General features: G+C 56.5%; 692 protein-coding genes, 25 tRNA genes, 15 rRNA genes, 6 pseudogenes and 3 riboswitches. Of the genes and pseudogenes, 391 read left to right on the top strand and 347 right to left on the bottom strand.

Annotation, left to right across the window (positions count from 1 at the left end; all coding sequences use genetic code 11):
• Window positions 1–521: 521 nt before the first annotated feature.
• The 10 genes from rpmH to AC3EMD_RS27395 all read left to right on the top strand — a co-directional run bounded on the left by rpmH (window position 522) and on the right by AC3EMD_RS27395 (window position 8,627).
• The gene (gene rpmH / locus AC3EMD_RS27440; RefSeq protein WP_000831330.1) at window positions 522–662 is read left to right on the top strand and encodes a 50S ribosomal protein L34; all 141 of its coding nucleotides are present in this window, start codon (window positions 522–524) and stop codon (window positions 660–662) included.
• A 15-nt stretch (window positions 663–677) separates the two neighbouring features.
• Window positions 678–1,037: a ribonuclease P protein component gene (rnpA, locus tag AC3EMD_RS27435; RefSeq protein WP_004151535.1), complete on the top strand. Its 360-nt coding sequence runs from the start codon at window positions 678–680 to the stop codon at window positions 1,035–1,037.
• Entirely contained in the window at window positions 1,001–1,258 is a 258-nt protein-coding gene (yidD, locus tag AC3EMD_RS27430; RefSeq protein WP_004151536.1) for a membrane protein insertion efficiency factor YidD, read from the top strand. The genes rnpA and yidD overlap by 37 nt, the downstream gene beginning before the upstream one ends.
• Window positions 1,259–1,260: 2 nt before the next feature.
• Window positions 1,261–2,907: a membrane protein insertase YidC gene (yidC, locus tag AC3EMD_RS27425; protein ID WP_012967005.1), complete on the top strand. Its 1,647-nt coding sequence runs from the start codon at window positions 1,261–1,263 to the stop codon at window positions 2,905–2,907.
• A gap of 122 nt (window positions 2,908–3,029) precedes the next feature.
• Window positions 3,030–4,394 carry a tRNA uridine-5-carboxymethylaminomethyl(34) synthesis GTPase MnmE gene (mnmE, locus tag AC3EMD_RS27420; RefSeq protein WP_008806740.1) on the top strand — a complete coding sequence of 455 codons (1,365 nt, stop codon included), beginning with the start codon at window positions 3,030–3,032 and terminating at the stop codon, window positions 4,392–4,394.
• Window positions 4,395–4,513: 119 nt separating this feature from the next.
• Window positions 4,514–4,933 (top strand): GNAT family N-acetyltransferase, encoded by a 420-nt coding sequence (locus tag AC3EMD_RS27415; protein ID WP_012969248.1) that lies wholly within the window; start codon window positions 4,514–4,516, stop codon window positions 4,931–4,933.
• A gap of 99 nt (window positions 4,934–5,032) precedes the next feature.
• Window positions 5,033–6,211 (top strand): MFS transporter, encoded by a 1,179-nt coding sequence (locus AC3EMD_RS27410; RefSeq protein WP_016162022.1) that lies wholly within the window; start codon window positions 5,033–5,035, stop codon window positions 6,209–6,211.
• Entirely contained in the window at window positions 6,186–7,145 is a 960-nt protein-coding gene (gene yidZ, locus AC3EMD_RS27405) for an HTH-type transcriptional regulator YidZ (RefSeq protein WP_004151541.1), read from the top strand. Before AC3EMD_RS27410 ends, yidZ begins: the two co-directional genes overlap by 26 nt.
• 309 nt (window positions 7,146–7,454) lie before the next feature.
• Window positions 7,455–8,024 carry a 4'-phosphopantetheinyl transferase family protein gene (locus tag AC3EMD_RS27400; RefSeq protein ID WP_162493349.1) on the top strand — a complete coding sequence of 190 codons (570 nt, stop codon included), beginning with the start codon at window positions 7,455–7,457 and terminating at the stop codon, window positions 8,022–8,024.
• A gap of 36 nt (window positions 8,025–8,060) precedes the next feature.
• On the top strand, window positions 8,061–8,627 hold the full coding sequence (locus tag AC3EMD_RS27395) for an NADPH-dependent FMN reductase (protein ID WP_302073868.1): 567 nt from the start codon (window positions 8,061–8,063) through the stop codon (window positions 8,625–8,627).
• Window positions 8,628–8,672: 45 nt separating this feature from the next.
• On the opposite strand, the gene AC3EMD_RS27390 is transcribed toward AC3EMD_RS27395, so the two are convergent.
• A complete protein-coding gene (locus AC3EMD_RS27390; RefSeq protein ID WP_008806735.1) occupies window positions 8,673–10,010 on the bottom strand; it encodes an NCS2 family permease in 1,338 nt (445 codons plus the stop codon).
• Window positions 10,011–10,180: 170 nt separating this feature from the next.
• On the opposite strand from AC3EMD_RS27390, the gene yieH reads away from it, so the two are divergent.
• Window positions 10,181–10,846 carry a 6-phosphogluconate phosphatase gene (gene yieH / locus AC3EMD_RS27385; RefSeq protein ID WP_012543308.1) on the top strand — a complete coding sequence of 222 codons (666 nt, stop codon included), beginning with the start codon at window positions 10,181–10,183 and terminating at the stop codon, window positions 10,844–10,846.
• Window positions 10,847–10,925: 79 nt separating this feature from the next.
• Here yieH and AC3EMD_RS27380 read toward each other — a convergent pair whose 3' ends face one another.
• From AC3EMD_RS27380 to asnC, 23 genes are all read right to left on the bottom strand, one after another.
• Window positions 10,926–11,645, bottom strand: a complete 720-nt coding sequence (locus tag AC3EMD_RS27380) for a glucosamine-6-phosphate deaminase (RefSeq protein ID WP_008806733.1) — start codon at window positions 11,643–11,645, stop codon at window positions 10,926–10,928.
• Between the two features lie 49 nt (window positions 11,646–11,694).
• Window positions 11,695–12,861, bottom strand: a complete 1,167-nt coding sequence (locus AC3EMD_RS27375; protein WP_012969244.1) for an alpha/beta hydrolase-fold protein — start codon at window positions 12,859–12,861, stop codon at window positions 11,695–11,697.
• Between the two features lie 38 nt (window positions 12,862–12,899).
• Window positions 12,900–14,534, bottom strand: coding sequence for a carbohydrate porin (locus tag AC3EMD_RS27370; protein ID WP_008806731.1), 1,635 nt, complete (start codon window positions 14,532–14,534; stop codon window positions 12,900–12,902).
• Window positions 14,535–15,015: 481 nt separating this feature from the next.
• Window positions 15,016–15,741 (bottom strand): phosphate signaling complex protein PhoU, encoded by a 726-nt coding sequence (phoU, locus tag AC3EMD_RS27365; protein ID WP_004145007.1) that lies wholly within the window; start codon window positions 15,739–15,741, stop codon window positions 15,016–15,018.
• A 50-nt stretch (window positions 15,742–15,791) separates the two neighbouring features.
• Window positions 15,792–16,565 carry a phosphate ABC transporter ATP-binding protein PstB gene (pstB, locus tag AC3EMD_RS27360; protein ID WP_004145006.1) on the bottom strand — a complete coding sequence of 258 codons (774 nt, stop codon included), beginning with the start codon at window positions 16,563–16,565 and terminating at the stop codon, window positions 15,792–15,794.
• Window positions 16,566–16,612: 47 nt separating this feature from the next.
• Window positions 16,613–17,503, bottom strand: a complete 891-nt coding sequence (pstA, locus tag AC3EMD_RS27355) for a phosphate ABC transporter permease PstA (protein ID WP_008806730.1) — start codon at window positions 17,501–17,503, stop codon at window positions 16,613–16,615.
• Window positions 17,503–18,462 carry a phosphate ABC transporter permease PstC gene (gene pstC, locus AC3EMD_RS27350; RefSeq protein WP_004145004.1) on the bottom strand — a complete coding sequence of 320 codons (960 nt, stop codon included), beginning with the start codon at window positions 18,460–18,462 and terminating at the stop codon, window positions 17,503–17,505. Before pstC ends, pstA begins: the two co-directional genes overlap by 1 nt.
• A gap of 128 nt (window positions 18,463–18,590) precedes the next feature.
• The gene (pstS, locus tag AC3EMD_RS27345; protein WP_012543307.1) at window positions 18,591–19,631 is read right to left on the bottom strand and encodes a phosphate ABC transporter substrate-binding protein PstS; all 1,041 of its coding nucleotides are present in this window, start codon (window positions 19,629–19,631) and stop codon (window positions 18,591–18,593) included.
• A gap of 337 nt (window positions 19,632–19,968) precedes the next feature.
• Complete coding sequence (gene glmS / locus AC3EMD_RS27340; protein WP_008806727.1) at window positions 19,969–21,798, bottom strand: glutamine--fructose-6-phosphate transaminase (isomerizing); 1,830 nt, start codon at window positions 21,796–21,798, stop codon at window positions 19,969–19,971.
• Between the two features lie 183 nt (window positions 21,799–21,981).
• Complete coding sequence (gene glmU, locus AC3EMD_RS27335; RefSeq protein ID WP_008806726.1) at window positions 21,982–23,352, bottom strand: bifunctional UDP-N-acetylglucosamine diphosphorylase/glucosamine-1-phosphate N-acetyltransferase GlmU; 1,371 nt, start codon at window positions 23,350–23,352, stop codon at window positions 21,982–21,984.
• A 693-nt stretch (window positions 23,353–24,045) separates the two neighbouring features.
• The gene (locus AC3EMD_RS27330; RefSeq protein WP_008806724.1) at window positions 24,046–24,465 is read right to left on the bottom strand and encodes a F0F1 ATP synthase subunit epsilon; all 420 of its coding nucleotides are present in this window, start codon (window positions 24,463–24,465) and stop codon (window positions 24,046–24,048) included.
• A gap of 20 nt (window positions 24,466–24,485) precedes the next feature.
• Window positions 24,486–25,868 carry a F0F1 ATP synthase subunit beta gene (gene atpD / locus AC3EMD_RS27325; protein WP_008806723.1) on the bottom strand — a complete coding sequence of 461 codons (1,383 nt, stop codon included), beginning with the start codon at window positions 25,866–25,868 and terminating at the stop codon, window positions 24,486–24,488.
• Between the two features lie 26 nt (window positions 25,869–25,894).
• Window positions 25,895–26,758 (bottom strand): F0F1 ATP synthase subunit gamma, encoded by an 864-nt coding sequence (atpG, locus tag AC3EMD_RS27320; RefSeq protein ID WP_008806722.1) that lies wholly within the window; start codon window positions 26,756–26,758, stop codon window positions 25,895–25,897.
• A 50-nt stretch (window positions 26,759–26,808) separates the two neighbouring features.
• The gene (gene atpA / locus AC3EMD_RS27315; RefSeq protein WP_012543303.1) at window positions 26,809–28,350 is read right to left on the bottom strand and encodes a F0F1 ATP synthase subunit alpha; all 1,542 of its coding nucleotides are present in this window, start codon (window positions 28,348–28,350) and stop codon (window positions 26,809–26,811) included.
• A gap of 12 nt (window positions 28,351–28,362) precedes the next feature.
• Complete coding sequence (atpH, locus tag AC3EMD_RS27310; RefSeq protein WP_004202307.1) at window positions 28,363–28,896, bottom strand: F0F1 ATP synthase subunit delta; 534 nt, start codon at window positions 28,894–28,896, stop codon at window positions 28,363–28,365.
• A 14-nt stretch (window positions 28,897–28,910) separates the two neighbouring features.
• Window positions 28,911–29,381, bottom strand: coding sequence for a F0F1 ATP synthase subunit B (gene atpF / locus AC3EMD_RS27305; RefSeq protein WP_004107293.1), 471 nt, complete (start codon window positions 29,379–29,381; stop codon window positions 28,911–28,913).
• Window positions 29,382–29,431: 50 nt separating this feature from the next.
• Window positions 29,432–29,671, bottom strand: a complete 240-nt coding sequence (gene atpE / locus AC3EMD_RS27300; RefSeq protein WP_000429386.1) for a F0F1 ATP synthase subunit C — start codon at window positions 29,669–29,671, stop codon at window positions 29,432–29,434.
• A 48-nt stretch (window positions 29,672–29,719) separates the two neighbouring features.
• Window positions 29,720–30,535: a F0F1 ATP synthase subunit A gene (gene atpB, locus AC3EMD_RS27295; RefSeq protein WP_012969241.1), complete on the bottom strand. Its 816-nt coding sequence runs from the start codon at window positions 30,533–30,535 to the stop codon at window positions 29,720–29,722.
• Window positions 30,536–30,543: 8 nt separating this feature from the next.
• Window positions 30,544–30,924 carry a F0F1 ATP synthase subunit I gene (atpI, locus tag AC3EMD_RS27290; RefSeq protein WP_061156289.1) on the bottom strand — a complete coding sequence of 127 codons (381 nt, stop codon included), beginning with the start codon at window positions 30,922–30,924 and terminating at the stop codon, window positions 30,544–30,546.
• A gap of 616 nt (window positions 30,925–31,540) precedes the next feature.
• Entirely contained in the window at window positions 31,541–32,164 is a 624-nt protein-coding gene (rsmG, locus tag AC3EMD_RS27285) for a 16S rRNA (guanine(527)-N(7))-methyltransferase RsmG (RefSeq protein ID WP_016162027.1), read from the bottom strand.
• A 116-nt stretch (window positions 32,165–32,280) separates the two neighbouring features.
• A complete protein-coding gene (gene mnmG, locus AC3EMD_RS27280; protein ID WP_012543302.1) occupies window positions 32,281–34,170 on the bottom strand; it encodes a tRNA uridine-5-carboxymethylaminomethyl(34) synthesis enzyme MnmG in 1,890 nt (629 codons plus the stop codon).
• Window positions 34,171–34,551: 381 nt separating this feature from the next.
• The gene (gene mioC, locus AC3EMD_RS27275) at window positions 34,552–34,992 is read right to left on the bottom strand and encodes an FMN-binding protein MioC (RefSeq protein ID WP_008806716.1); all 441 of its coding nucleotides are present in this window, start codon (window positions 34,990–34,992) and stop codon (window positions 34,552–34,554) included.
• Between the two features lie 98 nt (window positions 34,993–35,090).
• Complete coding sequence (gene asnC, locus AC3EMD_RS27270) at window positions 35,091–35,549, bottom strand: transcriptional regulator AsnC (RefSeq protein ID WP_002882510.1); 459 nt, start codon at window positions 35,547–35,549, stop codon at window positions 35,091–35,093.
• Between the two features lie 151 nt (window positions 35,550–35,700).
• On the opposite strand from asnC, the gene asnA reads away from it, so the two are divergent.
• Complete coding sequence (gene asnA, locus AC3EMD_RS27265; RefSeq protein WP_008806715.1) at window positions 35,701–36,693, top strand: aspartate--ammonia ligase; 993 nt, start codon at window positions 35,701–35,703, stop codon at window positions 36,691–36,693.
• Window positions 36,694–36,697: 4 nt separating this feature from the next.
• On the opposite strand, the gene viaA is transcribed toward asnA, so the two are convergent.
• Window positions 36,698–38,146 (bottom strand): ATPase RavA stimulator ViaA, encoded by a 1,449-nt coding sequence (viaA, locus tag AC3EMD_RS27260; RefSeq protein ID WP_008806714.1) that lies wholly within the window; start codon window positions 38,144–38,146, stop codon window positions 36,698–36,700.
• On the bottom strand, window positions 38,143–39,642 hold the full coding sequence (ravA, locus tag AC3EMD_RS27255) for an ATPase RavA (RefSeq protein WP_302073867.1): 1,500 nt from the start codon (window positions 39,640–39,642) through the stop codon (window positions 38,143–38,145). Before ravA ends, viaA begins: the two co-directional genes overlap by 4 nt.
• A 217-nt stretch (window positions 39,643–39,859) precedes the next feature.
• Between ravA and kup the strand changes: the two genes are divergently transcribed.
• The 7 genes from kup (at window position 39,860) to rbsR (ending at window position 47,766) form a co-directional block, all read left to right on the top strand.
• Window positions 39,860–41,728, top strand: coding sequence for a low affinity potassium transporter Kup (gene kup, locus AC3EMD_RS27250; RefSeq protein ID WP_008806712.1), 1,869 nt, complete (start codon window positions 39,860–39,862; stop codon window positions 41,726–41,728).
• 184 nt (window positions 41,729–41,912) lie between these two features.
• Window positions 41,913–42,332: a D-ribose pyranase gene (gene rbsD / locus AC3EMD_RS27245; RefSeq protein ID WP_002882527.1), complete on the top strand. Its 420-nt coding sequence runs from the start codon at window positions 41,913–41,915 to the stop codon at window positions 42,330–42,332.
• Window positions 42,333–42,342: 10 nt separating this feature from the next.
• A complete protein-coding gene (gene rbsA / locus AC3EMD_RS27240) occupies window positions 42,343–43,848 on the top strand; it encodes a ribose ABC transporter ATP-binding protein RbsA (protein ID WP_012543297.1) in 1,506 nt (501 codons plus the stop codon).
• Window positions 43,849–43,853: 5 nt separating this feature from the next.
• The gene (rbsC, locus tag AC3EMD_RS27235; RefSeq protein WP_008806709.1) at window positions 43,854–44,819 is read left to right on the top strand and encodes a ribose ABC transporter permease; all 966 of its coding nucleotides are present in this window, start codon (window positions 43,854–43,856) and stop codon (window positions 44,817–44,819) included.
• A 27-nt stretch (window positions 44,820–44,846) separates the two neighbouring features.
• On the top strand, window positions 44,847–45,737 hold the full coding sequence (gene rbsB, locus AC3EMD_RS27230) for a ribose ABC transporter substrate-binding protein RbsB (RefSeq protein ID WP_012969238.1): 891 nt from the start codon (window positions 44,847–44,849) through the stop codon (window positions 45,735–45,737).
• A 100-nt stretch (window positions 45,738–45,837) separates the two neighbouring features.
• Complete coding sequence (gene rbsK, locus AC3EMD_RS27225) at window positions 45,838–46,770, top strand: ribokinase (RefSeq protein WP_008806707.1); 933 nt, start codon at window positions 45,838–45,840, stop codon at window positions 46,768–46,770.
• Window positions 46,771–46,773: 3 nt separating this feature from the next.
• Complete coding sequence (gene rbsR, locus AC3EMD_RS27220; protein WP_012543295.1) at window positions 46,774–47,766, top strand: ribose operon transcriptional repressor RbsR; 993 nt, start codon at window positions 46,774–46,776, stop codon at window positions 47,764–47,766.
• On the opposite strand, the gene mdtD is transcribed toward rbsR, so the two are convergent.
• A complete protein-coding gene (gene mdtD / locus AC3EMD_RS27215; RefSeq protein ID WP_023298394.1) occupies window positions 47,763–49,160 on the bottom strand; it encodes a multidrug transporter subunit MdtD in 1,398 nt (465 codons plus the stop codon). The two genes, rbsR and mdtD, sit on opposite strands and share 4 nt — an antisense overlap.
• Before the next feature lie 12 nt (window positions 49,161–49,172).
• Window positions 49,173–49,874, bottom strand: coding sequence for a FadR/GntR family transcriptional regulator (locus tag AC3EMD_RS27210; RefSeq protein ID WP_008806704.1), 702 nt, complete (start codon window positions 49,872–49,874; stop codon window positions 49,173–49,175).
• Window positions 49,875–50,351: 477 nt separating this feature from the next.
• Here AC3EMD_RS27210 and AC3EMD_RS27205 point away from each other — a divergent pair.
• The 4 genes from AC3EMD_RS27205 (at window position 50,352) to rrf (AC3EMD_RS27190) (ending at window position 55,346) form a co-directional block, all read left to right on the top strand.
• Window positions 50,352–51,891 (top strand): 16S ribosomal RNA (locus tag AC3EMD_RS27205).
• A gap of 85 nt (window positions 51,892–51,976) precedes the next feature.
• A tRNA-Glu gene (locus AC3EMD_RS27200) sits at window positions 51,977–52,052 on the top strand.
• 178 nt (window positions 52,053–52,230) lie between these two features.
• Window positions 52,231–55,134, top strand: a 23S ribosomal RNA gene (locus tag AC3EMD_RS27195).
• 96 nt (window positions 55,135–55,230) lie between these two features.
• Window positions 55,231–55,346, top strand: a 5S ribosomal RNA gene (gene rrf, locus AC3EMD_RS27190).
• The 16S, 23S and 5S rRNA genes sit together here with 1 tRNA gene alongside, the layout of an rRNA operon.
• 234 nt (window positions 55,347–55,580) lie before the next feature.
• Here rrf (AC3EMD_RS27190) and mobB read toward each other — a convergent pair.
• Both mobB and mobA read right to left on the bottom strand, forming a co-directional pair.
• Window positions 55,581–56,087: a molybdopterin-guanine dinucleotide biosynthesis protein MobB gene (gene mobB, locus AC3EMD_RS27185; protein WP_032731533.1), complete on the bottom strand. Its 507-nt coding sequence runs from the start codon at window positions 56,085–56,087 to the stop codon at window positions 55,581–55,583.
• On the bottom strand, window positions 56,084–56,665 hold the full coding sequence (gene mobA / locus AC3EMD_RS27180) for a molybdenum cofactor guanylyltransferase MobA (protein ID WP_008807920.1): 582 nt from the start codon (window positions 56,663–56,665) through the stop codon (window positions 56,084–56,086). Before mobA ends, mobB begins: the two co-directional genes overlap by 4 nt.
• 71 nt (window positions 56,666–56,736) lie before the next feature.
• On the opposite strand from mobA, the gene AC3EMD_RS27175 reads away from it, so the two are divergent.
• The 3 genes from AC3EMD_RS27175 to dsbA all read left to right on the top strand — a co-directional run bounded on the left by AC3EMD_RS27175 (window position 56,737) and on the right by dsbA (window position 58,719).
• Window positions 56,737–57,006 carry a YihD family protein gene (locus tag AC3EMD_RS27175; RefSeq protein ID WP_012543292.1) on the top strand — a complete coding sequence of 90 codons (270 nt, stop codon included), beginning with the start codon at window positions 56,737–56,739 and terminating at the stop codon, window positions 57,004–57,006.
• Between the two features lie 75 nt (window positions 57,007–57,081).
• On the top strand, window positions 57,082–58,068 hold the full coding sequence (locus AC3EMD_RS27170; RefSeq protein WP_008807918.1) for a serine/threonine protein kinase: 987 nt from the start codon (window positions 57,082–57,084) through the stop codon (window positions 58,066–58,068).
• Window positions 58,069–58,095: 27 nt separating this feature from the next.
• Window positions 58,096–58,719: a thiol:disulfide interchange protein DsbA gene (gene dsbA, locus AC3EMD_RS27165; protein WP_008807917.1), complete on the top strand. Its 624-nt coding sequence runs from the start codon at window positions 58,096–58,098 to the stop codon at window positions 58,717–58,719.
• Between the two features lie 49 nt (window positions 58,720–58,768).
• Here dsbA and yihG read toward each other — a convergent pair whose 3' ends face one another.
• The gene (yihG, locus tag AC3EMD_RS27160; protein ID WP_008807916.1) at window positions 58,769–59,668 is read right to left on the bottom strand and encodes a 1-acylglycerol-3-phosphate O-acyltransferase, YihG family; all 900 of its coding nucleotides are present in this window, start codon (window positions 59,666–59,668) and stop codon (window positions 58,769–58,771) included.
• Window positions 59,669–60,064: 396 nt separating this feature from the next.
• On the opposite strand from yihG, the gene polA reads away from it, so the two are divergent.
• Both polA and spfP read left to right on the top strand, forming a co-directional pair.
• Window positions 60,065–62,857, top strand: coding sequence for a DNA polymerase I (polA, locus tag AC3EMD_RS27155; protein WP_012543290.1), 2,793 nt, complete (start codon window positions 60,065–60,067; stop codon window positions 62,855–62,857).
• 165 nt (window positions 62,858–63,022) lie between these two features.
• On the top strand, window positions 63,023–63,070 hold the full coding sequence (gene spfP, locus AC3EMD_RS27150) for a small protein SpfP (protein ID WP_071892919.1): 48 nt from the start codon (window positions 63,023–63,025) through the stop codon (window positions 63,068–63,070).
• Between the two features lie 134 nt (window positions 63,071–63,204).
• Here spfP and yihA read toward each other — a convergent pair whose 3' ends face one another.
• Entirely contained in the window at window positions 63,205–63,837 is a 633-nt protein-coding gene (gene yihA, locus AC3EMD_RS27145) for a ribosome biogenesis GTP-binding protein YihA/YsxC (RefSeq protein WP_008807914.1), read from the bottom strand.
• Between the two features lie 584 nt (window positions 63,838–64,421).
• Between yihA and yihI the strand changes: the two genes are divergently transcribed.
• Both yihI and hemN read left to right on the top strand, forming a co-directional pair.
• Window positions 64,422–64,928, top strand: a complete 507-nt coding sequence (yihI, locus tag AC3EMD_RS27140) for a Der GTPase-activating protein YihI (RefSeq protein ID WP_008807913.1) — start codon at window positions 64,422–64,424, stop codon at window positions 64,926–64,928.
• A gap of 188 nt (window positions 64,929–65,116) precedes the next feature.
• Window positions 65,117–66,490 carry an oxygen-independent coproporphyrinogen III oxidase gene (gene hemN / locus AC3EMD_RS27135; RefSeq protein WP_022064970.1) on the top strand — a complete coding sequence of 458 codons (1,374 nt, stop codon included), beginning with the start codon at window positions 65,117–65,119 and terminating at the stop codon, window positions 66,488–66,490.
• 39 nt (window positions 66,491–66,529) lie between these two features.
• Here hemN and AC3EMD_RS27130 read toward each other — a convergent pair whose 3' ends face one another.
• The 4 genes from AC3EMD_RS27130 to glnA form a co-directional block, all read right to left on the bottom strand.
• Window positions 66,530–66,640, bottom strand: coding sequence for a YshB family small membrane protein (locus AC3EMD_RS27130; protein WP_004152951.1), 111 nt, complete (start codon window positions 66,638–66,640; stop codon window positions 66,530–66,532).
• Between the two features lie 110 nt (window positions 66,641–66,750).
• Entirely contained in the window at window positions 66,751–68,160 is a 1,410-nt protein-coding gene (glnG, locus tag AC3EMD_RS27125) for a nitrogen regulation protein NR(I) (protein WP_008807911.1), read from the bottom strand.
• 8 nt (window positions 68,161–68,168) lie between these two features.
• Window positions 68,169–69,218 carry a nitrogen regulation protein NR(II) gene (gene glnL / locus AC3EMD_RS27120; protein WP_008807910.1) on the bottom strand — a complete coding sequence of 350 codons (1,050 nt, stop codon included), beginning with the start codon at window positions 69,216–69,218 and terminating at the stop codon, window positions 68,169–68,171.
• 188 nt (window positions 69,219–69,406) lie between these two features.
• Window positions 69,407–70,816, bottom strand: coding sequence for a glutamate--ammonia ligase (gene glnA / locus AC3EMD_RS27115; RefSeq protein WP_004203622.1), 1,410 nt, complete (start codon window positions 70,814–70,816; stop codon window positions 69,407–69,409).
• 378 nt (window positions 70,817–71,194) lie between these two features.
• On the opposite strand from glnA, the gene typA reads away from it, so the two are divergent.
• From typA to fabY, 5 genes are all read left to right on the top strand, one after another.
• Window positions 71,195–73,018: a ribosome-dependent GTPase TypA gene (gene typA, locus AC3EMD_RS27110; protein WP_008807909.1), complete on the top strand. Its 1,824-nt coding sequence runs from the start codon at window positions 71,195–71,197 to the stop codon at window positions 73,016–73,018.
• Between the two features lie 134 nt (window positions 73,019–73,152).
• A complete protein-coding gene (gene yihX / locus AC3EMD_RS27105) occupies window positions 73,153–73,752 on the top strand; it encodes a glucose-1-phosphatase (protein WP_008807908.1) in 600 nt (199 codons plus the stop codon).
• Window positions 73,746–74,606 (top strand): virulence factor BrkB family protein, encoded by an 861-nt coding sequence (locus AC3EMD_RS27100; protein WP_008807907.1) that lies wholly within the window; start codon window positions 73,746–73,748, stop codon window positions 74,604–74,606. The genes yihX and AC3EMD_RS27100 overlap by 7 nt, the downstream gene beginning before the upstream one ends.
• Window positions 74,603–75,040, top strand: coding sequence for a D-aminoacyl-tRNA deacylase (dtd, locus tag AC3EMD_RS27095; protein WP_008807906.1), 438 nt, complete (start codon window positions 74,603–74,605; stop codon window positions 75,038–75,040). The genes AC3EMD_RS27100 and dtd overlap by 4 nt, the downstream gene beginning before the upstream one ends.
• A gap of 44 nt (window positions 75,041–75,084) precedes the next feature.
• Window positions 75,085–76,026: a fatty acid biosynthesis protein FabY gene (gene fabY / locus AC3EMD_RS27090; protein WP_012543287.1), complete on the top strand. Its 942-nt coding sequence runs from the start codon at window positions 75,085–75,087 to the stop codon at window positions 76,024–76,026.
• A 14-nt stretch (window positions 76,027–76,040) separates the two neighbouring features.
• On the opposite strand, the gene AC3EMD_RS27085 is transcribed toward fabY, so the two are convergent.
• Window positions 76,041–76,958 carry an alpha/beta hydrolase gene (locus tag AC3EMD_RS27085; protein WP_302073866.1) on the bottom strand — a complete coding sequence of 306 codons (918 nt, stop codon included), beginning with the start codon at window positions 76,956–76,958 and terminating at the stop codon, window positions 76,041–76,043.
• Window positions 76,959–77,162: 204 nt separating this feature from the next.
• On the opposite strand from AC3EMD_RS27085, the gene AC3EMD_RS27080 reads away from it, so the two are divergent.
• Both AC3EMD_RS27080 and AC3EMD_RS27075 read left to right on the top strand, forming a co-directional pair.
• The gene (locus AC3EMD_RS27080) at window positions 77,163–77,405 is read left to right on the top strand and encodes a ribbon-helix-helix domain-containing protein (protein ID WP_004150355.1); all 243 of its coding nucleotides are present in this window, start codon (window positions 77,163–77,165) and stop codon (window positions 77,403–77,405) included.
• The gene (locus AC3EMD_RS27075; protein WP_008807903.1) at window positions 77,405–77,788 is read left to right on the top strand and encodes a type II toxin-antitoxin system VapC family toxin; all 384 of its coding nucleotides are present in this window, start codon (window positions 77,405–77,407) and stop codon (window positions 77,786–77,788) included. Before AC3EMD_RS27080 ends, AC3EMD_RS27075 begins: the two co-directional genes overlap by 1 nt.
• A gap of 173 nt (window positions 77,789–77,961) precedes the next feature.
• Here the strand turns inward: AC3EMD_RS27075 and fdhE are convergent, their stop codons facing one another.
• The 4 genes from fdhE to fdnG are packed head-to-tail and all read right to left on the bottom strand — an operon-like array spanning window position 77,962 to window position 83,485.
• A complete protein-coding gene (gene fdhE / locus AC3EMD_RS27070; RefSeq protein ID WP_004150358.1) occupies window positions 77,962–78,891 on the bottom strand; it encodes a formate dehydrogenase accessory protein FdhE in 930 nt (309 codons plus the stop codon).
• Entirely contained in the window at window positions 78,888–79,523 is a 636-nt protein-coding gene (gene fdoI / locus AC3EMD_RS27065) for a formate dehydrogenase cytochrome b556 subunit (protein WP_008807902.1), read from the bottom strand. Before fdoI ends, fdhE begins: the two co-directional genes overlap by 4 nt.
• Window positions 79,520–80,422 (bottom strand): formate dehydrogenase subunit beta, encoded by a 903-nt coding sequence (gene fdxH, locus AC3EMD_RS27060; RefSeq protein ID WP_002882822.1) that lies wholly within the window; start codon window positions 80,420–80,422, stop codon window positions 79,520–79,522. Before fdxH ends, fdoI begins: the two co-directional genes overlap by 4 nt.
• A gap of 12 nt (window positions 80,423–80,434) precedes the next feature.
• The gene (gene fdnG, locus AC3EMD_RS27055) at window positions 80,435–83,485 is read right to left on the bottom strand and encodes a formate dehydrogenase-N subunit alpha (protein ID WP_302073865.1); all 3,051 of its coding nucleotides are present in this window, start codon (window positions 83,483–83,485) and stop codon (window positions 80,435–80,437) included.
• 156 nt (window positions 83,486–83,641) lie between these two features.
• Between fdnG and fdhD the strand changes: the two genes are divergently transcribed.
• The 9 genes from fdhD (at window position 83,642) to AC3EMD_RS27010 (ending at window position 90,073) form a co-directional block, all read left to right on the top strand.
• Window positions 83,642–84,478: a formate dehydrogenase accessory sulfurtransferase FdhD gene (gene fdhD / locus AC3EMD_RS27050; protein WP_012969233.1), complete on the top strand. Its 837-nt coding sequence runs from the start codon at window positions 83,642–83,644 to the stop codon at window positions 84,476–84,478.
• A gap of 128 nt (window positions 84,479–84,606) precedes the next feature.
• A complete protein-coding gene (locus AC3EMD_RS27045; protein ID WP_004127125.1) occupies window positions 84,607–84,819 on the top strand; it encodes a YdgH/BhsA/McbA-like domain containing protein in 213 nt (70 codons plus the stop codon).
• 393 nt (window positions 84,820–85,212) lie between these two features.
• A complete protein-coding gene (locus AC3EMD_RS27040; RefSeq protein WP_032731538.1) occupies window positions 85,213–86,193 on the top strand; it encodes a 6-phosphofructokinase in 981 nt (326 codons plus the stop codon).
• A gap of 11 nt (window positions 86,194–86,204) precedes the next feature.
• On the top strand, window positions 86,205–86,519 hold the full coding sequence (locus AC3EMD_RS27035) for a PTS sugar transporter subunit IIB (protein WP_004151864.1): 315 nt from the start codon (window positions 86,205–86,207) through the stop codon (window positions 86,517–86,519).
• Window positions 86,512–87,879 carry a PTS sugar transporter subunit IIC gene (locus tag AC3EMD_RS27030; RefSeq protein WP_049156676.1) on the top strand — a complete coding sequence of 456 codons (1,368 nt, stop codon included), beginning with the start codon at window positions 86,512–86,514 and terminating at the stop codon, window positions 87,877–87,879. The genes AC3EMD_RS27035 and AC3EMD_RS27030 overlap by 8 nt, the downstream gene beginning before the upstream one ends.
• Window positions 87,866–88,708, top strand: a complete 843-nt coding sequence (locus tag AC3EMD_RS27025; RefSeq protein WP_302073864.1) for a class II fructose-bisphosphate aldolase — start codon at window positions 87,866–87,868, stop codon at window positions 88,706–88,708. Before AC3EMD_RS27030 ends, AC3EMD_RS27025 begins: the two co-directional genes overlap by 14 nt.
• 58 nt (window positions 88,709–88,766) lie before the next feature.
• Window positions 88,767–89,036 carry a hypothetical protein gene (locus tag AC3EMD_RS27020; protein ID WP_002882858.1) on the top strand — a complete coding sequence of 90 codons (270 nt, stop codon included), beginning with the start codon at window positions 88,767–88,769 and terminating at the stop codon, window positions 89,034–89,036.
• Window positions 89,037–89,045: 9 nt separating this feature from the next.
• Window positions 89,046–89,483: a PTS sugar transporter subunit IIA gene (locus AC3EMD_RS27015; RefSeq protein WP_008807895.1), complete on the top strand. Its 438-nt coding sequence runs from the start codon at window positions 89,046–89,048 to the stop codon at window positions 89,481–89,483.
• A complete protein-coding gene (locus AC3EMD_RS27010; protein ID WP_008807894.1) occupies window positions 89,480–90,073 on the top strand; it encodes a P-loop nucleotide/nucleoside kinase family protein in 594 nt (197 codons plus the stop codon). Before AC3EMD_RS27015 ends, AC3EMD_RS27010 begins: the two co-directional genes overlap by 4 nt.
• Here the strand turns inward: AC3EMD_RS27010 and AC3EMD_RS27005 are convergent.
• Complete coding sequence (locus AC3EMD_RS27005) at window positions 90,070–90,393, bottom strand: AzlD domain-containing protein (protein ID WP_008807893.1); 324 nt, start codon at window positions 90,391–90,393, stop codon at window positions 90,070–90,072. The genes AC3EMD_RS27010 and AC3EMD_RS27005 overlap by 4 nt on opposite strands.
• Window positions 90,393–91,052 carry an AzlC family ABC transporter permease gene (locus AC3EMD_RS27000; protein ID WP_008807892.1) on the bottom strand — a complete coding sequence of 220 codons (660 nt, stop codon included), beginning with the start codon at window positions 91,050–91,052 and terminating at the stop codon, window positions 90,393–90,395. Before AC3EMD_RS27000 ends, AC3EMD_RS27005 begins: the two co-directional genes overlap by 1 nt.
• A 100-nt stretch (window positions 91,053–91,152) precedes the next feature.
• On the opposite strand from AC3EMD_RS27000, the gene AC3EMD_RS26995 reads away from it, so the two are divergent.
• The 4 genes from AC3EMD_RS26995 to AC3EMD_RS26980 all read left to right on the top strand — a co-directional run bounded on the left by AC3EMD_RS26995 (window position 91,153) and on the right by AC3EMD_RS26980 (window position 96,330).
• Window positions 91,153–91,701 carry a helix-turn-helix domain-containing protein gene (locus tag AC3EMD_RS26995; RefSeq protein ID WP_002882865.1) on the top strand — a complete coding sequence of 183 codons (549 nt, stop codon included), beginning with the start codon at window positions 91,153–91,155 and terminating at the stop codon, window positions 91,699–91,701.
• Between the two features lie 87 nt (window positions 91,702–91,788).
• Complete coding sequence (locus AC3EMD_RS26990) at window positions 91,789–92,784, top strand: substrate-binding domain-containing protein (RefSeq protein WP_038421943.1); 996 nt, start codon at window positions 91,789–91,791, stop codon at window positions 92,782–92,784.
• A 115-nt stretch (window positions 92,785–92,899) separates the two neighbouring features.
• Window positions 92,900–95,023 (top strand): alpha-galactosidase, encoded by a 2,124-nt coding sequence (locus tag AC3EMD_RS26985; protein ID WP_064170663.1) that lies wholly within the window; start codon window positions 92,900–92,902, stop codon window positions 95,021–95,023.
• Between the two features lie 41 nt (window positions 95,024–95,064).
• Window positions 95,065–96,330, top strand: a complete 1,266-nt coding sequence (locus AC3EMD_RS26980; RefSeq protein ID WP_023323425.1) for an MFS transporter — start codon at window positions 95,065–95,067, stop codon at window positions 96,328–96,330.
• A 37-nt stretch (window positions 96,331–96,367) separates the two neighbouring features.
• Here AC3EMD_RS26980 and rhaM read toward each other — a convergent pair whose 3' ends face one another.
• From rhaM to rhaB, 9 genes are all read right to left on the bottom strand, one after another.
• Window positions 96,368–96,682 (bottom strand): L-rhamnose mutarotase, encoded by a 315-nt coding sequence (gene rhaM / locus AC3EMD_RS26975; protein WP_004181618.1) that lies wholly within the window; start codon window positions 96,680–96,682, stop codon window positions 96,368–96,370.
• A complete protein-coding gene (gene fucO / locus AC3EMD_RS26970; protein ID WP_302073863.1) occupies window positions 96,679–97,827 on the bottom strand; it encodes a lactaldehyde reductase in 1,149 nt (382 codons plus the stop codon). Before fucO ends, rhaM begins: the two co-directional genes overlap by 4 nt.
• A gap of 157 nt (window positions 97,828–97,984) precedes the next feature.
• On the bottom strand, window positions 97,985–98,989 hold the full coding sequence (locus tag AC3EMD_RS26965) for an ABC transporter permease (RefSeq protein WP_012969223.1): 1,005 nt from the start codon (window positions 98,987–98,989) through the stop codon (window positions 97,985–97,987).
• Window positions 98,986–99,993: an ABC transporter permease gene (locus AC3EMD_RS26960; protein ID WP_008807886.1), complete on the bottom strand. Its 1,008-nt coding sequence runs from the start codon at window positions 99,991–99,993 to the stop codon at window positions 98,986–98,988. The genes AC3EMD_RS26965 and AC3EMD_RS26960 overlap by 4 nt, the downstream gene beginning before the upstream one ends.
• Window positions 99,990–101,501 (bottom strand): sugar ABC transporter ATP-binding protein, encoded by a 1,512-nt coding sequence (locus AC3EMD_RS26955; protein WP_016162048.1) that lies wholly within the window; start codon window positions 101,499–101,501, stop codon window positions 99,990–99,992. The genes AC3EMD_RS26960 and AC3EMD_RS26955 overlap by 4 nt, the downstream gene beginning before the upstream one ends.
• A 146-nt stretch (window positions 101,502–101,647) precedes the next feature.
• Entirely contained in the window at window positions 101,648–102,634 is a 987-nt protein-coding gene (gene rhaS, locus AC3EMD_RS26950) for a rhamnose ABC transporter substrate-binding protein (protein ID WP_008807884.1), read from the bottom strand.
• A gap of 81 nt (window positions 102,635–102,715) precedes the next feature.
• Complete coding sequence (gene rhaD / locus AC3EMD_RS26945) at window positions 102,716–103,546, bottom strand: rhamnulose-1-phosphate aldolase (protein WP_008807883.1); 831 nt, start codon at window positions 103,544–103,546, stop codon at window positions 102,716–102,718.
• Window positions 103,547–103,722: 176 nt separating this feature from the next.
• On the bottom strand, window positions 103,723–104,982 hold the full coding sequence (gene rhaA / locus AC3EMD_RS26940) for an L-rhamnose isomerase (RefSeq protein ID WP_012543272.1): 1,260 nt from the start codon (window positions 104,980–104,982) through the stop codon (window positions 103,723–103,725).
• Window positions 104,979–106,445 carry a rhamnulokinase gene (rhaB, locus tag AC3EMD_RS26935; RefSeq protein WP_302073862.1) on the bottom strand — a complete coding sequence of 489 codons (1,467 nt, stop codon included), beginning with the start codon at window positions 106,443–106,445 and terminating at the stop codon, window positions 104,979–104,981. The genes rhaA and rhaB overlap by 4 nt, the downstream gene beginning before the upstream one ends.
• Window positions 106,446–106,755: 310 nt before the next feature.
• On the opposite strand from rhaB, the gene rhaS (AC3EMD_RS26930) reads away from it, so the two are divergent.
• Both rhaS (AC3EMD_RS26930) and rhaR read left to right on the top strand, forming a co-directional pair.
• Window positions 106,756–107,592: an HTH-type transcriptional activator RhaS gene (gene rhaS / locus AC3EMD_RS26930; protein ID WP_302073861.1), complete on the top strand. Its 837-nt coding sequence runs from the start codon at window positions 106,756–106,758 to the stop codon at window positions 107,590–107,592.
• A 73-nt stretch (window positions 107,593–107,665) separates the two neighbouring features.
• Complete coding sequence (rhaR, locus tag AC3EMD_RS26925; protein WP_008807878.1) at window positions 107,666–108,511, top strand: HTH-type transcriptional activator RhaR; 846 nt, start codon at window positions 107,666–107,668, stop codon at window positions 108,509–108,511.
• A gap of 32 nt (window positions 108,512–108,543) precedes the next feature.
• Here rhaR and rhaT read toward each other — a convergent pair whose 3' ends face one another.
• Window positions 108,544–109,578, bottom strand: a complete 1,035-nt coding sequence (gene rhaT / locus AC3EMD_RS26920; RefSeq protein ID WP_172871719.1) for an L-rhamnose/proton symporter RhaT — start codon at window positions 109,576–109,578, stop codon at window positions 108,544–108,546.
• Between the two features lie 289 nt (window positions 109,579–109,867).
• On the opposite strand from rhaT, the gene sodA reads away from it, so the two are divergent.
• Together sodA and yiiM are read left to right on the top strand one after the other, a co-directional pair.
• A complete protein-coding gene (sodA, locus tag AC3EMD_RS26915) occupies window positions 109,868–110,488 on the top strand; it encodes a superoxide dismutase [Mn] (protein ID WP_004203668.1) in 621 nt (206 codons plus the stop codon).
• 72 nt (window positions 110,489–110,560) lie between these two features.
• Window positions 110,561–111,235 carry a 6-hydroxyaminopurine reductase gene (gene yiiM / locus AC3EMD_RS26910; protein ID WP_023296856.1) on the top strand — a complete coding sequence of 225 codons (675 nt, stop codon included), beginning with the start codon at window positions 110,561–110,563 and terminating at the stop codon, window positions 111,233–111,235.
• 63 nt (window positions 111,236–111,298) lie between these two features.
• Here the strand turns inward: yiiM and cpxA are convergent, their stop codons facing one another.
• Both cpxA and cpxR read right to left on the bottom strand, forming a co-directional pair.
• Window positions 111,299–112,672: an envelope stress sensor histidine kinase CpxA gene (gene cpxA / locus AC3EMD_RS26905; RefSeq protein WP_008807874.1), complete on the bottom strand. Its 1,374-nt coding sequence runs from the start codon at window positions 112,670–112,672 to the stop codon at window positions 111,299–111,301.
• Window positions 112,669–113,367 (bottom strand): envelope stress response regulator transcription factor CpxR, encoded by a 699-nt coding sequence (gene cpxR / locus AC3EMD_RS26900; protein WP_002882901.1) that lies wholly within the window; start codon window positions 113,365–113,367, stop codon window positions 112,669–112,671. The genes cpxA and cpxR overlap by 4 nt, the downstream gene beginning before the upstream one ends.
• A 149-nt stretch (window positions 113,368–113,516) precedes the next feature.
• Here cpxR and cpxP point away from each other — a divergent pair, with 149 nt between their 5' ends.
• The 3 genes from cpxP to pfkA all read left to right on the top strand — a co-directional run bounded on the left by cpxP (window position 113,517) and on the right by pfkA (window position 116,240).
• Window positions 113,517–114,020 (top strand): cell-envelope stress modulator CpxP, encoded by a 504-nt coding sequence (gene cpxP / locus AC3EMD_RS26895; RefSeq protein WP_004178004.1) that lies wholly within the window; start codon window positions 113,517–113,519, stop codon window positions 114,018–114,020.
• 158 nt (window positions 114,021–114,178) lie between these two features.
• On the top strand, window positions 114,179–115,081 hold the full coding sequence (fieF, locus tag AC3EMD_RS26890; RefSeq protein ID WP_008807873.1) for a CDF family cation-efflux transporter FieF: 903 nt from the start codon (window positions 114,179–114,181) through the stop codon (window positions 115,079–115,081).
• Between the two features lie 196 nt (window positions 115,082–115,277).
• Window positions 115,278–116,240 carry a 6-phosphofructokinase gene (gene pfkA / locus AC3EMD_RS26885; RefSeq protein WP_002882911.1) on the top strand — a complete coding sequence of 321 codons (963 nt, stop codon included), beginning with the start codon at window positions 115,278–115,280 and terminating at the stop codon, window positions 116,238–116,240.
• A gap of 61 nt (window positions 116,241–116,301) precedes the next feature.
• On the opposite strand, the gene rraA is transcribed toward pfkA, so the two are convergent.
• The 7 genes from rraA to priA form a co-directional block, all read right to left on the bottom strand.
• Window positions 116,302–116,787, bottom strand: coding sequence for a ribonuclease E activity regulator RraA (gene rraA / locus AC3EMD_RS26880; RefSeq protein ID WP_002882913.1), 486 nt, complete (start codon window positions 116,785–116,787; stop codon window positions 116,302–116,304).
• A gap of 92 nt (window positions 116,788–116,879) precedes the next feature.
• Window positions 116,880–117,800, bottom strand: a complete 921-nt coding sequence (gene menA, locus AC3EMD_RS26875) for a 1,4-dihydroxy-2-naphthoate polyprenyltransferase (RefSeq protein WP_064324134.1) — start codon at window positions 117,798–117,800, stop codon at window positions 116,880–116,882.
• A 69-nt stretch (window positions 117,801–117,869) separates the two neighbouring features.
• Window positions 117,870–119,204: an ATP-dependent protease ATPase subunit HslU gene (hslU, locus tag AC3EMD_RS26870; RefSeq protein WP_008807871.1), complete on the bottom strand. Its 1,335-nt coding sequence runs from the start codon at window positions 119,202–119,204 to the stop codon at window positions 117,870–117,872.
• Window positions 119,205–119,213: 9 nt separating this feature from the next.
• Window positions 119,214–119,744 (bottom strand): ATP-dependent protease subunit HslV, encoded by a 531-nt coding sequence (gene hslV / locus AC3EMD_RS26865; RefSeq protein ID WP_002882918.1) that lies wholly within the window; start codon window positions 119,742–119,744, stop codon window positions 119,214–119,216.
• 91 nt (window positions 119,745–119,835) lie between these two features.
• Window positions 119,836–120,798: a cell division protein FtsN gene (gene ftsN, locus AC3EMD_RS26860; protein ID WP_071599441.1), complete on the bottom strand. Its 963-nt coding sequence runs from the start codon at window positions 120,796–120,798 to the stop codon at window positions 119,836–119,838.
• 93 nt (window positions 120,799–120,891) lie between these two features.
• A complete protein-coding gene (cytR, locus tag AC3EMD_RS26855; RefSeq protein WP_004203676.1) occupies window positions 120,892–121,920 on the bottom strand; it encodes a DNA-binding transcriptional regulator CytR in 1,029 nt (342 codons plus the stop codon).
• 150 nt (window positions 121,921–122,070) lie between these two features.
• Window positions 122,071–124,266: a primosomal protein N' gene (gene priA / locus AC3EMD_RS26850; protein WP_302073860.1), complete on the bottom strand. Its 2,196-nt coding sequence runs from the start codon at window positions 124,264–124,266 to the stop codon at window positions 122,071–122,073.
• A gap of 252 nt (window positions 124,267–124,518) precedes the next feature.
• Between priA and rpmE the strand changes: the two genes are divergently transcribed.
• Window positions 124,519–124,731: a 50S ribosomal protein L31 gene (gene rpmE / locus AC3EMD_RS26845; RefSeq protein WP_008807868.1), complete on the top strand. Its 213-nt coding sequence runs from the start codon at window positions 124,519–124,521 to the stop codon at window positions 124,729–124,731.
• A gap of 102 nt (window positions 124,732–124,833) precedes the next feature.
• Here the strand turns inward: rpmE and metJ are convergent, their stop codons facing one another.
• On the bottom strand, window positions 124,834–125,151 hold the full coding sequence (gene metJ / locus AC3EMD_RS26840; protein WP_004107547.1) for a met regulon transcriptional regulator MetJ: 318 nt from the start codon (window positions 125,149–125,151) through the stop codon (window positions 124,834–124,836).
• Between the two features lie 267 nt (window positions 125,152–125,418).
• Between metJ and metB the strand changes: the two genes are divergently transcribed.
• On the top strand, window positions 125,419–126,579 hold the full coding sequence (metB, locus tag AC3EMD_RS26835) for a cystathionine gamma-synthase (RefSeq protein WP_049165344.1): 1,161 nt from the start codon (window positions 125,419–125,421) through the stop codon (window positions 126,577–126,579).
• 2 nt (window positions 126,580–126,581) lie between these two features.
• Window positions 126,582–129,014: a bifunctional aspartate kinase/homoserine dehydrogenase II gene (locus AC3EMD_RS26830; protein WP_008807866.1), complete on the top strand. Its 2,433-nt coding sequence runs from the start codon at window positions 126,582–126,584 to the stop codon at window positions 129,012–129,014.
• A 38-nt stretch (window positions 129,015–129,052) separates the two neighbouring features.
• Here AC3EMD_RS26830 and AC3EMD_RS26825 read toward each other — a convergent pair whose 3' ends face one another.
• Window positions 129,053–129,424: a carboxymuconolactone decarboxylase family protein gene (locus AC3EMD_RS26825; RefSeq protein ID WP_008807865.1), complete on the bottom strand. Its 372-nt coding sequence runs from the start codon at window positions 129,422–129,424 to the stop codon at window positions 129,053–129,055.
• A gap of 91 nt (window positions 129,425–129,515) precedes the next feature.
• Here AC3EMD_RS26825 and AC3EMD_RS26820 point away from each other — a divergent pair, with 91 nt between their 5' ends.
• Window positions 129,516–130,424, top strand: a complete 909-nt coding sequence (locus tag AC3EMD_RS26820; RefSeq protein ID WP_117120732.1) for a LysR family transcriptional regulator — start codon at window positions 129,516–129,518, stop codon at window positions 130,422–130,424.
• A 227-nt stretch (window positions 130,425–130,651) separates the two neighbouring features.
• Complete coding sequence (gene metF / locus AC3EMD_RS26815; protein ID WP_002882952.1) at window positions 130,652–131,539, top strand: methylenetetrahydrofolate reductase; 888 nt, start codon at window positions 130,652–130,654, stop codon at window positions 131,537–131,539.
• Between the two features lie 90 nt (window positions 131,540–131,629).
• On the opposite strand, the gene gldA is transcribed toward metF, so the two are convergent.
• The 3 genes from gldA to AC3EMD_RS26800 form a co-directional block, all read right to left on the bottom strand.
• Window positions 131,630–132,733: a bifunctional L-1,2-propanediol dehydrogenase/glycerol dehydrogenase gene (gene gldA, locus AC3EMD_RS26810; RefSeq protein ID WP_012969213.1), complete on the bottom strand. Its 1,104-nt coding sequence runs from the start codon at window positions 132,731–132,733 to the stop codon at window positions 131,630–131,632.
• 54 nt (window positions 132,734–132,787) lie between these two features.
• On the bottom strand, window positions 132,788–133,450 hold the full coding sequence (gene fsa, locus AC3EMD_RS26805) for a fructose-6-phosphate aldolase (RefSeq protein WP_023340878.1): 663 nt from the start codon (window positions 133,448–133,450) through the stop codon (window positions 132,788–132,790).
• A gap of 205 nt (window positions 133,451–133,655) precedes the next feature.
• Entirely contained in the window at window positions 133,656–134,642 is a 987-nt protein-coding gene (locus AC3EMD_RS26800; RefSeq protein ID WP_162535968.1) for an AraC family transcriptional regulator, read from the bottom strand.
• Between the two features lie 24 nt (window positions 134,643–134,666).
• Between AC3EMD_RS26800 and zinT the strand changes: the two genes are divergently transcribed.
• Window positions 134,667–135,317, top strand: a complete 651-nt coding sequence (gene zinT, locus AC3EMD_RS26795) for a metal-binding protein ZinT (RefSeq protein WP_032736929.1) — start codon at window positions 134,667–134,669, stop codon at window positions 135,315–135,317.
• 48 nt (window positions 135,318–135,365) lie between these two features.
• On the opposite strand, the gene ppc is transcribed toward zinT, so the two are convergent.
• Window positions 135,366–138,017 (bottom strand): phosphoenolpyruvate carboxylase, encoded by a 2,652-nt coding sequence (ppc, locus tag AC3EMD_RS26790; protein WP_008807858.1) that lies wholly within the window; start codon window positions 138,015–138,017, stop codon window positions 135,366–135,368.
• A gap of 258 nt (window positions 138,018–138,275) precedes the next feature.
• Window positions 138,276–139,427, bottom strand: coding sequence for an acetylornithine deacetylase (argE, locus tag AC3EMD_RS26785; protein ID WP_012969211.1), 1,152 nt, complete (start codon window positions 139,425–139,427; stop codon window positions 138,276–138,278).
• A gap of 113 nt (window positions 139,428–139,540) precedes the next feature.
• Here argE and argC point away from each other — a divergent pair, with 113 nt between their 5' ends.
• From argC to oxyR, 4 genes are all read left to right on the top strand, one after another.
• Complete coding sequence (gene argC, locus AC3EMD_RS26780; protein WP_022064625.1) at window positions 139,541–140,545, top strand: N-acetyl-gamma-glutamyl-phosphate reductase; 1,005 nt, start codon at window positions 139,541–139,543, stop codon at window positions 140,543–140,545.
• A gap of 6 nt (window positions 140,546–140,551) precedes the next feature.
• Window positions 140,552–141,328, top strand: a complete 777-nt coding sequence (gene argB / locus AC3EMD_RS26775) for an acetylglutamate kinase (protein ID WP_086070891.1) — start codon at window positions 140,552–140,554, stop codon at window positions 141,326–141,328.
• A gap of 98 nt (window positions 141,329–141,426) precedes the next feature.
• Window positions 141,427–142,800 carry an argininosuccinate lyase gene (gene argH / locus AC3EMD_RS26770; protein WP_012543258.1) on the top strand — a complete coding sequence of 458 codons (1,374 nt, stop codon included), beginning with the start codon at window positions 141,427–141,429 and terminating at the stop codon, window positions 142,798–142,800.
• Between the two features lie 259 nt (window positions 142,801–143,059).
• Complete coding sequence (gene oxyR, locus AC3EMD_RS26765; RefSeq protein WP_008807853.1) at window positions 143,060–143,977, top strand: DNA-binding transcriptional regulator OxyR; 918 nt, start codon at window positions 143,060–143,062, stop codon at window positions 143,975–143,977.
• Here the strand turns inward: oxyR and sthA are convergent.
• On the bottom strand, window positions 143,960–145,360 hold the full coding sequence (gene sthA, locus AC3EMD_RS26760; protein WP_008807852.1) for a Si-specific NAD(P)(+) transhydrogenase: 1,401 nt from the start codon (window positions 145,358–145,360) through the stop codon (window positions 143,960–143,962). The two genes, oxyR and sthA, sit on opposite strands and share 18 nt — an antisense overlap.
• A gap of 196 nt (window positions 145,361–145,556) precedes the next feature.
• Here sthA and fabR point away from each other — a divergent pair, with 196 nt between their 5' ends.
• Together fabR and AC3EMD_RS26750 are read left to right on the top strand one after the other, a co-directional pair.
• Window positions 145,557–146,192, top strand: coding sequence for an HTH-type transcriptional repressor FabR (fabR, locus tag AC3EMD_RS26755; RefSeq protein ID WP_004151856.1), 636 nt, complete (start codon window positions 145,557–145,559; stop codon window positions 146,190–146,192).
• Window positions 146,193–146,207: 15 nt separating this feature from the next.
• Window positions 146,208–146,567 (top strand): YijD family membrane protein, encoded by a 360-nt coding sequence (locus tag AC3EMD_RS26750; protein ID WP_004203691.1) that lies wholly within the window; start codon window positions 146,208–146,210, stop codon window positions 146,565–146,567.
• Window positions 146,568–146,620: 53 nt separating this feature from the next.
• Here AC3EMD_RS26750 and trmA read toward each other — a convergent pair whose 3' ends face one another.
• Window positions 146,621–147,721 (bottom strand): tRNA (uridine(54)-C5)-methyltransferase TrmA, encoded by a 1,101-nt coding sequence (gene trmA, locus AC3EMD_RS26745; RefSeq protein ID WP_302073859.1) that lies wholly within the window; start codon window positions 147,719–147,721, stop codon window positions 146,621–146,623.
• A 114-nt stretch (window positions 147,722–147,835) separates the two neighbouring features.
• A riboswitch (cobalamin riboswitch) is annotated at window positions 147,836–148,022 on the top strand.
• A gap of 65 nt (window positions 148,023–148,087) precedes the next feature.
• On the opposite strand from trmA, the gene btuB reads away from it, so the two are divergent.
• The 9 genes from btuB to AC3EMD_RS26700 all read left to right on the top strand — a co-directional run bounded on the left by btuB (window position 148,088) and on the right by AC3EMD_RS26700 (window position 156,458).
• Window positions 148,088–149,926: a TonB-dependent vitamin B12 receptor BtuB gene (gene btuB, locus AC3EMD_RS26740; RefSeq protein ID WP_012969208.1), complete on the top strand. Its 1,839-nt coding sequence runs from the start codon at window positions 148,088–148,090 to the stop codon at window positions 149,924–149,926.
• Window positions 149,871–150,722 carry a glutamate racemase gene (murI, locus tag AC3EMD_RS26735; RefSeq protein ID WP_008807849.1) on the top strand — a complete coding sequence of 284 codons (852 nt, stop codon included), beginning with the start codon at window positions 149,871–149,873 and terminating at the stop codon, window positions 150,720–150,722. Before btuB ends, murI begins: the two co-directional genes overlap by 56 nt.
• Before the next feature lie 396 nt (window positions 150,723–151,118).
• Window positions 151,119–152,658 (top strand): 16S ribosomal RNA (locus tag AC3EMD_RS26730).
• Window positions 152,659–152,727: 69 nt separating this feature from the next.
• Window positions 152,728–152,804, top strand: a tRNA-Ile gene (locus AC3EMD_RS26725).
• Between the two features lie 36 nt (window positions 152,805–152,840).
• Window positions 152,841–152,916: transfer RNA gene (locus AC3EMD_RS26720), tRNA-Ala, on the top strand.
• Between the two features lie 165 nt (window positions 152,917–153,081).
• A 23S ribosomal RNA gene (locus tag AC3EMD_RS26715) occupies window positions 153,082–155,985 on the top strand.
• A 95-nt stretch (window positions 155,986–156,080) separates the two neighbouring features.
• A 5S ribosomal RNA gene (gene rrf / locus AC3EMD_RS26710) occupies window positions 156,081–156,196 on the top strand.
• A 57-nt stretch (window positions 156,197–156,253) separates the two neighbouring features.
• Window positions 156,254–156,330: transfer RNA gene (locus AC3EMD_RS26705), tRNA-Asp, on the top strand.
• A 52-nt stretch (window positions 156,331–156,382) separates the two neighbouring features.
• Window positions 156,383–156,458, top strand: a tRNA-Trp gene (locus tag AC3EMD_RS26700).
• A gap of 102 nt (window positions 156,459–156,560) precedes the next feature.
• Here AC3EMD_RS26700 and hdfR read toward each other — a convergent pair.
• Window positions 156,561–157,382: an HTH-type transcriptional regulator HdfR gene (gene hdfR / locus AC3EMD_RS26695; RefSeq protein ID WP_064180844.1), complete on the bottom strand. Its 822-nt coding sequence runs from the start codon at window positions 157,380–157,382 to the stop codon at window positions 156,561–156,563.
• A gap of 118 nt (window positions 157,383–157,500) precedes the next feature.
• Between hdfR and AC3EMD_RS26690 the strand changes: the two genes are divergently transcribed.
• Window positions 157,501–157,839, top strand: a complete 339-nt coding sequence (locus AC3EMD_RS26690; protein WP_004886877.1) for a MaoP family protein — start codon at window positions 157,501–157,503, stop codon at window positions 157,837–157,839.
• Window positions 157,840–157,863: 24 nt separating this feature from the next.
• On the opposite strand, the gene AC3EMD_RS26685 is transcribed toward AC3EMD_RS26690, so the two are convergent.
• Entirely contained in the window at window positions 157,864–159,384 is a 1,521-nt protein-coding gene (locus AC3EMD_RS26685; RefSeq protein ID WP_012969207.1) for a YifB family Mg chelatase-like AAA ATPase, read from the bottom strand.
• Window positions 159,385–159,738: 354 nt separating this feature from the next.
• On the opposite strand from AC3EMD_RS26685, the gene ilvL reads away from it, so the two are divergent.
• From ilvL to ilvA, 7 genes are all read left to right on the top strand, one after another.
• Window positions 159,739–159,837: an ilv operon leader peptide gene (gene ilvL / locus AC3EMD_RS26680; protein ID WP_001311244.1), complete on the top strand. Its 99-nt coding sequence runs from the start codon at window positions 159,739–159,741 to the stop codon at window positions 159,835–159,837.
• Window positions 159,838–159,921: 84 nt separating this feature from the next.
• Window positions 159,922–159,975 (top strand): peptide IlvX, encoded by a 54-nt coding sequence (ilvX, locus tag AC3EMD_RS26675; RefSeq protein WP_201281575.1) that lies wholly within the window; start codon window positions 159,922–159,924, stop codon window positions 159,973–159,975.
• A 2-nt stretch (window positions 159,976–159,977) separates the two neighbouring features.
• Entirely contained in the window at window positions 159,978–161,624 is a 1,647-nt protein-coding gene (gene ilvG, locus AC3EMD_RS26670; protein ID WP_302073858.1) for an acetolactate synthase 2 catalytic subunit, read from the top strand.
• The gene (ilvM, locus tag AC3EMD_RS26665) at window positions 161,621–161,878 is read left to right on the top strand and encodes an acetolactate synthase 2 small subunit (RefSeq protein ID WP_008807981.1); all 258 of its coding nucleotides are present in this window, start codon (window positions 161,621–161,623) and stop codon (window positions 161,876–161,878) included. The genes ilvG and ilvM overlap by 4 nt, the downstream gene beginning before the upstream one ends.
• Before the next feature lie 19 nt (window positions 161,879–161,897).
• Complete coding sequence (locus tag AC3EMD_RS26660; protein WP_008807980.1) at window positions 161,898–162,827, top strand: branched-chain amino acid transaminase; 930 nt, start codon at window positions 161,898–161,900, stop codon at window positions 162,825–162,827.
• Between the two features lie 60 nt (window positions 162,828–162,887).
• Complete coding sequence (gene ilvD / locus AC3EMD_RS26655) at window positions 162,888–164,738, top strand: dihydroxy-acid dehydratase (protein ID WP_008807979.1); 1,851 nt, start codon at window positions 162,888–162,890, stop codon at window positions 164,736–164,738.
• 2 nt (window positions 164,739–164,740) lie between these two features.
• Window positions 164,741–166,285 (top strand): threonine ammonia-lyase, biosynthetic, encoded by a 1,545-nt coding sequence (gene ilvA, locus AC3EMD_RS26650; protein WP_008807978.1) that lies wholly within the window; start codon window positions 164,741–164,743, stop codon window positions 166,283–166,285.
• Here the strand turns inward: ilvA and ilvY are convergent.
• Complete coding sequence (gene ilvY / locus AC3EMD_RS26645) at window positions 166,282–167,172, bottom strand: HTH-type transcriptional activator IlvY (RefSeq protein WP_012543253.1); 891 nt, start codon at window positions 167,170–167,172, stop codon at window positions 166,282–166,284. The two genes, ilvA and ilvY, sit on opposite strands and share 4 nt — an antisense overlap.
• 154 nt (window positions 167,173–167,326) lie before the next feature.
• Between ilvY and ilvC the strand changes: the two genes are divergently transcribed.
• The gene (gene ilvC, locus AC3EMD_RS26640) at window positions 167,327–168,802 is read left to right on the top strand and encodes a ketol-acid reductoisomerase (protein ID WP_008807976.1); all 1,476 of its coding nucleotides are present in this window, start codon (window positions 167,327–167,329) and stop codon (window positions 168,800–168,802) included.
• A gap of 202 nt (window positions 168,803–169,004) precedes the next feature.
• Here the strand turns inward: ilvC and ppiC (AC3EMD_RS26635) are convergent, their stop codons facing one another.
• The gene (ppiC, locus tag AC3EMD_RS26635) at window positions 169,005–169,286 is read right to left on the bottom strand and encodes a peptidylprolyl isomerase PpiC (protein WP_008807975.1); all 282 of its coding nucleotides are present in this window, start codon (window positions 169,284–169,286) and stop codon (window positions 169,005–169,007) included.
• Window positions 169,287–169,337: 51 nt separating this feature from the next.
• The gene (gene ppiC / locus AC3EMD_RS26630; protein ID WP_008807974.1) at window positions 169,338–169,619 is read right to left on the bottom strand and encodes a peptidylprolyl isomerase PpiC; all 282 of its coding nucleotides are present in this window, start codon (window positions 169,617–169,619) and stop codon (window positions 169,338–169,340) included.
• Window positions 169,620–169,731: 112 nt separating this feature from the next.
• Between ppiC (AC3EMD_RS26630) and rep the strand changes: the two genes are divergently transcribed.
• Complete coding sequence (gene rep / locus AC3EMD_RS26625) at window positions 169,732–171,753, top strand: DNA helicase Rep (RefSeq protein ID WP_012543251.1); 2,022 nt, start codon at window positions 169,732–169,734, stop codon at window positions 171,751–171,753.
• 5 nt (window positions 171,754–171,758) lie between these two features.
• Here rep and AC3EMD_RS26620 read toward each other — a convergent pair whose 3' ends face one another.
• The 5 genes from AC3EMD_RS26620 to rhlB all read right to left on the bottom strand — a co-directional run bounded on the left by AC3EMD_RS26620 (window position 171,759) and on the right by rhlB (window position 177,511).
• Window positions 171,759–172,481, bottom strand: coding sequence for a DUF554 domain-containing protein (locus AC3EMD_RS26620; protein WP_016160064.1), 723 nt, complete (start codon window positions 172,479–172,481; stop codon window positions 171,759–171,761).
• A 62-nt stretch (window positions 172,482–172,543) separates the two neighbouring features.
• Complete coding sequence (locus AC3EMD_RS26615; protein ID WP_008807971.1) at window positions 172,544–173,542, bottom strand: amidohydrolase family protein; 999 nt, start codon at window positions 173,540–173,542, stop codon at window positions 172,544–172,546.
• A 130-nt stretch (window positions 173,543–173,672) separates the two neighbouring features.
• Window positions 173,673–174,599 (bottom strand): LysR family transcriptional regulator, encoded by a 927-nt coding sequence (locus tag AC3EMD_RS26610; protein ID WP_302073857.1) that lies wholly within the window; start codon window positions 174,597–174,599, stop codon window positions 173,673–173,675.
• A gap of 19 nt (window positions 174,600–174,618) precedes the next feature.
• Window positions 174,619–176,127 (bottom strand): guanosine-5'-triphosphate,3'-diphosphate diphosphatase, encoded by a 1,509-nt coding sequence (gppA, locus tag AC3EMD_RS26605; protein WP_012969202.1) that lies wholly within the window; start codon window positions 176,125–176,127, stop codon window positions 174,619–174,621.
• Between the two features lie 118 nt (window positions 176,128–176,245).
• Window positions 176,246–177,511 carry an ATP-dependent RNA helicase RhlB gene (gene rhlB, locus AC3EMD_RS26600; protein WP_008807968.1) on the bottom strand — a complete coding sequence of 422 codons (1,266 nt, stop codon included), beginning with the start codon at window positions 177,509–177,511 and terminating at the stop codon, window positions 176,246–176,248.
• 341 nt (window positions 177,512–177,852) lie between these two features.
• Between rhlB and trxA the strand changes: the two genes are divergently transcribed.
• The 20 genes from trxA to AC3EMD_RS26500 all read left to right on the top strand — a co-directional run bounded on the left by trxA (window position 177,853) and on the right by AC3EMD_RS26500 (window position 194,925).
• A complete protein-coding gene (gene trxA / locus AC3EMD_RS26595; RefSeq protein ID WP_002883224.1) occupies window positions 177,853–178,182 on the top strand; it encodes a thioredoxin TrxA in 330 nt (109 codons plus the stop codon).
• 144 nt (window positions 178,183–178,326) lie between these two features.
• Window positions 178,327–178,428, top strand: a complete 102-nt coding sequence (locus AC3EMD_RS26590; protein ID WP_049245627.1) for a rho operon leader peptide — start codon at window positions 178,327–178,329, stop codon at window positions 178,426–178,428.
• Between the two features lie 86 nt (window positions 178,429–178,514).
• On the top strand, window positions 178,515–179,774 hold the full coding sequence (rho, locus tag AC3EMD_RS26585; RefSeq protein WP_002883293.1) for a transcription termination factor Rho: 1,260 nt from the start codon (window positions 178,515–178,517) through the stop codon (window positions 179,772–179,774).
• Window positions 179,775–180,014: 240 nt separating this feature from the next.
• Window positions 180,015–181,118: a UDP-N-acetylglucosamine--undecaprenyl-phosphate N-acetylglucosaminephosphotransferase gene (wecA, locus tag AC3EMD_RS26580; protein WP_004886849.1), complete on the top strand. Its 1,104-nt coding sequence runs from the start codon at window positions 180,015–180,017 to the stop codon at window positions 181,116–181,118.
• 13 nt (window positions 181,119–181,131) lie between these two features.
• Entirely contained in the window at window positions 181,132–182,178 is a 1,047-nt protein-coding gene (gene wzzE, locus AC3EMD_RS26575; RefSeq protein ID WP_002883296.1) for an ECA polysaccharide chain length modulation protein, read from the top strand.
• Window positions 182,179–182,234: 56 nt separating this feature from the next.
• Window positions 182,235–183,365 carry a non-hydrolyzing UDP-N-acetylglucosamine 2-epimerase gene (gene wecB / locus AC3EMD_RS26570; protein WP_008807966.1) on the top strand — a complete coding sequence of 377 codons (1,131 nt, stop codon included), beginning with the start codon at window positions 182,235–182,237 and terminating at the stop codon, window positions 183,363–183,365.
• A complete protein-coding gene (wecC, locus tag AC3EMD_RS26565) occupies window positions 183,362–184,624 on the top strand; it encodes a UDP-N-acetyl-D-mannosamine dehydrogenase (protein ID WP_302073856.1) in 1,263 nt (420 codons plus the stop codon). Before wecB ends, wecC begins: the two co-directional genes overlap by 4 nt.
• The gene (gene rffG / locus AC3EMD_RS26560; protein WP_012969200.1) at window positions 184,621–185,688 is read left to right on the top strand and encodes a dTDP-glucose 4,6-dehydratase; all 1,068 of its coding nucleotides are present in this window, start codon (window positions 184,621–184,623) and stop codon (window positions 185,686–185,688) included. Before wecC ends, rffG begins: the two co-directional genes overlap by 4 nt.
• Window positions 185,689–185,706: 18 nt before the next feature.
• Window positions 185,707–186,588, top strand: coding sequence for a glucose-1-phosphate thymidylyltransferase RfbA (rfbA, locus tag AC3EMD_RS26555; RefSeq protein ID WP_002883307.1), 882 nt, complete (start codon window positions 185,707–185,709; stop codon window positions 186,586–186,588).
• Entirely contained in the window at window positions 186,566–187,240 is a 675-nt protein-coding gene (gene rffC / locus AC3EMD_RS26550; RefSeq protein ID WP_302073855.1) for a dTDP-4-amino-4,6-dideoxy-D-galactose acyltransferase, read from the top strand. Before rfbA ends, rffC begins: the two co-directional genes overlap by 23 nt.
• A gap of 4 nt (window positions 187,241–187,244) precedes the next feature.
• Window positions 187,245–188,375: a dTDP-4-amino-4,6-dideoxygalactose transaminase gene (rffA, locus tag AC3EMD_RS26545; RefSeq protein ID WP_022065886.1), complete on the top strand. Its 1,131-nt coding sequence runs from the start codon at window positions 187,245–187,247 to the stop codon at window positions 188,373–188,375.
• A gap of 1 nt (window position 188,376) precedes the next feature.
• A complete protein-coding gene (wzxE, locus tag AC3EMD_RS26540) occupies window positions 188,377–189,627 on the top strand; it encodes a lipid III flippase WzxE (protein ID WP_008807961.1) in 1,251 nt (416 codons plus the stop codon).
• Window positions 189,624–190,700, top strand: a complete 1,077-nt coding sequence (locus AC3EMD_RS26535) for a TDP-N-acetylfucosamine:lipid II N-acetylfucosaminyltransferase (RefSeq protein WP_032734012.1) — start codon at window positions 189,624–189,626, stop codon at window positions 190,698–190,700. Before wzxE ends, AC3EMD_RS26535 begins: the two co-directional genes overlap by 4 nt.
• Window positions 190,697–192,043: an ECA oligosaccharide polymerase gene (gene wzyE / locus AC3EMD_RS26530; protein WP_004886822.1), complete on the top strand. Its 1,347-nt coding sequence runs from the start codon at window positions 190,697–190,699 to the stop codon at window positions 192,041–192,043. Before AC3EMD_RS26535 ends, wzyE begins: the two co-directional genes overlap by 4 nt.
• Window positions 192,044–192,054: 11 nt before the next feature.
• A complete protein-coding gene (gene wecG / locus AC3EMD_RS26525) occupies window positions 192,055–192,795 on the top strand; it encodes a lipopolysaccharide N-acetylmannosaminouronosyltransferase (protein WP_012969197.1) in 741 nt (246 codons plus the stop codon).
• Window positions 192,796–193,000: 205 nt separating this feature from the next.
• Complete coding sequence (gene thrP / locus AC3EMD_RS26520; RefSeq protein WP_012969196.1) at window positions 193,001–194,386, top strand: bifunctional threonine/serine APC transporter ThrP; 1,386 nt, start codon at window positions 193,001–193,003, stop codon at window positions 194,384–194,386.
• Between the two features lie 102 nt (window positions 194,387–194,488).
• A tRNA-Arg gene (locus tag AC3EMD_RS26515) sits at window positions 194,489–194,565 on the top strand.
• A gap of 55 nt (window positions 194,566–194,620) precedes the next feature.
• A tRNA-His gene (locus tag AC3EMD_RS26510) sits at window positions 194,621–194,696 on the top strand.
• Window positions 194,697–194,719: 23 nt separating this feature from the next.
• A tRNA-Leu gene (locus tag AC3EMD_RS26505) sits at window positions 194,720–194,806 on the top strand.
• Window positions 194,807–194,848: 42 nt separating this feature from the next.
• Window positions 194,849–194,925 (top strand) — tRNA-Pro (locus tag AC3EMD_RS26500).
• A gap of 461 nt (window positions 194,926–195,386) precedes the next feature.
• Here the strand turns inward: AC3EMD_RS26500 and hemY are convergent.
• The 4 genes from hemY to hemC are packed head-to-tail and all read right to left on the bottom strand — an operon-like array spanning window position 195,387 to window position 199,468.
• A complete protein-coding gene (hemY, locus tag AC3EMD_RS26495) occupies window positions 195,387–196,583 on the bottom strand; it encodes a protoheme IX biogenesis protein HemY (RefSeq protein ID WP_302073854.1) in 1,197 nt (398 codons plus the stop codon).
• Window positions 196,584–196,586: 3 nt separating this feature from the next.
• A complete protein-coding gene (gene hemX, locus AC3EMD_RS26490) occupies window positions 196,587–197,768 on the bottom strand; it encodes a uroporphyrinogen-III C-methyltransferase (RefSeq protein WP_022065883.1) in 1,182 nt (393 codons plus the stop codon).
• Window positions 197,769–197,789: 21 nt separating this feature from the next.
• On the bottom strand, window positions 197,790–198,530 hold the full coding sequence (hemD, locus tag AC3EMD_RS26485; protein WP_110204320.1) for a uroporphyrinogen-III synthase: 741 nt from the start codon (window positions 198,528–198,530) through the stop codon (window positions 197,790–197,792).
• Complete coding sequence (gene hemC, locus AC3EMD_RS26480) at window positions 198,527–199,468, bottom strand: hydroxymethylbilane synthase (protein WP_032734013.1); 942 nt, start codon at window positions 199,466–199,468, stop codon at window positions 198,527–198,529. The genes hemD and hemC overlap by 4 nt, the downstream gene beginning before the upstream one ends.
• 357 nt (window positions 199,469–199,825) lie before the next feature.
• Here hemC and cyaA point away from each other — a divergent pair, with 357 nt between their 5' ends.
• Entirely contained in the window at window positions 199,826–202,378 is a 2,553-nt protein-coding gene (cyaA, locus tag AC3EMD_RS26475) for a class I adenylate cyclase (protein ID WP_002883383.1), read from the top strand.
• 133 nt (window positions 202,379–202,511) lie between these two features.
• On the opposite strand, the gene cyaY is transcribed toward cyaA, so the two are convergent.
• Window positions 202,512–202,832: an iron donor protein CyaY gene (cyaY, locus tag AC3EMD_RS26470; RefSeq protein WP_012543238.1), complete on the bottom strand. Its 321-nt coding sequence runs from the start codon at window positions 202,830–202,832 to the stop codon at window positions 202,512–202,514.
• Window positions 202,833–202,970: 138 nt separating this feature from the next.
• Between cyaY and lptM the strand changes: the two genes are divergently transcribed.
• From lptM to corA, 8 genes are all read left to right on the top strand, one after another.
• Entirely contained in the window at window positions 202,971–203,174 is a 204-nt protein-coding gene (lptM, locus tag AC3EMD_RS26465; RefSeq protein WP_004886794.1) for an LPS translocon maturation chaperone LptM, read from the top strand.
• Window positions 203,175–203,209: 35 nt separating this feature from the next.
• Window positions 203,210–204,034: a diaminopimelate epimerase gene (gene dapF, locus AC3EMD_RS26460; protein ID WP_002883394.1), complete on the top strand. Its 825-nt coding sequence runs from the start codon at window positions 203,210–203,212 to the stop codon at window positions 204,032–204,034.
• The gene (locus AC3EMD_RS26455) at window positions 204,031–204,738 is read left to right on the top strand and encodes a DUF484 domain-containing protein (protein ID WP_008807952.1); all 708 of its coding nucleotides are present in this window, start codon (window positions 204,031–204,033) and stop codon (window positions 204,736–204,738) included. The genes dapF and AC3EMD_RS26455 overlap by 4 nt, the downstream gene beginning before the upstream one ends.
• Window positions 204,735–205,637 (top strand): tyrosine recombinase XerC, encoded by a 903-nt coding sequence (gene xerC / locus AC3EMD_RS26450; protein ID WP_302073853.1) that lies wholly within the window; start codon window positions 204,735–204,737, stop codon window positions 205,635–205,637. The genes AC3EMD_RS26455 and xerC overlap by 4 nt, the downstream gene beginning before the upstream one ends.
• Entirely contained in the window at window positions 205,637–206,353 is a 717-nt protein-coding gene (yigB, locus tag AC3EMD_RS26445; RefSeq protein WP_012969191.1) for a 5-amino-6-(5-phospho-D-ribitylamino)uracil phosphatase YigB, read from the top strand. The genes xerC and yigB overlap by 1 nt, the downstream gene beginning before the upstream one ends.
• 63 nt (window positions 206,354–206,416) lie before the next feature.
• A complete protein-coding gene (uvrD, locus tag AC3EMD_RS26440) occupies window positions 206,417–208,579 on the top strand; it encodes a DNA helicase II (protein WP_012543235.1) in 2,163 nt (720 codons plus the stop codon).
• Window positions 208,580–208,727: 148 nt separating this feature from the next.
• A complete protein-coding gene (gene ysgD, locus AC3EMD_RS26435; protein WP_349815745.1) occupies window positions 208,728–208,784 on the top strand; it encodes a YsgD/CorL family protein in 57 nt (18 codons plus the stop codon).
• A 150-nt stretch (window positions 208,785–208,934) separates the two neighbouring features.
• Window positions 208,935–209,885, top strand: coding sequence for a magnesium/cobalt transporter CorA (corA, locus tag AC3EMD_RS26430; protein WP_012543234.1), 951 nt, complete (start codon window positions 208,935–208,937; stop codon window positions 209,883–209,885).
• Window positions 209,886–209,928: 43 nt separating this feature from the next.
• Here the strand turns inward: corA and rarD are convergent, their stop codons facing one another.
• Both rarD and yigI read right to left on the bottom strand, forming a co-directional pair.
• A complete protein-coding gene (rarD, locus tag AC3EMD_RS26425) occupies window positions 209,929–210,822 on the bottom strand; it encodes an EamA family transporter RarD (protein ID WP_002883402.1) in 894 nt (297 codons plus the stop codon).
• A 48-nt stretch (window positions 210,823–210,870) separates the two neighbouring features.
• Window positions 210,871–211,335, bottom strand: coding sequence for an acyl-CoA thioesterase YigI (gene yigI, locus AC3EMD_RS26420; protein WP_008807947.1), 465 nt, complete (start codon window positions 211,333–211,335; stop codon window positions 210,871–210,873).
• A gap of 152 nt (window positions 211,336–211,487) precedes the next feature.
• Here yigI and pldA point away from each other — a divergent pair, with 152 nt between their 5' ends.
• From pldA to rhtC, 3 genes are all read left to right on the top strand, one after another.
• Entirely contained in the window at window positions 211,488–212,348 is an 861-nt protein-coding gene (gene pldA / locus AC3EMD_RS26415) for a phospholipase A (protein ID WP_002883408.1), read from the top strand.
• 67 nt (window positions 212,349–212,415) lie between these two features.
• Window positions 212,416–214,242, top strand: a complete 1,827-nt coding sequence (recQ, locus tag AC3EMD_RS26410) for an ATP-dependent DNA helicase RecQ (protein ID WP_032701195.1) — start codon at window positions 212,416–212,418, stop codon at window positions 214,240–214,242.
• 61 nt (window positions 214,243–214,303) lie between these two features.
• Entirely contained in the window at window positions 214,304–214,924 is a 621-nt protein-coding gene (gene rhtC, locus AC3EMD_RS26405; protein ID WP_008807945.1) for a threonine export protein RhtC, read from the top strand.
• A gap of 45 nt (window positions 214,925–214,969) precedes the next feature.
• Here rhtC and AC3EMD_RS26400 read toward each other — a convergent pair whose 3' ends face one another.
• Entirely contained in the window at window positions 214,970–215,890 is a 921-nt protein-coding gene (locus AC3EMD_RS26400; RefSeq protein WP_046622473.1) for an Rpn family recombination-promoting nuclease/putative transposase, read from the bottom strand.
• Window positions 215,891–216,052: 162 nt separating this feature from the next.
• Window positions 216,053–216,673: a homoserine/homoserine lactone efflux protein gene (gene rhtB / locus AC3EMD_RS26395; RefSeq protein ID WP_008807943.1), complete on the bottom strand. Its 621-nt coding sequence runs from the start codon at window positions 216,671–216,673 to the stop codon at window positions 216,053–216,055.
• Between the two features lie 109 nt (window positions 216,674–216,782).
• Between rhtB and pldB the strand changes: the two genes are divergently transcribed.
• The 3 genes from pldB to AC3EMD_RS26380 all read left to right on the top strand — a co-directional run bounded on the left by pldB (window position 216,783) and on the right by AC3EMD_RS26380 (window position 219,608).
• Window positions 216,783–217,775: a lysophospholipase L2 gene (gene pldB, locus AC3EMD_RS26390; protein WP_008807942.1), complete on the top strand. Its 993-nt coding sequence runs from the start codon at window positions 216,783–216,785 to the stop codon at window positions 217,773–217,775.
• A 44-nt stretch (window positions 217,776–217,819) separates the two neighbouring features.
• On the top strand, window positions 217,820–218,620 hold the full coding sequence (yigL, locus tag AC3EMD_RS26385; RefSeq protein WP_008807941.1) for a sugar/pyridoxal phosphate phosphatase YigL: 801 nt from the start codon (window positions 217,820–217,822) through the stop codon (window positions 218,618–218,620).
• Window positions 218,621–218,708: 88 nt separating this feature from the next.
• Window positions 218,709–219,608, top strand: coding sequence for a carboxylate/amino acid/amine transporter (locus tag AC3EMD_RS26380; RefSeq protein ID WP_008807940.1), 900 nt, complete (start codon window positions 218,709–218,711; stop codon window positions 219,606–219,608).
• Here AC3EMD_RS26380 and metR read toward each other — a convergent pair.
• Window positions 219,496–220,449, bottom strand: coding sequence for an HTH-type transcriptional regulator MetR (gene metR / locus AC3EMD_RS26375; RefSeq protein WP_023296876.1), 954 nt, complete (start codon window positions 220,447–220,449; stop codon window positions 219,496–219,498). The two genes, AC3EMD_RS26380 and metR, sit on opposite strands and share 113 nt — an antisense overlap.
• Before the next feature lie 231 nt (window positions 220,450–220,680).
• On the opposite strand from metR, the gene metE reads away from it, so the two are divergent.
• Entirely contained in the window at window positions 220,681–222,945 is a 2,265-nt protein-coding gene (metE, locus tag AC3EMD_RS26370) for a 5-methyltetrahydropteroyltriglutamate--homocysteine S-methyltransferase (protein WP_302073852.1), read from the top strand.
• Between the two features lie 59 nt (window positions 222,946–223,004).
• Here the strand turns inward: metE and AC3EMD_RS26365 are convergent, their stop codons facing one another.
• Complete coding sequence (locus AC3EMD_RS26365) at window positions 223,005–223,817, bottom strand: dienelactone hydrolase family protein (RefSeq protein WP_008807937.1); 813 nt, start codon at window positions 223,815–223,817, stop codon at window positions 223,005–223,007.
• A gap of 272 nt (window positions 223,818–224,089) precedes the next feature.
• Here AC3EMD_RS26365 and udp point away from each other — a divergent pair, with 272 nt between their 5' ends.
• The 9 genes from udp to tatD all read left to right on the top strand — a co-directional run bounded on the left by udp (window position 224,090) and on the right by tatD (window position 232,056).
• Complete coding sequence (gene udp, locus AC3EMD_RS26360) at window positions 224,090–224,851, top strand: uridine phosphorylase (protein WP_002883419.1); 762 nt, start codon at window positions 224,090–224,092, stop codon at window positions 224,849–224,851.
• A 135-nt stretch (window positions 224,852–224,986) separates the two neighbouring features.
• Window positions 224,987–226,435: a DNA recombination protein RmuC gene (gene rmuC / locus AC3EMD_RS26355; RefSeq protein ID WP_302073851.1), complete on the top strand. Its 1,449-nt coding sequence runs from the start codon at window positions 224,987–224,989 to the stop codon at window positions 226,433–226,435.
• 70 nt (window positions 226,436–226,505) lie between these two features.
• Window positions 226,506–227,261 (top strand): bifunctional demethylmenaquinone methyltransferase/2-methoxy-6-polyprenyl-1,4-benzoquinol methylase UbiE, encoded by a 756-nt coding sequence (gene ubiE / locus AC3EMD_RS26350; RefSeq protein ID WP_008807935.1) that lies wholly within the window; start codon window positions 226,506–226,508, stop codon window positions 227,259–227,261.
• A gap of 13 nt (window positions 227,262–227,274) precedes the next feature.
• On the top strand, window positions 227,275–227,880 hold the full coding sequence (ubiJ, locus tag AC3EMD_RS26345; protein ID WP_008807934.1) for a ubiquinone biosynthesis protein UbiJ: 606 nt from the start codon (window positions 227,275–227,277) through the stop codon (window positions 227,878–227,880).
• The gene (ubiB, locus tag AC3EMD_RS26340; protein WP_008807933.1) at window positions 227,877–229,517 is read left to right on the top strand and encodes a ubiquinone biosynthesis regulatory protein kinase UbiB; all 1,641 of its coding nucleotides are present in this window, start codon (window positions 227,877–227,879) and stop codon (window positions 229,515–229,517) included. Before ubiJ ends, ubiB begins: the two co-directional genes overlap by 4 nt.
• A 129-nt stretch (window positions 229,518–229,646) precedes the next feature.
• A complete protein-coding gene (gene tatA, locus AC3EMD_RS26335; RefSeq protein WP_302073850.1) occupies window positions 229,647–229,898 on the top strand; it encodes a Sec-independent protein translocase subunit TatA in 252 nt (83 codons plus the stop codon).
• A gap of 3 nt (window positions 229,899–229,901) precedes the next feature.
• Window positions 229,902–230,438, top strand: coding sequence for a Sec-independent protein translocase protein TatB (gene tatB, locus AC3EMD_RS26330; protein ID WP_008807932.1), 537 nt, complete (start codon window positions 229,902–229,904; stop codon window positions 230,436–230,438).
• Between the two features lie 2 nt (window positions 230,439–230,440).
• Window positions 230,441–231,220 (top strand): Sec-independent protein translocase subunit TatC, encoded by a 780-nt coding sequence (tatC, locus tag AC3EMD_RS26325; RefSeq protein ID WP_004886745.1) that lies wholly within the window; start codon window positions 230,441–230,443, stop codon window positions 231,218–231,220.
• Between the two features lie 32 nt (window positions 231,221–231,252).
• A complete protein-coding gene (gene tatD, locus AC3EMD_RS26320) occupies window positions 231,253–232,056 on the top strand; it encodes a 3'-5' ssDNA/RNA exonuclease TatD (protein ID WP_181401567.1) in 804 nt (267 codons plus the stop codon).
• Here tatD and rfaH read toward each other — a convergent pair.
• On the bottom strand, window positions 232,053–232,541 hold the full coding sequence (gene rfaH / locus AC3EMD_RS26315; RefSeq protein WP_008807930.1) for a transcription/translation regulatory transformer protein RfaH: 489 nt from the start codon (window positions 232,539–232,541) through the stop codon (window positions 232,053–232,055). The two genes, tatD and rfaH, sit on opposite strands and share 4 nt — an antisense overlap.
• A gap of 178 nt (window positions 232,542–232,719) precedes the next feature.
• Between rfaH and ubiD the strand changes: the two genes are divergently transcribed.
• Both ubiD and fre read left to right on the top strand, forming a co-directional pair.
• On the top strand, window positions 232,720–234,189 hold the full coding sequence (gene ubiD / locus AC3EMD_RS26310) for a 4-hydroxy-3-polyprenylbenzoate decarboxylase (protein WP_110200339.1): 1,470 nt from the start codon (window positions 232,720–232,722) through the stop codon (window positions 234,187–234,189).
• A 55-nt stretch (window positions 234,190–234,244) separates the two neighbouring features.
• The gene (gene fre / locus AC3EMD_RS26305; RefSeq protein ID WP_008807928.1) at window positions 234,245–234,946 is read left to right on the top strand and encodes an NAD(P)H-flavin reductase; all 702 of its coding nucleotides are present in this window, start codon (window positions 234,245–234,247) and stop codon (window positions 234,944–234,946) included.
• A gap of 106 nt (window positions 234,947–235,052) precedes the next feature.
• Here the strand turns inward: fre and fadA are convergent, their stop codons facing one another.
• Entirely contained in the window at window positions 235,053–236,216 is a 1,164-nt protein-coding gene (fadA, locus tag AC3EMD_RS26300; protein WP_008807927.1) for an acetyl-CoA C-acyltransferase FadA, read from the bottom strand.
• Window positions 236,217–236,225: 9 nt separating this feature from the next.
• Window positions 236,226–238,415, bottom strand: coding sequence for a fatty acid oxidation complex subunit alpha FadB (gene fadB / locus AC3EMD_RS26295; RefSeq protein WP_044614361.1), 2,190 nt, complete (start codon window positions 238,413–238,415; stop codon window positions 236,226–236,228).
• Between the two features lie 191 nt (window positions 238,416–238,606).
• Between fadB and pepQ the strand changes: the two genes are divergently transcribed.
• The 11 genes from pepQ to birA all read left to right on the top strand — a co-directional run bounded on the left by pepQ (window position 238,607) and on the right by birA (window position 250,336).
• A complete protein-coding gene (gene pepQ / locus AC3EMD_RS26290) occupies window positions 238,607–239,938 on the top strand; it encodes a Xaa-Pro dipeptidase (protein ID WP_012969182.1) in 1,332 nt (443 codons plus the stop codon).
• Window positions 239,938–240,552, top strand: coding sequence for an IMPACT family protein (locus AC3EMD_RS26285; RefSeq protein WP_008807924.1), 615 nt, complete (start codon window positions 239,938–239,940; stop codon window positions 240,550–240,552). The genes pepQ and AC3EMD_RS26285 overlap by 1 nt, the downstream gene beginning before the upstream one ends.
• Before the next feature lie 39 nt (window positions 240,553–240,591).
• Window positions 240,592–242,043 carry a Trk system potassium transporter TrkH gene (gene trkH / locus AC3EMD_RS26280; RefSeq protein ID WP_008807923.1) on the top strand — a complete coding sequence of 484 codons (1,452 nt, stop codon included), beginning with the start codon at window positions 240,592–240,594 and terminating at the stop codon, window positions 242,041–242,043.
• A gap of 11 nt (window positions 242,044–242,054) precedes the next feature.
• Window positions 242,055–242,588, top strand: coding sequence for a menaquinone-dependent protoporphyrinogen IX dehydrogenase (gene hemG / locus AC3EMD_RS26275; protein WP_302073849.1), 534 nt, complete (start codon window positions 242,055–242,057; stop codon window positions 242,586–242,588).
• A gap of 388 nt (window positions 242,589–242,976) precedes the next feature.
• Window positions 242,977–244,516: ribosomal RNA gene (locus AC3EMD_RS26270) — 16S ribosomal RNA — on the top strand.
• A gap of 69 nt (window positions 244,517–244,585) precedes the next feature.
• Window positions 244,586–244,662, top strand: a tRNA-Ile gene (locus AC3EMD_RS26265).
• A 36-nt stretch (window positions 244,663–244,698) separates the two neighbouring features.
• Window positions 244,699–244,774: transfer RNA gene (locus AC3EMD_RS26260), tRNA-Ala, on the top strand.
• A gap of 165 nt (window positions 244,775–244,939) precedes the next feature.
• Window positions 244,940–247,843 (top strand): 23S ribosomal RNA (locus tag AC3EMD_RS26255).
• A gap of 99 nt (window positions 247,844–247,942) precedes the next feature.
• Window positions 247,943–248,058, top strand: a 5S ribosomal RNA gene (rrf, locus tag AC3EMD_RS26250).
• A gap of 290 nt (window positions 248,059–248,348) precedes the next feature.
• The gene (gene murB, locus AC3EMD_RS26245; protein WP_012969181.1) at window positions 248,349–249,377 is read left to right on the top strand and encodes a UDP-N-acetylmuramate dehydrogenase; all 1,029 of its coding nucleotides are present in this window, start codon (window positions 248,349–248,351) and stop codon (window positions 249,375–249,377) included.
• Window positions 249,374–250,336: a bifunctional biotin--[acetyl-CoA-carboxylase] ligase/biotin operon repressor BirA gene (birA, locus tag AC3EMD_RS26240; protein WP_008808010.1), complete on the top strand. Its 963-nt coding sequence runs from the start codon at window positions 249,374–249,376 to the stop codon at window positions 250,334–250,336. The genes murB and birA overlap by 4 nt, the downstream gene beginning before the upstream one ends.
• A gap of 26 nt (window positions 250,337–250,362) precedes the next feature.
• Here birA and coaA read toward each other — a convergent pair whose 3' ends face one another.
• The gene (coaA, locus tag AC3EMD_RS26235) at window positions 250,363–251,313 is read right to left on the bottom strand and encodes a type I pantothenate kinase (protein ID WP_012543215.1); all 951 of its coding nucleotides are present in this window, start codon (window positions 251,311–251,313) and stop codon (window positions 250,363–250,365) included.
• A gap of 418 nt (window positions 251,314–251,731) precedes the next feature.
• Between coaA and AC3EMD_RS26230 the strand changes: the two genes are divergently transcribed.
• The 14 genes from AC3EMD_RS26230 to dcuB all read left to right on the top strand — a co-directional run bounded on the left by AC3EMD_RS26230 (window position 251,732) and on the right by dcuB (window position 267,772).
• Window positions 251,732–251,807 (top strand) — tRNA-Thr (locus tag AC3EMD_RS26230).
• A gap of 10 nt (window positions 251,808–251,817) precedes the next feature.
• Window positions 251,818–251,902: transfer RNA gene (locus AC3EMD_RS26225), tRNA-Tyr, on the top strand.
• A gap of 115 nt (window positions 251,903–252,017) precedes the next feature.
• Window positions 252,018–252,092 (top strand) — tRNA-Gly (locus tag AC3EMD_RS26220).
• 5 nt (window positions 252,093–252,097) lie between these two features.
• Window positions 252,098–252,173, top strand: a tRNA-Thr gene (locus AC3EMD_RS26215).
• A gap of 115 nt (window positions 252,174–252,288) precedes the next feature.
• The gene (tuf, locus tag AC3EMD_RS26210) at window positions 252,289–253,473 is read left to right on the top strand and encodes an elongation factor Tu (RefSeq protein WP_012543214.1); all 1,185 of its coding nucleotides are present in this window, start codon (window positions 252,289–252,291) and stop codon (window positions 253,471–253,473) included.
• Between the two features lie 338 nt (window positions 253,474–253,811).
• On the top strand, window positions 253,812–254,195 hold the full coding sequence (gene secE, locus AC3EMD_RS26205) for a preprotein translocase subunit SecE (RefSeq protein ID WP_002883772.1): 384 nt from the start codon (window positions 253,812–253,814) through the stop codon (window positions 254,193–254,195).
• A gap of 1 nt (window position 254,196) precedes the next feature.
• The gene (nusG, locus tag AC3EMD_RS26200) at window positions 254,197–254,742 is read left to right on the top strand and encodes a transcription termination/antitermination protein NusG (RefSeq protein ID WP_007665882.1); all 546 of its coding nucleotides are present in this window, start codon (window positions 254,197–254,199) and stop codon (window positions 254,740–254,742) included.
• 156 nt (window positions 254,743–254,898) lie between these two features.
• Window positions 254,899–255,327, top strand: coding sequence for a 50S ribosomal protein L11 (gene rplK / locus AC3EMD_RS26195; RefSeq protein WP_008808007.1), 429 nt, complete (start codon window positions 254,899–254,901; stop codon window positions 255,325–255,327).
• 3 nt (window positions 255,328–255,330) lie between these two features.
• Window positions 255,331–256,035: a 50S ribosomal protein L1 gene (gene rplA / locus AC3EMD_RS26190; protein ID WP_008808006.1), complete on the top strand. Its 705-nt coding sequence runs from the start codon at window positions 255,331–255,333 to the stop codon at window positions 256,033–256,035.
• 413 nt (window positions 256,036–256,448) lie between these two features.
• Window positions 256,449–256,946 carry a 50S ribosomal protein L10 gene (rplJ, locus tag AC3EMD_RS26185; protein WP_001207203.1) on the top strand — a complete coding sequence of 166 codons (498 nt, stop codon included), beginning with the start codon at window positions 256,449–256,451 and terminating at the stop codon, window positions 256,944–256,946.
• A gap of 66 nt (window positions 256,947–257,012) precedes the next feature.
• Complete coding sequence (gene rplL, locus AC3EMD_RS26180) at window positions 257,013–257,378, top strand: 50S ribosomal protein L7/L12 (RefSeq protein WP_002884142.1); 366 nt, start codon at window positions 257,013–257,015, stop codon at window positions 257,376–257,378.
• A 324-nt stretch (window positions 257,379–257,702) separates the two neighbouring features.
• Complete coding sequence (rpoB, locus tag AC3EMD_RS26175; protein WP_008808005.1) at window positions 257,703–261,731, top strand: DNA-directed RNA polymerase subunit beta; 4,029 nt, start codon at window positions 257,703–257,705, stop codon at window positions 261,729–261,731.
• A 76-nt stretch (window positions 261,732–261,807) separates the two neighbouring features.
• Complete coding sequence (gene rpoC / locus AC3EMD_RS26170; protein ID WP_008808004.1) at window positions 261,808–266,031, top strand: DNA-directed RNA polymerase subunit beta'; 4,224 nt, start codon at window positions 261,808–261,810, stop codon at window positions 266,029–266,031.
• 400 nt (window positions 266,032–266,431) lie between these two features.
• Window positions 266,432–267,772 carry an anaerobic C4-dicarboxylate transporter DcuB gene (gene dcuB, locus AC3EMD_RS26165; RefSeq protein ID WP_008808003.1) on the top strand — a complete coding sequence of 447 codons (1,341 nt, stop codon included), beginning with the start codon at window positions 266,432–266,434 and terminating at the stop codon, window positions 267,770–267,772.
• A 43-nt stretch (window positions 267,773–267,815) separates the two neighbouring features.
• Here dcuB and AC3EMD_RS26160 read toward each other — a convergent pair whose 3' ends face one another.
• The 10 genes from AC3EMD_RS26160 to AC3EMD_RS26115 form a co-directional block, all read right to left on the bottom strand.
• Entirely contained in the window at window positions 267,816–268,133 is a 318-nt protein-coding gene (locus AC3EMD_RS26160; RefSeq protein ID WP_008808002.1) for a PTS lactose/cellobiose transporter subunit IIA, read from the bottom strand.
• Window positions 268,134–268,136: 3 nt separating this feature from the next.
• Window positions 268,137–268,442: a PTS sugar transporter subunit IIB gene (locus AC3EMD_RS26155; protein ID WP_002884150.1), complete on the bottom strand. Its 306-nt coding sequence runs from the start codon at window positions 268,440–268,442 to the stop codon at window positions 268,137–268,139.
• Between the two features lie 171 nt (window positions 268,443–268,613).
• Complete coding sequence (locus AC3EMD_RS26150) at window positions 268,614–270,146, bottom strand: sensor domain-containing diguanylate cyclase (protein ID WP_064143096.1); 1,533 nt, start codon at window positions 270,144–270,146, stop codon at window positions 268,614–268,616.
• 315 nt (window positions 270,147–270,461) lie between these two features.
• Entirely contained in the window at window positions 270,462–271,595 is a 1,134-nt protein-coding gene (thiH, locus tag AC3EMD_RS26145; protein ID WP_012543211.1) for a 2-iminoacetate synthase ThiH, read from the bottom strand.
• Window positions 271,592–272,362, bottom strand: a complete 771-nt coding sequence (gene thiG, locus AC3EMD_RS26140) for a thiazole synthase (RefSeq protein WP_016160090.1) — start codon at window positions 272,360–272,362, stop codon at window positions 271,592–271,594. The genes thiH and thiG overlap by 4 nt, the downstream gene beginning before the upstream one ends.
• Window position 272,363: 1 nt before the next feature.
• On the bottom strand, window positions 272,364–272,564 hold the full coding sequence (gene thiS / locus AC3EMD_RS26135) for a sulfur carrier protein ThiS (protein WP_143832363.1): 201 nt from the start codon (window positions 272,562–272,564) through the stop codon (window positions 272,364–272,366).
• Window positions 272,548–273,303, bottom strand: a complete 756-nt coding sequence (thiF, locus tag AC3EMD_RS26130) for a thiazole biosynthesis adenylyltransferase ThiF (protein WP_008807997.1) — start codon at window positions 273,301–273,303, stop codon at window positions 272,548–272,550. The genes thiS and thiF overlap by 17 nt, the downstream gene beginning before the upstream one ends.
• Window positions 273,296–273,931, bottom strand: a complete 636-nt coding sequence (thiE, locus tag AC3EMD_RS26125) for a thiamine phosphate synthase (protein ID WP_302073848.1) — start codon at window positions 273,929–273,931, stop codon at window positions 273,296–273,298. Before thiE ends, thiF begins: the two co-directional genes overlap by 8 nt.
• Complete coding sequence (gene thiC / locus AC3EMD_RS26120) at window positions 273,931–275,826, bottom strand: phosphomethylpyrimidine synthase ThiC (RefSeq protein WP_016160091.1); 1,896 nt, start codon at window positions 275,824–275,826, stop codon at window positions 273,931–273,933. The genes thiE and thiC overlap by 1 nt, the downstream gene beginning before the upstream one ends.
• Before the next feature lie 86 nt (window positions 275,827–275,912).
• A riboswitch (TPP riboswitch) is annotated at window positions 275,913–276,037 on the bottom strand.
• Between the two features lie 53 nt (window positions 276,038–276,090).
• Window positions 276,091–276,588, bottom strand: coding sequence for an Rsd/AlgQ family anti-sigma factor (locus tag AC3EMD_RS26115; protein WP_002884324.1), 498 nt, complete (start codon window positions 276,586–276,588; stop codon window positions 276,091–276,093).
• 93 nt (window positions 276,589–276,681) lie between these two features.
• Here AC3EMD_RS26115 and nudC point away from each other — a divergent pair, with 93 nt between their 5' ends.
• The 6 genes from nudC (at window position 276,682) to AC3EMD_RS26085 (ending at window position 281,044) form a co-directional block, all read left to right on the top strand.
• A complete protein-coding gene (gene nudC, locus AC3EMD_RS26110; protein WP_008807994.1) occupies window positions 276,682–277,455 on the top strand; it encodes an NAD(+) diphosphatase in 774 nt (257 codons plus the stop codon).
• Window positions 277,456–277,495: 40 nt separating this feature from the next.
• A complete protein-coding gene (gene hemE, locus AC3EMD_RS26105) occupies window positions 277,496–278,560 on the top strand; it encodes a uroporphyrinogen decarboxylase (RefSeq protein ID WP_008807993.1) in 1,065 nt (354 codons plus the stop codon).
• A 12-nt stretch (window positions 278,561–278,572) separates the two neighbouring features.
• Window positions 278,573–279,244 (top strand): deoxyribonuclease V, encoded by a 672-nt coding sequence (gene nfi, locus AC3EMD_RS26100; RefSeq protein ID WP_008807992.1) that lies wholly within the window; start codon window positions 278,573–278,575, stop codon window positions 279,242–279,244.
• Window positions 279,245–279,286: 42 nt separating this feature from the next.
• The gene (locus AC3EMD_RS26095) at window positions 279,287–279,877 is read left to right on the top strand and encodes a YjaG family protein (protein WP_012543208.1); all 591 of its coding nucleotides are present in this window, start codon (window positions 279,287–279,289) and stop codon (window positions 279,875–279,877) included.
• 186 nt (window positions 279,878–280,063) lie between these two features.
• Complete coding sequence (hupA, locus tag AC3EMD_RS26090) at window positions 280,064–280,336, top strand: nucleoid-associated protein HU-alpha (RefSeq protein ID WP_002884342.1); 273 nt, start codon at window positions 280,064–280,066, stop codon at window positions 280,334–280,336.
• 12 nt (window positions 280,337–280,348) lie between these two features.
• Complete coding sequence (locus tag AC3EMD_RS26085; RefSeq protein WP_055323285.1) at window positions 280,349–281,044, top strand: DUF1481 domain-containing protein; 696 nt, start codon at window positions 280,349–280,351, stop codon at window positions 281,042–281,044.
• A 3-nt stretch (window positions 281,045–281,047) separates the two neighbouring features.
• On the opposite strand, the gene zraP is transcribed toward AC3EMD_RS26085, so the two are convergent.
• A complete protein-coding gene (gene zraP, locus AC3EMD_RS26080; RefSeq protein WP_302073847.1) occupies window positions 281,048–281,485 on the bottom strand; it encodes a zinc resistance sensor/chaperone ZraP in 438 nt (145 codons plus the stop codon).
• A gap of 259 nt (window positions 281,486–281,744) precedes the next feature.
• Here zraP and zraS point away from each other — a divergent pair, with 259 nt between their 5' ends.
• Entirely contained in the window at window positions 281,745–283,139 is a 1,395-nt protein-coding gene (zraS, locus tag AC3EMD_RS26075; protein WP_302073846.1) for a two-component system sensor histidine kinase ZraS, read from the top strand.
• Window positions 283,126–284,457, top strand: a complete 1,332-nt coding sequence (zraR, locus tag AC3EMD_RS26070) for a sigma-54-dependent response regulator transcription factor ZraR (RefSeq protein ID WP_302073845.1) — start codon at window positions 283,126–283,128, stop codon at window positions 284,455–284,457. The genes zraS and zraR overlap by 14 nt, the downstream gene beginning before the upstream one ends.
• On the opposite strand, the gene purD is transcribed toward zraR, so the two are convergent.
• Both purD and purH read right to left on the bottom strand, forming a co-directional pair.
• Entirely contained in the window at window positions 284,447–285,742 is a 1,296-nt protein-coding gene (gene purD / locus AC3EMD_RS26065; RefSeq protein WP_177334882.1) for a phosphoribosylamine--glycine ligase, read from the bottom strand. The two genes, zraR and purD, sit on opposite strands and share 11 nt — an antisense overlap.
• Window positions 285,743–285,757: 15 nt before the next feature.
• Window positions 285,758–287,347 carry a bifunctional phosphoribosylaminoimidazolecarboxamide formyltransferase/IMP cyclohydrolase gene (gene purH, locus AC3EMD_RS26060; protein ID WP_016160095.1) on the bottom strand — a complete coding sequence of 530 codons (1,590 nt, stop codon included), beginning with the start codon at window positions 287,345–287,347 and terminating at the stop codon, window positions 285,758–285,760.
• Between the two features lie 627 nt (window positions 287,348–287,974).
• Between purH and AC3EMD_RS26055 the strand changes: the two genes are divergently transcribed.
• The 4 genes from AC3EMD_RS26055 (at window position 287,975) to rrf (AC3EMD_RS26040) (ending at window position 292,980) form a co-directional block, all read left to right on the top strand.
• A 16S ribosomal RNA gene (locus AC3EMD_RS26055) occupies window positions 287,975–289,514 on the top strand.
• 85 nt (window positions 289,515–289,599) lie between these two features.
• A tRNA-Glu gene (locus tag AC3EMD_RS26050) sits at window positions 289,600–289,675 on the top strand.
• 190 nt (window positions 289,676–289,865) lie between these two features.
• Window positions 289,866–292,769 (top strand): 23S ribosomal RNA (locus AC3EMD_RS26045).
• A gap of 95 nt (window positions 292,770–292,864) precedes the next feature.
• Window positions 292,865–292,980 (top strand): 5S ribosomal RNA (gene rrf, locus AC3EMD_RS26040).
• A 239-nt stretch (window positions 292,981–293,219) separates the two neighbouring features.
• Here the strand turns inward: rrf (AC3EMD_RS26040) and AC3EMD_RS26035 are convergent.
• Window positions 293,220–293,675, bottom strand: coding sequence for an acetyltransferase (locus tag AC3EMD_RS26035; protein ID WP_008807332.1), 456 nt, complete (start codon window positions 293,673–293,675; stop codon window positions 293,220–293,222).
• A 156-nt stretch (window positions 293,676–293,831) separates the two neighbouring features.
• On the opposite strand from AC3EMD_RS26035, the gene metA reads away from it, so the two are divergent.
• From metA to aceK, 4 genes are all read left to right on the top strand, one after another.
• Window positions 293,832–294,761 (top strand): homoserine O-acetyltransferase MetA, encoded by a 930-nt coding sequence (gene metA / locus AC3EMD_RS26030; RefSeq protein ID WP_008807331.1) that lies wholly within the window; start codon window positions 293,832–293,834, stop codon window positions 294,759–294,761.
• 260 nt (window positions 294,762–295,021) lie between these two features.
• Complete coding sequence (gene aceB, locus AC3EMD_RS26025) at window positions 295,022–296,623, top strand: malate synthase A (RefSeq protein WP_008807330.1); 1,602 nt, start codon at window positions 295,022–295,024, stop codon at window positions 296,621–296,623.
• Window positions 296,624–296,702: 79 nt separating this feature from the next.
• Window positions 296,703–298,007 (top strand): isocitrate lyase, encoded by a 1,305-nt coding sequence (gene aceA / locus AC3EMD_RS26020; protein ID WP_032701149.1) that lies wholly within the window; start codon window positions 296,703–296,705, stop codon window positions 298,005–298,007.
• A gap of 102 nt (window positions 298,008–298,109) precedes the next feature.
• Window positions 298,110–299,894 carry a bifunctional isocitrate dehydrogenase kinase/phosphatase gene (gene aceK / locus AC3EMD_RS26015; RefSeq protein WP_039102714.1) on the top strand — a complete coding sequence of 595 codons (1,785 nt, stop codon included), beginning with the start codon at window positions 298,110–298,112 and terminating at the stop codon, window positions 299,892–299,894.
• Window positions 299,895–299,944: 50 nt separating this feature from the next.
• On the opposite strand, the gene iclR is transcribed toward aceK, so the two are convergent.
• Window positions 299,945–300,775 (bottom strand): glyoxylate bypass operon transcriptional repressor IclR, encoded by an 831-nt coding sequence (gene iclR / locus AC3EMD_RS26010; RefSeq protein WP_004206826.1) that lies wholly within the window; start codon window positions 300,773–300,775, stop codon window positions 299,945–299,947.
• A 194-nt stretch (window positions 300,776–300,969) separates the two neighbouring features.
• On the opposite strand from iclR, the gene metH reads away from it, so the two are divergent.
• Together metH and AC3EMD_RS26000 are read left to right on the top strand one after the other, a co-directional pair.
• Window positions 300,970–304,653 carry a methionine synthase gene (gene metH / locus AC3EMD_RS26005; RefSeq protein ID WP_063105938.1) on the top strand — a complete coding sequence of 1,228 codons (3,684 nt, stop codon included), beginning with the start codon at window positions 300,970–300,972 and terminating at the stop codon, window positions 304,651–304,653.
• Between the two features lie 130 nt (window positions 304,654–304,783).
• Window positions 304,784–306,415, top strand: a complete 1,632-nt coding sequence (locus tag AC3EMD_RS26000) for a Na/Pi cotransporter family protein (RefSeq protein WP_008807325.1) — start codon at window positions 304,784–304,786, stop codon at window positions 306,413–306,415.
• 87 nt (window positions 306,416–306,502) lie between these two features.
• On the opposite strand, the gene AC3EMD_RS25995 is transcribed toward AC3EMD_RS26000, so the two are convergent.
• The 8 genes from AC3EMD_RS25995 to AC3EMD_RS25960 form a co-directional block, all read right to left on the bottom strand.
• The gene (locus tag AC3EMD_RS25995) at window positions 306,503–307,312 is read right to left on the bottom strand and encodes a shikimate 5-dehydrogenase (RefSeq protein ID WP_022065226.1); all 810 of its coding nucleotides are present in this window, start codon (window positions 307,310–307,312) and stop codon (window positions 306,503–306,505) included.
• Window positions 307,305–308,537 (bottom strand): L-sorbose 1-phosphate reductase, encoded by a 1,233-nt coding sequence (gene sorE, locus AC3EMD_RS25990; RefSeq protein WP_008807323.1) that lies wholly within the window; start codon window positions 308,535–308,537, stop codon window positions 307,305–307,307. Before sorE ends, AC3EMD_RS25995 begins: the two co-directional genes overlap by 8 nt.
• 72 nt (window positions 308,538–308,609) lie before the next feature.
• Window positions 308,610–309,434 (bottom strand): PTS system mannose/fructose/sorbose family transporter subunit IID, encoded by an 825-nt coding sequence (locus tag AC3EMD_RS25985; RefSeq protein WP_002884590.1) that lies wholly within the window; start codon window positions 309,432–309,434, stop codon window positions 308,610–308,612.
• Between the two features lie 11 nt (window positions 309,435–309,445).
• Window positions 309,446–310,246, bottom strand: coding sequence for a PTS mannose/fructose/sorbose transporter subunit IIC (locus tag AC3EMD_RS25980; protein WP_002884608.1), 801 nt, complete (start codon window positions 310,244–310,246; stop codon window positions 309,446–309,448).
• A gap of 65 nt (window positions 310,247–310,311) precedes the next feature.
• Window positions 310,312–310,806 carry a PTS sugar transporter subunit IIB gene (locus AC3EMD_RS25975; RefSeq protein ID WP_004151751.1) on the bottom strand — a complete coding sequence of 165 codons (495 nt, stop codon included), beginning with the start codon at window positions 310,804–310,806 and terminating at the stop codon, window positions 310,312–310,314.
• Window positions 310,806–311,213, bottom strand: coding sequence for a PTS sugar transporter subunit IIA (locus AC3EMD_RS25970; protein WP_002884611.1), 408 nt, complete (start codon window positions 311,211–311,213; stop codon window positions 310,806–310,808). The genes AC3EMD_RS25975 and AC3EMD_RS25970 overlap by 1 nt, the downstream gene beginning before the upstream one ends.
• Before the next feature lie 9 nt (window positions 311,214–311,222).
• Window positions 311,223–312,026, bottom strand: coding sequence for an SDR family oxidoreductase (locus tag AC3EMD_RS25965; RefSeq protein WP_002884614.1), 804 nt, complete (start codon window positions 312,024–312,026; stop codon window positions 311,223–311,225).
• Between the two features lie 70 nt (window positions 312,027–312,096).
• The gene (locus AC3EMD_RS25960; protein WP_002884616.1) at window positions 312,097–313,044 is read right to left on the bottom strand and encodes a sugar-binding transcriptional regulator; all 948 of its coding nucleotides are present in this window, start codon (window positions 313,042–313,044) and stop codon (window positions 312,097–312,099) included.
• A gap of 349 nt (window positions 313,045–313,393) precedes the next feature.
• Here AC3EMD_RS25960 and rluF point away from each other — a divergent pair, with 349 nt between their 5' ends.
• Window positions 313,394–314,269, top strand: coding sequence for a 23S rRNA pseudouridine(2604) synthase RluF (gene rluF / locus AC3EMD_RS25955; RefSeq protein WP_302073844.1), 876 nt, complete (start codon window positions 313,394–313,396; stop codon window positions 314,267–314,269).
• Here the strand turns inward: rluF and AC3EMD_RS25950 are convergent.
• The gene (locus tag AC3EMD_RS25950; protein WP_012969166.1) at window positions 314,266–314,538 is read right to left on the bottom strand and encodes a YjbD family protein; all 273 of its coding nucleotides are present in this window, start codon (window positions 314,536–314,538) and stop codon (window positions 314,266–314,268) included. The two genes, rluF and AC3EMD_RS25950, sit on opposite strands and share 4 nt — an antisense overlap.
• A 199-nt stretch (window positions 314,539–314,737) precedes the next feature.
• Here AC3EMD_RS25950 and AC3EMD_RS25945 point away from each other — a divergent pair, with 199 nt between their 5' ends.
• The gene (locus AC3EMD_RS25945; RefSeq protein ID WP_302073843.1) at window positions 314,738–315,127 is read left to right on the top strand and encodes a type II toxin-antitoxin system RelE/ParE family toxin; all 390 of its coding nucleotides are present in this window, start codon (window positions 314,738–314,740) and stop codon (window positions 315,125–315,127) included.
• Window positions 315,091–315,429: a helix-turn-helix domain-containing protein gene (locus AC3EMD_RS25940; protein WP_302073842.1), complete on the top strand. Its 339-nt coding sequence runs from the start codon at window positions 315,091–315,093 to the stop codon at window positions 315,427–315,429. The genes AC3EMD_RS25945 and AC3EMD_RS25940 overlap by 37 nt, the downstream gene beginning before the upstream one ends.
• A 36-nt stretch (window positions 315,430–315,465) precedes the next feature.
• Here the strand turns inward: AC3EMD_RS25940 and panS are convergent, their stop codons facing one another.
• Both panS and lysC read right to left on the bottom strand, forming a co-directional pair.
• Window positions 315,466–316,395: a ketopantoate/pantoate/pantothenate transporter PanS gene (gene panS / locus AC3EMD_RS25935; protein WP_002884627.1), complete on the bottom strand. Its 930-nt coding sequence runs from the start codon at window positions 316,393–316,395 to the stop codon at window positions 315,466–315,468.
• Window positions 316,396–316,534: 139 nt separating this feature from the next.
• Window positions 316,535–317,884, bottom strand: coding sequence for a lysine-sensitive aspartokinase 3 (lysC, locus tag AC3EMD_RS25930; RefSeq protein ID WP_008807318.1), 1,350 nt, complete (start codon window positions 317,882–317,884; stop codon window positions 316,535–316,537).
• 179 nt (window positions 317,885–318,063) lie between these two features.
• A riboswitch (Lysine riboswitch) is annotated at window positions 318,064–318,299 on the bottom strand.
• A 349-nt stretch (window positions 318,300–318,648) separates the two neighbouring features.
• On the opposite strand from lysC, the gene pgi reads away from it, so the two are divergent.
• Complete coding sequence (gene pgi, locus AC3EMD_RS25925) at window positions 318,649–320,298, top strand: glucose-6-phosphate isomerase (RefSeq protein ID WP_008807317.1); 1,650 nt, start codon at window positions 318,649–318,651, stop codon at window positions 320,296–320,298.
• A gap of 47 nt (window positions 320,299–320,345) precedes the next feature.
• Here pgi and AC3EMD_RS25920 read toward each other — a convergent pair whose 3' ends face one another.
• Both AC3EMD_RS25920 and AC3EMD_RS25915 read right to left on the bottom strand, forming a co-directional pair.
• Complete coding sequence (locus AC3EMD_RS25920; RefSeq protein ID WP_012543195.1) at window positions 320,346–320,801, bottom strand: acyltransferase; 456 nt, start codon at window positions 320,799–320,801, stop codon at window positions 320,346–320,348.
• Between the two features lie 8 nt (window positions 320,802–320,809).
• Window positions 320,810–321,319 carry a GNAT family N-acetyltransferase gene (locus tag AC3EMD_RS25915; RefSeq protein WP_135714556.1) on the bottom strand — a complete coding sequence of 170 codons (510 nt, stop codon included), beginning with the start codon at window positions 321,317–321,319 and terminating at the stop codon, window positions 320,810–320,812.
• A gap of 144 nt (window positions 321,320–321,463) precedes the next feature.
• Between AC3EMD_RS25915 and psiE the strand changes: the two genes are divergently transcribed.
• Window positions 321,464–321,874, top strand: a complete 411-nt coding sequence (gene psiE / locus AC3EMD_RS25910; RefSeq protein WP_004206282.1) for a phosphate-starvation-inducible protein PsiE — start codon at window positions 321,464–321,466, stop codon at window positions 321,872–321,874.
• 193 nt (window positions 321,875–322,067) lie between these two features.
• Here psiE and malG read toward each other — a convergent pair whose 3' ends face one another.
• The 3 genes from malG to malE all read right to left on the bottom strand — a co-directional run bounded on the left by malG (window position 322,068) and on the right by malE (window position 325,967).
• Entirely contained in the window at window positions 322,068–322,958 is an 891-nt protein-coding gene (malG, locus tag AC3EMD_RS25905; RefSeq protein WP_002884725.1) for a maltose ABC transporter permease MalG, read from the bottom strand.
• A 156-nt stretch (window positions 322,959–323,114) separates the two neighbouring features.
• Window positions 323,115–324,659 (bottom strand): maltose ABC transporter permease MalF, encoded by a 1,545-nt coding sequence (gene malF / locus AC3EMD_RS25900; RefSeq protein WP_008807314.1) that lies wholly within the window; start codon window positions 324,657–324,659, stop codon window positions 323,115–323,117.
• 117 nt (window positions 324,660–324,776) lie between these two features.
• Window positions 324,777–325,967: a maltose/maltodextrin ABC transporter substrate-binding protein MalE gene (malE, locus tag AC3EMD_RS25895; RefSeq protein WP_008807313.1), complete on the bottom strand. Its 1,191-nt coding sequence runs from the start codon at window positions 325,965–325,967 to the stop codon at window positions 324,777–324,779.
• A gap of 370 nt (window positions 325,968–326,337) precedes the next feature.
• Here malE and malK point away from each other — a divergent pair, with 370 nt between their 5' ends.
• From malK to ubiA, 5 genes are all read left to right on the top strand, one after another.
• Window positions 326,338–327,447 (top strand): maltose/maltodextrin ABC transporter ATP-binding protein MalK, encoded by a 1,110-nt coding sequence (malK, locus tag AC3EMD_RS25890; protein ID WP_008807312.1) that lies wholly within the window; start codon window positions 326,338–326,340, stop codon window positions 327,445–327,447.
• Window positions 327,448–327,532: 85 nt separating this feature from the next.
• Entirely contained in the window at window positions 327,533–328,822 is a 1,290-nt protein-coding gene (locus tag AC3EMD_RS25885) for a maltoporin (RefSeq protein ID WP_008807311.1), read from the top strand.
• A gap of 114 nt (window positions 328,823–328,936) precedes the next feature.
• Entirely contained in the window at window positions 328,937–329,869 is a 933-nt protein-coding gene (gene malM, locus AC3EMD_RS25880) for a maltose operon protein MalM (protein ID WP_110202579.1), read from the top strand.
• Between the two features lie 187 nt (window positions 329,870–330,056).
• Window positions 330,057–330,554, top strand: coding sequence for a chorismate lyase (ubiC, locus tag AC3EMD_RS25875; protein WP_008807309.1), 498 nt, complete (start codon window positions 330,057–330,059; stop codon window positions 330,552–330,554).
• A gap of 12 nt (window positions 330,555–330,566) precedes the next feature.
• Entirely contained in the window at window positions 330,567–331,433 is an 867-nt protein-coding gene (gene ubiA / locus AC3EMD_RS25870) for a 4-hydroxybenzoate octaprenyltransferase (protein WP_008807308.1), read from the top strand.
• Window positions 331,434–331,490: 57 nt separating this feature from the next.
• Here the strand turns inward: ubiA and plsB are convergent, their stop codons facing one another.
• On the bottom strand, window positions 331,491–333,914 hold the full coding sequence (gene plsB, locus AC3EMD_RS25865) for a glycerol-3-phosphate 1-O-acyltransferase PlsB (RefSeq protein ID WP_008807307.1): 2,424 nt from the start codon (window positions 333,912–333,914) through the stop codon (window positions 331,491–331,493).
• A 128-nt stretch (window positions 333,915–334,042) separates the two neighbouring features.
• Between plsB and AC3EMD_RS25860 the strand changes: the two genes are divergently transcribed.
• From AC3EMD_RS25860 to AC3EMD_RS25845, 4 genes are all read left to right on the top strand, one after another.
• Window positions 334,043–334,411: a diacylglycerol kinase gene (locus AC3EMD_RS25860; protein ID WP_008807306.1), complete on the top strand. Its 369-nt coding sequence runs from the start codon at window positions 334,043–334,045 to the stop codon at window positions 334,409–334,411.
• 122 nt (window positions 334,412–334,533) lie between these two features.
• The gene (lexA, locus tag AC3EMD_RS25855; RefSeq protein ID WP_302073841.1) at window positions 334,534–335,142 is read left to right on the top strand and encodes a transcriptional repressor LexA; all 609 of its coding nucleotides are present in this window, start codon (window positions 334,534–334,536) and stop codon (window positions 335,140–335,142) included.
• Window positions 335,143–335,211: 69 nt separating this feature from the next.
• Window positions 335,212–336,528 (top strand): MATE family efflux transporter DinF, encoded by a 1,317-nt coding sequence (dinF, locus tag AC3EMD_RS25850; protein WP_110191638.1) that lies wholly within the window; start codon window positions 335,212–335,214, stop codon window positions 336,526–336,528.
• A gap of 235 nt (window positions 336,529–336,763) precedes the next feature.
• Window positions 336,764–336,973 (top strand): CsbD family protein, encoded by a 210-nt coding sequence (locus AC3EMD_RS25845; protein ID WP_004206293.1) that lies wholly within the window; start codon window positions 336,764–336,766, stop codon window positions 336,971–336,973.
• A gap of 95 nt (window positions 336,974–337,068) precedes the next feature.
• On the opposite strand, the gene zur is transcribed toward AC3EMD_RS25845, so the two are convergent.
• Window positions 337,069–337,584 (bottom strand): zinc uptake transcriptional repressor Zur, encoded by a 516-nt coding sequence (gene zur, locus AC3EMD_RS25840; protein ID WP_012543190.1) that lies wholly within the window; start codon window positions 337,582–337,584, stop codon window positions 337,069–337,071.
• A 249-nt stretch (window positions 337,585–337,833) separates the two neighbouring features.
• Between zur and AC3EMD_RS25835 the strand changes: the two genes are divergently transcribed.
• From AC3EMD_RS25835 to pspG, 3 genes are all read left to right on the top strand, one after another.
• The gene (locus AC3EMD_RS25835; RefSeq protein WP_002884935.1) at window positions 337,834–338,322 is read left to right on the top strand and encodes a cupin domain-containing protein; all 489 of its coding nucleotides are present in this window, start codon (window positions 337,834–337,836) and stop codon (window positions 338,320–338,322) included.
• Between the two features lie 100 nt (window positions 338,323–338,422).
• Window positions 338,423–339,421: a tRNA dihydrouridine(20/20a) synthase DusA gene (gene dusA, locus AC3EMD_RS25830; protein ID WP_012543189.1), complete on the top strand. Its 999-nt coding sequence runs from the start codon at window positions 338,423–338,425 to the stop codon at window positions 339,419–339,421.
• A 139-nt stretch (window positions 339,422–339,560) separates the two neighbouring features.
• Window positions 339,561–339,803, top strand: a complete 243-nt coding sequence (pspG, locus tag AC3EMD_RS25825) for an envelope stress response protein PspG (RefSeq protein ID WP_012543188.1) — start codon at window positions 339,561–339,563, stop codon at window positions 339,801–339,803.
• Window positions 339,804–339,984: 181 nt separating this feature from the next.
• Here the strand turns inward: pspG and AC3EMD_RS25820 are convergent, their stop codons facing one another.
• Window positions 339,985–340,968, bottom strand: coding sequence for a quinone oxidoreductase (locus AC3EMD_RS25820; RefSeq protein WP_008807300.1), 984 nt, complete (start codon window positions 340,966–340,968; stop codon window positions 339,985–339,987).
• A gap of 169 nt (window positions 340,969–341,137) precedes the next feature.
• On the opposite strand from AC3EMD_RS25820, the gene dnaB reads away from it, so the two are divergent.
• From dnaB to AC3EMD_RS25790, 6 genes are all read left to right on the top strand, one after another.
• A complete protein-coding gene (gene dnaB / locus AC3EMD_RS25815; RefSeq protein WP_008807299.1) occupies window positions 341,138–342,553 on the top strand; it encodes a replicative DNA helicase in 1,416 nt (471 codons plus the stop codon).
• A gap of 31 nt (window positions 342,554–342,584) precedes the next feature.
• Entirely contained in the window at window positions 342,585–343,664 is a 1,080-nt protein-coding gene (gene alr, locus AC3EMD_RS25810) for an alanine racemase (RefSeq protein ID WP_008807298.1), read from the top strand.
• 176 nt (window positions 343,665–343,840) lie between these two features.
• Complete coding sequence (gene tyrB / locus AC3EMD_RS25805; protein ID WP_008807297.1) at window positions 343,841–345,034, top strand: aromatic amino acid transaminase; 1,194 nt, start codon at window positions 343,841–343,843, stop codon at window positions 345,032–345,034.
• Window positions 345,035–345,227: 193 nt separating this feature from the next.
• Window positions 345,228–345,941, top strand: a complete 714-nt coding sequence (gene aphA, locus AC3EMD_RS25800; protein WP_302073840.1) for an acid phosphatase AphA — start codon at window positions 345,228–345,230, stop codon at window positions 345,939–345,941.
• A 130-nt stretch (window positions 345,942–346,071) separates the two neighbouring features.
• Entirely contained in the window at window positions 346,072–346,488 is a 417-nt protein-coding gene (locus AC3EMD_RS25795) for a secondary thiamine-phosphate synthase enzyme YjbQ (protein ID WP_008807295.1), read from the top strand.
• Window positions 346,489–346,491: 3 nt separating this feature from the next.
• Window positions 346,492–346,848 carry an MmcQ/YjbR family DNA-binding protein gene (locus AC3EMD_RS25790; RefSeq protein WP_008807294.1) on the top strand — a complete coding sequence of 119 codons (357 nt, stop codon included), beginning with the start codon at window positions 346,492–346,494 and terminating at the stop codon, window positions 346,846–346,848.
• Here the strand turns inward: AC3EMD_RS25790 and uvrA are convergent, their stop codons facing one another.
• A complete protein-coding gene (gene uvrA, locus AC3EMD_RS25785) occupies window positions 346,849–349,674 on the bottom strand; it encodes an excinuclease ABC subunit UvrA (RefSeq protein WP_008807293.1) in 2,826 nt (941 codons plus the stop codon). It abuts the gene before it with no gap.
• A 251-nt stretch (window positions 349,675–349,925) separates the two neighbouring features.
• On the opposite strand from uvrA, the gene ssb1 reads away from it, so the two are divergent.
• Window positions 349,926–350,453: a single-stranded DNA-binding protein SSB1 gene (ssb1, locus tag AC3EMD_RS25780; protein WP_008807292.1), complete on the top strand. Its 528-nt coding sequence runs from the start codon at window positions 349,926–349,928 to the stop codon at window positions 350,451–350,453.
• A gap of 150 nt (window positions 350,454–350,603) precedes the next feature.
• On the opposite strand, the gene AC3EMD_RS25775 is transcribed toward ssb1, so the two are convergent.
• On the bottom strand, window positions 350,604–352,184 hold the full coding sequence (locus tag AC3EMD_RS25775) for an MltF family protein (RefSeq protein WP_302073839.1): 1,581 nt from the start codon (window positions 352,182–352,184) through the stop codon (window positions 350,604–350,606).
• Window positions 352,185–352,772: 588 nt separating this feature from the next.
• On the opposite strand from AC3EMD_RS25775, the gene AC3EMD_RS25770 reads away from it, so the two are divergent.
• Entirely contained in the window at window positions 352,773–355,031 is a 2,259-nt protein-coding gene (locus tag AC3EMD_RS25770; RefSeq protein ID WP_012543184.1) for a TonB-dependent siderophore receptor, read from the top strand.
• Window positions 355,032–355,294: 263 nt separating this feature from the next.
• On the opposite strand, the gene AC3EMD_RS25765 is transcribed toward AC3EMD_RS25770, so the two are convergent.
• Entirely contained in the window at window positions 355,295–355,663 is a 369-nt protein-coding gene (locus tag AC3EMD_RS25765) for a helix-turn-helix transcriptional regulator (RefSeq protein WP_023339415.1), read from the bottom strand.
• 33 nt (window positions 355,664–355,696) lie between these two features.
• Window positions 355,697–357,457: a tannase/feruloyl esterase family alpha/beta hydrolase gene (locus AC3EMD_RS25760; RefSeq protein ID WP_022065216.1), complete on the bottom strand. Its 1,761-nt coding sequence runs from the start codon at window positions 357,455–357,457 to the stop codon at window positions 355,697–355,699.
• A gap of 625 nt (window positions 357,458–358,082) precedes the next feature.
• Here AC3EMD_RS25760 and bamA point away from each other — a divergent pair.
• A complete protein-coding gene (bamA, locus tag AC3EMD_RS25755) occupies window positions 358,083–360,506 on the top strand; it encodes an outer membrane protein assembly factor BamA (RefSeq protein WP_032731696.1) in 2,424 nt (807 codons plus the stop codon).
• Between the two features lie 39 nt (window positions 360,507–360,545).
• Here bamA and AC3EMD_RS25750 read toward each other — a convergent pair whose 3' ends face one another.
• On the bottom strand, window positions 360,546–361,712 hold the full coding sequence (locus tag AC3EMD_RS25750; protein WP_040971095.1) for an L-dopachrome tautomerase-related protein: 1,167 nt from the start codon (window positions 361,710–361,712) through the stop codon (window positions 360,546–360,548).
• Between the two features lie 129 nt (window positions 361,713–361,841).
• Between AC3EMD_RS25750 and AC3EMD_RS25745 the strand changes: the two genes are divergently transcribed.
• Window positions 361,842–362,789: a LysR family transcriptional regulator gene (locus AC3EMD_RS25745; protein WP_008807284.1), complete on the top strand. Its 948-nt coding sequence runs from the start codon at window positions 361,842–361,844 to the stop codon at window positions 362,787–362,789.
• Between the two features lie 270 nt (window positions 362,790–363,059).
• A complete protein-coding gene (locus AC3EMD_RS25740) occupies window positions 363,060–363,413 on the top strand; it encodes an anti-adapter protein IraM (RefSeq protein ID WP_008807283.1) in 354 nt (117 codons plus the stop codon).
• Window positions 363,414–363,451: 38 nt separating this feature from the next.
• Here AC3EMD_RS25740 and AC3EMD_RS25735 read toward each other — a convergent pair whose 3' ends face one another.
• Genes AC3EMD_RS25735 through AC3EMD_RS25725 form a run of 3 tightly spaced genes read right to left on the bottom strand, consistent with a single transcriptional unit; the run spans window position 363,452 to window position 366,004 of the window.
• The gene (locus AC3EMD_RS25735) at window positions 363,452–364,213 is read right to left on the bottom strand and encodes an inositol monophosphatase family protein (protein WP_012969157.1); all 762 of its coding nucleotides are present in this window, start codon (window positions 364,211–364,213) and stop codon (window positions 363,452–363,454) included.
• A 10-nt stretch (window positions 364,214–364,223) separates the two neighbouring features.
• Window positions 364,224–365,237, bottom strand: coding sequence for a LacI family DNA-binding transcriptional regulator (locus AC3EMD_RS25730; RefSeq protein ID WP_008807281.1), 1,014 nt, complete (start codon window positions 365,235–365,237; stop codon window positions 364,224–364,226).
• A complete protein-coding gene (locus AC3EMD_RS25725) occupies window positions 365,234–366,004 on the bottom strand; it encodes an MBL fold metallo-hydrolase (protein ID WP_367187614.1) in 771 nt (256 codons plus the stop codon). Before AC3EMD_RS25725 ends, AC3EMD_RS25730 begins: the two co-directional genes overlap by 4 nt.
• Before the next feature lie 162 nt (window positions 366,005–366,166).
• On the opposite strand from AC3EMD_RS25725, the gene AC3EMD_RS25720 reads away from it, so the two are divergent.
• Genes AC3EMD_RS25720 through AC3EMD_RS25705 form a run of 4 tightly spaced genes read left to right on the top strand, consistent with a single transcriptional unit; the run spans window position 366,167 to window position 370,115 of the window.
• Window positions 366,167–367,198, top strand: coding sequence for an ABC transporter ATP-binding protein (locus AC3EMD_RS25720; RefSeq protein WP_012543175.1), 1,032 nt, complete (start codon window positions 366,167–366,169; stop codon window positions 367,196–367,198).
• Between the two features lie 29 nt (window positions 367,199–367,227).
• Window positions 367,228–368,367, top strand: a complete 1,140-nt coding sequence (locus tag AC3EMD_RS25715) for an ABC transporter substrate-binding protein (protein ID WP_008807278.1) — start codon at window positions 367,228–367,230, stop codon at window positions 368,365–368,367.
• Between the two features lie 60 nt (window positions 368,368–368,427).
• Window positions 368,428–369,261: an ABC transporter permease gene (locus AC3EMD_RS25710; protein ID WP_008807277.1), complete on the top strand. Its 834-nt coding sequence runs from the start codon at window positions 368,428–368,430 to the stop codon at window positions 369,259–369,261.
• The gene (locus AC3EMD_RS25705; protein ID WP_008807276.1) at window positions 369,258–370,115 is read left to right on the top strand and encodes an ABC transporter permease; all 858 of its coding nucleotides are present in this window, start codon (window positions 369,258–369,260) and stop codon (window positions 370,113–370,115) included. Before AC3EMD_RS25710 ends, AC3EMD_RS25705 begins: the two co-directional genes overlap by 4 nt.
• Before the next feature lie 46 nt (window positions 370,116–370,161).
• On the opposite strand, the gene AC3EMD_RS25700 is transcribed toward AC3EMD_RS25705, so the two are convergent.
• Window positions 370,162–370,443: a YjcB family protein gene (locus AC3EMD_RS25700; protein WP_008807275.1), complete on the bottom strand. Its 282-nt coding sequence runs from the start codon at window positions 370,441–370,443 to the stop codon at window positions 370,162–370,164.
• Window positions 370,444–370,951: 508 nt separating this feature from the next.
• Here AC3EMD_RS25700 and AC3EMD_RS25695 point away from each other — a divergent pair.
• The gene (locus tag AC3EMD_RS25695) at window positions 370,952–372,556 is read left to right on the top strand and encodes an EAL domain-containing protein (RefSeq protein WP_008807274.1); all 1,605 of its coding nucleotides are present in this window, start codon (window positions 370,952–370,954) and stop codon (window positions 372,554–372,556) included.
• On the opposite strand, the gene soxS is transcribed toward AC3EMD_RS25695, so the two are convergent.
• On the bottom strand, window positions 372,541–372,870 hold the full coding sequence (soxS, locus tag AC3EMD_RS25690; protein ID WP_004151738.1) for a superoxide response transcriptional regulator SoxS: 330 nt from the start codon (window positions 372,868–372,870) through the stop codon (window positions 372,541–372,543). The genes AC3EMD_RS25695 and soxS overlap by 16 nt on opposite strands.
• Window positions 372,871–372,954: 84 nt before the next feature.
• On the opposite strand from soxS, the gene soxR reads away from it, so the two are divergent.
• The 4 genes from soxR to AC3EMD_RS25670 all read left to right on the top strand — a co-directional run bounded on the left by soxR (window position 372,955) and on the right by AC3EMD_RS25670 (window position 377,875).
• On the top strand, window positions 372,955–373,413 hold the full coding sequence (gene soxR, locus AC3EMD_RS25685) for a redox-sensitive transcriptional activator SoxR (RefSeq protein WP_004206331.1): 459 nt from the start codon (window positions 372,955–372,957) through the stop codon (window positions 373,411–373,413).
• Window positions 373,414–373,672: 259 nt separating this feature from the next.
• Complete coding sequence (locus tag AC3EMD_RS25680) at window positions 373,673–374,341, top strand: glutathione S-transferase family protein (RefSeq protein WP_012543173.1); 669 nt, start codon at window positions 373,673–373,675, stop codon at window positions 374,339–374,341.
• Between the two features lie 390 nt (window positions 374,342–374,731).
• Window positions 374,732–376,081, top strand: a complete 1,350-nt coding sequence (locus AC3EMD_RS25675) for an NCS2 family permease (RefSeq protein WP_008807272.1) — start codon at window positions 374,732–374,734, stop codon at window positions 376,079–376,081.
• 147 nt (window positions 376,082–376,228) lie between these two features.
• Window positions 376,229–377,875 (top strand): Na+/H+ antiporter, encoded by a 1,647-nt coding sequence (locus tag AC3EMD_RS25670; RefSeq protein WP_012543172.1) that lies wholly within the window; start codon window positions 376,229–376,231, stop codon window positions 377,873–377,875.
• 162 nt (window positions 377,876–378,037) lie between these two features.
• On the opposite strand, the gene AC3EMD_RS25665 is transcribed toward AC3EMD_RS25670, so the two are convergent.
• The gene (locus tag AC3EMD_RS25665; RefSeq protein ID WP_008807271.1) at window positions 378,038–378,919 is read right to left on the bottom strand and encodes a LysR family transcriptional regulator; all 882 of its coding nucleotides are present in this window, start codon (window positions 378,917–378,919) and stop codon (window positions 378,038–378,040) included.
• A 105-nt stretch (window positions 378,920–379,024) separates the two neighbouring features.
• Here AC3EMD_RS25665 and AC3EMD_RS25660 point away from each other — a divergent pair, with 105 nt between their 5' ends.
• The 7 genes from AC3EMD_RS25660 to AC3EMD_RS25630 all read left to right on the top strand — a co-directional run bounded on the left by AC3EMD_RS25660 (window position 379,025) and on the right by AC3EMD_RS25630 (window position 386,173).
• Window positions 379,025–379,435 carry a CidA/LrgA family protein gene (locus AC3EMD_RS25660; RefSeq protein ID WP_224230294.1) on the top strand — a complete coding sequence of 137 codons (411 nt, stop codon included), beginning with the start codon at window positions 379,025–379,027 and terminating at the stop codon, window positions 379,433–379,435.
• Window positions 379,428–380,117 carry an LrgB family protein gene (locus AC3EMD_RS25655; protein ID WP_008807269.1) on the top strand — a complete coding sequence of 230 codons (690 nt, stop codon included), beginning with the start codon at window positions 379,428–379,430 and terminating at the stop codon, window positions 380,115–380,117. Before AC3EMD_RS25660 ends, AC3EMD_RS25655 begins: the two co-directional genes overlap by 8 nt.
• Window positions 380,118–380,627: 510 nt before the next feature.
• Window positions 380,628–381,185 (top strand): fimbrial protein, encoded by a 558-nt coding sequence (locus AC3EMD_RS25650; RefSeq protein ID WP_074442684.1) that lies wholly within the window; start codon window positions 380,628–380,630, stop codon window positions 381,183–381,185.
• A 60-nt stretch (window positions 381,186–381,245) separates the two neighbouring features.
• Window positions 381,246–381,935 (top strand): fimbrial assembly chaperone, encoded by a 690-nt coding sequence (locus tag AC3EMD_RS25645; protein ID WP_032691118.1) that lies wholly within the window; start codon window positions 381,246–381,248, stop codon window positions 381,933–381,935.
• The gene (locus AC3EMD_RS25640) at window positions 381,889–384,468 is read left to right on the top strand and encodes a fimbria/pilus outer membrane usher protein (RefSeq protein WP_302073838.1); all 2,580 of its coding nucleotides are present in this window, start codon (window positions 381,889–381,891) and stop codon (window positions 384,466–384,468) included. The genes AC3EMD_RS25645 and AC3EMD_RS25640 overlap by 47 nt, the downstream gene beginning before the upstream one ends.
• A gap of 36 nt (window positions 384,469–384,504) precedes the next feature.
• Entirely contained in the window at window positions 384,505–385,056 is a 552-nt protein-coding gene (locus tag AC3EMD_RS25635; protein ID WP_044613841.1) for a fimbrial protein, read from the top strand.
• 19 nt (window positions 385,057–385,075) lie between these two features.
• Window positions 385,076–386,173 (top strand): type 1 fimbrial protein, encoded by a 1,098-nt coding sequence (locus tag AC3EMD_RS25630; RefSeq protein ID WP_023296901.1) that lies wholly within the window; start codon window positions 385,076–385,078, stop codon window positions 386,171–386,173.
• Window positions 386,174–386,227: 54 nt separating this feature from the next.
• Here AC3EMD_RS25630 and actP read toward each other — a convergent pair whose 3' ends face one another.
• The 3 genes from actP to acs all read right to left on the bottom strand — a co-directional run bounded on the left by actP (window position 386,228) and on the right by acs (window position 390,333).
• Complete coding sequence (gene actP, locus AC3EMD_RS25625; RefSeq protein WP_024623073.1) at window positions 386,228–387,880, bottom strand: cation/acetate symporter ActP; 1,653 nt, start codon at window positions 387,878–387,880, stop codon at window positions 386,228–386,230.
• Complete coding sequence (locus tag AC3EMD_RS25620) at window positions 387,880–388,191, bottom strand: DUF485 domain-containing protein (RefSeq protein ID WP_004177812.1); 312 nt, start codon at window positions 388,189–388,191, stop codon at window positions 387,880–387,882. Before AC3EMD_RS25620 ends, actP begins: the two co-directional genes overlap by 1 nt.
• 183 nt (window positions 388,192–388,374) lie before the next feature.
• Window positions 388,375–390,333: an acetate--CoA ligase gene (gene acs / locus AC3EMD_RS25615; RefSeq protein WP_012543163.1), complete on the bottom strand. Its 1,959-nt coding sequence runs from the start codon at window positions 390,331–390,333 to the stop codon at window positions 388,375–388,377.
• A gap of 100 nt (window positions 390,334–390,433) precedes the next feature.
• On the opposite strand from acs, the pseudogene AC3EMD_RS25610 reads away from it, so the two are divergent.
• Both AC3EMD_RS25610 and gltP read left to right on the top strand, forming a co-directional pair.
• Window positions 390,434–390,634, top strand: a pseudogene (locus AC3EMD_RS25610) (hypothetical protein).
• 111 nt (window positions 390,635–390,745) lie between these two features.
• Window positions 390,746–392,059, top strand: coding sequence for a glutamate/aspartate:proton symporter GltP (gltP, locus tag AC3EMD_RS25605; RefSeq protein ID WP_012543161.1), 1,314 nt, complete (start codon window positions 390,746–390,748; stop codon window positions 392,057–392,059).
• Window positions 392,060–392,093: 34 nt separating this feature from the next.
• On the opposite strand, the gene AC3EMD_RS25600 is transcribed toward gltP, so the two are convergent.
• Both AC3EMD_RS25600 and fdhF read right to left on the bottom strand, forming a co-directional pair.
• The gene (locus tag AC3EMD_RS25600) at window positions 392,094–392,780 is read right to left on the bottom strand and encodes a tetratricopeptide repeat protein (RefSeq protein ID WP_117116688.1); all 687 of its coding nucleotides are present in this window, start codon (window positions 392,778–392,780) and stop codon (window positions 392,094–392,096) included.
• Window positions 392,781–393,133: 353 nt separating this feature from the next.
• Window positions 393,134–395,281 carry a formate dehydrogenase subunit alpha gene (fdhF, locus tag AC3EMD_RS25595; protein WP_077598936.1) on the bottom strand — a complete coding sequence of 716 codons (2,148 nt, stop codon included), beginning with the start codon at window positions 395,279–395,281 and terminating at the stop codon, window positions 393,134–393,136.
• A gap of 272 nt (window positions 395,282–395,553) precedes the next feature.
• On the opposite strand from fdhF, the gene AC3EMD_RS25590 reads away from it, so the two are divergent.
• The 3 genes from AC3EMD_RS25590 (at window position 395,554) to AC3EMD_RS25580 (ending at window position 398,048) form a co-directional block, all read left to right on the top strand.
• On the top strand, window positions 395,554–396,282 hold the full coding sequence (locus tag AC3EMD_RS25590; protein WP_008807258.1) for a response regulator transcription factor: 729 nt from the start codon (window positions 395,554–395,556) through the stop codon (window positions 396,280–396,282).
• A gap of 84 nt (window positions 396,283–396,366) precedes the next feature.
• Window positions 396,367–397,125: a type IV toxin-antitoxin system AbiEi family antitoxin gene (locus AC3EMD_RS25585; protein WP_008807257.1), complete on the top strand. Its 759-nt coding sequence runs from the start codon at window positions 396,367–396,369 to the stop codon at window positions 397,123–397,125.
• Window positions 397,126–397,130: 5 nt separating this feature from the next.
• Complete coding sequence (locus AC3EMD_RS25580; RefSeq protein ID WP_022065798.1) at window positions 397,131–398,048, top strand: nucleotidyl transferase AbiEii/AbiGii toxin family protein; 918 nt, start codon at window positions 397,131–397,133, stop codon at window positions 398,046–398,048.
• Between the two features lie 124 nt (window positions 398,049–398,172).
• On the opposite strand, the gene AC3EMD_RS25575 is transcribed toward AC3EMD_RS25580, so the two are convergent.
• From AC3EMD_RS25575 to AC3EMD_RS25560, 4 genes are all read right to left on the bottom strand, one after another.
• Window positions 398,173–399,180 carry a carbohydrate kinase family protein gene (locus AC3EMD_RS25575; protein WP_012969142.1) on the bottom strand — a complete coding sequence of 336 codons (1,008 nt, stop codon included), beginning with the start codon at window positions 399,178–399,180 and terminating at the stop codon, window positions 398,173–398,175.
• A 74-nt stretch (window positions 399,181–399,254) separates the two neighbouring features.
• Window positions 399,255–400,196 (bottom strand): ABC transporter substrate-binding protein, encoded by a 942-nt coding sequence (locus AC3EMD_RS25570; protein ID WP_012543155.1) that lies wholly within the window; start codon window positions 400,194–400,196, stop codon window positions 399,255–399,257.
• A 30-nt stretch (window positions 400,197–400,226) separates the two neighbouring features.
• A complete protein-coding gene (locus AC3EMD_RS25565) occupies window positions 400,227–401,225 on the bottom strand; it encodes an ABC transporter permease subunit (RefSeq protein ID WP_004206363.1) in 999 nt (332 codons plus the stop codon).
• Window positions 401,222–402,742, bottom strand: coding sequence for a sugar ABC transporter ATP-binding protein (locus tag AC3EMD_RS25560; protein WP_008807253.1), 1,521 nt, complete (start codon window positions 402,740–402,742; stop codon window positions 401,222–401,224). Before AC3EMD_RS25560 ends, AC3EMD_RS25565 begins: the two co-directional genes overlap by 4 nt.
• 179 nt (window positions 402,743–402,921) lie before the next feature.
• Between AC3EMD_RS25560 and AC3EMD_RS25555 the strand changes: the two genes are divergently transcribed.
• Window positions 402,922–405,207 (top strand): ATP-binding protein, encoded by a 2,286-nt coding sequence (locus tag AC3EMD_RS25555; protein ID WP_302073837.1) that lies wholly within the window; start codon window positions 402,922–402,924, stop codon window positions 405,205–405,207.
• A gap of 70 nt (window positions 405,208–405,277) precedes the next feature.
• A complete protein-coding gene (gene yjdP, locus AC3EMD_RS25550; protein WP_012543151.1) occupies window positions 405,278–405,631 on the top strand; it encodes a DDRRRQL repeat protein YjdP in 354 nt (117 codons plus the stop codon).
• Window positions 405,632–405,653: 22 nt separating this feature from the next.
• On the opposite strand, the gene phnP is transcribed toward yjdP, so the two are convergent.
• The 12 genes from phnP to AC3EMD_RS25490 all read right to left on the bottom strand — a co-directional run bounded on the left by phnP (window position 405,654) and on the right by AC3EMD_RS25490 (window position 414,486).
• Complete coding sequence (gene phnP, locus AC3EMD_RS25545; protein WP_116696574.1) at window positions 405,654–406,412, bottom strand: phosphonate metabolism protein PhnP; 759 nt, start codon at window positions 406,410–406,412, stop codon at window positions 405,654–405,656.
• A 15-nt stretch (window positions 406,413–406,427) separates the two neighbouring features.
• Entirely contained in the window at window positions 406,428–406,991 is a 564-nt protein-coding gene (phnN, locus tag AC3EMD_RS25540; RefSeq protein ID WP_012543150.1) for a ribose 1,5-bisphosphokinase, read from the bottom strand.
• The gene (gene phnM, locus AC3EMD_RS25535; RefSeq protein WP_012543149.1) at window positions 406,991–408,127 is read right to left on the bottom strand and encodes an alpha-D-ribose 1-methylphosphonate 5-triphosphate diphosphatase; all 1,137 of its coding nucleotides are present in this window, start codon (window positions 408,125–408,127) and stop codon (window positions 406,991–406,993) included. The genes phnN and phnM overlap by 1 nt, the downstream gene beginning before the upstream one ends.
• Window positions 408,124–408,804, bottom strand: a complete 681-nt coding sequence (phnL, locus tag AC3EMD_RS25530) for a phosphonate C-P lyase system protein PhnL (protein WP_008807247.1) — start codon at window positions 408,802–408,804, stop codon at window positions 408,124–408,126. The genes phnM and phnL overlap by 4 nt, the downstream gene beginning before the upstream one ends.
• 107 nt (window positions 408,805–408,911) lie before the next feature.
• Complete coding sequence (gene phnK / locus AC3EMD_RS25525; RefSeq protein WP_012543148.1) at window positions 408,912–409,670, bottom strand: phosphonate C-P lyase system protein PhnK; 759 nt, start codon at window positions 409,668–409,670, stop codon at window positions 408,912–408,914.
• Window positions 409,667–410,515 (bottom strand): alpha-D-ribose 1-methylphosphonate 5-phosphate C-P-lyase PhnJ, encoded by an 849-nt coding sequence (locus tag AC3EMD_RS25520; protein WP_002885202.1) that lies wholly within the window; start codon window positions 410,513–410,515, stop codon window positions 409,667–409,669. Before AC3EMD_RS25520 ends, phnK begins: the two co-directional genes overlap by 4 nt.
• Complete coding sequence (locus tag AC3EMD_RS25515; RefSeq protein ID WP_008807245.1) at window positions 410,508–411,572, bottom strand: carbon-phosphorus lyase complex subunit; 1,065 nt, start codon at window positions 411,570–411,572, stop codon at window positions 410,508–410,510. The genes AC3EMD_RS25520 and AC3EMD_RS25515 overlap by 8 nt, the downstream gene beginning before the upstream one ends.
• Window positions 411,573–412,157, bottom strand: coding sequence for a phosphonate C-P lyase system protein PhnH (phnH, locus tag AC3EMD_RS25510; protein WP_008807244.1), 585 nt, complete (start codon window positions 412,155–412,157; stop codon window positions 411,573–411,575). It lies immediately after the preceding gene.
• Window positions 412,154–412,606, bottom strand: a complete 453-nt coding sequence (phnG, locus tag AC3EMD_RS25505) for a phosphonate C-P lyase system protein PhnG (protein ID WP_064180247.1) — start codon at window positions 412,604–412,606, stop codon at window positions 412,154–412,156. Before phnG ends, phnH begins: the two co-directional genes overlap by 4 nt.
• Entirely contained in the window at window positions 412,607–413,332 is a 726-nt protein-coding gene (gene phnF, locus AC3EMD_RS25500; protein ID WP_012543146.1) for a phosphonate metabolism transcriptional regulator PhnF, read from the bottom strand. It abuts the gene before it with no gap.
• 155 nt (window positions 413,333–413,487) lie between these two features.
• A complete protein-coding gene (gene yjdN, locus AC3EMD_RS25495) occupies window positions 413,488–413,922 on the bottom strand; it encodes a VOC family metalloprotein YjdN (RefSeq protein WP_002885221.1) in 435 nt (144 codons plus the stop codon).
• 228 nt (window positions 413,923–414,150) lie between these two features.
• Complete coding sequence (locus AC3EMD_RS25490) at window positions 414,151–414,486, bottom strand: zinc ribbon domain-containing protein YjdM (RefSeq protein WP_008807241.1); 336 nt, start codon at window positions 414,484–414,486, stop codon at window positions 414,151–414,153.
• A 544-nt stretch (window positions 414,487–415,030) separates the two neighbouring features.
• Here AC3EMD_RS25490 and proP point away from each other — a divergent pair.
• Window positions 415,031–416,533 (top strand): glycine betaine/L-proline transporter ProP, encoded by a 1,503-nt coding sequence (gene proP / locus AC3EMD_RS25485; RefSeq protein WP_008807240.1) that lies wholly within the window; start codon window positions 415,031–415,033, stop codon window positions 416,531–416,533.
• A 49-nt stretch (window positions 416,534–416,582) separates the two neighbouring features.
• Here the strand turns inward: proP and melR are convergent, their stop codons facing one another.
• On the bottom strand, window positions 416,583–417,521 hold the full coding sequence (melR, locus tag AC3EMD_RS25480; protein ID WP_008807239.1) for a transcriptional regulator MelR: 939 nt from the start codon (window positions 417,519–417,521) through the stop codon (window positions 416,583–416,585).
• Window positions 417,522–417,760: 239 nt separating this feature from the next.
• On the opposite strand from melR, the gene melA reads away from it, so the two are divergent.
• The 5 genes and pseudogenes from melA (at window position 417,761) to AC3EMD_RS25455 (ending at window position 422,235) form a co-directional block, all read left to right on the top strand.
• Window positions 417,761–419,113, top strand: coding sequence for an alpha-glucosidase/alpha-galactosidase (gene melA, locus AC3EMD_RS25475; protein WP_038422008.1), 1,353 nt, complete (start codon window positions 417,761–417,763; stop codon window positions 419,111–419,113).
• Between the two features lie 93 nt (window positions 419,114–419,206).
• Window positions 419,207–420,622, top strand: coding sequence for a melibiose:sodium transporter MelB (melB, locus tag AC3EMD_RS25470; protein WP_302073836.1), 1,416 nt, complete (start codon window positions 419,207–419,209; stop codon window positions 420,620–420,622).
• Between the two features lie 5 nt (window positions 420,623–420,627).
• Window positions 420,628–420,759: pseudogene (locus AC3EMD_RS25465) on the top strand (hypothetical protein).
• A gap of 138 nt (window positions 420,760–420,897) precedes the next feature.
• Complete coding sequence (parM, locus tag AC3EMD_RS25460) at window positions 420,898–421,854, top strand: plasmid segregation protein ParM domain-containing protein (RefSeq protein ID WP_004146678.1); 957 nt, start codon at window positions 420,898–420,900, stop codon at window positions 421,852–421,854.
• Window positions 421,855–421,863: 9 nt separating this feature from the next.
• Window positions 421,864–422,235 carry a plasmid partitioning/stability family protein gene (locus tag AC3EMD_RS25455; RefSeq protein ID WP_064171531.1) on the top strand — a complete coding sequence of 124 codons (372 nt, stop codon included), beginning with the start codon at window positions 421,864–421,866 and terminating at the stop codon, window positions 422,233–422,235.
• Between the two features lie 465 nt (window positions 422,236–422,700).
• On the opposite strand, the gene cbpM is transcribed toward AC3EMD_RS25455, so the two are convergent.
• Both cbpM and cbpA read right to left on the bottom strand, forming a co-directional pair.
• Entirely contained in the window at window positions 422,701–423,006 is a 306-nt protein-coding gene (cbpM, locus tag AC3EMD_RS25450) for a chaperone modulator CbpM (protein WP_012543142.1), read from the bottom strand.
• Window positions 423,006–423,923, bottom strand: coding sequence for a curved DNA-binding protein (gene cbpA / locus AC3EMD_RS25445; RefSeq protein ID WP_022064628.1), 918 nt, complete (start codon window positions 423,921–423,923; stop codon window positions 423,006–423,008). Before cbpA ends, cbpM begins: the two co-directional genes overlap by 1 nt.
• A gap of 75 nt (window positions 423,924–423,998) precedes the next feature.
• Between cbpA and AC3EMD_RS25440 the strand changes: the two are divergent.
• Window positions 423,999–424,106, top strand: a pseudogene (locus AC3EMD_RS25440) (hypothetical protein); the annotation flags it as partial.
• Here AC3EMD_RS25440 and AC3EMD_RS25435 read toward each other — a convergent pair.
• Complete coding sequence (locus AC3EMD_RS25435) at window positions 424,069–424,752, bottom strand: TerC family protein (protein ID WP_008807233.1); 684 nt, start codon at window positions 424,750–424,752, stop codon at window positions 424,069–424,071. The pseudogene AC3EMD_RS25440 and the gene AC3EMD_RS25435 overlap by 38 nt on opposite strands.
• Window positions 424,753–424,976: 224 nt before the next feature.
• Here AC3EMD_RS25435 and AC3EMD_RS25430 point away from each other — a divergent pair, with 224 nt between their 5' ends.
• A complete protein-coding gene (locus AC3EMD_RS25430) occupies window positions 424,977–425,762 on the top strand; it encodes a DsbA family protein (protein WP_008807232.1) in 786 nt (261 codons plus the stop codon).
• A 46-nt stretch (window positions 425,763–425,808) separates the two neighbouring features.
• Here the strand turns inward: AC3EMD_RS25430 and pgaD are convergent, their stop codons facing one another.
• The 4 genes from pgaD to pgaA are packed head-to-tail and all read right to left on the bottom strand — an operon-like array spanning window position 425,809 to window position 432,050.
• A complete protein-coding gene (gene pgaD / locus AC3EMD_RS25425; RefSeq protein WP_012543140.1) occupies window positions 425,809–426,258 on the bottom strand; it encodes a poly-beta-1,6-N-acetyl-D-glucosamine biosynthesis protein PgaD in 450 nt (149 codons plus the stop codon).
• Complete coding sequence (pgaC, locus tag AC3EMD_RS25420) at window positions 426,258–427,586, bottom strand: poly-beta-1,6-N-acetyl-D-glucosamine synthase (RefSeq protein WP_008807230.1); 1,329 nt, start codon at window positions 427,584–427,586, stop codon at window positions 426,258–426,260. The genes pgaD and pgaC overlap by 1 nt, the downstream gene beginning before the upstream one ends.
• Complete coding sequence (gene pgaB, locus AC3EMD_RS25415; protein WP_302073835.1) at window positions 427,579–429,594, bottom strand: poly-beta-1,6-N-acetyl-D-glucosamine N-deacetylase PgaB; 2,016 nt, start codon at window positions 429,592–429,594, stop codon at window positions 427,579–427,581. The genes pgaC and pgaB overlap by 8 nt, the downstream gene beginning before the upstream one ends.
• 8 nt (window positions 429,595–429,602) lie before the next feature.
• Window positions 429,603–432,050, bottom strand: a complete 2,448-nt coding sequence (pgaA, locus tag AC3EMD_RS25410) for a poly-beta-1,6 N-acetyl-D-glucosamine export porin PgaA (RefSeq protein ID WP_302073834.1) — start codon at window positions 432,048–432,050, stop codon at window positions 429,603–429,605.
• Between the two features lie 632 nt (window positions 432,051–432,682).
• Between pgaA and AC3EMD_RS25405 the strand changes: the two genes are divergently transcribed.
• Entirely contained in the window at window positions 432,683–433,249 is a 567-nt protein-coding gene (locus tag AC3EMD_RS25405) for a helix-turn-helix transcriptional regulator (RefSeq protein WP_012969132.1), read from the top strand.
• Here the strand turns inward: AC3EMD_RS25405 and AC3EMD_RS25400 are convergent.
• A pseudogene (locus AC3EMD_RS25400) lies at window positions 433,247–433,354 on the bottom strand (hypothetical protein); the annotation flags it as partial. The gene AC3EMD_RS25405 and the pseudogene AC3EMD_RS25400 overlap by 3 nt on opposite strands.
• Window positions 433,355–433,494: 140 nt before the next feature.
• Here AC3EMD_RS25400 and AC3EMD_RS25395 point away from each other — a divergent pair.
• Window positions 433,495–433,851 (top strand): PerC family transcriptional regulator, encoded by a 357-nt coding sequence (locus AC3EMD_RS25395; protein WP_306047856.1) that lies wholly within the window; start codon window positions 433,495–433,497, stop codon window positions 433,849–433,851.
• Between the two features lie 757 nt (window positions 433,852–434,608).
• Here AC3EMD_RS25395 and AC3EMD_RS25390 read toward each other — a convergent pair.
• The 7 genes from AC3EMD_RS25390 to aspA all read right to left on the bottom strand — a co-directional run bounded on the left by AC3EMD_RS25390 (window position 434,609) and on the right by aspA (window position 442,640).
• Window positions 434,609–434,684, bottom strand: a tRNA-Phe gene (locus tag AC3EMD_RS25390).
• A gap of 115 nt (window positions 434,685–434,799) precedes the next feature.
• Window positions 434,800–436,887 (bottom strand): DUF1176 domain-containing protein, encoded by a 2,088-nt coding sequence (locus AC3EMD_RS25385; protein WP_080929044.1) that lies wholly within the window; start codon window positions 436,885–436,887, stop codon window positions 434,800–434,802.
• A gap of 67 nt (window positions 436,888–436,954) precedes the next feature.
• Entirely contained in the window at window positions 436,955–437,530 is a 576-nt protein-coding gene (locus AC3EMD_RS25380; protein WP_032691323.1) for a transcriptional regulator, read from the bottom strand.
• A gap of 35 nt (window positions 437,531–437,565) precedes the next feature.
• Window positions 437,566–439,362, bottom strand: coding sequence for a protein-disulfide reductase DsbD (locus tag AC3EMD_RS25375; protein WP_008807223.1), 1,797 nt, complete (start codon window positions 439,360–439,362; stop codon window positions 437,566–437,568).
• Window positions 439,338–439,661 (bottom strand): divalent cation tolerance protein CutA, encoded by a 324-nt coding sequence (gene cutA / locus AC3EMD_RS25370; protein ID WP_008807222.1) that lies wholly within the window; start codon window positions 439,659–439,661, stop codon window positions 439,338–439,340. The genes AC3EMD_RS25375 and cutA overlap by 25 nt, the downstream gene beginning before the upstream one ends.
• A gap of 125 nt (window positions 439,662–439,786) precedes the next feature.
• Complete coding sequence (locus AC3EMD_RS25365; protein ID WP_008807221.1) at window positions 439,787–441,088, bottom strand: anaerobic C4-dicarboxylate transporter; 1,302 nt, start codon at window positions 441,086–441,088, stop codon at window positions 439,787–439,789.
• Between the two features lie 115 nt (window positions 441,089–441,203).
• Window positions 441,204–442,640 carry an aspartate ammonia-lyase gene (gene aspA / locus AC3EMD_RS25360; RefSeq protein WP_002885424.1) on the bottom strand — a complete coding sequence of 479 codons (1,437 nt, stop codon included), beginning with the start codon at window positions 442,638–442,640 and terminating at the stop codon, window positions 441,204–441,206.
• Window positions 442,641–442,978: 338 nt separating this feature from the next.
• Between aspA and AC3EMD_RS25355 the strand changes: the two genes are divergently transcribed.
• Window positions 442,979–443,455, top strand: coding sequence for an FxsA family protein (locus tag AC3EMD_RS25355; protein WP_302073833.1), 477 nt, complete (start codon window positions 442,979–442,981; stop codon window positions 443,453–443,455).
• A 51-nt stretch (window positions 443,456–443,506) separates the two neighbouring features.
• On the opposite strand, the gene yjeH is transcribed toward AC3EMD_RS25355, so the two are convergent.
• The gene (yjeH, locus tag AC3EMD_RS25350) at window positions 443,507–444,757 is read right to left on the bottom strand and encodes an L-methionine/branched-chain amino acid transporter (protein ID WP_012543132.1); all 1,251 of its coding nucleotides are present in this window, start codon (window positions 444,755–444,757) and stop codon (window positions 443,507–443,509) included.
• 232 nt (window positions 444,758–444,989) lie between these two features.
• On the opposite strand from yjeH, the gene AC3EMD_RS25345 reads away from it, so the two are divergent.
• The 3 genes from AC3EMD_RS25345 (at window position 444,990) to AC3EMD_RS25335 (ending at window position 447,581) form a co-directional block, all read left to right on the top strand.
• Window positions 444,990–445,283: a co-chaperone GroES gene (locus AC3EMD_RS25345; protein WP_003855929.1), complete on the top strand. Its 294-nt coding sequence runs from the start codon at window positions 444,990–444,992 to the stop codon at window positions 445,281–445,283.
• Between the two features lie 37 nt (window positions 445,284–445,320).
• Window positions 445,321–446,967 carry a chaperonin GroEL gene (gene groL, locus AC3EMD_RS25340; protein WP_008807218.1) on the top strand — a complete coding sequence of 549 codons (1,647 nt, stop codon included), beginning with the start codon at window positions 445,321–445,323 and terminating at the stop codon, window positions 446,965–446,967.
• 260 nt (window positions 446,968–447,227) lie between these two features.
• The gene (locus tag AC3EMD_RS25335) at window positions 447,228–447,581 is read left to right on the top strand and encodes a DUF4156 domain-containing protein (protein ID WP_004152419.1); all 354 of its coding nucleotides are present in this window, start codon (window positions 447,228–447,230) and stop codon (window positions 447,579–447,581) included.
• Window positions 447,582–447,635: 54 nt separating this feature from the next.
• On the opposite strand, the gene yjeJ is transcribed toward AC3EMD_RS25335, so the two are convergent.
• From yjeJ to AC3EMD_RS25295, 8 genes are all read right to left on the bottom strand, one after another.
• Window positions 447,636–448,499 carry a YjeJ family protein gene (gene yjeJ / locus AC3EMD_RS25330; RefSeq protein WP_302073832.1) on the bottom strand — a complete coding sequence of 288 codons (864 nt, stop codon included), beginning with the start codon at window positions 448,497–448,499 and terminating at the stop codon, window positions 447,636–447,638.
• Window positions 448,500–448,512: 13 nt separating this feature from the next.
• Window positions 448,513–450,636 (bottom strand): peptidase domain-containing ABC transporter, encoded by a 2,124-nt coding sequence (locus AC3EMD_RS25325; RefSeq protein WP_302073831.1) that lies wholly within the window; start codon window positions 450,634–450,636, stop codon window positions 448,513–448,515.
• Entirely contained in the window at window positions 450,629–451,915 is a 1,287-nt protein-coding gene (locus tag AC3EMD_RS25320) for an HlyD family secretion protein (RefSeq protein WP_032426190.1), read from the bottom strand. The genes AC3EMD_RS25325 and AC3EMD_RS25320 overlap by 8 nt, the downstream gene beginning before the upstream one ends.
• A gap of 68 nt (window positions 451,916–451,983) precedes the next feature.
• Window positions 451,984–452,343: a hypothetical protein gene (locus AC3EMD_RS25315; protein WP_004206414.1), complete on the bottom strand. Its 360-nt coding sequence runs from the start codon at window positions 452,341–452,343 to the stop codon at window positions 451,984–451,986.
• A gap of 381 nt (window positions 452,344–452,724) precedes the next feature.
• Window positions 452,725–453,756 carry a fimbrial protein gene (locus AC3EMD_RS25310; protein WP_004206415.1) on the bottom strand — a complete coding sequence of 344 codons (1,032 nt, stop codon included), beginning with the start codon at window positions 453,754–453,756 and terminating at the stop codon, window positions 452,725–452,727.
• A 22-nt stretch (window positions 453,757–453,778) separates the two neighbouring features.
• A complete protein-coding gene (locus tag AC3EMD_RS25305; protein ID WP_259890339.1) occupies window positions 453,779–456,322 on the bottom strand; it encodes a fimbria/pilus outer membrane usher protein in 2,544 nt (847 codons plus the stop codon).
• Window positions 456,323–456,356: 34 nt separating this feature from the next.
• A complete protein-coding gene (locus AC3EMD_RS25300) occupies window positions 456,357–457,043 on the bottom strand; it encodes a fimbrial biogenesis chaperone (RefSeq protein ID WP_055323249.1) in 687 nt (228 codons plus the stop codon).
• 58 nt (window positions 457,044–457,101) lie between these two features.
• Window positions 457,102–457,665 carry a fimbrial protein gene (locus tag AC3EMD_RS25295; RefSeq protein WP_012543123.1) on the bottom strand — a complete coding sequence of 188 codons (564 nt, stop codon included), beginning with the start codon at window positions 457,663–457,665 and terminating at the stop codon, window positions 457,102–457,104.
• A gap of 478 nt (window positions 457,666–458,143) precedes the next feature.
• Here AC3EMD_RS25295 and AC3EMD_RS25290 point away from each other — a divergent pair, with 478 nt between their 5' ends.
• On the top strand, window positions 458,144–458,788 hold the full coding sequence (locus AC3EMD_RS25290) for a winged helix-turn-helix domain-containing protein (protein ID WP_012969123.1): 645 nt from the start codon (window positions 458,144–458,146) through the stop codon (window positions 458,786–458,788).
• Window positions 458,789–458,941: 153 nt separating this feature from the next.
• On the opposite strand, the gene epmB is transcribed toward AC3EMD_RS25290, so the two are convergent.
• Window positions 458,942–459,970 (bottom strand): EF-P beta-lysylation protein EpmB, encoded by a 1,029-nt coding sequence (epmB, locus tag AC3EMD_RS25285; protein ID WP_008807210.1) that lies wholly within the window; start codon window positions 459,968–459,970, stop codon window positions 458,942–458,944.
• A 41-nt stretch (window positions 459,971–460,011) separates the two neighbouring features.
• Here epmB and efp point away from each other — a divergent pair, with 41 nt between their 5' ends.
• The 4 genes from efp to sugE all read left to right on the top strand — a co-directional run bounded on the left by efp (window position 460,012) and on the right by sugE (window position 461,549).
• A complete protein-coding gene (gene efp / locus AC3EMD_RS25280; RefSeq protein ID WP_002885506.1) occupies window positions 460,012–460,578 on the top strand; it encodes an elongation factor P in 567 nt (188 codons plus the stop codon).
• A 73-nt stretch (window positions 460,579–460,651) separates the two neighbouring features.
• A complete protein-coding gene (locus tag AC3EMD_RS25275) occupies window positions 460,652–460,783 on the top strand; it encodes an entericidin A/B family lipoprotein (protein WP_002885511.1) in 132 nt (43 codons plus the stop codon).
• Window positions 460,784–460,941: 158 nt separating this feature from the next.
• Complete coding sequence (ecnB, locus tag AC3EMD_RS25270) at window positions 460,942–461,088, top strand: lipoprotein toxin entericidin B (RefSeq protein ID WP_004206423.1); 147 nt, start codon at window positions 460,942–460,944, stop codon at window positions 461,086–461,088.
• Window positions 461,089–461,231: 143 nt separating this feature from the next.
• On the top strand, window positions 461,232–461,549 hold the full coding sequence (sugE, locus tag AC3EMD_RS25265) for a quaternary ammonium compound efflux SMR transporter SugE (RefSeq protein WP_008807209.1): 318 nt from the start codon (window positions 461,232–461,234) through the stop codon (window positions 461,547–461,549).
• Here the strand turns inward: sugE and AC3EMD_RS25260 are convergent.
• From AC3EMD_RS25260 to frdA, 5 genes are all read right to left on the bottom strand, one after another.
• The gene (locus AC3EMD_RS25260) at window positions 461,546–462,079 is read right to left on the bottom strand and encodes a lipocalin family protein (RefSeq protein WP_008807208.1); all 534 of its coding nucleotides are present in this window, start codon (window positions 462,077–462,079) and stop codon (window positions 461,546–461,548) included. The genes sugE and AC3EMD_RS25260 overlap by 4 nt on opposite strands.
• A gap of 113 nt (window positions 462,080–462,192) precedes the next feature.
• A complete protein-coding gene (gene frdD, locus AC3EMD_RS25255) occupies window positions 462,193–462,552 on the bottom strand; it encodes a fumarate reductase subunit FrdD (RefSeq protein WP_002885526.1) in 360 nt (119 codons plus the stop codon).
• Between the two features lie 10 nt (window positions 462,553–462,562).
• Window positions 462,563–462,958, bottom strand: a complete 396-nt coding sequence (gene frdC, locus AC3EMD_RS25250) for a fumarate reductase subunit FrdC (RefSeq protein WP_002885530.1) — start codon at window positions 462,956–462,958, stop codon at window positions 462,563–462,565.
• Between the two features lie 10 nt (window positions 462,959–462,968).
• Window positions 462,969–463,703 (bottom strand): fumarate reductase iron-sulfur protein, encoded by a 735-nt coding sequence (gene frdB / locus AC3EMD_RS25245; RefSeq protein WP_004177729.1) that lies wholly within the window; start codon window positions 463,701–463,703, stop codon window positions 462,969–462,971.
• Window positions 463,696–465,486, bottom strand: a complete 1,791-nt coding sequence (frdA, locus tag AC3EMD_RS25240) for a fumarate reductase (quinol) flavoprotein subunit (protein ID WP_302073830.1) — start codon at window positions 465,484–465,486, stop codon at window positions 463,696–463,698. The genes frdB and frdA overlap by 8 nt, the downstream gene beginning before the upstream one ends.
• A 275-nt stretch (window positions 465,487–465,761) precedes the next feature.
• On the opposite strand from frdA, the gene epmA reads away from it, so the two are divergent.
• Both epmA and yjeM read left to right on the top strand, forming a co-directional pair.
• Window positions 465,762–466,739, top strand: coding sequence for an elongation factor P--(R)-beta-lysine ligase (gene epmA, locus AC3EMD_RS25235; RefSeq protein WP_008807206.1), 978 nt, complete (start codon window positions 465,762–465,764; stop codon window positions 466,737–466,739).
• Window positions 466,740–466,927: 188 nt separating this feature from the next.
• Window positions 466,928–468,430: a glutamate/gamma-aminobutyrate family transporter YjeM gene (gene yjeM, locus AC3EMD_RS25230; RefSeq protein ID WP_016160143.1), complete on the top strand. Its 1,503-nt coding sequence runs from the start codon at window positions 466,928–466,930 to the stop codon at window positions 468,428–468,430.
• Between the two features lie 37 nt (window positions 468,431–468,467).
• On the opposite strand, the gene mscM is transcribed toward yjeM, so the two are convergent.
• From mscM to rsgA, 3 genes are all read right to left on the bottom strand, one after another.
• The gene (gene mscM / locus AC3EMD_RS25225) at window positions 468,468–471,797 is read right to left on the bottom strand and encodes a miniconductance mechanosensitive channel MscM (RefSeq protein ID WP_022064597.1); all 3,330 of its coding nucleotides are present in this window, start codon (window positions 471,795–471,797) and stop codon (window positions 468,468–468,470) included.
• A 24-nt stretch (window positions 471,798–471,821) separates the two neighbouring features.
• Complete coding sequence (gene asd / locus AC3EMD_RS25220; RefSeq protein WP_224224558.1) at window positions 471,822–472,784, bottom strand: archaetidylserine decarboxylase; 963 nt, start codon at window positions 472,782–472,784, stop codon at window positions 471,822–471,824.
• Window positions 472,785–472,944: 160 nt separating this feature from the next.
• The gene (rsgA, locus tag AC3EMD_RS25215) at window positions 472,945–474,006 is read right to left on the bottom strand and encodes a small ribosomal subunit biogenesis GTPase RsgA (RefSeq protein WP_008807202.1); all 1,062 of its coding nucleotides are present in this window, start codon (window positions 474,004–474,006) and stop codon (window positions 472,945–472,947) included.
• 94 nt (window positions 474,007–474,100) lie between these two features.
• Between rsgA and orn the strand changes: the two genes are divergently transcribed.
• A complete protein-coding gene (gene orn / locus AC3EMD_RS25210) occupies window positions 474,101–474,646 on the top strand; it encodes an oligoribonuclease (protein ID WP_004206435.1) in 546 nt (181 codons plus the stop codon).
• 40 nt (window positions 474,647–474,686) lie between these two features.
• Here the strand turns inward: orn and AC3EMD_RS25205 are convergent, their stop codons facing one another.
• Complete coding sequence (locus AC3EMD_RS25205) at window positions 474,687–475,418, bottom strand: transporter substrate-binding domain-containing protein (RefSeq protein WP_016160145.1); 732 nt, start codon at window positions 475,416–475,418, stop codon at window positions 474,687–474,689.
• A gap of 295 nt (window positions 475,419–475,713) precedes the next feature.
• On the opposite strand from AC3EMD_RS25205, the gene AC3EMD_RS25200 reads away from it, so the two are divergent.
• The 3 genes from AC3EMD_RS25200 to AC3EMD_RS25190 all read left to right on the top strand — a co-directional run bounded on the left by AC3EMD_RS25200 (window position 475,714) and on the right by AC3EMD_RS25190 (window position 476,081).
• Window positions 475,714–475,789, top strand: a tRNA-Gly gene (locus tag AC3EMD_RS25200).
• Between the two features lie 68 nt (window positions 475,790–475,857).
• Window positions 475,858–475,933 (top strand) — tRNA-Gly (locus tag AC3EMD_RS25195).
• A gap of 72 nt (window positions 475,934–476,005) precedes the next feature.
• Window positions 476,006–476,081: transfer RNA gene (locus AC3EMD_RS25190), tRNA-Gly, on the top strand.
• Window positions 476,082–476,352: 271 nt separating this feature from the next.
• On the opposite strand, the gene queG is transcribed toward AC3EMD_RS25190, so the two are convergent.
• The gene (gene queG, locus AC3EMD_RS25185) at window positions 476,353–477,492 is read right to left on the bottom strand and encodes a tRNA epoxyqueuosine(34) reductase QueG (RefSeq protein ID WP_008807198.1); all 1,140 of its coding nucleotides are present in this window, start codon (window positions 477,490–477,492) and stop codon (window positions 476,353–476,355) included.
• Window positions 477,493–477,505: 13 nt separating this feature from the next.
• Between queG and nnr the strand changes: the two genes are divergently transcribed.
• The 9 genes from nnr to hflC all read left to right on the top strand — a co-directional run bounded on the left by nnr (window position 477,506) and on the right by hflC (window position 487,748).
• Window positions 477,506–479,017, top strand: a complete 1,512-nt coding sequence (nnr, locus tag AC3EMD_RS25180; protein ID WP_164728984.1) for a bifunctional ADP-dependent NAD(P)H-hydrate dehydratase/NAD(P)H-hydrate epimerase — start codon at window positions 477,506–477,508, stop codon at window positions 479,015–479,017.
• On the top strand, window positions 479,010–479,471 hold the full coding sequence (gene tsaE, locus AC3EMD_RS25175; RefSeq protein ID WP_012543113.1) for a tRNA (adenosine(37)-N6)-threonylcarbamoyltransferase complex ATPase subunit type 1 TsaE: 462 nt from the start codon (window positions 479,010–479,012) through the stop codon (window positions 479,469–479,471). Before nnr ends, tsaE begins: the two co-directional genes overlap by 8 nt.
• A gap of 16 nt (window positions 479,472–479,487) precedes the next feature.
• A complete protein-coding gene (amiB, locus tag AC3EMD_RS25170) occupies window positions 479,488–480,843 on the top strand; it encodes an N-acetylmuramoyl-L-alanine amidase AmiB (RefSeq protein ID WP_008807196.1) in 1,356 nt (451 codons plus the stop codon).
• A 10-nt stretch (window positions 480,844–480,853) separates the two neighbouring features.
• Complete coding sequence (gene mutL / locus AC3EMD_RS25165; protein ID WP_008807195.1) at window positions 480,854–482,713, top strand: DNA mismatch repair endonuclease MutL; 1,860 nt, start codon at window positions 480,854–480,856, stop codon at window positions 482,711–482,713.
• On the top strand, window positions 482,706–483,656 hold the full coding sequence (gene miaA / locus AC3EMD_RS25160; protein WP_002885652.1) for a tRNA (adenosine(37)-N6)-dimethylallyltransferase MiaA: 951 nt from the start codon (window positions 482,706–482,708) through the stop codon (window positions 483,654–483,656). The genes mutL and miaA overlap by 8 nt, the downstream gene beginning before the upstream one ends.
• A gap of 92 nt (window positions 483,657–483,748) precedes the next feature.
• Window positions 483,749–484,057 (top strand): RNA chaperone Hfq, encoded by a 309-nt coding sequence (hfq, locus tag AC3EMD_RS25155; RefSeq protein WP_002885659.1) that lies wholly within the window; start codon window positions 483,749–483,751, stop codon window positions 484,055–484,057.
• Window positions 484,058–484,132: 75 nt separating this feature from the next.
• Complete coding sequence (hflX, locus tag AC3EMD_RS25150; RefSeq protein WP_008807194.1) at window positions 484,133–485,413, top strand: ribosome rescue GTPase HflX; 1,281 nt, start codon at window positions 484,133–484,135, stop codon at window positions 485,411–485,413.
• Window positions 485,414–485,478: 65 nt separating this feature from the next.
• Window positions 485,479–486,741: an FtsH protease activity modulator HflK gene (hflK, locus tag AC3EMD_RS25145; RefSeq protein WP_012543112.1), complete on the top strand. Its 1,263-nt coding sequence runs from the start codon at window positions 485,479–485,481 to the stop codon at window positions 486,739–486,741.
• A 2-nt stretch (window positions 486,742–486,743) separates the two neighbouring features.
• A complete protein-coding gene (gene hflC, locus AC3EMD_RS25140; protein WP_002885662.1) occupies window positions 486,744–487,748 on the top strand; it encodes a protease modulator HflC in 1,005 nt (334 codons plus the stop codon).
• Between the two features lie 82 nt (window positions 487,749–487,830).
• On the opposite strand, the gene AC3EMD_RS25135 is transcribed toward hflC, so the two are convergent.
• Window positions 487,831–488,121 carry a hypothetical protein gene (locus AC3EMD_RS25135; RefSeq protein ID WP_008807192.1) on the bottom strand — a complete coding sequence of 97 codons (291 nt, stop codon included), beginning with the start codon at window positions 488,119–488,121 and terminating at the stop codon, window positions 487,831–487,833.
• Window positions 488,122–488,344: 223 nt separating this feature from the next.
• Between AC3EMD_RS25135 and AC3EMD_RS25130 the strand changes: the two genes are divergently transcribed.
• The 6 genes from AC3EMD_RS25130 (at window position 488,345) to AC3EMD_RS25105 (ending at window position 495,571) form a co-directional block, all read left to right on the top strand.
• Window positions 488,345–488,542: a DUF2065 domain-containing protein gene (locus tag AC3EMD_RS25130; protein WP_002885664.1), complete on the top strand. Its 198-nt coding sequence runs from the start codon at window positions 488,345–488,347 to the stop codon at window positions 488,540–488,542.
• 102 nt (window positions 488,543–488,644) lie between these two features.
• Window positions 488,645–489,943 (top strand): adenylosuccinate synthase, encoded by a 1,299-nt coding sequence (locus AC3EMD_RS25125; protein WP_023339448.1) that lies wholly within the window; start codon window positions 488,645–488,647, stop codon window positions 489,941–489,943.
• Between the two features lie 150 nt (window positions 489,944–490,093).
• The gene (gene nsrR, locus AC3EMD_RS25120; RefSeq protein WP_002885667.1) at window positions 490,094–490,519 is read left to right on the top strand and encodes a nitric oxide-sensing transcriptional repressor NsrR; all 426 of its coding nucleotides are present in this window, start codon (window positions 490,094–490,096) and stop codon (window positions 490,517–490,519) included.
• A gap of 36 nt (window positions 490,520–490,555) precedes the next feature.
• The gene (gene rnr, locus AC3EMD_RS25115) at window positions 490,556–492,994 is read left to right on the top strand and encodes a ribonuclease R (RefSeq protein WP_008807189.1); all 2,439 of its coding nucleotides are present in this window, start codon (window positions 490,556–490,558) and stop codon (window positions 492,992–492,994) included.
• An 82-nt stretch (window positions 492,995–493,076) separates the two neighbouring features.
• Window positions 493,077–493,808, top strand: coding sequence for a 23S rRNA (guanosine(2251)-2'-O)-methyltransferase RlmB (gene rlmB / locus AC3EMD_RS25110; protein WP_008807188.1), 732 nt, complete (start codon window positions 493,077–493,079; stop codon window positions 493,806–493,808).
• A gap of 125 nt (window positions 493,809–493,933) precedes the next feature.
• On the top strand, window positions 493,934–495,571 hold the full coding sequence (locus AC3EMD_RS25105) for an isovaleryl-CoA dehydrogenase (protein WP_302073829.1): 1,638 nt from the start codon (window positions 493,934–493,936) through the stop codon (window positions 495,569–495,571).
• Here the strand turns inward: AC3EMD_RS25105 and yjfN are convergent.
• A complete protein-coding gene (gene yjfN / locus AC3EMD_RS25100; RefSeq protein WP_008807186.1) occupies window positions 495,562–495,837 on the bottom strand; it encodes a DUF1471 family protease activator YjfN in 276 nt (91 codons plus the stop codon). The two genes, AC3EMD_RS25105 and yjfN, sit on opposite strands and share 10 nt — an antisense overlap.
• Window positions 495,838–495,974: 137 nt before the next feature.
• Window positions 495,975–496,283 (bottom strand): biofilm peroxide resistance protein BsmA, encoded by a 309-nt coding sequence (gene bsmA / locus AC3EMD_RS25095; RefSeq protein ID WP_008807185.1) that lies wholly within the window; start codon window positions 496,281–496,283, stop codon window positions 495,975–495,977.
• Window positions 496,284–496,492: 209 nt separating this feature from the next.
• Between bsmA and yjfP the strand changes: the two genes are divergently transcribed.
• Window positions 496,493–497,209 (top strand): esterase, encoded by a 717-nt coding sequence (yjfP, locus tag AC3EMD_RS25090; RefSeq protein ID WP_023296924.1) that lies wholly within the window; start codon window positions 496,493–496,495, stop codon window positions 497,207–497,209.
• Here the strand turns inward: yjfP and ulaR are convergent.
• Together ulaR and ulaG are read right to left on the bottom strand one after the other, a co-directional pair.
• Window positions 497,206–497,961, bottom strand: coding sequence for an HTH-type transcriptional regulator UlaR (ulaR, locus tag AC3EMD_RS25085; protein WP_008807183.1), 756 nt, complete (start codon window positions 497,959–497,961; stop codon window positions 497,206–497,208). The two genes, yjfP and ulaR, sit on opposite strands and share 4 nt — an antisense overlap.
• Window positions 497,962–498,068: 107 nt before the next feature.
• Window positions 498,069–499,133 (bottom strand): L-ascorbate 6-phosphate lactonase, encoded by a 1,065-nt coding sequence (ulaG, locus tag AC3EMD_RS25080; RefSeq protein ID WP_302073828.1) that lies wholly within the window; start codon window positions 499,131–499,133, stop codon window positions 498,069–498,071.
• 366 nt (window positions 499,134–499,499) lie between these two features.
• On the opposite strand from ulaG, the gene ulaA reads away from it, so the two are divergent.
• From ulaA to AC3EMD_RS25050, 6 genes are read left to right on the top strand one after another with little or no spacing between them, the layout of a single operon-like run.
• Window positions 499,500–500,900: a PTS ascorbate transporter subunit IIC gene (ulaA, locus tag AC3EMD_RS25075; RefSeq protein ID WP_012543107.1), complete on the top strand. Its 1,401-nt coding sequence runs from the start codon at window positions 499,500–499,502 to the stop codon at window positions 500,898–500,900.
• Between the two features lie 12 nt (window positions 500,901–500,912).
• A complete protein-coding gene (ulaB, locus tag AC3EMD_RS25070) occupies window positions 500,913–501,218 on the top strand; it encodes a PTS ascorbate transporter subunit IIB (protein WP_002885682.1) in 306 nt (101 codons plus the stop codon).
• A 9-nt stretch (window positions 501,219–501,227) separates the two neighbouring features.
• A complete protein-coding gene (gene ulaC / locus AC3EMD_RS25065; RefSeq protein WP_063105916.1) occupies window positions 501,228–501,695 on the top strand; it encodes a PTS ascorbate transporter subunit IIA in 468 nt (155 codons plus the stop codon).
• A gap of 13 nt (window positions 501,696–501,708) precedes the next feature.
• Window positions 501,709–502,359 (top strand): 3-keto-L-gulonate-6-phosphate decarboxylase UlaD, encoded by a 651-nt coding sequence (gene ulaD / locus AC3EMD_RS25060; protein ID WP_008807179.1) that lies wholly within the window; start codon window positions 501,709–501,711, stop codon window positions 502,357–502,359.
• Between the two features lie 9 nt (window positions 502,360–502,368).
• Window positions 502,369–503,223 carry an L-ribulose-5-phosphate 3-epimerase gene (locus tag AC3EMD_RS25055; RefSeq protein ID WP_008807178.1) on the top strand — a complete coding sequence of 285 codons (855 nt, stop codon included), beginning with the start codon at window positions 502,369–502,371 and terminating at the stop codon, window positions 503,221–503,223.
• Window positions 503,223–503,909 carry an L-ribulose-5-phosphate 4-epimerase gene (locus AC3EMD_RS25050; RefSeq protein ID WP_012969108.1) on the top strand — a complete coding sequence of 229 codons (687 nt, stop codon included), beginning with the start codon at window positions 503,223–503,225 and terminating at the stop codon, window positions 503,907–503,909. Before AC3EMD_RS25055 ends, AC3EMD_RS25050 begins: the two co-directional genes overlap by 1 nt.
• A 65-nt stretch (window positions 503,910–503,974) precedes the next feature.
• Here the strand turns inward: AC3EMD_RS25050 and AC3EMD_RS25045 are convergent, their stop codons facing one another.
• Window positions 503,975–505,168 (bottom strand): MFS transporter, encoded by a 1,194-nt coding sequence (locus AC3EMD_RS25045; protein ID WP_008807176.1) that lies wholly within the window; start codon window positions 505,166–505,168, stop codon window positions 503,975–503,977.
• Window positions 505,169–505,317: 149 nt separating this feature from the next.
• Entirely contained in the window at window positions 505,318–505,593 is a 276-nt protein-coding gene (locus AC3EMD_RS25040; RefSeq protein WP_002885689.1) for a YdgH/BhsA/McbA family protein, read from the bottom strand.
• 341 nt (window positions 505,594–505,934) lie between these two features.
• Here AC3EMD_RS25040 and rpsF point away from each other — a divergent pair, with 341 nt between their 5' ends.
• From rpsF to rplI, 4 genes are read left to right on the top strand one after another with little or no spacing between them, the layout of a single operon-like run.
• A complete protein-coding gene (rpsF, locus tag AC3EMD_RS25035; protein ID WP_008807174.1) occupies window positions 505,935–506,330 on the top strand; it encodes a 30S ribosomal protein S6 in 396 nt (131 codons plus the stop codon).
• A gap of 5 nt (window positions 506,331–506,335) precedes the next feature.
• Window positions 506,336–506,650: a primosomal replication protein N gene (gene priB / locus AC3EMD_RS25030; RefSeq protein WP_002885722.1), complete on the top strand. Its 315-nt coding sequence runs from the start codon at window positions 506,336–506,338 to the stop codon at window positions 506,648–506,650.
• A gap of 4 nt (window positions 506,651–506,654) precedes the next feature.
• On the top strand, window positions 506,655–506,882 hold the full coding sequence (gene rpsR, locus AC3EMD_RS25025) for a 30S ribosomal protein S18 (protein ID WP_000135199.1): 228 nt from the start codon (window positions 506,655–506,657) through the stop codon (window positions 506,880–506,882).
• A gap of 41 nt (window positions 506,883–506,923) precedes the next feature.
• Window positions 506,924–507,373: a 50S ribosomal protein L9 gene (rplI, locus tag AC3EMD_RS25020; protein ID WP_008807173.1), complete on the top strand. Its 450-nt coding sequence runs from the start codon at window positions 506,924–506,926 to the stop codon at window positions 507,371–507,373.
• A gap of 108 nt (window positions 507,374–507,481) precedes the next feature.
• On the opposite strand, the gene AC3EMD_RS25015 is transcribed toward rplI, so the two are convergent.
• Complete coding sequence (locus AC3EMD_RS25015; protein ID WP_022064856.1) at window positions 507,482–508,153, bottom strand: LysM-like peptidoglycan-binding domain-containing protein; 672 nt, start codon at window positions 508,151–508,153, stop codon at window positions 507,482–507,484.
• 218 nt (window positions 508,154–508,371) lie between these two features.
• On the opposite strand from AC3EMD_RS25015, the gene bamJ reads away from it, so the two are divergent.
• Together bamJ and cycA are read left to right on the top strand one after the other, a co-directional pair.
• Entirely contained in the window at window positions 508,372–508,992 is a 621-nt protein-coding gene (gene bamJ, locus AC3EMD_RS25010) for a BamJ family beta-barrel-assembly machinery protein (RefSeq protein WP_302073827.1), read from the top strand.
• Between the two features lie 305 nt (window positions 508,993–509,297).
• Window positions 509,298–510,701 carry a D-serine/D-alanine/glycine transporter gene (cycA, locus tag AC3EMD_RS25005; RefSeq protein ID WP_008807170.1) on the top strand — a complete coding sequence of 468 codons (1,404 nt, stop codon included), beginning with the start codon at window positions 509,298–509,300 and terminating at the stop codon, window positions 510,699–510,701.
• A 63-nt stretch (window positions 510,702–510,764) separates the two neighbouring features.
• On the opposite strand, the gene ytfE is transcribed toward cycA, so the two are convergent.
• The 4 genes from ytfE to AC3EMD_RS24985 all read right to left on the bottom strand — a co-directional run bounded on the left by ytfE (window position 510,765) and on the right by AC3EMD_RS24985 (window position 514,307).
• Window positions 510,765–511,427 (bottom strand): iron-sulfur cluster repair protein YtfE, encoded by a 663-nt coding sequence (ytfE, locus tag AC3EMD_RS25000; protein WP_012543104.1) that lies wholly within the window; start codon window positions 511,425–511,427, stop codon window positions 510,765–510,767.
• 82 nt (window positions 511,428–511,509) lie between these two features.
• A complete protein-coding gene (locus tag AC3EMD_RS24995; protein WP_023323512.1) occupies window positions 511,510–512,481 on the bottom strand; it encodes a DMT family transporter in 972 nt (323 codons plus the stop codon).
• Window positions 512,482–512,556: 75 nt separating this feature from the next.
• The gene (locus AC3EMD_RS24990) at window positions 512,557–513,381 is read right to left on the bottom strand and encodes an AraC family transcriptional regulator (RefSeq protein ID WP_012543102.1); all 825 of its coding nucleotides are present in this window, start codon (window positions 513,379–513,381) and stop codon (window positions 512,557–512,559) included.
• Window positions 513,382–513,458: 77 nt separating this feature from the next.
• Entirely contained in the window at window positions 513,459–514,307 is an 849-nt protein-coding gene (locus tag AC3EMD_RS24985) for an SDR family oxidoreductase (RefSeq protein ID WP_008807166.1), read from the bottom strand.
• 90 nt (window positions 514,308–514,397) lie between these two features.
• Here AC3EMD_RS24985 and AC3EMD_RS24980 point away from each other — a divergent pair, with 90 nt between their 5' ends.
• Complete coding sequence (locus tag AC3EMD_RS24980) at window positions 514,398–514,769, top strand: winged helix-turn-helix transcriptional regulator (RefSeq protein ID WP_012543100.1); 372 nt, start codon at window positions 514,398–514,400, stop codon at window positions 514,767–514,769.
• 300 nt (window positions 514,770–515,069) lie between these two features.
• On the opposite strand, the gene cpdB is transcribed toward AC3EMD_RS24980, so the two are convergent.
• The gene (cpdB, locus tag AC3EMD_RS24975) at window positions 515,070–517,013 is read right to left on the bottom strand and encodes a 2',3'-cyclic-nucleotide 2'-phosphodiesterase (RefSeq protein ID WP_023323514.1); all 1,944 of its coding nucleotides are present in this window, start codon (window positions 517,011–517,013) and stop codon (window positions 515,070–515,072) included.
• Between the two features lie 192 nt (window positions 517,014–517,205).
• On the opposite strand from cpdB, the gene cysQ reads away from it, so the two are divergent.
• Window positions 517,206–517,949 carry a 3'(2'),5'-bisphosphate nucleotidase CysQ gene (gene cysQ, locus AC3EMD_RS24970; RefSeq protein WP_008807163.1) on the top strand — a complete coding sequence of 248 codons (744 nt, stop codon included), beginning with the start codon at window positions 517,206–517,208 and terminating at the stop codon, window positions 517,947–517,949.
• On the opposite strand, the gene AC3EMD_RS24965 is transcribed toward cysQ, so the two are convergent.
• Window positions 517,939–518,496, bottom strand: a complete 558-nt coding sequence (locus tag AC3EMD_RS24965) for a YtfJ family protein (protein WP_008807162.1) — start codon at window positions 518,494–518,496, stop codon at window positions 517,939–517,941. The two genes, cysQ and AC3EMD_RS24965, sit on opposite strands and share 11 nt — an antisense overlap.
• Window positions 518,497–518,819: 323 nt before the next feature.
• Here AC3EMD_RS24965 and AC3EMD_RS24960 point away from each other — a divergent pair, with 323 nt between their 5' ends.
• Window positions 518,820–519,026 (top strand): DUF1107 domain-containing protein, encoded by a 207-nt coding sequence (locus AC3EMD_RS24960; protein WP_002886707.1) that lies wholly within the window; start codon window positions 518,820–518,822, stop codon window positions 519,024–519,026.
• Between the two features lie 61 nt (window positions 519,027–519,087).
• Here AC3EMD_RS24960 and araC read toward each other — a convergent pair whose 3' ends face one another.
• The 4 genes from araC to paeA form a co-directional block, all read right to left on the bottom strand.
• On the bottom strand, window positions 519,088–519,960 hold the full coding sequence (araC, locus tag AC3EMD_RS24955) for an arabinose operon transcriptional regulator AraC (protein WP_012969101.1): 873 nt from the start codon (window positions 519,958–519,960) through the stop codon (window positions 519,088–519,090).
• 30 nt (window positions 519,961–519,990) lie between these two features.
• A complete protein-coding gene (locus AC3EMD_RS24950) occupies window positions 519,991–522,000 on the bottom strand; it encodes a beta-galactosidase (protein WP_236946823.1) in 2,010 nt (669 codons plus the stop codon).
• 18 nt (window positions 522,001–522,018) lie between these two features.
• A complete protein-coding gene (locus AC3EMD_RS24945; RefSeq protein ID WP_008807159.1) occupies window positions 522,019–523,251 on the bottom strand; it encodes an oligosaccharide MFS transporter in 1,233 nt (410 codons plus the stop codon).
• Window positions 523,252–523,451: 200 nt separating this feature from the next.
• Window positions 523,452–524,789, bottom strand: a complete 1,338-nt coding sequence (gene paeA, locus AC3EMD_RS24940; RefSeq protein WP_008807158.1) for a polyamine export protein PaeA — start codon at window positions 524,787–524,789, stop codon at window positions 523,452–523,454.
• 522 nt (window positions 524,790–525,311) lie between these two features.
• Here paeA and AC3EMD_RS24935 point away from each other — a divergent pair.
• On the top strand, window positions 525,312–526,064 hold the full coding sequence (locus tag AC3EMD_RS24935) for an oligogalacturonate-specific porin KdgM family protein (protein WP_008807157.1): 753 nt from the start codon (window positions 525,312–525,314) through the stop codon (window positions 526,062–526,064).
• A gap of 104 nt (window positions 526,065–526,168) precedes the next feature.
• Here AC3EMD_RS24935 and AC3EMD_RS24930 read toward each other — a convergent pair whose 3' ends face one another.
• On the bottom strand, window positions 526,169–527,191 hold the full coding sequence (locus AC3EMD_RS24930; RefSeq protein WP_022065389.1) for a LacI family DNA-binding transcriptional regulator: 1,023 nt from the start codon (window positions 527,189–527,191) through the stop codon (window positions 526,169–526,171).
• 291 nt (window positions 527,192–527,482) lie between these two features.
• On the opposite strand from AC3EMD_RS24930, the gene AC3EMD_RS24925 reads away from it, so the two are divergent.
• The 3 genes from AC3EMD_RS24925 (at window position 527,483) to AC3EMD_RS24915 (ending at window position 530,605) form a co-directional block, all read left to right on the top strand.
• On the top strand, window positions 527,483–528,415 hold the full coding sequence (locus AC3EMD_RS24925; RefSeq protein WP_022065390.1) for a dihydrodipicolinate synthase family protein: 933 nt from the start codon (window positions 527,483–527,485) through the stop codon (window positions 528,413–528,415).
• A gap of 129 nt (window positions 528,416–528,544) precedes the next feature.
• Window positions 528,545–529,834 carry an Nramp family divalent metal transporter gene (locus AC3EMD_RS24920; RefSeq protein ID WP_012969097.1) on the top strand — a complete coding sequence of 430 codons (1,290 nt, stop codon included), beginning with the start codon at window positions 528,545–528,547 and terminating at the stop codon, window positions 529,832–529,834.
• Window positions 529,835–529,933: 99 nt separating this feature from the next.
• A complete protein-coding gene (locus tag AC3EMD_RS24915) occupies window positions 529,934–530,605 on the top strand; it encodes a hypothetical protein (protein WP_008807153.1) in 672 nt (223 codons plus the stop codon).
• A gap of 30 nt (window positions 530,606–530,635) precedes the next feature.
• Here the strand turns inward: AC3EMD_RS24915 and msrA are convergent, their stop codons facing one another.
• Window positions 530,636–531,271 (bottom strand): peptide-methionine (S)-S-oxide reductase MsrA, encoded by a 636-nt coding sequence (msrA, locus tag AC3EMD_RS24910; RefSeq protein ID WP_008807152.1) that lies wholly within the window; start codon window positions 531,269–531,271, stop codon window positions 530,636–530,638.
• 208 nt (window positions 531,272–531,479) lie between these two features.
• Between msrA and tamA the strand changes: the two genes are divergently transcribed.
• From tamA to AC3EMD_RS24895, 3 genes are read left to right on the top strand one after another with little or no spacing between them, the layout of a single operon-like run.
• Window positions 531,480–533,213 (top strand): autotransporter assembly complex protein TamA, encoded by a 1,734-nt coding sequence (tamA, locus tag AC3EMD_RS24905; RefSeq protein ID WP_008807151.1) that lies wholly within the window; start codon window positions 531,480–531,482, stop codon window positions 533,211–533,213.
• Window positions 533,210–536,986, top strand: a complete 3,777-nt coding sequence (tamB, locus tag AC3EMD_RS24900) for an autotransporter assembly complex protein TamB (protein ID WP_302073826.1) — start codon at window positions 533,210–533,212, stop codon at window positions 536,984–536,986. The genes tamA and tamB overlap by 4 nt, the downstream gene beginning before the upstream one ends.
• A 2-nt stretch (window positions 536,987–536,988) precedes the next feature.
• Window positions 536,989–537,333, top strand: coding sequence for a gamma-glutamylcyclotransferase family protein (locus AC3EMD_RS24895; RefSeq protein ID WP_008807149.1), 345 nt, complete (start codon window positions 536,989–536,991; stop codon window positions 537,331–537,333).
• A 143-nt stretch (window positions 537,334–537,476) separates the two neighbouring features.
• Here AC3EMD_RS24895 and AC3EMD_RS24890 read toward each other — a convergent pair whose 3' ends face one another.
• Both AC3EMD_RS24890 and ppa read right to left on the bottom strand, forming a co-directional pair.
• Entirely contained in the window at window positions 537,477–538,664 is a 1,188-nt protein-coding gene (locus AC3EMD_RS24890; RefSeq protein WP_302073825.1) for a hypothetical protein, read from the bottom strand.
• A gap of 74 nt (window positions 538,665–538,738) precedes the next feature.
• A complete protein-coding gene (gene ppa / locus AC3EMD_RS24885) occupies window positions 538,739–539,269 on the bottom strand; it encodes an inorganic diphosphatase (protein WP_002886766.1) in 531 nt (176 codons plus the stop codon).
• Between the two features lie 403 nt (window positions 539,270–539,672).
• Here ppa and ytfQ point away from each other — a divergent pair, with 403 nt between their 5' ends.
• The 4 genes from ytfQ to yjfF all read left to right on the top strand — a co-directional run bounded on the left by ytfQ (window position 539,673) and on the right by yjfF (window position 544,276).
• A complete protein-coding gene (gene ytfQ / locus AC3EMD_RS24880; protein ID WP_008807147.1) occupies window positions 539,673–540,629 on the top strand; it encodes a galactofuranose ABC transporter, galactofuranose-binding protein YtfQ in 957 nt (318 codons plus the stop codon).
• 123 nt (window positions 540,630–540,752) lie between these two features.
• A complete protein-coding gene (gene ytfR / locus AC3EMD_RS24875) occupies window positions 540,753–542,255 on the top strand; it encodes a galactofuranose ABC transporter, ATP-binding protein YtfR (protein WP_044613396.1) in 1,503 nt (500 codons plus the stop codon).
• A 10-nt stretch (window positions 542,256–542,265) separates the two neighbouring features.
• Entirely contained in the window at window positions 542,266–543,291 is a 1,026-nt protein-coding gene (gene ytfT, locus AC3EMD_RS24870; RefSeq protein ID WP_302073824.1) for a galactofuranose ABC transporter, ATP-binding protein YtfT, read from the top strand.
• Complete coding sequence (yjfF, locus tag AC3EMD_RS24865) at window positions 543,278–544,276, top strand: galactofuranose ABC transporter, permease protein YjfF (protein WP_094645168.1); 999 nt, start codon at window positions 543,278–543,280, stop codon at window positions 544,274–544,276. The genes ytfT and yjfF overlap by 14 nt, the downstream gene beginning before the upstream one ends.
• Before the next feature lie 42 nt (window positions 544,277–544,318).
• Here yjfF and fbp read toward each other — a convergent pair whose 3' ends face one another.
• The gene (gene fbp, locus AC3EMD_RS24860; protein WP_008807144.1) at window positions 544,319–545,317 is read right to left on the bottom strand and encodes a class 1 fructose-bisphosphatase; all 999 of its coding nucleotides are present in this window, start codon (window positions 545,315–545,317) and stop codon (window positions 544,319–544,321) included.
• A 175-nt stretch (window positions 545,318–545,492) separates the two neighbouring features.
• Between fbp and mpl the strand changes: the two genes are divergently transcribed.
• Together mpl and AC3EMD_RS24850 are read left to right on the top strand one after the other, a co-directional pair.
• Entirely contained in the window at window positions 545,493–546,866 is a 1,374-nt protein-coding gene (gene mpl / locus AC3EMD_RS24855; protein ID WP_023296931.1) for a UDP-N-acetylmuramate:L-alanyl-gamma-D-glutamyl-meso-diaminopimelate ligase, read from the top strand.
• Window positions 546,867–546,934: 68 nt separating this feature from the next.
• The gene (locus AC3EMD_RS24850) at window positions 546,935–547,462 is read left to right on the top strand and encodes a GNAT family N-acetyltransferase (RefSeq protein ID WP_008807143.1); all 528 of its coding nucleotides are present in this window, start codon (window positions 546,935–546,937) and stop codon (window positions 547,460–547,462) included.
• 47 nt (window positions 547,463–547,509) lie between these two features.
• On the opposite strand, the gene AC3EMD_RS24845 is transcribed toward AC3EMD_RS24850, so the two are convergent.
• Window positions 547,510–548,718: an aldose 1-epimerase family protein gene (locus tag AC3EMD_RS24845; protein WP_023323523.1), complete on the bottom strand. Its 1,209-nt coding sequence runs from the start codon at window positions 548,716–548,718 to the stop codon at window positions 547,510–547,512.
• A 184-nt stretch (window positions 548,719–548,902) separates the two neighbouring features.
• Here AC3EMD_RS24845 and AC3EMD_RS24840 point away from each other — a divergent pair.
• Window positions 548,903–549,018 (top strand): annotated as a pseudogene (locus AC3EMD_RS24840) (hypothetical protein).
• A 333-nt stretch (window positions 549,019–549,351) separates the two neighbouring features.
• Here AC3EMD_RS24840 and yjgA read toward each other — a convergent pair.
• Window positions 549,352–549,903 (bottom strand): ribosome biogenesis factor YjgA, encoded by a 552-nt coding sequence (yjgA, locus tag AC3EMD_RS24835; protein ID WP_004177664.1) that lies wholly within the window; start codon window positions 549,901–549,903, stop codon window positions 549,352–549,354.
• Window positions 549,904–549,998: 95 nt separating this feature from the next.
• Between yjgA and pmbA the strand changes: the two genes are divergently transcribed.
• Window positions 549,999–551,351 carry a metalloprotease PmbA gene (gene pmbA, locus AC3EMD_RS24830; RefSeq protein ID WP_008807141.1) on the top strand — a complete coding sequence of 451 codons (1,353 nt, stop codon included), beginning with the start codon at window positions 549,999–550,001 and terminating at the stop codon, window positions 551,349–551,351.
• A 36-nt stretch (window positions 551,352–551,387) separates the two neighbouring features.
• The gene (cybC, locus tag AC3EMD_RS24825; protein WP_002886893.1) at window positions 551,388–551,774 is read left to right on the top strand and encodes a cytochrome b562; all 387 of its coding nucleotides are present in this window, start codon (window positions 551,388–551,390) and stop codon (window positions 551,772–551,774) included.
• A gap of 54 nt (window positions 551,775–551,828) precedes the next feature.
• On the opposite strand, the gene AC3EMD_RS24820 is transcribed toward cybC, so the two are convergent.
• Window positions 551,829–551,960, bottom strand: a complete 132-nt coding sequence (locus AC3EMD_RS24820; RefSeq protein ID WP_014908079.1) for a hypothetical protein — start codon at window positions 551,958–551,960, stop codon at window positions 551,829–551,831.
• Between the two features lie 103 nt (window positions 551,961–552,063).
• Here AC3EMD_RS24820 and AC3EMD_RS24815 point away from each other — a divergent pair, with 103 nt between their 5' ends.
• From AC3EMD_RS24815 to AC3EMD_RS24770, 10 genes are all read left to right on the top strand, one after another.
• Entirely contained in the window at window positions 552,064–552,402 is a 339-nt protein-coding gene (locus AC3EMD_RS24815) for a PRD domain-containing protein (protein WP_008807140.1), read from the top strand.
• A 10-nt stretch (window positions 552,403–552,412) separates the two neighbouring features.
• The gene (locus tag AC3EMD_RS24810) at window positions 552,413–552,775 is read left to right on the top strand and encodes an SFCGS family glycine-rich protein (protein WP_004206501.1); all 363 of its coding nucleotides are present in this window, start codon (window positions 552,413–552,415) and stop codon (window positions 552,773–552,775) included.
• 2 nt (window positions 552,776–552,777) lie between these two features.
• The gene (locus tag AC3EMD_RS24805; protein WP_004206503.1) at window positions 552,778–553,077 is read left to right on the top strand and encodes a DUF4312 family protein; all 300 of its coding nucleotides are present in this window, start codon (window positions 552,778–552,780) and stop codon (window positions 553,075–553,077) included.
• Between the two features lie 21 nt (window positions 553,078–553,098).
• The gene (locus AC3EMD_RS24800; protein WP_002886897.1) at window positions 553,099–553,875 is read left to right on the top strand and encodes a DUF4311 domain-containing protein; all 777 of its coding nucleotides are present in this window, start codon (window positions 553,099–553,101) and stop codon (window positions 553,873–553,875) included.
• A gap of 13 nt (window positions 553,876–553,888) precedes the next feature.
• Window positions 553,889–554,533, top strand: coding sequence for a DUF4310 family protein (locus AC3EMD_RS24795; RefSeq protein ID WP_004152267.1), 645 nt, complete (start codon window positions 553,889–553,891; stop codon window positions 554,531–554,533).
• A 113-nt stretch (window positions 554,534–554,646) separates the two neighbouring features.
• Window positions 554,647–555,780 (top strand): amidohydrolase/deacetylase family metallohydrolase, encoded by a 1,134-nt coding sequence (locus tag AC3EMD_RS24790; protein ID WP_302073823.1) that lies wholly within the window; start codon window positions 554,647–554,649, stop codon window positions 555,778–555,780.
• Complete coding sequence (locus AC3EMD_RS24785; RefSeq protein WP_012969088.1) at window positions 555,764–556,882, top strand: DgaE family pyridoxal phosphate-dependent ammonia lyase; 1,119 nt, start codon at window positions 555,764–555,766, stop codon at window positions 556,880–556,882. Before AC3EMD_RS24790 ends, AC3EMD_RS24785 begins: the two co-directional genes overlap by 17 nt.
• Entirely contained in the window at window positions 556,879–557,619 is a 741-nt protein-coding gene (dagF, locus tag AC3EMD_RS24780; protein WP_008807137.1) for a 2-dehydro-3-deoxy-phosphogluconate aldolase, read from the top strand. Before AC3EMD_RS24785 ends, dagF begins: the two co-directional genes overlap by 4 nt.
• A 125-nt stretch (window positions 557,620–557,744) precedes the next feature.
• Window positions 557,745–558,899: a lactonase family protein gene (locus tag AC3EMD_RS24775; protein WP_117116556.1), complete on the top strand. Its 1,155-nt coding sequence runs from the start codon at window positions 557,745–557,747 to the stop codon at window positions 558,897–558,899.
• A gap of 22 nt (window positions 558,900–558,921) precedes the next feature.
• Window positions 558,922–560,832 carry a BglG family transcription antiterminator gene (locus tag AC3EMD_RS24770; RefSeq protein WP_032731805.1) on the top strand — a complete coding sequence of 637 codons (1,911 nt, stop codon included), beginning with the start codon at window positions 558,922–558,924 and terminating at the stop codon, window positions 560,830–560,832.
• Between the two features lie 17 nt (window positions 560,833–560,849).
• Here AC3EMD_RS24770 and nrdG read toward each other — a convergent pair whose 3' ends face one another.
• From nrdG to treR, 5 genes are all read right to left on the bottom strand, one after another.
• A complete protein-coding gene (gene nrdG, locus AC3EMD_RS24765; protein ID WP_008807134.1) occupies window positions 560,850–561,314 on the bottom strand; it encodes an anaerobic ribonucleoside-triphosphate reductase-activating protein in 465 nt (154 codons plus the stop codon).
• A 249-nt stretch (window positions 561,315–561,563) separates the two neighbouring features.
• Entirely contained in the window at window positions 561,564–563,702 is a 2,139-nt protein-coding gene (gene nrdD / locus AC3EMD_RS24760) for an anaerobic ribonucleoside-triphosphate reductase (RefSeq protein ID WP_302073822.1), read from the bottom strand.
• Window positions 563,703–564,087: 385 nt separating this feature from the next.
• Complete coding sequence (treC, locus tag AC3EMD_RS24755; protein ID WP_046881705.1) at window positions 564,088–565,743, bottom strand: alpha,alpha-phosphotrehalase; 1,656 nt, start codon at window positions 565,741–565,743, stop codon at window positions 564,088–564,090.
• A gap of 51 nt (window positions 565,744–565,794) precedes the next feature.
• The gene (treB, locus tag AC3EMD_RS24750) at window positions 565,795–567,213 is read right to left on the bottom strand and encodes a PTS trehalose transporter subunit IIBC (RefSeq protein ID WP_008807131.1); all 1,419 of its coding nucleotides are present in this window, start codon (window positions 567,211–567,213) and stop codon (window positions 565,795–565,797) included.
• Window positions 567,214–567,343: 130 nt separating this feature from the next.
• The gene (gene treR / locus AC3EMD_RS24745) at window positions 567,344–568,291 is read right to left on the bottom strand and encodes a trehalose operon repressor TreR (RefSeq protein WP_008807130.1); all 948 of its coding nucleotides are present in this window, start codon (window positions 568,289–568,291) and stop codon (window positions 567,344–567,346) included.
• Between the two features lie 113 nt (window positions 568,292–568,404).
• Between treR and mgtL the strand changes: the two genes are divergently transcribed.
• Together mgtL and mgtA are read left to right on the top strand one after the other, a co-directional pair.
• On the top strand, window positions 568,405–568,524 hold the full coding sequence (mgtL, locus tag AC3EMD_RS24740) for a mgtA regulatory leader peptide MgtL (RefSeq protein ID WP_353074613.1): 120 nt from the start codon (window positions 568,405–568,407) through the stop codon (window positions 568,522–568,524).
• 145 nt (window positions 568,525–568,669) lie between these two features.
• Entirely contained in the window at window positions 568,670–571,378 is a 2,709-nt protein-coding gene (gene mgtA, locus AC3EMD_RS24735; RefSeq protein ID WP_080783190.1) for a magnesium-translocating P-type ATPase, read from the top strand.
• Between the two features lie 72 nt (window positions 571,379–571,450).
• On the opposite strand, the gene ridA is transcribed toward mgtA, so the two are convergent.
• From ridA to AC3EMD_RS24710, 5 genes are all read right to left on the bottom strand, one after another.
• Entirely contained in the window at window positions 571,451–571,837 is a 387-nt protein-coding gene (ridA, locus tag AC3EMD_RS24730) for a 2-iminobutanoate/2-iminopropanoate deaminase (protein ID WP_002886926.1), read from the bottom strand.
• A 152-nt stretch (window positions 571,838–571,989) separates the two neighbouring features.
• Window positions 571,990–572,451: an aspartate carbamoyltransferase regulatory subunit gene (gene pyrI / locus AC3EMD_RS24725; RefSeq protein WP_002886927.1), complete on the bottom strand. Its 462-nt coding sequence runs from the start codon at window positions 572,449–572,451 to the stop codon at window positions 571,990–571,992.
• A 13-nt stretch (window positions 572,452–572,464) separates the two neighbouring features.
• Window positions 572,465–573,400 (bottom strand): aspartate carbamoyltransferase, encoded by a 936-nt coding sequence (pyrB, locus tag AC3EMD_RS24720; protein ID WP_004206522.1) that lies wholly within the window; start codon window positions 573,398–573,400, stop codon window positions 572,465–572,467.
• 2 nt (window positions 573,401–573,402) lie between these two features.
• On the bottom strand, window positions 573,403–573,462 hold the full coding sequence (locus AC3EMD_RS24715) for a pyrBI operon leader peptide (protein WP_227650304.1): 60 nt from the start codon (window positions 573,460–573,462) through the stop codon (window positions 573,403–573,405).
• Window positions 573,437–573,541, bottom strand: a complete 105-nt coding sequence (locus AC3EMD_RS24710; RefSeq protein WP_012969080.1) for a pyrBI operon leader peptide — start codon at window positions 573,539–573,541, stop codon at window positions 573,437–573,439. The genes AC3EMD_RS24715 and AC3EMD_RS24710 overlap by 26 nt, the downstream gene beginning before the upstream one ends.
• A gap of 194 nt (window positions 573,542–573,735) precedes the next feature.
• Here AC3EMD_RS24710 and AC3EMD_RS24705 point away from each other — a divergent pair, with 194 nt between their 5' ends.
• Window positions 573,736–574,188 (top strand): YhcH/YjgK/YiaL family protein, encoded by a 453-nt coding sequence (locus tag AC3EMD_RS24705; RefSeq protein WP_008807128.1) that lies wholly within the window; start codon window positions 573,736–573,738, stop codon window positions 574,186–574,188.
• A gap of 61 nt (window positions 574,189–574,249) precedes the next feature.
• Here the strand turns inward: AC3EMD_RS24705 and argF are convergent, their stop codons facing one another.
• Window positions 574,250–575,254, bottom strand: a complete 1,005-nt coding sequence (gene argF, locus AC3EMD_RS24700; RefSeq protein ID WP_012543079.1) for an ornithine carbamoyltransferase — start codon at window positions 575,252–575,254, stop codon at window positions 574,250–574,252.
• Window positions 575,224–575,319, bottom strand: a complete 96-nt coding sequence (gene argL, locus AC3EMD_RS24695; protein WP_370736902.1) for a putative translational regulatory protein ArgL — start codon at window positions 575,317–575,319, stop codon at window positions 575,224–575,226. Before argL ends, argF begins: the two co-directional genes overlap by 31 nt.
• 98 nt (window positions 575,320–575,417) lie before the next feature.
• Here argL and rraB point away from each other — a divergent pair, with 98 nt between their 5' ends.
• On the top strand, window positions 575,418–575,840 hold the full coding sequence (rraB, locus tag AC3EMD_RS24690; RefSeq protein ID WP_008807126.1) for a ribonuclease E inhibitor RraB: 423 nt from the start codon (window positions 575,418–575,420) through the stop codon (window positions 575,838–575,840).
• Window positions 575,841–575,889: 49 nt separating this feature from the next.
• Window positions 575,890–576,654 (top strand): tRNA isopentenyl-2-thiomethyl-A-37 hydroxylase MiaE, encoded by a 765-nt coding sequence (gene miaE, locus AC3EMD_RS24685; RefSeq protein WP_008807125.1) that lies wholly within the window; start codon window positions 575,890–575,892, stop codon window positions 576,652–576,654.
• 283 nt (window positions 576,655–576,937) lie between these two features.
• Here the strand turns inward: miaE and AC3EMD_RS24680 are convergent, their stop codons facing one another.
• The 4 genes from AC3EMD_RS24680 to pepA form a co-directional block, all read right to left on the bottom strand.
• Window positions 576,938–577,441, bottom strand: a complete 504-nt coding sequence (locus tag AC3EMD_RS24680) for a GNAT family N-acetyltransferase (protein WP_008807124.1) — start codon at window positions 577,439–577,441, stop codon at window positions 576,938–576,940.
• 121 nt (window positions 577,442–577,562) lie between these two features.
• Window positions 577,563–580,418 (bottom strand): valine--tRNA ligase, encoded by a 2,856-nt coding sequence (locus tag AC3EMD_RS24675; RefSeq protein ID WP_049139586.1) that lies wholly within the window; start codon window positions 580,416–580,418, stop codon window positions 577,563–577,565.
• Window positions 580,418–580,861 (bottom strand): DNA polymerase III subunit chi, encoded by a 444-nt coding sequence (gene holC / locus AC3EMD_RS24670; RefSeq protein WP_008807122.1) that lies wholly within the window; start codon window positions 580,859–580,861, stop codon window positions 580,418–580,420. Before holC ends, AC3EMD_RS24675 begins: the two co-directional genes overlap by 1 nt.
• 121 nt (window positions 580,862–580,982) lie before the next feature.
• The gene (pepA, locus tag AC3EMD_RS24665) at window positions 580,983–582,494 is read right to left on the bottom strand and encodes a leucyl aminopeptidase (RefSeq protein WP_008807121.1); all 1,512 of its coding nucleotides are present in this window, start codon (window positions 582,492–582,494) and stop codon (window positions 580,983–580,985) included.
• A gap of 389 nt (window positions 582,495–582,883) precedes the next feature.
• On the opposite strand from pepA, the gene lptF reads away from it, so the two are divergent.
• Complete coding sequence (gene lptF, locus AC3EMD_RS24660; protein WP_012969078.1) at window positions 582,884–583,981, top strand: LPS export ABC transporter permease LptF; 1,098 nt, start codon at window positions 582,884–582,886, stop codon at window positions 583,979–583,981.
• A complete protein-coding gene (lptG, locus tag AC3EMD_RS24655) occupies window positions 583,981–585,063 on the top strand; it encodes an LPS export ABC transporter permease LptG (RefSeq protein ID WP_008807120.1) in 1,083 nt (360 codons plus the stop codon). Before lptF ends, lptG begins: the two co-directional genes overlap by 1 nt.
• Before the next feature lie 48 nt (window positions 585,064–585,111).
• Here the strand turns inward: lptG and AC3EMD_RS24650 are convergent, their stop codons facing one another.
• Together AC3EMD_RS24650 and AC3EMD_RS24645 are read right to left on the bottom strand one after the other, a co-directional pair.
• On the bottom strand, window positions 585,112–586,614 hold the full coding sequence (locus tag AC3EMD_RS24650; RefSeq protein ID WP_008807119.1) for a helicase HerA-like C-terminal domain-containing protein: 1,503 nt from the start codon (window positions 586,612–586,614) through the stop codon (window positions 585,112–585,114).
• 98 nt (window positions 586,615–586,712) lie between these two features.
• Complete coding sequence (locus tag AC3EMD_RS24645) at window positions 586,713–587,534, bottom strand: TIM barrel protein (RefSeq protein WP_302073821.1); 822 nt, start codon at window positions 587,532–587,534, stop codon at window positions 586,713–586,715.
• A gap of 353 nt (window positions 587,535–587,887) precedes the next feature.
• Here AC3EMD_RS24645 and AC3EMD_RS24640 point away from each other — a divergent pair, with 353 nt between their 5' ends.
• Together AC3EMD_RS24640 and iolB are read left to right on the top strand one after the other, a co-directional pair.
• Window positions 587,888–589,393 (top strand): CoA-acylating methylmalonate-semialdehyde dehydrogenase, encoded by a 1,506-nt coding sequence (locus tag AC3EMD_RS24640; protein ID WP_004146794.1) that lies wholly within the window; start codon window positions 587,888–587,890, stop codon window positions 589,391–589,393.
• Between the two features lie 18 nt (window positions 589,394–589,411).
• Window positions 589,412–590,221 carry a 5-deoxy-glucuronate isomerase gene (iolB, locus tag AC3EMD_RS24635; RefSeq protein WP_022065407.1) on the top strand — a complete coding sequence of 270 codons (810 nt, stop codon included), beginning with the start codon at window positions 589,412–589,414 and terminating at the stop codon, window positions 590,219–590,221.
• 1,356 nt (window positions 590,222–591,577) lie between these two features.
• On the opposite strand, the gene AC3EMD_RS24630 is transcribed toward iolB, so the two are convergent.
• Both AC3EMD_RS24630 and AC3EMD_RS24625 read right to left on the bottom strand, forming a co-directional pair.
• The gene (locus AC3EMD_RS24630; RefSeq protein WP_004152190.1) at window positions 591,578–592,435 is read right to left on the bottom strand and encodes a MurR/RpiR family transcriptional regulator; all 858 of its coding nucleotides are present in this window, start codon (window positions 592,433–592,435) and stop codon (window positions 591,578–591,580) included.
• 151 nt (window positions 592,436–592,586) lie between these two features.
• On the bottom strand, window positions 592,587–594,500 hold the full coding sequence (locus AC3EMD_RS24625; protein WP_082228281.1) for a bifunctional 5-dehydro-2-deoxygluconokinase/5-dehydro-2-deoxyphosphogluconate aldolase: 1,914 nt from the start codon (window positions 594,498–594,500) through the stop codon (window positions 592,587–592,589).
• A gap of 505 nt (window positions 594,501–595,005) precedes the next feature.
• Here AC3EMD_RS24625 and iolD point away from each other — a divergent pair.
• The 4 genes from iolD to iolE are packed head-to-tail and all read left to right on the top strand — an operon-like array spanning window position 595,006 to window position 599,855.
• Window positions 595,006–596,946 carry a 3D-(3,5/4)-trihydroxycyclohexane-1,2-dione acylhydrolase (decyclizing) gene (gene iolD / locus AC3EMD_RS24620; protein WP_064176320.1) on the top strand — a complete coding sequence of 647 codons (1,941 nt, stop codon included), beginning with the start codon at window positions 595,006–595,008 and terminating at the stop codon, window positions 596,944–596,946.
• A 46-nt stretch (window positions 596,947–596,992) separates the two neighbouring features.
• Complete coding sequence (iolG, locus tag AC3EMD_RS24615) at window positions 596,993–598,006, top strand: bifunctional inositol 2-dehydrogenase/D-chiro-inositol 1-dehydrogenase (RefSeq protein WP_004152192.1); 1,014 nt, start codon at window positions 596,993–596,995, stop codon at window positions 598,004–598,006.
• Window positions 598,007–598,047: 41 nt separating this feature from the next.
• Window positions 598,048–598,932 carry a sugar phosphate isomerase/epimerase family protein gene (locus AC3EMD_RS24610; protein ID WP_004152193.1) on the top strand — a complete coding sequence of 295 codons (885 nt, stop codon included), beginning with the start codon at window positions 598,048–598,050 and terminating at the stop codon, window positions 598,930–598,932.
• Window positions 598,933–598,955: 23 nt separating this feature from the next.
• Complete coding sequence (iolE, locus tag AC3EMD_RS24605; protein WP_002886970.1) at window positions 598,956–599,855, top strand: myo-inosose-2 dehydratase; 900 nt, start codon at window positions 598,956–598,958, stop codon at window positions 599,853–599,855.
• 197 nt (window positions 599,856–600,052) lie between these two features.
• Here iolE and AC3EMD_RS24600 read toward each other — a convergent pair whose 3' ends face one another.
• From AC3EMD_RS24600 to AC3EMD_RS24565, 8 genes are all read right to left on the bottom strand, one after another.
• Entirely contained in the window at window positions 600,053–601,363 is a 1,311-nt protein-coding gene (locus AC3EMD_RS24600; RefSeq protein WP_023323534.1) for an ABC transporter substrate-binding protein, read from the bottom strand.
• On the bottom strand, window positions 601,356–602,429 hold the full coding sequence (locus AC3EMD_RS24595) for an ABC transporter ATP-binding protein (protein ID WP_302073820.1): 1,074 nt from the start codon (window positions 602,427–602,429) through the stop codon (window positions 601,356–601,358). The genes AC3EMD_RS24600 and AC3EMD_RS24595 overlap by 8 nt, the downstream gene beginning before the upstream one ends.
• A 5-nt stretch (window positions 602,430–602,434) precedes the next feature.
• A complete protein-coding gene (locus AC3EMD_RS24590; protein WP_110218744.1) occupies window positions 602,435–603,259 on the bottom strand; it encodes a phosphodiesterase in 825 nt (274 codons plus the stop codon).
• Between the two features lie 10 nt (window positions 603,260–603,269).
• A complete protein-coding gene (locus AC3EMD_RS24585; RefSeq protein ID WP_100751487.1) occupies window positions 603,270–604,157 on the bottom strand; it encodes a carbohydrate ABC transporter permease in 888 nt (295 codons plus the stop codon).
• Window positions 604,147–605,031: a carbohydrate ABC transporter permease gene (locus tag AC3EMD_RS24580; protein ID WP_004146807.1), complete on the bottom strand. Its 885-nt coding sequence runs from the start codon at window positions 605,029–605,031 to the stop codon at window positions 604,147–604,149. The genes AC3EMD_RS24585 and AC3EMD_RS24580 overlap by 11 nt, the downstream gene beginning before the upstream one ends.
• Before the next feature lie 130 nt (window positions 605,032–605,161).
• A complete protein-coding gene (gene ahr / locus AC3EMD_RS24575) occupies window positions 605,162–606,181 on the bottom strand; it encodes an NADPH-dependent aldehyde reductase Ahr (protein ID WP_021314291.1) in 1,020 nt (339 codons plus the stop codon).
• A gap of 111 nt (window positions 606,182–606,292) precedes the next feature.
• Window positions 606,293–607,762: a SulP family inorganic anion transporter gene (locus AC3EMD_RS24570; protein WP_049011034.1), complete on the bottom strand. Its 1,470-nt coding sequence runs from the start codon at window positions 607,760–607,762 to the stop codon at window positions 606,293–606,295.
• Window positions 607,759–608,433 (bottom strand): carbonic anhydrase, encoded by a 675-nt coding sequence (locus AC3EMD_RS24565; RefSeq protein WP_094916980.1) that lies wholly within the window; start codon window positions 608,431–608,433, stop codon window positions 607,759–607,761. Before AC3EMD_RS24565 ends, AC3EMD_RS24570 begins: the two co-directional genes overlap by 4 nt.
• Window positions 608,434–609,023: 590 nt before the next feature.
• Between AC3EMD_RS24565 and AC3EMD_RS24560 the strand changes: the two genes are divergently transcribed.
• The 6 genes from AC3EMD_RS24560 to AC3EMD_RS24535 all read left to right on the top strand — a co-directional run bounded on the left by AC3EMD_RS24560 (window position 609,024) and on the right by AC3EMD_RS24535 (window position 616,017).
• Window positions 609,024–609,108 (top strand) — tRNA-Leu (locus AC3EMD_RS24560).
• A 331-nt stretch (window positions 609,109–609,439) separates the two neighbouring features.
• Window positions 609,440–610,525: a DNA sulfur modification protein DndB gene (dndB, locus tag AC3EMD_RS24555; protein WP_064146465.1), complete on the top strand. Its 1,086-nt coding sequence runs from the start codon at window positions 609,440–609,442 to the stop codon at window positions 610,523–610,525.
• Entirely contained in the window at window positions 610,522–612,144 is a 1,623-nt protein-coding gene (gene dndC / locus AC3EMD_RS24550; protein ID WP_115188841.1) for a DNA phosphorothioation system sulfurtransferase DndC, read from the top strand. Before dndB ends, dndC begins: the two co-directional genes overlap by 4 nt.
• 1 nt (window position 612,145) lies before the next feature.
• The gene (gene dndD, locus AC3EMD_RS24545; protein WP_115188840.1) at window positions 612,146–614,146 is read left to right on the top strand and encodes a DNA sulfur modification protein DndD; all 2,001 of its coding nucleotides are present in this window, start codon (window positions 612,146–612,148) and stop codon (window positions 614,144–614,146) included.
• Complete coding sequence (gene dndE / locus AC3EMD_RS24540) at window positions 614,146–614,499, top strand: DNA sulfur modification protein DndE (RefSeq protein ID WP_043955292.1); 354 nt, start codon at window positions 614,146–614,148, stop codon at window positions 614,497–614,499. Before dndD ends, dndE begins: the two co-directional genes overlap by 1 nt.
• A gap of 60 nt (window positions 614,500–614,559) precedes the next feature.
• Entirely contained in the window at window positions 614,560–616,017 is a 1,458-nt protein-coding gene (locus tag AC3EMD_RS24535; protein WP_115188839.1) for a restriction endonuclease, read from the top strand.
• Between the two features lie 79 nt (window positions 616,018–616,096).
• Here the strand turns inward: AC3EMD_RS24535 and AC3EMD_RS24530 are convergent, their stop codons facing one another.
• Genes AC3EMD_RS24530 through dptF form a run of 5 tightly spaced genes read right to left on the bottom strand, consistent with a single transcriptional unit; the run spans window position 616,097 to window position 626,221 of the window.
• The gene (locus AC3EMD_RS24530) at window positions 616,097–617,053 is read right to left on the bottom strand and encodes a hypothetical protein (RefSeq protein WP_115188838.1); all 957 of its coding nucleotides are present in this window, start codon (window positions 617,051–617,053) and stop codon (window positions 616,097–616,099) included.
• The gene (locus AC3EMD_RS24525) at window positions 617,046–618,149 is read right to left on the bottom strand and encodes a hypothetical protein (protein ID WP_043955288.1); all 1,104 of its coding nucleotides are present in this window, start codon (window positions 618,147–618,149) and stop codon (window positions 617,046–617,048) included. The genes AC3EMD_RS24530 and AC3EMD_RS24525 overlap by 8 nt, the downstream gene beginning before the upstream one ends.
• A gap of 9 nt (window positions 618,150–618,158) precedes the next feature.
• The gene (dptH, locus tag AC3EMD_RS24520; protein ID WP_302073819.1) at window positions 618,159–623,261 is read right to left on the bottom strand and encodes a DNA phosphorothioation-dependent restriction protein DptH; all 5,103 of its coding nucleotides are present in this window, start codon (window positions 623,259–623,261) and stop codon (window positions 618,159–618,161) included.
• On the bottom strand, window positions 623,242–624,567 hold the full coding sequence (gene dptG / locus AC3EMD_RS24515; RefSeq protein WP_115188836.1) for a DNA phosphorothioation-dependent restriction protein DptG: 1,326 nt from the start codon (window positions 624,565–624,567) through the stop codon (window positions 623,242–623,244). Before dptG ends, dptH begins: the two co-directional genes overlap by 20 nt.
• A gap of 4 nt (window positions 624,568–624,571) precedes the next feature.
• Window positions 624,572–626,221, bottom strand: coding sequence for a DNA phosphorothioation-dependent restriction protein DptF (gene dptF / locus AC3EMD_RS24510; RefSeq protein ID WP_115188835.1), 1,650 nt, complete (start codon window positions 626,219–626,221; stop codon window positions 624,572–624,574).
• A gap of 990 nt (window positions 626,222–627,211) precedes the next feature.
• Here dptF and AC3EMD_RS24505 point away from each other — a divergent pair.
• The 4 genes from AC3EMD_RS24505 (at window position 627,212) to AC3EMD_RS24490 (ending at window position 630,518) form a co-directional block, all read left to right on the top strand.
• Window positions 627,212–627,874, top strand: coding sequence for a hypothetical protein (locus AC3EMD_RS24505; RefSeq protein ID WP_058330584.1), 663 nt, complete (start codon window positions 627,212–627,214; stop codon window positions 627,872–627,874).
• Between the two features lie 1,142 nt (window positions 627,875–629,016).
• Window positions 629,017–629,532, top strand: coding sequence for a DUF2778 domain-containing protein (locus AC3EMD_RS24500; RefSeq protein WP_070612607.1), 516 nt, complete (start codon window positions 629,017–629,019; stop codon window positions 629,530–629,532).
• Window positions 629,513–630,031, top strand: coding sequence for a hypothetical protein (locus AC3EMD_RS24495; RefSeq protein ID WP_070612609.1), 519 nt, complete (start codon window positions 629,513–629,515; stop codon window positions 630,029–630,031). Before AC3EMD_RS24500 ends, AC3EMD_RS24495 begins: the two co-directional genes overlap by 20 nt.
• A gap of 1 nt (window position 630,032) precedes the next feature.
• Entirely contained in the window at window positions 630,033–630,518 is a 486-nt protein-coding gene (locus AC3EMD_RS24490) for an Hcp family type VI secretion system effector (RefSeq protein ID WP_302073817.1), read from the top strand.
• A gap of 133 nt (window positions 630,519–630,651) precedes the next feature.
• Here the strand turns inward: AC3EMD_RS24490 and AC3EMD_RS24485 are convergent, their stop codons facing one another.
• Window positions 630,652–632,331, bottom strand: a complete 1,680-nt coding sequence (locus AC3EMD_RS24485; RefSeq protein ID WP_004186817.1) for a glycoside hydrolase family 43 protein — start codon at window positions 632,329–632,331, stop codon at window positions 630,652–630,654.
• Between the two features lie 58 nt (window positions 632,332–632,389).
• Window positions 632,390–633,829, bottom strand: coding sequence for an MFS transporter (locus AC3EMD_RS24480; protein WP_074193553.1), 1,440 nt, complete (start codon window positions 633,827–633,829; stop codon window positions 632,390–632,392).
• A 426-nt stretch (window positions 633,830–634,255) separates the two neighbouring features.
• Between AC3EMD_RS24480 and xylA the strand changes: the two genes are divergently transcribed.
• Together xylA and AC3EMD_RS24470 are read left to right on the top strand one after the other, a co-directional pair.
• Window positions 634,256–635,575: a xylose isomerase gene (gene xylA / locus AC3EMD_RS24475; RefSeq protein WP_049163680.1), complete on the top strand. Its 1,320-nt coding sequence runs from the start codon at window positions 634,256–634,258 to the stop codon at window positions 635,573–635,575.
• Window positions 635,576–635,844: 269 nt separating this feature from the next.
• Window positions 635,845–637,227: a carbohydrate porin gene (locus AC3EMD_RS24470; protein ID WP_047667341.1), complete on the top strand. Its 1,383-nt coding sequence runs from the start codon at window positions 635,845–635,847 to the stop codon at window positions 637,225–637,227.
• Between the two features lie 131 nt (window positions 637,228–637,358).
• Here AC3EMD_RS24470 and AC3EMD_RS24465 read toward each other — a convergent pair whose 3' ends face one another.
• From AC3EMD_RS24465 to AC3EMD_RS24420, 10 genes are all read right to left on the bottom strand, one after another.
• The gene (locus AC3EMD_RS24465; protein ID WP_188200631.1) at window positions 637,359–638,318 is read right to left on the bottom strand and encodes a YbgA family protein; all 960 of its coding nucleotides are present in this window, start codon (window positions 638,316–638,318) and stop codon (window positions 637,359–637,361) included.
• Window positions 638,315–638,866, bottom strand: coding sequence for a DUF3833 domain-containing protein (locus AC3EMD_RS24460; protein WP_114500835.1), 552 nt, complete (start codon window positions 638,864–638,866; stop codon window positions 638,315–638,317). Before AC3EMD_RS24460 ends, AC3EMD_RS24465 begins: the two co-directional genes overlap by 4 nt.
• Window positions 638,863–639,387 (bottom strand): hypothetical protein, encoded by a 525-nt coding sequence (locus AC3EMD_RS24455; protein ID WP_114500836.1) that lies wholly within the window; start codon window positions 639,385–639,387, stop codon window positions 638,863–638,865. Before AC3EMD_RS24455 ends, AC3EMD_RS24460 begins: the two co-directional genes overlap by 4 nt.
• On the bottom strand, window positions 639,384–639,869 hold the full coding sequence (locus tag AC3EMD_RS24450; RefSeq protein WP_110234420.1) for a DUF2878 domain-containing protein: 486 nt from the start codon (window positions 639,867–639,869) through the stop codon (window positions 639,384–639,386). Before AC3EMD_RS24450 ends, AC3EMD_RS24455 begins: the two co-directional genes overlap by 4 nt.
• Window positions 639,866–641,086, bottom strand: a complete 1,221-nt coding sequence (locus AC3EMD_RS24445; protein ID WP_004192234.1) for an SAM-dependent methyltransferase — start codon at window positions 641,084–641,086, stop codon at window positions 639,866–639,868. Before AC3EMD_RS24445 ends, AC3EMD_RS24450 begins: the two co-directional genes overlap by 4 nt.
• Entirely contained in the window at window positions 641,083–641,805 is a 723-nt protein-coding gene (locus AC3EMD_RS24440) for a DUF1365 domain-containing protein (protein WP_117119650.1), read from the bottom strand. Before AC3EMD_RS24440 ends, AC3EMD_RS24445 begins: the two co-directional genes overlap by 4 nt.
• 1 nt (window position 641,806) lies before the next feature.
• On the bottom strand, window positions 641,807–643,066 hold the full coding sequence (locus AC3EMD_RS24435; RefSeq protein WP_012969050.1) for an NAD(P)/FAD-dependent oxidoreductase: 1,260 nt from the start codon (window positions 643,064–643,066) through the stop codon (window positions 641,807–641,809).
• Window positions 643,063–643,782 (bottom strand): SDR family NAD(P)-dependent oxidoreductase, encoded by a 720-nt coding sequence (locus AC3EMD_RS24430; RefSeq protein ID WP_023323564.1) that lies wholly within the window; start codon window positions 643,780–643,782, stop codon window positions 643,063–643,065. Before AC3EMD_RS24430 ends, AC3EMD_RS24435 begins: the two co-directional genes overlap by 4 nt.
• On the bottom strand, window positions 643,779–644,213 hold the full coding sequence (locus tag AC3EMD_RS24425; RefSeq protein ID WP_021462626.1) for a nuclear transport factor 2 family protein: 435 nt from the start codon (window positions 644,211–644,213) through the stop codon (window positions 643,779–643,781). Before AC3EMD_RS24425 ends, AC3EMD_RS24430 begins: the two co-directional genes overlap by 4 nt.
• Before the next feature lie 231 nt (window positions 644,214–644,444).
• Window positions 644,445–645,173: a MerR family transcriptional regulator gene (locus AC3EMD_RS24420; protein ID WP_008807075.1), complete on the bottom strand. Its 729-nt coding sequence runs from the start codon at window positions 645,171–645,173 to the stop codon at window positions 644,445–644,447.
• A gap of 116 nt (window positions 645,174–645,289) precedes the next feature.
• Here AC3EMD_RS24420 and AC3EMD_RS24415 point away from each other — a divergent pair, with 116 nt between their 5' ends.
• Complete coding sequence (locus tag AC3EMD_RS24415) at window positions 645,290–645,823, top strand: lipocalin family protein (protein WP_009309842.1); 534 nt, start codon at window positions 645,290–645,292, stop codon at window positions 645,821–645,823.
• A 9-nt stretch (window positions 645,824–645,832) separates the two neighbouring features.
• Here the strand turns inward: AC3EMD_RS24415 and AC3EMD_RS24410 are convergent, their stop codons facing one another.
• The 5 genes from AC3EMD_RS24410 to AC3EMD_RS24390 all read right to left on the bottom strand — a co-directional run bounded on the left by AC3EMD_RS24410 (window position 645,833) and on the right by AC3EMD_RS24390 (window position 652,468).
• Window positions 645,833–646,180, bottom strand: a complete 348-nt coding sequence (locus tag AC3EMD_RS24410; protein ID WP_008807073.1) for a DUF1294 domain-containing protein — start codon at window positions 646,178–646,180, stop codon at window positions 645,833–645,835.
• A 72-nt stretch (window positions 646,181–646,252) separates the two neighbouring features.
• Window positions 646,253–649,402 (bottom strand): CusA/CzcA family heavy metal efflux RND transporter, encoded by a 3,150-nt coding sequence (locus AC3EMD_RS24405; protein WP_302073816.1) that lies wholly within the window; start codon window positions 649,400–649,402, stop codon window positions 646,253–646,255.
• A gap of 11 nt (window positions 649,403–649,413) precedes the next feature.
• On the bottom strand, window positions 649,414–650,676 hold the full coding sequence (locus AC3EMD_RS24400) for an efflux RND transporter periplasmic adaptor subunit (RefSeq protein WP_302073815.1): 1,263 nt from the start codon (window positions 650,674–650,676) through the stop codon (window positions 649,414–649,416).
• 44 nt (window positions 650,677–650,720) lie between these two features.
• The gene (gene cusF, locus AC3EMD_RS24395; RefSeq protein WP_032731860.1) at window positions 650,721–651,065 is read right to left on the bottom strand and encodes a cation efflux system protein CusF; all 345 of its coding nucleotides are present in this window, start codon (window positions 651,063–651,065) and stop codon (window positions 650,721–650,723) included.
• A gap of 17 nt (window positions 651,066–651,082) precedes the next feature.
• Entirely contained in the window at window positions 651,083–652,468 is a 1,386-nt protein-coding gene (locus AC3EMD_RS24390; RefSeq protein WP_032739045.1) for an efflux transporter outer membrane subunit, read from the bottom strand.
• Between the two features lie 172 nt (window positions 652,469–652,640).
• On the opposite strand from AC3EMD_RS24390, the gene cusR reads away from it, so the two are divergent.
• Together cusR and AC3EMD_RS24380 are read left to right on the top strand one after the other, a co-directional pair.
• Window positions 652,641–653,324: a copper response regulator transcription factor CusR gene (gene cusR, locus AC3EMD_RS24385; protein WP_008807068.1), complete on the top strand. Its 684-nt coding sequence runs from the start codon at window positions 652,641–652,643 to the stop codon at window positions 653,322–653,324.
• Window positions 653,314–654,747 carry a Cu(+)/Ag(+) sensor histidine kinase gene (locus AC3EMD_RS24380; protein WP_302073814.1) on the top strand — a complete coding sequence of 478 codons (1,434 nt, stop codon included), beginning with the start codon at window positions 653,314–653,316 and terminating at the stop codon, window positions 654,745–654,747. Before cusR ends, AC3EMD_RS24380 begins: the two co-directional genes overlap by 11 nt.
• A 63-nt stretch (window positions 654,748–654,810) precedes the next feature.
• Here AC3EMD_RS24380 and AC3EMD_RS24375 read toward each other — a convergent pair whose 3' ends face one another.
• Complete coding sequence (locus AC3EMD_RS24375) at window positions 654,811–655,932, bottom strand: ribosomal protein uL16 3-hydroxylase (RefSeq protein WP_044650383.1); 1,122 nt, start codon at window positions 655,930–655,932, stop codon at window positions 654,811–654,813.
• Between the two features lie 592 nt (window positions 655,933–656,524).
• On the opposite strand from AC3EMD_RS24375, the gene AC3EMD_RS24370 reads away from it, so the two are divergent.
• From AC3EMD_RS24370 to AC3EMD_RS24345, 6 genes are all read left to right on the top strand, one after another.
• Window positions 656,525–658,064, top strand: a 16S ribosomal RNA gene (locus tag AC3EMD_RS24370).
• Between the two features lie 85 nt (window positions 658,065–658,149).
• Window positions 658,150–658,225, top strand: a tRNA-Glu gene (locus tag AC3EMD_RS24365).
• A gap of 190 nt (window positions 658,226–658,415) precedes the next feature.
• A 23S ribosomal RNA gene (locus tag AC3EMD_RS24360) occupies window positions 658,416–661,319 on the top strand.
• A gap of 95 nt (window positions 661,320–661,414) precedes the next feature.
• Window positions 661,415–661,530: ribosomal RNA gene (gene rrf, locus AC3EMD_RS24355) — 5S ribosomal RNA — on the top strand.
• Between the two features lie 530 nt (window positions 661,531–662,060).
• The gene (locus tag AC3EMD_RS24350) at window positions 662,061–662,336 is read left to right on the top strand and encodes a DUF2574 family protein (protein ID WP_012542998.1); all 276 of its coding nucleotides are present in this window, start codon (window positions 662,061–662,063) and stop codon (window positions 662,334–662,336) included.
• Between the two features lie 323 nt (window positions 662,337–662,659).
• Window positions 662,660–662,977 (top strand): hypothetical protein, encoded by a 318-nt coding sequence (locus tag AC3EMD_RS24345; protein WP_012969041.1) that lies wholly within the window; start codon window positions 662,660–662,662, stop codon window positions 662,975–662,977.
• A gap of 40 nt (window positions 662,978–663,017) precedes the next feature.
• Here the strand turns inward: AC3EMD_RS24345 and AC3EMD_RS24340 are convergent, their stop codons facing one another.
• From AC3EMD_RS24340 to AC3EMD_RS24330, 3 genes are read right to left on the bottom strand one after another with little or no spacing between them, the layout of a single operon-like run.
• Window positions 663,018–664,142 (bottom strand): ABC transporter permease, encoded by a 1,125-nt coding sequence (locus AC3EMD_RS24340; RefSeq protein ID WP_012542996.1) that lies wholly within the window; start codon window positions 664,140–664,142, stop codon window positions 663,018–663,020.
• Complete coding sequence (rbbA, locus tag AC3EMD_RS24335; protein ID WP_302073813.1) at window positions 664,142–666,901, bottom strand: ribosome-associated ATPase/putative transporter RbbA; 2,760 nt, start codon at window positions 666,899–666,901, stop codon at window positions 664,142–664,144. Before rbbA ends, AC3EMD_RS24340 begins: the two co-directional genes overlap by 1 nt.
• On the bottom strand, window positions 666,898–667,965 hold the full coding sequence (locus AC3EMD_RS24330) for an HlyD family secretion protein (RefSeq protein ID WP_016160214.1): 1,068 nt from the start codon (window positions 667,963–667,965) through the stop codon (window positions 666,898–666,900). The genes rbbA and AC3EMD_RS24330 overlap by 4 nt, the downstream gene beginning before the upstream one ends.
• Before the next feature lie 403 nt (window positions 667,966–668,368).
• Here AC3EMD_RS24330 and AC3EMD_RS24325 point away from each other — a divergent pair, with 403 nt between their 5' ends.
• Complete coding sequence (locus AC3EMD_RS24325) at window positions 668,369–669,763, top strand: diguanylate cyclase (protein WP_012542993.1); 1,395 nt, start codon at window positions 668,369–668,371, stop codon at window positions 669,761–669,763.
• A 48-nt stretch (window positions 669,764–669,811) separates the two neighbouring features.
• Here the strand turns inward: AC3EMD_RS24325 and trpS are convergent, their stop codons facing one another.
• The 18 genes from trpS to AC3EMD_RS24235 form a co-directional block, all read right to left on the bottom strand.
• The gene (gene trpS / locus AC3EMD_RS24320) at window positions 669,812–670,819 is read right to left on the bottom strand and encodes a tryptophan--tRNA ligase (RefSeq protein WP_016160216.1); all 1,008 of its coding nucleotides are present in this window, start codon (window positions 670,817–670,819) and stop codon (window positions 669,812–669,814) included.
• 200 nt (window positions 670,820–671,019) lie between these two features.
• Window positions 671,020–671,349, bottom strand: coding sequence for a DMT family transporter (locus tag AC3EMD_RS24315; RefSeq protein WP_004204123.1), 330 nt, complete (start codon window positions 671,347–671,349; stop codon window positions 671,020–671,022).
• Window positions 671,350–671,366: 17 nt separating this feature from the next.
• Window positions 671,367–671,780: a DMT family transporter gene (locus AC3EMD_RS24310; RefSeq protein WP_023296995.1), complete on the bottom strand. Its 414-nt coding sequence runs from the start codon at window positions 671,778–671,780 to the stop codon at window positions 671,367–671,369.
• A gap of 31 nt (window positions 671,781–671,811) precedes the next feature.
• Window positions 671,812–672,477 carry a hypothetical protein gene (locus tag AC3EMD_RS24305; RefSeq protein ID WP_302073812.1) on the bottom strand — a complete coding sequence of 222 codons (666 nt, stop codon included), beginning with the start codon at window positions 672,475–672,477 and terminating at the stop codon, window positions 671,812–671,814.
• A 12-nt stretch (window positions 672,478–672,489) separates the two neighbouring features.
• Window positions 672,490–673,110 (bottom strand): phosphate propanoyltransferase, encoded by a 621-nt coding sequence (locus AC3EMD_RS24300; protein ID WP_012542989.1) that lies wholly within the window; start codon window positions 673,108–673,110, stop codon window positions 672,490–672,492.
• Window positions 673,107–673,505 (bottom strand): BMC domain-containing protein, encoded by a 399-nt coding sequence (locus tag AC3EMD_RS24295; protein WP_012542988.1) that lies wholly within the window; start codon window positions 673,503–673,505, stop codon window positions 673,107–673,109. Before AC3EMD_RS24295 ends, AC3EMD_RS24300 begins: the two co-directional genes overlap by 4 nt.
• Window positions 673,506–673,517: 12 nt before the next feature.
• Complete coding sequence (cutD, locus tag AC3EMD_RS24290) at window positions 673,518–674,465, bottom strand: choline TMA-lyase-activating enzyme (RefSeq protein ID WP_032731573.1); 948 nt, start codon at window positions 674,463–674,465, stop codon at window positions 673,518–673,520.
• Between the two features lie 85 nt (window positions 674,466–674,550).
• Window positions 674,551–677,937 carry a choline trimethylamine-lyase gene (gene cutC, locus AC3EMD_RS24285; RefSeq protein WP_302073811.1) on the bottom strand — a complete coding sequence of 1,129 codons (3,387 nt, stop codon included), beginning with the start codon at window positions 677,935–677,937 and terminating at the stop codon, window positions 674,551–674,553.
• 131 nt (window positions 677,938–678,068) lie between these two features.
• Window positions 678,069–679,250 (bottom strand): 1-propanol dehydrogenase PduQ, encoded by a 1,182-nt coding sequence (locus AC3EMD_RS24280; protein ID WP_234002155.1) that lies wholly within the window; start codon window positions 679,248–679,250, stop codon window positions 678,069–678,071.
• Window positions 679,251–679,267: 17 nt separating this feature from the next.
• Complete coding sequence (locus AC3EMD_RS24275; RefSeq protein WP_040972713.1) at window positions 679,268–679,525, bottom strand: EutN/CcmL family microcompartment protein; 258 nt, start codon at window positions 679,523–679,525, stop codon at window positions 679,268–679,270.
• A gap of 24 nt (window positions 679,526–679,549) precedes the next feature.
• Window positions 679,550–681,151: an acetaldehyde dehydrogenase (acetylating) gene (locus AC3EMD_RS24270; protein ID WP_234002154.1), complete on the bottom strand. Its 1,602-nt coding sequence runs from the start codon at window positions 681,149–681,151 to the stop codon at window positions 679,550–679,552.
• A gap of 53 nt (window positions 681,152–681,204) precedes the next feature.
• On the bottom strand, window positions 681,205–681,483 hold the full coding sequence (locus AC3EMD_RS24265) for a BMC domain-containing protein (protein WP_004146125.1): 279 nt from the start codon (window positions 681,481–681,483) through the stop codon (window positions 681,205–681,207).
• 12 nt (window positions 681,484–681,495) lie between these two features.
• The gene (locus AC3EMD_RS24260; protein WP_002442227.1) at window positions 681,496–681,780 is read right to left on the bottom strand and encodes a BMC domain-containing protein; all 285 of its coding nucleotides are present in this window, start codon (window positions 681,778–681,780) and stop codon (window positions 681,496–681,498) included.
• Between the two features lie 17 nt (window positions 681,781–681,797).
• The gene (locus AC3EMD_RS24255; RefSeq protein WP_012542984.1) at window positions 681,798–682,076 is read right to left on the bottom strand and encodes a BMC domain-containing protein; all 279 of its coding nucleotides are present in this window, start codon (window positions 682,074–682,076) and stop codon (window positions 681,798–681,800) included.
• A 446-nt stretch (window positions 682,077–682,522) separates the two neighbouring features.
• The gene (locus AC3EMD_RS24250) at window positions 682,523–683,041 is read right to left on the bottom strand and encodes a FidL-like protein (RefSeq protein ID WP_302073810.1); all 519 of its coding nucleotides are present in this window, start codon (window positions 683,039–683,041) and stop codon (window positions 682,523–682,525) included.
• Window positions 683,038–683,841, bottom strand: coding sequence for a winged helix-turn-helix domain-containing protein (locus AC3EMD_RS24245; protein ID WP_023322004.1), 804 nt, complete (start codon window positions 683,839–683,841; stop codon window positions 683,038–683,040). The genes AC3EMD_RS24250 and AC3EMD_RS24245 overlap by 4 nt, the downstream gene beginning before the upstream one ends.
• Window positions 683,842–683,862: 21 nt before the next feature.
• Complete coding sequence (locus AC3EMD_RS24240; protein WP_023322005.1) at window positions 683,863–684,447, bottom strand: TetR/AcrR family transcriptional regulator; 585 nt, start codon at window positions 684,445–684,447, stop codon at window positions 683,863–683,865.
• A 141-nt stretch (window positions 684,448–684,588) separates the two neighbouring features.
• A complete protein-coding gene (locus tag AC3EMD_RS24235; RefSeq protein WP_302073809.1) occupies window positions 684,589–685,371 on the bottom strand; it encodes an NAD(P)H-dependent oxidoreductase in 783 nt (260 codons plus the stop codon).
• An 86-nt stretch (window positions 685,372–685,457) separates the two neighbouring features.
• Between AC3EMD_RS24235 and AC3EMD_RS24230 the strand changes: the two genes are divergently transcribed.
• Both AC3EMD_RS24230 and fosA read left to right on the top strand, forming a co-directional pair.
• Window positions 685,458–686,366, top strand: coding sequence for a LysR family transcriptional regulator (locus tag AC3EMD_RS24230; protein WP_023322007.1), 909 nt, complete (start codon window positions 685,458–685,460; stop codon window positions 686,364–686,366).
• Complete coding sequence (gene fosA, locus AC3EMD_RS24225) at window positions 686,360–686,779, top strand: FosA5 family fosfomycin resistance glutathione transferase (RefSeq protein WP_023322008.1); 420 nt, start codon at window positions 686,360–686,362, stop codon at window positions 686,777–686,779. Before AC3EMD_RS24230 ends, fosA begins: the two co-directional genes overlap by 7 nt.
• 64 nt (window positions 686,780–686,843) lie before the next feature.
• Here fosA and symE read toward each other — a convergent pair whose 3' ends face one another.
• The 4 genes from symE to hsdR form a co-directional block, all read right to left on the bottom strand.
• Window positions 686,844–687,179, bottom strand: a complete 336-nt coding sequence (symE, locus tag AC3EMD_RS24220; protein WP_023322009.1) for an endoribonuclease SymE — start codon at window positions 687,177–687,179, stop codon at window positions 686,844–686,846.
• Window positions 687,180–687,394: 215 nt separating this feature from the next.
• Entirely contained in the window at window positions 687,395–689,080 is a 1,686-nt protein-coding gene (locus tag AC3EMD_RS24215; RefSeq protein ID WP_023322010.1) for a restriction endonuclease subunit S, read from the bottom strand.
• On the bottom strand, window positions 689,080–690,549 hold the full coding sequence (locus AC3EMD_RS24210) for an N-6 DNA methylase (protein ID WP_023322011.1): 1,470 nt from the start codon (window positions 690,547–690,549) through the stop codon (window positions 689,080–689,082). The genes AC3EMD_RS24215 and AC3EMD_RS24210 overlap by 1 nt, the downstream gene beginning before the upstream one ends.
• A gap of 69 nt (window positions 690,550–690,618) precedes the next feature.
• Window positions 690,619–693,048 (bottom strand): EcoAI/FtnUII family type I restriction enzme subunit R, encoded by a 2,430-nt coding sequence (gene hsdR, locus AC3EMD_RS24205; protein ID WP_023322012.1) that lies wholly within the window; start codon window positions 693,046–693,048, stop codon window positions 690,619–690,621.
• A 223-nt stretch (window positions 693,049–693,271) separates the two neighbouring features.
• On the opposite strand from hsdR, the gene AC3EMD_RS24200 reads away from it, so the two are divergent.
• Window positions 693,272–694,201, top strand: coding sequence for a 5'-nucleotidase (locus tag AC3EMD_RS24200; protein WP_023322013.1), 930 nt, complete (start codon window positions 693,272–693,274; stop codon window positions 694,199–694,201).
• A gap of 76 nt (window positions 694,202–694,277) precedes the next feature.
• Here the strand turns inward: AC3EMD_RS24200 and AC3EMD_RS24195 are convergent, their stop codons facing one another.
• Window positions 694,278–695,690: an aminotransferase-like domain-containing protein gene (locus AC3EMD_RS24195; protein WP_012969021.1), complete on the bottom strand. Its 1,413-nt coding sequence runs from the start codon at window positions 695,688–695,690 to the stop codon at window positions 694,278–694,280.
• 177 nt (window positions 695,691–695,867) lie between these two features.
• Between AC3EMD_RS24195 and AC3EMD_RS24190 the strand changes: the two genes are divergently transcribed.
• From AC3EMD_RS24190 to AC3EMD_RS24175, 4 genes are all read left to right on the top strand, one after another.
• Entirely contained in the window at window positions 695,868–696,032 is a 165-nt protein-coding gene (locus tag AC3EMD_RS24190; RefSeq protein ID WP_008807599.1) for a DUF1127 domain-containing protein, read from the top strand.
• Between the two features lie 165 nt (window positions 696,033–696,197).
• The gene (locus AC3EMD_RS24185) at window positions 696,198–696,662 is read left to right on the top strand and encodes a MarR family winged helix-turn-helix transcriptional regulator (RefSeq protein WP_012969020.1); all 465 of its coding nucleotides are present in this window, start codon (window positions 696,198–696,200) and stop codon (window positions 696,660–696,662) included.
• A 6-nt stretch (window positions 696,663–696,668) separates the two neighbouring features.
• Window positions 696,669–697,736 (top strand): HlyD family secretion protein, encoded by a 1,068-nt coding sequence (locus AC3EMD_RS24180; protein ID WP_039102796.1) that lies wholly within the window; start codon window positions 696,669–696,671, stop codon window positions 697,734–697,736.
• Window positions 697,726–698,790, top strand: coding sequence for a DUF2955 domain-containing protein (locus AC3EMD_RS24175; RefSeq protein WP_008807596.1), 1,065 nt, complete (start codon window positions 697,726–697,728; stop codon window positions 698,788–698,790). The genes AC3EMD_RS24180 and AC3EMD_RS24175 overlap by 11 nt, the downstream gene beginning before the upstream one ends.
• Before the next feature lie 2 nt (window positions 698,791–698,792).
• Here the strand turns inward: AC3EMD_RS24175 and AC3EMD_RS24170 are convergent, their stop codons facing one another.
• A complete protein-coding gene (locus AC3EMD_RS24170) occupies window positions 698,793–699,707 on the bottom strand; it encodes a LysR family transcriptional regulator (protein ID WP_008807595.1) in 915 nt (304 codons plus the stop codon).
• A 363-nt stretch (window positions 699,708–700,070) separates the two neighbouring features.
• Here AC3EMD_RS24170 and AC3EMD_RS24165 point away from each other — a divergent pair, with 363 nt between their 5' ends.
• Genes AC3EMD_RS24165 through AC3EMD_RS24155 form a run of 3 tightly spaced genes read left to right on the top strand, consistent with a single transcriptional unit; the run spans window position 700,071 to window position 702,338 of the window.
• Window positions 700,071–700,754 carry a nucleoside recognition domain-containing protein gene (locus tag AC3EMD_RS24165; RefSeq protein WP_008807594.1) on the top strand — a complete coding sequence of 228 codons (684 nt, stop codon included), beginning with the start codon at window positions 700,071–700,073 and terminating at the stop codon, window positions 700,752–700,754.
• Window positions 700,747–701,214, top strand: a complete 468-nt coding sequence (locus AC3EMD_RS24160) for a YjiG family protein (protein WP_008807593.1) — start codon at window positions 700,747–700,749, stop codon at window positions 701,212–701,214. The genes AC3EMD_RS24165 and AC3EMD_RS24160 overlap by 8 nt, the downstream gene beginning before the upstream one ends.
• Before the next feature lie 20 nt (window positions 701,215–701,234).
• Window positions 701,235–702,338 (top strand): M20 peptidase aminoacylase family protein, encoded by a 1,104-nt coding sequence (locus AC3EMD_RS24155; RefSeq protein ID WP_032732454.1) that lies wholly within the window; start codon window positions 701,235–701,237, stop codon window positions 702,336–702,338.
• A 191-nt stretch (window positions 702,339–702,529) separates the two neighbouring features.
• On the opposite strand, the gene AC3EMD_RS24150 is transcribed toward AC3EMD_RS24155, so the two are convergent.
• The 8 genes from AC3EMD_RS24150 to AC3EMD_RS24115 all read right to left on the bottom strand — a co-directional run bounded on the left by AC3EMD_RS24150 (window position 702,530) and on the right by AC3EMD_RS24115 (window position 709,183).
• Window positions 702,530–702,784: a putative Se/S carrier protein gene (locus AC3EMD_RS24150; protein WP_012969018.1), complete on the bottom strand. Its 255-nt coding sequence runs from the start codon at window positions 702,782–702,784 to the stop codon at window positions 702,530–702,532.
• Window positions 702,781–703,548 (bottom strand): putative 2-hydroxyacyl-CoA dehydratase activator YjiL, encoded by a 768-nt coding sequence (gene yjiL, locus AC3EMD_RS24145; RefSeq protein ID WP_023322018.1) that lies wholly within the window; start codon window positions 703,546–703,548, stop codon window positions 702,781–702,783. The genes AC3EMD_RS24150 and yjiL overlap by 4 nt, the downstream gene beginning before the upstream one ends.
• Window positions 703,549–703,557: 9 nt before the next feature.
• Window positions 703,558–704,709: a double-cubane-cluster-containing anaerobic reductase gene (locus AC3EMD_RS24140; RefSeq protein WP_060619704.1), complete on the bottom strand. Its 1,152-nt coding sequence runs from the start codon at window positions 704,707–704,709 to the stop codon at window positions 703,558–703,560.
• Window positions 704,710–704,806: 97 nt separating this feature from the next.
• Window positions 704,807–705,046, bottom strand: a complete 240-nt coding sequence (locus AC3EMD_RS24135; protein WP_008807589.1) for a DUF2164 domain-containing protein — start codon at window positions 705,044–705,046, stop codon at window positions 704,807–704,809.
• Between the two features lie 25 nt (window positions 705,047–705,071).
• The gene (gene mdtM / locus AC3EMD_RS24130) at window positions 705,072–706,319 is read right to left on the bottom strand and encodes a multidrug efflux MFS transporter MdtM (protein WP_012969015.1); all 1,248 of its coding nucleotides are present in this window, start codon (window positions 706,317–706,319) and stop codon (window positions 705,072–705,074) included.
• A gap of 53 nt (window positions 706,320–706,372) precedes the next feature.
• On the bottom strand, window positions 706,373–707,665 hold the full coding sequence (locus tag AC3EMD_RS24125; RefSeq protein WP_008807587.1) for a DUF445 domain-containing protein: 1,293 nt from the start codon (window positions 707,663–707,665) through the stop codon (window positions 706,373–706,375).
• On the bottom strand, window positions 707,658–708,320 hold the full coding sequence (locus tag AC3EMD_RS24120; protein ID WP_008807586.1) for a LysE family translocator: 663 nt from the start codon (window positions 708,318–708,320) through the stop codon (window positions 707,658–707,660). The genes AC3EMD_RS24125 and AC3EMD_RS24120 overlap by 8 nt, the downstream gene beginning before the upstream one ends.
• Window positions 708,321–708,367: 47 nt before the next feature.
• Window positions 708,368–709,183 (bottom strand): AraC family transcriptional regulator, encoded by an 816-nt coding sequence (locus tag AC3EMD_RS24115; RefSeq protein WP_109956201.1) that lies wholly within the window; start codon window positions 709,181–709,183, stop codon window positions 708,368–708,370.
• A gap of 217 nt (window positions 709,184–709,400) precedes the next feature.
• Between AC3EMD_RS24115 and AC3EMD_RS24110 the strand changes: the two genes are divergently transcribed.
• Together AC3EMD_RS24110 and AC3EMD_RS24105 are read left to right on the top strand one after the other, a co-directional pair.
• The gene (locus tag AC3EMD_RS24110) at window positions 709,401–710,339 is read left to right on the top strand and encodes an Rpn family recombination-promoting nuclease/putative transposase (RefSeq protein WP_302073808.1); all 939 of its coding nucleotides are present in this window, start codon (window positions 709,401–709,403) and stop codon (window positions 710,337–710,339) included.
• A gap of 158 nt (window positions 710,340–710,497) precedes the next feature.
• Window positions 710,498–711,868 (top strand): NAD-dependent succinate-semialdehyde dehydrogenase, encoded by a 1,371-nt coding sequence (locus tag AC3EMD_RS24105; RefSeq protein WP_109956199.1) that lies wholly within the window; start codon window positions 710,498–710,500, stop codon window positions 711,866–711,868.
• Window positions 711,869–711,965: 97 nt separating this feature from the next.
• Here AC3EMD_RS24105 and AC3EMD_RS24100 read toward each other — a convergent pair whose 3' ends face one another.
• The 4 genes from AC3EMD_RS24100 to AC3EMD_RS24085 form a co-directional block, all read right to left on the bottom strand.
• Window positions 711,966–712,511, bottom strand: a complete 546-nt coding sequence (locus AC3EMD_RS24100; protein ID WP_008807582.1) for a YfaZ family outer membrane protein — start codon at window positions 712,509–712,511, stop codon at window positions 711,966–711,968.
• Between the two features lie 393 nt (window positions 712,512–712,904).
• The gene (gene yjiA, locus AC3EMD_RS24095; RefSeq protein ID WP_302073807.1) at window positions 712,905–713,861 is read right to left on the bottom strand and encodes a GTPase; all 957 of its coding nucleotides are present in this window, start codon (window positions 713,859–713,861) and stop codon (window positions 712,905–712,907) included.
• 11 nt (window positions 713,862–713,872) lie between these two features.
• Window positions 713,873–714,076 carry a YbdD/YjiX family protein gene (locus tag AC3EMD_RS24090; RefSeq protein ID WP_002887451.1) on the bottom strand — a complete coding sequence of 68 codons (204 nt, stop codon included), beginning with the start codon at window positions 714,074–714,076 and terminating at the stop codon, window positions 713,873–713,875.
• A 109-nt stretch (window positions 714,077–714,185) separates the two neighbouring features.
• Entirely contained in the window at window positions 714,186–716,336 is a 2,151-nt protein-coding gene (locus AC3EMD_RS24085) for a carbon starvation CstA family protein (RefSeq protein ID WP_302073806.1), read from the bottom strand.
• Window positions 716,337–716,720: 384 nt separating this feature from the next.
• On the opposite strand from AC3EMD_RS24085, the gene AC3EMD_RS24080 reads away from it, so the two are divergent.
• Complete coding sequence (locus AC3EMD_RS24080; RefSeq protein WP_008807579.1) at window positions 716,721–717,344, top strand: hypothetical protein; 624 nt, start codon at window positions 716,721–716,723, stop codon at window positions 717,342–717,344.
• A 127-nt stretch (window positions 717,345–717,471) separates the two neighbouring features.
• Entirely contained in the window at window positions 717,472–718,182 is a 711-nt protein-coding gene (locus AC3EMD_RS24075; RefSeq protein ID WP_074183194.1) for a transcriptional regulator, read from the top strand.
• Between the two features lie 74 nt (window positions 718,183–718,256).
• On the opposite strand, the gene AC3EMD_RS24070 is transcribed toward AC3EMD_RS24075, so the two are convergent.
• The 12 genes and pseudogenes from AC3EMD_RS24070 to AC3EMD_RS24015 all read right to left on the bottom strand — a co-directional run bounded on the left by AC3EMD_RS24070 (window position 718,257) and on the right by AC3EMD_RS24015 (window position 729,014).
• A complete protein-coding gene (locus AC3EMD_RS24070) occupies window positions 718,257–718,769 on the bottom strand; it encodes a 4-hydroxyphenylacetate 3-monooxygenase reductase subunit (RefSeq protein WP_012542962.1) in 513 nt (170 codons plus the stop codon).
• Window positions 718,770–718,788: 19 nt separating this feature from the next.
• Window positions 718,789–720,351: a 4-hydroxyphenylacetate 3-monooxygenase, oxygenase component gene (hpaB, locus tag AC3EMD_RS24065; protein ID WP_253990853.1), complete on the bottom strand. Its 1,563-nt coding sequence runs from the start codon at window positions 720,349–720,351 to the stop codon at window positions 718,789–718,791.
• A gap of 225 nt (window positions 720,352–720,576) precedes the next feature.
• Window positions 720,577–721,467 (bottom strand): 4-hydroxyphenylacetate catabolism regulatory protein HpaA, encoded by an 891-nt coding sequence (gene hpaA, locus AC3EMD_RS24060; RefSeq protein WP_012542961.1) that lies wholly within the window; start codon window positions 721,465–721,467, stop codon window positions 720,577–720,579.
• Between the two features lie 9 nt (window positions 721,468–721,476).
• Window positions 721,477–722,853, bottom strand: coding sequence for a 4-hydroxyphenylacetate permease (gene hpaX / locus AC3EMD_RS24055; RefSeq protein ID WP_012542960.1), 1,377 nt, complete (start codon window positions 722,851–722,853; stop codon window positions 721,477–721,479).
• 118 nt (window positions 722,854–722,971) lie between these two features.
• Entirely contained in the window at window positions 722,972–723,763 is a 792-nt protein-coding gene (hpaI, locus tag AC3EMD_RS24050; protein ID WP_012969004.1) for a 4-hydroxy-2-oxoheptanedioate aldolase, read from the bottom strand.
• A gap of 10 nt (window positions 723,764–723,773) precedes the next feature.
• Window positions 723,774–724,577, bottom strand: a complete 804-nt coding sequence (gene hpaH, locus AC3EMD_RS24045) for a 2-oxo-hept-4-ene-1,7-dioate hydratase (RefSeq protein ID WP_002887487.1) — start codon at window positions 724,575–724,577, stop codon at window positions 723,774–723,776.
• Between the two features lie 108 nt (window positions 724,578–724,685).
• A complete protein-coding gene (locus AC3EMD_RS24040; RefSeq protein WP_302073805.1) occupies window positions 724,686–725,066 on the bottom strand; it encodes a 5-carboxymethyl-2-hydroxymuconate Delta-isomerase in 381 nt (126 codons plus the stop codon).
• A gap of 9 nt (window positions 725,067–725,075) precedes the next feature.
• Window positions 725,076–725,933, bottom strand: coding sequence for a 3,4-dihydroxyphenylacetate 2,3-dioxygenase (gene hpaD / locus AC3EMD_RS24035; protein WP_002887492.1), 858 nt, complete (start codon window positions 725,931–725,933; stop codon window positions 725,076–725,078).
• Window position 725,934: 1 nt separating this feature from the next.
• Window positions 725,935–727,401: a 5-carboxymethyl-2-hydroxymuconate semialdehyde dehydrogenase gene (gene hpaE / locus AC3EMD_RS24030; RefSeq protein WP_302073804.1), complete on the bottom strand. Its 1,467-nt coding sequence runs from the start codon at window positions 727,399–727,401 to the stop codon at window positions 725,935–725,937.
• Window positions 727,398–728,162, bottom strand: a complete 765-nt coding sequence (locus tag AC3EMD_RS24025) for a fumarylacetoacetate hydrolase family protein (RefSeq protein ID WP_008807571.1) — start codon at window positions 728,160–728,162, stop codon at window positions 727,398–727,400. Before AC3EMD_RS24025 ends, hpaE begins: the two co-directional genes overlap by 4 nt.
• Window positions 728,159–728,791, bottom strand: coding sequence for a fumarylacetoacetate hydrolase family protein (locus AC3EMD_RS24020; protein ID WP_012969003.1), 633 nt, complete (start codon window positions 728,789–728,791; stop codon window positions 728,159–728,161). The genes AC3EMD_RS24025 and AC3EMD_RS24020 overlap by 4 nt, the downstream gene beginning before the upstream one ends.
• Window positions 728,792–728,849: 58 nt before the next feature.
• Window positions 728,850–729,014 (bottom strand): annotated as a pseudogene (locus tag AC3EMD_RS24015) (hypothetical protein).
• A gap of 64 nt (window positions 729,015–729,078) precedes the next feature.
• On the opposite strand from AC3EMD_RS24015, the gene hpaR reads away from it, so the two are divergent.
• Window positions 729,079–729,519 (top strand): homoprotocatechuate degradation operon regulator HpaR, encoded by a 441-nt coding sequence (gene hpaR, locus AC3EMD_RS24010; protein WP_002887503.1) that lies wholly within the window; start codon window positions 729,079–729,081, stop codon window positions 729,517–729,519.
• A 3-nt stretch (window positions 729,520–729,522) separates the two neighbouring features.
• Here hpaR and AC3EMD_RS24005 read toward each other — a convergent pair whose 3' ends face one another.
• Genes AC3EMD_RS24005 through AC3EMD_RS23990 form a run of 4 tightly spaced genes read right to left on the bottom strand, consistent with a single transcriptional unit; the run spans window position 729,523 to window position 733,079 of the window.
• Window positions 729,523–730,785 (bottom strand): NAD(P)/FAD-dependent oxidoreductase, encoded by a 1,263-nt coding sequence (locus AC3EMD_RS24005; RefSeq protein WP_050887437.1) that lies wholly within the window; start codon window positions 730,783–730,785, stop codon window positions 729,523–729,525.
• Entirely contained in the window at window positions 730,766–731,029 is a 264-nt protein-coding gene (locus tag AC3EMD_RS24000; RefSeq protein ID WP_039102812.1) for a (2Fe-2S)-binding protein, read from the bottom strand. Before AC3EMD_RS24000 ends, AC3EMD_RS24005 begins: the two co-directional genes overlap by 20 nt.
• Entirely contained in the window at window positions 731,026–732,135 is a 1,110-nt protein-coding gene (locus tag AC3EMD_RS23995; protein WP_023297018.1) for an NAD(P)/FAD-dependent oxidoreductase, read from the bottom strand. Before AC3EMD_RS23995 ends, AC3EMD_RS24000 begins: the two co-directional genes overlap by 4 nt.
• Window positions 732,132–733,079, bottom strand: coding sequence for a 4-hydroxyproline epimerase (locus AC3EMD_RS23990; protein ID WP_080782871.1), 948 nt, complete (start codon window positions 733,077–733,079; stop codon window positions 732,132–732,134). The genes AC3EMD_RS23995 and AC3EMD_RS23990 overlap by 4 nt, the downstream gene beginning before the upstream one ends.
• A gap of 310 nt (window positions 733,080–733,389) precedes the next feature.
• On the opposite strand from AC3EMD_RS23990, the gene AC3EMD_RS23985 reads away from it, so the two are divergent.
• From AC3EMD_RS23985 to AC3EMD_RS23965, 5 genes are all read left to right on the top strand, one after another.
• Complete coding sequence (locus AC3EMD_RS23985; protein ID WP_008807566.1) at window positions 733,390–734,214, top strand: helix-turn-helix domain-containing protein; 825 nt, start codon at window positions 733,390–733,392, stop codon at window positions 734,212–734,214.
• A 151-nt stretch (window positions 734,215–734,365) separates the two neighbouring features.
• Complete coding sequence (locus AC3EMD_RS23980) at window positions 734,366–735,286, top strand: dihydrodipicolinate synthase family protein (RefSeq protein ID WP_008807565.1); 921 nt, start codon at window positions 734,366–734,368, stop codon at window positions 735,284–735,286.
• A gap of 14 nt (window positions 735,287–735,300) precedes the next feature.
• Entirely contained in the window at window positions 735,301–736,905 is a 1,605-nt protein-coding gene (locus AC3EMD_RS23975; protein WP_302073803.1) for an aldehyde dehydrogenase (NADP(+)), read from the top strand.
• 15 nt (window positions 736,906–736,920) lie between these two features.
• Window positions 736,921–738,522, top strand: coding sequence for an APC family permease (locus AC3EMD_RS23970; RefSeq protein WP_012542949.1), 1,602 nt, complete (start codon window positions 736,921–736,923; stop codon window positions 738,520–738,522).
• An 11-nt stretch (window positions 738,523–738,533) separates the two neighbouring features.
• Window positions 738,534–739,544, top strand: coding sequence for an Ldh family oxidoreductase (locus AC3EMD_RS23965; protein WP_302073802.1), 1,011 nt, complete (start codon window positions 738,534–738,536; stop codon window positions 739,542–739,544).
• Window positions 739,545–739,572: 28 nt separating this feature from the next.
• Here AC3EMD_RS23965 and AC3EMD_RS23960 read toward each other — a convergent pair whose 3' ends face one another.
• Entirely contained in the window at window positions 739,573–740,106 is a 534-nt protein-coding gene (locus AC3EMD_RS23960; RefSeq protein ID WP_008807561.1) for a GNAT family N-acetyltransferase, read from the bottom strand.
• Window positions 740,107–740,138: 32 nt separating this feature from the next.
• Here AC3EMD_RS23960 and AC3EMD_RS23955 point away from each other — a divergent pair, with 32 nt between their 5' ends.
• Entirely contained in the window at window positions 740,139–740,975 is an 837-nt protein-coding gene (locus AC3EMD_RS23955) for a GNAT family N-acetyltransferase (RefSeq protein WP_302073801.1), read from the top strand.
• A gap of 3 nt (window positions 740,976–740,978) precedes the next feature.
• Here the strand turns inward: AC3EMD_RS23955 and AC3EMD_RS23950 are convergent, their stop codons facing one another.
• Together AC3EMD_RS23950 and AC3EMD_RS23945 are read right to left on the bottom strand one after the other, a co-directional pair.
• Entirely contained in the window at window positions 740,979–742,340 is a 1,362-nt protein-coding gene (locus tag AC3EMD_RS23950; protein WP_044612939.1) for an MFS transporter, read from the bottom strand.
• A gap of 179 nt (window positions 742,341–742,519) precedes the next feature.
• Window positions 742,520–743,434, bottom strand: coding sequence for a GntR family transcriptional regulator (locus tag AC3EMD_RS23945; RefSeq protein WP_008807558.1), 915 nt, complete (start codon window positions 743,432–743,434; stop codon window positions 742,520–742,522).
• Between the two features lie 136 nt (window positions 743,435–743,570).
• On the opposite strand from AC3EMD_RS23945, the gene AC3EMD_RS23940 reads away from it, so the two are divergent.
• The 10 genes from AC3EMD_RS23940 (at window position 743,571) to AC3EMD_RS23895 (ending at window position 754,756) form a co-directional block, all read left to right on the top strand.
• Complete coding sequence (locus tag AC3EMD_RS23940; protein WP_302073800.1) at window positions 743,571–744,593, top strand: zinc-binding alcohol dehydrogenase family protein; 1,023 nt, start codon at window positions 743,571–743,573, stop codon at window positions 744,591–744,593.
• A gap of 11 nt (window positions 744,594–744,604) precedes the next feature.
• A complete protein-coding gene (locus AC3EMD_RS23935) occupies window positions 744,605–746,050 on the top strand; it encodes a tagaturonate reductase (protein WP_302073799.1) in 1,446 nt (481 codons plus the stop codon).
• Between the two features lie 134 nt (window positions 746,051–746,184).
• Window positions 746,185–748,950, top strand: a complete 2,766-nt coding sequence (locus AC3EMD_RS23930) for a sigma-54-dependent transcriptional regulator (protein ID WP_302073798.1) — start codon at window positions 746,185–746,187, stop codon at window positions 748,948–748,950.
• A gap of 99 nt (window positions 748,951–749,049) precedes the next feature.
• The gene (locus tag AC3EMD_RS23925) at window positions 749,050–749,472 is read left to right on the top strand and encodes a PTS sugar transporter subunit IIA (protein WP_012542942.1); all 423 of its coding nucleotides are present in this window, start codon (window positions 749,050–749,052) and stop codon (window positions 749,470–749,472) included.
• A 14-nt stretch (window positions 749,473–749,486) separates the two neighbouring features.
• Window positions 749,487–749,957: a PTS sugar transporter subunit IIB gene (locus AC3EMD_RS23920; protein ID WP_012968994.1), complete on the top strand. Its 471-nt coding sequence runs from the start codon at window positions 749,487–749,489 to the stop codon at window positions 749,955–749,957.
• 16 nt (window positions 749,958–749,973) lie between these two features.
• Window positions 749,974–750,753 (top strand): PTS mannose/fructose/sorbose/N-acetylgalactosamine transporter subunit IIC, encoded by a 780-nt coding sequence (locus AC3EMD_RS23915; RefSeq protein ID WP_008807552.1) that lies wholly within the window; start codon window positions 749,974–749,976, stop codon window positions 750,751–750,753.
• Entirely contained in the window at window positions 750,731–751,582 is an 852-nt protein-coding gene (locus AC3EMD_RS23910) for a PTS system mannose/fructose/sorbose family transporter subunit IID (protein ID WP_012542940.1), read from the top strand. Before AC3EMD_RS23915 ends, AC3EMD_RS23910 begins: the two co-directional genes overlap by 23 nt.
• A 12-nt stretch (window positions 751,583–751,594) precedes the next feature.
• Entirely contained in the window at window positions 751,595–752,656 is a 1,062-nt protein-coding gene (locus AC3EMD_RS23905; protein WP_080930469.1) for an SIS domain-containing protein, read from the top strand.
• 17 nt (window positions 752,657–752,673) lie between these two features.
• Entirely contained in the window at window positions 752,674–753,684 is a 1,011-nt protein-coding gene (locus tag AC3EMD_RS23900; RefSeq protein ID WP_064171332.1) for an SIS domain-containing protein, read from the top strand.
• A gap of 133 nt (window positions 753,685–753,817) precedes the next feature.
• Window positions 753,818–754,756, top strand: coding sequence for an Rpn family recombination-promoting nuclease/putative transposase (locus AC3EMD_RS23895; RefSeq protein WP_165451823.1), 939 nt, complete (start codon window positions 753,818–753,820; stop codon window positions 754,754–754,756).
• 60 nt (window positions 754,757–754,816) lie between these two features.
• Here AC3EMD_RS23895 and opgB read toward each other — a convergent pair whose 3' ends face one another.
• The 6 genes from opgB to AC3EMD_RS23865 form a co-directional block, all read right to left on the bottom strand.
• The gene (opgB, locus tag AC3EMD_RS23890) at window positions 754,817–757,108 is read right to left on the bottom strand and encodes a phosphatidylglycerol--membrane-oligosaccharide glycerophosphotransferase (RefSeq protein WP_012542938.1); all 2,292 of its coding nucleotides are present in this window, start codon (window positions 757,106–757,108) and stop codon (window positions 754,817–754,819) included.
• 257 nt (window positions 757,109–757,365) lie between these two features.
• Window positions 757,366–757,860: a YjjA family protein gene (locus tag AC3EMD_RS23885; RefSeq protein ID WP_008807546.1), complete on the bottom strand. Its 495-nt coding sequence runs from the start codon at window positions 757,858–757,860 to the stop codon at window positions 757,366–757,368.
• 65 nt (window positions 757,861–757,925) lie between these two features.
• Window positions 757,926–758,663 (bottom strand): replicative helicase loader DnaC, encoded by a 738-nt coding sequence (gene dnaC / locus AC3EMD_RS23880; protein WP_008807545.1) that lies wholly within the window; start codon window positions 758,661–758,663, stop codon window positions 757,926–757,928.
• Window positions 758,664–758,665: 2 nt separating this feature from the next.
• Window positions 758,666–759,205 (bottom strand): primosomal protein DnaT, encoded by a 540-nt coding sequence (dnaT, locus tag AC3EMD_RS23875; RefSeq protein ID WP_008807544.1) that lies wholly within the window; start codon window positions 759,203–759,205, stop codon window positions 758,666–758,668.
• Between the two features lie 102 nt (window positions 759,206–759,307).
• Window positions 759,308–759,781, bottom strand: a complete 474-nt coding sequence (locus AC3EMD_RS23870) for a threonine/serine exporter (RefSeq protein WP_012542936.1) — start codon at window positions 759,779–759,781, stop codon at window positions 759,308–759,310.
• Window positions 759,772–760,548 carry a threonine/serine exporter family protein gene (locus tag AC3EMD_RS23865; protein WP_008807542.1) on the bottom strand — a complete coding sequence of 259 codons (777 nt, stop codon included), beginning with the start codon at window positions 760,546–760,548 and terminating at the stop codon, window positions 759,772–759,774. The genes AC3EMD_RS23870 and AC3EMD_RS23865 overlap by 10 nt, the downstream gene beginning before the upstream one ends.
• Before the next feature lie 281 nt (window positions 760,549–760,829).
• Here AC3EMD_RS23865 and pobA point away from each other — a divergent pair, with 281 nt between their 5' ends.
• From pobA to bglJ, 4 genes are all read left to right on the top strand, one after another.
• Entirely contained in the window at window positions 760,830–762,014 is a 1,185-nt protein-coding gene (pobA, locus tag AC3EMD_RS23860) for a 4-hydroxybenzoate 3-monooxygenase (protein WP_022065581.1), read from the top strand.
• A gap of 16 nt (window positions 762,015–762,030) precedes the next feature.
• On the top strand, window positions 762,031–762,912 hold the full coding sequence (locus tag AC3EMD_RS23855) for a helix-turn-helix domain-containing protein (protein ID WP_023339552.1): 882 nt from the start codon (window positions 762,031–762,033) through the stop codon (window positions 762,910–762,912).
• Between the two features lie 264 nt (window positions 762,913–763,176).
• A complete protein-coding gene (locus AC3EMD_RS23850; RefSeq protein WP_008807539.1) occupies window positions 763,177–763,899 on the top strand; it encodes a helix-turn-helix transcriptional regulator in 723 nt (240 codons plus the stop codon).
• Window positions 763,860–764,534 (top strand): DNA-binding transcriptional activator BglJ, encoded by a 675-nt coding sequence (gene bglJ, locus AC3EMD_RS23845; RefSeq protein WP_302073797.1) that lies wholly within the window; start codon window positions 763,860–763,862, stop codon window positions 764,532–764,534. The genes AC3EMD_RS23850 and bglJ overlap by 40 nt, the downstream gene beginning before the upstream one ends.
• Window positions 764,535–764,539: 5 nt before the next feature.
• On the opposite strand, the gene AC3EMD_RS23840 is transcribed toward bglJ, so the two are convergent.
• On the bottom strand, window positions 764,540–764,998 hold the full coding sequence (locus tag AC3EMD_RS23840) for a YbaK/EbsC family protein (protein WP_008807537.1): 459 nt from the start codon (window positions 764,996–764,998) through the stop codon (window positions 764,540–764,542).
• Window positions 764,999–765,331: 333 nt separating this feature from the next.
• Between AC3EMD_RS23840 and AC3EMD_RS23835 the strand changes: the two genes are divergently transcribed.
• A complete protein-coding gene (locus AC3EMD_RS23835) occupies window positions 765,332–766,675 on the top strand; it encodes a PTS cellobiose transporter subunit IIC (RefSeq protein WP_008807536.1) in 1,344 nt (447 codons plus the stop codon).
• 48 nt (window positions 766,676–766,723) lie between these two features.
• On the opposite strand, the gene fhuF is transcribed toward AC3EMD_RS23835, so the two are convergent.
• The 3 genes from fhuF to AC3EMD_RS23820 all read right to left on the bottom strand — a co-directional run bounded on the left by fhuF (window position 766,724) and on the right by AC3EMD_RS23820 (window position 768,864).
• Window positions 766,724–767,512 (bottom strand): siderophore-iron reductase FhuF, encoded by a 789-nt coding sequence (gene fhuF, locus AC3EMD_RS23830; protein WP_063106316.1) that lies wholly within the window; start codon window positions 767,510–767,512, stop codon window positions 766,724–766,726.
• 111 nt (window positions 767,513–767,623) lie between these two features.
• Window positions 767,624–768,670 carry a GGDEF domain-containing protein gene (locus tag AC3EMD_RS23825; protein ID WP_110203890.1) on the bottom strand — a complete coding sequence of 349 codons (1,047 nt, stop codon included), beginning with the start codon at window positions 768,668–768,670 and terminating at the stop codon, window positions 767,624–767,626.
• Window positions 768,671–768,693: 23 nt separating this feature from the next.
• Window positions 768,694–768,864, bottom strand: a complete 171-nt coding sequence (locus AC3EMD_RS23820; protein WP_012542929.1) for a hypothetical protein — start codon at window positions 768,862–768,864, stop codon at window positions 768,694–768,696.
• Between the two features lie 70 nt (window positions 768,865–768,934).
• Here AC3EMD_RS23820 and AC3EMD_RS23815 point away from each other — a divergent pair, with 70 nt between their 5' ends.
• A complete protein-coding gene (locus AC3EMD_RS23815) occupies window positions 768,935–769,174 on the top strand; it encodes a DUF1435 domain-containing protein (RefSeq protein WP_012542928.1) in 240 nt (79 codons plus the stop codon).
• A gap of 21 nt (window positions 769,175–769,195) precedes the next feature.
• On the opposite strand, the gene AC3EMD_RS23810 is transcribed toward AC3EMD_RS23815, so the two are convergent.
• The 4 genes from AC3EMD_RS23810 to rsmC all read right to left on the bottom strand — a co-directional run bounded on the left by AC3EMD_RS23810 (window position 769,196) and on the right by rsmC (window position 770,715).
• Window positions 769,196–769,282: transfer RNA gene (locus AC3EMD_RS23810), tRNA-Leu, on the bottom strand.
• Window positions 769,283–769,313: 31 nt separating this feature from the next.
• A tRNA-Leu gene (locus AC3EMD_RS23805) sits at window positions 769,314–769,400 on the bottom strand.
• Window positions 769,401–769,428: 28 nt separating this feature from the next.
• A tRNA-Leu gene (locus AC3EMD_RS23800) sits at window positions 769,429–769,515 on the bottom strand.
• A gap of 171 nt (window positions 769,516–769,686) precedes the next feature.
• On the bottom strand, window positions 769,687–770,715 hold the full coding sequence (gene rsmC / locus AC3EMD_RS23795; RefSeq protein ID WP_008807532.1) for a 16S rRNA (guanine(1207)-N(2))-methyltransferase RsmC: 1,029 nt from the start codon (window positions 770,713–770,715) through the stop codon (window positions 769,687–769,689).
• A gap of 102 nt (window positions 770,716–770,817) precedes the next feature.
• Here rsmC and AC3EMD_RS23790 point away from each other — a divergent pair, with 102 nt between their 5' ends.
• From AC3EMD_RS23790 to AC3EMD_RS23755, 8 genes are all read left to right on the top strand, one after another.
• Window positions 770,818–771,231 (top strand): DNA polymerase III subunit psi, encoded by a 414-nt coding sequence (locus tag AC3EMD_RS23790; RefSeq protein WP_004146046.1) that lies wholly within the window; start codon window positions 770,818–770,820, stop codon window positions 771,229–771,231.
• The gene (gene rimI / locus AC3EMD_RS23785; RefSeq protein WP_008807531.1) at window positions 771,200–771,646 is read left to right on the top strand and encodes a ribosomal protein S18-alanine N-acetyltransferase; all 447 of its coding nucleotides are present in this window, start codon (window positions 771,200–771,202) and stop codon (window positions 771,644–771,646) included. Before AC3EMD_RS23790 ends, rimI begins: the two co-directional genes overlap by 32 nt.
• A gap of 14 nt (window positions 771,647–771,660) precedes the next feature.
• Entirely contained in the window at window positions 771,661–772,338 is a 678-nt protein-coding gene (gene yjjG, locus AC3EMD_RS23780; RefSeq protein ID WP_008807530.1) for a pyrimidine 5'-nucleotidase, read from the top strand.
• Between the two features lie 90 nt (window positions 772,339–772,428).
• The gene (gene prfC, locus AC3EMD_RS23775) at window positions 772,429–774,018 is read left to right on the top strand and encodes a peptide chain release factor 3 (RefSeq protein WP_008807529.1); all 1,590 of its coding nucleotides are present in this window, start codon (window positions 772,429–772,431) and stop codon (window positions 774,016–774,018) included.
• Between the two features lie 219 nt (window positions 774,019–774,237).
• On the top strand, window positions 774,238–774,858 hold the full coding sequence (gene osmY / locus AC3EMD_RS23770) for a molecular chaperone OsmY (protein WP_008807528.1): 621 nt from the start codon (window positions 774,238–774,240) through the stop codon (window positions 774,856–774,858).
• Between the two features lie 129 nt (window positions 774,859–774,987).
• Window positions 774,988–775,149 (top strand): DUF1328 domain-containing protein, encoded by a 162-nt coding sequence (locus AC3EMD_RS23765; RefSeq protein WP_002887716.1) that lies wholly within the window; start codon window positions 774,988–774,990, stop codon window positions 775,147–775,149.
• Window positions 775,150–775,302: 153 nt separating this feature from the next.
• The gene (locus tag AC3EMD_RS23760) at window positions 775,303–776,376 is read left to right on the top strand and encodes a patatin-like phospholipase family protein (protein WP_016160262.1); all 1,074 of its coding nucleotides are present in this window, start codon (window positions 775,303–775,305) and stop codon (window positions 776,374–776,376) included.
• The gene (locus AC3EMD_RS23755) at window positions 776,373–777,158 is read left to right on the top strand and encodes a metal-dependent hydrolase (protein WP_012542923.1); all 786 of its coding nucleotides are present in this window, start codon (window positions 776,373–776,375) and stop codon (window positions 777,156–777,158) included. The genes AC3EMD_RS23760 and AC3EMD_RS23755 overlap by 4 nt, the downstream gene beginning before the upstream one ends.
• Window positions 777,159–777,182: the final 24 nt, after the last annotated feature.

The raw sequence follows: 777,182 nt of genomic DNA, 5'->3' as shown, positions 1-777,182 counted from the left end.
CTGCACAAAAGGGGTGACGTGCGAACCGCTATCTGCGGTTATTACCCGTTGCGGATCCGGGGATCGCGATCGGGACCGGGGATCATAGCCTAAACTGAGAAAGAGATCTTGTGTTTCTCAACAGATTCTTCCCGATTTATCCACAGGAAGGATCGAAACCGGGTAAGTGTAATCGATCCTGGGGAGAGTGAAGCACGATTTCCGCCGCATATTGGAAAAATTAATGAGCTATGCTGGTTTTGGGCGGAAACGATCTAACAAAGATCCTTCAGGATCCTTGCGCTTTACTGGCCAGGCCGTATAATCCCCCACCCGGCGCGTAATGCCCGTTTTCGTCACGCGTCTCAGCTTATTTTTTGTGCGACGAGGTGCGAGAAATAAGGAAAGAGAATTGACTCCGGAGTGTACAATTATTACAATCCGGCCTCTTTAATCACCCACGCTGAGGCGTAAGTCGTTCGAAGTTCGTTCGGGTCTACGCAAAAGTCAGTGAATTTATTCAAGTTTAGGTAGAAATCGCCATGAAACGCACTTTTCAACCGTCTGTACTGAAGCGCAACCGTTCTCACGGCTTCCGTGCTCGTATGGCTACTAAAAATGGTCGTCAGGTTCTGGCACGTCGTCGTGCTAAAGGCCGCGCTCGTCTGACCGTTTCCAAGTAATAAAGCTAACCCTGCGTGGTTAAGCTCGCATTTCCCAGGGAGTTACGCTTGTTAACTCCCAGTCATTTCACTTTCGTCTTCCAGCAGCCACAACGGGCTGGCACGCCGCAAATCACCATCCTCGGCCGCCTGAATTCGCTGGGGCATCCCCGCATCGGTCTCACCGTCGCCAAGAAAAACGTGAAACGCGCACATGAACGCAATCGGATTAAACGTCTGACGCGTGAAAGTTTTCGTTTGCGTCAACATGAACTCCCGCCAATGGATTTCGTGGTGGTGGCGAAAAGAGGGGTTGCCGACCTCGATAACCGTGCTCTCTCGGAAGCGTTGGAAAAATTATGGCGCCGCCATTGTCGCCTGGCTCGCGGGTCCTGATCGGCCTGATTAGAGTTTATCAGCGCCTGATTAGTCCGCTACTCGGGCCGCATTGTCGTTTCACCCCAACCTGTTCTCAATACGGAATTGAGGCCTTACGCAGGTTTGGTGTGATAAAAGGCAGTTGGTTGACAATGAAACGCGTATTAAAATGCCACCCTTTACACCCTGGTGGTGACGATCCCGTCCCGCCTGGACCATTTGATACCAGAGAACACTAACGATGGATTCGCAACGCAATCTTCTTATCATCGCTTTGTTGTTCGTGTCTTTCATGATCTGGCAAGCCTGGGAGCAGGACAAAAATCCGCAGCCCCAGCAGCAGACCACGCAGACTACGACCACAGCAGCGGGTAGCGCCGCCGACCAGGGCGTACCGGCCAGTGGCCAGGGGAAACTGATTACGGTTAAAACCGACGTGCTTGAACTGACTATCAACACCAACGGTGGCGATATTGAGCAGGCGCTGCTTCTGGCGTATCCAAAAACGCTGAAGTCGACCGAACCGTTCCAGTTACTGGAAACCACGCCGCAGTTTGTCTACCAGGCGCAGAGCGGCTTAACCGGTCGTGATGGTCCGGATAACCCGGCGAATGGCCCGCGTCCGCTGTACAACGTCGATAAAGAGGCGTTTGTGCTGGCAGATGGCCAGGATGAAATCGTCATTCCGCTGACCTACACCGACAAAGCCGGCAACGTCTTCACCAAAACCTTCACCCTGAAACGTGGCGGCTATGCGGTGAACGTGGGTTATAGCGTGCAGAACGCCAGCGAGAAGCCTCTGGAAGTCTCGACCTTCGGTCAGTTGAAGCAGACCGCGGCGCTGCCGACCAGTCGCGATACGCAGACCGGCGGCCTGTCCACGATGCATACTTTCCGTGGCGCAGCGTTCTCGACTTCAGATACGAAATACGAAAAATATAAATTCGATACCATTCTGGACAACGAAAACCTGAACGTCAGCACCAAGAACGGTTGGGTTGCCATGCTGCAGCAGTACTTCACCACCGCGTGGGTGCCGCAGAATAATGGAACGAATAACTTCTACACCGCTAACCTCGGCAACGGCATTGTGGCTATTGGCTACAAATCGCAGCCGGTACTGGTGCAGCCAGGTCAAACCGACAAACTGCAGAGCGTGCTGTGGGTCGGCCCGGCTATTCAGGACAAAATGGCTGCCGTTGCGCCGCACCTGGATCTGACCGTCGACTATGGCTGGCTGTGGTTCATCTCCCAACCGCTGTTTAAGCTGCTGAAATTCATCCACAGCTTCCTCGGCAACTGGGGCTTCTCGATCATCGTTATCACCTTTATCGTTCGTGGCATCATGTACCCGCTGACCAAAGCGCAGTACACCTCCATGGCGAAGATGCGTATGCTGCAGCCGAAGATTCAGGCCATGCGTGAGCGTCTGGGCGACGATAAACAACGTCAAAGCCAGGAGATGATGGCGCTGTATAAAGCGGAAAAAGTGAACCCACTGGGTGGCTGCTTCCCGCTGATTATTCAGATGCCGATCTTCCTTGCGCTGTACTACATGCTGAGCGCCTCGGTTGAACTGCGTCATGCGCCGTTTATCCTGTGGATCCACGACCTGTCTGCACAAGACCCGTACTACATCCTGCCGATCATCATGGGCGCGACCATGTTCTTCATCCAGAAGATGTCGCCAACCACCGTGACCGACCCGATGCAGCAGAAGATCATGACCTTTATGCCGGTCATCTTCACGGTGTTCTTCCTGTGGTTCCCGTCTGGCCTGGTGGTGTACTACATCGTCAGCAACCTGGTGACCATTATTCAGCAGCAGCTGATTTACCGTGGTCTGGAGAAGCGTGGCCTGCATAGCCGCGAGAAGAAGAAATCCTGATACTCTTCATTCTTCAAGCCAACGCATCTGCGACTTGGATAATTTAGAGTAGTTACGGTAACGTTAATGCCAGAGAAGGCGGTCAATGGACCGCCTTTTTTACATCTACATAGAGAGTCACCATGAGCCATAACGACACTATCGTCGCCCAGGCAACCCCTCCGGGACGCGGTGGGGTGGGCATCCTGCGTATCTCCGGCCTTAAGGCGCGCGATGTCGCGCAGGCGGTACTCGGCAAGCTGCCGAAGCCGCGCTATGCCGACTACCTGCCGTTCAACGACGTTGACGGTACGCCGCTGGATCAGGGGATTGCGCTGTGGTTCCCCGGGCCGAACTCCTTTACCGGCGAAGATGTGCTTGAGCTGCAGGGCCACGGCGGCCCGGTCATTCTCGATCTGCTGCTCAAACGTATTCTGACGTTGCCCGGCGTACGCATCGCCAGGCCGGGCGAGTTTTCCGAGCGCGCGTTCCTCAACGACAAGCTCGACCTGGCGCAGGCAGAAGCCATCGCCGACCTCATCGACGCCAGTTCAGAACAGGCGGCGCGCTCGGCGTTGAACTCCTTGCAAGGGGCCTTCTCCGCGCGGGTTAACCACCTCGTGGAAGCGCTCACTCACCTGCGCATCTACGTGGAAGCGGCGATCGATTTCCCGGATGAAGAAATTGATTTCCTCTCCGACGGCAAAATTGAAGCCCAGCTGAACGGCGTGATGGCCGACCTCGACGCCGTCCGCGCGGAAGCTCGCCAGGGCAGTCTGCTGCGCGAAGGGATGAAAGTGGTGATCGCCGGGCGACCTAATGCCGGTAAATCGAGCCTGCTCAACGCCCTGGCGGGCCGCGAAGCGGCGATCGTCACCGACATTGCGGGCACCACCCGCGACGTGCTGCGCGAGCATATCCATATCGACGGCATGCCGCTGCATATCATCGATACCGCGGGCCTGCGCGACGCCAGTGACGAAGTGGAGCGTATCGGCATCGAGCGCGCCTGGCAGGAGATTGAGCAGGCGGATCGGGTGCTGTTTATGGTCGACGGCACCACCACCAGCGCCGTTGATCCGGCGGAGATCTGGCCGGACTTTATCGAGCGCCTGCCCGCTAAACTGCCGATTACCGTGGTGCGCAATAAAGCCGACGTCACTGGCGAAGCGCTGGGTCTCAGCGAAGTCAATGGCCACTCACTGATCCGCCTGTCGGCGCGAACCGGCGAAGGCGTGGAGGTGCTGCGGAACCACCTTAAGCAGAGCATGGGCTTCGATACCAGCATGGAAGGCGGCTTCCTCGCCCGCCGCCGTCACCTGCAGGCGCTGGAAGAGGCGGCGAACCATCTGCAGCAGGGCAAAGCCCAGCTGCTGGGCGCCTGGGCCGGGGAGCTGCTGGCGGAAGAGCTGCGCCTCGCGCAGCAGGCGCTGAGCGAGATCACCGGGGAGTTCACCTCCGACGACCTGCTGGGCCGCATCTTCTCCAGCTTCTGTATCGGCAAATAACGTTTAGTCCGTAAACGTTCACTCACCCGCATTAACGCCGCGTTAATGCGGGTTTTTTCTTGCCCTTTGCGGCGCAACGTTCTCTACTTTTATCTCCCCTTTTACCACGAGACTAAAGCATGACCGTTGAATATACCGTGATCGAGAAGGTGCCCTCCGCCGAAGCGTTTTGCCACCTGCGGGTGGCGGCAGGCATGTCGCCGCGCCCCCTGGAAGGCGCCAGAGCCGGGCTGCCGCATAGCTGTTACGGCGTACATATCCTCTGGCAGGAGACGCCGATCGCGATGGGACGTATCGTCGGCGACGGCGCGATTAATTTCGATATTGTCGACGTCGCCGTCGATCCGGCTCATCAGGGAAAAGGCCTTGGCCGGCTGGTGATGGAGAAGCTGATCGCCTGGCTGGACGCTAACGCCTTTGACGGGGCCTACGTTACGCTGGTGGCGGATGTGCCGGAGCTGTATGCGAAGTTCGGCTTTGAAAGCGTTCGGCCGGAAAGCGAAGGGATGGCCCGCGTCTGGCGAACCCGGAGTCGTTAACTCGCGTTTCCTGCCAGGAAAAGAGCGTTGTCCAAATGGCAACTCGTCTTGTGGCGCGTTCCTCACTATGCTGAACGCCATTCACATCGCGAGGATCCCATGACACGCTTTCTTCTCTGCAGTTTCGCCCTGGTTCTGCTCTATCCCTCTGGCATCGATATGTATCTGGTCGGCCTGCCGCGTATTGCTCAGGACCTGGGGGCCAGCGAGGCACAATTACATATTGCCTTTTCAGTCTATCTGGCCGGTATGGCTTCCGCGATGCTGTTTGCTGGTCGCATCGCCGACCGGTCAGGACGTAAGCCTGTCGCCATTGTGGGCGCGGTGATCTTTGTTGTCGCCTCCCTGCTCTGCGCCCAGGCGCACGCCAGCAGCCACTTCCTCGTCGGACGCTTTATCCAGGGGATCGGCGCCGGCAGCTGCTACGTGGTGGCTTTCGCTATCCTGCGCGATACGCTGGACGATCGCCGCCGCGCCAAGGTGCTGTCGTTGCTCAACGGCATTACCTGCATTATCCCCGTCCTGGCGCCGGTGCTTGGCCACCTGATTATGCTGAAATATCCGTGGCAGAGCCTGTTCTACACCATGACCGGCATGGGCGTCATGGTCGGTTTGCTGTCGGTCTTTATCCTGCGCGAGACGCGCCCGACGGCACCTCCCCAGACTGCGACACCGCAGCATGGCGGCAGTGAGTCGCTGCTGAACCGCTTTTTTCTCAGCCGCATTCTCATTACCACCCTCAGCGTGACGGCGATCCTGACCTACGTGAACGTCTCTCCGGTTCTGATGATGGAAGAGATGGGGTTCGACCGGGGAACTTACTCAATGGCGATGGCCCTGATGGCGATGATCAGCATGGCGGTCTCCTTCTCGACGCCGTTCGCCCTGTCGCTGTTTACCCCCCGTACCTTAATGCTGACCTCGCAGGTACTGTTCCTGGCGGCAGGCCTGGCACTGAGCCTCGCCACCCGCCAGACCCTCACCCTGATCGGGTTGGGCATGATTTGCGCCGGCTTCTCCGTCGGATTCGGCGTCGCAATGAGCCAGGCGCTGGGGCCGTTCACGCTGCGCGCGGGCGTCGCCAGTTCGGTCCTCGGCATCGCGCAGGTGTGCGGTTCATCGCTGTGGATTTGGCTCGCCGCCATCATCGGACTCAGCGCAATGAATATGCTGATCGGGATACTCATTGCCTGTAGCATAGTGAGCCTTGTTTTATTACTGGTCGTCACCCCGCCGCGGGTTGCGCAATACGATGAAGAAGCCGCTGTCGAGTCTTGATCTTAATTTACTCCTCTGCCTGCAGCTCCTGACCCAGGAGCTCAGCGTTACCCGTACGGCGAAGCGGATGAACGTTTCGCCGTCAGCGGTGAGCAAGTCGCTGGCCAAACTGCGCGCCTGGTTTGACGACCCGCTGTTTGTGAAAACCCCGCTGGGTCTGGCGCCTACGCCGCTGGTCAGCAGCATGGAGCAGGATCTGGCGGACTGGATGCAGATGGGCAACCAGATCCTCGATAAACCACACCACACCATGCCCAGCGGCCTCAAATTCGAGCTGGCGGCGGAAACGCCGCTGCTGATGATCCTGTTTAATACCCTCTCCCAGCGCATCTATCAGCGCTATCCGCAGGCATTGATTCGTTTGCGCAACTGGGACTACGACTCGCTGGACGCCATCATTCGCGGCGAGGTGGATATCGGCTTCTGCGGGCGTGAAAGCCATCCACAGTCGCGGGAGCTGCTGAGCCTGCTGCCGTGGTATATCGATTTTGAGGTACTGTTCACCGACCTGCCGCAGGTCTGGCTGCGCGCCGATCATCCAGCGCTCAGGGAAGAGTGGGATCTGGCGGCATTCTTACGCTATCCGCATATCACTATCTGCTGGGAACAACGCGATACCTGGGCGCTGGACGATGTGCTGCAGGAGCTGGGGTATAAGCGTAACGTGGCGCTGACCGTGCCAGGGTTTGAACAATCGCTTTTTATGGCCGCTCAACCGCAACACACCATGCTGGCTACCGCGCCGCGCTACTGCCAGCACTATAATCAGCAGCACCAGCTGCCGCTAGTCTCCCGGCCGCTACCGCTGGAGGCGCAGCATCTGGAAAAGCTGCGCGTTCCCTTCACCCTGCTATGGCATAAGCGCAACAGCTACAACCCGAAGCTCGTCTGGCTTAGAGATACGCTGAAAGCACTCTATTCCGGTACGCTGTAAGCCTTGTTTCGTGTCTATCGCCCCTTATTTGCGCAAGAATTTGTAAAATTCAAACAAATTCCCTTTTCAAGGGGGGATTTCGGCATTAAAACCTGTTAATACCAGGCGATAATAGCGCCCGCAATTTTATCCAGACCATTACTCACGGAGCGACGTATGGCAACGCATTTTGCAAGAGGGATACTTAGTACCGGGGAGCCGCTATCGACACGTTTGTCAGCGGCCTGTCATCAATCCGCACGCCTACTCCCTGAATACCGCCAGGCTCGCTTTCGCGCTTCGCGTTCGCTACTCGCCGAACTGCTGTTTATGCTTTACGGTATCAGCGAGCTGCCTGAAATCATCAATGAAGCCAATGGCCGACCGGTTTTTAGCGATCGTCATCTTCCTCGCTTCTCTATCTCTTATACTGGCAATATTGTTGGCGTCGCGCTGACCACCGAGGGGGATTGTGGCCTCGACATGGAACTGCAGCGCACGGTGCGTGGTCACGACGCCGACCGGCACAATTTCAGTAACAATGAAAATCTGTGGATTAACATTCAGCATGACCCGGATGAAGCGCGTAGCCAGCTGGTGGCCCTGCGGCGAAGCGTGTTGAAACTGACCGGCGAAGCATCAACGCAGCTGCTGCCGGGTTCTGGCCGCCTGCGCACCGCCGGTAGCCAGCCGATCGAAGCCGTCTGTGATGCCGAATCGCTGCTGGTGTGGTCGATTGCCGCCAGCCCAAATATCGGCTCGCTGAAGGTCTGGGAATATGATGCTAAGGGGGGCGAATGGCGCAGCCTGCCGGATGCTCAGCAGCGCGCACGCGAACCGTCGGCCCGTCTGATGCGTTTTACCAGCTTACCGATGGAAAAAACCTTATCCCTCAATTGACCGGTTTTGCCGGCATCATGATACAAAGGAGCAATCATGTCAGATTCCTTAAAAGTGGTTACGTTACTCGGCAGCCTGCGCAAAGGGTCGTTTAATGGAATGGTCGCGCGCACCCTGCCCGGCATCGCGCCAGCGGGCATGGATATCTCCGCGCTGCCGTCGATCGGTGATATCCCGCTGTACGATGCTGATATGCAGGAGGAAGAGGGGTTCCCACAGCGCGTGCAGGATATTGCGCAACAGATCCGCGAAGCGGATGGCGTGGTGATCGTCACTCCCGAGTATAACTATTCCGTGCCTGGCGGCCTGAAAAACGCCATCGACTGGCTGTCACGCCTGCCCGAGCAGCCGCTGTCCGGCAAACCGGTACTGATTCAGACCAGCTCAATGGGCGCCATCGGCGGTGCGCGCTGCCAGTATCATTTGCGCCAGATTCTGGTCTTCCTTGATGCGATGGTAATGAATAAACCGGAATTTATGGGCGGCGTCATCCAGAACAAAGTGGATCCGCAGTCGGGTGAAGTAGTCGATCAGAGCACCCTCGACCATCTGCGTGGCCAGCTGACCGCCTTTGGCGACTATATTCGGCGGGTTAAAGCATAAAAAAAGCCCGGCAGCGATGCCGGGCTTTTTCATCATGCGTGCGGATTAATGTGCATCGATAAAGACAATTTTCAGCACGAACAGCAGCGAGACGATAATCACGCACGGGCTGAGCTCGCGCAGACGGCCGGTACCGATCTTCATCACGCAGTAAGAGATAAAGCCTAAGGCGATACCTTCGGTGATTGAGAAGCTAAACGGCATCATCACCGCGGTGATAAACGCCGGTACCGCTTCCGTCAGGTCATCCCACTTCACGCGCGCGAGGCTGGAGGTCATCAGCACGCCAACGTAAATCAGCGCGCCGGCGGCGGCATAGGCCGGAACCATCCCTGCCAACGGAGACAGGAAGATAACCAGCAGGAACAGGATCCCAACGACAACGGCGGTCAGGCCGGTGCGCCCGCCCACGGAAACGCCGGAGGAGGATTCGATATAGGCCGTCACCGACGAAGTACCGATGAAGGAACCCGCCACCGACGAGACGCTGTCGACAAACAGCGCTTGCTTCATGCGCGGGAATTTACCCTGTGCATCAGCCAGACCCGCTTTATCGGTGACGCCAATCAGCGTCCCGGAGGAGTCAAACAGGTTGACCAGCATAAACGAGAAGATCACACCGGCCAGGCCCAGGTTCAGGGAGCCCGCCAGATCGACATGACCAATCACCGACGTCACGCTCGGCGGCGCGGAGACGATGCCGGTGTAGTGCACATCGCCCAGCATCCAGCCCAGCAGGGTGGTGACCACAATAGACACCAGGACCGCGGCATGAATGTTACGTGATGCCAGAATCGCGATGATAAAGAAGCCCAGAATGCCCAGCAGCACACTGTGGGAGGTCAGATGACCAATGCTGACCAGCGTTTCCGGGTTAGCGACGATAACCCCGGCATTTTTCAGACCCATCATGCCGATAAACAGGCCGATACCGCTGGTGATACCGACGCGCAGGCTCACCGGAATATTGGCGATCATCCAGTAGCGTACACGGAAAATCGTCAGCAGCAGCAGACCGACGGCGCCCCAGAAAATCGCGCCCATGCCTACCTGCCACGGCAGGCCCATCGCCTGCACCACCACGAAGGCGAAGAAGGCGTTCAGACCCATCGCCGGCGCAAGAGCCACCGGCAGGTTCGCGAACAGACCCATCAGGATACTGCCGAACGCAGCAATCAGACAGGTGGTCACAAACACGGCGCTGGTATCCATGCCCGCTACGCCAAGAATTTGTGGGTTAACAAAAACGATATACACCATCGTCAGGAACGTGGTGAAACCGGCGATCGCTTCCGTGCGCACTGTGGTGCCGTGCTCGCGCAGTTTAAATACGCGCTCCAGCAGACCCTGGCCAGAAGACTGGCTGGTTTGTTGTTGACTCATTATCGGTTTCCGAACGTAAAGGAGGGAAAATTCGAGGCTATCCTATACCAAAACAGGGCACCCGGCGCAGTTGTATGGTAATTTTTTTCATTTATTTTGCTTATACGGCAACGATTGCGTCGCGGCATTGGGCATGACGAAAACGTTAAACTTGTTAATACGGAAAGACTATGACTCAACCAGAAGCAGTATTTTTTGACTGTGACGGCACACTGGTCGACAGTGAGGTGATTTGCTCCCGCGCCTACGTTCACATGTTCCAGGAATTCGGCATTACGCTGGACCTTGCCGAGATTTTTAAGCGCTTCAAAGGGGTGAAGCTGTACGAAATTATCGACACCATCAACGTTGAGCATGGCGTTAACCTGCAAAAAGCGACGCTGGAGCCAATTTACCGTGCGGAGGTCGCTCGCCTGTTTGATAGCGAACTGGAGGTGATTGCCGGAGCCCAGGCGCTGCTGGATGCGGTAAGCGTCCCGATGTGCGTGGTCTCCAATGGTCCGGTCAGTAAAATGCAGCACTCTCTTGGCCGCACCGGCCTGCTGCACCATTTCGCTGACCGCTTGTACAGCGGCTATGATATTCAGCGCTGGAAGCCTGACCCGGCGCTGATGTTTCATGCGGCAGAGGCCATGCAGGTAAAAGCCGAAAACTGTATCCTGGTGGATGACTCCAGCGCCGGTGCTCAGTCGGGGATTGCCGCCGGCATGGAGGTGTTTTATTTCTGCGCCGATCCGCATAACCAGCCGATCGATCATCCCAAAGTGACGACCTTTACCGATCTGGCAGAGCTGCCGGCATTGTGGCAAGCGCGCGGCTGGGATATCACGCGTTAAGGGCCTGGTGAGCGGCACGTTGGCATCGATGTAGCCCCGCTAAGCGTCTGTGCAAGCGGGGAATAGAATCAGCGACTGGTTATGGCTGCAATTCAGTGACTGCCGCTTTATCGGCAATAATCACCAGTGAAGGGTGTAATTTGAGCACCGACGCCGGCACCTGCTCGCTGACCGGGCCTTCAACCACCTGCTTAAGGGCTTGCGCCTTCGCCGCGCCGCTCACGATCAACAGCAGATTTTTTGCCGCCATCACGCTTCTCGGCCCCATGGTGACATAGCTATCGGGCACGACGGAAAAATCCCCGCCCATCTCGCCGTTAGCGACAATACCAATCATTTCCCCATGAATCGGCACTTCGACCGTCTGATCATGAAAGCGGGTGGTATTCGGCAGGTTGCCGCAAAAATGGCCGTCAGCCCCCAGCCCCAGCACCATCAGATCAAGGCCGCCAGCCTCTTCCAGCTGGCGATCGTGCTGAGCGGCGTTGTCCAGCGTCAGCTTGTGAATGTTCTCTTCTTTGATCTGCGCCGGGGTAAAAAACAGCTGGCGCAGATTAGATATCGTGACGCCTTCTCGCGACTGGCCGCGAAAGGGGATCTCATCGAAGTTGTAATAGTGCACCCGATCATAGAATGCTTTGCCTTTCACGGCGGCGGTTAGATGCTCATACATCCGCTTTGGCGTGCTGCCGGCCGTCACGGCGAGATTCACCCGCCGCGGTGCCGTGATATAGCCCAGAACATGATGGCTGGCGACCAGGCTCATCTCTTCATAATCTTCGGTCACAATCATTTTCATCTTGTCGTCCTTCACAAGCACAAAACGGGGGCTGAAGGCCCCCTAACGGTTATTTAAACAGTTTCTGCACAAACTCGGCGTAGGCCGGGCGCCAGACGTCCATTTCATGGTTCAGGCCAGGATACGAGTGATAGTCGAAGTTGATCTTCTGTTTTTCCAGCTCGCGTTTCAGACCCGCGATATCGTTGCCGGTAACGGAATCTTTTTCCCCGACGACCACGGTAAAGTTGCGCAGCTGCTTATTGATCGCGTCAGGCTGCTTCAGCTGCGCTTCCACGCCGGCATTCGGCACTGTCGTGGTCGTAACGCCGCTAAAGGTGGCGAGCCAGCCAAAGCTATCCAGATGGTTCATTCCGGAAACCAGAGCCTGATAACCGCCCTGTGACAGGCCAGCCAGCGCCCGGCCGTCGGCATCTTTACGCACGTTAAACCGGGTATCGATCAGCGGAATGATATCCTGCATCAACTCGTTATCCGCCGCCTGCGCATTGAGCGGATAGAAGTTTTTGCGCCGCTCCTGCGGCGGAAAGTTTTCCGCTATCGCTTCCGGGGTATCGGTTTCGGTATCCGGGACCACCACCAGCATCGGCTTGATTTTGCCCTCCGCCAGCAGGTTATCCATGATCTGCGGGATACGCCCCTGATCGATGGCCGACAGACCGCTGTCGCCAAAGCCATGATAGAAATAGAGCACCGGCAGCGGATCGCCGGTTCCGCTATAGCCCGGCGGCGTCCAGACATAGAGACGACGTTCGGCGTTCAGTGCCTTCGAGTGATAGGTGAGGGTGCGCAGATCGCCATGCGCGACCGCCCGATCGTCGAGAATACTACCAGGTACCAGAATCAAACTGGTATTCACCTGGCGCTGCGGCTTCTGATAGCGGCTGCCGGTATCCACCGAGCGGAAGCCATCCACATCGAAATAGTATTCATAGAGATTGGGTTTCATCGGCTCACTTTTCCATGTCCACACCCCCTGAGCCTCTTTGGTCATGTCGTGTGAGACAAAGGAGTCCGGCGTGGCGCCGGTCACTACCGACACCCGCCGGGCATCAGGAGCAAACAGGCGATAAGTGATACTCTTATCCGCGTTAACCTGGGTAATAAAGTGGCTCACCGGCAGGGTGGGATCCGGCATCGCGGGTAATGGCGCCGCCTGGAGGGTAAATGCCGCGCCCGCCAGCGCCAGTGCGAAATACATTGCATGTCGTTTCATCGTTAGTCCTCTTCCGTTGTGTCCGTTCTGTTATCGTCTTACCACCAGATTTCCGCCTGCGCCCCCACGGCAAACTGATCGTTTTTACCGTCTTCAAAAATGCTGGTGGTATTATTCGCTGCCTTATCCAGGTCGATATCCTTCGCTTTAATATAGGTGGCATAGAAGCGAATTTCCGGGCGCGAGGTCAGCATACTGGTATTGACTTTGAAGGTATGGAACAGCGTGGTCTTGTAGCCGGACTCGTTATATTTCTTGCCGGTAACATCTTTGTTTTGCTGTTTGAAGTATCCTAGCTCAACGCCGGTCTGGTTATATTTATCCCAGATATAAGCCGGTCGCAGGACCGTGCGAATGGATTCAAAATCGGAGTGGGCCCCGGTTTCGTAGCTATAGACATCGTTACCAAAGGAGTAGACGATGGCATTCGCCATAATAACGTCATCGCGTAAATAGGTTTCCCCCTGCGAGGTTAAGCGCACGGCGGTGCCATTGGTATGATCGCCATAATAGCGGCCGTTAAAGGTGGTATAGGGGCTGGATCCGGCATAGCGCGAGAAGCTGCTGGCAATAGAATTATTCGCCAGTAAGAAAGAGAATTCATTAAAGCCGCCGTTTGCCCATTTCTGTGTTAACGAAGTGCCTGCCATCCAGGTATCTTTCCACGGATAATAACCTTCATTGCCCTCTTTATATTTCTCTGAGGAACTTTGATTCGCGGCGACATAGCGTCCGCTGACCATCAGGCTGGCTTTATCCCACAGCGGAATCTCTTTGTAGCGAACGTCCAGAGTATTGGTGTTAATTTGCTGCTTATTGCTCAAAGAACGATCGTAATCATCGACATCTTCGCGGACCAATGCGATATCGAATTTCCCGGCGCCCACCTGCCAGTTTTCCAGCCCCACGCCGGCCGCCGCATCGGTTCTCTGCGTTTTCCAGTCCAGCATCTGGATTTCGATTTTTGGCGCCCCGTGTTTGCCGACCCAGAAATCGGCTTCCGGGGCAAACGGCAGGAACCCTTTGGTGTTAACGTACATATCCGAGAACTGGATGTAGTTTTCGCCGCCGGCATTGTCACCAAACCAGCCTGAGGAGTACTGCTGGCCGACGTTCCCGTCGAGCATCACGATGGCATCAACGCGTTTATCACCTTCCTGAAACACCCGCTGCTTCAGCTGCAGATCGAACCAGCCGGAATATTCATTGCCCAGGCGGCCAAGCGAACCGATCGCCCACGATTTTGGCGAGCCGTGCGAGGCGGTGCCCCAGCCGGAACGGAAGTAGCCGTTATAGCTGAAGCCAATTTCATCTTTCACGAACGTGCTAAAATCTTTCAGCGTCATCGCGCTGTAGGCTGGCGCGCCATCCGTGGCAGGTTGTTGATTTTTAACCAGCACCGCATCCGGTTTAACCGCCGTTTTCGGACCGGCGGCCGCCACCCCGGTCTTGCGCTTCTGACCTTCCGCAGGCGGAGACCATGAGGCCCAAATCTGGTCTCTTTTTCTCTCCTGGTCCTGATATTTTTTGAGCTCTTTTTGCGTGTCTTTGAGCGCTTTCTCCAGCAGCTCAAGTCGTTGCTCCACCGTCAACGGGCTTGCTATCAGAGTGGTGGAATAACAAAGAGGCGCCAGCAAGACTATCGCCGAAGCGATCCTGTTTTTTCTCATCATAATATTCCTTTATATAAGCATTGGCGTAAATAAAACACGACAGCAACAACCATCCCGCGCAGGTTCTAATAGCCCTATCCATACCGTTTGAGGTCGCGGCGGCTGTTATTTTTGCAGTTAGACAAAAGCAAAAAAAACCTGAAGAAGACCATCTGCCTTAACAGATAATCCTCTTCAGGTTTTGCCCGCACATCGCGGTAGCAACCCTCATTCAGCCATTATTGGCCCGCATAAAACAAAAAAACCTGATACCGCCGCCGTAGGGGCAATATCAGGTTTTGCCTGCTGTCGCAGTGACAATCCGTTTAAACCACCCTGAGCGTTTAAGCTCAGGAGTGGGCGTTGATTGTTACGCGATAAAATGAATAACTCAAACGGGCAGATTGTTAATTGTGACGATAATCTCAGCAATCTCGCTGCCGCGGGGTAAATCATATCTAATTCTGATAAAGCCATTTACCAGAATTAGACAGAATGATTATTACTCTTTCGGATCTTTGCCGGCGAGCAGTTTATCCAGCTCATCGCCGCCAACGTGACGGAAATCCTGACCTTTGACGAAGTAGAAAATATATTCGCAGATATTCTGGCAGCGGTCGCCAATACGCTCGATGGAGCGCGCGCAGAACAGCGCGGTCAGGACGCTGGGGATAGTGCGCGAGTCTTCCATCATGTAGGTCATCAGCTGGCGCACAATGCCTTCATACTCCTGGTCGACTTTCTTATCTTCGCGATAGATACGTACCGCTTCGTCGAGATCCATACGCGCAAACGCATCCAGTACGTCATGCAGCATCTGCACCGTGTGACGGCCCAGCGATTCGAGGCTCACCAGCAGCGGCTGGTGCTGCTGGGAAAACTTCTCCAGCGCGGTGCGGCAGATTTTATCCGCCACGTCGCCGATGCGTTCCAGCTCAGCGATAGTCTTGATGATCGCCATCACCAGACGCAGGTCGCTGGCGGTCGGCTGGCGCTTGGCGATGATGCGCACGCAGGCCTCGTCGATCGCCACTTCCATCATGTTGACCTGCTTGTCGCCGTCGATGACGCGTTTCGCCAGATCGCTGTCCTGGTTATGCATGGCGGTGATCGCATCAGAAAGCTGTTGCTCCACCAGCCCACCCATGGTCATCACCTGGGTGCGGATATACTCCAGTTCAGCGTTGAACTGGCCGGAAATATGTTTGTTAAGATTTAGGTTGTCCATGGTGTCTCCTGATTGCCCAACTGGTGAGAGCCTGAAAGCACAAGGGCAAATCAACCGTAGCGGCCAGTAATATAATCTTCAGTTTGTTTCTTTGCGGGCTTGGTGAACAGGTCGTCCGTGTTGCTGAACTCAATCAGCTCGCCAAGATACATAAATGCCGTATGGTCGGAGCAACGCGCAGCCTGCTGCATGTTGTGAGTCACGATAACGACGGTGTAGTCCTGTTTCAGCTCGGTGATCAGCTCTTCGATACGCCCGGTGGAGATCGGGTCCAGCGCGGAGCACGGCTCATCAAGCAGCAGCACTTCCGGGCGGATCGCGATACCGCGCGCGATGCACAGGCGCTGTTGCTGGCCACCGGAGAGAGAATACCCGCTCTGGTGCAATTTATCTTTGGTTTCGTTCCATAATGCGGCTTTGGTCAGCGCCCACTGCACGCGCTCGTCCATATCGGCACGGGACAGCTTTTCAAACAGGCGCACGCCGAAGGCGATATTGTCATAAATGGACATCGGGAACGGCGTTGGTTTCTGGAACACCATGCCAACCTTAGCGCGCAGCAGGGCGATATCCTGGGTGTTGGTCAGAATGTTGTCGCCATCCAGCAGGATCTCGCCTTCCGCGCGCTGCTCCGGATACAGTTCGAACATTTTGTTGAACGTGCGCAGCAGGGTGGATTTACCACAGCCTGACGGACCGATAAACGCCGTCACCTGGTTTTTGGTGATATCCAGGTTGATGTTCTTCAGGGCATGGAATTTGCCGTAGTAGAAGTTCAGGTTACGAACTGAAATCTTACCCGGAGCTGTATTCACCATACTCATCTCTATCTCTTCCTCATTCAGCGCAGCATTCGCTGCGCCGCAAAAAATTAACCGTGTTTCTTCTTGGCGAAGATAACGCGCGCCAGGATGTTCAGCAGCAAGACGCACAGGGTGATAATCAATACCCCGGCCCATGCCAGTTGCTGCCACTCCGCAAACGGACTCATGGCAAATTTGAAAATGGTCACCGGCAGGTTAGCAATCGGCTGCATCATGTCGGTGCTCCAGAACTGGTTGGACAGCGCAGTGAACAGCAGCGGCGCCGTTTCCCCGGCGATACGGGCGATAGCCAGCAGGATCCCGGTCATAATCCCTGAGACGGACGCTTTCAGGGTGATCGCCGAGATCATCTTCCACTTCGGCGTCCCCAGCGCATAGGCCGCTTCACGCAGGCTATCCGGCACCAGCTTCAGCATGTTTTCGGTGGTACGAATAACGATAGGCACCTGCAGCAGCGCCAGCGCGATAACGCCCGCCCAGCCCGAGAAGTGCTGCATCTGCGCCACCACGATGGTGTAGACAAACAGGCCGACCACGATAGACGGCGCGGAAAGCAGAATATCGTTGATAAAACGGATGATTTCCGCCAGCACCGATTTGCGGCCATACTCCGCCAGATAAATTCCGGCAAGGATACCCAGCGGCGTACCAAAGACGGTTGCCCACAGGATCAGCAGGCCGCTGCCGGCGAGGGCGTTAGCCAGGCCACCGCCCGCCGTATTCGGCGGCGGCGTCATTTCGGTGAAGAGCGCCAGACTCATGCCATCGAAACCGCGGGTTATCGTCGCCATCAGGATCCAGATAAGCCAGAACAAACCAAACGCCATGGTCGCCATCGACAGCGCCAGAGCGATACGGTTCTTCATACGACGTTTGGCCTGCATCTTGCGACGGGACTCCGCCAGCTCGGTAGAGGTTTGCAATTCAATGGTCGCCATTAGCGTGCCCCCTCATTCTTCGCGAGGCGCATAATCATGAACTTAGACGCGGCAAGAACGATAAAGGTGATAACGAACAGGATCAGGCCCAGCTCCATCAGCGCCGCCACGTGCAGGCCGGTTTCCGCTTCGGCGAACTCATTAGCCAGCGCGGAGGTAATACTATTCCCTGGCATATACAACGAGATGCTGTCGAGCTGGTAGGTGTTGCCGATGATAAAAGTAACCGCCATGGTTTCACCCAGCGCGCGGCCCAGACCGAGCATCACCCCGCCGATCACCCCATTCTTGGTGAACGGTAAGACAATGCGCCAGATCACCTCCCAGGTGGTACAGCCGATGCCATAGGCCGACTCTTTCATCATCACCGGCGTCTGTTCGAAAACATCACGCATGACCGCGGCGATGTAAGGGATGATCATGATGGCCAGAATGACGCCAGCGGCGAGAATACCGATACCAAACGCCGGGCCGGCAAACAGCGCGCCGACGAACGGGATGGTCGACAGGACGTTACCGACCGGCTCCTGGAAGTAAGTCGCAAACAGCGGGGCGAAAATAAACAGGCCCCACATGCCGTACACGATACTCGGGATTGCCGCCAGCAGCTCAATCGCAATGCCCAGCGGACGCTTGAGCCAGGCGGGGGACAGTTCGGTCAGAAACAGCGCGATGCCAAAGCTCACTGGGACGGCGATCAGCAGCGCGATAAAGGAGGTCACCAGGGTTCCGTAAATCGGTACCAGCGCGCCGAAGATTTCGTTGGGCGCATCCCACTCTTTGGTCCACAAAAAAGCAAAGCCAAACTTTTGAATGCTCGGCCAGGAAGAGATGATCAGGGAAACGATGATGCCGCCCAGCATCAATAGCACAATCAGCGCAGCCAGTTTTACCAGCGCACTGAAAATCATGTCACCCTTTTTCCCCGGAGGGGTAAATGCAGGCTTGGTTGCAGCCATAGATTACTCTTTACGTATTAAAACTTGTTCGAATAAATGCCCGGTGGCGTTCGCTCCCGGGCCTACAGTCTGAACCGTAGGGCGGGCAGCGCCTGAACGCCCCCGCCATCTTCGTCAAAAATCTACTGTTAGTACAGCGCTTTACCGCTGCTGTCTTTGACGTTGGTTTTCCATGCCGCGCGAACCTGCTCTACCACGCTTTCCGGCAGCGTCGCGTAATCCAGCGCATTCGCTTCTTTCCCGCCGTTTTTATACGCCCAGTCGAAGAACTTCAGCACTTCAGCGGTCTGTTCCGGCTTGTTGGTCGCCTTATGCACCAGGATGAAGGTGGTTGAGGTGATCGGCCATGCATTTTCGCCTTTCTGGTTGGTCAGGTCCTGAGCGAAAGACTTGCTCCAGTCAACGCCTTTTGCGGCGTTAGCGAAGTTGTCTTCAGTCGGGCTAACCGGCTTGCCGTCGGCAGAGACCAGCTTGGTATACGCGAGGTTGTTTTGCTTGGCGTAAGCGTATTCAACGTAACCAATCGAGCCCGGCAGACGCTGAACAAAGGCGGCGATACCGTCGTTGCCTTTACCGCCCAGGCCGGTTGGCCAGTTAACGGTAGAGCCGGCGCCGATTTTCGATTTCCACTCTTCATTCACTTTGGACAGGTAGCTGGTGAAGACGAAGGAGGTACCGGAACCATCGGCGCGGCGGACCACGGCGATGTTCTGCGACGGCAGCTTCAGGCCCGGGTTGAGTTTAGCGATCGCTGCGTCATCCCATTTTTTAATTTTACCCAGGTAGATATCACCGAGGGTTTTGCCATCCAGCACCAGTTCGCCGGATTTCACGCCAGGCAGGTTAACCGCCAGTACCACGCCGCCAATCACGGTCGGGAACTGGAACAGACCTTCCTGGGTCAGTTTGTCATCAGCCAGCGGAGCATCAGAAGCACCGAAATCAACGGTGTTGGCAATAATCTGCTTAACGCCACCAGAGGAACCAATACCCTGGTAGTTCACTTTATTGCCGGTTTCTTTCTGATAGGTGTCAGCCCATTTGGCATACACCGGCGCAGGGAAAGTTGCGCCTGCGCCAGTCAGGCTTGCTGCTGCGAAGGCAGAGAAAGCGCTCATTGATAAGGTCGCGGCGACAACTGTTGCGACGGTGGTACGCATAACGTTCATAATGTCTCCTGCTGGGATTCGTAAATCATTGTTTCGAGGCTATGGTGAGCAAAATAGGTCAAAGAGGTGACAGTAAAATGTACGAATTATGACAGTTTTATGACAGGCCGAAAGAAGGGATTTTACAGCAAATAATAAATATATAACTCAGATAGTTATCTGTAATCATGACCGTGCAATGACAGAATAGTTTTCTTTTTATGACAGCGAAATCGGACCGCAAAACGTTCGTTTGTCACCTACCGCCAGCCAAAATATTTCGCGCAAGTTCGGTAATAAACAGCAGGTGAAAATAAAAAGGGCCGCCGCCGGCAGCCCTTTGCAAGTAATGATGGTTTTACTCAACCGTTACCGATTTCGCCAGGTTACGCGGCTGGTCAACGTCAGTGCCTTTGATCAGCGCGACGTGATAAGCCAACAGCTGCAGCGGTACCGTATAGAAGATAGGGGCGATCGTCTCTTCGACATGCGGCATCTCGATGATGTGCATGTTGTCGCTACCGTTGAAGCCGGCTTCACCGTCGGCGAAGACATACAGCTCACCGCCGCGGGCACGAACCTCTTCGATGTTGGATTTCAGTTTTTCCAGCAACTCGTTGTTCGGCGCCACCACAATCACCGGCATTTCCGCATCAATCAGCGCCAGCGGGCCGTGCTTAAGCTCGCCCGCCGCATAGGCTTCCGCGTGAATGTAGGAGATCTCTTTCAGCTTCAGCGCCCCTTCCATGGCGATCGGGTACTGATCGCCGCGGCCAAGGAACAGCGCATGGTGCTTATCAGAGAAACGCTCCGCCAGCTGCTCAATACGCTTGTCCTGGGAGAGCATCTGCTCAATACGGTTCGGCAGGGCCTGAAGGCCGTGCACGATATCATGCTCGATAGACGCATCCTGACCTTTCAGTCGCGCCAGCTTCGCCACCAGCATCAACAGCACGGTTAGCTGAGTGGTAAAGGCTTTGGTCGAGGCCACGCCGATTTCCGTTCCGGCTTTGGTCATCAGCGCCAGATCGGACTCACGCACCAGTGACGAGCCCGGTACGTTGCAGATAGCCAGCGAGCCGAGATAGCCCAGCTCTTTCGACAGACGCAGCGCCGCCAGGGTATCGGCGGTTTCACCCGACTGGGAGAGGGTGATCATCAGGCTATTGCGACGCACCGCGGACTTGCGATAGCGGAATTCCGAGGCGATTTCTACATCGCACGGGACGCCAGCTAATGCTTCGAACCAGTAACGGGAGACCATCCCGGAGTTATAGGAAGTCCCGCAGGCAACAATCTGAATATGTTCAACCTGAGCCAGCATTTCATTGGCGTTCGGCCCCAGCTCGCTGAGATCCACTTCGCCATGGCTGATGCGCCCGGTCAGGGTGTTTTTAATCGCGTTCGGCTGCTCGAAAATCTCTTTCTGCATATAGTGGCGGTAGATACCTTTATCGCCAGCGTCATACTGCAGATTGGATTCGATCTCCTGGCGTTTCACTTCCGCGCCAGATTTATCGAAAATCACCACCGAGCGGCGAGTGACTTCGGCAATATCGCCCTCTTCGAGGAAGATAAAGCGGCGGGTCACTGGCAGCAATGCCAGCTGGTCGGAAGCGATAAAGTTTTCGCCCATTCCCAGGCCAATCACCAGTGGGCTACCGGAGCGGGCCGCCAGCAGGGTTCCCGGGTCACGGGTATCCATGATCACCGTACCGTAGGCGCCGCGCAGCTGCGGAATAGCGCGCAGCACGGCTTCACGCAAGGTACCGCCTTGTTCCAGCTCCCAGTGCACCAGATGGGCGATAACTTCGGTATCGGTCTCGGTGACGAAGACATAACCACGAGACTGCAGCAGGGCACGCAGCGGCTCATGGTTCTCAATGATCCCGTTATGGACCACCACAATGTGTTCAGAAACATGCGGATGCGCATTGCTCTCGGACGGTTCGCCGTGCGTCGCCCAGCGAGTATGGGCGATCCCGGTACCACCATGTAACGGCTGCTCTTCTACCGCCTGAGCCAGCATCTGAACTTTACCCAGGCGACGCACGCGGGTCATATGACCTTCGCTGTCGACCACCGCCAGACCGGCAGAGTCATACCCACGGTATTCCAGACGACGTAAACCTTCGAGAAGGATTTCAGCAATATCACGCTGCGCGACTGCGCCAACAATTCCACACATAGTTAAATTTCCTGATAATGGCGATATGCCATGCGTTGTCGCTGACCTGTATTTGCCCGTTTTCCGGGCGCCCCGAGCCTTGTAGAGAGTGGGGTTATTGTTATGGTACTGCCTGCGGACGGGGGTCTATATTGACCCTCTCATCCTGGTTCGCCGGGCATATTTCCCCGGCGATAATCCAAATTATTTCTTCTTCACCGGACGCTGCCAGCCCTGTTTGTGGACCTGCGGTACGCGGCTCAACACCAGTTCGTTATCGGCGATATTGCGCGTGACGGTGGTCCCGGCGGCGATAGTGACGCCGTTGCCTACCGTGACGGGCGCCACCAGCTGGGTATCCGAGCCGACAAAGACATCATCGCCAATAATCGTTTTATGCTTGTTCGCACCATCGTAGTTGCAGGTGATGGTGCCCGCGCCGATATTGACGTTATCACCGATCTCCGCATCGCCCAGATAGGTCAGATGACCCGCCTTGGAGCCTTTCCCGAGACGCGCTTTTTTCATTTCCACGAAGTTGCCAACGTGGGCGCCTTCCAGCAGTTCGGCGCCTGGACGCAGACGGGCAAATGGGCCGATGGTGCAGGCAGCCTGCAGCTGGGCATCTTCCACCACGCTATAGGGGCTAATTTCGCAGTCATCGCCGATGGTGCTGTTTTTGATCACGCAGCCGGCGCCGATTTTCACACGATCGCCCAGCACCACATTGCCTTCCAGAATAACGTTAGTATCGATCTCCACATCGCGCCCGTGCTGCAGCGTACCGCGCAGATCGAAACGCGCCGGATCGCGCAGCATCACGCCCGCCAGCAGTAATTTTTCTGCCTGCTCAGCCTGGTAGACGCGCTCCAGGCGCGCAAGCTGCAGGCGATTGTTGACGCCTTCGACTTCGCTCAGGCGCTGCGGATGCACCGCGACGATCTCGCGCCCTTCCTGATACGCCATGGCGATGATATCGGTGATGTAGTATTCGCCCTGAGCGTTGTTATTGGTGAGCTTCGCCAGCCAGCGCTTGAGGTCTGCTCCGCCGGCGATCAGGATCCCGGTGTTGATTTCCTGGATCTGGCGCTGGGCCTCGCTGGCATCTTTGTGCTCAACGATGCCCGTCACCTGGTCATTTTCACGGGTAATGCGGCCGTAGCCCGTTGGGTCATCCAGCTTCACCGTCAGCAGACCAATGCCACCCTGTGGTTTCGCGGCGCGCAGGCGCTGTAACGTCTCAACCGAGATCAGCGGCACGTCGCCATAGAGCATCAGAATGTCTTCATCATCATTGAAGAAGGGTGCGGCCTGCTGCATAGCGTGTCCGGTTCCGAGCTGCTCAGCCTGCAGCACCCAGTTCAGGTTGTCTTCATGGAGGGTCTGACGCAGCAGATCGCCACCGTGACCGTACACCAGATGCACCGCACATGCGCCTAAATCGTTAGCGGCATCAATGACATGCTGCACCATTGGCTTCCCGGCCAGGGTATGCAGCACCTTAGGAAGATCGGAATACATGCGGGTCCCTTTGCCTGCGGCAAGGATAACCACGCTCATCGCACTATTTGACATACTCATCCTGACGGTAGTTAGAACGGAAAGTAAAAGCCTTTCACGTTGAAATTTCTACATATTTTTCATCATAAAACGAGACGTGGAGAAAACGCCCAAGCCCGCGGTTATACACCATTTTATGACGCTATTTTTAACCACTGCAAATCAGTTTAACGCTGAAAAAGGGGGGTGGGGAGGGTAATCATTGACTATCTCACTGCTTTTGCTGTTTTTTCGCCACCTGAATAAAGCGGCAGAGCGCGGCCCTATTGGCGGAGATCAACAGGAGATGAGCCGACTGAGTGTAAATCAGCCGCAGGCAGGGAAGAGCTGAAGTGATTGGTGGCATCAATAAAATACAAAAGGCCACCGCCAGGTGACCTTCATTTACCGGTTGCACATCGCCAGTGTTGTCGTTTTGATGGGCGATACGTCGTGCAAGCCGGGGAATAGCGCGTGGCTTAGAAGCTCAGTACGCTGAATTTGGCGATGATTTTATGGAACAGTTTCATGATGATTTCCTGACGCAGGTGCAGTTTGATAACGCTCTTTATGTGACATACATCACAAAAATAGAGTCTACGCCTCATCATTTAACTAATCAATAACAATTAAGGGTGGATCCTGTTTTCACTTTATCCGCTCGCCAGCCGCTGGCCATAAAAAAAGCCAGCCTGGAAACCAGACTGGCTTTTTACGTTCAAGCCGGTGTTACATCGCTTTTTTGGTCAACTCGATAACGCGCAGTTTAGCGATCGCTTTGGCCAGTTCCGCAGACGCCTGAGCGTAATCCACATCGCCATGGGAGCTCTTAATGTGCTCTTCGGCTTTGCGTTTCGCTTCCAGCGCTCGCGCTTCGTCGAGGTCCTGACCGCGAATTGCGGTATCCGCCAGAACGGTCACGCTGCCAGGCTGCACTTCAAGAATGCCGCCAGACAGATAGATAAACTCTTCATGACCGTGCTGTTTAACGATGCGAATCATACCAGGCTTAATGGCGGTGAGCAGCGGCGCGTGTCCCGGGTAAATACCCAGTTCACCTTCGCTACCCGTTACCTGGATTTTTTCGACCAGACCAGAGAACATTTGTAACTCTGCGCTGACGACGTCCAGGTGGTAAGTCATTGCCATATCACCCTCCGATTAAGGCGTTAAAGTTTTTTGGCTTTTTCCACAGCTTCGTCGATGGAACCGACCATGTAGAACGCCTGCTCTGGCAGGTGATCGTATTCGCCTTCCATGATGCCTTTAAAGCCACGGATAGTGTCTTTCAGCGCCACGTATTTGCCCGGAGAACCGGTAAAGACTTCTGCTACGAAGAACGGCTGGGACAGGAAGCGCTGGATCTTACGTGCGCGAGCTACCACCAGTTTGTCTTCTTCAGACAGTTCGTCCATACCGAGGATGGCGATGATATCTTTCAGTTCCTGATAACGCTGCAGGATGGACTGAACGCCACGCGCGGTGTCGTAGTGTTCCTGACCAACAACCAGCGGATCCAGCTGACGGCTGGTGGAGTCCAGCGGGTCAACGGCCGGGTAAATACCCAGGGAAGCGATCTGACGGCTCAGTACTACGGTTGCATCTAAGTGAGCAAAGGTAGTGGCTGGGGATGGGTCAGTTAAGTCATCCGCCGGTACGTATACCGCCTGTACGGAGGTGATAGAACCGGTTTTGGTGGAGGTGATACGTTCCTGGAGAACGCCCATCTCTTCCGCCAGAGTCGGCTGATAACCTACCGCTGAAGGCATACGACCCAGCAGTGCGGATACTTCAGTACCGGCCAGGGTGTAACGATAGATGTTATCGACGAACAGCAGAACGTCACGACCTTCGTCACGGAATTTCTCAGCCATGGTCAGGCCGGTCAGCGCAACGCGCAGACGGTTTCCCGGCGGCTCGTTCATCTGGCCGTACACCAGGGATACTTTATCGATAACGTTGGAGTCGGTCATTTCGTGGTAGAAGTCGTTACCCTCACGAGTACGCTCACCGACGCCCGCAAACACAGAGTAACCGGAGTGCTCGATCGCGATGTTACGGATCAGCTCCATCATGTTTACGGTTTTACCTACACCCGCACCACCGAACAGACCAACTTTACCGCCCTTCGCGAACGGACACATCAGGTCGATAACTTTGATACCGGTTTCCAGCAGTTCCTGAGAGCTGGACAGCTCTTCATAGGAAGGTGCTGCGCGGTGGATAGCCCAACGCTCTTCTTCACCGATGTCGCCTTTCATGTCGACCGGCTGACCCAGTACGTTCATGATACGACCCAGTGTTGCTTTACCTACCGGGACTTCGATTGGGTGCTCGAGGTCTTTTACTTCCAGACCGCGGCGAAGACCATCGGAAGACCCCATGGCGATGGTACGAACGATACCGCCGCCGAGCTGCTGCTGAACTTCCAGCACCAGAACTTCTTTACCATTCTGCACCTCAAGAGCTTCGTACACGCGCGGTACGGCATCCTGAGGGAATTCGACGTCAACTACGGCGCCGATTACCTGGACAATTTTTCCAGTAGCCATCTTGAATCCTCTACGAATTAACCTGGTTATACCGCGGATGCACCACCGACGATCTCGGTGAGTTCCTGAGTAATGCTGGCCTGTCGAGCTTTGTTGTATACCAACTGCAGCTCTTTAATCAGGCTGCCGCCATTGTCGGTCGCGGCTTTCATCGCCACCATACGTGCGGCCTGCTCGCTGGCCAGGTTTTCTACCACGCCCTGATAGACCTGAGATTCGACATAACGACGCAGGAGGGTATCCAGCAGCGCTTTCGGATCGGGTTCGTACAGGTAATCCCAGGATTTACGTTTCAGATCAGCGTCTTCTGATGCCGGTAACGGCAGCAGCTGAGTGATCGTCGGAACCTGAGACATGGTGTTAATAAATTTGTTGCTGACAACGTACAGCTTGTCCAGACGGCCTTCATCATAGGCCTGCAACATCACTTTTACCGGGCCGATCAGTTCGGACAGGGAGGGGTTATCCCCCATACCGGTCACCTGTGCAACCACGTTACCGCCAACGGCGTTAAAGAAAGAGACGCCCTTAGAGCCGATCATTGCGAGGTCGCACTGAACGCCTTTATCGGACCATGCTTTCATTTCCGCCAGCAGTTTCTTGAACAGATTAATGTTCAAGCCGCCGCACAGACCACGGTCGGTCGACACCACCAGGTAGCCCACGCGCTTAACGTCGCGTTCTTCCAGGTAAGGGTGCTTATATTCCAGATTACCGTTCGCAAGGTGACCAATCACTTTGCGCATAGTATCTGCGTAAGGACGGCTGGCCGCCATACGCTCCTGCGATTTACGCATCTTGGAAGCGGCGACCATCTCCATCGCTTTAGTGATCTTTTGCGTGTTCTGGACGCTTGCGATCTTACTACGTATCTCTTTTGCGCCGGCCATGAGCTTCTCCTCAATGCCTTGCGGCCTGTCCTAAGACAGACCGCCAGACGTTACCAGGACTGGGTTGCTTTGAAGGAATCGAGGATGCCTTTCAGCTTGCCTTCGATTTCGTCGTTATAGCCACCGGACTGGTTAATCTCTTGCATCAGCGGAGCGTGATCACGGTCGACGTAAGCCAGCAGAGCGGCTTCGAAGCTACCGATTTTCGCCAGTTCTACATCAGCCAGGTAACCACGTTCTGCTGCGAACAGAACCAGAGACTGCTGTGCGACGGACATCGGCGCATACTGTTTCTGTTTCAGCAGCTCGGTCACTTTCTGACCGTGGTCCAGCTGTTTGCGGGTTGCATCGTCAAGGTCGGATGCAAACTGGGAGAACGCTGCCAGTTCACGATACTGCGCCAGTGCGGTACGGATACCACCGGACAGTTTCTTCATGATCTTGGTCTGCGCTGCACCACCAACACGGGATACGGAGATACCCGGGTTAACCGCAGGACGAATACCGGCGTTGAACAGGTTGGTTTCCAGGAAGATCTGACCATCGGTAATGGAGATTACGTTGGTCGGAACGAATGCGGAAACGTCACCCGCCTGCGTTTCGATAATCGGCAGTGCGGTCAGAGAACCGGTTTTCCCTTTCACTTCACCTTTGGTGAAAGCTTCAACATATTCGGCGTTAACACGCGCAGCACGCTCCAGCAGACGAGAGTGGAGGTAGAATACGTCGCCCGGGAAGGCTTCACGTCCTGGCGGACGACGGAGCAGCAGGGAGATCTGACGATAAGCAACAGCCTGTTTAGACAGGTCATCGTAAATGATCAGCGCATCTTCACCGCGGTCGCGGAAGTATTCGCCCATTGCACAACCGGCGTATGGCGCCAGGTATTGCAGTGCAGCAGATTCGGATGCAGTCGCTACCACCACAATGGTGTTAGCCAGCGCGCCGTGCTCTTCCAGTTTACGCACCACGTTAGAGATGGTGGACGCTTTCTGGCCGATAGCAACATAGACGCACTTGATACCGGAATCACGCTGGTTGATGATGGCATCGATAGCCAGCGCAGTTTTACCGGTCTGACGGTCGCCGATGATCAGTTCACGCTGACCACGACCGATTGGGATCATGGCGTCAACGGATTTATAACCGGTCTGTACCGGCTGATCGACGGACTGACGTTCGATGACGCCCGGTGCGATCGCTTCTACGGCGGAGAAACCGTCGTTTTCCAGCGGACCTTTACCATCAATTGGCGCGCCCAGGGTGTTAACCACACGGCCCAGCAGGCCACGGCCAACCGGAACTTCCAGGATACGGCCAGTACATTTAACCTTCATGCCTTCGGCGAGGTCAGCATACGGACCCATCACCACGGCACCAACGGAGTCACGCTCCAGGTTCAATGCGATAGCGTAACGGTTACCCGGCAGGGAGATCATCTCACCCTGCATACATTCGGCAAGGCCGTGGATGCGGATAACACCGTCACTTACAGAAACAATAGTACCTTCGTTATGAGCTTCGCTCACAACATTGAACTGAGCAATGCGCTGCTTGATCAGTTCGCTGATTTCGGTGGAATTCAGTTGCATGCTCCAGTCCCCTTAAGACTGCAAGACGTCTGCAAGGCGATCAAGACGGCCGCGTACGCTGCCATCAATGACCATATCACCCGCACGGATGATAATACCTGCCATAACAGACTTATCGATTTTGCAATTCAGCTTAACTTTGCGTGACAGACGTTTTTCCATCGCGCTGACGATCCTGGCAAGCTGTTCATCACTCAGTTGGTTGGCAGATATTACTTCTACCTCTGCGATGGCCTCACTGGCCGCGCGCAGGTGAATGAATTGCTCAAGAACGTCCGGGAGCACCTTCAGACGATTGTTTTCCGCCATCACCTTAATCAGGTTCTGGCCGTTTTCGTCGAGTTGCTCGCCGCAGATAGCGATAAACGCTTCTGAGAGCGTTTCCGGCGCCAAAGCACCGGAGAGAAGCTCTGCCATTTGGTCGTTTTTGGTCACTTCGGCGGCAAACGCCAGCATATCCTGCCAGCGTTCAACACTGTTGTGTTCGACGGCAAAGTCAAAAGCTGCTTTGGCGTAGGGGCGAGCTACCGTTACAAATTCAGACATCAGCCCCTCCCTCCTTACAGTTCAGCGACAAGTTTATCCACGATGTCGCTGTTAGCAGCTTCATCCACGGAACGTTCGATGATCTTCTCGGCGCCAGCAACAGCCAGGATAGCGACCTGCTTACGCAGCTCCTCGCGTGCACGTTTACGCTCAGCATCAATTTCAGCCTGCGCTTGTGCAACGATTTTGGTGCGTTCCTGTTCTGCTTCAGCTTTAGCTTCGTCCAGAATCTGAGAGCGACGCTTGTTCGCCTGCTCAATGATTACCTGGGCTTCCGCTTTCGCTTTTTTCAGCTGGTCGGTCGCGTTGGCCTGTGCAAGGTCCAAATCTTTCTTAGCGCGTTCTGCAGAAGCTAAACCGTCAGAAATCTCTTTCTGGCGTTTTTCGATGGCAGCCATTAAAGGCGGCCATACGTACTTCATGCAGAACCATACGAAGATAACAAACGCGATGGCCTGGCCGAGGATTGTTGCGTTCATGTTCACAGCACAATACCTCTTTAATTAACTCTGTGGCTTAGGTTTCTAACAACTTACTACGCGACGGCGAACATCACGTACAGACCCAGACCTACAGCGATCATCGGGATAGCATCCACCAGACCCATAACGATAAAGAACTGAGTACGCAGCAGAGGAATCAGATCCGGTTGACGCGCTGCGCCTTCCAGGAATTTACCTCCGAGGATGCCGATACCGATCGCAGCACCGATTGCCGCCAGACCCATCATCACAGCGGCAGCCATGTACAGCAGATCCATATTCAGGTTTTCCATGACAGTCTCCAGTTTGTTTCAGTTAAAACGTAGTAGTGTTGGTAAAAATCAATGCTCTTCAGACGCCATCGACAGATAGACAATCGTCAGAACCATGAAGATGAAGGCTTGCAGCGTAATAATCAGGATGTGGAAAATGGCCCAAGGCACATTCAGAACCCACTGTGACCACCACGGCAACAGACCAGCAATCAGAATGAAAATCAGCTCACCGGCATACATGTTGCCGAACAGTCGCAGACCGAGAGAAACCGGTTTGGACAGCAGGCTTACCCCTTCAAGGATTAAGTTGACAGGAATGAACGCCCAGTGATTGAACGGCTGCATGGTCAGTTCTTTAACGAACCCACCTACGCCTTTCATTTTGATGCTGTAGAAAATAATCAGGATGAACACGCCAAGCGCCATCGACAGGGTGATGTTCACGTCGGCAGACGGAACCACGCGCAGTGCAGGCAGGCCGAAAATGTGTTCGCCGATATAAGGAATCAGGTCGATTGGCAGCAGGTCCATCAGGTTCATCAGGAAGACCCAGACGAACACGGTCAGCGCCAGCGGCGCGATAACCTTGCTCTTGCCATGGTACATGTCTTTGACGCTGCCATGGACGAAGCCGATGATCATTTCGATGAAGGTCTGGAATTTCCCTGGTACGCCGCTGGTCGCTTTCTTAGCAACGCTACGGAACATGGCCAGGAACAGCAGACCGAGAACCACCGAGAAGAACATGGAGTCAATGTTGAGCGTCCAGAAGGTGGCCGGGGGGTTGTGCGGATCCACCAGCGAGAAAGTACGCAAGTCAATCTGAAGGTTGTTCAGATGGTGACTTATGTATTCCTGCGGCGTCATATTTTCTGAAGCCATGATGCCTTTTACCCTTTGTTGTTGATTACAGCTGGCGCCAGAACTTGTACCACCAGCACCAAAACCCACGTCACGATCAGCGGCATAAATACCACTTTTAAAACAGCCAGCGCCACCGCCAGAAGGGCGAAGGTCAGCAACACCTTGAAGGCTTCACCGAAGGCGAAGGTCCAGGCCACACGGCCTTTTGCTGGTGTATGCGCCTGATGACGCCAGGCAAAAATCATAAACATCAGGTTCGGCAAAACCACCGCCAAACCGCCGCATACTGCGGAAATGCCCCAGAAGGGGTCTTTGAGGCTGAACAGCAGTCCACTTGCTATTACTGCCAGTAACTGAATAAACAGAAGCTTGCGAGCAACGTTTCGACTCAAGAGCGACACTGACATCACGTTTTTACTCCTGCTCCCTTTGAGGTATGTCGCGTGTCGTATAAAACGTCCTTTAAGACGAAGAGTCAAGCATCAAAAAGCGGACAAATTATACGGTGACGCCCCGTGATTTCAAACAATAAGTAGCAAAATAGTGAATAAATGTTTAATTATTTTCCAACGGACAACTTTCCGTGCATTTCAGCGTTCTGTGAGCAGTCATACAAAACTGCAAATAACGTGGAAACACGGCAATTAAAGCGTGCATTAGATCACATAATAAACATTTCAAGCGCCCTTTAATGAATCAAGGACATAAAACACTATTTTTCATGCTTTTGATATTCAAGATAAAAAGTGAGGACATTATCTAAAACAACCTCACATACAATAAAAACCTTTTATTGACATTTATAATAAAAATTTAACATCACTATGCTGTTTATCTGTGTCGATTTTTAGCACCCTGATATTTTCAAAGTTGACTATTTTGTCAGTGAATCACTTACGCTAAGTTAACTGCAAGAAAAGCCATAGTAAAAACATGGTTAAATGCAGCCCGATAATATCGGGAGGTGACCTTTATTTTTGTAACATCCGCAGGCCACATTTTTTCCACATTTTTTGATAAAAACTAACGCGATTTTGGCGTGATCACCACCAGGTGCCGCTCCCCTTCCAACTGAGGAACATGCAGCTCAATCACCTCAGCAATGGCATATCCTTCCGGCAGGTTTTCCATTTCGTCTTTTTGCGCTAACCCTTTGAGTGCATAGAAGTGACCGTTCGCTGCCGGCAGATGATGGCACCAGCTCACCATATCATTGAGCGATGCGAAGGCGCGGCTTATCACACCGTCAAACGGCGGTTCGGCCGGGAAGGCTTCCACGCGGCTCTGCACCGGGGTGACATTATCCAGCTTCAGCTCATGCTGCACCTGACGCAGGAAGCGCACGCGCTTGCCGAGACTGTCGAGCAGGGTGAAATGCGACTCCGGACGCACGATGGCCAGTGGAATGCCAGGGAGCCCCGGTCCGGTCCCGACATCGATAAAGCGCGAGCCCTGCAGATAAGGCGCCACGATGATGCTGTCGAGGATATGACGCACCAGCATCTCATTCGGATCGCGAACGGAGGTCAGGTTATAGGCTTTGTTCCACTTATCGAGCAGCCCGACGTAGGCCACCAGCTGGTTTTTCTGGTGATCGGTGAGCGAAATACCCGCTTCATCCAGCAGACGAGAAAGTTTGTTGAGCACAGTCTGTACCTTCAAAAAATAATGAGCCCGGAGGCGCTAACGCTTACCGGGCTATGAATGATAAAGGCGAACGCTGATTATGCAACAGTGAAATCAGCGCAGGCAGGCGGCCGCAATCAGGCGCTGCGGCGCAGCATCCCCTGCTTTTTCAGCCAAACCAACAAAATAGAGATCGCCGCCGGCGTGATCCCGGAAATGCGTGACGCCTGCCCTATCGACGACGGCTTATGGTCGTTCAGTTTGGCGATCACTTCGTTAGACAGCCCGGTGACCTGGCGGTAATCGAGCGTCGCCGGCAGCACGGTATTCTCATTACGCTGCTGTTTCTCGATCTCATCCTGCTGGCGAGCGATGTAACCTTCATACTTCACCTGGATCTCTACCTGCTCGGCCGCTTGTTGATCTTCCAGTCCCGGTGCGAACGGCGACAGCTGAATCAGTTGCTCGTAGGTCATTTCCGGACGACGCAGTAGATCTTCACCACTCGCTTCACGCGACAGCGGCGCCGTCAGGTGAGCATTCACTTCGGCGGCGCTCTCTGCCTGCGGGTTCACCCAGGTCGATTTCAGACGCTGACGTTCACGTTCAATGCTTTCCAGCTTTTCGTTGTACCGCGCCCAGCGTTCATCGTCCACCAGACCCAGCTCACGCCCCTGTTCGGTCAGGCGCAGGTCGGCGTTATCTTCGCGCAGCATCAGACGATATTCGGCACGGGAGGTAAACATGCGGTACGGTTCTTTGGTACCCAGGGTGCACAGGTCATCCACCAGCACGCCGAGATAAGCCTGATCGCGACGCGGCGCCCAGCCCTCTTTTTCCGCAGAGAAGCGGGCGGCGTTAAGACCGGCCAGCAGACCCTGAGCAGCGGCTTCTTCATAACCGGTGGTGCCGTTGATCTGTCCGGCAAAGAACAGACCCTGAATGAATTTGCTCTCGAGCGTTGGCTTCAGATCGCGTGGGTCGAAGAAATCGTACTCAATGGCGTAGCCAGGACGGACGATCCGCGCGTTCTCCATCCCCTGCATTGAGCGGACGATTTGCATTTGCACATCAAACGGCAGGCTGGTGGAGATACCGTTCGGATAAATTTCGTTTGAGGTCAGGCCTTCCGGTTCAAGGAAAATCTGATGTTGGTTGCGATCGGCAAAGCGCATGACTTTGTCTTCGATCGACGGACAATAGCGTGGCCCGATCCCTTCGATCACCCCAGCGTACATTGGGCTGCGATCGAGGTTATTACGGATCACGTCATGGGTTTTCTCGTTGGTGTGGGTGATATAGCACGGCACCTGGCGCGGATGCTGATCCGCGGATCCCATGAACGAGAAGACCGGCATTGGGTTATCGCCGTGCTGTTGCGCCAGCACGCTGAAATCGATGGTGCGGGCGTCAATACGCGGTGGGGTTCCGGTTTTCAGGCGGCTTACGCGCAGCGGCAGCTCACGCAGACGACGAGACAGTGGAATTGACGGCGGATCGCCGGCACGCCCGCCGCTGTAGTTATCCAGACCAATATGGATTTTGCCATCGAGGAAGGTTCCGACGGTCAGCACCACCGCTTTGGCACGGAATTTGAGGCCCATCTGGGTGACAGCGCCCACGACGCGATCGTTTTCAACAATCAGATCTTCCACTGCCTGCTGGAAGATCATCAGGTTCGGCTGGTTCTCCAGCGCGGTGCGTACCGCCTGACGATACAGCACGCGGTCTGCCTGGGCGCGAGTGGCACGTACCGCGGGCCCTTTGCTGGCGTTTAGTATCCTAAACTGAATACCCGCCTGATCGATCGCGGTTGCCATCAATCCGCCGAGTGCGTCCACTTCTTTTACCAGGTGTCCTTTCCCAATGCCGCCAATCGCCGGGTTGCAGCTCATCTGCCCCAGCGTGTCGATATTGTGTGTCAAAAGCAGGGTTTGTTGGCCCATTCGCGCTGCGGCCATCGCGGCCTCAGTGCCTGCATGACCCCCGCCAATGATAATGACGTCAAAAGGATCCTGATAAAACATGGTGATCTGCCTCGCATAACGCGGTTTGAAAATGGATTGAAGCCCGGGCCGTGGATTCTACTCGGCTTTGGTCTTTTGAGAAAGACTCCGGGATCCTGAGTATTAAAAAGAAGATCTTTATATAGAGATCTGTTCTATTGTGATCTCTTATTAGGATCGACTCTCTTTGTGGATAAGTCGGATCCACGATGTAAGATCAAAAGCTTAAGAAGGATCACTATCTGTGAATGATCGGTGATCCTGGTCCGTATAAGCTGGGATCAAAATGAAGGGTTATACACAGCACAAAAACCATACGACGGTTATTCTTTGGATAACTACCGGTTGATCCAAGCTTTTAAGCATGGTTATCCACAGAAGATCCGACGATCTTTACAATTGTCAGAGCAAATTTTTCCAGGATCCCAGCCAGATTTCCGCTGGATCCTCCGGAATTTCATGTTCCAGCACGTTAATCTTCAGCGTTTCGCCGATCTGTTTTGCGCCGCTGGCCTTCAATGCTGCTTCTAATTTATCGATCGCCCCACAGAAGGTGTCGTATTCGCGGCTGCCGATCCCGATGGCGCCAAAGCGCACGGCGGAAAGATCGGCCTTCTGCTCCAGCAATGCGTCATAGAAGGGAACCAGGTTGTCGGGAATGTCGCCGGCGCCATGCGTTGAAGAGATAACTAACCAGATCCCTTCTGCCTGCAGATCGTCCACCAGCGGACCGTGCTGGATTTCAGTGCTGTAGCCGGCTTCTTCCAGCTTTTCCGCCAGATGCTCTGCTACATATTCCGCACTGCCCAGGGTACTGCCGCTGATAAGTGTAATGTCTGCCATGATCGCCGATCGCCCGCTCAACTGTTCAGAGTGGCGTATTGTACGCTGTGAGCGAGCTGGGATCTACCTGTGGAAAAATGTGGGATTAAAAAAAGCGATCAGGGCTTGATGGTACGCATGATCGGGTTCTGCAGCACGATCAGCGTCTCGGTGGACTGAATTTCATCAATTGTTTGGATCTTGTTGATAAGTACCTGCTGCAGGGCATCGATGGATTTACACATCACCTTAATAAAGATGCTGTAGTGGCCGGTGGTGTAATAAGCCTCGGTGACCTCCTCCAGGCTTTCCAGGCGAGCAAGGGCGGAAGGGTAGTCCTTGGCGCTCTTGAGAATAATGCCGATAAAGCAGCCGACATCATAGCCCAGCTGCTTGGGGCTGACGTCAATGCGCGCACCGGTAATGATACCCGCCTGTTTCATCTTTTCGACGCGCACATGAATGGTGCCCGGGCTGACGCTGAACTGTTTAGCCAGTTCGGCATAGGCGGTACGGGCGTTGGCCATCAGCGCATCGAGAATGCCGCGGTCCAGATTGTCGATCTGATAATTTTCCATATCTTTTTCTTATGAAGTTTGAGGGTTCTTGCTATTTTAGCGTCATATTTTGATGAATTAAAAGTCGATGCGGCTTTTTATTGATTGATTATTGTATTGCGGCCCTGTTTTGTTGCTTAATCAATGGCAACAGGACGCAGGAGTTATAAAAATGAAAACCGCATATATCGCAAAACAACGCCAGATCAGTTTCGTTAAATCCCACTTTTCCCGTCAGCTGGAAGAGAAGCTTGGCCTGATTGAAGTCCAGGCGCCAATCTTAAGCCGCGTGGGCGATGGGACGCAGGATAACTTGTCCGGCTGCGAGAAAGCGGTTCAGGTAAAAGTGAAAACACTGCCCGACGCCCAGTTCGAAGTGGTTCATTCGCTGGCGAAGTGGAAGCGTCAAACCCTGGGACAACACGACTTCAGCGCGGGCGAAGGGCTGTACACGCACATGAAGGCCCTTCGCCCCGATGAAGACCGTCTGACGCCTATCCATTCCGTTTATGTTGACCAGTGGGACTGGGAGCGAGTGATGGGCGATGAAGAGCGTCACGTCGGCACTTTGAAGGCAACCGTCGAGGCGATCTACGCCGGGATCAAAGCTACTGAGCTGGCGGTCAGCCAGGAATTTGGCCTGAAGCCTTTTCTGCCGGAACAGATCCATTTTGTTCACAGCCAGGAGCTGCTGAGCCGCTATCCCGATCTCGATGCCAAAGGCCGTGAGCGAGCCATTGCCAAAGAGTTGGGGGCCGTCTTCTTAATTGGTATCGGCGGCAAACTGTCTGACGGTAAGCGCCACGACGTGCGTGCGCCGGATTATGATGACTGGAGCACAGAGATTTCTGAAGGCTTTGCCGGTCTGAACGGCGATATCCTGGTTTGGAACCCGGTGCTGGAAGATGCTTTCGAGATCTCCTCAATGGGGATCCGCGTTGACGCCGAAGCGCTGAAGCGCCAGCTGGCCGTGACTGGCGATGAAGATCGCCTACAGCTTGAATGGCACCAGGCGCTGCTGCGCGGCGAGATGCCGCAGACTATCGGCGGCGGCATTGGCCAGTCTCGTCTGACGATGCTGCTGCTGCAGCTTGACCATATCGGCCAGGTGCAGTGCGGCGTATGGCCGGCGCAGGTTCGCGAAAGCGTTTCCGCGCTGCTGTAATGAATTAGCGCCGCCAGCGTCGCAGCAGGCGGCTACGCAGCCCGGTATCAAAGCGCCAGATATGATCGAAGATGCGCATGATGCCGGGTTTGCCGTGTACCGACATCGCCACCGCGTGAAAACGGTGCTGGTGCTTACGCTGTAACTCCCCCACCTGAGCAATCACCTCATCCGGCAACCGCTGGGCGATAAAGTCAGAGATCACGACGGCATCCGCATCCACCCACTGCGGGTTTTGCAGACGTTCAATGATGGCGCGAAAACAGCTGGCCAGATCGGTACCGCCGCGAAAGCGCTGGCTTAAAAAGCGGATCGCCTGCTCCAGCCCGCGCTCGCTGGTCAGTTCGTAATGCACCACTTCGCTGGAGAACAGCATAATAAAGCAGCGACGGTTATCAGCCAGCGCGACGCGCATGAGGGCCAGACAAAAGGCCTTAGCGCACTGCTCGTTAAAACCGCCCATCGACCCTGACGTATCGACGCAGACAATGAACGGCCCGCGCGGTTGCTCATCAAAATCCTGCCGCGTTACCGGGCGTTCGGTGATTTTCTCACGCCAGGCGTCGCCATGCAGCCGGTAGGTGAGCAGCTGCTTCTCCACCAGCTTGCGATAAAATTCAAACTCCAGCTCCGTGATGCCGAGCGTCGCCAGCTCCGGCGGCAGCAGCCGCAGAATGTCGTCACTCTGCTGGAGGCCGTCGACTTGCTCCGGTACTGTCGCCGGCTCGCGCACCAGGCTGCGAAAGGTTTCCATCGGGGCGTCTTTCTTCGGCACCGATTTCGCTTCCCGTGAACGTCCGAGTTGTTCCGCCAGCTGCAGTAGCTCCGGTTGCTGGTTGAGAAAATCGCCATAGCGCACGATCAGCTGATAGTCGCCGCGTTTGAGTTCGCCAGCGCTCATATCCCACAGACGCCCGGCGGCAGTGTCATTTTCCGCCAGTACCGGATCGAGCTGACCGCTGAGCGTCATTCGTTCCTGGACCTCACTGAGTAACTGATCGCGTTCTTCATCCAGCAACTGCTGGTTAAGGCTGGTGGCTTGCACCACCAGGCTCAGGCGCCAGCGCTGTAAAAACAGCGTATGCAACGCCGGGGTAAAGGTGGCATTGTCATCCACCAGCTTCTGCGCCTGAGCGGCAAAAGGAGACTGTAGCTGGTGCAGTTTGCCGAGGATCTGCGGGAGCTGGACGATAAACTGCGAGGTAGAGAGTAGCTGAGCCTGCTGATAGGTTTGCACTTCGGCGTCCAGATCCGGCGGGACGTTAACTTCTTTCAAACGGGCGCGAACGGCTTCACGCCAGCGTGGAATATCCGCCGCGATGATGTTTTTCAGGCGGGGGAATTTCTCAAAGAACACCGCCAGCTGAGGAGAGGCCAGCAGCGCCAGCAGCATCTCCTCGATCATTCCCTCTTCGCTGACTGCCAGCATGACATTCAGCATATCGAGCGTCATGGCTGCTTCGCCTGTTTAATCTGCGCGCCGACGTCCTGCAGGCTGGCTTCGATTCTTCCCAGCCACTCGACCGGGATAAACAGACACTTTTGCTGCTCGCTGAAGCGGTTGTGTTGCTGGTGCCACTCATCATCGAGCGCCTCCAGCTGTTGGCGAATTTCTGCCGGCATGTTCTCCTGCGATGCGCTACCGGGCAGCGCGAGGCGTGAGCCCTGCAGGCTGACGTCGCGGACGACCAGGTGCTGGCTGGTGTCGACATCCATATTGAGCAGTTGGGCAAAGCCGATCCCGTTGAGCTTACCGCGGATCTCACCGCCCTTTTCCAGCCAGTTGGCTAACGCCTCGCGTTCAAAAGTAATGTGGATCACTTCCATATCGTGAAGTTTGAGCGGCTGCTGCAGCAGCAGCGTCAGGGTGGTCCCCTGGATCTCCGCCGGCAATTCATAATGCGGTTTGCGGCTAAACATCCCGCCAAGGCGGGTGACCTTCAACGCCGTTTTGTCGCTTTGCTGCTGTTGGATCTGAATGCGTCTCTGGACAATGGCCCCCAGCCGCGTCAGCATCGCCTGCTGTTGCCAGGCGTGACAGGTCATGAGCGTTTCCAGCTGCTGCGACATCAGGTTCATGCTCTCGACGTTGTGCCACAGACAATCTTTCAGCAGGATCAGATCTATCGGCGCGATGCTGTCGCGCCCGCTGAAGAAGGCGCTGGCCTGCAGCAGGCGAATGGCCTTTTTCCAGCGGCGATCCGAGACGTACGGCGCATTTGGCAGGGCATCCAGCTGCTGGCGGAGCTGGAATATCAGCTCAAACACCGCGTCTGGCAGTTTGATATTGCCGATCTGCTGCTGCCATTGGGTAAACTCTTCGTCGCTAACCTGCAGCGCGCTGGGCACTGGATTGATGTTTTCATCCTGCTGGCTGACCAGCATTGAACGGAAATTACCTTTATCCTGCACTTTATCAAGCCACAGACGGATCAGCATTCGGTCATACAGCGCTTCCAGACTGCTGTCGGCTTCGGGGAGTTCGTTCGACGCGGCCACCAGCAGGCGCATCGGGATTTTCTCTTCGTGCGCCCCATTGCGGAAGTGACGTTCGTTAATCGCCGTCAGCAGGGTGTTGAGGATCGCCGGACCCGCTTTCCATATTTCATCGAGAAAGACGATTTCGGCTTCCGGCAGGTAGCCGGCGGTTAAACGTTCGTAACGGCCTTCATCCTTCAGCGCCTGAATGGACAGTGGCCCAAAAACTTCTTCCGGGGTGGAGAAGCGGGTCATCAGGTATTCAAAAGCGCGCGCCTGCTGGAAGGCGAATTTGAGGCGGCGGGCAATCAGGCTTTTGGCGATCCCCGGTGGGCCGAGCAAAAAAACGCTCTCGCCGCTGAGCGCCGCCAGCAGGCAGAGGCGTATCGCGTGGCTGCGTTCAAAGAGTCCTTTTTCGAGTGCCGCGCTGAGCCGGGAAATTCTTTCAGGCAGTAAATGTGTTTGAGCCATAATTGAGTTGCGTGCTTTGTCATGTATCGTTATTGGGTCGAGTATAGATGTTAGAGCAGGGGCGGTAATAGCCTGAAGAATCGATTTATTTTTTTTGAGCCAGGTTAATATGGTGTCTGTTAGGGGTACGATTTCGCAAATAATCGTGCATACTGTGCGCTTTTTGTGGGCCAAGGGACTAGGCACACATTTGTTTTATAAACGAAAAGACTAGTCTATGAGCACTGATAATAAACAATCGTTGCCGGCATTAACGTTGGCGGCCATCGGCGTGGTGTACGGCGATATCGGTACCAGTCCACTGTATACCTTGCGCGAATGCCTGTCAGGTCAGTTTGGCTTTGGCGTTGAGCGCGACGCCGTGTTTGGCTTTTTGTCGCTGATTTTCTGGCTGTTGATCTTTACCGTATCGATTAAATACATCACGTTCGTGATGCGGGCGGATAACGCCGGGGAAGGCGGGATCTTAACGCTGATGTCGCTGGCCGGACGTAATACCTCGGCCCGAATGACCTCCGTACTGGTGATCCTCGGCCTGATCGGCGGTAGCTTCTTCTATGGCGAAGTGGTGATTACGCCGGCGATTTCCGTTATGTCGGCGATAGAGGGGTTAGAAATTATCGCCCCGCAGCTTGATACCTGGATTGTCCCTATCTCCATTATCGTGCTGACCCTGTTGTTTGTGATCCAGAAGCATGGGACCGGCATGGTCGGTAAGCTGTTTGCGCCGATTATGCTGATCTGGTTCCTGTTGCTGGCGGTGCTCGGCGCGCGAAGCATTTACGCTAACCCGGAAGTTCTTCAGGCGCTAAACCCCTACTGGGCGGTGCATTTCTTCCTGCAGTACAAAACGGTTTCCTTTATTGCGCTCGGCGCGGTGGTGCTGTCGATTACCGGGGTGGAAGCGCTGTACGCCGATATGGGTCACTTCGGCAAACTGCCGATCCGCGTGGCCTGGTTCTCCGTCGTGCTGCCCTCGCTGGTGCTGAACTATTTTGGCCAGGGCGCGCTACTGCTGAAGCACCCGGAAGCGATTAAAAACCCGTTCTTCCTGCTGGCGCCGGAGTGGGCGCTGATCCCGATGCTGATTATCGCCACGCTGGCGACGGTTATCGCCTCGCAGGCGGTGATCTCCGGGGTCTTCTCCCTGACCCGTCAGGCAGTGCGTCTGGGCTATCTGTCGCCGATGCGCATTATCCACACCTCGGAAATGGAGTCCGGACAGATTTACATCCCGTTCATTAACTGGCTGCTGTACGTTTCTGTGGTCATCGTTATTGTCAGCTTTGAGCATTCGTCTAATCTGGCGGCGGCGTATGGTATCGCGGTCACGGGCACCATGGTGCTGACCTCCATTCTGTCGGCAACGGTGGCGCGCAAAAACTGGCACTGGAATAAGCTGTTTGTCGGCCTGATGCTGGTGGCCTTCCTGTGTATCGATATTCCGCTGTTTTCGGCGAACCTCGATAAGATTGTCTCCGGCGGTTGGCTGCCGTTGTCCCTGGGGCTGGTGATGTTCACGGTGATGACCACCTGGAAGAGCGAACGTTTCCGCCTGCTGCGCCGAATGCACGAGCATGGCAATTCGCTGGAAGCGATGATCTCTTCGCTGGAGAAGTCACCGCCGGTGCGTGTGCCGGGTACCGCGGTGTATATGTCCCGCGCCCTGAACGTGATCCCGTTTGCCCTGCTGCATAACCTGAAGCACAACAAGGTGCTGCATGAGCGAGTAATCCTTCTGACTCTGCGCACCGAAGACGCGCCTTACGTGCATAACGTTCGCCGGGTGCAGATTGAGCAGCTGTCGCCGTCGTTCTGGCGGGTGGTGGCCAGCTACGGTTGGCGGGAAACGCCGAACGTTGAAGAGGTGTTCCATCGCTGTGGCCTGGAAGGACTCAGTTGCCGAATGATGGAGACCTCGTTCTTCATGTCGCATGAGTCGCTGATTATCGGCAAACGACCGTGGTATCTGCGCCTGCGCGGCAAGCTTTATCTGCTGCTGCAGCGTAACGCCCTGCGGGCGCCGGATCAGTTTGAAATCCCGCCAAACCGGGTTATCGAGCTCGGTACCCAGGTCGAAATCTGATGTCAAAAAAGCCCTTCCATTGCGAAGGGCTTTTTGTTTCTCACTCCGGCTGTCATCTCCTGTCGCTGTCTTGCGAAACGTTTCGATGGCGATCACATTTCTCTCTTCTGGTGATGGTTTTCTGCTCACACATTGATAATAATTATTTTAGCGAAACGTTTCGCTAGTGGAGCAAAAGAGAAAAATGAAAAAAGGCACCGTACTTAACGCTGATATTTCCGCGGTCATTTCCCGCCTGGGCCACACCGATACGCTGGTGGTCTGCGATGCCGGATTACCGGTTCCCCGCAGCAGCACGCGCATTGATATGGCGCTGACTCAGGGCGTACCTTCCTTTATGCAGGTGCTGGAAGTGGTGACGACGGAAATGCAGGTTGAAGCGGCTGTTATCGCGGAAGAGATTAAAACCCATAATCCGCAGCTCCACGCGACGTTGCTCACTCACCTTGAGCAGCTGCAGCAGCACCAGGGAAATACCATTGAAATTCGTTACACCAGTCATGAGCAGTTCAAAAAACAAACCGCAGACAGTCAGGCGGTAATTCGCAGCGGGGAGTGTTCCCCGTTTGCGAATATCATTCTCTGTGCCGGCGTCACGTTCTGAGGTCGCCGTCATGGAAGCCTTATTGCAACTGAAAGGGATCGATAAAGCGTTCCCTGGCGTCAAGGCGCTCTCCGGCGCGGCGCTGAATGTCTATGCCGGTCGGGTAATGGCGCTGGTAGGAGAAAATGGCGCCGGCAAGTCCACCATGATGAAGGTGCTGACCGGGATCTACACCCGTGATGCCGGCTCTTTGCTGTGGTTAGGCAAAGAGACGACCTTTAACGGCCCCAAATCCTCCCAGGAAGCCGGGATCGGTATCATCCACCAGGAACTGAACCTGATCCCGCAATTGACGATTGCCGAGAACATCTTCCTTGGTCGCGAATTTGTTAACCGTTTTGGCAAAATCGACTGGAAGCAGATGTATGCCGAAGCCGACAAGCTGCTGGCAAAGCTGAATCTCCGCTTTAACAGCCAGAAGCTGGTGGGCGATCTGTCGATTGGCGATCAGCAAATGGTGGAGATCGCCAAAGTGCTGAGCTTTGAATCGAAAGTCATCATTATGGATGAACCGACCGATGCGCTGACCGATACCGAAACCGAATCGCTGTTCCGCGTCATCCGCGAACTGAAGTCGCAGGGGCGCGGCATCGTCTATATCTCCCACCGTATGAAAGAGATCTTCGAGATTTGCGACGACGTGACAGTCTTTCGTGACGGGCAGTTTATCGCCGAGCGCGAAGTGGCTTCGCTGGATGAGGACCGACTGATCGAGATGATGGTCGGCCGTAAGCTGGAAGATCAATATCCACATCTCGATAAGGCGCCGGGCGCGGTGCGCCTGAAGGTCGATAATCTCTGCGGCCCGGGCGTGGAAAACGTGACCTTTACCTTGCGCCAGGGGGAAATCCTGGGTGTCGCCGGGCTGATGGGCGCCGGACGGACCGAACTGATGAAAGTGCTGTACGGCGCGCTGCCGCGCAGCAGCGGCTCCGTGACGCTGGATGGCCATGAAGTGGTGACCCGCTCGCCGCAGGACGGTCTGGCGAACGGCATTGTCTATATCTCCGAAGATCGTAAGCGCGATGGCCTGGTTCTCGGGATGTCGGTAAAAGAAAATATGTCCCTGACGGCGCTACGCTACTTCAGCCGGGCGGGCGGCAGCCTTAAGCATAAAGATGAACAGCAGGCGGTCAGTGATTTCATTCGGCTGTTTAACGTCAAAACGCCGTCCATGGAGCAGGCGATCGGCCTGCTTTCCGGCGGCAACCAGCAAAAGGTCGCCATTGCCCGCGGGCTGATGACCCGGCCAAAGGTGCTGATCCTTGATGAACCGACCCGCGGCGTCGACGTCGGGGCGAAGAAAGAGATCTACCAGCTCATCAATCAGTTCAAAGCCGATGGCCTGAGCATCATTCTGGTCTCCTCTGAGATGCCGGAGGTGTTGGGCATGAGCGATCGCATCATTGTGATGCATGAAGGGCATCTCGGCGGTGAATTCACACGCGAGCAGGCCACCCAGGAAGTATTGATGGCTGCCGCTGTGGGCAAGCTTAACCGTGTGAATCAGGAGTAAGAAAGATGACAACCCAGGCTGTTACTGGTCGCCGTTATTTCACGAAAGCGTGGCTGATGGAGCAAAAATCGCTGATTGCCCTGCTGGTGCTGATCGCGGTGGTATCGACCATGAGCCCCAACTTTTTTACCGTCAATAACCTGTTCAATATCCTGCAACAGACCTCCGTTAACGCCATCATGGCGGTAGGGATGACGCTGGTCATACTGACCTCGGGGATCGACCTGTCCGTCGGCTCCCTGTTGGCGCTCACCGGTGCGGTGGCGGCGTCGATTGTCGGCATTGAGGTTAATGCGCTGGTGGCGGTCGCTGCCGCCCTCGCATTAGGTGCCGCGATCGGCGCAGTCACCGGGGTGATTGTGGCGAAAGGCCGCGTGCAGGCCTTCATCGCCACCCTGGTGATGATGCTGCTGCTGCGCGGTGTGACCATGGTGTACACCAACGGCAGCCCGATCAATACCGGCTTTAGCGATAACGCCGATCTGTTCGGCTGGTTTGGCATCGGGCGTCCGCTGGGGATCCCGACGCCGGTATGGATTATGGCGATTGTCTTCCTGGCGGCCTGGTACATGCTGCACCATACTCGCCTGGGCCGTTATATTTACGCGCTGGGCGGTAATGAAGCGGCGACGCGTCTGTCCGGGATTAGCGTCAATAAAGTCAAAATTATCGTCTACGCCTTGTGCGGGATGCTGGCGTCGCTGGCCGGGATCATCGAAGTGGCGCGTCTCTCCTCCGCGCAGCCGACGGCGGGGACGGGCTATGAGCTGGACGCTATTGCGGCGGTGGTGCTCGGTGGCACCAGCCTCGCGGGCGGCAAAGGACGCATTGTCGGCACGCTGATTGGCGCGCTGATCCTTGGCTTCCTGAATAATGGTCTTAATCTTTTAGGCGTTTCTTCCTATTACCAGATGATCGTTAAAGCGGTGGTGATTTTGCTGGCGGTACTGGTAGATAACAAAAAGCAGTAACTGAGAACTCTACAGGACATCTTAACTATGAATATGAAAAAACTGGCGACCCTGGTCTCTGCTGTTGCGCTAAGTGCGACCGTCAGCGCGAACGCGATGGCCAAAGACACCATCGCTCTGGTTATCTCTACCCTGAATAACCCGTTCTTCGTGTCGCTGAAAGACGGCGCGCAAAAAGAAGCTGACAAGCTGGGCTACAACCTGGTGGTGCTGGACTCCCAGAACAACCCGGCGAAAGAGCTGGCGAACGTCCAGGATTTGACGGTGCGCGGCGCCAAGCTGCTGCTGATCAACCCCACCGACTCTGATGCCGTCGGCAACGCCGTGAAGATGGCAAACCAGGCGAAAATCCCGGTCATCACCCTTGACCGTCAGGCCACAAAAGGCGATGTCGTGAGCCATATTGCGTCTGACAACGTGCAGGGCGGAAAAATGGCTGGCGATTACATCGCGAAAAAAGTGGGTGAAAGTGCGAAAGTCATTGAGCTGCAGGGCATTGCCGGGACTTCTGCGGCGCGCGAGCGCGGCGAAGGCTTTAAACAGGCCGTGGCGGCGCACAAGTTTAACGTCCTGGCCAGCCAACCAGCCGATTTCGACCGTACCAAAGGGCTGAACGTGATGCAGAACCTGCTGACCGCGCATCCTGACGTTCAGGCGGTATTCGCGCAAAATGATGAAATGGCGCTGGGCGCCCTGCGCGCGCTGCAGACCGCAGGCAAGTCCGATGTGATGGTGGTTGGATTTGACGGCACTCCGGATGGCGAAAAAGCAGTAAACAGTGGCAAACTGGCGGCGACCGTCGCACAGTTGCCGGAGCAGATCGGCGCGAAAGGCGTTGAGACGGCTGATAAGGTACTGAAGGGCGAAAAAGTGGAAGCTAACTACCCGGTTGAGCTGAAGCTGGTCGTTAAGCAGTAAAATGCGATTCGGACTGGCAACGGTCCGAGGGACAATATAAAAAAAGAAAAGCAGGGCATGCGCCACCGGATCCCGGTGGCGCGCTTTCCCGGGAACAGAAATGATGAAAACTGCAGGCAAACTTGTCGTCCTTGGCAGTATCAATGCCGATCACATTCTTAACCTTGACGCTTTCCCGACGCCGGGCGAAACCGTCACCGGCAACCATTATCAGGTGGCTTTCGGTGGTAAAGGGGCCAACCAGGCGGTCGCCGCCGGGCGCAGCGGAGCGGATATCGCGTTTATCGCCTGCACCGGCGATGACGACATCGGTGAACGCATCCGCCGCCAGCTGGCGAGCGATAAAATCGACGTGGCGCCTGTGCGCGCAGTCGCCGGGGAAGCGACCGGCGTGGCGTTAATCTTCGTTAACGCCGAAGGTGAGAATGTCATCGGTATTCATGCCGGCGCCAATGCGGCGCTTTCCGTCTCCCAGGTTGAGGCGGAAAAGGAACGTATCGCTAGCGCACAGGCGCTGTTAATGCAGCTGGAGTCGCCGCTGGAGAGCGTGTTGGCGGCGGCGAAAATCGCCCATCGCCATCAGACCACCGTGGTGCTTAATCCCGCGCCAGCGCGTGAACTGTCCGATGAACTGCTGGCGCTGGTGGATATCATTACCCCCAACGAAACCGAAGCGGAAAAGCTGACCGGTATTCGCGTTGAGAGCGACGAGGATGCGGCAAAAGCTGCCGACGTGCTGCATGCCAAAGGCATTGGTACGGTGATGATCACCCTCGGCAGCCGCGGCGTCTGGCTCAGTGCCGAAGGCGAAAGCCGTCGGATCCCGGGCTTTCGTGTGCAGGCCATTGATACTATCGCTGCCGGCGATACCTTTAACGGCGCGCTGGTAACCGCGTTGCTGGAAGGGACTTCCCTGCCGGAAGCGATCCGTTTTGCGCATGCCGCGGCGGCGATCGCCGTGACCCGCAAAGGCGCGCAGCCATCCGTGCCGTGGCGCACAGAGATTGATGAATTTTTAGCGCAACAGGGGTAATGCTTGGCTACGATGAAAGATGTGGCCCGCGTCGCGGGCGTTTCCACATCGACGGTGTCACACGTCATCAATAAGGACCGCTTTGTCAGTGAGGCGATTACCGCCAAAGTAGACGCTGCGATCAAAAGCCTCAACTACGCCCCCTCTGCGCTGGCGCGTAGCCTTAAGCTTAATCAAACCCGTACCATCGGCATGCTCATCACTGCCAGTACCAATCCGTTTTATTCGGAGCTGGTGCGGGGCGTGGAGCGCAGCTGTTTTGAGCGGGGTTATAGCCTCGTACTCTGTAATACGGAAGGTGATGAGCAGCGAATGAATCGTAATCTGGAGACGCTAATGCAAAAACGCGTCGATGGACTACTGCTGCTGTGCACGGAGACCCATCAGCCCTCTCCGGAAATTATGCAGCGCTATCCATCGGTACCGACGGTCATGATGGACTGGGCTCCCTTTGATGGCGATAGCGATCTGATTCAGGATAACTCGCTGCTTGGCGGCGATATGGCGACCCAGTATCTGATTGACCAGGGGCATTCGCGCATTGCCTGTATTGCCGGCCCGCTGGATAAAACCCCGGCGCGTCTGCGCCTTGAAGGTTACCATGCTGCGATGGCGCGCTGCGGCCTGCCGGTTGCCGACGGATACGTGGTGACCAGTGATTTTGAGTTTGGCGGCGGGTTTAGCGCGATGCAGCAGCTGCTGGCTTTGCCGCAGCGGCCGCAGGCGGTATTTGTCGGCAACGATGCCATGGCGGTTGGCGCTTATCAGGCGTTGTACCAGGCCGGTTTGCACATTCCGCAGGACATGGCGCTGGTGGGCTACGATGATATTGAGCTCGCACGCTATATGACACCGCCGTTGACCACCATTCACCAGCCAAAAGATGAGCTGGGAGAACTGGCCATCGATGTGCTGATCCATCGAATGGCCGATCCGCAGCAAAAGCAGCAACGCGTTCAGTTAACGCCGGAGCTGGTGGTTCGTGGCTCCGCTTAGCGTTTGTGCCGCTCGCTAATCAGATTACGGCCATCTTTCGCTCTTAACAGCATAAACATCAGCGCCGACACGATGGTGATCACGCCCATGGTTATAAAGGTGTAGTGAAACTGCTGTACCGTGCTGGCATTGTCAAAACCTTCATAGAAGCGCAGCACCGCAGCGCTGATGGCCACCCCGAGACTGATTGAAAGCTGCTGGGTCACCGCCAGCAGGCTGTTACCGCTGCTGGCATTGTCATCCGTCAGATCGGCCAGCGTAATGGTATTCATCGAGGTGAACTGCGTGGACATCGCCATCCCCAGCACAAACAGTGGCAGAAGAAGCATCCACAGCGGCATCTCTGGCGACTGCAGCGAGAACTGGGCAATCATGAGGCCAATAAATACCGTGATCCCCACCAGGGTCTTACGATAGCCAAACCAGCGCAGCACCTGGGTAACGGTAGATTTCGCAATAATGGAGCCGATAGCGGTAGGGGCAATCATACAGCCGGCGATAATGGCCGGATAGCCGAAGCCAACCTGCAGCATCAGCGGCATCAGAAATGGCACACAGCCGGTACCCAAACGCGTGGCAAGGTTGCCAGCAATGCCGACTGAGAAAGTATGCGTCTTAAATAAAGAGAGCGAGATAAGCGGCGCCGGATGGCGGCGCGCGTGGCGAACATAGGCCACGAGCAGTAACAGACTGACGGCAATCACGGCCAGCGCCAGCCATGTCGCCACGATTTTTTCTCCAAACAGTTCAATACCGCTGGAAAACAGTACCAGGCTTAAGCCAAATAACAGAAAACCGGTTATATCGAAGCGCCTGCGCGGCGTCGTGAAATTTGGCATGAATTTGCGGGCATACAGAATGCCAATCACCCCGATGGGAATGTTTATCAGGAAAATCCAATGCCAGCTGGCCCAGGTGACAAACACCCCGCCGAGCACCGGGCCCAGTATCGGCCCCACCAGACCTGGCATGGTCACAAAGTTCAGTACCGGAAGCAGCTCGCTGCGGGGATAGGCGCGCAGCAGCGCCAGCCTCGCCACCGGCATCATCATCGCCCCGCCGATCCCCTGAATCACCCGAAAAATGACCAGCTCCATTAATGAGCTGGAGAGCGCGCAGGCGAGAGACCCCAAAGTGAACAAGCTAACAGCGATGATAAAGACCCGGCGCGTGCCGAAGCGATCGGCCAGCCAGCCGCTGACCGGGATCAGCATCGCTACCGTCAGCGTATAGCTGATAATGGCCGACTGCATCGCTAAGGGAGAACGATTAAGACTGTGGGCAATAGCCGGGAGGGCGGTGTTAAGAATGGTGGCATCCAGCGCCTGCATAAAGAAGGCCATCGCCGCGATCCACGGCAGGCCAGCCATACTGCGCCCTTTTTTTCCGCTCATGCCAATTCCTTGTTATTGATTTACGGGGTGAGGGGCGTTCAACAACGCCTGGCAGGCGAGCAAGGCACCTGGCGCATCACTGTTGAGAATGGCATCGACAATCGCCTGGTGGAGATCCAGCTTCACTACTTCATTTTGCGTAATCGACGTGAAGTAGGTGTGGTAGACGGAATGAAATAAAGAAGCGAATGAGCTGAGGAAAGGATTACCGCTCATTTCATAGATATGTTCATGCCAGGCCATATCGACCTCTATCCAGCGATCGCGCTGAAAATGACGTTTCAAGGCAATCATCTCTTCCATTAAAGTATTGAGCTGCGCTTTTTGTTCTGCGGTGCCGTTAGCGGCAGCGAGAAAACAGGCCTGGGGCTCCAGGCTGCTGCGCATGACGAGAAAGTGGCTCACCACTTCTTCGAAGTTATCTTCTGTTAGCCACCAGGACAGGAGTTCCTTATCCAGGAAGTTCCAACTGCTGCGCGGCATCACCCGGGTGCCAATGCGAGGGCGGGGCAGCAACATGCCTTTTGCCGTTAGCGTCTTCACCGCTTCACGGACGGCGGTACGGCTCACACCGAACTGCTCCCCCAACTCCATCTCGCCGGGAAGAATGCTTTCCGGCTGATATTCGCCAGTCAGTATTTTTTGGGCGAGCTTCTCGGCCAGTACCCAGGAGATGTTCTTTTGTGCCGCCAGTTGCTGTGCGCTTAAAGACATAAATGCCGTTCCTTTCTTTTCTTTACTCTAACAGTATGCCACCAGGCGTCCCGTTTCGTCGGTTAAAACAGCAAAACGGCGGTTTTTTGCGACATTCCTCGCCGCATTGTTGAAAAAAGAGACGGTTGAAAAGTTTTTTTGAATTTCCCCTTGTCACCTCAGAATTACTCCCTATAATGCGCCTCCACTGACACGGAACAACGGCAAACAAGCCGCCGGGTCAGCGGGGTTCCGGTGAGAACCTCGCAGAGAAAAGCAAAAATAAATGCTTGACTCTGAAGCGGGAAGGCGTAATATGCACACCCCGCGCCGCAGCGAAAAACGAAGCGGCACTGCTCTTTAACAATTTATCAGACAATCTGTGTGGGCACTCAAAGTGACATGGATTCTTAACGTCCTCGGACGAAAAATGAATACCAAGTCTCTGAGTGAACATACGTAATTCATTACGAAGTTTAATTCACGAGCATCAAACTTAAATTGAAGAGTTTGATCATGGCTCAGATTGAACGCTGGCGGCAGGCCTAACACATGCAAGTCGAGCGGTAGCACAGAGAGCTTGCTCTCGGGTGACGAGCGGCGGACGGGTGAGTAATGTCTGGGAAACTGCCTGATGGAGGGGGATAACTACTGGAAACGGTAGCTAATACCGCATAACGTCGCAAGACCAAAGTGGGGGACCTTCGGGCCTCATGCCATCAGATGTGCCCAGATGGGATTAGCTGGTAGGTGGGGTAACGGCTCACCTAGGCGACGATCCCTAGCTGGTCTGAGAGGATGACCAGCCACACTGGAACTGAGACACGGTCCAGACTCCTACGGGAGGCAGCAGTGGGGAATATTGCACAATGGGCGCAAGCCTGATGCAGCCATGCCGCGTGTGTGAAGAAGGCCTTCGGGTTGTAAAGCACTTTCAGCGGGGAGGAAGGCGGTGAGGTTAATAACCTCATCGATTGACGTTACCCGCAGAAGAAGCACCGGCTAACTCCGTGCCAGCAGCCGCGGTAATACGGAGGGTGCAAGCGTTAATCGGAATTACTGGGCGTAAAGCGCACGCAGGCGGTCTGTCAAGTCGGATGTGAAATCCCCGGGCTCAACCTGGGAACTGCATTCGAAACTGGCAGGCTAGAGTCTTGTAGAGGGGGGTAGAATTCCAGGTGTAGCGGTGAAATGCGTAGAGATCTGGAGGAATACCGGTGGCGAAGGCGGCCCCCTGGACAAAGACTGACGCTCAGGTGCGAAAGCGTGGGGAGCAAACAGGATTAGATACCCTGGTAGTCCACGCTGTAAACGATGTCGATTTGGAGGTTGTGCCCTTGAGGCGTGGCTTCCGGAGCTAACGCGTTAAATCGACCGCCTGGGGAGTACGGCCGCAAGGTTAAAACTCAAATGAATTGACGGGGGCCCGCACAAGCGGTGGAGCATGTGGTTTAATTCGATGCAACGCGAAGAACCTTACCTGGTCTTGACATCCACAGAACTTTCCAGAGATGGATTGGTGCCTTCGGGAACTGTGAGACAGGTGCTGCATGGCTGTCGTCAGCTCGTGTTGTGAAATGTTGGGTTAAGTCCCGCAACGAGCGCAACCCTTATCCTTTGTTGCCAGCGGTCCGGCCGGGAACTCAAAGGAGACTGCCAGTGATAAACTGGAGGAAGGTGGGGATGACGTCAAGTCATCATGGCCCTTACGACCAGGGCTACACACGTGCTACAATGGCATATACAAAGAGAAGCGACCTCGCGAGAGCAAGCGGACCTCATAAAGTATGTCGTAGTCCGGATTGGAGTCTGCAACTCGACTCCATGAAGTCGGAATCGCTAGTAATCGTAGATCAGAATGCTACGGTGAATACGTTCCCGGGCCTTGTACACACCGCCCGTCACACCATGGGAGTGGGTTGCAAAAGAAGTAGGTAGCTTAACCTTCGGGAGGGCGCTTACCACTTTGTGATTCATGACTGGGGTGAAGTCGTAACAAGGTAACCGTAGGGGAACCTGCGGTTGGATCACCTCCTTACCTTAAAGAACCTGCCTTTGTAGTGCTCACACAGATTGTCTGATGAAAGTAAAGAAGCAAGGCGTCTTGCGATTGAGACTTCAGTGTCCCCTTCGTCTAGAGGCCCAGGACACCGCCCTTTCACGGCGGTAACAGGGGTTCGAATCCCCTAGGGGACGCCACTTGCTGGTTCGTGAGTGAAAGACGCGTGCCGATATATCTCAAAACTCATCTTCGGGTGACGTTTGAGATATTTGCTCTTTAAAAATCTGGATCAAGCTGAAAATTGAAACGACACACAGTTAATGTGTGTTCGAGTCTCTCAAATTTTCGCAATCTGAAGACATCTTCGGGTTGTGAGGTTAAGCGACTAAGCGTACACGGTGGATGCCCTGGCAGTCAGAGGCGATGAAGGACGTGCTAATCTGCGAAAAGCGTCGGTAAGGTGATATGAACCGTTATAGCCGGCGATGTCCGAATGGGGAAACCCAGTGCAATTCGTTGCACTATCGTTAACTGAATACATAGGTTAACGAGGCGAACCGGGGGAACTGAAACATCTAAGTACCCCGAGGAAAAGAAATCAACCGAGATTCCCCCAGTAGCGGCGAGCGAACGGGGAGCAGCCCAGAGTCTGAATCAGCTTGTGTGTTAGTGGAACGGTCTGGAAAGTCCGACGGTACAGGGTGATAGTCCCGTACACCAAAATGCACAGGTTGTGAACTCGAAGAGTAGGGCGGGACACGTGGTATCCTGTCTGAATATGGGGGGACCATCCTCCAAGGCTAAATACTCCTGACTGACCGATAGTGAACCAGTACCGTGAGGGAAAGGCGAAAAGAACCCCGGCGAGGGGAGTGAAAAAGAACCTGAAACCGTGTACGTACAAGCAGTGGGAGCACCTTCGGGTGTGACTGCGTACCTTTTGTATAATGGGTCAGCGACTTATATTCTGTAGCAAGGTTAACCGTATAGGGGAGCCGCAGGGAAACCGAGTCTTAACTGGGCGTTAAGTTGCAGGGTATAGACCCGAAACCCGGTGATCTAGCCATGGGCAGGTTGAAGGTTGGGTAACACTAACTGGAGGACCGAACCGACTAATGTTGAAAAATTAGCGGATGACTTGTGGCTGGGGGTGAAAGGCCAATCAAACCGGGAGATAGCTGGTTCTCCCCGAAAGCTATTTAGGTAGCGCCTCGTGAATTCATCTTCGGGGGTAGAGCACTGTTTCGGCTAGGGGGTCATCCCGACTTACCAACCCGATGCAAACTACGAATACCGAAGAATGTTATCACGGGAGACACACGGCGGGTGCTAACGTCCGTCGTGAAGAGGGAAACAACCCAGACCGCCAGCTAAGGTCCCAAAGTCATGGTTAAGTGGGAAACGATGTGGGAAGGCACAGACAGCCAGGATGTTGGCTTAGAAGCAGCCATCATTTAAAGAAAGCGTAATAGCTCACTGGTCGAGTCGGCCTGCGCGGAAGATGTAACGGGGCTAAACCATGCACCGAAGCTGCGGCAGCGACACTATGTGTTGTTGGGTAGGGGAGCGTTCTGTAAGCCTGCGAAGGTGGCCTGTGAGGGTTGCTGGAGGTATCAGAAGTGCGAATGCTGACATAAGTAACGATAAAGCGGGTGAAAAGCCCGCTCGCCGGAAGACCAAGGGTTCCTGTCCAACGTTAATCGGGGCAGGGTGAGTCGACCCCTAAGGCGAGGCCGAAAGGCGTAGTCGATGGGAAACAGGTTAATATTCCTGTACTTGGTGTTACTGCGAAGGGGGGACGGAGAAGGCTATGTTAGCCGGGCGACGGTTGTCCCGGTTTAAGCATGTAGGCGGAGGTTCCAGGTAAATCCGGTACCTTTTAACGCTGAGGTGTGATGACGAGGCACTACGGTGCTGAAGTAACAAATGCCCTGCTTCCAGGAAAAGCCTCTAAGCATCAGGTAACATTAAATCGTACCCCAAACCGACACAGGTGGTCAGGTAGAGAATACCAAGGCGCTTGAGAGAACTCGGGTGAAGGAACTAGGCAAAATGGTGCCGTAACTTCGGGAGAAGGCACGCTGGTGTGTAGGTGAAGTCCCTGCGGACGGAGCTGAGACCAGTCGAAGATACCAGCTGGCTGCAACTGTTTATTAAAAACACAGCACTGTGCAAACACGAAAGTGGACGTATACGGTGTGACGCCTGCCCGGTGCCGGAAGGTTAATTGATGGGGTTATCCGTAAGGAGAAGCTCTTGATCGAAGCCCCGGTAAACGGCGGCCGTAACTATAACGGTCCTAAGGTAGCGAAATTCCTTGTCGGGTAAGTTCCGACCTGCACGAATGGCGTAATGATGGCCAGGCTGTCTCCACCCGAGACTCAGTGAAATTGAACTCGCTGTGAAGATGCAGTGTACCCGCGGCAAGACGGAAAGACCCCGTGAACCTTTACTATAGCTTGACACTGAACATTGAGCCTTGATGTGTAGGATAGGTGGGAGGCTTTGAAGCGTGGACGCCAGTCTGCGTGGAGCCAACCTTGAAATACCACCCTTTAATGTTTGATGTTCTAACGTAGGCCCCTGACCGGGGTTGCGGACAGTGTCTGGTGGGTAGTTTGACTGGGGCGGTCTCCTCCCAAAGAGTAACGGAGGAGCACGAAGGTTAGCTAATCCTGGTCGGACATCAGGAGGTTAGTGCAATGGCATAAGCTAGCTTGACTGCGAGCGTGACGGCGCGAGCAGGTGCGAAAGCAGGTCATAGTGATCCGGTGGTTCTGAATGGAAGGGCCATCGCTCAACGGATAAAAGGTACTCCGGGGATAACAGGCTGATACCGCCCAAGAGTTCATATCGACGGCGGTGTTTGGCACCTCGATGTCGGCTCATCACATCCTGGGGCTGAAGTAGGTCCCAAGGGTATGGCTGTTCGCCATTTAAAGTGGTACGCGAGCTGGGTTTAGAACGTCGTGAGACAGTTCGGTCCCTATCTGCCGTGGGCGCTGGAGAATTGAGGGGGGCTGCTCCTAGTACGAGAGGACCGGAGTGGACGCATCACTGGTGTTCGGGTTGTCATGCCAATGGCACTGCCCGGTAGCTAAATGCGGAAGAGATAAGTGCTGAAAGCATCTAAGCACGAAACTTGCCCCGAGATGAGTTCTCCCTGAGACTTTAAGTCTCCTGAAGGAACGTTGAAGACGACGACGTTGATAGGCCGGGTGTGTAAGCGCAGCGATGCGTTGAGCTAACCGGTACTAATGAACCGTGAGGCTTAACCTTACAACGCCGAAGCTGTTTTGGCGATTTGAGAGAAGATTTTCAGCTCTGATACAGATTACTCGATGCGTCCGTGAGACGTGTTGAAAACAGAATTTGCCTGGCGGCGATAGCGCGGTGGTCCCACCTGACCCCATGCCGAACTCAGAAGTGAAACGCCGTAGCGCCGATGGTAGTGTGGGGTCTCCCCATGTGAGAGTAGGGAACTGCCAGGCATCAAACAAGTGAAGAGCCCATCCTGCCGGATGGGCTTTTTGCGTTTCAGTGGTCCGGCAACCGTGCCGGTATGTCTCCCCGGTGGCGCTGCGCTTACCGGGGCTACGGATTCGCACCCGCCCTGCACGACCTGTAGCCCGGACAAGGTGCGCAGCACCGCCTCCGGGGAGGCCCCTGTCTGCCGATGCCATTCATTAACGTCTGTGTTAAGAAGCAACCCTACCGATAAACTGCTAATGCCTCTCTAACCAATTCGCAATAAATCTCGCGATCTGTTGAATATCATTTAAATCCAACTGCGGAAGCGAGGTCGCGATGGGCATATCGCTGGCCACGGCGATGGTATGTTCATCAATTATCAGCTCTTCTACACGATGGCCGCTGTTTTGCCGAAAAAGTAGGATCTTCGGCACGGGTTCATGTTTGAACCCCTCCACTAAAACCAGGTCCAGTTTGCTGGCATCCATTCGACTGACAAGCCACGTGAGATCTAATTCCGGCGTCTCTGGCGTCTCCGTCATCAACGCCCAGCGCTGTTCGCTGGCGACAATGGTCTGCGCAGCGCCCGCCTTACGTAATTCATAGCTATCTTTGCCGGGTTTATCGACGTCCATATCATGATGGGTATGTTTTATCAGCCCGGGACGCAGACCTCTGACACAAAGCTCAGGGATAAGACGCTTTAATAATGTTGTTTTTCCGGTACCGCTCCATGCGGCGATCGCCAGTAATGGGGTCATGATGGCTCCTGCATCTGCTGCAAATCTTCAAGCGTATTTACATTGATGAACGCTGATTTCACATCGCTGAAATTCACCGGGCGCCCACCCACTTGTCGCATAAAGACCATCACCCTGCGCTCTCCATGAGCCAGATAAGCCTCCAGTTCCGGAATGATTTGACGATGAACTAATGCAACGGCGGGATGATCCCGTTCGCCGTCATGGGCCCAAACGACCGGCGCGGCCCCTCTCTGCTGGATAAAGCGCTCCACCAAAAAGGACGGAATGAACGGCGTGTCGCAGGGGCAAAAAACAAACCATGGGCTCGCGACCTGCTGCATCACAGCAAGCATTCCGGCTAGCGGCCCCTGATAACCCTCCTGTATGTCTCGAAAGACCGGATATCCGCTGGCACGCCACTGTTCAAGATGACGATTGGCGCTAATGACTAACTCATCTACCTGCGGGGCTAATGTCTCCGCGACGTGACGCCAGAGAGGGCGACCATTTAGCGCCTGTAATCCTTTATCAATGCCGCCCATTCGCGTGGCTTTGCCGCCTGCCAGCACGACGCCGGTTATCGCCTCGCTTTGCATCTGAATATCGCCTCTTTCATTGTGGGATTGACCCTGTTAACTTGTCCCTATCAAGAGTAAGGAGCATGACCATGAAATGTAAACGTCTGAATGAAGTAATTGAACTCCTCCAGCCTGCCTGGCAGAAAGAGCCTGAACTGAATCTGATGCAATTTTTGCAGAAACTGGCGAAAGAGGCTGGCTATGAAGGCGAACTGAGCGATCTTTCCGACGATATTCTGATCTATCACCTGAAGATGCGTGACTCTTCTAAAGATGCCGTCATTCCTGGTATTCAGAAGGATTATGAAGAGGACTTTAAAACCGCGCTGCTGCGCGCCCGCGGGGTAATAAAAGAGTAAAAGGTTGTAAGCGCTGCCGCGTAAAGTGCAATGAGATGATATCCTGAACTATTCGTACGATTATCGGATGTCAGGATGCACGATAAGGCTTTTACTTTTCAGACGCTTCGCCCGGATACCATTATCGATGGGTTATTCGATCTGGGTATGCGGGTGGACTCCGGTCTCACCCCGCTAAACAGCTATGAGAACCGCGTTTATCAGTTCCAGGACGAAGAGCGCCATCGCTATGTGGTAAAGTTCTATCGTCCTGAGCGCTGGTCCGCAGAACAGATCCTTGAAGAACACCAGTTTGCACTTCAGCTTGTAGAAGATGAAGTGCCCGTTGCTGCGCCGCTCTTCTTTAACGACAGCACGCTTCATCAGCATCAGGGATTCTACTTTGCCGTTTTCCCAAGCCTTGGCGGTCGTCAGTTCGAAGCGGATAACCTTGATCAGATGGAATGGGTTGGCCGCTATCTGGGGCGCCTGCACCAGACGGGCCGCAAACAGCGCTTTACTGCCCGCCCGGAAATTGGCGTCCAGGAGTACCTGCTGGAACCGCGCCAGGTGTTTGAACAGGCGACGCTGATCCCCTCTGGCCTGAAGGCCGATTTCCTGAAGGCGACCGATAAACTCATTGCTGCCGTCATGGAGCAATGGCACGGCCGCGGGAACACGTTGCGCCTGCACGGTGACTGCCATGCCGGTAATATCCTCTGGCGCGACGGACCACTGTTTGTCGACTTAGACGATGCGCGAACCGGCCCGGCGATTCAGGATCTGTGGATGCTGCTCAACGGTGATAAGGCTGAACAGCGTATGCAGCTGGAGACCATTGTCGAGGCCTATGAGGAATTCAGCCCCTTTAACAGCGATGAAATCGCGCTAATTGAACCTTTACGCGCTATGCGACTGGTTTATTATCTGGCGTGGTTGCTCAGACGCTGGGACGATCCCGCTTTCCCGGTCAATTTCCCCTGGTTAACCGGGGAGGATTACTGGCGGGGGCAGACGTCGACTTTTCTTGAGCAGGTGAAGGTTCTACAGGAACCCCCGCTTCAGTTAACGCCAATGTATTAATGTGATATATCCAGGAGAGAGTAAATCATGAAAAAAGTTTGGCTGGCGCTGGCTGGTATGATTCTGGCTTTTAGTGCATCCGCTGCCCAGATCACCGATGGCAAGCAGTACATCACCCTTGATAAGCCGATTGCTGGCGAGCCGCAGGTGCTCGAGTTCTTCTCATTCTACTGCCCGCACTGCTACCAGTTTGAAGAAGTGCTGCATGTTTCTGACAATGTGCGTCAGAAACTGCCGGAAGGCACCAAAATGACCAAATACCACGTTGAGTTCCTGGGCCCTCTGGGCAAGGATCTGACGCAGGCGTGGGCGGTGGCCATCGCGCTGGGTGTTGAAGATAAAATTACTGCGCCGATGTTCGAAGCCGTGCAGAAAACCCAGACCGTGCAGAGCGTGGCTGACATTCGTAAAGTGTTTGTCGACGCTGGCGTGAAAGGGGAAGACTACGATGCCGCATGGAATAGCTTCGTGGTGAAATCTCTGGTCGCTCAGCAAGAGAAAGCGGCAGCCGATCTGCAGCTGCAGGGGGTACCGGCTATGTATGTTAATGGTAAATACCAGCTGAACCCGCAGGGGATGGACACCAGCAATATGGATGTCTTCGTCGCTCAGTATGCGGATACCGTGAAGCAACTGGTAGAGAAGAAATAAAAAAAACGCCGGTCACTGACCGGCGTTACCTTAGCTGTTCTGGCAGTGACTATCTTTCTTTGTCCCGCATGATGTCAGTCAACTGACGGTCTTTCTCTTCCCATAGCCCATTGAGCCAGCGCTGGAAGCCGCGCTTAAAGTTCTTATCGTTAACGTAATCGCCGTGCAGCTCTTCACCAATAGGAACCAGATTGATACGTACTACAATGCGCGTCAGGCGGCCGCTTAACATATCGTAAAACGGCTTTGTATTATTCTCGGGGTAGCACAGCGTGACATTCAGTAGTTTATCGAACTGCGAACCGAGCACGTTTAACGCCATGGCGATACCTGCCGCTTTAGGCGGTAGCAGGTTATCGTAAGGCGAGCGCGTCTCGTGCTTTTTGGCTTCGGTAAAACGCGAGCCTTCCACAAAATTGACGATAGTCGTCGGATGCGCGCGAAATTTTTCACATGAACGGCGGGTGGTTTCGACATCTTTACCGCGGCGTTCCGGGTGTCTAATAAGGTAACTGCGTGAATAGCGGCGCATAAAGGGCATATCCAACGCCCAGCAGGCGAGGCCGATGAAGGGTACCCACGCCAGCTGTTGTTTAAGGAAGTACTTATTCATCGGAATATGCTTGCGGAACAGCACGCACAGCACCACGATATCTGCCCAGCTATGGTGGTTACTGATCAGCAGATACCAGTTCTTTTTATTTAAGCCTTCCAGACCCTCGACGTCCCATTTAAGCCAGGGATTGAGATGCAACAGCAGCGCCAGCCCTTCGCACCAGCAATACATCATAAAATTGCAAAAAACAGATATAGAGCGCCATACCGCTGGAATGGGGACCAGCAGTTTAATCAGCCCGGCGACGATGATCGGTACAGAGCAGATAATGGTGACTAAGATGGTTAAGGCGATACTCAGCGGAAGTGTTATCGCAGCGAGTAATCTCGACATAGTTAGTTTATTCAGAAAGTTAGGCTGACAAAGAGCGCCTTTAAGCTGCGCAAGGGGCTGATTTTACCAGAAAACGCGGCAAATGACGGGTCTTACGAGAACAGAAAAAAACAAGGATCTTCTATCCACATGGAACATTGGGTCATCAAATTGATGCCAGGATCGTCGATCTGTTTTTAATTAACTGATATATAAAGAGTAATAGTATTTGTTCATTTATTTTCAGGGGCGGTAAAGCTGACGCTGTAAAACTATACACAAAGTTATCCACAAGCAAAGTTCTTATGCGATCGCGACGATCGTTGAATCTTTTCCGCGAAATGCGGGAAAAATTCAGGATTTCATGCCCGTCTGTGGCATCCTTTACCCATAATCTGATAAACAGGCACGGAAATTATGGTTCAGATCCCAGAAAACCCTCTCATCCTCGTTGACGGCTCATCCTATCTTTATCGGGCGTATCATGCGTTTCCGCCGCTGACTAACAGCGCAGGGGAGCCGACCGGGGCTATGTACGGCGTACTGAATATGCTGCGCAGTTTGATCCTGCAGTATCAACCGACTCACGCCGTCGTGGTCTTTGATGCGAAAGGGAAAACCTTCCGTGATGAATTGTTCGAACATTACAAGTCCCACCGCCCGCCGATGCCGGACGATCTGCGCGCGCAGATTGAGCCGTTGCATAAGATGGTGAAAGCGATGGGGCTGCCGCTAATGGCAGTTCCGGGTGTTGAAGCCGACGATGTGATTGGCACCCTGGCGCGGGAAGCGGAAAGGGCGGGTCGTCCGGTGCTGATCAGCACCGGTGATAAAGACATGGCTCAGCTGGTGACGCCGGGGATCACCCTAATCAATACCATGACTAACACCATCCTTGGACCGGATGAGGTGGTCTCCAAGTATGGCGTCCCGCCGGAGCTGATTATCGATTTCCTGGCACTGATGGGCGACTCTTCGGATAACATTCCTGGCGTGCCGGGCGTGGGCGAGAAGACCGCCCAGGCGCTGCTGCAAGGCCTTGGCGGCCTTGATACGCTGTATGCGGAACCGGAGAAAATTGCTGCACTGAGCTTCCGCGGCGCGAAAACGATGGCGGCGAAGCTGGAGCAGAACAAGGACGTGGCTTATCTCTCTTATCAGCTGGCGACCATTAAAACCGACGTCGAGCTGGAGCTCACGTGCGAAGAGCTGGAGGTGCAGCCTCCGGCGGCTGACGATCTGCTGGCGCTGTTCAGGCAGTATGAGTTTAAGCGCTGGACAACCGACGTCGAGGCCGGGAAATGGCTGCAAGCGAAGGGCGGCAAACCGGCCGCTAAACCTGCAGAGCCTGCGGCAGCGGCACAGGCAGAAGCAGAGGATGAACCGGCCTCCGCCCTTTCAGCAGAGCACTACGTCACTATCCTTGATGAGGCCACGCTGGTCACCTGGATCGATAAGCTGAAGCAAGCGCCGCTCTTTGCCTTTGATACGGAAACCGACAGCCTGGATAATATCTCTGCCAATATGGTCGGTCTTTCATTCGCTGTTGAGCCTGGCGTGGCCGCCTATGTCCCTGTGGCGCATGATTATCTTGATGCGCCGGATCAGATCCCCCGCGAGCGCGTACTGGCGTTACTTAAACCGCTGCTGGAGGATGAGAAGCTGCTCAAGGTCGGGCAAAATCTCAAATACGATCGCGGTATTTTGGCCAACTATGACATTGAGCTGCGCGGGATTGCGTTCGATACCATGCTGGAATCCTACATTCTCGACAGCGTGGCGGGCCGCCACGATATGGACAGTCTTTCCGACCGCTGGCTGAAGCATAAAACCATTACCTTTGAAGAGATCGCTGGTAAAGGTAAGAACCAGCTCACCTTTAACCAGATTGCACTGGAGGAGGCTGGCCGCTACGCGGCGGAAGATGCCGACGTCACGCTCCAGCTGCATCTGAAGATGTGGCCGAAGCTGCAGCAGCATGAAGGTCCGCTGAATATCTTTAAGCATATCGAAATGCCGCTGGTGCCGGTGCTGTCTCGGGTTGAGCGCAATGGCGTGAAAATCGACCCTGCCGTGCTGCATGCGCATTCCCAGGAGATCGCCCAGCGTCTGGTTGAGCTGGAGCAGCGCGCACATGAGATTGCCGGGGAAGCGTTTAATCTCTCCTCCACTAAACAGCTGCAAACGATCCTGTTTGAGAAACAGGGTATCAAGCCGCTGAAGAAAACGCCGGGTGGCGCGCCATCCACGTCTGAAGAGGTCCTGGAGGAGCTGGCGCTGGATTATCCGTTGCCAAAAGTGATTCTGGAGTATCGCGGGCTGGCGAAACTGAAGTCGACCTATACCGATAAACTGCCGCTGATGATTAACCCTAAAACGGGGCGCGTGCATACCTCCTATCATCAGGCGGTTACTGCCACAGGCCGTTTGTCGTCTACCGATCCAAACCTGCAAAATATTCCAGTGCGTAACGAAGAAGGACGGCGCATTCGCCAGGCGTTTATCGCGCCGGAAGATTACGTCATTGTCTCAGCGGACTACTCGCAAATCGAACTGCGTATTATGGCGCACCTGTCGCGGGATAAAGGCCTGCTGACCGCTTTCGCAGAAGGGAAGGATATTCACCGGGCGACGGCGGCTGAAGTGTTTGGCTTACCACTGGACAGCGTCAGCAGCGAACAACGCCGCAGTGCGAAAGCCATCAACTTCGGTCTCATCTATGGCATGAGCGCCTTCGGCCTGGCCCGCCAGCTGAACATCCCGCGTAAAGAAGCACAGAAGTATATGGATCTTTATTTCGAGCGTTACCCGGGCGTCCTGGAGTATATGGAGCGCACCCGCGCTCAGGCGAAAGAGCAAGGGTACGTTGAAACGCTGGATGGCCGTCGACTCTATCTGCCGGATATTAAATCCAGCAATGGTGCCCGTCGCGCCGGCGCGGAACGTGCGGCGATCAACGCCCCGATGCAGGGGACAGCGGCAGACATTATCAAGCGGGCGATGATTGCTGTTGATGAATGGCTGCGGAAGGAGCAACCTCGCGTGCGGATGATCATGCAGGTTCACGATGAACTGGTCTTTGAAGTGCATAAAGATGAGCTCGATGCCGTGTCGAAAAAAATCCATGAACTGATGGAGAACAGCACTACGCTGGCGGTGCCGCTGCTGGTGGAAGTCGGTAGTGGCGAAAACTGGGATCAAGCGCACTAAGTATACAAAGCGCAAAGCGATTTTCTGTAAGTAAGCAACATAACTTATAGCGTTTTGTGAGGATCATTTGAATTTGCTATGTAAATAGTGAAAAAAAACTACAAAAAATGCTTTATCCGTGAGCGAAAGAAGAGTAGAGTTAATCGCGTAGGGTACAGAGGTAAGATGTTCTATCTTTCAGACCTTTTACTTCACGTAATCGGATTTGGCTGAATATTTTAGCCGCCCCGGTCATTTATGACCGGGGCGTTTTTTATTGCGCGAAAGAAAAGTTTGATGCAGTTAAAAGCGCGTAATATGAACGTCCGGATAGGGCGCTACGCGCCGTTATCCGGAAAAAGCGGGGGTTACTCGGCGTCTTCAACGGCTTCTTGCGGCGGGATTTCGTTAAACCAGCTATCCAGCTTCTGTCGTAGCTTATCCACGCCGGATTTTTTCAGCGAAGAGAAAGGTTCAACCTGAATATCGCCATTGAAGGCCAGTACCGCTTCACGCACCATATTCACTTGCGCTTTACGCGCGCCGCTGGCGAGCTTATCGGCTTTGGTCAACAGCACCAGCACCTGAATATCGCTTTCTACCGCCCACTCGATCATTTGCTGATCGAGATCTTTAAGCGGGTGGCGAATATCCATTAGCACCACCAGGCCCTTCAGGCACAGACGTTTTTCCAGGTACTCTCCCAGAGCGCGCTGCCACTTGATCTTCATCTCTTCAGGTACTTGCGCATAACCATAGCCGGGCAGGTCAACCAGGCGTTTGCCCTCGGCGACTTCGAACAGGTTAATCAGCTGCGTACGTCCAGGAGTCTTGGAGGTACGCGCCAGGCTCTTCTGGTTGGTCAGCGTATTTAGCGCGCTGGATTTTCCCGCGTTGGAGCGGCCGGCGAACGCCACTTCAATGCCGGTATCGGCAGGAAGATGGCGGATATCTGGCGCGCTAGTGACAAAGTGCGTCAGTTGATAATTCCAGTTGGTCAAGACGGTCGTCTCCGTTAAAACAGGCTATGGCAGGGATTATACCTGAACAGCAGAAAAAGGCTGTTTTTACCGCACGCCGTTCCTGTAAGTAAAAACCATATGGTTTGTGAGACATTGACTATTCTTCGTATAGGACATACCTGAGAAAAATAAGACGATACAGATGTAATTAACTGAAAAAAAACAAGTTATAAAAATAGAGAAATCTGAAAATGTTTTTTTAACGGCCTGGCTGGTTGTCGATTTTTGTCAACAGGGTAAAGTAATACACAACGGCGGGGATGCTGAAAGGATTAAGACTCAGGACGAGGGGTCAGGAAGCGCCAGGAGGCGAAGACCACAGGATAGTCAGGATGACGCGCGTCTTGGAGACGTTTCAAAGGGAAAAGGAAGAAACAGGGACCGTTGGACGCTAAGGGAAAGACAGGGTAAGTCGTTAGCGAACAGGGAAAGAAGAAGCCCGTTAAGGGTGGTCAGTGAGGAAAAAGGCGACAGAGTAATCTGTCGCCTTTTTTCTTTGCTTGCTTTCTGCTAGATTCCGCCTCAATTCTATACTGAATAATACTGTCTGAAGATTACACACCATGAAAAAACCGACATCCGCCACCCGTGGCAAATCCGGCCGCAAGTCGCGTGAAGAGTTAAATCAGGAAGCTCGCGATCGCAAACGGCAGAAGAAACATCGTGGTCACGCGGCAGGCAGTCGCGCGAACGGCGGCGATGCGGCTTCAGCGGGCAAAAAACAGAGCCAGACGCAAGACCCGCGCGTCGGCAGTAAAAAACCGATCCCGCTGGGCGTGAGCGAAAGCAGCACCCCAGCCCCCAAGCAGCATAAACCAAAGAGCGAGAAACCTATGCTTTCACCGCAGGCTGAGCTGGAGTTGCTGGAGAATGATGAGCGCCTGGACGCGCTGCTGGAACGTCTGGAAGAGGGCGGCACCCTGAATGCTGAAGAGCAGAGCTGGGTGGACGCCAAACTGGATCGCATTGATGAGCTGATGCAGCAGCTCGGCCTCTCTTACGATGACGAAGATGAAGAAGAGGAAGAGCGTCAGGAAGATATGATGCGTCTGCTGAAGGGTGGAAACTAACATTTGCATCCCATCGGATTCCCGGTACTGCTTATAACCCTTCTGGTTATATGTTATCTGCTGTGGTTATTCGTTAAACTACGACGGTTGTCGCGGCGTCAGAAATGGCTGCGCAACCGGCTCATGACCCGCGGTGCGGTGGGGCCGGGACGGCGTACCCGTCGGCGGCACCATCGGAAGGAGTGAGCATGTCTGAGCAGATAATCGACTGGGATCTGGCCCTGATCCAGAAATATAACTATTCCGGGCCGCGCTATACCTCGTATCCCACCGCGCTGGAGTTTTCACCGCAATTTGGCGCGGCGGAATTCGATGCCGCTGTGGCCCGTTACCCACAGCGTCCCCTGTCGCTGTACGTGCATATCCCGTTTTGCCATAAGCTGTGTTATTTCTGCGGCTGCAATAAGATAGTCACCCGCCAGCAGCATAAGGCCGATCAATATCTCGATGTCCTTGAACAGGAGATCATCCACCGCGCGCCGCTGTTTGCCAGTCGCCAGGTTAAGCAACTGCACTGGGGTGGCGGCACGCCAACCTATCTCAATAAGGCGCAAATCAGTCGCCTGATGGATCTGTTGCGCAGCCACTTCCATTTCAGCGCGGAAGCCGAGATTTCCATTGAGGTCGATCCACGTGAGATCGAGCTGGATGTCCTCGATCATTTACGCACCGAGGGGTTCAACCGCCTGAGTATGGGCGTGCAGGACTTCAATAAAGAGGTTCAGCGCCTGGTTAACCGTGAGCAGGACGAAGCGTTCATCTTTGATTTGCTCCACCATGCGCGGGAGATTGGTTTTACCTCGACCAATATCGACCTCATCTACGGCCTGCCGAAGCAAACGCCGGAGAGCTTCGCCTTTACCCTGCAAAAGGTCGCCGAGCTCAATCCTGACCGCCTGAGCGTGTTTAACTATGCGCATCTGCCCACGCTCTTTGCCGCACAGCGCAAAATTAAAGATGCCGATCTGCCCACCGCTGAACAGAAGCTGGAGATCCTCCAGGAGACCATCGGTTCACTGACGGCGGCAGGCTATCAGTTTATCGGCATGGACCACTTTGCTCGCCCAGACGATGAATTAGCGGTCGCGCAACGTCATGGCATACTGCACCGCAATTTCCAGGGTTACACCACCCAGGGGGATACCGATCTGCTGGGGATGGGCGTGTCCGCGATCAGCATGATTGGCGACAGCTACGCCCAGAACCAAAAAGAGCTGAAGCTGTACTACCAGCAGGTGGCAGAGCAAGGGGACGCTCTATGGCGCGGGATCGCGTTAACCCGCGATGACTGTTTACGTCGCGACGTGATTAAGGCGTTGATCTGTAATTTCCGTCTGGATATTGGGGCCGTAGAGGCGCAGTGGGATGTGGATTTTCAGTCTTATTTTGCTGAAGACCTGAAGCTGCTGGCGCCGCTGGCGCATGACGGGCTGGTGGCTGTGGATGATAAGGCCATTCAGGTGACGGCGAAAGGCCGACTGCTGATCCGCAATATCTGCATGTGCTTTGATGCCTATCTACGGCAAAAAGCTCGGATGCAACAGTTCTCCCGGGTCATTTAATGTTTTCCCCTCTCCTGCGGCCGCGGGAGAGGGGAACCATTAGCTGAACAGCCCGACCAGCGCAGCGCACAGCACGGCAGCGACTGCCGTTTGTGGCGTGTGACTGGCTGCGGCGCCGCTCGATATCATACTCACCAGTGATTCAAACATGATGCTCTCCCCTAATGCCGGGCACGATCATACTCAACTCATCGGAACAGTAAAGTACAAAATAGCAGCACTTTGCGCTGAACGGCTAATTTTCATCATGCCGTTAATCACTACTCCATTCCCAGCTCTTTTAGCTTACGCGTCAGTGTATTACGACCCCATCCCAGCAGACGCGCAGCCTCCTGCTTGTGCCCCTGGGTATGGCGCAGGGCGGTCGTCAGCAGCGTGCGCTCCATTTCGGGTTGCGCTTCTGAGAGCAGGTTTTGATGACCGGATCGCAACGCCCGATCGGCCCACTGACCCAGCAGCGTCGCCCAGCTGTCGGGCTGCATCTGCGTCGGGCTGTCCGGAACCGTGGTCTCAAACAGTTCGCTCGGCAGATCCTGCGTCAGTACCTCCTGGCCGGCGGCCATGACGGTGAGCCAGCGACAGGTGTTTTCCAGCTGACGGACGTTGCCAGGCCACGCCAGGCGTGTCAGCGCTGTCTCCGTTTCCGGATGCAACTGTTTGGCTTCAACACCGAGCTCGCGGGCGGCTATCTGCAGAAAATGGCGGGCCAGGCGTGGAATATCTTCCCGGCGCTCGCGCAGCGGCGGTAAATGCACCCGGATCACGTTCAGGCGGTGGAACAAATCTTCTCGAAATTTCCCCTCCTGTACGCGCTGTTCCAGGTTCTGGTGGGTGGCGGCGATGATCCGCACATCGACCTTCACTGGCGCGTAACCGCCCACGCGATAAAACTGGCCATCCGCCAGCACGCGCAGCAGACGAGTCTGGACATCAAGCGGCATATCGCCAATTTCATCCAGGAATAGCGTGCCGCCGTCAGCCTGTTCGAAGCGTCCCTGGCGGACGGTATTGGCGCCGGTAAAGGCCCCTTTTTCATGCCCGAACAGCTCGGACTCAATCAGGTCTTTGGGTATTGCCGCCATATTCAGTGCGATAAACGGCGCTTTTGAACGTGGGCTATGACGATGCAGTGCGTGAGCGACGAGCTCTTTACCGGTACCGGATTCGCCATTAATCAGCACGCTGATGGATGAGCGCGACAAGCGGCCAATAATGCGAAAGACATCCTGCATAGCCGGCGCTTCGCCGATGATGTCGGCAGTTGGGCTGCTTATTGGCGCATTTCGCGGCTGTTGCTGCTCCTGATAGTGGCTTATCGCCCGGTCGACCAGGGCGACGGCTTCATCAATATCAAAAGGTTTGGGCAGATAATCAAACGCGCCTTGCTGATAAGCGCTAACCGCAGCGTCCAGATCGGAATGCGCGGTCATTATGATGACCGGAAGCATTGGATGACGCTGCTTAATCTGTTTGAGCAGCGCCAGACCATCCATTCCCGGCATACGGATATCTGACAGCAGTACATCCGGGGTTTTGGTGGTGAGGGCATCTAGCACCTCATTGCCGCTTTCGAACGTTGTGCAGCTCAAGCCGGCTCCGGTGAGCGCGCGTTCAAGCACCCAGCGGATGGAGCTATCGTCATCAACGATCCAGGCTATCCCTCGTTGCATAAACACCTCTACTTCCGAATAGGCAGGTATACCGAAAATTCGGTATGACCCGGCCAGCTGGTGAATTCAATTTTGCCGGAGTGCTGATCGATAAGGCTGCGGGCGATAGATAAGCCCAGGCCGGTACCGCCTTCGCGGCCGCTGACCATCGGATAAAACAGCGTATCCTGGAGATGGGGCGGAATACCCGGGCCATTATCTTCAACGTCAATACGTGCGGCGAGGCGATAACGCACCCCGTGCAGCGTCAGCTGGAAAGCGGTGCGGGTGCGGAGAACAATTTCACCCCCTTCCGGCCCCAGCGCCTGCAGCGCATTACGGACGATGTTCAGCAACACCTGTTCAATTTGATCCGGGTCGTGGGGTAGCTCTGGTAGGCTGGGGTCGTAATCACGGATTAACTTCACGTTGTCCGGTAACTCCATGGAGACCAGTTTCACTACCCGCTCGGCGACTTTATGGATACTTTCAGTAACGTGCATGCCCGGATGCTGTGGCCCAAGCAGGCGATCGACCAGATTTCTCAGCCGGTCAGCCTGCTCGATGATCACTTTGGTATATTCCGTTAGCGCCGGGTCGGGCAGGGCTTTGCTGAGCAGCTGTGCCGCGCCGCGCAGGCCGCCTAACGGATTTTTTATCTCATGTGCCAGGCCGCGGACCAGATCGCGGGCGGCGACCTGCTGCGCGTGCTGCAGCTGCTCCTGGCTCAGGCGGCGCTGGTTATCCATCGGCGCCATTTCCAGCAGAATAAAGCCTTCCGGCAGCCGCTGGGCGGTCAGCGACAGGATGTGCGAGCGGCCATCAATAACCAGCGTCACTTCGTTATCGGTAAACCCCTGGCCCGCCTGCAGGCTCTCCTGCATCAGCCCGATATTCAATGAAAAATAGCTCAACAGCTCAGGTAACGGGGTGCCAAACAGCTTGCGTGAACTTTGCGCCAGCAGCTGCTGCGCCGCAGGATTGGCAAAGTGCACCGCCAGGTCATCATCGACCAGTAAGATACTGTTGATAAGAGAGTTGAGGATCTGCCCAGCATCGGGCAGTGTGCCTGTTGCCATTCGACAGTCTCCTGAAAAAGAGTGCACCAATTTAGTGCAGTATAGCTTTTTATCGGTAAAAAGCTCGCGAGATCAGCGTGTTGGTGGAGAAAAAAGCCCATCCTGAGATGGGCTGAAAGTTTCCACGGCAACAAAATATCCCGGGCATCCCGCGCCACAACACGACATACCCTGGATTTACAGCAAAATTAGACGCTGTAGTACAGTTCGAACTCAACCGGATGCGGAGTCATGCGTACGCGGTCGTTCTCTTCCAGACGCAGGGCGATGTAAGCATCGATAGCGTCATTGGTGAACACGCCGCCAGCCGTCAGGAACTCGCGGTCAGCATCCAGGGCCTGCAGGGCTTCTTCCAGAGAGCCTGCAACCTGCGGGATCTCTTTCGCTTCTTCCGGCGGCAGGTCATACAGGTTTTTGTCCATTGCTTCGCCCGGATGGATTTTGTTCTTGATACCATCAAGGCCAGCCATCAGCAGCGCCGCAAAGCACAGGTACGGGTTGGCAGCCGGGTCCGGGAAGCGCACTTCGATACGACGCGCTTTCGGAGAGGTCACCACCGGAATACGGATGGAGGCAGAGCGGTTACGCGCAGAGTAAGCCAGCATAACCGGCGCTTCGTAACCCGGGACCAGACGCTTGTAGGAGTTGGTGGTCGGGTTCGCCAGGGCGTTGATAGCTTTAGCGTGTTTGATTACGCCGCCGATGTAGAACAGCGCCTGCTCAGACAGACCTGCGTATTTGTCGCCGGAGAACAGGTTAGTCCCGTTTTTCGCCAGAGACATATGGCAGTGCATGCCGGAGCCGTTATCGCCAAACATTGGTTTCGGCATAAAGGTCGCGGTTTTACCGAAGCGGTGAGCGACGTTGTGAACAACGTATTTGTAAATCTGAATTTCGTCCGCTTTTTTGGTCATGGTGTTGAAGCGAGTTGCCACTTCGTTCTGACCTGCGGTAGCCACTTCGTGGTGATGAGCTTCAACAACCAGACCCATCTCTTCCATGATCATACACATGGTAGAGCGGATATCCTGTGAAGAGTCTACTGGCGGAACCGGGAAGTAACCCCCTTTCACGCCCGGACGGTGACCTTTGTTACCGCCTTCGTATTTGGTGGAGGAGTTCCACGCACCTTCGATGTCATCGATCGCGACATGGGAGCCGGAGATAGAGGCGCCAAAACGGATGTCGTCGAACAGGAAGAATTCTGGTTCTGGCCCGAACAGGACGGTGTCAGCGATGCCAGTGGCGCGCAGGTACTCTTCAGCGCGTTTCGCGATGGAGCGCGGGTCACGGTCATAGCCCTGCAGGGTGCCTGGCTCGAGGATATCGCAGCGGATGATCAGGGTCGGTTCTTCGTAGAACGGGTCAATGACCGCGGTGGAAGCGTCCGGCATCAGGACCATGTCAGATTCGTTGATACCTTTCCAGCCACCGATCGAGGAGCCATCAAACATTTTGCCTTCTTCGAAGAATTCGGCATTTACCTGATGAGACGGAATCGTGACGTGCTGTTCTTTACCTTTGGTATCGGTGAAGCGCAGATCGACAAACTTCACTTCGTGCTCGTTCAGCATCGTCAAAACGTGTTCAGCGGACATACTTAAACTCTCCCGGATTGGTCATTGTCGTCGTGGTAACGAAAACTTCATACTGCTTAAAAGTGGCGTTGTTGCCTTAAAAAATATAAAGCGAAATCTGTGCCAACTTTTAAATGCCCTATAAAACGCTGTATCATGCGCACCATAGTGCAAAAGGACTGCACCATGATGGAGATAATGCACCAAAGTAGTGCCTCAGTGTGAACATTGAGCACCATTTTGGTGCAATTTTTGTTACGGTGCCCTTTTATCGCTCCGTGAAAGCGGTCACAAAGAAACTCTGCAATACTTGTTTGCGGAGGATGTTTGTGATCCTGTTCAGTCCTTCGCTTAATACGTGTACAATAACGCGCTATTTCTAATGCCTGAGGCAAAGTTGTGATCGAAAATCTGCGTAATATCGCCATCATCGCGCACGTTGACCATGGTAAAACTACCCTGGTTGACAAGCTGCTACAGCAATCCGGTACGTTCGACGCACGTACTGAAGCACAAGAACGTGTGATGGACTCCAACGATTTGGAGAAAGAGCGTGGGATTACCATCCTCGCGAAAAACACCGCAATCAAATGGAATGATTACCGTATCAACATCGTTGATACCCCAGGGCACGCCGACTTCGGAGGTGAGGTTGAGCGTGTTATGTCCATGGTTGACTCTGTGCTGCTGGTGGTCGATGCCTTTGATGGCCCGATGCCGCAAACGCGCTTCGTGACCAAAAAAGCTTTTGCCCACGGCCTGAAGCCGATCGTGGTCATCAACAAAGTTGACCGCCCGGGCGCCCGTCCGGACTGGGTTGTCGATCAGGTCTTCGACCTGTTCGTTAACCTTGATGCGACCGACGAACAGCTGGACTTCCCGATCGTTTACGCGTCCGCGCTGAACGGTATCGCGGGTCTGGACCACGAAGACATGGCTGACGACATGACCCCGCTGTACCAGGCGATTGTTGATCGCGTGCCGGCGCCGGACGTTGACCTTGACGGTCCGCTGCAGATGCAGATCTCTCAGCTGGACTACAACAACTACGTTGGCGTCATCGGTATCGGCCGCATCAAACGCGGTAAAGTGAAGCCGAACCAGCAGGTCACTATCATCGATAGCGAAGGCAAAACCCGTAACGGTAAAGTCGGTAAAGTGCTGACTCACCTGGGTCTGGAGCGTATCGAGAGCGACGTAGCCGAAGCTGGCGACATCATCGCGATCACCGGTCTGGGCGAGCTGAACATCTCCGACACCATCTGCGATCCGCAGAATGTCGAAGCGCTGCCGGCACTGTCCGTTGATGAGCCGACCGTAACCATGTTCTTCAACGTCAACACCTCTCCGTTCTGCGGTAAAGAAGGTAAGTTCGTTACCTCTCGCCAGATCCTGGACCGTCTGAACAAAGAGCTGGTGCACAACGTGGCGCTGCGCGTTGAAGAAACCGAAGACGCTGATGCGTTCCGCGTTTCCGGCCGTGGTGAACTGCACCTGTCCGTTCTGATTGAAAACATGCGCCGTGAAGGTTTCGAGATGGCGGTTTCCCGTCCGAAAGTTATCTTCCGCGAAATCGATGGCCGTAAACAAGAGCCGTTCGAAAACGTGACGCTGGACGTCGAAGAGCAGCACCAGGGTTCTGTCATGCAGGCGCTGGGCGAGCGTAAAGGCGACCTGAAAAACATGAATCCAGACGGTAAAGGCCGCGTACGTCTCGACTACGTGATCCCAAGCCGTGGTCTGATCGGCTTCCGTTCAGAGTTCATGACCATGACTTCTGGTACCGGTCTGCTGTACTCCACCTTCAGCCACTACGACGACGTTCGTCCGGGCGAAGTGGGTCAGCGTAACAACGGCGTACTGATCTCTAACGGTCAGGGTAAAGCGGTTGCGTTCGCCCTGTTCGGTCTGCAGGATCGCGGTAAGCTGTTCCTCGGCCACGGCGCTGAAGTTTACGAAGGCCAGATCATCGGTATTCACAGTCGCTCTAACGACCTGACGGTAAACTGCCTGACCGGTAAGAAACTGACCAACATGCGTGCGTCCGGTACTGACGAAGCAACGGTTCTGGTTCCGCCGATTAAGATGACCCTGGAGCAGGCTCTGGAGTTCATCGATGACGACGAACTGGTAGAAGTGACCCCTACGTCTATCCGTATCCGTAAACGTCACCTGACTGAGAACGACCGTAAACGCGCAATGCGCGGTGCAAAAGAAGAGTAATTTTTCTTCTTGTTGTTCGCTAAACCCCGCCTCTCCGGCGGGGTTTCTTTTTTTCATTCCTGCATCATACGCCAATAGTCAAATCCTGCCTTTCCCGCTAAAGTTAATTTTCCACGGCGCGGAAGGAGACAAAAATGCTCTATATCTTTGATTTAGGTAATGTGATTGTCGACATTGACTTCAACCGGGTATTGGGAGCCTGGAGTGATTTAACCCGCATCCCGCTGGCGACGCTGAAGCAGCATTTCACCATGGGAGAGGCTTTCCACCAGCATGAGCGTGGCGAGATTAGCGATGAAGACTTTGCCGCCGCCATGTGTCATGAAATGAATATGTCCCTCAGCTATGAGCAGTTTGCTCACGGCTGGCAGGCGGTATTTGTCGCGCTGCGCCCGGAGGTAATTACCATCATGCATAAACTTCGTGCCCAGGGGCATCGGGTGGTGGTGCTCTCCAATACCAATCGTCTTCACACCACATTCTGGCCCGATGAATACCCGGAAGTGCGCGCTGCCGCCGATCGCATTTATCTGTCACAGGAGATGGGATTGCGTAAGCCTGAAGCGGAAATTTATCTGCGAGTACTGGAAGAAGAGGGATTTTCCGCCGCAGATACGGTCTTTTTTGATGATAACGTCGATAATATAGCAGGGGCCAACCGGTTAGGGATCACCAGTATTCTGGTGACCGGGAAGAAGACCATCCCTGACTATTTCGCGAATCAGTTATGCTAAAAACCGTTCAGCAAAAATTACACCACCATACCCGGCCGCTGCTGGCGTGGCTTAAGCTGCTGTGGCGGCGCATTGATGAAGACCATATGACGACCCTGGCGGGGAACCTCGCCTATGTGTCATTACTTTCCCTGGTGCCGCTGATAGCCGTCGTGTTCGCGCTGTTTGCGGCCTTTCCCATGTTTTCCGAAGTCAGCGTGCAGATTCGCCATTTTATCTTCGCCAATTTTATTCCGGCGACCGGGGATGTGATTCAGGGGTATATCGAACAGTTCGTGGCTAACTCCAGCCGTATGACCGCCGTAGGCGCGTTTGGCCTGATCGTCACCTCGCTGCTGCTGATGTACTCGATCGACAGCGCGCTAAACACCATCTGGCGCAGCACGCGCAGCCGTCCCAAAGTTTACTCCTTTGCCGTTTACTGGATGATCCTGACTCTTGGCCCGTTGCTGGCAGGCGCCAGCCTGGCGATCAGTTCGTATCTGCTGTCGCTGCGCTGGGCGAGCGATCTGGACGGCGTGATTGATAATCTACTCCGCCTCTTCCCGCTGATCCTTTCATGGGCGGCATTCTGGCTGCTCTACAGTATTGTACCGACCACCCAGGTGCGTAACCGCGATGCAGTGATCGGGGCGCTGGTGGCGGCGCTGCTGTTCGAGGCAGGTAAAAAAGCGTTTGCCCTCTATATCACCACCTTTCCGTCCTATCAGTTAATTTATGGCGTGATTTCGGTGGTGCCGATTTTGTTCGTCTGGGTGTACTGGACCTGGTGTATCGTCTTGCTTGGCGCTGAAATTACTGTCACTCTCGGTGAATACCGCAAACTTAAAACAGAAGAAACAGAACAACCATGATTGCATTAATTCAACGCGTATCCCGTGCAAGCGTTACCGTGGAGGATGAAGTGACGGGCGAAATTGGTCCGGGGCTTCTGGTGCTGCTGGGCGTCGAGAAAGACGATGATGAACAAAAGGCGAATCGCCTTTGTGAACGGGTGCTGGGCTACCGCATCTTCAGCGATGCGGACGGGAAAATGAACCTGAATGTCCAGCAGGCGGGCGGCAGCGTGCTGGTGGTTTCGCAATTTACGCTGGCGGCGGATACCGAGCGGGGGATGCGACCGAGTTTCTCGAAAGGCGCTGCCCCTGACCGCGCCGAGGCGCTGTATGAGTATTTCGTCGCCCGCTGTCGCCAGCAGGAAATGAACACCCAGACCGGAAGATTCGCTGCGGATATGCAGGTTTCTTTGGTCAATGATGGTCCCGTGACCTTTTGGTTGCAGGTATGACCCAGCTTCCGGGCAGGCTGCGGGTAACAAAAGAGAGTACGACTATGTATCACCTTCGTGTACCGCAAACAGCAGAAGAGTTAGAGAGCTACTACCAGTTCCGCTGGGAGATGCTGCGTAAGCCGCTGCATCAGCCAAAAGGATCGGAACGCGACGCCTGGGATGCGATGGCGCATCATCAGATGGTCGTGGATGAAGAGGGCAATCTGGTTGCCGTCGGCCGACTGTATATCAATGCGGAAAATGAAGCCTCCATTCGCTTTATGGCCGTTCATCCCTCCGTGCAGGATAAAGGGCTGGGGACGCTGATGGCGATGACCCTGGAGTCGGTAGCGCGTCAGGAAGGGGTGAAGCGGGTCACCTGTAGCGCTCGCGAAGATGCGGTGGAGTTTTTCGCCAAGCTTGGCTTTGTCAATCAGGGGGAGATCACTACCCCGACCACCACGCCGATCCGTCATTTTCTGATGATCAAACCGATCGCGTCGCTGGACGATATTTTGCACCGTGGCGACTGGTGCGCGCAGCTCCAGCAGGCGTGGTATCAGCATATCCCGCTGAGTGAAAAAATGGGCGTACGCATTCAGCAGTACACCGGGCAGAAATTTATAACCACCATGCCGGAAGCGGGGAACCAGAATCCGCACCATACGCTGTTTGCCGGTAGCCTGTTTTCGTTAGCGACTCTGACCGGATGGGGACTTATCTGGCTGATGCTGCGCGAGCGGCATCTGGGGGGCACCATCATTCTGGCGGATGCGCATATTCGTTACAGTCAGCCCATTAGCGGCCGCCCCAGCGCCATCGCCGACCTGGGATCGCTGAGCGGCGACCTCGACCGCCTGGCGCGTGGGCGTAAAGCCCGCGTGCAAATGCAGGTGGAGCTTTTTGGCGATGATAAACAGGGTGCGGTTTTCGAGGGGATCTACATCGTGCTGCCGGCGAAGCCTTTTGGTTCGTACGAAGAGGGCGGCAACGAGGAAGAGTAAGCGCCCTCTGGCCGTTATCGTCCTGGCGATGCCACACGCCAGGCGATATCCCGAATAGCATCACGCGCGGCGTGGCTGACGCCTCCCAGCTGAAAGAAGCCGTGGATCACCCCCAGATAACGCTGACAGGAACTCTCCACCCCTTGCTCTGTCAGTCTTCGGTACAGCACTTCACCCTCATCGCGTAAAGGATCGAACTCCGCCGTCAGAATATGCACCGGTGGCAGCCCGTGAAAATCTTCGCGCCAGAGCAGACAGGCATCCGGATGGTTTGCCGGCGTCGAGGCGAGGTATATTTCGTAGCCGCTCAGTAGCGTGTCCCGGGTAATCACATAGTCATCGCCATTGCTGAGGTAGCTCGCCATGCTGGCGGTGGGGTCAAGCATCGGATAAATCAGAATCAGTTGTGCAGGATGCCACGCCGCTTTCGCTTTCAGGCGCAGAGCCGTGACCAGGGCGAGGTGCCCGCCGGCGCTGTCGCCGGCCAGCGTGATACGCGAGGCATCAACGCCAAGCTGCTTTGCGTGCTGGTGAATAATCGTAGCACCTCGTTCTGCATCATCGTGCGCCGCCGGAAAGGTATGCTCCGGCGCCAGGCGGTACTGTACAGCGATCACCCGGCAACCGCTGTACATGGTTAACTGACGGAGTTGGTTATCGTGGGTGGTAAAGCCGCCGCTGACAAAACAGCCGCCGTGGTAGTAGATAAGCGTGGGTAGCAGGCCGTCGGCAGTGGGCGGTGAAACGACGCGGAAGTGCATACCCTCCAGGGTGATATCCTCCACCCGCACTCGCGTTTCCGTCTCCCCGGCGAGTACTGTACTGGCGATATAGCCGGCCCTCCGATCATCAATATGTTGATCGCGCGATGACGGACGACCTGCCGCAATAAATGCCTCAACCAGCGAAGCAATCCCTTTCTCCAGCGCCATATGAAGTTCCTTGTACTGTTTTAATATCCAGTGTTATAGCCTGGATTATGGCGAAAATACAGGCCTGTTGAGGTCGCCTGTGCATTATGGAAAGCGGCTCGCAAAAAAGCGTTTACCTGGCAAAATCCTTTTTGTTTCCGATTTCAAAAGCTGTAGATTGCTCATAACTTCATCACTGGTGATATACTTGAGGTATATATGAGCATGATGGCTGAAAGGGATATGGGCAGAATTCTTCTCGATTTATCAGACGATGTCATTCAACGTCTCGATGACCTCAAAGTGCAGCGTAACATTCCGCGAGCGGAACTGTTACGTGAAGCGGTTGAACAATATCTGGAGAAACAAGATCGAGCTAAAGATACCATCTCCAGTGCGCTGGGTCTGTGGCAAGACTGCGAAGAAGACGGCATGGAATATCAACGTCAGCTACGCAAGGAGTGGTAATGACCTCCGGATCTGCGCTTTTTGATACCAATATTCTTATTGATTTATTTAGCGGGCGTCGCGAAGCCAAACAGGCGCTGGAGGCCTGGCCACCGCAGAATGCGATCAGTCTGATTACCTGGATGGAGGTGATGGTTGGCGCTAAAAAATACCACCAGGAGCAGCGTACGCGAATGGCGCTAAGCACCTTTAATATCATTAACATCTCACAGGATATTGCAGAGCGAAGCGTTGCGCTGCGGCAGGAGTATAAGCTTAAGCTGCCGGATGCCATCATTCTGGCGACGGCGCAACTCCATCGTCTGGAACTGATTACGCGGAATACGAAGGATTTTGCCGGTATTCCTGGCGTAGTCACGCCGTACGAACTACACCCTGAATAATTCGAGTAGCAGGAGGACGACAAGGGAGCGACAAACTCGTCTGAAACGAGTGTGTCCAGCCAAAGGCTGGCCTCTGATGACAGTCAGTGACGCGGGTGAGTCATTCCTGACTACGCTCGTGTCGCAAGAAGGAAAGCGGGCGGCAAGAGCCGCCCGAAATCACACCGCAGAACTTACTCCCCTTCGCCGGGGAACATGAACGGGTTAATTGAGCTCCTGGCGAAGCCTTCCTGTTCCATACGGGCGTCGAGCACCAGGGACGCCAAATCGTCGGCGACGGCTTCGACTTTCGGATCCTTCTCCTGATACATAATCTTCAGGTAGGTTCCGCAGTCGCCACAGCTTTCGGCTTTCACCGCTGCCTGCTCGTTGTCCAGCGACCAGTAGTGCAGGTCGCGGCTCTGTTCACAGTTGCTGCACTTGACGCGCACCACGTGCCACTCGGTTTCGCACAGGTTGCAGTGCAGATAGCGCAGCCCCTGAGTGGTGCCGATCTGCACGATGCTGGAGACCGGCATTGAGCCGCATACCGGGCAGAACTGACGCTGTTCGCCGTATTCGGCGCGCGCTTTCCCCGGGATCAGGCTGGCCATCTGCGCCCAGTAGAGCGACAGCGCGGCCCAGATGAACGGCGCTTTATCACTGCTGACGGAGGCGAAGTCGGAAACAAACAGCGCGCTGGCCATCTGCTCCAGCTCCTGCTCAGAGGCTTTTTCCAGATTCTCAATGACCGCCAGCGCCGGGCCGCTCATTTCCGGCTTCAGCTCGGCAATCAGCGAGTGCAACAGCTTGTGCCAGTGCTTGTCGCGCGGCAGAACGTGGATATCCAGCGGCGGTTTACCCTGTTCGCTGGCCGCTTTAATGCGAGCCGTCAGATCCATCTGCAGCGGATGGTCGTACAGCACCACTTCCTGGGCATGGGCGATCAGCGCGGCAAAGCGCAGGTAATCGCCCAGCGGGTTGTTGGCGGCCAGCTCACGCAGGCGTTCAGCGCGGCGGTTGTACAGATTTTTCAGCCTGGGGAACAGTAACGGCGGAATTGCTTCCGCCGTGCGTTTCTCGCTCGAACCCAGCTCGTCTTGCGGGATTATGCGAATACTCATTCAGATGACTTTTCCTGTTTCTGGCGGACCTCTCGGTACCAGCGCGGGTGATGTTTCTTCGCCCACGTTTTGGTAACCCAGCCTTCCACCATCGCGGTAATGGTGCCTTTCACCCAGAGGGCGGCGTAGATATGCACCATGATAACCACAATTAACGCCACTGCGGCAAATGAATGCAGCATCAGCGCAAATCGGATCACCGGGATTGAGAAAGCCGGCGCAAAATACGGACGCCAGATGATCACACCGCTCACCAGCAGCAGTACCAGCAAAATAATCGCCGCCCAGAACACGCATTTCTGGCCGAAGTTATAGCGCCCGGTATCGCCCACCTCCTCGTTGACGACGATCTTACGAATATTCTTCGCCCAAAAGATATCATCCCGATTGATTAGGTTGTGGTGCCAGTAACGGAAAAACATGATGATAAACGACGCGAACATTACCACCCCGACGAACGGGTGGAGAATACGCGCCAGCTGCGGCGTACCGAGAATATGCATCAGCCAGTTAAAGGACGGGAAGAAAAAGCCTAACCCGCTCACTGCCGCCAGGACGAAGCAGAAGGCGGTGACCCAGTGGTTGATGCGTTCCGGCGCCGTGTAGCGCACGATGGTGTCACGTCTTTTCATTTGCGCACCTCGTCTTTCTCTTCATGCAGGTTGTCCTCTTCCTCTTCCGCGCGGTTCGGACCGACGCCGACGTAGTGGAAGATACTGGCTGCGAAGGTCGCGGCGAAGCCGACGGCCGCCAGCGGTTTCCAGATGCCTTTCCAGAACTTCACGGTCTGGCTGATCTCCGGGTTTTCCGGCAGGCCATGGTACAGATTCGGCTTGTCGGCATGGTGCAGCACGTACATGACGTGGGTGCCGCCGACGCCGGCCGGATCGTACAGGCCCGCATTGTCATAACCGCGGGTTTTCAGCTCAGCCACGCGTTCACCGGCCAGCGTTTTCATATCCTCTTTGGAGCCAAAGTGGATTGCACCGGTCGGACAGGTTTTCACGCAGGCAGGCTCCTGGCCGACGGTCACGCGGTCTACGCACAGGGTACATTTGTAGACGCGGTTGTCTTCCGGGTTCAGACGCGGTACATCGAACGGACAGCCGGCGATACAGTAGCCGCAGCCGATACACTGCTCGGACTGGAAGTCGACGATACCGTTGGCGTACTGAATGATCGCGCCTTCTGACGGGCAGGCCTTCAGGCAGCCCGGGTCCGCGCAATGCATGCAGCCATCCTTGCGAATGAGCCATTCCAGCTTGTCGTTTTGTTCCACTTCCGAGAAGCGCATGACCGTCCATGACTTGGCGGTCAGGTCCGCCGGGTTGTCATACACCCCGACGTTGTGACCGACTTCATCACGAATATCGTTCCATTCGGAGCAGGCCACCTGACAGGCTTTGCAGCCGATACAGGTGGTGACGTCGATAAGCTTCGCCACCTCCTGCTGGTGGTCCCGCGCCTGAGGCGCGGGGGTGAAACCGTTAGTCGCGGAACGACGAATAATATCTTGCGATTGATAAGCCATAAGTCGTCTCCGTTACACCTTTTCCACGTTCACGAGGAAAGCTTTGAACTCCGGTGTCTGCGTATTTGCATCACCGACGAACGGCGTCAGGGTATTAGCAATAAAGCCTTTTTTCGCTACGCCCTCATAGCCCCAGTGAATAGGAATGCCGATGGTATCGATATCCTTACCGTCAACTTTCAGCGTGCGAATACGCTTGGTCACCACTGCCTTGGCTTTGATATAGCCGCGGTTAGAGGAAACTTTCACGGTATCGCCGTGGCCGATGCCGAGCTTATTCGCCAGTTTTTCACCGATCTCCACAAACTGCTCCGGCTGCGCGATGGCGTTAAGCAACGCGTGCTTGGTCCAGTAGTGGAAGTGTTCGGTCAGGCGGTAAGTGGTGCCGACGTACGGGAATTTGTCCGCTTTGCCCATCTGCTCGAGATCGCCTTTGAAGACGCGAGCGGCCGGGTTAGAGACCACGTTCGGATGCAGCGGGTTAGTCCCCAGCGGCGTTTCAAACGGCTCGTAGTGTTCCGGGAACGGTCCTTCCGCCATCTTATCGATAGCGAACAGACGGCCCATCCCTTCCGGCTGCATGATAAACGGACCGACGTCGCTGCCAGGCGCGGCGGCGCTGTAGTCCGGAATATCCACGCCGCCCCATTTCGCGCCATCCCATTTCAGCAACTGACGTTTAGGATCCCACGGTTTGCCCTGCGGGTCCGCGGAGGCGCGGTTATACAGGATGCGGCGGTTGAGCGGCCAGGCCCAGGCCCAACCCAGCGTGTTGCCGAGGCCTGACGGATCGGCGTTATCGCGGCGCGCCATCTGGTTACCTTCCGGCGTCCAGCTCCCGGCGAAGATCCAGCAGCCGCTGGAGGTGGTGCCATCATCTCGCAGCTGGGCAAAGGAGCTTAGCTGTTGGCCTTTCTTGACGATCACCGCGCCGGTTGCCGGGTCGGTGATATCCGCCAGCGCTTTACCGTTGCTTTCCATCGCCACTTCTTCCGATGCCGGCTCGTGTGGCGTGGAGTAGTTCCACGTCATGTTGAGCACCGGCTCCGGCGCCGGGCCACCCTCTTCGGCATACATCTTACGCAGGCGAGTGAAGATACCGGCGAGAATTTCACCATCGGTGACGGCGATCCCCGGGGCGTCCGCGCCTTTCCAGTGCCACTGCAGCCAGCGGCCGGAGTTGACGATAGACCCATTCTCTTCGGCGAAGCAGGTGGAGGGCAGACGGAACACTTCGGTCTGGATTTTCGCCGGATCGACATCGTTCGACTCACCATGGTTTTGCCAGAAGGTGGACGTTTCGGTATTGAGCGGGTCGATGGTCACAAGGAATTTCAGCTTCGACAGGGAAGCCACCACCTTGTTTTTGTTCGGGAACGAGGCGACCGGGTTAAAGCCCTGGCAAATATAGCCATTCACTTTGCCCTGATTCATCATCTCGAAATACTGCAGAACGTCGTAGCTCTTATCCCACTTCGGCAGCCAGTCAAAGCCCCAGCTGTTTTCTGCCGTAGCTTTGTCGCCGAAGAAGGCTTTCATCATGGAGACGAAGAACTTCGGATAGTTGCCCCAGTAGTTGACCTGGTCTTTCAGCAGCGGCTTCGGCGTGTTAGCCGTCAGGTAGGTCTGCAGGTCGGCCTGTTTTTCATTCGGCAGCGACATGTAGCCCGGCAGGCTGGTGGAGAGCAGGCCGAGGTCGGTCAGACCCTGGATATTGGAGTGACCGCGCAGGGCGTTGACACCGCCGCCGGCCATCCCCATGTTGCCGAGCAGCAGCTGGATCATCGCCATGGTGCGGATGTTCTGCGCGCCGATGGAGTGCTGGGTCCAGCCGAGAGCATACAGGAACGACGCGGTCTTATCCGGCGCGCTGGTTTCGGCAATGTATTCGCAAACTTTAAGGAAGTCGGTCTTCGGCGTACCACAGATGTTTTCGACTACATCCGGGGTATAACGAGAAACGTGCTGCTTCAGCAGGTTCCAGACGCAGCGCGGATGTTGCAGCGTGGTATCGCGTTTGGCGAAGCCGTTCTCATCCAGCTCATAGTTCCAGCTGGTTTTGTCGTACTGGCGTTTTTCTGCGTTATAGCCGCTGAACAGCCCGTCGTCGAAGCTGTAGTCCTCACGCACGATCAGGCTGGCGTTGGTATAGGCTTCGGTGTATTCACGGTTGAATTTTTCGTTATTCAGCAGGTACAGGATCACGCCCGACAGGAAGGTAATGTCGGTACCGGAACGAATCGGGGTATAGAAATCTGCCACCGATGCCGTACGCGTAAAGCGCGGATCGATAACGATGAGCTTGGCGCCATTATGAATTTTGGCTTCCATCGCCCAGCGGAACCCCACCGGATGCGCTTCTGCGGCGTTACCGCCCATCACCACGATCAGGTTGGCGTTCTTAATATCCACCCAGTGGTTGGTCATCGCACCGCGACCAAATGTTGGAGCAAGACTTGCTACCGTTGGTCCGTGTCAGACACGCGCCTGGTTATCCACCGCCAGCATCCCGAGGGCGCGGGTGAATTTTTGCGTTAAATAGCCGGTTTCGTTACTGGAGGCGGAGGCGCACAGCATCCCGGTGGTCAACCAGCGGTTGACGGTGGTGCCGGCGTCGTTTTGCGCGATAAAGTTGGCGTCGCGGTCCTCTTTCATCAGCTTGGCGATGCGATCAAACGCTTCGTCCCAGCTGATTTGCTGCCATTTATCGGAACCTGGCGCGCGATATTCCGGGAATTTCAGGCGGCTTTCAGAATGGATAAAGTCCACCAGACCGGCCCCTTTCGGGCAGAGCGCACCACGGTTAACCGGATGATCCGGATCGCCTTCGATATGGAAAATGGATGCTTTGGCGTTTTTTGCGCCGTCGCCGAGGCTATACATCAACAGCCCACAGCCGACAGAACAGTATGTACAGGTGTTACGGGTTTCGCGCGTGCGCAGCAATTTGTACTGCCGTGTCTCCGCGAGCGCAGTTGCCGGGACAAAGCCCAGCGCTGCTGCCGTGGTTCCCGCCATACCGCCAGCGCAGATCTTAAAGAACTGCCTTCTGCTGACCTGCATGGTTCGCTCCTTGTTTCGACATTGTCACATGTAGTTATTTGCTTTGCGGTGAAGGCCGCAAAGGTTCAGAATTAGGGCTAATTTCCCTCATTCCTGAAGGGATAAAAACAGAATACCACATTGTGTGTATGCCTGTTCCAATACGGTTAAAGCAAAGTGAACAAGAAGCCTCTCGAACAAATCAAAAATGTGACGAATGTCACAGGATATCGCCAGGTCTCCCTCTGGAAACGCGAGGATCTGCAACACCCTCAGCCAGACGAGTTAGCCGAAGAAATTCCCGTCGCTCTGGTCTACAACGGTATCTCCCATGTGGTGATGATGGCCACGCCGAAAGACCTGGAGCAATTCGCCGTCGGCTTTTCCTTATCCGAAGGGATTATCGAGCATCGGCGGGAGATTTTCGGCATGGACGTGGTGTCGGTGTGCAATGGCCTTGAGGTACAGATTGAGCTCTCCAGCCGACGTTTTATGGGGCTCAAAGCCCGGCGTCGCGCGCTGGCCGGGCGCACCGGCTGCGGGGTATGCGGCGTCGAGCAGCTCAATGATATTGGTAAGCCAGTTCAGCCGCTACCGTTCACTCAGACGTTCGATCTAGCCAACCTCGACCACGCCCTGGCGCATCTTAACGACTTTCAACCGGTCGGCCGGCTCACCGGCTGTACCCATGCGGCTGCCTGGGTCAGGACGACTGGCGAGCTGGCGGGCGGTTTTGAAGACGTTGGCCGGCATGTCGCCCTGGATAAACTGCTGGGCCAGCGCGCGGAAATTGGCGAGGACTGGCAGCATGGCGCCGCGCTGGTCTCCAGCCGCGCCAGCTATGAAATGGTGCAGAAGGCCGCGATGTGCGGCGTCGAGATCCTGTTCGCGGTCTCGGCGGCCACCACCTTAGCGGTGGAAGTGGCCGAGCGCTGCAATCTGACGCTGGTGGGCTTTTGCAAGCCGGGCAGGGCGACAGTTTACACCCATCCGCAGCGTTTAATTGCGGGTTAAATATCGATCAATAAATTTGAACAATGACAGCAAATCCTTCCGCTTTTTGTTTAGCGATGTGCGGGCTACTATTTAACACATCAAGGCACGGCGCCTTATCTAAACAACTAAATGAAAGGGTTTATATCATGAAAAGCATCAAAACTTTTGTCGCAGTAATCGCACTGGCCGCTTCTTTTGGTTCATTCGCTGCTGAAACCGTGACTGCAACCGCTGCCACGATGGATGGTGCGGAAGCGAAAATCGCTGCTCAGGCGCAGGCTGCTGGCGCTTCGTCTTACAAAATTACCGAAGCCTTTACCGGCAACCGCGTGCATATGACTGCGGAACTGAACAAATAAGCATAAAGTTACTGTCGAAAGAGCGCCTTAGGGCGCTTTTTTTGTTTCGCTTCCCGCATCGGCGAAATTACCCGATATTCCCCTCTGCTACGAAAAAATGTGGCAGTAATCACGTTTCCGCTCTTTTCTTAAATCCCCATATTAACGGCAAAGGAAAGGTCTGCACGCCTGAATATCTCGATATTTTAACGCTATGAAATATAAAGATATTAAAAACAGAAAGCGATGGCGATCACCCTCTTTAAATGAGATGTTTATCACAGAAATAAGCATGTCACTGCTACTGTCAACCATTCACTGACGTAATTTAATACGCATTATGTGATCTTTATTGCAAATAGAAGGCTTGTACTCAGGGAAAAATGTTGTCAGGCAAATGAGCGAGGAAGCGTCATGAAAATTGGCATCGTTATTAGCGGCGGGGATGTTTCGGGAATGAATAATTTTATATTCCAGATAGCCAGGCAGGCTAATGCCGATATCACGCTGTTTAATGGCGGTATTCCAGGGCTACTGGAGAAAAGTCATCAGGATATGGCGTGGCGCGATCTGGTTGATTTCTCCATTACCGCGGTGCCGATCATTACCTCGGGGCGAACCAGTCGCAAACTGCAGCGCAGTGAATATGAAAGCATTGCTAAAAAACTTAAATCTCTGCGTATTGATGTGCTCATTATGGCCGGGGGGGATGGCAGCCTGCAGTTTCTGAATACCCTTAGTGAATTTGAGATTAATTGCTTTGGTGTTGGGATGACTATCGATAATGATGTGTATGGCAGTGATTATACGATTGGTTTTTCCACGGCCTGTGAGCAAATTATTAAAGAAGTCTCCCGTTTAAGAAATACCGGAAGAGCGCTGCCGGGTCGGGTTTTTATGGTTGAGATATTAGGAGGCTATTGTGGAGAACTAACGTTACAGTCCGCCATTAAATGTAATGCTGATATTGCCCTGATCCCGGAGGCACAGATGCCGCTGACCATGCTTGCGGAACGGATTACCCGTAAGCTGAGCACGCAAAATAGCGTCGTGATCCTCTGCTCAGAAGGCTATACCAAAGAGTACTCTCCCGGCTTTCAGGGGGCGATTGATACCATGATTAAACAGCTGGAACCACAAATAGGTGTCCGTATCCGTAAAACGATCGTCGGCTATGGTTTACGCAGCGGTGATCCAACCTGTGAAGAGATTTATCAGGGTACCATTATGGCCAGTGAAGTGGTTCGCTGTATTCAGTCAGGTATGAAAAATAAAGCCATAATAATTAATTCCAGTAACAAACCTATTCCGATTGATTTAGTCAGTATGAAAAAACGTCTGGTCGATACTGAAGGACATCATTATAAACTTGCCAAGCAACTCAATATTATTTGAGGAGACCCTCCATGCTGAAAATTTTATGCGTATGTGGCTGCGGCCTCGGTTCAAGCTTTGCCATTGAAATGACGGCGAAGGCAGTTTTAAAGAAGCTGGAAATTCCCGCTCATATTGAACACACCACCGTTTCCGAAGCTGGGGCCTTTAAATCGGATATGATTCTGACGCAAAAAACCTTTGCCGACATCTTAACCGCCGATGCCAGTGAAGAAGAAATTAAACGTGTCGTGGTATTGAATAAACTTACTGATAAAGAGGAGATTGAAACCAAGATCGTCGCATTCTTAAAAGAACGTCATCTGAAGGTGGCTGATTATGAATAGCTTCGTTGTGTTTATCGTTAAGGATTTACTCGGCCAGGCATCCATCCTTATTGCTTTTATTGCCATGCTTGGCCTGATCCTGCAAAAGAAATCGCCAGGCAAAACCGCGGAAGGGACATTTAAAACGCTGCTCGGTTTCTTAATTATGATGGCCGGGATAAACATCATTGTCGCCACCCTGACCTTCCTGAATGATATCTTCACCCAGGGGTTTGGCATGAAAGGCTACATTACCGATGTGGCCGCCATCGCCGGGTTAGCGAATCGGGAATTAGGTTCGGAAGTGGCGCTGACGCTGCTGGTGATCTTTGCCGTCAATATTATTATCGCCCGTCTGACGCCGCTGAAATATATTTTCCTGACCGGCCAGGCGCTACTGTGGATGGCGACAATTGGGGCTGTGATTGGCTATAAGTCCGGGCTCACTGGCGTACCGCTGATTTTAACCGGGGGTATCTTCGGCGGTGTGATGGCGGTCTTAATGCCGGCCCTGGCGCAGCCGGTGGTCAGGCGCATTACCGGGTCTGACGATGTGGCCCTGGGGCACTTCTGTACCATCGGCTATCTGGTGCAGGCTGCGGTCGCTAAAGTTGTCGGAAAAGGCTCTCGCTCCACGGAAGATCTCGAACTGCCTGATAACTTTAAGTTTCTGCAGGATACCTATCTGGCCATGGCGGTGGTGATGGTGCCGATGTATCTCATCCCGGCTATTGCGGCGGGGCCGCAGTACATCGCGCAATTCTCCGGCGGCATTAATTACCTGATGTATGCCTTCATGCAGTCCATTCAGTTTGTCGCCGGGGTCTTTGTCCTCTATAGCGGTGTGCGTTTATTACTCAATGAGCTGGTGCCGGCTTTTCGCGGTATCGCGATGCGTATTGTCCCGGATGCAAAGCCTGCTCTCGATTGCCCGGTGCTGTTTCCCTATGCGCCAAATGCGGTGATTGTCGGATTTCTGGCGACGACTGTCGGCTCGATTATCGGCATGCTGGTTTTCCCGATGTTCGGTCTGGCGATGATCCTCCCCGGGCTGTTAACCAACTTTTTCGCCGGCGGTACGGCAGGGGTATTTGGTAATGCGCTGGGCGGACGTCGCGGGGCGATGATCGGCGGGGTTATCCACGGTCTGTTTATCACTTTTCTGCCGGCTATTCTGGTGCCCATGCTGGAGAGCTACGGCTTTACGGGCGTCACCTTCAGCGATTCTGACGTCATCAGCTCCGGTCTGGTATTAGGCCACGCCTTCCAGAATAACTGGCTCTTTGTCGCCTTGTTTATTGTGTTTGTCGCCGCACTGGCATGGTTTGTAAACGGTAAATCCGCTAAGCCGAAAGGGGAAAATGTTCATGAGTCTGTATAATTTTAATGAGATTTTAAACATCGCTCAGGAAAGAAATTTTAAAGCGATTGGCTCGTTTAACTTGCACTGTATTGAGATGTTACCGGCTTTTTTCAAAGCCGCGCAAAACAGCCACAGCCCATTAATGATCCAAATATCAACCGGTACCGCAGAGTATCTGGGGTATCGGTTACTGGTCGATGTCGTGCGTTCATTAGCAGACAGTGAAAATATCCCGACCTGCCTGCACCTCGATCACTGCTCCGATATTAAAGCCATCGAGACGGCAATGAATGCGGGCTTTTCTTCGGTGATGTACGACGGGTCTCACTTAAGCCTCGAGGAAAATATCGGTAACACGCGGATTGTGGTGGAAATGGCCCGGCCGCGGAATATTACGGTAGAAGGTGAGCTGGGGGCGATCGGCGGGTCAGAGGATGGAAAAGCGGTGGCTGCCGAAGATATCTGTTTTACTACCGTCGACGACGCGAAACGTTTTGTGGAGGAGACGCAGGTCGATATGCTGGCCGTCTCGGTGGGCACTGTGCATGGCCTGTACACCGGTAAAGCGCAGATACAGCATGCGCGGCTGAAGGCGATAAGCGAAGCGACTGGCGTGCCGCTGGTGCTGCATGGCGGCACAGGCGTTAGTGACGACGATATGCGGCTGGCCGTCACTGAAGGGATTAATAAAGTGAACGTCGGAACGGAAATGAACGTGCAGTGGGTCGACCGCTGTAAATCAACGTTCGAGAAAGGAAAAGTAAATGACAGCGTACGGAAATTTTTAATTCCCGCCAACCAGGCAGTGACTGCCGTATTAATGGAAAAAATGGCGCTATTTAAATAGCGTTTTTACCGACACATATCTTTTGTTGCCCTGTCTTCCGCCAGGGAGGGAGCTTGCTATGTTTGAATCATTGAAAACGCTGTGGAAAAAAGAGCAAAACCCGCTGCAGGATTATGATCAACAGTCCCGTCAGCTGGCGGAAGAGATCGCCAGACTGGAAGGCGAATTACAGCGCCAGCCCGATAATAGCGACGTGCAAAAAACATTGATGTTGACTTACAACCGGGCATTATCGGTATATGCCAAGAGTAAGAGCCACCGGCAGGATATCGATGCGCTGTTTCTGCAGATTGATAATTTACGCAATATTATTCGTCGCAATATCTAGGAACAGAGAATGACCATAAAAGAACTGCTTATTGAGGCCGATGCCATTCAGGTTGGCGTTGTGGAATCCGACTGGCAGCGGGTAATAAAGTTGGCTGCCCGCCCGCTGGAGGCGAAAGGCTTTATTTCGGCGGAATATAGCCAGGCGGTGATCGATAATACCTTGAATCATGGCGCTTATTACGTTTTTGATGAAGGGATTGCCATCCCCCATGCCCGCCCCGAGTGCGGCGTCAGACGCAACTGCTTTAGCCTGGTGGTGCTGAAAAAGCCCATCCCGTTTGCGGACAGTGAAAAGGCGGACATTGTTATTATGTTTGGTGCCCGGGACAGCAATGCGCATATCGAGGAGGGCATCCGTTCCATCGTCGCGCTGCTGGATAACAATGACACCATGGCCAAACTGCGGACGGCCCGCAGCCGGGAGGAGGTCGTCGCATTACTATGAACAGACATCTGACCCCAGGCTGCAAAACGGCCATATTAATCAACGGCATTCCGGCGTCGGGGAAGAGCACCATCACCCGTTTGCTGGCGGAGACCTTTAGCCTGCCAGTGTTGACGATCGACGGCATCAAAGAGCCGTTTATGGCGCGCCTGGCCCCTGTCGACCGGCCGATGAATCGCCAGCTGGGCTGTGCGGCGTATGAGGTGATTTGGTCGATTGTCGGCGCGTCGCCTGCCAGCATGGTTTGGTTGATCGACGCCTGGTTCGGTTTTCAGCCGCGGGAGACCTTGCAGCGACTGCTACAGCAGGCGGGCGTGGAGCAGGTAATTGAGATCTGGAACCATATCACCCCGGAGCTGGCCGTCGCACGCTATGCCTCGCGGCTGGCGACGCGGCCGCCGGGCCACCCCGGCGAGGAGTATCTGCCGGAGCTGGCCCAGCTGGCCGGGCGGGCGCAGCCCATGTCTTTAGGGCCCGTATTGACGATAGACCAGCGGTATCCGCTGGAGATAAAACCGATTATTCACTGGCTTGAAGGCACGATCGCTGGAAAGCACGCCGGTTTGGCGGATTACGCTTACCCGCCCTAAGGCATACCCGCCAGGCGCAGCAGCGCGGTCACCACGGCGGCGGCGATAATCACGCCGATCAGCGGGACCTTGCGCCAGGCGAGGAACACGGCGACAGCCACACCCAGAACGCGCGCCATGCCGGCGAAATGCGCCCCTTCATAGAAGGTGGTGGCCAGGGCGACGGAAAAAAGCAGCACCGTCGCCGCATCGGAAAGCAGCGCCTGCGAGCGCTCGGAAAATGCCAGCCGATTGCCGAGCTTCGCGCCGCCGAGGCGCATCAGATAGGTTCCCAGCGACAGGATGGCGATACCGGCGATAAACAGCGTCATATTGCCCATTATTTTTTCCTCGACAGTAAACCAAACAGCGAAAGCAGCACCGGCAGCCCGGTGGGCACAAACGGTACGGCGGCAAGCGCCAGTGCGGCGCCGCTGGCGGCGCGGATCAGCGTAGTGCGGTTTTTAAAGGCCGGGATCACCAGCGCCAGCAGGATCGCCGGGAAGACCGCATCAAGCCCGATGGTTTCCGGCGCTGGCAGCAGTTTGCCGACGGCCGCGCCGGTTAGCGTGCCGAGGGGCCAGATCAGCGCGACGCCGGCGCCGCACAGCCAGTAGGCCGCTTTGCGCTGCGCAGGGGTGGGCTGCGACAAGCCAAAGACCACGCTCTCGTCGTTCATAATGTGGCACCCGATAAAGCTTAAGGCGCGCCGACCAACCAGTTCGCGCACGGTCACCCCGAACGGGATATGGCGCGCGTTGACTAACAGGCCAGCGGCAGCGGCGGCCAGTGGGCTACCGCCGCTGGCGATAATGCCGATAAACATGAATTCAGAAGCGCCTGCCAGCACGGACACCGAAAGCAAGAGCGGCACCCATAAAGGGAAGCCGTAAGCCACCGCCAGCGACCCATAGGACATGCCCACCACCCCGACGGCAAGGCAGACCAAAACGATCGCTTTTATCGTGTCTCCGCTGAGACTGGAGAGAGTTTGTTTCATATCATTTAGCCATATCGAACGAATTTCCATTATAATGAACACATAATAATCGTTTTTCAAGGCGAACGAATCGTTCGATATAAAAAACAAAGGGGCGGGTATGACACAGCCAATCAGCGTTATTGCCAAAAGCCTGGTGCGGGAGCGGGCGCGGACCGGTCTCTCGCTGGCGGAAGTCGCGCGTCGGGCGGGTATCGCAAAATCCACGCTATCGCAACTGGAGTCCGGCAACGGCAATCCGAGTCTGGAAACGCTGTGGTCGCTCTGCGTGGCGCTGGATATTCCATTTGCCAGGCTGCTTGAGCCGCAGGTGAACAAAACGCAGGTGATCCGCCGCGGCGAGGGGACCAAAGTGGTGGCAGAGCAGGCGAACTATCAGGCCATTTTGCTGGCCGCCTGTCCGCCCGGCGCGCGTCGGGACATCTATTTGCTGCTCACCCAGCCCGGCGCCGACCGCATTTCGCATCCGCATCCGCCAGGCTCGGTGGAACATATTATCGTCACCCAGGGGCGGGCGCGGGTAGGGCTAACGTCGGCGCCGGAAGAGCTCGGCGAGGGCGACTATATCTGCTACCCGGCGGATCAGGAGCATGTTTTTCAGGCGCTGGAGCCGGATACGCAGGCCCTGCTGATCGCTGAGCAAAACTGACATCGCGTCGGCGGGGGACGCGCGCTCGCTGGACGTCATAGCCATATTGCGGGAAACTAGCTTTCCTATGCGAAAACAGGGATTTTTATGTCGCTGAAAGCCATTGCCAAACAACTTGGGATCTCCGTCACGACCGTCAGCCGGGCGTTGAACGGCTACGACGATGTGTCGCAGGAGACCCGCGCCCGGGTTGAGGCTGAAGCGCAGCGCCGGGGCTATCGCCCCAACACTTTCGCCCGCCGTCTGAAAATGGGCACCATCGATGCCGTTGGTCTCGTCTTCCCTGTCCGCCCCGCGCCGCTCAACAATAACGTTTTTCTCGAGATGGTTGGGGAGATCAGCCATGAGCTGGCGCGCCATGACATTGATTTGTTGCTGATCGCCGATGATGAACAGTCGGATAAACATGGCTATATGCGCATGGTGCAGGGCCGTCGCGTCGACGCTTTAATCGTGGCCCATACCCTGGATGACGATCCGCGGTTGGCGCAGCTGCAGGACTCTGGCTTTCCGTTTCTGGCGCTCGGCCGTAGCCGCCTGGCGCAGCCCTACGCCTGGTTTGATTTCGATAACTATGCCGGCACCTGCCGCGCCACCCGCCATCTAATTCAACAGGGCCACCAGCGTATCGCGCTGTTGGGCGAGAACAACAATCAGGCGTTTATTTTGCAACGGCGTAACGGCTACCTCGATGCTCTGCGCGAGGCGGGGTTATCCGATGCGTGGCTGCGTAGCGTGCCGGCGACGCGCCGCGGCGGCTATCAGGCCACGCTGGAGCTGCTGCGTCTGCCGGAGCCGCCTACCGCGATCATCACCGACTGCAACACCCATGGCGATGGCGCCGCCATGGCGCTCGCCCATCTGGGCCGTTTAACCGGCGACAACCGCGTCGCCCTGGTGGTGTATGACGGGCTGCCGCAGGACAGCATCATAGAGACCGATGTCGCCGCGGTGATCCAGTCCACGCGCCAGGGCGTGGGGCGGCAGATTGCCGATATGGTCCGCCGCTTAATTGCTGGCGAGGATCTGGCCTCGCTGCAGGTGCTCTGGCAGCCCGAATTCATCCCCGGCGAAACTGCCTGACCTGACCCCTTTTTAACCCGTAATTCTGAAGCCGATCACGAATCCGAAACGTTTTGGTTGGCATCCGAAACGTTTCGGGTCAACAGTAAGACATTCCTTGTTATGGAGATGTCTGATGTCTGATTCGCTGATTCACCTGCAAAGTGCCGGTGCCGATGTTGTCATTAAAACTCGCCCTTTCGCCGAAATTGTCTACTGGGGGCCACATTTAAGCCACTTTTCACCGCAGGATGCCGACAGCCTGACGCGCCCGGTCGCCAACGGCAGACTGGATGTCGATTCGCCAGTGACCTTAATGGCGGAGCTGGGCCATGGCCTGTTTGGTGCGCCGGGCATTGAAGGCCATCGTCAGGGTCTGGATGCCTCTCCGCTGTTCACCACCAGCGAAGTGCGGCACGAGGGCCAGACGCTGACCCTGGTCAGCGAAGATCCACAGGCCGGCCTGCGTCTGCACAGCGAGATCGCGCTGGATGCCAGCGGCGTGCTGAGTGTGCGCCATGGCGTGACCAATCTGCGCGCCAGCCCATGGCAGGTGGATCGCCTGGCGGTCACATTGCCGGTCGCCGAACGCGCTCGCGAGGTGATGGCTTTCCATGGCCGCTGGATCCGCGAGTTTCAGCCTCACCGCCTGACGCTGGAGCACGACAGCTTTGTGCTGGAGAACCGCCGCGGGCGCACCTCTCACGAACATTTTCCGGCCCTGATCACCGGCAGCCGCGCCTTTAGCGAGATGCAGGGTGAAGTCTGGGGCGTACATCTGGCCTGGAGCGGTAACCATCGCCTGCGGGCAGAGGTGAAAACCGATGGCCGCCGCTATCTACAGGCCGAGGCGCTCTATCTGCCGGGTGAAATGGCGCTGGCGGAAGGGGAAACCTTGTGGACGCCGTACCTGTATGCCAGCTACTCGGCGAACGGGCTGAACGGCATGAGCCAGCAGTTCCATCGTTATCTGCGCGAACGGATTATTCGCTTCCCGGGCAACAAGCCGCGCCCGGTGCATCTCAACACCTGGGAGGGGATCTATTTCGACCACGACCCGGACTACATCATGCGTATGGCTGACGAGGCGGCGGCGCTGGGCGTCGAGCGCTTTATTATCGATGACGGCTGGTTTAAAGGGCGCAACGACGATTGGGCGGCGCTTGGGGACTGGTATCTCGATGAGAAAAAATACCCCTACGGCCTGACGCCGGTTATCGATCACGTGAAATCGCTGGGGATGGAATTCGGTATTTGGGTGGAGCCGGAAATGATTAACCCGGACTCCGATCTGTACCGGGCGCACCCGGACTGGGTGCTGGCGCTGCCGGGCTATACCCCGCTGACCGGCCGCCATCAGTTTGTCCTGAATCTCAACATTCCGGAAGCGTTTGATTATCTGCTGGAGCGGATGAGCTGGCTGCTGGGCGAGCACGCGGTGGACTACGTGAAGTGGGATATGAACCGCGAGCTGGTGCAGCCTGGGCATCAGGGACGCGCCGCCGCGGACGCGCAAACGCGCCAGTTCTACCGCCTGCTGGATACGCTGGTGGCCCGTTTCCCGCACATTGAATTTGAATCCTGCTCCTCCGGGGGCGGGCGGATCGATTATGAAGTCCTCAAGCGCAGCCATCGCTTCTGGGCGTCTGACAATAATGACGCCCTTGAGCGCAACACCATCCAGCGCGGCATGAGCTACTTCTTCCCGCCGGAGGTGATGGGCGCGCATATTGGCAATCGCCACTGTCATGCCACTTTCCGCCAGCACAGTATCGCCTTCCGCGGCCTGACGGCGCTGTTTGGTCATATGGGACTTGAGCTGGATCCGGTGAGCGCTGATGAAGAAGAGCGCGCCGGATACCGGAAATATGCGGCCCTGCATAAGCAGTGGCGCGACGTGATCCATCACGGCGTGCAGTGGCGGATGGATATGCCGGACGCCACCACTCTTGCCCATGGCGTCGTCAGCCCGGATAAAGCGCAGGCGATTTTCCTCATCAGCCAGCTGGCGATGCCGGACTACACCCTGATGGCGCCGCTGCGCCTGGCGGGGCTGGAGGCGAGCGCCCGCTATCAGGTGACGCTCCTCGATCATCCGAACATTCAGATAACCGGCGAGGGTGGCCACACCATGCGGAAGCTGCCGGCATGGATGACGACGCCGCAGACGGTGAGCGGTGAGTGGCTACAGCAGGCGGGGCTGGCGCTGCCCATCCTCGACCCGGAAAGCGCCATTCTGATTGGCCTGCAACGCGTGTGATGGTATCGGGCCGCGTCGCGGCCCTTCTTGAGGAAAATATAATGAACCCGACCGTCTGTACCCACAAAAACAACCCCAACTTCTGGATTTTCGGGCTGTTCTTCTTTCTCTACTTCTTCATCATGGCCACCTGCTTTCCGTTTCTGCCGATCTGGCTGTCGGACGTCATCGGCCTGAATAAAACCGAAACCGGCCTCGTTTTCTCCAGCCTGTCGCTGTTCGCCATCTGTTTCCAGCCGGTCCTCGGGGTGATCTCTGACAAGCTGGGGCTGAAAAAACACCTGATGTGGATCGTGACTGTTCTGCTGGTGCTGATTGCTCCCTTCTTCCTCTATGTTTTCGCTCCGCTGCTGAAAACCAACATCTGGCTCGGGGCGCTGAGCGGCGGCGCCTATATCGGCTTTGTATTCTCCGCAGGCGCCGGCGCGATGGAGGCCTATATCGAACGGGTAAGCCGCAACAGCGGGTTTGAATACGGCAAGGCGCGCACCTTTGGCTGTCTGGGATGGGCGCTGTGCGCGACCACCGCCGGAATGCTGTTCAGCATTAATCCCGAATGGGTGTTCTGGATGGGGTCGGCCGCCGCGCTGCTGTTGGTGGTGCTGGTGGCCATCGCCAAACCGCAGGCCAGTCAGTCCGCGCAGGTGATGGATTCGCTCGGCGCCAATCGCCCGGCGATCGATTTAAAAACGGCGGTGCGCATGTTCCGCCAGCGTAAGATGTGGATGTTTATTCTGTATGTCATCGGCGTGGCCTGCGTGTATGACGTTTTTGATCAGCAGTTCGCCACCTTTTTTAAATCGTTCTTCGCGACCCCGGAAGCGGGCACCCGCGCCTTTGGTTTCGCCACCACCGCGGGAGAAATATGTAACGCCATCATTATGTTCAGCTCGCCGTGGATTATTAACCGCATCGGGGCGAAGAATACCCTGCTGATCGCCGGGATGGTGATGGCGGCAAGAATGATTGGCTCTTCCTTCGCCACTACGGCCGCGGAAGTCATAGCGTTGAAAATGCTCCATGCGCTGGAGGTGCCGTTCCTGCTGGTGGGCGCCTTTAAATACATTACCGGTGTGTTTGATGTCCGGCTGTCGGCGACCATTTACCTGGTGGGCTTCCAGTTCGCCAAGCAGGTGGCGGCGATCTTCCTCTCCGCCTTCGCCGGCAATATGTACGATCGGATCGGCTTTCAGGATACCTATATGATCCTCGGCGGTATTGCCCTGACGGTTACCTTAATCTCCGCGTTTACGTTAGCGGGTAAGGCGAAAACCGAGCCGCTTCGGGATAATGCGATGACCGTTTAATCGACCGGCCTCCCGTCTGGAGGGAGGCCGGTTATTTTCACGCCAGATAAAACACTTCTTTGAGCTCCGCGCTCAGCGGGCTGTTGTCCGGGTTGCTGGGCATCACCTCGCGCATGTATTTCCACCAGCGCTGGCATACTTCCGTGCTGGCGACCGCTTCCCAGCGGGCTTCCGACTCAATCTCCACCGTCGCGAACAGGAGATGGCGTTCTTTATCGAGATAAATGGCGTAGTGGTGCGCGCCGTGCGCTTTCAGCACTGCTTCCAGCTCTGGCCAGATGGGGTTATGGCGGCGCTGGTACTCCTCGTGCGCGTCGGGGTTCACCTGCATGACGAAGGCTTTACGGATCATAAGGCCTCCAGATAGAGCTCGCGAACCTCATCGCGGCTGGCGGGGCGCGGGTTACACGGCGCGCAAGGGTCGGCCAGCGCTTTATCCAGCCAGCCTTCGATATCGGCTTTGCTGACGCCAAGCTGGCTGAAGCCCTGGGGGATCCCCACGCGTTTGCTCAGCACGCGGATGGCGTTGATGGCCTCCATGCTGGCAGCTTCATCGCTCATGCCGCGGGTATCGACGCCCATCGCCTGCGCCACGCGGGCGAAGCGCGCCACCGCGTTCGGGCGGTTAAAGTTTTCGATGATCGGCAGCAGGATGGCGTTGCACACCCCGTGCGGCAGGTTGTGGGTGGCGCCAGGCTGATGGGCCAGGGCGTGTACCAGCCCGAGACCGGCGCTGTTGAACGCCATGCCCGCCAGGTATTGGCCAAACGCCATCTGCTCGCGGGCCTGCAGATCGTGCCCATCGTCTACCGCTTTCGGCAGCCACAGGTTAATCAGGCGAATGGCCTCAAGGGCGTTGGCGTCGGTCAGGGGATGGGCGCCAACGGAGACAAAGGCCTCGATGGCGTGGGTCAGGGCGTCCATGCCGGTGGCGGCGGTAACGGCTGGCGGGATGTCGAGCATCACACTGGCGTCGTCGACGGCGATATCCGGGATCAGGTTCGGGTCGATAATCACCTCTTTTACCTGCCGCTCGCTATCGATAATCACGGCGTTGCTGGTCATCTCCGCCGCCGTGCCGGCGGTGGTGTTGATGGCCACCAGCGGCACGCCAGCGTTTTTCACTTTGCCGACGCCGGAGTAGGCTGTGGAGGGACCAGGGTTGGCGGTGAGGATTTTTATCGCCTTGGCGGTATCAATCGGGCTACCGCCGCCGAAGGCGATCAGGTAATCGCAGCGGGCCGCCTGGTAAGCCGCGTAGCCTTGCTGCACCAGCGCTTCGGTGGGGTTGGGGAACACCTCGTCAAATAGCTGATAAGCCATCTGCTGTTCATCCAGCGCGGAAAACAGACTGTCCAGCAGGCCCAGCTTCACCAGTTGACCGTCGGTGACGATCAGCGCCTTGCCCCACTGCTTACCGGCCACCAGTTTAACCATATCACCGATAGCGCCTGCGCCGTGGAGGCTGATTTTAGGTAGTGCCAACATAAAACTCATGATAATTCTCCTTAATGTTGATTTTGGAAAATCCGTTTCCCCTCACCCCAGCCCTCTCCCGCAGGGAGAGGGGGAAAACCGGTCCCGGACTACAGGCTGCCTGCGTGCGCCGGGCAGTCCCCTCTCCCTTGGGGAGAGGGCCAGGGTGAGGGGGAAATTAACATCGTCTTCGCTGCATCATCCGCCGGGTCATAATCGGCAGGGAGATCACCACGATCAGCATGGCGCCGATAATCACCGACATCACGATACCGGGGACGTTCAGCAGGCTCAGGCCGAAGGTCACCAGCCCCATCAGAAAGGCGGCAATGATCACCCCGGGCATGCTGCCGGAGCCGCCGAGAATATTGACGCCGCCGAGCACCGCCATGGTGACAACCGCCAGCTCCCAGCCCATCGCCAGGGTAGGGCGGGTACTGCCGAGCCGTGAGGTCAGCAGGACCGCCGCCAGCCCGGCCATCAGCCCGACCAGCGCGAACAGCACCAGGTTATGACGCTTAACATTGATCCCCGAAAACCAGGCGCCGGTCGGGTTATTGCCGATGGCGTAGGTCCGGCGACCAAAGTTGGTTTTATGCAGCAGGAAGGTGAAGGCGGCCGCGAGGAGGATAAACAGCGCAAACTCAAAAGAGAGCGCCCCCCACACGTAGCCCTGGCCGAACCAGGCGAAGCTCTCCGGATAGTGATTGAGCGCCTGATCGCCCAGCAGGATATAGGTGATGCCGCGATACAGGCTCATGGTGCCGATGGTGATCACAATGGACGACAGGTTAAAGCGAGTCACCAGCAAGCCGTTGAACAGGCCGCACAGCAGACCTACGCCCAGGCCGATGACCACCAGCAGCGGGGTGTCCACCCCCGCTGCCGCGCAGAAGCCCATCACCGTTGAGCTGAGCGCCATCGTCGAGGCCACCGACAGATCGATTTCCCGGGCGATAATCAGCATCGCCATCGGCAGGACGACGATCGCCTTCTCGGTAAAGGTAAAGGTCGCGTCCGAGAGGTTCCAGATATTGAGGAAGTACGGGGAAGCCACCGCGTTGCCGATAAATACCGCCAGGGTGACCGCCAGTAAAAACCCTTCCCAGCACAGCAGGCGGCGCAGCGGCGACGGCGCGGCCGGGGCGTTTTTCATCTCTTCAGATACCATCATCTTGCTCATGATTTTACCGCCTGTTTCTGTCGGGCTAACGCCGCGTTGCGCAGGATTAACCGCCCGTGACCGCGATTGCCGCGCTCGTTGAGCAGCACCGCCATGACGATCACCGCCCCGGAGATCGCCATTTGCCAGAAGGGCGAGATGCCGATCACCGGCAGGGCGTTATTGATGACCCCGAGGAACAGCGCGCCGCACAGGCAGCCCAGCACCCGTCCGCTTCCGCCCATGGTACTGATACCGCCGATCACGCAGGCCGCGACCACCTGCAGTTCAAAGCCGTTCGCCACGTCGACATAGGCGACGGCGAAGCGCGAGATCCACAGATAGCCGCAGAAGCCGGCCAGCGCGCCGGAGAGACAGAAACTGACGAACTGCATTTTTCCGGCGTTAATGCCGGTGTAGTACGCCGCCGTCGCGTTGCCGCCTGCGGTGTATAAGGCCCGGCCGGTGCGGCTGTAGCGCAGGAAATAACCCACCAGCAGCAGCGCGGCGATGGCGCACCAGCTCAGAAGCGGTAATCCCATGAGCGTGCTGCGCGGCAGACTGAGAAAATCAGCGCTCATCTGATGTGAGTTAACCCAGCCGCCGTCAGTCAGCAGGAAGATAATGCCGCGATAAATGCTCATGGTGCCGAGGGTCACCACGATAGCGGGAATGCCGAGGCGCCAGACCAGCAGGCCGTTAATCATCCCCATCAGCAGGCCCAGCAGGGTTGCCAGCGCCAGCAGCGCCACCACAGGAATACCCGGATAGTGGGCGTTAAGCAGGGCGACGATCATCCCGGTCAGCGCCAGGTTGGCGGCCATCGACAGATCGATGCCTTTGGTGAGCAACACCATCATCTGGCCGAGGGCGAGGATGATAAGGATGGCGGTATCGTTAAACATCTCCACCAGATTGCCCGGTGAAACGAACGACGGCGCCCGGCTGCCGATGGCGCCGATCATCAAAATGATGACCACCGCCAGCAGCGCTTCGCGATGTTTAAGCCATGCGTGTCCCATCATGCCGCCTCCTGGCCGATGCCGCTGGCCGCGCTAACGATGGTTTCCGCTGTCGCTTCACCGGCCTGGTATTCGGCGACCATCAGCCCTTCGTGCATCACGATAATCCGGTCGGCCATGCCCATCACTTCCGGCAGCTCTGACGAGACCATAATCACCGCCAGTCCCTGGCTGACCAGCTCGGACATAAACTGATGCACGGCGGCTTTTGAGCCGATATCGATGCCTTTGGTCGGCTCGTCGAGGATAATCACCTCGGGATGGGTCGCCAGCCATTTGCCGATCACCACTTTCTGCTGGTTGCCGCCAGAGAGGGTCTCCACCGGCTGCCGCCAGCTGAAGGCTTTAACCTGCAGGCGCGAGGCGTACTCGTCCGCCAGCCGCCATTCCCGGGCGTCGTTCAGGACGCCGTTAGGATTGAGCTTGCTGAGCTGCGGCAGACTGATGTTCTGGGCGATGGGCAGGGCGATGATCGCCCCCTGTTTCTGCCGCTCTTCCGGCACGCAGACGATGCCCGCGCGGATGGCGTCGGCGGGCTGGCGAAAGCGCATGGGGCTGCCGTTCAGGCGGATCTCGCCGGAGGAGGGACGCGAGACACCGGAGAGCGCCTGCATCAGCTCGGTGCGTCCGGCGCCCACCAGGCCGTAAAAGCCGAGAATTTCGCCCTTGCGCAGGCGGAAGCTGATATGGGCAAACTCGGTAGGATGACAGAGATCGGTCACCTCCAGCACCGTTTCTCCGGGCGTGCAGTCGATTTTCGGGTAGGTTTGGGTGATCGCCCGGCCCACCATCATCGACACCATTCGCTCTTCGGTGATGTCGCTTATCGCCCCGGAGCTGACGTACACCCCATCGCGCAGGATGGTGTAATAATCGGCCAGCTCGAAAATTTCATCGAACTTATGCGAGATAAACAGGATCGCTTTGCCGTCCTGCTTCAGACGCTCAACGATGTGATAAAACTCCAGGATTTCATGCTGGGAGAGGGCGGCGGTCGGCTCATCGAGGATCACCACCTGGGCGTCGAAAGCCAGCGCCCGGGCAATCGCCACCATGTGCCGCTGGGCGATGCTGAGGGTTTTCAGCGTGGCCCGCGGGTCGATCTGGACTTCCAGCCGGGTGAGGATCTCGCTGGCTCTGCGGTGCATCGCCGGCCAGTCGAGCGTTTTTAACAGTCCCTTATACAGATACTGGCCGACGAAAATATTTTCACTGACCGAGAGTTCGTCAAACAGCACGGTTTCCTGGTGAATGGCGGTGATCCCTACCTTATGCGCCGATTCCGGCGTTGGCAGATGAATAGGGATCGCTTTATAGAGGATCTCGCCCTCTTCGGGCTGATAAATACCGGTCATCACTTTGACCAGCGTGGATTTCCCCGCGCCGTTTTCGCCGATTAAGGCGGTCACTTTGCCGGGCCAGAGATCAAGCTGCACGTTCTCAAGGGCGCGCACACCGGGAAAAATCTTGGTGATCCCCTTCAGCGACAGCAGTGGCGTTGATGCTGACATGATAGTTCTCCACAAAAATCACCCCTCACCCTAACCCTCTCCCCAAAGGGGCGTGGGAACGGTCCGGCGTCCGCTGGCCACATCGTGCAGAGGACCAGCCTTTCCCCCTCTCCCTCCGGGAGAGGGCCGGGGTGAGGGAACAAGGGTTAGAAAATTTTCGAGAACTTATCGATGTTGCTCGCATCGTAGACGAACGGCTCGGCCATCGCGCCATTCCCCTCAGCATCCAGCTTCACTTTGCCCAGCTTGCCCATACTGGCTTCGGTTTTGGTCGCCGTGCCTTTGACTAAATCGTCGGCCAGATAGGTGGCGGCGTAGCCCAGGTCAATCGGGTTCCAGATGGCGAAGCTTTTGCTGGCGCCGGACTTGATCGCGCCGGCCATTTCCGACGGCAGCCCCAGCCCGGTGACATAGACTTTGCCGATTTTGCCCTGATCCTTCACCGCCTGCGCGGCGGCAACAATGCCCACCGATGACGGCGAAACAATGACTTTCAGGTCCGGATATGATTTCAGCAGGCCCACCGCTTCGCGGTAGCTTTTATCCGACAGATCGTCCCCGTAGGCGACAGTGACCAGCTGTACGGACGGATACTGCGGCAGCACCTTTTTCATCTCCTCAATCCAGATGTTCTGGTTAGTGGAGGTTGGGGTGGCGCTTAACACGGCCACTTCGCCTTTCTCAACGTTCAGCGCCTTCAGCGCATCGGCGGCGAGCTTGACGTTGGTTTCGCCAATTAAGGCGTTATTTGAGGGGTTAAGATGGATCTGGCGGCCTGCCGGCGCCACGCCGGAGTCCCACGAGACCACCTTGATGCCGCGCTGCATCGCTTTTTTCAGCACCGGTACCACGGCGTCCGGATCGTTGGCGGAAATGGCGATCGCATCCACCCCCTGGGCGATCAACCCGTTCAGCACGTCGATCTGCGCTTCGGCGGTGGTAGTGGTCGGGCCGGTGTAGATCACTTTGACATCACCTAACTCTTTGGCTGCCTGTTGGGCGCCAACGTTGGCGGCTTCGAAGAAGCCATTTCCCAGCGATTTCGCCACAAGGGCGATTTTAACTTCGGCTAAGGCGGAACCGGACAACGCCAGGGCGGCAACGGTGAGGATCAAGCTTGTCTTTGTTTTCATTGCTTTTACTCCACATGAGTTAGTTTTGTAGGGTTTGCAGGTGATATTTCGCCCCGTCTCGGTGAGCGGGGCGCGATGTTGTTATGGATAAAGATCTAAAGCGGACTGCAGCGGCTGCACGTTGAAGCGTTTGCCAAGGGCGATAAGCTCTTCGCGGGTGATGGTCTGCTTCATCCCGCCCATCGACAAGACTTTCACCAGCACTTCGGCGGACTTCTCGGCGGTGTCGATCAGGCCGAAGGTCTCATCCAGCGTGGGGCCGCTGCCGAAGACGCCGTGGAATGGCCACAGCACCAGTGAGTGTTTTTGCATGGTTTCGGCGGTCGCCTGGCCGATTTCATCGGTGCCCGGCACCATCCACGGCAGAATGCCGACGCCGTCCGGGAAGACCACCAGACATTCGGTGCTACCTTCCCACAGCTTGCGGGTGAACAGATCGCTGTGGTTCTCCAGAACATAGGTTAGGGCGATCAGGTTGGTGGCATGGCAGTGCATGATCACCCGGTCTTTGCCGCCGGTCAGTTTGATGCGCTCGCTATGCGACAGGAAGTGTGCCGGCAGCTCGGAGGTCGGTACGGCATCCTCGGTGAGGCCCCACAGGATATGGTATCCCGCGCCATCGCTGTCGACCTTTACCACGCCGAGGTTAGCGGCCGGGTCGAGCTGGACGTTACGGAAGAATTTGCCGGAGCCGGTGACGATAAATGGCTGGTTGGCCAGGATTGGCATCGGCTGGCTGAGGGCGATGTAGCGCGGTTTGGCGTGGAAATCCGCCGCGTAAGGTTCGATATCCGCTTCATCCAGACGCAGCGTCAGGTTGCCGCCGTTGCGTTCGTCCCAGCCTTTCAGCCAGGCGTCGGAGGTGGCTTTGATCATGCCCTGGACGAACCAGGCGTCGATAATGGTCTGCATAGTCTTGTCTTTCCTGTTGATTTGGTGGGGGTAGCCCCTCACCCTAACCCTCTCCCCACAGGGGAGAGGGAACTGTTCGGTGCGCTCTGGCAACATCGCGCAGTTCGTAGCCCGGGTAAGGCGTCAGGTTCGTAGCCCGGGTAAGGCGTCAGCCGCGACCCGGGAAAGCCCGTGCATTACCCGCGCTGGCTCAGAACCGCATTCTCATAAGCCCGCACGTTGTCCAGCCACTGACTGCCCGCCGGAGTGTCGTGACGCTGACAGTACATCTCCCAGATAGCCTGCCACGGCAGCGATTTTTGCTCTTCGAGCAGCGCCAGGCGGGCGGTGTAATCGCCGTCGTTCTCCAGCTGACGAAGCTGAGCAGTTGGTTCCAGCAGGGCGCGCAGCAGCGCTTTTTTCATATTGCGGGTACCAATCACCCAGGCTGCGATGCGGTTGATGGAGGCATCGAAGAAGTCGAGGCCGATGTGCACGCGGTCAAACAGGTTATGGCGAATGATTTCACTGGCGATGGCCTGGGTTTCATCATCCAGCAGCACCACGTGGTCGCTGTCCCAACGTACCGGGCGGCTGACGTGCAGCAGCAGGCGCGGGATGTAGAGCATGGCGGCAGAGATTTTGTCGGAGATCACTTCCGTCGGGTGGAAATGGCCGGCATCGAGACACAGCGCCGTCTGGCGGCTGGTGGCGTAGCCCATATAGAACTCGTTGGAGCCGACGGTGTAGCTTTCGGCGCCGATGCCGAACAGCTTGCTCTCCACGGCGTCAATATGGTGCGCCGGGTCGAGCTTCTCGCTGATCACTTCATCAAGGGCATTCAGCAACCGCTGGCGCGGCGCGAAGCGGTCAACGGTAATATCTTTCATGCCGTCCGGCACCCAGATATTCATCACCGATGGGGTACCCAGCTGTTCGCCAAAATAAGCGGATACGCGACGGCTGGCTTTGCAGTGGTCGATCCAGAACTGGCGGATCTCATCGTTGGCGTGCGACAGGGTAAAGCCGTCGGCGCTCAGCGGATGCGAGAAGCAGGAGGGGTTGAAATCCAGCCCCAGTTTGTTGGCTTTCGCCCACGTAACCCAGTTTTTAAAGTGCTCCGGCTTAATCTCATTGCGCGCTACCGGCGCGTCGGATTCCAGGTAAATAGCGTGCAGGTTGAGACGCTTTGGTCCCGGGATCAGGCTCAGCGCCTGCTCAAGGTCGGCGCGTAGCTCTTCAGCATTGCGCGCTTTGCCTGGGTAGTTGCCGGTCGCCTGGATGCCGCCGGTCAGGCTTCCCGCCGGGTTTTCGAAACCGGCGACGTCGTCACCCTGCCAGCAGTGCATGGAGACGGGCAGACGGTCCAGCTGGCGCAGGGCCTCCTCGACATCCACGCCGACGGCGGCGTAGCGCTGCTTAGCAATTTCCCAGGCTTGTTCAAGTTGAGTGGTCATGCGCAAAGCTCCTTGGTCTGTTGTGGCTGAAACTGCGCCACGAAACGGGCAATTTCACTATCAGGATTGGGGGTAAAAGCGGTGAGCGCCGCGTTGTCGCGCACCACTTGACGAAACTCATCGACATTGGCCAGCTCGTCGAGGGTCATTAACTGGATGCCGATATTGCCGAGGGTGGAGGCTTCTATCGGGCCGGCCACGACGGCGATCCCGCAGGCGTCAGCGCACAGCTGGTTAAGCAGCGCGTTCTGGCAGCCGCCGCCGACGATATGCAGCTGGCTGAAGGGCTGGCCGCGCAGCGCCGCCAGCTCGTTAAGCACCCGGGCGTAGAGCAGCGCCAGGCTGTCGAAAATGCAGCGCGCCAGTTCGGCATCGCTTTCAGGAACCGGCTGCCCGGCGTCGCGACAGGCGGCCTGGATCTCGGCGCTCATACTGGCCGGGTTGATAAAGCGGTCATCGTTGCAGTCAATTATGAAGCGGCACGCCGGTAGCGCGGCGGTGCGGGCGATCAGCCCCTGCAGGTCGCTGACGTTTTGCTCTTTTAGCACCCGCTGCAGCAGCCACAGGCCCATGATATTTTTCAGCACCCGATAGCGGCCTTCGGCTCCGCCTTCGTTGGTGATATTGGCCTGCAGCGCCGCGTCGCAGGTGTACGGCGTCAGGCTTTCAAACCCCATCAGCGACCAGGTGCCGGAGGAGAGATAGGCGGCATGGCGGTCGGCCAGCGGGGAGGCGATCACCGCGCTGGCGGTGTCGTGGCTGGCGACAGCGACTACCGGAATTCGGTTACCCTGCGGGCAGATCCAGTGGCCTATCACATTGCCGGGGTGGGTCGGCTTTCCGAACCACGCCAACGGCGCGCCGGTCCAGTTCAGCAGCGTCTCATCCCAGCTATCGCTGTTAATATTGACCAGCTGGGTGGTGGTGGCGTTGGTATATTCCCAGTTCAGATTGCCGGTCAGGCGGAAGCTGAAATAGTCGGGGATCAGCAGGGCATGGGCAGCCTGACTGACCAGCTCCGGCTGCTGCTCCACCAGAGCGCGCAGCTGATAAAGCGTGTTAAACGGCAAAAACTGAATGCCGCTGCGGCGATAGATTTCCGCCCGGCCCAGCTGCGCTTCAGCGTGACGCAGCAGGCCCTGGGTGCGGTCGTCACGATAGGAAATCGGCAGCCCGACGCGCTGGCCCTGCTTATCCAGCAGGACATAATCTACCCCCCAGGTATCGATGCCGATACTGTCTATTAGAATGCCCTGCTCACACACTTTCTCCAGCCCGCGGCGGATCTCGCCTTCCAGGCTATCTACATCCCAGCAGTCGAAGCCGTCTACTTTCTGCAGGCTGTTGGTGAAGCGATGAATTTCGCGCAGCGTCAGGGCGCGCGGCCCGGGCTGATAGCTGGCGAGCATCACCCGCCCGCTGGAGGCGCCTAAATCGACAGCGACACAATGACGAATACTCATGAAACGATCCTTCTTAAAATCATTGTCCGCAGTCTAAAAAAGGCCGTTTACTGACACCTTCTCGCTACGGACAGCCAAAACTGGCCGCTGGCAAGAAAGCAAAGGTGACCGTGAGGGACATCACAGTTTGCGGTTTTAGGGGGTGGCGAGGGGGATGTGATGGCCTCCGCAGTTCCGCATCTTTCCGGCTGATTCTTGAAAAAGCGGCAGGATTTACGAATTTCGCGGTCAAAAATTGAAGGCCGGATAGCCAACCCTTCATTACTATCAGCCGGTGACTGATAATTTTTCTCATTACGAGGGTGGCATCATGACCATATTGCACAGTACGGATTTCTTTAAGGCCGGGATCTCGACGGTGGCTATTGAACCCCGCCTCCCTCAGTCGGCCTTTCCGGAACATCACCATGATTTCCATGAAATTGTCATCGTGGAGCAGGGCACGGGTATTCACGTCTTCAATGGTCAGCCCTATACCATCGGCGGCGGTTCGGTCTGCTTTATTCGCGATCACGACCGGCATCTGTACGAGCATACGGATAACCTGTGTCTGACCAACGTGCTCTATCGCGCGCCGGATGCGTTTCGTTTTCTCGCCGGGGTCAGCCAACTGCTGCCCCAGGAGCAGGAGGGGAACTACCCATCGCACTGGCGGGTGAACCAGACGGTCCTGCAGCAGATTCGGCATATCGTGGCGCAGATGGAGGCCATGGGGAGCGAAACGGATACCCATGCCGTCGCCAGCCGTGAGATCCTGTTTATGCAGCTGCTGGTGCTGTTGCGTAAAAGCAGTCTTGCGGAAGAGGCTACCAACAATGATGCGCGGCTGAATCAGCTGCTGGCCTGGCTGGAAGATCATTTTGCCCAGGAGATCTGCTGGGAGGAGGTGGCGGCGCAGTTTTCGCTGTCGCTGCGTACCCTGCACCGCCAGCTGAAGCAGCAGACCGGCCTGACGCCGCAGCGCTATCTTAATCGGGTGCGCCTGATGAAGGCCCGGCATCTGCTGCGCCACAGCGATGAAAGCGTGACTGATATCGCTTTTCGCTGCGGCTTCGGCGACAGTAACCACTTTTCGACGCTTTTTCGCCGCGAATTTGACTGGTCGCCACGCGATATCCGCCAGGGCCGCGACGCCATTCTTCAGTAACGCGAGAAGAGTCAACGTATTGCGGGCTAAAAACGCGAATAATGCGCCCTTATCCGCGTTTGGAGTGTGAGCCGTGGCCGGTCTGATTCTACGTAAAGAGGAGTTTTTCCCTTCCGCCACGCAGGCAGTGGCGGTGGCTGACCGCTACCCGCAAAATGTTTTTGCCGAGCATACCCACGAGTTCTGCGAGCTGGTGCTGGTGTGGCGCGGCAACGGGCTGCACGTCCTTAACGATCGCCCCTGGCGCATTACCCGCGGCGATCTGTTCTATATTCGCGCCGAAGATAAACACTCCTATGCTTCGGTTAATGATTTAGTCCTGCAGAACATCATCTATTGCCCGGAGCGGCTGCAGCTCAATTTTGACTGGGCGGGGACGATCCCTGGCCTCTTTGGCACGCCGTGGAAGCCCCACTGGCGCATGGGCAGCACAGGTATGGCGCAGGCGCGCCAGGTGATTAGCCAGCTTGAGCATGAGTGCGCCCGGCGCGACGCGCAGGGAAATGCGATGGCCGAACTGCTTTTTGCGCAGCTGGCGCTGACGTTGCAGCGCCATCGCTACGCGACGGATGATCCCGCGGCGACGCAGCGCGAAGCGCTGCTGGACAAACTGCTGGCCGCGCTGGCGGCCAGCCTCAGCCGCCCCTTTGTTCTGGAGCGTTTCTGCGAGCAGGAGGGCGGCAGCGAGCGGGCGCTTCGCCAGCAGTTTCGCCAGCAAACCGGGATGACCATCAATCACTATTTACGCCAGCTGCGGATCTGCCATGCGCAGTATCTGCTGCAGCATACCGAGCGCTTAATCGGCGATATCGCCATGCAGTGCGGCTTTGAGGACAGTAACTACTTTTCGGTGGTTTTTAGCCGGGAAATCGGCATGTCGCCGGGGCAGTGGCGGCAGCGCAGTCGCGCCGCCGCCTGAAGACCGTCGTTGTCTGGCTTATGACCCGGTGGTTAACTGGCCATTCCCAGACCGACGATATTGGCGGCGATGATGATCACCACGCAGCCGAGGCTCAGGACGCTCACCGGACGACGACCGGCGTTGTTCCACTCCTTCAGCACCAGACCCACCAGACCGCCACACAGCACGTAGAAACTCATGTGCAGCATCCAGCTCATATAGTCATACTGCGCCGGAATGCTGGCATGGCCCCAGGCATAGAAGAAGAACTGGAGATACCACATCAGGCCGCCGAGGGCGGAGAGCAACAGGTTGCTGATGATGAGCGGTTTAGCCAGCGAAAAATCGGCTTTGACTGACAGACTCTTCACTTTCGCCAGACGAATAAAGCAGAAGCCGAGGTTGACCAGCGCCCCGCCGCCCATAATGACTACGTAGCTTGGCAGCGCCGCGTACAGCGGGTCGACGCCGAGCGCTGCGGCGGCGTCATGCATCGGTTTGGCGGCGTTCATCGCGAACGACATCCCTGCCGAGAAGATGCCGCACATCACCGCCAGCAGAAGCCCTTTCTTCAGATTGAACTCTTCGGCTTTGATGCCCATTTTGCGCTCTTTCAGCTGGCCCGCGCGGGTGACGATGCCGACGCCAACTACCGCCACCAGCACGCCGAGCAGCGTCATTTGACCGCCCTGGGTGTGCATCAGCACTGCAAACTGACCGTTAATAATCGGCGTCATCAGCGTGCCGACAATCAGCGTGATGCCAATGGCGATGCCTATTCCCATCGACATGCCGAGATAGCGCATGGTCAGGCCATAGTTGATATTACCGATGCCCCACATGGCGCCGAACAGAAAGACCGGCAGCAGCGTGGAGGCGTTAAAGGAGCGGTAGTAGGCCCAGAAATCGGGTAACAGCGTGGCGCTGATGGCCCAGGGCAGGATCAGCCAGGAGACGATCCCTCCAACCGACCACATGGTTTCCCACGACCAGTGTTTTACTTTTTTGAACGGGGCATAGAAACAGGCGGCACTGGCGGCCCCTATCAAATGCCAAAAAATACCCATCGTAATCGCGTGGTTCATTGATTTTATCCTCATCTTTTTTTATCGGAGACGGCGGCTTCCGATGTGATGAGTGTAAAAATTAGCCGCTTTGGCCGCCTTCAAGCCGTTGCCACAGGATGGCGAACCCTGGCAACCATGGGCTTAATTAGTTGTTCTACATCACAAAATGACGGGTATTTCTTCTGGTTATATCCATATGAAAAATACGGCATTGATAAGCATTTTCAATACCATTTAATTAACTATAATGGACAAACTGCTTACGCGGCGTTAACACTTGAGCCGCTCGACAATAATGGAGATGATTATGAGCTATACCCTGCCATCCCTGCCGTACGCTTACGATGCTCTGGAACCGCACTTCGACAAGCAGACGATGGAGATCCATCACACTAAACACCATCAGACCTACGTGAACAATGCCAACGCCGCGCTGGAAAGCCTGCCGGAGTTCGCTAACCTGTCCGCTGAAGAGCTGATCACCAAGCTGGATCAGCTGCCGGCTGACAAAAAGACCGTACTGCGTAACAACGCGGGCGGCCACGCTAACCACAGCCTGTTCTGGAAAGGCCTGAAAACCGGCACCACCCTGCAGGGCGACCTGAAAGCGGCTATCGAGCGCGATTTCGGCTCTGTAGACAATTTCAAAGCGGAATTCGAAAAAGCCGCTGCGACCCGTTTCGGCTCCGGCTGGGCGTGGCTGGTCCTGAAAGGTGACAAACTGGCCGTTGTCTCCACCGCCAACCAGGATTCCCCGCTGATGGGCGAAGCCATTTCCGGCGCTTCCGGCTTCCCGATCCTGGGTCTGGACGTGTGGGAACACGCTTATTACCTGAAATTCCAGAACCGTCGTCCGGACTACATCAAAGCCTTCTGGGACGTAGTGAACTGGGACGAAGCTGCAGCGCGTTTTGCCGCTAAAAAATAAGGTTGCATTGCGCTAAGAGAGAAGCGAGTCTGATGACTCGCTTTTTTTATATCTGTAGCAAGGAGAGCAGCCATGCATTATCCGGTGAATGTCTTTGTCGGCAAAATCAGGGACTACGCGGGCAGTCGCCCCAGCGCGATCGGCAAAATCCAGGTCGATGGCGAATTGCAGCTCGGCGATCTCGGCCTCGATGGGGATGAGCAGGCGGAGAAGAAAATACACGGCGGGCCGGACCGCGCGCTGTGCCACTATCCGCGCGAACACTATGCCGACTGGATGCGTGAATTCCCCCAGCAGGCCGAGCGCTTCTGCGCGCCGGCGTTCGGCGAAAACCTCTCCACCACCGGGCTTACCGAGCAAAATGTTTATATCGGCGATATCTTTCGCTGGGGCGAGGCGCTGATCCAGGTCACCCAGCCGCGATCGCCGTGCTTCAAGCTCAACTTTCATTTTGCGATCGGTGATATGGCGCAGCTGGTGCAAAACAGCGGGAAGACCGGCTGGTTGTATCGGGTGATTGCCGGGGGGCAAGTCTCCAGCGATGCGCCCCTCGAACTGGTTTCCCGGCTGAGCGATGTCAGTGTCCATGAGGCCGGGGCGATTGCCTGGCAGATGCCGTTTGATGATGATCAGTATCATCGTTTATTGTCGGCTGCGGGCCTGTCGGTGAGCTGGAGCAGAACGATGCAGAAGCGGCGTTTAAGCGGCAAGATCGAGGATAGTTCGCGGAGATTGTGGGGGAAATAATTCCCCCATATTGAGTATTTTCGGGGATGCTCCCGGCTTAGCGCAGCGCAAACCGGGACAGAGTCAGGTGCGCTTATACAGCGGCAGCCAAAGGGTTAAGCGCAAACCACCCAGCGGGCTGTCGTCGGCCTTCACCCAACCGCGGTGCTGCTGAATAGCGGTTTCGACAATCGCCAGCCCCAGACCGGTGCCGCCGGACTCGCGGTCGCGCGCCTCGTCGGTCCGGTAGAATGGCCGGAAAATCTGTTCGCGATCCTCCGGGCTGACGCCCGGGCCGTCGTCGTCGACGTTAACCGTAATCCCGTCTTTATCCACCGAGAAGCTGACGGAAATCTTCGTGTGCGAGTAGCGCAGGGCGTTGCGGACGATATTCTCCAGCGCGCTTTCCAGCGCATTAGGGTTACCGTACAGCGGCCAGGGGCCCGGCGGATATTCAACGGTGAAAGATTTACCCATCTGCTCGGCTTCAAACGCCGCGTTGTCCAGCACTTCGCCCCACAGCTGATTGGCTTTCACCGTCTCGCTGACCAGGGCATTTTTGGCCTGATTGCGCGACATCACCAGCAGGTCGTTGATCATGCTGTCCAGCCGGTGCGCCTCGGTTTCGATGCGCTCCAGCTCCTTGCTCTCACCGCTGCGGCGACGCAGCAGGGCGGTGCCCAACTGCAGGCGCGTAAGTGGTGTGCGCAGCTCATGCGAGATATCAGACAGCAGCCGCTGCTGGCTGGTCATCATCCGCTCCAGCGCGGTGACCATCTGGTTAAAGCTGGCGCCAGCGGCTAAGAACTCCTGCGGCCCGGCTTCCAGCTCCGGATGCTGGCGCAGGTTGCCCTGGGCGACTTCGTCGGCGGCGTTTTTCAGCTTACGCGCCGGTTTCGCCAGGCTCCACGCCAGCCACAGCAGCAGCGGGGCGCTGACCAGCATCGTGACGATAAGCAGCAGCAATGGTCGATCAAACAGCAGGTTGATAAAGTCGGATTGTGAGGTGCTGGCGGGACGAATCAGATAGAGCTGATAGTTATCCTCACCGTCCCTGACGGAAAACGGGCCCACCATTTCCAGGCGGCCATAGCGTTTTTTCTGCGGATGATCGGCATTATCGGCCTGGCCGATAAAGTTACGAATGATCTGCATCTCGTTGCGTTCTGCGCCGATCACGCGGCCTTCGCTGGTCACCAGCAGCAGGCGTTGTCCCGGCGGCGCCCATTTATCGATGGCGCGAAACAGACGGCGCCACCACATCAGGTCGTTTGGCGGATCGTTGGCCAGCTCGGCCTCGACGTGCTGCTCGATCATGATGCCCTGACGCTGCTCGCTTTCCAGCAGCTCGGTCATCTGCCGGGAATCCAGTTTGGGCAACATCAGCACCAGCATCAACACCAGCGCCAGCGTGAGCCAGAAGATGGCGAAGATGCGTGCAGTCAAACTTCCAATCATGAAGCGGAAACCATCAGATACCCGCGGCCACGCAGCGTTTTAAACCACGGATGGCCATCTTTGCGCTCCGGCAGCTTACGCCGCAGGTTGGAAATATGCATATCGATGGCGCGGTCGAACGGCGTCAGGCGCTTGCCTAACACTTCCTGGCTTAAATGTTCACGCGACACCACCTGGCCGAGATGTTGCGCTAACAGATAGAGCAGGGTGAATTCGGTACCGGTGAGCTCCAGCGTCTGGCCATCGAAATTGGCTTCCTGACGGCCCGGATTCAGGCTTAAAGCATCCACTTCCAGCGTTGGCGATCCGGCTTCGGTCGTCTGCTGCTGCTCGCTCCAGTGGGAACGGCGCAGAATCGCGCGTATACGGGCCACCAGTTCACGATCGTTGAACGGCTTAGGCAAATAGTCATCCGCGCCCAGCTCAAGACCGAGAACGCGATCCAGCTCGCTCCCGCGCGCTGTTAGCATGATAACCGGGGTCTGGTGTGTCTGACGCAGCTCTTTCAGCGTATCAATACCGTTTTTCTTCGGCATCATTACGTCGAGCAGCAATAAATCAACGCTGTCGTCCAGAAGGGCCAGCGCCTGTTCCCCATCATGGGCCACCAGCACGTTAAAACCTTCCATATCGAGCAGCTCTTTTAACAGGGAGGTGAGCTCCCGGTCATCATCAACTAACAGGATTTTATTCATCTTTTAAATACCTCCGAGGCAGAAATTACGTCATCAAGGCCCGCTAATCCATGACTTTACGTTGTTTTACACCCCCTGACGCATGTTTGCAGCCTGAATCGTAGACTGTCTCTCGTTGAATCGCGACACAAACGTTTTGGGAGTATGTGATGCGCAATGTTATCGCTGCCGTCATGGCCTCAACGCTGGCGCTAAGTGCATATAGCCAGGCCGCTGAAGTCGTTACCAGCGTTAACTGGCTCCCCGGAGACGAAGGGGGACAGCGCGGTAGCCAGAGCCATATGTTTGACGGCATAAGTTTAACCGAGCAGCAACGTCAGCAGTTACGGGATCTTATGCAACGGGCACGCCACGACAGGCTCCCCGTTAATGTTAGCGAAATGGAGACAATGCATCGCCTTGTCACCGCAGAAAATTTTGATGAAAACGCTGTGCGCGCCCAGGCAGAAAAGATGGCGCAGGAACAGGTTGCTCGCCAGGTCGAGATGGCTAAGGTCCGCAACCAGATGTATCACCTGCTTACGCCAGAGCAGCAAGCGGTTTTAAATGCTAAGCACCAGCAACGTATGGATCAGTTGCGTGAGGTTGCAAGGATGCAGAAAGGCTCAGCAATGATGCTTTCGAGTAGTAGCAACACCCTGCAACCCCAGTAACAAACCCTGTTTTCCTTGCCATAGACACCATCCCTGTCTTCCCCCACATGATGTGGGGGTTTTTTTTGCCCTTTTTTCGGCAAATCAACTTCTTCGCGTATCCCGTGAGCGTCACAAGTTCAGGTTATACTAAGCGCATTGCAGGAGAAGGAGCCTATATGAATCAATCTTATGGCCGGTTGGTCAGCCGCGCCGCTATCGCCGCGACGGCCATGGCCTCCGCGTTACTTTTGATCAAAATTTTTGCGTGGTGGTATACCGGTTCAGTCAGTATTCTGGCTGCGCTGGTGGATTCGCTGGTGGATATTGCCGCCTCGCTGACCAACCTGCTGGTGGTTCGCTATTCGCTGCAACCTGCTGATGAAGAGCATACCTTTGGCCACGGCAAAGCGGAATCGCTGGCGGCGCTGGCGCAAAGCATGTTTATCTCCGGCTCGGCGTTGTTTCTGTTTCTCACCGGCATCCAGCACCTGGTGCGTCCGGAGCCGCTGCAGGCCGCTGGCGTCGGGGTCGTCGTCACGTTGATCGCCCTGTTCAGCACGCTGGCGCTGGTGACCTTCCAGCGCTGGGTGGTGCGAAAAACCCAGAGCCAGGCGGTGCGGGCGGATATGCTTCATTATCAGTCTGATGTTATGATGAACGGCGCTATTCTGGTGGCGCTGGGCCTTTCCTGGTACGGCTGGCATCGCGCCGATGCGTTGTTTGCCTTAGGAATTGGCATCTATATTTTATATAGCGCGCTGCGGATGGGCTATGAGGCGGTTCAGTCACTACTCGACCGCGCCTTGCCTGACGAGGAGCGTCAGGACATTATCACCATCGTGACCGCATGGCCCGGCATCCGCGGGGCGCACGATCTACGAACGCGGCAGTCAGGGCCGACCCGCTTTATTCAGATTCATTTGGAAATGGAAGATAACCTCCCGCTGGTGCAAGCCCACGTAATTGCAGACCAGGTGGAGCAGGCGATTCTGCGCCGTTTCCCGGGATCCGATGTCATTATCCATCAGGATCCCAGTTCTGTGGTGCCAGCGGCGCAGCAGGGCTTTTTTGAGCGTTAGGTTATAGTCTGTAAACTCGATGTAAAAATGTGGGGCAGATCGGCATTTTTTGTATAAATTACCGCCGTTTGGTCTGACCTGAATCAATTCAGCTTGAGGCGTTTGATATACTATTGTCATTAGCGTCGTGCACTCCTGGTGAGGGAGCGCTTCAGGCAACAGAATTATTTTTTGCTTCCTAAGTTCAGAGGTAGTCATGATTAAGAAAATCGGTGTGTTGACAAGTGGCGGTGATGCGCCGGGCATGAACGCAGCAATTCGTGGCGTTGTGCGCGCGGCATTAACGGAAGGTCTGGAAGTTTTTGGAATCTATGACGGTTACCTCGGATTGTATGAAGACCGTATGGTTCAGCTCGACCGTTACAGCGTTTCCGACATGATCAACCGCGGCGGCACCTTCCTGGGCTCCGCTCGCTTCCCGGAATTCCGCGAAGAACACATTCGCGCTGTGGCTATCGAAAACATGAAGAAGCGCGGCCTGGACGCGCTGGTGGTTATCGGTGGTGACGGGTCCTATATGGGCGCAATGCGCCTGACCGAGATGGGCTTCCCGTGCATCGGCCTGCCTGGCACCATTGACAACGATATCAAAGGCACTGACTACACCATCGGCTTTTTCACCGCCCTGAGCACCGTGGTGGAAGCGATTGACCGCCTGCGCGACACCTCTTCTTCACACCAGCGTATCTCCGTGGTGGAAGTGATGGGCCGTTACTGCGGCGACCTGACCCTGGCGGCGGCGATTGCCGGCGGCTGTGAGTTCATCATGGTGCCGGAAGTGGAATACACCCGTGACGATCTGGTCGCTGAAATCAAAGCTGGTATCGCGAAAGGGAAAAAACACGCTATCGTGGCGATCACCGAGCACATGTGCGACGTTGACGAGCTGGCAAGCTACATCGAGAAAGAAACCGGCCGTGAAACTCGCGCTACCGTTCTTGGCCACATTCAACGCGGCGGTTCCCCGGTTCCTTACGACCGCATCCTGGCTTCCCGCATGGGCGCCTATGCAATTGAGCTGCTGCTGCAAGGCCATGGCGGCCGTTGCGTCGGCATCCAGAACGAGAAGCTGGTGCACCACGACATCATCGATGCCATCGAGAACATGAAGCGTCCGTTCAAGAACGACTGGCTGGATTGCGCGAAGAAACTGTACTAAGTTGCGCGTCGGATAAACAAAAGGCCTTCTCATGGAGAAGGCCTTTTTTATGGCGGAGGGTTTATTCGATATCCAGCGGGTCTTCCGACAGGATCATCCCGGTGTTATCGGCATACAGATGGTCGCCGGAGAAGAAGGTCACCCCGCCGAAATTGACGCGCACGTCGCTTTCGCCGATGCCTTCGCCAGCCGCGCCGACCGGAATAGCCGCCAGCGCCTGGATGCCGATGTCCAGTTCCTCAAGGTCGTCAACCTGGCGCACCGCGCCATAGACCACTAACCCTTCCCATTCATTCTGTACGGCCAGACGCGCCAGGTCGGCGTCAATTAACGCGCGTCGTACTGAGCCGCCGCCGTCGATCAGGAGAATATGACCACGGCCGTTCTGCTCGAGCAGATCATAGAGCAACCCGTTATCCTCGAAACATTTTACCGTAATGATTTGTCCACCAAACGACGACCGTCCTCCAAAGTTAGAGAACAGCGGTTCCACGACGTTGACATCTTCCTGGTAGATGTCACAAAGCTCGGAAGTATCGTATTTCATAGGCTTAACGTTCAGTTGCTGCGAGAGTTTTTAGTATATCCCGCGAATCCCATTGTTGGCAAAATCATCAATTGTTAATTGATATTTGTCAGTTAAGCCATTAGCTTACTGGCAATAATTCCGATAACAAACAGCAGGTTGGTCAGTAAGGCCCCTTTGACCGTCTTTTCGAGCATTGGCCGCATCGCCAGCGGATCGGATTCGCGCAGGACGTAGCGCGCCTGTTTGACCAGCAGCGGCGTGGCGAGAATAAACAGCCAGCCCCACACAGAATGCAGCGCCAGCAGATTAAACAGCGCCAGACACAGCAGGGAGCCGAACAGCAGGCAAGCATGATAGCGACGGGCATTGACCGGCCCCAGGCGCACGGCGAGGGTGTTCTTCCCGTTCTGCCGGTCGCTATCAATATCCCGCAGATTATTGATGTTCAGCACGGCAGTCGCCAGCAGACCGCAGGCCGTCGCCGGCAGAAAAATGGCCGCTTCCACATTATGGGCTTGCAGATACCAGCTGCCGAGGACGCTCAGCCAGCCGAAGAAAACGAGTACTGAGATATCACCCAGACCAATATATCCATAGGGGCGGGTGCCCACCGTGTAGGTGATGGCGGCCACGATAGACAGGCCTCCCAGGGCGAGGAAGCCGATGAAGTCGCCGACGCTCTGCCAGGCGGCGCACAGCAGCGCCAGACCAAACAGACAGATCAGCGCGACGGTGACGATGAGAGCGCGCTTCATCTGCTGGGGGGTAATCACCCCTTTCTGCATGCCGCGCAGCGGCCCGATGCGATCGGGTTTATCGCTCCCTTTGACTGCGTCGCCATAGTCATTCGCCAGGTTAGAAAGAATTTGCAGCAAGCCAGCGGTGATCAGCGCCAGCAGAGCAACCCAGGGATCAAAATGGCCCTGCTGCCAGGCAAGGGTGGTGCCAACAATAATCGCGGCAAAGGCCAGCGGTAACGTTTTAGGACGCAGGCTTTCCAGCCACGCCCGAGAACGGCTGATATCAGTCATAGTTATTTTAGCCAATAAAAATGGGGGCTATAGCCCCCATCAACAGTGATGAAAATGCATTGCACCGGATTATAGGATAAAACGGCTCAGATCTTCATCTGCCACCAGAACATCCAGGTGTTTACTCACATATTCGGCATCGATAATGACGGTCTGGCCGTTCATCTCGCTGGCATCATAGGAAATATCTTCCACCAGACGCTCCAGCACGGTGTGCAGGCGACGCGCACCGATGTTCTCGGTGGTTTCGTTTACCTGCCACGCGGCCTGGGCGATACGCTTGATACCGTCTTCGGTGAATTCGATATTCACCCCTTCGGTCGCCATCAGCGCTTTGTACTGCACGGTGATGGAGGCATTCGGCTCGGTCAGGATGCGCTCGAAGTCATGGGTGGTCAGCGCTTTCAGCTCAACGCGGATCGGCAGACGCCCCTGCAGCTCAGGGATCAGATCGGACGGACTGGCCACCTGGAACGCGCCGGAGGCGATAAACAGAATGTGGTCGGTCTTAACCATCCCGTGCTTGGTGGAGACGGTGCAGCCTTCAACCAGCGGCAGCAGGTCGCGCTGTACGCCTTCGCGAGACACGTCCGGGCCGGAGGAGTTGCCGCCGCGCTTACAGATTTTGTCGATTTCGTCGATAAAGACGATACCGTGCTGTTCTACAGCGTCGATGGCTTCCTGCTTCAGCTCTTCCGGGTTGACCAGCTTGGCCGCTTCTTCTTCAATCAGCAGCTTCATCGCGTCTTTGATTTTCAGCTTACGCGGTTTCTGCTTCTGACCGCCGAGGTTCTGGAACATGGACTGCAGCTGGCTGGTCATCTCTTCCATGCCCGGAGGGGACATGATTTCAACGCCCATCGGCGCCGCAGCGAGATCGATTTCAATCTCTTTATCGTCCAGCTGGCCTTCACGCAGTTTCTTGCGGAACGCCTGGCGCGCAGCAGAGGGTTCCTGCGGCTGTTCAGCCTGGCCCCAGTTGTTTTTCGCCGGTGGGATCAGCACGTCAAGTACGCGCTCTTCCGCCAGCTCTTCCGCGCGGTAACGGTTTTTATCGATGGACTGCATGCGAACCATTTTGATCGCCGCATCGGTCAGATCGCGGATGATCGAGTCCACTTCTTTACCAACATAGCCCACTTCGGTGAACTTGGTCGCTTCAACTTTAATAAACGGCGCGTTGGCCAGTTTCGCCAGACGACGGGCAATCTCGGTTTTACCGACGCCGGTTGGGCCGATCATCAGAATGTTTTTCGGCGTGACTTCATGACGCAGCTCTTCGTTAAGCTGCATCCGGCGCCAGCGGTTACGCAGGGCGATAGCAACAGAACGCTTGGCGGCGTCCTGGCCGATAATGTGTTTGTCCAGTTCGCTGACAATTTCGCGTGGGGTCATTTCAGACATGGGAGATCCTTACGCTTTAGAAGGTAATTCTTCGATGGTGTGGAAATGGTTGGTATAGATGCAGATATCACCTGCAATATCCAACGCTTTCTCGGCGATGTCGCGCGCGCCCATATCGGTGTTTTCCAACAGCGCGCGGGCCGCGGCCTGGGCGTAAGGACCGCCGGAGCCGATAGCAATCAAATCGTTTTCTGGCTGTACCACGTCGCCGTTACCGGTGATGATAAGCGACGCGTTTTCGTCCGCGACGGCCAGCAGCGCTTCCAGCTTGCGCAACATCCGATCGGTTCGCCAGTCTTTGGCCAGCTCAACGGCGGCCTTCACCAGATGGCCCTGGTGCATTTCCAGTTTACGTTCAAACAGTTCGAACAGCGTGAAGGCGTCAGCGGTGCCGCCAGCAAAACCGGCAATCACTTTGTCGTTATACAGACGACGCACTTTCTTCACGTTGCCCTTCATCACGGTGTTGCCCAGCGTGGCCTGGCCATCACCGGCAATAACAACATGGCCGTTACGGCGAACACTTACAATTGTAGTCACGAGCAGACCCCTTGGTTGCAAAAGCGGAACAGGGGCCCCGCGCTGTCCGCGGGGCCGAATGCAATTATAGATGGGGGGGATTTTGAGGGTTTCAACCCCTGGCGGCGAGACGAATGCAGTTCGCGTGTCCGGCCATCTTCAGACGGGTGATCATCTCGTTGGCGCTTTCTTTGCCTTTCAGCGGACCAATGACTACGCGGTTCCAGCCGTTATTAGTGGTGATGTGCGAAGCGAACCCTTCGAAAGCCAGCTGAGCGCGGACGGTTTCGGCCTGCTCGGCGCCTTTAAAGGAGCCACACTGGATCATCCAGCTACGATCGTCTTTCTTCTCGGCGGCTTTCGGCGCTTCCTCCACGCGGGTTACCGGCGCGGCGGCCTGCGTACGTGGCTGCGTGGTATTGGTATGCGCCGGCGTCTGCAGCAGATCCTGGTACGGCTGCTGGTTCGACGCGGTCTGCTTCGGCTGTTGCTGTTGCACCGGCTTCGGCTGCTGGACGCGCGGCTGCTGCTGCACGGCCTGCGGCTGAGTTTGCGCCCACTGCTGCTGTTGCGCCTGCTGTTGCTGCTGTGCTAAACGCTGACGCTGCAACGTCTGCTGGCGCTGTGCCGGGGTTTGTTCGTTCCACGGCACTTCGGTCAGTTGGGTCGGCTGCTGGCGCATATCGGCCTGCATCTGGGCGAGCAGCTGGCGCTGCTCGTCGGTCAGCTGTTCCGGTTTCATCACCTCGCCACCGGCGGTCGGTTCGGTCGGCGCGCGGACGCCAGGCTGGCGGCTTTCCAGCTCTTTGATATAGCGCCAGCGCTCTTCCGGTTTTGGCGGCAAGCCGTTACCGGCGGCCTGGCGATTTTGCATCGCTTCCGCTTCTTCTTTCTTATGGTGCGTAATGAAATAAAGTCCACCGATAAAGGCCACCAGCACCGCCGCCGCGATCGCCACCATAGCCGGTGAAATCGCCGGAAGGCTGCTTTGCTTATTCCTTGAGCTTCGGGTAGTGCTCTTTTTGCGCCGCGAAGAAGCCGGTTGGCTGCGGCGTACATAATCTCGTTGTGCCACTATCGTTTCGCTGTCTTATATTTGTTCGTCAGCCCGCCATGTTACTTAAGCGGCGGGCCTTTGACCAGAAGAGCAGGCCCGAAAGCCTGATGGTTATCGTCTGATTTTTTGCGTACTGCCGCGAACGATCAGTTCGCAATCGAGCAGACGCGAGCCGCTGTTCACATTATGACCCTGCATTTGCTCAAGTAATAGCAGCATTCCTTCACGGCCGATATCAAAACGCGGCTGTGAAACGGTGGTCAACGGCGGATCGCAAAATTCAGACAACGCGATGTTATCGAAGCCGACAATCGACAGGTCGTCCGGCACCTTCAGGCCGCGGCGTTTCGCCAGCGACAAGGCGCCCAGCGCCATCACATCACTATGGCAGAAGACCGCGGTGGGCGGCACCGGCTGTGACAGCAGCTGCTCCAGCGCATTGGCGCCGGCTTCGAAGGTAAAATTGCCGCGAGCGATATAGTGCGGATCGACGGTGATACCGCTGCGGCGCAGCGCCTGCACATAACCCTGCAGGCGATAATGGCACAGCGGCATATCTTCCGGGCCGGCGATACAGCCAATACGCTGGTGTCCCAGCTCATGAAGATAGTTCACCGCGTTAAAGGCCGCCGTCAGGTTATCGATGTGGACGGTGGGTAACTCCAGCTCCGGCGCGAATTCGTTCGACATGACCATCGGCGGCAAATTGCGCTGCTCTTCCACGCTGGCGTCGAACGGCAGGCGCGAGCTGAGCAGCACCATGCCGTCGATCTGCTTGGTGATAATAAGGTCGATAAAGGTTTTTTCTTTCTGGTTCTGGTGGGCGCAATCGCCGATTAACACCAGATAACCGTGCTCGGCGGCCGTGACTTCAATTCCGCGGATGACTTCACTAAAAAAGGGATCGCAGATATCCGGCACGATCACGAGGATCGTCCGCGATTCGTTGCGCTTCATATTTCGCCCGAGCGACTGCGGTAAATAGCCGACTTCCAGCGCCGCCTGCTCGACCCGGTTACGGGTGGCTTGCGACACCTTATCAGGGTTCATCAACGCTCGGGACACGGTTGCCGTGGAAACGTTTGCCTTGAGGGCGACGTCTTTCATGGTGGCGGCAACCACTTGTTTTTTGGGCTTCACCTGGTTTCTCCTCGCTGAATGGCGCTGACATTTCCCTTGCGCGCTAACTGCTGCATCATTTTTATCAGATAGTCGCGGCAGTGAGTTACAGAATTTTCATGAAAAACGTGATGCTTGTTGAATTTTTCGATCCGGCTCGCAAGAGAAGCCTTACCCTTCAATAGGATCGACATCCAGCACCCATTTCACTTTTCTCGCCTCCGGTAGCGTATTGATTAACGCCAGCGTACCGCTGACGATGTGCTGCAGGCGCACCCGCGAAGGGTGCTGCAGCAATATTTGCCAGCGCCAGCGGCCGCCGCGCTTCGGCGCCAGCGCCGGAACCGGACCGAGCACCCACAGTTTATCGTCGGCCAGCGGGCTGGCCTGCAAGAGATTACGTAACTGCTGTAAAAAAAGCGGCGCCTGCTGGTTGTTATGGTCTTCAGCACGTATCAACACGTGACTGGTCCACGGCGGTAGCTGCATCGTCTGGCGTTCGGCCAGCGCCTGCTCGGCAAAGGCGTCGTAGCCTTTATACAGCAGGGTCTGCAGCAGAGGATGCTCCGGATGGTGGGTTTGCAGGATCACTTCGCCCTGTTTTCCTGCCCGGCCCGCTCGTCCGGAGACCTGGGTATAGAGCTGAGCGAAACGCTCTGCGGAGCGGAAATCAGCGGAAAATAGCGCCCCGTCGACGTCCAGCAGGGAGACGAGGGTCACGTCCGGAAAGTGGTGGCCTTTGGCCAGCATTTGGGTGCCGATCAAAATGCGCGCGCCGCCGCGGTGGACTGCGGCGAGATGTTCCTCAAGCGCCCCTTTACGGCTGGTGGTATCGCGGTCGATACGCGAGATGGGCACACCAGGGAACAGCGGCGTCAGGGACTGCTCCAGTTGCTCGGTGCCGATACCCACCGGCACCAGATGTGTGGAACCGCAGGAAGGGCACTGGCGCGGGATAGGGCGCTGACTGTCGCAATGGTGGCAGCGCAGATGGTGCTGCGCCTGGTGCAACGTATAGTAGCTGTCGCAGCGCGGGCACTCCGCGATCCAGCCGCAGTCGTGGCACAGCAGCGCCGGCGCAAAGCCGCGGCGGTTAAGAAACAGGATCACCTGGTTATCCGCCTGCAGATGCTGGCGCATGCGGTTGATCAGCGCGGGTGACAGACCCGCCTGCAGCACCTGTCCTTTCAGGTCGAGCACGTGCTGCTGGGCTGGACGCGCGTTGCCCGCGCGTTTGCTTAAGGTTAACTGCCGATATTTGCCCTGGCGGACGTTGTGCAGGGTCTCCAGCGCCGGCGTCGCCGAGCCGAGAATAATCGGGATCTGTTCGCTGTGAGCGCGCCATACCGCCAGGTCGCGGGCGTGGTAGCGCCAGCCTTCCTGCTGTTTGTAGGAGCTGTCATGCTCTTCGTCGATGACGATGACGCCGAGATCTTTAAACGGCGTAAACAGCGAGGAGCGAGTGCCTATCACAATGGCCGCTTCGCCGTTTTTCGCCTTCAGCCAGGCCGAGAGACGTTCGCTGTCATTGAGTCCGGAGTGCAGCACTTCCACCGGCGCATTAAAGCGCTGGCGAAAACGGGCGATAGTTTGCGGCGTCAGGCCGATCTCCGGCACCATCACCAGCGCCTGGCGCCCCTGCGCCAGTACATTCTCCAGCACGCTCAAGTAGACTTCCGTTTTCCCTGAGCCCGTGATGCCTGCCAGTAGCCAGGCGGAGAAGCGATCGGCAGCGCTGTGGATCGCCCCGACGGCGGTGGCCTGTTCGGTATTCAGACGCAGACGCTCGCCGGCAACCGAATACGTGCTGCGCCAGTCGGTGAGGACGGGAGCTTCACAGGCCAGCTCCGCCAGCCCTTTGCCACGCAGCGCCTGCAGCGCCGCTTCATTAAATTCCAGTTCGCTAACCTGATGACGCCAGATCTTTCCCTGGCGCAGCGCCGCCAGCGCCTGCTGCTGCTTTGGGGAGCGTTTCAGACCGTTGAGGTCGACAGCCTGCCCCTGCTCGGTGGCGAACCAGTACCACAGCGGCGTCGCGCTGGCGGGTTTGCCCTGGCGCAGCAGAATGGGCAGCGCATGGAACAGCACATCGCCAATCGGATGATGGTAATACTCAGCCGCCCACATCAGCAGTCGCCAGACGGTGCCAGAGAAGACCGGCTCGTCGTCCAGCGCTTCGGCGACCGGTTTGAGTTCATCCAGCGGCAGCTCGCTGCGCTCGCTCACCGCCGCGACAATGCCGATCCGCTCCTGTTTGCCGAACGGCACCCGCACCCGACAGCCCGCTTTGACTACCATGCCATCAGGCAGCAGATAGTCAAAGGTGCGCGGTAGCGGAACGGGTAGGGCAACGTGGGCGACGGGCATGTCATCTTCCTGACTTGAAATCTGGCGGGATAGTATACACATTACGATAAGGCGGCGCGGATCAGTTTGCATATGCTGGTCAAATTCTGTATGATTCGCCGCCTTCAATGCACTTTATACCGCATTGGAGATTGACCATTACCGTACGCTTCGCGCTGTCAGCAGCGTGGAAGACGACGGGAAATTATTAATATCGCGTGGTGTCTGGCGTTAGGGCTGGAAGAGCGACGCGGCCTTAACTGAGGTTCTCCCATGAAAAAAGGTATTCACCCAAAATACGAAGAAATTACTGCTACCTGTTCTTGCGGTAATGTCATGAAAATCCGTTCCACCGTTGGTCACGACCTGAACCTCGACGTGTGCGGTAAATGCCACCCGTTCTTCACAGGCAAACAGCGTGATGTTGCTACCGGTGGCCGTGTTGACCGCTTCAACAAGCGCTTCAGCATCCCGGGCAGCAAGTAAGTTGCCAGAAGAAGCCGCCTCAGGGCGGCTTTTTTGTGCCTCTCGCCAGCCTGGGCGGGACACAAAAAAGGGCGGAAGATTGCTTCCGCCCTTTTTATCAACTCAGTATTCCCACGTATCCGGGTCGATCCCCAGTTCACGCATAATCTCTTTCGCCGCTTCCGGGATCTCATCGCTGCGCTCTTTACGCAGGTCTTCATCGTTAGGCAACGGTTGTCCGGTAAAGGCATGCAGGAACGCTTCGCACAGCAGCTCGCTGTTGGTCGCGTGACGCAGGTTGTTCACCTGACGACGCGTGCGTTCATCGGTGAGGATTTTTAACACCTTCAGAGGAATGGAAACCGTAATTTTCTTTACTTGCTCACTCTTCTTACCGTGCTCAGCGTATGGGCTGATATATTCGCCGCTCCATTCAGCCATGAGATACCTTAATCCTCTGTTTATTAGTGAAGGGCCAGAATATTCCGCCCGGGCTATAATTGCGCGTAGTTTACCGTATGAGCGCGCTTTCTAACATGAGATAAGCCGCTACCGACGTGCGCTAATGCATATAATTTTAACGGCTATTTGCACTTTGCTCAATCTATACGCAAAGAAGTTTAGATGTCCAGATGTATTGACGTCTATTGTGACAATGTTTACTCTGGAGCCTGACTTTTCACCGATTCAGCCCAGGAACTTCCCAACATGACGCGTAAACAGGCCACCATCGCAGTGCGTAGCGGTTTAAATGACGACGAGCAGTACGGTTGCGTTGTCCCGCCGATCCACCTTTCCAGTACCTATAACTTTACCGGCTTTAATGAACCTCGCGCCCACGACTACTCCCGCCGCGGCAACCCGACGCGTGATGTGGTGCAGCGCGCCTTAGCGGAGCTGGAAGGTGGCGCCGGCGCGGTGCTGACCAATACCGGTATGTCGGCGATCCTGCTGGTGACGACGGTGTTCCTTAAGCCGGGCGATCTGCTGGTGGCGCCGCACGACTGCTACGGCGGCAGCTACCGTCTGTTCGACAGCCTGGCGAAGCGCGGCTGTTATCGCGTCCAGTTCGTCGATCAAAATGATGAGCAGGCGCTGCGGGCGGCGTTGGCGGAAAAACCGAAGCTGGTGCTGGTCGAAAGCCCAAGTAATCCATTGCTGCGGGTGGTGGATATTGCGAAAATCTGTGGTCTGGCGCGTGAGGCAGGCGCGGTGAGCGTGGTGGACAACACCTTCCTGAGCCCGGCGCTGCAAAACCCGCTGGCGCTGGGCGCCGACCTGGTGTTGCATTCCTGTACTAAATACCTGAATGGCCACTCCGATGTGGTTGCCGGGGTGGTGATTGCCAACGATCCGGCGACTGTCACCGAACTGGCATGGTGGGCGAATAATATTGGCGTCACCGGCAGCGCGTTCGACAGCTATTTGCTGCTGCGCGGTCTGCGGACGCTGTCTCCGCGTATGGAGGTGGCGCAGCGTAATGCCCTGGCGATTGTTGAGTATCTGAAAACCCAGCCGCTGGTGAAAAAGCTGTATCATCCGTCGCTGCCGGAAAACCAGGGGCATGAAATTGCGGCGCGTCAGCAAAAAGGTTTTGGCGCAATGTTAAGCTTCGAGCTGGACGGTGACGAGCAGACGCTGCGCCGTTTCCTGAGCGGGCTGTCGCTGTTTACACTGGCGGAATCGCTGGGGGGCGTTGAAAGCCTGATTTCCCATGCGGCAACGATGACGCATGCCGGCATGGCGCCTGAAGCGCGTGCCGCCGCCGGAATTTCAGAAACGCTTCTGCGTATTTCAACCGGTATTGAAGATGGTGAAGATTTAATTGCCGACCTGGAAAATGGCTTCCGGGCAGCAAACGAGGAATAAAAATGAGTGTGATTGCGCAGGCAGGGGCGAAGGGTCGTCAGCTGCACAAATTTGGTGGGAGTAGTTTAGCGGATGCGAAATGTTACCTGCGCGTCGCGGGGATCATGAAGGAATATTCGCAGGCGGGCGACATGATGGTTGTCTCCGCCGCTGGCAGCACCACCAACCAGCTGATCAGCTGGCTTAAACTTAGCCAGAGCGATCGCCTTGCTGCGCATCAGGTTCAGCAGTCGCTTCGCCGTTATCAGACCGAGCTGATTGGCGGTCTGGTGGAGCCTGCGGCGGCGGATACGTTGATCGCCGCCTTCATCCATGACCTTGAGCGTCTGGCTGGGCTGCTTGATGGCGGGGTTACCGAAGCGGTTTATGCGGAAGTAGTCGGCCATGGTGAAGTCTGGTCCGCACGCCTGATGGCGGCGGTCCTTAACCAACTGGGTATGGAAGCGGCCTGGCTGGATGCTCGCGCTTTCCTGCGTGCGGAACGCGCCGCGCAGCCGCAGGTGGATGAAGGATTATCTTATCCACTGCTGCAACAGCTGATGGCGCAACATCCTAATAAGCGTCTGGTGGTGACCGGCTTTATCTCCCGCAACCAGGCCGGAGAAACCGTCCTGCTGGGCCGTAACGGGTCTGACTACTCCGCCACGCAGATCGGCGCGCTGGCGGGCGCCTCTCGCGTCACCATCTGGAGTGATGTCGCCGGGGTGTACAGCGCGGATCCGCGTAAGGTCAAAGATGCCTGTCTGCTGCCGCTGCTGCGTCTGGATGAAGCCAGCGAGCTGGCGCGTCTGGCCGCTCCAGTGCTCCACGCCCGCACGCTGCAGCCGGTGTCCGCCAGCGATATCGATCTGCAGTTACGCTGTAGCTATACGCCGGAACAGGGTTCTACGCGCATTGAGCGTGTGCTGGCCTCCGGTACCGGCGCGCGGATTGTCACCAGCCATGATGACGTCTGTCTGGTGGAGTTCCAGGTGCCGGCCAGCCATGATTTCAAACTGGCGCATAAAGAGCTGGACGCCCTGCTCAAACGCGCCCAGCTGCGCCCGTTAGCCGTTGGCGTCCATGCCGACCGTAAGCTGCTGCAGTTCTGCTATACCTCCGAGGTCGCCGACAGCGCGCTGAAGCTGCTCGATGAAGCGGGTCTGCCGGGCGAGCTGCGTCTGCGTCAGAAGCTGGCGCTGGTGGCGATGGTGGGCGCGGGTGTCACCCGTAACCCACTGCACTGCCATCGTTTCTGGCAGCAACTGAAAGGGCAACCGGTGGAGTTCACCTGGCAGTCCGAAGAGGGGATCAGTCTGGTAGCCGTGTTGCGCGCCGGACCAACGGAAAGCCTGATCCAGGGGCTGCATCAGACCTTGTTTCGTGCAGAGAAGCGTATTGGCCTGATGCTGTTCGGCAAAGGGAACATTGGTTCCCGCTGGCTGGAGCTGTTTGCCCGCGAACAAACCACGCTGTCGGCGCGTACTGGCTTCGAGTTTGTTCTCGCCGGCGTAGTCGACAGTAAACGCAGCCTGCTGAACTACGACGGGCTGGATGCCAGCCGGGCGCTGGCCTTCTTCAACGATGAAGCGGTGGAACAGGATGAAGAGTCGCTGTTCCTGTGGATGCGCGCGCATCCGTACGATGATTTAGTGGTGCTGGACGTCACCGCCAGCGAACAGCTGGCCGACCAGTACCTTGATTTCGCCAGCCATGGTTTCCATGTGATCAGCGCCAACAAGCTGGCGGGCGCCAGCAGCAGTGATAAATATCGCCAGATCCACGACGCGTTTGAGAAGACGGGTCGTCACTGGCTGTATAACGCTACCGTTGGCGCGGGTTTGCCGGTGAACCATACGGTGCGCGATCTGATCGACAGCGGCGATACCATCCTCGGCCTGAGCGGTATCTTCTCGGGAACGCTCTCCTGGCTGTTCCTGCAGTTTGATGGCACCGTGCCGTTCACCGACCTGGTGGATCAGGCCTGGCAGCAGGGGCTGACCGAGCCGGATCCGCGCGTCGATCTGTCCGGTAAGGATGTGATGCGTAAGCTGGTGATCCTCGCGCGGGAAGCGGGTTATGACATCGAACCGGATCAGGTTCGTGTGGAATCACTGGTCCCTGCCCACTGCGAAGAGGGGTCGGTCGATCACTTCTTTGAAAATGGCGAAGAGCTGAACGAGCAAATGCTGCAGCGCCTGGAGGCGGCCCGCGAAATGGGGCTGGTGCTCCGCTACGTGGCGCGCTTTGATGCTAACGGCAAAGCACGCGTCGGCGTGGAAGCGGTACGCGAAGAGCACCCGCTGGCGGCGCTGCTGCCGTGCGATAACGTGTTCGCCATCGAAAGCCGCTGGTATCGCGATAACCCGCTGGTGATCCGCGGACCCGGCGCCGGGCGCGATGTGACCGCCGGGGCGATCCAGTCGGATATTAACCGTCTGGCGCAGCTGCTGTAGTTCCGAGAAAAAGACCAGGCGCTGCCTGGTCTTTTTTGTTAGTGCGCCGCAAAAACCGCTTTAGCGGCAAACAGGCCGTTGAGCGCCGCCGGGAAGCCGGCGTAGACCGCCATCTGCATGATCACTTCCGTAATCTCCTCTTGCGTCAGACCGACATTTAATCCCGCGGCAATATGTACTTTCAGCTGCGGCGCGGCGTTACCCAGCGCGGTGAGCGCGGCAATAGTGGCGATTTCCCGGCTGCGTAAGTCGAGCCCTGGCCTGGCGTAAATATCGCCGAAGGGGAACTCAATCAGATAGCGGGCGAAATCGGGGGCGATATCCTGCAGGCTGTCCACGACGGCTTCCCCGCCGTGGCCATCCACCCGCTGCAGCATTTCCTGACCGGTGATATAACGTTCGCTGGACATCATTTTTTCCTCTCTGTGATGAAGCGTTGAGAGGAAGGGTAGGGAAGTGTGCCGGACTTGAGTAATACCCTTTTCGTGATACCTTTTCAGTATGACAACTTCGCGATTACATTCCCTGGATATTCGCCTGCTGCGCGCCTTTGCCGTGGTGGCGGAGGAAAATAACATCAGCCGGGCGGCGCAGCGGTTATTTATCTCGCAGCCGCCGCTGACCCGCCATATCCGCCATCTGGAAGCGCAGCTGGGGGTGACGCTGTTTCAGCGCCACAGCAAAGGCTTGATCCTGACCGACGCGGGAAGAGAAGTGCTGGAGATGATTCGACCTCTGCTGGTGCTCCAGGAACGCACGCTGGCGGCATTGAGCCAGCTCTCCGCTCACTCGCCGCAGCCCTTGCGTCTGGGATTGACCACCGCCTTTGAACAGGGCATTTTCGCCGCCGTTGAATCTGCGCTGAGCGATCATACCCGCACGTTGCATATTACCCGCCACGCCTCACCGGCACTGGCTCAGCAGGTACGCAAAGGCAAACTCGATGCGGCGCTGGTCGCGCTGCCGCTGAATACTGAAGGGCTGCACCTGCATCCTTTGCCGTATCAGGAGCCGCTCATCGCGGCATTGCCTGTCTCCTGGCCGGAAGCCGCCAGACCAGCGTTAACGCTACGCGCGCTCAATCATCGGCCGCTGTTCTGGTTTAAACGCGAGCGCAATCCCGATTTCTTTGACTACACGCGACGTATTTTCGACCGGGCTGGTTATACCCCCGCTTACGTGGAAGAGCCTGCCGAACATGATGTGCTGCTGGCGCGTATTGCGCGTGGCGAAGGCATGATCCTCCTGCCGGCGTCCTTTTCCGCGATCCAGCGTCAGGGGGTGGTGTTCTGTCCTGTCGCTGAAGGCGACAACATGCCGTTAAGCCTTGGGGTGATCTATGCGCCTCACCAGGCAGAATCCGTGCAGCAATGGCTCTCACTGCTGGATGATCACCTGACGACTCGCTAGTCTCAGGCTGAACATCGTGCTACCCCATATTGACTGCAGAGCGAGCTCTTTCGGCTGGCAAAGCGGCGGAAGATGAATTTTTTTCATTTTAGAGGCCTATTCCTCACTCTTTACGCAGATTTTTCTATTGACGCCCGCGCGCTTTTCCGTCATTTTTACATCTGGACGTCTAAACGTATAGAAGTTCGCAATATAACAGCCATTACATGCGATTGATGAGGTAAGGTATGAGCTTTTTTCACGCCAATCAGCGGGAAGCCCTGAATCAGAGCCTGGCGGAAGTCCAGGGCCAGATTAATGTGTCTTTTGAATTCTTTCCGCCGCGCACCAGTGAAATGGAGCAAACCCTGTGGAAATCCATCGATCGCCTGAGCAGTCTGAAACCGAAGTTTGTTTCGGTAACCTATGGCGCGAACTCTGGCGAGCGCGATCGCACGCACAGCATCATCAAAGGCATTAAAGAGCGAACCGGTCTGGAAGCCGCGCCGCACCTGACCTGTATCGATGCCTCTCGTGATGAGCTGCGTACTATCGCTCAGGATTACTGGAACAACGGTATTCGCCATATCGTCGCCCTGCGCGGCGACCTGCCGCCGGGCAGCGGTAAACCGGATATGTATGCCGCCGATCTGGTGACGCTGCTGAAAGAGGTGGGCGATTTCGATATCTCTGTCGCCGCGTATCCGGAAGTGCATCCGGAAGCGAAAAGCGCACAGGCGGATTTGCTGAACCTGAAGCGTAAAGTCGAGGCGGGCGCCAACCGCGCGATCACCCAGTTCTTCTTCGATGTGGAAAGCTACCTGCGTTTTCGCGATCGCTGCGTTTCGGCGGGCATCGACGTGGAAATCATTCCGGGTATCCTGCCGGTCTCCAACTTTAAACAGGCGAAAAAGTTTGCGGATATGACCAACGTCCGTATCCCGGTGTGGATGTCGAAAATGTTCGAAGGGCTGGATAACGACGCCGAAACCCGTCAGCTGGTGGGGGCGAATATCGCCATGGACATGGTGAAGATTTTAAGCCGGGAAGGGGTAAAAGACTTCCACTTCTACACCCTGAACCGCGCCGAGATGAGCTACGCCATCTGCCATACGCTGGGCGTGCGTCCGGCCTGAGTGCTTGCCGTTTCGCGCAGCCGGTGGGCGACGCGTCCGGCAGATAAACATAAAAAAACACCCGGCTGATACCGGGTGTTTTGCTCTGGTTTATTCCCATTCCTGCAGGAAGCGCTGGCCGTATTGGTCGGCCACCAACAGCGCGGCGTAGACCTGGTCTGAATCGACGCCGCCCGGCATATTGTGAATGGTTTCGCCTTCAGCGCAGGCGGCTTCCGCCACCAGGCGCATTTTGGTCGGGATATCACCTTTGATATCCAGCTGCGCCAGGGTGATCGGCAGCCCAACGCTGTGGCACAGCGCGGCGACGGTCTCTATTTCGTCCACCGGCGCATTTTCCAGCACCAGCTGCGTCAGGGTACCGAACGCCACTTTTTCCCCGTGATAATAGTGGTGGGCGTCAGGGATGGCCGTCATGCCGTTATGAATCGCGTGCGCCGCCGCCAGACCGCCGCTTTCAAAGCCGACGCCGCTCAGGTAGGTGTTGGCTTCCACCACTCGCTCCAGCGCCGGGGTGACCACGTGCTGTTCGGCGGCCAGCATCGCTTTTTCACCCTCTTCAAGTAAGGTGTTGTAGCACAGCTCGGCCAGCGCCAGCGCCGCCTGAGTGCATTTCCCGCCCGCCATGGTGGTGGCGCCGCTGCGGGAGCAGGCGCGGGCTTCGAACCAGGTGGCCAGCGCATCGCCAATCCCGGCGGCCAGCAGGCGGGCCGGTGCGCCGGCAACAATCTGCGTATCGACAATTACCATGTTGGGGTTGTGCGGCAGCATCAGGTAGCTGTCGAACTCCCCTTCGTCGGTGTAAATCACCGAGAGCGCGCTGCACGGCGCATCGGTAGAGGCGATGGTGGGGGCGATCGCCACCGGCACCTTCATAAAATGGGCCAGCGCTTTCGCGGTATCCAGCGTTTTACCACCGCCGATCCCCAGCACGGCGGTGCACTTCGCGCTGCCGGCGATATCGCGCAGGCGATTGATTTCATTATGCGAACACTCACCGCCAAACGGCGCAATTTCGGCCGCCAGGCCAGCGTCGGCCAGGCTTTTACGCAGCATCTCTTCCGCAAACCCCAGTACGAACTTATCGCCGACTACCAGCCAGCGTTCGGCCAGAGGCTTCAGATAGTCGCCGAGGCGCTTGATGGCGCCTGCGCCCTGAATGTATTTGCCTGGTGATTGAATAATGCGATCCATTTCGATTCCTCCTCGATGACCGTGCTGCCGCCCGCAGGCGACTCGCAGGTCCGGTTACAGGTTCAGCGTGCCAAAGGCGTTATTCCAGTCCTGTTCAAACTTCTCTATGGCTGACTCTACCGCAGGGGTGCCGAGCATTTGTTGCGCTACATCTAATGGAAGGGTGATGGCTTCGCAACCGGCCAGCAGGCAATCCAGCGCCTGACGGGGCGTTTTGAAGCTCGCCGCCAGCACTTTGCTCTCGGGCGCATGCATTTCCAGCAGAGATTGCAGCTCCTGCACCATGCGGATACCGTCCCCGCCCTGGGCGTCAACGCGGTTAACGTAAGGCGCGACGTACTTTGCGCCGGCCAGTGCGGCCAGCAGGCCTTGCGAAGCGCTGTAGACGGCGGTGCCAAGAGTCGGGATGCCTTCCTTCTTCAGCATTTTGATAGCGGCGAGGCCTTCGGCGGTCACCGGGATTTTGACCACGATGCCCGGCACGGCGTTGCTCAGGCGTTTAGCTTCTTCCACCATGCCCAGCGCATCGCGGCTCATGGTCTGCGCGAAGAGGGCGCCCTCCGGACCGATGGCTTTCTGCAGGCGTGGGAGCACGTCCCATACCGGAGTTTTACCGGCGGCGATAATGCTCGGGTTGGTGGTTACCCCGGCCAACGGGTAGATGCGGGCCAGGCGTTCCACTTCGGCGACGTTGGCGGTATCCAGATAGAGTTCCATCGTGTTTTCCTCAAGGCTTAATTCGATATTGTCGTTGAGGTAAGCATACGGCTTTCGTTCGAAGGACCGCCAGATGACAAATTTGCCAAAAACTGGATAAATGTACGCATCACGATTAAGGATGATTTAGATCACATTTATCGGCGATGGTGGGGTTGGGCAGCAATAAAAGCGCGCACAAAAGTCAGGTTTAACACACAAAAATCTAGTTTTTGGCCGGAGAAGATATTTCCGTTAACTGGCTATGATACTGACGGCGGTATTCAGACGGCGAGCGCTCGGTGGTTTTGCGAAACAGGCGGCAGAAATAATTGCTGTCGGCGAAGCCGCAGGCGTGGGCGATATCTTTCACTTTCATATCGTGGCCCTTCAGCAGCATACGGGCCTGTTCAAGACGAATATGGTTCAGATATTCATTGAAGCCCATTGGCCCGCATTTCTGGAACAGGTGAGAAAGATAGTTGGGGGAGAGATAGAACGCCTGGGCCACCGATTCCCGGCTCAGCGGCTCTGCATAATGGGCGTCCATGTACTGGCGGATCGCCTCAAACAGCGCCTGGCTGCGCGAGGAGGTTTGCGCCTGGCTGCCGAGAAGGTCATGGCAGTGGCTGAGCAGGCTGACGACAATGCTGCGGGCGGTTCGCTGCTCCTGCGGCTGCATCCGGAGCTCATTGAGCGCCTGCAGCAGAAATGAACCGACGCGCGGCCCGCGGCGCAGCGCCTGCCGCTTTTCGACAACGGTTATCGCCTTGCCATTCCAGTGCTGCAGCGAGCACTCCAGTCGCTGCTTATCGAACAGGAGACTTAACAGCAGGCAGGGCGCCTGCCACTGCGGGCAGTTCCAGCTATCGCCAGGGATATAAAGCACGTCGTTCGCCTCAAGAGGGCTGGCGTTTTTGCCGAGTGCCCGGTCGGGCAACTGCCCATCGATGATGATGTTCAGACGGGGAAAATCAACCTGCACTACCGGCTCAGCAGGCGAGCGCATCTCGCCGGCAAAATAGACCCGGCCGATACCATTCTGCTTTTTTAGGAATGAATCAATAAGTTGATTGATATCGTTGTCCATCATTCTTCCGTTCAGCGCATCACCTCTTTCATCATACCGGACATTTTTCCAGCGGTAAAAGCGCTTGCCAGTCACGCTTGCTTCCCAGATAAGATATGTTATATCGTAACAATTTGTCGCCATTGATAGCAAACTCAGGAGAGAGTAATGACCAGAAAGATCCCCCTGCTGGCCTTTGGATTCGGCATGGCGTTAGCCAGCGCCCAGGCGTTTGCCCACGGCAATCATAACCATGGCCCGGCGTTAACCGACATCGAACGTCAGGCCAGCGAAGGCATTTTTGCCGATAAAAATGTGCAGGACCGCGCGCTGAGCGACTGGGAGGGCGTCTGGCAGTCGGTAAACCCGTATCTGCTCAACGGCGACCTCGATCCGGTGCTGGAGCAGAAGGCGAAAAAGCCCGGCGGCAAGAGCGTCGAGGAGTATCGCGCTTATTATAAGAAGGGCTACGCCACCGATGTGGAGCAGATTGGCATTGAAAATGATGTGATTGAGTTCCACGTTGGCGAGACCGTCAACAGCTGCAAATACCGCTATTCAGGCTACAAAATTCTGCATTACGCCTCCGGCAAGAAAGGCGTACGTTACCTGTTTGAGTGCCAGCAGGGCGATGCCAACGCGCCGAAATTTGTGCAGTTCAGCGACCATATTATTGGCCCGCGTAAATCGCAGCATTTCCATATTTTCATGGGCAATGAATCACAGGAGGTGTTGCTGAAAGAGATGGATAACTGGCCGACCTATTATCCATATGCGCTGCATAAAGAGCAGATCGTTGATGAGATGCTGCACCACTAGAACAGGTGAAAATCCCCCGACCGGGCGGCCGGGGGAGAGAGGCTTCGATTAGCCGGTGTTACGCATACCGGCGGCAACGCCGGCGATGGTGACCATCAGCGCTTGTTCAACGCGCGGATCCGGGTCCTTGCCTGCTTCTTCGGCCTGGCGTGAACGGTGCAGCAGTTCCGCCTGCAGGACGTTCAGCGGGTCGGTATAGATATTACGCAGCTGGATAGACTCGGCGATCCACGGCAGGTCGGCCATCAGATGGGAGTCATTGGCGATGGCCAACACGACGTTGATGTCGGCAGCCAGCAGCTTACGCAGCTCGGTACCCAGCGCCCACAGCTCCGGCTTCACCAGGCGCTGATCGTAGTACTCCGCCAGCCACAGGTCGGCCTTCGAGTAAACCATCTCCAGCATGCCAAGGCGGGTGGAGAAGAACGGCCAGTCGCGACACATCGCTTCCAGTTCACTCTGTTTTCCACCTTCGACCACCTTCTGCAGCGCGGCGCCAGCGCCCAGCCAGGCCGGTAGCATCAGGCGGTTCTGGGTCCAGGCGAAGATCCACGGAATGGCGCGCAGCGACTCGACGCCGCCGGTCGGGCGACGTTTTGCCGGACGCGAACCCAGTGGCAGTTTGCCCAGCTCCTGCTCCGGAGTCGCAGAGCGGAAGTAAGGCACGAAATCTTTGTTTTCACGTACGTAGCCGCGATACATCTTGCAGGAGACGTCGGACAGCTCAGCCATGATGTCGCGCCATTCGGCTTTCGGTTCCGGCGGCGGCAGCAGGTTGGCTTCCAGAATGGCGCTGGTATATAGCGACAGACTGCTGATGGTCACTTCCGGCAGGCCGTACTTAAAGCGGATCATCTCGCCCTGCTCTGTGACGCGCAGGCCGCCTTTCAGGCTTCCCGGCGGCTGCGAGAGCAGCGCCGCGTGGGCTGGCGCGCCGCCGCGGCCGATGGAACCGCCGCGTCCGTGGAACAGCGTCAGTTCGATACCGGCTTTCTCACAGGTTTTGATCAGCGCGTCCTGCGCCTGGTACTGCGCCCAGGAGGCGGCCATCACGCCAGCATCTTTGGCGGAGTCAGAATAGCCAATCATGACCATCTGCTTGCCCTGGATAAAGCCGCGGTACCAGTCGATATTCAGCAGCTGAGTCATGACATCGTTGGCGTTGTTCAGGTCGTCCAGCGTTTCGAACAGCGGGGCCACCGGCAGAGCAAAACCAATCCCGGCCTCTTTCAGCAGCAGATGAACCGCCAGCACGTCGGACGGCGTTTTGGCCATCGAGATCACGTAGGCGGCGATCGATCCGCGCGGCGCCTCGGCGATCACTTTGCAGGTATCGAGGACTTCGCGGGTCTCTTCGCTTGGCTCCCACTGACGCGGCAGCAACGGACGTTTGGAGTTCAGTTCGCGGATCAGGAAAGCCTGTTTGTCGGCTTCTGACCAGCTTTCGTAATCGCCGATCCCGAGGTAACGGGTCATTTCGCCCAGCGCTTCGGTATGGCGAGTGCTTTCCTGACGGATATCAATACGCACCAGCGGTACGCCGAAAGACTTCACGCGGCGCAGGGTGTCGAGCAGTTCGCCGTTGGCGATAATGCCCATGCCGCAGGCCTGCAGCGATTTATAGCAGGCGTACAGCGGCTCCCACAGCTGCTCGTTCTGAGTGATCAGTCCTGCCGGTTTCGGCAGCTTCTGACCTTTCAGGCGCGCTTCCAGCCAGGCCTGGGTCTCCATCAGCTGAGTGCGCAGTTTCTTCATCAGATAACGGTACGGTTCCTGAGCACCCTCGGCGCCAGCCAGCGCGCGAAGTTCGTCGGTACACTCCACCATCGACAGCTCGGAGATCAGCACCTGCACGTCTTTGAGGAACAGATCGGTGGCTTTCCAGCGGCTGAGCAGCAGCACGTGGCGGGTGATGTCAGCGGTCACGTTCGGGTTGCCGTCGCGGTCGCCGCCCATCCACGAGGTGAAACGCACCGGGACGAAGTCCACCGGCAGCTGATAGCCAAGGTTGGCTTCCAGCTGTTCGTTCAGCTCGCGCAGATAGTTAGGCACCCCTTCCCACAGGCTATTTTCCACCACCGCGAAGCCCCATTTGGCTTCGTCGACCGGAGACGGGCGGTATTTACGGATCTCGTCAGTATGCCAGGACTGGGCGATCAGCTGGCGCAGACGGCGCATCAGCTGATGGTGTTCGTAGTCGGCGATGTCTTTATTGTCCAGTTGCTTGAGGCAGCTGTTCACTTCCACCATTTTATGGATCAGCGTCCGGCGGGTGATCTCGGTCGGGTGGGCGGTTAATACCAGCTCCAGAGACAGAGATTCCACCGCTTTTTTGATGGTGTCTTCGTTGAGATTGGGTTGGTCTTTGAGCTTTCTCAGGGTACGCGCAATGACTTCCGGATTGCTGGCCGCTTCGCCATTCGGCGAAATGCTGTGATACTGCTCAGCGGTGTTCGCCAGATTCAGAAACTGGCTGAAGGCACGGGCAACCGGCAGCAGTTCGTCGTTAGACAAATTCTGCAGCGTGGTCAGCAGTTCCTGGCGGTTAGCTTCGTTGCCGGCGCGTGAAGATTTGGACAACTTACGGATAGTTTCGACACGATCAAGAATATTTTCTCCCAATGCATCCTTGATGGTATCGCCCAGCACCTTGCCGAGCATACTGACATTACTACGCAATGCGGAATATTGTTCGTTCATGTTACCCCAGACACCCCATCTCATTTTATTTTGTTATATCCGCTGCGCTGGAACGTGAGCAACGGATAAGCAACCCGTCTTTTATAAAGCCACGTAAATACCCCCACGTCAATTACTGCGAAATCGCTTCAGCAAACGAGTAAATCGCCGTAATTTGCGAAATTTAATTCAGGGGTCGCTGGATAAGCATCGCTTATGGAAATGTGACGATCGTCACCGTTCCGCCCCGGGAGAACGGGGCGGAAAAAGAGGGCGATTTTAGTGCCAGCAGAAGTGGTGGACCACCTGGCTAATCAGCTCCCGGGTCGGCTTGATAAAGCGCGTCTCCAGATACTCGTCAGGCTGATGGGCCTGATTGATGGAACCCGGGCCGAGAACCAGCGTCGGACATAGCGTCTGGATAAACGGCGCTTCGGTGCAGTAGTTCACCACGTCGGTCTGCGCGCCGAGCAGTTTCTCAACCACCTGGACCAGCTTATGGTCCGGCGGGCATTCGTAGCCGGGGATCGGCGGGTGCAGCTCTGAGACCGTCAGGCGGCCCGGCCAGCGCTCACTGACGGGCGCCAGCGCCTCGCCCAACAGACCATTAAGATCGTTGAGGGTCATCCCCGGCAGCGGGCGGATATCCATATGCAGTTCACAGCAGGCGCAGATGCGGTTTGAGGCATCGCCGCCATGGATAGCGCCCAGGTTGAGGGTTGGGTAAGGGACCGTGAACGCCTCGAAGTGGTAGCGCTCTTTTAGCAGATCGCGCAGCTGCATAATGCGGCCGATGGCGTCGTGCATAAGCTCAATCGCGTTAACTCCGCGTGCCGGATCGCTGGAGTGGCCGGACTGGCCCTGAATACGGATCGCGTTGGACATATGTCCTTTGTGGGCGCGGATCGGCTGCAGGGAGGTGGGCTCGCCGATGATGGCGCAGTCCGGGCGCAGCTGGGTGGTTTCGGCAAAATAGCGCGCGCCGGCCATGCTGGTCTCTTCGTCGGCGGTGGCCAGAATATACAGCGGTTTTTTCAGCGTGGTGACGTCGACATCGCGCAGGGCGTCGAGAATAAAGGCGAAGAAGCCTTTCATGTCAGCCGTGCCGAGGCCGTAGAGCTTGTTATCGTGTTCGGTGAGGGTGAACGGATCCCGCGTCCAGCGGCCATCATCGAATGGCACGGTATCGGTATGCCCGGCGAGCAGCAGGCCGCCGGCGCCGTGTCCGGTGCTGGCCAGCAGGTTGAATTTATGGCGCGTATCCGGCACCGGCTGTATCTCAACATTGAAGCCGAGATCGCGGAACCAGCCTGCCAGCAAATTGATTAAAGACTCATTGCTTTGATCGAGAGCCTCTTCGGTCGCGCTGATGGACGGTGTGGCGATCAACGCGCGGTAAATCTCGATAAAGGGCGGTAAATTGTTTTTCATTGTTGACACACCTTGGGTCGTGATAGTATCAATATTCATGCATTTATTGTGAATAAAAATACAATATCGTTGAGCGTAAGAAAACCCATCGAATGTAAGGAGATGCGCTTCCAATGTTAAATACGCTGATTGTGGGTGCCAGTGGTTATGCCGGCGCAGAGCTGGTGACCTATATCAATCGTCATCCGCATATGAACATAACCGCTTTGACGGTCTCCGCGCAAAGCAATGATGCGGGAAAATTAATTTCCGACCTGCATCCGCAGCTCAAAGGCATTGTCGATATGCCGCTGCAGCCGATGTCCGATATCAGCGAATTCAGCGCTGGCGTGGACGTGGTGTTTCTCGCCACCGCGCACGAAGTGAGTCACGACCTGGCGCCGCAGTTCCTTGCCGCCGGCTGCGTGGTGTTCGATCTTTCCGGTGCCTTCCGCGTTAACGATGGGGCGTTCTACGAAAAATATTACGGTTTCACTCATCAACATCCCGACCTGCTCAAACAGGCGGTGTATGGTCTGGCGGAGTGGAGCGCGGATGCGCTTAAAGAAGCGCAGTTAATCGCGGTGCCTGGCTGCTATCCGACGGCGGCGCAGCTGTCGCTGAAGCCGCTGATTGAGGCCAATCTGCTGGATCTGAACCAGTGGCCGGTGATCAACGCCACCAGCGGGGTGAGCGGCGCGGGTCGTAAGGCCGCGATCGGCAATAGCTTCTGTGAAGTGAGCCTGCAGCCATACGGCATATTTAACCATCGCCATCAGCCGGAGATTGCCAGCCACCTCGGGGCAAAGGTGATTTTTACCCCGCACCTGGGTAATTTTAAGCGCGGCATCCTTGAAACCATTACCTGCCGCCTGAAGCCGGGCGTCGGCCACGCGCAGATCGCAGCGGTTTACCAGCAGGCTTACGCCGATAAACCGCTGGTACGTTTATATGATAAAGGCGTACCCGCATTGAAAAGCGTCGAGGGTCTGCCATTCTGTGATATCGGTTTTGCCGTGCAGGACGACCATCTCATCGTCGTCGCGGCTGAAGATAACCTGCTGAAAGGCGCCGCAGCGCAGGCAGTGCAGTGCGCGAATATTCGTTTCGGCTTCGCTGAGACGCAGTCTCTTATTTAAGGTGTGATGATGAACCCATTAATTATCAAACTCGGCGGCGTATTACTCGATAGCGAAGAGGCGCTGGAGCGCCTGTTTACCGCGCTGGTTAACTACCGTGAAGCGCACCAGCGCCCGCTGATTATCGTCCACGGCGGCGGCTGCGTGGTGGATGAGCTGATGAAGCAGCTTAATCTGCCGGTGAAAAAGAAAAATGGCCTGCGGGTTACGCCTGCCGATCAGATTGACATCATTACCGGCGCGCTGGCGGGAACCGCCAACAAAACGCTGCTGGCATGGGCGAAAAAACATGGTATTTCCTCGGTAGGCCTGTTCCTCGGCGATGGCGATAGCGTGAAGGTCACGCAGCTGGATGCCGAGCTGGGCCATGTCGGGCTGGCGCAGCCGGGCTCCCCGGCGCTGATCAACACCCTGCTGGCGGGCGGTTACCTGCCGGTGGTGAGCTCTATCGGGGTGACCGATGAAGGCCAGCTGATGAACGTCAATGCTGACCAGGCGGCGACGGCGCTGGCGGCCACCCTGGGGGCGGATCTGATCCTGCTGTCTGATGTCAGCGGTATCCTCGACGGTAAAGGACAGCGTATTGCCGAGATGACCGCCGAGAAAGCGGAGCAGCTGATCGAGCAGGGCATTATCACTGACGGCATGATTGTTAAAGTGAATGCGGCCCTTGACGCCGCACGTGCCCTGGGCCGTCCGGTGGATATCGCCTCCTGGCGTCACGCCGAGCAGCTGCCAGCGTTATTTAACGGCACGCCGATCGGCACACGTATTCTGGCTTAAGATTTCATGCCCGGCGGCGCGTCGTCTGCCGGGCTTACAGACTGTAGGCCGGGCGGCACAATGTCGCCGGCAGAACTAACGAATAAAGGAAGCATGTTATGGCACTTTGGGGCGGGCGTTTTACACAGGCAGCAGATCAACGGTTCAAACAGTTCAACGACTCGTTGCGCTTCGACTATCGTCTGGCGGAGCAGGATATCGTTGGCTCTGTCGCCTGGTCGAAAGCGCTGGTAACGGTCGGCGTTCTGAGTGCCGCTGAACAGCAGCAGCTGGAAGAAGCGCTGAACGTGCTGCTGGAAGAGGTGCGCGCCAATCCGCAGCAAATCCTCGCCAGCGATGCCGAAGATATTCACAGCTGGGTGGAAGGCAAGCTGATCGATAAAGTGGGCCAGTTGGGCAAGAAACTGCACACCGGGCGCAGCCGTAACGACCAGGTCGCCACCGATCTTAAACTATGGTGCAAAGATACCGTTGTCGAACTGCTGTCGGCGAACCGCCAGCTGCAGAGCGCGCTGGTGGAGACTGCCCAGCATAACCAGGACGCGGTGATGCCGGGGTACACTCACCTGCAGCGTGCCCAGCCGGTGACGTTCGCACACTGGTGTCTGGCCTACGTTGAAATGCTGGCGCGTGACGAAAGCCGCCTGCAGGACGCGCTGAAGCGCCTCGACGTTAGCCCGCTGGGCTGCGGCGCGCTGGCGGGGACGGCGTATGAAATCGACCGCGAGCAGCTGGCCGGCTGGCTGGGCTTTGCCTCTGCCACACGCAACAGCCTCGACAGCGTTTCCGATCGCGACCATGTTCTGGAGCTGCTTTCCGATGCGTCTATCGGCATGGTGCATCTGTCGCGCTTTGCTGAAGATCTGATTTTCTTTAACTCCGGCGAGGCGAACTTCGTCGAACTTTCTGATCGCGTAACCTCCGGCTCCTCGTTGATGCCGCAGAAGAAAAACCCGGACGCGCTGGAATTAATTCGTGGTAAATGCGGCCGCGTGCAGGGCGCGTTGACCGGCATGATGATGACGCTGAAAGGCCTGCCGCTGGCCTACAACAAAGACATGCAGGAAGATAAAGAGGGGCTTTTCGACGCCCTGGATACCTGGCTCGACTGCCTGCATATGGCGACCCTGGTGCTGGATGGCATCCAGGTGAAACGCCCGCGCTGTGCGGAAGCGGCGCAGCAGGGCTATGCCAACGCCACAGAACTGGCAGATTATCTGGTGGCAAAAGGCGTTCCGTTCCGTGAAGCGCACCATATTGTTGGTGAGGCGGTAGTCGAAGCCATTGCGCAAGGGAAACCGCTGGAAGCGCTGCCCCTGGTCGATCTGCAGAAATTCAGTCCGGTCATCGCAGACGATGTTTATCCGATTCTGTCTCTGCAGTCCTGCCTCGATAAACGCGCAGCGAAAGGCGGCGTTTCGCCGCAGCAGGTGGCGCAGGCTATCAGCGACGCAAAAGCGCGCCTGAGCTAATTCTCTGGCATCCGCCTCTCTGAACCCGGCCGAGCCTGATGACGCCGGGTTTTTTATGCAAAAAAAAAGCGGACACAAGGTCCGCAAAAGTTCACGTTGGCTTTAGTTGTTCGGGTAGAGAAACAGTGTGACGGGCCAATGATTTTCACAGGTATACCGTCTCTATGGGCGTATTATTGAACAGAAAGCTTGATAGGGATAATCGTTCGTTGCTATGCTATCTATCGCCATGGACTATCGTGGCGATGGAGGATGAATAATGAATATTCGCGATCTTGAATACCTGGTAGCGCTCGCCGAACACCGCCACTTCCGGCGGGCGGCTGACTCATGCCACGTGAGCCAACCGACGCTCAGCGGACAGATCCGCAAGCTCGAGGATGAACTTGGCGTCATGCTGCTGGAGCGCACCAGCCGTAAGGTTCTGTTTACCCAGGCGGGGCTGTTGCTGGTGGATCAGGCGCGTACCGTGTTACGCGAAGTAAAAGTGCTCAAGGAGATGGCAAGCCAACAAGGGGAAACCATGTCCGGGCCGCTGCACATCGGCTTGATCCCGACAATTGGCCCGTATCTGCTGCCGCAAATCATTCCGATGCTGCACCAAACCTTTCCGAAGCTGGAAATGTACCTGCACGAAGCGCAGACCCATCAGCTGCTGGCCCAGCTCGACAGCGGTAAGCTCGACTGCGCCATTCTGGCGCTGGTCAAAGAGAGCGAGGCCTTTATCGAGGTGCCGCTGTTTGATGAGCCGATGATGCTGGCTATCTATGAGGATCACCCGTGGGCGAACCGCGACCGGGTGCCGATGTCGGATCTGGCTGGTGAAAAGCTGCTGATGCTTGAGGATGGCCACTGTCTGCGCGATCAGGCGATGGGCTTTTGCTTTGAAGCGGGAGCGGATGAAGATACCCACTTCCGGGCGACCAGTCTGGAAACGCTACGCAATATGGTGGCGGCAGGCAGCGGCATTACCTTGCTGCCTGCGCTGGCGGTACCGCAGGAAAGAAAACGCGATGGCGTGGTCTATCTGCCGTGCATTAAGCCAGAGCCAAGACGAACCATCGGCCTGGTTTACCGTCCCGGCTCCCCGCTGCGCAGCCGCTATGAACATCTGGCGGAGGCCATCCGCGGTACGATGGATGGCCATTTCGACAAGGCGTTAAAACAGGCGGTTTAAGCCGTTCAGCGCGGCAACCCGATACGCTTCCGCCATGGTCGGGTAGTTAAAGGTGGTGTTGACGAAGTACTCAATGGTGTTACCACCACCTTTCTGCTCCATGATCGCCTGGCCGATATGAATGATTTCGGCTGCGCGTTCGCCAAAGCAGTGAATGCCGAGGATCTCCTTGGTCTCCCGATGGAACAGGATCTTCAGGGTTCCCACGCTCATGCCAACGATTTGCGCCCGTGCCAGGTGTTTAAACTGGGCGCGACCCACCTCATACGGCACTTTCATTGCCGTCAGCTGTTGCTCGGTTTTCCCGACGGAGCTGATTTCCGGAATGGTGTAGATCCCGGTGGGGATATCTTCAATCAGATGCGCTGAAGCTTCGCCTTTCACCAGCGCCTGGGCGGCAATGCGCCCTTGATCGTAAGCGGCAGAAGCCAGGCTTGGATAGCCGATGACATCGCCAACCGCATAAATGTGCGGGAGGGCGGTCTGGTACATGCTGTTGACCTTCAGCTGGCCGCGGCTGTCAGTCTGCAGACCGATGTTTTCCAGCGCCAGGGTGTCGGTATTGCCGGTGCGGCCGTTGGCGTACAGCAGGCAATCGGCCTTCAGTTTTTTACCGGACTTCAGGTGCATGATCACGCCGTCATCCACCCCCTCAATTTTCTCATACTCCTCATTGTGGCGAATGACCACGCCGCTGTTCCAGAAGTGATAAGAGAGCGAGTCTGACATCTCCTGATCGAGGAAGGCCAGCAGACGATCGCGGGTGTTGATCAGATCGACCTTCACCTCCATGCCGCGGAAGATCGAGGCGTATTCGCAACCGATCACCCCGGCGCCGTAAATGATCACGTGGCGCGGCTCATGCTGCAGGCTGAGAATCGAATCGCTGTCATAGATGCGCGGGTGGTGGAAATCGACATCGGCCGGATGGTAGGGACGTGACCCGCAGGCGATAACGAATTTCTCCGCAGTCACCGTCTCGACCGTGCCGTCATGGCATTCCAGCGCCAGAGTATGTTCATCAACGAAGTGCGCATTGCCCTGCAGAATTTCACAGTGGTTGCGCTCATAGAATCCCTGGCGCATATGAGTCTGCTGGTTGATGACGCTGTCGGCATGGTTGAGGATGTCGGCGAAAGAAGAGCGAAGAAGGCGGGAGTGGTCGCTGTAGAGGGGGTTTTGGTTAAACTCGATGATACGGCTGACGGCATGGCGGAGGGCTTTCGACGGGATGGTGCCCCAGTGGGTGCAACCGCCGCCGACATTATGGTAGCGCTCAATGACGGCAACGCGTACTCCCTGTTTCACCAGTCCCATGGCGGCGCCTTCGCCGCCAGGGCCGGAACCAATCACTATTGCATCATAATCCCAAGAGTGTGACATGGCATTACTCACCTGTTTTATACATAAAATAAACACGATGATAACATTCGCTGCGCTTTAACCCAATTATCGTTGTGCTTTTTTGCGGCATAAAAGCAGAAACGGCTCGTAAACAATCATTCACAATCCAGTGCAAACCGATTAGTTTTAATCTCTGGTATAGTGCCAGCAGGGCTATTGGAAGGATTCATACATCGTGATGGGCGTAAGAGCACAACAAAAAGAAAAAACCCGCCGTTCGCTGGTGGAAGCAGCATTCAGCCAACTTAGCGCTGAGCGGAGTTTCGCCAGCCTGAGCTTGCGCGAAGTGGCGCGGGAAGCTGGGATCGCGCCGACGTCCTTTTATCGTCATTTTCGCGATGTCGATGAGTTAGGCCTGACGATGGTCGATGAGAGCGGACTGATGCTGCGCCAGCTGATGCGCCAGGCGCGCCAGAGAATTGCTAAAGGCGGCAGCGTGATCCGTACCTCGGTCTCCACCTTTATGGAGTTTATCGGTAACAACCCGAACGCCTTCCGCTTGCTGTTGCGAGAGCGCTCGGGAACCTCTGCGGCGTTTCGCGCCGCCGTCGCGCGCGAGATCCAGCACTTTATCGCGGAACTCGCCGACTATTTAGAACTCGAAAACCATATGCCGCGCGCCTTCACCGAAGCGCAGGCTGAAGCTATGGTCACCATCGTCTTTAGCGCTGGCGCGGAAGCGCTGGATGTCGGCCCTGAACAGCGCCGGCAGCTGGAAGAACGGTTGGTGCTGCAGCTCAGAATGATCTCGAAAGGCGCGTATTACTGGTATCGCCGTGAACAAGAAAAAATGTCACATCATTCCGAATAACGTGAAGGACGAGCAATGAAACACTCAGTTCAAGATAAAGGTACGCTGCTGCTGGCGCTGATTGCCGGGTTATCCATTAATGGCGCCTTTGCGGCGCTGTTCAGTTCGATAGTTCCGTTTTCCGTCTTCCCGATTTTATCCCTGCTGCTGACGGTCTACTGTCTGCATCAGCGCTATCAGAATCGCAGTATGCCCGTTGGGCTTCCGGGCCTGGCCGCCGCCTTTTTTATTCTCGGGGTACTGTTGTACAGCACCGTCGTGCGTGCGGAGTACCCGGATATCGGCTCTAACTTCTTCCCGGCCGTTCTGTCCGTCGCGATGGTCTTCTGGATCGGCTACAAGATGCGTAACCGCAAAAATACGGCAGCCGAGTAAGCCGCCAGTGGTGTAAAAAAACCGGCAATATGACATTGCCGGTTTTTTTGGGCCTATTTCCGGGTCAGCAGAACGCCGCATTCCATATGATGGGTGTACGGGAACTGGTCGAACAGCGCCAGCCGGGTGACGTTGTGCGTCTGGCTTAACGTCTCCAGATTGCGGCACAGCGTTTCCGGGTTGCATGAAATGTACAGAATGCGCGGATAGGCCTGCACCATTTTTTCCGTTTCGCTGTCCAGTCCGCTGCGCGGCGGATCGACGAAAATGGTCTCGCACTGATAGCTCTGCAGATCGATACCCTGCAGCCGGTTGAACTCCCGCACGCCATTCATCGCCTGAGTAAACTCTTCCGCCGCCATGCGGATAATCTGCACGTTGTCGATATGGTTAGCGGCGATGTTGTACTGCGCCGCAGCCACTGACGGTTTGGCGATTTCGGTGGCCAGCACGCGATCAAAATTACGCGCCAGCGCCAGCGAGAAGTTACCGTTGCCGCAGTACAATTCCAGCAGGTCGCCGGTCGCCCCTTTGGTGACATCCAGCGCCCACTCCACCATCTGAATGTTCATGGCCGCGTTCGGCTGGGTAAAGCTGTTTTCCACCTGACGGTAGATCATCTCTCGCCCGCCAACTGGCAGACGTTCATCTATATAGTCCTGATCGAGCTCGATTTTGGTTTTGGTCGCCCGTCCAATCAGATGCACATTGAGTCCCTGGGCTCGCAGGGCGTCACGCAGCGCCTCCGCTTGCTCACGCCAGGCATCATCCAGCTTTTTATGATACAGCAGCGAAACGACCGCCTGGTTGCTGAGGGTGGTCAGATAGTCAATCTGGAACAGCTTATGGCGCAGCACGGGATTGTTGCGCACGCCCTCCAGCATGGCGGTCATCAACTGATTGATAAGCGCGCTGGCGGCCGGAAAGCTGTCAACGCGAATCCGCGACCGGGTCTGCTGATCGAAAATAATATGGTACAGATCGTCGCCATCGTGCCACAGACGGAACTCGGCGCGCATCCGGTAGTGGCTGACCGGCGAACGAAACACTTCCGGAACCGGCGCGGCAAAAGGCGCCATCATGGTTTGCAAACGGACGACTTTTTCTGCCAGCTGCGCTTCGTATTGTTCGGTAGGAAGGTGTTCGGGGGTCATGATGCATCCTGAATAAAATAAGTACGCGGGGATTGTAGGGAAAGCGCCGGGGATGTCCAGCCTCGAATGTGGCGGGAAATATAATTAGCAGTCTGGACATCTATATGATTCTAATTGTAGCATTCGCCTACCGGTCCTGTGAGTTAAAAGGGAACCCAGTGGAAATCTGGGGCTGACGCGCAGCGGTAAGGAAGGTGAGAAATGAGCGCACTCGGTGCAGACACTGCGGCTAGCCGTGGGAAGTCATTATTTCTTGAAACAGCCTCCAAGCCCGAAGACCTGCCGGAATACGTCGCACTGGGTTTTATCGTCGCGAGCAACTGATAAAACCAGCGGCATCCTTTTTCTGTTTCGGATGCTTTTACAATGATTAAAAAAGCTTCGCTGATGACGGCTTTATCCGTCACGGCATTTTCCGGCTGGGCGCAGGATAGCAATTCAGATACGTTAGTGGTGACAGCAAACCGTTTTCAACAGCCGGTCAATACCGTGCTGGCGCCGACCGACATTGTGACGCGCGATGATATCGACCGCTGGCAGTCCAAAGATTTAAACGATGTCATGCGTCGTCTTCCTGGGGTCGATATTGCCCGCAACGGCGGCATGGGGCAGAGCGCTTCGCTGTATGTTCGGGGGACGGAGGCTCGTCACGTGCTGGTGCTGATCGACGGTGTGCCGATGGCGCGTCCGGGGATCTCCAATGGCGTAGATATCAGTCAGATCCCTATCTCGCTGGTCCAGCGGGTGGAATACATCCGTGGCCCGCGCTCCGCAGTCTACGGCTCCGGAGCGATCGGTGGGGTGGTGAACATTATCACCATGACCGACGCTGAGCGTTCGCAAATTAACGCCGGCGCGGGCACGAACGGCTACCAGTCCTATGACGGCGCCTTTAACAAGCGGTTTGGCGATACGCTGGTTACCGCTGCCGGCGCCTATCAGACCACCAAAGGATTTAACGTTCAGCCAAACTCCTCTTATAGTGGCGACAGCGATCGCGACGGCTACCGCAATAAAATGCTGTGGGGCGGGGTACAGCATCAGTTCGATGACAACTTCTCAGGTTTCTTCCGCGGCTATGGTTATTCCGCCAACGCTGACTATGACCAGGGCAACTGGGGCTACGCAGGCGGAAACGATGAAGATCAGTCTTATACTCAGTCCTGGGATACCGGTCTGCACTACCACTCCGGGATTTACTCCTCTCAGTTGATTGCTAACTATCAGCGCATCAAAGATTACAACTACAGCAGCGACGCTGGCCGCTATGCCGCGGGCACCACCCTGGATGATATGGAACAGCGCTATATCCAGTGGGGAAATAATGTTGTGGTAGGCCATGGGGCAGTGAGCGGCGGCGTTGACTGGAAACAAGAGAAGCTGAAATCCAGCGGAACGACCAGTACCGACGTGTATAAGCGTGACACCACCGGTCTTTATCTGACTGGGCAGCAGCAGATTGATAGCGTGACGCTGGAAGCTTCCGGCCGCGAGGATCATGACGAGCAGTTTGGCTGGCACGGAACCTGGCAGACGGCGGCAGGCTGGGAATTTATCGACGGTTATCGGACAACGCTCTCGTACGGTACAGGATTCCTCGCCCCCTCCCTTGGGCAGCAGTATGGCGCAGAGCGTTTTGGCATCGCCTCTAACCCGAACCTGAAACCCGAGGAGTCGAAGCAATGGGAAGCGGGCCTCGAAGGGTTAACGGGGCCGCTCGACTGGCGCCTCTCCGCGTATCGCTATGAGATTCAGAACCTCATCGATTACGACAACAACGCCTATTACAACGTCAAGTCTGCGACGATCAAGGGGCTGGAGTGGACGGGGAATGTCACCACCGGGCCGGTGGAGCATCATCTAACGCTGCAGTATGTTGACCCTCGCGATGACGAAACCAACAAGATCCTCTATCGCCGGGCGAAGCAGCAGGTGAAATACGAGCTGAACGGTCAGGTCTACGATCTGGGGTGGGATGTGACGTATCACTACATCGGCAAGCGTTACGATTATGACTACGACAACTCGCGTACCGTCAATATGGGTGGGTTGAGCCTTTGGGATGTCGGTTTATCGTATCCCGTCACCTCACACCTGACAGTTCGTGGTAAAATAGCCAACCTGTTCGATAAAGATTACGAGACAGTTTATGGCTACCAATCTGCAGGACGGGAATACACCTTGTCTGGCAGCTACACCTTCTGATCCACGTCCCACCGTGCTGGTGTTTGATTCCGGCGTCGGTGGGTTGTCGGTTTATAATGAGATTCGGCAGCTGCTGCCGAATCTGCATTACATCTATGCTTTCGATAACGTTGCCTTCCCCTATGGCGAGAAGAGCGAGGAGTTTATCGTTGAGCGCGTTGTGGAAATCGTCACTGCTGTCCAGCAGCGTTATCCCCTGGCGCTGGCGGTGATCGCCTGCAATACCGCCAGTACCGTCTCCCTGCCTGCCCTGCGTGAAAAGTTCGCTTTCCCCGTCGTTGGCGTGGTGCCGGCGATCAAGCCCGCCGCCCGTTTAACGGCGAACGGCATTGTTGGCCTGCTGGCGACGCGCGGTACCGTAAAGCGTCCTTATACCCGTGAGCTGATCGACCGCTTTGCCAATGAATGTCGGATTGAAATGCTGGGGTCGGCGGAGCTGGTGGAGCTGGCGGAAGCGAAGCTGCATGGCGAGCCTGTGCCGTTAGAAGAGCTGCGCCGTATCCTGCGCCCGTGGCTGCGGATGCAGGAGCCGCCGGATACGGTGGTGCTGGGCTGCACCCACTTTCCTCTTTTACAGGAGGAGCTGCAGCGCGTTCTGCCGGAGGGCACGCGGCTTATCGATTCTGGCGCGGCGATTGCCCGCCGCACCGCCTGGCTGTTAGAGCATGAAGCGCCGGATGCGAAGTCCAGTGACGAGAATAAAGCATTCTGCATGGCGCTGACGGCAGAAACAGAACAACTTTTACCCGTTCTGCATCGCTATGGTTTCCCAACGCTGGAAAAATTACCGCTTTAAGGGCGTTTTGCACAAAAAAGAGACGGTTGAATAATTTTTTGAAAACAGGGCTTGTCAACGTCTCAGAACTCCCTATAATGCGCCTCCACTGACACGGAACAACGGCAAGCAAGCCGCCGGGTCAGCAAGGTTTCGGTGATGAAGTTCAACGCTGAAAACCGACAGAGAAAAGCAAAATAAGCGCTTGACTCTGCATGAGGAAAACGTATTATACGGGACCTCGCAACGGTGAGCTGAAAGCCGCGTTGCAACTGCTCTTTAACAATTTATCAGACAATCTGTGTGGGCACTCAAAGTGACATGGATTCTTAACGTCCTCGGACGAAAAATGAATACCAAGTCTCTGAGTGAACATACGTAATTCATTACGAAGTTTAATTCACGAGCATCAAACTTAAATTGAAGAGTTTGATCATGGCTCAGATTGAACGCTGGCGGCAGGCCTAACACATGCAAGTCGAGCGGTAGCACAGAGAGCTTGCTCTCGGGTGACGAGCGGCGGACGGGTGAGTAATGTCTGGGAAACTGCCTGATGGAGGGGGATAACTACTGGAAACGGTAGCTAATACCGCATAACGTCGCAAGACCAAAGTGGGGGACCTTCGGGCCTCATGCCATCAGATGTGCCCAGATGGGATTAGCTGGTAGGTGGGGTAACGGCTCACCTAGGCGACGATCCCTAGCTGGTCTGAGAGGATGACCAGCCACACTGGAACTGAGACACGGTCCAGACTCCTACGGGAGGCAGCAGTGGGGAATATTGCACAATGGGCGCAAGCCTGATGCAGCCATGCCGCGTGTGTGAAGAAGGCCTTCGGGTTGTAAAGCACTTTCAGCGGGGAGGAAGGCGGTGAGGTTAATAACCTCATCGATTGACGTTACCCGCAGAAGAAGCACCGGCTAACTCCGTGCCAGCAGCCGCGGTAATACGGAGGGTGCAAGCGTTAATCGGAATTACTGGGCGTAAAGCGCACGCAGGCGGTCTGTCAAGTCGGATGTGAAATCCCCGGGCTCAACCTGGGAACTGCATTCGAAACTGGCAGGCTAGAGTCTTGTAGAGGGGGGTAGAATTCCAGGTGTAGCGGTGAAATGCGTAGAGATCTGGAGGAATACCGGTGGCGAAGGCGGCCCCCTGGACAAAGACTGACGCTCAGGTGCGAAAGCGTGGGGAGCAAACAGGATTAGATACCCTGGTAGTCCACGCTGTAAACGATGTCGATTTGGAGGTTGTGCCCTTGAGGCGTGGCTTCCGGAGCTAACGCGTTAAATCGACCGCCTGGGGAGTACGGCCGCAAGGTTAAAACTCAAATGAATTGACGGGGGCCCGCACAAGCGGTGGAGCATGTGGTTTAATTCGATGCAACGCGAAGAACCTTACCTGGTCTTGACATCCACAGAACTTTCCAGAGATGGATTGGTGCCTTCGGGAACTGTGAGACAGGTGCTGCATGGCTGTCGTCAGCTCGTGTTGTGAAATGTTGGGTTAAGTCCCGCAACGAGCGCAACCCTTATCCTTTGTTGCCAGCGGTTAGGCCGGGAACTCAAAGGAGACTGCCAGTGATAAACTGGAGGAAGGTGGGGATGACGTCAAGTCATCATGGCCCTTACGACCAGGGCTACACACGTGCTACAATGGCATATACAAAGAGAAGCGACCTCGCGAGAGCAAGCGGACCTCATAAAGTATGTCGTAGTCCGGATTGGAGTCTGCAACTCGACTCCATGAAGTCGGAATCGCTAGTAATCGTAGATCAGAATGCTACGGTGAATACGTTCCCGGGCCTTGTACACACCGCCCGTCACACCATGGGAGTGGGTTGCAAAAGAAGTAGGTAGCTTAACCTTCGGGAGGGCGCTTACCACTTTGTGATTCATGACTGGGGTGAAGTCGTAACAAGGTAACCGTAGGGGAACCTGCGGTTGGATCACCTCCTTACCTTAAAGAACCTGCCTTTGTAGTGCTCACACAGATTGTCTGATGAAAAACAGCAGTAAAAACCTCTACAGGCTTGTAGCTCAGGTGGTTAGAGCGCACCCCTGATAAGGGTGAGGTCGGTGGTTCAAGTCCACTCAGGCCTACCAAATTTGCGAAGCAAATTTGAAGAGGTTGTAAACGATGGGGCTATAGCTCAGCTGGGAGAGCGCCTGCTTTGCACGCAGGAGGTCTGCGGTTCGATCCCGCATAGCTCCACCATCTTTACTGCAAACACAAGAAAACTTCAGAGTGAACCTGAAAAGGTGCACTGCGAAGTTTTGCTCTTTAAAAATCTGGATCAAGCTGAAAATTGAAACGACACACAGTTAATGTGTGTTCGAGTCTCTCAAATTTTCGCAATCTGAAGACATCTTCGGGTTGTGAGGTTAAGCGACTAAGCGTACACGGTGGATGCCCTGGCAGTCAGAGGCGATGAAGGACGTGCTAATCTGCGAAAAGCGTCGGTAAGGTGATATGAACCGTTATAGCCGGCGATGTCCGAATGGGGAAACCCAGTGCAATTCGTTGCACTATCGTTAACTGAATACATAGGTTAACGAGGCGAACCGGGGGAACTGAAACATCTAAGTACCCCGAGGAAAAGAAATCAACCGAGATTCCCCCAGTAGCGGCGAGCGAACGGGGAGCAGCCCAGAGTCTGAATCAGCTTGTGTGTTAGTGGAACGGTCTGGAAAGTCCGACGGTACAGGGTGATAGTCCCGTACACCAAAATGCACAGGTTGTGAACTCGAAGAGTAGGGCGGGACACGTGGTATCCTGTCTGAATATGGGGGGACCATCCTCCAAGGCTAAATACTCCTGACTGACCGATAGTGAACCAGTACCGTGAGGGAAAGGCGAAAAGAACCCCGGCGAGGGGAGTGAAAAAGAACCTGAAACCGTGTACGTACAAGCAGTGGGAGCACCTTCGGGTGTGACTGCGTACCTTTTGTATAATGGGTCAGCGACTTATATTCTGTAGCAAGGTTAACCGTATAGGGGAGCCGCAGGGAAACCGAGTCTTAACTGGGCGTTAAGTTGCAGGGTATAGACCCGAAACCCGGTGATCTAGCCATGGGCAGGTTGAAGGTTGGGTAACACTAACTGGAGGACCGAACCGACTAATGTTGAAAAATTAGCGGATGACTTGTGGCTGGGGGTGAAAGGCCAATCAAACCGGGAGATAGCTGGTTCTCCCCGAAAGCTATTTAGGTAGCGCCTCGTGAATTCATCTTCGGGGGTAGAGCACTGTTTCGGCTAGGGGGTCATCCCGACTTACCAACCCGATGCAAACTACGAATACCGAAGAATGTTATCACGGGAGACACACGGCGGGTGCTAACGTCCGTCGTGAAGAGGGAAACAACCCAGACCGCCAGCTAAGGTCCCAAAGTCATGGTTAAGTGGGAAACGATGTGGGAAGGCACAGACAGCCAGGATGTTGGCTTAGAAGCAGCCATCATTTAAAGAAAGCGTAATAGCTCACTGGTCGAGTCGGCCTGCGCGGAAGATGTAACGGGGCTAAACCATGCACCGAAGCTGCGGCAGCGACACTATGTGTTGTTGGGTAGGGGAGCGTTCTGTAAGCCTGCGAAGGTGGCCTGTGAGGGTTGCTGGAGGTATCAGAAGTGCGAATGCTGACATAAGTAACGATAAAGCGGGTGAAAAGCCCGCTCGCCGGAAGACCAAGGGTTCCTGTCCAACGTTAATCGGGGCAGGGTGAGTCGACCCCTAAGGCGAGGCCGAAAGGCGTAGTCGATGGGAAACAGGTTAATATTCCTGTACTTGGTGTTACTGCGAAGGGGGGACGGAGAAGGCTATGTTAGCCGGGCGACGGTTGTCCCGGTTTAAGCATGTAGGCGGAGGTTCCAGGTAAATCCGGTACCTTTTAACGCTGAGGTGTGATGACGAGGCACTACGGTGCTGAAGTAACAAATGCCCTGCTTCCAGGAAAAGCCTCTAAGCATCAGGTAACATTAAATCGTACCCCAAACCGACACAGGTGGTCAGGTAGAGAATACCAAGGCGCTTGAGAGAACTCGGGTGAAGGAACTAGGCAAAATGGTGCCGTAACTTCGGGAGAAGGCACGCTGGTGTGTAGGTGAAGTCCCTGCGGACGGAGCTGAGACCAGTCGAAGATACCAGCTGGCTGCAACTGTTTATTAAAAACACAGCACTGTGCAAACACGAAAGTGGACGTATACGGTGTGACGCCTGCCCGGTGCCGGAAGGTTAATTGATGGGGTTATCCGTAAGGAGAAGCTCTTGATCGAAGCCCCGGTAAACGGCGGCCGTAACTATAACGGTCCTAAGGTAGCGAAATTCCTTGTCGGGTAAGTTCCGACCTGCACGAATGGCGTAATGATGGCCAGGCTGTCTCCACCCGAGACTCAGTGAAATTGAACTCGCTGTGAAGATGCAGTGTACCCGCGGCAAGACGGAAAGACCCCGTGAACCTTTACTATAGCTTGACACTGAACATTGAGCCTTGATGTGTAGGATAGGTGGGAGGCTTTGAAGCGTGGACGCCAGTCTGCGTGGAGCCAACCTTGAAATACCACCCTTTAATGTTTGATGTTCTAACGTAGGCCCCTGACCGGGGTTGCGGACAGTGTCTGGTGGGTAGTTTGACTGGGGCGGTCTCCTCCCAAAGAGTAACGGAGGAGCACGAAGGTTAGCTAATCCTGGTCGGACATCAGGAGGTTAGTGCAATGGCATAAGCTAGCTTGACTGCGAGCGTGACGGCGCGAGCAGGTGCGAAAGCAGGTCATAGTGATCCGGTGGTTCTGAATGGAAGGGCCATCGCTCAACGGATAAAAGGTACTCCGGGGATAACAGGCTGATACCGCCCAAGAGTTCATATCGACGGCGGTGTTTGGCACCTCGATGTCGGCTCATCACATCCTGGGGCTGAAGTAGGTCCCAAGGGTATGGCTGTTCGCCATTTAAAGTGGTACGCGAGCTGGGTTTAGAACGTCGTGAGACAGTTCGGTCCCTATCTGCCGTGGGCGCTGGAGAATTGAGGGGGGCTGCTCCTAGTACGAGAGGACCGGAGTGGACGCATCACTGGTGTTCGGGTTGTCATGCCAATGGCACTGCCCGGTAGCTAAATGCGGAAGAGATAAGTGCTGAAAGCATCTAAGCACGAAACTTGCCCCGAGATGAGTTCTCCCTGAGACTATAAGTCTCCTGAAGGAACGTTGAAGACGACGACGTTGATAGGCCGGGTGTGTAAGCGCAGCGATGCGTTGAGCTAACCGGTACTAATGAACCGTGAGGCTTAACCTTACAACGCCGAAGCTGTTTTGGCGGATTTGAGACGATTTTCAGCTCTGATACAGATTACTCGATGCGTCCGTGAGACGTGTTGAAAACAGAATTTGCCTGGCGGCACTAGCGCGGTGGTCCCACCTGACCCCATGCCGAACTCAGAAGTGAAACGCCGTAGCGCCGATGGTAGTGTGGGGTCTCCCCATGTGAGAGTAGGGAACTGCCAGGCATCAAATTGCAGTAAGCCGGGGTGACAACCGGTGGTAATAAAGCGAAGAAATTCGGTGGAGCGGTAGTTCAGTCGGTTAGAATACCTGCCTGTCACGCAGGGGGTCGCGGGTTCGAGTCCCGTCCGTTCCGCCACTTATTAAAATTAAGCCTGCTATATTAGCGGGCTTAATAGCGAGAAAGATTTAGGGGCGTAGCTCAGTTGGTAGAGCACCGGTCTCCAAAACCGGGTGTCGCGAGTTCGAGTCTCTCCGCCCCTGCCATATATAATCCTTTGCTTAGGCAAAGGATTTTTTTTTGCTTGTAATTTTTCCATTCCTCTCTCTTCCTTGCTTTCTGATCACTCCATCCATGGAGTCAGATCTTTATTCCAGTATGCTGCTTTTCAGGATCTCGCGAATATGCGCTTGTTTATCACTATTTTGTAGCCAAATGGCATACAGAGGACGTGAGAGCGCTACGCTATCGGTCACCGTATGCAGACCACTTTTCTGCTGCGCCCAACTGACGGGTAACCAGGTACAGCCATTCAAGGTACTGAGTTGCTGATAGGCCAGTTCTGCGGAGCTCGTCGTTAACAGTGGCACATCATCGCTACCAATCAGCCCCACTTCGTTTTGCTGGAAATCCGGCCCCCATTCCAGACGCAGGTAGTTCAAATCATTCTTATTTTTCCCTGGGGCGGCACAATAGAGCGCCAAGGTGAAATTACCCAGCAACTGGCAGCTTAATTCATCCATCTTCGGTGATTCAGTTGTGATCAGGAGATCGAGCTGGCGTTCATGCAACTGTTTAACTAATGACTGACGTTGGGCGATCCGCGCCTCGAATTGCAGGTTATAGGGATCTTTGTAGAGAGTCCCCAGCCAGCCGTTCAGTAGACATTCCCACAGCGACGCGCTGGCCCCGATGGAGAATTCGTTATGTCGCGAAGAGTGAGCGACCTCCTTGCGCGCGGCCTGCCAGGTGTTCATCAACGTTTCGGCGTAGGGCAGTAGCTTTTCTCCGGCGGTCGTCAGACGAATGTTATTACGATGGCGGGTGAACAGGTTCACGCCAAGTTGATTCTCCAGCTGACGAATACGAAAGCTGACCGCTGACTGCGTCAGGTAAAGTGCCTCTGCTGCCCGCCCAAAGTGACGAGTTCTGCTCACTTCCAGGAAAGTCTTGAGCAATTCCGTATCCACACCGTTCTCCACAAAATTATTTGTCGTCATGATTTAAATGTTTTGTTTGACGCTCTGTCAAGCGTAACTAATACTCCGCGCCATAAATAGCTCGGCCAAAGAATCAGGAGCGTGTAGGATGGCGGAAAGCTTTACGACGACTAATCGTTTTTTCGACAATAAAAATTATCCACGCGGGTTCTCCCGTCATGGTGATTTCACCATCAAAGAGGCGCAACTGCTGGAACGTCATGGTTATGCCTTTAACGAACTGGAACTGGGTAAACGCGAACCTGTTACCGATGATGAAAAACAATTTGTCTCGGTGTGCCGTGGTGAACGTGAGCCGGTAACGGAAGCAGAACGCGTATGGATTAAGTATATGGCACGCATTAAGCGGCCGAAGCGTTTCCATACTCTTTCCGGCGGCAAACCGCAGATGGAAGGCGCTGACGATTACACCGAAAGCGATGACTAAGAAAAAAGGGCGTAAGCCCTTTTTTTACGCCATCATTTTCTGCAGATGGTTTAGCATCCGGTCTATTGCCCGATAGCTGAGCGCCTCCTGCAAATGGCGGCGTTCAATCTCTTCAGCTTCTGCCAGATCGGCAATGGTTCTTGCCACCTTTAACAGACGCTGCCAGGCCCGTATAGAAAGCCCCAGCTGCGTTAACGTCTGTTCCAGCCAAAGCGCATCCTCCTGGCGCAAGTGACAGCAGCTCTTCATTTCACGATTCTCAAGATGCGCATTCAGCTTATTTTGCCTGAGCATTTGGCGTTCACGTGCCGCCAGCACACGCTGACGGACCGTCGCACTCGATTCTTCGCCCTGCGTGCCCTGGCTCAGTATCCCCGGCGGCGGGAGCGGGATCTCTAAAGAAAGATCGAAGCGGTCGAGAAAAGGGCCGGACAGGCGCCCAAGGTAGCGCAATGTCTGCTCAGGCGACGCGCGATTATGTTTGCCCTGATAATGCCCGGTAGGGCTTGGGTTCATTGCCGCGATAAGCTGAAAACGCGCCGGATAGTCAATCTTGGCGCGCGATCGCGATATGTGGATCTTGCCTGACTCAATGGGTTCACGCAGCGCGTCCAGCACCCGTCGTTCAAACTCTGGCAGTTCATCAAGAAACAGCACGCCATTATGGGCCAGTGAAATCTCGCCGGGGACAGGTATTGAGCCTCCGCCTACCATCGCTGCCAGCGAGGCGCTATGGTGAGGGGCGCGAAACGGCCTCTGACGCCACCGGGTCTTCGCAGTCTGGAGGTTGACCAGACTTTGAATGGCCGTGCTCTCCAGCGCTTCCTGGTTGCTTAATGGCGGCAAAAGGCCGGGGAGCCGGCAGGCAAGCATTGTTTTGCCGGTACCGGGCGGGCCAATCAGCAGCAGGTTGTGGCCACCGGCCGCCACAATCTCCAGCGCTCGCTTGCCTTGTTGTTGGCCGATAACATCACGTAGATCTTCACAGCGTTCATCAACGGCGGGCACGTCGGCGAGAGGCGGCGAGAGCGATGCTTGCCCTGCGAGAAACGCGCACACCTGTTGCAGATGGTCGGCGACCAGGCAATCGCTGCCGCCGATCAGACCCACCTCAGCCGCATTGTCAGAGGAGACGACAATGCGCCGGCCGGCTTTGATGGCTTCCATTGCGCTGGGGATCGCCCCTGGAACGCCGCGTAAGCCGCCTGTAAGGGCGAGTTCGCCCACAAACTCATATTGATTCAATCGGGTAGTGTTGAGCTGCTCTGAGGCGACGAGAAGCGCGAGAGCGATGGGAAGGTCATATCGCCCGCCCTCTTTGGGCAGATCCGCGGGTGCCAGGTTAATGGTTATTTTCTTCGCAGGGAAAGCGTAGCCGCTGTTGATCAAGGCGCTGCGTACCCGGTCGCGGGCCTCTTTCACGGTGGTCTCCGGTAGCCCGACCATGGTCAAGCCAGGCAGACCGCTGCTGAGATGAACCTCGATAGTAATCAATGGCGCTTCGATACCGAGCGCCGCGCGTGTGTAAACGATGGCGAGCGACATAAAACCTCCTGGACAGAGAAGGATTATGACGAGCCTGCCGTGAAACGGCAGCGGCAATAACACGAAGTTAGAAGCATAAATCCATTATTTTCACGCCATCTCGTTACATTTAGCCGAAAATGGAAGCGTGATCGAAAAACGTGGTGCATCCGAAACAGAGATGGGCGCTGAGCGTACAGCGTGAAAGAAAACTGAATTTTTTTCATTTCTGATTTTCTTCATATAAAACAATTATTTTTCCTGAAACTGTTAGGCTGCTCAGAAACCAGGATATAAAAAAATCTTGTGTTTTATGTGATGTCTGTGGTACCTCTTTAGGTATTCCTTCGAACAAGAAGCCAGAAAGTACAGAAAATGACAGCCCTTCTACGAGTGATTAGCCTGGTCGTGATTAGCGTGGTGGTGATTATTATCCCACCGTGCGGGGCTGCACTTGGACGAGGAAAGGCTTAAGAATCAAGCCTTAACGAACTAAGACCCCCGCACCGAAAGGTCCGGGGGTTTTTTTATAACTGAAATAACCTAAGCGAGGAGCAGATGATGACTTTTAGCATAAAATTCTGTTTCTCCCGATTTATGACGGGGAACTAACTATGAATGGCGCGCAGTGGGTGGTACATGCTTTGCGGACACAGGGAGTCGACACAGTTTTTGGCTATCCGGGTGGCGCAATTATGCCGGTTTACGATGCACTGTATGACGGCGGCGTGGAGCACCTGCTGTGTCGGCATGAGCAAGGGGCAGCCATGGCGGCTATTGGCTATGCGCGAGCAACCGGGAAAACCGGGGTGTGCATAGCGACGTCCGGCCCGGGCGCGACCAACCTGATCACTGGCCTGGCGGACGCCCTGCTTGATTCCATTCCCATTGTCGCTATCACCGGCCAGGTGGCCGCTCCCTTCATCGGCACGGATGCGTTCCAGGAAGTAGACGTTCTTGGTTTGTCACTGGCCTGTACTAAGCACAGTTTCCTCGTGCAGTCTCTGGATGAGCTGCCGCGGGTTATCGCTGAAGCTTTCCAGGTGGCAAACTCAGGCCGTCCGGGCCCGGTGCTGGTTGATATCCCTAAGGATATTCAGATGGCCCAGGGCGAGCTTGATCCTCATTTCTCTACCGTCGACGATGAGATGGCGTTCCCGCAGGCGGAGGTTGCTCAGGCTCTGCAGATGCTGGCTCAGTCACAGAAGCCGATGCTGTATGTTGGCGGCGGGGTAGGTATGGCGCAGGCGGTACCGGCTTTGCGTGAATTCCTGGCGGTAACCCGAATGCCGGCAACCTGCACGCTGAAAGGGCTGGGCGTGGTGGCCGCAGATTATCCGTATTATCTCGGTATGCTGGGCATGCACGGCACTAAGGCGGCCAACCTGGCGGTACAGGAGTGCGATCTGCTGATCGCTGTCGGCGCGCGCTTTGACGATCGTGTGACCGGTAAGCTCAATACCTTCGCTCCGCATGCCAAAGTGATCCACATGGACATCGATCCGGCGGAGCTGAACAAGCTGCGTCAGGCGCACATCGGTCTGACCGGCGATCTGAACCGCTTGCTGCCGGCGCTGCAGCAGCCGTTAGCTATCGATGCCTGGCGCGAGCATAATGCCGCACTGCGCACCGAGCACGCCTGGCGTTACGATCATCCCGGCGAGGCGATCTACGCGCCGCTGCTGCTGAAGCAGCTTTCCGACCGTAAGCCGGCGGATAGCGTCGTGACAACCGACGTTGGCCAGCACCAGATGTGGTCGGCTCAACATATGACCTATACCCGCCCGGAAAACTTTATCACCTCCAGCGGCTTAGGCACGATGGGCTTTGGCCTGCCAGCCGCCGTTGGTGCCCAGGTGGCGCGCCCGGACGATATGGTGATCTGTATCTCCGGTGACGGTTCCTTCATGATGAACGTGCAGGAGCTGGGCACCGTCAAGCGCAAACAATTACCGTTAAAGATCGTGTTACTCGACAACCAGCGGTTAGGGATGGTTCGACAATGGCAGCAGCTGTTTTTCCAGGAACGTTATAGCGAAACCACTCTGACTGATAACCCTGATTTCCTCACGCTGGCCAGCGCCTTCGGTATTCCTGGCCAACACATCACCCGTAAAGACCAGGTTGAAGCGGCACTCGACACCATGCTTTCGAGCCAGGGGCCATACCTGCTTCATGTCTCAATCGACGAACTTGAGAATGTCTGGCCGTTGGTGCCGCCCGGCGCCAGTAATGCAGAAATGCTGGAGAAATTATCATGAAGCAACATCAGGTCGCTTTGCAGGCGCGTTTCAATCCGGAAACCTTAGAGCGCGTGCTGCGCGTGGTCCGCCACCGTGGTTTTCAAATCTGCGCAATGAATATGGAAACCGCGTCGGATGCGCAAAATATAAATATCGAATTGACCGTTGCCAGCCCGCGGCCCGTCGAATTACTGTTTAGTCAATTAAGTAAACTGGTCGACGTCGCCTGCGTCGAGATCCAGCAACCCACATCACAACAAATCCGCGCCTGAGCGCAGAGGAATAAAAAAAATGACGACGAAGAAAGCTGATTACATTTGGTTCAATGGCGAGATGACCCCATGGGGCGAGGCGAAAGTGCACGTCATGTCCCATGCATTGCACTACGGGACTTCGGTATTCGAAGGCATCCGCTGCTACGACTCGCACAAGGGCCCGGTGGTGTTCCGTCATCGCGAACATATGCAGCGTCTGCATGACTCAGCCAAAATTTATCGTTTCCCGGTCTCGCAGAGCGTTGATGAGCTGATGGAAGCCTGCCGCGAAGTTATCCGTACCAATAAACTGACCAGCGCTTATATTCGTCCGCTGGTGTTTGTTGGCGATGTTGGCATGGGCGTTAACCCGCCGGACGGTTACAAAACCGACGTTATCATCGCGGCGTTCCCGTGGGGCGCCTACCTCGGCGCAGAAGCGCTGGAGCAGGGGATCGATGCGATGGTTTCTTCCTGGAACCGCGCGGCGCCGAACACCATCCCAACCGCGGCGAAAGCGGGCGGCAACTATCTCTCCTCTCTGCTGGTCGGCAGCGAAGCGCGTCGTCACGGTTATCAGGAAGGTATCGCGCTGGATGTTAACGGTTATATCTCCGAAGGTGCAGGCGAAAACCTGTTTGAGGTAAAAGATGGCGTGCTGTTTACTCCGCCGTTCACCTCTTCCGCGCTGCCGGGCATTACCCGCGACGCGATCATCAAACTGGCGAAAGATCTTGGCATCGAAGTGCGCGAGCAGGTGCTGTCCCGTGAATCGCTGTACCTCGCGGATGAAGTGTTCATGTCCGGCACCGCGGCGGAAATCACCCCGGTACGCAGCGTTGACGGCATCCAGGTCGGCGCAGGTCGCCGCGGGCCGGTGACCAAACGCATTCAGGAAGCCTTCTTTGGCCTCTTCACCGGTGAAACAGAAGATAAATGGGGCTGGTTGGATCCGGTAAGTAAGTAATTAAAAATGGGACGGCACGCACCGTCCCATTTAATAAACAGAGATGGGAGTAAAAAGAGCATGCCTAAGTACCGTTCCGCCACCACCACACATGGCCGCAACATGGCGGGCGCCCGCGCGTTGTGGCGCGCAACCGGAATGACCGATGCCGATTTCGGCAAACCGATTATCGCCGTCGTCAACTCCTTTACCCAGTTTGTCCCCGGGCACGTGCACCTGCGCGATCTCGGTAAACTGGTTGCCGAGCAGATTGAAGCGGCAGGCGGTGTCGCCAAAGAATTTAACACCATCGCGGTGGATGATGGGATCGCCATGGGCCACGGGGGTATGCTCTATTCACTGCCATCCCGCGAGCTGATCGCCGACTCGGTCGAGTACATGGTTAACGCCCACTGTGCTGATGCCATGGTCTGTATCTCCAACTGCGACAAAATCACTCCGGGGATGCTGATGGCCTCTCTGCGCCTGAACATTCCGGTGATCTTTGTTTCCGGCGGCCCAATGGAAGCCGGGAAGACCAAGCTGTCTGATAAAATCATCAAGCTCGACCTGGTGGATGCGATGATCCAGGGGGCGGATCCGAAAGTGTCCGACGAACAGAGTAACCAGGTGGAACGTTCCGCTTGTCCGACCTGTGGTTCCTGTTCCGGGATGTTCACCGCGAACTCCATGAACTGCCTGACCGAAGCGCTGGGCCTGTCACAGCCGGGTAACGGCTCGCTGCTGGCGACCCACGCCGATCGTAAGGAGCTGTTCCTGAACGCCGGTAAACGTATCGTGGAGCTGACCAAACGCTACTACGAGCAGGACGACGCTTCCGCGCTGCCGCGCAATATCGCCAGCAAGGCGGCATTTGAAAACGCCATGACCCTCGATATCGCGATGGGCGGTTCAACCAATACCGTACTGCACCTGCTGGCGGCGGCGCAGGAAGCCGAAATCGACTTCACCATGAGCGATATCGACAAACTGTCCCGCAAGGTCCCGCAGCTGTGTAAAGTGGCGCCGAGTACGCAGAAATACCATATGGAAGACGTGCACCGGGCTGGTGGCGTTCTGGGCATTCTGGGCGAGCTGGACCGCGCTGGTTTACTCAACCGCGATGTGAAAAACGTCCTTGGCCTGACGCTGCCGCAGACCCTGGAACAGTACGATGTGATGGTGACCCAGGACGACGCGGTGAAAAAAATGTTCCGCGCCGGCCCGGCCGGGATCCGTACCACCCAGGCATTCTCGCAGGATTGCCGCTGGGATACGCTGGATGACGATCGCGCCGAGGGATGTATCCGTTCTCTGGAACATGCCTACAGTAAAGACGGTGGCCTGGCGGTCCTGTACGGTAACTTTGCTGAAAACGGCTGTATTGTCAAAACCGCCGGTGTGGACGATAGCATCCTGAAATTTACCGGCCCGGCGAAAGTTTATGAAAGCCAGGACGAAGCGGTTGATGCCATCCTCGGCGGCAAAGTCGTGGAAGGCGACGTCGTGGTTATTCGCTATGAAGGGCCGAAAGGCGGGCCGGGGATGCAGGAAATGCTCTATCCGACCACCTTCCTGAAGTCCATGGGTCTTGGCAAAGCGTGCGCGCTGATCACCGATGGCCGTTTCTCCGGCGGCACCTCCGGGCTTTCCATCGGCCACGTATCGCCGGAGGCGGCGAGCGGCGGCAACATCGCGATCATCGAAGATGGCGACATGATTGCTATCGATATTCCGAACCGCGGTATTCAGCTGCAGCTCAGCGATGCCGAAATCGCCGCCCGTCGCGAAGCACAGGAAGCGCGTGGCGATAAGGCGTGGACGCCGAAAGACCGCGAGCGCCAGGTCTCCTTTGCACTGCGCGCTTATGCCAGCCTCGCGACCAGCGCCGACAAGGGCGCGGTGCGCGATAAATCAAAACTGGGTGGCTAATTATGGCGGACTCACAACCCCTGTCCGGTGCCCCTGAGGGCGCCGAATACCTGAGAGCAGTGCTGCGCGCGCCAGTTTATGAAGCGGTGCAGAAAACGCCGCTGCAAAAAATGGAGAAGCTCTCTTCGCGGCTGGATAACGTTATTCTGGTCAAACGCGAAGATCGCCAGCCGGTACACAGCTTTAAGCTGCGCGGCGCCTACGCGATGATGTCCAGCCTGACGGCGGAACAGAAATCGAATGGGGTGATCACGGCGTCGGCAGGCAACCATGCGCAGGGAGTGGCTTTCTCAGCCTCCCGGCTTGGGGTTAAGGCGCTGATCGTGATGCCGGTAGCGACCGCCGATATCAAAGTCGATGCCGTTCGCGGTTTTGGCGGCGAAGTGCTGCTGCATGGCGCCAACTTTGACGAAGCGAAAGCTCGGGCGATTGAACTGGCGCAGCAGCAGGGGTTTACCTGGGTGCCGCCATTCGATCACCCGATGGTGATCGCGGGTCAGGGAACCTTGGCGCTGGAGCTGCTGCAGCAGGATGCCCACATCGACCGTGTATTCGTCCCGGTGGGCGGTGGCGGTCTGGCGGCGGGCGTGGCGGTGCTGATCAAGCAGCTGATGCCGCAGATTAAAGTGATAGCGGTAGAAGCGGAAGATTCGGCGTGTCTGAAAGCGGCGCTGGATGCCGGCCATCCGGTGGATCTGCCGCGCGTCGGTTTGTTTGCTGAAGGCGTGGCGGTGAAGCGCATTGGCGATGAAACCTTCCGTTTGTGCCAGGAGTATCTGGACGACATCATCACTGTCGACAGCGACGCTATTTGCGCGGCGATGAAAGATCTGTTCGAAGATGTGCGGGCGGTGGCGGAGCCTTCCGGCGCGCTGGCGTTGGCGGGGATGAAGAAATATGTCGCCCAGCACAATATTCGCGGCGAGCGACTGGCTCATATTCTGTCCGGGGCCAACGTTAACTTCCACGGCCTGCGCTACGTGTCTGAGCGCTGCGAGCTCGGGGAACAGCGCGAAGCGCTGCTGGCGGTGACGATCCCGGAAGAGAAGGGCAGCTTTCTGAAGTTTTGCCAGCTGCTGGGCGGGCGCTCGGTGACGGAGTTCAACTACCGCTTTGCTGATGCTAAAGACGCCTGCATTTTTGTCGGGGTACGCCTGAGTCGCGGGCTGGAGGAGCGGAAAGAGATCCTCCAGTTACTGAACGATGGCGGCTACAGCGTCGTTGACCTTTCCGATGACGAAATGGCCAAGCTCCATGTGCGCTATATGGTCGGCGGTCGGCCGTCCAAAGCGCTGCAGGAGCGGCTGTTCAGCTTCGAGTTCCCTGAATCGCCGGGGGCGCTGCTGAAGTTCCTGCACACCCTTGGCACCCACTGGAATATTTCGCTGTTCCACTACCGTAGCCATGGCACCGACTATGGTCGGGTGTTAGCGGCCTTTGAGCTGGGCGAGCACGAGCCGGACTTTGAAACCCGCCTTAATGAACTGGGCTATGAGTGCCACGACGAAACCCATAACCCGGCGTTCCGCTTTTTCCTCGCGGGCTAGTGGTTAGGCAGGATTTTCCAGAAAGCATCAATAAGCGGCTCATGCAGCCGCTTTTTTTGTGCGCAAACGCCCAGCTCAAACGGGGTTTGCTCATCACTGCGCTCCAGAATCATCACCCGGTTGCGTACCGGTTCCGGGCTGTTTTCCAGTACCACCTCCGGTAGCAGCGCCACGCCGCAGCCGAGGGCGACCATCGACACCATCGCTTCGTGTCCCCCGACGGTGGCATAGATCGACGGGTTGCTGATTTTATGGCGTCGAAACCACAGCTCGATGCGCCGACGTACCGGCCCCTGGTCAGCCATGATAAACGGCACTGTCGACCAGTCCGGACGCTCGACGGTCACCTGGTTACGCACCGGGCAGGGAAGCGCCGGGGCAATTAACACCACGGCGAGGTTCTCCAGCATCGAAAACGCCACCGATCCCGGCAGGGTCTCTGGTTTACCGGCAATCGCCAGGTCGGCTTCGCCGGTGACGACCTTCTCCATGGCGTCAGCGGCATCGCCGGTCGATAATTTTATCTCAACCGAAGGATGCGCGGCGCGGAAGCGGTCGAGGATCGGCGGCAGATGGCTATAAGCGGCGGTGACAGAGCAGAAGATATGCAGCTCGCCGGAGAGCGACGGTCCCTGCTGATCGATGGCGTGGCGAAGCTGCTGATACTGCAGTAAGGTCTGCTGGGCAAAGGTGCGTAACTCTTCCCCGGCTTCGGTGAGCGTCACCGTGCGATTATCACGCACGAACAGCGGCTGGCCGAGGTCCTCTTCCAGGCGTTGGATCTGCCGCGAAAGGGTCGAAGGACTGACGTGCATGGCCCGCGCGCTGCGGCCAAAATGGCGGCTTTCCGCCAGATGCAGAAAGGTTTTCAGATCGCGTAAATCCACGGCGCGTACTCCCCGATTTTGTATTTCATAAATTGCAACGTGACGTTGTGAATATATCAATTTCCGCAATAAAATTCCTGTCATATAGTAAGTTCATTCTCGCAAAAGCGAACCGAACAATAAGCACGACAACACAACATCACGAGGTATCACCATGGCTAACTACTTCAACACACTGAATCTGCGCCAGCAGCTGGCACAGCTGGGCAAATGCCGCTTTATGGGGCGCGATGAATTTGCCGATGGCGCAAGCTATCTTCAGGGTAAAAAAGTAGTCATCGTCGGCTGTGGCGCGCAGGGCCTGAACCAGGGTCTGAACATGCGTGATTCCGGCCTGGATATCTCCTATGCGTTGCGTAAAGAAGCGATTGCCGAGAAGCGCGCTTCCTGGCGTAAAGCGACCGAAAACGGCTTCAAAGTCGGTACCTATGAAGAGCTGATCCCGCAGGCCGACCTGGTGGTTAACCTGACGCCGGACAAACAGCACTCTGACGTTGTGCGTTCCGTACAGCCGCTGATGAAAGACGGCGCGGCGCTGGGTTACTCCCACGGCTTCAACATCGTTGAAGTGGGCGAGCAGATCCGCAAAGACATCACCGTGGTGATGGTGGCGCCGAAGTGCCCGGGTACCGAAGTTCGTGAAGAGTACAAACGCGGTTTCGGCGTGCCGACGCTTATCGCCGTCCACCCGGAAAACGATCCGAAAGGCGAAGGCATGGCCATTGCCAAAGCCTGGGCTGCGGCGACCGGCGGCCATCGTGCGGGCGTTCTGGAATCCTCCTTCGTGGCGGAAGTGAAATCTGACCTGATGGGCGAGCAGACCATCCTCTGCGGCATGCTGCAGGCGGGTTCTCTGCTGTGCTTCGACAAGCTGGTGGCGGAAGGTACCGATCCGGCGTATGCGGAAAAACTGATTCAGTTCGGCTGGGAAACCATCACCGAAGCGCTGAAGCAGGGCGGTATTACCCTGATGATGGATCGCCTCTCTAACCCGGCGAAACTGCGCGCTTATGCGCTGTCCGAGCAGCTGAAAGAGATCATGGCGCCGCTGTTCCAGAAACACATGGACGACATCATCTCCGGCGAATTCTCCTCCGGTATGATGGCAGACTGGGCGAACGATGATAAGAAACTGCTGACCTGGCGTGAAGAGACCGGCAAAACCGCGTTCGAAACCGCCCCGCAGTATGAAGGCAAAATCGGCGAGCAGGAGTACTTCGATAAAGGCGTGCTGATGATCGCGATGGTGAAAGCGGGCGTTGAGCTGGCCTTCGAAACCATGGTTGATTCCGGTATCATCGAAGAGTCCGCTTACTATGAATCACTGCACGAGCTGCCGCTGATCGCGAACACTATCGCCCGTAAGCGTCTGTATGAAATGAACGTGGTTATCTCTGATACCGCAGAGTACGGTAACTATCTGTTCTCTTACGCTTGCGTACCGCTGCTGAAAGAGTTCATGACTACCCTGCAGACCGGCGACCTGGGCAAAGCGATTGCTGAAGGCGCGGTAGATAACGCTCAGCTGCGCGATGTGAACGAAGCAATTCGCAGCCACGCTATCGAGCAGGTAGGTAAGAAACTGCGCGGTTATATGACTGATATGAAACGTATCGCGGTAGCCGGCTAATTCCTCGTCGTCTTTCGACTTGCCGATGCGTTGGCTACGGTACGTACACCCCAGTCACATAGTAATCTATGTTCCTGGGGATGTACTTCCTTGCCGCCTTCCGGCAAGCCGAAATCCATAGAGGAATGGATTTGTTTAGTCGGCCTGATAAGCGAAGCGCCATCAGGCAGAAACCCGGAGATTAAGATCCCCGGGTTTTTTATTATTTCCGGTATAGCACTTTGATGATGTGGTAGCCGAACTGGGTATGCAGCGGGCCGGTTGGCTCCAGTTCCGGGCAGGAGAAGACCACTTTATCGAAGGCCGGTACCATCTGGCCCTGGCGGAACTCACCCAGATCGCCGCCGCGTTTGCCTGACGGACAAATGGAGTGTTTCTTTGCCAGCTTGCCGAAATCGGCGCCGCCTTTGAGCTGCTCGAGCAGATCGAGCGCCAGTTTCTCTTCTTTTACCAGGATGTGCAGTGCTGCCGCGGTTTTAGCCATGATTGCGCCTTGATTGAGTTGGGATAAATCAGGGCGCCATAGTAGCACGCGTTACCGACGATACAGCACCTTGATGATATGGTAGCCGAATTTGGTTTTCACCGGGCCATAGGGTTTAAGCAGCGGACAGCTGAAAACGGCTTGATCAAACGGGCCGACCATCGTCCCCTGCGGGAATTCGCCTAAATCACCGCCATGACGTCCGGACGGACACTTTGAGTAACGCTTCGCCAGATGATCGAAGCTGATGCCCCGTTCCAGTTTGGCGAGGATCTCGTGCGCCAGTTTCTCTTCTTTAACCAGAATATGCAGGGCCGCTGCGCTTTTTGCCATTACCAGATCCTCAGGATGAATTGCGTGGCTGACACTTTACCATCAGCCGGTAAATCTCGGCCTCGCTTTCTGCTACAATCCACACCCCGTTCGAAGATTGAGCAATATTCCCATGCGTTTAAACCCTGGCCAACAACAAGCCGTCGAATTCGTTACCGGACCGTGCCTGGTGCTGGCGGGCGCCGGTTCCGGTAAGACCCGCGTTATTACGAATAAAATCGCCCACCTGATCCGCGGCTGCGGCTATCAGGCGCGCCATATCGCGGCCGTCACCTTCACCAACAAGGCCGCGCGCGAAATGAAAGAGCGCGTCGGGCAAACGCTGGGGCGCAAAGAGGCGCGCGGGCTGATGATCTCCACCTTCCACACCCTGGGGCTGGATATCATCAAACGTGAATACGCCGCGCTGGGAATGAAGTCTAACTTTTCCTTGTTCGATGATACTGACCAGGTCGCGCTGCTGAAAGAGCTCACCGAAGGGTTGATCGAAGATGACAAAGTGGTGTTGCAGCAGCTGATCTCGACGATCTCCAACTGGAAAAACGATCTGAAAACCCCGGCGCAGGCGGCGGCTGGCGCGAAAGGCGAACGGGACCGCATCTTCGCCCACTGCTATGGGCTCTATGATGCGCATATGAAGGCCTGCAACGTCCTCGATTTTGACGACCTGATCCTGCTACCGACGCTGCTGCTGCAGCGAAATGAAGAGGTGCGCGAGCGCTGGCAGAACAAGATCCGTTACCTGCTGGTGGATGAGTATCAGGATACCAACACCAGCCAGTATGAGCTGGTGAAGCTGCTGGTGGGGCAGCGCGCGCGCTTTACCGTGGTGGGTGATGATGACCAGTCGATCTACTCGTGGCGCGGCGCGCGGCCGCAGAACCTGGTGCTGTTAAGCCAGGATTTTCCGGCGCTGCAGGTGATCAAACTTGAACAGAACTACCGTTCATCAGGGCGTATTCTGAAGGCTGCCAACATTTTGATCGCTAATAACCCGCACGTCTTTGAAAAGCGGCTGTTCTCGGAACTTGGCTACGGTACCGAGCTGAAAGTGCTCTCCGCCAATAACGAAGATCATGAAGCGGAGCGCGTCGCTGGCGAACTGATTGCCCACCACTTTATTAATAAAACAAACTACAAAGATTACGCGATCCTTTACCGCGGCAACCACCAGTCGCGGGTCTTTGAAAAGATGCTGATGCAGAACCGCATCCCTTACAAAATCTCCGGCGGCACGTCGTTCTTCTCGCGTCCGGAAATTAAAGACCTGCTGGCCTATCTGCGCGTGCTGACCAACCCGGATGACGATAGCGCCTTCCTGCGTATCGTCAACACGCCGAAACGCGAGATCGGCCCGGCGACGCTGCAAAAGCTGGGTGAGTGGGCGATGAGCCGCAATAAAGGCTTATTCACCGCCAGCTTTGACATGGGGTTAAGCCAGACGCTGACCGGGCGCGGCTACGAATCCCTCACGCGCTTTACCCACTGGCTGCGGGAAATTCAGCAGCTGACCGAACGCGAGCCCGTTGCCGCCGTGCGCGATTTGATTCGCGGGATCGACTACGAATCCTGGCTGTATGAAACCTCGCCCAGCCCGAAAGCCGCGGAAATGCGGATGAAAAACGTCAACCAGCTGTTTACCTGGATGACCGAGATGCTGGAAGGCAGCGAAATCGATGAGCCGATGACCCTAACGCAGGTGGTCACCCGCTTTACCCTGCGGGACATGATGGAGCGCGGCGAATCGGATGAAGAGCTCGATCAGGTGCAGCTGATGACCCTCCATGCCTCAAAAGGGCTGGAGTTCCCGTATGTTTACCTGGTGGGAATGGAAGAGGGATTGCTGCCGCACCAGAGCAGCATCGATGAAGATAACGTCGATGAAGAGCGCCGGTTAGCCTACGTCGGCATCACCCGTGCGCAAAAAGAGCTGACCTTTACGCTCTGTAAGGAACGCCGACAGTATGGTGAGCTGGTGCGCCCGGAGCCAAGCCGTTTCCTGCTCGAGCTCCCGCAGGACGATCTGATATGGGAGCAGGAGCGAAAAGTTATCTCTGCGGAAGAACGTATGCATAAAGGCCAGGCCAACGTCGCGAATATTAAAGCGATGCTGGCGAAGGCGAAAAAAGGCTAACGCCCTCAGGCGACAAACTGCTGCCAGGCGGCGGAGAAGGGCATTACCAGCAGCAGTGAGGGCAGCATATTGGCGGTGGGGAAGGCGCGGATCCCGCACAGACGAAAACCTGTCGCCAGCATAATGATGCCGCCGCAGGCAGTGAAATCAGCAATCATCGATGGGTTTATCAACGTCATAATAAACGTGGCGGCGAAGAACAGAATCACGAAGATGATCAACTGAGGAATAAAAATCGTAGTGATGATGTAGCCCAGCGTGGACGCGAAAATCGCGGCAGTGAAAAAGTCGAGTATCGACTTGGTCAGCAGAATGGTCGGGTCGCCGGTCATCCCTTCGGTTAAAGCACCGAAAATGCCGGTGCCGCTGGCGCAGAAGAGGATCAGCACGGCGATAAACTGATTCATAAAATCTTCCGCACTCACGCTGGCGCTGGCCTGCGCCGGGAAAATGCGCTCAATGGGCGTGCGTAGCGTTGTCCCGGCCCGCTCAATCCATTTTTCAATATTCAGCAGGCCGCCGATAATCGTGCCGACAATAATGGCCAGGGCAATGGGTGGCAGATTATGCAATTTATTGACAAAGTGGATGCCCATGCTGATGGAGATCAGACCGGCAATCAGCGGCAAGGTTTTCTTGAAGTGTTCCGGAATAAAGCGATTCAGCGAGGCGCCGGCCAGTGCACCGACGAGAAGCGAGCCGCTACAGACAAATATACCTATTGCCATCATTTATTCTCCCTAATAAAAACAGGGCCTGAATATTCAGGCCCTGAAGTCTGTCTTTAATATTATTGAATGTTAAAGACGCGGCTGGCATTGCCCCAGGCAATTTTATCTTTCAGGCCCGCTTCAAGTTCTAACGGATCAAACCAGTCACAAGCCTGATGAATATCTTCATACGGATAATCGACAGAGAACATCACACGATCGGCGCCCATGACTTCAATGGCATTATTCAGCGAATGGGTATTAAAATGGCCGCTGGTGGTAACAATGAAGTTATTCTGCAGGTAGTGCATTAACGGTTTTTCCGCTTTACCCAGACCGCAGCCGAAACGCTGACGATAGAGGCGGTGCTGAGTGCGCGGCAGCATATGAACCAGCCCTTCGCCGAGGTGGCCCAGTACCAGATTGAGGTTAGGATAACGATCGAACAAACCACTCATCATCAGACGGATAGCATGCACTGCCGTTTCCTGCGCAAAGCCCCACGCGGAGCCGATCAGGCTTTCGTAACCAGTGTAGATGCCGCGCGCAGGCCCTTCCAGCGGTTCGCGAGGATGCAGGTACACCGGTACGTTCAGCTCGTTGACCTTATCCCAGAAAACCAGCATCGATTCGTCATCAAGATACAGGCCATGCTCGCTATCTTTAACGTTGGTATAGCCGTTGATCAGCGCGCCTTTCATGCCTAGTTTCTTCACGGCGCGCTCCAGCTCTTCCGCCGCGGCTTCCGGGTTTTGCAAGGCCAGGGTGGCGAAAGCGCTAAATTTATCCGGATTTGGCTTCACATAATTCTCGACGATAAAATCGTTAGTATCACGAGCAAAAGAGACCGCTTTGGCTTTATCTAAAATAGATTGCGCGCCAGGTGAAGTTAGAGAAAGAATGACGTGGTCAATATGACGCTGCGCCATTTCTTCCAGCTGAATACTGCGATCCAGCAGGCGACGTTCAACGTCTTTCATATATTCTGTACCGTTACGGCCGGCTTCACCGGTTGAATCCCACAGACGGTTATTTTCAGGAGTGGAGACGTGTTCTTCTAAAGCGATTTTTCCGCGCATGATATATTCCTTGCGATATTTGTTAGTATGGCTTGATGCAAGGAGAATAAAAGCTTTCACGTATTGCCAGCAATAAACCAAACGTAATAGGGATTATCAGTAAAACTAATACAGCGGTATATTTCGCGGTTTAGATCGTAATAGATCCGCTCTGCTGAGCGGGATCGGCAAGTGCGGCGATCAGCGAACGTAGCCAGATATGCCCGGGATCGCGGTGCAGCCGCTGATGCCAGACCTGACGAATGGCGATCCTGGCGAGAGGAAAAGGTAGCGGCCAGCTGCGGCAGGGATAGCGGCGAGTGATATGCCGCGCCACCTGTTCCGGGACGACGGCAATCATATCGCTTTCGGCCACCAGCTCGCCGGTACCTAAAAAGCTCGGTAATGTCAGCGCGATCCGCCGGGGCATACTGTGCTCATCAAGCCGCTTATCCATATCGCCGTGGGCAGTCCCCTCCACGCGGATCGCCAGATGCTTTTCCTGCCGCCAGTCTTCGGCACGAAGCTGGGTTCGAATACGTGGGTGATTTTCCGCCGCCAGGCAGACATACGATTGATCGAAGAGATGCTGCTGGTAGACGCTATCCGGAAGCTGCGTCAGGTAGCCGATCGCGAGATCACACTTCCCGGATTCGAGGGCGTAGAGGGTCTGCTCATCCAGATTTTGTACCGTAAAGGTGATCCCGTCTGCCGCCTGCTGCTGGAGCGCAATTTGCAGCAAAGGCAACAGCGTCATTTGACTGATATCGGTCATTCCGATCGTGAAGTTACGCTGGCTCTGCTGGGGAAGAAATTCAGGTTTGACGGCTAAATCGTTATCGGCAAGCTGGAGAAGGGTAAATACCGTCGGGGCGATCGCGTCCGCTCGCGGCGTCGGCATCATCCGCTGTCCCACCCGGACAAACAACGGGTCAGCAAAATGATCCCGTAGTTTTTTCAGCAAAAGGCTGCCGGTGGGTTGGCTGATATTCAGCGCGTCAGCCGCCGGGGAGACATTGCCTAGCCGGTAGAGCGCGGAGAAAAAGCGTAGCGATTTGAAATCCAGTTCTTCCCGCATCCGCCCTCCTGGCTGGATATTATCTTGGCGTATCGCCGCTGGTGACCCGTAGCGTCCAGTGGACGTAGCTTTGCCATTGACACTCCTGATCGACCATTTCCCGGCCAAGCGGATGTTCAGCCAGCCAGTTCTCCGGCAGCGTCAGCGTTAACTGGTCGTCGTGAGCGGCCAACTGAATCGCCGGCAACAAATCGTCGCGCCGCCGGCTGGCAAACAGGATCGCCAGTCGCAGCAGGCGACACAGATGTTCGGCCACTCGCGGCGGGACCGCATTCTGCTGATGAAGCGAAGACAGGTCGATGGCGTTGGTCTGATTCAGGAGCAGCGTGGCAATCAACTTCTTCTGCGCCGGGGTAAAGCCGGGCAGGTCGAGGTTATTGACCAGATAAGCCGCGTGCTGCGGCGCGCGCTTGAAATCCACACTCAGCCCAATTTCATGCAGCGAGCAGGCGCTGAGGAGTAAATCGCGGCTCAGCGGGTCCAGCTCCCAGCTGCCGTCCAGCTGACTGAGCAGATGGCTGGCCAGACTGGCGACGCGTTGGGCCTGCTCGGTGTCGATCATAAAACGGCGCTGAATATTGCGCAGGGTGCGGCTGCGGATGTCCTGTTCGACAGAGAGATGCAGCATGCCGTACACCAGACCTTCGCGTAACGCGCCGCCTGCCAGGGTCATACACTGAATATTCAGTTCGCTGAAGATAGCGATCAGGATCGCCAGCCCGCTCGGGAACACCAGCGCCCGTTCAAGGGTTAAGCCTTCGATCTCCAGCTCTTCCAGACGTCCGCACTGGATGGCGCGCTGTTTAAGCTGCTGGAGTTTGGCGAGGGTGATGCGTTCATCCATCCCCTGCGCCATCATAATTTCCTGCAGCGCCTGAACGGTGCCGGAAGCGCCGACGCACACTTTCCATCCGTGATAGCGCAGCACATCGGCGATGGGTAATAACACCTCGCGCGCGGCCGCTTCGGCGAGATCAAAATTCTCTTTCGTCAGGCTACGGTCGGCAAAATAGCGTTCAAGCCAGGTCACACAGCCCATCGACAGACTGAACAGCGAGGTCGTTTGCGCGCCGGTGCCGGTCACCAGCTCGGTGCTGGCGCCGCCGATATCGACCACCAGACGCTGATCGGCGCCGCCGGTGGTGTGGGCGACACCCTGGTAAATCAGGCGCGCTTCTTCTTCGCCGCTGATCACCTGCACTGGCGTGCCGAGGATCTCTTGCGCTTTCGCCAGAAACTCCTCTGCATTGACGGCAAGACGTAGCGTGGCGGTGGCCACGACGCGAATTTGCGTCGGCGGAATATCCTGCAGGCGTTCGGCAAACAGGCGTAAGCACTGCCAGCCGCGCTCCATCGCTTCCGCGGAGAGCGTGTTGTCGCTATTCAGACCGGCGGCCAGACGAACCTTACGCTTAATACGGCTCAGCGTCTGGATGCTGCCCGCCACCTCGCGCACCACCAACATATGGAAACTATTGGAACCCAAATCAATGGCGGCATACAGCGAGGTGGAGCTCATACTCTTCATCGTTCAGAAGGCTCCCTGGTTGGCGGAGCGCTTAAGCCCGGTCCACATCACTGAGCGGGTTGCCAGAGGAAGGTCGCCCTGGCTGATTCTGAATGATTGAGCGTATGGCATAGATTTCTTAACCTGAACGACGACGATTGCGCGGTGGACCGTTGCGGCGCGGGCCGTTGCCTGGGCGCGCACGGGTCAGACGCAGCGGCTTAGGCAGGTCGGTCATCAGCGCGTCCGGGTTGTACTTACTGACCGGGATCGAGTGACCAATATAGGTTTCGATTGCCGGCAGGTTCAGCGCGTACTCTTCGCAGGCGAGGCTGATAGAGTTGCCGCTGGCGCCAGCGCGGCCGGTGCGGCCGATGCGGTGAACGTAATCTTCGCAGTCGTCCGGCAGATCGTAGTTAAAGACGTGGGTCACGGCCGGAATATGTAAGCCGCGCGCAGCAACGTCAGTTGCGACCAGAATATCGAGATCGCCACGAGTAAATTCGTCGAGAATACGCAGACGCTTTTTCTGCGCCACGTCGCCGGTCAGCAGACCTACACGATGGCCGTCAGCGGCGAGATGACCCCAGATATCTTCACAACGGTGCTTGGTGTTGGCGAAGATGATGGCGCGATCGGGCCACTCTTCTTCCAGCAGCGTCTGCAGCAGGCGCATTTTTTCTTCGTTGGAAGGGTAGAACAGCTCTTCTTTAATACGGTGGCCCGTTTTCTGTTCCGGTTCCACTTCGACATATTCGGCGTTGTTCATCTGCTCGAACGCCAGTTCGCGAACGCGATAAGAAAGAGTCGCGGAGAACAGCATGTTCAGGCGCTGCGTCGCCGGCGGCATGCGGCGGAACAGCCAACGGATATCTTTAATAAAGCCGAGATCGTACATGCGATCGGCTTCGTCCAGTACGACGACCTGAATGGCGCCGAGGTTAATGTGGTTCTGTTTCGCGTAATCGATCAGACGACCAGTGGTACCGATCAGAATATCGACACCGCTTTCCAGCACTTTCAGCTGCTTGTCGTAGCCGTCGCCGCCGTAAGCCAGACCCAGCTTCAGACCGGTGGCCTGCGCCAGCGGTTCAGCATCCGCGTGGATCTGTACCGCCAGTTCACGCGTTGGTGCCATAATTAGCGCGCGCGGTTGGTTAACCTGGCGATCGGCGATAGCCGGGTGAGAGAGAAGATAATGAAACGTTGACGTCAGGAACGCCATCGTTTTACCGGTACCGGTTTGCGCCTGCCCGGCGACATCGCGGCCTTCCAGCGTCAGCGGAAGGGCGAGGGCCTGAATGGGTGTGCAATTATGAAACCCTTTCTTTTCAAGGGCTTCAATGACTGCCGGGTGCAGGGCGAAGTCGGAAAACTTCTGTTCTGTTAAATGTGTTTTGCTCATAGTGTGGTAGAATATCAGCTAACTATTGCATTAAGAAAGCGTATCCGGTGAAATAACGTCAACCTTTCGTTGGCGGTGTACGAAATTATTCAAGGTACGTCTACGGTAACTGAACGAATCCAGGATAGCTTAGACTACTAAGCGAGTCGGGAGCGATAAATCTGCAGCATGCAGTTCGCGTTCGGGCACCCTGGCGTCAACAGGCGAGTCCATGATGGATTGCGCCAGTTGGCAGCCCAGAGAATTGAGGTATCCTGAAGAATAGCGTGCATAACGTAGCCGCAGCACGTCGTTGATGGCTACGACACCAACACACCAGGCTTATTCCTGTGGAGTTAAATATGAGCGATAAAATTATTCACCTGACTGACGACAGTTTTGACACGGACGTACTCAAGGCTGACGGGCTGACCCTCGTCGATTTCTGGGCAGAGTGGTGTGGTCCGTGCAAAATGATCGCCCCGATTCTGGATGAGATCGCTGAAGAGTATCAGGGCAAACTGACCGTAGCTAAGCTGAACATCGACCAGAACCCGGGCACCGCGCCGAAATACGGCATTCGCGGTATCCCAACCCTGCTGCTGTTCAAAAACGGCGAAGTGGCGGCCACTAAAGTTGGCGCACTGTCCAAGGGTCAGCTGAAAGAGTTCCTCGACGCCAACCTGGCGTAAGCGAATTGCTGGTCCGGCGTCCAGATTCCTATTTTTTGCGGAACTCTGGACGCCCGGCAGGAGTCGTGCTAAGTTAATCCACAGACTTCGTTTTAAACATACCTATTGTTTGAATCTTGTTTTACCCAAAGCGTCCCGCAGACGATGCGCGTGAGGCTAATAATTCCGGGCTTATCACTCATTCCGTCTTGTCGTTTCAGTTCTGCGTTCTTTCCTGTGACCAGGCAACGTACAGACACGAGATGAAGCCGCTAACAGGCATGGATGTTCCTGCCATACCATTCACAACATTAAGTTCGAGATTTACCCCGAGTTTAAGAACCCACACCACTATGAATCTTACCGAATTAAAGAATACGCCGGTTTCTGAGCTGATTACTCTCGGCGAAAATATGGGGCTGGAAAACCTGGCTCGTATGCGTAAGCAGGATATTATTTTTGCCATCCTCAAGCAGCATTCGAAGAGTGGCGAAGATATCTTTGGCGACGGCGTACTGGAGATACTGCAGGATGGATTTGGATTCCTCCGCTCCGCAGACAGCTCCTACCTCGCCGGCCCTGACGACATCTACGTATCCCCCAGCCAAATCCGCCGTTTCAACCTTCGCACTGGTGACACCATTTCCGGTAAGATTCGTCCTCCGAAAGAGGGTGAGCGTTACTTTGCACTGTTGAAAGTTAACGAAGTTAACTACGACAAGCCGGAAAACGCGCGTAACAAGATCCTGTTCGAGAACTTAACGCCGCTGCACGCGAATTCTCGCCTGCGTATGGAACGTGGTAACGGTTCTACCGAAGACTTAACCGCTCGCGTACTGGATCTGGCCTCCCCGATTGGCCGCGGCCAGCGTGGTCTGATTGTCGCGCCGCCGAAAGCCGGTAAAACGATGCTGCTGCAGAACATCGCGCAGAGCATCGCTTACAACCACCCGGACTGCGTGCTGATGGTGCTGCTGATCGACGAACGTCCGGAAGAAGTGACCGAGATGCAGCGTCTGGTGAAAGGTGAAGTGGTTGCTTCCACCTTTGACGAGCCGGCATCCCGCCACGTGCAGGTTGCCGAGATGGTTATCGAGAAAGCAAAACGTCTGGTTGAACACAAGAAAGACGTTATCATCCTGCTCGACTCCATTACTCGTCTGGCGCGAGCCTACAACACCGTGGTACCGGCTTCTGGTAAAGTCCTGACCGGTGGTGTGGACGCCAACGCCCTGCACCGTCCGAAGCGTTTCTTCGGTGCGGCACGTAACGTCGAAGAGGGCGGCAGCCTGACCATCATCGCCACGGCGCTGATTGACACCGGCTCCAAAATGGACGAAGTGATCTACGAAGAGTTTAAAGGCACCGGTAACATGGAGCTGCACCTCTCTCGTAAGATTGCCGAAAAACGCGTCTTCCCGGCTATCGATTACAACCGTTCCGGTACCCGTAAAGAAGAACTGCTCACCACTCAGGAAGAGCTGCAGAAAATGTGGATCCTGCGCAAAATTATTCATCCGATGGGTGAGATCGATGCAATGGAATTCCTCATTAACAAGCTGGCGATGACCAAGACGAATGATGACTTCTTCGATATGATGAAGCGCTCGTAAGGTAAAAAAAGCCAAAAACGCCACGCCTTTGCGTGGCGTTTTCATTTTTGGGTTTGTATGATCCAGAGACAGAGAAAGCGGGACGAAAGTTGTCGTATAATGGCGCCGGATAGCAGGCGGAGACAGCTTTAACAGACTAAAATCTATACAATAAATTTGTAATGTTCTGCTTTTCCCCTTCTGGAGTTGGGGCATCATCGCTATACTTCCCGGATTAACTATGCTGAGAGCACATGCGTTGTGAATTTACTCACTGCTATTACTGAATTAATCAGTATTTTCTTATTCACGACCCTCTTTATTTTTGTCGCGCGGAAAGTGGCAAAAAAGATCGGGTTGGTGGATAAACCAAACTATCGCAAACGGCATCAGGGGTTGATTCCGTTGGTCGGTGGTATCTCAGTTTATGCAGGCATCTGTTTTACTTTCGCCATCGCCGATTATTATATTCCTCACGCCTCGCTGTATCTGGCCTGCGCGGGGGTATTGGTGCTGGTTGGCGCGCTTGACGATCGCTTCGATATCAGCGTGAAAATTCGCGCAGTCATACAGGCTGCGATCGCCGTGATTATGATGATGGCAGGGAATCTGCATCTGAGTAGTCTCGGCTTTATTTTTGGCTCGTGGGAGCTGGTGCTGGGGCCTTTCGGCTTCTTCCTGACGCTGTTTGCCGTGTGGGCTGCCATCAATGCGTTTAACATGGTCGACGGGATCGACGGCCTGCTCGGCGGTCTGTCATCGGTCTCCTTTGCGGCGACTGGGATCATCCTCTGGTTTGATGGTCAGTACAGCCTGGCGATGTGGTGTTTCGCGATGATCGCCGCCATTCTGCCCTATATTCTTCTCAATCTTGGCGCCCTCGGCCGCCGCTATAAAGTCTTTATGGGTGACGCCGGCAGCACGATGATTGGCTTCACCATTATCTGGATCCTGCTGGAAACCACGCAAGGTAAAACACATCCCATTAGCCCGGTGACCGCGCTGTGGATTATCGCTATCCCGTTGATGGACATGGTGGCGATTATGTATCGCCGCCTGCGCAAAGGCATGAGTCCTTTCTCTCCGGACCGTCAGCATATTCATCATTTGATCATGCGCGCCGGCTTTACTTCCCGTCAGGCGTTCGTCCTGATTACCCTGGCCGCCGCCCTGCTGGCGCTGGTTGGCGTCGCGGCGGAATACACCCGCATTGTGCCGGAATGGGTGATGTTAATTCTCTTTTTGGTAGCCTTCTTCCTTTATGGCTACTGTATTAAGCGCGCCTGGAAAGTGGCGCGCCTGGTTAAGCGCATCAGACGCAGAATTCGGCGACACAGCGGCAATAATCCGAAACTAACCAAGTAAAGCTGGGGATGTGATGACTCAACCATTACCGGGAGCACAAGCAGTGAACGTTGAGAACGAGCTGGATATTCGCGGGCTGTTTCGCGCTTTATGGGCAGGAAAAGGCTGGATAGTCGGCGGCGCCGTACTCTTCGCCGCCATCGTGCTGGTATATACCTTTTTTGCTCGCCAGGAGTGGAGCGCCACGGCGATCACCGATCGGCCTACTGTCAATATGTTGGGGGGGTACTATTCCCAGCAGCAGTTCTTACGCAATCTGGACATTAAAGCCGACCTTGCCTCGGTCGATCAGCCTTCCGCCATGGATGAAGCGTATAAAGAGTTCATCATGCAGCTGGCCTCCTGGGATACCCGGCGCGATTTCTGGCTACAAACGGACTACTACAAGCAGCGTCAGTCGGGTAATGCCCGCGCGGATGCGGCGATGCTGGATGACCTGATTAACAATATCCAGTTTATGCCAGGCGATGCGGCCAAGAGCATTAACGACAGCGTCAAACTGACCGCCGAGACCGGGCAGGATGCCAATAATCTGTTGCGTCAGTATGTGGCTTTCGCCAGCCAGCGGGCGGCAGGCCATCTTAATGACGAACTCAAAGGCGCCTGGGCGGCGCGGACCGTGCAAATGAAAGCGCAGGTGAAGCGCCAGGAAGAGGTGGCCGAGGCCATCTTCAACCGTCGGACGCACAGCGTGGAGCAGGCGCTGAAGGTGGCCCAGCAGCACAATATTTCACGCAGCGAAACGGATGTTCCTGCCGATCAGTTGCCGGATTCAGAGCTATTTTTATTGGGCAGGCCGATGCTGCAGGCCAGGCTGGAAAACCTGCAGGCCGTCGGGCCGGAATATGACCTCGATTACGACCAGAACCGCGCCATGCTGAGCACGTTGAACGTCGGTCCAACGTTAGATCCGCGTTTTCAGACTTACCGGTATTTGCGGACGCCGGAAGAACCTGTAAAACGCGATAGCCCGCGCCGTGTATTTCTGATGGTGATGTGGGGGATTGTGGGTGCGCTCATCGGCGCAGGCGTGGCGTTATCACGTCGTCGTGTCCTGTGATTGCGGCCTGTGGTGAAGGGCAGATGACCTTCATCGCCTAATCGAAGAGAATCGATGTGAAAGTACTAACTGTATTTGGCACGAGGCCGGAAGCCATCAAGATGGCGCCTCTGGTCCATGCGCTGGCAAAGGATCCTCATTTTGAGGCGAAAGTATGCGTGACCGCGCAGCATCGGGAGATGCTCGATCAGGTGTTGAAACTTTTCTCTATTGTCCCGGACTACGATCTCAACATCATGAAGCCGGGGCAGGGGCTGACCGAGATCACCTGTCGCATCCTTGAGGGGCTGAAGCCGGTGCTGGAGTCGTTTAAACCCGACGTGGTGCTGGTGCATGGCGATACCACGACCACCATGGCGGCGAGCCTGGCGGCGTTTTATCAGCGGATACCGGTGGGCCACGTAGAGGCCGGCCTGCGCACTGGCGATTTAAGTTCGCCGTGGCCGGAAGAAGGCAACCGTACGTTGACCGGCCATCTGGCGACATACCATTTCGCCCCCACGGAAACCTCGCGGCAGAACCTGCTACGGGAAAATATTGCCGACAGTCGCATCACGGTCACCGGGAATACGGTCATTGACGCCCTGTTCTGGGTGCGGGATCGGGTTCTGGGTGATGAAGCGCTACGGGAGACCCTGCTGCAGCGCTATCCTTTCATCAGCCACGGTAAAAAGATGATTCTGGTTACCGGCCACCGGCGGGAAAGCTTTGGGCTCGGCTTTGAACAGATCTGCCAGGCGCTGGCGGAGATAGCCCATACCCACCCTGAGGTGCAGATTGTCTATCCGGTTCACCTGAATCCTAACGTCAGCGAGCCGGTGAATCGTATTCTCGGTCATATTGACAATGTGATGTTGATTGAACCGCAGGACTACCTGCCGTTCGTCTGGCTGATGGATCGGGCCTGGCTGATCCTGACCGATTCCGGCGGCATTCAGGAAGAGGCCCCTTCTCTCGGGAAACCGGTACTGGTCATGCGCGATATGACCGAACGTCCGGAAGCGGTGGCCGCTGGCACCGTGTGCCTGGTCGGCACCGACAGCCAGCGCATCGTGGCGGAAGTCACGCGACTGCTGCAGGATGATGCCGCATACCAGGCGATGAGCCGCGCGCATAATCCCTATGGCGATGGTGAAGCATGTCGTCGAATTTTGTCTGCACTTAAAAATAATCAGGTAACGTTATGAGTTTTTCTACCATTTCAGTGATTGGCCTTGGCTATATCGGGCTGCCAACCGCTGCCGCGTTCGCCTCCCGGCAGAAGCGGGTGGTCGGCGTTGATGTTAATCAACATGCCGTGGAGACCATTAACCGTGGAGAGATTCATATCGTGGAGCCGGATCTGGCGAGCGTGGTGAAGACCGCGGTCGAACAGGGTTATTTAAGCGCCACCACCACCCCGGTGGAGGCGGATGCCTACCTGATTGCCGTGCCGACGCCGTTTAAAGATCGCCACGAGCCGGATATGGTGTTTGTCGAGTCGGCCGCTAAATCCATTGCGCCGACGTTAAAGAAAGGGTCACTGGTGATCCTCGAGTCCACCTCGCCGGTGGGTTCGACTGAGCAGATGGCCGGCTGGCTGGCGGAGATGCGCCCGGACCTCAGCTTCCCTCAGCAGGCGGGCGACGCCGCTGACGTGAATATCGCCTACTGCCCGGAGCGAGTATTGCCCGGTCAGGTGATGGTCGAGCTGATTAAAAACGATCGCGTTATCGGCGGCATGTCGCCAGTCTGCTCCGCTCGCGCCAGCGAGCTGTATAAAATTTTCCTCGAAGGTGAATGCGTGGTGACCAACTCGCGCACCGCCGAGATGTGTAAGCTGACGGAAAACAGCTTCCGCGACGTCAACATCGCCTTTGCCAACGAACTGTCGCTGATTTGCGCCGACCAGGGCATTAACGTCTGGGAGCTGATCCGCCTGGCAAACCGCCATCCGCGCGTCAATATCCTGCAGCCGGGCCCGGGCGTCGGCGGCCACTGCATCGCCGTCGACCCGTGGTTTATCGTGGCGCAAAACCCGCAGCAGGCGCGTCTGATCCGCACCGCTCGCGAGGTCAACGACCATAAGCCGGAATGGGTTATCGAACAGGTGAAAGCGCAGGTCGCGGACTGCCTGAATGCCACCAACAAACGGGCCAGCGAACTGACGATCGCCTGTTTTGGCCTCGCTTTTAAACCGAATATTGACGACCTGCGCGAAAGCCCGGCGATGGAAATTGCCGTGCAGATTGCCCGCTGGCACAGCGGCACGACGCAGGTGGTTGAGCCCAACATTCACGCGCTGCCGAAGAAACTCGATGGACTGTGTACGCTGGCGACCCTCGATGCGGCGCTGGCCAGCGCCGATGTGCTGGTGATGCTGGTCGATCATAATGAATTCAAAGCCGTTAGCGGCGATAGCGTCACCCAGGCGTATATCATCGACACCAAAGGAGTGTGGCGGTGAGAACCATTCTGGTCACCGGCGGCGCGGGCTTTATTGGTTCGGCGGTGGTGCGGGAGATTATCCAGCACACCGCCGATCGCGTAGTGGTGGTGGATAAACTGACCTATGCCGGCAATTTAATGTCGCTGGCGCCAGTGGCGCAGGATGCGCGTTTCGCCTTTGAACAGGTGGATATCTGCGACCGCGGCGAGCTGGACCGTATTTTCCGTCAGCATCAACCCGATACGGTGATGCACCTGGCGGCGGAAAGCCACGTCGATCGTTCGATTGACGGCCCGGCGGCGTTTATCGAAACCAATATCGTAGGCACCTATACGCTACTGGAGGCGGCCCGCAGCTGGTGGAATACCCTGGCCACGGAGAAAAAATCGGCGTTCCGTTTTCACCATATCTCGACCGACGAAGTGTATGGCGATCTGCACGGCAGCGAGGATTTCTTTACCGAGACCACGCCCTATGCGCCAAGCAGCCCCTATTCGGCCTCGAAAGCCAGCAGCGACCACCTGGTGCGCGCCTGGCTGCGGACCTATGGCCTGCCGACGCTTATCACCAATTGCTCCAATAACTACGGCCCGTATCACTTCCCCGAGAAGCTGATCCCGCTGACGATCCTCAATGCGCTGGCGGGCAAGCCGCTGCCGGTGTATGGCAATGGGCAGCAGATCCGCGACTGGCTGTACGTGGAAGATCACGCCAGAGCGCTGTATCTGGTGGCGACCCGCGGCGAACCGGGCGAAACTTACAATATCGGCGGTCATAACGAACGTAAAAATATCGAGGTGGTGGAAACCATTTGTCAGCTGCTGGAAGAGCTGGCGCCGCATAAACCGCAAAGCGTGGTGCACTATCACGATCTGATCACCTTCGTAGCCGATCGTCCGGGCCACGATCTGCGCTATGCCATTGATGCCTCGAAGATTGCCCGCGAGCTGGGCTGGACGCCGGCAGAGACCTTTACTTCCGGTATGCGTAAGACCGTGGCGTGGTATCTGGCGAACGAGAGCTGGTGGCGCCAGGTTCAGGATGGAAGCTATCAGGGCGAGCGTCTTGGGCTGCAAGGCTAATCATCTCTGGGGGGAATGATGAAAGGTATTATTCTGGCGGGCGGTTCCGGAACGCGACTGCATCCCATCACCCGTGGCGTATCGAAGCAGTTGTTGCCGATCTACGACAAGCCGATGATCTACTACCCGCTGTCGGTATTAATGCTGGCCGGGATACGTGAGATCCTGATCATCACCACGCCGGACGACCTACGTGATTTCCAGCGCCTGCTCGGCGATGGCTCAGAGTTTGGCATTGCGCTGCACTATGCCGTACAGCCGACGCCGGATGGTTTAGCCCAGGCGTTTATCATCGGCGAAGCCTTTCTTAACGGCGAACCGGCATGTCTGGTGCTAGGCGACAATATTTTCTTCGGCCAGAGCTTTAGCCCGAAGCTGCGCAGCGTGGCTGCCCGCACGGAAGGGGCGACGATTTTTGGCTATCAGGTGATGGATCCTGAGCGCTTTGGCGTGGTGGAGTTTGATGACAACTTCCGCGCGCTGTCGCTGGAAGAGAAGCCGAAGCAGCCGAAGTCGAACTGGGCGGTCACCGGTCTCTATTTCTACGATGGCAAGGTGACGGAGTATGCCAAACGGGTCAAGCCGTCCGAGCGCGGCGAGCTGGAAATCACCTCCATCAACCAGATGTACCTTGAGGATGGCGCATTGACCGTCGAGCTCCTCGGGCGCGGTTTTGCCTGGCTGGACACCGGCACGCACGATAGCCTGATCGAGGCCAGCATGTTCGTGCAGACCGTCGAGAAGCGCCAGGGCTTTAAAATCGCCTGTCTGGAAGAGATCGGCTGGCGTAACGGCTGGCTGGACGATGATGGCGTCAAACGCGCCGCGAAGCGGCTGGAAAAAACCGGCTACGGCCAATACCTGCTGGATCTGCTCCGTGCCCGTCCGCGCCAGTATTGATCCCCAGGAGTGGGAGAACCGCTTCTTTGCCGTTAACAGCGCCATCGTTCACTTTGATGAACGTGCGCCGCGGCTGACGCCTGAGGCGCTGGCGGGGTGGTCGCGGGTGCAGGCGAAGGTGGCCGCCAGCGACACCGTCCGGCTGGACGCGCTACAGCAGCTGGGTTTTCAGCTGGTGGAAGGCGAAGTCGATCTGGCGCTACCGGTGGGCAACCCTGCTGATGCGGGCGCCGACGTCGCCGTGGAAGCGGATATTGCGCCGCTGCGCGAGCTGGCGGCACAGGCCTTTGCCATGAGCCGCTTTCGCGCGCCCTGGTACGCTGCCGATGCCAGCGGCCGCTTCTATGCCCAGTGGATTGAAAATGCGGTGCGCGGCACCTTCGATCATCAGTGCCTGATTTACCGCCATCCTGAGGGCGATATTCGCGCCTTTGTCTCTCTGCGCCAGCTCAACGCGACCGAGGCGCGTATTGGCCTTCTGGCCGGGCGCGGCGCCGGGGCGCAACTGATGCAGGCGGCGCAGCACTGGGCTGCCTCGCGCGGACTTTCTACACTGCGGGTGGCGACCCAGATGGGCAACACCGCCGCGCTTAAACGTTATATTCTCAGCGGTGCTAACGTGGAAAGCACCGCCTACTGGCTATACAGGTGACCCCATGATCCCATTTAACGCGCCGCCGGTGGTTGGAACCGAGCTTGATTACATGCAGTCTGCGATGAACAGCGGCAAGCTGTGCGGCGACGGCGGTTTTACGCGCCGCTGCCAGCAGTGGATGGAGCAGCGATTTGGCACGGCAAAAGCGCTGCTGACGCCTTCCTGCACGGCTTCGCTGGAGATGGCCGCGCTGCTGCTGGATATCCAGCCGGGCGACGAAGTGATTATGCCCAGCTATACCTTTGTCTCTACCGCCAACGCCTTTGTGCTGCGTGGGGCGAAAATCGTCTTCGTTGATATCCGCCGCGATACGATGAATATCGATGAAACGCTTATCGAAGCCGCCATCACCGATAAAACCCGGGCGATTGTCCCGGTGCACTATGCCGGCGTAGCCTGCGAGATGGACACCATCATGGCCATTGCCGACAAATACAACCTGTTTGTGGTGGAAGACGCCGCGCAGGGGGTGATGTCTACCTATAAGGGGCGTGCGCTGGGCACCATCGGCCATATCGGCTGCTTCAGCTTCCATGAAACCAAAAACTACACCGCCGGCGGTGAGGGCGGGGCGACGCTTATCAACGATCGCACACTGGTGGAACGCGCGGAGATCATTCGTGAAAAAGGTACCAACCGCAGCCAGTTCTTTCGCGGTCTGGTGGATAAATATACCTGGCGCGATATTGGCTCCAGCTATCTGATGTCCGACCTGCAGGCCGCCTATCTGTGGGCGCAGCTGGAAGCGGCGGAGCGGATCAACCAGCAGCGCCTGGCGCTGTGGCAGAACTATCACGATGCGCTGCTGCCGCTGGCGCGTGCGGGGCGTATCGAACTGCCGACGGTTCCGGCCGACTGTGGGCAAAATGCGCACATGTTCTACATAAAGCTGCGTGATATCGAGGATCGCAGCAGGCTGATCGCCTGGCTGAAAGAGGCGGAGATCCTCGCGGTATTCCATTATATTCCGTTGCACAGCTGCCCGGCCGGAGAACACTTCGGCGAGTTCCACGGTGAAGACCGCTACACCACCCTGGAGAGCGAGCGCCTGGTGCGCCTGCCGCTGTTTTACAATCTCTCTCTGGTGAACCAGCGGACGGTGATTAACTCGCTGCTGAGCTATTTCTCCTGATATGTCGTTAGCAAAAGCCTCACTGTGGACGGCGGCATCGACGCTGGTCAAAATCGGCGCCGGTCTGCTGGTCGTCAAGCTGCTGGCCGTCTCGTTTGGGCCGGCGGGCGTTGGCCAGGCCGGTAACTTCCGGCAGCTGGTCACCGTGCTCGGCGTGCTGGCGGGTGCCGGGATATTTAACGGCGTCACGAAGCTGGTGGCTCAGCATCACGACGATCCCCCACGTCTGAAACAGGTGGTGGGTACCTCGTCGGCTATGGTGCTTGGCTTTTCCACGCTGCTGGCACTGGTGTTTTTACTGGCGGCGGCGCCGATAAGCCAGGGGCTGTTCGGCCATACGCACTATCAGGGGCTGGTACGCCTGGTGGCGCTGGTGCAGATGGGGATCGCCTGGGCGAACTTCCTGCTGGCGCTGATGAAAGGCTTTCGCGATGCGGCGGGTAACGCCTTCTCGCTGATTGCCGGGAGCCTGATTGGCGTCGCGGCCTATTATGCCTGTTACTACTTCGGGGGTTACCAGGGGGCGCTGTTGGGGTTGGCGTTAGTGCCGGCGCTGGTGGTGATCCCGGCGGGCATCATGCTCTGGCGGCGGGGTAATATACCGCTGAGCGCCCTGCGCCCGCGCTGGGATAACAGTCTGGCGGGACAGCTATCGAAATTTACCCTGATGGCGCTCATAACCTCGGTGACGCTGCCGGTGGCCTATGTGATGATGCGTAATCTGCTGGCGGCGCATTACGGCTGGGAGGCGGTCGGGATTTGGCAGGGGGTGAGCAGCATTTCCGATGCCTACCTGCAGTTTATTACCGCCTCGTTTAGCGTCTATCTGCTGCCGACGCTGTCGCGGCTGAGCGCCAAAACGGATATCACCCGCGAGATTGCCAAATCGCTGAAATTCGTTCTGCCGGCGGTGGCGGCGGCAAGCCTGACGGTCTGGCTACTGCGCGATTTTGCCATCTGGCTGCTGTTTTCCGATCGCTTTACCGCGATGCGTGACCTGTTCGCCTGGCAGCTGGTGGGCGACGTCTTAAAAGTCGGCGCCTATGTCTACGGCTATCTGGTGATCGCCAAAGCGTCGCTACGTTTTTATATTCTGACGGAAATCAGCCAGTTCACGCTGCTGACCGCATTCTCACACTGGCTTATTCCGGCGCACGGCGCAATTGGCGCGGCGCAGGCGTATATGGCCACGTATATTGTTTATTTCGCCCTCTGTAGTGGCGTGTTTTTACTCTGGCGTAAACGGGCATGACAGCACTGATACATGTACTGGGATCGGATATCCCGCACCATAACCAGACCGTACTGCGGTTCTTTAACGACGAACTGGCCGCCGACCCGCAGGCCCGGAGATTTTTGGTCGTCGGTGATGAGGCCAGCGTGCGTGATGGATATCCGGCACTGGACATCACCTGCTATCCAGGAAAGAAAGCGCTGGCGCAGGCAGTGATTGCCACCGCGAAAGCCAACCGCCAGCAGCGCTTTTTCTTCCACGGCCAGTTTAATACCGGGCTGTGGCTGGCGCTGTTGAGCGGCGGCATCCGCCCGTCACAGTTTAACTGGCATATCTGGGGGGCAGATCTGTATGAAAACTCTGCCAGCCTGAAGTTTCGCCTGTTCTATCCGCTACGCCGCATGGCGCAGGGGCGAGTAGGGCGCGTTTTCGCCACCCGCGGCGATCTCAGCTGGTTCGCTAACCGCCATCCGCGTGTGCCGGGTGAGCTGCTCTACTTCCCGACCCGTATGGATCCGGCGCTGAATACCCTGGCCGATAACGCCCCGCGCAGTGATACCCTGACTATTCTGGTCGGCAACTCCGGGGATCGCAGCAATGAACATATTGCCGCGCTGAAGGCTATCCATCAGCAGTTTGGCGATACGGTGAATGTCATCGTGCCGATGGGTTATCCGGCGAATAACGACGCCTATATCAACGAGGTGCGCGAGGCGGGGGCGGCGCTGTTTAGCCATGCGCATCTGCAGATCCTCAGCGAGAAGCTTGAATTTAATGATTATCTGGCGCTGCTGCGCCGCTGCGATCTGGGCTATTTTCTGTTTGCCCGCCAGCAGGGGATCGGCACCCTGTGTCTGCTGATTCAGGCGGGCATCCCCTGCGTGCTCAATCGGGAAAACCCGTTCTGGCAGGATATGACCGAGCAGCATGTGCCGGTGCTGTTCACCAGCGACGCGCTGGACGTCAGCGTGGTGCGTGAAGCGCAGCGTCAGCTGGCGAGCGTGGATAAATCTACTATCGCCTTCTTCCGGCCGAACTATCTGACGGGCTGGCAGCGGGCGCTACGGTTAGCGGCGGAGGGGCAGGCATGACGTTAATGCAATTTAGCGGGCTGCTGGTGGTCTGGCTGCTGTCGACCCTGTTTATCGCCACCGCCACCTGGTTTGAGTTCCGCCGGGTACGCTTCAACTTCAACGTCTTTTTCTCGTTGTTGTTTCTGCTGACCTTTTTCTTCGGCTTCCCGCTGACCAGTATTCTGGTGTTCCGCTTTGACGTCAGCGTAGCGCCGCCGGAGATTTTGCTGCAGACGCTGCTGATCGCGGTATGCTTCTACGCGATCTACTACGTGACCTATAAAACGCGGTTGCGCCCGGCCTCGCGCGAGGTTGCGCATCGCCCGCTGTTTACCATGAACCGGGTGGAAACCCATCTGGCGTGGGGCATACTGATGGGGCTGGCGCTGCTGTGCGTCGGCATCTTCTTCGCTCACAACGGCTTTCTGCTGTTTAAGCTCAACTCCTACAGCCAGATTTTTTCTGCTGAAGTGTCCGGCGTGGCGTTGAAGCGCTTCTTTTACTTCTTTATTCCGGCGATGCTGGTGGTTTATTTTCTGCGCCAGGATTATAAGGCGTGGATCTTCTTCCTCGTCAGCACCGTGGCCTTTGGTTTGCTGACCTACGCCATTGTCGGCGGGACCCGCGCCAATATCATCATCGCCTTCGCCATCTTTCTGTTCATCGGTATTATTCGCGGCTGGATCAGCTTGTGGATGCTGGCGGCGGCGGGCGTGCTGGGTATTGTCGGCATGTTCTGGCTGGCGCTGAAGCGCTACGGGATGAACGTCAGCGGCGATGAAGCGTTTTATACCTTCCTGTATCTCACGCGCGACACCTTCTCACCGTGGGAAAACCTGGCGCTGCTGCTGCAGAACTATGACAAGATCGATTTCCAGGGGCTGGCGCCGATGATCCGCGATTTCTACGTCTTCATCCCCAGCTGGATGTGGCACGGTCGTCCGACGATGGTGCTCAATACCGCCAACTACTTCACCTGGGAGGTGTTAAACAACCATTCGGGGCTGGCGATTTCGCCGACGCTGATTGGCTCGCTGGTGGTGATGGGCGGCGTCTGGTTTGTGCCGCTGGGCGCTGTGGCGGTAGGGTTGATTATTAAATGGTTCGACTGGCTGTATGAGCTGGGCAACCGGGAGAGCAATCGTTACAAAGCGGCTATCCTGCACAGTTTCTGTTTCGGCGCTATCTTCAACATGATAGTGCTGGCGCGCGAGGGTCTGGATTCGTTCGGCTCCCGCGTGGTGTTTTTCCTCGTGATCTTTGGTATCTGCTTGCTGGCGGCGAAATTGCTGTACTGGTTCCTGGATAGCGTGGGACTGATTCATAAGCGCGTAAAACCGCTTTCGCAACCGCAAGTCTGAGAAGGATAGACATGACTGGGACCATTTCCGCGCCGTTGTACCTGTTAAGAGGGCTGCAGCTCATAGGCTGGCGCGATATGCAGCACGCTCTGGATTATTTGTATGCCGACGGCGCGCTCCGGGAGGGGACGCTGGTGGCCATTAATGCTGAGAAAATGCTGGCCGTAGAAGATAACCCGGAGGTACGGGCGCTGATTGAGGCGGCAGAGTTTAAATATGCGGATGGCATCAGCGTGGTGCGTTCGCTGCGCAAAAAATACCCGCAGGCCCAGGTATCCCGCGTCGCCGGGGCCGATCTCTGGGAAGCGTTAATGCAGCGCGCTGGCGCTGAAGGGACACCGGTGTTTTTGGTTGGTGGTAAACCTGAGGTCCTGACGCAAACGGAGTCCAGGCTGCGTCAGCGCTGGCAGGTGAACATCGTCGGCAGCCAGGACGGTTATTTTACCCCTGAGCAGCGCCAGGCATTGTTCGAACGCATTCGCGACAGCGGGGCGAAAATCGTCACCGTCGCGATGGGGTCGCCGCGCCAGGAGATCTTCATGCGCGACTGCCGGCGCCTGTATCCGCACGCGCTGTATATGGGCGTCGGCGGCACTTACGATGTCTTCACTGGGCACGTCCATCGGGCGCCGAAGTTCTGGCAGGATCTGGGGCTGGAGTGGTTCTATCGCCTGCTTTTACAGCCGAGCCGCATCAAGAGACAGTTCCGTCTGCTGCGCTATTTACGTTGGCATTATACCGGCAAGCTCTGATATTCCACTGCAACCAGGCGAGTTTGCATACATATTCTGTGTAATCTCTTCACTCGCCTGATACTTTATTTGCCATTTCCGCAAAATTAATTAACCATTCGCAGGCTTCATACGCGCGGGGGAGACCTGCGCGTCGGCAAGGCTATGGTTTCAGTTAATAACAATAACCGGGAGTACCCGGAATACGGCAAACACAAGAGGATATATGACTGAGAAAAAAGCGGAACTCCAGCGTGGACTGGAGGCCCGGCATATTGAACTGATCGCCCTTGGCGGGACGATTGGCGTGGGGTTGTTTATGGGGGCGGCCAGTACGTTGAAATGGGCCGGGCCTTCCGTGCTGCTGGCGTACATTATCGCTGGCCTGTTCGTCTTTTTCATTATGCGCTCAATGGGCGAAATGCTGTTCCTTGAGCCTGTCACTGGCTCCTTCGCGGTGTATGCGCATCGCTATATGAGCCCCTTCTTCGGCTACCTGACCGCGTGGTCCTACTGGTTTATGTGGATGGCGGTGGGGATCTCGGAGATTACCGCCATCGGGGTCTATGTGCAGTTCTGGTTCCCGGAGATGGCGCAGTGGATCCCGGCGTTAATTGCCGTGGGGCTGGTGGCGCTGGCGAACCTGGCGGCGGTCCGGCTTTACGGTGAAATCGAGTTCTGGTTCGCCATGATTAAAGTGACCACCATTATCGTGATGATCGTCGTCGGGCTGGGCGTCATTTTCTTCGGCTTTGGCAACGGCGGGCACTCCATTGGTTTTGGTAATCTCACCGAACATGGCGGTTTCTTCGCCGGCGGCTGGAAGGGCTTCCTGACGGCGCTGTGTATCGTGGTCGCATCCTATCAGGGCGTAGAGCTTATCGGTATTACCGCGGGTGAAGCGAAAAATCCGCAGGTGACGCTGCGCAGCGCGGTGGGCAAAGTGCTGTGGCGGATCCTGATTTTCTACGTGGGCGCGATTTTCGTTATTGTCACTATCTTCCCGTGGGATCAAATTGGCTCCAACGGCAGCCCGTTCGTACTGACGTTTGCCAAAATCGGGATTACCGCGGCGGCGGGAATTATCAACTTCGTGGTGCTGACGGCGGCGCTTTCCGGCTGCAACAGCGGAATGTACAGCTGTGGACGTATGCTGTACGCCCTGGCGAAGAACCGCCAACTGCCGGCGGCGATCGGTAAGGTATCGCGCAACGGCGTTCCGGCCGTCGGCGTGGCGCTGTCGATTCTGATCCTGCTGGTGGGCTCCTGCCTGAATTACATCATTCCTAATCCGCAGCGGGTGTTTGTCTATGTCTACAGCGCCAGCGTGTTGCCAGGGATGGTGCCATGGTTTGTGATCCTGATTAGCCAGCTGCGTTTCCGTCGCGTGCATCGGGCGGCAATCGCCAGCCATCCGTTCCGTTCGCTGCTGTTTCCGTGGGCCAACTATTTCACCATGGCCTTCCTGATCTGTGTGCTGGTAGGGATGGGTCTGAATGATGAAACCCGGATGTCGCTGTTTGTCGGCATTATTTTCCTGGCCGCCGTCACCCTGATTTATAAGGTGTTTGGCCTCGGAAGACAGGGGCAAGTCAATAATACGGCTGAATAACCGTCAAAACGAACAAAGCATGAGCAAACGATAATTTTCTTTTAAAAGGCACTAGACAGCGGGGTAGGAAGTCCGTATTATCCGACCCCGCAACGGCGCTAAGCGCCCGTAGCTCAGCTGGATAGAGCGCTGCCCTCCGGAGGCAGAGGTCTCAGGTTCGAATCCTGTCGGGCGCACCATTAACCCGGTGCTGGAGCTGCGGTGGTTTTAATACCGCGTAAAAGGTTTGCAGTGGTGGCTATAGCTCAGTTGGTAGAGCCCTGGATTGTGATTCCAGTTGTCGTGGGTTCGAATCCCATTAGCCACCCCATTATTTGATAGAGTTGTGAATTTGCGAAGGTGGCGGAATTGGTAGACGCGCTAGCTTCAGGTGTTAGTGTTCTTACGGACGTGGGGGTTCAAGTCCCCCCCCTCGCACCACGACTTTAACGAATTGAACTAAAAATTCAAAAAGCAGTATTTCGGCGAGTAGCGCAGCTTGGTAGCGCAACTGGTTTGGGACCAGTGGGTCGGAGGTTCGAATCCTCTCTCGCCGACCAATTTTGAACCCCGCTTCGGCGGGGTTTTTTGTTTTCTGTCGCTGCCCGCCATTATTTATTCCCCTGATCTTGCTGATAAAAAAACGCCTCTCTGCTTGAGAATACGCGTCAGGAAAACTCTCAATTCATCACTGTGGTAGATGCAATTTCCCCGGATCCTGTGCGATAATAACTGGGTAGATGCTCATTCCATCTCTTATGTTCGCCTTCGTGCCTCATAAACTCCGGAATGATGCAGAGCCGTTCTTACGGTGCTTATCGTCCACTGACAGATGTCGCATTTATGCCTCATCAAACACCATGGACATTACGTTGAGTGAAGCACCCAATTTGTTGTCAAACAGACCTGTTTTAACGCCTGCCCTGATTTCAGCGCAGGCGTTTTTTTCTTTCAGGGATCCGTCAACGCGAAGGCGGGGGAGAAGGGCTATCGCCCCGCAGGAGGCGATAGCCATGGCAGGTTACGGCTGAGGATTATTCTGCAGCGTCAGCAGCAGCCCATCGCGGCGCATAGCGGCGGCTTCTTCCGGCTGATGCAGGCGATCCAGGGTATCCGCCAGCCAGGCGTAATCAAAGGCATCCGGACGCTGCTTAAGCGCGGCGCGGAAGGCGATGCTGGCCTCCTGCCATTCGCCGTGCCGCATCAGCGACTGGCCCAGGGTACTCCACAGCAGCGGACGGTCGCCAACGGCTTTGATCTGCTGGCGCAGCACTTTCTCCAGCTGTTCCGGGTTATTGGTCTTCAGACGCGGGATCGGCATCACCAGACGGTCATCATACTGTTTCTTCAGACCATCAATGATAATTTGCTGCGCGGTATCGTGATCGTCGCTCTCGATGAGGCGCTCGGCCATTGCCACCTGCAGCGGCACCAGCGCCCGTGTTTTACGGCTCTGGTTGCGCCACCATTCGCGCAACCCTTCGCTGCCGCCGTCGGCCAGCGCTTTATCCATCAGGCCAACCCAGGCCAGCTGTTCCAGCGCAGCGCGGTGCTCTTCATCGCCGACGTTAGCTTTCGCCATCGATGGAATGATGTCCAGCAGCGACTGCCAGGCGCCGGTGCGGGTGTATGCCTGTTCGGCGAGGCGCAGCACTTCAGGATGACGCGGAGTAATTTCCAGCAGCTTATCGATGCCATGGCGCGCGGCGTGATTTTCATTACGTGCCAGCTGCAGGCGAACGCGGGTGATTTCCACCGGGATCAGGTCATCGCCCGCCAGCTCGGTGGCGCGCTCCAGATGCTGGTTGGCCCGCGCTTCATCGCCGCGCTGCTGGGCCGCTTCAGCCGCCAGCAGATAGTTCACCACCGGCTGTTCGGCGTGATCGGCATTTTTCGCCATCAGCTTCTCAACCTGCTGGTAATCACCTTCCGCCAGCTTGAGTAGCGCCTGCTCGGTTTGCTTACGCGCGCGACGGCGTTTACGGCCGACAAACCAGCCGCGCGTATGTGCCCCGGTGCGGAAAATGCGGCGCAGCAGCCATTCGATGGCGAACAGCACCACCATGGCGAGGATCAGAATGATCACCAGCCCGGTGACGCTGGTCTCGATATTGTAATTATCGGTCTGGATCAGGACGTAGCCCTGATGCCCGGCGATCATCGGGCCAAGCACAATCCCGGCGATCAACAGCGCGAAGAGTAGAAGAATTTTCAGCATGCGTTACTCTCCTTGCGGCGCAGCAGGGGCGGCCGGTGCAGCAGGGGCTGGTGAGGGCGCGCCGCCCGCGGTAACGGCAGGCTGCGCCATCAGGTTGCGCACCCGGGTCTGCATCAGTTTTTCCAGCAACGCCTGGCTCTGCAGCGTTTCCGGCACCGTCATGGTAATGCTTTGCTGACTGAGCTTATCCACCTCGTCGAGGAAGGCTTTGGTGGTGGCGTCATCAGTATCGTAATAGGCGCGTACCCAGGTCGAGACGTTATCCAGCGACTGTTTCCAGGTCTCTTCCTGATGGCGCGGCACTGCCTGCGCGGCGACCAGCAGGCGAGAGCGAATATTTTCCCGCAGATAGATATCCTGATTCGGCGCCAGCAGCGGGACCGCGGTTTCATCGCGGCGGCGCACGGTGATAAAGCTGTCCATAAAGTTCTGCCAGCTTTTCTGCAGATTGACGCGCCATTCGCTTATAGAGCTGGAAAGCTCGTCGCTATCAGAGTCCATCGGCGAATCGTCATCGTTATTATCGGCCAGCCGCAGGTTGTCGATTTGGTTCGCCAACTGATTCACCTTGAGGATCATACCGTCGTAGTCCACCTGGCTTACCGCGGAGAGGGTGGCGATGTCGTCGGTGATGGCCCGGCGGGCGCCGATCAGGCTGGGGTCATTCATGTCGGCGAGGCTGGCGTCGGCGCTTTTTAGCAGCGCGGCGGCGGTGGTGACATCCTGATCGCTCCACAGCTTACGTCCCGCCAGCTTGACGAGGAAATCGGCCTGGGCCAGCAGCCAGGTTTTGGCATCGCTGCCCGAAATCACGGCGACTTTCTGCTGCAACTCATCAAGCTGTTTGGTCAGGGTTTCCTGCTCGTGTTTGGCCTGACTCAACTGGTCGGCCTGCTGTTTGATAATGCCTTCCAGTTCGCTCTTTTGGCTCTCCTGCGCTTTTTGCAGTGCCGCAAGCTGGCCTGATAATTCAGCGGTGGTTGCGTTTTGCCGCGTGGCCTGCTGTTTGTTCAGGCCATACAGGCCGATGCCAGCGGCTATCGCAATGGCGATAGCGATCGCGCTGAGCGCCAGGCTGGTTTTGTTACCCGCCTTCTTCTTATCGTTGTTCTCTGGCTGTGGTGTGGTTTCCACGGCCTCCCTGGTCTCTTCAACCACGGCGGATTGATTTTGTTGTTCCGTCATTATGGCTTCCAATGTTGAGAGTTATTGTAATGCGCGTAGCAGCGCATCGTTGTCAGCGTTATCGGCAACCTGAATCTCCTGCCAGCCCAGTTCCCGGGCCTGAAGGGCCAGACGTTCGCTGACAACGACAAGGCGGCAGTGCAGGAGCCACTGTTCGCGATACCATTGCGGTATGAGCGACCACAGCTGCTGCAGCATCTCACCGCTGGTGACCACCAGCGTGGTGACCCCGCGAGACTGCCAGCGCATCGCTTCTTCTGCGCCATCGTAATGTTTTGCACTACGTTGATAACATTCACAAAATGTGACCCTGGCGCCGCGTTCAGCCAGCGTGGCGCCTAAGAGTTCCCGCCCACCATTGCCGCGTAGGATCAGCGCATTTTTCCCGGCAATGTTTTGTAATTCAGGTAATTGTAGCAAGACTTCGCTAATTTCCCGATCTAACGGGTAACGGATGTGCTGCCCGCTGACCGTATGCAGGGCCAGCGCCGTCGTTCGACCAATGGCAAAATAGTGCGGAGAAGTGGGCCAGGGCAGGCCTTGCTGCTGCAGACGGGCATGGGCGAATTCCACCGCATGCTGGGATAGCGCAAACAGCAGGTCGTCGGACCCCAGATGGGCAAGATGGTTGCCCAGCACGGGAAGCTCCCGGCCAGGCGTAAATTCTATCAGCGGAAAGCTCCAGGCCACGCGTCCCATGGCCCGCAGACGGCTGACCAGCGCTTCCCCTTGCGGGAGTGGACGAGTGACCAGGATGCTCATCGTGGGGCTTCTCCATCATAAACTGCCGCGAGAATGTCGCGGGCGCCGTTATCCAGGAGCTCTTCCGCCAGCGAGATGCCGAGCGCTTCGGCCTGCTCTGCTGGCCCGCGCCGTTCGCCGCGTACCATCTGCGAACCATCCGGGGCGCCAACCAGCGCCCGCAGCCACAGTTCGCCGTTGACGAGTTCCGCATAGCTGCCAATTGGCACCTGACAACCGCCTTCGAGGCGGGTGTTCATCGCCCGTTCGGCGCGCACGCGTACCGCGGTTTCCGCATGGTTGAGGGGCGCTAACAGCGCCTGGGTCCATGCATCGTCAAGACGGCATTCGATACCCACCGCGCCCTGGCCGACGGCCGGCAGGGATTGCTCCGGCGACAGCGGCTGGCGAATACGCGCTTCCAGTTTCAGGCGCTTCAACCCGGCGGCGGCAAGGATAATGGCGTCATACTCACCGTTATCCAGTTTACTCAGCCGGGTACCGACGTTACCGCGCAGAGAGCGGATCACCAGGTCTGGACGGGTGGCGGCCAGCTGGCACTGACGGCGTAAACTTGACGTGCCAACGACGCTGCCGGCCGGCAGTTCGTCAATTGAGGCATAGTGATTGGAAACAAACGCGTCGCGCGGATCGTCGCGCTCGCAGATGGTGACCAACCCCAGGCCCTCCGGGAATTCCACCGGGACATCTTTCATCGAATGGACGGCGATATCGGCCCGCCCTTCGAGCATGGCGAGCTCTAACTCTTTCACAAATAAGCCCTTGCCGCCCACCTTTGCCAGGGGCGTATCAAGGATGACATCACCGCGCGTAACCATCGGCACCAGCTCGACGTTCAGTCCTGGATGCGCGTGTTCCAGGCGCGCTTTAACATACTGCGCCTGCCATAGCGCAAGCGGGCTTTGCCGTGTGGCAATTTTCAAAACTTTGTCTAACATGCTTGTTACCGTCATTGTCGACCACTATCCATCCTAACATTGTTGTCTTACGGATGTTAGTTTTCACGGTTTATGTGGGAGATGGCCCCGGCCTTCTCTTTTTTAACCTTTCATGCGCGTGGCGGTTGCCGGAGGCGTAGTGAGGAATTTACAGGTAATAAACGGTGCTACACTTGTATGTAGCGCATCTTTCTTTACGGTCAATGAGCAAGGTGTTAAATTGATCACGTTTTAAACCATTTGTCCGTCCGCTGCTCATCACAACCACACCGACGACGAATGGTGACGGTTTTTGTTGAAATACTGAAATCCTCCGTACTATTGTACTTCGGGTTTTTGAACATCAGGCGATATGTCTTGTACCTCTATATTGAGACACTGAAACAGAGACTGGATGCCATCAACCAATTGCGCGTGGATCGCGCGCTTGCTGCCATGGGACCCGCTTTCCAGCAGGTTTACAGTCTACTGCCAACGTTACTACATTATCATCACCCGCTGATGCCGGGTTACCTTGACGGTAACGTTCCCCGTGGCATTTGCCTCTACACGCCTGATGAAACCCAACGCCACTATCTTGAAGAACTGGAGCTGCATCGCGGCATGCAGACCCAGGAGCCGCCGAAAGGCGAGCTGCCGATCACCGGCGTCTACTCGATGGGCAGTACTTCCTCTGTTGGTCAGAGCTGTTCTTCCGATCTGGATATCTGGGTATGTCACCAGGCCTGGCTGGATAGCGAAGAGCGCCAGCTGCTGCAGCGAAAATGCAGCCTGCTTGAGAGCTGGGCGGCCTCGCTCGGCGTGGAAGTCAGCTTCTTCCTGATCGACGAAAACCGCTTCCGTCATAATGAAAGCGGCAGTCTCGGCGGCGAAGACTGCGGTTCGACTCAGCATATCCTGTTGCTCGATGAGTTCTATCGCACCGCGGTGCGCCTCGCCGGCAAGCGTATTCTGTGGAATATGGTGCCGTGCGATGAAGAAGAGCATTACGATGATTACGTCATGGGGCTGTATGCCCAGGGCGTGCTGACGCCTAACGAATGGCTCGATCTCGGCGGCCTCAGTTCGCTGTCGGCGGAAGAGTACTTCGGCGCCAGCCTGTGGCAGCTGTATAAGAGTATCGACTCCCCCTATAAAGCGGTGCTGAAAACGCTGCTGCTGGAAGCCTACTCCTGGGAATACCCCAATAACCGCCTGTTAGCGAAAGATATCAAACAGCGTCTACACGACGGCGAGATTGTCTCCTTCGGCCTCGACCCGTACTGCATGATGCTGGAGCGCGTGACCACCTATCTACAGGCCATCGAAGATGAAACCCGCCTCGACCTGGTGCGCCGCTGCTTCTACCTGAAAGTTTGTGAAAAACTCAGCCGCGAACGCGCCTGCGTCGGCTGGCGTCGCGAAGTCGTCAGCCAGTTGGTGAATGCCTGGGGCTGGGATGAAAAGCGTCTGATGATGCTCGACAACCGCGCCAACTGGAAAATTGATGAAGTGCGCAAGGCGCACAACGAACTGCTCGACGCCATGATGCAGAGCTATCGTAATCTGATCCGCTTCGCACGGCGCAATAACCTTAGCGTCTCCGCCAGTCCGCAGGATATTGGCGTGCTGACCCGTAAGCTGTATGCGGCCTTTGAAGCGCTACCGGGGAAAGTGACGCTGGTGAACCCGCAAATTTCGCCGGATCTGTCGGAACCGAACCTGACCTTTATCCACGTGCCGCCGGGCCGTGCCAACCGTACCGGTTGGTATCTGTATAACCGCGCGCCGGATATGGAATCGATCATCAGCCATCAGCCGCTGGAATATAACCGTTATCTTAATAAGCTGGTGGCCTGGGCCTGGTTTAACGGCCTGCTGACCTCACGCACCCGCCTGTTTATTAAGGGCAACGGCATCGTCGATCTGGCGAAGCTGCAGGAGATGGTGGCCGACGTGTCGCACCACTTCCCGCTGCGCCTGCCGGCGCCGACGCCAAAAGCGCTGTACAGCCCGTGCGAAATCCGCCATCTGGCGATTATCGTCAACCTCGAATATGACCCGACCGCGGCCTTCCGCAATCAGGTGGTGCACTTCGACTTCCGTAAACTGGATGTTTTCAGCTTCGGTGAAGAGCAAAAATGTCTGATCGGCAGCGTCGACCTGCTGTATCGCAACTCGTGGAACGAAGTGCGTACGCTGCACTTTAACGGCGAGCAGGCGATGATCGAAGCGCTGAAGACGATCCTCGGCAAAATGCATCAGGACGCCGCGCCGCCGGACAGCGTGGAGGTGTTCTGCTATAGCCAGCACCTGCGCGGCCTGATTCGTACCCGCGTGCAGCAGATGATCTCCGAATGCATCGAACTGCGTCTCTCCAGTACCCGCCAGGATACCGGGCGCTTCAAAGCGCTGCGCGTCTCCGGCCAGACGTGGGGGCTGTTCTTCGAGCGTCTTAACGTTTCGGTGCAGAAGCTGGAAAACGCCATTGAGTTCTACGGCGCTATCTCGCACAACAAGCTTCACGGGTTGTCGGTGCAGGTGGAAACCAATCACGTTAAGCTGCCGGCGGTGGTGGATGGTTTCGCCAGCGAAGGGATTATTCAGTTCTTCTTTGAAGATGCGGATAACAACGACAGCGGCTTTAACATCTATATTCTTGATGAGAGCAACCGTGCCGAGGTCTATCATCACTGCGAGGGCAGTAAAGAGGAGCTGGTGCGCGACGTCAGCCGCTTCTATTCGTCATCGCACGATCGTTTCACCTACGGCTCCAGCTTTATCAACTTCAACCTGCCGCAGTTCTATCAGATTGTCGAGGTAGACGGGCGCACCCAGGTGATCCCCTTCCGCACCCAGGCGATTGCCGCCGCGATACCCACCAGCCAGGACGTTACCGCTTCGCCGGTGCTGCAGCAGCGCTACTCGTAGATTTGGCCCGGATAAGGCGTGAGCCGCTATCCGGAGATCTTCCCTGCTGGCGCTGCGCTTAGCAGGGCTACGGTTCTAAGTCGTCGGGTAGCCCGGATAAGGCGCGATGCGCCGCCATCCGGGAAACACGTCATTAACGGAATTTCACCGTCTCACCGGCCTGCTGGCTCGCCGCCTGCTCCAGCAAATCCCAGAAGGTCTCGCCGCTGCGATCGCAGACCCACTCGTCGCCTTTGAGATCAAAATGGTAGCCGCCCTGTTTGGTGGCCAGCCACACCTGGTGCAGCGGCTCCTGACGGTTAATAATGATTTTGCTGCCGTTTTCAAAGCTGATGGTCAGCACGCCGCCGTTGATTTCACAGTCGATGTCGCTATCGCCGTCCCAGTCGTCCAGGCGTTCTTCGATGGTCATCCACAGGCTATCCGCCAGGCGATGGAATTCACTGTCGTTCATGGTTCTATCCTGCTTTTTTGAAGATGGCGGCAGTATAGCGCGAAACAAAAGCGCGCGCAGTCGGATGCTAAACGCTTGCTTTTACGTCTTCTCCTGCGATGATAGAAAGCAGAAAGAATGAATCACGGGCAACTATCAATGAAAAACGTTTTTCCTACGCTTGCCGTTTTGTTTGCGATCTTCAGCCTGACCGGCTGCGGTCTGAAAGGGCCTCTCTATTTCCCGCCGGCGGACAAAACCGCGCCGCCGCCGACCAAACCGGTTAACCCGGGCATTCAGAGCTCAACGCCGGATCGTAACGATCGTGGCGATACCGGTGGTCCGAGCCAGGTCAATTACTAACGATAACGTTCTGTTCCGCGCAACTGGAGTAGATGATGCAGTTCTCTAAAATGCATGGCCTTGGCAACGATTTTATGGTCGTTGACGCGGTAACGCAGAATGTTTTTTTCTCGCCGGAGTTGATTCGCCGCCTGGCAGATCGCCATCTTGGCGTCGGGTTCGATCAGCTGTTGGTCGTCGAGCCGCCCTATGATCCCGATCTGGATTTTCATTACCGGATCTTTAACGCCGACGGCAGCGAAGTGTCGCAGTGCGGCAACGGCGCGCGTTGTTTTGCCCGCTTTGTCCGGCTGAAAGGCCTGACCAATAAACGTGATATTCGCGTGAGTACGGCCAACGGGCGTATGGTATTAAGCGTAACGGAAGACGATCTGGTGCGGGTGAATATGGGCGAGCCTAACTTTGAGCCGTCCCAGGTGCCGTTCCGCGCCAACAAAGCGGAAAAGACCTATATCATGCGTGCCGCCGAGCAGACAGTATTGTGCGGCGTGGTGTCCATGGGGAATCCGCACTGCGTCATCCAGGTGGATGACGTGGATACAGCGGCCGTAGAAACCCTCGGCCCGGTGATGGAAAGCCACGAGCGTTTTCCGGAGCGCGCCAATATCGGCTTTATGCAGGTGGTCGGCCGGTCCCACATCCGTCTGCGCGTCTACGAACGCGGCGCGGGGGAAACCCAGGCCTGCGGCAGCGGCGCCTGCGCCGCGGTGGCGGTAGGGATCCAACAGGGGCTGCTCGCTGAAACGGTACGCGTGGAGTTGCCCGGCGGTCGTCTTGATATCGCCTGGAAAGGCCCGGGCCAGCCGCTGTTTATGACCGGCCCGGCGGCCCATGTCTATGATGGATTTATTCATTTATGAAACCAATCGGGGAAGAACAGCAGGAGGTTACCAGCGCGTTGAACGATCGGGCGGTGGTGGACTATCTGTTGCAACATCCTGAATTTTTTATTCGTAATGCCGCCCAGGTTGAACATATCCGTGTCCCGCATCCGGTCCGCGGTTCGATTTCGCTGGTGGAGTGGCACATGATGCGGGCGCGTAACCATATTCATGTGCTGGAAGAGAATATGTCGCTGCTGATGGAGCAGGCGGTCGCTAATGAAAGCCTGTTCCAGCGCCTGCTACAGCTGCAAACGCGGCTGGCGGCCGCGGAGAGCCTCGACGATATGCTCAACCGCCTTCATCGCTGGGCTCGCGAGCTGGGGTTAGCTGGCGCCACGGTGCGCCTGTTCCCTGACTGCTGGCGCCTCGGCGCGCCCTCGAAGTTTACCCATTTGGCGTTAAGCCGGCAGGCGTTTGAGCCGATCCGTATTCAACGTCTGGGCCAGGCGCGCCACTATCTTGGGCCGCTGAACGGTCCGGAGCTGCTGGTGGTGCTACCGGAAGCGAAGGCCATTGGATCCGTGGCGATGTCGATGCTGGGCGGCGATAACGCTCCGGGCGTGATGCTCTTTAGCAGCCGCGATGCGCAGCATTATCAGTCAGGGCAGGGGACGCAGTTGCTGCAGGAAATTGCGCAGATGCTCCCTGGCCTGCTGGAGCGCTGGATTGAACGCGCATGACCGACTCTCCGCTTTTCGCCTGCGTCGACCGCTTCCTGCGCTATCTCGGCGTTGAGCGTCAGCTTAGCCCGATTACGCTGACTAACTACCAGCGTCAGCTGGACGCGTTGATCGCCCTGGCGGATGAGGCTGGGCTGAAAAGCTGGCAGCAGTGCGATGCCGCTCAGGTGCGTAGCTTTGCGGTACGCAGCCGCCGTGCGGGTTTAGGCCCGGCGAGCCTGGCGCTGCGGCTTTCCGCGCTACGCAGCTTCTTTGACTGGATGGTCAGTCAGGGCGAACTGGCCGCTAACCCGGCGAAGGGGATTGCGGCGCCGAAAATTCCCCGCCACTTGCCGAAAAATATCGATGTCGATGATGTAAATCGGCTGCTGGATATCGACCTCAACGATCCGCTGGCGGTGCGCGACCGGGCGATGCTGGAAGTGATGTACGGTGCAGGTCTGCGTCTGTCTGAGCTGGTCAACCTTGATATTAAGCACCTCGACCTCGAAAGCGGTGAGGTTTGGGTGATGGGCAAAGGCAGCAAAGAACGCCGTTTGCCGATCGGTCGTAACGCGGTGGCGTGGATTGAGCACTGGCTGGATTTGCGCGGCCTGTTCGGTACTGACGACGACGCGCTGTTTTTGTCGAAGCTGGGTAAACGCATTTCGGCGCGCAACGTGCAGAAGCGATTTGCCGAGTGGGGGATTAAGCAGGGGTTGAACAGCCATGTGCACCCGCACAAGCTGCGCCACTCCTTTGCCACCCATATGCTGGAGTCCAGCGGCGATCTGCGCGGCGTGCAGGAGCTGTTGGGCCATGCTAACCTCTCCACCACTCAAATCTATACCCATCTTGAATTTCAACACCTTGCCTCGGTGTACGATGCCGCGCATCCGCGCGCTAAACGGGGGAAATAATGCGTTTTTACCGACCTCTGGGCCAGATTTCCGCACTGACGTTTGACCTGGACGACACCCTATATGATAACCGCCCGGTGATTGACCGGACGATGCACGAATCGCTGGCCTTTGTGCGCAATTACCATCCGTCGCTCAGCCAGTTCGATGCCCATGAGCTTAACCAACTGCGTCAGACGCTGCTGGCATCTGAGCCGGAGATCTACCACGACGTGACCGTCTGGCGCCATCGTGCGCTGGAGCTCGGCATGCGTAACGCTGGGCTTTCCGCCGAAGCGGCAAAAGCCGGCGCCGATGCGGCGATGGAAAACTTCGCCCACTGGCGCAGCCGGGTCGATGTTCCGCAGGAGACCCACGATACGCTGGCGAAGCTGGCACAGAAGTGGCCGCTGGTGGCCATTACCAATGGCAACGCCCGCCCCGAGCTGTTCGGCCTGAGCGACTATTTCCGCTTCGTGCTGCGCGCGGGTCCGGATGGTCGTTCCAAGCCGTTTGCCGATATGTATCACCTGGCGGCGGCGCGTCTGAATTTACCACTCGGGCACATTCTGCACGTCGGCGATGATCTGACGACCGACGTCGCCGGTTCGCTGCGCTGTGGGATGCAGGCCTGCTGGATCAAACCGCAAGGCGCGGACCTGATGCACACCGCGGACAGCCGCCTGCTGCCGCATATTGAAATTTCACGGTTGGCATCTCTGACCTCGCTGATATAATCACCAGTCACTCTGTATATATTAACAGGGGTTCATGGAACCCCTTCTCTTCCGGCGGTGCCAATGGACGTTTCTTACCTGCTCGACAGCCTTAATGACAAACAGCGTGAAGCCGTAGCGGCCTCGCGCACCAATATGCTGGTTCTGGCAGGGGCGGGCAGTGGTAAGACGCGCGTTCTGGTGCACCGTATCGCCTGGCTGCTGAGCGTGGAGAACTGCTCGCCGTACTCGATTATGGCGGTGACCTTTACCAACAAAGCGGCGGCGGAGATGCGCCACCGTATCGGCCAGCTGATGGGCACTACCCAGGGCGGCATGTGGGTAGGCACCTTCCACGGCCTCGCGCACCGTCTGCTGCGTGCGCATCATCTGGACGCCAACCTGCCGCAGGATTTCCAAATCCTCGACAGCGAAGACCAGCTCCGTCTGCTGAAGCGTCTGATTAAGGCGATGAACCTCGATGAGAAGCAATGGCCGCCGCGTCAGGCGATGTGGTACATCAACAGCCAGAAAGATGAAGGGCTGCGCCCGCATCACATTCAGAGCTACGGCAACCCGGTCGAGCAGACCTGGCAGAAGGTCTATCAGGCCTACCAGGAGGCCTGCGACCGCGCCGGGCTGGTGGATTTCGCCGAGCTGCTGCTGCGCGCGCACGAGCTGTGGCTGAACAAGCCGCATATCCTGCAGCACTATCGTGAGCGTTTCACCAATATCCTTGTCGATGAATTCCAGGACACCAACAACATCCAGTACGCCTGGATCCGCCTGCTGGCGGGCGATACCGGCAAGGTGATGATCGTCGGCGATGATGACCAGTCGATTTACGGCTGGCGCGGTGCGCAGGTTGAGAACATTCAGCGCTTCCTCAACGACTTCCCCGGCGCGGAAACTATTCGCCTGGAGCAGAACTATCGTTCAACCAGCAATATTCTTAGCGCTGCCAACGCCCTGATTGAAAACAACAACGGGCGCCTGGGCAAAAAGCTGTGGACCGACGGTGCCGACGGCGAGCCGATTTCGCTGTACTGCGCCTTCAACGATCTCGACGAAGCGCGCTTCGTGGTGAACCGCATTAAAACCTGGCAGGAGAACGGCGGCGCGCTGGAGCAATGTGCCATTCTCTATCGCAGTAACGCTCAGTCGCGCGTGCTGGAAGAGGCGCTCCTGCAGGCCAGCATGCCGTACCGTATCTACGGCGGTATGCGCTTCTTCGAACGTCAGGAAATCAAAGATGCGCTCTCTTACCTGCGCCTGATTGCCAACCGTAACGACGATGCAGCGTTTGAGCGGGTGGTCAATACGCCGACTCGCGGCATCGGCGATCGTACGCTGGACGTGGTACGCCAGACGTCGCGCGATCGTCAGCTGACGCTGTGGCAGGCCTGCCGCGAGCTACTGAAAGAGAAAGTGCTGGCTGGCCGCGCTGCCAGCGCTCTGCAGCGCTTTATGGAGTTGATTGACGCGCTGGCGCAGGAAACCGCCGATATGCCGCTACATGTTCAGACCGATCGGGTGATTAAAGACTCCGGGCTGCGCGCGATGTACGAGCAGGAGAAAGGCGAGAAGGGCCAGACCCGTATTGAAAACTTAGAGGAACTGGTGACGGCGACGCGCCAGTTCAGCTACAACGAAGAAGATGAAGACCTGATGCCGCTGCAGGCGTTCCTCTCTCACGCCGCGCTGGAAGCGGGCGAGGGGCAGGCGGACACCTGGCAGGACGCGGTTCAACTGATGACCCTGCACTCGGCGAAAGGGCTGGAATTCCCGCAGGTGTTTATCGTCGGCGTCGAAGAAGGGATGTTCCCGAGTCAGATGGCCCTTGATGAAGGCGGCCGCCTGGAAGAGGAGCGTCGTCTGGCCTACGTTGGCGTAACGCGCGCCATGCAGAAGCTGACGCTGACCTACGCCGAAACCCGCCGTCTGTACGGCAAAGAGGTTTACCATCGCCCGTCGCGCTTTATTGGAGAACTGCCGCAGGAGTGCGTAGAAGAAGTGCGTCTGCGGGCCACGGTGAGCCGTCCGGTAAACCACCAGCGACTGGGGGCGCCGATTGCCGAGAGCGATACCGGCTACAAGTTAGGTCAGCGGGTGCGTCATCCGAAGTTTGGCGAAGGCACTATCGTCAACCTCGAAGGCAGCGGCGAGCACAGCCGGCTGCAGGTGGCTTTTCAGGGCCAGGGAATCAAATGGCTGGTGGCGGCTTACGCGCGGCTTGAGACGGTGTAACTTTAAGAAAAATATCATTATTTTGTAATATTCTGCTACCTTTATACGTTAAGGCGCCTGATTTGCGCTTTCGCGTTCCGTTGCGTGTTGACGCCGATTTTGCGCTGGCGTAACATGCGCGCACGATTACGCTAAGAGGACATTCGCCTTGGACACACCCAGTAGATGCTGGCTCAACTTCCTGTCATTCAGGAACAACTCCTAAGGCTATCCTCTTATGCTGATAGCCTTAGCGGTTGTCAGCGACCTGCCCTATTCCCGTCGCGCTGAGTCAGGCTTAATGGTCTGAAACCCAATTTGTTTCTGTGTGCCCACCGAACTGTCCGATAATTTTTTTGCATTGGGAGTCCCGGTCATGCTGAGCGCATTTCAACTGGAAAACAATCGTTTAACGCGCCTGGAAGCCGATGAGATCAAGCACCTCGCCAGCTCGGTGTGGGTCGATCTGGTCGAGCCTGACGACGATGAGCGAAGCCGCGTGCAGACGGAACTGGGTCAGAACCTGGCGACGCGCCCGGAACTGGAAGATATCGAAGCCTCCGCGCGTTTCTTTGAAGATGAAGACGGGTTACACATCCACTCGTTCTTCTTTTTTGAAGATGCGGAAGATCACGCCGGCAACTCTACCGTGGCGTTTACCATCCGCGAAGGCCGCCTGTTCACGCTGCGCGAGCGCGAACTGCCCGCTTTCCGCCTGTACCGTATGCGCGTGCGCAACCAGACGCTGGTCGACGGTAACGCCTACGAACTGCTGCTCGACCTGTTCGAAACCAAAATCGAGCAGCTGGCGGATGAAATTGAAAATATCTACAGCGACCTGGAAAAGCTGAGCCGCGTGATTATGGAAGGCCATCAGGGCGACGAGTACGATGAAGCGCTGTCGACGCTGGCGGAACTGGAAGATATCGGCTGGAAGGTCCGCCTCTGTCTGATGGATACCCAGCGCGCGCTGAACTTCCTGGTGCGTAAGGCGCGCCTGCCGGCGGGCCAGCTGGAACAGGCGCGGGAGATCCTGCGCGATATCGAATCCCTGCTGCCGCACAACGAATCGCTGTTCCAGAAGGTGAACTTCCTGATGCAGGCGGCGATGGGCTTCATCAACATCGAGCAGAACCGCATCATCAAGATCTTCTCCGTGGTGTCGGTGGTGTTCCTGCCGCCAACCCTGGTGGCGTCCAGCTACGGGATGAACTTTGAATTTATGCCGGAGCTGCACTGGAGCTTCGGCTACCCGGGGGCGATCGTCTTTATGATGCTGGCCGGCCTGGCGCCATATCTCTACTTCAAGCGTAAAAACTGGCTGTAAAAAAAGGGAGCGGCGGCTCCCTTTTTTACTGGCTGAGGCCGGCTTAGCCTCTGCGCAGCCGGCGCTGGGTATACAGCGCATCGACGATAAATACTGCCAGCGCGACCCAGATAAAGCCGAAGGTCACCATTTTATCCTTGCCCGGCACTTCGCCGTAGAACGTCACCGCCAGCAGGAACATCAGCGTTGGGCCGATGTACTGGAAAAAGCCCAGCGTGGAGAGCCGCAGGCGCGTTGCCGCGCCGGTGAAGCACAGCAGGGGAATGGTCGTGACCACGCCCGCGGCCATCAGTAGCAGATTGAGCGACCAGGGGTTCTCCCCCATATGGCTGGTCGGGCTATCAGTGATGCCAAACAGCCAGATTGCCGCCACCGGCAGTAGCCACAGCGTTTCCACCAGCATGCCGGTCTGCGCGTCGACAGCGATTTTCTTCCGCACCAGGCCGTAAAAGGCAAAACTGAAGGCCAGCCCAAGGCCGATTATCGGCAGCGAACCAAAGGTCCACAGCTGGACCAACACGCCGCAAAAGGCGAGGATCACCGCCAGCCACTGCAGGCGACGGAAGCGTTCGCCGAGGAAAATCATCCCCAACAGAATATTTACCAGCGGGTTGATAAAGTAGCCGAGGCTGGCTTCCAGCATATGGTGGTTATTCACCGCCCAGATGAACAACAGCCAGTTACCGCCGACCAGCACTGCCGAGAGCGCCAGCAGGAAGATCTTGCGCGGCGTCTTCAGCAGCTTTTTCACCTGCGGCCACTGGCGGCTGACGCTGATGAGCGCCACCATGAAGAAGAAGGACCAGATCACGCGATGGGTCAGAATTTCATCGGCGGGAACATAGTAGATAAGTTTGAAGTACGCTGGCGCGATACCCCAGATAAAGTAGGCGGCGAGGGCCAGAATGATCCCCAACCGCGTCTGTTTCGCATCCATCGGTAAAATCCATTGCCAAAGAGAGTGATGTTACTCGATTTTGGCCAATCAACCCACCATATAGGTGGCCGTAGCGCTGGCAATATAGACCTGAGCTTCGTTATGCAGTTCCACGCGGGCTACCGCCACTTTATTGCCGGCGCGCAGCAGGCTGCTGGTGGCGGTAAACCGTTCGCCGCGGCCCGGACGCAGGTAGTCCACGCGCAGGTCGATGGTTCCCATGCGGGAGAGGCGTTGGCGCAGCTCTTCTTCGTTGATGGTGTCATGGCGGGTGAGGGTGCTGCCGACGCAGACCAGGCCAGCGGCGACGTCCAGCGCGGAGGCGATCACTCCGCCATGCAAAATACTCTGCGCCCAGTTGCCGACCATCATCGGCTGATTATTAAAGCTGAGCTGGGCAAACGCCTTTTCATAGCGCTCCAGTTCGAGACCGAGGGCGCGGTTAAACGGCATGTGATAGACGAAAATCTCCCCCACCAGTTTCAGCGCTGCTTCGGCAGTAAGTTCAGACATAACACCGGTTCCATTCGTTAATAAAATGTTGATTTTATGCTTCTAAAATATTGATTTCCACTTTCGGAGCGGATTAGGGGGCAGGTGATTAATAAACAGGTAGAATGGCTTCAGGTTAAACAAAAATAAAAACTATTTATCAGGAGACCAGCATGCGTATCTCTTTGGCCTGCCTGGTGGCGCTGTGCGCGCTACCGGCCGGTGTTATGGCGCAGGATGCGTCGGTTCACGACAAACCGGCAGTGCGCGGCAGCATTATCGCCAACCTGCTCCAGGACCATGATAATCCTTTCCTGCTCTACCCTTATGAGAGTAACTATTTGCTCTACACATGGACCAGCGATCTCAACAAAGAGGCGATTCGGAGTTATGACTGGGCCGAAAATGCCCGTAAAGATGAAGTGAAATTTCAGCTGAGTCTGGCGTTCCCGCTGTGGCGCGGCATCCTGGGCGATAATTCGCTGCTCGGCGCATCGTACACCCAGAAATCCTGGTGGCAGCTCTCCAACAGCAAAGAGTCGGCGCCGTTTCGCGAAACCAATTACGAACCCCAGCTGTTTTTGGGCTTTGCGACCGACTACCAGTTTGCCGGCTGGACGCTGCGCGACATCGAGATGGGGTATAACCACGACTCGAATGGTCGTTCCGACCCCACCTCGCGCAGCTGGAACCGGCTTTACGCCCGCCTGATGGCGCAAAACGGCAACTGGCTGGTGGAAGTGAAGCCCTGGTATGTGGTGGGCAACACCGATGATAACCCGGATATCACCAAATATATGGGCTATTACCGGCTGAAGGTGGGCTACCAGCTGGGAGAGGCGATCCTCAGCGCGCAGGGGCAATATAACTGGAACACCGGCTATGGCGGGGCGGAGCTCGGCGTGAGCTATCCCATTACCAAACATGTTCGCGCCTATACGCAGATCTACAGCGGTTACGGCGAATCGCTTATCGACTACAACTTCAATCAAACGCGCGTCGGCGTCGGGCTAATGCTCAACGATCTGTTTTAATCGTTGCACTCTGGCTCGCAGGCGCTGAAAATAGCGCCTGTTTTCTTTTCAGGCAAATGGGGTCAACGTGGCACAGGCGGAAGTATTAAATCAGGAATCGCTGGCTAAGCAGGTTTTACAAGAGACCTTCGGCTACCAGCAGTTCCGTCCTGGCCAGGAAACGATTATCGAGACGGTGCTTGAGGGCCGTGACTGCCTGGTAGTCATGCCGACCGGTGGCGGTAAATCGCTGTGCTATCAGGTGCCGGCGCTGGTCATGGGCGGTCTGACAGTCGTGGTCTCACCCCTGATCTCGCTGATGAAAGACCAGGTCGATCAACTGCTGGCCAACGGTGTGGCGGCGGCTTGTCTGAACTCGACGCAAAGCCGCGAGCAGCAGCAGGAAGTAATGGCCGGCTGTCGCAGCGGGCAGGTTCGTCTGCTGTATATCGCGCCGGAACGGTTGATGCTGGATAACTTTCTTGAGCATCTGGCGAACTGGAACCTGGCGATGCTGGCGGTAGACGAAGCGCACTGTATCTCCCAGTGGGGCCATGACTTCCGTCCGGAATATGCCGCGCTGGGCCAGCTGCGCCAGCGGTTGCCGCAGATCCCGTTTATGGCGTTGACCGCCACCGCCGATGACACCACCCGCCGTGATATCGTCCGTCTGCTCGGGCTTAACGATCCGCTGATTCAGGTCAGCAGCTTCGACCGGCCGAACATCCGCTATATGCTGATGGAGAAATTCAAACCGCTCGACCAGCTGATGCGCTACGTTCAGGATCAGCGCGGCAAATCGGGCATAATCTACTGCAACAGCCGCTCGAAAGTGGAAGATACCGCCGCGCGTCTGCAGAGCCGCGGCATCAGCGCGGCGGCTTACCATGCTGGTCTGGAAAACGCCGTTCGCGCCGACGTGCAGGAGAAATTCCAGCGCGACGATCTGCAGATCGTGGTGGCGACGGTGGCCTTCGGGATGGGTATCAACAAGCCGAACGTCCGCTTTGTGGTGCACTTCGATATCCCGCGCAATATTGAATCCTACTACCAGGAAACCGGCCGCGCCGGGCGTGATGGCCTGCCGGCGGAAGCGATGCTGTTTTACGATCCGGCGGATATGGCGTGGCTGCGCCGCTGTCTGGAAGAAAAGCCCGCCGGACCGCTACAGGATATCGAGCGGCATAAGCTGAATGCGATGGGGGCGTTTGCCGAAGCGCAAACCTGTCGTCGTCTGGTGCTGCTGAACTACTTTGGCGAAGGGCGCCAGGAGCCGTGCGGCAACTGCGATATCTGTCTTGATCCACCAAAGCAGTACGATGGCTTAATGGATGCGCGCAAGGCGCTTTCAACGATTTACCGGGTGAATCAACGTTTCGGGATGGGTTACGTGGTGGAGGTCCTGCGCGGGGCCAACAACCAGCGCATCCGTGACATGGGCCACGATAAGCTGCCGGTTTACGGTATCGGCCGGGAGCAGAGTCACGAGCACTGGGTGAGCGTGATCCGCCAACTGATTCACCTTGGGCTGGTGACGCAGAATATCGCCCAGCACTCCGCACTGCAGCTGACCGAAGCCGCACGACCGGTGCTGCGCGGCGAGGTGCCGCTGCAGCTCGCCGTACCGCGTATCGTGGCGCTGAAGCCGAAGGCGATGCAGAAATCCTTTGGCGGCAATTACGACCGCAAGCTGTTTGCCAAGCTGCGCAAATTGCGTAAAGCGATCGCCGACGAAGAGAATATCCCGCCATACGTGGTCTTCAACGACGCGACGCTGATCGAGATGGCGGAACAGTCGCCACTCACCGCCGGCGAGATGCTCAGCGTCAACGGCGTGGGGACGCGTAAACTTGAGCGCTTCGGTAAAGAATTCATGGCATTGATACGCGCTCATGTCGATGGTGATGATGAGTAGTCAGCCGCGGGAAAAGGTGCCAGAATAGTTTCCCTCTTCACTATTTTCCTGCGAGTTAACTATGCTGATGCTTTTCCTCACCGTGGCGCTGGTGCATATCATTGCGCTGATGAGCCCGGGGCCGGACTTTTTCTTTGTCTCACAAACGGCCATCAGCCGCTCGCGCAGAGAGGCGATGATGGGTGTGCTGGGGATCACCTGCGGCGTCATGATCTGGGCGGGGGTTGCCCTGCTCGGCCTGAACCTGATCCTCGCGCAGATGGCGTGGCTGCATAACATCATCATGGTCGGTGGCGGCCTGTATCTGTGCTGGATGGGCTACCAGATGCTGCGCGGCGCGCTGAAAAAAGAGGCGGTGGCCTCGGCGGAGCCGCAGGTGGAGCTGGCCCGCAGCGGACGCAGCTTCGTGAAGGGACTGCTGACCAATCTGGCGAATCCGAAAGCGATCATCTACTTCGGCTCGGTGTTCTCGCTGTTCGTGGGTGACAGCGTCGGCGCTGGTGCGCGCTGGGGTATTTTCCTGCTGATTATCGTCGAGACGCTGGCCTGGTTTATGGTGGTTGCCAGCCTGTTCGCCCTGCCGGGGATGCGCCGCGGCTATCAGCGGATGGCGAAGTGGATCGATGGTATCGCCGGTACGCTGTTTGCGGGCTTCGGCATCCACCTGATTATCTCGCGTTAACCGGCATGCTGTTTCCCACCCGGCTGTTTCCGGGTGGGGAAAGTGTCAGTGGCGAAGCCGCAGCAGCTCATCCTCAGCCAGACCGGTCATTTCCATAATAGCTGCGTCATCAATACCGCGTTTGCGCATTGCTTCGGCAACCTGCAGCAAGGCCTGGTGTTTACCTTCTTTTATGCCTTGCTGTACGCCTTCCTTGATGCCTTTCTCCATACCTTCTGCAAGCCATGTTTCCGCCAGCGTCATCAGTAATCCTCCATGCTGCGGCACGCGCTGTGCCAGTCCGTACAAGAGTGTCCGAGTATCCTCGGCATCTCCTGCCTGAGCCATATAGTTTACCAATACGGTGATTTGTTGTCCGCTCATCTGCTCCAGCAGTAAGAGATGGGTCAACTTATCCAGCAATTGCGCCATATCGCGCTGGCGGATGTGCTTTTGCACCAGCGTCAGGGCTGCCATGCTGCGGTGCTGCATGATGTCGTCGTCGGGGATCACCGTGATATCGACCAGCGGAAACGCCCCGCTATAGAGCTGGCGGGCGGTCTCAGGATCGGCAAAATTATCCAGCCAGCGCATCGACCAGGGATAGGGGCTGCGTCGTCCCTGATAAAAGAGAATAGGGATAACCAGAGGCAGCGTTTTATGGCCGCTCTCCAGGTGCCGCTGCATGGCGGCGACAGCATAGCGCATTAAGCGAAAGGCCATCAGCTTATCAGGTGCGCTCTGGTGCTCGATCAGAACATGGACATAGCCCGCACCGCGGGTGGTTTCCAGCGAATAAAGGATATCGCTGTAGTAAGGCCTGAGATCGTCTTCGAGAAAGCTGCCGGATTCCAGACGCAGGGTATCCAGTTTGCAGATCTGTATTAACGACGAAGGCAGGTGGAGCTCGATAAAATCGCGCGCCGTCTCTACCCGCGAGAGAAAGGTTTTAAATACCGCATCATGAGGAGTCGCCGTTTCCGCCATCGCCGTTCATCCGTGAATCACGTATCTGGCGGCATCCTGACACGATAGGTTCAACGCCGACAGCGGGTAAAAAAATTAATTACCCGCTTTGCGTGTCGGCTCGTGCAGAGAGAAAGCGTCGTTCACCTGGCGACCCTCTCTTTGCGAGCGAGATTCCATGATTCAGGCGTGACGGGCGGAGGCGAGCAGCGCCCCGACCAGCATAAACAGTGAACCAAAGACTTTGTTCAGCGCCTTCATCTGCTTTGGCCCTTTAATCCATGCTGAAATGCGCTGCGCCAGGGTCGCATAGCCAATCATCACAATGATATCGACGACAATGGTGGTGACGCCCAGAACAAGATACTGCATCACCTGCGGCTGGTGCGGCAGGATAAACTGCGGAAACAGGGCGGCCAGAAACACAATGCTTTTGGGGTTGGTGAGATTCACGAACACCGCGCGCTGGAACAGTTTGCCGCGCGTCTGCGCCTTCGCCAGCGTATTCAGGTCGATCGCCCCCGCCGCCCGCCATTGCTGGATCCCCAGCCAGATAAGATAAGCCGCGCCGGCCCATTTCAGCACTTCAAAGGCCAGCACCGAGCGGGAGAAAAGGGTGCCGAGACCAACACCAACCAGCACGATATGAATAACCAGCCCGGTCTGCAAACCGGCAATCGACGCCGCCGCGCCGCGGTAACCGTGGTTAATGGAGGTGGTCATGGTATTAATCGCTCCGGAACCTGGTGACAGGCTGAGAATGATTGATGTCAGCAGGTAGGCGAACCACCACTCAATGGTCATGAGAAACTCCCTGATTGTCTGTTTTTATGCCACAATACGCTATTGTGTCAGCATTGTGTGATACAGGACAAAAAAACGATTTTCAGCGGTTAACAGGGGTGTAAACCCGATGTTTGGGCAGAAAAAGGACTGGGAAACACGAGAAAACGCGTTTGCGGCCTTTAGCATGGGGCCGCTGACGGATTTCTGGCGACAGCGCGAAGAGGCTGAATTTAAAGGCGTCGATGATGTGCCGGTACGCTTTGTTCGCTTCTGCGCGCAAAATAACGATCGTCTGGTGCTGATTTGCCCCGGGCGCATTGAAAGCTACGTGAAGTATGCCGAAGTCGCCTACGATCTCTTTCACAGCGGCTTTGACGTGATGATTATTGACCATCGCGGCCAGGGACGCTCGGGCCGCCTGCTCTCTGATACCCACCGCGGACACGTCGTCAACTTCAGCGACTATGTCGATGACCTGGCGGCGCTCTGGCAGCAGCAGGTGGTCCCCGGACACTGGCGAAAACGGTTTATCCTCGCTCACTCTATGGGCGGCGCGATTGCCACGCTTTTTCTGCAACGTTACCAGGCGCATTGCGATGCGATTGCGCTCTGCGCGCCGATGTTCGGGATTATCATTCGATTACCGGACTGGATGGTGCGCCATATTCTCGACTGGGCTGAGGGCCATCAGCGCATTCGCGAAGAGTATGCCATCGGCACCGGGCGCTGGCGGGCGCTGCCTTTTGCCGTTAACGTGCTGACGCACAGTCGACAACGCTATCGTCGCAACCTGCGCTTCTATGCCGATGAACCGCGACTGCAGGTTGGCGGCCCGACCTGGCACTGGGTGCGTGAGGGCATGCTGGCCGGCGACGAAGTGCTGGCGAATGTGGAAAAAGACACCGCCCCGACGCTGCTTTTACAGGCAGAGGAGGAGCGGGTGGTCGATAATCTGATGCACGACCGCTATTGTGAATTACGGGCCGCTGCCGGCCATCCCTGTGAGGGCGGTAAACCGCTCGTCATTGAAGGGGCATATCATGAGATCCTTTTTGAAAAGGACGCTATGCGCTCAGTCGCGCTCAATGCCATCGTCGAGTTTTTCAATCGACATACTTAATCCGACGATAACGCTCGTCGCCCTGCTTAGAGGTTAACTTTTTTATGTACCAGGTTGTTGCGTCTGATTTAGACGGCACGCTGCTTTCCCCCGACCATTTCCTGACCCCGTATGCCAAAGAGACGCTGAAATTGCTCACCGCCCGTGGGATCAATTTCGTCTTCGCCACCGGCCGTCACTACATCGACGTCGGGCAGATCCGCGATAATCTCGGCATCCGGTCGTACATGATCACCTCTAACGGCGCCCGGGTTCACGATAGCGATGGTCAGCAAATCTTTGCCCATAACCTCGATCGCGATATTGCCGCCGACCTGTTTGAGATCGTGCGTAACGACCCAAAAATCGTCACTAACGTCTATCGGGAAGACGAGTGGTATATGAACCGCCATCGTCCGGAAGAGATGCGCTTCTTCAAGGAGGCGGTGTTTAACTACAAGCTGTATGAGCCGGGCGAACTGGATCCGCAGGGGATCAGCAAAGTATTCTTTACCTGCGAGGATCACGAGCATCTGCTGCCGCTGGAGCAGGCGATGAACGCCCGCTGGGGCGATCGCGTGAACGTCAGCTTCTCCACCTTAACCTGCCTGGAAGTTATGGCGGGTGGGGTATCGAAGGGGCATGCGCTGGAGGCGGTGGCGAAAATGCTCGGTTACACTCTTGCCGATTGCATCGCCTTCGGCGACGGTATGAACGACGCTGAGATGCTGTCGATGGCCGGCAAGGGCTGCATCATGGCCAACGCCCATCAACGGCTGAAGGATCTGCATCCGGAACTGGAAGTGATCGGCAGTAACGCCGACGATGCGGTCCCGCACTACCTGCGTAAGCTATACCTCGACTGAAAAAGATTGACGACTGGCGAATAACTGTCCAGTCGTCAACCTGACTCTTCGCTACAATGCCTGTTCTTTATCCAACGAGACGACCATTGTGGCGCTGTTAATTATCACCACTATCCTGTGGGCCTTTTCTTTTAGCCTGATTGGCGAATACCTTGCCGGTAGCGTCGACAGCTATTTTTCGGTGCTGATGCGTGTGGGCCTGGCGGCGCTGGTGTTCCTGCCTTTCCTGCGCACGCGCGGCCAGTCTCCGCGCACGATCGTGCTCTATATGCTGGTGGGCGCGATGCAGCTTGGCATCATGTATCTGCTGGCTTTCCGCGCCTATCTCTATCTGACGGTTTCGGAATTTCTGCTGTTTACCGTATTTACCCCGCTGTATATCACGCTGATCTACGACCTGCTCAGCGGACGTAAGCTGCGCTGGGGCTATCTGCTGAGTGCTGCGCTGGCGGTGCTGGGGGCGGCGATTATCCGCTATGACAAAGTCAGCGATCATTTCTGGACCGGGCTGTTACTGGTGCAGTTGTCAAACCTCTGCTTCGCTATCGGCATGGTGGGTTACAAGCGCCTGATGGAGGTACGTCCGATGCCGCAGCACAATGCCTTTGCCTGGTTTTATGTCGGGGCCTTTATCGTGGCGGTGGCAGCGTGGTTTATGCTGGGCAACCCCCAGAAGCTGCCGACCACCACGCTGCAGTGGAGCGTGCTGGTGTGGCTTGGCGTGGTGGCTTCCGGGCTGGGTTACTTTATGTGGAACTATGGCGCCACGCAGGTGGATGCCGGCACGCTGGGGATCATGAACAACGTCCATGTCCCCGCGGGTCTACTGGTAAACCTCGCCATCTGGCAGGAGCAGCCGCACTGGCCGAGCTTTATTAGCGGAGCGTTGGTGATCCTGGCCTCGCTGTGGGTCCATCGCCGCTGGGTCGCTCCGCACTCCGGACAAACGGCAGGTGATCGCAGGCGTGGTTCCGCGCAGAGCGAATAAACGCTTCGGTGACCGGTTGACGCTGTTCGCCATCGCGGACGGCCGCGTACAACCGGCTCCATAATCCCTCACCCAGGGTTTTGGTGACCACCAGGCCCTGGCGTTCAAAGCTTTCCACCACCCAGTGCGGCAGCGCGGCGATGCCCATCCTTGCGGCCACCATCTGGATCAGCAACAGCGTGTTATCGACGCTTTTCAGCTGGGGACTGATGCCGGCCGGCTGCAGGAAATGGCGCCAGATGTCGAGGCGCCCGCGCTGCACGGGATAAATCAGCAGTGTTTCCGCGGCCAGGTCCTCTGGCGTAATCAGCGTCTTCATGGCTAACGGGTGCTCGGGCGCCAGCACCAGACGCACCTCATAATCAAACATCGGCGAGTAGTGCAGACCGCTGCGCGGCAGGATATCGGAGGTCATCACCAGATCCAGTTCGCCCTGCTGCAGCGCAGGCTGCGGGTCGAAGGTCACTCCGGAATGGAAGTCGACCTCCACGTGCGGCCAGCGGGCGCGGAAATTCTCCAGCGCCGGCGTCAGCCACTGAATACAGCTGTGACATTCGATAGCCAGCCGCAGCCGGGTCTGCTGTGGTTCGTTACAGTCCTGCAGGGCGCGAGCGATCTGCGGTAGCACCTGATTGGCCAACTGCAGCAGAATTTCCCCTTGCGGCGTGAAGCGTAGTGGCTGGCTTTTACGCACAAACAAACGGAAGCCAAGGCGCTGTTCCAGATCGCTGAACTGGTGAGACAAGGCGGACTGGGTCTGGTGCAGGGCCGCTGCCGCACCCGCCAGTGAACCGCTGTTCCGCAACGCTTGCAGCGTTTTCAGATGTTTAATTTCGATCATGAAAGTCCTTCACTTCGCCATGAGCAATTTGCGCTTGAGGAATATACAGTAACTGTCAATTATGGATGTGTAAACATCTGGACGGCTAAATCCTTTATCTTTCGAATTTATGGTGCGTTGGCTGCACTTCCTCACCCCAGTCACTTACTTCAGTAAGCTCCTGGGGATGAGCAAGTTTGCCGCCTTCCCTAAATCCGAAATCTTTCGGATTGCAATTATGAGGCTCAAAAAATGACAATTATTAACCACACCCTCGGTTTTCCTCGCGTTGGCCTGCGCCGCGAGCTGAAAAAAGCGCAAGAGAGCTACTGGGCGGGCAACGCCACTCGCGAGGAACTGCTGACAGTAGGCCGTGAGCTGCGTGCCCGCCACTGGGAGCAGCAGAAACAGGCGGGCGTTGATCTGCTGCCGGTGGGGGATTTCGCCTGGTACGACCATGTTCTGACTACCAGCCTGCTGCTGGGCAACGTGCCGGCTCGTCATCAGAACAAAGACGGATCCATCGATATCGATACCCTGTTCCGCATTGGTCGCGGCCGTGCGCCGACTGGCGAACCGGCCGCCGCTGCGGAAATGACCAAATGGTTTAACACCAACTATCACTACATGGTGCCGGAGTTCGTGAAGGGCCAGCAGTTCAAACTGACCTGGACCCAACTGCTGGATGAAGTAGACGAAGCGCTGGCGCTGGGCCACAAGATCAAGCCCGTGCTGCTGGGGCCGGTAACGTACCTGTGGCTGGGTAAAGTGAAAGGTGAACCGTTTGACCGTCTGAGCCTGCTGAATGACATCCTGCCGGTTTACCAGCAGGTGCTGGCCGAACTGGCGAAGCGCGGCATCGAGTGGGTGCAGATTGATGAACCGGCGCTGGTGCTGGAGCTGCCGCCAGCGTGGCTGGAGGCCTTTAAACCGGCTTATGATGCCCTGCAGGGCCAGGTGAAACTGCTGCTGACCACCTATTTTGAAGGCATTAGCGACAATCTCGCGACCATTGCTGCGCTACCGGTCCAGGGGCTGCACGTCGATCTGGTGCACGGCAAAGATGATGTTGCCGAACTGCACAACCGCCTGCCGGCCGACTGGCTGCTGTCTGCGGGTCTGATCAATGGGCGCAACGTTTGGCGCGCCGATCTCACTGAAAAATATGCGCAAATTAAAGACCTCGTCGGTAAGCGCGAGCTATGGGTCGCGTCATCCTGTTCTCTGCTGCATAGCCCGATCGATCTGAGCGTGGAGACGCGCCTTGATGCGGAAGTGAAGAGCTGGTTTGCCTTCGCGCTGCAGAAATGCGGCGAGCTGGCGCTACTGCGCGATGCGCTGAACAGCGGCGATACGGCGGCGATTACCGAGTGGAGCGCGCCAATCCAGGCCCGTCGCCATTCGACCCGCGTGCACAACGCGGAAGTGGAAAAACGGCTGGCGGCGATCACCGCTCAGGACAGCCAGCGTGCCAGCCCCTATGAGGTTCGCGCGCAGGCACAGCGCCAGCGCTTTAACCTGCCGAAATGGCCGACCACCACCATCGGGTCATTCCCGCAAACGACGGAGATCCGCGGTCTGCGCCTGGACTTCAAAAAGGGCAACCTTGACGCCAGTCATTATCGGACGGGGATTGCGGAACATATTAAGCAGGCGATCGTCGAGCAGGAGCGGTTAGGTTTAGACGTACTGGTGCACGGAGAAGCCGAGCGGAACGACATGGTGGAATACTTCGGTGAACATCTGGACGGTTTTATCTTCACGCAAAACGGCTGGGTGCAGAGCTATGGTTCCCGTTGCGTGAAGCCGCCGGTGGTGATCGGCGACGTCAGCCGTCCGCAGGCGATCACCGTCGACTGGGCGAAGTACGCGCAGTCGCTGACCGACAAGCCAGTGAAAGGGATGCTTACTGGACCGGTGACCATTCTGTGCTGGTCCTTCCCGCGGGAAGATGTCAGCCGTGAAACCATCGCGAAACAGATTGCGCTGGCCCTGCGTGATGAAGTGGCGGATCTGGAGGCGGCGGGGATCGGCATCATCCAGATTGATGAGCCGGCGCTGCGCGAAGGGTTACCGCTGAAGCGCAGCGACTGGGATGCCTATCTGCAGTGGGGTGTGGAAGCCTTCCGCCTTAATGCTGCGGTCGCCAAAGACGACACTCAGATCCACACCCACATGTGCTATTGCGAGTTCAACGACATCATGGACTCCATTGCCGCGCTGGATGCCGACGTGATCACCATTGAAACCTCGCGGTCCGATATGGAGCTGCTGGAGTCGTTCGAAGCGTTCGAGTATCCCAATGAGATCGGGCCGGGGGTATATGATATTCACTCGCCGAACGTGCCGAGCGTGGAGTGGATTGAAGCGTTGCTGGCAAAAGCCGCGCAGCGTATCCCGGCGAAGCGGCTGTGGGTTAACCCGGACTGCGGCCTGAAAACTCGCGGCTGGCCGGAAACCCGCGCCGCGCTGGCGAATATGGTGCAAGCGGCGCAGAACCTGCGCCAGTCCGCCTGATCGTTACGCGAAAAATCAAAAAAGGAGGCATTTGCCTCCTTTTTTCATGCATTGGGTGATTATGCTTTTTTGCCGCCATACTGAGCAAACCACGCGAGCATTCGCTGCCAGCCGTCTTTGGCTGACTCTTCATGATAGCTGGCGCGATAGTCGGCGTTAAAGGCATGATCGGCTTCGGGATAGACCACGATTTCCGCTGTGGCGTTGGCCGCCCGCAGCGCCTGACGCATGGTCTCGATGGTGTCCTGTGGAATACTGGCGTCTTTAGCGCCGTACAGACCAAGCACCGGGGCGTTGAGATCGACCGCGATATCTACCGGATGCTTCGGTGAATTCAGCGATTTTTCTCCCACCAGCTTGCCGTACCAGGCCACGCCTGCCTTCAGTTGCGGGTTATGCGCGGCATACAGCCAGGTAATGCGTCCGCCCCAGCAGAAGCCGGTGATTAGCAGACGATGGGCATCGCCGCCGTGGCGCGCCGCCCAGCTGGCGACATGGTCGAGATCCGCCAGCACCTGCGCGTCCGGCACCTTGGTAACCAGCTCTTTGAACAGGGTCGGGATATCGTGGTACTCATTCGGATCGCCCTGACGGAAGTACAATTCAGGCGCAATAGCCAGATAGCCTTCCTGCGCCAGGCGGCGACAAAGATCGCGAATATGTTCATGCACGCCGAAAATTTCCTGTACCACGATAACGATCGGCAGCGGACCGTCGGCATTTTTCGGGCGGGCGTGGTAGGCCGGCATGTTTTCACCCTGAGAGGGAATAGACGTCTCTCCGGCGATAATATGCTCTTCCGGCGTATGAACGGCGGTGGCGGCGTGTGGTGAAGCTGCAGGTGCGAATCCAGGTTGCTTGGTGGTGGTCATGGTATTCTCCGTACCCTTATTTATTAGCGCATCAATAACTATAGACCCTTTACCTTTAGTTCGGGCGGTAATAAAGCACAGTGCCTGAAAGCGGCTATCTTTTGTTCTGTGACGATGAATATAACTTGTTAATGTGATGTGTATCACTATTTAATGAAAAACAACTGCAATCATCATTGGTCTTGGTGACTATCATCACAAAATGTTGCCAGGGGCTTCTGTACAGTACCGTTTTGCTTCTGCTGATAATTCGACCCACAGAGGAGTTTTTTATGTCCAAGTCTGATGTTTTTCATCTCGGCCTCACCAAGAACGATTTACAAGGGGCTACGCTGGCTATCGTCCCTGGCGATCCGGAGCGTGTGGAAAAGATCGCCGCGCTGATGGATAAGCCGGTCAAGCTGGCATCCCACCGCGAATTTACCTCCTGGCGCGCGGAGCTGGACGGCAAGCCGGTGATCGTCTGCTCTACCGGCATCGGCGGCCCGTCGACTTCTATCGCCGTGGAAGAGCTGGCGCAGCTGGGCGTGCGTACCTTCCTGCGTATCGGCACCACCGGCGCGATTCAACCGCACATTAACGTTGGCGATGTGCTGGTTACGACCGCTTCCGTTCGCCTGGACGGCGCCAGCCTGCACTTCGCGCCGATGGAGTTCCCGGCCGTCGCAGACTTCGCCTGCACCACCGCGCTGGTGGAAGCGGCGAAATCTATTGGTGCCACCACCCATATCGGCGTGACCGCCTCTTCGGATACCTTCTACCCAGGCCAGGAGCGTTACGACACCTTCTCCGGCCGCGTGGTGAGCCGCTTCAAGGGCTCAATGGAAGAGTGGCAGGCAATGGGCGTAATGAACTATGAAATGGAATCCGCCACGCTGCTGACCATGTGCGCCAGCCAGGGCCTGCGTGCCGGGATGGTCGCCGGGGTTATTGTGAACCGTACCCAGCAAGAGATCCCTAACGCCGAAACCATGAAGCAAACCGAAAGCCACGCGGTTAAAATCGTCGTGGAAGCGGCGCGTCGTCTGCTGTAATTCAACCCCTTCTCTGTCAGGCCGGATCCTCCGGCCTTTCTTTTTTGCGTTGCTCCTCGCAGGAAATCCCTTTTAAACTGGACGTTTGTACAGCACAATTCTATTTTGTGCCATCAGGTTATCGCAGGGGGCGTCGTGGATCTCTCAATCATTATCAGCGCGGTTATCGCACTGGCTGCCGGGTTAATGGTCGGCTGGCTGGCAACCAAAGCGCGCGCCGACCAAATCCGGGCCGATCTCATTGAGGAGCGGCGAGAGCTGGATATTGATCTGAGCGCCGCCCGTCAGCAGCTGGTGCAGGAGGCCCACTGGCGTGAGGAGTGTGAGCTGCTGAACAATGAGCTGCGCAGTCTGCGGGATATCAATACCTCGCTGGAGGCCGATCTGCGTGAGGTCACCACCCGGCTCGAATCCACCCAGCTGCATGCGGAAGATAAGATCCGTCAGATGGTTAACAGCGAGCAGCGTCTGAGCGAGCAGTTTGAAAACCTCGCCAACCGCATTTTCGAACACAGCAACCGGCGCGTCGATGAGCAAAACCGCCAGAGTCTGCATGGTCTGCTGACCCCGCTGCGCGAACAGCTCGACGGATTCCGCCGCCAGGTGCAGGAGAGCTTTGGCCAGGAGGCGCGGGAAAGGCATACCCTGGCGCATGAGATCCGCAATCTTCAGCAGCTGAACGCGCAGATGGCGCAGGAGGCACTGAACCTGACGAAAGCGCTGAAAGGTGATAACAAAACCCAGGGCAACTGGGGGGAAGTGGTCTTAACCCGCGTGCTGGAGGCCTCCGGCCTGCGCGAAGGCTATGAGTACCAGACCCAGGTCAGTATCGAGACCGACAACCGCTCGCGGATGCAGCCGGACGTCATTGTCCGCCTGCCGCAGGGCAAGGACGTGGTGATCGACGCCAAAATGACCCTGGTCGCCTATGAGCGCTATTTCAACGCCGAAGACGACTACACCCGCGAAGTCGCGCTGCAGGAACATCTTGCCTCGGTGCGAAACCATATTCGCCTGCTGGGACGCAAGGATTATCAACAACTGCCGGGGCTGCGCTCTCTCGACTACGTGCTGATGTTTATTCCCGTCGAGCCGGCGTTCCTGGTGGCCATCGACCGTCAGCCCGAGCTCATCAGCGAGGCGTTGCAAAATAATATCATGCTGGTCAGCCCGACGACGCTGCTGGTAGCCCTGCGTACTATCGCCAATCTGTGGCGCTATGAGCATCAGAGCCGCAACGCGCAGAAGATCGCCGAGCGGGCGGGGCGCCTTTACGACAAAATGCGCCTGTTTGTGGATGATATGTCCGCCATCGGCCAGAGTCTGGATAAGGCGCAAGAGAACTATCGCCAGGCGATGAAAAAGCTCGCTTCCGGGCGCGGGAACCTGCTGGCCCAGGCGGAAGCCTTTCGCGGCCTGGGGGTGGAGGTGAAGCGCGGGATAAATCCTGATTTAGTCGAACAAGCTACTGCCCAGGACGATGAATATCGTCTTGAAGACGAGGATAACCTCCCGGAAAATGACGCATTTTCAGCCGACTCTGCCGAGGCGTTACATAATCGGGAGGCGGCTCCGCCACGTTGAAACGTATGGGAAATGCGCTGAATCTGATACACTCAGTGAACATTTTCTTGAAAAGCAAGCAGGCATAGAGATGGTTGAGGATTCACAAGAAACGACGCACTTTGGCTTTCAGACGGTCGCTAAAGAGCAGAAACAGGACATGGTGGCGCATGTATTCCATTCTGTCGCGGCAAAGTATGATGTGATGAACGACTTGATGTCGTTTGGTATCCATCGTTTGTGGAAGCGTTTCACCATCGACTGCAGCGGCGTACGTCGCGGGCAGACCGTGCTGGATCTGGCGGGGGGGACCGGCGATTTGACAGCCAAGTTCTCCCGTCTGGTAGGAGAAACCGGCCGCGTCATGCTTGCTGATATCAATGATTCCATGCTCAAAATGGGCCGCGAAAAGCTGCGTAATATCGGCATCGTGGGCAACGTTGAGTATGTTCAGGCCAACGCGGAAGCCCTGCCGTTTGCTGATAACACCTTTGACTGCATCACCATCTCTTTCGGTCTGCGTAACGTTACCGATAAAGAAAAAGCGCTGCGTTCGATGTACCGCGTGCTGAAGCCGGGCGGACGTCTGCTGGTGCTGGAGTTTTCTAAACCGATTATCGAACCGCTCAGCAAAGCCTACGACGCTTACTCCTTCCATATCCTGCCGAAGGTGGGGGAACTGGTGGCAAAAGACGGCGACAGCTATCGCTACCTGGCAGAATCTATCCGTATGCACCCGGATCAGGAAACCCTGAAAGGGATGATGCAGGATGCAGGTTTTGAAAGTGTCGACTACCACAACCTGACGGCGGGTATCGTTGCCTTGCATCGCGGTTACAAGTTCTGACAGGAGGGACGCTATGCCTTTCACACCCCTGGTGACCGCTAGCATTGAGACGGCGCTGAATACTTTTCTCTGGCGTGACAAGGCGCTAAAACCCGCTCGTCAGCGCCTGCTGGGTAAGGTATTGCGAGTTCAACTGCAGGACTTCTCCACCCCGATCGTACTGGCGTTCAGCGAACGCCAGGTTGATGTCCTGAGCGCCTGGGAGGGAGAGGCCGACTGCACTGTGATTACCCGGCTCAGCGTGCTGCCCAAACTGCGTAATCGTCAGCAGCTCACGGCGCTTATCCGTAGCGGAGATCTGGAAGTGCAGGGCGATCTGCAGGTGGTGCAGAATATGGTCTCCCTGTGCGATCTGGCGGAGTTCGATCCCGCTGAACTGCTGGCGCCTTATACTGGCGATATCGTGGCTGAAGGCGTTGGCAAAGTCCTCCGCGGCGGCGCTCAGTTTTTACTGAAAGGCGCGCAGCGCCAGCAGCGCTATGTCGCAGAAGCGATCACTGAAGAGTGGCGACTGGCACCGGGGCCGCTGGAGCTGGCATGGTTTGCGGAAGAAACGACGGCTATTGAACGCGCGCTGGCCGCACTGGAAAAACGGCTGGAAACGCTGGAGGGCAAATGACGCCAGGAGAATTACGGCGCCTGTATTTCATCATCCACACCTTTTTGAGCTACGGGCTCGATGAGCTCATCCCCAAAATTCGTCTCACGCTGCCGCTGCGTATCTGGCGGCGGATGCTGTTCTGGATGCCAAATCGTCATCAAGACCAACCCCTTGGCACTCGTCTGCGCCTGGCGCTTCAGGAGCTGGGGCCGGTGTGGATTAAATTTGGCCAGATGCTTTCCACCCGCCGGGATCTCTTCCCGCCGCATATTGCCGATCAGCTGGCGCTGTTGCAGGACCGCGTAGCGCCCTTTGAAGGAAAGCTCGCGCAGCAGCAGATAGAGAAAGCGATGGGGGGCCTGCCGGTGGAAGCCTGGTTTGATGATTTCTCCGTAGAGCCGTTAGCCTCGGCGTCCATCGCCCAGGTGCATACCGCACGTCTGAAAGAGAATGGCAAAGAGGTGGTGATCAAGGTTATCCGCCCGGATATTTTGCCGATCATTAAAGCGGACATGAAGCTCATCTACCGCCTGGCGCGCTGGGTACCGCGTCTGCTGCCTGACGGCCGCCGTCTGCGCCCGCAGGAGGTGGTTCGCGAATATGAAAAAACGCTGCTGGACGAGCTGAACCTGTTGCGGGAATCCGCCAACGCCATTCAGCTGCGGCGTAATTTCGAAGATAGTCCGATGCTGTACGTGCCGGAGGTGTACCCCGACTACTGCAGCGAAAGCATGATGGTGATGGAGCGCATCTACGGTATCCCGGTGTCCGACGTGGAGGCGCTGGAGGCCCAGGGGACCAACATGCAGCTGCTGGCGGAGCGGGGCGTGCAGGTCTTCTTTACCCAGGTGTTCCGCGACAGCTTCTTTCATGCCGATATGCACCCTGGCAACATATTCGTCAGCTACGAGCACCCGGAAGATCCGCAGTATATCGGCATCGACTGCGGTATTGTCGGCTCGCTGAACAAAGAAGATAAGCGCTATCTGGCGGAAAACTTTATCGCCTTCTTTAACCGCGATTATCGTAAGGTGGCTGAGCTGCACGTCGATTCCGGTTGGGTACCGCCCGATACGAATGTCGAAGAGTTTGAGTTCGCGATCCGCACGGTCTGCGAGCCGATCTTTGAGAAGCCGCTGGCGGAGATCTCCTTCGGCCACGTGCTGCTTAATCTGTTCAATACCGCGCGGCGTTTCAATATGGAAGTCCAGCCGCAGCTCGTTTTACTACAGAAGACATTGCTTTACGTAGAAGGGGTAGGCCGGCAGCTCTATCCTCAGTTAGACTTGTGGAAAACGGCGAAGCCTTTCCTCGAGTCGTGGATCAAAGATCAGGTCGGCATTCCGGCGCTGGTGCGCGCGTTTAAAGACAAAGCGCCGTTCTGGATCGAAAGAATGCCTGAAATACCTGAGCTGGTGTATCAGAGCCTGCAGCAGAGCAAACAGCTGCAGACCAGCGTCGATACCATCGTGCGGGATATGCATGTGCGTCATGTGCGCCAGGGCCAATCCCGTTATCTGTTTGGTATAGGCGCGGTTTTATTGCTCAGTGGTACGCTGCTCTTTATCCATCGCCCTGAGTGGGGAATGATGCCCGGCTGGTTGATGGCCGGCGGTGTGGTGACCTGGCTGATTGGCTGGCGGAAAACCCACTGATCGGTTCGCCTCTTCATGACGCAGGCTTATTTGCGCAAAATCATGCCGGCGGCCTGACGAAGAGGCGGCTCGCAGGATGGCGTGTATAATGCGTCCACATAATTCATCATCTGTCATAGGGGAACGTGTATGGGTGGTATCAGTATTTGGCAGTTATTAATTGTTGTCGTCATCGTAGTTCTGCTTTTTGGGACGAAGAAGCTGAGCTCACTGGGGTCAGACTTAGGGGCATCTATCAAAGGCTTTAAAAAAGCCATGAGTGATGATGATAAACCCGAAAAGTCGGCGCCAGACGCAGATTTCACGGCGAAAGCCATCGCCGATAAACAGGATGATGCAAAAAAAGATGAGACAAAACGCCACGACAAAGAGCAGGTGTAACTCGTGTTCGATATTGGTTTTAGTGAACTACTGCTGGTGTTTGTGATTGGCCTCATTGTTCTGGGGCCACAGCGGCTTCCCGTCGCGGTTAAAACGGTGGTTGGCTGGATCCGTACGCTACGCTCGCTGGCGACCACGGTACAAAATGAGCTGGCCCAGGAGCTAAAACTGCAGGAGTTCCAGGAGAGCCTCAAGAAGGTGGAAAAGGCCAGCCTGAATAACCTGACGCCGGAGCTGAAAGCCTCCATGGATGAACTGCGCGAGGCTGCGGAGTCGATGAAGCGCTCCTATAGCGCCCACGATCCTGAAAAGGCCAGCGACGAAGCCAATACCATCCTTAATCCGGTGGTGAAAGGCAGTGAAGCGCAGCGCCAGGACGTCACGCCGGCGACGGCAGAACATCAGGCCAGCGCTCCGGCTCATGCGCCGGATCCTGTCGCCGATGAGCAACCCGCTTCACCGGCTGAACTTCCGGCAGAGAAAACATCCGCTACGGCGGCAGCCCCTCATTCTTCCCCCGCATCGAGTGATAAACCGTAAACATGGGCGTAGACGATACACAACCGCTAATTTCGCATCTGATTGAGCTGCGCAAGCGTCTGCTCAACAGCATCATTGCTATCCTGGTGATCTTCCTGGCGCTGGTCTATTTCGCCAATGATATCTACCAGCTGGTCTCGGCCCCGCTTATCAGCAAGATGCCGGTAGGCGCGACGATGATCGCCACTGATGTCGCTTCACCTTTCTTTACGCCGATAAAGCTGACCTTCATGGTGTCGGTGATCCTGTCAGTGCCGATTATTCTTTACCAGGTATGGGCCTTCGTCGCGCCGGCGCTGTATAAGCACGAGCGCCGGCTGGTGGTGCCTTTACTGGTATCCAGTACGCTGCTGTTCTATATCGGCATGGCTTTCGCTTATTTTGTCGTGTTTCCGCTGGCGTTCGGCTTCCTGACCCATGCTGCCCCAGAGGGGGTGCTGGTCTCGACCGATATCCGCAGCTATCTCGACTTCGTGATGGCGCTGTTTATGGCTTTCGGGGTCTCTTTTGAGGTACCGGTCGCCATTGTGCTGCTCTGCTGGATGGGCGTTACTACGCCGGAAGAACTGCGCAAAAAACGGCCGTATGTGCTAGTGGGCGCCTTCGTGGTGGGCATGCTGCTGACACCGCCGGACGTATTCTCGCAGACGCTGCTGGCCATTCCGATGTACTGTCTGTTTGAAGTCGGGGTGTTCTTCGCCCGCTTCTACACCGGGAAGCGCCTGACGCGTGATGACGACGCTGCGGCCGAAGCTGAAGCCGCGGAGCACAGAGAAGAGTAATACCGCCAACCGCCCGTCAGGGCGGTTGTCATATGGGAGCGATCATGTTTGATATCGGCGTTAATCTCACCAGTTCGCAGTTTTCCCGCGACCATGATGAGGTGGTGGCGCGCGCCCGGGCGGCGGGGGTTCACGGCATGCTGCTGACCGGCACAAATTTGCCGGAGAGCCAGCAGGCCCAGAGAATGGCGAGCCATTATTCCGGTTGCTGGTCCACGGCAGGGATTCATCCCCATGACGGCAGCAGCTGGTCGCCAGCGGTCGCCGAGGCGATTTATACCCTCGCCCGCGAGCCACAGGTGGTGGCGATAGGTGAGTGCGGTCTGGATTTCAACCGTAATTTCTCCACGCCGCAGGAGCAGGAGGCAGCGTTCAGCGCCCAGCTGGCGCTGGCCGCTGAGCTGTCGATGCCGGTGTTTTTACACTGCCGCGACGCCCACGACCGGTTTCTGGCGTTGCTTAAACCCTGGCTTGAGAAGATCCCGGGCGCGGTGCTGCACTGCTTTACCGGCAGCCGCAGCGAGGTGCAGGAATGCCTGGATCTGGGCCTGTTTATCGGTATTACCGGTTGGGTATGCGATGAGCGGCGGGGACTGGAGCTGCGCGAGCTGCTGCCGGCGATCCCGGCGGAACGTCTGCTGCTGGAGACCGATGCGCCTTATCTGCTGCCTCGCGACCTCAAGCCGAGACCGGCCTCGCGGCGTAACGAGCCCGCGTATTTGCCGCATATCCTGGCCAGCGTCGCGAGCTGGCGGGGCGAAGAGACGCAATGGCTGGAGGCGCAAACGGACGCAAACGTCAGGACGCTGTTTGGCATCGACGTTAACGGCGTTTAGATTTTCTGGAAGTCGGTATTTTTAACGCTCTGCAGGACTTGCTTATTCAGCAGGTTTAACAGCAACATAGAACGAGCTTCGCCGTCCGGCTCGGTGAAGATAGCCTGTAAGCCTTCGAACGCGCCGTCGGTGATTAGCACGCTATCGCCCTCATGCGGCGTTTCCGGGTCGGTAATGCCTTCTGGTTTGTAGATAGAGAGCTGATGAATCACCGCCGAGGGAACGACAGCGGGCAGGGCGCCAAAGCGCACGAAGTTGTTAACCCCGCGGGTGGCGCTGATGGTAGTGGTATGAATCACCTCTGGATCGAACTCAATAAACAGGTAGTTCGGGAACAGCGGTTCGCTGACCATGGTGCGTTTACCGCGAATGATTTTTTCCAGCGCAATCGTCGGCATCAGGCAGTTAACTGACTGACGTTCCAGATGTTCCTGGGCTCGTTGTAGCTGCCCACGTTTGCAATACAGTAAGTACCAGGCTTGCATAATGACTCATTCCACTTCTAATAACGGCAAGCATAACAAATGGCTGGTGTAATCGCGAAAGCCATTATAATTGAAATCCAAATTTCAGCGTTCTTTCACGCTAATTTAACAAAATTACAGCATCGCGCCGTCGAACACCGTATAATTAGCCGCCTGTAGAGAGGTCAATAACACTTTCATGAAATACCACGATCTTCGCGACTTTCTGACACTCCTGGAACAACAGGGCGAACTAAAACGTATCACTCTGCCGGTCGATCCTCACCTGGAAATCACCGAAATTGCCGACCGGACCCTGCGTGCCGGTGGCCCGGCGCTGCTGTTTGAAAACCCGAAAGGCTACTCGATGCCGGTGCTGTGCAATCTGTTTGGCACGCCGCGTCGTGTGGCGCTAGGGATGGGCCAGGAAGACGTCAGTTCGCTACGGGAAGTCGGGAAGCTATTGGCCTTTCTGAAAGAGCCGGAGCCGCCAAAAGGCTTCCGCGATCTGTTTGATAAGCTGCCGCAGTTCAAGCAAGTGCTGAATATGCCGACCAAACGTCTGCGTGGCGCGCCTTGTCAGCAAAAAATCATCCATGGCGATGACGTCGACCTGAATAAAATCCCGATTATGACCTGCTGGCCGGAAGATGCCGCGCCGCTGATCACCTGGGGGCTGACGGTGACCCGCGGGCCGCACAAAGAGCGGCAGAACCTGGGAATTTATCGCCAGCAGCTGATCGGTAAAAATAAACTCATCATGCGTTGGTTATCCCACCGCGGCGGCGCGCTCGATTTCCAGGAGTGGTGCGCGGCGCATCCCGGCGAGCGCTTCCCGGTTTCCGTGGCGCTTGGCGCCGATCCGGCGACCATTCTTGGCGCGGTGACGCCGGTGCCCGATACGCTGTCGGAATATGCTTTCGCAGGCTTGCTGCGCGGCACCAAGACCGAAGTGGTGAAGTGCGTTTCCAATGACCTTGAAGTCCCGGCCAGCGCGGAAATTGTGCTCGAAGGTTACATTGAGGCCGGGGAGATGGCGCCGGAAGGCCCGTATGGCGATCATACTGGTTACTACAATGAAGTGGACAGCTTCCCGGTATTTACGGTGACCCATATTACCCAGCGCGAAGACGCGATTTATCATTCGACCTATACCGGCCGACCGCCCGATGAGCCCGCGGTGCTGGGCGTGGCGCTGAACGAAGTCTTTGTACCGATTCTGCAAAAGCAGTTCCCGGAAATCGTCGACTTTTATCTGCCGCCGGAAGGGTGTTCCTATCGCCTGGCGGTGGTGACCATGAAAAAACAGTACGCGGGCCATGCCAAGCGCGTGATGATGGGCGTCTGGTCATTCCTGCGCCAGTTCATGTATACCAAATTCGTGATCGTATGCGATGACGACGTCAACGCACGCGACTGGAACGACGTGATTTGGGCGATTACTACCCGTATGGACCCGGCTCGTGATACGGTACTGGTAGAAAATACGCCAATAGATTATCTGGATTTTGCCTCGCCGGTTTCCGGCCTGGGTTCAAAAATGGGGCTGGATGCCACGAATAAATGGCCTGGCGAAACCCAGCGTGAATGGGGTCGTCCAATCAAAAAAGATCCTCAGGTGACGGCGCGCATCGACGCCATCTGGGATGAACTGGCCATCTTTAAATAACAGTAAGCGGGGCTAACGCCGCTGTTTTGCTCTATAGACCCGACAGAGGGGACGCATGACAACCTTAAGCTGTAAAGTGACCTCAGTGGAGGCGATTACCGATACCGTGTATCGCGTTCGATTAGTACCGGAAGCGGCATTCTCTTTCCGCGCTGGCCAGTATCTGATGGTGGTAATGGACGAGCGCGATAAGCGTCCGTTCTCTATGGCTTCCACACCGTCAGAGCACGAGTTTATCGAGCTGCATATCGGTGCTTCTGAACTCAATCTGTATGCGATGGCGGTGATGGATCGCATTCTGAAAGAGCGTGAAATTGAGGTTGATATTCCGCATGGCGAAGCGTGGCTGCGCGATGACGAAGATCGCCCGCTGATTCTGATCGCCGGCGGTACCGGATTCTCTTATGTGCGTTCTATTCTGTTAACCGCGCTGGCGCGTAACCCGGATCGCGATATCGCCATTTATTGGGGCGGCCGCGAGGCTAAGCATCTGTACGATCTGGCCGAGCTGGAAGCGTTAAGCATCAAACATCCGAATCTGCGCATCGAGCCGGTGGTCGAGCAACCGGAAGAAGGGTGGCGCGGTCGTTCCGGTACGGTACTGACTGCCGTGCTGCAGGATTACGGCACGCTGGCCGAGCATGATATCTACATTGCCGGTCGTTTTGAGATGGCTAAGATTGCCCGCGACCTGTTCTGCAACGAACGCGGCGCGCGCGAAGATCGCCTGTTTGGCGACGCGTTTGCCTTTATCTGAAAATAAAAAACCCGCCCCTGACAGGCGGGAAGAACGGCAACTAAACCTGCTCTCTTCGCCATTGCTGCCTGTTTCTGGTCGCAATGGCGTTGAGATAACCCTTCGATTAAATCCGCTCAAACACAGTGGCAATACCCTGACCTAAACCGATACACATGGTCGCCAGACCGAACTGAGCGTCTTTGCGTTCCATCTGATTGATCAACGTGGTGCTAATGCGCGCCCCGGAGCAGCCCAACGGATGTCCGAGCGCGATCGCGCCGCCGTTGAGGTTGATCTTCTCGTCGATCTGCTCCATTAAGCCCAGATCTTTAATACACGGCAGGATCTGCGCGGCAAACGCTTCATTCATTTCAAAGACGTCGATATCGCTGGTGGATAAGCCCGCTTTTTTCAGCGCCAGCTTTGAGGCCGGAACCGGGCCATAACCCATAATGGACGGGTCGCAGCCGACCACCGCCATCGAACGGACGCGGGCGCGTGGCTTCAGCCCCAGCTCGCGGGCGCGGCTTTCGCTCATCAACAGCATCGCCGCCGCGCCGTCGGAAAGGGCGGAGGAGGTGCCTGCCGTTACCGTGCCGGTCACCGGATCAAATGCCGGTCTCAGCGCCGCCAGCGCTTCAACGGTGGTTTCCGGGCGGATCACTTCGTCATAGTTAAAAGACTTTAGTACGCCATCGGCATCGTGGCCACCGGTCGGGATAATCTCGGCTTTGAAGGCGCCTGATTGCGTCGCCGCCCAGGCGCGAGCGTGAGAGCGTGCGGCGAACTGATCCTGCATTTCGCGGCTGATGCCGTGCAGACGCGCCAGCATTTCCGCGGTCAGCCCCATCATGCCGGCGGCTTTCGCCACATTACGGCTGAGGCCCGGATGGAAATCGACACCGTGGCTCATTGGCACATGGCCCATGTGCTCAACGCCGCCAATCAGGCAGACGCTGGCATCGCCGGTCATGATCATACGGGCCGCATCGTGCAGCGCCTGCATGGAGGAACCGCACAGACGGTTAACCGTCGTCGCCGGTACCGAGTGCGGGATTTCTGCCAGCAGCGCGGCGTTACGCGCAATGTTGAAACCCTGCTCCAGCGTTTGTTGCACGCAGCCCCAGTAAATATCGTCAATCGCGCTCGCCTCAAGCGACGGGTTACGCGAAAGCAGGCTACGCATCAGGTGCGCGGAGAGGTCTTCCGCACGCACGTTGCGAAAGGCGCCGCCCTTCGAACGGCCCATCGGGGTGCGAATTGCATCGACAATGACAACCTGTTCCATTGTGACTCCTTAAGCCGTTTTCAGAGCGCCAACCGGACGGGCTGGCTCTACCTGGGGATAATACGCTTCGTTATGGCGCGCTTTGTCACGCAGACCGGCTGGCACTTCATACAGCGGGCCAAGGTGCTGGTATTGCTGTGCCATATCGAGATACTTCGCGCTGCCGATGGTGTCCAGCCAGCGGAATGCGCCGCCGTGGAACGGAGGGAAGCCCAGGCCGTATACCAGCGCCATATCCGCTTCCGCCGGGCTGGCGATAATGCCTTCTTCCAGGCAGCGGACGACTTCGTTAACCATCGGGATCATCATGCGGGCGATAATCTCTTCATCGCTGAAATCGTGCTTCGGCTGGCTGACGTCGGCCAGCAGGCCGTCGACGGCAGCGTCTTCTTCTTTCTTCGGCTTACCTTTGCTGTCTTCTTTATAACGCCAGAAACCGAGGCCGTTCTTCTGGCCGAAACGGCTGGCGTCAAACAGGGCGTCGATGGCGTCGCGATAATCTTTCTGCATCCGCTGCGGGAAGCCCGCCGCCATCACGGCCTGAGCATGGTGGGCGGTATCGATGCCGACCACGTCCAGCAGATAGGCCGGGCCCATTGGCCAGCCAAACTGTTTTTCCATCACTTTGTCGACTTTGCGGAAATCCGCCCCGTCGCGCAGCAGCTGGCTGAAGCCGGCGAAGTAGGGGAACAGGACGCGATTAACGAAGAAGCCGGGACAATCATTCACCACGATCGGCGTTTTGCCCATTTTGCTGGCCCAGGCCACAACTTTGGCAATGGTCTTATCCGAGGTTTTTTCGCCGCGGATCACTTCAACCAGCGGCATGCGATGCACCGGGTTAAAGAAGTGCATACCGCAGAAGTTTTCCGGGCGTTGCAGAACGCTGGCCAGTTCGCTGATGGGGATTGTTGAGGTGTTGGATGCCAGCACGGTATCCGGGCGCACTTTTGCCTCGGTTTCGGCCAGCACCGCTTTCTTCACTTTCGGGTTTTCGACCACCGCTTCAACAACCACGTCGACGCGATCAAAACCGCTGTATTCCAGGGTTGGCTGAATGGTGCTGATCACTCCGGCCAGCTTCAGACCGTCGATTTTGCCGCGTTCCAGCTGTTTATTCAGCAGTTTCGCCGCTTCGGTCATGCCCAGGGTCAGCGATTTGTCGCTAATGTCTTTCATCACCACCGGCACGCCTTTCCAGGCCGACTGGTATGCGATACCGCCGCCCATAATGCCAGCGCCCAGGACAGCAGCATGCTTCGGCGTCTCGACATCTTTGGTCAACTTTTTCGCTTTCGCTTTGACGTACTGGTCGTTCAGGAAGATACCAACCAGCGCGCGGGCCTCATTGGTATGGGCCAGCGGGACAAAGCTTTTATTTTCCAGCACTAGGGCTTCTTCACGACCAAGACGTGCGGCGGCTTCAATGGTTTTCACCGCGGTGATCGGCGCCGGGTAATGTTTCCCGGCAGTTTGTGCGACCATGCCTTTGGCAATCGTGAAGCTCATGGTAGCTTCAATTTTGCTGAGCTTCAGCGGCTCTAGTTTCGGCTGACGTTTTGCTTTCCAGTCCAGATCGCCATTAATCGCCTGACGCAGGATCGCCAGCGCGCCGTCACGCAGTTTTTCCGCTGCGACCACACCATCCACCAGGCCGATTTTCAGCGCCTGATCGGCGCCGACGTCTTTCCCGGCGGCAATAATTTCCAGCGCGCTATCGGCGCCGAGCAAGCGTGGCAGACGCACAGAACCGCCGAAGCCCGGCATAATGCCAAGCTTGGTTTCCGGCAGACCGATACGCAGATCCGGCGTCGCCAGGCGGTAATCGGTCGCCAGGACGCATTCACAACCGCCGCCCAACGCGTAACCATTGACGGCAGAGATCGTCGGGACGGGAAGATCTTCCAGACGATTGAAAACGCTGTTAGCAAAATGCAACCACTGGCTTAACTGCTCCTCAGGGACCAGGAACAGCGAGAGGAATTCGGTGATATCCGCGCCGACGATAAACGCCGCTTTTTCAGAGCGCAGCAGCAGACCTTTGAGATCGTTTTGTTTTTCCAGTACGTCCAGCGCGTGACCGAGGCTGGCTACGGTTGCGGTATCAAGCTTGTTGACCGAACCTGGGGCATCGAACACCAGTTCGGCGATGCCATCTTCCAGCCAGTCGAGGTACAGGGTGTCGCCTTTGTAGAGCATGTCAGTCTCCTGAATCCAGCAATATGATCTGGTCATACCAGATGAGACGGAGTGTGGAATTTATGTTAAAGAATTGCAAATTACTCTTTAAATAATTGCTGGTCGGATCACATCCGGCGGAAATCACCCGCACGCAGGGTGATGTGCTAAGATGCGGAGTATCACGATCCCATAAAAGCAAAGGATGAAAGATGGAATCCCTGTCCGCGCTCTATAAAAATCATATTGTTACCCTACAAGAACGTACCCGCGACGTGCTGGCCCGTTTTCAGATGGATGCGCTGCTGATTCACTCCGGTGAGCTGGTTAACGTCTTCCTTGACGACCACCCGTACCCGTTCAAGGTCAATCCGCAGTTCAAAGCCTGGGTGCCAGTGACGCAGGTGCCTAACTGCTGGCTGCTGGTGGATGGCGTTAACAAACCGAAGCTGTGGTTCTATCTGCCGGTCGATTACTGGCACAACGTCGAGCCGCTACCGACCGCATTCTGGACCGAAGAGGTTGACGTTATCGCGCTGCCGAAGGCCGATGGCATCGGCAGCCAGCTGCCTGCCGCTCGCGGTAATATCGGCTATATTGGGCCGGTACCGGAGCGCGCGCTGGGGCTGGGTATCGCTGCGGATAAGATCAACCCGAAAGGGGTTATCGATTACCTGCACTACTATCGGGCTTATAAAACGGATTACGAGCTGGCCTGTATGCGTGAAGCGCAGAAATCGGCGGTCAATGGTCATCGCGCGGCCTATGAAGCTTTCCAGTCCGGGATGAGCGAATTCGATATCAACCAGGCCTATCTCACCGCCACTGGTCACCGCGATACCGACGTGCCTTACAGCAACATTGTCGCGCTGAATGAGCATGCCTCCGTCCTGCACTACACCAAACTGGATCATCGCGCCCCGGCGGAGATGCGCAGCTTCCTGCTCGACGCTGGCGCAGAATATAACGGCTATGCCGCGGATCTGACGCGAACCTGGGCGGCGCACGGCGACAACGACTTTGCCCATCTGATCAAAGACGTTAATGACGAGCAGCTGGCGCTGATTAGCACCATGAAGGCCGGGACTCGTTATGTTGATTACCATATCCAGTTCCATCAGCGCATCGCAAAGCTACTGCGTAAACACCAGTTGGTTACCGACATAAGCGAAGAGGCGATGGTGGAGAATGACCTGACCGGGCCGTTTATGCCGCACGGGATTGGCCATCCGCTGGGTCTGCAGGTGCATGATGTCGCTGGCTTTATGCAGGATGACACCGGTACGCATCTGGCGGCGCCGTCGAAATACCCGTATCTGCGCTGCACCCGTATTATCGAGCCGCGCATGGTGCTGACTATTGAACCCGGCATCTACTTCATCGAGTCGTTACTGGCGCCGTGGCGTGAAGGCCCGTTCAGCAAGCACTTCAACTGGCAGAAAATTGACGCCATGAAGCCGTTTGGCGGGATCCGTATCGAAGATAACGTGGTGGTTCACGAAAACAGCATTGAAAATATGACGCGCGATCTGAAGCTGGCGTAATGGAAAGCTGGTTAATCCCGGCGGCGCCGGTTACCGTCGTTGAGGAGATTAAAAAAAGCCGTTTTATCACGCTGTTGGCGCATACCGACGGCGTGGCGGCGGCAAAAGCGTTTGTCGAGTCCGTCAGAGCGGATCACCCTGATGCCCGCCACCACTGCGTGGCGTGGGTCGCCGGGCCGCCTGATGATTCGCAACAGCTGGGGTTTTCTGACGATGGCGAACCGGCGGGGACGGCGGGTAAACCGATGCTGGCGCAACTGATGGGGTGCGGCGTGGGTGAGATAACCGCTGTCGTCGTGCGCTACTACGGTGGTATCCTGCTGGGCACTGGCGGCCTGGTGAAAGCCTATGGCGGCGGTGTTCATCAGGCGCTGGCGCAGCTGACGACGCAGCGCAAGACACCGTTAACAGCATATACTTTGCAATGTGAGTATGGGCAACTGGCCGGTATCGAAGCGCTGCTCGCCCAATTCTCCGGGAAGGTAGTCGAAAGCGAATATCTGGCGTCGGTTCGGCTGCGCGTGGCGCTTCCCCGGGCCGAAGTGGCGGCTTTTTCAGCAAAACTGGCTGATTTTAGTCGCGGTTCATTGCAATTACTGAAGATTGACGAATAATCCCCTCTGTTTTTTTGCCTATCAAAGGAAGCGCCAGAGATGCATTTTCGCGCCATAACCCGAATCGTTGGACTGTTGGTCATCTTATTTTCGGGGACGATGATCGTTCCGGGATTAGTGGCCCTGATATATCGCGATGGCGCGGGGCGGGCCTTCACGCAAACCTTTTTTGTTGCGCTGGCGATTGGCTCCATGCTGTGGTGGCCGAATCGTAAACAAAAAGGCGAACTGAAATCCCGCGAAGGGTTTCTGATTGTGGTGCTGTTCTGGACCGTGCTGGGGAGCGTGGGGGCCTTGCCCTTTATTTTCGCCGAGCAGCCGAACCTGACGGTGACCGATGCCTTCTTCGAGTCATTTTCCGGCCTGACGACGACCGGAGCGACCACCCTGGTGGGTTTGGACTCATTACCTCATGCAATCCTCTTTTACCGGCAGATGCTGCAATGGTTCGGCGGCATGGGGATCATTGTGCTGGCGGTGGCGATTCTGCCTATCCTCGGCGTAGGGGGGATGCAGCTCTACCGCGCGGAAATGCCCGGTCCGTTGAAAGACAACAAGATGCGCCCGCGTATCGCCGAGACGGCGAAGACGCTGTGGCTAATCTATGTGTTATTGACGATAGCCTGCGCATTGGCGCTCTGGTTTGCCGGTATGCCGGCGTTCGATGCGATTGGGCACAGCTTTGCCACTATCGCCATCGGCGGTTTCTCGACTCACGATGCCAGCGTCGGCTATTTCAATAGCCCGATGATTAACTCTATCATCGCGATCTTTTTGCTGATCTCTGGCTGTAACTACGGTCTGCATTTTTCGTTATTGAGCGGACGCAGCCTGAAGGTGTACTGGCGCGACCCAGAATTTCGCATGTTCATTGGCGTCCAGTTGACGCTGGTCATCATCTGTACGCTGGTGCTATGGCTTCATAACGTGTATGGGTCGGTGCTGACGACGCTGAATCAGGCATTTTTCCAGGTGGTGTCGATGGCGACCACCGCGGGATTCACTACCGATAGCATTGCGCGCTGGCCGCTATTCCTGCCGGTGTTGCTGCTCTGCTCCGCATTTATCGGCGGCTGTGCCGGTTCCACGGGCGGTGGCTTAAAGGTGATCCGTATCCTGTTGCTGTTTAAGCAGGGCAACCGTGAGCTTAAGCGTCTGGTACACCCGAATGCGGTTTATAGCATCAAGTTAGGTAACCGCGCCTTGCCGGAACGTATTCTTGAAGCCGTGTGGGGATTCTTCTCCGCCTATGCGCTGGTCTTTATCATTAGTATGTTGGCTATTATCGCCACCGGGGTGGATGATTTCTCTGCCTTCGCCTCCGTGGTGGCGACGTTGAACAACCTCGGGCCTGGGCTTGGCGTTGTCGCGGACAACTTTGCCACTATGAACCCGGTCGCGAAATGGATCCTGATTGCTAATATGCTGTTTGGTCGTCTGGAAGTGTTCACCTTACTGGTGCTCTTTACTCCCACTTTCTGGCGCGAATAACAGGAGTGCTCGTGAAAACTTTAATACTCTTCTCCACCCGCGACGGGCAGACCCGTGAAATCGCTTCGTTTCTGGCCTCCGAGCTGAAAGAGCTGGGCATCGACGCGGACACCTTGAACCTGAACCGTACCGATGTCGTCGAATGGCATCACTACGATCGGGTGATCATCGGCGCGTCGATTCGCTACGGGCACTTTCATCCGGCGGTGGACCGCTTTGTGAAAAAGCATCTGGCATCATTGCAGGCGCTGCCGGGAGCATTCTTCTCTGTTAACCTGGTGGCGCGTAAACCCGAGAAGCGCACGCCGCAGACCAACAGCTATACGCGTAAGTTTCTGCTGAACTCGCCGTGGCAGCCGCAGAGCTGCGCGGTATTTGCCGGCGCGCTGCGCTACCCGCGCTACAGCTGGTACGATCGGTTTATGATCCGCCTGATTATGAAAATGACCGGGGGGGAAACGGATACCCGCAAAGAAGTGGTCTATACCGACTGGCAACAGGTATCCCGGTTTGCTCGGGAAATCGCACAAATGGCGCGCAAATAGCGCGTAAAACTCGCGTTGTGATGGAAAATCGAGCGAACGAAAAGTTTTTTTGAATTTCCCCTTGTCACCTCAGAATTACTCCCTATAATGCGCCTCCACTGACACGGAACAACGGCAAGCAAGCCGCCGGGTCAGCGGGGTTCCGGTGAGAACCTCGCAGAGAAAAGCAAAAATAAATGCTTGACTCTGCAGCGGGAAAGCGTAATATGCACACCCCGCGCCGCAGCGAAAAACGAAGCGGCACTGCTCTTTAACAATTTATCAGACAATCTGTGTGGGCACTCAAAGTGACATGGATTCTTAATGTCTTCGGACAAAAAATGAATACCAAGTCTCTGAGTGAACATGCGTAATTCATTACGAAGTTTAATTCACGAGCATCAAACTTAAATTGAAGAGTTTGATCATGGCTCAGATTGAACGCTGGCGGCAGGCCTAACACATGCAAGTCGAGCGGTAGCACAGAGAGCTTGCTCTCGGGTGACGAGCGGCGGACGGGTGAGTAATGTCTGGGAAACTGCCTGATGGAGGGGGATAACTACTGGAAACGGTAGCTAATACCGCATAACGTCGCAAGACCAAAGTGGGGGACCTTCGGGCCTCATGCCATCAGATGTGCCCAGATGGGATTAGCTGGTAGGTGGGGTAACGGCTCACCTAGGCGACGATCCCTAGCTGGTCTGAGAGGATGACCAGCCACACTGGAACTGAGACACGGTCCAGACTCCTACGGGAGGCAGCAGTGGGGAATATTGCACAATGGGCGCAAGCCTGATGCAGCCATGCCGCGTGTGTGAAGAAGGCCTTCGGGTTGTAAAGCACTTTCAGCGGGGAGGAAGGCGGTGAGGTTAATAACCTCACCGATTGACGTTACCCGCAGAAGAAGCACCGGCTAACTCCGTGCCAGCAGCCGCGGTAATACGGAGGGTGCAAGCGTTAATCGGAATTACTGGGCGTAAAGCGCACGCAGGCGGTCTGTCAAGTCGGATGTGAAATCCCCGGGCTCAACCTGGGAACTGCATTCGAAACTGGCAGGCTAGAGTCTTGTAGAGGGGGGTAGAATTCCAGGTGTAGCGGTGAAATGCGTAGAGATCTGGAGGAATACCGGTGGCGAAGGCGGCCCCCTGGACAAAGACTGACGCTCAGGTGCGAAAGCGTGGGGAGCAAACAGGATTAGATACCCTGGTAGTCCACGCTGTAAACGATGTCGATTTGGAGGTTGTGCCCTTGAGGCGTGGCTTCCGGAGCTAACGCGTTAAATCGACCGCCTGGGGAGTACGGCCGCAAGGTTAAAACTCAAATGAATTGACGGGGGCCCGCACAAGCGGTGGAGCATGTGGTTTAATTCGATGCAACGCGAAGAACCTTACCTGGTCTTGACATCCACAGAACTTTCCAGAGATGGATTGGTGCCTTCGGGAACTGTGAGACAGGTGCTGCATGGCTGTCGTCAGCTCGTGTTGTGAAATGTTGGGTTAAGTCCCGCAACGAGCGCAACCCTTATCCTTTGTTGCCAGCGGTCCGGCCGGGAACTCAAAGGAGACTGCCAGTGATAAACTGGAGGAAGGTGGGGATGACGTCAAGTCATCATGGCCCTTACGACCAGGGCTACACACGTGCTACAATGGCATATACAAAGAGAAGCGACCTCGCGAGAGCAAGCGGACCTCATAAAGTATGTCGTAGTCCGGATTGGAGTCTGCAACTCGACTCCATGAAGTCGGAATCGCTAGTAATCGTAGATCAGAATGCTACGGTGAATACGTTCCCGGGCCTTGTACACACCGCCCGTCACACCATGGGAGTGGGTTGCAAAAGAAGTAGGTAGCTTAACCTTCGGGAGGGCGCTTACCACTTTGTGATTCATGACTGGGGTGAAGTCGTAACAAGGTAACCGTAGGGGAACCTGCGGTTGGATCACCTCCTTACCTTAAAGAACCTGCCTTTGTAGTGCTCACACAGATTGTCTGATGAAAAACAGCAGTAAAAACCTCTACAGGCTTGTAGCTCAGGTGGTTAGAGCGCACCCCTGATAAGGGTGAGGTCGGTGGTTCAAGTCCACTCAGGCCTACCAAATTTGCGAAGCAAATTTGAAGAGGTTGCAAACGATGGGGCTATAGCTCAGCTGGGAGAGCGCCTGCTTTGCACGCAGGAGGTCTGCGGTTCGATCCCGCATAGCTCCACCATCTTTACTGCAAACACAAGAAAACTTCAGAGTGAACCTGAAAAGGTGCACTGCGAAGTTTTGCTCTTTAAAAATCTGGATCAAGCTGAAAATTGAAACGACACACAGTTAATGTGTGTTCGAGTCTCTCAAATTTTCGCAATCTGAAGACATCTTCGGGTTGTGAGGTTAAGCGACTAAGCGTACACGGTGGATGCCCTGGCAGTCAGAGGCGATGAAGGACGTGCTAATCTGCGAAAAGCGTCGGTAAGGTGATATGAACCGTTATAACCGGCGATGTCCGAATGGGGAAACCCAGTGCAATTCGTTGCACTATCGTTAACTGAATACATAGGTTAACGAGGCGAACCGGGGGAACTGAAACATCTAAGTACCCCGAGGAAAAGAAATCAACCGAGATTCCCCCAGTAGCGGCGAGCGAACGGGGAGCAGCCCAGAGTCTGAATCAGCTTGTGTGTTAGTGGAACGGTCTGGAAAGTCCGACGGTACAGGGTGATAGTCCCGTACACCAAAATGCACAGGTTGTGAACTCGAAGAGTAGGGCGGGACACGTGGTATCCTGTCTGAATATGGGGGGACCATCCTCCAAGGCTAAATACTCCTGACTGACCGATAGTGAACCAGTACCGTGAGGGAAAGGCGAAAAGAACCCCGGCGAGGGGAGTGAAAAAGAACCTGAAACCGTGTACGTACAAGCAGTGGGAGCACCTTCGGGTGTGACTGCGTACCTTTTGTATAATGGGTCAGCGACTTATATTCTGTAGCAAGGTTAACCGTATAGGGGAGCCGCAGGGAAACCGAGTCTTAACTGGGCGTTAAGTTGCAGGGTATAGACCCGAAACCCGGTGATCTAGCCATGGGCAGGTTGAAGGTTGGGTAACACTAACTGGAGGACCGAACCGACTAATGTTGAAAAATTAGCGGATGACTTGTGGCTGGGGGTGAAAGGCCAATCAAACCGGGAGATAGCTGGTTCTCCCCGAAAGCTATTTAGGTAGCGCCTCGTGAATTCATCTTCGGGGGTAGAGCACTGTTTCGGCTAGGGGGTCATCCCGACTTACCAACCCGATGCAAACTACGAATACCGAAGAATGTTATCACGGGAGACACACGGCGGGTGCTAACGTCCGTCGTGAAGAGGGAAACAACCCAGACCGCCAGCTAAGGTCCCAAAGTCATGGTTAAGTGGGAAACGATGTGGGAAGGCACAGACAGCCAGGATGTTGGCTTAGAAGCAGCCATCATTTAAAGAAAGCGTAATAGCTCACTGGTCGAGTCGGCCTGCGCGGAAGATGTAACGGGGCTAAACCATGCACCGAAGCTGCGGCAGCGACACTATGTGTTGTTGGGTAGGGGAGCGTTCTGTAAGCCTGCGAAGGTGGCCTGTGAGGGTTGCTGGAGGTATCAGAAGTGCGAATGCTGACATAAGTAACGATAAAGCGGGTGAAAAGCCCGCTCGCCGGAAGACCAAGGGTTCCTGTCCAACGTTAATCGGGGCAGGGTGAGTCGACCCCTAAGGCGAGGCCGAAAGGCGTAGTCGATGGGAAACAGGTTAATATTCCTGTACTTGGTGTTACTGCGAAGGGGGGACGGAGAAGGCTATGTTAGCCGGGCGACGGTTGTCCCGGTTTAAGCATGTAGGCGGAGGTTCCAGGTAAATCCGGTACCTTTTAACGCTGAGGTGTGATGACGAGGCACTACGGTGCTGAAGTAACAAATGCCCTGCTTCCAGGAAAAGCCTCTAAGCATCAGGTAACATTAAATCGTACCCCAAACCGACACAGGTGGTCAGGTAGAGAATACCAAGGCGCTTGAGAGAACTCGGGTGAAGGAACTAGGCAAAATGGTGCCGTAACTTCGGGAGAAGGCACGCTGGTGTGTAGGTGAAGTCCCTGCGGATGGAGCTGAGACCAGTCGAAGATACCAGCTGGCTGCAACTGTTTATTAAAAACACAGCACTGTGCAAACACGAAAGTGGACGTATACGGTGTGACGCCTGCCCGGTGCCGGAAGGTTAATTGATGGGGTTATCCGTAAGGAGAAGCTCTTGATCGAAGCCCCGGTAAACGGCGGCCGTAACTATAACGGTCCTAAGGTAGCGAAATTCCTTGTCGGGTAAGTTCCGACCTGCACGAATGGCGTAATGATGGCCAGGCTGTCTCCACCCGAGACTCAGTGAAATTGAACTCGCTGTGAAGATGCAGTGTACCCGCGGCAAGACGGAAAGACCCCGTGAACCTTTACTATAGCTTGACACTGAACATTGAGCCTTGATGTGTAGGATAGGTGGGAGGCTTTGAAGCGTGGACGCCAGTCTGCGTGGAGCCAACCTTGAAATACCACCCTTTAATGTTTGATGTTCTAACGTAGGCCCCTGACCGGGGTTGCGGACAGTGTCTGGTGGGTAGTTTGACTGGGGCGGTCTCCTCCCAAAGAGTAACGGAGGAGCACGAAGGTTAGCTAATCCTGGTCGGACATCAGGAGGTTAGTGCAATGGCATAAGCTAGCTTGACTGCGAGCGTGACGGCGCGAGCAGGTGCGAAAGCAGGTCATAGTGATCCGGTGGTTCTGAATGGAAGGGCCATCGCTCAACGGATAAAAGGTACTCCGGGGATAACAGGCTGATACCGCCCAAGAGTTCATATCGACGGCGGTGTTTGGCACCTCGATGTCGGCTCATCACATCCTGGGGCTGAAGTAGGTCCCAAGGGTATGGCTGTTCGCCATTTAAAGTGGTACGCGAGCTGGGTTTAGAACGTCGTGAGACAGTTCGGTCCCTATCTGCCGTGGGCGCTGGAGAATTGAGGGGGGCTGCTCCTAGTACGAGAGGACCGGAGTGGACGCATCACTGGTGTTCGGGTTGTCATGCCAATGGCACTGCCCGGTAGCTAAATGCGGAAGAGATAAGTGCTGAAAGCATCTAAGCACGAAACTTGCCCCGAGATGAGTTCTCCCTGAGACTATAAGTCTCCTGAAGGAACGTTGAAGACGACGACGTTGATAGGCCGGGTGTGTAAGCGCAGCGATGCGTTGAGCTAACCGGTACTAATGAACCGTGAGGCTTAACCTTACAACGCCGAAGCTGTTTTGGCGGATTTGAGAGAGAAGATTTTCAGCTCTGATACAGATTACTCGATGCGTCCGTGAGACGTGTTGAAAACAGAATTTGCCTGGCGGCGATAGCGCGGTGGTCCCACCTGACCCCATGCCGAACTCAGAAGTGAAACGCCGTAGCGCCGATGGTAGTGTGGGGTCTCCCCATGTGAGAGTAGGGAACTGCCAGGCATCAAACAAAGCAGAAAGCTCAGTCGAAAGACTGAGCTTTTTGTTTTTGCATTTTAAAAAGAACCCCGTCCCGAAAGGTGCGGGGTTTTTTGCTGTGTGGGGTATATCTCCCCGGTGGCGCTGCGCTTACCGGGGCTACGGATTCGCACCCGCCCTGCACGACCTGTAGCCCGGACCGGTACACCGCATCATTACCGGTAACGCCCCCAATATCACTGCCCCTGCAATCAGGCAAGCCTTCCCCCGCCAGATACGGTAAACTAACGCCGATTTTGCATCAGGAAGCCACTATGAACCACTCCCTCAAACCCTGGAATACCTTTGGCATTGAGCGCTCCGCCAGGACGATTGTACGCGCCGAAACTGAGCAGCAGTTATTAAGCGCCTGGCAAACTGCTGTCGCGGCAGGCGAACCCACGCTGATCCTTGGGGAAGGTAGTAATGTCCTGTTTCTGAACGACTATGCCGGTACGGTGATCCTCAACCGAATTATGGGGATCGAGGTGAGCGAAACGCCGGAAGCCTGGTGCTTGCACGTCGGCGCCGGCGAAAACTGGCATCAATTGGTGCAGTTCACGCTACAGCATGCGATGCCAGGTCTGGAAAATTTGGCATTGATCCCTGGCTGCGCAGGATCTTCGCCGATCCAGAATATTGGCGCCTACGGTGTCGAGCTCCAGCGGGTTTGCAACTATGTGGACTGCATTGAGCTGGAAACGGGTCGTAAGCAGCGTCTTTCAGCGGCGGAATGCCGTTTCGGCTACCGTGACAGTATCTTTAAACATGAATACCAGGATCGCTACGCCATCGTCGCGATTGGTTTAACGTTAGCGAAAGCATGGCAGCCTGTACTGAGTTACGGTGATTTAACGCGTCTTGATCCACAGACCGTCACCCCGCAGCAGGTATTCGATTCCGTTTGTCATATGCGAATGACTAAGTTGCCGGATCCCAGGATTAACGGCAATGCCGGAAGTTTCTTTAAGAATCCGATCGTCAGCGCTCAGGTTGCTGAAGCGCTGCTGGCGCAATTCCCCCAGGCGCCGCATTATCCGCAGGCAAACGGCACCGTCAAGCTGGCCGCGGGCTGGTTAATCGATCAATGTCAGCTCAAAGGGCAACGCATTGGCGGCGCGGCCGTCCATCGACAACAGGCCCTGGTACTCATTAATGAAGATCGAGCGACCAGCGAGGACGTGGTAAAACTAGCCCATTACGTTCGCCAGCAGGTGGGTAAGAAATTCGATGTATGGCTTCAGCCCGAGGTGCGCTTCATTGGAACGCATGGTGAAGTCAACGCAGAGGAGAGCATTGCGTGAAAGACCATACTATTCCCTTAACGTTGATTTCTATCCTGGCTGATGGCGAGTTCCACTCAGGTGAACAGCTTGGTGAGCAGTTAGGTATGAGCCGGGCGGCGATTAATAAGCATATCCAGACCTTACGCGACTGGGGCGTCGATGTGTTTACAGTGCCAGGCAAGGGTTACAGCCTGCCAGAGCCCATTCATCTGTTGGATGAGAAAAAGATTTCCCAACAGATTGAACATGGCCGAGTGACGGTTCTCCCCGTGATTGACTCCACTAACCAGTATTTACTGGACAGGCTTGATGAGCTGACATCCGGGGATGCCTGTGTGGCTGAATATCAGCAGGCAGGGCGAGGACGGCGAGGTAGAAAATGGTTCTCGCCCTTTGGCGCCAATCTTTATCTCTCGATGTACTGGCGCCTGGAGCAGGGACCGGCGGCGGCTATTGGACTCAGCCTGGTGATTGGTATCGTGATCGCTGAAGTTCTGCAGCAGCTCGGGGCCGATCAGGTTCGTGTGAAATGGCCAAACGATATTTACCTGCAAGATCGTAAACTGTCAGGGATCCTCGTGGAACTGACCGGGAAAACGGGTGATGCTGCACAAATCGTTAGTGGCGCGGGTATCAATCTTGTGATGCGTCGCGTGGAGTCTGACGTGGTCAATCAGGGGTGGATAAGCCTTCAGGAGGCGGGGGTTGTCATCGACCGCAACCTCCTCGCCGCGCGCCTGATTAAAGAGCTACGTCTGGGCCTGGAACTGTTCGAGCAGGAAGGGTTAGCGCCCTATCTGCCGCGCTGGGAGAAACTGGATAACTTTATTCATCGCCCGGTAAAACTCATTATCGGTGATAAAGAAATCTATGGAATTTCCCGGGGCATTGATGCGCAAGGCGCACTATTGCTGGAACAGGATGGGGTGATAAAAGCCTGGGTTGGCGGTGAAATATCATTGCGCAGCGCAGAATAAAAAAGGGAGCTTCGGCTCCCTTTGCTTTATTTACGTAAGCGTACTTGATTCACAGAATGATTGGCGCTTTTGGTCATGATCAGGCTGGCACGTTCGCGGGTTGGAAGGATGTTTTCTTTAAGATTCATTAAGTTAATCTCGTTCCATAGCGAGGTGGCAATATCCACCGCCTCTTCCTTCGACAGCTTAGCGTAATTGTGGAAGTAGGAGTCAGGATCGGTAAACGCCCCTTCTCGGAATTTGAGAAAACGGTTGATATACCAGCTTTTCAGTAATTCTTCCGGGGCATCGACATAAATAGAAAAATCGACAAAATCGGATACAAATACATGATGAGGATCGTGCGGATAATCCATTCCACTTTGCAGAACGTTGAGTCCCTCAAGAATTAAAATATCCGGCTGCGCGACGGTTTTATCGCCGTCGGGAATAACATCATAAATCAGATGGGAATAAACCGGCGCGGTTGCCTGCGGTACACCTGATTTAAGATCGGAGACAAACTTCACCAGTCGATGCATATCATAGGACTGCGGGAAGCCTTTCTTCTTCATTAATCCGCGTTCTTTCAATACTGAGTTAGGGTGCAAAAAACCGTCAGTAGTGATGAGTTCAACATGGCGGTGCTCCGGCCAACGGCTAAGCAAGGCCTGCAGTACACGCGCGGTGGTGCTTTTCCCCACCGCAACGCTGCCAGCGATGCTGATGATATAGGGAATGCGTTGACCGTTGGTGCCAAGAAATTGTTCGAGAACAGCCTGACGACGCAGGTTAGAACTGATATAGAAGTTGAGCAAACGCGACAGCGGCAAATAGATCTCGGCAACCTCTTCCAGAGAGAGATCTTCGTTGATGCCTTTTAACCGCGTGATTTCATCCTCGGTTAACGTCATCGGGACAGAATCACGAAGTGCAGCCCATTGGTGGCGGTTAAATTGTAGGTACGGTGTCATTAACGTCTGCTCTTTTTGGCTCATAAGCATGTTCTTACCATCGCCGTATACGTTGAAACGGCGATGCTTCACACGAGTTAATCAGGACAATGGGCAGGAGGGTAACACCAGATTGCCGGGAATAATAAGAAAAAAACTCATTGAATGCTGCTTTCTCGCGCCAGCATCACAAGAGAGGAATAAGTTTCTTATTCGTAGTAAACCAGCAGGATAGTGCTAACGGCCCGTTACCTTTCTGTCAGTCGTCCGCATACATCCTGGGCATCAGCGGGTGACTGGAACCGCTCCTGATGAGCTGGATTGCTGGCGAATATTTGCACTGCCCTGTTTGAAATTACACCGTTTTTTCGTGTAAGAGCACAAAATGTGAGCAAGAGAACGTTTTATGCAAATTTTTAGTTGCATGAACTCGCTCCTCTCCCTAGAATGCGCGCTACTTGATGCCGACTTAGCTCAGTAGGTAGAGCAACTGACTTGTAATCAGTAGGTCACCAGTTCGATTCCGGTAGTCGGCACCATAACAATTTGGGTGGGGTTCCCGAGCGGCCAAAGGGAGCAGACTGTAAATCTGCCGTCATCGACTTCGAAGGTTCGAATCCTTCCCCCACCACCACTTTCTGGCGACGCTTTGCGTAGCCGGAGTTGGTTGGGTAAACTAATCAGCTCAATACTAAAGAGAGCAGTCTCTTTAGTATTACAGAAAGAACTGGGTAGCCGAGTTTCAGGATGCGGGCATCGTATAATGGCTATTACCTCAGCCTTCCAAGCTGATGATGCGGGTTCGATTCCCGCTGCCCGCTCCAGACGTGCTGATATGGCTCAGTTGGTAGAGCGCACCCTTGGTAAGGGTGAGGTCCCCAGTTCGACTCTGGGTATCAGCACCACTTCTTTTCTCTCCTTCCCTGTTTCTCTTCTGTTATTTTCATTCAACAAGTCGGGCATGTTGCCTGGTTGATGTGGTGATATCACCGATTTATCCGTGTCTTAGAGGGACAATCGATGTCTAAAGAAAAGTTTGAACGTACAAAACCGCACGTTAACGTCGGTACTATCGGCCACGTTGACCATGGTAAAACAACGCTGACCGCTGCCATCACTACCGTTCTGGCTAAAACCTACGGTGGTTCTGCTCGTGCATTCGACCAGATCGATAACGCACCGGAAGAAAAAGCTCGTGGTATCACCATCAACACCTCTCACGTTGAATATGACACCCCGACTCGCCACTACGCGCACGTAGACTGCCCGGGCCACGCCGACTATGTTAAAAACATGATCACCGGTGCTGCGCAGATGGACGGCGCGATCCTGGTTGTTGCTGCGACTGACGGCCCGATGCCGCAGACTCGTGAGCACATCCTGCTGGGTCGTCAGGTAGGCGTTCCGTACATCATCGTGTTCCTGAACAAATGCGACATGGTTGATGACGAAGAGCTGCTGGAACTGGTTGAGATGGAAGTTCGTGAACTGCTGTCTCAGTACGATTTCCCGGGCGACGACACCCCGATCGTTCGTGGTTCTGCTCTGAAAGCGCTGGAAGGCGACGCAGAGTGGGAAGCGAAAATCATCGAACTGGCTGGCCACCTGGATACCTATATCCCGGAACCAGAGCGTGCGATTGACAAGCCGTTCCTGCTGCCGATCGAAGACGTATTCTCCATCTCCGGTCGTGGTACCGTTGTTACCGGTCGTGTAGAGCGCGGTATCATCAAAGTCGGTGAAGAAGTTGAAATCGTTGGTATCAAAGAAACCGCGAAGACCACCTGTACTGGCGTTGAAATGTTCCGCAAACTGCTGGACGAAGGCCGTGCTGGTGAGAACGTTGGTGTTCTGCTGCGTGGTATCAAACGTGAAGAAATCGAACGTGGTCAGGTACTGGCTAAGCCGGGCAGCATCAAGCCGCACACCAAGTTCGAATCTGAAGTGTACATCCTGTCCAAAGACGAAGGCGGCCGTCATACTCCGTTCTTCAAAGGCTACCGTCCGCAGTTCTACTTCCGTACTACTGACGTGACTGGCACCATCGAACTGCCGGAAGGCGTAGAGATGGTTATGCCGGGCGACAACATCAAAATGGTTGTTACCCTGATCCACCCGATCGCGATGGACGACGGTCTGCGTTTCGCAATCCGTGAAGGCGGTCGTACCGTTGGCGCGGGCGTGGTTGCTAAAGTTCTCGGCTAATCGCTGATAACATTTGACGCAATGCGCAATAAAAGGGCATCATTTGATGCCCTTTTTGCACGCTTTCATACCAGAACCTGGCTCATCAGTGATTTTTTTTGTCATAATCATTGCTGAGACAGGCTCTGAAGAGGGCGTTTATACACCAAACCATTCGAGCGGTAGCGCGACGGCAAGTCAGCGTTCTCCTTTGCAATAGCAGGGAAGAGGCGCCAGAACCGCCAGCGTTGAAGCAGTTTGAACGCGTTCAGTGTATAATCCGAAACTTAATTTCGGTTTGGATCGCCTCGCCCCCGCGGGGTGAAATTGTTTGTAGAATACTTCTGACAGGTTGGTTTATGAGTGCGAATACCGAAGCTCAAGGGAGCGGGCGCGGCCTGGAAGCGATGAAGTGGATTATCGTTGCCGTGCTGCTGATCGTGGCGATCGTGGGCAACTTCCTTTATCGCGACATTATGCTGGCGGTGCGTGCGCTGGCCGTGGTTATTCTTATTGCTGCTGCCGGTGGCGTCGCGCTGTTGACGACGAAAGGTAAGGCGACCGTTGCTTTTGCTCGCGAAGCGCGAACTGAAGTGCGTAAAGTGATTTGGCCGACTCGCCAGGAAACGCTGCATACTACGCTGATTGTTGCTGCCGTGACTGCAGTAATGTCACTGATCCTGTGGGGACTGGATGGTATTCTGGTTCGCCTGGTCTCCTTTATCACTGGCCTGAGGTTCTGAGATGTCTGAAGCTCCTAAAAAGCGCTGGTACGTCGTTCAGGCGTTTTCCGGTTTTGAAGGTCGCGTAGCTACTTCGCTGCGTGAACATATCAAATTACACAACATGGAAGAGTTGTTTGGCGAAGTCATGGTTCCAACCGAAGAAGTGGTTGAAATCCGTGGCGGCCAGCGTCGCAAAAGCGAACGTAAATTCTTCCCTGGCTACGTTCTGGTTCAGATGGTCATGAACGACGCGAGCTGGCACCTGGTGCGCAGCGTACCGCGTGTGATGGGCTTCATCGGCGGTACTTCCGACCGTCCGGCGCCGATCAGCGACAAAGAAGTCGATGCCATCATGAACCGCCTGCAGCAGGTTGGCGATAAGCCGCGTCCGAAAACGCTGTTTGAGCCGGGCGAAATGGTTCGTGTCAACGATGGTCCGTTCGCTGACTTTAACGGCGTCGTTGAAGAAGTGGACTATGAGAAGTCCCGCCTGAAAGTTTCTGTTTCTATCTTCGGCCGTGCGACGCCGGTAGAACTGGACTTCGGTCAGGTTGAGAAGGCGTAAGCCGGCGATCAAAAAAGCAGCGATTTAATCGTTGCATAGGGCGCGAAATTGGCATACAATTTCGCGCCTTTTGTTTTTATGGGCCTGGCCCGTAAAACGATGTTTAATCACGGGGAGCTTCTCTGAAGCGTTAATACCCAATTTGAGGATTTAAGAATGGCTAAGAAAGTACAAGCCTACGTCAAGCTGCAGGTTGCAGCTGGTATGGCAAACCCGAGTCCGCCGGTTGGTCCAGCACTGGGTCAGCAGGGTGTTAACATCATGGAATTCTGCAAAGCGTTCAACGCAAAAACTGAATCCATGGAAAAAGGTCTGCCAATCCCGGTTGTTATCACCGTTTACGCTGACCGTTCTTTCACTTTCGTTACCAAAACCCCGCCGGCAGCAGTTCTGCTGAAAAAAGCGGCTGGTATCAAGTCCGGCTCTGGTAAGCCGAACAAAGATAAAGTGGGTAAAATTTCCCGCGCTCAGCTGCAGGAAATCGCGCAGACCAAAGCTGCCGACATGACTGGTGCCGACATTGAAGCGATGACTCGCTCCATCGAAGGTACTGCACGTTCCATGGGCCTGGTAGTGGAGGACTAAGAAATGGCTAAACTGACCAAGCGCATGTCCGTGATCCGTGACAAAGTTGATGCAACTAAACAGTATGACATCAACGAAGCCATCTCTCTGCTGAAAGAACTGGCTACTGCTAAGTTCGTTGAAAGCGTTGACGTTGCTGTAAACCTGGGCATCGATGCTCGTAAATCTGACCAGAACGTACGTGGTGCAACTGTACTGCCGCACGGTACTGGCCGTTCTGTTCGCGTTGCCGTATTTGCCCAGGGCGCAAACGCTGAAGCTGCTAAAGCTGCAGGCGCTGAGCTGGTAGGTATGGAAGATCTGGCTGACCAGATCAAGAAAGGCGAAATGAACTTTGACGTTGTTATTGCTTCCCCGGATGCAATGCGCGTTGTTGGCCAGCTGGGCCAGGTTCTGGGTCCGCGCGGCCTGATGCCAAACCCGAAAGTGGGTACCGTAACCCCTAACGTTGCTGAAGCGGTTAAGAACGCTAAAGCAGGTCAGGTTCGTTATCGTAACGACAAAAACGGCATCATCCACACCACCATCGGTAAAGTGGACTTTGACGCTGACAAACTGAAAGAAAACCTGGAAGCTCTGCTGGTTGCGCTGAAAAAAGCAAAACCGACTCAGGCGAAAGGCGTGTACATCAAGAAAGTTAGCATCTCCACCACCATGGGTGCAGGTGTTGCAGTAGATCAGGCTGGCCTGAACGCTTCTGCAAACTAATGCCTTTACGTGGGCGGTGATTTTGTCTACAATCTTACCCCCACGATTCTGTCAATAAGACAGACGCTATGCGAGTCATTTGAATTGCAGCAAGGCAGCAATCGAGTGAATCACCGGGAGTGTAGTTAACTACATGACCGGTGTGAACGAGAGCAGCTAACGCCGCTGCGGTTCGAAGGACGAAGTCATAGAAAGAATTTGTTCGTTGGAGCCTGGCCTATCCAGGCCTCCGTCGAAGACCGCAGGTGTTTCGCAAGAAACTTAATCCCCTGCGTAGACGGTGACAGAACGCTAAGATTATTTTTGGATACTCTGGCTTGTTTCTGCTCACCGTATTTAGACGCTCTTTTCGTTGAATTGAGTGAAGTGAGTTCCAGAGCATAAGCTCTGGCAAACATCCAGGAGCAAAGCTAATGGCTTTAAATCTTCAAGACAAACAAGCGATTGTTGCTGAAGTCAGCGAAGTAGCCAAAGGCGCGCTGTCTGCAGTAGTTGCGGATTCCCGTGGCGTAACTGTAGATAAAATGACTGAACTGCGTAAAGCAGGTCGTGAAGCTGGCGTATACATGCGTGTTGTTCGTAACACCCTGCTGCGCCGCGTCGTTGAAGGTACTCAGTTCGAGTGCCTGAAAGACACGTTTGTTGGTCCGACCCTGATTGCATACTCTATGGAACACCCGGGCGCTGCTGCTCGTCTGTTCAAAGAGTTCGCGAAAGCGAATGCAAAATTTGAGGTCAAAGCCGCTGCCTTTGAAGGTGAGCTGATCCCGGCGTCGCAGATCGACCGCCTGGCAACTCTGCCGACCTACGAAGAAGCAATTGCACGCCTGATGGCAACCATGAAAGAAGCTTCGGCTGGCAAACTGGTTCGTACTCTGGCTGCTGTACGCGATGCGAAAGAAGCTGCTTAATCGCAGTTATCTTTATAAAGCATTCGCTTACGTATAAACTTATTCTGATATTCAGGAACAATTTAAATGTCTATCACTAAAGATCAAATCATTGAAGCAGTATCCGCTATGTCCGTAATGGACGTTGTTGAGCTGATCTCTGCAATGGAAGAAAAATTCGGTGTTTCCGCTGCTGCTGCTGTAGCTGTAGCTGCTGGCCCGGTTGAAGCTGCTGAAGAAAAAACTGAATTCGACGTAATTCTGAAAGCTGCTGGCGCTAACAAAGTTGCTGTTATCAAAGCAGTACGTGGCGCAACTGGCCTGGGTCTGAAAGAAGCTAAAGACCTGGTAGAATCTGCTCCGGCTGCACTGAAAGAAGGCATCAGCAAAGACGACGCTGAAGCTCTGAAAAAATCTCTGGAAGAAGCTGGCGCTGAAGTTGAAGTTAAATAAGCCAACCCTTCCGGTTGCAGCCTGAGAAATCAGGCTGAGGCTGGTGACTTTTTAGTCACCAGCCTTTTTGCGCTGTAAGGCGCCAGTAGCATTTCACACTGTTTGACTGCTGGTTTGCCTGACAATGCTTGTTTCTATCGACGACTTAATATACTGCGACAGGTTAGGGTTCCTGGGCTGTGTAAATCGCAACGAAATGGTTTAAGCGTGATAGCAACAGGTATTGCGGAAAGTGTTCCATTTTCCGGTCAACAAAATAGTGTTGCATAAAAAACTGCCTTACTTAGGCAGACGGGTCGACTTGTCAGCGAGCTGAGGAACCCTATGGTTTACTCCTATACCGAGAAAAAACGTATTCGTAAGGATTTTGGTAAACGTCCACAAGTTCTGGACATACCTTATCTCCTTTCTATCCAGCTTGATTCGTTCCAGAAGTTTATCGAGCAAGATCCTGAAGGGCAGTATGGTCTGGAAGCAGCCTTCCGTTCCGTATTCCCAATTCAGAGCTACAGCGGTAATTCAGAGCTGCAATACGTCAGCTACCGTCTGGGCGAACCTGTTTTTGATGTTAAAGAATGTCAGATCCGTGGCGTGACTTATTCTGCACCGCTGCGCGTAAAACTGCGTCTGGTGATCTACGAGCGCGAAGCGCCGGAAGGCACCGTTAAAGACATCAAAGAACAAGAAGTCTACATGGGCGAAATCCCGCTCATGACCGACAACGGTACCTTTGTTATCAACGGTACCGAGCGTGTTATCGTTTCTCAGCTGCACCGTAGCCCGGGCGTCTTCTTTGACAGTGACAAAGGTAAGACCCACTCCTCCGGTAAGGTCCTGTATAACGCACGTATCATCCCTTACCGCGGTTCCTGGCTGGACTTCGAATTCGACCCGAAAGACAACCTGTTCGTTCGTATCGACCGTCGTCGTAAACTGCCGGCAACCATCATTCTGCGCGCGCTGAATTACACCACTGAGCAGATCCTTGACCTGTTCTTCGAGAAAGTGGTCTTTGAAATTCGCGACAACAAGCTGCAGATGGAGCTGGTACCGGAGCGTCTGCGCGGTGAAACCGCCTCCTTCGATATCGAAGCCAACGGTAAAGTGTACGTTGAGAAAGGCCGTCGTATTACTGCGCGCCACATTCGCCAACTGGAAAAAGACGATATCAAACATATCGAAGTTCCGGTTGAGTACATTGCGGGTAAAGTTGCTTCTAAAGACTACATCGACGAAGCGACCGGCGAACTGATCTGCCCGGCGAACATGGAGCTGAGCCTGGATCTGCTGGCTAAACTGAGCCAGTCCGGTCACAAGCGTATCGAAACGCTGTTCACCAACGATCTGGACCACGGTCCGTACATTTCTGAAACGGTACGCGTCGACCCGACCAACGATCGTCTGAGCGCGCTGGTAGAAATCTACCGCATGATGCGCCCGGGTGAGCCGCCGACTCGCGAAGCGGCTGAAAGCCTGTTTGAGAACCTGTTCTTCTCCGAAGACCGCTACGATCTGTCCGCGGTTGGTCGTATGAAGTTCAACCGTTCTCTGCTGCGCGACGAAATCGAAGGTTCCGGTATCCTGAGCAAAGACGACATCATCGAAGTGATGAAGAAGCTCATCGATATCCGTAACGGTAAAGGCGAAGTCGATGATATCGACCACCTCGGCAACCGTCGTATCCGTTCCGTTGGCGAAATGGCGGAAAACCAGTTCCGCGTTGGCCTGGTACGTGTAGAGCGTGCGGTTAAAGAGCGTCTGTCTCTGGGCGATCTGGATACCCTGATGCCTCAGGATATGATCAACGCCAAGCCGATTTCCGCAGCAGTGAAAGAGTTCTTTGGTTCCAGCCAGCTGTCCCAGTTTATGGATCAGAACAACCCGCTGTCTGAGATTACGCACAAACGTCGTATCTCCGCACTCGGCCCAGGTGGTCTGACCCGTGAACGCGCAGGCTTCGAAGTTCGAGACGTACACCCGACGCACTACGGTCGCGTATGTCCAATCGAAACGCCTGAAGGTCCGAACATCGGTCTGATCAACTCCCTGTCCGTGTACGCACAGACTAACGAATACGGTTTCCTTGAGACCCCGTATCGTAAAGTGACCGACGGTGTGGTTACCGATGAAATTCACTACCTGTCTGCTATCGAAGAAGGCAACTACGTTATTGCTCAGGCGAACTCCAACCTGGATGAAAACGGCCACTTCGTAGAAGACCTGGTTACCTGCCGTAGCAAAGGCGAATCCAGCTTGTTCAGCCGCGACCAGGTTGACTACATGGACGTATCCACCCAGCAGGTGGTATCCGTCGGTGCGTCCCTGATCCCGTTCCTGGAGCACGATGACGCCAACCGTGCATTGATGGGTGCGAACATGCAACGTCAGGCGGTTCCGACTCTGCGCGCTGATAAGCCGCTGGTTGGTACCGGTATGGAACGTGCTGTTGCCGTTGACTCCGGTGTTACTGCGGTGGCTAAACGTGGCGGTACCGTTCAGTACGTGGATGCTTCCCGTATCGTTATCAAAGTTAACGAAGACGAGATGTACCCGGGCGAAGCAGGTATCGACATCTATAACCTGACCAAGTACACCCGTTCTAACCAGAACACCTGCATCAACCAGATGCCTTGCGTGTCCCTGGGCGAACCCATTGAGCGCGGCGACGTGCTGGCCGACGGCCCATCCACCGACCTTGGTGAACTGGCGCTGGGTCAGAACATGCGCGTAGCGTTCATGCCGTGGAACGGCTACAACTTCGAAGACTCCATCCTCGTCTCCGAGCGTGTTGTTCAGGAAGACCGTTTCACCACCATCCACATTCAGGAACTGGCGTGCGTGTCCCGTGACACCAAGCTGGGGCCGGAAGAGATCACCGCTGACATCCCGAACGTGGGTGAAGCTGCGCTCTCTAAACTGGATGAGTCCGGTATCGTTTATATCGGCGCGGAAGTGACCGGCGGCGACATTCTGGTTGGTAAGGTAACGCCGAAAGGTGAAACCCAGCTGACGCCGGAAGAGAAACTGCTGCGTGCGATCTTCGGTGAGAAAGCGTCTGACGTTAAAGACTCTTCTCTGCGCGTACCGAACGGTGTCTCTGGTACCGTTATCGACGTTCAGGTCTTTACCCGTGATGGCGTAGAAAAAGACAAACGTGCGCTGGAAATCGAAGAGATGCAGCTGAAGCAGGCGAAGAAAGACCTGTCTGAAGAACTGCAGATCCTCGAAGCCGGTCTGTTCAGTCGTATCTACGCGGTGCTGGTCTCCGGTGGCGTTGAAGCTGAGAAGCTCGACAAACTGCCGCGCGATCGCTGGCTGGAACTGGGCCTGACCGACGAAGAGAAACAGAATCAGCTGGAGCAACTGGCTGAGCAGTATGACGAACTGAAACACGAGTTCGAGAAAAAACTCGAAGCGAAACGCCGTAAAATCACCCAAGGCGACGATCTGGCACCGGGTGTGCTGAAGATCGTTAAGGTATACCTGGCCGTTAAACGCCGTATCCAGCCTGGTGATAAGATGGCAGGCCGTCACGGTAACAAGGGTGTTATCTCTAAGATCAACCCGATCGAAGATATGCCGCACGATGCTAACGGTACGCCGGTAGATATCGTACTGAACCCGCTGGGCGTACCGTCTCGTATGAACATCGGTCAGATCCTGGAAACTCACCTGGGTATGGCTGCGAAAGGCATCGGCGATAAGATCAACGCCATGCTGAAACAGCAGCAAGAAGTCGCGAAACTGCGCGAATTCATCCAGCGTGCTTACGATCTGGGCGCTGACGTTCGCCAGAAAGTTGACCTGAATACCTTCAGCGATGAAGAAGTTCTGCGTCTGGCTGAAAACCTGCGTAAAGGCATGCCGATCGCAACGCCGGTATTCGACGGTGCGAAAGAAGCTGAAATCAAAGAGCTGCTGCAGCTGGGCGACCTGCCGACTTCCGGTCAGATCACCCTGTTTGACGGCCGCACCGGTGAACAGTTCGAACGTCCGGTAACCGTGGGTTACATGTACATGCTGAAACTGAACCACCTGGTCGACGACAAAATGCACGCTCGTTCCACCGGTTCCTACAGCCTGGTTACTCAGCAGCCGCTGGGTGGTAAGGCGCAGTTCGGTGGTCAGCGCTTCGGTGAGATGGAAGTGTGGGCGCTGGAAGCTTATGGCGCGGCCTACACCCTGCAGGAAATGCTCACCGTTAAGTCTGATGACGTGAACGGTCGTACCAAGATGTATAAAAACATCGTGGACGGCAACCACCAGATGGAACCGGGCATGCCGGAGTCCTTCAACGTACTGTTGAAAGAAATCCGCTCGCTGGGCATCAACATCGAACTGGAAGACGAGTAACTCTCGCTCAAACAGGTCACTGGTGCCGGGATAAAACCCGGCGCCAGATTGTGCTAACTCCGACGGGAGCAAATCCGTGAAAGACTTATTAAAGTTTCTGAAAGCGCAAACTAAAACCGAAGAGTTTGATGCGATCAAAATTGCTCTGGCATCGCCAGACATGATCCGTTCATGGTCTTTCGGTGAAGTTAAAAAGCCGGAAACCATTAACTACCGTACGTTCAAGCCTGAGCGTGACGGTCTGTTCTGTGCTCGTATTTTCGGGCCAGTAAAAGACTATGAGTGCCTGTGCGGTAAGTACAAGCGCCTGAAACACCGCGGTGTGATCTGTGAGAAGTGCGGCGTTGAAGTGACCCAGACTAAAGTGCGTCGTGAGCGCATGGGCCACATCGAGCTGGCATGCCCGACGGCGCACATCTGGTTCCTGAAATCGCTGCCGTCCCGTATCGGCCTGCTGCTGGATATGCCGCTGCGCGATATCGAACGTGTACTGTACTTCGAATCCTACGTGGTTATCGAAGGTGGCATGACCAACCTCGAACGCAACCAGATTCTGACTGAAGAGCAGTACCTGGATGCGCTGGAAGAGTTCGGTGACGAATTCGACGCGAAAATGGGTGCGGAAGCGATCCAGGCGCTGCTGCGCAATATGGATCTGGAGCAGGAATGCGAACAGCTGCGTGAAGAGCTGAACGAAACCAACTCCGAAACCAAGCGTAAAAAGCTGACCAAGCGCATTAAGCTGCTGGAAGCGTTCGTTCAGTCTGGCAACAAGCCGGAATGGATGATCCTGACCGTTCTGCCGGTTCTGCCGCCAGATCTGCGTCCGCTGGTTCCGCTCGATGGCGGCCGTTTTGCGACTTCTGACCTGAACGATCTGTATCGTCGCGTCATTAACCGTAACAACCGTCTGAAACGTCTGCTGGATCTGGCTGCGCCGGACATCATCGTACGCAACGAAAAACGTATGCTGCAGGAAGCGGTTGACGCCCTGCTGGATAACGGCCGTCGCGGTCGTGCGATCACCGGTTCTAACAAACGTCCTCTGAAATCTTTGGCCGATATGATCAAAGGTAAACAGGGTCGTTTCCGTCAGAACCTGCTCGGTAAGCGTGTTGACTACTCCGGTCGTTCTGTTATCACCGTAGGTCCATACCTGCGTCTGCATCAGTGCGGTCTGCCGAAGAAAATGGCGCTGGAGCTGTTCAAACCGTTCATTTACGGCAAGCTGGAACTGCGTGGCCTGGCCACCACCATCAAAGCCGCTAAGAAAATGGTTGAGCGCGAAGAAGCCGTTGTTTGGGATATCCTGGACGAAGTTATCCGCGAACACCCGGTACTGCTGAACCGTGCGCCAACGCTGCACCGTTTAGGTATCCAGGCATTCGAACCGGTTCTGATCGAAGGTAAAGCTATTCAGCTGCACCCGCTGGTTTGTGCGGCATATAACGCCGACTTCGATGGTGACCAGATGGCTGTTCACGTACCGCTGACGCTGGAAGCCCAGCTGGAAGCGCGTGCGCTGATGATGTCTACCAACAACATCCTGTCCCCGGCGAACGGCGAACCAATCATCGTTCCGTCTCAGGACGTTGTACTGGGTCTGTACTACATGACCCGTGACTGTGTTAACGCCAAAGGCGAAGGCATGGTGCTGACTGGCCCGAAAGAAGCGGAGCGTATTTATCGCGCCGGTCTGGCCTCTCTGCATGCGCGCGTTAAAGTGCGTATCACCGAATACGAAAAAGACGAGAATGGTGAATTCGTCGCGAAGACTAGCCTGAAAGACACGACCGTTGGCCGTGCCATTCTGTGGATGATCGTACCGAAAGGTCTGCCGTTCTCTATCGTGAACCAGGCGCTCGGTAAGAAAGCGATCTCCAAGATGCTGAACACCTGTTACCGTATTCTGGGCCTGAAACCGACCGTTATTTTTGCGGACCAGACGATGTACACCGGCTTTGCTTATGCAGCGCGTTCAGGTGCATCCGTTGGTATCGATGACATGGTCATCCCGGAGAAAAAATACGAAATCATCAGCGAAGCGGAAGCGGAAGTTGCTGAGATTCAGGAACAGTTCCAGTCTGGTCTGGTCACCGCGGGCGAGCGCTACAACAAAGTTATCGATATCTGGGCTGCGGCGAACGATCGTGTATCCAAAGCGATGATGGATAACCTGCAAACCGAAACCGTGATTAACCGTGACGGTCAGGAAGAGCAGCAGGTTTCCTTCAACAGCATCTACATGATGGCCGACTCCGGTGCGCGTGGTTCTGCGGCACAGATTCGTCAGCTGGCTGGTATGCGTGGTCTGATGGCGAAGCCGGATGGCTCGATCATCGAAACGCCGATCACCGCGAACTTCCGTGAAGGTCTGAACGTACTCCAGTACTTCATCTCCACCCACGGTGCGCGTAAAGGTCTGGCGGATACCGCACTGAAGACAGCGAACTCCGGTTACCTGACTCGTCGTCTGGTTGACGTTGCCCAGGACCTGGTCGTCACTGAAGACGACTGCGGCACCCTGGAAGGCATCACCATGACGCCGGTTATCGAAGGTGGCGACGTTAAAGAGCCGCTGCGCGATCGCGTACTGGGTCGTGTGACTGCTGAAGACGTTCTGAAGCCGGGTACCGCGGACATTCTGGTTCCACGCAACACGCTGCTGCATGAGCACTGGTGTGACCTGCTGGAAGAGAACTCCGTTGACTCCGTCAAAGTTCGTTCCGTTGTATCCTGTGACACCGACTTTGGTGTATGTGCGCACTGCTATGGTCGTGACCTGGCGCGTGGCCACCTCATCAACAAAGGTGAGGCTATCGGCGTTATCGCGGCACAGTCCATCGGTGAGCCGGGTACACAGCTGACGATGCGTACGTTCCACATCGGTGGTGCGGCATCTCGTGCGGCTGCTGAATCCAGCATCCAGGTGAAAAACAAAGGTAGCATCCGTCTGAGCAACGCGAAGTCGGTTGTGAACTCCAGCGGTAAACTGGTTATCACCTCTCGTAACACCGAGCTGAAACTGATCGACGAATTCGGTCGTACCAAAGAAAGCTATAAAGTGCCTTACGGCTCCGTTATGGCGAAAGGCGATGGCGAACAGGTTGCCGGCGGTGAAACCGTTGCAAACTGGGATCCGCATACCATGCCGGTTATCACCGAAGTGAGTGGTTTCGTCCGCTTCACTGACATGATCGACGGCCAGACCATTACTCGTCAGACCGACGAGCTGACCGGTCTGTCTTCGCTGGTGGTTCTGGATTCCGCAGAACGTACCTCCGGTGGTAAAGATCTGCGTCCGGCACTGAAAATTGTTGATGCTCAGGGCAACGACGTTCTGATCCCAGGCACCGATATGCCTGCTCAGTACTTCCTGCCGGGTAAAGCGATTGTTCAGCTGGAAGATGGCGTACAGATCAGCTCTGGTGACACCCTGGCGCGTGTTCCGCAGGAATCCGGCGGTACCAAGGACATCACCGGTGGTCTGCCGCGCGTTGCGGATCTGTTCGAAGCACGTCGTCCGAAAGAGCCGGCAATCCTGGCTGAAATCAGCGGCATCATTTCCTTCGGTAAAGAAACCAAAGGGAAACGTCGTCTGGTTATCACCCCGGTAGACGGTAGCGAACCGTACGAAGAGATGATTCCGAAATGGCGTCAGCTGAACGTGTTCGAAGGTGAACGTGTAGAACGTGGTGACGTGGTTTCCGACGGTCCGGAAGCACCGCACGACATTCTGCGTCTTCGTGGCGTGCACGCGGTAACGCGTTACATCACCAACGAAGTGCAGGACGTTTACCGTCTGCAAGGCGTTAAGATTAACGATAAGCACATTGAAGTTATCGTTCGTCAGATGCTGCGTAAAGCGACCATCGAAAGTGCTGGTAGCTCCGACTTCCTCGAAGGCGAGCAGGTTGAATACTCCCGCGTTAAGATCGCTAACCGCGAGCTTGAAGCGAATGGCAAAGTGGCGGCAACCTATTCCCGCGACCTGCTGGGTATCACCAAAGCGTCTCTGGCAACCGAGTCCTTCATCTCCGCGGCCTCGTTCCAGGAGACCACTCGCGTGCTGACCGAAGCAGCCGTTGCGGGCAAACGCGACGAACTGCGCGGTCTGAAAGAGAACGTCATCGTGGGTCGTCTGATCCCGGCGGGTACCGGTTATGCGTACCACCAGGATCGTATGCGCCGTCGCGCAGCGGGCGAACAGCCAGCTGCTCCGCAGGTGAGCGTAGAAGAAGCGTCTGCCAACCTGGCAGAACTGCTGAACGCAGGCCTGGGCGGTTCTGACAACGATTAATCGTTGATGCACTGCTAAAAAGCCGGTCAGGTTTCCTGACCGGCTTTTTTATTGTTTGTTCGCCGCCTCACCCTCTTCTTTAATTACATTTACGACATATTAACGCCGCATATTTTTAGCAATTAATTCATATAAAATATCCATCCCCCGTTCACTGGAAAAACCTTTGTTTATATATGGGTAAAAGTTCTACTCATATCAAAAAATAATCAATCCAAAGGCGATATATTCAAAATACCTAATGAATCATGGGATTACTTCTGCTGCTTTATCTTCGAAGCTACGGCTCTGGAGAGGGATCGCCGCATCTCATGCTTCTCCCGATAAGACGCAGAAATAATACCGGCAGGCAGGTGTTGGTCATTTCTTTTGGTCTGAGTGGACAGGCTCTGGGGGCTGCATGGAATTTGCGATACAACTCATTATTATCTTAATTTGTCTGTTTTATGGTGCCCGAAAAGGCGGTATTGCGCTGGGCCTGTTGGGCGGCATCGGTTTGGTTATCCTTGTTTTTGTGTTCCATCTTCAGCCGGGTAAACCACCGGTTGATGTAATGCTGGTGATCATTGCCGTCGTGGCCGCTTCGGCCACGCTACAGGCGTCCGGCGGGCTGGATGTCATGTTACAGATTGCCGAGAAGCTGCTGCGGCGCAACCCGAAATATGTTTCAATCGTCGCGCCTTTCGTCACCTGCACGCTGACCATTCTCTGCGGTACCGGACACGTGGTGTACACGATCCTGCCGATTATCTACGATGTCGCCATTAAGAATAACATTCGTCCGGAGCGTCCGATGGCGGCCAGCTCCATAGGCGCCCAGATGGGGATCATCGCCAGCCCGGTCTCGGTAGCGGTGGTGTCGCTGGTGGCGATGCTGGGGAATTTTACCTTTAACGGTAAACACCTGGAATTTCTCGACCTGCTGGCGATAACCATTCCGTCCACGCTGCTGGGGATCCTGGCGATTGGTATCTTCAGCTGGTTCCGTGGCAAAGATCTGGATAAAGACGAAGCCTTCCAGGCGTTTATTGCGGTACCGGAAAATCGCCATTACGTCTATGGCGATACGGCGACGCTGCTGGATAAAAAGCTGCCGACCAGCAACTGGATTGCGATGTGGATCTTTCTGGCCTCCATCGCCGTGGTGGCCCTGCTCGGCGCGTTTTCCGAACTGCGTCCGGCCTTCGACGGTAAGCCGCTGTCGATGGTGCTGGTGATCCAGATGTTCATGCTGCTCTCCGGGGCGCTTATTATCATCATTACCAAAACTAACCCAGCGTCGATTTCTAAAAATGAGGTTTTCCGTTCGGGAATGATCGCTATCGTCGCGGTATACGGCATCGCGTGGATGGCGGAGACTATGTTCGGCGCGCATATGACCGAGATTAAAGGTGTGCTCGGGGAGATGGTGAAGGAGTACCCGTGGGCTTACGCCATCGTACTGCTGCTGGTTTCGAAGTTTGTGAACTCTCAGGCGGCAGCGCTGGCGGCGATTGTTCCGGTGGCGCTGGCCATCGGCGTCGACCCGGCCTATATCGTGGCTTCCGCGCCGGCCTGCTATGGCTACTATATTCTGCCGACCTACCCAAGCGATCTGGCGGCGATCCAGTTCGACCGCTCAGGGACCACCCATATCGGCCGCTTTGTCATTAATCATAGCTTCATCCTGCCCGGGCTCATCGGCGTCGGTGTCTCCTGCGTGTTTGGCTGGGTATTCGCCGCGATGTATGGTTTTCTTTGAGAGGGGACGGGCGCCGGCAGCGGCGCCCGTTAAATCCGCGAGATTACTGCGCGAGCGGCAGACGACGATAGAGTTCAATCATATCGGTCGCCAGATCCTGAATGACCATGGCGTTCATCAGGTGGTCCTGAGAGTGAACGGTGATCAGGTTGACCGGCAGCTTACCGGTGCCTTCATCCAGGCCGATGAGCTGGGTCTGGATTTTATGCGCATGTTTGACGAACTCATGGGACTCGGCCATGGCCTGCTCGGCTGCCGCAAAGTCACCTTTCCGTGCTAACTGGAGAGCAGTGAGCGCCGCGCTACGTGCGGAACCGGCATTAACCAACAGCTCCATGATGATCGTTTCTAAATCTTCCATCGATTACTCCAGCATCTTCAGGGCTTTATCCAGAACGGCATCGCCTTTCATCATGCCGTAGTCCATCATATCGATCACCGCGACTTTCTTGCCGAATGGATCGGCCAGCGCCTGCAGTTTCGCCTGCTCATATTTCACCTGCGGGCCGAGCAAAATAATGTCGGCGGCGGCCAGGTTATCTTTAAACTCGGCGACCGGGACGGCCTTGATAGAAACCTCAACACCTTTTTTCTGCGCGGCATCTTGCATACGCTGAACCAGCATGCTGGTGGACATACCGGCGGCACAGCACAAAACGATATTCTTCATAGTCAGTGGCCCTTGTGTTCCGTGATGTCTTATCTTTATCGCGGCCCTGGCGATGCGACAACCGCTTTACCGTGATTGTGTGTAAGTCATCACACAAAAATTGAAACCGGTTTCATTTTTGCCGATAAAAATAAAAAAGCCCACCGAAGTGGGCGGCCGCGTCCTGTTGTCTCACGCGCGGAGGATGCGGTTTTTACCTTGTTGCTTGGCTTTGTAAAGTGCCTCATCGACGCTCACCACCAGCTTATCCAGCGGCTCCATATTCCATTCCCCCAGTCCGGCGCTAAAGGTGACCGTCAGGCCATCTTCGCGCCAGGTACGCCGTTCGACGTTGACCCGCCATGTTTCCAGTAGCGTTCGGGCGTTATCGATGTGTTCCGCAGGAAAGACCACCGCGAACTCTTCACCGCCGTAGCGATAAAGGGAAATCTCCAGCGGCTGGAGGACCTGCAGCCCCTCGCGGGCGACGTTGCGCAGGACGATATCGCCGTTGAGGTGTCCCCAGGTGTCGTTGATCGATTTGAAGTTATCGATATCGACCAGGGCAAGGGCGAAAGGTTGGTGATCGTTCATCAGCGCGGCGATATCGCTGTCGAAGGCGCGGCGGTTTTTGCAGCCAGTGAGGGCGTCGATGGTGGCCTGGCGAACGTAGGTCAGTTCACGCTGTTTGTTGGTTTCAATGGCTTTACTCAGCATTGCCTCAAGGCGCGGAGCGCGTTTGACGTCGCCGGTTTTAATCGCATTGATGATATTCATCAGCACGGTACGGGAAGCATGACGCAGATAAAGGCCGAACAAGAGGATGATAATCGCCGCGAGTGAGAAACCGCCGATCACTAAGTTTGTCTCATGGCGCGTCAGATTGATCAGGGTGGCGTTATCGACACGGTAAATCACGAACCAGTCGGGATTGGTAAAGGAGTAGTAGTAATACCAGGTATCGCTCCTGATATCGTAAAGCTGCCCCTCTCCGCTGGTCATTTTATCCATCAGTTCGTCGCTGACGAAGGGTTTAAACAGCGCGCCCGGGTCGGAGTGCAGGACAACTTTGCCATCCCGCTGCACCACAAAAAATTCCCCCTGTACGGGGGCGACCATCTGCCGTAGCGCGAACCCCATGGAGGTGAGATCTAGATGAAAAGCCAGGCTGCCCTTGAGTTTACCCTCCGGAGTAATGATGGGTTTGAAAATGGTAATCGTCGGATGGTGGGTGAAAAAGTCCATATACGGGCTGGTGTAGTGGCTGAAGGTGCTGGCTTCTGCCTGTTTGATAAACCAGGGCCGCGTTTTGGGGTCGAAAGCCAGGCTGTCTTCATTTTTCAGTACTTCCGGGGCGCGCAGATAGTGGCCCTCGGTATCCGCCAGCGAGATGGATGAGACGCTTGGCATCATGTTCTGTAACTGCATTAGCGTGGTTAACCCTTTCTCCGGATCAACGTTCACCGCGCGGTTCAGTTCGTCATTACGGGCAAAGAAGGTGGCCGCGCGGCCGAGGATAAAATCATTTTCCCGCAGCAGCGTTTCCGTATAGTTGATGGCCAGGTTGTGGGTAAAGTTGCGGTTAATATCGTGATAATCTTCGAGAAAATCTTTCCGCTGTGCCAGGGTGACAAAAGTAGCAATCAGCATGAAACTGAGCAAAATGCCGGCAAACCCCACGACGATTGGTGTCGTAAAAGAGAGTTTTCTGTTGTGTAGCGCCATGAATCGTTAATCGTCCCGGATGTATAAACCAAGGGTCCGAACGCAGCTTGTGTCAGCGAGCCTGCCGATCGAATCAGTTAACTATTGCTCAATTATAACTCTGAGGCCTTCATCTATCGTGATTTATATTCGTCGATAATGAACCGGCCCTCGCGCAGCGCGGAGAGGCAGGGCGAAAATGAGGAAGAAAACGTTCGCCCTGGTCAGCGTCCGTTGCTGACCCGGGCAGAATAGAAAAACGGCGGCAATCGGGCGACTCCCCATTTTTCATCTCTCGTGCAGGCACGCAAAATAATCAGCGGCTTGCAACATACTTCATGATGATTGCGAGGCGCGTCCCAGCCAGCTGTCCCAGTCTTTCCATACCGGCTGCAGGCCACGGGCGGCTAGCGCGCTGGCGACCTCTTCAGGGCGGCGATCGTCATGTGGGGCAAATTGCTCGAGCTCCGGATGATCGTCGGCGTAGCCGCCGGGCTGCGTTTTAGAGAAGGCGCTGACGTTATTGATCGCCAGCGGGATCACCCGGTCGCGGAACCAGGGTGATTCACGGGTTGAAAGCGACAGCTCAACCTCCGGCGCCAGCAGGCGGAAGGCGCAAATGGTCTGCACCAGCTGGCGCTCATCCATCAGCGAAGCTGGTTCAATACCGCCGGCGCAGGGACGCAGGCGCGGGAAGGAGACCGAGTAGCGGCTGCGCCAGTAGCGCTGTTGCAGCCACAGCAGGTGCTCGGCGACCATAAAGCAGTCCACCCGCCAGCTGTCGGAAAGACCAATCAACGCGCCGAGGCCGATCTTATCGATCCCCGCCTCGCCCAGGCGATCCGGTGTATCCAGCCGCCAGAAGAAATCCTGTTTTTTCCCTTTCAGATGGTGCTGGGCATACATGCTTTCATGGTAGGTCTCCTGATAGACCATTACCCCGTCGAGCCCCAGCGTTTTCAGCTCGGCATACTCTTCGGTCGCCAGCGGCTGCACCTCCATATGCAGCGAGGCAAACTGGCTGCGGATAGCCGGCAGGTGCTGGCGGAAATAATCCATTCCCACCTTGCCCTGATGCTCGCCGGTCACCAGCAGCAGATGCTCAAAGCCCAGGTCGCGGATCGCGGCGCACTCGCGGGCAATCTCGGCGGCATCCAGCGTCTTGCGCTTAATGCGATTGCTCATTGAGAAGCCGCAGTAGGTGCAGTCATTGGCGCACAGGTTGGAGAGATACAGTGGTACGTAAAAGCTGACGGTATTGCCGAAGCGCTGCCGGGTGAGCCGCTGCGCACGCTGGGCCAGCGGTTCAAGATAGTTGGCCGCCGCCGGTGAAAGCAGGGCCATCATGTCGTCACGGGTGAGCTGTTTGGCCGCCAGCGCCCGTTCGACGTCGGCGGCGGTTTTGCTGTTGATGCGCAGGCGGATGTCGTCCCACTCCAGCTCCCGCCAGCGATCGCTGAAGGTTTTCATGCCAGCGCCTCCAGGAATCCGGTCAGCGGGCTGGTGGCCTGCGCCTGCGTACTGCGTGCCCCCGGTCCGGCCTGACGCGCCAGTAATCCGGCATCGACTGCCATACGGAAGGCGCGGGCCATGGTCACGGGGTCGTCGGCGACGGCAATGGCGGTATTGACCAGCACCGCATCTGCGCCCATCTCCAGCGCCTGCGCCGCATGGCTCGGCACGCCGATCCCGGCATCAACCACCACCGGTACCGTCGCCTGTTCGATAATAATCTCCAGCATAGCCCTGGTTTCCAGCCCCTGATTGGAGCCGATCGGCGCACCCAGCGGCATCACCGCCGCGCAGCCAGCCTCTTCCAGCCGTTTACACAGCACCGGATCGGCGCCACAGTAGGGCAGGACGACGAACCCTTCGCGCACCAGCAGCTCCGCCGCCTTCAGGGTTTCAATCGGGTCAGGCAGCAGCCAGCGGGCATCCGGGTGGATCTCCAGCTTCAGCCAGTGGGTGCCCAGGGCTTCCCGCGCCAGGCGGGCGGCAAACACCGCCTCTTCCGCCGTCTTGGCGCCTGAGGTATTCGGCAGCAGGTTAACGCCCGCCGCCAGCAGCGGCGCGAGAATCGCGTCATTGTTCTGGCGTAAATCGACGCGCTTCATCGCCAGCGTCACCAGCTGGCTTCCCGAGGCGCGAATCGCCTCAACCATCACCTCCGGGGCGGCGAATTTGCCGGTACCGGTAAAAAGATGGGATTCAAACGTTTTGTCTGCAATACGTAACATGTCAACCTCCAGCGATAACCTGAAAAAGCAGGATCCGATCGCCTTCCTGTAAGAGATAATCTTCCCACCGGTCGCGCGGCAGGATGTGTTGATTAAGCGCCAGCGCAACGCCCGGCTGCAGCTGTTCGAGCTGGGTCAGTAGGGCGCTGACGCTGAGATTGTCGGCACATGCCAGCGGCTCGTCGTTAAACCAAATCTGCATGCCGCCCTCCGCACACCGGGCAATTTCGGGAGCGCTGTAGCGCCAGATTACGCCAGTTGCTGGTGCGGGCGTCGAACAGCCGCAGGGTATTACGCGGCGTCGTCATGCCGCTGAGCAGCTTAATCGCCTCCAGCGCCTGCAGCGTGCCCATCATGCCGACGACCGGGCCGACGATCCCCGCGGTGCGGCAGTTGCGCTGCGGTTCGTCGCTATCCGGCCACAGGCAGCGATAGCAGCCCTGCGCCCAGGGGGGAGTGAGCACCATCAACTGACCGCCGAAGCCGACGGCGCTGGCGGTCACTAACGGGGTGTCGAGGGCCACACAGGCGGCGTTGATTGCCTGGCGGGTCACCATGTTATCGGTGCAGTCCAGCACCACGTCCGCTTTCGCCACCTCAGCGCGCAGCGCCTCGCCGCTCAGACGTTGCTGGAGCGCAACCAGTTTGATCTGCGGGTTTAGCTGACTGAGCCGGGTCTTTGCCGCCGCGGCTTTTGGCCGGTCGATATCCTCGCTGGTGAACAGGATCTGCCGCTGCAGGTTGCTGAGATGCACGGCATCGTCATCGGCCAGGGTCAGCGTCCCGACGCCCGCTCCGGCAAGATAGAGCGCCGCCGGGGAGCCCAGCCCGCCAAGGCCGATAATCAGCACCCGGCTGGCTAACAGTTTCTGCTGACCCTCGATGGCAATATCCTCCAGCAGCAGCTGGCGGCTATAGCGCATAAAGTCGTGATCATTCATCGCCTGCTCCCGCCAGCGCCAGCAGCTGGTCTGTCGCTGCCCGCCAGTCCGCCGCCTGGGTAATAGCGCTGACCACCGCGATGCTGCCGACGCCGGTCGCCAGTACGCCCGGCGCTTTTTCCAGACTGATGCCGCCGATCGCGACGGTGGGGTAATCCGCCAGGCGTTGAATATGTCTGGCTAGCTGGTCGAGGCCCTGCGGCGCGGAAGGCATCTGTTTGGTTTGCGTCGGGAAGACGTGGCCCAGCGCGATGTAAGAGGGGCACGCCGCCAGCGCGACATCAATTTCCATATCGTCGTGAGTGGAGACGCCAAGACGCAGTCCGGCTTTGCGGATAGCGCTCAGATCGGTGGTTTCCAGATCTTCTTGCCCCAGGTGTACCCCGTAGGCCTGATGCTTAATCGCCAGCTGCCAGTAATCGTTAATGAACAACCGGGCGTGATAGCGGCGGCCAAGGGCGATGGCGGCGATCACGTCATTCTCCACGTCGCTGTCACGTTGGTCTTTGATGCGCAGTTGAAGAGTACGCACTCCCGCCTCCAGCAGGCGCTCAATCCACGCCACGCTGTCAACCACCGGGTAGAGTCCAAGACGAAATGGGACGGGTGGAAAATCAGGTTGATACATCAGGCTTCCTCCTGTTTCAGGTAGATTTCGCCGCCACGGGCGCGGAAGTGATGCGACATATCGGCCATGCCAGCTTCGATATTTTGCTTCGCGGCGTAGTCGCGGACTTCCTGGGTGATTTTCATCGAACAGAATTTCGGCCCGCACATGGAGCAGAAATGGGCGACCTTGCCGGACTCCTGCGGCAGGGTTTCATCGTGATAGGCCCGCGCGGTGAAGGGGTCGAGCGCGAGGTTGAACTGGTCTTCCCAGCGGAATTCGAAACGCGCTTTGGACATCGCGTTGTCGCGGATCTGCGCCCCGGGGTGGCCTTTCGCGAGGTCGGCGGCGTGGGCGGCGATTTTGTAGGTAATCAGCCCCTGTTTCACATCCTCTTTGTTGGGCAGGCCGAGATGCTCTTTTGGCGTGACGTAGCACAGCATCGCGCAGCCAAACCAGCCAATCATTGCCGCGCCGATACCGGAAGTGAAATGGTCGTAGCCCGGCGCGATGTCGGTGGTGAGCGGGCCTAAGGTGTAGAATGGCGCTTCGTGGCAATGCTCCAGCTCTTCGGTCATATTGCGGCGGATCATCTGCATCGGCACGTGGCCGGGGCCTTCAATCATCACCTGCACGTCATACTCCCAGGCGATTTTCGTCAGTTCGCCCAGCGTATGCAGCTCGGCGAACTGCGCCTCGTCGTTGGCGTCCTGGATCGAGCCGGGGCGCAGACCATCGCCGAGGGACAGCGACACGTCATAGGCGGCGCAGATTTCACAGATTTCGCGGAAGTGCTGGTAGAGGAAGTTTTCCTGATGGTGCGACAGGCACCACTTGGCCATGATGGAACCACCGCGCGACACGATACCTGTCAGGCGCTTCGCGGTCATCGGCACGTAGCGCAGCAGTACGCCGGCGTGAATCGTGAAGTAGTCGACGCCCTGTTCGGCCTGTTCCAGCAGGGTATCGCGGAAGGCTTCCCAGGTCAGGTTCTCGGCAATGCCGTTGACCTTCTCCAGCGCCTGGTAAATCGGGACGGTACCAATCGGCACCGGGCTGTTGCGCAGGATCCACTCGCGGGTTTCGTGGATATAGCGGCCGGTGGAGAGGTCCATCACCGTGTCGGCGCCCCAGCGGGTTGACCAGACCAGTTTTTCCACCTCCTCTTCGATGGAAGAGGTCACCGCCGAGTTGCCGATATTGGCATTCACTTTCACCAGGAAATTGCGGCCGATAATCATCGGCTCAGATTCCGGGTGGTTGATGTTGGCGGGGATGATGGCGCGTCCGGCGGCAACTTCATCGCGGACGAACTCGGGGGTAATGTTTTCCGGCAGGCGGGCACCGAAGCCTTCCCCGGCATGCTGCTGGCGCAGAACCTCGCTGCGGATACGTTCGCGACCCATGTTTTCGCGAATGGCGATGAACTCCATCTCCGGGGTGACGATCCCCTGGCGGGCGTAGTGCAGTTGGGTAACGCATTTCCCGGCGACGGCGCGTTTGGGCGTCAGCAGGCCGCTGAAGCGCAGCTCATCGAGACCATCATCGGCCAGCCGCGCTTTGGTATAGGCCGAGCTGCGTTCGCTGAGCGGAGCGCAGTCGTTACGCGCGTCGATCCACGGCTGGCGCAGCTTTGCCAGCCCCTGGCGGACATCAATGCCAATATCCGGGTCGCCATAAGGGCCGGAGGTGTCATATACCGGGATCGGTTCATTGGCTTCGTACCGGGGGTTATCTTTATCGCCGCCGACGAGGGTCGGGCTGAGCTCAATTTCACGCATCGGGACGCGGATATCCGCTTGTGAGCCGTGAACGTAGATGCGGCGTGAATTGGGAAAAGCGGTACCTGCCAGCGTATCAATGAATCGCTGCGCGTGCTCGCGTTGTTCCCGACGGGTGAGTTTGGTAGTAGACATAGCGCATTCCAGTTAAAAAAGGAGATGGCTTGTCAGACGACGGATGGAGTAACAGATGCGACCGATCCAGAACGGACAGGTGCGACCAGCAGTTTACTCTTGTTCCCTTCGCAGGTATTAGCCTGATCAGGTTCCGCGGATCCCGAATTAACGGTCTCAGCCTTTTCCACTTTAGCCAGCGCATGGAAAATAGGCACTCCGACAAGATGACGTCCCCTCCGGAGAGGGGGAATGGAGGTAAACTACTCGTTAATTGCGCACAACTCAAGCGGTCGGCGCAATATTATCGCGCACGTCGTTGCTCAGATTATGCGCGACGGCGAGGGCGATCAGTTTATCCTCCAGCGCGAAACGTGCTTCCAGCGACTCGCCGATATCCGACAGCGCCTGCTGAAATTCAAGGTAGTTATCGTGATCGATAGCGTTTTCGAGGCAGGTATCGTAGTAGTCCATCATCTGCTGGGTATTGGCTTCCAGCTGTGGATAAAGCCGGGTGGCGGCTAAAAGTGGGGTATCGCCTTCCATTTCGCCAATAATGCGTTCATAAATACTAAAATGACCGGATGAGAGGTAATCCACCAGACTTTGGCAAAAGTCATCCAGCGCCTTTTCGTTTAGCCGCATAAATGACTCTTTGCCCGGTTTCAGGCCAACCAGATTGTAGTAAGCCACGAGCAGATGCTTACGCACTTGTAGCCAGCGATCGACCAGTTCATTACTACCGCCAACGCGCTCCGTCAGATTTTCCAGCTGGTTTAGCATGATTGACTCCGCTAGTTTTGATTTAAATCTGCTCACCAAAATGTAAATATAATGTTAACAACATGCCAGTGAAGCAAAGGTAGTGCAATAGATATGGATCGTATTATTGAAAAATTAGATCGCGGCTGGTGGGTTGTCAGTCACGAACAAAAATTATGGTTGCCTGGTGGAGAATTACCACATGGCGAAGCGGTTAATTTCGATCTTGTCGGACAGCATGCGCTGCATATTGGCGAGTGGCAGGGCGAGTCCGTCTGGATGGTGCGCCAGGATCGCCGCCATGACATGGGATCGTTACGCCAGGTTCTGGATCAGGATCCGGGTCTCTTCCAGCTGGCGGGGCGAGGGATCCAGCTCGCCGAATTTTATCGATCGCATAAATTTTGCGGCTACTGTGGCCATCCGATGCATGCCAGCAAAAGCGAATGGGCGATGCTGTGCAGCCACTGCCGTGAACGCTATTACCCGCAAATTGCCCCCTGCATTATCGTCGCTATCCGTCGCGATGATTCGATCCTGTTGGCGCAACATACCCGCCATCGTAACGGCGTGCACACCGTGCTGGCCGGGTTTGTCGAAGTGGGTGAAACCCTTGAGCAGGCAGTGGCCCGCGAGGTGATGGAGGAGAGCGGCATCAAGGTGAAAAACCTGCGCTATGTGACCTCTCAGCCGTGGCCGTTTCCGCAGTCGCTGATGACCGCCTTTATGGCGGATTACGCGGATGGCGATATCGTGGTCGACAAAAAAGAGCTGCTGACCGCGGACTGGTACCGCTATGACAATCTACCGCTCCTGCCACCGCCGGGCACGGTGGCGCGTCGGCTTATCGAAGATACGGTGGCGATGTGTCGGGCAGAGTTCGAGTGACATGTTACACTGGGCGCATCAACGCTAAAGGAATGTAAAAATGACCGAACTGAAAAACGATCGTTACCTGCGCGCGCTGCTGCGTCAGCCGGTTGATGTCACCCCGGTGTGGATGATGCGCCAGGCGGGCCGCTATTTACCGGAGTACAAAGCCACCCGTGCGCAAGCGGGCGACTTTATGTCGCTGTGTAAAAATGCCGAGCTGGCCTGCGAAGTGACGCTCCAGCCGCTGCGCCGTTACCCGCTGGATGCGGCGATCCTCTTTTCGGACATCCTGACGATCCCGGACGCCATGGGTCTGGGGCTGTACTTTGAAGCTGGCGAAGGTCCGCGCTTCACCTCGCCGATAAAAAGCAAAGCCGACGTCGACAAGCTGCCAATCCCGGATCCGGAGCAGGAACTGGGCTATGTCATGAACGCCGTGCGTACCATTCGCCGCGAACTGAAAGGCGAAGTGCCGCTGATCGGCTTCTCCGGTAGCCCCTGGACGCTGGCGACCTACATGGTGGAAGGCGGCAGCAGCAAAGCGTTCACCGTGATCAAAAAGATGATGTACGCCGAACCGCAGGCGCTGCATGCGCTGCTGGAGAAGCTGGCGAAAAGCGTCACCTTGTACCTCAACGCGCAGATCAAAGCCGGCGCGCAGTCGGTGATGATTTTCGACACCTGGGGCGGGGTGCTGACCGGTCGCGACTATCAGCAGTTCTCGCTCTACTACATGCATAAAATTGTCGATGGCCTGCTGCGGGAGAATGAAGGCCGCCGCGTGCCGGTGACCCTGTTCACCAAAGGCGGTGGCCAGTGGCTGGAAGCGATGGCGGAGACCGGCTGTGACGCGCTGGGGCTCGACTGGACCACCGATATCGCTGATGCTCGCCGTCGTGTAGGTCACAAAGTGGCGCTCCAGGGCAATATGGACCCGTCGATGCTGTATGCTCCCGCCCCGCGTATTGAAGAGGAAGTGGCGACTATTCTCGCCGGCTTCGGCCAGGGCGAAGGCCATGTCTTTAACCTTGGTCACGGCATCCATCAGGATGTCGACCCGCAGCATGCGGGCGTCTTTGTTGAGGCGGTGCATCGTCTTTCCACACCCTATCATCAATAGGAGATAAGCCGTATGGATTTAGCCGCGCTACGTACCCAACAACAACAGTTAGCCGCGTCGGTCGAGCGAGCGGATCGACTGGATCGCGACCCGCCGGCGTTGATCGGCGGCGCGGATGTCGGGTTTGAGCAGGAAGGGGAAGTGACCCGGGCTGCGATGGTGCTGCTGACCTGGCCTGAGCTTGAGCTGGTGGAGTATCAGGTGGCGCGCGTCGCCACCACCATGCCCTATATTCCCGGCTTTCTCTCGTTTCGCGAAACACCTGCGCTGCTGGCGGCGTGGGAGCAGCTTTCGCAAAAACCGGACCTGCTCTTCGTCGACGGCCACGGTATCTCCCATCCCCGGCGGCTCGGCGTCGCCAGCCATTTTGGTCTGATGATTGACGTGCCGACCATCGGGGTGGCGAAAAAACGGCTGTGCGGAAAAATCGGCGAACTGGGTGATGAGCCCGGCGCACTGGCCCCGCTGATGGATAAAAATGAGCAACTGGCCTGGGTCTGGCGCAGCAAAGTGCGCTGCAACCCGCTGTTTATTAGCACCGGTCACCGGGTGGGCATGGACAGCGCCTTAATGTGGGTTGAGCGCTGCATGCGAGGCTATCGTCTCCCCGAGCCGACGCGCTGGGCCGATGCGGTGGCGTCCCGTCGTCCGTCGTTTGTGCGTTGGCAAGCAAATCACGGCTGATTCAGGTACACTGCGCCTAATTTCTGACTTCGAGAATTCATCATGTTACAAAACCCGATTCACCTGCGCCTGGAGAAGCTGGAAAGCTGGCAGCATGTCACTTTTATGGCCTGCCTGTGCGAGCGTATGTACCCTAACTACGCCATGTTCTGCAAGCAAACCGAGTTCGGCGACGGCCAGCTGTACCGTCGTATCCTGGACCTGATCTGGGAAACGCTGACGGTTAAAGATGCGAAGGTGAATTTCGACAGTCAGCTGGAGAAGCTGGAAGAGGCCATCCCGGCGGCAGATGATTTCGACCTGTACGGTGTTTACCCGGCTATAGACGCCTGCGTGGCGTTGAGCGAACTGATCCATTCGCGTCTGAGCGGTGAAACACTTGAGCACGCGATTGAGGTGAGCAAGACATCCATCACCAGCGTGGCGATGCTGGAAATGACCCAGGCCGGTCGCGAAATGACCGATGAAGAGCTGAAAGCGAACCCGGCGGTAGAGCAGGAATGGGATATTCAGTGGGAAATTTTCCGCCTGCTGGCCGACTGCGAAGAGCGTGACCTTGAGCTGATAAAAGGTCTGCGCGCGGACCTGCGTGAGGCCGGTGAGAGCAATATTGGTATAAATTTTCAGCAGTGAGACCAGAAAACGTGATTTACCGCCTGAATTGTAGCGTCTGAAGGCTTCCATTCCGCCCCCCGTCTGGTCTACATTTGGAGGGCGAAAAAAAGTGGCTATCGGTGCGTGTATGCAGGAGGGTGCTTTTTTGGCATTTCCGTCGCACTCGATGCTTAGCAAGCGATAAACACATTGTAAGGATAACTTATGAACAAGACTCAACTGATTGATGTAATTGCGGACAAAGCTGACCTGTCCAAAGCACAGGCTAAAGCTGCCCTGGAATCTACCCTGGCTGCAATTACTGAGTCTCTGAAAGAAGGTGATGCTGTTCAACTGGTTGGTTTCGGTACCTTCAAAGTGAACCACCGCGCTGAGCGTACTGGCCGCAACCCGCAGACCGGTAAAGAGATCAAAATCGCTGCAGCTAACGTGCCGGCATTTGTTTCTGGCAAAGCACTGAAAGACGCAGTTAAGTAAGACCGCGTGGCAGTGAACAGTTTTATCGAAGGGGCTATTAAGCCCCTTTTGTCTGTCTGGCGCCGGCCTCTGGCGCTGGCGGGCATCCTGTTGCTGACTGCCTGCAGCCACGACGCCTCGCTTCCACCGTTTACCGCCAGCGGTTATGCGGATAATCAGGGGGCGATGCGTATCTGGCGTAAAGATTCAGGTGATGAAGTCCATCTTCTCGCCGCTTTCAGCCCGTGGCGTCACGGGGATACCTCGACCAGTGAATATCGCTGGCAGGGCGATCAATTGACGTTTATCGAACTCAATGTCTACGGTAAGCCGCCGGAACATATTCGCGCCCGCTTCGACGCGCAGGGCGATCTCAGCTTTATGCAGCGGGAAGTCGACGGGCAGAAGCAACAGCTCTCCAGCGACCAGGTCGCACTGTATCGTTATCGCGCCGAGCAGATCCGCCAGACCAGCGATGCTCTCCGCCAGGGACGCGTCGTCCTGCGTCAGGGGCGCTGGAACGCTGCCGCGCATACCGTGTTGACCTGTGAAGGTCAGACGGTTAAGCCTGACCTCGATAGCCGGGCCCTGGCGCATATTGAACGTCGCCAGAGTCATTCCTCCGCCGCGGTGAGCATCGCCTGGCTGGAGGCGCCTGAAGGCTCTCAACTATTGCTGGTCGCCAATGAAAACTTCTGCACCTGGCAGCCGACAGAAAAAAGCTTCTAACGATTACCAGTGGTTCATGCCCCTATGACCACCGCCGTTACCGCGGCAGCCGTTGTATCCCATTCCTGCGCCACGGGGAACGCCCGCCTCAGCCAGGGCGACATCAAACTTCACCCGCTGCTGATCCAGCTTCTGGCGTAAGCCTTCCATCTCCTGAGCGACAGCTTCAATCTTTCCACTGTCCGGCTTTTGCGCCGTGAGCAGCGCATTGTACTCATAGCGTTTGGACTGCAGCTGCTGGCGCAGGGCGCTGGTTTGCGCAGCGTAATCGTTATGCAGCTTTTGCTCGGTAGCCTGCTGCTCCTGGGTCAGCTGGCTGTAACCCTGATTGCCCATCCCGGTGTTATTGCCCCAATGATGGTTGGCCCAGGCCGCGTTGCTGCCAAAGGTCAGTACGGCAAGGGTGACGAGGGTGAGAGGTAAGTTACGGTTCCGTTTCATGGCATTATCTCCTGTGTGGTTTCTCTCGTTATTGCATCTTCCATGCCAGCCTGAAAAAGCCCGCCCGTACGGGCCTGCCGGAGGAGCCGATGGGGAAGGTGAGTAAAAATGACCCGTTCCTGGCGGGTCAGGTGGGTCATTTTTACTCGCTAAACCGCAGGCGATATGTTTGAGAACAGGATTGACGGCGTGGGAAAATGGCATGATTTCTGCTGAAGGATCCTGCAGAAAGCGAAAAAGAGATGACAAGGACTCACCGATGAAGATCAAACCTTTCTCCCGGCACGCCACTGCGGACGCCCTGAGCTGGTTGCTGACCGGCACAATGGTGCTGTTGGTCATGCTGTTCTCCGTAATGATCGTCCGCGACTATGGTCGTGAGACGACCGCCGCCCGACAAACCATTGAGGAGAAGGGGAGCGTGCTGATCCGCGCGCTGGAGTCTGGCACGCGCGTCGGGATGGGGATGCGTATGCATCATGCGCAGCTGCAGGCCCTGCTGGAAGAGATGGCCTGGCAGCCTGGAGTGCTGTGGTTCGCGGTGACCGATGAAAACGGTAAAATCATCGCCCATAGCGATCCGCAACAGGTGGATAACGCGCTGTACAGTCCGGCGCAGATGCGCGAACTCCACGTGAGCGAACAGGCCCGCTGGCGCCGGCTTAGCGAACCGCAGCCGGCGCTGGAGATCTATCGCCAGTTCCGCCCGCTCAATCCTTCTCGCGGCCATCATATGGGGATGATGAATCGCGGCAACAGCGCGCTGGCTCAGCCCACTGTCCCGCAGGTGATTTTTATCGCCTTTGATAGCCGCGAGCTGGATGCGGCGCAGGCCCGCGGCCAGCGTAACATGATGATCATGCTGGGTGCCGCGGCGCTGGTCATCGCGGCGACGATCCTCGCTCAGTTCTGGTTCCGCCGCTATCGTCGCTCACGCCAGCAGCTGCTGGAGGCGATGGCCCGCAAAGAAAAGCTGGTGGCGCTTGGCCATCTGGCGGCGGGTGTCGCGCATGAGATCCGCAATCCGCTCTCTTCGATTAAAGGGCTGGCGAAGTATTTTGCCGAACGCACTCCCCCAGGCGGCGAAGCGCAGCAATTAGCCCAGGTGATGGCGAAAGAAGCCGACCGCCTGAACCGGGTGGTCAGCGAGCTGCTGGAGCTGGTCCGGCCCGCGCATTTAAATTACCAGCCGGTGGATATCAACGCGCTTATCCGGCACTCATTGCAGCTGGTAAGCCAGGATGCGCAGAGTCGCGGGATCGCACTGCAATTTACTCCGCGTCCTGAATTAACCTCGATTAAAGCCGACCCCGACCGTCTGAACCAGGTGCTGTTGAATCTGTATCTGAACGCGATGCAGGCGATTGGCCGCGACGGCGTCATTCGCGTATCGGCAAGCGAAGCCGATCGTCAGCGGGTGAAAATCGTCGTCACGGATAGCGGTAAGGGGATGAGCGATGAAGAGCTGCAGGCCATCTTCACACCGTATTTCACCACCAAGGCGGACGGCACCGGACTGGGGCTGGCGGTGGTACAGAATATTATCGAACAACATGGCGGGACAATCCGCGCCGAAAGCCAGCCGGGGGCCGGAGCGATATTTACGCTTTGGCTACCGGTGGATGCTCAACGGAGGGAAGATGAGCAGCGATAAAGTACAGATTCTGGTTGTCGATGATGACGTCAGCCACTGCACGATCCTGCAGGCGCTGCTACGCGGCTGGGGCTATCAGGTGGCATTAGCTCACAACGGCCTGCAGGCGCTGGAGCAGATCCATCACCAGGTCTTCGACCTGGTGCTGTGCGATATCCGTATGGCGGAGCTGGACGGTATCGCGACGTTAAAAGAGATAAAAGCCTATAACCCGGCGATACCGGTGCTGATCATGACGGCGTTTTCCAGCGTCGGTACGGCGGTGGAGGCCATTAAGTCCGGGGCGCTGGATTATCTGGTCAAACCGCTGGATTTTGACACCCTGCAGCAGACGCTGGTTCAGGCGCTGGCGCACACGCAACAGAGCGAGAGCGATCCCAGCGTTGCGACGGATTCACGGTGGGGCATGATTGGTGATAGCCCGGCGATGCGGGCGCTTATCAACAATATTATGTTGGTGGCGCCCTCAGATGCGACGGTGCTGATCTGCGGCGAATCGGGAACGGGTAAAGAACTGGTGGCGCGCGCCATCCACGCCTGCAGCGAGCGCCGCGAGAAGCCGCTGGTGACGCTAAACTGCGCGGCGCTGAATGAGTCGCTGCTGGAGTCCGAGCTGTTCGGTCATGAAAAAGGGGCGTTTACCGGGGCGGATCGGCGGCGGGAAGGGCGTTTTGTCGAGGCGGATGGCGGCACGCTGTTCCTTGATGAAATTGGTGATATCTCACCGCTGATGCAGGTGCGTCTGCTGCGGGCGATTCAGGAACGCGAGGTGCAGCGCGTTGGCAGTAACCAGACGCTTGCCGTTGATGTGCGGCTGATTGCCGCTACCCATCGTAATCTGGCGGAGGAGGTGAGCGCCGGGCGCTTTCGCCTGGATCTCTATTATCGCCTGAACGTCGTGACCATTGATATGCCGCCGCTGCGTCAGCGCCGGGAAGACATTCCTCTACTGGCGCAACACTTTCTTAAGCGCTATGCCGAACGCAATCGCAAAACGGTGCAGGGGTTTACGCCGCAGGCGATGGATCTGCTGATCCACTACCCCTGGCCGGGTAATATCCGTGAACTGGAAAACACGGTGGAGCGGGCGGTGGTGCTGCTGACCGGAAACTATATCTCCGAACGAGAACTGCCGCTGGCGATAGCGGGCACGCCGTTGCCGTCGGGTGGTAGCGAGAACGCGCTGATTCAGCCGTTAGTGGAAGTTGAAAAAGAAGTCATTCTTTCGGCGCTGGAAAAAACGGGCGGCAACAAAACTGAAGCCGCCCGTCAGTTAGGCATTACGCGGAAAACGCTGCTGGCAAAACTTAGCCGTTAGCTTTTTCACGTTCGATGGCGCGCCAGCCGATATCGTTACGGCTAAAGCTGCCGTCCCAGTGAATATCGGTCAGCAGTTGATAGGCGCGCTGCTGCGCCTGCGCCACGGTTTCACCCAGCGCGGTCACGCACAGCACGCGCCCGCCGTTGGTGACGACGCGCTGGTCGTCTGCCAGTTTGGTGCCGGCATGGAAGACTTTACCATCTGCCGCTTCCTGCTGCGGCAGGCCGAAGATCTCATCACCCGTGTTGTAATTGCCCGGATAGCCGCCGGCGGCAACCACCACACCCAGCGACGCGCGGTCATCCCACTCGGAGGTTTTCTCGTCCAGTTTGCCCGCGCAGGCGGCGAGGCACAGATCTACCAGGTCGGACTTCATGCGCAGCATGATCGGCTGGGTTTCCGGATCGCCAAAGCGGCAGTTGAACTCAATTACCTTCGGGTTACCCTGTTTGTCGATCATCAGACCGGCATACAGAAAACCAGTATAGGTATTGCCTTCAGCGGCCATGCCTTTCACGGTTGGCCAGATAATCCGCTCCATGGTGCGCTGATGGACTTCATCAGTCACGACCGGCGCCGGAGAATAAGCGCCCATCCCACCGGTGTTCGGGCCGGTATCGCCGTTGCCGACGCGCTTGTGATCCTGGCTGGTGGCCATCGGCAGGACGTGCTCGCCGTCGACCATGACAATAAAGCTGGCTTCTTCGCCATCGAGGAACTCTTCAATCACGATGCGGTGGCCAGCATCGCCAAAGGCGTTGCCGGCCAGCATATCTTTGACCGCCGCCTCAGCTTCCTCAAGGGTCATCGCCACGATAACGCCTTTACCCGCTGCCAGACCGTCGGCTTTGATGACGATCGGCGCGCCTTTCTCCCGCAGATAAGCCAGCGCAGGCTCGACCTCGGTGAAGTTCTGGTATTCCGCCGTCGGGATATGATGACGAGCGAGGAAATCTTTGGTGAAGGCTTTTGAGCCTTCCAGCTGCGCGGCGCCTTCGGTTGGCCCGAAGATGGTCAGCCCTGCGGCACGGAATGCGTCCACTACGCCAATGACCAGCGGCGCTTCCGGGCCCACGATGGTCAGATCGATGTTCTCATCCTGCGCGAAGCGAAGCAGCGCCGGAATATCGGTAACGCCGATGGCGACGTTTTGCAGCGACGGCTCCAGGGCGGTACCTGCGTTGCCCGGCGCGACGTAGACGGTATCAATCAGCGGCGACTGGGCCGCTTTCCAGGCCAGCGCGTGTTCGCGCCCGCCGTTGCCGATTACTAATACTTTCATCTGTAGCTCCGTGAATTAATGGCGGAAGTGGCGCATGTCGGTGAAGATCATGGCGATACCATGTTCGTCAGCGGCAGCAATCACTTCGTCGTCGCGGATAGAGCCGCCCGGCTGGATCACACAGGTGATGCCCACTGCGGCTGCGGCATCAATGCCGTCGCGGAACGGGAAGAAGGCGTCAGAGGCCATGGCGGAACCTTTCACTTCCAGACCTTCGTCACCGGCTTTAATCCCGGCAATTTTCGCTGAGTAGACGCGGCTCATCTGACCGGCGCCTATCCCGATGGTCATATTGTCTTTGGCATAGACGATGGCGTTGGATTTGACGAATTTCGCTACTTTCCAGCAGAACAGCGCATCGCGCAGTTCCTGCTCGCTTGGCTGACGTTTGCTGACTACGCGCAGTTCGCCCGCGGTGACCATGCCGAGATCGCGGTCCTGAACCAGCAGGCCGCCATTGACACGTTTGAAATCGAGGCCGGCAACGCGAGTATCCCACTGGCCACAGACCAGTACGCGGACGTTCTGTTTCGCGGCGGTGATCTTCAGCGCTTCTTCGCTGGCGGACGGCGCGATGATCACTTCGACGAACTGGCGAGAGATGATCGCCTGCGCGGTTTCTGCATCCAGCTCGCGGTTAAAGGCGATGATGCCGCCGAACGCGGAGGTTGGGTCGGTTTTGTATGCGCGATCGTAGGCGTCGAGAATCGAGTCGCTGACGGCAACGCCGCATGGGTTAGCGTGCTTGACGATCACGCAGGCTGGCTCATTGAACTCTTTCACGCACTCCAGCGCCGCATCGGTATCGGCAATGTTGTTATAGGAGAGCGCTTTACCCTGCAGCTGGGTAGCGGTTGCCACGGAAGCTTCTTTGACATTCTCTTCTATATAGAAGGCAGCCTGCTGGTGACTGTTTTCGCCGTAGCGCATATCCTGCTTCTTAATGAAGTTCAGATTCAGGGTGCGCGGGAAGCGGCCAGCGGCTTCTTTGCTTTCGCCGTGATAGGCCGGAACCATGCTGCCGAAGTAGTTAGCGATCATGCTGTCGTAAGCTGCGGTGTGTTCGAAGGCTTTAATGGCGAGATCGAAGCGGGTGTTCAGCGTCAGGGAGCCTTCGTTGGCGTCCATCTCATTAATGATGGCGTCATAGTCGCTGCTCTTCACTACGATAGCGACGTCTTTATGGTTCTTCGCTGCGGAGCGCACCATAGTCGGGCCGCCGATATCAATGTTTTCCACCGCGTCTTCCAGCGAGCAGCCTTCACGAGCGACGGTCTGGGCAAACGGGTAAAGGTTAACGACCACCATATCGATAGGCGCAATACCGTGCTGCTGCATGATACCGTCATCCTGACCGCGACGACCGAGGATGCCGCCGTGTACTTTCGGATGCAGGGTCTTCACGCGTCCATCCATCATTTCCGGGAAACCGGTGTAGTCAGAGACTTCGGTAACCGGCAGGCCTTTATCTGCCAGCAGGCGGGCGGTGCCGCCGGTGGACAGCAGCTCGACACCACGAGCGGAAAGCGCCTGCGCGAATTCGACGATACCGGCCTTGTCAGAAACACTGAGCAGAGCGCGGCGGACTGGACGACGTTGTTGCATGGTATTAAATCCCCAGGATTTGAACATTACAGAGAGCGTTAGGTGAGTTTTTGCCTAAAAACTCACCTAACGCACCCAACCGGGCATCCGTGTCATAGCGCGGCATTGTAACGAAAACGTTTGCGCAACGCTCGCGAATTTTTATCTTTCTCTTTCAGGCACCGTTTCTTCTTTATATAGAAGCTGACCCACCGGGCTTTTGTCGCCCTTTCATCGCGCTTCTGTGGATAATTCTGTGTGTAAAAGGGTATAAAGCGGGGTTTTGCTGGGGAATGCAGCAGTCAGTCATTTTTCTGCCATTTTTCTATTGCAGGCGCTCGAGAACTCCCTATAATGCGCCTCCATCGACACGGCGGATGTGAATCACTTCACACAAACAGCCAGTTCGGTTGAAGAGAAAAATCCTGAAATTCAGGGTTGACTCTGAAAGAGGAAAGCGTAATATACGCCACCTCGCGACAGAGCGCTAAAGCGCGTCGCAACTGCTCTTTAACAATTTATCAGACAATCTGTGTGGGCACTCAAAGTGACATGGATTCTTAACGTCCTCGGACGAAAAATGAATACCAAGTCTCTGAGTGAACATACGTAATTCATTACGAAGTTTAATTCACGAGCATCAAACTTAAATTGAAGAGTTTGATCATGGCTCAGATTGAACGCTGGCGGCAGGCCTAACACATGCAAGTCGAGCGGTAGCACAGAGAGCTTGCTCTCGGGTGACGAGCGGCGGACGGGTGAGTAATGTCTGGGAAACTGCCTGATGGAGGGGGATAACTACTGGAAACGGTAGCTAATACCGCATAACGTCGCAAGACCAAAGTGGGGGACCTTCGGGCCTCATGCCATCAGATGTGCCCAGATGGGATTAGCTGGTAGGTGGGGTAACGGCTCACCTAGGCGACGATCCCTAGCTGGTCTGAGAGGATGACCAGCCACACTGGAACTGAGACACGGTCCAGACTCCTACGGGAGGCAGCAGTGGGGAATATTGCACAATGGGCGCAAGCCTGATGCAGCCATGCCGCGTGTGTGAAGAAGGCCTTCGGGTTGTAAAGCACTTTCAGCGGGGAGGAAGGCGGTGAGGTTAATAACCTCATCGATTGACGTTACCCGCAGAAGAAGCACCGGCTAACTCCGTGCCAGCAGCCGCGGTAATACGGAGGGTGCAAGCGTTAATCGGAATTACTGGGCGTAAAGCGCACGCAGGCGGTCTGTCAAGTCGGATGTGAAATCCCCGGGCTCAACCTGGGAACTGCATTCGAAACTGGCAGGCTAGAGTCTTGTAGAGGGGGGTAGAATTCCAGGTGTAGCGGTGAAATGCGTAGAGATCTGGAGGAATACCGGTGGCGAAGGCGGCCCCCTGGACAAAGACTGACGCTCAGGTGCGAAAGCGTGGGGAGCAAACAGGATTAGATACCCTGGTAGTCCACGCTGTAAACGATGTCGATTTGGAGGTTGTGCCCTTGAGGCGTGGCTTCCGGAGCTAACGCGTTAAATCGACCGCCTGGGGAGTACGGCCGCAAGGTTAAAACTCAAATGAATTGACGGGGGCCCGCACAAGCGGTGGAGCATGTGGTTTAATTCGATGCAACGCGAAGAACCTTACCTGGTCTTGACATCCACAGAACTTTCCAGAGATGGATTGGTGCCTTCGGGAACTGTGAGACAGGTGCTGCATGGCTGTCGTCAGCTCGTGTTGTGAAATGTTGGGTTAAGTCCCGCAACGAGCGCAACCCTTATCCTTTGTTGCCAGCGGTTAGGCCGGGAACTCAAAGGAGACTGCCAGTGATAAACTGGAGGAAGGTGGGGATGACGTCAAGTCATCATGGCCCTTACGACCAGGGCTACACACGTGCTACAATGGCATATACAAAGAGAAGCGACCTCGCGAGAGCAAGCGGACCTCATAAAGTATGTCGTAGTCCGGATTGGAGTCTGCAACTCGACTCCATGAAGTCGGAATCGCTAGTAATCGTAGATCAGAATGCTACGGTGAATACGTTCCCGGGCCTTGTACACACCGCCCGTCACACCATGGGAGTGGGTTGCAAAAGAAGTAGGTAGCTTAACCTTCGGGAGGGCGCTTACCACTTTGTGATTCATGACTGGGGTGAAGTCGTAACAAGGTAACCGTAGGGGAACCTGCGGTTGGATCACCTCCTTACCTTAAAGAACCTGCCTTTGTAGTGCTCACACAGATTGTCTGATGAAAGTAAAGAAGCAAGGCGTCTTGCGATTGAGACTTCAGTGTCCCCTTCGTCTAGAGGCCCAGGACACCGCCCTTTCACGGCGGTAACAGGGGTTCGAATCCCCTAGGGGACGCCACTTGCTGGTTCGTGAGTGAAAGACGCGTGCCGATATATCTCAAAACTCATCTTCGGGTGACGTTTGAGATATTTGCTCTTTAAAAATCTGGATCAAGCTGAAAATTGAAACGACACACTGTTTAAGTGTGTTCGAGTCTCTCAAATTTTCGCGACACGATGGTGTTTTACGAAACATCTTCGGGTTGTGAGGTTAAGCGACTAAGCGTACACGGTGGATGCCCTGGCAGTCAGAGGCGATGAAGGACGTGCTAATCTGCGAAAAGCGTCGGTAAGGTGATATGAACCGTTACAGCCGGCGATGTCCGAATGGGGAAACCCAGTGTGATTCGTCACACTATCGTTAACTGAATACATAGGTTAACGAGGCGAACCGGGGGAACTGAAACATCTAAGTACCCCGAGGAAAAGAAATCAACCGAGATTCCCCCAGTAGCGGCGAGCGAACGGGGAGCAGCCCAGAGTCTGAATCAGCTTGTGTGTTAGTGGAACGGTCTGGAAAGTCCGACGGTACAGGGTGATAGTCCCGTACACCAAAATGCACAGGCTGTGAACTCGAAGAGTAGGGCGGGACACGTGGTATCCTGTCTGAATATGGGGGGACCATCCTCCAAGGCTAAATACTCCTGACTGACCGATAGTGAACCAGTACCGTGAGGGAAAGGCGAAAAGAACCCCGGCGAGGGGAGTGAAAAAGAACCTGAAACCGTGTACGTACAAGCAGTGGGAGCACCTTCGGGTGTGACTGCGTACCTTTTGTATAATGGGTCAGCGACTTATATTCTGTAGCAAGGTTAACCGTATAGGGGAGCCGCAGGGAAACCGAGTCTTAACTGGGCGTTAAGTTGCAGGGTATAGACCCGAAACCCGGTGATCTAGCCATGGGCAGGTTGAAGGTTGGGTAACACTAACTGGAGGACCGAACCGACTAATGTTGAAAAATTAGCGGATGACTTGTGGCTGGGGGTGAAAGGCCAATCAAACCGGGAGATAGCTGGTTCTCCCCGAAAGCTATTTAGGTAGCGCCTCGTGAATTCATCTTCGGGGGTAGAGCACTGTTTCGGCTAGGGGGTCATCCCGACTTACCAACCCGATGCAAACTACGAATACCGAAGAATGTTATCACGGGAGACACACGGCGGGTGCTAACGTCCGTCGTGAAGAGGGAAACAACCCAGACCGCCAGCTAAGGTCCCAAAGTCATGGTTAAGTGGGAAACGATGTGGGAAGGCACAGACAGCCAGGATGTTGGCTTAGAAGCAGCCATCATTTAAAGAAAGCGTAATAGCTCACTGGTCGAGTCGGCCTGCGCGGAAGATGTAACGGGGCTAAACCATGCACCGAAGCTGCGGCAGCGACACTATGTGTTGTTGGGTAGGGGAGCGTTCTGTAAGCCTGCGAAGGTGGCCTGTGAGGGTTGCTGGAGGTATCAGAAGTGCGAATGCTGACATAAGTAACGATAAAGCGGGTGAAAAGCCCGCTCGCCGGAAGACCAAGGGTTCCTGTCCAACGTTAATCGGGGCAGGGTGAGTCGACCCCTAAGGCGAGGCCGAAAGGCGTAGTCGATGGGAAACAGGTTAATATTCCTGTACTTGGTGTTACTGCGAAGGGGGGACGGAGAAGGCTATGTTAGCCGGGCGACGGTTGTCCCGGTTTAAGCATGTAGGCGGAGGTTCCAGGTAAATCCGGTACCTTTTAACGCTGAGGTGTGATGACGAGGCACTACGGTGCTGAAGTAACAAATGCCCTGCTTCCAGGAAAAGCCTCTAAGCATCAGGTAACATTAAATCGTACCCCAAACCGACACAGGTGGTCAGGTAGAGAATACCAAGGCGCTTGAGAGAACTCGGGTGAAGGAACTAGGCAAAATGGTGCCGTAACTTCGGGAGAAGGCACGCTGGTGTGTAGGTGAAGTCCCTGCGGATGGAGCTGAGACCAGTCGAAGATACCAGCTGGCTGCAACTGTTTATTAAAAACACAGCACTGTGCAAACACGAAAGTGGACGTATACGGTGTGACGCCTGCCCGGTGCCGGAAGGTTAATTGATGGGGTTATCCGTAAGGAGAAGCTCTTGATCGAAGCCCCGGTAAACGGCGGCCGTAACTATAACGGTCCTAAGGTAGCGAAATTCCTTGTCGGGTAAGTTCCGACCTGCACGAATGGCGTAATGATGGCCAGGCTGTCTCCACCCGAGACTCAGTGAAATTGAACTCGCTGTGAAGATGCAGTGTACCCGCGGCAAGACGGAAAGACCCCGTGAACCTTTACTATAGCTTGACACTGAACATTGAGCCTTGATGTGTAGGATAGGTGGGAGGCTTTGAAGCGTGGACGCCAGTCTGCGTGGAGCCAACCTTGAAATACCACCCTTTAATGTTTGATGTTCTAACGTAGGCCCCTGACCGGGGTTGCGGACAGTGTCTGGTGGGTAGTTTGACTGGGGCGGTCTCCTCCCAAAGAGTAACGGAGGAGCACGAAGGTTAGCTAATCCTGGTCGGACATCAGGAGGTTAGTGCAATGGCATAAGCTAGCTTGACTGCGAGCGTGACGGCGCGAGCAGGTGCGAAAGCAGGTCATAGTGATCCGGTGGTTCTGAATGGAAGGGCCATCGCTCAACGGATAAAAGGTACTCCGGGGATAACAGGCTGATACCGCCCAAGAGTTCATATCGACGGCGGTGTTTGGCACCTCGATGTCGGCTCATCACATCCTGGGGCTGAAGTAGGTCCCAAGGGTATGGCTGTTCGCCATTTAAAGTGGTACGCGAGCTGGGTTTAGAACGTCGTGAGACAGTTCGGTCCCTATCTGCCGTGGGCGCTGGAGAATTGAGGGGGGCTGCTCCTAGTACGAGAGGACCGGAGTGGACGCATCACTGGTGTTCGGGTTGTCATGCCAATGGCACTGCCCGGTAGCTAAATGCGGAAGAGATAAGTGCTGAAAGCATCTAAGCACGAAACTTGCCCCGAGATGAGTTCTCCCTGAGACTATAAGTCTCCTGAAGGAACGTTGAAGACGACGACGTTGATAGGCCGGGTGTGTAAGCGCAGCGATGCGTTGAGCTAACCGGTACTAATGAACCGTGAGGCTTAACCTTACAACGCCGAAGCTGTTTTGGCGGATTTGAGACGATTTTCAGCTCTGATACAGATTACTCGATGCGTCCGTGAGACGTGTTGAAAACAGAATTTGCCTGGCGGCGATAGCGCGGTGGTCCCACCTGACCCCATGCCGAACTCAGAAGTGAAACGCCGTAGCGCCGATGGTAGTGTGGGGTCTCCCCATGTGAGAGTAGGGAACTGCCAGGCATCAAACAAAGCAGAAAGCTCAGTCGAAAGACTGAGCTTTTTGTTTTTGCGTTTTAACAAGAACCCCGTCCCGAAAGGTGCGGGGTTTTTTGCTGTGTGGGGTATATCTCCCCGGTGGCGCTGCGCTTACCGGGGCTACGGATTCGCACCCGCCCTGCACGACCTGTAGCCCGGACAAGGTGCGCAGCACCGCCTCCGGGGAGGTCCCTGTCTAAGGGTCAGCAGTTGCGACGTCAATCTTAGTCTGCTTCAGCCTGCTGCTCATGTATCAAATTCAATAACGGATACGGTTGCCCCAGATCGTCCGTCTCAGAACGCCCTGTCACGTTAAAACCCATCCTCTGATAAAACCCGACCGCTTGTTCATTCTGCTCATTCACATTCGTCGTCAGCTTTGGCGTTAACGACAGGGCATGCTCAATCAGCAATTTCCCCACGCCGCAGCCGCGGACATCCGGATCGACGAACAGCGCATCCATATGCTCTCCGGTAAGCAGCATAAAGGCGATCGGCTGGTCCTGGGTGTTAGCCGCCACCCACAGCGGAGCCTCCGGTAAAAATGCGCGTACCATCTCCTCCAGCTCCTTTCGATACGCTTTTGACAGAAAATCGTGCGTGGCGTCGACCGACCGACACCATATCGCAATCAGTTTATCCCCTTCATCTGGCCGGGAACGGCGGATGCTAATAACCATATTTTCTCCTTTTCTTCATTCTTATATTCTAACTCAATGCGCGCCGTGAAATTTTCTCACCGTGAACATGCAGACTCGACATTCACCCGATTCCTGGTTATCTTCAGCTATCTGGATGTCTAAACGTTTATACGTATGCTATGAGGTAATACAGTTATGCCAATTCGGGTGCAGGACGAGCTACCAGCCGTCAGTTTCTTGCGCAATGAAAACGTCTTTGTGATGACGACAACACGTGCAACGACTCAGGAAATTCGCCCCCTGAAGGTGTTAATCCTCAACCTGATGCCGAAGAAAATCGAGACGGAAAATCAGTTCCTGCGTCTGCTGTCGAACTCTCCGCTGCAGGTGGACATCCAGTTGTTGCGTATTGATGCGCGCGAGTCGCGTAATACGCCGGCGGAGCATCTGAATAACTTTTACTGCAATTTCGATGAGATCTGCGATCAGAATTTTGATGGCCTGATTGTCACCGGTGCCCCCTTAGGCCTGGTTGAGTTTAACGATGTTGCTTACTGGCCACAGATCAAACAGGTGCTGGAGTGGGCGAAGGATCACGTCACCTCCACGTTGTTCGTCTGTTGGGCGGTTCAGGCCGCGCTGAATATTCTGTACGGCATTCCGAAGCAGACCCGCGCCGAAAAGATTTCTGGCGTTTATGAACACCATATTCTGCATCCACACGCCTTACTGACCCGCGGTTTCGACGACTCTTTCCTGGCCCCGCACTCACGCTATGCTGATTTTCCGGCGGGACTTATCCGCGACTACACCGATCTCGAGATCCTCGCGGAGACGGAAGAGGGCGATGCGTATTTGTTTGCCAGCAAAGATAAGCGCATCGCCTTTGTTACCGGCCACCCGGAGTACGATGCCAATACCCTGGCAAGCGAATATTTCCGCGATGTGGAAGCCGGTTTGAATCCAGAGGTTCCTTACAACTATTTTCCGCAAAACGACCCGCAGAACAAACCGCGCGCCACCTGGCGGAGCCACGGCAATCTGCTGTTTGCTAACTGGCTTAACTATTATGTCTACCAGATTACACCATACGATCTGCGCCATATGAATCCTACACTGGAGTAATACTCTACACGAAACGATCCTAAAGCGTTTCAGCACTTTGCCTCTGGCACCTTCGGGTGCCTTTTTTATTTCCGAAATTCACTTCATGCTCAATGATAACTTTAATTCCATTGTTATCAATATGTTAACTCTATTTTAAAATTAAAATGGAAATTGTTTTTGATTTTGAAAATTAATTGAGTAGTCTTAATTGTGCTGAGCGAAAACTACACAACGATCTCTCGCTCGCTTCCAGCGGATCAACCAAGAGGAACAGCACAATGACGCAGCAGGCGACAATCACCGATGAACTGGCCTTTAGTCAGCCCTATGGCGAGCAGGAGAAGCAGATCTTAACGCCTGAGGCGGTAGAATTTCTGACGGAACTGGTGAGCCGCTTTGCGCCGGCGCGTAATAAGCTACTGGCCGCGCGTCAGCAGCAGCAGCAGGCCATTGATCAAGGTGTACTTCCTGACTTTATTTCGGAAACCGCTTCCATTAGAAATGGAAACTGGACCATCCGCGGTATCCCGGCGGATTTGCAGGATCGCCGTGTTGAAATCACCGGTCCCGTTGAACGCAAAATGGTCATTAACGCGATGAATGCCAACGTCAAAGTCTTTATGGCGGACTTTGAGGATTCGCTGGCGCCTGACTGGCGTAAAGTCATTGATGGCCAAATTAACCTGCGTGATGCCGTGAACGGGACTATTAGCTACACCAACGAGGCCGGCAAAATCTACCAGCTGCAGCCCAATCCCGCTGTGCTGGTATGCCGTGTGCGCGGCCTGCACCTGCCGGAAAAGCACGTCACCTGGCGTAATGAGGCCATCCCCGGCAGTCTGTTCGATTTTGCGCTCTATTTTTTTCATAACTACCAGGCGCTGCTGGCGAAGGGGAGCGGTCCCTACTTCTATCTGCCAAAAACCCAGGCCTGGCAGGAGGCGGCATGGTGGAACGATGTCTTTAGTTTTACGGAAGATCGCTTTGACCTGCCGCGCGGCACCATCAAGGCTACGCTGCTGATTGAGACGCTGCCAGCGGTGTTCCAGATGGATGAGATCCTGCATGCGCTGCGCGACCATATTGTTGGCCTGAACTGCGGCCGTTGGGACTACATCTTCAGCTATATCAAAACGCTCAAAAACCATCCGGACCGCGTGTTGCCTGACCGTCAGGTGGTGACGATGGATAAACCCTTCCTCAGCGCCTACTCACGGTTGTTGATTAAGACCTGCCACAAACGCGGTGCGTTTGCGATGGGCGGCATGGCGGCGTTTATCCCGAGCAAAGATGCCGAACGCAACCGTCAGGTGCTGAGCAAAGTCACCGCCGATAAAGAGCTGGAGGCGAACAACGGTCACGATGGCACCTGGATCGCCCACCCGGGGCTGGCGGATACCGCTATGGCGGTGTTTAACCGCGTACTGGGCGATAAGCCGAATCAGCTCTCGGTCACCCGGAGCGCGGATGCGCCAATTACCGCCGAACAGCTGCTGGCCCCCTGCGAGGGCGAGCGCACGGAAGCCGGGATGCGCGCCAACATTCGCGTGGCGGTGCAGTACATCGAAGCCTGGATCTCCGGCAACGGTTGCGTCCCGATTTATGGCCTGATGGAAGACGCCGCGACGGCCGAGATCTCGCGCACCTCTATCTGGCAGTGGATCCATCATCAGAAAACCCTGAACGACGGCACCCCGGTCACGAAGGCGCTGTTCCGCCAGTGGCTGGCGGAAGAGCTGATGGTGATTCAGGAGGAGCTGGGAGAGCACCGTTTCAGCCACGGCCGCTTTGACGATGCGGCGCGACTGATGGAGCAGATCACCACCTCCGACGAGCTAATTGATTTTCTGACATTACCGGGCTACCGCCTGCTGGCCTGATCGCCAGATGGTGTGGTTCGCCATTTAGTCCTTCACCAATGCGCCTGGGGAGCCAGGAAATTATATGGAGCATCTGCACATGAAAACCCGTACCCAACAAATCGAAGAATTAAATAAAGAGTGGACGAACCCGCGCTGGGAAGGCATTACCCGCCCGTACAGCGCGGAAGAGGTGGTGAAGTTACGCGGCTCGGTGAATCCGGAATGCACGCTGGCACAGCTTGGCGCGGCGAAAATGTGGCGTCTGCTGCACGGTGAGGCGAAAAAAGGGTACGTCAACAGTCTCGGCGCGCTGACCGGCGGCCAGGCCTTGCAGCAGGCGAAGGCGGGTATCGAAGCCATTTATCTCTCCGGCTGGCAGGTGGCGGCGGATGCTAACCTGGCGTCCAGCATGTATCCGGATCAATCGCTGTATCCGGCCAACTCGGTACCGGCGGTGGTGGATCGGATCAACAACACTTTCCGTCGTGCCGATCAGATCCAGTGGTCGGTCGGGATTGAACCGAACGATCCGCGTTATATCGACTACTTCCTGCCGATCGTGGCGGATGCGGAGGCCGGTTTTGGCGGCGTCCTTAACGCCTTTGAGCTGATGAAATCGATGATTGAAGCCGGTGCAGCGGCGGTTCACTTCGAAGATCAGCTGGCGTCAGTGAAGAAGTGCGGTCATATGGGCGGTAAAGTGTTGGTCCCGACCCAGGAGGCAATTCAGAAGCTGGTGGCGGCGCGTCTGGCAGCCGACGTGATGGGGGTCCCGACGCTGGTGATCGCCCGTACCGATGCCGATGCGGCCGATTTAATTACCTCTGACTGCGATCCGTACGATCGTGAGTTTATTACCGGGGATCGCACCAGCGAAGGGTTCTTCCGCACCCACGCCGGGATCGAGCAGGCGATCAGTCGCGGGCTGGCTTATGCGCCGTATGCGGATCTGGTGTGGTGCGAAACGTCGAAACCGGATCTTGAGCAGGCGCGCCGCTTTGCTGAGGCTATCCATGCGCGTTTCCCTGGCAAACTGCTGGCCTATAACTGCTCGCCGTCGTTTAACTGGAAGAAAAATCTCGATGATAAAACCATCGCCAGCTTCCAGCAGCAGCTGTCGGACATGGGATACAAATACCAGTTTATTACCCTCGCCGGGATCCACAGCATGTGGTTCAACATGTTCGACCTCGCCCATGCCTACGCTCAGGGTGAGGGGATGCGCCACTATGTTGAGAAAGTGCAGCAGCCGGAATTCGCTGCCGCGCCGGAAGGCTATAGCTTCGTCTCGCACCAGCAGGAGGTGGGCACTGGCTACTTCGACAAAGTCACTACCATTATCCAGGGCGGCGCCTCATCGGTGACGGCGCTGACCGGCTCGACCGAAGAAGATCAGTTTTGAGCCATGCCCGGCGGCGCGACGCTGACCGGGCCTGGGAAGGGATGCAGGCCGGATAAGCGAGCGCGCCATCCGGCATGACGTGGTGCCGGATGGGGGAAAGCGATGACGCGTGGCCTGGAACTACTGATTGCCCAAACCATTTTACAGGGATTCGACGCCCAGTACGGGCGTTTCCTGGAGGTGACCTCCGGCGCGCAGCAGCGCTTTGAACAGGCTGACTGGCACGCCGTACAGCAGGCGATGAAGCAGCGTATCCATCTCTACGATCACCACGTTGGCCTGGTGGTAGAGCAGCTGCGCTGCATTACCGAAGGGAAAAGTACCGACGTCGATTTTCTTCTGCGGGTGAAACAGCAGTACACCCAACTGTTGCCGGATTACCCTCGCTTTGAAATTGCCGAGAGCTTTTTCAATTCGGTCTACTGCCGACTGTTTGACCACCGCTCGCTGACCCCCGAGCGGCTCTTTATTTTCAGTTCGCAACCCGAGCGCCCCTTTCGCACCCTACCGCGACCGCTGGCGAAAGATTTCTTTCCGGAACGCGGCTGGTCGCACCTGCTGGGCAAAGTACTGTCCGATTTGCCGTTGCGGCTGCCGTGGCAGAACAAAGCGCGGGATATCGGCTATATCATTGCCAGTCTGCAGGAGGCGCTGGGGGAGGAACTGCTCGCCACCTGTCATCTGCAGGTCGCTAATGAGCTGTTCTACCGGAATAAAGCCGCCTGGCTGGTGGGCAAACTGGTCATGCCGATGGCGACGCTGCCTTTTTTGCTGCCGATCCACCGCAGCGATGAGGGTGAGCTGTTTGTTGACACCTGCCTGACCACCCATGCCGAAGCAAGCATCGTTTTTGGCTTCGCGCGTTCCTATTTTATGGTTTATGCGCCGTTGCCCGGCGCTCTGGTGGAATGGCTGCGTGAGATCCTGCCGGGCAAAACGACGGCCGAGCTGTACATGGCGATTGGCTGTCAGAAGCACGCCAAAACCGAAAGCTATCGCGAATATCTACACTACATTACTCGCTGCGATGAGCAGTTTATTGAAGCGCCGGGCATTCGCGGGATGGTGATGCTGGTGTTTACCCTGCCGGGGTTTGACCGGGTGTTTAAGGTGATCAAAGACCGCTTCGCGCCGCAGAAAGAGGTGACCGCCGCCCACGTGCGCGCCTGCTATCAGCTGGTAAAGGAGCATGACCGCGTCGGGCGGATGGCGGATACCCAGGAGTTTGAAAATTTCGTGCTGGATAAACGGCAAATCGCGCCGGCGCTGCTGGCGCTGTTGCAGGCGGAAGCGGGGAACAAACTCACCGATCTCGGCGACCGCATCGTCATCAGTCATCTGTATATTGAACGGCGAATGGTGCCGCTCAACCTGTGGCTGGAGCAGGTTAACGGCCAGGCATTGCGTGATGCGGTAGAAGAGTATGGCAATGCTATCCGCCAGCTGGCCGCCGCCAACATCTTTCCCGGCGATATGCTGTTTAAAAACTTCGGCGTCACCCGCCACGGCCGGGTGGTGTTCTACGACTATGACGAAATTTGCTATATGACAGAGGTAAATTTCCGCCAGATCCCGCCGCCGCGCTATCCGGAAGATGAGCTGGCCAGCGAGCCGTGGTACAGCGTTTCGCCGGGGGATGTGTTTCCGGAGGAGTTCCGCCACTGGCTGTGCGCCGACCCGCGCATTGGGCCGCTGTTTGAGGAGATGCATGCCGACCTGCTGCGCGCGGACTACTGGCGCGAACTGCAGACGCGGATTAAAAACGGCCATGTGGAAGATGTCTACGCCTACCGGCGCAAGCAGCGTTTTAGCGTGCGCTATGGCGCTGACAGTAGGCCGGATAAGGTGTTTACGCCGCCATCCGGCAGGGTGCGCCGATCTGCCTGATGGCGCTACGCTTATCAGGCCTACTTAAAATGCCCCAGTGGGGCATTTTTTTATTTAACCCCGCCATACGCCAGCGTCACTTCCTTCGCCGCTTTGATCACCAGCGCGCCCAGCTCGGTCACCCGGTCATCGGTCATGCGTGAAATCGGTCCGGAGATGGAGATTGCCGCGAACGGTTCGCGATGTTCATCATAAATGCAGGCGGCGACGCAGCGCAGGCCGAGCGCGTGCTCCTCGTCATCGAAAGAGTAGCCCCGTTTGCGGGTCTGCGCTAAATCTTCCTTCAGATGCAGCGGCGAGACCAGCGTGGCATGCGTATAGGCATGCAGCCCTTTACGGTGCAGCAGGCTGGTGACCTGCTCTTCGCTTAATTGCGAGAGAAACGCCTTCCCGGCGCCGGAGGCGTGCATCGGCAGTTTACCGCCGATCGGCGCCGACATACGCATCAGCTGGGTGCACTGCACCTGGTCGATAATGATCGCCTGGTGGTCGCTCTGGTCAAGCACCGCCAGATTCACCGTTTCACCGGAATCTTCCATCAGCTGGCGCAGGATCGGGTGGACAATCGCCAGCAGATTGCGGCTTTGCAGAAAGCTGCTGCCCACCACGAAGGCATGCGCCCCGACGGCCCAGTGGCCCAGCTCGCCGACCTGGCGGACGAAACCCAGCTGCTGCATGGTGGTCAGCAGGCGGTGAGTGGTGGAGTTGGGCAGACCCGCCTGCTGCGCCAGCTCGGTCAGCGCGACGCTGCTGTGAGACTCGGCAATCCATTCGAGCAATTTCAGGCCGCGGGTCAGCGACTGAACCTGACCGCCAGCCTGCTGGGCGGTGGCAGCCGCGGGTTTTCTGCCGCGTTTCGCGGGAACGGGGGTAGTGGCCATCGCGGACTCCTTTTTCTGTATCGTGGAAATGATTTTCGTTTTATTTGGCGATAATGCAATCACAACCGGACTCATCGGAGGAGTGAAGCTGAACATGTCTCATATTGCCTGTTGTTGTCTTTTCCGCTCCGGTGGTTTATGCCAGTATGGTTTGTTGGCTATTTGGCCTGAGTTGAGCGTTGTCGGGAGCAAGTGTGAGCAGCAAAGTTGAGCAACTGCATCAGCAGTTAAAAGAACGTATTCTGGTTCTGGATGGGGGCATGGGCACCATGATCCAGGGCTATCGTCTGAGTGAGCAGGACTTTCGCGGTGAGCGCTTTGCTGACTGGCCGTGCGACCTGAAAGGCAACAACGACCTGCTGGTGCTCAGCAAGCCCGAGGTGATCCGCGAGATCCACGACGCCTACTTCGAGGCCGGTGCGGATATCATTGAGACCAACACCTTTAACTCGACGACCATCGCGATGGCGGATTACCAGATGGAATCCCTGTCGGCCGAGATCAACTTTGCCGCGGCGAAGCTGGCCCGCGCCAGCGCCGACGCCTGGACGGCCCGCACGCCGGAAAAACCGCGCTACGTCGCGGGCGTGCTTGGCCCGACCAACCGTACCGCCTCTATCTCGCCTGATGTGAACGATCCGGCGTTCCGTAATATTACCTTTGACCAGCTGGTGGCCGCCTATCGCGAATCCACCCGGGCGCTGGTGGAAGGTGGCGTGGATCTGATCCTGATTGAAACGGTATTTGATACTCTGAACGCCAAGGCGGCCATCTATGCGGTGAAAGAGGAGCTGGAGGCGCTGGGCGTTGACCTGCCGCTGATGATCTCCGGCACCATCACCGATGCGTCCGGCCGCACGCTTTCCGGACAGACCACCGAAGCCTTTTATAACTCGCTGCGTCACGCCGAAGCCTTATCGTTTGGTCTGAACTGCGCCCTCGGGCCGGACGAACTGCGGCAGTATGTCCAGGAGCTGTCGCGCATCGCCGAATGCTACGTCACGGCGCACCCGAACGCCGGTCTGCCCAACGCCTTCGGTGAATACGATCTGGATGCCAACACCATGGCGACGCAAATTCGCGAATGGGCGGAAGCCGGTTTCCTCAATATCGTTGGCGGCTGCTGCGGTACGACTCCGGAGCATATCGCCGCCATGAGCCGGGCGGTGGCCGGTTTACCGCCGCGCCAGTTGCCGGAACTGCCGGTGGCCTGCCGCCTCGCCGGCCTGGAGCCGCTGAACATCGGCGACGACAGCCTGTTCGTTAACGTCGGCGAACGTACCAACGTCACCGGCTCGGCGAAATTTAAGCGCTTGATCAAAGAAGAGAAGTACAGCGAAGCGCTGGACGTTGCCCGTCAGCAGGTCGAAAGCGGCGCGCAGATTATCGATATCAACATGGATGAGGGGATGCTCGACGCGGAAGCGGCGATGGTGCGCTTCCTCAACCTGATTGCCGGCGAGCCGGACATTGCCCGCGTGCCGATCATGATCGACTCCTCCAAGTGGGAAGTCATTGAAAAGGGTTTGAAATGCATTCAGGGCAAAGGCATTGTTAACTCGATTTCGATGAAAGAGGGCGTCGAACCCTTTATCCACCATGCGAAGCTGGTTCGCCGCTATGGCGCCGCGGTAGTGGTGATGGCCTTTGACGAAGTGGGTCAGGCCGACACCCGCGAACGCAAAATTGAGATTTGCCGTCGCGCTTACAAAATTCTCACTGAAGAGGTCGGCTTCCCGCCAGAAGATATCATCTTTGATCCCAATATCTTTGCGGTAGCGACCGGTATCGAAGAGCATAACAACTATGCGCAGGACTTTATCGGCGCCTGCGAGGACATCAAACGCGAGCTGCCGCATGCGCTGATCTCCGGCGGCGTCTCCAACGTGTCGTTCTCGTTTCGCGGTAATGACCCGGTACGTGAGGCGATCCACGCCGTGTTCCTCTACTACGCTATCCGTAACGGCATGGATATGGGGATCGTCAACGCCGGCCAGCTGGCGATTTACGACGATCTACCGGGCGAGCTGCGCGACGCGGTCGAAGATGTGATCCTTAACCGCCGCGATGACAGTACCGAACGGTTACTTGAGCTGGCGGAAAAATATCGCGGCAGCAAAGCGGACGACGGCGCGAATGCTCAGCAGGCGGAATGGCGCAGTTGGGACGTGAAAAAGCGTCTCGAATATTCGCTGGTGAAGGGCATTACTGAATTTATCGAACAGGACACCGAAGAAGCGCGTCAGCAGGCTGCCCGCCCGATTGAAGTGATTGAAGGGCCGCTGATGGACGGCATGAACGTGGTCGGCGACCTGTTCGGCGAAGGCAAAATGTTCCTGCCGCAGGTGGTGAAATCCGCTCGCGTGATGAAACAGGCGGTGGCCTACCTCGAACCTTATATCGAAGCCAGCAAAGAACAGGGCTCCAGTAACGGCAAAATGGTGATTGCCACCGTAAAAGGCGACGTTCACGACATCGGTAAAAACATCGTCGGCGTGGTGCTGCAGTGTAATAACTACGAAATTATCGATCTTGGCGTGATGGTCCCGGCGGATAAAATTCTCAAAACCGCCAAAGAGGTCAATGCGGATCTGATCGGCCTTTCCGGGCTGATTACTCCGTCACTGGACGAGATGGTTAACGTGGCGAAAGAGATGGAGCGCCAGGGCTTTACCATCCCGCTGCTGATCGGTGGCGCGACTACCTCGAAAGCGCATACGGCGGTGAAAATCGAGCAGAACTACAGTGGCCCGACCGTTTACGTACAGAACGCCTCGCGCACCGTCGGGGTGGTGGCTGCGCTGCTCTCGGATACGCAGCGCGATGATTTTGTCGCCCGCACGCGTAAAGAGTATGAGACCGTGCGTATCCAGCATGGGCGTAAAAAACCGCGCACGCCGCCGGTGACCCTGGCCGCCGCGCGGGAAAACGATCTGGCCTTCGACTGGGAGAGCTACACGCCGCCGGTGGCCCATCGCCTGGGGGTACAGGAGGTGGAAGCGAGCATCGAGACGCTGCGCAACTACATCGACTGGACGCCGTTCTTCATGACCTGGTCGCTGGCGGGCAAATACCCGCGGATTCTGGAGGATGAAGTGGTGGGCGAAGAGGCACAGCGCCTGTTCAAAGACGCCAACGATTTGTTAGATAAACTCAGCGCAGAGAAAACCCTGAACCCGCGCGGCGTGGTCGGGTTGTTCCCGGCCAACCGCATTGGCGACGATATTGAAATTTATCGCGATGAAACCCGCACCCATGTGCTGACGGTGAGCCATCACCTGCGCCAGCAGACGGAAAAGGTCGGCTTCGCGAACTACTGCCTCGCCGATTTTGTCGCGCCGAAGCTGAGCGGCAAGGCGGACTACATCGGCGCCTTTGCCGTGACCGGCGGCCTGGAAGAGGACGCGCTGGCGGACGCCTATGAAGCGCAGCATGATGACTATAACAAGATCATGATCAAGGCCATCGCCGATCGTCTGGCGGAAGCCTTCGCCGAGTATCTGCATGAGAAAGTGCGCAAGGTCTACTGGGGGTATGCGGCCAATGAGAACCTCAGCAATGAGGAACTTATTCGCGAGAATTACCAGGGGATCCGTCCGGCGCCGGGGTATCCGGCCTGTCCGGAGCACACCGAAAAAGGCACCATCTGGCAGCTGCTGGACGTCGAAGCCCATACCGGCATGAAGCTGACCGAATCGTTCGCCATGTGGCCGGGGGCATCGGTTTCCGGCTGGTACTTCAGCCATCCGGACAGCAAGTACTTCGCCGTGGCGCAGATCCAGCGCGACCAGGTCGAAGACTACGCGCTGCGTAAAGGGATGACCCCGGCGGAAGTCGAGCGCTGGTTAGCGCCTAATCTGGGCTATGATGCCGACTAAATCGTCACCTTTCCTTACAACAAACAAGGCGCTCTGTGAGCGCCTTGTCTCTTTATTGAGGTTAACCCCTTATACTGAGAGAGGTTCCTGATCTTCGGAAAACCTATAACGATAAGGAGAAGCTGATTCCGTGTTAACTCTGCTACACCTGTTGTCCGCGGTTGCTCTGCTGGTGTGGGGCACGCATATTGTGCGTACCGGGGTGATGCGCGTCTATGGCGCTCGCCTGCGTACCGTTCTCAGTAGCAGCGTAGAGAAAAAGCCGCTCGCCTTCTGCGCGGGTCTTGGCGTCACTGCGCTGGTGCAAAGCAGCAATGCCACCACCATGCTGGTGACCTCGTTTGTCGCCCAGGATCTGGTGGGCCTGACGCCAGCGCTGGTAATGGTGCTGGGGGCCGACGTCGGGACGGCGCTGATGGCGAGGGTGCTGACCTTCGACCTGTCGTGGCTATCGCCGCTACTCATTTTTATCGGGGTGATCTTCTTCCTTGGCCGCAAGCAAACCCGCGCCGGGCAGCTGGGGCGGGTGGGGATTGGTCTGGGGCTGATCCTGCTGGCCCTGGAGCTGATTGTGCAGGCCGTGAACCCCATCACCCAGGCCAACGGTGTGCAGGTGATTTTCGCCTCGCTGACCGGCGATATCATGCTGGATGCCTTAATTGGCGCCGTATTCGCGATCATCAGCTACTCCAGCCTGGCGGCGGTGCTGCTGACGGCGACGCTGACCGCGGCGGGAGCAATCTCCTTCCCGGTGGCGCTGTGCCTGGTAATTGGCGCCAACCTGGGCTCCGGGCTGTTGGCGATGCTCAACAACAGCGCGGCAAACGCGGCGGCGCGCCGCGTGGCGCTGGGTAGCCTGCTGTTTAAGCTGGTGGGGAGCCTGATTATTCTGCCATTCGTCCATCCGCTGGCCGCGGCGATGCACAAGCTGCCGTTGGCGGAGTCTGAGCTGGTTATCTACTTCCACGTCTTTTATAACCTGCTGCGCTGCATCGCGATGGTGCCCTTTGCCGGACCGATGGCGAAGCTGTGCCAGCGTATGATCCGCGATGAGCCCGAGCTGGATAACCAGCTGAAACCCAAGCATCTTGACCCGTCGGCGCTGGATACGCCAGCGCTGGCGCTGGCCAATGCCGCGCGCGAGACGCTGCGCATTGGAGATGCGATGGAGCAGATGCTGGGGAGCCTGCATAAAGTGATGCATGGCGAACCGCGTCAGGAGAAAGAGCTACGTCGTATGGCGGACGATATCAACGTGCTCTACACCGCCATTAAGCTCTATCTGGCGCGAATGCCAAAGGATGAGCTGGCGGAGGAGGAGTCCCGGCGCTGGGCGGAAATCATTGAGATGTCGCTAAACCTCGAGCAGGCGTCTGATATCGTCGAGCGGATGGGCAGCGAGATCGCCGATAAATCGCTGGCGGCGCGGCGCGCCTTCTCGGTGGAAGGGTTAAAGGAGCTGGATGCGCTGTACGATCTGCTGCTCAGCAATCTGCAGCTGGCGATGTCGGTCTTCTTCTCCAGCGATGTACCCAGCGCCCGCCGTCTGCGGCGCAGCAAACACCGGTTCCGCATTCTTAACCGCCGTTACTCGCATGCGCACGTTGACCGTCTGCATCAGCAGAACGTGCAGAGTATCGAAACCAGTACGTTGCACCTGGCGCTGCTGGGGGATATGAAGCGTCTGAACAGCCTGTTCTGCTCGGTGGCCTACAGCGTGATGGAGCAGCCGGATGAAGACGACGAACGAGATGACTACTGAGACGGATTATTTTTCCGTTTATGTCGCTTCTTTTCTGGCGAGGTAGCCCTCCCGGGACGTGGCTGACGCCTTCCCGGGAGGGACATCCTAGCTTCTGGCAAACGCCGAGGCCTCTGCCACCAGCGCGCTATCCGGCCGTACGCCGGTATAAAGGGCAAACTGCTCGACGGCTTGCAGGGCAATAACTTCCGCACCGCTGATGGTCTGCTTACCCCGTTGCTGCGCCAGGCGGATCAGCGGAGTTTCCGCCGGCAACGCGACCACGTCAAACACGACGCTGGCCTGGGCCACCATGGCCTCGCTGAACGCCAGCGTGTTGCTTTCCGCTCCCCCTGCCATGCCCAGCGGTGTGACATTGACCAGAATCTCGGCTGCGATCCCTTCCGGCAGGGGCTGCCACTGAAAGCCATACTGTTTTGCCAGCGCCAGGCCGCGCTGGCGATTGCGGGCCGCAATGATCACGTCACGGAAACCGGCATCACGGAAGGCGGCAATGACGGCTTTCCCCATGCCGCCGCTACCCTGAATCATCACTCTGGCGTTGGTATCGAGCCGATGGCTGGCGATCAGGCTTTTGACCGCGATGTAATCGGTGTTCAGCCCGGTTAACTTCCCGTCGTCATTGACGATGGTGTTGACGGAGTCGATGACTTTTGCTGACGGGTCGACCGCGTCAAGAAACGGTATGCAGCTCTCTTTAAACGGCATGGAGACCGCACAGCCGCGGATACCCAATGCGCGAACCCCTTTTACCGCCGCCTCAATATCCGTTGTCGTAAAGGCTTTGTAGAGGTAGTTCAACCCCAGTTTGTCATACAGATAGTTATGAAAGCGGGTGCCGAAGTTGCCGGGGCGACCCGCCAGGGAGATGCACAGCAGCGTATCGCGGTTAATCATGCGTAATATCCTCCGCGTGGGCCAGCAGATACGCTTCAGCCTCCTGGGACCAGATCCCATGGTGACGCGCCACAATCGCTGCCAGTTCGGGATCGGCGATCTCGCCCAGCGGCGTGAGCGGGAAGGCTTTTCCGGTATACACCAGCTTTTTTCCCCCGCCGACGGCAGGCAGATCGAGGGTGGTTTCGCCCGCGGCGTTCAGGCCGAGAATATGGGTGACCACTTTCGCCGTCTGGACCTTTTTCGCCTGCATCAGCGCCACCGCGGCGCGCATATCGTCAGTATTACCGCCGGAGGTGCCGACGTAGTGGGTAAAGGCGTAGTGCACGTCGTAGAAGTTGATCGGGGCGCTGAATTGCTTATCCTGGGGGCCAGCAAAGAAATTCAGGCAGCCGTCCGGGGCCAGCAACGAGGAGGCCAGGGTGATCAGCTGTTCGTTTGGCACAAACACGAAGATATCGTCGAAGCCATGGCCGCCGCTGAGCGCCAGCAGCGTATCGCGACTGGCCTCATGGCCGTCGAGGTAGTGGATCAGCGTCTGCGGCTCAGAGGGGTAATGACGGCGGGCGTAGCTGAGCTTCGGCTTATTGGTATCGGTCACTACCAGTAGTGAAGGATTGATGGGGCCGTGCAGCGCATAGTCGATAGCCAGCAGCCCCATCGGCCCCGTCCCGCCCAGGATCAGAGTGCGTCCCTGAGGACGGATCCCCATCACGTGGTTGTAACTCCCCTCCTGCAGATGATAATTGGCGTTGAAAGCGCCAATGACGCAGGAGAGCGGCTCCACCAGCGATCCTTCAAACCAGGTATCCCCCTCCCAGGTGAGCAGGCAATCCTGCGCCATCACCTCATTGGGGATCACCACATGGGTGGCTTCGCCACCGATCCATGGGAATGAGTAGCCGGGGCAGTCGGGTCGGTCGGGCAACTGCAGGTTGGCCTGGATCACGTAGCGCTGCCCTGGCTGAAACTTATGCTGCCACTTTTTACCGACGGCAAGGATTTCGCCGCAGAATTCATGACCGATAATAATGGGCCTGGTGGCCACATCATCTGGCACTTTTTTATGATCGGCACCCTGATTGGCCTCTTTCCATGAAGAAAGGCACAGGCTGTCCGTGACCACCCGGGCGAGGATCTCATCGTCCTGCATCGCCGGGAGGGTAAAGGTTTCCAGGCGCAGGTCTCGTTTGCCATACAGGCGCAGGGCCGTTGTTGTTTGCATAAACCACCTCATCCCCTTCATCTTTCGGGGCTATGTTGTTGACGTCACCCCGGCATCGCCGGGGCGGAATAATCAGGACAGAAAGCCAAGGGCGTTGCCGATAATGCCTAAGCCGAAAAGGGCGAAAATCAGCCAGACCGGATTCACTTTCTTGTTCAGCAGACGCACCATCAGTAGCGTCAGGCCCAGCGCCAGCAGGCCGGGGCAGAGCTGATCGAGGATGTTCTGGACGGTCATCGTGACGGTGGCGCCGTCTGCACCGGGCGTTTGGGAAACCACCAGCGGCACATTGATGGTGGTCCATTTGGTCACCAGCACCCCCATGACAAACAGGCCGAGAATGGAGGCGCCTTCGGTCAGCTTCTGCAGCAGGTTACCGCCCATATCGCTGACGATATTGACCCCTTTACGGAAGCCCAGTTGCAGGCCGTACCACTTCATTGCCAGCCGCACTGCATTGAAAATAAAGAAAAATAACAAAGGTCCCAGAATGTTGCCGGAGAGGGCCAGCGAGGCGCCAAGGGCCGCGGTAATCGGCCGCAGCGTGCCCCAGACCAGCGGGTCGCCGACGCCGGCCAGCGGGCCCATCAGACCCACTTTGATGCCGTTGATAGCGCCATCGTCAATGGCCGCGCCGTTAGCCCGGGCCTCCTCCATGGCGGCGGTGACGCCGATCACCGGGCCACACACCGCCGGCGTGGTATTAAAGAACACCAGATGACGCTTCAGCGCCGCGACCTGATCGGCTTTGAGCGGATACAGGCGTTTGATCGCCGGGATCATGTCGTAGCAAAATCCCAGGCCATGAATACGTTCGAAGTTAAAGGAGGCCTGCTGGAGGTTGGAGCGGAGAAACATGCTCACCAGGTCGCCTTGCGTGATTTTTTTCTGTTCCATTTTCGGCTCCATTAGTCGTCAAGCTGGTCAAGGGCGGGGGCAGAGGGGGCAGTGGAGGCGGCGGGTTCAGCCTTACGCCACTGTGGATTGAGCTGGATGTAGATCAGCGCGATGATGACGCCCACGCCGCCGAAGGCCAGCAGGCTGAAGTCGAGATAACCCCCGGCGAGAAAACCGAGGAAAAAGAAGGGCATCAGGTACTTCACGCCCATCATTCGCAGCACCATCGCGTAGCCCACGACGACAATGAAACCACCGGCAATCTGCAGGCCGCGGGTGACGAATTCCGGGATCGCGCTGAGCATACTGCTGACCATGTCCGCGCTAACGAACAGCGAGACCACCAGCGCCGGGATTGCCACGCGCAGTGCCTGCACCCCCAGTGCGGAGACATGCAGCAGGTCGATGGTGCGAAAGCGCGCCTCCTCGGCCGCTTTGTCCGCGGCGTGCTGGAACACCACGGTAATGGTACGGGCGAAAACGGTCAGCACCTGCCCGGCGGCGGCCACCGGCAGAGCAATGGCGATACCGGTGGCAATGCTCTGGTGGCCCACAATCACCAGAATGGCGGAGATAATGCTGGCCAGCGCCGAATCTGGCGACTGCGCTGCCCCCACGTTCATCCAGCCGAGGGCGATCAGCTCCAGCGTACCGCCGAGCATAACCCCGGTTTTTAAATCGCCCAGGATGAGGCCAATCACGGTACAGGCGATAAGAGGCCGATGGGTCTGAAATTCATCCAGCACGCTGCCCATTCCGGCAATACAGGAAAAAATAAATATGGCTATTATCTGTAGGGTACTAATTTCCATAATTTTTGACCTTTAAGGTGTGAGTCATCCTGCCTGCTACGGCATATCACAACAGGCGCTATTTTTTATTCGCAGAAAGCTGTTTCGTTAATTTTGTCGAGAATATTGACTGACGGATCTGATGCGACCACGCGTAAATCGAGTTTTACGCCCAGTTTATCGAGTTCACGGAATGCCTGAATATCCTGCGGATCCAAAGAAACGGCTTTGGTTAGCTGTTTTTTACCGGGTCGCCAGGCCATGCCACCAATATTTAACGTGGCGATCTGCACGCCCTGGCGCACCATCGTTAAAACATCGTGTGGATTGGTAAATAAATAAAAGACGGTCTCGTCCTGATATTGCGGGTTATGATAGACCGCAACCGCTTTTTCCAGACTGACAACGTTTACCTTCATGCCTGGCGGAGCCGCCTGGCGCAACAGGGTCCGGCGAACCTCATCGTTAAATACATCGTCATTGCAGATAATTATCCGCTGGGCGTTGGCGACTTTTGACCACACGGTGGTGACCTGGCCATGAATCAGTCGGTCATCAATACGGGCGAGGGTAATTTGCATCAGAACTCCTCCTCAACGGTTTCTGGCTGCTGCCAGACCACACAGCACTGACTGGCGATGGCCTGCAGATGCTGGCATAAGTCATCGGCGCTCAGGGTATGCTGGTTATCCACCAGCTCGAGCGCCAGCGGCAGCGACAGGCCGCTAATCACCCGGATCTGCGGGTGACGCATTGCCAGCCCAGCTGCGGCATTCCATGGGCTTCCGCACTGCAAATCTACCGCGATTACCCACTCCTCATCGGTGTGGGCGCTTACTAACTTTTCCAGGTTAATGGCGATATCCGCCGCGTTTTCGCCGGGGACAAACGCGACGGCGCTGACGTTAACCTCGCCGTAGACCATGCATACCGAATCAAGCATGGCCCCGGCCAGCTGGCCGTGGGCGCAGAAGATAGCGTGAACCATACTGCCTCCTTAACCGCGCGTTTTTCCGCCGGCAATGTTAGTGGTGACTCCGGTGATGTAGCTGGCGCGCGCTGACAAGAGATAGCAAACAAAATCAGCCACTTCCGAGAGCTTTCCTGCCCGCCCGATGGGAATGGCGTTTTTGGTATATCCCTCGCGAAGTTGCTCGACGGTGATATTGCGCGTCCAGGCCAGCGCCTCTTCATATTCCGGTGTCCGCAGACCGGTTTTTTCGAGGATCCCCGGCGCAACGCCGACCACGCGGATCCCATATTTACCCAATTCTTTGGACCAGGAGCGGGTAAAGCTGTTGAGCGCGGCCTTGGTCGCGGCGTAGCAGCTTTGACCTTCAGAGCCTTCCAGGCCGCTCTCCGAAGAGACATTGACAATCACACCGGCGCGCTGTTTGACCATTTGACGCGCCACCGCCTGCGACATGAAAAACACCCCTTTCTGGTTGATATTGACCATTTTTTCAAAAGCGGCTTCGTTTAATTCATAGCGGCCGGCCGGTGCTTTTTCGTCGACTAATAAACGCGGGAAATTCACGCCAGCGTTATTGACCAAACCATCAATACGCGACCAGCGCTGAATAATGGCATCGATAGTCTGTTGCACCTCTGTCGCGCTGGAAATATCCGTCGGCCAGAAGTGATAATTATCGCCATTGTGATGACGATCGCCGCCATGAATATCAATCATCTGGACATGAGCACCTTGTGATAATAATTCATCGACAATGGCAAGCCCAATTCCCGAGGCGCCGCCGGTCACGATAATGACGTTATCTTTTAAATTTAACCAGGTATTCATTATTCACTCCCATTTCTTTAGATAAAGGGATCCCCCGCAGCGGGTGCTGCGTGAAATCATATCCTGTGTGTTATTTCAGTAATAACTCAGCCGTTTCTCTGTTTGTCACCAGACAATTAATATAGCGTCCGTGCAATGCGCCAAGAATGCCAGAGTATTTCTCTTCCCCCATGGCGATGCCGATGGAATAGCGAGCCTGGCGCAGCTTCGCCATTTCGATCGACAGGGTTTTTTCGCTCATATTGGTATCGACTAACCCGCCGTTAATATCGTAGAAACGCGAACAGATATCCCCGGCGACGTGGCGGGCGTTGAGATCGTCGCTCTCTTCGCTGCCGTAGAAGGCGTGCCAGTTTGCGCCGTCGCGAATGGCCGGTGAACCAATACCCACCAGCGCCACATCCAGGCTGTCCCAGTAGGATGAGATGGTTTTAAAGTGCTGGGACTGCATGATGCCGTTGCGGATCAGCGGGTTATCCAGCAGGGCTGGAAAATCGGCAAGGTGGGATTCCGCTTTCAGTCTGGCTGCCGCGCCGTAGGTTAAGGTGTTCACATGGTAGCGGCTCTCCAGTTTACCGGAAGGTCCACCGATGATGGGGACGCAGATCACCTGGCGTGACTGGCTGGCCTGCGGCAGGTTCTCCACCAGCGAACGCACGGCGCGGCCCCATGAAAAACCGATGATATCGCCTGGCTCCAGCAACCGATCGACAAGCAGGGCGCCATGCTGGCCCATCGCACTCAGCTGTTCTTCTTCCAGCAGCCCATCGCTGCTGGCAACCACCGCCTCTTTCAGGCCAAATTTTTGCTTGAGCTGTTGCTCGAGCCACAGGTTTTCATTGTAGTCATAGTTGATGGCGATGGTAACAATGCCCTGCTCGCGGCCGCGCTTCAGCAGGCGACTGATGGTGGTGCGATAGATCCCCAGCTCGCGAGCGATTTGCGCCTGAGTCATATCCTGCTCGTAATAGAGCTGGGCGATTTTGACAATCAACCGGATATCATCGCTGTTTTCCATGGTCATCTGCAGGCTCCTGCACATTTGTGCAAATCGCGGGTTTGTGCTGTTGATCTGATATAACCCTATTAGAGCCACCGTTTAAAGCGATTTTCTTTTATTTCATCACCCTAATCTGGCGAATAATCTTGCACATTTGCGTTATCAATAGCGGGTTGTTGGCACCTTTGTGCATTGCACGCTAAATCGCTGATTCTGTGATATTTCATCATGCAAAGTTGCCAGGCGTTGAGCGGGACACTTTTGTGAAAAAAGGCGTAGTCGATCACACCTTGCGCCGGAGGGCGCAAAGGCACATCTTTTTTCTCGCCCACAAGGTAGGGTATATTTCGCTTTTACAGGAGAATCTATGCTGCCCGACTCATCAACCCGATTAAATAAATACATCAGCGAAAGCGGCATCTGCTCGCGTCGCGAAGCGGACCGCTTTATTGAACAAGGCAACGTCTTTATTAATGGCAAGCGCGCCACCATTGGCGATCAGGTGAAGCCTGGTGACCTGGTCAAAGTGAACGGACGGTTGATTGAGCCGCGTGAAGCGGATGATCTGGTGCTGATTGCGCTGAATAAGCCGGTCGGTATTGTGAGCACCACCGAAGATGGCGAACGCGACAATATTGTCGACTTCGTCAACCACAGCAAGCGTATCTTCCCTATTGGCCGTCTGGATAAAGATTCTCAGGGGCTGATCTTCCTCACCAACCACGGTGATCTGGTGAACAAGATCCTGCGTGCCGGCAACGACCATGAAAAAGAGTATCTGGTGACGGTCGATAAGCCAGTGACCGATGAGTTCATTCGCGGGATGGGCGCGGGGGTGCCGATTCTCGGGACGGTGACGAAAAAATGTAAAGTGAAGAAAGAGGCGCCGTTCGTTTTCCGCATCACTCTGGTGCAGGGGCTGAATCGCCAGATCCGTCGTATGTGCGAGCACTTTGGCTATGAAGTGACGAAGCTTGAGCGTACGCGGATTATGAACGTGAGCCTGACGGGGATCCCCTTGGGGGAATGGCGTGATCTAACCGATGACGAGTTGATCGACCTGTTCAAGCTGATTGAAAACTCCTCTTCCGAAGCGAAGCCGAAAGCCAGGCCGAAGGCCAAAGCGGCGACTCCCGGCATCAAGCGCCCGGTGGTGAAGATGGAAAATAGCAACGATAAGGGCCGCCCGGTTGGTAACGGGAAACGTTTCACCCAGCCGGGACGTAAAAAGAAAGGGCGTTAACGCCTGCCGCGGGTCGGCGTATTCGCCGACCAGGAAAAGGTCGCTTCTTTATCCGTTTTATAAGCCTGCTGTTTTTTCACCTGGCGGGCTTTCTTCGCATCCGCTTCACGCTGCGCCATCAGCTTATCGATATATTCCTTTTTCACGCTGTTCGTTTCCGCATTGCTCAGCGGGCGGCCATGCGCAATGCGCGCGCGGTCAAGCAGCGTTTTCAATTCGCGCTGTTCGCGCTCGGTCATCTCTTTTTGTGTAATACGGGGGAGTGCCATGGTGGTGCCCTCAGTCAGACCAGAGCACCCAGTGTACGGCAATCAGCGCAAAATAGAACGCATCCGGAAAGCGCCTCGCAGAATATTTCCCTCGTTCGTGACCAGTGCGCGGGTCTGGCTTAGGGTAACGGCACGCCTACTGGCCAACGACGACAAATTTTGGGCGGGAGATGTATAAAATTTTATACAAGGATGTGGTATGCTCAATCAGCAACAGAAATTAAGGCGTATCGTCTGGATGGGCTCTTCCTTTGACGATCTGCGCCAGTTTCCTGAGGACGTCCGCAGAGATGCCGGATTCCAGCTTTATCGTTTACAGTCGGGTTTAGAGGCTGCGGACTGGAAAGCGATGCCTCAACTGGGGCGGGGCGTTGAGGAAATCCGCCTGCGCCACTTTTCCGGTGCATATCGGGTAATTTATCTGGCCCGTTTTGCAGAGGCGATATATGTCCTGCACTGTTTTAACAAAAAGACGCGACGTACCGCCGAACACGAAAAACAGATTGTCAGAAACCGTTTGCAGGTTATACAGCAGGAACACAGGAGTCATAAATGCATCGTAAGAGGGTGGATGGTATTCGTCATGTGACCTCTGAAGAGAGCAATATATTCAGTGAACTGGGCTTTGATGATGCTGACGCAGAGCAGCTTCGGGGACAAGCGGAAAAAGAAGTTGAGCAGTTGATGGCGCTTAAACGACAGTTAATGCAGGAAATCGCTGAGTGGATAGATGAACATCAATTGAAGCAGGCCGATGCTGCCGCGAAGTTGAGCATTTCGCGCCCGCGTATTTCAGATGTGGTCAATCAGAAAACCAGTAAGTTTACCCTGGATGCGTTAGTCATGATGTTAATGAAGTTAGGTAAACCAGTACGTTTGCAGATTGGATAACGCACACGCCCGGGCCTGCGCCCGGACGTATCACGCTCAGCGCTTGTCGGCTTTTTTGGCGATAGGCTTTCCTGACCAGTACCCGGCCAGCAGCGAACCGGACAGGTTATGCCAGACGGAGAACAGCGCGCCTGGCAGCGCCGCCAGCGGGCCGAAGTAAATTTTACCCAGCGCGGCCGCCAGGCCAGAGTTCTGCATCCCCACCTCGATCGCCAGCGTACGGCAGGTGGATTCATCAAAACCAAACAGACGTCCGCCCCAGTAGCCGCCAAGCAGGCCAATGGTGTTATGCAGGATCACCGCGATAATCACCACCAGGCCGACGGAGGCGATATGGGCGGCGGAACCCGCCACCACCGCGCTGATGATCGCCAGTATGCATACCATCGAGAAAGCGGGCAGGAACGGCTCTACCGCTTTCACCACCTTCGGCAGCAGATGATGGACAATCAGTCCCAGCGCGATGGGGATGACCACAATCTGCAGAATGCTGAGCAACATGCCCATGACGTCGACCTGAATATGCGCGTCGACGTACAGACGGGTGAGCAGCGGTGTCGCCACGACGCCGACGAGGGTGGAGACCGAGGAGATGGTCACCGACAGCGCCACATCCCCTTTGGCAAGAAAGATCATCACGTTGGAGGCGGTCCCGCTGGCGACGCTGCCGACCAGCACCATCCCGGCGGAAAGCTCCGGCGGCATATGAAACAGCAGCGCCAGCAGCCAGGCGGCGAGCGGCATCACCAGATAATGGAGAAAGATCCCTGCAGCGACCGGCGCCGGGCGCGACAGGACGCGTTTGAAATCCTCCAGCTTCAGATGCACACCCATACCGAACATGATCAGCATCAGCAGGGTGGTGACCCATGGGCCAATTGGGGTGAAGGTGGTGGGAGTGTAATAGGCCAGAACGGAGAGCAGCAGTGCCCATAACGGGAACAGCCGCGTCAGAGTTGCGAGCATGTTGTGTTCCTTGCGATACGCGAACCGGGCCGCGCCATCCCGATGGGGCGGCGAGCAGGTCCGCTGGTTGTGTTGATGTTGTTATAAAAAAGCCGGGTTCGAGCCCGGCTATAGGTATTGTTTATCGTGCTAAGAAATTTTATTCAAACAAATTGTGATGCAGCTTCTGCACCACCTTCTCCGCATCGGCGCCAGGCACCAGGAAGCAGAGGTTATGGCTGGAGGCGCCATAGCAGATCATGCGGATATTAAACGGCTCGAGGACGCCAAAGACCTCTTTGCCGACGCCGCAGGCTTTCGACAGCTCATTGCCAATCAGGGCCACCAGCGCCAGGTCTTCCTCCACTTCCACGCGGCACAGCGAGGAGAGTTCAGTCAGCAGCGCCTGGGTCAGCAGGGTATCGCCTGCAGAGGTTGAGCCGGTGGTATCCATGGTCAGGGCCACGCTCACTTCGGAGGTGGTGATCAAATCGACGGAGATGTTATGGCGCGCCAGAATGCCGAATACCTCGGCGAGGAAGCCGCGGGAGTGCAGCATATTCAGGCTGTGCAGCGTCAGCAGCGTCTGGCGGCGACGCAGCGCCAGCGCGCGGAACAGCGGCGGGTTCTCGGTGGTTTTACACACCAGCGTACCGCCCGCTTTAGGCTCTTTACTGGAGCCGACAAACACCGGGATATCGCTGCGCACAGCGGGCAGCAGGGTCGCCGGGTGTAGCACTTTGGCGCCAAAGGTGGCCATTTCCGCTGCCTCTTCAAAGGCGATGACGTCGATGCGTTTCGCCGCTGGCGCCACGCGCGGATCGGTCGTATAGATCCCGGGCACATCGGTCCAGATATCGACGCGGGTGGCATTCAGCGCTTCGCCGAGCAGAGCGGCGGTATAATCGCTACCGCCGCGGCCGAGGGTGGTGGTGCGGCCTTTCGCTTCGCTGCCGATAAAGCCCTGCGTCACCACCAGGCCTTCCGCCAGGCGCGGCGCCAGCTGCTGCTGGGTCAGTTCGGCGACGGCGGCGATGTCCGGTTCGGCGCGGCCAAAGCGATCGTTAGTGCGCAGCACTTTACGGGCGTCAAACCACTGCGCCTGAATACCGCGTTCACGCAGAATTTCTACAAACAGCAGGGTGGACATCAGTTCGCCATGGCTGACCAGTTCGTCGGTCAGGGCGGTCGAGGAGGCGAGCGCGGCGGCTTCCGCCAGCGTCGTGATATTTTCCAGCAGGCGCTCAATCTCTTCGCGGATCACGTTGGGATAGCGCAAACGCTCCAGAATATTGAACTGGATCTGGCGCAGAGCATCCAGCTGGGAAAAACGTTCGGTGGGTTCCAGCCCTCCCGCTAAGGCCACCAGAATGTTGGTCACGCCGGCGGAGGCGGAGAGCACAACAATACGGGTATTGGCATCGAGCAGCGCCACATCGATGCTGCGGTTCATAGCGTCAAAATCGGCAACGCTGGTGCCGCCAAATTTGGCGACGACTAGATCTGTCATAACAACCTCGTGTCAGGGGGCCTGACTTATTAAAACGATTCCTGAACACCGATCGTGGCAGGGGCTGGACGCCGCCGGATCGCAACAAAATGTCTTAATAAGCCAGGCCAAATTATTCAGCCATGGCACAAGGGAAGAGCGATAAACAGGGTGGCGCAGAGTGATAAACAACTACGATGTCACCCAGAAGTGCTCCACCTTGTAGACCCGACTCACCGCTCTGGGCGCTGAGGTGTTCGGGTATGAAACGCCCGACTGCGAACGTTTCTGGTGACAACCCAGGGGATTCAGCCCCTGTGGCCGGTGAGGAGCGTGACCAGACGCTCTTTCACCTCGGCGTTGCTCCCCCTCACGTATTTTCCCCGGACTGGTTCCTCCAATACGGTTACCTGGGCAACGCACCTCTTCTGGCAATTACCGACGTCTTTCACCTGGCCGGGGGAACAGGGACATTATATCCCCCGCGAATACCCTTTCGCTGTAGCGTGAAATGCGCGAGCAATAGATACCTACCAATACGTAAGCACTGCGGATATATAAAGGCTTAACACCAGCTATGTCAACGCTGCGGTTATGCGGATTTTTCATGCCCCTGCGGCTAACAGAAAAAAGCCTTATGATAGCTATACTAATGGGGCTTTTTACTCCGTTTTGACCCGATTCCTGACCGGCGTCAGGGACAAGTCACAAAAATCATCACAATTTTCCGTCACCGGCGCTACAATCGACCGAAGTCACAATCTCAAATCAGAAGAGTATTGCTAATGAAAAACATCAACCCAACGCAGACCTCTGCCTGGCAGGCATTACAGAAACACTTCGACGAAATGAAAGATGTCACTATCAGCGAGCTGTTCGCCAAAGATAGCGACCGTTTTTCTAAGTTTTCCGCGACGTTCGACGATCTGATGCTGGTGGACTTCTCCAAAAACCGCATCACCGAAGAGACGCTGGCTAAACTGCAGGATCTGGCGAAAGAGACCGATCTGGCAGGCGCCATTAAATCGATGTTCTCCGGCGAAAAGATCAACCGTACCGAAGACCGTGCGGTACTGCACGTCGCGCTGCGCAACCGCAGCAATACGCCGATTGTGGTTGATGGCAAAGATGTGATGCCGGAAGTGAACGCTGTGCTGGAGAAGATGAAAACCTTCTCAGAAGCGATTATCTCCGGTAGCTGGAAAGGCTATACCGGCAAACCGATCACCGACGTGGTTAACATTGGTATCGGCGGTTCCGACCTCGGTCCGTTCATGGTCACCGAAGCGCTGCGTCCGTACAAAAACCACCTCAACATGCACTTTGTCTCCAACGTCGATGGCACCCACATCGCCGAAGTGCTGAAGAACGTGGATCCGGAAACGACCCTGTTCCTGGTGGCGTCCAAGACCTTCACCACCCAGGAGACCATGACCAACGCCCACAGCGCGCGCGACTGGTTCCTGGCGACCGCGGGCGACGACAAGCACGTGGCTAAACACTTCGCCGCGCTCTCTACCAACGCGAAAGCAGTTGGCGAGTTCGGCATCGACACCGCCAACATGTTCGAATTCTGGGACTGGGTTGGCGGCCGCTACTCCCTGTGGTCGGCGATTGGCCTGTCCATCATTCTCTCCGTGGGCTTCGACAACTTCGTTGAGCTGCTGTCCGGCGCGCATGCGATGGATAAACACTTCTCCACCACCCCGGCGGAGAAAAACCTGCCGGTGCTGCTGGCGCTGATCGGTATCTGGTACAACAACTTCTTCGGAGCAGAAACCGAAGCGATTCTGCCGTACGACCAGTACATGCACCGTTTTGCCGCCTACTTCCAGCAGGGCAACATGGAGTCCAACGGTAAGTATGTTGACCGTAACGGCCACGCGGTAGACTACCAGACTGGCCCGATCATCTGGGGTGAGCCGGGCACCAACGGTCAGCACGCGTTCTACCAGCTGATCCACCAGGGCACCAAAATGGTACCGTGCGATTTCATCGCCCCAGCTATCACCCACAACCCGCTGTCCGACCATCATCCGAAGCTGCTGTCCAACTTCTTCGCTCAGACCGAGGCCCTGGCTTTCGGTAAATCCCGTGAAGTGGTCGAGCAGGAATACCGCGATCAGGGTAAAGATCCGGCGACCCTGGAGCACGTGGTGCCGTTCAAAGTGTTTGAAGGCAACCGTCCGACGAACTCCATCCTGCTGCGTGAAATCACCCCGTTCAGCCTGGGGGCGCTGATTGCCCTGTACGAGCACAAAATCTTCACCCAGGGCGCGATCCTCAACATCTTCACCTTCGACCAGTGGGGCGTTGAACTGGGCAAACAGCTGGCTAACCGCATCCTGCCGGAGCTGAAAGACGGCAGCGAAGTTAGCAGCCACGACAGCTCAACTAACGGCCTGATTAACCGTTATAAAGCCTGGCGCGCATAATCTTGCGCAGCTAAGACGCAATGCCGACCCTTAGGTCGGCATTTTTTTTACAGCCGCCGCAGCAGGCGGGCTGGATTTCCCGCCCACACCCCTTTCTCGGTAATGGACTTCGTCACCACGCTGCCCGCGCCAATCACCACGCCGTCGCAGATGCTGACGGCCAGAATCGTGGCGCCGCTGCCGATCGACACGTCATCGCCAATCTCAATTCGCCCCCAACTGGCGCGGTCGGCGTTTGGTTTACCCTCGCGAAACAGGTCGTTGGCAAACATCACGCCGTGACCGATAAAGCAGCGCTGGCCGATGGTGACGTACTCGCAGATAAAGGTATGGGACTGAATTTTACTGTTCGCGCCGATGCGGGTGTTGCCCTGGATCTCAACGAACGGCCCAACGAAGACGTTATCGCCAAGGACACAGTCGTACAGGTTGGCGGGCTGGTAGATCACCACGTTCTCACCGCTGGTGACGTTGCGGATCGCCGTTTCCCGAAGGGTATGCATAGTGCCTCTCAGATCGGTTTGGCCAGAATATGTAAGGTGCTTTGCTGGCTGGCGGAATGAAATGCGACATCTTTCACGTGCTGCATCCCCTGACGTTCGTAAAAGCGGCGCGCAGCGGGGTTATCGGCGAGCACTTCCAGCCACAGCCAGCGTTCACCGGCCGCTTTTGCTCTCGCCTCGACGGCGCGAAATATCTGCTCGCCGTAGCGTCGGCCCGTTGTGTCAGGCAGCAGATAGAGCTTATGCAACAGCGTACCGGACGGACCTTCAGGACTTATCGCCTGACGACAGGCGTATTTCGCAAAGCCGACAGGGTGGGGGGCTTCAGCAATCAACCAACAGCACTGGGAATCGGTCAGGCTGCGTTGCAGCGAGGCCAGGGAATACTCTTGTTGCAGGTAGCACGCCAGCTCGTCGGTGTTATGCCAGAGGTGAGCAAAGTGATGGCGATAGCTGGCATTGCCCATTTCATTGAGTAAAGCCGCATCCTCTGCGCGTGCGGTACGAATCTTCAGCATGGTTGTTTCCTTTTTAACCCGTCCGTCTGGGCTGTGATTGTTACATCTTCGCCGGTGGTGGCAAAAAGTTAGCGAATAATGTCGATCTGGATCACATTTTTGCGTTATACAGGTCTCAAAGAAGCATAATGATGAGGGGTATTTATGTCGTCGGTTTATCGTCCGCTGGTGAATTTTATCGCCACCGCGATGCAAACGGTTTTGAATCTTGGGCTGCTGTGCCTGGGGATTATTTTGATCGTCTTCCTCGGGAAAGAGACGCTGCATCTGGCCGATGTCCTCTTTACCCCGGAGCCGACCAGTAAGTACCGGCTGGTGGAAGGTCTGGTGGTCTACTTCCTCTACTTCGAGTTTATCGCGCTGATCGTCAAGTATTTTCAGTCGGGGTTTCACTTCCCGCTGCGCTATTTCGTCTATATCGGCATCACCGCGATTGTGCGCCTGATTATCATCGACCATGAGTCGCCGATGGCGGTGCTGATTTACTCTGCTGCGATCCTGATCCTGGTGATTACGCTCTGGCTGTGTAACTCCAATCGCCTGAAACGCGAATAAAAAAAAGCGGCCTCCAGGGCCGCTGACCAACAGTCACAAATAAAATTTATGTAGGGTCCAGTTGAGGATAGCAGTGGCATTGGCCTTACTTTTTCAGCTGAGGGCGACGGCGACAATACCCGGTTGGGGTCGTGTATTGCGGCTAGACCGTCGGCCCTCATCTGAAATTTGGGGCCGGTGTTACAAAAAAAACTTAACCTTTCACCCCACCCGCCGTCAGGCCGTTAACCAGCCAGCGCTGCGCCAGCAGGAAGACGACCGTGATCGGGATGGCGGAGAGCACCGCCGCAGCGGCGAAGTCGCCCCACAGATAGTTCTGCGGGTTGAGATACTGTTGCATACCTACCGCCAGGGTATAGCTGTTCACATCGCGCAGCAGCAGTGAGGCGACGGGCACTTCGGTGATGGCTGCGATGAACGACAGAATAAACACCACCGCCAGAATCGGCACCGACAGCGGCAGCAGCACGAGGCGGAAAGCCTGCCATGGAGTCGCGCCATCCAGCGCCGCCGCTTCTTCCAGCGAACCATCGATGGTTTCGAAGTAGCCTTTAATCGTCCAGACGTGCAGCGCGATACCGCCCATATAAGCGAAGATCACGCCGCCGTGGGTGTTGAGGCCGACGAACGGGATGTACTGACCCAGGCGGTCAAACAACGCATACAGAGCCACCAGCGACAGCACCGCCGGGAACATCTGGAAAATCAGCATCCCTTTCAGCAGCGTCGCTTTCCCCGGGAAGCGCATACGGGCAAAAGCGTAGGCGCAGGTGGTGGAGAGGGCGACGATACCGATCGCGGTAATGCCGGCGACCTTAATCGAGTTCCACAGCCACAGCAGCACCGGGAACGGCGGCGGCGTGACGCGGCCATCGGCGTGTTCGACGCTGAAGCCTAACGCCAGACGCCAGTGTTCCCAGGAGATGGTATCCGGGATCAGGCTGCCGGTGGCGAAGTTACCCTCGCGCAGCGAGATGGCGATAACCATCAGCAGCGGAAACATAATCGCCGCGATAAAAATCAGTAGCAGGAGATGCGTGGTAAATAAACGTAGCTTCTGCGATTTGGGTTGGACCATAGCCATTGTAATTTTACTCCCCTTGACTTCTCTCCAGGCTATTTTGCTTGCCATTTTGAACTCGGGCAGTGCTCAGAATCCTCACGTACTACGTGTACGCTCCGGTTCTTCCGCGCTGGCCGAGTCCAAACTGCCCGCGCCAATAACGCCTGGTTATTCCAATTAATCAAACTTCATGCGCGTGGCTTTCAGATTCACAATCGCTAACGCGCCAACCAGCAGGAAGATAAGCGTTGCGATAGCCGCCGCCAGGCCGAAGTCCTGACCGCCGCCGCCTTCAAAGGCGATGCGATAGGTGTAGCTCACCAGCAGGTCGGTATAACCGGCCGGGGTGGTGGTGCCGAGACGGTCCGGACCACCGTTGGTCAACAGCTGAATCAGCACGAAGTTGTTAAAGTTAAAGGCGAAGCTGGCGATCATCAGCGGTGTCAGCGGTTTGATCAGCAGCGGCAGCGTAATTTTAAAGAAGTTCTGGAACGGACCGGCGCCATCCATCGCCGACGCTTCGTACAGATCGTCCGGAATCGCCTTCAGCAACCCCATGCACAGGATCATCATGTACGGATAGCCCAGCCAGGTATTGACGATGATGATCATGGTACGCGCGGTGGTCGGGTCGCTAAACCAGGCCGGCTTAATGCCGAACAGCGCGCTGAGCATCATATTGATTTCACCAAAGCTCTGGTTGAACAGCCCTTTGAAAATCAGAATCGAAATAAACGACGGTACGGCATACGGCAGAATCAACAGGACGCGGTAAATTGCTTTGCCTTTCAGTGCTTCCCACTGCACCAGACAAGCCAGCACCATTCCAACGGCCACGGTCAAAATCACCGTCAGCACCGAGAACACCACGGTCCAGACGAAAATAGCGAAGAACGGTTTCTGGATACCTTCGTCCTGGAAGACGCGAGTGAAGTTATCCCAGCCGATCGTCACGGTGTAGCCCGGGCTCAGCTTTTCAGTGCCCCAGCTGCCGTCGGCGTTAATCGCCTGGTAGAAGCCTACGTCATTGTTCGGGCGGTATTTAACGTGGGTCTGATTGTTGGTCAGCACCCCATCTTCGCTAAGCGTATACAGCGGTTGAGTGCCAGAGAACTGACGCAGCGAGCTCATGATCACTTTGCTGTCATCCGGCAGCACCGCGGTCAGTTGGTTCAGCGCGGTGCGGTTCTGGGTAATGACGCGCAGGCTGACGCGCTCGCCTTCCGGCAGGGCATCGGTTTCTTTTAACGCCAGCTTCTGCTCACCGCCGAATTTAAAAGCGTCGGAAAGGTAGTTTTTACCGCTCTCGCCGTCGGTCAGGGCCAGTTTCCACTCGTCCCCCGCCGGGATCAGCGTGAAGTTATAGGCTTTGCCAGCCTGGAAAGAGCGATCCATCAGCACCTGCTGCGCACGTTCAAAGGTCAGCTGGTTGGTGCTGCTGTAGTTAGTGAAGGCGATGGCAATGGTACAGATCAGCGGAAACAGGACGAACAGACCCATGCCGGCGAGGCCGGGATAGACATAGCGCCAGGCATAAGCCTTGCGATTAGCGAAAATATACAGGCCAACTGAGCTTAAAATCAGCGTCATGATGGCGAACAGGTACTCCCCCTGGGCGTACATCAAAACAACAAGGTAACCCACCAGCAGGCACAGTAAGCCAATCACAGACCATGTGAGTTGCGGACTTTGCCACCAGTGTTTCTTTTTAACGGCATCCATGGGGATCATCCTCTACAGCGGTGAAAACTTATTTGTCAGGCGGCGCTTCGCTTACCTGACCTACGGTCCGAGCCGTAGTGGTAGGGCGGGTAAGCGCAAGCGCCACCCGCCGTTTTCTTACTTGGTGATACGGCTCTGTGCATCCTTCAGTGCAGCATCGACCGTCTGGCGACCGCTGGCGGCGTTGATTACCGCGGTACGAACGGCATACCAGAAGGCAGACATCTGCGGGATGTTAGGCATGATTTCGCCATTCTGGGCGTTCGCCATGGTGGCGGCGATGCGCGGATCTTTTTCCAGTTTCTCCTGGAAGGATTTCAGCGCGACAGCACCCAGCGGTTTGTCGTTGTTAACCGCTTCCAGACCCTGATCGGTCATCAGGTAGTTTTCGAGGAACTCTTTCGCCAGCTCTTTGTTCGGGCTGGCGGCGTTGATACCGGCGCTCAGCACGCCAACGAACGGTTTCGATGGTTTGCCTTTAAAGGTCGGCAGCAGGGCGACGCCGTAATTAACCTTGCTCTTATCAATGTTAGACCACGCCCACGGACCGTTGATGGTCATGGCGGTTTCGCCTTTGTTGAAGGCGGCTTCCGCGATGGAGTAATCCGTGTCGGCATTCATGTGCTTGTTCTTGATCAGGTCAACCAGGAAGGTGAGACCCGCTTTCGCGCCTGCGCTGTCTACGCCGACGTTTTTCACGTCATATTTGCCGTTTTCAAACTTGAAGGCGTACCCGCCGTCGGCAGCGATCAGCGGCCAGGTGAAGTACGGTTCTTGCAGGTTGAACATCAGCGCGCTCTTACCTTTCGCTTTCAGCGCTTTATCCAGCGCCGGGATCTCTTCCCAGGTTTTCGGCGGGTTCGGCACCAGGTCCTTGTTATAAATCAGGGACAGGGCTTCAACCGCCACCGGATAGGCGATCAGTTTGCCGTTAAAGCGCACGGCATCCCAGGTGAAGGGATAGAGTTTGTCCTGGAACGCTTTGTCCGGGGTGATTTCAGCCAGCAGGCCGGACTGTGCGTAGCCGCCGAAACGGTCATGCGCCCAGAAGATGATGTCCGGGCCGTCGCCGGTCGCCGCAACCTGCGGGAACTTCTCTTCCAGCTTGTCCGGATGCTCTACGGAAACTTTAATGCCGGTGTCTTTTTCAAACTTTTTACCCACTTCAGCGAGGCCGTTATAGCCTTTGTCGCCGTTAATCCAGATAACCAGCTTACCTTCTTCAATTTTTGCGAGGGCAGAGGCGGAAAACATCATCGTGGTCAGTGCTGACAGCGCGAGGATGCGAGCGCCAGTTTTGATTTTCATATACCCGTCCTATTTGGTGATGTACTCGTGGATACACTTCGGTGGCTTAACGATGATGAGTTTCCTTTTTTAACAACCCCTTTCCATCCTCCCCAGGTCTACGCCCCACCCGCTGGTTGTGTGATCTCCATTGCAAAAACGGCCGTATTGCGTCCTGGAGCACAGAAAAAAGTGCCCAATTTTGTCGTCCCCATCACGAAATCACGCTGCGTCCGCCATCCCCCGCGGCGAGAGGCAATCTCTCATCCTCCCATCTCCTCCCCCATAAAAAAGCCGGGGGGTGGAGGATTTGCCAGCCTAAGGAATGCCGCATAGTCGACCCATCTTGAATGTGTCTTTAAGTGACAGGTTGTAACGAAGGGAGAAGGGCATGGCGAGCGTACAGCTGCGAAATGTAACGAAAGCCTGGGGCGACGTGGTGGTATCTAAAGATATCAATCTCGAGATCCAGGATGGGGAGTTCGTCGTGTTTGTTGGACCGTCGGGCTGCGGCAAATCCACCCTGCTGCGTATGATTGCCGGACTGGAAACCGTCACCAGCGGCGATCTGTTTATTGGCGATACCCGGATGAACGACGTGCCGCCAGCCGAACGTGGCATCGGCATGGTATTCCAGTCATATGCGCTTTATCCCCATCTTTCCGTTGCCGAAAATATGTCTTTCGGCCTCAAGCTGGCCGGCGCGAAAAAAGAGGTTATTAACCAGCGTGTGACTCAGGTGGCTGAGGTCTTACAGCTGGCGCATCTCCTGGAGCGTAAACCGAAAGCGCTTTCCGGTGGTCAGCGCCAGCGTGTGGCGATCGGTCGTACGCTGGTGGCAGAGCCAAGCGTCTTCCTGCTGGATGAACCGCTCTCTAACCTGGATGCCGCCCTGCGCGTCCAGATGCGTATCGAGATCTCCCGTCTGCATAAGCGACTGGCCCGCACCATGATTTATGTCACCCACGATCAGGTGGAAGCGATGACCCTCGCCGACAAGATCGTGGTTCTGGACGCCGGCCGTGTGGCGCAGGTCGGGAAACCGCTGGAGCTCTATCACTATCCGGCTGACCGCTTCGTTGCTGGCTTTATCGGTTCGCCGAAGATGAACTTCCTGCCGGTCAAAGTCACGGCGACGGCTATCGATCAGGTGCAGGTAGAACTGCCGAACCGTCAGCAAGTCTGGCTGCCGGTGGACAGCGCCAACGTTCAGGTGGGCGCCAACATGTCCTTAGGTATCCGCCCGGAGCATTTACTGCCCAGCGATATCGCCGATGTGACCCTCGAAGGCGAGGTTCAGGTCGTCGAACAGCTCGGTCATGAAACGCAAATTCATATCCAGATCCCCGCCATCCGTCAGAACCTGGTTTACCGCCAGAACGACGTGGTGTTGGTAGAAGAGGGAGCCACATTCGCCATCGGTTTGCCGCCAGAACGTTGCCACTTATTCCGTGAGGATGGCACCGCTTGTCGTCGGCTGCATAAAGAGCCGGGCGTGTAAGGCTTCCCATTAAAAAAAGGCGCGAACCCGGCAGGCGGCACACCGGCGAAGCGTTCAAAGAAAAGCAATGATCTCAGGAGATAGAATGATGATTACTCTGCGCAAACTTCCTCTGGCGGTCGCCGTCGCAGCAGGCGTAATGTCTGCTCAGGCGCTGGCTGTCGATTTCCATGGCTACGCGCGTTCCGGCATTGGCTGGACCGGCAGCGGCGGCGAGCAACAGTGCTTCAAAGCGACCGGTGCTCAAAGTAAATACCGTCTTGGTAACGAATGTGAAACCTATGCGGAACTGAAGCTGGGCCAGGAACTGTGGAAAGAAGGGGATAAGAGTTTTTATTTCGATACTAACGTTGCCTATTCCGTGAATCAGGAAGATGACTGGGAAAGCACCTCTCCGGCGTTCCGTGAAGCCAACATCCAGGGTAAAAACCTGATCGACTGGCTGCCGGGCTCCACGCTGTGGGCGGGTAAACGCTTCTATCAGCGTCATGACGTTCACATGATCGACTTCTACTACTGGGATATCTCTGGCCCGGGTGCAGGTCTGGAAAACGTTGACCTTGGCTTCGGTAAGCTCTCTCTGGCCGCTACCCGTAACTCAGAAAGCGGCGGTTCTTATACCTTCTCCAGCGATGACACCAAAAAATATGCAGCGAAAACGGCCAACGACGTCTTTGACATCCGTCTGGCGGGCCTGGAAACCAACCCGGGCGGCGTGCTGGAGTTAGGCGTCGATTACGGCCGTGCGAACCCGCAGGATGACTACCGCCTGGAAGACGGCGCGTCGAAAGACGGCTGGATGTGGACCGGTGAACATACTCAGTCCATCTGGGGCGGCTTCAACAAATTTGTCGTTCAGTACGCGACCGACGCAATGACCTCCTGGAACAGCGGCCACTCTCAGGGAACCAGCATCGATAACAACGGCAGCATGATCCGCGTTCTGGATCACGGCGCGATGGACTTCAACGATGACTGGGGCCTGATGTACGTGGCAATGTACCAGGACGTGGACCTGGACAGCAAAAACGGTTCGACCTGGTACACCGTGGGTGTCCGTCCGATGTACAAATGGACGCCGATCATGAGCACCCAGCTGGAAATCGGTTACGACAACGTGAAATCCCAGCGTACCAGCGAAAACAACAACCAGTACAAAATTACTCTGGCTCAACAGTGGCAGGCAGGCAACAGCGTCTGGTCTCGTCCGGCTATCCGTATTTTCGCAACCTACGCGAAGTGGGATGAAAACTGGGGTTACAGCAACGCCTCCGGTCTGCAGACCAAAGACAGCAGCGGAAGCGGCATGTACACCTCCAGCCGCGGTGACGACAGCGAAGTTACCTTCGGTGCCCAGATGGAAGTGTGGTGGTAATACCGTCCGCAGGACGGGTGTAACCTGGGAGGGGCGTCAGCCCCTCCTGACAATTCAGGGTTAGCGCGCTATTGCCTGGCTACCGCTAAACCGATGCTATCCAAGGTGAGAAGAATGAAAATGAAGAAAACTCTCGTCGCTCTGTGTTTATCCGCAGGGATGTTGGCATGCGTGCCGGGGATGAGCCTTGCCGATGTTAACTTTGTACCGCAGAACACCAGCGCCGCGCCGTCTATTCCAGCCAGCGCGCTGCAGCAGCTGATCTGGACGCCTGCCGATCAATCAAAGACGCAGAGCGTTGATTTAACCACCGGCGGTCAACGCCTGGATGTCCCGGGGATCGTCGGACCGGTCGCCGCCTGGAGCGTACCGGCCAATATCGGTGAGCTGACCCTGACGCTCGACAGCGAACTGAACAAACATAAGCAGATTTTTGCGCCGAACGTGCTGATTCTGGATCAGAACATGACGCCAGCGGCGTTCTTCCCCAGCAACTACTTTACCTATCAGCAGCCGGGCGTCATGACCGCTGACCGCCTGGGCGGCGTGATGCGCCTGACCCCGGCGCTGGGCCAGCAAAAACTCTATGTGCTGGTGTTTACCACTGAAAAAGACCTCCAGCAGACCACGACCCTGCTGGATCCGGCGAAAGCCTATGCCAAAGGCGCCGGCAATGCGGCCCCGGATATCCCGGATCCGATCGCTAAACATACCACCGATGGCGTGCTGAAGCTGAAAGTGAAAACCAATAGCACCTCCAGCGTGCTGGTGGGCCCGCTGTTCGGCTCCGCCGGCCCGGGTCCGGTCACCGTAGGCAATACCGCCGCGCCGGTGGCCGCGCCAGCCGCCGCCGCTGCTGCTGCTGCACCGGCAGCCAAAAGCGAACCGATGCTCAGCGATACCGAAACCTACTTCAACAACGGTATTAAGCAGGCGGTGAAACAAGGTGACATCGACAAAGCCCTGAAATTGATGAACGAAGCTGAGCGCCTCGGCTCGAAATCCGCTCGTTCCACCTTTATCAGCAGTGTAAAAGGCAAGGGGTAATCGTCTCCCCACAATGCTGATGTTTAGGCACAGCCTTTAGGTGCATCCTTCGGGATGCACCTTTTTTTGCACGCGCGGCAGCCTGTTGCATGGCTGTTGCGTGAATGATCGTATATTGACGTTTGCCCGCCACCAACCGCCTATTCTGCGATACAATGCTTTCACGTTATGTACCGGAGAATCAGGCATGTCCCATCCTGCGCTTACGCGACTGCGTGCGCTGCGCTATTTTGCCGTTATGCCATCCCTGGCGCCGCCCCTGAGTGACTGGCTGCTGCTGGAGGACTCAATGACCCAGCGCTTTGAGCAACAAGGAAAGCAGGTCACCGTGACCCTGATTAACGAAGGGTATATTGAGCGTGAGGCGCTGACTGACGAAGCGGCGCTGCTACCTGACGAGCCGCGCTACTGGCTGCGGGAGATTATACTCAATGCCGATGGCGAACCCTGGCTGGCCGGGCGCACGGTGGTGCCGGAGTCGACACTGTGTGGTCCGGAGCTGGCGCTACAGCAGCTCGGGCAGATCCCGCTGGGCCGATACCTGTTCACGTCGTCGACATTAACCCGCGATTTTATTGAAATTGGTCGCGATGCAGCGCTGTGGGGGCGTCGTTCCCGCCTGCGGCTGAGCGGCAAACCCCTGCTGCTGACCGAGCTGTTTTTGCCTGCGTCGCCGTTGTACTAAGAGGAAGAAAAAATGGAGTGGAGTCTGTCGCAGAATAAGCTGTTGGCGTTTCATCGCCTGATGCGCACTGACAAACCGATCGGCGCTTTGCTGCTGCTGTGGCCGACGCTGTGGGCGCTGTGGGTGGCCTCGCCGGGCGTCCCGCCGCTGTGGATCCTGGCGGTATTCGTCGCCGGCGTCTGGCTGATGCGCGCCGCCGGCTGCGTGGTGAATGACTATGCCGATCGAAAATTTGATGGTCACGTAAAGCGTACCGCCCGTCGTCCGCTACCGAGCGGCGACGTTACCGAGAAAGAGGCGCGAACGCTGTTTATCGTTCTGGTGTTGCTCTCCTTCCTGCTGGTGCTCACCCTCAACACCATGACCATTCTGCTGTCGGTCGCGGCGCTGGCCCTGGCATGGGTCTACCCGTTTATGAAGCGCTACACTCATCTGCCGCAGGTGGTGCTGGGGGCCGCCTTTGGCTGGTCGATCCCGATGGCCTTCTCGGCCGTTAGCGAATCGCTGCCGCTGAGCTGCTGGCTGATGTTCCTCGCCAACATTCTGTGGGCGGTGGCCTACGATACCCAGTATGCGATGGTGGATCGCGATGACGACGTGAAGATCGGCATCAAGTCCACGGCGATCCTGTTCGGCGAAAACGATCGTCTGATTATCGGTATCCTGCAGGTGGCCGTGCTGGCGCTGATGGGCGCGGTGGGCTGGCTGAATGGGCTGGGCTGGGAATACTACTGGTCGTTGTTTGTCGCGGCAGGTCTGTTTGGCTGGCAGCAGAAGCTTATCTTCAATCGCGAGCGCGATAACTGCTTCAAAGCGTTTATGAACAATAACTACGTCGGGCTGGTGCTATTCCTGGGCCTGGCGATGAGCTACCTGTAATCCCCTGTCAGCTTCCCCCCGGTGTATCGGGGGGAAGCGAGGGCAGAAAACACCGCGTTACGCGTCATCCTGCGTGACGCTTTCAATCGTCAGCCGCACATCCGACGTAATCAAGTCCGCCAGCATCCGATAAACCTTCAGGGTCTCTTCCGGCTCGGCATCGCCGGTGTCGCTAATGTAGCCTTCATCGCGCAGGGTCAGCACCAGGGTGCTGAACACCGCTTTGTCGAAGAACTCCGGCGCGTTAATGCCATGCAGCACCGACAGGCGCTGGGCCACGGTACGACTCTCTTTTTCCAGCGAACTGCGGTTGATTGACGGGTTGGCGCTCAGCAGCCAGAAGGTGATGGCATAGCGCTGCAGCGTCTCGCGCGCGCCCGCGGCCAGCAGTTGCAGGGAGCGAGAGTGCGACGGATTGAGGCTCATCACCTCGCCATCGACGACGATCAGCTCCTGACGCAGCATCTCGGCAATCAATGCATCCACCACCCCGGCCAGCTCTGCTTTCTCCCAGCGCAGGAACAGCTCGGCCTTGAGGAACGGATACAGCGTTTCGACATGGCGCAGCACTTCGGTGCGGCTGAGCTGACGATGCTGAGTCACCAGGGCGGCTAACAGCGACGGTATCACCAGCATATGGGCGATGTTGTTGCGATAGTAGGTCATCAGCACCGCCTGCTCGCGCGGCAGGATGATGATATCGCCGATGGTGTCCTTCTCCACTTCGAACTTGTTCATCTGCAGCGCGTGGTCGATAAGCTCGCTGGCCGAAGCGGAAGGTGTCGTCGCATCTGGCGAATAGGGCACATTGCGCAGCAGCGCGAGGTAGCACTCCAGCTGTTGGGTGAGCTGCTCCCGGGTCAGTGAACGCTGACGCGAGGCCAGCAGCGCCGTGCAGCACAGGTTCATGGCGTTGGCCGCGCCGGCGTTGTTGATGCGCACCATCAGGTCAGCGGCGATGTTGTTCACCGTTGGCGTCAGCCAGGAAGGGCGGATGGCTTCGATCGGGTCGATGGCTTCCCGCCACTCCGGCACATGGTGGTTAAGGTAGGTCATCAGCGGCAGTGGTTCGCCGAAGTTGACATAGCCCTGGCCAAGGTTGCGCAGCTTGCTCAAGCCACGCACCATCTGCGGCAGGCTCTCTTTCTCTTTGGTGGCGCCGCGCAGCTCTTTAGCGTAGGTGCCTACTTCCATCACGTGTTCATAGCCGATGTAGATAGGCACCAGAGTGATCGGCCGGGTGCCGCCGCGCAGCATCGCCTGGATGGTCATCGACAGCGTACCGGTCTTCGGATCGAGCAGACGGCCGGTACGGGAGCGGCCGCCTTCGACGAAATACTCGACGGAATAGCCGCGGCTGAACAGCTCGCCAAGATATTCACGGAACACCGTGGAGTAGAGCTTGTTGCCCTTAAAGGTGCGGCGGATGAAGAACGCGCCCAGGCGGCGGAAGATCGGCCCGGCAGGCCAGAAGTTGAGGTTGATGCCCGCCGCGATATGCGGTGGCACCAGGCCCTGATGATACAGGACGTAGGAGAGCAGCAGATAGTCCATGTGGCTGCGGTGGCAGGGGACATAGACAATCTCATGGCCGTCGTGAGCCAGCTGGCGCACGCGCTCGGCGTTATGCACGTTGATCCCCTGGTACAGGCGGTTCCAGGTGAAGCCGAGAATGCGGTCGGTCAGGCGGATCATCTCATACGAGAAGTTCGCGGCAATCTCTTCCATCAGCGCGATAGCGTTCTGCTGAGCCTTCTCATGCGAAATTTTCTTGCTGCGCGCTTCGTCTTCCACCGCGCGGGCAATCGCTTTCGAGGCCAGCAGTTTATTAAACAGATCCTGGCGAGCCGGCAGACGCGGGCCGACGGCGGCCAGGCGCTGGCGGGCAAAGTGCATCCGGGCGACGCGAGCCAGCTTCTGGGCGATGATCTTATCGGTACCGTGCTCATCCGCCATGCGGCGCAGCGACACGGAAGGCGAGAAACGCACGAAACTGTCGCGGCCGAGCCAGGAGACGGCGAAAAATTTCTGGATACCGTTCAGCATCCGCAGCGGCGGATTGACTTCCCCTTTCTCACGACCCGGCGAGCGGCCGAACATCACCGAGACCGGCACCATTTGCACATCGAGGTCCGGATGGTTGCGGTGCAGATCGAGGTAGTCGTGGAACAGCTTGATGGACTCTTCTTTTGGCGTGTAATAGGTAAATACGCGCGGCCCACCGTGGATGAATACGTAACGCGGCAGCAGCGCGCCGTCGATCTCCAGCGGTTCAAGCGGATCGGGTAAATCATGCGCCAGGCATTGGGCGCGCAGCGTCAGCAGGTCCGCCTTGGAATTATAGGGCAGGACGTACATGACCGGACGCGAGGTATCGAGTCCTAATTCCTGGGCAGGCTCTGCCGGAATAGACTTGCTTTTTACCAGCACCCGTAATGGTAAATTCAGTAATTTATAGTAAATTCGTTGCCAGCCGGACATAAACGATGTGAAGCCTCTGGTTAATCATGCAAATGCGCGGCAAGAATAACAGAAAGTGGGCAAAATTTCCGTTACCACGCGGCAAACGCGTACACTCATCGACGTCATTTACGTAAAAAGGTTTTGTGATGGCCAATAATACCACCGGGTTAACCCGAATCATTAAGGCGGCAGGTTACTCCTGGAAAGGATTTCGCGCAGCGTGGATCAACGAGGCCGCGTTTCGTCAGGAAGGTATCGCCGCCATCGTGGCCGTCGCGATAGCCTGCTGGCTGGACGTCGACGCCATCACCCGCGTATTGCTGATTGGGTCGGTCCTGCTAGTGATGATAGTCGAAATTCTCAACAGCGCGATTGAGGCGGTCGTGGATCGTATAGGCTCGGAATATCATGAGCTTTCAGGGCGCGCCAAAGACATGGGATCGGCGGCGGTCCTGCTGGCGATTATCATCGCACTGATCACCTGGGGAACGCTGCTGTGGAGCCATTATCATTAACGTTCTTCGCTAAGCCTCGCAAAATATAAACAATCTGCCGATTTTTGTGTGCCATGTGGTTCCAAAATCACCGGTAGCTGTATATACTCACAGCATAACTGTATATACACCCAGGGGGCGGAATGAAAGCGTTAACGACCAGGCAGCAAGAGGTGTTTGATCTCATTCGGGATCATATCAGCCAGACGGGCATGCCGCCGACGCGTGCGGAAATTGCTCAGCGCTTGGGGTTCCGTTCCCCAAACGCGGCGGAAGAACACCTGAAAGCGCTGGCGCGTAAAGGCGCGATCGAGATCGTCTCCGGTGCTTCTCGCGGTATCCGCCTGCTGACGGAAGAAGAACATGGCCTGCCGCTGATCGGCCGCGTCGCCGCCGGCGAGCCGCTGCTGGCGCAGCAGCACATTGAGGGGCACTATCAGGTCGACCCGTCGATGTTTAAACCCAACGCGGATTTCCTGCTGCGCGTCAGCGGCATGTCGATGAAAGACATCGGTATCCTTGATGGCGATCTACTGGCGGTCCACAAAACCCAGGACGTGCGTAACGGCCAGGTGGTGGTAGCGCGCATTGACGACGAAGTGACGGTGAAGCGCCTGAAAAAGCAGGGTAACGTCGTCGAACTGTTGCCGGAAAACAGCGAATTTACCCCTATCGTTGTCGATCTGCGTCAGCAGAGTTTTACCATTGAGGGTCTGGCCGTTGGCGTGATCCGTAATGGAGAATGGATGTAACGCCTGCCCCTGCGCAGCGTCATCTGATGCATGACGCTGCGACGTTTGTCCTCAATCAGGTCTCCGAACATGCTGCTCAACGCTGCCGATAAAGCGCTGTGGCGCCTTGCGATCCCGATGATTTTCTCCAATATCACCGTCCCGCTGCTGGGGCTGGTGGATACCGCGGTGATCGGCCACCTTGACAGCCCGGTATACCTCGGCGGCGTCGCGGTTGGGGCGACGGCTACCAGTTTCCTCTTCATGCTGCTGCTGTTTTTGCGCATGAGCACCACCGGGCTCACCGCTCAGGCCTGGGGTGCCAAAGATCCGCTGCGACTGGCGCGGGCGCTGGTGCAGCCGCTGACTCTGGCGCTGGGCGCCGGGGTTCTCATCATCCTGTTTCGCCTGCCGCTGATTAACCTCGCTCTGCATATTGTCGGCGGCAGTGAGGCGGTGCTTGAGCAGGCGAGACGGTTTCTCGAAATCCGCTGGCTCAGCGCCCCCGCCTCGCTGGCCAATCTGGTGCTGCTCGGCTGGCTGCTGGGAGTCCAGTACGCCCGGGCGCCGGTGATTCTGCTGGTGGTCGGTAATCTGCTCAATATTGTGCTCGACCTGTGGCTGGTGATGGGCCTGCGGATGAACGTCCAGGGGGCGGCGCTGGCCACGGTCACCGCGGAGTACGCCACTCTCATTATTGGCCTGATGATGGCGAAGCGGGTGCTGACGCTGCGCGGCGTGTCGCTGGCAATGCTGAAAAACGCCTGGCGCGGGGATCTGCGCCGTCTGCTGGCGTTGAATCGGGACATCATGCTGCGTTCCCTGCTGCTACAGCTGTGCTTTGGCGCGCTGACCGTGTACGGCGCGCGTCTGGGCAGCGACATTGTGGCGGTCAATGCGGTACTGATGACCATGCTGACCTTTACCGCCTATGCGCTGGATGGCTTTGCCTATGCCGTGGAGGCCCACTCCGGCCAGGCCTACGGCGCGCGCGACGGCAGCCAGCTGCTGGAAGTCTGGCGGGCGGCCTGCCGGCAGTCTGGCATGGTGGCGCTGGCGTTTGCCCTGATTTATAGCCTGGCGGGGGAGTACATCATCGCGTTGTTAACCTCGCTGCCTTCTCTGCAGCAGCTGGCCGATCGCTATCTGATCTGGCAGGCCATCCTGCCGGTGGTGGGCGTCTGGTGCTATCTGCTGGACGGCATGTTTATCGGCGCCACACGCGGCGCGGAGATGCGGAACAGCATGGCGGTCGCCGCGGCGGGGTTTGCTGTAACGCTGCTTTCGGTCCCGCTGCTCGGTAACCACGGTCTGTGGCTGGCGCTGGCGGTGTTCCTCGCCCTGCGCGGCCTGTCTCTGGCGCTGATCTGGCGTCGCCACTGGCGACACGGCACCTGGTTTAGCTAGTCATTGCCGTTCATCACGGCCATCTATGAATTCCCGCGGTTGCGCGCCGCTTACCGGGGCAACTCAGTAGCCCGGCTCAGCGTAGCGCAAGCCGGGAAAATCGCCTCAGCCTTACCCATCGGTATGATGGTTAAAAATTCCGAATAACGAATCGGTACCAGCATTCTCATCTATAGTTAATACCATGTCCGGTACAAAACGGGCTGTAAACCCACCGAATGATGAGGACGTTATCATGAATAAAGACGAAATCGGCGGTAACTGGAAACAGTTGAAAGGTAAAGCCAAGGAACAGTGGGGCAAACTTACCGATGATGATATGACCGTGATCGAAGGTAAGCGCGATCAGCTGGTCGGTAAAATTCAGGAACGGTACGGCTATGCGAAGGATCAGGCTGAGAAAGAAGTCTCAGACTGGGAGCATAAAAACGACTACCGCTGGTAGCGTTCCGTGGCTCAAAGAATAAAGCATTTGTGTTAGTGCCTGTCTGAATGGCGTAAGGATGCGCCGTTAACCCTGTTTCCCGCTGCGGCTGACGCTCAGCGGGCTTTCTTTTTCAGCTGAATGGAATGGTCGTGCTGGCAGTGTCCCGGCGTGCTGCAGGCTTCGACTTCCACGCAGTCTGCACAAAGGCCGTGAGCTTCAATCACGTTGTGGCGCAGGGCAAAGCCCATTCTGGCCGCTAACGTATGCATGATATCTTCCACCCCTTCCGCCGCCTCTTCCTTCACCACGCCACAGCGGTCACAGATAAACATGGCTGAGCTATGGGTCGGCTGGTCAAAGAGATGGCACAGCACATAGCTGTTGGTCGATTCAACCTTATGAACAAAACCCTGCTCGAGTAAAAACTCCAGCGCGCGGTAAACCGTCGGCGGTTTAGCCTGCGGCTCTTTGTCACGCAGGAGATCCAGCAGATCGTAGGCGCTGATCGCCCCTTGTTGCAGGCTCATCAGGCGCAACACCTCCAGACGCTGTGGGGTCAGGCGTACGCCGCGCTGCGCGCATAGCTTTTCAGCATGCGCTAACATCTCTTGCGAAGGGGTCTTATCCATGAGCATCCTCGGGTTGTGTGAATTTGAATCTGTTACTTTATCACGTTCCTCAGAAAACACCGAGAGCCGGCAGGTGATACGGGTCATACTTCAGATTGTCGGTACCTGCGCCAGTTCCGGGTGCTGGCCGCTGACTTTCGTGCAGACTACGCCTTAGTCGATCGCTAAAACCGTCCTGCCCGATTTAATCGCAACACGCATGACCCTGGGTATGCTATATCTGAAGTGTCTCATTTTCGGGAGAAAACGATGAAACGACCTGATTGCATTCGCCACTGGCGCGAACTGGAAGGGCCCGACGATGCCACTTATCCCGACAGCCCGGAGCGTTTTTCGATTGGCGCGCCGCTGGGGCGCGGTTTACGTCTCAACCGGCTGGGGATCCACCACGAGCGACTGCCGCCCGGGCGGCGCACCTCGTACCCGCACGCGGAGAGCGATGAGGAAGAGTTCATCTACGTGCTGGAGGGCTATCCGGAAGTGTGGATAAACGGCTATCTCTGGAAGCTGGAGCCAGGGGACAGCGTGGGTTTTCCCGCGGGTACCGGTATCTGCCACACTTTTCTCAATAACACCGAGCAGGAGGTTCGTCTGCTGGTGGTGGGCGAGGCCAACAAGAAATACAACCGCATCTATTATCCGCTCAATCCAGGCTATGCCGCGACGCGCCAGGATCGCTGGGTTGACCATCCGCCGCAATTCTTCGGTCCACACGACGGCAAGCCGCGGAAAAAGTAATCGACCCGGGGAAGGGGCGAAGCGCGGCGCACTATGCGCCTGTGGTTTATCTTTGTGCTATAGTAGCGCCCCTTTTTACCCGGATGCTTATTTATTCGCCATGATGCCTGAATCAACGTCACCTGTTTTCCCTGCTCACCGCTTCTCCATCGCGCCGATGCTCGACTGGACTGACCGACACTGCCGCTACTTCCTGCGGCTGCTGTCGCGGCATACGCTGCTGTATACCGAAATGGTGACCACGGGGGCGATTATTCACGGCAAAGGTGACTATCTGGCCTATAGCGAAGAAGAGCACCCGGTTGCTCTGCAGCTCGGCGGCAGCGATCCGCAGGCCCTGGCGCAGTGCGCGAAGCTGGCTGAAGCGCGTGGCTACGATGAGATCAATCTCAACGTCGGCTGCCCCTCCGACCGCGTGCAGAACGGGATGTTTGGCGCCTGTCTGATGGGCAATGCGCCACTGGTGGCCGACTGCATCAAGGCGATGCGCGATGTGGTGTCGATTCCGGTCACGGTGAAAACCCGTATCGGGATTGACGATCAGGATAGCTATGAGTTTCTATGCGAATTCATTGAGACGGTCTCCGGCAAGGGCGAGTGTGAGATGTTTATTATTCACGCCCGCAAAGCCTGGCTCTCCGGCCTGAGCCCAAAAGAGAACCGCGAGATCCCGCCGCTGGATTACCCCCGCGTCTGGCAGCTGAAGCGCGACTTTCCCCACCTGACGATGGCGATTAACGGCGGGATCAAATCGCTGGACGAAGCCAGACTGCAGCTTGAGCATATGGATGGGGTGATGGTCGGGCGTGAGGCCTATCAGAACCCGGGTATTCTGGCCTCGGTCGACCGCGAAATTTTCGGCATCGCCGGCGCGGATGCCGATCCGGTGGCGGTGGTGCGAGCCATGTACCCGTATATTGAGCGCGAGCTCAGCAATGGCACCTATCTGGGCCATATTACCCGCCATATGCTGGGGCTGTTTCAGGGCATCCCCGGCGCTCGCCAGTGGCGTCGCTACCTGAGCGAGAACGCGCATAAAGCCGGCGCCGATATTGCGGTGCTGGAGCATGCGCTGAAGCTGGTGGCCGATAAACGTTAATTTCTGACGAAAACCTGGTGAAATTGACCACGCCTCGCGCACTGACGCGGGGCGTTTTCTTTTAAAGTCAAATGCTTATGTTTGGCATGCTTTTTGTAATACCTGCAGAGTGAAGTATTCATTCGTTGGGGAGAGAACCATGCTGGAACTGCTATTTGTCATTGGATTTTTTGTCATGCTGTTGGTGACCGGCGTATCGCTGCTGGGGATTATCGCGGCTATCGTGGTCGCTACCGCGCTGATGTTCGTCGGCGGGTTGTTTGCCTTGATGATCAAATTACTGCCGTGGCTGCTGCTGGCCGTGGTGGTGGTGTGGATTATTCGGGCGCTGAAATCCCCGAACGGAAACGCTTTTCGCGACAATAACCGTTGGCGTTACTAAGGTATTGAGGGGTCTGTCACAACCTGAACAATTTTGCAGACAACCGCGTAGGCATTACTGAGCAAATCTGTCACTATTAGCGCGTTAACGAATTCATCGCGCTGTACCCTACATACAGCCGAACTAAAAAAAAGTAAGGGCTTCCCAGGTGGAAGCCCTAAACTTTTGTCCCTTTGTCCGCTTACGGCAGCAGCAAACTCGACCCCTGAGTTACCCGGCTTTCCAGAACTTCATGCGCCCGACGGGCCTCGGTCAGCGGATAGGTCTGACTCTCGGGTACGTCCACTTTGATTACCCCACTGGCGATCAGTGAAAACAGTTCACTGCAGGCTTCCGCCAGCTCTTCCCGGTTGGTGATATAGCCCTGCAGCGATGGGCGGGTGACATACAGAGAACCTTTCTGATTCAGGATCCCCAGATTGACGCCGGTCACCGGGCCGGAGGAGTTGCCAAAGCTGACCATCAGGCCGCGTCGCTGCAGGCAGTCCAGAGAGGCTTCCCAGGTATCTTTTCCCACCGAGTCGTAGACCACGGCCACTTTCTTACCGTCGGTAAGTGCCTTGAGCCGCTCCACGATTTGCTCTTCGCGATAGTTAATCACCTGCCAGGCGCCAGCCTCTTTGGCACGCTGGGCTTTCTGCGCGCTGCCGACGGTGCCGATAAGTTTCGCGCCCAGCGCTTTCGCCCACTGACAGGCAATCAGCCCCACGCCGCCGGCGGCCGCGTGAAACAGGAACACTTCATTAGGCTTAATTTCATAGGTTTTGCGCAGCAGATACCAGACCGTCAATCCTTTCAGGAACGATGCCGCGGCCTGTTCGAAAGAGATGGCGTCCGGCAGGACCGCGGCTTTGTCGGCCAGCACATTGTGTACCGTGCTGTAGGCGCCGAGCGCCGACTGCGCGTACACCACCCGATCGCCTACCTTAATGTGCGTTACCCCATGGCCAACTTTACTGACGACGCCGGCTGCCTCGGTGCCCAGACCGCTCGGCAGCGATGGTGGCGGATAGAGGCCGCTACGAACATAGGTGTCGATATAGTTGATACCGATGGCTTTGTTTTCGACCTGAATTTCATGTTCCGCAGGATCGCGGGGCGTGAACTCAACCGCCTGAAGCACCTCCGGCCCGCCGTGTTTTGAAAATTCGATGCGTGTTGCCATGTTCGCTCCTGTGTTGTTCTGAGATTATCCAGTAAGCTTAACAGCCTGCGGCGGCAGCGACGGATTTTCTTATCCGCCTCAGGCCTGCCACGCTTAATGGGTTCTTTAGCGGCAATGGCTTTCTCGCTATACTGTCACGCTCTTTTCCGTATCGGTGAAATGTTAGGCTATGGCAGGAAATAAACCCTTCAACAAACCACAGACAGAAACCCGCGAACGCGATCCGCAGCTCGCCGGGCTGAAAGTCCCGCCGCACTCGATTGAAGCGGAGCAGTCGGTGTTGGGCGGTTTAATGCTGGATAACGAGCGCTGGGACGACGTCGCCGAACGCGTGGTGTCGGAAGATTTCTATACTCGTCCGCATCGTCATATCTTTACCGAGATGGCGCGTCTGCAGGAGTCAGGTAGCCCGATTGACCTGATCACCCTTGCGGAGTCGCTGGAGCGTCAGGGGCAGCTGGACAGCGTCGGCGGCTTCGCCTACCTGGCCGAACTGTCCAAAAACACGCCCAGCGCGGCGAACATCAGCGCCTATGCTGACATCGTGCGCGAACGCGCGGTGGTGCGCGAGATGATTTCGGTGGCCAACGAGATCGCCGAAGCCGGCTTCGACCCGCAGGGGCGAACCAGCGAAGATCTGCTCGATCTCGCCGAATCCCGGGTTTTCAAAATCGCCGAAAGCCGGGCCAATAAAGACGAAGGGCCGAAAAACATCGCCGATGTGCTTGATGCCACCGTCGCCCGTATCGAACAGCTGTTCCAGCAGCCGCATGACGGTGTCACCGGGGTGAATACCGGCTACGACGACCTCAACAAAAAGACCGCTGGCCTGCAGCCGTCGGATCTGATTATCGTCGCCGCCCGTCCGTCGATGGGTAAAACGACCTTCGCGATGAACCTCGTGGAAAACGCGGCAATGCTGCAGGATAAGCCGGTACTCATCTTCAGTCTTGAGATGCCCTCGGAACAGATCATGATGCGTTCTCTGGCCTCGCTGTCGCGCGTCGATCAGACCCGCATTCGTACCGGTCAACTGGACGATGAAGACTGGGCGCGGATCTCCGGCACCATGGGCATCCTGCTGGAAAAACGCAATATCTATATCGATGACTCCTCCGGCTTGACGCCGACGGAAGTGCGCTCCCGCGCGCGGCGTATCGCCCGTGAGCACGGCGGCATCGGACTTATCATGATCGACTACCTGCAGCTGATGCGCGTGCCGTCGCTCTCCGACAACCGTACCCTTGAGATCGCCGAAATCTCCCGCTCGCTGAAGGCGCTGGCGAAAGAGCTGCAGGTGCCGGTGGTGGCGCTGTCGCAGCTGAACCGCTCGCTGGAACAGCGCGCCGATAAACGCCCGGTCAACTCCGACCTGCGTGAGTCCGGATCCATTGAACAGGATGCCGACTTGATCATGTTCATTTACCGTGATGAGGTTTATCACGAGAACAGCGATCTTAAAGGCATCGCGGAAATTATCATTGGTAAACAACGTAACGGCCCGATCGGCACCGTGCGACTGACCTTTAACGGCCAGTGGTCGCGTTTCGATAATTATGCCGGCCCTCAGTATGACGATGAGTAAACCTCTGTCTGTCTTTTTTTAAGGAATTCAAATGCAAGCGGCAACTGTAGTTATCAACCGCCGCGCTCTGCGACACAACCTGCAACGTCTGCGTGACCTGGCGCCTGCCAGCAAACTGGTTGCGGTGGTGAAAGCGAACGCCTACGGACACGGCCTCCTTGAGACCGCGCGAACGCTGACCGACGCCGACGCCTTTGGCGTCGCCCGCCTGGAAGAGGCGCTGCGCCTGCGAGCAGGAGGCATCGCCCAGCCGATCCTCCTGCTGGAAGGCTTTTTTGCTGCGGAAGACCTGGCGGTGATCGCCGCCCAGCGCCTGCATACGGCGGTGCATAGCCCCGAACAGCTGGCGGCGCTGGAGCAAGCCGATCTCCCCGAGCCGGTAACCGTGTGGATGAAGCTGGATACCGGCATGCATCGCTTAGGGGTGCGCCCGGAGGAAGCCGAGGCGTTTTATCAGCGTCTGAGCCAGTGTAAAAACGTCCGCCAGCCGGTGAACGTGGTGAGCCATTTCGCCCGCGCCGATGAGCCGACCTGCGGCGCCACCGAACGCCAGCTGGATATCTTCACCACCTTTACCGAAGGCAAACCGGGGCTGCGCTCTATCGCCGCCTCGGGCGGCATTCTGCTGTGGCCGCAATCGCATTACGACTGGGTACGCCCCGGGATTATCCTGTATGGCGTGTCGCCGCTGGACGATCGCTCCACCGGGAAAGATTTTGGCTGCCAGCCGGTGATGACCCTGACGTCCAGCCTGATTGCGGTGCGCGAGCATAAAGCAGGGGAGCCCGTCGGCTACGGCGGCACCTGGATCAGCGAACGCGATACCCGTCTCGGCGTGGTGGCGATGGGCTATGGCGACGGTTATCCGCGCGCCGCGCCGTCGGGCACGCCGGTGCTGGTCAATGGCCGGGAAGTGCCGATTGTCGGCCGGGTAGCGATGGATATGATCTGCGTTGACCTCGGACCGCAGGCCCAGGATAAAGCCGGCGACGCGGTAGTGCTATGGGGAGAGGGGCTCCCGGTAGAGCGCATCGCCGAGATAACGAAAGTGAGTGCTTACGAACTTATTACGCGACTGACCTCCCGCGTCGCCATGAAATACCTCGACTAAGCACCAGCCGTACCGGATAACCCTGATGTTATCCGGTACGCCATCGGCACAGCCGCGAGCGAATAAGTGGTTTATGCCACCTCGCGGTCATTTTCCCCTCAACATCCTCTCGACCTGCCGTCATATCCGGTTTATTGTGTAAGAACCTGCCCTATGTAAACCTGGAGATACATCGCGTGTTTCAAAAAGTTGACGCCTACGCCGGCGACCCTATTCTTTCTCTGATGGAACGCTTCAAAGAAGATCCGCGAAGCGACAAAGTCAACCTGAGTATCGGGCTGTACTACAACGATGACGGCATTATCCCGCAGCTGCAGGCGGTGGCGGAAGCGGAAGCACGCCTGAACGCCGGGCCGCATGGCGCCTCGCTGTATCTGCCGATGGAAGGGTTGAGCGGCTACCGTCAGGCGATTGCGCCGCTGCTGTTCGGCGCAGAGCATACCGCGCTTAAGCAAAACCGCATTGCCTCCATTCAGACGGTCGGCGGTTCGGGCGCGCTGAAGGTCGGGGCCGACTTCCTCAAACGCTACTTTCCGGAGTCTCATGTCTGGGTCAGCGATCCGACCTGGGAAAACCACATCGCCATTTTTGAAGGGGCTGGCTTCGAAGTAAGTACTTACCCCTGGTTTGACAAAGCCACCAACGGCGTGCGCTTTGAGGACCTGCTGGCGACGCTGCAAACGCTGCCGGCGCGCGATATTGTGCTGCTGCACCCTTGCTGCCACAACCCGACCGGCGCCGACCTGACGCCAGCCCAGTGGGACCGCGTGGTTGAGGTATTACAAGCGCGTCAGCTGATCCCCTTCCTCGACATCGCCTACCAGGGCTTTGGCGGGGGGCTGGAAGAGGATGCTTACGCCATTCGCGCCATCGCCAGCGCCGGGATGCCGATGCTGGTCAGCAACTCGTTCTCCAAGATTTTCTCCCTGTACGGGGAGCGTGTCGGCGGCCTGTCAGTGGTCTGTGAAGACAGCGAAACTGCAGGCCGCGTGCTGGGTCAGCTGAAGGCCACCGTGCGCCGCAACTACTCCAGCCCGCCAAGCTTTGGCGCGCAGGTGGTGGCGACGGTGCTGAACGATGCAGCTCTGAAAGCCACCTGGCAGGCGGAAGTGGACGCCATGCGCGCGCACATTCTGACCATGCGCCAGGCGCTGGTCGACGCGCTGCAGCAGGTTGCTCCGGGCAGCAAGGTGGATTACCTGCTTAAGCAGCGCGGGATGTTCAGCTACACCGGCTTCAGCGCAGCACAGGTCGATCGTCTGCGCGACGAGTTTGGCGTCTACCTGATTGCCAGCGGTCGTATGTGCGTGGCAGGGTTAAACTCACGTAATGTTCAGCAGGTGGCGAAAGCCTTTGCTGCGGTGATGTAAGCCGCTCTCCAGTGGGTTGCCGCTGCCGGTCAACGGGCAGCGGCAACCTCCTCTCTGATTGTGATCATCCTCTTTTTCTATGACATCTACGCGAAAAAGGCTTTTCATCCACGCGATCGGCGGGTAAGGTCGGGGCGTTGCTAAGCATGCACATTATTAAAAATAATAATGATTGATAGATTTAGGGATAAATATGCGCAAACTTACTCTCGCCTTTGCGGCGGCTTCTCTTTTGTTCACGCTGAACAGCGCCGTTGTGGCGCGCGCCTCCACGCCACAGCCGCTGTGGGTGGGCACCAATGTGGCCCAGCTGGCCGAGCAGGCGCCGATCCACTGGGTTTCGGTGGCGCAAATCGAGAACAGCCTGCTGGGGCGGCCGCCGATGGCCGTCGGCTTTGATATCGATGACACCGTCCTCTTCTCCAGTCCGGGCTTCTGGCGCGGGCAAAAAACTTTCTCCCCCGGCAGTGAGGATTACCTGAAAAACCCGCAGTTCTGGGAAAAAATGAACAACGGCTGGGATGAATTCAGCATGCCGAAAGAGGTGGCGCGCCAGCTGATTGCGATGCATGTGAAGCGTGGGGACAGCATTTGGTTCGTCACCGGCCGCAGCCAGACCAAAACAGAAACCGTTTCTAAAACCCTGCAGGATGATTTTCTCATTCCGGCCGCCAATATGAATCCGGTGATTTTCGCCGGTGATAAGCCTGGCCAGAACACCAAGACCCAGTGGCTGCAGGCGAAGCAGATAAAGGTTTTCTTCGGCGATTCGGATAACGACATCACCGCTGCCCGTGAGGCCGGCGCCCGTGGGATCCGCGTGCTGCGGGCCGCCAACTCCTCCTATAAGCCGCTGCCGATGGCCGGGGCGCTGGGCGAAGAAGTGATCGTCAATTCCGAATACTGACGATCGCCTGAACGCGATAAACGGCAGCGGTAGCGCTGCCGTTTTTTTATGCAAAATCAGGGGTGGAAGGTTTTACCTTTTCACGTATTGCTGCACACTTAGAAGGATTCATTCGCAAAAGGAGTCGATGATGTGGTATCAGCAAACCCTGACGCTTGGGCCAAAATCCCGCGGTTTTCATCTGGTCACCGATGAGGTCCTCGGTCAGATTCGCGGGCTGTCCGGGGTGAAGGTTGGCCTGCTGCACCTCCTGCTCCAGCATACTTCCGCTTCCCTGACGCTCAACGAAAACTGCGATCCCACCGTCCGCTATGACATGGAGCAGTATTTTCTCAACGCCGTGCCGGACAATGCGCCGTACGAACATGATTATGAAGGTCCTGACGATATGCCTTCGCACATCAAATCATCGATGCTTGGCGTGTCGCTGATGCTGCCGGTCGAGGACGGGCGCGTCAGGCTGGGAACCTGGCAGGGCATCTGGCTGGGGGAGCATCGGATACACGGCGGTTCGCGGCACATCGTTGCGACGCTCATGGGGGAATAAAAGATGACAATTTCGGAGTTATTGCAGTACTGCATGGCGAAACCGGGAGCGGAGCAGAGCGTCCATAGCGACTGGAAAGCCACGCAGATCAAAGTCTCGGACGTGCTGTTTGCCATGGTGAAGGAAGTGGAGGACCAGCGGCCGGCGGTCGCGCTGAAAGCGAGCCCGGAACTGGCGGAGCTGCTGCGAGAGCAGCATCGCGATGTCCGGCCCAGCAAGCATCTCAATAAAGCGCACTGGAGCACCGTCTTTCTGGATGGCTCGCTGCCGGATTCGCAAATCTACTACCTGGTCGATGCATCTTACCAGCAGGCGGTGAAAATGCTGCCGGAGTCGGTCCGGCAGCAGCTATCCCGCTAATTATTTCAGCATCGGCTTCAGGAAGCGCGCGGTGTGCGAGGCTTCGCACTCGGCGACGGTCTCAGGTGTACCGGAGACCAGTATTTCGCCGCCGCCGCTACCGCCTTCCGGACCCAGATCGACAATCCAGTCGGCAGTTTTAATCACATCGAGGTTATGCTCAATCACCACGATGGTATTGCCCTGATCGCGCAGCTGATGCAGCACTTCCAGCAACTGCTGAATATCGGCGAAGTGCAGACCCGTGGTCGGCTCATCGAGGATATACAGCGTCTGGCCGGTACCGCGTTTGGAGAGTTCGCGCGCCAGCTTCACGCGCTGCGCCTCGCCGCCTGACAGCGTCGTCGCCGACTGGCCGAGACGGATATAGGTCAGGCCGACGTCCATCAGGGTTTGCAGCTTACGCGCCAGCGCCGGTACGGCATCAAAGAATTCACGCGCCTCTTCAATGGTCATATCCAGCACTTCGTGGATGGTCTTACCCTTGTACTTAATCTCCAGCGTTTCGCGGTTATAGCGTTTGCCTTTGCACTGGTCGCACGGCACATAGATATCCGGCAGGAAGTGCATCTCAACCTTAATGACGCCATCACCCTGGCAGGCTTCACAGCGCCCGCCGCGAACGTTAAAACTAAAGCGCCCTGGCGTATAGCCGCGTGAACGTGATTCCGGCACCCCGGCGAACAGTTCGCGCACCGGCGTAAACACCCCGGTATAGGTCGCCGGATTGGAGCGCGGCGTACGGCCGATCGGGCTCTGGTCGATATCGATCACTTTATCGAAGTGCTCCAGCCCCTGGATATCGCGATACGGCGCCGGTTCGGCGATGGTCGCGCCGTTAAGCTGGCGCTGAGCAATCGGGAACAGGGTGTCGTTAATCAGCGTCGATTTACCCGAGCCGGAAACGCCGGTAATGCAGGTAAACAGACCGACCGGCAGGGTCAGCGTCACATCCTTCAGGTTGTTGCCGCGCGCGCCGGTCAGTTTCAGCACTTTTTCCGGATTGGCGGGTACGCGCTGTTTCGGCACTTCGATTTTGCGCTTACCGCTCATGAACTGCCCGGTGAGGGATTCTGGTACCGCCATAATGGCGTCCAGTGGCCCTTCGGCCACCACCTGGCCGCCGTGGACCCCAGCGCCAGGGCCGATATCGATCACATGGTCGGCGGCGCGAATCGCGTCTTCGTCATGCTCAACGACGATCACCGTGTTGCCTAAATTACGCAGATGGATCAGGGTACCCAGCAGGCGTTCGTTATCGCGCTGGTGCAGGCCGATAGAAGGCTCATCCAGCACGTACATCACACCAACCAGCCCGGCGCCAATCTGGCTCGCCAGACGGATACGCTGGGCTTCGCCGCCGGAGAGCGTTTCCGCCGAACGGGAAAGCGTCAGATAGTTCAGACCGACGTTGACAAGGAACTTCAGGCGATCGCCGATCTCTTTCAGCACTTTCTCAGCGATTTGCGCCCGCTGGCCGGAGAGCTTCAGGTTGTTGAAGAAGTCCATCGCGTGGCCGATGCTCATATCGGAAATGGTCGGCAGCGGGGTGTTCTCTACAAACACGTGGCGCGCTTCACGACGCAGCCGCGTGCCGTCACAGCTGGCGCATGGGCGGTTGCTGATGAATTTCGCCAGCTCTTCGCGCACGGCGCTGGATTCCGTCTCTTTGTAACGGCGCTCCATATTGTGCAGCACGCCTTCGAACGGGTGACGACGTACCGAGGTGTCGCCGCGATCGTTCATGTATTTGAATTCAATATTCTCTTTACCGGAACCGTACAGGACCACTTTCTGCACGCTGGCGCTGAGGGTGCCCCACGGCGCTTCGACGTCGAATTTATAGTGCTCCGCCAGCGACTTCAGCATCTGGAAGTAGTAGAAGTTGCGGCGATCCCAGCCGCGGATGGCGCCGCCCGCCAGCGACAGCTCCGGATTCTGCACCACGCGGTCGGGATCGAAATATTGCTGAACGCCGAGGCCGTCGCAGGTCGGGCAGGCGCCCGCCGGGTTGTTGAAGGAGAACAGGCGCGGCTCCAGCTCGCGCATGCTATAGCCGCAGATCGGGCAGGCGAAGTTAGCGGAAAACAGCAGTTCTTCCGCTTTTTCATCATCCATATTGGCCACAATGGCGGTACCGCCGGAGAGCTCCAGCGCGGTTTCGAACGACTCGGCCAGGCGCTGCGCCAGATCGTCGCGCACCTTAAAGCGGTCGATGACCACCTCGATGGTGTGCTTCTTCTGCAGCTCCAGCTTCGGCGGATCCGAAAGATCGCAGACTTCGCCGTCGATCCGCGCGCGGATGTAGCCCTGGCTGGCGAGGTTTTCCAGGGTTTTGGTGTGCTCGCCTTTACGCTCTTTAATAATGGGCGCCAGCAGCATCAGGCGCAGGCCTTCCGGCTGCGCGAGGACGTTATCGACCATCTGGCTGACGGTTTGCGCCGCCAGCGGCACGTCGTGATCCGGACAGCGCGGTTCACCGACGCGGGCGTACAGCAGACGCAGGTAGTCGTGAATTTCGGTAATGGTACCCACCGTCGAACGGGGGTTGTGAGAGGTTGATTTCTGTTCGATGGAAATCGCCGGCGACAGCCCTTCGATATGGTCGACGTCCGGCTTCTCCATCAGCGACAGGAACTGTCGCGCATAGGCGGAGAGCGATTCGACGTAGCGACGCTGGCCTTCGGCATACAGGGTGTCGAAAGCGAGTGAAGATTTGCCAGACCCGGAAAGCCCGGTGACGACAATGAGTTTGTCGCGCGGGATAACGAGGTTGATGTTTTTGAGATTATGGGTGCGGGCGCCCCGAACTTCGATCTTATCCATTCACCTTTCCCGGTAGGTAGATACACGGATTGCCTGGTTTGCTTGAAGGACAAACGGCAGAAACGGCTAATTATGACACAATTTAACCTGAATGAATATACAGTATCGGAATGCAAATTCAGGGGGAGTGTGCAACAATGTCTTGTACGAGTGCTATCTCTGGAATCAGCCTCGCAGCTATCAAAATGCTACGTGGAAATGGTACACTCGCGCGTTTACACTATTAAGAAACGTATTCAGGAGACACGAACATGGCCAGCAGAGGCGTAAACAAGGTGATTCTCGTCGGTAATCTGGGGCAGGACCCGGAAGTACGCTACATGCCAAGTGGCGGCGCTGTCGCCAACTTCACGCTGGCAACTTCCGAATCCTGGCGTGACAAGCAGACCGGCGAAATGAAAGAGCAGACCGAGTGGCACCGCGTTGTGCTGTTCGGCAAACTGGCGGAAGTCGCTGGCGAGTATCTGCGCAAAGGCTCTCAGGTATATATCGAAGGCCAGCTGCGTACCCGCAAGTGGACCGATCAATCCGGTCAGGAGAAATACACCACCGAAGTCGTGGTTAACGTTGGCGGCACCATGCAGATGCTGGGCGGCCGTCAGGGTGGCGGCGCGCCGGCAGGCGGCGGCCAGCAGCAGGGCGGTTGGGGTCAGCCTCAGCAGCCGCAGGGCGGCAACCAGTTCAGCGGCGGCGCACAGTCCCGTCCGCAGCAGCAGGCCCCGGCAGCGCCTTCTTCTAACGAACCGCCGATGGACTTCGACGACGACATCCCGTTTTAAGGCTTGCCTTAAACGCGTTGCCTGCGCCGTAAAATACAAAAAGCCCCGGTTTCGCCGGGGCTTTTTCTTTATCCTTTCAGCATCATCCTTTCAGCATTTTTTCTGCGCCACCGTGTCAGAACCGGTTTTTAACCTGCGGCGACGAGCGTTTCAGGCAGAGGGCGCCTGAGCGGTCTCCGGCGTCGCCACGCTGGGCTGCGGTTTCACTGGCTCTGCTGCTGGCTCCTGTCGCGGCGCGGCCGTCGCTTTCTGTTTGCGGGCCATATCATCGACGATCAGCCGATAGGCGATGTAATACTTATAGATATTACTGACGTAGGTGACCGTCTCGGCGCCAATTTTTTCTGCCGCCAGATTTTCGACATTACCGAACCAGACGTTCGGGTCAAATCCTCGCTGTTTAGTCATGGTGCGCAGGCGGGCGATACGCGCCGGACCCGCGTTATAGGAGGCAAAGGCAAACAGCGCCTTATCGAGCCGGGTCATGGGCTCATCAGCATAGTAGCGATCTATCATCCAGCGCATGTATTTCACGCCAGCATGGATGTTGGGATCCAACTGTTTAATATCGCCCACTTTCAGCTCTTTTCCGGTGCTGGGCATCACCTGCATTACCCCGACGGCGCCGACGTGGCTTCGCACCGACTGGTTCAGTCGCGATTCCTGGTACCCCTGGGCCGCCATCAGCAGCCAGTCGACATCGTAGCGATCGCCATATTTGCGGAAGACTTCCACCATGGCGAGGAACTTGCGCCGTTCCTTACTCGCGGCGGCATTTTTGACATATTTGGCATTTTTCAGGTAACGCAGCAGGAGGGTATTACCCAGCGTGGTGCCCTGACGATTCTTTTTGACGAAGTTGTTTAGCACCGCCAGCAGCTGCGGGCTGTCTTTGCGTACCGCCCAGGCAATGTTGCCGCCGTCGCGCAGCACCACGTTGTCATGGACCTGAATTTTCGGAAACACCTGTTTCCAGAAAACGGCTTTGTGTTGATCGACGACGATCAGCGGAATCAGCCCGGCGTTGAGCATTTCCAGCAGATCTTCATCCTCCAGCGCTTCCGGCGCTGCCTCCAGGATAACCGGCGGCCGCGACTCACTGGCAAATCGGGCATTCAGCGCCTGCAGACTCTCGTGATAGCTGGAGGAGCGGCGAACAAAGACGGTTTGGCCGGAGAGCTGCTCCAGGCTGTCGATCTTCGGCGATGCCGGCCCGGAGATCAGTAATTCTTTCACGTTGCTGTAGAGCGGCTGGGCGAAATCGACCTGGGCTTCCCGCGAGGGCGTGATGGTCAGATTGGCAGCCGCAATATCGCCTTTACCTTCATTAAGCGCGATAAAGAGATTATCCCGGCTGACCGGCACAAAAACGATATGCAGCTTCAGGTGGCGCTGTTTGAGCTTTTTATCCTTCGCCAACTGCTTATTCAGATCGTTTTCCAGCGCCATAAAGATATCGTGGGTTGCTCCGCGCTGGGTGCCTTTATCAATAAAAAAGAAGGTCTTGCTGTAGGTGGTTAATACCCGAATGGTGCGCCGCTCGGTCATGCCGGGCAGATCGCCTTTCCATGGCTGCAGCATATCGTCGATGTGGATCGACAGCGTATTGTCTTCGGTTGCGATTGGCGGCGCTTTTTCCGCCTCCGCCGCAAGAAGGATAGGGGCGAATAACAGCGCCGCGAGGCAGGTGAGCCAGGCGATAAACAGGCGTGATAGCAAGTTGGCGTTCATGGAGGAACACTCCGCAGGGGGATGTGGTTATTTTAGCAGAACGGCTGCCGTTAGCCGGGCACGACAAGGACGTAAAAAACATAACGATGCCGACAAATAGTCTTCTCCCATTTTATCGCTTGTTATTAATGTGCTTTTATCTTTACTTTAACTATGGAGATAATATGGCGGAAATGTGTGTTTTTAATGATAAATAGAAAAAGATGATGATATTTTTATTTTATTCTTCTCCATTTGTTTTGTTGTAACTGTTTGATTATTTGTGTTTATTTTATTTTTCCCCGATATTGATTATTATCATCTTGATAATGAATCTCATTTTTATTACCGTAGCACAGCACATTACTCTTATTATTCGCTGTCTGGATTACGCTATCAAAGAATAGCGCGCAGCGCTTTTTCTCTAATGATGAAACAGGGCACTTAATTTTATTATGCCTCATGCTGTTTTCTTATTCCCATGACTATCGGGAAGGGGCTGACCTACGCCAAAATCTGGCGAGGCGCAGAGGCGAGTATTTTATCCCATTGTTTTTTCAATTGGGGAAGGCGTTATGCCCGACAGCAACAGAAAACAGGGCATATTCTATGAAATACACGTCTCACTTCCCGCTGGGGATCGTCATTCCTTTGCTCGCCTGTAGCGTGCCGCTGCAGGCGGCAGAGAATATGACAGAACAATCGACGCGCGATAAGAGCACCCCAACGGCCGAAAACCAGGAGGAAACGATGGTGGTGACCGCTGCCAGGCAGAACCTGCAGGCACCGGGCGTGTCGACCATTACCGCAGAGGAGATTCGCAAACATCCCCCCGCCCGCGATGTATCGGAGTTAATTCGTACGCAACCTGGGGTAAACCTGACCGGCAACTCCACCAGTGGTCAGCGCGGCAACAACCGGCAAATTGATATCCGTGGCATGGGGCCCGAGAATACGCTGGTGCTGGTCGATGGTAAACCGGTGACCAGCCGTAACTCGGTGCGGTATGGCTGGCGCGGCGATCGTGACTCCCGCGGCGATACCAGTTGGGTGCCAGCGGAGATGATCGATCATATCGATGTGATCCGCGGCCCGGCGGCGGCGCGCTATGGTAATGGCGCGATGGGCGGGGTCGTCAACATCGTGACCAAACCGACCACGCCAGAATGGCACGGGTCGTGGAATACCTATATGAATGCTCCGCAGCACCGTAAAGAAGGGGCGACGAAACGTACCAACTTTAGCCTCAATGGTCCACTGTCGGACAGTGTCAGCTTCAATCTCTGGGGTAATCTGAGTAAAACCCAGGCTGATGCTCAGGACATTAACGCCGGGCATGAAGCGGAGCGTACCGGTTCCTACGCCGGTTCTTATCCCGCCGGACGTGAAGGGGTGGTGAACAAAGATATTCACAGTAAGCTACGCTGGGAGTTCGCCCCGATGCAGGCCCTGGAGTTTGAGGCCGGCTACAGCCGCCAGGGCAACCTCTATGCCGGCGACACGCAAAACACCAATACCAGTACGCTGGTGAAGAGTATGTACGGGAAAGAGACCAACCGTCTCTACCGGCAAACTTACGGCGTCACATGGACCGGCGGCTGGGATAATGGCGTGACCAGCAACAGCTATGCCCAGTACGAACACACCCGTAACTCGCGAATGAATGAAGGGCTGGCGGGCGGTACGGAAGGGATCTTCTCCAGTAGCGAGTTTTCAGATATCGATCTGGCCGATGTCCTGCTACATAGCGAAGTGAATATTCCGTTTACGCTGGGGGTCGATCAGAATCTGACGCTGGGCACCGAATGGAATCAGCAGCGGATGAAAGATGGCGTATCGACAACCCAGGCGCTCTCTTACGGGACTATCGACGGTGTGTCGGCTACCGGTCGTAGCCCGTACTCCAGCGCCGAGATCTTCTCGCTGTTTACCGAAGATAATATGGCGCTAACGGACAGTACCATGCTGACACCCGCCCTGCGCTTCGATCACCACAGCATCGTCGGCAATAACTGGAGCCCCTCACTGAACCTCTCCCAGGCGTTGACGGATGACTGGACGCTGAAGCTGGGCATTGCCCGCGCTTACAAGGCACCTAACCTCTACCAGTTGAACCCGAACTATATTCTCTACAGCAACGGTCAAGGCTGTTACGCCAGTAGTTCCGCCTGCTATCTGATGGGGAATAGCGACCTGAAAGCGGAGACCAGCGTTAATAAAGAGATTGGTCTTGAGTACAAGCATGATGGCTATCAGGCGGGAATCACCTGGTTCCGTAACGACTATCACAACAAGATTGAGTCAGGGTACGCGGCGGTGGGCACCGCCAGCAACGGCACCACCAATATCTATCAGTGGGAAAACGTACCAAAGGCGTTAGTGGAAGGCCTGGAAGGAACGCTGAATCTTCCGGTGGGGGAGACGGTTAACTGGAGCAATAACCTGACATGGATGCTGCAGAGCAAGAATAAGACGACAGGCGACCGGCTGTCAGTGATCCCGCAGTTTACCCTGAACTCGACTTTGAGCTGGCAGGTTCGTGAAGATCTCTCCCTGCAGAGCACCTTTACCTGGTATGGTCGACAGAAACCAAAACGCTTTAATTATAAGGGCGAGGCGGTCAGCGGCAGCGAACTAAACGAAGTCAGCCCATACAGCATTGTCGGCCTCAGTGCGACCTGGGATGTGAACAAAAATCTGAGCTTCACCAGCGGGATAGATAACCTGTTTGATATTCGCCACTACCGGGCAGGGAATGCGCAAACGACCGGCAACGCGACGACAGGGGCTTATCTGTATGGCGCGGGTGCGGAGACCTATAACGAGTCGGGGCGGACCTTCTTTATGAGCGTTAATACTCATTTCTGATGATCCTGATGAGGAGTAAACCGGGTACAGCGCGACCCGGTTTTTTTATTTCAGATGAGAGCGGAGGAGGCGGTTATAAATCGTGACAAAATCTTCACGCCCTCTACATTATTAGCTCAACATATCCTTTTATACTGATTTCCGTCGCGCAAGGTCGTTGATCCCGACCGGGTTCGATAATAGCATCCTGCTATTTCCCTTCTGTAATATCCCCTGTCCCCCTTCCATTCCCAACCGCAGCGATGCGGAGGAGGGGGACCTCCTTATTTTTGCCGCGTGATCTGATAGCGATACTGAGTGGGTGTGAGCGCATGATATTTTTTGAAGGTACGATTAAACGCACTGAGATCGTCATAACCGACCATCATACAAATATCGACGATTCGGTAACCAGGCGTCGTCAGCAATAAACGGCAACACAGCGACATGCGCTGCTGGCGGATATATTCCATGGGCGAACGATCAAAATAATGGCGGAAGAGTCGAAATAAATGCCAGGGGGAATAACCAGAGATATCGCTCAGATCGTCGACGGTCAGTTTCTTATCCAGATTATTATCGATCCACAGGAGCAGGTCGTTTAATACCGATTGCTGGAGCGTTTTGCTACGCATGATTGCGGCTAATCCCATAACGAATGGCTCCTCAGCGAGGAGCCTTGGGGTTTATTGAACAGTGAGTTCGCCGTGGCGAACCTGATAATTTTTTTGATTATCAGGGCCAATATAGTCGCTGGCGGGTTTTGCCAGCTGCAGATGACCAAACGCGGTTGATTGCTCTGCATGATAATTTTCGCCGTCATTCACGTCGCCGTGCCCGTTATAACGGGCAATGGCCGGAAAGGGGTACGCCGGGCGAGTCGCGATAACGGCTGGGGCGGCGTCAGCGTAAGGCTGACTGACTTTCTGCACGCCGTGAAACTGCGTTTGGGCATCTGGTTTTTCTGTCATCGGCGGCAGGCTGGTGGCGGCTGGCGCCCGTTTTCCGGCCATGATCTCTTGCGGCGCGATGCCTTCCTCGGTCCAGCGCATCAGCGGGGTAAGGAGATCAATTTGGTCGTAACCTTCGCCATTACCGCAATGGGCTACCCCAGGCAGCAGGAATAACCGCAGGAAGGTATCCGTTGCGGCATGGCCCATCTCTGCTTCTACGCCGCGGTAATAGGCGATAGAAAAGGCTGGGCTGACGGAGTCATCGGCCAGACCGTGCCACAGGATAAGCTTGCCGCCGCGCTGTTGATAGGCATGAAGATTGGTATTTGCCGCGTTATAGAGCGGTGCCAGTTGAGCGACGGCGTCAAAATTCTGCTGGTTCAGTGGGAAATCCCGCATCGATTGGATCTTCTGTTTTCCTCCCGGCAGGAGCACGGATTGCAGAGCCGGCAGTACCATCATTTCCGACATCGAGTGGCCGGTCGGGGTCTCGGGCACCGGCCAGCGTAGCTCGGAGCCCAGCGGCAGACCGCCAGCGACAAACTGGGCGCCGTGGCTGTCGTAAGCGCCGCGGTAGAGTTTTTTCACCACCTCGATCTCTTCCTGCGTCAGGCAGGTAGAACGGTCCTGAGCATCGGCAGGACAGCGGGGGAGCCATGACTCAGAGAACTGACAGGCATACGGATTTTGCAGGATACCATCCTGCACGCCGGAAAGCGTCGGGCAGTGAGCCAGCACGGCCTGGTGAATCAGAGGAAGGCGATCTTTCAGCAGGATAGCGGTACCGTCCGGACGCTGATTGGCGGCCACATTCCAGCCGTGGAAGAAGGAATTCTGAAACTGGAAAAAGGCCGCAGGCGCGCCAGCGCTGATACCGTCAAAATCTTGCGGAAAGCGCTGTGCTTCCATCAATGCTTCGCGACCGCCGTCTGAGCAGCCCATAAAGTACGCGTACTTTGGTTGCTGGCGGTAAAGCGTCTGAATCACCGCTTTGGTCAGCACGGCGGTCAGGTGGTTGGCGCGCCAGGCAAAATCGATGCGCTTTTGCGGATCCTCGGCCCATGAAGCATCCATCATACTGCCATGGTGCCCCATATCGGTTGCTGCCACCACAAACTCGCCGTTCATTGCCGGCAGGCAGCCGCTGGCATTCGACAGACTCAGGTTAATACTCCCGCACAGTCCGCCGCAGCCGACCTGCAAGAAACGTTGACTCCAGCGTTGGGTCGGCAGGGCAATCTGCACGCCAATCTGGGGGGCGATAGTGGCGCTCACCTTGCACCAGCTTCCCTGCGCGGAGGTTTGCATTTCAGTGTGGTTGATAGTGACCTTTGCGCCAACGGCGGCGCTGAAGTCGGTCGCGCTCAGCGCATCGCATGTTAGCGCGGGGAGAACCATCGGCAGACTGGCGGCAGCCTGCGTGGGTGAAGCGAACGATAACCCAAAGAGGGTGCAGAGGATGACGGGTAAGATCGTCTTGAGTAAGCGTGTCATACGCAGTTCCCTGTTGCTAATGATGGGAGGCGGCAGGATGGCGAAGCCTATGCCTCACCTTCCCTGGCGAGGCGCCACTGCTTGGCTATTGTAGATAACGATAGACTTTCCTTGATGCCTTGATAAGGCGACCCTACTGTATTCTGCTATTTTGAGGAAAATATGGAGATGTTCGTTAACGGCCTTTGGCAGTGTATACGGGGTAGAATGTTGTGATATCAGTTGCATAATTTATTCAATTTCTCTTCATTATATCTGCTGGGTTTCAGGATATTTTTCTCCCTGTTCCTGGTGATCCCAGAGAGCATCATTCCTAACGAGAATTTTCCCCCTTTCCATTAACAAGAAAGGGGGCTTTTTTAATAAAAAACGTTCAGGTAAATCTAAATATAGCTCTGGTGTTGGCCATTAGAACCACGGCGTTCAGCAAAAGTTCCATCATTAAATATATTTTTAAAGATGATTTAACATCCTTTTTTTCTCCATTTTATCGCCATAATTGCATGTAATTCTGCGCCTCGCTCAGGTTATTTTCTGTCGCACATTTTAGAGATGCATCCTGAACAAATAAGCTCAACACCAGCAGAATACTGCTATTGCTCATTATCTCGTAGACGACACATTCATGTTAAAAAAGACTCATATCATCAGCGGATTATTGATCGCCCCTTTAACGTTATATGCCGCAACATCATATCAAGTTGATGATATCCGTTTTGAAGGGCTACAGCGCGTGACCGTCGGGGCAGCGCTATTAAGTATGCCATTGCACGCGGGAGATGCGGTGACGCCAGAAGATGTCAGCGAGGCTGTGCGCGCGCTGTATGCGAGCGGCAATTTCGAGAATGTGCAGATCCTGCGCGATGGGAAAACGCTGGTGGTGCAGGTTAAGGAACGGCCCACTATTGCCAGCGTCAGTTTTTCCGGGAATAAGTCAGTGAAGGATGATGCGCTAAAGGAAAATCTCACCGCGTCCGGTATTTCTGCAGGTAGCGCACTGGACAGAAATTCGCTTAGCGAAATAGAAAAAGGGTTACAGGATTTCTATTACAGTGCGGGGAAATACAGTGCGCAGGTTCACGCGGTGGTGACCCCGTTACCGCGTAATCGCGTTGACTTAACGTTCGTCTTTCAGGAAGGCATCTCGGCGAAAATCGCACAAATAAACATTATCGGTAATCAGGCGTTTCGGGAAGAGACGCTCCTGGACCAGCTTCAGCTACGCGATAATGTGCCGTGGTGGAACGTGGTAGCCGATAAAAAATACCAGAAGCAGAAGCTGGAAGCCGATCTGGAAACGCTGCGCAGTTTTTATCTCGATCGCGGCTATGCGCGCTTTGCTATCGAGTCCACGCTGGTCAGTATGACGCCAGATAAAAAATCCCTGTATATCACTATCGCCCTCAATGAAGGCGAACGTTATCGGGTCGACCGAACTCAGGTGACAGGCGACCTGGCGCAGCATGGCCCAGAGATCGAGGCCCTTGCCCAGCCGCTGGCGGGGGCATGGTACAGCGGGGCGCAAGTCACCACAGTTGAAAATGAGATCAAAAAGCGTTTCGGTAAGTATGGTTATGCCTGGCCGCAGGTGACGACCACGCCGGAAATCGATGATGCGCATCACCGCGTGGCGCTGCATATTCAGGTCAACGCGGGCCGCCGCTACTCGGTACGCCAGATCCGATTTTCCGGTAACGACACCTCCCGGGACGCGGTGCTGCGTCGTGAAATGCGCCAAATGGAAGGGGCGTGGCTCAACAACGAAAAAGTCGAACAAGGGAAAGTACGTCTTGACCGAACGGGTTTTTTTGAGAACGTTGAACAGCAGATCGTTCCGGTCAGTGGGACGGCAGATCAGGTCGATGTGGTCTACAAGGTGAAGGAGCGCAACACCGGCTCATTTAACGTGGGCCTGGGATTTGGTACGGACAGCGGCGTGAGCTATCAGCTTGGCGTGACTCAGGATAACTGGCTGGGAACGGGTAATAGCGTTAGCTTCAACGGGACGCGCAACAGCTACCAGTCTTATCTTGAACTGGGGGCGACGAACCCGTGGTTTACCGTCGATGGCATCAGCCTGGGCGGAAAGATTTTTTATAACAGCTATGATGCTTCCGATGCGGATGCCGGGAGCTATAACCAGCAGAGCTATGGCTTAGGCAGTACGCTGGGGTTTCCCATTAGCGAAAATAACTCCCTGAACCTGGGACTGGATTATGTTCATAATCGCCTGACCAATATGGATCCGGAGCTGACGACCTGGCGCTACCTCAGCTCCCGGGGAATCGAGCCCAGCGTGGTGACGAAAGATGGCGACAGCGGCGCGAAATATAGCGCCAACGACTATTTTGTGAGTCTTGGATGGGGATATAACGATCTCGATCGCGGCTTCTTCCCGCGTGCGGGAAACAAGAGCAGTCTTAGCGGTAAAGTGACCCTCCCCGGTTCGGATAATAGCTACTACAAGCTCTCATTTGACACCGCCCAGTATCTGCCGCTGAGCGAGAATAAGCGCTGGGTCTGGATGGAACGTTTGCGTGCAGGCTATGCCGGTGGGTTAGACGGCAAAAGTGTACCGTTCTACGATAACTTTTACGCCGGCGGCTCGTCGTCAGTGCGCGGCTTCTCTTCTAACACCATTGGGCCTAAAGCGGCCTATTACCGCTGCAATGGTAGCGAAAGCAGCTATAGCGCCTGCCCGCTGGACGCCTCATCTGATGCGGTCGGCGGGAATGCCATGGCGGTGCTGAACAGCGAATTTATCATTCCAACCCCCTTTGTGAATGATAAGTACGCCGATAGCTTGCGAACCTCGCTGTTTGTTGATGCCGGGACGGTCTGGAGCACATCCTGGCAGAACACCGCGCAGACGCTGGCGGCAGGGATCCCTGATTACGGCGATCCGGGTCATATTCGTCTCTCCGCGGGGATTGCCGTGCAGTGGATGTCTCCCCTCGGTCCACTGGTCTTCTCCTGGGCAGAGCCGTTTAAAAAGTATGATGGCGATAAAGCAGAACAGTTTCAGTTTAATATTGGCAAAACCTGGTAAAAACGCAGGCAGGTCCAACGGGCCTGCCTGCCGTGTGGATCAGGGTTGCACCACTTTCCAGATGGTATATTTCTCTTCTCCCGGCTTTACCGCCTGAGCGAAGTGTTGGTTCAAATGGCTGGCGGTGAACATTACCGCGCCATCCGGGCCGATAGTCGGCGTATCGGGCCAGTACACGCGATCGTCAGCGGCCAGCAGGGTGAACCGCCCGCTCTGCGGGCGATAACGGACAATACCGTTATGGGTCACATCGGTGATATAGAGTGCGCCATGCTTATCGACCACGATCCCATCGCTATTCCCGCCGACCTCACCCGCGGTACGGATGGCCGCGGCGAGCTGGCGTTCGTTCATCGCGGGATCGCGCAGCGCGGCGGTGGCGATGGTCCGCGCCGTGGTACCGGTGGTGACCGTCCAGTAGAGGGTTTCCTGGTCCGGTGACAGCGCAATACCATTGATACCAAGCATAATGGGGTTGCCCGGCCAGACCGTTTCCCCATGTGAAACCACCTGCAGACCGGCAACCGGCATCAACGCCGGGTGCTGGTTCAGTACCCGGCGGACCGTCCCACGGTTAGCATCCGCGACGATCAGTCCGGTCTGATTGTCCGGCGCGCTGCGCAGGCCGCTGTCGGCGATATACGCCACCCGGCGCGCCTCATCGACCACAATATCGTTGAGGAAGCTTCCTTCCCGGTCGGCGACGCTGTCGAGCGGAATACGCTGCACCAGATGACCGTCGCTGAGCGCATAGATCATGATTTTTTGCGCCCCCGGCGGCGCCGTCTTTTCCCCTGCGACAAAGCCCTGATCTAACGCCCATAGCCAGCCGTTGCGGTTATCGACGTAAAAGCCCAGCACATTGCGCAGGTGCGTGCGGGGATCGGCGCTGATGCTGTTGGCCGCGGTGGACGGAAAGGCGGTGAGTCGTGCCGGGCCGCTCAGGGACTTGGTATCGAGCAGGCTGAGCGTGGCGGGCGCCTGGGTCGAAATCAGACGTGGGGTGCTAACAAATGCCCGACCGGCGGCGTCAAAGTGCAATCCTGCGATGGGCGCATTGACGGAATGCGCATCGACGCGCTGCTGCCAGGTGACCCCGGTATAACTGCGCCATAGCGCCAGATGGGCAGGGGCGTCAGGCCCGGCCGCCAGTGCGGTCTGCCCCAGGGACAGCAGGCCGAGAACGAAGAGTGAAAAACGATGCATCATGGTCTCCAGAAAGCAGTAAAAAAGAGGGGCAGATGGCCCGGTTAAGCCTCGGTAAACGATTTTATTAAATCCCTTCGGGAAGATAAGATGCCTGGAATGACAATCATTTGTTCTCTGGAGAACCAAATGGCCCGGCGGTTTGATTATCTTGCGGATGTAGAAGTCTTTCTGGCGGTGGCCGAGCGCGGGTCGTTTACCGCAGGCGCGGTGGCGCTGTCGTCGACGCCGTCGGTGTTAAGCCGGGCCGTCACCCGTCTTGAAACGCGTCTGGGGTGCCAGCTGCTGCGCCGCTCCACCCGTCGGATCAGCCTGACCGAGGCCGGAAGCGCCTATCTGAGTCAGGTCCGCCAGGCGTTTGAGGTGCTGGATAATGCCGAACGGGAGACGCAGGGGCAAAAAGGGGCGTTATCCGGGCGCGTTAAATTGAGCGCCCCCACCACCTGGGGACACTATCGTTTGCCCGCCCGGCTGGCGTTGTACCGTCAGTTGCACCCCGACGTACAGATTGAGCTGAATATTACCAACCGTAATGTCGATATTATCGCTGAGGGCTTCGATCTGGTGGTGCGCCAGGGACATTTACCCGACAGCGGCCTGGTGGCAAAAAAGCTGGAAGATGCGGCGCTATGTCTGGTGGCCTCGCCGGCCTATTTACGCTCGACAGCGAGACCGCTGAGTAAAATAGCCGATTTGCGCCATCATTCATGCCTGACATTTATTATGCCGGCAACGGGAAAAGTCGCCGAATGGGTATTTCGTGAGGATGGCCGGGATATCAGCTGGCTGCCGACGTCATCTCTGCATGTCTCCGATGATGTGCTCGGGGTGGTCTCGCTGGCCCTGCAGGGGGCGGGGATCTGTCAGAGCTATGCGTTTATTGTGCAGGAGGCGATCGCGCGCGGGGAGCTGGTTCCTGTTCTTCCGGCGTTCGCCGGACGTTCACGGCCTTTCTCGGTGCTTTACCCGCCGCATAAAAGCCAGTCAGCCGCTGCCCGGGCATTAATTACTCTGCTGACCATGCCTGCCGAGGCGCTGGCGACGCTGTGCGCGACATTACCTGATGCCTATGGCTGAGGGCTCATCCACAAGGACTAAGACGTTTTGTCAATTATGTTTATATTATCTTATTTTTTATTATATTTTCTTTTCTGTGGTTAATTTATTTCTTTTTTTATAGAGGTTAACCATTAATCTCTTGATGAAAAATTAAGGTTGCCGATAATGGGTTATGTTGTTAGGAATTGTCTTAAGTCACATAATTGTCAGGTGTGCTTGCAGTTTATAATAATGGATGCTATCACTATATAAGGTAATAATTTGTAGCATCTTTTATAAGGAAGGAATATGAAATGGACTATTCTTAATACTCTCATCTGCCCGCAATCCGGCATCGCCTTTTCGGCAATATCCAGCCTGCGTTTCTTAAAATTTATTATGTGGTACGAGGCCGATGTGATACTGCTGCCCGGCGAGTCGATGAAGCTCTATTCCTCGAGAGTTTTAATTAATGACCAGTATCATTCATTAAAAATCTACAATATTACGGTGTACGACGAGGCGCAGTGGGAGAAATTACGCGAACGGCCATCTTGCCCGTATCAGGCTGGCGGCAAGCAGTCTGACTCCTGTTTTTTCCAGTCCTTTTGCGCGATTAAGCGCTGCCCGAATAATATTCCGCGCGGTGAACCCTGGCGTTAGCCCGAGAAAGCCGCCGGTCGGCTACCGGCGGCGCGATGTTATTTGACCAGCAGGGCGGCCATTCGTGGCTGGACGCTTGCGCAGCCGGCGAGGACGAGGTTGCCTTGCCGCAGCCCTTCATTGGCGAGAAATGCATTGCACGTTCCGCCCGCCTCCTCAATCAACAGCATGCCCGCCAGCGCGTCCCAGCTGTTCATATGCGCTTCAAAATAGCCATGGATCTGACCGGCAGCGACATGCGCCAGCATCAGAGCGCCCGCGCCAAAACGGCGATACTCCAGGCCGGCGTCGAGCAGCGTGTCGATGGCCCGGGCATAGTCGCTGGCCGGGGCGCGGCTGGAGCGCCCCATGCCGATCACCACCGCGTCGGGATCCGGTTCACGCAGCGTCAGGCGACGACCGTTGAGAAACGCCCCTTCGCCGCGGCCGGCGAAGAAAAACTCATTGCGATCGGGGGCGTAGATGATGCCGAGCGAGAGTTCGCCCTGGCACACTCTCGCCAGTGAGATGCACCAGTAATCCATGCCAAGGATAAAGTTGGTGGTGCCATCCACGGGGTCAAGCACCCAGACGGTGTGCTCATCGCCTTCGAAACCGCTCTCTTCACCGAGGAAACCCTCCTGCGGAAAGTGCGCCTTCAGCCACCCTTTAATCTCCTGTTCTACCGCGAGATCTGCTTGCGAAACAAAGTCCTGGCGCGATTTTTTATCGACCTGCAATCCCGCATCGCGCAGCGCCTGGGCGTGGGCGCCTGCCTGGCGAATCAAGGCGCATAATGACTCTCGTTGTGCTTCCGTCATGGTCTTGCTCTCAGATAATAAAGGGCGACGTGCGCCGGTGAATTAATGTCACCTCCACCCAGGTGGTGCGTGAAGGTTGTAAAGGGTCGACGGTGCGCTCCTGCAGCCGGGCGAGCGCCTGGCGGGAGATCGCCGCCACATCCTGATGTAGCGTGGTGAGCTGGTAGCTATATTGCGCGGTCGGCGGCGTGTTATCAAAACCAATCAACTGATAATCCTCAGGCGCCTGTTTGCCGCGCTGGCGCATTCCATCGAGAAAGCCGCAGGCAATCTGGGCGTTAGCGCAGAAGATCCCCTCCAGCGCCTCGTCGGCGAGCGCAGCGGCCTGAAACCCGCCTGTATAGCCCTCTTCCGGGCAGGCGAGGATCGCCAGATTGCGTTCGACGTCCACTCCGCGCGCCTGCAGTGCCCGGCTGAATGCTTCCCCACGCATGCGCCCGGCCCAGGTGGAAGGTGAGTGGTTGAGCCAGCCAAACCGCCGGCAGCCGCTGCGCAGCAGCTGGTCGGCCGCCAGTTCGGCGCCGGCGACGTTGTCAGAGCAGACATAATCCACCCCGGGTATCGTCGGCTGGCGGTTTATGCCCACTACCGGGATATGCTGCTGGACGCACTCATTCACCAACGCCTCCGGCGGCTGGCCGGAGGTGACGATAACGCCTGAGACGCGAAACTGCGTGAAACGGCGCAGGGTGTGCGCCAGGTCCTGCTCGCTGTGGATCTCGCTCACCAGCGCCTGAAAGCCCTGGCGCTGGATCTCGTTGAGCAGGGCATCAAGCAGGGCGCTGCGAAAAGGATCGCTGATGCGCGAGACGATCACGCCGATTAAGTGGCTGCGCTGGCGATTGAGCCCCTGGGCAAGAAAGTTAACCTGGTACCCCAGCTCTTCGGCGGCGCGCAGCACCCGCGCCCGGGCGTCGGGAGAGATGCTGCCGTTGCTGCTCAGCGCGCGTGACACCACCGCCCGCGAGACGCCGGCCAGTCTGGCCACATCCTGGGCGGTGACGCTGGGTTTACGTGGGCTCATAGGGCATGCGCCTCGTCGGCGAATGCGGGTCGCGGCAGCGTAAAGTGGTCCCCATCCTGCGACACGAATAATCCCTGCCACGGCTGACAGGCTTGCTTCAGCGCCGACAGGGCGGCGTCCTCGCAGTGATAGAGCCCCAGCGCCGGGAGCTGCAGCGTTCTGAACAGCATCAGGCAGGAGGGGAAATCGCCATGAGAAGCATCGTCGTCAAGGGCCGCCACTGAAGCACACTCCTGAAACGCCAGCCCAGCGCCGGCCATCAGGGCTATCGAGTCGGCGGTTGGCCGGCCATCGCCGCTGTAAAACAGCGTCTGCCCGGCAATGGTGATGCGGATGGCGCGATTACTCAGCTCATGCTGGGTGGCGGCGGTGCGGATCTGCCAGTCCTGCCACGTCCAGGCTTCGCGGCATTCCTGCCAGTCGATGGTGAAACCAGGATCCGCCTGAGGCCAGTTCGCCAGCGCGGTCAGCTGCATGAGCACCGGCTGCTGCGCTGGCTGGCAGTAGATAATCAGCGGCTTCTGACGGGAGCCACTTTTCCAGTAATTCAGCAGCGCCGTCAGACCGGTACAGTGATCCGGATGGACGTGGGTGAAGTAGATTGCGTCAATATCATTGACCCCACCGCCGCGCTGCCAGAGTGCGCGGGGAACGGTGGGGCCGCAGTCGATTAACCACTGTTTGTTGTCCGCGTCGATCACCTGCAGCGCGGAGGTATTTTGCGTGCAGGAAAAGGCGCTCCCGCAGCCAAGCACATCTATTTTCATTGACCCTCGCCAAAATTTTTTGCCGCTTAATTAAATTGTCATAAATACCCGACAAAGTAGGCTCACATCATGTCGAGTTAACGTTGCATTTTTTTTACAGCCAAATGAACACGTGTTCACCTTGCTAAAAAAATGCCGCAGCAGCGCTTTCAGGTAGCGAATATGAGTTATTTACAGATCACCGGCCTTAAAATTAGTTATGGCGATAACGTGGTTTTACATAATATCGATCTGGCGGTCGAGCAAGGGGAAATGATTGCCCTGCTGGGTCCGTCGGGATGCGGAAAAACCACGCTGCTGAACGCGCTCTGCGGCTTTATTCCGGTGCAAAGCGGCGAGATGGCTATTGCCAGTCGAACGATCACCCATCTTGCGCCGGAGCAGCGCAATATCACCATGGTGTTTCAAAGCTACGCCCTGTGGCCGCACCTGACGGTAGCGCGCAATATCGGCTATGGCCTGAAGCTGCGCAAATGGCGCGGGGCGGATATCGCGCGGCGGGTGGCGGAGCTGCTGCGAATAGTGAATCTTGAGGGACTTGGCGAGGTGAAAGTGACCGAACTGTCGGGCGGTCAGCGGCAGCGGGTGGCGCTGGCAAGAGCCCTGGCCATAGAGCCCCAGGTGCTGGTGCTGGATGAGCCGTTATCTAATCTGGATGCCAAAGTGCGCCTGAATGTGCGCCATGAAATTAAATCTCTGCAAAAGAGACTGGGTTTCACGTCATTAATTGTCACCCACGATCAGCAGGAAGCCTTAGTGATGGCGGACCGCATTGCGGTATTAAATCAGGGGCGTATTGAACAAACTGGCACCCCGGAACAAATATATCAACATCCTGCGACGCCCTTCGTCGCTGATTTTATGGGCGCCGATAATAAAATAACCTCCGGTGAATTATCCGCTGCCGCAATATCCGGTTTATCCGCCGCTCAGCAGGGGGAAAAAGTTATTTATTTTCGCAGCGCTGATGCCGCGCTCGCTGAATTAACGCAGCCTGCGCCGCAGGAGGGACTTGCTCTGGAGGGCGTGGTGGAGCAAAGCGCGTTTCTGGGCAATCTGTATCGCCATAGCGTGCGCTGTCATGACCGCCTGCTACTGGCCGATGCCGCGCAGTGCTGGCCGACAAAAAGCCGCGTTCGGCTCCATGTGCCAACGCCGGCCCTGCATATTTTTCCTTTACCACTATCACAGTGATATCAGCGTGTTCATTCTGGGGACAATCCATGTTGACTAAGACGAAAGCAGCGATCGTAACGACCCTCTTCCTGAGCCTTGGCGCACAGGCCGACACCATTCTGAATGTCGCCACCGCGGGCGATCAGAATATGGTGGATTATGTAAAAACCTGGCTGGGGCCAAAATTTGAAGCCGCTCATCCCGGCGTCAAGGTGCGGGTGATCGGTACCGGCCCCGGCGACGCCGGGTCGAATAAAATTAGCGAGAAGCTAACGGCCCAGCAGGAGAGCGGCGCGCAGCAGTGGGATATCGACGTCGCGGTAGTGCACCAGAAGGCGGGCGGTGAGCAGGTGGAAAAGGGATTACTGCAAAAATACCGTCAGGATATTCAGACCGGCGGCATGGTGAGTTCGCCGAGCGCCACTCAGGCGCTGGGCGTTAACGTCGACGGATACGTCATGCCGATGTTCTTAAGCCAGACCGCTATCGCCTGGAACAGCGATCTGCTCAGTACCCCACCGGCGTCGTATGACGAGCTGGTGGCCTGGACGCAGAAACATCCGCAGGCTTTTGGCTATAACGGCATCAAGAACGGCATGTCCGGCGTCAGCTTTGTGGTGGGCTGGATCTACGCCTACGGGACCGACGCCCAGCGTCTCTCCGCCGGGCCCTATGATAAAAGCGTCGAAAAAGGCTGGCAGCAGGCCTATGAGAAGCTGAAGGCGTTCAATAAAAACGTGACTTTCACCCCGGGCAACGCCGGGACGCTCGACATGCTGAGCCGGGGGGAAATCGCCATGGGCCCGGTGTGGGTCGATATGTTCTATAGCTGGAAAGATCAGGGCAAGCTGCCGCCCTCGATCAAGCTTGCTTTACTGGCGCCGGGTATGCCGGGTCAGCCGATGTATTACGTCATCCCGGCGAAGGCGGCGAATCCGCAGCTGGCGCGCGACTTTATCGCGCTGGCCACCAGCCCGGAAGTGCAGGCGCAGGGGATCGTTAAGCAGTTTAACTGGTATCCGGGCATCGACGCCGGCCAGGTGAAGCCGAAGCTGGATACGGCGACCTGGCAAAAGCTGTTTGCCGAAATCTCGCCGGAAGCGCTGGCAAAGTATGGCAAAAGCTTCCCGATCGCTCCCTATTTTGACGACATCAAAGAGGGTTACGAAAGCCAGGTGGCCAACTAACGCCTTCTCCCGCCCGGGTTGTCGGCCCGGGCGCTTTCTTGTGCTGACGCCAGGTGCATTATGTCCAGTTCATTAAAATATCTGCTGCTGGTTGCTCCGGCGGCGCTGATGATCGCGATCCTGTTTTTGTATCCGCTGGGGTTTTCGCTGGTCTCGGCGTTTACCGCGCCGGGACAGCCGTTCACGCTCGATCACTTCCGCAAGGTCTATGCGCTTTACGCTAGTGATGTGCTCTTTTCGCTGATTATCGTACTGGTCTCAGTGGCGCTGTTAGCGCTGATCGCCATTACTCTGTCGGCAGTGATTGCGCTGTCACCGTGCCGACCCGTTGTTCGTCTGCTGGGTTTTTTGTATCGCTTACCGCTGTTTATTCCGTTTATTGTCGTCGCCCAGATGATGCGCACTTTTCTCGCCAAAAATGGCCTGATGAACAATGCGCTGGTGGCGGCCGACCTGGTCACACCGCTGGAGACGCTCTCCTGGCTGGGATGGAAAGGGATAGTGATCACCTTTGTCTGGAAGCAACTGGCCTTTGCCACGCTGCTGATCTGCGGGGCGATGGCGGCGCTGGAGTCGTCGCAGATCCTTGCTGCGCGTAACCTTGGCGCCTCCCGGCCGCGGATCCTGTTCGATATCATGCTGCCGCAGGTCCTGCCGACCATCGGCGTGGCGCTGGTGCTGTCGACGGTGACCATGATGTCGGTGCTGTCGGTACCGTTGATGATCGGCGTCGGAACGCCGACGATGCTGACGGTGGATATGGCGTTTCGCGTGAATTCCTATGGCGATTACGCGGTGGCGAATGCGCTGGGTGTGGTGTCGCTGGCGATCTGCGGCGCGCTGTCGTGGTTTTACCTGCGCCACAGCCTGCAGCAAAAAGGAGGGGAATCATGAAAGCGCTGACTCTCGCCTCATCCCCGTCATGGTGGATAAAAGGGCGCCGTAAAGTGCGCGCCAGCCTGGCGCTGCAGACCCTGCTGCTGCTGTTTATGCTGCTGGCGATGTTTGGCCCGTTGCTGAACCTGTTGATCTGGACCGTAGCGGAAAGCTGGTATTTTCCCCATTCGCTGCCCAGTCAGTGGGGGTTGAAGTACTGGTATCAGGTTTTCAATCCATACAGCGATGTGTCCGGTTCGCTGTTAACCAGCGTGTTGATCGCCCTGTTATCGGTGGGGGTCTGTTTGCTGATTTCCGTCCCCGCCGGCTATGCGCTTTCCCGGCGGAAAATGCCGCTGCGGGTGCTGTTTATGCTGCTGTTTCTCATCCCGCAGGCCTTTCCCAACTTGACGGTATACATGAATGTTGCCCGATTGTTTTATCAGTGGGGATTGAACGGCAGTATCGCGGGGGTGGTGCTGGTGCATAGCGTCCACGGCCTGATGTATTCGGTGTGGATCTGTGTGGCAGCCTTCTCATCCATCGACCCGCTGCTGGCGCGGGCGTCGCGTAACCTTGGCGCCGGACCGGTGTATACCTTCTGGCACATTGTGCTGCCGCAGGCGGCGCCGGGGATCGTTGCCGCCAGCATCTTCGTTTTTCTGGAGTCGCTGGATGAGTTTACCGGCACCTTCTTTGTCGGCGCGCCGGATATCACCACGCTGCCGCTACTGCTCTATAACGCCAGCATGTCGGGTAACTATCAGGTCTCGTCGATTACGGCGCTGATTTTGCTGGTGCCATCGCTGCTCTTTATGGTGGTGATCCATAAATTTATGCGCCCGGAGATGATGGCGAAACTGGGGAAGTAAGGACCGTAGAAAACGAAAAAGCTTCCCGGTGGGAAGCTTTTTAACCTCAGGTCATCATCATTGGCCATTCTGGCGGCGTCTGACTCATGACCTCAATCATCACATCTTTGATATTACCCCAGATTTTTGCGATATCGATCAGGGTGATGCCCAGCAAACCGGTGGCGAACCAGCAGGCGGCGGCAAGGCCGAGGCAGCTGCAGATCACTGCCAGACCGGCATAATCGCTTTTCCGTAACTGGATATTCAACGAGCTGGCGAGAAACATCAGTACCGCGCTCACCAGGGGCCAGCGCAACAAAACGACACTGGTAGTAATGGAAGCCATTAACCTATCCTCAAAGAAAGTCGGGGAGCCATGGATGACCTGGCGCGACTGACGATGGCATAGCGCTCTGGTCTCGACTGGCAAACTAGAGAGTGATGAAACGTCATTTCTGTTTCATCAACTTGTGTGAACTATATCACACTTGGTGCTTTATTCGCCAGCCAAAAAATGAGCTTTCGCTGCGCTTAATAAGCTTTGATTTTGTGTGGATATAGGTAAGCAAAACCCGATTATCTTATTTTCATTCTCTTGCTAATGATTATTATTCTGCGGGTTTTATTACCAGTTCCTGTTTATTACACGGAGAAACCGAGTCAGATGCGCGTCTATTCTTAATCTGACGAGAATATCTTTCGAATACCTGATAAATAAGTATTATTCAACACCACCAGCTGAAAAGCTGACGCCCTGAAGGGCTGACAGATATCTGCTGATGTCTATCGCAGTCGCGATTGCTAACGTGTTCGGGCTACCTTAATTAAGGCATATCGCATGGATGAAAGCGTAAATGGCTGACAGTGCGCCGCATAAGGCGCTCAGACTTGTCGGAATGGGGCTGGTTATTTTATTGCCGGTGATGTTGGCATTGTGGTTTGCCCAGCTGCGGGCCAAAGCCGAAACCATTGATCAATTGCACTCATTTTCGCAGCTGGCGCTGCAAAAAACAGAAATGGTCATCCGGGAAGCGGATCAGGCGCGGTTCAAAGCCAGCCAGTATCGTGGTGAGCTATGCTCAGCGGAGCACCAGCGTTATTTACTGCATATTGTTCGCGGTCTGCTGTATGTAGAAGATCTGATCTACGCCAACGGTCAGCGCTTTATCTGTTCAACGTCCGCTCATCCCGAGACCGGCTGGCGGATGCCCGCGGCGAATTACACCAAAAAGCCGGATGTGGCGATTTACTACTATCGGGATACGCCGTTTTACCCGGGCTTTGCCATGAATTATATGCAGAAGGGGCCCTATGTGGTGGTGGTCAACCCCTACTCGTTCAGCTCGGTAATTGCCAGCGACCGCGATTTAGCCTATGGCGTTTTCGATACTAAAACCAACCTCTTTTTCTCGCTGAGTAATAATGTTGAGCCCGCCGAACTCCAGGCGTTAATTCGCGAAGGCGATGCTTTTTTTAATCAGAATGGTCGGGTGTATACGATAGCTCGCTCCGCTATCCGGCCGATCGCGGTCATCATGTCCACCTCCCGGGCCAGCTACTATCACAACTTCTGTGACCAGGCGAGCCTGACGCTGCCGCTGGGGATCATTTGCAGTATTTTACTGGTGCTGGTGTGGACACGAACCCGCCGCCAGTATCACTCGCCGCGCAATATGCTACAGCGGGCTCTGAGCTGCCGCCAGCTGCGGCTGCACTACCAGCCGATTATCGATATTAAAAATAACCGCTGCGTCGGGGCGGAGGCGCTACTGCGATGGCCGGGGTTTGATGGCCCGGTGATGAACCCGGCGGAGTTTATCCCGCTGGCGGAAAATGAAGGCATGATTGCCCAGATCACGGACTACGTGGTGGACGAGTTGTTTTATGAAATGGGTGAGTTTCTTGCCAGCCATCCGCAGCTGTATGTGGCGATCAATCTCTCTGCGTCCGATTTCCACTCGGCGCGGCTGATTTCCCAGATCAGTGAGAAAGCGCACAGCTATGCGGTCTGCATCGGACAGATCAAAATCGAAGTGACCGAGCGCGGGTTTATCGACGTGGCGAAAACGACGCCGGTGATCCAGGCGTTCCGCGAAGCAGGCTATGAGATTGCGATCGATGATTTTGGTACCGGCTACTCGAATCTGCATAATCTGCACGCGCTGAATGTCGATATCCTCAAAATCGATAAAACCTTCGTTGATACGCTGACCACCAACAACACCAGCCATCTGATCGCTGAGCACATCATCGAGATGGCGCGCGGGCTGCGTTTAAAAACTATCGCGGAAGGGGTGGAGACCCCGGAGCAGGTAAGCTGGCTCTACAAGCGCGGCGTGCAATTTTGTCAGGGCTGGCTGTTTGCGAAAGCCATGCCGGCGCGGGAGTTTATGCAGTGGTTAGCGAATGCTCCCACGCCCATAAGCAGGCCTCAGCCGCCGCGTCACGCGGAGATCTGATGGCGGTAGTCGCTGGGAGTGCGGTCGAACTCGCGACGGAACACCCGGGAGAAGGTTTGCTGCGAGACGTAGCCCAGATCCATCGCGATATCAAAGATAGGTCGCTGAGTGGTTCGCAACGCTTCCGCCGCCAGCAGCAGGCGGCGCTGACGAATATAATCACCCAGCGTCTGATGCATTACGGTACGGAACATCCGCTGCAGATACCATTTCGAGTATCCTGACTTTCTGGCGACTATATCAATGTTAAGTGGTTGATCGATATGTTCATCAATCCATTCAATCAGTGTTTGAATAATATCCTGATGGGACATAAAGCGGCCTCTCTCAATTCTCGATTCGTCGTTTTGTCTGCGGGCGAGTATAATTCCTCAAGTTAACTTGAGGTAAAGCGCTTTATGGAAAAGAAATCACCCCGCATCAAAATGCTGCTGACGCCCGGGGAAGTGGCAAAACGAACCGGCGTGGCGGTCTCGGCTCTCCATTTTTATGAGAGTAAAGGCCTGATCCATAGCCAGCGGAATGCCGGCAACCAGCGGCGCTACCGGCGCGATGTCCTGCGCGCGGTGGCGATTATCAAAATTGCGCAACGCATCGGCATCCCGCTGGCGACCATCGGCGACGCGTTTGGCGTACTGCCGGAAGGGCACAACCTCAGCGCAAAAGAGTGGAAGATGCTGTCATCGCAGTGGCGTGAGGAGCTGGACCGGCGTATTCATACCCTGACGGCGTTGCGCGACCAGCTCGACGGCTGTATCGGCTGCGGCTGTTTATCACGGCGCGACTGCCCGCTGCGCAACCCGGGCGATAAGCTGGGGGAAGAGGGGACCGGCGCCCGGCTGCTGGAAGAGGAATAATAAAACTAAAGCGCCACAACTGGGCGCTTTAGTTGTTTTCCGGTCTTTGTCTTTCGCATTATCTCGCTGGTTCACGAGAGGGTTTCCCCCGACATCGACGTCCCTCAGTATTGCGCAATCTGTTGATGGAGGTTCCGGTTTGCGTCGACACTTTAACTATGGCAGCTGCTGCCATTTTTTCCTTACTATTTTGCCGAAATTTTCCCGGCAATGAGCGCCTGTTCCTATAGTTAATTTGAACAAACCACGGGAGAGGCCCATGCTGACGGTACACCATCTTAATCAATCACGATCGCAACGCGTACTGTGGGCACTGGAAGAGCTGCAGCTGCCTTATCAGATAGTCCGCTATCAGCGGGAAAAGTCGATGCTGGCGCCGGCGGCGCTGAAGAAAGTCCATCCGTTGGGGAAATCGCCGGTGCTGGAAGACAACGGCTATGTGCTGGCGGAGTCCGGGGCCATTCTCGAGTATTTGCAGGAGACCTGGGACAGCGGCGGGCTGCTGAAGCCGCAGGCGATAGAGGACAAACTGCAGTACCGCTTCTGGCTGCACTATGCCGAAGGCTCGCTGATGCCGCTGCTGTTAATGAAGCTGGTGTTCGCCAGCCTGGGTAAACCCCCTGTGCCCTTTGGCGTCCGCTCGCTGGGCGCCCTGCTGGGCAAGGGCATTCAGAAAGCGTGGCTGGATCCCCAGCTGGCCACCCATGCGCGGTTTATTGACGACCATCTTGCCACTCGGCCATGGTTTGCCGGCGAGCGACTGAGTATGGCCGATATCCAGATGAGCTTCCCGGTGATGGCGCTGTTGGCGCGCGGTGGCGTGCATGACCTTGTCCATATCGAGGCCTGGCGACAGCGGGTGGAGCAGCGTCCGGCCTGGCAGCGGGCCATCGAGCGCGGCGGCCCCTTTTCCTTACCCGGCGCCTGAGGTATCAGCGGATCCGATGACGCCGACAAATGAAAGCAACTCACTAAAAATTTGTTAGCGGATTGCGCATAGACGATAACGTTTGCGCATCGTCTGGTTATTTTCTGCTCGTCATAAGCGAAATTTAGCGAAATACGATAAACATCGGTTGAAAAGGGTTATCTAAAGGCCGGATAATCGTTTGCCTTTCTGTTTTGCTCCCTCTTTTTTCTGCTATCCAGGGGGAGGAGAAAAGGTTGACACACCGTAGTGTATGCGCGGAGTTAAACGTTTGCTTTTTTGCAGCCCCCCTGGCGCTGCGATTCGGTACAAGGAGATCGCGTTTAACTGGCAGTGGAGGGTCCACCACGCATATCAACGAACAATAAAAATTTTCAGGGGAAGTTTTCTATGTCTACGCCTTCAGCGCGTACCGGCGGTTCATTAGACGCCTGGTTTAAAATTTCGGCGCGCGGTAGCACCGTGCGTCAGGAGATTGTTGCAGGTCTTACTACCTTTCTGGCGATGGTTTACTCCGTCATCGTGGTGCCGGGCATGCTCGGTAAAGCGGGCTTCCCGCCGGCCGCGGTGTTTGTCTCGACCTGTCTGGTGGCGGGCGTTGGCTCGCTGGTGATGGGGTTATGGGCAAATCTGCCGATGGCTATCGGCTGCGCCATTTCGTTGACCGCCTTCACCGCCTTCAGCCTGGTGCTGGGGCAGCAGATCAGTATTCCGGTGGCCCTCGGCGCGGTATTCCTGATGGGTGTCCTGTTTACGGTGATTTCCGCGACCGGCATCCGCAGCTGGATCTTGCGCAACCTGCCGCAGGGCGTGGCGCATGGTACCGGGATCGGGATTGGCCTGTTCCTGCTGCTGATCGCCGCTAACGGCGTTGGTCTGGTGATCAAAAATCCGCTGGACGGTCTGCCGGTGGCGCTGGGCAAATTTGCCAGTTTCCCAGTGGTGATGTCGCTGATTGGCCTCGCGGTGATCATTGGTCTGGAAAAAATGAAGGTGCCGGGCGGCATTCTGCTGACCATTATTGGCGTGTCGATTGTGGGCCTGATTTTCGATCCGAACGTCCATTTCTCCGGTATTTTCGCCATGCCATCCCTGAGCGATGATAAAGGCAACTCGCTGATCGGCAGCCTCGACATCATCGGCGCGCTGAACCCGGTCGTGCTGCCCAGCGTGCTGGCGCTGGTGATGACGGCGGTCTTTGACGCCACCGGTACTATCCGCGCGGTGGCCGGCCAGGCAAACCTGCTGGACAAAGATGGACAGATCATCAACGGCGGTAAAGCGTTGACCACCGACTCCCTGAGCAGCGTCTTCTCAGGTTTAGTTGGCGCGGCGCCAGCGGCGGTGTATATCGAATCGGCGGCGGGTACCGCGGCCGGCGGTAAAACCGGTCTGACCGCGGTGACGGTCGGTGTCCTGTTCCTGCTGATCCTGTTCCTCTCCCCGCTCTCTTATCTGGTACCGGCCTACGCGACCGCGCCGGCGCTGATGTACGTCGGCCTGCTGATGCTGAGCAACGTGGCAAAAATCGATTTCAACGACTTCGTTGACGCGATGGCTGGCCTGATCACCGCGGTGTTTATCGTGCTGACCTGTAACATCGTGACCGGCATCATGATCGGTTTCGCTACCCTGGTGATTGGCCGTCTGGTCTCCGGCGAGTGGCGCAAGCTGAACCTCGGTACGGTAATTATCGCCGTGGCGCTGGTGGCGTTTTACGCCGGCGGTTGGGCGATTTAAACCCTTCGTGCTCCTCACGGGCGGCTCAGGCCGCCCGTTTTATTTTTAAGCCACATCCTGTTTCCATTTGCGTTAATCTGGGTAGCGTATGATTCACAGGCACGACGCCTCACAGGTATAAAAGAAAACGCAGCAAACAGGGAACACATGGAAATATTCTTTACCATCCTCATCATGACCCTTGTGGTCTCACTGTCCGGGGTAGTGACGCGTGTACTGCCCTTTCAGGTTCCACTCCCACTGATGCAAATCGCCATTGGCGCGCTTCTGGCATGGCCGACCTTCGGTTTGCACGTTGAATTTGATCCAGAACTGTTTCTGGTCCTGTTTATCCCGCCGCTGCTGTTCGCCGACGGCTGGAAAACGCCGACCCGTGAGTTTATTGAACACGGGCGGGAGATCCTTGGTCTGGCGCTGGCGCTGGTCGTCGTGACGGTGGTCGGCATCGGCTTTCTGATCTACTGGATTGTGCCTGGCATTCCGCTGATCCCGGCGTTCGCGCTGGCGGCCGTACTCTCGCCGACCGATGCCGTGGCGCTCTCCGGCATCGTCGGGGAAGGGCGGATACCGAAAAAAATCATGGGCATTCTGCAGGGGGAGGCGTTAATGAACGACGCCTCTGGTCTGGTTTCGCTCAAGTTTGCCGTCGCGGTGGCGATGGGCACTATGGTCTTCACCGTTGGCGGCGCGACCGTAGAGTTTCTGAAGGTGGCGATCGGCGGCGTGCTGGCCGGGTTTGTGGTGAGCTGGTCGTATGGCCGCTCGATGCGCTTCCTCAGCCGCTGGGGTGGGGATGAACCCGCCACGCAGATTGTCCTGCTGTTCCTGCTGCCGTTTGCCTCCTATCTGATTGCCGAACATATCGGTGTCTCCGGCATCCTGGCGGCGGTGGCGGCGGGGATGACCATCACCCGTTCCGGCGTGATGCGTACCGCGCCGTTGGCCATGCGCCTGCGCGCCAACAGCACCTGGGCGATGCTGGAGTTTGTCTTCAACGGCATGGTCTTCCTGCTGTTGGGCCTGCAGCTGCCGGATATCCTCTCCAGCTCGCTGGTGGCGGCGGAAGCTGACCCCAACGTCGAGACCTGGATGCTGTTTACCGACATCATCCTGATCTATGCCGCGCTGATGCTGGTGCGTTTTGGCTGGCTGTGGTCGATGCGTAAGCTTAGTCAGCGCTTCCTGAAGAAGAAACCGATGGAGTTTGGCTCCTGGACCACCCGCGAGCTGCTGATCTCCTCTGTGGCCGGGGTGCGCGGGGCGATTACCCTCGCCGGTGTGCTCTCGATTCCGCTGCTGCTGCCGGACGGGAATGTTTTCCCGGCGCGCTATGAGCTGATTTTCCTCGCCGCCGGGGTGATCCTGTTCTCGCTGTTCGTCGGGGTGATAGCGCTGCCGATCCTGCTGCGCCACATTGAATCCAGTGACAACGTGCAGCAGCGGAAAGAGGAACGACTGGCGCGCGCAGCGACGGCAGACGTGGCGATTGTGGCGATCCAGAAGATGGAAGAGCGGCTGGCGGCGGATACCAAAGAGAATATCGATAACCAGCTGCTGACCGAAGTCAGTTCGCGGGTGATCGGTAACCTGCGCCGGCGCGTCGATGGTCGTAACGACGTGGAGACCTCTATGCTCGAAGAGAGCCTGGAGCGCCGCTTCCGCCTGGCGGCGCTGCGCTCTGAACGCGGAGAGCTGTATCATCTGCGCGCCACCCGGCAGATCAGTAACGAGACGCTGCAGAAGCTGCTGCACGATCTCGACCTGCTGGAAGCGCTGTTAATCGAAGATCAATAACCTGTAATCCGGATAGCGCGACGCTTATTCGGGCTACTGGCGAGACTGCAGCCAATGTGTCGCCCCGGTAAGCGTTAGCGCGACCGGGGGAAACCCGGGCAGCGGCGCAAGCGCCTGACCCGGGCTACCCATTCCTCTGTGAAATGCGTTGTCACCAGGGAATTATTCCAGCCAGAACGCTTTACTGCACGCCAGCCAGGCCTCAGCGCTGCGCGACATATACACGCCCTCCCGCCAAATCATCCCCAGCTCCCAGCGCAGCTCGCTTTGCAATGGGATCCAGCAAAAGTTCTGCGGGTCGAGACGCTGGCAAATCGGCTCGGGCAGGATCGCCACGCCAATGCCGGCCTGCACCATCGCGGCGAGAAAATCCCACTGGCCGCTGCGCACCGCGATACGCGGCTTTACGTCATGCTCGGTAAACAGGCGCATCAGCTGCTGGCTGAGGGCAAATTCTTCGTTGTAGATGACCAGCGGATACGCCGCCAGCTCGGCCGGCGAGAGCGAGGTCACGCCCTCCCACGGCGCGGTTCTTGGCGTCAGGACGCACAGCGGGTGGTTGAACAACGGCAGGGTGGTGAGGTGGCTACCCTCTTCGATGGGCAGGGCGGTCATCGCCATATCGAGCTCGCCGTTGCTGACCGCCTGCTGGACCGTCAGGCCGCCAAACTCGGCGATTTTCAGCTCGACGCCCGGGTAGCGCTCGCGGAAGCGGCTGATCGGCTCCGCCATCAGCATTCCGACCATCGGCGGAATGCCAAGCCGCAGCACCCCTTTATGCAGGTGGTTGATATCGCTCAGTTCTGACTCCAGCTGGCTGAACTCGCCAAGGATCGCCTGGCCGCGTTCAAAAACGACGCGCCCGGTATCGGTGAGCAGCAATTTACGGCCATCGCGGATCAACAGCGTGCAGTTCAGTTCATCTTCGAGATTTTTGAGCATCTTGCTGATGGTAGGCTGTGTGACGAACAGCTTTTCCGCCGCGCGAGTAAAACTCTGCTGACGAACCACTTCAACGAAATAGCGCAGCGTTCGGATATCCATAATTATTCCCTGAGACTATACCTGCGATGATTTTAATTCATTTCTGTCCGCTTCGGCGGCTCTCTATACTGCACGCCTGACTTCTTTTTTTCAGGAATATCGCTCATGGCCTTCGCGCCAGCTCGCGTTGCCCCCGCCGTGGCGCAGCGTCTTCAAATCCCGCTGCAGGTGCTTCTTTATGTCGGGTTATTTATTTTTGCGCAATATCTGGTGAACAGGTGGCAGGTACCCCTGCCGGCTAACCTGGTCGGTATGGTGATGCTCCTGCTGCTGATCGTCTGCCGGGTGATCCCCTTGAACTGGGTTCGCGCCGGCGCCCGCTGGTTGCTGGCGGAGATGCTGCTGTTTTTCGTCCCGGCGGTGGTCGCGGTGGTCAATTATACCCAACTGCTGATGGTTGATGGCTGGCGGATTTTCCTGGTGATTGCCTTAAGCACGCTGATGGTGCTCGGCGCGACGGCCTGGGTCGTCGACAGGGTCTACCGTTACGAAGTGAGCCGGCTAAAAAATGAGTGATGTCATGCTGAGCGTCCTGTGTCTGGTGGCGACGCTGGGTCTCTATTACGCCAATAAAAGACTGTATCGCCGTTTTCATAAACTGCCGCTGATGCCGCTGGTGTTCACGCCGATCCTGCTGGTGCTGATCCTGGTGCTGGGCCATATCTCTTATCAGAGCTATATGGGAGAGACCCACTGGCTGCTGTGGCTGCTGGGCCCCGCCACCATCGCCTTTGCCGTCCCGGTCTATGAAAATGTCGCGGTGATCAAACGCCACTGGATGTCGCTCAGCGCCGGGGTGGTAACGGCGGTGGTGGTGGCGGTGACCAGCTCCGTATGGCTGGCGCGCGGATTGATGTTGTCTGATGAAATCCAGCGCAGCCTGGCGGTGCGCTCGGTGACCACGCCCTTTGCGCTGGCGGCGGCGAAACCGCTCGGTGGTCAGCCCGATCTGGTGGCGCTGTTTGTGGTGATCACCGGCGTCTTTGGCATGGCGGTGGGGGATATGCTGTTTTTACGCCTGGCTATCCGGGAAGGGATGGCGAAAGGAGCCGGGTTCGGCGCGGCTTCCCATGGTGCCGGGACGGCGCGCTCCTATGAGCTGGGCCAGCAGGAGGGCGTGGTGGCCAGCCTGGTGATGATGCTGTCTGGCGTAGTGGTGGTGCTGGCGGCGCCGTTAGTGCGCTGGCTGCTGTTTTAGCGTTCTCGTGTAACCGGTTGTTATGAAATATTGAGGGGCGGAATAGTTGTGAACTATTTTCGCCCCTTTTTGTTTATGCCGGTTATTGGTCATCAGAAAAGATTAAGGCAATTCTTATTACCATCCTCTCTTTGTAACTAAATATTTCATAATCAATAGTGATCTAATTATATTGCGAATGATGTATAGGCTTTTTATTATCTCTAAGAATTTTATAAGTTTGTATCGCTATGATTTCAAAGGAACTTCATCTTATTTTTCTCATTTTTTAAGGCGATTTGTTTAAAAATCAATTTTTACATTAATAATTGAGATTTTACCCTCTGTTCGTTATTCTTTTTACGCGGGCTTGTATTATTGAATGGATTCAAATGCTGGTCGTTTATTTATGTATAATATTAATTATCATAAATCATATGTCACGTAAATGTGTATGTGACGCCGCGCGGATGCAAATTCATTCTCTAATATATCTGCATAAAACAATTGACGGACTGATTGTCGTTTATAATGGATATGGGAATAAATATGAAGATGAGTAAAAAAATTCTGGCGGGTGCCCTGATTTTCTCTGCCTGCAGCGTGCTGTCTACCGTTGCTCAGGCCGATAACACCATTACTTTTAATGGAGTTGTTTCCGATACGACCTGTACGGCGACCATTGACGGCGGCGTAACGGCTATTGATATGGGCACCACCTCAGTGGCGGATCTGAAAGCGTATACCTTCGGCGCTGCCAAGAACTTCTCCTTTAGCTTAGCCGATTGCCCGACCGCGGAAGACGGTGGCAACAGCATCGCTCGCGTCACTTTTGGCGGTGTTTCCGATACCGCGAACAGCGATTATTTTAAAAACCAGGCGACTGATGAGCCGGCAACCGGTGTTGCTGTGGCCCTTTTCGACGAAGCGGGTAAGGTGATGAAGAATAATGAAGAGGGTTCGGATGTCGATATTTCTTCCGGTGCCGCAACCATTCCATTCACCGTTAAAATGGTGAAGTCGGGTGATACCGATCCGACGAAAGGTACCGTTCAGACAACTGTGACTTATAACGTGACTTATTATTAATTCGGCGTTTTGTTGAATGGAGAAAGGGGAATCGTCTGCTATTCCCCTTTAATTAAACGTATGAGATATCCTTTTTTTGTGGTCGGTTTTTTGCTGTCTTCCTCTATTGCGCAAGCCAGCGTGGTCGTGGGCGGCACGCGTCTGGTGTTTGATGGTGCGAAAAACAACGCCGTCATCACGGTTGAGAATAAAGATCAGAGCAGCAATATCGTCCAGTCCTGGCTCTCGGTGGTGGATGCCGCGTCGCCAGCCAAAGACGCGTTTATTATTACGCCGCCGCTGTTCCGTCTCAAAGCCGGAGAGAAAGGATTCGTGCGCGTTGTCCGCTCAGGAAAAAAATTACCCGACGATCGCGAGTCGATGTTTTGGCTCAATATCAAAGGGATCCCGGCAACGGAATATGTCCCGGATAAAAATGTGGTGCAGTTTGCCATCAACTCGAAAATAAAATTGATTTATCGACCTGCCGCGTTAAAAGGCAATACACCGGAATCGTATGCCGAAAAATTACAGTGGGGAAAAGCGGGGGACTCGGTGACGGTAAAAAATAACTCACCGCTGTATATGAATTTTTCCCAGGTTAGCCTTAACGGGAAAAATATTTCTGGCGCATGGTTTGCTGCCCCATTTTCTACTTTAAAAATACCCGTGCAGAGTACCTTGTCCGCGACAGGGAAAAAAGAGATCACATGGAGCGTGATTAATGATTATGGTATGTCAGGGAAGAAATATACCGCTATCATTCAGTAGCGTTGAGCTACTGTTTTCAACCAAAAGTATCTGCGTCGCTATTGTTTTGTGCCTGAGTACCTTGTCTTCTCGCGCTGAGGCCGGTGAATATTTCAACCCGAATTTACTCGAAGTCGCCGAGGATCCTGCGGCTTCGGTGGATCTGTCCTATTTTTCGCAAGATGGCGTACCGCCGGGCACCTATCATCTGGATGTTTACATCAATGATAAATACGTCAGTTCAGAATCGCTGACCTTTCAGGAAACTGGCCATGACGCAGGCGCGACCGCTTCTCCCTGTCTTTCCGCGGAGTATCTGAATTCGTGGTTGATTAATACCACCGCCTATCCCCAGCTGTTCGCGGCAGGGGAAACCTGCGCCCGGCTGTCGGCGATCCCCGGGATGACATTTTCGGTGTCTCTTGCCCAACAGCGAATCGATTTTACCGTTCCGCAGGCCGCGATGCTGAATCGCCCAAGAGACTATATACCGGAGAGCCAGTGGCAGCAGGGGATCAACGCCGGTCTTCTCAACTATAGTGTCACCGGGCAGCGCAATGCGCCGCGGCATAATGGCGCGACCGTAGACAGCCAGTTTGTTAGCTTGCAGCCTGGGGTGAATCTGGGGCCATGGCGTCTGCGCAACTACAGCACCTATAGCCACAGCGACAACAGCAGCCGCTGGGAGTCGGTTTACTCGTACCTTGCCCGCGATATTCATACCCTGCGCAGTCAGCTGGTGGTCGGTAATACCTATACCTCTTCCGGCATCTTCGACAGTGTGAGCTTTACCGGTCTGCAGCTCAGTTCGGACAAAGAGATGCTGCCGGATAGCCTGCATGGTTTTGCGCCGACGATTCGAGGGATCGCGCGCACCACCGCGGAGGTCTCGGTTTATCAGAATGGTTACAGCATTTATAAAACCACCGTCGCTCCCGGCGCCTTTGAGATTAACGATCTGTATGCCACCGGCAGCGCCGGCGATCTGTACGTCACCGTTAAAGAGTCTGACGGCAGCGAGCAAAACTTTGTGGTGCCTTTTGCCTCGCTGGCGGTCCTGCAGCGCGAGGGCCAGCTGGACTATGCGCTGAGCAGCGGCAGGACGCGCTCAGGCAGCTCCGACGATAAAGAATACAACTTTATTCAGTCTTCCCTGGCCTATGGCGCCACCAGTAACTTTACTCTCTATACCGGCTTTCAGCAGGCGGAAGATAAATACACCAACCTGCTGTTAGGCGCTGGCTTTAACCTTGGCACCATCGGCGCGCTGTCGTTTGACGGCTCTCAGTCGTGGGCCGACGTGAAAACCAGCGATACGGCCTCGTCAACCCGCAAAGAACAGGGGCAATCGTATCGCGTCCGCTTCAGCAAAAGCTTTCTGCAGACGGGCACCAGCTTTTCCGTGGCCGGCTATCGCTACTCCACCGCGGGATACTATTCGTTTCAGGATTTTGTCGATAACGCCTCCACGCAGCGCGACTGCTGTACGCAGAGCGGCAGAACGAAAGGCCGGTTTGACGCTTCGCTGTCGCAGACGCTGTTCGGCTATGGTTCGCTCTCGCTTTCGCTGGTCAATGAAACCTATTGGGACAGCTCGCGCATGGAGTCGGTAGGCGTGGGCTATAGCGGGTCGATTGGCAGGGCCTCCTACTTTATTAACTATTCCTATAACCGCAATGTGCAAAGCACCGATGACAGCGGCAATAACCGGCCGGCCAGCGATACCATCGTCTCCCTGACGCTAAGCATCCCGCTTGGCGAGACGCTCTCGGCGAATTACACCTTGAACCATGGTCGGTATAACGACACCACGCACAGCGTGGGGCTCAATGGCTCGGCGTTCGAGGATCGCTCTCTCAACTGGAGCCTCCAGGAGGGTTACAACACCCAGGATAAGAGCACCTCCGGCAACCTCAGCGTCAATTATCAGGGAGCAAAAGGCGATGTCGCCGGCGGCTATGGCTACGACCACTACAGCAATCACTACAATTATTCGCTGCGCGGCGGCATGGTTGCTCACGCGGGCGGGCTCACGCTGTCGCGCTTTCTGGGTGAGAGTGCTGCACTGATCGAAACGCCCGGCGTCAGCGATGTGCGGGTGCAGGGCCAGACCAACGTGACGACGGATGCCGCCGGGTATGCCGTCGTACCGTATGTTCGCCCTTACCATCGCAACAGCCTGGCGCTGGATGAACAGCAGATGGCTGGCGCCGAGGTGGATAACGTCGCCAGAACGGTGGTCCCAACGCGCAATGCAATCGTCAAAGTGCAGTATGACACCCGAATTGGCTATAAGGCGATGCTCACCCTGCGTACTCGCAACGGTGTGGTGCCTTTCGGCGCGCTGGTGACCCTTGATAATGATCGCGCCAGCGCGGCGCGCAGCAATATTGTCGGCGATGAGGGGCAGGTGTATCTCACGGGGCTGCAGAAAAAAGGCCAGCTGTTAGCGCGCTGGGGGGAGAAAAGCAGTGAGCAGTGCACCGTTCATTACGACTTCTCCAGCATGGCTCTTGGCGACGATATTCTGTTCTATCAGGCCGAATGCCGGTAATGGATGCAGGTTTTCAACATGGAAGAAGGGGCTGATATGAATATGCGAGACGGCAGCACAAGGGGCATCCTGGTGGCCAGCCTTTTGCTGCTCTCCCTTCCGGCGCTGGCTTATGAAGGCAGCAGCACGGTCAATTTTAACGTCACGGGCACCATCGAAGCGCCTTCCTGCGAGGTGGCCGTGGAACCGTCGAACAGTATCGATTTAGGCACCGTCTCCTCGCAGACGTTCTCCGGAAATGCCGGGTCGAGCGGCGCCAGCGTGCCGGTTAAGCTGGTCTTTTCCAGTTGTTCCGCCGATGCGTCGGCGGTAACCATCGCATTTAGCGGAGCAAAATTCGATAACACTTACACCTCGGTTTATAAAAACTTCCGCACAGGCAGCGACGGGGCCAGCGGCGTCGGTATGCAACTTCTCACTCTTGCCGATCAGCAGCCCCTCGGGCCTGGCGACCAGTATCTTTATACCTTTGGTGACCGTGCCGACGTCCATATCTTCAATATGGTAGCACGCATGTTTTCGCCCTATGGCCAGGTAAGGCCGGGGATTGTCGGCTTTACCGCCACGTTCGATGTGGCTTACAAATAACGTTTCGACAGGGATGGGTATGAAAAAACTGATCTTCTTGTTCATGCTGGTACTGTGTCCCCTCTATAGCTGGGCGGCCTGCACGGGAACCAACTATGGCGATGTCTCGATGACTAACTTGCCGGAAAAGATTCTGGTCAACGCCGGGAGCTACACCGCGGGCACCGTGCTGTATGACTCGGGGAAAATTACCCGCGCGCAAACGGAGCTGATTAACTGCGAGGGAAGCACCTACGCGGTGTTTGCCTGGTCCTCGAACAATGCCGGGGCGCTGATAGGGGATAATATCTATGCCACCTCGGTGCAGGGGATTGGCCTCCGCGTCAAGGTGTGGCTCAATATCAGCGGTGAATATGACGGTGATACCGATGATTTCAGCCCCGACTCGCAGGTGCATTATATCGGCGATGTGAATTACTATCTCGGTAAGCCCACCGGCCTGTTTGATTATTATGCCTCGACCCATTACACCCCGGCATATCAGCTGCAGCTGGTGGCCACCGGCGGCGCTATCGCCAGCAACAGTCAATTATCGTTCAGCGATCCGGTGGCTACGGTTTCGGCGAAGGATAGTAAGGCGACGCTCTCCATTTCCCGGCTGCACATCAGCGGCACCACCAGCATCCAGATGATCCCGATGGGGTGTATTGTCGGTAGCAATAATCTCAGTTTTGCCATGGGCAGCATCAATGCCAGCGAGTTCAACACCGCGACGAAGGTGGGGAACGCGCGGCAGTCCCTGACCCTTGCCTGCGAGCCGGGAACCAACGTTTCGATGCGTGTGGCGGCGGCGCAAGCGAGTGGGGATAACCCTGGCAACACGGTGATAGCCTTAACGGCAGAGGAGAATGTTGCCACCGGGGTGGGAGTTCAGTTGAATATGGATGGCGAAGCGCTGCCGTTAAATACCGATATCAGCCTCTATACTTCGAGCCGCACGACGGTGACCAACAGCGGCGCGGACGCCAGCTATAGCTATTTCACCAACCCCGACAGCCCAGGCGGGGCCGCGGCCATGCAGACGCTTGCCTTATCCACTAACTATTACAAGACGGGGAGCGCGGTGACCGCGGGTTCGGCAAACGCCACCGGGGTGATCACCTTAACCTATAACTAAGAGGTCGGGGATGAGCCCCTTCTCCGGACGGCGCCGGGGAAGGGGAGAGAACGATTAATGCGCCTGGCCGCGTTCGATACCGATCCCGGTTTGTGAACGGATAAACTGGGCGCGGAACTGCTCGCGCTCGCGCATCCCTTCCGGTGAGTTATCGGTGGCGGAGAAGACCCAGATACCGATGAACGCGATGGCGATGGAGAACAGCGCCGGATATTCATACGGGAACAGCGCTTTCTCATGGCCGAGGATCTGCACCCAAATGGTCGGGCCGAGGATCATCAGAATGACCGCAGTCAGCAGGCCCAGCCAGCCGCCGACCATCGCGCCGCGGGTGGTCAGCTTCGACCAGTACATCGACAGCAGAATAATCGGGAAGTTACAGCTGGCGGCAATGGAGAAGGCCAGGCCGACCATGAAAGCGATGTTCTGATTTTCAAACAGAATACCCAGCAGAATGGCCACCACCCCGAGGATCAGCACGGTGATCTTGGAGACCTTCAGCTCCTGACGCTCGGTCGCGCCCTTGCGGAAGACGTTGGCGTACAGGTCGTGCGACACCGCTGAGGCGCCGGCGAGCGTCAGGCCAGCCACCACCGCCAGGATAGTGGCGAAAGCGACCGCGGAGATAAAGCCGAGGAACAGATTGCCCCCCACCGCATCCGCCAGATGCACCGCCGCCATGTTATTGCCGCCGATAAGCTGTCCGGCCGCGTCTTTAAACGCCGGGTTCGCGCCCACCAGCATGATGGCGCCGAAGCCGATAATAAAGGTCAGGATATAGAAATAGCCCATAAAACCGGTGGCGTAGAAGACGCTTTTACGCGCTTCTTTGGCATCACTCACGGTAAAGAAGCGCATCAGAATATGCGGCAGGCCGGCGGTACCGAACATCAGACCCAGACCCAGAGAGAGCGCTGATATCGGATCTTTCACCAGTCCGCCGGGGCTCATAATCGCCGCCCCTTTCGGATGGACGGCCATCGCCTCGGTAAACAGGTTATTGAAGCTGAAGCCGACGTGCTTCATGACCATAAAGGCCATAAAGCTGGCGCCGCACAGCAGCAGAACCGCTTTAATAATCTGCACCCAGGTGGTTGCCAGCATGCCGCCGAACAGGACATAGAGCACCATCAGCACGCCAACCAGCACCACGGCGACATGGTAATTGAGGCCGAACAGCAGCTGGATCAGCTTGCCGGCGCCCACCATCTGCGCGATCAGATACAGCGCCACCACCACCAGCGATCCGCAGGCGGAGAGGGTGCGGATCGGCCCCTGCTTCAGGCGGTATGAAGCGACGTCAGCAAAGGTATAGCGGCCAAGGTTGCGCAGTCGTTCGGCAATCAGAAACAGGATAATCGGCCAGCCGACGAGAAAGCCCAGCGAGTAGATCAGGCCGTCGTAGCCTGAGGTATACACCAGCGCGGAAATACCGAGGAACGACGCTGCCGACATAAAGTCGCCGGCAATCGCCAGCCCGTTCTGGAAGCCAGTAATATTGCCGCCGGCGGTATAATAATCGCTGCGCGAACGTACCCGTTTTGAGGCCCAGTAGGTGATGTAAAGCGTCAGGGCGACGAAAATCAGGAACATGACAATCGCCTGCCAGTTGGTCGGCTGGCGCTGTACCGCGCCGGTAATGGCGTCTGCCGCGTGAGCGCCGAGGGGCAGCAGCGTGGCGGCGAGCGCCGTCAGGACTCTCTTGATCATGCTTTTACCTCGTTGAGAACGCTCTTGGTCAAACGGTCGAATTCACCATTGGCCCGCCAGACATAAATACCGGTCAGGATAAACGAAATGACGATCACGCCAATGCCGAGCGGGATCCCGCGGGTGACGCTGGTACCGGCGTGCAGCGGAGTGCCGAGCCAGCCGGGCGCGAAGGCGATAAGCAAAATAAAGCCCACGTAGATCACTAACATAATCACTGACAGAATGGCGGCAAACCGTTGCCGTGATGCAACTAACTCCCTGAAATGCGCACTATTTTCTATCCGCTGACAAAGTTGTTCATTCATCTTAGCGTCTCCAGAGGTCTCCCTTTCGTCATCCACTCAGCGGACGCTGGCGACAGCAACCCCTCCGGCGATGGCGCCGGGATACGGTTTGCTGACGGCGTTCCTGCGAGTGGAATCCTGGGGGAGGGACTTATTTTTATCCTCTCCCCGGCGGGGGAGAGGGTGTAGGGAATCGGTCCTTGCTTACGATGGCATCGTTATGGCCTGCTTCTCTTCGAGCAGTTTTTCCACGACGCCAGGATCGGCGAGCGTCGAGGTATCGCCGAGGTTGCTGGTGTCGCCCGCGGCAATCTTACGCAGAATGCGACGCATGATTTTGCCCGAGCGGGTTTTCGGTAGCGAATCGGTCCAGTGCAGCACATCCGGCGTCGCCAGCGGGCCGATCTCTTTGCGCACCCAGTTACGCACTTCGGCATACAGCTCCGGCGTTGGTTCTTCGCCGTGATTGAGCGTCACGTAGGCGTAGATGGCCTGGCCTTTGATGTTGTGCGGGATCCCCACCACCGCCGCTTCAGCGATTTTCGGGTGCGACACCAGCGCGGATTCAATTTCCGCGGTACCCAGACGGTGGCCGGAGACGTTCAGCACGTCATCCACGCGGCCAGTGATCCAGTAGTAACCATCTTCATCGCGACGCGCGCCATCGCCGCTAAAGTACATATTTTTGAAGGTGGAGAAGTAGGTTTGCTCAAAGCGCTCATGGTCACCGAACAGGGTACGCGCCTGGCCGGGCCAGGAGTCGGCGATGGCAAGATTGCCCTCGGTGGCGCCATCCAGCGGCAGGCCTTCGTTATCCACCAGCACCGGCTGGACGCCGAAGAACGGACGCGTCGCGGAGCCGGCCTTCAGCTCGATTGCGCCCGGCAGCGGGGTGATCATAAAGCCGCCGGTTTCGGTCTGCCACCAGGTGTCCATCACCGGGCACTTCTCGTTACCGATCTTCTTCCAGTACCACTCCCAGGCTTCCGGGTTAATCGGTTCGCCGACCGAGCCGAGAATGCGCAGCGAGGAACGGTCTGTGCCTTCGATCGCTTTGTCGCCTTCCGCCATCAGGGCGCGGATAGCCGTCGGGGCGGTATAGAGAATGCTGACCTTATGCTTATCGACGACCTGGCACATACGCGCCGGGGTTGGCCAGTTCGGTACCCCTTCGAACATCAGGGTGGTGGCGCCGCAGGCCAGCGGACCATACAGCAGATAGCTGTGGCCGGTGACCCAGCCCACATCGGCGGTGCACCAGTAAATATCGCCCGGATGGTAGTCGAAAACGTATTTAAAGGTGGTGGCCGCGTAGACCAGATAGCCGCCGGTGGTGTGCAGCACCCCTTTCGGTTTGCCGGTGGAGCCGGAGGTATAGAGGATGAACAGCGGATCTTCGGCGTTCATCTCGACGGGCCGGTGCTCGGCGCTGGCGTTCGCCATCAGGTCGCTCCACCACAGGTCGCGGCCTTCCTGCCAGTCGATTTTGCCGCCGGTACGTTTCAGGACCACGACATGCTCAATACTGTTGACGTTCGGGTTTTTCAGCGCGTCATCAACATTTTTCTTCAGCGGGATGGCGCGACCAGCGCGCAGCCCTTCGTCAGCGGTGATCACCAGGCGCGAGCTGGAGTCGATAATGCGTCCGGCCACCGCCTCCGGCGAGAAGCCGCCGAAAATCACTGAGTGGATGGCGCCGATGCGGGCGCAGGCCAGCATCGCCACCGCGGCTTCCGGCACCATCGGCATATAAATGGCGACCACATCGCCTTTTTTAATCCCAAGGTCGAGCAGCGCATTGGCGAAGCGGCACACGTCTGCATGCAGTTCACGGTAGGTGATGTGCTTGCTCTGGCTGGCGTCGTCGCCTTCCCAGATGATGGCGGTTTGATCGCCGCGCTCGGCGAGATGGCGGTCGAGGCAGTTGGCGGCGAGGTTCAGGGTGCCATCTTCATACCATTTGATGGAAATATTACCCGGCGCGAAAGAGGTGTTCTTCACGCGGGTATAGGGGCGTATCCAGTCAAGGATCTTGCCCTGCTCGCCCCAAAATGTATCAGGGTCGGTTATGGATTGTTGGTACTGCGCCTTGTACTGTTCCGGGTTAATCAGGCAACGTTCCGCGATATTAGCGGGAATAGGGTGTTTGTGTATTTGGCTCATGGCTTTTTTTCTCCTTTGAACTTGTTAAATATATGTCAAACAAACGTTAAGAGTAGGGGTTTTGACAGCTTTGTTTGTTAATTGGGGGGCAGATCACGCAATGATTCAACTGAGTGAAATTTCATCAAATGAAACTTTGAAGTGAAATAATTACGTAAATGAATTTATAGAAACGGAAGGTGTGAAATATTTTTTATTACAAATACTTATGCATTGTAACTGGGGGAAATTCGTGACTTTATGCAGAAAACCAGAAGAAAGCCCTATTCTTAAAGGCTTGCGCAGCATGCCGTGCAAATGATACTGATATTGCGCGTTAAATAACCCCACAAAGCAACGCAACACAATTCATACCCCCTGCAGTGGGTACCATGACGAAAAGGAATGGTGCCTTTCATTGAGGAAGTCAGTAGTGAAGAAAACGAAAAAAGTCAGTCTGGCCTGGCAAATCTTGCTAGCCCTGGTGCTGGGTATCCTTCTGGGCAGTTATCTGCATTACCACGCCGAAAGTCGCGATTGGTTGATTAGCAATTTGCTGACGCCGGCGGGCGATATCTTTATCCATCTGATTAAAATGATCGTGGTCCCGATTGTCATTTCGACCCTGGTGGTCGGGATTGCCGGCGTGGGCGATGCCAAGCAGTTAGGCCGGATCGGCGCCAAAACCATTATCTATTTCGAAGTGATCACCACGGTGGCGATCGTGCTGGGTATCACCCTGGCCAACGTCTTCCAGCCGGGGACCGGCATTGATATGTCACAGCTGGCGGCGGTTGATATTTCGAAATATCAGAGCACGACTGCCGAGGTGCAAAGCCATGCGCATGGCCTGATGGGCACTATCCTGTCGCTGGTCCCGACCAACATCGTGGCGTCGATGGCGAAAGGCGATATGCTGCCGATTATCTTCTTCTCGGTGCTGTTTGGTTTGGGGCTCTCCTCGCTGCCGGCGACCCACCGTGAGCCGTTGGTGACGGTTTTCCGCTCCATCTCCGAAACCATGTTTAAAGTCACCCACATGGTGATGCGCTATGCGCCGATCGGGGTGTTCGCCCTGATTTCGGTGACCGTCGCCACCTTTGGTTTCGCCTCGCTGTGGCCGCTGGCCAAGCTGGTACTGCTGGTTTACTTCGCGATCCTGTTCTTCGCGCTGGTGGTGCTGGGGATTGTCGCGCGTCTGTGTGGTCTGAGCATCTGGATCCTGATCCGTATCCTGAAAGATGAGCTGATTCTGGCCTACTCCACCGCCAGCTCGGAGAGCGTGCTGCCGCGCATTATCGAGAAGATGGAAGCCTATGGCGCGCCGGCGTCGATCACCAGCTTTGTGGTGCCGACCGGTTATTCCTTTAACCTCGATGGCTCAACGCTGTATCAGAGCATCGCGGCGATCTTTATCGCCCAGCTGTACGGTATCGACCTCTCTATCTGGCAGGAGATCACCCTGGTGCTGACTCTGATGGTTACCTCGAAAGGGATCGCTGGCGTGCCGGGCGTCTCCTTCGTGGTGCTGCTGGCAACCCTGGGTAGCGTCGGGATCCCGCTGGAAGGCCTCGCCTTTATCGCCGGCGTCGACCGTATCCTCGACATGGCGCGTACCGCGCTGAACGTGGTGGGGAATGCGCTGGCGGTGCTGGTTATCGCCAAGTGGGAGCATAAGTTCGACCGCAAAAAAGCGCTGGCGTATGAACGCGAAGTGCTGGGCAAGTTTGATAAAACCGCCCAATAAAACACAAAGCCCGGCGCGAACGCCGGGCTTTTTCTTATCCTTTACTGATCCGGTCAAACTCTTCGCAGCCGGTATCAAACCCCTCCAGGCAGCTGACGTTAAGCCAGTGCAGCGCCTTCTGCTTATTCGGTTCGATAAAGCCTTTCTCTCCCTGCTGGAACATCATCCCGGCCCAGTATTCGGCATAGCCGGTCCGTGAGAGCGCCGAGCTGCCTTTGAAGTATTCGCTCGCTTTCACATCATCTTCCGGGCCGTGCACGCCGCTGGCGTAGATCAGCCCCAGCAGCATCTGAGCGTCCACCGCTGCATCGCTTTCGCTATCCCGGGCGGCATCCTGCAGCAGCGTGATGGCGTGCGCCACATCGGTGGGGCCAGCCTGACGGTTCACCAGCACCCGCGCCAGAACGATCTCCCCGGATTTACTGCCGACCTTGACGGCTTTTTCCGCCAGCTGGCGGGCCTGCGGATAGTCCGCCAGCTGAGGGTTGCGAATTTTGAGCTGCGCCAGCAGCGCCAGTGCATCGCCATCGCCCTGGGCGGCGGCCTTCTGCGCCCAGTATTCGGCTTTCTCATAATCGCCGGAGCTGACCCAGGTATCGGCAAGGTAATATTGCGCGCGTCGATCGCCGGCTTCCGCCTGCTGTTGATACTGGCTGCCCGGTTCGGTGGCGACCGCTGCGCCGCTGGTGAAAACCAGTAGAAATAAAAAGAGGTATTTCATTTGTATTTATTATCAGCAAGGAACATAGCGCGCAGTATAAAGGGAGGCGAAAAAGAAGAAAATGGCGGGAATTAGCGGGGTAAATACCCGGAGAAGGCGCAACGCGGCGCCTCCGGAGAAAATCCCCGGTGGCGCTAACGCTTACCGGGGCTACAGCGTTGTGCGATTTGGTAGCCCGGAGAAGGCGCAATGCGCCGCCTCCGGGGAAAATCCCCGGTATCGCTACCGCTTACCGGAGCTACAGCGTTGTGCGATTTGGTAGCCCGGAGAAGGCGCAATGCGCCGCCTCCGGGGAAAATCCCCGGTATCGCTACCGCTTACCGGGGCTACTCAATGGTACAAAGGTTCGAACCTTAACCCATTGCGCTTTCGCGCAGGCGGGCTTTCAGCTTGTTGTACTCGTCGATCACGTACTGTTCCGCCGCGCGCTGATCGGCAATCCGCTCAACGTTGACCGCGCAGTACTTGTACTCCGGCGTTTTGGTTATCGGACTCAGGTTCTCTGAGACCAGCTCGTTACAGGCACCGATCCACCACTGGTAGGTCATATACACCGCGCCTTTGTTCGGCCGGTCGCTGACCTGCGCGCGGGTGATGATCCGACCCTTACGCGAATTCACCCACACCAGCGCTTCATCTTCGATGCCTAACCGTTCGGCGTCGGCGGTGTTGATTTGCGCATAGCCAGGTTCATCCGCCAGTGCCGCCAGCGCCGCGCAGTTACCGGTCATTGAACGACACGAGTAGTGGCCGACTTCGCGCACCGTCGACAGCACCATTGGGTACTCGTCGGTGAGCTTATCGATCGGCGCGACCCAGTCGCAGGTGAAGAACTGCGCCAGCCCGTTCGGGGTATCGAACTTCTCTTTAAACAGATACGACGTCCCCTGGTCGGCGTCGGACTCATCGCGGCATGGCCACATGACGTAGCCGAGTTCGCCCATTTTCTCATAGGTGGCGCCGTAGAAGTCCGGGCACAGATGCCGCAACTCATCCCAGATCTCCTGGGTATTGTTGTAGTGCATCGGATAGCCCATCCGGGTGGCGATTTCGCTGATGATCTGCCAGTCGGTTTTCAGGTCCCACTTCGGCTCCACGGCTTTAAAGAAGCGCTGGAAGCCGCGGTCCGCTGCGGTATACACGCCTTCGTGCTCGCCCCACGATGTGGACGGCAGGATGACGTCGGCCGCGGAGGCGGTTTTGGTCATGAAAATGTCCTGGACGATAACCAGTTCCAGATCGTCGAACGCTTTGCGGACCGCCGAGAGTTCGGCATCGGTCTGCAGCGGATCCTCACCCATGATGTACGCTGCCCGCACTTCACCGTGCGCCGCGCGATGCGGCAGCTCGCTGATGCGATAGCCGGTATGTTCCGGCAGGCTGTCGACGCCCCAGGCTTTGGCGAACTTCTCGCGGTTCTCCGGGAATTTGACGTACTGGTAGCCCGGATAGGTATCCGGCAGCGCGCCCATATCGCAGGCCCCCTGGACGTTGTTCTGGCCGCGTACCGGGTTGACGCCGACGCTCGGCTTGCCGAGGTTGCCGGTGAGGATCGCCAGGCTGGTCAGCGACCGGACCGTCTCCACGCCCTGATAGAACTGGGTGACACCCATGCCCCACAGGATGGCGGCGGATTTGGCGCTGGCGTACATCCGGGCGCAGGCGCGGATCTCCTGGGCGCTAACCCCGGTGATCGCTTCCACCGACTCCGGCGTATAGCCTTCAACGATTTTGCGATACTCCTCGAAGCCCTCGGAACGGCTGGCGACGAAGGATTTATCGTACAGATCCTCTTCAATAATCACGTGGCCAATGGCGTTGAGCAGCGCGATATTCGAGCCGTTCTTCAGCGCAATGTGCATGTCGGCGATGCGCGCGGTTTCAATTTTGCGCGGGTCGCAGACGATGATTTTCGCCCCGTTGCGTTTGGCGTTAATGACGTGATTCGCCACGATAGGGTGGGAATCCGCCGGGTTATAACCGAAGATAAACACCAGATCGGTGTTATCAATCTCCGTGATGGCATTACTCATGGCGCCGTTACCGACCGACTGGTGCAGACCTGCAACCGAAGGGCCGTGTCAGACGCGAGCGCAGCAGTCGACGTTATTGGTACCAATAACGGCGCGCGCGAATTTTTGCATCACATAGTTGGTTTCATTACCGGTGCCGCGGGAGGAGCCGGTGGTTTGGATCGCATCCGGGCCATATTTGGCTTTAATGGCGCTGAGGCGAGTGGCGACGTAATCCAGCGCCTCATCCCAGGAGACAGCTTCCAGCTTGCCGCCGCGTTCACGACGGATCATGGGGGTTTTCAGGCGCGGCGTCAGGATCTGGGTATCGTTAATAAAGTCCCAGCCATAATAGCCCTTCAGGCACAGGGTTCCCTGGTTGGTTTTCCCCTGCGCCGCTTCAGCCCGAACGATTTTGCCGTTATCGACCACCAGGTTGATTTTGCAACCTGATGCGCAATACGGGCAAACCGTGACGACTTTTTTCATCGGTCTTGCTCCAGTTATTCAATGGGCGCGTTTGCGCTATCGCGCCGTCACTATGCATCTTCTATGCCATATTTTCATTGTGGATATTCCTTGATGATACGCGGCTTTTTTGGGCGAAATGCTGACGAAAAACAGCCTGTCGACAGATTTGACGTGTCGATACGCCGGAGATGTGACGGCGCTTGAAAAAATGTCACCGGGAGAGGAATTTGTCGGCGCAGGCTTGCAGAATCGATCAGACTGACACTAATTCCCCGCGGGCAGAGGCAAAGATGAAACCAGTCATTTTGGTGGTGGATGACGACATAGCGATGGGCGAACTGCTCAGCGATGTGCTTGGCGCGCACGCGTTTGAAGTATTGGTCTGCCAGACCGGCGGCGACGCGCTGGCGAGGGTGGCGCAGCGGGCAGACATCGCGCTGGTTTTGCTGGATATGATCCTGCCGGATACCCATGGTCTGCAGGTGCTTCAGCAGCTGCAGCGCACGCGGCCTGAGCTGCCGGTGGTGATGCTGTCTGGTCTGGGCAGTGAGTCTGATGTAGTGGTGGGCCTGGAGATGGGCGCCGATGATTACATCGCCAAACCTTTCAGCTCGCGGGTGGTGGTCGCCCGGGTGAAAGCGGTACTGCGACGCAGCGGGGCGCTGGCCGGCGAGACGTCGGGCGTCGGCAGCGGCCTGACGTTTAACGGCTGGCGGCTGGATACCACGCGCTGCGAACTGTATAACCCGCAGCAGCAGGCGATCCCGCTGACCCAGGGAGAATATGGCCTGCTGCTGGCGCTGGCGCAGAACGCGCGCCGGGTATTGAATCGCGAACAGCTGCTGGCGCTGACTCATAATGAAAGCACTGAGGTGTTCGACCGGACTATCGACGTGCTGATCATGCGCCTGCGCCGCAAAATCGAGTTAAACCCGCATCAGCCGACGTTGATTAAAACCCTACGCGGTCTGGGCTATGTCTTTTCCGCCGATGTGACCCACAGCGATAAGGCGGCGTAGGGCGAGGTGCTGCCAACCTGCTCTTGACTTTATTTAGCGCGGCGAGTTTACTTTTTTTATTAAAGTGACACCTTGGGTTAATCTATGCCATCAAAATTAAACTGGCTGCTGCAAAACAGTGCTCCCGGAGATGTGATCCTTCAGTCCTGGTTAAGCCGGCATGCCATCTCTCCCTCTCTGGCCTTTAAATACACGCAAAGTGGCTGGTTAAAAAAACGAGGCAACGGCGTATACGCGCGTGCGGGACGTGAGCCGGAGTGGAACGATGCATTAGCATGTTTGCAAAATCAGCTAGCCGCTCCGGTGTATGTCGCGGGGCTCAGTAGCTTAGTCTGGCAGGGTCGTTCACACTATCTACAGCTCAAACAAAACCAGTGCTGGTTGAGTATGGAAAATAAAGCGCTGCTGCCAAAATGGTTCAGGGAATTCCCGGGTGTGGAGTGGATAGTCATATCGGGGCAAAAACTGCCGGTGCTGGATGATAAATACCGCGTAACGCTTGATGTAAAAGGGAAAAGACTCACCGGCAGTGCGCCGGAACTGGCTGCTTACGAGTTGTTGAGCGCGGTACCGGGGACCCTCTCATTTAACCACGCGGCAGAGCTTTTCCAGGGACTAGTTAATCTTAATCCTCGTAAAGTAGAGTATCTGCTTTCTGTCAGCCAGTCCGTGCAGACCAAGCGTTTGTATCTCTTTTTCGCCAGTTTTTACGAGCATGGTTGGCTCAGACGAATCGATAGCCAAAAAATCGATCTGGGTGCGGGTAAGCGGCAAATCGTGGTAAATGGCAAGTTCAATGCTCAATATCAAATCACTGTGCCTGAACGCTTTCAAAAGGAATAAAAAATATGGATATACAGGCGCCCTATTATCGGCAGGTTGCTCTGTTAATGCAGGTTTTACCCTATGTTGCCGTCGAACGGGAATTTGCGCTGAAAGGTGGCACGGCAATCAATCTCTTTATCCGTGATTTCCCACGATTATCGGTGGATATCGACCTCGCCTGGGTGCCCCTGGAAAGCAGAACGATCGCTTTACCTCATATACGGGATGCGCTTGCACGTATTGCCGCTAATCTGCAACAACAGGCAGGTATGAACGCTGTATTACAAGCTAATCGTTCCGATGAGATGCGTGTCGTTGTTACTACCGATAGCGCACAAATAAAGATAGAGGTCTCACCGGTCGCACGGGGAACATTATATCCACCACAGGAGCGAGAGGTGGTGGGGGCGGTAGAGGACGTTTTTGGCTATGCCAGCCTTCCGGTGGTTTCGTTGCCCGATCTCTACGGTGGAAAATTATGCGCGGCGCTGGATCGCCAGCATCCCAGAGATTTTTATGATGTGAAATTACTTCTTGATGCGCAGGAGCTTAACCGTCCCATTTTCAATGGGTTTATCGCGTATTTACTTAGCCATAATCGGCCTCTGGCTGAAGTGCTTAGTCCTCGCTGGAAAGATATTGCTGAACCCTTTTACCGTGAATTCAGCGGGATGACATTTGAGACGATAGCCCTGGAGGAACTGACAGCAGTCCCCTACAGGATGATTGATGCGTTAAAATCCTGTTTCACGCAACAGGATATCGATTTTTTGCTGTCATTTAAACGAGGCGAACCAGACTGGCGGTTAGCGCCGGAAACACGTATTCAGGATTTGCCTGCCGTGCAGTGGAAATTGCGCAATATTCATCAGATGCCAGCGATAAAACGCGCTGAGTCGTTAGATAAACTGGAAAAGGTGTTGGCCGAGTGGCGCAGTTAGTCATCTGGCCCGCCCTTGTTGAACTCAGCGTAAAACAGGCGTGATTTGAATAAACCGTATCCCTTTTCTCGCCATGATACGTCGTTCTCCTGTGGCATCGCCCTGATAGCGGGATCTACCCAGTCTAACCATTCTGCAACTGAATAAACGCCTGCAGCTCAGGGAGCGTTTTGGCGCCGTCGATCGCATTCGCGGCCTGCAGGCTGGCGCGGGCGCAGGCGTGGGCCAGCTGCAGACTGTCGGTTAACGGCCAGCGTTCGTGGCTGCCGTACAGCAGGCCGGCGCAGAAGGCGTCCCCGGCTCCGACGCTGCCGATAATCTCCTCCGGCGGCAGCCGCCATGACGGTACCCAGCGCCCGGCTTCCGTGCGGGATACGCCCCATGCGCCCTCCGGACAATGGATCACCACCCGCTGGCGCACGCCGGCGTCAAGTAATGCGCTGGCGGCGCGGGCGATATTGGCGACGTGCGGCTCACCGTTGGGCAGGCGGATTTCCAGCCCGCTAAACTCGCTGGCCTCCAGCTCATTGATGGTCAGGTAGTCGAGATGCGCCAGCGCCGGCAGGACCCGCGGGCGGTAGTGCGGATCGCCTTTGCGCGACACCAGGTCGAGGGACACTTCATAGCCTCGATCGCGCATCTGCGCCAGCAGTCGCGCGCTGCGGGTGCCGAACGCCTCGTCGGGGAGATCGAGGCTTTCGAGCAGCAGCAGATAGCCGAGATGAAAAATCTTCAGCGGCGTATCCAGCGGCTCAAAGGCCGGGAGGTCAAGCAGTCGGTTGGCGCCGGGAGAGTGAAAGAAGGTGCGCTGACCGTCGGCGTCGGTCATCACCTGGGTCATCGAGGTGGGGGCGGAGCTGGTGCGCTGCACGAGCTGGCGATTGATATGGTACTGATCGAGCATGGCGGTAATGTAGTCGCCGTCGTTATCCTCGCCAATCAGGCCAACCGCCTGCAGCGGCAGTCCGGCATGCATTTTAGCCAGGGTCAGCAGGACATTCAGCGGGGCGCCGCCGGTGGCGCGTTCGCTATGGACAATTTCCACCAGCCAGCCGCGCTCCGGCCACTGCCTGATCTGATGGACATGATCGACCAGCATGTTGCCTGCGGCAATAATCCCTTTACGTTCCATGATCGCTACTCCGCGCCGTCATACTCGTTAAGCGTAGCGCACAATCGGCGGAACGATTGTGCGCCGGGTTGCGCTTATTTCACGGTCCAGCCTTTGTAAGAGCTGACGTTGTTTTTGTCGATCATCGTCACCGGGATTAGCACTGGCGCGGTCGGCGCCGGTTTGCCCTGCAGGATGTCGTAGCCAATCTCCACCGCCTTGGCCGCCATGACCTGCGGATCCTGCGCCGGCGTCGCGACGAACAGGGAGTTCTTACGCTTCAGCGCCTCTTCGCCGTCCGGGCTGCCGTCGACGCCCACGATGAAGAACTCGCTACGCTGCGCCTGTTTCGCCGCCAGATCGGCGCCAATCGCCGTCGGATCGTTGATCGCGAACACGCCGTCAATCTTCGGATTGGCCGCCAGCAGGGAGGTCATCACCTCCAGGCCGCCTTCCCGGCTGCCTTTAGCGTTCTGGTTGGAGGAGAGGATTTTTATATCCGGGTGTTTTTTGAACTCCGTTTCGCAGCCTTCGACGCGGTTTTGTACCGCAGATACCGGCGGCCCGTTGATGATCACCACGCTGCCTTTGTTGTTCAGGCGGTCGCTAATGTATTTACAGGCCAGCTCGCCCGCCTGAGTGTTATCGGAGGTAATGGTGGCGTCGGCGCCTTCGGCGGCGACGTCAACCGCCACCACCACGATCCCGGCCTCTTTGGCCCGCTTCACTGCCGGGCCAATGCCCTTCGAATCGGCGGCGTTGAGGATGATCATATCGACTTTGGCGGCGATAAAGTTATCGATCTGCGCCACCTGCTGGCCCAAATCGTAGCCGCTGGAGACCAGCGTCACTTTGACATTATCTCCCGCCAGCTTGCGGGCCTCCAGCTCCGCCCCTTTGGTGATCTGCACAAAGAACGGGTTGGCAAGGTCGCCCACCGTCACGCCAATCGCTTTCAGTTCTTTGGCCGACGCAAAGGGGGAGGCGGCCAGCAGCGCGCCAGCACACAGCGCGGTCACTATCGGTTTTAAACGCATTCGCTTTTCCTCGCAGGTAAGATGGTGTTGTTATGCACTTTGATGGTGTCGGGTACGGTATTTGTCGATCAGCACCGCAATGATGATCACCGCCCCTTTGATCACCAGTTGCCAGAAGTAGGAGACCCCCATCAGGGTCATGCCGTTATTGAGGGTGGCGATAATCAGCGCCCCCACCAGCGTACCGGTGATGGTGCCGATACCACCGACGAAGCTGGTGCCGCCGAGAATGACCGCGGCGATGGCATCCAGTTCGTAGCCGACGCCGAGGTTGCCGTTGGCGCTGTATAACCGCGAGGCGCTCATCACCCCGCCAAGACCGGAGAGCAGGCCGCTCATGCCGTAGACAAACAGCAGCACCAGCCAGACTTTGATGCCGGTCAGCCGCGCCGCCTGCATGTTGCCGCCCACCGCGTAGATATGCACCCCAAGGGTAGTGCGGCGCAGGATAAACCAGCACACCGCGATAACCGCCAGGGCGATGACCACCAGCCACGGCACCGGGCCGAGATAGTCATTGCCGATCCACTCAAAGCTGATATCGGAGTTGATCACCGTGGTGCCGTCAGCCAGCAGATAGGCGGCGCCGCGCAGCGCCGTGTAGGTGCCGAGGGTGACGATAAACGGCGGTAACCCGGCGAAGGCGACCAGCGCGCCGTTGAACAGCCCAAGCAGCAGGCCGAGCATCAGCGCCGCCGGAATCGACAGCAACGCCAGCTCCGGGATCAGCGACACCACCATTGCCGCCACCGCGGTGGTGCCGAGAATGGAGCCGACGGAGAGGTCAATGCCGCCGGTAAGAATGATGAAGGTCATTCCCGCCGCCAGCACAATGTTGATCGAGGCCTGGCGGGTGATATTCAGCAGATTGCTTTCCGTGAAAAAGTTGGGGGCGATAAAGCCGAAAACGGCGACGATCAGGATGAGGATCGGCAGAATGCCGACGGTCTGCATCAGGTCGCCCATCAACATTTTTTTCGCCGAAGCGGATTTCGCGACCGGCGCGGAGGTCTCTTTCGGTATGCTCATAGTTGCCCTGCCTTAAGGTGAGAATCGTTCACGCCGGTGGCCAGCGTCATGATACTTTCCTGGCTGATATCGCCGGCCTGTAACTCGCCGGCGATAGCGCCCTCGCGCATCACATAGACCCTGTCGCTCATGCCCACCACTTCGGGCAGTTCGCTGGAGATCATCAGAATGGCGACGCCCTGGCGCGCCATGTCGTTCATGATGCGGTAAATCTCGCTTTTCGCGCCGACGTCGACGCCGCGGGTGGGTTCATCGAGGATCAGAATGCGCGGGCCAATCGCCACCCAGCGTGAAATCAATAATTTCTGCTGGTTGCCGCCGGACAGCCCGCCGGCGCGCACCTGGGCGTGCGGCACGCGGATGTTAAGCAACTGGATGGCGTCATCGGAGATGGTTTGCGCCTTCCGGCGGTTGAGCATCCCCCAGTTCGCGTCGCGCTCCAGCGTCGCCATGGTGATGTTTTCCTGGGCTGCCAGTTCGAGAAACAACCCCTGTTCTTTGCGGTTTTCGGTCAGAAAGCCGATCCCGAGGTCGATGGCTTCGCGCGGCGAGTGGATCACCACCGGCTCGCCGTCGATCTCAATCACCCCGCCAGTGGCTTTGCGCACGCCGAAGATCAGCTGCGCCAGTTCGGACCGTCCGGCGCCGACCAGTCCGGCGAGGCCGACGATTTCGCCAGCATGCACCACGAGGCTGCTGGGCTTAACCTTGCCGCCATCGGTCAGATCCTCGACCCTCAGGCGCGGCTGGCCGCGGGGAATGTCACGTTCTTTATTGAACAGATCGCTGAGCGGGCGGCCGACCATCATGCGCACCAGCTCCGGCGCGTTGAGCTTGTCGCGCACCAGGCTGCCGACATACTGCCCGTCGCGCAGGACGCTGACGCGGTCGGAGAGCTCATACACTTCCGCCATGCGGTGGCTGATATAGATAATCGCCATCCCCTCATCGCGCAGGCGCAGGATGAGCTCGAACAGGCGCTGGGTTTCCCGCGAGGAGAGGGCGGCGGTGGGTTCATCCATCACCAGAATGCGGCTTTGACGGTGGAGCGCCCGGGCGATCTCCACCTGCTGCTGTTCGGCGATGGTCAGGGTCATCACCCGGTCGCTGGCTTTGAACTGGGCGCCGAGACGGTCGATCACCGCCTGCGCCTGGCTGAGCATGGCTTTGCGCTGCACCAGGCCACCGCGCGCCAGCTCGCTGCCGAGGAAAATGTTTTCCGCGACGGTCAGGTTCGGCGCCAGTTGCATCTCCTGGTAGATCAACGTGATCCCGGCGGCCAGCGCGTCCTTGGGGCCGCGGATCGTTTGCGGTTTTCCGTCGATCAGGATCTCGCCGCTGGTGGCGGTATAGGCGCCGGCAAGGATCTTCATCAGCGTGCTTTTTCCGGCGCCGTTTTCTCCCATCAGGGCATGGATCTCCCCTGGCCAGACCGTCAGGTCGACGCCCTTCAGCGCGTAGAATTTGCCAAAGGCTTTGGCAATATGGCGCATTTCCAGTACCGGGGTGGCGGTCATCGCGGCGCTCCTGTCTATGAGAACAATAGCTGCAGTCCACCACCGGAAAATAAATGCAGAATGTCAGAATCCATTCATATTTGTCATAGTGATAAATAGTTAACCGCGATCACAGTTACGCGGCGTCATTTTCTGCACCGTCACGCTTATCTGCCGACCGATCCTTCACCGGAGTTGCTATGACCGCTCGCCGACACCCGTTTTTCACCAGCGCCCGTGGCCGCCTGCTCTCCTTTAATCTGCTGATGGGCGTGGTCACCCTGTTGGTGAGCGGCGTGGCGGTGTTCGGCTTTCACCACGCCAGCCAGCTGCAGGAGCAGGTGCAGCGCCAGACTCTCAACGACATGCGCGGCAGTATGGATCTGGCGCGGGACACGGCGAATGTCGCCACGGCGGCGGTGCGCCTGTCGCAGGTGGTGGGGGCGCTGGAGTACAAAAGCGAAGCGGAACGGCTGCTGGCGACGCAGCAGGCGCTGAAGCACTCGCTGGCCCAGCTGGCGGCGGCCCCGCTGGCGCAGCAGGAGCAGGCGCGGGTGGCCAATATTATTCGCCGCAGCAACGCGCTGCAGCAGAGCGTGGCGGAGATGCTGGAGCGCGGCCAGCGCCGCCATCTGCAGCGCAATGCGCTGCTGAGTTCGCTTTACCAGAATCAGAGCAACCTGCGCCATCTCGCCGATCTTAACGATCGCGGCGGGGATAAGGCGATCGATCCGCGCCGGCTGGCCGAGATGGACCGGCTGATCGTGGCCGCGATCCATACCGTTACGCCGCGGTCGATCGTTCTGCAGCTCGACCAGCTGCGCGGCGACCTGCCGGCAGGCAGCGCCGATCCCGCGCTGGAGTTTTTCCTGCCCGACGTCAACCGGGAACTGGCGACGCTGGCCCCGCTGTCGGCCCAGCTGGAGGAGAGCGATCTGACGATCAGCTGGTACATGTACCACATCAAAGCGCTGGTCGCGTTGCTTAACGAGGACATCAATCAGTACGTGACCCGGGTGGCGGAAGCCTCAGAGCAGCGGGCGGCGCAAAGCCATCGGGAGCTGCGCTCCATCAGCATGTTTATTCTGCTTTCCGCGCTGCTGGCGCTGGCGATCACCGGCTGCGCCGGGTGGTATATCTACCGTAACCTTGGCTCGAACCTGACCGCCATCTCCCTGGCGATGTCGCGGCTGGCTCAGGGGGAGCCGAACGTCTCGGTGCCGGCCCTGCAGCGGCGCGATGAGCTGGGCGAGCTGGCGCGAGCCTTTAACGTTTTCGCCCGCAATACGGCGTCGCTGGAGCACACCACCCGGCTGCTGAAAGAGAAGACCACCCAGATGGAGATCGATCGAATTAAGCGCCAGGAGCTTGAAGAAGCGCTGCTGCACAGCCAGAAGATGAAGGCCGTCGGCCAGTTGACCGGGGGGCTGGCGCATGACTTTAACAACCTGCTGGCGGTGATCATCGGCAGCCTCGAGCTGGTGGAACCGGACGCACGCGATGCGCCGCGCCTCTCCAGGGCGCTGAAGGCGGCGGAGCGTGGGGCGCTTCTGACTCAGCGGCTGCTGGCCTTTTCGCGCAAACAGGCGCTGCATCCCCAGGCGGTGGCGATGGCGCCGCTGCTGGAGAACCTCAGCGAGCTGATGCGTCACTCCCTGCCGGCGACCTTAAGTCTGGAGATTGAGGCGCAGTCGCCGGCGTGGCCGGCATGGATAGACGTTGGCCAGCTGGAAAACGCCCTGATCAATCTGGTGATGAACGCCCGTGACGCCATGGCCGGGCGCGACGGGGTTATCAAAATACGCACCTGGAATCAGCGGGTCACCCGCAGCAGCGGTCAGCGGCAGGATATGGTGGCCCTGGAGGTGATCGATCATGGCAGCGGGATGTCGCAGGCGGTGAAAGCCCGGGTGTTTGAACCGTTCTTCACCACCAAAGCCACCGGCAGCGGCAGCGGTCTGGGACTGTCGATGGTGTATGGCTTTGTGCGCCAGTCGGGCGGCCGGGTGGCGCTGGAGAGCGCGCCGGGGCAGGGGACGACGGTGCGGCTGCAGCTGCCGCGGGCGATGACCGAGGTTGAGACGACGGTGGCGCCAGCGGAGGACGAGCCGCTGCCGGCGGGAGAACGGCTGGCGCTGGTGCTGGAAGATGAAGAAGATGTACGCCAGACGCTGTGTGAACAGCTGCATCAGTTGGGCTGGCTGACGCTGGAGACGCCGAGTGGCGAAGAGGCGCTGCAGCTGCTGGAGGCGTCGCCGGATATCGCGCTGTTGATTAGCGATCTGATGCTGCCCGGCGCGCTGAGCGGCGCCGACGTGATCCATACCGCCCGACGCCGCTTTCCGGCGCTGCCGGTGCTGCTGATCAGCGGCCAGGATTTGCGTCCGGCGCAGAATCCGGCCCTGCCGGAAGTAGAGTGGCTGCGTAAGCCGTTTACCCGCGCCCAGCTGGCGCAGGCGCTGAGCGCGGCGTACGCGAGGATTTGAGATTCCTCCGCTACTCGGGGGTTGTACGCTTGATTAAGGTAGCGGCAGGACTCTGACGAGATTGGCCCCGATGAAACGTTACGCAACCGCACTGCTCTTTTGCACCCTGTCGCTGACCAGCCTGGCCGCTCGCGCCGATATTATCGATGACGCGATCGGCAATATTCAGCAAGCCATTAACGACGCCTATAACCCGGGTAGCAACCGCTCCGATGACGACGACAGATACGATGATGATGGCCGGTATGATGACGGGCGCTATCAGGGGAGCCGTCAGCAGAGCCGCGACAGCCAGCGTCAGTATGACGATCGACAACGGCAACTGGACGATCGCCGCCGCCAGCTTGACGAACGCCAGCGCCAGCTCGATCAGGATCGTCGCCAGTTAGAAAGCGACCAGCGTCGTCTGGATGATAGCTACTGATCGCTCCGCAACGGACCTGCACTTAATCCAGCACGATTTCCATCCCGTCATATCCCGCTTCGAAACCTGTCGGCAGCGGGTTATCCATCATCCAGACATCTAACAGGTGGCTGATATGGGTGAGGATCACCCGCGGACAGCCAATCACCTGGTTAAGGTGGCGGACAGTGTTTAGATCGTTGTGGTTACGCGGGGTCTGCGCGCGCGGCTCATGACTGCAATCAATGATCATCGCCTGCGGGCGGTTGTTGAGTAAAAACTTCAGCGTCTTGTCCGGCAGCCCGGCGGTATCCGAGAGCCAGGCCACCCGGCTGTGGGCCGACTCCAGCAGATAACCGAAGGTGAGCTTCGAGTGGTTGAGCGGCAGGGGCGTTACCCGCAACCCCTGCAGGTCAAACACCACAAACGGCGTGACGGTTTGGCTAAAATCGAGCAGGCCGGGGTGCTTGAGCAGATCGTCGCAGCCGGCGTCGTCCGGCGGGCCATAGACCGGGATCGACGCGCCGACTCCCCAGCGCAGCGGAAACAGCCCCTGCACATGATCCAGATGGTAGTGGGTCAGCAGCACCTGCTGAAAACTACCGGCGGGATGATGTTCCATCAGATCCGGTCGTCCGGCATCAAGCAGCGTCACGGCGCTGTTGAACGTGACCACGCCGCTACAGGGGCGGCGTCGGTGGCTCTCCTCGCGGCGGGCGCGGCGGCAGGCCGCGCAGTCGCAACCGAAGACGGGCACCAGCTGGGCGCCGCCGGTGCCGGTTAAACGGATTGTCAGGCTCATCGTGTCACCTTTCACTCATACCGGCTGATCTTCTACGCGTGCCACGTGGCTGCGCAGCAGGCGGAAGAAATCGTCAACCGATTGTCGAAGACTCCCGTCATTATTCAACGTCAGGCAATTGTCCGGCTTATAGCGCGCGGCGCGATCCAGACGCTGGGCGATTTCCAGTGCGTTTTCCCGGCCGCGCTGCTCCAGCCGCTGGCGGAGCACCGGCGGCGAGACGGCGAGACAGATCGGCACCAGCACCTCGCCGTAGCGTTCCCGGGCCAGCGCCAGGTGGGCGCGGGAGCCGTTGGCCACCACGTCAAAGCCAGCGTGCAGCCACAGGTCGATCTCCACGCCAATGCCATAGTAAGTATTGTTGGCGTGCCAGCTGAGAGCAAAAAGATGCTGCTCGGCGCGGGTAAAAAATTCATGTTCGCTGAGGGCGATATGATTCTCGCTGCCCGCGTTAAACGGGCGGGTAATGTAACGATGGGCCACCAGCAGCTGCGGGTGCTCGCGCTCGCGCAGCGCCGCCAGCAGGCTGTCTTTACCGGAGCCAGAGGGGCCCACCAGCCAAATCAGTTTTCCCGGCATTAAAAGACCCTCGTTCCCTGGCGCCAGACATGGTCGATGTGCACATGCTCGCCGCGACGGTGCGCCAGCACCAGGTCGGCGCGTTTCCCCTCGGCGATGACGCCGCGATCGTCAAGGCCCAGCGCCTGCGCCGGATGCTTGCTGACCAGACGGATCGCCTGCGCCAGGGTGAAGGCGTTATCCTCGGCGTCGGCGATGCGGAAAGCGGCATCCAGCAGGCTGGCGGGGTAATAGTCAGACGAGAGAATGTCCAGCAAACCACTGCTCGCCAGCTGGTGCGCCGCGATGTTGCCAGAGTGGGAACCGCCGCGCACGATATTGGGGGCGCCCATCAGGACGTGCATCCCATGCTGACGTGAAGCCTGCGCTGCGGCCAGCGTGGTGGGAAACTCGGCGATGACGCTACCTAACTGACGGGATTCGGCCACATGCGCCTCGGTGGCGTCGTCGTGGCTGGCGAGGGCGATACGACGGGCGCGGCACATGGCGGCGATGGTCTGACGATTCGGCTGCGACCAGGTGGCGGCCAGGGCCATCTGCTCGGCTTCAAAACGGTCCATTTCGTCGTGAGTGAGATGGTATTTGCCCTGATAGTAATCGCGGTACTTGCTGCGATCGGCGTACTGACGCTGGCCCGGGGAGTGGTCCATCAGAGAGACCATGCTCACCGACTCGCGGTCAATCAACTTTTCAAACAGCGGCAGCGTGGTGTGATGCGGCAGCTCGCAGCGCAGGTGCAGGCGGTGCTCGGCGCGGTTAAGGCCGCGCTTTTGCGTCTCTTCCACCGCATTGACCATCTTCTCCAGATTCTCAAGACGATCGCCGCCATCGCGCACGTCGCCAATCGCCACGGCGTCCAGCACGGTGGTGATGCCGCTGGCGACCATCATGGCGTCATGGCTGCTCATCGCCGAGTGGGCTGGCCAGTCCACTTTTGGTCGCGGCGTAAAGAATTTGTCGAGGTTATCGGTATGCAGCTCGATAAGGCCCGGCAGCAGCCAGCCGCCTTCTCCATCCAGCGCCTGTGGCAGCCGGCTCTGGCTTTCGGCGAAAGCGAGGATGCGACCGTGCTGGACTTCCAGTGAACCGTGGACCACGTCGTCGTCGAGAACCAGTTTTACGTTATTGATAATCATGCTGTCATTCCCATGGGGTGCAGTCGGTCGGCGACCTGACGGCGTACCCCTTCGTCATGGAAAATCCCCACGATGGCCGCGCCGCGCGCTTTGGCATCATGGATCAGGTTGACCACGGCAGCACTGTTTTTGGCATCCAGTGAGGCGGTGGGCTCATCAAGGAGCAGAATCGGATAGTCGACCGCAAAGCCGCGGGCGATGTTGACCCGCTGCTGCTCGCCGCCTGAAAAGGTCGACGGCGCAAGGTGCCACAGGCGTTCCGGAACGTTGAGGCGGGTCAGGAGCTGGGCGGCTTTCGCGGCGCTCGCTTCACGCGGCGTCCCAAGGTCGAGCAGCGGCTGCATCACCACCTCCAGCGCTGAAATGCGCGGGATCACCCGCAGAAACTGGCTGACCCAGCCGATGGTGGTTTTGCGCACTTCCAGTACCTTGCGTGGGGTGGCGGTGACCAGATCCACCCATTCCTCGCCGTGGCGGATGTGGATATGGCCGCTGTCCGGCAGATAATTGGCATACAGCGAACGCAGCAACGTCGATTTGCCGCTGCCGGAGTGACCGTGGAGTACCACGCACTCCCCGGCGTTAACGGTCAGCGAGGCGTCGGCCAGCACCGGCAGGCGCACGCCGTGCTGCTGGTGCAGAACAAAGGTTTTATGGATGTTTTCAACGCGGATCATGTTAGCCCTCGCGGGGTTGGGTTGCCGGGTGGCGCTTCGCTTACCCGGCCTACGAATAACGCACCTGTAGGCCGGGTAAGGCGTAGCCGCCACCCGGCAAAACAGCATCAATTCTGCAACACCGACGACACCAGCAGCTGGGTATAAGGGTGATGCGGATCGTCGAGCACCCGGTCGGTTAAGCCACTCTCGACTACCTGGCCCTGCTTCATCACCAGCAGACGGTTCGCCAGCAGACGGGCGACGCCGAGATCGTGGGTAACAATCACCACCGCGAGATTCAGCTCCACCGCCAGGCCGCGCAGCAGATCAAGCAGCCGCGCCTGCACGGACACATCCAGCCCGCCGGTGGGTTCATCCATAAACACCAGCTTCGGCTGGGTAACCAGATTGCGGGCGATCTGCAGACGCTGCTGCATGCCGCCGGAAAAGGTAGTGGGCAGGTCGTCGATGCGTGAGGGCGGGATCTCCACCTCCTGCAGCCACTTTTCGGCGGTGGCGCGAATGTTGCCGTAGTGGCGGGCGCCGGTGGCCATCAGCCGTTCGCCGATGTTGCCCCCGGCGGAGACCTGGCGACGCAGGCCGTCCATCGGGTGCTGATGCACCACGCCCCATTCGGTACGTAGCAGGCGGCGGCGTTCGGCTTCGCTCATGGCATACAGCGAGCGCTGCTGGTACAGCACCTCGCCCTGCTGCGGCGTCAGGCGGGCAGAGATCGCCTTCAGCAGGGTGGTTTTACCGGAGCCGGATTCCCCGACGATGCCGAGAACTTCTCCCGGCCACAGTTCGAAGGAGACATCGCGAAAACCTTTGTCCGGGGCGTAGAGATGGGTCAGGTTATTCACAGCAAGTAATGGCTGGCTCATTTTTTCTGCCCCTCGCTCTGCTGGCGGCAATAGTCGGTATCGGAGCAGACAAACATCCGCTGGCCGCTGTCATCCAGTACCACTTCGTCGAGGTAGCTGTGGCGCGAGCCGCAGATGGCGCAGGGCTCATCCCACTCCTGCACGGTAAATGGATGGTCATCGAAATCGAGACTTTCCACCGGGGTATAGGGCGGCACCGCGTAGATCCGCTTTTCGCGCCCGGCGCCGAACAGCTGCAGCGCCGGCATCATGTGCATTTTCGGGTTATCGAATTTCGGGATCGGCGAAGGGTCCATCACGTAGCGGCCATTGACCTTCACCGGGTAGGCGTAGGTGGTGGCGATATGGCCGAAGCGGGCGATATCTTCATACAGTTTCACCTGCATGACGCCGTACTCTTCCAGCGCGTGCATGGTGCGGGTTTCGGTTTCGCGCGGCTCGATAAAGCGCAGCGGCTCCGGGATCGGCACTTGATAGATCAGGATCTGATCCTCCACCAGCGGCGTCTCCGGGATCCGGTGGCGGGTCTGGATCAGGGTGGCGTCTTCGGTACGCTCGGTGGTGGCGACACCGGTGACGCGCTTAAAGAACTGACGAATCGACACCGCGTTGGTGGTGTCATCCGCGCCCTGGTCAATCACCTTCAGCACGTCGTTCTCGCCGATGACGCTGGCGGTCAGCTGGATGCCGCCGGTGCCCCAGCCGTAGGGCATTGGCATTTCGCGACCGCCGAACGGCACCTGGTAGCCGGGAATGGCCACCGCTTTGAGGATCGCCCGGCGGATCATGCGCTTGGTTTGCTCGTCGAGATAAGCAAAGTTATAGCCAGTCAGTGGGTTAGCCACGTTCGTTCTCCCGTTGCAGGCGTTTCAACAGCGCCAGTTCGGCCTGGAAATCGACATAGTGCGGTAGTTTCAGATGCGAGACGAAGCCGGCCGCTTCGACGTTATCGGCATGGGCCAGCACAAACTCTTCATCCTGAGCCGGGCCAGCAATCTCTTCGTCATAGTCTGGCGCCTGCAGGGCGCGGTCGACGAGGGCCATGGCCATTGCTTTGCGCTCGCTCATGCCGAAGGTCAGACCGTAGCCGCGGGTGAAGTGCGGCGGCTCATCCTGCGGGGCGACGAAGCCGTTGACCATTTCGCATTCGGTGAGCAGCAGCTCGCCAATATTGACGCTAAAGCCCAGCTCTTCCGGCACGATTTCCACCTGCACGTAGCCGCTGCGGATCTCGCCGGCAAACGGATGGTTGCGGCCATAGCCGCGCTGGGTCGAATAGGCCAGCGCCAGCAGGTAACCTTCATCGCCGCGCATCAGCTGCTGCAGGCGCGAGGAACGCGAGCAGGGGTAGACCGGCGGGGTGCGGGTGATATCGTCGGGCGGCGTGCCGCGATCTTCCTCGGCCTTCGCCAGCCCCTGCTGCGTGAGCAGGCTAAAGACGTGCGGCGTCGGCTCTGCTTCGCCATCGGCTTGCTGCACAGACGGCGCTTCGCCGTTGGCCAGCAGGGTAAAATCGAGCAGGCGATGGGTGTAGTCGTAGGTGGGGCCCAGCAGCTGGCCGCCGGGAATGTCTTTGTACACTGCGGAGATGCGGCGTTCGAGGCGCATCTCCGCAGTGTTAATCGGTTCGCTGACCGCCAGCCGCGGCAGGGTGGTGCGGTAGGCGCGCAGCAGGAAGATCGCTTCGACGTTATCACCGCTGGCCTGCTTGAGCGCCAGTGCCGCCAGTTCGCGGTCGGCGATGCCGCCCTCGGTCATCACCCGGTCCACCGCCAGGTTGAGCTGGTCGCCTATCTGATCAACGCTCAGTTCGGGAAGCCGTCCATCGCCCCGCCGTTTCTGTTCCTGTAAGGCGTGAGCGGCGAGGATCGCCTTCTCGCCGCCCTTGACGGCTACATACATTTAGCAAACCTCCACGTGGGTGGTGCGCGGGATCGCCAGCAGGCGCTCGCCGCAGGTGAGGATCAGGTCGATGCCCAGCGGGAACGGATGCGGGCGTTCAGTTAATTCGTCGATGATGCAGTCCGGCAGCTGCGGCGCAATCATTCGCTCTTCGGCAATGCCTGCCCCGGTCAGGCGCAGCATGCGTCCGCCGCTGAGGCTGGCGAGCTGAACAATCAGCGTGACGCCGGTTTCCGGAGCAGTGACGGTGCCAGCGGAAAGGACGTTGAGCTGCTCGGCGCTGATGCCGTCATTGGCGACGGCAAAAACCGCCTGCTGCGGCTGATCCACCAGCGGCGCGCCGGTATGAAAGCGCAGATTCTGTCCCACCAGATCGTTATGCAGAGCGCTGGCGAGCCAGACCGGCGTTTCATGATCGGCAAGGGTCAACAGCAGGCTGGTGGAGGCCACGTTCAATGGCTGCCAGCCGTGCTGAAGCTGCTGCAGGGAGACAATCACCCCCGGCTCGCTCATCGCTTTCAGCAGGCGACGAAAACTGTGTTGGGCATCCTGCACAGCCAGGGTAAAAGCGGGTTGTAAGGTCATGCGTTATCTCCGCGAACCAGGGTAAAGAAGTCGACCCGGCTGGCATTGACTTCGGCGCGTCGGGCTTCAATGCGCGCGCTGCGTAGCGCTTCCAGCGGGGTTATCAGGGTTTCCATTAACGTGTGAAAATGGCGGGGCGACTGCAGCAGGGCGTCGATGACCGCGCAGCGTTCGGCATGCGGGCGGTCGCGGCCTAAGATCCAGCTGTAACCGAGCGTCCCGTCGGCCAGACGTACCGCCGCGCGGGTGAGCGTGGCGTCGCCGGCAAAGAAACGGTCGCCGATGCCACCCATGCGGGCCTGGAGCTGTACCAGCCCGGTTTCCGGGGTGCGAATCAATTCATACGCCGGCGCCAGCTGCAGGGACTGCATGCGCGCCAGAAGATCTTGCGGTTCACTGTGGGCCAGCACGGACATCCAGCGCTGGCGGGTGGCGGTATCGAAGTGCATTCAGTGCTCCATGGTAAATTCAATCATGTCGGCGCGGGTCAGGCTGACGGAGTATTCGATGGGGGTCTGCTCGCCCTGGCGGCTGTTGAGGGTGCGTACGCAGAGCAGCGGCGCCATGTTGGGGATCTCCAGCAGCTTGCTCTCTTTCGCCTGCGCGCGGCGGGCGCTGATTTTGGTGCGTGCCCGGGTCAGTTTGACGTCGAGTTCATCGCGCAGCAGGTCGTGCAGCGATCCGTGGCTAAAGGTTTGCAATACCGGCCAGAAGCGCAGGTCGGCGAAGTAGTGGTCGATCAGGCACAGGGCGACGCCATTGACCCGGCGCAGGGTGCGCAGGTGGATGACGTTCTCGCCCTCATTGATGCCAAAGGCCTCGGCAACATGCGCGCTGGCGGGGCGCAGCACCGACAGCAGCTTTTCGCTGGTGGGATCGCTGCCCTGTTCCAGCAGGTTCTGGCTGAACCGCGCCTGAGCATTAAGCGGGTAATCGATCGGCCGCATCAGCACCAGCACGCCGACGCCCTGACGGCGCTGGACCCAGCCGCGTTCAACCAGCTGGTCGATAGCCCGGCGCAGGGTATGGCGGTTAACGTCAAAGCGCGTCGCCAGCTGCTGTTCGGCGGGCAGATAGTCGCCGCAGCGATAGTGGTGGCGCAGCTCCTGCTCAAGTCGGGCGGCGATTTCCTGATAGCGCGTGGGATAACTGGTCGGATGTCTGGACAGGTGCATAGTCATCAAGCCTCACACAGCATAGGCGAGGAGGTCCCTCGCGTTGTGGGCCGATCCTGACCGGTTTATGTTGCATTTCGGTTAAGTGATGATGACCAAAGGATGAAGAGTTGGTGCCAGACGGATGACAGGGCGGCCGGGCCGCCCTGGCGGGGTCAGCCTTGTTTGACCACGTTGATCATCCAGGGGACGCCAAAGCGGTCGACGACTTTGCCGAAGCCGTGGGCCCAGAACGTTTCCTGCCAGGCCATCTCAATGCGCCCGCCGACGGCCAGCGCGTCGAACCAGCGCTGGCCTTCAGCGACATCGCTGGGATCGAGGACGAGGGTGAAGCCGGCGTAATGCACATCGGGCCCGAAGGCGCTGTCGCTCAGCATCAGCTCGCCATTATTGATGCGCAGGCTGGCGTGGGCGATGGCATCATCTGCCATCTTCTGGCCAGACGGGCAGCCGTCTGACGCTTCTTGCGCCGGGGGCGGCATTTCGCCAAAGGTCATTTTAAACATCAGCTCCGCGCCCAGCGTCTGCTGATAGAAGGCGATTGCCTCGGCGCAGTTGCCTGCAAAGGCAAGGTAGGGACTTAAGGACATGGTGAATACCTCAGTGACCGTAACCCGTAAAGCGTAGTCGCCGGGGACGCTGTTGAGCCAGACGGCAGCGCGAAAATGTGTAGCGGCATAGCGGCGAAATGGTCAGTGAAAATAGCGGGGACTGAGGCGGAAAATAACAGGTTGCACAGGGAGCGGGTGGGGCACGATGATATCGGGAGCGGCGACGGTGGTGCAGGAAAATAATGACGCCGACCTCCCGGAAATAAATCAGTTCTTTTTGACGAATTCCGACTTGAGCTTCATCGGACCAAAACCGTCAATTTTGCAGTCAATATTGTGATCGCCTTCGACCAGACGGATATTCTTCACTTTGGTGCCGATTTTCAGCATCGAAGAGCTGCCTTTTACCTTCAGATCTTTCACGACGGTAACGCTATCGCCATCGGCCAGTAAATTGCCATTGGCATCTTTAACGATCAGAACGTCGCTCTCTTCTGTCGCCTCGGCAGGGTTCCACTCATGGGCACATTCCGGGCAGATGTACATGCCGTTATCTTCATAAGTGTAAGTCGAATCGCATTTTGGGCAGTGTGGCAGTTGCATGACGTTCCTCGTGATGTCGTCGGAAAACAGGACGTTGGTCCTCTAAACAGCGGCTGATAGCCGAAAGTGTGGCTGATTATAGCGCAATCACCCACTTTTGTCGGGTGTTTTTTTAGTAAAAATTACCCACCACCTTATTCGGGTGAAAGCAGAATAACCGCCAAAATTATCCGCCAGAGGATAAGGGGGAGTGAGGAAATAATTTTTGCGAGCAGCCAGTAAAATGAACTTATTTATTTTCGGACACTCTGTAATAGGGCGGTAAATTTATGTGAAGTTGATCACAGATATAAACGCTGTTAGGGTAAAAAAGGGGAGCAGGTCAATTTCATCAGGTATCACGATCGGCCGCTCTATTTATTCACCAGTAGCCAGAGCAGGCGTCAACAGGTTCGGTTGTACATTCTGTCAGCAGACAGTGCAGGCAAACCTGCTACGCTTGAAATGAGGAGCACAGCAATTCACCGCTCCTGACGCACGATACGAATGGCCTTGTCATTCGGCGATGATGCGTGTACTCAAGGCGGAGTAGCAGAGGAAAAATATGCTTAAAAGGAAAAAAATAAAGCCCATCACCCTTAAGGATGTGACCATCATCGATGATGGTAAACTGAAAAAGGCGATCACCGCGGCCTCCCTGGGTAACGCGATGGAGTGGTTCGATTTCGGCGTCTATGGCTTTGTGGCCTACGCCTTAGGTAAAGTCTTCTTCCCCGATGCCAACCCAAGCGTGCAGATGATTGCCGCACTGGGTACCTTCTCCGTTCCATTTTTAATTCGTCCGTTAGGCGGCCTGTTTTTCGGGATGCTGGGCGATAAATATGGTCGGCAGAAAATCCTCGCAATAACCATCGTGATCATGTCGATAAGTACTTTCTGTATCGGCCTGATTCCGTCGTATGCCACGATAGGCATCTGGGCGCCGATCCTGCTGCTGCTGTGTAAAATGGCGCAAGGCTTCTCGGTCGGCGGTGAATATACCGGGGCATCGATCTTCGTCGCGGAATATTCTCCTGACCGTAAACGCGGCTTTATGGGCAGCTGGCTGGACTTTGGCTCCATCGCCGGGTTTGTGATGGGGGCCGGCGTGGTGGTTCTCATCTCCAGCGTGGTGGGGGAACAGAACTTTCTCGACTGGGGTTGGCGTATCCCGTTCTTCCTGGCGCTGCCGTTAGGCATCATCGGTCTCTATCTGCGCCATGCGCTGGAAGAGACCCCGGCGTTCCAGCAGCATGTGGACACCATGGAGCAGGGCGACCGTGAAGGACTGCAGGACGGGCCGAAGGTCTCTTTTAAAGAGATTGCCACCAAGCACTGGCGTAGCCTGCTGACCTGTATTGGTCTGGTGATTTCCACCAACGTGACCTATTACATGCTGCTGACCTATATGCCGAGCTACCTGTCGCATAACCTGCACTACTCGGAAGATCATGGGGTGCTGATCATCATCGCCATCATGGTCGGGATGCTGTTTGTGCAGCCGGTTATCGGTATGCTCAGCGACCGCTTTGGCCGTCGTCCGTTCATCCTGATTGGTAGCGTGGCGCTGTTTGCCCTGGCGATCCCGGCCTTCATTATGATTAACAGCAACGTGATTGGCCTGATTTTCGCTGGTCTGCTGCTGCTGGCGGTCGTGCTGAACTGCTTTATCGGGGTGATGGCCTCCTCGTTGCCGGCGATGTTCCCGACGCACATCCGCTTCAGCGCCCTGGCCAGCGCCTTTAACATCTCGGTGCTGGTTGCTGGTCTGACGCCAACCCTGGCAGCGTGGCTGGTGGAAACCACTCAGAACCTGATGATGCCGGCGTACTACCTGATGGTCATCGCGGTGGTGGGGATGGCGACGGGTCTGTCGATGAAAGAGACGGCTAACCGCCCGCTGAAAGGGGCCACCCCGGCGGCGTCGGATATCCAGGAAGCGAAAGAAATCCTTGGCGAGCACTACGATAACATCGAACAAAAAATCGAAGATATCGATCAGGAGATCGCCGATCTGCAGGCAAAACGGTCGCGTCTGGTGCAGCAGCATCCGCGTATCAACGACTAACCGTTTTCACTGTTAATCATGCCGCCTGGGGAGACCCCGGCGGCATTTTTTATGCCTCCGGCAAGGCCAGCCCGTGACGTCGCTGCTGGCTAAGTTTACGGTACTGCTGCGGCGGCATGCCCACGTAGCGGGTAAAGGTGCTGTAGAAGCGGCTGCTTGAGCGAAAACCGGCGGTAAGGGCAATATCCAGGATGGTCTTGTCGGTATCGCTCAGCAGCGCCCGCACATGGTTGATCCGCATGGCGGTAATATACTGCTTCATGGTCTGCTGCATCACCCGCTGAAAGACCCCCATCGCGTAGTTCGGGTTAAGCTTCACGTGCTCGGCAACGGCATTGACGGTCAGCGCCTGGTCATAGTGGGCGGCGATAAACTCCAGCATCTGGCTGACATAAAACTGCGCGTGGCGCGAGACGCTGTTCTTGTGGGTGCGCGAGGTTTTGTTGACCAGAATCGGCTGCCAGCCGGAGAGGCTCAGCCGCTTGAGCATCAGGGCGATTTCATCGATCGCCAGCTGGCGAATCTGTTCATTGTCGTGGTTCAGCTCCTGCTGCCAGCGGCGCACTTCAAAGGCGCTTAACTGCTGCGCGGCGAGGGACTTAATTACCATTCCATGGGTGACGTGGTTGATAAGCTCCCGGTCCAACGGCCACGACAGAAACAGATGCATCGGCAGGTTGAATATCGCCATCTGCTGGCAATCGCCGGGGCGGGTCAGCTGATGCGGCGTACAGGCCCAGAACAGGGTGATATAGCCTTTCTCAATGCGCACCACTTCGTTATTAATCAAATACTCTACATCGCCGTCGAACGGCACGTTGACCTCCACCTGGCCGTGCCAGTGGCTGGTGGGCATGGCGTGCGGCGGGCGCAGTTCGATATCCATACGCTGATACTCGGAGTAGAGCGCCAGCGGGCTGCGGCTCTGCTTTTCGTCGCTGCTGCACATAAAGGGATCGGGGGGCAGGGAAGTAAAGCGGTGTTCCATGATTAACCTATTCCTGGATTGTCAGAGTGGCTGCATTTTTCGCCAGAACTGACTACAGCTTAGCGGAATAACCGGCCCGTTTTCTCTCCTTTTAAATCGATCTATTGCCAAAAACTCAGATTTTGTGGCGCTTAATGGCCGATCTGAGTTTCCGGGAATGCTCCGGTGGGAACAGGGCAGCGCAACGCTAAACGGCGTGCCACTCTGCAAGTGTTCAATGACCTGATGGAGAGTGCGTGATGACCGCCCCAAAAATTACTTTTATCGGCGCCGGTTCGACGGTGTTCGTCAAAAATATTCTCGGTGATGTTTTCCAGCGCCCGGCGCTGAAATCGGCGCATATCGCGCTGATGGATATCGATGAAACCCGGCTGGAAGAGTCGCATATCGTGGTGCGCAAGCTGATGGATTCGGTGGGCGCGAACGGCGAAATCAGCTGCCATCGCGATCGTAAAACCGCCCTGCAGGGCGCCGATTTTGTCGTCGTCGCTTTCCAGATTGGCGGCTATGAGCCCTGTACCGTCACCGATTTTGCCGTCTGCAAGCGCCACGGCCTGGAGCAGACCATTGCCGATACGCTGGGGCCGGGAGGCATTATGCGCGCGCTGCGCACCATCCCCCACCTGTGGGCTATCTGCGACGATATGACCGAGGTCTGCCCGGATGCCACCCTGCTTAACTATGTCAACCCGATGGCGATGAATACCTGGGCCATGTACGCCCGCTACCCGCATATCAAGCAGGTTGGCCTCTGCCATTCGGTACAGGGGACGGCGGAAGAGCTGGCGCGCGACCTCGATCTCGATCCGGCGGATTTACGCTACCGCTGCGCGGGAATTAACCATATGGCGTTCTATCTGTCGCTGGAGAAAAAGCTCGCTGACGGCAGCTACGTCAGTCTCTATCCCGACCTGCTGCAGGCCTACGCCGAGGGCCGGGCGCCGAAGCCTAACCTGCACGGCAACCCGCGCTGCGAAAACATCGTCCGCTACGAAATGTTCAAAAAGCTGGGCTACTTTGTCACCGAATCGTCGGAGCATTTCGCGGAATATACGCCATGGTTTATCAAGCCGGGCCGTGATGACCTTATTGCCCGCTATAAAGTGCCGCTGGATGAGTACCCTAAACGCTGCGTCGAGCAGCTGGCCAACTGGCATCAGGAGCTGGAGAGCTATCAGCGCGGCGAGCGCATCGAGGTGAAACCATCCCGCGAGTATGCCAGCACCATCATGAACGCCATCTGGACCGGCGAGCCAAGCGTGGTGTACGGCAATGTGCGCAACGATAATCTCATCGACAACCTGCCGCAGGGTTGCTGCGTGGAAGTGGCTTGCCTGGTGGACGCCAACGGTATTCAGCCGACCAAAGTGGGCGCGCTGCCGGCGCATCTGGCGGCGCTGATGCAGACCAACATCAACGTACAAACGCTGCTGACGCAGGCGATCCTCAACGAAGACCGGGATTACGTCTATTACGCCACGATGATGGATCCGCACACCGCCGCGGTGCTGGGGATCGAAGAGATCTACGCGCTGGTGGACGATCTGATCGCCAGCCACGGCGACTGGCTGCCGGCCTGGCTGCACCGTTAATCCTCTCATGCCGCCGGGGGCAACGAACCCGGCGGTGCCTGTCACGCTCTATCAAACGCTGAAGGAGGCGCTGGCGACAGCGACCTGGACCCTATGAGTATTTCAATGACAACAAAGCTCAGCTACGGATTTGGTGCCTTTGGTAAAGATTTCGCTATCGGTATCGTCTACATGTATCTGATGTATTACTACACCGATATTGTTGGCCTGTCGGTTGGGGTGGTTGGCACCTTGTTCCTGGTGGCAAGGATCCTCGATGCGATAGCCGAACCGATCATGGGATGGATCGTCAACTGTACGCGATCGCGATGGGGGAAGTTTAAACCGTGGATCCTGATCGGCACGATAACCAACTCGGTGGTGCTGTATATGCTGTTCAGCGCCCATCACTTCAGCGGCGGGGCCCTACTGGCGTGGGTGTGGCTGACCTATCTGCTGTGGGGCTTCACCTATACCATCATGGATGTGCCGTTCTGGTCGCTGGTGCCGACCATTACCCTCGATAAACGTGAACGTGAACAACTGGTGCCTTACCCGCGCTTTTTCGCCAGCCTTGCTGGGTTTGTGACGGCCGGCGTCACGCTGCCGTTTGTCAGCGCCGTGGGCGGCGCCGACCGCGGTTTCGGTTTCCAGATGTTTACCCTGGTGCTGATTGCCTTCTTTGTGATTTCCACCCTGGTCACCCTGCGTAACGTGCATGAGGTTTACTCCTCGGATAGCGGCGTGAGCGAGGATTCCAGCCATCTTTCACTGCGCCAGATGGTGGCGCTCATCTATAAAAACGATCAGCTGGCCTGCCTGTTAGGCATGGCGCTGGCCTATAACACGGCGGCGAACATTATCGCTGGCTTTGCCATTTACTACTTTACCTACGTGATTGGCAGCGCGGAGATGTTCCCGTATTACATGTCCTACGCGGGGGCGGCGAATTTGCTGACGCTGATCCTGTTCCCACGACTGGTGAGAGGGCTGTCGCGGCGCATTCTGTGGGCGGGTGCTTCGATCATGCCCGTGCTGGGTTGCGGCGTGCTGTTGCTGATGGCGCTGAGCGGCGTTTACAACATCGCGCTGATTTCGCTGGCCGGGGTGCTGTTGAATATCGGCACCGCGCTGTTCTGGGTGCTGCAGGTTATTATGGTGGCCGATACCGTCGACTACGGCGAATATACGATGAATATCCGCTGCGAAAGCATCGCCTACTCGGTACAGACGCTGGTGGTGAAAGCGGGCTCGGCGTTTGCGGCCTGGTTTATTGCCATCGTGCTCGGTATCATCGGCTACGTGCCGAATGTTGTGCAGTCATCTCACACGCTGCTGGGGATGCAGGCGATTATGATTGCGCTGCCGACGCTCTTTTTCGCCCTGACGCTGTTTCTCTATTTCCGTTATTACAAACTGAATGGCGATATGTTGCGCCGTATTCAGATTCACCTGCTGGATAAATATCGCCGGGTACCGGAAAATGTCGCTGAGCCGGAACGGCCGATTGTGGTACCCAACCAGGTGTAAAAAGCGTGCGAAAACCGCTGAGGAAAGAGGGGAGGGATGCTCTCTTTTTGTAAAAGAACAGTGTCTGAAACAGACAGAAAGAGAGAAACTGTATTTCTCTATTTTGTCTCATTTATTTCTCTTTCAGGGCGCATTGAATTGTTTTCTTCTCCATTTGTTCTCAAATAAAACTCGGAATTGTCTCTTTTTCGTGCTCTTGCGCGGCTTTTTAACTCTTGCTACTCTTTTTGGGTCTTACATTTTTCTCTTATTTGTCTCAGTGATGGAGCAATGCGATGCGCATTTTTATCGATGATGGTTCAACCAATATCAAAATGCTGTGGGAGCAAGATGGCGAAACTTTCACCCATATCAGCCCCAACAGTTTCAAACGCGGCTGGTCTGCCACCTTCGGTTCCGGGAAGCCCTTTAACTACACCGTGGATGATGAAAAGTACTCTTTCGACCTGATCACCCCCGATGCGCTCCCCACCAATAACATTGACTGGCAATATAGCCCGTTGAACTCCATCGCTGTCCATCACGCGCTGCTGACCAGCGGTCTTGAGCCGCAGGATGTCGAGATTGTGGTCACCCTGCCGCTGACCGAATTTTACGACGAAGATGCGCAATATCGCCTCGACAATATTGAGCGCAAGAAAAAGAGCCTGCTGCGCGACGTTAAACTGAACAAAGGCGTGGTGTTCAATATCACGAAAGTTACCGTGCGTCCGGAATCCATTCCGGCGGGGATCAGCCTGTGCGATGAACTGAAACCGTCGCATTCGGTGCTGATTATCGACCTTGGCGGCACCACGCTGGATATTTCAATGGTCGCCGGGCAGATGACCTCGGTTTCGCGCATTTACGGCGATCCGAAGCTGGGGGTATCGCTGGTGACCGATGCCGTTAAGCTGGCGCTGGCCCGGGCGAATACCGACACTTCCAGCTATAACGTTGACCAGATAATCATCAACCGCCACGACGAAGAATACCTGACCGACAACATCAACGATCCGGATGCGGTTTCTGAGGTGAAGAAGGTGATCAATAACAGCATCGAACGTCTGACCACCCGCGTCCTGACGGCGATTGATAGCTTTAAAGGCTATTCGCACGCCATCGTGATTGGCGGCGGCGCGCCGCTGGTGGCCGATGCGATTCGTGAACGTATGGGGCTGCGCGAGGACCGTTTCGTGGTGGCTGAAGAGCCGCAGTTTGCCCTGGTGCGTGGTCTGAAAATTATTGGTTAAGGAGCGTCTATGACTCTGGATCGCAGAAAAGTGCTGATTTACCTGCGCCCGGATATCAGCGCCAGCGAGCGCTTCGCGGACGCAAAAATTGAGGCCCATCACCGTGGCGACCGCGGCGATATGTCGCGTACGGCGCTGCTGGCGGGGCTGGCGTTAGGGGAAGTTGATAGCCGCTTGCCGTCGATGCTGGCGGCGCTGCTGGCGGAAGATACTAAACCGGAAACGCTGCGTAAGATGCTGGCTTCGTTCCTTGAGATCCAGCCGGCCTCTTCCGCCCCGGTATCCGCGCCAGCGGCGGCTCCAGCTAAGGCGCCGGAGCCGCCCGCGCCGGTCAGCGAGAGCGTCTCCGCGCGTAATCTCGCCGGTTCGTTACCGGATTAAGCGCTATTCCCGGTTTGCGCTATCCGGGAAACTCCCCGGCTTGCGCTGCGCTTAGCCGGGCTACTGTTTGCACTGCCCGGTAGCCCGGGTAAGGCGGAACGCCGCGACCCGGGAAATTCCCCGGCTTGCGCTGTGCTTAGCCGGGCTACTGTTTGCACCGTCCGGTAGCCCGGGTAAGGCGGAACGCCGCGACCCGGGAAATTCCCCGGCTTGCGCTGTGCTTAGCCGGGCTACTGTTTGCACCGTCCGGTAGCCCGGGTAAGGCGGAACGCCGCGACCCGGGGAACTCCCCGGCTTTCGGCTGCGCTTAGCCGGGCTACTGTTTGCACTGTCCGGTAGCCCGGGTAAGGCGGAACGCCGCGACCCGGGAAATTCCCCGGCTTGCGCTGTGCTTAGTTTGTAGGCCGGATAAGGCGTAGCCGCCATCCGGCACGAAGGCGGAACGCTGCCACCCGGGATGTCGCCCTATCCGTGGGCGAGGAAGCGGGCCAGGCGCTGCTGCAGCAGGCGATTTTCGCGGGTCAGCCGCGCGTTCTCATCCAGCAGGGTCAGCGCCACCGCGATCCCCGGCCAGTCCAGCTCCAGCTCGTTACGCAGGCGCACCGCGCGATGGACAATCGTCACCGCGCTGTCGTCGAATAGCCAGGTTTCCGCCTGCGGCTGGTGCGGTTCAATCATCCCCAAGCCGACGATCTCCGTCAGCTCCTCTTCCGATACCCCGGTACGCAGGCACAATTCGGTAATGGTAAACGTCACTGTTACTGTAGCCATCAGGCTTTCCCCCATGTCTTACGCGGATCGAAGCTGGCTTCGGCGGCGGCCAATTGTTGCCAGAGCTCACGCGCTTTTTCATCTGGTTTTGGCGGCATGACAATTTTGATGACGGCGAACAAATCGCCAGTGTGGGTTTTGCTCACCAGCCCTTTGCCCTTGATACGCAGTCGCTGCCCTGCCTGACTGCCCGGCGGCACCGTCAGCAGAATGCTCTCTTTCAGGGTGGGCACCGTGACTTTCGCACCCAGCGCGGCCTCCCATGGCGCCAGCGGCAGGACGATCTCCAGGTTATGGCCGACAATATCGAATAGCGGATGCGGAGCGATGTGGATAACCAGCCACAGATCGCCGTTCGGGCCGCCGTTTTCGCCCGGCGTTCCCTGGCCTTTCAGACGGATACGCTGACCATCGACTACCCCGGCGGGGATCTTCACATTCAGCATTTTCGGCGTTTCACTTTCGATCATGCCAAACACGTTGTACACCGGCAGGTTATAGCTGATGGTGCGTGTCTGCTCGGCCAGCGTCTCTTCAAGGAACACCGCCACTTCGATCTCCAGATCGTGGCCGCGTGCGGCATGCTGACGGCGACGCTGATGCGCCTGCTGGCCAAACATGGAGGAGAAGATGTCGTCGAAATCTTGCTGGCTGTAGCTCTGCTCGTGTGTCTGCTGCTGGCGACCGAAGCCGGGATCGTTGCGATGCTGCCAGAGCTGATCGTATTCGGCGCGCCGCTGCTCATCTTTCAGGACTTCCCAGGCTTCGGCGAGATCCTTGAATTTGGCTTCGGCATCGCTTTCTTTACTGACGTCGGGGTGATATTTGCGCGCCAGGCGGCGGTAGGCGGTCTTGATAGTTTTCAGATCGTCGGTTGGTTGCACCCCGAGAATGGCATAATAATCCTTCAATTCCATGATTTTATCTCATCTATGCTCAGTGCGGTGGTTACATATTCCCTGGAACAGGCGTCAGTATAAAGCGTAGGGCAAATGCGCCCTGAAGGGGAAGAAAAGTGGCGGAAACTTGACGCCGTCGGGGTCGGCGGCGTCGTGGGCGAGGCTACTCTTTCGCCTGCGGCCGTGGGCGGCGGCGCCATCCTTCAAACAGCACCAGCAGCGCGCCGACGGCGCCAGCCACGCGCGCGGTGCCGTCCCCGGCGGCGGGAAACAGTTGCTGAATGGTGGGATCGCTGACCAGCATTGAGCCGGCAATCCAGCCGATGAGCATTCCGCCCAACAGCACCACGGCGGGAAAGCGGGTGAGCAGGACCAGGACCAGTTTACTGCCCGCGACGATAATCGGAATGCTGATCGCCACGCCGAGGGCGACCAGCGCAATGTGCCCTTTCCCCGCCGCAGCGACCGCCAACACATTATCCAGCGACATGATCACATCGGCGACGGTGATGGTGATCGCGGTGCGCCACAGGCTCGCGGAGCTGCCGACCTCGCTCTCTTCTTCCTCATTACTCACCAGCTTCATACCAATCCACAGCAGGAGCAACGCGCCGACTATTTTCAGCCACGGCAGCGACAGGAGATACAGGGCGAGCGCCAGCAGCAGCACGCGCGCCAGGATCGCCCCCACGGTACCGATGATGATCGCTTTGGTGCGCTTTTGTGGCGGCAGTTTGCGGCAAGCCATGGCTATCACCACGGCGTTATCGCCGCCCAGCAGTAAATCGATGGCGACAATCTGCAGCATAATCACCGCCATGTCCCATTGTTGGAGTAACGCATTCATTTCGAGAGAAACCACCTGAAAAAAGAGCAAGAAAAACCGCTGCGCAGGGTACTCCGCCTGGGGCGCATTGACCACTGACGCAGACCCACGCCGTCGCGCGGGAAAAGCGTGCCTGAAAAATAAAGTTACGAATCAACGCGCCGTTGGGCAAGGCTTCGGCGAAAAAGGGTGATATTTTGTCACCCAGGCTCACCTGCCGTTCACTTATCGCAAGGATCCCCACTATGTCTGGCCACAAGAAATACCTCTCTGTCGCCCTGCTGAGCGCTGTCTTACTGCCGGCGATGGCCTCTGCCGCTGACGCGCCGGCGACTTTCACCCCGGAACAGGAGGCGAAAATCGGCAAAATCGCCGCCGACTACCTGGTCGCCCACCCGGAAGTCCTCCTGCAGGCGAGCCAGAAATTGCAGCAAATACAGGCTGAACAGCAGGCCAGCGCGGCCACTCAGGCAGTGCTGAAAAACGCGGCTGTATTGACCCAGGATAAAAATACCCCGACCTACGGCCCGGCCAACGGCAAAGTCACGGTGATCGAATTCTTCGACTACCAGTGCGTGTACTGCAGCCGTCTGGCGCCGGTGATGGAGCAGGTGATTAAAGCGCACCCGCAGACCCGCTTCGCCTTTAAAGAGTGGCCGATTTTCGGCGGCCGCTGGGAAAGCTCGCTGGAGGCGGCAAAAACCGGCCTGCAGATCTATCAGCAGAAAGGGGCGGATGCCTATCTGGCCTACCATAACGGGATTTACGCTACCGGCCATAACGAAGGTAAGCTGACGACGGCGGATATCCAGCAGCAGGCGAAGAAAGCCGGCTTTGATGCGAAGAAGGCCACCGACGTCGAACCGGTGCTGCAGAGCATTAACGATCTGGCGCAGGAGATTGGTCTGAGCGGCACGCCGGGCGTGATCGTGATGCCGACCACCGGCGCCACGGAAGCCAGCATCACCGTCTTCCCGGGGCTGGCGGATCAGGCCTCGCTGGAAGCCGCCATCAAAAAAGCCGGCGGCTGATCCACGGCGTCGTAACCCATACAGGCCGCCGACGGCGGCCTTGCTCTCATGCGCGATCGCTCTCTTCCTGCGGCGGCGGTAACGCGTGGCTTTTTAAATCAATAATCTGCCCGATTTGATCGTGGTAAACGGTGAGCAAATTATAGCGGCTCATCTCCGAGATAATCTGCGGCGCAACGTTAAAGCTGCTCGCCAGCTCATCATGTCGCAGGGTGAGCACCGCGGTATGATGCCGGGTGCGAGCGCGGCGCCGGTTGTAATGATACCAGAGGATCAACAGCCAGCCGTTCAGTGCGGCAATCAGCAGATACACCAGCGCCGTATTCAGTGAAGCCATCAGCGACTCCCAGCGCGGAGAGGGCGGCGCGATGAACTGCATCAGCAAATTGGCGTACAGAAAGAACAGAAAACCGAGCCAGGCCAGCAGCGTTAAACCGGCGTCGACCAGCCGGGGCAGCACACGGTGTTCGGTTAAGATGAGCGTATTTTCATTCATCACAGGCTTCCTTTTCCCCGGTCCGGACTCACCCAGCGCGCGCGGGAACGTTGACGTTTCACCATCACTTTCGGAAAAGCGACCAGCGTGGTCAGCAGGCCGATCATCCAGTAGACCATCGGGAACCAGATCACCCAGAACAGTGATTTGGCGACCTTTTTCTCGTAGCGTCGCTCGATATACAGACTGGCGACGAACTGCAGCAGGCACATCACGCCAAGCAGCATGCCGGTGAACTCCGGCGGAAACAGGCTGTGCACCGCCAGATTGTCAGGCAGCGGCATCAGGCGGCTGAGGATAAACAGCAGAATGGTAACCGCGTAGGCAAAGGCCCACAGCGTGGAGCAGGCATACTCCAGAAACAGCGGCCACATCCGATGATGCTCCCAGTGAAACAGGCGACGGAGGTTGACCAGAAAAACCTCCGCGCCGCCCTGCGCCCAGCGCAGACGCTGCTTCCATAACCCTTTGAGGGTCTCCGGCATCAGGATCCAGCACAGCGCCCGCGGCTCGAAAAAGATGTCCCAGTGGCGGAGCTGAAGCTTCCAGCTGATATCAATATCTTCGGTGATCATATCCGGGCTCCAGTAGCCGACGTCCGCCAGCGCCTGGCGCCGGAAGGCGGCAATCACACCGGAGACGGTAAAGACCCGGCCATAGATCCGCTGCGTCCGCTTGATAAGCCCAATGATCGACGAAAACTCACCCACCTGAATGCGGCCGATCAGCGTGGATCGGGTGCGGATCCGCGGATTGCCGGTGACCGCCCCGACGTGCGGATAGTGGATCAACGGCGCGACCAGCCAGGCCGCGGTATCCCGGTCCAGCAGGGCGTCGCCATCGATGCAGACCAGCAGATCGCCGCGGGCGGCGGCGGCGCCTGCTTTGAGCGCTACCGCTTTTCCCTGATTGGCGGCAAGGTGGATCACCCGCAGCCTCGGCTCCTCCTGCGCCAGCTGCTGGAGCACCTGGGCGGTGTTGTCCGAAGAGCCGTCGTTAATGGCGATCACTTCGAGATTGGCGTAACGCTGGGCCAGCGCCGCGCTGATGGTTTCCCGAGCATTTTTCTCCTCGTTAAAACAAGGGATCAGGATCGAAATCAGCGGATTGCCGGGCAGCGTCGGCGGCGGGGTATCCTCCCCCCACGGCCAGTGGCGTTCCAGCTGAAACCAGAAATAAAGGCCCCCGGTGATCCACAGCACTGACATAAACAGCGGCCAGAAGAAGACAAAGTCGAGGATAAGCTCGCCGGTAAATACCGCTGCGACGCCTAACGGCAGCCCGAATACGAGGCATAAAATGCACAATGCGATAATGCGATCAGTCATGGTCAGGGTACCACCAGGAAGAAAATTGCGGCCTGATACGGGAGATATCAGGCTGGTTGTTAATAAAATCGTCAGGGTAGTAGCCGTAGTTTTTGACGCCGTTCAGCCGCAGCAAACGCATCCAGTCCGCCAGCTGCTGGTCGGGAATGGCGTTTTGCTGGCGTCGGTTCCAGTCTCGGGCCTGCAGTTCAAAGATGGTTTTCTTCAGCGCGCCCGGGTGGCTGGCGACGGCCTGGACCAGCCGCGTCAGCCAGGCCTGGCTGGCGTCAATCGGTACGGACTCCATCAGCGGCATCGCCATGGGTACCGTCCAGTCATAGGCGGCAAGGAAGTCATCCAGATTCTGCGCGAACCAGGCTTCGCTCTGCGGCTCCAGGATCGGCAGGGCGAAGAGATTACGCGCCGTTTTCACCTGCGGGCCGCGGATGGCCTGCACCGCCTGGCGTAGATCCAGAGTGAAGCGGGTCAGGGTTTGGCTTTTGAAACGCATCCATGCCTGGCGCTCTTGCGGACGTTGGGGCACCGGGGCGGCATCGTGCCCCAGACCCGTCTGCCGCCAGGCGGCGACCGCCTCCGGGCTCACGTCTTCAAAATCGGTCAGCACGGCGTCATCGTGAAACAGAATCCCGCTGAAGCTGGCGTGCCGGGCCAGATCTTCGTAGATGTCGGTGATCTGCTGGCGAACCCGGGGATCCCAGGGCGACAGACGGACGTACGGCTGGCGGGCAAGTAACGCCTTCCCGGTTTGCGGATCCCAGCGCTGAACGCGCGGCAGATCGGACGAGAGATCGAAGGCCAGCACCGGCATCCAGGCATACACCTTCACCCCGCCGCGGGTCTGCAACTGCCAGGAGACGAAGTTAAACAGGTCGGCGCGCATCGGCAGCCAGCGGTTGGGGAAATAGAGCGACTTGACCGTGCCGTCGCCCTGCGGGTCGGAAAAGGCCTGCAGAAAGACATGGCTGATTTTCATGTCATAGACGCGCTGCACCAGCTTATCGATATTCTTCGCCTGCTGGACGGGATTGGGGTCATAGACATAGTCCAGATCCACATGCATCACCCGAACAGGATCGGCTTCCTGAATCTGGGTTACGGCGTTGGCAAAGGCCTTGATCGACGGGTTACCGGCGATCAGCATGCGCGGAATATTGTCCAGATCTTTCACATTGCCCAGGCCGTCGTTCAGCGTAAACGCCAGCTGATACCCCTGCTGTTTGGCGATAGCCAGGGTGCTGCCGCTGGCGGCGCCATAGGGCCACACCCAGGCGCGCGGCGCTTTCCCGGCGACCTCGTGGATTTTCGCCGTCACTTTCTGCACGTCATCGGCCATGCGCCGGGTAAACTGCGCGTCGCTTTCATAGCGGCCGGTGGTTTTATCCCAGCCGCGGTTGGCGGCGGCGGGCTCGCGGCTGCCCTGCGGATTGGCCGGCAGACCGTAGTGCGAGGCCCAGGTGTGCGCGCCGATCTCCACCAGCGGCGAGCGGCTGAGCTCGCGCACCATCTTCCAGGTAGCGAAGCGCTCGCGCGGCGTCATCAGGCCGCCAAAATTAACGGGCTGGCCAGCGGGAGTGTCCACCCAGCTGCCCACCGGCGCCCACAGCGCCGGAACATTCCAGGCTTTAAGTAGCGGCCAGACGCGGGTGTAAAAGCTGCTATAGCCATCGTCGAAGCTGAGAAGAAAAGCCCTGGCCGGCAGCGGCTTAACGCCATGGTGTGCATCGAGAATGTCCTGGACGCTCACCGCATGGTAGCCGTGATGCAGCAGCCAGGCGATCTGCTCGTTGAGCGCACTGGTGCGCACTGAAAGATAACGCTGGTCGGCGGCATCGTCTTCGACGTCATGGTAGGCCAGCACCAGAAAGCGATCCGCCGGCCAGGGTTGATTGGCCTCCGGTTGGGGGCGCTGCTGCGGGGCGAGGAAGGGGACTTCCTCAGCACGCACGCTGAAGATAAGGCACAGCCAGACGAGAAGCATCAGGCCGTTGCGCAGGGTAGTGTTCAGCATGGTCATCCTTAAAACCGTATATTTGCATCAAGAGTGATGGCGAGGTTGTTTTCGCGTTTACCGTCGTAGGGGCGTTTGTCCCAGTTCAGCATCACCCCGGTGTCGACGACGTTGTTCCAGCGCAGGCGCTGCCCATAACCCAGCACCGTGATCGCCCCGGCGGCGTGATTTTTTTGCCAGTAGCTGCCGCCGCCGGCGAGCAGCTGCTGGCTCCAGACGGTGTCATAGCGCTGGTAAAGCGTGTGATCGACGGCCAGCGCCGCGGTGGCGGCGAGGTCCCGTGCCGGACTGTAGTAGGCGGTGTCGGTGCGGCTATTGGCGCTGGCCGACAGACCGGGCTGCAGATCCAGCGTTAACCACGGCGTCTGCCAGAGGCGCTCTTTACCGGAGAGGGTGTACTCCTGGCGGCGGTTACGATCGGTAAACCGGCTGGCGGCCACGCTGACGCGGTATTCCCGGCGTTCGTTTTGATACCAGCGCAGCCAGCCTTCGCCGCGGTTGGCGCTGACGCCGTTGCGTAACGCGCGCAGCGGAGTCTGCTGCGAAATCCGCTCCAGTTCGCCGCCCAGCTGCCAGCGATCGCTGACGTCGTGGGCGGTGGAAAGGCGGACGCCGGGCTTGTTCTCGCCGTGAAAATTGACGCTGGAGAGTTCAAGCTCGCCCCAGTAGTCGCGCGGGTGCCATTCAACGCCGGCGAACAGCTGGCGACGGCTGCCTTTCCCCTCTTCAAAATTGCCTTCAGCGAAGCGGTGCCCGCCGAACAACCGCCAGCTGTCGGCTAGCGGCGGGCTGTAGATCGCCGTCTCAAAACTGAGGTCGTGGGTGCCGCTCACCGGGTTGTCGGAGTGCAGCCCTTTGCCAACGCTCAGGCGAAGTTCGGAAAGATGATGGACCTCGCGCGCTCTGGCCAGGCGCTGGGTATTCAGATCCCGTGGCGAGCGGGCGACGACGTCGTCAGTCAGCTGATCCATTTGCCGCCACTCCTGCAGATCGAGGGCGACCCAGGCCTGCTGGCGCTCCAGCTGCAGGCTGGCGGGTTCCAGAGATTCCGCTGCTTTTAGCTGGCTTTCGGCGGCTCGCGGTAGCCCTCTGTCCTGCAGAAGGGCGGCATAATCTATCTGCAGGCCCTGATTGCCGGGGGCCGTTGCCGCCAGGCGCTGCATCCGGGCTTCGGCCTGCGGCAGGGCGTTGGTGGCCGCTAAATAGTGCACGTTAAGCGACTGTGCGGTGAGCCAGTCGTCATTCGGCTGCGGCGTCGGCGAACCGTAGAGACGACGGATGTAGGGTGCATTCCGGGTGAGGCGGGCGACATACTGTTGCGCCGCCGGGTACTGACCGGTGTCCAGCAGGGCGTAGAAAAGCTCGTGTTCCTCATTCTGTTGGCTTGTCAGCCACGAGGGATGCTGGTGAATAAGCGTCAGCGCAGGCTCAATTTGCTTAAGGGCGATATAAGAGGAGATGACCCAGCCGATGGCCCAGTCGGGAACGGTCTGCTGCTGCGCGATGAGATTTTGGTATTCACGGATGACCTGCGCGTAATCTGCATTGGCGTACAGCGCACCCAGACGATCAATGCGCGCCCGGATGATGTCGGGCGCAGCCTGTGGGTCGGGGTGCCAGGCGGCAATCATCGCGTCATACTGCGTGAGCGCCGTGCGGGCCAGCGCGTAACGCGCGTTTTCTTCGCGGGAAGGGGTATCGGCAAGGCGCACCAGTTCGGCGGCGGCGTTCAACTGCAGATTGCGCTTTTCCGCAGGCGTCAGTTCGACGCTATCCGCCAGGCCGAGAGCAGGGGAATCGATCCGGTTGCGGGTAAGGGTCGCCATCAGGCTGGCCAGCGCGGCTTTGTTTTGCGGTTCGCGATCGAGGATCTGCGTGTCCACCAACAGCTGGTCCCAGCTTTTGCCAAGCCGCAGGTAGACATAAGAGAGCGTCTGCAGGTGGGCAACGCTCGCCTGCTCCGCTACCAGGCGACGCGCTTCGCTGAGCGCCTCGCCGTCCTTGCGGGCATCGGCCAGCGTTTTGATATAGCCGATACGATAATCGTCACTGTCAGGGGCCTGGCTGAGAGCCTGCTGCCAGAGGGTGAGCGAGGCTTGCCACTGTTTCTGGTTACGCAGGGCCTGTGCCGCCGCGGCGGTACCGCGTGCGGGAAGCGGCATATAAACCTGATAGCGTCGCCAGACTTTCACCACTTCATCGTCCTGGCCGGCCCAGAGAGCTACCTGCAGCCAGTCCGCCACCTGAGAAGGGGTTAAGGCATGCCGCAGCTGGTACTGCTGAAGATAAGAGAGAAAGGGGGCGTACTGGCCTTGACGCGCTTGCAGGATCTGCTGGTCATAGAGCGAATCTGCTCCCTGAACCAGCGCCGGGAAGAGCAAAAGCAAGCCGATTGACAGCGAGAGTTTCGTGTTGCGATTAAACAATAACGTATTTGAATAAGGTGATCTTTCCATTTCTATTTGCCATATGTTCATCAAGAATCCATTGCACAACACGACCGTCCTTTGACGGTGAGTTAAAGGATGAGGATGGTCCCATTTAGCTGACTGGCACTGCAGGTGAATGACTTATTGCAAAGTAATAAACATATCTCCTGTTGATAATTGAATGGATAATTTATACCCGATACGGCAGCGGATAAATATGGATAAATGATGAGCTGCGTTTTAAGATAATTCTGTAAAATCGACTTAATTCGAGCGGCGTTGTTGAAGTTGATTTCTTTAACTTACTGAAATAAATAAAAAAGAAAGAGGGTTGGAATTTTGTTTCAAAATTGATGTGCTGCTTATATTGTGAAGAGGTTGGTGGTTTTCACTGGATATTTAAGATGATTTCTGACAAAAATTCTCAATGCCAAAAAAAGCATCTTTTCTGTGGATTTTTTTTATTTATAATTAATCCGTTTATTTTCCATCAGAACGCAAGGAGGGTTTTCACAGCCAGAGTCAGATGCCGCGCTAATGATAAATCACAGGTCTCGTTATTTTTACCGCCATGCGAAGCGTCCAAAGGGGGGAGGAAAACGTCTGGTTGACGAGAATTTGTTGATTAAATGTTAAAGGGACGATTTGTGGCAACTTCAATGATATTGGTTACTCAGGATTACTATCTTTTTCAAGGTGTTAAGAATTTCTTTCCTGATATCATTCAGTTAGATTCTAGCGGAAAAACGATTTTAGATAATGAGGTTGATGAGGTCTCTCTGCTGGTTGATAGCCGTTCGCCGCTTTGTCATTACGATTACCTGGTGATGGAGGCGGCACAATCCAGAAAGCGAATATGTTGTATCGTCCTCGATATGCGCCATCGGGAAGAGCATTTACTGAGTCTGAAATCGTTTTTAAACATGTCATTATCACCCGCCGATATGGCGACATTATTTGGGCTTTTTCTGGAGATGAAGAGCAAGCGGCTGACCAAAGAGTGGTTTGACGATCTGCGCTTAAGTTTGTCTGAACAGTTAATGCTACGTTTGCTTGGGGCGGGTATGACCATGGAGGAGGTGGCGGTGAATCTGAATACCTCGGTAAAAAGCCTTTACCGGAAGCGCACTGCGCTTTATGAGCGACTGGGGTTAGATAATTTTAATGAAGCCTGCTTATTTATCTTCAGAAATAAACTGCTGGAGCACTCCGTTAGGTCGCCATGAGGCTTGGTTGTACAGGGAGTGGATGACATCGCAAGGTATTTGATAACGGAAATATAATAAATTAAATAGCTATTGATAGGTACAACCGTCGATACCGTCCGGTATCTATGGCGGCGTTCGACATATAATTCCGGAGCTCTTTGGAAGTAATTACCGCGAATGCGGTTTGCTATGCACAGCGATTATTATAATGAATATATTCCTTGCGCTGCACAGGAATAGTTTTGTCATAAATTAACTCTACCATGGTATTCCGGCTCAGGTGTCGGAATACCATGGGATATCGTGAAAGCATCAGAGGAGCGAGGTGGATGAGAATAAGGGACAGTATTGCTGAACGGTTAGAGGCGAGTGGGCTCTACCGTCGGGCGGCATCCAGATGGATTGAGGTGATGCAGCGCTGCCTGAACGATGATGACAGAGAGTGGATCCGTCACCATCGTAATCAGTGTCTGAAAAAGGCGCAACGTCCGCCAGCGCCGAAAGAGGAGTTTGCCGACCTCCACCAGGCGGCCAAAGAGACACAATATCGCATGGGTATCGCGAAGCCCTATGGCGAAGCGTTCAGGCTGCCCGGCAAAGGGAAAACGGCCGCCGAGTAATCCCTTTCTTCATGGCGTTTGCCTGACGGCTTCGTCTTATCCGGCCTGCGTTTGCGCAGGCGTTTCCTCATCCCCCAGGCCCGTGCAAGCGCAGCGCCGCCGGGTGATATACATCAGAGGCCGTACCCGCGGTTGTGCCGGATGGCGGCATAAATGCCTTATCCGGCCAACGAGTCCTTTCGCAGGCTCAAACAGTGTAGGCACGCGCAAGCACAGCGCCACCGGGCGATACACATCAGACGCCGTACCCGCGGTTGTGCCGGATGGCGGCATAAATGCCTTATCCGGCCTACGGGTCCCCCCGCAGGCTCAAACAGCGTAGGCCCGCGCAAGCGCAGCGCCGCCGGGTAGGGGATCATAGAGTGGAGTTCGATGGAGAGTCCGGATGCAGAAAAGCAAAAACCCGCCTTTTGGGCGGGTTCTTTAAATAGTGGTGCCCGGACTCGGACTAACGCCGCAGGCGTTGAACAGCGCGCTTGTCGCGCTGGCCCCGAAGGGGTGAGCCGCTGTACGGCGAATAATCGAACGGAGTTCGATGGAGAGTCCGATCGTAGAAAAGCAAAAACCCAGCCATAGGCTGGGTTCTCTAAATAGTGGTGCCCGGACTCGGACTAACGCCGCAGGCGTTGAACAGCGCGCTTGTCGCGCTGGCCCCGAAGGGGTGAGCCGCTGTGCGGCGAATAATCGAACGCAGTTCGATGAAGAGTCCTGATGCAGAAAAGCAAAAACCCGCCTTTTGGGCGGGTTCTTTAAATAGTGGTGCCCGGACTCGGAATCGAACCAAGGACACGGGGATTTTCAATCCCCTGCTCTACCGACTGAGCTATCCGGGCAACGGGGCGCATTAAACCGTAATCCGCCCACCCCGTCAACCAAATTTCTTAAATTACTTATCGATTGCTTATCTTTGCGGCAATTCTGCGTTCAAAGGCGCGTTTTGGCTTAACTTCACTGCATGCCGTTATCACCCTCGCGGGTTTTCCAGCCGCTGGTAATGGCGATTACGTGGCGCAACCCGGAGATAATATAATCGCCAATGACCTCTTCATCCTCGCGCGGGGAGCTCAGCGTAATTTCCGCATCCACGCCGTGGCGATAGGCGCCATGGTGGCTAAAAATAGTGCCGATATAGCACTTCCCGTTCAGCCAGACCGGAATATAGGCCACTGTCTCATAGATATAGTTGATGGCGACGCCGCTGTAGTAGTTATCCGCCTCGTCGGCGGAGGTGCCCGGTGGGATGGGGCAGATCGGCGCATCGTTGTCGCTGACGGGTTTGTCTTTCAGCAGGCTGCCCTGCATGACCTCCAGCGAACGCAGCAGATCCATTTTATCGCTGTCGCTGAGGGGTGGGGTTAACGGCTGGTCTTTCTCCGGGGAGCGGATGCTGTTCAGCGTATAGCGATAGCGAACCGTCACCGCGGGCGTCTGGCTCGCAGTGCTGAACGGGCGCAGCAGGTAGAGATTATCTTCGCCAAACTGGCCGTTGTACCACAGGGCATACACCTGACCGTTGATTTTGACCCAGTGGTTCCATTGGTTAGCCCCGCGGCCATTGATAGAAAAGAGGGCGCCGGGCACCCCGGCATCGAAATCATCGCCGTTATCACTGTCGCTGCCGTCGACGGCGGCAAAGTCATTATCGCCGCGCCGGAGCACCCCGGTGTAGCTGAAGAGCCCGGTGCCGCCCACGTAGCTGTCGATGATCAGATCGCGTTTGCCGTCACCGTCGAGATCGATCAGGGTAAAGCTGACTTTACCGTTTTCTGAATCTGCGCTGATCGAGGAGCGCAGAAACGCCTGCCACTCGTCATCGCTGATATCCGGGGAAGGTTTGCTGGTCGAAACCAGGGTGTCATCGGCGTAGGTGAGCGTGAAGTCGGTAATATGGCCGGTTAACGGAAACTGCTCGGCGACCTTATTCAGCGACAATTCTGGATCGCTTTTTTGCGCTTTTAACACTGCGTTATACAGCGTGCGCAGGGCGAGGTTATCCGCCTCTTTCTGCTGCCTGGGGATCACCTGGCTGACAAAGGTCGGCAGCATCCAGGTGCCGCCGGGGGTGATTTCCCGACACATACCGGTGCTGTACTTCAGGCTGGGGGTAAAGGTTTTACCGTCCCAGACGCGGGTTTCGCCGGTTAGGCAGTCGGCAATGCCCCGTTCTTTGTGCAAAAAGACGATAGTGCCGTTGGCGTAGCTCGAGGCCTCGGTGGTCAGCAACCGTGGCTTGTTCAGCTGGGCGTTATCGACCAGCCACAGCGCATAGCCGTCGTTATAGGGCGCTCGCCAGCAGAGCGCCTGCACCAGAGAATGGGTTTTATCCAGCGCGGTCAGCGTGATCTGGCGCTCTGCCGCCGGGATGGCCGGGTTCTGCCAGTCGTCACAGCGCTGGTTCAGCAGCGGCGTCAGGGAGGGCAGCAGCTTCTGGCGCTGAAGTATGCTCAGCGCCACCGGCTGCGCGTTATGGATCACCGGGGCGGCGATAATCTCCGGGGCGGCAGTGGCTGGCAAAATGGCATCGTCGCCGGCATCGCCTTTATCCAGCAGCGCGTCGGCGGTGCCGGTGCGTCGCTGAAACGCATCCATTTTACCCAGTACCTCGCGGCTGCCGGCGCTGGAAAGCGGCAGGTGCTGGCCGTTAAGGGTGAATTCGATTTTGCGCTGATTCGCCAGGGCCTGTAGCAGGGCGGCAGTCTGATCGCTGTCCAGACGGAAGTGGCTGTCGTCCTGGGCGTCCAGCGCGCCAAGATCCTGGTCGTCGATCAGCAGGCTGGCGGTGGAGTCGGCGGGGATATCGTGCTCGATTTGCGCAAAGGTGGCCGTGGCGGCGAGGCGCTGTTCGCTGCCGGCGTTGCGGGTCAACAGCACGCTGACCTCGCCCATGCGGACGCCGTAACCCGCCGCCCGGCAGGTGCCAGTGTTATCGCAGGCGAGCTCCCAGTCTTTTTGCGTAAAGGAAAAACCTTGCAGGGGAGCCGCCAGCAGAGGTGTGGAGCACAGCCCCAGCCAGGCAGCCCAGAAGAACGCGCGCATATCAATCCCTGTCAGCAATCAGTGAGGGGGAAATTATAGGCGCGACGTGGCGGTTAGGATATCAGAATCAGGTTAAGGCGCCGCCCATACGACACTGGGCGAAGCGCAGAATATCTTCTGCCAGCCGCCGGGCCGTATCCACATCCGTCTGGCTACGCTTGATCAGCAGACGACTCAGGCAGCCCTCGACGATCAGCTCCATCTGTTTAGCGACCATTTCCGGGTCATCCACCTCCAGCTGAGTCAGCAGCTCATGAGTATAGGCCAGCGAAGCCTGCTTCTGCTGTTCCGCCAGCTGGTGAATGGGGTGCTGGGGATCGGGATAGAAGGTGCAGGCGGCGATAAACAGACAGCCGGGGTAGCGGTGGTTGCTAACGCAGGTGGTGAGCGCGGCATAGCGTGCCAGCAGCTTTTGCTCTGCGCTTAAGGTGTCGTCCAGCAGCAACTGTCGGCGCCAGGCATCCACCTGCTGGCTCAGATAGCGAAGCGCGTCGTACAGCAGCGCTTCGCGATCGGGCCAGAAGCGTTTCAGGTCGCTCGTCGGACAGGACACGCGCTCAGCGACCATCTCCAGCGACGTGTTGGCGATACCTTCAATTTCAAGAATTTTAATGGCTTCTGCCAGGACGTCTTCACGTAGCACGGTGTTCTCCTCCATCTTTCCTCCTAAAGTGTCGCTCACGCTTGCCAATCGCGCAAATGGGCGCTGAATGCCGCGGCATCCATAAAGCCGGTGACTCGCCGCTCAGGCTGTTCCTGACCCTCAGCGTTGAAGAACAAGATCGTCGGCAGACCGAGCACCTGCAGGTGTTTCAGCAGCGCGACGTCTTGCGGGCTGTTCTTCGTCACATCAATCTGTAATAACACGGTGCCTTTCAGCGCCTGCTGCACGTCAGGTGAACTAAAGGTGTATTTTTCAAACTCTTTGCACGCCACGCACCAGTCGGCGTAAAGATCGAGCATCACCGGTTGGCCTTTTGCCTGCGCCAGCGCCTGGTTAAGCTCGGCCACCGAGTTGACGCGGGTGAACGTCAGATGCGCCTGCTGCTCGACTGCCGGAGCGCCAAATGCCCAGTCCTGCAGGGGCCGCGCGCTGACCAGCGCGGCAGCAAGCAGGATGATTTGTACCAGCCGCATCCACGGCCGGGTAGCGCCCAGCGAGGTGATAAACGCCCAGCTGAAGAAGGCGACGCCAAGCATTGACCACAGACGTAATCCCCACGGGTCGCCGACAATGCGCTCCAGCAGGAAAACGGGCAGAGCCAGGATCACGAACCCGAAGGCGGTCTTCACATGGCTCATCCACGGGCCGCTCTTCGGCAGCAGACGGTTGCCAAATACGGTGACGAGGATCAATGGCAGGCCCATGCCCAGCGCGTAGAGGTACAGCGTGCCGCCGCCCAGCCACAGATTACCGCTCTGGGCGATATACAACAGGATGGCGCTCAGCGGCGCGGTGGTGCATGGGGAGCAGATCAGTCCGGCAATGGCGCCCATCGCGAAAACGCCACCGGGCGAGCCGCCCTGGCGCTTATTGCTGAGCAGCGCCAGCCGCGTCTGCAGCGAGGAGGGCAACTGGAGCGTGAACAGGCCGAACATGGAGAGCGCCAGCAGAATAAATACCACCGACAGTCCCGCCAGGACATACGGGTGCTGCAGGGCCGCCTGGAACTGCAGACCGGCGGCGGCCACCACCAGCCCCAGCGCGGTGTAGGTTAAGGCCATCCCCTGGACGTAAATAAAGGCCAGCAGCAGGGCGCGCGCGGTGGAAAGCCGCTGCTTTCCGCCCAGCACAATGCCGGAAATCAGCGGGTACATCGGCAGCACGCAGGGGGTGAAGGCGATACCAATACCTATCAGCAGCGCCCACAGCGCCGTAAAGGGCAGGCGGGCAGGCGTGTCTGCAGGCGGCACTGCGGCAGGCGCAGGTGATGTGGCGAGCTCCGGGGCCGGTCGCGGCTCAACCGGCAGCGGCGGGTTGAACGCCGGACGGCTGCTCGTCGACGGCATGGGCTCGATGGCGGTTGCCTGGCCGTCGGCAGAAGTCGCCAGCACGGCGCTCAGCGGGATCACTTTGGTTTCCGGTGGATAACAGAATCCGGCATCGGCGCAGCCCTGCCAGGTGACGGTGAGGGTGGCGTCTTTCTCCGCCTGCTTCACCGTGACCGGCACGGTCAGGCGCTGGCGGAAAATCTCGCTTTTGCCGTAAAACTCATCTTGATGCCACTCTCCTGCCGGGAGCGCCGGTTCGTCGATCGTCGCCCCGGCGGCGCGAAAGGTAAACTGTTGACGATAAAGATAGTAACCATCCTTGATTTGCCAGCTCAGGTTGACATCGTGCTGTTGCTGCTGAAAGTCAAAGGCGAAGGCCTGGTCAGCAGGCACGAAGTTCGAGCGCCCCGGCGCGTCGAATAACCCGGCGGTGGCTGACGTGCTGCACAGCAGCAGGATCAGCGTAATGATGCGGTAAGCCATGAGAGGTAATCGTTGTCTCCATGAATGACGGGTAGAACCAGCAGTTCAGGGGTTTGATACGGGTGGTGAGACTTCAGGCAATCCAGCAGCGCCTGCTGATGGGCAAGGTCGGTTTTGAGCAGCATCTGAACTTCATACTCCTGCTCGAGTTTCCCTTCCCAGTAATAGAGCGAGGTGGCGCCCGGCAGCAGCGTGGCACAGGCGGCCAGCTTGTCCGCCAGCGCTTTTGCCGCCAGATCCTGGGCGGTCGCTTCATCCGGCGCGGTACAGAGCACAACAACAGCATCAGGCGTAGTCATCATGAACCTCGTATCAGCGAAAAGAGGCACTATAGCACGCAAGATGCGGGGATATTAGCGTCACGATCGGGGGTAGGGGAGGGAAACGGGCAGCGGGCCCGCGCGGGGCCCGCCGCCAGCGGTATTTACAGCATAATCCCGCCAAAGATAAAGCCCAGGATCACGCACAGCGTGATAGCGATAACGCCAGGGATCAGGAAGGCGTGGTTAAAGACGTATTTGCCGATGCGCGTCGAGCCGGTGTCGTCCATCTCCACCGCCGCCAGCAGGGTCGGATAGGTTGGCAGGACGAACAGTGCCGAGACGGCGGCAAACGAGGCGATCGCCGTCAGCGGGCTGACGCCGAGCAGCAGCGCGGCGGGCATCAGCGCCTTGGTGGTGGCTGCCTGTGAGTAGAGCAGAGTGGCGGCGAAGAACAGCACCACCGCCAGCAGCCATGGGTAATTGTGCAGCAGGTCGCCGGCCACGGCCTGGATATCGCTGATGTGCGCTTTAACGAAGGTATCGCCCAGCCAGGCGACGCCGAGGACGCAGACGCAGGCGCTCATCCCGGATTTAAAGGTGCTGGCGTTGAGCACTTCGCCAGTGTCGATTTTGCAGGTGATGCTAATCAGGGTGGCGATGGTCAGCATAAACACCACGATCGCTTCGTTACGCGGCAGCACCGGGTTCTTAATCAGGCCGACGGTATCGCTGATGGCCGTGGCGTAGAACATCACCGCCACGATGCCGATCAAAAACAGGAGGACAGAGCGTTTGGCGTGCGGCTTCAGCTCAAACACCTGGCTGCCGCGCAGTCTAACTTCCCCCTTGGCCAGCCGCTCCTGGTAAATGGGATCGTCTTTCAGTTCGCAGCCGAGGAAGTTGCAAACAATCGCGGTGAGCATTACCGCCAGCAGGGTGACCGGAATACAGATGGCCAGCAGCGTCAGGTAGCTAACGCCCAGCGGCTCAAGGATCCCGGCAAAGAACACCACCGCCGCGGAGATAGGCGAGGCGGTGATCGCTATCTGAGAGGCCACGACCGCAATCGACAGCGGACGAGATGGGCGAATGCCTTGCTCTTTGGCCACTTCGGTGATCACCGGCAGCGTGGAGAAGGCGGTATGGCCGGTGCCGGCGAGTACGGTCATAAACCAGGTCACCAGCGGGGCAAGGAAGGTAATGTACTTCGGGTGGCGGCGCAGCATCCGTTCGGCGAGGCTGACCAGGTAATCCATCCCGCCGGCGACCTGCATGGCGGCGATAGCGGCGATGACCGCCATGATGATTTCAATAACGTCGAAGGGGATCGCACCCGGTTTGATTTGAAAAATAAGCGTCAGGACAAGGACGCCAAGGCCACCGGCAAAGCCGATACCAATGCCGCCGAGCCTGGCGCCGAGATAAATCGCCAGCAGGACAATAACCAGTTCTGCACCAAACATATATGCCTTCCTTGTTTTTTAACAAGTTGATATTGGATTGTTGTATTTTAGTAAAACTAAAAAGCAAAAAAGGCATGTCATCGCTGACATGCCTTTCAATGACTAACCGGAAAGATTACTGTTCGCTTTCATCGGTATAACGCTTCGCTTTATAAGCAGGATGCATCAGGTTTTGCGCGGAGAAAATATCATCCAGCTCCGCCGCCGTCAGCAGCCCACGCTCCAGCACCACTTCCCGCACGCTCTTGCCGGTTTCGGCGCAGATCTTGCCGACGATATCGCCATTGTGGTGGCCGATAAACGGGTTGAGGTAGGTGACGATGCCGATTGAGTTGTAGACGTAGCCTTCACATACCGCTTTATTGGCGGTGATGCCGTTAACGCATTTCTCCAGCAGGTTGTAGCAGGCGTTGGTCAGGATATGTATAGATTCGAACATCGCCTGGCCGATCACCGGCTCCATCACGTTCAGCTGCAGCTGCCCGGCTTCGGAGGCCATGGTCACCGTGGTGTCGTTGCCGATGACTTTAAAGCAGACCTGGTTGACCACCTCCGGCACTACCGGGTTAACCTTCGCCGGCATAATAGAGGAACCCGCCTGCAGCTCCGGCAGGTTGATTTCGTTGAGGCCTGCGCGTGGACCGGAAGAGAGCAGGCGCAGGTCGTTACAGATCTTGGACAGTTTCACCGCCAGGCGTTTCAGCGAACTGTGAACCATAACGTACGCCCCGCAGTCCGAGGTGGCTTCAATCAGATCTTCCGCCGGAACGACCGGTAAGTTGCTCACTTCCGCCAGCTTCTGCACCGCCAGCTGTTGATAGCCGTCCGGGGTGTTGAGGCGTGTACCGATGGCGGTGGCGCCGAGGTTCACCTCCAGCAGCAGCTCCGCAGTGCGCAGAATACTTTTGGTCTCTTCATTAAGCAGCACATTGAAGGCATGGAACTCCTGGCCGAGGGTCATCGGCACCGCGTCCTGCAGCTGGGTGCGGCCCATTTTGAGAATGTCCTGGAACTCCACGGCTTTCGCCTGGAAGCCTTCGCCCAGCTGTTTAATCGCATCGATTAACTTCAGGATGGAGGCATACACCGCGATGCGGAATCCGGTCGGGTAGGCATCGTTGGTGGACTGGCATTTGTTGACGTGATCGTTTGGGTTCAGGTACTGGTATTCGCCTTTCTGATGGCCCATCAGCTCAAGGCCGATGTTCGCCAGGACTTCGTTGGTGTTCATGTTTACGGAAGTGCCGGCCCCGCCCTGGAAGACATCGACCGGGAACTGGTCCATGCATTTGCCGTTATTGAGGACTTCGTCACAGGCGGCGATAATCGCATTTGCCGCGCTTTTGGGAATGGTCTGCAGCTCCTTGTTCGCTAGCGCGGCGGCTTTCTTCACCATCACCATGCCGCGCACGAATTCTGGTATGTCGCTGATTTTGCTGTTGCTAATGTAGAAGTTTTCAATCGCTCGCAGAGTATGAACGCCGTAGTAAGCGTCCGCGGGAACTTCCCTGGTGCCCAACAGATCTTCTTCGATACGAATGTTGTTTAACATGTGAACCTTCTTTTCAAGCTGCCAATGAATTCACCAAATACACAGAATATCCAGGATTCAGTATATTTTCTGGCCGACGATTATTTCCTTAACCGGCCTGGTGCCCAAGATCATATGCTGATGATAGCGAATATCAGTAAGCTTGATCACTTATTACATCGCGGGTGTGAGAAGATTTATTAATCTGTGAAATGGGTCACCGCTTTCCTATTGCTGGAAAAAATAAGCATTTCCGCTGATTGAAAAGCCGCGCAGCATCCCCATCTTAGTGGGATGCGATCAGCAAATTGATGATTACGGGGGCTGAGCTCAGCGCCCGTTAGATGAAGGAGACGCCGGTGCGTTGGATTCCGTTTATTGCCTTTTTTCTTTACGTTTACATTGAGATATCGATCTTTATCCAGGTCGCGCACGTGCTGGGCGTCTTTATGACCCTAATCCTGGTGATCTTTAGCTCGGTGGTAGGGATGTCGCTGGTGCGTAACCAGGGCTTCAAAAATTTCCTGCTGATGCAGCAGAAGATGACCGCAGGCGAGAGCCCGGCGGCGGAGATGATCAAGAGCGTTTCACTGATTATTGCCGGTCTGCTGCTGTTGCTCCCGGGGTTCTTTACCGACTTCCTTGGCCTGCTGCTGTTACTGCCGCCGGTGCAGAAGCACCTGACGATGAAGCTGATGCCGCATCTGCGCTTCAGCCGGATGCCGGGCGGCGGCTTTAGCGCCGGAACTGGCGGCGGTGAGACCTTCGAAGGGGAATTCCAGCGTAAGGATGAGCAGCGCGATCGTCTGGACCATAAGGACGATCCCCGCGATTAATACACGCCCGGCCCGGTCAGCAGATGCGACCGGGCCGGTTTCTTTCCTGGCTTACACGCTACCTGTCGCCAGCTTGCGCCTGGGTAAAAACAGCCACAGCCCCGCCAGCATCACCAGCGCGTACAGACTCTTCCAGCCGACCATCGCCAGCAGCAGCAGACAGAGAATACTGCCCACCACCGCCAATAGCCGATAGCGCCCGCGCAGCAAACGACAGCCGGCCAGCATGCACAGCAGATAGATCATGATGAAAATGCCGTTGGCATAGACGATCAGCGCGTCCAGGTTGATATCGAGCAAATAGATACACAGGGTGCTGACCACGCAGGAGCCCAGCACGGCGTTGAGGGCATTGCGCGGGATCTGCCGTGGCGACAGGCGGGCGAGGTAGCTTTCGGGCTTATGCTGCGCCTGCGACCAGACCAGGCGGGCGAAGCTTTGAATATAGATGTTGAGGCTGGCGAAACAGGCGAGATAGCCGATGACGCAGGCCACCCACAGCGCTTCGACACCGAACAGACGGACCACGATGTTCGGTAGTGACGCCGCCGCCGCCATCTCCTCGCCAAAGGCGTGGAAGTGCAGCACCAGCACGGTACAGGCCCAGTAGACCGAACCGGCAAGCAGCAGGCCTATCATCAGCGCCCTGGGGAAGTCACGCTCGGGATGTTTAAACTCCGAGGCCAGGTGAGCAAAAGCTTCCAGACCGACAAAGCACCAGAACATGACCGATAGCGCGGAGAAGAGCTGACCATGGTCGATCTCCGTCAGGGCGGGGAAGGGGATCTGCGCCGGGCTTATCCCGCCACGCCACCAGACGGCGACGATCAGCGCCACAATCAGCACGGCAACCAGCGTCTGCAGGTTGGCGCTGGAGCTGGCGCCACGCGAACCGATCCACCAGACGATGGCCAGGGTGCCCAGCTCCGCCAACAGTAGCTGCGCATCATGCCAGCCGAACAGCGCCTGGCCGAAGCCGGTGGCGATGTGCAGCGCGGCGGGGAGTCCGACCGGGATAACGGATAAAAACAGCCAGCCGGTGACGCTGGCCAGACGTGGGCCAAATGCCATATCGACAAAGTGGGCCACGCCGCCCGCGCTGGGAAAATGGCGGCCCAGCAGGGCAAAGACGATGGCAATCGGGAAAACAAGGAGAATGAGCAGCGGCCATGCCCACAGACTGTTATCGCCAGCGACCAGCGCCGCCAGCGCCGGGACGGCGAAGACGCCGGTACCCAGCAATGAGGTGGAAAGTAATCCGACTCCCTGTCCCAGTCCCAACTCCTGTTTTAAACCACTCATGATTCCATCCTGCGCCAGTGAAAAAAAAGAGAGTATCACAATCGCTTTTCCTTATGACGCATTGGCCGATAGCGCTGCTTTTTGCGCGCTAGCGCAAAGGTAAAAATTTTTTTTGATTTTGCCCTTGAAGCGGGAAATGGCCACCCCCATCTCTCTCTGCACTAGCCGGTAAACCGCGTTCGGCCCGGCGTCACCCATAACTGATAATGACTTTCTCGAAGGAGAGCTATCAATGAGTATTCGTCCGTTACATGATCGTGTGATCGTCAAACGTAAAGAAGTTGAAACCAAATCTGCAGGCGGCATCGTTCTGACCGGTTCTGCGGCAGCTAAATCAACTCGTGGCGAAATCATCGCTGTCGGTAAAGGCCGCATTCTGGAAAACGGAACTGTGCAGCCGCTGGACGTTAAAGTTGGTGACATCGTGATTTTCAACGATGGCTACGGCGTGAAGTCTGAGAAGATCGACAACGAAGAAGTGCTGATCATGTCCGAAAGCGACATCCTGGCAATTGTTGAAGCGTAATTCGCACGACCCTGAACGAATTTGAGGAATAAAAGAAATGGCAGCAAAAGACGTAAAATTCGGTAACGACGCTCGTGTAAAAATGCTGCGCGGCGTAAACGTACTGGCAGATGCAGTTAAAGTGACCCTGGGCCCGAAAGGCCGCAACGTGGTGCTGGACAAATCCTTCGGCGCGCCGACCATCACTAAAGATGGCGTTTCCGTTGCTCGTGAAATCGAACTGGAAGACAAGTTCGAAAACATGGGTGCGCAGATGGTGAAAGAAGTTGCCTCTAAAGCGAACGACGCGGCAGGTGACGGTACCACCACCGCAACCGTGCTGGCTCAGGCTATCGTGAACGAAGGCCTGAAAGCTGTTGCAGCAGGCATGAACCCGATGGATCTGAAACGTGGTATCGACAAAGCTGTCATTGCCGCCGTTGAAGAACTGAAAGCGCTGTCCGTACCGTGCTCTGACTCTAAAGCGATTGCTCAGGTTGGTACCATCTCCGCTAACTCCGACGAAACCGTCGGTAAACTGATCGCGGAAGCGATGGATAAAGTCGGTAAAGAAGGCGTGATCACCGTTGAAGACGGTACCGGTCTGGAAGACGAACTGGACGTAGTTGAAGGTATGCAGTTCGACCGCGGCTACCTGTCTCCGTACTTCATCAACAAGCCGGACACCGGTGCCGTTGAGCTGGAAAGCCCGTTCATCCTGCTGGCTGATAAAAAAATCTCCAACATCCGCGAAATGCTGCCGGTTCTGGAAGCCGTAGCGAAAGCTGGCAAACCGCTGGTTATCATCGCTGAAGACGTTGAAGGCGAAGCGCTGGCGACCCTGGTGGTTAACACCATGCGCGGCATCGTTAAAGTGGCTGCGGTGAAAGCACCGGGCTTCGGCGACCGTCGTAAAGCCATGCTGCAGGATATCGCTACCCTGACTGGCGGTACCGTTATCTCTGAAGAGATCGGTATGGAGCTGGAAAAAGCGACTCTGGAAGATCTGGGCCAGGCGAAACGCGTGGTTATCAACAAAGACACCACCACCATCATCGATGGCGTTGGCGAAGAGTCTGCAATCCAGGGCCGCGTAGCTCAGATCCGTAAGCAGATCGAAGAAGCGACTTCCGATTACGATCGTGAAAAACTGCAGGAGCGTGTCGCTAAACTGGCTGGCGGCGTGGCAGTAATCAAAGTCGGTGCCGCTACCGAAGTTGAAATGAAAGAGAAAAAAGCACGCGTCGACGACGCCCTGCACGCAACCCGTGCTGCGGTTGAAGAAGGCGTGGTGGCTGGCGGCGGCGTAGCGCTGGTTCGCGTTGCGGCGAAACTCGCTGGCCTGACCGGTCAGAACGAAGATCAGAACGTCGGTATCAAAGTTGCGCTGCGCGCAATGGAAGCACCGCTGCGTCAGATCGTGTCCAACGCCGGTGAAGAGCCGTCTGTTGTTGCTAACAACGTGAAAGCTGGCGACGGTAACTACGGTTACAACGCAGCAACTGAAGAATACGGCAACATGATCGACTTCGGTATCCTGGACCCAACCAAAGTGACCCGTTCTGCTCTGCAGTACGCGGCATCCGTGGCTGGTCTGATGATCACCACCGAGTGCATGGTGACCGACCTGCCGAAAGGCGACGCGCCTGATTTAGGTGCTGCTGGCGGTATGGGCGGCATGGGCGGTATGGGCGGCATGATGTAATCGTGCGCTCTACGGCATAAAAAAGCAGAAACCCCTGGCCAGCAATGGCTGGGGGTTTTTCTTTTGGCGCGCTTTTTAGTATAAGGCTTATACATAAAAATCATTTAAGCTGCATCAGAGCGGCAAGCACCTCCGTTTCGGGCGTGAACTGACAAGCGCGACCGGGGAGGAAATGAACGCGGCTCATGCCGACGCAGTTTGAAGGATGACAGATTTACATCCGGGCCAGTGCGTCCAGCTCATCGATCATGGGGAATAACATGCAGGTAAAATATTTAGCAGGGATTGTCGGCGCAGCCTTACTGTTGGCAGGTTGCAGTTCCAGCAATGAATTAACCTCTGCCGGCCAGAATGTGCGTTTCGTGCAGGAGAAACCGGGCGCAGAGTGTCAGCTGTTAGGGACCGCGACGGGTAAACAGAGCAACTGGCTCTCCGGCCAGAATGGTGATGAGGGTGGTTCCATGCGCGGTGCGGCGAACGCTCTGCGTAACCAGGCAGCAGCAATGGGTGGCAACGTGATCTACGGCGTCAGCAGCCCGACGCAAAACCTGCTGTCGAGCTTTGTACCTACCGACAGCGAAATGAACGGCCAGGTTTATAAGTGCCCGAACTGATGCGTTACGCCTCTCTCTGCGAGCGCAGAGAGAGGCGTGGTCGCTAGATGAGGATCAGACGCTAAGCTCCGCTTTCTTCTCCAGATAGAAGGCGTGCAGAGGACGCAGGCACTCTTCCAGACTGAGCATTCTTCCCGGCTGGGAAGGGATAATGGTACTGAAGATCTGGCATGGCGCCAGCTCCGCGTGCATCGCCTTGAGCTTGGGGCTTTTCTCGATAAGCTGCATTACCACGTTGTTTTCCAGTTCAGACAGATGCGGTACGCTGGTTTTGACTACCGCACCGGAGACAATTTTCTTCCCTTCCTCCGTCTCGCAGCAGTACAGCACGCCCAGATAATGGGAAAACAGGTTCAACTTCCAGTCTTCCTGAGGATGCTGTTGATAATCAATATTTGGCTGGGTGGTTAAGTCCACGGTGTAGCACATTAAAAAATCCATATTTGAACTTAAGTATTGTATAACTGCTTGGTCATTCACTGTTTTCAACGCTTGTTGAATACCTGCGAGTAATGCCTCTACCTGCCTGTCTTCAATACATAATGTGCAGATTTGCTCATTCTGGAGAACCAGAATGAGAGTCGATTCAGTTTCGCCTGGTTTAAGAGTAATCGACATAATACGGCGTTCCGGGTTCGGTTGCTGAATCTCCGCCATCTCTACGGCAGGGATATTAGCGATCAGCGATTCATTATAAGCGATAAGCTCTTCTTTAAAGGTTTCCCCTTGTTCGTGTAATCGCTTATACGTCACAAGCAGACGATTTTGCAGGATAAGTAGAAAATCGAGAAGTATAGGTGCTTGCAGATAGTATTGCTGACAGGGGCCATTTTGCTGCTTTATTTTTAACAGCAGCGCCAGAAATCGATCTTCAAAGGTAATTCCTGCGGTATTAAATCCAATAAACGTTCCTTGCATTGTTTTCTCCTTTTTAGGCTGGCACCAAGGTTTTCGACTGTGACAGGTCGATAATGCGATCGGCAGAGGCAATCGTGGATGGCCGGTGAGCGACGATAATTCGGGTAATGCTTAACGCTGAGATTGACTGATTGATAACAGATTCATTCCGTAAGTCGAGGTGGCTGGTGGCCTCATCCATAAACAGAATGCTTGGTTTACGGTACAAAGCTCGAGCGATCAGAATACGCTGTTTTTGTCCGCCGGAGATCCCCAATCCCAGTTCGCCGACGATGGTTTCATAACCCATCGGCATCTTTATAATCTCGTCATGAATGTTGCAGCGTTTGGCGCATTCTATGACAAAATCAATATCGGCGTTATCTTCAAAACCGCTAATATTATCGATAAGTGAACCGGAAAAAAGACGGTCTTCCTGGAGTACGCAGGCGGTACCCTGGCGATAATTATTGAGACCAATTTTTGTGATATCAAGATTATCAGCTAGTACATCGCCACTGGTTGGTGAAAGCAGACCGCACATTACTTTTAACAGCGTGGTTTTACCAACGCCTGAAGGGCCAACCAAGGCCACGGATTCACCTGGCTCCACCGTGATGTTTAAATTTGAAAAGATCGGCTGTGAAAACGGATCATATTGATAGCAAAGGTTTTTGATTTCCAGTCGGGCCCCAGAATCAGGAGAAAAGACCTTTCGTGCCGGAAGCTCTTTTTCCGGCTCGCTAAAGACTATCTCTGATAGACGCTCGTTATGTAAAGAGAGCATTCGCAGCTGCATACACAGATCGACCAGACTGGAGGCGCGCTGTGAGAATTGTCCACGATAGGAATTAAATGCCATAAACATACCGAGGGTCATATTATTATCAATAACCATAATGGCGCCCAGCCAGAGGACTGCGACCTGATCAATAGCGGTAATAAAGGTATTCACCCCTCCAAACATCATATCAAAGCGGGTTTGTTTAATACCGGCGTTGCAGGCTTCGATATTAATATTGAGCCAGTGCTGGGAGCGCCGCTCTTTAAGATTGAGCGCTTTGATGGTCGAGATACCGTACAGAGACTCCATAAAGTGGGAGCTGGATCGCGCTCCCTTAATAACCTGCTCTTCTGCCACGCGACGATAGAAATGATAAGTTGCCAGGCGCATAATCGCATAGCACAGGGTAAAACCGACTACTACCCAGGTCAGCCAGCCTCCGTACAGCGTCAACATGATCAGCAGTCCGATGGTCATGATCGAGTCAATAATGCCGCTGACGATACTGTTGGTAAACGTCGAGCGAATGGTATCCAGGGAGGAAAAGCGTGACTGAATATCTCCCAGATGACGTTTTTCAAAGAATGTAAGCGGCAGGCTGGCCAGATGATCGAAAAGGGTGGTTTTCCACTGTATGTTGGTTAGTGTATTTAGCGTCAGGGAAGTCCATGCACGAAGCATACTAATAAAGGTGCGAAACAGCGTAAAAAAGACCAGACCGATACAGATTACGGATAGCAGGCTTTGGTCATGCGCCATAATCACATGGTCGGTAACCAACTGAGTACCTATCGGCAGCAGTAAACCAATCGCTTCAACGACAACGGAGAAGGCAAAAATTTTCAGTAGCGCTGACTTCAAACCGACAATATTACGCATCAAATCTAACAGGCGCAGGCGGGACTTAGCCTTCTCCTGCTGAAAGTTTTGATCCGGCCAGAGTTCCAGAGCGATACCGGTAAAATAATTGGACATCTCCTGATTACCAATGATGCGCTTGCCCAGCGCTGGGTCGTGTACGACAAAGCTGGATTTACGTACTTTGGTGAGCACCACATAGTGGTTCATCCCCCAGTGCAGGACACAGGGGAGTTTGAGCTGGCGGATTTCATCCAGATCTAACGACAGCGCCCGGCTTTTTAAACCAGCATGCTCCGCCGTTTTGCTCAATGACATCAGCGTTACGCCCTGCGAGGGACTGCCAAAGCGCTGACGGAAATTGAACAGATCGATATCCAGGCCATAGTGGCCGCAAACCATGGCCAGACAGGCGATTCCACACTCAGCGGCTTCCGACTGTAATATAACAGGCGTTTTCTTCAGAAGAGAAAAATTAACTTTTGTGATGATCTTTTCAAACAGTTCGTTAGTCATTGACGGGGCCGCTCACGCTTTGAGAAATTTTATAAACAGGGGTAAACATCCACATATAAAGCGGGCGCTCTTCAAGAAAGACGACGGCTTGCGCCTTAAGACCATTAGATAAACGCAACGTTTTACCATTGTGTTTGAACTCTTTATCTTTAATTTTCACAATTGCTTTATAAAGTGCCAGTTCCTGTTGTGCGGTGCCATCGCTAACGTTAGTGTATTCAGACATTTCCTGTCGAGATGCCGGCATGGAAGATATGGATAGAATCGTCCCGGGGAATTGACCAAATTTATCTGAAGGAAATGCATCATATCTTATATTGATCGGATCACCGACTTTAAGATAAGGGATGGCATTATTCGGTAACCAAAGGATAAGATAATATTCTACATTTCCTGTGGGTTTAATCTGCGCCAGGCTGCTGCCATTTTCAACGGTCTGTCCTTGCGTTGCCGATAAAGACTCAACTCTACCATCACTGGTCGCTTTAATAATCAGATTGCCGTTAGCATTGGATTCAACCAGCTGGTTTTTATAGTCATTAGCCTGGTTATACTGGCTGGAAATCTGGTTATCAAAGTCTGCAGCTTTTGTCACCCTGTCACTATTTAACTGGGTGATCTGCGATTCCAGTTGCATCTTTTGACTAACCAGCGACTGATAAGCACTCTGTTGCTGAAAGTATAAAGAGTGTTGGTAGTTATATTGATCCTTGGTGATTAATCCATCGCTAAGATATTTATCGTAGCTTGCAAGGTTAGCATGCATTTTTTTGAGTCCGGCTTGGGTGTTTTGTAACATCCGGTTGGTCTCTTTCAACGAATCGGTCGACGTTTTTAATTGCTCATTTAATGCATTTATCGTCTGGCTTTTATTGTCAATTAGCTTTTTGATAATGTCATTGGAGTTTTCTATTTTGTCGTTAATAGATGCAATTTGCGCAGCGCTAACATTTCCACTGGAGGTGTTTCGGGATACGTCTATCTCATACAGTGCTTGATCTTTTTTAACAATATCACCAATCTTAACGTATTGTTTAATAATAAAGCCCTGCTGTGGTGAAAATACATTAATTGAATGAGGAAGGGTAATTACTTCACCTTTTACATCTATTCTTTGGGTGAATTTTCCAAATATCAATGCGCTAATCAGAGCCATGAGAAATAAGGTGGATAAAAGTAATATTAACCAAGCGGGTAATCCATTGAGCAATAGAGCTTTTCCTCGCCAATGGCTTTTTTTATATTCAACCGCTTCCTTGCGATAGAGTTTCTTTAACATGATGACCTGTGAGGTTATGTTATTTAATAAGATCCGCTTATCACGGATCTTATTAAGACCTTATGTTTTTACCAGAAATTGAAAGTACCGTTGATGAGACCTTCAAGTGACTGTACAGTTAGATCAGAAATTGTATCCCAACCAAGGAGAACTCCAATCGTCCCCAGGACGGCACCACTAACAATAGCTCCTCCAACCGCACCTACCCAGCCACCAATGAGTCCAAATCCTAAAATGCCACCACCTTCACCACCCCAGCGTAATCCAAATGAAGCCCCGTATAAAGCACCTATGGCAGCGCCAATTATCCCTGCGCCAGCTTCTTTAGCAACAAAAGTTGCCGCGTCCAGAAGCCCATTTGCTAAATTTTCCAGCGAGATTGTTCCCCCAGAAATGTTTTCCATTTCGAATGCAGTTAATTGTTGCATAATTAGTCCTTTAGCTAAGATTGAAATTATATTTAATAAAGACCAAATCGGTCGTCTAAAAGGATAGGGAGATCCTGTTACGGGAGCAACTCAATTAATCATGAATGAATGTTGAAGTGAATAATTCATGTCCTAACGTAACTTTTATTGATTATGAATAAACTAAAATAGTTATTATAAAGATGTGAAACATAAAGATGATGATTGATTTTTCCTAAGAGGAATAAGGTTTCAAACAAGGAAATTATAGTTCATCATCGATTCATTAGAGCGATTATATATTATTTCATCAGCAAGATATAATCAAGCCCAATAATTTTATTGGGCTTGATTTAATCAAATAAAAAACATAAGAATGTCAATTATTTTATGATGATATATTTATTCTTCTTGGATAATCACTTCCAACATACCTTTAACACTCCCGCTGGTGATTTCACTACTGCTATCACTCATCCGGTAATAATCAGCTGTCAGATTTATTGTCTTTGATAGATCACTATTGGTAATAATATCGTATTTATAATTATCGGTGTCATAGAAGACTATAGGACTACCTGAAATTTTAAAAATTATACCAACATTGCTTGCTGCTGAATCTCCAGAAAGCATATTATTCACAATTCCGTTACCATAGGAGCTGATTCCACCTATGGGATTAAACCAGTAAGTGACGGTATTCCCAATTGAATCTGAAGGACAATCAATATTCATAGGAATCGTCTTTTGCGAAGGTGTTGTTGCGCCTCGAGAGATTGACATCAGTTGGCTCTTGTCGATTCGGTTTAACGTAACTATAGATCGTGGCGTTGAGATATTACATGATGTTTTACGATAATTGATGTTTTTCAGCTCTATTGCTATAGCCGAATAAAATAATCGTTCGCTGGCGCTTCGGTTTGTTGTTAAATTACCAGCTGAGAAAGATACATATGGATTTGAACCTGAACCGGTGGTGTCGATGACGGATTTGGTCTTGATCAACCATACTGTAATAAATTGATAGTAATTCTCAGAGGTTTTTGATATTGGAACTAGAGTAGACCCCGCTTCTGCAGGGACCAGCGCTCCGTTTTTACTACGCAAGAGATCGGATACCTGGAATCCAATGCCATCAATCCCAGTTTCATATACAGTACCACCTTTGATTCCGGTGACACCGGCAACGGGGGCTGCTCCGACATCGATAATGTACTGATCGTCAGTTGATTTATCACACTCAAAATTTTTATATGTCTGAGTTCCAAATTTTTGCGTATAAAGAACACTACCAACCGGAATTGAAGTATCAGTTGGAATTTTTATATTCTTGAGTGAAAGAGTTTGCCGGCGGGTGCTTCCTGAGTACGTACATTTTGCACTCGCCTCACAACAAATAATTAATAATGTTATTAATATTAGTATTTTTTTCATCAATATATTCCCCTATGGATGACTAACGGCAAACCGCTTCGATTTGACTGATGCCAGTCGCTTTGCCTTCCCTGGCCGGTAAAGTAAATGAAGCATTGCACTGCTGCGCGGCGCTTTTGCCCCACTGAACGTTAAGGATCCCGGTCTGCTGCAAGCCGGACATATAGACCATGCCCGCGTCGCTGACGATACTTGGCTGCGATTTACTATTTCCGGCGAGCAGGACCATTGCGCCATAAGGTACGTCCTGACCATTGGCGGTTTTCAGATGCACAAAGGCCCGCTGGCCGATATTGCCGTCATAATTAGCACGCACGATGGCGCCTCGCGTCGGAACAACGCTCTTCGTGGTTTCTGGCAGTTCCATATCTTCACCAAGGGTGGTGCTGTCCAGTGTGATATCGGTGCGACGATAAGGTGTAACGTACGGGACAATAGCGTAACCGCGATAGTCGGTGGAGATGGTGTTATCGTTTGCCAGTCTGACGTTATCCAGCCCTGGTGCTTTAACCAGTACGGCGGCGTCGGTGATGTCCTGGCCAAGCGTGATGCCATCGGCATGAGCAAGAATGCTGCCGTTGGCGCCGTAGTCAATACGTTGGCTGTTATTGTCATAGCTATAGCCAGCATTAACGCTGCCGCGGGCACCGTTATAGGTTGCGCGCATATCGCCGCTGTAGTATTCCCGGTTGCTGTACCCTTGCTGCAGGCTCCACTCGAGGCTGTCGTTATCCAGCCCGACCCCCCCTATAGATACCGACTGATCGGTTGATCCCGGATTGCTGTTGGTTAACTGATAGCTGGTGTAGGTACCCGGCAGCCAGTTGCTCAGCGGCAGGGTCACCGTCAGGGTGATGCGCTGATCGTCCTGGGCGTCTTTACCGGAGCTATCCCCGCTCCAGGTGTAACGGTTATAGCTATAGCCCAGATAGTAGTTCACATTACGGAAGCCGCCGTTATAGCCCACGCTGATCGACTTGTTGGTGCGCTTATCATCCCAGTAATCTTCAATTAACCCGCTAACGGACAGACTCCCCAGGCCTTTACCCAGGCTTTGGTTAACCGTCAGGTTGGTACGGTTACGCAGCGAACGCGGACTATAGTTGCCGTCCTTAGAGTAGCTATCCAGCACCTCGGAGAGGGTATTAAACCCGCGGGTGGAATAGCGGTAGCCCGCGATGGTGACGTTAGTGCCGGTTTCGACGATGTTTTTCCCGTAACGTACCCGCCAGGACTGCCCGGAGGTCTTTTCATCGTCTTTCATTTTCGACCAGGCCTGGGTGACGTCTGCTGAAGCAGCGCCAAGCTCGCCGAGGTTATAGCCGAGACCCGTCGATAGCGCCTGGTAGCGCGAGGCCGCCTGCATGCCGCCATATACTGTCAGGCTGCTGGAGACGCCGTAGGTCGCGGTAGCCTGAGTAAATGGCGTTTCATCGACTCCACCATCGTAAGGTCGATATTTACCGGAAGTAATCTCATACTCCAGTTGATTTTCACGCACCATGACCGGCAGGGTGGCGAACGGCACAACAAATTCTTGCTTGGATCCGTCGGACTCTTCCACGCTGACGTAAAGGTCGCCGCTACCGCCGCTCGGGTACATATCGGTGATTTCAAATGCCCCAGGCGCCACGTAGGTCTGGTAAACCTGGTAGCCGTTCTGTTTAATGACGACGCGGGCGTTGGTTTTGGCGATACCGCGAATAATCGGCGCATAGCCACGCATACTTTCCGGCAACATCGTGGTATCGGTGGCCAGCTGAATACCGGTAAACGGCACGCTGTCGAAGATGGTTGAGAGCGATGAACTTTCGCCCATCACCAGGTTACTGTTGATCGGGCGAATACTGCGCTGCATATAGAGATAGGCGGAATCCCAGTCCCCGGCATCGCCATTGTTTTTATTCCAGGTGCTGAGGTTGCGGATACGCCATGGGCCAACGTTGAGGCCAGACTGCAGGTTCAGGCTGTAGTATTCATCATTGGCCTGCATGTCGTTCGAGCCGCTGAACTGGTAGTTCACCAGCAGGGCGTTGATGCCATCATCAAACTGATCCGGTGGAATATATCCCTGCGCGGTGGTGGATAAGGCCGCCTGCGGAATAGAGATATTTAAGCGCTGGGCGGTGAAGTCAAAGTCCGCTTTGGTGTCCGGAATGACAGAAAAGTTTGCACAGCCGTTTTGATCCTCGGCTAACTCTGGAAAAGCTTTTATCCTTACGCCATATTCCGCGAGAGCTTTTAGACTCAGGCAGGGAACCAGAGCGGGTTCGCGGTTATCGCTGCTGGCGCGATTGTTGGCGACAAACTTTATCGTCCTGGTATCCAGGTAGCGGCCATTAAACATGATATCGACCCGATAATCCCCTGGCGCCTGCGCGTTCTGGGTCTGAAATACGGATAAGTCAGTAGTGGTTGATGGATCGCTACCATTCAATGAGCTAATGAATGAGGGATCGAAAAAGTCACGTGCTTGCGCTTTATTATTCAAACCAGAAAGCAATGCCGGAAGCATTGCAAGGAAGATGGTGGATAGTTTGAATAATCCATTATTCTTATTTGGCATAGACACATCCCTATAATGATAAAATAAATTCTTATTACAGCGATGAGGAGTAGAGCGACCCAGCTCCGCCATAATCATTGACAACTTTCCAGGTAATGCTGGAGGCATTAATATTTTCTTTTAACGTCACTTCTTTGGTCGTCATCGGGGCGACCGAGTTGACTTCCGGCTTCACTTCTTTGCCGCCAATCTGGATGCTATGGAAATAGAAGAAAAAGGGCGTTGGATTTTTGATCGTCAGCTTAGTGCCAGATTTGCGCCATTCGAGCTTTTTCGCTTCCGTATTAGGGGAGAGGTCGAAAAGTGCTTTAGGGCGATAGACCAGACGCATGCGGTGGCGAACTGCCAGTTGAATGGTGTTGTTATTCGCTTTGGCATCATCTGCCGGAGGAATCGCCATGACATTAAAATAGTACATGGATTCCCGGTCGGTCGGCGCATTAACGTTTCCGTTAGAAAACAGACGAACCGTATTCTGTTGTTTCCCTTCAAGGCGGAACAGCGGCGGCGTGGCCATAAAAGAGGGCGCTTTTCCTGCCGGCGCTTCAACCCAGGATTTAATCAGATAGGGAATATCATCTTTATTTTCTATTTGCGCGGTGATTTCACGTGCGCCTTCTTTATACAGATAGCGGGTGGATTCCACTACAATACCGGCATGGGCAATACTGCTGAGGAGTAATGCACAGGAAGCGGTGAAAGTTAATAAAGTCCTGAACATGTTTTTTCTCTGAATGCAAAAAAGGGCCCGCCGTGAAGCGGGGCCCTTTGGGGAAAAATTAGATGGTGTAATCGATAGTAAAGGTCGCAACACCTTTAACCGGGCCTTCGGTTACCGGAGTAGCAGAGTTCACTTTTACATAACCAGTGGTGTACTTCAGCTGAGTACCGGTAGTAGCAGAGTAGCTTTCGGTCATGGTGTCAGAACCGTCGAAGGCTACGCGATGGGAATCGCTGAGACGCTGGATACCGATACCGATACCGGTAGCGCCGCCAGCTGCGGTGTTGTCCAGGATGGTTTTATCGCTGGAGGTGATACCGGCAACGTTTACAGTCAGGCCAGTAACCGGGTTAGCGCTGCCCTGTGCGCAGTCAGTAACTTTAAAACCGAAGTCCTGAGTTTTGAACAGAGTACCTGCCGCTTCAGCATTTGCTTCCGCAGTGGTCACAGTGATCAGCTGAACGATACCGTTGTTCAGGGTACCAGTCGGAGTCACGACGCAAGAGTTAGCTGCATCAGCGACTTCACCCAGTACAGTTACCTGAGCAGTGTTAGTTGCCATTGCCTGAGCACTCAGCACTGCAGATGCAGCGACCATTACAGCTACGATTGTCTTTTTCATTTAATTAATCCATATATAGATACTTAGTCCTGTGTAGAGTCGATAACAGTTATCAAGGGAATGGAGTATGCATTCGCATTGATATTGAAAATAAGCGCCAGCATTCCTTTATATAGTGCTGAGACTAATCATCCTGTTGAACAACGCTACCATATCGCTTGCCATAGCGAACCATGGGAAAGCGGGAGTAATTTAAAAGCATGGTGCAAAAAATGCTTGTGAATTCTTTATGAAATGCCTCTGAATTTAATGCTTTTATAGTAGATTGAGATGCTGCCATTATTTGAGGTGAATTTAATCTGAAAATGCGGGGGTTAAACAAGATAACTGTCGCATATTGATTTATCTCCTGTATTCTGTGTGGCGCCGGTCAATGTGAACTAAACTCGTTCCTTTTTGAAATGCTAATGTTCATAGACCATGTTGGCTGAACTAATTAGAATTTATTATGGATAATGGTTTTTCGTGGGGCAGGGATATGGATAACGCTGCGTTATTTAATGGGTGTATGATTAATCATGAAGTTATCTTTAATGCAAATATGAATGAGCTGCGGCCGCTTTCAGGTGACGGAGAGTGTGTCAGCCTCAATGCGCCCACTGCCAGATGCTTGCTGTTACTCTTGCAGAATAGCGGAAAAGTGATTTCGCGGGATGAATTTCTGGCTGCTGTTTGGGAAACCCGGGGCGTGGTGGTGTCACAAAATACGTTCTATCAAAATATCTCTTTGCTGCGAAAATCATTGCTCAAAGCGGGGCTGTCGGCGGATATCATTATCACCGTCAGGCAAAAAGGGTTTAGCGTCGCGCCAGATACCCTGATCATCCCTCTCTCTGATGAAGAGTGCGAGAATATGAATCGGGCGACATTAACGCATTATCAAAATAATAAGGTTGCCGACGTTACTGCCGAGAGCAAAGGTCATTCTGACGATCACGTAGTTATTCCATTAACAGAAAGCTTAGCGATTCAGGGCAATGAGTTGATAGAGAATAAAGTGGAGATACCAGGAAAACAATCGGAACGATTACAGGTAACTTTTAAAATGCCCACCTGGTTAATCGCGCTGATTGTAGTGATGATTGTGATTAATATCGTGGTGCTGGTGGTGCTTCACCGTTAGCTTGTCGCAATAGGGGGTTATCACGTAATGCGATAGCTGATAGCTGATAGCTGATAGCTGATAGCTGATAGCTGGTTACCTAATCCTCTGGCAAGAAATGGCTTCACATGGTTTGTCTGCCAGACCGTCCTGGCAGACAAGTGAATCTGACGTTTATCGCTGCTTCAGCCCTAAATCCAGCGGCGTCTTGCTGGGTTCCCCGCCGATCTCGCGCGCCAGCTTCGGCACCATGTAGCCGGAGATGAGGGTCAATAGTTCACGCATGATTTCACGGGCTTCATCATCGCTAACCATGAAGTGCGCCGCCCCTTGCACCCGATCCAGCACGTGCAGGTAGTAGGGCATTACCCCGGCGTCAAACAGCGCATTGCTGAGGTCGGCCAGGGTTTGCGCGTTGTCGTTCACCCCGCGCAGCAGCACGCTCTGGTTGAGCAACGTGACGCCCGCCTGACGCAGCATGGCCATCGCCGCGCGGAACTCATCGTCAATTTCATTGGCGTGGTTGACGTGGTTAACCAGGATTACCTGCAGCGACGAACGCTGGAAGCGGCTGGCCAGCGTCTCGGTGATGCGCGCCGGGATCACAATTGGCAGGCGGCTGTGAATACGCAGACGCTTAACGTGCGGAATAGCTTCCAGCTGGGTCATCAGCCAGTCAAGCTCATGGTCCTTTGCCATCAGCGGGTCGCCGCCGGAGAAGATGATTTCATCAAGCTGCGGATGCGCTGCGATGTAGTCCATTGCCGTCTGCCAGTTGCGCCTGGTGCCCTGATTTTCGGCGTATGGGAAGTGGCGGCGGAAGCAGTAACGACAATTTACCGCACAACCGCCTTTCACCAGTAGCAGTGCCCGGTTGTGATATTTGTGCAACAAGCCGGGCACCACGCTGTGCTGTTCTTCCAGCGGATCGGTGGAGTATCCGGGGGCGACGATAAACTCTTCCTCGGCGGTAAGTACCTGACGAAGCAGCGGATCGTTAGGGTTGCCTTTCTCCATGCGGGCGATAAACGCGCGCGGGACGCGCAGCGGGAACAGGCGTCTGGCCTCGCGTCCGGCCAGCAGTTTTTCATCAGCGTCTACATTTAAAAGACGCAGCAGTTCATCAGGACTGGTCACAACATTGGCAAGTTGCGTTATCCAATCTTCTCTGGATGGGGTATTTAGGGTTACAATATGCGCCATTTTGTGGCTTAGCTACCAGTTAAACAATTTCAGAGGGCCTTATGGCGACTTACTATAGCAACGATTTTCGTGCTGGTCTTAAAATCATGTTAGATGGCGAACCTTATGCGGTAGAAGCCAGCGAATTCGTTAAACCAGGTAAAGGCCAGGCGTTTGCGCGCGTTAAACTGCGCCGCCTGCTGACTGGCACCCGTGTTGAGAAAACCTTCAAATCTACCGATTCGGCAGAAGGCGCGGACGTTGTCGATATGAACCTGACTTACCTGTATAACGACGGTGAGTTCTGGCACTTCATGAACAACGAAACTTTCGAACAGCTGTCTGCTGACGCGAAAGCGATCGGTGACAACGCTAAATGGCTGCTGGATCAAGCTGAGTGCATCGTGACCCTGTGGAACGGCCAGCCGATCGCGGTCACCCCGCCGAACTTCGTTGAGCTGGAAATCATTGAAACCGATCCAGGTCTGAAAGGCGACACCGCGGGTACTGGCGGTAAACCAGCGACCCTGTCTACTGGCGCCGTGGTTAAAGTTCCGCTGTTCGTCCAGATTGGCGAAGTGATCAAAGTGGATACTCGCTCTGGCGAATACGTATCCCGCGTGAAATAATTTCGCGTCATGATGACTGGCGCAGCCTCCGTGCTGCGCCGCTCTTTACGCACAGGTACGACGAACACGAGACATGAAGCGCAGCGTAAAACTTCTGGTGTTACTGTTTCTGAGCAGCGCGTTACTGGCTGGCTGCAACACCGCCCGCGGAGTGGGTGAAGATATTCAGGGCCTGGGCCACGCCATCTCTCACGCCGTGAGCTAAATTTCCTTCCGTTTTGCTAGTGGCGGTTGCCTCCTGGCGCGCCAGCTTCCTCCACGAATATTCCTTTTCTCTTAAAAATCGCAAAGATCCCTTCATCTGTGGACGTTTTGTCTATGCTTATAGGGCATGAAAACAAAACTGACACTAAGGATGACATTATGGTGAAAAAAACGATTGCAGCGTTCTTTACGGTTTTGGTCCTCTCTTCAGCACTGACTGCTTGTAACACTACGCGCGGAGTGGGTCAGGATATTTCAGAAGGCGGCAGCGCAATCTCTGGCGCGGCAACCAAAGCTCAGCAATAAACGCCGTCGACGGTACGGTTTTACGCCGTACCGTTCTTCACTTCCCCCATCCTGTTGGATATACTCACTGCGACTTTTCATCCACCTTACGGGACGACCCGTAAGCGTTTCTCATCCGGGGACGGCCCCAGCAAAGGAGCCTTATGTCCTGGATAGTCTTATTTATCGCTGGTCTGCTGGAAGTGGTATGGGCCGTCGGCCTGAAATATACCCATGGCTTTAGCCGGCTGGTTCCCAGCGTCATCACCATCGTGGCGATGGTCGTCAGCATGGCGCTGCTTTCGTGGGCGATGAAAACCCTGCCGGTGGGAACTGCTTACGCCGTCTGGACCGGAATCGGCGCTGTGGGCGCCGCCGTGACCGGTATTGTGCTGTTGGGTGAATCCGCCAGCGCTATGCGTATCGCCAGTCTCGCCTGCATCGTGGTCGGCATCATTGGCCTGAAGATTAGCGCGCACTAGTTGTAGCGCTGATTGACCCAGATCAGTTTGCTGACATCAAAGCCCTGCCGGGTAGCAATATCCAGCATCTGCTGCCTGACCTCCGGAGCGATGGTGGGTGCCCGCGCCAGTAACCAGAGATAGTCGCGATCGGGTCCGCAGACCAGCGCGTAACGATACTCCTTATCCAGGGCAATGACGTTATAGCTGCCGTAGAAAGGGCCGAAGAAGGAGATCTTCAGCGCGGCGCGGCTGGGCTCGCCGGTAAAGTACGCCACTCCATCCGTTTTCTGCCACATACCGCGGTCGGGGTTATAGCCTTTATTGACCACGTCCAGGCCGCCGTCATCGCGTGGGTGCCAGGCGATCGTGACCTTTTCCAGCCCGCTTTCAAAAGGGTGGTCAAAGCGGGCGATTTCATACCAGGTACCCAGATAGCGCTGAACGTCGAAGGGACTGACCACGGTGACGCCCGGCGGTGGGGTGGGCGTGCTGCAGGCGACAGACAGGAACGAGACGGCAATCGCGGTGATTATCGGCAGGATACGCATGGCATGCTCCTTGCTGGCTTTTAAGCTAAGTGTAGAGTCCAGCAGGGAAAAGGCGGCAAGATTTTTACATGAAGCGAGCCCGGTAGCAGAAATGCGACCGGGCTCTTGCAGGATCAGATAAACAGTACGCCAACGAGGGTGATGACGCTGAGGATTGCCGCCAGGCCGTAGAAGACCCACTTACCGTTGGGTACATGGATTTTCAGGTCGTGCATAGCGTGGTGAATACGGTGTAGACCGCACCACAGCGGCAGAACAATCATCAGAAAGATGAATGCGCGGCCGATAAAGCTTTGGGCAAAAGCCAGCACGCGCTCATAGCTGAAGGCGTCTGCCGGGGCGAGCCCCAGCGGCAGCAAGATGCCGACCAGCAGCACCATCACCGGCGCGACGATCGCGCCCCACATGCCGCCTGCGCCAAACAGCCCCCAGAATACGGGTTCATCGGAACGTTTCGGATTGGGATTAATCATCTCAGCCTCCTTACCAGAACAGGGCCACAAACAGGATCACCACAGTGACCACCGCCGTTACCACCCAGAGCCCTTTAATGACCGGCTCTGGCCCCATTTTTTCGCCTTTGATGATGACGTTGGCGGCTTTCGGCGCCAGCTCAAACCAGGTTTTGGTGTGCAGCAGCGCCGCCGCCAGGGTAATCAGATTGAGGATCACCACCACCGGGTTTTGCAGGAATCCGATATATCCCGCCCAGCTTTCGGCGCCGTGCTTGAGGGCAAACAGCCCGTAAATCAGCACAATGCTAAACCATACTGTCGGTACCGCTGTCCCTTCCCGCACCATGTAGAAGCGATAAAACGGCAGCTTTTTCCACCAGGTGGAGGTCATTGGCCGCACGTAGGGTTTGCGTTTCGTCGTCATAATGCACTCCTTAGCGTGGTTTCAGGGTGGCGATAAGAAAGTCTTTCGAGCTTTCCACCTTGCCCTGCTGGATCGCGGCCGCCGGGTCGACGTGCTTCGGACACACTTCCGAGCAGTAGCCCACGAAAGTACAGGTCCAGACGCCGTTCTGGCCGTTAAGCTGCGCCATACGTTCCTTTTTGCCGTGGTCGCGGCTGTCTTCGTTGTAGCGGTGGGCGAGGGTGATCGCCGCCGGGCCGATAAATTCCGGATTCAGGCCGAACTGCGGGCAGGCGGCATAGCACAGCCCGCAGTTGATGCAGCCGGAGAATTGATGGTATTTGGCCATCTGGGCTGGGGTCTGCTTGTTTGGCCCCTGGTCCGGCGTGCGGTTATTGCCGATGATATACGGCTTAATGGCCTCCAGGCTTTCGATAAAGTGGGTCATATCCACCACCAGATCGCGTTCGATCGGGAAGTTGGCCAGCGCCTCAACTTTGATGCCTTTGGTGTAATCGCGCAGGAACGTTTTGCAGGCCAGCTTCGGCACTTTGTTGACCATCATGCCGCAGGAGCCGCAGATCGCCATCCGGCAGGACCAGCGGTAGCTCAGGTCTGGCGCCAGGTTGTCTTTGATGTAGCCCAGGGCGTCCAGCAGCGAGGTCTGCTCATCATAGGGCACGTCATAGAATGCGCTATGCGGTGCGGTGTCGACCTCCGGGTTGTAGCGCACCACTTCGACTTTCAGGTTTTTCATCTCAGCCATGGGTGGTCTCCTTCTTCTCAGCCGCTTCCGCTTCGGCGCCATAGACACGTTTTGCCGGTGGCAGCGTGGTGATCTTCACGTCGCCATATTCCAGACGGGTGGTGCCATCGGCCTCGCGGAAGGCGAGGGTGTGCTTGAGGAAGTTGACGTCGTCGCGCTCGGTACAGCCCTCATCCAGACGCTGGTGCGCACCGCGCGATTCTTTTCGGGCGATGGCCGAGTGCGCCATACATTCGGCAACGTTCAGGCCGTGTCCCAGTTCAATGGTGTACAGCAGGTCGGTGTTGAACACGCTGGAGTTGTCGGTAATGCGCACGCGCTTGAAGCGCTCCTGCAGCTCAGCCAGCTTATCGATAGTTTTCTGCATCAGCTCCGGCGTACGGTAGATGCCGCAGCCTTCCTCCATCGACAGCCCCATTTCGTCGCGGATTTTCGCCCAGTTTTCGTTACCTTCCTGGTTAACGAGATTTTTCAGCCGTTGCTCTACATCGGCGGCCTGTGCATCCAGTGTGGCACTATTTGCCTCAGTCGTCTGTGCGGCGCGCTGCATAGCCTGTTCCCCGGCCAGGCGGCCGAAGACCACCAGCTCGGCCAGCGAGTTGGAACCCAGACGGTTGGCGCCGTGCAGACCGACGGACGAGCATTCGCCCACGGCAAACAGCCCTTTGATCCGGGTTTCGCACAGCTGATCGGTTTCGATACCACCCATGGTGTAGTGCGCGGTCGGGCGCACCGGGATCGGCTCTTTCACCGGGTCGACGCCGACGTAGGCTTTCGCCAGTTCACAGATAAACGGCAGACGCTCCAGCAGTTTTTTCTCGCCGAGGTGGCGGAGATCGAGGTAGACCACGTCGCCGCGCGGCGTCGGGATGGTGTTCCCTTTCCGCCATTCGTGCCAGAAGGCCTGGGACACTTTGTCGCGTGGACCCAGCTCCATATATTTGTTCTTCGGTTCGCCGAGCGGGGTTTCCGGGCCCATGCCGTAATCCTGCAGGTAGCGATAGCCGTTTTTGTTGACCAGAATCCCGCCTTCACCGCGGCAGCCTTCGGTCATCAGGATCCCGGAGCCCGGCAGGCCGGTCGGGTGATACTGAACAAATTCCATATCGCGCAGCGGCACGCCATGGCCCAGCGCCATACCCATACCATCACCAGTAACGATGCCGCCGTTGGTGTTGTAGCGATAGACGCGCCCGGCGCCGCCGGTAGCCAGCACGACCGCGTTAGCGCGGATCTGCACCAGGGTGCCTTCCATCATATTCATCGCTACCAGGCCGCGGGCCTGCCCGTCATCGACCAGCAGGTCAAGGACGAAATGTTCATCAAAGCGCTGAATTTGGGGAAACTGAAGGGAGGTCTGGAAGAGAGTATGTAGCATGTGGAAGCCGGTTTTATCGGCGGCAAACCAGGTGCGTTCGATTTTCATCCCACCGAAGCGCCGGACGTTGACGCTGCCGTCGGGGCGGCGGCTCCACGGGCATCCCCACTGTTCCAGCTGGGTCATTTCCGTTGGGCAGTGATGAACGAAATAGTCGACGACATCCTGCTCGCACAGCCAGTCGCCTCCGGCGACGGTGTCGTGAAAATGATACTCAAAGCTATCGTGATCCTGGGCAACGGCTGCGGACCCCCCTTCTGCAGCGACCGTATGGCTGCGCATCGGATAGACTTTAGAAATCAGGGCGATTTTGGCATTGGGGTTGGCCTGGGCGGCGGCGATAGCGGCGCGTAGGCCTGCTCCGCCAGCACCAATTACGGCGAGATCGGCTTGAAAAGTTTGCACGACATTCCTCCAGTTTTAGTGTATTTCGCCGCCGGGCTGGCGAAAAAGTATCACTGCTCCTTTATAGGTACAGGAGTATAGCCGTAGGGTCAGTAAGGAAAATTGACGTGTTCGATTTTTTTATCGATATGTGCGGTTATTTATCAGTGATATTTATGCATTCAGGTTAACGATAGATTAATGGCATGTAATCTGCCGGGGATTGCACAAAATTTGTTTCACTCGCCGGTTGCGAGTAGACTTCGTGCCCTTAATTTGCAATCGGAGAAAGTACCATGAGCGAGACGGCAACCTGGCAGCCGAGCGCACCCATTCCCAATCTGTTGAAACGCGCGGCGGTGATGGCGGAAATCCGCCGTTTCTTTACCGATCGCGGCGTGCTGGAGGTGGAGACGCCTTGCATGAGTCAGGCGACGGTAACGGATATTCATTTGTTCCCGTTCGAAACCCGTTTCGTCGGCCCGGGCCATTCACAGGGACTCAATCTGTACCTGATGACCAGTCCGGAATACCATATGAAGCGCCTGCTGGCGGCGGGCTGCGGTCCGGTTTTCCAGTTGTGTCGCAGCTTTCGTAATGAAGAGATGGGCCGGCATCACAACCCGGAATTCACCATGCTGGAGTGGTATCGTCCGTGCTATGACATGTATCGCCTGATCAACGAGGTGGACGACCTGCTGCAGCAGGTTCTGGAGTGTCAGCCAGCGGAAAGCCTCTCCTATCAGCAGGCGTTCCAGCGTCATCTGGATATTGATCCGCTCTCTGCTGATAAAACGCAGTTGCGTGAAGTCGCGGCGAAGCTGGATTTAAGCAATATCGCCGATACTGAAGAAGATCGCGACACGCTGCTGCAACTGTTGTTCACCATGGGCGTGGAGCCGCACATCGGTAAAGATCGGCCGACGTTTATCTATCATTTCCCGGCCACCCAGGCCTCGTTAGCGCAGATCAGCCCGGAAGATCATCGGGTCGCTGAGCGCTTCGAGGTTTACTACAAAGGTATTGAGCTGGCGAATGGTTTCCACGAGCTGACCGATGCCCGCGAACAGCGTCTGCGATTCGAGCAGGACAACCGCAAACGCGCCGCGCGCGGCCTTCCGCAGCAGCCTATCGATAACAACCTGCTGGCGGCACTAGAGGCGGGCCTGCCGGACTGCTCCGGCGTGGCGCTGGGCGTTGACCGTGTGGTGATGCTGGCGCTGGGTGCCGAAAGCATCGGCGAGGTGATCGCCTTTACGGTCGACCGCGCCTGATGGCGCTGTCACCTCCTGCCGCCTGAGAGCGGGGGAGGTGACAGACCCGCCCTGACCGATCCTCCCTCACGCTATCCCGGTTTTCGCCCGAATACCCACAATCTCCTTCCGTGCTTTTGCTACTATCCGCGCTCATTTTTTGAGGCCAGGCGTTGCCTGTTGGGTGATGCCCTCGTTTGGATAGATTTATGCATCAACAATTCAAGAAGATGAGCCTGATTGGGCTGATTCTGATGATCTTCACTTCGGTGTTTGGCTTTGCCAACAGCCCGTCGGCGTTTTATCTGATGGGCTACAGTGCGATGCCGTTTTATCTTTTTTCCGCCCTCTTTTTCTTTATTCCGTTCGCGCTGATGATGGCGGAGATGGGCTCGGCTTATCGTCGCGAAGAGGGCGGGATCTATTCCTGGATGAACCACAGCGTCGGGCCGCGCTTTGCTTTCATCGGCACCTTTATGTGGTTTGCGTCGTACGTGGTGTGGATGGTGAGTACGGCGGCTAAAATTTGGGTGCCGTTATCCACCTTTTTGTTTGGCGCGGACAAAACCCAGACCTGGGCGCTGGCTAGCCTGACCCCGACGCAGACGGTGGGCATTCTGGCAGCCTGCTGGATGGGTGTCGTGACCTTTATTGCCGTCAAAGGGATCAATAAAATCGCCAAAATCACCGCCGTCGGCGGCATCGCGGTGATGGGGCTTAACCTGGTGCTACTGCTGGTGAGCGGGGCGATCCTCCTGCTCAACGGCGGCCATTTCGCCCAACCGTTAAACTTCACCTTTTCACCTAATCCCGGGTATCAGTCGGGCATGGCGATGCTGTCGTTTGTGGTATTTGCCATCTTTGCCTATGGCGGAATTGAGGCGGTCGGCGGCTTAGTGGATAAGACTGATAAGCCGGAAAAGAACTTTGCCAAAGGGATTATCATCGCGGCGATCGTTATCTCGGTCGGTTACTCGCTGGCGATTGTGCTGTGGGGCGTGAGCGCCAACTGGCAGCAGGTGCTTGGCGCGCGTTCGACCAACCTCGGCAACATCACCTATGTGCTGATGACCAGCCTTGGGACGACGCTCGGCCAGGCTCTGCACCTGACGCCAGAGTCGGCGGCCCTGACCGGAGTCTGGTTCGCCCGTATTACGGGCCTGTCGATGTTTCTCGCTTACACCGGCGCGTTCTTCACCCTCAGCTATTCTCCCCTGAAAGCGATTATCCAGGGCACGCCAAAAGCGCTCTGGCCGTCGGTGATGACCCGTCTCAACGTCAACGGCATGCCCGCCGCGGCGATGTGGCTGCAGTGTCTGCTGGTCGGGGTGTTTATCGTACTGGTATCGTTCGGTGGGGATAGCGCTTCCGCGTTTTATAACAAGCTGACGCTGATGGCCAATGTCTCCATGACCTTGCCCTATCTATTCCTGACCATCGCCTTCCCGTTCTTCAAGGCGAAAACGCATCTTGACCGACCGTTCGTGATTTTCAAAAACCGTTCGTCGACGCTGCTGGCGACCGGCGTGGTGTTGCTGGTGGTGACTTTCGCCAATATCTTCACCATTATCCAACCCGTCATCGACAGCGGGGACTGGAACAGTACCCTGTGGATGGTCGGTGGACCGATCTTCTTCTCACTGCTGGCGCTGGGGATCTACGAAAGCTACCGTCGGCGCATGGCGTCCGGCGCGCTGGTGATGGAGAGTTAAAGAACCTGCCCGGCGGTGCAGCCGGGCAGGGGATGGTTTACAGGCTACCAGCCGTACGGCGGCTGGTTTTTCCGGCCGAGGTCATGGTTTTACTGCTTTGCCTGCCGTCGATACTTTCCAAACGCATCTGGAACGGAGGGAACGGCATATCAATGCCATGCTCGCGGAAGCCCGCCAGGATCAGCTGATGCATCTCATGGCGCAGCGGCATGCGATGCCCCATCTCCGCGGCAAAAATACGCAGCTCGAAAATCTGGATCCCCTGCTGCAGGTCGACGAGAAACGCCTCCGGCGCCGGGGTATCGATGACCAGCGAGCAGCGATGCGCCGCGGCAATGAGAATTTTCGTGACCTCGTCGGTATCGGCGTCCACGGGGGCCGGCACTGTCAGCACCACGCGGGTGACTGAGTCCGACAGCGACCAGTTGATAAACTGTTCGGTGATGAAGGCCTTGTTCGGCACGATAATCTCTTTCCGGTCCCAGTCACTGATGGTGGTTGCACGGGTATTAATGCGGGTGACGCTGCCCGTCAGGTCGCGAATGGTGACTGTATCGCCGATGCGGATCGGCTTCTCAAACAGGATAATCAGGCCGGAGATAAAGTTGGCGAAGATCTCCTGCAGGCCAAACCCGAGACCCACACCCAGCGCGGCGACCAGCCACTGCAGCTTCGACCACTCAATACCGATCATCGAGAAGCCCACCAGCCCGCCGACGAGCATCAGCAGATATTTGGTGATGGTGGTGATGGCGTAGCCGGTGCCGGGCGTTAAATCGAGATGCTGGAGGATCGCCAGCTCCAGCAGCGCGGGCAGGTTGCGCACCAGCTGAGTGGTGATGATCAGCACCAGAATGGCAATCAACACCGCGCCAAGCGTGATCGGCTCAAGGCTTTCCACCCCTTGTACCGTCGAGGTCACGTCCCACAGCGAGATATTCTCAAGGAAGCCAAACGCCGAGTGAATTTCCGACCACAGCACGATGACCGACAGCAGCGCGATCAGCATCAGCAGGGAACGCACAAGCCGCAGCGACTGGGTACTGATGGCATCGAGATCGACCTCGCTGACCTCCGTCTCCACCGACCCCTCCGGACTGCTGACGTGAACGGGCTCATCTTCGCCGCGGGCGCGCTGGGCGAGAATTTCCGCGCGACGGTGGCGGGCCCGGTCGAAGGCCAGCCGGCGGCGCTGGATCAGCATCCAGCGGCGGATGATGTGATAGACCACCAGCAGCAGGAACCAGATGGCGACCGAGGTTTCCAGACGCGCAAGCAGCGCCTGGGCGGTGGCGAGGTAGCCGACGGCGGCCGCCAGCATGGCCACCAGCGGGGCGCCAAGCATCAGGTTCCACAGCAGGCGGTTCACCATATTGTCGCCATTCCCCTCTTTATCCAGATAGAGCGGAATACCGGCGTGCTTAAGGCTCAGGGTAACCACCGCCAGCGCGCCGCAGATCAACAGGAAGCACAGGCGGCCCAGCGAAGCGGAGAACTCGCGGTCGTTAAGATTATCAAACATGATCAGCGCCATAATCAGCGGCACAATCAGCCCGATGCTCATCAGGTAGTAGCGCATCGCTTTCGCCACGCGGTTACGCGGCCAGCCGAAGTGGGCGATAAACAGCCCGTTTGGCCGGGCGAAGGTGGCGCAGATCATCACCACCCACAGCAAAGGCACGGTCGCCGTGACCCCATCGCCTATCGCCACCGCCAGCGGGAAGGGCCAGGCGGACTGCAGGCCATAGCCGAGCGTCATCCACAGCACCGGCAGCGGCGAGGCCACCAGTATCGACCAGAAGACCGTGCGCAGCGTCAGCCAGAAGTGATCCTGGGTGACTTTCCCCACCCGGGCGCTGGAGCGCTCAAGGAAGCGGGTGAAATGGCGTCGGGAGCTGATGCTAAAGCCAACCAGCAGCAGGGCGGCAAACAGCGGCAGCAAGGTCTCTTTGCTGGTGAGCATCATCGCGCTGGCTTTGCCCAGCTCGCTGATGGTATCCAGGGAGATCAGACGCCGTAGATCCTGGACAATCTCCAGCGGCCAGGAGAAGCCGATGGGGCTGACGTCCGAAGTCCAGAACAGATAGCGGTGGGTCGCTTCGTTGATCTCTTTCAGCGCGTCTTCCAGCTGGCCGTTGGCGACCTTCAGCTTAGTGAGCTCCAGCATCAGAGTATCGCCGCCGCGCAGCAGCGAGTTCAGCAGCTCGTTCTGCGTGCGCAGCTGCGCCTGCAGGATCTTGTTCTGCTCGCTGGTCAGCGGTTGGCCGTCGGCCTGACGGATCTGCCGCAGCTGTGGTTGCTTACTGAGTAAATCTTCAAAGCGCAGACGCTGCACGCGCAACTGTGCCATTTCCGTATCCAGCTGCTGTGGGCGAGGGCGTTCCGGCAGTCGCGCCACCTGGGCGCGTAAGGCTTCACCCAGCAGGTTGGAAGAGCCCAGCCACTGCGATTGCTCGCGCAGGGTGTTTAACGCCTGGCGCACCTGCAGCGTTTGATTCGTCGCCTGCCGCTGCTGGGAGGCCACCAGATCCATGCGCTGCGCCTGCTGGTTCAGCGCCTGGGAGAGCTCCCGGTTGACCTTGAACTGCGCGGTGATGTCCGGCGGCAGGTTTTCACTGTTCTCCGCCAGCAGTTCGGTGCTCTCCAGCGCCTTTTCCGCCTCCCGCTGGCGCTGGCTGTTCTGTAAATTGCGCAGCGCCTGCAGATAGGCATCCAGTTGTTCGCTCTGCTTTTGCGCCAGCTCGGAACGGGCGCGCGACAGCTCCTGGCGGTTGTTGGCGGAAAGCTGGGCGAGGTCGAGTTCATCCACCAGCGCCTTCAGGCGCGCCGATTCCGCCTGCAGGGCAAGATTTTGCGCCTGGGCGAGAGCATTGTTGCCGGTTTGCGTGCCGATGCGGCGCTCAACCTCATTGAGCTGACGACGGGCATCGGTTTGCTGTTGCGGCAGCTGGTTCAGGGAGTCGGCGATTTCACGCGCGCGATCCTGCTCCTGCTGCGCCTGGCGGCTCGATTCCAGCAGCTGGCTGCTGACCTGCAGGATCTCCTGGTTCAGCGCATCGGCGGTCAGGCCGGTTGGCACCTGGCGCGGTTCTTCGCTCAGATTGTTGAGCTGGGAGCGCAGGCTTTGAAACAGTTTGGGGAAATTATCGATAACGTCCTGATACTGACGGGCGCGCTCGAGGGACGATTTTTGCTCCTCAAGCGCGTTCAGCGCGGACTGCAGAACTTCAACGGTTTCAGGCTGGGCGGGCTTTGCCGCCTTCGCCTGTTCCAGTTCCTGGGTTATCTGTTTAGCATCCGGGGCTGTCGCAGCGTACGCCCCGAAACTGAGGCTCAAGGCCAACAGGAAAGTGTATATCAGGCGCACGGCATAACCCTTTTTGCTGAAGAATTAACCTTGGTCTTGTGTATCGTCAACCAGCGGGCTGGCGCGGTGTTCGGCGCGGAGCTCTTCTTCCGGTAACGGCGCGGGTTCAGCAGCGGTGCTGGCTTCCACGGCGGTCGCCAGCGGTTGGCCGATTTTAGTCACGGACAGGCTTTGCAGCGAGTCGACCAGCTTCACCTGGCCCGGGGCAAACAGGTTGATCACGGTGGAACCCAGTTTGAAGCGGCCCATCTCCTGGCCTTTCAGCAGGGCGACGGAGCCTTCGCTGTCGCCAGCGGGCCAGGTCCAGCGTTTAATAATGCCTTCGCGCGGTGGGGTCACGGTGCCGGACCACACGGTCTCGATGCTGCCGACGATAGTCGCGCCCACCAGAATTTGCGCCATCGGGCCAAACTCAGTATCAAACAGGCAGATGACGCGCTCGTTACGGGCGAACAGGTTAGGCACATTCTGCGCCGTCAGATGGTTAACCGAGAACAGGTCGCCAGGGACGTAGATCATTTCGCGCAGGATGCCGTTGCACGGCATGTGCACGCGGTGATAGTCGCGCGGCGACAGATAGGTGGTGGCGAAGCTGCCGTTACGGAACAGGTCGGCCATTTGATAGTTGCCGGCCAGCAGGGCTTCCAGGCTGTAGTCATGACCTTTGGCCTGCAGGATTTTATCGTCTTCAATGGCGCCAAGCTGGCTGATCACGCCGTCTGCCGGCATCACCAGCACATTGGGGTCGGTATTCAGCGGGCGTACGTCGTCGCGCAGCGGACGCACAAAGAAATCGTTGAAGGTGCGATAAGCCGCGGTATCCGGCTTCTGCGCCTCTTTCATATCGACCTTGTAGTATTTCACGAACAGATCGATGACCAGCTTCGTCAACCAACCTGCGCGTTTGCTCGCACCCCAGCCTGCGAGGCGGGTGAGCCACAGTTTAGGCAGAATGTATTGCAGTGAAAGTTTAAGATCGTTTAACAAAGTAGCCTCCAGGCCATGATATGTCGTTCCTGACCCCGCCCGCGGGCGGGGTCCTGAAAAAAGGGGACGATTCTATACGTAAACCTCGCCAAATGGCATCCGCGTTAGTCGCAGTTTGACCGCGTCCTGGCAGAGCCTGACGTGACGCTCAGCTTAATGATCAGTCATCGGACGAGGAAAAGTTTTTACGCGTTTTTACCTGTACCTGCTCCATGCTTTCGAGGATGCGGTGGTAGTTCTCAAAACGGCTTTCGGCGATCTTGCCGTTCTCTACCGCTTCGCGAAGCGCACAGCCAGGATCGTTATCGTGTTTACAGTCGCGGTATTTGCAATGGCCTAAATAATCATGGAATTCGACAAAGCCATGGGTGATTTGTTCCGCTTCCAGATGCCAGAGGCCGAATTCACGAACGCCCGGCGAATCAATCACATCGCCGCCGTGCGGGAAGTGGTAGAGGCGCGCCGCGGTGGTGGTGTGCTGGCCTAAGCCGGAAACGTCCGAGACATCATTGGTGAGAATTTGATCCTCATTCAGCCCCAGCAGGGCATTCAGCAGACTCGATTTACCGACCCCGGACTGCCCGGCGAAAATGCTGATGCGGTCGGTCAGGGCCGCTTCCAGCGGCTTGAGACCGTCCTGAGTCCGGCTGGAGACCATGAGCACGCGGTAGCCGATATTGCGGTAGATGTCCATTTGCTCATTGACGAAGCGCAGGCCATCGTCATCCAGCAGATCGATTTTATTCAGGACGATCAACGGCTCGATATCCTGCGCCTCGCAGGCCACCAGATAGCGATCGATAATATTCAGCGACAGTTCAGGCAGGATCGCGGAAACCACCACGATCTGATCGATATTGGCGGCGATAGGCTTCACGCCGTCGTAAAAATCCGGACGCGTCAGGACGGAGGCGCGCTCGTGCACCGCTTCGACGATCCCTTTGACGTTTACGCCGTCGGCGGCGTCTTTACCCGGCCGCCAGACCACGCGGTCGCCGGTGACCAGCGAACGGATTGTCCGGCGAATGTTGCAGCGATGGACGCTGCCGTCAGCGGATTCGACGTCGGCATGCATACCAAAGCGACTGATGACAATGCCTTCCGACGTTTCGCCAAACAGGTTGTCATCGTAGTCGGCCTTCTCCGCAGTGGTTTTCAGGCGGCGCTGGTGGTTGGCGTTGACGCGGCGCTGCTGGCCTTTGGAGAGTTTATTTTTACTCAATCGAACTGGCTCCTGGTCGCCCTGATGGGGCAAAACCTCTATGATACACGCTATTTTAGATGAATATAGTCACGCAAGAAGGGTGGAAAATAGCATGAGTGCAAATGAAAACAACCTCATTTGGATCGATCTTGAGATGACAGGGCTGGATCCGGAGCGCGATCGCATTATCGAAATCGCCACCCTGGTGACCGATGCCAACCTGAACATTTTGGCTGAAGGGCCGACTATCGCCGTGCATCAGTCGGATGCTCAGCTGGCATTAATGGACGAGTGGAATGTGCGGACGCATACCGGCAGCGGACTGGTGGATCGCGTGAAGGCCAGCGCCGTCAGCGAGCACGATGCCGAACTGGCGACCATTGAGTTTCTTAAGCAGTGGGTGCCGGCAGGCAAGTCGCCGATCTGCGGCAACAGCATCGGCCAGGATCGTCGCTTCCTGTTTAAGTACATGCCGCAACTGGAAGCCTATTTCCACTACCGCTATCTGGACGTCAGCACGCTGAAAGAGCTGGCTCGCCGCTGGAAGCCGGAAATTCTCGACGGCTTTAAAAAGCAGGGCACCCATCAGGCGATGGACGATATCCGCGAGTCGGTTGCCGAGCTGGCCTACTATCGCGAGCATTTCATTAAGCTGTAAACCAATACCGGGCCTGGTGCGGCCCGGTACATCTTTCTGATTATTTAAACCACTTTTGCTGCATCTGCTGGAAGTCAGGCGTCGCCATGACCGCGGTCAGGGCATCGTTGATGGCATTCAGCAACTCCGGATCGTCTTTGCGCACCGCAATCGCATACTGCTTACCGTAATAAGCCGGGTCGGTGGCCCGCTCATCCATGATGGCGTAGTCAGGGTTCTCTTGTTGCCAGGCGTCAAGGGTGGCGAAGTCGCTCATGACGCCGGTTATTTCGCCGGCTTTCAGCGCGGCTAAAGCGCTGGCGACGTCGTCGTAAGGGATCGCCTGCACGGCCTTCTGCTTATCGCGCAGATAGTGCTGGTGCAGCGTGCCTTTCACCACGCCGATTTTTTTGGCTTTCAGATCGGCAAAGGTATGGGCGACATCTTTATTGACGATCACCACCCCGGAGAGGGCCTGGCGATAGGGGCGGCTAAAGGCGACCTGCTTCTCGCGCATTGGGATCACTTCCATACCGGCAATCACCGCATCAAACTTCTTAAAGCGCAATGCCGGGATCAGGGTATCGAAACGCTGCGCCGTAAACTGGCACTGCGCCTGCATCTGCTGGCACAGGGCGTGAGCGAGATCGATATCGAAGCCGACGGGCTGATTTTTGCCGTTGGCGGTGACAAACGGCGGATTGGCCGTGGTAGTGCCAAAATGGAGCGTCTCGGCTGACGCGGTTCCGATGGCCAGCGTGCTCAGCAGCAGGACGGTGAGGACTTTTCTCATGCTAATTCCCTGTTTGGCGTCGTGGTGGCCACGTTATACGTCGCGCCACCGCACTATGATGCGAGCGATTTTGCGTCATTCAGCCGGGCGGAAAAAGCAATTTTGCCCGTTATGACGCTTATTTATACAATTCAGCGGCGTAGGTGGCGAGAAAATGTCCATTTAAACAAAAAACGCAAAAAAGTGATCGTCAGGGGGTTGCAGGGGCATCGAATTCTCGTATAATGCGCCTCCCGTAACGACGCAGAAATGCAAATTACGACGCCATCAAAATATGGCAAAAAAAAGCAGTAACGCGGGAATAGCTCAGTTGGTAGAGCACGACCTTGCCAAGGTCGGGGTCGCGAGTTCGAGTCTCGTTTCCCGCTCCAAAATTTGAAAGCACCATCCTGATCACAGGGTTTCAACTCGCAGATGCGAGGCGAAAGCCGAAGATTAAGCGGGAATAGCTCAGTTGGTAGAGCACGACCTTGCCAAGGTCGGGGTCGCGAGTTCGAGTCTCGTTTCCCGCTCCAAAATTTGAAAGACATACCACACCAGTCGCAGTATTCAGGTTGCTACACGGTAGCTTGAATGACGATGATTAAGCGGGAATAGCTCAGTTGGTAGAGCACGACCTTGCCAAGGTCGGGGTCGCGAGTTCGAGTCTCGTTTCCCGCTCCAAATTTTCTTCCATCTCTTATTTATCCACAGTGCAATCCAGCGCCGGGGATGATTTTCATTTGATATCACAGAAATACTGTGAACAGAGTTATCCACAGGTTGTCGTTCCGTCTTTGACGGCGTAAATGCTTCGCTTTGTAAATAGTATCTTTATATACCATTGAAATTTAACAATTAAATTTCATTTCGAAATGTTAATCCGATCACTTGACCTCGGTCTGCGCCTTGAAACGCAATGTGTTTTAGATTTTATTCACAGCCTGTGAATGAATCAGGCGTCGCGCGGCAAGCCTTTCTCTACTACCCTGACCAGACGTAATTTTTTCGGCAGTTGTACTTCGACGGCGTCGGCGTTCCGCTTGTTTATTTGCTCAGCGATAGCCCATTCGATGTGCTCGTCGAGAAGCGGGTGCTCACCCCGGCGACTCTCCAGCGCGCGAAGATGGGCTTCATCCCAGGGCGCATTGCCCAGCGCGACGGCGATATTGCGCAGCCAGCGCAGGTGGCCAATGCGACGAATCGCCGACCCTTCGGTTACCTTCAGAAACCACGCTTCGCTCCAGGCGAACAGCTCCACCAGCGGTGGCGCATGCAACGCTTTGCGTGGACTGAAATCCTCTTCATCGGTGAGCTGTGAGAAACGGTTCCACGGACAGATCAACTGACAATCATCACAACCGTAAATACGGTTGCCGATAAGCGGACGGAACTCCTCCGGGATAGAGCCTTCCAGTTCAATGGTGAGATAGGAGATGCAGCGCCGGGCGTCGACGGTGTAGGGCTCAACGATGGCGCCGGTGGGGCAGATGGTCATGCAGGCGACGCAGCGTCCGCACTCCTCCGCAACCGGGCTGTCGACCGGTAGAGGCAGATCGATCAGCAGTTCGCCGAGGAAAAAGAATGATCCCGCGTCGCGGCTTAAGATAAGTGAGTGCTTACCTGTCCAGCCAAGGCCCGCTTTTTCTGCGATTGGCCGCTCCAGGATAGGCGCGGAATCGACAAAAGGTCTAAAATTGAGCGAAGCACACTGTTCCTGAATCTTCTCCCCCAGTTTTTTCAGGCGATTACGTAGCAGCTTATGATAATCACGCCCGAGGGCATAACGGCTGACGTAACCCAGTGCGGGATCTTTCAGGGTGCGGGCAAAGGCGGCGTTGGCGGGCAGATAGTTCATCCGCACGCTGATAACGCGTAACGTACCGGGCAGCAGTTCGTGGGGACGGGCGCGCATCATACCGTGACGGGCCATCCACTCCATTTCGCCGTGGTATTGTTTATCCAGCCATGCCTGCAGTTTGGGTTCACTGGCGCTGAGGTCGGTATCGGCGATACCCACCTGCTGGAACCCGAGCTCTGTGCCCCACTGTTTGATTTGTTGCGCTAACTGAACGAGATCGAGGGGCTGTGACATGATGGACCATACAATGACGAAAAACCCTGACAGTATACCATACAACATTTGGCCTGCGGAGGCGCTGCGCCTGGCCGAACGAGAGGCGGCGGACAGCCTGGGGCTGACGCTGTTCGAACTGATGCAGCGCGCGGGCGAGGCGGCCTTTCAGCTGGCCAGCCGCGCTTATCCCGCCAGCGCGCACTGGCTGATCCTCTGCGGACATGGCAACAACGGCGGCGACGGATATGTGGTCGCGCGTCTGGCACAGGCCGCGGGGCGGCGGGTGACGCTGCTGGCGGTAGAGAGTGACAGCCCGCTGCCGGAAGAGGCGCAGGCGGCGCGGGAGGCGTGGCTTAACGCCGGCGGCGTGATCCATGCGGCGACTATCCCGTGGCCCGACGATATCTCACTGATTATTGATGGCCTGCTCGGCACCGGTCTGCGCAGTGCGCCGCGCGATCCCGTCGCGGCGCTCATCCACCAGGCGAACCACCACCCGGCGCCGGTGGTGGCGCTGGATATCCCTTCCGGCCTGAATGCGCAGACCGGCGCGACCCCAGGTGCAGTGGTTCAGGCCGACCACACCCTGACCTTTATCGCCCTCAAACCCGGGCTGCTGACCGGCAAGGCGCGGGATGTCGTCGGGCATCTCCATCATCATGCCCTTGGGCTCGAGCGCTGGCTCGCCGGGCAAAGTACTCCCCTGACGCGGTTTTGCGCCGCCCACCTCGCCGACTGGCTGCCGCCGCGGCGGGCCACCTCCCATAAGGGCGATCACGGCAAGCTGGTGATTGTCGGCGGCGATCGCGGCACAGCAGGCGCTATCCGTATGTGCGGTGAAGCGGCCCTACGCAGCGGTGCAGGGCTGGTGCGAGTGCTTACTCACCCGGAGAGCGTGGCGCCCATTGTCACCGTGCGGCCGGAATTAATGGTAGATGAACTGACGCCCCAGACCCTGAAAGCCGCGCTGGAATGGGCTGATGTGGTGGCGATTGGCCCGGGTCTGGGGCAGCGCGAATGGGGGCGCAGCGCCCTGCGCACGGTGGAAAGTTTTAACAAACCGATGGTCTGGGACGCTGACGCGCTGAACCTGCTGGCATTCAATCCCGATAAACGTCACAATCGCGTGTTAACGCCGCACCCCGGCGAAGCGGCCCGTCTGCTGAACGTTAGCGTGGCAGAAATTGAAAGCGATCGCTTACTTTCTGCGCAGCGTCTGGTAAAACGGTATGGTGGCGTGGTTGTGCTGAAAGGCGCAGGCACGGTGGTGGCCAGTGAAAGCGGGGCGATGGGCATTATCGATGCCGGCAATGCCGGGATGGCCAGCGGCGGGATGGGCGATGTGCTTACCGGCATTATTGCCGCATTGTTAGGACAGCACCTGACGCCGTATGATGCAGCCTGTGCCGGGTGCGTCGCTCATGGCGATGCCGCCGACCGGGTGGCCGCTCGCGAGGGCACCCGCGGTATGCTGGCGACCGATCTCTTTTCCACGCTCAGGCGTGTTGTTAACCCGGATGTGATTGACGTAGACCATGATTAACCGAGTGATTCCTTTACCCGATGAGCAGGCCACGCTGGCCCTTGGCGACCGCATCGCGCAGGCCTGTACCGGCGCCACCGTGATTTATCTGTATGGTGATTTAGGCGCGGGGAAAACGACCTTCAGCCGCGGCTTTTTGCAGGCGCTCGGTCACCGCGGCAATGTCAAAAGCCCAACCTATACCCTGGTGGAGCCGTATACCCTCGAGAATCTGATGGTATATCACTTCGATCTCTACCGACTGGCGGATCCTGAGGAACTCGAATTTATGGGGATCCGTGATTATTTTGCCGACGATGCCATCTGCCTGGTGGAATGGCCGCAGCAAGGCGCAGGTGTCCTGCCTGACCCGGATGTTGAAATTCACCTTGATTACCAGGCACAAGGGCGTGAGGCGCGTATTACCGCGATCTCCTCACGGGGTGAGTCTTTACTGGCGCGTTTAGCCATTTAGCCTGAAGGATGACGGGATGAAGTATCGCATAACCACCTGGCTTGCCGCTGCGCTAATGCTGTCGAGTCTTCACGCCACTGCGGCGAGTTTATCCGATATCCAGGTCTCTAACGGAGACCAGCAGGCCCGTATTACCCTAAGCTTTGTCGGTGAGCCGGAGTACTCCTTTACCCCACAGGGTAAACGTCTGGTCGCGCTGGATATCAAGCAGACCGGCGTATTGCAGGGACTACCGCTGCAGTTTAGCGGCAGCAACCTGGTGAAGAGTATTCGCGCCGGTACGCCGCAGGATACGCAGACGCTGCGTCTGCTGGTGGATCTGACGGAAGATGGTAAAACGCGAGCGGTGAAGCAGCAGAACGGGGCGAATTACACGGTGGTCTTTACCATCAACGCCGACGCACCGCCGCCACCGCCACCGCCGCCTGTGGTGGTGAAACGGGCTGACCCGCCGCCGGTGATGCCTTCCCGGACGGCGACGTCAGGGCGTAACCCGTTCAGCTCGTCGGGTCATGAACGGCAGACGGCGATGACCTCCTCCCAGCCGGCGATGACCAACAATCAGACCGTGACTCGCCCGGCGGCCCGTACGGTGTCGGCGGATGATAAGGTGATTATCGCCATCGATGCCGGACACGGCGGTCAGGATCCTGGCGCGATTGGTCCGAATGGCACCAAAGAGAAGAACGTCACTATCGCTATCGCGCGCAAGCTGCGGGCGTTACTGAACGCCGATCCGCAGTTTAAGCCGGTGCTGACCCGCGACGGAGATTACTTTATTTCGGTGATGGGCCGCTCTGACGTGGCGCGTAAGCAAAACGCCAACTTCCTCGTCTCTATCCATGCTGATGCCGCGCCAAACCGCGATGCGACCGGCGCCTCGGTGTGGGTGCTCTCGAACCGTCGCGCCAACAGCGAAATGGCCGGTTGGCTCGAGCAGCATGAGAAGCAGTCTGAACTGCTCGGCGGGGCAGGCGACGTGCTGGCGAACAGCCAGGCCGACCCCTACCTGAGCCAGGCGGTGCTGGATCTGCAGTTCGGTCATTCCCAGCGCGTCGGCTACGATGTGGCGACCAACGTGCTGAGCCAGCTGCAGCGCATTGGCAACCTGCACAAACGCCGCCCGGAGCATGCCAGCCTCGGTGTATTGCGCTCGCCGGATATCCCGTCGATCCTTGTGGAAACGGGCTTTATCAGTAACAACGGTGAAGAGCGGCTGCTGGGGAGCGATGATTACCAGGAGCAGATTGCGGAGGCGATTTATAACGGCCTGCGCAACTACTTTATGCAGCATCCGCTGCAGTCGGCGCCTCGCGGCGAGGCGGCGCAGACCGCCAGCGCCGCAGCGCCAGGCGGGATGTTGATTAACTAAGGAGCAGGGGATGCCGATTCAGGTTCTGCCGCCGCAGCTCGCCAACCAGATTGCCGCCGGCGAAGTGGTGGAGCGGCCCGCGTCGGTGGTGAAAGAGCTGGTTGAGAACAGTCTTGATGCTGGCGCTACGCGGATTGACATTGATATAGAACGCGGCGGCGCGAAGCTCATTCGCATCCGCGATAACGGCAGCGGCATCAAAAAAGACGAGCTGGCGTTGGCCCTGGCTCGTCATGCGACCAGTAAGATCGCCTCGCTTGACGATCTGGAGGCGATTATCAGCCTCGGCTTTCGCGGCGAAGCGCTGGCCAGTATCAGTTCGGTGGCGCGCTTAACGCTGACTTCGCGCACGGCGGAGCAGCAGGAAGCCTGGCAGGCTTATGCCGAAGGCCGCGATCAGGCGGTAACGGTGAAGCCGGCGGCGCACCCGGTCGGCACCACCCTGGAAGTCCTCGATCTGTTCTACAACACGCCGGCGCGGCGCAAATTTATGCGCACCGAAAAAACCGAGTTCGGCCACATTGACGAGGTGGTGCGCCGCATTGCGCTGGCGCGCTTCGACGTCACCATTAACCTCAACCATAACGGTAAGGTGATACGACAGTATCGGGCAGTGGCGCAGGATGGCCAGCGGGAGCGGCGGCTGGGAACCATTTGCGGCGCCGCTTTTCTCGAACATGCGCTGGCGATCGAGTGGCAGCATGGCGATCTGACCCTGCGCGGCTGGGTTGCCGATCCGCTCCATACCACCCCGGCGCTGGCGGAAATTCAGTACTGTTACGTCAACGGCCGGATGATGCGCGACCGGCTGATCAATCATGCTATCCGCCAGGCCTGTGAAGACAAGCTGGGCGCCGATCAGCAGCCGGCGTTTGTGCTGTATCTGGAGATCGATCCCCATCAGGTGGATGTGAACGTCCATCCGGCCAAGCATGAGGTGCGTTTCCATCAGTCTCGCCTGGTGCATGACTTTATCTACCAGGGCGTACTGAGCGTGCTGCAGCAACAGCTTGATGCGCCGCTGGCGGAAAAAGACGACCCGCCGACGCCGCGCCAGATGCCGGAGAATCGCATCGCCGCAGGCGGCAACCAGTTTGCTCGGCCGTCGGAAGCGCGTGAAGCGGCAACCCGATTCAGCATCACATCGTCGCGTGAGCCGGCTGCCTCCGGCGGCAGTTCTGGCGGCGCGAGCTGGCCGCATGCGCAGCCCGGTTACCAGAAGCAGCAGGGCGCGCTTTATCGTCAGTTGCTCGACACGCCCGCCGCTCCGCGACCCGCGCAGCCGTCCGCCGCCCCGGCGGAACTGGCTGGTCACAGTCAGAGTTTTGGCAGAGTGCTGACGATTGTCGGCGGCGATTGCGCGCTGCTGGAGCGCGAGGGCAGTCTGGCGCTGCTGTCGTTGACCGTTGCCGAGCGCTGGCTGCGCCAGGCGCAGTTGACGCCGGGTACGGAAGCGGTATGTGCCCAGCCGCTGCTGATCCCGTTGCGGTTAAAAGTCACGGAAGGGGAGAAGCGGGCGCTGGCCGCTGCGCAGTCGGCGCTGACGCAGTTGGGGATCGAGCTTCATACCGATGCCCTGCACGTGACGGTGCGCGCGGTCCCTTTACCCTTAAGACAACAAAATTTACAAATCTTGATTCCTGAACTGATAGGCTACCTGGCGCAGCAAAACGCATTCGACGTCGGCAACATCGCCCAATGGATGGCGCGTAATCTGACGAGCGAACAGGCGTCATGGAATATGGCGCAGGCGATTGCGCTGCTGGCGGACGTCGAACGTCTTTGCCCGCAGCTGGTGAAAACGCCGCCGGGTGGCCTGTTACAACCTGTAGATCTCCATTCGGCGATGAATGCCCTGAAAGATGAATGATGTAACCGAGGCGAGCCTGCCCAAGGCAATTTTTTTAATGGGCCCGACGGCCTCAGGTAAAACCGCGCTGGCGATAGCCTTACGTAAAGTTTTGCCAGTAGAGTTGATTAGTGTTGATTCCGCCCTCATTTATCGGGGAATGGATATTGGCACTGCCAAACCGGATGCCGCGGAGCTTAGCGCTGCGCCGCACCGGCTGCTGGATATTTTGGATCCCGCAGAAGCCTATTCCGCGGCTGATTTTCGCCGCGACGCGCTGGCGGCGATGGCCGATATTGTCGCCGCCGGGCGTATTCCGCTGTTAGTCGGCGGAACGATGTTGTATTTCAAAGCGTTGCTGGAAGGATTGTCGCCCTTACCGTCGGCTGACCCAGAGGTCAGAGCGCGGATTGAGCAGCAGGCCGCAGAGCAGGGGTGGAACGCGTTACATCAGCAATTACAGGAAATTGATCCCGTGGCTGCTGCGCGTATTCATCCAAATGATCCGCAAAGGCTTTCCCGGGCACTGGAAGTTTTTTTCATTTCGGGTAAAACTTTAACGGAACTGACGCAAACGTCAGGAGACGCTCTGCCATATCAGGTGCATCAGTTCGCCATCGCCCCGGCGAGCCGTGAACTGCTCCATCAACGCATAGAACAGCGTTTTCATCAGATGTTAGCTTCAGGTTTTGAAGCAGAAGTACGGGCGCTTTTTGCCCGCGGAGATTTGCATACGGATATGCCTTCCATCCGTTGTGTTGGATACCGCCAGATGTGGTCATACCTCAATGGCGAGATCCCTTATGATGAGATGGTTTATCGAGGTGTTTGCGCCACGAGACAGTTAGCCAAACGTCAGGTCACCTGGCTGCGCGGTTGGGAAGGTGTGCACTGGTTAGACAGTGAACAACCTGAACAAGCGCTCAACAAAGTATTACAGGTTGTTGGTGCGAGCCAGAACTGAACGTGTACAATTGAACGGTATCGTGCGTAATTTTTTTTAAGAATCGTAAGGTTCTGAGTACAAAACAAGCATACATATAAGGAAAAGAGAGAATGGCTAAGGGGCAATCTTTACAAGATCCGTTCCTGAACGCTTTGCGTCGGGAACGCGTTCCGGTTTCTATTTATTTGGTGAATGGTATCAAGCTGCAAGGGCAAATTGAGTCTTTCGATCAGTTCGTGATCCTGTTGAAGAACACGGTCAGCCAGATGGTCTATAAGCACGCAATTTCTACTGTTGTCCCGTCTCGCCCGGTGTCTCACCACAGCAATAATGCTGGCGGCGGTTCCAGTAACTATCACCACGGTGGTAGCGCGCAGGGCTCTTCTGCGCCGCAACAAGACAGCGACGACGCCGAATAAGGCCAGTGCTGTTTTTCCACGCCGGGGAGCCAGGTTTTCTGTGTTCCCCGCTGGTATTTTATAAGGGGTTTACGCTTGTTTGACCGTTATGACGCCGGTGAGCAGGCGGTACTGGTACACATCTATTTTTCGCAAGACAAAGATATGGAAGATCTCCAGGAGTTTGAAACTCTGGCCTCTTCCGCCGGTGTCGAAGCAATGCAGGTGATTACCGGTAGCCGTAAAGCACCGCACCCGAAGTATTTTGTTGGTGAAGGTAAGGCAGTCGAAATTGCGGAAGCCGTTAAAGCGACCGGCGCGTCGGTCGTGCTCTTCGATCATGCCCTGAGTCCGGCGCAAGAACGCAACCTGGAACGTCTGTGCGAATGCCGGGTTATCGATCGCACCGGTCTTATTTTAGATATTTTCGCCCAGCGCGCGCGCACCCATGAAGGGAAACTGCAGGTTGAGCTGGCGCAGTTGCGCCATATGGCAACCCGTCTCGTCCGCGGCTGGACCCACCTTGAAAGACAGAAAGGCGGGATTGGTTTGCGTGGCCCGGGTGAAACCCAGCTCGAAACCGACCGTCGTTTATTGCGTAACCGCATCATGCAGATCCTGTCGCGACTGGAAAAAGTTGAGAAACAGCGTGAGCAGGGGCGGCGGTCGCGCGCGAAAGCCGATATTCCAACCGTGTCGCTGGTGGGCTACACCAACGCCGGAAAATCAACGCTCTTTAACCAGATCACCGCTGCCGAGGTCTATGCCGCGAACCAGTTGTTCGCCACCCTGGACCCGACGCTGCGCCGCATTGACGTCCCTGACGTCGGCGAAACGGTACTGGCCGATACCGTCGGCTTTATTCGCCATCTGCCGCACGATCTGGTAGCCGCGTTTAAAGCGACGTTGCAGGAGACGCGTCAGGCGACGCTGCTGCTGCATGTGATTGACGCGGCGGATGTCCGTGTGCAGGAAAACATTGATGCGGTAAATACGGTTCTCGCTGAGATTGAAGCCGATGAGATCCCAGCGCTGATGGTGATGAACAAAATCGACATGCTTGACGATTTTGAACCGCGCATCGATCGCGACGATGAAAATAAACCGATTCGGGTCTGGCTTTCAGCCCAGACCGGGGTTGGCGTACCACTGCTTTTTCAGGCATTAACGGAACGTCTTTCCGGTGAAGTGGCCCAGCATACGCTGCGCTTACCGCCGAAAGAAGGGCGACTGAGAAGCCGTTTCTATCAGCTTCAGGCGATAGAAAAAGAGTGGATGGAGGATGACGGCAGCGTGAGTCTGCAGGTGCGCATGCCGATCGTTGACTGGCGGCGCCTCTGTAAGCAAGAGCCAACGCTTGTTGACTATGTGGTTTAACCTTGCAGCTTGCCTGAAGATATTGACCCCTGTGGGGATATCAAAAACAAATATGGAGCATATACATGGCGTGGAATCAGCCCGGTAATAACGGACAGGACCGCGACCCGTGGGGGAGCAGCAAACCTGGCGGCAACTCTGAGGGAAATGGCAACAAAGGTGGTCGCGAGCAGGGGCCGCCGGATCTGGATGATATCTTCCGCAAGTTAAGTAAAAAACTTGGCGGGCTCGGCGGCGGCAAGGGCGGACTGGGCGGTGGTAATAACGCGCAGACCCCTCGCGGACCGATGGGCGGGCGTATTGTCGGCATCGTTGCCGCGGCGGCAGTGATTATCTGGGCGGCCAGCGGTTTTTATACCATTAAAGAAGCCGAACGCGGCGTCGTGACCCGTTTTGGTAAGTTCAGCCATCTGGTTGAGCCAGGCCTGAACTGGAAACCGACCTTTATCGATAACGTTCAGGCGGTGAACGTGGAGTCGGTACGTGAACTGGCCGCTTCCGGCGTCATGCTGACCTCTGACGAAAACGTCGTGCGCGTTGAGATGAACGTGCAGTACCGCGTCACCGATCCGGAACGCTATCTGTTTAGCGTTACCAGCGCGGATGACAGTCTGCGTCAGGCGACTGACAGCGCGCTGCGCGGCGTGATCGGCAAATACACTATGGATCGCATTCTGACCGAAGGTCGTACTGTGATCCGTAGCGATACCCAGCGCGAGCTGGAAGAGACTATCCGCCCGTACAACATGGGGATCACCCTGCTGGACGTCAACTTCCAGACGGCACGTCCGCCGGAAGAGGTGAAGGCGGCGTTTGACGATGCCATTGCCGCGCGTGAGAACGAGCAGCAGTACATCCGTGAAGCGGAAGCTTATACCAACGAAGTACAGCCGCGGGCGAATGGCCAGGCGCAGCGTATCCTTGAAGAGGCGCGTGCCTACAAGACCCAGACCGTCCTGGAAGCCCAGGGTGAAGTGGCTCGCTTTGCTAAGCTCCTGCCGGAATACAAAGCCGCGCCGGAAATTACCCGCGAGCGTCTGTATATCGAAACCATGGAAAAAGTGCTGAGCCACACCCGCAAAGTGCTGGTCAATGACAGCAAAAACGGCAATCTGATGGTTCTGCCGCTTGACCAGATGCTGAAAGGCGCCGCTGCGCCGGCAGCAAAGAGCGATAGCAGTGACGCCAGCGATCTGCTGCGTCTGCCACCTGCATCCAGCACAGGCAGCGCCAGCACCTCATCAACCTCGAGCTCAACCGGGGGTAGCATTATGGACCAACGCCGCGCTAACGCGCAGCGTAACGACTACCAGCGTCAGGGGGAATAACGATGCGTAAATCTGTTATCGCGATCATTGTCATCGTGCTGGTAGTGCTCTACATGTCAGTCTTTGTCGTAAAGGAAGGCGAGCGCGGGATTACGCTGCGTTTCGGTAAAGTTCTGCGCGACGACGAAAACAAGCCGCTGGTGTATGCGCCGGGCCTGCACTTCAAGATCCCGTTTATCGAATCGGTGAAGATGCTGGATGCGCGTATCCAGACCATGGACAACCAGGCTGACCGTTTTGTGACCAAAGAGAAAAAAGACCTGATCGTCGACTCCTATATCAAGTGGCGCATCAGTGACTTCAGCCGTTACTACCTGGCAACCGGCGGCGGCGACGTCTCCCAGGCCGAGGTGCTGCTGAAGCGTAAATTCTCTGACCGTCTGCGTTCTGAAATTGGTCGTCTGGATGTGAAAGACATCGTCACCGACTCCCGTGGCCGCCTGACGCTGGAAGTGCGCGATGCGCTGAACTCGGGTTCTGCTGGCACGGAAGACGAGGTCAGCACCCCGGCGGCTGATGACGCTATCGCCAAAGCCGCTGAGCGGGTGGAAGCGGAAACCAACGGCAAAGTGCAGGTGATCAACCCGAACAGTATGGCGGCGCTGGGTATCGAAGTTGTCGACGTGCGTATCAAACAGATCAACCTGCCGGCAGAAGTGTCGGAAGCGATTTATAACCGTATGCGCGCGGAGCGTGAAGCGGTTGCTCGTCGCCACCGTTCACAGGGTCAGGAAGAAGCTGAGAAACTGCGCGCGACCGCAGACTACGAAGTCACCAAGACGCTGGCGGAAGCCGAGCGCCAGGGTCGTATCCTGCGTGGTGAAGGTGATGCTGAATCGGCAAAACTGTTTGCCGACGCGTTCAGCCAGGATCCAGGCTTCTACTCCTTTATCCGTAGCCTGCGCGCCTATGAGAAGAGCTTCCAGAGCAACCAGGATGTGATGGTCCTGAGCCCGGACAGCGATTTCTTCCGCTATATGCGTTCACCGGATTCGGCGCGTAAATAAGCCGCAGAGGGTGTAAGCCTGAAGTGCTAACGCGAAAAGGCGCCTGTTTCAGGCGCCTTTTTTCATACTGCGGGGGCGTGAATTAGTTGCCGAGCAGTTTGTTCAGCAGGCCACCGATCACCGGCAGGCTCGCCAGCGCACTTTCGATGGTGCCACCGATAGTCGACCCAACGCTTTCGCCCAGGGTTTTGCCCAGGTCTGGCGCCAGGTCGGCCAGATTGAGGGTGCCAATCAGCGGCAGGTTGATGCTCAGGGCATCGGTACCCATCGTCCATGCGGCGGCGCCGACCTTGCTGCCTAAGGAAGCCAGGCCATCCTGTAACCAGCCTGCGCCGCTCACATTTTCGATTTCAAACGCGGTTAATTCTCTCATGATAATCTTCCTGATTATGTAGACGTACCGGGTTGTAGTACGCGACGGCATAGTTACAATTTAAAAAATATGCAGCAATACAATTAGTTGTGAATTTTGTTTCACCTTGCCAGTTCATAATGAAGATGAAATACGGGACAATGTGAAATGAGTGAATGAATTCACCATGCTGGCCGATGACGCCCGCGAGGGCGACGATAATACTTTTCAATTAGGGTTGATAATGAACTCCACCATTTGGCTGGCGCTGGCGCTGGTTTTAGTACTCGAAGGGCTCGGCCCGCTGCTCTATCCTCGCGCCTGGCGCAAAATGGTCGCCAGCCTGAGCCAGTTACCGGATAATTTATTGCGCCGCTTTGGCGGCGGACTTGTGGTTGCAGGGATTGTGATCTACTACATGTTGAGGAAATCGATTGGCTGATCAAAAAGTGGTCGGATTTGCCTTATTTTGGATGCAAAAAGTGCTGTAACTCTGAAAAAGCGATGGTAGAATCCATTTTTAAGCAAACGGTGATTTTGAAAAATGGGTAACAACGTCGTCGTACTGGGCACCCAATGGGGTGACGAAGGTAAAGGGAAGATCGTCGATCTCCTGACAGAACGGGCTAAATATGTTGTGCGCTACCAGGGTGGCCATAACGCAGGCCATACTCTCGTAATCAACGGTGAAAAAACCGTCCTCCATCTTATTCCATCAGGTATTCTCCGTGAGAATGTAACCAGCATCATCGGTAACGGTGTTGTGCTGTCTCCGGCTGCGCTGATGAAAGAGATGAAAGGTCTGGAAGACCGTGGTATCCCTGTTCGTGAGCGTCTGCTGCTGTCCGAAGCCTGCCCGCTTATCCTCGACTATCACGTGGCGCTGGACGTCGCACGTGAGAAAGCACGCGGTGCGAAAGCTATCGGTACGACCGGTCGCGGTATCGGCCCGGCTTACGAAGATAAAGTTGCTCGTCGCGGTCTGCGCGTTGGCGACCTGTTTGATAAAGCCACCTTCGCTGACAAACTGAAAGAAGTGATGGAATATCACAACTTCCAGTTGGTGAACTTCTACAAAGCAGAAGCGGTTGACTACCAGAAAGTGCTGGACGATGTCATGGCGATTGCCGACATCCTCACCAGCATGGTCGTTGATGTTTCCGATCTGCTGGATCAGGCGCGTAAGCGCGGCGACTTCGTGATGTTCGAAGGCGCGCAGGGTACCCTGCTGGATATCGACCACGGTACCTATCCGTACGTAACTTCCTCTAACACCACCGCGGGTGGCGTGGCGACCGGTTCTGGCCTGGGTCCGCGTTATGTGGATTACGTACTGGGTATCATCAAAGCTTACTCGACTCGCGTAGGCGCGGGTCCGTTCCCGACCGAGCTGTTTGATGAAACTGGCGAGTTCCTCTGCAAGCAGGGTAACGAATTCGGCGCCACCACCGGTCGTCGTCGTCGTACCGGCTGGCTGGACGCGGTTGCAGTACGCCGCGCGGTGCAGATTAACTCCCTGTCTGGCTTCTGCCTGACTAAACTGGACGTCCTCGACGGCCTGAAAGAAGTGAAAATCTGCGTCGGCTACCGTATGCCGGACGGCCGTGAAGTGACCACCACTCCGCTGGCTGCCGACAACTGGGAAGGTATCGAGCCTATCTACGAAACCATGCCGGGCTGGTCCGAAACCACCTTTGGCGTGAAAGAGCGCAGCGGTCTGCCGCAGGCAGCGCTGAACTACATCGCTCGTATTGAAGAGCTGACCGGCGTGCCGGTGGATATCATCTCTACTGGTCCAGACCGTACCGAGACCATGATTCTGCGCGACCCGTTCGACGCGTAATCACTCTCAAGGGGCGCCGTTCGGGCGCCCTTGTTTTTGCTGTTCGCCCGCCCCATTTCAAATAAATTAGCGGCCTGAGCGCTGGCTGGTTTATCATCAATAATAATGATGTCGCTCGACATACCCTGTTTTCTTTTCCCTGAGGTTTATGTGCAGTTAACGAGTTTCACCGATTACGGATTACGCGCGCTGATTTATATGGCGTCGCTGCCGGAAGGACGCATGACCAGCATCTCGGAAGTGACCGAGGTCTATGGCGTCTCCCGTAATCATATGGTTAAAATAATCAATCAGTTAAGCCGCATGGGCTACGTGACTGCCGTGCGGGGGAAGAATGGGGGCATTCGCCTCGGTAAACCAGCAGGGCAGATCCGCGTGGGCGACGTGGTGCGCGACCTTGAACCCTTATCGCTGGTCAACTGCAGCAGCGAATTTTGCCACATTACACCAGCCTGTCGTCTGAAACAGGCGCTAGCTGAAGCCGCGCAGAGTTTTCTCAAGGAGCTGGATAACTATACGCTGGCTGATTTGGTTGAGAAGAATCAACCGCTTTATAAATTATTACTGGTGGAGTGACGCCACTCTGCCGGAGATGACAACGGAGGAACCGATATGTCACAAGATCCATTCCAGGAACGCGAAGCTGAGAAGTACGCGAATCCCATCCCGAGCCGGGAATTTATCCTCGAACATTTAACCAAACGGGAAAAGCCTGCCAGCCGCGATGAGCTGGCCATCGAGTTGAATATTGAGGGCGAAGAACAAATAGAAGCGCTGCGCCGCCGCCTGCGCGCGATGGAGCGCGACGGTCAGCTGGTCTTCACACGCCGCCAGTGCTATGCGCTGCCGGAGCGTCTTGATCTCCTCAAAGGTACCGTTATTGGCCACCGTGATGGCTATGGATTCCTGCGCGTTGAAGGGCGCAAGGACGATCTGTATCTGTCGTCAGAGCAGATGAAAACCTGTATTCACGGTGACCAGGTGCTGGCCCAGCCGCTGGGTGCGGACCGTAAGGGCCGCCGCGAGGCGCGCATCGTTCGTGTGCTGGTACCGAAAACCAGCCAGATTGTTGGCCGCTACTTCACCGACGCTGGTGTCGGCTTCGTCGTCCCGGACGACAGTCGCCTGAGCTTCGATATCCTGATCCCGCCTGAAGATATTATGGGCGCGCGGATGGGCTACGTGGTGGTGGTCGAACTGACCCAGCGCCCAACCCGCCGCACCAAAGCGGTCGGGAAAATCGTCGAAGTGCTGGGCGACAACATGGGCACCGGCATGGCCGTCGATATGGCGCTGCGTACCCATGAAATTCCTTACGTCTGGCCGCCGGCGGTGGAAAAACAAGTTTCCGGCCTCAAAGAGCAGGTGCCGGAAGAGGCGAAAGCCGGACGCGTCGATCTGCGCTCTCTGCCGCTGGTCACTATTGATGGCGAAGATGCCCGCGACTTCGATGACGCGGTGTACTGCGAGAAGAAACGCGGCGGCGGCTGGCGTCTGTGGGTGGCTATCGCCGACGTGAGCTACTATGTGCGCCCTGGTACGCCGCTGGACGGCGAAGCGCGTAGCCGCGGGACGTCGGTCTACTTCCCGTCGCAGGTGGTACCGATGCTGCCGGAAGTGCTGTCGAACGGCCTGTGCTCGCTGAACCCGCAGGTCGATCGCCTGTGTATGGTGTGCGAGATGACGATTTCGTCAAAAGGCCGCCTGACCGGCTTTAAGTTCTATGAAGCGGTGATGAGTTCACATGCTCGCCTGACCTACACCAAAGTGTGGCATATGCTGCAGGGCGATCAGGAGCTGCGCGAACACTACGCGCCGCTGGTGAAGCATATTGAAGAGCTGCATAACCTCTACAAAGTGCTGGAGAGCGCCCGCGAAGAGCGCGGCGGTATCTCATTTGAAAGTGAAGAAGCTAAATTCATCTTCAATGCCGAACGCCGTATTGAGCGTATCGAACAGACTCAGCGTAACGATGCGCATAAGCTGATTGAAGAGTGTATGATCCTGGCGAACATCTCCGCCGCGCGTTTCGTTGAGAAAGCGCAGGAGCCGGCACTGTTCCGTATCCACGATAAGCCAAGCACCGAAGCGATTACCTCGTTCCGTACCGTGCTGGCTGAGCTGGGACTGGAGCTGCCGGGCGGCAACAAGCCGGAGCCGCGCGATTACGCCGAACTGTTGACCTCCATTGCCGATCGTCCGGATGCCGAAATGCTGCAAACGATGCTCCTGCGCTCCATGAAGCAGGCGGTCTACGATCCGGAAAACCGTGGCCACTTTGGCCTGGCACTGCAGTCATACGCCCACTTCACCTCGCCGATTCGCCGCTACCCGGATCTGTCTCTACACCGCGCCATCAAGTATCTGCTGGCAAAAGAGCAGGGACATAAAGGGAATAGCACCGAGACCGGCGGCTGGCACTACAGCATGGAAGAGATGCTCCAGCTGGGCCAGCACTGTTCGATGACCGAGCGCCGCGCCGACGAAGCGACGCGTGAAGTGTCCGACTGGCTGAAGTGCGACTTCATGCAGGATCAGGTGGGCAACACCTTCTCCGGTGTCATCGCCAGCGTGACCGGCTTTGGCTTCTTTGTCCGCCTGAACGATCTGTTTATCGATGGTCTGGTGCATGTCTCCTCCCTGGATAACGACTATTACCGTTTTGACCAGGTTGGCCAGCGGCTGATCGGCGAGTCCGGCGGCCAGACTTATCGTCTGGGCGACCGCGTGGAAGTCCGCGTGGAAGCCGTCAACATGGATGAGCGTAAGATTGATTTCAGCCTGATTTCCAGCGAGCGTGCGCCGCGTAATGTTGGCAAAACCGCCCGTGAGAAAGCGAAAAAGAGCACCTCTGGCAAACCGGGTGGCCGTCGCCGCCAGGTGGGTAAACAGGTGAACTTCGAGCCGGATAGCGCGTTCCGCAAAGAAAAAGACCAGGCTAAAGCGAAGCCCAAAGGCGAGAAGAAAGCGAAAAAACCGTCGGCGAAAACACAGAAAATCGCCGCCGCGACCAAAGCCAAGCGCGCGGCAAAGAAGAAAATCGCCGAGTGATTGACGTCCCTTCACTCCAGAAGTCTGCTGGCGCAGAACGGGGTGAAGGGGACGGATAACAGAACCTAAAACGAGTACATCAATGAGTGAAATGATTTACGGCATCCATGCGGTGCAGGCACTGCTGGAACGCGCACCTGAGCGTTTTCAGGAAGTTTATATTCTGAAAGGCCGTGAGGATAAGCGCCTGCTGCCGCTGATCCATGCCCTGGAAGCGCAGGGCGTGGTGATTCAGGTGGCCAACCGCCAGTTCCTCGATGAGAAGAGCGAAGGCGCGGTGCATCAGGGGATCATTGCCCGCGTGAAGCCAGGACGTCAGTATCAGGAGAACGATCTGCCGGATCTGCTGGCGCAGCACGATCAGCCGTTCCTGCTGATCCTCGACGGCGTAACCGATCCGCACAACCTCGGCGCCTGCCTGCGTAGCGCTGATGCCGCTGGTGTGCATGCGGTGATCGTGCCAAAAGATCGTTCCGCTCAGCTGAATGCGACGGCGAAGAAAGTGGCCTGCGGCGCGGCGGAGAACGTCCCGCTGATCCGCGTGACCAACCTGGCGCGTACCATGCGTCTGCTGCAGGAAGCGAACGTCTGGATCGTCGGGACCGCTGGAGAAGCCGACCATACGCTGTTCCAGAGCAAAATGACCGGCCCGATGGCGCTGGTGATGGGCGCTGAAGGTGAAGGTATGCGTCGTCTGACCCGCGAGCACTGCGATGAGCTGATCAGCATCCCGATGGCGGGTAGCGTCTCCTCGCTGAACGTCTCGGTGGCCACCGGCATCTGCCTGTTTGAAGCGGTGCGCCAGCGCAGCTAAGCTGAACCGTCGACGATTCCAAAAAAGCCATCCTCCGGGATGGCTTTTTTGTGACCGCTTTCGCGGGCGAGAATCCCCCTGGAAAACCATACTTATGGCTATCGCCATTGATGGAGGGAGACACGATGCACTGGCAAACGCACACCGTTTTTAATCAACCGACTCCGCTGAATAACAGCAATCTTTTCCTGTCCGATACCGCCTTGCGTGAAGCGGTGGTCCGCGAAGGCGCCGGCTGGGATGGCGATCTGCTCGCCAGCATTGGCCAGCAGCTGGGGACCGCCGAATCGCTGGAGCTGGGACGCCTGGCCAACAGTAACCCACCGGAGCTGCTGCGCTATGACGCCACTGGCGCCCGGCTGGACGACGTACGCTTCCATCCCGCCTGGCACCTGCTGATGCAGGGGCTGTGTGCGAACCGGGTGCATAACCTCGCCTGGCAGGAGGATGCCCGCGAAGGCGCGTTTGTGGCGCGTGCCGCCCGCTTTCTGCTTCATGCCCAGGTGGAGGCCGGGACGTTGTGCCCGATTACCATGACCTTCGCCGCGACGCCCCTGCTGCAGCACGCCCTGCCCGCGCCCTTTCGCGACTGGCTGTCGCCGCTGCTGAGCGACCGTTACGATCCCCACCTCGCGCCTGGCGGCCAGAAGCGCGGCCTGCTGATCGGCATGGGGATGACCGAGAAGCAAGGGGGCTCCGATGTGCTGAGCAATACCACCCGCGCGGAGAAAACGGCGGAAGGGTTTTACCGGCTGGTGGGACACAAGTGGTTCTTCTCAGTGCCGCAGAGCGATGCCCACCTGGTGCTGGCCCAGGCCCCCGCGGGACTGTCGTGCTTCTTTGTGCCGCGTCTGCTGCCCGACGGGCAGCGCAACGGCGTGCGTCTTGAACGCTTAAAAGAGAAGCTTGGCAACCGCTCCAACGCCAGCAGTGAAGTGGAGTTTTATGATGCCTGCGGCTGGCTGGTGGGCGAAGAGGGCGACGGCGTGCGGCAGATCCTCAGGATGGGCGGCCTGACCCGCTTTGACTGCGCGCTGGGCAGCCATGCCCTGATGCGTCGCGCCTTCTCGGTGGCGCTGTATCACGCGCTACAGCGTCAGGCGTTTGGCAAAAACCTGGTCGATCAGCCGATGATGCGCCAGCTGCTGGGGCAAATGGCGCTGCGTCTGGAGGGGCAAACCGCGTTTCTGTTTCGCCTGGCTCGCGCCTGGGACCGTCGGGAGGATGCCCGGGAAAGCGCCTGGGCGCGCCTGTTTACGCCGGCGGCCAAATTTGCCATCTGTAAGGCCGGCATCCCGTTTGTCGCCGAGGCGATGGAAGTGCTCGGCGGCATCGGCTATTGCGAGGAGAGCGAACTCCCGCGCCTCTACCGTGAGATGCCGGTCAACAGCATCTGGGAAGGTTCCGGCAACATTATGTGTCTCGATGTCATGCGGGTGCTCAGCAAGCAGCCGGCGGCGATGGAGCTGCTGGCGGCAGAGTGCGCGGAGGTGAAAGGACAGAATCGCCATCTCGACCGCGCGTGGCGTCAACTGCAGCAGCTGCTGAGACGGCCCGCCGAAGAGCAGGGGAGAGAGATTGCCCGGCTGGTCTATCGTCTTGGCGCGGGGGCGCAGATGCTGCTCCACGCTTCGCCGCCGCTGGCTGAAGCCTGGTGTCGGATGATGCTCGACACCCGCGGCGGCATGCGTCTTGATGCGCCGACCCTCGACGACCTGCTGCTGCGGGCCATGGGGCGCGGGCGCCAGGCGCCTCAGGCGTAGAGAATGGCCTGTACGCGCCAGCTGTCCGGCTGTTGTTCTTCGTACATCTGAATAATGCGATACCAGGAGGCGCCTTGCTCGTCCGCTTTGCGGGCAATGGCGTGCTCCACATCCTGTTGGCTGCCGGAAAGATTAGTGACGGAGATCAGACCGATTTCATTCAGGCCAGTGACGCAATCCGCGCTGGCGAATTCGGCTGACTGCGCGGACGTATTGGCCGTCGCAGCGGTAAACAGCAGGCTGGGTAGGGTAAAAGATCGTTTCATCGTCAGCTCCATTTCACGTAGTCCCAAGGGCAGTCCGTTGCTAACGTCCTGCCAGGTGGCTGGCCGAACGTTATTATGCACAGGAGAACGTGAATGGACGCAAAGCTGTGTAAAGCAGATTTAAAGACGCCGCCTCGTCATCGACGATAGAGGATCGCCTGCGAATACCACTGGCCGGGTACCATGGTGTCATCGATCATGATGATGACGTAGTAATCGGCTTTGGCCGCTTCTGCTTTGGCCTTCAGCGCCGCTTCGACATCCATCGGCGAACCGTACATCAGCACACTCACCGTGGCCATTTTCTGCAGGCCAGCCGTCTGGTTACGCTGGATCTCCTGCGGATGGTCGGTGGCGGGCGGCGGGGCTTCCGGCGTTCCCTGCAGGGCACTACACCCGCTGAGGACGATAGCCAGTAACCACGGTGAAAACCTGCGCATAACCATATCTCGTTTCCTGATAGTGATAGTGTAGTGGTAGCCTTAACAGGATTGCCGGGGAATGTTCCCGAACTGTTATCTCTGACGCGATTTTCGAATGAAAATGTTGTGAAAGCGTAACCGGGTTCTCAACATTATGAATCGTAGCAAACTGGGTTGCCCGGTGAATGAATTTTCCCATGACGCCTTACCACGATAGAGAAGGGAGACGATAAATGATTGCACTAGAAATGCGCAACCTCGGCGGCGGTGAAATTTTGCATGCCTGCCCGCAGGAGAGTCTGAATAAACCCTTGCCCTGTATCGTTTTTTATCATGGCTTTACCTCGTCGAAGCTGGTCTACAGCTACTTTGCGGTGGCGTTGGCCGAGGCGGGCTTCCGGGTGATCATGCCGGATGCGCCGGAGCATGGGGCGCGTTATCAGGGCGACGAGGCCGGGCGGATGCAGCGCTTCTGGCCGATCCTGCAGCAGAATTTCAGGGAGTTTCCCGCGCTGCGCGAGGCGATTATCGCCGAGGGATGGCTGGAGGGAGAGCGGCTGGCGGTGGCTGGCGCCTCGATGGGAGGGATGACGGCGCTGGGCATCATGACGCACCATCCCGAACTGAACAGCGTCGCTTGTCTGATGGGGTCGGGCTATTTTCGTTCGCTGTCGCAAACCCTGTTTCCCTCGCCTGGCTTTGATGCTGACAGTCTCCGCGAATGGGATGTCAGCCATCAGCTGGCGTCCCTTGCCCGGCGGCCGCTGTTGCTCTGGCATGGGGACGCTGACGATGTGGTGCCGCCGGAAGAGACCTTCCGTCTTGAGCAGGCGCTGCGGCAAGGCGATCTTACCGCCAGGCTGACCTGCGTCTGGCAAAAGGGCGTCCGCCATCGCATTACGCCAGAGGCGCTGGCCGCGACGGTCGCCTTTTTCCGCCAGCATCTTTAAACGCGGATCACGCTGACGCCCTGATCCTCAAGCTGTTTGAGGATTGCGGCATCAGCTTGTTTCCCGGTGATCACCACGTCAATTTGCCCGGCCTGGCTGAATAACATCCCGGCGCGCTCGCCGACCTTGCTGCTGTCGACCAGCACCGCCAGTTTGCCGACCACGTTGAGCATTTTCTGCTCGGCCATGGCGGTCAGCATATCGGTTTTGTAGAGCCCTTCGGCGGTGAGTCCTTTGCCGCTGGTGAACATCCAGTGTCCGGCATACAGGCTGTTTTCGCTACCGTGGGGGCTGAGCGTGATGGCGTGGCTACGGTTGTACTGTCCACCCATGATAATCACGCTGTCGTGCTCCTGGTCGATCAGGTAATTAGCCAGCGGCAGATAGTTAGTGATGATCTGCACCGGTTTACCGCACAGTTCCCGCCCCAGCAGAAAGGCGGTGGAGCCGCAGTTAATGACGATACTTTCCCCCGGCGCGATCAGCTGCGAAGCGGCGCGTGCGATACGCACTTTTTCATCCAGGTTTTGCGCCTGATGGATATTCATCGGCGTCCAGCGGGGGCGCTGCTCACTAATGGCTTCCGCGCCATTGCGAACCTTTTTCAGTTTGCCGCTTTCATCCAGCTTGTTGATATCACGTCGGGCGGTTGCGGGTGAGATCCCGAGCCGCGACATCACCTGCTCTACGGTAACAAACCCCGTTTGGGCGAGCAGATCCAGCAGAATTTGGTGCCTTTGCGCTTCCGTCATGAGCGAATCCGATTAAAAGTGAACGGCAAAGATGATATTTGAAATCATGTGAAAATACTAACCCTGAGACGGGGTATTTCCGGCAGGCAGTGCCTGCCGGAGGCGGCTTACAGGAAGGATTTGAACGGCAGGTCCGGCTCAATTGTGAAGCAGTCATCGAAGCCGCGCGGGTAGTGATATTCGAAATTGTCTTTATCCAGCGGCCAGGTAAATTTGCCGCCGACCTGCCAGATAAACGGCTTGAAGCCGTACTTCAGACGATCCTTTTTCATCTCCCACAGGACGCGGATCTCCTGCGGATCGGCCTGAAAGTTTGACCAGATATCATGGTGGAACGGGATCACCACTTTGGCGTTGAGCGACTCCGCCATACGCAGGATATCGGCGCTGGTCATTTTGTCGGTGATGCCGCGCGGGTTCTCGCCATACGAGCCGAGGGCGACGTCAATTTGATGCTCGTTGCCGTGCTTCGCGTAGTAGTTGGAGTAGTGGGAATCGCCGCTGTGGTAGAGATTGCCGCCCGGCGTTTTAAACAGATAGTTGACTGCGCGCTGGTCCATGCCGTCCGGCAGCACGCCGGTGGCTTTTTGATCCGCCGGGAGGGTGATCAGCGCCGTGCGATCGAACGCGTCGAGCGCGTGGATCTCAATGTCTTTGATCTTCACCACATCACCGGGCTTCATGATGATACAGCGCGCTTTCGGTACGCCCCAGCCGATCCAAAGGTCGACGCAGGTTTTCGGCCCAATAAAGGGCACATCGGCCGGGCAGTTCTGCATCACGGCGGCGGCGACGTTGACGTCAATATGATCGTTATGATCGTGGGTCGCCAGTACGGCGTCAATCTGGCGAATGGCGAACGGATCGAGCACGAACGGCGTGGTGCGCAGGTTCGGCTGCAGTTTCTTCACCCCCGCCATCCGTTGCATTTGATGGCCGGTTTTCATCAGCGGATTGCCGTGGCTCTGTTTACCGGTGCCGCACCAGAAATCGACGCAGACGTTAGCCCCACCCTCGGATTTTAACCAGATGCCGGTACAGCCCAGCCACCACATGGCGAAGGTGCCTGGCGCAACCTGCTCTTGTTCAATCTCTTCATTCAGCCAGCTACCCCATTCCGGAAAGGTGTTCAGGATCCATGATTCTCGGGTGATGGTTTGGACTTTACTCATCGCGGTCTTCCTCATGCATTTTCAAAAGTAATCAGTATTTGATTGGTTTTGATTTATGTTGTCACTGTGTTTTCAAGATTGCAATCTTGTTTTCCTGCATTTTTGCGAGGCGTCGTGCATAATTTCCGGGCTCTATCCGCTCAAATTGACGTTAGGTATTGTTTTATCTATATGATTTAAAAATGTTTATTTATGTGTCTACGTACATAATTGGTAATGACCAGAGTGAAAGTGAGGATTATTGCGGCGTACGTCACATTTAATCAAATTCAATCTTGTTGTGATTATTTTTGATTATTAGAGTGAGGGCGACGACAACTGCTGAGCGACATGCGCGTTCAAAGCCTTCCTCTTCTGGAGTGTGTTATGGAGATCCTCTACAACATCTTTACCGTCTTCTTTAATCAGGTCATGACCAATGCCCCGCTGCTGCTGGGTATCGTGACCTGCCTTGGCTATATCCTGTTGCGTAAAAGCGTCAGCGTGATTATCAAAGGTACGATCAAAACCATCATTGGTTTCATGCTGTTACAAGCCGGTTCCGGCATCCTCACCAGCACCTTTAAGCCGGTGGTGGCGAAAATGTCAGAGGTCTATGGCATCAATGGCGCGATTTCCGACACTTACGCCTCGATGATGGCGACCATCGACCGGATGGGCGAGGCCTACAGCTGGGTGGGGTATGCGGTGCTCCTGGCACTGGCGCTCAACATCTGTTATGTCCTGCTGCGCCGCATTACCGGTATCCGCACCATCATGCTGACTGGCCATATCATGTTTCAGCAGGCGGGGCTGATTGCGGTCTCGTTCTTCATCTTTGGTTACGGGATGTGGACGACCATTATCTGCACCGCGGTACTGGTCTCCCTGTACTGGGGGATCACCTCCAACATGATGTTCAAGCCTACCCAACTGGTCACCGACGGCTGCGGCTTCTCCATCGGTCACCAGCAGCAGTTTGCCTCGTGGATTGCCTACAAAGTGGCGCCGTATCTGGGGAAAAAAGAGGAGAGCGTCGAAGACCTCAAGCTGCCTGGCTGGCTGAATATCTTCCACGACAACATCGTCTCTACCGCGATTGTGATGACCATTTTCTTTGGCGCGATCCTGCTTTCCTTCGGTATTGACGTGGTGCAGGCGATGGCGGGCAAAACCCACTGGACGGTCTATATCCTGCAGACCGGTTTCTCCTTCGCGGTGGCTATTTTCATCATTACCCAGGGCGTGCGGATGTTCGTCGCCGAACTGTCCGAAGCCTTCAACGGCATCTCGCAACGCCTGATCCCCGGCGCGGTGCTGGCGATTGACTGCGCCGCGATCTACAGCTTTGCGCCGAATGCGGTGGTGTGGGGCTTTATGTGGGGCACCATCGGCCAGCTGATTGCCGTCGGCATTCTGGTCGGCATCGGCTCTTCAATTCTGATTATTCCAGGCTTTATCCCGATGTTCTTCTCCAACGCGACGATTGGCGTTTTTGCCAACCATTTCGGCGGCTGGCGTGCGGCGCTCAAGATCTGCCTTGTGATGGGCATGGTTGAAATTTTCGGCTGCGTATGGGCGGTGAAGCTCACCGGTATGAGCGCCTGGATGGGGATGGCGGATTGGTCGATTCTGGCGCCGCCGATGATGCAGGGCTTCGCCTCCATCGGGCTGGCGTTTATGGCCGTCATCATCCTGATTGCACTGGCTTATATGTTCTTCGCCGGCCGCGCGCTGCGTGCCGAGGAAGACGCGGAAAAACAACTGGCAGAGGCCTCTGCCCAATAAGGAGTTCTGATTATGACCGTACGTATTCTGGCTGTGTGTGGCAACGGGCAAGGCAGTTCCATGATCATGAAAATGAAGGTGGATCAGTTCCTGACGCAATCCAACATCGACCACACGGTAAACAGCTGCGCGGTAGGTGAATACAAAAGCGAACTGAACGGCGCGGATATCATCATCGCTTCAACCCATATCGCGGGTGAGATTACCGTCTCCGGCAATAAACACGTGGTGGGCGTACGTAATATGCTGTCGCCGGCGGATTTCGGCCCAAAACTGCTGGAGGTGATCAAAGCTCACTTCCCGCAGGACGTGAAATAAGGAGCGGCCATGAAACTCCATGAATCACTGGCGCAGAATCACTCCATTCGCCTGCAGGCGGAAGCGGAAACCTGGCAGGAGGCGGTGAAAATCGGCGTCGATCTGCTGGTGGCCGCCGACGTGGTGGAACCGCGCTACTACCAGGCGATCCTCGACGGCGTCGCGCAGCACGGCCCCTATTTTGTGATCGCTCCGGGATTAGCCATGCCGCACGGGCGGCCGGAAGAGGGCGTCAGGAAAACCGGCTTTGCGCTGGTCACGCTAAAAAAACCGCTGGTTTTCAACCACGAAGATAACGACCCGGTCGACATCCTGATCACCATGGCGGCGGTTGATGCCACCACTCACCAGGAGGTGGGCATCATGCAGATCGTTAACCTGTTTGACGATGAAGCCAATTTCGACCGTTTACGCGCCTGCCGTAGCGAGCAGGAAGTGCTGGATTTAATCAAAAACGCCACCGCGGCGGCTGTTTAAAAGGAACACCATCATGTCATTACCTATGTTACAGGTCGCTCTGGACAACCAAACGCTGGCCAGTGCCTATGAAACGACCCGCCTGATCGCCGAAGAGGTGGATATCATTGAAGTCGGTACTATTCTTTGCGTCGGCGAAGGGGTGCGTGCGGTGCGCGATCTGAAGGCGCTGTATCCGCATAAAATCGTGCTGGCGGACGCCAAAATTGCCGACGCCGGCAAGATCCTGTCGCGGATGTGCTTTGAAGCCAACGCCGACTGGGTCACGGTGATCTGCTGTGCCGATATCAATACCGCCAAAGGGGCGCTGGACGTCGCCAAAGAATTTAACGGCGATGTGCAAATTGAGCTGACCGGCTTCTGGACCTGGGAACAGGCGCAGGCATGGCGCGAGGCGGGTATTCAGCAGGTGGTCTATCACCGCAGCCGCGACGCACAGGCGGCAGGCGTGGCGTGGAGCGAGGCGGATATCAGCGCGATTAAACGTTTGTCCGATATGGGCTTCAAAGTGACTGTCACCGGCGGTCTGGCGCTGGAAGACCTGCCGCTGTTCGCGGGTATCCCTATTCACGTCTTTATTGCCGGGCGCAGCATCCGCGATGCCGCCTCGCCGGTGGAAGCGGCGCGCCAGTTTAAACGCTCTATCGCCCAGCTGTGGGGTTAAGGAGCGGTTATGTTGGCGAAATCCATTCCGCTCGGCATCTATGAAAAAGCGCTCCCCGCCGGGGAGTGCTGGCTGGAGCGGCTGCAGCTGGCGAAGGCGCTGGGCTTTGATTTTGTGGAAATGTCTCTCGATGAAACGGACGTGCGCCTTGCGCGACTGGACTGGAGCCCCGAGCAGCGTCTGGCGCTGGTCAAGGCGGTGGCTGACACCGGCGTCCGGGTACCATCGATGTGCCTTAGCGCCCATCGCCGTTTTCCGCTGGGTAGTGAAGACGACGCGGTGCGTCATCAGGGGCTGGAAATTATGCGTAAAGCTATTCAGCTGGCGCAGGATGTGGGGATCCGGGTGATCCAGCTGGCAGGCTACGACGTCTATTACCAGCAGGCGAACGATGAGACGCGCCGCCGCTTTCGCGACGGCCTGAAACAGAGCGTCGAAATGGCCAGCCGTGCCCAGGTCACGCTGGCGATGGAGATCATGGATTACCCGCTGATGAACTCGATCAGTAAGGCCTTAGGCTACGCCCATTACCTGAATAATCCGTGGTTCCAGCTTTACCCTGATATCGGCAATCTGTCAGCGTGGGATAACGACGTCCAGATGGAACTGAAGGCGGGGAGCGGGCATATCGTGGCGGTACACGTCAAAGACACGAAACCTGGCGTCTTTAAAAACGTGCCGTTCGGCGAAGGGGTGGTTGATTTTGAACGCTGCTTCGAAACGCTCAAGCAAACCGGCTACTGTGGCCCGTATCTGATTGAGATGTGGAGCGAAACCAGCGCTGACCCGCTGGCGGAGGTGGCGAAGGCACGTGACTGGGTGAAGGCGCGGATGGCCCGCGCAGGCCTGATGGAGGCGGCGTAATGCAACAACTGAAACAGCAGGTGTTCGAGGCCAATATGGATCTGCCGCGCTACGGCCTGGTGACCTTCACTTGGGGCAACGTCAGCGCCATTGACCGGCAGCGCGGGCTGGTGGCGATCAAGCCCAGCGGCGTCGCCTATGAGACCATGAAGGCGGACGATATGGTTGTCGTGGATCTTGAGGGCAACGTGGTGGAAGGGCTGTATCGCCCCTCCTCTGATACCGCCACCCATCTGGCGCTCTATCGTCGTTATCCCGACCTTGGCGGAGTGGTGCATACCCACTCGACGCATGCCACCGCCTGGGCGCAGGCGGGGCTGGCGATCCCGGCGCTTGGCACCACCCATGCGGACTACTTCTTCGGTGATATCCCCTGTACCCGGGCGCTTAGCGCACAGGAGGTGGACGAGGCTTACGAGCTGAACACCGGGCAGGTGATTATCGAAACGCTGGGCGCGTCGAATCCGCTGCATACGCCTGGGATCGTCGTCTATCAGCACGGGCCGTTTGCCTGGGGCAAAGACGCCCACGAGGCGGTACACAACGCGGTGGTGATGGAAGAAGTTGCGCGCATGGCGTGGATTGCCCGCGGGATTAATCCGCAGTTGCAGCCCATCGATAGCTGGCTGATGAATAAGCATTTTCAGCGTAAGCATGGGCCAAACGCCTACTATGGGCAAAAGTAGATAGCGCGCTCCGGGGCTTTCACCCCTCACGGTGAAGCAACTGGTCTGGCCCCGGAGCCGTTTTTTTAGCCCTGACGATAGGCCGACGGCATCACGCGCATGCCGATGAGCGTGACCATACAAATTATCGCGCCGGCGTAAAACGTCGAGGCGGCGCCGAAGGTTTCCCACAGTACCCCTGCGCCGGTACTGGCCAGCAGCAGCGCCAGGCCGCTCATCAGGTTGAACATACCGAATGCCGTACCGCGTAGTTCCGGCGGCGCGGTATGCGCAACCATCGCTGCCAGCAGGCCCTGGGTCATTCCCATATGAATCCCCCACAGCGCGACGCCGAGCAGCAGCGTACTCCAGTGGCCGCTGAGCGCCAGCACGATATCGGCGAGGATCAGCACCAGCAGTCCCCACTGCAGCAGTTTGCTGTGGCTCATGCTGTCTGAGAGTTTACCGAACGGGTAAGCCGTGAGGCTGTAGACCAGGTTCATCGCCACCATCACCAGCGGGATGGTAAACAGCGGGATCTCCATCTGCTGGGCGCGCAGCACCAGAAAGGCTTCGCTGAAGCGGGCGAGGGTGAAGATGCTGCCGATGGCGACTACCCACCAGTAGGCGGCGGAGAGCTTTTTCAGGTTTTCGCGCTTCAGTGGATTGCTGCGTTTGTGTGCGATGGCGGATTTTGGCTCCTGCAGGCCAAACCCGAGCAGGAGAATGGAGAGCACGGCGGGAATGACCGCCACCCAGAAAATAGCGTGAAAATCGTTGGCCCAGATAAACATCAGCAGCACCGCCAGCAGCGGGCCGAGAAAGGCGCCAACGGTATCCAGCGCCTGGCGGAGCCCGTAGGCGGCGCCGCGGATCTCCGGCGGGGTGACGTCGGCAACCAGCGCATCGCGCGGCGCGCCGCGAATACCTTTCCCTACGCGGTCAATCATGCGGGCGCTAAACACCACTCCGGCGGTGGGGGCGATGGCAAACAGCGGCTTACTGAGCGCGCCCAGGCCGTATCCCAGCAGCGCCAGTCCTTTGCGCTTGCCGACATAGTCGCTGATTACGCCAGAGAAGACTTTCAGGATCAGGGCGGTGGCTTCCGCCAGTCCCTCGATAAGACCGATAATTATCACGCTGGCGCCGAGGGTGGTGGCCATAAACAGCGGTAAGAGGCTGTGGATCATCTCGGAGGAGACATCCATCAGCAGGCTGACGCCGCCGAGTACCCAAACGCCTTTGGGGATACGGCCTAAGGTGGCGAAACGCGGAACCATCAATCACTCCTGATTATCAAATGGCGAGTGGCTGATTAAATCAGGTTGCGATGGCGCTGATAAGTCGGTTTGTAAAATAATTCTCAATTGCGTTTAGGCGCAGGCCTCGCTTCGCCCCTCGCAAGGAGAGGCGAAGAATCGGGCAGGCGTTAGCGGTATATCACCGCGCTGGCGCGAAGCGGGCCGTTGGTTTCGGGTTCGTGCATCAGGATAGGCTGAAAGTATTTCGCCCCCTGCGCATCGCTCATCTGGCTAAGGGCCTGCTCGGCCTCGTGCTCAGTGGCCATATTGTGATTGATATAGATAACGCCGAGGCTCTGCACGTCGTCCATGTTGCGGGCCTGACGTTCGGTGATTTGGATAGCTGCCAGCGCGTTGGCGCTGAAGAAAAGCGCAGCCATCATGGCGATGATTTTCAGTTTCATATACTACGCTCCTGACTGACAGTCCTGACGCTGACTCGGGGGCTCTCCTGTGGTCGTTTGGCTCTGATATAAGTGTAATCGCTGCGCGTTCGTCGCATGGCGACCTTTTCTGATGCAGTCGTTCAAAAAAATGCCGCTTCCTTTATTGGTTAATTTTAAATCACCCACTTAGCGCCACTTGGCGCTTAGTGCGAATTATTTGTGCAAATCCGCTTGTGTTCCTGGGGGGGCGCCATTAGAATGACGCGTCAATTTTTCAGCCGCCCTTTAACACGTTCCTTGCCTCCATGGGCCGCGGCTGACCCAGACAGGAGGCTGAATAATCCGTAAGGAGCAATTCGATGCGTCATTACGAAATCGTTTTTATGGTCCATCCTGACCAGAGCGAACAGGTTCCGGGCATGATCGAACGTTACACTGGTGCAATCACTGCAGCAGCAGGTACGATCCACCGTCTGGAAGACTGGGGCCGCCGTCAGCTGGCTTATCCGATCAACAAACTGCACAAAGCTCACTACGTTCTGCTGAACGTTGAAGCGCCGCAGGAAGCGATCGATGAGCTGGAAACTAACTTCCGCTTCAACGACGCCGTTATCCGCAGCATGGTAATGCGTACTAAGCACGCTGTTACCGAAGCATCTCCGATGGTTAAAGCGAAAGACGAGCGCCGTGAGCGTCGCGAAGATTTCGCCAACGAAACCGCAGATGATTCTGAAGCTGGGGATTCTGAAGAGTAATCCTGATGACCAACCGTCTGGAGCTGTCCGGCATTATTTGCAGGACTCCACTTCGTAAGGTCAGCCCGTCAGGAATTCCTCACTGCCAGTTCGTGCTTGAGCATCGTTCAGTGCAGGAGGAAGCCGGTTTTCACCGGCAGGCATGGTGTCAAATGCCCGTTATTATTAGCGGTCACGAAAACCAGGCCATTACTCACAGTATAACGGTCGGTAGCGCAGTAACCGTTCGAGGGTTCATCTCTTGCCATAAGGCAAAGAACGGCTTGAGCAAAATGGTTCTGCATGCCGAGCAGATTGAATTGATAGATTCTGGAGACTAGCCATATGGCACGTTATTTCCGTCGTCGCAAGTTCTGCCGTTTCACCGCGGAAGGCGTTCAAGAGATCGACTATAAAGATATCGCTACGCTGAAAAACTACATCACCGAAAGCGGTAAGATTGTCCCGAGCCGTATCACCGGTACCCGTGCAAAATACCAGCGTCAGCTGGCTCGCGCTATCAAACGCGCTCGCTACCTGTCCCTGCTGCCGTACACTGATCGTCATCAGTAATCGGTCACGGTCCATTAATACGACTTTGAGAGGATAAGGTAATGCAAGTTATTCTGCTTGATAAAGTAGCAAACCTGGGTAGCCTGGGTGATCAGGTTAACGTTAAAGCGGGCTACGCTCGTAACTTCCTGGTCCCGCAGGGTAAAGCTGTTCCTGCTACCAAGAAAAACGTTGAATTCTTCGAAGCACGTCGCGCTGAACTGGAAGCCAAACTGGCTGACGTTCTGTCAGCTGCTGAAGCTCGTGCTGCGCAGATCAACGCCCTGGAATCCGTAACCATCGCGTCCAAAGCTGGCGACGAAGGTAAACTGTTCGGTTCCATCGGTACTCGCGACATCGCTGACGCTGTTACTGCAGCAGGCGTTAAAGTTGCTAAGAGCGAAGTTCGCCTGCCGAACGGCGTTCTGCGTAACGTTGGCGAGCACGAAGTGGACTTCCAGGTTCACAGCGAAGTATTCGCTAAAGTTATCATCAACGTGGTTGCTGAGTAATCGGCCTCTGACGTTCTGGTAACAACAAATCGCCGGCCTTGTGCCGGCGTTTTGCTTTTTAGCGCCTTTCATTTTGCGGCGGCGTAACGCTTGCTGTCGTCTTCTCCACTATCGCGCACGCACAAAGCTGCCGTTCGACTGGCGGGTAAACAACACCTGCTGGCCGTTGCCGGTATCGATAGTGAGGCCGGTGACTACGCCGTTGGCGTTCTGCCGAATTTGTACCGTCTGTCCGCTCTGCAACGTGCTTAATGGTTTGCCAGCGCCTTCAACCTGCGCCATCGCGTAGACGTCGGTGGCCGGCAGCCCATGATCGCGGAACAGCTGGGCCAGGGTTTTGCCTGACTCGATGCGATAGGTCCGCCACTGCTGCTCAATGCCCGGTGCGGACTGCTGCTGCGAGGATTGATACGGTTGGGAAGCAGGCTGCTGCGTCTGCGCCTGATCTGGCTGCTCGTCCTGAATCGGCTCCGGGGCGACGGGCGCCATCTGATCGGCATCGCTCACGGTCGGCGTATTGGTGATCGGCGGGAGCGGAACGGCCTGATTGCCACCAGCTTGCGGCTGGGACTGCGACTGAAGATTCAGGTTCGCTTCGCGGCTGTTTGTCGCCGGGCTTTGGCTATCGTCGGAAGGAAGAAGGATACCGATAATGACCAACAGGAAGCCTGCGATGATACCCCGGCGGTGCATCGGGGGAAGCGGGTCCAGGAGGCGAAAATGATCCGGGGCGTGCCAGATCTTCGCCAGGGTAGATGTCAGTTCAAAGCGCCCGGGCATGGCTTTCCTCCTGCTCCGCATATTTTTATCCTGCCTATGAGTATAGATGGCTAACGTCCTGATGACCGGAACAAAGTGAAGTTAACCTGCTGCCGCCTATTGTTTCTGTTTCGCTGAGATTTGTCATCATCCGCCGACAAAGTTTTACCCATTTCGCTATGGCTGTTATGCTTTCGCACGCTTTTCTCTTGATGTTTATCACCCAAAAAGGAACAACGATGGCAACCCCAACTTTTGACACTATCGAAGCGCAGGCAAGTTACGGTATCGGCTTGCAGGTTGGACAACAGCTGAGCGAATCCGGCCTGCAGGGGCTGCTGCCGGAAGCGCTGGTGGCGGGTATCGCCGATGCGCTGGAAGGTAACCAGCCGCAGGTGCCGGTGGAAGCCGTTCACCGCGCGCTGCGTGAAATCCACGAGCGCGCTGACGCCGTACGCCGCGAACGTTTCCAGGCCATGGCCGCCGACGGCCAGAAATACCTCGATGAAAACCGCGAGAAAGAGGGTGTGAATAGCACCGAATCTGGTCTGCAGTTCCGCGTACTGACCCAGGGCGAAGGCCCGATCCCGGCACGTACCGACCGCGTACGCGTGCACTACACCGGCAAACTGATCGACGGCACCGTCTTCGACAGCTCCGTCGCCAGTGGTGAGCCAGCTGAATTCCCGGTGACCGGCGTAATCGGCGGCTGGATTGAAGCGCTGACCCTGATGCCGGTCGGTTCTAAATGGGAACTGACGATCCCGCACAACCTGGCCTACGGCGAACGCGGCGCTGGCGCGTCGATTCCTCCGTTCAGCACCCTGATCTTCGAAGTTGAACTGCTGGATATTATCTAAACAGCAGAGGCTTCCTCTTCCCTTAAGGCGGGGGAAGCCGCAAAAATAGCGTAAAATCCTTAAGTTAAAAATTAATTAGAATTATGTTTTGCATTCATCGCATATGGGTGTATTTTTGTGAGCTATTTCGCGGTGGATGAGTGATATAACACTCACTTTAAACATAAAATTAACATTATATCTAAATCATAGTATTCATCCCTCCGATTCTTACCTAATATCGACTAGCCCTTGCTGGGGTTAATGACAGACGACGGGCCATCAGAGCCTGAACAACACAGACAGGTACAACAGGAAGAAATCACATGGTAGATCAGGTTAAAGTCGCTGCTATTGAGCAGGAGCCGACTGAACAATCGCTACGGCGAAATCTCACAAACCGACATATTCAGCTGATTGCGATTGGCGGGGCGATCGGCACTGGGTTATTTATGGGTTCTGGCAAAACTATCAGCCTTGCCGGGCCATCTATTATTTTTGTTTATATGATTATCGGTTTTATGCTGTTTTTCGTTATGCGAGCCATGGGCGAATTACTGCTGTCGAACCTCGAATATAAATCCTTCAGCGATTTTGCGGCCGATCTGCTGGGGCCGTGGGCGGGTTACTTTACCGGCTGGACCTATTGGTTCTGTTGGGTCGTCACCGGAATGGCGGACGTAGTGGCGATCACCGCCTACGCGCAGTTCTGGTTTCCCGGACTCTCCGACTGGGTCGCCTCGCTGGCGGTGATCCTGCTGCTGCTGGGCCTGAACCTGGCCACCGTCAAAATGTTTGGCGAAATGGAGTTCTGGTTCGCGATGATCAAAATCGTCGCCATTGTGGCGCTAATCGTCGTCGGCCTGGTGATGGTCATGATGCATTTCAAATCGCCGACCGGCGTCGAAGCCTCTTTCGCCCATCTGTGGAATGACGGCGGCTGGTTCCCGAAAGGGCTGAGCGGCTTCTTTGCCGGCTTCCAGATTGCGGTGTTCGCCTTCGTGGGGATTGAGCTGGTGGGGACCACCGCCGCCGAAACCAAAGACCCGGAGAAATCCCTGCCACGGGCGATTAACTCCATCCCGCTGCGTATCATTATGTTCTACGTCTTCGCGCTGATTGTGATTATGTCGGTGACGCCGTGGAGCTCCGTGGTGCCGAGCAAGAGCCCGTTCGTCGAGCTGTTCGTGCTGGTCGGCCTGCCGGCGGCAGCGAGCCTGATCAACTTTGTGGTGCTGACTTCCGCAGCCTCCTCGGCCAACAGCGGCGTGTTCTCTACCAGCCGTATGTTGTTCGGTCTGGCGCAGGATGGCCAGGCGCCGAAGATGTTCGCCAAGCTGTCGAAGCGTGCGGTGCCGGCGAAGGGTTTAACCTTCTCCTGCATGTGCCTGCTGGGCGGTGTGGTCATGCTGATGGTCAACCCGAGCGTGATTGCCGCGTTCACCATGATCACCACGGTGTCGGCGATCCTGTTTATGTTCGTCTGGACGATTATCCTCTGCTCTTATCTGGTCTACCGTAAAAAGCGCCCGCAGCTGCATGAAAAGTCCAAATACAAGATGCCGCTGGGCAAATTCATGTGCTGGGTGTGCATGGCCTTCTTCGTCTTCGTACTGGTGCTGTTGACCCTGGAAGATGATACCCGTGAAGCGCTGATGGTCACCCCGCTGTGGTTTGTTCTGCTGGGCGCGGGCTGGCTGTTTGCCGGCAAAAAACGTCTGGCGAAATAAAAAAGGCCACCCGGAGTGGCCAAAGTAAGACGGACAATGTCGAGGGCGCCTGCGGGCGCCTTTTTATTTTCCGGCAAGGGCGCGCGGGAACAGTACGTTATTTTCCAGACTGATGTGCTCCATCAGATCGTCAATCATCTCGTTGATACCGTTATACATCGCCTTCCAGGTGGTGCAGGCTTCCGGCGGCGGCGTCACGTTATGGGTGATGTGCTTAATGACCTCCAGCAGTTCACCCGCTTCATCGTGCTCGCTTTCCATTACGCTGATCGGCCCCCCGGCCTGGGCGCCCATCCCCTGTTTGATCATCGGGAACAGGATCTGCTCCTCTTTCATCATGTGGCTGGAGAGTTCCTGATGCAGCATGGTCAGGTATTTGGTCAGCCCTTTCGGCACGTTCGGTTTATCGGCATGCACACGTTCAACCTTGGTGGCCTGCAGGATCAGCTCCGGCAGCTGTTCGCGGTGCCGGTCGTGATAGCGGACGATGATGTGGTCAATAATCTCCGGGAGGGGCGCCGCGCGCCAGTCGCGGGAAAGAGGCTGCTCGGCCAGTTTCGCCAGCTCGGCTTCAATCACCGCGACATCCAGCGCTTTCCGCGATGCGGCGCGCGCCAGGGTCTGTTTGCCGCCGCAGCAGTAATCCATATCGTATTGACGGAACAGGGCGGAGGCGCGCGGGATGGTCAGCGCCAGCTCGCCTAAAGGTTGGTCACGGAAAGCCATAGCAGTTACCTCGTCATCAGGAATATAAGATGTATTTTAAATGCATCTTTTTGGCGAGGGAATACCCCTTAAGGAGGCCTGGCTACTTTTTTTCGTCCGTCAGCGGCTGCAGCATCGGTTTTTCCGGTCTGGCGCGTACGGCGGAGACCACGCCGAGCACCAGCAACAGGATCCCGCTCAGGGTCAGCAGCGGCGGTAAACTTTGCCGCAGCAGGAAGGTATACAGCAGCCCGGCCAGAGTTTCGAAGACGATCAGCGGCCCGAGGATCACCGTCGGCAGCCGCTGGCTGGCGATATTCCAGCACAGCGCGCCGACCCATGAGCAGAGCACCGCGATGGCCAGCATCAGCGTAATGAACACCGCCGGGCGCGGGCCGAAGGGCAGGGGAAACCCGGCCTGCTGGCCGTGCAGCCAGGCGCAGGCGGCGAGATAGCCGGCCAGCGAAACCGGAAGCGTGACCAGTGCCTGAGCGGTAGCCCACATCATCGGCGGCTGATGCGGATTTTCCCGCAACCAGCGGGCGTTGCGCAGGGCATACCAGGCCCAGCAGGCCACCGATCCCAGCGCCAGCGCGATGCCGGAGCCGTAGCGCCACGGGCTAAAATCAGGCAGCCCCTGGCGCAGTTCTGCGACGTTAACGCAGATCAGGCCCACGGCGATGCAGACCAGCGCCGGAAACAGACGCCGCCACGGCAGCTTTCCGTCGCGTTGGCTGTAGAGCAGATTGGCGAAGACCGGCAAGACCACCGGCAGCGTGCCGATAATCATGGTGGAGACCGGCGCCCCGGTGCGCTGAATGGCGCTGGCCAGGCAGACGTAATAGATAAGATTCCCCATCATCGTCAGGCCCAGCGCGGTCCACCAGTCGTTCCGGCTCAGCTGGCGCAAACGCGCGCGTCCGAGCCACGCCAGCGGCAGGGCGATCAGGCCCAGCGCCAGATAGCGTCCCATTGACTGCAGCATCGCCGGGTACTCTGGCACCAGCAAAGGCCCGACAAAAATTAATCCCCACATCAGCCCCGCCAGCAGGGCGTACAGCACACCACTAATCATCATTGCATCCGTTGTCATCACAGTTGTCTGCAGTGTAGAAGGGGGCCGGGCAGGAATATTGTATGAGATTGCGCATTAGCGCCTGGCGACCTGCTTCTGATAGCGCACCGGCGTAATGCCGTAACGCAGGGTGAAGGCGCGGGTCAGGTGGGACTGGTCGGTGAGGCCGACGGCTATCGCCACTTCGGCGGCGGGCATACCGTGGGTGAGAAATGCCTTGGCGCGCCACAGACGGATGGCCATCAGCATCTGATGGGGCGTCACGTGATAGTGGGCTTTAAACTGGCGCTGAAAGTGGTACGGGCTAAGCGCCGCCACCTGCGCCAGCTCGTCGAGGGTGATGGGGCGCATATAGTTATCGTGCAGGTAGTCGCGCACCCGGTCGAAGCGATGCCCGGCCTCACCCTGCGCAGAGGCATGGTGGGCCAGAGGGCGGAAGGCGTCGATGAGGTCGAGCAGCAGTCCCTGCTGGGCCAGCGGATCGTCGCTATGCCACAGGCCATAAATCAGCTGGCCAATCTGTCGGGAACGCAGGGGATCCTCGCGGACCACCTCGCTGAACCACCAGTCGCGCACCCCGGTGATGGCTTCCAGACGGTCCGGCTCCAGATAAATCATCCGGTAGCGCCAGCCGTCAGCGGTTTCCGCTTCGCCGGTATGCAGCTCGTCGGGATTCATGGTGACAATGGCGTTCGCGGCGGCGATATGCTGGCTGCCGCGGTAGCGAAAGCGTTCAGCGCCTTGCTCAATCACGCCGATGCCGAAGGCTTCGTGGGTATGGGGTTCAAAGGCGTAGCGAGAGATATGGGCGTGGTAAAGCTCCACCCCGGGCAGCTGTTCGAGATGGCGAAAGCGCGCGCGGTCTTTTTCATCACTAAATTGGGGTGGTACGCCCTGCATGCCTGCCTCCCGACGGTTATCCCTTCAATATGAGAGAGGAACCGCCGGGACGCAACCGCAAAAGCTGACAGGGGTGGTTACAGAATGCCTTTCACGCTTTCAGCAAGGGAGGTGGTCGGACGGCCGATCAGCGTACTCAGGGTGCGGCTGTCGTCAAACAGCCCGCCTTTCGACGCGCCGACATCGGAATCCGCCAGCATATCCGCCAGACCCGCCGGCAGACCGACGCTTTTCAGCGCGGCGGCGAAATCGGCTTCGCTGAGGTTCTGGTAGACCACGTTTTTTCCGCTTTGCGTGCTCAGCTCAGCAGCCAGGTCGCTCAGCGTCCAGGCGTTATCACCCGCCAGTTCGTAAATCTTCCCTTCATGGCCTTCACCAGCGATAACGCGGGCGGCAGCGGCGGCATAATCCGCGCGGGTGGCGGAGGCAATTTTACCCTCGCCGGCGGCACCGATAAACACGCCATGCTCCAGCGCCGGCGGTGCGCTGGCCAGATAGTTTTCGGTATACCAGCCATTGCGCAGCAGGGCGTAAGCGATACCAGAGTCGGCCAGCATCTGCTCGGTTTCAATATGCTCTGCGGCCAGGCCCAGCGGCGAGGTGTCGGCGTGCAGCAGGCTGGTGTAGGCGATGAATGTCACCCCAGCGGCTTTGGCGGCGTTGATGACGTTGCGGTGCTGAACGGCGCGCTGACCGACTTCGCTGGAGGAGATTAACAGCAGTTTATCCACGCCCTGCAGCGCGGCGGTCAGTGCCGCTTCGTCGCTATAGTCGGCCTGACGGACAACGACGCCCTGCTGGCTGAGGGACTGGGCTTTGGCCGGGTTGCGGACAATCGCCACAATCTGGCTGGCAGGGACGGTTTTTAACAGGTCTTGCAGAACGTAGTGGCCAAGCTGGCCGGTGGCACCGGTAAGGGCGATCATGGGTCTTCTCCTTCGTGTTTAGTGGCAGTTGTGGTAAGCTAACACCTTAACTAACTTTTAGTAAGTACGTACAAAAAGGTAAGTGTGAAAATGGCCGAACCGACGCTGAGCGAGAAACTGCGCAACGGCAACCTGTTTGCGGAACAGTGCCCGTCGCGCGATGTGCTTAAACATGTCACCAGTCGCTGGGGCGTGTTGATTCTGGTGGCGCTGCGCGAGGGGACCCATCGCTTCAGCGATCTGCGCCGCAAAATGGGCGGGGTCAGCGAAAAGATGCTGGCGCAGTCGCTGCAGGCCCTGGAGCAGGATGGTTTTATCGACCGCGTCTCTTATCCGGTGGTACCGCCACACGTTGAATATAGCCTGACGCCGCTCGGCCTGCAGGTGAGCGAGAAAGTGGCGGCGCTGGCGGACTGGATCGAGAGCAATCTGCCTGCGGTGTTGGCTAACCACGGGGAGTGAAAATGTATCACTCCCTGTAGCCCCGCCACCGGGGAGATATTCCCGGATAGCGGCTGGCGTCTTATCCGGGCTACCCGTCAGCCCCGGTTGGTAGCCCCGGTAAGCGCAGCGCCGCCGGGGAGATGTACCCGGATAGCGGCTGGCGCCTTATCCGGGCTACCCGTCAGCCCCGGTTTGTAGCCCCGGTAAGCGCAGCGCCGCCGGGGAGATGTACCCGGATAGCGGCTGGCGCCTTATCCGGGCTACCCGTCAGCCCCGGTTTGTAGCCCCGGTAAGCGCAGCGCCATCGGGGAACAGGCATTACTTGCTCAAATCCAGCTGATAAATGGCGAAGCCGATATCATCGGTGGCCACCTGGCGCATTGGATACTGTGCTTTCTCTTTGATAAACGCCGCGGCTTTGTCGCCTGGCGAGGTCTCAAAACGAATATCCAACGGCGTGTTGCTGTGGATCGGCGCCAGACGCCAGTTGTTATCCGCCGCCGGATGGATCGCGCCATCCTTCTTCGATTGCGCGCCTATCCACGCCGCCAGCACTGAACGGTTTTCATCCGGTGAGGCAAAGGCGATATGGCTCTCACCGGTGCCGGCGAATTTGCCGCCGTAAGCGCGATAGTTATTGGTCGCGACCAGGAAAGTGGCCTGCGGATCGACAGGTTTACCGTTAAAGGTCAGGTGCTTAATACGCTCTGCCTGCGGATGGATCATCTGACATTCGCCGTCGTAGCGGGCCGGCTGGGTGACGTCAATCTGGTAGTTCACCCCGTCAATGACGTCGAAGTTATAGGTGCGGAAGCCGTCCCAGTTGATCAGCGACTGCGGCTTGCTGCTGGCGGGATCGATCTGGTTAAACTGTCCGGCGGAGCACTCCAGCCACTCCTTGACCTCTTTCCCGCTGACCTTCATCACCACCAGGGTGTTGGGGTAGAGATAGAGGTCGGCGGCATTGCGGAAGGTGAGCTGACCTTTCTCCACTTCGACAAAGCTCGCCGGATCGTTTTTACGTCCGCCGACTTTAAACGGCGCGGCGGCGGAGAGCACCGGCAGCTTCGCCAGATCCGGGTCGCCCTGAATATAGTGTTCTACATAGGCTTTCTGCGCCATGTTGACCACCTGCACCGTCGGGTCGTCCTGCACCAGCGCCAGATAGCTGTACATGTTGTCGGCGGACTTGCCGATCGGCTTGCTGACGAATTCGCGAGTGGCGTCGTGGTCGGCTTTCAGCACCGCCACCAGCTTGCCGTCTTCGGCCGCCAGCGATTTCTTCGCCACCGCGTCATAGATTGGCCGCGCTTCCGCTCTATTCTGAGTTACCTGCCATTTGCCGCTGTCGTTGTTCAGCACCAGATCAACCACCCCGAGATGATCGCCCCACATTCCCGGCATCACCGCCGGTACGCCGTTCAGCGTCCCTTTGGCGATATCCGCGCCTTTGATGTTGGCGAAGTCTTTACCCGGGAACACCGCGTGGGCATGGCCGAACATAATGGCGTCCACGCCGGGCACCTGGCTTAAGTAGTAGACCGAGTTTTCGGCCATCGCCTGATACGGGTCGGCGGAGAGGCCGGAGTGCGCGACCACGACCACCACATCAGCCCCTTTCGCCCGCATCTCCGGGATATATTTGCGCGCGGTTTCGGTAATGTCGTTGACCGTCACTTTACCGCTGAGATTGGCTTTATCCCAGGTCATGATCTGCGGCGGCACAAAACCGATATAGCCGATGCGCAGAGTATGGGGTTGACCATCGCTGTCCACGACCCGGGTATCCTGGATCAGGTACGGCGTAAACATCGGTTTGCCAGTTTTGGCATCGATGATATTGGCGTTCACGTAGGGGAATTTCGCCCCGGCCAGCGCCTTATGCAGGAAGTCGAGGCCATAATTGAATTCATGGTTGCCCAGGTTGCCGACGGCGTAATTCAGGGTATTCATCGCCTTATACACCGGATGCACATCGCCTTCTTTCAACCCTTTCGCGGCCATGTAGTCGCCTAACGGGCTCCCCTGGATAACATCCCCGTTATCCACCAGCACGCTGTTTTTCGCTTCTGCCCGCGCCTGTTCGATCAGGGTGGCGGTACGGACCAGGCCGAATTTCTCCGTGGCGGCATCTTTGTAATAGTCAAAGTCCATCATATTGCTGTGCAGATCGGTGGTTTCCATGATCCGCAGGTCGACCGTCGCGGCGTTGACGCTGGCGGCGATCAGCGTGGCCAGGAGCGTTGCGCTAAACTTAATCATCAGAGGCGTCCTTTTTTTATGAGCGATAGCACAGTAGAAAATGTATTTATATTCTGTTGCTTACAGAAATGTGAATCTTGCCAGAAAAGCGGGCATAGAAACCGCCATCGTTATCACAGATAGCGGAACTCGCGGTGATGCGATATAAATAAAACAACGAGTTAACGCCACTGTAACCAGACGAGGTGGAGAATGTTAGAACAAGTATGTCAGCTTGCACGGAACGCGGGCGATGCCATCATGGAAGTCTACGATGGAAACCAGCCGATCAACGTCGCCAGCAAGAAAGATGATTCTCCGGTCACGGCGGCGGATATCGCAGCGCATAAAGTCATTGTCAGTGGCCTGCAGGCGCTGGATCCTGATACCCCGATCCTCTCCGAGGAGGACCCGCCGTCCTGGGAAGTGCGCCAGCACTGGCAGCGCTACTGGCTGGTCGACCCGCTGGACGGCACCAAAGAGTTTATTAAGCGTAACGGCGAATTCACCGTCAATATCGCGCTGATTGAAAACGGCAAGCCGACGCTGGGCGTTGTCTATGCCCCGGTGATGAAGGTGATGTACAGCGCGGAAAAAGGCAAAGCGTGGAAAGAAGAGTGCGGGGTGCGCAAGCAGATCCAGGTCCGCGATGCCCGTCCGCCGCTGGTGGTGATCAGTCGCTCTCACGGTAACGATCCGGAGCTGCAGGAGTATCTTGAGCAACTGGGCGAGCATCAAACTACTTCTATCGGATCTTCGCTGAAGTTCTGCCTGGTGGCGGAAGGCCAGGCCCAGCTCTATCCGCGCTTCGGGCCGACCAGCACCTGGGACACTGCCGCCGGCCACGCGGTCGCGGTGGCCGCCGGGGCGCATGTTCACGACTGGCAGGGCAAAACCCTCGACTACACGCCGCGTGAATCCTTCCTCAACCCAGGCTTCCGGGTCTCTATTTATTAAGCAATTTATGCAGCAGGTCGATGACCTGCTGCACCTCCTGCTGGGTCAGCGCACCGTCTTTGGCCCACTTTACGCGACCGTCCTTATCCAGCACCACGATCGCGGAACTCTTCTCGTCCAGTTGCCAGGCTTTACGCACCAGCCCGTTGCTGTCGACGATAAACTGCGACCATGGAAAAAGCTTTTTATTACTCTCAATGCTGCTGCGCACGAACATGCCGGTGCCCGGAATGGCATCGTCGGTGTTAACGATGGTGGTAGTCTGGTAACGATCGTGCGGGAAACCTGCCGCTTTAATCGCCTCGATCAGGTTGGCATTTTTCTCTTTGGCTGACGAGCGACCGGCAATGTGCTGGATAACTCGCACTTTTCCCACCAGCTGCGAGCTGTTCCAGTTTTTATAGCTAAACTTATCCTTATCCAGAATGAGTTCTCCCCGATCCGCGACGCCGACCGGCGCCACACGCTGGCCGTCGACGAAGTTATGCGCTGTGGCCAGCAGCGGGAGAAGCAGTAACGAGGCGGCCAGTATGCTACGTAGGGTCATGCGTAATCCTTAATCATTTTTATGCAGGTGATCCGACCACTTGGTCTCGTTTAATCATAAGTGCGATTGGCGGCGATTACCCGCAATGAGGATGCCAGTTTGCGTGTTGACGCACAAATTAGTAGAAAAATGGCGACTTATACTTACTTCATCGTATGTCCGAAACGAAAATTCTGAATTATTGTCATCAAACGGTAAATAAACTTATACACACTGGGTCCCTCTGAGATTCTGGACTATAGTTTTAGGGCATTAAAATTTGCGCTCCCGATACGTGGGCTAACTGTGGCACCACAGGAGCGTAACCCTGGCAGGAGAGAAGAATGAAAATTTTCCAACGCTACAATCCGCTGCAAGTGGCGAAGTACGTGAAGATCCTGTTTCGTGGACGGTTGTACATCAAGGACGTTGGCGCATTTGAATTTGATAAGGGCAAAATCCTTATCCCGAAGGTCAAGGACAAGCTGCATCTGTCAGTGATGTCCGAAGTCAATCGTCAGGTGTTGCGTCTGCAAACTGAGATGGCATAACCTGAAACGTAGCAGTACGTAGTAGGTAAAAGACGGCTCCCGATGGGAGCCGTTGATGTTTTTAGCCCTTCATTTCCGCATAGCGTTTGCGATATTCGCCCGGTGGGACTCCGTTATGTTTACGAAAAAGGCGGGTGAAATAGACCGGATCGCTGTAACCCACCGATAAAGCAATTTTGTTTAGTGGGAGCGAGGTGCTCTGAATAAGCCACCTGGCGCGGTTGATGCGCTGTGTTTCCCGCCACGCATAGACCGTTTGCCCCAGTTCATTTTTGAAAAGGTGCGCCAGACGTGAAGGGGAGATAAACACCATCGCCGCCAGGGTCTCGATTTTTACCTCCTGCGCAATATGGGCGTTAAGATAGTCGCAGATGGCGTTAATCCGTGGGTCGTGGGCATGGCGGTTGCTAATGGGCTGCTGCTGAAAACAGCGGAGAATTAATCTCTCCAGCGCGTTCATTGCCAGCGCTTCTGACAGCGGTACGGACGCAGAGTGGTGGCGTATTACTTCGTAGAAAAGATCGCGCAGCTGCTGGAGCTGGTCGGGATCGTTAATGGTTGTTTTGCCGATACCGTGGGTGGTTTGGTCCCACTTTAGCCAGTCTATCCAGTAGGGGCGGGGGATAAAGTAGATCCACAGATGGTCCCAGTACTCGCTGTGTTCGTCCCTGCCGTAATGATGGGGCACGCCGGGAGGAAACAGCAACAGATCGTTTTCCCGGCACAGCAGGAAGCCATCGCCCGCTTTCGCCCGCGCCTGGCCGCGCAGGGTCAGATTAATGATGTAACCTTTCATCCCCTGCGGGCGATTAATGTAGTAGTCCAGCGTGGAGCCGCGGGTAATCGGCGTGAAGCCTGCGACGACCCAGGCATTGAAGGTAAAGGTTTTCATCAATGGCGAGAAATTGAGTAGCTCATTGATATCCAGTTCCATTCTCTCTCCCACCTGAGCGCCGCCGCGTCGTTAGCTTTCGATGATAGTAAATTCCCAGGCCCTGAGGCGCAACGGCTGGCCGACGTCTACAGCCTCCCCGCTCAGCAGCGCGGTACCCGCGGTCTCGCTGACAACATCCAGCGCCTCGCCGGAGTAATTGAACAGGAAGTGGATAGTATTTCCGGCTCGGTTACGCATCTTTTTAACCACTAACGGATAGCGATAGGCGGAAGTTCGCGAGTTCAGCGTGAGATCCGCCGTCAGGACATCAAACAGCTGGCTAATCAGGCGCTTGTGCGGCAGGAAGCCAACGTACAGGGCGCGTCCCTGACCGTAATCCGCCGCCGTTGCGGCGGCGTATTCGCCCCATGCCGGATGCTGATAGCGCAGCAGTGTGCGGGTTCCGCCATCGGGCGTCAGCAATTCCATCCACAGCTCAGCCTGATTATCATTGCGGCAATCAATCTCTGCGCTGCATGAGCTTACCGTCGTCCCTTCCGGCAGGGTGAACTGGCTGTAGCTGACGCCGCAGCTCTGGCGCAAAATCCCCGGCTGCGCGCTGTTGCGCACCTTGACATTTTCATCGCTAAAGCCTGATTTAAAGCCGATCAGCGCTCTGCCGCCCCGGGCGATATAGTCGTTAATCCGTGTTAGCAGGCCATCATCGGCGGCGTACAGACCAGGAACGATCAGTACCCGGTAGCGCGAGGTTTCCTCGTTCACATCGTGGATGATGTCGAGGCTGATATTGTGGTCATACAGCGCATCGTGGAAGCGGCGGAAGATATCGTTATAAATGTTGCCCTCGGCATCGCCGGGACGGAAGTGATTGAGGGCGTCCATCGCCTCATTGCTTATTAGCAACGCGACGTCATTTTCGGCCTTCAGCTCCGCCAGCTGCGGCGACAGGCGGGCGAAATCGGCGCCGATGGTGGTGGCTTCCTGCCAGGTTGGGTTGCGCGAGAAGTCGTGGCTGAGCAGCCCCTTCCAGTAGGTTTCGAAGGCGTTATGAATCGAATGCCAGTGCCAGTAGGAGACCATGGCGGCGCCGGAGGCGATATGGCTGAATGCCTGCAGGCGTAGCTGGCCCGGGAAGGGGGTCCACTGGGCGAAGCCCTGAGCCTGGGTTTCCAGTACGAAGTAGTTCTGACCCGGCTTAAGCGAGCGGGTGATGGCGCCGCCAAAGGCGATTTCCCGCCCGGTCAGGTGCGCCTGGCTCGGGTGATAGATATCGACGCCGGCGATATCCAGCGCCTGTGCCGCCGCAAAATGGTCGACCCGCGGCTGCACGCCGTAAGAGTAACCGCGCCATTCGAAATCGAAGTTGTGGGTGACGAACTGGTGCGGCTGGGCGTATTCCCGAACGATGGCCGCCTGCCAGGCCAGATACTCGGTGACCTGCTGACGCTGATAGCGAGAGAAGGCGCAGGCGAGGCTGGCGTTGATGGTGTTTTCCACCGGCGGAAAATCCTGCCAGCGGTCAATGCGGTTGCTCCAGTAATCCAGGCCGAAATCGCGATTCAGCTGCCGGAGGTCAGGATATTTCTCCTGCAGGCTGCGCACGAAGCCCTCCTGCATATAGCGGCCAATATTGTCGTAATGCTTGGTTTCGTTATCCAGTTGCCAGCCGATAATCGCCGGATGGTGCTGCACATGGGCCATCAGCGTGCGGATAATTTTTTCGGCATAGCGGCGAAAGGTCGGATTGACGATATCCATGATCTGCCGCGGGCCATATTTTTGCTGCCCCGCGACGGTGGTGACCAGAATATCGGGATGTTTCGCCGCCAGCCAGGCCGGTACCGCATAGGTCGGCGTCCCGACGATGACCGCAATGCCGGCCTCATGCATCGCCTCCAGCACCCGGTCGATATGGTAGAAATTGTACTGGCCCTCTTCAGGCTCCAGCGTACTCCAGGTGGACTCGGCAATACGCACCACGTTAATGCCGGTTTCGCGCATTAAGGCGATATCCTTAGCCAGCCGATCTTCCGGCATATATTCATCGTAATACGCCACGCCATAAAATAAATGAGACATACACACTACCTCCTGACATTAATTCGCGGGCACCGGTTGTGAAGCGAAGACACGCGCTTTATCCAGCGTAATAAAAGAAATGAGCGTGAAGCACAGAGCGATACCGCCGAGTACGATATAACTGCTGGTAAAGCCCATGCTCTGGTACATATGGCCGATACCGGTCGAGAGAAAAATAGAGCTAAAGCTTTTCGAAAACTGGAAGCCAATTAAGTAAACAGTCGCTGACAGCAGAGGGTTAAAGTTAGCGGTAATATATTTTAGCGCCGCGACGAGGAGCACCGAGCTTTCAAAGCCGTGGAGGAGTTTAATCAGGCTGATGGATACCGGGCCAATAGCCCATGCGGAGCCGATAATGCGCAAGCTCATAATCAGCCCGCAGTATAACAGCGCATTTTTCGGGCCGATTTTATTCACAAACCATGGCGCAAAGAACATCACGATGGCATCAAGGAAAATCTGACCCGTGGTTAAATAACCGAAGACTTCTGCACCCCGGGCTTTACTCTCAAAGAAATGGCTGTAATAGATAGCGAACTGCTGGTCATAGGTTTCATAGACCGCCCCGACGCCAATGACATAGAGGGCGAAGAACCAGAATTTTTTAATTTTTAACAGCGAGACGGCATCGCGGAGGGTAACCGGCGAGGCTTTGCCAGACAGCAATCCCTGCTGCGGGTGGGCGCTGATCTGCATTTTCCAGACAATGACCAGCAGGCAGACGCCTGCGCCGCTGGCCAACCAGAAAATCATATTCTGATCAATGCCGTAGAGTTTTCCTGCCGCAAAGGTGCCGATCGCGGCGCCGATGCCGCCGAACATCCGCGCCCGGCCAAATTCGAAACTGGAGGCGCGGCTGACTTTATCAATGTAGGCTTCGCAAACCCCGCAGCCTGCGCCGTAGGCCATGCCAATATAAAGGCCGCCAGCCAGCGCGCCGAGGAACACATTTATTTTTAACAGGGGAGCAAAGACATAGATCCAATAAGGGGCGAATAACGTGATTATAATCGCCAGCATCCACATCAGATTTTTACGATATACCAGTTTATCGGAGATGAAGCCGAATAACGGCTGAACGCAGACGGCGACAATAGCGGTAAAGGAATAGACCAGGCCGACGTCCGTATAATTGATGCCGATGGTTTCCGTTAACCACAGTGATAAATAGGGGTAGCAGCATCCCCAGCCTATAAAGAAGAACAGGAAAAACAGACAGCTGATAAAGTAATTTTTATTTGACGTTATCATGGTAACCCTCGCTTCCTTTATTCAGGAATATGATCGTGTAGACGCGGGCAACGTTACCTTTTTGCGTGGCGAGGAGTCATGAACGTTCCGCTATCGAGCAGGAGTAATCTGCTATCGGCAGAGGGGCGTGAGCCGCTTCACATTCGGGACATAAAAAAAGGGCGGATGGTTATCCGCCCTTGAGAGAGAAAAGGTCAGGCTCAGGCGTTCTGGCTTTCCGCCGCTTCGGCCTGCTTGGGCACCAGCACCGTTGGCTTGTTATCGATACGGGTCACCAGCAGCTGGTCGATCCGGTAGTTATCGATATCCACGACCTCAAACTTATACCCGGAGAACTTCACCGCGTCGGTGCGTTTGGGGATTTTACGCAGCATAAACATCATAAAGCCGCCGATGGTCTCGTAATTCCCGGACTGCGGGAACTCGTCGATATCCAGCACACGCATCACGTCATCAATCGGCGTACCGCCATCGATCAGCCACGAGTTTTCATCACGGGCGACAATCTGCTCTTCCAGCCCCTGGCCGACGAGGTCGCCCATCAGGGTGGTCATGACGTCGTTGAGGGTGATGATCCCGACGACCAGCGCGTATTCATTCATGATCACCGCGAAATCTTCGCCGGCGGTTTTGAAGCTTTCCAGCGCTTCTGACAGGGTCAGGGTATCCGGCACGATCAGCGTGTTGCGGATCTGCACGCCGCCGGTCAGGACCAGGCTCTGGTTGGCCAGTACGCGGTTCAGCAGATCTTTTGAATCGACGTAACCGATAATGTGGTCGATATCTTCATTACAGACGAGGAATTTCGAGTGTGGATGTTCGGCCACTTTATTTTTCAGGCTCTGCTCGTCTTCGTGTAAATCAAACCAAATGACGTTTTCGCGCGAGGTCATGGAGGAAGGAACGGTACGGGACTCCAGCTCGAACACGTTCTCAATCAGCTCGTGCTCCTGCTTGCGCAGCACCCCGGCCAGCGCGCCGGCTTCAACGACGGCATAGATATCGTCGGAAGTAATATCGTCTTTACGCACCATCGGCAGTTTGAAGATGCGGAAGATCATGTTGGCCATGCCGTTAAACAACCACACCAGCGGGCGGAAGACTAACAGGCAGAAGCGCATCGGGTTGATGATGCGCAGAGCCACGGTTTCGGGCGCAATCATACCGATGCGTTTCGGAGTCAGGTCAGCAAACAGGATGAACAAGCTGGTGACCAGGGTAAAAGAGATGATGAAGCTCAGCTGCTCGGACAGCTCCGGCGACATATACCCGCTGAGCAGGCTATGAAATGCCGGGGAGAAGGCCGCGTCGCCCACGATACCGCCAAGAATGGCGACGGCATTGAGGCCGATTTGCACGACGGTAAAGAAGGTGCCCGGGTTTTCCTGCATCTTCAGCACGCGCTGTGCGTTGACGTTGCCTTCATCGGCCAGCAGTTTCAGTTTGATTTTACGTGAGGCGGCCAGTGAGATTTCCGATATCGAAAAAAAGGCACTGACGGCTATCAGACAGAGTATTACTAAAATACTGTTTAACATATCTTTTCTGACCGTTGAGGTCAGATCCTCGGAAGGGAAGTTGATCGAACTATAAGGAAGCTACTTGAACACCCGCCCACAGGCGTGGGCTGGCAATTTCAGAAGGTAGTATAGCGTAACAGTCAGCAAAATCGCCAGAGCATTGATTAATCATTGTTAATTACGCGGTTATCTCTCCGCCACGCGTCAGCGTAAACGCGTACTTATGATGACAGGTGCGTCGCAGGATAATTCCCGCAACAAGAGCGACTCATCTGCAGGTGAAAGGGAAGTCGATGATCCGCTAATAAAGGGAGCGGAGTCGATCACAGAAATTCATCTGCCATGATAATAGCGGATGAAAATTTGTGATGAGAATAGCATCGGTATTTTTACCGTCTTGACCATTCGTATTTAGTAATAGAAATATATCTGTAATTGAAAACGATACCGCAAACGATTTCACATTGGTTTAGATAATATATAGATACGGTCATATTCTTTTCCGTTTTATTTCGAGATGATTAATTTTAGGGATAAAATATGCGTACAAAAACCGCTTTTATTATGTGTTGCGTTCTTGGCATTCCTGCAGCCGGCCACGCGCTGACCTTTGATGTCAGGGGAGGATATCGGGCGGGAAGCCACTCTTACGAGTCCCGCTATAAGGTCAGCCAGGGGTGGGAAACAGGCTGGTGGGCGAGTATGGAGATGGATAACAAAAACAACAAAAATAACCATCAGGGCAACCAGGGTACCGACAGAGCTGATGGTTCCCACTCCTTTGGCGACAGCACGGTCGATTATAATGAAATAGAGGCTAACTATAGCTGGCCATTCGCCGATAAATGGGCCTTGCAGCCTGGCGGCATCTATCACTGGAGCAGCAAAGGCACTCAGCTACGGCCTTATCTGCGCGTTAATTATAAAGCCACGCCCGACCTTACCTTTGGGCTGCGTTATCGCTATGACTACAACACTTATGAAACGGTCAATAGTGCCGGTGAGTCGCATCGGGATAGCGTCAATCGTCTGGATTTATATGTTGCCTATAAATTTAATGCACAATGGAGCGCCTTATATCAAGGCACGGTCTATCGCCACGTCAATGACGACTATAAGTATAAAAATGATAAGTCTTCGGCGACAGAAAATGCGCTAACGCTACGCTATAAATGGAATGACTGGTTTAGTCCCTATATCGAATATGATTATCTCGGGAAACAGGGCTACCATGACGGCCAAAATAAAATCTCAGAATCACGGTATCGTATTGGCATGACGTTTACGCTATAACCTCCCCCTGACGAGCAAGAATCAATATCTGATAACATTAGCTGGCATAATATTAAATACTGCCCCGGCCCTGTCACACCCTTTGGGCCGGGAACCTTCGCCGCTTAGCGATAAGGCCGCGTGGAAGCGCGCGGGATCAGCGTGGGTAGAGAATAGCGCTGAGGATTTTCCACATGGTTGCTTAACAGTAACTCGACAGCATGGCTGGCAAGCTGATCAAGCGGCGTTTTTACCGAGGTTAAGGGGATCGGCAGACGGCTGACCAAAGGAATGTCGTTATAACCCACCAGCGAAACGTCTCGGCCTATCTCCAGTCCGAGTCGATGTGCCGCCGCCATCACGCCGATCGCCAGGTCATCATTGACGGCGAAAATGGCGCTGGGGCGCGCAGGACTATTCAGTATTTCATAACCGGCGTTTTCACCGGCCACAATGGTAAAATCGGAATCTCGCCACCACTGGGGATTCACCTCGGCCTGCGCTTCCTGCATGGCCCGCAGGAAACCCTTTTGCCGGTTTAAGGTGCTCGATGAAAAATTCGGCCCGGCAATGATGCCGATTTCCCGGTGCCCTAAATCCAGTAAATGGCGGGTCGCCAGATAACCCCCCAGTTCGTCATCACCAATGGCCGATGGACTAATGCCGTCGGTGCGTAGCGCCAGAACATGGTTGATCTGTTTTTCCCGTAGCTGCTGGGGCAGGCGATCGCCCAGGCGGCAGGTGGAAAGGATCAGGCCGTCCACCCGGCGGTCTAACAGAGATTGCGTGGCGCGCTCTTCCGTTTCTGGATCGTTGCCACAGGTGGCCACTACCGTGAAATACCCATGGCGCGCAGCGGCCTGAGAGACGGCTTCATAGAACATCGCCGTCACGGTATCAGTCAATCTGGGCACCAGAACGCCTATCGTGCCGGTATCGCCCCGGCGCAGACTTGACGCCACGTAGTCACGTCGATAACCCAGCAGCTTCGCCGCTTCGCGTATTTTTTCAGCGGAAGGGCTGCGGGACGGGGGGAGACGTTCATCCAGCACGCGTGAAACAGTTGAAACACTCACGCCTGCAGCGCGTGCCACATCCTGCATCGTGATCGTTCTTCCATTTTGCTCTGAAGATGACTGATTTCCCATGACCGATTCCCTGTTTAAATTCAGCTGAGATTGTATTCGTAGTTATTTCGCCCACGCAACTGAATTGGCGTGAGCGGTAACAGGCAATAATGTGGGAAATAGATCACGTAATGCAGATTGATAAACATTTAAGCCGCTCTTTTTTGTGATTCGAATTGCATTTATTCGCAGAGTACCCTTGATCTTGCGGAGTAAAGGGAAGACATTTCAATTCACTTGCAATCGTTCCTGCAATCGATTTCAAGAAGGGGATTTTATCATCTTTATTGTTGAAATGTGTAAGGAGTTAACATGAAAGCACTTGATTTGCGTGGTATTGTTCCAGCCCCCGTTACCCCTTTTACCCGCGATGGACGCATCGATCATCAAGCGATCAAACGCTTAGGTTCCTGGCTTGGCAGCGTGAAAGGCGTGAAAGGTCTGGTGGTGCTGGGACATGCCGGGGAAGGTACCTTCCTGACTCAGCAGGAGCAGGCCGATGTTATCCGTAGTTTTGTGGACTCGACCGAAGGCCGCGTGCCGGTTATCGCCGGTATTACCGGCGAAGGGACGGAAGTGGCGGCGCTGGAAGCACAGCGTGCCGTGGAAGCCGGGGCCTCCGCAGGTCTGCTGTATCCCTCCCATGGCTGGCTGCGTTTTGGCTACCAAAAAGGGGCGCCGCAGGATCGTTATCGCGTGGTATACGAAGAGAGCGGCCTGCCGCTTATTCTGTTTCAGTATCCGGATGTCACGAAAGCCACCTATAACCTCGAAACGATGCTGGATATCTCCGCGCAACCGGGAGTCTTTGCGATGAAAAATGGCGTGCGGAATATGCGCCGCTGGGATACGGAAATTCCGGTGATTCGCCGCGAACGCCCTGATTTACAGATCCTCAGCTGTCATGATGAATATTTGCTGCATACCGCTTTTGATATTGATGGTTTCCTGGTGGGGTATGGCAATATTGCGCCGGAACTCCTGTTAGAGCTGCTGGAGGCCGGAAAAGCGCAGGATTATGTGAAGGCCAAAGCGGTTCACGATCGTCTGCTGCCGGTTACCAAGGCCGTTTATCACCGTGGCTCGCATATGGAAGGCACGGTCGCGCTGAAACATGCTCTGGTTGAACGTGGCATCCTGGAACACGCGACCGTTCGTTCACCGTTGTTACCGCTGGAACCCGGCGCGGAAGAAGAGATCAAAGCGGCTATCCGTGAAGCAGGTATTAAAAAAGCGGTTATTTAATTCATTATTTGTATGTTAAACCCGTATTCTTCATGAATACGGGTTGGTTTTACCAGGGACTATCCGGTTTTATTCAATATATAAGGTTGGCCATATAATATTCTGTAAAGATAATATAATGAGGCTGTCATGAATAATTTAGAAAAAACATCTTCCACTGTACCCGCACAAATAGAAAAACTTCCCTTCTCTCAATTAATTCGCCGTATTGGTCCGGGTATTGTTCTTACCGGGGTCGTTGTCGGTCCCGGCGCTATCACCACCGCGTCGATGTTAGGGGCGGACTATGGCTACTCTTTGTTATGGCTGCTGATCCCCATTGCCTTTATGGGGATCACGTTTATGTTGACGACCTATCGTATCTCGATGCTCACCGGAATGCCGTCAATCGAGGCGATACGTCACTATTACGGTAAAGTCGCCTCGGGGTTTGTGGGGGTGGCTACTTTTTTAGCCTGTCTTTTTTTTACCATGGGGAATATCTCGGGTACCGGGGCCGGCATGAACCTGGTTTTCGGCATTGACTGGAAACTCGGTGCGTTAATTATGATTGCGGTGATGATCTATTGCTATTTCTCTAAAGGCGTTTATTCCAAAGTCGAAAAAGGGATCACTATTTGTATTGTGGCAATGATTATCGCTTTTTATATTACCCTGGTAGGGACGGGGGGACCAGACTGGAAAGCCAGTGGCGAAGGGTTAACGCATTGGATGTTTCCTGCGGGGAGTTTAGTCACCGCCCTGGGCTTTATCAGTACCAATGCCTCCCTGACGACCGGGATCTACGGCACTTACCTTGGCAAAGAGAAAAAATGGAAAAAAGATGACCTCTTTAATGGCGTGATGGTGGCGGATACCGTCGCCCATATTATCGGTGTGCTGCTGATCAGCGGGGCGATTATTCTGGTGGGGGCCATCGTCCTTTTTCCGCAAGGGATATCAATCAATACGCCGACGCAGCTGGCCGATTTGTTAACGCCCAGTATGGGACGGGCGGCAAAATACATTATGGGTGTCGCCCTATTGGGGGCGGGTTTCTCATCTCTACTGGGGAATACTCAGCGTGGGGTTGTGCTGCTCAATTCCGGCTTCAATAAATCTACCGCGCTGGAGAGTAAAGCGGTCCAGTGGGGATCCATGGTAGTGCTGGTGGTGGCGGGGTTAATCTGCTTTAGCTTTGGCGGTTCGCCGGTGCAGTTAATTTACTTAGCGAATGTGGCAACGGCGGTATCCACGCCGGTCGCCGGCTTGTTTATTTGCCTGCTGCTGTGGCGAAAGGATATTAATAAAGGATACAAGGCGCCACGGTTATTACAAATATGCATGGCGATCAGCTATCTCTTTTGTTTGTTGCTCACTCTCGTTGCGCTGATAAATACCTTACCTAAGTTTATGTCCTCTCTTTCACCCCTGTTTTGAGGTGGGGTATGACAGATGCTGCGCGGTTAAGCGAAGGCTGGAATCAGATGCGTCCCGGCATGGGCGTTGTGCAAGTACGTATAACAGAGGGAAAATAAAATGGAAGAGACTGTTTTACTGGATGTGCAGAGAATACAGACCTCCGAACAGAGCAGCATTATTCTTCACTCTGTCCGGGCGGTGGATTTAGTGAATCACCTGGTACCTGAGTTACACCTCCTCGATAGCCACAGCGAGCCATACAACGTCCAAAAAACAGTGGTTAACTGCCTTTATGCCGGACAGCAGCTTGCCAGAGAACGGCGGGTTGTTTTGCCATTATTGCCAGAGTCGCTCTATTTGCTGGGTGGGATGGTGATTGCTGCCGGGAAGACCATCGAGAAAAAAGAGGTTATTACCCATAATCGTCTGTGCGAAGAGGCCGGGAGGCTGCTGAAAGACGAGGCGGTATGGGAGAGTATCGACATTATAAGAAGTGTTGCTCTGCCTGTTTACCGCCGGCTGGTGAAAGAGCAGCGCACCCACGTCGCCTCTTTATTACAGGCTCTGCTGCATATCCTTGCCTGGCGTAGCGAGAGTGGCTGGGCGCGGGACCAGGCGCAAAGAATACTATGGGCCGGGGGCGTGTTCGGAACGGCAGGCATCGATTCGCTAATCGCTTTCGATCGGGCATTGGCAGAGAAAGAGATGACGTTTCCGTCATTGCGTGAATGGTTAACCGTGACGGCATTTCTGGCCCACTTCCCTGCGGGCCCGGTCTTTTCTGATTAACCACCACTCCCCGATAGCGCAATCGGGTTGTTACTGAGGCGGCAGGCACACGCCGATGCCGCCGATGCCGCAATAGCCGTGCGGGTTTTTATACAGATACTGCTGATGATCGTCTTCGGCATAGTAGAAGGGTTTGGCGGTAGCGATCTCGGTAGTGATGTGACGAGTATCGTGCGCGTCGTTCATCGCCGCCTGGAAGCGGGCGAGGCTGGCCTTTGCCGCTGCCGTTTGTTCCGGCGTCAGCGGGTAAATCGCCGAACGGTACTGGGTACCGTGGTCGTTGCCCTGTCGCATGCCCTGCGCCGGATCGTGATTTTCCCAGAACACCTGTAATAACTGCTCATAGCTAATCACCTGCGGATCGTAAACCACGCGCACTGCTTCCGCGTGACCGGTCTGGCCGCTGCACACTTCGCGATAGGTCGGATTTGGCGTATAGCCGCCGGTATAGCCTGCGGCGGTGCTGTAAACCCCCGGCAATTGCCAGAACAGGCGCTCCACTCCCCAGAAGCAGCCCATGGCGAACAGCGCCACTTCCATCCCCGCCGGGACGTTGGTCATCGAGTGGCCGTTAACTGCGTGGAGCGTCGCCACTGGCATGGGGGTATTGCGTCCAGGCAGCGCATCCGCCTGGGCGACAAGATGCGTTTTATCAAATAGACTCACGGTTGGCCTCTCAATACAGAAATCGTCGTTAAGGTTGTAACGAAGCGTGTCTTTTAACACAATAAACACGCGTAATACGTCTAGATTAATACATAAGAATTATTTGGGTTATTGCCACTTTTTCAACCCTGGTTGTTAGGGTTTTGTTAAGCCGTGGAGCGGCGCCAGTGTTTCCTGTAGGGGGAAACAGGGAGATTCAGGAGAAAATGTGCTAAAAATCCGCCAGTTATGTATCACCAGCCTTTTGCTGGTCAGCGGGGTCGCCAGCGCAGCGAATGTGCGTTTGCAGGTTGAGGGATTATCCGGGGAGCTGGAGAGAAACGTTCGCGCCCAGCTATCCACCATCCAGAGTGATGAGGTCACGCCGGATCGTCGCTTTCGCGCGCGCGTCGATGACGCCATTCGCGAAGGTCTGAAAGCGCTGGGTTATTACGAGCCGACGATTGAATTTGATTTACGTCCGCCGCCGAAAAGGGGGCGTCAGGTGCTGATCGCCAAAGTGACCCCGGGTGAACCGGTGCGCATTGGTGGAACCGAGGTGATTCTGCGCGGCGGCGCCCGTACCGATAGCGACTATCTGGCGCTGCTAAAAACGCGTCCGGCCATCGGGACGGTGCTGAACCATGGCGATTATGACGGTTTCAAGAGCTCGTTGACCCGCGTCGCCCTGCGCAAAGGCTACTTTGACAGCGAGTTCAACAAAAGCCAGCTCGGGGTCTCCCTTGACCGCCACCAGGCGTTCTGGGATATCGATTACGACAGCGGCGAGCGCTATCGCTTTGGTCACGTCACCTTCTCCGGATCGCAAATTCGCGATGAATACCTGCAAAACCTCGTGCCGTTTAAAGAGGGCGACTACTACACCTCGCAGGATCTGGCCGAGCTAAACCGCCGCCTGGCGGCGACCGGCTGGTTCAGTTCAGTCGTGGTGGCGCCTGATTTCGCTAAGTCACGGAAAACCAAGGTGCTGCCTCTGCAGGGCGTTGTTTCGCCACGCAAAGAGAACACCGTGGAAACCGGGGTTGGTTTTTCAACCGATGTCGGGCCGCGCGTGAAAGCCACGTGGAAAAAACCGTGGATGAACTCGTATGGCCACAGCCTGACCTCCAGCGTCAGCCTCTCCGCTCCGGAGCAGCAGTTCGACTTTACCTATAAAGTCCCGCTGCTGAAGAGCCCGCTCGAGCAGTACTATCTGATGCAGGGCGGCTTTAAGCGCACCGATCTTAATGACACCCAGGCCGACTCCACCACGCTTGGTGTATCGCGTTTCTGGGAGATGTCGAGCGGCTGGCAGCGGGCGATCAACCTGCGCTGGAGCCTGGACCACTTTACCCAGGCGAACGTCACCAACACCACCATGCTGATTTACCCTGGGGTCTCGGTGAACCGCACTCGCTCTCGCGGCGGTCTGATGCCCACCTGGGGCGATTCACAGCGCTACTCCGTGGACTACTCCAACACCATGTGGGGCTCGGACATCAACTTCATCGTGATGCAGGCCCAGGACGTCTGGATCCGTACCCTCTATGACCGCCACCGCTTTGTGGTGCGCGGCAACCTTGGCTGGATCGAAGCGGATAACTTTGACAAGGTGCCGCCGGATCTGCGCTTTTTCGCCGGGGGCGACCGCAGTATTCGCGGCTATAAATACAAATCTATCTCGCCGAAGGACGATGACGGCAAGCTGATCGGGGCCTCGAAGCTGGCGACCGGCTCGCTGGAGTATCAGTACAACGTCAGTGGTAAATGGTGGGGCGCCGTGTTTGTCGATAGCGGCGAAGCGGTCAGCGATATTCGCGAGAGCGATTTCAAAACCGGCGCCGGGGTGGGCGTGCGCTGGCAGTCGCCGGTGGGGCCGATCAAGCTGGATATCGCCCGGCCGATCGGCGACAAAGAAGAGCATGGTTTACAGTTTTACATCGGTCTGGGGCCTGAATTATGAGTTTATGGAAGAAAATAAGCCTCGGCGTCTTAATCGTGTTGGTGCTCCTGCTGGGCACCGTCGGGTTCCTGGTGGGGACGACCACCGGCTTGCATCTGGTGTTCAAAGCGGCGGATCGCTGGGTACCGGGGCTGGATATCGGCAAAGTCACCGGTGGCTGGCGTGATTTAACCCTCGATAATGTCCGCTACGAGCAGCCCGGGGTGGCGGTCACCGCCGGTCAGTTTCACCTCAGCGTCAGGTTGCGCTGCCTGTGGGACAGCAGCCTGTGCGTAAACGACATCGCGCTGCGCGATATTTACGTCGCCGTCGATACGAAGAAGATGCCGCCCGCCGCGCCGGTCGAGGAAGAAGACAGCGGGCCGCTGAATCTCTCCACCCCTTATCCGATCACCCTCAGCCGCGTCGCACTGCATAACGTCAACGTCAAAATCGACGATACCGCAGTGTCCGTGCGCGATTTTTCCACCGGCCTGAACTGGCAGGAGAAAAACCTGACCCTGACGCCGACCTCGCTGCAGGGGCTGCTAATCGCCCTGCCGAAGGTGGCGAAAGTGGCGCAGGAGCAGGTGGTCGAGCCGAAAATCGACAACCCGAAGCCGCAGGAAAAACCGCTCGGCGAGACGATGACCGACCTCTTCTCGCAGCCGGTGCTGCCGGCAATGACCGATGTCCATCTGCCGCTGAACCTCAATATTCAGGCGTTCCGCGGAGAACAACTACGCCTGACCGGCGATACCGACATCACCGTGTATAACCTGCTGCTGAAAGTCAGCAGTATCGACGGTCAGATGAAGCTCGACGCCCTCGATATCGACTCCGATCAGGGCAAGGTCAGCGCCTCGGGCCACGCGCAATTGCAGGATAACTGGCCGGTGGACATTACCCTCGCCGGAACGCTGAACGTTGACCCGATGAAAGGGGAGAAGGTGCAGCTGAAGGTGGGCGGCGAAGTGCGTAAAACGCTTAAGGTCGGGGTGGACTTAAGCGGGCCGGTCGCGGCCACGCTGCGCGCGGATGCGCAGCTGGCGGAGGCCGGGCTGCCGCTCAATATGGAGCTGAAGAGTAAGCAGCTCGCCTGGCCATTCAGCGGCGAGAAGCAGTTCCAGGCCGACGACGTCCAGCTGAAGTTTAGCGGCAAAATGACCGACTACGCGCTGGCCTTCTCCACGGCGGTGAAAGGTCAGTCGCTGCCGCCGGCGAAAATCACCCTCAACGCCAAAGGCAATGAGCGGCAGATTAATCTCGACAAGCTGACGGTCAACGCCCTGGAAGGGAAAACCGAGCTGAAGGCGCTGCTCGACTGGCAGCAGGCGATCAGCTGGCGCGGCGAGCTGACCCTCGATGGGATCAACACCGCCAAAGAGGTGCCGGACTGGCCGTCGAAGCTCAACGGCATGATCAAGACCCAGGGCAGCCTGTACGGCGGCAGCTGGCAGATGTCGGTGCCGGAGCTGAAAATTACCGGCAACGTGAAGCAGAACAAAGTGGATGTTTCGGGCTCGCTGCAGGGTAACAGCTATCTGCAGTGGAAAATCCCGGGCCTGCACCTGGCGTTAGGCCCGAACAGCGCCGATATCAAAGGTGAGCTTGGGGTGAAGGATCTTAACCTCGACGCCACTATCGATGCCCCGCATCTGGATAATGCATTGCCGGGGCTTGGCGGAACGGCGAACGGGCTGGTGAAAGTGCGCGGCACTGTCGATGCGCCGCAGCTTCTGGCCGACATCACCGCCCGGGCGCTGCGCTGGCAGGAACTGACGATCGCCCAGGTCAACGTCAAAGGGGACGTGAAATCCACCGATCAGATTGGCGGTAATCTGGATGTGCGGGTCGATCGCATTAGCCAGCCGGGGGTCAATATCAGTTTGGTGCAGCTCAATGCCAAAGGTACTGAGAAGCAGCATGAGCTGCGGCTGCGCGTGCAGGGCGATCCGGTTTCCGGCCAGCTGACGCTGGCAGGCAGCTTCGATCGTCAGGCCGAACGCTGGAGAGGCTCGCTGAGCGATACCCGCTTCCAGACGCCGGTAGGGCCGGTAGCGCTGACGCGCAGCATTGCGCTGGACTACCGCAACCAGGAGCAGAAAATCAGCATTGGGCCACACTGCTGGACCAACCCGAACGCCGAGCTTTGCGTCCCGCAGACCATCGACGCGGGCGCCAGCGGGCGGGCGCGAGTGAACCTCAACCGCTTCGATCTGGCGATGCTTAAGCCGTTTATGCCGGAGGCGACCCAGGCCAGCGGCGTGTTTACCGGTAATGCCGATGTGAGCTGGGACACCACCAAAGAGGGGCTGCCGCAGGGCAAAGTGACCCTCAGCGGGCGCAACGTCAAGGTGACCCAGGTGGTCAACGACGCGCCGCTGCCGGTGGCATTCGATACGCTGAACCTCAGCGCCGACCTGCATAACAATCGCGCCGAGCTGGGCTGGCTTATCCGCCTGACCAACAATGGCCAACTGGATGGGCAGGTGCAGGTCACCGACCCGCAGGGGCGGCGTAATCTCGGCGGCAACGTCAATATCAGCAACTTCTCGCTGGCGATGATCAACCCGATTTTCGCTCGCGGCGAAAAAGCCGAGGGGAGGCTCAACGCCCGTCTGCGTCTGGGCGGCAACGTAAAAAGCCCGCAGCTGTTCGGCCAGATGCAGCTGAGCGGGGTGGATATCGATGGCAACTTCATGCCGTTTGATATGCAGCCGAGCCAGCTGGCGATGAACTTCAACGGCACGCGCTCCACCCTGCAGGGGACGGTGAACACCCGCCAGGGGCAAATCGCTCTCAGCGGTAACGCCGACTGGACGCAGATCGATAACTGGCGGGCGCAGATTGCGGCGAAGGGCAGCCGGGTGCGGATCACCGTGCCGCCGATGGTGCGTCTCGATGTGTCGCCGGACGTGGTGTTTACCGCCACGCCGAGCCTGTTCAGCCTTGATGGCAAGGTGGATGTGCCCTGGGCGCGGATCGTGGTCAACGAGGTGCCAGAGAGCGCGGTTGGCGTCTCCTCTGATGAAGTGATGCTGGATAAAAACCTCAAGCCGATTAATCAGCAGAGCGCCGGTATCCCGATCAACAGCAACCTGACGATTCACGTCGGCAACAACGTGCGTCTGGAAGCCTTTGGTCTGAAAGCGCGTCTGACCGGTGATTTGAAAGTGGCGCAGGACAAGCAAGGCTTGGGCCTCAACGGGCAGATCAATATTCCGGACGGCCGCTTCCACGCCTATGGTCAGGATCTGATTGTTCGCAAAGGGGAGCTGCTGTTCTCCGGTCCGCCGGATCAGCCGCTGCTGAATATCGAAGCGATTCGTAACCCGGATGCTACCGAAGACGATGTGATCGCCGGCGTTCGCGTCACCGGCTCCGCCGATCAGCCGAAAGCGGAGATCTTCTCTGACCCGGTGATGTCCCAGCAGGAAGCGCTATCTTATCTGCTGCGCGGCCAGGGTTTGAGCAGCGGACAGAGCGATAGCGCCGCGATGACCTCAATGCTTATTGGAATGGGGGTTGCACAAAGTGGTCAGGTTGTGGGTAAAATCGGCGAGACGTTTGGCGTAAGCAATTTGGCGTTGGACACCGAAGGGGTAGGCGACTCTTCCCAGGTGGTGGTCAGCGGCTATGTACTGCCGGGTCTGCAGGTAAAATATGGGGTCGGTATTTTCGACTCCCTGGCGACGCTGACTTTACGTTATCGCCTGATGCCTAGGCTATATGTGGAAGCGGTGTCTGGCATTGACCAGGCGCTCGATTTGCTCTATCAGTTTGAGTTTTAGCAATGCGAATATTTGTTTACGGCAGTTTACGACGCAAACAAGGCAACAGCCACTGGATGACCAACGCCCAGTGGCTGGGCGCTCATAGTGTCAACGATTATCAGCTGTACAGCCTGGGCCACTATCCAGGCGCGGTGCCCGGCGAAGGCACAGTACATGGTGAAGTTTATCGTATTGATGCATCGACGCTGGCCGAACTGGATGCGCTACGCACGAAGGGGGGCGAGTATGCGCGCCACCTCATTCAGACGCCTTACGGCAGCGCATGGATGTATGTGTATCAACGTTCCGTTGAGGGATGTACGTTGATAGCGAACGGCAACTGGTTGGATCGCGACCAGTACTAACCACGACAGCGCCACCTTCGGGTGGCGTTGTTTTTTCTGCTCCATGCCTTACCAGAGTGGCAGACGATCCTTCGCCAGCCACATCGCGGAAGCCAGCGTCGTCAGCGCGAGAAATAATAATCGTCGTGTGGGGGTGCTGAACATTATATGATCTCCTCGAGCGCGGTATGGCGGGCCACTCCCTGCAGGTAGCGCCGCATCGCCGAGCGCATCTTCAGCCAGTCAGCCACTCGGTGTGATAATAACCAGGCCGTTGGGCCAATCAGCTCCAGTACCGCCAGGATCCCGCCGAAACTGAGTAATAATAGGGACAGCATGTCCAGTGAATCCTGAACCTGCCACCAGACGCTCCGGCCTGACTGAAGGGCACTGATGAGTTCAACAGCGAGAAATAGCAGATACATCACCAGCGCGAGGCCGTAAAACAGGTAATAGAGCAGCGCCAGTTGTCGGCGACCTGGATAGAGTGGATGGTTTTTTATATAAGCCGCGCCGTCGCTGGCATTGTATAGCGCGTGGATCGCACGGCTGTCGCGCTCGTACACGGCGACGAGGCGATCGCCAATGGCGATAAACGGTGGCTGACGACGATAGAGAACGGGATGCAGCGCGAAATTGGCGCAGCCTGCCTGCCACCAGAAGGCCAGCGGCGCCGTGTCGCATTGTATCCCAACGCCATGGTATTCCCGCGTTGGGTTCCCCGCGAACCACTTCTTAAAAATGATATTGCTAATTTTTCCCGTCCGGACGGCATAGCGTTCCGGCAGGGCTTGCGTAAAAGGCATTGCCGACTGGCGGACGGCCCGCGCCGTTGCAGGTAGCCGCTGGCAAAAGGAAAAGTCGCGGCGGCGGGCCATTGCCATCTTCGCCAGCAGATCGCGCATGGCGGGGTGCCGTTTTAGCGCCGGGTGGAACAGTCGCTCATAGAGCCCTGTTAACAGTCCAATGAAGGCCAGGATCGCGATAATGCTGCAGCCGAACCTTCCCCATTCTGAGGTGCTCATCACTAGCGGGATAAGAGCGACGATGAGCGTCAGCAGGCTGATAATCAGCAGCGGACGGGCCCAGCGCGTTACCCGTTGACTGGGTTCAAGGAGCGTTTCGCCATCGCTGAGCCAGTGGATCCAGTAACAGCCGTTGTCCAGACGGCGGACGCCAAGGTGCAGAGGCTGATTGATCGTCAGGCGGTCAAAAAGCGCGGGGTCGTTAAAATAGCGTTTATCGGTATAAAAGACATGCTCGCCGGCGATAAGGCGCAGATATCCCTGTTTTTCACAGGCGGCGGTGGTGAAACCGGTATAGTTCAGAGTGAAATAGCGAACGCTTTTCACGGGACACCCTCCATGGTGTTATCGCGGCTATCCGTGCCGCAATCAGGCAGGGGATGACCCTGCCTGAGACAGAATTACTTCTGCTTTGCGCGCTCGAAAGAGGCAACGATTTCGGCTTTCGCCGCTTCCGCGTTGTCCCAACCGTCGACTTTAACCCACTTGCCTTTTTCCAGATCTTTGTAGTGCTCAAAGAAATGAGTGATCTGGGCTTTCAGCAGTTCCGGCAGGTCGTTCACATCGTTGATGTGATCGTATTCTTTGCTCAGCTTGGTGTGCGGTACGGCAACCAGTTTCGCATCTTCACCGGATTCGTCGGTCATCTTCAGAACGCCAACCGGACGGCAGCGGATCACGGAGCCCGGCTGCAGCGGGTACGGCGTCGGGACCAGCACGTCAACCGGGTCACCGTCCAGGGACAGGGTGTGGTTGATGTAACCGTAGTTGCACGGATAGAACATTGCTGTGGACATGAAACGGTCAACGAACAGTGCACCGCTCTCTTTGTCGACTTCATATTTGATAGGATCTGCGTTCGCCGGGATTTCGATCACGACGTAGATGTCTTCCGGCAGATCTTTGCCCGCAGGTACGTTGAGTAAGCTCATGTCTGTTTCCTTTAAAATGTATGGCAAACAAGTGCTCGGTATTATAGCCAACTCACATCGAAAGTCTTCGCTTCTTTTTCCCGATATCGCCGCGGAGTGCTCCGAATTTTTCGCGTAATAATGACATGAAAATCCATAAACATAGCCACATCATGAATAAATTTATGTAACCGTTTTCATTGCATGTGATTGATTTATCAAACTGCTTAAAAAAACGTCATAAACCGCAACAGCCGCGCTCCCTGCGAAGCCTTATCGGCTCTCCGCTGGGCAGCGAGGCCATCATTAACATCTCATTTACTTTTTTGAAGTGTGATGTAACGCATTCAGTTACATCACCGATTGTCTATAGTTTGTCCGCAGGTGAGACTTTAACCAACAATAACCCTACGAGGATACCCTTATGTGGAAGCGCTTACTTCTTGTCACAGCAGTTTCCGCAGCTATGTCGTCTATGGCGATAGCTGCCCCGCTAACCGTAGGTTTTTCGCAGGTCGGTTCTGAATCCGGCTGGCGTGCGGCGGAAACCAGCGTCGCGAAAGAGGAGGCCGCCAAGCGCGGTATCACCCTGAAGATCGCTGATGGTCAGCAAAAACAGGAAAACCAGATCAAAGCAGTGCGTTCCTTTATCGCTCAAGGGGTCGACGCGATCTTCATTGCACCGGTGGTGGCCACCGGCTGGGAACCGGTGCTGAAAGAGGCGAAAGAGGCCAAGATCCCGGTCTTCCTTCTCGACCGTTCCATTGATGTTAAAGATAAAGATCTCTACATGACCACCGTGACCGCCAACAACGTGCTGGAAGGCCAGCTGATTGGCGACTGGCTGGTGAAAACCGTCGACGGTAAGCCGTGCAACGTCGTTGAACTGCAGGGCACCGTTGGGGCCAGCGTGGCCATCGATCGTAAGAAAGGGTTCGCCGACGCGATTGCCAAAGCGTCGAATATCAAAATTATCCGCTCTCAGTCCGGCGACTTCACCCGCAGCAAAGGGAAAGAGGTGATGGAGAGCTTTATCAAAGCTGAGAATAACGGCAAAAACATCTGCATGGTCTTCGCCCATAACGATGACATGGTAATCGGCGCCATCCAGGCCATTAAAGAGGCGGGTCTGAAGCCGGGCAAAGATATCCTCACGGGCTCCATCGACGGCGTGCCGGATATCTATAAAGCCATGATCGCTGGTGAAGCCAACGCCAGCGTCGAACTGACGCCAAATATGGCCGGCCCGGCGTTTGATGCGCTGGAGAAATACAAAAAAGACGGCACCCTGCCTGAGAAGCTGACCATTACCAAATCGACGCTGTATCTGCCGGATACGGCGAAAGAAGAGTTAGAGAAGAAGAAAAATATGGGCTACTGAGTGGGGAGCCCCTCATTCCATCCCTCTCCCCAGTGGGAGAGGGTAAAAAGCAGCGTTCCAGTAACCCCGGGAAGCCCAGCGCGACCCGGGGTAACCTGACATCATTTGAAGGTGACATCGATTATGAGCGCCGAGGCACACCAGGAGATCCTTCGCACCGAAGGACTCAGTAAATTCTTCCCCGGCGTTAAGGCGCTGGATAACGTCAACTTTAGCCTGCGGCGCGGCGAAATCATGGCCCTGTTGGGCGAAAACGGCGCCGGAAAATCGACGCTGATCAAAGCGCTTACCGGCGTTTACCATGCCGATCGCGGCACCATCTGGCTGGAAGGCCAGGCTATTTCGCCCAAAAATACCGCCCATGCCCAGCAGCTGGGGATTGGTACCGTCTACCAGGAAGTGAACCTGCTACCCAATATGTCGGTGGCGGATAACCTGTTCATCGGCCGTGAGCCGCGGCGGTTTGGCCTGCTGCGACGCAAAGAGATGGAGGCGCGGGCGACGGCGCTGATGGCCTCCTACGGCTTTTCTCTCGACGTGCGCGAACCGCTGAACCGCTTTTCGGTGGCGATGCAGCAGATCGTCGCTATCTGTCGGGCCATCGACCTGTCGGCCAAAGTGCTGATCCTCGACGAGCCCACCGCCAGCCTCGATACCCAGGAGGTGGAGATGCTGTTCACCCTGATGCGCCAGCTCAGGGATAGCGGCGTCAGTCTGATCTTCGTCACCCATTTTCTCGATCAGGTCTATGCGGTCAGCGATCGCATCACCGTGCTGCGCAACGGCAGTTTCGTCGGCTGCCGCGAGACTCGCGAGCTACCGCAGATTGAGCTGGTGAAAATGATGCTGGGTCGCGAACTGGACCACAATGCCCTGCAGCGGGCGGGCCGTACCCTGCTGAGCGATAAGCCGGTGGCGGCGTTTGAAGGCTACGGTAAAAAAGGCACCATCGCCCCGTTCGACCTGCAGGTCCGTCCGGGCGAAATTGTGGGCCTCGCCGGCCTGCTGGGTTCCGGACGCACGGAAACCGCCGAGGTGATCTTCGGTATTAAAACGGCGGACAGCGGGAAGGCGTGGATCAAAGGCAAACCGCAGACCCTGCGCTCTCCGCATCAGGCTTCCTGCCTCGGGATCGGCTTCTGTCCTGAAGATCGCAAAACCGACGGCATTATCGCCGCCGCTTCGGTGCGGGAAAATATCGTCCTCGCCCTGCAGGCGCAGCGCGGCTGGCTGCGGCCGATCCCCCGGCGTGAACAGAACGAGATCGCCGAGCGCTTTATTCGCCAGCTGGGGATCCGTACCCCGAGCGCGGAGCAGCCGATCGAGTTTCTCTCTGGCGGCAACCAGCAGAAGGTACTGCTCTCCCGCTGGTTGCTGACCAAACCGCAGTTCCTGATCCTCGATGAGCCGACCCGCGGCATCGACGTCGGCGCCCATGCGGAAATTATTCGCCTGATTGAAACCCTCTGCGCCGATGGTCTGGCGCTGCTGGTTATCTCCTCTGAACTGGAGGAGCTGGTGGGTTACGCCGATCGGGTCATTATCATGCGCGATCGCCGACAGGTGGCGGAGATCCCGCTCGCCGAGCTCTCTGTACCGGCGATCATGAACGCTATTGCGGCATAAGGAGTAACTCATGATGCCTCGATCTCTTTCGCAAACCGGCCAGGAGAAGCGACGCTTCAGCTGGCCGAAGGGTACCCCGCAGATTATTGCCCTGCTGCTGGTGTTGCTGGTCGACAGCCTGGTGGCGCCCCATTTTTATCAGGTGGTGCTCCAGGATGGCCGCCTGTTTGGCAGCCCGATCGATATTCTTAACCGCGCCGCGCCGGTGGCGCTGCTGGCCATCGGCATGACGCTGGTGATCGCCACCGGCGGCATCGACCTGTCAGTGGGGGCGGTGATGGCGATTGCCGGCGCGACGGCCGCCTCGATGACCGTCGCCGGGCACAGCCTGGCGGTGGTGGTGCTGGCCTCGCTGGGGGCCGGTGCGCTGGCCGGGCTGTGGAACGGCATCCTCGTCGCCGTCCTTAAGATCCAGCCTTTTGTGGCGACGTTGATCCTGATGGTGGCCGGGCGCGGGGTCGCGCAGTTGATCACCGCCGGGCAGATCGTCACCTTTGATTCCCCGGCCCTGGCGTGGCTCGGCAGCGGATCGTTTCTGCTGTTTCCAACGCCGGTGATCATCGCTGCCGCCACCCTGCTGTTGTTCTGGCTGTTTACCCGTAAAACGGCGCTGGGCATGTTTATCGAAGCGGTGGGGATCAACATCCGCGCGGCGAAAAACGCCGGCGTGAATACTCGTATCGTGGTGATGCTGGCCTATGTCCTGAGCGGCGTCTGCGCAGCGATTGCCGGGATTATCGTGGCGGCGGACATACGCGGCGCGGATGCGAATAACGCCGGGTTGTGGCTCGAACTGGACGCCATTCTGGCGGTGGTCATCGGCGGCGCCTCCCTGATGGGCGGGCGCTTCAACCTGCTGCTATCGGTGGTGGGGGCGCTGATTATCCAGGGCATGAATACCGGCATTTTGCTTTCTGGCTTTCCGCCGGAGCTCAACCAGGTGGTGAAAGCGGTGGTGGTGCTGTGCGTACTGATTGTCCAGTCGCCGCGCTTTATCGGTTTACTGAAAGGGGTACGCGGCCATGATAAAACGTAATTTACCGTTGATGATCACCCTGGCGGTGTTTGTGCTGGGCTACCTTTACTGCCTGACGCAGTTCCCCGGCTTTGCCTCAACGCGGGTGATCTGCAATATCCTGACGGATAATGCCTTCCTCGGGATCATCGCCGTGGGCATGACCTTTGTGATCCTCTCCGGTGGGATCGATCTGTCGGTGGGGTCGGTGATCGCTTTTACCGGCGTCTTCCTCGCCAAAGCGATTGGCTTTTGGGGAATATCGCCGCTGGTGGCGTTTCCAATGGTGCTGGTGATGGGCTGCGCCTTCGGTGCGTTTATGGGGCTGCTTATCGACGCGCTGAAGATCCCGGCTTTTATCATCACGCTTGCCGGCATGTTCTTCCTGCGCGGCGTCAGCTATCTGGTGTCGGAGGAGTCGATTCCGATTAACCATCCGGTCTACGACACCTTGTCCGGGCTGGCATGGACCATCCCCGGCGGCGGTCGTCTCAGCGCCATGGGGCTATTGATGCTGCTGGTGGTGGTGGCCGGTATTTTTGTCGCCCATCGCACCCGCTTTGGCAACCAGGTGTATGCCATCGGCGGCAACGCGACGTCGGCGAATTTAATGGGGATTTCGACTCGCAGCGCCACGATCCGTATCTATATGCTTTCCACCGGGCTGGCGACGCTGGCCGGGATCGTCTTTTCCATTTATACCCAGGCGGGCTATGCGCTGGCGGGCGTCGGCGTGGAGCTGGACGCGATTGCCTCGGTGGTGATCGGCGGTACGCTGCTCAGCGGCGGTGTTGGCACCGTGCTGGGAACGCTGTTCGGGGTGGCGATCCAGGGGCTGATTCAGACTTACATCAACTTCGATGGCACCCTCAGCTCATGGTGGACGAAAATTGCGATCGGTATTTTGCTGTTTATCTTTATCGCGCTGCAGCGTGGGCTGACGGTGCTGTGGGAAAATCGGCAGAATGCGGCGGTGACGCGGGTGAGCGGAGCGGGGAGTCGCTGACAGGGAACTCCCTTCCCGCAAGGCGGGAAGGGAGGGCAGGGATCAGGCGTCCGGGAATGCTTTAATGAAGTTCTCGACGTCTTCAACCATGTGGTTGTTACCGACAAAGAAGGAGCGGCGCTGGTGCAGGCTTTCCGGGATAATATCCAGAATACGCTCTTTACCGTCGCTGGCCTTACCGCCCGCCTGTTCGGCGAGGAAGGCCATCGGGTTGCATTCATACAGCAGGCGCAGCTTGCCGTCCGGGTGGCTGGCGGTGCTCGGATACAGGTAGATGCCGCCCTTCAGCAGGTTACGGTGGAAGTCCGCCACCAGCGAGCCGATATAGCGTGAGGTATAAGGACGCTGAGTCTCTTTGTCCTCTTCCTGGCAGTATTTAATGTACTTCTTCACGCCCTGCGGGAATTTGATGTAGTTGCCTTCGTTGATGGAGTAGGTATTGCCCTTCTCCGGGAAGCGCATGCGCTCCTGACACAGACAGAAGACGCCGAGGGACGGGTCGTAGGTGAAGGCGTGGACGCCGCAACCGGTGGTATATACCAGCATCGTCGAAGAGCCGTAGACCACATAGCCCGCGGCCACCTGCCTGTTACCCGGCTGCAGGAAGTCTTCTTCTGTCACCGGCGTGCCGACAGGCGTGACGCGGCGGTAGATAGAGAAGATCGTTCCGACAGAGACGTTAACGTCGATGTTAGAGGAGCCATCCAGAGGGTCCATCAGCACCACGTATTTGGCGTGTTCACACCCTTCGAAGACGACAATTTCATCTTCTTCTTCGGAGGCGATCCCGGCAACAATATCGCGTGCTCGCAGTGCGGCTTTTAATTTTTCATTAGCGAACAGATCGAGTTTTTGCTGAACCTCGCCCTGAACGTTTTCAGCACCGCTGGCACCCAGGATATCGACCAGACCGGCCTTGTTGATATCGCGGTGGATGATCTTGGCGCCCAACTTTATTGCTGACAACAAAGCAGTCAGCTCACCGGTGGCGTGGGAGAACTCGTGCTGCTTTTCAACAATAAACTCACCTAACGTTTTCATAACTCGTTCCCTGCATTTTTATGTTGAGTAAAACGAACGCAACAATCTTAACAAAGAATCAAAAAAGTGCGCACTGGTGAATCGCGCCAGCAAAATACAGATTCGCCTGAAATGCATTTCGCCAGGGCCCGGGATATGGGTAAAATGTGCCCCGGATAAGAGAAGGAAATGACGAATGCGCATTCATATTTTAGGAATCTGTGGCACGTTTATGGGGGGCCTGGCCATGCTGGCGCGCTCCCTCGGTCATGAGGTAACAGGGTCGGATGCTAACGTCTATCCGCCGATGAGCACCCTGCTGGAAAACCAGGGGATTGATTTAATTCAGGGTTATGACCCCAGCCAGCTGGATCCCCGGCCGGATCTGGTGATCATCGGTAATGCCATGACTCGCGGCAACCCGTGCGTTGAAGCGGTGCTGGAAAACAATATTCCGTATATGTCCGGCCCGCAGTGGCTGCACGACTTCGTGCTGCGCGATCGCTGGGTGCTGGCCGTCGCCGGGACCCACGGCAAAACCACCACTGCCGGGATGGCAACCTGGATCCTCGAAGCCTGCGGCTATAAACCGGGCTTCGTGATCGGTGGCGTACCGGGGAACTTTGATGTTTCCGCACGCCTGGGCGACAGCCCGTTCTTTGTGATTGAAGCCGACGAATATGACTGCGCCTTCTTCGACAAGCGCTCCAAGTTTGTTCACTACTGCCCGCGGACGCTGATCCTCAACAACCTTGAGTTCGACCACGCGGACATCTTTGACGACCTGAAGGCGATTCAGAAACAGTTCCACCATCTGGTGCGTATCGTGCCGGGCAAAGGCAAAATTATCCTGCCGGAGAACGACATCAACCTGAAGCAGGTGATGGCCATGGGCTGCTGGAGCGAGCAGGAGCTGGTGGGCGAGCAGGGCCACTGGCAGGCGAAGAAGCTGAACGCCGACGCCTCGCAGTGGGAAGTGCTGCTCGACGGCGAAAAGGTTGGTGAAGTGAAGTGGGCGCTGGTCGGCGAGCATAATATGCATAACGGCCTGATGGCGATTGCCGCGGCGCGTCACGTCGGCGTGCTGCCGGCGGATGCCGCGAACGCGCTGGGCAGCTTTATCAACGCCCGCCGTCGCCTGGAGCTGCGCGGCGAAGCCAACGGCGTCACCGTGTATGACGATTTCGCCCATCATCCGACGGCAATCCTCGCCACGCTGCAGGCGCTACGCGGCAAAGTGGGCGGCACCGCGCGTATTCTCGCCGTGCTGGAGCCGCGCTCTAACACCATGAAAATGGGCGTCTGCAAAGACGATCTGGCGCCGTCTCTCGGTCGCGCTGATGAAGTGTTCCTCCTGCAGCCGCAGCATATTCCGTGGCAGGTGGCGGAAGTGGCGGAAGCCTGCGTCCAGCCGGCCCACTGGAGCGCCGACGTCGATACCCTGGCGGAGATGGTGGTCAAAACCGCCCACCCGGGCGACCATATCCTGGTGATGAGCAACGGCGGCTTCGGTGGCATTCATCAGAAGCTGCTGGATAAGCTGGCGCAAAAAGCGGCCGCGGCAGAATAAGCGCGAACGCCTCCGATCACTGCCCTCCGTGTGAGGGCAGTTTTGTTTTCGCTACCAGGGATTGTGCCATGCTGACCTGCGAAAGATTACGTTCTACCGACTCGCCCCATTTCGCCACGCTGGACGCGCTCTACGCGCGCGCCTTTCCGTGGCACGAGCAGCGCGAAAGCGACGCCAAACTTCAGGCGCTGAGCCACCCGCGCTACGCGCTGGAAGCGTGGTTCGATGAGGGCGTATTTATCGGCCTCAGCGGCTGCTGGCAGTTTGCCGGCTACGGTTATATCGAACATCTGGCGATCGACGATACGCTGCGCTCCCGCGGCTATGGTAAACAGCTGCTGGCGCAGATCCTGACGCGCGCGCCGCTGACCATTCTGGAAATCGATCCGCTAACCACGGCAATCGCTCATAAACGGCTGCGCTTTTATCAGTCGATGGGATTTCATGCCAATGCGTGGGCGCATCATCACCCGAGCTATCATCAGGGCATCGCGGATCATGAGTTGCTGGTGCTGAGCTACCCGCAGCCGATCGATGAGCGACAGTACCAGCAGTTTGCCCGGGATCTCGGGCGCGAGGTGATGGGGCGGGAGTAGTCCGGAACGGGGCGTCGCCCCGCTCCGGGAATTCACTGGTTACAACCTTACTCTTTGGCGATCGGCGTCTCGTTCTCCGCGACTTTATTGTCGCCCTGAATCTGCGCGATTTTCTGCTCAACGGCGGCCACCTGAGCGCTGTCGTGCAGCAGGGTGTAGGTCAGATCAAACTGCGCGCTGGCGCCCGGCTGCAGCTGCTTCACGCGTTTTTGTTCGCGTTCAATGGTGACCGGATAGGCGTAGCTGGTGCCCGGTTCGATACCGGTGACGTAGCCCTGTTTGATGGTGTCGGTGTTTTTCCATAGCGTCAGGACCGGCAGCTGACGGGTATCAAACTGAATGGAGGCCCCTTTATCGCCCGCTTTGTTGACCACCGCGGCCAGGGTCTGGTGATTTTCATCGGCCAGCGGCTGAATATTAAATACCATCTCGTCAAAATCTTTGGTCGGTCCCTGATAGGTCTGCCAGGTTTTTAACCCGCTCTTCGCGTAATCATTGAACGGGCTGATGCTGGACATCGGGGCGAGGAAGCGCGCGCCTTCTTCCAGAATCGGGGTGCCGAAGTTGCTGTGGTAGATAATCTGATAATCATGCGGATAGTCAGCATGGTTGGTTAAGACATCATGCAGGCTGAAGCTGTTGCTGCCCGGCACGTAGCGCAGTTCGGTCAGGGTCTGCAGATCGGCTTTTTTGAAGGTGCTCTCTTTCACCAGCCCGCGGATGCGGATTTCATACGGCGCGCTGTCAGCCACCTCGACTTCTACCCGCGAGGCCGGAGTGTTGCCCGCCTTGCCGTGCAGGGTATAAATCTGCCCGTCCGCGGTCACCGGATGGCCGGTCCATTCATAGCCGCAGCGGACCATCATCTCGTTGAATCCTTCCAGCCAGCCGAGTCCATTGCGGCTTTCCAGGTTGATAAACGCCGGGTTGACGACCTCTTTAACCGGCGAATCCCAGCCCATCCGGCTGCCGAAACCCTCAATACGCAGTAAGTTCATGCCACGGGTTGGGCTGAGAGTGATGGTCAGGCCGTCTTTACTGTGAATGGTGAGGATTTTGCTGCCTTCCTGCTTACCGCCGTGCAGGACTTTTTGCTCAATGCTGAACGCATGGTCTTTTACCTTCAGCTGATCGCTGCTGATCTGCCAGTTTCCTTTATCCATGCCCTCTTCAGCGTTCGTCAGCACCCATGTTTTTGCCGCGGCTGAGCCAGAAACCAGCAGGGCGATCGTCGTCAGAACCAATGTCTTTTTCATTTTTATTCCCTTTTTGCTGAATCGATTGTGTCATTGACGTGTGAAATCTACCGGCATGGGGGTGATTAAAATGTGAAGCGCCTCACCTGGTGAGAAAGTGGCCGTTTTTATGATGTTAAATGCGATGAAAGTCGTATTATTTTGCTAAGTAATGCGTATTTATCACCAGGATATGTGATCTACATTGTTTTTAGCTTTAACGATTCAGCTTGGCAACAAGGCAAAAAACAAACGTATCGTCGTGCGGATGAGGGGCCCCAGGCGATACGGAGGGTACATCCCTGCTGGCGCAAACCTTAGAACTGGGGTGAAGGTAGGCCGGATAAGGCGTTAGCCGCCATCCGGCACAATGACGGGAACGGAGCATGGTACAGCTTGCCCGGCGGCGCTGCGCTTGCGCGGACGTACGAAACAGATTAACCGGTTGATATACAGGGCTCCGTAGGCCGGATAAGGCGTTAGCCGCCATCCGGCACAACGACGGGAACGGAGTCTGGTACAGATTGCCCGGCGGCGCTGCGCTTGCGCGGGCCTACGAAACAGATTAACCGGTTGATATACAGGGATCTGTAGCCCGGATAAGGCGCAGCGCGCCGCCATCCGGGAGACGATTGCGGGCAAAAACAGCGGGACTTAGCCTTCGTTTTCCGCCAGTTCACGCAGATACTGGAAGATCAGGCGCGCCGATTTCGGCGGCTTGTTGCCTTCTTTCTCTTTCTTCGCATTGCGGATCAGCGAACGCAGCTGCTGACGGTCAGCATCTGGCCACAGGTTCAGCACTTCAGCTACAGCGTCATCCCCATCGTCAATCAGTCGGTCGCGGATCTGCTCCAGCTTGTGGAACAGCGCAACCTGCTGGTTGTGACGGTTTTTCAGCTTGTCCAGCGCCTGACGAATCGGATCGACATCGCGGTTGCGCAGCATCTTACCGATAAGCTGCAGCTGGCGGCGGCGACCCTCTTTTTTGATTCGCTGGGCGAGTTCGATGGCGTCGCGCAGGTCAGTATCCAGCGGAATTTTATCCAGCGCGTTTTTCCCCAGGTCAACGAGTTCCGCGCCAAGACGCTTCAGTTCTTCCGCGTCGCGCTTAATTTCACTCTTACTGACCCAGATGATTTCATCATCTTCATCTTCAACATCATCACCGGGCACGTCGTCGAGCCAGTCTTCGGGCTGCTTTGTCATCTCAGGCTCCTTAAAAAAAGAGGCTAATGTTACCAGTTAAGGCGCGCACTGAAAAACGGTTCTCTGTTAGACTTCAGTTAACTCCTTCTTACATTATGGCATTAGCAATGAAAGTCATCTCTCAAGTTGCACAGCAGCGTAAGACGCTGGAAGAAGCCGTTACCACGGCACTGGAACTGGCGGCAGGTAAATCTGACGGTGCGGAAGTCTCCGTCAGCAAAACGACGGGCATCGGCGTCAGCACCCGCTATGGCGAAGTGGAGAATGTAGAATTCAATAGCGATGGGGCGTTAGGCATTACGGTTTACCATCAGAACCGCAAGGGCAGCGCCTCTTCCACCGATCTTAGCCCGGACGCCATCGCCCGCACCGTACAGGCGGCGCTGGATATTGCGCGCTACACCTCCCCGGATCCGTTTGCCGGTGTGGCCGATAAAGAGCTGCTGGCCTTTGACGCCCCGGATCTGGACCTGTTCCACCCGGCGGAGGTCTCCCCGGACGAAGCCATCGAACTGGCCGCCCGCGCGGAGCAAGCGGCGCTGAAGGCCGATAAACGCATCACCAACACCGAAGGCGGCAGCTTTAACAGTCACTACGGCATCAAAGTGTTCGGTAACAGTCACGGCATGCTGCAAAGTTACTGCTCGACTCGCCATTCGCTCTCCAGCTGCGTCATCGCGGAAGATGATGGCGATATGGAGCGCGACTACGCCTACACCATTGGCCGGGCGATCGAGGATCTGCAGTCCCCGGAATGGGTCGGGGAAGAGTGCGCTCGCCGCACCCTGTCGCGTCTGGCGCCGCGTAAGCTATCGACCATGAAGGCGCCGGTCATTTTCGCCAACGAAGTGGCGACCGGGCTGTTTGGCCACCTGGTCGGAGCGATTGCCGGTGGTTCGGTATACCGCAAATCCACCTTCCTGCTCGATTCGCTGGGCAAACAAATTTTGCCTGAGTGGCTGACCATCGAAGAACATCCGCACCTGCTGAAAGGGCTGGCCTCCACGCCGTTCGACAGCGAAGGCGTGCGCACTGAGCGTCGTGACATCATCAAAGACGGCGTGCTGACCCAGTGGCTGCTGACCAACTACTCGGCGCGTAAGCTGGGGATGAAAAGCACCGGCCACGCCGGGGGCATCCACAACTGGCGCATTAACGGCCGCGGCCTGAGTTTTGCAAAGATGCTTAAAGAGATGGGCACCGGTCTTGTGGTTACCGAACTGATGGGGCAGGGTGTCAGTGGCGTCACCGGCGACTACTCACGCGGCGCATCCGGCTTCTGGGTAGAAAACGGCGAAATTCAATATCCTGTCAGTGAGATCACCATTGCAGGAAATCTGAAAGAAATGTGGCGTAATATCGTGACCATTGGCGATGATATTGAAACGCGCAGCAACATTCAGTGCGGTTCTGTGCTGCTGCCGGAGATGAAAATCGCCGGGCAATAACACCTGTTTGCTTAAATAATAAAAAGGAAGTGAGCAATGCGTAAAAAACTGTTAGCGATGCTGGCTGTCTCTGCTTTTGCGCTCGGTTCAGCGTCGGCCTTCGCCGACCTGGGCGAAGACATGGACACTCTGGCAGAAAACCTGCAAGTGGTACAGAAGACCTCCGACGCCGGCGAGCTGAAAGCGGCGCTGAATAAGATGCGTACCGCCGCGGTCGATGCCCAGAAAGAGACCCCGCCGAAGCTGGAAGGCAAAGCGGCCGACAGCGCTGAGATGAAAGATTACCGTCATGGTCTGGATATTCTGATCGGCCAGATCGACGGTGCGCTGAAGCTGGCGAACGAAGGCAAGGTGAAAGAGGCGCAGGCCGCCGCGGAGGAGTTTAAAACCACCCGCAACACCTACCATAAGAAGTACCGCTAACCGTTCTTTTCGGGAGGCATCAGCCGATGCCTCCCGCCTGAAAGCCTACCGATATCACATTTTTCCACTCTCTTTTTCCGGCCTTTCCGCTGCCGCGGGCGCCTTGTCCACGCTCATTGTTGTGATACATCTCACGCCATAGCCGTCGTTTTTGCCTTTTCCCTGTGAATATGTGGGGTCGATCACGCCTGCCGTCTCCCTTTCCACTTCGAAGTGGAAAACAACTCGCTACAAACTCCCATCCCCCGGCGCTACCTTGATTTCCAGAGACATCAGCGGGGTATCAGAAGTGAATAACGGAGCGGTAATACACGACGAAGGGGAGCAGGCAGCGCAGACTGAACGGCTGGCTGACAAGATGCTGCAGCAGGTTTACGCCTTGTTAAACCGTCACGGCATCGTCCCTAACGACGTTCAGGAGCAAATGCTGACTTCCCACGTGCGGGCCATGGCCCACCGGTCAATCAGTGGTGAACCGCTGCCGGAAGTGGATGCCAGCCTGTTCGAAGAGATTTCACCAGATTCAATGACGCTGGCCCGCGAAGTGGTCGCGCAGTTCGGCAACCTGCCCGATGAAGAGGCCTGGCTGCTGTCCGTCCATTTCGAAGTCGCAAAAGAAAACCTGTAAGGAGCAAAACATGGAACAAATCACCGTAGTCATTGGCGACCGTCTGGGTAAAGGCCAAAAAGTCGCTGCAGGCGCTGAGAAAGCGGGCGCACGTGCTGTGGTCGTCCCTGGCGTTGCTGCCGATATGAAGCTTGGCGACATGATGAAAGCGGAAAACGCTACCTTCGGCATCTCCTTCTGCGGCAGCGGCGGCGCCGGGGCCATCACCGCCCAGACCAAATACGGCTACAAAGCGAAATATGGCATGCGTTCGGTGGAAGAGGGCGTCACTGCCATCAACGAAGGGTGCAACGTGCTGGGCTTCGGCTTTATGGATAAAGAAGAGCTGGGCGAGCGCCTGGTAGAAGCCTGGAAAAAGAAATACGGCGCATAAGTATGAAAGAGCAATTCACCACCACGGTGAGGGTTGCCGGCAAAGGCGAAAGCAAATCACGGGCCTTCGCCGATGCCCTGAACCATGTGCAGGCTGCGGTGATGAAAACCTCATCGCACATTCTGCTGCGTATTGAGCCACAGGACGTGACGGTTGTTCATGCGCGCGAAGCGGTACGAAAAGAGGCCTTCCTGTTCTTCTTTTTGCGCCGTGAACGACGGACCTACAGCGTGGAGCTGGACGTCACCGTCAACGTGACCGCCATCGATCTCGATAAAGTGGATTTCGTCACGCAAACCTGATTGTTAGCAAAGGGTCTGACTATGTTCCTGATAATTTTAATAAAATCGCTCATCATCGGCGGCCTGGTCGGCGTCGGCGTGGGCGCCGGAGCGGCACGCATGTTTCACGCCCCTACCACCCAGGGGATGGGGGCGTTTCGAACCCTGGGCGAGCTGAATTCCTGCGAAGGCGATCCGGCTTCCCACTTCTCCTTTGGCCTCGGTTTCTTCTTTAACGCCTGGGCCTCTTCCGTGGCAGCAGGCTCCTTCACCCAGGATGTTGACCACCGCATTATCCCCAACTGGGGCGCGGCGGCGCTAATGCTGAAAAATCGTAACGTCGGCGAAACGCTGCACGATCCGAAAAAAATGGCCATCTCCTGCGGCATCATCGGCATGATTGTCGTCGCCTTCCTCAACCTCACCGCCTCGTCCGTACCGGAAGCGCTGCAGGTGACCGCGGTTAAGGTCCTGGTGCCGGCGGCAAACCTGCTGGTGAACACCGTGATGCCGGTGATCTTCTGGCTGGCGGCTATCGATGCCGGTAAGAAATCAGGCTTCTGGGCGACGATTTTCGGCGGCGCCGCGCAGCTGATTATGGGTAACGCCGTACCGGGTCTGGTGCTGGGGATCCTGATCGGTAAAGGCGTCGAAGAGAGCGGCTGGAACCGGGTGACTAAAGTGATGATGGTGGCCATCGTCGCGCTGTTTGTCCTCAGCGGCTTCTTCCGCGGCTTCGACATGAAGATGATCGAATCCTTCCATCTGACCGTGCCGAACTGGCTGGACATGATCCACAACTCACTCAGCGGCAAGTAACGGGAGCCTGATAATGGAACAGAATAAAGGTTTTTGGTATGCCGACTGGTCGTTCCCGATCTTTGTTGGCCTGCTCTCCTCCGGCGTCTTCGCCGGGACGCACATGTACTACCTGTACGGCATCGGCGCCTTTAACGAAGTGGCCTTCGTGGCCATGCTGAAGTCGGGGATTGATACCGGCGTTTACGGCGCGGTGGCGGCGTTTGGCGCCAGCTTCCTGTTCGCCCGCATCATCGAAGGGTCGCTGGTGGGGATCCTCGATATCGGCGGAGCGATACAGACCGGTATCGGTCTTGGCGTACCGGCGCTGCTGCTCGGCGCGGGCTTTGTCTTCCCGGTGGCGAACTTCGCCGCCTCGCTGGTCACCGGCCTGGTCCTTGGTCTGGCAGTGGGTTACATCATCATTCTGGCGCGTAAGTTCACCATTAACCAGAGCGATTCCACTTACGGCGCCGACGTGATGATGGGGGCCGGTAATGCCTCCGGCCGCTTCCTCGGTCCCTTGATTATCCTCAGCGCGATGACCGCCTCGATTCCTATCGGGATTGGCTCGCTGGTTGGCGCACTGCTGTTCTACATCTGGCAGAAACCGATCACCGGCGGCGCCATCCTCGGCGCGATGATCCTCGGCTCCATCTTCCCGGTGGCGATTAGCTAATCGCCCGATGGCGCTGCGCTTATCGGGCCTACACGTCAGCGCGATTGGTAGGCCGGATAAGGCGGTACGCCGCCATCCGGCAACAGATTCACCCTTTTCATCAGGAGATAGCTATGTTTGATTTACTCCTGCGCCGTGCGCGCCTCGTCGACGATACCCTGACTGATATCGCCATCCAGGACGGGAAAATCGCGGCGCTGGGCGAGATTAGCGCGCCCTCCCGCAACACCCTCGATCTGCACGGCAACAGCTACGTCAGCGCCGGCTGGATTGACTCCCACGTTCACTGCTACCCGAATTCGCCGATTTATCACGATGAGCCGGACAGCGTCGGCATCGCCACCGGCGTCACCACCGTGATTGATGCCGGCAGCACCGGCGCCGACGACGTCGATGACTTCTATCAACTGACCCGTAACGCGGCGACGGAAGTTTATGCGTTGCTCAATATCTCCCGCGTCGGGCTGATTGCGCAGAATGAACTGGCGAATATGGCCAATATCGACGCCGCTGCGGTGAAGCAGGCGGTGCAGCGTCATCCTGATTTTATCGTCGGCCTGAAGGCGCGGATGAGCAGCAGCGTCGTCGGCGAAAACGGCATTACGCCGCTGGCGCGCGCCAAGGCCATTCAGCAGGAAAACGGCGATCTGCCGCTGATGGTGCACATCGGCAATAACCCGCCGAACCTCGATGAAATCGCCGATCTGCTGAGCCGCGGCGACATCATTACCCACTGCTATAACGGCAAGCCGAACCGCATTCTGAATCCCGCCGGCGAACTGCGTAGCTCGATTACTCGCGCTCTGCAGCGCGGCGTGCGCCTCGACGTTGGGCACGGCACCGCCAGCTTCAGCTTTGAAGTGGCGCGGCGGGCGATTGCGCTGGGCATTCTGCCGCACACCATCAGCTCCGATATTTACTGCCGTAACCGTATCGATGGCCCGGTGCGCTCGCTGGCGCTGGTGATGTCGAAATTCCTCGCCATCGGCATGACCCTGCCGCAGGTCATTGCCTGCGTGACCGTCAGCGCCGCCGAGGGGCTGCGCCTGTCGCGTAAAGGGCGGCTGGAAGTGGGCTTCGACGCCGATTTAACGCTATTTCGCCTGGAGCACCGGCCCACGCTGCTGGTGGATGCCGAAAAAGAGAGCCTCCAGACTGACAACATTCTGGTGCCGCTGGCCGCGATCCGCGCGGGCAAAGGCTATCTGACCGAACAAGGGAGCGCGGAACATGCCTTCGATTTTTGAGAAATACCATTTAAAACAGGTGATTAATACTTCGGGCCGCATGACAGCGCTGGGCGTTTCCACGCCGCGCCCGGAAGTGGTGGAAGCCGCGATGGCCGGTATGAACCAGTACTTTGAAATGAAAGACCTGGTGAATAAAACCGGCGAGTACATCGCCAGGTTGCTGGATGTGGAAGGGGCGACCGTTGTCTCCTGCGCGTCGGCGGGGATTGCCCAGTCGGTGGCGGCGGTGCTGGTGAAAGACAGCGACTGGCTGCTGGAGAACCTGCACGTTACGCCGATTGAGAATAACGAAATCGTGTTGCCGAAGGGCCACAACGTCAACTTCGGCGCGCCGGTTGGCACCATGGTGGCGCTGGGCGGCGGTAAGCTGGTGGAAGCGGGCTACGCCAACGAATGTTCCGCCCAACAGCTGGCGGCGGCAATCACCCCGCGCACCGCGGCGATCCTGTACATCAAATCCCACCACTGCGTACAGAAAAGCATGCTCAACGTCGCGCAGGCTGCGGAAGTGGCGCGCCAGCATGGCTTGCCGCTGATTGTCGATGCGGCGGCGGAAGAAGATCTGCAGTGCTACTACCGCATGGGCGCCGACCTGGTGATCTACAGCGGCGCAAAAGCCATTGAAGGGCCGACCAGCGGGCTGGTGATCGGCAAAACGCAGTACGTCGAGTGGGTTAAACGCCAGTCGATGGGGATTGGCCGGGCGATGAAAGTGGGTAAAGAGGGCATTCTCGGCCTGACCTGCGCCATTGAACACTACCTGACGGCGAGCAAAGAGAGCGGCGAGCAGATGGTGGCGAAGATGACGCCGTTTATCGAACAGCTCAACACGCTTAACGGCGTGACCGCCCGGGTGGTGTGGGATAGCGCGGGTCGCGATATCGCCCGCGCCGAAATCAAATTCAACGAAGCGGTGACCGGCGTGAAGACCGGCGATCTGGTTAACGCGCTGAAGCAGGGCGAATACGCCATCTACTTCCGCGGCTATAAAGCTAACGAAGGCATTATCGAAGCCGATGTCCGCAGCGTGAACGCGGAGCAGCTGGCGGTGGTCGCCCGCCGCATCGCGGAAGTGCTGAACAAGGAGAAACAAGCATGAAACTGACCCCAAACTTTTACCGTGATCGCGTGTGCCTGAACGTCCTGGCGGGCAGCAAAGACAACGCCCGCGAAATTTACGACGCGGCGGAAGGTCACGTCCTGGTCGGCGTGCTCTCCAAAAACTATCCGGATGTCGCCAGCGCGGTGGCCGATATGCGTGACTACGCGAAGCTTATTGATAACGCGCTCTCCGTCGGGCTGGGCGCAGGCGATCCAAACCAGTCGGCGATGGTGAGCGAGATTTCTCGCCAGGTGCAGCCGCAGCACGTCAACCAGGTCTTCACCGGCGTGGCTACCAGCCGCGCGCTGCTCGGGCAGAATGAGACCGTGGTGAATGGCCTGGTCTCGCCGACCGGTACGCCGGGAATGGTGAAGATCTCCACCGGCCCGCTGAGCAGCGGCGCGGCGGATGGCATTGTGCCGCTGGAAACCGCCATCGCGCTGCTGAAAGACATGGGCGGCAGCTCCATCAAATACTTCCCGATGGGCGGCCTGAAGCACCGCGCCGAATTCGAAGCCGTCGCCAAAGCCTGCGCTGCGCACGATTTCTGGCTGGAACCGACCGGCGGTATCGATCTGGACAACTACAGCGAGATCCTGAAAATCGCTCTCGATGCCGGGGTGAGCAAAATCATCCCGCATATCTACAGCTCGATTATCGATAAAGCCAGCGGCAACACCCGCCCGGCCGATGTGCGCCAGCTGCTGGAGATGACTAAACAGTTAGTGAAGTAGTGCTATTGCCGCTCATCCTAACTTTCTCCCGGAGGGAGAGGGAACCATCTGGTTTTCTCCCTCTCCCTTTGGGAGAGGGCCGGGGTGAGAGGCAACTTATCCCACCGAACCATCAAGGAGTTGCTATGCCTGTCGCTCGTCATCTGCTTGTCGCTTCACTGTCCCTGTTTGCCGCCGCCGCGGGCGCCGCGCAAACCCACTATGCCTGGGTAGGTACCTATAATCCCAATGGCGAAGGTCTGTACCGCTTTACCGTCGATGCCAACACCGGCGCGCTGCGTGACAGGGCGCTGGTGAGCGCGTTGCCAAACGTCGCGCAGCTGACCGTGTCGCGCGATGGCAAAACGCTGTATGCCGCCAGTGAAGTCGAAAAAGGCGTCGTGCAGGCGTGGCGAATTGACAAGAATGGCGAGCTGACCGCGCTCAGCCAGGTTGCCTCCGGCGGCGCCGGGCCGGTGTATCTCTCCCTGACGCCGGATGGTAAACATCTGCTGGTGGCCAACTACGTCAGCGGGAGTATCGCCGTGCTACCGGTGAAAGAAGATGGTAGCCTGGGCGAGGCAGTGGACAGGCATCAGGATGAAGGCCCGGCAGGCGCCGAACGCCCGGCGGCGGCCGTCGAGGGCAGCTTCGCCATTAGCGATCACAATGGCCCGCACGCCCATATGATCGCCGCCGATCCCAGCGGGAAATTTGTTTATTCCACCGATCTGGGGCTGGATCGGATCTATCAGTACCGGCTGGATAGCGCCAGCGGCAAGCTGACGCCGAACGATCCGCCGTTCATCGCCGCTTCGTCGCCGGGCGCCGGCCCACGCCACTTCGTCTTTACGCCAAAGGGCGACGGCCTGTGGCTGATCAACGAAGAAGCGTCGACGCTGACTTTCTATCATCTGGATAAGCAAAGCGGCTTGCTGCGCGAAGGCAAAACCGTCTCCGCGCTGCCGAAAGAGTATAAGGGCACCAGCTTTGCCGCCGGTCTGGCGCTGAGCAACGATGGTAAGCAGCTGTATGTCGCCAACCGCCTGCATAACAGCATCGCCCACTTTACGGTGCAGGCCGACGGCCGCCTGAGCCACCAGGAGGATATCTGGACGCGTGGGGATTACCCCCGTACGCTGACCCTGGATAATCAAGGGCAGTGGCTGTACGTCATGAACCAGCGTAGCGATAATATTACCCGCTTCAGCGTGGCGCCGAAGGATGGCAAATTAACCTTTGCCTCCGACTACACGCCGGTTGGTAGCCCATCGCAGATGGTGATATCCGCCCAACCCTGAGCCGTAACCACAAGGAACTGACATGCGATTTCCCAACCAACGCTTAGCGCAACTCTTCACCCTGCTGCGAAATGAAACGCTGCCGCAGGATGAGCTGGCGCAACGCCTGTCGGTTTCCACCCGTACCGTGCGCGCCGATATTACCGCCCTGAATGCGCTGCTGGCGCAGTATGGCGCGCAGTTTATCCTCAACCGCGGCAGCGGTTATCAACTGAAAATTGATAACCCGGCGAGCTTTCAGGCGCTGGAGGAGACGGCGCCGAAGACGCAGCACGTGCCGCGAACCGCCCAGGATCGCATAACGTTTCTGCTGGTGCGCTTCCTGACGTCGGCGTTCTCCATCAAGCTGGAAGATCTGGCGGATGAGTGGTTCGTCAGCCGCGCGACGCTGCAAAATGATATGGTCGAGGTGCGTGAGCGCTTCCAGCGCTATCAGCTTACCCTTGAAACCCGCCCTCGCCACGGCATGAAGCTGTTTGGTAGCGAGGTGTCGATTCGTGCCTGCCTGACCGATCTGCTGTGGGAGCTGGCCCAACAGGGCGGTATCAATCCGTTGATCGGCGCCGAGGCGCTGGAGGCGGAAGTGCCTGCGCTGCTGGAGCCGATGCTGCAGGAGACGCTCACCCGGCACCATATTCGCCTCACTGATGTCGGTGAGCGCTTTATCTGCCTGTACGGCGCAGTGGTGGTGCGCCGCGTCAGCGAAGGCTATCCGCTGGCCGATTTCAGCGCCGAAGATGTGGCGCAAAACGTCCGCGACGCCGCGCGCGATTTGGCGGGAGAGCTACAGCGGCTGGCCGGAAAGCCCTTCTCGCCCGCTGAAGAAGAGTGGCTGTGCGTGCATCTCGCCGCCCGTCAGGTGCAGGACGTCGACCCGGAAACCATCAGCGCCGACGATGACGAAGCGCTGGTCAATTACATTCTGCGCTACATCAACAGCCAGTATAACTACAACCTGCTGGACGACGCCCAGCTGCACGCCGATCTGCTGACCCACATTAAAACCATGATCACCCGCGTGCGCTACCAGATCATGATCCCCAATCCGCTGCTGGATAACATCAAACAGCACTACCCGATGGCCTGGGATATGACCCTCGCCGCGGTCTCCAGCTGGGGGAAGTACACGCCTTATACCATCAGCGAAAACGAAATTGGCTTCCTGGTGCTGCATATCGGCGTCGGGCTGGAGCGCCACTACAACATTGGCTACCAGCGTCAACCACAGGTGCTACTGGTCTGCGATACCAGCAATGCGATGGTACGGATGATCGAAGCGATCCTGCAGCGCAAATATCCGCAGCTGGAGATCGCCGCCACGATTTCCCAGCGCGAGTATGAACAGCGGGATGCGATCGAGGCGGATTTTGTTATCTCCACGGTGCGCATCAGCGAAAAAGACAAACCGGTGGTGACCATCGCGCCGTTTCCCACCGACTATCAGCTGGATCAGATTGGCAAGCTGGTGCTGGTGGACCGTACCCGTCCGTGGATGCTGAATAAGTACTTCGATGCCGCCCACTTCCGGGTGGTCGATAAGCCGATGGATCAGCAAACGCTGTTCGCCGAGCTGTGCCAGCAGCTGCTGGAGGAAGGCTTTGTTGACGCCGAGTTTCATGCTTCGGTGGTGGAGCGTGAGGCGATTGTCAGCACCATGCTCGGCGATGGCATTGCGCTGCCGCACTCCCTGGGACTGCTGGCCAAAAAGACGGTGGTTTATACGGTTATCGCCCCGCAGGGCATCGCCTGGGGCGACGAAACCGCCCATATCATTTTCCTGCTCGCCATCAGTAAGCGCGAGTACGAAGAGGCGATGGCGATCTACGATATTTTCGTGACTTTCCTGCGTGAGCGCGCCATGAGCCGCCTTGCCACGACCCGCAGCTTCAATGAGTTTAAAACGGTGGCGATGGAGTGCGTCAGCCGGTTTTGAGAGGCTGACGGAGGGGATTAACGCAAATGATGCACGACCTGGTTGCTGCTGCCGCGCCAGATCAGCGCCGGGTCTTTTAAATCCTGCACAAATTTACCGTCGACAAGCACGTTAATCAGGTTCACAACTTCCATCTGCTCGGCGTTCAGTTCGTCAATCTTATAGCCGGTCCAGACCCAGATATCTTTGCCGGGGCATTCGGCGCGCACGCGCTGAACCAGCTTTAAGATCTCCGCGACGTTCTGCGGATGCAGCGGATCGCCGCCGGAGAGTGAAATCCCCTGGCGCTTGATGCGGGTATCGTTGAGGTCGGCAATGATGCGGTCGGCCATCTCAGCGGTAAACGGCATACCGGAGTTCACCCGCCAGGTGCTCTTGTTGTAGCAGCCTGGGCACTCGTGGACGCAGCCGGAAACAAACAGGGTGCAGCGGGTGCCGGGGCCGTTGACGATATCTACCGGGTAGTACTGATGGTAATTCATTTTTCGCTTCTCAATTAATGCCATAGCCGCGTTGGCTGCGCTCGCTCACCCCAGTCACGTACTGAATGTACGCTCCCGGGGATTCCCTCGTTTGCCGCCTTGCTCTGACGCTAATTGCTTTGCGAATACGAAGGAATGCGGCCATTTCCCGGGTCGCGGCGTTCCGCCTTACCCGGGCTACCGGACGGTGCAAAACAGTAGCCCGGATAAGGCGCTGCGCGCCGCTATCCGGGAAAAGCGCATAGCTCTTTAACCGATCTGCCCATTGGCCAGGTGCTTAACGCGGCGCTTCACTTCTTCCTGCTTGCCGGCGTTGAACGGACGCGCGTCCGGACTGCCGAGATAACCGCATACCCGACGAGTAACCGACACGCGAGCGGCATCGTGGTTACCGCATTTCGGGCAGGTAAAGCCCTTGCTGGTGCACTCGAACTCGCCGGTAAAACCACACTCGTAGCATTCATCGATCGGCGTATTAGTCCCGTAGTACGGCACGTGCTCATAGCTGTAATCCCACACGTCTTCCAGTGCCTTCAGGTTGTGCTGGATGTTCGGGTACTCGCCGTAGCAAATGAAGCCGCCGTTGGCCAGCGGCGGGTACGGCGCTTCGAAATCGATCTTGTCGTACGGGTTGACCTTCTTCTCGACGTCGAGGTGGAAGCTGTTGGTGTAGTAGCCTTTATCGGTCACGCCCTCCACTATGCCAAACTCGGCGGTGTCGAGACGGCAGAAGCGGTCGCACAGGTTTTCGCTCGGCGTGCTGTACAGACTAAAGCCGTAGCCGGTTTCTTCCTTCCACACATCGACGGCGTCGCGCAGGCGCTGGACGATGGCCACACCTTTCTCACGCAGCGCCTCGCTGTCGTACATATGCTGATTACCGTACAGCGCATTGATGGTCTCATGGATACCGATGTAACCCAGTGAAATGGACGCGCGGCCGTTTTTGAAAATCTCGGAGACGTCATCGTCGGCTTTCAGCCGCACGCCGCAGGCCCCTTCCATATACAGGATCGGCGCCACGCGGGCCTTCACCCCTTCCAGACGGGCAATACGGGTCATCAGCGCTTTGCGCGCCAGCTGCAGGCGCTCGTCCAGCAGCGCCCAGAAGGCGGTTTCGTCGCCTTTCGCTTCCAGGGCGATACGCGGCAGGTTGAGGCTAATCACGCCGAGGTTATTGCGCCCGTCATGCACCTGCTCGCCGTTCTCGTTTTCCCACACCCCGAGGAAGCTGCGGCAGCCCATCGGCGTTTTAAACGACCCGGTGACTTTCACCACCTGATCGTAGTTGAGGATATCCGGGTACATGCGCTTGCTGGCGCACTCCAGCGCCAGCTGCTTGATGTCGTAGTTCGGATCGCCGAACTTATGGTTCAGACCGTCGCGAATGGCGAAGACCAGTTTCGGGAATACCGCGGTTTTGCGATTTTTACCGAGGCCAGCGATGCGGTTGCGCAGAATCGACTGCTGGATCAGGCGCGACTCCCAGCTAGTGCCGAGGCCAAAACCAAAGGTGACAAACGGCGTCTGACCGTTGGCGGTATGCAGCGTGTTGACTTCATACTCCAGCGACTGGAAGGAGTCGTAGCACTCTTTTTCGGTACGGGCGCGGGCATAGCCTTCGGCGTCCGGGATCTGCCACTCTTCGGCGATTTTACGATGCTTTTTGAAGCTTTCGGTGACGAACGGCGCCAGCACTTCATCGATACGGTTGATGGTAGTGCCGCCATAAATATGACTGGCGACCTGGGCGATGATCTGCGCCGTCACCGCGGTGGCGGTAGAGATAGACTTCGGCGGCTCGATCTCCGCGTTGCCCATCTTAAAGCCCTGAGTCAGCATACCTTTCAGATCGATCAGCATGCAGTTGAACATCGGGAAGAAGGGCGAGTAATCGAGGTCGTGATAGTGGATCATGCCGCGCTCGTGGGCCATCACCACATCGTGGGGCAGCAGGTGCTGCCGCGCATAGTGCTTGGCGACGATACCGGCCAGCAGGTCGCGCTGGGTCGGGATGACTTTGCTATCCTTGTTGGCATTTTCGTTGAGCAGCGCGGAGTTGGTCTGCTCGACGAGGCCGCGGATCTCCTGATTGAGACGGCCGCGCTTTTCGCGCTGGCTATCACGGTCATGGCGATACTCAATGTAGGCGCGCGCCAGCTGCTTATAGGGGCCGGACATCAGCTGGTTTTCTACCGCAGTCTGGATCTCGTTGATGTCGACCTGGGCGCGGCCCTGCATTTGTTGGCTAACGACTTCTGCGACGGTGGCGCAATAGTCTGCGTCATCGACTCCCGCTGCTTTAGCTGCACGTAGAATTGCTTCCTGAATGCGCTCTGATTTGAACGGCACTTTACAGCCATCACGTTTCATCACATGCGGTGTCATGATCACTCCATATATAGAACAGGTTATCCACAGAGGCGGAGGTTATCCCGAAGGCGCTACACGCTACGGCTCGTGCTGTTTGCCTTCAGATCCGGCCCGTTTTATCCACATCTCATCACCGCCAGACATCGACAAGATATGGTGACATAATAGACGATTAATACAACATGTAGGGCCGGGACGCATTTTAAGTTCTATATGTAGTGATTTGCATCAAAGATGTTTGCGATTTTATTGACCCAGAACAAGGTAAAAAGGTGAGAGTACGGATGATGGGCGCTGGCGATAAATGTAAATTTATCTGGCTGGAAAATAAGCAAAAATGCCTGGCATCCACCTCCGATGCCAGGCATTACGCTCCGGTTTCTGTCGGGCAAGAAGTACCTTACGCCTGCAGCCACCATACGGCTTCGAACGGCCGCAGCGTCAGACCGGTCGGGCGGGGCGTGGTTTCGGCATAGTTGCTGATGATCATCTTCCAGTCGCCCTGGGCTTCCTCTGGCTGCCAGGTCTGCAGGTCGCGGCTCAGGTTGGCGGCGACCACCAGCGTTTGCCCCTGCCACTGACGGCGATAACACCACAGCGACGGATGGTCCGGCAGGAGATCCTGGTAATCGCCCCAGGTCAGCAGTGGCAGGGTTTTGCGCAGCGTAATCAGTTGCTGATAGGCATAAAACACCGAATCGGGGTCCGCCAGCGCCGCCTCGACGTTGATCTCCCGGTAATTATCGCCAAGGCCGATCCACGGCTCACCGTCGCTGAAGCCGCCGTTCTCCCCGGCGTGCCATGGCATCGGCGTGCGGCTGTTGTCGCGCGACTTACTGGCGAGGATTGCCAGCAGTTCGTCCGGGCTTTGCCCCTGCGCTGCGCGTTCGATAAACATATTGTGGCTTTCGACGTCGCGATAGTCGCTGATGTTGCTGAAGTGCGGGTTGGTCATGCCGATCTCTTCGCCCTGATAGATATAGGGCGTGCCCTGCATGCCGTGCAGCACCATCGCCAGCATCTTCGCCGCCGGCACCCGGTACTCGCCTTCGTCGCCAAAGCGCGACACGATGCGCGGCTGATCGTGGTTACACCAGAACAGCGCGTTCCACGCCCGATTGTGCATCCCCTGCTGCCAGTGACGGAACAGCGCTTTCAGCGCCACATAGTCCGGGCGGGCGAGGGTCCATTTTTCACCGCCGGGATAATCGACCTTTAAATGGTGGAAGTTAAAGGTCATCGACAGCTCGCGGCCGTCCAGCGCGGCGTACTGCTGGCAGTGCTCCAGCGAGGTGGAGGACATCTCGCCGACGGTCATCAGGTTACGGGGAGTAAAGACATCGCGGCTCATCTCCTGCAGGAATTCATGCACCCGCGGGCCGTCAGTGTAGAAGCGGCGGCCATCACCCTCCGCATCGCAGGGGAAGGTCTGGTCTTTCGAGATCAGGTTGACGACGTCGAGGCGCAGACCGTCGACGCCGCGGTCGGCCCAGAATTCGCAGACCTTTTTCAGCTCGGCGCGTACCGCCGGGTTCTCCCAGTTGAGATCCGCCTGTTCAATGGCGAACAGGTGCAGATAATACTGCCCGCTGTCGGCATGCCACTGCCAGGCGTTACCGCCAAACTTGGAGCGCCAGTTGTTCGGCAGCGCGTTCGGTTCGCCGTCGCGCCAGATATAGAACTGACGGTAGGGACTCTCCTTATTCAGCGACTGACGGAACCATTCATGCTCGGTCGAGGTGTGGTTCAGTACCATATCCAGCACGATGCGGATGCCGCGGGCCTTCGCCTCCGCCACCAGGGCGTCAAAGTCGGCCATCGTGCCGTAGGAGGGATCGATAGCGGTGTAGTTCGCCACATCGTAGCCGTTATCCACCTGCGGCGACACGTAGAACGGCGTCAGCCAGATGGCGTCGACCCCAAGCTTCTGCAGATAGTCGAGGCGGGAAGTGACGCCGCGCAGATCGCCGGTACCGCTGCCGGTGGTATCCTGAAAACTCTTCGGATAGATTTGATAAATAACGCCGTTTTGCCACCAGTGGGGAAGATGATTCATAGTGCTTTCCTGCTGCAACGAGGGGCGCCAAAGGCGCCCCGAAAGAAGAAGTTAGACAATCTGCAAGGTGCCCTGACGGTACTTGCGCTGATACACCACGGTGGTCAGGATAATCGGCACCACCACCGCGATAGCCATCGCCATGGCGTACACCTGCCAGTAGGTTGGCTGGATGGAGAGGATGCCCGGCAGGCCGCCGACGCCGATGCCGTTCGCCAGCACGCCGTTCAGGCCGCACAGCAGGCCGGCGAGGCCGGAGCCGATCATCGCGCACAGCATCGGGAAGCGGTACTTCAGGTTGATACCGTACATCGCCGGTTCGGTAACCCCGAGGTAAGCAGAAATTGCCGCCGGCACCGAGATTTCGCGTTCATTCTGTTTACGGCTGGCAATAATAATGCCGACTACCGCCGATGCCTGGGCAATGTTGGATAGCGCAATCAGTGGCCACACCGGGGTGCCGCCCATGCTCTGGATCATCTGCATATCGATAGCGAGGGTGGTCTGGTGGACACCGGTAATCACCAGCGGCGCGTAGAGGAAGCCGAACAACGCGGCGCCGATCGGCGCAAAGCTGCCGGTTAACAGGTGGCGTACCGCGAAGGCCACGCCGTCGCCGATCAGGCGGCCGAACGGACCGATAATGGCGTGCGCGAGGAACACCGCGAGGATCAGCGAGCAGACCGGGACAATGACCAGGTAGAGGTAGTCAGGCACGATGCGCTTGAGGCGCGTCTCGATAAAGCCGAGCGTCAGGCCCGCCAGCAGGGCCGGGATCACCTGCGCCTGGTAGCCGACTTTGGCAATCGTAAACAGGCCGAAGTTCCACACCTCCGGCACCTGCTGGCCGAGGAGATAGGCGTTCATCAGCTGCGGGGAAACCAGGGTGACGCCAAGAACGATCCCGAGGATCGGCGTGCCGCCCATCTTCTTCACCGCTGACCAGCAGATCCCCACCGGCAGATAGAAGAAGATCGCCTCGCCAATCAGCCACAGGAAGTCATAGATGGTTTTCAGCGACGGGTGCATCTGAGCCAGCGTCTGGCCGTTGCTCATGGGTAAGTCGCCGATGACGTTACGGAAACCCAGGATCAGACCGCCACTGATTAGCGCCGGCAGCAGCGGGAAGAAGATCTCGGCAAAGTGCGAGATCAACTGCTCATGCCACTTCATATTTTGCCGCGCGGCCTGCTTGACCTGCTCTTTATCGGCGGAGGTCTGGCCGGTGGTAGCCAGCAGGGCCTTGTAGTAATCGCCCACCTCGGTGCCGATGACCACCTGGAACTGACCGGCGTTAGTGAAGCATCCCTTCACCATGCGCAGCTGTTCAATCTCTTTTGGTTTGGCGATGGCCGGGTCGTTCAGCACAAAGCGCAAACGGGTAATACAGTGGCTGACGGTGGCGATGTTGCCGCGCCCGCCCACCAGTTCGATCAGTTTATCGATGTCCTGCTGGTTTACTTTGCTCATGATGAAGCCTCAAAAACAGAGGGGAGAGATGCCGTTTTTACCTTAAGGGCATCCTAACCGTTTCGTTTGCTTTGCAAAATGGGAACGTTCCCGAAACCCGGCGACGATCACATAAATCGTCCGAACGAGATTAATTCAGGGCGGCGGGAATCACGATCTGGCGGGGTTCGACGCTGCCGGCGATCTGCTCGATCAACTGCCGGGCGGCCCGGCGTCCGGACTCGGCATAGCCGGGATCGACGGTCAAGATTTCCGGGTGGAGAAACTTCATTAGCGGCGTGCTACCGACGCTGGCGAGCTGCAGCGCAGCGCGGCCCTGCTGCTGGAGGTACTTGCTGGCGCCGAGGGCGAGGGTATCCGTCGCGCAGACCAGGGCACTGGTTTCGGCCGTCAGCACGCTGGCGACGGTGTCATACCCCTGCTTCATGCCCAAGCCCGGCAGAGCGGCGGTGGGCGTCAGGCGATGCTTTTTACAGAAAGCGAGGTAGGCGAGATGGCGGCGTTCGCCGGTGGTGACGTCGCTGTGCGGGACGCCAAGAAAACTGATGTGGCGATGTCCGCGATCGTAGAGCCGCTGCATCAGCAGCGTGATGGCGCCTTCGTCGTCATAGCACACCGAGGCGAAACCGGGGGCGTCGCGGGCCATCAGCACCAGCGTATCGCGCCAGGGGGCGAGCATCGCCTCATCAATGCCGGTAAATCCGAACAGCACCACGCCGTCAATATTACGCCGGGCGAGCATGCCGAGATGCTCTTCAACCAGTCCCGGGGAGAACTGGCTCTCCATCATAATCGGATCGTAACCCTGTTCATAAAAGGCGGGCAGCATGGTCTGTACGGCAAGGTTTTCCGACAGGGAATCCAGACGGGTGACGATAATCGCCACCACTTTATCGCTCTGGCCGCGCATGGCGCGGGCGGAGCGGGAGGGGGAGAAACCGTGCTGCTGCATCACCGCTTCGACGCGCTCGCGGGTCCGTTCGCTGACCCCGCTCTCGTTGTTAAGGACGCGGGATACCGTCGATTTTCCTACGCCGCTTAAACGCGCGATATCTTTGATGGTCAGCCGGTTCTGCATGCGGAATTCTCGTCAGGGATGGTAGAAGTGAGCCTAATGCTACTCAACCAAACCGCAATGAGCAAAGTCTGGTTTACGTTCGGTTTAGTTGCGCGGGCTTATCATCGCCATAAATGCCACACATGTCTCAACGAGCGCGCTATAATCCGCGCCGTTTATATTCACTTACCGGAGAATTTATGGACCCCGATCCCACTCCTCATCCTCGATGGAGCAACCTTTCTTTCCGGTAAGCCTGTTTAACACTGCTTTACCGGAAAGCGTAAAGCAGTGACGTCCTTGATGTCCCTGCCATAAAAATTACATGCCTGACAGGTAGGCTTTGCTACGCCTGTTGGCGATGCTGCGTTCGCTCGCGCGAGCGCGGAGGGACTGTTTATGTTGAAAAATTATACCCGGCAGCTGTTCGCGCAGCTTAGCCGCCATCTGCCACGCCGTTTGGTCCAGCGCGATCCGCTGCCTGATGCCCGTAACCTGACCAGCGTGCCGATCCCGGACTCGCTCGGCAAGCGCTGCCTGGACGTTGCGGCGATGGATGACCAGGAGATCTGGCGTGCCTTTGACAGCCACCCTGAAGGGCTCAATGAAGGCGAAGTGGCGGCAAAGATCCTCAAACATGGTGACAATCAGATCCCGGCGCAGAAGCCCTCGCCGTGGTGGGTGCATCTGTGGACCTGCTATCGCAACCCGTTCAACCTGCTGCTGACGGTGCTCGGCATCGTCTCATATTCCACCGAAGATCTGTTCGCCGCGGGCGTTATCGCGCTGATGGTCGGCATCTCGACGCTGCTTAACTTCATCCAGGAAGCGCGCTCGACCAAAGCGGCGGATGCGCTAAAGGCGATGGTCAGCAATACCGCCACGGTGCTGCGGGTGGTGAACGAGCAGGGGGAGAGCCGCTGGCTTGAACTGCCTATCGACCAACTGGTGCCAGGAGATATCGTCAAGCTGTCGGCGGGAGATATGATCCCGGCGGACCTGCGCATTATTCAGGCGCGCGATCTGTTTGTCGCTCAGGCCTCGCTGACCGGCGAATCGCTGCCGGTAGAGAAAGTCGCGCGCAGCCGCGACCCGCTGCAGCAGAACCCGCTGGAATGCGACACCCTGTGCTTTATGGGGACCAACGTGGTGAGCGGCTCGGCGCAGGCTATCGTCTACGCCACCGGCGGCAACACCTGGTTTGGCCAGCTGGCCGGGCGCGTCAGCGAGCAGGAAAGCGAGCCGAACGCCTTCCAGAAAGGCATCAGCCGGGTCAGCATGCTGCTGATCCGCTTTATGCTGGTGATGGCCCCGGTGGTGCTATTGATTAATGGCTACACCAAAGGCGACTGGTGGGAAGCGGCGCTGTTTGCACTGTCGGTGGCGGTCGGCCTGACGCCGGAGATGCTGCCGATGATCGTCACCTCGACGCTGGCGCGCGGGGCGGTGAAGCTGTCGAAACAAAAAGTGATCGTCAAACACCTCGACGCCATTCAGAACTTTGGCGCGATGGATATTCTCTGCACCGATAAAACCGGCACCCTGACTCAGGACAAGATCGTGCTGGAGAACCACACCGATGTCTCCGGTAAGTCCAGCGAGAGAGTGCTGCATACCGCCTGGCTCAACAGCCATTACCAGACCGGGCTGAAAAACCTGCTCGATACCGCGGTGCTGGAAGGCGTGGAGCTGGAGGCCGCCCGCGGCCTCGCGGAGCGCTGGCAGAAGGTGGATGAGATCCCGTTCGACTTCGAACGCCGCCGCATGTCGGTGGTGGTAAAAGAGCAGGACGACGCGCATCAGCTGATCTGTAAAGGGGCGTTGCAGGAGATCCTTAACGTCTCGACCCAGGTGCGCTACAACGGCGAAATCGTACCGCTGGACGACACCATGCTGCGCCGCATCCGTCGGGTCACCGATACTCTGAACCGTCAGGGACTGCGGGTGGTGGCGGTAGCAACCAAATACCTGCCGGCGCGCGAGGGCGACTACCAGCGCGCCGATGAATCCGACCTGATCCTCGAAGGCTACATCGCCTTCCTTGATCCGCCGAAAGAGACTACCGCCCCGGCGCTGAAGGCGCTGAAGGCCAGCGGCATCACGGTGAAAATCCTCACCGGCGATAGCGAACTGGTGGCGGCGAAGGTGTGCCATGAAGTGGGGCTGGATGCGGGCGAAGTGGTGATTGGCAGCCAGATTGAAGCCATGAGCGACGACGAGCTGGCGGCGCTGGCGAAGCGCACCACTTTGTTTGCACGTCTGGCGCCGCTGCATAAAGAGCGTATCGTGACGCTGCTGAAACGCGAAGGTCACGTGGTGGGCTTTATGGGCGATGGCATCAACGACGCCCCGGCGTTACGCGCGGCGGATATTGGCATCTCGGTTGATGGCGCGGTGGATATCGCCCGCGAGGCGGCGGATATCATTCTGCTGGAAAAAAGCCTGATGGTGCTGGAGGAGGGGGTGATCGAAGGCCGCCGCACCTTCGCCAACATGCTCAAGTACATCAAAATGACCGCCAGCTCCAACTTCGGTAACGTCTTTAGCGTGCTGGTGGCCAGCGCCTTCCTGCCGTTTCTGCCGATGCTGCCGCTGCACCTGTTGATTCAGAACCTGCTGTACGATGTCTCCCAGGTGGCGATCCCGTTCGATAACGTCGATGATGAGCAGATCCGTAAACCGCAGCGCTGGAACCCGGCCGATCTCGGGCGCTTTATGGTCTTCTTCGGACCGATCAGCTCGATTTTCGATATCCTCACCTTCGGCCTGATGTGGTGGGTGTTCCACGCCAATACCGTGGAGATGCAGACTCTGTTCCAGTCCGGCTGGTTTATTGAAGGGCTGCTGTCGCAGACGCTGATTGTGCACATGATCCGCACCCGGCGCATTCCGTTCGTTCAGAGCCGCGCCGCGTGGCCGCTGTTCGCCATGACTCTGGTGGTGATGGCCGTGGGCATTGCCCTGCCGTTCTCGCCGCTGGCGGGCTACCTGCAGCTGCAGGCGCTGCCGCTCAGCTACTTCCCGTGGCTGGTGGTGATCCTGGCGGGCTATATGGTGCTGACCCAGACCGTTAAAGGTTTCTATAGCCGTCGCTACGGCTGGCAGTGAAGGGCGCATTTTCGGATGAGCCACGTAAAAAAGGCAGCCACTGGCTGCCTTTTTTTCTGCCAACCAAAGCGATCAGCGACGCACGGCGATGGCTTCGATCTCGATCTTCACGTCTTTCGGCAGACGAGCGACTTCCACACAGGAGCGCGCCGGGAAGGTGGCATTGTGCTCGGTGAAGAACGCTTCGTAGGTGGCGTTAACGGTAGCGAAATCGTTGAGGTCTTTGACGAATACGGTGGTCTTGACGATGTCGCCGACGGTGAGGCCAGCGGCTTCAACGATCGCTTTCACGTTGTTCAGCGACTGACGCGCCTGCGCGGACACGTCTTCCGGGACGCTGCCGGTTTTCGGGTCGACCGGGATCTGGCCAGAGGTGATGATCATGCTGCCCAGATCAACGCCCTGAACGTATGGGCCAATCGCTGCTGGTGCATTTTCCGTCGCAATAGTTTTGCTCATGTTATCTCCAGATGAACTGAGTAATGTTACGCAAAATCATTCAGGTTGCCGCCAGAGGGTAAGCGCTGTGCCGCCGGCGCAGACGCCGCCTGAAGGACGAAGCGTAGGGTGGTAACCATTATAGGGAGGCCTACCACCAATACCAACCGCATTTAGTTGGCCAGCACCACATAATGAGAAAACTCTTTTTCACAGTATTTGCATTTGAGTGCGATGTCATCAGCGCGTTTTTTCACTGCAAAACTGGAAGAAACCGGTTCGGCGTGGCTGATACAGTTGCTGTTCGGGCAGACCAGCACGCTGTCAATGCGATCCGGCAGGCTCGGGCGGGATTTGCCCACCACTTCGTAATCATCAATGCGGTTTACCGTCGCCTGCGGGGCGTACAGCGACAGCTGGTTAACCTGCTCGTCGGTCAGGAAGGTGTTCTCGATTTTAATCAAATCCTTGCGGCCCATCTCGCCGGAGGGCAGGTTCAGGCCGATGGTGATACGCTGGTCGGTTTCGGTCAGTTTGAACAGGGTGAGCAGCTTAAAGCCGACCTGCGCCGGGATATGGTCGATCACGGTGCCGCGTTTAATGGCTTCTACTTGCAGTTTATTGTCGTGTGTCATCTCTCATTCCCCCTTACAGTGCCAGCTCGCTATTCAGTACCAGTGCCAGTAACGCCTGGCGGGCGAAGATGCCGTTACCGGCCTGCTGGAAGTACCAGGCGTGCGGTGTTTTATCGACATCGGTGGTGATTTCGTCAATGCGCGGCAGCGGGTGCAGCACCTTCATGTTGGCGCGCGCCCCTTCGAGGTCGGCGGCGCGCAGGACGAACTGCGCTTTCACGTTGGCGTATTCCGACGGATCCAGACGCTCTTTCTGCACGCGGGTCATGTACAGAATATCCACTTCCGCCATCACGTCGTCGATGGCGCTATGCAGGCTCCAGGCGATACCTTTTTCATCCAGCATATCGAGGATGTACTGCGGCATGGCCAGCGCGTCCGGGGCGATAAAGTAGAAGCGGTTGCCGCTGAATTTGGCCAGCGCCTGGGTCAGGGAGTGGACGGTACGGCCATACTTCAGATCGCCGACCATCGCCACGTTGAGGTTTTCGAGGCGGCCCTGGGTCTCCTGGATGGTGAACAGGTCGAGCAGGGTTTGGGTCGGGTGCTGGTTAGCGCCGTCGCCAGCGTTCAGTACCGGCACGCCGCCGGAGAATTCGGTCGCCAGGCGCGCGGCGCCCTCCTGCGGATGACGCATCACGATGGCGTCAACGTAGGTGCTGATGACGGAGATGGTATCCGCCAGGGTTTCCCCTTTTTTGCCCAGCGAGGTATTGGCGCTGTCAGAAAAGCCGACCACGCTGGCGCCCAGGCGGTGCATCGAGGTTTCAAAAGAGAGACGGGTACGGGTGGAGGCTTCAAAGAAACAGCTGGCGATAACCTTATGCTTCAGCAGCTCGGGTTGCGGATTGGCTTTCAGCTTTGCCGCCGTCGCCAGCACCAGTTCGAGGTCTTCGCGGCTGAGATCGTTTATGGAAATGATATGTTTTTGATATAGCGGGTTAGCCATGCTTATCTCCTGACGCCTGGGCAAAAAAAAAGCCCCTTAAATAAGGGGCTTCGGGAATCCAATGAGCAACGGAAAGAAAAACGCCAGGCCAGCGTCTGCGTTCAGACGCGCTAAGACAGAATGTCGTACGCAATTGGCCATGCTTCCTCCCGGCAAAACGACTGGCATTATACGCAGACCGTTATGACGATCAAGCGATTCATTCACAAACAGGTAATCGTTTGCCTGCAGAAAAGTGCGCCAGCGCAAAGAACGGTGAAACTGTACTGGTATGGCAGTGGCGATGGGGGTATAAAGTCATAAAATGAAATGCTGTTTTATATTCGAGGTAAGTGATGATTATTGGCAATATCCACCATCTGCAGCCATGGCTGCCTGCCGCGCTGCGCGAGGCCATTGAGCACGTCATCGCCCATGTCAGCGAGGCGACGCCGCTGGGTAAACACGATATCGACGGCAATAACCTGTTTTATCTGATTTCCGAAGATACCACCGAGCCGCAGGCCGCGCGCCGCGCGGAATACCATGCCCGCTATCTCGATATTCAGATTGTGCTCCGCGGCATCGAGGGGATGACCTTCAGTACCTTGCCGGCTGGAGAGCCGCAGACCGACTGGCTGGCGGAGAAAGACATCGCTTTTCTGGCCGAAGGCCAGCAGGAGAAAACGGTGATCCTCAACGAAGGGGATTTTGTGGTGTTTTATCCCGGCGAAGTGCATAAACCGCTGTGCGCCGTAGGCGCCCCGGCGAAGGTGCGCAAAGCGGTAGTGAAGATGCTGATGGCGTAAAATGGCGAGCCATATCCCGGATAAGCGCCGTGCTATCCGGGATGTGGCCACACGCGAAGGACTACTTGCTCAGCGTCGCCACCATCACCGCTTTGATGGTGTGCATCCGGTTTTCCGCCTGATCGAAAACCACGCTCGCCGCCGACTCAAACACCTCGTCAGTCACTTCCATACCGCCGTGCAGGCCGTAATCGGCGGCCATCTGTTTGCCCAACGTGGTCTGGTCGTCATGGAATGCCGGCAGGCAGTGGAGGAACTTGACCTGCGGATTGCCGGTCAGCGCCAGCATCGCGCTGTTAACCTGATAGTCGCGGAGCAGGGCGATACGTTCGGCCCATTTTTCCTTCGCCTCGCCCATCGAGACCCAGACGTCGGTATAGATAAAATCGGCGCCTTTCACTCCTGCGGCGATATCTTCCGTCAGGGTGATGTTGCCGCCCTGCTGTTTGGCCAGCGCGGTACAGGTCTCCACCAGCTGAGACTCCGGCCAGCAGGCCGATGGCGCTACCAGGCGCAGATCCAGACCGGTCAGCGCTGCGGCTTCCAGCATCGAATTGCCCATGTTGTTGCGCGCGTCGCCGGCGTAGACCAGCGTCATCTGGTTAAAGGCTTTGCCCGGCAGGTGCTCTTTCATGGTCAGCAGGTCCGCCAGCAACTGGGTGGGGTGGAACTCGTTGGTGAGGCCGTTCCACACCGGCACGCCGGCGTATTGCGCCAGGGTCTCCACCACCTCCTGGCCGTGGCCGCGATACTGAATGCCATCGTACATCCGCCCGAGCACGCGGGCGGTGTCTTTGATCGACTCTTTATGGCCAATCTGGCTGCCGCTTGGCCCCAGATAAGTCACGCGGGCGCCCTGATCGTATGCGGCAACTTCGAAAGAGCATCGTGTACGGGTTGAGTCTTTTTCGAAGATGAGCGCGATGTTTTTCCCTGCCAGTTTCTGGACTTCGATACCGTTTTTCTTATCGGCTTTGAGCTTTGCCGCCAGCTCGAGCAGGGCGGTGATTTCTGCAGGCGTAAAATCGAGTAACTTTAAAAAATGCTTCTGGTAAAACGCAGACATGGTTCCCTCACCTGGCATAGGCCACTAATTGAATTAAAATTCAATTTATATGTATGAATATTCATTTGCAAGTCTGTGATCGAAATCTTTCACTGAGAAGTGGAGGCAATGACGGCGGTATGTGACAATAGGGACAACTGCCGCACATTATGAGGAACGAGCCATGGCAAACCCGGAACACCTGGAAGAACAGCGTGAAGAGACGCGTCTGATTATCGAAGAGCTGCTGGAGGATGGCAGCGATCCGGACGCACTGTACACGATTGAGCATCACCTCTCTGCAGACGATTTCGAAACGCTGGAGAAAGTGGCGGTGGAAGCGTTCAAGCTGGGCTATGAAGTGACCGAGCCCGAAGAGCTGGAAGTGGAAGAGGGTGACATGGTCATCTGCTGCGATATTCTCAGCGAATGCGCGCTGAACGCAGACCTGATCGATGCCCAGGTGGAACAGCTGATGACGCTGGCAGAAAAATATGACGTCGAGTATGACGGTTGGGGTACCTATTATGAGGACCCGAACGGTGAAGAAGACGGCGACGATGACGAAGATTTTGTCGATGAAGACGACGATGGTGTTCGCCACTAAGCTGCAGATGGATACGGCGGCGCCTGCCGCCGTATAGCAAGGAACTTCCATGGATTACCCGCAGATACTCTCCCCGATTATCAACTTCCTGCACTGCCCGACGCCGCAGGCGTGGATTGATGAAGCCCGCAAGCCGGAAAACCTGCCGCTGCTGCTGACCGACCATATGGTGTGCGAACTGAAAGCGGCGCAGAACGCCATGCTGCTGGTGCGTCGCTACGTCGCGGATAAAGCCGACGCCGACGAGCTGCTGGCCTGCCTGAAGCCGTATGAAGACTTCACCTACCGCTGGGGGCCGGAGCCGGATTTCGTCGCCCTGCATAAGCGGATCAACAAAAGCGCCATGCCGCAGACCGACGACCCGTGGGGCCGCCAGTTGCTGGACAGCATGATTTTGCTGATTAAAGAGGAACTACATCACTTCTGGCAGGTGCGGGAGATGATGCTGGCGCGTGATATTCCCTACGTCAAAATCACCGCCAGCAACTATGCCCGCGGCATGCGGCGGGAGGTGCGTTCGCACGAACCGGTGATGCTGATCGATAAGTTGATCTGCGGGGCCTATATCGAGGCCCGCTCCTGCGAACGCTTTGCGGCGCTGGCGCCGTGGCTGGATGACGATCTGCAGAAGTTTTATCTGTCGCTGCTGCGCTCCGAGGCGCGTCACTATCAGGACTATCTGGATCTGGCGCAGAAGATTGCCGGAGACGATATTAGCGAGCGGGTGCGCCAGCTCGGCGAGGCGGAAGCGGCGCTGATCCTCAGGCCGGAGGCCGAGTTCCGCTTTCACAGCGGTGTGCCGGTGGCGGCGTAACCCTCGGTATTCGGGCCCTGCAGCCCCGGTAGCCACTAACACTGGCAGTTTCAGTAGCCCTGGGGAAAGAGATAGCGTTGAGAGCTTCAGCCCGCAATGGTACGAGCCGTAGGTCGGGTAAGGCGTTAGCCGCCACCCAACAAAAAAACGGCACCGCGAGCACGGGTAAGGTGCAAGGGGTTCCATCCGGGACATACCCCGGCTTGCGCTACGCTTAGCCGGGCTACCGAACTGTAGCCCCGGTAAGCGTAGCTCTACCGGGGACGCCTGCGATATCGAGGCGCTACAGCGTTTTCAGCATCCGCACTTCACAGTCAACGTGGCCGGTGCAACCCAGCGGCCCGTCAATGTGCTCAAAGCCGAGATGTTCATATAAGCCGATCGCCTCCGTCAGGAAGGCGGTAGTTTCCAGATAGCAGCGTTTAAAGCCCTGCTCGCGGGCGTAGTCCAGCGCCAGCAGCGCCAGCTTCTTCGCCAGCCCTTGACCGCGCGCGCTGGTCATAAAATACATTTTCTGTAACTCGCAGATATCCGGCTCGCTGCAGGCGAGCGGCGCGACGCCACCGCCGCCAACCACTTCGCCCTCTTTCTCCACCACCCAATAGGCAGAGCCTGGCTGGCTGTACAGCTCATACAGTTCATCGAGATTCGGGTCGGCGACCGTATAGCCTTTATCGGCGGTCAGGCCATATTCAGCCGAGACCTGGCGGATGACCCTGGCGATGGCGGCATTGTCTGCCGCCGTAATGCGACGCAGCAACGTCGCCGCGGGGACGCTCGTATTCATACAATGACTCATTACCCAAAAAAGACGAATGATGATGTTAATAACATCGCGACAGGGGAAAGCGCAAGCGAGGATGTTTCATAAAAAAACGCCCCTTGCCGGGTGGCAAGGGGCGGGAGGATCACAGCGCGGCGATCACCGCCTGCTGCTCAATCAGCTTCGCTTTCGCTTCCGCGTAGCCTTCCAGCTTCTCGCGCTCTTTAGCGATCACCGCTTCCGGTGCGCGGGCGACAAAGCCTTCGTTGGACAGCTTGCTCTCGATGCGGCCAATTTCACCTTCGATTTTGGCCACTTCTTTCGCCAGACGCGCCAGCTCATCTTCTTTATTGATGAGGCCCGCCATCGGGATCAGCAGCTCGGCGCCGTCGATAATCTTGGTCACGGAGACCGGACCTTTATCATCGGCAGGCAGCACGGTAATGCTTTCCAGACGCGCCAGGTTCAGCAGGAAGCTGCGGTTGTCGTTCACACGACGCTCGGCCTCTTTGCTGCAGCCGCGCAGCAGCAGTTCCAGCGGTTTGCCCGGGGCGATGTTCATTTCCGCACGGATGTTACGCACGGCGACGATCGCCTGTTTCAGCCATTCGGTATCGGCCAGCGCCGCTTCATCGACCTGAGAAGCATCGTACTGCGGGAACGGCTGCAGCATGATGGTGTCGGCGGTGATACCGCAGATCGCTTTCACGCGCTGCCAGATGGTCTCGGTGATGAACGGAATGATCGGATGCGCCAGGCGCAGCAGACCTTCCAGCACGGTCACCAGCGTATGGCGAGTCCCGCGCAGCTCCGCTTCGCTGCCACCGTTCATCACCGGCTTGGTCAGCTCCAGGTACCAGTCGCAGAACTGGTTCCAGGTGAACTCGTACAGGATGCCGGCGGCGATATCGAAGCGGAAGTTATCCAGCGCTTCGCGATACGCTTTCACGGTGTGGTTGAATTCCGCGAGGATCCAGCGGTCGGCCAGGGAGAGCACCATTTCGCCGCCGTTGAAGCCACAATCCTGATCTTCGGTATTCATCAGTACGAAGCGGCTGGCGTTCCACAGCTTGTTACAGAAGTTACGGTAACCTTCCAGACGCTTCATATCCCAGTTGATGTCGCGGCCGGTAGAGGCCAGCGCTGCCAGGGTGAAGCGCAGGGCGTCGGTGCCGTGCGGCTCGATGCCGTTCGGGAACTGTTTCTCGGTGCGCTTACGGATTTTTTCCGCCAGCTGCGGCTGCATCATGTTGCCGGTACGTTTCTCCAGCAGCTCCGGCAGGGTAATGCCGTCAACCATATCCAGCGGGTCGATAACGTTACCCTTGGATTTGGACATCTTCTGGCCTTCGTCATCGCGGATCAGACCGGTCATGTAGACGGTCTTAAACGGTACCTGCGGCTTGCCGTTTTCATCTTTGATGAAGTGCATGGTCATCATGATCATGCGGGCGATCCAGAAGAAGATGATGTCGAAGCCGGACACCATCACGCTGGTCGGGTGGAACTGACGCAGGGCGTCGGTGTTTTCCGGCCAGCCGAGGGTGGAGAAGGTCCACAGCGCGGAGGAGAACCAGGTATCGAGAACGTCTTCATCCTGACGCAGGGCAACGTCCGTACCGAGTTTGTTTTCCTGACGCACTTCGTCTTCGCTACGGCCCACGTAGACGTTGCCGTCGTTGTCATACCATGCCGGGATGCGGTGACCCCACCACAGCTGACGGGAGATACACCAGTCCTGAATATCGCGCATCCAGGAGAAGTACATGTTTTCGTACTGCTTCGGCACGAACTGAATGTCGCCATTCTCAACGGCTTCCACCGCCGGCTTGGCCAGCACGTCCGCACGCACGTACCACTGGTCGGTGAGCATCGGTTCGATAACCACGCCGCCGCGATCGCCGTAAGGGACGGTCAGATCGTGCGGTTTGATCTCTTCCAGCAGGCCGAGGGCGTCAACCGCCGCGACGACGGCTTTACGCGCCGCGAAGCGTTCCAGTTTCTGGAACTCCGCCGGGATCTCGTTGGAGTAGACGTCGGATTCATTGCCTTTGGTGTCGTAGACTTCCGCGCTTTCGCGGATGTCGCCGTCAAAGGTCAGGATGTTGATCATCGGCAGCTGATGACGACGACCCACTTCGTAGTCGTTAAAGTCGTGCGCCGGGGTGATCTTCACGCAGCCGGTGCCTTTTTCCATGTCGGCGTGTTCGTCGCCCACGATCGGGATGCGACGGTTAACCAGCGGCAGCACCACGAATTTGCCAATCAAATCTTTGTAACGCGGATCTTCCGGGTTAACGGCCACGCCGGTATCGCCAAGCAGGGTTTCCGGACGGGTGGTGGCGACCACCAGGTAATCTTTACCGTCAGCGGTTTTCGCGCCATCGGCCAGCGGGTAGCGGATGTGCCACATGGAACCTTTCGATTCGCGGTTTTCCACTTCGAGGTCGGAAATGGCGGTGCGCAGTTTCGGGTCCCAGTTAACCAGGCGTTTACCGCGGTAGATCAGATCTTCTTTGTACAGGCGAACAAAGACTTCTTTCACGGCATTGGAAAGCCCCTCGTCCATGGTGAAGCGCTCGCGCTCCCAGTCCACGGAGTTGCCGAGGCGGCGCATCTGGCGGGTAATGGTGCCGCCGGATTCCGCTTTCCACTGCCAGATTTTGTCGATGAAGGCATCGCGGCCGTAGTCGTGACGGGTTTTCCCTTCTTCCGCGGCAATCTTACGCTCAACCACCATCTGGGTGGCGATACCCGCGTGGTCGGTACCGGCCTGCCACAGGGTGTTTTTGCCCTGCATGCGCTGGTAGCGAATCATGGTATCCATGATGGTTTGCTGGAAGGCATGACCCATATGCAAACTGCCGGTGACGTTCGGCGGCGGGATCATGATGCAGAAGCTCTCCTGGCTTTCATCACCATTCGGTTTGAAATAGCCCTGCTTTTCCCAGTGCTCGTAAAGCGGCTGTTCGATATCTTGTGGGTTGTATGTCTTTTCCATTATTTCCAGGTTGCCGTGTTCAGGTTGAAACCAGCCATGCGGTACGCTTTATAGCGTTCGCGCGCCAGTTGTTTCAGATTTTCTTCGTAAGGGACAAAGTCTATCACTTCTGTGAAAGCGGTGGCAAAATCTGCAAAGTTAAGCCGCAGACTGATCAGAATGTCCCGCGGGCTGCTGTTGCGTTTCTGCGGCCAGGCAATCTCCACCGGCGCGCCGCCTCTCGGGCCTTCGCCCGCCAGATTATGCGGCACAAAGCTCTCCGGCGGCCGCGACCACAGCGCCTCGTCGAGGCGAATCGCCTGCTGCTCATCTTCACAGGCGATCAGGACGCGCTTGCCGTTGCGCCAACGTTCTGCGGCAATGTCACACACCAGCTGCTCGACGGCGCTCAGGCCTTCGACGGTGTTTTCGTTGTCCAGAAGGTAGAACGTTGCATTCTTCATATATGGGGCTTCTTGTCGTGGATTTAAATGCAAAGCCGGGTGGCGCTACGCTTACCCGGCCTACAAACGGCATCTTTCCGTAGGCCCGGTAAGCGTAGCGCCACCGGGCATCAGACGGCAATCACTCTTCGCCGTTAAAACCCGCACGATTGAGCAGGAACTGCGACAGCAGCGCCACCGGACGACCGGTAGCGCCTTTGGCCTTACCGGAACGCCAGGCGGTACCGGCAATGTCGAGGTGCGCCCAGTTGTACTTACGGGTAAAGCGCGACAGGAAGCAGCCGGCGGTAATTGCGCCGCCAGGACGGCCGCCAATGTTCGCCATATCGGCAAAGTTGGACTCCAGCTGATCCTGGAACTCGTCGGCCAGCGGCAGACGCCAGGCGCGGTCGCCCGCCAGTTCGGAGGCGCCGATCAGCTCATGAGCCAGCGGGTTATGGTTCGACATCAGGCCGGTGATGTGATGGCCGAGGGCAATCACGCAGGCGCCGGTCAGCGTCGCGACGTCGATAACCGCTTCCGGTTCGAAACGCTCAACGTAGGTCAGGACGTCGCACAGCACCAGGCGGCCTTCGGCGTCGGTGTTCAGGACTTCCACCGTCTGACCGGACATGGTGGTCAGGACGTCACCCGGACGATAGGCGCGACCGCCAGGCATGTTTTCGCAGCCCGCCAGCACGCCGATGACGTTCAGCGGCAGCTGCAGCTCGGCAACCATCCGCATCACGCCGTACACCGCCGCGGCGCCGCACATGTCGTACTTCATCTCGTCCATGCCTTCGGCAGGCTTGATGGAGATGCCGCCGGAGTCGAAGGTCAGGCCTTTACCGACCAGCACGATAGGGCGCGCGTCCTCAGACGGGTTGCCTTTATACTCGATGACCGACATCAGCGACTCGTTCTGCGAGCCGTTGCCGACGGCGAGATAGGAGTTCATCCCCAGCTCGCGCATCTGCTGTTCGCCGATCACGCGGGTAATGACGTTCTTGCTGTAGGTATCGGCCAGCTGACGCGCCTGGGAAGCCAGATAGGCGGCGTTACAGATGTTCGGCGGCATGTTGCCAAGATCTTTCGCCGCTTTGATGCCGGCGGCGATCGCCAGGCCATGCTGAATGGCGCGTTCGCCACTGGTCAGCTCGCGACGGGTCGGCACGTTAAAGACCATTTTACGCAGCGGGCGACGCGGCTCGCTTTTGTTGGTCTTCAACTGATCGAAGCTGTACAGCGTCTCTTTGGCGGTTTCAACGGCCTGGCGAACTTTCCAGTAGTTGTTGCGGCCCTTGACGTGCAGCTCGGTCAGGAAGCAGACGGCTTCCATTGAACCGGTATCATTCAGGGTATTGATGGTTTTCTGGATGACCTGCTTATACTGACGTTCATCCAGCTCGCGCTCTTTGCCGCAGCCAATCAGCAGAATGCGCTCAGACAGAATGTTTGGCACATGGTGCAGCAATAACGTCTGGCCAGGTTTGCCTTCCAGCTCGCCGCGACGCAGCAGGGCGCTGATGTAGCCGTCGCTGATTTTATCGAGTTGTTCGGCGATGGGGGAGAGGCGACGTGGTTCAAAGACGCCGACCACGATACAGGCGCTCCGTTGCTTCTCCGGGCTACCGCTTTTTACACTGAACTCCATGCACTATGCTCCTGAATCTTAAAGACAACAGTGGTGGCTACGGCTATACTCGTCGCCTTTCAAGTTGCAGATGCGCCGGCTGCGCCTGCTTACCTGATGCGGGCCTAACGCGCGCGCCAGGGGTCACAGCCCTGCTGCCTTCTTACAACTCGAAATCCATTGAGTATATAATTGCAAGCTTTCGTAACTCATGTCCGCTGTTGCGGTGACTTCGTGTTAATCTTAACGTTATTAAGGCCTGGGTTCGTCAGAAAAGATCCTGACATGCAGAACCGATGAGTCATTTAATCTTAGCGATGTTTTCAACGACCAAAGAGAATAAATGACGTTTAAGCCATGAAACAAGCAATTTTCCTGCAATAAAACGGGTTTTTACGGGCGTATTTATAGTGATAATCATAAGATATCTGGTTCGTGAGACGCTGAAAAGCCAGTTGGCGATCCTATTCATCCTGTTACTGATTTTCTTTTGTCAGAAATTAGTCAGGATCCTCGGCGCCGCGGTGGATGGCGATATCCCAACCAATCTGGTGCTCTCGCTGTTGGGGCTCGGCATCCCGGAGATGGCGCAGCTTATCCTGCCGTTAAGTTTGTTCCTTGGCCTGCTAATGACCCTGGGCAAACTCTACACCGAAAGTGAAATTACGGTGATGCACGCTTGCGGTCTGAGCAAAGCCGTGCTGATCAAGGCGGCGATGATCCTCGCGCTGTTCACCGGCGCGGTGGCGGCGGTCAACGTCATGTGGGCGGGGCCGTGGTCGTCGCGCCATCAGGACGAAGTGCTGGCCGAAGCCAAAGCCAACCCCGGCATGGCGGCGCTGGCCCAGGGCCAGTTCCAGCAGGCCAGCGATGGTAACGCGGTGATGTTTATCGAGAGCGTCAACGGCAACCGCTTCCATGACGTCTTCCTTGCCCAGCTGCGTCCGAAAGGCAATGCGCGCCCCTCGGTGGTGGTGGCGGATTCCGGCGAGCTGTCGCAGCAGAAAGACGGCTCGCAGGTGGTGACCCTCAACAAGGGCACCCGCTTTGAAGGCACCGCGATGCTGCGCGATTTCCGCATTACCGACTTCAATAACTATCAGGCCATTATCGGCCACCAGGCAGTGACCTCCGATCCGGACGACACCGAACAGATGGATATGCGCACTCTGTGGCAGACCCATACCGACCGCGCGCGTGCCGAACTGCACTGGCGCTTCACGCTGGTGGCGACCGTCTTCATTATGGCGCTGATGGTGGTGCCGCTCAGCGTGGTGAACCCGCGTCAGGGGCGCGTGCTGTCGATGCTGCCGGCGATGCTGCTTTACCTGGTGTTCTTCCTGCTGCAAACGTCGATTAAGTCGAACGGCGGCAAAGGCAAAATGGACCCGGCTATCTGGATGTGGGCGATTAACCTGCTCTATTTTGCGCTGGCGGTGCTGTTAAACCTGTGGGACACGGTGCCGATGCGCCGCTTCCGCGCCCGTTTTAATAAAGGAGCGGCCTGATGCAGGCGTTTGGCGTACTTGACCGTTATATCGGTAAGACGATTTTCAACACCATCATGATGACCCTGTTCATGCTGGTGTCGCTCTCCGGCATTATCAAGTTTGTCGATCAGCTGAAAAAGTCCGGGCAGGGTAGTTACGATGCGCTGGGCGCTGGTCTCTACACCATCCTCAGCGTGCCGAAGGACATCCAGATCTTCTTCCCGATGGCGGCGCTGCTTGGCGCGTTGCTGGGGCTGGGGATGCTGGCCCAACGCAGCGAGCTGGTGGTGATGCAGGCATCCGGTTTCACCCGGCTGCAGGTGGCGCTGGCGGTAATGAAAACTGCGATCCCGCTGGTGCTGCTGACCATGGCGATCGGCGAGTGGGTGGCGCCCCAGGGCGAGCAAATGGCGCGCAACTACCGCGCCCAGCAGATGTACGGCGGTTCGCTGCTGTCGACTCAGCAAGGGTTGTGGGCGAAAGATGGCCACAACTTTGTCTATATCGAACGCGTGAAAGGCAACGATGAGCTGGGGGGCGTCAGCATCTATGCCTTCAATCCGGAGCGTCGTTTAGAGTCGGTGCGCTATGCCGCCTCGGCAAAGTTCGATAGTGAAAATAAAGTGTGGCGCCTGTCGCAGGTGGATGAATCCAACCTGACCGATCCAAAGCAGGTGACCGGGTCGCAGATGGTGAGCGGCACCTGGAAAACCAACCTCACGCCGGATAAGCTCGGCGTGGTTGCCCTGGATCCGGATGCGCTGTCGATCAGCGGTCTGCACAACTATGTGAAATATCTGAAGTCCAGCGGCCAGGATCCGGGACGCTACCAGCTCAATATGTGGAGCAAAATCTTCCAGCCGCTGTCGGTGGCGGTGATGATGCTGATGGCGCTGTCGTTTATCTTTGGTCCGCTGCGTAGCGTGCCGATGGGCGTGCGGGTGGTGACGGGGATTAGCTTCGGCTTTATCTTCTACGTACTGGATCAGATTTTCGGCCCGCTGACCCTGGTCTACGGCATCCCGCCGATCATCGGCGCGCTGTTGCCGAGCGCCAGCTTCTTCCTGATAAGCCTCTGGCTGATGATGCGCAAGGCCTAGCGGGTAAGCCTGAAACGTAAGCCCCCTCAACGATGAGGGGGCTTTTTTTTAGCGCTTGCGTCCGCCCAGCAGGCTGCCCAGCATGCCGCGGACGATCTGATTGGTAACCTGGCGAACCGCGCTTTTCGCTGCCGTCTGCACGATACCGTCGCGTTTGCCGCCGCGCGGGCCGGTGCTGCCGAACAGAATATCTTTCAGGCCGCCGAGTAGCCCATCGTCATCGCCGCTCTGCTGGCCCTTCGCCGGCGGAGCCGACTGCTGCCCGGTGGCGACCTGCACCCCTTGCTGCAGCATCTCAAAGGCCGACTCGCGGTCCACCTCCTCCTCATACTTGCCGTACAGCGGCGAGTGATTCAGCAGGCCATTGCGCTCGTCATCGCTGACCGGACCCATTCGCGAGCAGGGGGCGATAACCATCGCCCGCTCGACCACCGACGGACTGCCTTTCTCATCGAGGAAGGAGATCAGCGCCTCGCCGGTGCCCAGCTCCTGGATCGCCTGCTCGGTACTGAAGGCCGGATTGGCGCGCATGGTCTGGGCGGCGGTTTTCACCGCCTTCTGGTCCTTCGGCGTAAAGGCGCGCAGGGCATGCTGCACGCGGTTGCCCAGCTGGCCGAGCACGGCGTCGGGAATATCCGCCGGGTTCTGCGAGACAAAGTAGACGCCGACACCCTTGGAGCGGATGAGGCGGATCACCTGTTCGATTTTATCCAGCAGTACCTGCGGCGCGTCGTTGAACAGCAGATGCGCCTCATCGAAGAAGAACACCAGCTTCGGTTTTTCGAGGTCGCCAGCTTCCGGTAGGCGCTCGTAGAGTTCGGAGAGCATCCACAGCAGGCTGGCGGCATAGAGCTTCGGCATCTGGTAGAGTTTTTCGGCGCTGAGGATATTGATCACTCCTTTACCACTGGCATCGACGCGCATCCAGTCGGCAATATCCAGCATCGGCTCGCCGAAGAAGTGCTCGGCGCCCTGCTGCTCCAGGGTTAACAGCCCGCGCTGGATGGCGCCGATCGAGGCGCTGCTGATATTGCCGTACTGATTCTGGAACGCTTTGGCGTTGTCGCCGATAAACTGGGTGATGGCGCGGAGGTCTTTGAAGTCGAGCAGCAGCAGGCCGCGGTCGTCCGCGATGCGAAAAATAATGTTCAGCACGCCGCTCTGCACCTCGTTGAGATTGAGCAGGCGCGCCAGCAGCAGGGGGCCAAGATCGGAGACCGTCGCCCGAACCGGGTGACCCTTCTCGCCAAAGATATCCCAGAGCACCACCGGGTTGGCGTGCGGCTCCCAGTCGCTGACCCCGATCTTCTCCAGCCGCGCCTGCAGTTTCTCTGAGCTCTGCCCCGCGGCGGCAATGCCGGTCAGGTCGCCCTTGACGTCCGCCATAAATACCGGGACGCCAATCTCCGAGAACGACTCAGCCAGCTTTTGCAGGGTGACGGTTTTACCGGTGCCGGTCGCACCGGTGATCAGCCCATGGCGGTTGGCCATCGCGGGCAGCAAATACAGCGCGTTATCCAGCGTGCGCGCAATCAACAAGGGTGAGCTCATGATCGATTCCTCCATTTATCCTGCGACGATTATAGGCAACCTCGTCGTCCGGCGTTGGGGAAATTGTCACGTGCCGCGCACGCTGTGCAGAGCAGTCTTCAGGCGCAGTGGCGCTGGATAAGCGCGATGCTCTGCTCAATTTCGCGCTCGATATCCGTTTCGCTCCACTGCGCCAGTTCGGACGCGAAGGGCTCAAAAGCGTATACCCCTTGATAGCCGCGGGCTTCCAGCGCTTTAACCTGCTCGCAGGTGCCGAGACGATCCTGCGGGGTTAGCATGATGCGCTCGGCATCGGTGAGCTGCTCGCGCGGACGGGTATCGTCCACCCCGGAAAGGTGCACCAGACCGATGTCCGCCACCTCCACCTGGCTGAACTCGTCCGCCGCCTGCGGGTAGAGATGGTGATGGAAGGTGTCGATCAGCAGCTTAAACGGCACGCGGGCGTCATGGATCAGCGTCTGCGCCTGGTGTGCAGAGCGCAGCGAGCTTTGCGGGAAGCCCAGCGGCTCCACCAGGCCGTGGATGCCGTAGAAGGCGAACAGTGGCGCCAGGTCGCGCAGGGCGCTCAGGGTTTCGCTGGCCGGCACCTCGCTGCCGTCGTTGAGCGGACAGAGCACCAGCGATTTGGCGCCGATGGCCTGGGCCTCTTTCAGCAGCGATTCGGTCAGCTGCCGCACCTCTTCGCTACGACGGTTAAAGGGGTAGACCGCATTAATCGTCAGGATCTCGATGTGGTAGCGCGCCGCCAGCTCGCGCACCTGCTGATGGCTCAGATCGTCGGTCACTTTTCCGCTGGGTAAATCGTTGCGCAGCTCGACCTTATTCAGGCCCAGACGGTTTACCAGACGGAAAAACGCTTCAATGCTGAGCGCTGGCGCGATTTTGCGGTTAATACAAAAACGTTGCATTGCGATGGCCATAGGACACTCCTGACGGAAGAGGGGGTAGGTTCGTTCAATTGGCTAACAGTCAAAACGTTTATTCCAAAATTAGCAAGAATGGAAATGATGAATGTTTGAGCTGTCTCGCAAAATATCACTGGCCCCGACGACGGGGGCGACAGCGGCGGGAAGCCTGGCGTCGAGAGGCAATGAGGCGCGATGCGGGAAGCGCACAGGCAATCCGTCGGCGCAAAATGCGACTGTTATCACCAAAATGAAATTTCATTTCACGACAATGTTGAAATATAAATTTCATTTTACTACGGTTATAGCACAGCAGAATCAGCGACGGGCCGGTGTGCGCTGGCCCCCCTTCACTATGAGGCGAGAACATGACGATCACAGGAAACTTTATTGGCGGGAAAACCGTTATTAGCAGCAGCAACGAAACGATGCCGGTGTACGACCCGGCGACGGGCAAAGCGGTGCGCGAAGTCACGGTGTCAACCGCGCAGGAAGTCTCCGAGGCGATTCAGGTTGCTCGCGATGCGTTTGACAGCTGGTCCCGTACCACGCCGCTGCGCCGCGCCCGCGTGCTGTTCAACTTCAAAATGTTGCTGGAGCAGCACGTGGAAGAGCTGGCGGGGATCATCGTCAGCGAGCACGGCAAAGTGTGGTCGGATGCGCTGGGCGAGCTGACCCGCGGCATGGAAGTGGTCGAATTCGCCTGCGGGATCCCGCACCTGATTAAAGGCGAATACTCCTCTGACGTCGGCACCGGCGTCGACAGCTATTCGCTGATGCAGCCCCTGGGCGTAGTGGCCGGGATCACCCCGTTCAACTTCCCGGCGATGGTGCCGATGTGGATGTTCCCGCTGGCGCTGGCCTGCGGCAACAGTTTCGTCCTCAAGCCGCCGGCGCTGGCGCCGACGGCCGCCGTGCGTCTGGCAGAGCTGCTGAAAGAGGCCGGTCTGCCGGACGGCGTGTTTAACGTCGTGCACTGCAGCAATGAAGATGCTGAGCAGCTGTACACTGACCCGCGTATTGCGGCGGTGAGCTTCGTCGGCTCCTCCGGCGTGGCGGAGTATATCTACAAGACCGCCAGCGCCCACGGCAAGCGCGTACAGGCCTTCGGCGCCGCCAAGAACCACGCGATTGTGATGCCGGATGCCGATCTCGACGCCACCGTTAACGCCATTATGGGCGGCGCTTTTGGCTCCGCAGGCGAGCGCTGCATGGCGCTGCCGGTGGTGGTGGCGGTGGGAGATGAAACCGCCGACAAACTGATCGCCCGCCTGAAGCCGCTGGTGGAAGCGCTGAAAGTAGGCCCGGGCTGCATGCGCGGCCAGGAAGAGAACGAGATGGGACCGGTGGTGTCTGATACCCACCAGAAAAAAGTGCTCGGCTATATTGATAAAGGCGAAAGCGAAGGGGCAAAACTGGTGGTCGATGGCCGCAAACTGCGCGTGCCGGGTTACGACGCGGGCTATTATGTCGGCGGCACCCTGTTCGATCACGTCACCCCGGAGATGACCATCTGGCGCGAAGAGATCTTTGGCCCAGTGCTGGGGATTGTGCGCGCGGCGGACTATGACAGCGCCCTTGAGCTGGTCAACAGCCACGAGTTTGGCAACGGCAGCGCCGTTTTCACCAGCAACGGCCACACCGCGCGTGAATTCGTCCACGACGTGCAGGCGGGGATGGTTGGGGTGAACGTGCCGGTCCCGGTGCCGATGGCGTTCCACAGCTTCGGCGGCTGGAAGCGCTCGGTGTTTGGCGCGTTGAACGTCCACGGGCCGGACGGCGTGCGCTTCTACACGCGCATGAAGACCGCCACCGTACGCTGGCCGGCAGGGCAGCAGACCGTATCTGAATTCAGCATGCCGACATTAGGTTAATCGGCGAAGGAGAGCGCCATGTCGTTACTGGCTAAATCGCGAAAAGAGGGACAGATCCAGCATATTACGCCGCAAAGCGCCGGTTGGCGCTATATCGGCTTTGATGTCTGGATGTTGAAAAAAGGGCAGACCGTGACGCTGGAGAGCGGCGATCGCGAGCTATGCCTGGTGCTGGTCGCCGGGCTGGCGTCGGTGAAAACGCAGCATGCCGATTTCCCGAATCTCGGTAAACGGATGTCGCCGTTTGAACGCACCCCGCCGTGGTCGGTCTACGTCCCGCCGCAGGATAAAGTCGAGGTAACCGCCGATTCCGATCTGGAGCTGGCGGTATGCAGCGCGCCGGGCAAAGGCCGCTTCCCGGCACGACTCATTCGGCCGGAAGACGTCGGCGTAGAGCATCGCGGGAAAGGGCGCAACCAGCGCCGGGTGCATAATATTCTGCCGGACAGCGCCGAGGCGGACTGCCTGCTGGTGGTGGAAGTGTACACCGACGAGGGGGCCACCAGTTCGTGGCCATCGCATAAGCATGATACCGCCCTGCCGGGCAAAGAGACGCAGCTGGAAGAGACTTACTATCACCGCTTCGATCCGCCGCAGGGCTTTGCCTTCCAGCGGGTCTACACCGACGACCGTAGCCTGGACGCCTGTATGGCGCCCTACAACCACGATGTGGTGATGGTGCCGCGTGGTTACCACCCGGTGGCGGCGATTGCCGGTTACGACAGCTACTATCTGAACGTGATGGCCGGGCCGGATCGGAAATGGTTGTTCACCTGGGAAGATGACCACGCCTGGATCAACACGCCGGAGTACCCGCGCCACGACTGACTCGCGGTGCAGAAGCGGATACAAAAGGCCGGTTAGCGATGCTAACCGGCCTTCTTGTTTGAAGGCGGCGGGTGTTTTTTAGCGAAACGCTCCGCGGAATCCCACTCCCCGACCCGGCAAGCGCAGCGCCGCCGGGGAGGACACCTCCGGCACTGTACCCGTCTTGTGCCGGATGGCGCTACACTTATCCGGCCTACGGCATCCTCCCGTAAGCCCCTATACCTCAGGCTGGCAAGCGCAACGCCGCCGGGCAGGGCATCCCCGGCGCCATACCCGCCTTTGTGCCGGATGGCGCTACGCTTATCCGGCCTACGGTTCGTGCGACCTGCCGTTAATTTATTCACCATTCTTGCTGAAACTGCCGGTGCTGACGGCCTCAAAATCGCTGAGACGTTCCCGGAAGGCCGGGGCAGCCCGCATGGATGCGGGCTGAGGGCCGTGTTTTGCACGGACGCTGCCTCGGCCCGACCCGAAGCCTGCAGGGATAAGTCGAAGGTACCACGCAGTGGCGATTTTGCTGGCCGGAGCCCGGGGGTACAGGGGGCGGCGGCGACTGGCCGCCCCCTGTGCGCTCCCTGCGCCATGAGTGACATAACGCAGACGATTAACCGGGAGCGCAATGTGCGTTGAAATCACATGCGACAAACGCTTTTCCCGGATTAATAAAGTTGCATACCAATAACATTATCTCTGGCACCCCGCAGGCGCATATACCTTAGGCCCGGCAAGCGCAGCGCCGCCGGGCAGGACACCTCAGGCGCCATACCCGCCTTTGTGCCGGATGGCGCTACGCTTATCCGGCCTACGGTTCGTGCGACCTGCCGTTAATTTATTCACCATTCTTGCTGAAACTGCCGGTGCTGACGGCCTCAAAATCGCTGAGACGTTCCCGGAAGGCCGGGGCAGCCCGCATGGATGCGGGCTGAGGGCCGTGTTTTGCACGGACGCTGCCTCGGCCCGACCCGAAGCCTGCAGGGAAAAGTCGAAGGTACCACGCAGTGGCGATTTTGCTGGCCGGAGCCCGGGGGTGCAGGGGGCGGCGGCGACTGGCCGCCCCCTGTGCGCTCCCTGCGCCATGCCAGGCATAACGTAGACGATTAACCGGGAGCGCAAATTTCGCTGAAGTTACACGTGATAAACGCTTTTGCCTGGCTGAGAAAGTTGCAAACCGATAACAGTCTCTACGGCATCCCGCAGGCGCATATACCTTAGGCCCGGCAAGCGCAGCGCCGCCGGGCAGTCAGGCACCGTACCCGTGGCTGTGCCGGATGGCGGCATAAATGCCTTATCCGGCCTACGAGATCCTCCCGCAGGCTTATACGACTCCGCCGGGCAACTAACGCCAGGCGGCTTATCTCACGCCTTCTGCTTGGCCTCGGACTCCTGGCTGCTGTTCAGCGCCAGCGAAACCGCCAACGTCTGGGCCAGACACAGGGAGGCAACCTGCGAGCGGAAGCCATCCACCTGCGCTTCACGCACCACAAAGCAGACATCGCTGAAGGCCGCCAGCGGGCTGACCTGACTGTCGGTGATCGCGATCTGCCGCGCTTTGCGCTGCGCGCCCAGCTCCACCAGCTCGACCACTTCCCGGGCGTACGGCGAGAAGCTCACCGCCACCACCACGTCTTTCGGGCCGACCAGACTCAGCTGCTCGGTGAACATGCCGCCGAGGCCGTCGATCAGAAAGGCTTTGCGATCGAGGTGGCGCAGCGCATAGGTCAGATAGGAGGCGACGCTGAACGACCGGCGCAGGCCAATGACGTAGATATTTTCCGCTTCGCCCAGCAGGGCCACCGCGCGCTCCAGATCATCGCTGGAGGTCTGCATCGCCAGCTGCTGCAGGGCCTGGTTGTTCACCATCGTGAACATATTGAGGATTTCCGTCGGCGTTTCCGGCGGGCTGGACTCATCGCTGGTGGTCTGGCGGAACAGACGGGCGCGCTCGGTATAGTTGGCGGTCTCTTCCATCAAATGTTGCTTGAACATCTGTTTCATTTCGTTAAAGCCGCTGAAGCCGAAGGCGTTGGCAAAACGAATCAACGTGGAAGGGGGAACATCCGCCTGTTGCGCAATGGAGGCCACGGTATCAAAAGCCACGCTATTGCTGTTATCAAGGATATAGCGGGCGACCTGTTTCAGGCGTTTGCTTAACGTATCGTAGCGACGCCTGATTTCATCCTGCAGGATGGTCAGCTGTGTTGGGTTATTGGCCATAGAGTGCGCTCTGAGAAAATGGAAGGAATATGGCTTCCAGTGTACCAAATGAAGCGAATTTTTCATTTATTGCGACGAAATACGCGATTCATTTCACGAAGAAACAGAAAAACGCCCGTTCCGCAAGGTGACGGAGACGGGCGTCGGGGGATCAGCGGCGGGCTTCGCGCCAGTAGCCAATGAGCGTCAGGTAGTTGTGTTTCACTTCCTCTATCAGGGCCTCATCGCTGAGCTCACCCTGCATCCAGCGCCGCGACGGCTGGCCAAAGATGGTGCGCCCAACGGCGAAACCTTTGATCATCGGGTGTGCGGCCGCCTCGGCGAAACCGGCGCGCAGTTTGTCGGAAGGCGCGTCGAGGCCGAGGATCAGGATCCCGCGGCTCCACGGATCTTCGCGCTCGATAAGGGCGGTGATCTGCTGCCAGCTGGCGCTGGAGAGCGGCGGCAGCTTCCACCAGTCCGGCTTGATCCCCAACTGATAGAAGTGTTCCAGCATGGTGTGGTAATGGCGCTCGTCTTTGTCCGGGCCATTTTCCGGCAGGATCACCTCCAGCAGCAGCTCATGGCCTGACTTGTTACAGGCCTGCCACACCTCGAGCAGCAGGGCGTCCTGCTCTTCACGCAGCGCCGCCGGGTCGGCAGGATGATAGAAGACCAGGCATTTGACGACATGCTCCAGCGGCCAGTCGATCAGCTGCGAGCCGATGTTGCCATGCTCCAGACGCAGCGGTCGCGAGCTGGGCAGCTCGATGGGGCGGCCGATCCACCAGCCCTTGCCGGTAATGGCGTTCAGCGCACGCTGGCCATAGGTGCCGTCGGCCAGAATGCCGCTGCGCTGATCGAGACCCGCCTCCTGCGCCGCCGCTTCGGCCGCGGCTAACAACAACAGCTTGAGCTGCGGAATGCAGGCTTCATCGCGCCCGGTCTCCCGTGCCAGGTCGGCCAGCTGTTTGCGATGGTCGAAGGCGAAAATGCACAGCTCCGGCCACTGCTGACGGCGGCTGGTGACCCGGTGCAGGTGGTTGAGGCGCTCGTCGACGTCCGGGCGCGGCACCGATTCGGCGCGCAGCAGGTAGTCATCGAGTTCGACTTTGGTGGGCATCGCTGGCGCGCAGCCGTGGCGGGAGACCACCAGCGCCCCGCAGGCGTTGGCGTAACGGCAAGCCTGCTCCCAGCCTTCGTCGTTGAGCCAGCCGCGCAGCAGACCCGACATAAAGGCATCCCCGGCGCCCAGCACGTTGAGAACCTCCACGCGCACGCCCTGCTGCAGCGGCACCTGGTCCCAGCTGTCCGGGATGTCGCCTTCCAGCACCACGCAGCCCATCGGCCCGCGCTTGCAGACGAGGGTGGCTTTGGTGGCATTGCGCACATTTTTCAGCGCGGTCAGGGTATCGGTGCTGCCCCCGGCAATATGAAACTCTTCTTCGGTTCCCACCACCAAATCGAACAGATGCAGCACTTCCTGCAGCTGGCTGGTGACCGGTCCGGACTCAATGAAACGGGTTTCGCCATCGCCGAGCGAGGTGAGCCCCCACAGCACCGGACGGTAATCGATATCCAGCGCGGTACGCAGGCCGTGACGGCGAGCGTACTCCAGCGCCTTCAGCACCGCGGCGCGAGTGTTGGCGTGCGACAGGTGGGTGCCAGTCACCGCCAGCGCCCGGGAGGAGGCAATATACTCCTCGCTGATGTCATCAGGCGTTAAGGCCATATCGGCGCAGTTATCACGGTAGAAAATCAGAGGGAAGGTCTCCTGATCCTTAATCCCCAGCATCACCAGCGCGGTCAGGCGGGATTTGTCGGTGATCAGATACTCCGTATCCACCCCGGCGCGGTTGAGCGTTTCACGCAGGAAACGGCCGTTGTGTTCATCGCCAACGCGCGCCAGCATGGCCGATTTCAGCCCCTGAATCGCGGTGCCAAAGGCCACGTTGCCGGAGGAGCCGCCCAGATATTTCGCGAAACTGGCAACGTCTTCTAGCCGCGAACCGATCTGCTGGGCATAGAGGTCGACGGCCACCCGACCTATACAGATGACGTCGAGCCGCTTTACTGCTGCATTCATAGCTAGGATTTCCTTTTTGGTGTCTGCTGCCTGGAAGGGTCGGGATCCCGACGTCGACTCCGTGAACAGCCTGAGGGTTATTGGTTACCCTTAGTTTGAGAAATAAATATTTCATTTGCAAACTCGTTCGGAATTAAAAAACCAAAAGTGTGAGGGATCTACCACTCTGCCGCACTGAGCCTCGCGCGAGCGTGGATCGGCCCCTCTGTCGCCCCAGGGGAAAGTGAAACGCCGGAAGCGGTTTCTTTACCTATGATTTTTAAGGGGATATTGTCGTGTGGCGCGGCAAAAAAGGGTCCGAAAACGTGTCTGGAATGTAAGTGAAACGTATGAAATGGGTAGAGAGTTTGATCCCTCTCGCAAAATGAAATATTTCTTCTGTATTTGTATTTAATGAAAAAAATGTTTGCCTATAATCCACAGGTATTCCAGTGACGTGAACGACGGCCCCGGCGGCATCGGCGCGACGCCACACACAAATACTGAACAATAAGGATTGTGCATCATGGGCAAACTGAGACTGACGACGGCGCAGGCGCTGGTGAAGTTCCTCGATAACCAGTACCTGGAAGTGGATGGCGTAGAGCTGAAATTCGTGAAAGGCATTTTCGCGATTTTCGGCCATGGCAACGTCCTGGGGCTGGGGCAGGCGCTGGAGCAGGACAGCGGCGATATGCGCGTCTATCAGGGGCGTAACGAGCAGGGGATGGCCCACGCGGCCACCGGTTTTGCCCGCCAGGCCCTGCGCCGGCAGATTATCGCCTGCACCTCCTCCATCGGTCCGGGAGCGGCCAACATGATCACCGCCGCCGGCACCGCCAGCGCCAACCGCATTCCGCTGCTATTGCTGCCGGGCGATGTCTTCGCCACCCGCCAGCCGGACCCGGTGCTCCAGCAGATTGAACAGAGCTACGATCTCAGCATCAGCACCAATGACGCTTTCCGCGCAGTCAGCAAATACTGGGACCGTATTACCCGCCCGGAACAGCTGATGAGCGCCTGCATCAACGCCATGCGCGTCCTGACCGACCCGGCGGAAACCGGCGCGGTGACGCTGTGCCTGCCGCAGGATGTGCAGGGCGAAGCCTGGGACTACCCGGAATCCTTCTTTGCGCGCCGCGTGCACCGTCTCGACCGCCGCCCGGCCAGCGCCGCGCAGCTGGCGGACGCCGTCGCGGCCATCAAAGCCAGCCGTAAACCGCTGATCGTCTGCGGCGGTGGGGTGAAATACTCCGGCGCGGGCGAAGCGCTGTCCCGTTTCGCCGAGCGCTACGGGGTGCCCTTCGCCGAAACCCAGGCCGGGAAGGGGACGGTGGTCTCGTCTCACCCCCTGAACGTCGGCGGCGTCGGCGAGACGGGCTGTCTGGCGGCGAACCTGCTGGCGAAAGAGGCCGACCTGGTGATCGGCGTCGGCACCCGTTTCAGCGATTTTACCACCGCCTCGAAATGGATTTTCCAGCACCCGGAGGTGCGTTTCCTGAATATTAACGTCAGCAACTTCGACGCCTGGAAGCTGGACGGCATTGCCATGCTGGCAGATGCCCGGGAAGCGATGACCGCCCTCGACGCGGCGCTGGCGGATACCGGCTGGCAGGCCGGATGGGGCGCGCAGATCGAGAGCGTGCAGAGTCGTCAGTTAAAAGAGACCCAGCGCGTCTACCAGGCGGTGTGGCAGGAGAAATCCTTTGTGCCGGAGATCGACGATCACCTCGATCGTGAATCGGTGTATCGCGAGTTCCGCCAGATCACCGACTCCACCCTGACCCAGAGCAGCGTCCTTGGGGTACTGAATGAAACGCTGCCGGCCGAGGCGGTGATCGTCGCGGCGGCGGGCAGCCTGCCCGGCGATCTGCAGCGCGTCTGGCGCAACCGCGCGGAAAACACCTACCACGTGGAGTACGGCTACTCCTGCATGGGATACGAAGTCAACGCGGCGCTGGGCGTGAAGCTGGCGCAGCCGCAGAGCGAAGTCTACTCCCTGGTCGGCGATGGCTCCTTCATGATGCTGCACTCTGAGCTGGTCACCTCCCTGCAGGAGCGGGCGAAGATCAACGTCGTGCTGTTCGACAACATGGCCAACGGCTGCATCAACAACCTGCAGATGGAGCACGGGATGGACAGCTTCGGCACCGAGTTCCGCTACCGCCAGCCGGAAACCGGCCAGCTGCAGGGCGGCCTGGTGCCGGTGGACTTCGCCACCATCGCCGCCGGCTACGGCTGCAAAACCTGGCGCGTCACCACCCTGGACGAACTGCGCCACGCGCTGGACGCCGCCCGTCGCGAAACGGTCAGCACCCTGATTGATATTAAAGTGCTGCCGAAGACCATGGTGCACAAATACGGCAGCTGGTGGAACGTCGGAGTCGCCCAGACGGCGCTCTCTGAGCGGATCCGCAAGGTGGCGCAAATGATTAATGAAAAGCGCGCCCAGGCGCGTGATTACTAAAACGAACCTCTACCCTGAATCCTACAGACTTACGGAGAAAACCATTATGTCGCTCAAATTAGGTGTCATCGGCGCTGGCGCTATCGGTAAAGAACACATCCGTCGCTGCACCCAGGTTCTGCAGGGCGCCACCGTTGTGGCGGTGTCTGATATCAATGCCGACAACGCCCGTGCGGCGGTCGCGCTGCCGGGCGTGCAGGCGGAAGTCTACGCCGACGGCCACGACGTGATTAACGCCAGCGATGTCGATGCCATCCTGGTCACCTCCTGGGACCCGACCCACGAAGAGTACACCCTGGCCGCCATCGCCGCTGGTAAGCCGGTGTTCTGCGAAAAACCGCTGGCGATGTCTGCGGAAGGCTGCCGTCGCATCGTTGATGCCGAAATGAAGGCCGGCCGTCGTCTGGTGCAGGTTGGCTTTATGCGCCCGTACGACGAAGGCTATCTGGCGCTGAAAAAAGTGATCGACGATGGCGATATCGGCGCGCCGCTGATGCTGCGCTGCGCCCACCGCAACCAGTCGGTCGGCGAGAACTACACCACCGATATGGCGATCACCAACACCCTGATCCACGAGCTGGACGTGCTGCGCTGGCTGCTGAACGATGACTACCGTTCCGTGCAGGTGCGCTTCCCGCGCTCCACCTCGCACACCCATGCGCGCCTGAAAGATCCGCAGATCGTCTCCTTTGAAACCAAAAAAGGCACCCTGATCGACGTCGAAGTGTTCGTGAACTGCCAGTACGGGTATGACATCCAGTGCGAAGTGGTCGGCGAAACCGGGATTGCCCGTCTGCCGGAGCCGTCTGCCGTCCAGATGCGCAAGTCCGCCAGCCTGTCGACCGCCATTCTGACCGACTGGAAAGACCGCTTTATCAAAGCCTACGACGTCGAGCTGCAGGCCTTTATCAACGACGTCAAAGCCGGCCAGCTGCACGGCCCGTCGGCCTGGGACGGCTACGCGGCGTCGGTGGCGGCGGACGCCTGCATTAAAGCGCAGGGAACCAGCGAGCCGGTTGAGGTGACGCTGCCTGAGTGCCCGGCATTCTACAAACGTTAAGCGCGTTTTGCTGACGGAACTTCTTTGCACAGGTAACGACGATGAAAATTGCCTTTGATGTGGATGTCATTAAGGACCTCGGGATCACCCGCATGGTCCATCAGGTAGCGGAGTGGGGCTACAAGTACATTGAACAGTCGCCGCACCCGCAGATTAACCCGTTCTACAAGCACCCGCGCGCCAGCCGGGAGATCATGGCGGAGTACAAGCAGGCGCTGCGCGATACCGGCCTTGAGCTGTCGTCGTTTATCTGCGTCTACCGCTGGTCCGGCCCGGACGAACTGCGCCGTCAGGCGGCGGTGAAAAACTGGAAACGGCTGGTGGAAATTGCGGTGGAGATGGGCGTTCAGGTGATCAACACCGAGTTCTCCGGCGATCCGAATCAGCCCGAAATCTGCGATGAAATGTTCTATCGCTCAATGGAAGAGCTGTTGCCGATTTTTGAGCGGGAAGGCATCCGCGTGGAGATCCAGGCGCATCCCTGGGATTTCTGCGAAGAGAACAATGAAACCGTCGATATTGTGAAGTCGTTCCGCAGCGATAACGTGAAGTACGTCTACAGCGTGCCGCACACCTTTTTCTACGACAAAGGCGTCGGCGATGTGGCGAGCATGCTGCGCTATGCCGGGAGCGATCTCTCCCATGTCCTGATTGCGGATACCCGCAATCATACAAAACATTGCCGCTATATCGTTAACCCGCCGGGCGTGGATGCCGTGGTGCACCAGCACGTAGGCGTCGGGGAAGGGGATGTGGATTTCGACGCGCTGTTCCGCACCCTGCGCGAAATGAAATTCGCCGAGCAGACCTTCAAGGTCGGCGGGGAGCCGATTGTCGCCACCTCGCTGTTTGGCTACCCGGAAAAAATGAAATACCAGGCAGTGGAAACCCGTGAACTTATTGAACGTGAATTGCTGCGCCGGTAAGGCGCAGCGGCAGGAGCCCTACTATGAACAAAGATAACGTCAAACTGGCTATCGCCCCGATCGGCTGGACTAACGATGATATGCCGGAGCTTGGCAGCGAAAACACTTTCCAGCAGATCGTCAGCGAAATGGCGCTGGCCGGTTTTACCGGCAGCGAAGTCGGCAGCAAATATCCGCGCGACCCTGCGGTCCTCAAGCCGATGCTGGATATCCGCGGCATTCAGATCTGCAACGCCTGGTTCAGCACCTTTTTCGCCAACGGCCAGCGGGAAAAAACCATTGATGAATTCGTCAATCACATGAACTTCCTTCATGCGATGGGGGCGAAAGTGATTGGCTGCTCCGAGCAGAGCGGCAGCATCCAGGGGCTGGATAAACCGATCCTCGGCGATGCGAAGCCGTGCTTCAGCGACGAAGAGTGGCAGCGGGTAGCGGAAGGCTATAACACCCTCGGCCGCCTGGCGGCGGAGAAGGGGATGCAGGTCTGTCTGCACCACCACATGGGCACCGGCATTCAGACCACCGCGGAAATCGACAAATTTATGTCGCTGGTGGACGAGCGCGTCTTCCTGCTGTTCGACACCGGCCATGCCTGGTATTCCGAAGGCGGCGAAGCGCCGATGCTGGCGATCCTCAAAAAGTATCTGCCGCGCATCAACCACGTTCACCTGAAAGACGTCCGTCCGCCGGTGATCGACCAGGTGCGCCGCGACGGCCTGTCGTTCCTCGACGGCGTGAAAAAAGGCACCTTCACCGTCCCGGGCGACGGGGTGATCGATTTCCGTCCGGTGTTCAAGCTGCTGGACGACTTTGGCTATAAAGGCTGGATGGTGGTGGAAGCAGAGCAGGATCCTGCCCTGGCCAATCCTTTCGAATACGCCGTCAAAGCGCGCAAATATATCCGCGAAACGGCAGGGATCTAATCGTTGTGACATTTTCAGGCCATACCGGGTATGGCCTGCTTTTTTCCTTCCCCCAATTCTTGTCCCCACTTGCAAACGGCTTAACCACGGCGCCGGACAGTTCCCTCTCCCGGATTCAGGGCTTAACCACGGCGCCGTACCGTCCCCTCTCCCTCAGGGAGAGGGCCAGGGTGAGGGTGACGATGACGGGTAACGCGTCACTTCACTTCCGCCAGCGCGGTCTTATCCACATAAGGTTTCATCAGCGCATCGGCTTCCTTCTGCGCCGCCTGAACCGCCGCTTCCGGCGTCACTTTGGCATCATTGACCACCGCCGCCAGCTGGTTCTCCATCGCCTTACGCACCGCCACGGTCTCCCAGGTGGAGTACCACGGATGGGCGTACTTCAGTTGCTCAAGCGCGATCGCCGCCCGCGGATCCTGCTGCAGATAGGCCTTCATCTCCGGCGTATCATATGACGCCTTGCGCGGCGAGAAGTAGCCGGTGAAGCGGCTCCATGCGCCGTTCACGTCGGGGCTCACCAGATAGGTCAGGAACTGATACGCCGCTTTCTTCTGCGCCTCGTTGATGCCTTTAAAACTCACCAGGCTGGCGCCGCCGATCGGCACCGCGCGCTGCTCTTTGGCCGGCAGCATCGCCACCCCAAGCTCAAAATCTTTGCTGTTCTCGCGCATAAAGCCCAGCGCGCCAGTGCTGAGCATCGCCATCCCGAGCTTACCGGAGAAGAACGCGGCGCTGATCTGCTTCGAGTTCAGCACCCCGGACGGCATTACCTTGTCCTTGTAAATCAGATCCTGCCAGAAGCGCAGGGCGCCGATGGCGGTCGGCGAGTTGTAATAGACCTCGCCCGGATAGTCTTCGTTAAAGTATTTCCCGCCGTTGGCGCGTACCAGCGCCGAGAAGATCCAGCCGCCGTAGTCGTCGTTGGTCGACGGCAGCATGATCCCCCACTGGCCTTTGCTCTCGTCGGTCAGCTTTTTGGCATCAGCCAGCAGCTCGGCCCAGGTCTGCGGCGGCTGTTTGATCCCGGCCTGATCGAACATCGTCTTGTTGTAGTAGAGGATCGGCGTCGAGTTATGGAACGGGATCGCATAGGTGGTGCCCATCACCTGGGCGTTCTTATGCATCGCGGGCCAGAATTCCTTTTGCAGAAAATCGCCAGCCTTTTGATCGCCATATTTAAACAGCTCGTCCATCGGCAGGATCTCATCCTTCAGCGCCAGATCGGTGGTGAAGTTAGCGGACATGATCACCAGCGCCGGCGGCTGGCCGGCCTTCTGCGCCGATTCGGCTTTGATCTTGGTGGTGTCGTAGTTGCCAGTGAAGATGCCGCGTACTTCGACATCCTGCTGCGAGTCGTTGAATTGCTTAATGACGCGGGTCATCTCCATGGTCAGCTTGCCGTCCACCGGCGCCGGGAACATGAAGTCTATTTTTTCTTTTGCCAGCGCCGCGCCGCTCAGGGCAAGGCTGAGGCCAACCGCGACCACCGTAAGAGGTTTAAACATGATTACACTCCATCAGTAAATTATGCTGGGTCTCAGCATGAAAAAGATGCACATCGGCAGGCGAGAAGCCGATCGGTAGTGACTCGCCTTTCTCCGGCACCGTGCCGCGGTGGCGGCGGCTAAAGCGCAGGGTGCCGATCGGGGTGCTGACGTGGAGCAGGTAGTCGGCCCCCATCAGTTCTCGTTGCAGAACGGTGGCCGGCAGGCGCAGATGGCCCTCCTCCACGCGGTCGGTAATATGTTCCGGGCGAATGCCCAGCCAGACGCGGGTCTGATCCCGGTGGCGCGGCGGCAGCGGATGGCGCTGTTCTCCCAACAGTACTTCACCGTTGGCGCAGGCCAGCGACAGCAAGTTCATCGCCGGCGAACCGATAAACCCGGCGACGAACAGGTTGGCCGGGTTGGCGTACAGATACTCCGGGCGCCCGACCTGCTGTACGTGGCCGCCGTTCATCACCACGATGCGGTCGGCCATCGACATCGCCTCGGTCTGGTCGTGGGTAACATAGATGGTGCTGGTTTTCAGCTGCTGGTGGAGGGCCATAATGCTGTCGCGCACTTCGCTGCGCAGGCGGGCGTCGAGGTTGGAGAGCGGCTCGTCCATCAGGAACAGCCGCGGATTGCGCACGATCGCCCGGGCCATCGCCACCCGCTGGCGCTGGCCGCCGGAGAGCTTCGCCGGTTTGCGGTCGAGCAGCGCCTCCAGCTGCAGCATCTGCGCCACTTTATCCACTCGCGGCTGCCAGCTGCTTTTCTCTTCCTTGCGCACCTTCATGCCGAAGGTGATGTTGTCGCGCACCGACAGATGCGGAAACAGGGCATAGTTCTGGAAGATCATCGCGAAGTTGCGCTCGCGCGGCGTGGTGGCGGTGATGTTCTCATCATGCAGCCAGATTTGGCCTTTGCTGACCGGCTCCAGCCCGGCGAGCAGGCGCAGCAGGGTGCTTTTCCCGCAGCCCGACGGGCCGACCAGCACCACGAATTCGCCTTCGTGAATATCCAGCGACAGGGCACTGAGCGCCGGTTTGCCGTCGAAACGTTTACTGATGTTTTGCAGACTGAGCATGGCGGTTAGCGCTCTTCCGTTGGGCAACTGATGTTTTCGTCGTACTGCCAGGGGCCGGCGTAGTGGGCCAGCGAGTGCTGGTAGCTCACCCACTGATCGCCGACCTGACGGTGCATCAGGCACGAGGCCGGGGAGAGGTCGTAATAGGGCCGGGTGTCTTCGTGGCAGTACGGCACCTGATGGACGGTGCCGGGGATGGTGGAGATCAGCGCCTGGCGATACTGGGTCATGGTCAGGCTGTGGTTATGGCCGCAGAAGATGCGCGTCAGCGACGGGAAACGCTCCACCAGCGCCAGCAGACGGTGGCCGTTTTCGCAGGCGATCGGGTCCATCTGCGCATTGCCCAGCGGCAGCGGCGGGTGGTGCATAAACACCGTTGCCGGTTTGTCGCCGCCCTCGAACAGCTGCGCTTCCAGCCAGCCGATGGTCTCGTCGGTCAGCCAGCCTTTTGACGTGCCGGCATGACTGGAGTCGATAAACAGCAGGCGGGTGGCGAAGTCATCCACCGCATAGCGCATATTTTGCGGATCGTTGCCCAGCTGCGGGCACAGCGGGTGAAGATGCTCCAGAAAATGGGCTTTGTCGTCGTGGTTGCCGGGGATCAGATACAGCGGATAGTTCAGGCTGCCGAGGATCTGGCGGGCCACCTGATACTCCTCCGGGCGGCCGCAGTTGACGATATCCCCGCTCACCACCACCGCATCCGGGCGCTCGCGCAGCGCGTTAAGCTGGGAGACCACGTCGGCGTTGGCGGCATTGACGTCGATAAAGCCGTACAGCTTCTCGCCGCGGCTGCGGAAATGGGTATCGGAAATGTGCGCTAACAGCATGAATCACTCCTTATTTGATCCCGGAGAAGCCGAAGCTCCGCAGGAACTGTTTCTGAAAAAGGATGAACGCCAGCATCAGCGGCAGGCAGACCATCAGCGTCCCGGCGCCGATGGTGCCCCACTGGCCGCCGGATTCGGCGCCCATGGCGAAGGAGACCAGCCCGACGGTCAGCACCTGCTTATCGGGATCGTTGAGCATCATCAGCGGCCACAGGTACTCGTTCCAGTGGTAGGTAATGCTGACGGTGGCGAAGGCCAGCACCGACGGCCAGGACATGGGCAGCAGCACGCGGAACAGTACCTGCCACCAGCGGCAGCCCTCCATCAGCGCCGCCTCCTCCAGCTCTTTCGGGATGGCGAGGAACGCCTGACGCATCAGGAACACGCCGAACGCCGAGGTGAAGTAGGGCATCATCACCCCGGTGAGGGTGTTGAGCAGGCCGAAGGTTTTCAGGGTCAGCATGTTCGGCACCATCATCACTACCGGCATGATCATCAGCTGCACCAGGAACAGGAGAAACAGCGTCTGCTTGCCGCGAAACTCGTGGCAGGCGAAGACGTACCCGGCGGTGGTGATGGTCAACAGCTGCACGAAGAAGGTGCCGAAGGTGAAGATAAGGGTGTTGGCGTACAGGCTCAGCCAGTCGGCGCTGTTCCAGGCGTCGCGGAAGTTATCGAGGGTCAGCGGCAGGCGGGGCAGCAGCGACGCCATATCGTCGCCGAAGGTGGTGGCGCTGAACGAGGTCGCCAGCATCCAGATAAACGGGCTGACCCACAGCAGCGCCAGGCAGCACATTAATACTGTGAGCGTAAAGGGCGACGAGCGGCGCAGGCGCAGCCACAGCGGACGCGTAGCGGTGGGCGAGCGGACCAGCAGCGGCGAGATATCAGCGCTCATAGTGGGCTCCTTTCTCCAGCAGTTTCAGGTTAATCAGCGAGAAGGCGAACAGCCCGGCCAGGGTCAGGAAGGTGGCGGCGGAGGCTTTACCAAGGTCGTGGGTATCCCAGGCGAGATTCTGGATGTAATAGAGCAGCACGGTGGTGGCGTTGTCCGGCCCGCCGCGGGTCATCACCGCCACGTGGTCGATCTGGGTGATGGAGTAGATCAGCGCGGTGGTGATCACAAAGCTCAGCGTCGGGCGCAGCAGCGGTAGCGTGACCTTAAAAAAGACCTGCGTGCGGGTAGCCCCCTCCATCAGCGCCGCTTCCCGCGTCGAGGCCGGAATGCTCTGCAGCCCGGCGAGGAAAAACAGCATGTAGTAGCCGGCGAACTTCCACACGCCGATCAGCGCCAGGGCCAGCAGCGCGCTGTTGCTGCGTCCCAGCCAGTTGTTGTTCATCGGCCCGAACAGCTTCGCCAGATAGTGGTCGAGCAGGCCGAGGCCGGGCATAAAGATAAACAGCCACAGCGCGGCGGCGCTGACCATCGGGATAATCATCGGGAAGAAAAAGGCGGTGCGCAGCCAGCGGTTGACGCGATGGTTCTCGCTCAGGGCGACCGCCAGCAGCAGGGCGAGGGTCACCCCAGGCACCACCGTCAGCAGGATATAGAGCAGGTTATTGCCCAGCGACTGCCAGAAGACGTTATCGGCAAACAGGCGGGCGAAGTTATCCAGCCCGACATACTGCGCGCCGTCGCTGGCCATGCGGGTATCAAACAGGCTGTCATACACCGAACGCCCCAGCGGGAACCAGGTAAACAGCAGTAAAAACAGCAGGGAAGGCGACAGGATCAGCCAGGGAAGCCAGGTCTTTCTCATGGTGACGCGCATCTCGTTCAGCCATTTATCGAAGCCCGGATTGTGGGAAGCAATGACTACAGAGGCATGGCGGGGAGATGACGGTTTGATGAAGCGACGGGGAAAACGCCGGGCGAGCGGGCCGCCCGGCGGGAGAGAACCATCAGAAGTCGGCTTTCAGCACCGCGCGGTAGCGGGCTTTGCCTTCGCGAACGTGCTTCAGCGCTTCGTTAATCTGCGACATCGGGAACAGCTCGGTGGTCGGGGCCACTTTGCTGCGCCCGGCGAATTTCATCAGCTTACGCAGTTCGGACGGATTACCGGTCGCCGAGCCGGAGATGCTGCGGTCGCCGCCGATAAGGGTAAAGGCCGGCACCGGGAACGGCTTCATCACCGCGCCGACGGTATGGAAGTTGCCGCCGTAAGCCAGGGCTTCGAAGTACGGCTGCCAGTCGAGATCCACCGCCACGGTGTTGATGATCAAGTCAAACTGACCGGCCAGCGCTTTTAAGGCTTCAGGATCGCGGCTGTTGACCACGCGATCGGCGCCCATCGCCAGCACTTCCTGCTCTTTCGCCGGGTTGGAGCTGAAGGCGGTCACTTCCGCGCCCATCGCCCGCAGCAGCTTAATGGCGATATGGCCGAGGCCGCCGATGCCGATCACCCCGACGCGGCTGGTGGCGGTGACGTGGTGGGTCAGCAGCGGTTTAAAGACGGTGATGCCGCCGCACAGCATCGGGCCGGCGGACGCCAGATCGATGCTCTCCGGCAGGGGGATCACCCACTGCCAGTCGGCGCGCAGCTTATTGGCGAAGCCGCCGCGGTTGAGAATGGTCGGCACCGAGCCTTCCAGACAGTTGATCTGGTTGCCGCTGATGCAGGCGTCGCAATGGCCGCAGCTGCGCGCCGTCCAGCCGATGCCGACCTTCTGGCCAATCTTCAGCCCTTTATCCTGCGCCGCGCTGCCCAGCGCCGCCACCCGGCCAATGACCTCGTGACCGGCCACCAGCGGGTAGCTCGACATCCCCCATTCGTTGTCGATCATCGACAGGTCCGAATGGCAGATCCCGCAGTATTCCACCTCAACTTCGACATCTTCCGGCTGCAGCTCGCCGGCATCGTATTCCCACAGCGACAGATCGGCGCCCGCTTCTTTGGCGGCGTAGCTTTTAATGATGCTCATGTTCATTTCCTTGGGGTTGGCGTGATAACCCAGAAAGTGTAGAGCATGGTATTCCCCGGCGCTTGGCAATCGGAGGGGTCGCGAAGCGGGCGGACCAGCCGCCCGTTAAGGTCAGCGACTGGCGAGCGGCCACTGATTAAGGCGGATGCCGCGCTGCGGGGCGTTCTCGGCAAAATCATCCAGCACCGCCCGCACGTCCGGGTCGAGATAGCCGACGCTGTCGTGCTCGACGATCACCACGCTCTTTTCCGGAATTTTCGCCAGCAGGGCCAGCAGATGCGGATTGTGCATAAAGGTCAGATTTTGCTGGATGCGCAGCACGTAGTGGTCATCGTAGCGCGCCAGCTGCAGCGAGTGGCGATGGCTGCGCCAGAGGCTGAACGCCATCTGGGTGGCAAGACCAATCCCGATCCCCGCCAGCATGCCGAAGGCGATAATCCCGCCGATGGTGGCGAGGAACGGGACGTACTGCGCCGCCCCCTGGCGGAACTGCTCGATGAACAGCCGCGGCGTCGCCAGCTTATAGCCGGTATACAGCAGCACGGCGGCGAGGCTGGCGAGCGGGATTAAGGTCAGCAGGCCGCTGAACCACAGACCGCAGATCAACAGCAGCACGCCGTGGATAAAGATCGACAGTTTACTCTGCGCGCCGTTGCTGACGTTGACCGAGCTGCGGACGATCACCGCGGTGATCGGCATCGCCCCCAGCACGCCGGAGAGCAGGTTGCCCACGCCCTGGGCGACCATTTCACGGTTCGGCGAAGGCGGCGGATTTTGCGGACGCAGCTTTTTCAGCGCCTCCTGGCTGAGCAGGGTTTCGAGGCTGGCGACCAGCGCCAGGGTCACCGCCACCACCCACACCGACGGATTGCGCCACGCGCTCCATGCGGGGGACTCCAGCTCGCCCAGCAGCTCGCCGAGGCTGCCGAACGCCGGCAGGGTAATACGCGGCAGGGCGGCCAGCTGCTGCGGCGCAAAATGGGTCAGCAGCAGGGTGGTCACGCAGCCGAGCAGGACGGCGATCAGCGGCCCGGGGATCCAGCGCAGGCTCTTCACCCGGCGGATAAGCGGCGAGCCCCACAGCCAGAGCACCAGCAGACCGCCCGCGGCCACGGCAATCGCAGTGACGGAGAAAGCGGCATTGCCCTGAACCACATCGGCAAGTCCGGTCTCTTCCGCCGTGCCGAGCGCGACGGGGATCTGCTGCATAATCAGCAGGATGCCGATCGCCGCCAGCATGCCTTTGATGACGCTGGCGGGAACCAGCGAGATAAAGCGCCCGGCCCGCAGGATGCCGAACAGCAGCTGCAGCACGCCGGCCAGCACCAGCGCCATCAGGAAGAGGGAGAAGGAACCCAGGGATTCAATGGCGGCGACGACGATGGTGACCAGTCCGGCGGCGGGGCCGCTGACGGCGAAGCGGGAGGGGCTGAGGGCGGTGACGACCAGGCCGCCGATGATGCCGGTCAGCAGGCCGACGAAGGGCGGTAAGCCGCTGGCCTGGGCGATGCCGAGGCACAGCGGCAGGGCGACAAGGAAGACGACGATGCCGGCGAGAGAGTCCTGACGAAACGTATTCATGGGGCGTGCTCCTGCGGTGAGAGGTGCTCGACGAGGGTGGTTAAATGGCCGGAAGCCAGGTCGTAGACGCAGCCGTGCAGGCTGAGCGGTCGCCCGCTGGCGAGCACCGTCTGCACCGGTTCACTCTCCAGCAGACGGGCGAACTGGGCGCGAACGTTGGCTTCCACCAGGGCGTCCAGCGCATGGCGAGAGCGCTCCGCGTCGGTGCTGGCGCTGGCGCCGGAGGAGGCCGCAACACCACACCCATCGGCGATCTGCGCAATTTCGTGATGCAGGGTATGGCGCAGCTGGCCGATGCGGCGAGCCAGCGCCGAGGACTCCTGCGCCAGCGGCAGGGTGGGCAGGGAGAGCGCCGCCTGCACACCGCCGCAGCCGTAGTGGCCGCAAAGCACCACCCGCTCCACCTCAAGGTAGTGGAGGGCATACTGCAGGACGCTCATGACGTTGTCGTCGGCGGGGTCGAGCATGTTGGCGATATTGCGGTGGACAAAGAGCTCGCCGGGCTGACTGCCGGTGAGCACCTCGGCGGGCACGCGGCTGTCGGAGCAGCCGATCCACAGCGAGTGGGGCCGCTGCCCGTCGACCCATTTTTCGAAATAATCCGGATCATGCTGACACTTCTGCAGCGCCCAGCTGCGGTTGCGGGCCAGCAAAGGTTTTAACGTCGTCACAAGTATTCTCCTGAGTTAATTCATCGAGTGAATATGTCCATCAAGACTCGTACAGCGACTAGTAAAAATAGTGTTTACCGGAACCCTTCACGCCTGAGGAAAATCCTGGAATAAACGGCAAAAAGAAAACTTTTCATTAATGTAAAGTTATAAAAATATTGATGAAATTAATATTTGGCTGCGGAGGGAGTGAATAACAAAAAGGCATTGGTTAAAACTTTCTGGAATATATGGGAATGGTGGTGGGTAGGGTTAGGGGGGAATATTGGGGTATAGGCGAGGGGAATTTATCTGGGGAAAGATGGGTTGTGCTGGGGATGTGGTTGAGAGTGAGGTGAGAACAAGTTGAGATAAGTTTGAGTGGGGTTTGGGGTTAATGGGGGAGAAGGAGGGCTGGCAGGGGGAGCCGGGTTCTCGGGGGAGTGAGAGGAGGGGGGCTGGTGGCAGTCGCGCTGTGGAACGGTCGTAAAAGGTGACGCCGCGCAGGATAGCGCTGTTTTTTTCAACACTTAGCGCAATGACGACACGCTGTCGCTTGCATGACCGCCGCCGACAGGTATAATCCAGAACGTTTCCGCATCCCCTTCAGTGCCGAAGTGGCGAAATCGGTAGACGCAGTTGATTCAAAATCAACCGTAGAAATACGTGCCGGTTCGAGTCCGGCCTTCGGCACCAAAAGATACAATCAAGTCGCTCAAGGGCGGCTTTTTTTGTGTCCATTTTCTTCTGGGATCACCTCCGCGTTTGTTAATCATTGATGACTCTTACTCCCTCTGAGTGTGTTTTTGATTTTAAAATACCTTTTTACATTCTTATCTATATGATTTTGTTATGAAAAAAATTTTCGATTCAAGATGGGAAGAAAGAAATTTGGGCGAATCATTTTTTTCAACGGAAAATGGATGTTGGTACGCAAAAAATTACGTCAAAAAAGCTGTATGTCACAAAGGGTATTACGTAAAATATCACGTCATCAGATTCACACATACATTGGATGGATTAAAGTATGGCTAATATTGATGCGGATTACTGCTACTCGTTTCCTGCTATACGTGGCATTCAGGCTGGCCGACCTTTCTATATCGCCACGTGCCCGATGCGTATCATCCCGAAAATTTTCAGTTTTGATGAAAATGACGTACCGCCTGAGCTACGTGCACAACGGACTCTAAATAAATCGCGTATCCCTGAAATGGTCCGTTATCTTCTGGAAAATCCTAAAGATTATGTGTTTTCAGCCCTGACGGCTTCCATTGCAGTAGATGTGCAGTTTGAAGAGTTTCAGGGGTCCAATAACTTGGGTACATTATGTGTGCCGATGGATGCGCAAATTTTGATCAATGATGGTCAGCATCGCCGTAAAGCGATAGAAGATGCTTTAGACGCACGTCCTGAGCTGGGACAGGATAATATTCCGGTATTGTTTTTTGTTGATGAAGGTTTAAAACGCAGCCAACAGATGTTCGCGGATCTAAATAAATACGCAATTCGGCCCAGTCCATCTCTGGCGTCACTTTATGATCATCGCGATGCTAGTTCGAATTTGGCACGTTATCTGGCGATGTCTATTGAGCCATTCGTTGGAATGACTGAATTAGAAAAGTCCGGTATAAGCCAGCGGTCCAATAAGCTTTTTACTTTGAGCAGTATCAAGCAGGCTACCCGTTCTTTATTGGGCAAGGATCCAAAAGAAAACAATTTTGAACAATGCACCCAAATTGCTACCCAATATTGGTTGGCTATTTACAATGTGATGCCGGATTGGCAGTTAGCGATCAAAAAAGAGGTTTCACCGGTTCAGTTGCGACAAGATTATATTCACGCTCATGGTCTTGGATTACAGGCTCTTGGGCTACTAGGATATACCCTCCTAACGGATTATCCTGAGCAATGGTCTGAGAAAATCTCTGCACTTAAGACATTTAACTGGCGCAGGAACAATCCGGATCTCATTAAACGTGCAATGCAGCACGGCAAACTGAGTAAAACCAGTGCCGCGATCCAGTTAACCTGCAATGCGCTAAAAACTGCGCTCTCTATTCCCCTCACTCCTGAAGAACAGGAGCTTGAAGCTCAGATGGTTGTCTCATGAGTAAATTAGTTCAGGCCTATGATTTGGCCGAATACGAAGATTTTATTAATCAGGAACAGTTCGCTGGACGACCTCTGGCCGAATATGTTGCTGAAGTACAAAGAATTTATTGTGCGGATAAGCGTCCGTGGGTGATTGGTTATAGTGGGGGCAAAGATTCTTCAGCAGTTATTACGCTGGTCTATCTGGCCTTACTGGGCCTACCCCCAGAAATGCGCAGTAAAGATGTTTTTGTGGTGTCATCCGATACGCTTGTTGAAACGCCGGTAGTCGTGGATCTGATTAAGAAAACGATGTTGCAGATTGAGGCGGGGGCAAAGCGTAACGGCTTGCCGATCACTCAACACGCAGTAACACCTAAAACGAATGAAACCTTCTGGGTCAATTTGCTGGGGAAAGGTTATCCGGCTCCAACCCGGAGTTTCCGTTGGTGCACCGAGCGCATGAAAATCAATCCGGTGAGTGACTTTATTAAAGATAAGGTCAGCCAGTTTGATGAAGTTATCGTCGTACTGGGTTCGCGCAGTAGCGAAAGTGCTTCTCGTGCGCAGGTGATCGCAAAGCACAAGATTGATGGCTCCCGCTTGGCCCGACACACCACGCTGGCAAATGCATTTATCTATACCCCCATTGATACTTGGGATGTGGAAGACGTCTGGAAACTATTACGCGGTGCATTCCGATATGCTCCCGAAGATATCGACGAGTGGGAAAGCCCGTGGGGTGGAAACAACCGTCCACTGTGGACGTTATATATGGATTCTTCCGCACAGGGTGAATGCCCGCTGGTAATTGATGATAGTACCCCTTCCTGCGGCAACTCGCGTTTTGGCTGTTGGACTTGTACCGTTGTCACTAAAGATAAGGCGATGGAAAGCCTGATCAAAAACGGTGAAGAATGGATGTCTCCGCTGCTGAAATATCGTGATCTGCTGGCGTTTACCACTGATCCGGTGAATAAAGACACGTTTCGAAACTATAAGCGTCGCACCGGGAAGGTGAGCTATCAGTACGCTAAAGAAAGTGATGAGCCGGGGGCTGAGCGTAAGCATGTTCCTGGTCCTTACTGGCTAAAATATCGTCAGCAATGGCTCAAAGAATTGCTGGAGATTGAGCGCGATTTAAATGCTCAGGGCCATACCATTACGTTAATTACCGAACCAGAGCTACATGCGATTCGTCAGGAGTGGTTGAAAGATCCTAATGAACCAGACTGGTATGACACGCTACCGGGTATTTACCGCGAAGTGTATCAGCAGGATTTAGACTGGGTGGTGGACGATCAGTCGCGCTTTGATGCCAGCGATGCAGATCTGTTGGTGCAGATAGCGCAGGGATTTGACGTTGTGCCTGAAATGGTGATGAAACTCATCGAGCTGGAAGTTTCAATGGAAGGCTTAAGCCGTCGTCAGGGCATTTTTGACAAACTTGGCACGATTTTAAAGCAGGACTGGGGCACTCTCGAAGAAATTGAACAACAACAGGTCACTCTGCAAAAACGAGTTGAACGAGATATTCATCAGGAAGAACTTACAAAGCTGGAAGCTGAACTTCAGGTTTTACAGCGCAGAATTGTTGATGCCAGTGAATCCTCGTTACTGATTGGGGAGGAGAAATAACGTGCTCATTAAACAGCTGGTATTACATAATTTTCGGGTATTTAACGGTACACATACCATTGATCTGGCACCCAGAAAGCGTCCGCACGATTTGAATCCACGACCTATTGTGCTGTTTGGTGGTTTAAACGGCGCAGGGAAAACGTCTATCCTGTCGGCGATCCGCATAGCGTTGTATGGACGACTGGCGTTTGGGCTAGCGACTCAACAGCAAGAGTATATTGAACAACTCAGCGCATTGATTCATAACGGCGCGTACTATATTGAGCAGCCGGAAGAAGCATCTGTAGAACTGACGTTTACCTATAATAAAGGCGGTCATGAGGCCGAATTTACCGTTACGCGAACCTGGAAAAAGGGGAAGAGGGACCGCCTTTCTCTGCAACAGGATGGGCAGCCACTCAGTGAGCTGGATTACGATCAGTGCCAGGGATTTCTAAATGAGTTAATTCCGCATGGCATTGCTGATTTGTTCTTTTTCGATGGCGAGAAAATTGCAGAACTTGCTGAGGACGAATCCGGTAATATTTTACGTACTGCCGTACGACGCTTATTGGGGCTGGATCTCATCTCTAAACTGCGTAACGATTTAATGATTTTTGTTAAGCGTCAGCAATCCAGCCAGCTAGCAAGCTCTCAGCAACAACAGATTGCAGAGCTTGAAAAACAGAGTAAAGAATTAGCCTGCCAGACAGAAGCACTGCTGGAAAGCGCCGATTTTGCCAAATCGCGGATTGAGTTTCTGTCTAAAGATATAACCCGTTATGAAGGCTTGCTAAATGCTCAGGGGGGCGCTTTTGCCCAGACTAAAGCGCAGGAAAAACAGAAAGTCGAAACGCTGCTAAAAGATAAAGAACATCTGGAAAAAGCACTGAGACAAGAATGCGATGGCTCGCTACCTTATGCGCTTGCGCCCACTATTTTGTCTCGTTTGCTGCGACAACTTGCTGATGAAACGCAGATTAAACAGGCAAAAAGCTTTGAAAAAGAGCTGAGCCAGTTTTTAACGCAACTCAGAAATGATATTGCATTTCGTTCTGCGGGGACTGGCAAAATAGCAGCTGAAGCGATTACCGATAATCTAAAAGATTATATGGCAACGAAACCAAAAGGTGATTTGCTCTTTGACATCTCTGAGCGTGAAGCTGGTATGCTTCAACAGTCTATTGAGATAGATAGTAAAAGAGCATGGCAGCGTTTTGAGCTTTATCGCACACAGTTATCTGAGATTGAACAACAGTTAGAACAAGCGGCTGCTAATATTGCCCGTGCTCCTGAAGATGATCAGCTGATGGATCTCTTTGAGAAATTACGTGACCTGGATAGGCAGCGCGAAGCCCAATTGCAGAAATATCGGTCATTGCTGGAAGATGCTAAACGCACGAAACAGCAGCAACTGGATTGTGTTCGCCAGATTCAAAAAGCGCATGATGCCGCTCGTTATCAGCACAGTTATAGTAGTGCGTTTAAGAATGCTCAGGAAACGATAAACTTACTCGATCGCTACAGTGATGTATTAACCCAGGCTCGAGTTAAAACGCTGTCTACAAACTTTGAGCTTGCTTACCGTAAGTTGGCTCGCAAAGAGGATTTACAACTTAGTGCGCATATCAACCCTCAGACGTTTGATGTTGAATTAATTGATGAGAATGGATCAGTAATTAACCGTAAGTTACTTTCTGCTGGTGAAAAACAGATTTATGCAATTGCTATTCTTGAGGCGCTGGCGAAAACCTCTGGTCGTGATTTACCAGTGATAATTGATACGCCATTGGGACGTCTGGATTCTCAGCATCGTGATAAATTGATTAACCACTACTTCCCGGAAGCCAGTCATCAGGTTGTATTGCTGTCTACCGATACTGAAGTAGATGAGCGTTATTTTGTCGATCAGTTGCGTGATGATATCTCTCATGCTTATGAGATTGTGTTTAATGCGCATACTAAATCGTCAACGCTGAAACCAGGTTATTTCTGGGAATTAACTAAGGAGGCTATCTGATGCTCCCAAATCGAATGGCGCTTAGCCGTCAGACTGAAGATCAGCTTAAAAAGCTTAAAGGGTATACTGGGATTACACCCAATATTGCTGCCCGGCTAGCATTTTTCCGCTCGGTGGAGAGTGAGTTTCGCTATTCACCTGAACGAGATAGTAAGAAGCTGGATGGTACGCTGGTGCTGGATAAAATTACGTGGCTAGGAGAAACGCTGCAAGCTACGGAATTGGTGTTGAAGATGCTTTACCCTCAACTAGAGCAGAAGGCGATGATTAAAGCGTGGGCTGCGCATGTTGAAGATGGGATTGCATCAGTTAGAAACCATCGCAACTTAAAAGATTTCATGAATTCCTTATAAAGAAGTTCATGTTACTATAAGCATAATAAGGCTATCGTTAATCATGAAAGTGGTTTAAATATGAATTCTGACTTATTTATAGAAAAACTTAAAAGTATATCGAAAGAGTTTTCATATGATGCAAACTGTCGGGACGATGGCCTTATAGTGTTAAGTAGGGAAAATACGCTATTAACCATATCAATTAGATTTTATGATAATGGAGTTCATATTTATCTTTATGCGAGAACCACCTCATGGGATGGTGATGGAGATCGTACAGATATGAATGATATTTTTTCTACATATCCTGCATTATATATGAGAGTCGATATCGGGGTATCATGTACATTACTTAATATAGAACATCCTTTGGGCCAAGGTGTTAATGGCGCAATTAATAGTATTGAGCTTTATGCCCGTTATCTAACATTTACACAACCATATAATAATGGATTATTTTCTATATCTGAGGAGAGTTTAAATGTAATTAGAAAAATTTTTAAATCAATTACAGATTATGAGGAAAATCTTTATTATTTTATCGATCATGATGAGTCTTTTCAACCTCATTATACCACATATGGTTTAAATCTACACATGTGGGCAACAACTATAATTAAATGTTTAGGCGAGAAGATCTCATCAAAAGAGCTATGTTACAATGCCAGAAAAAATCCAAACTGGTATTACTTTAAATCTGAACGTTATAAGATATCTATAATATTCTCCCCTAAAACTGCTAATGTTTTCAGATTTTTCATTAAAGATAAAAATAATTTTAATGTGCTACAGGATGCTGTTTGTACGTTTCTTAAAACAGATAAGACATTAAACGCATTTTTAAAAAATGAATTAATAATAGTGCGGAAAATTGTCGAAGAATTGGAAAGCGAAACATCTGAAATTATATATGTTCCTATAGAAAATAAATTGATATGTATATCACTTAATCATATTTTTTTCTTAACATGTGATTGTGGAATACAAAAATATAATTTAGCTAAAAATATTGTAATAAGTAGAAGGAAGCAAGAACAAGATTTCCTTTTCAATAAAGATACTTATATTTGGGCAGAGACTATAAATGGCGGTAGATTTGAGTCTTTTTCACGGGAATTATTAGAGCGAGTTCCTGGAATTATTAGAGTTTATAATACATCCGTAACGAATGAACCTGATGCGAATGCTGATTTAATTTGTATATGGGACACTACAGATTTAGCTGGTATGCCACAAATTAAAGATAGAAGTCCGGTACAACGACGTAAAATAGTCGTACAATGTAAAGCATGGAAAAAAAACATTGGTAAAAATGATATACCTAGCATTAGAGATACTTTGGACCGATTTGATGCTCAGGGGATGCTGATTATTGCGTCTAAAAAAATCACAAAAAGCCTGGTTGAGCATATTGACGTGCTGAAAAGAAAAGGTATATGGGCTGATTTTTGGGATAGGGATTATATAGAAAAATTATTAGATGATAATCCAGATGTGGCGTTGAAGTATAAAGATATTGTTTCTTTTATGGGCTAGATGAATTAAGCACTGAGAAAGGAGGTCTCTCAGTACTTAATCTATTGAGGGAATTATATTACCTGACATATAAAATAATTTAGATAATATCCTCCTCAAATGACAGTGTATAATCAATGATTTCTTGTATGGGTTCTATCCATGTACTGTGATTAATGTCATTTATATTTATAAGGTTTATTATTCGATGCCTATCGAAAATTATTGATGCGGTAATCTCATCGCTCTGACAAAAATAACGATTGCAATCTCTGAAATCATAAGGAACAAATAAAATATTTTGCGCATTAGAAGGGAGATCCATTATATAGTTTTTTACCCTATCAACACTAGCTTGTTTGTTTGCCCAGTTTTTTCCGGATGCGCTTTGACCTAGAAATATCTGTTTTCTATCCAAATTAGAATCGTTTCTAAAAGGAATCCAGGCAACAATATCAACCCCACCATCGCCATTATCCCCATCTCTGAATACATTTGGCCTGTTTGATCTTGTTAAACCTAAATCTTGAGCAAGAAGATTATATTTATATTCAATACTTCCAGAGTATCTTGAGTTTCGTTCTGATGAGACTCCAAATATATGAACCTCTGCAGTGGTTGGGAGGTATTTTTTTAGTGCAGCATATGATATCTGTTCAAATAGAGTTGTTAAAAAATGATACCCGTTGATATATCTTAGTAAAGAGCATAATAATAATAATATATATATGTAATGGTTTTCACCTATATTGTCTATTTTCTTTATTCTATTGCCATCATAAAGAAAGGGATAGTTATCACCGTAATTTAATACTCGACAGTTGATCTCTTCAAACCATCCAGATATTCGTCCCAACCACTCTTCATTTATAGTGCTACCATTCTCTGTACCAATATCTGAAATTTTATTGTTTTCAAAAAAACGGTCGTAAATATCATCAATGCTGAGACCATCATCACAGTCAACCAGAGCCAAAAGTTCTATATAATCACAATAGTAATGTGAATTACATAGCGTCTCGTCTGGCGTCTTGTCTAATAATTTGAACTCAATCATCCCATTTCTCTTCGGCCATGGATTCAATAATAACTTTCATATTCTTAGCTAATGTAAATATTTCTTTTAGCTTAGTTTTGACAGTATCATGATGTTGTTCTACATTATGGATAATATTATTTGCTCTTTTTAATCCAGCTAAAGATAGATCTATTTCTTGATTAAAGGAGTCAGCAGTAACTGAAACTAGATTATATGCTTCAACAATACTGCCTTCTCCAGTTCGGAAATATTCTTCAGCATGCTTATCTTCAAGTACTTTATCAAGCATTCCTAAATGCTTGCTATCCCCTAAAACACGACTACGACCATTTTCATTTTTTTCGAAAAACCATCGGGTCAGCAGTTCTAATTTATCTATATACACATGAGATGTCGGTTCATTTGATTTTATATCAACATTAATATAGTTTCTTATATTTTCTCTGCTCAATAAATCGGAGAGATAATTGAAATGCAAAGTTGTTTCGTCTAATGATTTTATTTTAAAAAAAGCCTGATCTTCAATCTTGAGATAAAGCTCGTAGGCTGTTAATAAGTTTCGAACATAATCGCTACGGCTACCTATTGATTTTGCTAGTTTTCTACATTTTATAGTAAAATCCGCATCATTTAGTTCTTTAGATAGTTCATTAAGATATCTGGCTTTGGGCAATATTCCCCATGATTTTACACCTGTAATATGTCGGTAACCAAGATATTTATTTATATCCTCCCTGGATTTAAATATAATGCAGGGCAGTACTTTTGGTCGTTCTGTTGTTTCATTTAACACCTTATCTATTTTTATTTTTTGGGAAGTGGCTAAACTAGGATCATTTAATAGGATGACCGAGGTTAAACGTCTGTTCCCTTCAACAACAATATATTTACCTTGTTCATTATCATCAGGAATCACCAATAAAGATTCGCCGATGAAGAATCCTGACTGGCCTATAGCAAGCATTAGCTCAATAATTGATGCATCATTCAACATCCAGTTTACAATTTCTGGTTTCCCTATTTTTTTCTTCCGGAAAGATGATGGAAGTCGAGGGTTCTTATCATCTAGTTTAATATTTTCAAGATCGATGAAATCTATATTTTGTCCTGACATTACATAACCTCAATTAACATGATTAGAAATCAATTCCCAAAACGCCTTGTCACGCATTTTATTAACTTTTTTATCCCCATCTATAAACAGACTAAAATGCTTCTCAAGTTGTCTAATCTGCCCCATCAAAGACTCCTGCTCGCCTTTATCATCAATGTTGAATACGGCTTTAATATCAGCATTCTTGATCTCAGAAACTCGATGAATCACCCAAGTTAGAATATAAGAAGCATAATTATTCTCGCCTGTTTTAAAATGGGTAATTTCTTGTGTTGATAGGATTGCTCCAACACCATATTCCCGGCCTTCCTTAAGAATTTTACGCAAACTGGCAAAATCCTGGCGCATAAAATTATCAGCTTCATCAACCAGAATCATTTTTGTTAGCTGGCGGTAATCCCCTTGCACCATCGGTTTGCCGCGCTTTTGCATCTGTGCATAAAACAGGTCAAGCGTCAGTGCAACCACCAGGTTTTGAATCTCTGATGGATAACCCGCGAGTTCGATAACTGTGACACCATCAACCAAATCGTACAAACTGGTCATCTTCTCTGGATCTGTTTCAAAAATCTGGAAACCAGCCAGATTATAAAGCGCAGCATATAATGAATCTTCGTCGACTTTCTCTTGTGCCAGGTACTGCTGCCACACATCTTCAATAGTCGGTGCTATACGAGTCCATGTTGATCGATCATGAGGCACTATTCCTGCTAAGTCATAGCACTCCATTATTAGCGTAACCAGCTTCATGCGTTGTTTTACGCCAAGGTTATACGCTTTGCCCATTGTTTCAGCGAATGCCATGGCCGTATGCCTCGGTAACATGGGCATATCACCAAATAACGATAACGGATTGTAAGGTAACAATGATAGCTGATACCTCTTAGCTCCCGTAGCTTCCAGAAACGCATCATCCACATAGTCGGATTTATAGTCGAAGATCAACAAGCCAATTGGTTTACCATCAACGTTACAGGACTGATTGCGCATCAGTTGCGTAACCAGAGATTTAGTAAACTGGGTTTTCCCGGTGCCCATTGTTCCAATAATGCCGGTATTAGTATTCATGAACTTAGCGGTGTTGGTTGGCTCCCAGTACAATGGATTCTGACGCACAGCATCATGACCAAACAAGACCTGTAATGGTGTATTGCTGACATTACTGGAGGTTAGTGCCGATGCTTCAGGTTGTGGAAGCTCCAGCACAGAAATGGGCTGCGGCTCAGTTGTTGTTGCTACCTGTACTGGATGTGAAGAATTGACATCACACTCTGATTTGAGCAGATATTTTTCCGGCACCCGATAGCGTTGAGCTAGTGGAGGTTGATTACCTTGTGCTGCAATTAACGATGGAAGCAATGAATAGGGGATTTCGATCTGAAGAATATTCTCTGCCGTTTCTTTATAAGAGAGATCAAAACAGGTTCCGCTGTCTACATGCGCTACCACAAAGCCTTCTGCATAATCAGCAAGCTCACCTAACTGATAGTCGCCAGTGAGCCACCATTCACGTCGTTCCAGCAGAGGGGATAGCTTGTCGTTATCCAGTACACCATACAGACGCAACTTCTCTACCTGCATTAATACCTGGCGGATAAAAAGTGCCCGATATAATTGTGATGCCAGAGTTTGCGGCCCAAGAATATCTTGCTGTAAATAACGTTTTAGCTCGCGGGCCTGCTGCCCAGCATGGTTGTAATCAGGGCGAGCCCCTGTTTTTACTTCAAGTGGTAACAGATACAGATTGTTATCTTTGAAGCCGACAAAGAGCACATCGTCAGAGATCGCTCCTTTCTGATAACCCTGTAAATGGCGCGATAAATCGCTTTCTTTCATTCTCAGCCCGACGTTACCGGAAACGCGGATCATCTCAGCTACTGAAAGTGGAACCCAACAAATATCTGACTGGTGCAGCATAGACTGTACGAATTTGTATGCACCGATAATACCGTGTTTCTCTTTGCGCTCCTTCTCATTTGAACGCAACATTTTCAACAGCCACTCACCGTTAAAGGCATTAAATTCAGCAAGTAGTTGCTGGTTATCAACTGTGGATTGCCCTGTTTGAAGGAGACGCAGGAACAACTCAACCTGTTTTGTCACGGTTACGGCGTCATAACCTGCGCAACTGGTGTACTGGTCAGAGTAATGAATTAGTACGACATCTTTTTGACTGGTAAAGAAATCGAGTGTGACCTTAGGGTCGATAATTGTGGTCCAGAGAGAACTATCATAAGAGCGATTCAGCAGTTGCTTAAAGTTGCCGCTGACAGCCAGACTAATTCCCTGACCGTGATACTGGCTGTTGCTCTGCCGTGCCGGTTGCCATAGACAGCCTAACAAGCGGGCGAGACGCAGGGCGCAAGACGATTCAGTATCGACATTACGCAGACCAAACGCGGTAAAGTAAGCATCGCCTTGTGTTTCAGCCCCTTCGCCTGCAATCAAGCCATGACATAATACCCCGCTGGCAGCATCCTCAATGCGTATTTGGCGGCAATCAACCGGTGCGGTGTTGGTGAAAAATGCGAGATGGGCATAAGCCAGTTGATCGCTTTCCGGTGGCAGGATAAATTTGCTGAATGTTAAGCGACTGCGAAGCAGATCGATCAACATATCGGCTTCAGAACGCCACGTACCGCTGTTCAGACCAAGATCATTTTTTAGTTGTTCATAGCTGCCGCTTTCGGCAAAGCGGTCAAAGGCATTGGGTAGCAGACGTTCGTCATAGCAGTTTACGTGTATCGAAATTGCGTTATCTTTTTCCTGCTTAAAATAATCTACCAGTCCCAGGAATAGCTCTCTGGCTTCTCCCATATTAATAGCATTAATAACCAGGGCATTATTTCCCGCACTCTGGAACAGCCGAGAATAGGCATCTGTAAATTCGTTTAGCTTGTCTTTCACCAGACGCTTAACATATTCGTGGCTCATCTGGCGCTGGGGAACAATATCTATCCAGAAGCGGTTTTCTACCATCGGTTGTAACTGTGCGTATTCATGTTCGCTATGATACACAAATGGCATTAGGCCAGAGACGACCAGACGATCTAGAGTAATCTCTGGTAATGAAGCGAAGGAAGCTGATGTGGGGTATCCGGGCTCGGCGATAATAGTTTCAGCTAGCTGTAAATGATAAGCCATTACCAATGGGTGCAGAGGCGAGAGACGTTCATAATCGTCGCCGCGGCAAATTCCCAGATGTAACAGACGTTTTTCCTGGATGGTTAATGCTCTGCTTAGACTGATTTGCTGTAATGCCTGTTCAAAAGTAGCGATCATGTGACTGACTAATACACGATATTCCGCTGACCATGACACCAGACTCGGCAGGGTATTTCGACGTTGATAGTAAACGAACAATTGGTGGTACGCATTATGGAGGTCGGGATAGCTCGCCAGAAGCTCATCCAGTGCAAACTCACTGCCATTACTGCCATTACTGCCATTACTGCCATTACTGCCAGTGCTGAGCAGATTACGCTCGATCAGGGCGTACTCTTGCATAAGCAACTGTTGGCGAACACCAACCACATTATGTTCGATATTGTCCAGGATGACGCGACCTTTCAACTTGTTCCAGGTTGCATTCCCTTCTTCTTTAAAGAGTTTATTGAAACGACCCTGATCAAAAAGCAGAGGCAGGGTTAATCCTTCCTCTGCTCCTGGACCTTCGATGTTAAACAGTAAACGGGAGTCACCTGAAATCAAGGTAAATTTGATCAGCTCACTTTGATTCGCCAGCGTTTCAAAATTAACGAGTGCATAATGGCGGCAATCAACATCATCACTTTCTTCATCAAGTAAACAGGTCTTGTCGCCGAGCTCTGCAATACGTAACTCATTATCTTCCAGTTGCAGAGTTAATTGACCTTTACCAGGTTCAATACGATAACAATGCTGGATTTCATTAAGCCAGAATTGCCCTTGTTCAACTAACAGCAGGCGAAACTTGTACTCTTCTGCTGAGTTATTGCGGTTAATGATTTCGAGGCTAAAGAAGCAGGGCCGACCATCAAAAGGCACTGATGCCAGTATCTTAGAGTTTTTCCCCCCGAGCCGGCTAGTACGCCAGAATCGTTCTTTCTGTAACGGACGATGATGAGCAATTTTTACCTGATTGTCCTGAAGGTCGTTACCCTGGAAGATAAACTCCAGCTCAACGTGTGACTGCCCCGGTAGAACCTGAACCAGGACACTGATATCTCGTTTACCTGCTTTACTGGTGCTTTTGGCTCTTTGCCAGACCTCACCGTTTTCAGCAGTAATGTTTTCCAACACCAGTTTCTGTTCACTGTTTTGTGCTTTTTCATTCAGGTAGACGGAGAAATCAAGTTCACGCCAATCGTCATTGTCAACGAAATGCTCCTGAATGAATTTTGCACTAAATTCAGTTAGTACATTCTCCAGTTGCCCGCTGTAGCGTTCAACACTGTCCTCTATCTGGCGATATAACTTTTGGTTTTCATTGAGCCGGGCGCGCAACTGCTTATCACTAAAATTCAGCAGGTTATTATCGTTGAATAACTTTAGCTCTGAGAAATCCAGATTGCCGTCGTCCAGCAGACGGTATAACGATGAAAATCCAAAAACCGTTGCGCCTTCATCCAATATTGTTGTCAACTGATCGCCCAGCAAACAGCGGGATACTTGAGAACGGGCGCTGTCCGTTGTGATTAACTTTTCGAGCTGGTGACGGAAGGTTTCTGGATGCCAGATAGCATCCGGTGCAGCGACATCTTTGGTACTATTGAGTAAGGTATCCAGCATGCTGTTGTGGATAATCAACAACGCTGTCTGGGCAAAAATGCCATTGCGGCCAGAAACCTGATCGCGTAAATGAGAAATATAGTTTTCTGTAAATGCAGGGGGAGTGGTGCCGTGCAGTACCGGAATAAGCTGGATATTATTACATTGGACGTAGGTAAGATATTGCCCCGGTGCAATTTCTAGTTTATTTCCATTCGCTAAAGAGTCGAAAGCCTTCCAGAGCTTTAAGGCGTTATCCGGATCGGGAGATTTAAACTGGTAGCGCTCACCAGGCTGGATGATGCTGCTAACCCATTCAATGAAGGTTTCTGCCAGATAGGTTTCATACTGTTTTACGGACATATACGGCGTCTCCACTGTCACTCATTCTCTCCACATTCCCCATGCGTTCATAAAACGCAACCAGCATTTGTGTAGACTGGTTATCCAGATAAAATCCGCGTTGCTCAAAACCACGTAGCAGCTCATGCAGACGGAGTTTTTTGTTTTTACCCACGGTAAGGTTAGTTAGTAGCAGTAGTCTATCCTGGTTCAGTACCAGCACTTTCCCCGCTCGGCCACGAACCTGAATGAAGTCAGTGCAAATCTGGCTTTCCAGCTCGTTGATGTATTTGCGATTTACCGCTGCTCGCTCGGTTTTTTTACCCTGAAACTGTTCAACGGCAACAGATAAAAGCTGTTTAAAGGCATCTTCCAGGTTTGTAGCACGATCGCGTTCAGGAAGATCTCGCTCCTCCTTACTGATAAACTTCTGTATATAATTATTGAGTTCATTCAGTACTCGATTCGATGTATCTGAATAACCTAAACAATCTTGATATACCTGCCAAAGAGGGCGTTTTTCCTCACCTTTTACTTGTAATACCTCTAATGCAGAGAGTATGGGGAACAATTTTTCACTTTGGCGGGCAAACCACTTGTAGCCGAAGAGCTTTATTTTATCTCGTTCTGAGCTAGCTTTTTCAGTATCGAGGATAAAGAACAATGATTTACTCTGCGGCTCGCCGTCTTGCCAGTTGTCCAGATTGAGCGCCAGTTGTGCGCACCAACTAAAGGCGTACAAACGTAGAGTATTGGTCAGTTCCTGCAAAAGATATTGTGGATGCTCTGCCAGAAACGCCAAATCAGACTGAAAACACGTTACCAGATAGGGTAAATAAGGTTGTTCTTTTGCAAATGGCCCCTCACCCAGTCGGATTAATTTTTTATTGAGCTTATTCAGCATCTCTTTTTCAATAAAATTCAACTTATCTTGTATCGGGTTATTAAGGCTAAAATCTCTCATCAAATTGGCAAACAGTGTTCCAAGGCGTTTGTCGGCAGTCGAGCCTGCACTTATCTTTTCACCATCAAACTGAGCGTGGAACAGCAAAAACAGGGGGGAGACGCGAAAAATATCCTGACTGGAAAAATACATCCTTTCTAGCACGGACAAGAATTCTGGTTCATCGATCAATATTTGCAGATGAGTTTTGCAATCCTCGCGAAACTGCTCGAGACTGTAAGTATCGATTTTATATTTCACGGCATAGCTCAGTACTAAACCTGTGACGATTTGCCAGTCAATATTGTTATTCTTATTACGTATTGGAAGGTAGCTATCCAGCTGGTTATTACCAACTTTTAAATTTGTTGCAATGGGGTACATGATGTTATCCCTCCATGCCGCTGATAGTAATCATGTCATCGTCCGCTCTTGCACTATAAACTCGTGTTACACCGTCATAAAACTTGATTTCGCTGCTAGATTTTGCCTTTTCTGCAATTAGCTCAACGATCTCATCCAGTAAGACAATCGCACTTTTGTCATATTTATTAGGGCGATAGCCATTATTCAGTTTGCTCAATAGCTCAAATAAATTAAGACCGATCCGAATCGGATCCAGCGGATCTTGTCCTACTTTTAAATAGATATCGAAACAAGTTGTATGGGCTGTATTTTTCTTGAGGATGGAATCCCAGTCCGGTTTCAGCGCAACAGGTGCTGTGATTTTAATCCCACCAAATTCACCTAAAAAGAACTCTTCTTTTTTGGTACTCAGTTCAGGTGCTTTACGGTTCGCATAACGCTGAATACCAGCGATAAGCTCAAAAGAGTAGAAGCGGTTCAGTGCTCTTTTTTGTTCCGGATCTGCGGTATAGTTTTTATGCAGATGCCAAATCTCTGAATAACGCTCAAAGAGAGTTTCTTTAAAGAATACAGAGAATCTTTTGTGATAGTTATTCCCTAAAGGTTCATGTTGTAGTAGCCAGAAAAGTCTAATTAAGGAAGCTGCGTCACCAGGCTTAACACATTGACGATCAAACGTGAGATGTAATTTTGCAAGTGTACTCAGGAAATCATCCAGTTCGGGATCAACCAATCCAAGCTCATAGCGTAAAATAAATTGATCAATCTCATATGTATGCAATCTGGCAGGATCAAAATCAGAAACCTTTTTGATTAGATCATTTTCTGCACTATTAAACAGATTATCAAAAAGGTACCCAGGCCCTGTCAGCAGGTGATGTAAAAAATCCAATAAGGTTCTTGTGGTAACAAATTGATCTTTTATTAATCGAGCTTTAAATAGCTGTGTTATTAAAACATTCTGAACACCGGGCATGCACAGTAGTTTAAAGTTAGCAACGGTTTTTAAATCATGTCCTATTGATTCATCACGTTGATAAATTGTATAAAACAGGTTTTTGTCTTCATTCCCCGTTAAGTGATTCATTAATTTTTTTATAAACGGGGAGTATTCCTGCTCTTCATCAAACTCGAACTTTGGATAATGTTCGAAATCAAAGAATGTACAATGTTCATTGCGGTAAGGACGGTGGCCTTCCTGTTGAGCTGACAAGAATGAGTCAATAGCAGTGCGAATAGCTATATGGGACTCAGAACCTTCTCTGGCAAAGTTGGCGAGCATCCCGGTGTTGATACCGATGAGGAGCGGGTATGATTCTGGGTGATGATTTTCAAACAATTCATCCAGTGCATCGATAGCCGATTGCTGAGGCGCAAAACTGTGTGTCGCATCCAGATGGAAACTAAACTTCTGCTGATATCGTGGATCTGACTTACAGCGTGTTAAAATTTCTGATTTCCCATCTCCGCTGCTTCCGCATAGAAAAATGATCTCACCGGGAGTAGCGGTATCCAAGTAACGCTGTAAATCTTCTTCAATCTCTTGTTTTACAAAGAGTTGTTCTTTTAACTCATCGAAAACATCCCTTTGCCGATGAGTCTCCGTAGTTACGGAAAACGAAGATGACTTCGCAAGTACACCCAACGCTTGACGTAATGTGATTGCGCTCATAACTTCATGTTCTCTAAAGTAAGAATTGGCCTATTTTATACGAGCTAATCCTTGAACTCTATAGGCCTTTCGTCATCTTATTTACAGGATGGCATATACATCCTCGCATTCGTAACCTTAGTTCCCAAACTACCGACCGCAAAACTACGATTGAGCTGACGGGACAACCCCCGCGCCCTTAGAAGAGCCTTCAAGATAGTTTTGAGCGTGTGCGCACACCGCGATTGACATCTGAATTTAAGGAAGATGCTGTCCACACTGAGAAAATGTGTGGGCTGTTCCATTGCTAAGATATCTGAACGTCTCTATGTATCGGTGCCCTGCCTTTATAAATGACATAGGCTCTCTGTCTCACGTCCATTTCCAGGGCTTTGTGCATCAGCTTTGCCGTCAGAACCTTCGGTCCAGATTTATCTGAATCTTCTTTTTATCCACAGTAGCTTCGGCTAGCATTTTTTGTATTGTTCAAGAGACTTAAGCCGCTTCACTTCAAAGCTTCCATGCAGCAACACTGCTGCGCCAGACATCAAGTAGGGTGATAAGAAATAGTAGACCAACATCATATCTCCAGGGCAGAATCTGTTCATCGGCCTTACAGCAAATGCTGATGATCTGTTCGTCGAAAAAGTGCATTCAATGGGGGTATATTGAAGGTTCAGATTAAAACAAACCTACCATCATATTGTGTTAATCAATGGGACATGTCAGATATTTCCTGACTTGGTAAAAACAGCTAACAACCTATTTTGGGGCTTTACCGGCAAGATTCGGGATGAGTTCCTAATATTCATCAATGCTTTTTATATGAATACGTGCAGAGAAACATCGTTAACTCGCGCCGTGAATACAATCATGACTTAACATAACCATCAGTTGATAACATCACGGCAGCTAAATTTTTTAGCATAAAATATAGAAAGAAAATTTGTTCTGAGCTAGTATAGCCTTTTTGGATAAGAAATATAATGGCTTTATTAATATGGAAAGATTATGGATAAAATATTAGACATAGTGAACGGATGGATCGCCGCTGCAGTGTCAAGCGGGGCATTAAGTATTACGCAGGTTATTCTTTTTCTTTTCATCGCAGGGCCTTTGGCTCTTATCATCTGGAGAATCAGAGGGGTAATCGAGTTTGTTAATGAAGTCAGAAACTCAAAGTTAAATGAGTTACAGCGCCTTTTGGATAGCCATGATCTATCTGATGAAATAACTATCTGCTTAAAAGAAGATATCGAGAGAATATCCTGTTATCGCTTGACAGGAATTGCTGATGTACCCAGTCAAAAAATCATCTTAAGACTGTTAGTAAAGAATAAAGGTCTTATAGCCGCAGGTTTCTTTAAAAAATTCAATGCATTTTTATCAGTTAAAGATGGGGTTCTTATGTTTAATAAAGGATTCTCTTTTTGGTTTTTTAATGTCGTTCATGTCTTGTTTTCGTTGCAGTTTATATCACTTTCTATTTTGTCGTTGATATTGTCTATCTACAGGCATGAGCAAATCCCTGTTTGGGGGCATTTAATATTGTATTTCGTTGCTGTGATTATGTTTCTGTTTTTTATCGCTTTTACAGCAATGATACCGCGACCAGGAGAGTGTAAATTACTAAATAAGATCTTACAAATGCAACATAACGACTTGTCTAAATAAAATATTGGCGTCAAGCATATATATTAATGTTGAAGTGGCGTTTGGTACAACATTGGAAAATTCCCTGCCCCATGTAGATGCCAGACTACTGGCTACGGTGGAGGGAATGCCTTTTTCAATAGGCGGCCAAGTAACTGATCTCTAAGTAAATAAGTTTTAGTTATTTTATGTGGTTATTTTCTTTGTAAAGGTATTTAATAATGATAGCAGGAATTACGGTATGAATATAAAATATTAGGTGCAGTAATTTTTGTTAGCAAAAGTCTATTTGTTAAAGGGTTGTGTGGAAACTATTTTTCGTATTTCACATGCTTTCATCTCACTCTGTTATGTAAAACTATTCGTCAGGTTTTCTAAATGAGAGTATGATGACGAATAATTAGATGAAAGGCAATATTAATGGCTATGATAACTCTTATTCATAAAATAAGTAAATTTATATACTTTATACTTCTGTTCGTTATCCTTGCGAGAGTGATACCGCGGCCAGAGTATTATTTGAGCTATGAGGTGGCAAGGAGTATAAATAATTTAATTTTCGACGATGTGAATGCTGATACAATGTATGATACTTTCTTTTATATCACTCTAATGACAGTGCTTTCACTTTCTGGGGTGCTTTACATAGCGACGATAAAACTGTTCAAGATAATAAGGTGAGGGTGAGGTTTTATTTCATCAATATACCCAAGTTATCATGCTGAATATCAGTGAGAAATTTGTAATCTATGCTCGTTTGCGTCTTCATGTTTTCCTATTGAAATATCATGTGGTTTTTATAATGACAGTGCCTTTCTGGGTTTGAAACAGAACTCCTGACAAGTTAGTGTTTGTTGTGGTGCGGTGTATGCTATTCTGTCCGTTTCGCTTTTGGCTGCAAGCAGGAAAACTCTTTATGCCGGCAGTAATAGTTTTGTTCTGTCAATAAAAACCTGCAAATGATGCCTGATATTTTGAACAAAATGATGCATCAAACAGATTTCTCTTATGATAAAATCCAGCCGCTGTCGCTAAAACTACGCATAGCTTTTAGTTGAAACGGTAATGGTATTTATATATTCTGAAAATAAGTTAGTTAATTTGCGTAGTTTGCTACACAACCGGTACTATATCCATAAATTATTAAATGGCGTGGGTAGTTTATGGCTCTGCATGGTAAATTTGTCATTAACGACATGTATTATTCTCCATTATCATTCCCCGGCGTTGGTACCTTCCTGGCGTTTTCCGGGAATGGTGCTTACCGTAACCGTGGTGCCTGCGCAATGATACCTAAAGAGGGGCCGGTACCAGCGGGAAAATACTGGATTGTTGACCGTCCGGAAGGGGGGCTCAGATCGCAGGTCAATGCAGGGGTGCGAGATATCTATAACAATGTAGTTAAGGGCGCTTCATTCAGGCATAGCGAATGGTTTGCCCTGTGGCGGGATGACTGGGGAATCGACGATTACACATGGGTTGAGGGGGTTAAGCGAGGCAACTTTCGACTTCATCCTGGCACTTTATCAGAGGGGTGCATCACTCTTCCGCATGATTCAGATTTCGCCATGTTACGTAATGCACTTCTCAGGACGCAGCAAATAGATGTTCCCTGCATAAGAAAACTGAAGGCATACGGCTCGATTGAGGTGATTGCCAATGGCCAGCCATGTTTTTAATTTACTTATTAAGATAGCGTTGCTCGCTGTGGTGATGATGATTGTTGCGAGAGTTGTTCCGTATGATGGATTAGTTGACTCTATTACGGGTAGTTTTACTTATCAGAGCGCTGACAAGGTTACTCATTTCATTTTGGGGGAGCCTGATTTAGAGGTTTGGCAATCTCTGAGCATCTATATTAGTATACTGATTAATACATTTATCAGCATACCTGCGATGAGTGCCATAATCACGATATATAGTGCTGTGATACATAAATTTAGGTTTACTGATATTCTCAAAACGTTTGGCCATTCCACATTGCGGCGATTTGCTAAAGTATTCGGCTTTACCTTCTTATTCTGGGGGCTGTTTCGCTTGCTACCTTATCAGTCCGTAATCCCTCTGCAAAAATATTCAAATTTTACGATAGTAGCAATTGTGATCTTTCAGTTGCTTTTAACAATTGTTTGCTATTGGTTTATCACGAAGAAAATCATAACTACAAGGAGTTTGTAAAATGCCCATTCCGGCATACATGTGGCTTAAAGACGATGGCGGCGCAGAAATTAAAGGGTCGGTAGATGTTCAGGATCGTGAGGGAAGCATAGAGATTGTTGGTTTTAGCCACGGCCTGAATATTCCGGTAGATAGCGCCAATGGGAAGATAACGGGTAAGCGTTCTCATTCACCGATGATGATTGAAAAGGAGTTTGATAGCTCCAGCCCGTATCTCTATAAAGCTGTCGCGACGGGGCAAACGCTTAAAAGCGCGGAGATCCGCTGGTATCGTATCAACCACGCAGGGCAGGAAGAATGCTACTTCATCATGCTGATCGAGGGCGTGAAAGTAACAGGCATTAACCCGGGAATGCCGAACGCTAAAATGACAGGGAACTTGCAAATCAACCACATGGAATCAGTTTCCCTTATGTATGACAAAATTACCTGGCGCTATGTTGATGGCAATGTCCAGTATTCGGACGACTGGAACGTGAGAGCGTGATAGGTAAAAGGGGCAAGTTATGCCCCTTTTTGTCATTGACTATGCCGCGCTAATAATCCTGCCTGGACAGATTAAACGTCACTGTTACCGTACAGGTGCTGTTGCTATAAACGCCGACACTGATATGTGTCTCTTACTTATCCCGCGTCTCGCCAGCCTCCCAGCTATAGCTGCCATCGGCCGCTAACCTATCGCCCAGCTCCTGATACTCGAACTGATAAAACTCAGCCTGGGTGCCGTACCCGGCGTAGTCTACCGCCGCCAGGCCGACGAACGCCCCGGTAAAGAACCCGCCGTAGCTCTGCAATACATAGTCATCGGACAGCACCGCAGCATCCAGCTGAACCGGGATCTCGGTGAAGGTCACGCCATCGAAGCTGTATTCATAGCTGTAGGTCTGCTTGCGGACTTTGGTCCGGAACCAGACGTATTCCACGCCGTCCGGCACCTTGATGGCGTTATCCTTCAGGTACGACGTGTATTTCCCGCGGTTATTTTCGCCGACTTCGATGACCTTGCCGTTAATTTCATTCCAGGTCAGGAAGACAAAGCTCCAGTGGCGGTCGTTATAGTAATTCGTTAACCCGGCCATCTGCTGGTAGCTGAAGGGCTCGAATTTCACCTTCACCGCGGCGTCAAAATAGAAGGCCTGCCAGCGGCGGGCAATCAGCGACAGGTCATGCGTATTGGCTAACGAACCCTGGCCGATTAAGGTTAATTTGCCGTTGCCGGTGGTGCCCATTTTGGCCGTAAACGGCACCCGCAGGGTATTCCAGTTCGGGTCGAGCGCTGGCGAGGTAAAGTCATCCTGCTGGCTATTATCGCTGGCGCTTTCGGTGAAGATGGCGTCTTTCGGCCCTTCGACGAAGGTTTTCCCGCCGTGACCGCCTTCAATACGCGGCCAGCCCTCATCGTCCCAGTACACTTTCTGGATCGCGGTTTCCCGGCCGAGGGTTGACCAGCCGCGCGGGTCGTAGATGGATTCCCCCGGGCGATTCCACGGCCGGGCGCAGAGCGAGGCGTAATACCATTCGCCTTCCGGAGTGGAGACCAGCGCGCCATGGCCCTGTTTCTGGATGTAGCTGTCCGGCGTATCGACGTTGGTTAAGAACACGTCGCCCGGCTCGGTTTCGAAGCTGTCGGCCTCGAGGGTTTTCGACCGCGCCACCACCTCCTGGTGGGTAAACACGGTGCCGCCCTGGGCGGCAAACAGATAGTAGTAGCCGTTCAGTTTATAGAGGTGCGGCCCCTCGACCAGCGCCACGGCGGTGCCGCGGTAAATGGTGCGCGCGGTTTCCGGCATTAACTTCAGCGTGTTGGTATCCAGCTCCGTTAAGGTAATGCCATCGAAGGGGTGATGGTACTCCCGGTGATCCCAGGTTTGCTGGACGATATATTTCCGGCCATCGTCGTCATGGAACAGCGAGGCGTCAAACCCGACACCGTTCAGCTTGATCGGGTCGCTCCACGGGCCCCGAATATCCTTCGCGGTAGTCAGGTAGTTGGTCATGTCTTTAAAGGCGCCTTCGGTGACCTTCACATCGGTATACACCAACCAGAATTGCCCATCGGCCCAGGAGAGCGCTGGCGCCCAAATGCCGCCGGAGGAGGGGTTGCCCTTCATGTCCAGCAGGGTGGTGGTGGAGAGTGGCGAAGGCAGCAGGTTCCAGTTTTTCAGGTCTTTCGACTCATGTAAACGCACGCCCGGGAACCACTCAAACGTCGAGTTGGCAATATAGTACGTATCCTCGACGCGAATAATACTGGGGTCGGCATTAAAGCCGCGTAATATCGGGTTTTGAATAAGTGACATTTCATTACACCTTTTAAAATGGAAAGTGACGAATCGGTCTGATTTATAATTTTTTTAACTACACGCGGATCTCATCCAGCTGACGGTTAATGTCGGTAACATGTTTATCGGAGATCGGATAAACCTGAATAATCACCATCGAAATAGCGGCCAGCGCGATCGGGATCCACACCGCGGTCATAATGATCCCGTCGATGGCGCTGGCGCTCTGCACGGCGCCGCTTTCATTAAATCCATACACCGCCAGCAGCCACAGCGGGATCGCGCCGCCGATGGTGAAGCCGATCTTGAAGAAGAGTCCCATAATGGCGTTGATAATGGCGGCATTGCGTTTGCCCGATTTTAATTCCCCGTACGCGATAACTTCCGGTACCAGCGCCCACATAAAGCCGGTGGCGGAGGTTAAGCCCCACTGTTTAATAAAGGTGGCGATGTAGGCCAGCCACAGGGCGTCGTGCATCCCTTCGCGTGACCAGACGTAGGTCAGCAGTTCGCCGACGATGAACATGGCGAGGAACAGATGGAAGAAGCCTTTTTTACCAAAGATTTTTTTCAGTTTCGGCCAGAACACCGGGAAGGCGATGCCGGGAATAGACGCGACGAGACCCACGGCGCCCATCCATTCGGAATGGCCGACGACGAACTGGTTGAAGAAGCCGTTAACGGTGTTCATGAAGAACATGAAGGTAAAGGCCAGCATAAAGAACATGCCGAGAATAACCAGCGGGCGGTTATGTCTGAGTTCGTGGAAAAGGTCGGTGGTTTTGACGTTGGCGGTCTGCTCGGCGGTCGCGACAACGCGTTCTTTGGTGAATTTATAACAAATAAACAGGGCCACCGCGCCGATGATCATATAGATGGCGTACACGCCAAACCAGGCGTAGTTCGCCGACGGATCGGTATAGTTGCCGAGATTCAGCTCAAGGCCAAAAAAGCCGGTGTCTTTCAGGCTGCGATCTTTCGGCGCCGCCATCTGCACAAACATCGGGAACAGGGTATAGACCAGCAGGTTGGCGCTGTTGGCCAGCATCATGCGGGTACTGGTCAGCTTATCGATCGATTCCGGGTCGCGGGTCAGTGACGCATTCAGCGAGCCATAGGGAATATTGACTAAGGAATAAACCAGGTCCAGCGCCAGATAAATAATAAAGGCGAAAGCCACCGAACCTTTCACCCCAGGGATGGGCGCGAACAGTAATGCCGACAGGATCACCAGCGGAACGCCGGCTCGTAACAGCCACGGACGATATTTCCCCGCTTTCGAGGTTCGTTTATCCACGTAGGTTCCGACCATCGGATCCCAAAACACATTAATGATACGGACAAAAAGAAAAATAAAGCCTGCCGTTGCCGTGCTGATGGTATTTACCGTCAGCATATGCAAAGCCAGAAAACCCCCAATTGTGCCGAAAACCAGGTTTTGCGCAAAGTCGCCCATGCCATAACCAATTCGTTCTCCGCGGGTTAATTTATGATATTCATCATGCCGACTGTGCATTATGTTTTTACTCATTCTAAGCAGACTCCGGTTTGTTTTGTGTAGGTGAAACACTTTCTGACACAGTTGACCTGGAAGAATCTATTACGTTTTTAAATTACGTAATTATGTTTTTTTACTTCTGTGATCCTCGAAGCAAAGGCCTGTATCGCCTGCGTTGAATCGTTATCCGCCGCTAATTTTTTGGCAGGCAGACATTGTGACAAAATCGGCATTTTAATTTGGTATGGATACCTGAATTCCCCAGGAAGTGTACGCTATACGCGCGCGAAGCGAGATATTTAAAATAGTTTTATTTGCGAGATGGCTCACATTTGAGCATTTTCTCAATCGCTGAGTGAAATAACGTAATTGAGCAACCGACGATGAGAATACACGATGTGTCACAGTTGTTAATTTTCCTGTTTCTCAATTTCGGAGTTCATCATGCAGACCTATTTCGACCAGGTAGATCGCGTTCGCTTTGCCGGACCCAAAACCGATAATCCGCTGGCGTTTCGCCACTATAATCCGGATGAAATCGTGCTGGGAAAACGCATGGCAGAGCATCTGCGTTTTGCCGCCTGTTATTGGCATAACTTCTGCTGGAATGGCGCGGATATGTTTGGCGCCGGTTCGTTTGAGCGTCCCTGGCAGGCCGCGGGCGATGCGCTGGAAATGGCCAAACGCAAAGCGGACGTGGCGTTTGAATTTTTCTACAAGCTCAACGTGCCGTATTACTGCTTCCACGATGTCGACGTCTCGCCAGAAGGCGCGTCGCTGAAAGAATATCTGCACAATTTCGCCGTGATGACCGAAGTGCTGGCGGAGAAACAGCAGCAAACCGGCGTGAAACTGCTGTGGGGCACCGCCAACTGCTTTACCCACCCGCGCTATGGCGCCGGAGCGGCGACCAATCCCGATCCGGAGGTGTTTGCCTGGGCGGCCACGCAGGTAGTGACCGCCATGAACGCCACCCAGCAGCTCGGCGGCGAAAACTATGTGCTGTGGGGCGGCCGCGAAGGTTACGAGTCGCTGCTGAATACCGACCTACGCCAGGAGCGTGAGCAGATTGGCCGCTTCCTGCAGATGGTGGTGGAGCACAAGCATAAGATTGGCTTTGGCGGCACGCTGCTTATCGAGCCGAAACCGCAGGAGCCCACCAAGCATCAGTACGATTACGATGTCGCGACGGTGTATGGTTTCCTGAAGCAGTTTGGTCTGGAAAATGAGATCAAGGTGAACATTGAAGCCAACCACGCCACTCTGGCGGGGCACTCTTTCCACCATGAAATCGCCAGCGCCATCGCGCTGGGGATCTTCGGCTCCGTTGATGCCAACCGCGGCGATGCGCAGCTCGGCTGGGATACGGACCAGTTCCCGAACAGCGTGGAAGAAAATACCCTGGTGATGTACGAGATCCTCAAAGCCGGGGGATTCACCACCGGCGGCCTGAACTTTGACGCCAAAGTTCGTCGGCAGAGCACCGACAAATACGACATGTTCTATGGCCATATTGGCGCCATGGACGTGATGGCGCTGTCCCTCAAGCTGGCCGCGCGCATGATTGAGGATGGCAAGCTCGATCAGGGTCTGGCAAAACGCTATGCCGGCTGGCAGGGCGAGCTGGGGCAGAAAATTATGACCGGGCAGATGTCGCTGGATAATATTGCCCGGTACGCTGAGCAGCATAACCTGAATCCGCAGCATCAGAGCGGGCGTCAGGAATTACTCGAAAATCTCGTCAATACCTATATCTTTGGTTAAATTTTGCTGACATGCCCCTGCGGGGGCATGTATTACGCCGTCTGCCTGCAGCCGAAAAATAGCGTTTATTGGTTCGTGCTGTGTTTTTTGTCAGTGGCGAAAGACCACCTGTTTAATATCAGCGAAGGAGGGAAAGTAGCGATAATTGTGTAATGCCTCTGTGACCGTACAAAATAAAAAATAACTTGTTCTGATGATAGCGATATATTCTGTCAGCTCAGAATAGGCTGGTTATTGTCTGAATAAAATTAACCTATATTGAGAAACTCATGACAATGATAAAAAAGCTTCCATTAACCATGGCGGTTATCGCCGCGTTTTTTCCGCTTACCTCTGTAATGGCGCAAGAATTTACGCAGGAACAGATCGACGCCATCGTCGCCAAAGCCGTTGATAAAGCGCTGGCCGACCGCCAGGCGAAAATCGACGCCGCGGCCGACAAAAAGGTCGACGTGATCACCAACCCGCAGACCACCGCCGCCTCGCCGGATATGGCCATTCCGTTCGGCCTCAAGTTCAGCGGCTATGCCCGCTATGGCGCCCACTTCCAGACCGGCGACCAGAAATATGTCGGCGTCGACGGCTCCTATAACGGCGCCTCGGCGATCGGCCGTCTCGGCAACGAAAGCAACGGCGGCGAATTCCAGATCAGCAAGGCCTTCAAAAGCGCGCAGGGGGCTATCTGGGATCTCAACGTGATGTTCGACCACTGGAGCGACGAGGTTAACCTGAAGAAGGCCTACGTCGGCGTCACCAACGTCCTCGACTCCAACCCCAACGCCTATCTCTGGGCCGGCCGCGACTTCCACCAGCGTCCGCAACAGGGGATCAACGACTACTTCTGGATGAACCACGACGGCCAGGGCGCCGGGGTGAAGAACTTTGATATCGGCGGCGTGCAGTTTGACGTGGCGACGGTCTCGCAGGTGAAATCCTGTAGCCCGGAAGTGATGGCCGATGAAACCAACCCGTCGCGCATCACCTGTACCGGTAGCTCCGATACCGGCGACAACGGCCACTACGCGCTGACCACCAAAACCCACAACATCAAGGCCGGGCCGATCGACGTCGAGGTGTACGCCAACTACGGTTTTGACTCGAAGGCGGTGGACAGCGACGCGCGCCTCGAAGCCTGGCAGGGCGGCCTGGTGCTGAGCCACACCAACGACAGCGGGGTGAACAAGGTGATCCTGCGCTACTCCGACAACTCGGATAACAGCGTCTACAACAAAACCGACGACCTGACCACGGTCTACGCCAGCTTCGAGGGCAGCCATAAGTTCACCCAGCAGGCGCAGATCGAATACCTGCTGGCCTTCCATGATTACGACAACGGCAAGGACAACACCGACAACCGTAAAAACTACGGCGCCATCGTCCGGCCAATGTACTTCTGGAACGACGTGCACTCCACCTGGCTGGAAGCGGGCTACCAGCGCGTGGATTACGACCAGGGCGGGGATAACCACGGCTGGAAGCTGACGCTGTCGCAGAACATCGCCATCGGCATGGGGCCGGAGTTCCGTCCGATGCTGCGCTTCTACGTGACCGGTGGCCAGGTGGACAACGAGCATACCGCGAAGGTTAACGGCACCCAGGACCAGCAGCTGGATTCGCTGAACGTCGGCGGGATGTTTGAGGCGTGGTTCTGATGCGATAGCGTTGCCGAAGGCGCGTTCCCGGCTGGCGCTACGCTTAGCCGGGCTACGACTGAGGAGGCCTGCGGGATACCACCCGTAGGCCCGGCAAGCGCAGCGCCGCCGGGCAGCTGGCCCAGGCTCCCTCAGTTCACCGTCAGGCGCAGGGCCAGATCCTGCGGGTAGGGGTCAAAATAGTTCTGCGCCTGCAGGTAGCGATCCGGATACTCGGCCAGATAGTGCTTAAGCAGCGTCAGCGGGGCGAGGATCGGCAGCAGCCCGGCGCGATAGTTGAGGATCACCTCCCGCAGTTCGCCGCGCTGGCGGCTGTTCAGCTGGTCGCGGAAATAACCCTGAATATGCATCAGCACGTTAGTGTGGTTTTTCCGCGAGGCGGGCTGCTTGAGGATCGCCATCAGCTTTTCGCGGTAGACCTCGAAGAAAGCCTCCAGATCCTCCCATTCATGCAGCGAGGCGACGAACGGGCCGATCTCCCGGTAGCCCGCCTGGTGGTGAGCCAGCAGCTGCAGCTTGTAGCGGCTGTGAAAGGCCAGCAGGCCGTGACGGGTCAGGCCGCGGGCGCGCAGGGCGTTGAGTTCATGCAGGGCGAAAACGCGCTCGACAAAATTCTCCCGCAGCAGCGGATCGTGCAGCCGGCCATCCTCTTCCACCGGCAGCCACGGGTAGCGCGCTATCAGGGCGCCGGTAAACAGCCCCACGCCTTCCTTACGCCCGCGATTGCCTTTTTCGTCATACAGCCGCACGCGCTCCATCCCGCAGCTCGGCGATTTGGCGCAGACGATAAAGCCCGACAGTTCGCCCAGGGTTGCCAGGTGGGCGCTGGCGAAATCAGCCATCTTCCCCGTCACATCCTCGTGTGGGGCGTGGCTGAAGCGCATACGGATCTCCCCGACCGGGGTCTGCACCAGGCGGAGCGCCGGGCGGGGAACGGGCAGGCCGATCGCCATCTCCGGGCAGACGGGCTTAAACGCCACCCACTGCGCGAGCTCATCCATCACAAAGCCCATACGCTTATGCCCGCCGTCGAATCGCACGGCTGAGCCGGTTAAACATCCGCTGATCCCAATGACAGGTTGCGTGTTCATGGCGCTGTCCTCTCTTCTGCTGTGGTTCGGGTAAAGAAAAGGGTCACGGTGGCGACCGTAATGCCGAATTTCTTCATCTCGGTTTTGTTAAACAAATGGCTGCCGTCCTGCAGGAACATCCAGTCGTCAAAGTGCAGCAGCCACCGGCTGCCGCTGGCCTCGACGTTCATGCTGTAGCGCCAGTGAAAGGCATTGCCTGCCGCCTGGCCGCTGGCCACCCCTTCGATATCCCCGGCGGTGCCCTGATAACGGTTATCGCCGGTGCGGCGAATGCGCCACACCCGCTGCTGCTTCTCGCCATCGTCATAGATAAAGCGCTCATGGAGCGTCAGGGTGTCGCCGACGACGTCGCCATCGATCGCCACATGGAAGCGGCGCAGCTGCTTGCCGCTACGATCCTGCACCATCCCCCACGCCTCGGTTCGGCCCTGAAAATAGTGGAAAATGTCGAGGGCGGGCTGCTGCTGCCGGTACTCCGTGACCTCGGTGCTGCAGCCGGCGAGGATCAGCATCAGCAGCGCCAGGCCAAGGGTCAGAATGCGTTTCATGGTGTACCTCCGATCAACTGCTGACGCAGTTCGGGATAAGTGGTGCGCGGATCGAGCCAGATGGCGAGAAAGCGGGTGCTGAACGCCGCCGACTGGCGCGGGCCGAGCGGGGTAAAGGCGGTCTGCGCGGCGCTGGCGCGGTACCAGAACTGCCCCTCGCCGCCGCTGACCACGAACGCCAGCTGGCTGCCCGGCGCGACGTCCGGCCAGATCCCCTGCAGCATGCGCAGCCAGGCTTCGCTGCGCGGCTCCTGCTGCAGAATGCCCTGCGCCTGCCACTGGTCGCGGGTGGCGTCCACCAGCGCCTCGCGATCGATGTCGCGCCGGTAGGTGATGATCAGCGCCCGATCCTGCTGCGGGCCGTCATACCGGCCATTGGGCGTGCGCAGCTGCGAGTGATAGACGGTGAACGGCCCCCAGGTGAGGGTCGCCTCGCCGACGCGGCGCCAGGCCAGCCAGTCGGCGGCGTGGGCCGCCGGGGCGAGGGTGGTCAGCCATAGCAGTAACAGCGCGAATCTCATTTTTGCCTCCCCATCCCCAGATGGAACAACAGCATGAGCACCAGCCAGCCGCAGGCCATGGCGGCCACGCCAAGCGCCATCGGCACCAGCAGGGTCATGGCTCCGAGGCGAGCGCCGATCAGGTAGGCCACCGGGCCGCCGACGGTGGCGGCCGTGGCCAGCACCCAGCCGGGAAGCGTCGTGGTGCGGGTCAGTCGGGTCCAGACGACGGCGAACATCAGCCACAGGGCCACCATCCACAGGGGCAGCAGGCTGTCGCCGCGAAAATCGATCAGTCCCGCCAGCGCCCAGCAGGCGTCCAGGCCGCAGCCCGCCGTGGCCAACAGCAGGGCGGGTGGACGACTGGCCGCCGGCAACCGCAGCCAGGCGAAAATGGCCAGCGTCAGCCAGATCAGCAGACCGCGCTCGCGTAACATCACCACCAGCGTCCAGTAAACATCGAACGCAAGGGCCATCAGCAGGTGCTGCGCCGGGCGTGTCATACCCGCTCCGCGGTGAGCTGCACCACGCTGATGGTGCGGGCGTTAAATCCGGCTTCGCAGTAGCCGAAGTAGTAGAGCCACATCCGGCGGAAGCGCTCATCAAAGCCGAGCTTTTCAATATCCTGCCAGGCGTGGGTAAAACGCTGCCGCCAGTGCGCCAGGGTGCGGGCGTAGTCCGGGCCCATGTCGAACAGGTTGCGCACCACAAAATCGGTATGGCGGGTCATCAGCTCGCTCATTGCGGTGATGCTGGGCAAAAAGCCGCCGGGGAAGATGTAGCGCTGGATAAAATCGACGCTTTTGCTGTAGTCGCGATAGCGCTGATCCTGGATGGTGATCGCCTGCAGGGCCATTCTGCCGCCCGGGCGCAGGCGCGCCTGGCAGGTGCGGAAGAAGGCCGGGAGGTAGCGCTGGCCCACCGCCTCAATCATCTCCACCGACACCAGTTTGTCGTACTCGCCGCGCAGATCGCGGTAGTCGCAGAGCAGCACCTCGACGCGATCCTGCAGCCCGGCGCGGGCCATGCGCTCGGTAGCCCAGCGGTGCTGCTCCCGGGAAAGGGTGGTGGTGGTGACCCGGCAGCCGTAATGGCGGGCGGCGTACTCGGCCAGCGCCCCCCAGCCGGTGCCAATCTCCAGCAGATGATCGCCGGGAGTGAGCGCCAGCTGGTCGCACAGGCGCGCCATCTTGGCCCGCTGGGCCTGGGTCAGATCCTGCTGGTCATCGGTAAACAACGCGCTGGAGTAGAGCAGGTCGTCATCCAGAAAGTGGGCATAAAATTCGTTGCCGAGGTCGTAATGGGCGGCGATGTTCTCCCGCGCCTGGGCGCGGGTGTTGCGGCGGGTCCAGTGGCGCAGGCGGGCGACGGGCTTGCCCAGCAGACGAAAGCCGCGCTCCAGACGCCCCAGCACCTCGCCGTTGCGCGCGAGGATCTGCAGCAGCGCCGTCAGCTGGTGACTCTCCCAGTCGCCGTCCATCCAGGCCTCGGCCGCCGCCAGGCTGCCGCCGGTCAGCAGACGCCAGTACACCTCCGGCGTGCAGACCCGTGCCTCGGCGCGCAGCGCGGCGGCGGGGTCGCCAAAATGAAACGTCTGCGCCCCTTCGCGCACGGTGAGCGAGCCTTCGCGGAGGCCGCTCAACAGACGAAAGAGCAGCCAGCGCGCGAGCCGCACGTTGCGCGGCACATCGGGTTCAAGCGCAAAGACGGGATCGGTCATGAGCGTTCACTCCTGCTGACAGGATGGTTGTACAGCGGCAGGCGCTTCAGCCACAGCCGCAGCGCCTGCCAGTAGATGGCGAGGACGGTTTTCAGGGTCATCAGCGGCAGACGCAGCAGCAGCCCGCGCAGGTTGGCGCGGGTCAATGGCACGCGGCTCAGGGTCAGCGTGGCGTCGAACACCTTGCTGGCCTGATGGTTTTCAATGTGCATGTGCAGCGTTTTGCCGGGCGCGTTGAAGCGCCAGTGATAGACCATGTCCATCGGGTTAAACGGCGAAACGTGAAAGGCTTTCTCCAGCGGGCGCGCCTGCTGGCCGTCCACCGCGTAGTAATGACGCTCATTCCACGGCGTGTTGCGCACTTCGGCCAGCACCCAGCGCAGGGTGTCGGCCTCGTCATAGCAGTAGTAAAAGTTGACCGGATTAAAATGGAAGCCGAAGTAGCGCAGCTGGGTCAGGAGCATCACGCGTCCCGCCGGGCGGCAGCCGGTCAGGCTCTCCAGCCGGTTCAGCGCCTGGGCCTTCAGCGGCGCGCCCAGCGGATAATCGGCGTCGTACCAGGCAGCGGCGGCCAGGCGGTTGCGGCGGATGCCCGCCTCAGGCAGCCTGTCCAGTTCGTCGAGGTCGAGCCAGGCCATAAACAGGCGGTAGACGAAGTGGTGCGCCTTCGGCTGCAGGCGACGGTGGCGCAGGACGCCCTGATAGAGGCAGCTGTTCATCTCAGTTGCCCTCCGCCGCGGCGATGCCCTGCACCACGTCGAGCGCGCTGCGCACCCCGTCCTCATGAAAGCCGTTGTACCAGTAGGCCCCGCAGTACCAGCTCCGCTGCTGGCCGTTAATCTCTTCGCGCCGCAGCTGGGCCGACCAGCTTTGCGGGTTAAACAGCGGATGCTCATAGACGAAGCGCTGCCAGACGTAGCGATCGTCCACCGGCGCGTCCGGGTTCAGGGTGACGCAGAACAGCGGCGCGTCCGCGGGCAGCCCCTGGAGAATATTCATGTTGTAGGTGACGCAGGCCCGGGCCCGATCCCCGTCGCTCAGGCGATAGTTCCAGCTGGCCCAGGCGCGCTGGCGCTCCGGCAGCCAGCGCGGATCGCTGTGCAGCACCACCTCGTTGCGCTGCCAGCCGATATCCCCGAGGACTTCGCGTTCGGAATCGGTGGGCGCCGCCAGCATCGCCAGGGCCTGCGCGGAGTGGCAGGCGAAGATCACCTGGTCAAAATGCGCCTCCCCGGACGCCAGCCGCAGGGTGACCCCCGTCGGGTGACGGTCCACCTGCTGTATCGGCGCGTTGAGCCGCAGATCCAGACGATCGCCGAGCCTGGCGAGCAGGGCGCGAACGTACTCCCGGGAACCGCCGGGCACCACGTACCACTGCGGGCGATCGCGAATATCCAGCAGGCCGTGGTGTTCAAAGAAGCGTAAAAACAGCGGCAGCGGGAAGCGACGCATCTCCTGCAGCGACGACGACCAGATGGCCGCCCCCATCGGCAGAATATAGTGGCGGGCGAAGAAGGGGCTGAAGCGGTGGCGGGCGAGGAAGCTCTCCAGCGTCGCCCCCGGATCCAGCGCCTCGGTCAGCGCCAGTTTCGCCAGCCGGTTAAAGCGGACGATCTCGCTCAGCAGCCCCCAGAAGGCCGGCTTCAGCAGATTGCGCCGCTGGGCGAAAAGCGAGGTCAGGCTGTGACCGTTGTACTCCAGGCCGCTGGTCGGGTTGTGAACCGAGAAGCTCATCTGCGTTTTTTGCCCGTCGATCCCCAGCTCGCTGAGCAGGCCCATAAAGCGCGGATAGGTGCGATCGTTGTAGACGATAAATCCGGTATCGATGGCCCAGGTGCCCTGCGGCGTGGCGACATCCACGGTGGCGGTGTGGCCGCCCGGCGTGGCGCCCGCTTCGAACAGCGTCACCTGATGGTGTCCGGCCAGCCGCCAGGCGCAGGTCAGCCCGGCGATGCCGCTACCGATGATGGCGATGTTCATGAGCGCACCATCCTGCGCAACAGCAGGCGCTGGATACCCGATGGCAGGCTGGCCAGCAGCCGCAGGGCCAGGCTGAAACCGGTGGGGAAGGCAATGTGGTTTTGGCCTTTCGCCAGGCCATGGCGGATCGCCGCCACCGCCCGATCCACGCTCACCCGGCCGGGCATGGCGAAGTCGTTTTTGCGCGTCAGCGGGGTGTCGACGAAGCCCGGAGAGACCACCGTGACGGCCACCCCTTTCGGCTCCCAGTCCAGACGCAGGCTGTTGGCAAACCAGGTCAGCGCCGCCTTGGAGGCGCCATAGGCTTCCGCGCGCGGGAAGGGTAGCCAGTGCGCCATCGAGCTGACCAGCACCACCCGATCGCCTGCCTCCAGCTGCGTCTGCAGCGCCGCCAGGCAGTTCACCGGCCCGAGGAAGTTGGTGGCCATCACTCGCTCCACGAGGGCGGCATCCACCTGCCCGTGGTCGAGGTATTCGCAGGTCCCGGCGCAGAGAATGATCAGGTCGGCAAAACAGCCCGTCAGCGCCTGGCGACAGGCGTCCCTGTCTGTCATATCGAACAGGCGCCCGCTGATGTTGGGGCTGAACTGCTGGAGCGCCGACAGGCGCGAAGCATCTCGCCCGCAGGCGATAACCAGATGGCCATCCGCCGCGAAGGATTTCGCCAGACCGGCGCCGATCCCGGAGCTGGCGCCGGTGATGAGTACCGTCATCATGAGCGCACCCTCCGCTTCACGCCGCGCACCGCCCAGCCCAGCAGGGGAAGATGCTCGTAGATCATCTCCCCGGCGTCGTAGTAGTCGCGCTGATGGAGAACCTGCTCCCCGGCGATGTCCACCACCGAGCACCCCGGCAGGACCAGGGTTTCTCCACCGGCAATGCGCGGATGCGACCAGTGCATGGTCCAGGTCACGGCGAACCGTTGGCCGTCGCAGAGCGGCGTGTCGATGGTGAACCGGCACTGCTCCACGTTGGCCAGCAGATGGGTAAAGTAGCGCTGGATGGCGAACAGCCCCTGATGCTGCCCAAAAGGATCGCTCAGCGTCGCGTCCGGATGGTACAGCGCGGCCAGCGCCGCGGGCGGCTGCGCGTCCAGCCCGGCGTAGTACTCAACGAAACGACGAATCACGGACGGCGAGGTGCTCATGGATCACATCCTGGCTAGATAGGGTGGCGTTATGGCATACTTAAAACTTACACAAATAAAATTATTTGTCCAAGTTTGTGGTAAAATATATTTTATTTGTGTTAAAAATCATGTTGTTATGATTAGTGTTTTAAGGGGTGAAAATCGTGAGTGGTGCGAAGGGCAAGCGTGTGCCGGCCGCGCCACCGGGCGCTGGCGGAACAGAGAGTGGGGGTAAGTGAAAACAGGGAGTTAGAGCGGAATTACCTCGAGGGAGACGACCTGCTGCTGCCAGAGTTCGACCTGCCTCTGGCGGGCGGCGGAAAGTTTGCCGCTGGTGACCAGCAGCCAGTTGCGCTGGGGGAAAATCTCCGGCGCCAGGGCGGCGGGAGGCACCGGCAGAACGTCGATGCGATGGCCCTGGCCGGTACGTTTGAGCGCCTCAAGCCAGATTTCGCAGGCGTCGGTCAGGTGCCAGCCGGTGATCAGAAAGTTGTCCCCGGGCGCCTTCTTGTCGCCTTCGAGGCAAAACGAGGTATAGGCGATGATGATGCCGTCGAGAATTTCGCGCAGCGTCATGATGGCCGGCACGTTGGCGGAGACCTGGCTGCGCAGCGGACGCAGCACCTCGGTGACCAGCTCCTGGCGCGGATATTCGCGCCCGGCGTCGTAGATCAGCTGGCGCAGGGACTCGATTTTTCCCTCTTTCAGCCTCTGCAGCATGGTCTCCTGCAACGTCAGCCAGTTGTTGGTGCGCCGTGCGCCGGGGCGCGACAACAGGGGCTTCACCTGGCTGACTGGTACCCCTTTTTTCACCCAGTCGAGGATCTTCAGCGCCTGCTGGACGTCGTCATCGCTGTACTGACGGTGACCACCATCGGTGCGCAGCGGCTTGAGCAGGCCATAGCGGCGCTGCCAGGCGCGAAGCGTGGTCGCATTTATCCCGCATAGTCGGGCAAATTCGCCGATGGAGTAAGGCATGGAGGCCACCTGTTAACAAAGAATATTCTCAATATACTACGAATCACGTCGGCTGGCGTGAAGTGTAGTGGCTTTGCACTACACTTTCCCCTACCGCGTAAATGAAAGGAGTTCTCATGAAGCTATGGCCTGTTGTCACTGGCGTTGCTATCGCGTTAACCCTGGTGGCCTGCAAATCGCCCACGCCGCCGAAGGGCGTTCAGCCGATTAGCGGGTTTGACGCCAGCCGTTACCTCGGAAAATGGTATGAGGTCGCCCGCCTGGAAAATCGCTTCGAGCGAGGGCTGGAGCAGGTGACCGCCACCTACGGCACCCGCAGCGACGGGGGGATCAGCGTCGTCAATCGCGGTTATGACCCGGTCAAAAAACGCTGGAATGAGAGCGACGGAAAAGCCTACTTCACCGGCGCCCCCACCACCGCGGCGCTGAAGGTGTCGTTCTTCGGGCCATTCTACGGCGGCTATAACGTGATCCGCCTGGACGATGACTACCAGTACGCGCTGGTCAGCGGCCCCAACCGCGACTATCTGTGGATCCTGTCGCGCACCCCCACCATTCCGGCGGCGGTGAAGCAGGATTACCTGAATACCGCGCGCGAGCTGGGCTTTGACGTCGATCGCCTGGTGTGGATCCGCCAGACGCCGCGCTAGCCTCGCCCCTTAGCGGCTGAGCAGGTGGGTATAAACCACGTACAGCCCGGCCAGCGCCGCCACGTTCAACGCCACGCTGACGAAAAACCACCGCCGGAAGGGCTGCTTTTGCGTTTTATGGCGAAAGCACTGCTGGCCGAGGATGGCCCCCGGCCAGCCTCCCGCCAGGCCCAGCACCAGCAGCGTGGTTTCCGGCACCCGTCGCCAGGCTTTGCGCGCCGCCAGCTTGTCGGCGCCATAGATAAGCCATGTCAGAAGGCTGCTCAGTAAAAACCACATCGCCAGCGGGTAGGGCAGCAGGGCGCTGCCCACGGCGGTGAGCAGCAGCAGGGAATAACACACCAGGTTCAGATTCATAGGGACGTTCACGCCGGCCAGAAGAATGGCGCCACTATAGCCAATTTCCCGGACCGGCGTAAACGCGGCGGGTTATTCGCTACGCTTGCCCCGATGCCGGGACAGCCACATCAGCTTATATGCCGCCGGAATGATAAACAGCGACAGCAGCGGGGCGGTGATCATCCCGCCAATCATCGGCGCGGCGATGCGACTCATCACTTCCGACCCGGCGCCGGTGCCCCATAAAATCGGCAACAGGCCGGCGATAATCACCGCCACGGTCATCGCCTTCGGCCGCACGCGCAGCACCGCCCCCTGGTACAGCGCCTCGTCGAGCTTATCGACGCTGAAGGTCTGCGGGTTATCCAGCGATGGCTCCGCCTCGATGGCATGGCGCAGGTATATCAGCATCACCACGCCAAACTCCGCCGCCACCCCGGCCAGGGCGATAAAGCCGGTCCCGGTGGCTACCGACAAATGGAACCCCATCCAGTAGAGGAACCAGATCCCGCCGACGAGGGCGAACGGCACGCTGGTGATAATCAACAACGCCTCGCCGACGCGGCGGAACGCCAGGTACAGCAGCACGAAGATAATCATCAGCGTCATCGGCACCATCAGCTTCAGCTTCTGATTGGCGCGCTCCAGCAGCTCAAACTGCCCGGAGTAGGACACACTGATGCCCGGCTTCAGCTTCACCTCCTTGCCGATGGCCTGCTGCAGATCGTGCACTACCGACACCATGTCGCGGTCGCGGGCGTCGATGTAGATCCAACTGGTCGGGCGGGCGTTCTCGGTCTTCAGCATGGATGGTCCGGTGACCACCTTCACCTCAGCCACGTCGCCGAGGACGATCTGCTGCTTCAGCGGCGTGAGGATCGGCAGCTGGCGCAGGGTCTCCGGGCTGTCGCGATAGCTCTGCGGGTAGCGGATGTTGATCGGGTAGCGCTCGACGCCCTCTACCGTTTCGCCAACCATCGCGCCGCCGATGGCGGACGAGACGAACAGCTGCACGTCGCCGACGGTCATCCCGTAGCGGGCCGCCTTCTCGCGCTGAATATCAATGTTGAGGTAGCGCCCACCGACCAGCCGCTCGGCTAATGCCGACGTGACTCCCGGCACGCTGCGCGCCACCCCTTCAATTTGTTCGGCGATGGCGTCGATATCGGCCAGATTAGTGCCGGAAACTTTAATGCCAATCGGGCTCTTGATGCCGGTGGAGAGCATGTCGATGCGGTTGCGGATCGGCGGCACCCACAGGTTCGCCAGCCCCGGCAGGCGCACGGTCTTGTCCAGCTCCTCGACGATCTTTTCCATGGTCATCCCCGGTCGCCACTGATCCTGTGGCTTAAGCTGAATGGTGGTCTCTACCATCTCCAGCGGCGCCGAGTCGGTAGCGGTTTCGGCCTTGCCGGTTTTGCCGAACACCCGGGCCACTTCCGGCACCGTCATGATCAGCTTATCGGTTTTCTGCAGCATATCCGCCGCCTGCGCAGCGGAGATCCCCGGCAGCGTTGACGGCATATACAGCAGATCGCCTTCGTTAATCTGCGGCAGAAACTCGCCGCCGACCCGGTTAAGCGGCCAGATAACCGTCAGGATCGACAGGAGCGCGATCAGCAGGGTGGTCTTCGGCCAGTGCAGCACCTTCAGCAGCAGCGGGTGGTAAATACGGATCAAAAAGCGGTTCAGCGGGTTGCTGCTCTCCGCCGGGATCCTGCCGCGGATCCAGAAGCCCATCAGGATCGGGATCACCACGATCGCCAGCAGCGCCGCCCCGGCCATCGACCAGGTTTTGGTGAAGGCCAGCGGACCGAACAGTTTGCCCTCCTGGCCTTCGAGGGTGAAAATCGGGATAAACGACAGAGTAATGATCAGCAGGCTGATAAACAGCGCCGGGCCGACCTCCACCGAGGCATCGGTAATGATTTTCCAGCGGATGTCGTTGCTGAGCTTCTCTCCCGGGTGCTGATGTTCCCACTCCTCCAGCCGCTTATGGGCGTTCTCAATCATCACGATGGCGGCATCGACCATCGCCCCCACCGCAATGGCGATCCCGCCCAGCGACATGATGTTGGCGTTAAGCCCCTGGAAATGCATCATGATAAAGGCGAAGCACAGGCCGAGCGGCAGCGAAATAATCGCCACCAGCGCCGAGCGCACGTGCCACAGAAACAGGGCACAGACCAGCGCGACGACGATAAACTCTTCCAGCAGCTTATGGCTGAGGTTGTCGATGGCGCGGTCGATAAGCTGGCTGCGGTCGTAGGTGGTGACCACTTCAACCCCTTCCGGCAGGCTGCTTTGCAGCGACGCCAGCTTCGCTTTGACCGCCGAGATCACCTCGCGGGCGTTCTTGCCGGAGCGCAGGATCACCACCCCGCCGGCGACTTCGCCCTCGCCATTAAGCTCGGCGATACCGCGGCGCATCTCCGGGCCAATCTGCACCCGCGCGACGTCGCCGAGATACACCGGCACACCGTTGTCACCGGTTTTCAGCACGATGTTTTTGAAGTCGTCGAGCGTCTGCAGGTAGCCGCTGGCGCGCACCATATATTCGGCTTCCGCCAGTTCGACGGAAGAGCCGCCCGCCTCCTGGTTAGAGACGTCCAGCGCCGATTTCACCTCGCCGAGGCTGATGCCGTACTGGGTCAGCTTCATCGGGTCGACAACAATCTGGTACTCCTTGACCACGCCGCCCACCGACGCCACTTCCGAGACGTTAGGGATGGTTTTCAGCTCATATTTTAAGAACCAGTCCTGCAGGGAGCGCAGTTCGGCGAGGTCGTGCTTGCCGCTGCGGTCGACCAGCGCGTACTCGAAGACCCAGCCGACGCCGGTGGCGTCCGGGCCCATTTCGGCGCTGACCCCGGCGGGAAGTTTGCCCTGCACCTGGTTGAGATACTCCAGCACCCGCGAGCGCGCCCAGTAAGGATCGGTGCCGTCTTCAAAAATCACATACACGTAAGAGTCGCCGAATTGCGAGAAGCCGCGTACCGTTTTGGCGCCGGGTACCGACAGCATGGTGGTGGTCAGCGGCCAGGTGACCTGGTTTTCGACGATCTGCGGCGCCTGCCCCGGGTAGCTGGTTTTGACGATCACCTGTACGTCGGAGAGGTCCGGCAGAGCGTCCACCGGGGTATGGACGATGGTCCAGGTCCCCCAGATGCTGAGAAACAGCGCGCCCATCATCACCAGAAAGCGGTTGGCCACCGAGCGGCGGATAATCCATTCAATCATGGTTCCGTTCCTCAGTGCGCGTGGGCGGCAGGAGCCGTGACATCAGGAGCCTGCGCGCGCATGCGCTCCAGCGCGCCGGAGATATTGGCTTCCGAGTCGATCAGGAACAGGCCGCTGGCGACGACTTTCTCACCCTCCTGCAGCCCGCTGCGAATGGCCGTGACGCCGGCGGATTCATGGAATACCTGCACGCGTTTCGGCACGAAGCGGCCCTCATTATCCACGGTAATCACTCGCTGCTCGCTGCCGCTGTCGATCAGCGCTTTTGACGGGATCAGCAGCATCGGTTCGCTTTCACTGGTTAGTTGCAGATAGGCATTCATCCCCGGCTTCAGCGCTTCATCCGGGTTGTTAACCTGCAGGCGCAGCTGCAGGGTGCGGGTGGCGCTATCGACGCTGGGGAGAAGGGTCCATTTGCTGATGCTGAAAGTTTTGCCCGGCCAGGCGGGAACCTGAATGGCGAACTGCGAGGCGTCTTTAATCAGCCAGGCGATGGACTCGGGGACTGCCACGCTGACCCACACCGGGTCCATACCCTGGATTTTCGCCACCACATTATCTTTGGCGATGTTCATTCCGGCACGCAGATCGAAGGCGGTAATAACGCCATCGATCGGCGCTTTGAGGGTAAAGCGGGTCTGGATTTTACGCGTGGTTTTCAGGCGGCGGATATCGTCATCCGGCATTCCGGCGAGGCGCAGGCGCTCGAGGATCCCCTCGACCTGGGTGGCGGTGCCCCCGGTCTCCTGCAACAACAGATATTCGCTCTGCGCTTCCACCCAGTCAGGGATGGTCAGCTCGAGGAGCGGCGTGCCTTGTTTCACCTTGTCGCCGACGGTCAACGGATAGACTTTATTGATAAAGCCCGCCGCCCGCGCCTGCATAATCACATACTGGTACTCGTTATAGCTAATGTTGGCCGGGAAGGTCTGAGCGTAGCGCAGCGGCCCGCGGGTGACCGCGGCGGTTTTTACGCCGAGATTCTGGGTCTGCGTCGGGTCGATACGCACCCCCGGCGCACCGGCGGCGGTACTTTCCTCATCGGCGTATTTCGGCACCAGATCCATATCCATAAACGGCGATTTACCCGGTTTATCGAAGCGGGTGTTCGGGTACATCGGATCGTACCAGAACAGCACTTTACGCTGCTGCTCGGCCGCCGGAGCGGCAGAGTGGGTCGGCGTCAGTCGGGTATACAGCGCCGCGGTAAGCGCGCCGCCAATCACCATGCTGCCGAGGATCAGCGCCGTATTTTTCAGTGTCAGGGATGCCATGTGTCGTCCATTTAGTCGTTGAGGGGCTTACCGTCGCCGGGCCATTAATTGGCGCGAATATCCTGCAGCAGCGACAGGTTGCCCTGCTGAACGAAGGTGAAGTCCACGCTGTCGCCATCCTTCACATTGTTGAGCTGCGTCTGCGGGGTGATAGTGAAGCGCATGGTCATCGGCGGCCAGTTCACCGCCGGGATGGCCTCATGTGCGATGGTGATTTTTTTGCTATCCATATCAATAGCTTTAATGACGCCTTTGCCGCTGATGCTTTGCGCCTGCGCGGCGGCGGGCTGTTCATGCATTGCCATGCCGGCGTGCGGGTCGGCGGCCTGGACGGCGAACACCGCGCCAGAAATCAGAGTGAACAGGGCGACTTTAGAGAGTGAATTCATGATCGGGACTCCTTGGGTTATTCCATCCAGCCGCCGCCGAGGGCGGTGAACAGGGTGATTTCATTTGCCTGACGGGAATAGTTGAGTTCCAGCAGGGTTTGTCGGGTGGTAAAAATGTCGCGCTGGGCGCTCAGGACTTCGATGTAGCTGACCGCGCCGTGGCGATAGAGCGCGCTGGCGCGCTGCAGGGTGATATTCAGCGAAGCGAGATAACGCTCCTGGGCGGCAATCTGATCGGCCAGGCTCTGGCGCAGAGCCAGCGCGTCGGCCACCTCTTTAAAGGCGGACTGAATTTTTTGTTCATAGTTGACCACCTGCTGCTGCTGGCGGATCTCCGCCAGATCGAGGTTGGCCTGATTACGCCCGGCGTTGAAAATCGGCAGTTCGATTTTGGGGATGAAGTTCCACATCGCGCTGCCGGCGTTAAACAGGCTGGAGAGTTCGCTGCTGCTGCCGGAGAGCGAGCTGGTCAGGGTGATCGACGGGAAGAAGGCCGCCCGCGCGGCGCCGATGTTGGCGTTGGCCGCCCGCAGGCTGTGTTCCGCTTCCAGAATATCGGGCCGCTGCAGCAGGATCGCTGAGGAGAGCGACGGCGGCAGAGTGACGCCTTGCAGATCGATGGCGCTGCTGGCGCTATCGTCCGGCAGATGCTGGTAGCTGCCGAGCAGCAGCTGCAGGGCGTTATTGGCCTGCGCCAGCTGGCCCTGACGTTTGGCGATATCGGCGCGGGTGCTCTCGATCATCCCGCGCGCCTGCTCCAGCGCCAGCACGGTGGTGCTTCCGGTCAGCAGCTGTTTTTCAACGAAGGCGTAAGACTGCTGATAGTTCTGTAAGGTGTCGTTGGCCACCTGCAACTGCGCTGCCGCCAGCCGCTGGTTGAAGTAGCTTTGTGAAACGTTAGCAATCAACAGGATATGCACCGCACGCCGGGCCTCTTCGCTGGCGAAGAAGTTCTGCCGGTCGGCCTCACTGAGGTTTTTCAACCGGTCAAAGAAGTCGAGGTCATAGCTGAGATTCAGGCCGGCGGCATAATCGCTGCTGGTGGTGGTGTCGCCTTTAAGCTTGCCGCCATAGGTGGTGCTGCCGTCACCGTTCAATTGCGGGGAGCGGTCGGCGTCGGTAACCCGGTACTGGGCGCGAGCTTCCTGCACTTTCAGCGTCGCCATCCGCAGGTCGCGGTTGTTGGCCAGCGCGGTGCTAATCAGGCTTTTCACCTGCGGGTCGACGAAAAAGGTGCGCCAGCCGGTCTCCTGATAGCCCGCTGTCGCGGTAACCAGTCTGTTCTGGCTGAGTGAGAACTGCTGCGGCACCGGCGCGGCGGGGCGCTGGTAGTCCGGAGCAAGCGACAGACAGCCGGTTAAGGCAAATATCACGCTGAGGGTAAGTAGCTGTATTGAACGCATGGCGGCAGACGGTTTCGACGATTTATCCATGGCGGCTACTTTACGTAGCGGGCTCTGTTCAACGCGTGACAGGAAAATGACAAAGCTGTCATTTTCCTGATATTTCATTGCTATCCGGAGTCGCTTCTCTAAAATTGAATACCCGCACAGAACGCGCGTGAAGGAGCCTGCCGTGAAGATTTTGATTGTCGAAGATGAGAAGAAAACCGGAGAGTACCTGACCAAAGGGCTCACCGAGGCCGGCTTCGTCGTCGACCTGGCCGATAACGGCCTTAACGGCTATCACCTGGCGATGACCAGCGATTACGATCTGCTGATCCTCGACATCATGCTGCCGGATGTGAACGGCTGGGATATCGTCCGCATGCTGCGCGCCGCCAATAAAGGCATGCCGATCCTGCTGCTCACCGCGCTTGGCACTATTGAGCATCGGGTGAAGGGCCTGGAACTGGGCGCCGACGACTATCTGGTGAAGCCATTTGCTTTTGCGGAGCTGCTGGCGCGAGTGCGGACCCTGCTGCGCCGTGGAGCGGCGGTCATCGTCGAAAGCCAGTTTCAGGCGGCGGATCTCAGCGTCGATTTGGTCAGCCGCAAGGTGACGCGCGGCGCGACGCGTATCACCCTGACCAGTAAGGAATTCACTCTGCTGGAGTTCTTCCTGCGCCATCAGGGCGAGGTGCTGCCGCGTTCGTTAATTGCCTCGCAGGTCTGGGATATGAATTTCGACAGCGACACTAACGCCATCGACGTGGCGGTGAAGCGGCTGCGCGCCAAAATCGATAACGACTTCGAGCCGAAGCTTATCCAGACCGTGCGCGGCGTCGGCTATATGCTTGAGGTGCCGGATGGCCGCTAAGCGCCCCTTTTCCCTGGCCACCCGGCTGACCTTCTTTATCAGCCTCGCCACCATCATCGCTTTCTTTGCCTTCACCTGGATCATGATCCATTCGGTGAAGGCCCACTTTGAAGAGCGCGACGTTCACGATCTCAGGCAGCTCAGCACCACCCTGGAGACGGTCCTCGACCACGCTGACTACCCGCAGGCGCGGCGGTTGGAGATCGTGAGGAATATCATTGCGGGTTACGCCAACGTCTTTATCTGTCTGGACGACGGCCAGGGCAATATTCTGTTTCAGTCGCCCGACGGGCCGGATCTCAGCCATATGCTGAGTACGCCGGGGCTGGCGATGCAGCTGCGCGACGGGAATGTGATTTCATGGACTGACCCGCAGCCGCGAAAGATGGTTCATGATAATCATCCAATGGAGACCCGCGCCTGGCGGCTGATCATGCTGCCGCTGGGCAAGCAGGCGGACGGCAAACCGGCGTACCACCTGCTAATGGCCTTATCCATCGATTTTCACCTGCACTATATTAATGAGCTGAAAGCGAAGCTGATTTCCGCGGCGACGATAATCAGTTTGCTGATCATCGCCATCGTGCTGTTTGTGGTCTATCAGGGGCATAAGCCCATCCGCCAGATCAGTCGCCAGATCCAGAATATTACCTCGCGGGATCTCGACGTGCGCCTTGACCCGCAGGCCGTGCCTATCGAGCTGGAGCGGCTGGCGCTGTCGTTTAACCATATGCTGGAGCGCATAGAGGATGTCTTTACCCGCCAGTCCAACTTCTCCGCCGATATCGCCCATGAAATCCGCACGCCGATTACTAACCTGGTGACGCAAACTGAAATCGCCTTAAGCCAGAGCCGCAGCCAGCAGGAGCTGGAAGAGGTGCTCTATTCCAATCTTGAAGAGTTCTCGCGGATGTCACGGATGGTCAGCGATATGCTGTTCCTCGCCCAGGCGGATAATAACCAACTGATCCCCGAACAACGGGCGCTGGATCTGCCCGAGGAAGTGCATAAGGTGTTTGAGTTCTTTGAAGCGTGGGCGGAAGAGAAGGCGGTGGCGCTGCGCTTTGTCGGTAGCCACTGCCGGGTGACGGGCGATCCGCTGATGCTGCGGCGAGCGATCAGCAACCTGCTGTCGAATGCGATCCGCTACACGCCGGCCGGCCAGGCGGTGACCATCCAGTTGAGCGAAAGCGCCGAGACGATCCGTCTGGTGGTGGAGAATCCCGGTACGCCGATTGCCGCCGAGCATCTGCCGCGGCTGTTTGACCGTTTCTATCGCGTCGACCCCTCGCGTCAGCGCAAAGGCGAGGGCAGCGGTATCGGCCTGGCGATTGTGAAATCCATCGTCAGCGCCCACCACGGCAGCGTAGCGGTGCAGTCCGATCTGCGCTCTACGCGTTTTATTATCGTGCTGCCGAAATAGACGCAATAACGGCTGAAAGTCAGCGGGCAGCGCCAGGCGGCCGCCCGCAGTATTGCCGCTCTCTTACTCTTCGAAGTACCAGTAGCCCTGATTAATCAGCCGCGTCAGTTCGCTCACGAACGCCGGATTCTGCAGGCCGCTGCCGAGCTCTTCCTGACCTAATGAGGTATAGCGGCACAGCGCATCCAGCGCTTTGGCATCGGTAGTGTCCAGCTGTTCGCTATGCACGAAGAAGCTGTCGCCGATATGCAGAACGCGCAGGCCGCTCAGGCGGGAGAGCTTTTCGCCGCCCAGCAGCGCATCGACCACTTCCTCTTCTTCATACGGTGGTTCCGCCGGCGCAATATCCAGCTCGTGACGCGGGGTGGTGACGAAACTGCCGAACCACTGCTTGAAGTCTTCCGGCTGGCGAATCATGTCGATCATCATGGTGCGCAGACGTTCGAGTTCATACTCCTCCACCCGGCCCGGATGCTCGCGGCAGGTGAGGTCCGGATCGCTGTAGTGTTCGCCGCCAAGATCGTTCTCCAGCACATAGTCGGCGAAGCTGCTGATCAGGTCGCGACCGTTTGGCCCGCGGAAGCCGACGGAGTAGTTCAGCGCGGTTTCGTGGGTCACGCCATCGTGCGGGAATCCTGGTGGAATATAGAGGATATCGCCCGGCTGCAGATCTTCATCAATGATCGGCGGGAACGGATCGACGTGCAGCAGTGCCGGATGCGGGCAGAACTGACGCATCGGCAGCTTATCGCCCACGCGCCAGCGGCGGCTGCCCATGCCCTGAATAATAAAGACGTCATACTGATCGATATGCGGGCCGACGCCGCCGCCGGGGACGGAGAAGGAGATCATCAGGTCGTCCAGACGCCAGTCCGGCAGTACGCGGAACGGGCGCACCAGCTCGGCGGCGGGCATATGCCAGTGGTTTACCGCCTGGGCCAGCAGCGACCAGCCGGTTTCGCCCAGCCCGTCAAAATGTTCAAAAGGACCATTGCTGGCCTGCCATTTGCCGTTGGTCAGGCTGACCAGTCGGCTGTCGACTTCCGGCTCCATGGCTAATCCGGCCAGCTCGTCCGGGGTAATCGGGTCGACGAAGTCCGGAAACGCGTTTTTTAATACCACCGGCTGTTTTTGCCAGTACTTCTCTAAAAACTCGGGCCAGTTAATGTTGAGTTGATAAGCCATCGATTATTACCAGTAAGAAGAAACGGGCCTGATTATAGAAACGGGGGCCAGGTGGGCGCTTTGTCGTGGGTCAAGAGTGGTGCTTAATTCACCATCGGCGCGATAATGGCGTTGGGTAAGAGAGAAAAATCACATTTTTGCCAAAAAACGATCTTAGCGTAAACGGCGCTGCAGGCCGCATGAACACTGGGATGGCGCCTTGAATGGTAAGAAGATGAATAAGCGAAAAGTTCAAATAATGAGCGGTCGATAAGATTTTTCTATTTTAACGCTTGCTACTTCCGGCGAACTCCCTATAATGCGCTCCCACTGACACGGCAGATGTGAATCACTTCACACAAACAGCCAGTTCGGTTGAAGAGAAAAATCCTGAAATTCAGGGTTGACTCTGAAAGAGGAAAGCGTAATATACGCCACCTCGCGACAGAGCGCTAAAGCGCGTCGCAACTGCTCTTTAACAATTTATCAGACAATCTGTGTGGGCACTCAAAGTGACATGGATTCTTAACGTCCTCGGACGAAAAATGAATACCAAGTCTCTGAGTGAACATACGTAATTCATTACGAAGTTTAATTCACGAGCATCAAACTTAAATTGAAGAGTTTGATCATGGCTCAGATTGAACGCTGGCGGCAGGCCTAACACATGCAAGTCGAGCGGTAGCACAGAGAGCTTGCTCTCGGGTGACGAGCGGCGGACGGGTGAGTAATGTCTGGGAAACTGCCTGATGGAGGGGGATAACTACTGGAAACGGTAGCTAATACCGCATAACGTCGCAAGACCAAAGTGGGGGACCTTCGGGCCTCATGCCATCAGATGTGCCCAGATGGGATTAGCTGGTAGGTGGGGTAACGGCTCACCTAGGCGACGATCCCTAGCTGGTCTGAGAGGATGACCAGCCACACTGGAACTGAGACACGGTCCAGACTCCTACGGGAGGCAGCAGTGGGGAATATTGCACAATGGGCGCAAGCCTGATGCAGCCATGCCGCGTGTGTGAAGAAGGCCTTCGGGTTGTAAAGCACTTTCAGCGGGGAGGAAGGCGGTGAGGTTAATAACCTCATCGATTGACGTTACCCGCAGAAGAAGCACCGGCTAACTCCGTGCCAGCAGCCGCGGTAATACGGAGGGTGCAAGCGTTAATCGGAATTACTGGGCGTAAAGCGCACGCAGGCGGTCTGTCAAGTCGGATGTGAAATCCCCGGGCTCAACCTGGGAACTGCATTCGAAACTGGCAGGCTAGAGTCTTGTAGAGGGGGGTAGAATTCCAGGTGTAGCGGTGAAATGCGTAGAGATCTGGAGGAATACCGGTGGCGAAGGCGGCCCCCTGGACAAAGACTGACGCTCAGGTGCGAAAGCGTGGGGAGCAAACAGGATTAGATACCCTGGTAGTCCACGCTGTAAACGATGTCGATTTGGAGGTTGTGCCCTTGAGGCGTGGCTTCCGGAGCTAACGCGTTAAATCGACCGCCTGGGGAGTACGGCCGCAAGGTTAAAACTCAAATGAATTGACGGGGGCCCGCACAAGCGGTGGAGCATGTGGTTTAATTCGATGCAACGCGAAGAACCTTACCTGGTCTTGACATCCACAGAACTTTCCAGAGATGGATTGGTGCCTTCGGGAACTGTGAGACAGGTGCTGCATGGCTGTCGTCAGCTCGTGTTGTGAAATGTTGGGTTAAGTCCCGCAACGAGCGCAACCCTTATCCTTTGTTGCCAGCGGTTAGGCCGGGAACTCAAAGGAGACTGCCAGTGATAAACTGGAGGAAGGTGGGGATGACGTCAAGTCATCATGGCCCTTACGACCAGGGCTACACACGTGCTACAATGGCATATACAAAGAGAAGCGACCTCGCGAGAGCAAGCGGACCTCATAAAGTATGTCGTAGTCCGGATTGGAGTCTGCAACTCGACTCCATGAAGTCGGAATCGCTAGTAATCGTAGATCAGAATGCTACGGTGAATACGTTCCCGGGCCTTGTACACACCGCCCGTCACACCATGGGAGTGGGTTGCAAAAGAAGTAGGTAGCTTAACCTTCGGGAGGGCGCTTACCACTTTGTGATTCATGACTGGGGTGAAGTCGTAACAAGGTAACCGTAGGGGAACCTGCGGTTGGATCACCTCCTTACCTTAAAGAACCTGCCTTTGTAGTGCTCACACAGATTGTCTGATGAAAGTAAAGAAGCAAGGCGTCTTGCGATTGAGACTTCAGTGTCCCCTTCGTCTAGAGGCCCAGGACACCGCCCTTTCACGGCGGTAACAGGGGTTCGAATCCCCTAGGGGACGCCACTTGCTGGTTCGTGAGTGAAAGACGCGTGCCGATATATCTCAAAACTCATCTTCGGGTGACGTTTGAGATATTTGCTCTTTAAAAATCTGGATCAAGCTGAAAATTGAAACGACACACTGTTTAAGTGTGTTCGAGTCTCTCAAATTTTCGCGACACGATGGTGTTTTACGAAACATCTTCGGGTTGTGAGGTTAAGCGACTAAGCGTACACGGTGGATGCCCTGGCAGTCAGAGGCGATGAAGGACGTGCTAATCTGCGAAAAGCGTCGGTAAGGTGATATGAACCGTTACAGCCGGCGATGTCCGAATGGGGAAACCCAGTGTGATTCGTCACACTATCGTTAACTGAATACATAGGTTAACGAGGCGAACCGGGGGAACTGAAACATCTAAGTACCCCGAGGAAAAGAAATCAACCGAGATTCCCCCAGTAGCGGCGAGCGAACGGGGAGCAGCCCAGAGTCTGAATCAGCTTGTGTGTTAGTGGAACGGTCTGGAAAGTCCGACGGTACAGGGTGATAGTCCCGTACACCAAAATGCACAGGCTGTGAACTCGAAGAGTAGGGCGGGACACGTGGTATCCTGTCTGAATATGGGGGGACCATCCTCCAAGGCTAAATACTCCTGACTGACCGATAGTGAACCAGTACCGTGAGGGAAAGGCGAAAAGAACCCCGGCGAGGGGAGTGAAAAAGAACCTGAAACCGTGTACGTACAAGCAGTGGGAGCACCTTCGGGTGTGACTGCGTACCTTTTGTATAATGGGTCAGCGACTTATATTCTGTAGCAAGGTTAACCGTATAGGGGAGCCGCAGGGAAACCGAGTCTTAACTGGGCGTTAAGTTGCAGGGTATAGACCCGAAACCCGGTGATCTAGCCATGGGCAGGTTGAAGGTTGGGTAACACTAACTGGAGGACCGAACCGACTAATGTTGAAAAATTAGCGGATGACTTGTGGCTGGGGGTGAAAGGCCAATCAAACCGGGAGATAGCTGGTTCTCCCCGAAAGCTATTTAGGTAGCGCCTCGTGAATTCATCTTCGGGGGTAGAGCACTGTTTCGGCTAGGGGGTCATCCCGACTTACCAACCCGATGCAAACTACGAATACCGAAGAATGTTATCACGGGAGACACACGGCGGGTGCTAACGTCCGTCGTGAAGAGGGAAACAACCCAGACCGCCAGCTAAGGTCCCAAAGTCATGGTTAAGTGGGAAACGATGTGGGAAGGCACAGACAGCCAGGATGTTGGCTTAGAAGCAGCCATCATTTAAAGAAAGCGTAATAGCTCACTGGTCGAGTCGGCCTGCGCGGAAGATGTAACGGGGCTAAACCATGCACCGAAGCTGCGGCAGCGACACTATGTGTTGTTGGGTAGGGGAGCGTTCTGTAAGCCTGCGAAGGTGGCCTGTGAGGGTTGCTGGAGGTATCAGAAGTGCGAATGCTGACATAAGTAACGATAAAGCGGGTGAAAAGCCCGCTCGCCGGAAGACCAAGGGTTCCTGTCCAACGTTAATCGGGGCAGGGTGAGTCGACCCCTAAGGCGAGGCCGAAAGGCGTAGTCGATGGGAAACAGGTTAATATTCCTGTACTTGGTGTTACTGCGAAGGGGGGACGGAGAAGGCTATGTTAGCCGGGCGACGGTTGTCCCGGTTTAAGCATGTAGGCGGAGGTTCCAGGTAAATCCGGTACCTTTTAACGCTGAGGTGTGATGACGAGGCACTACGGTGCTGAAGTAACAAATGCCCTGCTTCCAGGAAAAGCCTCTAAGCATCAGGTAACATTAAATCGTACCCCAAACCGACACAGGTGGTCAGGTAGAGAATACCAAGGCGCTTGAGAGAACTCGGGTGAAGGAACTAGGCAAAATGGTGCCGTAACTTCGGGAGAAGGCACGCTGGTGTGTAGGTGAAGTCCCTGCGGATGGAGCTGAGACCAGTCGAAGATACCAGCTGGCTGCAACTGTTTATTAAAAACACAGCACTGTGCAAACACGAAAGTGGACGTATACGGTGTGACGCCTGCCCGGTGCCGGAAGGTTAATTGATGGGGTTATCCGTAAGGAGAAGCTCTTGATCGAAGCCCCGGTAAACGGCGGCCGTAACTATAACGGTCCTAAGGTAGCGAAATTCCTTGTCGGGTAAGTTCCGACCTGCACGAATGGCGTAATGATGGCCAGGCTGTCTCCACCCGAGACTCAGTGAAATTGAACTCGCTGTGAAGATGCAGTGTACCCGCGGCAAGACGGAAAGACCCCGTGAACCTTTACTATAGCTTGACACTGAACATTGAGCCTTGATGTGTAGGATAGGTGGGAGGCTTTGAAGCGTGGACGCCAGTCTGCGTGGAGCCAACCTTGAAATACCACCCTTTAATGTTTGATGTTCTAACGTAGGCCCCTGACCGGGGTTGCGGACAGTGTCTGGTGGGTAGTTTGACTGGGGCGGTCTCCTCCCAAAGAGTAACGGAGGAGCACGAAGGTTAGCTAATCCTGGTCGGACATCAGGAGGTTAGTGCAATGGCATAAGCTAGCTTGACTGCGAGCGTGACGGCGCGAGCAGGTGCGAAAGCAGGTCATAGTGATCCGGTGGTTCTGAATGGAAGGGCCATCGCTCAACGGATAAAAGGTACTCCGGGGATAACAGGCTGATACCGCCCAAGAGTTCATATCGACGGCGGTGTTTGGCACCTCGATGTCGGCTCATCACATCCTGGGGCTGAAGTAGGTCCCAAGGGTATGGCTGTTCGCCATTTAAAGTGGTACGCGAGCTGGGTTTAGAACGTCGTGAGACAGTTCGGTCCCTATCTGCCGTGGGCGCTGGAGAATTGAGGGGGGCTGCTCCTAGTACGAGAGGACCGGAGTGGACGCATCACTGGTGTTCGGGTTGTCATGCCAATGGCACTGCCCGGTAGCTAAATGCGGAAGAGATAAGTGCTGAAAGCATCTAAGCACGAAACTTGCCCCGAGATGAGTTCTCCCTGAGACTATAAGTCTCCTGAAGGAACGTTGAAGACGACGACGTTGATAGGCCGGGTGTGTAAGCGCAGCGATGCGTTGAGCTAACCGGTACTAATGAACCGTGAGGCTTAACCTTACAACGCCGAAGCTGTTTTGGCGGATTTGAGACGATTTTCAGCTCTGATACAGATTACTCGATGCGTCCGTGAGACGTGTTGAAAACAGAATTTGCCTGGCGGCGATAGCGCGGTGGTCCCACCTGACCCCATGCCGAACTCAGAAGTGAAACGCCGTAGCGCCGATGGTAGTGTGGGGTCTCCCCATGTGAGAGTAGGGAACTGCCAGGCATCAAATAAAACGAAAGGCTCAGTCGAAAGACTGGGCCTTTTGTTTTGTCTGTTGTCTGTCGGTGAGCGCTCTCCGGAGCAGGACAAATCCGCCGGGAGCGGATTTGAACGTTGCGCAGCAACGGCCCGGAGGGTGGCGGGCAGGACGCCCGCCATAAACTGCCAGGCATCAAACAAGTAAAAAGCCCATCCGTAAGGATGGGCTTTTTGCGTTTCTGTGGACCGGGCAGCGTGCCGGCATGTCTCCCCGGTGGCGCTGCGCTTACCGGGGCTACGGATTCGCACCCGCCCTGCACGACCTGTAGCCCGGACAAGGTGCGCAGCACCGCCTCCGGGGAAACATCCGGCCCGACCGCCGGGTTCGTTAACATCAGTAATACCTATCACATTAATAGGTTATCCTGGAATTGTCCTTATTAATTATATGGATTATCTTCCCTGCGTGATGAATCAACGCATCATCTCTCCCGAGGGAGAAAAATAGAAAGCAACTCGCTTATTTCTCATCCTGTTAACTGGTTATAAAGTCAATGAAAAAACCGCTAATTGGGATTCTGGCTTTCGCTTATGGACTAAGCTTACCTCTGTTTGCTGCTGATACCGCCACATTAACGCTCTCCGGGCGGGTGGTTTCAGAAACCTGCAGTACCGATATCGTCAATAAACAACCTCAGCAGCGTTGCGGAAAGAATACCTATCTTATTGCTTCGCAAAATAGCGTGACGAATGCTCGCGGCGTGATCACGCGGACGGTGAATTTACCGGATGATGCAAGTCGGAAAATAATTATTAGTAGTTACGATTAATATTATCTCTCTATTTCAGCGCCATTTTATTGTGCCTCGGTAAAATAATGGCGCTGCCTCTTCCTCCCGCAAAATAACGCACTTACGATTCAGAAAAAATATTTCCGTGACTGAATACTTCGCTCCCGGATGTATTGTGGCAAACGGTATGCTTCTTCCCTGTTTTTGTCTTAATGAGCTACATCATTAACACTTTGTTAACTTGATCTGGTTTATATGGCGGAAAATTTGTTATACAAAGGGGGATGATTGCCTGTATGGATGCTGCCCGAAATACCTTGCGAGACATATGCAGGTTATCGGCTGGCAATATGAGAATAGAAATGAAAATCCTGCTTAACTGGTCGCCACTGCGCCAGCTCTTCACTTACATTCAGGAGCGCTTTACCTTTCTGGTGCTGCTCTGCTGGCCAGCGATTATCTGGCTGTTCTGCCGGGTCGGCGTATGGCTTATGGATAACGTTTATGAACTGCTGGGGAAATCACCCGCCCAGTCCTTCACCGTTTATCTGCAGCCGTTTATGACCCCCGGCACGCTGCTGCGCATCTCCATCAGCTGGATTGTCTTATTGTTTATCCTGTTTAGTATGGCGATGGCCTTCACCTGGGGTTTACGTCGCTTTATGAACCGCCACAAATAAATCCCTGGGCCGCCGTCAGTCGACGGCCCTTCTTAAGCCCTTACGCCATCTCGCCAATAGTCTTACGAAAACGCAGCAACGCGATAGTAAAGAATACCCCGCCGATAGCCAGCAAGGTTAAGAACTGCGGCCAGACGATGGCGAAGCTGGCGCCGCGGTACAGTATCGCTTGCGCCAGACTGACGAAGTGGGTGGTCGGCATGGTCAACATAATATCCTGTACCAGCTGCGGCATACTTTCCCGCGGCGTGGATCCGCCGGAGAGCATCTGCAGCGGCAGCAGCACCAGAATCATCAGCAGCCCCAGCTGCGGCATCGAGCGGGCGAGGGTGCCCATAAAAATGCCGATTGAGGTCGTGGCGAACAGGCTGAGCGCCACCCCCAGCATAAACAGGGGAATCGACCCTTCAATGGGCACCTGCAAAATCCCCTGCACCATCAGTATCAGCGACAACCCGGAGACCACCAGCACCACCAGGCCCATCGACCAGATCTTGGCCATCATGATTTCAAACGGCGTTACTGGCATCACCAACAAGTGCTCTATGGTGCCATGTTCCCGCTCGCGGATCAGCGCCGAACCGGTGAGGACGATCGCCAGCATGGTGATGTTATTGATGATCGCCATCACCGCGCCAAAGCGCTCCTGCTCAAGGTTAGGGTTAAAACGCATCCTTACCGCCAGCTCTACCGGCAGTACGCTGTTATCCCGATAACGGGCGACAAAGCTGTTGACTTCGCCACTGATAATATTCTGGATATAGCCGTTACCGGTAAAGGCCTGGCTCATTCGCGTGGCGTCAACGTTGACCTGGATTTCCGGCTGCCGACCGGCCAGCACATCGCGCTGGAAGTTAGGCGGGATGTTGATGGCGAAAGTGTAGCGCCCGGCATCCAGCCCGGCGTCCATCTCATCAGCGGTGATCAGCTCCGGCTCGAGAAACCAGGGACGGTAGAAAGCGTTAATAATGCGTGAAGAGAGCTGGGATTTATCCATATCAGCAACCGCGATCGGCGCCAGGTGCAGCGAACCAGGCATCACCGTGGCCGAGGAGTACACCGACACGGTAAACGCAAACACGATCAGCGCCAGCATCGCTTTATCGCCGAGCAGGCTGCGCAGCTCTTTGACGCCAAGATTATAAATATTGCGTAATCCGCGCATCATCCCTCCTGTTTCTTCAGCAGCAGCACGCTCAGCCCGAGCACCAGCGGCACCGCAATCAATAGCGGAATGAACGAGCCCCACAAATCGCTGAGATTCAGCGCCTTGGAGAAGGTGCCGCGAGCGATAGTCAGGAAGTGGCTGGTCGGATAAATTTGCCCGATCCAGCGCCCGGGCCCTTCCAGCGACGCCACCGGATCGATCATCCCGGAGAACTGGGTTGCCGGGATCAGCGTAATGATCGCGGTACCGAAGATGGCGGCGATTTGGCTCTTCATAAAGGTTGAGATCAGCAGCCCCAGACCGGTGGCGATGGTGACATACAGCAGCGCCGCCAGGGTCAGCGTCAGGAAGCTGCCCATATGCGCGACGCCAAAGACAAAGACCGACAGCGCGCACAGCAGGAAGAAGTTAAACATCCCCAGTACGATGTAAGGCAGCTGCTTGCCGAGCAGGAATTCACTGCGGGTGGTTGGCGTCACGTACAAGTTGATAATCGATCCGAGCTCTTTCTCACGGACTACGCTCAGGGCGCTGAGCATCGCCGGGATCATCATCAGCAGCAGCGGGATCACCGCCGGGACGATGGCCGGCAGGCTCTTCACGTCCGGATTATAGCGATAGCGGGTCTCGATGGAGATGAGCGAGGTATCGTGCTGTGGGCTACTCTGCCGGGCGGCCATCTCCTGCAGCCAGGCGAGATGCATCGCCTGCACGTACCCGCGCACCGTTTCCGCGCGATTTGGCATTGCGCCGTCCACCCAGATGCCGATTTGCACCGGTGTGCCGCGGGCGATATCGCGACCAAAGTTCGGCGGGATCTCTATTGCCACCGCCAGTTCGCCGTCACGCATCCGGCGGTCCAGTTCGTCATAGCTGTGCAGTGGCGCCTGCTCGATAAAGTAGCGTGAGCCAGCGATGTTCTGCGACCAGCCCTGGCTGCTGAGGGTTTGGTCGCGGTCGAGTACGGCAAAGCGCAGATCCTCAACGTCCATGCTGATCCCATAACCCATGATAAACATCAGGATCACCGTCCCCAGCAGCGCCAGCGTCGATCGTACCGGATCGCGGCGTAGTTCCAGCGCCTCGCGGCGGCTATAGCTAAACAGGCGGCGCAGGCTGAATGACTGGCGTGGGGACGCGTTCTGCTGGTGTGATACGACAGCAGGCGGTGCGGGCGTGGTAGAGACAGAAACGGTCGGTTGTGCGGCATCCGCCGCTTCCTGCAGCCAGGCGATAAACGCCTCTTCGAGGCTGGCTGAGCCACGTTGCTCAACCAGCGCCTGCGGCGTATCGCTGGCCAGCACCTTGCCGGCGTGCATCAGCGAGATGCGATCGCAGCGTTCCGCCTCATTCATAAAGTGGGTGGAGATAAATATAGTAACGCGATCCTGGCGCGCCAGGTCTACCATCAGCTGCCAGAACATATCGCGCGCCACCGGGTCGACGCCGGAGGTCGGCTCATCGAGGATCAGCATCTCCGGGCGGTGGATGACCGCCACCGCTAACGACAGGCGCTGACGGATCCCCAGCGGCAGATCGGCGGGAAGCGCGTCTTTAACCTCGGTCAGCATAAAGCGCTCGCTCATCTCAGCGACCCGGTGGGCTATTTCGTCGTCCGGGATATGAAACAGGCGGGCGTGCAGCTCGAGGTTTTGCCGAACGCTCAGTTCGCTGTAAAGCGAGAAGGCCTGTGACATATAGCCCACCCGCTGTCGGGTGGCGATATTCTTCGGGTCGACCGGCTGGCCGAACAGCCAGGCTTCACCTTCGCTGGCGGGCAGCAGGCCGGTGAGCATCTTCATGGTGGTGGATTTGCCGCAGCCGTTAGATCCAAGGAAGCCAAAGATTTCGCCGCGGGCGATGCGAAAGTTAACGTGGTCGACGGCAACAAAGTTGCCGAAGCGCATGGTCAGGCCGCGTGCTTCGATGGCGATCTCTTCCTCGCGGCTGTCGCGCGGCGGGATAACTACCGTCTTATGCGCTTGACGTTGTGCTTCAGGTAGCAGGGCGATAAACGCCTGCTCCAGGGTCTGGCTGCCGGTCTGGGCTTTGAGCTCCGCGGCGCTGCCAGTCGCCAGCACCTCGCCGGCATTCATCGCCACCAGCCAGTCAAAGCGCTCGGCCTCTTCCATGTAGGCGGTAGCGACCAGCACGCTCATCTCCGGCTGGCGCTGGCGAATACTGTCGATAAGCTCCCAGAACTGCGCCCGGGAAAGCGGGTCGACGCCGGTGGTCGGTTCATCAAGGATCAGCAACTGCGGGTCGTGGATCAGCGCGCAGCACAGGCCGAGCTTTTGCTTCATCCCACCGGAGAGTTTACCGGCGGGGCGATCGCGAAACGGCGCCAGCCCGGTGCTCTGCAGCAGCTCGTTGATGCGCAGTTCGCGCTCGGCTTTATCGTGGCCGAACAGGCGGGCGAAGAAGTCGACGTTTTCATACACCGAGAGGGTGTGATAGAGGTTTTTCCCCAGCCCCTGTGGCATCCACGCGATTTTCGGGCACACGTCGCGGCGGTGATGCACATCACGCATATCGCCGCCAAGCACCATCACGTTACCCTGTTCAATGGCCCGCGCCCCGGCGATCAGCGAGAGCAGGCTCGATTTGCCGACGCCGTCCGGGCCAATCAGACCAACCATACGCCGTGCCGGGATCGCCAGGCTGATATCCCGCAGCGCGATGGTGGCGCCATACTGCTGGCCAACGTTTTCCAGCAGGGCGACGGGGGGCGAGGTATCCTGCGGCGTCAGTTTCATTGCGGCAACCTCACCGTTAGCGCCTCAGGCCAGGGTTGTTGTTTATCCACCCGCACGTAAGCCATGCCGGGCAGGCCGGTTTTGACATATTCCAGATGCTGCGCCAGCAGCTCCGGCGGGATGCGCGCTTTGACGCGGAACATCAGCTTAAGGCGCTCGTCGCTGGTTTCTACCGTTTTCGGCGTGAACTGGGCGACGCTGGCGACAAAGCTGATGTTGGCCGGGATCACCAGATCCGGCGCGGCATCAAGGATCAAGCGCGCTTCGCTGCCGAGCGCCAGCAGGCCAGCCTGTTCGGTTGGCAGAAAGAAGGTCATATAGACATCGGCGAGATCGACCATATTCAGCACCCGGCCACCGGCGGCCAGGACTTCGCCTGGCTCAGCGACGCGATATTGAATGCGGCCATCACGGGGTGCTTTCAGCTCGCTATCGTCAATATCGGCAAGGATCCGCCGTTCGGTCGCCTGGGCGGCTTCGACGCGGGTTTGCGCCTGAATAATGCTGGTGCGGGCAGCTTCGATGGCGGCGCGGGCGGCAGAGACCTGGGCTTTTGCCGATTCCAGCGCCGCGCGGGCACTCTCTGCTGCCGCGCGGTCGTCATCCAGCTGCTGGGCGGAGACGGCGCCGCGCTGCGACAGGGCATTCGAGCGGACATGGCGTTTCGCCGAGGAATCCAGCTCCGCCTGGCGCTGCTTCACCACTGCTTCGCTGGCGCGCATTTCACTCTGCCGCTGATCGAGCAAGGCTCTGGCGGCGAGCACCGCGCTTTCCGCCTCCTTGATTTGTGCGGCGGCTTCAAGACGCTGCTCGTTCAGTACGCGGGTATCCATCCTCGCGAGGACTTCTCCCTGACGCACAAACTGGCCCTCTTTGACCAAAATCGTGTCGATACGCCCGGCGATTTTACTGGCAATATCGACTTCGGTGGCTTCGATTCGGCCGTTGCTACTGGCAAAACCGTCCGGGAGACCTGGCGGGCGCAGCAGCCACCATGCGGCGGCGGCGAGCATCACCAGTAAGCCGACAAGATACCCTGCCCAACGTTTCTTTATTTTGTCCATACGCGACTCGCTTGATTCCCTTTGCTGAGTGGTGCGCGTGTTTCCTCCGCCGAGCGGAGCGTCCTCCTTGCGAGGGACGAAAAGGTGGGGATAAAGGCCGCTGACGCCGCGCTCTGCCGCGTCGATGCGCAGCCGATCGCTGTGCTACTTATGTGGTCATCATCAGCGATCCTGGCCTTAATGAAACACGCATAGTGAGAGCTACCGTCATCGCGATAGTAACATTCGTGGCGATGTTGTCCATACGAAGTGCATGGTCTTGTCGGTGTGTTAACAGAAATACCCACCGTCAGGATAAAACCGCGAAAACAGGGCGCCTGTTTTGTTATCTGGTTGCCCCCCGGTAACTACGATATGATTCCGCTCCTGGCATTAAGAAACATCCGACGAGTGCTTTAATTTCATGAATGAAGAAAGCCAAAAATATATCGCCGTGATTTTTAAGGAATGGCTACCGCTGTATGACAGCCTGACGCCGGACGTCCGTGCATTGCTTAAAAAAATGGCCGATGAGCGATCGTCGATGTTAGCGACCCGCTTTTACGATTTTATTTTTCAGGATCCGGATATCGCCAGGCACCTCTCTTATGAGCTGGTTGAGGAACGTCTGAGCCGCTCTCTGGCGGGATGGGTACAGCAGATCCTGACCTGTGAAAAAGAGGATCTTCAGGCTCTTGCGGAGCGCCAGTATCAGATCGGCAGCATTCATTCGCGGATTGGCATCCCGGCAGAGGCGGTGCTGCGCGGCGCGCGGCAGATAAAATCCGGGCTGGTGGAGGCGATTCGTGACAGCCAGGTCGCGCGGGACACCGGGATAGCGGCTATCCATTACGCGATCATGGCGATGAATATGGCGGTGGAGATGATGTGTCACGCCTATACGCTGTCGCATTATCGGGCTACCAAAAATGAAGAAGCTTTTCGTCTGTACAGCCTGATGGATAACGTCCCGATGGAGTATGGCAAGCAGCAGGCATCGCTTTCGGGTTGGGAAAATAGTGCGATTTTTAATATCGTCAGCGAGAACAGGACGGACCTTAACGCAACGTTATTATCTGAATCCGAATTTGGTTTGTGGTTTCGCCATAAATGCGTTCGCTATTTTAACCACAATCCGCAGATGGGGGAGATTACTGAGTTGATCGGTCAGGTGGATGCGTTGATTACCGAATGGCGTACCGCGGAACAGGATGCTGGTTATAAAAATACTCAGAGCCTGCTGCAAAAGATCCATATCCATTGCCAGCACATCAGCAGCCAGCTGGGAGTGTTATTCAGTAGTCTGTCGCAGATGCAAAATGGCAAAGACGCGCTAACCAGCCTGCTTAACCGTCGCTATCTGCCTGTGGTGCTCAAGCATGAAGTCACCCTGGCGATTGAGTATGACCTGCCGCTGACGGTAGCGATTATCGATATTGATTTCTTTAAAGAGATCAATGACAAATGGGGCCATATGGTCGGCGACCGCGCCATTAAGCACGTAGCCGATCTGCTCAGCGATAATATTCGCTCCAGCGACTATCTCTTCCGCTACGGCGGCGAGGAGTTTCTGCTGGTGCTGGTGGAGACCCGCGCGGCAGAGGCTTTCCCTCTCCTTGAACGTCTGCGCAAAAAGATTGGCCAGCTGGCGTTTAACGTTGGCGGCGACACGCAGATCCCCATCACCGCCAGCATTGGCTTTGCCGCCCACACCGGTCACCCCGATTACAATCTGCTGCTGCGCGACGCCGATAACGCGCTGTATGCCGCCAAGCGCGAGGGGCGCAACTGCGTGAAGATGCACAAAGGCGGGGGATAAAACCGTAGCCCCGGTAAGCGTAGCGCGACCGGGGAAGGGCTCTGAAACTCAGAACAGCACCGGCAGCCCCAGCCCGCGCTTCACCTCATGTAGCGTCTGCTGCGTGAGCTGGTGGGCACGTTCGCTGCCCTGGCGCAGCAGCTCAAGCAGCATCCCTTTATCCTGAATATAGGTAGCCCGGCGTTCGCGGATCGGCGCCAGTAGCGCCTGCAGGCAGGTTTCCAGTTCATTCTTACACTGGCGATCGCCCAGCCCGCCGCGCTGATAGTGGGCTTTCATCTCAGCAACCAGCGCCTTATCGCTATGGAAAGCGTCGAGATAGGTGAACACCACGTTGCCGTCGACATGTCCCGGATCGCTGACTCTCAGGTGCGTCGGGTCGGTATACATCGCGCTGACCGCGCGGTGGATCTCCTCTTCACTGGCCGATAACGTCAGCGTATTGCCCAGCGATTTCGACATTTTGGCATTACCGTCGACGCCCGGCAGGCGGCTCACTTCGCTGAGTAGCGCCTTACAGTGGCGCAGCACCGGCTCGCCGGTGAGGCTATTCATCTTGTGGACGATCTCGTTGGTCTGCTCAATCATCGGTAGCTGATCGTCACCCACCGGCACCAGCTCGGCCTTGAAGGCGGTGATATCGGCCGCCTGGCTAATCGGATAGGCAAGAAAGCCCACTGGCAGCGAACGGGCGAATCCCTTTTGGGCAATCTCATTTTTGACCGTCGGATTACGTTCCACGCGGGCGACGGTGACGATATTCATATACAGCGCGCTGAGCTCCGCCAGCGCGGGCAGAGCGGACTGCAGGCAAATAGTGGTGAGCCTGGGGTCGATGCCGACGGCCAGATAATCGGCCATGACTTCGAGGATATGGTGGCTGATTTTTTGCGGGTTGCTGCCGTTATCGGTGAGCCCTTGCAGGTCGGCGATCAGGATAAACTGCTGGTGGTCGTGCTGCAGCGCGACGCGCTGGCGCAGCGAGCCGACGTAGTGGCCAAGGTGCAGCTGGCCGGTCGGGCGGTCGCCGGTGAGGATGGTTTGTGGATGGTTCATCAGGGACTCCTTATCAGACTGTTCAGCCGAAAGACGTCCTGAAAACACCAAAGCCGCCTTCCGGCGGCTTTGAAAATGGAAACGTGTATCGTGCCGCCTGTTATGCAGGCAGCCACCAACGACGGGGATAGGTAACGATAACGTTTCTGTTCATCTTTTTATCCTGCCACGAAATCACGGCGGGGTAAACCCGCCTCGTATTACATGGTCGAGAAGACGTTCATGATCACGCCGCCGGAGATAATCAGCGCCATGGCGATAATGGCCGCCAGGTCCGGTTTCTGCTTATAGAGGATCATGGAGCAAATCGTCACGCCGACGATACCGAAGCCGCACCACAGCGAGTAGGCTACGCCCACCGGAATGGTGCTCATCGCGCGGGTGAGGGCGAAGTAACACAGGCCGTAGGCGCAGACCACCAGCACCGAAGGCGCCAGTTTGCTGAAGCCGTTGGTTTTTTTGATCATCGAGGTGCCGGTGATTTCGGAGCCGATAGACAGCGCCAGCCATAAAAATCCGAGATTAAACATAGGGTATTCCTTTCCTGTTAGTTAGCGATGTTCTTATCCATGGAGGCGACTGGCGCGGCGGGCGCGGGCTCTTCGCTCGCTTCGGAACCCATCTTCGAGAACAGGTTCATGATAACGATGCCGCTGGCGATCACCGCCATGCCGATGATGGCGGCGGTATCCGGATGCTGGCCGTAGAATGCCATTCCCAGCGTCGAGACCACCAGGATACCGGTTCCGGACCAGGTGGCGTACGCCAGGCCGACCGGGATATCTTTCACCGCCCTTGAGAGCGAGTAATAGCAGGTGCAATAGAGCGCAATCAGCAATACGAGCAGCAGCATTTTTGTGCTGCCTTCGCTGTTACCGAACATTTTTAACGTCGAGGTTGCCGAGGTTTCGGAGAGGATAACCAGCAGCATCCATAACCAGCATTTTGTTTTCGAAGACATCGTTAAGCTCCAGGTTCATAGTTGGGTAAGGTCATATCTTTCTGTTTTTTAAATAATCAATGGCTGCATCGGTCAGTTGCGCGTGCGGTGCCGCCGCCAGCGCCGGATTATTCACTATGTCTGTGACGGTGAGATAACGGCGCGGTTCGCTGCTGGCGGCAGGCGCGGTGGGCGCGTCCAGCGTCGCCAGCAGCTCATTCATGGTGCCGAGGAAGACGCCGCAGGCTTCCAGGCGAGTCAGTGTGGCCTGCAGATGTCCGGCGTAGGCGCTGTCGGCCTGCGCCCCGCGCAACTGGTTGAGTTCGCTGAGCGGATCGCAGTGGTAGCGCAGCGCCAGCACGGGGATCCCCGTCAGCAGCGCCTCGTGCGCGCAGCGGGCGAGCGGACTGCGCAGCGTGCCGTTCAGCAGATCCGAGGCCAGCGTATAATCGAGAAACGGTAGCAGTACCGCCCGCCACGGCGCTGACGGCAGGGCATCCTGCCAGGCCGATGACGGGATAATCTCGCCCACCTCCTGCCACGCGGCGGCGTCGGCGAGACCCTCCTCCAGCGCGAGGCGCAGCGGGTAGCCGCAGCTTGCCAGGCGCTGGCGGATTGCCGTGCGGTAGCCGTCAGCGGCGGTCACCATCACCAGTACCGGCGGGCGCAGGCGCTGTAAAATTCGCGCGACTAAACCTTCAATCTGTTCGTCGGTCATGGCGAGCCTCCGTTAGCCGATGAGCGTCACCTGCGCGCCGTTTTTCAACCCGGCGGCATTGGCTTCTTCGGTGTCAATGTGAAACTCCAGCGCGAAGTCATCGCGCACCCGCACCACCACTTCATCGAAAGTCAGCTGACGCTCGCCGTTGCTGCGCACGCTGACCTTCTGGCCATTGCTAACGTTGAGCTGGCGCGCGTCCTGCGGCGACATATGAATATGCCGCCAGGCGCAGATCACCTGCGAATGGAGTTCAACGTGGCCTGCGGGCCCAATCAGCAGCGCGCTACCGGCATTATCCAGCTGGCCGGACTCACGAACCGGCGCCTTAATCCCGAGCGTGAAACAGTCGGCGCGCGATACTTCCAGCTGCGATACCGGGCGGGTCGGCCCGAGGACGCGGACGTTGGTCAGCGAGCCTTTCGGCCCGACAACGGTCACGCACTCCTGGGCGGCGAACTGCCCCGGCTGGCGCAGCGGTTTGAACGGCGTCAGGCTGTAGCCTTTGCCGAATAGCGCCTCGACGTCCTGTTGCGCGAGATGGACGTGGCGGTTGGAGATCCCCACCGGGATCGCCGGCGCCGTTGCGCTCAGGCGGGCGGCGATTTTTTCGCGAACCAGGGTGTCGATCATGACTTCTTCCCTTTCTTCAGCGCCGGATGTTTATCTTCCGTTTCGTTCGGGGCGGCAGGGGGGACGATGGGTTCCGGGGCGGCGATAACCACCGGTTCGGCCGCTTTTTTCGCAGGCGGCGGGTTGCCTTTGAGGTTGCTTAACGCTTCAACCACACAGCGCTCCGGGCGGGCAATCACCAGCGACTTCACGGTGTGCTCGGCGCCGGCCACCGCCACGCCGCGTTCAATGGCGGTGTGGATGGCGCTGATCTCCCCTTCAAAGCAGACGCTCACCAGCCCGGAGCCTGGTTTGCGATAGCCAATGCAGGTCACTCCCGCAGCTTTACAGGCGGCGTCGACGGCCTGAATGGCGGCGACCCATCCTCGCGTTTCAATTACGCCTAAACTTTTCATGGTCGGCTCCTGTTAATGGCGGACTAAGCGAATATCAAAATCAAATTGCCGGAAGAAGGTTTCCAGCCGGTCCAGTTCGTCCGGTGAATAAGACGGGTCCTGGGTAATCGGGTAGGGCATATCCAGGCGTTCGTACTTTTTGCGTCCCAACTGGTGGTACGGCAGCATGTCGATGCGGCGGATATTCCCGCGCTTCGCCAGCTTCTGTACGTAATCAATGGCGCCGGTAATGGCGTCGAATGAGTCGTTGTAGCCGCGAATGAGCGGCATACGCACAATGACGTTGGCGCCGGAATCCACCAGCCATTCGAGATTGCGGCGGATCCCTTCGTTACCGATGCCGAGCATCGCCCTGTGGTGATCGCTGTTAATCTGCTTTATGTCGAATAAGAAGGTGTCGGTGACCGGCGCCAGCTTCTGGTAGTTGGCAAGCGGGGTGGTGCCCTGGGTTTCGACGGCGGTGTTAATCATCATCTTTTTGCATTCACTGAATAAAGCGACGGCAAAATCGGTCTGCAGGCTCATCTCGCCGCCGCCGATGGTCACGCCGCCGCCGGAGGAGATGTAGAAGTCGTAGTCCTGCATGATGATCTCCATCAGCTCGCTGACGGTGACGTCCTTGCCCATAATGTCCAGTGCGTTCTGGGTGCAAATCTCTTCGCATTTGCGACAGCCAATGCAGTCTTTATTGCGGTCGACGAAGTGCTTCATTTCGCCGTTCTCTTCCGCCCGATAATGAATACCCGCCGGACAGACGCTGACGCAGTCGCCGCAGTTAATGCATTTGTCGTGCGAGAACATCACCTGGAACTGGCTGCTCAGCCCTTCCGGGTTGGCGCACCACGGGCAGCGAATGTTGCAGCCCTTAAAAAACACCAGCGTGCGAATGCCATCGCCGTCATAGATCGAATATTTCTGGATATTGAAAATTCGGCCCGTTAATTCTTGTTTTGCGATCACGCTTGCCTCCCGCTCCGTCCCGTTACGGGACGGAGAACTTCCGGTTATTTCTCAAATACGGCTCAAATAATTCCCAATAAGAGATCTAGAACTTCTCAATCACCGTACGGCTGATGATCTCGTCCTGGACCTCTTTGCACAGCTCGACGAAATAAGCGCTGTAGCCGGCGACGCGGACGATCAGGTCGCGGTATTTCTCCGGCTCCTGCTGCGCCTTCTTCAGCACTTCGTTATCGACGTAGCTGAACTGCATCTGGCCGTTGCCGAGAATCGAGGCGGTACGCAGCAGGGTAATCAAGCCGTGGCGACCTTCCGGGGTATCCAGCAGCCCTTTGAGGAACTTGAAGTTGTGCACCATGCCGATGTTCATGGTTTCCACGTTCATCTTGCTGACCGACTTGATAATCGCCGTCGGGCCTTGTTTATCCGCGCCCTGGGTTGGGCTGATGCCGTCGGAGAGCGGCATCCACGCCAGGCGGCCGTTCGGCGTGGCGTTGGTCAGCTCGCCGATTGGCGTGTTGTTGGAGATAGACAGGGTGCCGTGGCTGAGGGTTGAGTAGAGCATCTTGTACTTACGGCACTCTTTCTCGGTCCATTCGGTAATATCCAGCGCGTACTGGTCGACGTAGTTATCGTCGTTACCGTATTTCGGCGCGTTCAGGCAGTCGCGGCGCAGCGCTTCGTAACCTTCAAAGTTGGCCAGCAGCGCATCGCGGATCTGCTCAAGGGTGTATTTCTTCTCTTCGAACACCAGCTTGCGGATCGCCGCCATCGAATCGACGTAGGTCGCCAGACCGGAGAAAATCAGCCCCGGGCCGTGGTTGACCATCGCGCCGCCGGCGGCGACATCTTTGCCGCTCTCCATGCAGCCCTCGACCAGCAGCGACATCAGCGGCTTTGGCGCCACATCGCGGTGGACGCGCTGGCTGATGACGGTGCCGATGGCCGACAGGCGCACGATATGGGCGATCTGCTGTTTCACCGCCGCGTCGAAATCGTCGAAGGTGCGCAGGTCGCGCAGGTCGCCGGTGTCCAGCCCCTGATAGCTATCGAACAGCACCATCCGCCCGCGGTTGAGCACGAATTCGATAGCGATAGGCCACTGGGTGTAGCCGGTGGAGGTCCACTGGTAGATGCGCCCGGATTTCTGCGGCTCAACGCAGCCCATCAGGCAGTAATCGCGGGCGTCTTCAAAATCGAAGCCTTTGCGCAGCATCATCTTGATGTGGGAGTCATCGAAGTGGCAGGCCGGGAAGCCCATTCCCGCTTTCACCACGTCGACGATTTTTTCCATGTATTTCTGCGGCGACTGGTTGTGGATACGGCAGGCCAGCGACGGCTGGTAAACCTTCACGAAGCGCACGGCGTCCATAATTAGATAGGTCAGATCGTTACAGGCATCGCCGCCGCTACGTTTCTGGCCGCCAACGGTGAGGTTGATAAACGGCTGATAACCCGCGAAATATTTCGCGCCCAGCTCGCTCGACATCCACATCAGTTCGGCACATTTGATGATGAACGCCTGCAGCAGCTCCAGCGCGCTGTCGTGGGTCAGGCGGCCTTCGCGGATATCGGCTTCGAACATCGGGTAGCAGTACTGGTCGACGCGCCCTAGCGACAGCCCGGTCTGGTTCTCTTCGATTTCAAACAGTGATTCGACGGTCCAGATACTCTGCAGCGCTTCCTGCAGGGTCTTCGGCGGATTGGCCGGCACGTTTTCGTTGACGTCGGCGATGGTCAGCAGTTCGGCGCGGCGCTGGGCGTTTTGCTCTTTAGCCGCCAGTTCGCGGGCGTGGGCGGCGATACGGCGGGCATAGTTGACCACCCCTTCACAGGTTTCAATCGCCGCTTTGTAGTAGTAGATGCGATCGATATCTTCCGGGTTTTCCATGCTCAGGCTGGCCAGATGCGCCTCGGCATCGGCTTTAATCCCATTCATCCCTTTGGTGAACAGCAGCACGTCGTAGCCCGGGCAGGTATCGCCGCCGCCGTTAATCTGGTGATAGGAGAGGTCGCTGACGAAGGTCTCGCCGCTGAAGGCCCAGACGCCAGCCTCACGGTATTGCGCTTCGCAAATCTCATCCAGCGAACGGCCTTCCCAGAATGGGACGATCTCTTCGCGAATGGTTTTTTTATCTGCTTCGCTGATCTCAAACGGATCCTGCGGGCGGGTGCTCATGGTGTCGAGCTCGTCGCGCACCCAGCGCCAGGCGATATCCGGCGAGAAGGCGCCCGCGCGCGGCTTGCCGCACGGATGGCCGACGATCAGCTCATCGTCCTGAATCAGAATCGGCGCGGTTTCGCAGGCGTGGCGAAAAGCTTTCGCCCGCAGCAGAATGGTCGGCATGCCCGGGTTGGCTTTGACCACTTCGGTAAAGGCCAGCGCGCGATAGATAGAGACGCTCGGGCGTACCGTCAGGTAGTGGTTACGCAGGCGCTGCATGCGCGGGGTTAAGCCTTCCATCACCGGCATGTCGGCGCAGGCGGCGAACGGCGCGTGGCTGACCGGCTGTACGCCGCTAAACAGGCGCACCGGCAGATTCAGCGCGCTGAGGTTGCGTTGGGCGCTGATAAACATCGCCGAGAGTTCGTTCACTTCAGCATGGTCAAAAGCGGCGCCGTGCAGCATGGCGTCGAGCATCGGATAGCCGTCAATGGCGCAGGCGGCGCGGACTTCGCTTAGTTCCGCCAGCTTGAACCACAGGCACTCCACGATCTCATAGGCCTGCTGGGTATTGAGCGCGCCGCTGTTGATATCGCGTTGGAAGTAAGGCAGTAGCGCGATATCCGCCCCTTGCGGGTTAACCGCATAGCTGCCGTTATCCAGCTGTAGCGCCAGCTGGAACAGATAGAACGCCTGGCAGGCTTCTTTGAAATTACGCGCCGGATGGGCCGGAACGTGGTGCAGAATGGCCGCGCTATCGAGCAGCTCGGCTTTGCGATAAGCATTGGTTTCCGCGGCCGCCAGCTGTTCGGCGCTGTTGGCCAGATTTTGCGCCAGCGCCAGCAGGGCGTCGCAGGCGTAGATGGCGGCGCGACAGCCGTTGACTTCATCCATACCGCTGCGGCTGACCGCGCTACCGAGGGCGCGGGTTTTCTCTTCTAACTGGTGCTTAATCGCCAGCACGCCTTTTTCGACCACCAGTTTGTAATCCGGCGAGTCCAGCTCGCTATTGAGGTTGAGGAACTGGAAAACCGATGGACGACGGGTCGCGTTTTCGTCATGGAAAATCGCCCCGTGCGGTTTACGGGTCTGGTTGCCGACGATCAGCTCGTCGGCGCTGATGGTCAGCGGCAGCTGGCGCATCAGTTCATAGAAGCGGCGCGCCGGTTTAACGGCGGCGGGAACGCCCGCGATGTCGCCATCAAGAGCGTTCAGCGTGGTGGCATGTTCGGTGCACAGCGTGCTTTTCTGGGCGAGTAAACGGTCTGCCAGCACTTTGACGCGCGGCGTTAAGTTGTAGTGTGCCATGAAGTATTCTCCAGATGTTCTTTTTCCGCGGCTGATGACAACCCGGTTGTGGATACAGTGTCCGTTTCTGCCGGGTGGCGGCTGACGCCTTACCCGGCCTGCAAATAACCCAGCGATCACCCGGTTATCTGTTACCCGTAGGCCCGCGCAAGCGGAGCGCCGCCGGGCGATGTCTGTTGTCCATGCCACGCCTGGCGATAAAGTTCGGTTAACGCGTTAGCGTCTGGCGCGCGTGGGTTGGTCGGAGTACAGCTGTCGCGCAGCGCCTGGCCGACCATCTCCGGCAGGCGGCGGTCGAATTCAGGCGCGTCAATGCCGGTGTCGCTAATGCCGGAGGGCATGTTCATCTCTTCTTTTAACGCCTGAATGGCGACCAGCAGGCTGGCGACGCCCTGGCGTGGCGAGGCGGCAGGCAGATCCAGCAGATGCGCCAGACGGGCATATTTATGCGCCGCGAGGGTGTCGCACTGGCCGTCGACATCGGCGTTCCAGGCGACGACGTGCGCCATCAGCAGGGCGTTGGCGCGGCCATGGGGCACGCGGAAGACGCCGCCGAGGGCGTGTGCCAGGCTGTGGGTTATCCCAAGCGACGCGTTGGTGAAGGCCATGCCCGCCATGCAGGAGGCGTTGTGCATCTTTTCGCGCGCCAGCAGGTTGTCGCCGCTGCGCCAGCAGGTCGGCAGATAGCGAAATACCTGCTGCACCACTTTCTCCGCCAGCGCGTCGGAAAAGTCGCTGGCGGCGCGGGAGACGTAGGCCTCAAGGGCGTGACACAGCACGTCCATGCCGGTGTCGGCGGTAATTGCCGGCGGTACCGAAGTCACCAGCGCCGGGTCAAGAATGGCGATATCCGGCAGCAGCGACGCATCCACCAGCACCAGCTTCTCCGCGTTGGCTTTCACCACCGAAAAGGCGGTGACTTCCGAACCGGTACCGCTGGTGGTGGGGATGGCGACAAAGCATGGACGCGGCCGGTTAGTCTGCGGACGGGTTTGCGCCAGGGAGAAAATAACCGCTTTGGCGGCATCGATTACCGAACCGCCGCCGAGCGCGATAACCAGATCCGGATAGTGGTTATCCATCAGCTTCATGCCGCGCACCACGGTGGCGATATCCGGATCGGCCACCACGTCGTCCCACACCTGCCAGGCGATCCCGCGCTGGCGCAGCAGGGCGGTGACGCGCTCGGCGAGGCCAAACTTGACCATCGCTTGATCGGTCACCAGCAGCACGCTACGGGCGGAGAGTTCGTTCAGCACCGAGAGGGCGTCCTGACCGAAGCAAATCCGCGGTTTCAGTAAAAATTCACTCATTGGGCTATTCACTCCTGTTAGGCGTCCCGAAACACGTTCTCGACAATGGCGACCACCGACATCGCTTTGTAGCGGTCTTTATTGAGCGCGAAGTACTCTTCCGCCAGCACGATGTCGTGCATACCGGCGCCGACGTTATCGACGGCGACCCAGGTCTGGTCCTTCATCGGCTGCTGATTGTCATCCAGTCGGGTGACCAACAGCAGGTTGCTGCCGCGCAGCTCATCGCATTTCTGCGTGGCGACGACATGGCCGGTTACCTTTGCGAGAATCATCGTTTATCGCCTTATATCAGTGCGTTACTTAGCAAGGCGCTCCAGCACCTGGCGGATAACGCGTTCCACGTTTTGCTCGTTGATTTCGCCTTCCATGCTGGCGGCGCCTGCGCTGGCGAAACGGTCATCGCTGCCTGCGGATCGCGCTGGCGCGGCGTTAGCCGGGGCGTTGAAACGCAGGTCATTAAGAATGCTGCGCTGCGGATCGCTCGCCGGAGAGACGATGGTCGGCTGTGGTTCAGGGCGGCTGCCCGGCGCGCGAAGCTCGTCGATCGACCGCACGCCGTAGCCGACTTTGCGGATATTGAGCAGGTTCATCGGGCCGACGTTGTCGGAGCTGGATCCGCCGCCGACTGCGCCGCAGCCGAGGGTCAGCGCCGGGGAGATGTTAGTGGTCGCGCCGATACCGCCGAGTGCCGCCGGGGTATTAATCAGAATACGGTTGACCGGTTTTTCAAGGCTGAACTGGCGGATGACGTCCTGATTACGAGTGTGGATCACCAGCGTATGGCCGAGTCCTTCATTGGTCAGCAGCTCCACCACGCGGTGGCAGGCGGCTTTCCAGTCCTCTGCCACGTACAGGCCGAGCACCGGGCACAGTTTTTCCCGCGAGTAGGGGTTTTTCGGCGATACGGTGGTCTGTTCGGCGATCAGTACTTTAGTGCTGGCCGGGACGCAGAATCCCGCCATCTGGCTGAGGTACAGCGCGGTTTTGCCGACCACTTTCGGGTTGATGGTGCCGTTCGGGCGCAGCAGCAGCGCCGCCATTTTCGCCGCTTCATCTTCATTCATAAAGTAGGCACCCTGCGCTTCCAGCTCGCGGTGAACCTCGTCGTAAATGCAGCCTTCGACGATGATCGACTGCTCGGAGGCGCAGATCACCCCATTATCGAAGGTTTTGCTGGTGATGATATCTTTCACCGCGTGGTGGATATCGGCGCTGCGTTCGATAAACGCCGGGCCGTTGCCCGGGCCGCCGCTGATGGTCGGGGTGCCGGAGGCGTAGGCCGCGCGCACCATGCCTTCGCCGCCGGTGGCGAGGATCAGCGACACGTCTTTGCTGTGCATCAGCTCAGAGGTGGCTTCGAGCGTCAGCTGGGTGATGCCGTCAACGCAGCCCTCCGGCGCACCGGCCGCTTCCGCCGCGCGTTTGACGATTTCAATCGCCTTCCAGCTGCACTGACGCGCGCCCGGATGCGGGGAGAAGATAATGGCGTTGCCGGCCTTGAGGGCGATCAGCGCTTTGTAGATAACCGTGGAGGTTGGGTTCGTTGAGGGGACCAGCGCGCAAATCACGCCCAGCGGCACGCCCACGTCCATCACTTTTTTTACCGGGTCGTCATGAATGATGCCAACGGTCTTCATATCTTTGATGGCGTCGTAGACGCGCAGCGAGGCGAAGCGGTTTTTCAGCACTTTGTCCTGCCAGTTGCCAAAACCGGTCTCTTCCGCGGCCATTTTCGCCAGCGCTTCGGCGTGGTGCGCTGCTTCCTGGGCCACGTTTTTCACGATGGCGTCGATTTGCTGCTGCGAAAAGGTGGCCAGCATCGCCTGCGCCTTTTTGGCGTTGCGCACCAGTTCCCGGGCGTTCTGCCGGGACTGCAAATCGTTATCCAGTTCAATCATGAGTCTATCCTTCATCAGACGAAAAGAGTGGGGACGGGGCGCGCCCTGTCAGGTCATGCTTTGTGCTGCGCCGCGATTTTTTCGATGTCGTTATGTGGACGCGCAATGACGCGAGAGCTGACGACTTCGCCGATGCGTTTCGCCGCTTCCACGCCGGAGTCGACCGCTGCGTTGACCGCGCCGACGTCGCCTTTCACCATCGCGGTGACCAGGCCGGAGCCGACGTTTTCATAGCCAATCAATTCGACGTTGGCGGCTTTGCACATCGCATCCGCGGCTTCAATACAGGCCACCAGACCTTTGGTTTCGATAAGACCAAGCGCTTCTTTCATCAGGTTTCTCCGTTAGTCCGCAATTTTGTAATGCGAGACGATTTTGTTGATGTCGTTATGCGGACGCGCGATGACCAGCGAGGTCACCACTTCGCCGATGCGTTGTGCGGATTCAACGCCGGAATCGACTGCCGCTTTTACCGCGCCGACGTCGCCTTTCACCATCGCGGTGACCAGGCCGGAGCCGACGTTTTCATAGCCGATAAGCTCGACGTTGGCGGCTTTACACATCGCATCCGCCGCTTCAATGCAGGCCACCAGACCTTTGGTTTCAATCAGACCTAATGCATCACCCATTTGCGTTCTCCTGGCCTTCAGGCCTTGTGTTTAATGACGATTTTGTTGATGTCGTTATGTGGACGCGCGATGACCAGCGAGGTCACCACTTCGCCGATGCGCTGGGCTGATTCCACACCGGAATCCACCGCCGCTTTTACCGCGCCGACGTCGCCCTTCACCATCACGGTGACCAGGCCGGAGCCGACGTTTTCATAGCCGATCAGTTCGACGTTGGCGGCTTTACACATCGCGTCCGCTGCTTCAATACAGGCCACCAGACCTTTGGTTTCGATAAGCCCCAATGCATCACCCATCGTGATCTCCTCCAGAACAGGTTTTGTTATTCGGGAAAACCGTCCGCGTAACGGCATCAACACGCGGAAGCGGCGTTCGAGGTTCACTATAGGGAATGGGGAGGTAAGTGAAATTTAAATCCGTGAAGATGAATATTTTAGGTTTTTACTCTGTGATTTAGCCTTATTTAAACTTCTTTTTATCTGTTCGTTCTGTTTTATGCGTATTGATTTTTATGATGATATGGCGCTTTTTTAGGCTATTTATCGGCGGGAGATGAATGTTAATAAGATGTTAATTACTTGCCAGCGGTTAGTAATATAGCCGCGTGATAATTGTGGGTATGCTCATGTTTTGGCGTCGAAGCTAAATGCAAAACGTGCGCTTTTAGCATCGTGGAAAGAGGGGGCAATAATGGAGCGTGAGCGAGGGCGCATTTTCCTCGCGGCGGTTCAGGGGGGACGGGTTAGTTAAGCGTGCTGCCGGACTTCAGCGTGCAGATGTAGAGCGGCGAGTTGATAGAGCTTAGCAGGATAGCTTTCTCGTTAAGCTTTTGCGCGTTGAGGAACAGGCCGTCATGGCTGTCGGACATTTCGCGCATGAAGTAGTCGAAGATGACATTCGGCGATTCGTCGATGGACGAGGCGCTGGATTCCCATTTCTTGATGCGGTAGTGGCGCTCGGTCGCCGAGATGCGCTGGCTGGTGTAGCTGAATTTGACGTAGCGCTGCAGGTAGAGCCAGCCGGCGGCAGAATCGGTATAGCCTTCCACCACCATCGACCCGTTGCCGTTAGCGGCAAAATTAAAATGGATATTGCCGTTCACATTCTCTTTTTCCATGTTTTCAAAACGCATGATCGCTTTGGTGGAGCAGCTCATCACGCCATCGTTGGCATCTGGCAGCAGGCGCCAGACGCTAAAACCGGCGGCGGCGACAAACGTCAGAGCGGAAAGGGCGAAAAAGGTGCGGGGCGCGAGTCTCATTGCGGCTTCCAGGAGTAGTAAAAGTAGTTATCGCAATAGCTAAACGGGTTGTCCTCGTGCATCGCGCAGTGGGCGAGAAACACCCGGCCCAGGCCGTTGGTCTCCAGCCGGTCGCCATAGAAGAAAACAAAACGCTCACCCGGCTTGCAGCTGAGCTTCAGCCGCTGACGCACCTCATCAAAATTCTTACCGTAGGCCGTCGCGGAAACCGAACGCAGCATTTCATCGCTGGCGAGCAGTTCGCACTGGCTGTGGTTCATCAGCGTCAGATTGATTGGCCGGGCGGCGTGGGTGCCGGCAAAAGTGAATGCCACCAGCAGCAGGGCGATGATCAGCAGACAGCCGCCGGCCAGATACCAGCACATTCCGCGCGCATGTGGCGAATCGGTGGGTGGCGTTGTCGCCGCCGGGGGGACGGTTTCAACAGCCCTCTCGGGTGGATTAGCACCCTCGGTAAGCGCCGGCCCGGCATCGAGCAGTTCAATGCTCAGATCCTGATTCAGCTGCAGCATGCCGCGCGATACAGTGACGATAATGTTATCGATATCGTAGTGGCGGAAGGTTTTACGCAGCATGCTCAGGTATTGATTGAGGTTGCTGTTGGAAGAGGTTAAACCATTATCATCCCAGACTTTTTTCAACACTTCATCGCGACTGACGACGCCAGTATGGCGGAGAAAAAAATAGAGTAGCGCGCTGGCGGTGATGGATAGCTGGCTATCCGGTTCATCGCTGCCGGGCAGGGTAAGCGTGCCGTCCGTTGCATCATAAATGAGACGGGCATTGATGTTGTAGCGCATCGCGGCCTCACTCTATTCGCTTCACGCGGGAAGCGTCATTTTGGTCAGATCGTTTACCAGCGACTGTCGGTGATCGCTGCTCATGGTGCGCCCTTCGGTGAGTTCCGATAACCAGATGCCGTCGGCCGCGTAGCGCACCAGCGTGCCGGTCGGGCCGTTATCCAGCGCATCGCCCTGCGCCAGGTGATCCAGCATCCAGTCGCGCCAGCATTTTCGCAGCACCGGCTCGTCCGGCATCGCCAGCGACAGCACCATCAACTGGCGGCTTTCGTGGGTATCCGTCAGCTCCGGGTTGGACAGATAGCGCAAATAGGCGCGGGTAAAGCGCCCGTAAGCGATGTTATCGGCGGCCATCAGTTCGCTAATCGCCTTTTCCATGATCGCCAGCAGCCGGGCGAACAGGGCGAAAATCAGCGCCTGCTTATTGGGAAAGTGATGCAGGAGGCCACCTTTGCTCACGCCAGCCTCGCGGGCGACGGCGTTCAGCGACAGGGCAGCGATACCATCCCGGCCGGCAATCATCGCTGCCGATTCAATCAGCTGACGGTGGAGACGGACGGGATCTTTTTTACGATGCTGGGCTTCCATATTCATGGCCGGAATCATACCGACCAGACGGTATGATTATTTTTGATCGCTATCAATATGAGAGGCGGCTTCGGGCGACGGGATACCGTTAATGCGTGGAGGCTCACAAATTGTCATATTAATGAACGCGATAACCCGGATGGGCTATCGCGTTGAGGTTTATTTCGTTGCCAGATGCACCGCCAGGCCGCTTTGCCCCGGCGCCAGCTCCGGGCGCAGCGTCAGCGACGGGATCAGATAATCGCCATGATTCTGCCGGCGGAATGGAATGGGCTCGGTTTGCCACAGCGTGTCCAGCCGCTCGGCAAGCGTAGCGCACTGGTCGGCGAATTGCCCGGCATCGGTTTTATCCGTGCGGTAGAACACCAGCGGCGGAAGCACCTCAAAGCCGGGATAGAACAGCATACCGTGCTGAATGGGGAACAGGATGTCGTCGATGGGGCCATTGATCCCGCGCGGTGAATAGTGTTCCGCCCAGCCGCCGGCGGTGACGATCAGCATCGCCCGCTTGCCGACGAAGGTGCCTTCCCCATAGCGATCGCCCCAGTGGCGGTCGCTGTGCTCGCCGACGCCATAGGCAAAGCCCCAGGCGTACACCCGGTCGATCCAGCCCTTCATGATGGCGGGCATTGAGAACCACCACAGCGGAAACTGGAAAATCACCGTATCGGCCCACAGCAGCTTTTCCTGCTCGGCTGCGATATCCGCACTTTGGGTGCCCTGGGCAAAGGCCCGTTTTGAATCGAGGGTCGGCCGCCAGAACTCGCCGACCGGCGTGGCGCCGCTGTCATCGGCGTCATACCCGGCCTTCCAGCGCATGGCGTAGAGATCGGAGACTTGCACTTCATGCCCGGCCTGCTGCAGATGGCGGACGGCAAAATTTTTCAGCGCGCCATTAAGCGAGCGCGGTTCCGGATGGGCGTAAATCAGCAGTACTTTCATAACATCACCTCTGGCGTATGGAGAGCTGCAGAGTAGGAAAGCTGACGCTATAGTAGAAATTAATTACTTAAATTCCAGGTATAGCCGTGATTAATTTACATCGTCTGGATCTCAATCTGCTGCGCACGCTCGACGTGCTGCTCAGTGAAAACAACGTCACCCGGGCGGCGCATCGGCTGAATCTGTCGCAGCCGTCGGTCAGCATTCAGCTCGCCAGGCTGCGGGAGATGTTTGCCGACCCGCTGCTGATGCCGGGCCCGCGCGGCATGCAGCCCACCGCCCGCGCCGATGAGCTTCGTCAGCCGTTGCGCGCCGCATTAGCCGCGCTGGAGCAGGCGGTGGCGCCGGTGGCGCCTTTTAATCCGGCCGCGGCGGCGGAGACCTGGCGGGTGGCGGCGACGGACTATATGGCTTCGGCGATCCTCCTGCCGATGCTGGGCAGGCTACGCCTGGCCTCTCCCGGCAGTCGGCTGGCGGTATTCGAGCTGCAGCCGGCACGGCTGGAGCAGCAGGCGGCCAGCGATGAAGTGGATCTCTTCTTCCATACCCGCGAGGGCGCGCCGCCGGGGCTGCATCAGCGCCTGCTGTTTCGCGAGCGCTACGTGCTGGCGGGCCGGGCCGGGCATCCGGCGCTGCGGCCTGGGCTTAGCCTGGAAACGTTCTGTCAGCTGGAGCAAGCGATCGTCTCCCCGGACGGAGGCGGCTTCAGCGCGGCGACCGATACCGCGCTGGCGAATCTTGGCCTGACGCGGCGGGTTGTCCTTTCCGTGCCACATTTCCTGTTTATGCTGGAGACCCTGCGCAATAGCGATCTGGTGGCGGTGCTGCCGGAGCGGCTGGTGCGCGGGCAGAGCGGGCTGGCAGTCGTCGAGCCGCCGCTGGCGGTCGCCGGCTTTGAGATGCTGATGCTGTGGCACGAGCGCTGGCACCGCGACCCGGCGCATCAATGGCTGCGTCAGTTCATTGTGAATTCACTGGAGGAACAGACATGCTGAGTGGACTGAATCATCTGACCCTGGCGGTGAGCCAGCTGGCGCCGAGCGTGGCGTTTTATCAGCAGCTGTTGGGCATGACGCTGCACGCCCGCTGGGACAGCGGCGCCTATCTCTCCTGCGGCGATCTGTGGCTGTGCCTGTCGCTGGATCCGCAGCGGCGCATCACACCGCCGGAGGAGAGCGACTACACCCATTATGCGTTTACCATCAGCGAAGCGGATTTCGCCCGCTTCGCCGCCCGCCTTGAGGTTGCCGGCGTGGCGGTCTGGAAGTTGAACCGTAGCGAAGGTGCCTCGCACTACTTCCTCGACCCCGACGGCCATAAGCTGGAGCTACACGTCGGCAGCCTCGCCCAGCGTCTGGCCGCCTGCCGCGAACAGCCGTATAAGGGGATGGTGTTTTTTGATGAGTGAAACTGCCTTGCAGACGCGAGGTAACCCGTCGCCCCGGTAAGCGCAGCGCCACCGGGGAGATGAGTTATGCTAGTTTCTGCCTTTGCCCGGCGATCGTGCCGATTAACGCCTGCACCTGTTTCTGCTTGCGCGCCGACAGCTTGCTGACCTGACGCAAAGCGGCGGTGAGCTCCGGCTCTGTTGGTTTGGCGGTAATCACGATACAACCGTTCATTACCTTGAGATCCACTGCGGTTTCGGTGGCAAAACCTGCCGCCTCCAGCCACTGACCCTTCATGGTCAACGCCGGAATACGCTGATAATCAGGATGACGAGTCGCATAACTCACGGTTAATTGACGACTAACTGCCGGGGAGACTTCTGGATCGGTGAATTCTGCAATAGAATGCGGGGTAGTCATGATGGCTATTTCCTATGAATAGTGGTTGTGATTAGCAAGGCGCTCGTGTTGCAGCACGGGTGCCTTGCGATAAATACCTGTACATATCATCAGGGAATAGAAAGAAAGTCCAGCTGAAAATCAATGAAAATAACGGTGTGGATGAAGAGAAATATTATTTTTAATGATGAGAATAAAGCGGCTATTTAGCCGCTTTATTGGTTTCTGGGGGCGGGTTAATTTATGGCAGCTTCGGTGAGAGCGTCGGCCAGGTGGAGCTGGGTTTGTTGGGTTGCTTTAATAATTTTCTTCAACTTTTCACAATCATTAATAAAGCTATCCACTTCAGATGAAATACGTAGCTGTTCTTTCAATGGCGGTAGAGGTAGGACTAAGCTAAAAAGCTTATCAGAAACAAGTTTACATGTTCCATGAGAGGAGCGATCTACTAAAGATAACACCCGGATTGAACAGGCTTGCATCATTTTAATTAAAAAATCAGGATGATATAAATCTGTTGATATAGCTTTCATATCTTGATTTATGGTTACTTCTTTTTTAGAAATAGCAACAGGGAATGTATGCGCAAGGATCATACCCCGGACAACAAACAAAAGGCTCTCTTCAGAGATGAGAGTTACTGAACTGTTTTGTACTGCGTCTTGAGATATAGAGAGTTCACTTTTTGATATGTAGTCTACTTTCATATCTTTTGGTGAAACCCAAGGTATATCACCTTCCCAAAATGCAGAATTATTCTTGCTTGGTGTTCCACCACCCTTTATTTCACCAATCTCTCCGAATCTTACCCATTCCCAATTATTTGGGGTAACAAACGGTTTTTCCTCATCACTAATCGGCGGCAGCGGTTTTTGCTTTTTCATTTTCCCGTCTTTCACCAATTGCACTTTTTCCTTCGCAATACGCTTGAGCAGTTCAGAGGCCGGTTCGTCGTTCGGATCCTGCGGCACCAGTTTGCCCATCACCGCCAGTTGCAGAATGGTCTGCTTTAAGGCGTCTATGCTGGCTTCGGTGGTAAACAGCGTGTCGAAATGCTCGCTGATACGCGCCCAGTTTTCGGCCAGTTCATCGGCGTTCTGGCTGCTGGTTAGCGTGGTTAGCAGGGTTTCAACCAGTTGTTGATGCGCGTCCAGACTGGTCAGGGAGTACTGTTCCAGTTGGTCGCAGAGGGACATCAATTCATTTACTTTTGATACGATGGCTTTCTGTTCGCTTTGAGGTGGAATTGCTATTGTTAAATTATAAGCGTCGTTACGATTTAAGCCGGGCTTAATTCCTTTTCCCAAAGTATCGAGGCCTAAGGTATGAAATTGTATAAAGACAAACTCGAGATTCATCGCACTTGGAGGGATAGTGCTGTAAGCAACATCTGTCACCCAACAGGCAGCCTGATCTGAGAGGTTTAATGCCCCTGCTGAACCTTTTCTGCCGATAACAATACATGGAGATTTAATGCATGCTTCGTTATGTGTACCTACAATTCCATTGGAGCCATATACATTGTATTCGCCAGAATTAGATCTTTTTTCTTGAGGTAAATTATTACCATATTCCATTTCATAGATGCTACCAAACCGCACCCACTCCCACCCCACCGGCAAATCAAACGGTTTCTCCTCCTCGCGAATCCCCGGCAGCGGCTTCTGCTTTTTAATTTTTCCCTGCTTCACCAGCTCGGCCTTTTCCGCCGCAATGCGTTTCAGTAGTTCCGACGCCGGTTCGTCGTTCGGATCCTGCGGCACCAGCTTACCGCGCACCGCCAGCTCAAGAATCAGCTCGCGCAGCTTCTTAATGCCGTACAGGTCGATCTTACCCGAGCTGCCGCGCCCGGCCGTGGAGCGGGTCTGCAGCGCCGTGGTCCAGGTGTCGATATGATCGACAATCAGTTTTTCCACCGCCATCAGTTGGCCTCCTTACCGGAGAGCGCCGCGCCGAGGATATCGCGCAGCTGGTGGCGCAGGGTCTGGATTGCTTCCTGCTGCTTCGCGTACTGTGCCAGCAGTTCGTCCGGATCGTGGCTGACGGTTTCCGCCTGGTGCGGGTTTTTGATATCGAGGTTAAAGTTGCGGGCAATCACCTCGTCGATGCTTACCTTCCACGCCTGTTCGTTCTCGACGCGGCTGGCGAAGCCGTCGGCTTCGTTGCCCCACCAGTCGATCTCGGCCTGGAATTCTTCAAACTTCATCGGCTTGGTTTTGCTGTAGTTTTTCACGCCCGCCGGGTACGGATGCTCGTAGAACCAGATTTCTTTGGTCGGCTGGCCTTTGGTAAAGAACAGCAGGTTGGTTTTGATCCCGGTGTACGGGTTAAACACGCCGTTCGGCAGGCGCACAATGGTGTGCAGGTTGCACTCCTCGGTGAGCAGCTTTTTGATTTTGGTTTTCACACCTTCGCCAAACAGCGTGCCGTCTGGCAGCACCACCGCCGCGCGGCCGTTTTTAGCCAGCACTTCAACGATCAGTTGCAGGAACAGATCCGCCGTTTCGCGAGTCTGCATATCGGAAGGGAAGTTCTTCTCGATACCGTCTTCTTCGGTGCCGCCGAACGGCGGGTTGGTGACGATCACATTCAGCTGTTCATCCCACGACGACAGCGGCTTGTTGAGGGTGTTGTCGTGACGGATTTGCACCGGCACTTCGATGCCGTGCAGCAGCATGTTGGTGGTCGCCAGCAGGTGCGGGAGCTGTTTTTTCTCCACGCCGTGGATCTGCTGTTGCAGCGTCTGGTGATCGGCCACGCTCTTCACGTAGTTGTTTTTTACGTGATCGAACGCGCAGGCGAGGAAGCCGCCGGTGCCGCAGGCCGGGTCCATAATCGACTCGCCGAGCTTCGGATCGACGCGATCGACCATAAAGCGGGTGACGGCGCGCGGGGTATAAAACTCACCGGCATTGCCCGCCGATTGCAGATCTTTGAGGATCTGTTCGTAAATGTCGCCGAACAGGTGGCGCTCGCTGGCACTGGTGAAGTCGATTTCGTTGAGCTTGTTGATCACCTGACGCAGCAGGGTGCCGTTTTTCATGTAGTTATAGGCATCGCTGAACGCCTGTCTGACCACAAAGCCGCGCGGGTTTTTATCGATGGGGGCGGTGAGGTTTTTCAGCGTTGGGAACAGGTCATCGTTGACGAACTCCAGCAGGGAATCGCCGGTGATGCCTTCGGCGTTCGCCGCCCATGTGCGCCACAGGTAGCGCTGCGGAATGGGGAGTTGGTAGTTATCCTGCTCCAGTTCCAGCGCCTCTTCCTGGGCGTCGAAGATCTTTAGGAACAGTAACCAGGAGAGCTGACCCAGACGCTGTGCGTCGCCATCGACGCCTGCATCTTTACGCATGATGTCTTGTAATGATTTGATAGCCGAACTGATTGACATGGGGTCGTCCCTTTATAAAAAACAAAGCCACCTGCGGCAGACGGGCCGCAGGTGGCGTAATCAGGATGGTCAGGCAGAGCGGGAAGGAAGCTGGTAAATTTCGCTTTCCAGGTCGGTCACTGCCTGCATATAGGTGCCTTTATCGCCAAAACCGTCGGTGATGATCTCCTGCAGAGTTCCCATCTGGTCGAACGGTTTGAGCTTCAGCACCTGAATATTCTCGATTTCTTCGACGCCGGCATCAGCGTATTTGTCCAGCAGATTACTGAGCACGGTCTGCGCGACATCGGAATATTTAGTGAAATAATTACGCTTGCGAACGTTGTCTGCACGCTCTTTGCGCGTGAGCGGCGGCTGACCATACACCACATGGCAGAGCATGTCGAACGGGTCGAGATCTTTGCCAACCTCTTCCGCCAGTACATCCCAAAGGATTCCCTGCAATTCGAGCTCTTTGATTACCGCCGCTTTGCGGTCAGCATCTTGCCATTTCTGAACAAAATCATCCAGTGAGGCGCAGGCTTTGAGCACGGTTTTGCGGGTGTAATCTTTGAATGACTCGGTGACCAGCTTGCCGTCGGCATCATAATACTGAACGCGCTGAGACACGACGCCTACGGTGACACCGTTAATATGGAATTTGCGGATTCGGTTGTCTTCTTCTTCCGGAAGTAGGCCTGAATTGTCGAATGAGCCGGTTGTATACGTTGCCGGATCTTCATCTGCCCCTGTAACGTCGTCCTCTGCAAAAACGTCAAAATCGTCTTCATCCAGCTTTTCATCGAACCCGGAATTCGGGTCGGTAATGTCATCCGCAGTGGCTTCCATCACTTTTTCCGGGATACCGTCGAAACGCTCATCGGCGAAGAGCTCAGTGGCCTTTTTAAAGTCGAGAATGGTGAACCACAGTTTGCCGTAGCTTTCTTCGATGCGAGTACCACGGCCGATAATCTGCTTAAATTTGGTCATCGAGCGGATGGTTTGATCCAGCACGATCAGTTTGCAGGTTTTCACGTTCACGCCGGTGGTCATCAGTTCTGAGGTGGTCACAATTACCGGCCATTCTTTTTTCTTGTCGCTGAAATTCTGCAACTGACCTTTTCCTTCGTCGTCGTCGCCGGTAATTTTCATCACGTATTTATCGTTACGTTTTACCATCTCCGGGTTGAGATTGATCAGCGCCCGACGCATTCGTTCAGCATGAGGAATGTCTTCGCAAAATACGATGGTTTTATCCATCGGATTGGTGCGTTTGAGGTAATCGGTAATAGTTTTTGCCACCAGTTCAGTACGCTCGTCGATGACCATCGTACGGTCGAAATCTTTCTGGTTATAGATTCGGTCGTCAATCAGTTCACCGTTGAGGTCACTCTGGCCACGCACGGGCCGCCAGCCCTGTAAATCAACATCAATATCGACACGTACCACTTTGTAAGGCGCGAGGAACCCATCCTCAATGCCTTCTTTCAACGAATAGGTGTAGATCAGATCACCAAAATAGTCGCTATTGGAGATCTCGTGCGTTTCCTTCGGCGTGGCTGTCATACCAATCTGGGTAGCGGAGCTGAAATAATCCAGAATTTCACGCCAGGCGCTGTCTTCAGAGGCGCTACCGCGGTGGCACTCGTCGATGATAATCAGATCAAAGAAATCTGGTGAAACCTGCTTAAACGCTTTTTGATGCTCTTCATTGCCGGTTAACGCTTGATAAAGCGCAAGATGGATTTCGAAAGCGGGATCGAGAGTGCGCCCGGTGATTTTGGTCATTGCGGAACCGAAAGGCTGAAAGTCATCAAGTCGGGTTTGATCAACAAGGACGTTTCGGTCAGCCAGGAACAAGATGCGTTTTTTTACGCCAGCTTTCCATAAGCGCCAGATGATGTGGAACGCCGTCAGCGTTTTACCCGTTCCTGTTGCCATGACCAGTAATAATCTCTTTTGCCCGGTGGACACGGCTTCCAGCGTTTTGTTGATGGCCTGGAGCTGATAGTAGCGCAACCGTTTCTCACTGCCGTCGTTGTAATAATCTTGTGTGACGATCGGCATCTGGGCGGCGGTATAACCTTTCCAGAGGCAATATTTCTGCCACAATTCGTCAGGCGTTGGGAATTCGTCGAGGGTAATTTCTCGCTCAATCGCGCCGGTTGCTGTTTTATCGTGGAAAATAAAGCCATCGCCGTTAGAAGCAAATGCAAAGGGAACGTCCAGCAGGTGTGCATAACCTAGAGCCTGCTGCATACCTTTGCCGATTTCATGCTTATTGGCTTTGGCCTCGATAACAGCTAGTGGCATATTGAGTTTGTGGTAGAGCACGATATCGGCGGATTTCACCGTTCTACGCGCCGCGACTTTGCCGCGCACGATGACCTTACCGTCCCGGAGTTTGACCTCCTGTCGGATTTGAGTTGTGTCGCTCCAGCCTGCATCGAGGATGGCGGGCATAATGCGTTTGGTGATGATATCTGCTTCCGTCAGGGTACTCAGGTTCAGGTCAGCCATTGGGTATTCTCGATAGAATCGGATAGCTCTGATTCTACATAAAAAAAAGATTATATGGATAGCTTTAGGTGATATGGATCACATTACATGCTGATTTCGATAAACTATACATTCAACGACATTGAGCGTTATATTAGTAATCTCTGATTGCAGACGTTTTTTATCAATATACTTCCGTTTGTAATAATCAGTAAGGTTAAGTTTATATCTGGAGACTGTGTATATGCCTTATGATTTATCGTCCCGATTAGTTATAGGTTTGGCATCAAGCGCGCTTTTTGATTTAGATGAATCAGATGAAATATTTCGAACAAAAGGCGAGGACGAGTACAGGAAATTTCAGCGTGAAAATCAAGATAAGCTCTTAGGGAAAGGTGTTGCATTTCCATTCATTAGACGTCTTTTAACATTGAATAAAATTAACCCAAGTAATCCTCCTGTAGAAGTTATCCTTTTATCAAGGAATGATCCAGATACCGGGTTGAGGGTAATGAATTCAATTGAAAGTTACGGGTTAGGTATTACCCGGGCTGTTTTCCTTCAAGGTCAGTCTCCTCATAAATATATCCCAGCATTGGATATTGAGTTGTTTCTCTCCGCAAATTCTCAAGATGTTAATCAGGCTGTAATGGCTGGGTATCCTGCAGGTCAGATTCTTAAGGGGAATATTAAGGATGATGTTCAGGATCATGAACTTAGAATTGCATTCGACTTTGATGGAGTTATCGCAGATGATTCTGCGGAAGCTGTATACCAAAAAAGCCATGTGCTTGCAGATTTTCATAATTATGAAGCTCAACATGTCAATGAGACTCATAATCCGGGACCATTGAAAGATTTTCTTCAACGTATATCTAATATTCAGAAGATGGAAGAAAAATTAGAGAGAGAAGATCCAGCATATAGACGTATTCTTCGCATTTCAATTGTAACGGCGAGAAACGCTCCTTCACACAAGAGAATGATCAATACGATGAGAGCGTGGGGGATCAATGTTAATGAAGCATTCTTTATGGGCGGGGTAGAAAAGAACAAAATCCTTGAAATTATGCAGCCACATATGTTCTTTGATGATCAGCGTCTCCATCTCGAACCTTCAGCATCTGTTTTACCTTCTGTGCATATACCATTTGGTGTGACGAATAAAAGATAATGGTGTAATTAAAATATAAGGCCCCGATATTTTGGGGCATATATGAGATATTACTTGCTGCTTTTAATTAAAATAATCACTCCATCGCCACCTTCACCGCTTCTCCCAGCTTCACCATCACCGCTTTATGTTTCTCGGTCGGCGGCAGGGCGCAGTTGATCCTGACGCAGTTGCGATACTTGCCCGCTGCCGAAAACAGCGAGCCCGGCGCGACCTGGATCTTCAGCCGGCACAGCTGTTTGGCGACGCAGACCATATCCACCTGCTCCGGGAGCTCCACCCACAGCATAAAACCGCCTTTCGGCCGGGTGACGCAGATCCCGCACGGGAAAAACTCCCGCAGCCAGCAGGTGTAGATCTCCATATTACGCTGATAGATCTGCCGCATCCGCCGCACGTGACGGTGGTAGTGGCCTTCGCGAATAAAATTGCAAGCCGCCAGTTGGGTTGAAGGGACGTTAGTGCCGCTGGCGGCGTACTTCATCTGTAGCAGCTTGTCGTAGTAGCGCCCGGGCGCTATCCAACCGATGCGCAGGCCGGGGGCGATGGTTTTGGTAAAAGAGCTGCAGAGCATCACCCGGCCGTCGATATCCCAGGAGTGAATGGTGCGCGGGCGCGGGTACTCGGTGGCCAGCTCGCCGTAAATATCATCCTCGAAAATCACGATATCGTGGCGCTGGGCCAGGTTCAGCACCGCGCGCTTGCGAGCGTCCGGCATGATAAAGCCCAGCGGGTTATTGCAGTTTGGCACGAGGATCACCCCTTTGATCGGCCACTGATCCAGCGCCAGCTCCAGGGCCTCAATGCTGATCCCGGTTTCCGGATCGGTAGGGATCTCAATGGTCTTTAATCCCAGTCCGCGCAGCATCTGCATCGTGCCGTAGTAGCAGGGAGATTCCACCGCCACGATATCGCCAGGCTGGCATACCGACAGCAAGGCCAGAGACAGCGCGCTATGGCAGCCGCTGGTGAGCACCAGATCATCAGCCGTCACTATCGAGCCGCCGTCAAGCATCAGACGGGCGATCTGCTCCCTCAGCTCGCGGCGCCCGGCCAGCTCGTCATAGTTCAGCACTTCGCTGAGGTTATGCTGGATCGCCCGGCTCAGTTCGCGCCAGATAGGCTTCAGGCTTGGCTGTGTGACATCCGGCGAGCCGCCGCCGAAGGGGATAATCGATTTATCGTAGCGGGCGTCGAGCATGGTCAGCACCTGATCCCACTGGGTGATCTCCACCGGGCGCTGTACCGGACGCGACATCGGCGGCACCGGCGGCTGGGCCTTGCGCGGGGCAACGAAATAGCCCGATCGCGGCTGCGGTACGATCATCTGCTGCTGCTCAAGCAACTGATAGGCCTGCTGGACGGTGCTGATGCTGACGCCATGTTCCTGGCTCAGGCTGCGCACCGACGGCAGTTTTTCGCCGTGGCGATACAGGCCCTGTTCGATGCGTTCGGCCAGCAGCGTAGCGAGATGTTGGTAGCGGGTCATACTGTATCCTTAATTTCCGCCATACAGATGGAATAACCAGTACAGATTGGCGTAAAAATTGGGCTCTGGTGTACGTTTTAGCTAATCTGTATGTTAAAGAAAAGCGTTTTGTGAATCTGTATTCCTTGGCCCCAAATCCGTGAAGATAAAGCCTCTGGCAAGGTGAGGAGGTAGAGGATGGAATTTCACGAGAACAGGGCAAGACAGCCATTTATCGGTTTCGTACTGCTGGTGCGGTTTATCAAAAAATGGTGGCTTCAGGAGCAAACGCGCAGAGCTTTGCAGCGAATGAGCGACGAACAGCTGAAAGACATCGGCCTGCGTCGGGATCAGATCAATTAAAAAGTGCGGTTTTTTTCAGGCATCATTCCTTCTTTGCCCCGGTAAGCGCTGGCGACGCCGGGGAATACATTCACGAAATTTATCAATTGATGCGGCGCGATCGTCCGTTTCTTGATACTTACCCTGATAAGTATTATTTTCTTCTCAACAATGAGAGGAAAACCTGTGACCGAAGACGACCTGTTTGTCCGCCGCCCGTTGGGGATGAGAATGGCCATGGTGGTGCGCCAGTGGCGCGCCATTATTGACTCCGCTATCACCGATACCGGACTCACCCAGTCCAGCTGGACGGTGTTGATGCAACTGCATCAGCTGGGAGACAACGTCTCGGTCAGCGAACTGGCGGAGGTGCAGGGAATTGAACTGCCGCCGCTGATGCGCACCCTCTCGTTACTGGAAAAGCAGGGCTATCTGGTGCGTTCTACATCGCCATATGACAAACGCATTCGCCTGCTGACGCTGACCGCCGAGGGGCGGGCGATTCTGGAAAAACTGAGCTGCGTGATCGAGACCTATCAGGAACGCGTGACTCAGACCATCCCGGAGGCCGACCTCGCCACCTTCAGCGCCACATTAAATCAAATCGCCTGCCGTTTGCGGAATATCCGCGAAGAAGATAACAAGATCTAACACACTATGATGACGCCTGAACAAAAATTTGCCCGCTGGGTACGGGTGAGTATTGCCGCTTTTCTGGGAATATTCGCCTGGTTTATCGTTGCCGATATCTGGATCCCGCTGACGCCGGACTCCACCGTCATGCGCGTGGTGACCCCGGTTTCGTCGCGGGTCTCCGGCTATGTCTCGCACGTTTACGTGCACAACAACAGCCAGGTGAAAAAGGGCGACCTGCTGTATGAGCTCGACCCAACGCCATTCATTAATAAAGTTGAAGCGGCGCAGATCGCCCTCGAGCAGGCGAAACTGAGCAACCAGCAACTGGATGCACAAATCGCCGCCGCCCGCGCCAACCTGCGCACCGCACAGTACACAGCCCGTAACGATAAGGTCACGCTCGATCGCTACCAGCGCCTGAGTACGATGCAGAACGTCTCGCAGTCCGACCTCGATAAGGTGCGGACCACCTGGCAGACCAGCGAGCAGTCGGTCTCGGCGCTGAACGCGCAGATCCAGAACCTGCTGATCCAGCGCGGTGAGCGCGACGATAAGCGCAACGTCACTCTGCAGAAATACCGTAATGCGCTGGAGGAGGCGCAGCTGAACCTGGCCTGGACCCAGGTGCGTGCCGAAACTGACGGTATGGTCAGCAACCTGCAGCTTAACCCGGGGATCTACGCCACCGCGGCGACGGCTGTGCTGGCGCTGGTCAACAACAACACTGACATCGTCGCCGACTTCCGTGAAAAGAGCCTGCGCCACACGGCGGTGAATACCGATGCAGCGGTGGTCTTTGATGCCCTGCCGGGGCAAGTCTTCCCGGCGCACGTCACCAGCAGCGATGCCGGGATTCTGGCGGGGCAGGAGGCGGTGAACGGCCAGCTGTCGCAGCCGGAGCAGTCCACCCGCTGGGTGCGCGACGCACAGCGCATGCGCATTCACGTCGCCCTGGATCAGCCGCTGGACAAACCGCTGCCGACCGGCGCCCGCGCCACGGTGCAGCTGTACAATAGCGAGGGACCTTTCGCCCGCACCTTTGCCGGCCTGCAGATCCACCTGGTGAGCTGGTTGCACTATGTCTATTAATACCCTGGCGCACGTCTTTACCCCGCACGGCAATATCGTCTACACGGCGAATGATTTTCGCCAGACGGTGCGTATCGCCGTGGCCGGGACGATTGCTCTCAGCATCTCCACCTTCTACGACGTGCAGTACGGTGTGTTTTTCGTGGTTTATCCGCTGATGCTGATGTCGCTGGTGCCGGTGTTCAACCGCCATGTCGCCCGCCAGTTTGTGTTCAGCGCGGCGGTGAACTGCGTCGAAATGGTACTGATCGTCGGTTATCTGTCGCAGTGGCCGGTGATCATGACCCTGGTGGTGTTCGCCCTGTACGTGATGCGTTTTCGCTTTATGAGCCAGGGGCCGCTGTTTCTGCTGGGGTCGATGGGGGTGGTGTGCCAGAGCACGATGCTCAACTTTATGAGCTACCCGACCAGCAACTGGCACACCCTGATGTTCTCCAATATGGAAGCCTGCGTGCTGGCGGTGGCGCTGAGCGCGCTGCTGCATTACCTGATCCCGGACGTCGAACCGCGCAAGCCGCCGCCGCGCATTGAAAAAGACGCCGCCCGCATTCGCCACGAGTCGCTGCTCTCCGGTACGGTCGCGACGATCATCTTTGTGGTGTTCCAGATCTGCGATCTCAGTGACTCGCTGTCGGCGCTGATGGCCGGGATCTTGATCCTGTTTCCGATGCACTATCGTGGGGCGGTGATCAGCTCGATCTGGCGCGTCGTCGGGGTGGTGCTGGCCTGTCTCTATATTCTGGTGGTGCAACTGATCATCTATGATTTCAGCAACCACATGATCCTGATGATGCCGCTGATTGGTCTCGGGCTGGCCTTCAGCGCCCGCCTGCACGTGATGGAGAAAGTGGGCGCCGGGGTGGGCTTCGCCAGCATCACCACCATCGGCATTATGTTCGGCCAGAATCTGCATCCCTATCAGGATCTGGTATTCAGCGACCTGTACCGCATCACCTCGGTGACGGTCTCGCTGGTGGTGACGCTGACTCTGGTCTTTCTCATGCACCGTCTTCTGAACTGCTTTGCGGCGACGCGCTTTGTGGTGAGCGAATAGGGTCACACCGTCATCGCCCGCTGCGCATCGCGAAAGGCGTTATGGAGTAAGCGCCACATATGGTGCGCGGCGGGGGGAAAGCGGCGGTTCGAGTTGCGTAATAAGTGGCATTGGGCGCTGCTGGCGATCGGATGGTCGATGGGGACCGCCTTTAGTATGCCGTGAGCGATTGCTTCCCGGGCGGCGAATTCGGTCATGAAAGAGATCCCCAGACCGGCCTGGCTCAGGCTCATGGCGGTGGAAAAGAGGTTGCAGCGATAGGCCGGATGAAACTGCCGCCCGGCGGTTTTAAACATGGCGTTCATATGGCGCTGTAGGCCAAAGCTTTCTGTCAGGGCGATCAGGCGATATTGCGTTAGCTCATCGATGGTCACCATTGACTGTCGCGCGATGGGATGCTGCGGAGAGACCACCGCGCAGATGGGCCCCCACTGGAAGCTGTGGCGTTTAAGCTCCGGATTGCCGATGGGGCCGAAGGCGACCGCCATATCCGCTTCACCGCTGGCGATATCGTTGAGCATCTCCTGCATATTGCCGACGCTAATATCAACGAATACGTTCGGCCACGACTGCGAAAACGTGCTCATCACCGACTCGATAAAGGTCGTCACCAACCCCCCGCCAATTCTCACAGAGATGGTGCCGCCACGCATATGGCGTAAATCCTTTAGATGACTCTCCAGCTTTTCCCGCCGCTGGCGGCTTTCGTGGTAATCCTCGGCCAGCAAACGTCCGGCTTCAGTGAGCGCCACATTGCGCCCCTGTCGCTCCAGCAGAGGGAGTTCCAGCGTTCGCTCCAGCTGCGCTATCTGGCGACTGATAACCGACGGATTAATCCCCAGAATATCAGCGGCCCGCCGAATGCCCCCCTGGATCCCCACTTCGTACAGATAGCTCATGGGACGTTCGTGTAACATCCTGTCTCCCTCCTTTGTTGACTTCAGGTCAACAATAACATCCTTTACCAGACATTTATCATCCCGGCTAGTTATAGATAATCGTGATTCAGGTACATAACAGACAAGGGGAGTCACGGAACGGATTAACTGCCATGGCAATAAACCAGTACCACCGGTGGTTGCCAATAATAAGATATCGATATGCCAGTAAAAAGATAAATAAGTGAGGTATATGCCTGTTGCCGGCTTTTCGGGAAAAGAGAGGCACCTTATTTATTGATGGGTGTTTTACGTCAAAATAATCAATGCCAAAACCAATACATTGAAAAGCGTCCAAATGGCAAAAGACCAATAAGATATTTCATAATGTGAGGACAGGGTATGAGTGAAAATAAAACGTTGGAACGTTCCTCCGACGACGCGACAAATGAGTGGCGGGTAGGACCTGGGGCATGGATCTCGCTGGTGGTGGTGTTATTAGTCTTCTCCGGGCTGCTGTTTAAAGTGGAAGGGATGGCCTGGCTGGGGGCTTTCGACTTTACCACCCTCGGCGGCGCATTTGGTACGATGAAGACCCCGGAAACTAACACTTTTATCGGCAGCGGCGGCATCAGCGCCAAGGCCGGTTTCTTGTTTGCGCTGTCGCTGGTCCCTACGGTGATGCTGGCGCTGGGGTTGCTGGAAATCTTTACCCATTATGGCGCGATACGTGCAGCGCATAAGCTGCTGACGCCGTTGTTACGCCCGTTACTGGGGATCCCGGGTTATACCGGTCTGGCGTTAATTACCGACCTCCAAAGCACCGATGCCGGGGCCGCGTTGACCAAAGAGCTGTATGACAGCAAAAAAATTAGTCGGAAAGATGTGGTGATTATGGGGGCATGGCAATATTCCGGCGCCGGTCTGATCAATAACTATTTCTCCATTGGCTCAGCGCTTTTCGCGTCGTTAACCATCCCTATTATTATTCCGCTGCTGTTAATGTTTGTGCTGAAATTCGTTGGCGCGGCAATCACCCGTCTGGTTTTGAATACGGCCTATAAAGGGGATTTTGATAATGAGTAATTCGGCAAAAGTGGCCAGTAATCCGTTTGATATTTTTGTTATCGGTGCACGTAAAGGATTTAATATCGCCATCAACAATCTGATGCCGAATGTATTAATGGCATATGTGATCGCCGAAATGCTTAATTTGCTCGGGGTGATGCAGTTGATAGGCCAGGTCTGCGCGCCGCTGATGGGCCTGTTTGGCTTACCGGGCGAAGCGATTACCGTGCTGCTCACCTCCTGGCTTTCCGCCTCGGCGGGGACGGGAGTGGCGGTGAGCCTGTTGAGTAAAGGCACCCTCAACGTGGCGGACGTCACCATCCTGATCCCGGCCATCTTCCTGATGGGTTCGCAACTACAGTATATGGGGCGGCTGCTTGGGGTGGCGGATGTACCGAAAAAATACTGGCCGCTGCTGATGGCGGTGAGCATTATCAACGCCGTCATCGCCATGCTGGTCATGCGCGTGATGGCATAATGAAAGGCAAGGAGTCAGTTGTGTCGCGAACGTTAGAGCATTTCAATTATCTGCACCAAATACCTGAGCTGGGCTTTGAGGAGTACAAAACCTCGGCTTACATCGGCGACGCCCTGGCGGCGGCAGGGTTCCGGGTTCACCGCAACGTTGGCGGGACTACCGGGATTGTCGCCGAAATCGATAGCGGGGAACCGGGGCCAGTGGTGGCGCTCCGGGCAGATATGGATGCGCTGGGCCATATTATCGATGGCCGCTTAGAGGCCCGTCATACCTGCGGTCATGATGGCCACTCTTCGGTGGTATTAACCGCCGCCGAAGAGATCCTCGCCGAGGGGCTGGTAAAGCGTGGGAAGTTAAAAGTGCTTTTTCAGCCTGCTGAAGAGCTGGGGACGGGCGCGATCGCTTTAACGGAGGCCGGGGTACTGGATGACGTAGAGATGCTGTTCGGCTTCCATCTCCGGCCGCTGGAAGAGTGTCCGATGGGCCAGGCGGTACCGGCAATGTACTATTCCGCTTCGGCGACGGTGATGGTGGATTTTCACGGCAAAGCCGCTCACGCCGCTCGTCCGCATCTGGGCATTAACGCGCTGGATGCCGCCTCGCATGCAGTACAGGCGGTGAACGGTATCCATCTGGCGCCGTCGCTCACCTGGAGCGCGAAAGCGACGCGCTTTCTTTGCGATGCGGGCGTCACCAATTCGGTGCCGGCGAAAGCGCACGTCTGTTGGGATCTGCGCTGCGAGGAAAATGACGGCATGGCGACACTAAAAGAACGCGTGGTCAGGGCTATCGAGAGTAGCGCAGCAGCATATGGCGCCAGCGTCGACATCCGGGTAGTCAAAGAGATGCCGGCGGCGATTATCGACGCAGAAGCCACGGCTATCATAAGCCAGGCAATATGCGAAACCTTTGGCGAGGCGGGCTTAACGGCCGCGAAGAGTACGCCGGGCAGCGAAGATTTTTTCCACTATTTGCGTCTGCGCCCGGCGGTGAAAGGTGGCTTCTGGGGACTGGGCTGCAACCTGCTGCCGGGCCTGCATCATCCGGAAATGCATTTCGATCGCACCGCGCTGGCGGATGGCGTGCGGGTATTCAAATCCTGCGTTCGCCAGCTGTTGGGCTGAGGCTAAGCTGCCAGCCCCCGGGTAGCGGCTTACGCCTTACCCGGGCTACGGTTGGGCATTTTGTCGGTAGCCCCGGTAAGCGTAAGCGCTACCGGGGAAGCGTCCCGGATGTCGGCTAACGCCTCATCCGGGCTACCGCGGTGCGCATAGGCAGCCGGGGAATAACGGCAAGATCGCATCGGATGGTAAACTCACGCCGGTCGCGGAAAGTTCGCCAACAGGTGATAGTCAGTTCCGGCGACGCGAAACAGGGCTGCCGTTTCGCCGGGTATAACCCATCGTTGCTCATCGCCAGGCATGCAGCTCAGGTAAATGCACAGCCCGCAGCCGCTGCGCAGCTGGCGCGGAATATCCTTCACCTCGAAGGTCATTCCCGCCGCCTGCAGGGCTTTGCGCATCCGCACCACCCCCACCGTGGAATGAAATAAAAACAGGAAGGTTGTCATCCGCGCCTCCGCTGGCGCTGGCCGATCAGCGCCGCGCCGATCGCCCCGGCAAACTGGGCGTCGGGATGGGTTGTCACCGCCATGCCGACATGGCTTTCCAGCATCCGGGCAAAGGTGGCGCAGTGGCTGACGCCGCCGGTAAACAGCAGTGGCCCCTGCGCCGATAAGCGGCCAATAAAGTTCGCGCTGCGCCGGGCCATGGCGTTAATCACCCCGGCCAGAATCGCCTCCGGCGCGACGCCGGCCGACCGCAGGCTAATGACCTCCGATTCGGCAAACACCGTGCACATGCTGGTAATCGCATGCGGCTCGACGTCTGCAGTGATGCTGTCGAGTTGTTCGACGCTGGCGCCAAGCGTCCGTGAAATGACGTCCAGAAAGCGGCCGGTGCCGGCGGCGCATTTATCATTCATCAGGAAGTCGCTGAGATTGCCCTCGGCGTCCAGCTGGATGACTTTGCTGTCCTGGCCGCCGATGTCAATCACCGTGCGGGTGTCCGGCGCCAGCAGGCGAGCGCCGAGGCCGTGACAAGAGATCTCCGTCACCTGCTTATCGGCAAAATCCACCAGCTGGCGACCATAGCCGGTGAGGGTTAAAAAAGGCGTCTCCGTGAGGCCAGCGCGTAGCGTTTCCCAGGCCTTATGGATGGCGTCGGCGGGGCGAAAGGGAGTGGGGCAGAGGAAGCGGCGTACAATGACGCCGTCCGCCAGCAGGATGCCTTTTGTGGCGGTGGAGCCGGAATCAATGCCAACCGTATAGTTCACGCGAGCTCCTTACAACATTTCGATAAAGGCGGCGACGCGGGTGCTGAGCTGGCCGAGGTCCGCCGTCGAATAGTCGGTTTCTATCGCCATATAAGGAAGGTCGTGCTGCTTGCGCAGATGGCGTTTAATCGCCAGCGATTCCACGGCATAGGTATGGCAGGCCTGCAAAATGACGTCGATCACCCCGTCGGCCTGATACTCCTCCACCATCTGGCTCAGCAGCTGCAGACGCTGGTCGTTGGGGGAGATACAGGAGCAGCCGATGGCGAGATATTTATCGGTTAAGGCGTCGTAGACGTCGCCCTCTTCCGCCACGCAGCGCTCGGTGGCTTTCGCGCCGGTGCAGTTTTCATAGCCGACCACCCAGCCGCCGTTTTCCTCGATGGCGCGGACCACTTTTTCCGCCGCGCCGCCGATCGGGCAGCCGGTGATCAGGATCCGCGGACGAGGTTCCAGCCGTTTACCCTGCCGCCACTCCTGATGGATGCGGTCCGCCATGGCATGCAGTTCATCAATCAGGGCGGTTTTGTCGAAACGGAAGGTAGCGCCATACACCACTTTCAGGATGTCGCCGCCGCTGAGCGCCGGCGGATTGAGTTGCCCGAGACGATAAAAGTGGGCCAGCGCCCGGCGCTCGCGATTTTTCAACACGATGGCTTCGCGCAGCGCCGCCTCGCTAATCGGCGTGCCAAACCGGGCCTCAATCACCTGCTGCAGGCGCAGGATCTCCGCTTTCCACAGCGCGCGGGAAGCCGCGTCGCTGGCGCTGTTCGGCAACTGCATGACGTGGACCGCCTTGAACTCGGCCATGTACTCGTACATCTTCTTTTTACCGTCGCAGGTGGTTTCCCCGACCACCAGGTCAGAGAAATAGAAGTAGGGGCATTTATCGGTTTTGCCGAAGCCATAGCTGCTTTTGATCAGCGGGCAGAGGTTGCGCGGCAGATCTTTTTCCGCTTCCTCGATGGTTTCATCGGAGGTGGAGCACAGTGAAACGACAATGGCGCCCGCCGCCATGGCGATCTCCTGAGGCATAAAGGTGCAGTAGGTGCCCACCAACGGCACGTTCTGCTCTTTAAGATCCATGACGGTGAGAAAGCCCTTCTGGCGAGCTTCTGAGAACTGGTCAAAAATGGCGGGTAGATCGGTGATAAGCGACATGATTTTCCTTCCCCGTACACGGGAGATGCTGAAAGAGTCGCCATTATAGCCCTGTTGTTTGTGAGCTTTTATTGATCTCCTGCGTCTGCGCGCGGCGTTAATAGACCTTCTTCAAATCCATCTCTTCCTGGATCCGCTCGCTCCACGCCAGATGGGTGCGGATGGCCTCTTCGATACCGGCGTTGTAAAACAGCGGCCCCAGCTCTTTGGCGATAAAGTCGACAAAAAACTCGGCGTCAAACTGCTCCAGCTCGAGGTTGAAGGTCTCTTCGCAGTACTTGCTGAGCTTATCGCGCAGCAGGTCGCGCTGTGCCGGGCTGAGTTCAATGTCGTTCATGATGGAGCTTTCTCCGTAAAAGGGCTCACGACTGCCGGGCTTCGATCACCGCTTGCCCACACTGGCGCTGATGGCGTAACAGTCCGGCCAGGCAGCAGGCGGCGACGATCCCGGCGGCCACCGCCAACAGGTGGAAGGGGAGTCTGCCGCCATGGAACCACAGCCAGCGCGCGCCTTCAATCGATAACGCGCTGACGCTGAGGATCACGATATTCAGCGAGGCGGAGACCGTGCCTTTCGGCAGGTCGTTGGAAAAGAGGGTAAAGCGAAACAGCGTCGGGAAAATCAGCCCGATGCCGAAGGCGTAGAAGCAGGTGCCGAGCACTGACCACAGCCAGACGTGCGGCCATATCAGATTCCCAACGATCAGGATGGCCAGGCCGAGCATCTGTATGGGGACCGCGCTGAGCACAAAGCGCGGGCGGGTGGGATCTTTTACCCAGCGCGCCACCGACAGATTAGCGATGATGACGGCGCTAAAGACTGGTACCTGGCTCCAGGCGAACTCGCTGGTGGTCAGCCCGCCGGCGTCCATTAAAATCACTGGCGATACCGCCACCCAGCTCATCAGCGGAATATAGCTCAGCGACAGCGTGGCGGCGCCGAGTAAAAAGATGCGGTTACGAAAGACGGCGCGGAAATCGCGCAGCACGCCGGGCAGGCTGAATGGCACATCGCCGCGGCGCACCGTCTCCGGCATGGTCAACAGCAGGCCGAGCCAGGCCACCAGCCCCATGGCGGCGATGATGCCGAACAGCGCTTTCCAGTGGATGAAATGCATCAGCGCCGCGCCGGAGAGCGGGCCGACGATCGGCGCCACCAGCACGACGGAGGTGATCACCGCCATCAGCCTGATCGATCTTTTTTCCTCAAAGGCCTCCTGTACGGTGACGTAGCCGACGGTGGCGATAAAGCAGATGCTGGTGCCCTGCACGAAGCGGGCAATCAGGAACTGGGTCATGGAGGTGGTGAACAGCGTCGCCAGGCACGCGAGGGTGAAAATCAACGCGCCGGTGAGCAGTACCGGACGCCGTCCGATCCGGTCAGAGAGCGGCCCCAACAGCCATTGCAGCGCCATGCCGCCGGCCATATACAGGCTCACCGAGGCAGGAGCCAGCGCCACATCGGCATTGAAATCCCGCACCACGTGGAGGATCCCCGGCTGGATCAGGTCGGTAGTAAGATAGGCTGAAAAATCATACAGAATGAGCGCCGCCGGGAAGAACAGCGCGGCGGCGTGGCGGGTCAGCCAGTGGGAAATCCGGTGCATCATTTCTCCCTCCCTGTGGAATATTTATCAGCGCTATTGTTCGGATAGTATCATTGCTAACCAATATGCAGATGCAGCAGCGAGGGGATCTGCGAGAACAGCCACAACATCAGGCCGATGGTCCCCCCCACCAGGGTGCCGTTGATGCGGATAAACTGCAGATCTTTACCGATATTGAGCTCGATCTGCCGCGACATATCGCGGGCGTCCCAGCTCTTCACCGTGTCGCTGATATGGCGGGTGAGGAAGGCGGCGAACTCCGGCGCCACCCGGTGCGCCGCCTGTTCCAGGTGTTCGTTAAGCGATTCGCGCAGGGCGTCGTCGCGGAGTAAGGTTTCACCGAACCACTGGCCAGCCTCGGCGATGCGCTGCTTAATACGTGAGTCATCGCTGCTGATATCGTTTTTTACCCAGCTGCGCAGGTCGCCCCACACTTCACCGAGATAGCGGTTAAAGGTCTCATCATTTTTCAGATATGCTTTGATGTTCTCGGCCTTCTGCGCCATGAGCGGGTCGGATTTCAGGTTGTCGATAAGCTTCTGCACCGCGTGGTCGAAGGCCTGGCGGATCTGGTGGGTACGGTCATGGCTCACCTCGTCCAGCAGGGTATTCACCGCATCGGTGACCATCTCGGCGCTGTGCTCGCCGAGCCACTCGGTGGGTAACAGTTTGGCCTTCAGCGGGTGCTCGGTCTCCAGCCAGCGCACGATGCCGCGGGCGATAAAGGCGCGGGAGTTGTCCCGCTGCAGCAGGGCGATAAGCTGGCTTATCAGCGAATCCAGCAGCTTCTGGTGGCGATTGTCGCGGGTCATTCCCTCCAGCATCATGGCGCTGGTCTGCGTCAGGTCGACTTTATCGATCGCCTTATGTACCGCGCGGCGCAGCAGGCGCTGAATGCGTGCGTCGTCGGTCAGTTCAAGAAAACCGCTCATCACCTGCAGCAGATGCTGGCCGACCCGCCGGGCATTCTCCGGCTGGCTGAACCAGTTGCCGAGCATCAGGGCTGGCTCATAGCGGCGGATCAACGCGACCAGCGACGGGGTATCGAGGAACTTCTCCTCGACAAAGCGGCCAAGATTATCGGCGATGCGGTCTTTGTTACGCGGGATAATCGCGGTATGTCGTGCGACAAAGGGCAGCGGAATACGACGAAACAACGCGACCACCGCAAACCAGTCGGCCAGCGCCCCGACCATCGCCGCTTCGGAAATGGCCTTTAGCGCGCTGACCCACGGCGTCGGCGGCAGCAGCAGGGTGGTGATAAATAGCGCGGCGGCGATCAGCAGCAGCGACAGCGCCAGCAGTTTGGCGCGTTTGAGTTCAGCGAGTTTTTCCATAAACTTAAGCATATAACCTGACGGCGAGGTCGTGCAAAAATCGCCAGATAATCCACAGACCGAAGATCATCAGGACCGCCCCTGCCGCCCGCTCGACTCGCCAGACGATGGCGCCCAGGCGGCGCTGTACCTGCGGCAGCGCAATCGCACTCACCAGCAGTAAATCCCAGAAGAACACCACGCTGACCATCCACAACCCGCTCACCGTTTGCTGCAGCAGGGTGACCGCCGGCCCGAGCAGGGAAGTCATCAGCGCCAGATAAAACAGAGCGTTTTTGGGGTTGAGCAGCGATGACCCCAGCCCGAGCAGCAGCTGCCTGCCGAACCCCGGACGCGATGCGCGAATGCTCTCCACCGCCAGCGTCGCGGGACGGCTGCGTATCAGCAGGCTGCCAACCCACAGTAAATAGCCCGCCCCCAACAGCTCAATGAGCAAAAACAGCAGCGGCGCCTGGCGCAGAAGCCCCCAGCCGACGATGGCGAGAACAATATACAGCGCATTGCCGGCGGCGATGCCGAGACATAATCCGATGCTGCCGCGGATCCGGTAGCGCACGGCGTAGCCGACCAGCAGAAAAAAATCAGGGCCCGGGCTGAGCAGAGCGACAAAGTGAGACAGGGCTAGCGCCGGGAAGGCGGCGGGAAAGAGCGTCGATAAGGTATGCATAGTGGCCTCGATAATGGTACTGAGGCCACCCTAAGCGAAGTGCCGTATTACTTATTGTCGGATATTGATCTGCTGTGCGCATATTGCCGCGGCGTGGCGGCGGTATAGCTGACAAAGGTTTTATGGAAATGGCTCTGATCGGCAAAGCCAGCCTGATAGCCGACATCGGCAATAGGGTCCCCGGCGCGTAAACGCGTTTTCGCATATTCGATGCGCGCCATGTTGATCAAACTGGCGGGTGTCAGGCCGGTATCCTGTTTCACGGCGCGGATAACGGTCTCTTTACGAAGCGCGCTGTCGTAGGCCAGCTTATCCAGCGACGGCGGCGCTGGCAGATCTGTCGCCAGGCGCTGAAACAGCAGGGCGCTGGCGTGATGTGGCGCCTGCGGCGCGGCGGCGCACAGCGGCAGCGCGTGCAGGAGTTGCGCCAGCCGGGCGGGCAGTTGTTCAAGGCTCCCGCGGCTCATCAGGGCGACAACCTGCTGGAAACAGGCAAAGAGAGGGCTGTCGCGCAACAGTGGCTGCGGCGAGGCGATACTGGCGCCAGGGGGAATATCCGGGCGCTGCGCGTGGCACCATGCCGCCTCCAGGTACAGCATATGATAGCTGCGCGGCCTGTCATGCAGCGGATTACAGCTATGCGGCGCGTGCGGGGGGATCACGATCAGATCCCCGGGCTGCAGGAGATATTCCTCACCATTGCACAGGCAGCGCGTTTCCCCCTCGATAATCGCCCCCACCGAGAGCTGCGGGTGGCTGTGGCGTTTGTAGGCCTGGCGGCTGCGCCAGGTGCTGCGCAGCTCCAGCCACGGTAGACGATCGTCTCGCCAGAAGGTTTGGGGGATATCTCGGGTATGGTTCACCGCATCGACCTTTGCTGAGGAGGGAGAGGTCGTTTATAGCATGCTGCGCGGAGGCTGTCGCCCGCCTGGATTTGCGTACCGCCTCGAAAAAGGATGTCGCGCTTGCAGTCCGGGGAAATCTATTTTCGTGGCGGTGCGTAAAGGTTGTATTGCCCGGGTGTCAGAAACATTCCGAGCGCGTAGAGTCCCTGCAGGATAAGCAGGCAGGGATGAGCCGATGGCAAAGGGTACCACCTCGACGCCGCATGATGCGGTGTTTAAACAGTTTCTCACTCAGGCCGACACCGCGCGTGATTTCCTGGCGATCCATTTACCGCCTGCGCTGCGTCAGCGCTGCGACCTCGATACCTTACAGCTGGAATCGGCAAGCTTTATCGAGGAGAGCCTGCGGGCCTGGTACTCCGATGTGCTGTGGTCACTCAAAACCGCGTCTGGCGAGGGCTACATTTATGTGGTTATCGAACATCAGAGCTCGCCGGATGCGCAGATGGCCTTCCGCCTGATGCGCTACGCCATCGCCGCGATGCAGCGCCATCTTGATAGTGGTCATACCAGACTGCCGCTGGTGGTGCCGATGCTCTTCTACCACGGGGCGACCACGCCATACCCGTGGTCGCTCAACTGGCTGGACTGCTTTACCGATCCGCAACTGGCGAGGGAGCTTTATATCTCGCCCTTTCCGCTGGTGGATATCACGGTGATCCCCGACGATGAGATCGTTCGCCATCGGCGCGTGGCGTTACTTGAGCTGATACAGAAGCATATTCGCCAGCGCGATTTAATGAACATCGTTGGGCAACTGACGACGATTTTACTTAGCGGGGACGCTAATGACAGACAGCTAAAAACGCTGTTTAATTATCTGCTGCAGACTGGCAACGCGCGCCGCTTTGGCCGGTTTATCCACGAAGTGGCGCAACGGGTTCCTCAGCACAGGGAGAGATTGATGACCATCGCCGAAAGATTACAGGAAGTGGGCCGCAGAAAAGGCAAACGGGAAGGCCGGCAAGAAGGATGGCAACAAGGCAGACAAGAAGGACAGCATGCCGAGGCGCTGCGCATTGCACAGAGGATGCTGGACGACGGTATTGCCTGCGAGACGGTAGTGAAAATCACTGGCCTGGCCGCCGACGAGATCGCCACGCTGGAACATTGATAACGCCGGGGCGGCCTGAGGGTAGCCCCGGTTAGCCTCTTTATGGAATATTCCGGATATACCTAACTTTACCCGCATCGCCAGCCATCTCGACTACCCTTAATATCCTTGGCGGCATTTTTGACTGCCTTAATAGCGATAACAAGGAGACATGCGAAATGGCCTATCAGACGGTGAATCCTGCGAACAATCAGCTTATTAAAACGTACCCGGCGCACAGCGACGCGGACGTGGAGGCGGCGCTGCAGCAGGCGGATGCGCTCTACCATTCTGCCTGGGCAAAAGGCGATATTGAACCGCGGCTGGCGGTACTGCATAAGCTGGCTGATCTGATCGACAGCCGGGCGGAGGAACTGGCAAAAATCGCCAGCCAGGAGATGGGGAAACTCATTAAGCAGAGCCGCGGCGAAGTGAAACTTTGCGCGCAGATCGCCCGCTATTATGCCGATAACGCCAAATCGTTGCTGGCGCCGGTGAAATATCCCTCCGAACTCGGCGACGCCTGGGTTGAGCATCATCCCATCGGCGTCTTAATGGCGGTGGAGCCGTGGAACTTCCCCTATTACCAGCTGATGCGCGTCCTGGCGCCAAACCTGGCGGCCGGCAACCCGGTTATCGCCAAACACGCCAGCATTGTGCCGCACTGCGCGGAGACCTTTGCCCATCTGGTGCGCGAGGCCGGCGCACCGGAAGGGGCGTGGACCAACCTGTTTATCTCCCAGGAGCAGGTGGCGAAGATTATCGCCGACGATCGCGTGCAGGGCGCGGCGCTCACCGGGTCGGAGAAAGCCGGCAGCGTGGTGGCGGCGCAGGCGGCTAAGCATATTAAGAAATCGACGCTGGAACTGGGCGGCAACGATGTGTTTGTGGTGCTGGACGATGCCGACCTGGAATGCGCGGTGAAAATCGGCGTCCAGGCGCGGCTGAATAACGCCGGCCAGGTATGTACCGCTGCCAAGCGTTTTATCCTGCACGAAAATATCGCTGAGTCGTTTCTGGCGAAATTTAGTGAGGCGTTTCGCCAGGTGAAAATCGGCGATCCGCTGGATGAAAGCACCACGCTGGGGCCGCTCTCTTCCAAAGATGCGCTGGACACCCTAAGCAAACAGGTGGACGAGGCGGTGAAAAATGGCGCTACGCTGCATCTGGGCGGCAAAGCGGTGGCACGAGAAGGCAATTTCTTTGAACCCACCATTTTGACCGGTATCACCCGTGACAACCCGGCGTACTTCGAAGAGTTCTTTGGCCCGGTGGCGCAGATCTACGTGGTGAAAAATGACGAGGAGGCAATCCAGCTGGCCAATGATTCCCACTATGGTCTGGGCGGCGCGGTCTTCAGTCAGGATATCGAACGCGCCAAACGGATGGCCTCCGCCATTGAAACCGGGATGGTTTATATCAACTGGCTTACCGATACCGCGCCGGAGCTGCCGTTTGGCGGCGTGAAGCGTTCCGGTTACGGACGGGAGCTCTCCGATCTCGGCATCAAAGAGTTTGTGAACCAGAAGCTGGTGGTGGTGCGCCACTAAGCCTATGACCCGGCCATAAAAAAACCTGCCATTCGGCAGGTTTTTTTATGGCTAATGCTCAGCGCACCTTAACTTTATCGCGGGGCGTTGACCATAATCAGAAGGTGACCCCGCCGCCCACATAGGCGCCATCAATCAGGGTGTGGTTCGGGCGACCCTCTTTACCGTCAACGCTCACATGGCGGTAACCCACTTTCAACGTCACTGGACCAATCGGAGACCAGCTCACGCCGCCGTTCGCTTCGACATAGTTTTTTACGCTGTTGTTCAGGCCGTCCGGCGCGACATACCCTTCGCCAAACACGTGGATGCTGTCGGTCAGGGCCACGTTCACCCCGCCGCCGACCGGAAACGCGACGCCGTTATCGCCTTTTTTCGGCCCGAGGTAGATAGCTTTCGCGCCAGCGTTGAGCATAACCGGACCTACTTCCAGATTGTAACCCGCGCCAACGCCGCCGGTCTGGCTACCATCATCGGTATTCTTCAGCCAGTGGCTTTCGGCGTACAGGCCAGAAGAGGATTTACCCATTTCCATATTCAGATTGGTGAAGTTTTTACCTTGTTCAACGGTAAATCCCATCGCCATGGCGGAACCAGAGACCGCGGTCAGGGCAGCAACAATCAGGATGTTAAGCTTTTTCATGGTTTGCTCCTCGTCATTAAATTTGTCTGAGCGCACCTTAACAATCGATGTTTACCTCTGCAAATGTGACTTACGTCAATTTTTTATGCTGGGTTTGTCAGGGAGGTGTTTTGAAAATGTTGTAATGACGTTGGGTTACGGCGAGGTCAATCATCAAATTTGGTCTGTTTAGCCGCGGTTTAATGGGTGGGCTAAACAGAAACTGAACAGGGCGGGCATTAATTATTAAGGATCCTATTCATTTAGTTTCTTATTATTTCCAAAAGTGTTTCTGCTGTTACTTATTAAAACGTTGCTTTACATTTTTCGACGCGCTGCCGACGTTTGGTCCCTGTTTTTGATGAGGTGTCAGAGAGAGGATGGTGCCTGCGCCTTGGGGCGCAGGCGGGCAGGTTAGCGTCGTAACCCGGCAAATGCGGCGCGAATTTCCTCTTCCGGCAGCTGAATGCCGATAAATACCAGCGTGCTGTGCGGCGTTTCATCGCCCCACGGGCGATCCCAGTCGGCGCTGTAGAGGCGCTGCACGCCCTGAAACAGCAGGCGATTTGGCTCGCCGTCGATCCACAGCATGCCTTTATAGCGCATCAGTTGCTCGGCGAAGGAGAGCAACAGGTTTTCCATTACCCGTGAAACTTCACTGATATCCACCGGATAGCCGAGCTCGACCACAATCGACGAGACGTCGTTCTGCTTTTCTGCAACAAAATGAAAACGCGGTGTGGCGCTGACAACCTTTTCTTCCAGCATAAAGCCGCTGGTGTTAAACAGCTGGCTTAGATCGATATCGCCGTGAATGACGGTATATACCGGCGCCCGCGCATTGATGCGCGCCAGCCGTTCGCGCAGCTTCTCGGTGTCGCCGGCAACGTCGGTTTTGGTTAGCAAAATGCGGTCCGCATAGCCGACCTGCGACTGGGCGATGGTGAACTGATCCATCTGCTGGTCGGCATGGACGGCATCCACCAGGGCGATCACGCCGTCCAGCAGATAGCGCTCGCAGAGCACCTCATGGGAGAAAAAGGTCTGGATAATCGGCCCCGGGTCGGCCATGCCGGTGCACTCAATCACCAGCCGGTCAAACTCGATTTCGCCGCGATCGCGACTGTAGAGGAGATCGAGCAGGGCGTCTTCCAGTTCGTTGGAGCGCGTACAGCAAATACAGCCGTTGGTCAGGGTTTTGATCTGCGTGGCGCGGTCGCCGATCAGCTGATCGTCAACGGAGACTTCGCCAAATTCATTTTCAATCACGGCGATTTTGAAACCGTGCTGCTCATTCAGGATATGGCGCAGGAGGGTGGTTTTTCCTGCGCCGAGAAAACCGGTGAGTAGGGTGACTGCAATCGGTGCCATTATTGCCTCCATTAACAGCAGCGTACGCCGCCTTTGCCGTCTCCGCCGTAGCGGGCCTGCTGGCGTTCGCGGAAGAATTCTTCATAAGTCATGTAGGGCTGATCCGGATGGTTGGTTTGCATATGCGTGACGTAGTTGTCGTAATCCGGAATGCCAATCAGCATTTTTGCCGCCTGACCGAGATATTTTTTGGCCTGACCTAAGTTACCAAACATTGTAAGTTCCAGATAACGAATAAAGCCGGATGGCGACTCGCGCCTTATCCGGCCTACGTTAATGCGCTTTTGGTAGGCCGGATAAACGTAGCGCTATCCGGCATCAGGGTTAATGATGTGACGAGGTCTTCACGCCGCCTTCCGGTACCGGCACGTACGGGGTCTCTTTGTCGGTACGCACCTTATTGTTGCGCACGTTGAGCCAGGTTTTGATGCCGTAGAAGATGATGCTGTACACCACCACCAGGAACAGGATACTCAGCCCGGCGTTGGTGTAGTTGTTGACCACGATATGATTCATGTTGGCAATCTGCTGCGCGGTCAGCTCGCCGCCGGCGGCAATCTTCTCTTTATACTGCTGAGCCATAAAGAAGAAGCCTTCCATCTGCGGGTTGGTGCTGAACAGCTTCAGACCCAGCGCCCAGGTGGTGCACAGTAGCAGCCATGCTGCCGGGATAACGGTGACCCAGATATATTTGGTGCGCTGCATCTTGACCAGCACCACGGTGCCAAGCACCAGCGCCACGGCGGCCAGCATCTGGTTAGAGATACCGAACAGCGGCCACAGGCTCTTCACGCCGCCCAGCGGGTCGACCACGCCCTGATACAGTAGGTAGCCCCACAGGCCGACGCAGCCCGCGGTACCGATAATCCCGGCGACCAGCGAGTCGGTTTTTTTCAGGAACGGCACGAAGTTACCCAGCAGATCCTGCAGCATAAAGCGGCCTGCGCGGGTACCGGCATCCAGCGCGGTGAGGATAAACAGCGCTTCAAACAGGATACCAAAGTGGTACCAGAAGCCCATATCCGCCATCGGGATGATTTTATGGAACACATGGGCGATACCAACGGCCAGCGTCGGCGCGCCGCCGGCGCGGTTCAGTACCGAAGGTTCGCCGATATCTTTCGCCGTCTGCAGGATCTGCTCAGGGGAGATCACGAAGCCCCAGGAGCTGACGGTCGCCGCCGCGTGGACGGTGACTTCTTTCAACTGCGCAGCTATCATCGCCGCGTTTTCAACGCCCATTTCATGCAGGTTTGGCATGACGATGCCAAGGCCCGCCGGCGGGGTGTTCATCGCGAAGTAGAGACCCGGTTCGATAATCGAGGCGGCGACCAGCGCCATGATGGCCACGAAAGACTCCATTAGCATCGCGCCGTAGCCGATAAAGCGGGCATCGGTTTCGTTGGCCAGCAGCTTCGGCGTGGTGCCGGAGGCGATCAGCGCGTGGAAGCCGGAGACCGCGCCGCAGGCGATGGTGATAAACAGGAACGGGAACAGCGCGCCTTTCCACAGCGGGCCGGTACCATCAATGTACTGGGTCACCGCCGGCATTTTCAGGTCCGGGTTGAGGATAACGATCCCCAGCGCCAGGCCGACGATCACGCCGATTTTCAGGAAGGTGGCCAGATAGTCCCGCGGCGCCAGAATCAGCCATACCGGCAGCAGCGCGGAGATAAACGCGTAGCCAATCAGGGTAAAGGTGATGGTGGTGTCTTTAAAGGTCAGCGCCGGGCCCCAGTATGGGTCGTGGGCAATGATGCCGCCAAACCAGATGGACGCCACCAGCAGCACGATACCGATAACCGACACTTCACCCACGCGGCCAGGGCGCAGGAAGCGCATGTAGATCCCCATAAACAGGGCAATAGGCACCGTCGAGCAGACGGTAAAGACGCCCCACGGGCTTTCCGCCAGCGCTTTCACCACGATGAGCGCCAGCACCGCGAGGATGATGATCATAATCAGGAAGCAGCCGAACAGCGCGATAGAGCCCGGAACCGGCCCCATTTCCTGCTTGATCATCTCGCCCAGCGAGGCGCCGTTACGCCGTGAGGAGATAAACAGCACCATGAAGTCCTGTACCGCGCCCGCCAGCACCACGCCGGCCAGCAGCCACAGGGTGCCCGGCAGATAGCCCATCTGCGCGGCCAGCACCGGGCCAACCAGCGGGCCGGCGCCGGCAATGGCGGCAAAGTGGTGGCCAAACAGCACGTAGCGGTTGGTCGGCACATAGTTCAGGCCATCGTTATTAATGACCGCCGGCGTCGAGCGCGTTGGGTCAAGCTTCATCACCTTCTGCGCGATGTACAGGCTGTAATACCGGTAGGCGACGAGGTACACAGAAACCGAGGCGACGACGATCCACAGGGCACTGACGTGCTCACCGCGGCGCAACGCGACGACTGAGAGGCAAAATGCCCCGATGATTCCGAGAATCACCCAGGGTATGTGCTTGAATAGTTTTTTGGTATCCATAGTAAAACCTGGCGTTAATTAGATGAATAATTGGCCGAAGCCGTCTGGTTTTAAGTAAGGGTTGATGGAGGTATTGATTAGCTAGGCTGCCTTCGATCTTGCCAGAACAGCGCGCGCGTAAAGTTGGGTAAATGGGTGAGTGGTTGTATAGGGGGTTAAGCGGTTACTGGAAGGGGTAAGCGGTTAGATATGAGTACGAGAGCGCGTAAATGTGTGATTAAGTTCACAATATTATTCTGCGCATCTCAAAGATATGCTTTCAAACTGAGGATAACGGTTTTTATCACCCGCAGATTACTATCTTTATTTCAAATAGAGGTATTTTGATATTATGCTGGCTTTGTCATGTCGTATGGATAGCGTTTAGCAAAGGGAATTCGTGTTATGAAATTTGTAAAGATAATGATCGTCGCCAGTGCTTTTTATTTAACATTTGCTCATGCAAGAGAGATACATCAGGCTGTTGATGAGCCGGCAGCCCCTTATAATTTGCGCTGGGGGATGAGTTACGATGAAGCCAGAAACACGCCTTTATATTCTCTTGAGGTATCAGATATCAATTATGCCGGAAAAGACCCGGATCTGATTATCTCAACGCTGACTCCCCAGGAAGTGGGGGCATTGAAATATCAGGAGATGAAGCTTTATTTCGATAAGAATAAAGGGCTGAAAAGTGTTTTTGTTAGCGCTGATGTTGATTCCAGTCAGCAGGCCTATAAAGTTGATGATGGCCGGGAAGCACTCGCCTTATATAATGAGGAAGTTAAGGTCCTTGATCGAGAATATGGGCCAGCGACAATCAAAGAAGAGTTCATTGCAGACAAAGGGAAATTCTATCAAAGTCTTTCCGCCTGCATTGCAAAACAGCAGGAGTGGTATAGTAAAAGATTAGATCTGAATAAAATAACAAATTGTTCTACCTGGCAACGTACTTATAAAAAAGGTCGGGTAACCGTTTTGCTATACATCGAACCGAGACAAGTTTCCAAACATTATATTTATAAATAAATTAAAGGACTTCACGGTGAGAATATATAAGATTTTTTTTAGAATTATTGCCATGGTCATTATGGTTATGCTCCTTTCTGATTGTCGTCAGTCGTATTATATTGCCAGAAATACGGGGCGCAATATAATGACCTTATCCGACCATCAGCGCGCTAAATCGGCGTTAAACGCTAACGATTTAAACGCAGCTCAGGGCTACCTGACGGGAGAAAAATACAATAATCGCTACAGGCCTGTTAGCGGTGAGGAATCCTGGGGAAGTTTACAATATCGGGCGGCGAAAATCGTTGCCAACGCCGCGGCGAACGGTCAAAAAGTGCGTGATGATGCGCTCTATCTCGCTTATATCTCTTTGTTTGAAGCAGAAGAGGGAGTGCCCGAACGTCCCGATATTATGTTGGGTTACATGCATAAAGCCATGGCGCTACTGTTAGCGAATTCGCAATTACTCGATAAAATCGATTCTAAAAATGTCAGTACTTTACCCAGCCAGTTTACCCTTGAGCGCTATGCTGTATGGCAATATTTATACGATGGCGGCGAGATTGACTGGACCAAAAAAGCGCCTGAAGGTGAAGGTTATACAATTGCTGGCGAAAGCTATCAGACCTGGAATATCAAGTTAAAAAAAGCTATCTGGAATCGGGGAGATGCCTTTTTAACAAATATAGGTAAACAACAATTTATTCATGACGCTATAGATTATTCTCAATTTCCGGTTATTGCCTGTACCGCCAGGCGAAAAGGCTGGCACTTAACATTACCTGCTGACTACCGGGAACAAAATTTCCGCGGCGGTGGACGTTTTGATTGGGCTTCATGTCGCGCTGTTGAATAAGGCTGGCGGGTGAGATGACGCATATTAAGCGCCAGGTTTACGCATCGGGCGATAAGTAAACCTGGGCGCGGATTTTAGACTGCCACTTCCATTTCCATCATCACCGGGTGGAAACGGCGTTTAAAGTAAATCAGACCGTGCCCCTGCGGGCTCAGGGTAATATTGCGGATCTCCACCAGATACACCAGGTGGGTACCAATGGTTTGCACCTGGCTTATCTCGCCTTCGAGACTGGCCAGTGAACCTTTCAGCACCGGCTGCCCGAGCGCGCCCTGCTGCCAGCCGCTGAGGGCGAACCGCTCTTCCATCGTCACCCCGGTCATCCCGGCGAAATGACGGGCCATGATTTCCTGTTCGTGGTTCAGCACGTTGATGCACAACTTGCCGTTGCCCTGAAATACCGGGTTCATCGCGCTGTTGGCGTTGATACAAACCATCACCGATGGCGGCGTATCCGTCACCGAGCACACCGCCGTGGCGGTAATGCCGCAGCGACCGGCTTCGCCTTCGGTGGTGACAACGTTAACCGCCGCCGACAGGCTGGCCATGGCATCGCGAAAACGCAGGCGTTGTTCATCTAATTGCATTATGACCTCCCGCTGTGAATTACTTCAGCAGCTTATCCAACATGTTGATATCAGCGTTATTGTGCAGATGCGGCACCGTCCAGCCGTTCTGGTCGTACTCGGACAGGCAGCGGTCGACCATCGCCATCATTTTGTCCATATTGCCGGAGCTCTGCGCCTGGCGCAGACACTGCAGGCGAATTTCATCCTGGCTACCGGAGTAGTTGATCTCATACAGTTCATGGCGACCGCCGAATTCGCTGCCGATGGCGTCCCACATCAGTTTGAGGATCTTGATACGTTCAACGTGATCCATACCGTTGGAGCCGCGCACGTACTTCGCCAGATACTGATCGATCTGCGGGTTGTTCAGATCGCGGGCGCTGGACGGCAGATAAATCAGGCCGCTGGTGACGTTACGCTCGATGATGTTCTTGATCTTGGCGTAGGCCATCGGCGCCATCACGCGATAGGTCTGCAGCGCGGCGTGATCCGGCAGCCATGCGCCGTTGACCCACGGCGTCGCTTCCGAGCACATGGAATCGCTTAACGCCCAGAACATGTTGCGCCACGCCACCACTTCGCCAAGGTCGGCCTGCACGCCGCGGAATTCGAGGGTGCCGGTACATTCCAGAGAGCGCTTCAGCAGGGCGGTGATAAAGTCCAGTTTTACCGCCAGGCGCACGCAGGCCTGCAGCGGGTACATGCGGGCGAAACCACCTTCCATGGTCCAGCGGCGGCAGCGGTCAAAGTCGCGATAAATCAGTACGTTCTCCCATGGGATCAGCACCTTATCCATTACCAGAATCGCGTCGTTCTCGTCGAAACGGCTGGAAAGCGGATAGTCGTACGGCGATCCGGTCGCGCCGGCGACCATCTCATAGGAGGCGCGGGAGATAAGCTTGACGCCTTCGGCATCCATCGGCGCGACGAACATCAGCGCGAAGTCTGGGTTCTCGCCCATCACCTGTGCGGAGCCGAAGCCGATCATGTTGTAGTGGGTCAGCGCCGAGTTGGTGGCGACCACTTTCGCGCCGCTGACGATGATCCCGGCATCGGTCTCTTTTTCCAGCTTGATGTAGACATCCTTCACTTCATCAGCCGGCTTGTGGCGGTCGATCGGCGGGTTGACGATCGCGTGGTTAAAGTACAGGCCGGTTTCCTGAATGCGGGTGTACCAGTTGCGGGCGTTCTGCTCGAACTGGCCGTAAAACGCCGGGTTGGCGCCCAGCGCGCAGCCGAAGGCGGCTTTGTAGTCCGGGGTGCGGCCCATCCAGCCGTAGCTTAAGCGCGACCACTCGGCGATGGCGTCGCGCTGCTGGCGCAGGTCGTCGGCGCTTTTCGACACGCGGAAGAATTTATGGGTGTAGCCGCCGCTGCCGGTATCGGTGCCCCAGCACAGGGAATCCTGCATCTCCGGTTTGTGCAGCGCATCGTACAGCTGAGCGACAGAAGCCGCGGCGTTACGGAAGGCCGGGTGGGTGGTGACATCCTTCACGCGCTCGCCGTAGATATAAATTTCGCGGCCATCCTGCAGGCTTTTTAAATACTCTTCGCCAGTTAACGGGCGTTTCGCGTCGGCGCGGAAATCTTCAGGTTTCATAGGGGCCTCTTCAGTATTTATCGGAAAAATAATGTTAAATATATGTTTTGTTTTTGTTGTTTAATTGAAGCGGTTATTGCGCTTGCCGTGAAGGGACGTTTGCGACAACGGCGGGTACTTTTCAGGCGGGATTAAATTTTGTGATCTCGGCAGCTTTTGGCGGGTGGCGCGGCGCTGACCCGCCCTGTGGTCTGTAGCCCAGGCAAGCGCAGCGCCGCCGGGGTATTACGACACAGGTACTTTTTGCGCCCGGTAGCTGCTGGGCGAGCAGCCGACCTGGCGGCTAAAAAAGCGCGCAAAATAGGCAGGGTCTTTAAACCCCAGCTGCCAGGCAATCTCATTGACCGCGCTATCGGAAAACAGCAGCAGCCGCTTCGCCTCGCGCAGCTGGCGGTCGAATATCAGCCGCTTCGGCGAACGGTTGGCGAAGCGGCGGCAGATATCGGTCAGCCGCGATTCGGTCAGATGCAGCTCCCTGGCGTAATCCGGTACCGTCCAGTGCTGATGGTAGTGGCTGTCGATCATCTGGTTAAAGCGCTGGAATAACTTCAGCTCGCCGCGCATCCCGCTGGCGGCATGATCGTCGAGCCTGGCGTTGCGCAGCAGCAGGGTAAATACCGCCTGCGCCAGCAGCGCCAGGGTGTGTTCCCGCCCGGGCAACTGGGCGGTAGATTCCCGGCGAATCAGCTGCCAGTAGTGGGCCAGCGCCGCCAGCTCGTCGGGTTTATCTGCCAGCGACAGACAGATCCCCGGCAGGCCGAAGGTCTCCCGCGTGCCGGGATAGAGCACCTCCAGCAGCGGCCAGATCAGCTCCTCATGGACCGTCAACACATGACCATCGCTATCGGACTCGGTAATAAACGCGTGCGGCACCGAGGGCGGCGTTAACACAAACAGCGGCGCCTGCACCGAATAGCGATGGTCATCAAGCTGCAGCTCAATCTGCCCGGTATCAAGGTAGTGCATCTGGAAATAACGGTCGTGACGATGCGCCTGCATGTCGCGGCCAAAAAAGGCCGCCATGCGGGAAAACGACTGGTAGTGCACCTCTTCGGTGCCCAGGCTCTCGTCGTACTCTTTATTGATATCGATGTTGGCGATTGGGCTTTGGCACATAGCGGCTCCTTACGGTGTCGCGCGAGGGCGCGAGCCCTTCATCGGAATCGCCCAGATGATCACCGCGCCAATCACCAGCAGTGCGGCGACGAACCACAGCCCGCTGCTGAAGCTGCCGGTAATATCCTTCAGCCAGCCGATCATAAAGGGACTGAGCGCCGATCCGATATTGCCGGTGGCGTTGATCACCGCAATGCCGATTGCGCGGGCACGCAGACTGATGGACTGATCCGGCGTGGTCCAGAAGATGGCCATAGCGCTAAACGATCCGGTGGAGGCCATCACGATCCCGAGCAGCTGGATCAGGTTATGATCGGTGGCTGACGCCAGCAGCCAGCCCGCAGCGGCGAACAGGAACGGCAGGGCAGTGTGATGCTTCCGCTCCTGGTATTTATCGGAGTGGCGGCTCCAGTAGATCATCCCGAGAATGGTACAAATTTGCGGGATTGCCGCCAGCAGACCGATGGTGATATTGCTGCTGCTTTCGTTAAAGCTTTTGAGGATCTGCGGCGTCCAGATGCTGATCGCGCTGAGCGTATTGGTCAGGCAGAAGTAGGCGAGGGTATACATCAACACGATCGGGGTGAACACTTCCCGCCACAGGCTGCGCTGCTGCATGGCGTGATGGCTGATGGCCCCTTCCGGCTGCACCAGAGTCAGGCGATCGTTATCCATCATCTCCTGCAGACATTTTTTGTCCTCCGCCGTCAGCCACCTGGCCTTCGACGGCGAATCATCGAGCCAGAACCAGACCATAATGCCGAGCAGCACCGACGGGAAGCCTTCCAGCAGGAACAGCCACTGCCAGCCGTGCAGGTTCAGCAGACCGTCGAGGGACAAGATATAGCCGGAGACGATCGACCCCAGCGCGGTGGTCACCGGCATCGCAATCATAAACAACGCGTTAGCGCGGGCGCGGAAAAATGCCGGGAACCAGTAGGTCAGGTACAGCAGGATACCCGGCAGGAAACCGGCCTCGGTGATCCCCACCAGCATGCGCAGAACATAGAGACTTTTTGGTCCGGTGGCGAACATGGTGGCGGTAGAGGCGATGCCCCACAGCACCATGATGGTAGCGATCCAGCGTCGTGCGCCGACGATGCTGAGCATCACGTTGCTGGGAATGCCAAAAATGACGTAAGTGGCGTAAAACAGGGTGGTGGCCAGGCCAAACATGGTGGCGTTGAGGCCCAGATCCTGCCCCATGGTTAATCCAGCAAAGCCGATATTGATCCGGTCTAAAAACGAAAAGATAAACAGGACGAATAAAAACACGATCAGACGGCGGAAGAGCTTGTTGATAACCGACTGCTGCTGCGCCGTCAGCTGTTTGTGCTGATTCGCCGGATCGAACTTTTCCGGGATGGCAGGTGATGTATCGCTCATTATTATTTTCCTCTAATGGGAATTTTGTCGGGTACTGCGGGTTGCCCGGTAGTGCTGCGCTTACCGGACCTGCGATTCGCTGCTGCTCCGGGCCGGATGAGCGTAGCGCCACCCGGCGTTAGTAGACGCCTGACGAACCCAGGTCGGTTTTTTCCGCGCCAAACCGCGCCGCCAGCGCTTCTGCGCCGCGGGCCAGCAGGGTGGTATCGACGCCGACGGCGACGAACAGCGCGCCCAGTTCGAGATAGCGTTTCGCCAGCTGTTCATTGGCCATCAGGATCCCCGGCGCCTTTCCGGCCTGGCGGATTTGCTGGATGGCATCTTCAATGGCGGCCTGCACTTCCGGGTGTTGTGGGTTGCCGCCGTGGCCCATATCGGCGCTGAGATCCGCCGGGCCGATAAACACGCCGTCCACCCCGTCGACATCGAGGATCTGCGGCAAATTTTTCAGCGCTTCGCGGGTCTCAATCTGTACCAGTACGCACATGGCGTCATTGGCCCGGTGGATATAATCCGGAATGCGATTCCAGCGTGAGGCGCGGGCCAGCGCGCTGCCGACGCCGCGGATGCCGGCAGGCGGGTAGCGGGTGGCGCTTACCGCCAGCCGCGCTTCTTCGGCATTCTGCACCATCGGCACCAGCAGAGTTTGCGCGCCGACGTCCAGCAGCTGTTTGATCTGCACCGGATCGTTCCACGACGGACGCACTACCGGCTGGCTGGGGTAGGGCGCAATGGCCTGCAACTGGGTCAGCACCGTTTGTACGTTGTTGGGCGCGTGTTCGCCGTCGATCAGCAGCCAGTCGAAGCCCGCGCCGGCTAGCAGTTCGGCGCTGTAGCTGCTGCACAGCCCAAGCCACAGGCCGATTTGCGGACGGCCGGCCTTGAGCGCCTCTTTAAATGCGTTGTTCATGTTGCTCTCCTCAAACAAAGCGGCAGCTGATGGCGCCCATGTTGCCGTAGTCGACGTGGAAGGTATCGCCCTTGCGCGCCGGGACCGGGCGGGTGAAGGAGCCGCCGAGGATAATCTGCCCGGCTTCGAGCTGGACATCGTACGGCGCCAGTTTGTTGGCCAGCCACGCCACGCCGTTGGCCGGATGATTGAGTACGCCCGCGGCGACGCCGGTCTCTTCAATCACGCCGTTGCGATACAGCAGGGCGGAGATCCAGCGCAGGTCGAGCTCGTCCGGTTTAATCGGCCGGCCGCCGAGGATCACCCCGGCGTTGGCGGCGTTATCGGAGATGGTGTCGAACACTTTGCGCGGGCGCTGGGTTTCCGGGTCGATGTTGTGGCAACGCGCGTCGATAAGCTCCAGCGCCGGGATAACGTAGTCGGTGGCGTTGTAGACATCAAACAGCGTGCAGTTCGGGCCGCGCAGCGGTTTGGCCAGCACGAAGGCCAGCTCGACTTCGATACGCGGAACGATAAAGCGGTCGGTGGGAATATCGCTGCCGTCGTGGAAGAACATATCGTCGAGCAGCGCGCCGTAGTCCGGCTCGCTGATCTGCGAACTGGCCTGCATCGCTTTAGAGGTCAGGCCGATCTTATGACCTTTGAGTACGCGGCCTTCGGCGATCTTCATCTCGACCCACTCGCGCTGGACGGCGTAGGCGTCCTCAATGGTGATCGACGGATAATCCAGCGAGATCGCGCGGATCTGTTCACGCTGTTTTTCGGCCTGGTTCAGCCGCTGGGCAATCAGGGTTCGGGTCTGTTTATCGAGCATAGTGATTCCTGTGGCATTGTATTGCCGGATGGCGCTTCGCTTATCCGGCCTACAAATTCATGGCCGTTGTAGGCCCGGTAAGCGCAGCGCCACCGGGCAATTTGCACATTATTTAAATAACGCGTGCACGTTGTTCTGTTTGTAGTTCAGCGTCGGGTCGAGTTCTTCCATGGCGAACGACAGCGCCAGATAGCGGCTCTCCATCAGCGCGGCAAAGTGGGCTTTGATCAGCGCGAAAAGCATTTCGCCCACCTCCTGGCGGCTCTCAAGGCTGCGCCCGGCGCCGATCTTCAGGGTCATATGCACGAAGGCGTAATCCTGCTTGCCGTCGGCCATCTGCCAGGTATCCAGCCAGTGGGCGCGGCTGCGAATACCGCCGATCGGGAAGATACCGGTGGCGGCCAGCGCCTCGTTGACTTTGGCGAACAGCTCTGGCAGATCGGCCTGCTCGCGGATGTTGTCGGTACATTCGGCGATAAAATGCGGCATGGGGCCCCCTTACGCCTGCGCTGGCAACGGGAACACGGCGTTAACCTGGCCGGTACCGGAGCTGGCGAATAGCTCGGTGATAAACTCCACCTTGCCGTCGTATTTATCCCAACCCAGCAGACCGAGCAGCATCACCGTGTCGTGCATGTTGCCTTCGCCGTAGCAGTAGTCGGCGTACTCCGGCAGCATGGTGCAGAACTCTTTGAATTTGCCCTCCCGCCACAGTTTCACCACGCGCTCATCCATCTGATGATCAAACTCGCGGGTGTAGCTGTTCATCCCCTCTTCGGCGCGCTGGTCATCGATAAAGCGGTGCGACAGCGAACCGCTGGCCAGCACCGCTACGGTGCCGTCATATTTCTCAATGGCTTTGAGGATCGCTTCGCCCAGCCTGCGGCTGTCGGCAAAGTCGTGAACGGTACAAAACGCGGAAATGGACACCACTTTGAAATGCTTATCGCTGTTCATGTAGCGCATTGGCACCAGGGTGCCGTACTCCAGCTTCAGGCTGGGAATATTGTGTGCTTTGGCGCGTACGCCGAGCTTTACGGCCTCGTCGGCGATAAGCTGGCCCAGCTCCGGGTTGCCGTCGTAGTCGTAGGTCATGTCGCGAATAAAATGCGGCAGTTCGTTACTGGTGTAGACGCCCTGAAAATGGTCGGCGCAGTTGATGTGATAGGCGCTGTTGACCAGCCAGTGGGTGTCGAACACGATGATGGTATCGACGCCCATTTCACGGCAGCGCTTGCCAATTTCTTTATGCCCGTCGATCGCGCCCTGGCGGCAGCCGTGGTTTTTCCCCGGCAGCTCAGACAGATACATCGACGGCACGTGAGTGATTTTTGCTGCTAACGCTAACTTACCCATATCAGACTCCCCATTTCGGGATCGGATGGTCGCCCATCGAGATGCAGACGTTTTTCATTTCGGCGAACACTTCAAAGCTGTACTCGCCGCCTTCGCGGCCGGTGCCGGAGGCCTTCACGCCGCCGAACGGCTGACGCAGGTCGCGCACGTTCTGGGTGTTGACGAACACCATCCCGGCTTCAATACCGCGCGCCAGACGCAGCACTTTGCTGACGTCCTGGGTCCAGATATACGACGCCAGGCCGTATTCCACATCGTTCGCCAGGCGCAGCCCTTCCGCTTCGTCTTTGAACGGCAGCAGGCAGGCGACCGGGCCAAAAATCTCTTCCTGGGCGACGCGCATGCGGTTGTCGACATCCGCCAGTACCGTCGGGCGCAGGAAGTTGCCGGCTTTCAGATGCGCCGGCAGGTCGGACGGTTTATCCGCGCCGCCGGCCAGCAGGGTGGCGCCCTCTTCGATGCCGAGGCGAATGTAGCCGGACACTTTCTCCCAGTGCTGCTTGCTAATCAGCGCGCCGACCTGGGTATTCGGATCGGTCGGATCGCCCACGCGCAGGCGGTTGGCGCGCTCGGCGAAGCGCTTGACGAACTCCGGATAAATACTCTGCTGAATGAAAATGCGCGAACCGGCGGTGCAGCGTTCGCCGTTGATCGAGAAGATGGTGAACAGCGCGGCGTCGAGCGCGCGCTCAATATCGGCGTCTTCAAAAATCAGCACCGGCGATTTTCCGCCGAGCTCCATGGAGTACTTTTTCAGACCGGCGTTCTTCATGATGTTGCGGCCGGTGGCGGTGCCGCCGGTGAAGGAGACGGCGCGCACATCATGATGGCGCACCAGCGCGTCGCCGGCGGTGGCGCCATAGCCCTGCACCACGTTGAGCACGCCAGCCGGGATCCCGGCTTCCAGCGCCAGCTCGCCCAGACGATCGGCGGTCAGCGGCGACAGCTCGGACATTTTCAGCACCGCGGTATTCCCCAGCGCCAGGCACGGCGCCACCTTCCAGGTGGCGGTCATAAACGGTACGTTCCACGGCGACACCAGCGCGCACACACCAACCGGCTGCACGAGGGTATAGTTAAGCATCTTGTCGTCGACCGGATAGGTCTTGCCGTTCATCTGCTGGCACACTTCGGCGAAAAATTCGAAGTTATGCGACGCCCGCGGGATCAGCACGTTTTTGGTCTGGTGGATAGGCAGGCCGGTATCGGCGGTTTCCATCGCCGCGATCTCCGGGACGTTCTGATCGATTAGATCCCCGAGGCGGCGCATCAGCCGCGCGCGCTCTTTCATCGGCAGGTTAGCCCACTTCGGAAAGGCCTCTTTTGCCGCCGCTACCGCCTGGTGAACCTCGGCTTCGCCGCCAGAGGCGACTTCAGCCAGTACCTCGCCGGTGGCCGGGTTGGTGGTATGAAAATAGTCTGCGCCGGGAACGTTTTTACCGTTGATCCAATGGTTAATCTTTTTCATGACAGTGTCTCCTCATACGCTTGCTGGCTGATGATATGGTTGACCAGGCGGCCCACGCCCTCGACTTCAACGATCACCTCGTCGCCCGGCACCACATCGGATAGCCCTTTCGGCGTGCCGGTGGCGATCATGTCGCCCGGTTGCAGGGTCATAAATTCGCTTAAATAAGCGATGAGGAACGGGATGCTGAAGATCAGATCGGCGGTGGTGCCCTGCTGGCGCAGTTCGCCGTTGACCCAGGTACGCAGGGCCAGATTATGCGGATCCGGGATCGCCTCTTTGGCGACGATCCACGGGCCGATCGGCGTCAGGGTATCGCGGCTTTTCACCCGCAGGTTCGGGCGGTAGTAGTTTTCCAGATAGTCGCGGATCGCGTAGTCGTTGCACACGGTATAGCCAGCGACATAATCCATGGCCTCGGCTTCGCTGACGCGGCGCGCGGTTTTCCCGATCACCACCACCAATTCGGCTTCGTAGTGCATGTATTCGACGTTATCCGGGCGTACCGACTGCTGCTGGTGGCCAATAAAGGTGTTTGGCGCTTTGATGAACACCAAAGGCTCGGTTGGCGGCTTAAATTCCAGCTCGCTGGCGTGGTCGGCGTAATTCAGCCCCAGCGCGAACAGCGTGCCGTCGGCGGGCGGCAACCAGCGGAATTCGCCTTCTTTCAATACCGTGCCATCGTTCAGGCGCACCTGGTCGCGTTCATCGACCAGCACGTCGCGTACCTGTCCCTGCCATTCAATGCGTGCCTGTTTCATGCCAGCTCTCCTTCTGCGACAACCGGGTTTTCCAGCGCCGGGAATCCGTCGGCGAGAATACGTACGCGGTCGCCGGGGCGCAGCGTGACGCGAGAGTGGGGCGTGCCGATAAGGATCGCGTCGCCGGGATTGAGGGTGGCGAACTCGCTTAAGGCGCTCAGCAGCTGCGCGGCGTTACGCTGCAGATCGCCGGTATGCCAGCTATCCGCCTCGCGGCCGTTGATTTCGGTGATGATGGTCAGGTTATCGACGTTACGCACCGCCGACAGCGCGCCGACGGGGCAGAAGCCATCGCGGCATTTCGCCTTGATCGCCGGGCGATAAAAACTCTCTTCCGGCAGACTCACATCGTTAGCCAGCGCGTAGCCGGCGATATAGTTCGCTGCCTCTGCCGCCGCCACTTTACGCGCGGTTTTGCCGACAATCAGCGCCACCGTCGCGCCGCTTTGTACGGTCTCGCCCTGCGGATAGGGGATCGCCTCGCCGTCGCCAATCACGGTATTGCGCGGCTTGATAAACCAGACCGCGGTTTTCGGCGGCGTCTTGTAGGGGGCCTGTTGAAACGCTTCGCGCCAGGCGTCGAGCTGGCTGCGATGATTGAGCGCAACGGCGAAGATGGTACCTTTCATTCACCACTCCTCTGGTACTGATTTCGGATTTAAATGCATTTCATTAATATGTTAATGATCATCTTTTATGCTTTGCGGCCAGGTTTAGCAACTGGAAGTGAATGTTTTGTGATCTGATTAACACAATATTTACGCATCAATAATTTATTGGTTTTTAATCAATGAGTTGACTGTTTTTCAGGAAGAGGCTGGTACTTTTCAGGTGCAGAAACCGGTTGTACATGGCAGGATTAAAGCTAATTATTAAGTTGTTAATAAGTTTTGGATGAGGCTGTAGAGGGGATACTATGCATGATTCATTAACCATTGCCTTGTTGCAGGCGCGTGAGGCGGCGATGGCCTACTTTCGGCCGATCGTCAAACGGCACAATCTCACCGAACAGCAGTGGCGGATCGTGCGAATTCTCGCCGAACGTCCGTCGATGGATTTTCACGATCTGGCCTTTCGCGCCTGCATCCTGCGCCCCAGCCTGACCGGGATTTTGACGCGCATGGAGCGGGATGGGCTGGTGCTGCGCTTAAAGCCGGTTAACGATCAGCGCAAGCTGTACGTCTCGCTGACGCCTGCCGGAACCGCGCTGTATGAAAGCGCTCAGGCCGAGGTGGAAGAAACCTATCGTCTGCTGGAGGCCCAGTTCACCACGGAAAAGCTGCAGCAACTGACCTCGCTGCTGGAGGAGTTTATTGCGCTTGGCGTCCCTGCCGGGCGCGGTGATGAAGAAGAGTAGCGGTTACGGCTCGGCGCTCGGCCGGGCGAGGGCAATAAGCGTTTCCGCGCGGGCGGGGGCCAGCGGTTCTCTTGGCTGCGGCAGCGGCCAGCCGTACAACCAGCGGGCGCTGGCGGCGCAGGTACGCCCCTGACAGGCGCCCATTCCGCAGCGCTGGGTCAGTTTGGCCTGCAGCCAGCCTCCGGCGGCCGCCACATCGCCGCAGCGTACATCCTCGCAGCGGCACAGCAGGCTCTCCGGCGTTGCGGCGTCTTTCAAGGATTCCGTCAGCCGGAAGGTACGGTTGATTGCTTCGGCGAAACGCTGCCAGCGGGCGCGGCGGGTAAATAACGCCTGCGCTTGCTGGCTGGCCCCGGCGGCGGCATACCCGGCGATTTCGCCCTCCGCCAGCGCCAGCTCGCTACCGCCGAAACCGGTACACTCGCCGGCGGCATAGATATCCGTGACGCTGGTCTGCTGCCAGCGGTTAACCTGGATCGCCTCCTGTGCCGTGGCGCAGCCAAACAGCAGCCCCGTCTCGATATTGGGTATCAGCCCGTAGCCGATAGCCAGCCGATCGCAGGCGATAGTTCGCTCGACGCCGCGCTGGCGAAGCGTAACGGCTTCCAGCCGCGTTGCGCCGTGAGCGCGGATCGCCTGCGCGCCGCTCAGATAGCCTTTCGGGGCCAGCGTCGCTAACTGGCGCAGCTTCTGCGGCCAGCGCCACAGCCCGCTGGCGAAGCGCAGCAGCGCCGGGAGCGGCGCTTGCTCAATGATATTCGTCACGTCGCCTCCGGCCTTGTTCACCGTATCCGCCACCGCCAGCAGTAGCGGACCGCTGCCGGCAATCACCACCTTTTCTCCTTTCAGCGACAGGCCCTGTTTGATTTGCGCCTGCAGGCCGCCCGCGCCGGTCACGCCGGGTAAGGTCCAGCCGGGAAAGGGCAGCGACAGCTCGCGCGCGCCGCAGCAGAGGATCAGTTTCTGCCAGCAAACCACGCCGCCGCCGTCGGCGGTTTCAAACAGCACGCTGTGCGCGGAGGGGCGGGCAATCAGCCGCGCGCCGTTCACTACCCGGATGGCGGCAGATGCGGCGATGGCGTCGCGGTAGCGCCGGGCCAGGGCGGGCTGCGTCGCCTGCGGACCGGCCCGCCAGATTTGCCCGCCAGGGGCGGGATTATCGTCGAGAATAATCACCTGTTTATCGCAGGCGGCGGCGGAGAGCGCGGCCGCCATGCCGGCGGGGCCGGCGCCGAGGATTAAAATGTCACAGCGCAGCGTGTTCATCGTGGCTCCTTTCTATTTGCATACCGGCCCGGCACAGGGTCTGGCAGGCCAGCACCCGTAGGCCATCGACGGTGACCCGGCACTCCTGGCAGACGCCCATGCCGCAAAACGGCGCGCGGAGATCGCCGTTAACCGCCTGGCGGGTGGTGGGGTCGCCGGTCAACGCCAGCGCCGCCGCCACGCTAATGCCTTCCGGCACCGTCAGCGCTTCGCCATCAATGGTGATAGTGAGCGTGGCCTTCATGCAATCGCCTCCTGTTGACACAAACGGGCCGGGAGCCAGGCGTCGGGCGCCACTGGGCAGCGTTCATCGAGGATCTGCGCCGCCAGCAGTTCAGCTGTGGCCGGAGCGGTGGTGACGCCCAGCCCTTCATGGCCCAGCGCCAGCCATAAACCACGGCGGGTGGGGTGCGGGCCGATCAGCGGGTTGCCATCCTGCGAGGCGGCGCGCAGGCCGCTCCAGCAGCGGATGATATTCAACGTCGCCAGCGCCGGCACGAAATGGCGGGCGCGATCGAGCATCTGCGCCAGCAAGGGCAGATCCAACTCGCGCTCACGGTTATCAAACTGACGCGAAGAGCCAATCAGCAGCTGGCCGGTTGGCCGCGGCTGAAGGTTAAACGCCACCGAGGTGCCGCCGCCATGGGCGCTGGCGCCGTAACCCAGCTCAACCAGCTGGTGATGCACCCGCGGCCGGTAGCGATCGGTAATCGCCAGTTGGCCTTTTTTCGGTCGCAGCCAGTTTTCCGCTAACAGCGCGTTGGCTTCAAGTCCGCAGGCCACCACGATGGCCCGCGCCTGTAGCCGTTTGCCGCTGGCGAGCAGCACCTGCGGTTCGGTAATCGCCTGCGCGCTGTCGTGCAGGCAGGTGAGATGGTCTCCGGCATCGGCCATCAGCCAGCGGGCGACGTTTGGCGCGTAGACGATACCATCGCCTGGCACCCACAGGCCGCCCGCCAGCCCGCCGCGCAGCAGCGGCTCGCGCCCGGCGATCTGCTGCGGGGTCTGGCGTTCGCTGGGCACCTGATAGCTGGCCAGCCGCCGCTGTTTGTCGCCAGCCACGGCCATCTCTTCTTCGCTTTCCGCCAGCCACAGCGTGCCGCAGCCGCGCCAGGCGCAATGGTCGGGCATCCGTGGCGTGATAGCGCGCCAGCGTTCCAGCGACCATGCCGACAAGGCAAGCTCGGCGGGGTCGTCATCCATGCACACCAGATGGCCCATACCGGCCGCCGTCGCGCCGGGCTGACCGTCATCGATAAGCGTCACGCTCTGCCCCCGCTTCGCCAGCTGCCACGCGCAGGCGGCGCCGATGATCCCGGCGCCGATCACGATGACGTCGCACTGCTTCACGGCGCGATCCCCCAGCAGAAGGGATCGTCAGGGTTGAGGATCAACTGGTTGTCTCCACACACCCAGGCTTCGCCGCGGATCGTTGGGATGATGCCTTCCGCGGTGCGCTGGTAGCTGGCGGTAAACTGGCTGCCGATGATGCTGGCCTGACGCCAGATTTCCCCCGGCTGCAGCTTGCCATCCTGCGCCAGGCAGGCCAGCTTGGCGCTGGTGCCGGTACCGCACGGCGAGCGATCCCAGGCCTTTCCCGGACAGAGTACGAAGTTGCGGCTGTCGGCGGTATCGTCATCGGCGAAGAGTTCGATATGGTCGATAACGCCGCCGTCGTCGCCGCGGATCCCCGCCGTCTCCAATCCCTCGCGTACCGCCCAGGCGTAGTCGGTGAGCTGTGGAATCTGTTCGGGGGTAATGGCGAACGGGTGGTCGTTAATCAGGAAAAACCAGTTGCCGCCCCAGGCAATATCGCCGATGACGGGACCATGCGCGGTCTCAACGCGGATCTGTTTTTTCCAGCGGCGGGCCGGGACGTTTTGCACCGATACGCTGCCATCGTCGTGCAACGTAGCGCTTACGTCGCCGACCGGGGTTTCAATCAGATGTACGCCGGGCTGGATACGCCCAAGCCAGGCCAGCGAGGCGATAAGCCCGATGGTGCCGTGGCCGCACATATTCAGAAAACCGGCGTTGTTGAAGAAAATCACGCCAGCGGTAGCCGCTGCCGAGACCGGTTTGCACAGCAGCGCGCCGACCAGTACGTCATTGCCGCGCGGTTCGAGAATGGCCGCTTGACGCCAATGGTCAAAGTCGCGGGCGAAGCGGTCGCGGCGCTTCGCCATGCTGCCGCCGCCGAGATCGGGGAATCCGTCAACGATCAGGCGGGTCGGTTCGCCGCCGGTATGTGAATCAATAGCTCTCAACGTAACAGGGGGGCGTGGCGCGGTCATCAGGCTCTCCGGAAGTTAACAACATGTTTCATCATGCTGGCGCAACCTTTCCCGACCTGCTTGAGCGCTTTCGTCAGAGAAAATGACGAAATCTGCACAGTCATGAGCGCGGTATATTTCTATTTCACATAGTTATTTCTTATTAATCATTTGCTTAATGCTGTGGTAAACCGAAAGTGACCATTGCGCCAGTGGCTAAATCAGGGGAAGGCGTAAAGCGGATCCAGGATCGCAAAACCGAGGGATGCTGCTTGAGGTGTTAACGGAAAGTGAATAAATATCCTTCGGTCACTTACCATGAGGAGGCCTTATGATCGGTGTTTCTGATGCGGCGCCGCCGCGCGCGGTTAACCAACCTGAGCTGGCCGTCGATGAGCTGAGCCAGATCTGCGAAGGGCTGGCGCGCCAGCGGCCGGAAAATATGCCAGCGCTGCTGAATGCGCTGGCGCTGATTGCGCCCCTGCTCAATGCCATTCCTAATGTGGTCTTTTTTATCAAAGATCGTCAGGCGCGCTATCTGCTGGCGAACCTGACGCTGGCCCGCCGCTGTGGTTTCAAAAGCGTCTCCTCGCTGCTGGGCAAAACCTCCGCCGATGTCTTTCCTTCCGCGCTGGGTCAGGGTTATACCGAACAGGATCTGCGGGTGTTGCGCGAAGGTGTGACCCTGCGCGATCAGCTGGAAATGCATCTCTACAATGGCCGCGAGCGCGGCTGGTGCCTGACGCAGAAACTGGCGCTGCGCGATGTCCGCGGGCAGGTGATCGGCATGGCCGGGATCTCGCACGATCTGCAGGAGGCTCATGCCCGCCATCCGGCGTGGCAGCGGCTGGCGATCGTCGACGATCATATCCGCCGCCATTATCACCGGCCGATCGCCATGGAAGAGTTAACCGCCTTAAGCGGGATGTCGATTGCGCAGATCGAACGCTACTGCAAACGGATCTTTCATCTCACTCCGCGGCAGATGATCCACAAAGTGCGGCTGGAAAAAGCGACCGAACTGCTGGCTGGCGATACGCCGATTACCGATATCGCCCTGCAGTGCGGGTATACCGATCACAGCGCCTTTAGCCGCCAGTTCAAGGCGATGACCGGCTCGACGCCGCGCGATTTTCGCCTCACGCTGCTCGGATAAACGCTGGCTCACACTTTTGCCGACTGTGCTAATTTCGTCATTGTATTGAGGGAAAACCGACAAGCCGCCGGTTCCGCGACACGTCAATCTGTCAGTGAATATTCACCATTCATTCACTTCGACTTAACAAAATGACGACAAGGAACCGAGCATGAGCAAAAAAGCGATTCACTGGAGCGGCGTATTCCCGGCGGTCAGCACGCAGTTTCGTAGCGATTACTCCCTCGATTTAGACGCCACTCACGCGGTGATGAAAAACCTGGTGAAAGATGGCGTTTCCGGGCTGGTGGTATGCGGCAGCGTGGGTGAAAACACCTCGCTGAGCACCGATGAAAAACTACAGATTATCGAGGTGGCGAAGGATGCCGCCGGCGGCAAAATTCCGGTCATCGCCGGGGTGGCCGAGTTCACCACCGCCTTCGCCCAGAAAATGGCGAAAGAGGCGGAGCGCGTCGGCGTCGACGGGATCATGGTGATGCCGGCGCTGGTCTACTCCTCAAAACCGCATGAAACCGCGGCCCACTTCCGCAGCGTGGCGAGCGCTACCGACCTGCCGATTATGGTCTACAACAACCCGCCGATTTACAAAAACGACGTGACGCCGGACATTCTCGCCACCCTGACTGACTGCGACAACATCGTCTGTTTTAAAGACTCCTCCGGCGATACCCGCCGCTTTATCGACCTGCGTAACACCGTTGGCGACCGCTTCGTGCTGTTTGCCGGGCTGGATGACGTGGTGGTGGAAAGTATTGCCGTCGGCGCGGAAGGCTGGATCTCCGGAATGTCCAACGCCTTCCCGCGCGAAGGGGAAACGTTATTCCGTCTCGCCCGCCAGCAGCGTTACGAAGAGGCGATGGCGTTGTACCGCTGGTTCATGCCGCTGCTGCATCTCGATGCGCGTCCGGATCTGGTGCAGTGCATCAAGCTGTGTGAAGAGTTGCTGGGCCGCGGCAGCGCCATTACCCGTCCGCCGCGTCTGGCGCTGGAAGGCGAAACGCGCCAGCAGGTGGTGGCGATCGTTGAACAGGCGCTGGCCACTCGTCCGACGCTGCCGGATGTCGGCCTCTGAGCACAGGAGTCAATATGAATGCATCTCAGACCATGGCGGGACGGCAGTTTATCGCCGGACGCCGTATTGCCAGCGGTGAGGCGACGCTATTGAGCCTGCGGGCGGTGGACGGCGAAGCCACCGGCCACCGCTTTTATCCGGCTTCCTGTGAGGAAGCCGCACTGGCCGCAGAAGCCGCGCAGCAGGCCTTTGCCGTCTATTCACAAACCACGCCGCAGCAGCGGGCGCACTTTCTCTGCGCGATTGCCGATGAACTGGACGCGCTGGGCGAGCCGTTTTTTGCTATCGCCGGGCAGGAGACCGCGCTGCCGCTGGCGCGGCTACAGGGAGAGCGGGCGCGCACCAGCGGCCAGTTGCGGATGTTTGCTGGCGTGATCCTGCGCGGTGATACCTTCGCCGCCCGTATTGATACCGCCTTAGCCGACCGTCAGCCGCTGCCGCGCCCGGACCTGCGCCAGTATCAGCAGGCGTTAGGGCCGGTGGCGGTGTTTGGCGCCAGCAACTTTCCGTTGGCCTTTTCTACCGCTGGCGGCGATACCGCCTCGGCGCTGGCGGCTGGCTGTCCGGTGGTGGTGAAGGCCCATCCGGGCCATATGGCCACCGCCGAGCTGACCGCCGAGGCGATCGTCAGGGCGGTGGTACGGTGCGGTTTACCCGGCGGCGTATTCAATATGATTTTCGGGACCGATATCGGCGCCGAATTGGTCCGTCATCCGGCGATTCAGGCCGTTGGCTTTACCGGTTCGTTAGCCGGCGGTAAGGCGCTGTATCAGCTGGCGCAGCAGCGCCCGCAGCCAATTCCACTGTTTGCTGAAATGTCGGCGATTAACCCATTGATTATTCTGCCGCAGGCGCTGCAGACGCGGGCCGAGGCGCTGGCAAAGGAGCTGGTGGCGTCATTCACCCTCGGCGGTGGCCAGTTCTGTACCCGTCCGGGGCTGATTCTGGCGCTGCGCGGCGCCGGGCTGGAACGCTTTAAGTCGGCGCTGTGCGCGGCGGTAGCGGGCTCCACGCCGCAGGTGTTGCTCAATGCGCCGACCCTTCAGCACTACCGTCAGGGCGTGGCGGCGCTTGCGGCGCACCCGCGTATTGAGAGGCTGGCGAGCGGCCTCGTCGCCGGCGTCGGGCAGGCGCAGACCCAGCTGTGGCAGGCTCAGGTCGAGGATCTGCTGGCGCAGGATACGCTGCTGCAGAGCGAAGTTTTTGGCCCGCTGTCGCTACTGGTGGAAGTGGACGATGAGGCCCAACTGCAGGCGGTGGTGAAAGCGCTGCAGGGGCAGCTCACCGCGACGGTGCATGCTGAGGCGGATGATGGCCCGCTGGCGGCGAGCCTGCTACCGCTGCTGTGTGAGAAGGCCGGACGGGTGCTGTTTAACGGGTATCCCACCGGCGTGGAAGTGTGCGATGCGATGGTCCACGGCGGTCCGTGGCCGGCGACTACCGACGCGCGCGGGACCTCGGTCGGCAGCCGGGCGATTGAGCGTTTTCTGCGCCCGGTCTGTCTGCAGAACGCGCCGGCTGCCCTGTTACCGCCGGCGCTGCAGGATGCGAACCCTTTGAACCTGCTGCGCCTGGTCAACGGCCAGTGGACCCGGGAAGCGATTTCCTCCTCTCATTGACGCAAGGGCATCACCATGACCATTCACACTACGCATAACAGTCAAACCCGCGTTGCTGAGTCGGGTAAGTTTAAAAAACAGCTGACCCTGACCGATCTCACCTTTATCGGCCTGGGGGCGATATTCGGCTCCGGATGGTTATTCGCCGCCAGCCACGTGGCCTCCATCGCCGGTCCGGCCGGGATCGCCTCGTGGGTGATCGGCGGCTTTGCGGTGCTGCTGCTGGGGATTGTCTACTGCGAGCTGGGGGCGGCGCTGCCGCGCGCCGGCGGCATTATTCGCTATCCGGTCTTTTCCCACGGCGAGCTGATGGGCTATCTACTGGGGTTCATCACCCTGATCGCTTTCTCCAGCCTGATCTCGATTGAAATTGTCGCCGCCCGGCAATATGCCGCCGCCTGGTTTCCGGCGCTGACCCAACCGGGCTCCAGTTCGCCGACGCTGCTGGGGTGGGTGGTGCAGTTCCTGCTGCTCTGTTTCTTCTTCGCGCTTAACTACTACAGCGTTAAGACCTTCGCCCGATCGAACAACTTCATCAGCGTGCTCAAGTTTCTGGTGCCGTTGCTGGTGGTGGTGACGCTGTTCGCCTTCTTTAAACCGGAGAACCTGCACGCGCAGGGGATTGCGCCATTCGGCATGTCCGGGGTGGAAGCGGCGATCAGCGCGGGCGGAATTATCTTCGCTTATCTGGGACTGACGCCGATTATCTCGGTGGCCAGCGAAGTACAAAAGCCGCAGCGGACTATCCCTATTGCGTTGATTTTATCAGTGGTGCTGTCGACGATTATCTACGTGCTGCTGCAGCTGGCGTTCCTTGGCAGTATCCCCACCGAGATGCTGAACGGCGGCTGGGCTGAGGTGAGCAAACAGTTCTCGCTGCCGTATCGCGATATCGCCATTACCCTCGGCATGGGCTGGCTGGCCTTTATGGTGATAAGCGATGCGATCATCTCCCCGAGCGGCACCGGCAATATCTATATGAACGCGACGCCGCGGGTGATCTACGGCTGGGCGAAGGCGGGTACTTTCTTTAAAGCCTTTACCCATATTGATAAAGCGTCCGGGATTCCGCGTCCGGCGCTGTGGCTGACCTTCGGGCTTTCAATCTTCTGGACGCTGCCGTTCCCCTCCTGGGAACAGCTGATTAGCGTGGTGTCGGCGGCCCTGGTGCTGAGCTACGCCATCGCTCCGGTGACCGCTGCCGGGCTGCGCCGCAACGCGCCGGATTTGCCGCGGCCGTTCCGCGTGCGCGCCTTCGGCATCATCGGCCCGGTATCGTTTATGATCTCGGCGCTGATTGTCTACTGGTCAGGCTGGAATACGCTCTCGTGGCTGTTGGGGCTGCAAATCGTGATGTTTGTCGTCTACGTGATGTGCAAAGGTAAGGTGCCGGAACATACCGTGAGCCTGGCGCAGCAGGTGAAATCGTCGCTGTGGCTGATCGTGTTTTATGCGTTGATTATCCTCTTTTCCTGGCTGGGCAGCTTCGGCGGGCTTAATGTTATCGGTCACCCCTGGGATACGGTGCTGGTGGCGGCGATGTCGTTGGGGATTTACTACTGGGGCGCGCGCAGCTGCCTGCCGCAGGCTAACTTTAGCGGAGACGAAGAAGAGTAAAGGAGAACAGTATGGAGTCGGTAACTCTATCGTTACCTGAAGCTTATGACCTGGCGCTGGAGGTACTCAGCGCCAATGGATTTAGCGCCGACCACGCGGCGGCGATTGCCCGCAATGTGACCGCCGGGGAACGCGATGGCTGCGCTTCCCACGGCCTGTGGCGGCTGTTGGGCATTGTCGATACCTTGCGTAAAGGTAAGGTATCGCCTGATGCCGAGCCGCAGATCCACGATCAGGCGCCGGCGATTGCGCGGGCGGACGCCGGCGGCGCCTTTTCGCTGCTGGCCTACGAGCGCGCGCTGCCGCTGCTGCTGGAGAAGGCGCGGCAAAACGGCATTGCGGCGCTGGCGATTAACCGCTGCGTCCATTTTTCCGCGCTGTTTGCCGATATTGAGCCGTTGACCGAGGCAGGGCTGGTGGGGCTGGCCTGCACGCCAAGCCACGCCTGGGTCGCCCCGGCGGGCGGCACGCGTCCGCTGTTCGGCACCAACCCTATTGCCTTTGGCTGGCCGCGGCGGGATAAGCCGCCGTTTATTGTTGATATGGCGACCAGCGCCGCGGCGCGCGGTGAGATCCAGCTGTATCAGCGTGCTGGCAAAGCGCTACCGGAAGGCTGGGGAATCGACAGTCAGGGACAGCCAACGACCGATGCCGCGGAGGTGCTGAACGGCGCGATGTTAACCTTTGGCGGGCATAAGGGCTCGGCGCTGGCGGCAATGGTTGAGCTGCTGGCCGGGCCGCTTATCGGCGATATGACCAGCGCCGAATCGCTGGCGTGGGATAACGGCGCGGGTGGGCTCCCCTACGGCGGCGAGCTTATCCTGGCGCTGGATCCGCAGCGCTTTCTCGGCGTGCAGGCACAAGAGCAACTGGCGCGCGCCGAAACGCTGTTCAATGCGATGCAGGATCAGGGGGCGCGGCTGCCGGGCGAGCGGCGTTTCGCCTGCCGACAGCAGAGTGAGCAGCAGGGGGTTACCATCAGTCGTTCATTGCATGATGAGATTTGCGCCTTGCGGCCATAGTAAAGCGCGGAGCGCGGCGGGCCGACCATCAGAGCGACAGGCGCATGGCGCAGCGCGACTCGGGCGGCAGGCCGTGCCGGGTCTCCTGTTCCCTTTTTGCCGCCAGTCCGGCAGGCAGGGTCAGCTCATCGAGCATGGTGAATCCCAGACGGGTATAAAACGGCGCATTCCACGGCACCTCGCGGAAGGTGGTGAGGGTTACCGCCGGGTAGCCCATCTGCTGTGCGCCCTCAATAACCTGCTTCAGCAGCATCCGGCCGATGCCCTGATGCTGCCAGTCCTGATGGACGGCGACTTCGACGATAAATAACGCATCGTCGAGCGGTTCGGTCAGAATAAAGCCAATCGGCTGTCCGGCGGCTTCCGCCAGCAGGCTATGCTCGGTTTCCAGATAATCATGATGACGCGCAACGCTAATCACCTCACTGTCCGCCAGCCAGGCGAGAGAGGGGATCTGGCGAAATGCCTGGGCGGCAGAACGTTCAATGGCGGGCAGAAGGGCGATATCGCTCTCCTGAGTCAGGCGTAATACGGCACCGGCAGTTATAGTGTTAGTTTTCATCACCTCAGCATAGCAGCCTTCGGGAGAAAAGTATGGAGCTGACCGCCGTTCCCGCCACGCAGTTCAGCAGCGTGCAGTTAACGGATATTCTCAACGCCTGTTTTGAAGCCTATCTGGTGCCTGTTACCCAGTCGGTGGCGGGATTTGCACAGCGTTTTAGCGCCGAAGGAATGAGCCTGATCGATTCCCGCGTCTGGCTGGCCGGAGATGAACCGGCGGCGATCGCGATTGTCGCCCGCCGGGGAAGTGCCGCTCGCCTGGCGGCCTTTGCCCTGCGCCCGGCCTGGCGCGGCAAAGGCCTGGGCCGGGAACTGATGCAAGATCTGCTAATGCTCCTGCAACAGCAGGGGGTTGAGATGGTATCTCTGGAGGTGATCCGCGATAACCATGCGGCCGTCGCGCTATATCAGACGCTGGGCTTTACGCGACGCTACGGGCTCTGCGGCTACCTGAGCAATGAACCTCTGGCTCCGGTAGCGGGCGTATTACAGCTTTATCCCACCCTGGCCCTGCTACGGCGCGCCATTGACGAGAGTAACAGTCAGCTCCCCTGGCTGCTGGATCCGCTCACCTTCGCCACCCTGCCATGTCAGGTCGTGACGCTGGAACAGCGCGCCTTCGCGGTTCTAACAACGGCGGGCTCACGGCCTGTACTGCAATTTTTGTGGGTGGAGCCCGCCGCCCGCCGTCAGGGGCTGGCGCGTGAGCTGCTGGTGACGCTGGCGCAGCAGTTCCCGGGTGTGGGGACTTCGGTGACGGTCCCGGAAACGTTTACGCCGCTGTTTGCCGCGGCGGGATATGCGCCGCTATCGCTGCAGCAGTATGAAATGAGCGCAACGATGAATGCCCTGCGGTCAGCAGGGCGTTAAGATTCAGTCGTTACGCGGGTCACTAATCGGCTGGCGAACCAGGAAAATGTAGGCCAGTGCGCCGAGAGCGGTCACACAGCCGCATATAACCAGTGCCAGCTGGAAGGAATGGGTGGTATCGACAATAAATCCGGTCACCACCGGTGCGAATGAAGCGCAGATAAAGCTGGCGAAATTCTGAATACTGCCGACGGAAGCCGTCATTCTTGATGCTACGGCGACGTGGATCAATCCCCAGCAGGACGTTCCGGCAAAATGAATACAGAACAACGCCATACCGATTAACAGCACCGCCGCGATTGAGGTGGTGGCATGCGGCACGATCAGCGTAAACGCCGCGGAGCAGAACATCCCGGCAATAATGCAGATCTTGCGGCTTTTGATCGGGGCCATTCCGCCTTTGACCAGCCAGTCGGTGACGTAGCCATTGATCAGCATACCGGCGGCACCAAACAGGAAAGGAATGGCGGCCATAAACCCGGTACTTTTCAGATCGAGGTTATACGCCGTTTGCAGGTAACCCGGCAGCCATGCCAGATATAGCCACGCGGTATAGTTGATGCCGCTGAAGCCGAACATCATTCCCCACATGGTTTTGTTTTTAAACAGACTGCGCCATTCGGCAAAGCTCAGCGGGTCGCGGCGCACGTTGACGCTTCCGGCATTAAGGTAGGCCTGCTCATCGGCGGTGAGGGGGATATCCTCCCGGTTGCGATAAAGCATATACCAGCCGATAGCGACGAAGATCCCCAGTACGCCGATGGTAATAAACATCCAGCGCCAGCCCATCATCAGCATCATCGCGGCAAGGATCGGCGGGCTGATCGCCACGCCAATTGTCGAGGCGGCGTTAAAGAAGCCCATTGGGCGGCCGCGCTCTTTAATATTAAACCAGTCGTTGATCACCTTGACGCCGCACGGGTTCATCGGCGCTTCGCCGATCCCCATGCCGATACGCACCAGGACAAACTGGGTAAAGCTGTGCACCATCCCGGAGACCGCCTGAAATAGCGACCAGAAAAACATCCCCAGCCCCAGCATGATGCGTGGACCTTTGCGATCCAGCAACGGCCCGCAGGGCAGTTGCGCAATGCCATAGGCCAGAGAGAAAACCGATAACAGCGCCCCGATTTCAGTGGCGGTAAGCCCTAACTCCTCGCGAATCGTTAAGTTCGCAACGGACAATGAACTTCGGTCGAGGTAGTTAATCACCGCCGCCAGAAATAACAGAATCATTGCCGTTGTTTGAATCTTTTTAATACGAGAACTACGTTGTAGTGTATTTTCTAAGGGAACTGAAAGGTTTTCCGCTTCCCCCTTTTTAAAGTCGGTCTGCGGGTCTATGGTTATATTTTGTGATTCCACGCCTGACTCCTGATTATTATGTTTGAATACCAAGTGACAACGAAGGGGGTAAACATCACCCACCTGTTTCACAGTAAAGTAAGTCGACTTGTTTTCAGCATAAATAACCTTTTTGAGGGCGCCGGATTACGTTTTTGGATTTGTGCTGTTGCTAATCATTTTCTGTTTTTAATCGGTACTTAATGTGCCAGCGATTCACTTTGCTTGAGAGAGTTAATCATGGATTGCTTCGCGGAGTTCAGGTGGTTACGTAGCGCCAGGTTGGCATCCAGATCGCTGCGACAGATGAGTGCGCTCAGGATCGTCATATGTTCATCAATGGCGATGATATTGCGCTGTTTAAGGTCACTTTCATCCCACTGATAGTGGAAGTGAAAGATCACGGAAATAATTTCAAGTGATTGATTAAAAAATATATTATCAGCAGCGGAAAGCAGCAGCGAATGAAAATCACGATCGAGCTGGGAGAACATACGAAAGCTGTTGCCGATGCTGTCCCGCAGGGTGCGGTGGCGCTCGAGCAGGGTTTTGGCCTGCAGCCAGCGGGCATCGCTGTCCGGCAGATTAAGAAAATGTTGAAGTGCGTGGGTTTCCAGCATTTCCCGCAATTCGAACAGTTGCTCGGCCCAGGATTGCTCAAATTTTTTCATGTTCCACTGGCCGCGCTTTTCGCTTTCAATCAGGTTGTAGCGGCTGAATTTCAGTAAAAATTCTCTGACCACGACCGGGCTGACGCCCGCGGCACGCGCCAGTTGCAGTTCGGAGAACCGCTCCCCGGCGCGTAGCTGACGCTGGTTAATCATGGTGAAAAACGCTTGTTCAAAGAGACGGTTTTGTTCGGTCAGCGAGGCGCTGGAACCATCGAAGCCGTCCTGTACTTCCGGCTGACGAAGGATCTGGTAGTCGTGATTGACCTGGCTCAAGACGCCGCGCTCGCATAAGTGGCAAAGGATATGGCGCACCGTGGTGCGGCTAATGTTATACATCTCCGCCAGTGCGCTTTGCGAGGGTAGCGGCGAGGGGATAAAGCCGCGCGCCATATCGTTGATGACCTGGTTAATAACATTGTGACGTAGGTTTTGTGAGCGACTCATAACGTTTTCCTTTTTTATCCATTAAAGCCGGATTTAAAACAGTTTTGTGCGCGACATTTCACAGATTTTGCAATGACTTTCACTCTGCTTCTATTTTTCATTGATATCTAAGCCAACAAATACGGAGGCAATTATTATGACGTCGATGAATACTTTAGTGTGTCAGGAACCTAAAAAACTACACTGGGAAAAACGCCAGATTCCCATTCCCGGCGATGATGAAGTGCTCATTAAAATAAAGGCTGTGGGGATTTGTGGGACAGACATTCATGCATGGGGCGGCAATCAGCCTTTTTTTAGTTATCCGCGTGTTCTTGGACATGAAATATGCGGTGAGATAATTGGGCTGGGTAAAAATATTCTTAATTTGAAGAGCGGCCAACAGGTTGCTGTGATTCCCTATGTCGCCTGCCGCCAGTGTCCGGCCTGCCTGAACGGCCGGACAAACTGCTGCGAGAAGATTTCGGTGATCGGCGTGCATCGCGACGGCGGGTTTAGCGAGTATCTCTGCGTGCCGGTAAACAATCTGCTGGTGGTGGATGACGTCGACCCTGAAGCCGTGGCGTTGATTGAGCCATTCGCCATTAGCGCCCACGCGGTGCGTCGCGCAGCGATCCTGCCGGGAGATCAGGTGCTGGTGGTCGGCGCGGGCCCGATTGGGCTCGGGGCGGCGGCGATCGCTAAGGCTGACGGTGCGCAGGTAGTAGTGGCGGATACCAGCCCGGCGCGGCGCGATCATGTGGCACAGCATCTCGGCCTGACCACCCTCGATCCCTCCGATCCGCTGTTTATCGAGCAACTGTCTGCCACGTTTGGCGGTTCTCTGGCGCAGAAAGTGATTGACGCGACGGGAAATCAGCAGGCGATGAATAACACCGTTAATTTAATCCGTCACGGCGGTAGCATCATTTTTGTTGGTCTGTTTAAGGGGGAACTGCAGTTCTCTGATCCGGAATTTCATAAGAAAGAGACGACCATGATGGGCAGCCGTAATGCGACGGAAGAGGATTTTGCCAAGGTCGGGCGGCTGATGGCCGAGGGGAAAATCACCGCCAGGATGATGCTGACCCACCGTTACGATTTCAGGTCGCTGGCGGACATTTACGAAAGCGACGTGATTAACAATCGTCAGCTGATCAAAGGCGTTATTCATTTTTAGCAGGTAATCTTATGAAATCGTTAAACAGACAAGATTTTCCCGGGCCGCAGTACCCGACGCGCGCGATTCAGTTTGGCGAGGGCAACTTCCTGCGGGCATTTATTGACTGGCAGCTGGATCTGCTGAATGAGCAAACCGAGCTGGCGGCGGGCGTGACCATTATTCGCCCGATCAACACCGCGTTTCCGCCGTCGTTAAATACCCAGGACGGACTCTATACCACGATCATTCGTGGGTTGAATGAACGCGGCGAGGCGGTGAGCGAATCGCGGATTATTCGCTCCGTTAATAACGAGCTCAATCCCTGGCAGGATTTTGCCAGCTATCTGGCGCTGGCTCGTAATCCGGCGATCGCGTTCGTATTTTCAAATACTACCGAAGCGGGTATTAGCTATCATGCCGGAGACCGGCCTGACGATAAGCCGCCGGTTAGCTTCCCGGCGAAGCTGACCCAACTGCTGCTCGAACGTTTCCGCCATTTCAATGGCGCTGCGGATAAGGGGTGGACGATTATCCCCTGCGAGCTGATCGACTACAACGGCGAAGCGCTGAAGGCGCTGGTGCTACGCTACGCCAAAGAGTGGCAACTGCCTGCGGCTTTTCGCGACTGGGTTGAGACCGCCAATACATTTTGTTCGACGCTGGTTGACCGCATCGTCACCGGCTATCCGCGTGAGGATGCGGAAAAGCTGGAGGCGGAGCTGGGCTACCATGATGCTTTCCTCGATACCGCCGAATACTTCTGGCTGTTCGTTATTCAGGGGCCGCAGGCGCTGGCGAAGAAACTGCGCCTTGATCGCTGTCCGCTCAATATTCGCATCGTCGACGATATTCGCCCCTACAAAGAGCGCAAAGTCGCCATTCTCAACGGCGCACATACCGCGCTGGTCCCCGTAGCGTGGTTGTGCGGCGTGGATACGGTTGGCGAAGCGATGCGGGACGAAGCCATTCGGCATTATGTGCAGCAAACCATCGGCGAAGAGATTATCCCGGCGCTCGATTTACCGGCCGAGGAGCTTCGTCAGTTTGCCGATGCGGTCACCGGGCGCTTTCTTAATCCCTATATTCGCCATCAATTGCTCGCCATCGCCCTGAACGGCATGACTAAGTTCCGCACCCGGATCCTGCCGCAGCTGCTGACGACAATCCGCCAGCACGGCGCGATCCCGCCGCGGCTAACGTTTGCCCTGGCGGCGCTTATCGCCTTCTATCGCGGCCAGCGCGACGGACAGGTGTATCCGCTGCAGGATGATGACGTCTGGTTAACCCGCTTCTCGCAAGGATGGAAGCAGGTGGCGAACGGGAGCCCGCTGCATGGACTGGTGCTGGAGGTTTTACAGGATAACGCGCACTGGGGCGAGGATCTGACGGCTATTCCCGGCCTTTCCGACCAGGTCACGCGCTATCTGGAAATGATTTTGCGCTCAGGAATGCGGGAGGCCCTGGCGCGGCTGTAACGGTTTTGTTATGCGGCGTCCGCGGATTTGGGCGCCGTTTTTTTTGTGCTCCGAACCGCAAAAAGTGAATTTAGCGCCAACTCCTGGTGGATTTCCCGCATCATAAGCCTCTGTAAGGTGAAGAGGGGGATGTCATGCGTAAAACGGAACTGTTGGCTTTTCTGCAAAATCAGACCGATTTTTTCGATCCGGATAACCTGAGCGAGGTCTTCACCGCTGGCTACCTGGCCCGGCGTTTTGCGATGCAAAGAAATACCGCCAGCCACTATCTGAATCAGTTGGTGGCCCAGGATGTGCTGGTGAAGATCAATACTCGACCAGTCTATTTCCTGCATAAAGCCGCCTTCTGCCAGCAGTTTTTCCCTCTTTCCCGCAGCGAGTACGCCAGCATGGCGGAACTGCTCGCAGAGAGCGACCGGCAGCCGGAGCAGGCGGATCATTTCTCATTGCTGACCGGCCATGACGGTAGCCTGCGCAAGCCTATCGAACAGATGAAAACCGCGCTGTTTTATCCCAACGGTGGGCTTCCGCTGCTGATCGTTGGCGACAGCGGAACTGGCAAGAGCTATATGGCGGAGCTGATGCATGAGTTTGCTATCGCCCAGGGGCTGCTGCCGCCCGATGCGCCTTTTGTCAGCTTTAACTGCGCCCAGTATGCCAGCAACCCGGAGCTGTTGGCCGCCAACCTGTTTGGTTACGTCAAAGGCGCGTTTACCGGCGCGCAGAGCGATAAAGCCGGGGCGTTTGAAGCGGCAAACGGCGGCGTGCTGTTTCTCGACGAAGTCCACCGCCTGGATGCGCAGGGGCAGGAGAAGCTGTTCACATGGCTGGACCGTAAGGAGATCTATCGGGTGGGGGAAACGGCGCAGGGGATGCCGATTTCGCTGAGGCTGGTGTTTGCCACCACCGAAGATATTCACAGCACGTTTCTGACCACCTTTATTCGTCGTATCCCGATCCTCGTTAGCCTGCCTGATTTACAGACCCGCAGCCGCCACGAAAAAGACGCGCTCACGCTGCAGTTTTTCTGGCAGGAGGCGCGCACGTTGGCTACCCGGCTGCAGCTGACGCCCCGGCTGCTACAGGTGCTGACGCACTATGTTTATCGCGGTAACGTCGGTGAGCTGAAGAATGTGGTGAAATACACCGTGGCGTCGGCCTGGGCCAGGTGTCCGGGCAGCGAGATGCTTACCGTGACGCTGCACGATCTGCCGGAAAATATCATGGCTGCGACGCCAGCGCTCAGTGAAGCGATGGGCCAGCAGGAGCCGCTGCTTATCGAGCCGCAGACCAGCCTGGTCTGGCTGCTGCGCGCGCGCGACCCGATTCAGGGGCTGATTTATGATACTCAGTGCCGCGTTCTCGCGCTGTATGAGGCGGTGCAGAGTAAAAAAACGCTCTGGGATGAGGCGCAAAAAAGCATGGGCGAGGAGATTGAAACCCTCTTCGATCGGCTGATTTTCGATAATCACGATGCCAATAGTTCGCATATGCTGCTACTGATAACGCATCAGGTGCGGGAGGAGTTTTATCGCCTTGAAAAGCGCTTCAATATCCAGTTTAACGGCAACTGTATCTACGCTATAAGCCACTACCTGATACATCGTTCCCGGCAGGGGCCGTCCACGATGAGCAACGAGAAAAGCCGCCTGCTGGAGGATTTTCTGGCGCAGAAATATCCGCTGCTGTATCGCTTTTGCGAAGAGATCCTCGCTGCGCTGGCGCTGAAGCTGGACATTGAACCCCGGCGCATTGACCTGCTGCTGCTGGTGCTGTGGTTACATAAAAATGGCGCCATCAGCCAGCAGCAGGTGACCCGGGCAATTATCCTCGCCCACGGTTACGCCACCGCCAGCAGCATCGCCAACGTGGCGAACCGGTTGCTGAAAAGCCAGCTGTTTGAGTCATTCGATATGCCGCTCGACGTGACGCCGGAGGCTATTGCTAACCAGGTGATGGCCTATATTGAGAGCCACGCTCTGGCGTCAGGGTTGATCATTCTGGTCGATATGGGATCGCTGAACGCCATTCATCGCCATTTTAACCGTCGGCTGAGTACGCCGATGGCGATAATTAATAACGTCTCGACCGGGATGGCGATGTACGTTGGGGAGCGCATTTTGCAGGGCGTTATGCTGGAAGATATCGTCCGCGACATCGGCGATGACCTTGCGGTTGAGCACCAGCTCTATTACCCGCAAACCGATAAACCGCGGGCGATTCTTACGACCTGCGCCACCGGTCTGGGCGCGGCAGCGAATCTGTCGGCGCTGTTAAAAGCCAGCATTCCTGAAGCGCTGGGGATCGATATTGTGGCCTGTGATGTGGAAACGCTCGCCGATCCTGCGCGGCGGCAACCGATGCTCAGCCGCTATGAGGTGCTGGCGATCGTCGGTACCCTGGATCCGCAGCTTGCCGATCTGCCGTGGATCTCGCTGGATTCGCTGATTTCCGGCCAGGGCAGCCGCCCGCTGATGCGTATCTTCGGCGAGCTGGCCTCCTCTGAACAAGTCAGCGAGATCAATAACCTTATCCTGAAAAATTTCTCGCTGCGCCGGGTGATCGAGTCGGTGACGATCCTCGATACCGCAAAGGTCATCAATCAGGTCGAGCAGTTTTTACTGCGCTATGAGCATCTGGCCGGCTGCAACGTGCCCAACGATCGCAAGGTGGCGCTGTATGTGCATATCAGCTGTCTGATAGAGCGCCTGATCCGCAACGCGTCGCCATCCCATTATTCCGGAAGGCAGTGTCCGCAGAGCGAGCTGGCGACGCTCCGCGAGGCTTTTAGTGTCATAGAGAGCGGGTATAGTGTCAAAATCCCCGTCGTCGAGCTCTGCTACATTCATGATATCCTGACGCGGGAAACGGAATTTATTCAGGAAGATCAAGAGTTTTAGTTCCCTCAGTCCGTTCGTCTTTGCGCTAACCAGAGCGCCACTGTTTCTGGCACGCCGGTTGCAATTAAGAAAGCAGTGGAATGCGCTTTCGAGGTAAGGATGAAACGACACTATATTTTTGCCAGCCATGGCACCTTTGCTAACGGTTTGCTGAACTCCGTGGAGCTAATCCTCGGTAAACAGCCGGATATTCATACCCTGTGCGCCTATGTAGAAGAGGAGTCCGATCTCACGCAGCAGGTGGAGGCGCTACTGGCGCGTTTCCCGGCGCAGGATGAGCTGATAGTGATTACGGATATTTTTGCCGGTAGTGTGAATAACGAGTTTGTGCGTTTTTTATCACGCCCACACTTCCATTTATTATCCGGTTTAAATCTGCCGTTAATTATTGACTTGCTGATTTCCGCAGCGGAAGAGAATACTGAAAAATTAATTACTGAAGCATTAACCAGCGCCAAAGAGAGCATTCAGTACTGCAATCAAACGATTGCCAGTGCGATGACTATGGATAAAGACTTCTGAAATGAGGAAGCATGATGATTACGTTATTAAGGGTAGACCATCGATTACTTCACGGCCAGGTGGCCTTTTCCTGGACCCAATATGTCGGCGCCGATTGCATTTTGATCGCCAACGACAGTGTCCCTGAAGATGAACTGCGGAAAACCACCATTAAGCTTGCCAAACCGCCCTCGGTAAAACTGGTGATTAAAAATATCAATGATGCTATTGAGGCGATAAAAAGTGGGGTGACCGATAAATATAATTTATTTATTGTCGTGGAATCGGTCAATGACGCCTGGCGTATTGCCAGCGCTATCGGGGAAATAAAAAGCATAAATCTCGGCGGAATTAAGGCTAAAGAGGGCAGTAAAAATATCTCTAAGGCGATTAATTTACTGCCGACAGAAATAGAGCAGCTACAACAACTGGTGGGGAAGGGCGTCGAGGTGGAGATTCGCCAGGTCCCGAACGATCGCAAACAGCTTTTTACGGAATGCGTGTAATTCCGGAGGACAGATTATGGTAGAGGCTCTCTTACTGGGTCTGGTGGCGTTTATCGCGCAATCGGAATATGCCTTAGGGACGTCGCTGATTTCCCGGCCTATCGTCACCGGGCTGCTGACCGGACTGGTGCTGGGGGATGTACAGACCGGCGTCATTATGGGCGCGACGCTGGAGCTGGCGTTTATCGGCTCTTTCTCCGTTGGTGCCTCGATCCCGCCCGACGTGGTGACGGGCGGTATTCTCGGCGTGGCGTTCGCCATCACCTCCGGCGCGGGCACGGAAACGGCGCTGTTGCTCGGCCTGCCTATCGCCACCCTGACCCTGATCCTGAAAAACGTTTATCTGGGGATGTTTATCCCGATGCTCAGCCAGAAGGCGGACGGGTATGCGGAACGGGCGGATACGCGGGGCATTGAGCGGATGCATCTGATTGCCGGCTTCGGGCTGTCGCTGATGCTGGCCACGGTGGTGACCGTTTCATTCCTGGTGGGCAGCAACGCGGTGAAATCCCTGCTCGATACCATCCCGGAATTTATTAAACACGGGCTCAGCGTCGCCACCGGCATGATCCCGGCGCTCGGCTTCGCGATGCTTGCCAGGTTGCTGATTAACAAGAAAGTTGCGCCGTACTTTTTCCTCGGCTTTGTGCTAATGGCTTATTTGAAAATCCCGGTGACCGGCATCGCCATTCTCGGCGCCATCGTGGCGGTGGTCATGGTTAACGTCACCGCGTTGAATTCACCTCGTACGACGACAGAACAAGGAGTCAGCGATGACGACGAAGACGATTTCTGAAGAGACCCTGCAACCGCAGGAGCAGGAAGAAACCCGGATTACGCCACGAGATTTACGCCGGGTGTTCTGGCGCTCCTTCCAGATGGAGTTCTCGTGGAACTATGAGCGGCAGATGAATCTCGCCTTTGTTTACGCGCTGATTCCGGTGCTGAAAAAGCTCTATCCGCGCAAAGAGGAGCTAGCCAGGGCGCTGAAACGTCATCTGGTGTTTTTCAATACCACGCCGCATATCGTCACCCTGCTGCTGGGGATCACCACGGCGATGGAGGAGAAAAACAGCCAGCAGAAAAACATGGATGCCACTGCGATTGATAACGTCAAAGCCTCGCTGATGGGGCCGCTGGCCGGGCTGGGGGACTCTTTCTTCTGGGGGACGCTGCGCCTGATCGCCACCGGGATCGGCACCAGCCTGGCGCTGAAGGGCAACATCCTCGGGCCGATCCTGTTTCTGCTGGTGTTTAACGTGCCGCACATTCTGGTGCGCTGGTGCTTTACCCGCTGGGGCTACGTGCTGGGAACCGGGGTCCTGCAGCGGATCCAGAAGAGCGGAATGATGGAGAGCCTGACCTACGGAGCGTCGATTATCGGCCTGATGGTGGTCGGGGCGATGACCGCCTCAATGATCGATATCACCATCCCTCTCTCCTTTGGTGCCGGAGAAGCCAAAACTCAGGTGCAGGACATTATCAATGACATTCTGCCCTGCATGCTGCCGCTGGTGAGTTTTGGCATCGTCTACTGGCTGCTGGGACGGAAAGTTAAACCGCTCTCAATTATTGGCGGCATGGCGCTGGTAGGCATTCTGGGTTCGTGGATCGGATTGTTTTAACGGGAGTGAGCTATGCGACCAACAATGATGACCTATATCAGTGAAGAGCCGGCCTGCCTGGCGCAGATCCTGCGTGGCTACCGGCAAAAGCTGGCGGCGATTGAGACCTTTGCCCGCCAGCACCCGGTACGCCGAATTTTGCTGCTGGCGACCGGATCGTCGCTGAATGCCGCGCTGTGCGCGCGCTATTTCTTTGAACAACGCTTCGGTGTGCTGGTTGACATTAAAGAGCCGTACAACTTTACCCATTACGAAGCGATCGACCCGCATACCGATCTGGTGGTGGCGATTTCACAGAGCGGGAAAAGCGCGTCAACGCTGGAGGCGATGCGTAAGGTACAGGCCTCAGGACTGCCGGTGTTTGCCCTGACCTCCGACCCGCAAAGCCCGATAGCCCGCGCTTGCGATGGCGTTCTGGATATCAATACCGGGATCGAGAGCGTAGGGTTTGTGACCCGCGGTTTTAGCGCGACGGTGCTGAATCTGTTGCTGATAGCGCTGATCATTGCTCGTCAGCAGGGGAAAGTCAGCGAGGTGGAGGAGCAGCACTATCTCGCTGAATTCCAGCGGCTGCTTGCGGCGATCCCGGATGTTATCGCCCGCACCTCGCGCTTTATCGACCGGTATAGCGAAACGCTGCGGAGCGGGGAGCGCTTTGTCGCCACCGGCTACGGTGCGCTGGTTGGCGTGGCGAAGGAATTTGAAACCAAATTTACTGAAACTGTGCGCGTGCCTTCCAGCGGCTTTGAGCTGGAAGCCTATATGCACGGTCCCTATCTGGAAGCCAACACCCGCCATGTGATGCTGTTTATTGAAGATGCGCCGGATGCGCGAACCCGGGCGCTGCGGGACTATATGGCGCCGTCCATTGCCCGGGCTTTTACGCTAACGCTGAGCGATGACGAGGATGCGCAGACGCTGGCGCTAAACTGTCCGTGCGAGCATCACCTGGCGCCGCTGTTGCTGATTGTTCCCGTCCAGATGCTGGCCTGGCATACCGCCGGACTGAAAGGCATCGATCTGGCTAAACGTATTTTTGACGATTTTGACCGCGTATTAAAAAGTAAAATCTGAATATTCAGGAGAAAACTATGTTGGGTTTTAATCAGGACGAGTACCTGACCAGTGCTCGCGAGATCATCGCTGCGCGTAAACAGGCTGAAATCGTGGCCGACGATATTTATGACAGCGGCTGCAGCGCATTATTTTTTGCCTCGGTAGGCGGTTCTCTGGCACCGATGATGGCCATTAATGAGTTTGCCAAAGCATTAACCAGTGTGCCGGTATATCTTGAGCAGGCGGCCGAATTAATTCATCGCGGACATAAAAAATTAAATAAAGATGCAGTTGTCGTTACGTTATCTAAATCCGGTGATACCAAAGAGTCGGTGGCTATTGCCGAGTGGTGCAAGGCGCAGGGGATCCGCGTGGTGGCTATTACCCGTCATGCCGACTCGCCATTGGCCGCCGCCGCCAGCTGGCATATTCCGATGTGCCACAAGAACGGTGTGGAATATGAATATATGCTGCTGTACTGGTTATTCTTCCGCGTTATTTATCGTCACGGCGAGTTTGAAAATTATGCGCGATTTGCCAGCCAGCTCGAATTACTGCCGGAAAATCTTCTGCAGGCCAAACGCCAGTTCGATCTCCAGGCGGATAGCATTGCCGCACAATACCACGACTGCGACTATATGATGTGGATTGGCGGCGCGGAAATGTGGGGCGAGGTTTACCTGTTCTCAATGTGTATTCTCGAAGAGATGCAGTGGAAGCGGACGAAATCCGTGAGCTCGGCTGAATTTTTCCACGGCACCCTGGAGCTGCTGGAAAAAGAGGTCCCGCTGTTTCTGGTGAAAGGAGAGGGGAAATGCCGGGCGCTGGACGAGCGCGTCGAACGCTTTGCCGAAAAGATAACTGACCATCTGGTGGTAATCGACCCGCGCGACTATCCGCTGAACGGCATTGATGACGCGTTCCGCTGGATTATGGCGCCGTGCGTGGTGTCCACCCTGCTGGTGGATCGGCTGGCGGCCCACTTTGAACACCATACCGGCCACGACCTCAATATCCGCCGTTACTACCGTCAGTTTGATTACTAAGCTGTGTTGATGGCGGCCAGCCGGGCTGGCCGCCATGCTATTCTCCGAGGCGCTTCCCAGAAAATTATCGTCAAACCCCACCGGGCAAAAACCGGTGGTAGAGTCCGGCTTTCCTTCTCTTTCAGGCAAGCGGATGGCCATGAAAAAACGGATGACCTCGACGCCGCACGATGCGGTCTTTAAACGATTTCTTCGCCACCCGGAGACGGCGAATGATTTCCTCGCCCTCTACCTTCCCGAAGCGATCCGCCAGCAGTGCGATTTCGCTACCCTGAGACTGCAATCGGCGAGCTTTATCGATGAGGATCTGCGCGCCTGGTATTCGGACGTCCTCTGGTCGGTGCAAACTACCTGCGGTGCGGGGTATGTTTATGTGGTGATAGAGCATCAGAGCTCACCGGATAACCATATGGCGTTTCGCCTGATGCGCTATGCGATTGCCGCAATGCAGCGCCATCTGGATGCCGGGCACAAAACGCTGCCGTTGGTGGTGCCGATGCTTTTTTATCACGGAGTGACCAGTCCATACCCCTTTTCCCTCAACTGGCTGGATGAATTTGCCGACCCGCAAATGGCGAAGACGCTGTATGGCTGTTCGTTTCCGTTGATCGACGTTACGGTGATGCCGGACGATGACATCGTGCAGCATCGGCGAGTCGCCTTGCTGGAGCTGATGCAAAAACATATTCGCCAGCGCGATCTCAGCGGCATAACGGAGTCGTTGGCGGCCGTTGTGATGCTGGGATACACTAACCGTCGGCAGTTGAGAATGCTGTTTCACTATATGCTGCAGTACGGTAATACGGCCGAGCCGGGCGTGTTTCTCCGCCGGCTGGCCCGCCGTCTGCCACAGTATGAGGAGACACTGATGTCTATCGCGCAAAAGCTTAAGCAGGAAGGTCGGCAAGAAGGTCGACTAGAAGGCCGGGAAGAAGGGCACCAGGAGGGCTTGCAGGAAGGAAGCCGGCGCGAGGCGCTGCGCATTGCCGGCAGTATGTTACAAAATGGCCTCGACAAAGAGATGGTACAGAAAATCACTGGACTGTCGGCTGATGAACTACAGCCGCTGTAGGGTTAACGCCCTGCCACGGCAACCGTTGCCCGGCGCGGAAACCCGCCGGGCAGGATGGTTTTAGCCTTCGCTTTTCACCACTTTGATCTCCACCATGCCGATCCCCAGCTGACGCGGGGAGTGACCGAGGATATTGCCCTCGTTGGTGGACTGCGGGTCCGGCGGAGTGATGGTCAGGGTGTTGCTGCGCGACGGGTTGTCGAAATGCAGCGTCGTAGTGGTCACATCATTGGCCAGCGTAAGCACTTGCTCACTTTCACCTACCCGCACCGGGATCGGCTTATTGGCGTTTGGGCCGTAAGCTTTGGCGGTGATCACCAGATCAAATTTTTCCGGTAGCGGCTCTTTATATTCAATCTTCACGTCGCTGCCCAGCTGGGCATTGGACCACCGACCCCAGGACTCGGGACGCGAAATGCCGCTGAACTGCTTGACCTCTTCCGGGGCGCCGGCGACGTTAAACACGAAGCTGTCGGCCTTGTAGCGAATATCGTTGTCGACGACTTTTAGCGTATCGACGTTCCCCTTATAGCGCTCCATATCGATAAGGGTATCCCTGAAAGCGGTTTTGCCTTGCCACTGCGGCTTATCGACGTGCTGAACCTTTTGCTCACCGCCCAGCTGCCCCTGCGAGACGCACCAGTCGGTAGAGAGCGCGAGTTCAGGCGCCCACAGCTGCCCCATTTTATAGCAGCGATCGACCCAGACGAAATTATCCCGCGGCGCGAAATCGGCCAGCTGGAAGCGCAGCGGCGCAGAGTATTCGCTCTCCGGCAGCGGTTCAACGCGCTGGTTTGATACCCTGAGCAGTAGCGGCAGACGGAAATGGCTGCCGGAGAAGGCGATCATGTTCTTCTGCGAATCGATGGTGAAGTTTTTCATCTCTTTCGGGAAGTTCCACAGGCGGATCACGTCCGGTTTCCAGGCCAGGACCTTCTCTTTCATATTCATGAAAATACCGGAGAGCGACTGGCCGGAGAGGCTGCTGCGCCCGAGGCCGATATAGTTATCGCCGCCGAGAATATCGAGCACCGTCGCGCCGTTATCCATGGTGTTGCGTTTCACCGCCAGGGTCTCCTGCTGCGGTTTATCGCCGCGCAGGACGAAGAACAGATTGCTGCGATCGTGCTTGTTGAGGTAATCCCAGGCGCTGTTTTTCATGGCCAGGTGATCGGAAGAGACCACGATGACCGTGTTTTTGAAATAGGGTGAGGCTTTAATCTTCTCTATCAGCGCGGCGATATGTTCCTGGCTGCAGCTAACGGCGCTGAAGGAGAGGTTTTTCTTACCGTCCACGTCATAGCGTTTACGCTCGCAGGTGCGCGAGATAAAGCCATCGGGGTGGTGGGTATCCACCGTCAGGGCGAACAGCGAGAAGCGTTTACCGGAGCGCGACAGCTCTTCGAATTTTTTCCACGTCTCATCGAGCACGGTGTCGTCATAGAAGCCCCAGTCGTTGCGATAGGCGGGATCCGCTACCGTAGTTTTGAGCTCTTCCGCCCCGTACAGGTGATCGAAGCCGTGGGATTTGAGAAACACGTCTTTGCCGGCAAAGCGCAGGTTGGCTCCCTGCACAAAATAGTTTTCATAGCCGGAGTTTTTCAGGATATCGCCAAGGCAGATATTCTGGGGAAAGAAGCTGGAGACCGAGGCCGAGGCGTTGCCTTCAAACGGCGCGAACAGCGGAATGCCGCACTGCGAGGCGACCATACCGGCGATGGTGTAATCCGTCCCCGGGAGCTGCATGGTATTGCTGAAATCGAGGCCCTGATCTTTTATTTTGCCGAGCTCAGGGGTGAGGTTAGGAAAGGCGTCGTTATCAAAATAGGTACGCTCGAGGCTTTCGCCATAGATATAGACCAGGTTCAGCTGTGGATTGTCGATACGCTTCGACGGCTCTTTGTAGTATGCGGCAAAGTCCGGGTCACCTTCCCGTGACTGCGATTTCACCAGCTCGCTGATCTGATGGAAGGCCGGGCTGGCATCCACGGAGGCCAGCGCCAGCAGCAGCGCCGCCAGGCTGTAACCGACGTGATGAGGATGATGCCGACGGCGGCGCAGCACCCAGCCCAGCGCGCCAAAGACGGCAACCAGCGCGACGCCCACCCCGACGCCCGGCAGAATATATTTGCCGATCCCGGCGCCAGTCAGGCTGTTGGTCAGGGTATAGAGCACCGCGTCGTTGATGCCGTCGCCGGTAAAGTAGTCGCTGGCGTAGAGGGTGATATTCAGCACCACGAACAGACCTAACACCGTGAGCGTGGCGGCAAACCACCAGGTGTTACGACCCGCTTTCCAGGCATACAGCACCACCGAAGCTAAAAATAAGGCGATGGATAACAACTCTGACACAGCTCATCCTCATTAGCGCCAGTTGTCGGCTGGCAGAATAGATTACTTTTCACGCCACACTGTAATTGCAGCGCCATCTTGCTGCAATTCTAGCGTCATGAAACTGTGCAGTTATTCAGAATTGGTTTAGATGTTGCCTTTTTTGATCGGTGTCGCATCGGGTGTGGCGGGGAAGCGGAGAGGGAAAAAGGGTAAAAAAACCGTTTCAGGCCGCGCTGCCGTCGCGAAGGCAACAAACGCGGCATGAGCAGTACGTATCAGGAGAGGAAGTTAACGCCCTGTTTTAAGACCAGATCGCAGGCTTTGGTTTTCACCTGTTTCGCCAGCGAGCTGTTGCCAAGCGTATTCAGGTCCAGCTGCTGGCCGTTATTACTGTTGAGCAAGCCCTGCAGGCCATCGAGATAGTTGGTGTCTTGTTTCTGTTTTTCCGGCGTGCTGAGTCCCAGTTTATCCAGCACCTGGTTTTTGACGTTATCGGCGCTGGTCACGGAGGCCAGTTTCTGTTGCGCGCAATATGACAGGATCCCGGCCGCATTATTCATGCTGCTGGCGGTCAGAGACTGGCTGCTGCCGCTGAGCAGGCTGGTTAGCGAGGAGACGGACATGCCGCCGCTGCCAGCCTGGGTGCTGCTGCCGCTAAGCTGGCTGGCGGCGCTGTTAAGAGAATCCTGCCAGGAGGCAGCGTGAGCGCCGGCGAGGGTAAATGCACTGGCGGCAAAAGCGGCAAGTAAGCCATTTTTAAACGATTTCATAGACGGACTCATAAGCGTGACTGAATAATCGCTTTAGTATAACGCCGTCATCGTCCGGAAATCTCTTAATACTCCTTGCCAGTGACGCGGTGCCGGTAACTTTCCCAGTTGAAGATAACCCACAGACTGTTCCCCAGCCGCATACGGTCCATTACCCGTTCGCCGAGCAGCTTGTTCATCTCTTCCATATTACTGTTGGTGAGCATCCCGGTAGGCCGTTTGGATGAAGAACGACGGTCAACTATCTGATTGATAATGACCTTCTCATAGCGAGACTCCGTCTGCATACCAATTTCATCAATCACTAACAGGTCGACTTTGCTGAGGTCGCTCAGTAACTGCTCTTCGCTCGTTTCCCGGTTGCCAAAGGTATCTTTCATCGCCGACATAATATCGGCCACGGTGATGATTAAGACCGACTTCCCGCGCAGCAGCAGCTCGTTGCAGATGGCTGCCGCCAGGTGATTTTTGCCGGTCCCCGGTTTACCGGAGAAGATAAAGCTGGCGATATTGCCATCGAACTCTTCCACATACTGACGTGCGCGGGCGAGGGCGTTCATCTGTCCTTCGCACTCGACGCGGTAGTTATCAAAGGAACAGTTCTGATGCAGCGGGCGGATCCCTGAGCGGTTGAAGGTGCGCTGCATTTTCATCGCGCGATTCTCCCGCTCCAGCGCTTCGGAACGCAGCCGGCCTTGCTCTTTTTGCCAGGCCAGCAGTTCTTCGCCGGTTTTAAACGCCGGTTCGATATGGGCCGGCATCATTTTCTGCAGACGCTTCATCAGGTCGCCCACGTTTTTCATGCTCATCCTCGGAAACCTCGCGGAATATGACTGTCGGGTTCGCTCACGCTGTTCACATCGCGCTTCGGCTGTCCGCCGTTGCTGGCGCGGCTGATTTGCACGCTACGCGCCAGCTTCTGCTGCCACTGCACGTGGTGAAACACTTTACCTTCCGCCTGCCAGTAAGCGACGAAGGCAGCCAGCTCTTCCGGCGTGACTGGCTGGCTCAGGGCAATGCCCCATAGCGCGGCCAGGCGCTGAAAATCGGCGTCAGGCTGCCAGTCGGCGTACATGGCAAATTTGCCCATTGGCACCGCAACTGGCGCCGCGGATGGCTCCTCGAAAAACTGCGGGTCAAGGGCGATGTCGCTGCCGGGGCGCGCCAGCCTGGCTTCCAGCTCCAGCAACTGCGCCAGCCGCGCTGGCGTCAGCGCATAGAATGCCGGCGCGTTATTGGCAAAAACGGCAACGGTGCCGTCAGTTGATTTCGCCAGCAGCGCCGCGTGCTGCTGGAGGAACTCTTCCAGGCCGCTAAAATGGGAGGTTAAAATTCGCGAAGACATAACTCTATCTCAACTCTGAACTGCAAAGAGTGGGGTGATCTGCACATAGTAGCACAGAGCCCATCGCGGAAGGAGCGTCGCGGCTGTACCGCGACGCCGGGGTCAGACGCGAGGGCGCTTACGATACAGCCACAGACCGGGTATCGACAGGCCAATAGAAAGGGCGCCCACAATAGACGACGCCTTTAAAAAATTGCTCAGCAGCAAAATCATCATCTCTTCAGAATAGCCAAAATGGCTGATCTTTACCGCGGAGATCATCGCGGTATAGGCCGAGATGCCGGGAAACATCGGGATCACGGCGGCGACGGTAAAAATCTTCGGATGCGCCAGATACCAGCGTGACCACTGAATGCCGATGCTGCCCACCAGCAGCGCGGCGAGAAAGGTGGCCCATTCAATGTTAAAACCGGCGCTCATCATGACCATGCGCGAGCCGTGACCGATCGCCCCCAGCAGCGCGCACCAGCGCAAGGCGCGCTGGGGGACATTAAAGACCATGGCAAAACCAACGGCGGGGATTGCCGCCAGCAGCATGTCTTCCGCCAGTGCGAAAATAAACGAGATTATGCCCATCCGCGCAGCCCCCATACGGTCATCGCCATCACCACGCCAATGCAGGTGGCAAGGGTTAACAGGCTGGCGATCGCCCAGCGGGCGAGCCCCGTATTAATATGCCCTTTAAACATATCGGCGACGGCGTTGATCAAAGGAAAACCCGGAACCAGCAGCAGGACGCTGGCGGCCATGGCAATGGTCGGCGTACTGGCAAAGGCCGGGAGGCGCAGCAGCAGCCCGGAGATGGTTGTGGCGACAAAGGCGGTGATGCAGAAGTTGATCTGCGGATGCATGGACCGGTGGGTCAGCACCTGGCGAATGTACATGGCTACCGTACTGGCGCAGAAGCTGACCAGCGCGCCGTCCCAGCCGCCGTTATTCAGTTTGCAGAAACAGGCGCAGGAGAGCCCCACCATGATGACCAGCAGCCAGCGCGGATAACGCAAGGGAACGATCTGCGCAAAGCGCTTCTCGACATCGCGATAGTCGAGCAGCTTATGTTCGGCGAGGATCACAATGTGCTGCACTTCCGTTACCACATGCATATTGATGCCGCGGTCGACATTTTTACGCGTTGAGGTGAGACATTCGCCATCTTTAATGGTGGTCAGCACGATGGCATTAGACGAGATGGCGCTTTCGACGCTGTCCATTCCCAGCGCCCGTCCGAGGCGGGTGGATAGCTCTTCCACCAGCGCACTTTCGGCGCCGTGCTGTAACAAAAAAAGACCACACTGGATGCACAATCGTGTGATTGCCCGCTGCTGTGACCGATCAACCTGCATAATTCCTCTGCTGTCCGCGACGTCTGGTTATCTGTCGATACTTTAACCTGAAGCGCCGTAGCGGCTGAGGGGGGCGGGATCAAATAATATGCAAAAATGTCCCGGCTGGCGGGGCGGCAGAATTTGAAGCATCCCACACTTTTGCCAGTTTGGTGAAAAGTGCAATTTTTGCCGCCATTCATCCCTTCTTTTTCCCGTCTGACTTATCAAAAATGCAGGAAAGCACTTTTATTAAACAAAAAATATACAAATAATTAACCCTGCAAGAGTGAGACAACCCTATGAAAACACAGGTCGCGATTATTGGCGCAGGTCCCTCCGGGCTGCTGCTGGGGCAGTTGTTGCACAACGCCGGGATCCATACCGTGATCCTCGAGCGTCAAACGCCACAGTATGTGCTGGGGCGCATCCGCGCGGGAATTCTGGAAAGCGGCACCGTCGATCTGCTACGCGAAGCGGGCGTGGCGCAGCGGATGGATGCCGAAGGCCTGGTGCATCATGGGGTGGAGTTTCTGTTTGATGGCCAGCGGGTACCCGTCGCACTGAGCGAGCTGACTGACGGCAAGAGTGTGATGGTTTATGGCCAGACGGAAGTGACCCGCGATCTGATGGCGGCCCGGGCCGCCAGCGGCGCGCCGATCGTCTATGGCGTGAGCGAGGTGGCTATTCATGACGCGAAAAGCGACCGACCGACGGTCACCTACCTCAGCGAAGGTGAAACCTGCCGCCTGGAGTGCGACTTTATCGCCGGTTGCGACGGTTTTCACGGGGTGTCACGGCAAAGCATTCCCGCTGACATTCTCAAAACCTACGAGAGCGTGTGGCCGTTTGGTTGGTTAGGCCTGCTGGCGGATACGCCGCCGGTCAATCCGGAGCTGATTTATGCACACCATCAGCGGGGGTTTGTATTGTGTAGTCAGCGCTCACTTACGCGCAGCCGCTATTATCTACAGGTTCCGCTGAGCGATAAGGTTGAAGCCTGGTCGGACGAACGTTTCTGGCAGGAGCTGAAAAGCCGCTTGCCGGAGGACCTGGCATCCAGGTTAGTGACTGGTCACTCACTTGAGAAGAGCATTGCCCCGCTGCGCAGTTTCGTGGTGGAGCCGATGCAGTATGGGCGGCTGTTTCTGGTGGGAGATGCGGCGCATATCGTTCCGCCAACCGGCGCCAAAGGGTTAAACCTGGCGGCATCGGATGTTAACTACCTGTGGCGGATCCTGCGTGAATACTATCATCGTGGCCGCAGCGATCTGCTGGCGACCTACTCGCAACTGGCGCTGGATCGGGTGTGGAAAGGGGAACGCTTTAGCTGGTTTATGACTCGCCTGCTGCATGATTTCCCGGACCAGAATGCGTTCGACGCCAAAATGCAGGCCGCCGACCGCCGCTACTACCTTGGCTCCCGCGCCGGGCTGACCACCATCGCGGAAAACTACGTGGGCTTGCCCATGGAACGCGTTACCTGACTAAAGAGGAGTGATTATGCCGCCCATACAAGCCGTCCCCGTATTTAAGCTGTATGGCGAAGAGCGCGGCTGGCCAACGCCGGACCTGCTGCACTGCGAGTCGATTTTGCAGCGTAGCAGTCTGTACGAGTGGCATATTCGCGTTCATCAGCATGCGGAAATGGTCCAGCTCCTCTACCTGCATCAGGGCCGGGCGGAGATCGAAATTGAAGGCGCCACCGCGGTGATGACGGCGTCCTGCATCCAGGTGGTTCCCGCCCTTTGTATTCATGGGTTTCATTTTTCACCCGGGACACAAGGGTATGTGCTCTCCCTGGCGCTGCCGCTGCTGAGCCGGTTTGAAAACCAGTTCGGCCGGCCGCTGGATGTGCTTAGCGTACCGCAGTGCGTGCCGGTAGGCCGTTCCCGGGGGCATATGCATACGCTATTTTCGGCGCTTCGCGAGGAATATTGCGAAGAGCATGATGCCCGGGAGATGATGTTGTACTCGTTGCTGGGGACGCTGCTGGTCTGGCTGAACCGGCAGTGCCGCCCCGCACCGCCCACGGAAGATAAAGCGGAGCGGAAGCGCAGTATGATGCGCCACTTTTCCCGACTTATTGAGAGCCACTATCGGCAGCATCTCCCGCTGGCGGAGTATGCGAAGCTAATTGGGTTGTCGGTCACGCACTTAAATTATTTATGCCGCGAGTTCTATGGCTGTAGCGCGCTGGGGGTATTGCATCAACGCCTGATGCTGGAAGCGCGACGCAATCTGCAGTACACCCGCATGACGGTAACACAACTCTCTGATTACTTAGGGTTTAGTGATGCTGCCTATTTTTCTCGCTTTTTCCGCCGCTATAGCGGGATGTCGCCTAAAGCATTTAGAGAAACAATCAAAGATAATGCTTTATAACTCACGTGCCTGAAATTATTTTTGCTAAATAATAGTTTTATCTTTTCTAATTTATTAGCGCAGGAGCGTCTGTGCTAATATTAATCGCAAGTATACACAGCAATAATATTTACACGGTATGACCACGGTTCGGTCGTTACGTATACCGTGTACGCAGGCCATGAATATACTTTTTATATTCATTCAGAGAATGATAAGGCGATGATGTTAAGCGCCGATTGTTTGCCGGCAGGCGAAGGAACTTCGACAGGAAGCGGAGGTGTTATGTTACCAGGACAAGGTAAGTTTGGTGTTGTTATTAGTAAAATTCCCGTCATGCAGTCAGGGTTAAAGGTTATCTTTAATGAAAATCTCCCTGATTACGAACTCAGTTTTTGTCGTTCTCATGATGAGCTCACCCTTTTGCAACTGCGGCGGGCAGTGCTGGTCGTCGCGGATATCTCCGGCGAGATTGCGCATCCCCGTGCCGTCTGCGAGCGGTATTACTCTCTGATGACGCAGTATCGTGATATTCACTGGGTTTTTATGGTCAGTGACAGCCTCTATCCATTGGCCGTTGAGCTTTTAATTCGCCCTGAAAGTTCGCTGATCTCGGAGAGTGAGCCGGTTAACCGGTTGATTGAGGTGATTTGCGCCGGCAGTCGTGCCGCTGAGCAAATTAGCCGGACGTTGTTCACCGGAGACGAGGATAGCGATTTCGCAAGCTACCACTCTGCGGCGATGCTGACCCTTTCGGAACGCAAGGTTTTGCGTCTTCTGGCAAAGGGATGGGGAATCAATCAGATCGCTGCGCTGTTGAAAAAGAGCAATAAAACCATCAGTGCGCAGAAAAATAGCGCAATGCGACGCTTATCACTGCGAAGCAATGCTGAAATGTATGCCTGGATCAACAGCGTGCAGGGAATGCAAGAGCTGAATATCAATTCAGCTTACGGGGAGCAAATGGAATGGAAAAAAATAGCACAACCCGCCATGTCGCCATCGTAGAGAAATGTGTGATGACGGAAATGGCCTGGCGCTATATCTTTAGTCGTGAAGATAATAGCCGATATCATATTCATCTGTTTAAAAATGTCAGTATGCTCAGGGCGGCGGAAACATCGTTTTCCTGGTCGGCCATTATCTTTTCTCTTTCGGGAAGCCGTTCTTCACGAGCTGAGAGTCTGCTTTTTGTTCATGAAATGGCGCGGTGTCGGCCGGAAGTCCAGGCAATTATTCTGGCTAATAATGAAAGTGAAATGCATCTGATCGGCCATCTTATGCCGGCCTGTCTGCACGGCATACTGAATAAATCCGCGCCGCGACGCGGGTTACAGGAGCGTTTGTTACAGTTGCTGGACAATCATCACCTCAGCGGCAGCGAACAATTTTGCGACAGAGAGGCGTGCAACGATCCGCTAAGTCCAACGGAGCACGCCATCCTTCGGTATATGTCGTGGGGATATTCGCTTTCTGATATTGCGATACAGCTGAACCGGAACATTAAAACTATCCGCGCGCATAAATTTAACGCCATGACCAAGCTCGGGGTTCGCTCAGACATCGGTTTATTAAACGCGGCGGATATCTTGCTGCATTTACCGATGAGAGGCGCGAACAACGCCGTTAAACAGGTGGCGTAACGCGGCTATAAACACACGTCTACCCATGTCGCATCGGTGAGCTGCGCCAATCGTTCTGGTTCAATACGAACGGCGCTGTGAATGGCTCCCGCTGCGGGTAGCACCTCCTGATAGTGCCTGAGCGAGACGTCGCAATAGACGGCCAGCGGGTTTTCCAGACCAAAAGGGCACACGCCGCCTACCGGATGACCGGTCCAGGTCACCACCTCATCGCTGCTTAACATTCTGGCTTTCGCACCAAAGGTCTCTTTCAGCTTTTTGTTATCCAGCCGCGCATCGCCCCTGGCGACGATCAGTACAATCTTATCCTTGATCTTGAGCGACAGCGTTTTGGCGATTTGTCCAGGCTCAACGTTGTGTGCGGCAGCGGCGAGCGCGACGGTGGCGGTACTCTGATTTAACTCAATAATTTCGATATCGGGGGCGTGTTCGGCAAAAAACTGCCGTACAGACTGCAGACTCATTGGATTCTCCTGATTTAAGCCTGGTTAAATCTGTCACAAGCCTGGCGGAGTGTAAATAACAGCGCGGACAATCCAGATTCTTTCTATTTTGTCGATCTCCTTCACATTCACCGTAACCGGTTACTGTAACCGGTTGCGGTTGTGCGCGTAGAGATGAATACTGGAACAGTCACTTCTCACTTTATTTATAACATAAGAGCCGTGTATGAATCGTTGCGTCATGAGCAGTATAGCCGGTAATCCATCAGCGGCCTGCTGCATCAAAAAGCGGTCATCGTAACGGCAGGGTAATCGTTGTTGGGCCAGTATCAATAGCCTGTCAGGAGGGCTACTATGTCTGCTAACCATGCTGCGTTTAATTTGATATTTCGCTTTGTAGAAAATTACATAAGCCCCATAGCAGGGCGAATCTCATCGCAGCGCCACGTCATGGCTATCCGTGACGGTTTTATCTCAGCGATGCCATTTATGATCGTCGGATCGTTCCTGCTGGTGTTTGCTTATCCACCTTTCTCACCGGATACCACCTGGGGTTTTGCCCGCGCCTGGCTGGATCTGGCAAAAGAGTTTGAGGGGCGTATTCTGACCCCCTTTGATATGACGATGGGGATCATGTCGATCTACATCTGCGCGGCGATCTCCTATAACCTCGGTAAGCACTACGAGAAATCCAATCAGCTCGATCCCTTCATGTGCGCAATGCTGTCGATCATGGCCTTTTTGCTGATTGCCGCGCCGAAGACCAATGGCACGCTGCCGGTGGATAGCCTCGGGGGGACCGGGATCTTTACCGCGATTCTGGTGGCGATCTATTGCGTGGAAATGATGCGTTTTTTGAAAGCGCACAACATTGGGATCCGCTTGCCGGACCAGGTTCCGCCGATGATCAAAAACTCCTTTGATCTGTTGATCCCGGTGCTGGTGGTCGTGCTGACGCTGTATCCGCTGAGTCTGTTTATCCAGCACCATTTTGACATGCTGATCCCGCAGGCCATTATGGCCATCTTCAAACCGCTCGTTTCGGCAGCCGACTCTCTGCCGGCAATTCTGCTGGCGGTGCTTATTGGCCACCTGTTGTGGTTCGCCGGGATCCACGGTGCCGCGATTGTGTCCGGGATGCTGCAGATGTTCTGGCTGACCAACCTCGGTATGAACCAGCAGGCGCTGGCCCAGGGGGCGCCTCTGCCGCATATCTTCATGGAGGCGTTCTGGACATTCTTCATAGTGGTTGGTGGTTCCGGGGCGACCATGGGGCTGGTGTTCTGTTATCTGCGTAGCCGCTCAGCGCATTTGCGCTCCATTGGTCGTCTGAGCGTGGTGCCAAGCCTGTTTAACATTAACGAGCCGGTTATCTTTGGGACGCCTATCGTCATGAATCCGGTGTTCTTTATTCCGTTCCTGCTGGCGCCAATGGTGAACGCGGTGCTGGCCTGGGCAGCAATGAAGCTGGATCTGATTGGCCGCGTTATCTCGGTGGTACCGTGGACGGCGCCAGCACCGATTGGCGGCGCCTGGGCGCTGGGCTGGGATTTTCGGGCGGCGGTTCTGGTGATCGTTCTGGCCTGCGTATCGGCGATTATCTACTTCCCGTTCTTTAAGGTGTATGAGAAACAGCTGCTTGCTCAGGAAGCGGAAGAGGCCGAACGGGCGGAGCAGGAGAGTCAACAGACCGCATAAATAGCAACGGGCGGCAAGGGCCGCCCGTTAATTTTGAGGTAGGGGGCGTTATTTCAGCGTGCAGTCGCCGCACTGTTGGACATCCGGCAGGCGATAGCGCTGGCAGCAGGTGCGTCGGACTAACAGCCCTTCACGCAGCACCACCGTTCGCCACAGCGGGTTATCCTGACCATCGGCGAGCTGTTTTTCAAAGAAGCAGTGCTGACGCAGAGCGGCGACCTGCTCATCGCCCAGCAGCGTGCGCATTTCACCTAAATACCAGTTGATCAGATAGCCGGTATTACTCCAGATAAGTTTGCCATTGATCTCGCCCGTCGCTTCCAGCGCCTCAACAACCGGCTGCAGGGTACGAATCACCAGGGCATCTATCCGCGCCTGCGGTGAAAGCGCTGCTATCCTGGCATCGTTATGCACATCAATCCAGAAGCAGGCAGCCCGACCGCTCTCGTGAAATTCGACATGGAAATGTTCTGGCGCCAGGCTGAGTCCCTGCGGTTCATTAAGCAGCGCCAGCATCAGCGGCGGCACCAGCAGGCCGATATACCACTGGGCCCAGAGCGAGAGCAGGGGCTTCTGTTCACGCGGCTGCGTGGGCTGATGACGATAGATATGATCGGACCAGGTGGCCAGCAGGGTGCGTAACGCGATGGGTTGCGACCACTCGGCGAGCGTTAACGCATGCGGCGGGGCAGGCTCATCAAGACGCAGGAAATCCAGCAGATGAGGGCGCAGGGCAGTGATTTTTGCCCGAAGACTCTCCGCCAGCGCGCGTTCAGCCGTCGGGAAGGGAGCCCGCCAGATGAGTTCGTCGCTAAGAGAAAGGGAGCGCCAGGCCATTTGATTTCCAGATACAAATCTAAATGATAATGATTCCTGATATTAGTTGTTTGCAGGCGGCATGGCAAGGAGTTTGTCGGCGCCGCGATACCGCGGCGCGCGAAGGAAAAGCTAACTGGCAAGAATAATATTGCGTCCTTTATTTTTGGCCTCATACAGTGCGCCATCGGCTCGTGCCAGCGCTTGCTCAATGTTGTCATCAATGAGCGGCGTCAGGCCAATGCTGATGGTCACGTTGGTGGCGACACTTTCATTAAACATATGCGGGATCTTCAGATCATAGACCCGCTGGCGAATGCGTTCGGCAGCCTGCCAGGCGGTTTCCTCGCTGCTGTTGGTCAGCAGGACCATAAATTCTTCCCCACCAAAACGAGCGACAATATCGCGTGAGCGCACGGCGTTGCGGATCGCGGCAGAGACGCGAATCAGCGCCTGGTCGCCCATCATATGGCCATAGTGGTCGTTATAGGCTTTAAAGTGATCGATATCGAGGAGCAGCACAAAGTGGTTGTCTCCGTCCAGCGCCAGCAGGGTGTCGAGGCGGTTCTGTAGCCCGCGGCGATTATACAAACCGGTCAGGGGATCCAGCATACTGAGATCGTTGAGCGTGTTGCGTTCCTGCATCAGTTTATCCATTAATCCTTGCGTGAAGGCATCGTTGCGCTTCTGGATAATATTTTGCAGGGTAATACCGGCAATAGGCAGCACAAAACAGTAGGTCATGCGCAACCATTGTTCCCCCTCTGACATTATCAGGCAGATAAGGAAAGTCGGTAAAGAGTGAAGGGTAAAGGCAGTGATATTATTGGAAAAAGCGATGGTGCCGATAAACAGAATGCTTAATAGGGCGATTACCAGATAGTTAAAATGCGGCGGTGTCAATAGCATCGCTTTTGCCACCACGTGCCATGCCCAGAGCATGCCAAATAACAACGAGATAGCCGGAATATTTATTTTCGCTTGCGGCCATTTCCAGTGCCAGAGCAGCAACAGCCCGCTGCAGGTCACGATCAGGGCGCAGGGCAGCGTAAAACGAACTACCGTAAATAGTGGGCTGACCAGCGACAGAGAGGAGGAAATGAAATTAAGCAGTAAAAAAAGCCGTAAGGAATATTGATATTTTTGTGCGTAGTGTGCTCGCCAGGTTTGTGCAGTCATATCGGAAGAATCATTATTAGTCGTTAAATTTCAAAATGATGAAAGCCAAAAATGAAGAGTCTGATAACAATGTGCAAAAAAAGGTTATTTGCAAAATAAGCAAAATATTTAATATATATCGATAATCCGCTTAATTTATCACCTTCATGAATGTATGTCATTACCGCGAACGTAAAGAAAAAGACGCAAAGCACATCGCAAATGACAAATGATAAATGTTATCATATGATATTGGTTATCATTATCGTTTTGAGAGGTGAAACCATGTTGCAGCGGGCATTAGGGAGTGGTTGGGGTGTGGTGGTTCCCGGCGTGCTGATTGCCGCTCTCGGGTATGCCGGAGTCTCGGCCGATGTGTGGCGGGCGCTGGTCACGGTGGGCATGCTGATGTCCGCAGCGATGATATGGCATCGTCAACTGCGCCATTTTATCCTGCTGCCATCTTGCGTTGCATTGATTGGTGGAATAATGCTGATGATTCTGGATTTTAAACTAGGGGGATAATGCCGGAAGAGAAAAGAATATTGGTGCGAGGGGGGGGACTTGAACCCCCACGTCCGTAAGGACACTAACACCTGAAGCTAGCGCGTCTACCAATTCCGCCACCTTCGCACAGTATTCTTTCTTTAGGATATTGCCTCGTTGGTGCGAGGGGGGGGACTTGAACCCCCACGTCCGTAAGGACACTAACACCTGAAGCTAGCGCGTCTACCAATTCCGCCACCTTCGCCCAGTGCGAGCAATATCTTTGTGGATTATGGTGCGAGGGGGGGGACTTGAACCCCCACGTCCGTAAGGACACTAACACCTGAAGCTAGCGCGTCTACCAATTCCGCCACCTTCGCATACCATCGACACTATGAAAGTATCGTTACCACGGAGGCGCATTCTAGTGGTTTTCGGCGGCACGTCAATAGTTAATTATGCAGGTTGTATCGATTGCTGCAAAAATGGGCGGGTTTGCCGCGAAGAAGGGCCAGCGGCACCACAAATGGGCCGCTGGTGCCAGAAGACGATTATTTTTTCGCCTGGCGGGTCATGATGGTGCGATAGACCTTAAACCGTCCTGTTTGGGCGATCACTTCATGGAAGCCAAATGTCTCATCCAGCACCTGGGGATACGGCAGGAAGGCGTTGGCGACAATGCGCAGTTCGCCGCCGCTGTTCAGATGGCGAACCGCGCCGCGGATCAGCGCCTGGGCCGCTTCGAGGCTGGTCTGCAGCCCATCATGGAATGGCGGGTTGGAGATGATCATGTCGAAGCGACCATTGACCTCCGAAAAGACGTTGCTGGCAAACACATCGCCTGCAAAACCATTAGCGGCAAGCGTCGCGCGGCTGGCTTCGACCGCCGGGGCGCTGACGTCGCACAGGGTCAGACGCACCTTCGGCGAATGGCTGGCCAGCACTGCGGCCAGCACGCCCGCGCCGCAGCCGACATCCAGCACTTTCCCTTTGGTATGCGGCTCGAGAGTGGACAGCAGCAGCTGACTGCCGACGTCCAGACCGTCGCGACTAAACACGCCAGGCAGCGTTTTAATCGTCAGATTATCCAGCGCATACTCGCCCCAGAATGCGTCGGCGTCGAAGGTCGGCTGCTTTTCCAGACGACCATGGTAGAGGCCACAGCGACGGGCGCTGTCGATTTTATTCAGCGGGGCATATTCGGCCAGCATTTGCTCTGCGCTGCGAACGCCGCTACGGTTTTCCCCGACGACGAAAATATCGATTCCCACCGGCAGCAGAGAGAGCAGGTTCATCAGCTGGAACTGCGCCTCGGGTTTGTTCTTCGGCCAGTAGTAGATCAGGGTGTCGCAATCGGCGACGTCGGCGGCCTCGGCCACTAAGCTAAAACGGACGTTGTCACCCATCTGACGGTTCAGCACCTGCCAGTGGTGGAACTGTTGGGTATGAGCGCGGCTGGCCGCGGTATCCAGACGCGCAGGCAGGTCATCCTGCAGGTCACCGGCAAACAGAACGCGGGCGGACTCGAAATCATCACTGTGGCGCAGCAAGACTTCACTTGCCGGGGTAAAAGCGGACATGAAACACTCCTTCATTAAGACTGGCGCCGATTATAGTAGTTTGTTGGCGCAGATACGACGGATTTGCTATATTGCGCGCTTGTTTACCAGGAGTGTTTCGCTATGACATCCCGACGAGACTGGCAATTACAGCAGCTGGGCATTACCCAGTGGTCGCTGCGCCGACCGGGGGCGTTGCAGGGCGAAATCGCTATCTCGCTTCCTGAACATATTCGCCTGGTGATGGTGGCAGAAACCCCGCCGTCGCTGACAGAGCCGCTGATTGGCGACATATTACGCGCGCTGGCCGTGACGCCAGATCAGGTCCTGCAGCTTACCCCCGAGCGGGTGGCGATGCTGCCGCAGGACAGCCGTTGCAACAGCTGGCGGTTGGGCACAGAGGCGTCGCTGCCGCTGGCGGGCGCCCAGGTGTCCACCCCCGCTTTTGATGAACTTCAGACCAGCGCGCCTGCTCGCAGGGCGCTCTGGCAACAAATCTGCGCACATGAACACGATTTCTACCCTCAGCACGGCTGATTTATCCAACGCCTGGCAAATCGAAAAACGCGCCCACGCTTTCCCGTGGAGCGAACAGACCTTTGCCAGCAATCAGGGTGAACGTTATCTGAATTACCAACTGGCAGTGGATGGGGAAATGGCGGCATTTGCCATTACTCAGATTGTCCTTGATGAAGCGACGCTGTTTAACATCGCCGTCGACCCCGCATACCAGCGCCGTGGCCTGGGACGGGAACTGCTGGAACATGTTATTGATGAAGTTGAAAAACGCGGCGTCGTCACGCTGTGGCTGGAGGTGCGCGCTTCCAACGCTGCCGCCATTGCGCTCTATGAAAGCGTGGGTTTTAACGAAGCGACCATCCGCCGCAACTACTATCCGACGGTCGACGGGCGCGAAGACGCCATTATTATGGCTCTGCCAATCAGTATGTAAGACAAGGTGATACGATGAAATGGGACTGGATTTTCTTTGATGCCGATGAAACGTTGTTTTCGTTTGATTCTTTCAGCGGCTTACAGCGGATGTTTCTCGACTACAGCGTGACATTTACCGCCGAAGATTTTCAGGACTATCAGGCCGTGAATAAGCCGCTGTGGGTGGATTATCAAAACGGCGTCATCACCTCGCTGCAGCTGCAGCACCAGCGCTTTGACAGCTGGGCGGAACGTTTGAATGTTAAGCCGGGTGAGCTCAACGACGCGTTTATGAATGCGATGGCGGAAATCTGTGCCCCGCTGCCGGGGGCGGTCTCGCTGCTCAACGCGCTGCAGGGCAAGGTCAGGATGGGCATCATCACCAACGGTTTTACCTCGCTGCAGCAGACTCGTCTGGAACGCACAGGTTTACGCGATCACTTTGATTTACTGATTATTTCTGAAGAAGTCGGCGTCGCCAAGCCGGATGCGCGCATCTTCGATTACGCGCTGGCGCAGGCGGGTAATCCACCGCGCTCGCGAGTACTGATGGTCGGTGATACCGCTGAGTCGGATATCCGCGGCGGCGTGAATGCCGGCCTGGCGACCTGCTGGCTGAATGCGCACCAGCAAACGCTGCCGGTAGACCTGCAGCCCGACTGGACGGTGACCTCGTTAAGCGAACTGGAGCAGCTCCTGTGTAAACACTGATTGCCTCCCCCCCATTGATGGGTAAAATAGCCGCAATTTTTCGTATTCCACATGCGCAGCCCGTTGCTGCGTTTACTTAGAAGATTAATTATGACGTTGTCTCCTTATCTGCAAGAGGTGGCCAAACGCCGCACTTTTGCCATTATTTCTCACCCGGATGCCGGTAAGACCACCATCACCGAAAAGGTGCTGCTGTTCGGACAGGCGATTCAGACCGCCGGTACCGTAAAAGGCCGTGGCTCCAGCCAGCATGCAAAGTCCGACTGGATGGAGATGGAAAAGCAGCGTGGGATCTCAATCACCACCTCGGTGATGCAGTTCCCGTATCACGACTGCCTGGTGAACCTGCTGGATACGCCGGGGCACGAAGACTTCTCCGAAGATACCTACCGTACTCTGACGGCGGTTGACTGCTGTCTGATGGTGATCGACGCGGCGAAAGGCGTTGAAGACCGGACCCGTAAGCTGATGGAAGTTACCCGTCTGCGCGACACGCCGATCCTCACCTTTATGAACAAACTCGACCGTGATATCCGCGATCCGATGGAGTTGCTGGATGAAGTTGAGAATGAGCTGAAAATCGGCTGCGCGCCGATTACCTGGCCTATCGGCTGCGGCAAGCTGTTCAAAGGCGTTTATCATCTCTACAAAGATGAAACCTACCTGTATCAGACCGGTAAAGGCCACACCATTCAGGAAGTGCGCATCGTGAAGGGGCTCAACAACCCGGAACTCGACGCAGCGGTGGGGGAAGACCTGGCGCAGCAGTTGCGCGACGAGCTGGAGCTGGTGCAGGGCGCGTCAAACGAGTTCGATAAAGATCTGTTCCTGGCGGGCGAAATCACCCCGGTGTTCTTCGGGACTGCGTTAGGTAACTTCGGCGTTGACCATATGCTGGATGGCCTGGTGGAGTGGGCGCCGGCGCCGATGCCGCGTAACACCGACACGCGTGAAGTCACCGCCACGGAAGAGAAATTCACCGGCTTCGTGTTTAAAATTCAGGCCAACATGGACCCGAAACACCGCGACCGTGTGGCTTTCATGCGCGTGGTGTCCGGCAAATATGAAAAAGGCATGAAGCTGCGTCAGGTGCGTATCGGTAAAGACGTCGTGATTTCCGACGCGCTGACCTTTATGGCCGGCGACCGTTCTCACGTTGAAGAAGCGTATCCGGGCGATATCATCGGCCTGCATAACCACGGCACCATTCAGATTGGCGATACCTTCACCCAGGGCGAGATGATGAAGTTCACCGGTATTCCGAACTTCGCACCGGAACTGTTCCGTCGTATTCGCCTGAAGGATCCGCTGAAGCAGAAACAGCTGCTGAAAGGGCTGGTTCAGCTCTCTGAAGAGGGCGCGGTACAGGTCTTCCGTCCGATCGCCAATAACGACCTGATCGTCGGCGCCGTTGGTGTGCTGCAGTTTGACGTGGTGGTCGCGCGTCTGAAAAGCGAATACAACGTGGAAGCGATTTACGAATCGGTCAACGTGGCCACCGCGCGCTGGGTTGAATCCACGGATGTGAAGAAATTCGAAGAGTTCAAACGTAAAAACGAAGTTCAGCTGGCGCTGGATGGCGGTGATAATCTGACCTATATCGCCCCGACAATGGTCAACCTGAACCTGACGCAGGAGCGTTATCCTGACGTGGTGTTCCGCAAAACGCGCGAGCACTAATCCCTGATGAAGCGCGGCATAGCCCGCGCTTTTTTCTTTCCACGCTCGCGTTTCCCTCCTTCTGGAAAGTTCTTAAAACACCGCTAATTCGTCTGTTTTTTGTCCATATCATCCGCAACCCCTTCGTCTGTCTACTATATTTAATTCGTGATTTTAAAAATGCTGGCGTAATTCACTGCTTTCAGACGCCAGCGCTGGTGAAAAAACGAGGACATCACGATGACCAGACTAAAGAATGCCAATATGTTGCTGGCGCTCTTCTTAGGCTTAGCCGCGTTGAACGCCTCGGCAGAGACGGAAAAAACAACGGTAGACAGTGCGAAGTCGGCTGCCAGCAATGCGGGAGAGGCGGTAGACAATTCGATTAATAAAGTCGGCGATTTTATGGATGACAGCACCATTACCGCGCGGGTAAAAGCGGCGTTGATCGACCATAAAGATATTAACTCCGGCGATATTTCGGTGAAAACGGAGAATAAAGTGGTCACCCTCAGCGGCGACGTCACCAGTACTGAACAGAAAAGTCAGGCACTGAGCGTAGCGAAAGGGGTCGAAGGCGTCTCGCACGTTAACGACAAGCTGACGGTCCATCATAAATCATCGAGCGAGACGGCGACGCTGAAAGGCTATGCCGGGGATACCGCCATTACCAGCGAAGTGAAAGCCAAGCTGTTGGCGGATGACATTGTCCCTTCGCGCAATGTGAAAGTCGAAACCAACGCCGGCGCGGTGCATCTGACCGGTACGGTGGCTTCCGCGGCGCAGGCGGAGCGTGCGGCAGAGATTGCGAAAGCGGTCTCCGGCGTGAAAAGCGTCCGCAACGATCTTAGCGTTAAGTAAATCGAGTTATTAACAAAAGTGTTGTCTGGCCAAGGTTGCCGAACGAATAGCAGCATCCTCTGAGCGATGAGCTATACAGAAAGGGTGCGCAAACCGCTGTTCACCGTCCATTATGGTAAGGAGAAAAGTATGTTTCGATGGGGAATTATTTTTCTGGTCATTGCATTAATTGCTGCGGCCCTGGGCTTTGGTGGTCTGGCGGGTACTGCCGCTGGCGCCGCGAAAATCGTCTTTGTCGTCGGGATTATCCTGTTCCTGGTGAGCCTGTTTACAGGACGCAGACGTCCTTAGGTGGCCCGCGATGCGGGCGATGCTGAAGCCTGAGCATTTTTACTGACACGTCATCTTACACAAAGCCAGTCCTGCGGACTGGCTTTCGCGGTTTAAGCGGTGGGAAAATTGCGTTACCTTGTCAGGAGAAGACCAATCGAACAGGAAAGCAGGGTGGGGCAACGCATTCCCGTCACGCTGGGCAATATCGCCCCGCTGGCGGTTAAACCCTTCCGACCAGGTAAGCTGGCGCTGGTATGCGAAGGCGGGGGACAGCGAGGGATTTTTACTGCCGGGGTGCTGGACGAATTTATGCGCGCCGGATTTAACCCCTTTGATCTGATGTTGGGGACCTCCGCCGGCGCGCAAAACCTCTCCGCCTACATGTGTAATCAGCAAGGCTATGCCCGCAAAGTTATCACCCGCTACACCACCTCACGCCAGTTTTTCGATCCGATGCGCTTTGTGCGCGGCGGCAACCTTATCGATCTCGACTGGCTGGTGGAGGCCACTTCGCAGCAGATGCCGCTGGCCATGAATTATGCTGAAGCGCAGTTCGCGTTGGGGAAAGAGCTGTGGCTGTGCGCCTGCCGCGGTGACGATTACTCTGCCAGCTATTTTTCGCCGACGCCGCAAACGTGGCTGGACCTGATCCGCGCCTCCAGCGCCATCCCCGGCTTTTATCGCAGCGGCGTGTTGCTCGACGGCGTCAGCTACCTTGACGGCGGCGTCAGCGATGCGATCCCGGTGCAGGAGGCGGCCCGCCGCGGCGCGCAGACCATCGTGGTGATCCGTACCGTCCCCTCGCAGATGTTTTATACCCCGCAGTGGTTTAAGCGGATGGAGCGCTGGCTGGGGGAGAGCAGCCTGCAGCCGCTGGTCAATCTGGTGCACCACCACGAAAACACTTACCGCGCTATCCAGCAGTTCATCGAGAAGCCACCCGGCAAGCTGCGGATCTTCGAAATCTACCCGCAGCGGCCATTGCGCAGTATGGCGCTTGGCAGTCGGCTGCCGGCGCTGCTGGAGGACTACAAAACCGGACGTCAGTGTGGCCGCTATTTCCTGGCGACGGTGGGTAAACTGCTGGCCGACCAGCCGCCGCTGCTGCGCCATGCGCCGCGTATTGCCCGGGCTGCGCCGGTGGTGGTGCCGCCCGTACCGGTGGCCAATGAAGCGCCTCAGGCGACTGTCATTCCTGCACCGCAGGCGAATGACGCCAGCTTTGATCATGAGGATCTGGCATGAGCCACCGTTTTATCGATACCCACTGCCACTTCGATTTTCCTCCCTTCGCCGAGGATGAAACCGCCAGCCTGGCGCGCGCGGCCCAGGCCGGTGTCGGGCAGATCATTGTCCCGGCCATCTCCGCTGCGCGTTTTAACCGGGTGCTGGCGCTGGCGGCGCAGCATGAGGCGCTGTACGCCGCGCTGGGAATGCATCCGATCGTCATTGAGCAGCATGCCGATGAGGGGTTGGCGCAGCTGGAGAGGTGTCTGTCCCTGCGTCCGCCAAAACTGGTGGCGGTGGGGGAGATTGGCCTCGATCTCTATCGCGACGATCCGCAGTTTGACCGCCAGCAAGCGCTGCTGGAGGAGCAACTGAGGCTGGCGAAGCGTTACGATCTGCCGGTGATCCTCCACTCCCGACGTACCCACGATAAGCTGGCGATGCTGCTGAAAAAACATGCCCTGCCGCGCACCGGCGTGGTACATGGCTTCGCCGGCAGCCTACAGCAGGCCGAGCGCTTCGTTCAGCTCGGCTATAAGATTGGCGTTGGCGGCACTATTACCTATCCGCGCGCCAGCAAAACCCGCGAAGTGATGGCGCGTCTGCCGCTTTCCGCGCTGCTGCTGGAGACCGATGCGCCGGATATGCCGCTGAATGGTTTTCAGGGTCAGCCCAACCGCCCTGAACAGGTGGCGCGCGTATTTGACGCGCTATGTGAACTGCGCGCGGAACCGGCACCGACGATTGAAGCCGCGGTGTTGGCGAATACAAAAAGCCTCTTTTCCGCGCTCGCGGGCTAAGCCTCTCCTTTTCCGCCTGAGACG

Source organism: Klebsiella sp. PK18 (assembly GCF_057784655.1).
This window is presented reverse-complemented; position numbering and strand designations above follow the sequence as displayed.

What these genes read in the sequence shown, in the direction of transcription:
- AC3EMD_RS24260 (WP_002442227.1), bottom strand. Translation starts at nt 681,780, where the DNA reads ATGGGTGATGCATTAGGTCTGATTGAAACCAAAGGTCTGGTGGCCTGC.
- AC3EMD_RS24435 (WP_012969050.1), bottom strand. Translation starts at nt 643,066, where the DNA reads ATGAACATCGCCATCATCGGTAGCGGCATCGCCGGGCTGACCTGCGCC.
- trmA (WP_302073859.1), bottom strand. Translation starts at nt 147,721, where the DNA reads ATGACCCCCGAACACCTTCCTACCGAACAATACGAAGCGCAGCTGGCA.
- AC3EMD_RS26455 (WP_008807952.1), top strand. Translation starts at nt 204,031, where the DNA reads ATGAAACCAATCGGGGAAGAACAGCAGGAGGTTACCAGCGCGTTGAAC.
- AC3EMD_RS26685 (WP_012969207.1), bottom strand. Translation starts at nt 159,384, where the DNA reads ATGTCGCTCGCCATCGTTTACACACGCGCGGCGCTCGGTATCGAAGCG.
- pspG (WP_012543188.1), top strand. Translation starts at nt 339,561, where the DNA reads ATGCTGGAACTGCTATTTGTCATTGGATTTTTTGTCATGCTGTTGGTG.
- AC3EMD_RS24465 (WP_188200631.1), bottom strand. Translation starts at nt 638,318, where the DNA reads ATGAACACGCAACCTGTCATTGGGATCAGCGGATGTTTAACCGGCTCA.
- AC3EMD_RS25705 (WP_008807276.1), top strand. Translation starts at nt 369,258, where the DNA reads ATGAAAGCGCTGACTCTCGCCTCATCCCCGTCATGGTGGATAAAAGGG.
- pgaB (WP_302073835.1), bottom strand. Translation starts at nt 429,594, where the DNA reads ATGCTGAACACTACCCTGCGCAACGGCCTGATGCTTCTCGTCTGGCTG.
- AC3EMD_RS27380 (WP_008806733.1), bottom strand. Translation starts at nt 11,645, where the DNA reads ATGAAAATGATTGTGACCGAAGATTATGAAGAGATGAGCCTGGTCGCC.
- phnM (WP_012543149.1), bottom strand. Translation starts at nt 408,127, where the DNA reads ATGATTATCAATAACGTAAAACTGGTTCTCGACGACGACGTGGTCCAC.
- AC3EMD_RS24190 (WP_008807599.1), top strand. Translation starts at nt 695,868, where the DNA reads ATGGAATTTCACGAGAACAGGGCAAGACAGCCATTTATCGGTTTCGTA.
- rpmE (WP_008807868.1), top strand. Translation starts at nt 124,519, where the DNA reads ATGAAAAAAGGTATTCACCCAAAATACGAAGAAATTACTGCTACCTGT.
- AC3EMD_RS24425 (WP_021462626.1), bottom strand. Translation starts at nt 644,213, where the DNA reads ATGAGCACCTCGCCGTCCGTGATTCGTCGTTTCGTTGAGTACTACGCC.
- AC3EMD_RS25585 (WP_008807257.1), top strand. Translation starts at nt 396,367, where the DNA reads ATGCCATCAAAATTAAACTGGCTGCTGCAAAACAGTGCTCCCGGAGAT.
- AC3EMD_RS27415 (WP_012969248.1), top strand. Translation starts at nt 4,514, where the DNA reads ATGACCGTTGAATATACCGTGATCGAGAAGGTGCCCTCCGCCGAAGCG.
- AC3EMD_RS23960 (WP_008807561.1), bottom strand. Translation starts at nt 740,106, where the DNA reads ATGAAAACTAACACTATAACTGCCGGTGCCGTATTACGCCTGACTCAG.
- prfC (WP_008807529.1), top strand. Translation starts at nt 772,429, where the DNA reads ATGACGTTGTCTCCTTATCTGCAAGAGGTGGCCAAACGCCGCACTTTT.
- atpA (WP_012543303.1), bottom strand. Translation starts at nt 28,350, where the DNA reads ATGCAACTGAATTCCACCGAAATCAGCGAACTGATCAAGCAGCGCATT.
- rho (WP_002883293.1), top strand. Translation starts at nt 178,515, where the DNA reads ATGAATCTTACCGAATTAAAGAATACGCCGGTTTCTGAGCTGATTACT.
- ppiC (WP_008807975.1), bottom strand. Translation starts at nt 169,286, where the DNA reads ATGGCTAAAACCGCGGCAGCACTGCACATCCTGGTAAAAGAAGAGAAA.
- AC3EMD_RS27170 (WP_008807918.1), top strand. Translation starts at nt 57,082, where the DNA reads ATGCACGATAAGGCTTTTACTTTTCAGACGCTTCGCCCGGATACCATT.
- hemC (WP_032734013.1), bottom strand. Translation starts at nt 199,468, where the DNA reads ATGTTAGACAAAGTTTTGAAAATTGCCACACGGCAAAGCCCGCTTGCG.
- AC3EMD_RS24800 (WP_002886897.1), top strand. Translation starts at nt 553,099, where the DNA reads ATGTTCCTGATAATTTTAATAAAATCGCTCATCATCGGCGGCCTGGTC.
- AC3EMD_RS25775 (WP_302073839.1), bottom strand. Translation starts at nt 352,184, where the DNA reads ATGAACGCCAACTTGCTATCACGCCTGTTTATCGCCTGGCTCACCTGC.
- fre (WP_008807928.1), top strand. Translation starts at nt 234,245, where the DNA reads ATGACAACCTTAAGCTGTAAAGTGACCTCAGTGGAGGCGATTACCGAT.
- cybC (WP_002886893.1), top strand. Translation starts at nt 551,388, where the DNA reads ATGCGTAAAAAACTGTTAGCGATGCTGGCTGTCTCTGCTTTTGCGCTC.
- trpS (WP_016160216.1), bottom strand. Translation starts at nt 670,819, where the DNA reads ATGAACCATCCACAAACCATCCTCACCGGCGACCGCCCGACCGGCCAG.
- aspA (WP_002885424.1), bottom strand. Translation starts at nt 442,640, where the DNA reads ATGTTAAACAACATTCGTATCGAAGAAGATCTGTTGGGCACCAGGGAA.
- ubiB (WP_008807933.1), top strand. Translation starts at nt 227,877, where the DNA reads ATGACGCCAGGAGAATTACGGCGCCTGTATTTCATCATCCACACCTTT.
- AC3EMD_RS25795 (WP_008807295.1), top strand. Translation starts at nt 346,072, where the DNA reads ATGTGGTATCAGCAAACCCTGACGCTTGGGCCAAAATCCCGCGGTTTT.
- AC3EMD_RS24255 (WP_012542984.1), bottom strand. Translation starts at nt 682,076, where the DNA reads ATGGGTGATGCATTGGGGCTTATCGAAACCAAAGGTCTGGTGGCCTGT.
- AC3EMD_RS24525 (WP_043955288.1), bottom strand. Translation starts at nt 618,149, where the DNA reads ATGTCAGGACAAAATATAGATTTCATCGATCTTGAAAATATTAAACTA.
- AC3EMD_RS24375 (WP_044650383.1), bottom strand. Translation starts at nt 655,932, where the DNA reads ATGGCTTATCAACTCAACATTAACTGGCCCGAGTTTTTAGAGAAGTAC.
- AC3EMD_RS24790 (WP_302073823.1), top strand. Translation starts at nt 554,647, where the DNA reads ATGTTTGATTTACTCCTGCGCCGTGCGCGCCTCGTCGACGATACCCTG.
- AC3EMD_RS27330 (WP_008806724.1), bottom strand. Translation starts at nt 24,465, where the DNA reads ATGGCAATGACTTACCACCTGGACGTCGTCAGCGCAGAGTTACAAATG.
- phoU (WP_004145007.1), bottom strand. Translation starts at nt 15,741, where the DNA reads ATGGACAACCTAAATCTTAACAAACATATTTCCGGCCAGTTCAACGCT.
- AC3EMD_RS24280 (WP_234002155.1), bottom strand. Translation starts at nt 679,250, where the DNA reads ATGAGTGAATTTTTACTGAAACCGCGGATTTGCTTCGGTCAGGACGCC.
- fadA (WP_008807927.1), bottom strand. Translation starts at nt 236,216, where the DNA reads ATGGAACAGGTTGTCATTGTCGATGCAATTCGCACCCCGATGGGCCGT.
- AC3EMD_RS25620 (WP_004177812.1), bottom strand. Translation starts at nt 388,191, where the DNA reads ATGAATGAACAACTTTGTCAGCGGATAGAAAATAGTGCGCATTTCAGG.
- AC3EMD_RS27040 (WP_032731538.1), top strand. Translation starts at nt 85,213, where the DNA reads ATGAAAATTGGCATCGTTATTAGCGGCGGGGATGTTTCGGGAATGAAT.
- yigL (WP_008807941.1), top strand. Translation starts at nt 217,820, where the DNA reads ATGTACCAGGTTGTTGCGTCTGATTTAGACGGCACGCTGCTTTCCCCC.
- AC3EMD_RS27375 (WP_012969244.1), bottom strand. Translation starts at nt 12,861, where the DNA reads ATGAAACGACATGCAATGTATTTCGCACTGGCGCTGGCGGGCGCGGCA.
- cutC (WP_302073811.1), bottom strand. Translation starts at nt 677,937, where the DNA reads ATGGCACACTACAACTTAACGCCGCGCGTCAAAGTGCTGGCAGACCGT.
- dndE (WP_043955292.1), top strand. Translation starts at nt 614,146, where the DNA reads ATGCTCCCAAATCGAATGGCGCTTAGCCGTCAGACTGAAGATCAGCTT.
- lexA (WP_302073841.1), top strand. Translation starts at nt 334,534, where the DNA reads ATGAAAGCGTTAACGACCAGGCAGCAAGAGGTGTTTGATCTCATTCGG.
- hpaH (WP_002887487.1), bottom strand. Translation starts at nt 724,577, where the DNA reads ATGCTCGATAAACAGACCCGAACCCTGATTGCCCAGCGGCTGAACCAG.
- AC3EMD_RS23850 (WP_008807539.1), top strand. Translation starts at nt 763,177, where the DNA reads ATGTTACCAGGACAAGGTAAGTTTGGTGTTGTTATTAGTAAAATTCCC.
- AC3EMD_RS23945 (WP_008807558.1), bottom strand. Translation starts at nt 743,434, where the DNA reads ATGAGTCGCTCACAAAACCTACGTCACAATGTTATTAACCAGGTCATC.
- AC3EMD_RS23965 (WP_302073802.1), top strand. Translation starts at nt 738,534, where the DNA reads ATGGAGTCGGTAACTCTATCGTTACCTGAAGCTTATGACCTGGCGCTG.
- AC3EMD_RS25750 (WP_040971095.1), bottom strand. Translation starts at nt 361,712, where the DNA reads ATGCATCGTTTTTCACTCTTCGTTCTCGGCCTGCTGTCCCTGGGGCAG.
- AC3EMD_RS24070 (WP_012542962.1), bottom strand. Translation starts at nt 718,769, where the DNA reads ATGCAATTAGATGAACAACGCCTGCGTTTTCGCGATGCCATGGCCAGC.
- groL (WP_008807218.1), top strand. Translation starts at nt 445,321, where the DNA reads ATGGCAGCAAAAGACGTAAAATTCGGTAACGACGCTCGTGTAAAAATG.
- AC3EMD_RS25745 (WP_008807284.1), top strand. Translation starts at nt 361,842, where the DNA reads ATGGCCCGGCGGTTTGATTATCTTGCGGATGTAGAAGTCTTTCTGGCG.
- cyaY (WP_012543238.1), bottom strand. Translation starts at nt 202,832, where the DNA reads ATGAACGACAGTGAATTCCATCGCCTGGCGGATAGCCTGTGGATGACC.
- AC3EMD_RS25645 (WP_032691118.1), top strand. Translation starts at nt 381,246, where the DNA reads ATGAGATATCCTTTTTTTGTGGTCGGTTTTTTGCTGTCTTCCTCTATT.
- aceK (WP_039102714.1), top strand. Translation starts at nt 298,110, where the DNA reads ATGACGCGTGGCCTGGAACTACTGATTGCCCAAACCATTTTACAGGGA.
- AC3EMD_RS24135 (WP_008807589.1), bottom strand. Translation starts at nt 705,046, where the DNA reads ATGAACGACATTGAACTCAGCCCGGCACAGCGCGACCTGCTGCGCGAT.
- AC3EMD_RS27390 (WP_008806735.1), bottom strand. Translation starts at nt 10,010, where the DNA reads ATGAGTCAACAACAAACCAGCCAGTCTTCTGGCCAGGGTCTGCTGGAG.
- pyrB (WP_004206522.1), bottom strand. Translation starts at nt 573,400, where the DNA reads ATGGCTAACCCGCTATATCAAAAACATATCATTTCCATAAACGATCTC.
- AC3EMD_RS24110 (WP_302073808.1), top strand. Translation starts at nt 709,401, where the DNA reads ATGGCAAAGGGTACCACCTCGACGCCGCATGATGCGGTGTTTAAACAG.
- AC3EMD_RS25375 (WP_008807223.1), bottom strand. Translation starts at nt 439,362, where the DNA reads ATGGCTTACCGCATCATTACGCTGATCCTGCTGCTGTGCAGCACGTCA.
- atpI (WP_061156289.1), bottom strand. Translation starts at nt 30,924, where the DNA reads ATGTCAGTGTCGCTCTTGAGTCGAAACGTTGCTCGCAAGCTTCTGTTT.
- AC3EMD_RS25885 (WP_008807311.1), top strand. Translation starts at nt 327,533, where the DNA reads ATGATGATTACTCTGCGCAAACTTCCTCTGGCGGTCGCCGTCGCAGCA.
- osmY (WP_008807528.1), top strand. Translation starts at nt 774,238, where the DNA reads ATGACCAGACTAAAGAATGCCAATATGTTGCTGGCGCTCTTCTTAGGC.
- dnaB (WP_008807299.1), top strand. Translation starts at nt 341,138, where the DNA reads ATGGCAGGAAATAAACCCTTCAACAAACCACAGACAGAAACCCGCGAA.
- AC3EMD_RS26035 (WP_008807332.1), bottom strand. Translation starts at nt 293,675, where the DNA reads ATGGTTATTAGCATCCGCCGTTCCCGGCCAGATGAAGGGGATAAACTG.
- paeA (WP_008807158.1), bottom strand. Translation starts at nt 524,789, where the DNA reads ATGTTAAACAGTATTTTAGTAATACTCTGTCTGATAGCCGTCAGTGCC.
- AC3EMD_RS24020 (WP_012969003.1), bottom strand. Translation starts at nt 728,791, where the DNA reads ATGAAAGGTACCATCTTCGCCGTTGCGCTCAATCATCGCAGCCAGCTC.
- AC3EMD_RS24805 (WP_004206503.1), top strand. Translation starts at nt 552,778, where the DNA reads ATGAAAGAGCAATTCACCACCACGGTGAGGGTTGCCGGCAAAGGCGAA.
- AC3EMD_RS25590 (WP_008807258.1), top strand. Translation starts at nt 395,554, where the DNA reads ATGAAACCAGTCATTTTGGTGGTGGATGACGACATAGCGATGGGCGAA.
- AC3EMD_RS24530 (WP_115188838.1), bottom strand. Translation starts at nt 617,053, where the DNA reads ATGATTGAGTTCAAATTATTAGACAAGACGCCAGACGAGACGCTATGT.
- AC3EMD_RS24785 (WP_012969088.1), top strand. Translation starts at nt 555,764, where the DNA reads ATGCCTTCGATTTTTGAGAAATACCATTTAAAACAGGTGATTAATACT.
- AC3EMD_RS26660 (WP_008807980.1), top strand. Translation starts at nt 161,898, where the DNA reads ATGACGACGAAGAAAGCTGATTACATTTGGTTCAATGGCGAGATGACC.
- AC3EMD_RS25385 (WP_080929044.1), bottom strand. Translation starts at nt 436,887, where the DNA reads ATGCGCGCGTTCTTCTGGGCTGCCTGGCTGGGGCTGTGCTCCACACCT.
- glnL (WP_008807910.1), bottom strand. Translation starts at nt 69,218, where the DNA reads ATGGCAACAGGCACACTGCCCGATGCTGGGCAGATCCTCAACTCTCTT.
- thrP (WP_012969196.1), top strand. Translation starts at nt 193,001, where the DNA reads ATGACTGAGAAAAAAGCGGAACTCCAGCGTGGACTGGAGGCCCGGCAT.
- AC3EMD_RS23970 (WP_012542949.1), top strand. Translation starts at nt 736,921, where the DNA reads ATGACCATTCACACTACGCATAACAGTCAAACCCGCGTTGCTGAGTCG.
- AC3EMD_RS24295 (WP_012542988.1), bottom strand. Translation starts at nt 673,505, where the DNA reads ATGAAAAGTTTAGGCGTAATTGAAACGCGAGGATGGGTCGCCGCCATT.
- iolE (WP_002886970.1), top strand. Translation starts at nt 598,956, where the DNA reads ATGAACAAAGATAACGTCAAACTGGCTATCGCCCCGATCGGCTGGACT.
- AC3EMD_RS24610 (WP_004152193.1), top strand. Translation starts at nt 598,048, where the DNA reads ATGAAAATTGCCTTTGATGTGGATGTCATTAAGGACCTCGGGATCACC.
- AC3EMD_RS24200 (WP_023322013.1), top strand. Translation starts at nt 693,272, where the DNA reads ATGCCTTATGATTTATCGTCCCGATTAGTTATAGGTTTGGCATCAAGC.
- frdB (WP_004177729.1), bottom strand. Translation starts at nt 463,703, where the DNA reads ATGGCTGAGATGAAAAACCTGAAAGTCGAAGTGGTGCGCTACAACCCG.
- AC3EMD_RS25600 (WP_117116688.1), bottom strand. Translation starts at nt 392,780, where the DNA reads ATGAAATACCTCTTTTTATTTCTACTGGTTTTCACCAGCGGCGCAGCG.
- tatC (WP_004886745.1), top strand. Translation starts at nt 230,441, where the DNA reads ATGGGCGTAGACGATACACAACCGCTAATTTCGCATCTGATTGAGCTG.
- AC3EMD_RS23895 (WP_165451823.1), top strand. Translation starts at nt 753,818, where the DNA reads ATGGCCATGAAAAAACGGATGACCTCGACGCCGCACGATGCGGTCTTT.
- AC3EMD_RS24505 (WP_058330584.1), top strand. Translation starts at nt 627,212, where the DNA reads ATGGATAAAATATTAGACATAGTGAACGGATGGATCGCCGCTGCAGTG.
- AC3EMD_RS26615 (WP_008807971.1), bottom strand. Translation starts at nt 173,542, where the DNA reads ATGCGCGGAAAAATCGCTTTAGAAGAACACGTCTCCACTCCTGAAAAT.
- AC3EMD_RS25700 (WP_008807275.1), bottom strand. Translation starts at nt 370,443, where the DNA reads ATGGCTTCCATTACTACCAGTGTCGTTTTGTTGCGCTGGCCCCTGGTG.
- atpE (WP_000429386.1), bottom strand. Translation starts at nt 29,671, where the DNA reads ATGGAAAACCTGAATATGGATCTGCTGTACATGGCTGCCGCTGTGATG.
- AC3EMD_RS23975 (WP_302073803.1), top strand. Translation starts at nt 735,301, where the DNA reads ATGAATGCATCTCAGACCATGGCGGGACGGCAGTTTATCGCCGGACGC.
- fdhE (WP_004150358.1), bottom strand. Translation starts at nt 78,891, where the DNA reads ATGAGTATTCGCATAATCCCGCAAGACGAGCTGGGTTCGAGCGAGAAA.
- phnP (WP_116696574.1), bottom strand. Translation starts at nt 406,412, where the DNA reads ATGAGCCTGACAATCCGTTTAACCGGCACCGGCGGCGCCCAGCTGGTG.
- AC3EMD_RS23910 (WP_012542940.1), top strand. Translation starts at nt 750,731, where the DNA reads ATGACGACGAAGACGATTTCTGAAGAGACCCTGCAACCGCAGGAGCAG.
- soxR (WP_004206331.1), top strand. Translation starts at nt 372,955, where the DNA reads ATGGAAAAGAAATCACCCCGCATCAAAATGCTGCTGACGCCCGGGGAA.
- hpaI (WP_012969004.1), bottom strand. Translation starts at nt 723,763, where the DNA reads ATGAACAACGCATTTAAAGAGGCGCTCAAGGCCGGCCGTCCGCAAATC.
- treB (WP_008807131.1), bottom strand. Translation starts at nt 567,213, where the DNA reads ATGAGCAAAGTAAACCAGCAGGACATCGATAAACTGATCGAACTGGTG.
- AC3EMD_RS24310 (WP_023296995.1), bottom strand. Translation starts at nt 671,780, where the DNA reads ATGTCTTCGAAAACAAAATGCTGGTTATGGATGCTGCTGGTTATCCTC.
- AC3EMD_RS26620 (WP_016160064.1), bottom strand. Translation starts at nt 172,481, where the DNA reads ATGGCAATAGGTATATTTGTCTGTAGCGGCTCGCTTCTCGTCGGTGCA.
- murB (WP_012969181.1), top strand. Translation starts at nt 248,349, where the DNA reads ATGAACCACTCCCTCAAACCCTGGAATACCTTTGGCATTGAGCGCTCC.
- ilvL (WP_001311244.1), top strand. Translation starts at nt 159,739, where the DNA reads ATGACAGCCCTTCTACGAGTGATTAGCCTGGTCGTGATTAGCGTGGTG.
- kup (WP_008806712.1), top strand. Translation starts at nt 39,860, where the DNA reads ATGAGCACTGATAATAAACAATCGTTGCCGGCATTAACGTTGGCGGCC.
- AC3EMD_RS24380 (WP_302073814.1), top strand. Translation starts at nt 653,314, where the DNA reads ATGGCCGCTAAGCGCCCCTTTTCCCTGGCCACCCGGCTGACCTTCTTT.
- AC3EMD_RS23935 (WP_302073799.1), top strand. Translation starts at nt 744,605, where the DNA reads ATGAAATCGTTAAACAGACAAGATTTTCCCGGGCCGCAGTACCCGACG.
- AC3EMD_RS25975 (WP_004151751.1), bottom strand. Translation starts at nt 310,806, where the DNA reads ATGCAAATTACCCTCGCCCGTATTGATGACCGACTGATTCATGGCCAG.
- thiC (WP_016160091.1), bottom strand. Translation starts at nt 275,826, where the DNA reads ATGTCTACTACCAAACTCACCCGTCGGGAACAACGCGAGCACGCGCAG.
- AC3EMD_RS23885 (WP_008807546.1), bottom strand. Translation starts at nt 757,860, where the DNA reads ATGAAATCGTTTAAAAATGGCTTACTTGCCGCTTTTGCCGCCAGTGCA.
- AC3EMD_RS26820 (WP_117120732.1), top strand. Translation starts at nt 129,516, where the DNA reads ATGACAACTTCGCGATTACATTCCCTGGATATTCGCCTGCTGCGCGCC.
- AC3EMD_RS25980 (WP_002884608.1), bottom strand. Translation starts at nt 310,246, where the DNA reads ATGGAAATTAGTACCCTACAGATAATAGCCATATTTATTTTTTCCTGT.
- pldA (WP_002883408.1), top strand. Translation starts at nt 211,488, where the DNA reads ATGCGTATCTCTTTGGCCTGCCTGGTGGCGCTGTGCGCGCTACCGGCC.
- ubiD (WP_110200339.1), top strand. Translation starts at nt 232,720, where the DNA reads ATGAAATACCACGATCTTCGCGACTTTCTGACACTCCTGGAACAACAG.
- plsB (WP_008807307.1), bottom strand. Translation starts at nt 333,914, where the DNA reads ATGTCCGGCTGGCAACGAATTTACTATAAATTACTGAATTTACCATTA.
- AC3EMD_RS27020 (WP_002882858.1), top strand. Translation starts at nt 88,767, where the DNA reads ATGTTTGAATCATTGAAAACGCTGTGGAAAAAAGAGCAAAACCCGCTG.
- AC3EMD_RS24275 (WP_040972713.1), bottom strand. Translation starts at nt 679,525, where the DNA reads ATGATTCTCGCAAAGGTAACCGGCCATGTCGTCGCCACGCAGAAATGC.
- aceA (WP_032701149.1), top strand. Translation starts at nt 296,703, where the DNA reads ATGAAAACCCGTACCCAACAAATCGAAGAATTAAATAAAGAGTGGACG.
- yjgA (WP_004177664.1), bottom strand. Translation starts at nt 549,903, where the DNA reads ATGACAAAGCAGCCCGAAGACTGGCTCGACGACGTGCCCGGTGATGAT.
- malG (WP_002884725.1), bottom strand. Translation starts at nt 322,958, where the DNA reads ATGGCTATGGTCCAACCCAAATCGCAGAAGCTACGTTTATTTACCACG.
- AC3EMD_RS24495 (WP_070612609.1), top strand. Translation starts at nt 629,513, where the DNA reads ATGGCCAGCCATGTTTTTAATTTACTTATTAAGATAGCGTTGCTCGCT.
- menA (WP_064324134.1), bottom strand. Translation starts at nt 117,800, where the DNA reads ATGACTGATATCAGCCGTTCTCGGGCGTGGCTGGAAAGCCTGCGTCCT.
- AC3EMD_RS26955 (WP_016162048.1), bottom strand. Translation starts at nt 101,501, where the DNA reads ATGTCAGCATCAACGCCACTGCTGTCGCTGAAGGGGATCACCAAGATT.
- AC3EMD_RS25735 (WP_012969157.1), bottom strand. Translation starts at nt 364,213, where the DNA reads ATGACGGAAGCACAACGAGAGTCATTATGCGCCTTGATTCGCCAGGCA.
- rhaB (WP_302073862.1), bottom strand. Translation starts at nt 106,445, where the DNA reads ATGAGTATTCGTCATTGTGTCGCTGTCGATTTAGGCGCCTCCAGCGGG.
- fosA (WP_023322008.1), top strand. Translation starts at nt 686,360, where the DNA reads ATGCTGAGTGGACTGAATCATCTGACCCTGGCGGTGAGCCAGCTGGCG.
- AC3EMD_RS24140 (WP_060619704.1), bottom strand. Translation starts at nt 704,709, where the DNA reads ATGTCGCTTATCACCGATCTACCCGCCATTTTTGACCAGTTCTCAGAA.
- fhuF (WP_063106316.1), bottom strand. Translation starts at nt 767,512, where the DNA reads ATGGCCTGGCGCTCCCTTTCTCTTAGCGACGAACTCATCTGGCGGGCT.
- melA (WP_038422008.1), top strand. Translation starts at nt 417,761, where the DNA reads ATGACCGCCCCAAAAATTACTTTTATCGGCGCCGGTTCGACGGTGTTC.
- frdD (WP_002885526.1), bottom strand. Translation starts at nt 462,552, where the DNA reads ATGATTAATCCCAATCCGAAACGTTCCGATGAACCCGTATTCTGGGGG.
- priA (WP_302073860.1), bottom strand. Translation starts at nt 124,266, where the DNA reads ATGCCCGTCGCCCACGTTGCCCTACCCGTTCCGCTACCGCGCACCTTT.
- cysQ (WP_008807163.1), top strand. Translation starts at nt 517,206, where the DNA reads ATGTTAGAACAAGTATGTCAGCTTGCACGGAACGCGGGCGATGCCATC.
- AC3EMD_RS25105 (WP_302073829.1), top strand. Translation starts at nt 493,934, where the DNA reads ATGCACTGGCAAACGCACACCGTTTTTAATCAACCGACTCCGCTGAAT.
- AC3EMD_RS23755 (WP_012542923.1), top strand. Translation starts at nt 776,373, where the DNA reads ATGAGCCACCGTTTTATCGATACCCACTGCCACTTCGATTTTCCTCCC.
- yjiA (WP_302073807.1), bottom strand. Translation starts at nt 713,861, where the DNA reads ATGGCACCGATTGCAGTCACCCTACTCACCGGTTTTCTCGGCGCAGGA.
- rbsD (WP_002882527.1), top strand. Translation starts at nt 41,913, where the DNA reads ATGAAAAAAGGCACCGTACTTAACGCTGATATTTCCGCGGTCATTTCC.
- aceB (WP_008807330.1), top strand. Translation starts at nt 295,022, where the DNA reads ATGACGCAGCAGGCGACAATCACCGATGAACTGGCCTTTAGTCAGCCC.
- AC3EMD_RS25130 (WP_002885664.1), top strand. Translation starts at nt 488,345, where the DNA reads ATGAACTCCACCATTTGGCTGGCGCTGGCGCTGGTTTTAGTACTCGAA.
- psiE (WP_004206282.1), top strand. Translation starts at nt 321,464, where the DNA reads ATGTCGTCGGTTTATCGTCCGCTGGTGAATTTTATCGCCACCGCGATG.
- AC3EMD_RS24500 (WP_070612607.1), top strand. Translation starts at nt 629,017, where the DNA reads ATGGCTCTGCATGGTAAATTTGTCATTAACGACATGTATTATTCTCCA.
- AC3EMD_RS23855 (WP_023339552.1), top strand. Translation starts at nt 762,031, where the DNA reads ATGCCGCCCATACAAGCCGTCCCCGTATTTAAGCTGTATGGCGAAGAG.
- yidD (WP_004151536.1), top strand. Translation starts at nt 1,001, where the DNA reads ATGGCGCCGCCATTGTCGCCTGGCTCGCGGGTCCTGATCGGCCTGATT.
- epmB (WP_008807210.1), bottom strand. Translation starts at nt 459,970, where the DNA reads ATGGCGCATATTGTAACCCTAAATACCCCATCCAGAGAAGATTGGATA.
- metJ (WP_004107547.1), bottom strand. Translation starts at nt 125,151, where the DNA reads ATGGCTGAATGGAGCGGCGAATATATCAGCCCATACGCTGAGCACGGT.
- AC3EMD_RS27175 (WP_012543292.1), top strand. Translation starts at nt 56,737, where the DNA reads ATGAAATGTAAACGTCTGAATGAAGTAATTGAACTCCTCCAGCCTGCC.
- atpB (WP_012969241.1), bottom strand. Translation starts at nt 30,535, where the DNA reads ATGGCTTCAGAAAATATGACGCCGCAGGAATACATAAGTCACCATCTG.
- AC3EMD_RS24945 (WP_008807159.1), bottom strand. Translation starts at nt 523,251, where the DNA reads ATGATAACGTCAAATAAAAATTACTTTATCAGCTGTCTGTTTTTCCTG.
- AC3EMD_RS27130 (WP_004152951.1), bottom strand. Translation starts at nt 66,640, where the DNA reads ATGTTTGAATCACTGGTGAGTATGATATCGAGCGGCGCCGCAGCCAGT.
- cbpM (WP_012543142.1), bottom strand. Translation starts at nt 423,006, where the DNA reads ATGGCTACAGTAACAGTGACGTTTACCATTACCGAATTGTGCCTGCGT.
- orn (WP_004206435.1), top strand. Translation starts at nt 474,101, where the DNA reads ATGAGTGCAAATGAAAACAACCTCATTTGGATCGATCTTGAGATGACA.
- AC3EMD_RS24025 (WP_008807571.1), bottom strand. Translation starts at nt 728,162, where the DNA reads ATGAAACAGGCACGCATTGAATGGCAGGGACAGGTACGCGACGTGCTG.
- hslU (WP_008807871.1), bottom strand. Translation starts at nt 119,204, where the DNA reads ATGTCTGAAATGACCCCACGCGAAATTGTCAGCGAACTGGACAAACAC.
- AC3EMD_RS24085 (WP_302073806.1), bottom strand. Translation starts at nt 716,336, where the DNA reads ATGGATACCAAAAAACTATTCAAGCACATACCCTGGGTGATTCTCGGA.
- ilvD (WP_008807979.1), top strand. Translation starts at nt 162,888, where the DNA reads ATGCCTAAGTACCGTTCCGCCACCACCACACATGGCCGCAACATGGCG.
- fucO (WP_302073863.1), bottom strand. Translation starts at nt 97,827, where the DNA reads ATGAGTTTTATGTTGGCACTACCTAAAATCAGCCTCCACGGCGCAGGC.
- AC3EMD_RS25970 (WP_002884611.1), bottom strand. Translation starts at nt 311,213, where the DNA reads ATGGTTCACGCTATCTTCTGCGCCCACGGCCAGCTGGCCGGGGCCATG.
- fdxH (WP_002882822.1), bottom strand. Translation starts at nt 80,422, where the DNA reads ATGGCTTATCAATCGCAAGATATTATTCGTCGTTCCGCGACTAACGGT.
- AC3EMD_RS25740 (WP_008807283.1), top strand. Translation starts at nt 363,060, where the DNA reads ATGAAATGGACTATTCTTAATACTCTCATCTGCCCGCAATCCGGCATC.
- ppa (WP_002886766.1), bottom strand. Translation starts at nt 539,269, where the DNA reads ATGAGCTTACTCAACGTACCTGCGGGCAAAGATCTGCCGGAAGACATC.
- AC3EMD_RS24250 (WP_302073810.1), bottom strand. Translation starts at nt 683,041, where the DNA reads ATGAGACTCGCGCCCCGCACCTTTTTCGCCCTTTCCGCTCTGACGTTT.
- AC3EMD_RS24995 (WP_023323512.1), bottom strand. Translation starts at nt 512,481, where the DNA reads ATGATTAGTGGTGTGCTGTACGCCCTGCTGGCGGGGCTGATGTGGGGA.
- yieH (WP_012543308.1), top strand. Translation starts at nt 10,181, where the DNA reads ATGACTCAACCAGAAGCAGTATTTTTTGACTGTGACGGCACACTGGTC.
- uvrA (WP_008807293.1), bottom strand. Translation starts at nt 349,674, where the DNA reads ATGGATAAGATCGAAGTTCGGGGCGCCCGCACCCATAATCTCAAAAAC.
- phnN (WP_012543150.1), bottom strand. Translation starts at nt 406,991, where the DNA reads ATGCCGGGAAAACTGATTTGGCTGGTGGGCCCCTCTGGCTCCGGTAAA.
- AC3EMD_RS25915 (WP_135714556.1), bottom strand. Translation starts at nt 321,319, where the DNA reads ATGCTGAAGATTCGTACCGCACGCGCAGAGGATGCGGCTTTACTCAAT.
- AC3EMD_RS27395 (WP_302073868.1), top strand. Translation starts at nt 8,061, where the DNA reads ATGTCAGATTCCTTAAAAGTGGTTACGTTACTCGGCAGCCTGCGCAAA.
- phnH (WP_008807244.1), bottom strand. Translation starts at nt 412,157, where the DNA reads ATGACCTTACAACCCGCTTTTACCCTGGCTGTGCAGGATGCCCAACAC.
- AC3EMD_RS23985 (WP_008807566.1), top strand. Translation starts at nt 733,390, where the DNA reads ATGATCGGTGTTTCTGATGCGGCGCCGCCGCGCGCGGTTAACCAACCT.
- cpxA (WP_008807874.1), bottom strand. Translation starts at nt 112,672, where the DNA reads ATGATTGGAAGTTTGACTGCACGCATCTTCGCCATCTTCTGGCTCACG.
- yihI (WP_008807913.1), top strand. Translation starts at nt 64,422, where the DNA reads ATGAAAAAACCGACATCCGCCACCCGTGGCAAATCCGGCCGCAAGTCG.
- AC3EMD_RS27015 (WP_008807895.1), top strand. Translation starts at nt 89,046, where the DNA reads ATGACCATAAAAGAACTGCTTATTGAGGCCGATGCCATTCAGGTTGGC.
- yigB (WP_012969191.1), top strand. Translation starts at nt 205,637, where the DNA reads ATGCGTTTTTACCGACCTCTGGGCCAGATTTCCGCACTGACGTTTGAC.
- AC3EMD_RS24490 (WP_302073817.1), top strand. Translation starts at nt 630,033, where the DNA reads ATGCCCATTCCGGCATACATGTGGCTTAAAGACGATGGCGGCGCAGAA.
- pldB (WP_008807942.1), top strand. Translation starts at nt 216,783, where the DNA reads ATGTTTGGGCAGAAAAAGGACTGGGAAACACGAGAAAACGCGTTTGCG.
- pmbA (WP_008807141.1), top strand. Translation starts at nt 549,999, where the DNA reads ATGGCATTAGCAATGAAAGTCATCTCTCAAGTTGCACAGCAGCGTAAG.
- AC3EMD_RS25965 (WP_002884614.1), bottom strand. Translation starts at nt 312,026, where the DNA reads ATGAATACCTGGTTAAATTTAAAAGATAACGTCATTATCGTGACCGGC.
- AC3EMD_RS24485 (WP_004186817.1), bottom strand. Translation starts at nt 632,331, where the DNA reads ATGTCACTTATTCAAAACCCGATATTACGCGGCTTTAATGCCGACCCC.
- iolD (WP_064176320.1), top strand. Translation starts at nt 595,006, where the DNA reads ATGGGCAAACTGAGACTGACGACGGCGCAGGCGCTGGTGAAGTTCCTC.
- yidC (WP_012967005.1), top strand. Translation starts at nt 1,261, where the DNA reads ATGGATTCGCAACGCAATCTTCTTATCATCGCTTTGTTGTTCGTGTCT.
- AC3EMD_RS25630 (WP_023296901.1), top strand. Translation starts at nt 385,076, where the DNA reads ATGAAAAAACTGATCTTCTTGTTCATGCTGGTACTGTGTCCCCTCTAT.
- ppc (WP_008807858.1), bottom strand. Translation starts at nt 138,017, where the DNA reads ATGAACGAACAATATTCCGCATTGCGTAGTAATGTCAGTATGCTCGGC.
- AC3EMD_RS24705 (WP_008807128.1), top strand. Translation starts at nt 573,736, where the DNA reads ATGATTATTGGCAATATCCACCATCTGCAGCCATGGCTGCCTGCCGCG.
- miaE (WP_008807125.1), top strand. Translation starts at nt 575,890, where the DNA reads ATGGATTACCCGCAGATACTCTCCCCGATTATCAACTTCCTGCACTGC.
- AC3EMD_RS26800 (WP_162535968.1), bottom strand. Translation starts at nt 134,642, where the DNA reads ATGGCGACAAATTGTTACGATATAACATATCTTATCTGGGAAGCAAGC.
- AC3EMD_RS27010 (WP_008807894.1), top strand. Translation starts at nt 89,480, where the DNA reads ATGAACAGACATCTGACCCCAGGCTGCAAAACGGCCATATTAATCAAC.
- glmS (WP_008806727.1), bottom strand. Translation starts at nt 21,798, where the DNA reads ATGTGTGGAATTGTTGGCGCAGTCGCGCAGCGTGATATTGCTGAAATC.
- AC3EMD_RS27025 (WP_302073864.1), top strand. Translation starts at nt 87,866, where the DNA reads ATGAGTCTGTATAATTTTAATGAGATTTTAAACATCGCTCAGGAAAGA.
- malK (WP_008807312.1), top strand. Translation starts at nt 326,338, where the DNA reads ATGGCGAGCGTACAGCTGCGAAATGTAACGAAAGCCTGGGGCGACGTG.
- AC3EMD_RS24325 (WP_012542993.1), top strand. Translation starts at nt 668,369, where the DNA reads ATGAATGAAGAAAGCCAAAAATATATCGCCGTGATTTTTAAGGAATGG.
- AC3EMD_RS25845 (WP_004206293.1), top strand. Translation starts at nt 336,764, where the DNA reads ATGAATAAAGACGAAATCGGCGGTAACTGGAAACAGTTGAAAGGTAAA.
- phnK (WP_012543148.1), bottom strand. Translation starts at nt 409,670, where the DNA reads ATGAGCCAGCCATTACTTGCTGTGAATAACCTGACCCATCTCTACGCC.
- AC3EMD_RS25945 (WP_302073843.1), top strand. Translation starts at nt 314,738, where the DNA reads ATGCTCAATCAGCAACAGAAATTAAGGCGTATCGTCTGGATGGGCTCT.
- AC3EMD_RS25295 (WP_012543123.1), bottom strand. Translation starts at nt 457,665, where the DNA reads ATGAAAAAGACAATCGTAGCTGTAATGGTCGCTGCATCTGCAGTGCTG.
- AC3EMD_RS23790 (WP_004146046.1), top strand. Translation starts at nt 770,818, where the DNA reads ATGACATCCCGACGAGACTGGCAATTACAGCAGCTGGGCATTACCCAG.
- AC3EMD_RS24845 (WP_023323523.1), bottom strand. Translation starts at nt 548,718, where the DNA reads ATGAAAAAGACATTGGTTCTGACGACGATCGCCCTGCTGGTTTCTGGC.
- yiiM (WP_023296856.1), top strand. Translation starts at nt 110,561, where the DNA reads ATGCATTATCCGGTGAATGTCTTTGTCGGCAAAATCAGGGACTACGCG.
- ilvM (WP_008807981.1), top strand. Translation starts at nt 161,621, where the DNA reads ATGAAGCAACATCAGGTCGCTTTGCAGGCGCGTTTCAATCCGGAAACC.
- AC3EMD_RS25860 (WP_008807306.1), top strand. Translation starts at nt 334,043, where the DNA reads ATGGCCAATAATACCACCGGGTTAACCCGAATCATTAAGGCGGCAGGT.
- ridA (WP_002886926.1), bottom strand. Translation starts at nt 571,837, where the DNA reads ATGAGCAAAACTATTGCGACGGAAAATGCACCAGCAGCGATTGGCCCA.
- AC3EMD_RS24455 (WP_114500836.1), bottom strand. Translation starts at nt 639,387, where the DNA reads ATGAGATTCGCGCTGTTACTGCTATGGCTGACCACCCTCGCCCCGGCG.
- AC3EMD_RS24920 (WP_012969097.1), top strand. Translation starts at nt 528,545, where the DNA reads ATGAATAATTTAGAAAAAACATCTTCCACTGTACCCGCACAAATAGAA.
- cpdB (WP_023323514.1), bottom strand. Translation starts at nt 517,013, where the DNA reads ATGATTAAGTTTAGCGCAACGCTCCTGGCCACGCTGATCGCCGCCAGC.
- AC3EMD_RS23955 (WP_302073801.1), top strand. Translation starts at nt 740,139, where the DNA reads ATGGAGCTGACCGCCGTTCCCGCCACGCAGTTCAGCAGCGTGCAGTTA.
- AC3EMD_RS25710 (WP_008807277.1), top strand. Translation starts at nt 368,428, where the DNA reads ATGTCCAGTTCATTAAAATATCTGCTGCTGGTTGCTCCGGCGGCGCTG.
- AC3EMD_RS24430 (WP_023323564.1), bottom strand. Translation starts at nt 643,782, where the DNA reads ATGATGACGGTACTCATCACCGGCGCCAGCTCCGGGATCGGCGCCGGT.
- AC3EMD_RS25395 (WP_306047856.1), top strand. Translation starts at nt 433,495, where the DNA reads ATGGTATTCCGGCTCAGGTGTCGGAATACCATGGGATATCGTGAAAGC.
- AC3EMD_RS25665 (WP_008807271.1), bottom strand. Translation starts at nt 378,919, where the DNA reads ATGGATATCCGAACGCTGCGCTATTTCGTTGAAGTGGTTCGTCAGCAG.
- AC3EMD_RS24630 (WP_004152190.1), bottom strand. Translation starts at nt 592,435, where the DNA reads ATGGCCAATAACCCAACACAGCTGACCATCCTGCAGGATGAAATCAGG.
- rpmH (WP_000831330.1), top strand. Translation starts at nt 522, where the DNA reads ATGAAACGCACTTTTCAACCGTCTGTACTGAAGCGCAACCGTTCTCAC.
- AC3EMD_RS26400 (WP_046622473.1), bottom strand. Translation starts at nt 215,890, where the DNA reads ATGGCGGAAACGGCGACTCCTCATGATGCGGTATTTAAAACCTTTCTC.
- rraA (WP_002882913.1), bottom strand. Translation starts at nt 116,787, where the DNA reads ATGAAATACGATACTTCCGAGCTTTGTGACATCTACCAGGAAGATGTC.
- yjeJ (WP_302073832.1), bottom strand. Translation starts at nt 448,499, where the DNA reads ATGCAAGGAACGTTTATTGGATTTAATACCGCAGGAATTACCTTTGAA.
- AC3EMD_RS25995 (WP_022065226.1), bottom strand. Translation starts at nt 307,312, where the DNA reads ATGATTAACCGCGATACGCTGCTGTGCATCTCCCTGGCGGGTCGCCCC.
- gldA (WP_012969213.1), bottom strand. Translation starts at nt 132,733, where the DNA reads ATGGATCGCATTATTCAATCACCAGGCAAATACATTCAGGGCGCAGGC.
- AC3EMD_RS24600 (WP_023323534.1), bottom strand. Translation starts at nt 601,363, where the DNA reads ATGTTTAAACCTCTTACGGTGGTCGCGGTTGGCCTCAGCCTTGCCCTG.
- AC3EMD_RS26990 (WP_038421943.1), top strand. Translation starts at nt 91,789, where the DNA reads ATGTCGCTGAAAGCCATTGCCAAACAACTTGGGATCTCCGTCACGACC.
- AC3EMD_RS25345 (WP_003855929.1), top strand. Translation starts at nt 444,990, where the DNA reads ATGAGTATTCGTCCGTTACATGATCGTGTGATCGTCAAACGTAAAGAA.
- AC3EMD_RS25655 (WP_008807269.1), top strand. Translation starts at nt 379,428, where the DNA reads ATGAGTGATGTCATGCTGAGCGTCCTGTGTCTGGTGGCGACGCTGGGT.
- AC3EMD_RS25490 (WP_008807241.1), bottom strand. Translation starts at nt 414,486, where the DNA reads ATGCAACTGCCACACTGCCCAAAATGCGATTCGACTTACACTTATGAA.
- rhaS (WP_302073861.1), top strand. Translation starts at nt 106,756, where the DNA reads ATGACCATATTGCACAGTACGGATTTCTTTAAGGCCGGGATCTCGACG.
- araC (WP_012969101.1), bottom strand. Translation starts at nt 519,960, where the DNA reads ATGGAACTGGATATCAATGAGCTACTCAATTTCTCGCCATTGATGAAA.
- rraB (WP_008807126.1), top strand. Translation starts at nt 575,418, where the DNA reads ATGGCAAACCCGGAACACCTGGAAGAACAGCGTGAAGAGACGCGTCTG.
- AC3EMD_RS25660 (WP_224230294.1), top strand. Translation starts at nt 379,025, where the DNA reads ATGGCCTTCGCGCCAGCTCGCGTTGCCCCCGCCGTGGCGCAGCGTCTT.
- argF (WP_012543079.1), bottom strand. Translation starts at nt 575,254, where the DNA reads ATGTCTGCGTTTTACCAGAAGCATTTTTTAAAGTTACTCGATTTTACG.
- pstB (WP_004145006.1), bottom strand. Translation starts at nt 16,565, where the DNA reads ATGAGTATGGTGAATACAGCTCCGGGTAAGATTTCAGTTCGTAACCTG.
- acs (WP_012543163.1), bottom strand. Translation starts at nt 390,333, where the DNA reads ATGAGCCAAATACACAAACACCCTATTCCCGCTAATATCGCGGAACGT.
- iolG (WP_004152192.1), top strand. Translation starts at nt 596,993, where the DNA reads ATGTCGCTCAAATTAGGTGTCATCGGCGCTGGCGCTATCGGTAAAGAA.
- wzyE (WP_004886822.1), top strand. Translation starts at nt 190,697, where the DNA reads ATGACGTTAATGCAATTTAGCGGGCTGCTGGTGGTCTGGCTGCTGTCG.
- AC3EMD_RS25015 (WP_022064856.1), bottom strand. Translation starts at nt 508,153, where the DNA reads ATGCCCGGGCGCTTTGAACTGACATCTACCCTGGCGAAGATCTGGCAC.
- tsaE (WP_012543113.1), top strand. Translation starts at nt 479,010, where the DNA reads ATGATTAACCGAGTGATTCCTTTACCCGATGAGCAGGCCACGCTGGCC.
- AC3EMD_RS23765 (WP_002887716.1), top strand. Translation starts at nt 774,988, where the DNA reads ATGTTTCGATGGGGAATTATTTTTCTGGTCATTGCATTAATTGCTGCG.
- pgaC (WP_008807230.1), bottom strand. Translation starts at nt 427,586, where the DNA reads ATGACTGATCGCATTATCGCATTGTGCATTTTATGCCTCGTATTCGGG.
- AC3EMD_RS24450 (WP_110234420.1), bottom strand. Translation starts at nt 639,869, where the DNA reads ATGACACGCCCGGCGCAGCACCTGCTGATGGCCCTTGCGTTCGATGTT.
- tatD (WP_181401567.1), top strand. Translation starts at nt 231,253, where the DNA reads ATGGGAGCGATCATGTTTGATATCGGCGTTAATCTCACCAGTTCGCAG.
- cpxR (WP_002882901.1), bottom strand. Translation starts at nt 113,367, where the DNA reads ATGAATAAAATCCTGTTAGTTGATGATGACCGGGAGCTCACCTCCCTG.
- rbbA (WP_302073813.1), bottom strand. Translation starts at nt 666,901, where the DNA reads ATGAAACTGACGCCGCAGGATACCTCGCCCCCCGTCGCCCTGCTGGAA.
- rpsF (WP_008807174.1), top strand. Translation starts at nt 505,935, where the DNA reads ATGCGTCATTACGAAATCGTTTTTATGGTCCATCCTGACCAGAGCGAA.
- AC3EMD_RS25920 (WP_012543195.1), bottom strand. Translation starts at nt 320,801, where the DNA reads ATGCATACCCTTCGGGAAACGGCGATCCGCAACGTCACCAGCGGTGAG.
- AC3EMD_RS23840 (WP_008807537.1), bottom strand. Translation starts at nt 764,998, where the DNA reads ATGAGTCTGCAGTCTGTACGGCAGTTTTTTGCCGAACACGCCCCCGAT.
- fieF (WP_008807873.1), top strand. Translation starts at nt 114,179, where the DNA reads ATGAATCAATCTTATGGCCGGTTGGTCAGCCGCGCCGCTATCGCCGCG.
- viaA (WP_008806714.1), bottom strand. Translation starts at nt 38,146, where the DNA reads ATGACGCTCGATATGCTGAATGTCATGCTGGCAGTCAGCGAAGAGGGA.
- AC3EMD_RS24105 (WP_109956199.1), top strand. Translation starts at nt 710,498, where the DNA reads ATGGCCTATCAGACGGTGAATCCTGCGAACAATCAGCTTATTAAAACG.
- holC (WP_008807122.1), bottom strand. Translation starts at nt 580,861, where the DNA reads ATGAAGAATGCAACGTTCTACCTTCTGGACAACGAAAACACCGTCGAA.
- AC3EMD_RS24235 (WP_302073809.1), bottom strand. Translation starts at nt 685,371, where the DNA reads ATGAAAGTACTGCTGATTTACGCCCATCCGGAACCGCGCTCGCTTAAT.
- rhtC (WP_008807945.1), top strand. Translation starts at nt 214,304, where the DNA reads ATGCTGATGCTTTTCCTCACCGTGGCGCTGGTGCATATCATTGCGCTG.
- hsdR (WP_023322012.1), bottom strand. Translation starts at nt 693,048, where the DNA reads ATGGCTGACCTGAACCTGAGTACCCTGACGGAAGCAGATATCATCACC.
- AC3EMD_RS24935 (WP_008807157.1), top strand. Translation starts at nt 525,312, where the DNA reads ATGCGTACAAAAACCGCTTTTATTATGTGTTGCGTTCTTGGCATTCCT.
- panS (WP_002884627.1), bottom strand. Translation starts at nt 316,395, where the DNA reads ATGCTCGCAACTCTGACGCGGCTGTTCCCGTTATGGGCACTGCTGCTC.
- hemX (WP_022065883.1), bottom strand. Translation starts at nt 197,768, where the DNA reads ATGACGGAACAACAAAATCAATCCGCCGTGGTTGAAGAGACCAGGGAG.
- wzxE (WP_008807961.1), top strand. Translation starts at nt 188,377, where the DNA reads ATGTCGTTAGCAAAAGCCTCACTGTGGACGGCGGCATCGACGCTGGTC.
- rarD (WP_002883402.1), bottom strand. Translation starts at nt 210,822, where the DNA reads ATGGATGCGAAACAGACGCGGTTGGGGATCATTCTGGCCCTCGCCGCC.
- AC3EMD_RS23815 (WP_012542928.1), top strand. Translation starts at nt 768,935, where the DNA reads ATGTTGCAGCGGGCATTAGGGAGTGGTTGGGGTGTGGTGGTTCCCGGC.
- zraP (WP_302073847.1), bottom strand. Translation starts at nt 281,485, where the DNA reads ATGAAACGGAACCGTAACTTACCTCTCACCCTCGTCACCCTTGCCGTA.
- rimI (WP_008807531.1), top strand. Translation starts at nt 771,200, where the DNA reads ATGAACACGATTTCTACCCTCAGCACGGCTGATTTATCCAACGCCTGG.
- phnL (WP_008807247.1), bottom strand. Translation starts at nt 408,804, where the DNA reads ATGATCCGCGTTGAAAACATCCATAAAACCTTTGTTCTGCACCAGCAG.
- argB (WP_086070891.1), top strand. Translation starts at nt 140,552, where the DNA reads ATGATGAACCCATTAATTATCAAACTCGGCGGCGTATTACTCGATAGC.
- soxS (WP_004151738.1), bottom strand. Translation starts at nt 372,870, where the DNA reads ATGTCCCATCAGGATATTATTCAAACACTGATTGAATGGATTGATGAA.
- trkH (WP_008807923.1), top strand. Translation starts at nt 240,592, where the DNA reads ATGCATTTTCGCGCCATAACCCGAATCGTTGGACTGTTGGTCATCTTA.
- AC3EMD_RS24445 (WP_004192234.1), bottom strand. Translation starts at nt 641,086, where the DNA reads ATGACCGATCCCGTCTTTGCGCTTGAACCCGATGTGCCGCGCAACGTG.
- AC3EMD_RS27085 (WP_302073866.1), bottom strand. Translation starts at nt 76,958, where the DNA reads ATGGCGCTGGAGAAAGGGATTGCTTCGCTGGTTGAGGCATTTATTGCG.
- AC3EMD_RS25050 (WP_012969108.1), top strand. Translation starts at nt 503,223, where the DNA reads ATGCAACAACTGAAACAGCAGGTGTTCGAGGCCAATATGGATCTGCCG.
- AC3EMD_RS24585 (WP_100751487.1), bottom strand. Translation starts at nt 604,157, where the DNA reads ATGAGCGCTGATATCTCGCCGCTGCTGGTCCGCTCGCCCACCGCTACG.
- rluF (WP_302073844.1), top strand. Translation starts at nt 313,394, where the DNA reads ATGCTGCCCGACTCATCAACCCGATTAAATAAATACATCAGCGAAAGC.
- AC3EMD_RS24775 (WP_117116556.1), top strand. Translation starts at nt 557,745, where the DNA reads ATGCCTGTCGCTCGTCATCTGCTTGTCGCTTCACTGTCCCTGTTTGCC.
- AC3EMD_RS27370 (WP_008806731.1), bottom strand. Translation starts at nt 14,534, where the DNA reads ATGATGAGAAAAAACAGGATCGCTTCGGCGATAGTCTTGCTGGCGCCT.
- AC3EMD_RS25720 (WP_012543175.1), top strand. Translation starts at nt 366,167, where the DNA reads ATGAGTTATTTACAGATCACCGGCCTTAAAATTAGTTATGGCGATAAC.
- ulaD (WP_008807179.1), top strand. Translation starts at nt 501,709, where the DNA reads ATGTCATTACCTATGTTACAGGTCGCTCTGGACAACCAAACGCTGGCC.
- AC3EMD_RS24210 (WP_023322011.1), bottom strand. Translation starts at nt 690,549, where the DNA reads ATGTCAATCAGTTCGGCTATCAAATCATTACAAGACATCATGCGTAAA.
- AC3EMD_RS23825 (WP_110203890.1), bottom strand. Translation starts at nt 768,670, where the DNA reads ATGACTGCACAAACCTGGCGAGCACACTACGCACAAAAATATCAATAT.
- rbsA (WP_012543297.1), top strand. Translation starts at nt 42,343, where the DNA reads ATGGAAGCCTTATTGCAACTGAAAGGGATCGATAAAGCGTTCCCTGGC.
- wzzE (WP_002883296.1), top strand. Translation starts at nt 181,132, where the DNA reads ATGACTCAACCATTACCGGGAGCACAAGCAGTGAACGTTGAGAACGAG.
- ilvC (WP_008807976.1), top strand. Translation starts at nt 167,327, where the DNA reads ATGGCTAACTACTTCAACACACTGAATCTGCGCCAGCAGCTGGCACAG.
- hpaB (WP_253990853.1), bottom strand. Translation starts at nt 720,351, where the DNA reads ATGAAACCTGAAGATTTCCGCGCCGACGCGAAACGCCCGTTAACTGGC.
- AC3EMD_RS24810 (WP_004206501.1), top strand. Translation starts at nt 552,413, where the DNA reads ATGGAACAAATCACCGTAGTCATTGGCGACCGTCTGGGTAAAGGCCAA.
- hpaX (WP_012542960.1), bottom strand. Translation starts at nt 722,853, where the DNA reads ATGAGCGATACATCACCTGCCATCCCGGAAAAGTTCGATCCGGCGAAT.
- AC3EMD_RS23915 (WP_008807552.1), top strand. Translation starts at nt 749,974, where the DNA reads ATGGTAGAGGCTCTCTTACTGGGTCTGGTGGCGTTTATCGCGCAATCG.
- AC3EMD_RS25405 (WP_012969132.1), top strand. Translation starts at nt 432,683, where the DNA reads ATGATATTGGTTACTCAGGATTACTATCTTTTTCAAGGTGTTAAGAAT.
- AC3EMD_RS25820 (WP_008807300.1), bottom strand. Translation starts at nt 340,968, where the DNA reads ATGGCAACACGCATCGAATTTTCAAAACACGGCGGGCCGGAGGTGCTT.
- ssb1 (WP_008807292.1), top strand. Translation starts at nt 349,926, where the DNA reads ATGGCCAGCAGAGGCGTAAACAAGGTGATTCTCGTCGGTAATCTGGGG.
- efp (WP_002885506.1), top strand. Translation starts at nt 460,012, where the DNA reads ATGGCGACTTACTATAGCAACGATTTTCGTGCTGGTCTTAAAATCATG.
- yihX (WP_008807908.1), top strand. Translation starts at nt 73,153, where the DNA reads ATGCTCTATATCTTTGATTTAGGTAATGTGATTGTCGACATTGACTTC.
- mgtL (WP_353074613.1), top strand. Translation starts at nt 568,405, where the DNA reads ATGCCACACATGTCTCAACGAGCGCGCTATAATCCGCGCCGTTTATAT.
- pgi (WP_008807317.1), top strand. Translation starts at nt 318,649, where the DNA reads ATGAAAAACATCAACCCAACGCAGACCTCTGCCTGGCAGGCATTACAG.
- AC3EMD_RS26830 (WP_008807866.1), top strand. Translation starts at nt 126,582, where the DNA reads ATGAGTGTGATTGCGCAGGCAGGGGCGAAGGGTCGTCAGCTGCACAAA.
- trxA (WP_002883224.1), top strand. Translation starts at nt 177,853, where the DNA reads ATGAGCGATAAAATTATTCACCTGACTGACGACAGTTTTGACACGGAC.
- mgtA (WP_080783190.1), top strand. Translation starts at nt 568,670, where the DNA reads ATGTTGAAAAATTATACCCGGCAGCTGTTCGCGCAGCTTAGCCGCCAT.
- AC3EMD_RS24680 (WP_008807124.1), bottom strand. Translation starts at nt 577,441, where the DNA reads ATGAATACGAGCGTCCCCGCGGCGACGTTGCTGCGTCGCATTACGGCG.
- AC3EMD_RS27080 (WP_004150355.1), top strand. Translation starts at nt 77,163, where the DNA reads ATGATGGCTGAAAGGGATATGGGCAGAATTCTTCTCGATTTATCAGAC.
- atpG (WP_008806722.1), bottom strand. Translation starts at nt 26,758, where the DNA reads ATGGCCGGCGCAAAAGAGATACGTAGTAAGATCGCAAGCGTCCAGAAC.
- AC3EMD_RS25455 (WP_064171531.1), top strand. Translation starts at nt 421,864, where the DNA reads ATGACTCTGGATCGCAGAAAAGTGCTGATTTACCTGCGCCCGGATATC.
- alr (WP_008807298.1), top strand. Translation starts at nt 342,585, where the DNA reads ATGCAAGCGGCAACTGTAGTTATCAACCGCCGCGCTCTGCGACACAAC.
- hpaD (WP_002887492.1), bottom strand. Translation starts at nt 725,933, where the DNA reads ATGGGTAAGTTAGCGTTAGCAGCAAAAATCACTCACGTGCCGTCGATG.
- metF (WP_002882952.1), top strand. Translation starts at nt 130,652, where the DNA reads ATGAGCTTTTTTCACGCCAATCAGCGGGAAGCCCTGAATCAGAGCCTG.
- hemY (WP_302073854.1), bottom strand. Translation starts at nt 196,583, where the DNA reads ATGCTGAAAATTCTTCTACTCTTCGCGCTGTTGATCGCCGGGATTGTG.
- fadB (WP_044614361.1), bottom strand. Translation starts at nt 238,415, where the DNA reads ATGCTCTACAAAGGCGACACCCTGTACCTCGACTGGCTGGAAGATGGC.
- mpl (WP_023296931.1), top strand. Translation starts at nt 545,493, where the DNA reads ATGCGCATTCATATTTTAGGAATCTGTGGCACGTTTATGGGGGGCCTG.
- sorE (WP_008807323.1), bottom strand. Translation starts at nt 308,537, where the DNA reads ATGCAAACAACAACGGCCCTGCGCCTGTATGGCAAACGAGACCTGCGC.
- zraR (WP_302073845.1), top strand. Translation starts at nt 283,126, where the DNA reads ATGAGCAGCGATAAAGTACAGATTCTGGTTGTCGATGATGACGTCAGC.
- AC3EMD_RS25960 (WP_002884616.1), bottom strand. Translation starts at nt 313,044, where the DNA reads ATGGAAAACAGCGATGATATCCGGTTGATTGTCAAAATCGCCCAGCTC.
- AC3EMD_RS24770 (WP_032731805.1), top strand. Translation starts at nt 558,922, where the DNA reads ATGCGATTTCCCAACCAACGCTTAGCGCAACTCTTCACCCTGCTGCGA.
- cutA (WP_008807222.1), bottom strand. Translation starts at nt 439,661, where the DNA reads ATGACTACGCCTGATGCTGTTGTTGTGCTCTGTACCGCGCCGGATGAA.
- AC3EMD_RS24300 (WP_012542989.1), bottom strand. Translation starts at nt 673,110, where the DNA reads ATGATCGACACCCTGGTTCGCGAAAAAATCGCCGCCCGCCTGAGCGCA.
- rhlB (WP_008807968.1), bottom strand. Translation starts at nt 177,511, where the DNA reads ATGAGCAAAACACATTTAACAGAACAGAAGTTTTCCGACTTCGCCCTG.
- bamA (WP_032731696.1), top strand. Translation starts at nt 358,083, where the DNA reads ATGTTAAAAAAGACTCATATCATCAGCGGATTATTGATCGCCCCTTTA.
- AC3EMD_RS25125 (WP_023339448.1), top strand. Translation starts at nt 488,645, where the DNA reads ATGGGTAACAACGTCGTCGTACTGGGCACCCAATGGGGTGACGAAGGT.
- AC3EMD_RS27035 (WP_004151864.1), top strand. Translation starts at nt 86,205, where the DNA reads ATGCTGAAAATTTTATGCGTATGTGGCTGCGGCCTCGGTTCAAGCTTT.
- AC3EMD_RS26965 (WP_012969223.1), bottom strand. Translation starts at nt 98,989, where the DNA reads ATGAGCAAGATGATGGTATCTGAAGAGATGAAAAACGCCCCGGCCGCG.
- AC3EMD_RS24345 (WP_012969041.1), top strand. Translation starts at nt 662,660, where the DNA reads ATGAAAATCCTGCTTAACTGGTCGCCACTGCGCCAGCTCTTCACTTAC.
- dndC (WP_115188841.1), top strand. Translation starts at nt 610,522, where the DNA reads ATGAGTAAATTAGTTCAGGCCTATGATTTGGCCGAATACGAAGATTTT.
- AC3EMD_RS25290 (WP_012969123.1), top strand. Translation starts at nt 458,144, where the DNA reads ATGGATAACGCTGCGTTATTTAATGGGTGTATGATTAATCATGAAGTT.
- AC3EMD_RS24415 (WP_009309842.1), top strand. Translation starts at nt 645,290, where the DNA reads ATGAAGCTATGGCCTGTTGTCACTGGCGTTGCTATCGCGTTAACCCTG.
- hemE (WP_008807993.1), top strand. Translation starts at nt 277,496, where the DNA reads ATGACCGAACTGAAAAACGATCGTTACCTGCGCGCGCTGCTGCGTCAG.
- glnA (WP_004203622.1), bottom strand. Translation starts at nt 70,816, where the DNA reads ATGTCCGCTGAACACGTTTTGACGATGCTGAACGAGCACGAAGTGAAG.
- pyrI (WP_002886927.1), bottom strand. Translation starts at nt 572,451, where the DNA reads ATGACACACGACAATAAACTGCAAGTAGAAGCCATTAAACGCGGCACC.
- AC3EMD_RS25670 (WP_012543172.1), top strand. Translation starts at nt 376,229, where the DNA reads ATGGAAATATTCTTTACCATCCTCATCATGACCCTTGTGGTCTCACTG.
- AC3EMD_RS27210 (WP_008806704.1), bottom strand. Translation starts at nt 49,874, where the DNA reads ATGTCTTTAAGCGCACAGCAACTGGCGGCACAAAAGAACATCTCCTGG.
- AC3EMD_RS24405 (WP_302073816.1), bottom strand. Translation starts at nt 649,402, where the DNA reads ATGATTGAATGGATTATCCGCCGCTCGGTGGCCAACCGCTTTCTGGTG.
- yjfF (WP_094645168.1), top strand. Translation starts at nt 543,278, where the DNA reads ATGATAAAACGTAATTTACCGTTGATGATCACCCTGGCGGTGTTTGTG.
- metR (WP_023296876.1), bottom strand. Translation starts at nt 220,449, where the DNA reads ATGATCGAAATTAAACATCTGAAAACGCTGCAAGCGTTGCGGAACAGC.
- AC3EMD_RS24850 (WP_008807143.1), top strand. Translation starts at nt 546,935, where the DNA reads ATGCTGACCTGCGAAAGATTACGTTCTACCGACTCGCCCCATTTCGCC.
- dagF (WP_008807137.1), top strand. Translation starts at nt 556,879, where the DNA reads ATGAAACTGACCCCAAACTTTTACCGTGATCGCGTGTGCCTGAACGTC.
- fbp (WP_008807144.1), bottom strand. Translation starts at nt 545,317, where the DNA reads ATGAAAACGTTAGGTGAGTTTATTGTTGAAAAGCAGCACGAGTTCTCC.
- lysC (WP_008807318.1), bottom strand. Translation starts at nt 317,884, where the DNA reads ATGACAGATCTAGTCGTCGCCAAATTTGGCGGCACCAGCGTTGCCGAT.
- AC3EMD_RS25275 (WP_002885511.1), top strand. Translation starts at nt 460,652, where the DNA reads ATGAAGCGCAGCGTAAAACTTCTGGTGTTACTGTTTCTGAGCAGCGCG.
- AC3EMD_RS24150 (WP_012969018.1), bottom strand. Translation starts at nt 702,784, where the DNA reads ATGACAACCTTCCTGTTTTTATTTCATTCCACGGTGGGGGTGGTGCGG.
- mnmG (WP_012543302.1), bottom strand. Translation starts at nt 34,170, where the DNA reads ATGTTTTATCAGGATCCTTTTGACGTCATTATCATTGGCGGGGGTCAT.
- bamJ (WP_302073827.1), top strand. Translation starts at nt 508,372, where the DNA reads ATGGCAACCCCAACTTTTGACACTATCGAAGCGCAGGCAAGTTACGGT.
- corA (WP_012543234.1), top strand. Translation starts at nt 208,935, where the DNA reads ATGCTGAGCGCATTTCAACTGGAAAACAATCGTTTAACGCGCCTGGAA.
- AC3EMD_RS25365 (WP_008807221.1), bottom strand. Translation starts at nt 441,088, where the DNA reads ATGTTTGGTGCAGAACTGGTTATTGTCCTGCTGGCGATTTATCTCGGC.
- AC3EMD_RS27000 (WP_008807892.1), bottom strand. Translation starts at nt 91,052, where the DNA reads ATGAAACAAACTCTCTCCAGTCTCAGCGGAGACACGATAAAAGCGATC.
- AC3EMD_RS27400 (WP_162493349.1), top strand. Translation starts at nt 7,455, where the DNA reads ATGCTTTACGGTATCAGCGAGCTGCCTGAAATCATCAATGAAGCCAAT.
- sodA (WP_004203668.1), top strand. Translation starts at nt 109,868, where the DNA reads ATGAGCTATACCCTGCCATCCCTGCCGTACGCTTACGATGCTCTGGAA.
- ubiE (WP_008807935.1), top strand. Translation starts at nt 226,506, where the DNA reads ATGGTTGAGGATTCACAAGAAACGACGCACTTTGGCTTTCAGACGGTC.
- AC3EMD_RS25560 (WP_008807253.1), bottom strand. Translation starts at nt 402,742, where the DNA reads ATGACCGCCACCCCGGTACTGGAAATGCGCCATATTGCCAAAGCCTTT.
- AC3EMD_RS25555 (WP_302073837.1), top strand. Translation starts at nt 402,922, where the DNA reads ATGACCGCTCGCCGACACCCGTTTTTCACCAGCGCCCGTGGCCGCCTG.
- priB (WP_002885722.1), top strand. Translation starts at nt 506,336, where the DNA reads ATGACCAACCGTCTGGAGCTGTCCGGCATTATTTGCAGGACTCCACTT.
- asnA (WP_008806715.1), top strand. Translation starts at nt 35,701, where the DNA reads ATGAAAACCGCATATATCGCAAAACAACGCCAGATCAGTTTCGTTAAA.
- pstA (WP_008806730.1), bottom strand. Translation starts at nt 17,503, where the DNA reads ATGGCGACCATTGAATTGCAAACCTCTACCGAGCTGGCGGAGTCCCGT.
- hfq (WP_002885659.1), top strand. Translation starts at nt 483,749, where the DNA reads ATGGCTAAGGGGCAATCTTTACAAGATCCGTTCCTGAACGCTTTGCGT.
- cpxP (WP_004178004.1), top strand. Translation starts at nt 113,517, where the DNA reads ATGCGCAATGTTATCGCTGCCGTCATGGCCTCAACGCTGGCGCTAAGT.
- AC3EMD_RS23940 (WP_302073800.1), top strand. Translation starts at nt 743,571, where the DNA reads ATGACGTCGATGAATACTTTAGTGTGTCAGGAACCTAAAAAACTACAC.
- tatA (WP_302073850.1), top strand. Translation starts at nt 229,647, where the DNA reads ATGGGTGGTATCAGTATTTGGCAGTTATTAATTGTTGTCGTCATCGTA.
- AC3EMD_RS24390 (WP_032739045.1), bottom strand. Translation starts at nt 652,468, where the DNA reads ATGCGTTCAATACAGCTACTTACCCTCAGCGTGATATTTGCCTTAACC.
- secE (WP_002883772.1), top strand. Translation starts at nt 253,812, where the DNA reads ATGAGTGCGAATACCGAAGCTCAAGGGAGCGGGCGCGGCCTGGAAGCG.
- AC3EMD_RS26150 (WP_064143096.1), bottom strand. Translation starts at nt 270,146, where the DNA reads ATGGCGCTACACAACAGAAAACTCTCTTTTACGACACCAATCGTCGTG.
- miaA (WP_002885652.1), top strand. Translation starts at nt 482,706, where the DNA reads ATGAATGATGTAACCGAGGCGAGCCTGCCCAAGGCAATTTTTTTAATG.
- AC3EMD_RS25650 (WP_074442684.1), top strand. Translation starts at nt 380,628, where the DNA reads ATGGATATGGGAATAAATATGAAGATGAGTAAAAAAATTCTGGCGGGT.
- AC3EMD_RS24270 (WP_234002154.1), bottom strand. Translation starts at nt 681,151, where the DNA reads ATGATTGAACTGGATAACGATTTGCAGTCCCGGCAGAACGCCCGGGAA.
- AC3EMD_RS24915 (WP_008807153.1), top strand. Translation starts at nt 529,934, where the DNA reads ATGGAAGAGACTGTTTTACTGGATGTGCAGAGAATACAGACCTCCGAA.
- hemN (WP_022064970.1), top strand. Translation starts at nt 65,117, where the DNA reads ATGTCTGAGCAGATAATCGACTGGGATCTGGCCCTGATCCAGAAATAT.
- ilvG (WP_302073858.1), top strand. Translation starts at nt 159,978, where the DNA reads ATGAATGGCGCGCAGTGGGTGGTACATGCTTTGCGGACACAGGGAGTC.
- wecG (WP_012969197.1), top strand. Translation starts at nt 192,055, where the DNA reads ATGACTGGGACCATTTCCGCGCCGTTGTACCTGTTAAGAGGGCTGCAG.
- AC3EMD_RS25635 (WP_044613841.1), top strand. Translation starts at nt 384,505, where the DNA reads ATGAATATGCGAGACGGCAGCACAAGGGGCATCCTGGTGGCCAGCCTT.
- xylA (WP_049163680.1), top strand. Translation starts at nt 634,256, where the DNA reads ATGCAGACCTATTTCGACCAGGTAGATCGCGTTCGCTTTGCCGGACCC.
- AC3EMD_RS25580 (WP_022065798.1), top strand. Translation starts at nt 397,131, where the DNA reads ATGGATATACAGGCGCCCTATTATCGGCAGGTTGCTCTGTTAATGCAG.
- ahr (WP_021314291.1), bottom strand. Translation starts at nt 606,181, where the DNA reads ATGAGCATCATTAAAAGCTACGCCGCCAAAGAAGCGGGCGCCGATCTG.
- rfaH (WP_008807930.1), bottom strand. Translation starts at nt 232,541, where the DNA reads ATGCAAGCCTGGTACTTACTGTATTGCAAACGTGGGCAGCTACAACGA.
- wecC (WP_302073856.1), top strand. Translation starts at nt 183,362, where the DNA reads ATGAGTTTTTCTACCATTTCAGTGATTGGCCTTGGCTATATCGGGCTG.
- oxyR (WP_008807853.1), top strand. Translation starts at nt 143,060, where the DNA reads ATGAATATTCGCGATCTTGAATACCTGGTAGCGCTCGCCGAACACCGC.
- AC3EMD_RS24590 (WP_110218744.1), bottom strand. Translation starts at nt 603,259, where the DNA reads ATGCTGTTAGCGCACATTTCCGATACCCATTTCCGCAGCCGCGGCGAG.
- AC3EMD_RS24120 (WP_008807586.1), bottom strand. Translation starts at nt 708,320, where the DNA reads ATGCATACCTTATCGACGCTCTTTCCCGCCGCCTTCCCGGCGCTAGCC.
- dptH (WP_302073819.1), bottom strand. Translation starts at nt 623,261, where the DNA reads ATGTCCGTAAAACAGTATGAAACCTATCTGGCAGAAACCTTCATTGAA.
- dptF (WP_115188835.1), bottom strand. Translation starts at nt 626,221, where the DNA reads ATGAGCGCAATCACATTACGTCAAGCGTTGGGTGTACTTGCGAAGTCA.
- AC3EMD_RS24925 (WP_022065390.1), top strand. Translation starts at nt 527,483, where the DNA reads ATGAAAGCACTTGATTTGCGTGGTATTGTTCCAGCCCCCGTTACCCCT.
- mutL (WP_008807195.1), top strand. Translation starts at nt 480,854, where the DNA reads ATGCCGATTCAGGTTCTGCCGCCGCAGCTCGCCAACCAGATTGCCGCC.
- AC3EMD_RS24650 (WP_008807119.1), bottom strand. Translation starts at nt 586,614, where the DNA reads ATGAGCTCACCCTTGTTGATTGCGCGCACGCTGGATAACGCGCTGTAT.
- AC3EMD_RS25675 (WP_008807272.1), top strand. Translation starts at nt 374,732, where the DNA reads ATGTCTACGCCTTCAGCGCGTACCGGCGGTTCATTAGACGCCTGGTTT.
- rhaS (WP_008807884.1), bottom strand. Translation starts at nt 102,634, where the DNA reads ATGAAAACAAAGACAAGCTTGATCCTCACCGTTGCCGCCCTGGCGTTG.
- nfi (WP_008807992.1), top strand. Translation starts at nt 278,573, where the DNA reads ATGGATTTAGCCGCGCTACGTACCCAACAACAACAGTTAGCCGCGTCG.
- AC3EMD_RS25135 (WP_008807192.1), bottom strand. Translation starts at nt 488,121, where the DNA reads ATGAGAGAATTAACCGCGTTTGAAATCGAAAATGTGAGCGGCGCAGGC.
- yihG (WP_008807916.1), bottom strand. Translation starts at nt 59,668, where the DNA reads ATGTCGAGATTACTCGCTGCGATAACACTTCCGCTGAGTATCGCCTTA.
- rplI (WP_008807173.1), top strand. Translation starts at nt 506,924, where the DNA reads ATGCAAGTTATTCTGCTTGATAAAGTAGCAAACCTGGGTAGCCTGGGT.
- ulaA (WP_012543107.1), top strand. Translation starts at nt 499,500, where the DNA reads ATGGAGATCCTCTACAACATCTTTACCGTCTTCTTTAATCAGGTCATG.
- AC3EMD_RS27075 (WP_008807903.1), top strand. Translation starts at nt 77,405, where the DNA reads ATGACCTCCGGATCTGCGCTTTTTGATACCAATATTCTTATTGATTTA.
- mobA (WP_008807920.1), bottom strand. Translation starts at nt 56,665, where the DNA reads ATGCAAAGCGAGGCGATAACCGGCGTCGTGCTGGCAGGCGGCAAAGCC.
- AC3EMD_RS24170 (WP_008807595.1), bottom strand. Translation starts at nt 699,707, where the DNA reads ATGTTACACGAACGTCCCATGAGCTATCTGTACGAAGTGGGGATCCAG.
- AC3EMD_RS24330 (WP_016160214.1), bottom strand. Translation starts at nt 667,965, where the DNA reads ATGGACAAAATAAAGAAACGTTGGGCAGGGTATCTTGTCGGCTTACTG.
- nudC (WP_008807994.1), top strand. Translation starts at nt 276,682, where the DNA reads ATGGATCGTATTATTGAAAAATTAGATCGCGGCTGGTGGGTTGTCAGT.
- rlmB (WP_008807188.1), top strand. Translation starts at nt 493,077, where the DNA reads ATGAGTGAAATGATTTACGGCATCCATGCGGTGCAGGCACTGCTGGAA.
- rplA (WP_008808006.1), top strand. Translation starts at nt 255,331, where the DNA reads ATGGCTAAACTGACCAAGCGCATGTCCGTGATCCGTGACAAAGTTGAT.
- AC3EMD_RS26365 (WP_008807937.1), bottom strand. Translation starts at nt 223,817, where the DNA reads ATGACCACCACCAAGCAACCTGGATTCGCACCTGCAGCTTCACCACAC.
- purH (WP_016160095.1), bottom strand. Translation starts at nt 287,347, where the DNA reads ATGCAACAACGTCGTCCAGTCCGCCGCGCTCTGCTCAGTGTTTCTGAC.
- treR (WP_008807130.1), bottom strand. Translation starts at nt 568,291, where the DNA reads ATGCAGAACCGGCTGACCATCAAAGATATCGCGCGTTTAAGCGGCGTA.
- iolB (WP_022065407.1), top strand. Translation starts at nt 589,412, where the DNA reads ATGTCGTTACTGGCTAAATCGCGAAAAGAGGGACAGATCCAGCATATT.
- sthA (WP_008807852.1), bottom strand. Translation starts at nt 145,360, where the DNA reads ATGTCACACTCTTGGGATTATGATGCAATAGTGATTGGTTCCGGCCCT.
- AC3EMD_RS25790 (WP_008807294.1), top strand. Translation starts at nt 346,492, where the DNA reads ATGACAATTTCGGAGTTATTGCAGTACTGCATGGCGAAACCGGGAGCG.
- AC3EMD_RS25570 (WP_012543155.1), bottom strand. Translation starts at nt 400,196, where the DNA reads ATGCGTTTAAAACCGATAGTGACCGCGCTGTGTGCTGGCGCGCTGCTG.
- AC3EMD_RS23900 (WP_064171332.1), top strand. Translation starts at nt 752,674, where the DNA reads ATGTTGGGTTTTAATCAGGACGAGTACCTGACCAGTGCTCGCGAGATC.
- AC3EMD_RS27410 (WP_016162022.1), top strand. Translation starts at nt 5,033, where the DNA reads ATGACACGCTTTCTTCTCTGCAGTTTCGCCCTGGTTCTGCTCTATCCC.
- pobA (WP_022065581.1), top strand. Translation starts at nt 760,830, where the DNA reads ATGAAAACACAGGTCGCGATTATTGGCGCAGGTCCCTCCGGGCTGCTG.
- rhaM (WP_004181618.1), bottom strand. Translation starts at nt 96,682, where the DNA reads ATGATCCGTAAAGCCTTCGTCATGCAGGTGAACCCCGACGCGCACGAG.
- AC3EMD_RS24265 (WP_004146125.1), bottom strand. Translation starts at nt 681,483, where the DNA reads ATGAAAGAAGCGCTTGGTCTTATCGAAACCAAAGGTCTGGTGGCCTGT.
- AC3EMD_RS24675 (WP_049139586.1), bottom strand. Translation starts at nt 580,418, where the DNA reads ATGGAAAAGACATACAACCCACAAGATATCGAACAGCCGCTTTACGAG.
- AC3EMD_RS25040 (WP_002885689.1), bottom strand. Translation starts at nt 505,593, where the DNA reads ATGAAACTGAAAATCATCGCCATGATGGCTGCGCTTTTCTTCAGCGCC.
- ulaG (WP_302073828.1), bottom strand. Translation starts at nt 499,133, where the DNA reads ATGAGTAAAGTCCAAACCATCACCCGAGAATCATGGATCCTGAACACC.
- ulaB (WP_002885682.1), top strand. Translation starts at nt 500,913, where the DNA reads ATGACCGTACGTATTCTGGCTGTGTGTGGCAACGGGCAAGGCAGTTCC.
- rpoB (WP_008808005.1), top strand. Translation starts at nt 257,703, where the DNA reads ATGGTTTACTCCTATACCGAGAAAAAACGTATTCGTAAGGATTTTGGT.
- mobB (WP_032731533.1), bottom strand. Translation starts at nt 56,087, where the DNA reads ATGACCCCATTACTGGCGATCGCCGCATGGAGCGGTACCGGAAAAACA.
- AC3EMD_RS24350 (WP_012542998.1), top strand. Translation starts at nt 662,061, where the DNA reads ATGAAAAAACCGCTAATTGGGATTCTGGCTTTCGCTTATGGACTAAGC.
- uvrD (WP_012543235.1), top strand. Translation starts at nt 206,417, where the DNA reads ATGGACGTTTCTTACCTGCTCGACAGCCTTAATGACAAACAGCGTGAA.
- AC3EMD_RS24080 (WP_008807579.1), top strand. Translation starts at nt 716,721, where the DNA reads ATGAAATTTGTAAAGATAATGATCGTCGCCAGTGCTTTTTATTTAACA.
- yidZ (WP_004151541.1), top strand. Translation starts at nt 6,186, where the DNA reads ATGAAGAAGCCGCTGTCGAGTCTTGATCTTAATTTACTCCTCTGCCTG.
- pgaD (WP_012543140.1), bottom strand. Translation starts at nt 426,258, where the DNA reads ATGAATGAAAATACGCTCATCTTAACCGAACACCGTGTGCTGCCCCGG.
- rplJ (WP_001207203.1), top strand. Translation starts at nt 256,449, where the DNA reads ATGGCTTTAAATCTTCAAGACAAACAAGCGATTGTTGCTGAAGTCAGC.
- AC3EMD_RS26285 (WP_008807924.1), top strand. Translation starts at nt 239,938, where the DNA reads ATGGAAAGCTGGTTAATCCCGGCGGCGCCGGTTACCGTCGTTGAGGAG.
- argC (WP_022064625.1), top strand. Translation starts at nt 139,541, where the DNA reads ATGTTAAATACGCTGATTGTGGGTGCCAGTGGTTATGCCGGCGCAGAG.
- AC3EMD_RS24040 (WP_302073805.1), bottom strand. Translation starts at nt 725,066, where the DNA reads ATGCCGCATTTTATCGCCGAATGTACCGACAACATCCGCGAGCAGGCC.
- AC3EMD_RS24005 (WP_050887437.1), bottom strand. Translation starts at nt 730,785, where the DNA reads ATGAACACGCTGCGCTGTGACATTTTAATCCTCGGCGCCGGCCCCGCC.
- AC3EMD_RS24000 (WP_039102812.1), bottom strand. Translation starts at nt 731,029, where the DNA reads ATGAAGGCCACGCTCACTATCACCATTGATGGCGAAGCGCTGACGGTG.
- AC3EMD_RS24340 (WP_012542996.1), bottom strand. Translation starts at nt 664,142, where the DNA reads ATGCGCGGATTACGCAATATTTATAATCTTGGCGTCAAAGAGCTGCGC.
- AC3EMD_RS27030 (WP_049156676.1), top strand. Translation starts at nt 86,512, where the DNA reads ATGAATAGCTTCGTTGTGTTTATCGTTAAGGATTTACTCGGCCAGGCA.
- thiH (WP_012543211.1), bottom strand. Translation starts at nt 271,595, where the DNA reads ATGAAAACCTTCAGCGATCGCTGGCGGGAGCTGGAGTGGGACGACATC.
- thiF (WP_008807997.1), bottom strand. Translation starts at nt 273,303, where the DNA reads ATGAATGATCACGACTTTATGCGCTATAGCCGCCAGCTGCTGCTGGAG.
- AC3EMD_RS24245 (WP_023322004.1), bottom strand. Translation starts at nt 683,841, where the DNA reads ATGCGCTACAACATCAATGCCCGTCTCATTTATGATGCAACGGACGGC.
- zur (WP_012543190.1), bottom strand. Translation starts at nt 337,584, where the DNA reads ATGGATAAGACCCCTTCGCAAGAGATGTTAGCGCATGCTGAAAAGCTA.
- epmA (WP_008807206.1), top strand. Translation starts at nt 465,762, where the DNA reads ATGAGCGAGACGGCAACCTGGCAGCCGAGCGCACCCATTCCCAATCTG.
- AC3EMD_RS25760 (WP_022065216.1), bottom strand. Translation starts at nt 357,457, where the DNA reads ATGACACGCTTACTCAAGACGATCTTACCCGTCATCCTCTGCACCCTC.
- ytfE (WP_012543104.1), bottom strand. Translation starts at nt 511,427, where the DNA reads ATGGCTTTCCGTGACCAACCTTTAGGCGAGCTGGCGCTGACCATCCCG.
- glmU (WP_008806726.1), bottom strand. Translation starts at nt 23,352, where the DNA reads ATGTCAAATAGTGCGATGAGCGTGGTTATCCTTGCCGCAGGCAAAGGG.
- rfbA (WP_002883307.1), top strand. Translation starts at nt 185,707, where the DNA reads ATGAAAGGTATTATTCTGGCGGGCGGTTCCGGAACGCGACTGCATCCC.
- fdoI (WP_008807902.1), bottom strand. Translation starts at nt 79,523, where the DNA reads ATGAAAAGACGTGACACCATCGTGCGCTACACGGCGCCGGAACGCATC.
- AC3EMD_RS26160 (WP_008808002.1), bottom strand. Translation starts at nt 268,133, where the DNA reads ATGGAAGATTTAGAAACGATCATCATGGAGCTGTTGGTTAATGCCGGT.
- AC3EMD_RS26690 (WP_004886877.1), top strand. Translation starts at nt 157,501, where the DNA reads ATGGCGGAAAGCTTTACGACGACTAATCGTTTTTTCGACAATAAAAAT.
- dndB (WP_064146465.1), top strand. Translation starts at nt 609,440, where the DNA reads ATGGCTAATATTGATGCGGATTACTGCTACTCGTTTCCTGCTATACGT.
- AC3EMD_RS26960 (WP_008807886.1), bottom strand. Translation starts at nt 99,993, where the DNA reads ATGATGGGACACGCATGGCTTAAACATCGCGAAGCGCTGCTGGCGGTG.
- symE (WP_023322009.1), bottom strand. Translation starts at nt 687,179, where the DNA reads ATGACTACCCCGCATTCTATTGCAGAATTCACCGATCCAGAAGTCTCC.
- AC3EMD_RS25640 (WP_302073838.1), top strand. Translation starts at nt 381,889, where the DNA reads ATGATTATGGTATGTCAGGGAAGAAATATACCGCTATCATTCAGTAGC.
- pstC (WP_004145004.1), bottom strand. Translation starts at nt 18,462, where the DNA reads ATGGCTGCAACCAAGCCTGCATTTACCCCTCCGGGGAAAAAGGGTGAC.
- coaA (WP_012543215.1), bottom strand. Translation starts at nt 251,313, where the DNA reads ATGAGCCAAAAAGAGCAGACGTTAATGACACCGTACCTACAATTTAAC.
- AC3EMD_RS25300 (WP_055323249.1), bottom strand. Translation starts at nt 457,043, where the DNA reads ATGTTCAGGACTTTATTAACTTTCACCGCTTCCTGTGCATTACTCCTC.
- pstS (WP_012543307.1), bottom strand. Translation starts at nt 19,631, where the DNA reads ATGAACGTTATGCGTACCACCGTCGCAACAGTTGTCGCCGCGACCTTA.
- argH (WP_012543258.1), top strand. Translation starts at nt 141,427, where the DNA reads ATGGCACTTTGGGGCGGGCGTTTTACACAGGCAGCAGATCAACGGTTC.
- udp (WP_002883419.1), top strand. Translation starts at nt 224,090, where the DNA reads ATGTCCAAGTCTGATGTTTTTCATCTCGGCCTCACCAAGAACGATTTA.
- AC3EMD_RS25435 (WP_008807233.1), bottom strand. Translation starts at nt 424,752, where the DNA reads ATGAATGCGTTACTCCAACAATGGGACATGGCGGTGATTATGCTGCAG.
- cycA (WP_008807170.1), top strand. Translation starts at nt 509,298, where the DNA reads ATGGTAGATCAGGTTAAAGTCGCTGCTATTGAGCAGGAGCCGACTGAA.
- rbsB (WP_012969238.1), top strand. Translation starts at nt 44,847, where the DNA reads ATGAATATGAAAAAACTGGCGACCCTGGTCTCTGCTGTTGCGCTAAGT.
- murI (WP_008807849.1), top strand. Translation starts at nt 149,871, where the DNA reads ATGGCTACCAATCTGCAGGACGGGAATACACCTTGTCTGGCAGCTACA.
- ilvA (WP_008807978.1), top strand. Translation starts at nt 164,741, where the DNA reads ATGGCGGACTCACAACCCCTGTCCGGTGCCCCTGAGGGCGCCGAATAC.
- phnG (WP_064180247.1), bottom strand. Translation starts at nt 412,606, where the DNA reads ATGCACTTCGATACCGCCACCCGCCAGCGCTGGATGTCCGTGCTGGCC.
- AC3EMD_RS24645 (WP_302073821.1), bottom strand. Translation starts at nt 587,534, where the DNA reads ATGGCCATCGCAATGCAACGTTTTTGTATTAACCGCAAAATCGCGCCA.
- ulaR (WP_008807183.1), bottom strand. Translation starts at nt 497,961, where the DNA reads ATGACGGAAGCGCAAAGGCACCAAATTCTGCTGGATCTGCTCGCCCAA.
- ubiC (WP_008807309.1), top strand. Translation starts at nt 330,057, where the DNA reads ATGTCCCATCCTGCGCTTACGCGACTGCGTGCGCTGCGCTATTTTGCC.
- AC3EMD_RS24420 (WP_008807075.1), bottom strand. Translation starts at nt 645,173, where the DNA reads ATGCCTTACTCCATCGGCGAATTTGCCCGACTATGCGGGATAAATGCG.
- AC3EMD_RS24460 (WP_114500835.1), bottom strand. Translation starts at nt 638,866, where the DNA reads ATGAAACGCATTCTGACCCTTGGCCTGGCGCTGCTGATGCTGATCCTC.
- yjdN (WP_002885221.1), bottom strand. Translation starts at nt 413,922, where the DNA reads ATGTCCTTAAGTCCCTACCTTGCCTTTGCAGGCAACTGCGCCGAGGCA.
- melB (WP_302073836.1), top strand. Translation starts at nt 419,207, where the DNA reads ATGAGTATTTCAATGACAACAAAGCTCAGCTACGGATTTGGTGCCTTT.
- nnr (WP_164728984.1), top strand. Translation starts at nt 477,506, where the DNA reads ATGACGAAAAACCCTGACAGTATACCATACAACATTTGGCCTGCGGAG.
- AC3EMD_RS25260 (WP_008807208.1), bottom strand. Translation starts at nt 462,079, where the DNA reads ATGCGTATCCTGCCGATAATCACCGCGATTGCCGTCTCGTTCCTGTCT.
- pgaA (WP_302073834.1), bottom strand. Translation starts at nt 432,050, where the DNA reads ATGGAAAGATCACCTTATTCAAATACGTTATTGTTTAATCGCAACACG.
- AC3EMD_RS23920 (WP_012968994.1), top strand. Translation starts at nt 749,487, where the DNA reads ATGATTACGTTATTAAGGGTAGACCATCGATTACTTCACGGCCAGGTG.
- AC3EMD_RS25950 (WP_012969166.1), bottom strand. Translation starts at nt 314,538, where the DNA reads ATGGCACTCCCCCGTATTACACAAAAAGAGATGACCGAGCGCGAACAG.
- AC3EMD_RS23835 (WP_008807536.1), top strand. Translation starts at nt 765,332, where the DNA reads ATGTCTGCTAACCATGCTGCGTTTAATTTGATATTTCGCTTTGTAGAA.
- fabY (WP_012543287.1), top strand. Translation starts at nt 75,085, where the DNA reads ATGTATCACCTTCGTGTACCGCAAACAGCAGAAGAGTTAGAGAGCTAC.
- iclR (WP_004206826.1), bottom strand. Translation starts at nt 300,775, where the DNA reads ATGGCCACTACCCCCGTTCCCGCGAAACGCGGCAGAAAACCCGCGGCT.
- AC3EMD_RS26115 (WP_002884324.1), bottom strand. Translation starts at nt 276,588, where the DNA reads ATGCTAAACCAGCTGGAAAATCTGACGGAGCGCGTTGGCGGTAGTAAT.
- pfkA (WP_002882911.1), top strand. Translation starts at nt 115,278, where the DNA reads ATGATTAAGAAAATCGGTGTGTTGACAAGTGGCGGTGATGCGCCGGGC.
- AC3EMD_RS24075 (WP_074183194.1), top strand. Translation starts at nt 717,472, where the DNA reads ATGACCTTATCCGACCATCAGCGCGCTAAATCGGCGTTAAACGCTAAC.
- dnaT (WP_008807544.1), bottom strand. Translation starts at nt 759,205, where the DNA reads ATGTCTTCGCGAATTTTAACCTCCCATTTTAGCGGCCTGGAAGAGTTC.
- yigI (WP_008807947.1), bottom strand. Translation starts at nt 211,335, where the DNA reads ATGTCTGAACTTACTGCCGAAGCAGCGCTGAAACTGGTGGGGGAGATT.
- nusG (WP_007665882.1), top strand. Translation starts at nt 254,197, where the DNA reads ATGTCTGAAGCTCCTAAAAAGCGCTGGTACGTCGTTCAGGCGTTTTCC.
- AC3EMD_RS24180 (WP_039102796.1), top strand. Translation starts at nt 696,669, where the DNA reads ATGATGACGCCTGAACAAAAATTTGCCCGCTGGGTACGGGTGAGTATT.
- hupA (WP_002884342.1), top strand. Translation starts at nt 280,064, where the DNA reads ATGAACAAGACTCAACTGATTGATGTAATTGCGGACAAAGCTGACCTG.
- metB (WP_049165344.1), top strand. Translation starts at nt 125,419, where the DNA reads ATGACGCGTAAACAGGCCACCATCGCAGTGCGTAGCGGTTTAAATGAC.
- AC3EMD_RS24125 (WP_008807587.1), bottom strand. Translation starts at nt 707,665, where the DNA reads ATGCTTAAGTTTATGGAAAAACTCGCTGAACTCAAACGCGCCAAACTG.
- lptM (WP_004886794.1), top strand. Translation starts at nt 202,971, where the DNA reads ATGAAAAACGTTTTTCCTACGCTTGCCGTTTTGTTTGCGATCTTCAGC.
- yjfN (WP_008807186.1), bottom strand. Translation starts at nt 495,837, where the DNA reads ATGAAACGATCTTTTACCCTACCCAGCCTGCTGTTTACCGCTGCGACG.
- AC3EMD_RS23930 (WP_302073798.1), top strand. Translation starts at nt 746,185, where the DNA reads ATGCGTAAAACGGAACTGTTGGCTTTTCTGCAAAATCAGACCGATTTT.
- ytfR (WP_044613396.1), top strand. Translation starts at nt 540,753, where the DNA reads ATGAGCGCCGAGGCACACCAGGAGATCCTTCGCACCGAAGGACTCAGT.
- dusA (WP_012543189.1), top strand. Translation starts at nt 338,423, where the DNA reads ATGATGCCTGAATCAACGTCACCTGTTTTCCCTGCTCACCGCTTCTCC.
- AC3EMD_RS25310 (WP_004206415.1), bottom strand. Translation starts at nt 453,756, where the DNA reads ATGAAAAAAATACTAATATTAATAACATTATTAATTATTTGTTGTGAG.
- AC3EMD_RS24470 (WP_047667341.1), top strand. Translation starts at nt 635,845, where the DNA reads ATGACAATGATAAAAAAGCTTCCATTAACCATGGCGGTTATCGCCGCG.
- AC3EMD_RS26095 (WP_012543208.1), top strand. Translation starts at nt 279,287, where the DNA reads ATGTTACAAAACCCGATTCACCTGCGCCTGGAGAAGCTGGAAAGCTGG.
- pepQ (WP_012969182.1), top strand. Translation starts at nt 238,607, where the DNA reads ATGGAATCCCTGTCCGCGCTCTATAAAAATCATATTGTTACCCTACAA.
- malF (WP_008807314.1), bottom strand. Translation starts at nt 324,659, where the DNA reads ATGGATGCCGTTAAAAAGAAACACTGGTGGCAAAGTCCGCAACTCACA.
- ecnB (WP_004206423.1), top strand. Translation starts at nt 460,942, where the DNA reads ATGGTGAAAAAAACGATTGCAGCGTTCTTTACGGTTTTGGTCCTCTCT.
- dapF (WP_002883394.1), top strand. Translation starts at nt 203,210, where the DNA reads ATGCAGTTCTCTAAAATGCATGGCCTTGGCAACGATTTTATGGTCGTT.
- AC3EMD_RS26825 (WP_008807865.1), bottom strand. Translation starts at nt 129,424, where the DNA reads ATGTCCAGCGAACGTTATATCACCGGTCAGGAAATGCTGCAGCGGGTG.
- treC (WP_046881705.1), bottom strand. Translation starts at nt 565,743, where the DNA reads ATGAATCATCTTCCCCACTGGTGGCAAAACGGCGTTATTTATCAAATC.
- aphA (WP_302073840.1), top strand. Translation starts at nt 345,228, where the DNA reads ATGCGCAAACTTACTCTCGCCTTTGCGGCGGCTTCTCTTTTGTTCACG.
- AC3EMD_RS24410 (WP_008807073.1), bottom strand. Translation starts at nt 646,180, where the DNA reads ATGAATCTGAACCTGGTGTGTTATTCCCTGCTGCTGCTCACCGCCGTG.
- AC3EMD_RS24480 (WP_074193553.1), bottom strand. Translation starts at nt 633,829, where the DNA reads ATGCACAGTCGGCATGATGAATATCATAAATTAACCCGCGGAGAACGA.
- rep (WP_012543251.1), top strand. Translation starts at nt 169,732, where the DNA reads ATGCGTTTAAACCCTGGCCAACAACAAGCCGTCGAATTCGTTACCGGA.
- thiS (WP_143832363.1), bottom strand. Translation starts at nt 272,564, where the DNA reads ATGCAGATTTGGTTTAACGACGAGCCGCTGGCATGTGCCGACAATCTC.
- AC3EMD_RS24965 (WP_008807162.1), bottom strand. Translation starts at nt 518,496, where the DNA reads ATGACCCTACGTAGCATACTGGCCGCCTCGTTACTGCTTCTCCCGCTG.
- AC3EMD_RS24595 (WP_302073820.1), bottom strand. Translation starts at nt 602,429, where the DNA reads ATGCTCAGTCTGCAAAACATCAGTAAACGTTTCGACGGCAAACCGGCG.
- AC3EMD_RS24640 (WP_004146794.1), top strand. Translation starts at nt 587,888, where the DNA reads ATGACGATCACAGGAAACTTTATTGGCGGGAAAACCGTTATTAGCAGC.
- AC3EMD_RS25315 (WP_004206414.1), bottom strand. Translation starts at nt 452,343, where the DNA reads ATGCAACAATTAACTGCATTCGAAATGGAAAACATTTCTGGGGGAACA.
- queG (WP_008807198.1), bottom strand. Translation starts at nt 477,492, where the DNA reads ATGTCACAGCCCCTCGATCTCGTTCAGTTAGCGCAACAAATCAAACAG.
- AC3EMD_RS25715 (WP_008807278.1), top strand. Translation starts at nt 367,228, where the DNA reads ATGTTGACTAAGACGAAAGCAGCGATCGTAACGACCCTCTTCCTGAGC.
- AC3EMD_RS25575 (WP_012969142.1), bottom strand. Translation starts at nt 399,180, where the DNA reads ATGGAACGTAAAGGGATTATTGCCGCAGGCAACATGCTGGTCGATCAT.
- rplL (WP_002884142.1), top strand. Translation starts at nt 257,013, where the DNA reads ATGTCTATCACTAAAGATCAAATCATTGAAGCAGTATCCGCTATGTCC.
- AC3EMD_RS24160 (WP_008807593.1), top strand. Translation starts at nt 700,747, where the DNA reads ATGAGTAATTCGGCAAAAGTGGCCAGTAATCCGTTTGATATTTTTGTT.
- hemD (WP_110204320.1), bottom strand. Translation starts at nt 198,530, where the DNA reads ATGAGCATCCTGGTCACTCGTCCACTCCCGCAAGGGGAAGCGCTGGTC.
- asnC (WP_002882510.1), bottom strand. Translation starts at nt 35,549, where the DNA reads ATGGAAAATTATCAGATCGACAATCTGGACCGCGGCATTCTCGATGCG.
- pepA (WP_008807121.1), bottom strand. Translation starts at nt 582,494, where the DNA reads ATGGAGTTCAGTGTAAAAAGCGGTAGCCCGGAGAAGCAACGGAGCGCC.
- cusF (WP_032731860.1), bottom strand. Translation starts at nt 651,065, where the DNA reads ATGAATTCACTCTCTAAAGTCGCCCTGTTCACTCTGATTTCTGGCGCG.
- dcuB (WP_008808003.1), top strand. Translation starts at nt 266,432, where the DNA reads ATGGAATTTGCGATACAACTCATTATTATCTTAATTTGTCTGTTTTAT.
- AC3EMD_RS25515 (WP_008807245.1), bottom strand. Translation starts at nt 411,572, where the DNA reads ATGTATGTAGCCGTCAAGGGCGGCGAGAAGGCGATCCTCGCCGCTCAC.
- AC3EMD_RS24990 (WP_012543102.1), bottom strand. Translation starts at nt 513,381, where the DNA reads ATGCAGGGCGTACCACCCCAATTTAGTGATGAAAAAGACCGCGCGCGC.
- AC3EMD_RS24535 (WP_115188839.1), top strand. Translation starts at nt 614,560, where the DNA reads ATGAATTCTGACTTATTTATAGAAAAACTTAAAAGTATATCGAAAGAG.
- rbsC (WP_008806709.1), top strand. Translation starts at nt 43,854, where the DNA reads ATGACAACCCAGGCTGTTACTGGTCGCCGTTATTTCACGAAAGCGTGG.
- ytfT (WP_302073824.1), top strand. Translation starts at nt 542,266, where the DNA reads ATGATGCCTCGATCTCTTTCGCAAACCGGCCAGGAGAAGCGACGCTTC.
- yjeH (WP_012543132.1), bottom strand. Translation starts at nt 444,757, where the DNA reads ATGAGTGGTTTAAAACAGGAGTTGGGACTGGGACAGGGAGTCGGATTA.
- AC3EMD_RS24625 (WP_082228281.1), bottom strand. Translation starts at nt 594,500, where the DNA reads ATGAATGCAGCAGTAAAGCGGCTCGACGTCATCTGTATAGGTCGGGTG.
- AC3EMD_RS24100 (WP_008807582.1), bottom strand. Translation starts at nt 712,511, where the DNA reads ATGAAAAAGCTTAACATCCTGATTGTTGCTGCCCTGACCGCGGTCTCT.
- zraS (WP_302073846.1), top strand. Translation starts at nt 281,745, where the DNA reads ATGAAGATCAAACCTTTCTCCCGGCACGCCACTGCGGACGCCCTGAGC.
- xerC (WP_302073853.1), top strand. Translation starts at nt 204,735, where the DNA reads ATGACCGACTCTCCGCTTTTCGCCTGCGTCGACCGCTTCCTGCGCTAT.
- metA (WP_008807331.1), top strand. Translation starts at nt 293,832, where the DNA reads ATGCCAATTCGGGTGCAGGACGAGCTACCAGCCGTCAGTTTCTTGCGC.
- AC3EMD_RS26590 (WP_049245627.1), top strand. Translation starts at nt 178,327, where the DNA reads ATGCGCGTGAGGCTAATAATTCCGGGCTTATCACTCATTCCGTCTTGT.
- dsbA (WP_008807917.1), top strand. Translation starts at nt 58,096, where the DNA reads ATGAAAAAAGTTTGGCTGGCGCTGGCTGGTATGATTCTGGCTTTTAGT.
- AC3EMD_RS24930 (WP_022065389.1), bottom strand. Translation starts at nt 527,191, where the DNA reads ATGGGAAATCAGTCATCTTCAGAGCAAAATGGAAGAACGATCACGATG.
- dnaC (WP_008807545.1), bottom strand. Translation starts at nt 758,663, where the DNA reads ATGAAAAACGTGGGCGACCTGATGAAGCGTCTGCAGAAAATGATGCCG.
- AC3EMD_RS25320 (WP_032426190.1), bottom strand. Translation starts at nt 451,915, where the DNA reads ATGTTAAAGAAACTCTATCGCAAGGAAGCGGTTGAATATAAAAAAAGC.
- rhaA (WP_012543272.1), bottom strand. Translation starts at nt 104,982, where the DNA reads ATGACCACTCAACTTGAACAAGCCTGGGAAATTGCTAAGCAGCGCTAC.
- dptG (WP_115188836.1), bottom strand. Translation starts at nt 624,567, where the DNA reads ATGTACCCCATTGCAACAAATTTAAAAGTTGGTAATAACCAGCTGGAT.
- mnmE (WP_008806740.1), top strand. Translation starts at nt 3,030, where the DNA reads ATGAGCCATAACGACACTATCGTCGCCCAGGCAACCCCTCCGGGACGC.
- frdC (WP_002885530.1), bottom strand. Translation starts at nt 462,958, where the DNA reads ATGACGACGAAACGCAAACCCTACGTGCGGCCAATGACCTCCACCTGG.
- ytfQ (WP_008807147.1), top strand. Translation starts at nt 539,673, where the DNA reads ATGTGGAAGCGCTTACTTCTTGTCACAGCAGTTTCCGCAGCTATGTCG.
- argE (WP_012969211.1), bottom strand. Translation starts at nt 139,427, where the DNA reads ATGAAAAACAATTTACCGCCCTTTATCGAGATTTACCGCGCGTTGATC.
- AC3EMD_RS26980 (WP_023323425.1), top strand. Translation starts at nt 95,065, where the DNA reads ATGAACCCGACCGTCTGTACCCACAAAAACAACCCCAACTTCTGGATT.
- AC3EMD_RS24400 (WP_302073815.1), bottom strand. Translation starts at nt 650,676, where the DNA reads ATGGCATCCCTGACACTGAAAAATACGGCGCTGATCCTCGGCAGCATG.
- dinF (WP_110191638.1), top strand. Translation starts at nt 335,212, where the DNA reads ATGCTGCTCAACGCTGCCGATAAAGCGCTGTGGCGCCTTGCGATCCCG.
- AC3EMD_RS25985 (WP_002884590.1), bottom strand. Translation starts at nt 309,434, where the DNA reads ATGGAACAGAAAAAAATCACGCAAGGCGACCTGGTGAGCATGTTTCTC.
- cbpA (WP_022064628.1), bottom strand. Translation starts at nt 423,923, where the DNA reads ATGGAATTGAAGGATTATTATGCCATTCTCGGGGTGCAACCAACCGAC.
- hflC (WP_002885662.1), top strand. Translation starts at nt 486,744, where the DNA reads ATGCGTAAATCTGTTATCGCGATCATTGTCATCGTGCTGGTAGTGCTC.
- yjfP (WP_023296924.1), top strand. Translation starts at nt 496,493, where the DNA reads ATGATTGCACTAGAAATGCGCAACCTCGGCGGCGGTGAAATTTTGCAT.
- thiG (WP_016160090.1), bottom strand. Translation starts at nt 272,362, where the DNA reads ATGTTACGTATTGCAGACAAAACGTTTGAATCCCATCTTTTTACCGGT.
- melR (WP_008807239.1), bottom strand. Translation starts at nt 417,521, where the DNA reads ATGGAACACCGCTTTACTTCCCTGCCCCCCGATCCCTTTATGTGCAGC.
- yjjG (WP_008807530.1), top strand. Translation starts at nt 771,661, where the DNA reads ATGAAATGGGACTGGATTTTCTTTGATGCCGATGAAACGTTGTTTTCG.
- AC3EMD_RS24985 (WP_008807166.1), bottom strand. Translation starts at nt 514,307, where the DNA reads ATGATCGCCCTTACCGGTGCCACCGGCCAGCTTGGCCACTACGTTCTG.
- btuB (WP_012969208.1), top strand. Translation starts at nt 148,088, where the DNA reads ATGATTAAAAAAGCTTCGCTGATGACGGCTTTATCCGTCACGGCATTT.
- purD (WP_177334882.1), bottom strand. Translation starts at nt 285,742, where the DNA reads ATGAAAGTATTAGTAATCGGCAACGGCGGGCGCGAACACGCGCTGGCC.
- AC3EMD_RS25565 (WP_004206363.1), bottom strand. Translation starts at nt 401,225, where the DNA reads ATGAGCATACCGAAAGAGACCTCCGCGCCGGTCGCGAAATCCGCTTCG.
- AC3EMD_RS24570 (WP_049011034.1), bottom strand. Translation starts at nt 607,762, where the DNA reads ATGAATACGTTTCGTCAGGACTCTCTCGCCGGCATCGTCGTCTTCCTT.
- parM (WP_004146678.1), top strand. Translation starts at nt 420,898, where the DNA reads ATGCGCATTTTTATCGATGATGGTTCAACCAATATCAAAATGCTGTGG.
- AC3EMD_RS25730 (WP_008807281.1), bottom strand. Translation starts at nt 365,237, where the DNA reads ATGAGCCCACGTAAACCCAGCGTCACCGCCCAGGATGTGGCCAGACTG.
- AC3EMD_RS24165 (WP_008807594.1), top strand. Translation starts at nt 700,071, where the DNA reads ATGAGTGAAAATAAAACGTTGGAACGTTCCTCCGACGACGCGACAAAT.
- hpaE (WP_302073804.1), bottom strand. Translation starts at nt 727,401, where the DNA reads ATGAAAAAGATTAACCATTGGATCAACGGTAAAAACGTTCCCGGCGCA.
- zinT (WP_032736929.1), top strand. Translation starts at nt 134,667, where the DNA reads ATGACCAGAAAGATCCCCCTGCTGGCCTTTGGATTCGGCATGGCGTTA.
- ulaC (WP_063105916.1), top strand. Translation starts at nt 501,228, where the DNA reads ATGAAACTCCATGAATCACTGGCGCAGAATCACTCCATTCGCCTGCAG.
- AC3EMD_RS25940 (WP_302073842.1), top strand. Translation starts at nt 315,091, where the DNA reads ATGCATCGTAAGAGGGTGGATGGTATTCGTCATGTGACCTCTGAAGAG.
- dtd (WP_008807906.1), top strand. Translation starts at nt 74,603, where the DNA reads ATGATTGCATTAATTCAACGCGTATCCCGTGCAAGCGTTACCGTGGAG.
- AC3EMD_RS24240 (WP_023322005.1), bottom strand. Translation starts at nt 684,447, where the DNA reads ATGATTCCGGCCATGAATATGGAAGCCCAGCATCGTAAAAAAGATCCC.
- nrdG (WP_008807134.1), bottom strand. Translation starts at nt 561,314, where the DNA reads ATGAATTACCATCAGTACTACCCGGTAGATATCGTCAACGGCCCCGGC.
- malE (WP_008807313.1), bottom strand. Translation starts at nt 325,967, where the DNA reads ATGAAAATCAAAACTGGCGCTCGCATCCTCGCGCTGTCAGCACTGACC.
- AC3EMD_RS25055 (WP_008807178.1), top strand. Translation starts at nt 502,369, where the DNA reads ATGTTGGCGAAATCCATTCCGCTCGGCATCTATGAAAAAGCGCTCCCC.
- AC3EMD_RS25045 (WP_008807176.1), bottom strand. Translation starts at nt 505,168, where the DNA reads ATGGTTCCGCGTTTCGCCACCTTAGGCCGTATCCCCAAAGGCGTTTGG.
- sugE (WP_008807209.1), top strand. Translation starts at nt 461,232, where the DNA reads ATGTCCTGGATAGTCTTATTTATCGCTGGTCTGCTGGAAGTGGTATGG.
- polA (WP_012543290.1), top strand. Translation starts at nt 60,065, where the DNA reads ATGGTTCAGATCCCAGAAAACCCTCTCATCCTCGTTGACGGCTCATCC.
- ubiJ (WP_008807934.1), top strand. Translation starts at nt 227,275, where the DNA reads ATGCCTTTCACACCCCTGGTGACCGCTAGCATTGAGACGGCGCTGAAT.
- hpaR (WP_002887503.1), top strand. Translation starts at nt 729,079, where the DNA reads ATGCATGATTCATTAACCATTGCCTTGTTGCAGGCGCGTGAGGCGGCG.
- AC3EMD_RS26535 (WP_032734012.1), top strand. Translation starts at nt 189,624, where the DNA reads ATGACAGCACTGATACATGTACTGGGATCGGATATCCCGCACCATAAC.
- AC3EMD_RS24305 (WP_302073812.1), bottom strand. Translation starts at nt 672,477, where the DNA reads ATGACCGACGAACAGATTGAAGGTTTAGTCGCGCGAATTTTACAGCGC.
- hpaA (WP_012542961.1), bottom strand. Translation starts at nt 721,467, where the DNA reads ATGTGCCAAAGCCCAATCGCCAACATCGATATCAATAAAGAGTACGAC.
- glnG (WP_008807911.1), bottom strand. Translation starts at nt 68,160, where the DNA reads ATGCAACGAGGGATAGCCTGGATCGTTGATGACGATAGCTCCATCCGC.
- mdtD (WP_023298394.1), bottom strand. Translation starts at nt 49,160, where the DNA reads ATGAGCGGAAAAAAAGGGCGCAGTATGGCTGGCCTGCCGTGGATCGCG.
- rnr (WP_008807189.1), top strand. Translation starts at nt 490,556, where the DNA reads ATGTCACAAGATCCATTCCAGGAACGCGAAGCTGAGAAGTACGCGAAT.
- proP (WP_008807240.1), top strand. Translation starts at nt 415,031, where the DNA reads ATGCTTAAAAGGAAAAAAATAAAGCCCATCACCCTTAAGGATGTGACC.
- AC3EMD_RS23865 (WP_008807542.1), bottom strand. Translation starts at nt 760,548, where the DNA reads ATGCAGGTTGATCGGTCACAGCAGCGGGCAATCACACGATTGTGCATC.
- hflK (WP_012543112.1), top strand. Translation starts at nt 485,479, where the DNA reads ATGGCGTGGAATCAGCCCGGTAATAACGGACAGGACCGCGACCCGTGG.
- AC3EMD_RS25835 (WP_002884935.1), top strand. Translation starts at nt 337,834, where the DNA reads ATGAAACGACCTGATTGCATTCGCCACTGGCGCGAACTGGAAGGGCCC.
- AC3EMD_RS26750 (WP_004203691.1), top strand. Translation starts at nt 146,208, where the DNA reads ATGAAACACTCAGTTCAAGATAAAGGTACGCTGCTGCTGGCGCTGATT.
- AC3EMD_RS24960 (WP_002886707.1), top strand. Translation starts at nt 518,820, where the DNA reads ATGAAAATTTTCCAACGCTACAATCCGCTGCAAGTGGCGAAGTACGTG.
- AC3EMD_RS24795 (WP_004152267.1), top strand. Translation starts at nt 553,889, where the DNA reads ATGGAACAGAATAAAGGTTTTTGGTATGCCGACTGGTCGTTCCCGATC.
- AC3EMD_RS23905 (WP_080930469.1), top strand. Translation starts at nt 751,595, where the DNA reads ATGCGACCAACAATGATGACCTATATCAGTGAAGAGCCGGCCTGCCTG.
- malM (WP_110202579.1), top strand. Translation starts at nt 328,937, where the DNA reads ATGAAAATGAAGAAAACTCTCGTCGCTCTGTGTTTATCCGCAGGGATG.
- rpsR (WP_000135199.1), top strand. Translation starts at nt 506,655, where the DNA reads ATGGCACGTTATTTCCGTCGTCGCAAGTTCTGCCGTTTCACCGCGGAA.
- AC3EMD_RS24950 (WP_236946823.1), bottom strand. Translation starts at nt 522,000, where the DNA reads ATGTCTCATTTATTTTATGGCGTGGCGTATTACGATGAATATATGCCG.
- ubiA (WP_008807308.1), top strand. Translation starts at nt 330,567, where the DNA reads ATGGAGTGGAGTCTGTCGCAGAATAAGCTGTTGGCGTTTCATCGCCTG.
- rhaD (WP_008807883.1), bottom strand. Translation starts at nt 103,546, where the DNA reads ATGCAGACCATTATCGACGCCTGGTTCGTCCAGGGCATGATCAAAGCC.
- rplK (WP_008808007.1), top strand. Translation starts at nt 254,899, where the DNA reads ATGGCTAAGAAAGTACAAGCCTACGTCAAGCTGCAGGTTGCAGCTGGT.
- mioC (WP_008806716.1), bottom strand. Translation starts at nt 34,992, where the DNA reads ATGGCAGACATTACACTTATCAGCGGCAGTACCCTGGGCAGTGCGGAA.
- atpH (WP_004202307.1), bottom strand. Translation starts at nt 28,896, where the DNA reads ATGTCTGAATTTGTAACGGTAGCTCGCCCCTACGCCAAAGCAGCTTTT.
- AC3EMD_RS27005 (WP_008807893.1), bottom strand. Translation starts at nt 90,393, where the DNA reads ATGGGCAATATGACGCTGTTTATCGCCGGTATCGCCATCCTGTCGCTG.
- AC3EMD_RS24315 (WP_004204123.1), bottom strand. Translation starts at nt 671,349, where the DNA reads ATGTTTAATCTCGGATTTTTATGGCTGGCGCTGTCTATCGGCTCCGAA.
- yjeM (WP_016160143.1), top strand. Translation starts at nt 466,928, where the DNA reads ATGCATCAACAATTCAAGAAGATGAGCCTGATTGGGCTGATTCTGATG.
- metE (WP_302073852.1), top strand. Translation starts at nt 220,681, where the DNA reads ATGACAATTATTAACCACACCCTCGGTTTTCCTCGCGTTGGCCTGCGC.
- nrdD (WP_302073822.1), bottom strand. Translation starts at nt 563,702, where the DNA reads ATGACACCGCATGTGATGAAACGTGATGGCTGTAAAGTGCCGTTCAAA.
- AC3EMD_RS25725 (WP_367187614.1), bottom strand. Translation starts at nt 366,004, where the DNA reads ATGAAAATAGATGTGCTTGGCTGCGGGAGCGCCTTTTCCTGCACGCAA.
- mdtM (WP_012969015.1), bottom strand. Translation starts at nt 706,319, where the DNA reads ATGATGCACCGGATTTCCCACTGGCTGACCCGCCACGCCGCCGCGCTG.
- AC3EMD_RS25695 (WP_008807274.1), top strand. Translation starts at nt 370,952, where the DNA reads ATGGCTGACAGTGCGCCGCATAAGGCGCTCAGACTTGTCGGAATGGGG.
- AC3EMD_RS23980 (WP_008807565.1), top strand. Translation starts at nt 734,366, where the DNA reads ATGAGCAAAAAAGCGATTCACTGGAGCGGCGTATTCCCGGCGGTCAGC.
- AC3EMD_RS25680 (WP_012543173.1), top strand. Translation starts at nt 373,673, where the DNA reads ATGCTGACGGTACACCATCTTAATCAATCACGATCGCAACGCGTACTG.
- AC3EMD_RS23925 (WP_012542942.1), top strand. Translation starts at nt 749,050, where the DNA reads ATGAAACGACACTATATTTTTGCCAGCCATGGCACCTTTGCTAACGGT.
- AC3EMD_RS24580 (WP_004146807.1), bottom strand. Translation starts at nt 605,031, where the DNA reads ATGCGCGTCACCATGAGAAAGACCTGGCTTCCCTGGCTGATCCTGTCG.
- yjdP (WP_012543151.1), top strand. Translation starts at nt 405,278, where the DNA reads ATGAAACGTTACGCAACCGCACTGCTCTTTTGCACCCTGTCGCTGACC.
- AC3EMD_RS25765 (WP_023339415.1), bottom strand. Translation starts at nt 355,663, where the DNA reads ATGGGATTAGCCGCAATCATGCGTAGCAAAACGCTCCAGCAATCGGTA.
- AC3EMD_RS25335 (WP_004152419.1), top strand. Translation starts at nt 447,228, where the DNA reads ATGCAGGTAAAATATTTAGCAGGGATTGTCGGCGCAGCCTTACTGTTG.
- AC3EMD_RS26610 (WP_302073857.1), bottom strand. Translation starts at nt 174,599, where the DNA reads ATGCGGGAAGAACTGGATTTCAAATCGCTACGCTTTTTCTCCGCGCTC.
- rbsK (WP_008806707.1), top strand. Translation starts at nt 45,838, where the DNA reads ATGATGAAAACTGCAGGCAAACTTGTCGTCCTTGGCAGTATCAATGCC.
- AC3EMD_RS24710 (WP_012969080.1), bottom strand. Translation starts at nt 573,541, where the DNA reads ATGGCCAATTGCGTACGACATTCTGTCTTAGCGCGTCTGAACGCAGAC.
- AC3EMD_RS23870 (WP_012542936.1), bottom strand. Translation starts at nt 759,781, where the DNA reads ATGGGCATAATCTCGTTTATTTTCGCACTGGCGGAAGACATGCTGCTG.
- lptG (WP_008807120.1), top strand. Translation starts at nt 583,981, where the DNA reads ATGCAGGCGTTTGGCGTACTTGACCGTTATATCGGTAAGACGATTTTC.
- AC3EMD_RS25305 (WP_259890339.1), bottom strand. Translation starts at nt 456,322, where the DNA reads ATGCCAAATAAGAATAATGGATTATTCAAACTATCCACCATCTTCCTT.
- bsmA (WP_008807185.1), bottom strand. Translation starts at nt 496,283, where the DNA reads ATGGTTATGCGCAGGTTTTCACCGTGGTTACTGGCTATCGTCCTCAGC.
- AC3EMD_RS24195 (WP_012969021.1), bottom strand. Translation starts at nt 695,690, where the DNA reads ATGACCCGCTACCAACATCTCGCTACGCTGCTGGCCGAACGCATCGAA.
- AC3EMD_RS25770 (WP_012543184.1), top strand. Translation starts at nt 352,773, where the DNA reads ATGAAATACACGTCTCACTTCCCGCTGGGGATCGTCATTCCTTTGCTC.
- AC3EMD_RS26985 (WP_064170663.1), top strand. Translation starts at nt 92,900, where the DNA reads ATGTCTGATTCGCTGATTCACCTGCAAAGTGCCGGTGCCGATGTTGTC.
- rhtB (WP_008807943.1), bottom strand. Translation starts at nt 216,673, where the DNA reads ATGACCATTGAGTGGTGGTTCGCCTACCTGCTGACATCAATCATTCTC.
- rhaT (WP_172871719.1), bottom strand. Translation starts at nt 109,578, where the DNA reads ATGAACCACGCGATTACGATGGGTATTTTTTGGCATTTGATAGGGGCC.
- fsa (WP_023340878.1), bottom strand. Translation starts at nt 133,450, where the DNA reads ATGGAACTCTATCTGGATACCGCCAACGTCGCCGAAGTGGAACGCCTG.
- ppiC (WP_008807974.1), bottom strand. Translation starts at nt 169,619, where the DNA reads ATGGCAAAAAGCGCAGCGGCCCTGCATATTCTGGTTAAAGAAGAGAAA.
- argL (WP_370736902.1), bottom strand. Translation starts at nt 575,319, where the DNA reads ATGAATATTCATACATATAAATTGAATTTTAATTCAATTAGTGGCCTA.
- AC3EMD_RS25325 (WP_302073831.1), bottom strand. Translation starts at nt 450,636, where the DNA reads ATGACTAACGAACTGTTTGAAAAGATCATCACAAAAGTTAATTTTTCT.
- rsmC (WP_008807532.1), bottom strand. Translation starts at nt 770,715, where the DNA reads ATGTCCGCTTTTACCCCGGCAAGTGAAGTCTTGCTGCGCCACAGTGAT.
- gppA (WP_012969202.1), bottom strand. Translation starts at nt 176,127, where the DNA reads ATGAAGAGTATGAGCTCCACCTCGCTGTATGCCGCCATTGATTTGGGT.
- AC3EMD_RS27045 (WP_004127125.1), top strand. Translation starts at nt 84,607, where the DNA reads ATGAAAAGCATCAAAACTTTTGTCGCAGTAATCGCACTGGCCGCTTCT.
- AC3EMD_RS24090 (WP_002887451.1), bottom strand. Translation starts at nt 714,076, where the DNA reads ATGTTTGGTAACTTAGGTCAGGCCAAAAAATATCTCGGTCAGGCGGCA.
- ravA (WP_302073867.1), bottom strand. Translation starts at nt 39,642, where the DNA reads ATGGCTCAAACACATTTACTGCCTGAAAGAATTTCCCGGCTCAGCGCG.
- AC3EMD_RS24440 (WP_117119650.1), bottom strand. Translation starts at nt 641,805, where the DNA reads ATGAACAGCTGCCTCTATCAGGGCGTCCTGCGCCACCGTCGCCTGCAG.
- AC3EMD_RS26155 (WP_002884150.1), bottom strand. Translation starts at nt 268,442, where the DNA reads ATGAAGAATATCGTTTTGTGCTGTGCCGCCGGTATGTCCACCAGCATG.
- AC3EMD_RS24895 (WP_008807149.1), top strand. Translation starts at nt 536,989, where the DNA reads ATGCGAATATTTGTTTACGGCAGTTTACGACGCAAACAAGGCAACAGC.
- tuf (WP_012543214.1), top strand. Translation starts at nt 252,289, where the DNA reads ATGTCTAAAGAAAAGTTTGAACGTACAAAACCGCACGTTAACGTCGGT.
- AC3EMD_RS25205 (WP_016160145.1), bottom strand. Translation starts at nt 475,418, where the DNA reads ATGAGAAAAGTCCTCACCGTCCTGCTGCTGAGCACGCTGGCCATCGGA.
- thiE (WP_302073848.1), bottom strand. Translation starts at nt 273,931, where the DNA reads ATGTATCAACCTGATTTTCCACCCGTCCCATTTCGTCTTGGACTCTAC.
- amiB (WP_008807196.1), top strand. Translation starts at nt 479,488, where the DNA reads ATGAAGTATCGCATAACCACCTGGCTTGCCGCTGCGCTAATGCTGTCG.
- AC3EMD_RS27100 (WP_008807907.1), top strand. Translation starts at nt 73,746, where the DNA reads ATGCTAAAAACCGTTCAGCAAAAATTACACCACCATACCCGGCCGCTG.
- tamB (WP_302073826.1), top strand. Translation starts at nt 533,210, where the DNA reads ATGAGTTTATGGAAGAAAATAAGCCTCGGCGTCTTAATCGTGTTGGTG.
- phnF (WP_012543146.1), bottom strand. Translation starts at nt 413,332, where the DNA reads ATGCACCTGTCCAGACATCCGACCAGTTATCCCACGCGCTATCAGGAA.
- bglJ (WP_302073797.1), top strand. Translation starts at nt 763,860, where the DNA reads ATGGAAAAAAATAGCACAACCCGCCATGTCGCCATCGTAGAGAAATGT.
- atpD (WP_008806723.1), bottom strand. Translation starts at nt 25,868, where the DNA reads ATGGCTACTGGAAAAATTGTCCAGGTAATCGGCGCCGTAGTTGACGTC.
- AC3EMD_RS24215 (WP_023322010.1), bottom strand. Translation starts at nt 689,080, where the DNA reads ATGGCGGTGGAAAAACTGATTGTCGATCATATCGACACCTGGACCACG.
- rffA (WP_022065886.1), top strand. Translation starts at nt 187,245, where the DNA reads ATGATCCCATTTAACGCGCCGCCGGTGGTTGGAACCGAGCTTGATTAC.
- AC3EMD_RS23990 (WP_080782871.1), bottom strand. Translation starts at nt 733,079, where the DNA reads ATGACCGCGCCACGCCCCCCTGTTACGTTGAGAGCTATTGATTCACAT.
- AC3EMD_RS24980 (WP_012543100.1), top strand. Translation starts at nt 514,398, where the DNA reads ATGGCCGAACCGACGCTGAGCGAGAAACTGCGCAACGGCAACCTGTTT.
- AC3EMD_RS24175 (WP_008807596.1), top strand. Translation starts at nt 697,726, where the DNA reads ATGTCTATTAATACCCTGGCGCACGTCTTTACCCCGCACGGCAATATC.
- AC3EMD_RS26995 (WP_002882865.1), top strand. Translation starts at nt 91,153, where the DNA reads ATGACACAGCCAATCAGCGTTATTGCCAAAAGCCTGGTGCGGGAGCGG.
- AC3EMD_RS25430 (WP_008807232.1), top strand. Translation starts at nt 424,977, where the DNA reads ATGTCTGGCCACAAGAAATACCTCTCTGTCGCCCTGCTGAGCGCTGTC.